Annotated in this window: 806 protein-coding genes, 1 tRNA gene, 1 other RNA gene, 19 pseudogenes and 2 other annotated features (2 of these 829 only partly in view); of the genes and pseudogenes, 437 read left to right on the top strand and 390 right to left on the bottom strand. The window is 54.1% G+C overall.

The window, feature by feature from the left end; all coding sequences use genetic code 11:
- The 15 genes from R3F50_06115 to ggt all read left to right on the top strand — a co-directional run.
- On the top strand, positions 1 to 582 hold the 3' portion of the coding sequence (locus R3F50_06115; GenBank protein MEZ5489877.1) for a glycosyltransferase. 264 nt of this gene lie to the left of the window's left edge; only the last 582 of its 846 coding nucleotides appear in the window; the start codon falls outside the window, past its left edge; the stop codon is at positions 580 to 582.
- Positions 579 to 1,535 (top strand): NAD-dependent epimerase/dehydratase family protein, encoded by a 957-nt coding sequence (locus R3F50_06110; protein MEZ5489876.1) that lies wholly within the window; start codon positions 579 to 581, stop codon positions 1,533 to 1,535. The genes R3F50_06115 and R3F50_06110 overlap by 4 nt, the downstream gene beginning before the upstream one ends.
- 100 nt (positions 1,536 to 1,635) lie before the next feature.
- Positions 1,636 to 2,508, top strand: a complete 873-nt coding sequence (gene rfbA / locus R3F50_06105; GenBank protein ID MEZ5489875.1) for a glucose-1-phosphate thymidylyltransferase RfbA — start codon at positions 1,636 to 1,638, stop codon at positions 2,506 to 2,508.
- 54 nt (positions 2,509 to 2,562) lie between these two features.
- Positions 2,563 to 3,108: a dTDP-4-dehydrorhamnose 3,5-epimerase gene (gene rfbC / locus R3F50_06100; GenBank protein MEZ5489874.1), complete on the top strand. Its 546-nt coding sequence runs from the start codon at positions 2,563 to 2,565 to the stop codon at positions 3,106 to 3,108.
- Positions 3,105 to 4,007 carry a dTDP-4-dehydrorhamnose reductase gene (gene rfbD / locus R3F50_06095; GenBank protein MEZ5489873.1) on the top strand — a complete coding sequence of 301 codons (903 nt, stop codon included), beginning with the start codon at positions 3,105 to 3,107 and terminating at the stop codon, positions 4,005 to 4,007. The genes rfbC and rfbD overlap by 4 nt, the downstream gene beginning before the upstream one ends.
- Before the next feature lie 136 nt (positions 4,008 to 4,143).
- Entirely contained in the window at positions 4,144 to 5,220 is a 1,077-nt protein-coding gene (gene rfbB / locus R3F50_06090) for a dTDP-glucose 4,6-dehydratase (GenBank protein MEZ5489872.1), read from the top strand.
- Between the two features lie 614 nt (positions 5,221 to 5,834).
- Positions 5,835 to 6,113, top strand: a complete 279-nt coding sequence (locus tag R3F50_06085; protein ID MEZ5489871.1) for a c-type cytochrome — start codon at positions 5,835 to 5,837, stop codon at positions 6,111 to 6,113.
- Between the two features lie 194 nt (positions 6,114 to 6,307).
- The gene (locus tag R3F50_06080) at positions 6,308 to 6,676 is read left to right on the top strand and encodes a c-type cytochrome (GenBank protein ID MEZ5489870.1); all 369 of its coding nucleotides are present in this window, start codon (positions 6,308 to 6,310) and stop codon (positions 6,674 to 6,676) included.
- Between the two features lie 123 nt (positions 6,677 to 6,799).
- Positions 6,800 to 8,368 carry a YifB family Mg chelatase-like AAA ATPase gene (locus R3F50_06075; GenBank protein MEZ5489869.1) on the top strand — a complete coding sequence of 523 codons (1,569 nt, stop codon included), beginning with the start codon at positions 6,800 to 6,802 and terminating at the stop codon, positions 8,366 to 8,368.
- 299 nt (positions 8,369 to 8,667) lie between these two features.
- Positions 8,668 to 9,507, top strand: a complete 840-nt coding sequence (locus R3F50_06070) for a transposase (protein ID MEZ5489868.1) — start codon at positions 8,668 to 8,670, stop codon at positions 9,505 to 9,507.
- Positions 9,508 to 10,131: 624 nt separating this feature from the next.
- A complete protein-coding gene (locus R3F50_06065) occupies positions 10,132 to 10,713 on the top strand; it encodes a hypothetical protein (protein MEZ5489867.1) in 582 nt (193 codons plus the stop codon).
- A 1,668-nt stretch (positions 10,714 to 12,381) separates the two neighbouring features.
- Positions 12,382 to 13,047, top strand: coding sequence for an ankyrin repeat domain-containing protein (locus R3F50_06060; protein ID MEZ5489866.1), 666 nt, complete (start codon positions 12,382 to 12,384; stop codon positions 13,045 to 13,047).
- 183 nt (positions 13,048 to 13,230) lie between these two features.
- Positions 13,231 to 14,367 (top strand): hypothetical protein, encoded by a 1,137-nt coding sequence (locus tag R3F50_06055; protein MEZ5489865.1) that lies wholly within the window; start codon positions 13,231 to 13,233, stop codon positions 14,365 to 14,367.
- 431 nt (positions 14,368 to 14,798) lie between these two features.
- Positions 14,799 to 16,295 (top strand): CRTAC1 family protein, encoded by a 1,497-nt coding sequence (locus tag R3F50_06050; protein ID MEZ5489864.1) that lies wholly within the window; start codon positions 14,799 to 14,801, stop codon positions 16,293 to 16,295.
- A 50-nt stretch (positions 16,296 to 16,345) separates the two neighbouring features.
- Positions 16,346 to 18,082 carry a gamma-glutamyltransferase gene (ggt, locus tag R3F50_06045; protein ID MEZ5489863.1) on the top strand — a complete coding sequence of 579 codons (1,737 nt, stop codon included), beginning with the start codon at positions 16,346 to 16,348 and terminating at the stop codon, positions 18,080 to 18,082.
- Between the two features lie 50 nt (positions 18,083 to 18,132).
- Here the strand turns inward: ggt and R3F50_06040 are convergent, their stop codons facing one another.
- The 7 genes from R3F50_06040 to R3F50_06010 form a co-directional block, all read right to left on the bottom strand.
- A complete protein-coding gene (locus tag R3F50_06040; GenBank protein ID MEZ5489862.1) occupies positions 18,133 to 19,437 on the bottom strand; it encodes a hypothetical protein in 1,305 nt (434 codons plus the stop codon).
- A gap of 21 nt (positions 19,438 to 19,458) precedes the next feature.
- Positions 19,459 to 20,802 carry an ABC transporter permease gene (locus tag R3F50_06035; protein MEZ5489861.1) on the bottom strand — a complete coding sequence of 448 codons (1,344 nt, stop codon included), beginning with the start codon at positions 20,800 to 20,802 and terminating at the stop codon, positions 19,459 to 19,461.
- A gap of 45 nt (positions 20,803 to 20,847) precedes the next feature.
- Entirely contained in the window at positions 20,848 to 22,290 is a 1,443-nt protein-coding gene (locus R3F50_06030) for an ABC transporter permease (protein ID MEZ5489860.1), read from the bottom strand.
- Positions 22,280 to 22,756, bottom strand: a complete 477-nt coding sequence (locus R3F50_06025; GenBank protein ID MEZ5489859.1) for a hypothetical protein — start codon at positions 22,754 to 22,756, stop codon at positions 22,280 to 22,282. The genes R3F50_06030 and R3F50_06025 overlap by 11 nt, the downstream gene beginning before the upstream one ends.
- Positions 22,749 to 24,287 (bottom strand): ABC transporter permease, encoded by a 1,539-nt coding sequence (locus R3F50_06020; GenBank protein MEZ5489858.1) that lies wholly within the window; start codon positions 24,285 to 24,287, stop codon positions 22,749 to 22,751. The genes R3F50_06025 and R3F50_06020 overlap by 8 nt, the downstream gene beginning before the upstream one ends.
- Before the next feature lie 17 nt (positions 24,288 to 24,304).
- Complete coding sequence (locus tag R3F50_06015) at positions 24,305 to 25,054, bottom strand: ABC transporter ATP-binding protein (protein ID MEZ5489857.1); 750 nt, start codon at positions 25,052 to 25,054, stop codon at positions 24,305 to 24,307.
- A 108-nt stretch (positions 25,055 to 25,162) separates the two neighbouring features.
- Entirely contained in the window at positions 25,163 to 26,836 is a 1,674-nt protein-coding gene (locus R3F50_06010; protein MEZ5489856.1) for a M20/M25/M40 family metallo-hydrolase, read from the bottom strand.
- 731 nt (positions 26,837 to 27,567) lie between these two features.
- On the opposite strand from R3F50_06010, the gene R3F50_06005 reads away from it, so the two are divergent.
- On the top strand, positions 27,568 to 28,212 hold the full coding sequence (locus R3F50_06005; GenBank protein ID MEZ5489855.1) for a tetratricopeptide repeat protein: 645 nt from the start codon (positions 27,568 to 27,570) through the stop codon (positions 28,210 to 28,212).
- 7 nt (positions 28,213 to 28,219) lie between these two features.
- Here the strand turns inward: R3F50_06005 and R3F50_06000 are convergent, their stop codons facing one another.
- From R3F50_06000 to R3F50_05985, 4 genes are all read right to left on the bottom strand, one after another.
- Positions 28,220 to 29,722, bottom strand: a complete 1,503-nt coding sequence (locus R3F50_06000) for a peptidase dimerization domain-containing protein (GenBank protein MEZ5489854.1) — start codon at positions 29,720 to 29,722, stop codon at positions 28,220 to 28,222.
- Positions 29,723 to 30,263: 541 nt separating this feature from the next.
- Positions 30,264 to 33,041 (bottom strand): TonB-dependent receptor, encoded by a 2,778-nt coding sequence (locus R3F50_05995; GenBank protein ID MEZ5489853.1) that lies wholly within the window; start codon positions 33,039 to 33,041, stop codon positions 30,264 to 30,266.
- A 667-nt stretch (positions 33,042 to 33,708) separates the two neighbouring features.
- Positions 33,709 to 34,176: a hypothetical protein gene (locus R3F50_05990; GenBank protein MEZ5489852.1), complete on the bottom strand. Its 468-nt coding sequence runs from the start codon at positions 34,174 to 34,176 to the stop codon at positions 33,709 to 33,711.
- 197 nt (positions 34,177 to 34,373) lie between these two features.
- On the bottom strand, positions 34,374 to 34,916 hold the full coding sequence (locus R3F50_05985) for a hypothetical protein (GenBank protein ID MEZ5489851.1): 543 nt from the start codon (positions 34,914 to 34,916) through the stop codon (positions 34,374 to 34,376).
- A gap of 211 nt (positions 34,917 to 35,127) precedes the next feature.
- Between R3F50_05985 and R3F50_05980 the strand changes: the two genes are divergently transcribed.
- Complete coding sequence (locus tag R3F50_05980; GenBank protein MEZ5489850.1) at positions 35,128 to 35,481, top strand: nucleotide pyrophosphohydrolase; 354 nt, start codon at positions 35,128 to 35,130, stop codon at positions 35,479 to 35,481.
- 15 nt (positions 35,482 to 35,496) lie between these two features.
- Positions 35,497 to 36,300 carry a 23S rRNA (adenine(2030)-N(6))-methyltransferase RlmJ gene (rlmJ, locus tag R3F50_05975; protein ID MEZ5489849.1) on the top strand — a complete coding sequence of 268 codons (804 nt, stop codon included), beginning with the start codon at positions 35,497 to 35,499 and terminating at the stop codon, positions 36,298 to 36,300.
- Between the two features lie 122 nt (positions 36,301 to 36,422).
- On the opposite strand, the gene R3F50_05970 is transcribed toward rlmJ, so the two are convergent.
- The gene (locus R3F50_05970) at positions 36,423 to 37,730 is read right to left on the bottom strand and encodes a hypothetical protein (protein ID MEZ5489848.1); all 1,308 of its coding nucleotides are present in this window, start codon (positions 37,728 to 37,730) and stop codon (positions 36,423 to 36,425) included.
- A 264-nt stretch (positions 37,731 to 37,994) separates the two neighbouring features.
- Between R3F50_05970 and R3F50_05965 the strand changes: the two genes are divergently transcribed.
- The gene (locus tag R3F50_05965; GenBank protein ID MEZ5489847.1) at positions 37,995 to 39,017 is read left to right on the top strand and encodes a hypothetical protein; all 1,023 of its coding nucleotides are present in this window, start codon (positions 37,995 to 37,997) and stop codon (positions 39,015 to 39,017) included.
- Between the two features lie 177 nt (positions 39,018 to 39,194).
- Here R3F50_05965 and R3F50_05960 read toward each other — a convergent pair whose 3' ends face one another.
- Positions 39,195 to 39,446 (bottom strand): accessory factor UbiK family protein, encoded by a 252-nt coding sequence (locus R3F50_05960; GenBank protein ID MEZ5489846.1) that lies wholly within the window; start codon positions 39,444 to 39,446, stop codon positions 39,195 to 39,197.
- 302 nt (positions 39,447 to 39,748) lie between these two features.
- Between R3F50_05960 and glnK the strand changes: the two genes are divergently transcribed.
- From glnK to R3F50_05945, 3 genes are all read left to right on the top strand, one after another.
- On the top strand, positions 39,749 to 40,087 hold the full coding sequence (gene glnK / locus R3F50_05955; GenBank protein ID MEZ5489845.1) for a P-II family nitrogen regulator: 339 nt from the start codon (positions 39,749 to 39,751) through the stop codon (positions 40,085 to 40,087).
- A 62-nt stretch (positions 40,088 to 40,149) separates the two neighbouring features.
- Positions 40,150 to 41,421 carry an ammonium transporter gene (locus tag R3F50_05950; protein MEZ5489844.1) on the top strand — a complete coding sequence of 424 codons (1,272 nt, stop codon included), beginning with the start codon at positions 40,150 to 40,152 and terminating at the stop codon, positions 41,419 to 41,421.
- Between the two features lie 227 nt (positions 41,422 to 41,648).
- The gene (locus R3F50_05945; protein ID MEZ5489843.1) at positions 41,649 to 42,965 is read left to right on the top strand and encodes a DUF3391 domain-containing protein; all 1,317 of its coding nucleotides are present in this window, start codon (positions 41,649 to 41,651) and stop codon (positions 42,963 to 42,965) included.
- Between the two features lie 87 nt (positions 42,966 to 43,052).
- Here the strand turns inward: R3F50_05945 and R3F50_05940 are convergent, their stop codons facing one another.
- The 5 genes from R3F50_05940 to R3F50_05920 all read right to left on the bottom strand — a co-directional run bounded on the left by R3F50_05940 (position 43,053) and on the right by R3F50_05920 (position 48,556).
- Entirely contained in the window at positions 43,053 to 43,778 is a 726-nt protein-coding gene (locus R3F50_05940; GenBank protein ID MEZ5489842.1) for a 16S rRNA (uracil(1498)-N(3))-methyltransferase, read from the bottom strand.
- 203 nt (positions 43,779 to 43,981) lie between these two features.
- A complete protein-coding gene (gene metF, locus R3F50_05935; protein MEZ5489841.1) occupies positions 43,982 to 44,848 on the bottom strand; it encodes a methylenetetrahydrofolate reductase [NAD(P)H] in 867 nt (288 codons plus the stop codon).
- A 23-nt stretch (positions 44,849 to 44,871) separates the two neighbouring features.
- A complete protein-coding gene (gene ahcY, locus R3F50_05930; protein MEZ5489840.1) occupies positions 44,872 to 46,281 on the bottom strand; it encodes an adenosylhomocysteinase in 1,410 nt (469 codons plus the stop codon).
- 37 nt (positions 46,282 to 46,318) lie between these two features.
- Entirely contained in the window at positions 46,319 to 47,479 is a 1,161-nt protein-coding gene (gene metK / locus R3F50_05925; GenBank protein MEZ5489839.1) for a methionine adenosyltransferase, read from the bottom strand.
- 51 nt (positions 47,480 to 47,530) lie between these two features.
- On the bottom strand, positions 47,531 to 48,556 hold the full coding sequence (locus R3F50_05920) for a metalloregulator ArsR/SmtB family transcription factor (protein MEZ5489838.1): 1,026 nt from the start codon (positions 48,554 to 48,556) through the stop codon (positions 47,531 to 47,533).
- 1,098 nt (positions 48,557 to 49,654) lie between these two features.
- On the opposite strand from R3F50_05920, the gene tkt reads away from it, so the two are divergent.
- The 6 genes from tkt to R3F50_05890 all read left to right on the top strand — a co-directional run bounded on the left by tkt (position 49,655) and on the right by R3F50_05890 (position 57,631).
- Positions 49,655 to 51,652, top strand: a complete 1,998-nt coding sequence (tkt, locus tag R3F50_05915; protein ID MEZ5489837.1) for a transketolase — start codon at positions 49,655 to 49,657, stop codon at positions 51,650 to 51,652.
- Between the two features lie 36 nt (positions 51,653 to 51,688).
- Entirely contained in the window at positions 51,689 to 52,726 is a 1,038-nt protein-coding gene (locus tag R3F50_05910) for a glyceraldehyde 3-phosphate dehydrogenase NAD-binding domain-containing protein (GenBank protein ID MEZ5489836.1), read from the top strand.
- 195 nt (positions 52,727 to 52,921) lie between these two features.
- A complete protein-coding gene (locus R3F50_05905) occupies positions 52,922 to 54,097 on the top strand; it encodes a phosphoglycerate kinase (protein MEZ5489835.1) in 1,176 nt (391 codons plus the stop codon).
- An 84-nt stretch (positions 54,098 to 54,181) separates the two neighbouring features.
- Positions 54,182 to 55,231: a class II fructose-bisphosphate aldolase gene (fba, locus tag R3F50_05900; protein MEZ5489834.1), complete on the top strand. Its 1,050-nt coding sequence runs from the start codon at positions 54,182 to 54,184 to the stop codon at positions 55,229 to 55,231.
- 39 nt (positions 55,232 to 55,270) lie between these two features.
- Positions 55,271 to 56,236, top strand: coding sequence for an alpha/beta hydrolase (locus tag R3F50_05895; GenBank protein ID MEZ5489833.1), 966 nt, complete (start codon positions 55,271 to 55,273; stop codon positions 56,234 to 56,236).
- A 90-nt stretch (positions 56,237 to 56,326) separates the two neighbouring features.
- Positions 56,327 to 57,631 carry an MFS transporter gene (locus R3F50_05890; protein MEZ5489832.1) on the top strand — a complete coding sequence of 435 codons (1,305 nt, stop codon included), beginning with the start codon at positions 56,327 to 56,329 and terminating at the stop codon, positions 57,629 to 57,631.
- Between the two features lie 68 nt (positions 57,632 to 57,699).
- Here R3F50_05890 and R3F50_05885 read toward each other — a convergent pair whose 3' ends face one another.
- From R3F50_05885 to R3F50_05875, 3 genes are all read right to left on the bottom strand, one after another.
- Positions 57,700 to 57,942 (bottom strand): hypothetical protein, encoded by a 243-nt coding sequence (locus R3F50_05885; protein ID MEZ5489831.1) that lies wholly within the window; start codon positions 57,940 to 57,942, stop codon positions 57,700 to 57,702.
- Entirely contained in the window at positions 57,920 to 59,491 is a 1,572-nt protein-coding gene (locus R3F50_05880) for a gamma-glutamyltransferase family protein (GenBank protein ID MEZ5489830.1), read from the bottom strand. The genes R3F50_05885 and R3F50_05880 overlap by 23 nt, the downstream gene beginning before the upstream one ends.
- Before the next feature lie 262 nt (positions 59,492 to 59,753).
- Entirely contained in the window at positions 59,754 to 60,368 is a 615-nt protein-coding gene (locus R3F50_05875) for a RidA family protein (protein ID MEZ5489829.1), read from the bottom strand.
- 410 nt (positions 60,369 to 60,778) lie between these two features.
- Between R3F50_05875 and R3F50_05870 the strand changes: the two genes are divergently transcribed.
- Entirely contained in the window at positions 60,779 to 61,384 is a 606-nt protein-coding gene (locus tag R3F50_05870) for a TIGR02466 family protein (protein ID MEZ5489828.1), read from the top strand.
- On the opposite strand, the gene R3F50_05865 is transcribed toward R3F50_05870, so the two are convergent.
- Positions 61,385 to 62,341 carry a M23 family metallopeptidase gene (locus R3F50_05865; protein ID MEZ5489827.1) on the bottom strand — a complete coding sequence of 319 codons (957 nt, stop codon included), beginning with the start codon at positions 62,339 to 62,341 and terminating at the stop codon, positions 61,385 to 61,387.
- A 521-nt stretch (positions 62,342 to 62,862) separates the two neighbouring features.
- Between R3F50_05865 and R3F50_05860 the strand changes: the two genes are divergently transcribed.
- Positions 62,863 to 63,771, top strand: a complete 909-nt coding sequence (locus R3F50_05860) for a L,D-transpeptidase family protein (GenBank protein ID MEZ5489826.1) — start codon at positions 62,863 to 62,865, stop codon at positions 63,769 to 63,771.
- Positions 63,772 to 63,811: 40 nt separating this feature from the next.
- Here R3F50_05860 and R3F50_05855 read toward each other — a convergent pair whose 3' ends face one another.
- Positions 63,812 to 64,099, bottom strand: a complete 288-nt coding sequence (locus tag R3F50_05855) for an Lpp/OprI family alanine-zipper lipoprotein (GenBank protein MEZ5489825.1) — start codon at positions 64,097 to 64,099, stop codon at positions 63,812 to 63,814.
- A gap of 263 nt (positions 64,100 to 64,362) precedes the next feature.
- Between R3F50_05855 and R3F50_05850 the strand changes: the two genes are divergently transcribed.
- Positions 64,363 to 65,400 (top strand): hypothetical protein, encoded by a 1,038-nt coding sequence (locus R3F50_05850; protein ID MEZ5489824.1) that lies wholly within the window; start codon positions 64,363 to 64,365, stop codon positions 65,398 to 65,400.
- 44 nt (positions 65,401 to 65,444) lie between these two features.
- Here the strand turns inward: R3F50_05850 and R3F50_05845 are convergent, their stop codons facing one another.
- The gene (locus tag R3F50_05845; protein ID MEZ5489823.1) at positions 65,445 to 65,798 is read right to left on the bottom strand and encodes a metalloregulator ArsR/SmtB family transcription factor; all 354 of its coding nucleotides are present in this window, start codon (positions 65,796 to 65,798) and stop codon (positions 65,445 to 65,447) included.
- An 81-nt stretch (positions 65,799 to 65,879) separates the two neighbouring features.
- Between R3F50_05845 and R3F50_05840 the strand changes: the two genes are divergently transcribed.
- From R3F50_05840 to R3F50_05825, 4 genes are all read left to right on the top strand, one after another.
- The gene (locus R3F50_05840) at positions 65,880 to 66,353 is read left to right on the top strand and encodes an arsenate reductase ArsC (GenBank protein ID MEZ5489822.1); all 474 of its coding nucleotides are present in this window, start codon (positions 65,880 to 65,882) and stop codon (positions 66,351 to 66,353) included.
- Complete coding sequence (arsB, locus tag R3F50_05835) at positions 66,353 to 67,378, top strand: ACR3 family arsenite efflux transporter (GenBank protein MEZ5489821.1); 1,026 nt, start codon at positions 66,353 to 66,355, stop codon at positions 67,376 to 67,378. The genes R3F50_05840 and arsB overlap by 1 nt, the downstream gene beginning before the upstream one ends.
- A gap of 250 nt (positions 67,379 to 67,628) precedes the next feature.
- The gene (locus R3F50_05830; GenBank protein ID MEZ5489820.1) at positions 67,629 to 68,549 is read left to right on the top strand and encodes a LysR family transcriptional regulator; all 921 of its coding nucleotides are present in this window, start codon (positions 67,629 to 67,631) and stop codon (positions 68,547 to 68,549) included.
- 109 nt (positions 68,550 to 68,658) lie between these two features.
- Positions 68,659 to 69,162 carry a hypothetical protein gene (locus R3F50_05825; protein ID MEZ5489819.1) on the top strand — a complete coding sequence of 168 codons (504 nt, stop codon included), beginning with the start codon at positions 68,659 to 68,661 and terminating at the stop codon, positions 69,160 to 69,162.
- A 328-nt stretch (positions 69,163 to 69,490) separates the two neighbouring features.
- Here the strand turns inward: R3F50_05825 and serA are convergent, their stop codons facing one another.
- Positions 69,491 to 70,720, bottom strand: a complete 1,230-nt coding sequence (gene serA, locus R3F50_05820) for a phosphoglycerate dehydrogenase (protein MEZ5489818.1) — start codon at positions 70,718 to 70,720, stop codon at positions 69,491 to 69,493.
- Between the two features lie 206 nt (positions 70,721 to 70,926).
- Between serA and R3F50_05815 the strand changes: the two genes are divergently transcribed.
- On the top strand, positions 70,927 to 72,303 hold the full coding sequence (locus R3F50_05815; protein ID MEZ5489817.1) for an FAD-binding oxidoreductase: 1,377 nt from the start codon (positions 70,927 to 70,929) through the stop codon (positions 72,301 to 72,303).
- A gap of 273 nt (positions 72,304 to 72,576) precedes the next feature.
- Positions 72,577 to 72,786, top strand: a complete 210-nt coding sequence (locus R3F50_05810) for a cold-shock protein (GenBank protein MEZ5489816.1) — start codon at positions 72,577 to 72,579, stop codon at positions 72,784 to 72,786.
- Positions 72,787 to 73,004: 218 nt separating this feature from the next.
- Here the strand turns inward: R3F50_05810 and rpiA are convergent, their stop codons facing one another.
- From rpiA to rsgA, 4 genes are all read right to left on the bottom strand, one after another.
- Positions 73,005 to 73,676 (bottom strand): ribose-5-phosphate isomerase RpiA, encoded by a 672-nt coding sequence (gene rpiA, locus R3F50_05805; GenBank protein ID MEZ5489815.1) that lies wholly within the window; start codon positions 73,674 to 73,676, stop codon positions 73,005 to 73,007.
- A 56-nt stretch (positions 73,677 to 73,732) separates the two neighbouring features.
- Positions 73,733 to 74,596 (bottom strand): archaetidylserine decarboxylase, encoded by an 864-nt coding sequence (asd, locus tag R3F50_05800; GenBank protein ID MEZ5489814.1) that lies wholly within the window; start codon positions 74,594 to 74,596, stop codon positions 73,733 to 73,735.
- Positions 74,597 to 74,686: 90 nt separating this feature from the next.
- Complete coding sequence (locus R3F50_05795) at positions 74,687 to 75,502, bottom strand: rhodanese-like domain-containing protein (GenBank protein MEZ5489813.1); 816 nt, start codon at positions 75,500 to 75,502, stop codon at positions 74,687 to 74,689.
- Positions 75,503 to 75,640: 138 nt separating this feature from the next.
- Complete coding sequence (rsgA, locus tag R3F50_05790) at positions 75,641 to 76,651, bottom strand: small ribosomal subunit biogenesis GTPase RsgA (GenBank protein MEZ5489812.1); 1,011 nt, start codon at positions 76,649 to 76,651, stop codon at positions 75,641 to 75,643.
- Positions 76,652 to 76,770: 119 nt separating this feature from the next.
- Here rsgA and orn point away from each other — a divergent pair, with 119 nt between their 5' ends.
- Positions 76,771 to 77,316 (top strand): oligoribonuclease, encoded by a 546-nt coding sequence (gene orn, locus R3F50_05785; protein MEZ5489811.1) that lies wholly within the window; start codon positions 76,771 to 76,773, stop codon positions 77,314 to 77,316.
- 501 nt (positions 77,317 to 77,817) lie between these two features.
- On the opposite strand, the gene queG is transcribed toward orn, so the two are convergent.
- Positions 77,818 to 78,873, bottom strand: coding sequence for a tRNA epoxyqueuosine(34) reductase QueG (queG, locus tag R3F50_05780; GenBank protein ID MEZ5489810.1), 1,056 nt, complete (start codon positions 78,871 to 78,873; stop codon positions 77,818 to 77,820).
- A gap of 175 nt (positions 78,874 to 79,048) precedes the next feature.
- Positions 79,049 to 80,194: a pyridoxal phosphate-dependent aminotransferase gene (locus R3F50_05775; GenBank protein MEZ5489809.1), complete on the bottom strand. Its 1,146-nt coding sequence runs from the start codon at positions 80,192 to 80,194 to the stop codon at positions 79,049 to 79,051.
- A 150-nt stretch (positions 80,195 to 80,344) separates the two neighbouring features.
- Between R3F50_05775 and ovoA the strand changes: the two genes are divergently transcribed.
- Complete coding sequence (gene ovoA / locus R3F50_05770) at positions 80,345 to 82,675, top strand: 5-histidylcysteine sulfoxide synthase (GenBank protein MEZ5489808.1); 2,331 nt, start codon at positions 80,345 to 80,347, stop codon at positions 82,673 to 82,675.
- Between the two features lie 102 nt (positions 82,676 to 82,777).
- Here ovoA and R3F50_05765 read toward each other — a convergent pair whose 3' ends face one another.
- Positions 82,778 to 84,187, bottom strand: coding sequence for a TolC family outer membrane protein (locus R3F50_05765; protein ID MEZ5489807.1), 1,410 nt, complete (start codon positions 84,185 to 84,187; stop codon positions 82,778 to 82,780).
- 379 nt (positions 84,188 to 84,566) lie between these two features.
- On the opposite strand from R3F50_05765, the gene thiC reads away from it, so the two are divergent.
- Positions 84,567 to 86,450, top strand: a complete 1,884-nt coding sequence (gene thiC / locus R3F50_05760; protein MEZ5489806.1) for a phosphomethylpyrimidine synthase ThiC — start codon at positions 84,567 to 84,569, stop codon at positions 86,448 to 86,450.
- A gap of 951 nt (positions 86,451 to 87,401) precedes the next feature.
- A complete protein-coding gene (locus R3F50_05755; protein MEZ5489805.1) occupies positions 87,402 to 88,484 on the top strand; it encodes a 3-deoxy-7-phosphoheptulonate synthase in 1,083 nt (360 codons plus the stop codon).
- A gap of 31 nt (positions 88,485 to 88,515) precedes the next feature.
- On the opposite strand, the gene R3F50_05750 is transcribed toward R3F50_05755, so the two are convergent.
- Positions 88,516 to 89,055: a DUF924 family protein gene (locus R3F50_05750; protein ID MEZ5489804.1), complete on the bottom strand. Its 540-nt coding sequence runs from the start codon at positions 89,053 to 89,055 to the stop codon at positions 88,516 to 88,518.
- A 13-nt stretch (positions 89,056 to 89,068) separates the two neighbouring features.
- Complete coding sequence (locus R3F50_05745; protein ID MEZ5489803.1) at positions 89,069 to 89,737, bottom strand: glutathione S-transferase family protein; 669 nt, start codon at positions 89,735 to 89,737, stop codon at positions 89,069 to 89,071.
- A 446-nt stretch (positions 89,738 to 90,183) separates the two neighbouring features.
- On the opposite strand from R3F50_05745, the gene pdsR reads away from it, so the two are divergent.
- Positions 90,184 to 90,894 carry a proteobacterial dedicated sortase system response regulator gene (gene pdsR, locus R3F50_05740; GenBank protein MEZ5489802.1) on the top strand — a complete coding sequence of 237 codons (711 nt, stop codon included), beginning with the start codon at positions 90,184 to 90,186 and terminating at the stop codon, positions 90,892 to 90,894.
- 4 nt (positions 90,895 to 90,898) lie between these two features.
- Positions 90,899 to 93,082 (top strand): proteobacterial dedicated sortase system histidine kinase, encoded by a 2,184-nt coding sequence (pdsS, locus tag R3F50_05735; protein MEZ5489801.1) that lies wholly within the window; start codon positions 90,899 to 90,901, stop codon positions 93,080 to 93,082.
- 12 nt (positions 93,083 to 93,094) lie between these two features.
- Here the strand turns inward: pdsS and R3F50_05730 are convergent, their stop codons facing one another.
- Positions 93,095 to 93,658: a DUF2889 domain-containing protein gene (locus tag R3F50_05730; protein ID MEZ5489800.1), complete on the bottom strand. Its 564-nt coding sequence runs from the start codon at positions 93,656 to 93,658 to the stop codon at positions 93,095 to 93,097.
- A 314-nt stretch (positions 93,659 to 93,972) separates the two neighbouring features.
- On the opposite strand from R3F50_05730, the gene R3F50_05725 reads away from it, so the two are divergent.
- The 7 genes from R3F50_05725 (at position 93,973) to parC (ending at position 102,297) form a co-directional block, all read left to right on the top strand.
- Entirely contained in the window at positions 93,973 to 94,254 is a 282-nt protein-coding gene (locus tag R3F50_05725) for a peptidylprolyl isomerase (GenBank protein ID MEZ5489799.1), read from the top strand.
- Between the two features lie 34 nt (positions 94,255 to 94,288).
- On the top strand, positions 94,289 to 95,347 hold the full coding sequence (locus R3F50_05720) for an NUDIX domain-containing protein (GenBank protein ID MEZ5489798.1): 1,059 nt from the start codon (positions 94,289 to 94,291) through the stop codon (positions 95,345 to 95,347).
- Between the two features lie 344 nt (positions 95,348 to 95,691).
- The gene (locus R3F50_05715; protein ID MEZ5489797.1) at positions 95,692 to 96,192 is read left to right on the top strand and encodes a DUF1249 domain-containing protein; all 501 of its coding nucleotides are present in this window, start codon (positions 95,692 to 95,694) and stop codon (positions 96,190 to 96,192) included.
- A gap of 75 nt (positions 96,193 to 96,267) precedes the next feature.
- Positions 96,268 to 97,080, top strand: a complete 813-nt coding sequence (cpdA, locus tag R3F50_05710) for a 3',5'-cyclic-AMP phosphodiesterase (GenBank protein MEZ5489796.1) — start codon at positions 96,268 to 96,270, stop codon at positions 97,078 to 97,080.
- 161 nt (positions 97,081 to 97,241) lie between these two features.
- A complete protein-coding gene (locus R3F50_05705; protein ID MEZ5489795.1) occupies positions 97,242 to 97,832 on the top strand; it encodes a YqiA/YcfP family alpha/beta fold hydrolase in 591 nt (196 codons plus the stop codon).
- A 133-nt stretch (positions 97,833 to 97,965) separates the two neighbouring features.
- Positions 97,966 to 99,888 carry a DNA topoisomerase IV subunit B gene (parE, locus tag R3F50_05700; GenBank protein MEZ5489794.1) on the top strand — a complete coding sequence of 641 codons (1,923 nt, stop codon included), beginning with the start codon at positions 97,966 to 97,968 and terminating at the stop codon, positions 99,886 to 99,888.
- 156 nt (positions 99,889 to 100,044) lie between these two features.
- Positions 100,045 to 102,297: a DNA topoisomerase IV subunit A gene (gene parC / locus R3F50_05695; protein ID MEZ5489793.1), complete on the top strand. Its 2,253-nt coding sequence runs from the start codon at positions 100,045 to 100,047 to the stop codon at positions 102,295 to 102,297.
- Here the strand turns inward: parC and R3F50_05690 are convergent.
- The 3 genes from R3F50_05690 to epmB all read right to left on the bottom strand — a co-directional run bounded on the left by R3F50_05690 (position 102,287) and on the right by epmB (position 106,291).
- Positions 102,287 to 103,873 carry a hypothetical protein gene (locus tag R3F50_05690; protein ID MEZ5489792.1) on the bottom strand — a complete coding sequence of 529 codons (1,587 nt, stop codon included), beginning with the start codon at positions 103,871 to 103,873 and terminating at the stop codon, positions 102,287 to 102,289. The genes parC and R3F50_05690 overlap by 11 nt on opposite strands.
- On the bottom strand, positions 103,870 to 105,207 hold the full coding sequence (locus tag R3F50_05685) for a GGDEF domain-containing protein (GenBank protein ID MEZ5489791.1): 1,338 nt from the start codon (positions 105,205 to 105,207) through the stop codon (positions 103,870 to 103,872). Before R3F50_05685 ends, R3F50_05690 begins: the two co-directional genes overlap by 4 nt.
- Positions 105,208 to 105,271: 64 nt before the next feature.
- The gene (epmB, locus tag R3F50_05680; GenBank protein MEZ5489790.1) at positions 105,272 to 106,291 is read right to left on the bottom strand and encodes an EF-P beta-lysylation protein EpmB; all 1,020 of its coding nucleotides are present in this window, start codon (positions 106,289 to 106,291) and stop codon (positions 105,272 to 105,274) included.
- Between the two features lie 79 nt (positions 106,292 to 106,370).
- Here epmB and efp point away from each other — a divergent pair, with 79 nt between their 5' ends.
- Together efp and epmA are read left to right on the top strand one after the other, a co-directional pair.
- Positions 106,371 to 106,943, top strand: a complete 573-nt coding sequence (gene efp / locus R3F50_05675; GenBank protein MEZ5489789.1) for an elongation factor P — start codon at positions 106,371 to 106,373, stop codon at positions 106,941 to 106,943.
- Between the two features lie 14 nt (positions 106,944 to 106,957).
- On the top strand, positions 106,958 to 107,920 hold the full coding sequence (gene epmA, locus R3F50_05670; protein ID MEZ5489788.1) for an EF-P lysine aminoacylase EpmA: 963 nt from the start codon (positions 106,958 to 106,960) through the stop codon (positions 107,918 to 107,920).
- Positions 107,921 to 107,927: 7 nt separating this feature from the next.
- On the opposite strand, the gene R3F50_05665 is transcribed toward epmA, so the two are convergent.
- Positions 107,928 to 108,431, bottom strand: coding sequence for an AAA family ATPase (locus R3F50_05665; GenBank protein ID MEZ5489787.1), 504 nt, complete (start codon positions 108,429 to 108,431; stop codon positions 107,928 to 107,930).
- A 189-nt stretch (positions 108,432 to 108,620) separates the two neighbouring features.
- Between R3F50_05665 and R3F50_05660 the strand changes: the two genes are divergently transcribed.
- The gene (locus R3F50_05660) at positions 108,621 to 110,849 is read left to right on the top strand and encodes an NADP-dependent isocitrate dehydrogenase (GenBank protein ID MEZ5489786.1); all 2,229 of its coding nucleotides are present in this window, start codon (positions 108,621 to 108,623) and stop codon (positions 110,847 to 110,849) included.
- Between the two features lie 141 nt (positions 110,850 to 110,990).
- Here R3F50_05660 and R3F50_05655 read toward each other — a convergent pair whose 3' ends face one another.
- Positions 110,991 to 112,088: a helix-turn-helix transcriptional regulator gene (locus R3F50_05655; GenBank protein ID MEZ5489785.1), complete on the bottom strand. Its 1,098-nt coding sequence runs from the start codon at positions 112,086 to 112,088 to the stop codon at positions 110,991 to 110,993.
- A 678-nt stretch (positions 112,089 to 112,766) separates the two neighbouring features.
- Between R3F50_05655 and R3F50_05650 the strand changes: the two genes are divergently transcribed.
- From R3F50_05650 to R3F50_05625, 6 genes and pseudogenes are all read left to right on the top strand, one after another.
- Positions 112,767 to 114,209 carry a cytochrome c gene (locus tag R3F50_05650; protein MEZ5489784.1) on the top strand — a complete coding sequence of 481 codons (1,443 nt, stop codon included), beginning with the start codon at positions 112,767 to 112,769 and terminating at the stop codon, positions 114,207 to 114,209.
- A gap of 149 nt (positions 114,210 to 114,358) precedes the next feature.
- On the top strand, positions 114,359 to 115,378 hold the full coding sequence (locus R3F50_05645; GenBank protein MEZ5489783.1) for a hypothetical protein: 1,020 nt from the start codon (positions 114,359 to 114,361) through the stop codon (positions 115,376 to 115,378).
- A gap of 174 nt (positions 115,379 to 115,552) precedes the next feature.
- Positions 115,553 to 116,068 (top strand): copper resistance protein CopC, encoded by a 516-nt coding sequence (locus tag R3F50_05640; protein ID MEZ5489782.1) that lies wholly within the window; start codon positions 115,553 to 115,555, stop codon positions 116,066 to 116,068.
- 101 nt (positions 116,069 to 116,169) lie between these two features.
- On the top strand, positions 116,170 to 116,628 hold the full coding sequence (locus R3F50_05635; protein MEZ5489781.1) for an META domain-containing protein: 459 nt from the start codon (positions 116,170 to 116,172) through the stop codon (positions 116,626 to 116,628).
- 321 nt (positions 116,629 to 116,949) lie between these two features.
- A pseudogene (locus R3F50_05630) lies at positions 116,950 to 117,879 on the top strand (AMP-binding protein).
- Positions 117,877 to 118,023, top strand: a complete 147-nt coding sequence (locus R3F50_05625) for an NADP-dependent isocitrate dehydrogenase (protein MEZ5489780.1) — start codon at positions 117,877 to 117,879, stop codon at positions 118,021 to 118,023. The pseudogene R3F50_05630 and the gene R3F50_05625 overlap by 3 nt, the downstream one beginning before the upstream one ends.
- Positions 118,024 to 118,164: 141 nt before the next feature.
- Here R3F50_05625 and R3F50_05620 read toward each other — a convergent pair whose 3' ends face one another.
- Entirely contained in the window at positions 118,165 to 119,262 is a 1,098-nt protein-coding gene (locus R3F50_05620) for a helix-turn-helix transcriptional regulator (GenBank protein MEZ5489779.1), read from the bottom strand.
- A gap of 678 nt (positions 119,263 to 119,940) precedes the next feature.
- Here R3F50_05620 and R3F50_05615 point away from each other — a divergent pair.
- The 5 genes from R3F50_05615 to R3F50_05595 all read left to right on the top strand — a co-directional run bounded on the left by R3F50_05615 (position 119,941) and on the right by R3F50_05595 (position 126,049).
- A complete protein-coding gene (locus tag R3F50_05615) occupies positions 119,941 to 121,383 on the top strand; it encodes a cytochrome c (GenBank protein ID MEZ5489778.1) in 1,443 nt (480 codons plus the stop codon).
- A gap of 149 nt (positions 121,384 to 121,532) precedes the next feature.
- On the top strand, positions 121,533 to 122,552 hold the full coding sequence (locus R3F50_05610; protein MEZ5489777.1) for a hypothetical protein: 1,020 nt from the start codon (positions 121,533 to 121,535) through the stop codon (positions 122,550 to 122,552).
- Between the two features lie 174 nt (positions 122,553 to 122,726).
- Positions 122,727 to 123,242, top strand: coding sequence for a copper resistance protein CopC (locus R3F50_05605; GenBank protein ID MEZ5489776.1), 516 nt, complete (start codon positions 122,727 to 122,729; stop codon positions 123,240 to 123,242).
- 101 nt (positions 123,243 to 123,343) lie between these two features.
- Entirely contained in the window at positions 123,344 to 123,802 is a 459-nt protein-coding gene (locus R3F50_05600; GenBank protein ID MEZ5489775.1) for an META domain-containing protein, read from the top strand.
- Between the two features lie 321 nt (positions 123,803 to 124,123).
- Complete coding sequence (locus R3F50_05595) at positions 124,124 to 126,049, top strand: propionyl-CoA synthetase (protein ID MEZ5489774.1); 1,926 nt, start codon at positions 124,124 to 124,126, stop codon at positions 126,047 to 126,049.
- A gap of 42 nt (positions 126,050 to 126,091) precedes the next feature.
- Here R3F50_05595 and R3F50_05590 read toward each other — a convergent pair whose 3' ends face one another.
- The 9 genes and pseudogenes from R3F50_05590 to R3F50_05550 all read right to left on the bottom strand — a co-directional run bounded on the left by R3F50_05590 (position 126,092) and on the right by R3F50_05550 (position 134,019).
- Entirely contained in the window at positions 126,092 to 126,556 is a 465-nt protein-coding gene (locus tag R3F50_05590; protein ID MEZ5489773.1) for a hypothetical protein, read from the bottom strand.
- A gap of 833 nt (positions 126,557 to 127,389) precedes the next feature.
- Positions 127,390 to 128,277: a cytochrome-c oxidase, cbb3-type subunit III gene (gene ccoP, locus R3F50_05585; protein ID MEZ5489772.1), complete on the bottom strand. Its 888-nt coding sequence runs from the start codon at positions 128,275 to 128,277 to the stop codon at positions 127,390 to 127,392.
- Positions 128,270 to 128,425 (bottom strand): hypothetical protein, encoded by a 156-nt coding sequence (locus R3F50_05580; GenBank protein MEZ5489771.1) that lies wholly within the window; start codon positions 128,423 to 128,425, stop codon positions 128,270 to 128,272. The genes ccoP and R3F50_05580 overlap by 8 nt, the downstream gene beginning before the upstream one ends.
- Entirely contained in the window at positions 128,422 to 129,066 is a 645-nt protein-coding gene (gene ccoO / locus R3F50_05575) for a cytochrome-c oxidase, cbb3-type subunit II (protein MEZ5489770.1), read from the bottom strand. Before ccoO ends, R3F50_05580 begins: the two co-directional genes overlap by 4 nt.
- Positions 129,063 to 130,499, bottom strand: coding sequence for a cytochrome-c oxidase, cbb3-type subunit I (ccoN, locus tag R3F50_05570; GenBank protein MEZ5489769.1), 1,437 nt, complete (start codon positions 130,497 to 130,499; stop codon positions 129,063 to 129,065). The genes ccoO and ccoN overlap by 4 nt, the downstream gene beginning before the upstream one ends.
- A 42-nt stretch (positions 130,500 to 130,541) precedes the next feature.
- Positions 130,542 to 131,156 carry a Yip1 family protein gene (locus R3F50_05565; GenBank protein ID MEZ5489768.1) on the bottom strand — a complete coding sequence of 205 codons (615 nt, stop codon included), beginning with the start codon at positions 131,154 to 131,156 and terminating at the stop codon, positions 130,542 to 130,544.
- Positions 131,157 to 131,176: 20 nt separating this feature from the next.
- On the bottom strand, positions 131,177 to 131,347 hold the full coding sequence (locus R3F50_05560) for a hypothetical protein (GenBank protein MEZ5489767.1): 171 nt from the start codon (positions 131,345 to 131,347) through the stop codon (positions 131,177 to 131,179).
- A 72-nt stretch (positions 131,348 to 131,419) separates the two neighbouring features.
- A pseudogene (locus R3F50_05555) lies at positions 131,420 to 133,111 on the bottom strand (TIGR01244 family sulfur transferase).
- Between the two features lie 8 nt (positions 133,112 to 133,119).
- Positions 133,120 to 134,019: an MBL fold metallo-hydrolase gene (locus R3F50_05550; protein MEZ5489766.1), complete on the bottom strand. Its 900-nt coding sequence runs from the start codon at positions 134,017 to 134,019 to the stop codon at positions 133,120 to 133,122.
- Between the two features lie 349 nt (positions 134,020 to 134,368).
- Here R3F50_05550 and R3F50_05545 point away from each other — a divergent pair, with 349 nt between their 5' ends.
- Positions 134,369 to 135,745, top strand: a complete 1,377-nt coding sequence (locus tag R3F50_05545; protein ID MEZ5489765.1) for a sigma 54-interacting transcriptional regulator — start codon at positions 134,369 to 134,371, stop codon at positions 135,743 to 135,745.
- A 59-nt stretch (positions 135,746 to 135,804) separates the two neighbouring features.
- Here R3F50_05545 and R3F50_05540 read toward each other — a convergent pair whose 3' ends face one another.
- The 6 genes from R3F50_05540 to amrB form a co-directional block, all read right to left on the bottom strand.
- Entirely contained in the window at positions 135,805 to 138,057 is a 2,253-nt protein-coding gene (locus R3F50_05540) for a carbohydrate binding family 9 domain-containing protein (GenBank protein MEZ5489764.1), read from the bottom strand.
- Positions 138,058 to 138,542: 485 nt separating this feature from the next.
- Positions 138,543 to 139,913 (bottom strand): hypothetical protein, encoded by a 1,371-nt coding sequence (locus R3F50_05535; GenBank protein MEZ5489763.1) that lies wholly within the window; start codon positions 139,911 to 139,913, stop codon positions 138,543 to 138,545.
- 68 nt (positions 139,914 to 139,981) lie between these two features.
- On the bottom strand, positions 139,982 to 140,872 hold the full coding sequence (locus tag R3F50_05530) for a hypothetical protein (protein MEZ5489762.1): 891 nt from the start codon (positions 140,870 to 140,872) through the stop codon (positions 139,982 to 139,984).
- Positions 140,873 to 141,533: 661 nt separating this feature from the next.
- Positions 141,534 to 144,638 carry a TonB-dependent receptor gene (locus R3F50_05525; protein ID MEZ5489761.1) on the bottom strand — a complete coding sequence of 1,035 codons (3,105 nt, stop codon included), beginning with the start codon at positions 144,636 to 144,638 and terminating at the stop codon, positions 141,534 to 141,536.
- 585 nt (positions 144,639 to 145,223) lie between these two features.
- Positions 145,224 to 145,604: an AMMECR1 domain-containing protein gene (locus R3F50_05520; protein ID MEZ5489760.1), complete on the bottom strand. Its 381-nt coding sequence runs from the start codon at positions 145,602 to 145,604 to the stop codon at positions 145,224 to 145,226.
- 31 nt (positions 145,605 to 145,635) lie between these two features.
- Positions 145,636 to 146,013 (bottom strand): AmmeMemoRadiSam system protein B, encoded by a 378-nt coding sequence (gene amrB / locus R3F50_05515; protein ID MEZ5489759.1) that lies wholly within the window; start codon positions 146,011 to 146,013, stop codon positions 145,636 to 145,638.
- A gap of 412 nt (positions 146,014 to 146,425) precedes the next feature.
- Here amrB and R3F50_05510 point away from each other — a divergent pair, with 412 nt between their 5' ends.
- The 3 genes and pseudogenes from R3F50_05510 to R3F50_05500 all read left to right on the top strand — a co-directional run bounded on the left by R3F50_05510 (position 146,426) and on the right by R3F50_05500 (position 148,204).
- Positions 146,426 to 147,034, top strand: a complete 609-nt coding sequence (locus tag R3F50_05510; protein MEZ5489758.1) for a DUF6445 family protein — start codon at positions 146,426 to 146,428, stop codon at positions 147,032 to 147,034.
- Between the two features lie 34 nt (positions 147,035 to 147,068).
- Positions 147,069 to 147,392: a hypothetical protein gene (locus R3F50_05505; GenBank protein ID MEZ5489757.1), complete on the top strand. Its 324-nt coding sequence runs from the start codon at positions 147,069 to 147,071 to the stop codon at positions 147,390 to 147,392.
- A pseudogene (locus R3F50_05500) lies at positions 147,308 to 148,204 on the top strand (transposase). Before R3F50_05505 ends, R3F50_05500 begins: the two are co-directional and overlap by 85 nt.
- A gap of 21 nt (positions 148,205 to 148,225) precedes the next feature.
- On the opposite strand, the gene R3F50_05495 reads toward R3F50_05500, so the two are convergent.
- Entirely contained in the window at positions 148,226 to 150,163 is a 1,938-nt protein-coding gene (locus R3F50_05495) for a hypothetical protein (GenBank protein MEZ5489756.1), read from the bottom strand.
- 176 nt (positions 150,164 to 150,339) lie between these two features.
- Positions 150,340 to 150,816 (bottom strand): AtaL-like protein, encoded by a 477-nt coding sequence (locus tag R3F50_05490; GenBank protein ID MEZ5489755.1) that lies wholly within the window; start codon positions 150,814 to 150,816, stop codon positions 150,340 to 150,342.
- A 127-nt stretch (positions 150,817 to 150,943) separates the two neighbouring features.
- On the opposite strand from R3F50_05490, the gene R3F50_05485 reads away from it, so the two are divergent.
- The 4 genes from R3F50_05485 (at position 150,944) to R3F50_05470 (ending at position 157,147) form a co-directional block, all read left to right on the top strand.
- Entirely contained in the window at positions 150,944 to 151,666 is a 723-nt protein-coding gene (locus R3F50_05485; GenBank protein ID MEZ5489754.1) for an ABC transporter ATP-binding protein, read from the top strand.
- 6 nt (positions 151,667 to 151,672) lie between these two features.
- Positions 151,673 to 154,036, top strand: a complete 2,364-nt coding sequence (locus R3F50_05480; protein ID MEZ5489753.1) for an FtsX-like permease family protein — start codon at positions 151,673 to 151,675, stop codon at positions 154,034 to 154,036.
- Positions 154,037 to 154,049: 13 nt separating this feature from the next.
- Entirely contained in the window at positions 154,050 to 155,213 is a 1,164-nt protein-coding gene (locus R3F50_05475; protein MEZ5489752.1) for an HlyD family efflux transporter periplasmic adaptor subunit, read from the top strand.
- Positions 155,214 to 155,647: 434 nt separating this feature from the next.
- Positions 155,648 to 157,147 (top strand): hypothetical protein, encoded by a 1,500-nt coding sequence (locus tag R3F50_05470; GenBank protein ID MEZ5489751.1) that lies wholly within the window; start codon positions 155,648 to 155,650, stop codon positions 157,145 to 157,147.
- Between the two features lie 541 nt (positions 157,148 to 157,688).
- On the opposite strand, the gene R3F50_05465 is transcribed toward R3F50_05470, so the two are convergent.
- The 3 genes from R3F50_05465 to R3F50_05455 all read right to left on the bottom strand — a co-directional run bounded on the left by R3F50_05465 (position 157,689) and on the right by R3F50_05455 (position 160,080).
- Positions 157,689 to 158,777 (bottom strand): ABC transporter permease, encoded by a 1,089-nt coding sequence (locus tag R3F50_05465; GenBank protein ID MEZ5489750.1) that lies wholly within the window; start codon positions 158,775 to 158,777, stop codon positions 157,689 to 157,691.
- A 4-nt stretch (positions 158,778 to 158,781) separates the two neighbouring features.
- Complete coding sequence (locus R3F50_05460) at positions 158,782 to 159,546, bottom strand: ABC transporter ATP-binding protein (GenBank protein MEZ5489749.1); 765 nt, start codon at positions 159,544 to 159,546, stop codon at positions 158,782 to 158,784.
- A gap of 255 nt (positions 159,547 to 159,801) precedes the next feature.
- Complete coding sequence (locus R3F50_05455; protein MEZ5489748.1) at positions 159,802 to 160,080, bottom strand: hypothetical protein; 279 nt, start codon at positions 160,078 to 160,080, stop codon at positions 159,802 to 159,804.
- Between the two features lie 376 nt (positions 160,081 to 160,456).
- Here R3F50_05455 and R3F50_05450 point away from each other — a divergent pair, with 376 nt between their 5' ends.
- From R3F50_05450 to R3F50_05430, 5 genes are all read left to right on the top strand, one after another.
- Complete coding sequence (locus R3F50_05450; protein ID MEZ5489747.1) at positions 160,457 to 161,536, top strand: peptidyl-alpha-hydroxyglycine alpha-amidating lyase family protein; 1,080 nt, start codon at positions 160,457 to 160,459, stop codon at positions 161,534 to 161,536.
- A 165-nt stretch (positions 161,537 to 161,701) separates the two neighbouring features.
- Positions 161,702 to 162,007, top strand: a complete 306-nt coding sequence (locus tag R3F50_05445; GenBank protein MEZ5489746.1) for a hypothetical protein — start codon at positions 161,702 to 161,704, stop codon at positions 162,005 to 162,007.
- A gap of 204 nt (positions 162,008 to 162,211) precedes the next feature.
- Positions 162,212 to 162,700, top strand: coding sequence for a GNAT family N-acetyltransferase (locus R3F50_05440; GenBank protein ID MEZ5489745.1), 489 nt, complete (start codon positions 162,212 to 162,214; stop codon positions 162,698 to 162,700).
- Between the two features lie 172 nt (positions 162,701 to 162,872).
- Positions 162,873 to 163,310 carry a hypothetical protein gene (locus tag R3F50_05435; GenBank protein ID MEZ5489744.1) on the top strand — a complete coding sequence of 146 codons (438 nt, stop codon included), beginning with the start codon at positions 162,873 to 162,875 and terminating at the stop codon, positions 163,308 to 163,310.
- A 107-nt stretch (positions 163,311 to 163,417) separates the two neighbouring features.
- A complete protein-coding gene (locus tag R3F50_05430; GenBank protein ID MEZ5489743.1) occupies positions 163,418 to 164,104 on the top strand; it encodes a thermonuclease family protein in 687 nt (228 codons plus the stop codon).
- A gap of 37 nt (positions 164,105 to 164,141) precedes the next feature.
- Here the strand turns inward: R3F50_05430 and R3F50_05425 are convergent, their stop codons facing one another.
- From R3F50_05425 to R3F50_05405, 5 genes are all read right to left on the bottom strand, one after another.
- Positions 164,142 to 165,557 (bottom strand): ankyrin repeat domain-containing protein, encoded by a 1,416-nt coding sequence (locus R3F50_05425; GenBank protein ID MEZ5489742.1) that lies wholly within the window; start codon positions 165,555 to 165,557, stop codon positions 164,142 to 164,144.
- Positions 165,558 to 165,569: 12 nt separating this feature from the next.
- Positions 165,570 to 166,901: a DUF1552 domain-containing protein gene (locus R3F50_05420; protein ID MEZ5489741.1), complete on the bottom strand. Its 1,332-nt coding sequence runs from the start codon at positions 166,899 to 166,901 to the stop codon at positions 165,570 to 165,572.
- The gene (locus R3F50_05415) at positions 166,898 to 169,414 is read right to left on the bottom strand and encodes a DUF1592 domain-containing protein (GenBank protein MEZ5489740.1); all 2,517 of its coding nucleotides are present in this window, start codon (positions 169,412 to 169,414) and stop codon (positions 166,898 to 166,900) included. Before R3F50_05415 ends, R3F50_05420 begins: the two co-directional genes overlap by 4 nt.
- A gap of 201 nt (positions 169,415 to 169,615) precedes the next feature.
- On the bottom strand, positions 169,616 to 170,032 hold the full coding sequence (locus tag R3F50_05410; GenBank protein ID MEZ5489739.1) for an MAPEG family protein: 417 nt from the start codon (positions 170,030 to 170,032) through the stop codon (positions 169,616 to 169,618).
- Positions 170,033 to 170,225: 193 nt separating this feature from the next.
- Positions 170,226 to 172,190 carry a PQQ-binding-like beta-propeller repeat protein gene (locus tag R3F50_05405; protein ID MEZ5489738.1) on the bottom strand — a complete coding sequence of 655 codons (1,965 nt, stop codon included), beginning with the start codon at positions 172,188 to 172,190 and terminating at the stop codon, positions 170,226 to 170,228.
- A 240-nt stretch (positions 172,191 to 172,430) separates the two neighbouring features.
- Between R3F50_05405 and R3F50_05400 the strand changes: the two genes are divergently transcribed.
- The gene (locus R3F50_05400; GenBank protein ID MEZ5489737.1) at positions 172,431 to 173,324 is read left to right on the top strand and encodes a metallophosphoesterase; all 894 of its coding nucleotides are present in this window, start codon (positions 172,431 to 172,433) and stop codon (positions 173,322 to 173,324) included.
- Between the two features lie 10 nt (positions 173,325 to 173,334).
- Here R3F50_05400 and R3F50_05395 read toward each other — a convergent pair whose 3' ends face one another.
- Positions 173,335 to 173,841, bottom strand: coding sequence for a TerB family tellurite resistance protein (locus tag R3F50_05395; protein ID MEZ5489736.1), 507 nt, complete (start codon positions 173,839 to 173,841; stop codon positions 173,335 to 173,337).
- A gap of 114 nt (positions 173,842 to 173,955) precedes the next feature.
- Between R3F50_05395 and R3F50_05390 the strand changes: the two genes are divergently transcribed.
- From R3F50_05390 to R3F50_05365, 6 genes and pseudogenes are all read left to right on the top strand, one after another.
- Entirely contained in the window at positions 173,956 to 174,582 is a 627-nt protein-coding gene (locus R3F50_05390; protein ID MEZ5489735.1) for a glutathione S-transferase N-terminal domain-containing protein, read from the top strand.
- 106 nt (positions 174,583 to 174,688) lie between these two features.
- A tRNA-Pro gene (locus R3F50_05385) sits at positions 174,689 to 174,765 on the top strand.
- Positions 174,766 to 175,332: 567 nt separating this feature from the next.
- Positions 175,333 to 176,806 (top strand): annotated as a pseudogene (locus R3F50_05380) (molybdopterin dinucleotide binding domain-containing protein).
- A 459-nt stretch (positions 176,807 to 177,265) separates the two neighbouring features.
- Entirely contained in the window at positions 177,266 to 178,132 is an 867-nt protein-coding gene (locus R3F50_05375) for an outer membrane lipoprotein-sorting protein (protein ID MEZ5489734.1), read from the top strand.
- Positions 178,133 to 178,145: 13 nt separating this feature from the next.
- Positions 178,146 to 179,540 (top strand): DUF1302 family protein, encoded by a 1,395-nt coding sequence (locus tag R3F50_05370; protein MEZ5489733.1) that lies wholly within the window; start codon positions 178,146 to 178,148, stop codon positions 179,538 to 179,540.
- 87 nt (positions 179,541 to 179,627) lie between these two features.
- Positions 179,628 to 180,518 carry a hypothetical protein gene (locus tag R3F50_05365; GenBank protein ID MEZ5489732.1) on the top strand — a complete coding sequence of 297 codons (891 nt, stop codon included), beginning with the start codon at positions 179,628 to 179,630 and terminating at the stop codon, positions 180,516 to 180,518.
- Positions 180,519 to 180,555: 37 nt separating this feature from the next.
- Here the strand turns inward: R3F50_05365 and R3F50_05360 are convergent, their stop codons facing one another.
- Entirely contained in the window at positions 180,556 to 181,377 is an 822-nt protein-coding gene (locus R3F50_05360) for a hypothetical protein (GenBank protein MEZ5489731.1), read from the bottom strand.
- 305 nt (positions 181,378 to 181,682) lie between these two features.
- Here R3F50_05360 and R3F50_05355 point away from each other — a divergent pair, with 305 nt between their 5' ends.
- Both R3F50_05355 and R3F50_05350 read left to right on the top strand, forming a co-directional pair.
- Entirely contained in the window at positions 181,683 to 182,417 is a 735-nt protein-coding gene (locus tag R3F50_05355; protein MEZ5489730.1) for a GNAT family N-acyltransferase, read from the top strand.
- Between the two features lie 27 nt (positions 182,418 to 182,444).
- Positions 182,445 to 184,796, top strand: a complete 2,352-nt coding sequence (locus R3F50_05350) for an MMPL family transporter (GenBank protein ID MEZ5489729.1) — start codon at positions 182,445 to 182,447, stop codon at positions 184,794 to 184,796.
- A gap of 260 nt (positions 184,797 to 185,056) precedes the next feature.
- On the opposite strand, the pseudogene R3F50_05345 reads toward R3F50_05350, so the two are convergent.
- Positions 185,057 to 185,260, bottom strand: a pseudogene (locus R3F50_05345) (GNAT family N-acetyltransferase).
- A gap of 46 nt (positions 185,261 to 185,306) precedes the next feature.
- Positions 185,307 to 186,914, bottom strand: a complete 1,608-nt coding sequence (locus R3F50_05340) for a DUF5666 domain-containing protein (protein ID MEZ5489728.1) — start codon at positions 186,912 to 186,914, stop codon at positions 185,307 to 185,309.
- 367 nt (positions 186,915 to 187,281) lie between these two features.
- On the opposite strand from R3F50_05340, the gene R3F50_05335 reads away from it, so the two are divergent.
- The 7 genes from R3F50_05335 to R3F50_05305 all read left to right on the top strand — a co-directional run bounded on the left by R3F50_05335 (position 187,282) and on the right by R3F50_05305 (position 194,760).
- Positions 187,282 to 188,064 (top strand): TorF family putative porin, encoded by a 783-nt coding sequence (locus R3F50_05335; GenBank protein MEZ5489727.1) that lies wholly within the window; start codon positions 187,282 to 187,284, stop codon positions 188,062 to 188,064.
- Between the two features lie 71 nt (positions 188,065 to 188,135).
- The gene (locus R3F50_05330; GenBank protein MEZ5489726.1) at positions 188,136 to 188,726 is read left to right on the top strand and encodes an RNA polymerase sigma factor; all 591 of its coding nucleotides are present in this window, start codon (positions 188,136 to 188,138) and stop codon (positions 188,724 to 188,726) included.
- 12 nt (positions 188,727 to 188,738) lie between these two features.
- Complete coding sequence (locus R3F50_05325) at positions 188,739 to 189,449, top strand: zf-HC2 domain-containing protein (protein MEZ5489725.1); 711 nt, start codon at positions 188,739 to 188,741, stop codon at positions 189,447 to 189,449.
- Positions 189,450 to 189,457: 8 nt separating this feature from the next.
- Positions 189,458 to 190,744 (top strand): S8 family serine peptidase, encoded by a 1,287-nt coding sequence (locus R3F50_05320; protein ID MEZ5489724.1) that lies wholly within the window; start codon positions 189,458 to 189,460, stop codon positions 190,742 to 190,744.
- A gap of 322 nt (positions 190,745 to 191,066) precedes the next feature.
- Positions 191,067 to 193,052: a hypothetical protein gene (locus R3F50_05315; GenBank protein MEZ5489723.1), complete on the top strand. Its 1,986-nt coding sequence runs from the start codon at positions 191,067 to 191,069 to the stop codon at positions 193,050 to 193,052.
- Positions 193,053 to 193,075: 23 nt separating this feature from the next.
- Positions 193,076 to 193,993 carry a hypothetical protein gene (locus tag R3F50_05310; GenBank protein ID MEZ5489722.1) on the top strand — a complete coding sequence of 306 codons (918 nt, stop codon included), beginning with the start codon at positions 193,076 to 193,078 and terminating at the stop codon, positions 193,991 to 193,993.
- A 155-nt stretch (positions 193,994 to 194,148) separates the two neighbouring features.
- On the top strand, positions 194,149 to 194,760 hold the full coding sequence (locus tag R3F50_05305) for a YceI family protein (protein MEZ5489721.1): 612 nt from the start codon (positions 194,149 to 194,151) through the stop codon (positions 194,758 to 194,760).
- Positions 194,761 to 195,014: 254 nt separating this feature from the next.
- Here the strand turns inward: R3F50_05305 and R3F50_05300 are convergent, their stop codons facing one another.
- Complete coding sequence (locus tag R3F50_05300; GenBank protein ID MEZ5489720.1) at positions 195,015 to 197,468, bottom strand: zinc-dependent metalloprotease; 2,454 nt, start codon at positions 197,466 to 197,468, stop codon at positions 195,015 to 195,017.
- 399 nt (positions 197,469 to 197,867) lie between these two features.
- Here R3F50_05300 and bla point away from each other — a divergent pair, with 399 nt between their 5' ends.
- The 3 genes from bla to R3F50_05285 all read left to right on the top strand — a co-directional run bounded on the left by bla (position 197,868) and on the right by R3F50_05285 (position 200,516).
- Positions 197,868 to 198,746: a subclass B3 metallo-beta-lactamase gene (bla, locus tag R3F50_05295; GenBank protein ID MEZ5489719.1), complete on the top strand. Its 879-nt coding sequence runs from the start codon at positions 197,868 to 197,870 to the stop codon at positions 198,744 to 198,746.
- 54 nt (positions 198,747 to 198,800) lie between these two features.
- Positions 198,801 to 199,181 (top strand): hypothetical protein, encoded by a 381-nt coding sequence (locus R3F50_05290; GenBank protein ID MEZ5489718.1) that lies wholly within the window; start codon positions 198,801 to 198,803, stop codon positions 199,179 to 199,181.
- Between the two features lie 522 nt (positions 199,182 to 199,703).
- A complete protein-coding gene (locus R3F50_05285) occupies positions 199,704 to 200,516 on the top strand; it encodes a MipA/OmpV family protein (GenBank protein ID MEZ5489717.1) in 813 nt (270 codons plus the stop codon).
- A 50-nt stretch (positions 200,517 to 200,566) separates the two neighbouring features.
- On the opposite strand, the gene R3F50_05280 is transcribed toward R3F50_05285, so the two are convergent.
- The 4 genes from R3F50_05280 to R3F50_05265 all read right to left on the bottom strand — a co-directional run bounded on the left by R3F50_05280 (position 200,567) and on the right by R3F50_05265 (position 202,864).
- Complete coding sequence (locus R3F50_05280) at positions 200,567 to 201,154, bottom strand: YdeI/OmpD-associated family protein (GenBank protein ID MEZ5489716.1); 588 nt, start codon at positions 201,152 to 201,154, stop codon at positions 200,567 to 200,569.
- Positions 201,155 to 201,502: 348 nt separating this feature from the next.
- Entirely contained in the window at positions 201,503 to 201,829 is a 327-nt protein-coding gene (locus R3F50_05275) for a GNAT family N-acetyltransferase (GenBank protein MEZ5489715.1), read from the bottom strand.
- A 182-nt stretch (positions 201,830 to 202,011) separates the two neighbouring features.
- Positions 202,012 to 202,422, bottom strand: a complete 411-nt coding sequence (locus tag R3F50_05270) for a hypothetical protein (GenBank protein MEZ5489714.1) — start codon at positions 202,420 to 202,422, stop codon at positions 202,012 to 202,014.
- Positions 202,423 to 202,492: 70 nt separating this feature from the next.
- On the bottom strand, positions 202,493 to 202,864 hold the full coding sequence (locus R3F50_05265; GenBank protein MEZ5489713.1) for a toxin-antitoxin system HicB family antitoxin: 372 nt from the start codon (positions 202,862 to 202,864) through the stop codon (positions 202,493 to 202,495).
- A gap of 227 nt (positions 202,865 to 203,091) precedes the next feature.
- Here R3F50_05265 and R3F50_05260 point away from each other — a divergent pair, with 227 nt between their 5' ends.
- Together R3F50_05260 and R3F50_05255 are read left to right on the top strand one after the other, a co-directional pair.
- A complete protein-coding gene (locus R3F50_05260) occupies positions 203,092 to 203,430 on the top strand; it encodes a type II toxin-antitoxin system RelE/ParE family toxin (GenBank protein ID MEZ5489712.1) in 339 nt (112 codons plus the stop codon).
- On the top strand, positions 203,417 to 203,761 hold the full coding sequence (locus R3F50_05255; protein ID MEZ5489711.1) for a helix-turn-helix transcriptional regulator: 345 nt from the start codon (positions 203,417 to 203,419) through the stop codon (positions 203,759 to 203,761). Before R3F50_05260 ends, R3F50_05255 begins: the two co-directional genes overlap by 14 nt.
- Before the next feature lie 4 nt (positions 203,762 to 203,765).
- Here the strand turns inward: R3F50_05255 and R3F50_05250 are convergent, their stop codons facing one another.
- Entirely contained in the window at positions 203,766 to 204,083 is a 318-nt protein-coding gene (locus R3F50_05250; protein MEZ5489710.1) for a HigA family addiction module antitoxin, read from the bottom strand.
- A gap of 10 nt (positions 204,084 to 204,093) precedes the next feature.
- Positions 204,094 to 204,411, bottom strand: coding sequence for a type II toxin-antitoxin system RelE/ParE family toxin (locus R3F50_05245; GenBank protein ID MEZ5489709.1), 318 nt, complete (start codon positions 204,409 to 204,411; stop codon positions 204,094 to 204,096).
- A gap of 293 nt (positions 204,412 to 204,704) precedes the next feature.
- Between R3F50_05245 and R3F50_05240 the strand changes: the two genes are divergently transcribed.
- Positions 204,705 to 206,822, top strand: coding sequence for a TonB-dependent siderophore receptor (locus R3F50_05240; GenBank protein MEZ5489708.1), 2,118 nt, complete (start codon positions 204,705 to 204,707; stop codon positions 206,820 to 206,822).
- A 151-nt stretch (positions 206,823 to 206,973) separates the two neighbouring features.
- Here the strand turns inward: R3F50_05240 and R3F50_05235 are convergent, their stop codons facing one another.
- Together R3F50_05235 and R3F50_05230 are read right to left on the bottom strand one after the other, a co-directional pair.
- Complete coding sequence (locus R3F50_05235) at positions 206,974 to 208,242, bottom strand: hypothetical protein (GenBank protein ID MEZ5489707.1); 1,269 nt, start codon at positions 208,240 to 208,242, stop codon at positions 206,974 to 206,976.
- A 35-nt stretch (positions 208,243 to 208,277) separates the two neighbouring features.
- Positions 208,278 to 208,640, bottom strand: a complete 363-nt coding sequence (locus tag R3F50_05230; protein ID MEZ5489706.1) for a hypothetical protein — start codon at positions 208,638 to 208,640, stop codon at positions 208,278 to 208,280.
- Between the two features lie 471 nt (positions 208,641 to 209,111).
- On the opposite strand from R3F50_05230, the gene R3F50_05225 reads away from it, so the two are divergent.
- From R3F50_05225 to R3F50_05215, 3 genes are all read left to right on the top strand, one after another.
- A complete protein-coding gene (locus R3F50_05225) occupies positions 209,112 to 210,794 on the top strand; it encodes a radical SAM protein (protein ID MEZ5489705.1) in 1,683 nt (560 codons plus the stop codon).
- A gap of 89 nt (positions 210,795 to 210,883) precedes the next feature.
- Complete coding sequence (locus R3F50_05220) at positions 210,884 to 212,515, top strand: hypothetical protein (GenBank protein ID MEZ5489704.1); 1,632 nt, start codon at positions 210,884 to 210,886, stop codon at positions 212,513 to 212,515.
- A gap of 315 nt (positions 212,516 to 212,830) precedes the next feature.
- Positions 212,831 to 214,342, top strand: a complete 1,512-nt coding sequence (locus R3F50_05215) for a radical SAM protein (protein MEZ5489703.1) — start codon at positions 212,831 to 212,833, stop codon at positions 214,340 to 214,342.
- 146 nt (positions 214,343 to 214,488) lie between these two features.
- Here the strand turns inward: R3F50_05215 and R3F50_05210 are convergent, their stop codons facing one another.
- From R3F50_05210 to R3F50_05175, 8 genes are all read right to left on the bottom strand, one after another.
- On the bottom strand, positions 214,489 to 214,821 hold the full coding sequence (locus R3F50_05210) for a hypothetical protein (GenBank protein MEZ5489702.1): 333 nt from the start codon (positions 214,819 to 214,821) through the stop codon (positions 214,489 to 214,491).
- A 179-nt stretch (positions 214,822 to 215,000) separates the two neighbouring features.
- A complete protein-coding gene (locus tag R3F50_05205; protein ID MEZ5489701.1) occupies positions 215,001 to 215,600 on the bottom strand; it encodes a 2OG-Fe(II) oxygenase in 600 nt (199 codons plus the stop codon).
- Positions 215,601 to 215,611: 11 nt separating this feature from the next.
- A complete protein-coding gene (locus tag R3F50_05200; GenBank protein ID MEZ5489700.1) occupies positions 215,612 to 216,619 on the bottom strand; it encodes a tetratricopeptide repeat protein in 1,008 nt (335 codons plus the stop codon).
- 109 nt (positions 216,620 to 216,728) lie between these two features.
- Positions 216,729 to 218,345, bottom strand: a complete 1,617-nt coding sequence (locus R3F50_05195; GenBank protein MEZ5489699.1) for a DUF4173 domain-containing protein — start codon at positions 218,343 to 218,345, stop codon at positions 216,729 to 216,731.
- A gap of 137 nt (positions 218,346 to 218,482) precedes the next feature.
- Complete coding sequence (locus R3F50_05190) at positions 218,483 to 218,863, bottom strand: transcriptional regulator (protein MEZ5489698.1); 381 nt, start codon at positions 218,861 to 218,863, stop codon at positions 218,483 to 218,485.
- Positions 218,853 to 219,461 carry a hypothetical protein gene (locus R3F50_05185; protein ID MEZ5489697.1) on the bottom strand — a complete coding sequence of 203 codons (609 nt, stop codon included), beginning with the start codon at positions 219,459 to 219,461 and terminating at the stop codon, positions 218,853 to 218,855. The genes R3F50_05190 and R3F50_05185 overlap by 11 nt, the downstream gene beginning before the upstream one ends.
- A gap of 321 nt (positions 219,462 to 219,782) precedes the next feature.
- The gene (locus R3F50_05180) at positions 219,783 to 220,562 is read right to left on the bottom strand and encodes a hypothetical protein (GenBank protein MEZ5489696.1); all 780 of its coding nucleotides are present in this window, start codon (positions 220,560 to 220,562) and stop codon (positions 219,783 to 219,785) included.
- Between the two features lie 50 nt (positions 220,563 to 220,612).
- Positions 220,613 to 222,697, bottom strand: coding sequence for a hypothetical protein (locus tag R3F50_05175; GenBank protein MEZ5489695.1), 2,085 nt, complete (start codon positions 222,695 to 222,697; stop codon positions 220,613 to 220,615).
- A 614-nt stretch (positions 222,698 to 223,311) separates the two neighbouring features.
- Between R3F50_05175 and R3F50_05170 the strand changes: the two genes are divergently transcribed.
- Complete coding sequence (locus R3F50_05170; protein ID MEZ5489694.1) at positions 223,312 to 223,818, top strand: hypothetical protein; 507 nt, start codon at positions 223,312 to 223,314, stop codon at positions 223,816 to 223,818.
- Positions 223,819 to 223,995: 177 nt separating this feature from the next.
- Here R3F50_05170 and pyk read toward each other — a convergent pair whose 3' ends face one another.
- Complete coding sequence (pyk, locus tag R3F50_05165) at positions 223,996 to 225,441, bottom strand: pyruvate kinase (GenBank protein MEZ5489693.1); 1,446 nt, start codon at positions 225,439 to 225,441, stop codon at positions 223,996 to 223,998.
- Positions 225,442 to 226,314: 873 nt separating this feature from the next.
- On the opposite strand from pyk, the gene R3F50_05160 reads away from it, so the two are divergent.
- Complete coding sequence (locus tag R3F50_05160) at positions 226,315 to 227,472, top strand: 5-(carboxyamino)imidazole ribonucleotide synthase (GenBank protein ID MEZ5489692.1); 1,158 nt, start codon at positions 226,315 to 226,317, stop codon at positions 227,470 to 227,472.
- Positions 227,469 to 227,966 carry a 5-(carboxyamino)imidazole ribonucleotide mutase gene (gene purE / locus R3F50_05155; GenBank protein MEZ5489691.1) on the top strand — a complete coding sequence of 166 codons (498 nt, stop codon included), beginning with the start codon at positions 227,469 to 227,471 and terminating at the stop codon, positions 227,964 to 227,966. Before R3F50_05160 ends, purE begins: the two co-directional genes overlap by 4 nt.
- 127 nt (positions 227,967 to 228,093) lie before the next feature.
- Here purE and R3F50_05150 read toward each other — a convergent pair whose 3' ends face one another.
- From R3F50_05150 to R3F50_05140, 3 genes are all read right to left on the bottom strand, one after another.
- Positions 228,094 to 228,420, bottom strand: a complete 327-nt coding sequence (locus R3F50_05150) for a hypothetical protein (protein MEZ5489690.1) — start codon at positions 228,418 to 228,420, stop codon at positions 228,094 to 228,096.
- Positions 228,421 to 228,548: 128 nt separating this feature from the next.
- A complete protein-coding gene (locus R3F50_05145; GenBank protein MEZ5489689.1) occupies positions 228,549 to 229,283 on the bottom strand; it encodes a hypothetical protein in 735 nt (244 codons plus the stop codon).
- A complete protein-coding gene (locus tag R3F50_05140; protein ID MEZ5489688.1) occupies positions 229,268 to 229,546 on the bottom strand; it encodes a hypothetical protein in 279 nt (92 codons plus the stop codon). The genes R3F50_05145 and R3F50_05140 overlap by 16 nt, the downstream gene beginning before the upstream one ends.
- Before the next feature lie 349 nt (positions 229,547 to 229,895).
- On the opposite strand from R3F50_05140, the gene R3F50_05135 reads away from it, so the two are divergent.
- Positions 229,896 to 232,466, top strand: a complete 2,571-nt coding sequence (locus R3F50_05135; protein ID MEZ5489687.1) for a phosphoenolpyruvate carboxylase — start codon at positions 229,896 to 229,898, stop codon at positions 232,464 to 232,466.
- A 13-nt stretch (positions 232,467 to 232,479) separates the two neighbouring features.
- Positions 232,480 to 232,716, top strand: coding sequence for a DUF2164 domain-containing protein (locus R3F50_05130; GenBank protein MEZ5489686.1), 237 nt, complete (start codon positions 232,480 to 232,482; stop codon positions 232,714 to 232,716).
- A 14-nt stretch (positions 232,717 to 232,730) separates the two neighbouring features.
- Here the strand turns inward: R3F50_05130 and R3F50_05125 are convergent, their stop codons facing one another.
- The 3 genes from R3F50_05125 to R3F50_05115 all read right to left on the bottom strand — a co-directional run bounded on the left by R3F50_05125 (position 232,731) and on the right by R3F50_05115 (position 236,012).
- Complete coding sequence (locus R3F50_05125) at positions 232,731 to 234,104, bottom strand: dicarboxylate/amino acid:cation symporter (protein MEZ5489685.1); 1,374 nt, start codon at positions 234,102 to 234,104, stop codon at positions 232,731 to 232,733.
- Between the two features lie 210 nt (positions 234,105 to 234,314).
- The gene (locus R3F50_05120; GenBank protein ID MEZ5489684.1) at positions 234,315 to 234,692 is read right to left on the bottom strand and encodes a GFA family protein; all 378 of its coding nucleotides are present in this window, start codon (positions 234,690 to 234,692) and stop codon (positions 234,315 to 234,317) included.
- A gap of 36 nt (positions 234,693 to 234,728) precedes the next feature.
- Positions 234,729 to 236,012, bottom strand: a complete 1,284-nt coding sequence (locus R3F50_05115; protein MEZ5489683.1) for a Na/Pi symporter — start codon at positions 236,010 to 236,012, stop codon at positions 234,729 to 234,731.
- A gap of 447 nt (positions 236,013 to 236,459) precedes the next feature.
- Here R3F50_05115 and R3F50_05110 point away from each other — a divergent pair, with 447 nt between their 5' ends.
- The 4 genes from R3F50_05110 (at position 236,460) to R3F50_05095 (ending at position 242,487) form a co-directional block, all read left to right on the top strand.
- Positions 236,460 to 239,606, top strand: coding sequence for an efflux RND transporter permease subunit (locus R3F50_05110; GenBank protein ID MEZ5489682.1), 3,147 nt, complete (start codon positions 236,460 to 236,462; stop codon positions 239,604 to 239,606).
- A 300-nt stretch (positions 239,607 to 239,906) separates the two neighbouring features.
- Positions 239,907 to 240,881, top strand: coding sequence for an HlyD family efflux transporter periplasmic adaptor subunit (locus R3F50_05105; protein MEZ5489681.1), 975 nt, complete (start codon positions 239,907 to 239,909; stop codon positions 240,879 to 240,881).
- A 76-nt stretch (positions 240,882 to 240,957) separates the two neighbouring features.
- Complete coding sequence (locus R3F50_05100; GenBank protein ID MEZ5489680.1) at positions 240,958 to 241,203, top strand: hypothetical protein; 246 nt, start codon at positions 240,958 to 240,960, stop codon at positions 241,201 to 241,203.
- A 459-nt stretch (positions 241,204 to 241,662) separates the two neighbouring features.
- Positions 241,663 to 242,487, top strand: coding sequence for an alpha/beta hydrolase (locus R3F50_05095; protein MEZ5489679.1), 825 nt, complete (start codon positions 241,663 to 241,665; stop codon positions 242,485 to 242,487).
- Between the two features lie 56 nt (positions 242,488 to 242,543).
- On the opposite strand, the gene R3F50_05090 is transcribed toward R3F50_05095, so the two are convergent.
- Positions 242,544 to 243,770, bottom strand: coding sequence for a D-alanyl-D-alanine carboxypeptidase (locus tag R3F50_05090; protein MEZ5489678.1), 1,227 nt, complete (start codon positions 243,768 to 243,770; stop codon positions 242,544 to 242,546).
- A gap of 434 nt (positions 243,771 to 244,204) precedes the next feature.
- Between R3F50_05090 and R3F50_05085 the strand changes: the two genes are divergently transcribed.
- The 5 genes from R3F50_05085 (at position 244,205) to R3F50_05065 (ending at position 249,250) form a co-directional block, all read left to right on the top strand.
- Entirely contained in the window at positions 244,205 to 245,209 is a 1,005-nt protein-coding gene (locus tag R3F50_05085) for an LLM class flavin-dependent oxidoreductase (protein MEZ5489677.1), read from the top strand.
- A 9-nt stretch (positions 245,210 to 245,218) separates the two neighbouring features.
- Positions 245,219 to 246,223, top strand: a complete 1,005-nt coding sequence (locus tag R3F50_05080; protein MEZ5489676.1) for a mechanosensitive ion channel — start codon at positions 245,219 to 245,221, stop codon at positions 246,221 to 246,223.
- 244 nt (positions 246,224 to 246,467) lie between these two features.
- Positions 246,468 to 247,040 (top strand): sigma-70 family RNA polymerase sigma factor, encoded by a 573-nt coding sequence (locus R3F50_05075; protein ID MEZ5489675.1) that lies wholly within the window; start codon positions 246,468 to 246,470, stop codon positions 247,038 to 247,040.
- A 26-nt stretch (positions 247,041 to 247,066) separates the two neighbouring features.
- Complete coding sequence (locus R3F50_05070; protein MEZ5489674.1) at positions 247,067 to 248,029, top strand: HEAT repeat domain-containing protein; 963 nt, start codon at positions 247,067 to 247,069, stop codon at positions 248,027 to 248,029.
- A 15-nt stretch (positions 248,030 to 248,044) separates the two neighbouring features.
- Entirely contained in the window at positions 248,045 to 249,250 is a 1,206-nt protein-coding gene (locus R3F50_05065; GenBank protein ID MEZ5489673.1) for a hypothetical protein, read from the top strand.
- 70 nt (positions 249,251 to 249,320) lie between these two features.
- Here the strand turns inward: R3F50_05065 and R3F50_05060 are convergent, their stop codons facing one another.
- From R3F50_05060 to R3F50_05050, 3 genes are read right to left on the bottom strand one after another with little or no spacing between them, the layout of a single operon-like run.
- Entirely contained in the window at positions 249,321 to 250,385 is a 1,065-nt protein-coding gene (locus R3F50_05060; GenBank protein MEZ5489672.1) for a DUF3500 domain-containing protein, read from the bottom strand.
- 2 nt (positions 250,386 to 250,387) lie between these two features.
- Entirely contained in the window at positions 250,388 to 250,942 is a 555-nt protein-coding gene (locus R3F50_05055) for a hypothetical protein (GenBank protein ID MEZ5489671.1), read from the bottom strand.
- Positions 250,943 to 250,954: 12 nt separating this feature from the next.
- Complete coding sequence (locus R3F50_05050) at positions 250,955 to 252,415, bottom strand: amidohydrolase family protein (protein ID MEZ5489670.1); 1,461 nt, start codon at positions 252,413 to 252,415, stop codon at positions 250,955 to 250,957.
- 115 nt (positions 252,416 to 252,530) lie between these two features.
- On the opposite strand from R3F50_05050, the gene R3F50_05045 reads away from it, so the two are divergent.
- On the top strand, positions 252,531 to 252,716 hold the full coding sequence (locus R3F50_05045) for a hypothetical protein (GenBank protein MEZ5489669.1): 186 nt from the start codon (positions 252,531 to 252,533) through the stop codon (positions 252,714 to 252,716).
- Positions 252,717 to 252,730: 14 nt separating this feature from the next.
- Here R3F50_05045 and R3F50_05040 read toward each other — a convergent pair whose 3' ends face one another.
- Complete coding sequence (locus R3F50_05040; protein ID MEZ5489668.1) at positions 252,731 to 253,342, bottom strand: HupE/UreJ family protein; 612 nt, start codon at positions 253,340 to 253,342, stop codon at positions 252,731 to 252,733.
- Positions 253,339 to 253,938: a HupE/UreJ family protein gene (locus R3F50_05035; GenBank protein MEZ5489667.1), complete on the bottom strand. Its 600-nt coding sequence runs from the start codon at positions 253,936 to 253,938 to the stop codon at positions 253,339 to 253,341. Before R3F50_05035 ends, R3F50_05040 begins: the two co-directional genes overlap by 4 nt.
- Before the next feature lie 236 nt (positions 253,939 to 254,174).
- Here R3F50_05035 and R3F50_05030 point away from each other — a divergent pair, with 236 nt between their 5' ends.
- Both R3F50_05030 and R3F50_05025 read left to right on the top strand, forming a co-directional pair.
- Complete coding sequence (locus R3F50_05030) at positions 254,175 to 255,044, top strand: DUF3445 domain-containing protein (protein MEZ5489666.1); 870 nt, start codon at positions 254,175 to 254,177, stop codon at positions 255,042 to 255,044.
- 195 nt (positions 255,045 to 255,239) lie between these two features.
- Positions 255,240 to 256,829, top strand: a complete 1,590-nt coding sequence (locus R3F50_05025) for a tannase/feruloyl esterase family alpha/beta hydrolase (protein ID MEZ5489665.1) — start codon at positions 255,240 to 255,242, stop codon at positions 256,827 to 256,829.
- 32 nt (positions 256,830 to 256,861) lie between these two features.
- On the opposite strand, the gene R3F50_05020 is transcribed toward R3F50_05025, so the two are convergent.
- Complete coding sequence (locus R3F50_05020) at positions 256,862 to 258,745, bottom strand: PQQ-binding-like beta-propeller repeat protein (GenBank protein ID MEZ5489664.1); 1,884 nt, start codon at positions 258,743 to 258,745, stop codon at positions 256,862 to 256,864.
- Between the two features lie 349 nt (positions 258,746 to 259,094).
- Between R3F50_05020 and R3F50_05015 the strand changes: the two genes are divergently transcribed.
- Together R3F50_05015 and R3F50_05010 are read left to right on the top strand one after the other, a co-directional pair.
- On the top strand, positions 259,095 to 260,786 hold the full coding sequence (locus tag R3F50_05015; GenBank protein MEZ5489663.1) for a hypothetical protein: 1,692 nt from the start codon (positions 259,095 to 259,097) through the stop codon (positions 260,784 to 260,786).
- Between the two features lie 82 nt (positions 260,787 to 260,868).
- Complete coding sequence (locus R3F50_05010) at positions 260,869 to 261,894, top strand: hypothetical protein (protein MEZ5489662.1); 1,026 nt, start codon at positions 260,869 to 260,871, stop codon at positions 261,892 to 261,894.
- Between the two features lie 10 nt (positions 261,895 to 261,904).
- Here R3F50_05010 and R3F50_05005 read toward each other — a convergent pair whose 3' ends face one another.
- Positions 261,905 to 262,921: a hypothetical protein gene (locus R3F50_05005; GenBank protein ID MEZ5489661.1), complete on the bottom strand. Its 1,017-nt coding sequence runs from the start codon at positions 262,919 to 262,921 to the stop codon at positions 261,905 to 261,907.
- Positions 262,922 to 263,421: 500 nt separating this feature from the next.
- Between R3F50_05005 and R3F50_05000 the strand changes: the two genes are divergently transcribed.
- A complete protein-coding gene (locus tag R3F50_05000; protein ID MEZ5489660.1) occupies positions 263,422 to 264,402 on the top strand; it encodes a hypothetical protein in 981 nt (326 codons plus the stop codon).
- A gap of 172 nt (positions 264,403 to 264,574) precedes the next feature.
- On the top strand, positions 264,575 to 265,936 hold the full coding sequence (locus tag R3F50_04995; GenBank protein ID MEZ5489659.1) for an alpha/beta hydrolase: 1,362 nt from the start codon (positions 264,575 to 264,577) through the stop codon (positions 265,934 to 265,936).
- A gap of 92 nt (positions 265,937 to 266,028) precedes the next feature.
- Here R3F50_04995 and R3F50_04990 read toward each other — a convergent pair whose 3' ends face one another.
- Entirely contained in the window at positions 266,029 to 266,835 is an 807-nt protein-coding gene (locus R3F50_04990; GenBank protein MEZ5489658.1) for a VOC family protein, read from the bottom strand.
- Positions 266,836 to 267,185: 350 nt separating this feature from the next.
- On the opposite strand from R3F50_04990, the gene R3F50_04985 reads away from it, so the two are divergent.
- The 3 genes from R3F50_04985 (at position 267,186) to R3F50_04975 (ending at position 270,387) form a co-directional block, all read left to right on the top strand.
- Positions 267,186 to 267,995 carry a DUF1499 domain-containing protein gene (locus R3F50_04985; protein MEZ5489657.1) on the top strand — a complete coding sequence of 270 codons (810 nt, stop codon included), beginning with the start codon at positions 267,186 to 267,188 and terminating at the stop codon, positions 267,993 to 267,995.
- Between the two features lie 211 nt (positions 267,996 to 268,206).
- Entirely contained in the window at positions 268,207 to 269,463 is a 1,257-nt protein-coding gene (locus R3F50_04980; GenBank protein ID MEZ5489656.1) for a threonine synthase, read from the top strand.
- Between the two features lie 492 nt (positions 269,464 to 269,955).
- Positions 269,956 to 270,387, top strand: a complete 432-nt coding sequence (locus R3F50_04975) for a DoxX family protein (GenBank protein MEZ5489655.1) — start codon at positions 269,956 to 269,958, stop codon at positions 270,385 to 270,387.
- A 370-nt stretch (positions 270,388 to 270,757) separates the two neighbouring features.
- Here R3F50_04975 and R3F50_04970 read toward each other — a convergent pair whose 3' ends face one another.
- The 5 genes from R3F50_04970 to R3F50_04950 form a co-directional block, all read right to left on the bottom strand.
- Positions 270,758 to 272,200 carry a hypothetical protein gene (locus tag R3F50_04970; protein MEZ5489654.1) on the bottom strand — a complete coding sequence of 481 codons (1,443 nt, stop codon included), beginning with the start codon at positions 272,198 to 272,200 and terminating at the stop codon, positions 270,758 to 270,760.
- A gap of 230 nt (positions 272,201 to 272,430) precedes the next feature.
- Entirely contained in the window at positions 272,431 to 273,228 is a 798-nt protein-coding gene (locus tag R3F50_04965; protein ID MEZ5489653.1) for an alpha/beta fold hydrolase, read from the bottom strand.
- A gap of 35 nt (positions 273,229 to 273,263) precedes the next feature.
- Complete coding sequence (locus tag R3F50_04960; protein ID MEZ5489652.1) at positions 273,264 to 273,851, bottom strand: DUF3365 domain-containing protein; 588 nt, start codon at positions 273,849 to 273,851, stop codon at positions 273,264 to 273,266.
- A 27-nt stretch (positions 273,852 to 273,878) separates the two neighbouring features.
- Complete coding sequence (locus R3F50_04955; protein MEZ5489651.1) at positions 273,879 to 274,475, bottom strand: peroxidase-related enzyme; 597 nt, start codon at positions 274,473 to 274,475, stop codon at positions 273,879 to 273,881.
- 70 nt (positions 274,476 to 274,545) lie between these two features.
- The gene (locus tag R3F50_04950; GenBank protein ID MEZ5489650.1) at positions 274,546 to 274,860 is read right to left on the bottom strand and encodes a pyrimidine/purine nucleoside phosphorylase; all 315 of its coding nucleotides are present in this window, start codon (positions 274,858 to 274,860) and stop codon (positions 274,546 to 274,548) included.
- 650 nt (positions 274,861 to 275,510) lie between these two features.
- Here R3F50_04950 and R3F50_04945 point away from each other — a divergent pair.
- On the top strand, positions 275,511 to 276,518 hold the full coding sequence (locus tag R3F50_04945) for a hypothetical protein (GenBank protein MEZ5489649.1): 1,008 nt from the start codon (positions 275,511 to 275,513) through the stop codon (positions 276,516 to 276,518).
- 103 nt (positions 276,519 to 276,621) lie between these two features.
- The gene (locus tag R3F50_04940) at positions 276,622 to 277,596 is read left to right on the top strand and encodes a class I SAM-dependent methyltransferase (GenBank protein MEZ5489648.1); all 975 of its coding nucleotides are present in this window, start codon (positions 276,622 to 276,624) and stop codon (positions 277,594 to 277,596) included.
- Between the two features lie 10 nt (positions 277,597 to 277,606).
- Here R3F50_04940 and R3F50_04935 read toward each other — a convergent pair whose 3' ends face one another.
- The 5 genes from R3F50_04935 to R3F50_04915 form a co-directional block, all read right to left on the bottom strand.
- On the bottom strand, positions 277,607 to 278,353 hold the full coding sequence (locus R3F50_04935; GenBank protein ID MEZ5489647.1) for a DUF4197 domain-containing protein: 747 nt from the start codon (positions 278,351 to 278,353) through the stop codon (positions 277,607 to 277,609).
- A gap of 203 nt (positions 278,354 to 278,556) precedes the next feature.
- On the bottom strand, positions 278,557 to 279,309 hold the full coding sequence (locus R3F50_04930) for a polysaccharide deacetylase family protein (GenBank protein MEZ5489646.1): 753 nt from the start codon (positions 279,307 to 279,309) through the stop codon (positions 278,557 to 278,559).
- Positions 279,296 to 280,471: a glycosyltransferase gene (locus R3F50_04925; GenBank protein ID MEZ5489645.1), complete on the bottom strand. Its 1,176-nt coding sequence runs from the start codon at positions 280,469 to 280,471 to the stop codon at positions 279,296 to 279,298. Before R3F50_04925 ends, R3F50_04930 begins: the two co-directional genes overlap by 14 nt.
- A gap of 29 nt (positions 280,472 to 280,500) precedes the next feature.
- Positions 280,501 to 281,640: a sulfotransferase gene (locus R3F50_04920; protein MEZ5489644.1), complete on the bottom strand. Its 1,140-nt coding sequence runs from the start codon at positions 281,638 to 281,640 to the stop codon at positions 280,501 to 280,503.
- Positions 281,641 to 281,880: 240 nt separating this feature from the next.
- Entirely contained in the window at positions 281,881 to 282,354 is a 474-nt protein-coding gene (locus tag R3F50_04915) for a cupin domain-containing protein (GenBank protein ID MEZ5489643.1), read from the bottom strand.
- A gap of 580 nt (positions 282,355 to 282,934) precedes the next feature.
- Here R3F50_04915 and R3F50_04910 point away from each other — a divergent pair.
- The 3 genes from R3F50_04910 to R3F50_04900 all read left to right on the top strand — a co-directional run bounded on the left by R3F50_04910 (position 282,935) and on the right by R3F50_04900 (position 286,078).
- A complete protein-coding gene (locus R3F50_04910; GenBank protein ID MEZ5489642.1) occupies positions 282,935 to 283,825 on the top strand; it encodes a c-type cytochrome in 891 nt (296 codons plus the stop codon).
- Positions 283,826 to 283,844: 19 nt separating this feature from the next.
- Complete coding sequence (locus R3F50_04905) at positions 283,845 to 285,476, top strand: PQQ-dependent dehydrogenase, methanol/ethanol family (GenBank protein ID MEZ5489641.1); 1,632 nt, start codon at positions 283,845 to 283,847, stop codon at positions 285,474 to 285,476.
- 137 nt (positions 285,477 to 285,613) lie between these two features.
- The gene (locus tag R3F50_04900) at positions 285,614 to 286,078 is read left to right on the top strand and encodes a DUF3429 domain-containing protein (GenBank protein MEZ5489640.1); all 465 of its coding nucleotides are present in this window, start codon (positions 285,614 to 285,616) and stop codon (positions 286,076 to 286,078) included.
- 494 nt (positions 286,079 to 286,572) lie between these two features.
- Here R3F50_04900 and R3F50_04895 read toward each other — a convergent pair whose 3' ends face one another.
- Entirely contained in the window at positions 286,573 to 286,965 is a 393-nt protein-coding gene (locus R3F50_04895; GenBank protein MEZ5489639.1) for a hypothetical protein, read from the bottom strand.
- A 71-nt stretch (positions 286,966 to 287,036) separates the two neighbouring features.
- Positions 287,037 to 287,531 carry a GNAT family N-acetyltransferase gene (locus R3F50_04890; protein ID MEZ5489638.1) on the bottom strand — a complete coding sequence of 165 codons (495 nt, stop codon included), beginning with the start codon at positions 287,529 to 287,531 and terminating at the stop codon, positions 287,037 to 287,039.
- A 23-nt stretch (positions 287,532 to 287,554) separates the two neighbouring features.
- Here R3F50_04890 and R3F50_04885 point away from each other — a divergent pair.
- Positions 287,555 to 287,647 (top strand): annotated as a pseudogene (locus R3F50_04885) (recombinase XerD).
- A 150-nt stretch (positions 287,648 to 287,797) separates the two neighbouring features.
- Here the strand turns inward: R3F50_04885 and R3F50_04880 are convergent.
- From R3F50_04880 to R3F50_04870, 3 genes are all read right to left on the bottom strand, one after another.
- Positions 287,798 to 288,913, bottom strand: coding sequence for a glycosyltransferase family protein (locus tag R3F50_04880; protein MEZ5489637.1), 1,116 nt, complete (start codon positions 288,911 to 288,913; stop codon positions 287,798 to 287,800).
- 16 nt (positions 288,914 to 288,929) lie between these two features.
- Positions 288,930 to 289,760, bottom strand: coding sequence for a UDP-2,3-diacylglucosamine diphosphatase (locus tag R3F50_04875; protein MEZ5489636.1), 831 nt, complete (start codon positions 289,758 to 289,760; stop codon positions 288,930 to 288,932).
- Between the two features lie 400 nt (positions 289,761 to 290,160).
- Complete coding sequence (locus tag R3F50_04870; protein MEZ5489635.1) at positions 290,161 to 290,328, bottom strand: hypothetical protein; 168 nt, start codon at positions 290,326 to 290,328, stop codon at positions 290,161 to 290,163.
- Here R3F50_04870 and R3F50_04865 point away from each other — a divergent pair.
- Positions 290,249 to 290,635: pseudogene (locus R3F50_04865) on the top strand (hypothetical protein). The gene R3F50_04870 and the pseudogene R3F50_04865 sit on opposite strands and share 80 nt — an antisense overlap.
- Before the next feature lie 168 nt (positions 290,636 to 290,803).
- Positions 290,804 to 291,721, top strand: a complete 918-nt coding sequence (locus R3F50_04860) for a sugar phosphate isomerase/epimerase (GenBank protein ID MEZ5489634.1) — start codon at positions 290,804 to 290,806, stop codon at positions 291,719 to 291,721.
- A gap of 1,354 nt (positions 291,722 to 293,075) precedes the next feature.
- Here R3F50_04860 and R3F50_04855 read toward each other — a convergent pair.
- From R3F50_04855 to R3F50_04750, 22 genes and pseudogenes are all read right to left on the bottom strand, one after another.
- Positions 293,076 to 293,552 (bottom strand): AAC(3)-I family aminoglycoside N-acetyltransferase, encoded by a 477-nt coding sequence (locus tag R3F50_04855; GenBank protein ID MEZ5489633.1) that lies wholly within the window; start codon positions 293,550 to 293,552, stop codon positions 293,076 to 293,078.
- Positions 293,553 to 293,590: 38 nt separating this feature from the next.
- Positions 293,591 to 293,905, bottom strand: a complete 315-nt coding sequence (locus R3F50_04850) for a hypothetical protein (protein MEZ5489632.1) — start codon at positions 293,903 to 293,905, stop codon at positions 293,591 to 293,593.
- A complete protein-coding gene (locus R3F50_04845) occupies positions 293,898 to 294,179 on the bottom strand; it encodes a BrnT family toxin (GenBank protein ID MEZ5489631.1) in 282 nt (93 codons plus the stop codon). The genes R3F50_04850 and R3F50_04845 overlap by 8 nt, the downstream gene beginning before the upstream one ends.
- Positions 294,180 to 294,980: 801 nt before the next feature.
- Positions 294,981 to 295,493, bottom strand: coding sequence for a hypothetical protein (locus R3F50_04840; protein MEZ5489630.1), 513 nt, complete (start codon positions 295,491 to 295,493; stop codon positions 294,981 to 294,983).
- Positions 295,494 to 295,557: 64 nt separating this feature from the next.
- Positions 295,558 to 295,851 carry a HigA family addiction module antitoxin gene (locus R3F50_04835; protein MEZ5489629.1) on the bottom strand — a complete coding sequence of 98 codons (294 nt, stop codon included), beginning with the start codon at positions 295,849 to 295,851 and terminating at the stop codon, positions 295,558 to 295,560.
- Positions 295,851 to 296,129, bottom strand: a complete 279-nt coding sequence (locus tag R3F50_04830; protein ID MEZ5489628.1) for a type II toxin-antitoxin system RelE/ParE family toxin — start codon at positions 296,127 to 296,129, stop codon at positions 295,851 to 295,853. Before R3F50_04830 ends, R3F50_04835 begins: the two co-directional genes overlap by 1 nt.
- Before the next feature lie 152 nt (positions 296,130 to 296,281).
- Complete coding sequence (locus R3F50_04825) at positions 296,282 to 296,491, bottom strand: BrnA antitoxin family protein (GenBank protein MEZ5489627.1); 210 nt, start codon at positions 296,489 to 296,491, stop codon at positions 296,282 to 296,284.
- Positions 296,484 to 296,597: pseudogene (locus R3F50_04820) on the bottom strand (BrnT family toxin). The gene R3F50_04825 and the pseudogene R3F50_04820 overlap by 8 nt, the downstream one beginning before the upstream one ends.
- Positions 296,598 to 296,659: 62 nt before the next feature.
- Positions 296,660 to 297,871 carry an IS256 family transposase gene (locus tag R3F50_04815; protein ID MEZ5489626.1) on the bottom strand — a complete coding sequence of 404 codons (1,212 nt, stop codon included), beginning with the start codon at positions 297,869 to 297,871 and terminating at the stop codon, positions 296,660 to 296,662.
- Between the two features lie 45 nt (positions 297,872 to 297,916).
- Positions 297,917 to 298,153 carry a BrnT family toxin gene (locus R3F50_04810; GenBank protein MEZ5489625.1) on the bottom strand — a complete coding sequence of 79 codons (237 nt, stop codon included), beginning with the start codon at positions 298,151 to 298,153 and terminating at the stop codon, positions 297,917 to 297,919.
- Between the two features lie 172 nt (positions 298,154 to 298,325).
- Positions 298,326 to 298,538 carry a type II toxin-antitoxin system HicB family antitoxin gene (locus R3F50_04805; GenBank protein ID MEZ5489624.1) on the bottom strand — a complete coding sequence of 71 codons (213 nt, stop codon included), beginning with the start codon at positions 298,536 to 298,538 and terminating at the stop codon, positions 298,326 to 298,328.
- 10 nt (positions 298,539 to 298,548) lie between these two features.
- Positions 298,549 to 298,737, bottom strand: coding sequence for a type II toxin-antitoxin system HicA family toxin (locus R3F50_04800; protein ID MEZ5489623.1), 189 nt, complete (start codon positions 298,735 to 298,737; stop codon positions 298,549 to 298,551).
- Positions 298,738 to 299,023: 286 nt separating this feature from the next.
- A pseudogene (locus tag R3F50_04795) lies at positions 299,024 to 299,701 on the bottom strand (transposase).
- Between the two features lie 149 nt (positions 299,702 to 299,850).
- A complete protein-coding gene (locus R3F50_04790; GenBank protein MEZ5489622.1) occupies positions 299,851 to 300,321 on the bottom strand; it encodes a hypothetical protein in 471 nt (156 codons plus the stop codon).
- A 127-nt stretch (positions 300,322 to 300,448) separates the two neighbouring features.
- Complete coding sequence (locus tag R3F50_04785) at positions 300,449 to 300,961, bottom strand: hypothetical protein (protein ID MEZ5489621.1); 513 nt, start codon at positions 300,959 to 300,961, stop codon at positions 300,449 to 300,451.
- A gap of 92 nt (positions 300,962 to 301,053) precedes the next feature.
- Positions 301,054 to 301,365, bottom strand: coding sequence for a HigA family addiction module antitoxin (locus R3F50_04780; protein MEZ5489620.1), 312 nt, complete (start codon positions 301,363 to 301,365; stop codon positions 301,054 to 301,056).
- Between the two features lie 13 nt (positions 301,366 to 301,378).
- Positions 301,379 to 301,660, bottom strand: a complete 282-nt coding sequence (locus tag R3F50_04775) for a type II toxin-antitoxin system RelE/ParE family toxin (GenBank protein MEZ5489619.1) — start codon at positions 301,658 to 301,660, stop codon at positions 301,379 to 301,381.
- A gap of 636 nt (positions 301,661 to 302,296) precedes the next feature.
- Positions 302,297 to 303,895: an IS1182 family transposase gene (locus R3F50_04770; protein MEZ5489618.1), complete on the bottom strand. Its 1,599-nt coding sequence runs from the start codon at positions 303,893 to 303,895 to the stop codon at positions 302,297 to 302,299.
- 213 nt (positions 303,896 to 304,108) lie between these two features.
- The gene (locus tag R3F50_04765) at positions 304,109 to 304,573 is read right to left on the bottom strand and encodes a hypothetical protein (GenBank protein ID MEZ5489617.1); all 465 of its coding nucleotides are present in this window, start codon (positions 304,571 to 304,573) and stop codon (positions 304,109 to 304,111) included.
- Between the two features lie 106 nt (positions 304,574 to 304,679).
- Positions 304,680 to 305,429 (bottom strand): DUF6090 family protein, encoded by a 750-nt coding sequence (locus R3F50_04760; GenBank protein MEZ5489616.1) that lies wholly within the window; start codon positions 305,427 to 305,429, stop codon positions 304,680 to 304,682.
- 175 nt (positions 305,430 to 305,604) lie between these two features.
- On the bottom strand, positions 305,605 to 307,203 hold the full coding sequence (locus tag R3F50_04755) for an IS1182 family transposase (protein ID MEZ5489615.1): 1,599 nt from the start codon (positions 307,201 to 307,203) through the stop codon (positions 305,605 to 305,607).
- A gap of 135 nt (positions 307,204 to 307,338) precedes the next feature.
- On the bottom strand, positions 307,339 to 307,770 hold the full coding sequence (locus R3F50_04750; protein MEZ5489614.1) for a VOC family protein: 432 nt from the start codon (positions 307,768 to 307,770) through the stop codon (positions 307,339 to 307,341).
- A gap of 113 nt (positions 307,771 to 307,883) precedes the next feature.
- Between R3F50_04750 and R3F50_04745 the strand changes: the two genes are divergently transcribed.
- A complete protein-coding gene (locus R3F50_04745) occupies positions 307,884 to 308,903 on the top strand; it encodes an IS110 family transposase (protein MEZ5489613.1) in 1,020 nt (339 codons plus the stop codon).
- 345 nt (positions 308,904 to 309,248) lie between these two features.
- Here the strand turns inward: R3F50_04745 and R3F50_04740 are convergent, their stop codons facing one another.
- The 14 genes and pseudogenes from R3F50_04740 to R3F50_04675 all read right to left on the bottom strand — a co-directional run bounded on the left by R3F50_04740 (position 309,249) and on the right by R3F50_04675 (position 320,343).
- The gene (locus R3F50_04740) at positions 309,249 to 309,533 is read right to left on the bottom strand and encodes a hypothetical protein (GenBank protein ID MEZ5489612.1); all 285 of its coding nucleotides are present in this window, start codon (positions 309,531 to 309,533) and stop codon (positions 309,249 to 309,251) included.
- A 79-nt stretch (positions 309,534 to 309,612) separates the two neighbouring features.
- A complete protein-coding gene (locus tag R3F50_04735; protein MEZ5489611.1) occupies positions 309,613 to 309,945 on the bottom strand; it encodes a hypothetical protein in 333 nt (110 codons plus the stop codon).
- A 145-nt stretch (positions 309,946 to 310,090) separates the two neighbouring features.
- Positions 310,091 to 310,510 carry a GFA family protein gene (locus tag R3F50_04730; GenBank protein ID MEZ5489610.1) on the bottom strand — a complete coding sequence of 140 codons (420 nt, stop codon included), beginning with the start codon at positions 310,508 to 310,510 and terminating at the stop codon, positions 310,091 to 310,093.
- 89 nt (positions 310,511 to 310,599) lie between these two features.
- Positions 310,600 to 310,893 (bottom strand): HigA family addiction module antitoxin, encoded by a 294-nt coding sequence (locus tag R3F50_04725; protein MEZ5489609.1) that lies wholly within the window; start codon positions 310,891 to 310,893, stop codon positions 310,600 to 310,602.
- A complete protein-coding gene (locus R3F50_04720) occupies positions 310,893 to 311,171 on the bottom strand; it encodes a type II toxin-antitoxin system RelE/ParE family toxin (GenBank protein ID MEZ5489608.1) in 279 nt (92 codons plus the stop codon). The genes R3F50_04725 and R3F50_04720 overlap by 1 nt, the downstream gene beginning before the upstream one ends.
- 94 nt (positions 311,172 to 311,265) lie before the next feature.
- Positions 311,266 to 311,778: a hypothetical protein gene (locus tag R3F50_04715; GenBank protein MEZ5489607.1), complete on the bottom strand. Its 513-nt coding sequence runs from the start codon at positions 311,776 to 311,778 to the stop codon at positions 311,266 to 311,268.
- A gap of 562 nt (positions 311,779 to 312,340) precedes the next feature.
- On the bottom strand, positions 312,341 to 313,939 hold the full coding sequence (locus tag R3F50_04710; GenBank protein ID MEZ5489606.1) for an IS1182 family transposase: 1,599 nt from the start codon (positions 313,937 to 313,939) through the stop codon (positions 312,341 to 312,343).
- Between the two features lie 846 nt (positions 313,940 to 314,785).
- The gene (locus R3F50_04705; protein MEZ5489605.1) at positions 314,786 to 316,384 is read right to left on the bottom strand and encodes an IS1182 family transposase; all 1,599 of its coding nucleotides are present in this window, start codon (positions 316,382 to 316,384) and stop codon (positions 314,786 to 314,788) included.
- Between the two features lie 459 nt (positions 316,385 to 316,843).
- Positions 316,844 to 317,176, bottom strand: a complete 333-nt coding sequence (locus R3F50_04700; protein ID MEZ5489604.1) for a hypothetical protein — start codon at positions 317,174 to 317,176, stop codon at positions 316,844 to 316,846.
- Between the two features lie 145 nt (positions 317,177 to 317,321).
- The gene (locus R3F50_04695) at positions 317,322 to 317,741 is read right to left on the bottom strand and encodes a GFA family protein (protein ID MEZ5489603.1); all 420 of its coding nucleotides are present in this window, start codon (positions 317,739 to 317,741) and stop codon (positions 317,322 to 317,324) included.
- Between the two features lie 89 nt (positions 317,742 to 317,830).
- Positions 317,831 to 318,124: a HigA family addiction module antitoxin gene (locus R3F50_04690; GenBank protein MEZ5489602.1), complete on the bottom strand. Its 294-nt coding sequence runs from the start codon at positions 318,122 to 318,124 to the stop codon at positions 317,831 to 317,833.
- Positions 318,124 to 318,402: a type II toxin-antitoxin system RelE/ParE family toxin gene (locus R3F50_04685; protein ID MEZ5489601.1), complete on the bottom strand. Its 279-nt coding sequence runs from the start codon at positions 318,400 to 318,402 to the stop codon at positions 318,124 to 318,126. The genes R3F50_04690 and R3F50_04685 overlap by 1 nt, the downstream gene beginning before the upstream one ends.
- A 94-nt stretch (positions 318,403 to 318,496) precedes the next feature.
- Positions 318,497 to 319,009 (bottom strand): hypothetical protein, encoded by a 513-nt coding sequence (locus tag R3F50_04680; protein ID MEZ5489600.1) that lies wholly within the window; start codon positions 319,007 to 319,009, stop codon positions 318,497 to 318,499.
- A gap of 656 nt (positions 319,010 to 319,665) precedes the next feature.
- Positions 319,666 to 320,343 (bottom strand): annotated as a pseudogene (locus R3F50_04675) (transposase).
- Between the two features lie 283 nt (positions 320,344 to 320,626).
- On the opposite strand from R3F50_04675, the gene R3F50_04670 reads away from it, so the two are divergent.
- The 4 genes from R3F50_04670 to R3F50_04655 are packed head-to-tail and all read left to right on the top strand — an operon-like array spanning position 320,627 to position 323,131.
- Positions 320,627 to 320,905, top strand: coding sequence for an IS66 family insertion sequence element accessory protein TnpB (locus R3F50_04670; protein MEZ5489599.1), 279 nt, complete (start codon positions 320,627 to 320,629; stop codon positions 320,903 to 320,905).
- Positions 320,905 to 321,252 carry an IS66 family insertion sequence element accessory protein TnpB gene (gene tnpB, locus R3F50_04665; protein ID MEZ5489598.1) on the top strand — a complete coding sequence of 116 codons (348 nt, stop codon included), beginning with the start codon at positions 320,905 to 320,907 and terminating at the stop codon, positions 321,250 to 321,252. Before R3F50_04670 ends, tnpB begins: the two co-directional genes overlap by 1 nt.
- A 26-nt stretch (positions 321,253 to 321,278) precedes the next feature.
- Positions 321,279 to 322,853 carry an IS66 family transposase gene (locus R3F50_04660; GenBank protein MEZ5489597.1) on the top strand — a complete coding sequence of 525 codons (1,575 nt, stop codon included), beginning with the start codon at positions 321,279 to 321,281 and terminating at the stop codon, positions 322,851 to 322,853.
- An 11-nt stretch (positions 322,854 to 322,864) separates the two neighbouring features.
- Entirely contained in the window at positions 322,865 to 323,131 is a 267-nt protein-coding gene (locus R3F50_04655) for a transposase (protein MEZ5489596.1), read from the top strand.
- Between the two features lie 33 nt (positions 323,132 to 323,164).
- On the opposite strand, the gene R3F50_04650 is transcribed toward R3F50_04655, so the two are convergent.
- From R3F50_04650 to R3F50_04640, 3 genes are all read right to left on the bottom strand, one after another.
- Positions 323,165 to 323,608 carry a hypothetical protein gene (locus R3F50_04650; protein ID MEZ5489595.1) on the bottom strand — a complete coding sequence of 148 codons (444 nt, stop codon included), beginning with the start codon at positions 323,606 to 323,608 and terminating at the stop codon, positions 323,165 to 323,167.
- Between the two features lie 75 nt (positions 323,609 to 323,683).
- Positions 323,684 to 324,505: a hypothetical protein gene (locus R3F50_04645; GenBank protein ID MEZ5489594.1), complete on the bottom strand. Its 822-nt coding sequence runs from the start codon at positions 324,503 to 324,505 to the stop codon at positions 323,684 to 323,686.
- Positions 324,506 to 324,600: 95 nt separating this feature from the next.
- Positions 324,601 to 324,819 (bottom strand): hypothetical protein, encoded by a 219-nt coding sequence (locus R3F50_04640; GenBank protein MEZ5489593.1) that lies wholly within the window; start codon positions 324,817 to 324,819, stop codon positions 324,601 to 324,603.
- A gap of 145 nt (positions 324,820 to 324,964) precedes the next feature.
- Here R3F50_04640 and R3F50_04635 point away from each other — a divergent pair, with 145 nt between their 5' ends.
- Complete coding sequence (locus R3F50_04635; GenBank protein MEZ5489592.1) at positions 324,965 to 325,984, top strand: IS110 family transposase; 1,020 nt, start codon at positions 324,965 to 324,967, stop codon at positions 325,982 to 325,984.
- A gap of 409 nt (positions 325,985 to 326,393) precedes the next feature.
- On the opposite strand, the gene R3F50_04630 is transcribed toward R3F50_04635, so the two are convergent.
- The 7 genes from R3F50_04630 to R3F50_04600 all read right to left on the bottom strand — a co-directional run bounded on the left by R3F50_04630 (position 326,394) and on the right by R3F50_04600 (position 330,642).
- Positions 326,394 to 326,870 carry a hypothetical protein gene (locus R3F50_04630; GenBank protein ID MEZ5489591.1) on the bottom strand — a complete coding sequence of 159 codons (477 nt, stop codon included), beginning with the start codon at positions 326,868 to 326,870 and terminating at the stop codon, positions 326,394 to 326,396.
- 198 nt (positions 326,871 to 327,068) lie between these two features.
- Positions 327,069 to 328,667 (bottom strand): IS1182 family transposase, encoded by a 1,599-nt coding sequence (locus R3F50_04625; protein MEZ5489590.1) that lies wholly within the window; start codon positions 328,665 to 328,667, stop codon positions 327,069 to 327,071.
- Between the two features lie 84 nt (positions 328,668 to 328,751).
- On the bottom strand, positions 328,752 to 329,162 hold the full coding sequence (locus R3F50_04620; GenBank protein MEZ5489589.1) for a DUF1493 family protein: 411 nt from the start codon (positions 329,160 to 329,162) through the stop codon (positions 328,752 to 328,754).
- 69 nt (positions 329,163 to 329,231) lie between these two features.
- The gene (locus R3F50_04615; protein MEZ5489588.1) at positions 329,232 to 329,714 is read right to left on the bottom strand and encodes a hypothetical protein; all 483 of its coding nucleotides are present in this window, start codon (positions 329,712 to 329,714) and stop codon (positions 329,232 to 329,234) included.
- A gap of 94 nt (positions 329,715 to 329,808) precedes the next feature.
- Entirely contained in the window at positions 329,809 to 330,129 is a 321-nt protein-coding gene (locus R3F50_04610) for a hypothetical protein (GenBank protein MEZ5489587.1), read from the bottom strand.
- Positions 330,130 to 330,211: 82 nt separating this feature from the next.
- On the bottom strand, positions 330,212 to 330,409 hold the full coding sequence (locus tag R3F50_04605) for a DUF2283 domain-containing protein (protein ID MEZ5489586.1): 198 nt from the start codon (positions 330,407 to 330,409) through the stop codon (positions 330,212 to 330,214).
- Complete coding sequence (locus R3F50_04600; protein ID MEZ5489585.1) at positions 330,406 to 330,642, bottom strand: hypothetical protein; 237 nt, start codon at positions 330,640 to 330,642, stop codon at positions 330,406 to 330,408. The genes R3F50_04605 and R3F50_04600 overlap by 4 nt, the downstream gene beginning before the upstream one ends.
- A gap of 698 nt (positions 330,643 to 331,340) precedes the next feature.
- Between R3F50_04600 and R3F50_04595 the strand changes: the two genes are divergently transcribed.
- A complete protein-coding gene (locus R3F50_04595) occupies positions 331,341 to 332,297 on the top strand; it encodes an integron integrase (GenBank protein ID MEZ5489584.1) in 957 nt (318 codons plus the stop codon).
- Positions 332,298 to 332,573: 276 nt separating this feature from the next.
- Here the strand turns inward: R3F50_04595 and R3F50_04590 are convergent, their stop codons facing one another.
- The 3 genes from R3F50_04590 to R3F50_04580 form a co-directional block, all read right to left on the bottom strand.
- Positions 332,574 to 334,391 (bottom strand): hypothetical protein, encoded by a 1,818-nt coding sequence (locus tag R3F50_04590; GenBank protein ID MEZ5489583.1) that lies wholly within the window; start codon positions 334,389 to 334,391, stop codon positions 332,574 to 332,576.
- A gap of 156 nt (positions 334,392 to 334,547) precedes the next feature.
- Positions 334,548 to 334,889, bottom strand: a complete 342-nt coding sequence (locus tag R3F50_04585) for a hypothetical protein (GenBank protein MEZ5489582.1) — start codon at positions 334,887 to 334,889, stop codon at positions 334,548 to 334,550.
- A gap of 119 nt (positions 334,890 to 335,008) precedes the next feature.
- On the bottom strand, positions 335,009 to 335,956 hold the full coding sequence (locus R3F50_04580; protein ID MEZ5489581.1) for an aldolase/citrate lyase family protein: 948 nt from the start codon (positions 335,954 to 335,956) through the stop codon (positions 335,009 to 335,011).
- Between the two features lie 429 nt (positions 335,957 to 336,385).
- Here R3F50_04580 and R3F50_04575 point away from each other — a divergent pair, with 429 nt between their 5' ends.
- From R3F50_04575 to R3F50_04545, 7 genes are all read left to right on the top strand, one after another.
- The gene (locus R3F50_04575; protein ID MEZ5489580.1) at positions 336,386 to 337,843 is read left to right on the top strand and encodes a cytochrome c; all 1,458 of its coding nucleotides are present in this window, start codon (positions 336,386 to 336,388) and stop codon (positions 337,841 to 337,843) included.
- 18 nt (positions 337,844 to 337,861) lie between these two features.
- On the top strand, positions 337,862 to 338,848 hold the full coding sequence (locus tag R3F50_04570) for a hypothetical protein (protein ID MEZ5489579.1): 987 nt from the start codon (positions 337,862 to 337,864) through the stop codon (positions 338,846 to 338,848).
- Positions 338,849 to 338,948: 100 nt separating this feature from the next.
- Complete coding sequence (locus tag R3F50_04565) at positions 338,949 to 340,097, top strand: hypothetical protein (GenBank protein MEZ5489578.1); 1,149 nt, start codon at positions 338,949 to 338,951, stop codon at positions 340,095 to 340,097.
- Between the two features lie 262 nt (positions 340,098 to 340,359).
- Entirely contained in the window at positions 340,360 to 341,487 is a 1,128-nt protein-coding gene (locus R3F50_04560; GenBank protein ID MEZ5489577.1) for a 6-bladed beta-propeller, read from the top strand.
- A gap of 311 nt (positions 341,488 to 341,798) precedes the next feature.
- Complete coding sequence (locus R3F50_04555) at positions 341,799 to 343,823, top strand: PQQ-binding-like beta-propeller repeat protein (protein MEZ5489576.1); 2,025 nt, start codon at positions 341,799 to 341,801, stop codon at positions 343,821 to 343,823.
- A gap of 324 nt (positions 343,824 to 344,147) precedes the next feature.
- Positions 344,148 to 346,274, top strand: coding sequence for a TonB-dependent receptor (locus R3F50_04550; GenBank protein MEZ5489575.1), 2,127 nt, complete (start codon positions 344,148 to 344,150; stop codon positions 346,272 to 346,274).
- Between the two features lie 352 nt (positions 346,275 to 346,626).
- Entirely contained in the window at positions 346,627 to 347,292 is a 666-nt protein-coding gene (locus R3F50_04545; protein ID MEZ5489574.1) for a cupin domain-containing protein, read from the top strand.
- A gap of 6 nt (positions 347,293 to 347,298) precedes the next feature.
- On the opposite strand, the gene R3F50_04540 is transcribed toward R3F50_04545, so the two are convergent.
- From R3F50_04540 to R3F50_04510, 7 genes and pseudogenes are all read right to left on the bottom strand, one after another.
- Positions 347,299 to 348,234 carry an alpha/beta hydrolase gene (locus tag R3F50_04540; protein ID MEZ5489573.1) on the bottom strand — a complete coding sequence of 312 codons (936 nt, stop codon included), beginning with the start codon at positions 348,232 to 348,234 and terminating at the stop codon, positions 347,299 to 347,301.
- 46 nt (positions 348,235 to 348,280) lie between these two features.
- The gene (locus tag R3F50_04535; GenBank protein MEZ5489572.1) at positions 348,281 to 348,703 is read right to left on the bottom strand and encodes a hypothetical protein; all 423 of its coding nucleotides are present in this window, start codon (positions 348,701 to 348,703) and stop codon (positions 348,281 to 348,283) included.
- Positions 348,704 to 348,819: 116 nt separating this feature from the next.
- Complete coding sequence (locus tag R3F50_04530; protein ID MEZ5489571.1) at positions 348,820 to 349,662, bottom strand: EamA family transporter; 843 nt, start codon at positions 349,660 to 349,662, stop codon at positions 348,820 to 348,822.
- A 72-nt stretch (positions 349,663 to 349,734) separates the two neighbouring features.
- On the bottom strand, positions 349,735 to 350,109 hold the full coding sequence (locus R3F50_04525) for a mercuric transporter MerT family protein (GenBank protein MEZ5489570.1): 375 nt from the start codon (positions 350,107 to 350,109) through the stop codon (positions 349,735 to 349,737).
- Between the two features lie 42 nt (positions 350,110 to 350,151).
- A pseudogene (locus tag R3F50_04520) lies at positions 350,152 to 350,322 on the bottom strand (heavy metal-associated domain-containing protein).
- 15 nt (positions 350,323 to 350,337) lie between these two features.
- Positions 350,338 to 350,472, bottom strand: a complete 135-nt coding sequence (locus R3F50_04515) for a hypothetical protein (protein ID MEZ5489569.1) — start codon at positions 350,470 to 350,472, stop codon at positions 350,338 to 350,340.
- Between the two features lie 238 nt (positions 350,473 to 350,710).
- Positions 350,711 to 352,564 (bottom strand): twin-arginine translocation signal domain-containing protein, encoded by a 1,854-nt coding sequence (locus R3F50_04510; protein ID MEZ5489568.1) that lies wholly within the window; start codon positions 352,562 to 352,564, stop codon positions 350,711 to 350,713.
- Positions 352,565 to 353,162: 598 nt separating this feature from the next.
- Here R3F50_04510 and R3F50_04505 point away from each other — a divergent pair.
- A complete protein-coding gene (locus R3F50_04505) occupies positions 353,163 to 353,480 on the top strand; it encodes a hypothetical protein (GenBank protein MEZ5489567.1) in 318 nt (105 codons plus the stop codon).
- A gap of 60 nt (positions 353,481 to 353,540) precedes the next feature.
- Here R3F50_04505 and R3F50_04500 read toward each other — a convergent pair whose 3' ends face one another.
- The 9 genes from R3F50_04500 to R3F50_04460 all read right to left on the bottom strand — a co-directional run bounded on the left by R3F50_04500 (position 353,541) and on the right by R3F50_04460 (position 361,612).
- Entirely contained in the window at positions 353,541 to 353,975 is a 435-nt protein-coding gene (locus R3F50_04500; protein ID MEZ5489566.1) for an ABA4-like family protein, read from the bottom strand.
- A 3-nt stretch (positions 353,976 to 353,978) separates the two neighbouring features.
- Complete coding sequence (locus R3F50_04495; GenBank protein MEZ5489565.1) at positions 353,979 to 354,953, bottom strand: quinone oxidoreductase; 975 nt, start codon at positions 354,951 to 354,953, stop codon at positions 353,979 to 353,981.
- Between the two features lie 282 nt (positions 354,954 to 355,235).
- Entirely contained in the window at positions 355,236 to 356,429 is a 1,194-nt protein-coding gene (locus R3F50_04490) for a tetratricopeptide repeat protein (GenBank protein ID MEZ5489564.1), read from the bottom strand.
- Positions 356,426 to 357,070 carry an energy transducer TonB gene (locus R3F50_04485; GenBank protein ID MEZ5489563.1) on the bottom strand — a complete coding sequence of 215 codons (645 nt, stop codon included), beginning with the start codon at positions 357,068 to 357,070 and terminating at the stop codon, positions 356,426 to 356,428. Before R3F50_04485 ends, R3F50_04490 begins: the two co-directional genes overlap by 4 nt.
- On the bottom strand, positions 357,067 to 357,489 hold the full coding sequence (locus tag R3F50_04480; GenBank protein MEZ5489562.1) for a biopolymer transporter ExbD: 423 nt from the start codon (positions 357,487 to 357,489) through the stop codon (positions 357,067 to 357,069). The genes R3F50_04485 and R3F50_04480 overlap by 4 nt, the downstream gene beginning before the upstream one ends.
- Complete coding sequence (locus tag R3F50_04475) at positions 357,486 to 358,022, bottom strand: MotA/TolQ/ExbB proton channel family protein (GenBank protein MEZ5489561.1); 537 nt, start codon at positions 358,020 to 358,022, stop codon at positions 357,486 to 357,488. Before R3F50_04475 ends, R3F50_04480 begins: the two co-directional genes overlap by 4 nt.
- Entirely contained in the window at positions 358,012 to 359,391 is a 1,380-nt protein-coding gene (locus tag R3F50_04470) for a MotA/TolQ/ExbB proton channel family protein (GenBank protein ID MEZ5489560.1), read from the bottom strand. The genes R3F50_04475 and R3F50_04470 overlap by 11 nt, the downstream gene beginning before the upstream one ends.
- Positions 359,388 to 360,167: a DUF3450 domain-containing protein gene (locus R3F50_04465; protein MEZ5489559.1), complete on the bottom strand. Its 780-nt coding sequence runs from the start codon at positions 360,165 to 360,167 to the stop codon at positions 359,388 to 359,390. The genes R3F50_04470 and R3F50_04465 overlap by 4 nt, the downstream gene beginning before the upstream one ends.
- Positions 360,168 to 360,376: 209 nt before the next feature.
- The gene (locus tag R3F50_04460) at positions 360,377 to 361,612 is read right to left on the bottom strand and encodes a saccharopine dehydrogenase NADP-binding domain-containing protein (GenBank protein ID MEZ5489558.1); all 1,236 of its coding nucleotides are present in this window, start codon (positions 361,610 to 361,612) and stop codon (positions 360,377 to 360,379) included.
- A 690-nt stretch (positions 361,613 to 362,302) separates the two neighbouring features.
- Here R3F50_04460 and R3F50_04455 point away from each other — a divergent pair.
- The 4 genes from R3F50_04455 to R3F50_04440 all read left to right on the top strand — a co-directional run bounded on the left by R3F50_04455 (position 362,303) and on the right by R3F50_04440 (position 366,313).
- Entirely contained in the window at positions 362,303 to 363,733 is a 1,431-nt protein-coding gene (locus R3F50_04455) for an amidohydrolase family protein (protein MEZ5489557.1), read from the top strand.
- A 190-nt stretch (positions 363,734 to 363,923) separates the two neighbouring features.
- Entirely contained in the window at positions 363,924 to 364,931 is a 1,008-nt protein-coding gene (locus R3F50_04450) for a hypothetical protein (GenBank protein ID MEZ5489556.1), read from the top strand.
- Between the two features lie 494 nt (positions 364,932 to 365,425).
- Positions 365,426 to 365,641, top strand: a complete 216-nt coding sequence (locus tag R3F50_04445; protein MEZ5489555.1) for a SlyX family protein — start codon at positions 365,426 to 365,428, stop codon at positions 365,639 to 365,641.
- Positions 365,642 to 365,827: 186 nt separating this feature from the next.
- Complete coding sequence (locus tag R3F50_04440; protein MEZ5489554.1) at positions 365,828 to 366,313, top strand: hypothetical protein; 486 nt, start codon at positions 365,828 to 365,830, stop codon at positions 366,311 to 366,313.
- Positions 366,314 to 366,353: 40 nt separating this feature from the next.
- Here R3F50_04440 and R3F50_04435 read toward each other — a convergent pair whose 3' ends face one another.
- Positions 366,354 to 367,997 (bottom strand): sodium:solute symporter, encoded by a 1,644-nt coding sequence (locus tag R3F50_04435; GenBank protein MEZ5489553.1) that lies wholly within the window; start codon positions 367,995 to 367,997, stop codon positions 366,354 to 366,356.
- A 261-nt stretch (positions 367,998 to 368,258) separates the two neighbouring features.
- On the opposite strand from R3F50_04435, the gene R3F50_04430 reads away from it, so the two are divergent.
- Positions 368,259 to 368,741 (top strand): cytochrome c, encoded by a 483-nt coding sequence (locus R3F50_04430; GenBank protein ID MEZ5489552.1) that lies wholly within the window; start codon positions 368,259 to 368,261, stop codon positions 368,739 to 368,741.
- Positions 368,742 to 368,945: 204 nt separating this feature from the next.
- Here R3F50_04430 and R3F50_04425 read toward each other — a convergent pair whose 3' ends face one another.
- The 4 genes from R3F50_04425 to R3F50_04410 all read right to left on the bottom strand — a co-directional run bounded on the left by R3F50_04425 (position 368,946) and on the right by R3F50_04410 (position 374,204).
- On the bottom strand, positions 368,946 to 369,806 hold the full coding sequence (locus R3F50_04425) for a cytochrome c (GenBank protein MEZ5489551.1): 861 nt from the start codon (positions 369,804 to 369,806) through the stop codon (positions 368,946 to 368,948).
- A gap of 256 nt (positions 369,807 to 370,062) precedes the next feature.
- Positions 370,063 to 371,694: a PQQ-dependent dehydrogenase, methanol/ethanol family gene (locus R3F50_04420; GenBank protein ID MEZ5489550.1), complete on the bottom strand. Its 1,632-nt coding sequence runs from the start codon at positions 371,692 to 371,694 to the stop codon at positions 370,063 to 370,065.
- 2 nt (positions 371,695 to 371,696) lie between these two features.
- A complete protein-coding gene (locus R3F50_04415; GenBank protein MEZ5489549.1) occupies positions 371,697 to 372,527 on the bottom strand; it encodes a c-type cytochrome in 831 nt (276 codons plus the stop codon).
- A 291-nt stretch (positions 372,528 to 372,818) separates the two neighbouring features.
- On the bottom strand, positions 372,819 to 374,204 hold the full coding sequence (locus R3F50_04410; protein MEZ5489548.1) for a M20/M25/M40 family metallo-hydrolase: 1,386 nt from the start codon (positions 374,202 to 374,204) through the stop codon (positions 372,819 to 372,821).
- 357 nt (positions 374,205 to 374,561) lie between these two features.
- Between R3F50_04410 and R3F50_04405 the strand changes: the two genes are divergently transcribed.
- The 3 genes from R3F50_04405 to R3F50_04395 all read left to right on the top strand — a co-directional run bounded on the left by R3F50_04405 (position 374,562) and on the right by R3F50_04395 (position 378,927).
- Positions 374,562 to 375,629 (top strand): metallophosphoesterase, encoded by a 1,068-nt coding sequence (locus tag R3F50_04405; GenBank protein MEZ5489547.1) that lies wholly within the window; start codon positions 374,562 to 374,564, stop codon positions 375,627 to 375,629.
- 268 nt (positions 375,630 to 375,897) lie between these two features.
- Positions 375,898 to 378,303: a xanthine dehydrogenase family protein molybdopterin-binding subunit gene (locus R3F50_04400; protein MEZ5489546.1), complete on the top strand. Its 2,406-nt coding sequence runs from the start codon at positions 375,898 to 375,900 to the stop codon at positions 378,301 to 378,303.
- Positions 378,304 to 378,477: 174 nt separating this feature from the next.
- Entirely contained in the window at positions 378,478 to 378,927 is a 450-nt protein-coding gene (locus R3F50_04395) for an HIT family protein (GenBank protein MEZ5489545.1), read from the top strand.
- Between the two features lie 243 nt (positions 378,928 to 379,170).
- On the opposite strand, the gene R3F50_04390 is transcribed toward R3F50_04395, so the two are convergent.
- Positions 379,171 to 380,001 carry a hypothetical protein gene (locus tag R3F50_04390; GenBank protein ID MEZ5489544.1) on the bottom strand — a complete coding sequence of 277 codons (831 nt, stop codon included), beginning with the start codon at positions 379,999 to 380,001 and terminating at the stop codon, positions 379,171 to 379,173.
- A gap of 373 nt (positions 380,002 to 380,374) precedes the next feature.
- On the opposite strand from R3F50_04390, the gene R3F50_04385 reads away from it, so the two are divergent.
- Positions 380,375 to 381,895, top strand: coding sequence for an alkaline phosphatase D family protein (locus tag R3F50_04385; protein ID MEZ5489543.1), 1,521 nt, complete (start codon positions 380,375 to 380,377; stop codon positions 381,893 to 381,895).
- Between the two features lie 99 nt (positions 381,896 to 381,994).
- A complete protein-coding gene (locus R3F50_04380; protein MEZ5489542.1) occupies positions 381,995 to 383,722 on the top strand; it encodes an SLC13 family permease in 1,728 nt (575 codons plus the stop codon).
- 83 nt (positions 383,723 to 383,805) lie between these two features.
- Here R3F50_04380 and R3F50_04375 read toward each other — a convergent pair whose 3' ends face one another.
- The 4 genes from R3F50_04375 to R3F50_04360 all read right to left on the bottom strand — a co-directional run bounded on the left by R3F50_04375 (position 383,806) and on the right by R3F50_04360 (position 387,989).
- On the bottom strand, positions 383,806 to 384,351 hold the full coding sequence (locus R3F50_04375) for a RidA family protein (GenBank protein ID MEZ5489541.1): 546 nt from the start codon (positions 384,349 to 384,351) through the stop codon (positions 383,806 to 383,808).
- A gap of 296 nt (positions 384,352 to 384,647) precedes the next feature.
- Complete coding sequence (locus tag R3F50_04370; protein MEZ5489540.1) at positions 384,648 to 385,067, bottom strand: hypothetical protein; 420 nt, start codon at positions 385,065 to 385,067, stop codon at positions 384,648 to 384,650.
- Positions 385,057 to 385,830 carry a HupE/UreJ family protein gene (locus tag R3F50_04365; protein ID MEZ5489539.1) on the bottom strand — a complete coding sequence of 258 codons (774 nt, stop codon included), beginning with the start codon at positions 385,828 to 385,830 and terminating at the stop codon, positions 385,057 to 385,059. Before R3F50_04365 ends, R3F50_04370 begins: the two co-directional genes overlap by 11 nt.
- Positions 385,831 to 385,928: 98 nt before the next feature.
- Entirely contained in the window at positions 385,929 to 387,989 is a 2,061-nt protein-coding gene (locus R3F50_04360; GenBank protein MEZ5489538.1) for a TonB-dependent receptor, read from the bottom strand.
- A 563-nt stretch (positions 387,990 to 388,552) separates the two neighbouring features.
- Here R3F50_04360 and R3F50_04355 point away from each other — a divergent pair.
- Together R3F50_04355 and R3F50_04350 are read left to right on the top strand one after the other, a co-directional pair.
- The gene (locus tag R3F50_04355; GenBank protein ID MEZ5489537.1) at positions 388,553 to 388,972 is read left to right on the top strand and encodes a BlaI/MecI/CopY family transcriptional regulator; all 420 of its coding nucleotides are present in this window, start codon (positions 388,553 to 388,555) and stop codon (positions 388,970 to 388,972) included.
- Positions 388,965 to 389,954 (top strand): M56 family metallopeptidase, encoded by a 990-nt coding sequence (locus tag R3F50_04350; protein MEZ5489536.1) that lies wholly within the window; start codon positions 388,965 to 388,967, stop codon positions 389,952 to 389,954. The genes R3F50_04355 and R3F50_04350 overlap by 8 nt, the downstream gene beginning before the upstream one ends.
- Here R3F50_04350 and R3F50_04345 read toward each other — a convergent pair.
- Both R3F50_04345 and R3F50_04340 read right to left on the bottom strand, forming a co-directional pair.
- Entirely contained in the window at positions 389,932 to 390,633 is a 702-nt protein-coding gene (locus R3F50_04345; protein ID MEZ5489535.1) for a DUF2490 domain-containing protein, read from the bottom strand. The two genes, R3F50_04350 and R3F50_04345, sit on opposite strands and share 23 nt — an antisense overlap.
- A gap of 237 nt (positions 390,634 to 390,870) precedes the next feature.
- Complete coding sequence (locus R3F50_04340) at positions 390,871 to 391,230, bottom strand: hypothetical protein (protein MEZ5489534.1); 360 nt, start codon at positions 391,228 to 391,230, stop codon at positions 390,871 to 390,873.
- 356 nt (positions 391,231 to 391,586) lie between these two features.
- Here R3F50_04340 and R3F50_04335 point away from each other — a divergent pair, with 356 nt between their 5' ends.
- Positions 391,587 to 392,135, top strand: a complete 549-nt coding sequence (locus tag R3F50_04335) for a retropepsin-like aspartic protease (protein ID MEZ5489533.1) — start codon at positions 391,587 to 391,589, stop codon at positions 392,133 to 392,135.
- A gap of 111 nt (positions 392,136 to 392,246) precedes the next feature.
- Here R3F50_04335 and R3F50_04330 read toward each other — a convergent pair whose 3' ends face one another.
- Positions 392,247 to 393,683 (bottom strand): serine hydrolase, encoded by a 1,437-nt coding sequence (locus R3F50_04330; protein ID MEZ5489532.1) that lies wholly within the window; start codon positions 393,681 to 393,683, stop codon positions 392,247 to 392,249.
- A 557-nt stretch (positions 393,684 to 394,240) separates the two neighbouring features.
- Here R3F50_04330 and R3F50_04325 point away from each other — a divergent pair.
- The gene (locus tag R3F50_04325) at positions 394,241 to 396,538 is read left to right on the top strand and encodes a DUF5916 domain-containing protein (protein ID MEZ5489531.1); all 2,298 of its coding nucleotides are present in this window, start codon (positions 394,241 to 394,243) and stop codon (positions 396,536 to 396,538) included.
- A 100-nt stretch (positions 396,539 to 396,638) separates the two neighbouring features.
- Here R3F50_04325 and R3F50_04320 read toward each other — a convergent pair whose 3' ends face one another.
- From R3F50_04320 to R3F50_04310, 3 genes are read right to left on the bottom strand one after another with little or no spacing between them, the layout of a single operon-like run.
- Complete coding sequence (locus R3F50_04320; GenBank protein ID MEZ5489530.1) at positions 396,639 to 397,949, bottom strand: DUF1302 family protein; 1,311 nt, start codon at positions 397,947 to 397,949, stop codon at positions 396,639 to 396,641.
- Between the two features lie 14 nt (positions 397,950 to 397,963).
- Complete coding sequence (locus tag R3F50_04315) at positions 397,964 to 401,134, bottom strand: outer membrane lipoprotein-sorting protein (protein MEZ5489529.1); 3,171 nt, start codon at positions 401,132 to 401,134, stop codon at positions 397,964 to 397,966.
- Complete coding sequence (locus tag R3F50_04310) at positions 401,134 to 401,778, bottom strand: thioesterase family protein (protein MEZ5489528.1); 645 nt, start codon at positions 401,776 to 401,778, stop codon at positions 401,134 to 401,136. The genes R3F50_04315 and R3F50_04310 overlap by 1 nt, the downstream gene beginning before the upstream one ends.
- A gap of 180 nt (positions 401,779 to 401,958) precedes the next feature.
- Between R3F50_04310 and R3F50_04305 the strand changes: the two genes are divergently transcribed.
- Entirely contained in the window at positions 401,959 to 405,618 is a 3,660-nt protein-coding gene (locus R3F50_04305) for an error-prone DNA polymerase (GenBank protein MEZ5489527.1), read from the top strand.
- Between the two features lie 168 nt (positions 405,619 to 405,786).
- On the opposite strand, the gene R3F50_04300 is transcribed toward R3F50_04305, so the two are convergent.
- From R3F50_04300 to R3F50_04250, 11 genes are all read right to left on the bottom strand, one after another.
- Positions 405,787 to 406,374 carry a hypothetical protein gene (locus tag R3F50_04300; GenBank protein MEZ5489526.1) on the bottom strand — a complete coding sequence of 196 codons (588 nt, stop codon included), beginning with the start codon at positions 406,372 to 406,374 and terminating at the stop codon, positions 405,787 to 405,789.
- A 550-nt stretch (positions 406,375 to 406,924) separates the two neighbouring features.
- Positions 406,925 to 408,424, bottom strand: a complete 1,500-nt coding sequence (locus tag R3F50_04295; GenBank protein ID MEZ5489525.1) for a tetratricopeptide repeat protein — start codon at positions 408,422 to 408,424, stop codon at positions 406,925 to 406,927.
- Entirely contained in the window at positions 408,421 to 409,944 is a 1,524-nt protein-coding gene (locus R3F50_04290; GenBank protein ID MEZ5489524.1) for a tetratricopeptide repeat protein, read from the bottom strand. Before R3F50_04290 ends, R3F50_04295 begins: the two co-directional genes overlap by 4 nt.
- Positions 409,945 to 409,951: 7 nt before the next feature.
- A complete protein-coding gene (locus tag R3F50_04285) occupies positions 409,952 to 410,608 on the bottom strand; it encodes a hypothetical protein (protein ID MEZ5489523.1) in 657 nt (218 codons plus the stop codon).
- Positions 410,609 to 410,629: 21 nt separating this feature from the next.
- Positions 410,630 to 411,034, bottom strand: a complete 405-nt coding sequence (locus R3F50_04280) for a biopolymer transporter ExbD (GenBank protein ID MEZ5489522.1) — start codon at positions 411,032 to 411,034, stop codon at positions 410,630 to 410,632.
- A gap of 83 nt (positions 411,035 to 411,117) precedes the next feature.
- Positions 411,118 to 411,609 (bottom strand): MotA/TolQ/ExbB proton channel family protein, encoded by a 492-nt coding sequence (locus R3F50_04275; protein MEZ5489521.1) that lies wholly within the window; start codon positions 411,607 to 411,609, stop codon positions 411,118 to 411,120.
- Entirely contained in the window at positions 411,606 to 413,024 is a 1,419-nt protein-coding gene (locus R3F50_04270; protein MEZ5489520.1) for a MotA/TolQ/ExbB proton channel family protein, read from the bottom strand. The genes R3F50_04275 and R3F50_04270 overlap by 4 nt, the downstream gene beginning before the upstream one ends.
- Positions 413,024 to 413,809, bottom strand: a complete 786-nt coding sequence (locus tag R3F50_04265) for a DUF3450 family protein (protein ID MEZ5489519.1) — start codon at positions 413,807 to 413,809, stop codon at positions 413,024 to 413,026. The genes R3F50_04270 and R3F50_04265 overlap by 1 nt, the downstream gene beginning before the upstream one ends.
- Before the next feature lie 342 nt (positions 413,810 to 414,151).
- Entirely contained in the window at positions 414,152 to 414,700 is a 549-nt protein-coding gene (locus R3F50_04260; GenBank protein ID MEZ5489518.1) for a LysE family translocator, read from the bottom strand.
- Between the two features lie 216 nt (positions 414,701 to 414,916).
- Positions 414,917 to 415,177, bottom strand: coding sequence for a hypothetical protein (locus R3F50_04255; GenBank protein ID MEZ5489517.1), 261 nt, complete (start codon positions 415,175 to 415,177; stop codon positions 414,917 to 414,919).
- A gap of 327 nt (positions 415,178 to 415,504) precedes the next feature.
- On the bottom strand, positions 415,505 to 415,630 hold the full coding sequence (locus R3F50_04250; protein ID MEZ5489516.1) for a hypothetical protein: 126 nt from the start codon (positions 415,628 to 415,630) through the stop codon (positions 415,505 to 415,507).
- 45 nt (positions 415,631 to 415,675) lie between these two features.
- Between R3F50_04250 and R3F50_04245 the strand changes: the two genes are divergently transcribed.
- Positions 415,676 to 416,542: a phytanoyl-CoA dioxygenase family protein gene (locus R3F50_04245; protein ID MEZ5489515.1), complete on the top strand. Its 867-nt coding sequence runs from the start codon at positions 415,676 to 415,678 to the stop codon at positions 416,540 to 416,542.
- 216 nt (positions 416,543 to 416,758) lie between these two features.
- On the opposite strand, the gene R3F50_04240 is transcribed toward R3F50_04245, so the two are convergent.
- The 8 genes from R3F50_04240 to R3F50_04205 all read right to left on the bottom strand — a co-directional run bounded on the left by R3F50_04240 (position 416,759) and on the right by R3F50_04205 (position 422,596).
- Positions 416,759 to 417,247, bottom strand: coding sequence for a VOC family protein (locus R3F50_04240; protein ID MEZ5489514.1), 489 nt, complete (start codon positions 417,245 to 417,247; stop codon positions 416,759 to 416,761).
- Between the two features lie 264 nt (positions 417,248 to 417,511).
- Positions 417,512 to 417,919, bottom strand: a complete 408-nt coding sequence (locus R3F50_04235) for an anti-virulence regulator CigR family protein (GenBank protein MEZ5489513.1) — start codon at positions 417,917 to 417,919, stop codon at positions 417,512 to 417,514.
- Positions 417,920 to 418,088: 169 nt separating this feature from the next.
- On the bottom strand, positions 418,089 to 419,552 hold the full coding sequence (locus R3F50_04230) for a DNA polymerase Y family protein (protein ID MEZ5489512.1): 1,464 nt from the start codon (positions 419,550 to 419,552) through the stop codon (positions 418,089 to 418,091).
- Positions 419,549 to 420,322, bottom strand: coding sequence for a translesion DNA synthesis-associated protein ImuA (gene imuA / locus R3F50_04225; protein ID MEZ5489511.1), 774 nt, complete (start codon positions 420,320 to 420,322; stop codon positions 419,549 to 419,551). Before imuA ends, R3F50_04230 begins: the two co-directional genes overlap by 4 nt.
- 554 nt (positions 420,323 to 420,876) lie before the next feature.
- Positions 420,877 to 421,491 carry a 5-formyltetrahydrofolate cyclo-ligase gene (locus tag R3F50_04220; protein MEZ5489510.1) on the bottom strand — a complete coding sequence of 205 codons (615 nt, stop codon included), beginning with the start codon at positions 421,489 to 421,491 and terminating at the stop codon, positions 420,877 to 420,879.
- Between the two features lie 60 nt (positions 421,492 to 421,551).
- Positions 421,552 to 421,729, bottom strand: a non-coding RNA gene (gene ssrS / locus R3F50_04215) — 6S RNA.
- A 76-nt stretch (positions 421,730 to 421,805) separates the two neighbouring features.
- Positions 421,806 to 422,120, bottom strand: a complete 315-nt coding sequence (locus R3F50_04210) for a cell division protein ZapA (protein MEZ5489509.1) — start codon at positions 422,118 to 422,120, stop codon at positions 421,806 to 421,808.
- A gap of 266 nt (positions 422,121 to 422,386) precedes the next feature.
- The gene (locus R3F50_04205) at positions 422,387 to 422,596 is read right to left on the bottom strand and encodes a TIGR02449 family protein (GenBank protein ID MEZ5489508.1); all 210 of its coding nucleotides are present in this window, start codon (positions 422,594 to 422,596) and stop codon (positions 422,387 to 422,389) included.
- Between the two features lie 365 nt (positions 422,597 to 422,961).
- On the opposite strand from R3F50_04205, the gene pepP reads away from it, so the two are divergent.
- Both pepP and ubiH read left to right on the top strand, forming a co-directional pair.
- Positions 422,962 to 424,275 (top strand): Xaa-Pro aminopeptidase, encoded by a 1,314-nt coding sequence (pepP, locus tag R3F50_04200; protein MEZ5489507.1) that lies wholly within the window; start codon positions 422,962 to 422,964, stop codon positions 424,273 to 424,275.
- Between the two features lie 14 nt (positions 424,276 to 424,289).
- Positions 424,290 to 425,525 carry a 2-octaprenyl-6-methoxyphenyl hydroxylase gene (ubiH, locus tag R3F50_04195; GenBank protein ID MEZ5489506.1) on the top strand — a complete coding sequence of 412 codons (1,236 nt, stop codon included), beginning with the start codon at positions 424,290 to 424,292 and terminating at the stop codon, positions 425,523 to 425,525.
- Between the two features lie 86 nt (positions 425,526 to 425,611).
- On the opposite strand, the gene R3F50_04190 is transcribed toward ubiH, so the two are convergent.
- The 6 genes from R3F50_04190 to R3F50_04165 form a co-directional block, all read right to left on the bottom strand.
- Positions 425,612 to 426,226: a TonB family protein gene (locus R3F50_04190; GenBank protein MEZ5489505.1), complete on the bottom strand. Its 615-nt coding sequence runs from the start codon at positions 426,224 to 426,226 to the stop codon at positions 425,612 to 425,614.
- A 46-nt stretch (positions 426,227 to 426,272) separates the two neighbouring features.
- Positions 426,273 to 427,862 carry a M56 family metallopeptidase gene (locus R3F50_04185; GenBank protein ID MEZ5489504.1) on the bottom strand — a complete coding sequence of 530 codons (1,590 nt, stop codon included), beginning with the start codon at positions 427,860 to 427,862 and terminating at the stop codon, positions 426,273 to 426,275.
- Positions 427,863 to 427,888: 26 nt separating this feature from the next.
- Positions 427,889 to 428,281: a BlaI/MecI/CopY family transcriptional regulator gene (locus R3F50_04180; GenBank protein MEZ5489503.1), complete on the bottom strand. Its 393-nt coding sequence runs from the start codon at positions 428,279 to 428,281 to the stop codon at positions 427,889 to 427,891.
- A gap of 16 nt (positions 428,282 to 428,297) precedes the next feature.
- Complete coding sequence (locus R3F50_04175) at positions 428,298 to 428,534, bottom strand: hypothetical protein (GenBank protein ID MEZ5489502.1); 237 nt, start codon at positions 428,532 to 428,534, stop codon at positions 428,298 to 428,300.
- 224 nt (positions 428,535 to 428,758) lie between these two features.
- The gene (locus R3F50_04170; GenBank protein MEZ5489501.1) at positions 428,759 to 429,175 is read right to left on the bottom strand and encodes a DUF1499 domain-containing protein; all 417 of its coding nucleotides are present in this window, start codon (positions 429,173 to 429,175) and stop codon (positions 428,759 to 428,761) included.
- A gap of 16 nt (positions 429,176 to 429,191) precedes the next feature.
- Entirely contained in the window at positions 429,192 to 429,653 is a 462-nt protein-coding gene (locus R3F50_04165; protein ID MEZ5489500.1) for a MaoC family dehydratase, read from the bottom strand.
- 345 nt (positions 429,654 to 429,998) lie between these two features.
- On the opposite strand from R3F50_04165, the gene R3F50_04160 reads away from it, so the two are divergent.
- From R3F50_04160 to R3F50_04150, 3 genes are all read left to right on the top strand, one after another.
- Positions 429,999 to 431,252: a UbiH/UbiF/VisC/COQ6 family ubiquinone biosynthesis hydroxylase gene (locus tag R3F50_04160; GenBank protein MEZ5489499.1), complete on the top strand. Its 1,254-nt coding sequence runs from the start codon at positions 429,999 to 430,001 to the stop codon at positions 431,250 to 431,252.
- A gap of 157 nt (positions 431,253 to 431,409) precedes the next feature.
- On the top strand, positions 431,410 to 432,450 hold the full coding sequence (locus R3F50_04155; GenBank protein MEZ5489498.1) for a glycosyltransferase family 4 protein: 1,041 nt from the start codon (positions 431,410 to 431,412) through the stop codon (positions 432,448 to 432,450).
- 42 nt (positions 432,451 to 432,492) lie between these two features.
- Entirely contained in the window at positions 432,493 to 433,662 is a 1,170-nt protein-coding gene (locus R3F50_04150; protein MEZ5489497.1) for a hypothetical protein, read from the top strand.
- Here the strand turns inward: R3F50_04150 and R3F50_04145 are convergent.
- Entirely contained in the window at positions 433,627 to 434,838 is a 1,212-nt protein-coding gene (locus tag R3F50_04145) for a hypothetical protein (GenBank protein ID MEZ5489496.1), read from the bottom strand. The genes R3F50_04150 and R3F50_04145 overlap by 36 nt on opposite strands.
- A gap of 143 nt (positions 434,839 to 434,981) precedes the next feature.
- Here R3F50_04145 and R3F50_04140 point away from each other — a divergent pair, with 143 nt between their 5' ends.
- Positions 434,982 to 435,626 (top strand): hypothetical protein, encoded by a 645-nt coding sequence (locus R3F50_04140; protein ID MEZ5489495.1) that lies wholly within the window; start codon positions 434,982 to 434,984, stop codon positions 435,624 to 435,626.
- An 83-nt stretch (positions 435,627 to 435,709) separates the two neighbouring features.
- Here the strand turns inward: R3F50_04140 and R3F50_04135 are convergent, their stop codons facing one another.
- The gene (locus R3F50_04135) at positions 435,710 to 436,429 is read right to left on the bottom strand and encodes a TylF/MycF/NovP-related O-methyltransferase (protein ID MEZ5489494.1); all 720 of its coding nucleotides are present in this window, start codon (positions 436,427 to 436,429) and stop codon (positions 435,710 to 435,712) included.
- An 8-nt stretch (positions 436,430 to 436,437) separates the two neighbouring features.
- On the bottom strand, positions 436,438 to 437,211 hold the full coding sequence (locus R3F50_04130) for an FkbM family methyltransferase (GenBank protein ID MEZ5489493.1): 774 nt from the start codon (positions 437,209 to 437,211) through the stop codon (positions 436,438 to 436,440).
- Positions 437,212 to 437,505: 294 nt separating this feature from the next.
- Here R3F50_04130 and R3F50_04125 point away from each other — a divergent pair, with 294 nt between their 5' ends.
- Positions 437,506 to 437,949 (top strand): hypothetical protein, encoded by a 444-nt coding sequence (locus tag R3F50_04125; GenBank protein ID MEZ5489492.1) that lies wholly within the window; start codon positions 437,506 to 437,508, stop codon positions 437,947 to 437,949.
- Between the two features lie 12 nt (positions 437,950 to 437,961).
- Here R3F50_04125 and R3F50_04120 read toward each other — a convergent pair whose 3' ends face one another.
- From R3F50_04120 to R3F50_04105, 4 genes are all read right to left on the bottom strand, one after another.
- Positions 437,962 to 438,615, bottom strand: coding sequence for a cyclic nucleotide-binding domain-containing protein (locus R3F50_04120; GenBank protein MEZ5489491.1), 654 nt, complete (start codon positions 438,613 to 438,615; stop codon positions 437,962 to 437,964).
- A 207-nt stretch (positions 438,616 to 438,822) separates the two neighbouring features.
- The gene (locus R3F50_04115; GenBank protein ID MEZ5489490.1) at positions 438,823 to 440,223 is read right to left on the bottom strand and encodes a DUF1302 family protein; all 1,401 of its coding nucleotides are present in this window, start codon (positions 440,221 to 440,223) and stop codon (positions 438,823 to 438,825) included.
- 12 nt (positions 440,224 to 440,235) lie between these two features.
- Entirely contained in the window at positions 440,236 to 441,090 is an 855-nt protein-coding gene (locus tag R3F50_04110; GenBank protein MEZ5489489.1) for an outer membrane lipoprotein-sorting protein, read from the bottom strand.
- A 23-nt stretch (positions 441,091 to 441,113) separates the two neighbouring features.
- Positions 441,114 to 443,459, bottom strand: coding sequence for an efflux RND transporter permease subunit (locus tag R3F50_04105; protein MEZ5489488.1), 2,346 nt, complete (start codon positions 443,457 to 443,459; stop codon positions 441,114 to 441,116).
- Between the two features lie 270 nt (positions 443,460 to 443,729).
- On the opposite strand from R3F50_04105, the gene R3F50_04100 reads away from it, so the two are divergent.
- The 6 genes from R3F50_04100 (at position 443,730) to R3F50_04075 (ending at position 451,253) form a co-directional block, all read left to right on the top strand.
- Positions 443,730 to 443,918, top strand: a complete 189-nt coding sequence (locus R3F50_04100) for a hypothetical protein (GenBank protein ID MEZ5489487.1) — start codon at positions 443,730 to 443,732, stop codon at positions 443,916 to 443,918.
- Between the two features lie 548 nt (positions 443,919 to 444,466).
- The gene (locus R3F50_04095) at positions 444,467 to 445,171 is read left to right on the top strand and encodes a hypothetical protein (GenBank protein ID MEZ5489486.1); all 705 of its coding nucleotides are present in this window, start codon (positions 444,467 to 444,469) and stop codon (positions 445,169 to 445,171) included.
- A 162-nt stretch (positions 445,172 to 445,333) separates the two neighbouring features.
- Positions 445,334 to 447,163 carry an ABC transporter ATP-binding protein gene (locus tag R3F50_04090; GenBank protein ID MEZ5489485.1) on the top strand — a complete coding sequence of 610 codons (1,830 nt, stop codon included), beginning with the start codon at positions 445,334 to 445,336 and terminating at the stop codon, positions 447,161 to 447,163.
- A gap of 477 nt (positions 447,164 to 447,640) precedes the next feature.
- Positions 447,641 to 447,796 (top strand): hypothetical protein, encoded by a 156-nt coding sequence (locus tag R3F50_04085; protein MEZ5489484.1) that lies wholly within the window; start codon positions 447,641 to 447,643, stop codon positions 447,794 to 447,796.
- Positions 447,797 to 447,820: 24 nt separating this feature from the next.
- A complete protein-coding gene (locus tag R3F50_04080; protein MEZ5489483.1) occupies positions 447,821 to 448,129 on the top strand; it encodes a phospholipase D-like domain-containing protein in 309 nt (102 codons plus the stop codon).
- A gap of 82 nt (positions 448,130 to 448,211) precedes the next feature.
- Positions 448,212 to 451,253, top strand: a complete 3,042-nt coding sequence (locus R3F50_04075) for a DUF748 domain-containing protein (protein ID MEZ5489482.1) — start codon at positions 448,212 to 448,214, stop codon at positions 451,251 to 451,253.
- A 164-nt stretch (positions 451,254 to 451,417) separates the two neighbouring features.
- On the opposite strand, the gene R3F50_04070 is transcribed toward R3F50_04075, so the two are convergent.
- Both R3F50_04070 and R3F50_04065 read right to left on the bottom strand, forming a co-directional pair.
- The gene (locus R3F50_04070; protein ID MEZ5489481.1) at positions 451,418 to 452,623 is read right to left on the bottom strand and encodes a class I SAM-dependent rRNA methyltransferase; all 1,206 of its coding nucleotides are present in this window, start codon (positions 452,621 to 452,623) and stop codon (positions 451,418 to 451,420) included.
- A 295-nt stretch (positions 452,624 to 452,918) separates the two neighbouring features.
- Complete coding sequence (locus R3F50_04065) at positions 452,919 to 453,194, bottom strand: hypothetical protein (GenBank protein MEZ5489480.1); 276 nt, start codon at positions 453,192 to 453,194, stop codon at positions 452,919 to 452,921.
- 94 nt (positions 453,195 to 453,288) lie between these two features.
- Between R3F50_04065 and R3F50_04060 the strand changes: the two genes are divergently transcribed.
- Positions 453,289 to 453,768 (top strand): GNAT family N-acetyltransferase, encoded by a 480-nt coding sequence (locus R3F50_04060; GenBank protein MEZ5489479.1) that lies wholly within the window; start codon positions 453,289 to 453,291, stop codon positions 453,766 to 453,768.
- Here the strand turns inward: R3F50_04060 and R3F50_04055 are convergent.
- The 4 genes from R3F50_04055 to R3F50_04040 all read right to left on the bottom strand — a co-directional run bounded on the left by R3F50_04055 (position 453,762) and on the right by R3F50_04040 (position 460,659).
- Positions 453,762 to 455,345 carry an ABC transporter permease gene (locus tag R3F50_04055; GenBank protein MEZ5489478.1) on the bottom strand — a complete coding sequence of 528 codons (1,584 nt, stop codon included), beginning with the start codon at positions 455,343 to 455,345 and terminating at the stop codon, positions 453,762 to 453,764. The genes R3F50_04060 and R3F50_04055 overlap by 7 nt on opposite strands.
- On the bottom strand, positions 455,342 to 456,283 hold the full coding sequence (locus R3F50_04050; protein ID MEZ5489477.1) for an ATP-binding cassette domain-containing protein: 942 nt from the start codon (positions 456,281 to 456,283) through the stop codon (positions 455,342 to 455,344). The genes R3F50_04055 and R3F50_04050 overlap by 4 nt, the downstream gene beginning before the upstream one ends.
- A 73-nt stretch (positions 456,284 to 456,356) precedes the next feature.
- Positions 456,357 to 459,563 carry a methylmalonyl-CoA mutase family protein gene (locus R3F50_04045; GenBank protein MEZ5489476.1) on the bottom strand — a complete coding sequence of 1,069 codons (3,207 nt, stop codon included), beginning with the start codon at positions 459,561 to 459,563 and terminating at the stop codon, positions 456,357 to 456,359.
- Positions 459,564 to 459,759: 196 nt separating this feature from the next.
- A complete protein-coding gene (locus tag R3F50_04040; protein ID MEZ5489475.1) occupies positions 459,760 to 460,659 on the bottom strand; it encodes an alpha/beta hydrolase in 900 nt (299 codons plus the stop codon).
- A 247-nt stretch (positions 460,660 to 460,906) separates the two neighbouring features.
- Here R3F50_04040 and R3F50_04035 point away from each other — a divergent pair, with 247 nt between their 5' ends.
- From R3F50_04035 to R3F50_04020, 4 genes are all read left to right on the top strand, one after another.
- A complete protein-coding gene (locus tag R3F50_04035; GenBank protein ID MEZ5489474.1) occupies positions 460,907 to 462,319 on the top strand; it encodes an MFS transporter in 1,413 nt (470 codons plus the stop codon).
- Positions 462,320 to 462,639: 320 nt separating this feature from the next.
- Positions 462,640 to 465,951: an AsmA family protein gene (locus R3F50_04030; GenBank protein MEZ5489473.1), complete on the top strand. Its 3,312-nt coding sequence runs from the start codon at positions 462,640 to 462,642 to the stop codon at positions 465,949 to 465,951.
- 222 nt (positions 465,952 to 466,173) lie between these two features.
- Positions 466,174 to 466,599 (top strand): prepilin-type N-terminal cleavage/methylation domain-containing protein, encoded by a 426-nt coding sequence (locus R3F50_04025; GenBank protein MEZ5489472.1) that lies wholly within the window; start codon positions 466,174 to 466,176, stop codon positions 466,597 to 466,599.
- Positions 466,600 to 466,857: 258 nt separating this feature from the next.
- Complete coding sequence (locus R3F50_04020; protein ID MEZ5489471.1) at positions 466,858 to 468,354, top strand: amidohydrolase family protein; 1,497 nt, start codon at positions 466,858 to 466,860, stop codon at positions 468,352 to 468,354.
- Between the two features lie 91 nt (positions 468,355 to 468,445).
- Here the strand turns inward: R3F50_04020 and R3F50_04015 are convergent, their stop codons facing one another.
- From R3F50_04015 to gltB, 5 genes are all read right to left on the bottom strand, one after another.
- Entirely contained in the window at positions 468,446 to 469,162 is a 717-nt protein-coding gene (locus tag R3F50_04015; protein MEZ5489470.1) for a response regulator transcription factor, read from the bottom strand.
- Positions 469,159 to 470,658 (bottom strand): DUF4118 domain-containing protein, encoded by a 1,500-nt coding sequence (locus R3F50_04010; GenBank protein ID MEZ5489469.1) that lies wholly within the window; start codon positions 470,656 to 470,658, stop codon positions 469,159 to 469,161. The genes R3F50_04015 and R3F50_04010 overlap by 4 nt, the downstream gene beginning before the upstream one ends.
- On the bottom strand, positions 470,655 to 472,103 hold the full coding sequence (locus R3F50_04005) for a TrkH family potassium uptake protein (protein MEZ5489468.1): 1,449 nt from the start codon (positions 472,101 to 472,103) through the stop codon (positions 470,655 to 470,657). The genes R3F50_04010 and R3F50_04005 overlap by 4 nt, the downstream gene beginning before the upstream one ends.
- 148 nt (positions 472,104 to 472,251) lie before the next feature.
- Positions 472,252 to 473,691 carry a glutamate synthase subunit beta gene (locus R3F50_04000; protein ID MEZ5489467.1) on the bottom strand — a complete coding sequence of 480 codons (1,440 nt, stop codon included), beginning with the start codon at positions 473,689 to 473,691 and terminating at the stop codon, positions 472,252 to 472,254.
- A gap of 58 nt (positions 473,692 to 473,749) precedes the next feature.
- Positions 473,750 to 478,315 carry a glutamate synthase large subunit gene (gene gltB / locus R3F50_03995; GenBank protein ID MEZ5489466.1) on the bottom strand — a complete coding sequence of 1,522 codons (4,566 nt, stop codon included), beginning with the start codon at positions 478,313 to 478,315 and terminating at the stop codon, positions 473,750 to 473,752.
- An 828-nt stretch (positions 478,316 to 479,143) separates the two neighbouring features.
- Here gltB and R3F50_03990 point away from each other — a divergent pair.
- The 8 genes from R3F50_03990 (at position 479,144) to R3F50_03955 (ending at position 490,329) form a co-directional block, all read left to right on the top strand.
- Positions 479,144 to 479,728 carry a (2Fe-2S)-binding protein gene (locus R3F50_03990; protein ID MEZ5489465.1) on the top strand — a complete coding sequence of 195 codons (585 nt, stop codon included), beginning with the start codon at positions 479,144 to 479,146 and terminating at the stop codon, positions 479,726 to 479,728.
- 5 nt (positions 479,729 to 479,733) lie between these two features.
- A complete protein-coding gene (locus tag R3F50_03985) occupies positions 479,734 to 482,154 on the top strand; it encodes a xanthine dehydrogenase family protein (GenBank protein MEZ5489464.1) in 2,421 nt (806 codons plus the stop codon).
- A gap of 1 nt (position 482,155) precedes the next feature.
- Complete coding sequence (locus tag R3F50_03980; GenBank protein MEZ5489463.1) at positions 482,156 to 483,157, top strand: xanthine dehydrogenase family protein subunit M; 1,002 nt, start codon at positions 482,156 to 482,158, stop codon at positions 483,155 to 483,157.
- 81 nt (positions 483,158 to 483,238) lie between these two features.
- The gene (locus R3F50_03975; GenBank protein MEZ5489462.1) at positions 483,239 to 484,006 is read left to right on the top strand and encodes a cytochrome b/b6 domain-containing protein; all 768 of its coding nucleotides are present in this window, start codon (positions 483,239 to 483,241) and stop codon (positions 484,004 to 484,006) included.
- 176 nt (positions 484,007 to 484,182) lie between these two features.
- Positions 484,183 to 484,578 (top strand): hypothetical protein, encoded by a 396-nt coding sequence (locus R3F50_03970; GenBank protein ID MEZ5489461.1) that lies wholly within the window; start codon positions 484,183 to 484,185, stop codon positions 484,576 to 484,578.
- Positions 484,579 to 484,653: 75 nt separating this feature from the next.
- The gene (locus R3F50_03965) at positions 484,654 to 485,688 is read left to right on the top strand and encodes a D-cysteine desulfhydrase family protein (GenBank protein MEZ5489460.1); all 1,035 of its coding nucleotides are present in this window, start codon (positions 484,654 to 484,656) and stop codon (positions 485,686 to 485,688) included.
- Between the two features lie 66 nt (positions 485,689 to 485,754).
- Positions 485,755 to 486,996, top strand: a complete 1,242-nt coding sequence (locus R3F50_03960) for a biopolymer transporter Tol (GenBank protein MEZ5489459.1) — start codon at positions 485,755 to 485,757, stop codon at positions 486,994 to 486,996.
- A 21-nt stretch (positions 486,997 to 487,017) separates the two neighbouring features.
- Positions 487,018 to 490,329: a M28 family peptidase gene (locus R3F50_03955; GenBank protein MEZ5489458.1), complete on the top strand. Its 3,312-nt coding sequence runs from the start codon at positions 487,018 to 487,020 to the stop codon at positions 490,327 to 490,329.
- A gap of 100 nt (positions 490,330 to 490,429) precedes the next feature.
- On the opposite strand, the gene R3F50_03950 is transcribed toward R3F50_03955, so the two are convergent.
- Positions 490,430 to 490,579, bottom strand: coding sequence for a hypothetical protein (locus R3F50_03950; GenBank protein MEZ5489457.1), 150 nt, complete (start codon positions 490,577 to 490,579; stop codon positions 490,430 to 490,432).
- A 550-nt stretch (positions 490,580 to 491,129) separates the two neighbouring features.
- On the opposite strand from R3F50_03950, the gene glpQ reads away from it, so the two are divergent.
- The 7 genes from glpQ (at position 491,130) to R3F50_03915 (ending at position 498,375) form a co-directional block, all read left to right on the top strand.
- A complete protein-coding gene (gene glpQ, locus R3F50_03945; protein MEZ5489456.1) occupies positions 491,130 to 492,152 on the top strand; it encodes a glycerophosphodiester phosphodiesterase in 1,023 nt (340 codons plus the stop codon).
- Between the two features lie 192 nt (positions 492,153 to 492,344).
- Positions 492,345 to 493,037, top strand: coding sequence for an SDR family oxidoreductase (locus tag R3F50_03940; GenBank protein ID MEZ5489455.1), 693 nt, complete (start codon positions 492,345 to 492,347; stop codon positions 493,035 to 493,037).
- Positions 493,038 to 493,137: 100 nt separating this feature from the next.
- Positions 493,138 to 493,767, top strand: coding sequence for a hypothetical protein (locus R3F50_03935; protein MEZ5489454.1), 630 nt, complete (start codon positions 493,138 to 493,140; stop codon positions 493,765 to 493,767).
- On the top strand, positions 493,764 to 495,461 hold the full coding sequence (locus tag R3F50_03930) for a multicopper oxidase domain-containing protein (GenBank protein ID MEZ5489453.1): 1,698 nt from the start codon (positions 493,764 to 493,766) through the stop codon (positions 495,459 to 495,461). The genes R3F50_03935 and R3F50_03930 overlap by 4 nt, the downstream gene beginning before the upstream one ends.
- 92 nt (positions 495,462 to 495,553) lie before the next feature.
- Entirely contained in the window at positions 495,554 to 496,177 is a 624-nt protein-coding gene (locus R3F50_03925; protein ID MEZ5489452.1) for a multicopper oxidase domain-containing protein, read from the top strand.
- Positions 496,178 to 496,326: 149 nt separating this feature from the next.
- A complete protein-coding gene (locus tag R3F50_03920) occupies positions 496,327 to 496,884 on the top strand; it encodes an HNH endonuclease (GenBank protein ID MEZ5489451.1) in 558 nt (185 codons plus the stop codon).
- 270 nt (positions 496,885 to 497,154) lie between these two features.
- Entirely contained in the window at positions 497,155 to 498,375 is a 1,221-nt protein-coding gene (locus R3F50_03915; protein MEZ5489450.1) for a VCBS repeat-containing protein, read from the top strand.
- A gap of 123 nt (positions 498,376 to 498,498) precedes the next feature.
- Here the strand turns inward: R3F50_03915 and R3F50_03910 are convergent, their stop codons facing one another.
- Positions 498,499 to 499,785 carry an amidohydrolase family protein gene (locus R3F50_03910; protein MEZ5489449.1) on the bottom strand — a complete coding sequence of 429 codons (1,287 nt, stop codon included), beginning with the start codon at positions 499,783 to 499,785 and terminating at the stop codon, positions 498,499 to 498,501.
- Between the two features lie 1,240 nt (positions 499,786 to 501,025).
- On the opposite strand from R3F50_03910, the gene R3F50_03905 reads away from it, so the two are divergent.
- Positions 501,026 to 501,979 carry a DMT family transporter gene (locus R3F50_03905; protein ID MEZ5489448.1) on the top strand — a complete coding sequence of 318 codons (954 nt, stop codon included), beginning with the start codon at positions 501,026 to 501,028 and terminating at the stop codon, positions 501,977 to 501,979.
- 155 nt (positions 501,980 to 502,134) lie between these two features.
- Here the strand turns inward: R3F50_03905 and R3F50_03900 are convergent, their stop codons facing one another.
- The 5 genes from R3F50_03900 to R3F50_03880 all read right to left on the bottom strand — a co-directional run bounded on the left by R3F50_03900 (position 502,135) and on the right by R3F50_03880 (position 510,277).
- Complete coding sequence (locus tag R3F50_03900) at positions 502,135 to 503,913, bottom strand: chloride channel protein (protein ID MEZ5489447.1); 1,779 nt, start codon at positions 503,911 to 503,913, stop codon at positions 502,135 to 502,137.
- Positions 503,914 to 504,406: 493 nt separating this feature from the next.
- Complete coding sequence (locus R3F50_03895) at positions 504,407 to 505,009, bottom strand: Rid family hydrolase (GenBank protein MEZ5489446.1); 603 nt, start codon at positions 505,007 to 505,009, stop codon at positions 504,407 to 504,409.
- Between the two features lie 100 nt (positions 505,010 to 505,109).
- Positions 505,110 to 505,754 carry a c-type cytochrome gene (locus tag R3F50_03890; GenBank protein ID MEZ5489445.1) on the bottom strand — a complete coding sequence of 215 codons (645 nt, stop codon included), beginning with the start codon at positions 505,752 to 505,754 and terminating at the stop codon, positions 505,110 to 505,112.
- A gap of 23 nt (positions 505,755 to 505,777) precedes the next feature.
- Complete coding sequence (locus R3F50_03885) at positions 505,778 to 507,391, bottom strand: FAD-dependent oxidoreductase (protein MEZ5489444.1); 1,614 nt, start codon at positions 507,389 to 507,391, stop codon at positions 505,778 to 505,780.
- A gap of 225 nt (positions 507,392 to 507,616) precedes the next feature.
- Positions 507,617 to 510,277, bottom strand: a complete 2,661-nt coding sequence (locus R3F50_03880; GenBank protein MEZ5489443.1) for a TonB-dependent receptor — start codon at positions 510,275 to 510,277, stop codon at positions 507,617 to 507,619.
- Positions 510,278 to 510,611: 334 nt separating this feature from the next.
- On the opposite strand from R3F50_03880, the gene R3F50_03875 reads away from it, so the two are divergent.
- A complete protein-coding gene (locus R3F50_03875) occupies positions 510,612 to 511,535 on the top strand; it encodes a winged helix-turn-helix domain-containing protein (GenBank protein MEZ5489442.1) in 924 nt (307 codons plus the stop codon).
- 144 nt (positions 511,536 to 511,679) lie between these two features.
- Positions 511,680 to 513,701: an alpha/beta hydrolase domain-containing protein gene (locus R3F50_03870; GenBank protein ID MEZ5489441.1), complete on the top strand. Its 2,022-nt coding sequence runs from the start codon at positions 511,680 to 511,682 to the stop codon at positions 513,699 to 513,701.
- A 183-nt stretch (positions 513,702 to 513,884) separates the two neighbouring features.
- Here the strand turns inward: R3F50_03870 and R3F50_03865 are convergent, their stop codons facing one another.
- From R3F50_03865 to R3F50_03855, 3 genes are read right to left on the bottom strand one after another with little or no spacing between them, the layout of a single operon-like run.
- A complete protein-coding gene (locus R3F50_03865; protein ID MEZ5489440.1) occupies positions 513,885 to 514,358 on the bottom strand; it encodes a Rid family hydrolase in 474 nt (157 codons plus the stop codon).
- Between the two features lie 25 nt (positions 514,359 to 514,383).
- A complete protein-coding gene (locus tag R3F50_03860) occupies positions 514,384 to 515,010 on the bottom strand; it encodes a c-type cytochrome (GenBank protein ID MEZ5489439.1) in 627 nt (208 codons plus the stop codon).
- A complete protein-coding gene (locus R3F50_03855) occupies positions 515,007 to 516,587 on the bottom strand; it encodes an FAD-dependent oxidoreductase (protein ID MEZ5489438.1) in 1,581 nt (526 codons plus the stop codon). Before R3F50_03855 ends, R3F50_03860 begins: the two co-directional genes overlap by 4 nt.
- Before the next feature lie 389 nt (positions 516,588 to 516,976).
- On the opposite strand from R3F50_03855, the gene R3F50_03850 reads away from it, so the two are divergent.
- Together R3F50_03850 and R3F50_03845 are read left to right on the top strand one after the other, a co-directional pair.
- A complete protein-coding gene (locus R3F50_03850; protein MEZ5489437.1) occupies positions 516,977 to 519,523 on the top strand; it encodes a TonB-dependent receptor in 2,547 nt (848 codons plus the stop codon).
- Positions 519,524 to 519,771: 248 nt separating this feature from the next.
- On the top strand, positions 519,772 to 520,986 hold the full coding sequence (locus R3F50_03845) for a tetratricopeptide repeat protein (protein ID MEZ5489436.1): 1,215 nt from the start codon (positions 519,772 to 519,774) through the stop codon (positions 520,984 to 520,986).
- Between the two features lie 168 nt (positions 520,987 to 521,154).
- On the opposite strand, the gene R3F50_03840 is transcribed toward R3F50_03845, so the two are convergent.
- The gene (locus R3F50_03840) at positions 521,155 to 522,861 is read right to left on the bottom strand and encodes an amidohydrolase (protein ID MEZ5489435.1); all 1,707 of its coding nucleotides are present in this window, start codon (positions 522,859 to 522,861) and stop codon (positions 521,155 to 521,157) included.
- A gap of 236 nt (positions 522,862 to 523,097) precedes the next feature.
- On the opposite strand from R3F50_03840, the gene R3F50_03835 reads away from it, so the two are divergent.
- Positions 523,098 to 523,409 (top strand): cupin domain-containing protein, encoded by a 312-nt coding sequence (locus tag R3F50_03835; protein MEZ5489434.1) that lies wholly within the window; start codon positions 523,098 to 523,100, stop codon positions 523,407 to 523,409.
- Positions 523,410 to 523,559: 150 nt separating this feature from the next.
- On the opposite strand, the gene madM is transcribed toward R3F50_03835, so the two are convergent.
- Together madM and madL are read right to left on the bottom strand one after the other, a co-directional pair.
- Positions 523,560 to 524,321: a malonate transporter subunit MadM gene (gene madM, locus R3F50_03830; protein MEZ5489433.1), complete on the bottom strand. Its 762-nt coding sequence runs from the start codon at positions 524,319 to 524,321 to the stop codon at positions 523,560 to 523,562.
- On the bottom strand, positions 524,318 to 524,710 hold the full coding sequence (gene madL, locus R3F50_03825; protein MEZ5489432.1) for a malonate transporter subunit MadL: 393 nt from the start codon (positions 524,708 to 524,710) through the stop codon (positions 524,318 to 524,320). The genes madM and madL overlap by 4 nt, the downstream gene beginning before the upstream one ends.
- Positions 524,711 to 525,048: 338 nt before the next feature.
- On the opposite strand from madL, the gene R3F50_03820 reads away from it, so the two are divergent.
- Complete coding sequence (locus R3F50_03820; GenBank protein MEZ5489431.1) at positions 525,049 to 526,695, top strand: PQQ-dependent dehydrogenase, methanol/ethanol family; 1,647 nt, start codon at positions 525,049 to 525,051, stop codon at positions 526,693 to 526,695.
- A 41-nt stretch (positions 526,696 to 526,736) separates the two neighbouring features.
- Complete coding sequence (locus R3F50_03815; GenBank protein MEZ5489430.1) at positions 526,737 to 527,495, top strand: c-type cytochrome; 759 nt, start codon at positions 526,737 to 526,739, stop codon at positions 527,493 to 527,495.
- Positions 527,496 to 527,527: 32 nt separating this feature from the next.
- Here the strand turns inward: R3F50_03815 and R3F50_03810 are convergent, their stop codons facing one another.
- The 4 genes from R3F50_03810 to R3F50_03795 all read right to left on the bottom strand — a co-directional run bounded on the left by R3F50_03810 (position 527,528) and on the right by R3F50_03795 (position 531,610).
- On the bottom strand, positions 527,528 to 528,517 hold the full coding sequence (locus R3F50_03810; GenBank protein ID MEZ5489429.1) for a DUF3667 domain-containing protein: 990 nt from the start codon (positions 528,515 to 528,517) through the stop codon (positions 527,528 to 527,530).
- 360 nt (positions 528,518 to 528,877) lie between these two features.
- A complete protein-coding gene (locus tag R3F50_03805) occupies positions 528,878 to 529,684 on the bottom strand; it encodes a M48 family metallopeptidase (GenBank protein MEZ5489428.1) in 807 nt (268 codons plus the stop codon).
- Between the two features lie 265 nt (positions 529,685 to 529,949).
- Positions 529,950 to 530,522 carry a hypothetical protein gene (locus R3F50_03800; protein ID MEZ5489427.1) on the bottom strand — a complete coding sequence of 191 codons (573 nt, stop codon included), beginning with the start codon at positions 530,520 to 530,522 and terminating at the stop codon, positions 529,950 to 529,952.
- A 170-nt stretch (positions 530,523 to 530,692) separates the two neighbouring features.
- Positions 530,693 to 531,610: a LysR family transcriptional regulator gene (locus R3F50_03795; protein MEZ5489426.1), complete on the bottom strand. Its 918-nt coding sequence runs from the start codon at positions 531,608 to 531,610 to the stop codon at positions 530,693 to 530,695.
- A gap of 148 nt (positions 531,611 to 531,758) precedes the next feature.
- Here R3F50_03795 and R3F50_03790 point away from each other — a divergent pair, with 148 nt between their 5' ends.
- The 3 genes from R3F50_03790 to cysK all read left to right on the top strand — a co-directional run bounded on the left by R3F50_03790 (position 531,759) and on the right by cysK (position 535,050).
- Positions 531,759 to 532,409 carry an NAD(P)H-dependent oxidoreductase gene (locus R3F50_03790; GenBank protein MEZ5489425.1) on the top strand — a complete coding sequence of 217 codons (651 nt, stop codon included), beginning with the start codon at positions 531,759 to 531,761 and terminating at the stop codon, positions 532,407 to 532,409.
- On the top strand, positions 532,406 to 533,272 hold the full coding sequence (locus R3F50_03785; GenBank protein ID MEZ5489424.1) for a pirin family protein: 867 nt from the start codon (positions 532,406 to 532,408) through the stop codon (positions 533,270 to 533,272). The genes R3F50_03790 and R3F50_03785 overlap by 4 nt, the downstream gene beginning before the upstream one ends.
- 821 nt (positions 533,273 to 534,093) lie before the next feature.
- Positions 534,094 to 535,050 (top strand): cysteine synthase A, encoded by a 957-nt coding sequence (gene cysK, locus R3F50_03780; protein MEZ5489423.1) that lies wholly within the window; start codon positions 534,094 to 534,096, stop codon positions 535,048 to 535,050.
- Positions 535,051 to 535,148: 98 nt separating this feature from the next.
- Here the strand turns inward: cysK and R3F50_03775 are convergent, their stop codons facing one another.
- The 5 genes from R3F50_03775 to R3F50_03755 form a co-directional block, all read right to left on the bottom strand.
- Positions 535,149 to 535,940, bottom strand: coding sequence for a TIGR01458 family HAD-type hydrolase (locus tag R3F50_03775; GenBank protein ID MEZ5489422.1), 792 nt, complete (start codon positions 535,938 to 535,940; stop codon positions 535,149 to 535,151).
- 609 nt (positions 535,941 to 536,549) lie between these two features.
- On the bottom strand, positions 536,550 to 536,975 hold the full coding sequence (locus R3F50_03770) for an MAPEG family protein (protein MEZ5489421.1): 426 nt from the start codon (positions 536,973 to 536,975) through the stop codon (positions 536,550 to 536,552).
- A gap of 28 nt (positions 536,976 to 537,003) precedes the next feature.
- The gene (locus R3F50_03765; protein ID MEZ5489420.1) at positions 537,004 to 537,756 is read right to left on the bottom strand and encodes a M15 family metallopeptidase; all 753 of its coding nucleotides are present in this window, start codon (positions 537,754 to 537,756) and stop codon (positions 537,004 to 537,006) included.
- The gene (locus R3F50_03760; GenBank protein ID MEZ5489419.1) at positions 537,756 to 538,898 is read right to left on the bottom strand and encodes an NADH:flavin oxidoreductase; all 1,143 of its coding nucleotides are present in this window, start codon (positions 538,896 to 538,898) and stop codon (positions 537,756 to 537,758) included. Before R3F50_03760 ends, R3F50_03765 begins: the two co-directional genes overlap by 1 nt.
- 242 nt (positions 538,899 to 539,140) lie before the next feature.
- Positions 539,141 to 539,752: a cytochrome C gene (locus R3F50_03755; GenBank protein MEZ5489418.1), complete on the bottom strand. Its 612-nt coding sequence runs from the start codon at positions 539,750 to 539,752 to the stop codon at positions 539,141 to 539,143.
- Between the two features lie 199 nt (positions 539,753 to 539,951).
- Here R3F50_03755 and R3F50_03750 point away from each other — a divergent pair, with 199 nt between their 5' ends.
- Both R3F50_03750 and R3F50_03745 read left to right on the top strand, forming a co-directional pair.
- On the top strand, positions 539,952 to 540,494 hold the full coding sequence (locus R3F50_03750) for a tetratricopeptide repeat protein (protein ID MEZ5489417.1): 543 nt from the start codon (positions 539,952 to 539,954) through the stop codon (positions 540,492 to 540,494).
- A 157-nt stretch (positions 540,495 to 540,651) separates the two neighbouring features.
- Positions 540,652 to 541,404 carry a PilZ domain-containing protein gene (locus R3F50_03745; GenBank protein ID MEZ5489416.1) on the top strand — a complete coding sequence of 251 codons (753 nt, stop codon included), beginning with the start codon at positions 540,652 to 540,654 and terminating at the stop codon, positions 541,402 to 541,404.
- A gap of 233 nt (positions 541,405 to 541,637) precedes the next feature.
- Here the strand turns inward: R3F50_03745 and R3F50_03740 are convergent, their stop codons facing one another.
- Positions 541,638 to 542,714: an alpha/beta hydrolase gene (locus tag R3F50_03740; GenBank protein ID MEZ5489415.1), complete on the bottom strand. Its 1,077-nt coding sequence runs from the start codon at positions 542,712 to 542,714 to the stop codon at positions 541,638 to 541,640.
- A gap of 93 nt (positions 542,715 to 542,807) precedes the next feature.
- Between R3F50_03740 and thpR the strand changes: the two genes are divergently transcribed.
- Together thpR and R3F50_03730 are read left to right on the top strand one after the other, a co-directional pair.
- Positions 542,808 to 543,371, top strand: coding sequence for an RNA 2',3'-cyclic phosphodiesterase (gene thpR / locus R3F50_03735; protein ID MEZ5489414.1), 564 nt, complete (start codon positions 542,808 to 542,810; stop codon positions 543,369 to 543,371).
- 185 nt (positions 543,372 to 543,556) lie between these two features.
- Positions 543,557 to 544,705: an acyl-CoA dehydrogenase family protein gene (locus R3F50_03730; protein MEZ5489413.1), complete on the top strand. Its 1,149-nt coding sequence runs from the start codon at positions 543,557 to 543,559 to the stop codon at positions 544,703 to 544,705.
- Between the two features lie 51 nt (positions 544,706 to 544,756).
- Here the strand turns inward: R3F50_03730 and R3F50_03725 are convergent, their stop codons facing one another.
- Complete coding sequence (locus tag R3F50_03725; protein ID MEZ5489412.1) at positions 544,757 to 545,626, bottom strand: MaoC family dehydratase N-terminal domain-containing protein; 870 nt, start codon at positions 545,624 to 545,626, stop codon at positions 544,757 to 544,759.
- 62 nt (positions 545,627 to 545,688) lie between these two features.
- Between R3F50_03725 and R3F50_03720 the strand changes: the two genes are divergently transcribed.
- On the top strand, positions 545,689 to 546,585 hold the full coding sequence (locus R3F50_03720) for a CoA ester lyase (GenBank protein ID MEZ5489411.1): 897 nt from the start codon (positions 545,689 to 545,691) through the stop codon (positions 546,583 to 546,585).
- Between the two features lie 35 nt (positions 546,586 to 546,620).
- Here the strand turns inward: R3F50_03720 and R3F50_03715 are convergent, their stop codons facing one another.
- Both R3F50_03715 and R3F50_03710 read right to left on the bottom strand, forming a co-directional pair.
- A complete protein-coding gene (locus R3F50_03715; protein ID MEZ5489410.1) occupies positions 546,621 to 547,109 on the bottom strand; it encodes a DUF6265 family protein in 489 nt (162 codons plus the stop codon).
- Between the two features lie 75 nt (positions 547,110 to 547,184).
- A complete protein-coding gene (locus R3F50_03710; protein MEZ5489409.1) occupies positions 547,185 to 548,222 on the bottom strand; it encodes a hypothetical protein in 1,038 nt (345 codons plus the stop codon).
- Positions 548,223 to 548,507: 285 nt separating this feature from the next.
- Here R3F50_03710 and nhaC point away from each other — a divergent pair, with 285 nt between their 5' ends.
- Together nhaC and R3F50_03700 are read left to right on the top strand one after the other, a co-directional pair.
- Positions 548,508 to 549,926 (top strand): Na+/H+ antiporter NhaC, encoded by a 1,419-nt coding sequence (gene nhaC / locus R3F50_03705; protein ID MEZ5489408.1) that lies wholly within the window; start codon positions 548,508 to 548,510, stop codon positions 549,924 to 549,926.
- Between the two features lie 297 nt (positions 549,927 to 550,223).
- Entirely contained in the window at positions 550,224 to 550,457 is a 234-nt protein-coding gene (locus R3F50_03700) for a hypothetical protein (GenBank protein ID MEZ5489407.1), read from the top strand.
- Positions 550,458 to 550,684: 227 nt separating this feature from the next.
- Here the strand turns inward: R3F50_03700 and R3F50_03695 are convergent, their stop codons facing one another.
- A complete protein-coding gene (locus R3F50_03695) occupies positions 550,685 to 551,128 on the bottom strand; it encodes a hypothetical protein (protein ID MEZ5489406.1) in 444 nt (147 codons plus the stop codon).
- A 425-nt stretch (positions 551,129 to 551,553) separates the two neighbouring features.
- Here R3F50_03695 and R3F50_03690 point away from each other — a divergent pair, with 425 nt between their 5' ends.
- Positions 551,554 to 552,531, top strand: a complete 978-nt coding sequence (locus R3F50_03690) for an NAD(P)-dependent alcohol dehydrogenase (protein MEZ5489405.1) — start codon at positions 551,554 to 551,556, stop codon at positions 552,529 to 552,531.
- A gap of 146 nt (positions 552,532 to 552,677) precedes the next feature.
- Here R3F50_03690 and R3F50_03685 read toward each other — a convergent pair whose 3' ends face one another.
- The 8 genes from R3F50_03685 to R3F50_03650 all read right to left on the bottom strand — a co-directional run bounded on the left by R3F50_03685 (position 552,678) and on the right by R3F50_03650 (position 563,627).
- The gene (locus R3F50_03685; GenBank protein MEZ5489404.1) at positions 552,678 to 553,736 is read right to left on the bottom strand and encodes a hypothetical protein; all 1,059 of its coding nucleotides are present in this window, start codon (positions 553,734 to 553,736) and stop codon (positions 552,678 to 552,680) included.
- Positions 553,737 to 553,995: 259 nt separating this feature from the next.
- On the bottom strand, positions 553,996 to 554,715 hold the full coding sequence (locus R3F50_03680; protein MEZ5489403.1) for a TorF family putative porin: 720 nt from the start codon (positions 554,713 to 554,715) through the stop codon (positions 553,996 to 553,998).
- 339 nt (positions 554,716 to 555,054) lie between these two features.
- Positions 555,055 to 556,017, bottom strand: coding sequence for a hypothetical protein (locus R3F50_03675; GenBank protein MEZ5489402.1), 963 nt, complete (start codon positions 556,015 to 556,017; stop codon positions 555,055 to 555,057).
- Between the two features lies 1 nt (position 556,018).
- On the bottom strand, positions 556,019 to 557,464 hold the full coding sequence (locus tag R3F50_03670) for a cytochrome c (GenBank protein ID MEZ5489401.1): 1,446 nt from the start codon (positions 557,462 to 557,464) through the stop codon (positions 556,019 to 556,021).
- A 268-nt stretch (positions 557,465 to 557,732) separates the two neighbouring features.
- Positions 557,733 to 559,859, bottom strand: coding sequence for a PQQ-binding-like beta-propeller repeat protein (locus R3F50_03665; GenBank protein MEZ5489400.1), 2,127 nt, complete (start codon positions 559,857 to 559,859; stop codon positions 557,733 to 557,735).
- Between the two features lie 13 nt (positions 559,860 to 559,872).
- Positions 559,873 to 560,310 carry a CHRD domain-containing protein gene (locus R3F50_03660; protein ID MEZ5489399.1) on the bottom strand — a complete coding sequence of 146 codons (438 nt, stop codon included), beginning with the start codon at positions 560,308 to 560,310 and terminating at the stop codon, positions 559,873 to 559,875.
- A gap of 96 nt (positions 560,311 to 560,406) precedes the next feature.
- Complete coding sequence (locus R3F50_03655) at positions 560,407 to 561,951, bottom strand: glutamate synthase-related protein (protein ID MEZ5489398.1); 1,545 nt, start codon at positions 561,949 to 561,951, stop codon at positions 560,407 to 560,409.
- A gap of 32 nt (positions 561,952 to 561,983) precedes the next feature.
- Entirely contained in the window at positions 561,984 to 563,627 is a 1,644-nt protein-coding gene (locus tag R3F50_03650; GenBank protein ID MEZ5489397.1) for a tannase/feruloyl esterase family alpha/beta hydrolase, read from the bottom strand.
- A gap of 307 nt (positions 563,628 to 563,934) precedes the next feature.
- Between R3F50_03650 and fghA the strand changes: the two genes are divergently transcribed.
- From fghA to R3F50_03635, 3 genes are all read left to right on the top strand, one after another.
- Positions 563,935 to 564,816 (top strand): S-formylglutathione hydrolase, encoded by an 882-nt coding sequence (fghA, locus tag R3F50_03645; GenBank protein ID MEZ5489396.1) that lies wholly within the window; start codon positions 563,935 to 563,937, stop codon positions 564,814 to 564,816.
- A gap of 337 nt (positions 564,817 to 565,153) precedes the next feature.
- Complete coding sequence (locus tag R3F50_03640; protein ID MEZ5489395.1) at positions 565,154 to 565,378, top strand: hypothetical protein; 225 nt, start codon at positions 565,154 to 565,156, stop codon at positions 565,376 to 565,378.
- Complete coding sequence (locus R3F50_03635) at positions 565,368 to 565,805, top strand: PIN domain-containing protein (GenBank protein ID MEZ5489394.1); 438 nt, start codon at positions 565,368 to 565,370, stop codon at positions 565,803 to 565,805. The genes R3F50_03640 and R3F50_03635 overlap by 11 nt, the downstream gene beginning before the upstream one ends.
- A 115-nt stretch (positions 565,806 to 565,920) precedes the next feature.
- Here the strand turns inward: R3F50_03635 and R3F50_03630 are convergent, their stop codons facing one another.
- The 4 genes from R3F50_03630 to R3F50_03615 are packed head-to-tail and all read right to left on the bottom strand — an operon-like array spanning position 565,921 to position 569,903.
- Positions 565,921 to 567,360 carry a UbiA family prenyltransferase gene (locus tag R3F50_03630; protein ID MEZ5489393.1) on the bottom strand — a complete coding sequence of 480 codons (1,440 nt, stop codon included), beginning with the start codon at positions 567,358 to 567,360 and terminating at the stop codon, positions 565,921 to 565,923.
- 23 nt (positions 567,361 to 567,383) lie between these two features.
- Positions 567,384 to 568,142 (bottom strand): SDR family oxidoreductase, encoded by a 759-nt coding sequence (locus tag R3F50_03625; GenBank protein MEZ5489392.1) that lies wholly within the window; start codon positions 568,140 to 568,142, stop codon positions 567,384 to 567,386.
- 12 nt (positions 568,143 to 568,154) lie between these two features.
- Complete coding sequence (locus R3F50_03620) at positions 568,155 to 569,468, bottom strand: FAD-binding oxidoreductase (protein ID MEZ5489391.1); 1,314 nt, start codon at positions 569,466 to 569,468, stop codon at positions 568,155 to 568,157.
- Complete coding sequence (locus R3F50_03615) at positions 569,469 to 569,903, bottom strand: GtrA family protein (protein MEZ5489390.1); 435 nt, start codon at positions 569,901 to 569,903, stop codon at positions 569,469 to 569,471.
- Positions 569,904 to 570,715: 812 nt separating this feature from the next.
- Between R3F50_03615 and R3F50_03610 the strand changes: the two genes are divergently transcribed.
- Together R3F50_03610 and R3F50_03605 are read left to right on the top strand one after the other, a co-directional pair.
- The gene (locus R3F50_03610; GenBank protein MEZ5489389.1) at positions 570,716 to 571,507 is read left to right on the top strand and encodes an inositol monophosphatase family protein; all 792 of its coding nucleotides are present in this window, start codon (positions 570,716 to 570,718) and stop codon (positions 571,505 to 571,507) included.
- Positions 571,508 to 571,805: 298 nt separating this feature from the next.
- Positions 571,806 to 573,524, top strand: coding sequence for a hypothetical protein (locus R3F50_03605; protein MEZ5489388.1), 1,719 nt, complete (start codon positions 571,806 to 571,808; stop codon positions 573,522 to 573,524).
- Positions 573,525 to 573,777: 253 nt separating this feature from the next.
- Here the strand turns inward: R3F50_03605 and R3F50_03600 are convergent, their stop codons facing one another.
- From R3F50_03600 to R3F50_03555, 10 genes are all read right to left on the bottom strand, one after another.
- The gene (locus R3F50_03600; protein MEZ5489387.1) at positions 573,778 to 574,287 is read right to left on the bottom strand and encodes a DUF3237 domain-containing protein; all 510 of its coding nucleotides are present in this window, start codon (positions 574,285 to 574,287) and stop codon (positions 573,778 to 573,780) included.
- A gap of 201 nt (positions 574,288 to 574,488) precedes the next feature.
- A complete protein-coding gene (locus R3F50_03595) occupies positions 574,489 to 576,339 on the bottom strand; it encodes a gamma-glutamyltransferase family protein (protein ID MEZ5489386.1) in 1,851 nt (616 codons plus the stop codon).
- Positions 576,340 to 576,769: 430 nt separating this feature from the next.
- Entirely contained in the window at positions 576,770 to 577,582 is an 813-nt protein-coding gene (locus R3F50_03590; GenBank protein MEZ5489385.1) for a GNAT family N-acetyltransferase, read from the bottom strand.
- 241 nt (positions 577,583 to 577,823) lie between these two features.
- Positions 577,824 to 578,492 (bottom strand): HAD family hydrolase, encoded by a 669-nt coding sequence (locus R3F50_03585; GenBank protein ID MEZ5489384.1) that lies wholly within the window; start codon positions 578,490 to 578,492, stop codon positions 577,824 to 577,826.
- A gap of 36 nt (positions 578,493 to 578,528) precedes the next feature.
- The gene (locus tag R3F50_03580) at positions 578,529 to 579,092 is read right to left on the bottom strand and encodes a GNAT family N-acetyltransferase (GenBank protein MEZ5489383.1); all 564 of its coding nucleotides are present in this window, start codon (positions 579,090 to 579,092) and stop codon (positions 578,529 to 578,531) included.
- A 194-nt stretch (positions 579,093 to 579,286) separates the two neighbouring features.
- Positions 579,287 to 579,886 (bottom strand): LysE family translocator, encoded by a 600-nt coding sequence (locus tag R3F50_03575; protein MEZ5489382.1) that lies wholly within the window; start codon positions 579,884 to 579,886, stop codon positions 579,287 to 579,289.
- A 146-nt stretch (positions 579,887 to 580,032) separates the two neighbouring features.
- Positions 580,033 to 580,704: a class I SAM-dependent methyltransferase gene (locus tag R3F50_03570; GenBank protein MEZ5489381.1), complete on the bottom strand. Its 672-nt coding sequence runs from the start codon at positions 580,702 to 580,704 to the stop codon at positions 580,033 to 580,035.
- Between the two features lie 108 nt (positions 580,705 to 580,812).
- Positions 580,813 to 581,271 (bottom strand): GNAT family N-acetyltransferase, encoded by a 459-nt coding sequence (locus tag R3F50_03565; protein MEZ5489380.1) that lies wholly within the window; start codon positions 581,269 to 581,271, stop codon positions 580,813 to 580,815.
- Between the two features lie 194 nt (positions 581,272 to 581,465).
- The gene (locus R3F50_03560; protein ID MEZ5489379.1) at positions 581,466 to 582,554 is read right to left on the bottom strand and encodes a serine hydrolase domain-containing protein; all 1,089 of its coding nucleotides are present in this window, start codon (positions 582,552 to 582,554) and stop codon (positions 581,466 to 581,468) included.
- A gap of 301 nt (positions 582,555 to 582,855) precedes the next feature.
- A complete protein-coding gene (locus tag R3F50_03555; protein MEZ5489378.1) occupies positions 582,856 to 583,263 on the bottom strand; it encodes a hypothetical protein in 408 nt (135 codons plus the stop codon).
- 434 nt (positions 583,264 to 583,697) lie between these two features.
- Here R3F50_03555 and R3F50_03550 point away from each other — a divergent pair, with 434 nt between their 5' ends.
- Together R3F50_03550 and R3F50_03545 are read left to right on the top strand one after the other, a co-directional pair.
- Positions 583,698 to 584,669, top strand: a complete 972-nt coding sequence (locus R3F50_03550; GenBank protein ID MEZ5489377.1) for a hypothetical protein — start codon at positions 583,698 to 583,700, stop codon at positions 584,667 to 584,669.
- Positions 584,670 to 584,770: 101 nt separating this feature from the next.
- Entirely contained in the window at positions 584,771 to 585,931 is a 1,161-nt protein-coding gene (locus R3F50_03545) for a helix-turn-helix domain-containing protein (protein MEZ5489376.1), read from the top strand.
- Between the two features lie 644 nt (positions 585,932 to 586,575).
- On the opposite strand, the gene R3F50_03540 is transcribed toward R3F50_03545, so the two are convergent.
- The 5 genes from R3F50_03540 to R3F50_03520 form a co-directional block, all read right to left on the bottom strand.
- A complete protein-coding gene (locus R3F50_03540) occupies positions 586,576 to 587,424 on the bottom strand; it encodes an HAD hydrolase family protein (GenBank protein MEZ5489375.1) in 849 nt (282 codons plus the stop codon).
- Positions 587,425 to 587,524: 100 nt separating this feature from the next.
- Positions 587,525 to 588,940: an erythromycin esterase family protein gene (locus R3F50_03535; protein ID MEZ5489374.1), complete on the bottom strand. Its 1,416-nt coding sequence runs from the start codon at positions 588,938 to 588,940 to the stop codon at positions 587,525 to 587,527.
- Between the two features lie 971 nt (positions 588,941 to 589,911).
- Entirely contained in the window at positions 589,912 to 591,492 is a 1,581-nt protein-coding gene (locus R3F50_03530) for a hypothetical protein (GenBank protein ID MEZ5489373.1), read from the bottom strand.
- Between the two features lie 296 nt (positions 591,493 to 591,788).
- A complete protein-coding gene (locus tag R3F50_03525) occupies positions 591,789 to 594,101 on the bottom strand; it encodes an MMPL family transporter (GenBank protein MEZ5489372.1) in 2,313 nt (770 codons plus the stop codon).
- A 92-nt stretch (positions 594,102 to 594,193) separates the two neighbouring features.
- On the bottom strand, positions 594,194 to 595,072 hold the full coding sequence (locus R3F50_03520) for a LysR substrate-binding domain-containing protein (protein ID MEZ5489371.1): 879 nt from the start codon (positions 595,070 to 595,072) through the stop codon (positions 594,194 to 594,196).
- 142 nt (positions 595,073 to 595,214) lie between these two features.
- On the opposite strand from R3F50_03520, the gene R3F50_03515 reads away from it, so the two are divergent.
- Positions 595,215 to 595,988, top strand: coding sequence for a ferredoxin--NADP reductase (locus R3F50_03515; GenBank protein MEZ5489370.1), 774 nt, complete (start codon positions 595,215 to 595,217; stop codon positions 595,986 to 595,988).
- A 332-nt stretch (positions 595,989 to 596,320) separates the two neighbouring features.
- On the opposite strand, the gene R3F50_03510 is transcribed toward R3F50_03515, so the two are convergent.
- On the bottom strand, positions 596,321 to 596,920 hold the full coding sequence (locus tag R3F50_03510; protein MEZ5489369.1) for a redoxin domain-containing protein: 600 nt from the start codon (positions 596,918 to 596,920) through the stop codon (positions 596,321 to 596,323).
- Positions 596,921 to 597,344: 424 nt separating this feature from the next.
- Here R3F50_03510 and R3F50_03505 point away from each other — a divergent pair, with 424 nt between their 5' ends.
- From R3F50_03505 to R3F50_03490, 4 genes are all read left to right on the top strand, one after another.
- A complete protein-coding gene (locus tag R3F50_03505; GenBank protein MEZ5489368.1) occupies positions 597,345 to 597,470 on the top strand; it encodes a hypothetical protein in 126 nt (41 codons plus the stop codon).
- A 51-nt stretch (positions 597,471 to 597,521) separates the two neighbouring features.
- Complete coding sequence (locus R3F50_03500) at positions 597,522 to 600,011, top strand: MMPL family transporter (GenBank protein ID MEZ5489367.1); 2,490 nt, start codon at positions 597,522 to 597,524, stop codon at positions 600,009 to 600,011.
- A 303-nt stretch (positions 600,012 to 600,314) separates the two neighbouring features.
- The gene (locus R3F50_03495) at positions 600,315 to 600,692 is read left to right on the top strand and encodes a c-type cytochrome (protein ID MEZ5489366.1); all 378 of its coding nucleotides are present in this window, start codon (positions 600,315 to 600,317) and stop codon (positions 600,690 to 600,692) included.
- A 94-nt stretch (positions 600,693 to 600,786) separates the two neighbouring features.
- Positions 600,787 to 601,377: an ATP-dependent Clp protease proteolytic subunit gene (locus R3F50_03490; protein MEZ5489365.1), complete on the top strand. Its 591-nt coding sequence runs from the start codon at positions 600,787 to 600,789 to the stop codon at positions 601,375 to 601,377.
- A gap of 206 nt (positions 601,378 to 601,583) precedes the next feature.
- On the opposite strand, the gene R3F50_03485 is transcribed toward R3F50_03490, so the two are convergent.
- Together R3F50_03485 and R3F50_03480 are read right to left on the bottom strand one after the other, a co-directional pair.
- Positions 601,584 to 601,994 carry a hypothetical protein gene (locus tag R3F50_03485; protein MEZ5489364.1) on the bottom strand — a complete coding sequence of 137 codons (411 nt, stop codon included), beginning with the start codon at positions 601,992 to 601,994 and terminating at the stop codon, positions 601,584 to 601,586.
- Positions 601,987 to 602,544, bottom strand: a complete 558-nt coding sequence (locus R3F50_03480) for an NnrU family protein (protein ID MEZ5489363.1) — start codon at positions 602,542 to 602,544, stop codon at positions 601,987 to 601,989. The genes R3F50_03485 and R3F50_03480 overlap by 8 nt, the downstream gene beginning before the upstream one ends.
- A gap of 186 nt (positions 602,545 to 602,730) precedes the next feature.
- Here R3F50_03480 and R3F50_03475 point away from each other — a divergent pair, with 186 nt between their 5' ends.
- From R3F50_03475 to R3F50_03455, 5 genes are all read left to right on the top strand, one after another.
- Positions 602,731 to 603,462, top strand: a complete 732-nt coding sequence (locus R3F50_03475; protein MEZ5489362.1) for a hypothetical protein — start codon at positions 602,731 to 602,733, stop codon at positions 603,460 to 603,462.
- A gap of 470 nt (positions 603,463 to 603,932) precedes the next feature.
- Entirely contained in the window at positions 603,933 to 604,736 is an 804-nt protein-coding gene (locus tag R3F50_03470; protein MEZ5489361.1) for a TetR family transcriptional regulator, read from the top strand.
- Positions 604,736 to 605,704: an HlyD family efflux transporter periplasmic adaptor subunit gene (locus R3F50_03465; protein ID MEZ5489360.1), complete on the top strand. Its 969-nt coding sequence runs from the start codon at positions 604,736 to 604,738 to the stop codon at positions 605,702 to 605,704. Before R3F50_03470 ends, R3F50_03465 begins: the two co-directional genes overlap by 1 nt.
- Positions 605,694 to 606,647, top strand: coding sequence for an ABC transporter ATP-binding protein (locus R3F50_03460; protein ID MEZ5489359.1), 954 nt, complete (start codon positions 605,694 to 605,696; stop codon positions 606,645 to 606,647). The genes R3F50_03465 and R3F50_03460 overlap by 11 nt, the downstream gene beginning before the upstream one ends.
- Positions 606,644 to 607,744: an ABC transporter permease gene (locus R3F50_03455; protein MEZ5489358.1), complete on the top strand. Its 1,101-nt coding sequence runs from the start codon at positions 606,644 to 606,646 to the stop codon at positions 607,742 to 607,744. The genes R3F50_03460 and R3F50_03455 overlap by 4 nt, the downstream gene beginning before the upstream one ends.
- A 163-nt stretch (positions 607,745 to 607,907) precedes the next feature.
- Here the strand turns inward: R3F50_03455 and pap are convergent, their stop codons facing one another.
- From pap to R3F50_03440, 3 genes are read right to left on the bottom strand one after another with little or no spacing between them, the layout of a single operon-like run.
- The gene (gene pap, locus R3F50_03450; GenBank protein ID MEZ5489357.1) at positions 607,908 to 609,449 is read right to left on the bottom strand and encodes a polyphosphate:AMP phosphotransferase; all 1,542 of its coding nucleotides are present in this window, start codon (positions 609,447 to 609,449) and stop codon (positions 607,908 to 607,910) included.
- 15 nt (positions 609,450 to 609,464) lie between these two features.
- Positions 609,465 to 611,681, bottom strand: coding sequence for a molybdopterin cofactor-binding domain-containing protein (locus tag R3F50_03445; GenBank protein MEZ5489356.1), 2,217 nt, complete (start codon positions 611,679 to 611,681; stop codon positions 609,465 to 609,467).
- A 9-nt stretch (positions 611,682 to 611,690) separates the two neighbouring features.
- Positions 611,691 to 612,164, bottom strand: coding sequence for a (2Fe-2S)-binding protein (locus tag R3F50_03440; protein MEZ5489355.1), 474 nt, complete (start codon positions 612,162 to 612,164; stop codon positions 611,691 to 611,693).
- A 460-nt stretch (positions 612,165 to 612,624) separates the two neighbouring features.
- On the opposite strand from R3F50_03440, the gene R3F50_03435 reads away from it, so the two are divergent.
- The 3 genes from R3F50_03435 to R3F50_03425 all read left to right on the top strand — a co-directional run bounded on the left by R3F50_03435 (position 612,625) and on the right by R3F50_03425 (position 615,609).
- Positions 612,625 to 613,821 (top strand): iron-containing alcohol dehydrogenase, encoded by a 1,197-nt coding sequence (locus R3F50_03435; GenBank protein MEZ5489354.1) that lies wholly within the window; start codon positions 612,625 to 612,627, stop codon positions 613,819 to 613,821.
- A 40-nt stretch (positions 613,822 to 613,861) separates the two neighbouring features.
- Positions 613,862 to 614,779 (top strand): hypothetical protein, encoded by a 918-nt coding sequence (locus R3F50_03430; GenBank protein ID MEZ5489353.1) that lies wholly within the window; start codon positions 613,862 to 613,864, stop codon positions 614,777 to 614,779.
- A gap of 473 nt (positions 614,780 to 615,252) precedes the next feature.
- On the top strand, positions 615,253 to 615,609 hold the full coding sequence (locus R3F50_03425; protein ID MEZ5489352.1) for a hypothetical protein: 357 nt from the start codon (positions 615,253 to 615,255) through the stop codon (positions 615,607 to 615,609).
- A gap of 386 nt (positions 615,610 to 615,995) precedes the next feature.
- Here the strand turns inward: R3F50_03425 and R3F50_03420 are convergent, their stop codons facing one another.
- The 3 genes from R3F50_03420 to R3F50_03410 form a co-directional block, all read right to left on the bottom strand.
- Positions 615,996 to 616,559 carry a tetratricopeptide repeat protein gene (locus tag R3F50_03420; protein ID MEZ5489351.1) on the bottom strand — a complete coding sequence of 188 codons (564 nt, stop codon included), beginning with the start codon at positions 616,557 to 616,559 and terminating at the stop codon, positions 615,996 to 615,998.
- Between the two features lie 163 nt (positions 616,560 to 616,722).
- A complete protein-coding gene (locus R3F50_03415; GenBank protein ID MEZ5489350.1) occupies positions 616,723 to 618,339 on the bottom strand; it encodes an FMN-binding glutamate synthase family protein in 1,617 nt (538 codons plus the stop codon).
- A gap of 172 nt (positions 618,340 to 618,511) precedes the next feature.
- Positions 618,512 to 619,225: a DUF481 domain-containing protein gene (locus R3F50_03410; protein ID MEZ5489349.1), complete on the bottom strand. Its 714-nt coding sequence runs from the start codon at positions 619,223 to 619,225 to the stop codon at positions 618,512 to 618,514.
- A 361-nt stretch (positions 619,226 to 619,586) separates the two neighbouring features.
- Between R3F50_03410 and R3F50_03405 the strand changes: the two genes are divergently transcribed.
- From R3F50_03405 to R3F50_03385, 5 genes are all read left to right on the top strand, one after another.
- Positions 619,587 to 620,057, top strand: coding sequence for a hypothetical protein (locus tag R3F50_03405; GenBank protein ID MEZ5489348.1), 471 nt, complete (start codon positions 619,587 to 619,589; stop codon positions 620,055 to 620,057).
- 62 nt (positions 620,058 to 620,119) lie between these two features.
- Complete coding sequence (locus tag R3F50_03400) at positions 620,120 to 620,614, top strand: histidine phosphatase family protein (protein ID MEZ5489347.1); 495 nt, start codon at positions 620,120 to 620,122, stop codon at positions 620,612 to 620,614.
- A gap of 116 nt (positions 620,615 to 620,730) precedes the next feature.
- Positions 620,731 to 621,255, top strand: coding sequence for a cytochrome c (locus R3F50_03395; protein ID MEZ5489346.1), 525 nt, complete (start codon positions 620,731 to 620,733; stop codon positions 621,253 to 621,255).
- 41 nt (positions 621,256 to 621,296) lie between these two features.
- Positions 621,297 to 622,253: a ChaN family lipoprotein gene (locus R3F50_03390; protein MEZ5489345.1), complete on the top strand. Its 957-nt coding sequence runs from the start codon at positions 621,297 to 621,299 to the stop codon at positions 622,251 to 622,253.
- Between the two features lie 180 nt (positions 622,254 to 622,433).
- A complete protein-coding gene (locus tag R3F50_03385; GenBank protein MEZ5489344.1) occupies positions 622,434 to 623,231 on the top strand; it encodes a DUF4159 domain-containing protein in 798 nt (265 codons plus the stop codon).
- A 42-nt stretch (positions 623,232 to 623,273) separates the two neighbouring features.
- Here R3F50_03385 and aceE read toward each other — a convergent pair whose 3' ends face one another.
- On the bottom strand, positions 623,274 to 625,973 hold the full coding sequence (aceE, locus tag R3F50_03380) for a pyruvate dehydrogenase (acetyl-transferring), homodimeric type (protein ID MEZ5489343.1): 2,700 nt from the start codon (positions 625,971 to 625,973) through the stop codon (positions 623,274 to 623,276).
- 132 nt (positions 625,974 to 626,105) lie between these two features.
- Here aceE and R3F50_03375 point away from each other — a divergent pair, with 132 nt between their 5' ends.
- Together R3F50_03375 and R3F50_03370 are read left to right on the top strand one after the other, a co-directional pair.
- A complete protein-coding gene (locus tag R3F50_03375) occupies positions 626,106 to 626,582 on the top strand; it encodes an Lrp/AsnC family transcriptional regulator (GenBank protein MEZ5489342.1) in 477 nt (158 codons plus the stop codon).
- Between the two features lie 221 nt (positions 626,583 to 626,803).
- Positions 626,804 to 629,008: a DUF6351 family protein gene (locus R3F50_03370; GenBank protein MEZ5489341.1), complete on the top strand. Its 2,205-nt coding sequence runs from the start codon at positions 626,804 to 626,806 to the stop codon at positions 629,006 to 629,008.
- On the opposite strand, the gene R3F50_03365 is transcribed toward R3F50_03370, so the two are convergent.
- Positions 628,996 to 629,547 (bottom strand): hypothetical protein, encoded by a 552-nt coding sequence (locus tag R3F50_03365; protein ID MEZ5489340.1) that lies wholly within the window; start codon positions 629,545 to 629,547, stop codon positions 628,996 to 628,998. The genes R3F50_03370 and R3F50_03365 overlap by 13 nt on opposite strands.
- A 146-nt stretch (positions 629,548 to 629,693) precedes the next feature.
- On the opposite strand from R3F50_03365, the gene R3F50_03360 reads away from it, so the two are divergent.
- The 16 genes from R3F50_03360 (at position 629,694) to R3F50_03285 (ending at position 646,815) form a co-directional block, all read left to right on the top strand.
- Positions 629,694 to 630,230: a MarR family transcriptional regulator gene (locus R3F50_03360; GenBank protein MEZ5489339.1), complete on the top strand. Its 537-nt coding sequence runs from the start codon at positions 629,694 to 629,696 to the stop codon at positions 630,228 to 630,230.
- Positions 630,231 to 630,235: 5 nt separating this feature from the next.
- Complete coding sequence (locus R3F50_03355) at positions 630,236 to 631,831, top strand: NAD(P)H-hydrate dehydratase (GenBank protein MEZ5489338.1); 1,596 nt, start codon at positions 630,236 to 630,238, stop codon at positions 631,829 to 631,831.
- Between the two features lie 41 nt (positions 631,832 to 631,872).
- Positions 631,873 to 632,406: a tRNA (adenosine(37)-N6)-threonylcarbamoyltransferase complex ATPase subunit type 1 TsaE gene (tsaE, locus tag R3F50_03350; GenBank protein MEZ5489337.1), complete on the top strand. Its 534-nt coding sequence runs from the start codon at positions 631,873 to 631,875 to the stop codon at positions 632,404 to 632,406.
- A gap of 175 nt (positions 632,407 to 632,581) precedes the next feature.
- Positions 632,582 to 634,120: an N-acetylmuramoyl-L-alanine amidase gene (locus R3F50_03345; GenBank protein MEZ5489336.1), complete on the top strand. Its 1,539-nt coding sequence runs from the start codon at positions 632,582 to 632,584 to the stop codon at positions 634,118 to 634,120.
- A 57-nt stretch (positions 634,121 to 634,177) separates the two neighbouring features.
- Positions 634,178 to 636,037 carry a DNA mismatch repair endonuclease MutL gene (gene mutL / locus R3F50_03340; protein MEZ5489335.1) on the top strand — a complete coding sequence of 620 codons (1,860 nt, stop codon included), beginning with the start codon at positions 634,178 to 634,180 and terminating at the stop codon, positions 636,035 to 636,037.
- 22 nt (positions 636,038 to 636,059) lie between these two features.
- The gene (gene miaA, locus R3F50_03335) at positions 636,060 to 637,037 is read left to right on the top strand and encodes a tRNA (adenosine(37)-N6)-dimethylallyltransferase MiaA (protein ID MEZ5489334.1); all 978 of its coding nucleotides are present in this window, start codon (positions 636,060 to 636,062) and stop codon (positions 637,035 to 637,037) included.
- Between the two features lie 53 nt (positions 637,038 to 637,090).
- On the top strand, positions 637,091 to 637,369 hold the full coding sequence (hfq, locus tag R3F50_03330) for an RNA chaperone Hfq (GenBank protein MEZ5489333.1): 279 nt from the start codon (positions 637,091 to 637,093) through the stop codon (positions 637,367 to 637,369).
- Positions 637,370 to 637,383: 14 nt separating this feature from the next.
- Positions 637,384 to 638,715 (top strand): ribosome rescue GTPase HflX, encoded by a 1,332-nt coding sequence (gene hflX, locus R3F50_03325; GenBank protein ID MEZ5489332.1) that lies wholly within the window; start codon positions 637,384 to 637,386, stop codon positions 638,713 to 638,715.
- A 151-nt stretch (positions 638,716 to 638,866) separates the two neighbouring features.
- Positions 638,867 to 640,078, top strand: a complete 1,212-nt coding sequence (gene hflK / locus R3F50_03320) for an FtsH protease activity modulator HflK (protein MEZ5489331.1) — start codon at positions 638,867 to 638,869, stop codon at positions 640,076 to 640,078.
- Between the two features lies 1 nt (position 640,079).
- The gene (hflC, locus tag R3F50_03315; GenBank protein ID MEZ5489330.1) at positions 640,080 to 640,946 is read left to right on the top strand and encodes a protease modulator HflC; all 867 of its coding nucleotides are present in this window, start codon (positions 640,080 to 640,082) and stop codon (positions 640,944 to 640,946) included.
- A gap of 195 nt (positions 640,947 to 641,141) precedes the next feature.
- Complete coding sequence (locus tag R3F50_03310) at positions 641,142 to 641,327, top strand: DUF2065 domain-containing protein (GenBank protein ID MEZ5489329.1); 186 nt, start codon at positions 641,142 to 641,144, stop codon at positions 641,325 to 641,327.
- A 41-nt stretch (positions 641,328 to 641,368) separates the two neighbouring features.
- On the top strand, positions 641,369 to 642,568 hold the full coding sequence (locus R3F50_03305) for an ATP phosphoribosyltransferase regulatory subunit (GenBank protein ID MEZ5489328.1): 1,200 nt from the start codon (positions 641,369 to 641,371) through the stop codon (positions 642,566 to 642,568).
- A 54-nt stretch (positions 642,569 to 642,622) separates the two neighbouring features.
- Entirely contained in the window at positions 642,623 to 643,900 is a 1,278-nt protein-coding gene (locus tag R3F50_03300; protein ID MEZ5489327.1) for an adenylosuccinate synthase, read from the top strand.
- A gap of 304 nt (positions 643,901 to 644,204) precedes the next feature.
- Positions 644,205 to 645,293: a transposase gene (locus R3F50_03295; GenBank protein MEZ5489326.1), complete on the top strand. Its 1,089-nt coding sequence runs from the start codon at positions 644,205 to 644,207 to the stop codon at positions 645,291 to 645,293.
- A gap of 402 nt (positions 645,294 to 645,695) precedes the next feature.
- Positions 645,696 to 645,887 carry a hypothetical protein gene (locus R3F50_03290; protein MEZ5489325.1) on the top strand — a complete coding sequence of 64 codons (192 nt, stop codon included), beginning with the start codon at positions 645,696 to 645,698 and terminating at the stop codon, positions 645,885 to 645,887.
- A 550-nt stretch (positions 645,888 to 646,437) separates the two neighbouring features.
- Positions 646,438 to 646,815: a copper resistance protein CopC gene (locus R3F50_03285; protein MEZ5489324.1), complete on the top strand. Its 378-nt coding sequence runs from the start codon at positions 646,438 to 646,440 to the stop codon at positions 646,813 to 646,815.
- Positions 646,816 to 646,842: 27 nt separating this feature from the next.
- On the opposite strand, the gene R3F50_03280 is transcribed toward R3F50_03285, so the two are convergent.
- The 4 genes from R3F50_03280 to cofH all read right to left on the bottom strand — a co-directional run bounded on the left by R3F50_03280 (position 646,843) and on the right by cofH (position 651,924).
- Positions 646,843 to 647,388 (bottom strand): CDP-alcohol phosphatidyltransferase family protein, encoded by a 546-nt coding sequence (locus R3F50_03280; protein ID MEZ5489323.1) that lies wholly within the window; start codon positions 647,386 to 647,388, stop codon positions 646,843 to 646,845.
- Positions 647,388 to 648,368 (bottom strand): hypothetical protein, encoded by a 981-nt coding sequence (locus R3F50_03275; protein ID MEZ5489322.1) that lies wholly within the window; start codon positions 648,366 to 648,368, stop codon positions 647,388 to 647,390. Before R3F50_03275 ends, R3F50_03280 begins: the two co-directional genes overlap by 1 nt.
- On the bottom strand, positions 648,365 to 649,258 hold the full coding sequence (locus R3F50_03270; GenBank protein ID MEZ5489321.1) for an NAD(P)H-binding protein: 894 nt from the start codon (positions 649,256 to 649,258) through the stop codon (positions 648,365 to 648,367). Before R3F50_03270 ends, R3F50_03275 begins: the two co-directional genes overlap by 4 nt.
- Before the next feature lie 227 nt (positions 649,259 to 649,485).
- Positions 649,486 to 651,924, bottom strand: a complete 2,439-nt coding sequence (gene cofH / locus R3F50_03265) for a 5-amino-6-(D-ribitylamino)uracil--L-tyrosine 4-hydroxyphenyl transferase CofH (GenBank protein ID MEZ5489320.1) — start codon at positions 651,922 to 651,924, stop codon at positions 649,486 to 649,488.
- A gap of 263 nt (positions 651,925 to 652,187) precedes the next feature.
- Between cofH and R3F50_03260 the strand changes: the two genes are divergently transcribed.
- Positions 652,188 to 653,630 (top strand): dihydrolipoyl dehydrogenase, encoded by a 1,443-nt coding sequence (locus R3F50_03260; protein MEZ5489319.1) that lies wholly within the window; start codon positions 652,188 to 652,190, stop codon positions 653,628 to 653,630.
- A gap of 182 nt (positions 653,631 to 653,812) precedes the next feature.
- On the opposite strand, the gene R3F50_03255 is transcribed toward R3F50_03260, so the two are convergent.
- Positions 653,813 to 654,622 (bottom strand): glycosyltransferase family 2 protein, encoded by an 810-nt coding sequence (locus R3F50_03255; protein ID MEZ5489318.1) that lies wholly within the window; start codon positions 654,620 to 654,622, stop codon positions 653,813 to 653,815.
- A 671-nt stretch (positions 654,623 to 655,293) separates the two neighbouring features.
- On the opposite strand from R3F50_03255, the gene istA reads away from it, so the two are divergent.
- A complete protein-coding gene (gene istA / locus R3F50_03250; protein ID MEZ5489317.1) occupies positions 655,294 to 656,835 on the top strand; it encodes an IS21 family transposase in 1,542 nt (513 codons plus the stop codon).
- A gap of 12 nt (positions 656,836 to 656,847) precedes the next feature.
- Positions 656,848 to 657,603 (top strand): IS21-like element helper ATPase IstB, encoded by a 756-nt coding sequence (istB, locus tag R3F50_03245; protein ID MEZ5489316.1) that lies wholly within the window; start codon positions 656,848 to 656,850, stop codon positions 657,601 to 657,603.
- A gap of 378 nt (positions 657,604 to 657,981) precedes the next feature.
- On the opposite strand, the gene merA is transcribed toward istB, so the two are convergent.
- Genes merA through R3F50_03225 form a run of 4 tightly spaced genes read right to left on the bottom strand, consistent with a single transcriptional unit; the run spans position 657,982 to position 660,412 of the window.
- Positions 657,982 to 659,394: a mercury(II) reductase gene (gene merA / locus R3F50_03240; protein MEZ5489315.1), complete on the bottom strand. Its 1,413-nt coding sequence runs from the start codon at positions 659,392 to 659,394 to the stop codon at positions 657,982 to 657,984.
- 28 nt (positions 659,395 to 659,422) lie between these two features.
- A complete protein-coding gene (gene merF, locus R3F50_03235; GenBank protein ID MEZ5489314.1) occupies positions 659,423 to 659,656 on the bottom strand; it encodes a mercury resistance system transport protein MerF in 234 nt (77 codons plus the stop codon).
- A 7-nt stretch (positions 659,657 to 659,663) separates the two neighbouring features.
- Positions 659,664 to 660,002, bottom strand: coding sequence for a heavy metal-associated domain-containing protein (locus R3F50_03230; protein MEZ5489313.1), 339 nt, complete (start codon positions 660,000 to 660,002; stop codon positions 659,664 to 659,666).
- A gap of 14 nt (positions 660,003 to 660,016) precedes the next feature.
- Positions 660,017 to 660,412, bottom strand: a complete 396-nt coding sequence (locus R3F50_03225) for a mercuric transporter MerT family protein (GenBank protein MEZ5489312.1) — start codon at positions 660,410 to 660,412, stop codon at positions 660,017 to 660,019.
- Positions 660,413 to 660,549: 137 nt separating this feature from the next.
- On the opposite strand from R3F50_03225, the gene R3F50_03220 reads away from it, so the two are divergent.
- On the top strand, positions 660,550 to 660,939 hold the full coding sequence (locus R3F50_03220; GenBank protein MEZ5489311.1) for a helix-turn-helix domain-containing protein: 390 nt from the start codon (positions 660,550 to 660,552) through the stop codon (positions 660,937 to 660,939).
- Here R3F50_03220 and R3F50_03215 read toward each other — a convergent pair.
- The gene (locus R3F50_03215) at positions 660,925 to 661,371 is read right to left on the bottom strand and encodes a thioredoxin domain-containing protein (GenBank protein MEZ5489310.1); all 447 of its coding nucleotides are present in this window, start codon (positions 661,369 to 661,371) and stop codon (positions 660,925 to 660,927) included. The genes R3F50_03220 and R3F50_03215 overlap by 15 nt on opposite strands.
- Positions 661,372 to 661,886: 515 nt before the next feature.
- On the opposite strand from R3F50_03215, the gene R3F50_03210 reads away from it, so the two are divergent.
- Positions 661,887 to 662,216, top strand: coding sequence for a YnfA family protein (locus R3F50_03210; GenBank protein ID MEZ5489309.1), 330 nt, complete (start codon positions 661,887 to 661,889; stop codon positions 662,214 to 662,216).
- Between the two features lie 139 nt (positions 662,217 to 662,355).
- On the opposite strand, the gene R3F50_03205 is transcribed toward R3F50_03210, so the two are convergent.
- The 6 genes from R3F50_03205 to R3F50_03180 form a co-directional block, all read right to left on the bottom strand.
- Positions 662,356 to 662,625, bottom strand: a complete 270-nt coding sequence (locus R3F50_03205) for a hypothetical protein (GenBank protein ID MEZ5489308.1) — start codon at positions 662,623 to 662,625, stop codon at positions 662,356 to 662,358.
- Positions 662,626 to 662,859: 234 nt separating this feature from the next.
- Positions 662,860 to 666,030, bottom strand: a complete 3,171-nt coding sequence (locus R3F50_03200) for a CusA/CzcA family heavy metal efflux RND transporter (protein MEZ5489307.1) — start codon at positions 666,028 to 666,030, stop codon at positions 662,860 to 662,862.
- Positions 666,027 to 667,823 (bottom strand): efflux RND transporter periplasmic adaptor subunit, encoded by a 1,797-nt coding sequence (locus R3F50_03195; GenBank protein MEZ5489306.1) that lies wholly within the window; start codon positions 667,821 to 667,823, stop codon positions 666,027 to 666,029. The genes R3F50_03200 and R3F50_03195 overlap by 4 nt, the downstream gene beginning before the upstream one ends.
- Before the next feature lie 2 nt (positions 667,824 to 667,825).
- Positions 667,826 to 669,124, bottom strand: coding sequence for a TolC family protein (locus R3F50_03190; protein ID MEZ5489305.1), 1,299 nt, complete (start codon positions 669,122 to 669,124; stop codon positions 667,826 to 667,828).
- Positions 669,125 to 669,910: 786 nt separating this feature from the next.
- A complete protein-coding gene (locus R3F50_03185) occupies positions 669,911 to 670,408 on the bottom strand; it encodes a hypothetical protein (GenBank protein ID MEZ5489304.1) in 498 nt (165 codons plus the stop codon).
- A gap of 64 nt (positions 670,409 to 670,472) precedes the next feature.
- A complete protein-coding gene (locus R3F50_03180; protein MEZ5489303.1) occupies positions 670,473 to 671,927 on the bottom strand; it encodes a PepSY domain-containing protein in 1,455 nt (484 codons plus the stop codon).
- Between the two features lie 270 nt (positions 671,928 to 672,197).
- Here R3F50_03180 and R3F50_03175 point away from each other — a divergent pair, with 270 nt between their 5' ends.
- A complete protein-coding gene (locus R3F50_03175; protein MEZ5489302.1) occupies positions 672,198 to 674,363 on the top strand; it encodes a TonB-dependent siderophore receptor in 2,166 nt (721 codons plus the stop codon).
- An 88-nt stretch (positions 674,364 to 674,451) separates the two neighbouring features.
- Here the strand turns inward: R3F50_03175 and R3F50_03170 are convergent, their stop codons facing one another.
- The 6 genes from R3F50_03170 to R3F50_03145 all read right to left on the bottom strand — a co-directional run bounded on the left by R3F50_03170 (position 674,452) and on the right by R3F50_03145 (position 682,052).
- Positions 674,452 to 675,273 carry a cation transporter gene (locus R3F50_03170; protein MEZ5489301.1) on the bottom strand — a complete coding sequence of 274 codons (822 nt, stop codon included), beginning with the start codon at positions 675,271 to 675,273 and terminating at the stop codon, positions 674,452 to 674,454.
- A 138-nt stretch (positions 675,274 to 675,411) separates the two neighbouring features.
- Positions 675,412 to 676,293 (bottom strand): cation diffusion facilitator family transporter, encoded by an 882-nt coding sequence (locus tag R3F50_03165; protein ID MEZ5489300.1) that lies wholly within the window; start codon positions 676,291 to 676,293, stop codon positions 675,412 to 675,414.
- Positions 676,286 to 679,429 (bottom strand): CusA/CzcA family heavy metal efflux RND transporter, encoded by a 3,144-nt coding sequence (locus R3F50_03160; protein MEZ5489299.1) that lies wholly within the window; start codon positions 679,427 to 679,429, stop codon positions 676,286 to 676,288. The genes R3F50_03165 and R3F50_03160 overlap by 8 nt, the downstream gene beginning before the upstream one ends.
- A gap of 11 nt (positions 679,430 to 679,440) precedes the next feature.
- A complete protein-coding gene (locus tag R3F50_03155; GenBank protein ID MEZ5489298.1) occupies positions 679,441 to 680,376 on the bottom strand; it encodes an efflux RND transporter periplasmic adaptor subunit in 936 nt (311 codons plus the stop codon).
- Positions 680,377 to 680,389: 13 nt separating this feature from the next.
- A complete protein-coding gene (locus R3F50_03150) occupies positions 680,390 to 681,643 on the bottom strand; it encodes a TolC family protein (protein MEZ5489297.1) in 1,254 nt (417 codons plus the stop codon).
- Positions 681,644 to 681,719: 76 nt separating this feature from the next.
- Positions 681,720 to 682,052: a hypothetical protein gene (locus tag R3F50_03145; GenBank protein MEZ5489296.1), complete on the bottom strand. Its 333-nt coding sequence runs from the start codon at positions 682,050 to 682,052 to the stop codon at positions 681,720 to 681,722.
- A 508-nt stretch (positions 682,053 to 682,560) separates the two neighbouring features.
- Here R3F50_03145 and R3F50_03140 point away from each other — a divergent pair.
- Both R3F50_03140 and R3F50_03135 read left to right on the top strand, forming a co-directional pair.
- Complete coding sequence (locus R3F50_03140) at positions 682,561 to 682,719, top strand: hypothetical protein (protein MEZ5489295.1); 159 nt, start codon at positions 682,561 to 682,563, stop codon at positions 682,717 to 682,719.
- An 18-nt stretch (positions 682,720 to 682,737) separates the two neighbouring features.
- Complete coding sequence (locus R3F50_03135) at positions 682,738 to 683,268, top strand: thioredoxin family protein (GenBank protein MEZ5489294.1); 531 nt, start codon at positions 682,738 to 682,740, stop codon at positions 683,266 to 683,268.
- Here the strand turns inward: R3F50_03135 and R3F50_03130 are convergent.
- On the bottom strand, positions 683,254 to 683,652 hold the full coding sequence (locus R3F50_03130; protein ID MEZ5489293.1) for a helix-turn-helix domain-containing protein: 399 nt from the start codon (positions 683,650 to 683,652) through the stop codon (positions 683,254 to 683,256). The two genes, R3F50_03135 and R3F50_03130, sit on opposite strands and share 15 nt — an antisense overlap.
- Before the next feature lie 110 nt (positions 683,653 to 683,762).
- Here R3F50_03130 and R3F50_03125 point away from each other — a divergent pair, with 110 nt between their 5' ends.
- Both R3F50_03125 and R3F50_03120 read left to right on the top strand, forming a co-directional pair.
- Positions 683,763 to 683,978 (top strand): GDCCVxC domain-containing (seleno)protein, encoded by a 216-nt coding sequence (locus tag R3F50_03125; protein ID MEZ5489292.1) that lies wholly within the window; start codon positions 683,763 to 683,765, stop codon positions 683,976 to 683,978.
- A 29-nt stretch (positions 683,979 to 684,007) separates the two neighbouring features.
- Positions 684,008 to 684,238, top strand: coding sequence for a hypothetical protein (locus tag R3F50_03120; protein MEZ5489291.1), 231 nt, complete (start codon positions 684,008 to 684,010; stop codon positions 684,236 to 684,238).
- A 505-nt stretch (positions 684,239 to 684,743) separates the two neighbouring features.
- Here R3F50_03120 and R3F50_03115 read toward each other — a convergent pair.
- Both R3F50_03115 and R3F50_03110 read right to left on the bottom strand, forming a co-directional pair.
- Positions 684,744 to 685,232 carry a hypothetical protein gene (locus tag R3F50_03115; GenBank protein ID MEZ5489290.1) on the bottom strand — a complete coding sequence of 163 codons (489 nt, stop codon included), beginning with the start codon at positions 685,230 to 685,232 and terminating at the stop codon, positions 684,744 to 684,746.
- 31 nt (positions 685,233 to 685,263) lie between these two features.
- A complete protein-coding gene (locus R3F50_03110; protein MEZ5489289.1) occupies positions 685,264 to 686,589 on the bottom strand; it encodes an APC family permease in 1,326 nt (441 codons plus the stop codon).
- Between the two features lie 94 nt (positions 686,590 to 686,683).
- On the opposite strand from R3F50_03110, the gene R3F50_03105 reads away from it, so the two are divergent.
- On the top strand, positions 686,684 to 687,013 hold the full coding sequence (locus R3F50_03105; protein MEZ5489288.1) for a ferredoxin family protein: 330 nt from the start codon (positions 686,684 to 686,686) through the stop codon (positions 687,011 to 687,013).
- Between the two features lie 94 nt (positions 687,014 to 687,107).
- On the opposite strand, the gene R3F50_03100 is transcribed toward R3F50_03105, so the two are convergent.
- From R3F50_03100 to R3F50_03065, 8 genes are all read right to left on the bottom strand, one after another.
- Complete coding sequence (locus R3F50_03100) at positions 687,108 to 687,674, bottom strand: GNAT family N-acetyltransferase (GenBank protein MEZ5489287.1); 567 nt, start codon at positions 687,672 to 687,674, stop codon at positions 687,108 to 687,110.
- Between the two features lie 646 nt (positions 687,675 to 688,320).
- Positions 688,321 to 688,545 (bottom strand): hypothetical protein, encoded by a 225-nt coding sequence (locus R3F50_03095; GenBank protein MEZ5489286.1) that lies wholly within the window; start codon positions 688,543 to 688,545, stop codon positions 688,321 to 688,323.
- A 184-nt stretch (positions 688,546 to 688,729) separates the two neighbouring features.
- Positions 688,730 to 689,086 carry a cation transporter gene (locus tag R3F50_03090; protein ID MEZ5489285.1) on the bottom strand — a complete coding sequence of 119 codons (357 nt, stop codon included), beginning with the start codon at positions 689,084 to 689,086 and terminating at the stop codon, positions 688,730 to 688,732.
- A gap of 279 nt (positions 689,087 to 689,365) precedes the next feature.
- Positions 689,366 to 689,827 (bottom strand): nuclear transport factor 2 family protein, encoded by a 462-nt coding sequence (locus R3F50_03085; GenBank protein ID MEZ5489284.1) that lies wholly within the window; start codon positions 689,825 to 689,827, stop codon positions 689,366 to 689,368.
- 73 nt (positions 689,828 to 689,900) lie between these two features.
- Positions 689,901 to 690,896 carry a copper resistance protein B gene (locus R3F50_03080; GenBank protein ID MEZ5489283.1) on the bottom strand — a complete coding sequence of 332 codons (996 nt, stop codon included), beginning with the start codon at positions 690,894 to 690,896 and terminating at the stop codon, positions 689,901 to 689,903.
- Complete coding sequence (locus tag R3F50_03075; GenBank protein ID MEZ5489282.1) at positions 690,893 to 692,683, bottom strand: copper resistance system multicopper oxidase; 1,791 nt, start codon at positions 692,681 to 692,683, stop codon at positions 690,893 to 690,895. The genes R3F50_03080 and R3F50_03075 overlap by 4 nt, the downstream gene beginning before the upstream one ends.
- 314 nt (positions 692,684 to 692,997) lie before the next feature.
- A complete protein-coding gene (locus tag R3F50_03070; protein ID MEZ5489281.1) occupies positions 692,998 to 694,410 on the bottom strand; it encodes a Cu(+)/Ag(+) sensor histidine kinase in 1,413 nt (470 codons plus the stop codon).
- A complete protein-coding gene (locus R3F50_03065) occupies positions 694,403 to 695,095 on the bottom strand; it encodes a heavy metal response regulator transcription factor (protein MEZ5489280.1) in 693 nt (230 codons plus the stop codon). The genes R3F50_03070 and R3F50_03065 overlap by 8 nt, the downstream gene beginning before the upstream one ends.
- A 264-nt stretch (positions 695,096 to 695,359) precedes the next feature.
- Between R3F50_03065 and R3F50_03060 the strand changes: the two genes are divergently transcribed.
- The 30 genes from R3F50_03060 (at position 695,360) to R3F50_02915 (ending at position 729,687) form a co-directional block, all read left to right on the top strand.
- Entirely contained in the window at positions 695,360 to 696,718 is a 1,359-nt protein-coding gene (locus R3F50_03060; protein ID MEZ5489279.1) for a TolC family protein, read from the top strand.
- A gap of 145 nt (positions 696,719 to 696,863) precedes the next feature.
- Positions 696,864 to 698,252, top strand: coding sequence for an efflux RND transporter periplasmic adaptor subunit (locus tag R3F50_03055; GenBank protein MEZ5489278.1), 1,389 nt, complete (start codon positions 696,864 to 696,866; stop codon positions 698,250 to 698,252).
- 13 nt (positions 698,253 to 698,265) lie between these two features.
- On the top strand, positions 698,266 to 701,397 hold the full coding sequence (locus R3F50_03050) for a CusA/CzcA family heavy metal efflux RND transporter (GenBank protein ID MEZ5489277.1): 3,132 nt from the start codon (positions 698,266 to 698,268) through the stop codon (positions 701,395 to 701,397).
- A gap of 22 nt (positions 701,398 to 701,419) precedes the next feature.
- Positions 701,420 to 701,872 carry a copper resistance protein CopC gene (locus R3F50_03045; GenBank protein MEZ5489276.1) on the top strand — a complete coding sequence of 151 codons (453 nt, stop codon included), beginning with the start codon at positions 701,420 to 701,422 and terminating at the stop codon, positions 701,870 to 701,872.
- Between the two features lie 32 nt (positions 701,873 to 701,904).
- Positions 701,905 to 702,801 (top strand): CopD family protein, encoded by an 897-nt coding sequence (locus R3F50_03040; GenBank protein ID MEZ5489275.1) that lies wholly within the window; start codon positions 701,905 to 701,907, stop codon positions 702,799 to 702,801.
- Between the two features lie 170 nt (positions 702,802 to 702,971).
- Positions 702,972 to 703,388 carry a MerR family transcriptional regulator gene (locus tag R3F50_03035; protein ID MEZ5489274.1) on the top strand — a complete coding sequence of 139 codons (417 nt, stop codon included), beginning with the start codon at positions 702,972 to 702,974 and terminating at the stop codon, positions 703,386 to 703,388.
- Between the two features lie 30 nt (positions 703,389 to 703,418).
- Positions 703,419 to 705,701 (top strand): heavy metal translocating P-type ATPase, encoded by a 2,283-nt coding sequence (locus tag R3F50_03030; GenBank protein ID MEZ5489273.1) that lies wholly within the window; start codon positions 703,419 to 703,421, stop codon positions 705,699 to 705,701.
- A gap of 15 nt (positions 705,702 to 705,716) precedes the next feature.
- Positions 705,717 to 706,070 (top strand): cupredoxin domain-containing protein, encoded by a 354-nt coding sequence (locus tag R3F50_03025; GenBank protein MEZ5489272.1) that lies wholly within the window; start codon positions 705,717 to 705,719, stop codon positions 706,068 to 706,070.
- Positions 706,071 to 706,206: 136 nt separating this feature from the next.
- Positions 706,207 to 706,791, top strand: coding sequence for a ubiquinol-cytochrome c reductase iron-sulfur subunit (petA, locus tag R3F50_03020; protein MEZ5489271.1), 585 nt, complete (start codon positions 706,207 to 706,209; stop codon positions 706,789 to 706,791).
- A 17-nt stretch (positions 706,792 to 706,808) separates the two neighbouring features.
- A complete protein-coding gene (locus R3F50_03015) occupies positions 706,809 to 708,041 on the top strand; it encodes a cation:proton antiporter (protein MEZ5489270.1) in 1,233 nt (410 codons plus the stop codon).
- A 378-nt stretch (positions 708,042 to 708,419) separates the two neighbouring features.
- Complete coding sequence (locus tag R3F50_03010) at positions 708,420 to 708,824, top strand: MerR family transcriptional regulator (GenBank protein ID MEZ5489269.1); 405 nt, start codon at positions 708,420 to 708,422, stop codon at positions 708,822 to 708,824.
- A gap of 60 nt (positions 708,825 to 708,884) precedes the next feature.
- Positions 708,885 to 709,193 carry a DUF2933 domain-containing protein gene (locus R3F50_03005; protein ID MEZ5489268.1) on the top strand — a complete coding sequence of 103 codons (309 nt, stop codon included), beginning with the start codon at positions 708,885 to 708,887 and terminating at the stop codon, positions 709,191 to 709,193.
- Positions 709,193 to 709,855, top strand: a complete 663-nt coding sequence (locus R3F50_03000) for an isoprenylcysteine carboxylmethyltransferase family protein (protein MEZ5489267.1) — start codon at positions 709,193 to 709,195, stop codon at positions 709,853 to 709,855. The genes R3F50_03005 and R3F50_03000 overlap by 1 nt, the downstream gene beginning before the upstream one ends.
- A gap of 47 nt (positions 709,856 to 709,902) precedes the next feature.
- Positions 709,903 to 711,102, top strand: coding sequence for a hypothetical protein (locus R3F50_02995; protein ID MEZ5489266.1), 1,200 nt, complete (start codon positions 709,903 to 709,905; stop codon positions 711,100 to 711,102).
- 11 nt (positions 711,103 to 711,113) lie between these two features.
- Positions 711,114 to 711,479, top strand: coding sequence for a cytochrome c (locus R3F50_02990; protein ID MEZ5489265.1), 366 nt, complete (start codon positions 711,114 to 711,116; stop codon positions 711,477 to 711,479).
- Positions 711,480 to 711,763: 284 nt separating this feature from the next.
- On the top strand, positions 711,764 to 712,123 hold the full coding sequence (locus tag R3F50_02985) for a hypothetical protein (GenBank protein MEZ5489264.1): 360 nt from the start codon (positions 711,764 to 711,766) through the stop codon (positions 712,121 to 712,123).
- A gap of 241 nt (positions 712,124 to 712,364) precedes the next feature.
- Complete coding sequence (locus tag R3F50_02980; protein MEZ5489263.1) at positions 712,365 to 713,834, top strand: thymidine phosphorylase family protein; 1,470 nt, start codon at positions 712,365 to 712,367, stop codon at positions 713,832 to 713,834.
- A gap of 3 nt (positions 713,835 to 713,837) precedes the next feature.
- Entirely contained in the window at positions 713,838 to 714,758 is a 921-nt protein-coding gene (locus R3F50_02975; protein MEZ5489262.1) for a ribose-phosphate diphosphokinase, read from the top strand.
- Positions 714,755 to 716,110, top strand: a complete 1,356-nt coding sequence (locus tag R3F50_02970; GenBank protein ID MEZ5489261.1) for an MBL fold metallo-hydrolase — start codon at positions 714,755 to 714,757, stop codon at positions 716,108 to 716,110. Before R3F50_02975 ends, R3F50_02970 begins: the two co-directional genes overlap by 4 nt.
- 15 nt (positions 716,111 to 716,125) lie before the next feature.
- Positions 716,126 to 716,584, top strand: a complete 459-nt coding sequence (locus R3F50_02965) for an ATPase (GenBank protein MEZ5489260.1) — start codon at positions 716,126 to 716,128, stop codon at positions 716,582 to 716,584.
- A gap of 131 nt (positions 716,585 to 716,715) precedes the next feature.
- Complete coding sequence (locus R3F50_02960) at positions 716,716 to 716,982, top strand: DUF5676 family membrane protein (protein ID MEZ5489259.1); 267 nt, start codon at positions 716,716 to 716,718, stop codon at positions 716,980 to 716,982.
- A gap of 345 nt (positions 716,983 to 717,327) precedes the next feature.
- Positions 717,328 to 719,619, top strand: coding sequence for a fatty acid cis/trans isomerase (locus R3F50_02955; protein ID MEZ5489258.1), 2,292 nt, complete (start codon positions 717,328 to 717,330; stop codon positions 719,617 to 719,619).
- A gap of 223 nt (positions 719,620 to 719,842) precedes the next feature.
- Positions 719,843 to 720,739: a DMT family transporter gene (locus R3F50_02950; protein ID MEZ5489257.1), complete on the top strand. Its 897-nt coding sequence runs from the start codon at positions 719,843 to 719,845 to the stop codon at positions 720,737 to 720,739.
- Positions 720,740 to 720,905: 166 nt separating this feature from the next.
- Positions 720,906 to 722,128, top strand: a protein-coding gene (locus R3F50_02945) for an IS3 family transposase (GenBank protein MEZ5489256.1) whose coding sequence is annotated in 2 segments (ribosomal slippage) — positions 720,906 to 721,185 and positions 721,185 to 722,128 — 1,224 coding nt in all. Because the reading frame shifts where the segments join, the coding sequence is not laid out codon by codon here.
- Positions 721,184 to 721,300 (top strand) — a sequence feature (AL1L pseudoknot). Its footprint overlaps the gene before it by 117 nt.
- Positions 722,129 to 722,175: 47 nt before the next feature.
- Positions 722,176 to 722,961 (top strand): universal stress protein, encoded by a 786-nt coding sequence (locus tag R3F50_02940; protein MEZ5489255.1) that lies wholly within the window; start codon positions 722,176 to 722,178, stop codon positions 722,959 to 722,961.
- A 251-nt stretch (positions 722,962 to 723,212) separates the two neighbouring features.
- The gene (locus tag R3F50_02935; protein ID MEZ5489254.1) at positions 723,213 to 724,253 is read left to right on the top strand and encodes a thymidine phosphorylase; all 1,041 of its coding nucleotides are present in this window, start codon (positions 723,213 to 723,215) and stop codon (positions 724,251 to 724,253) included.
- 285 nt (positions 724,254 to 724,538) lie between these two features.
- The gene (locus R3F50_02930; protein MEZ5489253.1) at positions 724,539 to 725,321 is read left to right on the top strand and encodes an outer membrane lipoprotein-sorting protein; all 783 of its coding nucleotides are present in this window, start codon (positions 724,539 to 724,541) and stop codon (positions 725,319 to 725,321) included.
- 11 nt (positions 725,322 to 725,332) lie between these two features.
- Entirely contained in the window at positions 725,333 to 726,082 is a 750-nt protein-coding gene (locus tag R3F50_02925; GenBank protein ID MEZ5489252.1) for an ABC transporter ATP-binding protein, read from the top strand.
- Positions 726,060 to 728,534: an FtsX-like permease family protein gene (locus R3F50_02920; GenBank protein ID MEZ5489251.1), complete on the top strand. Its 2,475-nt coding sequence runs from the start codon at positions 726,060 to 726,062 to the stop codon at positions 728,532 to 728,534. The genes R3F50_02925 and R3F50_02920 overlap by 23 nt, the downstream gene beginning before the upstream one ends.
- Positions 728,527 to 729,687, top strand: a complete 1,161-nt coding sequence (locus R3F50_02915; GenBank protein MEZ5489250.1) for a hypothetical protein — start codon at positions 728,527 to 728,529, stop codon at positions 729,685 to 729,687. Before R3F50_02920 ends, R3F50_02915 begins: the two co-directional genes overlap by 8 nt.
- Before the next feature lie 393 nt (positions 729,688 to 730,080).
- On the opposite strand, the gene R3F50_02910 is transcribed toward R3F50_02915, so the two are convergent.
- The gene (locus R3F50_02910) at positions 730,081 to 731,400 is read right to left on the bottom strand and encodes an APC family permease (protein MEZ5489249.1); all 1,320 of its coding nucleotides are present in this window, start codon (positions 731,398 to 731,400) and stop codon (positions 730,081 to 730,083) included.
- Positions 731,401 to 732,251: 851 nt separating this feature from the next.
- Between R3F50_02910 and R3F50_02905 the strand changes: the two genes are divergently transcribed.
- Positions 732,252 to 732,554 carry a hypothetical protein gene (locus R3F50_02905; protein MEZ5489248.1) on the top strand — a complete coding sequence of 101 codons (303 nt, stop codon included), beginning with the start codon at positions 732,252 to 732,254 and terminating at the stop codon, positions 732,552 to 732,554.
- Positions 732,554 to 732,730, top strand: a complete 177-nt coding sequence (locus R3F50_02900; protein MEZ5489247.1) for a hypothetical protein — start codon at positions 732,554 to 732,556, stop codon at positions 732,728 to 732,730. Before R3F50_02905 ends, R3F50_02900 begins: the two co-directional genes overlap by 1 nt.
- A gap of 322 nt (positions 732,731 to 733,052) precedes the next feature.
- Here the strand turns inward: R3F50_02900 and R3F50_02895 are convergent, their stop codons facing one another.
- The 5 genes from R3F50_02895 to radC (R3F50_02875) form a co-directional block, all read right to left on the bottom strand.
- A complete protein-coding gene (locus R3F50_02895; protein ID MEZ5489246.1) occupies positions 733,053 to 734,057 on the bottom strand; it encodes an amidohydrolase family protein in 1,005 nt (334 codons plus the stop codon).
- Between the two features lie 803 nt (positions 734,058 to 734,860).
- Entirely contained in the window at positions 734,861 to 735,628 is a 768-nt protein-coding gene (locus R3F50_02890) for a hypothetical protein (protein MEZ5489245.1), read from the bottom strand.
- 530 nt (positions 735,629 to 736,158) lie between these two features.
- A protein-coding gene (locus tag R3F50_02885) for an IS3 family transposase (protein MEZ5489244.1) occupies positions 736,159 to 737,381 on the bottom strand; the annotation gives its coding sequence in 2 pieces (ribosomal slippage) (positions 736,159 to 737,102 and positions 737,102 to 737,381; 1,224 coding nt in all).
- Positions 736,987 to 737,103: a sequence feature (AL1L pseudoknot), on the bottom strand. (Overlaps the previous gene by 117 nt.)
- A gap of 111 nt (positions 737,382 to 737,492) precedes the next feature.
- Positions 737,493 to 737,708, bottom strand: coding sequence for a JAB domain-containing protein (locus R3F50_02880; GenBank protein MEZ5489243.1), 216 nt, complete (start codon positions 737,706 to 737,708; stop codon positions 737,493 to 737,495).
- On the bottom strand, positions 737,705 to 738,175 hold the full coding sequence (radC, locus tag R3F50_02875) for a DNA repair protein RadC (GenBank protein ID MEZ5489242.1): 471 nt from the start codon (positions 738,173 to 738,175) through the stop codon (positions 737,705 to 737,707). The genes R3F50_02880 and radC (R3F50_02875) overlap by 4 nt, the downstream gene beginning before the upstream one ends.
- 467 nt (positions 738,176 to 738,642) lie before the next feature.
- Between radC (R3F50_02875) and R3F50_02870 the strand changes: the two genes are divergently transcribed.
- Positions 738,643 to 739,179 (top strand): hypothetical protein, encoded by a 537-nt coding sequence (locus R3F50_02870; GenBank protein MEZ5489241.1) that lies wholly within the window; start codon positions 738,643 to 738,645, stop codon positions 739,177 to 739,179.
- Between the two features lie 178 nt (positions 739,180 to 739,357).
- Here the strand turns inward: R3F50_02870 and R3F50_02865 are convergent.
- The 4 genes and pseudogenes from R3F50_02865 to R3F50_02850 form a co-directional block, all read right to left on the bottom strand.
- Positions 739,358 to 739,574 (bottom strand): annotated as a pseudogene (locus tag R3F50_02865) (IS91 family transposase).
- 162 nt (positions 739,575 to 739,736) lie between these two features.
- Positions 739,737 to 740,954 carry a tyrosine-type recombinase/integrase gene (locus R3F50_02860; GenBank protein ID MEZ5489240.1) on the bottom strand — a complete coding sequence of 406 codons (1,218 nt, stop codon included), beginning with the start codon at positions 740,952 to 740,954 and terminating at the stop codon, positions 739,737 to 739,739.
- Positions 740,915 to 741,106, bottom strand: coding sequence for an excisionase (locus R3F50_02855; GenBank protein ID MEZ5489239.1), 192 nt, complete (start codon positions 741,104 to 741,106; stop codon positions 740,915 to 740,917). The genes R3F50_02860 and R3F50_02855 overlap by 40 nt, the downstream gene beginning before the upstream one ends.
- 179 nt (positions 741,107 to 741,285) lie before the next feature.
- On the bottom strand, positions 741,286 to 741,981 hold the full coding sequence (locus tag R3F50_02850) for a S24 family peptidase (protein MEZ5489238.1): 696 nt from the start codon (positions 741,979 to 741,981) through the stop codon (positions 741,286 to 741,288).
- An 83-nt stretch (positions 741,982 to 742,064) separates the two neighbouring features.
- On the opposite strand from R3F50_02850, the gene R3F50_02845 reads away from it, so the two are divergent.
- The 10 genes from R3F50_02845 to R3F50_02800 all read left to right on the top strand — a co-directional run bounded on the left by R3F50_02845 (position 742,065) and on the right by R3F50_02800 (position 749,860).
- Positions 742,065 to 742,367, top strand: a complete 303-nt coding sequence (locus tag R3F50_02845) for a hypothetical protein (GenBank protein ID MEZ5489237.1) — start codon at positions 742,065 to 742,067, stop codon at positions 742,365 to 742,367.
- Entirely contained in the window at positions 742,354 to 743,814 is a 1,461-nt protein-coding gene (locus tag R3F50_02840; protein ID MEZ5489236.1) for a ParB N-terminal domain-containing protein, read from the top strand. Before R3F50_02845 ends, R3F50_02840 begins: the two co-directional genes overlap by 14 nt.
- Positions 743,801 to 744,403, top strand: a complete 603-nt coding sequence (locus tag R3F50_02835; GenBank protein MEZ5489235.1) for a DUF2857 domain-containing protein — start codon at positions 743,801 to 743,803, stop codon at positions 744,401 to 744,403. The genes R3F50_02840 and R3F50_02835 overlap by 14 nt, the downstream gene beginning before the upstream one ends.
- Positions 744,393 to 745,646 carry an STY4528 family pathogenicity island replication protein gene (locus R3F50_02830; GenBank protein MEZ5489234.1) on the top strand — a complete coding sequence of 418 codons (1,254 nt, stop codon included), beginning with the start codon at positions 744,393 to 744,395 and terminating at the stop codon, positions 745,644 to 745,646. Before R3F50_02835 ends, R3F50_02830 begins: the two co-directional genes overlap by 11 nt.
- Before the next feature lie 188 nt (positions 745,647 to 745,834).
- Positions 745,835 to 746,575, top strand: coding sequence for a TIGR03761 family integrating conjugative element protein (locus R3F50_02825; protein MEZ5489233.1), 741 nt, complete (start codon positions 745,835 to 745,837; stop codon positions 746,573 to 746,575).
- Positions 746,576 to 746,580: 5 nt separating this feature from the next.
- Complete coding sequence (locus tag R3F50_02820; GenBank protein ID MEZ5489232.1) at positions 746,581 to 746,976, top strand: hypothetical protein; 396 nt, start codon at positions 746,581 to 746,583, stop codon at positions 746,974 to 746,976.
- A 34-nt stretch (positions 746,977 to 747,010) separates the two neighbouring features.
- Positions 747,011 to 748,099 (top strand): ParM/StbA family protein, encoded by a 1,089-nt coding sequence (locus R3F50_02815; protein ID MEZ5489231.1) that lies wholly within the window; start codon positions 747,011 to 747,013, stop codon positions 748,097 to 748,099.
- A gap of 196 nt (positions 748,100 to 748,295) precedes the next feature.
- Positions 748,296 to 748,724: a DUF3577 domain-containing protein gene (locus tag R3F50_02810; GenBank protein ID MEZ5489230.1), complete on the top strand. Its 429-nt coding sequence runs from the start codon at positions 748,296 to 748,298 to the stop codon at positions 748,722 to 748,724.
- Between the two features lie 104 nt (positions 748,725 to 748,828).
- Positions 748,829 to 749,344, top strand: coding sequence for a JAB domain-containing protein (locus tag R3F50_02805; GenBank protein ID MEZ5489229.1), 516 nt, complete (start codon positions 748,829 to 748,831; stop codon positions 749,342 to 749,344).
- A gap of 90 nt (positions 749,345 to 749,434) precedes the next feature.
- Positions 749,435 to 749,860: a DUF6573 family protein gene (locus tag R3F50_02800; protein ID MEZ5489228.1), complete on the top strand. Its 426-nt coding sequence runs from the start codon at positions 749,435 to 749,437 to the stop codon at positions 749,858 to 749,860.
- A 134-nt stretch (positions 749,861 to 749,994) separates the two neighbouring features.
- On the opposite strand, the gene R3F50_02795 is transcribed toward R3F50_02800, so the two are convergent.
- Complete coding sequence (locus tag R3F50_02795) at positions 749,995 to 751,248, bottom strand: type II toxin-antitoxin system HipA family toxin (GenBank protein ID MEZ5489227.1); 1,254 nt, start codon at positions 751,246 to 751,248, stop codon at positions 749,995 to 749,997.
- Positions 751,241 to 751,525, bottom strand: coding sequence for a helix-turn-helix transcriptional regulator (locus R3F50_02790; protein ID MEZ5489226.1), 285 nt, complete (start codon positions 751,523 to 751,525; stop codon positions 751,241 to 751,243). The genes R3F50_02795 and R3F50_02790 overlap by 8 nt, the downstream gene beginning before the upstream one ends.
- A gap of 865 nt (positions 751,526 to 752,390) precedes the next feature.
- Here R3F50_02790 and R3F50_02785 point away from each other — a divergent pair.
- The 7 genes from R3F50_02785 (at position 752,391) to R3F50_02755 (ending at position 758,455) form a co-directional block, all read left to right on the top strand.
- Positions 752,391 to 753,257, top strand: coding sequence for an integrase domain-containing protein (locus R3F50_02785; protein MEZ5489225.1), 867 nt, complete (start codon positions 752,391 to 752,393; stop codon positions 753,255 to 753,257).
- A gap of 190 nt (positions 753,258 to 753,447) precedes the next feature.
- A complete protein-coding gene (locus tag R3F50_02780; GenBank protein ID MEZ5489224.1) occupies positions 753,448 to 753,873 on the top strand; it encodes a pili assembly chaperone in 426 nt (141 codons plus the stop codon).
- Positions 753,873 to 754,100 carry a hypothetical protein gene (locus R3F50_02775; GenBank protein MEZ5489223.1) on the top strand — a complete coding sequence of 76 codons (228 nt, stop codon included), beginning with the start codon at positions 753,873 to 753,875 and terminating at the stop codon, positions 754,098 to 754,100. Before R3F50_02780 ends, R3F50_02775 begins: the two co-directional genes overlap by 1 nt.
- Positions 754,084 to 754,908 carry a TIGR03759 family integrating conjugative element protein gene (locus R3F50_02770; protein MEZ5489222.1) on the top strand — a complete coding sequence of 275 codons (825 nt, stop codon included), beginning with the start codon at positions 754,084 to 754,086 and terminating at the stop codon, positions 754,906 to 754,908. Before R3F50_02775 ends, R3F50_02770 begins: the two co-directional genes overlap by 17 nt.
- Positions 754,909 to 755,022: 114 nt before the next feature.
- The gene (locus tag R3F50_02765) at positions 755,023 to 755,595 is read left to right on the top strand and encodes an integrating conjugative element protein (protein MEZ5489221.1); all 573 of its coding nucleotides are present in this window, start codon (positions 755,023 to 755,025) and stop codon (positions 755,593 to 755,595) included.
- Complete coding sequence (gene traD, locus R3F50_02760) at positions 755,592 to 757,721, top strand: type IV conjugative transfer system coupling protein TraD (GenBank protein ID MEZ5489220.1); 2,130 nt, start codon at positions 755,592 to 755,594, stop codon at positions 757,719 to 757,721. Before R3F50_02765 ends, traD (R3F50_02760) begins: the two co-directional genes overlap by 4 nt.
- A gap of 2 nt (positions 757,722 to 757,723) precedes the next feature.
- The gene (locus R3F50_02755) at positions 757,724 to 758,455 is read left to right on the top strand and encodes a TIGR03747 family integrating conjugative element membrane protein (protein ID MEZ5489219.1); all 732 of its coding nucleotides are present in this window, start codon (positions 757,724 to 757,726) and stop codon (positions 758,453 to 758,455) included.
- 31 nt (positions 758,456 to 758,486) lie between these two features.
- On the opposite strand, the gene R3F50_02750 is transcribed toward R3F50_02755, so the two are convergent.
- Complete coding sequence (locus R3F50_02750; protein MEZ5489218.1) at positions 758,487 to 759,008, bottom strand: GNAT family N-acetyltransferase; 522 nt, start codon at positions 759,006 to 759,008, stop codon at positions 758,487 to 758,489.
- Positions 758,995 to 759,282, bottom strand: a complete 288-nt coding sequence (locus R3F50_02745; GenBank protein MEZ5489217.1) for a DUF1778 domain-containing protein — start codon at positions 759,280 to 759,282, stop codon at positions 758,995 to 758,997. The genes R3F50_02750 and R3F50_02745 overlap by 14 nt, the downstream gene beginning before the upstream one ends.
- A 168-nt stretch (positions 759,283 to 759,450) precedes the next feature.
- On the opposite strand from R3F50_02745, the gene R3F50_02740 reads away from it, so the two are divergent.
- From R3F50_02740 to R3F50_02720, 5 genes are all read left to right on the top strand, one after another.
- Positions 759,451 to 759,846 (top strand): antitoxin Xre-like helix-turn-helix domain-containing protein, encoded by a 396-nt coding sequence (locus R3F50_02740; protein ID MEZ5489216.1) that lies wholly within the window; start codon positions 759,451 to 759,453, stop codon positions 759,844 to 759,846.
- A gap of 151 nt (positions 759,847 to 759,997) precedes the next feature.
- On the top strand, positions 759,998 to 760,294 hold the full coding sequence (locus tag R3F50_02735; protein MEZ5489215.1) for a type II toxin-antitoxin system RelE/ParE family toxin: 297 nt from the start codon (positions 759,998 to 760,000) through the stop codon (positions 760,292 to 760,294).
- Positions 760,295 to 760,302: 8 nt separating this feature from the next.
- Positions 760,303 to 760,605 carry a HigA family addiction module antitoxin gene (locus R3F50_02730; GenBank protein MEZ5489214.1) on the top strand — a complete coding sequence of 101 codons (303 nt, stop codon included), beginning with the start codon at positions 760,303 to 760,305 and terminating at the stop codon, positions 760,603 to 760,605.
- Between the two features lie 508 nt (positions 760,606 to 761,113).
- Entirely contained in the window at positions 761,114 to 762,226 is a 1,113-nt protein-coding gene (locus R3F50_02725; protein MEZ5489213.1) for a helix-turn-helix domain-containing protein, read from the top strand.
- Positions 762,227 to 762,337: 111 nt separating this feature from the next.
- On the top strand, positions 762,338 to 763,717 hold the full coding sequence (locus tag R3F50_02720) for a sterol desaturase family protein (protein ID MEZ5489212.1): 1,380 nt from the start codon (positions 762,338 to 762,340) through the stop codon (positions 763,715 to 763,717).
- On the opposite strand, the gene R3F50_02715 is transcribed toward R3F50_02720, so the two are convergent.
- Positions 763,714 to 765,204 carry a winged helix-turn-helix domain-containing protein gene (locus R3F50_02715; protein MEZ5489211.1) on the bottom strand — a complete coding sequence of 497 codons (1,491 nt, stop codon included), beginning with the start codon at positions 765,202 to 765,204 and terminating at the stop codon, positions 763,714 to 763,716. The two genes, R3F50_02720 and R3F50_02715, sit on opposite strands and share 4 nt — an antisense overlap.
- A 235-nt stretch (positions 765,205 to 765,439) precedes the next feature.
- Between R3F50_02715 and R3F50_02710 the strand changes: the two genes are divergently transcribed.
- The 10 genes from R3F50_02710 (at position 765,440) to R3F50_02665 (ending at position 775,585) form a co-directional block, all read left to right on the top strand.
- The gene (locus R3F50_02710) at positions 765,440 to 765,820 is read left to right on the top strand and encodes a DsrE family protein (GenBank protein ID MEZ5489210.1); all 381 of its coding nucleotides are present in this window, start codon (positions 765,440 to 765,442) and stop codon (positions 765,818 to 765,820) included.
- 14 nt (positions 765,821 to 765,834) lie between these two features.
- A complete protein-coding gene (locus tag R3F50_02705; GenBank protein ID MEZ5489209.1) occupies positions 765,835 to 766,440 on the top strand; it encodes a methyltransferase domain-containing protein in 606 nt (201 codons plus the stop codon).
- 36 nt (positions 766,441 to 766,476) lie between these two features.
- A complete protein-coding gene (locus R3F50_02700; protein MEZ5489208.1) occupies positions 766,477 to 766,611 on the top strand; it encodes a hypothetical protein in 135 nt (44 codons plus the stop codon).
- A 23-nt stretch (positions 766,612 to 766,634) separates the two neighbouring features.
- A complete protein-coding gene (locus R3F50_02695; GenBank protein ID MEZ5489207.1) occupies positions 766,635 to 767,435 on the top strand; it encodes a sterol desaturase family protein in 801 nt (266 codons plus the stop codon).
- Between the two features lie 1,531 nt (positions 767,436 to 768,966).
- Positions 768,967 to 769,572, top strand: coding sequence for a hypothetical protein (locus R3F50_02690; protein ID MEZ5489206.1), 606 nt, complete (start codon positions 768,967 to 768,969; stop codon positions 769,570 to 769,572).
- Positions 769,573 to 769,617: 45 nt separating this feature from the next.
- A complete protein-coding gene (locus R3F50_02685) occupies positions 769,618 to 770,379 on the top strand; it encodes a hypothetical protein (protein MEZ5489205.1) in 762 nt (253 codons plus the stop codon).
- 150 nt (positions 770,380 to 770,529) lie between these two features.
- Complete coding sequence (locus R3F50_02680; GenBank protein MEZ5489204.1) at positions 770,530 to 771,870, top strand: hypothetical protein; 1,341 nt, start codon at positions 770,530 to 770,532, stop codon at positions 771,868 to 771,870.
- A 210-nt stretch (positions 771,871 to 772,080) separates the two neighbouring features.
- The gene (locus tag R3F50_02675; GenBank protein ID MEZ5489203.1) at positions 772,081 to 773,136 is read left to right on the top strand and encodes a site-specific integrase; all 1,056 of its coding nucleotides are present in this window, start codon (positions 772,081 to 772,083) and stop codon (positions 773,134 to 773,136) included.
- A 428-nt stretch (positions 773,137 to 773,564) separates the two neighbouring features.
- A complete protein-coding gene (locus R3F50_02670) occupies positions 773,565 to 773,936 on the top strand; it encodes a hypothetical protein (protein MEZ5489202.1) in 372 nt (123 codons plus the stop codon).
- A 1,130-nt stretch (positions 773,937 to 775,066) separates the two neighbouring features.
- Positions 775,067 to 775,585, top strand: a complete 519-nt coding sequence (locus tag R3F50_02665; GenBank protein ID MEZ5489201.1) for a hypothetical protein — start codon at positions 775,067 to 775,069, stop codon at positions 775,583 to 775,585.
- Positions 775,586 to 775,624: 39 nt separating this feature from the next.
- On the opposite strand, the pseudogene R3F50_02660 reads toward R3F50_02665, so the two are convergent.
- Positions 775,625 to 775,834 (bottom strand): annotated as a pseudogene (locus R3F50_02660) (transposase).
- 137 nt (positions 775,835 to 775,971) lie between these two features.
- On the opposite strand from R3F50_02660, the gene R3F50_02655 reads away from it, so the two are divergent.
- Complete coding sequence (locus tag R3F50_02655; protein ID MEZ5489200.1) at positions 775,972 to 776,280, top strand: hypothetical protein; 309 nt, start codon at positions 775,972 to 775,974, stop codon at positions 776,278 to 776,280.
- Between the two features lie 394 nt (positions 776,281 to 776,674).
- On the opposite strand, the gene R3F50_02650 is transcribed toward R3F50_02655, so the two are convergent.
- Positions 776,675 to 776,809, bottom strand: a complete 135-nt coding sequence (locus R3F50_02650) for a transposase domain-containing protein (protein MEZ5489199.1) — start codon at positions 776,807 to 776,809, stop codon at positions 776,675 to 776,677.
- An 885-nt stretch (positions 776,810 to 777,694) separates the two neighbouring features.
- On the opposite strand from R3F50_02650, the gene R3F50_02645 reads away from it, so the two are divergent.
- The 5 genes from R3F50_02645 (at position 777,695) to R3F50_02625 (ending at position 781,330) form a co-directional block, all read left to right on the top strand.
- On the top strand, positions 777,695 to 778,147 hold the full coding sequence (locus tag R3F50_02645; GenBank protein ID MEZ5489198.1) for a hypothetical protein: 453 nt from the start codon (positions 777,695 to 777,697) through the stop codon (positions 778,145 to 778,147).
- A 130-nt stretch (positions 778,148 to 778,277) separates the two neighbouring features.
- Positions 778,278 to 778,703 carry a hypothetical protein gene (locus R3F50_02640; protein ID MEZ5489197.1) on the top strand — a complete coding sequence of 142 codons (426 nt, stop codon included), beginning with the start codon at positions 778,278 to 778,280 and terminating at the stop codon, positions 778,701 to 778,703.
- Positions 778,704 to 778,951: 248 nt separating this feature from the next.
- On the top strand, positions 778,952 to 779,326 hold the full coding sequence (locus R3F50_02635) for a hypothetical protein (protein MEZ5489196.1): 375 nt from the start codon (positions 778,952 to 778,954) through the stop codon (positions 779,324 to 779,326).
- A gap of 175 nt (positions 779,327 to 779,501) precedes the next feature.
- Complete coding sequence (locus R3F50_02630) at positions 779,502 to 779,966, top strand: hypothetical protein (protein MEZ5489195.1); 465 nt, start codon at positions 779,502 to 779,504, stop codon at positions 779,964 to 779,966.
- Positions 779,967 to 780,295: 329 nt separating this feature from the next.
- A complete protein-coding gene (locus R3F50_02625) occupies positions 780,296 to 781,330 on the top strand; it encodes a tyrosine-type recombinase/integrase (GenBank protein ID MEZ5489194.1) in 1,035 nt (344 codons plus the stop codon).
- A 134-nt stretch (positions 781,331 to 781,464) separates the two neighbouring features.
- Here the strand turns inward: R3F50_02625 and R3F50_02620 are convergent, their stop codons facing one another.
- A complete protein-coding gene (locus tag R3F50_02620) occupies positions 781,465 to 781,800 on the bottom strand; it encodes a hypothetical protein (protein MEZ5489193.1) in 336 nt (111 codons plus the stop codon).
- Between the two features lie 890 nt (positions 781,801 to 782,690).
- Here R3F50_02620 and R3F50_02615 point away from each other — a divergent pair.
- The 26 genes from R3F50_02615 to R3F50_02490 all read left to right on the top strand — a co-directional run bounded on the left by R3F50_02615 (position 782,691) and on the right by R3F50_02490 (position 807,096).
- A complete protein-coding gene (locus tag R3F50_02615) occupies positions 782,691 to 783,086 on the top strand; it encodes a hypothetical protein (GenBank protein ID MEZ5489192.1) in 396 nt (131 codons plus the stop codon).
- A 117-nt stretch (positions 783,087 to 783,203) separates the two neighbouring features.
- Positions 783,204 to 783,620 carry a DUF4279 domain-containing protein gene (locus R3F50_02610; GenBank protein ID MEZ5489191.1) on the top strand — a complete coding sequence of 139 codons (417 nt, stop codon included), beginning with the start codon at positions 783,204 to 783,206 and terminating at the stop codon, positions 783,618 to 783,620.
- Between the two features lie 612 nt (positions 783,621 to 784,232).
- Positions 784,233 to 785,111, top strand: coding sequence for a hypothetical protein (locus tag R3F50_02605; GenBank protein MEZ5489190.1), 879 nt, complete (start codon positions 784,233 to 784,235; stop codon positions 785,109 to 785,111).
- A 91-nt stretch (positions 785,112 to 785,202) separates the two neighbouring features.
- Positions 785,203 to 786,540: a replication initiation factor gene (locus R3F50_02600; GenBank protein MEZ5489189.1), complete on the top strand. Its 1,338-nt coding sequence runs from the start codon at positions 785,203 to 785,205 to the stop codon at positions 786,538 to 786,540.
- A gap of 183 nt (positions 786,541 to 786,723) precedes the next feature.
- A complete protein-coding gene (locus R3F50_02595) occupies positions 786,724 to 787,779 on the top strand; it encodes a tyrosine-type recombinase/integrase (protein ID MEZ5489188.1) in 1,056 nt (351 codons plus the stop codon).
- A 94-nt stretch (positions 787,780 to 787,873) separates the two neighbouring features.
- On the top strand, positions 787,874 to 789,064 hold the full coding sequence (locus R3F50_02590) for an IS481 family transposase (GenBank protein ID MEZ5489187.1): 1,191 nt from the start codon (positions 787,874 to 787,876) through the stop codon (positions 789,062 to 789,064).
- Positions 789,065 to 789,457: 393 nt separating this feature from the next.
- Positions 789,458 to 790,105 (top strand): hypothetical protein, encoded by a 648-nt coding sequence (locus R3F50_02585; GenBank protein ID MEZ5489186.1) that lies wholly within the window; start codon positions 789,458 to 789,460, stop codon positions 790,103 to 790,105.
- A gap of 378 nt (positions 790,106 to 790,483) precedes the next feature.
- Positions 790,484 to 790,921, top strand: a complete 438-nt coding sequence (locus tag R3F50_02580) for a hypothetical protein (protein MEZ5489185.1) — start codon at positions 790,484 to 790,486, stop codon at positions 790,919 to 790,921.
- 150 nt (positions 790,922 to 791,071) lie between these two features.
- A complete protein-coding gene (locus R3F50_02575) occupies positions 791,072 to 792,412 on the top strand; it encodes a replication initiation factor (GenBank protein ID MEZ5489184.1) in 1,341 nt (446 codons plus the stop codon).
- A 210-nt stretch (positions 792,413 to 792,622) separates the two neighbouring features.
- Positions 792,623 to 793,678: a site-specific integrase gene (locus tag R3F50_02570; protein ID MEZ5489183.1), complete on the top strand. Its 1,056-nt coding sequence runs from the start codon at positions 792,623 to 792,625 to the stop codon at positions 793,676 to 793,678.
- Positions 793,679 to 793,982: 304 nt separating this feature from the next.
- Positions 793,983 to 794,285, top strand: coding sequence for an RAQPRD family integrative conjugative element protein (locus tag R3F50_02565; protein ID MEZ5489182.1), 303 nt, complete (start codon positions 793,983 to 793,985; stop codon positions 794,283 to 794,285).
- Between the two features lie 8 nt (positions 794,286 to 794,293).
- Positions 794,294 to 794,524 (top strand): TIGR03758 family integrating conjugative element protein, encoded by a 231-nt coding sequence (locus R3F50_02560; protein ID MEZ5489181.1) that lies wholly within the window; start codon positions 794,294 to 794,296, stop codon positions 794,522 to 794,524.
- Positions 794,525 to 794,624: 100 nt separating this feature from the next.
- Entirely contained in the window at positions 794,625 to 795,002 is a 378-nt protein-coding gene (locus R3F50_02555; protein MEZ5489180.1) for a TIGR03745 family integrating conjugative element membrane protein, read from the top strand.
- Positions 795,003 to 795,040: 38 nt separating this feature from the next.
- Complete coding sequence (locus R3F50_02550; protein MEZ5489179.1) at positions 795,041 to 795,421, top strand: TIGR03750 family conjugal transfer protein; 381 nt, start codon at positions 795,041 to 795,043, stop codon at positions 795,419 to 795,421.
- A complete protein-coding gene (locus R3F50_02545; GenBank protein ID MEZ5489178.1) occupies positions 795,393 to 796,070 on the top strand; it encodes a TIGR03746 family integrating conjugative element protein in 678 nt (225 codons plus the stop codon). The genes R3F50_02550 and R3F50_02545 overlap by 29 nt, the downstream gene beginning before the upstream one ends.
- Complete coding sequence (locus R3F50_02540) at positions 796,067 to 796,870, top strand: TIGR03749 family integrating conjugative element protein (protein ID MEZ5489177.1); 804 nt, start codon at positions 796,067 to 796,069, stop codon at positions 796,868 to 796,870. Before R3F50_02545 ends, R3F50_02540 begins: the two co-directional genes overlap by 4 nt.
- A 21-nt stretch (positions 796,871 to 796,891) precedes the next feature.
- Positions 796,892 to 798,328 (top strand): TIGR03752 family integrating conjugative element protein, encoded by a 1,437-nt coding sequence (locus tag R3F50_02535; GenBank protein ID MEZ5489176.1) that lies wholly within the window; start codon positions 796,892 to 796,894, stop codon positions 798,326 to 798,328.
- Positions 798,273 to 798,731 (top strand): TIGR03751 family conjugal transfer lipoprotein, encoded by a 459-nt coding sequence (locus tag R3F50_02530; GenBank protein ID MEZ5489175.1) that lies wholly within the window; start codon positions 798,273 to 798,275, stop codon positions 798,729 to 798,731. The genes R3F50_02535 and R3F50_02530 overlap by 56 nt, the downstream gene beginning before the upstream one ends.
- 8 nt (positions 798,732 to 798,739) lie before the next feature.
- Positions 798,740 to 801,460, top strand: coding sequence for a conjugative transfer ATPase (locus R3F50_02525; GenBank protein MEZ5489174.1), 2,721 nt, complete (start codon positions 798,740 to 798,742; stop codon positions 801,458 to 801,460).
- A 149-nt stretch (positions 801,461 to 801,609) separates the two neighbouring features.
- Positions 801,610 to 801,870 carry a type II toxin-antitoxin system Phd/YefM family antitoxin gene (locus R3F50_02520; GenBank protein MEZ5489173.1) on the top strand — a complete coding sequence of 87 codons (261 nt, stop codon included), beginning with the start codon at positions 801,610 to 801,612 and terminating at the stop codon, positions 801,868 to 801,870.
- Between the two features lie 38 nt (positions 801,871 to 801,908).
- Positions 801,909 to 802,112, top strand: a complete 204-nt coding sequence (locus R3F50_02515; GenBank protein MEZ5489172.1) for a type II toxin-antitoxin system RelE/ParE family toxin — start codon at positions 801,909 to 801,911, stop codon at positions 802,110 to 802,112.
- 222 nt (positions 802,113 to 802,334) lie between these two features.
- Positions 802,335 to 802,811 (top strand): TIGR03757 family integrating conjugative element protein, encoded by a 477-nt coding sequence (locus R3F50_02510; protein MEZ5489171.1) that lies wholly within the window; start codon positions 802,335 to 802,337, stop codon positions 802,809 to 802,811.
- A complete protein-coding gene (locus R3F50_02505) occupies positions 802,808 to 803,830 on the top strand; it encodes a TIGR03756 family integrating conjugative element protein (protein ID MEZ5489170.1) in 1,023 nt (340 codons plus the stop codon). The genes R3F50_02510 and R3F50_02505 overlap by 4 nt, the downstream gene beginning before the upstream one ends.
- On the top strand, positions 803,827 to 805,167 hold the full coding sequence (locus R3F50_02500) for an integrating conjugative element protein (protein ID MEZ5489169.1): 1,341 nt from the start codon (positions 803,827 to 803,829) through the stop codon (positions 805,165 to 805,167). Before R3F50_02505 ends, R3F50_02500 begins: the two co-directional genes overlap by 4 nt.
- Entirely contained in the window at positions 805,157 to 805,534 is a 378-nt protein-coding gene (locus tag R3F50_02495; GenBank protein ID MEZ5489168.1) for a hypothetical protein, read from the top strand. Before R3F50_02500 ends, R3F50_02495 begins: the two co-directional genes overlap by 11 nt.
- Positions 805,531 to 807,096 (top strand): conjugal transfer protein TraG N-terminal domain-containing protein, encoded by a 1,566-nt coding sequence (locus tag R3F50_02490; protein MEZ5489167.1) that lies wholly within the window; start codon positions 805,531 to 805,533, stop codon positions 807,094 to 807,096. The genes R3F50_02495 and R3F50_02490 overlap by 4 nt, the downstream gene beginning before the upstream one ends.
- Positions 807,097 to 807,113: 17 nt before the next feature.
- Here R3F50_02490 and R3F50_02485 read toward each other — a convergent pair whose 3' ends face one another.
- Positions 807,114 to 807,344 (bottom strand): hypothetical protein, encoded by a 231-nt coding sequence (locus R3F50_02485; protein MEZ5489166.1) that lies wholly within the window; start codon positions 807,342 to 807,344, stop codon positions 807,114 to 807,116.
- A 111-nt stretch (positions 807,345 to 807,455) separates the two neighbouring features.
- Here R3F50_02485 and R3F50_02480 point away from each other — a divergent pair, with 111 nt between their 5' ends.
- Positions 807,456 to 808,439, top strand: coding sequence for an ATP-binding protein (locus R3F50_02480; protein ID MEZ5489165.1), 984 nt, complete (start codon positions 807,456 to 807,458; stop codon positions 808,437 to 808,439).
- A gap of 6 nt (positions 808,440 to 808,445) precedes the next feature.
- On the top strand, positions 808,446 to 810,974 hold the full coding sequence (locus R3F50_02475) for a S8 family peptidase (protein MEZ5489164.1): 2,529 nt from the start codon (positions 808,446 to 808,448) through the stop codon (positions 810,972 to 810,974).
- Positions 810,975 to 811,079: 105 nt separating this feature from the next.
- On the opposite strand, the pseudogene R3F50_02470 reads toward R3F50_02475, so the two are convergent.
- A pseudogene (locus tag R3F50_02470) lies at positions 811,080 to 811,528 on the bottom strand (restriction endonuclease).
- A gap of 11 nt (positions 811,529 to 811,539) precedes the next feature.
- Positions 811,540 to 811,728 (bottom strand): annotated as a pseudogene (locus tag R3F50_02465) (IS5/IS1182 family transposase).
- A 596-nt stretch (positions 811,729 to 812,324) separates the two neighbouring features.
- Between R3F50_02465 and R3F50_02460 the strand changes: the two are divergent.
- Positions 812,325 to 812,495 (top strand): annotated as a pseudogene (locus tag R3F50_02460) (IS256 family transposase).
- A 32-nt stretch (positions 812,496 to 812,527) separates the two neighbouring features.
- Here R3F50_02460 and R3F50_02455 read toward each other — a convergent pair.
- Positions 812,528 to 814,075 carry a Fic family protein gene (locus tag R3F50_02455; protein ID MEZ5489163.1) on the bottom strand — a complete coding sequence of 516 codons (1,548 nt, stop codon included), beginning with the start codon at positions 814,073 to 814,075 and terminating at the stop codon, positions 812,528 to 812,530.
- 296 nt (positions 814,076 to 814,371) lie between these two features.
- Positions 814,372 to 814,638 (bottom strand): hypothetical protein, encoded by a 267-nt coding sequence (locus R3F50_02450; protein MEZ5489162.1) that lies wholly within the window; start codon positions 814,636 to 814,638, stop codon positions 814,372 to 814,374.
- Between the two features lie 1,098 nt (positions 814,639 to 815,736).
- Between R3F50_02450 and R3F50_02445 the strand changes: the two genes are divergently transcribed.
- The 3 genes and pseudogenes from R3F50_02445 (at position 815,737) to R3F50_02435 (ending at position 823,904) form a co-directional block, all read left to right on the top strand.
- Complete coding sequence (locus R3F50_02445; protein ID MEZ5489161.1) at positions 815,737 to 818,874, top strand: hypothetical protein; 3,138 nt, start codon at positions 815,737 to 815,739, stop codon at positions 818,872 to 818,874.
- 98 nt (positions 818,875 to 818,972) lie between these two features.
- Positions 818,973 to 823,355: an RHS repeat-associated core domain-containing protein gene (locus tag R3F50_02440; protein ID MEZ5489160.1), complete on the top strand. Its 4,383-nt coding sequence runs from the start codon at positions 818,973 to 818,975 to the stop codon at positions 823,353 to 823,355.
- 369 nt (positions 823,356 to 823,724) lie between these two features.
- Positions 823,725 to 823,904, top strand: a pseudogene (locus tag R3F50_02435) (IS110 family transposase).
- 306 nt (positions 823,905 to 824,210) lie between these two features.
- Here R3F50_02435 and R3F50_02430 read toward each other — a convergent pair.
- From R3F50_02430 to R3F50_02420, 3 genes are all read right to left on the bottom strand, one after another.
- Complete coding sequence (locus R3F50_02430) at positions 824,211 to 824,426, bottom strand: type II toxin-antitoxin system RelE/ParE family toxin (protein MEZ5489159.1); 216 nt, start codon at positions 824,424 to 824,426, stop codon at positions 824,211 to 824,213.
- Positions 824,420 to 824,605, bottom strand: coding sequence for a hypothetical protein (locus R3F50_02425; protein MEZ5489158.1), 186 nt, complete (start codon positions 824,603 to 824,605; stop codon positions 824,420 to 824,422). Before R3F50_02425 ends, R3F50_02430 begins: the two co-directional genes overlap by 7 nt.
- 66 nt (positions 824,606 to 824,671) lie before the next feature.
- On the bottom strand, positions 824,672 to 824,824 hold the full coding sequence (locus R3F50_02420; protein MEZ5489157.1) for a hypothetical protein: 153 nt from the start codon (positions 824,822 to 824,824) through the stop codon (positions 824,672 to 824,674).
- 1,272 nt (positions 824,825 to 826,096) lie between these two features.
- Here R3F50_02420 and R3F50_02415 point away from each other — a divergent pair.
- On the top strand, positions 826,097 to 826,438 hold the full coding sequence (locus tag R3F50_02415; protein MEZ5489156.1) for a BlaI/MecI/CopY family transcriptional regulator: 342 nt from the start codon (positions 826,097 to 826,099) through the stop codon (positions 826,436 to 826,438).
- Positions 826,439 to 826,530: 92 nt separating this feature from the next.
- On the opposite strand, the gene katG is transcribed toward R3F50_02415, so the two are convergent.
- Both katG and R3F50_02405 read right to left on the bottom strand, forming a co-directional pair.
- A complete protein-coding gene (katG, locus tag R3F50_02410) occupies positions 826,531 to 828,714 on the bottom strand; it encodes a catalase/peroxidase HPI (GenBank protein ID MEZ5489155.1) in 2,184 nt (727 codons plus the stop codon).
- A gap of 667 nt (positions 828,715 to 829,381) precedes the next feature.
- Positions 829,382 to 829,666 (bottom strand): annotated as a pseudogene (locus R3F50_02405) (transposase).
- A 5-nt stretch (positions 829,667 to 829,671) separates the two neighbouring features.
- On the opposite strand from R3F50_02405, the gene R3F50_02400 reads away from it, so the two are divergent.
- The 4 genes from R3F50_02400 to R3F50_02385 all read left to right on the top strand — a co-directional run bounded on the left by R3F50_02400 (position 829,672) and on the right by R3F50_02385 (position 832,813).
- A complete protein-coding gene (locus tag R3F50_02400; GenBank protein MEZ5489154.1) occupies positions 829,672 to 829,899 on the top strand; it encodes a hypothetical protein in 228 nt (75 codons plus the stop codon).
- A gap of 267 nt (positions 829,900 to 830,166) precedes the next feature.
- Complete coding sequence (locus tag R3F50_02395; GenBank protein MEZ5489153.1) at positions 830,167 to 830,904, top strand: ZIP family metal transporter; 738 nt, start codon at positions 830,167 to 830,169, stop codon at positions 830,902 to 830,904.
- 173 nt (positions 830,905 to 831,077) lie between these two features.
- Positions 831,078 to 831,638 carry a hypothetical protein gene (locus R3F50_02390; protein ID MEZ5489152.1) on the top strand — a complete coding sequence of 187 codons (561 nt, stop codon included), beginning with the start codon at positions 831,078 to 831,080 and terminating at the stop codon, positions 831,636 to 831,638.
- A gap of 101 nt (positions 831,639 to 831,739) precedes the next feature.
- A complete protein-coding gene (locus R3F50_02385) occupies positions 831,740 to 832,813 on the top strand; it encodes an MBL fold metallo-hydrolase (protein MEZ5489151.1) in 1,074 nt (357 codons plus the stop codon).
- Between the two features lie 78 nt (positions 832,814 to 832,891).
- On the opposite strand, the gene R3F50_02380 is transcribed toward R3F50_02385, so the two are convergent.
- The 9 genes from R3F50_02380 to R3F50_02340 all read right to left on the bottom strand — a co-directional run bounded on the left by R3F50_02380 (position 832,892) and on the right by R3F50_02340 (position 839,065).
- Positions 832,892 to 833,365, bottom strand: coding sequence for a Dps family protein (locus R3F50_02380; GenBank protein MEZ5489150.1), 474 nt, complete (start codon positions 833,363 to 833,365; stop codon positions 832,892 to 832,894).
- A gap of 91 nt (positions 833,366 to 833,456) precedes the next feature.
- Positions 833,457 to 833,921 carry a DDE-type integrase/transposase/recombinase gene (locus R3F50_02375; GenBank protein ID MEZ5489149.1) on the bottom strand — a complete coding sequence of 155 codons (465 nt, stop codon included), beginning with the start codon at positions 833,919 to 833,921 and terminating at the stop codon, positions 833,457 to 833,459.
- 177 nt (positions 833,922 to 834,098) lie between these two features.
- Entirely contained in the window at positions 834,099 to 834,269 is a 171-nt protein-coding gene (locus R3F50_02370; GenBank protein ID MEZ5489148.1) for a hypothetical protein, read from the bottom strand.
- A gap of 363 nt (positions 834,270 to 834,632) precedes the next feature.
- On the bottom strand, positions 834,633 to 835,034 hold the full coding sequence (locus tag R3F50_02365) for a hypothetical protein (GenBank protein ID MEZ5489147.1): 402 nt from the start codon (positions 835,032 to 835,034) through the stop codon (positions 834,633 to 834,635).
- Positions 835,035 to 835,425: 391 nt separating this feature from the next.
- A complete protein-coding gene (locus tag R3F50_02360) occupies positions 835,426 to 835,854 on the bottom strand; it encodes an Rrf2 family transcriptional regulator (GenBank protein MEZ5489146.1) in 429 nt (142 codons plus the stop codon).
- A gap of 110 nt (positions 835,855 to 835,964) precedes the next feature.
- Positions 835,965 to 837,008 (bottom strand): multicopper oxidase domain-containing protein, encoded by a 1,044-nt coding sequence (locus R3F50_02355; GenBank protein ID MEZ5489145.1) that lies wholly within the window; start codon positions 837,006 to 837,008, stop codon positions 835,965 to 835,967.
- A gap of 38 nt (positions 837,009 to 837,046) precedes the next feature.
- Entirely contained in the window at positions 837,047 to 837,427 is a 381-nt protein-coding gene (locus R3F50_02350; protein ID MEZ5489144.1) for a cytochrome c, read from the bottom strand.
- 3 nt (positions 837,428 to 837,430) lie between these two features.
- A complete protein-coding gene (locus tag R3F50_02345; GenBank protein MEZ5489143.1) occupies positions 837,431 to 838,111 on the bottom strand; it encodes a c-type cytochrome in 681 nt (226 codons plus the stop codon).
- A 15-nt stretch (positions 838,112 to 838,126) separates the two neighbouring features.
- Positions 838,127 to 839,065, bottom strand: coding sequence for a multicopper oxidase domain-containing protein (locus R3F50_02340; GenBank protein MEZ5489142.1), 939 nt, complete (start codon positions 839,063 to 839,065; stop codon positions 838,127 to 838,129).
- A 209-nt stretch (positions 839,066 to 839,274) separates the two neighbouring features.
- On the opposite strand from R3F50_02340, the gene R3F50_02335 reads away from it, so the two are divergent.
- The 3 genes from R3F50_02335 to R3F50_02325 all read left to right on the top strand — a co-directional run bounded on the left by R3F50_02335 (position 839,275) and on the right by R3F50_02325 (position 842,913).
- A complete protein-coding gene (locus R3F50_02335) occupies positions 839,275 to 839,748 on the top strand; it encodes a DUF3565 domain-containing protein (protein ID MEZ5489141.1) in 474 nt (157 codons plus the stop codon).
- 80 nt (positions 839,749 to 839,828) lie between these two features.
- A complete protein-coding gene (locus R3F50_02330) occupies positions 839,829 to 841,358 on the top strand; it encodes a nitronate monooxygenase (GenBank protein ID MEZ5489140.1) in 1,530 nt (509 codons plus the stop codon).
- Between the two features lie 958 nt (positions 841,359 to 842,316).
- On the top strand, positions 842,317 to 842,913 hold the full coding sequence (locus tag R3F50_02325; protein MEZ5489139.1) for an IS6 family transposase: 597 nt from the start codon (positions 842,317 to 842,319) through the stop codon (positions 842,911 to 842,913).
- A gap of 187 nt (positions 842,914 to 843,100) precedes the next feature.
- Here R3F50_02325 and radC (R3F50_02320) read toward each other — a convergent pair.
- Positions 843,101 to 843,559: pseudogene (radC, locus tag R3F50_02320) on the bottom strand (DNA repair protein RadC).
- Positions 843,560 to 844,126: 567 nt separating this feature from the next.
- On the opposite strand from radC (R3F50_02320), the gene R3F50_02315 reads away from it, so the two are divergent.
- A complete protein-coding gene (locus tag R3F50_02315) occupies positions 844,127 to 844,300 on the top strand; it encodes a hypothetical protein (GenBank protein ID MEZ5489138.1) in 174 nt (57 codons plus the stop codon).
- A 480-nt stretch (positions 844,301 to 844,780) separates the two neighbouring features.
- Here R3F50_02315 and R3F50_02310 read toward each other — a convergent pair whose 3' ends face one another.
- From R3F50_02310 to R3F50_02300, 3 genes are all read right to left on the bottom strand, one after another.
- Positions 844,781 to 845,998 carry a tyrosine-type recombinase/integrase gene (locus tag R3F50_02310; GenBank protein MEZ5489137.1) on the bottom strand — a complete coding sequence of 406 codons (1,218 nt, stop codon included), beginning with the start codon at positions 845,996 to 845,998 and terminating at the stop codon, positions 844,781 to 844,783.
- Complete coding sequence (locus R3F50_02305; GenBank protein ID MEZ5489136.1) at positions 845,959 to 846,150, bottom strand: excisionase; 192 nt, start codon at positions 846,148 to 846,150, stop codon at positions 845,959 to 845,961. Before R3F50_02305 ends, R3F50_02310 begins: the two co-directional genes overlap by 40 nt.
- Positions 846,151 to 846,329: 179 nt before the next feature.
- Positions 846,330 to 847,031: a S24 family peptidase gene (locus R3F50_02300; GenBank protein ID MEZ5489135.1), complete on the bottom strand. Its 702-nt coding sequence runs from the start codon at positions 847,029 to 847,031 to the stop codon at positions 846,330 to 846,332.
- Positions 847,032 to 847,114: 83 nt separating this feature from the next.
- Here R3F50_02300 and R3F50_02295 point away from each other — a divergent pair, with 83 nt between their 5' ends.
- The 10 genes from R3F50_02295 (at position 847,115) to R3F50_02250 (ending at position 854,910) form a co-directional block, all read left to right on the top strand.
- Positions 847,115 to 847,417 carry a hypothetical protein gene (locus tag R3F50_02295; GenBank protein MEZ5489134.1) on the top strand — a complete coding sequence of 101 codons (303 nt, stop codon included), beginning with the start codon at positions 847,115 to 847,117 and terminating at the stop codon, positions 847,415 to 847,417.
- Complete coding sequence (locus tag R3F50_02290; protein ID MEZ5489133.1) at positions 847,404 to 848,864, top strand: ParB N-terminal domain-containing protein; 1,461 nt, start codon at positions 847,404 to 847,406, stop codon at positions 848,862 to 848,864. Before R3F50_02295 ends, R3F50_02290 begins: the two co-directional genes overlap by 14 nt.
- On the top strand, positions 848,851 to 849,453 hold the full coding sequence (locus R3F50_02285; GenBank protein MEZ5489132.1) for a DUF2857 domain-containing protein: 603 nt from the start codon (positions 848,851 to 848,853) through the stop codon (positions 849,451 to 849,453). Before R3F50_02290 ends, R3F50_02285 begins: the two co-directional genes overlap by 14 nt.
- Positions 849,443 to 850,696, top strand: coding sequence for an STY4528 family pathogenicity island replication protein (locus tag R3F50_02280; GenBank protein MEZ5489131.1), 1,254 nt, complete (start codon positions 849,443 to 849,445; stop codon positions 850,694 to 850,696). The genes R3F50_02285 and R3F50_02280 overlap by 11 nt, the downstream gene beginning before the upstream one ends.
- Positions 850,697 to 850,884: 188 nt before the next feature.
- A complete protein-coding gene (locus tag R3F50_02275) occupies positions 850,885 to 851,625 on the top strand; it encodes a TIGR03761 family integrating conjugative element protein (protein ID MEZ5489130.1) in 741 nt (246 codons plus the stop codon).
- 5 nt (positions 851,626 to 851,630) lie between these two features.
- On the top strand, positions 851,631 to 852,026 hold the full coding sequence (locus tag R3F50_02270) for a hypothetical protein (protein MEZ5489129.1): 396 nt from the start codon (positions 851,631 to 851,633) through the stop codon (positions 852,024 to 852,026).
- A gap of 34 nt (positions 852,027 to 852,060) precedes the next feature.
- Positions 852,061 to 853,149, top strand: coding sequence for a ParM/StbA family protein (locus R3F50_02265; protein MEZ5489128.1), 1,089 nt, complete (start codon positions 852,061 to 852,063; stop codon positions 853,147 to 853,149).
- Between the two features lie 196 nt (positions 853,150 to 853,345).
- Entirely contained in the window at positions 853,346 to 853,774 is a 429-nt protein-coding gene (locus tag R3F50_02260; GenBank protein ID MEZ5489127.1) for a DUF3577 domain-containing protein, read from the top strand.
- A gap of 104 nt (positions 853,775 to 853,878) precedes the next feature.
- Positions 853,879 to 854,394 (top strand): JAB domain-containing protein, encoded by a 516-nt coding sequence (locus R3F50_02255; GenBank protein ID MEZ5489126.1) that lies wholly within the window; start codon positions 853,879 to 853,881, stop codon positions 854,392 to 854,394.
- A 90-nt stretch (positions 854,395 to 854,484) separates the two neighbouring features.
- On the top strand, positions 854,485 to 854,910 hold the full coding sequence (locus tag R3F50_02250; protein MEZ5489125.1) for a DUF6573 family protein: 426 nt from the start codon (positions 854,485 to 854,487) through the stop codon (positions 854,908 to 854,910).
- Between the two features lie 134 nt (positions 854,911 to 855,044).
- Here the strand turns inward: R3F50_02250 and R3F50_02245 are convergent, their stop codons facing one another.
- Together R3F50_02245 and R3F50_02240 are read right to left on the bottom strand one after the other, a co-directional pair.
- On the bottom strand, positions 855,045 to 856,298 hold the full coding sequence (locus R3F50_02245) for a type II toxin-antitoxin system HipA family toxin (protein ID MEZ5489124.1): 1,254 nt from the start codon (positions 856,296 to 856,298) through the stop codon (positions 855,045 to 855,047).
- A complete protein-coding gene (locus R3F50_02240; GenBank protein ID MEZ5489123.1) occupies positions 856,291 to 856,575 on the bottom strand; it encodes a helix-turn-helix transcriptional regulator in 285 nt (94 codons plus the stop codon). Before R3F50_02240 ends, R3F50_02245 begins: the two co-directional genes overlap by 8 nt.
- A gap of 865 nt (positions 856,576 to 857,440) precedes the next feature.
- Between R3F50_02240 and R3F50_02235 the strand changes: the two genes are divergently transcribed.
- From R3F50_02235 to R3F50_02180, 12 genes are all read left to right on the top strand, one after another.
- Positions 857,441 to 858,307, top strand: coding sequence for an integrase domain-containing protein (locus R3F50_02235; protein ID MEZ5489122.1), 867 nt, complete (start codon positions 857,441 to 857,443; stop codon positions 858,305 to 858,307).
- Positions 858,308 to 858,493: 186 nt separating this feature from the next.
- Positions 858,494 to 858,919 (top strand): pili assembly chaperone, encoded by a 426-nt coding sequence (locus tag R3F50_02230; GenBank protein ID MEZ5489121.1) that lies wholly within the window; start codon positions 858,494 to 858,496, stop codon positions 858,917 to 858,919.
- On the top strand, positions 858,919 to 859,146 hold the full coding sequence (locus R3F50_02225; GenBank protein ID MEZ5489120.1) for a hypothetical protein: 228 nt from the start codon (positions 858,919 to 858,921) through the stop codon (positions 859,144 to 859,146). Before R3F50_02230 ends, R3F50_02225 begins: the two co-directional genes overlap by 1 nt.
- Positions 859,130 to 859,954, top strand: a complete 825-nt coding sequence (locus R3F50_02220) for a TIGR03759 family integrating conjugative element protein (protein MEZ5489119.1) — start codon at positions 859,130 to 859,132, stop codon at positions 859,952 to 859,954. Before R3F50_02225 ends, R3F50_02220 begins: the two co-directional genes overlap by 17 nt.
- Before the next feature lie 114 nt (positions 859,955 to 860,068).
- Complete coding sequence (locus tag R3F50_02215) at positions 860,069 to 860,641, top strand: integrating conjugative element protein (protein ID MEZ5489118.1); 573 nt, start codon at positions 860,069 to 860,071, stop codon at positions 860,639 to 860,641.
- On the top strand, positions 860,638 to 862,767 hold the full coding sequence (gene traD, locus R3F50_02210) for a type IV conjugative transfer system coupling protein TraD (GenBank protein ID MEZ5489117.1): 2,130 nt from the start codon (positions 860,638 to 860,640) through the stop codon (positions 862,765 to 862,767). Before R3F50_02215 ends, traD (R3F50_02210) begins: the two co-directional genes overlap by 4 nt.
- Positions 862,768 to 862,769: 2 nt before the next feature.
- Positions 862,770 to 863,501 carry a TIGR03747 family integrating conjugative element membrane protein gene (locus R3F50_02205; GenBank protein MEZ5489116.1) on the top strand — a complete coding sequence of 244 codons (732 nt, stop codon included), beginning with the start codon at positions 862,770 to 862,772 and terminating at the stop codon, positions 863,499 to 863,501.
- A 484-nt stretch (positions 863,502 to 863,985) separates the two neighbouring features.
- On the top strand, positions 863,986 to 864,390 hold the full coding sequence (locus tag R3F50_02200) for a hypothetical protein (protein ID MEZ5489115.1): 405 nt from the start codon (positions 863,986 to 863,988) through the stop codon (positions 864,388 to 864,390).
- 75 nt (positions 864,391 to 864,465) lie between these two features.
- Positions 864,466 to 865,719: a TolC family protein gene (locus tag R3F50_02195; protein ID MEZ5489114.1), complete on the top strand. Its 1,254-nt coding sequence runs from the start codon at positions 864,466 to 864,468 to the stop codon at positions 865,717 to 865,719.
- Between the two features lie 13 nt (positions 865,720 to 865,732).
- The gene (locus tag R3F50_02190; GenBank protein MEZ5489113.1) at positions 865,733 to 866,668 is read left to right on the top strand and encodes an efflux RND transporter periplasmic adaptor subunit; all 936 of its coding nucleotides are present in this window, start codon (positions 865,733 to 865,735) and stop codon (positions 866,666 to 866,668) included.
- Between the two features lie 11 nt (positions 866,669 to 866,679).
- The gene (locus tag R3F50_02185) at positions 866,680 to 869,808 is read left to right on the top strand and encodes a CusA/CzcA family heavy metal efflux RND transporter (GenBank protein MEZ5489112.1); all 3,129 of its coding nucleotides are present in this window, start codon (positions 866,680 to 866,682) and stop codon (positions 869,806 to 869,808) included.
- 9 nt (positions 869,809 to 869,817) lie between these two features.
- On the top strand, positions 869,818 to 870,669 hold the full coding sequence (locus tag R3F50_02180) for a cation diffusion facilitator family transporter (protein ID MEZ5489111.1): 852 nt from the start codon (positions 869,818 to 869,820) through the stop codon (positions 870,667 to 870,669).
- Positions 870,670 to 870,909: 240 nt separating this feature from the next.
- Here R3F50_02180 and R3F50_02175 read toward each other — a convergent pair whose 3' ends face one another.
- Entirely contained in the window at positions 870,910 to 871,197 is a 288-nt protein-coding gene (locus R3F50_02175) for a DUF1778 domain-containing protein (protein MEZ5489110.1), read from the bottom strand.
- Positions 871,198 to 871,612: 415 nt separating this feature from the next.
- Here R3F50_02175 and R3F50_02170 point away from each other — a divergent pair, with 415 nt between their 5' ends.
- From R3F50_02170 to R3F50_02100, 15 genes are all read left to right on the top strand, one after another.
- Positions 871,613 to 873,733 (top strand): TonB-dependent siderophore receptor, encoded by a 2,121-nt coding sequence (locus R3F50_02170; GenBank protein ID MEZ5489109.1) that lies wholly within the window; start codon positions 871,613 to 871,615, stop codon positions 873,731 to 873,733.
- A gap of 112 nt (positions 873,734 to 873,845) precedes the next feature.
- Positions 873,846 to 874,388: a hypothetical protein gene (locus tag R3F50_02165; protein MEZ5489108.1), complete on the top strand. Its 543-nt coding sequence runs from the start codon at positions 873,846 to 873,848 to the stop codon at positions 874,386 to 874,388.
- A complete protein-coding gene (locus R3F50_02160; GenBank protein ID MEZ5489107.1) occupies positions 874,388 to 875,842 on the top strand; it encodes a PepSY-associated TM helix domain-containing protein in 1,455 nt (484 codons plus the stop codon). Before R3F50_02165 ends, R3F50_02160 begins: the two co-directional genes overlap by 1 nt.
- A 381-nt stretch (positions 875,843 to 876,223) precedes the next feature.
- Positions 876,224 to 878,281: a PQQ-dependent dehydrogenase, methanol/ethanol family gene (locus R3F50_02155; GenBank protein ID MEZ5489106.1), complete on the top strand. Its 2,058-nt coding sequence runs from the start codon at positions 876,224 to 876,226 to the stop codon at positions 878,279 to 878,281.
- Between the two features lie 482 nt (positions 878,282 to 878,763).
- On the top strand, positions 878,764 to 881,271 hold the full coding sequence (locus tag R3F50_02150; protein MEZ5489105.1) for a TonB-dependent receptor: 2,508 nt from the start codon (positions 878,764 to 878,766) through the stop codon (positions 881,269 to 881,271).
- A 339-nt stretch (positions 881,272 to 881,610) separates the two neighbouring features.
- Positions 881,611 to 881,955: a DsrE family protein gene (locus R3F50_02145; protein ID MEZ5489104.1), complete on the top strand. Its 345-nt coding sequence runs from the start codon at positions 881,611 to 881,613 to the stop codon at positions 881,953 to 881,955.
- Positions 881,956 to 882,590: 635 nt separating this feature from the next.
- Complete coding sequence (locus R3F50_02140; GenBank protein MEZ5489103.1) at positions 882,591 to 882,893, top strand: RAQPRD family integrative conjugative element protein; 303 nt, start codon at positions 882,591 to 882,593, stop codon at positions 882,891 to 882,893.
- Positions 882,894 to 882,901: 8 nt separating this feature from the next.
- Positions 882,902 to 883,132 (top strand): TIGR03758 family integrating conjugative element protein, encoded by a 231-nt coding sequence (locus tag R3F50_02135; GenBank protein MEZ5489102.1) that lies wholly within the window; start codon positions 882,902 to 882,904, stop codon positions 883,130 to 883,132.
- Between the two features lie 100 nt (positions 883,133 to 883,232).
- Positions 883,233 to 883,610 carry a TIGR03745 family integrating conjugative element membrane protein gene (locus R3F50_02130; GenBank protein ID MEZ5489101.1) on the top strand — a complete coding sequence of 126 codons (378 nt, stop codon included), beginning with the start codon at positions 883,233 to 883,235 and terminating at the stop codon, positions 883,608 to 883,610.
- Positions 883,611 to 883,648: 38 nt separating this feature from the next.
- A complete protein-coding gene (locus R3F50_02125) occupies positions 883,649 to 884,029 on the top strand; it encodes a TIGR03750 family conjugal transfer protein (protein ID MEZ5489100.1) in 381 nt (126 codons plus the stop codon).
- Positions 884,001 to 884,678: a TIGR03746 family integrating conjugative element protein gene (locus R3F50_02120; protein MEZ5489099.1), complete on the top strand. Its 678-nt coding sequence runs from the start codon at positions 884,001 to 884,003 to the stop codon at positions 884,676 to 884,678. The genes R3F50_02125 and R3F50_02120 overlap by 29 nt, the downstream gene beginning before the upstream one ends.
- Entirely contained in the window at positions 884,675 to 885,478 is an 804-nt protein-coding gene (locus R3F50_02115) for a TIGR03749 family integrating conjugative element protein (protein MEZ5489098.1), read from the top strand. Before R3F50_02120 ends, R3F50_02115 begins: the two co-directional genes overlap by 4 nt.
- Before the next feature lie 21 nt (positions 885,479 to 885,499).
- Complete coding sequence (locus R3F50_02110; GenBank protein ID MEZ5489097.1) at positions 885,500 to 886,936, top strand: TIGR03752 family integrating conjugative element protein; 1,437 nt, start codon at positions 885,500 to 885,502, stop codon at positions 886,934 to 886,936.
- Positions 886,881 to 887,339: a TIGR03751 family conjugal transfer lipoprotein gene (locus R3F50_02105; GenBank protein ID MEZ5489096.1), complete on the top strand. Its 459-nt coding sequence runs from the start codon at positions 886,881 to 886,883 to the stop codon at positions 887,337 to 887,339. The genes R3F50_02110 and R3F50_02105 overlap by 56 nt, the downstream gene beginning before the upstream one ends.
- A gap of 8 nt (positions 887,340 to 887,347) precedes the next feature.
- Positions 887,348 to 890,074, top strand: coding sequence for a conjugative transfer ATPase (locus R3F50_02100; protein ID MEZ5489095.1), 2,727 nt, complete (start codon positions 887,348 to 887,350; stop codon positions 890,072 to 890,074).
- Here the strand turns inward: R3F50_02100 and R3F50_02095 are convergent.
- Together R3F50_02095 and R3F50_02090 are read right to left on the bottom strand one after the other, a co-directional pair.
- The gene (locus tag R3F50_02095; GenBank protein ID MEZ5489094.1) at positions 890,071 to 890,883 is read right to left on the bottom strand and encodes a hypothetical protein; all 813 of its coding nucleotides are present in this window, start codon (positions 890,881 to 890,883) and stop codon (positions 890,071 to 890,073) included. The genes R3F50_02100 and R3F50_02095 overlap by 4 nt on opposite strands.
- 20 nt (positions 890,884 to 890,903) lie before the next feature.
- Complete coding sequence (locus R3F50_02090; protein MEZ5489093.1) at positions 890,904 to 891,791, bottom strand: DUF488 family protein; 888 nt, start codon at positions 891,789 to 891,791, stop codon at positions 890,904 to 890,906.
- 232 nt (positions 891,792 to 892,023) lie between these two features.
- On the opposite strand from R3F50_02090, the gene R3F50_02085 reads away from it, so the two are divergent.
- The 17 genes from R3F50_02085 (at position 892,024) to R3F50_02005 (ending at position 912,004) form a co-directional block, all read left to right on the top strand.
- Positions 892,024 to 892,482, top strand: coding sequence for a TIGR03757 family integrating conjugative element protein (locus R3F50_02085; GenBank protein ID MEZ5489092.1), 459 nt, complete (start codon positions 892,024 to 892,026; stop codon positions 892,480 to 892,482).
- Positions 892,479 to 893,501 (top strand): TIGR03756 family integrating conjugative element protein, encoded by a 1,023-nt coding sequence (locus tag R3F50_02080; protein MEZ5489091.1) that lies wholly within the window; start codon positions 892,479 to 892,481, stop codon positions 893,499 to 893,501. Before R3F50_02085 ends, R3F50_02080 begins: the two co-directional genes overlap by 4 nt.
- A complete protein-coding gene (locus R3F50_02075) occupies positions 893,498 to 894,838 on the top strand; it encodes an integrating conjugative element protein (GenBank protein ID MEZ5489090.1) in 1,341 nt (446 codons plus the stop codon). The genes R3F50_02080 and R3F50_02075 overlap by 4 nt, the downstream gene beginning before the upstream one ends.
- A complete protein-coding gene (locus R3F50_02070) occupies positions 894,828 to 895,202 on the top strand; it encodes a hypothetical protein (GenBank protein MEZ5489089.1) in 375 nt (124 codons plus the stop codon). Before R3F50_02075 ends, R3F50_02070 begins: the two co-directional genes overlap by 11 nt.
- Positions 895,202 to 896,767: a conjugal transfer protein TraG N-terminal domain-containing protein gene (locus tag R3F50_02065; GenBank protein ID MEZ5489088.1), complete on the top strand. Its 1,566-nt coding sequence runs from the start codon at positions 895,202 to 895,204 to the stop codon at positions 896,765 to 896,767. Before R3F50_02070 ends, R3F50_02065 begins: the two co-directional genes overlap by 1 nt.
- Positions 896,768 to 897,290: 523 nt before the next feature.
- Positions 897,291 to 897,500, top strand: a complete 210-nt coding sequence (locus R3F50_02060) for a helix-turn-helix domain-containing protein (protein ID MEZ5489087.1) — start codon at positions 897,291 to 897,293, stop codon at positions 897,498 to 897,500.
- Positions 897,497 to 899,014, top strand: a complete 1,518-nt coding sequence (locus R3F50_02055; protein ID MEZ5489086.1) for a class I SAM-dependent DNA methyltransferase — start codon at positions 897,497 to 897,499, stop codon at positions 899,012 to 899,014. Before R3F50_02060 ends, R3F50_02055 begins: the two co-directional genes overlap by 4 nt.
- Before the next feature lie 2 nt (positions 899,015 to 899,016).
- Positions 899,017 to 899,238: a hypothetical protein gene (locus R3F50_02050; GenBank protein MEZ5489085.1), complete on the top strand. Its 222-nt coding sequence runs from the start codon at positions 899,017 to 899,019 to the stop codon at positions 899,236 to 899,238.
- On the top strand, positions 899,235 to 900,758 hold the full coding sequence (locus R3F50_02045) for a class I SAM-dependent DNA methyltransferase (protein ID MEZ5489084.1): 1,524 nt from the start codon (positions 899,235 to 899,237) through the stop codon (positions 900,756 to 900,758). Before R3F50_02050 ends, R3F50_02045 begins: the two co-directional genes overlap by 4 nt.
- Positions 900,755 to 901,984: a restriction endonuclease subunit S gene (locus R3F50_02040; GenBank protein ID MEZ5489083.1), complete on the top strand. Its 1,230-nt coding sequence runs from the start codon at positions 900,755 to 900,757 to the stop codon at positions 901,982 to 901,984. Before R3F50_02045 ends, R3F50_02040 begins: the two co-directional genes overlap by 4 nt.
- Positions 901,977 to 902,120, top strand: coding sequence for a hypothetical protein (locus R3F50_02035; GenBank protein ID MEZ5489082.1), 144 nt, complete (start codon positions 901,977 to 901,979; stop codon positions 902,118 to 902,120). The genes R3F50_02040 and R3F50_02035 overlap by 8 nt, the downstream gene beginning before the upstream one ends.
- Entirely contained in the window at positions 902,110 to 904,695 is a 2,586-nt protein-coding gene (locus tag R3F50_02030) for a DEAD/DEAH box helicase (GenBank protein MEZ5489081.1), read from the top strand. Before R3F50_02035 ends, R3F50_02030 begins: the two co-directional genes overlap by 11 nt.
- On the top strand, positions 904,692 to 907,673 hold the full coding sequence (locus R3F50_02025; protein ID MEZ5489080.1) for a type I restriction endonuclease subunit R: 2,982 nt from the start codon (positions 904,692 to 904,694) through the stop codon (positions 907,671 to 907,673). Before R3F50_02030 ends, R3F50_02025 begins: the two co-directional genes overlap by 4 nt.
- A gap of 191 nt (positions 907,674 to 907,864) precedes the next feature.
- Positions 907,865 to 908,680, top strand: a complete 816-nt coding sequence (locus tag R3F50_02020) for an ABC-three component system protein (GenBank protein MEZ5489079.1) — start codon at positions 907,865 to 907,867, stop codon at positions 908,678 to 908,680.
- Positions 908,677 to 908,907, top strand: coding sequence for an ABC-three component system middle component 6 (locus R3F50_02015; GenBank protein ID MEZ5489078.1), 231 nt, complete (start codon positions 908,677 to 908,679; stop codon positions 908,905 to 908,907). Before R3F50_02020 ends, R3F50_02015 begins: the two co-directional genes overlap by 4 nt.
- Complete coding sequence (locus tag R3F50_02010) at positions 908,898 to 910,595, top strand: DUF2326 domain-containing protein (protein ID MEZ5489077.1); 1,698 nt, start codon at positions 908,898 to 908,900, stop codon at positions 910,593 to 910,595. Before R3F50_02015 ends, R3F50_02010 begins: the two co-directional genes overlap by 10 nt.
- Before the next feature lie 194 nt (positions 910,596 to 910,789).
- Positions 910,790 to 912,004, top strand: coding sequence for a hypothetical protein (locus R3F50_02005; GenBank protein MEZ5489076.1), 1,215 nt, complete (start codon positions 910,790 to 910,792; stop codon positions 912,002 to 912,004).
- Between the two features lie 355 nt (positions 912,005 to 912,359).
- Here the strand turns inward: R3F50_02005 and R3F50_02000 are convergent, their stop codons facing one another.
- The 4 genes from R3F50_02000 to R3F50_01985 all read right to left on the bottom strand — a co-directional run.
- The gene (locus R3F50_02000; protein MEZ5489075.1) at positions 912,360 to 913,094 is read right to left on the bottom strand and encodes a hypothetical protein; all 735 of its coding nucleotides are present in this window, start codon (positions 913,092 to 913,094) and stop codon (positions 912,360 to 912,362) included.
- 41 nt (positions 913,095 to 913,135) lie between these two features.
- Entirely contained in the window at positions 913,136 to 913,654 is a 519-nt protein-coding gene (locus R3F50_01995) for a hypothetical protein (GenBank protein MEZ5489074.1), read from the bottom strand.
- A complete protein-coding gene (locus R3F50_01990) occupies positions 913,626 to 921,686 on the bottom strand; it encodes an FG-GAP-like repeat-containing protein (GenBank protein ID MEZ5489073.1) in 8,061 nt (2,686 codons plus the stop codon). Before R3F50_01990 ends, R3F50_01995 begins: the two co-directional genes overlap by 29 nt.
- Before the next feature lie 146 nt (positions 921,687 to 921,832).
- Positions 921,833 to 922,746, bottom strand: partial view of a tyrosine-type recombinase/integrase gene (locus R3F50_01985; GenBank protein MEZ5489072.1) — the 3' portion only. The gene runs 355 nt beyond the window's last position; 914 of the gene's 1,269 nt are visible here — the last part of the coding sequence; the start codon falls outside the window, past its right edge — the gene reads right to left on this strand; the stop codon is at positions 921,833 to 921,835.

Genomic DNA, 922,746 nt, shown 5'->3' with positions numbered 1-922,746 from the left:
TATGGCAGGGGCCATAACCTGGTGATCAGATCCTCCGCTGACAAATACCACCTGGTATTGAACCCAGATGTCGAGCTGGCACCCGATAGTCTGGCTATTGGATTGCTGTACCTGGAAAAGCACCCGGACGTCGCTGTGGTGAGCCCCTATGCGGAAACGAGCGATGGCGACAAGCAGCATCTGTGCAAGCGACACCCTTCGGTTTTGACCTTGTTCATGCGGGGATTCTTTCCTGACTGGATAAAACGGCTATTCTACAAGCGTCTGGCTCACTACGAGATGCATGACCTGCCTGAGGACCAGCCCAGTGATCGAGTGCCATTGATCAGCGGTTGCTGCATGCTTTGCCGGGCCGGAGTCCTGCGTGCTATCGAAGGATTCGATGAAAATTACTTCCTGTACTTTGAAGACTTTGACCTTTCCCTTCGACTCGGTGCCAGAGCCCGGGTTGTTTATCTGCCCGGGATGAAAATACGTCACTTCGGCGGCAATGCCGCCGGTAAGGGGCTGAAGCACATCGCGTTGTATACTCGCTCAGCATGGCGCTTTTTCAATACCTGGGGCTGGCGGTTTATCCAATGACAAGGCCTGCGGAAAAAGTCCTGGTTACCGGTGCGGGCGGATTCATCGGCCGGGAATTGTGCCGCCAGTTGGCAGCCAGCGGTAACTCCCTGGTTACCCTGACTCGAACACCCGGCAGTGTTGCAGACCCGGTTACCAATGAATTTGGTACACCTGATTTCAGCGGCGATATATGTGACCGCGCTCTGCTGGAGCGTGCAATGGACGGTGTACAGGTTGTGTATCATCTGGCGGGAATCGCACATGTAGACAGTCCGGATCCGGAACGATTGCAGACGATTAATACAGAGGGCACCAGAGCGGTGGCCCAGACCGCAGTGCGGGCCGGGGTACGCAAAGTACTGTACTTCAGCAGCAGCCTGGCCGGGGCCGCTGAAACAGAGAAGCGCAACGCGACGGCGTACGGTATTTCCAAATTTCAGGCGGAACAATGTCTGCTTGAAATTACGCTAGCAACTGAAACCAACGCGGTTATCCTGAGGCCGGTGAATGTCTATGGCCCTGGTATGAAGGGCAATATTGCAGCCATGTTGAGGCTCATTCGCCGTGGCCTGCTGCCGCCGTTACCAAAGGTCGATACGCGACTTTCTCTGATAGGATTACAGGACCTTTGCCGGGCTGCGCAGCTGGCTGCTACCAGCTCCGAGGCCGACGGAAAAATCTGGTACGTGACAGACGGGCTTGAATACAGACTCAATGAAATCGAAGCGGCACTTTATCAGACCCTGGGGAAGAAAAAGCCAGGCTGGCACAGCCCCAGGTTTGTGTTTTTCACTGCCGCCCTGTTGGCGGGGCTGGTGAGCAGATTGTCCGGAGGAAAGGCCAGCCTTGGGATCAGGACCTATCGCAACCTGATCAGCGACAATTTATTCAGCAGCCTTCCGATCCGCGAAACGCTCGGCTTCACTCCACAGCAGACCTTTTATACTGCACTGCCCGGCTTGATTCGCTAAACTGGCAGGTTGATGGCAACACATTGATCCGGCCTTGTGCCGACTACCTGCCCGAACCCGTCAAAGGAAGGCAATTGCAGGAAAAAAGGAACCCAGAATCATGACAAAAGGCATTATCCTGGCTGGTGGAACCGGAACTCGGCTCCACCCCATGACAATCTCCGTGAGCAAGCAGCTCATGCCGGTCTATGACAAGCCAATGATCTACTACCCCCTGTCTACTCTTATGCAGGCGGGCATCAGGGAAATTCTCGTCATTACTACTCCTGAGGATGCGGCATCGTTCCAGTCTCTGCTCGGTGATGGTCGCCACTGGGGAGTGTCTATCAGCTATGCACAGCAGCCGAAGCCGGAAGGTTTGGCCCAGGCGTTTCTTATCGGTGAGGAGTTCATTGGAGACAGCAGAGTATGTCTGATTCTGGGCGACAATATCTTTTATGGTAATCGTATCGAAGAAACCCTGAAGAACGCTGTCGACCAGGAGTCAGGAGCTTGCGTATTCGCCTATTATGTCAACGACCCGGAGCGCTATGGCGTTGTTGATCTGGACGAAGATGGCATCGCCGTAGATCTCGAGGAAAAGCCCGCCAATCCCAAGTCCAACTACGCCGTCACCGGCCTGTACATGTATGACAATGATGTAGTGTCCATAGCCAAATCCATTCAGCCGTCGGCACGGGGTGAACTGGAGATCACCGATGTGAACAAGACTTACATGCAACGCCGGAACCTGCGGGTAGAGCTGTTCGATCGCGGTACCGCCTGGCTGGATACCGGTACAATCCAGTCGTTGCTGGATGCGGCTAATTTCATTCGCGTGCTGGAAGAGCGCCAGGGCTTGAAGATTGCCTGTCCGGAAGAGATTGCCTGGCGCCAGAAGTTTATCGACGACGATCAGTTGCTAAACCTCGCGGAACCCTTGAAAAAGAGTGGTTATGGTCAATACCTGCTGAAGATACTGGAAGGTCACTAGTGTTAAGTCCGGCTGTCTTACGACCAGTTAAAAAGAAAGGATACTAAGCCGCCGATGAAAATTACTGCAACGGCAATTCCTGACGTGCTGATTATTGAACCAGTGGTCCACGGTGACCACCGGGGTTTCTTTATGGAAACCTGGCGGCAATCCTTGTTTGCAGAGCAGGGCATCGACGGGGGTTTTGTGCAGGATAATCAGAGTAGATCCGCGGGCAATATATTGCGGGGATTGCACTATCAGGTGAATCGCCCCCAGGGCAAACTGGTGCGGGCCATAGAAGGTGAAATATACGATGTAGCTGTTGATTTGCGGCAGAGTTCACCGACTTTCGGAAACTGGGTGGGTGTGCATCTGTCGGCGGAAAATCACTTACAGCTCTGGGTTCCACCGGGGTTTGCGCATGGATTCTACGTCACCAGCGAGTCTGCCCAGATCGTCTATAAATGCACCGAGTATTATTCTCCGGCAGATGATCGCAGTCTGATCTGGAACGATCAAACGGTCGGGATCGAATGGCCGCTATCCAGCGACCAGCCAATTCTGTCAGACAAGGATGCCCAGGCACCCTCCTTACAGGCCGCGGAGCTGTTTCCGTGACAAAGCTGAGCGTTGCCTTACTGGGGGCCGGCGGGCAGTTGGGGCAGACCTTGATCGCCGACTGGGCCGAAAATGGGCAGGTTGCCGGTGATACGCTTTATCCCTTTTCTCGAGAAGAACTGGATATCTGCTCCCCAGGTCAACTGGATGAAAAGCTCGGTCCCCTTGGGGTGAATGTCATCGTCAACGCCGCCGCCTACACCCAGGTGGATAAGGCAGAAGCGGACGCCGAACAGGCTATGCGGGTTAACGGGCAGGGCGCCACCGCGGTAGCCGAGTTTGCCGCCCGGCATGGCTGCCGCCTGATCCATGTTTCCACGGATTTCGTCTTCGATGGCCAGTCTTCGTCGGCCTACCGGCCGGACCATCCCACCGCACCGCTTGGCAGCTATGGTCTCTCGAAGCTGGCCGGTGAGCAGGGAATCAACAGGGCCTGCCCGTCAAGTTCCGTGATCATTCGAACCAGCTGGCTTTACTCACGCTATCAGCCCAATTTTGTGACTACCATGGTGCAGCTTATGGGGCAGCGCGATCGCCTCGGTATCGTCGCCGATCAGATCGGCACCCCGACATCGACCCATTCTTTGGCGACCTTGCTGGCCAGGGTGATCAGAGACGAAAAAGCTGCCGGTATCTTCCATTGGTCCGATGCCGGCGTGGCAAGCTGGTATGATTTCGCCGTGGCGATACAGGAAGAAGCGCTTGCCGCGGGATTGCTGAAGGGGGCGATTCCAATTACACCGATAACTACCGCGGAGTATCCGACACCCGCCGCGCGACCGGCATTCAGCGTATTGGACAAAACCGAGAGCTACCGCTGCTTCCACATGCCGGCGATACATTGGCGCAATGAGTTGCGACATGTAATTAAGGAGCTGAAGACAGCTGAAGGCGGTTGAAAGAGAAGCCAGAACCCTGCTGGGCAGTGAGTGCTCTCAGTGTGATGGCTGCGACTACAGGTGGTTGAGTACCGCCTACTTGAAGAATTGAAAACGAGAAACGAGAACCGAGAAAAGAGAAAAGAGAAAAGTGACAATGAGAACCTTGCTCGTAACAGGCGCCGCCGGATTCATCGGTGCCAACTTCGTCAAATACTGGATGACCAACTACCCTCAGGATCGGGTTGTTGTGCTGGATGCCCTGACCTACGCAGGCAATCTAAGCAACTTGGCCCCTCTTATGGAAAGTGAAAACTTCCACTTCGAAAGAGGCAATATCTGTGATTTCGATCTTGTATTGAAACTGTTGCGCGACAGGCAGGTTGACACGCTGGTCCATTTTGCCGCCGAAAGCCATGTGGACCGCTCAATCACCGGTCCCGACGCTTTTATCGAAACCAATGTGGTGGGCACTCATAGCTTACTCAAGGCAGCGAAGCAATATTGGCTGGACGAGCAGGGCACCGGGCAGCATTTGTTCCATCATGTTTCCACCGACGAAGTGTATGGGACACTTGGCCCTGAAGATCCGGCCTTCACCGAACTCACCACCTACGCTCCGAATTCACCCTATGCCGCCAGTAAGGCAGCCTCTGATCATTTGGTACGCGCCTATCACCATACCTTTGGTCTGCGGGTAACCACCAGCAACTGTTCAAACAACTATGGACCGCTGCATTTTCCTGAGAAGCTGATACCTCTCTGCCTGCTCAATATCCTGCAGGGCAAGCCACTGCCAATCTACGGCGACGGTCAACAGATCCGGGACTGGCTCTACGTGGATGACCACAGCCGTGGTATCGATCTGATCGTCAACAAGGGCAGAGTCGGTGAGTGTTACAACATCGGCGGCAATAACGAATGGGCCAATATCGATACGGTGCGCCTGCTTTGTAAAATTGTCGATGACTGCTTTACCCGGGACCCGGCACTGGGCCGTCGCTTTCCCGAGAGCCCCTGCGCCGGGGGTACCCCGGCAGAGAGTCTTATCACCTTCGTCAAGGATCGGGCCGGCCATGACACACGGTATGCGATTGATGCCGGCAAGATAACTTCCGAACTGGGTTACCAGCCCCGGGAGGATTTCGACTCGGGGATGAGCAAGACCGTGCAATGGTACCTGGACAATCAACCCTGGTGGCAGGCAATTCTTGACGGGAGCTATCGCCGCTAGAAGCGTAAAAGTCCGACAATAGCTTGTCTTTTTCTGCGCTGTGATGTGAGAGCCCAGGGAACGTGATATGGAGGCAGAGGCCAGCAACGGCGGGGTCTTTGGCCCGTATTCACTAAACAGCCAACCAGGCTTCAAATACGTTTAGCTTGTTTAAGAAGATGGCATTACAGGGTATAATCGCCGCCGGGTTTGTGACTGGCATGTCCGGTGAAAAATTGTAGCGTTCACATTCAGCCGCCAGTAGGATTTAACGCCCCAAACAACCCGGCAGTTAAGCCGGCGTTCAGTATCTTAACTTTATAAAGAAAGAAATTTATAAAGACAGTTAAAGCAGAAAACCTGAAAAAGGCATAGAAAAGGTGAACAAATTGTTTTTCAAGCAAAACAAGTCTCTTACACAGATCGCAAGAGTAATGGTCCTGGTTGTGTTATCCGGCTACTCCGCGACATTGGCGTGGGCTCAGTCCGACACTAATAGAATTGCCGGCAATCTGGCCCCTGTGGGTGAGGTTTGCCTGGCTGGTGAACCCTGCAGTGAAGCTCCGGGTGCACCGGCAGCGGCACCAACCGCACCACCAGCCCCTGTAGCTGCTGCACAGCCGGCTCCAATCGCAATGCCTGAGCCTGCAGCAGCCCCGGCGGTTGCTGACGATTTTGATGTGGCTGGAACTTACCAGATGCGCTGCTTTGCCTGTCACGGCACGGGTGCCGCCGGAGCCCCGGTATTGGGCGACGCGGATGCCTGGGGCGAGCGTATGGCCAAGGGCATTGAAACCGTAATGGCCAATGCGATTAATGGCATCGGTGCCATGCCTGCGAGGGGTCTGTGCATGGACTGCACGGATGAGCATATTGAAGCATTGATTACTTACATGGCTGAAGGTGGTCAGTAAGCTGAACCTTACCGAGCGAGTCAGATTGCAAGATATTTGATCGCTATAAATTCCAGGGCCAGGTTTTGAGGCCTCGGACTGAAAAGCCAGAGATTAGAAAGCCAGAGATCAGAAAGCCAGAGATTAGAAAGAGAGGGGCAAGCAGCCCTCGGAAGTGATAGTGAGTAATACCGTAAACCTTAAGGAGCAAAAAAGTGACTGATTTAACCAAAGTAATGAAAACTGGGCTGGCGATCTTCGCGGTCGTGTTCAGCGGTTCCCTGTTCGCCGACAACAACCAGGCTGCGCCTCTGCAGCTGGCCCAGTTGACTGACGGCTTCAACGCACAGCAGACATACATGGCATCCTGCTTTGCCTGCCACAACTCTGGCGCCGGCGGTGCCCCTAACCCCAACAAGGCAGAAGATTGGCCTGCCCGACTGGAAAAAGGCATGGATGCGGTCATGAACAACGTGATCAATGGCGTCAACGCCATGCCTGCCAAAGGCCTGTGCTTCAACTGCAGCAATGAAGATCTGCGAGCCATCGTGGATTATATGGTAGCGACAGCCCAGGGTCAGTAAGTTTTAGACACTGGCTCTTTGCTAAAAAAGGCTGTCCTCGGACAGCCTTTTTTGTTGCCTGCTAAAAATAGTGCTATCGACTAAAATCTGGATTTATCAGAACTTTCAGGCTATCCCTATGGTGTGACCGCGGCATCTTCCTATCCGGGTGCCGGAGAGGCGCGGGCCATGCAAGCTGATCGGGGAGGGTCGACATTGTCTCTGGGAAGAGTTTATTCCCGCGCACTGGTGGGCGTGGAAGCCCCGCTGGTTACGGTGGAAACCCATATCTCCAATGGACTGCCCGGACTGGCTGTGGTCGGCCTGCCGGAAACCGCGGTGCGGGAAAGCCGGGAAAGAGTCCGCAGTGCCATCCTCAATGTCAACCTGGAATTCCCGGCCCGGCGGATCACTGTCAATCTGGCCCCGGCCGAACTGCCCAAGGTAGGTGGGCGCTATGATCTCGCCATTGCCCTCAGTATCCTGGCCGCTTCCGGGCAGTTGCCCGACGACCGGCTGGGCCAGTACGAATTTCTGGGCGAACTGGCGCTTGGCGGTGAACTACGGGGCGTGGAGGGAGTGCTGGCATCCGCTATCCAGGCCCGGGACAGCGGCAGGCAACTGGTGGTTCCCGCTGCCAATCAGAGCGAGGCCGGCCTGGTGCGAGGCTGTCGAGCAGGCTATGCCAATGTAATCAACGATATTCTTCGCCTGCTGAGCGAGGGGCAATCGTTGCCAGTCTGCGTGCCGCCTCCGGACTTCGCCGAGCAGATGGGGACTGAGAACCCCTGTGATCTGGCGAGTATCCGCGGTCAGCGCCGGCCCAAGCGAGCACTGCAACTGGCAGCGGCCGGTGGGCACAATCTGTTGCTCAAAGGCCCGCCCGGCACCGGCAAGACACTGCTCGCCAGTGCACTGCCAGGCATTCTCCCTCGCCTTGGTGAGGAGGCCGCCCTGCAGGTGGCCGCGCTGCGATCAGTCGCCAACCAGCCACTCAAGCTTCCGGAGTTCTATCTGCCGCCGTTCCGGACCCCACACCACAGTGCTTCGCCCGCCAGCCTTGTCGGCGGAGGCGCAAGAGCGCTGCCGGGAGAAGTCAGCCTGGCTCATCACGGCGTCCTGTTCCTGGACGAACTGCCGGAGTTTACCGGCCGGGCGCTGGAAGTATTGCGGGAACCTCTTGAGGCAAGAGCCATAACAGTTTCCCGGGCCAGCCACAGGATACGCTACCCGGCCAGCTTTCAGCTGGTAGCCGCGATGAATCCCTGCCCGTGCGGTTATCATGGCGACCCCTCGGGCCGTTGTCGTTGCACCCAGCCACGCATCGATGCCTACCAGAGCAAGATCTCCGGGCCGCTGCTGGATCGCATCGACCTGGTGGTGAACGTGCCACGCCTGTCCGCTATCGAGTTAATGGGCGACCCGGCACCCGGTCCCGACTCGGCCAGCATTCAACAGGCCGTGGTGGACTGCCGCGCCCGCCAGCTGCAGCGGGCCGGGCGGCTCAATGCCACGCTGTCCGGCCCGCGACTGGAACGGGACTGCCGCCTGGACAAGTCGGGCAAACGCCTGCTGCGCGAGGCCATGGACAAACTGCGTCTTTCCGCCCGCGGCTACCACCGCGTCCTGAAACTGGCCCGCACCATCGCCGACTGTGAGAACAGCGATACCATTGATGCACAGCATTTACTGGAAGCGTTGTCCTATCGGTGATTTTTTAATACGGGGTACTTATAACTTAACGACCAAGCTTAATACGGGACACTAATTAATACGGGACACTAATAACTTTATAACTTGACTGAATTTGGAAACTGTTCAATTTCTCGACTAAGCTTCTCGTATGCCAAGGAGAGGCCGACTTAATATACTTGGGGGTTGCTATCACGTCATTGGGCGTGGATTGGAGTAACGGTATATATTTGAGGACCCCCGTAGACAAAAGGGACTTTCTTTCTCGTTTCGGACACAACCTTCGGCGAAACGATGCCCAATGCCTGGCCTGGGCTTTGATGTCCAACCACTATCACTTCCTGATTCGAGCAGGTATCCAACCACTAGGAAAACTGATGGCACCGGTTCTTGGAGGGTTTGCTGGAAACTACAATCGCCGCCATCGTCGAAGCGGTTATGTATTTCAAAATCGATTCAAATCTATACTATGTGACGAAAACAGTTATTTATTAGAGTTGATTCGATATATCCATCTCAACCCTATACGGGCAAAAGTTGTCGAGAACCTTTCAGATCTTAGCCAGTATCCATGGACTGGGCACGCCGGAATTCTCGGTAGACATGGACAGGAATGGCATCTGATTGAAGAGGTATTGCTTCTTTTCGGGAGAAGCCGACACAAAGCTCAACAAAGGTATGTCGACTTTATGGAAGCTGGAATCTTGGATTCGGCTACAAAAAACCTTTCAGGAGGCGGGCTGGTTAGAAGCTATGGTGGCTGGGAGTCAATTTGTCGATATCGGAAAGAACACCTCCTATGTATAGGCGATGAGCGGATACTTGGGGAATCCAGCTTTGTTGAACAGGTGCTAGAAGCTGACGAAATTGAGATCGAACTGAAATCGAGATTAGCCAGGGATGGGTGGAACCTGGAAAAGCTGATTGCCCATGTATGTAGACGAAGTTGTGTCAGGCAGGCAGAACTATTAGCACGCTCTCGTAATGGTTCCGTATCCGAGGCGAAGGCAATAATTTGCTATTTGGGAGTAGAAAAGTTGGGGCTGAAGTCCAGAGAACTTGCTGATCGACTTAGAATCAGTCAACCTGCAGTATCCAAATGGATATCAAAAGGCAGAGAGAGCGACAAAGAGAATAATTGGTCTGAAATATTCAGCTAAGTTATAGAGTTATTAGTGTCCCCTAATTCCTTAACTCGCAAAAATAGAATCTATGCCACAAGCAGTCTTAGAAGATTTTATTGATTCTCAAGTTACTAGTATCGAAGGAACGTTTAGAAGAGTCGATTTGTTAAACGTGGCTAAAGCTGAAGACGTCGAAGTAATTGATAGCTCTATCCCAGAAGAAACAATCGTAGCGTTTGCAACGAGAATCAGAACTGGTGTTTCAAGCTCAATGAGACCGGAGTCACTCGAACTCACTATATTGTATTCAGATGGCGAGTGGAAATTTTACAATCCGTACATGTGAACACGGTAGATATCCGCCGCCAAGACCCGCAGCTGCGCTTGAACTAACTAGACGATCTCAAGAAGACAATTTAATTCGGAACATTTTTGTCATTGCCAACAGACATAAATAGGACACCCGCGTATTTTTCCATATGGAACAATTTATCCAAAATGACTTCCCTGAGTTCACCGAAATATGCCAATAAGATTTCCTTGCCGTCCTATGTATGTATAATCAGCAAAAAAGACGACAACTACCCTGACACATAGGGCTAATGAGCGATGAGCCAAAATTTACACATTGCAAATGATTCAATATTAATAAGAAGAAACATGCTGGTAACCCAAGTAACCCTGACTTTGCTGAGCCTCGGACTAATTCTCGGTGGTACGATGTTGGCAAATATTTCTTTATTATCTGATTCAATCGAATATGGTCTCCTTTTCTTCGGCGGATTCCTGGCAATTGTGGGATTGGGGATGCTCATTCAGCTTGTTAGAGAGAATTACGGCGAAGGTAAAAAAAACTTTCTTATTGTGTTTTTCGCAAACAATGAACACCTGACGCTAAATCCAATAATCCTCGGACAACCACAAACGTTTTGTTGGTCCCAGGTCCGCAAGGTAGTTGTCTCTGACCTGATGATCAGAAAGACTCAATTTAAGCGGCAAAAAATGATCCGGGTTTTGTTAGTTCTATTCAACAATGCCGTATCACCCGTGCCTCTACTATTTCGCGGCGGATTAGGTCGAGGAGTCTCGCCGAATGGTCGGGAGCACATGCTGGTAAAATTTCCCAAGGGATGCGCAGAGAGGCTATTTTCGAACCTGAAGCAGATAGCTCCAGACCAAACAGAAATTATTAGATCGAGGAAATCCGTGTTCGATCTAAGTACTGGAGAAGAAACCTTCTAAAGACATAGATAGGACACACACAGATTTTGCCGTGACTATTCTGCATTTCCCGCTGCATGCGCCGGGCATTTCTGTGCGGAAGAGATAGCTTTAATGGTCGCAACTTCGATCACCGTAAACAGTGGATTCTTGAGCTTATCAAGCGGCTTTCCTCAATCTTTACCGCTGACGTCTGCGTAATCATGTTCAATCACTTTCATTTGGTTTTTTGGTTAGATTCCCAGGTCGCCACCGGGTTGCCCGACAATGAAGAGATAGAGTGCTGGCTTCATGGACAAAAAGCAGTACAAAGGTTTTGTCATTAGAACCCTTCTTGATTTATTCTCTCCAGATGTCTGAAGCAATAATTCCACCAGATAGATGCGATTTCCGGAGTAAGTGCTTATCGCATTCGCTTTGAGATTGGCTGGGGGTAGAATTCTCTGTCCTGACCAGGAATTAATTCGATTTGATCGTAGTAGTGGCTTGGCTGCGCGATTAAATACTAAGCGATATAAATGTGGGTGTCCTATTAATGCATATTAATGCAATTTATTGGGAATCAACTATAACTGCAATGTGACGTGAAAAACTATTGAAAGTTAGAGATGTTACTGTTCTTTTATAAACGTACTCAATTAATATCCTGATTCAATTTTAGCCCACAATGTTGACACTCCAATGTATTTTTCGCGGAGGGCAAATCAGGATTATATCCAAATGGCTTATGGCATCTGGGGCAAGGAAGCTGAGCTGCACATCTCTTTCTCTTTCCAATGAGAATAATAAGCGGAGCACCAGTAACAATCATGGCAATAAGCAAATCAAGTCGCACTTCAACTGAAGAGTACCTGAAAAGCACATAAAGTAGTATTGTAGCTATACTCAGCGCCAATAGCATTCCAGAAGGTTTTAGCCTTGCATGCGCTTCTAGAATAGCGTCAGCTTGTCGCTTAAGGACATCGTCTTTGGCTTGTTTCTGAAAGTCGTTCATATCATGGCGAAACATACTAGTTGGAGTGGTACATTATGAACAAACTGACCCTTATGCCAGTCAATTTTACATTTGCCTTTGTCCTATTAAAACTCGTATGCGGCTCTTTATCGTCACGTTAATTCCAATCGTAGTTCTGGTCTATGTTTTGTACGAACGATCCGATGAAGTACTTGTCACAAAAGAAGATTTGGAAGTGGAACTTCGACCAGGCATGCATGTGGAAATTGCTAGAGGGATTTTATCTGAATACACAGATGATTTCGCTTTTAGCTCCAAAGAGAGCTTTTCGCGTGGGTATCCAGAATATCCATGGGTAGAGTCCGAAGTAGGGTATTACATGGCTGCCATACATAATATTCGACCGAATAAGAGGGGTATTTTCCCAATAGGGACTACGGGCATAGGCATAAGACTAGGGGTAACACGCGACGATATAATTATTCAAGTACTTATAGAGTATTACATTACAGGGGTCCCCTAATTCATATGAAAATTGGCTGTGCGATTAAATACTAAGCGATAAAAATGTGGGTGTCCTATTAAAACGTTTAAGGTGGTGATGAATGTTCTCAGTAGGAAATAGTATATATTCAAAGGACGGCATACGGGCCCCACTATTTTCACTTATGCTTTTGGTAAGCCTTTTAAGTGCGAGTATCTGTTATTCGGCAGAAAGGAAAGCTTTCCTGTCAATGGAGCCAAATGAAATATGGCGAGATGTAAGAGTCAGGGAACTTGCTATAGCTGGCGCACAGGGGGACCTGTCGAAAATTGAAGACCTTGTAGAAAGTGGGGTCGACATTAACTCTGCCGGTGAATTTGGGGCAACGCCTATTTGGTGGTCGATACAGAGACAGAATAAGGCGGGATATTTAAAAATGTTGGAACTAGGTGCTGATCCAAACAAGGTCTGGTCAAGGAGCGGGCGTACGTTCACATATTACGTTGCTACGCTTGGTGACAGTTACTATTTAGAGCAAGCCCTAAAGCACGGTGCTAATCCGAACCAGATTACAAATACTGTCGCTAAAACTACTCCATTATACGCCGCAGCAAGCCACCCACGTAGTCACGTTAGAAATACAAAGCTACTCATTGATTTTGATGCCGATGTAAATGTGAAGAATTCTATCGGAGAAACTCCATTAATGTTCGCGTTACTAATGGGACGCTTTGATACTGCGTATCTCTTAGTAGAGGCGGGTACTGACTTGACAGTAAGACAAACATTAACTGATAAGTCTGCGTTAGATTATCTCAAAGGATGGAGAGATCGAAGACCAGAAGGCTTCAGCGAGCCATCCATTATGAAAAACCTATTCAGGTTGTTTGATGAAGAACTCACGCTAACAGATTGACATATGTTTTATTCGTTGCTCCTTCAATCCAGCGTTGGACAATTCCCTGGCGCAGAGCTACCCTTGATTCTCCCGGTTCACTGGTTTGAAGGCAAAACGAACAGGCCAGGGAAACAGGAAATCCTGAAGAATAAACAAAATTGAGAGTAAGCCGGAATTACAACATTTCCAACGGAGAGAGACATGCTTCGAAAAAGCCAGATAGCCCTGTTCCTGATAACAACCTTATTGGCGGGGCTGGGGTATGCCCAGGAACAAGGAAACGCCAGGGGGCCGATTGGTCCCAGCCCTTATAATGTAGTGAGGGCCTGGCAGAATCCTTTCGCAAAACAAGGCTTCGCCTTTGGCGGGAATTCCGGCGTATTCGCCGAATCCCCCAATCGGATTTTCGTGCTTCAACGCGGTGAGACATTGTTGCCCTTCCCGATACCGGAGCAGTTTGAACAGCATGCCGGGACACTTGGCATTAACGTGCTGCGAAGCACAGAGCTGCGTACCTGGCAGAACTGCCTTTACACACTCGACGCCAATGGCGAAGTAACGGACCTGTGGGACCAGTGGGATTTTCTCTGTGCAGATTCCGATGGTCCCGGACCGCACCGCTTGAGGATCAGCCCTTACGATCCGGAGCAAAGGGTCTGGGTTGTCAATGAGACATTCAGTCAGATTTACGTATTCTCCAATGGCGGCAGTAAGCTACTCAAGATCTTTGGTGAAAAAAATGTAACAGGTTCTGATGGCATAAATCATCTCTCCCATCCACAGGATGTCGCTTTTCTCCCAGACGGACGCGTATTGATCGCAGACGGAACCTCAGAGGGAGACAACAACCGCATCATTATTCTGGATAAAGACCTGAATTACCTGTCTGAATTTGGTTCCCCCGGGGAGGGGCCAGGCCAGTTTAAGGGCATTCATGCACTCGGGATCGGGCCTGGCGGGCGCATCTTTGCATTGGATCGCTCCGGCGGGCGCATCAACGTGTTCCGCACCACCAGTAACCCGGCAGAAATGGAATTCGTCGACGTCTGGGATGGCTTTACCCTGCCGCTGGATATCATTGTCAATGAAGACGATATCTGGATAACTGACCTTGGCCCGCTGCGCTTCGTAAACCTCGATTTTGAAGGCAACTACAAGTACACATGGCTAGTTCCAAGGGATTTACCCGATGGCTATATCGAAGTGCATACCTTTTCGGTGGATTCAGACGGTAATCTTTACGGTGGCGATAATCAGTACGGGCGAACTCAAAAATTTATACCAAAAGCCAATGTTGATCCGGAGTTACTGATTCAGCCGCCCTGGGTCGCAGAGTAACTCAAGCATTTAAATCGTTGATTCTTTAATATTGACAGTCTCGACCGGCCTCCAGATTTGATTGGAGGCCGGTTACTTTTATCCTCTGCCCGGAAAAAGATCGTTGACAGAGTCAACTTTCACATTGTTGGACAAATCCCCGATTCAAAGATACCCTCTATTTTCTTCGGTAGAAATTGGCATAGAAAGCCGCGCCATGGTTGCTGCGGGATCGCCAGGACTGCCAGGAAAACCACCTAGTTATGTTTTTCTGCGCGCAGGACCAGTACGTTATCCGTGTTTAATCAGGGTTTCCTTAACTCAATGGTTAAAAATAGTGCCAGTTACACCGAATGCACTAAAAAAGGTCAGGGCGACATACTGGTAGTGACCCTTACTGCTCTGGATTTTCTTAATCGGCAAATCAATCCTGTGAACAGATGGATTCAACAATGATAAACGCACAGAAGTTCAATTTTAGCGCACAGCTCTCCCTGGTGTGCTTGTGCATGGTGGCCACGGGTGCTTTTGCCCAGTCAGGTGTACCAGAATTTTCCCGTATTCAGCCAGACACCTTTGGTGGCAATATGGCTTTGTCCAACGCCTGGGGTGACTATGATAATGATGGCGATCTGGATCTGGTGATTACGTTCAAAACCGGTGATGTCAGGCTCTACAACAATGAACTGGGTCAATTTACCAATGTCGGACCAGTGCTTGGCCTGCCCACAGAGGGAAAGGAACGCCGCTCTATTGCGTGGGGCGATTACGATGCTGATGGTTACCTGGATCTCTATATCGGCAGTAACCGGCAGGGCAGTGAATTATTCCACAATGACAAATCCCAGGGTTTTACCGAAGTGACTGAGGATAAGGGTGTGGGGATACCGGAAGTCAGTGCCCGGCAAATCAACTGGGTCGACTATGACAACAACGGTACTCTTGATCTGTTTGTCGCCGATCGGGTTGGTCCTAACCACCTGTTCAGTAACATCGATGGCACCTTTGTCGATGTCAGTGAAGCCACCGGTCTGAATGATCCCCGTGCCACAGTCGGTGTCTGCTGGTTCGACTACAACCAGGATGGTCTGTTGGATCTTTTCCTGGCCAATCAGGGTGTGGGTAAAGATGCCCTGTATAAAAATACTGGTGGCACCTTTGTTGATGTCGCCGGGCTCCTGGGCATGGAAGGTGGGCCCCGCGAACGAGCGGATGGCGGCGTAGACTGTAGCGTCGGTGACTACAACAACGACGGCCAGTTTGACCTGTTCGTTGCGACCTATGGCATCAACAAGTTGTACCAGAATAACGGTGACGGTACTTTTGATGAAGTAAGCACCGACATGGGCATCACTGGTAACGATCATATGGTTGGTGCCAGTTGGGGAGATATCAATAATGACGGCCTGCTGGATCTTTTTGCCGTCGGCTACCACGATGCTGATCGCGGCAGGTCGCCTCACGATCGCCTGTTTCTTAATAGAGGTGACGCTTTTGAGGAAATCGATACTTATCGAACTGCCCTGAGTGGCGCTGACCATGGTATCCAATGGGCTGACTTTGATGGCGACGGCGATCTGGATGTGTCACTGACGGAAGGCTACAACCTGGCCGGCCGTCATCCTGTAGTGAAGAACGAACTCAGCCTGGAAGAACGCTCACAGTCCCTTCAAGTAATCGTCACGGACCCGCGCGGAATCGCGAATCGGGCGGGGGCCGAAGTTCGGGTCTTCAACAAGACAGGTGAGCTTCTGGGGTTGCGGGTGGTCACTACCGGTGACGGCTACAACAGCCACAGTAATGTTCCGGTTCACTTTGGCCTGCCCGGGGTTGAGGTCGTGGATGTGGAAGTCACTTTCATGACCCGCGACGGCAGAAAGTCTCAGCGAGTTGAAAACGTCAATATCGCCGGGTTTATGGGCAGACCGCTACAAGTAGTCCAGCAATAAAGACGGTCTTTTTTCGTGTTTTAATTTGATAACCATCCAGGGGCTTAACCATGCTCAATAAACTGATTACTCTGACCATTGCACTGATCTATTCGGTGGCAGCTCTTGCGCAGCAGGACGCGTCCACTCCACTGTTCGAATACAGCGCGATCAACCACCCCGTAATGGGTAAAAAGGGCATGGTGGCCAGTCATAATGCCCTGTCCAGTGAGATCGCCGCCGAGATTCTGGCCAACGGCGGAAATGCTATCGATGCCGGGGCGGCACTGGGTTTTGCTCTCGCCGTTACCCTGCCACGGGCAGGAAACATCGGCGGTGGCGGCTTTATGCTTATCCATGTGGCCGCGCTTGATAAAACTATTGCGATTGATTTCAGGGAAACAGCGCCAGCGGCTGCCAGTGAGAATATGTATTTCGATGAAAACGGCAACGTGGAAAGTGATGCAAGTTTCCGCTTTTCTCACAAATCCTCGGCGGTCCCCGGCTCGGTCGCCGGGTTGGCCCATATCGTGGAAAACTATGGCACCATGACCCTGGCCGAAGTGCTGGAGCCGGCGATTCGATTGGCAAGAGATGGCATCGTCGTGACCTACGATCTAGCTGAAGATCTGGCCCGCAGCCAGCGCTTGAAGAATAACCCTGCCAGTCTGAAAAAATTCTATAAGCCTGATGGTTCCAATTATGAAGTGGGGGAATTATTCAAGCAGCCTGACCTAGCCTGGACTCTCTCCGAAATCGCCAGGCATGGCGTCGATGCGTTCTACAAAGGCAGCGTAGCAGAAAAAATCGTCGCCGATATGGAGGCCCATAATGGCCTGATCACCATGGAGGACCTGGCCAGCTATCGTGTTTTGGAGCGTGAGCCGGTGCGCGGTAATTACCGCGGTTATGATATTGCCGCCATGCCAGCGCCAAGTTCCGGTGGCACGCATGTCATTCAGATGCTCAATATTCTGGAGAATTTTCCTCTGGCTGAAATGGGGCCGGAAAGCGCCGATGCCTTACATATAACCGCAGAGGCCATGAAGTTCGCCTATGCCGACCGCAGCAAATACCTGGGGGATCCGGATTTCGTGGAAATTCCCACTGCTGCCATGATCAATAAGGATTATGCCAGGGACCTGGCGGCAAAAATCTCCATGGACCGGGCCATTCCTTCTGTCGAAATTGCGCCGGGTAACCTGGCTATGTATGAGAGTGATGAAACCACCCACTATTCGGTCATGGACAGTGAAGGCAATATGGTGGGTAACACCTATACACTGATGTTTTCTTTCGGTTCAGGTGTGGTTATCGAGGGCACTGGAATCCTGATGAATAACAACATGGGGAATTTCACTTTGCGACCGGATATCCCCGATGCGTTCGGCCTGATGGGTAGTGAAAACAACACCATCAGGCCTAACAGGCGCCCGGTCAGTTCCATGTCACCCGTCTTCGTATCACGGGACGGCAAGCCCTTTTTCATCACCGGCACACCCGGCGGCTCGAAGATCATCAGCGCCAATATGCAGATGGTATTGAACGTGCTGGAGTACGGTATGAACATCGCCGACGCGGCGGTCGCACCGCGTATTCACCACCAATGGATACCGGATGTGCTGGAAATCGAAAGCGGCATCAGCCCCGACACTGTATCTCTGCTGATTGAAAGGGGTCAGAATATTAATTTCAGTCATCGCAGTGCCGGCATGGGCAGCATGCAAAGCGTGATGTGGAAAGACGGATTGTTCTATGGCTACTCGGATCCGAGGCGGCCGGGGGCAAAAGCGGTCGGTGTGGATTGATTCATCGGCTCAGCAATCATGTCGGCCGGGTCTGATCTATTCCCGATCAATCACCTGAACAGATCAGTGGCCGCCATGGCGGGAGAACGCACCAGAGTCAGTAATCCTGTCCAGGCGGCATGGCGATCGACTGCAGCAGTTGTCTCCAGCCGATTACTGATCTGAGTTTGCCCGTAGGTGTAGCCGATAGAGTACATGCCGAATCTGTCAATATACTCTAACAATGCGGAAGGGCTGGAGACCATGGCATCACGTTCAAGCTGAAAAGTAGCCGTATTAAAGGCTATCTCCCCATCGTAGTATTGTTTAACTATCGGCAGAATCGCCTCTGATAAGCGTCCGATCAGGCGCTTGTATTCTATGAGCTGCGTTTCCTCCGGTAAGTTTATTCCGGCAAGGGGAGCCAGCACATCCCGCTCAAATCGGTCGCGTTCCTGAGGAGTAAACGCCAGAGTAACGCCGTAATTGGCCGCTCCTTCAAGAACGGCGGACTCCGCAGATCGCAGCAGAACTACCGTGTCTTCCACTCCCGACGGACCGATTTTCAATTGTTCTTCCATCATGACGTATTGAGCGTGATGACCCGGATAGCCCTCGTGACAGGCAATATCGATGGCCGAATCCATAAAGGCGATTGACAGGTCATTGATCGTCAGGACACTCTGGCCGTCGCCTTTGTACTGGTGCCACGCTGCCGGAACCTCGCGGGACCATTGCAGGGTCAGTTGTTCGTTGGCCGGCAGGTCCCAGTGCTGCTGTGTTCTTCTTTTACATTCTGCCAACGCTGCTTCGAAAACAGCTCTGCGTTTGTCGGCGGGTATCAGCAGGCGATTGCGGAACGATGCCACACGAAATGCCAGAGTGCCCCGCCCGGGAAGCAGTTCTTCCAGAGCATCGAGGTCCGCCTGCGAGGTGGTCGTTGCTATCGCTTCAGTGATGCCGTACAAGCGCTCCAGTTCTTCATCAAACCCTGGTTTGACGGGCGCCTGGGTAATCTCCAGCAGGGTGAGCAGGTGAGTGAGCTTGCGCTCCAGGCTATCCTTGCGCGAAACCAGCGTCGGCAAATCCAGCGCCTCGAGTTGATTGCTCAGGGTCTCCACTTCCCGCCGCAGCTCTGCTGGATCCTGAAAGCGGTCTGCGGTTCGACTGTCCAGTGACGGAGGGCCGAAGTAGTTATCGACTTCGTCTGCATCCACGACTGTCAGTGCAGTTGCCAGCCGGACATAATCTTCCGCCACAGCACCCAGAAGATCTTCTGGCGTGCGCGGTTGCAGCAGGAACCAGACAGCCACAGCAGCCAGGCCGAATGCGACCACCCCGAAGAGGCTGGCTGTTACTGATTTTCTGTGCTTCATTGCCGATGCCATCAATCTGCTTTATTCACTGCGTAGCGCTTCGATAGGATCAAGCAGTGAAGCGCGTCGTGCCGGATAGCTGCCGAATATCAAACCGATCAGCGCCGCAATGCCGATCGCCGTTATCATGGACGCGAGCGAGACGGTGGCGGGCCAGCCCAGTGACAGGCCCACCAGGCGAGCGGAAAGCAAACCCAGCAGCAAACCCAATAAGCCACCAATCAGGCTCAGCGTGATGGCCTCAACCAGAAACTGCAGCGCGACATCAATCGAGCGGGCACCTGCCGCCATACGCAGACCGATCTCACGCGTACGTTCGGTAATAGAAACCAACATGATATTCATAATGCCGATACCACCGACAATCAGCGAGACCCCCGCTATGCTGGCGAGTAGGGCCGTCATCGTGGCGCTGGCCCGGTCCAGCGTATCCGCCATTTCATCAAGGGTAACTTCATCAAGTTTGGGGAGGTTCGCCAGGGCAAAAGCCGCTGCAGGAGTGTACAGGCCTTTGGTAAGTGCCTGAGCCGCCTGAGTCTCGACGGTAAAATCGTCCGGTATTTCAGCGGCTGCCGCCTGGCCGGGGATATAGTTGCCGCCGGACTGCGAGATGGCCGGTCCGAGACCATGGCGCTCTCTTAACAGCGTGCGCACTTCGGTTGCTATGCGTGAGGTTTCTCCCGCCTTATCGGCAGCGATGGTGATCGAGTCCAGATGCTGCACGTTCAGGGTCTGTTGCAGCGATTGCCAGGAAACAAATAACACTTCACTGTGATCGTCAGCCTGATCGTTGGTGACGCCCTGAATTACGTAGTTGATATCCCTTACCCGTACGCTTTGGCCTATCGGATTGACACCTGCGCCGAAAAGCTGCGCAGCCAGGCTCTGGCCTATAATCGCGTCAGTGTTGGCAAGCTCCACCGGCATGCTGCCAGGGTCTACGATCCAGGAATAGATCGAGGCAAAGCCAGGCGAGATACCCTGAATACGAATGAAGGCACGTGTTGCGCCAGCGGTGGCAAATGACCTCAGGCTCAGGCCATTACTGGTTGTCTGAACGCCAGCGATGGATTCGGCTATGGCAATCGCGTCATCGGGTACAAGAGTTGTCGCCGCGCCCAATCCGGAAGCGACGCCTACACTTTCCCCACCCCGGGTGTAGTTACCTGCCTTGACATAAACAATATTGGTACCGGCGGACGCCACTTCATTTTCTACCGATGAACGCGCGCCGGTACCCAGCGCAACCATCGTCAGCACAGCCGACACACCGATGATGATACCAAGCATGGTAAGAAGGGTACGGAGTCTGTTTCTGCTCAAGGACTGCAGCGCGAGACGTATATTGATCTGCAACATTTCCATTGCTGATGTTACCTTGAAAATTAGGTTATGGAATGAAACTTCAACTTATTCAGCCTTCAAGGCTACGACAGGGTCCAGATTGGCTGCGCGACGAGCCGGTCCATAGCCAAAGATCATGCCTGTAAGAGCCGCCATAACTACCGCAATGAGAAGCATGACTGGCGATATCGCAGTGGCCCAGTTCAGGCCATATTCGGCTACCGCCAGACCTGCGGCACCCAGGCCCAGGCCGATAATTCCACCAAGTGCCGCCAATGTGACGGCCTCTACCAGAAACTGCACCATTACGTCATCGACGCGCGCTCCCATGGCCATGCGTAAGCCAATTTCCCGGGTCCGCGCCGCAACAGAGACCAACATGATATTCATGACACCGATGCCGCCTACCAGCAGAGACACGGCGGCAGCCGCCGAGAGCAGCAGGGTGAAAGTGCGCCCGGCCTGTCGCAGGCTAAGCGCCATTTCTTCCCAGGCTTCCTGCTCAAATTCGACGATGTTTGAATGCACCGCCCTTGCCAGACGGGGGTCTGTTCCGAGGCTGGGCATTGCTGCAGTGCTCTGGGTTTCGACGCGGAAATCGTCAAGCGTGTCGTCCGGGAGCTGTCTGAGCACGCGAAGGGATGCCTTTATGGCGTTGGCTACTTCGGTGGTTTTACCCACGGAACTGGTGCGCAGATTGATGACATCAAGATCGTCTCTGCCCAACAGGTTTTGCGCCAGCGACAGTGGCATGTAAAGGGTGGGTACAATTAACGCGCTGCCTTCTTCGGTATCGCCACGAATTACCCCCACTACCTGAAATTCTGTCCCCCGCAATGTCACTGTCTGACCTGTTGCCGACTCCAGATCCCATAGCCTGTTAGCCACTACATCGCTGACCAGCAGAACGGGAAGTGACTGTGTCTGCTCTGCTTTCGTGAAGAGCCGGCCGGCGATCAGCTCCCAGCCCTGAATTTCAGGCCAGTCGGAATGGATACCGACGGTGCGGGCAATACGCACGGTTTCATTGATGGTTTCGTCCAGACTGATATTGCCTGCCAGGCTGCCGGCGACCAGTCGCACGTCCGTCGTATTCTGGCTCAGCAGTTGGTATTCCTGCATGGTCAAAGGCCAGGCAGGAGACCTCACTGTGCCCCGCCTGGGCGCCTGGATGCGGGCGCGGGCGTCTTTCACAGCTGCATCGTACTCAAGCACATCGGTAAATCCGAGCTCGTAACCACCCACAGCACCCTCAGAGACCTCGCCACCGCCACTGTCCTGCTCGCCGCTGGTGGTAATACCCGGTGGGCGAAAATTCCCGGATTTAATTGTGATCAGGGTCGGCCCGGCGCTCTGTATCTGGGATTCGATCTGTTGCCGGGCTCCCAGGCCAAGACCTGAAACCAGAACGACCATAGCCACCCCAATACTCATGCCACTGAGGGTAAGCAGCGCCTGCAGGCGGTTCTGTACCAGCGACTTCAAAGCCAATTGAAGATTAATGGGCATCGAACTCACTCAGGTCAACAACAGGATTTTTCATCTTCTCCATGATTGGCGGGAATGCGCCGGCTGGAATATCTATAAAAAACGGCTCGCCCTGAAACAGAAATCCCACTCGCACTACGGCATTGTGGTCAGTAACGGGCTTGCTGGGCCCGGTCCAGAAATCCCCGGAGGCGCTGATCTGCATGGCAACGAATTCCATTGGGGAATCCGGCCGTTCAATTTCAACCACAACATCGGAGACGGTAGCCGCCGGGAGCTGAGCCCGGGACTCACTGCTGAAATAAAGCTCAATGCCCCCGCCTTCCTTGACCACGATTTCAAAGTGCAGCGTCGAGTGCATTAGTACAAAGCCATTGTGATCCGGGAAATGGTCGCCGTGAGGTGCTTGAGCGAGAATACCCGGAGTGGCAATCAGAACGACTGCTGACACAATGAAATACGTCAGTCTCTGCAGTGGATTACTCATGGTTGAGCGCACCGATCGGGTCCAGTATTGCGGCGCGCCGCGCCGGGTAAACGCTGGCAATCATGCCCAGCAGCACGGCTACGGCAATAGCTATGAACATTGAAAGAAAAGAAATGTCTGTAGACCACTGAAAGAAAGTCTCCAGAACATTCGCAGCGATAACCCCAACGAATGCACCCAGCAGCCCGCCAAGCAGACTGAGGACTAACGATTCAAGAACGAACTGCATGGCAATATCGCTGCCTCTCGCCCCCATAGCCATGCGCAGTCCGACTTCCCGGGTACGCTGGGTGACAGAAAGCAGCAGCAGGTTCATCACTCCGATGCCACCAACCAGCAGTGAAACACCGGCCACTCCCGCAAGCAGTGCCAGCATGGTGCGGTTAGATCGTTGCAGCGAACTGGAAAGTTGTTCAATAGTGAGTTCATCGACGCTGGTCATATTGCCTGCGACGACACGAGCCAGGTCAGGCGACAGACCGCTACCGAGAAGTTCCTGGGCCTGGGTCTTCACCGTAAAATCATCCGGCATCTGATCTGAAATACCATGCCTTACCCGAAGCAGATCGACGATCTGGCGGGATATTTGCGTAGTCTCACCGGCCGAACGGGTCGTGACGGTGATGGTGTTCAGCTTGCTCAGATTAAGAAGTCGATGAATGGTACTTACAGGCACATAGACAGCATCAAACTGGTCGTCACCCGCCGTGGGCTGGGCGGTCCAGGTGCGACTGCCAACAACGCCGACAATTTCGAACTCCTGGTTCCAGAGCAGTACCTTATCTCCGACGGGATTCACACTGTCGCCGAACAGTCTGTCGGCAACAACACGGCCCAGCACCATCACCTGCTCGGCATTGTTCACCTGTCTCCGGGACAGGAAATTACCATAGGGAAAAGTCCAGCCACGGCGTATTTCCGGTAGCTCTGCCTCAGTGCCATGCAGGCGGGTGAACCATTGCCGGGATTCGTCAGCAGCCACCACGATACGTGCGTTCTCATGGACACCTGAAGCGACGAACTGGACCCCGGGAAGGGAATCTCTTATGGCTGTCGCATCCTCGAGAGTCAGCGTGGCGGCAGCACCAAGCCCGGCCATGGCATCACCAAGCCGCTCACTGGCCGTGGGGTGATCATGCTCCGCCATGGGATCATCTTCGAAATGTGCCTTGATGAAACGCGGTTGCGCTGTCGCTTGCATAAATTGAAACGGCTTGACTGAAGGATAGTAATCAGCGGTCTGTGCGATAAACCTGCCAAAGTCTTCACGCTGAATGCTGCCGTGATCTGCCGGTGCACTAGCGCCTTGAGCTCGTTCAACCTGATAATTGCCTGCCGTAACCACGATCATATTGGCACCGGCAGCGAGAAGCTGATCCTTGATTTCTTCCTGGGCACCCCGACCCAGTGCCATGCTGGCAACCAATGCGCCAACACCAACAGTTACGCCCAGCATGGCCAGGGAGGCCTGCATCCAATTGCGTTGCAATGACTGGGCTGCCAGAATCAAAAAGTGCGCTCTCTCACGCATACAATAATCTCCTCTGTTCAGCTGGCTGCGGCGACGTCGCTCACCAGTGGTGGATCCTGCAGGGTGGATTCAGTCGGAGTGTTGGGTGTGTCACTGACTATCAGGCCATCTCTTATGGAAATAATGCGCGAGCCATAGGCAGCAATTTCTGGTTCATGGGTAATGAGAACGATAGTTATACCATGTTGCTCGCGCAAGTCGCGAAGCAGGTTCATCACTTCGATACTGGTTTTTGTGTCAAGGTTGCCGGTGGGCTCGTCGGCAAGTATCAAGGATGGGCTGTTTACCAACGCCCGGGCGATTGCCACGCGTTGTTGCTGGCCGCCGGAGAGCTGGCTTGGATGATGATCCGCCCGGTCGGAAAGGCCAAGGGAATCGAGAGCCTGCAGTGCCAATTTACGTCGTTCAGAGGCTGGTAATACGGGTCTTGAATATAACAGGGGCACTTCGACATTCTCGACAGCCGTTGTTCTGGGCAGCAGGTTGAAGCCTTGAAACACGAAGCCTATCTGCTTATTCCGAACATCAGCCAGATCCTGACGCGGCAGGTTCGAGACATCTTTGCCATTGAGTAAATAGCTGCCGCTGGTTGGTGTATCAAGGCAGCCAATGATATGCATCAGCGTGGATTTTCCCGATCCAGAGGCGCCGGTAATGGTTACGAACTCACTTTCGTTGATGTCCAGAGAGACACCACTCAGCGCGTGCACTGAATGGTCACCGAGCTCATAGATCTTTTTGATGTTTTCTAAAGAAATAACTGACATCACTATTTCCAGTTGATCAGATGATTATGGCCCTGCTGTCAAATCGGCCGGCAGAGCCAGGCTCGCCGGCCAATGAGACACCAGGTACTTGCCAGATTCCCTGCGGAATTACTGGGCAGGCTCGTTCAGTCCAGCATAATTGTACAGTACGGTAGCAACTGATTTCTCGCCACCGGCCATCCCGTACATGCCATTCGCGCCTTCTATAACGAAGTACTCATTGGCTGCGTGGGCGTTGCCCCCCGATCCAGCCTGACCGCTCACGATTGGGATATCCATTACGTCTCCCGCGAACAGGTAGGCGGGCCAGTAGCCACCAAGCATCGATGCCGTCCCCTCGACCGGGTCGTCGTAGCTGATCCCAAAGGTATCAAATGTCTTCATTACCGCGCGGGCAATATCGTTGTCGTAGGTCATCTTCGCCCAGGGCACATCGCCGACAACATTGATCTCTACATCTTCATAACCGAATTTGTCCAGATGCGCGCGCAGCTTCGCCACAATATCCATGCCATCCTGGAACGGTACATACCGGAAGTTATGCTTGGAAACTATGCGATTGGGCAGAATGGCGCCGGAGCCCCCTTCAAACATGTTCCCGCCCCAGATGCCGTCAAGGTTCATAGAGGTCCCGTAGCGTGCCATGGTCAGGTATTCAAGTGGATCGTCCGCAATGAAACGTTCTACGCCGAGATTTCTCGCGGCCACTTCCATGTCGATGCGCTCAGCCGACGCTTTCAACTTCGCCAGTTCGGCCTCTTTCAAAGGCTCGATGTTTTCATAGAAGCCGTCAAACATGACTTTGTTGCCGGTCTCATCGACGAGCGTCGATAACATCTTGATATGCCGCCATGCCGGTGCATCCACCGAACGCTTGTTGCCACCGTGGATATTGCTGTAGTTGGGTCCTTTCCCCCATGCTGCTCCGCTGGTAATCAGTTCAACGAAGACACTTCCTTCGGAGCCACCACTGATACCGCCTTGCCGCCCGAAGCGGTACATGGCATCCGCGTGAGCCACGAGTTCGGGATGGTCGCGGACAAATTTCCTGTAGCCAATGGACATGCGTTCTTCATCACCTTCTGCGATGAAGATCAGATTTACCGGCAGTTTTCCTGTAACAGCCTTGATCGACATCAGGGCATTCAGTTGGGTCATCTGTGGACCTTTCGAATTGGTTGCACCGCGTCCGATCATGACTTTGGCATAGGGAGCCTGCTCCACCAATCGGCCTTCGAATGGCGGCGCTTTCCAGAGATCCGGCTGAGTCACTGGCATAGTGTCGTACATCCAGTAAATCGCCAGGGTTTTCTCGGCGCCTTCATCACAATCGGCATAGACTACAGGGTTGCCCTGCTGGCCCCAATCTGTAATTCCGACATCGTAAACAGCAGTTTTCTGACAGCCCAGCTGATCGAAGAAGCCTTTCACCATGTAGGCGGATTCCTGGATACCTTCACCGGTATTGGAAATACTCGGCTGTTGTATCCAGCGCCGCAGATTCAACACATGTTCATCGATATTCTCATCGATATAAGCAAAGATCTCTTTAAGCTCTTCCGAATGTATCTCATCCATATTGATAGACACAGTCTCGTCGGCCACTGGTCTGATGCCCAGGCCGGGGCTCGCCGCAGGCGCTGCTACTGACTGGTTTGTACTGGTAGGAAGCGCGGGCGTGCTTGTGACAGTTGACTCCTCGCCGCAAGCCAGAAGTGCCATTGCTATCGCTGAGAACAACCCGAGATTGCGAGTGCTGAAAGCATGCTTAGCTCTTTTCACTGTATACTCCTTGAAAGACATTGACTGAACCAATTTGCCAGCGACTCGCAGCGCCCAACCTGTTGAGAACTGCTGAGAGTAATCTTTATAGCTAGGCGAACAGTGACAGTTCTACCGGCAAAGGATCACACTGGGCAAGTTGTGAATTTTCTAATTCTGGCTAGCAACGGTAGACTCGAGCAGTATTCGTGCCAATTGACTAACAATGGCATACGTTTTTACAGGCGCCACCAAGTAGTCAATTGTGAATTCAGCCACAAGGAGTTCCCGTAGGTCAGAAACTCGCGTTCTGTAAGGAGTTCACCAGAAACTGGAGGTACTTTAGGTTGCGGAAGCACAGTCAGATCGGCGCTGAAGACCAGCCCGGACTCCTGGCAGGCAATCGTAGGCACATTATTTTCGCACCAAATTGCGACATTTCGCTGCTTTATGGTTCACTTGCCGAGAACAGGATAGAACAGTCGGTCAGATTGGTGTGACCTACTTCCCTCATGTCAGAATCCTATGAGGAAATCATTCGATTGGACAAGCTGCTAGTTTGTGGATAGCCTGCTTGGCTATTGGCAGGGTGTTCAAAAACCATCGGCTAGCAGCCTGCTAAGCGTGGGAGCGGGGCCTTCTCAACTGTGATTAAAAGACAGGTCGCAGCTGATTGATAATTACTACTAACCGGAAGAATTAGAATAATGAGACAACTTGTTGTTCGAAGGTTCTCGTGCCTGATTAGCAGTATGTTGTTGTCAGCGGCGTGCGTGCCCACTGACCAGACTTCTATCACGTTGTCTGAGTCGATTAAATGGTATACCGGAGAGATGGGCGAAGTTGATGACAGCCGTGCCCGTCAATTGCTGGAAAGTGCCGCGGAAACTCAAGATCCATTGGCTATAATGTGGATGGCGCGCGTGTACTCAACCGGCCGTATGACCTTTACAGCCGACAAGGCGCTGGCAATAAATATTGCAGAGTCAGTCATAGCAGAAATAGAATCTCTGGCTGAAAAAGGAAACCCCGAGGCGATGTTTCTCATGGGAACGGCTTTCGCAGAGGGTTTGGCGAAGCCGGTCGACCCCGGACTGGCGGTCGGATGGTACCGGCGCGCAGCGAAACGAGGAAACACCCTCGCGATTCATAATATGGGTAATGTATACGCGGCTGGCACTGGCGTGGGTCAGAGCGATGAAAAGGCCGTAAAATGGTGGCGGCAAGCGGCCGAAATGGGGGATGTAATCCCGCAGTTACGGCTGGCAGAGATGTATGAGCAGGGTAGGGGAACAGGCCGGGATCTGGATCAGGCAATCTTCTGGTATCGGGACGCAGCAGGCCGCGGCAATACTGCCGCCGCGGCAGCTTTATCCAGGCTTGGTGTTTCTCAGTAACTTTAGACTACTGTTCACGAACAGTTGGATAGGTGATACCCAGCTGGTCGAGGTAGGTGTTGAACTGCTCCGGAATATAGTAATACTCCCGCATCATTGGTCTGAAAGCTTCCATGATTTCAGTATTCAAGTGAGTAGCCGGTTCATCCTCGGGACGTAGCAGGGGAATATAGGAAGTATCCCTGGTTTGCACTTCCTGAAAGTAAGTCTGTGCATCTTCTAACAGGGCTTCGTCAGTCAGCAAATCAAAAAGCGTCAGCGCTTGTACTTTTGCACCGGCCACGATGCCTTTGTGGGCAATTGGAGTGGCCATAGCAATAGCATTTACCCAGTTGTGGCCGGGCAGATTCGGAATGTTCGCTGGATAGCCCTGTACGATTGTCGGCACCTGCCAGGATATATCACCAATGTCGTCGGAGCCGCCCCCGGTATTTCTCGCCGGGTCAGGCGGATCTGTTAATTCCTGAACTTCGGTCACCAGGCCTTCTTGGGGTACACCGATTTCCGCCTGCACGGCTTTGGCAAGCTTGATGTCCTCGTCAGACCATTCCGGCATTCCTACCATATCAGCGTGTTCCGTTGCCCGTTCGGCGATAGACTTATTGAAGTGTCCCGGCCAGGCGGTGCCAAGTACAGTAGAGTCCCAGGTCGTATTGGTCATCAATGCGGCGCCTTGTGCCATATCGTTGCCAATATCCCATAACTCCTTGATGTGATCGTAATCAGTTTCCCTGAAGTAGTACCAGATACTGGCCAGTGACGGGACAACATTTGGCTGGTCCCCACCGTCGACTACCACGGAGTGAGTCCGCTGAGATAAACGCAAATGTTCGCGGCGGAAATTCATGCCGATGTCCATTAACGTGACTGCGTCAGCGGCGCTGCGACCCCGCCAGGGAGCACCTGCGCTGTGTGCGGTTTCGCCATGAAAGTCGTATTGAACTGAAACCAGGCCGTTACCCCGGCCACCTCCCCATCGCGTGCCCAATTGATTGGAAACATGTGAGAAGAGTACGGCATCGACATCATCAAAGTAACCGTCGCGCACGTAGTAGGCCTTGGTGCCAAGCTGTTCTTCTGCAACCCCGGGCCAGATTTTAATAGTGCCAGGTAATCCGTTTTCTTCGAGAAACCGTTTGACGGTCAAGGCGGCAAGAATATTTACCACCTGCCCGGAGTTATGCCCTTCTCCATGACCTGGTGCTCCCGGGATAATAGGGTCCTGGTAGGCTACACCGGGTTTCTGAGAAGACTTGGGAATGCCGTCAATATCAGACCCTAACGCAATTACGGGCTCCCCTTGTCCCCAGCTCGCCATCCAGGCGGTTGGTATGCCAGAAATGCCCTGCGCAACTTCAAAGCCGTTTTCGGATAGTATGCCAGTCAGGTAATTTGATGTTTCAAACTCCTGGAAGCCAAGTTCGCCAAAGCTGAATATCATGTCATTCATGACCTGAGCGAGTTTCGCCTGGTCATCGATTGCAGACATCAACTCTTGCTTTATCGACATGCGCTGTTCTGGCGTATAATCCGCAGCCTCGGTCTGAACATAAAAAAGTGCAGTCAAAAAAAGCGCAGAAGCTGACGCCAGTACGCTTGAAAATGGCCTCTTGAAAGGTCTATAGAACATTGAGTAGTTGCTCCTGATAAATATCAATTTAGGGAGCCGCTGATTGCTTACCATACTGCTCTGGCCGTCAGATGAGTCCGCTGGCAAGGCCCATTGCGCCGGCCTGTCAAGGCGGTGCAAAGAAGCCAGCGGGTTTTCCTGAAGGCTCCTCCTGGCGGAGCCTGTCGGGCGCCACCGTGTCGCTATCGCCTTTGGCAGGGGAGTAACGATTCCCTGCGCACGACGCTTGGCAGTAGCGCCCGACAGACTCCCGCAGAGCATTGTGGTAAGTAATCAGAGGCTCCTTAGATTGGGTTGGGTTGCTAAGGAAGTCATCAATAGCTTTTTGAGGCCGTTGATGAAGAGTTAAGTGCAGCAGATTTCTGCTGCACCTAACTCGCCGGGTATCACGGGTTCTTTCCCGTGGTTCTCTTAACCAATTCTAGAACTCGTAGCGCATTCCTATACGAAAGTTCCTGCCCAGTACATCGCTGAGGAGACGGTTAGCCGGTTGATAACCTGCCCGGTTCTCTGAACCTTGATTAAGCGGATAAGCAACGAGTTCGGGATCAGTATCGAACAGATTCTTAACCGAAACAAAGAACTCACCCTGTCCGCCGGCCATTTCGAAACCATATGAGGCGTAGCCGTCAAAGAACCACTGGCCATCAATACTGTTGTCATTGATGGTCCGGTTGTCCGTATTGGTTGAAACTGGGCAGGCAGAAGTGCATTCGATCCAGCGATTGTCTATGACGCCATCACTATGCCCACGGGCGGTTAAAACGAAGGACAAGTTGTTCACGCTGTAGCGGGCAGTACCTCTATAAACCCAGTCAGGCGTGCTTCCAGTGTTCTCGCCGGCCCGTTCCCTCACGGTTACACCGTCGTCAGTGGCATTGCTCATGTAATGTGTAGTCATGAAGCGCAGGCTCATTTCACCGGGGCCCAGGTCCATTGCGTAACTGGCCTCGATATCCACACCCTCTGACACCAGGGACGTCAGATTCTCGTATTTCAGATCGATGAACTGTAGGACGCCCGCAGAGTCGTAGCGTAGTTGATCACAATAGTTCTGCTGGTTGAAAAGGAAACAGGCATTGGCTACCTGTTCCGCGCTAAGGAAACCGATTACACCATCTACTTCAATGTCATAGTAATCAATGGATGTCGCAAATCCCGGCAGGAAGCTTGGTTGCAAGACAACGCCGAATCCGAACGCATCTGCCTCTTCAGGGCCTACGCTTGGCGTGCCCTGCAGGTTCTGAATGAAGGGCACCGAGGCACCGCCGATATCAACCGAGTTGCTGCGTGCCGTGCCCGCATCAAACAACTCGCTCAGGTTGGGCGCACGAATATCCCGTGATTGCGTTAATCGGAAGGTGATGTCGTCGATGGGTGAATAGTTCAGGCCTGCCTTCCAGGTGTTCACGCCGCCGGAGTTACTGTAGTCGGTGCGACGGGCCGCACCGCTGAATTCCAGGCTTGCCAGTAACGGCACAACAGCTTCTACGTAGGCCTCTCTGACAGTCTGCTGACCCGTAGTAACCTTGTAGTTGCCGTATTTCCAGCCACTGGCATACTTCGGATCTACAAAACCATCCACCTCGTCCCTTCGCCATTCGAAGCCAGCGGCCAGGCCGATGTTTCCAGCCCAGCCCTCGAAGTCGGTGCTGGTAATGTTGAATGCAACGACATCCTGCGTGAACTCCTGCTCACGTCGCGGTCGTCCCAGTACAAATTCCAGCGCTTCCGGGCTGGCGACGCCAACACCGAATGAATTCAGAGGGACACAGCCGGCGACATCAGATCGGCAGACGATCTCGCCGTCGTCGTTGAAGACAGCATCGGAGGCGGCAGCCAGATTTGCGAAATTCCAGGTGGGATTCTGGTGCTCATCGGTATCCGTAAGGCCGGTCTGGTAGTAGGTATTCCATTGGAAATTCTTACCGGCCATGTCGAAGGAGCCGTCCGCACCAACAACGAAGCGACTCGTCGCACGCCTGTTGTTGGCGCCAGACAATGGAATATCCTGCCGTGCGCTGCTCAGGCGAAAGCTGGTAATACCTTCCGCTATCATCTGATCACGAATAGCCTGCGGCAGGAAGGCGTTATCAATCTGAATGCGCCGGTTTCGGTCTGTGGGGCGTATGTAATCACTGTCCCCTTCATAGCCGGCCCACGAACCCTGGGCGAATATTTCTATATCGGGTGTCAGTTCCCAGCTGGCTCGCCCGAACACACTCTTCCGGGTAGAGTCGGCTTGCAGAGAGTTTGTGCCCAGGATAGAGGATTGTGCGTAACGCCAGTCACCACCAATCATCCACAGGTTGGAGACTTCACCGTATTGGAGTTGACCTATTTGGCCACCCTCGCCGAAATAGGTTCCTTTCAGTGCCGTATCAACGATCAAGCCGCCAGGGGTGTAACCGCTGATGCCGATGTTCTCACCCACATAAAAATAAGGTGCCCCCGGACTCTTATCCGGGTTGACGATGCCTACGTGACCCACCTTCTGCCAGTCAGCGTCTGTATCGCGAATACCCTGCTGATCAAAATACTCGGTACTGAACAAGAGGTGCCCTTTGCCATCGGCAAAGTCGCTGCCTGCAGTAAATTCCAGGCGCTCGTTGCCTGCACCGTACTCGGATACTTCGCCGTATTCAATCGCTGTTGTGACGCCTGTGAAGTCTTTATCCAGGATAAAGTTGACAACCCCGGCTATCGCATCAGAACCATAGGCAGAAGATGCCCCGCCTGATACCACTTCAACACGCTCGATCAATGACTGTGGAAAGGTATTGGTATCAACCTGCCCCACTGAAGACGACGCAACGGACCGCTGGCCGTCGAACAATACCAGAGTCCGGCCTGTGCCCAGGGCGCGCAGATTCAGCGCGGCGATGCCCGATTGACCATTGCTCAAAGACCCGGAATTGGTCGTTGCTGTTGTACTGCCCTGAATCGAAGGCAATGTCATGGCGAATTCAGCGATACTGGCAGGTGCCTCCGCGTCAATATCCTCTGTGGACAATACCGAGACAGGAGTGGGTGCGTTATAACCATCGCGTGCGATACGTGACCCCGTAATGACTATTGATTCTATATTCTCACCCTGAGGCGGTAGCTGCGCCTGCGCTATGCCGGTGAATAATAACGAACTGGCGAAGCCTGTTAAGGCTGCGCAGTTTCGTAAACAGCGATTCTTTAATTCATACATGACAAAGTGCCCCATTTATTACCAGTAGCCCAGAACGGACCTCTTAAAATAATTCAGAGGTGTCAGGAGCATTTTTCATGCCAATAGAGCCTTTGCAGACTATTGGATGATTTGGCTGATCCGGGATGTTGCGATTTTCACTACGGTAGCAACCGACATCCCTTCATCCGCCAATGAGTAGACGAAGCCTTGTATACAGCTGGAATTTCCGTCGTATTGCGGTTTATTCTTCGGGGGAAAAATCAACACTCATTGGATAGCAGAAAGGCGCTCAGGCTGGCACTGACCTGGTCTGATTCAGTCTGAAGATGTTTCTTGACCTCTTTGCACAGTATCTGGTCTGGGTGAAAGCGCTACATAAAAGGTCAAAGGTCGCATCCTATTGATGCGGAATTTGGGAGATATAGCGGGAAAAAATGACCCAAGATGAAGCATTCAATGTATACCTTATGGTTAGATAATGCTGGCTTGGAGGAGTAATTCTTCAGCAAGCGCGGATTTTAACCCCGTTAAACGTAGGGCTATTTGGGTAATGCGGGCGGGGGTCTGCCAGGGAACTTCAGATCAGGCTGTCCATTGTCAATCGTCAGGTTCCAGCTCCCAGCGCATAGGCCTGACTCCAGGCGCTGGTCCATCTAATAGGACGCAGACTTTGCATCGATCGATATCACACTCCAAATGATTCCCAGGAATCACTGTTCCAGTCAAAATATACCGCCTGATATAAAATACCCACCGCGATAAGTGGCCCGATGTGCTCCTGGTTGAGAGGATGTTCCGCCGCAGCGGCGAAAAGTTCTGCCTGGGTGAAACCGCCTGTTTGCAACTGGTTGACGAGATTATCCAGATCGGGCTGCGCAATCGATGTGCCGACAAGGTTCATCCACAACACACTGACCAGTGCGCTGTCGGGAACACCGCTGGATGCATAATAGTCCAAAGCAAGCTGAGCCACCTGCACTGTGCTCATTCCCTGATCAAAGTCCGCCATCCAGATAGCCACTGAAGCCGGACCCGGCTGTTCATTCAGCGCGATATACAGCAGAAAAAAGGCCAACCTGGCACTGGTATCAAAAGGCAGTACGAGCGCGACACCATCAAACTCGATCTGTTCCACATCTGTGATGGTATCCATTTCCGCCGCCGCGTGTGCCAGAGACCAGGTATCACCGTCTCTGGTAATTGCAACCTCTTCGTAGAGGGCTTCGAAGGTCAGAATGTCAAGTCCGTTACCCCTGAACCAGGTGTCATCGCCGTCCTGACCAAGAAAGCGGTTGTCCAGAGAATTGCCGATGCCGGTGAAATTGTTATAGCCGACGTGGGCCAGTGCTTCTACGTTAGCCGGTAACGTATAGGAGTTGGCAAAAAGAATGGCGACAATATCATACCCATCATTCCAGCTTTCCTGGATGATCTCACTGGTAATGGTGACAAAAACATCGTCGCCGGGCCGCCCTGCAGTGTGTGAACATGGTCATCCACGAGCAGGGCCAGGACGGTTTCCACCGAACCGTACTGGTAAATCAGCATTTCTCCATCGAAGGACAGCTGGGGGGAATTGCCCGGCACGGTGCCCGCCTGGTCCGCCCCTGGCACAGGAATGCGGGACAACAGGCCTGTGAACAGATCCTTGTCGAACACATCGGCCACACCGATAGTGTCGGACTCAACCAGTTCAGTTTGCTCGCTCACGAAGGCCAGAAAGCGGCCATTGGCAGACAGGGCCAGCGCTTCCGGCAGGTACCGTGCCGGCTCTCTGGCAGGAGTCAGTGAAGCGACCGAGATATTGCCTGTTGTCAGATCGGCCACCAGTAACTGAGGACAGGTGCCGCCCGGTACATTGGTGAAGGTGGCGGGCCCTATCAATGCCAGCACGGACCCGTCACCTGACAGTACGGGTCCGCTGCCGCCTGGCAGCGCAATAATATCTGCCTGGTCAAAGGGTACCGGGCAGTTAAGCCGGGAGTCTCACCGGAGGCGGCAATCGTCCGGGGCCCCGACTCCCAGGGCAACTTCGTGCGCTGGACATTGCCTCACAACGGGGATACCTTTTGCCCACTCTAACCGGCGGCTCCGATCTGATTTTATGGCACATAGCGAATTACAGGAATTACGGCAGCAGCTCGCGGATTTCGCCAGGGCAAGGGACTGGGAGCAGTTCCACTCCCCCAAGAACCTGTCCATGGCGCTGGCAGTGGAAGCGGCCGAATTGCTGGAGATATTTCAGTGGCAGACTGAACAGCAGACCCGCGAGGCGGATGAACAGACCCGGGCCCGGGTGGCCGAGGAACTTGCTGATATTCTCCTCTATAGCCTTCAGCTGTCTGACCGGCTGGGTATAGATCTGCTGCAGGCGGCGCAGGCCAAACTGATCCGTAATGGAGAAAAGTACCCCGCCGACCAGGTGCGCGGCAGCGCACGCAAATACACCGAGTACTAGGGATCCCTGGCGCCCATGCTTAGTTATCGCCACGGCTTTCATGCCGGGAATTTTGCCGATCTGTTAAAGCACCTGGTTCTGGTTCAGATCATCGAGTATCTGAAAACCAAGCCGGCACCGATCCGTTACATCGACACACATGCCGGCGCGGGGCTCTATGACCTGGACAATGCGATGAGTCGTAAGACCGGGGAATTCAGAGACGGCGTCGGGGCACTTGATCTGGCCGCCCTGCCACAGGAGGCGGAAGCGTTCTGCAGGCTGCTGGGTCCGTTTCTTGCTTGCAACCAGTATCCCGGTTCACCCTTGATCGCCGCCAGGTTATTGCGCAGACAGGATGAACTGCGACTGTATGAAATGCACTCGACAGAGTTTCCAAAGCTGGCTGGCCTGTTCGCCAGGGATCGGCGCGTTCGCGCTCTGAAAGAAGACGGGTTCGGGGCGTTGAAGTCGCAGCTGCCGGTTCAGAATGCCCGCGCGCTGATTCTGATCGACCCGTCCTACGAGCTGGACTCCGACTATCAGCGGGTGGTGACCGGGGTGGCTGAAGGCCTGCGGCGCATGCCCCATGCCGTCTATGGAATCTGGTACCCCCTGGTGGCTACACACGACCCGGAGTCCATGTTGAATCAACTTGCGAATCTCGGCGGCGAAAAGTCCCTGCGTGTTGAATTGTCCGTGGACAGAAATCCCAGGGCTGGGGGCATGAATGCCACCGGCATGTTTATCATCAACCCCCCCTGGTTGCTTGCCCGGCAACTGCGGGAAATTCTGGGCCAGGTATCACAACAGCTGGGTGGCCGATTCGATGTCCAGTGAGGTGTGCCGCCTGCAGACGCCCAGGCAGGCCTGACATGGCCAGAGTCTGCAGCGGAATCCGCAGGGCCCGCCCCGGAGGCCAAAGTATTGTGGTAAATAACCAGAGGTTCCTAAAGTACTAACTACCGAGACTGGTTGTGGCGGGTAAGCCCGCCCTGCCTGGTATCGATATGAAGTTCAGCAGCGGGGAAGTCGCCGATGGTCAGATTCCGTTCGGCATCGTCCAGCTGCTTTTCCGGGTAGTGAACAATCAGCCTGTCGTCCGCCTCCCGGGCCAGTTCATAGATCTCCCGATAAGTGTGTTGAAATACGGCATAGTCGCGGTAGGTTGCAACGAATCCCCACGCGCCGACACAGGCTACCAGCAGTACCACTCGCCAACTCGCTTCTTTGCAGACTAGCAGCAGAAAGAGGCTGTAAGGCAGCAGGTAGAGGCGACCGACAAAGTTGAGGTAGCTGTGGACGCGGCCATCCTGGAATCCAAACATGCCCCAGTAAACGACCGCACTCATGGCCAGCATCGCAAGCACTGCCAGTACCGAGAGGCGATCCTTGACGGCGGCAAGGGAAACTGCCAGCACGGCGAGCCCCAACCAGAAAACCGGGCCGTAAAGTGAAAACTTGTTGAACTGGAACACGAAGCCGGCCAACAGGCTCAGGGTCGACGCGGTCAGGCTGGCAAAATCGAAGCTATGGATGTCCTGTTCGGAACCCAGGGAAACGGCGTTCTGGCGCAGCAGCCAGTAGCAGATTGAAAAAGAGACAAACAGCAGGGTGAAAACCAGGATAAGCCTTCTGTCCCGATAGTCGTCCTTAAGAAACAGCAGAATCAGAAATGGAACAACCAGTAGATAACTTTCTTTACTGAAAATGGCCAATACCATGGCTGCGCAAAAAAGCACCGGATGCCTTCGACAATAAGCCCACACAGAAAGTGCGATGAAAAACAGACACGCGGCATCGTAGAGATTGGAAAACCAGGTGGAAGTGATCAGCGCCGAGGAGGAGAACAGTGCCACCACGAAAAAAAGAAACTGTCGTGGCCTGTTTGCATTCAGGGCGGCCAGAGAGGAAGTCAGTAATCCGATTCCGCCGGCCACCAGTGCCGCATTTGTCAGCCGCAGCAGAACGAAGTTGCCGTCGAACAGTTTCCCCAGCACCAGAATCAGGGTGTTGGGCAGCGGCCTGTACATGTCCAGTGGCAGCTTCTGCAGCCAGATCATCAGCGTGGCCTCGATGGCGCTGGCGCTTTTGACCGGCTCAGACGCCAACAGCAGGAGTGCGTTGGATTCATCCCAGACATCCGCGATCATAAGATTGCTGATCGCCAGCAGCCAGAGCAGGCAGACGGCACCATAGCAATAGGGAGCATAGGTGGATAGCAACAGCTCGGCCCTGTCTGCCGGCGTTTGACCACCTGGCTCAGTCATGGCAACTTCCGATCATCTGGTTTCAGTTCCAGGTCAGGGTGGAAAGCGTAAAGCAGTAGCCAGGGCTGCGTTGCACCTGGCAGATCACTACCTGTTGTCAGGGTGAAATTATGCCACAGATGGAAACCTAACCCTGCCGCCGGAATACAGCTCAGGTTTTTTCAGCAATAAGCGACTGATCGCAGTCCCGCCCGGCTGAATTCCTGTGAAAACCCCTCAACACAGGGCTGTGCCGGTCGCCGATTTACGTTAGACTCATTGCCCATGAGCTTCCCGCGACTCTTTTTCTTACTGATACTGTCCCTCCCCCACTCGCTGGGGTCAGCCCAGACCCTTGGGCCGCCCAGAACCGAGCATGGTCTGCCGGATCTTTCCGGAGTCTGGAATTTCAGCACCCGCGCGCCCTTCGAGCGGCCCGAACAGTTCGGCGACAGGGAATTTTTTACCGACGAGGAAATTGCCGCCCAGGAGGCACGCCGGGCTGAGTCGGCAGTCGCGGCGGCCCGGCGTGAGAATAATGTGGCACAGCTTATCCTGGAAACCGAAAATGCAACGTCAACCGGGGCAGTGAACAGTTTCTGGATGGAGCAGTCGTCGTTGCGTCAGAATCAGCGCACATCGGTACTCGTATACCCCGCGAACGGGCGACTTCCGCCCGTGCGGGATGGCGTGGTGATTCAGCGCAGCGACCCCAACGGAGTCCGTGAAATACCGGGAGAACGCCCGGTCAGGTATACCCACGGCGGTATCGATAGAACCGGGCCGGAAGACCGGGGTCTGTCAGAACGCTGCCTGGTTTTCAATTCGGGGCCGCCACTGCTAAGCGGGCCCTACAACAATAATATCCAGATCATCCAGAATGCTGACCACGTGGTTATCCTGTCTGAAATGGGCTGGGATGCGCGGATCATTCCCCTGAACAAGCGCACGAATGTGGATGAAAAGATTCGTTTATGGTCCGGGGATTCCCGTGGTTATTTTGTGGGAAACACACTGGTCGTGGAGACATCCAACTTTACCAGTCTGATCGGCAGTTACGGGACCCGTGGTGTGGCTTACGGCAGCGCCGAAAACCGCCTGCTGGTGGAACGTTTTATTCCGGTTGGGCCGGGCGCCATGGATTATGAGTTCACCATTGACGACCCGTCGACCTTCAGCGATATCATTGTTGGGATTATTCCCATGGGCAGGGTGGAAGGCGGGCAGATATACGAGTACGCCTGTCATGCCGGCAATTACGCGATCGGTAATATTCTGAAGGGCGCCAGGGCCGAGGAATCCCGCTAGCCTGCAGGAGTCCCGGTTGTTCAAAACGCTGTCGCCCACCCAGGCGGGTTAACCTGATCGACGAGTCCCGGGTTGCTCACCTGTGGCCTCGTTTTGTTGCCGACCCGGGCCTGTTCACCTGGTAACTTCCATGAAGCTGCCGCAACCATACCCTGCCCGCTGGCCTGTAATCTGCCGCTATTTAAGGTTTTCCAGCTGGCGCTCCAGTTCCTGAACCTGGTGCTCCAGTTCATTGACCCGTTCTTCGGCCCGTTTCAGTGCACGATCCCTCGCATCAAAGTCTGCCTGGGTAAGAATGTGCAGCTCGGTAAAGCTTTTCTGCAGCACCTGGCGGACGGCAACGCGGCCCTCTTCCCCCAACTCTCCGGCCCTGGGCAGGAGTTGATTGATTTTCTTGCTCAGATTGTCCAGCAACTGCTTATTGACCATCTTGAATCCGGAATTTTTCATGTGGCAGTGGCGAATTATTCTATCAGCAATTCGGTTCTTGCGCTGACGCCCCCAAGCAGTGCTTCATTATGGTGCAGGCTGAGAATCGAAGCACCGTTACGGAACAAAACCACCAGCGCGGCTTTCTGAATCTCTCCGCTGCACGACAGAATCTCGTATAACCTACTGAAATAAAAATATAAAAAACAACTGGCACGCCCCGTGCATAGTTGCCTTCCACGGCGCTACAAACTTATCCATTCTGAACCGCAGAGCGGGTAACTACTATTAAGGAGCTAAAAATGAAATTAGTGACGGCTATCATTAAGCCATTCAAGCTGGACGATGTCCGCGAGGCATTGTCCGAAATCGGGGTACAGGGCATCACCGTAACCGAGGTCAAAGGGTTTGGTCGCCAGAAGGGCCATACCGAACTCTATCGGGGTGCTGAGTACGTCGTGGATTTCCTGCCTAAAGTGAAACTCGAAGTAGCTATCGGTGATTCCCTGCTTGACCAGACTCTGGAAGCCATAACCAAGGCGGCCAATACCGGCAAGATCGGCGACGGCAAGATTTTCGTTTCCGACCTTTCGCAGATCATTCGAATCCGCACAGGCGAAACCGGAGAAGAGGCGGTATAGACGCCCCTCTCTAACGATAAATTCTCAGTTACTGGTCAAAAGACCGTTTTTGGAGGCTAAAGGTGGAAAACCAAATTTTTGAATTGCAGTATGCAATGGATACGTTTTACTTTCTCATATGCGGCGCATTAGTGATGTGGATGGCCGCCGGCTTCGCCATGCTGGAGGCGGGCCTGGTACGGGCCAAGAACACCACCGAGATTCTGACCAAGAATGTCGCGTTGTTCGCCATTGCCTGTACCATGTACCTGGTTTGCGGCTATCAGCTGATGTACGACGGCGGCATTTTCCTGTCCGGCGTCACAACAGTGGCCCAGATGGACGATGCGGCTATCGCCCAGGTGCTTGCCGATTCGGCTGAAGCCGGTTTCGACGGTGATTCAGTCTATTCCGGTGCCTCGGACTTCTTCTTCCAGGTGGTATTTGTTGCCACTGCCATGTCGATCGTTTCCGGCGCCGTGGCAGAGCGGATGAAGCTGTGGGCCTTCCTGGGCTTTGCGGTGGTCATGACCGGGGTTATCTATCCGGTTGAGGGCGGCTGGACCTGGGGTGGCAAGGATGTGCCTTTTATTGGTGCTCTGAGCTATAGCGACTATGCCGGTTCCGGTATCGTGCACCTGGCTGGCGCAACGGCGGCACTGGCTGGCGTTCTGCTGCTTGGTCCGCGTAAGGGCAAGTACGGTAAAGACGGCTCTATCAAACCCATTCCCGGCGCCAACATGCCACTGGCCACCCTCGGCACTTTCATTCTCTGGATGGGCTGGTTCGGTTTCAACGGCGGTTCTACCCTCAAGCTGGGTGGTATCGGTGTCGCCAACGAAGTCGCCAACGTGTTCCTGAACACCAACGCCGCTGCTGCCGGTGGTCTGATAGCTTCCATGATCGTGTCACGCCTGATGTTCGGCAAGACTGACCTGACCATGTGTCTGAACGGCGCACTGGCCGGCCTGGTCGCCATCACTGCTGAGCCTGCAGATCCTTCTCCGCTGCTGGCAACCATCATCGGCGCCATCGGTGGCGTGATCGTAGTGTTCAGCATCGTGGCATTGGACAAGTTGAAAATCGATGATCCGGTCGGTGCGATCTCCGTGCACGGTACGGTTGGTCTTTTCGGTATCTTCGCTGTCCTGTTCTCGGATTCCGATGCGACCTTTGTTGGACAGCTTGTGGGCACCCTCGTCATCTTCGGCTGGGTATTCGCCACTAGCATAATCGTCTGGCTGGTTCTCAAGACGGTTGTGGGTCTGCGGGTTTCCGAGGAAGAGGAAGACGAAGGTCTCGATATCTCCGACTGCGGAATCGAAGCTTACCCGGAATTCGTAACTGCCAAGTAATAGCAGTTACCGCATTCTTCTCTCCCGGGTTTGTCTCAAACCCACCAGGCGTAATTTATTACGTCCTCGCGCCCCCTCTTGAGGGGGCGCTTTTTTTTGCCTGGTGGAATCAGTCAGGGCTTCCTTCTGTGACGGGCCTCACTGGTCGATAGCAATGGACTGACGCTTTCTGTCAGTTTGTGACGTTTCTCACAGGCACCGAGCGTAAATAACCTTAAGCTTCGTTCATGTCCAGCAGTCATAAAACTACCGCCTCCAAACCCCAGGAACACTGGATTCAGATACATGTGCGTGATCTGGTACTGGGTATGTTCATCATCGAACTGGATCGCCCCTGGCGGGATACGCCATTTCCGATCAACGGTTTCCATTTGCGCAAGTTCGATCAGATACAGACCCTGCGCGCACTCTGCCACAAGGTGTATATCGATCCTGCCAAGGGAGCAAGCCCTCGCAGTAAAGAGCCGACCAAGCTCACCATCCTGAGCAGCGCCCGCAAAAGAGCCCCGGAGTCACAGGAACTCAAGGTGAATCCGGAGGTTTATCCACGCTCCAGGGCGGTGAAGCATGAAATAGACAATGCCGCCAGGCTCTATTCTCAATTGGAGGATGCCCTGACCCGTGCGATAGAGAATGCCCGTGAGCACCGTCCTCTTGGAATCGAAGAGCTGTACCGGTTGGGACGTGAAACCATTGCCTGCGTTATTCGAAACCCGGATGGCTTTATCTGGTTTCTGAATACCAGCGAAGAAGGGAACTGTCTTTTAAAACACAGTATACGCGCCTCTGTCTGGGCGACAGTTTTTGCCTGTCATGTGGGATTCCCAAAGAGTGACATAGAGGCACTGTTTATCGGGACTCTGCTGGCGGATATCGGTATGGCAAAATTCGCTGAGGACTTTGTCCGTCAGAGCGGGCCATTCACCCGCCAGGAATATGTCGATTATCAGAAACACGTGGGCATTGGTGTGGATATCCTGCGTAACGAGGATGACATTGATCCACAGATAATCAATATCGTACGTGCTCATCACGAGCGCCATGATGGCAGAGGTTTTCCACGCCGCAAGCGGGGTGAACAGATTTCCCTTCCGGCCCGGATTGCCAACCTGGCTTACAGTTATGAACGTCTGCTCAAGCGCTCTTCCCAGGCTGATCTGTCACCAGCTACTGCCGTGAGCCGGATCTACAAGCAGCGTAAAATCAAATTTGCCGATCAACTGGTCTATGAGTTCATCAAGGCGATCGGCATGTTCCCCGCTGGCTCTGTGGTGGAGCTCGCAACGGGTGAGATCGGTATTGTGACAGAGCAGAATGCGAACGAGCGGCTAACGCCAAAAATAACTGTGGTGACGACGGCACGAAAACAGCTTAAGAAAAATTTCGAGCAGATCAACCAGGGTGCAAACAAAGATCAGACGCTGGTGAAATCAATAACCCGTAGCCTGAAGCGCGGCAGTTATGAAATAGATCCAGCACGCTTCACCAATGATCTGTTTGGCAAACGCATTGGCCTGGGAAAACGCTTCGGTCTGCGGTTCTGATAGCAATCCATTGGTAGCACTCAGGGCGTCTCTGCTTCGGCTGGGATACGCAGCATGGCTATATCCTGGCAGAGATTCCCCAACCTCTCATTTCCCCAGATCCCCGAAGAGATACTGCAGCAGTGACAGGGCAACCACCGGGGCTGTCTCGGTGCGGAGGATTCTCGGGCCCAGCCTAATCACCTGGTAGTCATGCTGACGGGCCAGATTCACTTCCTGTTCGCTGAACCCTCCTTCAGGCCCGATCAGCAGATTCAACGGTTGCGCAGGAACCGTATCCGGCAGGCCGGGGTCGCCACTGGCATCGAGTAGTAAGCCACCCCGGTTGTCCGCCAGCCAGCGGGTCAGATCAACAGGTTCAGCCAGCGTTGGCACGACGCTACGACCGCATTGTTCGCAGGCACTGATGGCGACCCGTTGCCAGTGCGTCAGTTTCTTTTCCGAACGGTCCCCAGCAAGGCGGACCTCGCAGTTTTCTGTAACTAACGGTATAATCCGGACCACTCCCAGTTCGGTAGACTTCTGGATCGCGTAGTCGAAACGTTCACCGCGGGACAGACCCAGGCCCAGATTGACAGCCAGTTGCGGGTCAGTCAGGTTCACTGCAGAGTCATCCAGCTGAACGGTCACCCGGTGCCTGTCACTGTGGATCAGGGTAGCGGAGAATTCCCCGTCTTCGCTGTTGAAGAGGTTTACCTTGTCACCCGCTTTCAGGCGCAGTACCCGACCCAGGTAATGGGCTCCCTCACGATCCAGGGTTACGGTGGTACCCTGCGCCAGCTTTTGCTGCTGGAATAACCTGGAACGCCGCATGATCAGCAATCCTGTCGCGTAAGCTGTATAGGGTTAACGTGCACTAGAGCAGTCTGATGAATAATTATTGGTCGCGTATGTAACGTTTTTCAACTGTCTGCCAGTAGACTGGCGGTCCAAAGCCTATGCCAAGCACTTGCGGAAACCACAGGGTTCCACAGGGTGATACGGCGGCATAGGCTGAATTGAATTCCCCGTCAGGCTCAAGCGTGCCGGCTGGAAAGATCCAGATTTCGCCATATGCTGCGGACGCTGCCGGCCTGGTTCATGGCGTAAAAATGCAGCCCCGGTGCCCCCCCGGCCAATAATTTTTCACACAGCTTCGTGACGACGTCGAGTCCGTAGCTGCGCAGGCTGTCAGTGTCGTCGCCGAAATCCTGCAACCGCTGCTGGATCCAGCGGGGTATTTCCGCACCACAACTGGCGCTGAACTTGGCCAGCTTTTCGTAGTTGGTGATAGGCATAATGCCGGGCACTATCGGAATAGTAATGCCGGCTTTGGTGCATTGCTCTACGAAATAAAAATAGGCATCCGGGTTATAGAAGTACTGGGTGATGGCCGAGCTGGCGCCGGCATCCACCTTGACCTTGAAGAAATCGATGTCGCTCTGATACGTCCTGGCCGCGGGATGGATTTCCGGGTAGCAGGCGACATCGATGTGAAAATGATCACCGGTTTCCCGGCGCACAAAACTGACCAGTTCGCTGGCGTACCGGTATTGACTGGCGGAACCGAACCCGGAAGGAATGTCTCCCCGCAGCGCGACCAGCCGGTTGATGCCGGCCTGCTTATAGGTGTGCAGCAGCTGCGCGATGTCCTCGTCGCTGGAACCACCAAAAGAAAGATGCGGGGCTACACAGGAACCCCGCTCTTTCAGCGCCAGCACGGTCTTTCGGGTGCCCTCCCGCGTCGAGCCACCGGCGCCATAAGTGATAGAAAAGAACTCGGGGCCAAGCTCCGCAAGACTGTCATGCACGGCCAGCAGTTTCTCCTGCCCCTCATTGGTCCGGGGCGGGAAAAATTCGATGCTGAAGTTGGCCGATGGACCGGTTTTATGGTTGCCGTTCAAAATCTCTGTCCGTGAATCTGCTACTAGTATTTGTAGCTGTCAGTTTTAAAGGGGCCGGTGAGTGGCACGTTGATGTATTCTGCCTGGCGGTCGGTAAGCCTGGTAATGACACCGCCGAACCCGCTCACCATGAGGGCCGCTACTTCTTCGTCCAGCTTCTTGGGCAGTACTTCCACCGTCAGATTTGCCTGTTTGTATTCGTCTGACTGGCTGGCAAAGGCCTTTTCGTACAGGTGAATCTGCGCCAGCACCTGGTTGGCAAAGGAGCCATCCATGATCCGTGACGGGTGGCCGGTGGCGTTGCCCAGGTTGATCAGGCGGCCTTCGGACAGCAGAATCAGGTAATCATCAGGATTGGTTTCAGGGTCCTGGCGATAGATCTTGTGCACCTGGGGCTTGATTTCCTCCCAGGTCCAGTTGTCGCGCATGAACTTGGTATCGATTTCATTATCAAAGTGCCCGATGTTACAGATTACGGCGCCGGACTTGGTGCTCTGCAGCATAAACTTGTCGCAGACATTGACATTGCCCGTGGTTGTGACGATCAGATCCATGGCGCCGAGCAGACGCTGGTTGATGCCTTCCAGGCTGCCGGTATTGATGCCGTCCACGAAGGGGGACACCACCTCGAAGCCGTCCATGCAGGCCTGCATGGCGCAGATCGGGTCGATCTCGGAGATCTTCACGATCATGCCTTCCTGGCGCAGGCTCTGGGCGGAACCCTTGCCTACGTCGCCATAACCCACCACCAGCGCGTGTCGTCCGGACAGCAACATATCGGTACCACGCTTGATGCCGTCGTTGAGGCTATGGCGGCAGCCGTACTTGTTGTCGTTCTTGGACTTGGTGACAGAATCATTGACATTGATTGCAGGCACTTTGAGAGTGCCTTTCTCCAGCATCTCCACCAGTCGATGCACACCGGTAGTGGTTTCCTCGGTAATGCCGTGGATATTCGCCAACAGCTGCGGGTATTTGTCGTGCACCATGGCAGTGAGGTCGCCGCCATCGTCAAGAATCATATTGGCATCCCAGGGCTGACCATCCTTCAGGATAGTCTGCTCGATACACCACTCGCCTTCTTCTTCAGTCTGACCTTTCCAGGCATAAACAGCGATACCCGAAGCCGCGATACAGGCCGCCGCGTGGTCCTGGGTGGAAAAAATATTGCACGAAGACCAGCGGACCTCTGCCCCCAGTTCCACCAGGGTTTCGATCAATACGGCAGTCTGTACCGTCATGTGGATACAACCAAGAATCTTTGCGCCGGCCAGCGGTCTGTCGGCGGCATACTTGCGGCGTAAGGACATCAGGGCCGGCATCTCCGCTTCGGCCAGGGTGATCTCGCGCCGCCCGTAGTCAGCCAGGCTGATGTCGGCAACTTTGTAATCCTCTTTGATTATTTCGGCTTGCTGGGTCGATAAACTGTTCATTGGTAAATTACTCCGTGAATTCGTTCTGGTTGTCAGGTTAAACGCCTGCGGCATGTTTCAATGTGGCGGCCTTGTCGGTTTTTTCCCAGGAAAAACTCTCTTCTTCCCGACCGAAGTGGCCGTAGGCGGCAGTCTGCTGGTAGATGGGTTTGATCAGGTCGAGCATCCGGATCAACCCCTTCGGACGCAGCTCGAAGTGTTCTCTCACCAGTTCGGTGATGCGGGCCTCGGAAATTCTGGCGGTGCCGAAGGTTTCCACGTTGATGGATGTGGGTTCCGCAACCCCGATGGCGTAGGACAGCTGAATTTCGCAGCGGTCCGCGATGCCGGCGGCAACGATATTCTTGGCTACGTAGCGAGCCACATAAGCCGCTGAACGGTCCACTTTCGAAGGATCTTTACCCGAGAAAGCCCCGCCACCGTGTCGCGCCATGCCACCATAGGTGTCGACGATGATTTTACGACCGGTCAATCCACAATCTCCATAGGGGCCCCCGATTACAAAACGACCGGTAGGATTGATGAAGTACTTGGTGTTCTTATCGATCCATTCGGCGGGCAGTACGGGTTTGATGATTTCCTCCATCACGGCTTCCTGCAGAACGTTCATATTGATCTCTTCACGATGCTGTGTGGAAAGCACCACGGCATCGATCGCCACCGGTCTGCCGTCCTCGTAGCGGAAAGTGATCTGGCTCTTGGCGTCAGGTTGCAGCCAGGGCAGGGTGCCATTTTTGCGTACTTCCGCCTGGCGTTTGACCAGCCGATGGGAGTAGGTAATGGGTGCCGGCATCAGGACGTCGGTCTCGTTGGATGCATAGCCGAACATCAGACCCTGGTCCCCGGCCCCCTGTTCGTGGTCTTCGGTTTCATCGACGCCCATCGCGATATCGGCCGACTGCTTGCCGAGAGCATTGATGACGGCACAGGTGCCGCCGTCGAAGCCGCTTTCTGTGTTGTTGTAGCCAATCTCGTTGACTGTTTTGCGAACCAGTGCTTCGTAATCGATGTTGGCGTCGGTGGTAACCTCACCGGCAAGCACAACCATGCCGGTTTTGATCAGGGTTTCGCAGGCCACCCGGGAGCGGGGATCGATTGTCAGCAGGGCGTCGAGGATGGCATCGGAAATCTGGTCAGCCATCTTGTCAGGATGGCCTTCGGAGACCGATTCAGAAGTAAAAAGAGAAGATTCAATCATAGGTGTTTCCTTCGCTTATCGTTCGTAAAATTCTGGTAAACCCAGCTTTTATCAGTGGTCGGCGCCTGCTGTCGGACCTTCGTTGGTCTCGTTGACAAACAATCGCACCTGAATTTGAAATCCGTTGCGCAGACCCAGATAGAGGCTTTGACCCTCTGCCAGCCCTGCCTGTATCGCCCAATTGGTGAGATCCTGCGTGTCGAAGCCCAGCCACAGATCACCGCAGGATTCGCGCACCCAGTCCTGGTCATGGCTGATCAGTTCCACCAGCAGTAATACGCCTCCCGGGTTCAAAAGGCGCTGCGCTTCTCTGAATACTTCGACCGGGGCGGGAATGTGGTGCAACACCATGTTCAGCACAATCAGGTCGCAATCCAGCTCCTGATCCGGTGCCTGGGTGATATCGCCGTGAATAAATTCGACGTTGCCGATACGGTTGGCGTTGACGGTGGCGCGAGCCTGGTCAAGCATTTCCGCCGAGTTATCCAGGGCGATGACGCGATCGAAAAAATTCGCCAGTTGCAGCAGCAGTTCGCCGGCACCGGGCCCAACTTCCATAACAACCGGTGGGTTGGTGAACCTGATGCCCTGAATCAGATCTTCCAGACTGCCGGCGTATTGCTGGTACTCGGCAATCAGCCCCTGCTTCTCCCGGAATTTGGCTGCGTTGCGCCGGAAAAAGTCCAGCGATTGCTGGGAGCGCTCCTGGTGGATCAGCTCGACCCGCTGCAGGGTCTCCGGGGGCAGGGGCAGTCGGTCGATGTTGGTAAAGGCAGAATTCTTGAAGTCACCGAACGGGTCGGCGTCCAGAATCAGGGGGCGCCGATAGAAAATGGAATTGCCTTCGCGCCGGGTGGAGACCAGTCCGGCTTTGGCAAGGATTTTCAGATGATGGCTGAGCGCCGACTGACGGATGTCCAATACCCGGCAGATTTCCAGCACGCCGAAAGACTCGGTTTTCAGCAGGCGCAGTATTTCCAGCCGCAGTTCGTCAGCCAGCGCCTTGCAAAGCCTGGTCAGCTCGTCGAGATTGCCGGATTCCGGCAGATCTGCAGCTTTTAACGCGGTTACGGACAAGATTCAGCCCTGGTCTGGTCAGCAAAAGTAGCGCGAAAGGTACCAGCATTGGGTTGGCAAGGCAAATCTATATCAAAATATTTTGATATAGATTTGCCTTGCTTGTGTTCAGGGGCAGCCTCTTTCTCTTTCTCTTTGGGTTTGGTTTAGGTTGAGGCGCTGGGTCAGGCAGGGGGCTTCGAGCGGTCTCGCCGGCAGGGCAGTCCGCCGGCTGCAGACCGCGCCCCTCCGGGGTGCCTTCGCTCCGGAAAATGCCCTGGAAAGCGGTCATTTTCCTGCACTCAGCGCTGGTCTTTGATCGCAGCCGGCGGACTGCCCTGCCGGCGAGACCTTCGATTCACGTGTGATTTCAGGTAGCCGGGCTTCGAAAGGGTTCTGTCCGGGATTCTGCCGCCCGCTCTGGAGACGACGAGAACATACAAGTCCGCAATCTGCCTCCCTCGGTCACTCGATGGGGTCTTCAGCCCAGCGCATTGTGGCACTTGGTCAGAGGCTCCCTGATTTCAAACTTCAATGGTACCCGTCAATCGCTGTTGCTGTTTTCAAGATCAGAGAACTCTGATGAAACTCTGATGACGCCCACCAATCGCCGCCATTGTTTTCGAAGTCGCCTGACTGCACTCCTCACTGCAGCGTAAGGCATGGTCAGGCAGGGCTGTCGTGCGGCTGCAATCAGGGACCAGCGCTGAACGGCGAAAAATGACCGCCCCTCAGGGCATTTTTCAGAGTGAAGGCACCCCGGAGGGGCGCGGGCCGCAGCAGCACGACAGCCCTGTCTGGCCAGGCCGTTCGGAGCCACCGATAGTAATCCCCCGGGACACATATCCACCCCAAGAGAACCCATTTCAACAACCTCTTCCCAAACCATCTACCCCGGCACACCGAAAAAGACCCTGCTAAGGAGACCGACCAGAAGACCAACAACCAGAAAAGACCTGATCACGAAAAGTCGCCGACGATTTGTTCCATTTCCATCGTTGCGCTTCTACAAAGAGAAGCAGTTGGAAAATAGCTGTCGCGCCGGTGGCATATTGGCGCAAGGTGCGGGAAAATAGCCGCCGTTATTGAGAGGGGTCACTTCGGAGGACGAAAAAAAGAATGTCAGCTCAAGATGTCACGCGCAAACAGCGTGCAGATGCTATTCGTGCACTGAGCATGGATGCCGTGCAGAAAGCCAACTCCGGTCACCCCGGAGCACCAATGGGCATGGCGGATATCGCCGAAGTTCTGTGGAACGATTTTCTGGTCCACAATCCCGCCAATCCCCACTGGTTCAATCGTGACCGCTTCGTGTTGTCCAACGGGCACGGCTCCATGCTGATGTACTCCCTGCTCCACCTGAGTGGGTACGATCTGCCCATCGAAGAGCTGCAGAACTTCAGACAGCTGGATTCCCGCACCCCTGGTCATCCCGAATACGGGATGACGCCCGGGGTGGAAACCACTACCGGTCCGCTGGGGCAGGGGCTTGCCAACGGGGTTGGAATGGCAATGGCGGAAAAGACTCTGGCCGCCCAGTTTAATCGCGACGGGCACCAGGTTATTGACCATTACACCTACGTGTTTGCCGGCGACGGTTGCCTCATGGAAGGTGTCTCCCACGAAGTCTGTTCACTGGCGGGGACCCACAAACTCAATAAACTCATCGTGTTCTACGATGACAACGGTATCTCCATCGACGGTGAAATTGATCAGTGGTTTACCGACGATACGACCAAGCGCTTCGAAGCCTATAACTGGCATGTGCTGTCCATCAACGGTCACGACCCGCAGCAGATTGCCGATGCTATCCGTCTCGCCCAGGCCGAGCGCGAGCGCCCGACTCTGATTCGCTGTAAAACCATCATCGGCTTTGGCGCCCCGAATAAACAGGGGACTGCCGCAACTCACGGTTCACCCCTGGGGCCTGACGAAATCGCCGCCGCGCGGCAGGCATTGGGCTGGGAGTATGAACCGTTCCTGATCCCGGACGCGATCCGGCAGAGCTGGGATTCCAGGGAGAAAGGCCACCAGGCCGAAATGCACTGGAAAGAGAAACTGGTGCAGTACGAAGAAGAGCGCCCGGATCTGGCGCTGGAACTGGTGCGCCGGGTAAAAGGTCAGTTACCGGGTGACTTCAAGGCCCGAATCGACGCCTTCATCGAGAGTTGCCAGGCAGGCGGCGAGAAACTCGCTACCCGTGAGGCATCCAAAAAGTGTCTCGATCAGCTGGGCAGCTGGCTGCCGGAATTGATTGGGGGTTCTGCTGACCTGGCCGGTTCCAACGGGGCAAAGTGGGATGGCAGTACACCAATCACCCAGCAGGCTGACGGCAACTACATTTACTACGGCGTGCGGGAATTCGGCATGACCGCCATCAACAACGGCATTGCACTGCACGGTGGCTTTCTGCCCTACTGTGCTACTTTCCTTATTTTTATGGAATATGCTCGCAATGCTGTGCGCATGGCATGCCTGATGCGGCAACGCAGCGTGTTGGTCTACACTCATGATTCCATCGGGCAGGGTGAGGACGGCCCTACCCACCAACCGGTAGAGCAACTGGCGAATCTCAGACTCACCCCTAACCTGTCCACGTGGCGGCCCTGCGATGTGGCCGAAACCGCCGTCGCGTGGAAAGCGGCCGTACTTCGTGCCGATGGGCCTACTGCACTGGTGCTTTCCAGGCAGGGGCTTCTCCATCAGCAGCGCAGCCCGGAGCAGCTGCAGAACATTGCCCGCGGGGGCTATATTCTGCTCGACTGTCAGGGCGATCCGGAACTCCTTATTATTGCCACGGGGTCTGAAGTGGAGATTGCCCGTCTGGCTACCGAGGCGCTGCAGGCCGATGGCCTGCAGGCCCGGCTGGTGTCGATGCCGTCAGTGGACGTCTTTGAGAGCCAGGACCCGTCGTACCGGGAGAGAGTTCTGCCAGCCGCGTTGCGCAAGCGCGTGGCTGTGGAAGCCGGCATTGAGGATTACTGGCGCAAGCTGGTAGGCCTGGACGGGGCAGTGGTCGGTATGCGCACCTTCGGAGAGTCGGCCCCGGGCCCGCAATTGATGGAAAATTTCGGTTTTTCCGTCGCCAATGTGGTCAGCGTTGCAAGGTCCCTTTAGGGGCCTTCAGGCCTGGCTGCCAGACCGGGAAATTACATGCCGTATCGAATTGCAATCAATGGCCTCGGCAGGATCGGCCGGTGCGTTCTGCGTGCCCTCTATGAATCCACGGACTACCCGCAGCTGCGCATCGTAGCCGTAAACGATCTGGCCGATATCGGCACCCTGGCGCATCTGCTGCGCTATGACAGTACCCACGGACGCTTTCTTGGCCGGGTCAACCAACTGGACCAGGCGCTGGAGATAGATGGCGATACAGTCCAGGTATTTCATCACCCTGACCCGGGTGAACTGCCCTGGGCCCGGCTTGATGTCGACCTGGTAATGGAATGCACGGGAACCTTCAGCGACCGGCCGACGGCCAATCTGCATCTGCAGGCCGGGGCGCGCAAGGTACTTTTTTCCCAGCCGGCGGAGCGGGATGTGGACGCCACTCTGGTTTATGGTATCAATCACCAGGCCCTGACCGGTCAGGAAACCGTGCTGTCCAACGCCTCCTGCACGACCAATGCGATCATCCCGGTCATCCGTGCCATCGATAAGGCGCTCGGTATCGGCAATGGGGTCATAACTACCATCCACTCGGCCATGAATGATCAGCCGGTGATCGATGCCTACCACCACAATGATCTGCGTAAAACCCGCAGCGCCATGCAATCCATCATCCCGGTAGAGACGGAAATCGCCCGGGGTATTGGCCGGATTCTGCCGGGCCTGGAAAATCGCTTTGAGGCTTATGCGGTGCGCGTACCGACGGTGAATGTTTCCGCTATTGACCTGACCCTGGTGGTTGAAAAATCCTGCTCCGTGGAGACGGTTAACAACCTGATCCGGGCGGAAAGTGGGCAACTGCCCCTCAATATCCTCGGCTATACCGAAGAACCGTTGGCATCCTGCGATTTCAATCATGATCCGCGGTCGGCGATCGTCGATCTCAGTTTTACCCGGGTAAGTGGCAGCAGGCTGGTGAAGCTGCTGATCTGGTTCGACAACGAGTGGGCCTATGCGAACCGCATGCTGGATGTGGCACAATACCTCGCGGAATCCGTAACCCGGCAGGCCGACGCAAGGTAAGGAGTGAGCCTGGTAACAGGGCCGGGGACAGGCAAAGGTAGAAGGCAAAGGTAAAGGTAAAGGTAAAGGTAAAGGGCAGAATGCCTTCCGGCCTCCAGGCTTACCGGGGGCCCCATGCGCTGCATGGCGGCTATCCGATCAGGCCAACGGGCGTTGCAAATCACCAATTGGAATACCGAGGGAAGTAAAAACAAGATGACTATTCTGCGAATGGAAGACCTGGATCTCTCGGGACAGCGGGTGCTGATCCGTGAGGACCTGAATGTCCCTGTCAAAGACGGTTCGGTGGCCAACGACACGCGGATCAGAGCGGCACTGCCGACGATCAGGCTGGCGTTGGAGCGGGGCGCAAAACCCATCGTCATGTCCCATCTTGGACGCCCCGAAGAAGGGGTTCCGCTGGCAGAACAACGGGAGTCGTCCCTGTTGCCGGTGGCCAGCCACCTTGCCCAGTTGCTGGGCTGCCAGGTCAACCTGTGCGAGAACTATCTCGACAATCCCGGTGCGGCGATTCCAAAACCAGGCACGGTAACATTGCTGGAAAATGTGCGGGTAAACAAGGGTGAGAAAGCCGACGACGAGACCCTGGCTAAAGGCTATGCGGCACTGTGTGATATTTTTGTGATGGATGCATTCGGCACCGCCCACCGTGCCCAGGCCAGTACCCACGGGGTGGCAAAGTTTGCTCCCCAGGCCTGTGCGGGTCCGTTGCTGGCCAGGGAGCTGGACGCTCTGGACAGGTCGCTTAAGAATCCGGAGCATCCGGTCCTGGCGATTGTTGGTGGGGCTAAAGTGTCCACCAAACTGCAGGTTCTGGAACGTCTTGCTGAAATCGTGGATCAGCTCATCGTCGGCGGTGGAATTGCCAATACTTTTCTCGCCGCCGCCGGTTTTACGGTTGGAAAATCCCTTTATGAACCGGAATTGATGGAGCAGGCCCGGGCCCTGATGGCAAAAACTGATATTCCTATTCCGGTAGATGTGGTGGTCGCCAGAGAATTTTCCGAAGCGGCGCTGGCCACGGTGAAAAAGGTAGCCGATATCGATGCAGAGGATATGATCCTGGACGTGGGGCCCGAGACGGCGGCAATGCTCGCAGACCGAATTGCGAAAGTGAAGACCATCATCTGGAACGGCCCGGTCGGGGTTTTCGAATTCGAGCAGTTTGCGGGTGGGACACGGGTGGTAGCGGAAGCAGTAGCAGCCAACCCGGGTTTTTCCATCGCCGGAGGCGGCGAAACTATCGCCGCCATCGACAAGTTTCAGGTTACCGATCGTATTTCCTATATTTCCACTGGCGGAGGCGCGTTTCTGGAATATGTCCAGGGTGCCGTACTGCCAGCCGTGGCTATGCTGGAGAGTCGTGGCTAGCAGGCTGTAGCCAGAAAAAATTTGCATGGCAGTGTTTCCAACCAACGGGACTGCCTCAACAGTTAACGAGAACGAGGATTTATCATGGCTTTAATCAGTCTGCGACAGTTGCTGGATCATGCCGCTGAGCACGGGTACGGAGTGCCGGCATTCAACGTCAACAACCTGGAACAGGTCAGGGCCATCATGGAAGGCGCTGACGAGGTCAACAGTCCGGTTATCCTCCAGGCTTCGGCCGGTGCCCGAAAATACACCGGCTCCAATTTTCTCAAGCACCTGATCCAGGCAGCAATAGAAGAGTTTCCTCATATCCCCATCGTCATGCACCAGGATCACGGTGTATCGCCGGCGGTCTGCCAACGCTCCATTCAGCTGGGGTTTTCCTCGGTGATGATGGACGGCTCCCTGGCCGAGGATGGTAAAACCCCGACGGATTTTGACTATAACGTGCGGGTAACCAGCCTGACCGTCCAGATGGCGCACGCCTGCGGTGTTTCGGTGGAAGGCGAGATCGGCTGCCTCGGCTCACTGGAAACCGGGATGGCCGGTGAAGAAGACGGCATCGGCGCGGAGGGCAAACTGTCCATGGACCAATTGTTGACTGACCCCCAGGAAGCGGCAGATTTTGTCAATGCTACCGGAGTGGATGCCCTGGCCATCGCTGTCGGCACCAGTCATGGAGCCTACAAGTTCAGCCGTCCACCTACAGGGGATACTCTGGCTATTGATCGTATCAGGGAAATTCACGAAAAGATTCCGAACACACACCTGGTCATGCACGGGTCGTCATCGGTACCCCAGGAATGGCTGGCGGTGATTAACGAGTTCGGCGGGGAGATTCCGGAAACCTACGGTGTCCCCGTGGAAGAAATTCAGGAGGGTATTCGACATGGTGTTCGAAAGGTGAACATCGATACCGACCTGCGACTGGCGTCCACCGGCGCAGTGCGTAAATTCCTGGCTGAAAACAAGTCCGAATTCGATCCGCGGAAGTTTCTGACACCGACCATCGGCGCAATGAAATCCATCGTCAAGGCGCGCCTTGAAGCGTTTGGTACCGCAGGCCAGATTGCCAACATCAAGAAAATTTATACGCTCGAGGAGATGTCTCAGCGTTACATAGATGGCATGTAGAGCAGGTTCGATGGCACCGGGGCAAGGCACCAGAGGCCTGTGAGTTTCACCCGCGAGCAGGCCCGGCGGCTGCATGACAGTCTAGCGGCCTTTGATCTCAAGTCGCCGGTGGTGGATGACGAACTGACCCGTGCCTACCTGCGTCATTACGGGCTGGCACATCTGCAGGCCCCCTGGCCGCTTACCCACTTCTTTGGCAGTTTCACCAGCGGGCCGTTCCGGCTCGCTGGCCAGTTTTTTGCCGTGCCCCCCGAAAACTGCCGCGGTACCGTAGTTATCGTTCACGGCTATTACGATCACACAGGCCTGTTTTGTCACCCGATCGAGCTGTGCCTGTCCCTGGGTTTCTCAGTGCTGAGCTTTGATCTTCCCGGGCACGGGTTGTCCGGCGGCGATCCGGCCAGTATCAGTTCCTTCGACTATTACAGCCAGGCTCTGGTTGATTGTCTGCGGCTGGCGGGGCAGGCGGGAGCTGCCGGACCCTGGTCTATCCTCGGGCAAAGCACCGGCGCGGCGGCGATTATTAATTGCCTGCTGGATCCGCAGCGGTATCCGCTGCCTGCTTTTCATAAAATACTACTCCTGGCGCCTTTATTGCAGCCCGTGGACTGGGCCAGCGGCCTGGTCAAGTACCGCTTTATGCGCTGGTTTGTCAAACGCGTGAAGCGGGATTTCGCCCGCAACAGTCACGATGACGAATTTCTGCACTTCATTGCCGGGGAGGACCCTCTCCAGGCCCGATACCTGATGGTGGACTGGGTGCGGTCACTGAAGGCATATCTCGATAAATTTGCAGCCGCGCCGCGCTCGCAGCAGCCGCTGCACATCATTCAGGGCACTGAGGATACTACGGTGGACTGGCGCTATAACCTGCCAAAGCTGGTCGATAAATTCCCGGCCGCCAGAACCTACCTGATAGAAGGTGCGCGCCACCATCTGGTCAATGAGTCGGACCAGTACCGGCAACAGGTATTCAAGAGAATCGCAATGATCCTGACGCAATAGCCATGCTGCAGCCGGATCTGCGCGCTATTGCCTGCTCGAGCTTAGTGCCTGCGCGCGGTACAATGTTGCTTCCAGCTAAGCCGGTATCCCGTGAAAAACACCTTTCGATCCCTCTCCGCACCAAACTACCGTCTGTGGGTCATTGGGGCCCTGGTTTCCAATCTGGGCACCTGGATGCAACGCACCGCCCAGGACTGGCTGGTATTTACCGAGCTCACCGAAACCAGTGCCACGGCGCTGGGTATGGTCATGGCGTTGCAGTTCGGCCCGCAGTTCCTGCTGTTGCCACTGACCGGTTATGCTGCCGATCATTTTCCGCTGCGCAAACTGGTTTTTATTACCCAGTCGACCATGGCGTTGCTGGCCCTGGTGCTGGGGGTGCTGGTGGTGAGCGGACAGGTGCAGCTCTGGCACGTTTACCTGATTGCCTTGCTGTTGGGCTGCACTACCGCGTTTGATATGCCGGCCCGGCAGACCTTCGTATCGGAACTGGTGCCGGATCACCACCTGACCAATGCGGTAGCGCTGAACTCCACTTCCTTCCAGTCCGCCCGGCTGGTCGGGCCGGCGGTGGCGGGGCTGCTGATCGCCCTGGTCGGAACCGGCTGGGTTTTCCTGATCAACGGGTTTTCGTTCATCGCGATACTGCTGGCGATTTCCCTGATGCGGGCGGACCAGTTGCGATACCGGGATCTCGCCGCGACTCCCCCTGGTGGCATGCTGCAGGGATTTCGCTACATTGCTGCCAACCGCCAGATTCTGATTGCCATGCTGATGTTCATGCTGATAGGTACCTTTGCCATCAACTTCCCCGTTTATCTCTCAACCATGGGTGTGAAGGAATTCGGTGTCGGTGCCGGACGCTTCGGATTGATGACATCGATGATCGCGGTCGGTTCGGTACTCGGTGCGCTGATGGCGGCCAATCGTGAACAACCGGGAATGCGTCATCTGCTGCTGGGTGCGCTGCTGCTGGGCTGTGCGCTCAGTCTGGCGGCCCTGATGCCTGGCCTGGTCTCCTTCTGCCTGGTGCTGGTGCTGGTCGGGGTATCCGCCCAGACCTTCATGACCAGTGTGAACAGTGCCGTACAGATGTGGACCATTCCGGTGATGCGGGGACGGGTCATTTCTATTGTCTTTGCCCTGTCAGTGGGCGGCACGCCACTCGGGGCGCTAAGTGTCGGTTGGGTGGCTGACAGTTTCGGGCCCCGGCTGGCCATGGGTGTCGGGGCAGCGGCGGGATTTCTGGCTGCCGGTGTCGGCTTGTTCTACGTGCTTCGGTACGGGATAAAAGAAGGCGTCCGGCCCCCTGGATCACCACCGGCAAAGGCCACTACAGACCCGCAAACTGAACCCCAGGGTGCGGTTTCCGGTCGCGACAAAACCAGAGATTAACCAGTGCCGGCGCAGATCGGCCTGGCAATTTATCTGCTGGTCGCCATGGGGAGAAACTGTCCGCAGTTCTACAGCGGCGCGGTTGTCATTACCGTGCCTTCTCGTCGCGGGTCCGCTGCACCGGTCATGCCGTCCTCTTCGATGAGGATAACGTGGAGCCCGGAATTTTCACCGGCACTTTCCCGCACGTTGTAGCCGGCTTCCTGTAGCCGCTCTGCCAGTGCCGGCCCGGGCTCGCGGCCGACTTCAACTCGCACCAGTTCCCCCCGGGCGATGATGTTGGGGAAATCAACCGCTTCCTGTACCGACAAGCCCCAATCCACAATTCCCAGCACGCTTTTTGGCCGTATAGGCGGGAATGGAATTTCCGCCGGGAGAGCCGGTTACCATGAACAGCTCACCCTCTGAGTCCAGGATGATGGACGGCGACATGGAGGAGCGGGGCCGGGCGCCGGGCCTGACCGCGTTGGCTGCCTCGGGGGCCTCGGGGTCATAGGCGCGGGAAAAATCCGTCAGCTCATTGTTGAGCATGAAGCCGGCAGCCCAGCGGCGTGAACCGAAGGCGGATTCCACCGTCATGGTGGCAGACACCGCGTTACCCTGGCCGTCCACGATGGAAAAATGCGTGGTGCCGGCAGGCTCCTGCGTGGAGTCGGTAGCGAAAACCGCCAGCTCTTCGCCGCCCAGGATTTCCGCCGGATCGCCATGTGTGGGAATTCCATCCGGCGCAACTGGATTCTGGCCGCGAAATTCCAGGTAGCGCGGATCCAGCAGCTGATCGAGGGGTACATCGACCCAATCCGGGTCGCCGAAGTAGTAGTCTCGATCGGCATAGGCCAGACGCTGGGCGTCCACGAAGGCACGTATCTGATCGCCCTGATCCGGGTTCTCCGGTAACAGCTCGTCATACAGGTTTACTATCATGATCTGCATGGCGCCGGAAGACGGCGGGGTAGCGGAACACAAGGTCAGGTCTCGCCATGCACCGCAGACCGCTTCTCTTTCCAGCGCCTGATAGTTGGCGATGTCTTCCGTGGTCAGACTGCCGCCATCGGGCCCGGCCTGAGCCGATCGGGCAATAGCCTCGGCGATTTCTCCGCTGTAAAACGCCGATGGCCCCTCACTGGCAATGCGTCGTAAGGTATCGGCATACTCAGGATTCCGGAGCAGTTGGCCCGCCTGCAGGGGCTGGCCGTTGGGATAGAAATACTCCGATGTGCCCGGGTTCTCGTCCAACAGGGACGAGGTCGCCATACCCGGCAGTAGCCGGGCCATTTTTTCGGTTACCACGAAGCCCTCGGTGGCGAGCCGGATTGCCGGTTCGAACACCGCCTCCCAGGGCAGGACGCCGAAGCGGTCGTGGGCGAGCCTGTACAGGGCAACAGCCCCGGGGACTCCCACCGCTTTGCCGCTTTGCACGGCGTCTCGGAAATTCATCACCTCGCCGTCCTGCATGAACATATCGATGGAGGCGTTGGCGGGAGCGGCTTCACGACCATCCAGGAATTGAACCTGCTTGGATTCCCGCTCGTAGACTACCATGAAGCCTCCGCCTCCGAGCCCGGAACTCTCCGGCTCCACGAGACCCAGAACAGCGTGTGCTGCGATCGCTGCATCAACCGCATGGCCTCCCTGGGCCAGCATTTCCGCGGCAGCCTCGGTGGCGTATGGGTTTGCCACCGCCGCCATGAAACCCCGGTTCCAATCCCCTGCGGACTGTTCTTGATCCGGGATAACAGCCTGGATTGCCACCCCCTCAGAGCGTGAAGGCCCCGAATCGACCGGAGCAGCAGACTGCTCCCTGGATTCAGAACAACTGGTCACTAATGTCAGAAGCAACAATAGACGCAATACTTTCATGGCTGGTGTCTCGAATAATTAACAGGAATAAGGGTTGTACGGATGACGGAAAAATAAACGGCTACTTTTTCCCGGTGTGCTGCGCAAATGGCCGGCAGGTCGCCCATCGCTGCAAGCACCGGGCTGTCGAGAAATTATCCGTCTGGTCGTTGTGGCGGTTACACTGGTCCGGAATTGTAATCCTATTTATAAATACCGCTGCCTGGACTGTTTCTGCCCTGCCAGGCAGCTTAGCCAACGTTTTCCAACAGCCTGCCAGGCTTCAGTCGACAACAAACACGGCAGCGACTTCTACGCAGGCGTTCAATGGCAGCTCGCTGACCCCTACGGCGGTTCTGGTGTGGCGACCCGCCGCACCGAAGACGTCTACCATCAGGTCCGATGCTCCGTTAACAATCGCCGGCTGCTGGGTAAATCCCGCTGCCGAGGCTACGAAGCCGTCCAGGCGCATACACTGCCTCACCCGATCCAGGTTTCCTTCCAGGGCGACATTTAGTGCAGCCAGAATATTGATGCCACACTGGCGGGCTGCCGCGCGGCCGTTCTCGATACTGACTTCATTGGGCACTGAACCAGGATGCATCAGCACGCCGTCAAGGAACGGAATCTGCCCGGCAATATACACAAACTGATCCTGTAGCAGGAAGGGGACATAGTTTGCCACCGGTGGCGGCACTTCCGGCAGGCTGATACCCAGCTGCTGCAGTCGCCCGCTTATTGATTCGGCGGCCCTTACCGGCCTGGACAGGAGGGTAGGCACGGCCAGGGCCCCCGCCAGCGATACGCCACCGGTGAGCAGCCGGCGCCGCTGTGACTGCAGGGTTGAACACTGCTGGCAGTGATCCGGCCCGTTTCCGTTGCTGGTGTGTTCGGCCATTAAGAAGTCTCCCTTGCCTGGATTTGCGCCGGGGAAGCCCCGATGCAGAGAATACCCCGTTATCATGCATAAACCTTACCAGAATTCCTACCGGTGCGTATCTGATTTATGCGCCTGATCAGCCACATCTGCACGTACTGTCCAGATAACTGACTCCGTGATTCGTGGCCTGATTGTACCTTTGGTTTATCGGGCCGCGTAACTGGACAAATCTCTACTGCAGCGATACCTTCTGCTCAACTCACTGGCTGACGGTGGGCAGATTAATTGCCGTTGCTGATCATGCTTCGAGGAAGCCTTGGCTGGCACACTGTCACTTCGACGCTGAACGTTCCTTAAGAGCAGCGGGTCTTACCCTGCTGGCCTGTGTTCGTTAACAGAACCGCAATCCCTGCAGAGAGAGAAAACGCTTGCAAATCATACCCCAATCCATATTTCCCAGCCTGGTCTGGACCACGCTGTTCGACGACCGGGAAGTTTTCAATGCCAGGCTGCTGGAGCTGGCAAATCAGATGCGCGCCCGGGATCCTGCCGGGGTGGCCAACACCAATGTCAGGGGTTGGCAGAGTCCCAATATTCTCCAGAATCTTGCCGAATTTGACGACCTGAATCTCAGGATTCTGCAGATTTCTGAGCGCATAGGCGAATCCCAGCACTTCAGGAAAGACCTGATCTTCCAGCACCAGGCCTGGATCAATGTCAGTCCGCCAGGTGCTTCCAATAAGATCCATTACCATGCCAACTGCCACTTCAGTGGCGTCTACTATATCAGCCTCAAGGCGCCGGAATGCGGCAGTATCTTTTTCAGAGACCCGCGGGTGGCGTCCAGGATGTTCACCTATCCCGCTACCGAGCCCACCGACTTCACCACCGAGGAAGTTTTCATGCCGCCGGAAGAAGGGCGCATGTATGTCTTTCCTGGCTGGATGGAACACGGGGTGGAGGAAAACAAGAGCGACCAGGACCGGGTGAGCATCGCCTTCAATGTACTGGCCACTCCCCGCCCTCCCGAGTGATCAGTAGTCGGTAACGCTGAAGCGGTCGTTGCGGGACAGAAACTGACCCTGAATCGTCAGTCCCAGTGGCTCACCCGCAAGTGGTGCGTCTTCGGGCAGCCCCAGCTGAGCATGGATATGCAGATGGGGCTCGGAACTGTTGCCTGAATTGCCCATCTCACCAAGCGGCTCACCAAGGCTTACGTGCTGGCCCGTGCTGACCTTGAGGCTGCCATTGCGCAGATGGGCCAGGATGACAAAAACGTTCTCGCCACAGTGGATTGCCAGGTAGTTGCCTGCCATGGCCTCTCGGTTCATCCTTGGCACCCGGTTATCAGGCACACCATCCAATGCTCTGGCCACGGTACCTGCGCAGGGCGCCACAAGTGGAGCGCCATAGGTGTGGTACTTCTCGGGATCTCTCGGGTGCCAGCCGTCGACATGGAATCCCCACGAAGATATTTTGAAGATGTCCAGCGCCCGGCTTTGACCGCGCCAGTTTCTGAATTCGGGACGATCCGGATTCAGAGTTTCCAGGTGTGCATTCACCGCCCGGTTTGAACCCCCGCTGGCTATCAGATAAGTGCCGGACGGGAAGGGAGAAGCAATATCGATGGTCTTCACGGCAGGCAATTTTTTACCTTGCCACGCCTGAAGTCCCAGATAGGTTCCGTAGGCTCCAGTGGCAGCTAACAGGATAATCAGCAGCCGGGCGCGAAGACCAGTACCCGGGACCCACGGACCGTCGGCCCGCCGATTTACCAGGTGCCAGGTAACACTGCCGAGAAAAAGAATCAGGTAAAGATCGGGAACCCAGAAGGGAGGCATCGCCCAGATCGCCACGGCCCGGAGGCCGATAAGGATGCCTGCAACCGCCAAGGCCTGCACCGAAAAAGCAATCCAGCCGCGGGAGGGCCACTGTGTCAGCCAGATAAGCAGGCCCAGCGGCATCACCAGCTGTAGAATGAAAGCGATCATAAAAACAGGTCTGGGGCTGATGTGTTTGTCCACAGGGTAACAGGTGTCGCGAGCGTAGCGAAAGACCTCGCCGCCGACCCTGTCTGCTGGAGCCAATGCCTCGAATGATATTGGACTGTCCCAGATGAACTTTCGGGAGCAACGGAATATCGGCGACCACCCCCATGATCTGTTCGAACAGAGAGTGGCAATGCTGGCGGCACGCAGAACAATCGGTATATTACATGATGCATGTTGCGCTGGCTTTATAGTATTCTGCGCTGGTTGCGTCTGCCTGCCCCGGCTGCCAATCTGCTCGACAGGATTGTCAGTGGCCTATGCCGCCGACGTTTTCTCCATTCGGGATCCATTGGACGACCCGCTGAAACTAAATTCATTGCCATACGATAGATTCCAAGGTCGCAATCCGGTGCAGACGAGTCACCCTACCACGCTTTGAAGCTCGGCCAAGGGGTCCCGGGCCGGGAATTTATCCAATGATTGGGTTAAGATACAGCAGGTTCACAAGCCGAGTACCCGCGATGCGATCACTGATTCTTACTATCCTGTTGCTGGCCAGTGCCAGTGGTCAGGCGCTTACCTTCCGGCTTGACGGTGATGAGGTTGTGGGCAATAACCTGGAAATTGAAACCCGCTACGAAGATACCTTTGTCAATTTTGGCCAGGTCTACGGGCTGGGATACCGGGAGCTGATCGATGCCAATCCGGGTATTTCACCCTGGGTTCCCGGGGAAGGTACCGCAGTCACACTACCGTTATCCTTTATCCTGCCCAGCCAGGGGCTGACCGGAGAGGAAGTGATCGTGTTGAATCTGGCAGAATTCCGCCTCTACCACTTCCTGCCGGAGCAGAAAATCGTCAGAGCCTACGCAGTTGGGATCGGCAAGGAAGGCTGGCAGACGCCAACCTCGGCAGCCAGGGTGACAGGCGTTGTGCAAAACCCAAGCTGGACACCGCCGGAGTCAATTCGCCAGGAGCAGGCCGCCAGAGGCGTCATCCTGCCAGCGGTGGTGCCGCCGGGCCCGGATAACCCACTGGGCGAATACGCCGTGGCGCTGTCTATCCCCGGCTATCTTTTTCACGGCAGCAACAAGCGCCTTGGCGTAGGCATGCGGGTGAGCCACGGTTGCATCAGGCTGTATGCTGCAGATATTGAGGAGCTGGCAATCAGCGTACGCCCCGGGTTACCGGTAACCATCATCAATGAACCGGTGAAAGCCGGCTGGAAACGCGGGCAGCTTTATCTGGAAGCCCACCCCCTGCTGGCCGAAGACCAGGACCGGATTATCGATCTGGAAGAACTCATTACCGATGCCTTGTCCAGAAGGCCGGAGCTGACCAGGGAAGTAGACTGGGAGAAAGCACGGCGGGTAGCTGAACAGCGCAGTGGTGTACCAGAGGTAATCTCGCTGCAGCCTGTACCCTACTGAAGTCAGCAAAGGGGCAAACAGGCAGCAGCGGGAAAACCGGTTATTTACTGCTGATTGTTTCTGCCAGCCGGGTGACTGCCTCATTGGCGTCGTTGGCTGCGCGAAGCGCCTGGTCTGCAGTGGCCTGGGCCCGTTCTGCCGCCGCCATGGCCGCATTGGCGGCTCGCAGCGCATCATTGGCGGTCTGTTGGGCTGACTGGGCCGTGGACTGGGCGGAATTGGCGGTTGCCTGCACCTCGTCTACGCGGGCACTGCTGGCGCAGCCGGTAGCCAGCAACAGGGCTAAGGCGGTGGCGGACAAGCCCACTTTGTTTTTGAAAGATTTCATTTTTCTAACCTCATTCTTGATTAATCAAGACCTTCCCTGGCAGATGTTACGCTACACACTGTATAAGTAAATTTGTTTCACATCAATCAGAGATCAATCAGCCGCTGATCAACAGAATTCCAGGCGGGTTCTTGTTCCTCCGAGGTGCATGAACTGGCAGGCGTACTGGATAGTCGACTGGTCCCAGGTCTGTTCCTCGGGCATGGCAATCAGCACGTTAATTCAGTAAAGTACTTCCAACAATTCAGGGAGTTAACCTTGCCATGAAGCCAATACACAGATCAGTTACGTGCATCCTTACCTTGCTGCCCCTTGCCTTCGCCATGGCGGCCGAAGAAGGGGAACATTACACAACCGAGTGGGGGCATCCCGACCTGCAGGGCGTGTGGAATTTTTCCACGGAAATCCCCTTTGAACGGCCGGCTCGCTATGGCGATCGTGAATTTCTCACCGCGGAGGAGATAGACGAAATTCAGGCCCGCCTGGCAGCCGAAGCGGCCGCAGGGGCGGTAGTGGAAGCCGACCCTGATCTCGCCGATCGCGGAGCGCCGTCCACCGACGAGCGTTTCGTTTATGGTTACGATCATTTCTGGTACGAGATGGCGTCTATTGCCGAGACGGTCCGTACTTCTCAGATCATCTACCCCCGTGATGGTCAGATGCCGGCTGTCCTGCCCGATGCCCCAAGGGGCAGCAGTGGCTTCCTTGAGGATGCGGTCGGCGAGCGGCCGGTCAGAACCGGCAGTGGGGGAATCGGCAAAGATGGCCCCGAGGACCGTGGTCTGCCTGAACGCTGCATCGTGGGTATGAACGCGCTGCCTCCCTATCGGCCCAGTCGCTACAACAATAACCTGCAAATCGTGCAGAACAGGGACCACGTAGTAATCCTGTCGGAAATGATTCACAACGCCCGGGTAATTCCTCTCGATGAGCGGCCGCCCCTGCCAGCAGACATGGAGCTGTGGACCGGTGATTCCCGTGGCTATTGGGATGGCGATACCCTGGTTGTAGAATCCCGTAATTTCAGCTTTCTGACTGCCAGCCTGCAAAGCTTTGGCACCGGAAAACACAAAGTCCTGACCGAACGCTTCACTCGTAGTGATTACGATACGCTGGAATACGAATGGACACTGGAAGACCCGGCCACCTTTTCGGACCGGATCACGGCGGTTTTACCCATGGCCAAGGTCGCCGGGCAGCTCTATGAGTACGCCTGTCAGGAAGGCAACTACGGCCTGCTTAATATTCTGCGCGGAGCCCGGGAAGAAGAGAGGCGCGCAGCCCTGAGTGGCGAGCAATAAGCGCGCCACCAGAGGTCCAGGTAAGAGAACGCTGGGCAGTCGTGTTAAAGACAGGTGGTTTTTCCAGTTGCGGATGCCTGGCGCAGGAATCTTTCTTCATCAATCCGGCATGATTTGCTGGCTGACAATTCCTCCACGGTGGCCTCGATGATCGTCTGCTGCCAGGCGGATAACGCCGGGTTTAAACAGTAGTAAGTCCAGTTGGCATCCCGTCGGTCTGTCACCAGCCCGGCTGCCTTCAGAGCGGCCAGCGCCTTGGATGCTGATGGCTGGCTGATTTCCAGTGCCTCGACAAATTCACATACGCAGATCTCAGCATTTCTGGCCAGCAGGTACAGACACCGGAGTCGCACCGGGTTGCTGAGAACTGAAAAAATCCTGGTGTTCTGTCTGATCATAAATTGAAATATTCCAAAAATGGAATATACTTCCCCCCAGCGCTTGCGGCAAGCCTGACAGCAGCCAGGAGACTATTTTTTGTGAAGATCGCCTTTCTATGTACCCATAATGCCTGCCGAAGTATTTTAAGCGAGGCAGTAACCCGCGAGCTTGCCGGAAACTATATTCAGGTTGCCAGTGCGGGCAGTGCACCCTCAGGTAAGGTACATCCGCTGACGTTGCGGCATCTTGAGCAGCGGGGTTATCCGGTATCAGGTCTGCACAGTAAATCCATTGAGGCGCTGGAAGCCTTTCAACCCGATGCGGTCATAACGGTTTGTGATCAGGCCGCCAGGGAGCCCTGTCCGGTGTGGCTGGGCAACGCAGTAGTGACCCACTGGGGGCTACCGGATCCGTCGCGGCTCGACAGCACCGAAGCCGAAGTGGATAAAGCGTTCGAGGCCGTCATAAAAACCATCGAAGCGCGGGCTTTAGAGCTGATACGGGTATTGCCACTGGACACGCAAGCTGATCAGTTGAAACAGACGTTGGATAAAATCGGAGAGCAGGACTAGTGGGACTTTTTGAACGTTATCTTTCCCTCTGGGTAGGCCTGTGTATTGGCGCGGGAATTCTCCTGGGTAATTTTATGCCAGGCGTCTTTCAACTGATCGCCGGGCTGGAGTATGCCAACGTCAACCTCGCAGTGGCAGCATTAATCTGGGTGATGATCTATCCGATGATGGTGCAGATCGACTTTGCGGCGGTCAAAGAAGTAAGGAAGAAACCCAAAGGACTGGTGCTTACCCTGGTGGTCAACTGGTTGATCAAGCCCTTTACCATGGCCGCCCTGGCCTGGCTGTTCTTCCGGGTGCTTTTTGCCGGCTGGGTTGATCTGCAGTCAGCCAGTGAGTATATCGCCGGCATGATTCTGCTGGGTGTCGCTCCCTGCACGGCGATGGTGTTTGTCTGGAGCCAGCTGACCAAAGGTGACCCCAATTACACGCTGGTCCAGGTTTCGGTAAACGATATCGTCATGGTGTTTGCCTTTGCGCCGATCGCGGCTTTTCTGCTTGGTGTCAGTGATATCGCGGTGCCGTGGGAAACGCTGTTGCTGTCAGTGGTTTTGTACGTGGTGCTACCCCTGTCAGCCGGGGCTTTCACCAGGCACCGGCTGGAGGCCGGCGGTGACGGCCAGCAGCTCACCGGATTTGTTCACAGGCTGAAACCCTGGTCCATCATCGGCTTGTTGGCCACGGTCGTGCTGCTGTTCGGGTTTCAGGCTGAGAAGATCATCGGCCAGCCCCAGGTCATTGTCCTGATAGCTATTCCACTGATGCTGCAGACTTACGGAATCTTCGCCATCGCTTACGTTGCCGCTCGAGCGATCAGGCTCCCCCACAACATAGCGGCACCCGCCTGCCTGATCGGCACCTCCAACTTTTTCGAACTGGCAGTTGCGGTCGCCATTTCCCTGTTCGGCCTCAATTCCGGTGCAGCGCTCGCAACAGTCGTTGGGGTGCTGGTTGAAGTGCCGGTGATGCTTTCCCTGGTGGCGATAGTAAACCGTACTGGCGACTGGTTTACCGAGGCGGTCTGAGTGGCAGCAGGTCACTGCAGGCAGGGGACCATAGATGTGCCGAAGTCACAGGGATTAGTGCCCTGGCGAACCGGATCGGTGCATGCCCCCGGGTTTTAGCGCCAATTCTGCTTGTTCTCCCCTGACAATCCTGGCACGGCAGTTGCTTTAAGTAAGCTACCGCTTTAGTTGCCGCAGGGTTGGAATTGATCTGATTCCGGCCACTCCGTTCTGGCAACAGATTTTCGCAGGAGTAAAAGAGCACACTCTGATGCCAATGCAACTTAGAGGGCTGCGCAGTTTCTGTCTTGCCGCCCGTCACCTCAGTTTCAAGAAAACAGCGGATGAGCTGTGCCTGACAGCCAGCGCCGTCAGCCACCAGATCAATGATCTGGAGTCTGAACTGGGAGTTAAACTCTTTGAACGACAGATCCGTTCGCTATCCCTGACACCCGAGGGCCTGAATTATTACGAGGAGGTGGCTCCGCTTCTGGCAGCCATTGATGAGGCCACCAGTCGTGTGAAAAAGAATTCCCGGCGTGTTCCGCTGCTGGCGCAGATGCCTGAATTCTTTGCCAGTGAACTGTTGATGCCGTTGATCAGTGACTTTTCTGACCGTTATCAGGATATCGACCTGCGGATAGAATCCATGGATTCAAGCGGCGAAGCCAACCCTGAGGCAGACATCAATATCGTGTTGTCCCGCCATCGACCACAGGTCGCCCAGGCCGAGAAGCTGTTTCCGATTCGCTATATTCCCGCCTGCAGCCAGGCATTGCATGCGGACTGGAAGCGGAAAGGCTTCAGTGGTATCGACGCGATCAATGTCTCGACTATCCTGCTTCACAAAGCAAGGCCTCAGGCCTGGACCCGGTGGGCCCGACATGCCGGCGTCGGCAGAATGAAACCGAAACAGATTATTTTTGTGGACAGTATGTTTGCACTGGCCCGTGCCGCACAGAGGAGTGCGGGTATCGCCCTGGTGCCCATGCCGGTCAGCAAGGCCTGGTTCGATTCGGGAGAACTGGTACCTTTGCATGACACGGCGTTGGTAACGGATGACTTTTACTGGATGACGCTCAATGCCGAATCCAGTAACAAGGCGGCGGCTGAAATTTTCTGGAAGTGGATCAGCGCGAGCCTGCAGCAATACGCCGAACAGATGGATGAGAAAAATTCATCCGTCGCCTGATGAATCATACTTTGTCGGATTGGAATCCGATCTCTAATATCAGATCAAACAGCGAGATCAATGGAACGCACCAAACTGACTCTTAACTGATTTTCATCAAGGAATCGACATGAAACACATTATCAAATCACGACTCTTACTTGCTACAACCGGCCTTTGTTCTCTGTTGCTGTCCGCAACTGCGTCGGCCGACTATCGCGTCACCGCATTCGGCTATTCCTCGGAGTACGATGCCTTGTTGTCTCAGGACGTGGCGTCTGCCAAATCGATCCTGCGCGACCGCTCTCTGGACAGCCTTGACTTTGTCAAAGCCAATAACCTCTGTGTGACTCAGATCCTGACCGAAGAATTTGCCGCCGCAGAAGTGGCCTGTTCAGCGGCATTGGAAAAAGTTGAAAAGGATCTCAGTATCGGGGTCGTTGCTACCCGGGACGCAAAGGCTTCCATTTATTCCAACCTGGCGGTGGCCTTGGCGATGAGCGGCAATATCGCCGCTGCCAGCGCAGCGCTGGAGACAGCTTTGTCGCTCAATTCCCGCGATAAGAACGCGGTCGCCAATTACAGCCTGGTCAGCCAGAAGCTGCCGGCATCGGAGCTGGCACAGAGCTTCTAAACGTTTTTACACCTTTACCCGTCGTCACTAACCTACGACTCTCTCTTGTCGGGGTAGTCAGGAAAAATTCTTCTTCCTGGTTACTCCGGCTTCTTTTTGACTGCTTATTGGCTCGACCTTTTCTCTCATCTTCAGCCTGGGGCCCTGTCCGGTTAATCCAGGCCTTGCACAATTTTTCGGCCCAGGCCCACTGCAGGCCTGGCGATAGCAAGCTGGACAGTGACTGGGAAGCTCACGAAAAGGGGATGGATTGCCAGCGAAATCTGACAGAGTCTTCCACTGTGCTGCAGGTGGACTGCGCGCTTAACCAGTGAATTTTATGCTGCAGTCAGAACAGGACGCGACAGCGAATGGTGCCGCGGATGCTGTTGAGTTTCTCCAGTGCCACCTTGCTGTATTGCACATCGATATCCATTACCACGTAGCCGACCTTGTCATTGGTCTGCAGGTACTGGGAACTGATGTTGATGCCGGTCTCTGAAAAGATGCTGTTGATTTCAGAGAGGATACCCGGGACGTTCTCGTGTATGTGCAGCAGTCGGTGTTTGCCGGGATGGGCTGGCAGTGCCACTTCGGGGAAGTTAACCGCAGTAAACGTAGATCCATTGTCGCTGTAGGTGACCAGTTTTTCCGCTACCTCGACGCCGATGTTTTCCTGCGCCTCCATGGTACTGCCCCCTATATGAGGGGTCAGCAGGCAATTGTCGTAGGCTGTCAATGGCGACACAAAGGGTTCGTCGTTGGAGGCCGGCTCCGAGGGGAAAACATCGATGGAAGCCCCGGACAGCTGCCCCGAACCCAGGGCGTCCGCCAGCGCCTCCAGATCCACAACCGTGCCGCGGGAGGCATTGATCAGAATGCCGCCCGGTTTCATCCAGTTCAGTTGCTCGGCGCCAATCATATTGCGGGTCTGCGGCGTCTCCGGCACGTGTAGGCTGACCACGTCGCACAGGTTCATCAGTTCTTTCAGGCTGCCCAGCTGGGTGGCATTCCCCAGTGGCAGTTTGGTCATGATGTCGTACAGAAAGACCTTCATGCCCATGGACTCGGCCAGCACGCTCAACTGCGAGCCAATATTGCCATAACCCACGATGCCGAGCTTCTTGCCCCGGGTCTCAAAGGATCCTTTGGCGGCTTTCTCCCAGATACCCCGATGTAACAGTGCGTTTTTCTTCGGGATACCCCGCAGTAGCAGGATTGTCTGACCGATCACCAGCTCTGCCACGCTGCGGGTATTGGAAAATGGTGCGTTGAAAACGGGTATTCCCCGCACCAGTGCGCTGTCCAGGCTGACCTGGTTGGTTCCGATGCAGAAACAACCCACCGCCTGCAGCCGGGTCGCCGCGGCAAAGATTTCCTCGGTCAGAAAGGTACGGGAGCGGATGCCGACAAAGTGCGCGTCGGCGATCTTTTCTTTAAGTTCCTCGCTAGGCAACGCTGTTTTAATGTATTCGATGTTGTCGTAGCCCTGCTTCCTGAGGGTTTCGACCGCGCTCTGGTGAACGCCTTCCAGAAGCAGGAACCTGATTTTACTTTTCTTCAGTGACGTTTGCTGCATGACATGTTCCGAACTGGATTTCGGTTCCCCGATGGGTTGGAAAGGGTGCGCATGGTACCATATCAGCAGGTTTTTTAATCCAGTCCCCAGAGCATACTCTGCCAGACCAGACCAGACCAGACCAGACCAGACCAGACCAGACCAGACCAGAGGAAGCCGCCTCCTTGAATTCAATCCCAGAAGATTTCTCTCCCCACTTGCTGTCGCTGCTGAAGAATCAGTTCGGTGACGAAGCAGTGAAAACCGACGCCGAATCCCTGTCTACCTTTGGCAAGGACTGGACCACAGCCTACCAGCCCGATCCGCTTGCGGTCGTGTTGCCCCGGGATATCGGGCAGGTGATCGCGCTGGTGAAACTGGCCAACGAAAAGGGCTTTGCCCTGGTGCCGTCCGGGGGCCGAACTGGCTTGAGTGGCGGGGCCGTCGCCAGGAACCAGGAAGTCGTGGTGGCCTTCGATCGCATGAACCGGATCCTGGCCTTTGATCCGGTAGACCGGCAGGTGGTTTGCGAGCCAGGTGTTATTACCGAGGAGCTGCAACAGTTCGCCCAGGAGCAGGGGCTGTTTTATCCGGTCGACTTCGCGTCGTCCGGTTCCAGCCAGATTGGTGGCAACGTGGCCACCAATGCGGGTGGCATCAAGGTCATTCGCTACGGCATGACCAGGCAGTGGGTCCTGGGTCTGAAAGTGGTCACGGGCACTGGCGAGTTATTGGAACTGAACCGGGGGCTGGTCAAGAATGCTACCGGCTACGATTTTCGTCATCTGTTCATTGGTTCTGAAGGCACACTGGGGCTGATCGTGGAAGTAACGTTGGCCCTGGCCTCTCCACCCAGTGATCCCACAGTGCTGTTACTGGCAGTCACCGATTTGCCCTCCTGCATGGAAGTTCTGAAACAGGCGCAACAGAAATTCCAGCTGTCCGCCTTCGAATTCTTTTCCGAACCTGCACTGGGTCACGTCATTGCAGAGAAAGGACTGCAGCGGCCGTTCGAGACACGTGCCCCTTTTTACGCACTGATCGAATTTGAAAATGATGCCGATGCTCGCCTCGATGACGCCATGACGCTTTTTGAATCCTGCCTGGAAGCCGGCTGGGTACTGGACGGAACGATCAGTCAAAGCGTTGGCCAGGCCGAAAGCCTTTGGCGCTTGCGGGAAGATATCTCGGAGACAATCTCCCGGTTCTCACCTTACAAGAATGATATTTCCGTCAAGGTTTCCCGGGTGCCGGAGTTCCTGTCCAGGGTGGATGAGTTGGTCTCTGCCAGGTACCCGGATTTTGAAATAATCTGGTTCGGGCATATCGGGGACGGTAATGTGCATCTGAATATCCTTAAACCCGCGGAACTGGATCTCCAGGTTTTTCAGGAACAGTGTGGCAAAGTCAGCAAGGAGGTCTTTCAGCTGGTCAAAGAATACGGCGGTAGCGTATCGGCAGAGCACGGTGTGGGCCTGTTGAAGAAGGCTTTCCTGACGTCGTCACGGGACCCGGCGGAGATCTCTTACATGCGCGCGGTCAAAAAAGTCTTCGATCCCAACGGAATAATGAATCCCGGCAAGATTTTCGACAGCGAAACCTGAGAGTCAGATCAGGCCCCGAACGTTGCCGGAAACGGACAGAACAGGCTGGGCAGTCGTGCCCGGGTAATGAATTTGTCACAATTAAGGAGGCTCTGATTAATCCGTCACAAAAAATTGGCATTTGGTCGGACAACAGGCATTTATGTTGATTTTAATATTCCATCTATTTCGGGTTGGGAGTAAACTCGAGAGCGATTCCATGTAGGAATCTAGGCCGATTACCCGTGTAAAAGGCCTGAAATACCCCGGTAATTAGCAATATAAGAGAAAGATATGTCAGATTTAGTAGAAGGTACTGTTAAGTGGTTCAATGACGAGAAAGGTTTCGGGTTTATTGAACAAGCCGAAGGTAAGGATGTTTTCGTACATTTCAGCGCGATTAACGGTACTGGTAGAAGGTCCCTGAGCGAAGGCCAGAAAGTAACCATGGAGGTTACTCAGGGTCAGAAAGGTCCACAGGCGGAAAACGTAACTCCTCTGTAAGTGTTATCTATTGAAGACCGGGCCTGGCCCGGTCTTCAATCGTTAAGAGCCTGCACCCACCGAGCACGTCTGTTATACCCAGTGGTATAAAAGTCTCTTGTCGATTGTTGCATGTCACCTTACGGTGCTGAAAATTGAACCGGAGCTTTCGAGGCAGTCATAGCGTGACCCGTGGTGTCCTGCGTCCCGAATAATTGCGAGAATCCAGTAGGTGCCGCTTAGGGTTTGTAGGACTTGATGCCCTCCTGGCTGGCAACCAGCAGGTAATCGGCAGGGCGCACGGCGAATAGACCGTTGGTTACAACCCCGGTAACCTGGTTCAACTGTTGCTCCAATTCCCGTGGATCGACAATGGACAGATGATAGACATCCAGAATGTGATTGCCGTTATCTGTCACGCACCCTTCCCGGTAAACCGGGTCGCCACCCAGTTTGACAATTTGCCGGGCGACATAGCTGCGAGCCATGGGAATGACTTCTACCGGCAAAGGGAAATGGCCCAGTACATCGACCATTTTTGATTCGTCGACGATGCAGACAAACTGGCGTGCAACGGCAGCAACAATTTTCTCCCGGGTCAGCGCTGCGCCACCGCCTTTTATCAGCTGCAGGTATTTGTTTGCCTCGTCCGCACCGTCCACGTAGAAAGTCACCTCGTCGACACTGTTCAGATCATAAACCGGAATGCCCAGTTCCTTGAGCCTGGCCGCGGACGCTTCGGAACTGGACACCGTTCCATAGATCTTGTCTCTGATCGATGCCAGCTCTTCGATAAAACAATTGGTCGTGGACCCCGTCCCGACTCCGATCACCGAGTCCTTTTCAAGTAAAGGCTCAATATAGGAAAGGGCGGCTCTGGCAACCTGTTTTTTCAATTCGTTCTGATCCATCGCGCTGTTCTCCGGCTTGCTGGTGCAGACCTGTTCAGGCCTGAAAAATAAGTGAATCAACTTTCTGGGGAGGGCCTGTTGGCGATCGCCTCCCCCAGGCGAATGGGGCTGCCTTCCGCCAGGCTGGCGCTCAACGTCACGGCGTTGGGGCCGAATAACAGAATGACGGTGGAACCCAGCATAAACCGCCCCATCTCAGCGCCTCGCTCAAGGCGGACCTGGGATGTCAACCGGTTATAGTTCTGCCGCTTCAGGCCGTGATCGCTCGGGCAGGCCTTGCCGCCCCATACCGTTTGAATGCCGGCCACGATCATGGCGCCTACCAGAACCATGGCCATGGGACCTGCCTCGGTGTCGAACAGACACACCAGCCGTTCATTGCGTGTAAACAGGTCAGGCACCAGGCGGGTAGTCTGACGGTTAACCGAAAGCAGCTTGCCAGGTATATAGACGGTGCGCAGTAATTTTCCGGCGATCGGCATGTGCACCCGGTGGTAGTCTCGTGGCGACAGGTAGATGGTAAGGAAGCTGCCATTCTTAAACAGCCGGAAATCCTGCTCGTCACCACCCAACAGGGCCTCAGCGGAGTATTCGATACCCTTGGCCTGCAACAGGCTCTGCTCGCGAATCGGGCCCAATTGACTGATGATGCCATCGGCCGGGCTGACCAGGGTCCGGGCGTCTCCAGCCAGCGGACGGCTGCCTGCCAGCAGTTCCCGCGTGAAGAAATCGTTAAAGTGCTGGAACTGACGGCAGTCCTGAATTCTGGCTTCGCCAAGGTCCACTTTAAAGAGACGGGCAAAGAGAAAGATGAAGGGGTTTTTGATCCAGGCTAAGCGACAGTTGGCGAGTCGGCCTGTCAGCCGGGAAAGCCCATGCTGGGGAATCAGGTGTTGTAAATAAACAAAAAAACGGTCCATTTCCAATCTCAGGTCAGTGGCGCCGACAGTGTCGGCATGCACAATTGCCGGCAAGCAGTGTTCGCATCGGTTCTGTTGCTGCCTCGTGGTTCAGGATTCTATCGGCGTATCGGGGTCGTTGCCCCATTCCGCCCAGGATCCGTCATAGGCTTTTATGTTCAGCCCCAGTGCCTTGCCGATCAGGTAAGTCAGACCGGAGCGATGATGGGTCTGACAGTGGGTGATAATCCGCTTGTCTCTGGTGATGCCGACGGCCGACAGTTTTTCCTGCAATTGCTCCAGGGGCAGCAGCCGCAGGTTGTTGCTGCGATCCATCGTTTCCAGCCAGTCCAGGTTGACTGCGCCAGGGATGTGACCGTTGCGCAAAGCACCCCGCCGGTAGCCATTATATTCCTCTGCTGAGCGGGCGTCCCAGACAATCGAATCAGACCTGGGTATTTCCTCCAGCACCTCCTGCAGGGTCGCGATCACGGCGGGGTTCAGGTTGGCTTCGAATTTGACCGGGGTCGGTTCCTCAATACCGGCCTGCGTCGGGCGGCCCTCATCAAGCCAGGCGTGAATGCCCCCGTTCAGGTAGGCATGGCGTCTATGGCCTACTACATCCAGCGTCCAAAGAAAGCGACCGGCCCAGCCGCCGCCTTCGTCGTCGTAGGCAACCACGAACTTCTCCGCGCTGAGGCCCAGGCGCGAAAACAGCGCTGTCAGCCGCGACCGGTCCGGTAATTTGCCCGTGGCGGGAGGTTTTCCACTCATCAGTTCCGCCGGGTTCACATGCACAGCACCCGGCACATGAAGCCGCTCGTAGACGCTTGGTTGGCACAGATCGATGATCAGAAGGTCAGCCTGATCAAGTATCTTCTCGAGTTGTTCGGCTTCGATAATAAGCGGTAACTTGTCCGTGGTCATAAAAGTCGGTGTCCGTATTCTGAGGGCGCTAGTCTATCTTGTTAACCGGGCCAGAGCATCGTGGTAATTGGTCAGAGGTTTCCTGCATTGCTGGTTCTGGACTGCTGCGCGGATAACCTTGGCGACAATACAATAGAGTCAAACTGCCTGCAGGCTGGCCAGAATTTGAAAACAGTTTTCCAGCCGGTAAGCCTGGATCGCGCCTGTTGCCACCGCGGCGCGTAACGCACAACCCGGCTCGTTGTTATGGCTGCAGTCCCGGAATTTACACTGCCCCAGGTAGGGCCGGAACTCCACGAAGCCGTCCAGCAGTTGCGCGGGGCTGATATGCCAAAGCCCGAACTCTCTTATCCCTGGCGAATCGATCAGGTTAAAACCGTCGAGATGAAACAATTGCGCCGCGGTGGTGGTGTGGGTTCCCTTGCCGGCACCTCCGGAAAGCCCTCCGACCCGGGCGGAGATTTCCGTGCTTAGCGCATTGACCAGGGATGACTTGCCAACACCGGATTGCCCGACAACCACTGTTGTCTTGCCGGCCAGCGCTGCCTTGAGCCGCCCCAGCCCCAGCCCGGCATGAGCAGAGATTTCCAGAACGTCGTAGCCCAGCGCCGGGTAGTCCTCAAGGACGGTGTCGATCACCGGCACCGGCTCCGTATCGCGCAAATCACTCTTGTTGATAACAATCAGAGGCTTCAGCGACAGGTTTTCAACGGCTACCAGGTAGCGATCCAGCAGATTCAGGAACGGCTCCGGGCGGGGAGCCAGAACCACCAGCACCAGATCGATGTTGGCGGCCACCGGTTTAAGCTGGCCGCTGGCTCCCGGGCGGCAGAACACATTATGCCGCTCTTCCAGACCCACGATGACACCGCCCTCTTCCTGATCGGTCGCAAAGACCACCCGGTCGCCACAAACCAGTGGCGGCAGATTGCTGCGTTGATAGCAGCGAAACAACTGACCTGCCTGGGGGCCTTCCAGCGCCTCCACTTCGAGCTGCTGGCCAAAATTACAGGTCACCAGACCGGCCCGTCCAGTGCTGTCCGCTGCTAGATTGCCGTCTTCGTCGACTTTCTGCCGCTCGTCAACCTGCTGCCTCTGGCGCTGCCGGATACGCTGTTCCTGTTGCCTGGTAAGTCGTCTTTTTGTCATCGTTCCAGTTACTGCCAACTTCTGTGCACCGGGTGGCGACGGTCATTATGGCATACTCACCTTCGCCAGGCTTTGCTAGAATCCGGGCACTGGTCACTGAGCGAGGCGGATATTACTGCATGGATAAGAGTCTGAACCTGATCTGGATAGACCTCGAAATGACGGGTCTGAATCCGGATACCGATCTGATTATCGAAATCGCCACCCTCGTCACCGACCCGTACCTGAATATCCTGGCGGAGGGGCCTGTACTTGCGATCCACCAGTCTCAGCAGGCGCTGGATGCCATGGATGACTGGAATCAGGAGCACCATGGGCAGTCCGGGCTGATTCAGCGGGTGAAGGACAGCAAGGTGGATGAGGCCGAGGGGCAACGGCAGACTATTGATTTTCTACGCCACTGGGTCGATGAGAACGCCTCTCCCATGTGCGGCAACAGCATTTGCCAGGACCGTCGTTTCCTGTCCCGCCACATGCCTGACCTGGAGGCGTTTTTTCATTATCGCAATCTGGACGTGAGCAGCGTCAAGGAGATTGCCCGTCGCTGGAAGCCGGCTATGCTGGCCGGCTTCAATAAGCAGAGTAAGCATATCGCCCTGGACGACATCAAGGATTCTATCGAGGAGCTGGCTTATTACCGGGAGCATTTTTTTCGGCTTGATTGATGGGGTTATGCTCGTTTTTATTTATGTTCGCTTCGAGGGGACTGGAGGTTGACGAGCAGGTTAGCGGGGCTCCGGGTAAGTTTTCCCTCACGGCCTGCGGCCTGATTGTTCGGGAAATCTTCCCCGGATCCCCTAGGCCTCGATTTGATATCGCATGTTTCTGGTTGGCTGTCTTTCTGGGTGTAATTATCTCTTCTTTCAGAATCCCGTATTCCTGACGACTTCAGGGGCAGGTCGCGGAGAGCTTTTGACGAGCAATCAGGCGTCAGCCGCGAGGAGGAAGCACTCCGCGGGCTGACCCGCACAGAGTCGTTCGAAGGTGCCCTCGGTGCTTATGAGTCTGGCTTCGAGGGGACTGGTGGTTGACGAGCAGCTTGGCGGGGCTCCGGGTAAGTTTTCCCTCACGGCCTGCGGCCTGATTGTTCGGAAAATCTTCCCCGCATCCCCTGGGCTTCGATTGGCCTTCGCCTAATTCCGGGGGGACCGTCGGAAGGAGGGTGTTTAGCGGTGCTGCGCCAGCGCCCATTCCACGTGCTCCCGCACCAGCGCCGAAGGGTGGTGCTGTTTTGCCTGCAGGGCGCGCACAATCTCCGGGCTGCTGTCCGCGTTGCCCAGCGCTACAGCCAGGTTGCGCAGCCAGCCCTGGTAGCCGGTGCGACGGATCGCGGAGCCTTCAGTCCGTTGCAGAAACTCCTCTTCACTCCACTGGAACAGCTGCAACAGGTCGCTGTCATCCAGAGAGTGGCGGGGTGAGAAATCCGTTTCCCGGGTTGGGGAGGTGAACTTGTTCCAGGGGCAGATCAGCTGGCAGTCGTCACAGCCGAATACCCGATTGCCGATGAGGGGGCGCAATGCTTCGGGGATGGCAGTTTTTAACTCAATGGTTAAATAGGAGATGCAGCGCCTGGCATCGAGTTGATGTGGGGCGACGAACGCCTTGGTGGGGCAGATCTCCAGGCAGGCGGCACAGGTTCCGCAGTGTTCTGAGGCAGGGCTGTCTGTTGGCAGAGGCAGGTTGGTAAACAGTTCGCCGAGGAAAAACCAGGAGCCGGCCTGTTTGTTAATTAACATGGTGTTCTTGCCGATCCAGCCTAAACCGGCTTTCTCAGCCAGTGCTCTCTCCAGCACCGGGGCACTATCGACGAAGGCGCGATAGCCGAAGGCACCGACCGCCTCTTCAATCTGTTCTGCGAGTTTCTGCAACCGCTTGCGAATCACTTTGTGGTAATCCCGTCCTCTGGCGTAGCGTGCTATATAGGCGGCAGATTTCCTGTCCAGAGGTTCCAGGGAGTTGTCCTGTGTTGCCGAATAGTCCATGCGTACGCTGATGACAGTGAGCGTATCATTAAGCAACTTGTCAGGGTGGCAGCGCAGCTCGTGGTTACGTGCCATGTAGCTCATTTCGCCATGGAACTGTTTAGCCAGCCAGTCTTCAAGGAAGGGGCGATACCGGCTTAGGTCCACATCGGTAAAGCCGATCTGTTGGAAACCCAGTGCGGTCCCCCAGTTGCGAATATCGGCAGCCAGCCTGTTGATATCCAGATCGGTCATGGGCATCCGTGGTGCCGGATGTACCGGGCACTTCCTGTCGCCTGTTCAAGTGGCAATAACGGGGCGGGGGAGGCCGGCTGACAGCGTTGATTTCGATAGCGGAGCATACTTTCTTCTATTGAAAACCCGCTCACATCAACCACACACCCCATCTGACCCGGAGACAAAACACGTGCTTCCATTAGATAGCGCACAGAATTTCTGCCGCCTGCTCCAGGGTGGCGTTATCCTTGCAGAAGCAGAACCGGATCATACGGGTGTCCGGGGCCTGTTCATAAAACGGGCTGAGGGGGATGGCGGCAACGCCCTTCTGCTTTGTCATCCAGGTCACGAACTCCATGTCGGGCAGATCGCTGATCGATGAATAATCGGCCAGCTGAAAATAAGTGCCTCTGGAAGGTTTGATGCTGAACCGTGAGTTCGCTATCAGCTGGCCGAACAGGTCGCGTTTCTCCTGATAGAAGGCCGGCAGTTCTTTGGCATGTTCCGGACATTCCTTCATGAAGTCAGCCAGACCGTACTGAATGAAGCTGGACGTGGTAAAGGTGACGAACTGGTGGACTTTGCGAAACTCGGCAGTCAGTTCCGGGGGGGCAACGCAATAGGCAATCTTCCAGCCCGTTGCATGATAGGTTTTCCCAAATGAAAAGACGGCAAAACTTCTGCTGCGTAATTCCTGGTGGCTCAACACGCTGCAATGGGACTGGCCGTCAAACACCATATGCTCATAGACTTCATCCGAAAGCACATAAATGTCCCGATCACGCATTATGCTGGCCAGTTCTTCGAGATCGCTGTACTTGATTATGGCGCCGCAGGGATTGTGAGGGGAATTGATTATGATCAGACGGGTTCTGTCCGTCACAGCGGCCCTGACCCGTTCCCAGTCGATACTGTAATCTGGCAGGGTAAGGGGAATATGGATAGCTTTTCCCCCTGCCAGATCGATCGCCGGCACGTAGGAATCATAGGCTGGATCGAAGACTATCACTTCGTCACCGCGACCAACACAGGCCTGCACCGCATCGAACAGGGCCTCGGTCGCGCCAGAGGTGACTGTCACCTCCTGATCCGGATCGGCGCTGCATCCGTATAAATCTGCTACTTTTAGAGCGATCTGCTCTCGCAGCTCCGGAATTCCGGCCATCGGGGGATACTGGTTTTTGCCACCGTTCAGGTGGAGAGCGACCAGCTCCCGCAGTCGCGCAGGGCAATCGAAATCGGGAAATCCCTGTGACAGGTTGATGGCGCCATAGTCCTGGGCCATTTTTGACATCACGGTGAAGATCGTGGTTCCGACAGTGGGTAATTTGCTTAGCAAGGCCATTCCTCGAGACGGGCGGATAAAGGGTTCAGAGACAACCAAGTTTACATTAACAATCTGGCTGCATAAAATTTACCACACCCGTCGCTCCAGTCAGGCAGATTGTTTCGGCATCAGCGGCCATTCAGATCAGCGAACAAACAGGCGATAGGTATGCAAATCAGTAATTCAACGAAAAATAAGGAAGAAGCCGTCTATAAGTACCGTCAGGACGACGAGCTTCCCCACGTCAAGCACTTCGAGGCAACGCTTCGTTCCTTGCCCCTGCTGAATCTCAATGGCGGTCGTCAGGCCATACTCAGCTATTTCAGGAATACCTGGTCTCTGACGGAGCTGTTGTTTTCTGCCCTGACCAGTAAAGAAGCCTTCTTTGTCAGGCCCTATCACAAAACCCGCCATCCACTGGTTTTCTATTATGCCCACCCAGCCAGCCTGTATGTGAACAAGCTGCTGGTCAGCGGGCTGATCACCGAGCCGGTCAACAAGGAGTTCGAGCTGCTGTTTGAGACCGGTGTCGATGAAATGACCTGGGACGACCTTCATGAGGGTGAGGATGACGTCTGGCCCGAATTGGAAGAGGTGATAGAGTATCGGAATACCGTGTACCGGATGGTCGAAAATCTGATCAGGACACACCCCTGCCTGGATGAACCGATAACGCGGGACAGCCAGGGCTGGGCACTGGCTATGGCCTTCGAACACGAGCGTATCCACCTGGAGACCTCCAGTGTTCTGATGCGCGAACTGCCGCTGGAGTACGTTACTACCCCGTCGGGCTGGCCGGCTCCTTACAGCCAGAGTACTGCTGCCAGTCTTCAACCCCAGGCAGGCAAAGACTATCCTGCCAATAACCCGATGCTGGAAATCAGGCCTTCCACACTGGAGCTGGGCAAGCCCGGGCAATGGCCCACCTTCGGTTGGGACAATGAATACGGTCGGGATAAACGCCAGGTATCTTCTTTTAAGGCCAGCAAATACCTGGTCAGCAATGGCGAGTTTTTTCGTTTTGTCGAATCCGGTGGTTACGAGACGCGCAAATACTGGAGTGAGTCCGGTTGGAGCTGGCGTCAATTCCGTAACGTCAAATGGCCCACTTTCTGGGTACAGGACGGCCCGTCCGGATCCCATCGCTACAGACTGCGCACCCTTTTCTCTGCCATCGACATGCAGTGGGACTGGCCGGCAATCGTCAATTATTATGAAGCCAAGGCCTATTGTGCCTGGCTGTCCGAGGCCGAGGGCGTGGATACTCCCTATCGATTGCTTAAAGAAGCAGAGCACCTGGCGTTGCGGGAGCCGGCACTGCGCAAGGCTGTTGACTGGACGCCGGGGCGCGATCAGCTATTGCAGCTTGACCCGGTGATGACCGAACGGGGTCTCGAGGGGCTGAACCTGAATCTGCAGTACGGCAGTGAATCCCCGGTCAATGCCATGGCGGAAAACAGCCAGGGCATTCACGATGCCATGGGCAGCGTCTGGCAATGGTGTGAGGACGTCTTTCACCCACTGCATGACTTTGCCATTCATCCCTACTACACGGATTTCAGTACGCCCTGTTTCGATGGTGAGCACCAGATGATTCTGGGAGGCTCATTTATCAGCACCGGAGACGAGGCCAGCATCTGGTCCCGATTTCATTTCCGGCCGCACTTTTTTCAGCACGCGGGTTTTCGTCTCGTTCAGAGCAGTCAGGATCCAAGCGAATCCAGCAACAAGTATGAAACCTCCCAGCTGGTCGATCAGTACCTGCTGTTTCACTATGGATCAGACGCGGAGCAGGCGGATACTGCCATCCGGGAACGGGCCGGGCACCCCCAGGTCGGCAACTTCGTGGTGCATACAGCGGAGCTCATGCAACGTTTCGCGGCAGGCAAAAAGCGGGCTCTGGATCTCGGCTGCGCCGTGGGACGGGCCGCCTTCGAACTGGCACGGCAATTTGATTCCGTGACCGCACTGGATTACAGCGCCGCATTCATCAAATCCGCCGAGCACCTGAAAGAGCACGGCAAGCTGCCTTATCGGCGTCGCGAAACGGGGCGCTATTTCACCGAACTGCTCGCTAAGGCGCCGACCGGCATTGATCGTAACCGGGTGCTGTTTATTGAAGGCGACGCCTGCTCGCTGGGCAGTGATTTGCCGGCTGAAGCCGATGCGCCTTACGATGCGGTGCTGATGGCCAACCTGTTGTGTCGACTGACGGCCCCGGAAGCCTGCCTGCACCAGTTTGTTGAAACAGATCGCTGGTTGCAGAAAGACGGCGTGTTGGTGATTGCGTCGCCGAATACCTGGTCAGGGCAGTACACGCCTGAGGACAATTTCCTTGATGGCATGGATAGCGAGGAAACCATCAGACGGCTGGGATCGGTTTTGCAAGGCTTTGAACTGGTCTACGAGGAGGATTACCCGTTCATGATCCGTGAGCATCGGCGCAAGTACGAATACATCGTCAGCCAGATTACGGTGTGGAGGAAAACAGGCGCCTGACGGCCTCAACAGGGTTTATTAACAGAAAGCCGGCTATATGCCGGCTTTTTGTTGTTCTGAGGGTTGTGTCTGGTTCTGCCTGATGCGTTCACCCGGGTCCGCTTACTGAACGGTGGTTTCCGGTTCTTCCAGCCAGGTGTTCAGATCCAGCACGTCCTGTGGAGTCAGCACGCCGCTGACCTGTTTCAGTGCCAGGGTATCCAGCACGTAGTCGTAGCGGGCTACGGCGTATTCGCGCAGAGCGCGGAACAGATTTTCCCGCGCCCGGAGCAGTTCCACGATGTTGCGCTGTCCCACTTCAACGCCCAGTTCAGTCTGATCCAGGGCGCTCTGGGCGGAAACGATCGACTGCTGGCGCTGGGCGATGACCAGCACGTCGGTGTTAACCCGGCGGTAGGTGTTGCGGATGTTCTGGGTCAACTGGCGCTTGGCCAGTTCCAGGCCTTCCTGGGCGGCTATGACGTCATACTCGGCGGCACGGCGGCGGGAGCTGACTGCTCCACCGCTGTAGATCGGAATACTGAGAGTCAGCGACAGGTTGGTCTGATCAAACGCACCGCCACTGGCCTGCACACCATCCCGCACAATCGACGGTGTCACAAAATGACTGAAACTGCCGCCGGCAGACAGGGTAGGGAGGTGGGCTGCCTTGCGGGCTCTTAGTGTCTCCCTGGTAGCGACAAGGCTATATTCAGCGGCGGCCACAGCCAGGCTGTTATCCTCAGCCATGGCCTCCCAGTCTTCCAGTTCACCTTCCACGCGCAGGACCGGGAAATCCTCCCGCAAGACCTCGATTCTGGGATGGGGCCTGCCGGTGATCGCTTCCAATGACTCGTAGCTCGCCTGCAGAATATCCCGCTGCAGGATGGTAGTGTTGCGCGCCAGGTCGTACGCGGCCTGGCTGTCGTTGACATCGATGATGGTGTCCAGTCCCACCTCTTCCCGCCGACGGGTCTGTTCGAGAGATCTGAGTGCCGCTTCTTCTTCCTGCAGGTTGGTTTCCAGCAGGTCGATGGCTCGCAGTACGTCAAAATAGGCAATGGCTACCCTGAAAATAAGATCCTGTTCCTGGGCGGCATAGTTCATCGCCGCAGCGCGATCTGTCGCCTTGGCGCTCTGAAACGTATACCAGGCCGGCAGGTTAATCAGCGCCTGCGACAGGTTCACGAAATAGCCATGGCTGTTCTGGCCCGGTCGGAAGCTCATATCGTTCGCAAACCGGACTCTGCTGGTTTCGCCGGTGTCAGGATCTGTAAATGTTCTATAAAGGGAATCAGCCGGCCCGGCGGTCTGGCGCTGTGTGGTACCGCCAACCGAGAGAGTTGGCAGAAGTGCTGCTTGACCCTGGCTCAGCACTTCCCGATTGGAGCGGTACTGGGCACGTGCCTGGCGCAGGGTAGGGTCGTTGTTCAACGCCAGGTCGAGAATTTCGGCCAGGTCATCGGCATGGCTGAGCGAAAGTGGCAACAGACAACAAAGCGCGGTTCCAATGGTCTTAACGAGCGGCCCCATAGTGACAAACCTTTGACTAAATCGATAGTAAGAAAGAATTGCATTCCAGCGGCCCGCGAGGCCTGGAATGTCTGATTTCCAGCGGGTTTCAGAATTGATGGCATTCTACACAGTGTTACCAGATGTGACAAACAGACCATAGGGATCCCCGCAAATCAAATTGGCTTTCCAATTTAGACGCAACGACTGTTCAAAGAGTTACCACGCATTCCGGGCGCGGCCATTGCTGTGACAGAGGCGGAGGGAATAAGGCATAATGCCTGCGATCATTAGCTTTGCTTGAATTCATCACGAGGAATATTCCTGATCCAGAGCGCCGGATAGGGCTAACGCTGCCTGTCGGAACTTCTGGCGGGCCAGGAATTCGCAGGATACCCCCATGAGCGCCAACACTGAGCAGTTTCTTGACAACATTACCCGCCTCGACAGCGCTACGCGTAAGCGCTTTGAGAACTCCCGCAAGATCACCGTAGCCGGCAGCCGGGAGGATCTCCTGGTACCTATGCGGGAGATAGTGCTGACCGACACGGTCACCGAATCAGGCCGCGAGCCGAACCCCCCGGTGCGAGTCTACGATTCTTCCGGACCCTATTCAGATCCCGAAGCACACATCGACCTGCGTGCCGGATTGCCGCCCATACGCACCCCCTGGATAGTAGAGCGCGGTGATACGGAGCAACTCGATGGCGTCAGCTCCAGCTTTGGGCGGCAACGGCAGCAGGATGTGCAAACAGCCCATCTGCGCTTTGAGCACCTGCGACTGCCGCGTCGGGCGCTGCCAGGCAGGAATGTCTCGCAGCTGCACTACGCACGCAAGGGAATTGTCACGCCGGAAATGGAATTTATCGCCATCCGCGAGAACATGAACTACCAGCAGGCGAGGGAACAGGCAGCGATTGCCGCCCAGCACCCCGGGCAGTCTTTCGGCGCCGCCATTCCCGGCGAGATAACCCCGGAATTTGTTCGCGACGAAGTCGCCCGAGGACGGGCTATCATCCCCGCCAATATCAATCACCCGGAAGTCGAACCGATGATTATCGGGCGCAACTTCCTGGTCAAGGTCAACGCCAATATCGGCAATTCGGCCGTCACCTCTTCCATCGAGGAAGAAGTTGAAAAACTGGCCTGGGCGGCCCACTGGGGTGCCGATACCGTCATGGACCTGTCGACTGGCAGGAACATCCACGAAACCCGGGAGTGGATCATTCGCAACTCCATGTTGCCCATAGGCACAGTACCCATTTATCAGGCGCTGGAAAAAGTGGATGGCGTTGCCGAGGATCTGACCTGGGAAATCTTCCGTGACACGCTGATCGAACAGGCAGAGCAGGGAGTGGATTATTTCACCATTCATGCGGGCGTGCTGCTGCGCTACGTGCCTCTGACCGCCAGGCGCATGACGGGTATCGTCTCCCGGGGCGGCTCGATCATGGCCAAGTGGTGCCTCGCTCACCACCAGGAAAACTTCCTCTATACCCATTTCGAGGAAATCTGCGAGATTATGAAGGCCTACGATGTCTCATTCTCCCTGGGCGACGGACTGCGACCAGGCTCCGTGGCAGATGCCAACGATGAAGCCCAGTTCGGCGAGTTGGAAACTCTGGGTGAGCTGACCAAAATCGCCTGGCAACACGATGTACAGACCATGATCGAAGGCCCGGGCCACGTGCCGATGCACATGATCCAGGAGAACATGACCAGGCAGCTTGAAGTCTGCGACGAAGCGCCTTTCTATACGCTGGGCCCTTTGACCACGGACATCGCCCCTGGCTACGATCACATTACTTCAGGTATCGGTGCAGCCATGATCGGCTGGTTCGGTTGTGCCATGCTGTGCTACGTGACGCCCAAAGAGCATCTGGGGCTGCCCGACAAGAAGGACGTCAAGGAAGGCCTGATCGCCTACAAAATCGCCGCCCACGCGGCGGATCTGGCCAAGGGTCACCCGGGCGCTCAGCTGAGAGACAACGCGCTTTCCAAGGCTCGCTTCGAGTTCCGCTGGGAAGATCAGTTCAATCTGGCGCTGGACCCGGAAACCGCCCGGGCCTACCACGATGAAACCTTGCCCAAGCAGTCCGGCAAAGTGGCCCATTTCTGTTCCATGTGCGGGCCGAAATTCTGCTCCATGAAAATAAGCCAGGAAGTGCGGGACTACGCCAAAGCCCGCGAGCTTGGCAGCATTGACGAGGCCATGTCGGCCGGCATGGAGGAGATGGCCGAGGTCTACAATGAGTCAGGACGGCAGCTTTATCGCAAGGTTTAGCTGGAGTTGATTTGGTGGCGTGTGCCCATCCGGAGGCCGCGCCGGGCCAGGGGAATCTGATCCTCCGCAACTTGCACCCCTCCGGGGTACCCTCCCTCGGTCAGGAGCCCGCAAGCGGTCTCCTTCGGTCAGTCGGTGGGGCGTTCTGATCGCTCCGTCCTCAGATTCCCCTGACCAGGCCGTTCGGAGCCACTGATAGTCCATCCACCAATCAGATACTCGCCCAAACCAAAATGTAATGTGACTATTTTTACCATGCCGCCTTTACCAAGCCGCGCGCCCGCGATCTGACAACACGGGCTTTTGCAGCAACAACAGTAGCTGGTGATTTCTCGGGGCCTTTTTGCGGATTTCGGGACATGGGCGTGTGCTGGTCCGGAGGCCGCACCGGCCCAGGGGAATCTGATCCTCCGCAACTTGCCCCCCTCCGGGGTACCCTCCCTCGGTCAGGAGCCCGCAGGCGGTCTCCTTCGGTCAGTCGGTGCGGCGTTTTGATTGCTCCGTCCTCAGATTCCCCTGGCCCGGCGCTCAGTGCGAGACCTTTGGCTGCAGCGTTCCTGCAAGCCTTTTGAACTGTCTCTGTTGAAACGACGAGGCATGATTCGTACCGGTACAAGCCAATCGCCGCCGAAGTATTCGAAGCCGCCGGGCTTCATCCTGAGCTGAAGCCTAAGGCATGGTCAAGCCGGGGTGTCGTGCGGCTGCAATTAAGGACCAGCGCTGAACGGCGAAAAATGACCGCCCCCCAGGGCATTTTTCAGAGTGAAGGCACCCCGGAGGGGCGCGGTCCGCAGCAGCACGACACCCCGGCTTGGCCAGGCCGCTCGGAGCCACTATTGCCGACGCAATAAAAGCCTGACCCAAAAAGCAACAAGAAGCACCACAGTTCAACTTAAGAGCCCCATCTGTTATCATTGCCGCCCTTTTTTCAACGTGAACGAGTCCCTGATCATGTCTGAAGTGATTGATGATCTGAATATTGCCTCTAATATGCCGCTGATTACGCCGCAACAGCTGAAGGATGAATTGCCGCTTATTGACGAAGCTCAGCATCGGGTCAAAGAGGCTCGCGAGACTATTTATAACATCCTGGATCGCAAGGATTCGCGGCTTTTTGCCGTGGTCGGACCCTGTTCCATTCACGATCCTGACGCGGCGATGGACTATGCCCGGCGCCTGAAAAAACTGGCAGATGAGGTCAAGGATACCCTGTACCTGGTGATGCGGGTTTACTTCGAGAAACCCCGGACTTCCATCGGCTGGAAAGGGCTGATAAACGATCCTTATCTTGATGATTCGTTCAAAATTGAAGACGGACTGCGCATGGGTCGCAAACTGCTGTTGGATATCGTAGAGCTGGGTCTGCCGGCCGCCACCGAGGCACTGGACCCGATCTCTCCGCAATACCTGCAGGACATCATCGCCTGGTCGGCCATTGGCGCCAGAACTACCGAGTCACAGACTCATCGGGAGATGTCCAGTGGATTGTCTTCTGCCGTCGGATTCAAGAACGGGACCGATGGCGGGTTGACGGTGGCGATTAATGCCATGCAGTCAGTCACCAGCCCCCATCGATTTCTCGGTATCAATGGTCAAGGGCAGGTGTCGGTGGTAACTACCAAGGGTAATCCTCATGCCCATGTTGTCTTGCGCGGTGGCAGTAACGGACCGAACTACGACACCGTCCACGTGGCTCAGGCGGAACAGGCGCTGGAGAAAGGGGGCGTCAGCCGCAATATCGTCATCGACTGCAGTCACGCCAATTCTGACAAGAACCCTGAGGTTCAGCCACTGGTTTTAAAGGATGTTGCGCATCAGATAATCGAGGGTAACCAGTCCATTATCGGCGTGATGCTGGAAAGCAACATCAACGCCGGTAACCAGAGTATTCCCAAGGATCTCAGCCAGCTGCAGTACGGCGTTTCCGTTACCGATGCCTGTATGGACTGGGATACCACCGAGAAAGCGATCCGGGATATGGCGGAGAAATTACGGGATGTCCTGCCGCAGCGCGAAAGTGCCGGTAACGCTTGAAAAGCACCTTTGTAACTCGCAGCTGTTTGGGCTAGAAACTGGAACCTGGCTGTTCCAGGAAGCGCAGCTCCTGCTCCGAAGTTTCCCGGCCAAGGAGAGCATTGCGGTGCGGGTAGCGCCCGAACCTGTCGATGATCTCCTTGTGACGTTTTTCAAATTCCAGCTGTCTTTCCAGCCCCGGCTGGTCGAATAGCGTCAGCGCCAATTGGTGGATTTCGGCGGATTCACTGTGCATATAGGGCATGTAGGCGAAGCCTCGCTGTTCCACCGTTAACTGACTGTCCAGTTGCCGTCTGACCAGTTCCTGGGCCAGCGCCAGTGCGAGGCTGTCAGAGGCGAAGGCCAAAGGGCTGTCGCGAAACAGGTTGCGGGAAAATTGATCCAGGACGATGATTTCCGCCAGGGCACCCTGAGGCGAGTTGCGCCAGCCGTACAGTTCGCAGCGACTGGCGCTGCGATGCAGGCAGGAAAAGCGCTCGATGATTATTCGATCAAACGCCGGGTCTTTTTTGAATCGCTGGGCTGGTTCGATTTCCTCGAACCAGAAACTGATTACGTCCTGGGCATTCAAGCAAGCTATCCGGTTACATGTTGCTGGCCTGTGCCAGGGGAGCGATGGACAGGGGCTCTTTCTCGGCCCGTCCCTGTGCAACCCAGCTTTGTACAAAGGGGTTGTTCAGCAGCGTATCACAGTACCGGCGGGATTCCTCGCACAGCTGAGCCTGGTTGTTGGCCAGGATAATGGCCACCGGCGCGAACATGCAGTCAGCGATGGAAAACCTGCCGTACAGATAGTCGCCGTTCTCACCGAACTTGTGGCGGCAGCAGCGCCAGATGGAGTCGATGCGGGCAATCTCCTCCAGCACCTTTTCGGATGCCGTGCGGCGAATACCCGCCTTGCAGTTCAGCGGCCAGTCGCGCTTTATATTGGGGAAGTCGGCGTGGATCTCGGCGCTCACCGAGCGGGCGCTGGCTCGTTTGCGGGTGTTGGTCGGCCAGCCCACATCACCGAGCAGCTCGGCGGAGATATACTCGCAGATCGCCAGCGAATCCCAGATGCTGATCTCCTTGTGGAGCAGCACCGGTACCTTCAGTGATGGCGACAAAGGACCAAGTTTTTCCGCCGTGTTGCGCTGATATAACGCGATGGAGATTTCCTCGAAGTCGACGTTGAACATTTTCAACAGCAACCAGGGACACAGGGACCAGGAAGAATAGTTTTTGTTGCCGATTACAAGCCTGACATCTTTCATTGCTCTAGCTCCGGATAACAGTACTGACTCGAAGTCTTACCAGTTTTGTCTTCGATAGCTTTCCCGGAATCTGCCCAAACCGTGATCCGAAATTCTCTCCGGGCGGTTATCGCACTCTGACAGGAAAGCCTGTTAAAAACCTGCACTGCCAGGGGTGGTTGGCATAAAGTCTGACAACGTGAGCCCTCTGCCGGTGAGTGCGTGGTGGTCCGGTTGTCAGCCTTGAAGAGGAACCCCGGTGTGCCGGGAATCTCCCCTTATGAGTTGGCTATTAAACACGGTGTTTATTACCGCTGGGGGGATCGAAAAAGGCCATGTACTGATTAAATATGGCAGAATCGTGGCAATTACTCGTGGAGCGCTGATTTAGCTAATAAGAATCAAGGATTTAAAGTATATTGCCGATATTGCGACGGGCCTTTAGCAGCAGGAGTTTTGTGAGCGCGATGAACAGAAGAATCGCTATTGTTGAAGATGAAGCAGCCATCAGGGAAAACTACGCGGATGTGCTTCGCAAGCAGGGGTATGAGGTACAGACCTATGCCAACCGCAGCGATGCCATGGCGGCCTTTGACATCAGGCTGCCAAGTCTGGCCATAATCGATATCGGCCTGGAAGATGAGATCGACGGGGGCTTCACCCTGTGTCAGGCGTTACGTTCCATGTCCGATACCCTGCCGATTATTTTTCTCACCGCGCGGGACAATGATTTCGATACCGTGAGCGGATTAAGGATGGGTGCCGACGACTACCTCACCAAGGATATCAGCCTGCCCCATCTGTCGGCTCGAATTGCAGCGCTGTTCCGTCGTCTGGATGTGCAGGATCAGCCAACATCCCCGGAAAACCTGCTCAATCGGGGCAAGTTGACCCTGGATGTGGGGCGAATGACAGTCCAGTGGGATAACAAGCCGGTACCGCTGACGGTCACTGAATTCTGGATGGTGCATGCGCTGGCCAAGTACCCTGGTCATGTGAAGAGCCGGCAGGTACTGATGCAGGAGTCCAAAATATACGTGGACAGCAGTACCATTACCTCTCACGTGAAGCGAATCCGTAAAAAATTCATCCTTGTCGACAGCAGCTTCGATTGTATCGAAACGGTCTATGGCATGGGTTACCGCTGGAATATTAACGCAGAGAATATAGTCCACTGAAAAAATGGTGTTCAGGCTGAGGAAATTCATAGGCATCCGCTTTAAACTGGTCTTTCTGTCCAGTTTTCTACTGATCATTCCATGGCTTGGCTACCGCTACATCCTCGAGATGGAGGAGTACCTGCGTCTGGGCCAGGAGCAGGTGGTACTGGGTTCTGCGCGGGCGCTTGCCACTGCCCTCAATGAGCGGCCGGAACTGTTTGACGAGGCCAACTACAGCCCGGCCCGCCGCAGCAGCGATCTTTACGTCTACCCGATTTACTACCCGCTGGCTCTTGACGATGGCAATCTGCTGGACTGGCGTGAGTATCAGCGCTATGAGGTAAGGTATGACAACAGGGACTACCTGCGTACGCCATTAAACCCGGCGCGCAACTATGACAAGGAGGACTCCCTGCATTTCAATGCCATGGTGGGGGAATACAACCGGTCGCTGTATGCCTATTTTCGCGTGGTGGACGATTCTCCCGTTTACCGCAGCAGAGACGCCCTGAGTCTTACGCGTAGTGATTTCCTGCATATCGCTATGCTGGGGCCGGAGGGGCACGAGATAAATCACTTCGTCATCGCCCCGCATGAACCCGAGTTCCTCTATCCGTTCAAGGTCAACGCCGATTTTTCCGATCCGAAATATGAAAACCGCATCAGTGGGCAATGGTATGCCACCGACAAGGGATACGAGGTGGAGCTGCAGATTCCCCTGGATATGCTCGGCAGCAAGCTGGGGTTCGCTTTCTACGACGTGGATAATACGGAAAGTCGCCAGGTTGAAACCGTCATTGCCACTTCGAATGTCAACAGCAGCGAAGGGCTGGGCTCACTGCTGCGGCCTACTCCGGAAATAGATCGTATAGTGGACGGGTTCGGAGAGTCCGAATCCCGCATCCAGGTGGTCGATGTCACCGGCAGGGTATTGTTGACAGCTGGCGACATTCAGACCGCAACCGGTCTGATGCTGGTCAACGAGGATTCGGAAACCTACACCAACAAATACTGGGGCTATATCAACGAGAGAATACTCAAGCCGCTGTACTATCGGGTTCTGACCAAGCCGAGTAACGATTTTATCGATGAGCTGTATACGGGTGTCACCCGGGAGGGTGCCCATATCGATTCCGCCCTGGCGGGGGTGCCACAGACCCAGTTCCGGACCCTGACCGACACCCAGACCCGTATCCTGGGCGCCGCGCATCCAATCCTGGCCAACGGGGAAGTGCTGGGTGCGGTGGTGGTCGATCAGAACATGAACGGCATCCGGACGTTCAGAAACCAGGCCCTGGAAAGATTGTTCAATACCATGCTGGCGGTCATGCTGGCAGTAGTTCTGGGACTGTTCTTTTTTGCATCGCGCATTTCACGTCGTATTCGCCTGCTTCGGAACCAGGCGGAAAACATCATCGACGATAGCGGCAGGGTGAGGAACACCATTGAAGCCAGTAGAAACGGCGATGAGATAGGTGACCTGAGCCGCAGCTTTTCCAGCATTGTGGAACGTCTGACTCAATACACCAGCTACCTGGAAAACATGTCTTCACGGTTGTCTCACGAGCTGCGCACGCCGGTTACCGTGGTACGGTCTTCGCTGGAAAACCTGGGCATGGTAGCTAACAACGAAGAATCGGCCATCTATATCGAGCGTGCCGATGAGGGTATTCGCAGGCTAAACACAATTCTTACCAATATGAGCGAAGCTACCCGTCTGGAGCAGATGCTGCAGACGTCGGAGAAAGAAAAAATAGATCTGGTGGCGGTCATTCGAGGCTGCGTGGAAGGTTACGAGATGGCCTACCCGGAAGTCCGTTTCGAAATGGATACCAGTAACCGTCCCATCTTTATTCACGGCGTACCGGAGTACATTGCCCAGCTGATGGATAAACTGGTGGCCAATGCCGTGGAATTTTCGTTTCCTGACGAGAGTATACGGGTTCTTTGTCACAACATGCGGGATCACGCGATCATCAAGGTGATCAATCACGGGCCCTACCTTCCGGAAGAAATGAAAGGCCGCTTGTTCGACTCCATGATCTCGGTACGGCCCCAGGAAAAACAGAAGCAGCCCCATCTGGGTATGGGTCTGCACATTGCCAGGCTGATCGCCGAATTCCACGGTGGTCAGATCCGGGCAGATGACTTGACTGACGCCCAGGGTGTGGCAATTACCGTGATACTTCCGCTGTTTTTTAAATAAGGAACCGCTGGATCAGTCTCCGGTATAGAAATCCGGTGCATTCTTTTTTACCACTGGCGAGTCACTGGCCCAGGCATGGCAGGTGTCCAGTACCTGCGGGCGACGTTTGCTGGTGCCGACGTTGGAGTCGGATTGCCTGGCCTGGTGCCGGCGCCGCGGCCAGATGGTCTGGAAAGCGACCGTGGCCATGGGAAACAGCAGTTCGGTCAGGTGCGTGCAACCCTCTTTGCCGCCCACTTTCTGGCGAATGGCGCGGCGCCAGCCCGGTCCCATGGTAATGCCCACCAGAGATTTATAAGCGGGTGCGATGCCGGGGCACATTTCGAAGGGGCTGTGCTCGGTTGCCGCCTCGACGTCGTGAATGACAAACTTGTCGTCGATGGTCACCCGCAGCAGCATTTCGTGCAGGGGCTCTCCTACCTGGACCGTGCCCCGCCAATCGTTTTGAAATTCATAGGTCTTGACGTCCGTCATGTGCGCTTCTATGTCCCAGAGACCATCCGCCCTTTCGAATCCCTGATAGGTGATCGCGCGGGTATGGAGGTGCTCACGGGGTGCGGGGGCGGGTAAGGGCATTATCAGTTTCCTTGCCTGGGCGGATAGAAGTTGTAGGCGGAATGCAGCAGGCGTCTGCTGCATTCCGCCGCCGATTATAACCGATAGGGGAAAGCAGCCACAGGTTGACAGGGGCGCTGTCCGGGTTTGCGGTGCCGGCTCAGTGCTGCAGCGTGACTTAACACGCTGGATTCCCTGTAAACGGAGAAAGGCGGGTCACGAACATATGACAATATGTTTTCACTTAGCCGGTTGGTAGCTGGCCCGGGAATTCGATTTTACCTATCCGGTCAGGCATAATGGCGCGCCAATCTTCAGACTGAACAGGAGTACCCATGGTAAGTGCAACAGCTAGACATATACTGGTGGAAACCGAAGAAAAGTGCCTGGAACTGAAAGAACGCATAGCGGCCGGTGAAGATTTTGCCGCGATCGCGCAGGCGCATTCCTCCTGCCCGTCCAAGGCTCAGGGTGGTGATCTGGGCCGCTTCAGTCCCGGCATGATGGTGCCTGAATTCGACAAGGTGGTTTTCAGTGCCGACGTCAATTCCCTGCAGGGTCCAGTAAAGACCCAGTTCGGCTATCATCTGCTGGAAGTCACCGAGCGCACCGAGTGACCCATTGCTGGCTGGAACAGACCGGACTGTTGCCGTGAAACCCCTGAACCTGCTGTTTGTCTGCACGGGCAATGCCTGCCGATCGCAGATGGCCGAGGGCTGGGGCCGCCATCTTTGCGGGCAACTTCCGCCGTACCTGGCCGTGGATGTCCAGTCAGCAGGGCTCGAAGCCCATGGCCTGAATCCGGCGGCGGTGGCTGCCATGGCCGATCGGGGCGTGGATATCAGCAGTCAGCAGTCCACTGTGCTGACCCCCGCCATGATTGCAGACGCCGATCTGGTGATTACCGTCTGTTCCCATGCCGACGCGCACTGCCCGATCATCCCCGCTGGCAAGCAGAAACGTCATCTGCCGTTCGATGACCCCGCCGCCGCGACCGGCAGCGAGGCGGAGATCAGGTCGGAATTCGCCAGGGTATGCGAGGAGATCCGGCAGGCAGTCACCGAGCTGTTTCACGAGCTGCTGCTGCAGCGCCTGGCCCGGGAGCAGGGCAGTGTCTTCGAGCATGCTGACCTGGAGGTCCTGTCGCGGGAGCGGGTCTACGATGGGTTTATTCCGGTGGATGTCCTGCAGTTGCGGCACCGTTTATTCGCCGGGGGCTGGAGCGAGACGATGCGTCGCGAACTGGCCATCCGCCCGGCGGCTGTCGGGGTACTGCTTTATGATCCCCGGCGGGACGATCTGGTGATGGTCAAGCAGTTTCGAACCGGTGTGCTGGATGCTGACCACAGTCCGTGGCTACTGGAAATTGTCGCGGGGCTGGCCGATGCCGACGAGGCTCCCATTGAGGTAGCGAAAAGAGAGGCACGGGAAGAAGCCAACTGTGCTATTACCGAGGTCATCCCTATCTGTGAGTATTTCAACAGCCCCGGCTGGTGTGATGAAAAAATCAACCTGTTCTGCGCCCGGGTTGATGCCGGTCAGTTGCAGGGGATACACGGTCTTGACGCCGAGCACGAAGACATTCTGATCGTGAGCGTGCCCCTGCCCCAGGCGGTGGAAATGATCGCCACGGGTGAAATCAATAACGCCATGTCCATTATTGCGATTCAGTGGTTGCAACTTAACAGGGAGAGGTTGCGCGCAGAGTGACATGAAGCTGTCGTAACCTGTAGAGTGATAGCCCAATCATTGCATAAATTGTTGAGGTCAGGAGCTTTCAGAGTGGCATTTCCAGTGTCGTACGGAGAGTATTATGGATCGAGCGTAGTTACTCTGCGTGATATCCAGAAAAATTGAGTACGGCGCTGGAAATGCTGCTATGGAAGCAGCGAAGCGGTCCTGGTCCAACAATTTATGCAATGATTGGGTTAAGTGGCTAGCAGGACTGGAGGAAAAGGTTCGAATCCATGAATAACTACCGGTATGATAGCGGGTCATCCAACAATCTCTAATGACTGTCTCGCCATGAGACAGAGGTGGTAATCGGACCGGGCATGAAAGATCGAAGTTACAGTGTAGACCTGATAAAGCAGATGGCAGAATGTGATGCCAATTACATCAGGTTACTCAAATTAATACCTGAACTGCGTGAGTTTCATCGCGATGCTCCGCAGTCATGGGCCAACGACTCGGACAGACTGCTCGCCGAATTTGTCATCGCCGACGATTACGAAGGGCGCGGCGAGACGGTAGTTGAGGTGCGTGTCATTGAATCGTTCCGGTATACCACCACGTTGGAGATTACCCAGCGCCCCGCATTGGGCGGGTGGCTGACCAATCCATCCATGCAGGTGCGGATTTACCACGACGCCAATACAGCGGAAGTAACTTCTTATCAGCATCACCGCAATTTTCAGTCCCATTATCTGCGGCCACAGCAGGTCAGATTCCAGCGGGACGAAAAAATTCAGGTGAACAGATTTCTGGGCGAATGGCTGTCTCTCTGTCTGCAGGCTGGGCGTTGTCTGAAAGTGCCGGATATCGCATTTAGTTAACAGGCTGTTTAATAACGTTATGAGCGCAGCCAATAGCTTGTCAACAGTCTGTTAATCCAAGGTAGGATTACAACAGTGGATATTGCAAAAAATCCGATCAATGTCCTTCAGATCACTGACACCCACCTTTATTCGGTGCATTCCGGAACGTTACTTAAAATTAACACCCACGGCAGCCTGTCGGCCGTTCTTGATACAGTTACCAGAAATGAAAATGACATCGACCTGATTCTGGCAACCGGTGATATTGCGCAGGATGCCTCCCCGAGTTCCTACCAGCATTTTCTGAAATACATGGAGCGCTTCGACGCGCCGGTGCGCTGGGTACCGGGCAATCATGATTCCGGCGACGTCATGCAGGAAGTGGCCGGCGAGCAGGGGCTCTGCAATAAGGTGGAGACGATTGGAAACTGGCAGTTCATCATGCTGGATTCAAGCCGGGTCAACCATGTTGATGGTTACCTTGCCGAGCCCGAACTACAGGTATTGGAATCCGCGCTGTCGGAAGCGGAATCCGACCCGGTCATCGAGCACAGCCTGGTTACCTTGCACCATAACCCGGTACCGGGCAGTTCCGCCTGGATGAAAGATATCGGTTTGCGCAATGACAGAGAATTCATGGCATTACTGAAGCGGTCGTCGACTCTGCGCTGTGTGGTCTATGGGCATATCCATCAGGCGCTGGATTTCAAGGTGGGCGGCATCCGCTTTTTCTGTACCCCCTCCACCTGTATTCAGTTCAAGCCGGAGGTCATCGACTTTGCGCTGGACTCGATCAATCCAGGCTACCGGCGTCTGAAACTGTTCGCGGACGGCTCCATCGAATCGGAAGTTATCCGCATTGATGGTGCCGAGTTCCGGCCGGACTACGACAGCGCAGGCTACTGAGTGTAAGGAACTTCTGACCTCAACGAGTTTCTGGCCTCAACGAATTTCTGAACAGGAACACAGACATTGCCAGGCTGGCAATGTCTGTGTTCTGGCATGGGGTGGCAATTTACCTCATACTCTCGCTACCCTGCCCCCGCGCCCGAGCCACTCGTCCTATAATGAGCAGTGAAGATCATTTCGTTATTTACCTGCATGGATTCCTGAGTTCTCCGGAATCGAAAAAGGCCAGGCAGACTGTCCACTATTGCCAGGAACGGGGCATGGGCAGTCGCCTGCTGGTCCCGGAATTGACGGGAGGGCCAGCCGAATCGGTCGCTCAGGTGCAGGAAATAATCGACGGGCTGGATGGCAGACCGGTCGGCCTCATAGGCAGCTCGCTGGGGGGGTTCTATGCCACCTGCCTGGCGGAAACAAACCGGTTGCGCGCGGCAGTCATCAACCCGGCGGTACAACCTTTTCTGCGCTGGCGGGATTACCTGGGAGAACACAGAAATTATTACTCTGACGCCGTGCACGTGGTCACCGAACAGCACGTTATGGAGCTGCAAGAACTGAACGTGGAAGCGCTCCAGACACCGGATAATTATCTGCTGCTGGCCCAGACCGGCGACGAAGTACTGGATTATCGCCTGGCCGAAGGGCTCTATCAGATGGGGACCTGTATAATCCAGGAAGGCGGCAATCACAGTTTTGAAAACTATGCAGATTTTCTACCCATAATTTTCGATTTTCTGGCTATCAAGAATTGATAGCTGTGTGCGATAAAAAGTTATTCAACGAATACATTTCCCGCAGTGCCCGCCAGGTAAACCGGGATTCCCGGGTTTGTAAGACAATCAGCCTGGCGGCTGACAAACTCCACAAGCATGGCGCACAAGACGAATGAGTAATACCTACGACGCGGATGCTATCGAGGTCCTCAAGGGGCTCGATCCAGTTCGTAAAAGACCGGGGATGTACACCGATACCACCCGGCCCAACCACCTGGTTCAGGAAGTGGTCGACAACAGTGTCGACGAGGCTTTGGCCGGCTATGCCAAACATATCTCTGTCACTCTGTACAAGGACGGCACCGTGGAAGTCTCCGACGACGGTCGCGGCATGCCTATCGACAAGCACAAAGGTGAGAAAGTCACCGGGGTCGAACTGATCCTGACCCGCCTGCATGCCGGGGGTAAATTTTCCAACAACAACTACCAGTACTCCGGTGGCCTCCATGGGGTCGGTGTGTCGGTGGTCAACGCGCTTTCAAAAACCCTGGAAGTAACCGTCAAGCGTGATGGTGTCGTCTACCTGATGAAATTCAAGGATGGCAACAAGGCATCGGAGCTGAAGCCCATCGATACAGTGGGCAAGCGCAACAACGGGACTACCGTTAGCTTTCTGCCCGACGAAAAATATTTTGATTCGCCGAAAATCTCCATTTCGCGACTGAAGCATGTTCTGCGTGCCAAGGCGGTACTGTGTTCCGGCTTGAAGGTCAGTTTTATCGACAAGACGGTCGCAGAAGACAAGGCCCAGAGCGAGGAATGGTATTTCGAGGACGGCCTGACGGATTATCTCACGCAGGCTACCGCTGACTATGAGACGCTGCCGGAAGAGCCCTTTACCGGTTCCATTCAGGGCAATAACGAAGCCGCGGACTGGGCGGTGCAATGGCTGCCCGAGGGCGGTGAGGTAGTGGCCGAGAGCTATGTGAACCTGATACCCACCTCTCAGGGTGGAACCCACGTGAACGGGCTGCGTACCGGCCTGCTGGATGCAATCCGGGAATTCTGCGAGTTCCGCAACCTGCTGCCCCGGGGGCTTAAACTGTCACCGGAGGATGTCTGGGACAGATGTTGTTACGTGCTCTCCTCAAAACTGGTGGATCCGCAGTTTTCCGGTCAGACCAAGGAGCGGCTGTCGTCTCGCCAGTGTGCCGTGTTCGTTGCCGGTGTGGTCAAGGATGCTTTCAGTCTGTGGCTTAATCAGCACACGGCCGAGGCGGAAGCCCTGGTAGAGCTCTGTATTCGTAACGCCCAGCACCGCCTCAAGGCCGGCAAGCTGGTCACCCGGAAAAAAGTCACGGCCGGGCCAGCCCTGCCGGGTAAGCTGGCGGACTGTTCCAGTCAGGACGCCATGCGCGGTGAGCTGTTCCTGGTCGAGGGAGACTCGGCGGGCGGTTCCGCCAAGCAGGCGCGGGATCGCCAGTTTCAGGCCATCATGCCGCTGCGGGGCAAGATTCTGAACACCTGGGAAGTGGATTCCGGTGAAATTCTCGCTTCCCAGGAGGTTCACGACATCGCCGTGGCGCTGGGTGTGGACCCCGGCTCCGATGATCTTGAAGGCTTACGTTACGGCAAGATCTGTATTCTCGCCGATGCCGATTCGGATGGCCTGCATATAGCCACCTTGCTGTGCGCCCTGTTCGTCAGGCATTTCCGGCCCCTGGTGGCCGCAGGCCATGTGTTCGTGGCGATGCCGCCGCTGTTTCGAATCGATGTTGGCAAGGACGTCTACTACGCCCTGGATGATGATGAAAAGAATGGCATTCTTGATCGCATAGCAGCCGAGAAAAAATCTGCCAAGGTGAACGTGCAGCGTTTCAAGGGCCTTGGTGAGATGAATCCCTTACAGCTGCGGGAAACCACCATGGCCCCGGATACGCGGCGCCTGGTGCAGTTGACTCTTGACGATCCGCCGGGGCTCCGCAAGAAGCAGACGACCGATGAAATAATGGACATGTTACTGGCCAAGAAACGGGCCGCTGATCGCAAGAGCTGGCTGGAAGAGTCCGGCAACCTGGCTGACCTTGCTGAGTAGTGGGCCCCGGTAAACGGGCCTGTCCTCCAGGGTGAGTGGGCAGCCTGGCAGCGGCAGGGGGTTATCAATGCCGATCACCCGAATCCCGCATTGACCCATTGAACGAATTGGCAGGCTGAAGCCTTTATATTTTGGACAGGCAAACCTGAAGAGACTATGACCCAGGAAATAACAGTAAACGAAGACGGTCAGGAACAGATTTCCCTGAAGCAGTATTCGCAGCAGGCATACCTGAACTATTCCATGTATGTCATCAACGATCGCGCCCTGCCGCATATCGCCGACGGACTGAAACCGGTCCAGCGTCGCATCGTCTACGCGATGTCAGAGCTGGGTCTCAAAGCGACTGCCAAGTACAAGAAATCGGCCCGCACCATTGGCGACGTGATCGGCAAGTTTCATCCTCATGGGGACTCGGCCTGTTACGAAGCCATGGTGATGATGGCCCAGCCTTTCAATTACCGTTATCCGCTGGTGGACGGGCAGGGCAACTGGGGTTCACCGGACGACCCCAAATCGTTCGCCGCCATGCGCTACACCGAGTCCAAGCTGCGGGCCTATTCAGAGATTCTGCTCTCGGAGCTCGGACAGGGGACCGTGGACTGGAAGCCCAATTTCGACGGTACCCTTGAAGAGCCGGAACTGTTACCGGCGCGGTTACCCAATGTGCTGCTGAACGGCGGCAGTGGCATCGCGGTCGGTATGGCAACGGACATTCCGCCTCACAACATGCGGGAAGTGGCCAGTGCCTGTATTCACCTGTTGGACAAACCCAAGGCGACTCTGACTGACCTGTGTGAGCACGTCAAGGCACCGGACTTCCCCACCGATGCGGAAATCATTACGCCCCGGGCAGACATCCTGGCCATGTACGAGACCGGCCGGGGATCCTTGAAAGCCCGGGCCACCTACCAGCTGGAGAACGGCGAGATCGTCATCACCGCGCTGCCCTACCAGGTTTCCGGCAACAAGGTGCTTGAACAGATTGCCGCGCAGATGCAGAAGAAGAAACTGCCCATGGTGGTCGACCTGCGCGACGAATCCGATCATGAGAATCCTACCCGAATTGTTATTGTGCCCCGCTCCAACCGGGTCAATGGCGATGAGTTGATGCTGCATCTGTTTTCCACCACCGACCTGGAGAAGAATTACCGGGTCAACTTCAACATGATCGGCACCAATCGTCGCCCCCAGGTAAAGAACCTGGTGTCACTCTTAAAGGAGTGGCTGGAATTCCGCGCCGTAACCGTACGGCGTCGTTTGCAGTTCCGGTTAGACAAGATTCTCGACAGGCTGCACATCCTGGAAGGGCTGCTGATTGCCTTTCTGAACATCGATGAGGTCATTGCGATCATCCGCAGAGAGGACAAGCCCAAGCCTGTTTTGATGGAAAGATTCCAGATCAGTGACCGACAGGCGGAAGCGATTCTGGAACTGAAACTGCGGCAGTTGGCAAAACTGGAAGAGATCAAGATCCGCGCCGAGCAGGAAGACCTGAGCGAAGAGCGCAAAGCTCTGGAAAAGACCCTGGGCTCCGAGGCGCGTCTGAAATCCCTTATCAAGAAGGAAATTCAGGCGGATGCCGAAGCCTACGGCGATGACCGTCGCTCACCGCTGGTGGAGCGGGAGGAAGCCCAGGCCTTCAGTGAGGTGGAACTGATTTCCACCGAGCCGGTAACTGTTATTCTTTCCCAGCGTGGCTGGGTGCGGGCCGCCAGGGGGCACGAGGTCGAGCCGGAGAAGCTGCAATACAAATCCGGCGACAGCTTCAAGCTGGCTGCTCCGGGCAAGAGCAACCAGCTTGCTGTCTTCATCGACTCCACCGGCAGAGCCTATTCGTTGCCCGCCCATTCACTGCCTTCCGCCCGGGGGCAGGGGGAACCTCTCACCGGCAGACTGACACCGCCCTCCGGCGCTACCTTCGAAGGACTGGCCATTGGCGACGAAAAGAAAGAGGTGCTGCTGGCGTCGGATGCGGGGTACGGTTTTGTGGCCACCCTGGGTGACCTGCACAGCAAGAACAAGTCGGGCAAGAACGTGCTGAACCTGCCAAAGGGTGCCAGGGTGTTACCCGCCTGCGAGGTGAGCGACTACGAATCGGATCTGATCGTGGCGGTCAGCAACGAAGGCCGGATGCTGATGTTTCCGCTGAAGGAACTGCCACGACTTGCCAGGGGCAAGGGCAATAAAATACTCAGCGTTCCGTCGGCCCGGGTCGCTGAACGGATTGAATACGTGGTTGCGCTGGCGGTGCTGTCAGCGCAACAGTCGCTGACTGTGTATGCGGGGCGGCGCCATCACAACCTGAAGCCTTCGGACCTGGAGCATTATCGTGGCGAGCGGGGTCGGCGTGGGAACAAGTTGCCCCGCGGGTTTCAGAACGTGGACCGTATCGAGGTCATCGGTTAGCGCCCTGGGTGCTGGGCGACAGCAGTAAGGCGAGTTTGTCGGCCTGCTGGTCCAGCAGTTGGCGGTAGCTGGCCAGCGCATTGCTGCACAGCAGGGTGGTTAATGGCTGGGGCTCGTCCAGCTCACCAAACTCTTCTCCCACGATGCGGGATTCGCCCCCCGCCATCTGATAAGCGATTTCACTGACCAGCAGGGAATTATCGGGGCAGCTGCTGCACAGGGCCCTGACCGAGTCCAGGGTGATGCCATGGACATTGTCGAAGGCGCCGGTCACCGGGGAGTACAGACCCGCCTGGAACTCGCCGAAATGAACTGCCAGGCGGAATTTCGCATTGGCCGGCCGGGATGGATTTATTTTCACGATGCGGCCGATCAGCCGCAGGAAAAGTTGACCGGCACAGACCGCATAGAAGCACTGCTCGTCATCCAGCTGGCTGTTGTGAAAATCGATGACCACTTCCCCGTCCGCGCAATAGCTGACCGCTCCGTTATAGAGCCGGCCAATGTTTTCCGACATGAAATAGATGCGATTGAGCAGCGTGACCAGGGTTTTCCTGTCGCAGGTAGAGGCCAGGAAGTGGAAATTGTCCAGGCGTATACACAGCACGGCGCCGCTTACCGTATTGGACTGATGCTGGCGTTGTCTCTCTTCCAATGTTTTATCGGGCTGCTGGTTCTCGGCGCTCAGAAACGTATAGTTGGCCAGAAATTCCGCCGTGGCGTTAAACTGCCTGATCAGACGGCCTATTTCGTTGTTGGTTTCCGGGTCCGGGCAGGACTTCACTTCACCGTAGCGGATATCCTGGATTGCATAGTTCAGCAGCCGGATCGGAAAGCTGATCAGGTACTGGAAATAGTTGATGCTGAGTAGAATTGCCACCAGCATGATGGCGAAGGTGGCGACCAGAATGAAGATCAGATTGTTGCCCGTGCCGGCTTCGATATAGGACAGGTCCAGGACGATGCGCACGGTACCAGCCCTGGCGTCCTCGAGTTCAATAGGGGCCTCGTATTCGCCGAATTCAACAGGGATAGGCAGCAGGCTCAGTGGGGGTTCGAGTTCGTTGGTCGAGGAGGCGATAACGGCGCCGTTGACATTAATGACTGCCGCTTCGGCAATGGCGGAGCCGCGGGTAAGCTGCTCCAGCACCACCCGGGTACTGATCAGGTCATTGGCCAGCACCGGCTCAGTGACCTGCAGGGCAGTCTGCCTGGCCAGCGTCTCACCCAGGTAATCGGCCTGCTGCCGCAGCATATTCTTGTTGGTGTAGTTGCTGATCAACCAGAATACGCTCATGCTGAGCGCGACCAGGCAGGCGATAGCGATGGTGAAGCGCGTAGCGACGTGGCCACCGGTCGCTCTAGGTTTTGCATCATCCAGCTCGGCCGCGCCGGTTTTCGATTTCTGCTGTTTGACTGTCAACTTCGATCGCTCGCGAAACTGTCCTGGCTGCTGCCCGGGATTGCCAGCACGCCTCAGTGTGATGGCAAGAATAACAGGTAAGCCGCTGATTCCCCAGCGGCCCTTGCACGAACCTGCCGTTTGCTTTCCCAGCGCTTTGCTGATGTTTCTCACTCAAGGCGCAATTCGATTTCCTCCACGAATTCACAGTCCCGGCTCGAGGACGGCCGGTGCAGGCTATGGCCCTGGACAAAATCCACGCCTGCCTGCCAAAGCAGCGGCAGATCGGAGAATTTCTCAACAGTTGCCGCCACCACGGCAATGCTCTGGTCATGCAGCCGCCCCACCAGGGCGGCCAGTTGCTGCCGTCGCTCCGGACTTTCCGGCAGTTGCTGCAGGCGCGAGCGGTGCAGTTTGACGCTGTCGGCAGGGAACAGAGTCAGATAGGGAAACGGATCCTCCACGGCGCCAAAATGATTGATGCTCAGCCCCAGCTTCAGCGTCCGGGCCCGCTGACAGAAACGATCCAGGTGGTGCTGGGTAATGAGAATGTCGATTTCGCTCACCTGTAACACCAGCCGAGGGGCCAGGTCCGTGGTCAGGCGGGCTGCCAGCCAGTCGAGAAAGCCGGGGCTGACCAGGGAATTCTGCGAAACGTTGACGGTAAGCCGGCAGCGTGGATCCGGCTCAGCCTTCAAGGTTCGGATAGCCTCCCTGAATACCCAGCGATCCAGCTTTTCCCCCAGCGCGCTCTTGACCGCCGCGTCCATGAAGGCCCGGGCCGGGCGCTGCGCCTCGCCATCGAGCAGGGTGATGCGGGTTTCATAGCGTTGCAGGCTGTTGTCGCGGAAACCAATGATGCCCTGGAAGCTGAGCCGGAAGCGGTTTTCTGCCAGCGCCGCTTCCACGTGCCGGTCCATACCCTCGGCCCCGGTGTCGAAAAACAGTGCCGGCGCCGCCATGTTCGAGAGCTGGCGCTGCCAGATGTTATGGCGCGCCCTGGCAAACGCTATCGCGCTGTTCGGGGTGTCGGCGCCGAGCCTGACCGAACCGATGCCACAGGCAAGCGATAGCTGCGGTGGCACGAGATGGGCAGTCTGCCGATGGAGCACCTGGTGAATGGTCTCGGCAAACTCAGGGAATCGTCGACTGCCTTCATCCACCAGTAACAGCGCGAACTCGTGACCACGACAGCGACACAGCCAGGAATGATCCGGCGCCGCGTCTTTCAGCAGCCCGGCCAGCCTGGTCAGCAGCAGCCGGGCTTCGCTGCTGCCTACCCAGGAGGAGATCTGGTAGAAATTTGCCAGCTGCAACAGCACCAGCGTGACGTCGGCACCGAGCATGAGGTCCGACTGCATCAGGTTATCCAGCCGGCCGGTAAAGTAATCCTGGGTAGCAAAGCCGGTCAGCTCGTCCCGTTGGGACGGGTCGGCGGTTCTTTCGATAGTGAGCGTTTCCGCCAGTCGCGACGCAGTCGACTGCAGATCGGGTATGGAAACAGACATTCCCTGTCCTCTATTGTCCGGGTCTGCTGACAGACCCTGGTTGGCCAACCAATCCTGGTCGGATCTAACCGATGATGGTTTTGGAGCTCCTGCCGGCCAGCTCCCGGACCAGCCGGGGAACCAGGTAGCCCGGCAGACAGTTGCGCATCTGCTCCACCAGTTGCGCGCCGGCGCTGTCATCCACGGCAAAATGTCGAACCCCCTGTACGGGATCGAGCAGATGCAAATAATAGGGTAGTACACCCAGGTCGAAAAGGCGCTCGCTGAGATCGACAAGGGCCGGCAGGTTGTCGTTAACTCCTCTTAAAAGGACGCTTTGGTTAAGTAAAGTGATGCCATTTGCGGTTAATTTGCGCAAAGCTTCCGCCACCTGGGAATCCAGCTCGCGGGCGTGATTGCTATGCAGTACCACCACCGGTCTGAGGCGGGACTCCGTCAGCCACTGGATCAGGCTGTCGGTAACCCGCTGGGGAATCATGATGGGGGTGCGGGTATGCAGGCGCAGCCGCCGGAGATGGGGAATGGCCTCCAGCTCGCGGGTCAGCCAGGCAAGCTGGCGATCCCCGGCAGCCAGTGGGTCACCGCCACTGTATATGACCTCGGTAATTTCCGGGTGCCGGCCAATGTAGTCGATGACATCCCGCCAGGCCTGACGGCCCGGCGTATTGTGTGAATAGTCGAAGTGGCGTCGGAAACAGTAGCGGCAGTGGATGGCGCAGTGGGGTGCAACGGTGAGCAGAACTCTGCCCTGATACTTGTGCAGCAGGCCGGGCAGCAGGTTGCTGCTGCTTTCATCGAGGGGGTCGGTTGCCGAGTCGTCGCCGGCTGCAGCCAGTTCTTCGTCCAGGGGCAGGACCTGGCGCAGCAGCGGATCGTCCCAGTTACCTTTTTCCATGCGTTCCAGAAACGGCCGCGGGACCTTCAGGGAGAACCCATCCAGGACCCTCGGGTGCAGTGCAACCCGGGCCGGGTCAAGCTCAAGAAAATTGAGCAATTCCTTTGGATCTGTCACCAGATCAGCTAATATCTGTTGCCATTTTTCAGCGGCATCGATGTCACGAAGTTGAATAACGGAGTCTGACATGGGGTAAGGCCCTGACCCTGAGAAGACAGGGATGATATCAATAGTGTAAGCAATGAGTAATTGCTAGCGAGAGGAAAAAATGGCGACATACTCCACCAGCGAATTCAAAGGCGGACTGAAAGTTCTGGTTGACGGCGAGCCCTGCTCGATACTGGAAAATGAGGTAGTCAAGCCTGGCAAAGGACAGGCTTTCAATCGGGTCAAGTTCCGCAACCTGAAAACTGGGAGAGTCTGGGAGCGAACCTTCAAATCCGGTGAATCGGTCGAAGCGGCCGACGTGATGGAAACGGATATGGAGTACCTCTATAACGACGGTGAGTTCTGGCATTTCATGAAAACCGATGGCAGCTTCGAGCAGGTGGCGGTAGACAAGGATGCGATTGCAGATGCCCTGAACTGGCTCAAAGAGCAGGACGTTTATCAGGTTACAACCTGGAATGAACAGGCCATTTCCGTCACCCCGCCAAACTTTGTCGAGCTGGAAGTCGTGCAGACCGATCCGGGGTTGAAGGGCGATACCGCCCAGGGTGGCACCAAGCCGGCAACCCTGAGTTCTGGCGCGGTGGTGAAGGTGCCCCTGTTTGTCAATCAGGGCGACGTCCTGCGGGTGGATACCCGCAGTGGCGAATACCAGAATCGCGTCAGCAAGTAACGACTGCGGACCTTATGACTGAGAGTTCGCAGGCGGTCGGGCTGGCCGGTCTGCAGCTGCGGGCCGGAGTGCTGGCGGAAATTCGCGAATTCTTCCGTCAGCGCCAGGTACTGGAAGTGGAAACGCCCCTGTTGTGTCCCACCACGGCGACCGACCCCCATCTTGACTCTATTTCCGTCGCCGGCGTGTCAAATCGCGATCGGCGGAATTTCTACCTGCAGACCTCTCCCGAGTTCGCCATGAAAAAGCTGCTGGCCGGTGGCAGTGGTTGCATTTACCAGGTGTGCAAGGCGTTCCGCCGCGATGAGCGCAGCCGGCGCCACAACCCCGAATTCACCATGCTGGAATGGTACCGGCTCGGCCTGGATGACCATCAGCTCATGGATGAGGTGGAGCAGCTGGTCACTTCGCTTACCGGTCGGCCGGCTCCCGAAAGGATTTCCTACCGGCAGCTTTTTCTGCGCCAGCTGGGCCTGGACCCCCACCACTGCAGTGATGCCGAGCTGGAGAACCTGGCCAGGCAGCGGTTGGATTTTAACGCCAGCGGCTACAGCCGCGATGACTTTCTGCAGCTGTTGTTGGCTGAAGTCATTGAGCCGGCCATGACGGGGGATTGCTTCGTCTACGATTTCCCTGCCTCCATGGCAGCCCTGGCCCGGGTCACGCCGGATCCGCACGGCACCCCGATCGCCAGGCGCTTTGAGTTATTCATGGGCGGCATGGAGCTCGCCAACGGCTACTGGGAGCTGACCGATGCGGCCGAGCAGCGGCGTCGCTTTCAAGCCGACCTGGCGCAGCGCCGCCAGCTGCAGCGGGAGGAGGTGCCTGTCGATGGGGAGCTGCTGTCAGCCCTGGAGTCGGGCCTTCCAGACTGCGCCGGCGTTGCATTGGGGCTGGACCGCCTGCTGATGGTAGTGGCCGGGGTCGGCGCCATCGATGAGGTGCTGAGCTGGCCGGTCGGTCCGAACGCCGGCTAGCCGAGGTTCAGCCAGGGGCCCAGCAGCTTGCGGCCTCTCGCGAAGTGAGCAAGTGCTTACCACCGGGAAAGGCCTCGTAAAGCCTCTGATGAGCTTCAAGGGAACAGGTGTCAGTGCGATTCGGGTAGTCCCTGATCCACTGCAGCAGCATAGCGAGGTTGCGATTCTGGGATGCCGCGCTGGAATACTTGTGTGGCTCAAACGGCCGGCTTCTGGCATTGGCGATACACGCCCGCTCCGGTAAATTCAGGAATACCAAGTCATCTGCCTCGGTTGCTAGCAGTTCCAGCAGGTCTGCATAACAGCCTTCGATGACCCAGTTCCGATTCAGCCGGGTAAAGCGCTTGATCTGTTGCCCGGAGTCGGTCAGCGCACGACGCAGGGGAGGTGAGCCGGGCAACCAGGCCAGAGTGTCCAGATCAAGATGGGGCAGGTCCAGGCTTTGCTGCAGACGCCGGGCGAGGGTGGTCTTACCGGACCCGGAATTTCCCACAATAAGAATTCTTGCCATACCGTGGCCTCCTCTTTATCCCGGATACCGGATACCTGCTGCACCGGTCCGGCGGCCGGATTGTAACTGCTGCTGAGGAATGGGCTATAATACGCCACCCCGGCAGGCCGGCACAGCAGCAAACACGGGTTATACGGGCCCACAGCCCGCCACTCGGCCATGTTCAGCAACCAGCATACAGGAAGCATAATGTCAGACCAGAAACCAGCAATAATTTACACTGAGACCGACGAAGCGCCAGCCCTGGCAACCTATTCTCTTCTGCCGATTATCGAGGCATTCGCCGGTGTGTCTGACGTCAACGTGGAAACCCGCGATATTTCATTGTCCGGCCGCATTATCGCCAGCTTCCCGGAGTACCTGGATGAGGATCAACGCATTGCCGACGCGCTGGCCGAATTGGGCGAAATGACCCAGGACCCGCAGGCCAACATCATAAAGCTGCCCAATATCAGCGCCTCCATTCCGCAGTTGAAAGCCGCCATCAAGGAGTTACAGGAGCAGGGGTACAGACTGCCGGACTATCCGGCCGAGCCGCAGACGGACGAGGAAAGGGATATTCAGGTCCGTTATGACCGTATCAAGGGCAGCGCGGTCAACCCGGTGCTGAGGGAAGGTAATTCCGACCGCCGGGCGCCGCCGTCGGTCAAGGCCTATGCCCGCAAGAACCCGCATTCCATGGGTGCCTGGTCGAAAGACTCCAAAAGCCATGTGGCGCACATGGAGTCCGGTGACTTTTACGGCAGCGAGCGTTCGGTGACCGTGCCCGCCGCCACTGAAGTCAAGATCCAGTTCACCGCCGACGATGGTCAGCAGTCCATTCTGAAAAGCAATCTGGCCCTGCAGGCGGGCGAAGTGATTGATGCGTCAGTCATGAGTCAGCAGGCGCTGCAGGAATTCCTGGCCCAGCAGATTGACAGTGCGAAACAACAGGGTGTGCTGTTTTCCCTGCACATGAAGGCCACCATGATGAAGGTGTCTGATCCAATCATCTTCGGTCAGGCAGTCAAGGTGTATTACCGGGATGTGTTCGCGAAATACCATGATCTGTTCGATGAGCTGGGTGTGGATGCCAACAACGGTGTCGGTGATGTGTACGCCAAGATTGCCAGTCTGCCGGAAGCGCAGCAGGCAGCTATCAAGGCCGATCTGGAAGCGGTCTATCAGGACCGGCCTGCCATGGCGATGGTGGATTCGGATCGCGGCATCACCAACCTGCATGTCCCCAGTGACATCATTATCGATGCGTCAATGCCGGCCATGATCCGCTCTTCCGGCCAGATGTGGGGGCCTGACGGCGCTCTGCACGATACCAAGGCGGTTATCCCGGATCGCAGCTATGCCGGCATTTACCAGCAGGTTGTTGAATTTTGTAAACAGAACGGCGCTTTTGACCCAACAACCATGGGCAGTGTTCCCAATGTCGGCTTGATGGCTCAGAAGGCTGAGGAGTACGGTTCTCACGACAAGACTTTTCACCTGCCGGCCAGCGGGTCGGTCGCCGTGGTGGACGCCGCCGGCAACACCCTGCTGGAACACAGGGTGCAGAAAGGTGATATCTGGCGCATGTGCCAGACCAAGGACGCGCCGATCCGGGACTGGGTGAAGCTGGCGGTCAACAGGGCTCGTGCCACGGGCGTGCCGGCAGTGTTCTGGCTTGATGCGCAGCGCGGCCATGACGCCCAGTTGATCGAAAAGGTTAACAGCTACCTGCCGGAGCACGACACGGAAGGCCTGGAAATCAAGATCATGGCGCCGGTCGACGCCATGCAGTATTCCCTGGAGCGCACCAGGGATGGCAAGGACACTATTTCCGTGACCGGCAACGTGCTGCGGGATTACCTGACCGACCTGTTCCCGATTCTGGAACTTGGCACCAGCGCCAAAATGCTTTCTGTGGTGCCCCTGATGAATGGTGGCGGCCTGTTCGAAACCGGAGCTGGTGGTTCAGCCCCCAAACACGTGCAGCAGTTCGTCAAGGAAAATCACCTGCGCTGGGATTCCCTGGGTGAATTTCTGGCCCTGGCCGCCTCCCTGGAACATTTTGCCATCGCCACCGGCAACGGGCGGGCGCAGGTGCTGGCCAACGCGCTGGACAAGGCTACCGAGCAGTTTCTCTACAATAATAAGTCACCGTCCCGGAAGGTTAAGGAGCTGGACAATCGCGGCAGCCATTTTTATCTGGCACTCTACTGGGCTCAGGCGCTGGCCGACCAGGGCGAGGATGCGGAGCTGGCGCAGCGGTTTGCCGCGATGGCGAAAACCCTGGCCGACAATGAACAGAAGATCGTCGCCGAGTTGAACGGTGCGCAAGGGGTTTCTGTGGATATCGGCGGCTACTACCGGCCGGATCCGAAAAAATGCGCGGCGGCCATGCGCCCCAGCGCAACCCTGAACGCGGTCCTGGCGAGCCTGTAGTGGATACCGGCAGTCAGTATCAGAGCAGCAGCCCTTTAGCAGGGAACTGACGGCCAACAGATAGTAGTGCCTGATAGCCTGGTAGCCTGGTAGAAAAAAGGCCGGACAGGCAGGGAAACTTTCCCAGTCGAAGCTGCCAGACTAGTCTGGCAGCTTCGACTGGGCCCGGAATTCCCTCGGCGTCTTCCGATGAATTTCCTTGAACGCCTTGTTGAAGGCGGACAGCGAGTTATAGCCGACTTCCATGGCGATATTGGCGATCGGCTCATCGGAATTCTTCAGCAGGCGGGCGGCTTCCCGGATCCGATAGTGATTAAGAAACTGATTGAAGTTGCGGAATCCCAGTGTCTGGTTGATCGTGGTTCGCAGTCGTTGCTCGGTTGCCGGCAGCTCGGAGGCCAGTCTGGCGATGGTGACGCCGCGCTCTCTATAGAGTTTGCGTTCATCCATGGCGGCGCTGATCTTCTTCATTAACTTCTGTTCCTGTTCCGGTGGCCGGGCCTCCCGGTGTTCGTGTGTGTGCTCCAGGTCAATCGGGGTGGGATTCTGCAGCAGGCGTTCCGCATCGGTATTGAAGCGGAACATCGCCAGGTTCAGGACCAGAGCCCAGAGGAACAGGCAACCGTAAATCACCAGAGTCACGGTCTGGACGAATAATAGACTGCCCTCAGGCGACAGAACCTGTTGTATCAAGGGGGACAGCGCGCTGAAGGTCAGGGTGAACAGCACCACGACCCCCATGCTGATTACAAACGGCAGTCTTAAGCGGCGCCGCTCTTCGAACAGGTCGGCCGGGCGCCCCTCGAACCCCAGATAAACCACATGGATGCTCATACCGAACATGACGAGCAGGGGCACCAGGTAACCCAGGTAGTAGCCTGGCTGGCCAGTCTGGTAACCAAGAAAAGTCAGCGTGGCATTGACTGTCCTGAGTGAAAAATAGGCAAGGATCAGCCCGATCCCGTAGGCAGGCACACGCAGCTCATCCTTGAAAAAGGCCAGGGCAAACAGCCACAGCATGGCCGGGGTCAGTATCGCCAGACTCCCAAGCACCAGGTCCACCAGCGGGCTGGCGGCGATTACTGGTATACCGCCGGCCAGAAAGCCGGCAAGGCACAGGGTGAAGCCTACCAGCAGCTTCGCCAGATGATTATGGCGGAAATTAAACACAATGAAACTGGCCAGGAAAACCAGCTGGGAGATAGCCAGGCCAGCCAGAAGAGAGTTTAGGTTTTCCATAGCATTTCCCTGGGAACGACGACAGGAGGACAGGATAATCGGACAGGAGTAGCGGCTCGACCTTCCTGCATGCCAACTTCACCGGGCCATGGCTTCTATCTGGCAGTGTTTAGGAGTATGTTATTGGTAACTGATTATTGAAATCAGGCTGATTTTGCCCCTTGGGAGCTGCAAAAAACAAGTTTTCCTGCTTAATACTGTTCGAGCCGGATTAAATTGCATTTGTCGAAGGTGCAGCTAACTCTTTGTTTTTGTATTGAAAAGAGAGGAATGAAGAAGCCTGGCGCAGAGACTGGGAAGATTTGATAAGAAATCACTCAGTTTTTGCAAGTTTTCAGGAAGAAATTTGTTGTTAGAATGGCTTTAATGCCGCTTGGAATTCTGGGTCTGGGTACAATTCCCCAGGCCAGGTTGCTGGGCCGGGACCGCGAGTAAGCCAAAGCCGGTTACAGCGGTTTGTCGAAGATAGATTGATGGATACGGATAGGATTGATCGATAGATTGATAGATTTATAGATAGATTTATAGATAGATTGATAGATAGGTAAATTGCCAGATTGGTTGAGAGATCGGTTGATAGAAAACCAACCGCACGTGCTAAGGTGATCTCGAGTCGGGCAATAGTGAGCTCCCAGGACCGGGAGAAGAGTTTGGACCCTGCAGAAAGAGGAGATTTTTGTGCAAATTTCATCGTTAGTTAGAAAAAGTTTACTGGTAGCGTTTTCCGGTGCCTTCCTGGCGCCCGCCGCCATGGCGCAGGACGTTACTTTCCACCGCGACATAGAGCCCATACTGCAGCGCAGCTGTCAGACCTGTCACCGCGAAGGTGGTGTGGCTCCCATGCCTCTGGTGACTTACGAGCAGGTGGCGCCCTTCGCCGGCCTGATTGAGTACAAGACTTCCCTGCGTGATCGCGCTGGCGCCATGCCACCGTGGTACGTAGAGAAAAATGTCGGTATTCAGGAGTTCAAAAGCGATCCCTCACTGAGTGACGAGGAACTGGCTGCCATCTCAACCTGGGCGCGCACTGGCGCTGCCAGGGGAGACGAAGCTGACGCCCCTGAGCCCCTGGTATTTGACGATTCTCTCAAGTGGAAACTGGGTGAGCCTGACCTGGTGGTCAGCACCGAGGATTTCTTCATGGAAGGTGGCCGTCCCGACTGGTGGGGCGAGCTGCAAAGTGTTCCTACCGGTATGACCGAAGACCGCTACGTGAAGTCTGTCGAAATCATCGAGGTCAACAACGTTGATGTCAGTGGCCAGAACGCAGCCAGCACGGTCGGCGGCCGGTACATTTTCCACCATATGATCTGGCGCACCGAGAAACTCGATGAAGACGGTCGCGTTATCCCCGGTGAATCAGTTTCCTGGCCGGTCCACGAAGTGGGTCGTAACGGCGACGTATTCGATCCTGATGCCGGTCCGATGCTGAAAGCCAATTCGGCGTTCTTCACCGATTCAGTGCACATGCACTCCAACGGCCTCGATACGACGGGCCACCTGGAAATCGGCTTCACCTTCCATCCCGAAGACTACGAGCCTAAGTACAAGAGCAACATCAGTATCCTGGGTAACGGCGTCGACATCAGTGTCGAAGGTGATGCCAAAGGACAGGAGTTGCACGCTTACCAGGTTCTGACCGAACACACCAAGGTCATCACCTTTGAGCCTCACCTGCATGCTCCCGGCGAGCGTATGTGTCTGCAGGCCATCTGGGGTTACTCCGTAGAGACTCTGTCCTGCGTTGGCTACGACCATAACTGGGTGCGCGGCTATCCTTTCGCTGACGACTACACGCCACTGCTGCCCAAAGGCACCATCCTGCACATAACCGGTTACTTCAACAATACCGAAGAAAACCCGAACGTGCCGGATCCGCGCAACTGGCAGGGTTCCGGTAACCGTTCCGTAACCAATATGTTCATCGACCTGGGTATCCGGGTGACCATGACTGACGAACAGTTCATGGAAGAGATGGAAAAGCGTCGGCAGGAACGGAACCTTGGTCCTAACGACCACGTGATCGGCTGCCCGCTGTGTCTAACTCCACTGGTTTGGCCTATAGAAGAGGGAACCAGTAGCGCCAGCGAAGAGCTGGAGGATGATGTAGCCGGACTCTGACCGGCCGCATGCTGGTCAGGTCTTGCCTCATTGACCTGGCAGACAGAAGCTGTAAAGCGGAGCCCGCAACGGGCTCCGCCTATTGTCGAAGTAAATCGAAGTAAATCAAATTAGATCAATACGTTCCTGATAAGGTCGAGAAGTTAGCTATGAACCTGATGCTCAATGACTTGTTTAAAACCTTCCTTGCGTTATGCACCGGCAGCCTGTTACTGATTTCTGGTGCGGCGGTCGCGCAGGGGGAGTTCGAATACGCTGAACAATCCTACCGCAGCGGTCAACACACCGAAGTGGCTTACGAGGGATGGCGTCCCAGCGATGATGGTACCATCACGATGACATTCGGTTACTTTAACCACAACTGGGAAGAGGAACTGGATATTCCAGTAGGGGAGAACAACTTTTTTTCACCGGGTGATGCAGACCGTGGTCAGCCAACCCATTTTCTGCCCCGCCGTAACCGTTTCACCTTCGATGTGGTCCTGCCGGAAGACTTTGGTGACGACGATGAACTGGTCTGGGAGGTCACCTCACCCAATGGGGTTACTCGCCGGGCGTATGGTACCCTCAGAGCAGATTACAAGATCGACAACATCATTATCATGTCGGAAACCGGAGCACTGGGTGCTGGTACCTCCGATGAAGAAACCCGGGCTAATATTCCTCCTCAGGTTGAGTTGATCGGAGACGAGTTTCGCACTACCCGGGTCGGAGAGCCGGTAACCATCCAGACCCGCGTTACTGACGACGGTATGCCTCTGCCATTCGACCCCATGCGACGCATTCGCTTACTTGGTGGTGCAGCGGCAGCTTTCGCAACGCCGGAAATCGTGCGCAATCGCATGATGATGATGCTTCCGCCGAAGCCGACAGTGGCCAAGAACAATGGTCTGTACCTGTCCTGGAATGTCTATCGGGCGCCTGAAACCGGGCAACCGGTTCAGGAACTGGTTCATTTCGATCCGCCCCAGGTTAAGCCCTGGGAGGATACCCGTCCTTCCGCCAACTCGCCGTGGTCCTGGTTGTGGATCCCACCCAAGCTTCCAGAAGACGGGGTTGTTGATGTAGCGGTTACATTTGATGAGCCGGGTACTTACCTGCTTTGGGGTCGGGCGGACGATGGCGGTCTGTATACTGACCGGTATGTAACAGTCACTGTGACGCCTTAAAAGGTTCACAGGTCCGATCCACACAAAACCAGGGGAAGAGCGTTCTTTCCCTGGTTTTTCATCTCTGCAACATAAGAAATCTGTTTTAGCGCTCCCGGGAGGCCACAGCTATCGACAACCCGGGTGCTGAAAATTCAGATTCAACTGGATTCAATTAAGGACAAGCGAGTGAAGATGATAAAGCTAACAGCGTTATCCGATTCGATCTTTCGGGCCAGCCCTTTCCTTCGAGAAATCCTGGCTATCCCCCTCCTTTTTCTCGTCCTGACGGCCAGTCCGCTGAGCATGGCGCAACACGAAATGCACGGTATGTCTTCGGCTGGCGACCTGGCTGTGACCACCATGCCAGGCGATAATGAAGTTCTTGCCGGCGCTCCGGACTCTCTCATGCTTGCTTTCGAGTCCGACATGCGGCTGGTAAAGCTGGTCATCAAGGAATCCGGTAAGGAAATTGTCGATATCGGTTTTCGCTACCGACCTGTTGCCGGTATGCACTTTATGCAAAACCTTCCAAAACTGAATGAGGCGGACTATTACGCTGTGGAGTGGGCGGTGCTGGACGGAGAAGGTAAACTTATCAAGGGCAGCTTTCATTTTTCCTTTGGCGCGAATGCCAGACCGCCCTCTTACTATCTGGAGCAGATGGAGCATCCCCAGCACATTATGGCGCCGGATTATCGATTGTTATAACAGGACTGGTGGATTCGGGTGGTCCGGGTGTCCCGGGTGGGTAGACGCCCGCATCACTGCGGTTAAAGCCACGCTTTATTCAAGCAACGAGTGCAGGATTTATGGTACTGGATAGAATTCAAAAACTGTCATTGGTTGGTCTGGTTGCAGTGCTTGCCGCGTGTGGGCCCGCCGGACAGGAGGGGGAAGGTGCTCAAGGCACAACGGTTGAACCGGTTTCCCTGGAAGGCAGCAACTGGCAACTGGTGCGTATGGTGGTGCCGGGCGGTTTCGTGTTTACGCCGGATGATCCGTCTGCCTATGTGCTGAATTTTCGCAGCGAAAACCGCCTGACAGGCAGTTCCGATTGCAACCGGATTACCGGGTCCTGGCAACAGGAGGGAATGGCTCTGAGCTTTGAACCTTTCTCCACGGGTCGATCACTGTGCCCGCCGCCCTCTCTGCACAACTACCTCAGTCTTTACCTGCGGGACGTGACCACCAGCAGTTTTCGGGACGAACACCTGTTTCTGACCACCACGACGGAAGGCGTCGAACTGGAATTTGAAGCACGCGAGTGATTAAGTAAGCCCGGGTGCTCCTGTGCCTGGGTGCCCGGGTTTAGGTGCCAGCGCATTTTGGTACTTAATCAAGGGATGCCTTCCCACTCACGCCGTTGCGCGCGGCCTCGGGCTGCTACTGGCGTATTCTGAACAGTCTTACCGCTACTGGCGTTTTATTGCCCGCTCTTACCGCATCTTTTATCATGGCATGCAGCTTGCAGCCGGGTCATCGAACGGTGGTTGCCCTACAACCCTGCAAACGTCAGGAAAAGCCCGGGAATAAATCCAGGAACAAGCACAAGAAAAGAAAAACAAGAACAAAAACAATAAGGATAAAAGATGGCATCAGAAGCACAGCGGCGCTACCAGCAGGCCTACTCCCGTTCCCTTTCCAATCCGGATGAATTCTGGGCCGCTGCTGCCAGCGAGTTAAGCTGGTATAAACCCTGGGACAAGGTGCTTGATACCAGCGAGCATCCCCATGGCCGCTGGTTTGTCGGAGGCGAAATCAACACCTGCTATAACGCCCTGGACCGCCACGTGGAAGCCGGTCGGGGTGAGCAGACCGCGTTGATCTACGACAGTCCGGTCACCGGTAACCGGGTCGAAAAATTCACTTATCGTGAGCTGCGGGACCTGGCGGCGCGCTTCGCCGGGGCCCTGGTCGAAAAAGGGGTGACGAAAGGTGACCGGGTGATCATCTACATGCCCATGATTCCGGAAACTGCCATTGCCATGCTGGCCTGTGCCCGTATCGGCGCTATTCACTCGGTGGTGTTCGGTGGTTTCGCCGCTAATGAACTGGCAGTACGAATTGACGATGCGCAACCGGATCTGATCGTTACCGCCTCCTGTGGCATCGAAGTAAACCGCGTGATTCCCTATCTGCCGCTGCTCGACGAAGCCATCGAAATCGCGGCGCACAAGCCGACCCAGGTGATCATCGTACAACGGGAGCAGCACCCTGTTGAGCTCAAGCCCGGCCGCGACAGCGACTGGCTGGAACTGGTGGCCGCCGCTTCTCCGGTTGACTGTGTCCCATTACTGGCTACAGATCCTCTCTACATTCTCTATACCTCCGGGACAACTGGCGTACCCAAAGGTGTGGTGCGGGACAACGGCGGTCACGCGGTGGCGCTTAACTGGAGTATGCAGGCTGTGTACGGCGTGGATACCGGGGACGTCTACTGGGCAGCATCCGATGTGGGCTGGGTGGTGGGCCATTCCTATATTGTTTACGGTCCGCTCCTCAGGGGTTGCACCACGATCAATGAACAGAAGATCGTCGCCGAGTTGAACGGTGCGCAAGGGGTTTCTGTGGATATCGGCGGCTACTACCGGCCGGATCCGAAAAAATGCGCGGCGGCCATGCGCCCCAGCGCAACCCTGAACGCGGTCCTGGCGAGCCTGTAGTGGATACCGGCAGTCAGTATCAGAGCAGCAGCCCTTTAGCAGGGAACTGACGGCCAACAGATAGTAGTGCCTGATAGCCTGGTAGCCTGGTAGAAAAAAGGCCGGACAGGCAGGGAAACTTTCCCAGTCGAAGCTGCCAGACTAGTCTGGCAGCTTCGACTGGGCCCGGAATTCCCTCGGCGTCTTCCGATGAATTTCCTTGAACGCCTTGTTGAAGGCGGACAGCGAGTTATAGCCGACTTCCATGGCGATATTGGCGATCGGCTCATCGGAATTCTTCAGCAGGCGGGCGGCTTCCCGGATCCGATAGTGATTAAGAAACTGATTGAAGTTGCGGAATCCCAGTGTCTGGTTGATCGTGGTTCGCAGTCGTTGCTCGGTTGCCGGCAGCTCGGAGGCCAGTCTGGCGATGGTGACGCCGCGCTCTCTATAGAGTTTGCGTTCATCCATGGCGGCGCTGATCTTCTTCATTAACTTCTGTTCCTGTTCCGGTGGCCGGGCCTCCCGGTGTTCGTGTGTGTGCTCCAGGTCAATCGGGGTGGGATTCTGCAGCAGGCGTTCCGCATCGGTATTGAAGCGGAACATCGCCAGGTTCAGGACCAGAGCCCAGAGGAACAGGCAACCGTAAATCACCAGAGTCACGGTCTGGACGAATAATAGACTGCCCTCAGGCGACAGAACCTGTTGTATCAAGGGGGACAGCGCGCTGAAGGTCAGGGTGAACAGCACCACGACCCCCATGCTGATTACAAACGGCAGTCTTAAGCGGCGCCGCTCTTCGAACAGGTCGGCCGGGCGCCCCTCGAACCCCAGATAAACCACATGGATGCTCATACCGAACATGACGAGCAGGGGCACCAGGTAACCCAGGTAGTAGCCTGGCTGGCCAGTCTGGTAACCAAGAAAAGTCAGCGTGGCATTGACTGTCCTGAGTGAAAAATAGGCAAGGATCAGCCCGATCCCGTAGGCAGGCACACGCAGCTCATCCTTGAAAAAGGCCAGGGCAAACAGCCACAGCATGGCCGGGGTCAGTATCGCCAGACTCCCAAGCACCAGGTCCACCAGCGGGCTGGCGGCGATTACTGGTATACCGCCGGCCAGAAAGCCGGCAAGGCACAGGGTGAAGCCTACCAGCAGCTTCGCCAGATGATTATGGCGGAAATTAAACACAATGAAACTGGCCAGGAAAACCAGCTGGGAGATAGCCAGGCCAGCCAGAAGAGAGTTTAGGTTTTCCATAGCATTTCCCTGGGAACGACGACAGGAGGACAGGATAATCGGACAGGAGTAGCGGCTCGACCTTCCTGCATGCCAACTTCACCGGGCCATGGCTTCTATCTGGCAGTGTTTAGGAGTATGTTATTGGTAACTGATTATTGAAATCAGGCTGATTTTGCCCCTTGGGAGCTGCAAAAAACAAGTTTTCCTGCTTAATACTGTTCGAGCCGGATTAAATTGCATTTGTCGAAGGTGCAGCTAACTCTTTGTTTTTGTATTGAAAAGAGAGGAATGAAGAAGCCTGGCGCAGAGACTGGGAAGATTTGATAAGAAATCACTCAGTTTTTGCAAGTTTTCAGGAAGAAATTTGTTGTTAGAATGGCTTTAATGCCGCTTGGAATTCTGGGTCTGGGTACAATTCCCCAGGCCAGGTTGCTGGGCCGGGACCGCGAGTAAGCCAAAGCCGGTTACAGCGGTTTGTCGAAGATAGATTGATGGATACGGATAGGATTGATCGATAGATTGATAGATTTATAGATAGATTTATAGATAGATTGATAGATAGGTAAATTGCCAGATTGGTTGAGAGATCGGTTGATAGAAAACCAACCGCACGTGCTAAGGTGATCTCGAGTCGGGCAATAGTGAGCTCCCAGGACCGGGAGAAGAGTTTGGACCCTGCAGAAAGAGGAGATTTTTGTGCAAATTTCATCGTTAGTTAGAAAAAGTTTACTGGTAGCGTTTTCCGGTGCCTTCCTGGCGCCCGCCGCCATGGCGCAGGACGTTACTTTCCACCGCGACATAGAGCCCATACTGCAGCGCAGCTGTCAGACCTGTCACCGCGAAGGTGGTGTGGCTCCCATGCCTCTGGTGACTTACGAGCAGGTGGCGCCCTTCGCCGGCCTGATTGAGTACAAGACTTCCCTGCGTGATCGCGCTGGCGCCATGCCACCGTGGTACGTAGAGAAAAATGTCGGTATTCAGGAGTTCAAAAGCGATCCCTCACTGAGTGACGAGGAACTGGCTGCCATCTCAACCTGGGCGCGCACTGGCGCTGCCAGGGGAGACGAAGCTGACGCCCCTGAGCCCCTGGTATTTGACGATTCTCTCAAGTGGAAACTGGGTGAGCCTGACCTGGTGGTCAGCACCGAGGATTTCTTCATGGAAGGTGGCCGTCCCGACTGGTGGGGCGAGCTGCAAAGTGTTCCTACCGGTATGACCGAAGACCGCTACGTGAAGTCTGTCGAAATCATCGAGGTCAACAACGTTGATGTCAGTGGCCAGAACGCAGCCAGCACGGTCGGCGGCCGGTACATTTTCCACCATATGATCTGGCGCACCGAGAAACTCGATGAAGACGGTCGCGTTATCCCCGGTGAATCAGTTTCCTGGCCGGTCCACGAAGTGGGTCGTAACGGCGACGTATTCGATCCTGATGCCGGTCCGATGCTGAAAGCCAATTCGGCGTTCTTCACCGATTCAGTGCACATGCACTCCAACGGCCTCGATACGACGGGCCACCTGGAAATCGGCTTCACCTTCCATCCCGAAGACTACGAGCCTAAGTACAAGAGCAACATCAGTATCCTGGGTAACGGCGTCGACATCAGTGTCGAAGGTGATGCCAAAGGACAGGAGTTGCACGCTTACCAGGTTCTGACCGAACACACCAAGGTCATCACCTTTGAGCCTCACCTGCATGCTCCCGGCGAGCGTATGTGTCTGCAGGCCATCTGGGGTTACTCCGTAGAGACTCTGTCCTGCGTTGGCTACGACCATAACTGGGTGCGCGGCTATCCTTTCGCTGACGACTACACGCCACTGCTGCCCAAAGGCACCATCCTGCACATAACCGGTTACTTCAACAATACCGAAGAAAACCCGAACGTGCCGGATCCGCGCAACTGGCAGGGTTCCGGTAACCGTTCCGTAACCAATATGTTCATCGACCTGGGTATCCGGGTGACCATGACTGACGAACAGTTCATGGAAGAGATGGAAAAGCGTCGGCAGGAACGGAACCTTGGTCCTAACGACCACGTGATCGGCTGCCCGCTGTGTCTAACTCCACTGGTTTGGCCTATAGAAGAGGGAACCAGTAGCGCCAGCGAAGAGCTGGAGGATGATGTAGCCGGACTCTGACCGGCCGCATGCTGGTCAGGTCTTGCCTCATTGACCTGGCAGACAGAAGCTGTAAAGCGGAGCCCGCAACGGGCTCCGCCTATTGTCGAAGTAAATCGAAGTAAATCAAATTAGATCAATACGTTCCTGATAAGGTCGAGAAGTTAGCTATGAACCTGATGCTCAATGACTTGTTTAAAACCTTCCTTGCGTTATGCACCGGCAGCCTGTTACTGATTTCTGGTGCGGCGGTCGCGCAGGGGGAGTTCGAATACGCTGAACAATCCTACCGCAGCGGTCAACACACCGAAGTGGCTTACGAGGGATGGCGTCCCAGCGATGATGGTACCATCACGATGACATTCGGTTACTTTAACCACAACTGGGAAGAGGAACTGGATATTCCAGTAGGGGAGAACAACTTTTTTTCACCGGGTGATGCAGACCGTGGTCAGCCAACCCATTTTCTGCCCCGCCGTAACCGTTTCACCTTCGATGTGGTCCTGCCGGAAGACTTTGGTGACGACGATGAACTGGTCTGGGAGGTCACCTCACCCAATGGGGTTACTCGCCGGGCGTATGGTACCCTCAGAGCAGATTACAAGATCGACAACATCATTATCATGTCGGAAACCGGAGCACTGGGTGCTGGTACCTCCGATGAAGAAACCCGGGCTAATATTCCTCCTCAGGTTGAGTTGATCGGAGACGAGTTTCGCACTACCCGGGTCGGAGAGCCGGTAACCATCCAGACCCGCGTTACTGACGACGGTATGCCTCTGCCATTCGACCCCATGCGACGCATTCGCTTACTTGGTGGTGCAGCGGCAGCTTTCGCAACGCCGGAAATCGTGCGCAATCGCATGATGATGATGCTTCCGCCGAAGCCGACAGTGGCCAAGAACAATGGTCTGTACCTGTCCTGGAATGTCTATCGGGCGCCTGAAACCGGGCAACCGGTTCAGGAACTGGTTCATTTCGATCCGCCCCAGGTTAAGCCCTGGGAGGATACCCGTCCTTCCGCCAACTCGCCGTGGTCCTGGTTGTGGATCCCACCCAAGCTTCCAGAAGACGGGGTTGTTGATGTAGCGGTTACATTTGATGAGCCGGGTACTTACCTGCTTTGGGGTCGGGCGGACGATGGCGGTCTGTATACTGACCGGTATGTAACAGTCACTGTGACGCCTTAAAAGGTTCACAGGTCCGATCCACACAAAACCAGGGGAAGAGCGTTCTTTCCCTGGTTTTTCATCTCTGCAACATAAGAAATCTGTTTTAGCGCTCCCGGGAGGCCACAGCTATCGACAACCCGGGTGCTGAAAATTCAGATTCAACTGGATTCAATTAAGGACAAGCGAGTGAAGATGATAAAGCTAACAGCGTTATCCGATTCGATCTTTCGGGCCAGCCCTTTCCTTCGAGAAATCCTGGCTATCCCCCTCCTTTTTCTCGTCCTGACGGCCAGTCCGCTGAGCATGGCGCAACACGAAATGCACGGTATGTCTTCGGCTGGCGACCTGGCTGTGACCACCATGCCAGGCGATAATGAAGTTCTTGCCGGCGCTCCGGACTCTCTCATGCTTGCTTTCGAGTCCGACATGCGGCTGGTAAAGCTGGTCATCAAGGAATCCGGTAAGGAAATTGTCGATATCGGTTTTCGCTACCGACCTGTTGCCGGTATGCACTTTATGCAAAACCTTCCAAAACTGAATGAGGCGGACTATTACGCTGTGGAGTGGGCGGTGCTGGACGGAGAAGGTAAACTTATCAAGGGCAGCTTTCATTTTTCCTTTGGCGCGAATGCCAGACCGCCCTCTTACTATCTGGAGCAGATGGAGCATCCCCAGCACATTATGGCGCCGGATTATCGATTGTTATAACAGGACTGGTGGATTCGGGTGGTCCGGGTGTCCCGGGTGGGTAGACGCCCGCATCACTGCGGTTAAAGCCACGCTTTATTCAAGCAACGAGTGCAGGATTTATGGTACTGGATAGAATTCAAAAACTGTCATTGGTTGGTCTGGTTGCAGTGCTTGCCGCGTGTGGGCCCGCCGGACAGGAGGGGGAAGGTGCTCAAGGCACAACGGTTGAACCGGTTTCCCTGGAAGGCAGCAACTGGCAACTGGTGCGTATGGTGGTGCCGGGCGGTTTCGTGTTTACGCCGGATGATCCGTCTGCCTATGTGCTGAATTTTCGCAGCGAAAACCGCCTGACAGGCAGTTCCGATTGCAACCGGATTACCGGGTCCTGGCAACAGGAGGGAATGGCTCTGAGCTTTGAACCTTTCTCCACGGGTCGATCACTGTGCCCGCCGCCCTCTCTGCACAACTACCTCAGTCTTTACCTGCGGGACGTGACCACCAGCAGTTTTCGGGACGAACACCTGTTTCTGACCACCACGACGGAAGGCGTCGAACTGGAATTTGAAGCACGCGAGTGATTAAGTAAGCCCGGGTGCTCCTGTGCCTGGGTGCCCGGGTTTAGGTGCCAGCGCATTTTGGTACTTAATCAAGGGATGCCTTCCCACTCACGCCGTTGCGCGCGGCCTCGGGCTGCTACTGGCGTATTCTGAACAGTCTTACCGCTACTGGCGTTTTATTGCCCGCTCTTACCGCATCTTTTATCATGGCATGCAGCTTGCAGCCGGGTCATCGAACGGTGGTTGCCCTACAACCCTGCAAACGTCAGGAAAAGCCCGGGAATAAATCCAGGAACAAGCACAAGAAAAGAAAAACAAGAACAAAAACAATAAGGATAAAAGATGGCATCAGAAGCACAGCGGCGCTACCAGCAGGCCTACTCCCGTTCCCTTTCCAATCCGGATGAATTCTGGGCCGCTGCTGCCAGCGAGTTAAGCTGGTATAAACCCTGGGACAAGGTGCTTGATACCAGCGAGCATCCCCATGGCCGCTGGTTTGTCGGAGGCGAAATCAACACCTGCTATAACGCCCTGGACCGCCACGTGGAAGCCGGTCGGGGTGAGCAGACCGCGTTGATCTACGACAGTCCGGTCACCGGTAACCGGGTCGAAAAATTCACTTATCGTGAGCTGCGGGACCTGTCGGCGCGCTTCGCCGGGGCGCTGGTCGAAAAAGGAGTGACGAAAGGTGACCGGGTGATCATCTACATGCCCATGATTCCGGAAACTGCCATTGCCATGCTGGCCTGCGCCCGGATCGGCGCTATTCACTCGGTGGTGTTCGGTGGTTTCGCCGCCAACGAACTGGCGGTGCGGATCGACGATGCGAAACCGGACCTGATCGTCACCGCGTCCTGTGGCATCGAAGTAAACCGTGTAATTCCTTACCTGCCGCTGCTAGACGAAGCCATCGAGATAGCGGCGCATAAGCCAACCCAGGTGATCATCGTACAACGGGAGCAGCACCCTGTTGAGCTCAAGCCCGGCCGCGACAGCGACTGGCTGGAACTGGTGGCCGCCGCTTCTCCGGTTGACTGTGTCCCATTACTGGCTACAGATCCTCTCTACATTCTCTATACCTCCGGGACAACTGGCGTACCCAAAGGTGTGGTGCGGGACAACGGCGGTCACGCGGTGGCGCTTAACTGGAGTATGCAGGCTGTGTACGGCGTGGATACCGGGGACGTCTACTGGGCAGCATCCGATGTGGGCTGGGTGGTGGGCCATTCCTATATTGTCTACGGCCCGCTCCTCAGGGGTTGCACCACGATCCTGTTCGAGGGCAAGCCGGTAGGCACTCCCGATGCAGGCGCATTCTGGCGGGTGATTGCCGACCATGGCGTCAAAGCGCTGTTCACCGCCCCAACCGCCTTCCGCGCGATCAAGAAAGAAGACCCTCAGGCAACCCTTCTGGCCAGCTACGACATGAGCCGTTTTGAAACCCTGTTTCTGGCCGGTGAGCGTACCGATCCCGACACCTTGATCTGGGCCCAGGACATACTCGGCGTGCCGGTCATCGACCACTGGTGGCAGACCGAGACCGGTTGGTCGATTGCCGCCAACCACCGGGGCCTGGGTCTATTACCGGTGAAACCTGGTTCGCCGACGATGCCTTCCCCTGGCTGGGATCTGCAGGCACTGGACGATCATGGTCAGACCCTGCCCCCGGGCAAGGTGGGGGCGCTGTGTGTCAGCTTACCCATGCCGCCGGGATCGCTGCTGACGTTGTGGAATGCCCGGCAGCGTTTTGAGGACAGTTATCTCAACGACTACCCGGGTTATTACAAGACCGCCGATGCCGGATTTCTCGATGAAGACGGTTACGTGTTCGTCATGAGTCGTACCGATGACATCATCAACGTGGCCGGCCACCGCTTATCGACCGGTGGCATGGAAGAAGTGCTGGCCAGCCATCCTGATGTAGCCGAGTGCGCGGTGATCGGCGTGGCCGATCAATTGAAAGGGCAGTTGCCGGTGGGCTTCCTGGTTCTCAAGGCCGGCGTGACGCGGGAGGCGGATGTTATCGTTGCCGAGGTGATTCAACTGATCAGGGAAAAAATCGGTCCGGTGGCTGCCTTCAAGCAGGCCGCGGTAGTGCAGCGCCTGCCCAAGACCCGCTCCGGCAAGATTCTGCGGGGCACCATGCAGAAAATTGCCGATAACCAGGACTATCGCATGCCGGCCACTATTGATGATCCCCGGATCCTGGATGAAATAACGATTGCCCTGCAGGAACTTGGGCTGGCCGGCGCGAGGCCGAGTCAGTGAACCGTTAATTAATCAGAGGCTCTCTAACTTCTGTTTCTCCGCTTAGCGGGCGGACACCCGGATGCCAAACTGGTCGATCTGAATGAGGGTGCTGTCCATGTCAGTCATGTCGTGGACAGCGGCGCCCTGGGCTTCGTGGTAACCAACCGCAAAAATTCTGACCGCGCTGGCTGACCGCTCGGGCAGGCTCAGAGTTGTCGAATCAAAGCCCTGTGGAATTGACGTGGTAATCACGTCCAGCTCCTGAGGGTCGTCCTTAAGCAGATCGTATTTCTGTGCATACCAGTCACCCTTGGTGGCCGGCAGACGCTCGGCTGTGGCCAGGTCATAGACGAACACGACATCGACTTCAGTAATCAGAATGGCATTGAAATCGAGCAGTGACTGAATCAGCACACTGCTCAGGCTGTTTTCCGCGGATGCTCCCGGCGCGTGCAAAGATGCCGCCGCCAGCAAAAACAGGGAGCTGACCCAGTATCGCCTTACTTTTTCTACGGACTTGATCATGGTTCCACCTGTTGCAGGATTGGTTAAACGATGTGCTGTGGAATTCTATCAAGACCGGGCGAAATGGTGAATGCAGCCCAGTTACCGGTTGTGACTAAATATGAATTTTTTCTTCCGCATGAGTCTTGTTCTAGTTCTTGTTGTGGTTCTTTTTTGAGGCCGCACCACCCCGGGGGCACCTGCCGTCGGAGCAACGCGCACCCCTCCGGGGTCCCCTCCCTCGGTCGTGAGCCCTGGAAAGCGGTCTCACTCGGTCAGTCGGTGCTGCGTTTTGATCGCTCCGCCGGCAGGTGCCCCCGGGGTGGTGCTCAGTGCGAGATTTCAAATTCGGCGTATTGAAGAAAGAGTGCAAGCGTTCTTTCTTTATCCAATGCTTATTCAGCGTATTGCAGTTGCCTGGGTCTTTTTCGGGGGACGCTGAATAACGAGTGCCACTAATGCCAGGGCGTGGTCGGCAGGGGCTTCGGTGGGCTGCAATCAAGGACCAGCGCTGAACGGCGAAAAATGACCGTCCTCCAGGGCATTTTTCAGAGTGAAGGAACCCGGGACGGGCGCGGTCCGCAGCCCACCGAAGCCCCTGCCGACCGCGCCGCTCGAAGCCACCCCTGCGTGCTCCCCAACCTGTGCTCAAATCCGCCAATCAACCCAGACCATGAACACATCTATCTCGTAAGACGTTCAAATTGAGACACCACACATTGGCGATGCAGGCAGAACCGGTGCGGGGTAATAAATCGAGCCGCTGAAGGCGATGGGGGTGTTAAGTCCAGATCGAAAGCCAGTGGATCCAAATCAGATCCACAGGGCCTTCGGTCCGTGCTTAGTTCGGCCCGCTAGCGGGCCAGGTAGGCCACCAGCAGTCTGATTTGCGCGTCGTCGAGTCGATCGGCGAAGGCGGGCATAACACCTTGTCGCCCCTTGTTCAGCGATTCCGTAATGGCTTCGATCGACCCGCCATACAGCCACGTGCTGTCGGTCAGATTCGGTGCTCCCAGCATCGGGTTGCCGGTACCGTCCGGACCGTGGCAGGCTACGCAGAAGGCACTGTACTGCGTCTCTCCGGGGTGTTCGTCATTGCCACCCGCGGCCAGTGTCTGCACATAGGAGGCGACCTGGGCTACGCCCTCGTCGCCAAGGGAAGCCTGCCAGGGAGGCATCATGGCGTTCCGGCCGGCACGGATAGACTGCTCGATCTGCTCGGGGGATCCACCCCATTGCCAGTCGATATCCATCAGGTTGGGGAACAGTGAGGCCTGACCCCTGCCATCAACGCCGTGACAGGCCGCGCAGTTGCGGCTGAAAAGTTTCGCGGCGGTATCCATCAGTGCTGTGTCATTCTGCAGCTCGGGTAAGGTGCTGGCCGCTATCGCTTCCCGTTGCGGGCGGTACTCCTGCCCATAGTCGGCCAGGCTTTCCGTCAGGCGGCTGCCCTGTGACCAGTTAAGGGCTCCCTTGAAGGCGCCCATGCCAGGAAACAGCATCAGGTAGACAACGGAAAATATCATCGCACTGAAGATCATCCAGAACCACCAAAGAGGTGGAGCATGGCTGCCTTCCTTGAGATTTTCATCCCAGGTAGGCTCGGCCTCTTCCTGCTCATGAATCTCCGGTCTGCCCCGTGGGAAATAGATCGAGATTACCAGCCAGGCCAGGCCCAGCAGTGACACGGTGGTGATCACTGCAATCCAGCCACTCCAGAAAGTATTGGGTAAATCAGCCATGGCTCAGTGTATCCTCCAGCTCGTCCTGCAGGGGTATCGATGCGGTGTAGTCGATGCGCTCTTCGGATTCGTAAAATGCAACCCAGACTACGAGAGCAATCATGAACAACATGACCAGCATATCGCCGATAAAAATAAAAGCAGTCATTCGGCACTTCCTCCTTCGCCGGTAGCCGGCTCAACGAAGCCGATACCCAGCATCTGCAGGTATTCGATCACAGCGTCGATTTCTTTCAGGCCCTCCAGCCGGGCAGGCGCATTCTCGATTTCTTCATCCGTATAGGGGTGTCCCAGTGATCTCAACCCGCGCATTTTTGCCTGGATATCGTGGTTAGCCAGATCATTTTTCGCCAGCCAGGGATAGCCGGGCATGATCGATGCAGGTATCACACTGCGAGGATCGATCAGATGTACGCGATGCCAGTCGTCCGAGTACTTGCCGCCGATCCGGTGCAAATCCGGACCGGTTCGCTTGGAGCCCCACATGAACGGCCGGTCATAAACGAATTCACCGGCCCGGGAATAAGGCCCGTAGCGCTCCACTTCCGCAACCAGCGGGCGAATCTGCTGGGAGTGGCAGGTGGAGCAGCCTTCACGCATGTAAATATCCCGACCAGCGAGCTCAATCGCCGAGTAGGGCCTGGTGTTTTCCGCCGCCGAACGTAACGATTCCTGGTAGAGGCTGGGCAGCACCTGCACCAGTCCGCCGATGGCGGAGACAAACAGTATACCGAAGATCAGCAGGGCGCTGTTTTCCTCAAGTTTCTTATGCAGTGACAGACCGTTCATGAGACAACTCCAAAAGCAGGATCAACAAGCGGAGGTTCAACCTGGACAGTCTTGCGACTCCTGGTGGTCATGTAAAAGTTATAGGCCATCAGTCCGGTGCCGGTGAGAAAAATCAGCCCGGCCAGCAGACGCATGCCGTAATAAGGAGCCATACTGCTCATGATGTCGCGGAAGCCAAAGGCCAGCTCACCAGTCTCATCCAGGCTCAGCCACAGCAAGCCCTGAGACACCCCCGCCGCCCACATGGAGATGATATAGAGCATGGTGCCGGCCAGTGCCAGCCAGAAATGAATATTGGCCAGCCGCGTGCTGTAAAGTTCACTGCCCACCAGCCTGGGCATCAGATAGTAGAAGGTGCCGTAGGTGATCATGGCATTCCAGCCGAGTGCGCCGGAGTGCACATGGCCTATGGTCCAGTCGGTAAAGTGACTGACCACGTTGACGCTGCGAATCGACATCATCGGACCCTCGAAAGTAGCCAGTCCATAGAACGCCAGTGACAGCACGATGAATTTCAGCGCCGGGTCGGTCTTCAGTTTTTCCCAGGCCGTACTGACGGTCATGATGCCGTTGATCATCGTCGCCCAGGACGGTGCCAGCAGGATCAGACTCATGACCATGGCCAGAGACTGCACCCATTCCGGTACGGAGTTGTAGTGCAGGTGATGAGGTCCGGCCCAGATGTAACTGTAGGTGAACGCCCAGAAAGCCACCACCGACAGCTTGTAGCTCCAGATCGGCCGGCCGGCATGTTTGGGGAGAAAGTAATAGAGCATACCCAGAAAGCCGCCAGTCAGCAGGAAGCCAACCGCGTTATGGCCGTACCACCACTGCACGATGGCATCCTGGGCGCCTGCGTACAGGGAGTAGGATTTAGTCCAGGTGACCGGCAGAGCCAGGCTGTTGACGATGTGCAGCATGGCAATAACAATGATCAGGGCCCCGTAAAACCAGTTGGAAATGTAAATAGGGCGAATCTTGCGGGTGGCGATGGTGCCAAAGAAGATAACGCCGAAACTCACCCACAGCAGGGCAATGGCAATGTCAAAGGGCCATTCCAGTTCAGCATACTCCTTGGTGGTGTTGAAACCGGCCAGCAGCGAAAGACCGCCGGTTAGCACCAGCAGTTGCCAGGCATAACACAGAAACCATGCCAGTCGCGGTGCGAACAGCGGCACGTGCGAAGTCCGCTGTACACTGTAAAAGGCAGTGGCCATCAGCGCGGAGACGCCGAAGCCGAAGATAATGCCGTTGGTGTGCAGGGGTCTGAGTCTGCCGAAGGACAGCCAGGGCATGCCGAAGTCGATAGTCGGCCAGATCAGTTCAGCGGCTACATAGACCCCCACTGCCATGCCGAGCACGGCCCAGGCTACCGAGAAATGGACCAGTCGTTTAACAACTTCATCGTGATAATACTGGGGTTGCGTCGTCATTTCGCTACTCATTTCGTTACTGTTTACTTCGGAGTCGATTTCTTAAACACCCAGGGCAGGGCCGAATCCCGCGGCCCAGAGTCCCATGGTGATCCCCAGCAGACTGACCGCCGCCACCAGCAACCAGCCCACCAGCGACGAGGCCATCAACATGCCGCGCTCCGGGGGTGTCTGCAGGGCGACCGGTATGCCCGTATAAAGCAGGTACATGCTCCAGATCATGATCGGGATCATGACTATCACGTTGAAGAATACATTGGGGAACAGGTGTGCGACGCTGGCGATGGCCAGCGGCTGCCCGACTATCGTAATCAATGCCGCATGCCGGCCAAAGCTGGAACTGGCGCCGTAGGTGGCTGCCATCCAGCGGCTGATCATGGTGGTAGTGTAGAAGCCGAATAACAGCGTGAAGAAGTAGGCTACGCTGATCAGGGTGAGTGTGGAGGGAGCCAGCATCAAGGGTTCGGCGGCACCCAGGCGCCAGCCGAAATTGTAGGCGCCGATCCAGGAAAACACCGGTGGCATCAGCAGCAGCCAGATCGAATAGCGCCTGAAAACGTCCCAGGCGGACGGTTCGGTTTCGGCCAGCACCTCGAAGGTGATCTTCGGCTCGTAAAGTGTCCGGAACAGCACGTAGCGGGAAATTGTTTGATCCATCAGCCTGTCAAACTCCTGGGTTAGGGAAGACATGTCATGACGACTGGCAGGGAGCCATCATGCAGCGCGATTATAGGCAGCCTGAGCGATAGCTTCTTGATCAAGCTCAAGTCCGGTACCGGTGTTGTGTTGCCCGGCCCGTTGCCATAGCGCTCCAGTGACAAGCCGGAGTCGGAGCGATCCGCAGGCATTGGCCCTTAGCTCGCAAATCTGCTCCAACTGCGCTCCGGCTTGATTCTCTCGGCCACACTCGGTTGTGACGACTAGCCGGTGACCGATTCCAGGGACTTAGGCGCTACCATCCACTCGTGTCCCTTGAGCATGCCGTGCCAGTAAACGTCCGGCAGAATGCGTGCTTTCAGTATCCATGCCGCACGGGTCGGCTCGGTCCCTTTCAGAACCCAATCGGGGAAGGTCGGCAGCAGCTTGCCGCCATAGCCGAATTCCGCCAGTACGATTTTGCCCCGCTCCACGGTCAGCGGGCAGGAGCCATAGCCGTCATAGCCACAGGTCGGTTTGTTGCCGGCCATCACCTCGGTGATGTTCTGGGCAACCACCGGCACCTGCATGCGCACTGCGGCCATGGTTTTGGCGTTGGGCGTATTCATTACATCACCCAGTCCCCAGATATTCCCGTAACTCTTGTGGCGCAGGGTATGCTGGTCCACATCCAGCCAGCCGGCACTGTCTGCCAGGGTACTGGTGCTGACGAAATCCGGCGCACACTGGGGCGGGCAGACGTGAATCATGTCGAATTCCGTCTCGGTGATCTGCTCTTCGCCTTCGGCGCTGACGTGCTTGAACCAGGCTCGTCTGCCCGGGCCGTCGACCTTGACCAGATTGCGGCTGAAATGCACCCTGGCATTGTACTTGTCGATGTAGGACTGCAGTGCTGGCACGTAGTCGGGTACCCCGAACAGCACGCCGCCGGCATTGTAAAAATCTATCTCTATGGCATTCAGTACGCCGGCTTTCAGCCAGTGGTCGGCGGACAGATACAGGGCCTTCTGGGGCGCACCGGCACACTTGATCGGCATGGGTGGCTGGGTAAACACCGCCTTGCCTTTCTTCAATCCCTTGACCAGCTCCCAGGTATAAGGTGCCAGATCGTAGCGGTAATTGGAGGTAACGCCATTTTTGCCCAGCGTCTCTTTCAGGCCTTCCACGGCCTCCCAGTTAAGCTTCAGCCCGGGTGTCACGATCAGCTGTGAGTAACCGATACGCTGGCCGTCATCCAGTTCCACTTCATTCTGTTCGGGTGCAAAACTGACCGCGGCTTTATTGATCCAGGTCGCCTTGGCGGGCATCAGGTTACGGGTCTGACGACGGGTTTCCGGGGCTCTGAAAACGCCTCCGCCCACCATAGTCCAGCCTGGCTGGTAATAGTGTTCAGTCGCCGGATCGATAACGGCGATACGCAGGCCCTTGTTACGTTTAAGCAGGCTGCTGGTGACGGAAATACCACCGGCACCGGCTCCGACGACGACGATGTCGAACTGGTCACTGCTGTTACTGTTGGCTGGCATAGCAAATTCCTCTCAGAGATTGGGTCAGGGCTGGACGTGATGGCTGACATCGACGCCCGCCTGGCCCGCGCGATATTTTATTTCCTCGGGATCCATTCCCTGCCGGGCCCGGGCCCGGGCCCACAGCTTGCTGGAGCGGGCGCCGGAGCGGCAGTAAGCATGAACCTTCCTGCCGGATTGCAGTAATTCCAGGAACGACTGCACGTGATGCTCTTCGATGGCGTCACCGGAGAAAGGAATGTGTTGAATCTCCATGTCCAGGTTCTGGCAGGCGTGGGCGATGGCGTCGAACGGCGGCTGATCGGCCACTTCCCCGTCGGGTCTGTTGCAGACCAGGATCTCGACTCCTTCCCGGGCCAGCTCCGCGACCTCTGCCGCGGTGATCTGGTCGGATACTGATACCTGGTTGTCCAACTGGGAAAGTTTCATGGCCCGCCTCAGGAAACGAACAGATTGATGGGAAGTTTCAGATAGACCCTGCCATTGTCCTCTGCTTCCGGAAAGTGTCCGGCGCGCATGTTCACCTGCAAAGAGGGCAGAATCAGATCAGGGACTTCCAGCGTCCGGTCCCTATCTTCGCGCATTTTCACGAACGTGTCTTCATCGATACCGTCATTGACGTGGATATTGTTCGCCAGCTCTTCAGCGACCGTGGTCTCATACTCCAATTCCCGGGCATCGCTGTAATCGTGGCACATGAACAGGCGGGTGTCCTTTGGCAGGCTTAACAGCTTCTTGATCGAGCGGTAGAGTACCCGTGCGTCGCCGCCGGGAAAATCGGCGCGTGCGGTACCTGCATCGGGCATAAAGATAGTATCGCCCACAAACGCCGCGTCACCGATCAGGTGGGTCATGCAGGCGGGCGTGTGGCCGGGCGTTGCAATAGCCAGGCAGTTGAGATTGCCGATCCGGTAGGCCTCATTGTCTTTGAACAGGTGATCAAACTGGGATCCGTCCCGGGCGAATTCCGGACCGGTATTGAATATACCGGCAAAAGTTTCCTGCACCGTGTCGATATGCTCGCCGATGGCGATTCTGCCACCCAGTGCCTCCTTGATATAGGGCGCCGCAGAGAGGTGATCGGCATGGGCGTGGGTTTCGATAAGCCATTCCAGTTTCAGGCCGTTGCTGCGAATGTGGTCAATGATGGCGTCGGCGCCTTCCTGACTGGCGGTGCCCGACGCATAGTCGAAGTTCAATACCGAATCGATAACGGCACAGGCCTCAGAGTCCGGATCCTTGACGATATAGGAGAACGTGTTGGTCTGCTTATCCAGGAATGGCAGCACTTCAGGCCGGGGGCCGGCCAGGTTCTGAAGGTCGATTTCTGCACTCATAGTGATGACTCCGCTACTTTGGGGAAAGCCCCGTTTGACTGTGTTTGCCGTAACAGTTGCCGTCAAATCTGCCGCAAAAGTTACTACAGGAGCTACGCGATCCCCGGCGGCCAATGTTGCAACCTGAGCCGGGCAGCTGCGTTGACGACTGCGGCGGCAACCTGCCTGACAGCAACACACTTTGCAGTAGCTATTTGCAGCAACTGTGCCAATTCCGAGCTATTTTTGTAAGGCATTGTAAGTTAAGCTTATTTCATGATTTTTTGAAATATTGCCGGCGTTTGCCGCTTGACTTTCCCTGCTGCTCTTGTCATTTTTGGCAGGTTATTTTGCTGAATATGACAAAACCATGACGCTAATCACTACCGACCAGCCGACTCTTACCTCAACCCCCAGCTCGAGCCTCACCTCCGGCCTCACCCACATGCTGGAGGGCTATGACTGTCCGGCCATCCTGGTGACCGCGGAGTACCAGATCATTGCCACCAACGGGCTGTACCGCAAGGCATTTGGTGAGATCGACATGGATCGTACTCCGCGCTGTTTTGAGATTTCCCACGGCTACAACGTGCCCTGTGACCAGGCCGGTGAAGACTGCCCGTTACGGGCCGCTCAGCAGTCCGGTTCCCGGGAACGGGTGCTGCATATCCATCAGACTCCGCGTGGCAAGGAGCATGTGGACGTGGAAATGATCCCCATCAACGATCAGCAGGGCAGACTGGCTTTTTTTGTCGAGCTGCTGAAGCCGGTGCCCCTGGCCAGTGGCTCAGTGGATGAAAAGGAGTTCGTGGGTCGCAGCCCGGCTTTCAATCGCATGCTGGAGCGGGTCGCCCGGGTCGGTCCCGCCGACGCCTCAGTCCTGTTGCTGGGAGAATCCGGCACCGGGAAGGAACTGGCTGCCCGGGCCATTCACATGGCCAGCCGGCGCAAGGACAAGGCGCTGGTCACCCTGGAATGCGCCGGCCTGACCGAGGCGCTGTTTGAAAGCGAGTTGTTCGGCCATGTGAAAGGGGCTTTTACCGGGGCTCAGGCCAACAAGAATGGCCTGGTGGAACTGGCGGATGGAGGCACCCTGTTTCTCGACGAAATCGGGGACGTACCCCTGCCGATGCAGGTAAAGCTGCTGCGCCTGCTGGAGACCGGGACATTCCGCCGGGTCGGCAGTGCCGAGGTGCAGAGCTCGGATTTCCGGCTTATCTGTGCCACCCACAAGAATCTGGCGCGCATGGTTGACGAGGGCACTTTCCGGGCCGATCTGTATTACCGCATCAACGTCTTTCCTATTTACCTGCCGTCACTGGATGAACGTCGGGAAGACATTCCGCTGCTGGTCAAGACTCTGTTGGGAAGAATAGCCGGGGGTAAGGAATACCACGTCACCGATTCCGCCATGCGGGTTCTATGTGCCCACCCTTACCGCGGCAATATTCGTGAACTGCGCAACCTGTTGAACCGGGCACTGGTGTTTGCCGATTCCAATATAATCGACCGCCATGTTCTGGAAGAATGCCTGGAGGACGATGCCAGGCAGTCCCTGCAGGCGACGGCCACTTCGCTTGATTCCTCGGCGGCCGGCAAACCCGGGTCCACCTGGACAGATCTGAAGACCAACGAGCGGAACTACCTGGAAGCGCTGCTCAACGCCTTCGACAATGACAAGGAGAAAGTCGCCGAGATTGCCGGAATCAGTGTCCGCTCGCTGTATAGGAAGCTGGAAAACCTGTAGCTGTCAGGCAGCCTCTGATTGATTACCACAACGCCCTGCGGTAAATAACCAGAAGCTCCCTAGAACCTGAAGGTGTAGCGGAACTTGATGCTGATATCGTTGAACCCGGTACGAAAGCTGTTGTCGCGGTCGCGGTCTTCCATGTTGTAATTCAGTACGATGAAGCCTTCCTGCCCCGCGCGGGGAATCCACTGCAGTCGGGTATTGATACCCAGCTCTTCGGAAATATTGTCGTACTGAGCAAGCGTGATCCAGTACAGCGTCGACGAGAAGGCCACCTGGGTATTAAGGCTGGCCAGCCGAGTGATGAACTCGCCCTGGGGCAGGTCGATATCGTTCCAGTCGTAGCTCAGGGTCATTCTGAAGTAGCGCGACTGGTTCCAGCTGAAATCTGTACCAACGTTGACCCGGTCACCATCGAAGAACTCGCCGCTGCGGAGGCTGACACCGCCGGAAAACTCCCGCTGCCCGGCGGTTGAAAGGCTGATCTCCTGCTCGTTGAATTCGTAGGAGCCAGGTTGAATCACTACTTCCTTGCCCGGTTCCCGATAAATGGTAAAAGGCTGCCGTACGACTTCTCTGTTCGTGTAATAGGCCAGACTCATACTGTCACGGGTGGTTGATTCCAGTTCAAGTAAACGAAAAGCAACCACTTCCGACTGCAGGCCGCCATCCAGCAACTCGACACGCTGCATGTCGATGCCGGCAAAGGCAGTTTGCAGCAGATCGCTGTTGTTAAAGTAGTAGGTGTAACCGACGTCTGCCGTCAGGTCACTGACCCCCGAGCGATTGACGAAACCCATGGCGGGATTGAAGTTCTCTTCCACCACCTTGTAGGCCATTCTGGTTCTCAGCCCTTCCGTTTGTGGAAAGCGTATTCCAAAACCGTAAGAGGCGTCGTCGCCATTGAGCCCCGGGGTGTCCGACTGCTGGTAAAAGAAGTCCGCCGAGAGGACTTCGTCGCCCAGAAACTGGTTGTTCACGTACTGAAAATCCGCCCCCATTACGCGATTTTCTTCGTTGGAAGTGGGGTCGCCATCGGTGTAAATGAAACCGACCCGTGAGTCGGCCAGCACATTGGCCGACATGCGGGTGATCAACAGATCAGTGGCATTTACGTTGTGGTAGGAATCCTGCCGGATGGCAAGTGTACCGATGTTGAAACGACCCACCCGGCCACTGACGCGTCCGCCGTATTCTATATCAACCGGGGAACCGTCCGCCGCCAGACCCAGCTTGCGGGAAAAATAGGGTCGTCCGTTCTGCCCGCTGGCCCCGGAAGCGGCGTTGTTACCGCTGGTAAGGCGATCGATATTGCCGAAGGTAAACAGATCGGAATCGTTGAGGAAAAAGTCCCGCCGCTCGGGAAAAAACAGGTTGAAACGGGTCAGGTTGACCTGGCGGTTATCCACATCGGCTGCTGAAAAGTCGGTGTTGACCGTCAGCGCGGCATTCAATGACGGTGTCAGACGGTAGAAGGCATCCAGGGACGAGACCAGGGTCTGTTCCGAATCGGCCGGATTATAAAGGCGTTGGCGGATGGCCGTGAAAGAGGGCACGATGTCCAGGCCCACGCCCTGGTTCATGCCTTCCATGCCGGACATTTCCCCCATGATGGTCGGGTTATAACCGCGGTTCAGGGACACCCAGGCCATTTCCTCGTTACGGCGACGGATGCCGCGCCCGAAGTTGAAGCCCCAGGTGTCAAGTCGAGGATCGAAAGGCAGCGACTTGAAGGGGATTTCCACCTCGGCCACCCAGCTGTTACCGTCGATACTGGTAGCGGTTTCCCAGATAGTATTCCAGTCCAGGGTAAACGAGGTGGGTGTGACATAAAGAGAGTCATGTCGCACACCATTAAGATTGGTTTCAAAACGGTAACCGGCGCGGCCCTGGTTGAACGGGTCCAGGATGATTACCAGGCGGTCGTCGAAGGGTAAACCCTGGCCGTGGCGTATCGTAGGTGCGGAAATCAGCTCCGGGTCGCTGTCAAACATCCGCGCGCCTAGATACAGCGCGTCCTCCGTGTAGACCACATAGAGCTCTGTTCGTTCGGATGTCGGTGTATGGTCGCCCGGCTGGGTCTGGTGAAAGTCAGTGATCAGCTCGGCCTGCTGCCAGACTGCATCATCGAGCACACCGTCCAGCACCGGTGCAGAGTCAACGCGCACGGCTCTGAAGCTTTTTGCTTCCACCCGTACCTCCTGTACGGATTCCTCCTGGCCGCTGGCGGGTGAGAGGCTTAATGTTGACGCGGCGATGGCAGCTGCAAGAGCAGGAATCTTGCGCTTGGGAAGTTGTCTTTTTTTCACGCTGGCTGATCTCTCAAGGTTGACAGCAGGAATCGGCAGCCGCGGATTCTAGCAACATGCAGGCCGGGAAGACAGCCTCAGCGGCCACGTGAGCTGCAAATTGGGATCAGTGGCGTGATCAGGCCGCTGACGGGATCATCCTGCCAACTGTTCTCCAGCCTGCTGCCGCGGGAGAAGCCGCTTTCGGTTGTCAGCGGGTTAAGGGAGACGAGTGACAGGGGGCCCTCATTAGAACCAGGATTGAAATCAGCGTGAGGATTGAATGAATTGAATGAATTGAAAGGATGGAAAGATGGAAGGATGGAAGGATGGAAGGATGGAAGGTTGAACGGGTGAGGAGGGAAGCCTTAACGATTAATGTCGATTGAAGCCCGATGCAGAAACCTGCAGTTGACAAGTGCGGTCCGGGAGGCCCCGGCAACGGCCCGGCGTAAAAACTGACAAGTCAGTCTGCTGCCGGGCCGCTCCAGAGGTTTTAAGACATCTTACTCAGAACCGGATTCGTTAGCACGGGCATTGCGTTCCGCCACCATGCGCTCGAACTCCTCCTGTCCCAGGTACGTGACATCGACCCAGTTATGGGCCATTTCATCCACGGTCCGGTCGCCCCAGCCAACCCACTGGTTGGGGTCCGGGTTATAAGGATTTTCCGCCGTGTTGTCATGCCAGGCAGTGGTAACAATTACCGTACCCTTGGGGACCAGCGGCGCGGCGTCCTCTTCGAACACGTAATTGATCTGCCAGTTCCACTGAAAATTGTCCACAAAGGCGAGTACTTCGCGGTTACCGTTCGGGTAGATGGCTTCCATGGTCATGGCCTTGCCACGCATGTGCATGTGGGGCTGGAAGTTCTCCAGTCGCGCCGGGGCAGGCAGCACGAAATTACCGCGGGTGACTGCGATCTCACCAGGCGGTATATCCAGGCTATGGGGCCCCTGGGCATCCAGCATGGTCAGGATGGTACGATGGGTCGGCGGCTCGTCGTGGAACCACACCCCCAGTTCAACCTGCGCGGCGGGTACCCGCTGGCCGTTGGCATGCAGGTGCATCTCCCACATGATCTGCGAGTCGGGCAACATCAGCTTGCCGGAATCCGGGCGGAAGATCTGGCCGGCCTTGCCTACTGCCCATTCCATGAACAGGCTGGGCCCGAATTGCAGATCGACACCTTCCGGCAGGCCGGTTGCTTCCTCTTCGTTCTGGATCAGAAACGCCAGAGAGTGGTGAATCACGCTGCGACTTTCCGAGTTCACTGGTCTTATTTCGATGGCCTTCACCCACCTGGCTTCGGTCAGCCCGGTCGGAGTCATGGGCCGAAACCACTTATCCTGGGTGCGGGCGGCCAGGTCGTAAGGCTCGGAGAGTACGGTCAATTCCGGTGGGCCACCCATCTCGTCTTCCAGTCGCCACACCAGCGCATCATTGAATTCCCGCGGCGCCGGCGCCTGGCTGGCGTCTCCCAGCGGTGCGCCCTGATCTGCCCAGGCGATAATCAGCTGGCGTTCTTCGGCGCTCAGGCCGCGGTCGTTGGCAAAGTCCTGGATACCGACTTCCGGATTGATGTGCCAGGGCGGCATCACCCGGTTGGCGACCCGGTAGCGGATTACCGGTGCAAACAGGCGGGCCTCTTCGTAGGTGAGTAACGAGATGGGCGCGATGGAATCGGGGCGATGACATTCCTGGCATTTTTCCTGGAAGATGGCCGCCACATCGCTGGCCCAGGTCACTTCCCGCTGTATCTGGTCTGCAGCTTCCTGGGCCCAGGCTGGTAATGACGCCGCTGTGAGGCAGGCGAATACGCCGGCAGCTGACAGGCGGGTCGCCGCTCGCTTCTCATTCACATTGAATCCAAACATCTGATCTTGCCTCCTGAAGACCCGTTGGTCTTCACTTTTGATCACTCTATTGATTTAGAAAATTCTGATTAATTAGCGACTTCAACTTTTACAAAGCCATTGGTCCAGCAACACTGGGCATGGCCGGCCATTTCCGGTCCGGTAAATTCGGTCAGTCGTGCCCGCAGCATGTACTCGCCGGGCTGATCGAAGGTGACTTCGGTGCTGACCCATTCACCCTCTACCGGGACCCGGGCCGTGGCCGGGGAGAATGTCACCTTGCCCGGCCCGCGGTGTTCAAACCAGGTCAAGGTCACGGGCGGGGTTACATTGCTGCCGCCCAGGAACATGGCCATCAGGCCACTGCCAATTCCGTCGTCGGCGACCCAGCTATTCACTGTGAGCGGTTCGCCTACGCGCGCCTGCAGGGGGCCAGTCGTTATGCCGCCCGGACCCTGCCCTACCGGGCCGTTCTCTTCAAACTTGATCTGGGGCGGGAAATCGCCGTTGGCATCCCCCGCAATAGCGTCCACAACATAGTCATCATTCACGTTGGCGGGAATGTGAAAGGTTTTGCCCTGATTTTCCAGGTGCCAGACCACCTGCTCCTGGTGGCCGGCGGGAACCACGACAGTAAATACGCCCCAGTGCCTCTCTGTTTCAAAGCGGGTGGGCTGGCCCTGGTCCGGAGAGCCGTCGGCCGCGCCGATGATCCGGTTGGCCGGTCCCACGGGGATTTCCAGCACCTGGGCGGTGTTGCGGTTGTAATACCCGAACGACAGGGCGATATTGCCGTCAGGCAATTCGTACCAGCCTTCGTAGGCTGGTGTCACCGTCTGCCCGGAGCTGATACCGATGTCCTTGCCGAGGGGTAACAACTCTACCGGCAGGGGCGTACCCTGGGCCAGTGAGAGGTTGGTGATTACCAGGCCGGCAAACCCCGCCACCAGCCTGCCTGTTATAGAGCCAGATCTTCGCATTGGATCTCCTTTGTCTTGTCGGGTTATTGCTTAAACTGCCAGGGTTATACGGGAATGGTTTCAACCACGTGAACCGTTGGTTCAGATTACTCAGCGGTCGACTGAGTTGCGTTGCACGGTAGCTGGGTTTCTGAGTTTTCCGGTCTACCGGTATGCTTGCAATGGACACTGCTGGCCTGATCCATGCAAGCAACCAGGGCTCTCCTTTGGCAATGCTGCAGGCTGAAAACCTGGCTTTAAGCGGTCCAGCCTGCTGTCTATTTATTCAGTGCGGTGAACCTGGGCTGTCGACGGGAGCGGAAGACCCGCAAATCCCCTGAAGAGACTACCACTATTGGCCCGGCGTGGCCATTACCGCCTGTTTTCGCAATACAAGGATTCAGAAAGGCGCGTGTTCCCGTTGAACAGGGAACTGCCGGAAATTCCTGGGGATTTCTATGCGGCGCGGGGAGAAGTCCACTAATCCGCTAAAAAGCCCGCTAAATGCCCGGCAAAAAAACCACCAGGCTGTTGAAAAAACAGTGGCAAGCGCGATAAATCTTCAACCAATAATTTATCGACAGCCTGCCAGTCAAAATACTATGAAAAAAAAGAGGGCTCCGACGGGAGCCCTCTCTGTTCTGTTGACCGCTTCCATAATAGAAACGGTGATTACGCCTTTTTAGAAGTCGTAAACCACACGTGCATAGATCACTCGGCCCATCGGATCCTGTAAGGCCCCGGCGACTCCGGCAAACTCTGGCGTCTTTTGGGCTTCACGATCGAACAGGTTTCGTGCGCCGAGGGTGAACGACAGCTCTCCGTCGAACATCTGGTAGCCACGGTAGGTGTAATTGGCGTCCATCTGCGTCCAGGTACGGATTTCCTGTAGATTTCGTCGGTCGACTGTCCCGCCGAAGAACCGCATGAAGGTATAGCGGGGACCGTCGTAGTTTTCCACCTTGTCCACATAACGGGAAATGGCCACGATGGAGTGGTTGCCGCGTGTCCAGCCAGTGGTCAGGTTGACCCGGATCTTCGGGATGGAGGGCGCCGCACCGGTGACGTCGTTGTAGTTACCGGCACCGTCGACAATTGGCTGAGACGGATCATCCTGGTACAGGAACTCATCCCAGATGGTACCCTGCAGGCCGATACGGAAATCCCCGATATTGTCGAGACTGAAGCGGTAGGTACCCTGGATATCGTAAGCCGTGACTTCCACGCTCTCGGCATTGGCCTGTCCAAGGCCTAATACCTGGTTGATTCGGGTTGGGTCGAGCGGGTCCCGAATGATATCCTTGTCCGAGCGTGGATCGGCGAGCCAGTCCGCAAGTTGCGCTGGGGTCGGCTGCGTTTCTGGGGTCAAGCCGTTACCGCTGAAGCCGGTGGCCTGTTTGAAGTTGAAGAAATCCAGCTCCATCTTCTGTTGGGCGTCCTGGCCGACGATACGGTTCTGGAACTCGGTGTTGTTCCACGTCACCGACAGGTCGAGGCTACCGCCCAGAACATTGTCGAAGTTCAGGTCAAAACCGAGCTGCTGGGACGTGGACGACTCGTTGGTGAGATTCGGGTTACCGCCGGAACAGGCCGTGGTGAAAGCCGAGAAATCACTGAAACGGTCGGTGACCGTAGACAGTCCACAGGTAACCGGATTAAACAGTTGCGACAGGCTTGGTGCGATGAACGCATCGCCCGTAGTGGCGCGCAGGGTCAGCCAGTCAGTGGCTGCCCAGGTCAACCCGAATTTCGGGTCGGTGGATGACTGACCGCTACTGAATTCCTCGCGGCGCACCGCAGCGGTCAGTTCTACGCTGGGCAGCAGGGGAACCGCGAATTCGGCAAAATAAGCATCCACTTCACGGGCGAACGAGGTGACAGTTTCCTGCGCGGTGCCGCCGATCCAGGTGTCACCCGCCAATTCCTGCTGGGAGGGCACGTTGCGAGAGTAGTCCTCTCGACGCTGGTAGCCAATTGCAGCGCCGATAGGACCACCCGGCAATTCGAAACCGAACAGGGGAACTTCACCGTTAATGACGATATCGACTACGTCCAATTCGTCGATGGACTCTTCCTTGTCGCGACCGGCAATGGCGTTCATTACGTGAATGCTGTTGTTGTTGGCTTCATCGGTGACGTAGAAGGGGTTGTAACAGGCTTCGCGGTCGTTGACTACGTCACAGTTCAGACCTTGCTTCATGGCCTCGATGTCGTAGTTCTGGCTGGACATGAAGCGGAAACGACGGCTGTTATGGGTGTAGGCTGCAAAGCCTTCCCAGCCTTCCAGGAATGGCACCTGGAAGTCAGCCTGCAGGGTGTAGCGGCTGATCCAATCGGTGCTGTCTGCCAGGTTGTCCCCGTCTGGCGAGTGACCGTCGGTTATTGTGTGGGTCTTGTTAATGGGACGTAGGCTGCGGGCCCGCACGTCTTCCCGCAGGGGAATGCCGTTATTAGTCGTGCCGGCAACAATATAGTCGTTCCAGCCGTCGCCGTTCAGGTCCTGGTTGCCACGGTCGGGAATACCATCGCCGTTAGCGTCCACGCCGTAAAGTTGGTTACCGTTGGCATCCACGGCGAAGAACGGGTTGCCGGGTATTTCCCCACGCACTACAGGCAACTCACCAATTCGGGATTCCCCCGGGTTGGAGGTTGAGGAATAGGTCATCTCATAGAGCCGGGTGCGAAAACCTTGTAGTGACAGGGTCAGGGCATCGCTGACATCCCAGGTGGCATTGAGGAACAATTGGGTGGTGTCGGTCGGTTCCCGGTAGCTGCGATTGTCACCAAAGTCGAACCAGCAGCTGTCGCCCAGGCGCATGCCGTACTTGTTGTTGGCCACATTTGGCGTGTAGGCAGTGCGTTGAGAGGCCGGAACACAGGCAGGATCTGCTATATTAGATTCGGATAATATTTCTCGCTGTGTACCATCAGAGTTCAGTTGCCCAAGGATGCTATTACCAAATTCGTCCACAGGATCGGCTACGCCATCGCCGTCGGCGTCCACACCGTTTTTATCTCTGAGAACTGTGCCGTTTGGCTGGAGGTACTGCCCGTCAACACCACGCTTAGGACCGTAGTAGTTACCCGGGGCATTGGAAGAGAAGACCAGGCCAGAATTGGCCAGCTTGCTGCGCTCGTCCCAGCCCAGGCGGCTGTTGGAGTTGAATTGACCGGCCACCACGACGTCCAGATCTCCGATCTCACCGCCCCACATCATCTGCACGGAGTGCTGATCGTAATCACCGCGGGAATCCTGCTCGGCGTAAGTGTCGATCTTCAGGCCATCATAGGACTTATAAGGTACGAAGTTGACCACGCCGGCCACCGCCTCGTTACCGTACAGTGCCGCCGCACCGTCAGCCACGATGTCCATGCGCTGAATAGCGATGGTAGGAATCAGGGCGTTAACGTTCTGGTCAACCAGACGCTTGCCGTCCATCAGAGTCAGCGTGGAGCTGGCACCCAGACCGCGCAGGTCGATGCTGGTGGAGCGGGAGTCGGTACCCTGGATGGTATTGGTAATCGCGGAGGCGGCGCCACCGACGAAGGTCAGGTTCTGTACGACCTCACCGATGTTCAGGGTTCCCTGGTCCTGCAGGTCTTCAGCCGACAGCTGGGTTACCGAAGAAGCCTGGGTAAAACCCTCGGAACGACGAATAAAGGAACCGGTTACGACCACTTCTTCCACTTCGTCCTGCTGGGCAAATGTAGGTGCTGCCAGCGGGAGAAGGGACATGGAAATGGCCGCACATAGCATACTCCGCTTGTGTGGAATTCTAGATTGCATATTTCTCTCCAGATTTTGGTTTCTCAATTACATTCAGGCCCGCTGACACCATATTGCAGGGAATGTCTGCCTTGGCATCACGGGTCATGAAGATAAACGAGTGACAAGTGTCTTTATTTTTTCAACTTAAGACCAATAGCTTCTTCACTATCAGAAGTTCGATGCGAGTTTAATCAAATAAAGGCAAGAGTAAATAATTAATTGAAGGAACGATCAAATATTATTTTGGGTCGAAATTATATATTTTCAACACAAATTGTAGGCAAGCCCCTTCAAATTACCAAATGGGCTTTTTATTGGCATTATAAGTCCGTTTGGTAAGTTGTCCCGCTGATAGCAGTTGTATATATTTAGGGCACAAAACACTAACAGGCAAAACAATATTGGCGCCTGTCATTGAACTTTTGAAAGGTCCAGTTGTCGCTAGCCGCTCTGGCGCGTCTATCACTGTTTTTTGGGATCCTGCTCTTTCGGGCTGATGGTTTCGTATCAATACACTTTTAGTGTGGGGCTCTAGTAGTCACCCGGCAGGCCAGCTTTGAGTTTAGGTTGCTGTAGAAATTGTTCCGGGTCCCGCAATTGCGCCTAGAACACTGGCAGGAACGTACAGCAGTAATGCCCCTCCTGCATAATAAGGACATGTCGGTGAGGCCGCAATTCTTTGATGAGTTTTAATTCGGTCGTCAAGGCTATGCGTTCTTTGGGTGTCAGGACTGCTATTTCTATCTCCATGCTGGCCAGTTTGGTGTGCTCTACCCGCGGAAACTGTGGATCCCGAAAAGCGGCGTTGAATGCGTACTCTGCCAATTCCTTAACAAATGGCTGATGGGCATCGAGGTTGCCAATAAAAGCACGCAAATTTCCCTGCGGATGCAGGGGAACGATAGCCGCGCAGGCCTTTTTACCTTCGATTGTCTCTGTTTTTGCTTCTATCAATCTGGCGGTCCACTTGCTTTGCCAACTCATGACGCAGGTCCGTTATGATTACAATCAGTGTTTAGCTAATGCCCCACAGGGGCTGGAGCACTTCCGCCATTGTCTCCTGGTCGGCCTCGCCGACTCCGGCGGGCGCCAGCTGAAAATCCGCCAATATCTCATGCAGGAAGGGCAATAGCACCTCGAGGCTTTGTCCCCACGCATGGGCGTCACCCCGACACACTACCTCGGGTAGGTCACTGAAGTTTTGCATTGCCCAGAAGTCCAGTGGGATGTCACCGAGAGGCGTCCGAACCCGGTAAGCCGTCGGCAAAGCCAATCCACGAAATGGAATGCGTACGCTTAGTCCCAGCAGGATCACGCACTTGATTTGATCGCGGCGAGGCGCTACAGCCCGTGGACCGTGGCGTGATTGGCCCGGAATATCTATAGCCGGCATGAGGCACTACGAGAGCCTTGATAGCCGCCGGATCAATATCAGGCTGCGTGGCTATAATCCAGTATTGTAGTCAGCTCTTTCTTCAGCTGTACCGGGTTGTCGGGATAGAAAGCACCAGCACCGGCTGGTTACCGGATCTCCATCGTGCTACCTCGTCACTCGATCTTACATCTAATAGCGCCAGCCACAGTCATCCCTTGAATTCGCTGTCTTTACTCCTATATTTATGTTCACGCGAGCCCTGTTAGAAACTAAAAATAAGTGAAATTCCTGCCAGACTACATGTTCTTGTCAAGAGATCAGGGTGATCTCGACTTGAAGCAAGCCCGCTTTCGGGCTTCTAACTACTGTATTTTTACCCTGACCCCATTTATCCTTTGAAGTTTGGTGAAACCTAGCGAGCGATAGCAGAATGCGCGACAGATACATAATAGTAGACGATTTTTATGGCAACCCAGATGAATTGGTTAGAGTGGCTTTAGCTGGACTGAAAGAAGAAAACTCCCCGACAGGTGGCTATGCTGGCGTAATGACCACAGAATATTTCTTGGGGCCAGAGAGCAGGGATGTATTTCAAAAGCTGACACTGGAGCCTTCCGTAAACTCTTCAACAAACGCCAATGGAAGATTAAGATTCACGCGAGAGAATGATACATACAAATTCCATATTCATTATGATGTGGACATGCAAACTAAATGGGCAGGAGTTGTCTATCTTTCAAAGGACCATCCCGAGACAGAAGGAACCTGTTTCTGGAGACACAAGAGAACTGGTTTGGAAGTGGCGCCAAACACGGTGGAGGGTTTTGCCAAATATGGCTGGAAGGATTTTAAAGACTTGAGGGCATTTCTGGAGACCGAAGGACTTGATGAATCCTTGTGGGAAAAGACACTTTCTATTCCCTACAAATACAATCGATTAGTTTTATTTAGGCCCTGGTTGCTTCATTCTCCGGGACCAGCTTTCGGGGATACACTGGAGACTTCCAGAATTGTCCAGACAATATTTCTGGGTAATTAAGTAGAGGGCCCCTGGCAAATAGCGGATTAGTGGAATGGCAGGGGTAGAGGGGTTAGTTTTAACCTCGTGGCCCTTTTTCCGAGTAATAAGTATTGAGCAGTGGCCGCCAAATACCTGGCGGCGGCTGCCCTGGGCAACGGGCAAGCATCAGCTGACCGAGACCTACGCCTGGTTTCTGGCAGGCTGGGCCAGTCGCTTGAGCTGGAAGGAGGTCGCCGAGACGTTCCGCACGACCTGGGACCATGTGTTCAGTTCGGTGGAGATGGCGGTGGCCTGGGGTCGAGCCCACCAGGACTTGTCGGCGATCGAGGCGATCGACGTAGACGAAATCGTCTGGCAGCGTGGGCACAGGTTCTGACGCTGGTTTACCAGATTGACCCCAGCTGCCGACGGCTTCTGTGGACTGGCCAAGACAGGAAGACGAAGACTCTGCTGCAATTCTTCCGCTGGCTGGGCAAGGACCGAAGCAGCGGGCTGCGCTACATTTGCAGCGACATGTGGAAACCTTACTTGAAGGTGATTGCTAAGAAGGTTGGTCATGCGATTCATATTCTGGATCGGTTTCACATCATGACGAACCTGAGCAAGGCAATTGACCAGGTTCGTGCCGAGGAGGCCCAGCAATTGAAAAGGGACGGCTTTGAACCGGTATTGACCAACACGCGCTGGCTGCTGCTCAAGCGACCAGAGAATCTGACGGCCAAGCAGGAGCCAAAGTTGGCAGAACTTCTGCGCTACAATTTGAAGACGGTCAGGAGTTAGCTGTGTAAATAAGAGTTTCAGCTGTTCTGGTCGTACCGATCGCCTTATTGGGCAGGCCAATTTCTGGACAGATGGTGTGAGCGGACGATGCGATCGAAGATTAAGCCAACGAAGAAAATGGCGAAGCAATTGAGGCGGCATCGACCGTTGTTGTTGAACTGGTTTCGGGCTAAAGGCCAGTTCTCCAGCGGCATTGTTGAGGGATTCAACAACAAAGCAAAACTGACTACCAGAAAATCCTATGGGTTCAGAACCTATCATGCCGCTGAAACCGCCTTGTATCATGCTCTTGGGGCGCTACCGGTACCGGAAACCGCCCACGAATTTTTCTTACGAGGCGCAAAATCAAGGAATCTTCAGGCCTGCTTATTACCCGTTAACGGAACAACAAAGTTCGGACTTTCATGAGTAACAAAAGTATTTGGTATCTCATTGATTCACGTCCGGTATTCCGTAATCCCCCTCAAGGCTCAACTCGGTGTCGGTCAACTCGTAAGCTTCATAAAAATAAATCTGTCGAGGGCCCATGAGACGATTAAAGAGGTTCGGTTCGTTACGGCTTTCAGCTAACCTTCTCTCCAACACATAAATTCTATTGCCAACCACTTTAAGGATATCCCACTCTCTAACCTCGTCGATACATCTGGGAATCTCTGGTTCACAGGTTGAATATGGTATTTTAAAACGGTTTGTCACGATCTTATTATTGATCCTTTCCCATGCCTGATTACGCAGGAACCAACGCTTTGGGACAAGACCTGATAGTTGGCTGTATGACCCTGTGCCGTCGGCCTCGTAGACTAAACCAAATAAAGTACGGCTATTGATATCTATCCTACCGTCATCGTCAAGCCCGTCGAGAGAGGTTAGCAAAGTGCTTTTGACTAGGTATTCACCGAACAAATGATCGATATTCATGTCACCTTCCCGCTTCATGGCTAGTGAATGTCTGAAATGAATATCATCATTTCTTTCCGCTGTAGCAAAGACCTCCATGCCATCGGCAAAACGACTCACCAGCTCGATTGAAATAGTTGCGTACTCAGTGAAAATGTTCAGAAGGCCGTCCTGGTCTACACTCCAGGTAAATTGTTCTCCATCACTCTCGAAAAGGCCGTTTCCATCCGGGGTGAACACCGCTATGTCGTCTTCCCAAGCGAATCTCGGCGTGGACAAATCCAAATCTTCGTTCTTGCCGAGACCAAGTGGAAGTGCCCATTCTCCTGGTATTTCAGCGGTATCAAATGAGTCCCTCGCTAACGGGTCGTAATCTACATGGAAAAGATTCTGGCCCACGCTGTCTACATAAACAATAGGATCCGCATCCGCACTGCCTTGCAGGATTTCGCGAATCTCGTCATCGACGATGCGATATTCTTGGTAGAGGGTCACATGGTAAACACGCCCCTTGGGGGTCTCTTTAACCAGTCTGTAAAGCTGGCCTAGTGTGGTGACTTCGTACTCGACAAAGTGTTGAATGTTGACAGCTGCAACTTGGCCGGCAATTTGTTCGATTATTCCGGTTGACAAAAAGCTTTCTGGCTCGGCTGGTCCTTCCGGAATCATTGCCAGTGCGTCATCGAAAATCAACCACTGCCATTTTTCTCTTCCGGTGGCTCTATCTACCACGGCGGAGCCATCCGGATTCAATTGAATTCTGGCGCTGGCTGACGTGGCGGTGCTGTGTATATCCATGTCTGTATTGACTAGCTGTGGTAAATACCTACTTTGTACGAAAGTACCCAAAACCATCTCTGCTGTCAGAGGCTCTGTGGTGGCCACATCACCACGTCTTGGCGCAGCGTCCTCCAAGTCTGGCGTACCGTCATTATCGTCATCAGAATCGGCGTTGTCGCCTATGCCGTCACCGTCTGTATCTCTTCGTTCCGCTATATTGTAGGGAAACGCATCCATATGGTCAGGTATCAAGTCATTGTCATCATCGTAATCATCTATATCGGCGGCAAATAGCTCAAAGGATATTGGTTCTGATCCGACCAGATAAAGAAGGCGGACCCATATACTTTCGCCGTTTAATTCCAAGCTTGGAATTGTCAGTATGGAACCGTTAAACGTGCTTGCCGAAGACTGATTAAACTCTGCCAGCTGCTCAGCAAAAACCAATTCGACCTTTGGAGGGTTTGTACTCGGGACAATTCGCAGATCAAGGCTGAGCCCGAGCTCACCGTAAATCATTACGGGTATCTGTATCAGGTTGCCTTCGATCGTAGCTTGTTGTGCTCTGGATTGTTGTGGTGAAGCTACCAAGGCTAAAATTAGAAAAATAAAGAGCGCCACCTCCATACTACGGGGAAAATAGAATCTCTCTTTTAAAACAGAGTGCTTTCCATAACTTGTACTTGTCATTTTTATTTTACTTCCAGCTAAAAGTGATCCGAACTAAGGCTATAGACACTCAAAAATAAATTCAATATTCAGTCAGCTGACGTAACTATTCGAATTTGGTCGAATTTAGCCGCCCTAGTATTCCCAGATAGCTTTCGGTAGTTGGTGTTTCAAAGCAGGAATAACTGCCTTGCCAGTTAATTGGGTTTCTGGCCGAGCAACTCGCCCTCGATCAGCATGCGAATCAGGGCGATGGCTTCGATATCGGTGTGAAAATAGGCGGATTTAAGATGCTCGCCTATCATTGCGCCTTCACTGGAGTCATCCATATCCCGCCGGTAGCGGAACCTCACGAACAGGCAGCCGCTGGCAGGCTCCTCGATAGCGGTCAGGCTCTCCGCGTGCAGGGATTGATCGGCTCCGACGATAACCGTCTCGATTTTCTCCAGGTGGGTAAGGGTTACCTGGTCCCGGAACTCCGTGTCCCCGGCCTGGATATAGCGGGTGAATCCAGCAGGAATCTCGTCTGCCACCCGGCAGGTCAGAGCGGCGTTGAATTTGCCGGGGTCTCTGGCTCGCAGCACTAATCCCTCCCACAGCTGGGCTCGGGTTATTGGCCTGATCTTGGCGTCATCAGGATCGTTAATCTGCACAATGTGCTCAAATTCCAGCAAGTTGACTCCACCAGGGCCCGGGATCTGCGTGTGGCTTCGAACTTAGCTACTCGAGTATCATCAGTCAACAGCTACGAACCGGTAACCTGTTGCGATTTCAACAGGGCCGGGTTGATAAGGCGGCGAGATGGCAGGAACTGCGGGAAAGACGGCAATTCTCCAGGTGCGTGATCTGTGTAAGGATTACCCCATGGGGGAGATAACCGTCCGCGCGCTGAAGCACGTGGATATGGACCTGTACGAAGGGGAGATGACCGTGCTGCTGGGGGCCTCAGGCAGCGGAAAATCCACGCTGCTGAATATAATCGGTGGTCTTGATGTGGCGAGCAGCGGGTCGGTGCGCTACCGGGACGAAGAACTTAGCCAGTTCAGTGACCGCGAATTGACCAATTACCGGCGCTTTCATGTCGGCTTCGTGTTTCAGTTTTACAACCTCATTTCCAGTCTCACTGCCCGGGAAAACGTGGCCCTGGTCACCGATATCTGTACCGACCCCATGTCGCCGGCCCAAGCCCTGGACCTGGTTGGCCTGGCGGGTCGGATGGATCACTTTCCCTCCCAGTTGTCGGGCGGGGAACAACAGCGGGTAGCCATCGCTCGCGCGATTGCCAAGCGGCCGCAAATTCTGTTGTGTGATGAACCGACCGGTGCGCTGGATTCCAAGACCGGCCAGTTGGTGCTGGGTGTGCTGGATTATGTCAATCGCGAGACCAACACAACGACGGCCATCATCACGCACAATGCCGCCATCGGAAATCTCGGTGATGTTGTGGTGCGCATGAGCAGCGGTGAAATAGTCGAGCGCGTTGAAAATAAAACCCGCATGAACGTGGCGGACATCCAATGGTGATGGGTCATGCTGGCAATCAATAAAAAGCTGTTGCGGGAACTCTGGCACCTTAAAGGACAGGTGATTTCCATCGCCCTGGTGGTGGCCTCGGGAATCATGTCGGTGGTCACCATGCGGGGCAGTTACGAGTCGCTGGTTTATGCCCAGCAGCAGTATTATTCCGTAACCCGCTTCGCCGATGTCTGGGCGCCGCTGGTGCGGGCACCGCTTGGCCTGCTGAGTAAGATTGAGGCTATTCCCGGCGTGGATGCCGCCGACAGCCGCGTCACGTTTCTGGCAACTCTGGACCTTGACGACAGCGGGATTCCGGCTCAGGGACGGTTTGTCTCGCTGCCGGAAGTGGGGCGGCCAATTCTTAACGACATTATCGTCCGGCAGGGACGCTACATCGCGCCAGGCGCGCCGGATGAGGTGATAATCAGCGAGAATTTTGCCGCCGCCCGGGACTTTCAGCCGGGCGACAGTATCCGGGTCATCATCAATGGACGGGCGCGGGATCTGGATATCGTCGGCATTGCCATTTCCGCCGAGCATTCCTACGCGGTGCCGCCCGGCGCACTGTATCCGGAAGATGACCGCTATGGAATCCTGTGGGCCAGCCGTGAAATTCTGGGCCCGGCCTACAACATGGATGGTGCCTTCAATGAGGTGTTTGTCACCCTGACTCCCGATGCCAATCTGGATGGGGTGATTGAGACCATCGATAATGTTCTCGAGCCATTCGGGGGGCTGGGCGCGTACCCGCGCCGGGATCAGGCATCCCACCAGATTCTGCAGGCGGAGCTGGATTCCAACCGGGTAACCGGGGCGGCGATCCCGGTGATCTTTCTCGGGGTGGCGGTGTTTCTGCTCTATCTGGTCCTGGGCCGGCTGATCTCCACGCAGCGCGGTGAAATCGCCGTGCTTAAGGCCTTTGGCTACAGTGACAGAGAGGTCGGCATGCACTTTCTCATGTTTGCCGTCGTAGCTGTTCTGATAGGTGGGACACTTGGCGCCATAGGAGGAGTCTACCTGGGAGATGGCTATATCGCCATGTACGATCAGTACTTCGATCTGCCCAATCTGCGCTATCAGCTCACCCCGTCGTTGCTGGTGTTCGCCTTTGTGGCCTGCGTGGTCGGAGCCATCGGTGGCGCCATGGCGGCGGTGCGACGCGCCATCCTGTTGCCGCCGGCCGAGGCCATGCGTCCCGAGGCCCCGGCCCGGTTCGAACCGGGAATTTTCGAGAAAATCGGTGTCGGCAGGCTGCTCGGCCCCAATGGCCGTATGATTCTGCGCAACGTGGAGCGCAAACCGGTACAGGGATTTTTTTCCTCCCTGGGTGTCGCCATGTCAGTGGCGATTCTCACCATCGGTTTCTTCATGTTTGACAGTGTCAATTTCATGATGGACCTGCAATTCAGAGTAATTCAGCGTGAAGACCTGACCTTGACGTTCCGGGAAATCCTGCCGGATAAGGTGGCTTACGATCTTGCTCACCTGGAAGGTGTCAATCGGGTTGAAACCTATCGCTACCTGCCGGCCCGTTTGCGTTTCGCTCACCGGGACGAAGAGGTGGCCATACAGGGAATGGAAATGGGTGGCCGCCTGCGCCGCATCATCACTGCCAAGGGCAATGAGGTGCCGGTTCCCAGCACCGGGGTGGTCATCAGTTCGCTGCTGGCAGAACGTTTACAGGTGTCGACAGGTGACGAGGTCATCGTTGAAATACTGGAAGGTAAACGCAAGACCACCGAAGTGAAAATCACCGGTGTTATCGAGGATTTCCTCGGCGTATCCGCCTACATGAGCAGGGAATCGTTGTGGCAGCTCAGCGAGGAACCCAACGTGGTTTCAGGCGCCTACCTGGCCGTGGACAGCGAGCGTCTCGACGCACTGTTCAGGGAATTGAAGCAGGTGCCGGCTGTTACCGGAGTCGCTTCGCCGGCCTCCATGCTGGAATCCTTCGAGGAACAGCTGGCGGAAGGCATACTGATAGCCTCGGGGTTTTTACTGGGTTTCGCGGCAGTGATCGCGGTGGGCGTCATTTACAATGCGGCACGTATTTCCCTGTCCGAGCGTGGCCGGGAGCTGGCCAGTCTGCGGGTCATGGGATTTCATCGCCGCGAAGTCGCCATCCTGCTGCTGGGAGAACAGGCCGTCGTCACCCTGGTCGCGATACCACTTGGCTGGATAATTGGTTATGGTCTGTGTTACGCGATCACCGAGGGAATCCAGACGGATATTTACCGCATTCCCTTTATCGCCGAACCTCGAACCTATATATTGTCGGCTCTATTGATCTGTGTCGCCGCAGCGGCCAGCGGCTGGGCAGTGCGACGACGTCTCGACCGCTTTGAGCTGGTGGAAGTTCTAAAAACAAGGGAGTAGCCTCCAGGTGAAAATGATACCCAGATGGTTGGGAGCAGTGTTTCTCCTGTTACTGGTTGCGGCAGTTGTCTTTGTCCTGCAGCCGCAGGCGGAGCAGGTGGAGGTTGGCCAGGTGGAGCGCCGACCCTTCGCTGAGACCGTCGAGGAACAGGGTCGCACCCGGGCACGACGTCCTTTCACGGTTACCGCACCTATCGCAGGCCGCCTGTTGCGAACCGATCTGGATGAGGGTGACAAAGTCTCCGAGGGCCAGGTCATCGCCAGGATCGCACCCACACCCCAGGATCAGCGCACCGCGGCTATGGCAGAAGCCAACCTGGCTACGGTGCAGGCGCGCTTCGCGGCAGCCGAAGCCGCCCTGCAGGAAGAGCGCACTACTCTGGAAAGAAATCGCAGCGAGCTGGCCAGAAGGGAGCAGCTGGCCGCCAACAACCTCACCAGCGTGGAAGAAGTTCAGGCATTTCGACAGCTGGTTAATGCCGGTGAATCCCGGGTCGAGGCGGCCCGCGCCAATCTGCAGGCTGCCCGTTCCGAAATCGACAGCGCGAGGGCCTTTCTTATCGGGGTGAGTTCCATAACGGCGGAAACTCCTGAAATAATCGAAGTAAACTCGCCTTCCAGTGGCACGGTGTATCAGGTTTTTGAGGATAATGAGCGGGTCATTCAGGCTGGGGAGCCACTTTTTGAAATCAGCAATCGCGACAGTCTCGAGATAGTAGTCGACCTGCTGACCCAGGACGCCGTGCGGGTTGAACCAGGCGATCCGGTCAGGGTGACCGGCTGGGGCGGCGATTACACCATCGACGCCGTGGTGCAGTACATTGAGCCGGAAGCTTTCACCAAGGTTTCTGCCCTCGGCGTCGAGGAGCAGCGCGTTAACGTGATTGCTGAATTATTGAACGTTCCGGATAATATAGGCGCCGAATACCGGGTCGAAGTGGCGATTATCACCTGGCAGGGACAGGATGTGCTTACCATACCCACCAGCGCTATCTTTCAGCGTTCCAATGGCTGGAATACCTTTGTGGTCGTGGACGGGGAAACTGAACTGCGATCGCTGCTGATCGGCTCCCGGGGCCGCGATTACACGATGGTCATCGACGGCGTCGAAGAGGGTGACAACGTGGTAGTGTTTCCCTCCGACCTGATTAATGAAGGGACGCGGGTGACTTTCTAGTCGGCTGAGAGGCTGAGAAGGCTGAGAGGTGGGGGAATGGATCGGATCGGGCCGGCGCAACCGCGCCCACGCGACCATCTCTGGAGAATTTCCGGAATACCGGTTCCGGCTTAACAGGTGCTTGAAAAACGTTGTGAACACTGCCGGGACGAGGTAAAAACTGGCGCGACAGTGCAGGTAACCCAGCGTAAATGAGCATTTTGAGCAAGTTTTTAACGAAGTATTGGCAGGCGCAATAGCTTTTCAACAGCCTGTTAGTCTCGAGGCTGGACAAATTCTGGCAGCAGGGCTACCTTTAGGCCCCTATAAAAAGTGAAACCTTCACGCGCCGCGGCTTTCATGTTCCCTGCTGGGGGCCAGTCATGTAAATGCCATGCGAATGTCATGTAAAATAGGCGCCGGCTTTCTGGATTCCACCTTGCGGAACGACTCAAATGGACCTGCAGCGATTTTTCGACCACTGGAAACTTAAGGAACACCCTTTTCAGGCTGAAGAGGCTCTCAACGACGCCGTGTATAACCGGATGTTGAAGGCTGCCATAACCCATCCTGATTTCACCAAGATCTATGGCGATCCGGTCAATCCCGGTACGACCATCGTATTTGGCGAAAAGGGCAGTGGCAAAACGGCTATTCGGCTGATGATTCAGCGCAAGCTCAAGGATTACAACGAAAGCAGGGATTCAGACCAGGTATTCGTGGTCAGCTACGAGGAACTCAACCCCCTGCTGGACCGCCTGGCGCGCCATATGAAGACCAACGATGGCGAGAAGATCATGAAGTCTATTCGCCTGGCAGATCACCAGGATGCCATCCTGTCCCTGGCGGTGACCAAACTGCTGGACGAGGCTCTGGAGCCGGGTGACAAGGCGACTTCCAGGGATATGGTCAAGATCCTGAAGAAAATGGACCTGCAGAAACGCATGAACCTGGCAGCCCTGGCGTTGCTTTATGATCACCCCAAACACGCCCAGGCTTCCGACCGCTGGAACCGCCTGTTACGAATTCTCAAGATGAAAACCGCGTGGGACAGAACGCGCCACGGACTTTTCTTTGCTATCACCGCTGTGATCGGCATTATCGGCGGCCTGGGCTGGAGTTTTCTGCCGACACCGGGAGTGGAATGGATTGCGGCGACCCTGGTGGGCATCGGTGGCGCGGTATTGCTGGGGGCCTGGTGGTTGTTGCGGGAATGGCGCAATACCCGGCGCGGGCGCCAGCTGTCCCGGGAAATCCGTGCGGTAGTGCGGGAAAAAGGTGAAACGGCCGAGCATCTGTGGAGTTTCAGGAAAGTGGACAACGCGGCGCCGCTATTCCCGGCCAAGATTGACCAGGACAGCCGCTACGAGCTGACCGGCCGGTTTCTGGACGTTATCCGCGATTTCGGCTACTCCAGCCTGATCGTGCTGATGGACCGGGTGGATGAGCCGGTACTGGTTAACGGTGACGCCAAGCGTATGAAGTTGCTGGTCTGGCCAATGCTCAACAACAAGTTCCTGCAGCAGGAGCGGATCGGCGTCAAGATGCTGCTGCCTATCGAACTGAGCCATCTGCTGGCGTCGGAGGATATGGAATTCAAGCGTCAGGCGCGGCTGGACAAGCAGAATGTCGTCAATCCCCTGAAATGGACCGGCACCACGCTCTATGATCTCTGTTCCTGGCGCTTCAAGAACTGTCAGACCGTTGAGGATCATATACCCCTGGATGCCATGTTCGACGACGACGTGCAGAGTGCCTACCTGATTGAGGCACTGGATCAGATGCACCAGCCCCGTGATGCGTTCAAGTTCCTTTATGCGGTGATACTGGAACATTGCCGCAACACGCCCGGAGATTCGGAAGATTACCAGATATCCCGCTCCACCCTCGATTTTGTCCGTCGTCAGCAAAGCGAGCGGGTGGTGGATCTCTACCGTGGGGTGGCAACGAGCTGAACAGTCTGCCTGGTGATGAAAATAAAAAAGCGCGAGAGATCGCGCTTTTTTATTGCTCATGGACATTGCGGTCCCGCAGTTTCGGACCGATCTTCCAGCACTATAACGCGGCTCCGAACGGGCCGCCCGGCAGTCAGCTTGTGCCGCTGCGGACCACGCCCCTCCGGGGTGCCTTCACTCTGAAAAATGCCCTGAAAAACGGTCATTTTTCGCCGTTCAGCGTAGGTCCTTGATTGCAGAGGCACAAGCTGACTGCCGGCCGCCCCTCGTTTTGTGCAAGAGTCAAAGTTCGCTGGCCTGGCAGTTCGGTACCGAGTAACGAAACTGCCCAGCTTAATGTCTGAAACCCTCAGAAAATGCTCGAAACACTGGCAGCTGGCCTATGCAACTATCCCCTGCCTTCAGCGAGGAAATTGTGGGATAACAATGGCTCATGGAAAGCTGAAGGAAAACAGTTGATAGCGTCCCGGTTACGGATTCTCCCGGCCAGTTTCTTTATCGCCGTCGCCCAGACTCAGAAGTTGCTTAGATCCCCGTCGCATCAGGCGGCAACTTCTTTCCAGACAAAGTAACGGGTAGCGGCCAGGAAACTGACTAGCAGCCAGGCAATGATCCCGGCCATGATCAGCGGGATTTCCAGCAGACTTGTCCCGTTATTGGCAATCTCACGCAACGCCGTGGCAACGAAACTCAGCGGCAGAATCTCTGCTACGGGCTGGATGAACCTGGGCAGTGTGTCGATCGGGTAAAAAATGCCGGACAGAAAAATCTGCGGGAAAATCACCAGGTTGCCTATGGCCTGGATGGACTGCTGGGTTTTGGCCAGGCTGCCCAGCAGAAAGCCGATACACAGAAAGATAATTGCACCCAGGAAAATAACCGTAAACAGCGCCAGGTAGCTGCCCAGGATACTCACATCCAGAAACAGTACGGCAATTCCCAGCAGAACCGCAATCTGCAGTATGCACAGGGTGATACGGGACATGACGATTGCGATGATAAAGTCCCTGGGCTGCAACGGCGTGACAAACAGCCGCTTGAGGATTCCCTTGCGCCGGTACTCGACAATGTTGAAGCCACTGCCGGCAATGGAGACCTGCATCAGGGTGAATGCCAGCAACCCGGGGATCAGAAAATCCAGGTAGCGCTGGGACCTGGCGCGCACATCCTCCACGGCCAGTGTAAACAAGGGCTCGGTGTTGCGAAGCTGCCTCTCCACCGCCAGCAGTGACTGTTCCAGCACCGGCATTATCAGACCCAGCTCCTGGATCTGGGCGGCATCTACCAGCAGGCCCAGTTCCACGCTGCTGTCGGTTTCCTGAAACCTCTCGGGCACGATCAGTACCAGGGTTGTGTCGCCGGCGATCAGCGTCTCACGCAGCGGCTGTTCTTCGCCCCGGGTGACGCTGAACAGTGGATTGGCTTCCAACAGCTGAATGAAGTCTTCAGCCAGGGGACCAGGCGCATTGTTTACGATACCCAGAGAGATTGGTTCCTGATCCTGGCTGCCGACAAAGCTGAACACAACCATGAAGATAATCGGGAAAAACAGGCTGAAAAAGATCGCCTGCCGGTCGCGCAGGAAAATTCTGGTGAGGGTTCCGGCCAGGGTAAGGGGCAATGGCTTCATGGTATCAATCCCTCAGGCCGTGGCCGGTGAGCGCCAGGAATACGTCCTCCAGGCTGCCGTGCAGAGGCGCATCGGGGGGCTCCGGGGCGTGCTGCAGAATCAGCTTTCTGGGGGTGTCCTCGGCGACCACCTTGCCGTGGTCCATGATGGCAATCCGTTCACACAAAGACTCCGCTTCCTCCATGTTATGGGTGGTGAGCACAATCGTCATGCCGGTCTGATTCAGTTCCTGCACCAGAGTCCACAGATTACGCTTGGCCTGGGGGTCCAGCCCGGTAGTGGGTTCGTCCAGAAATAACACTTTGGGGTCGTTGACCAGGGCACAGGCGATGGAAAAACGCTGTTTCTGGCCGCCGGACAGGTTGGCAGGTTTCGCCTCTGCCTTTTCTGTGAGGTGCACCCGGCCAAGCAGTTCCAGTGGGTCGATTACATTGCCATACAGGGCGCCGAACAGGGTTATCAGTTCTTTGATCGAAAGATTGTCGAAGTACTCATTGGCCTGCAACTGGACGCCGATTATCTTTTTTACTTCGAATGGCCTGGTGTTTACGCAGATGCCGTCGATGAACGCCTCGCCCTCATCAATGTCTGTGAGACCCTCGAGCATTTCCAGAGTGGTGGTTTTGCCGGCACCGTTGGGGCCAAGAATGCCGTAGATCTCGCCGGCCTCGATGGACAGGGAAATGTTGTCGACAGCCTTGAAGAACTCGGACTTGTTCTCGGGCCTGGGATAGCGCTTGACCAGGTTCCGGATTTCTATGATTGCCATGCCGGCACCTTCTGTATCGCTCGTGTCCGTCTGACCGATTCGGCCTCAGCAGTCGCGGTAACACGAAACGAATCTGGTTGGATCGAACTGACGGCTGCCCGGCGGTTGCATAATTTCTGAAACGTGCAACGTCGCTGGTGTGATTGCGCCATTGGAACGGTCGTTAGACCCAATCATTGCATGAATTGGGTTGACAGAAGATCTGACGGCCGCTCCGTGATGGTGCGGCCGTATGATAACCCTGACGTCACCGGCTTAATAGTAGTAATAGTCCCGCTCGACCCGCTTCAGGGGGGCCAGGAAGAAGTAGAAAATCCAGGCGAACCAGGAAAGGAAGATGATGGCGAGAATCCAGCAGAACTTTTCGCCCCGTGAGGTCCGGTCGGATGCCGCAATTATCAGGATGGGAAGCAACCAGATCAGGAACACGCCGGCGCTGCACAGCAGCACAAAGCCCACGGTCAGGACCGGCAGCAGAATAGCCGCTACGATCAGCAGGGCGAACATCCAGAACATAAAACTTAACACTCTCATAGTGGTCTCCCGGGCCCCTGTGGGTCGATTTTAGAGCGGGGCATTGCGCAAAAGTCGCATTTTTCGGTTGTTAACAGCCACATCAGCGGCCTTCAAGATGCTAATTTTCTACTCGTTTCCCTGAAGAGGTAGCTATTTTCATGCCAAGATATAAACTCTTTAAAAACAAGTAATTAAGGAGTAAATGAGGAGAATGTGAACGTCTCAGCGGCACAATCTGGCCAATTTTTGGCGAATTACACCAGCAGGATCGGAAAATCGACGGGCGACAGGCCGGAGCTCGCCCGCTTGCCATCGGCTCTGCAACTTGCCATGCTCGGCCTCCTAACAACAATTAACAGCAACAAATAAAAACAACAACCAAGGAGTTTCCGTCATGGGCAGATTTGTCCCTTTTTCTTCTATTTCCTTCAGATCCAGGGTCTCCCTGTCCAGTGCCCTGACGATGCTTTTCCTGCTGGCCACAGGCCCTGCTCAGGGCCAGGGTTACCCGAATCCCTACGCCACCCTCGACAGCTGGCTGAAGTTGCCGGCTGGCCGAACCATGGGCGCGGTAGGCGATCTTGATGTGGACCCGGACGGTCAGCACATCTGGGCCATTGTACGCTGCGATGCCACTGCCCCGGATCGGTTTGGGGACGAGTGTCTGGATTCCGATCTGGATTCCATTCTCAAGATCGATAGCGAAGGGAATATCGTGACGAGCTTCGGTGGCGGCCTGTTCATCTGGCCCCACGGTATCGATGTGGATTCCGAAGGCAATGTCTGGGTTACGGATGCGGTAGCCGACGGGCGGATACCGGACGGCGATCGGCGTGGTCACCAGGTAGTCAAGTTCAGTCCCGAAGGCGAGGTTTTGATGGTGTTGGGGACACCTGGCACCCAGGGCGGTGGTCCTGATCACTTTACTTCACCGGCAGACGTGGTGGTAGGTAACAATGGCGACGTTTTCGTCGCCGATGGCCATTACGAAAACGGTAACAGCCGGGTGGTGAAATTCGATCGCAACGGAAACTTTGTGAAAGCCTGGGGCCGCACGGGATATGCGCCCGGCGAGTTTCGTGTCCTGCACACCATCGCTATCGATCAGCGCGGCCGGTTATTTGTAGGAGACCGTTCCAATAACCGCATTCAGCTGTTTGACCAGGATGGCAATTATCTGGCCATGTGGACTCAGTACGGTCGACCCAGCGGCATTTTCTTCGATACCCACGACAATATTTACGTGGCCGATTCCGAGTCGGATAACGTCCAGAATCCGGGCTGGGAGATGGGAATTCGTATAGGCGACGCCAACGAGGGCTGGGTAGACTTTTTCGTGCAATTACCCTACGGCGATGAGCGCAGCACTATCGGTAATGGCGCCGAGTTCGTGGCGGTGGATGCCGACGGCAATATGTACGGCGGCGAACCGGCACCGCGGAAGTTACAGAAGTATGTGCGCGTCAGGCGCTGATCTGACGGACTCGAATACGATCTGACTCAAACTCAGGTTGAATTTATTACCGCAACAGTTGCGTGCCGTATGCACGGCTGGTAAAAACTGATTAAGTAGAGCCCTGCTGCAGGGGGTTTTCCCAGTGCCGGGCTCAGTTGCACTGAAGATTTTTCGGAACGGGAAATGAGTGACGATTCTGGATTCGAACGCTGGGGCTGGAAGAATGAGTCCAGCTGGCTGGGTATCGCGACACTGTCAGGCCTTTCCATGGCTTTGTTGTTCGGCTATTTCGATCGGTTTCCCGGGGCAAGCCCGGTGGTTGTGGCACTGATCTGCTGTGCAGGGTTCTACATTCTCAGTATTCTCCTCAGGCTGCAGAATCACCGCGGCGAGTTCTGGCTCGGGAAAACTGTCATCAGCGAGGGCCGGTTGAAAGTGATTTTCCCGCTCTTGGGGTTCGCCTTCGGGCTGGCGCTGCTGGTGCTCTGAACTCAGCGTGCGTTTCCCGTGGACTGCTCCCGTTTAACAGCGCTTTGAAAAGGGGCTCTCTGCGCATTAAGGTCGGCAGCAGTGTGCTGACGGGGGCAGTCTCTCCTGTCGCGGTTCGCAGCCTGCCGGGGGAATGGGTCAGAGGTATCTGCTTTCAATCCAGCCGCCTGAACTTTAAAAAACCAGCGTGAATGGTGGATACAAATGCTCCAGCAGATTGAAATTCAACCCTACGAACCTGCCTACCTGGATGCTATCGTGTCGCTGTCTCTCAAAGCCTGGGAGCCGGTTTTTGCATCGGTGGAATCGAGTTTTGCACCGGAGCTGTTTAACTATTTCTATCCCGACTGGCGCGCCCACCAGCAGAAAGATGTCGAAAAAGCCTGCAATTCTGACGCCATGCACGTGGGGGTTGCCTGCATCGGGGACAGCGTTGCGGGATTCGTGGCGTTCCGCCTGGGCGAACAGGACAGGACCGGAGAGATTTACATGATCGCTGTCGACCCGGCGCATCAGCGGAAAGGTATCAGTGGTAAACTTACCGACTATGCCACCCAGGCGATGCGGGCGGCTGGCATGGAGATCTGCATGCTGAGTACCGGCGCCGATCCTGGCCATGAGCCGGCGCGCAGGAGTTACGAGAAGTCCGGTTTCAAGCCGTGGCATTCGGTTATTTATTTCAAGCAGCTGTGAGGCCGGTCCGGGGCGGTTGCGGCGCGAGCGGGAAGTGAATACCCAGAGAAGAACAGAATTGTTAGGCAGGGAAGTAATAAAAAGGAAAGTAACAAAAAAGAAAAGTGAGAACACAGTTAGTTGGAAAACAGTAAGTGAGAAAACAGTAAGTGAGAGAACAGAGAACAGAGCAATGATGTCACCCATTTTCAGAAACAGTATAGCCGTGGTGGCGGGCCTGCTGGTTGGCAGCGTGGTGAATATGGCACTGGTGACCATTGGTCCGATGCTGGTGCCACCGCCACCGGGTGTCGACATGACGGACATGGATTCGCTCGCCCGGTCCATGGATCTGTTCGGGCCGCAACATTTCCTGTTTCCTTTCCTGGCTCACGCGCTGGGCACGCTGGCCGGGTCCACCCTGGCCTATTTCATGGCGGCGCGCAATCCGCGCCTGCTGGCCCTGGGCATTGGCGCCTTCTTCCTGCTGGGCGGGATCAGTGCCGCCAGGATGATTCCTGCACCGACCTGGTTTGTAGCAATGGATCTGGCCCTGGCCTACCTGCCGATGGCGGGGCTGGGAATCTGGCTGGGCCGCCGGCTTCGGGAACGGAAAAAGACTGACGATTGAGAAGCCCCTTGTTGCTTACCACAACGCTCCCGCCGGTCGGGTGTTGTGGCAGGCAGGCAGAGGTTTCTCAGGCTGGATGGAAGTAAGAGGTAATCAGATTAACAGCGATGGCACGTAGAAACAGTACCGTTTTAAATATCCTGTTGCCGGTGGCAGTTTTCCTGTTGAGTCTCAGTGCTTACGAATATTACACCAAGGGCGCGGTAACCTGGCATCGGGATCCCATGGCCACGGTGCGGCGTCTGTCGTTGCGAGCCCAGTCCCTGCTGCAGGAGCAGACGGATGCGCCGTTTGTGGTGGAGCGCAGCGAACCGGCGGCGCGAACCCTGGAGGCGCCGAAAGGGGTTGGCCTCAGGCAGGAGTTCATCGATCCGGGTGAGCCCCGTTTCGAACTGGTCGGGCGGGTATCACGGGTTGTGGATGGCGACAGTATCGAGGTAAGAGTGGCTGGCAGCGAATTTCCGGTCCGTCTGTTCGGCATCGATTCGCCGGAGTTTAATCAGCCCCACGGCGAGACCGCCTTGCGGGCCCTGAACCGAAAACTGGATGGGCGCACTGTCGCGGTCAGCATCGAAGACATCGACAACTACGGTCGCCTGGTGGGCACCGTTTATCACCGGGGCCACAACATCAATCTGGAGATGGTGGCTGAAGGACACGCCTGGTGGTACGAGCGGTATGCCAGGTCTGAGGATGAGCTGAAGGATGCCGAACGGCTCGCGCAGGAGGCAGGGCTCGGGTTGTGGAACGACTCGCAACCGGTTGCACCCTGGGAGTGGCGTCAGGCCAGATGACCCTGGGGGCCGGTAATCGCCTCGATACGAGGTAACTTCACAGCGTACCAGCCCCCTCCAGGAAGGCCACCACGGACTCGTATCGACGCGCCCTGGCAAAGTCCAGGGCAGACTGCCCTTCGGCGTCCTGCAGGTTGATAGCAACGCCGGCCTGAACTGCAATGCGGGCGGCTTCCAGTATGCGTGCCTCCTGATCCCTTCCCAGCTGTCCGGCGCGCCGCTCCGGCGTGCCCCAGCTTAGCCGCAGGCGTCGGTTACCCATGCCTACTGCGGCCATGAGAACAGAGATTTCCCCTTCCTCGGCCATGAAGAAATTGCCCATGCGCTGGGCCGGATAACTGACCCGGTTGATTGCGTGGGGGTTCGCCCCCGCCTGCAACAGGGCCTGCATGATGGCCGGTTCGCCGAAGCGTGCCGCAAGCCACAGGGGGGTGGCGCCGATCAACGAGTCATGAAAGTGGTAATCGGAGGACTGTCGGCGTGCCCGGGTCGGTTTTTCCAGTACCGGGTCCGGGCTGGCGCCGTGGGCAAGCAGCGCCTGTACCGCCTCGAGGTTGCCGCGCAACACGGCGGTGTGCAGCGCTGTATAGCCACCGGGTGCGTCATCGACCCGGGCGCCGGCGTCCACCAGGTAGCCTACAACGCTGGCATTGCCGCCGTGTACCGCCATGATGGCTGGCGTGATGCCCGCCGCTGAGGGGCCGTTGACATCGCTGCCGGCGCTGACCAGCGCCTGGACCGAAGCCGGGTCTCCCGCCGCGGCGGCAAACAGCAGGGCGTTATAGCCGCCTTCCTCCATCCATTGTTTGTAGGCCGGGTGACTGTCCTGTTCCTTTTCGGTTTTCACGTACTCGTTGCGCACTTCGGTGCGGGCATTAAAATCCGCGCCGGCGGCCAGCAGGGCGGCCACGATTTCTCCATGGCCCTGGCCGGCAGCCCACATCAGGGCGGTCTGGTGCCTGCTGACGCTTACATCAGGATCGGCTCCGGCCTCTAACAGCAGCTTTACTACCTGGGTGTTCCCGGTCAGTGCGGCGGTAGCGAGCGGTGTCTCGCCCGCTGTCAGGGCCAGCGACGGATCGGCCCCCGCTTGCAGTAACAGCCCGGTCATGGCGACACTGCTGTTTTCCGCCGCCAGCCACAGGGGGGTTACGCCCAGATCGGTGACGGCATTGACGTGGGCGCCGGCAGCGAGCAGCCGGCGGGCAGCGTCGGCATCATCGTAGTAGCTGGCCCAGTGCAGGGCCGTGCTGCCGTCACCATAGGCCCCATTGACGTCAGCGCCTTCGGTCATTAATTGCCCGACCCTGTCCCACGCTCCCTCTTGAGCAGCCTGCAACAATGGAGCCATCGGTTGCCCCAGGGCCGAGCTGCACCAGGCGCAGAAAGCAGCCACAGTCAGCAGGCGCCCGATGGGTAGTAACTTGAGTGTGCGGCTGAAAAGCGAGTACATAGCCAGTACCGGTCAGATGGACAGTGGGCCCGTGCTGCCACCGATGTGGTCAACCGGGCTGTCAAATTTGGCTGCCAGGCTGACCAGCAGGTCGGCCATGGTGGGCTGATTATCGAATTTCACGTGCCGGCCGCCGTTCAGCCAGCCAGCACCGCCGCCGGCCAGCAGCACCGGCAGGTTGTCTCCGGAATGGATAGTGCTGTTGGAAATGCCGCTGCCATAGAGAATGGTCATATTGTCGAGCAGATTGCCGTCACCTTCCGGTATGGCAGCCAGCTTGGCCAGGTAATTGGCAAACAGCTGGACATGGTAGGTGTTTATTTTCGACATTCTGGCAACCAGTTCCGCATTGTTGTTGTGATGGGACAGCGGGTGGTGGGCATCGGGGACGCCGATCTGTGGATAGGGTCGGGCGCTTTGTTCTTTGCTCATCATGAAAGTGATGACCCGGGTGAGGTCAGTCTGCAGGGCCAGTACCTGCAGGTCCTGCATGATTTCCAGGTGTTCCTCGAAAACTGCCGGGACTCCCGCGGGCTGTGCGAGCGCTGGCAGTTCCAGGTCTATCTGCTGTTCTGCTTTCTGGATGCGCCGTTCCACATCGCGGATGGACTCCGTATAACCCTGCACCAGGTGGCGATCGGAGGCGCCGAGCTGGCGCTCCAACCCCTGCAGTTTGTCCAGTACCGCGTCCAGGATGCTGGATTGCTGGGCCAGTCGTGTCTGGCGGATATCCCGCGAAGTGCTGCCACTGTCACCGAACAGGCGTTCAAAAACAGCCCGGGGGTTGTGCTCCATGGGCAGCGGGTCGGTGGGGCCACGCCAGCTCAGGGTGTGGGTGTAGACACAGCTCAGGTTGACGGTGCAGGCTCCGGCCAGAGCCGGGGCATCCATGGAGAGCTCGAGGGATGACAGCTGGGTCTGCTGGCCCAGTTTTCTGGCCAGCAGCTGGTCCAGGGAGATGTCGGCCCGGATGTCCACTTCGTTTCTGCCGCCACGGGTGACGCCGGTTAAAAAGGAACCGCCGGCACCAGCGTGGGCGATGTTCCAGTTGGCCTTAAGCCCTGAAAGGACCAGCAGCCGGTCTCGAAACGATGCCAGTGGCGTTAGAATGGGCGTCAGCTCGAAATTTGCGCCGGTGGTTGTCGGCGACCAGTACTCCATGGCCATACCGTTGGGCACATAGAAGGTCTGAAACCGATGTACCGGTTTGTCAGCAGCCCCCTGGGCAAGGGCCGGTGTCATGGCATCCAGTAACGGCAGCGCCAGCGCGGCACCGGCACCCCGCAGTACGGCGCGCCGGGACAGGGCCTTGCCGGTTATCAGGTTTACGGTTCGGGTTTTCATTGTTGGTTCCTCGCTATACCGTTGCTGGCGGCGGCATCGCCCGCGGCCCGGCTCATTAAAAACGGTTCGCTGGTGACGATGGCACGGACCAGTGCCGACCAGCGGTAATCCTGTGCGGCGATATCCCTGACGATGCGTCTTACCACCGGTTGATCGTAATACTCGACCCGGCGGCCCAGGGCATAGGTCATCAGCTTTTCGGTCACAGTATGGGCGAATTGATCCGGTCGGCCCGCCATCCAGTCGCGCAGATCCGCGAAGCCTTCAAATTCCACGCCACCCGGATAGTTGCCTGCGGGGTCTACCGGGTTGCCCACTTCGTCAAATTCGCGCCAGGCGCCGATCACATCGAAGTTTTCCAGGGCAAAGCCAAGGGGGTCGATGACCGTGTGGCAGGTTGAGCAGATAGGGTCTTCCCGGTGTCGCGCCAGGCGCTCGCGGATGGATGTGGGAATCTGACCGGCTTCCGCATCCGGCAGAATCGGCACATTCGGTGGCGGTGGCGGCGGTGGCGTGCCCAGCAGATTGTCCAGCAGCCATTTGCCCCGCAATACAGGGGAGGTGCGCCCCGGGTACGAGGTGACCGTGAGCAGGGCGCCGTGAGCCAGCAGGCCCCCGCGCTGCCAAGCATCCGGCAGCTGTACCCGGCGGAAGCGGCTGCCGTACAGGCCGTCAACGCCGTAGTGGCGGGCCAGGCGCTCATTCAGAAAGCTGTAATCTGCCTCCAGTAATGCCATGAGGCTGGTATCCTCCTCCAGGGAGGAGGCAAGAAACAGCTCTGTTTCCTGCCGAAACCCTTCGATCAGGCTGAGGTCGTAGTCGGGAAACAGCACGGTATTCACCTGTACCTCGTCCAGTCGACGCAGGTTCAGCCACTGGGCGGCAAAGTCTTTCACCAGCGTATCGGTGGCCCGTGGATCGGCAAGCAGGCGCTGAACCTGAGCTTCCAGCACTGCCCGGTCAGAAAGCCGGCCCTGCTCAGCCAGCTGCAGCAGAGTCTCGTCCGGCCCGCTGCTCCACAGGAAGAACGCCAGCCGGGAGGCCAGTTCCAGATCACTGATCGGATAAGCGTCGCCGGGCTGCAGGGAAGCCGGCTCCCGGTAGCTGCGAATCAGGAAGTCGGGGTCGCTGAGCAGAAATTCCAGGGCATATTGGATGCCGTGGTCAAAGCTGCCCCCCTGTTCCCTGCCGTCCCGGAAAAAATCCAGCAACAGGCTTAAATCTTTTTCGTCCACCGGTCGGCGATAGGCCTGCCTGGCCAGTCTGGCGAGAATGTCGGAGGCGCAGGCCGGTTCATCTTCGACCCGGCCCGGGTAGCAGGAGAATATCTGCTGCCGGCTGGGGGAATCGGTGCTGTTACCGGCCATTTCGAATGGCCCGCCAATTTCCAGCAGCTGCACCTTCTGATAGGCCAGGTAAGCCTCGTCGTTGGCGAACAGCCTGCCGCCCTGCACCGGCTGGGGAACACCTTCCGGTTCCAGATGCTGGCGAACGAAGGAGACCGTAACAAGGTGAGGGCCTGCCTCTATGCGGGTGTTGATTTCCAGGTGCTGGTCGGCCTCCACCAGCATGTACTGTTCCCAGTCGATGCTGCCCGGCTCACCGGTTCCACTGAAGCTGAGCGGTGCGGGTGTGCCAGGCGCCTCGCCACCGATAGTGAAGCGCTGCAGCAGGCGACCGTCCAGCCTGACCTCCAGTTGCTGTGGCCAGCCCAGGCCCTTGATGTAGTCCTGGTAATTTCGCTCCAGTCGTACCCGCAGGCTGTACTCGCCATCTACAGGAAAGTGATGGGTGACCCCGATACCACCGCGGGAACCAAAAGGCATGGAATTATCCTGCCGCCAGTCCTGGGACATGAACAGTGGCACCTCGTAAGTAGCCAGGCTGGGCCCGAGAGGCGGAAGTCCGGTCGCCAGGCGGGTAACCTGCCGAGCCACCGACATATACCGTTCCATGTGGGCTGTAGAGAAGGGCAGCGATGCGGCCATGTTGTCGAAGCTGCCGTCGGCAGTGGGGTCACCCGGCAGGAGCGACATCACGTCGACGTCAAGACCCAGCAGGCGGTTGACGGTCTGGTTGTACTCGTAGCGGTTCATGCGGTGTAGCGGCGTGATCCTGCCCGGGTTGGGATTGGCCGCCCAGGCCCTGTCCAGTTCGGTTTCCAACCATTCGGTCATTTTCTCGTAGGTTTCAAATTCAGGCCTGGGCATGCCGGAAGGGGGCATCATGTGAGCGCGCAGTTTTTTGACGACTTTCTCCAGCGCCTCGGCGTGCCTTGCCACATCGTCGAAATCCAGCCCCTGGAGGGAAAAATCAGCGGTTGCCAGTGTATCGTTATGGCAGGAAAGGCAGTAGGAGTTCACCACCTGCTGCATCTGGTCCGCATCAAAGTCCGCCTCGGCGGCGGACAGGTTGGCGGTGGGCCCAAGCAGTGCAATGATGCAGGGGAATAAGCGCTTTAACAGCCGTGGTTTCAGCAATGGCCCCTGGGCCAGGTTGAGAGCCCGGTTCATGGCCGTCTGGCCTGTAAGGTGCGGGCAGGAGGCCGGGGGGTGGCGACAGAAGTCATGGGTCACTTCCTGATTTATAGTTATTATTTTTGCCTTGAGTTACAGGCCCCCTGAAACCAACAATCAGAGGTTCCCTGATTTATGCAACGATTGGGCTAATAGTACTCCTTTTAGCGCTGGAAATACTACTCGGTCAAACTTCGTCTACAGAATGATACGGATAAACTGAATCCACATCACCAGCAACACCAGGTTGCTGCTGGCAAAGAAAGCCAGCCTGTGCAGGACCTTGTTATAAGAAAGATGCACGACACTGTGCCCAAGCCGCAGAGCGAAATAAAGCCAGGCCAGGTTGACAAAAAATGGCGTGACGTTGCCGGTGATAAACAGAATCACACAAAGTACATAGAACAATACCGGAATTTCCAGCAGGTTCATCATGTTGCGGTTAGGCAGGCTGACGTCGCCGGGCACTCGTTTCGACTCGCCATAGGCGAAGTCATCGGCTGTCACTTTCTTGTTGAGGCTGGCCATAATCCGTTTGTAGGGTATGAGCAGCAGAACCGCAAAGGTCAGTATTACCAGCGCGCTTACCGGTACAAAAATGCTGGTAGGTTCCATAGAGCATCCTCTCAAAGTGTAAGGCAGGGCTGGCGATGGTTTACTTTACCAACCGATCGGGCAAATAGTATTTCTAAATCATTTTAAAAATGGGCAGATCAGGGAACCGCCGTTTAATCGCCACAATACCCGTAGAAATTAATCAGGGGTTCCCCGGTTAATCCAGCGTTGGTAAATCAATTACGCCCGTTTTTTAATCCGGCAGTGCGAAGGCGACCAGTTCAGCGCTATACCGACTGTCTCCTATGGCAACAACCACGTACTGTTTTCCGTTATGCAGGTAGCTGATCGGCGCACCGGTGGTGCCGGCTTCCAATTCCACTTCCCAGAATATGCCACCTGACGCTTTATCATAGGCACGGAACATCGGGCCGCCACTGTTGGTGGCAATCTCGATTGGCATGTCCGGCGGAATCCGGGAGTCACGGTTGAGGTTGGTCCGTCCTTCGCCGACAAACAGCAGGGTTCTGGTCAACAGTGGCGATGGCCGACCCGGCACGCCCAGTTTGCCCAGCTTCAGGTGCGCCAGGTCAGGATGATTGCGCGGGCCGTCGCCGTTGGGAACCATCCAGACATGTTCGCCGGTATTCATATTGATAGCGGTGATACGACCGTAGGGAGGTTTGAACAGGGGTAAACCGCGGGGCCCTCCAATCCAGCGTCGGGTGCCTTTCACAAAACGCAGGTTGGTGGACTCGGGATCGCCCGGCAACAGATCGGCAACGAATGGTGCGGTGATCGAGGGTATGTACAGGTAGCCGGTTTCCGGATCAAAGGAGGCGCCCTGGATATCGGCACCGCCCTGGGAGCCGGGCAGCTGGATGGTGCCCTGGGTGTCTCCAGGGTTGTCGCCACGAATCGAGGGTGGTGTGAACAGCGGGCCGGTCACGTAATTGCTGGCGATTGCCAGTGCCTCCGCCCGCAGTTCGGGGGTAAAGTCGATCAGGTTGTCGACGGTAGCACCCTGGCGCTCAAAGGGAGCGGGCAGGCTCGGGAAAGGCTGCGTAGGAGACGCCACTTCACCGGGGACGTCCGATTGCGGAACCGGTCGCTCCTCGATCTCCCAGACCGGTTCTCCGGTGCGCCGATCGAAGGTGAAGACGAAGCCCTGTTTGGTGATCTGGGCAACGGCCGGAATGCTGCGCCCGGCAACGGTGATATCCATCAGAATCGGCGCAGCCGGCAGGTCGTAATCCCACAGGCCGTGGTGAACGATCTGATAGTGCCAGACCCGCTCTCCGGTCGCCGCGTTTACGGCAACCAGGGTCTGGGTGAACAGGTTGTCACCGATACGGTGGCCGCCGTACATGTCGTTGGTGCCGGAACTGATGGGCATGTAAACCAGCCCCAGTTGCTGGTCGGCGCTGAACAGTGACCAGACCGGGGCATGGCCGGTATAGGACCAGGCGCGGTCCTGCCAGCTGGCGGTGCCGATGTCTCCATCCTGGGGGATTACGTGGTAGATCCAGCGTAATTCTCCACTGCGCACGTCATAGGCGCGCACGTCGCCGCGCAGGGCCTCTTTGTTGGAGAAGGCGTCAGACATCGCCTGGCCGATGACCACCACGTCGCCGATTACAACCGGGACGCCGCCCCAGCGGTACCGCTCCGCTTCGGGCTCATCCACCTGCAGATTGACCCGGCCTCCGTCGCCGAAGCCGCTGATCGGCTCGCCGGTTTCAGCGTTCAGGGCGTACAGGTGGGTGTTGCGCTGGGAAAGAATGCGCCGGTCATTACCGTCCTGCCAGTAAGCCACGCCCCGGGGCGCGGTGCCAGGCAGGTCTTCGGCGCCGCCGAACGGTGCCTGTACCCAGACAGTCTCCCCGGTGCCGGGGTTGAAGGCTTCAACCAGGCCCACGCTGTTGGGTATGAAAGCCACGCCATCGACCACGATGGGCGCGGCCACGTAATTCGGTGTGACCCGCTGTTGGGGATTCAGTGAGTAGAAATACTGGTCCAGCGCCGGGCGTCGCCACACCACCCGCAGGTCATTGACGTTGCTGGCGTCGATCTGATCCAGCGGGGTGTACTTGATATTACCGGTGTCTGCCCCGTAGGCCTGCCAGCCCCCATCCTGAGCGCCGGTCTGGGCGACGGCCCCGGTCTGGGTGAGATTGATCAGTATCACCAGGGTGATAAATCGATGGAACTTCAACATGCTGGCGTCCTCCCGCACAATTATTATTGGGTCCCTCGGATTAATTACAGCAAGACGTTGAGGTAATTATTCAGAGGGTTCCTTGTTTTGACTCGCCGGGCATCGATTATTTAGCATCTGGGGGCTAAGTTAAAGCCCTGTTTCAGCTGGTATGCCGGTGCTGGACAAGCGCTGCATCCGTCTATATGTTGAACCGCACTGCAAATCTTCTCATTTCCACCTGCACCTTGAGGGAGCCTGATGACGCTTACCCGACGCGTATACGCCAGCAACGGTGATTTTCGCCTGGCGGTGATCGGTGATCTTCATACCCACTGGGATCACATGGATCTGCGGCAGTTTGCCCAGTCGGATTACGACCTGCTGTTCTTCACCGGCGATCTGGGGGGCGGGAGCCGGGACAGTACCCTCCGGGTGGCCAGGGGAATCGGTCAGCTGGAAAAGCCGGCACTGGTCATGCCGGGTAACAACGATACCTGGGATATCAATGAGCTGGCTGCCGAACTGGCCCATCAGAACGGCCTCAATCGGCTGCTGTCCATTACCAGCGCCACAGAGGAACAGTTTGCCCCCGTCGAGCTGTGTGGCTATACCCGCCATGGAATCGATGCTGGCGGCTTCGATGTTGCATTGATCGCGGCCAGGCCACACAGCATGGGCGGACCGAGCCTGTCGTTTCCGGAATACATGGCCGATACCTACGCGGTCGAAACCCTGGATCATTCCATAGAGCGCTTGATTGAACTGGTGCGGGGCGCCGACTCGGAAAACCTCATTTTTGTCGCCCACAACGGGCCGCTGGGCATGGGTGAACAGCCCCATGATATGTGGGGCTGTGATTTCAAGGACGACGGTGGCGACTGGGGGGATCCGGATCTCACGGCGGCTATAGAATTCGCGCGGCAATCGGGCCGCTGGGTGATGGCGGTGATTGGCGGGCATATGCACCTGCGCACCAAACACGGCACCGAGCGGCCCTGGCTGGCGGAGCAGGACGGGACCGTGTATGTCAACGCAGCGAGGGTGCCGAGAATCTATTCCGGCAGCGACGATGTTTACCGGCATCACGTGTCCATCACCATCTCCGCCGACGGCATCAAGGCTGAAGAGAGGCATCTGCCGCAGTACGGTTAACAGCGGCCTGTCACAGCTGTTGCAAGATTTCGTTGCAGCGTTTGTGGGAAATGCCGTACCACTCGGCTATAGACTCCAGCAGCGAACCTTCCTGCAGGGCCAGCTGCTCATCGGCCATGGCGACGGCCGCCGCCAGAGTGAAGGCGATCTCCCGATCCTGTCGATCTGCACTGATTTTCGCGCCGATCATCTGCAGCCGGGCTTCGACCCCATGGCGCTCCACCTCCCCGGCGCTGGCCGCGAGAATGGAGTCCAGCGCTGACTGTTGCAGCAGGCCATGGGTAAGCAGGGAAATTGCGCCCATGATGGCCTGTTTTTCAGCACGCTCCACCTGCCCGTCGGCAATCATCACCAGGTACATGGTTTCCACGAACGGGGCGGCGCGTTCCATCGATGCCTGCAATCGATCACTGGCCGATTCGGCGTCACCGGGTGAGGAAGTGGATTCCGCGCGACTTCCTGCGAGCAGGGCGTCGCGGAGTCTGCGAATGGTCTCGGTATCAAAGTTCAGGCTCATAGGGGCATTATTGGTGATACGGTCACCGGTTGAAAGTCGGAATTGCCGTTGCAAGCTATTGAGTATGTGATTAGTCTGCCTGTGAATCCATTTTCGACCGGTTAAATAAGCATGCTGATAGATCTGTACACCTGGAGCACACCCAACGGACGGAAGGTTTCCATCATGCTGGAGGAAACCGGGTTGCCCTATAAAGTGATTCCCGTTGACATCAACCGCGGGGAGCAGCACGAGGATGACTTCGCCAGGATCGCACCCAACCACAAAATTCCCGCCATTGTGGATCACCAGGAGGGAATCAGCCTGATGGAGTCAGGGGCGATTCTCATGTACTTGGCCAACAAGACCGGACAGCTGATGAGCCCGGGCGGCACCCGCTATTGGGAGGAACTGCAGTGGCTGATGTTTCAGATGGGGCAGGCGGGGCCGATGCTGGGGCAGACTCACCATTTCGTGAAGTTCAACCCTGGTAAGTCCGCCTATGCGGAGGAGCGCTACCGCAACGAGACGCGGCGGGTGTATCAGACCCTCGACCACCGGCTGGCCGGTCGGGACTTCCTGGCAGGTGATTATTCAATAGCGGACATTGCCACCTGGCCCTGGATCTCCCGCTTCGAGTGGCAGCAGATGAACCTGCATGAATACCCCAACCTGCTGCGCTGGTATCTGCGGATTGCCGAACGCCCCGCTGTGCAGCGTGGCTATGGGGTTCCGGAAGCGCTGTCGGTGCCTGTCCCCTGAGCCACGGGCTACTCACCCGGAGGTTCGGGGAAGGCGCGACAGTCTGCGCGGTCCGGGGACAAAGTCGCTTTACAAGCATTGGGGGACGACTATAATCTGCCGCCTACGGGGTGTAGCTCAGTCTGGTAGAGCACTGTCTTCGGGAGGCAGGGGCCGTGAGTTCAAATCTCGCCACCCCGACCAATAAAATCAAGCACTTAGCAATTCCCTCCTCCCATCAAATTCCTGATAATCTCTTTTTACTCTCTCCGATTTTGGTGAAAAATGAATCAGATATACAAAATCACGTACCACACGGGGAAAATCTATATTGGCAAGGATAGTGTCGGAAGCCATCGGTGCTTTGGCTCGCCAAGTATGGATTTGATCAACGCTGATTTTGAGAATTTACCGCCTGAGACTAGGCGTGATTATTCAATACGGAAGGAAATACTCTGGGAGTCTGAGGACTGCTCTGAAAGTGAATTGTCCCAGATGGAGGTAAAGTTTATCCGTGAGCACCAGTCCAACAATCCTGAGATAGGGTATATCCGTTTGCCTGTGTTTAATGAGAAAGAGTGATATCGCTTTCTACTTCGTTGCCCCAGGCATCCCACCTCTCATGTTGAATTGCATTCAAAATAAACCCACCTTTGATTGTTTTTGTATTGAATAGTTGACCCACCAGGCATCAGTAATTTCAAGTGACTCAGATGGACTAAAAGGGTCAAATTTAGTTGCAATTGAGTCAAAATTCGCTACATTTCAACAGACCATGCAATCAGTGACATCGCCGAACGGTTGCGAAGCATCATCACCAGCAGTGGCCCAATTTCTGTAGTCCCCTATTCTTTTGCTGGCACCATGGGCCTGGCCCAAGGCGAATCCATGGCTGGGCGGTTCTTTAACCGCTTGGGCGCCTCCCCTGGACCGCACCATCTGCGCCACCGCCGGCCTTGTCTACACCCTCGGCGCCAAGGTGGGAATGCAGGTGCAGTTCTATGCCGAGTCCAAGGTCATTCTGCTGTGGGGCAGCAATTCCATCGCCAGTAACCTGCATTTCTCGCGCTATGCACAGCAGGCCAAACGCAACACAGATTCGCTCTCTGGCACGGGACTACGGTTTCACTGCCAATCAGGGCGACCCCGTGGCTATTCGTTTGAACTGCGGCATGCAAAGAGTCGGTGGCAGCGGCAACGCGACGCGACTGGTGGCCTGCCTGCACTGACTGGTGCCTGGCGTCAGCGTGCCGGCGGCCTATTATTGTCTAGTTCCGGAACCTTCCCGGTGCGCAGCGCCGCACTGGAAATGCCTGAATTACGTAGCGGCTACACCCCCCGCACAATCGGCGATGATCTATTGCGTCCTGCCAGCCCGGGATTCAGCCCCGTGATCCAGGCACTTATGGTCTATAACAGCAATCCCGCGGTAGTCGCTCCGCAGTCCGGCAAATTGGTTGATGGTTTCACCCGCGACGACCTATTTACCGTGGTGCTGGAGCACTGGGATATCCATCGCGCCTATGGCCACACCGACACTCTGTTGAACCGCACGGCTATCGCGCCAATGGGCGAATGCAAGCCCAACACCCAGATCTTCCGGGAACTGGCCGCTGCAATGGGTTTTACTGAAACGTGCTTCAGTGACAGCGACGAGCGTCTAGCGCGTACCGCCTTCGGCGATCAGGTCAGTTTCGACACTCTGCTGGCAAAGGGCTACGCGGAGTTGCCAATTCCCGACGAACCGTTCACTGCAGGTTGCTTTCCCACTCCGTCAGGTAAGTGCGAATTCTTCAGTCAGCGCCTGGAAGACGAAGGCTGAGAATGGCTGCCTGATTACCTGACCAACTACGAGCCCCCGGGCAGCTCGACCAAGTATCCTCTGGATATGATCTCGCCACCGTCACGCAACTTCCTCAACTCAACCTTCGTTAATGTCATCAGCCTGCGAGACATCGAGCTGGAACCGCTGCTGGAGATGCACGCGCAGGATGCCGCTGCACGCGGGCTGACCCATGGCCAGCCGGTACGGGTGTTCAGTGACCGAGGCAACTGCCACTGCCGGCCTTAAATCTCCGCCCGCGCTCGTCCCGGCGTAGTGAATGGTCTCGGTATCTGGTGGCGTAAGATGAGCGCCGACGGACGCAACGTCAACTAACTCATCAGCCAACGCCATAGCGATCTGGGCCGAGCACCGACTTTCTATGACTTCCTGGTGGTCGTTGAAGCCAGCCACAAGAATTGAAAGAACCCCTACGCAGGCAACCGCGCGGATAAAGTGGTATCGCGAGAGTGTCGAGACAAACAGAACACCTCAACAATGCGCCTAATATAAATGAATAAGGGAATTAACCAGAGTTGCCTTAGTTGTTGAGATTCAGCAGAATAATGATCTGACCGATAATCAGGCAGGATAGAGGATCATCCTGACGGGCAAATGAGCCACTGATAAGCGATGTTAGGCGTGCAGTAGTTTTCAGTTCAGCCGCTGTAATAGGAGGACTCGATGTACTCCACCCGACTTCGTTTGCTACCATTAATTGAAAGGGACCGTTCGACTTGATGACAATTTTAACGAGCTAACCCGCTAGCCGGCTGTTTCCGGTGGCAACTGCTCTGGATCAATGGCGACCGGCCCGCTAATGCACAGGCGTAACTTTCCGAAACCACTAGTCATTTGAAGGACCAGATAATTTCTATTGCCATGAACGTATATCTCGGCGCCATTGATAACCAGAAAAATCCGACACTGTGGCGGCTCAAACTCTTCCTGGTGTTGTGGTTTCTTTACCTGACCGGTTTGATCCAGCCATTAAGGGCTGCCGAATTGAGTGCCGAGGAAATCATCAGACGACACGATAGCCTGTATCAGGGTGATACGGCCGTTATCGATTATCATCTGATCCTGATCGATCGACGCAATCGTCAACGGGATCGGGATTTGCGGATGTATTACAAGGAATACGGAGAGGATACCCGCACACTGTCCCGGTTCGACTCACCTGCCGATATTCGCGGCACCGCTTATCTGAATTACGACTGGCAGGATCCCGATGCCGACGATGATTCCTGGCTCTACCTGCCGTCTCTGCAAAGAGTCAAACGTATTGCTACCAGCGACACTTCCGATTCATTTCTTGGCAGTGACTTTACCTACGCCGACATAAACGGCGTGGAGATCGATTGGTATAACTACAGCTACTTCCGAGAAAGCGAAGTGGTAGATGGACAGGATTGTTGGGTCATTGATATTGTTCCCCGGCCCGAATTCAAGGATAAAGCTGAAAATGGCACTGGTTATTCACGCCTGCGCACCTGGATTCGCAAGGACAATTATATTCAACAGCGTGGCCAGGCCTGGGAATTGCAGGGCAATCGCGTCAAGTATTTCAATTCATCGGAAATCGAGCTGGTAGAGGGTATCTGGACCATAAAGCGCATGCAGGTCATTACAACGCGAAACAATCGTCAGGAGCATGCCAGTGTTCTTCAGATCGAAAATATAAGCTACAACGTGGATCTGGGCGACGAGATCTTCACTACTGAATACATGCAACGCAGTCTCGACTGAACGGCATGAGTCCGTGATCTATTCAAGCGCTCAGCCGTTGCAACGAGTTCTGGCTTTTTGTGCCCTGTTTATCCCTTTGCTGGCAATTCCTTCAATCGCAGTTGCTCAAGCAGATTTTTTCTCTGAATTGAATGTGGACATCAATGAATCTGATACCGGGGATTCTCCATTTTCGATTCTGGGCTGGGTAACACAGGAATTGTCCTACAGTTTCGAGCAATCAACACCACCTTTCAGCCGTACAGAGCGCCAGTTTTCTCAGGTCGAGACCAGTCTCTATACTCAGATCGATTGGCGATTGCAGGAATCCTTGAGCTTCCGGTTCAGCGGCAAAGTTTACCATGATGCAGTTTATGAAATTAAAGACGATACGCCATTTTCTTCCTCCGAGCGGGATCTACACCGAAACCGCACCGAGGTAAGAGACTTTTATCTGGAAAAAACGTTCGATAACGGGTTATTCCTGAAAGCTGGACATCAGGTTCAGGCTTGGGGCTTTGCCGAATACCTGCGCGTTACCGATCTAATCAATACGGAAGATCAATACACGTTCGGTCAACAGGATCTTGAAGATCTGCGACTTCAGGTCCCCGCGCTGCAACTGAGTTTTTCCTGGCGGGATTGGGTACTTGATGGGGTAGTTACGTATCACGCCGGTTTCAACGATCTGGCACCTGCCAGGGACGAATTCGACCAGTTTATTGGCCTTCGAAGAGACAATTGGCTGATCGACCGGCGCGACCCGGAAAACGATTCAGAGATATTTGTCCGCGCATCCAATCACTATGCTGATGGTGACATACAAATCGTCGCTGGCGAGTTTAATAACAATCAGTTGAGTTTTGACAGGATCAGCATTCCGGAATCGGGTAATCCGGTCTTTCATTTTTCCCAGGAGCGCTTGCAGGCACTTGGTATGGCAGTAAACCACGTGGCTGGCTCATGGCTGGTGTTTGGTGAGCTTGGACTACACCGCAACAGTCCGGTAATGCCGTTGGAGTCACAGAACTTCATCCGTTTCGATGGCTGGCAGGAACGAAGTCGAGTCCTCACTGCGGTGGGCATTGAGTATAGCGGGTTTCCTGACACGCTGTTGAGCCTCGAAGTAGATAACATTCACACCAGGGGTGAAGTCAGCACACTGGGAATCGAGCGCAATCTCACCAGTTTCGGGACACGTCTGTATTGGACCGGGTGGAATGAGCGGGTGCAATTGGTTTCAGTCTGGAACAAACTGGCTGACGATCAAGGTTATCTGGGCCGGTTGTCATTTGATTATGATTGGTCCGACAACTGGAAATTCGGCCTGCTTTGGGTAGACTACAGTGCCAAACGTGAATCCATTTACTCTGCCTTTCGCAACAATGACATGCTGCAGTTAAATGCCCGCTTCAGCTTTCAAAAATAGTGAAAAAATGCACGACGCCCCATGGGGGATAACATCTTCAAGGCGTGCTCCAAATCCGATATGGAACAATATTAAGGAGATATTCTCGTGATCTTGAAAGCAAGTACAATCAACCTGTTGTTCTATGCACTGTTGGGATTCGCCGGCGCTGCAAGGGCCGAACTTTTGCTCGTAATCAACGGCATCCATTTTGGCCCGGGTGATACGCTCGATGTTTCTATAGGGCTTGACAACACTGGAAGTCAGATAATCCCGGTAGACGTCTACTTCGCAGTGCTTTCCCCTGACGCGAATACAGTACTTTTTATTTCCGGAGATGCATCCACTCCAGTGATTACACTAGGACAGATAGCAGATCCGTCAACGTGGATGCCCTTGGCGCAAGATGTAGTTCTAAAAGATATAGGCGACACTGGCCCGATCCCCTACCTGAGTGTGACCTTGCCAGAGGAGTTGCTGATCGGCGACTATCAAATAGCCTTTGCAACGACTCGTTCAGGTACATTTGAAGTCGTTGAGGCAGAGGTTGTTTTGCTACGAATGCTGGAGAACAGTATCAAGTCGAATCTTGGAAATTTTGTAGGGAGCTGGAAGAATATAACTTTCGATTCCAATGGTGCAGCGCGATTCAGGTTTCGCGAAGTATCACCGGGCATGCTTGAATACACCATTGACCTGGACGGATTTGTAGACGGAGATCAGGATCCGTTTCCTATCGTTCGGGAAATACCGTTAGCGGATTTTACCGGAAGGATAGACTTTGAGACGAATGATCCCTTATTCCTTGGCCCGGTAACCAACGTGCTTACACCAAAGGGAGACTACACTTACACTATCGCAAACGTGGGGATTGAGGACTTGGGTGCGTTTACCGCAACGGGAAGTATCGGTAGATTTTGGCTTGACCTTGATTTTCAAGTTGATTCCACGTTCGGCATAATTGTTGGCACTGTTCTAGCGACCCGACGAGCCGAATAGCCGAATAGCTTTTCAGTATGCGGGCATCAGACGTCGCTTAGTAAGGCAGAGCTAACCCGAGAAGCTTGCGCTTATTGAGCAGTCGCAGTATGAATCCCGCGAATCGGCTATGCCGGAATGGTTCAATGATTGCATGCGTAAGGTCCGGGGGCACTGAAGCCGCTGGAACACCGGTAAGGCCGGCCCGTTCTTTAAAACGTAACAGGCCATGATTGTTGGTAGAAGCAATTCCCGCAAAAAAAACTTGGTACTCAAACTTGTGAAAGCATCGATCATATAAGAAGTAGTTTGCGCCTAATTTTCTTCCTTGTTCGGTGGAAGATTGGATAAACCCCAAGTTTCCCAATTGTAAGCCAAAAGAAACGATCTTTTCGTCGATCTTTACAAGGAGTAAAAAGGCATATGAAATAATTACTACTGACCTAAAAAAATCGAAATCAAATGAGTAAGTGTGTTTTCGAGACATATTTTCATTGTAGATTTTATAGCAACGTAGGATTGTTTCTTCATCGGGTGAATGCAGTAATTCATAAGTACATCCATTTTTTTCTGCTTTCCTCAAATTTACTTTGAATCCTTTACTGTAGTTTCGAACGGTTTCTATGTATGCACAGGCTTCCTTAAAATAATAATATTTTTGTGGGTTATTGATACTGAAGTCCACTAGATATTGTTTCGGTACGTCCGGGTAATGTCGCGTAGACCAGAAGAATGTTCTCTTGCCAATGGTCGGCACGCTGTATTTTTGATTCAACGACAAGTAGTTACCCAGCATCTGGACGAATTCGCTGTCAATAAAGGGGTCCTGCGGTTCGTTAAAAACGCGAATTCTGCATTCAGGTATGGTTTGAAGGTTCATAGAAGAACAACCGGGTTTCTGCAGGTACTGAAACTAATAAATCGGAAATGATTATGCAATCAGCGACATCGACATGATGTCCCGTGCCTGCGGTTGGTCACCCCGGACAATGTGTCGACCTTAAAGACTAATCTGAAGTTGCTTAACTGGCGATCAGCGCGCTTGCAGGTGCTTATTCAATATATTAAAGTTAACCAATTCCGGGTTGTCTATCAATCAGGCTTACGGATCCAGGCCGACACCATTGTTTGTTTAACGCTATGCCTTTGAACCCGCAGGTTAGAGCAGGTCGCAGCAGTACCCGGATGTATTGTCACCTGGCCGAGACTGTTGATGATGTTCGTGCCTCTCAGGCACTGCGTTACAAGGTTTTTGCACGCGAGTTAGGCGCCTCCCTCGACAGCATGGAGGACGGTCTTGACCGTGACAACCTCGACGAATTTTGCTATCACCTGTTAGTGAAGGATGCCGACAACGGCGCTGTTATTGCTTCCACTCGGTTATTGATGGGCGAGTCGGCGGTACATGCCGGAGGCTTTTACTCAGAAAATGGATTTCAAATGGCCTCGTTTTATGACCTTCCCGGTCGCTCTGCGGAAGTGGGAAGGACCTGTGTTGACCCGGATTATAGACAGGGACCGGCAATCGTCGAGCTCTGGTCGGGATTGTCCAGGTTTGTTATTGACTATAAGATTGATTATTTTTTTGGCAGTGCGAGCATTGGAGTAAGCGATGGGGGTATGATTGCAAAGGTGATAATGGATAAGATCCGGCAAACTAGCATGGCGGATGACCGCTGGAAAGTCATTCCAAAAATCCCGCTTCCACAGCTCCCTCCTAACGCAAACGAAATTGTCAGTGCCCCTTTGCCTCCATTGCTGAAAGCCTATTTCAGGCTTGGCGCGAAAGCCTGTGGTGAGCCCTGTTACGACGCAGATTTTAAATGCGCCGATATTCTTGTGCTGGTGGATATGGCAAACGTGAATACCAGGTATGTAAGGTATTTTCTAGGCAGAGATAGCGTGCACACCAGGAGTTAGTCCACAATTAACATCGGATAAAAGCCTGTGGCAGTCTGGATCGCAGCCTTCATAGATTCCTGGGCTGATATAGTAGTAGCACGGCGAAGGCTGATCATTGTCTGTTCGGCTTTTTTCGTTTGCCTTTTTGTCTTTACCGGTCCACCTGTTCCCTATGACAATACCAGGGAACGCTTTTTTCTGATTGACGATCCAACGCTTGAAGATTTCGATCAGTTGGTTGAGCTTTTTGGCGATCAGGAGTATCTGGTTGTCGGCGTCGAGCAATTGACCCCTGGTTTAGATATATTCAATCCGGAATCGTTGAGTGTTATTTCGACGATAGCTGGTTTTCTGGACTCTCATCGCTTTGTTTCGCAGACCAGTTCAATCCTGTCCTACCAGTACACACGCGCTAGCGAAGACAACCTGGCAACAGAACTGCTGATCAAAGACGCAAAAGCTCTGGCAGAGGCGGATGACCCGATTCGCTGGGAAGAATTGAGATCAATAGTCGCTTCGGAACACCTGGCTATAGGATCACTTCTCAGCCAGGATCTTCGCCATGCCAGAATATCGGCCAGGGTCGAATATCGTAGTGATACCGCAGATCATAAAGTAATTCTTGTTCAGGAACTGTTCGAATTTCTTGAACGGACGAAGCTTGAAAGCGAAAGGATAGACCTACATATATCCGGAACTCCACTTGTCAACGAGCGCATTGAAACTATTATTCGCCAGGATCTGGAGGTCCTGTTGCCGATTATGGGCATCTTGATGTTGCTGATGCTTTACCTGAACTTTCGCGACCCTGTGGCAGTTGTGGTGCCTGGCGTTGTCATCGCCGGTGGTGTGCTGGCGGTGAACGAACTTCAGGGTTACCTGGGATTTCCCCACTCGGTAATTGACCAGATATTGTTACCTACCATGGTAATAATCGGCGTGGGAATGACCGTGCACGTGTTGGTGCATTTTCAATTTAATCGGCTGAAGAATCAGGATAGCCTGTCGGCTGCAAGGCAATCAATACTCCGCCTCTGGAAGCCGACGATAATAACCGCTACCACAACTTCAGCAGGATTTCTGGCGCTGTCTGTAATCAGGATCAGCCCGATTAGGGAGTTCGCTTTTCTTGGAGCCGCAGGGCCACTCATATTGTTCCTGGTCTCGTTAACGATATTGCCGGCTTTACTGAGCATCGTCCCTCCATCGTCAGGCAGAGCACTCGATATGATTTCCAGTGGCCTTATGACCCGGATCACTGATTCATTGCCAGAGTTTACGCTGAGGCATAGAAACAGCATTTTGCTCGGCGGTCTGTTGAGTCTGGTATTTGCCATTTACGCAATTCCAAAGCTACAGTTTGATACCAACTATCTGAGTCAATTGAAGCCGGATAATCCAGTCAGGCAGGACATCGAATATCTGGACAGGATATTTCGTGGTATGGATTCACTGGAAATAGTCGTCGATTCCGGGGTCGCTGACGGAACTAAGAATCCTGCCTTTTTGCAGGAGGTTGACGCTATCCAGGAATGGTTGATGCGCCTCGATTCAACCGGCAAAATAATTTCCCTGGTTGACTACCTGAAGCAACTGAATCAGGTATTGAACAACAATGACCCGGCTTACTACCGTATACCCGCCACCCGGGAGCAGGTTGCTCAGTTTCTACTTCTTTACACCACGTCAGGGGATACTGGCGATTTGTCCGATATCATGGACTTCGGCAGTCGCTTTCTCCGCCTGACTGTGCCGGTGGTAAGTATGACAGCATCAGAGTCTCGCCAGGAATTCCAGCTAATTAATTCTCACCTGCAAACTGAACATGCAGGCGTCAACCCCATACTTTCCGGTGGGTTGACACTGAGCACTGCACGTGACATCTATGCGACTGAAGGGATGATCCGCTCCTTCGGTACCGCTGTACTGGTCATCAGTGCGCTGTTTCTGCTGTTTTTCAAGTCATTTAAATACGGAACAATAGCCATTGTCGCCAGCGTGTTGCCGATACTGTTGGCTGGTGGGCTGGCCGGGCTTCTGGGCGTCTACCTGAATCTTAATACAATGCTTATAGCAGCCATGACAATGGGCATCGCCGTGGATGACTCCGTCCACGTCATCAGTCGCTATCTGACCGCAAAATCCGCTGGCCTGACGACACAACAGTCAATCGCTAGAACTATGCGGGAATCCGGAAGAGCGGTTATATTCAGTTCGATTATTCTGGCCGCAGGATTCAGCGTCTTCTACCTCGCCTCGTTCACGACAGTTAATCATGTCGGGATTTTTGCTTCTATCATAATGGTGCTTGCGTTGTTGGGGGACTTGTTACTGCTGCCGGCGGTTCTGTATCTGGTCGATGGTGAGGGGGCTGACAATGTACACTCTCATTTGTGAGCCTATCGCCCCATGGCTCTGTCCTGCGAGGTCGCTATCAACGAACGGAAGCGATTCGTATTGCTTTTGGCATGATGCCAATTGTACATACGCATGGGCTGAGCGGCCTACCAGGCTGACTATTAAGAGAGCTGAAAATTCCCTCAGCAATTTCGACCCCCAGGTGTTTCCTTTTGCGACCGCGATATGTTTATAGACTATCGGCTCAAAATAAGTGCGAATTTTGAGTTTTGGGTAGGCTCTAACGTGACAGCCTCCGGTTTCACCACTACGAAACCGACCCTAAGCCCGCCAAAGTTTATAAATCTTGTGAATTCGGGATTGAACCCTGATGCGAATCTTTCTCTGGCTCGATCAGGATCAAATCTCCCAACTCTTGTGAGACTGTCGCGCATAGCAGCAATCCGTATTCTCACCAGCTCATCCAGGTGTTCCGGGAAAGCGGCCTCGAACTCCAGAATCATAATCGACTCCAACAATTTATAACTGGGCGCGGCCTGTCAGGAGATACTAGAAACTTCCCTGTGCGACAATTGTGTCCCCCTGCAGGATCTGCACCGAACTGATATCCAGTACACTCTTTCCCTCGGGCAGCAATGGCGCCAGTGGGCGGTCGGAGATGTTGTCATCCACCTCGAACTCCGCCTCCGCCTCGCCCAGCGAGTTTGTCACCAGTGAGCCAAAGTCGACTGATTCGGTGCCGAAAAAGACCAGAATAGTGTAGGTGGTTGCCGCCGGGGCATCCTCGATTTCCACCTGGAATTTCTGATCAATGGTCCCTTCGTCATTTCTGAAGCGGATGTCTGCTTCGCCATGTACACCGCTTCCAGTGGAGCTCAGTATCGCGCTTGTCTCAATGTCGACGGGCGTGTTCGTCGTGGTGCCGTCATCGTTGGCGCCATTGCCAGTATTGTCCTGAGTGGATCCAGTGCCGACATCTGACTGGTCATTAAAAACTCCCTCAAGAACTACAATTTCGCCAAGCAGAATTTCAACCAGGCTGATATCCAGGACTGTCTTGCCGGACGGTAACAATAGCGCCAGATCGATCCCGGTTACATTGTCATCCACTTCAAACTCAGCCCTTGCTTCGCCGAACTGGTCAGTGGTCAGGTTGCCAAACTCGATGCCTGGCCCATCAAAGTAGACCAGGATGGAATAAAGAACGCCAGGTGCCGAGTCTTCCATTTCCACTTCAAGTTTCTGGTCTATGGAGCCTGAGCGGTCACGATAACGGATCTCGGCCTTGCCACTCAGTGACGAGTTGGTAGCCTGCAATGGGATTTCCATCCCCAGCTCGATATCGTCGCTGTTGTTACCGTCGTCGCTGGAGACGTCGTCATCACCATCCCTGTCCGCGGCAATTTTGTGGGCAATAAGGTTCAATGTTGCATTGAAACGCCCTTCAAATTCGACGAAATCTCCTGCAGTGGGGTTTCCGCGCAAGCTGGTATCACCGTCTATCTCCACATCCAGCACAAGTCCGGTAAGAATTTCTATCGATGCTGAAGTCCCGGAGATTCCCAGCAGGATTCCGTCGAATTCGATGTCCCCGTGCTGGCGATCGCCGGTATGAATCTGCCGGGCCTGTAAAATACCTTCTTCAAGTCTGCCATTGACGCTGATGTCGTCTCCTGTCTGCAGCCCGGACAGGTCAGCAATGGCGGAGTTGCTCCTCGGCACTACCAGGGTGGACGCATCGGCACGGATTTCGACACCTGTGACAGTAAAGAAAATTGCCTCTCCCACACTGTCCAGGGCGGTAATCTCACCGCGAAGTCTGAACTGCTGAAAGCCGGTTTGCAGAACCGTAATTTCCTCGGCGGCAATTCCCTCGTCCGAAAAGAAGGATTCGACCTTGATCAGGTCCCCGACCGATATTCCGGCGATACCTACCTCTTCTCCCAGGTACTCGATTTCAGTATCTCCGTTTACTTCGATAGGTAACTCCAGCCCCTGGATGCTGATCCCAACCGTTCCGCTTTCCTGATCTGTTTGTGTGACAGCTGTCACCAGGCTGGTGAACTTCAGCTCTGGCCCCTTTGCCTGGGAGGGCAAGGAAAGCAATGCGCAAAGCAGGGTGGCTACGAAACAGTTAAAGGACACACGTAAGTTCATATATTCTCTCTCCACACTGGTGTTGGCTCGCATCGATTCGCTGGATGCGGATGGTCCTGGTCCTGGACCCTGTTACCAGTAAAAAACATCAATTTTAATGCAGTCCGACATAAGGTGTATGCCTCGGGGAACGAAAAAGGTTTAATGAAGTCTTAACTAACTGCTGATTAATTGTCACCGTGATTTGTGGGATTATGTCGGGCGCCGCTGCGTGGCATCCAGCGCAGACAAGGTAGAGACTGGCAATTAGCCGAATCGGTCTTTAGAAGGGCCGGTTCCCTTTTTGGCAGGCAGGATGACGACTGATGCAACCCTGGAAACACATGGGCTACAATCAACTGCTGGGACTTTACAACAAGGCTCCTTAATGAAAAGAAAATCCACCAGCCAGTTAATTGCGTTCATTTCCTCCTTGCCAGTGGTACTGATGACTTCTTCCAGCCTTATGGCGTCCGAGGTTCATGCCAGTGTATCGCTGACATCCAGCTACTACTGGCGGGGATACTCGAAATCAGACAATCGGCCCTCGGGGCAGGTTAACCTCGATTTTTCCGATTTTTCGAATGAGTCCGGCTATTTCCTTGGCAGTTGGTTTTCAAGTATAGATTTTGGTAGTGCTGGACCCGAATCCGACGCGGCGGCGGAAATGACAGTCTACGGCGGCTGGAGTCAGTCACTCTCTGACGATGTCTCTCTTGATCTGCAACTGTCCTACTATGTCTTTGATGGTGACCTGTTCGGCGAGAATGCCGACTACAGTGAGCTCTACCTGTTTCTGCGCTACCGTGATCTGCTGACAGCCGAACTGGCCTATGCGCCGGACGCCTATTCGTCGGGCTCGTCAACGATGAACGGGCAGTTGACCTATCGTTATCCGCTGCATGCCCTGGTCGATTTTTCGGCAGGGGCAGGTTATTTCGCGGCCAGAGACGTTTTTGACTATGACTATGCCTATTGGCATGCCGGGCTGAGCCTGAAAACCAGCCGCTATTCTTTTGATCTGCGGTATTTTGGTTCCCGGGAAACCAATGAAAAGCCCTACTATGCCCCCTATTATTCAACTCCTTTGCGATATGGGCGGCGCGAACTGCCGTTCAGGAGCTCTGCAGTCGTTATTACCCTGAGCGCCGGTTTTTCGGCAGGGCGGTAGATTTCTCACCGGCCTTACTGAACCTTTTGCTAAGCTGAAGGCATTCACCTGACAATCACCAGTAGTGTGGAATGAATATACGCAGACCGGCAGACAGGGACGATTCCGAGCACAGCGAAACAAGATTGCTGCGCCGTATCGTGGAACGGGATCAGGAGGCCCTGGAGGAACTGTATGTTCTCTACTATCCGAAATTGAGCCGTTTCCTGTTACGGCTGTTGGGTGCTTCGGGTCAGCAGGCGTTACCGGGGCTGATCAACGAAACCCTGTTTGTGGTCTGGAATCGGGCCGATTCCTACAATCACACCAGTAAGGTTTCAAGCTGGGTATTCGGAATCGCACTGCGGATTGCAAAGAAGCAACAGTCGACCCAGTTCAGCTATGAAACCAGGCAGCAGGAACTGGCCCAGGACCTTGAGTTTGCTGGTGAGCCTTGGGAATCAGGCCTGGAAAGGGCGGATTTGCTCAGCAAAGCAATCCAACGATTGTCGTGTGAGCAGAAGGCGGTTATTGAGTTAACTTATTTCAATGGACTGCACTACAGTGAGATTGCCGAAATCATGGGCTGTCCAGAGAATACCGTAAAAACCCGCATGTACCACGCGCGCTTGAGATTGCGAACTTTGTTGCGGGAATTGGAAGAAGCGGTCAGGTCGGAGTAAGGACGCAGGACTATGTCAGAAATTTTCGATACGCCAGGCCAGGATCTGGAGCACGAAGAGCTATGCCAGCTGATCCCCTGGTTTGTTAATGGCACCCTGGCAGAAAGTGAGCACAGGCGCGTTCAGGAACACCTTGTAAACTGTCTTGTGTGCAGAAGTGATCTGAAGCTGCACCGGGATGTTGCCCGGGTGGTTGTCGAAGAAGATGTAGACAGCGAGTCTCTGAGTTACAACCTCGCCAGGCTGACTCAACGGATAGCGGCAGCTCCAGATTCGCAAGCCCCGGAAGAGGAGGTTAAAGTCAGCAGCTCCCTGCTGTTTCGAATTTCACCATTCGGAAGGCCAGTTCGCCCAACCGCAATGGCGATGGTTGCAGGTTTTACCCTGGTTGCAGCAGGGCTGAGTGCGTATTGGCAAGCCAACGATCAATCCAATCCCTATACGTCTCAGGAGTACAGAACACTGAGTTCGCCAGGTTCCGTCTCTGCCGCATCTCAAGGGGAGCTCTTTATTGCTTTCGAACGAGGCATTGCCGATGCTGCAATGTTGGATTTATTTCTGGAGCATGGGCTGGAGCCGGTATCCAGGTCGGAAGATCAAAGACTTTGGCGTGTGCGCCTTCTTGCAGGTGATAGTGCTTATGAAGAGGTATCGCTGGCGGTGGACTCTTTGCGGGCCAATGAGAGTGTTCTGTTCGTCGAGAGAGTGATATCCGAGCAATGAGGGTTGCGATGTTCCTGATACGTAACTTGTGCCATTGTTTAACCCTGCTGTTGCTTTGCGCAGGCCTGGCGGCGGGCACGGTTCTCGGTGCCGAACAATCCGGCCCAGGGCAGACAGAAGCGCTTTTTTCAGGGCGCGCAGAGGATGCCGAAAAGATTATTCTGGTGCTTCACCGGGGGAGGCCGGGCAGTAATATGGCGTCTGGTTCCAGGATGAATATGTACCGGTCTCGAGGATACAGTAGAGATGCCACCTGGAATCAGCGTGTCGCCAGGGAGATAGCCAGCAGGCACGGACTCACCTATCTGACTGACTGGTGGATGTCGGAGATAGATATCAATTGTGCCGTATTGCAGATCCAGGAGGGTGAATCAGCTGATGAGGTGATCGCCGATTTGTTGAGCGACCCCGAAGTGGTGACGGCGCAACGGCTGGGGGTCTTTTCAACTCTCTCTGCGCCGCCCAATGATCCCTACTTTGAGCTTCAATCCTCAGCCAGGTATTTCGATCTTCCGTTGATGCATTCACGCACGACCGGCAAAGGTATCCTGATCGCAGTCGTGGACACAGGGATTGAAAAAGACCATCCGGACCTGGCTGGTCAGATCGCCTTCAGTGAAAACTTTGTGGAAGATGTTTCTCCTGGGTATTCACAAGATATGCACGGTACTGCGGTTGCCGGAGTCATCGCCGCTCATGTTAACAACGATACCGGCATTGCGGGTATGGCGCCCGGAGCCAAGATAGCCGGCTTGAAGGCGTGTTGGCCTCGTGCTGAAGGCAAGCTTGAAGCGATATGCAACAGTTTTACCCTGGCCCTGGCGATTAATCGAGCGATGGCGGACGAGGTGGACATTATCAATTTAAGTCTGAGCGGTCCTTACGACAGAATTGTTGAAATGTTGATCGAAGAGGCGTTGAGCAAAGATATTGTGGTAATAGCGGCCACAAAGGAAGATGACAGTTCTGCCTCCGTATCGTTTCCGGCATCAATGCTTGGCGTGATAGCGGTCACCAGCAAAGGATCTGATTCCTGGCGCCAGTCAGATCAGCCTGTTTTTGCTCCCGGCACCAACGTGCTTACCACGCTGCCAAACAACAGCTACAACTTTGTTTCGGGCACGTCCCTTGGTGCTGCACAGATTGCTGGTTACGCAGCCCTTCTTTTGCAGGAGAACCCCGGCCTCAGTGGTGACGATATTCACCATCGGCTTATAGATGTCAACAATGGCAACCTCGGGAAGGAAGTAAAGTCTTACGGTAGCGAAGTTCCTGACCAGTTCCCTTCCTTATAAGAAACGCTTTTCTGATTTAACGGTCTGGTACGTAATTTAGCGTTAAAGGACCATAGAAAAAACCTCCCTGCTATTTCTATCTGAAAGTCACAGCGTGATAGTCAGATATCGAGATCCTGTCTTCTGAACCATTTAGCCATTTCCTGGCATTAACGTTTCGTAATGTTCGGTTATTCAATGTGGGAATGAGGCTTTCTGTAGCTTTCTCAAGATGTGTCAGAGGGTCTGGGGCAAGTGGCCTTTAAGGTTCCTGGCCAAAGATCTCCCGCAAGAAAAGCCTGATCCCAATAGCTCTCGGTTATCAGTCCGCTGGAGAATAATAATGCAAAGAACACTGAGAAGACTTATAGATGGCGTAACTGTTTTCGGATTGCTGATACTGCAGCACAATGCTTTTGCCAGTTCACATCTTTGGGAGTTCAATGAAATCTACAGCAACTCCGACGGCACCATTCAGTTTATCGAACTCACCACGGAGTCGTCATCCGAACAGCAACTGAGCGGACAAACGCTTGTGAGCTCAGAGCCTGGTTTGCTGCCTGTGGAATTTGTCTTTCAGAAAAATCTGATCGGGGATACCGCTGATCGGCAGCTGCTGCTGGCGACAGAACGTTTCTCATTGCTTACCGGCGTGACACCGGACTTCATCATTCCTGACGGGTTCATTCCCCGGGTTGAAGGGACGCTCAGTTTCGCTGTTGATGCAGATGAATTGACCTATACTCCTGGGCAACTGCCACTCAATGGCAGCCAGTCACTGGATGGTGACGTTCAGCCGCAAAGTGCTTCACCCACCCGTTTCGACGGTGTTCAGGCCATCCTGCCGGATCAGGCGCAGCCTCACGCGAGCCTGGATCTCTCTGCCAGCCAGCTGGATATTCCAGTGCTTGAAGTAACAGGGGCGGGCATATTCTACCTTACCCTCAGTGTCGACTTTGCAAACCTGGAATTTCAACTGACAGACTTTTTTCAGTACGGTGCTGGAGTTACGGCAGGTAGCCGGCCGGCTTCTTTTGACGGGTTGCTGAATATTCCCAGTCTCCAGTTCGATTCCAGCAGCTTTGAGCTTCGGCTGGCGTTGGTTGATGACTCGCCACTTACCTTCGGTAATATCGAGGTGCTGGCGGTAAACGCAGTCGCACCTGACCCGCAGCCGCTTGGCTGGGAGTTCAACGAAGTTTTCAGTAATTCAGATGGCTCCATTCAATATATAGAGTTAGTCACATCCCGGCCTGATGATGGTGGGTTGGCTGGAGTGGCGCTCACCAGTTCGGTTTCTGGCCAGCCTGTTCAGGAATTTGTTCTCACAGAGAATCTGGCGGGCAATACGAGCGGTCTGACTCTGTTGCTTGCTACCCAGAGATTTGCCAACCTCACTGGTCTGGATCCTGATTTTATCCTTCCTGATAACTTTGTCCCGCTTCCGGAAGGGGCCCTGAATTTTGTCGGAGGACCGGCCAGTTTCGCCTTCAGCCGCGAACAGATGCCGTTGAATGGAGAGCAGTCAGTTGATGGTGAGGGGCTGCCGCAGATTTCCAGCCCGACCCGCTATGATGGTCTTTCTGCGCAAGTTCCCACCCAGGCACTGCCTTATGCGGTACTGAATGAAACCGTCACCGAGTTAAATGTCCCGGTGCTGGAAGAGCCCGGTGTCGGGGTGAGTAATCTAAGTTTCAGCCTCGATCTGGAAACGCTGCAGTTTACTCTACAGGAGTCCTATCAGTATGGCCCAGGTATCGGCGCGGGAAATCAGCCTGCTGTTCTGAATCCTCAGGGGATTCTGTATCTGCCCAGCCTGGTCCTTTTTACCGATCAGTTTGAAATTGAGCTGTCCCGGATCAGTGAATCTCCATTGACGTTTGGCAATATTGCGTTGTTGAGTGTGATGCCGGTTCCCGCCGACCCTGGTACGGACCCTGACCCTGACCCTGACCCTGATCCCGACCCTGATCCTGACCCTGACCCTGACCCTGACCCTGACCCTGATCCCGATCCCGACCCTGATCCCGATCCCGATCCCGATCCCGATCCGGACCCCAGTCCGCTGGAGATAAGTATTGCGCGCGGCAAGAGCATTTTTATCGGTGTTTGCTCAACCTGTCACGGACTTGATGGGGACGGTACCTTTCAGGGACCGACCCTGTCCTTTGCCCAGTCCTTGTCGTTCGAGCAATTACGTAGCTTTATCAATGGCTCAATGCCCTTCGGGAATCCGACCGCCTGTACGGATAATGGTTCGCTGAGTTGTGCCACCGACGCGGCCAACTTCATCCTTTATTCTCTGGAGGTGGGCGTTGTTGTGCAATAGAACTGTAAGCGGATGACCACTCGATGAATAAGGCAATACTGTTTCTATTGATTTCGGCGGTTTTCGCACAGGAGTCAAATGGGCAGGAGGTTGTGACCCGAGCAGAGAAGGTGTCGTTAGACAGCCCGGAGGGGTGGGCCATGGCCCACACCCTGTCGGCAGCCCTGAATCTGGGTGCACCACCCGCCACTGATCCCCAAGCATGGGTAATGCGGTTTTCGGCCGAGCTTGGTTCTATTCCACATCTGAGCCGAGCGGAGCAGCAGGTCGGCTTTGGTGGCTTCAAGTCCGAAGATCTGAATAAATCTCCGGTGTTCGGACGTGGGCGCTTCCATTTGGGGCTGCCTGGCGAGTACGAACTGGAACTGTCGTGGACGCCACCGCTGGAGATCAATGGGAGCAAACCTGACGAAGTTTTTGGTCTGGCTCTGCAAAAGTCACTGTATCGCACCTCGACCTTGAATCTCTCCGTGCGGTTATTTGCATTGCGCGGCGAGGCACAGGGGGATATCACCTGCAGTCGCGATGTCGCCTCGGCACCGCCGGGCTCGGCGGGGAACCCGTTTGGTTGTCGCGAACCTTCAAATGACAGTATGGAACTTGATCATGAAGGGCTGGAGTTCATCGGTTCTCGTCTGTCTCATGATGGCCGCTGGCAACCTTATTTTGGACTGGCTTATACGCGTATACACCCGTTCGTCAACGTTGAGGCGCGGGTCTTCGAAGTGCTTGATAGGGCCGAACTCTACCTGGACGACGCGATTCAGTCCGCTACGGTTGGGACGCTTTATCATTGGGCCGACAACTGGACTTTGCAGGCAGCATTTTCCTATACGCCTCTGGACATTCGACGCCCGCCCGAATTGTCCCGACGGAATCAGGACTTCTGGAGTGTGCGCCTCGGGCTTCATTGGCGGCCGGGGTGGACGGCCTTTCAGTGAAATATCTATTTCGTATCGCAAAAGACAGCGTGATCAGTCGGAGTCGCGTCAGGTCTGTTTTCAGTAAGGGTGAAACGAGAGTGATCTTGGTCGAAAAAAACCCAGTTCGTTTGTTAGGTTTTTTGCTTGGGACTGTTTGTCTATGTGCCTGGCAAGTGACCTATGGCCAGTTCTATCAGCTGAATCAACTGAATTCCCCGGAGTCCCATTTTCTTATCACCACCGATACTGCCGGCCTGCTAGGTTTCGCTGGCCACAGGCATGCCATTCTGGCGGCAGAATGGGAGGCAGAACTGATTCTGGATCCGGAGAACCTGGCCGGTTCCTCCATCCGTATCAGTGTGCAGACTGATTCGCTGATCCTGGACAGCGAACGGGCCTATCGACTGGCTGGATTTACAAAAAAGATTCCACCAGAGGAAGCCCGACTGGCCACGTTGGAACGAATTCGTGGCCCCGACATCCTGAACGTGACACAGAATCCGACCTTGCGCTTCGTATCGGCAGACGCTGAGATAATGCCGACCGAAGAAAAAGGGATCACAGCAGTGATGATTGCGGGCGATCTGCAATTACGCGGGGATCTGTCCCCGGCTGTTCCCGTAGAACTGACCGTGCTGGTTGAGCGGCGAATCGACAGGATTGTTTTTGATGGAGCGATTGAAGTGTTGCAATCCGACTTTGGTATTCAGCCGTTTTCTCTTGCCGGTGTCGTAAGGGTGAAAGACCAGATACGATTAACCTGGCACCTTGAGTTACCGTTGTAAGGTCTTTTGAATGTTTGATCGGTGACGGGGTGTTCGATTGAGGAATATTCGAATCCCCATAAAACAGCCAAAAGATCAGCGCATCACGGGAAATAATCAGAGCTTCCCTGGTCTGTGGCTCCCTGTTTGTTAATTTCGCGAAATTACCCGGCTTCCCTGTCTGCGAGTGATAAAGGGAAATGGAGATCGGTATGCTTTCTCCATTTCCTTTATCTCGCAGTCTGCTTTGGTGCTGCCCAGTTTCCGCATCAGTCTCAGATAGGATCACCCGGGGGCATGCGCAGAGCCGGTCCGGATATCACGCTGGCCGGGTCCCGCTGCCAGCGTCGAATATCCGCCGCGGCTGAGGCCTGATGGGCGTTTGGATTGCCTCTGCTTTCGAGCGCGTTGGCTAACTGGTTAAGTCCATTGGCCAGCACGGCTTTTACTTTGCCTGCGTTAGCGGGATTGGCGGCCTGTTCCATCAGTTCATTAAGGGTCGTGCGCTGAGCGACGTGGAGAATTTGCACGTGATAGTCATCATCTGGTGTTTCGGCGCCCCAGGTTACTGCCAGCAAGCGCGCGACGACTTCTTCCAGACTCGGGTAGTCTCCCATGCTGCCGTAAGCCACCAGCCTCGCCATGCGTGCCGGGTGCAGAATGGATTCTACGGTGAGAATGGCCGAGCCCTCGGCGGCGCCCAGGGGGTCGAACAGCAACCCTGTGCGGCCAGGGAAAGGTTCACCGCTGGTGTATCGGTAGGCAGATGGCGGAAGCAGTTGGAGTAGCGAGGGTGGCAATGCTAGGAACTCGGGGCTCAGCGTGGATAGCACGGTTTCCAGGGCATCGCGCTGTTCTTCTCCGTCGATAATGGTGAACGGGATCTGCCCGTCACCCCGCACAGCGTATCTGTAGTCCGCACCGCCGATGCTCTGAGCCGCGGAGTTGAGCTGGAAACGATGGTGCATGTACAGAGGCAGCAGGACGAACTCGAGGTTGGAGAGCGGCTCGCCTTCGCGGATGACCGCCTCGCTGAAATTTTCCAGGCCGATGCGGCGCACTTCGATTTCGTGTTTCAGGTGATCGACCAGGTTGTCACCGTTGTCCCACACACCGGCAAACTGGTGACCGGCCCCGACGAAGTTGTTGTTATCGTGCGCCATGAACAGCAGGCCGCGGTCCAGGCTTTCCTGCACGATTTTTGCGAGTTCTTCAGCCTCGTCAGCGCCGGGAGCAAACTGCTCGTAGGCATAGCGCACGGCCAGCTTGTCGTATTCGCCGATACGCTGAACGTAGGCATTGGACAGATCAATCTGGCCGTCCTCGTCGATTTCGACCAAAGGTGCCGGGTAGTCCATGACGCTCTCACGCCCGTAGGCGCTGGACAGGTAGTTGTGTGGGAAACCCAAAGTGTGGCCTACCTCGTGGGCGGATAGCTGTCGCACGCGGTCCAGGGCCATGTTGACCGATGCCGTCGTGTCGTTGGCCACCTCGGCCAGGTAGTCGAATGCCGGGACCAGGCCCTGACCATGCAGGTAGTCCTGTCGCAACCGCAGGCTGCCCAGGTTGACGTTCCCCTTGATGATTTCCCCGGTGCGCGGGTCCTGTACCGAACCGCCGTAGGAATAGCCCCGGGTACGACGATGGGTCCAGTGGATCATGTTGTAGCGCACATCCTGGGCGTCGGCGCCCTCGGGCAGTTCCCGCACCTGGAACGCGTTGATGAAGCCCGCTGCTTCGAAGGCCTGGTTCCACCAGGAAGCGCCTTCGATGAGGGAGCTCTTGATGGGCTCCGGTGTACCGGAGTCGACATAATAAATGATCGGTTCAACCGCTTCGGAGCGAGCCGCGGCAGGATCTGCCTTCTCCAGCCGATGCCTGGCTACCAGACGTACCTGCATGTCAGTGTCGATTGTGGTGCCAAAATCCTGAATTGTTGGGCCGTTGGTTCCAATACGAGGATCCGCGATGCGTGGCTTGAAATTGTCGTCCGGCAGTTTAACGATGGAGTGATGCTGGCGCAGTGTAATGGCGTTGCCGGTGGCCGCTACCGCGTTCACGAGATTGCCCGGGTTACTGCTGGTGAAGGTCAGCATCGCCTCGACTTCCACGTTTTCCGGATAGGCCCTGGTGTTGTCCAGGTAAATGGCGCTGCGCGAACTGCTCAGGGAAAAGCTGCCCTGGCCGCTTCGGGCAATCTGGCCAATCACATCCCGTGCATCACGCAGAAAGAAATCGGTGGCATCCACCAGAACGCTGTCGCCGGTGACGGCGACAATATCGAATCCCCAGATAACCGAGGGCGCGAAAGCATCTTCCACGGCCTGCACTTCCAGAGCATTGTCGCTGGTCGCCCGGTAGCGGTAGTTGGGTTCGACCAGCAGTACCCGTGGCCCGACCCGCTGGGCGGACAATACATAGGTGCCCCGCAATTGGCCGCGGTCGATGCCCACGGGGTTTGAGCCCAGCCCGGAACCCATGGAGACCTGGTAGAGAAACTCGGTATCGAGTTTGTCGATCTCCCAGTACAGTTTGCCTGTGCTCTCGTCCCAGTAAAGGTTGAAATAACCCTCCATGGCCGTCGCATCGGCTACGGTGCTGCTGATAGCCGGCAAGTCCTGTGCCTGGGCGGGAGCTAAGCCTGATAACAGTATCAAGGCCAGCAGGGCTCGCAGAAAGGCTCCGCGAGCGGTAACGGTTGACCGGGAGAGTAAACTTGGGGAATGCATGTCTAATCCTTATGATTTCTGGTTCTGGTTCTGGTTCTGGTTCTGGTTCTGGTTCTGGTTCTGGTTCTGGTTCTGGATTCTTGTGCTGTCGGTTGTTTTGCAATCATTGCATAAATTGCTGGAGCGAGGCGCTTTCACAGTGGTATTTCTGCCTATGCAGGGAGATTTGCAGTGATTGCGCCTGGCCGGCTGTTGAAAAGGTACCTTTTGTAGTAGACGAAATAGCTTAGTGGTCCCGTAGCGGTATTTCAAACAATGACAGGGTTGACTGAACAATCATGCATGAAAAGGGCCAACATCGAATGCCATTGCACTAAGCCAGGCTAGCGCGTAGATTGTAGCCACAGCAGGCCAGAATAATCCTTCCCGCATTAACCTGCACTAAGAAGAGGACTCGCTATGCCAAAACGCACTATTTGCCACCTTATTCCAGCCCTGACCCTGTGCTTTGGGCTGTTTCTGACACCGCTGGTCAACGCTCAGAATGATCCACCGGCGGGCTGGGTCACACCCTTTCCGGCGTTCCGCATCATCGGGCCCCTTTATGCTGTGGGCCTGCAGGATCTGAGCGTCTTCCTGATTACCTCTGAGGAAGGCCATATACTTATCAACACGGGGCTGGCAGATTCCACCACGCTCATCAGGAACAACATCGAATCGCTGGGATTCCGCCTGGAAGACGTGCGCATCATCCTTACCATGCAGGCCCATTGGGACCACACCGCGGCGATGGCGGAGATCAAGCAGATTACCAGTGCTGAGGTGTGGGCCACACCGGAGGACGCTCGCGTGCTGGAAGACGGCGGGTTCAGCGATGCCCATTTCGGCGGCCGTGAGAGCTTCGCGCCGGTGGCAGTGGACCGCATCATTCGTCAGGATGACATCATCACGCTTGGTGACCTGCGCATCACCGTGCACGAGCATCCGGGTCATACGGAGGGCAGCTCAAGCTATACCTTCCAGGTGAATGAGCAAGGTCGTGACTACAATGTGGGGATCATCAATATGGGCACCATCAACGGTGGTAAGCACCTGGTCGTCGAGCCAACCTACGACAATGTCGCGGTCGATTTCGCCACTACCTACAACAGGCAGAAAAAACTGGACGTTGATGTGTGGGTTGCAGCCCATAACAGCCAGTACAATATGCACGACAAGTACCAGCCGGGGCAGGCTTATGATCCGGAAACCTTTGTCGATCCAGCGGGGTATATCAGAGCTATCGAAAGGCTGGAGACGGCGTATCTGGAACTGATTGCCGATGAACTGGATCAGTGACAGCTGCCAGTGTGCTGACTGACTCTGTAAATGATAGAAACAACAGGAGAGAACATGATGCAAAAATATGAAAAATTGCTACTGAGAGTTTGTGCAACAACAGTCTTTTTAGCCGCAACTGCAATGCCGGCGATCGGAGCTGAGGTTTCTGGAAGCTGGGCAGTGACAGTCATGACTGATGCAGGCTCCGGGATGATGAATTTTGTCCTGGAGCAGGAAGGGGAAACAATAAAAGGGACTGTGACCGGTGATGCCGGCAACGCGTCCGTAACGGGCACGGTTGCAGACGAGGTTGTGACATTCAGTCATAACCTTCCGGACTATGGGATTTCTGCTGTCTATAAGGGAAAGCTGGTGGGAAGCACTATTAACGGTACCGTTGATTACGGCAATGGCGCAGCTATGGGTTCTTTTTCAGCGGAGCTGAAAGAATAGAGCGGGAAGCAGGGATTTCAATTCAGCGTTTGTTTTCCTGTGTTCTAGAGTTCGCTGTTATTTGCCGCAGCAGGGGAGGGGTTGGGCTTCATACAACAGTAGAAGTCCAACCCTTCAATATTTCAACAACCTGTATATCAGGTGCCTTCTCATCCATCGATCAGGCAGTGCGTTCCAGCCAACCCCGAAGCCTGCGTTGCCAGGCAAAGAGCTTTTCTGATCCCGGTTCGTAACAAAAAAGATGAAGCAGACATATGCTCCTTCGTTCGGACCCCGCAATAATTCTCTCTGTACCAGCATTCCATGAGTAGTCAACAAAACTAATTGCGGCAATCAGTCGTATTGATACCCCGGAATATCAACCCGACCAGGGCTTTGCGTACCTGTAGCGATGCCTATTTTGCCGCTCGGGAACATTGAGGACGCTCAGTCACTCGGGGGTGTTCAGGATCTGCAGACAATTAATTCTGCCCGATCGCTTTTGATTGCCCTGTGACCCTTATTGAACTCTGGAGACTTTAGATGCCTGATGGACTTCGTGCCTGGCTTTGGACCTTGCTATTACTCACTGCCACTGCGGCGGTCGCTGGCGAAGAGCAGACCCGCCCTGTTGCTCCCATGCCCCAAACCGGTTGGCAGACCGATCTCGGCGTTGGTCTGATAGCCAACCCGGAGTACCAGGGCGCAGAGGATTATCGGGTGCTGCCGGTACCTTATTTTGATGTCCGCTATGTCGATGCCCGAGGCACCAAGCTGTTTTTCAGTGTGCCACAGGGTTTCGGCGGTTACCTGATTCGGGAGCGTCTTGAGAATGGAGCGCGATTTGCCCTGTCAGCCGCCGTCGGTCCGGGCTTTCAGAATCGTGACCCGGAGGACGTCAGCGGTATCGACACTTTCGGAATCGGGCTTGAAACCCGCATTGGCACTGAGTACGACACCGGTCCCTGGTCCTTTCAGGCCAGCCTTGCCAAGGCGATTGCATCCGGCCATGAGGGGATGTACGGCAACCTGTCAGCAAGTTACCGGTTTGCAATCAGCAATCGCGCCTTCGCCGGCATCGGACCCAGCCTGAGGTTTGGCGACGACCGCTACATGTCAGCTCTCTATGGTGTGAGCCAACGGGAAAGTGCAGCCAGCGGCCTCGCAGCTTTCGATGCCGGCAGCGGTCTGGAGAGTGTCGGTGTGCAGGGGTTGGTCAGCTTTCCGGTTGGCGATACCTGGCGATTCACCGGCGTCGCCCGCCTCGGTCGGCTGATGAACGATGCCGACGACAGCTCCCTGACTGTAGAGCCCACCCAGGCTTTTCTGGTGGTGGCGTTGACCCGGCGCTTCTAGGTTTCTGTGGCCGGGATGATCCTGGGAGCCAATTGTTGTGCCATGTTCGCTTATTTGACGCCAGAGCCCGGATCTACTTCGCGCGCCAGCATAGCCATGTACCTGGCAAACCGCTTATGTCTGGTTTCGGGTTTCCTGGCACTTTCCAATCCGTACGCGATGACATAGCGACTCGATTTATTGAGAGTTTCATAAAATCTTTTCGCCTTTTGCTGGCTCTCCAGTTCCGCCAGGAAATCTTTTGGTACTTTCATTTCGCTCGCCACGTAGGCACTCTCCCACCGGCCATCCTCTTTCGCAGCATGAACAGGCACCAGCCCAAACTCAGTCATTCGGCCCTCGCCAATCAGGCGCTCCGCATGCTCTCTATTCCTTTTTGACCAGTTGCTTCGTGCTTTCCGGGGGGTAATACGCTGTAAATAGGCCTGGTCATCGATTGACTTCTTTACTCCGTCGATCCAGCCCCAGCAAAGAGCCTCAATTACGACCTCATCCCAGGTCACGCTTGCGATGCCAGTCTTCTTTTTGAATATTTTCACCCAGAGCTCTTTTTCGGTGGCGTAATTTACCTTGAGCCACCGCCCAAGGTCTTCTGGGGTTTGAAAGACCATAATTTTCGCTGGATCTGGTTCAGGCATGAAACTGAGGATTCAGTTGTGATGGTTGTGGGTTCTTAGCGGCTGTCAGTTTTCTTTGCTTTAATCATGCAGTACACAGGAGGTATCGCCGGTAACTGTACGGCAGCCACAATAAATAGCACACAGTCGAATACCTTGGGGAACCAGAATGCCACCGATTCCCATAGTTACAGCAAAGAATCGAATTCCCACGCATAACATCCTGCCGTGGGTATCTTCATTGGAAATTTTCGAAGGATCCCATCCGGACACTGGTGAATAGTGGTCGCCAAGCCGCGAGCGTAACGCGTGGCCTGGTCCGGCTGCATGCACATTTTAGGCGATCCTATGGGATTCTTCCGTGAGGGCTCATAAAAGTTTCTTCATGAAAACTCTGGTCTCATCTCTGCCTATTTCTTCCCATCCTAGATGTCGATACAGCGATATATTCTCTTCAAGTGATAGGTGAGTAGCGAGTTGCAGTTCAGAAAAGCTGTTTTCTCTTGCTATCGATTCTGCAAAACCCATTAAATCTCCGCCTATTCCTTGTCCCTGAAACATCGGATCAACAGCAATATTTGCTATAGATGCCTGGTTATTTTCGAATGACATGATTAGACCGCCAATAATACCCGCATCGGATTCGACAACCCAGGTTGGGAAGTTTTTTATCTCGGAAGAATAATCTACGTCCATCGGTGGAAGTCGTACTCCTCCAAGTCTTTCCTCGACGGGCGAGTATGCTGCGTGCATACACATTTTAAGACTGTCAGAATCCTCAGGTGTGGCTTCTCGTATGTATCGCGTGGGTCTCATTGGGCCTCGATCTCTAACCACAGGCTAACGCTCTTCATCAGTTGCCCGGTTTCATGCGATTGTCAGGATGATTCTGGGGCGTCAAGACATCGCTCTTTTTTGGACTTTCGCATTCTGGCAATCACAATCCGAATAGATAAAACCAATACCGCGGCAATCCAGAATACAGTAGCCAGCAGGGTCGCATAGAGGGCCGCAATCAGCAGTCCGCCACCATCATGATTTAATATCCATTCTGCCTCTTCGTGGCTTGTGGCCACGCCGCTTAATTCGTCCCACCACAAACCACCCAGAAGAGTAGGTATTGCAACAGAAGCTATTGCCAGGAGAGTACTATAAAGGAAGGCTGTGCCCTTCCGAGATTTTACGGCTGAAACAAGCAAAGCCAGGAACCCCAGGCAGATAGGCAGCAGGATAAACCAGCGTACCAGCTGCTCTCTTTCTTCCAATATAGCTACGAATTCAGGGCTCATACTTCATCCTGGCGCCCTTATTCACGCGCGAGCATCGCTGGTCGCATGGAATTGATTGAGACATGCGGGTTCAATTGAGTTTGCTCGATACAGGGCGGTTCAGACTTACGCCTGACTCGGCCGCGTCAAGCGCCAGCATCCGATGTGTCTCCTGCGGCACACGGACCATGAATTTCCCGCTGTAGGGTTTCGAAGAGAGCGGCTCGGGAATCTCTTCCCCATTCTGCTTCATATCGTCAATGCATTCACAGACCAGCATTCGGATGCCTTGCAACGCTTTCTCCGGATTCTCGGCAAGCCAGCTCAGGCTGGGAAACCCAACGCACAGCCCCACATGCTTCTGATCCTCCTCGGACCAGGTTACCCGATATGTGTATCGATCAATACCTTTTGCCACTTTGCATAAGTCTCTGAATTTAAAGCCCTTGGGGTTCTCCCGCATCTGGCCGCGAATATCTTGAGCTTTCGCCACATCCTTGTGATATCACTATTGACATTATCGTCAATAGGGGCTTCTGGCTGGGTCAAAGGCTACGAGCACATAACACCGCCGTTAGGGGCGGCAGCGTAGTTGCCGTCCGAGCCCGAAGGGCGACTTAACGGCCTGGTTATGCAGCACCCGGACCAGGGCACTTGAAAATATGTCATATTAGACATATATTGCACCCCATGAGTCCGAAGGACAAGCCACTCGTTTGGCTACATGGAATAGTAAAGACGCCGCCATTCTCGGCAACCAGTCGACTGGAAGCAGGCTATTTGCTGCGGCGCTTGCAGCGCGGAGAAAAGCTGTCTCTGCCGCAATCGAGGCCAATGCCATCAATCGGCACCCATTGCCACGAACTGCGAATTACGGATAGTGACAAGATTTGGCGCATAGTGTACCGAATTGATCCGGATTCCGTAGTTATTGCCGACGTGTTTGTGAAGAAAACAGAAGCAACGCCCAGGAAAGTCATTGATGTATGTAAATCACGCTTCAGGATGTATGACGATGCAAGCAAGTAAGCGAACGAAATTAGAGACAGCCGGATGGAAAGTCGGTAACGCTGATGAATTTCTGGGGCTTACCCCAGAAGAGTCTGCGTATATTGAGATGAAGCTTGCCCTGAGCCATACCCTGCGGCAGCGCAGACTCCAGAACAAATTGAGCCAGATCGAATTAGCCAAAATGGTTCACTCCAGCCAGTCGCGAATAGCAAAAATGGAAGCAGGCGACCCAAGCGTTTCAATTGACTTGATCATGAAATCACTCCTGGCCTTGGGTGCTTCACCCAAAGATGTAGCGAACGCCATCTCGGCCGGCGAATCTCACGCTGGATACCGCCCGCCCTTTTGATTCGTTATGTTCCTTGGTTGGCTGCGTTGGAAACTTCTCTCCAGGGTCGAATATGATTTAACTCTTCTGCCAATTCATCTTCTGCAATTTCAGTATCGTAGGCAGCTTGCACCCGCAGCCAATAGCCATTGGAAAGGCCAAAAAACTTACAAAGTCGCAGATCGGTATCTGCAGTAATAGAGCGCTTTCCAGAAATGATTGCTCCAATGCGTTGAGCCGGTACTTTGATCTCTTTAGCAAGGCGGTATTGAGAAATTCCCATGGGCTCTAAGAATTCATCTTTCAGTAATTCACCTGGAGATACTGGTTGTATTTTCCTCATAAATAAACTCCTAGTGATAATCCACTATCACTACATCACTCGCTCCAGCTTTGGTCCACCGGAAGCAAATTCTAAATTGATCGTTTATTCGAATGCTGTATTGTCCTTTTCGATGGCCTTTCAGTGCTTCAAGCCTGTTACCTGGCGGTACTCCTAAATCTTCCAGCTTTTCCAACACTTGCAACTGTCTGATCTTTCGAAGAGCAATACGTTCAATATCAAACCTTCTTACCCTATGCCCTTTGGCAAGCGATTCTGTAAAAGGGCATTTGAAAAAACGATCATGCCCAAGATAGAAACGCGCAGCGATAATAACGTCAAGCGTCATTATGAGCGTTGTGCTCTCAGTACTCGTGGAACATAACGCCTGTGTGTACGAGGCTCCAGCTGGCTGGTTCTGGCGGGCGTTGGCTTGAAAATTATCACGCAGGTTGTTGTGCAATTGTTCTGTGTCCAGGTGATCGATGAACGGCGCAGGCTGTTCAACGTCACGGTCTGTCGTGGTCCTGCAACCCTGTTGACTCGCACAATCAGATGCAATAAAGTCGCGAATGAGAATTATTACCAACAAGCAATAATTCTCATTAGTGTTTATCCTGATTAAGCGTAAAGGTATTGTCAATGAAGCTCTTGCAACTTTCGGTTTCACTCGCTGCTCTGGTTATGGCGGGTGTGGTTTCCAATTCTCTTTCGGCCCAGCCGACCAGGCAGCCGACGGGGAGTTCCAGCGCGGCGATCGGGTCGGCGGCTGAAGCCTCCTCAGAAGTCATTTACATCTACGGCACTCGCAATTCCTACCGTGAAGAAGACAGCAGCTCGGCGACCAGAACCTCGACAGCGTTGGAAGACATCCCCCAGTCAATTTATGTGATCACGCGTGATGTTATCGAAGACCAGGCAATGAACGGCCTCGGTGATCTGGTTCGCTACGTACCCGGCGTCACCATGGGACAGGGGGAAGGGCACAGGGATGCACCGGTTTTCCGGGGCAATATCACCACTTCCGATTTTTTCGTTGACGGCATGCGGGATGATCTACAGTACCTGCGCGATCTCTACAACGTGGAGCGCGTGGATGTCATCAAGGGTCCCTCGGCGCTGGTCTTTGGCCGCGGTAATGGCGGCGGCGCCCTCAACCGGGTGAGTAAAGCGGCCACTGGTGACGCGATCACCGGTTTCGATATCGGCACGGGGATGTTCGGTTATTCACGGCTTGCCGGTGATCTTGGCGGGCAGTTGACCAACAGTATCGCCGGGCGTATCAATGCCGTGGTGGAGGAGAGTGACAGCTACCGCGACGAGGTGGAGATCTCCCGCCGGGGTATCGCACCTACACTGCGGATTCAGGCGACCGACTCCACCCGGGTCGACCTGTTCGCCGAACACTTCACCGACGAGCGCACGGTCGATCGGGGCGTGCCTTCTCAGGCCGGCCGCCCGTGGCCCGGTTCGGTAGACACATTCTTCGGTAATGCGGACCTGTCCAATAGCGAGATCGACGTGACGACGCTGCGTGGCGTGGTCACCCATCAGATAAGCGACAGCCTGACCTTCCGCGGCACACTTTCCTACGGGGACTATTCGAAATTTTACGACAATGTATTCGCCGGCGGTCCGGTAGACCCGGTGGCGAACACTGTACGTATCACTTCTTACGACAACGGGACTGACCGTGAAAATCTTCTCAGCCAGGCCGACCTGATCTGGGAGACCGAACTGGGAGGCTGGGACCATACAGTGCTGTTCGGTGTCGAATCGGGTCGTCAGGAGAGTGAGAATCGCCGCGTAAATACGGACTCGGGCATTTTCAGCCTTGCTGATCGTGGTCGCGACTTTACTCCAGACTTCTCCATTGCTCCCGCCAGGGATAACGTCAACGATCTGGATCTGTTTGCCGTGCTGGTCCAGGACCAGATAGAAATTACCAGCCAGTTAAAAGCCGTGCTGGGGCTGCGTTGGGATCGCTTTGACCTTGCCTTCGATGACCGAAGGGCCGGCGCCTCCAACTTCTCCAGGGAAGACGATTTTGTGTCACCGCGGGTCGGGCTGGTCTGGGAGGCGCTGCCGGGCGTTTCTTTGTTTGGCGGCTGGAGCAAGGCTTATCTGCCCCAGTCAGGAGATCAGTTCAGTTCTCTCGACGCCAACACGGCTGCTCTGGAACCCGAGGAGTTCGAGAATGCGGAAGTGGGCGTACGCTGGCTGCCGAGCAATCGACTGCTCCTCAGCGCCACTCTGTATCAGCTGGACCGGACCAATACCCGTGCGCCCGGCTTCGAGCCCGGCACGATAGTGCTGACCGGTTCGCAGCGCTCCGAAGGTGTGGAGCTGGCCGTGCAGGGCGAGTTGACGCCGCGTTGGAATCTGATTGGCGCCATGGCCTTCCAGGAAGCGGAGATCAGTTCCACCACCAGCTCGGCCCCGGCCGGCCGGGCCCCGCCGCTGGTGCCTGACTTCAGTGCATCATTATGGAACCGGGTGAGCCTCACCGACCGCCTGGATGTGGCGCTGGGTGTTATTTACCAGGATGAGCAGTATGCTTCTATCAGCAACGCCGTGGTATTGCCTTCTTATACCCGGGTTGATGCGGGGCTGTTCTACAATTTGAACGAACAGTTTGATGTGCAGCTGAATATAGAAAATCTGGCAGACGAGGACTATTGGTTCACTGCTCACAATGACAACAATATCACCCCTGGCGCGCCGGTATTGGCACGCCTGACTTTGTCGGCTCGCTTCTAGAACCAGTTAAGCAGAGGGCTTGAAGCGGACCCGGTGACTATCGTCATCGGGTCCGGCTCAGCGGGACACTAAGGGGCTAATCAAATACTCTGTGGTTGTCAGGAGCACCCTCCACAAACCACTGTATTTTTACTCTGACCCCATTTATGCGCTAGTAGAGTCTTGAGTACTCCAGTTCCACATCGGCGTTGCGCCACCAGGATTCGAACTGCCGCCTGGTGATGATGGCTTCCTGCTCTTTGCCCTGGGCTTCCTGGGCCTTGTACAGGCCGAAGGTGGTCCAGGGGTTCTGCTGATTCCATTCCAGGTCGCGGCGATAGACGGATTCTGCTTCCGCGGCGCGCCCGGCTTTCAGCAGAGCAGCTCCCTGGTACAGGCGCATGGACTGTGACCAGTCCGGCGGCTCGGTGTAGTTCAGGTTGTCCTGGAAGTCCACGGCATGGCCGTAGTGCAGGATGGCCGTCTCAAGATTGCCCTTGGCTTCTTCGATCTCACCCATCAGCGCGTGCATGGCGAGGGTCAGTACATGGGAGGCGGGTGTCGGTCCGACGCCCGAGTCATTGACACCGTCAGCCTGGATCTGTTCGCGAATCAGGGCAAGCTGCGCTTCAGCCGGTGCCATGTGTCCCATAGCCACGTGGGCGCTGCCCATTACGTAGGCCCACATGCCCTTCAGGTAGGGCAGAGTGTGCTGGCTGTTGGCTGCGTTGTCGGCGTGGATTTTCTCCCATTTGCCGAATACCTTGTCGGTAACCCATTCGTGGGCGATATTTTTCAGGCCACGGCCGTCAGCGGCACTGGCGCTGGCAGCATTGCGATCGGCCGCTTCATAGGCAGCAGCATAGTTACCCTGCAGCAGGTTGGCGTAGCGCACGAAATCCAGGGCATGTGGCTTATGAATCTTGTGTGACAGGGGATAGGTGCCGATCATGGGGAAGTTGTTGTCGCCCCAGATTTCGGCGAACTGGTCGTCAACGATCTGCGACCTTTCATTAATATCGATGGCTTTCTCGTATTCGCCCACGCGCAGGTAAATGTGACCCGGCATGTGCACCATGTGGCCGGAGATAGGCACCGTCGCTTCCAGTTTCTGCGCGGCAGGCATGGCCAGTTCCGGTTGCGCTGACATCTCCATCAGATGGATATACAGGTGATTGGCGCCGGGATGATCGTGTTCAAGGGTCATGGCCGTTTCCAGCGCCGCCTTGGCTTCTGCGGTGCCGCCACGGGGCGAGCCGTCGATGTCCCAGTAGTCCCAGCGGGTGGTATTCATGTAGGACTCGGCAAAGACCGTGGCGATATCGGCGTCATCCGGGTATTTGTTTTTCAGCTCCCGCATGGCATTGACATAGGCCAGATCGCGCTCCCGGCTGTCGGGGATGGCGTCCTTGTTGTACAGCACGAACAGGGTATTGATCATGTCGCGCTCTTTCTGAGTACCGTTGTTAGCGAGACTCAGTGCGGTGCGGATCGCTTCCAGGCCGGTGCCCTGGGGGTCGTCCGGCGGCTGTTGGGGTTCGGGCCAATGGCGTGAGCGAGGCCCCAGTAGGGCATCGGGTGGTCGGGATCCAGCCGCGCCGCTTCCTGGTAGGAGGCAATGGATTCCGGGAAGTAGAAACTCCACGCCATTCTGAGCCCCTGGTCGAAAAAGGCCTGTGCCTGGTCATTGTCGGTGGAGATGGGGTAACTGTAGGTGCCACCTCCGGGGATCAGTATCGCCAGGGGCTCGTCAGCAGACTGGGCATGACTTGTTGTAATCACAGCAGAAAAAGACAGTACTGCGGCGCTTATCTTGAACAGCGTAAGCAGGGTGCGCATCGGTTACTCCTCGTTAGTGTTGTGTTCTCATGTGCCAATTCCCCGGGCCGTTCTGTCCAGCCGAACGCCCGTGCAGATCCGTGGCAGTATACCTCTATCGATGGGGGCGGAGTAGTTCGGTCGGCGTTTCGGCTTTTTCCTGCCTGCCACCAGGCGACGCCCCGCAGCACTATCCGCCAGATATTCGCTACCCATGACGGGGCCTGATCAGGGCTGTGTTTTACACGGCGCCCCCTGATTTCTCGCCGGGGCACTGGTATCGTGGTGGGGCAGCAGCAGATCCTTCGGGGTGGCGCATCGGCAGCCAGGTGCCGACAGGCTCGCAGGGGTGGCGAAATATCGTTATCGTGGCCAGCAATGCTATACTCCCGGTCTGTCCGGTCGCTAAAACAGTGACAGAGACTGTCACCTCGTCAATGGGTCGATACGGCGCAAGATGCCGGCTCGACTGATGGCAGCACAGGGAATCTTATGAACTCCAGGGCTGATGTAATAGCCGCAAGCACAGAACGTCCCCGCTACCCCCAGGAGGAATCCAGGTGGTTCGGCAAGTGTTCAGCGGGGAAAGTGCGGGTGGTATTCGCCTTTTATTCACCGGATGGCAACGAAGTGTCGATGCCGATCGCCAGCATGTCGGCCTATTTGAAGCGGGATTTCCCCTGGGTTGATGTCGCTCTGTATCCGGTATTGATCCTGCGTGATGCCGACGTTTATTCACCGGAGAACTACGCTCGAGCGATCAAGGAATTAAATCCCGATGTGATTGCCTTTTCCGTGATGAGTCCGCACTGGTTTCCTCTGGAACCTTATTTCGAGCAGCTGAAAAAGCAGATGCCCGAGCTTGCTGTCGTGGTAGGCGGTTATCAGGCCATGCTCAGCCAGCAACAGACCATCCAGAACCCCAACATCGATTTTATCTGTGTAGGCGATGGCGAGTACGCCATCGGCAACCTCGTGCAGTTCCTGCGGGGCACCAAGCCTGGCCCCGTTGACGGCATGTGGGAGAAGCTGGCGGACAATTCGGTGTATGAAACCGAGCCGCATCAGATCGGTGATCTTGCCGCACTGCCTTTCCCTGACTACGATATTTTCCAGAAAGACGGGGGTTTCAGGGACGTCAATACCTCGATGGTAGGTCCCCAGGACAAGCTGGTTCTGCCGGTGATGACCGGTCGGGGCTGCCCCTACCGATGCACATACTGCTGCAACACGCCCGTGCTTGAAGGCTGGCGCAATAAAAAAACCTTCCTGCGGAAGTATGACCCGGAAGCGTTCGTGACAGAGCTGGAGCGGTTACGGGATAAGTACAATGTCGGCTATTTCGAATTCTGGGACGAACTGTTTCTGTCCAATCTGAAATTCGTCAAAGCCTTCTTTGAGATTTACAGGGACAGAATTCGTCTGCCGTTTTCGATCAATTCCCGTGTTGAGGTAATGAGCGAGGAATTCTGTAAGACTGCGGCAGAGGCTGGTTGCCACACCATCTGGTTCGGCATAGAAAGCGGCGATGAAACCTATCGGGCTAAGATGCTCGGCAGGAAAATGAAGAATCAGCAGATCATCGATGCCGCTGAAAATTGCAGGAAAGCGAGAATCAACAGGCTGACCTTCAATATTGTTGGCATGCCGCTGGAAACTGCCGATAACATGCGCGAAACCCTGCGTCTCAATCAGCGAATCGCCCCCGAGCATTTTTACTTCTTCAACTATATTCCCCTCCGGGGCACACCGCTTTACGAACTGGCGGAAAAAGAAGGGCTGCTGATTCCCAGCAAGAAAGATCTGCAATATCTGTCAGCAGTGAACGACAGGCAATTCACCCTGAATCTGAAGGAAAGGCCGGAGCTTCTCAGTGCCGGCGAGTACCACGATATCTGCCTCGAAATGCTGGCCTTCCAGCAGGCGAACAATCGGCTCAATTATGACGTAGTGCCCGAATCTGACGCCGCCGGAGTTGCGATTCCGGCCGGCGCTGAACCCACGCCGGTTGCGTCTGAGGTCGCGGCCCATGACCCAGGGTCCGCTGAGCAGCCGCGATCTGGCGCCCCAGCCCAGACAGAGCAGGGGGTGGCGGAGGATGTGGAGCCGGCCCTCGCGCAGGAACGCAGGAAGTCACTCTTCAAGCGGGTGCTGGGTCCATTTCGCAGCCCCTGATAATTTGCTGACCAGGTGTCGAAACAACCCCCCAGCTGACTTGGAGCAACCAGGTAGAGTCGATCACAGTGCTTGATGCTGTCAGTAGTTTGAAAAAAATTTCCCGGTTCTATCCCCTGGCGATTCTCCTCCTGCTCAGTGTGGTTTTTTTTCTTAATGGCTGGGTGTCTGAAGACGCCTACATTAATTTCCGGGTAATAGAGCAGCTTTTCGGAGGCCAGGGCCTGGTCTGGAATCCCGGTGAACGTGTGCAGGTTTTTACCAGCCCTCTCTGGCTGCTCGTTACGGCGGCCAGTCGTCTGTTTTCTTCGCACCTGTATGCCAACGTTATCGTCCTCTCTTATGTGCTTTTTCTTGGTTCGTTGGCATTCCTCTGGAAACTGTTCGAATCCACTTTCAGCTGGCTGGCCTGCTGCAGCCTGTTGCTGATCTCTTCGTCCTTCTTTGATTACACGACTTCCGGACTGGAATACCCGCTGATCTATTTTCTGCTGACGGTCTTTGTCTTTCTTTACCTGTCAGGCTGCAGGCAACACATAACCAGGGCGTCGTTGCACCGGCTGGTGCTGGTGTTTGCTCTTCTGCTGCTCACACGACACGATCTGCTGATGCTCTGCCTGCCGGCTTTTCTTTATTACCTCTGGCGTGCCAGCAGGGAATTCCGGGCAAGGGAGCTGTTACTGATCTGCATTATCTACTCGGCACCGTTCTGGCTCTGGACGGGGTTCAGCCTGTTGTATTTCGGCTTCCCTTTTCCGAACACGGCCTATGCAAAACTGGGTACCGGGCTGGAGTTTGTGGACCTCGTCAGGGAGGGGCTTCGCTATCTGCTCGATCTGGCCAGGTGGGACTCCATCTCGGCGGTCGTTCTGCTGGCAGCCGCCGGTCTCGGCCTGACGGGCCGGAAGCCCGCGCTGGCCTATCTTGCGGTGGGAATCGCCTTAAGTGTTCTCTATGTGATCTACGCCGGTGGCGATTACATGCGCGGGCGGTTTTTTGCTCCGGCATTCCTGGTAGCCGCCGTACTGGTCTGCTATCAGCTGGCGCCTCTTCTGGCGGATCGGAAAGCCCAGGCCGGCTGGCTGTTGGCATGGCTGATGTATGCCGTGTTCTATTACCACACGCCCATAGCCAGTGATTTCAATCACCGCACGAAAACCTGGCTGGAATGGGCGGCGGACTGGGAAGCGTCGCGAAGTGGAATTGTTGATGCCCGGGGAATACATTCGGCGGTAAGCTCACTGGGCTTCTACTTCGGCAGAGACCCGAACGAGCCGTTCCCGGGCGGCCCCTACCCGGCAGATGCACGAGCCGCCAACGAATCCGGGGAGCCGGTGATAGTCTACGGCGCAATCGGCATGTTCGGCTATTTTATCCAGCCCGGTACCGTGGTGGTCGACGATATGGCCCTTGCGGATCCGCTTCTGTCCAGGCTGCCGGTCTCCTCCGACTGGCGCGTCAGCCACTACCCAAGGACTCTCCCCACTGGCTATCTCGAGTCGCTGGCAAGCGGCACAAATCAGATCAAGGACGCGAATCTCAAAGAATATTATCAACACCTTGTCACAATCACCCAGGGCCGGCAGCTGTTCAGCCTGGATCGGTTAAAGACTATTGTCCTGTTCAACCTGGGGTACTTCGACTACCTGCTGGATGCCTATGTGCAAGCCCATCCTGAAATTTACCGGAAGGCACCGAGGATGATGTACCTGACCGACTGACCGATGCTTCGTGTGGCAGGCGAATGAGCTTCACGGGTTGGCTCTGGCGTGGATGCCTGGATGTCAATCTTTCTGGAGGAGCTGATTTCCAGACCGGCGTGTCGGCAGGCATTTTCGCGCAGGCCCTGCTGAGGGGCAATGTGCCCGGGTGTGTCCCCTGTCGGTCCTTTTGCTTGATAAAGAGCGCCTGGGCAATCCTGCTGATCTGGCCGAAAATCGGGTCAGGCGGGGCACTCTCTCTGCAGAAGAGCCAGCGTTGGCTATGCTATACTCGCCGGGTTTCAGTCTGCAACGACAGGTCAAAGAGGTATATTCATGAGTGCTGTGCCAGAAATTATCGCGATAGAGAGTGATAAGCCTGTCTACGACCATCACAAATCCAAATGGTATGGCAAAGTCAAGTCGGAGCGGCTGTCACTGGTTTTGTCATTCTATGCGGTCGACTGCAATGAAATATCCATGCCTCTGGCCAGTATTTCCGCCTACCTGAAAAGGGAATTCCCCTGGGTCGATGTGACCCTGATGCCCATATTATTGATGCGGGATGCAGAGAAGTACTCGCCGGAAAATTTTGCCAGAAATATCCAGGCGCTTAATCCGGATCTGATTGCGTTTTCCATCATGAGTCCTCACTGGTACCCGATCAGGTCTTATTTTGAAAAAGTTAAAGAGGTAATGCCGGATCTACCACTGGTGGTGGGAGGCTATCAGCCCATGCTGTCGCCGGAGGAAACAATCTCCAACAAGGACGTGGACATTATTTGCGTGGGCGATGGTGAATATGCCATGGGGCATCTGGTGCAGTTCCTGAAAGGGACCAAACCAGGGCCGATGCTGGGTATGTGGGAAAAGTTGGACAATGGAGAGATTTTCAAGGATGAGCCGGTTCAGACAGCCGATTTAACCGCCCTGCCTTTTCCGGACTACGATATTTTCTCTGTCGACGGCGATTTCAGACAGGTAGTCACCTCCATGATGGGCCCCCAGGAAATCCTGGTTTTTCCGGTGATGACAGGGCGGGGTTGTCCCTATCGGTGTACGTATTGTTGTAACACTCCTCTTCTGGAGGGCTGGAAAACCAAGAAAACGTTTTTAAGAAAATATGACCCTGAAGCCCTGGTAAAGGAACTGGTGAGATTAAGAGACACCCACGGAGTGGAGTATTTTGAGTTCTGGGATGAGCTGTTTCTTTCCAACCTGAGGTTCGTGCGGGCCTTCTTTGATCTTTACAAGGAGCACGTAAAATTACCCTTTGCGATCAACTCCCGCGTCGAGGTGATGAACGAAGAATTCTGTCAGCGGGCCGCTGAAGTGGGCTGCGACACCATATGGTTCGGTATTGAAAGTGGTGACGAGAAATACCGCAGAGAAATGCTGGGTCGCAAGATGACCAATGAGCAGATTATTACTGCGGCTGAAAACTGCAAGAACGCCGGCATTGCGCGCTTAACGCTCAACATGACAGGCATGCCCCTGGAAACGGCTGACAATATGCGTCAGACATTGGCGCTGAACAAACTTATCAAGCCAGAGATATTTACCTTCTTTACTTATATTCCCCTGCGTGGCACACCTTTGTACGACATCGCGGAGCGGGAAGGTCTGCTGCTTCCCAATACCAAGGATCTCCAATACACAACAGATCCTGGTAATGACCCGAATCATCGCTTTGTTTTTAATTTGAAAGAGCAGAAGCATTTACTCACTGCGGACGAGTACCACGAAATATGCCGTGAGATGAGTGAGTTTAAACGCAGTAACAATACCTATAGCTACCTCGCTATGGCCGAACAGACTAAGCGCAATGTGGCGATGACCAGGGCTTAAGGGCTTAGAGGCAGTCCATCAGGAGCCTGGTGCTGATGGGTGATTTCCGGTAGCCGACCTGGCTGTCACCGGACACCGGACACCCGACGGCCATTCCGCCAATCAATTCTATAGACACTATCAGGCAGACTCTTACAGCCAGGCCCTCACTGGCTGGTGATCCAGACATTGATAGCCTCATTGGCTATGCGGTCAACTTCCCGGGTGTCTTTTACATAGAAGCCAATGCTATCGTCTTCGTTCACCCAATATTCCACCCCGTGGATGGTCAGTTGCTCCAGCAGGTCTTCGAGAATCTCCGGATTACGCATAAAGAAAAAATCGCTGGCCATCGGGTCAATGACTGCCTCAGCAGCCTGCTGTGTCCCGGCAACTTCTGGCTTGCAATAGCTCAGAGTTAACACGGCCATCGCGCAGAGCAGGAATCGCAGAGCCCGGATTCTTACTTGGAGACAGTTCATCCAGCCCGATTTTTTCATAGTCATTGCACCTGATTTTCCACCTTACTTGGCACCCGATCTTCCACCTGGCTTTGCACCTGACTCCTGGCTTTTCACCTGCCTCTCTGCCTGACTCTTCGCCAGCCTTCCCGGCGGTTTTTCCATCTATCCTATCTGAAGTGGACTATTGCAGGACTTTCGCGGCCAGCACGACGAGCCTACGGTGGGAAATGCATCCAGCCGGTAATGATGTATTTCCGGCCGGCGTTCAGTATCTTTCCGGCATGGGCATGGGTCCATTCGGCTGGCCAGATCAGCGTCCTGCCTTTCTGCGGCTGAATCTCCATGTCCTGGTGAACGAAGTGAGTGGCACCGCCGTCTTCCACGTCATTCAGGTAGGTCATCCAGGCCAGCACCCGATGGGATGTGCCTACCGTGGTGCGTTCCGAGTGTACTTTCTGGAAATGACCGCCGGGATCATAACGTTGAATGTTGAATGAACTGATCTCAACCCGCGGCATGACCGATTTAAGAAATGGCCATTGCTCCAGATAATCCCGATGACAGGCGAACAGGGCATCGAGGTAGTCGCGCAGCGGTTTGTGGTCGTCCCGTTCCAGTTCCCGTGGACGAATAGACATGTCGATGGAGTTTTTCGATTCCAGGTTGAGGCCGCCAGCGGTCTGGCCGCGGGTCTTAAGCTCCTCGTGATTTTCAAAAAAAGTGATCAGCTCATCGCAGAGGGATACCGGCTCCATTAACCAGCTGCCTATGAAGTGGGGTATCGGGTGATTCGGTGTCAGTTCTATGCGCTGCATGCCTGTTTACTCTAGTGGAGGGAGACGCCCTGCTCAAGATCGAAACGGATAACCCCAAAGCCTTCCTGCTCCATGGCCAGCCCCTCCGCCAATTTTCCCAAGCGCAGTAAAACGGAACCCAGCGAGCCGGCCGCTTCCGCATAATCCGGCTGAATTTCCAGAGCCCTGCGATAACTGGCGATGGCCTCTTCCAGTCTGCCGAGCTGCTCCAGCGCGTTGGCCAGATTGCTATGGGCTGCCGCCAGGCCAGGCTGCAGGGTAATCGCCTGTCGGTAGCTGGCCTCTGCCTCGTCAAGCCTGCCCATTTTCTGCAGTGCGACGCCCAGTTTGTTATGTGAGTCGGCAAGCTCGGGATGTATCGCTATGGCTTTGCGAAAACTGTTTATCGCCTCTTCAAGCCTGCCCTGCAGCTTCAATACCGCGCCAAGATTGCAGTGCGCTTCGACGAAATCCGGTCTCCTGTTGATAGCTTCAAGATAGCAGGCCTCCGCCTCACTGTACTGGCGCTGCTGCAGCAGGATATTACCCAGGTTGTTGTGGGGGTCCGCGAAGTCCGGTTGAATGCTGACCGCCTGGCGGTAGGCGGCTGCGGCCTCGTCCTGCCTGCCCAGCAGGGTCAGCGCAAGGCCCAGGTTGTTCCAGGCTTCGAAGTAGTCAGGCTTGATCTCTACGGCCTTCTGGTAACTGGCTACAGCGGCTGCCAGGTCGTCGGTTTCGCGATAGACATTGCCCAGGTTGTTATAGGCGGCGTAATAATCAGGCAGGTTGGCGATGGCTGTCTGTATAAGATTGATCGCCACATCGCTTTGACCCGCCAGGTGTGCAAGCACGCCGAGCCGTTGCAGGGCTGCGGGCTGAGTAGGGTCGGCCTGCAGGATCTGCCGGTAAATTCTCTCCGCTTCGCCCAGGCGTCCGCCGGCCTGTAATTGTGACGCAATGGACAGGCCTTCCTCGATTGTTATCGACTGTTGCCCCTGCGGTGGTGTGGACCCTGCGCCATTCTGATTATTGTCGGACATAAGCTGTTATTTACTCCCATCAGGAGTATAGGAGGTATAGTGGTGTGATCCAAGTTCCTGCCGCTGCTGTTGTTATGGCCAACGAGAGGGCCAGGGTGCCTGCCCTGGATCAGGGATCGGTATTTATCCAGCCAGTGAGACGTTCTGCGCTGACCGGCAGCCCGTCTATAACCAGCTCTTCCTGCAGCACGCCCTGGGCATTCATTAAACGGCCATCCACGATGCAGTCGGCAGCCAGAACCTTCAGCCTGGCTTCATAGTTCTCAATAAGGTTGGCGGCCCGGCGTTGACTGTAATTCCAGCTACGCCAATCCTGCTCCCCGCGCCAACCGGCCCGTGGGGCACCATACCAGCGGGTGAAAAGGTGAAAGACCACCGCACATTGATGTGTCGGTATCGTCAGGGTATCCGGGGCCGTGATCAGGGCAGGGGCAGCATCGGCACCCAGGGCCAACAGGTAGCCGGTATCCAGAGGCTCGGAATGAGAAGTCGCGTTGCCGATATTGACTCGCGCGACGATGGCGACCGGATTAGCGAGTGATAACAGGAAAACCACCGCAACGCCACTGACGGTCATCCCGGCGGCAAACCGCCTGGTCTGACCCCGTAACAGGGTTCCGGCGAACAGTAATAATCCTGTGGCCAGCCACAGCAGTACCGACAGTGCGACCAGCCGGTCGATGGACAATCCGAACACCGAGATATAGAGCAGCAGACGCTGAACGGCAGAGGCCTGGATGACAAGGACGCAGCCCAGCAACACCGACGCGAGCGGACGGAACACGCGCTGGTTGCACCCGGACCCTGCCACTCCTATCAACAGTCCAAGAGTGAGACCTGCCACCATAAGAAGTTCAAAGAAACCACGCCGGGCATACTGGGCCAGTGTAAGCCCACTGGTTGCCTCGATCGTTTCTCTGCCACCAAACAGATAGCCAAGCTGCAGGAATACAAATAGCAGGAATAGCCCGGCCAGCGCACCCATGAGTACCGCTGTGTCCTCTGTCCCGAGTTTCAGCAACCGAATCTGGTTACGCTGCAAGAAAAATCGGTTACCGCAGCTACTGGCCAGCAGCCCCGTAGACAGCCAGGCGAAGACCAGGGTCAAAGCCAGGTGCCGCAGCGTCGCGGGCGAGAAAATGTCGAACATTCCACTGGCGAGCTTTGCAAAGCCTGCATCCGCCGACGAGAACAGCCCGCCAAAAACCACCAGAAGGGGGAGCGTCAGCAGCGTTCCCCGCAGGATGGACCACCACCGGGGGTGACTGAATCCCCCGCTCAGATCCACTTTTGCCAACACCGGGAGGGCACCAGTCAAAGCTTGAAAGGGAACAATCAGCAGAGCACGCAGGTGTTCCACAATTGTGGATTCGAGCAGTGATTTCCCGCCCAGTTGCAGGACGAGCATTGCCATGGCTGTCATCATCACCAGCAGCAGTCCTGCTGTCAGGATGGGAACGGTGCGGAACAGAATCATCGCGGCCGCAGCGATGGCGGCCAGCAGCCAGCCGAGTACCTGATGAGGTCCCAGATTGGACAGATGGCGAATAAGCCAGCCAAGCGATGAGGCGAACAGTGCGGTCCATAGAAAAAAGCCGAGACCTGTCGGGCCTGCCTCCCCGAACAGCTGGTCGGCCACCAATCCGAGCGCCGCGCCCAGGCATAGAATCAATACCGGAAGCTTGTCTGTTTGTGTAAAACTGCTCAATTGGGCATCACTTGCCATGGTAGCTGTCTCCTTTCAGGTTTCCTTTTAAATGTCCTTTTAGTTGTTTAATGGCCGACTGATTGACAACGGGGATCTGATCATCGGTGGTATAAAAAGTACTTTGTAACGCAAAGTTTGTTAATAAAAAAAACCTGTCAGGTTTTCTTGACCGAGTTGATCAACGCTTCCATGTGTCCAATGTAATTCTTCAGCGCCCGGCGCCCGGCCGCCGACAAGGCGTAGCGGGTACGGGGAGTGCGTCCTTCGAAATCTTTCCTGCAGGTAATATAGCCTGCTTCCTCCAGTTTCCGGGCGTGGGCACTGAGGTTGCCATCGGAGATATCCAGCAGGGCCTTCAGATCATTGAAAGTCAGGTATTTACTGGCCGCCAGGGCACTGACGATCCCCAGCCTGGTCTTCTCATGAATCAGGCGGTCCAGGTCGACGCCATGATTGCTGCTGGCCAGAATCGGCCTGGTGGCGCGAGAAGCCTTGCTGCTTTCAGTCGTCTCGTGTTGCTGCTGTTTAACCGCCATGGTACCTCCAGATTAACAGACCGAATGTGATATGCAGCCCACCCATTCCCAGCCCCAGGAACAGGTTCCCCGGCAGCTCAAGAAGCAGCACGGTCGACCCCAGAACCAGGAACAGCAGACCCATCAGGGGAATGACCGACACCGAGTAGGCGCCGGCGGCCATCACGGCTGTGCCATACAGACTGAGCCAGATACCCGGCAGCCAGGCAATCGCCTCCTGGCGTGCCAGAAACAGCGTAAGCGCTGCGCCGGCTGCCATAGGTGGCAGAAAAGCCAGCAGTACCTTCTTGCCGGTCGATGACCAGAGAGACTCTCCCTGGCGGCGCGCCTTGGCGATCGTCAGGGAAAAAGCCAGGCAGCCGGCGATTACCAGTTCGACCATCCAGATCAGCAGCAACAGCTCCTGGGTGGTCTGCCGGTCGGCAAGCCACGCCGCTACCAGCGCCGAACAGCCCGCCAGGACATAGCCCTTGCCGGATACCCCGGTGAAGGAGGCAGAGCCCTCCATCAACTCACGAATATACTTGAGATTCTCCTCGGCTCTCGTGTGAAGCGCCGAGGTGCTGGTCTGACCGATTTTGTTTCGCCTTGCGTCCATGACCGTCGAGATTGAGTAATTCGGTATTTAATGTCAAGTACTTTGTACTAAAAAGCTAATAAGGCGGAAACCTAGCTTTGTCTGGCAAAAGAATGAATGACCAGGGAGTCGGCCGGTAATGCTTCTACTTTGAAAGAGGCGCCATGCGGGCGGATTCATAGTCTGGAGCGGATCGGGAGATCACTGCCCGCAGGATCGCCAGCGGGATATGCCAATGGTGGTGTCTTGTGATTAGCACGGACCGATTGAACTGTTAAATATGTATTGATCACTTTCGGCTTGATGCTTATTTTAAGCACACTTTTGCCAAGACATGGGTTGCTATCTGTCAGCCAAATAGGCGCTGATTCTATCCTTCAACACATGATTGATAGCCAGATGTTCCGTCCAGCGCACTTCAAAAAAGCTCTGTTGTTGATACATATCTCCAAGATAATTGAGATATCCCAAATCATTCCTTCGTGATGCGACATCAAATGTACGTGCAATTATCTGTTCACCAGGAGGCTTGTATTTTTCATTAAGTAATCGAGGAGTACCGCTAACATCGGATTCTTGTACGAAGCTTAATGCACCATAGAGTCGCATCGATAGTTGCCGCCAGGGAGCAAGCCAGCTTTCAACAGCATTTAGCGTAGAGAGTTGATTCGCTCGCAATGCGTAGTACTCGACAAGCTCGCGGTACAGATCATCGTCCCGTACAACTTTCAGGTCACCAGCCGTCTGCATCTTGTCAAAAGTAGTAGTCGCAGGCACGTAAGAAGCTACTGAACCTTCCAAGGCTAACTTCTCCAGTTCCAGAAGTCGGGTCGCTTCTTCTTGGGAAGCGTTCGGATCGGAAAGTACGGCAAGAATTTCACGAATTGCTGGCAACCTCTGCTGTCGCTGCCCGATGCTGCGTTCCAGGTTTCCTCGATCGGTCTCGAGGTCATCCAATATCTCCTGAAGGTACTGCTGTTCGATCGTACGATTCTGGCTTTCCTGTCTCCACTCATCTATCCAAAAGGCAAGGAGTATGCCGATGACAACGACAAAGAGCTCAATCAGGATGGAAATCCAGTTCTGATCCCGAAGCTGATCGCCTAGCCGGTTAATAATCATTTTCCAAACCCGCGATTATTGTGGTCCTTTCGAGTAAAAACCTGGTCACATTAAAATCTATCTTCAGGCAACAGCCGCTCAAGCTCCGCTTCCCAATTCTGAACAATGACTATTTCACTATCTGTGATCAGGCTGTTTTGCCCGTAAATCATCAAGAACCGGCTGCCGTCTGACGAAGGCGCGTAGTGGGCGCCACTATTAGCGCTGCCGAGAGAAGCTTCCCTACTACCCGCTTCACTTATGGCAAACAGTGTCTGTGGAGCGGTGAAGCGCACGAGGTCTGCAGAGCCTGCTTCGACTACCTGCATCTTCGGGGAGTTGGAGCGGACGCTGGCAATAAAAAAAACAGCCTTGCCGTCGCTGCGCCAATGTGGAAAGCCACTATCTTCATCCGTTGAAACACGTCGAGTGCCGGTAAGAGATGGAAATCGGGTGACATAGATCGACCGTCCCGATTGGTAGGCCAGCCACCGACCATTGGGAGAGATTGCCGGGTTAATATAATGGGTCTCCTGCTCGGCGAGCAGAGTCCGTGGTACAGATTCACCAGCGAATAACGCATAGATGCCGGTAAAGGAATCCGTGTCTCTGGCATGAAATATTACTGTCTCACCATCAGGAGTGTAGAATGCCGCTTCTGGTACTGGAGGTCCGGAGAACAGTATTTCTTCTGACCCGTCTTCTATGGTCCGTCTTACGAGATCGAATCCTCTACTGAAAAGAAGCTGATTGCCGTTAGGATGCCAGCTCGGCGTTCTTGCGTTCTGGATCTCACGCCCAATTGGGACTTGTAGCGACATATCCCAAAGGTAGGTACCTTCTCCCGCCAGGTGGTCTAATGCAGCGACCATACCATCCGGAGACAGGCTTACGTTGCCCAATCCTCCTCCGGCCAACTCTGCCAACACGGTCCTTGTACCATCGGATTGTACCCAGTTTAAAGTAGTAGCCACGGAAGCCTTTTGTGCCCCCAGGTAGCCCAATATGCCGGATTCTGACATGGCAATTTGTTGATTATTCCCGCCCGGGCCTCCGCTATGATCACCCAGCACCGGCACAGCGAAGCCAACCTGGCCAGACTCCGCATCGAAGCGTGCCGCCATTAAAGTTTGGTCCCTGACGAAAATCAGATAGCCGGCGTTCACATAAGCGATGAGTCTTGCATCGCTCAGAATCTCTTGAGTTTGACCGCTTTCCTTTTCCCATAGAATGATATGAGGCCGGTTTGTCCGCGCGCGACCGAGCAAGATTTGTCCGGTTGCCTGAATTTCGGCCATTGAAAAAATGGAATTCGCAAGATCCGGGTTATCGATGTTGATTTCCTGCGGCTGCCCTCCCTCTACAGGAACTTTCATCAGCCGTCGAGCAGGGGGGGTTGTGAAATAAATGAAGGACTCTACCCATAGCCCTTTTGAGAACTGATCAGATGCGTCGGTAAGGGTAACAGGCGGGCGACCATCCAGGGTTGTTCGTTTCAACTGACCATCCGCAGTGAAGAAGGCCAGGGACTCCCCGTCAGGTGAAAATAGGGGATTGCCAGAGTTTTCAGTACCAGGAATAGGGTACAGCTCTCGCTGCGCCAGCTTTCTTAGAACCAGCATGCGTTCCTGAGTGTCATTGGCAGTAGCCCCGAAGACTAATTGCGAGCCATCGGGTGAGAAAGCAAGGTCAACACTACCACCGTTAAAGAAGCGATAGGTGTACTCATTGGTAAAATCCACGCTGAGGCGCGTTGTCACACCTTGCGATGTGCGTCTTGTGCTGGTTTGTGTGTTTGCTGTCTCATCGATCAGAACGAACCGGTCAGCCAACTGAATTGCCACCGCCACTAACACCAATAGGAAAGTGGCATACATCAATTTCCGATCTGAAGAATAGGCTTGGGCCGGTAACCTTTGGCTGGCATCGTCTGGCCGAATCCCCGCAGGGGTAACTTCATAGGCCCAGGCAAGAATGATTGCGATAGGGAATCCCAAAAAAAACAATACAGTTACAAATGAAACAGTCCAGGAAGGCATCTGCAACGCAGGCAGAACAGTATCTGCTACCTGGATCAGCACCCAGGCCACCACGGCATAGACGGCACCGACCTTAAAGACCTTGCGTCTTTTTAATTCCTCGAATAGCTTGCCCACTTAGTGATCCAGCCCGGTAATAATTACTGACAAAGGAGTCTAGCATACGCGGAGTATCGATCTAAACGTACCATCAAGTAACCAAAGCAGCACATTTTGTGAAGATATGCTTACTTCTGCTTGGGGTCGACTCCGGTCACTACACCCTCTTATAGTGCATGCCACGAAAAATTCGGGATTTCAGATTTGACAGTTCCCGCTTTTAGGCCAGGGCGGACGTTCTGTTGGATTTTTAACGGATAACTCAGCAGGCCCTGGCGAAAGGCAGCTTCCAACCTCTGGCGGACGAAAGGGAGTTATTCCGTTTCAGGGGATTTCGGTGCAGTCTGCCGGACATCCCCTACAAAAACAAATGATCGGAATCGACCCTTTTAAGCTGTCAAGTATCAGTGAATGCTTCACCTTGGTGGCTGAAAGTTGAAAATTTTCAGGTTCCTTAAGCAGGCGGATATATTCGATGATTCCATGGGAGCTGGATGTGTGGGAGGCATATGCTGTTTCCTGTAAATCATATCGGGCTACTGTATTGGATTAATAACGCAATTTTAAGATTAGAAGTTTTGAAGGGAAGTCCGGTATTGGCTGCTGGCGCGCGTTGAGGTCATAGAATAACAATGAATTGGGATGCTATTAGTGCTGCTGGGGAAATAATTGGCGCTGCTGCTGTCATTGCGACATTGGCGTATCTGTCGATACAGATTCGGCACAGTAAAGTCAGCACCAACTCATCGAACGTGCTGAGCGCGACCCAGAGCTTCAACCCTTTGAATATGGCTCTTGGTTCGGACCCGGAACTCGCTAGCCTGGTGAATCGGGGTGTCTCGGACTTCGATTCTCTCGATGAGAACGAGCGTGCGCAGTACAGTTACGTGCAACGTGCGTACTTCAACAGTTTCTGGAACGTATATTTGCAACACAAGCTTGGGGCAGTATCTGATGAAATCTGGCTCCCTTATGCACATGAAGTCGCTTTTCTGCTATCAAAGCCAGGGCCTCGCGCCTTTCGCACGTCGAATCGCATGTACGATGAAATGTTCGAGGCGGTAGAGAGAATGGGCCTGGAAGTAAACCGCTTGGACTTGGACCTGAATGTAACAGAGAGGAGCGGCGACCAGAAATGAGAGTGAACCCGATCCATTATTCTTGGAGTCTGTTCGCTATAAAGCTCCCGGCGGTTGTGAGCCCTTAACCAGTCAGGCACCAACATTAAAAAACATCTGTTTTTGGAAGATGATCTCTCAATCTCAGTTTTAGTGAGCCTGATCGACTACACATCACATCAGTCAATCCGTAGTTCGTTAGGGCACAACCATCACGCGAATCAGGTCGGTGCCGCCCATGCCGGGTCTGGTGCCGTGGGTGACGATCACCGTATCGCCAGATTCCAGGTAGCCCAGTCTACGTGCCTGGGTGCAGCCAAACTCTGTGCGCTCGTCGTCGCTGGCATTCTGTGCTGAGTGCAGCAGCGGCAGAACGCCCCAGTTCATTGCCAGCCGTCTGGCCACTGAGGCGGCCCCGGTCACGGCGAGTATAGCGCACTCGGGGCGGTGCTTGGATATCAGGCGGGCGGTGAATCCGGATTCGGTCAAGGTCAGGATGGCGGTTGCCTGCAGCTGTTCAGCCAGACGGGCGGCCGCCTGGCCTACCGCATCGGCGATTTTATCGGCGGCGTCCATGCGGATGGTCTGCAGAAAGCCGAACTCTTTCAGAGCGGCTTCTGCCCGGAGCGCAATGGTAGCCATGGTGCGGACAGCCTCAACCGGATACTTACCTACTGCGGTTTCCCCTGACAGCATCACTGCCGAGGTGCCATCCAGAATGGCGTTGGCTACATCGCTGGCCTCTGCCCGGGTTGGCTTCGGATTGCTTTCCATGGAAGCCAGCATCTGGGTCGCGGTGATCACCGGTTTGCCGTTCATCACGGTATCGCGGATCAGCTTCTTCTGGGTTCCAGGTACGTCCGCCAGCGGCAGTTCCACCCCAAGGTCACCGCGCGCCACCATGATGCCGTCGGCGGCAGCAATGATCGCTTCAATGTTCTCAACGCCGGCACGATTCTCGATCTTGGCGATGATAGGGATCTGACTGCCCCGCTGTGCGAGCAACTCTCTGATGAGTTCCACTTCCGGTCCTGATTGCACAAAAGAGGCGGCCAGATAATCCACGCCGTTATCAACGGCAAATTCAATCTCCCGCTCCAGCTGATCACGAAATTCAGGACTGGTGGCGTTGATGGCGAGCTGTCTGCCCGGCAGATTGACGCTCTTGCGATCACCGAGCAGACCACCGTGTACCACTTCGCAACGGATCGTGTTCCCATCGCTGGCAATGACCTTCAGTTCGATCGCTGCGTCGTCCAGCAGAATGGCGTCGCCTTCCTGCACTTCATCGGGCAGGCGGGGGTAGCTGACGGAAACCCCTTGCCGGTCACCCGCCTGGCCGGTGGTGTTAAGCGTAAACTGCTGTCCCCGTTCGAGGGTAATGGGGGAATTCACCAGGGTGCCAGTGCGCACTTCGATGCCGCGGGTGTCGATCATGATGGCAAGGTGTGAGCTGGCAATTCCGCTTGCCTCACGGATGCGCGCCACGCTGGCCTGGTGGCGAGTGAAGTCGCCGTGGGACAGATTCAGCCGCACTACATCCATACCGGCGTGAATCATCGCCACCAGGGTGTCGAGATCCGAACAGGCCGGACCGGCAGTGGCGATGATCTTGGTTTTGCGAAGCGACTCGCGTGGAGACATGGTTGCAACTCCTTGGTCTGACTTTTCAACGCGGCTTCTGGCGCAGCTTCAGGACACACTCGCATCGAGCGTTGGGTCCTGATGATTATACGGCTGTTGGGTAGGGGAGGTGTCTTTATTTGAATAGCTCGCGGATCAGATCTGCCTCTGGTCAGTGGTGATTGGCAGATCAGTTGTAATTTTTGAGCGGGCACAGATTCGAAGTAGATGTGGAGTGGCTTCGAGCGGCGCGCCCGGCAGGGGTATTGTGTGCTGCGAACGGCGCCCGTCCCGGGTGCCTTCACTCTGAAAAATGCCCTGCAGGACGGTCTTTTTTCGCCTTTCAGCGCTGGTCCTTGATGGCTGTCCACAGAACCCCCTGCAGATCACGCCTTGGCATTCAGTGACACCTATTATTCAGCGGTTTCAAAGGAGACGGGAGTGACTGCTAATCGGTGTTAAGGCGCAGCGGCGAAGGAACAGCCGTCGCACCCTTGCATCAGTACACGGAGGCAGGAATCTGGCACCTAGCGCCAGCCCGGGGGAACCTGCCGTCGGAGCAATCAGAACGCAGCACCGACTGACCGAGGAAGACCGTTTTTCAGGGCTTCCGACCGAGGGAGGGTATCCCGGAGGGATGCGCGTTGCTCCGACGGCAGGTTCCCCCGGGCTGGTGCGGTCTCCAAAAAGAACGCTTACTGAAAAAACCACAACAAGAACACAACACAAATCGCAACAAGAGCAAGAACCAGATGCCCCCGCCCCGGCACAGCCCGGAACACCCCCCGCCTGCGGGGGAAATAAACCAAGATGAGGCACTTCCCTGAGGGGGATTCTTTCCGTTTACGGTCTAATCCGGTTAAAATCCGTCTTTAGATTCCGGAAGTTAATTCAGTGCAGGACAAATTCCCCTACCCCGTTAAACGTATCGGTATCATTGGTGGTGGCCAGTTAGGTCGTCTGATGGTCATGGCCGCCCATAAACTGGGCTGTGCCGCCACTGTGCTGGATCCCCACCGTAACTCACCCGCCGGTCAGCTGGCCGGGCACGAAATCGTCGGTAATTTCGATGATTCAGTTCGAATTCGCGAGCTGGTGGAGTCCTGCGAGGTGACCACCTACGATATTGAATCCATTGCCACCGAGTCGCTGGTGGAGCTGGCAGATCAGGGCCACGTGATTCTGCCCGCCCCCAGTCTGCTGGCCCTGATTCAGGATAAACTGGCGCAGAAACAACGCTTTGTTGAGGCCGGAATTCCCACGGCCGATTTCGTTCCCATGGACCAGCCCGAAGCGGAGGCGTTTCAGCAGTTCGGCTACCCCCTGGTGCAGAAGGCCCGTCGGGGTGGTTATGACGGACGGGGTGTCGCGATACTGGATAGCCCTGCAGACTTCGATCGCCATCTGAAAACTCCCAGCCTGCTGGAACGGCGAATCGATACCGACAAGGAGCTGGCCGTGATGGTGGTTCGCGCACCCGACGGCGAAATGCGCTGTTACCCGGTAGTCGAGATGGTTTTCAATCCAGAGCAGAATGTTCTCGATCAGCTGCTCGTGCCGGCGCGTATTGACGAAGCCCTGGCGCAGAAGACCCAGCAACTGGCCATGGACACCGTGAAGGCGCTGAATGGCGTGGGTATTTTCGGCGTAGAATTTTTCCTCGCCCGGGATGGCGAATTACTGGTGAACGAAGTCGCGCCCAGAACCCATAACTCAGGGCACTACACCATTGAGGCCTGCGTCACTGATCAGTTTGAGCAACACTTGCGGGCCATACTCGGCCTGCCGTTGGGCTCCACCGAACTGCTGTGTCCTGCTGTCATGCTGAATCTGCTTGGTGAGCCCGGCTTTGCCGGCCGGCCGCTGGTGGCAGGCTTTGCCCAGGCGCTCGCCATTCCCGGTGTATCAGTGCACCTGTACGGCAAGGCCGAAACCCGTCCTTACCGCAAAATGGGACACGTGACGGTGCTTGATCAGGACCTTGAACGGGCCCGTGAGAAGGCCAGGCAGGTCAGCGAAGTGCTTCGAATTGAGGGTGAGGAACGACTATGAGTGAGATCAGGATCGGCATCATCATGGGCAGCGACTCGGATCTGCCGGTCATGCAGGCGGCGGCGGATGTTCTTGAGGAACTTGAGATCGGTTACGAGATGACCATCGTTTCCGCCCATCGCACGCCGAAGCTTCTCTACGATTATGCGCAGAGCGCCGAGGCGAGGGGCCTGCGGGTGATCATCGCCGGCGCTGGCGGTGCCGCACACCTGCCGGGCATGGTGGCAGCGTTGAGCCCGTTACCGGTTATTGGAGTGCCGGTCAAATCATCCAGCCTCGGGGGTGAGGATTCGCTGCTGTCTATCGTGCAGATGCCCCCGGGAGTCCCGGTGGCCACCGTGGCAATTGACGGTGCCCGTAATGCCGGAATTCTTGCGGCCCAGATGCTGGGTACCGGGGATGACGCGGTGCGGCAGCGAATTACGCGCCTTAAAGAGGACCTGGAGTTAATGGTCAGGGAAAAGATCGCCCGTATGGCAGCCGCAAAGAGCTGACCCTATCGGACTGGTCTGTCGTTAGCAGTCTCTACCTCACCTTCAGCCTCAACCACACACGCTCTGTTCAGGCAGCCGGTCCGGCCAGTGCGGCCGGGCCGGCTGCTGCAGCTGGCCCGGCGAAATTTCAGAATCTATATTTCAGCGCCAGGCCCAGGCCGTCGGCGTTGCCGTATTCTTCGAAGGAAAACTCAGCGCTGATCCGTTCTGTGGCATTGAAGCCTATCCCCAGCCCCCCGCCGACCAGCCAGTCGTCATCGTTGACTTTGGCTTTACCGATCACTTCATCGTTCACTATCACCGGCGCCCGTCCGTCGATATCAAACTGATTGGTGATATTGACGATATCGTCATCGGCATTCAGGTAAAGGCTTGCGCCGGGAAATAGGGTCAGATCAGGCAGCGTGGTTTCGAACTGGTAGCCCGCACTGAAGCCGTAGACATCCGGAGACACTTCGATGCCATCGATGTCGGCAGTCAGATCACCAAGGTTGTCGGTCGGGCAAGAATTTTTCAGGGAGTTCTGGGTTCATAGCCGCAATGCTCTGCGGTAATGAATCAGAGGCTCACCGGGGGCCTGATTCAGCCCGCCAGGTAGGAATCAATTGCCAGTTCCACCACGGCTGCACCGGCCCAGGCCAGCGGAGGAATCAGTACATAAAAGACAATGCGGCTGAACAGGGAAAAGTCCAGCGGCCATTCCCGCAGGTGTGCCAGGTGTTTACGTCGCGCCAGCAGGGCATTGAGGCGATTAAGGGAATTATCATCCAGGCTGTGGGAAGTTGCCCCGATTTCGGTGTCGACCCGCTTCAACTCTTCTCTCTTCCGGCAGCGAATCTGCTGATGAACTGACCACATGGGTACCAGCATCAATACCAGGATGGCAGGTACACCTACCAGAACGGCGTACTGGTAATTGATCCAGCGGAATTCCTGATCAATGGCCTGCAGGGGAGTAATGGCCAGTGCGCCCACCACGATAAGCATGCTGCGCAGGCCTGACTGACCGAACGGGTTGAGAGAGTCCAGTTTAAACAGGTCTATCTTCACCAGGTGGCCCAGCCGGTACAGCAGATAGGCGTTGTGTTCTGCCCAGGCCAACAACAGACCGACCATGGCCCAGGTCAGGGACTGGGCAAAGACCATGGTCAGGCTGAATACAAAAACCGGGTTGTCTGGCTGAAAGGAGAGAATGCTCCAGGGGATGTTGGCGATTGCCGCAAACAACAGGCCAAACAGAACTCCTACCAGCCAGTAGGTTACCCGGTCCATGCGCTCGAGCAACGCCTGATGCTCATCCGTCAACAGGGTTGCCACGCTGCAACAACGCCTGGGGTCGCCTGGACCTGGACAATCAGACAGGCCAGCAGGTAGGGCGGCAACAGGGTAAATACCAGGAACTGGCCGGTGATCTGCAGGCGACTGTCGTAGCCCGCCAGGGTCTCAGTGGGGAACAGTGCCCCGGTTACAACAAACAGGGCAGTGAGAAAAGCCAGCAGCAGCAGGCTCGAAGTCAGAGCCGGCCGCGGCAGACGTCGAGTCAGGCTTTGAAGACAACGAATGGGTAAGGGATAGTCCATCAGCTCGCTCGCAGTCGGCTCAAAAAAGGGCGCTATTAAAGTATACGCTCGAGGCGGCCATCTGTAGATCAGATGCAAAGTATGCAATACAGGCGTGAAAATTGCAGTATTTCCAGTAATGCCGGTCCAGCTGTCAGGTTCCTGGCTGAACCGCTAGTCGAGCGAGTCCGGCCACTTCAAGTCCTGCTGAACGATCAGGGGATCAGGGCATTTAATGGCAACCTGACACAATCCCGGTCCTGAAAAAAATCTCGAACTGTCAAGGGCACTGGAACCGAACAGTTACTGGCAGCGGCTGATGGTACAATCCAGCTGTCTATATTGAAATGCAATAAAGGGAAGTGACTCTATGTCTGACTCCATCTCCAGAACCTTTGCGGAACTGGTGGATCTCAAGTACCAGTTATACAACGGGCTGTTCCTGACTCTGCCACTGGACGCGGTAGAGCAGACCGGTCTCCTGCTCCCTTTACTGGAGGTTGCCTGCCAGGAAGGTCTGGAGGCAGGCAAGGACCCGGCAGCCATCATTGAAGAATTCTTCACTACCCACAAGCCCCATTTTAATGAAAACGACAGAGCCGGCTTTCTGTTCAAGATCATTCAATATGTCGAGCGTCAGGTGGTGCTAGTGGATGCGCTGGAGGATGCCGCCTACAGGCAGATTCACCAGCTCGACAGTCACAATGTTCTGCAGCGGATCCTGGATCGGGTAGAGGTGGACGATGAGGAGCGCCGTTTTGCGGAAATTCTCCTCAAGTTCGGCGTGCGGGTTATTCTGACTGCCCACCCCACTCAATTCTACACTGGCCAGGTATTGGCAATTATCAACGATCTGAGTCGTGCTATCGGGCAGGGCGATATTTCCATGGTGCGGGAGCTGCTTTTGCAGTTGGGTAATACACCGTTTTATCGCAAGGATAAACCTTCACCTTATGACGAGGCGGTTCTGCTGACCTGGTATCTGGGCAATATTTTTTATCCGGTGATGGGGAAACTGGTAGACCGGTTGGCGGATCGTCATGGCGAGGAGATCAGGCGCAACCCACGGATTGCGACGGTGGGCTTCTGGCCGGGCGGCGATCGGGACGGCAACCCGTTTGTGACCGTGGACATTACGCGCCGCGTGGCGGCGAAACTGCGCTACGCCATTGCCACCTGTTATCACCAGGATATTCGTGAACTGAAACGGCGGCTGACATTTTCCGGGGTTTACGAAGCCCTCGAGGGTATCGAGAAACGGCTCCATGCCGAACTTTCCGAGACAGCTCCTGATTATCAGCTGACAGAATCGGCGCTGGTCGCGGCGCTGGACAGCATCGAATCGACGCTGCTGGAAAAAAACCAGGGGCTTTACGTTGACCGGCTCAGGTCTTTCCGGCGCAAGGTCGAGCTGTTTGGGCTGCACTTTGCCAGCCTGGACATACGCCAGTCCAGCGGTGTGATTGGTCGCACTATTCAGGAGATCAGCGACCTGCATGCCGGCTTGCCGGATACTGATGCAGAGGAGATGGATGAAGCGGCACAGCTTGATAAGCTTTTCGCTATTTCTGGAACCGTCGATATTGAATCTGTCGAGGAGCCGGTGCTGAAAGATACCCTGAAGTCTTTCGATGTCATCCGGTCTATTCAGAGCAACAACGGAGAGCGGGGTTGTCATCGCTACATAATCAGCCACTGTCGCGGTCCTGTGGATGTAGCCCGGGCCTATGCCCTGTTCAGGCTCTGCGGCTGGAAAGATCTGCCTCTGACGGTTGACATAGTGCCGCTGTTCGAAACCATCAAAGACCTGGCTGATGCCGGTGAATCCATGCGGCGCCTGTATGCCAACCCGGTTTATCGTAGCCATCTGGCTCAGCGCGATGATCGACAGACTGTGATGCTGGGCTTCTCGGATGGCACCAAGGACGGCGGTTACCTGATGGCGAACTGGGCCATTTACCGGGCCAAGGAGGACCTGACCCGTGTCTCGAGGGAAGCTGGCATCGAAGTGCAGTTTTTCGACGGCCGTGGCGGACCGCCCGCACGGGGAGGCGGCAGTGCCTATCTTTTCTATGCCGGCCTGGGCAAGAAGATCGAGAGCAACCAGATTCAGATGACGGTGCAGGGCCAGACTATCAGTTCCCACTACGGCACCGAGGAGGCAGCGCAGCACAATCTTAATCTGTTGCTTACTGCCGGGCTGGAAAATAATCTGTATGACCGGGCCGAGCGGGAGCTGAACGATTCCCAACGAGAGCTCATTGAAACCCTGGCAAGACACAGCTATGAGAAATACCAGGCGTTCAAGGAACATGAGCTGTTCCTCCCCTACCTGGAGGAAATGAGCACCCTCAAATATTACAACCTGGCCAACATCGGCAGCCGTCCGGCGAAGCGGGGCAATGAACAGGAACTGCGCTTCGAGGATTTGCGCGCCATTCCCTTCGTGGGCGCCTGGGCGCAGTTGAAACAGAATGTGCCCGGCTATTTCGGTCTCGGCAGCGCCCTGCGGGAACAGGAGCAGGAGGGCAACCTGGACAGCTGCAAGGCGCTTTATCACGGTTCGGTATTTTTCCGTGCGCTGATTTCCAATGCCATGCAGAATCTTGCCAAATCGAATTTCGAATTGACCCGCTACATGGAAAAGGATCCCAGGTACGGCGATTTCTGGCGTATGATTTATAAAGAGTATCAACTGACCCGTGAGATGGTGCTTAAGGTGGCGGGCCAAAGCTTTCTGCTGGAGGATAATCCGCGGGCGAGACTGAGCATTGCGCTACGGGAGCGAGTGGTTCTGCCTCTGCTGGTAGTGCAACAGGCCGCGCTGATGCGCTGCCATCAGCTGCGCCGCGAAGGCGGGGAAGATGAATTGGAACTGCACGAAAAGATGATCGTCAGATCACTGTTTGGCAATATCAACGCTTCCCGCAATTCAGCCTGAGCAGAGGTCGGTTATGGCGGAGATTAAATTCAGTAACGAAGAAAAGAACCAGCTGGTGAAAAAAATTCGCGACTACTTTGAGGCGGAGTTGAACCAGGAGCTGGGGCAGTTCGAGGCGGAATTTTTACTGGATTTTCTGGCCCGGGAACTGGGACCGTTCTTTTACAACCGTGGCCTGTATGACGCTCAGGCGGTGATGCAGAGCCGTATCGACATGGTGATGGAAGCCATCTACGAAATCGAGAAGTAGCTCCGGCTGGCAGTCTAACTGCTCTGGCTGCCCGTGCCGGGGTCGGCGGCGACAGAGCTGGCGGCCACCGGTTCGACCGCCGGGGCTGCCCCCCTGGCATCCAGTTTTTCCTGCATCGAAATCTGGTCCCTGGCCTCTCCCTGACCGCCTACCCAGCGCTCCATGAGCGCGCAGGTCACCAGGTCGCCGGTGACATTGATGGCCGTGCGGCTCATGTCCAGAATACGGTCGACCCCCATGATCAGGGCAATGCCTGATGGTGGGATGCCCACGGAATCAAGCACCATGGAGAGAATGACAATACCGACCCCCGGGGTTGCCGGTGATCCGATAGAGGCGCCCACTGCCATGGCGACGACCAGTGCCATGCTGCCCCAGCTCAGGTCAATGCCATAAACCTGGGCCAGGAATACGGTGGCAACACTCTGATAAAGTGCCGTTCCGTTCATATTGATGGTGGCGCCCAGCGGGATGACGAACTGGGAGATGGAGGGCCGCACGCCAAGCTGTGCTTCGGCGGTCTTGATTGACAAGGGCATGACGGTGGCGGAGCTGGACGTGGAGAACGCCAGCAGCAGGACGTCACGGGAGTCACGCAGAAAACGCAGTGGTTGCTGCCCGGCAAACACCCGCAGCATCAGCAGGTAAACCAGCAGCATGACCAACAGCCCGGTCAGTACTGTGGCGACGTAGATTGCCATCCCCAGTAGCGCGCCCAGCCCGATCTTGGTGGTCAGTTGCGCCATCAGTCCAAACACCGCTATCGGTGCCAGTTTCATCGCCCAGCGTACTATCGTCATGCAGACTTCCTGCAGTGAACCCAGCAGGTCCAGCATGGGCTTGGACTGGGCCGGTAGCATGGAAACCAGCGCGATACCGAATATCACCGAGAAGATGACGATCTGCAACATTTGCCCCTGCACCATGGCATCCAGTGGATTACCGGGCAGCAGGCCCAGCAGGGTATCAGGCAGTTGCACGATGCTGGGCGGGGACGGGACTTGATCGGTCACCTCCAGGCTGGTGGTTTCCGGGCGCAGTCCTGTCATCGACTCACCGGGATTGATCAGGCCGGCGATGCCCAGGCCGATCATGGCGGCCAACGCCGTCGTCGCGGCGAAAAACAGGGTAACCCGGACGCCAAGCTTTTTCAGCTGCTCAATGTTTTCACTGGCGGCGAGGCCGCGAATTACCGAGGCCACCACCAGGGGAATGACGATCATCTGAATGGTGGCCAGAAACAAACGGCCGGGAAATGCCAGCCAATTGCCTACGGTGGCACCGACAGCCCCGTCAACCAGTCCCACCGAGGGGCCCAGGATCACCCCGACTCCCAGCCCCAGGGCCATGCCAATCAGCACCTTCAGCCACAGCCGGCCCTCGACCATGTCGCCCAGGTGGTAACTGAGGCGCGCCAGTGACCGCGGGTGCAAATATTCCAGCGCTCTGAATGTGTGATTGCTCACTGATAAATTCCTTCATGCCTTTCCTCAATGAGGCTGAGGCGGTGAGGAAAATGATAGCAGATTGTCACCCGGGGAGTTGCGCCATGGGATAAGGGCCGCTTCAACGACTGGCGTCATTGATTGGCAGGTGATTTATTTATCCAGGTGCGCCAGCGTGTGTGCGTGGGCTTCCCAGTTTCTTCCGTCGAACGGGGAGAGGGTGAGGTTGTTCGGATAAGGATCAAGGCATCTGACGTTGACGGAGACGCCGTCCGGGTTGGAACGGGGAATATAAAACGATTTGATGCCACAGGTTTTGCAGAACAAGTGCCTGGCTACCCTGGTATTGAAGGTATAGGTAGTCAGGGCGGACTCATCACTGAGCAGGGTAAAGCTGGCTCTCGGCACTATCAGGTGTTGATAGCCGGTCATACTGCAGATGGAGCAATTACAGGCATGGCACTCAAGATGTTCGGGTGCGTCCACTTCGAACCGGACGGCACCGCAGTGACAATGTCCCTGGTAAAGCACAGAAGCTCCCTTGATCGTAATCGTTTCAGGTATTCGCTAGTCGATTATAACCTGGTTCTCCTCGAATTCCCTTCTCAGGGATTCGAGATTCTCCCCCCGGTTCTCCAGGTCCACAATCCCTGTTGTCCGATTACTGAGCGTGTATTGGGTGCCGAACACAGTACCGGGGATGAGGAAGAAAACGCCGAGAATATATCCGAATGCCCAGCTGCGGTTGGCTTCAGTGCGATCACCGAGCCATAGGGCAGATTTGATCGGCAGCTCGAAAAGGAAGGGAATATAGAGGAAAAGCAACACGCCAAAGACATTGTAAAGCAGGTGTACGAGGGCGATCTGCAATGCGAGCGCCTCGTTTGATCCAGTGATCGCAGTGGCAGCCAACAGGGCCGTTATGCAGGTTCCGATATTGGCACCCATGGTAAATGGGAACACCTGGCGGGTTGTCAGTACGCCAGCTCCGGCCAGAGGTACTATCAGGCTGGTGGAGGTTGATGAAGACTGAACCAGCATGGTGACCAGCGTCCCGGATAAGACCCCGGTTTCCCGGTTGCTGCCCAGGGCCGCTTCAAACACGTGCTTGGCCTTACCGACCATGACAGCTTTCAGTAATTTGCCCAGGTAGAGTACAGAGCTGATGATCAGCCCGATTCCGGCAGTAATGACCAGAACGGCGCCCAGTGTCGGGCTCGGTAGCACTTCAAAGAGATCAACGAAAAAATGCGCCACGGGTTTGGTAGCGGCACTGACGAAATTGGCATTCTGCAAGGACGCATCTGTATCGCCGGCAAACCATTGAGCAACCACTCCCCCTATACGCTCGAGGGGGTGAAACATGATTTCCAGGGGTAGGAAGACGGCAATGGAGTAGAGATTAAAAAAATCATGCACAGTGGCGGCCTGAAAAGCTTTCTTGAAGGTGTCCCGCTCACTGAAATCACCCAAGCTTACTATCGTGTTGGTGATGGTGGTGCCCATATTGGCGCCCATAATCATCGGCACCGCGATGCTTACGGGTAGACCACCCGCCACCATACCGACGATCACCGACGTGACAGTGCTGGAAGACTGGACCAGGGCGGTGGCCAATGTGCCAAGGATGACGCCGATGAAGGGGTTACTGGCGAACGAGAAAATTGTGGCGGCGCCTTCGGCACCACCGGTAAGCCATTTAAAGCCCTCACCAATGACACTGACTCCCACCAGCAGGGTGTATACCAGGACAATCACACCAAGCCAGACCAGCACCCTTGGTGCAGTCTCCGCGGGAACGGCAGATATCCTGGGTTCTACTTGCATCGCCGGCTCTGAGTTAGGCTTCATGGAGAAGGTATCTTCTGGTGGGCACTGTCTCTGGCAACAGCCAAAGCCCACAACTATGGCACTCGTTTATTACACTCTGATGACCTTGCTGTTGAAAGGACACCAGGCAGACAGCACCGGCTCACCTCCTTTTTGGATTCCGATCTGCCTGCGCACTGGTGTGATCGCCTAATTAGTGGTCTGGTTCACCAATTCAGCGTTGCCGAAATCCCCGAATGTTCAGCTAATACAGTGAGTTACAAAGATGGCACAAATTCTGAAAGAGAAAGGCTGAAAGAGGAAAGCTAAAAGAGAAAAGCTGAAAAGAAAAGCAGAAAAGAAAGGCTGAAGAGAAAATCTGAAGGCCACCATACAGTCCGGCACATCAGCATGAGCCTATAAACTTGTAACCTTGCTGGTGGCCGGGGCGTCTAAATTGAAAGACAGCTTGCGGGAAGAAATAAGCCAATGAACAGGAGCCAGACACTGATCGACCTGTTTGTGCGCCACAAAGTGGCGCCCAATCTGGTGATGATCATGATGATTCTTTCCGGGCTGTGGGCAGCCTCGCAGATCAACCTGCAACTGGATCCCAGCGTTAACCTGCCGGTGGTGACAATCCGGGCCGCCTGGCCGGGCGCGTCTGCAGAAGACGTGGAGCAGCTGATCGTTACGCCAATCGAGCAGCAGCTGGCGAATGCGGTCGACCTCAACAGCATGCGTTCCAGCAGTCGCACGGGCGCAGCCGATATCCGCTTGGAATTCGTTTTCGACACCGACATGACCAAGGCCCTGGATACAGTGAAGGACCGGGTCGCCCAGGTGCGTAATTTCCCGCCGGATATGGAGCCCATCGTGGTGGCACGGGCCACCGATTACGAACCCATTGCCGTGGTTGCGATCAGTGCCGACGGCTCGCTGTCGGAGCTGGTGCCCCTGGTGCGGGCCCTGGAGCAGGATCTTTATTCCCGTGGTATCGAGCGCATCGACTTCGATGGGATGCCGGAAGAAGAAATCGCCATTCAGGTGAGCAGCGGCACACTGGTGGAGCTGCAGACCAGCCTGGATCGGATCGCCGATGAGGTCCGACGTCGCAGCGTGGACGCGCCGGCCGGTACCGTGGGACGCGGACAGAGTGAGATGCAGTTGCGCAGCCTGGACCAGAAGCGTGCCGTGGCGGAATTTCAGGCTCTGGAATTGACGCTGCCACCGGAGGGCCGCCTGGTTCGTCTGACCGACATTGCTGACATTGAGCGCCGGGCCAAGGCCGGTCAGTCAGCATTGACCAGGAACGGCATGGCCACTATTGAAATGGAGCTCTACCGGCTGACCAGTTCCGACGCGCTGCTGGCAGCCCAGGTGCTGGAGCAATGGCAGCAGGAAACGGCAGCGGACCTGCCGGCAGGGGTCGAGATCAACGTTTACCAGGAATCCTGGATCCTGTTGCGGGATCAGCTGCAGGTAATCTGGGAGAACGGCTTGTCCGGCCTGGTGCTGGTGGTTATTACCCTGTTGCTGTTTCTCAATGGCAGGGTGGGCTGGTGGGTCATGGTCGGTATCCCGGTAAGCTTCCTGTTCGCCACGCTGATCTACTTCGGTATTTTCGAGGGCAGTATCAATGTTCTGGCGCTCATCACCTTCATCATGGCTCTGGGTATCGTAGTGGACGATGCCATCGTGGTGAGTGAAGACGCGGTGACTCTCTATCAACAGGGCATGTCTGCCACTGAAGCTGCCGCCAGCGGGGCCAGGCGCATGCTGGTACCGGTTCTGACGTCGTCGCTGACCACCATGGCGGCCTTTGTGCCGCTGTTGATCACCGGTGGTGAACTGGGCGCGATGATCATGACTCTGCCCATGGTACTGCTGTGTGTGATACTGGCTTCACTGGTGGAATGTTTTCTGGTCTTGCCGGGGCATCTGAAACATAGCCTGGGAAAGATGTCGCGGGAACAGCCGGACAGTTTTCGCAGCAGGTTCGACCGGCGATTCTTCCGCTTCCGTGATCGTTACTACCGCCCTCTGCTCGATAAAGCCCTGGCAGCGCCAGGTACCACACTCTGTCTGGCTGTCGGCTGTGTCTTAGTGTCCATGAGCCTGCTTGTCAGTGGCCGGGTCGGGCTGAACATGGTCACCGGGGTGAGCCCCGAGATGCTGGAAGCCAATGTTAAATTCAGCGCCCAGGCCAGCGAAGCCGATCGCCTCGGGTTCATGGCAATGCTGGAACAGACCATGACGACGACGGACCGCGAGCTGGGCGGGGTCAATATCGCCGGCTTCATCACCAAGTTCAACAGTGCCAGGCTGAACCAGGAGAGGCAGACTGGTAATCAGTATGCCTCATTGCGGCTGGAATACGCCTGGGAAGAAACCCGTCAGGCCCGCCCCCAGGACTTCGTCGACAGCTGGCGGCAGAAGGTATCCCGCCCCCCTTTCGTGGAGGAGTTGTATCTGGAAGTTACCGGCGGCGCCAACAACGGCCGGCCGGATATTTCGCTGGTATTGCGCGGGCGCGATGTCCCCACATTGAAGCAGGCGTCAGAGGAACTGCAGGCAGCCCTGGCCTCCTACCCCGGCGTTTCCAATGTGTTTGACGACCTGCCCTACGGCAAGGATCAGATTGTTTACGCGTTGAACCCGGCAGGGAAATCCCTGGGGATATCCACCGAGTCCCTGGGTCGACAACTGCGCGCCGCCTATAACGGTCAGCGGGTTCAGGTATTCAACCAGGAAGATTCAGAAATTGAAGTGAATGTCATGTTGCCCGATGCCGAGCGGGACCACATGACTTCCCTGAAGCAGTTACCAGTTGTTACCCCCGGCGGCGAGCTGGTGGCTCTGGGCATGATCGCAGACCTGCGTAACCGCAGCGGTATCGATGTCATCAATCACAACAACGGCTTCATGTCAGTGGTGGTCAGTGCCAGTGTTGACCCGAGGGTGAATAACGCGGATCAGATTGTTACCCATATCAGTAACAACGCCCTGGCGGAAATACGGGATCGCTACAACCTGACTTCCGCCCTTGATGGGGTCACCCTGCAAAATCAGCAGATTCTGAACACCATGAAACTGGGTGCGGTGCTGACGATCATCTTTATTTATTTAATTCTGGCCTGGTCGTTTGCGTCGTACACCTGGCCCCTGGCGGTCATGACCGCCATCCCTCTGGGCCTCACCGGCGCCGTCATCGGTCATCTGGTGATGGGCTACGATCTTGGCGTCATGTCCCTGCTGGCGTTCTTCTCCCTGACCGGAATCGTCGTCAACGACTCGATTATTCTGATCAGTTTCTTCCGCCGCGCCCTGGCTGAAGGGCTGTCCGTCAACGATGCCATCCATAAGGCGTCACTGTCCCGGTTCCGGGCGGTGGTGCTGACTTCACTGACAACCATCGCAGGCCTTGGACCCTTGATGTTCGAGACCTTCAGCCTGGCCCTGTACATGGTGCCCATAGCCATCACCCTCTGCTTCGGGCTGGCGTTTTCCACACTGCTGGTGTTGCTGGTGATCCCGGCCCTGATTGTAATGATCGAGAACTCCAGGGAATCGCTGCGTGCCATGGTTTCCAGGCGATTGGGCCAGCAGGCGCAGACGCTGCAGGGAGAGGCCTAGGGCAGGGGAGAAAAGGAAAGGCGGTAACGAGGGGAAGGGAGAGAGCAGAGGGTGGAAGGTAGAGGGTAGAAGGTAGAGGGTAGAGAGAAAAGAGGAGAGAAAAAAGAAGAAGAAAGAGGATTAGTGGTGAGAGGGCTGAAGGGAGAATAAGAGAGAGGGGAGATGGGAAGCGAAAAGACAAGAAGACAAAAAGCAAAATCAGAATAAATAAAAAAGCACAGATAAAAGCAGCAAAGATAAAAAAGAGCAACAACGACAGCACAACGAAATGAATAGAGAGCGAGCGCAAATAGGTGAATTATGAAGATGTCGAGCCGGATACGCAGACCCTTCGAAGATCTGTTCAGGAAATTGCCCTGGCTGCTGGTGCTGGGTGTTTCGGGGTTGGTGGCGGCTCTCATTATTGCCACCGGTCCCAGCGCCGCCCCGGTTGAGCAGGTCGAAACTGCCTGGCCGGTGTCCGTGAAGACGGCAAGGCCGGAAAACCTTGCGCCGGTGTTACTGACTTTTGGCAGGCTGGAATCCCGCCAGGTGGCAAACCTCAATACCAGTATCAGCGCGCCGGTAAAGGAAATACATCGCCACGAAGGCGAATGGGTGGAAGCCGGCGAGTTGCTGATTGAGCTGGATGCAACCGAGCTGCAGCTGGCTTACGAGATAGCCCTGGCAAATTATCAGCGCAATCAGGCGCAACTGAAATCCGTTGGAACCGAACAACAGCTGGCCGAGAACCTGGTTGCCGAGTACCGGCAGCTTAACGAGATAACTCAAGCCAGGCTGCAGCGGGTAAGAGATCTGCATGAACGGGGCATGATCGCAGACTCTGAACTGGACGCTACCCGCCAGCAGGCCAGTGAACAGGCCATCCTGGTCGAGGAACACCTGGCCCGGGTCGCGGACTTCCCCAACCGTGTCGCCCAGCAACAGGCCAATGTGGACGAATCCGCCGCCTACCTGGAGCGAGCCCGCATTGACCTGGCGCAGACCCGCGTAGTGGCGCCATTTGCCGGGCGTGTTATCAGTACCGAAGTGACCCAGGGTGACCGCGTAACAGCCGGTACCAGCCTGGTGCGCATCGCCGATTATTCGGGCCTGGAAATCCGTACCTCCATAGCGGCCGGCACGGCAGCTTTGTTGCGTGACAGCATTTCCCGGGGGCAGGTGGTCACGGCAACCAGCGAACTGGACGGCAGGCGGCTGAGCTTTCCCCTGGTGCGACTGGCAGCAGATGTGAAACCCGGTCAAAGCGGTATCGACGCTTTTTTTTGCCAGTGACGCCAGTGACGCACTGGATATTGGCCGTACCCTGCAACTGGCTGTCACGTTACCGGAAGTCAGCCAGGTGATTCCCATGCCGGTGCATGCCCTGTACCCGGATCAGACCCTCTACCGGGTGGTGGAGGACCGGCTGCAGGCAATTCGCTACCAGCAGCTGGGTGACTATCTCGACGCGGGCGGAGACCTCAATGTGCTGGTGCGCTCCCAGGAGATCCGGGCCGGCGACCGGCTGATGATTTCCCAGCTTCCGAGGGCTATTACCGGACTGCTGGTGGACCCCATTGAAGCCAGCGGTAGCGAGGTATTGAGGATCAACTGAGCCGATCAAAAAATCCGCCTGCAGCAGAACAATCCCCGTCAGGGTATTGCGCGTTGGCCGGGCAGGTCGGCACCCCCGCCGGCCCCCCGGCCTTTTTTATGAGCCCCACCGAGTATTCGTGCGCCAGTCTCAGCCTGATGAATGCGAGGGGATGATTATTCTGAGTGGCCTGGTTGCTATACAATCATTTCAATGGCCGCTACCTTTGGCTGGTCCCGTATGCAGAGTCGGCAAGCAGCCGGTTCTGCGAGCCCGTAATCGTTTCGAATAGGAGGAAACCTGATTATGCCCCGTCACTCTCACTGCACGCCTTTATGGCTTATCCTGCTCGGCGCTTTAGCAGTCTCAATCCCGGGCCTGGTGTCTGCACAGTCTGCACCACCGCAGACTCCCCCGTCCGACTGGGGGCCGATCTCAATTAACCTGGAGGAATTCGAATACCCGTATCCGGTTGAATTCATGAATTTCAGAATTTACAACCAGGATGTCCGGATTGCCTACATGGACGTCGCGCCAACCGGGCCGGCTAATGGTCGAACGGTCATCTTCCATCATGGCGGTCTCTACTATGGCTGGTACTGGCAATCACAGATCGAGGCCTTGAGCAACGAAGGCTACCGGGTGATCGTGAAGGACCGCCTCGGCTGGGGTAAATCCTCCAAACCAATTCTCCCTTACAGCATCAGCCTGTGGGCTTCCAATACGGCGCGGCTGATGGATCACCTGGGTATCGAAGAGGCGGCGATGGTAGGCCATTCTATCGGTGGGCAGATGGTTACCCGCTTTGCCTTTCTGTACCCGGAGAGAACCACCCACCTGGTCACCGTCAACCAGGTGGGGCTGACGGACAGACGAGCAGGGCGCGGGTTCAGGCCAATGACCGGCGAGGTGGATGCCAACCCGGACATGGAAGCCGTCTTCGACGGCCTGCTGAGATGGGCTGAGGAAAATTACGTCACCTGGCAACCGCAGTTTGCGGAGCATATGCGAATTCGTTATGGGCAGCGGCTCAGTGGCGACTGGCCCCGCATGGCCTATGTGAGCGCGCTGACCGGCCAGATGCGTGGCATGGATACGGTAGTCAACGACTGGCAGCATATCCAGACCAGAACCCTGATTATGGGTGGAGAAGAGGACTACCCGACCTTTGCCGAGGAAGCCCGTCATGCGGGCCAGGTGTTTCCCAATGCCGAAGTTTTTCTGATTCCCGACGTTGGCCACAATCCTCATGAGGAAGTGCCGGATATCGTAAATGCGGCGCTGATTCGGTTTTTAGGGTCTTAACCACAGGCTGGTTGTTGATCAATCAGGAAACTGGTCTTTTTTCACACGGTATGGGTTCATAGCCGCTGGCGCAATAACCGCAGAATCTCCGCGCGATTATTGGCCGCCTGGCTGGTCATTATGACGAAGGGATACAGGCCATCGGGCCCGGGCAGATAGCCGGCGAAGTTGTAGACACCGGTCAGGGTGCCGCTCTTGCGCAGGTTGCCGTCCACCTCGGGAAGCAGGTCGGCATAGGGCCTGAAGGCCTCAAGGATGTGCAGCATGCCGGCGGCGCTGCTGCGCTGCTGGCGGGACAGGCCGGAACCTTCCAGCATCAGCAGCGAGCGTGGGTCGTTGCCAAAGCCTGCCCCGTACAGCTCGGCAAGCTGCTGCTGCAGGGCCGCCCTGGCAGACGCGCTGGTTGCCGGGTAGCCGCTGCGGTGCGCCCCGAGGGTGAGAAAAAGCTGGTTGGCGATGAAATTGTTGGAGTAGCGAAGCAGGCCGTCCAGGTTATCCCGCAGCGAGCGGGAATTGAAATGCCGGTAGACCAGCGTCCAGTCATCTGTCACCGGTTCATGATAGAAGTTGGCATCTGATACTGTGATACCAGACCCCTCCAAGAAAAGCCGAAACAGCTGTTGAACCTGCAACAGACCGGCGCGCGGATCCTCACCCAGATTGATGCGCTGAGGCTCACCCGGAGAGAGTGGTGCGCCGAGCTCGCGGGCAAGGGGCGTCAAGGGAGTCTGGGGTTCCGCTGAGAGCAGCCTGCCGTCTTCAGACCAGGCCAGATTCACCGTATTGAAATTGACCGCCAGCGCGCTGTTGCGGGCACCATAGGGTTGATCGGTGCCCCGTTCGAGAGGCAGATCCGGATCAGGCTCAAAGGCCGAGTCATCCACAACAAGGCGCCGGACTTGATTCAAGCTCTGTTGTGCCAGCAGGACGGTGATGCTGTTTATCTCCTCTGACACCAGGTAAGGATCACCCAGGCCCCGGATCAGCAGATCGCCGCTGTCATTACGATAAAATTCGGTCTGAAAGCGAAAGTCCTCCCCGAGCACCGTCAATGCCACCTGTGCCAGGGGGATCTTGACCAGCGAAGCGGGTATGAGTTGACGATCAGGGTTCAGGCTCACCAGGACTTCCCCATCAGGTGCCTGCAGCATCACGCCGCCGTCTCCTGCCAGTGCGGCCAGCCTGTCCTGCCCCGCCACCGGGAACGCCAGGGTGCCGCAGGCCAGCAGCAGGAAGAGCGCGAGCCTCTGAAAAGCGGTAAGAATAGGTGTCAAATTTCCCATTGACTGGTCACGGTCGGTAGCCCGGTTACAGGTGAAAATCTACGGTAGCGCCGGGGTCGGGGAATGTCCAGTGTTGTCATTCAAGATGCGCAGGATTGCATTAGCCAGGCGTTTGCAGTTGCATAGGCCCGAACCCGAACCCGAACCCGAACCCGAACCCGAACCCGAACCCGAACCCGAACCCGAACCCAAACCCAAACCCAAACCCAAACCCAAACCCAAACCCAAACCCAAACCCAAACCCAAACCCAAACCCAAACCCAAACCCAAACCCAAACCCAAACCCAAACCCAAACCCAAACCTGTACCTGTGTTCCGAGTCGGTAACAACGAAGTACACCGCGCCTGCAAAAGATCACAGGAACCGCGAGGGAAACCTATAACAACCAGGACCCCACGCGGATCATGCCCAAAACGCGTATAATCCTGCCATCATGATGAAACTCTCAGTACTGGATCAGTCCCCCGTCCGCAGCGGCAGCACCGCCCGGGCCGCCCTGCAGGAAACATTCGCCCTGGCAAAGCAGTGTGATGAGCTGGGATACCATCGTTACTGGCTGGCGGAGCACCATGCGTCCGACGCCCTGGCAGGTTGTTCCCCGGAAGTACTGCTGGGGCGGCTCGGTGCCGAGACGCAGCGCATACGAATCGGTTCCGGGGGTATCATGCTGCCCCATTACAGTCCCTACAAAGTGGCGGAAAATTTCAAACTGTTGCAGACCCTGTATCCCGACCGGGTCGACCTCGGCGTGGGCCGGGCGCCGGGCACCGATCCGTTTACTGCGGCCGCCCTGCGCTACGGGTCGACTGTCGGGCCGCAACATTTTCCCGCCATGGTCGCCGACTTGCAGGCGCTGATAAACGATACTGAACCGGTCACCCGCGGAATGGAAGGCGCCAGGGCGTTTCCCCTGGTAGAGCAGCCGCCGGAAATGTGGATGCTGGGTTCCAGTGAGGACAGCGCCGGCTTTGCCGCCGACGCGGGCCTGCCCTACAGCTTTGCCTATTTTATCAACCCATCTATTCGCACCGACATTTTCACCCTGTATCGTCAGCAGTTCCGACCGGGTCCCAACCTGGAAAGCCCCCACACCAGTCTGTGTGTATTTACTGTCTGTGCCGAGACAGAAGAAGAAGCGTGGCGCCTGTCACGCAGTCGCGATCTCTGGTTTGTGCGTCTGTTGCAGGGGGCTCCCGGACCGGTGCCCACCGTGGAGGAAGCCACCAGTTACCCTTATGCCGATGCCGAGCGGCGGGCCATCGAGGCCAATCGCGATAAGCGTGCGGTAGGCACTCCCGCGCAGGTGAAAGCCCGTTTGCTCAGCCTTGCAGAGGAATTTGGCGCCGATGAACTGATGATTCTCACCATCACCCACGATCCGGTTGCCCGCGCCCGGTCCTATGCCCTGCTTGCTGCCGAGTTCGGACTTGGGGTGTAATGGCAGGTCATGATGCTGCCGGAAATTCTGACTTCCTATCTGCCGCTGGCCCTGGCCACGCTAATCTGCGCACTGCTGCTGGGGCTGCTGCACTTCTTCCTGATTCATCGTCAGAAATCACTGTCCAGCGAAGAAAAATTTCCCCGTCAGTTACTGTTGCTGGGGCTGACAATCCTGGCACTGGTCATTCTGGTGCTGACCGCACCCTTGAGTGAGTCGTCACGAAACCAGGTGCTGGGGTTGCTGGGTATTGTCGTGTCCGGTGTGCTGGCCTTCTCGTCGACCTCCTTCGTCACCAACTTCATGGGCGCTATCGGCCTGCGCGTGACACAACCGTTCAAGGTGGGGGACTTCATTACCGTCGGAGACCATTTTGGCAAGGTGGTTTCCCGGGGCCTGCTGGATACCGAGATTCAGACGGAAACCCGGGAACTGATTGCCATTCCCAATGCAACGTTTACCCAGAAGCCGGTGGTAGTGGCCCGTCGTTCCGGGGTTATCCTGACCAGCACGGTATCATTGGGATACGATATTCCGCACAGCACGATCGAGCCGTTGATGGTGGCTGCTGCCGTCAAGGCGGGGTTGGAAGAGCCGTTTATCCATGTGTTGAGCCTTGATGATTTCGCTGTCTCCTACAAAGTCGGCGGTCTGCTGACCGACGTGGAACGCATACTCACGGTCAGATCGGATCTCAACCGGCAAATACTGGACATTGTTCACGGTGCCGGGTTGGAAATCGTTTCTCCAACTGTCACCAGACACATTACCCAGGACGCCGAAACCCGCATTATCCCGGCGAAAGTGGCGCCGTCAGACGGCAAAGAGTCAGTCGAGGCGGAAGAAATCGCCTTCGACAAGGCCAGGGCGCTTGACCAGCTGGAAAGCGAGAAACAACGGCTCAGCGAACGGCTCGAAGATAAAAAGAGTCTCGATGAGTCAGAGCGCGAGCGATTGCGTCAGCAGTTGTCACTCATCAAGGAGCAGGAAAAACAGCTTCGCGACAGCGAGTAATCCCCGAGGCCACCGATCATCGATCAATAGAACTGCTCTAAGGAGTCTCTGATTAATAACCCTACCGCTTTGCGGCAAATAACCAGAGGGTCCCTGCCATCCAGTCCCGCCCGCCAGATTCCGGCAAAAAAATCTGCTCTGAGCTGTTAACCTTTTGGTTGTCCTGGGACTCTAAGAAAAGCAAGCAGCTAAACTTCGGACACACCTGCCAGAAAGCAGGTTGATAAATCATGTGGAGCCACGTGTGTTAAGGGATTCCGAGCAGGAACTCATCAACGCCGCACAGGCTGGCAATGTTGCCGCCTTTGAACGGCTGGTGCGTCCGGTGGAGCGGCAGATGCTCGCGGTTGCCGCTGGAATAGCTCAGAACGCCGACGATGCCAATGACATCTTCCAGGATGCCATGCTGTCAGCATTCAAGTCGATCGGTTCCTTTCAAGGTGGCAGCAAGTTCAGTACCTGGTTGCACCGGATCGTGGTGAATACCTCGTTGTCCTACCGGCGCAAGTTCAAGCGTTTCTGGCAGCAGACCACTGAGCTTCATGACGGCGTTGAGTATGAGGAACAGCACTGTACGGATGCCTACACGCCAGAGGAATCGTTGTTATCTGCAGAGTTGAACACACAGCTCAACACTGCGCTGGCCACTTTGACTGAGCGGGAGCGCATCGCCTTTGTCCTGTGTCATCAGCAGGAGCTCAGGCTGAAAGAGGCCGCTGAAATCATGAACTGCAACGAAAATTCACTCAAAGTCTTCCTGTTTCGCGCCCGGGGAAAGCTAAGACAACAGCTCGATCCCTATCACCGGCAGCGCTAAAGGAAAGAAAATCAATGGAGCAGCCAATGAATAAGCCAGAAGACAGAGAGCAGCTCGAGGATCTGGTTTTACGCTATTTGTACGGTGATCTGGATAACGCCGAACGTACCAGCTTCGAGCGCGCGTTGTCAGACAACCGGCAACTGCAGGAGATCCTGCTTCGGGAACAGGCCCTTGAGCATGCAATTCCCCTGGGTACCAGTGTGCATATCGACGATGGCAGGCTTGAAGACAATCGGCACCGGATGCACCGGAATCTGCAACGGCAGGTTGCCAATCGTTCTCCGGTCAGTGCTTTTTTGCAGGCTCTGATCCGCAAGCCCTCACTGATGGCGTTGCAGTCGGCGGCACTGGCAGCCAGTTTTGTGCTGGGCATACTTATCGACGGTTCCGGCGGCGACGGTAGTGCCGGCAACAGTCCCCAGTCTGGTGTTTCGCCGCTGGCGCTGATAGGTGAACAGGATTATGAAATATCCGCCATGCAGGTGGATCGCTTCGATCCGCTCAGTGGTGATATTGATCTTTCGTTCTCTATGGCATCAGAGACACGAATGAGTGGCAATGTTTCCGATGTCGGCATAAGGACGCTGATGACGGTGGCGCTGCTCAATGAAATTGATGAAGCGGCCAGGCTGGATGCAATCGAAGTGCTGCAGAATGCGTCCTATACGGACGAAGTCTCTTCTTCAATCATCTATGTTCTCAATTACGACAGTAACCCCGGAGTTCGCTACTCGGCGGTACGCTCACTGGTGGATTACGTGGAAATTGAGCCGGTGAGGAACGCCTTGCGCAATGCCTTGCAGGATGATGTGAATCCTGGCGTGCGGGTGGAAGCGTTCAATGCCCTGGCTCGAAACCCGGACTCTGAAACCCTGGCGGTTTTCCGTCAACGGGCCGAAGTGGATGGCAATGACTATATTCGACAGCGGGCCAGGGAGATCATCGAAAATCCCGGCAACGGTGTAAACAACTCTGAATTTTTCTAAAGAGGTAGTGAAGCTATGTATTTACTCAATCGCGTTTTCAACATGGGCGTCATCGGTAAAAGTATCCTGGTCGCTGTGGGAGTCAGCTGGATTCTTCCTCTCCAGGCCCAGACCGGGGATATCGAGAGGGAGTTTTCGGTGCAACCTGGCGGCAGATTGAACATTCTCAGTGATGCGGGTGCCATCACGGTCAGAACCTGGGATGAGCCCCGGGTGCGGGTGCGGGTAATCAACCCCGAGGCTTTCGACGTGTCGTTTGAAGACGCTGGCAATGAAGTCAGGGTCGTCGCCGAAGACGCTCGGGGACGCAGCCGCATAAGATTCGAAGCGCAGGTACCCCGTGAATTCAACCTGGAGCTGGATACCGGGGGTGGTGCCATCGAAATAGGCGATATCAACGGTGACGTGGAAGCTGACACCAGTGGCGGGAGTATTATTGTAGGCCGGGTCGAGAATGGTGACGTGGTGGCTGATACCTCCGGCGGGCGCATTGAGATTGCCGAGGTTATCAACGGGGATGTTTCGGCTGACACTTCCGGCGGCCGCATCAATATTGGTAACGTTGTGGGGGATGTGGAAGCTGATACCTCGGGTGGAACTATCACAATAGGCGATGTTGAGGGAAACGTCTCCGCCGACACTTCCGGTGGCAACATCGAGGTTGGCACAGTGACTGGTAATGTCAGTCTCGATACCTCCGGGGGCAGTATTCAGGCGGGCTATGCCGGCGGCACCATGATGGCGGATACCTCGGGCGGGAATATCACGCTGGCGGGCAGCGCCCGGTTACTGATCGCCGATACATCCGGAGGAACAATAAGAATTACCCGCAGTGATGGTCCGGTGCAGGTCGATACCTCCGGCGGTAACATTTTTCTTGGGCCCATCAACGGTTACATTGAGGCGGATACTTCGGGTGGCAGCATTGAAGCGGAGCTTGGCGAGATTGGACCGGGGCAGGACGCCCACATTACGCTGGATTCGAGTGGAGGCGATATCGAACTGAGACTGCCAGCCAATCACGGCGCGACAGTCGAGGCCAGAATCGAAGTTTCCAGACGTGCACGGGGCGACTACCGGATCTACACCGATTTTCCTCTGACAATAACCGGTCAGGACGAGCGTGAAGTAGTGGGCCGTGGCGATATCAATGGAGGTGGCGACAGAATCCGCCTTTCAACCAGCAATGGCGACATCCGCATCACCCGACGGGAAGACTGATCGCTGACGGTCAGCCCGATGCCGACCGACAGACTCCTGCAGAGAATGATGGTAGTTGATCAGTGTGTCCTTAATGCCTGTGTCCGGCACCGTATTCCGCCGCAACCGCGTCGTAATGCAGCCGGATCAGGTCGCGCCCGAAATCCCCGTCAAAATCCCGCCAGACCAGGTGTATGTGATTGGCTTCGTTCTGGGTCTTGTCGTACTCAATCAGAAAATTCTGCCCCTGGACGCGCCAGTAGTGACCGGCTGATAGACCGGTACCGCCGATCCAGGCAAACCGGATCTGTTCCCGGTTTGCTCTGACATCAGACATGCGTGCGGTGCTTATCGCATCCGGTTGCGCGCCGGCTACTTCCTCGATCAGATTCATCAGTGTCAGCTGCTGGGCTGAGCGCAGCCCATCCCAGGCGATCCCTGTGTCCGGGAATGGGACTATATCGTCTTCAGCACCGGTATAAATATCACCGGGTACTGCTACCTCCAGGATGGCGAGAGATTTTTGCGCTGTATCGAGGCTCAGCACCAGCTCACGACCCAGATCTTCCTCGGTCGACAGCACCCGCAACCCATTGAGCGGGCCGCCGCGAACTTCGGCGGGATTGCTACCGAAAAACTGGGGTGAACTGGCTATCCCGTTGCCCCCGGCAAAGGTCCAATTGAGGGCGACATGATGTCCCTCGAGGCGGAACGCCCAGGCTCCATCCTGGGATGGCTGGCCGAATACGGTCAGGAAATAAGCCATTGGGTCGCGCACAAAACGCCCATCGACCTCTATTTCCTTCAGTACGGATTCCAGGCTGCGAATCTGCTCCACTTTTCGATACCCCGTACCGCTCAGGAAAGTCTGCAGTACCTGACTCGCCAGGATCTGCTGATTCCCGTTCAGGTCGTTAAACGAGATGCCGTTGCGGGTCCTTGGGATGAAGTGCCAGTTGAACCTTTCTTCGTCGTCAAAGGAGTACATGGCCTTGTCCGTCTGGTCGTCCGACAAGCTGCTCAGAAACAGGGTCAGGGAATCAATCATGTCGTCAGTCAGCGCGACGCGTTCCTGCTGTGCAACAGCACTTCCGAGCCACAGGCTGAATAAAGCCGCGCCCAGAGCCAGCCTGGACAGTAATCGGGATAAGCGCATTTTTAATCCTCCTGAGAACGGGATTGATCAGGATCCCGGTTGAACTTGATGACAGCTGCCGGCGTCAGTTGCCGCCGAGCCATTTCGATACCTGCCCAATAGCCCAGGTAGCCGGCGGCGATCCAGATCAGCATCGATTCGCCGGGACCTGGCCAGTAGGAAAACCAGAGCAGAGCCTGAATGGAATTGGTGACTTGGTTGATTAAGAATGAAATAACAAAATTAAGCAGTCCCCCTGAGAAAGAAGTCAGGTAGCTGCCGCCGGCCAGAAAGGAGGCCAGGTCATTAGCCTCGATGACCAGAAAGGTCCACAGGCCGGCCAGGCCGTAAAATCCGCCCCCAAACCAGGCCCAGCGGTTATAGATCAGGCGTACCTTTTTATTGTTGATCTTCTTAAGATCTTTCCTGTTTTTCTTCAGCGCTGACTTCAGCGCCCTGTGGCTCAGATCCCGGCCTATTTTTTCCTCTGAGAATAACCAGTAAAAAATTATCCAGCTGAGCAACAGCGCCGGTAGCCCCAGTTCCAGTAACGCTTTTGCAGTGGTAACGATACCCATATCGGTGGTCCGTCAGCCCCACTTCAGCAGGTTGAGAAACTCGCGACGGTTTTTCGGGCCATAGGTAAGAAAACTGGGTTGAGGGTCATTGAGATAGTTCGACTTCTCTCGCGACAGGGTGTCCGCCGCGGTGAGCAGCTGAATCTCCTGCTGATCGATCTGGTAAGGAACGGCCGCATTGAGACCGAACACTTTGCGTCGCAGCTGTGGCGTTATCTCAGGATAGCCATAACGTTCGCGAAACTGTGCCGAAATCTGAAAGGTGCGGAAGGCCTGAATCTGGTCTTGGGGAGAACCATACCAGATGGAATCTGTACCCCACAGCACGTTGTCTTCACCGACGTATCGAAACAGTTTACCCAGCGCGTGGGCAGCATTGTCCGGGTCCCGCATCAGAAAGCGCCAGGTACTGCCCAGCTCCGCATAGACATTGGCATTGGGAGCGATCCCATTGTCGATCAGGGACTGAATGAGGGTGTCGATGCCGTCCCTGCCGGCCCCGGCGACGAATTCCTGTTCCTGTACAGTGGGAACGAAGCCGGAGTGATAGACGAGAAAGTTCATATCGGGAAACTGTTTCGCCACGATGCCGATGTCGGGGCACTGACTGTGCTCATAGGATTGCGGGCCGAACGGCAGGCCTTTGTGAACACAGATATTGCGCACACCCAGCCGCTGTGCCCGTTCGATCATGGCAATGCCGGCGTCGTCGTGGAGAAAAAAACCGCGACCTCCCGGGCCGTACTGGGTGTAGGTTTTAAAGGCGCTGATATGCCAGTTTTCAGCCAGCTCGTCCATCCCCTCCAGGTCGCCTTCCTGGTTGGGGTTGACCCGGCCATGAATCATCAGGCGTTTGCTGCCTTCGAGTTCGGCGACGATACGCCGGGTCTCGTCGGCATCCTCTATGGTGACCGGCTCCGTTTCGCGGGTGGAGGGCACAAAAGACAGGACCATGATGTCCGTATCGCTGTCTAAAAAGATGTCTTTGATAAATTCGCTGGCCGACAGGCAGTCTAGATAGCTGCGCGACTCGCTGGCTGATGCTGCCTCACAGCTGGCCTTTTCCATCTGGGCATAAGGTCGTGCGGATTCCGGAAGGCGGCTTAACCAGTCGCCCTCGGGGTTTACGTAATGTCCCTGTACATCGAAGATAAACTCGCTCCCGTCAACCTGTTCGGCGGCGGCAAAGCGGTCCAGCGCTGCGTCTTCGGACAGTTCAAAATAACCGCCGAGTCTGTTGCTGTAGGCATTTGCCTGGTTAAAAGCCAGCAGGGTGCTGGCGGCCCCACAACTGGAAACCAGAAACTGCCGGCGGCTTTGGCCGCTGCGGCGGGCGTTTTCCGTGGCATTTTGTAAAGCCAGCTGATTGCCCTGGAGATTCCACGCGGAAACGGGGATGGGCTCGTATTCACCATTGGAGGTGCTGTCTATCTTGATAGGCAGGCGGGTACCGTCCGGATCCAGCTTGTTCATGGGTAAGCTCCTGGTAAGTTGTTGTCGTTATTTTGGACCTTAAGAACGCTGACTGGTCAGCAGGCTGTTGAGAAACCATCGGGCCTGCCAATACTTCGCAAAAAGCCGGCTCAGCATGCTCAATTGCGCCGGACTACAGCTCTTCCTCGCCAGTTTCTGCCTCGTCCTGACGGCATGGATATCAATTTTCGACAGCCTGTTCGAGCGACAGAAGCCATTCGCCAACGTGATTCGAGCTGTTGGCAGAGAGTCTGTCTACGCCCTGGTAAGCCCGATAGTAACGCAATACGGTAACGAGTAAAGGGGCACTAGCGGTCAGAGGATGTTGGCAAAGGCAAAAGCCAACATCAACAGGCCGATTGCCGCAATCCATGATCCGGCGATCTTGATACCGATCTGCAGGGTAGAGGAATCCCAGCGCTCCACCACGGAGCGGGCGCCGCGAGACCCGTACATGATCAGGTAATGAATACCTACCAGTGAACCAAAGACGGTAATCACTACATCCAGGAACGGGCCGGGATCGGGGATGGACTCCAGGGCCAGCAGAAAACCGGCAGTCCCGCTCAGCGCCATCAGGAGCCCGGCGGGCAGTGCAGAAGGGCCGATGAGCAGTGCGCCCAGCAGCGTGATCTGCAGCAGTATCAACAGGGCTGATGGCAGGTAGCTGGCGACCACAAACGCCAGCATCAGGCCCACTGCTGTCGCCGAGAAAACCGTCACCAGGAAGCGCATCTGTCCGTCCGCGACCCTGACCCCCAGCAGGATACTGATCGCAATGATCAACAGTACATGCGAGGGTGTTGTCAGAGGATGCAGCGCCCCAACGTAGAAACCGCGCACACCGGGGTAGGGTGAATGGGCCTGGGCCAGCAGCGGCTGCACAAGAAGCAGGAGCCCGACCGCCGATGGTAGCGCTTTTTTCAAAATGCACCCGTGAGGAAGTAAAGGCCGCTGGCCGAAATCAGGCCGCCTGCTATCCGCACAACCAGGCGGCCTCTGGGCAGGTCGGCCAGCAGACCAAAGGCGATACCGACCAGGTGCATGAGCCCGGTTGCCAGCACGAAGCCGATTGCATAAGAAAGCGGGTTAGACGCCGCCGGCAGCTCCGTGCCGTGGGCGTGGCCATGAAAGATACCGAAAGCGCCCACCAGTACCGCCGCTACCCAAAGCGGAGGTCGAACCGCCAGCAGCACCATTAATCCGAGTACGATAGCTGAGCTGGCGATACCGACTTCTACCAGCGGCAGCGGGACACCTATCACGCCCAAAGCGCCGCCGAACGCCATCACCAGGGGGAATACGACCGGCAGTAACCAGATGGCCGGGCTGCCCAGAAACGCACCCCACATGCCCACGGCCACCATCGCCACGACGTGGTCCGGGCCATAGACAGGGTGCAGGAAGCCGCTGATGAAGCCACCCACAACGCCCTCTTCAGTGTGGGCGAAAAGCGCCGGAGACAGCAGCGATAAAAAGCCCAGGCTCAACAGGGCTGTGACTCGTGACCAGCGAAGCGACATGGACTTTTCTCCCGGCAGTTGCTCTTAGTTTGTAGTGATGTCCGGCTGAGGATTATAGATAATTGGCGGTCAGAGTAGAAATATACTTAGCGGAGGTAACTGGGGTCAGAGTAAAAATACAGTAGTTTCTGTGAAAATAAGCTCAGAACCACTGTATTTTTACTCTGACCCCATCTATCAACAGTAGACGACTTCATTTGTAGTAGTCTGGCGGCCAGTGGAGCCGAACAACAAGCATGCTTCTAAACAGCAAGGCTTCTCCTATTTACCTGCCTGAACCTGATCAGCGTTCAGTGTTGCGATTGGGCCTGAAGCGATTGGATCCAAGGCAGTGGCTTATTCGCGACGCAGACTTCGGTGAATTTTATCGGAATAAGCTGATTGCCGCCGAGACCCTTGCTGACAAGGTCTACCGGGCGCTGCCCGGATCAGAGCCGGCTCAGCAGGAACTGCGCGCGCTTATTCTGGATCATCTGGTTCGGGACCATGGCGGGCATTATCGTGTCGAGCAGAACCGGCTGGTCTGTCTGCCCGCTGAGATCAGTTTTCCCCTGGATGGGCAGTCTCAGACACAATCGCTTTACCACAGCACACTGTGGCAGGCCTCGCTCTGGGTTCAGGAAGATCTGTGTATCCTCGAACCGCAGGACGGGACGTTTGTCCTCACCGCTGCCAGTGTCTGCGCCCCGTCCAACTGGAAACTGGAGGAAAAAATAGGCTGTTCACTGGATCAGATTCACAGCCCGGTGCCGGGATATGGCAGGGAGTTATCGATGCGGGTGAACCGTTTGTTTAACAGTTTGAAATCGGCCAAACCGCTGTTTCGATACAACTGGTCTGTCCAATCTACGCCAGAGCTGCTATGGCGGGAGTCGAGCGCTCCCGCGGATGAACCGGACACGGATAACGGCCAGCGTTACTGGCGGGTGGAGCGGCAGACACTGCGCCGACTACCGATGACAGGCGCAGTGATTTTTGGCATCAGAATATTCATTCACAGTTTTGCAGACCTGCAGAGGTTTCCGCGGTTTGCAACCAGTATCGAGACCTTGCTGGAAAAGTTACCCTCGAGCCAGCGACGCTACAAGGGGCTGGATCGGTTGTAAGCTAAGGAGCCTCTGATTAATCACAGGTTCTTTCCGCATTTCGATGCGGGCGAGATCAAGTCCCATTTCCAGCGGACAGGGCTAGTCGCCAATCGCCTGGTTGAGCACTCACATGACCTGGTGTACGCTGACCTGACAGCGCAGTAGCAGGCAGAGCCTGCCGTATTTTCGTAACCCCACCAGCAGGTAAGCAGGATGAAAATAATTGCATTAGTCGGCAAAGGTGTCATTCTGGCGACTTTGTTAGGTTTGTCGGGCCTGTCTTACGGGCAGCCTGGAAATCTGGCCCGAAACTGCCTGCAGCTTGGCGAGCTTGCGCTCTCCATGACGACCATTTCGCTGGCGCAAGTGGTCGCTGAAAATTCGTTCACTCCCCCCGGCAGCGAAGCCAACCTGGAGGCGCCTGCTTTTTGTCGCCTGGTGGGTACGACTGCCCCGGAAGTCAGTTTCGAAGTCTGGTTGCCACTGGATAATTGGAACGGCAAGTTCCAGGTGGTCGGAAACGGTGGCATGGCGGGCACCATCAGCTATGCTGCTATGGCCGGGGCACTGCGACGCCACTATGCCACTGCCAGTACCGATACCGGCCACAAAGCGGGGCCTGTTCCTTTCGATGCTTCCTGGGCGTCAGGTCGTCCGGATCTGATCGAAGACTTCGGTCATCGCTCCCTGCATGTCACCACCGTCAATGGCAAGCAGGTGGTAGAGGCGTTATACGACTCGCCGCCTCAGTATTCCTATTATGTAGGTTGCTCCAAAGGTGGGCAGCAGGGGCTGATGGAGGCGCAGCGTTATCCTGATGATTTCGATGGCATCATCGCCGGTGACCCCGCCAATAACTGGACACGATTTTATGCGGGTGCGCACCTCTGGTATTCCCAGGCCATGTTGGCAGATCAGGAAGCCTGGCTGCCGCCGGCGAAGCTACCGGCGTTGGGTAACGCCGTGAATAACGCCTGTGATGCCGGGGACGGAATTGAAGATGGCATACTGATGAATCCCCTGGCCTGTACTTTCGAGCCGGCTTCGCTGACCTGTCCGGTGGGCACCGACAGTGATAGTTGCCTCACACCCAAACAGGTCAGCGCTGTGGAGAAGATCTGGTCCGGTGTAACAGATTCCGATGGGGAGCTGGTCTACCCCGGACTGGTGCCGGGAGGCGAAGCGGCACCGGGAACCTGGGCAACCTGGGTAACAGGCAGAGAACCTTTTCGTTCGCTGCACTGGCTGGGCGGGGAGGGCTTTTTCCGCTGGTTTGTCTTTGATGACCTTGACTGGGATTTCACCACTTTTGATTTCGACACTGATCTGGAGTTTGCGCTGAACAAGGTTGGGCCGGCGCTCGATGCCGTCAATCCTGATCTGACACCATTGCGGGACCAGGGGGCGAAACTTATCGTGTACCACGGTTGGAGCGATCCGGACATTTCCCCCTTGGCATCCATCGAATACTACAACCAGGTGGTGGAATTTATTGAGAATGATATGGGCGCAGGAAACAGATCTGAGGCGCTGGTGAGTACCCAGGATTTCTATCGACTGTTCATGGTCCCTGGCATGGCCCACTGTAGTGGCGGGCCGGGGCCGGACCGCTTTGATGCCCTGACTGCGCTTGAGGACTGGGTCGAACGGGGTATTGCCCCGGAATCCATTATTGCTGCAAAGGTGGAGAATGGTGAGACGATCCGCACCCGGCCCTTGTGTGCTTATCCGCAGGTGGCGACCTATGACGGCAGCGGCGATACCGACCGGGCAGAAAATTTTTACTGCGCAGTGCCGGAATAAGCTATCCCACTGTCCATCGTCCCACTGACCGATTATCTGGCCTTGCTGGCACCGGGCTTGAATGCCAGTAATACATTCCCCGGCGTGCCCCCCACGCGACCATAGCCGGAATTTACCAGCAGTAGGCCTCCTCCGGCAGAGATACCGTGGGAGTCGATCGCACCCCCGAGACCTTCCACACCGTTGACGGTCTGGTAGTTCTGTACCGTATCAAATTCAAAAAGCAGACTACCGTCGTCTTTGTCGAAGATCATCAGTCTTCCGTCGACTGTACCGCTGACCAGCGCACCGTCGATCAGTAGTGGCAGAACAGAATGGCCATAGCGGGTGTCGCAGCTGCTTAGCCGTTCCGATCGGTTATCACAGGCAGGGCGCTCTTCCCGGAACCAGCCGGGTTCCCCGGTTTCCACGAAGAAGCTGTAGATGCCGGGACGTGGTACATAGGTTCCGCGAGCCTGGCCCGGATCGTTAATGGGCAGGTAAACCTTTTCGCCGTCGGTGGCAATGCCCCAATGGTTGCCACCCAGCGTGGTACCGGTACCGATACGCTGGTTCCAGATCAGAGCCCCGGTATCGGGATTCAGCGCCCACAGGTCACCGGTCTTCTGGCCCGCCAGCAGAATGTCGCCCTCGGCGCGCTTCACCAGTGTCGCCGAGCCGCCAAAGTCCTTATCCGCCAGGGTGCTGGGACGCTGATTCGGGCAATTGGGTCCGGGAACCCGTCCACAAGCAGTATTCCACACATCGTTCCATAAACCCTGGAAGACCCATTTTGGTTCACCGGTATCCAGGTCCAGCGCAATAATGGCGTCGCTGGTTACCGTGGCAGGATGAGAGGTGTTTTCGCCTGTCGTGACATAAACCAGGTTGCGCTGCGGATCTACCGTCGGTGTAGACCAGATAGGCGCACCGGAGGGACCCCGCAATGGCACGCCAATGGAATTCCGTTCGCCGGTGTAGTCGGCTTCAGGCATGGTGTGGTAAACCCAGTCAACCTCGCCGGTAGCGGCATCAAGCGCGACAATTTCGCCGTGTCCCACGCAGCATTCGAAAGTCGGTGTGCCGCCCTGGGAAACACCGGAAGATGATACCGGCACCAGTACCCGCCCCTCATGTAAAACCATGCCCCCGGTGAGGCGCACACCACGGCCATGACTGCGGACATCCGCAGACCAGAGCTGCGCGCCGCTGAGTGCGTCGAGTGCATAGACGAAACCTTCACCGTCGCCAAATACGATGGCGTTCGGTTCTCCTGCTCCCAGTGATCCGTAAGCAAGCGATGACCTCAGGCGGGTAGGTGAGTCAAAAATCCATCGGGCACACCCGCGATCCGCATCCAGCGCCATCACTTTACGGGTCCCGGTCGCCGAGAAAAACACCGTGGAACCTACGATCACCGGCGCCGACCTGAGTGCGCTGACATTCGGAAAAGCCAGTGCCCAGGCCAGCTCGAGATTGCCAAGCCCGGCACTGGTCAGACCGGCCTGAGCGGCAGACAGGTTGCGGGTGCTGCTTATATTCGCACCGACGCCGGCAAGATAGACCGGTTGATCAAGATCGACCTGGCGGTTATCTGACTCGCACAGGGTGTCGGCGAGCCAACGGTCATCCTCTTCCGCTGCCAGGTAATCCACGATCAATGCCTTCTGCTCATTGGAAAGCACTGACGCCTGCCCGTACATTACGCCTTCATTGATGGCGAATTCCAGGGAGGCAGCTGTCAACGTTTGCAAACTATCTAGTGTAGGGGCGATCTGTGTTGCAGTGATCGCATCGGCGCTGAGATGGCAGCTGCTGCAATTTTCCCGGAACAGGACAGAGCCAGGGTGCTCTTCGGTGGGTGATTGCGCCAAGCTGCCCTGATCGAGCGCGACCAATAAGCAGGCGACAGAAAGGGATAAACGGATTTTATTCATGATTATTCTTATATTCAGGGTTGCAGGGTAAGTTCGAGCATAGTGGAAGCGGGCCGGGGGTTCAACCTGCATACAGCGATGCAGGTCAACTCCGGTAGATCTTCACCCTGGCGGCCGGAGGTCTTTCATGATTTGACCGGGCATTCCACCTGCTGGCCGTATCAGGGCCGAATTTACTTGACGGGTAATACAATTTGGCGTTCTACTTAATCGGCTTGTAATCATTGCCATTGCCTTCAGATCAAGCTAACCAGAACGTATTCTGAAAATTCAATAAAAATAAACCATTAGCGTCAGACTAATGGACGGGTATCGGCGACTTTGTCGCGACAGCCCGGGGAGAAAAAATATGAGAAACCTGAGCAGGCTTGCAGGCATCCTTCTGGGAGTACTGGCAAGTGGTATTGCTTTGGCCCAGCAGCGGGTGGGGGATTTCTCCCTGCTGGATCAGCTCGGCAATCACCACAACATGCAATGGTATGACGATCACGCCTCCATAGCACTGCTGGTCCAGGCCAATGGCAGCGAAGCTTTTCGCGAGGCGCTGCCGGACTATATCGCCCTGCGGGAGCGCTATGCCAGCCGTGGCATACAGTTTTTCATGATCAACCCCATGGGCAGGCTCAACAGGAATGCTGTAGCCGCAGAGCTGGCACAGTTCCAGACTGATATCCCCGTTCTTATGGACGACACTCAGCAGATATCCCGCGCATTGGGCGTCGATAAGACCGGGGAGGTGTTTCTTTACGATCCGGCCTCATTCAGAGTGCGTTTCCGTGGACCGGTGGGTGACGGGTTTGAAGCTGCCATGGAAGCAATTCTTAACGAGCATGAGATCACCAGCCCGGTAATTGCCATGCCGGGCTCCGATGTCACTTATGCCTTTCACCGACAGGTTTCCTACCAGAAAGATATCGCGCCGATACTTGCTGAGAACTGCGCCGCCTGTCATCGCGAGGGCGGAATTGCGCCGTTCGCCATGGATAGCCACGCCATGGTTCAGGGCTGGTCGCCCATGATCCGTGAAGTACTGATGACCAGGCGCATGCCTCCCGGCCAGATCGATCGCCATGTTCACCAGTTTGAGAACGGTCGTTTCCTTGCCATTGAAGAGACCCAGAAACTGATGCAGTGGATTGATGACGGAGCACCCCGTGATGGCGACAGCGATCCCCTGGCAGAAATTTCCTGGCCGGACTCAAAGTGGACTGTACCTTTTGGCGAGCCGGATCTGATCGTCAAAGTGCCCCGTGCCGAAATCCCGGCAACCGGCGTACTTGACTACGTTTATATGACTGTTCCCATTGAAGGCATGACCAGGGATCGCTGGGTCCGGGCCAGCGAATTCAGCCCTGGGGATCCCACGGTGGTTCACCACTCGACTGCCAGAGTAGTAACGCCTGGAGCATCTGCCGAGGGGGGAGGCCGCAATCCGGATGTGGCATTGATCTCCCGTTACGTACCAGGGCAGGAACCTCGTATCGAAGGTGATAATACTGGAGGCCTGTTACCAGCGGACAGCAGTCTGTATGTCACTATGCATTACACGACCAGTGGCAGGGAAACTGTGGATGAAAGCGAGTTCGCCATCTGGTTCTACCCTGAGGGCGAAGTACCTCAGGAGCGAATGGTTTCTACTCTCGTAGGCCGATTCGCCAACAACTGGGTGGAGATTCCACCCTATGAAAAGAGCTTCGAGGTGTCCAGTTCTTTCGAAGTGAAAGAAGATATCAACGTCCTGGCCTACCATCCTCACATGCATTTCCGTGGCAAGGACCTGCGCATGTTTGCCGACTACCCGGATGGCAGGCGTGAGGAACTGATCAATATTCCCTATTACACCTATCTTTGGCAATTGACCTACCAGCTGTCCGAACCGAAATTTGTACCAGCGGGTACGGTGATCACCTCGGTAGGTCATTTTGACAATTCGGCGCAGAACCCCTTCAACCCGGATCCTTCGGTTTCGGTTCCCTGGGGAGAAATGAGCTGGGATGAAATGTTTTTTGGAGAGTTTGTTTACAAGGCAGCAAACCAATAAGAGCGCGTTGTAATCAAACTGCGCGTAGCTGATAAAAAGGCAGTTTCAGAACTGCCTTTTTATTCTGGAGTGAGTGAATAACATGAATAAACTACCGAAACTCCCAGTCAGAATATTGCTTGGCTTGTCGATCACAACCCTGGCAAGCTTCTCTTTCTCTCAGGAGTATCAGATTCCCAGAACAGAATGGGGTGTGCCGGATTTTCGTGCGGTATGGAAACATGCCTCTATCATTCCTTTTGAGCGACCCCGGGATCTGGGTGAAAAGCGCGCCTACACCGAAGCGGAAGCGTTGGCTATTGAGCGCAGTGAGCAGGAACGATTCGATGCCGACAACGAGCCGTTGGACCCCAACAGGCCGCCGCCCGTCGTAGCCGACTCGTTGCCACCCATAGGCAACTATGACCTGTTCTGGCGTGACGATGCGCAGTTTATTCCAACCATCGATGGTGAGTTCCGTACTTCTGCCATCATTGATCCACCGAATGGTCGTTTACCCGCACTGCAACCGGCCATGATGGATCGCCTGGAGGAACAGCGACGTGACGACCAGGAAACCCGCGGCAGGACAAGTACCGGTCCGGAAGGGCGGAGCCTGGGAGAAAGGTGCCTGGTGGCATTCGGTAACCTTTCCGGGCCCGTCATGAGTCCTATAATTTATAACAGCCACTTGCAGATTGTGCAGTCGCCCGGCTACGTGGTGATTATTGCGGAAATGGTCCACGACGCCCGCATAGTGAAAATCACCGACGAGCGTAACCCGGCAGCCGAGCAGCACAGAAAATGGATGGGCGACAGTATCGGCCGCTGGGAAGGTGATACGCTGGTGGTCGAAACCAGGTACTTCAATCCCTGGCATCGGTTGCGAGGCCTGCCGGTGGAGAACCTGACAATTACGGAGACTTTCCGGCGCGAGTCGGAATACAAACTGATTTATGGATTTACAGTCAATGACCCGACGCTGTTCACCGCCGAGTTCACTGGTGAATACCCGCTGTCAAAACTGGATGAGCCGATCTACGAATATGCCTGCCATGAAGGTAATTATGGAATGGTAGGCATATTGGCGGGCGCCCGCACCGAGGATGTGAACGCCGAAAGCCAGTAGTCAGACGGCTTCATTCCCCCGCCATGCGCGCGGCCCGCAGGGTATTGAGCATGCCGTAATTGCCTTCATGGCAGCCGTACTCGTAAATCTGACCCGCGACCTTGGTCATGGGAACAATGGCTGTAATTTTATCTGTAAAGGTTGCCGGATCATCAATGGTAAATTCGTAGTTGACCGTGTCATAAGCCGTCCGGGTAAAACGTTCCGTCAGCACCATGTCGTGGTTGGCGCCGGTGCTGGCGAAGGTCTGACGCAGGCCATTGAAGTTACGGGTTTCAACTACCAGGGTGTCTCCATCCCAGTAGCCTCGTGAGTCGCCGGACCACAGGCGGATAGCGTCGTGCAGCGGCGGTTTATCTGCCAGGGGCACTATTCGCGCGTCGTGAATCATTTCCGTAAGAATCACTGCGGTGTCTTTGTTCTGGAATATCTGGACATTATTGTTGTAAAGACTGGGTACGAACGGCGGCCCTGAATTGAAGCCGACTATACACCGCTCTGACAGGCCGCGGTCCTCCGGACCATCCTTGGCAATACCACCGACCGGATAACGAACCGGGCGCGTGCCGGGAATATCGTCTATCTGCCCGCCCCGTTGAACCGGTGCGGATTCCAGTGCCGGCGGTACCCGGCCGTTCAAAGGGTAGATTATATGAGAAGTGCGGACATTTTCTGACAGACCGGCCGTTTCTACCCAGAAATCGTTGTAACCGATTACCTGAGGGCCAGTAGGTGGCAGGTCGGGGTCAACATTGAGTCGGGCAGCTCTGGCCTCGGCTGCCGCTGCCGCCGCCTGTTGACGTTCCAACTCCTCTTCCAGTTGTTCGGGAGTCCAGAATTCCTGGTTTCCAAACCGCTCCGGCCTCTGCATGGGCGTGTTGGAGGAAAAATTCCAGACGCCACTTAGATCCGGCTGACCAAATTCGTTGCGTGGTGCCTGGAAATTATCCGCCGATTGCCCCATGGCAACCCCGGCAGGCAGAAAAAGCAGAGCAAAAACAGGGAGTATATGGCCGATTTTCTTCATTATGTGCACGCTCCAGCGACGGCTGTGGTCGCTATCCTGGGCTTTGGTTGCTGGAAAGATAACACGCTCCACGGGCGTAATCTAAGCTTATGGAACCTTTTACTAATTATTCAGAGTATATGAATAATTGATCAGAGGTTCCTTATGAGTCTACTCAGATTAGAAACGCCAGAATGATTTCTTGGCGTGCCACGTCGCCATTCAGTAAGATGGACGTTGGCGAGGCCTCCTGCGTTGAGGGGTACACGGTGGTTCCAGTCGGGCAACTGGCGCATTCAGGCACAGAAAGCCGGTATTGATACCGCCTGTTAATGGGAGCTCGGTATGAAGCTGACAGACATTTAAGCACTCATGAACAGGAGACACTGATAACAGCCACGCCGGTTCCGCAGAGTTCCAGAAACACGGGTGCTCGGGCTGATCGGGCTAATCGGGCTAAAGAGGGCTAAGGGAAAACCAGTTGCTCAGGCGAAAAGAGCATTAATCAGAGATTTCTTAACATGAAAAAACTATTCTGCCTTACAGGGCTCACGATTTTATCCACTGCCATGACTTTTGCCATGGCAGCCGAAGAGTATGTACCGCCAAGGACTTCCTTCGGTGTGCCCGATGTGCAGGGAATCTGGACCTATGAAACACGAACTTCTCTACAAAGGCCGGAGATTTATGGCGGCCAGTTGGAAATAGATGAGCAGACCATGTTGGAAAAAATGGTCTCCACGGCGGAATACAACGAATTTCTGGCGGAAACCGGTGCCGAAGGGCCGACCGGCGGCGCCGTTGGCGCCTACAATGATTTCTGGTTTGCGCCGGGCGATACGCTCGCGTTTATGAACGGCAAGTACCGCACCTCGCTTATCGTGGACCCGGCAGACGGGCAGATCCCCTGGAAAGAAGGTGCCCAGGATATTCGGCAATCCCAGCGGAACAGATTGTTGATGGGCAGGGATAGCAGTGATGGGCCGGAGGGTCGCGCGCTGGCCGACCGGTGTCTGGTAAGCTATGCCTCCACCACCCCCTTCATCAGCAGCTTCTACAACAACAATATGCAGATTGTGCAGTCTCCAACCCACGTGGTACTGCTGGCGGAAATGGTGCACAACGCCCGTATTGTGCGTATCGATCAGGATTTCCGGAATCTGCCCTTCCAGCAATGGCTGGGAGACTCTATCGGCTACTACGAAGAGGATACCCTGGTAGTGGTGAGCAGGAATTTCAATCCCTGGCAGGTAAAGGAATTTCTGATCTCGGAGAATGTGACCTTAACAGAGCGCTTTACTCGCGTCGCCGACGACAGGATCCACTATTCCTTCACCGTCGATGATCCCGAACTGTACACGCAACCCTGGACGGCAGAAATGCCGATGGCAACGCTCGATGACCAGATTTACGAGTACGCCTGTCACGAGGGGAATTACGCCCTGCCAGCTATTCTGGCAGGTGCCCGCCGCGAAGAAGTGGATGCAGCCGCGGTCCCATAGCAGCCGTAAAAACGGGGTCAGAGTAAAAATACAGTACTGTATTTTTACTCTGACCCCGATTATCTATCTACTCCAGCCTCTACCCTCTTTAACTCTCTCGTACGTAACGCCGGCATTGCATCGTAAGGAACCTGGCGGTAGTCTTATCCCATAAATATCGGGGGGTTCCACTATGAAACCATTGGTTATTATCCATGGCTGGAGCGACGAGGCGGAGTCCTTCCGCCCTCTGGCCGACGCTATCGAGCAGAGCACTGATCGATCTGTCGAAAACCTGTATCTGGGCAACTATGTCTCACTGGATGACGACGTACAGATGGCGGATCTGGTGCAGGGGCTCGCCAGGGCCTGGAAGCAGCAGAGGTTACCGGAAGAATCCAGAGGTGCCGATGTCATTATTCATTCCACGGGTGGACTGATCGTACGCGACTGGCTGGATAGCGAATACGCCATCAGATCTCTGAAGCCGCCGGTTAATAACCTGATTATGCTCGCGCCTGCCAACATTGGCTCGCCACTGGCACACAAGGGGCGAGCCTTTTATGGCCGTGTATTCAAAGGGTTCAAATCGAAAAAGCGGTTCAACACGGGCACTCACATTCTCAAGGCACTTGAGATGGCCAGTCCCTATAGCTGGAGGCTGGCTGAAAGGGATCGCTTCACCAACAACCTGTTTTCCGCGACCGGCGTGCGAACTACGGTGATCGTTGGCAACACCGGCTACAAAGGCATCAAATCGATCGCCAATGAACCGGGTAGTGACGGCACCGTGTATGTGAGTACGGCAAACCTGAATTGTGCCAGGGTTGATATCCACTTTCCCTCCGGTGACCGCAAGCCCAAGGTTAAAGCCATTAAGGACTCAAAGGGAAAGACTGCGTTTCTGGTGGTTGATGACTGTACCCACTCTACAGTGGCCTATAAGGACGACAACGCGACTGCCAGGAAGTCGGTTCTGAACGCCATCGTGGAGGCTCTGGGGATCACTAATGCGGAAGATTTTGATCGCTGGGTGGATGCGTGTACCAGCAACACGAATAAAGTAATGAAGAAATACGCAGAGGAATCCAGGGACTACAAGCACGGCTTCCAGAACACAGTGTTTCATGTACACGACGATCAGGGCTTTGAAGTGCAGGATTATGTGCTTGAGTTTTATCACGACACCGATGCCGGAGATAAAGACGAGCTTGCTGAGGACTTCAACAAAAAGGCTATTCGAAAGGTACATGCCTATGGCGACAATGCCGCCTTTCGCAGCTTTCTGATCAATACCGATCGATTGAATGAAGTGCTGAACAAACACAACAAGAACCTTTGCATCAGCCTGTCCGCCATGCCCGACCTGGGCGATGACAACAACCTGGTCGGCTACCGGACCTTCGGGGATCAGGATATTGGTGAGATGGTATTAACCCCGGCGCAGGTAAGGGAGTTTTTTCAGCCGAACCGCACCTTGTTTGTGGATATCACGCTGACCCGTGAGCAGAAGGATGAATTGTTCTGGATTCGCAACCGGGCTGATCTGGAGTAGGTCTGAGACAGATGAGAATAATTGGGGTCAGAGAAAAAATACAGTACTGTATTTTTACTCTGACCCCAATTATTACCCAATTATTGACTCCCCTAGTAGTTATCCAGCCCTTCGGTCAGTTCGATGTAGACGCCCTGGGGGTCGGTGAGGAAAGCGATCTTCAACCCTATGCTGGCGATTTCCCGTATCGGAGCGTCCAGCTCAATGCCCTTGGCAGCCAGCCTGGCAGCGAAGGCGTCCAGGTCCTCTACTTCGAAGCCGATGTGATCAATGGCGGCGCCCTGTGTGCCGGCACGGGGGGTGCGGGAATTTCCGAAGCTCAGGTTCATGCCGGGCGTGTTGGTGGTGGTTTCTATGCGTCCCCGTGGCCTCACCTCTATGTCGAAGACATCGGTGTACCATTTCAACAGTTCTTCATATTGATCGGTAAAGTAATGAATGTGGTAACCCATGACCTCCACATGCAGAGACTGGTCTTCCTGTAATTCCACGTAAACATCATCCGGCATCATGACATAGGCGTTCTTTTGTCCTTCGGCGCCGATGAACTCGCTCTCTACTTCGTAGCCGGCGGCGCGCCACTTGGCCAGAAAGTCCTCGATATCACGAACCTTGAAGCCAAAGTGGTCCATCACGGTTTCACGGGATCCCATGGTCGGTGGATTCTCGCGCAACAGAATTATCATGTTGGGGAACTTGATCGCGGTCAGGGGGCCTTTCTGCACGATCTCGGCGTCGAAGAGGTCGGCCCATAACCTCTGATGCAGGGCCACATCGCTGACATTCAAATGCACGTGGCCGTAGGTGAGGCCTTCAGCGTTAGGCACGGCGAGCTGGGCAAGCGTGTGAGGAACCCAGCTCAGGACCAGTAAAAATAGAGGGATGGTAAGCTTTTTCATTATCAGTCTCCTTGAGCCCCTGGAGTGTTGTTGTTCTGTCTGGTCAGCATAGCGGCAGTGGACTGCGCCGTCCACAGGTGTCCGGCATTTCCCGTGGCCGGGGTACGGGGAGAGCGGCCCGGTCTATGCTGTCTGTCTGGGTGCTTGCCGGGCCATCTGATATTAGATAGCGCCTGCTGCCTTTGGTCTGGTAAGCTCCTTTTGGTCAGCATTTGATCGGAATCTTAGTGGTATTTGATCAGCCTGTGGTGTGTCAACGGCCGGTAATCATGGCGGTTCAGTCGCCTGAGAGGCTGACTGCAGAACGATTCCATGCACAACAAATTCAATACAGTCAGGGGAGAAAATCAGTGAGCGACAGTCAGGGTACACTGGGCACTACCGCCAAGGTTATCAATATACTGGCCGTACTGGCCGCAGCCGCGGGCATCGGCTTGGGCTTGTACGCGCTGTCCGGCCCTCTGGGGGTGTGGCTCGGTATGACCGATTTCAGGTCCGGGTTCGACATTCTGCGCCGGGTTAATCCCATAGCGGATCAGGTGGCAATCGCCGGGCTGGTGGTCACCGTGCTGGCCTTTGCCGGTGCGCTGGGATTCAAATGGGGCAACAGCAAGCGTCTGGCAATCCTCGCTTTGTCCGGTACCGTGGTCGCGGCCCTGGCGTACTTCGTGCCGGAAAGCTTTCGTCCACCCGAGGGGACCCCGCCAATCCACGATATCACCACTGATACGGTGAACCCTCCGGAGTATGTGGCCATTGCGCCGCTGCGGGCCGATGCGGCCAATTCCATGGAATACGGCAGTGGCAGACTCAACAGTGAGACAGAGTTGACTCCCGCACTGCTGGCACAGCTGCAACAGGAAGCTTACCCCGATATCGTGCCGCAGCGATTCAGCGAATCGGTCGATGTAATTTTCACCCGGGCTGTGGAAGCGGCCGAGAGTCTGGGCTGGGATATCGTGGCGGCGGTCCGCGACGAGGGTCGTATTGAAGCAACAGACACTACCTTCTGGTTTCGCTTCAAGGACGATGTGGTTATTTACATTACCCGCGAGGGGAACGAAACAGTGCTGAATGCCCGTTCCCTGTCCCGCGTCGGCGTCAGTGATGTGGGCAAGAATGCAGCACGCTTAAGGGAGTTCTTTGCCCTGCTGAAGTAGCGCCTGGCACCAGCAAAAGACGCCTTTGAAAGGGTACCAGTTGACACAGCAGGAAAAGCACCCGGAGAGACTCGAAAGTGGTATCGGAGCAGCAAACCGGTGCCTTCGGGTTCGTGAACGGGGAGTCAGTATGCTGAGTTCCTGGCCTTACAGAGGTTATCGGCCTGCAACCCGACCATTACACAGACAACAAACAGTTACCCTTTAGCGGATGAGGACACCTGATTTGACCGAAGAATTTCCCACTTTCGTTTCCCATCTCGAGTGTGGTTATACGGGGCAGACTTATCCGGCTGATCAACTGCACGGCCTGTCCGAGGCCGGCAAGCCGCTACTGGTCCGGTACGATCTTGATGCTTTGGGTCGCTCGGTCAGCAAAGCCGCGTTGCGGGAGCGCCTGCCGGAATTCTGGCGCTACCGGGAATTCCTGCCGGTTCGCCAGTCGCAGCATGTCATTCGCCTGGGCGAAGTCATGACGCCCCTGTTGCCGGCAGACCGGCTCCGGGCATCACTTGGCTGTGGTGAGATACTTATCAAGGATGAAGGCCGCCTGCCTACCGGTTCTTTCAAGGCCCGGGGGCTGGCCCTGGCGGTATCCATGGCCAAGGAGCTGGGCGTGCAACGCATGGCCATGCCGACCAATGGAAATGCCGGCGCGGCGCTGGCAGCATACTGCGCCGCGGCGGGTATCGAATCCTTTGTTTTCTGCCCTGAGGATACACCCCAGGTCAATATCGATGAGATCGCTTACCTCGGCGCGCATACCTTCCTGGTCAATGGCCTGATCAACGATTGCGGCCGGATCGTGGGAGAGGGCAAGCAGGCGATGGGCTGGTTTGATACCTCGACGCTGAAAGAACCTTATCGGATTGAGGGCAAGAAAACGATGGGCCTGGAGCTGGCCGAGCAGCTCGAGTGGGAGGTGCCAGACGTAATTCTTTACCCGACGGGTGGTGGCACGGGCCTGATCGGTATGTGGAAAGCCTTTTCTGAACTGGAGGCCATTGGCTGGATTGGCAGCAGGCGCCCGCGCATGGTTGCCGTGCAGGCGGAAGGTTGCGCGCCTATCGTCAAAGCCTACGAGGAGGGGACAAGACACGCCGAGTTGTGGCAGAACGCCGCAACCGTTGCCGCTGGTATCCGGGTTCCAGTCGCGGTAGGCGACTTTCTGATACTCGACGCCATTCGCGAGAGCGAGGGTTTTGCGGTTGCGGTCAGCGACGCAGCGATCATGGAGGCACAGCGTCAGTGTGCCAGAAAAGAGGGCATTCTGCTGTGTCCTGAAGGCGCCGCGACACTGGCGGCTCTCAAGCAGGAGTTATCCAGCGGCCGCATAGCCAGGGATGAAAAGGTGGTGTTGTTCAATTGCGCCACAGGCCTGAAGTACCCACTGCAGGGAAAGGTGGCAAACATCGATCTGGGTCAACCGGTTGATTACCAGTGGATTGCCTCTTTTGCCGAAAGCTGACTTTTTCAAGAGAGCTACGATGGAAGTTGAGATTCTTTATTGCAGCGCCTGAAACTACCTTCCCCAGGCTGACCGTGTGTCGGCTGAGATAAGAGAGGTAACAGACGCCAACGTGAAGCTGACACCAGGGAGCCGTGGTGTCTTCGATGTGCGTTGTGATGGTGAGCTGGTCTTTTCGAAATTCCAGCAGGGCAGGTTTCCAGATGTCGGCGAAATTATACAGCTGATCTAGGGGGGCTGCTGCACAATTGCCGTGGCGCTCGTAAGATCACTGCAGAGCATTAAGGTCATTAACCAGAGAGACCGGCACTTCAGGCATCTTAAACGAAGATATTTTAATCGATATCTGAATCACACAACCTTGGAACACGGACAGCTTTATATGAGATGCCTGAATCAGGGGTCTCTGATCGTAAAGGCTGCTTTAATCAAGATTCCTCAGCGCAGTTCGGCCCGGGGTTTACTAGGTTTTTCTATCGAGAGGCAATAACTATGGGTAATTTACAACAACCGTTTGAAAACCTGATGTCCGCCGCCGGCAGGGTTCTGCTGGGTATCTACTTCATCCTCCCAGGTATAAACAAGATCACTGATTTTTCCGGTAACAGCCAGTATATGGCCGACCACGGTATGGTCCTCATACCATTCTTCCTGGTGCTGACAATTATCCTCCAGGTCGGCGGCGGACTGGCAATGGTCGCGGGTTTCCAGACCAGGCTTATCGCTTTCCTATTGGCGGGACTCACCCTCGTAATCAGTATTGTCATGCATGATTTCTGGACTATGGAGCCGGGACTGCAGACCAGTCACGAGACTCAGAATTTCGTCAAGAATATGGCGATAATGGCCGGGCTGCTGGTAGCGGCGGGTCTGGGCGGGGGCCACTGGAGTCTGGACGCCAGGCTGAAATCTGGCGAGCAATAGGCTACCCCGCCGCTCTGCCGCTTGGGATGCCCAGGCGGCTGGAACTGATTGCCGGGTTTTCTATTCTGGCCTGGAATCTGCTGGTTTATCTGCTCTTGTGGTAAAGGTGTTGCGGTAGAGAAGTGCAATGCCGTTTCTATTCTCGTTACGCCAGGCAAGGCACAGCTTTCCCTCTTTAAAGTCAGACTGGCTGGCGAACCCCCGGGTTTGTCGGGAGGGAAGCACCGGCTCGTGTCGCGGATTGTTGCTGAATCAGTTCACCAGTGGCCCCGGTACTCGCTTTGTAGGTTGTTGCCGTGCCCAGGCCATCGCTTTTTGATAACCGGGTAGACAATAAGCCAGGCAGAATTCACTGCCTGGCTTTGGTTTATCAGAAGTCCAACGCGGGTGCGGCGGACTCTGCTGCCCGGGGTGCCCGGCATTCGGCGATATCGTCCTCTGACAGGCCAAGTTCTCTGGCCCGTTCCTCGATGTCTTCGTCGCTGGCTCCTGGCTCATAGAGGCTGCTGGCCAGACCGGCAATATCCAGATTACCCAGCTGGCTCACTGCCTGGCCGATGCCGCCCAGCAGGCCGCCGAAACCGCGCCGACGGGGTTGCGCCGCCTGGGCTGCTTCGATTTTCTCCTGCAGACAGGCCTGCTGCTCGGCCGGGTCAACCTGTGGTGCCGCGCTGGCCTGGGCAGGTGAGCCGCTCCCTGGTGTGCCGCCGGCTGGAAAGCCGGTTACCAGGCCGAACGGCGAGGAGGCCAGTTCCAGCTGATCCGGCAGGCCGGCGTTGACGCGGATACGATGGATCTGAGTCTGGACCTCTATGGCACCGTTATTGACCAGCTGCCGCATCATTTCCATCTGGGGGCCCAGCATGTTCTCCATCATCTGCCGTTCCGGGCCTGACAGTTGGGCTAACTGTTGCTCCATCTGTTGCATCTGCTGCTGGGCCTCTGCCATCTGCGCCTCCTGTTCCGGGGTCAGAATACCGCCCATCCGCATCACCTGTCTGGTGGATTCGTAGAGAGGGCCAATCTGCTCGTAATCCAGGCTCAACATTTCTATAAACATGTCCTGGGGCTGGCCGTCCATATTGGCCACACCATCCATGCGCACGCGCAGGGGAACGTAATTCTCCTCGTCTATCCAGACGCTGACAGTGTCTATGATAAATTCACCGTCGCCGTTGGTGGTCTGACTGTAGTTCACATCGTTGGCCTGAATGTGGAAGGCCGGGAGACCGTTTACTGCTTCACTCCCCACCAGTTCGGCAGTGGCCATCAACTGACGCATCTGCTCTGCATTGGAAGCCACATCGGTGTCGACACCATTTTCAAGACGATCTCTTTCGCCTGCCGCAGCTGCGCGCATGAACAGAGCCATACTGCCGGTCATAACCCGCGGGTCAGGGGACGCCCAGGGTTCATCGTAGGAGCCTGGCACCATGAGGCTGGATACCGGCAGGCCGGAATTGGCCATTTCCTGACTCAATCCGGCGCCGAGTTGTTCCAGGCCCATGGCGTATACCTCCATGTCATCTGGAGACAGCGTCATGTTGCCGGTATTCTGACGTTCGGAAATCTCGTTGGGAGGCACCAGTCTGAACGTTTCAAATGTCTCGCCATTACCCAGGTCACGCTGAACCTTCTCATAATAAAGAAGCATCGGCTGGCCAAGGGTGGACTGGTTGACGATGTAGTTCTGCACCGATTGCTTGCGAGCCAGATCCCTCTCTATGACTTCCTCAAGGATTTCCTGCGCAGTCTGGCCGTAGCTTGCCGTGGACAGAAGTACCGTGGAAATGACCGTTATTGTTCTTAACATGGTTGTCCTCCGATGAAGTGGTTTTGCTGAAGGGGCTGATTGCATGGGTCTGTTGTTAGAAAACGATTGTTAGAAACCAATTGTCAGAATCCGCAAAGTGTTAGTGTAGTGTTACATTATTACCTGTTGTTAGCAGTAAAAATAAACCTGCAACTTCCAGTCGCACCGTATGGCGTTACACTGCAAGGCCGTCCACAGGTTTTGCAACTCGAAAGTCTTTTAGCGGCCTGCTAATAGGCTTTCCTCGTAATAGTAAAAAAGTCGGTAAACTTCTTCATGTTTTCATCGTCCTGGGAAATCAGCAGTGAATGGTCGCCACCACTTATCTCTATGTAGATGTGCTGCATGCCCAGTTCCCTCATGGTAGCGACCCAGCGGCGGGTAAGCTCGACGGGCACGGTCTGATCGTTGTCCCCGTGTAATACCAGGACAGGCAGGTGCCGGATCTTCTCCAGCACTTCGATTGCGGTAGCGGGTTCCGGCGTGGCGGGGGCCGCGACTCCCAGCCCGGCAAACAGCTCCGGATGCCGGGAGGCGATGTGGTAGGTGCCGGCGCCGCCCATCGAGTGGCCCCACAGGTAGATGCGGTTGCTGTCGACATTGAATTCTTCACGGACCAACCCCAGCACTTCCATGACATCTCTTTCGCTGTACTGCCCATCCAGGGGGTCTTCGGTAGGTCGTGAACCATACCAGCCGCGGCGTGTATAGCCCAGGGGAGTTACCACGATAAAGCCACCAGCTTCAGCTTCCTCCAGCAGGCCATGATATCCCATCAGCCAGTCGTGACTGCGGCCGAGTCCGTGCAGGGAGACTATTAAAGGAGCCGGGTCACTTTCGTTATAGCTGCCAGGAACGAACAGCGCATAGGGTATGCTCTCGCCGGTGGGTGGAAATGTGTATTGGCGGTGTTGGATCCGTGAGTCTTCGACATTACGTTCGTCGTCCAAAGCCTGCCGGTCCGCGGACAGGATTGACGATGTAAACAACAGTACGACAATCAGCGTGGTCTGCAATATTTTATTCATTTTGATTTCTCCAGTACTAACAGTACATTGGCAGATTATTCCAAAGACTTGCGTAAGCTGATGGCGCCACGGATCTCGCCCGAACTGTAGCCGGTGGCAAGATCGTCGGGGTAGTGCACCTGAAGAGCGTTTCTGACTTCAGGCGACAGGTCAGAACCATGGCAGTTCAGGCACAGGGGCATGACCGGTTGCGCCTGCAGGTAGCGGAATTCTCCAGCAACTATCGCAGCCGTGTTGATATCCGGGCCGGCTTCGCCGTCCCGCTGGCGCTGATCGAACTCTTCCAGCCTGGCACTTTCCCAGCTGTCCGGGGTGGCGAGGCTGCGGTTTCTTGCCTTCAGGCTGACCCGGCCGACCTGCCAGCCGGTTTCTTCACTGAGGGCGGAGGCTATGGCCGGGGCCTGCACGGAACACACCTCGATGGCTGCGGCCGGTCCGCCATTCTGCAACGCTTGCTGAAGCGTTGGCAGCAGAGTGCCCACGAAACGCTGGCTGATTGCCCCTGCTTCAGCCGCCAGGGCCTGCTGATCGACTGCAGGGCTGGGCGTGCAGGCAGTCAGGGATATCAGTATCAGGCTGCAAATCGTGGCTGGTTTTGCGAGTTGTTGTTGGGATTTACGCATGCGTTGGTGGTTCTCGATAAATGATTGTTAACTGCTGCTGGCCTGTTGCTGGCGGCCTAACAGATAAAATTCGTCGTTGGGTCGCATGGACGTAAGGTTTGCCATGCGATTGGAAAGGGCAAAAAACGCCGCAATGGCGCCGATGTCCCAGATATCCTCGTCGCTGAACCCGTGGTGATGCAGGGTTTCATAATCCGCATCGCTCACTTCATAGGCGTTGCGGGAAACCTTGACGGCGAAATCCAGCATGGCCTTCTGCCGGGAGGTGATGTCGGCTTTGCGGTAGTTAGTGGCCAGCTGATCTGCGAGCTGGGTATTTTTTTCCCGGATTCTCAGGATCGCCCCGTGGGCCACCACGCAGTAAATGCACTGGTTCAGACCCGAGGTGGTTACTACAATCATCTCCCGCTCGCCCTTGCTGAGCCCCGATTCTTTTTCCATCAGGGCATCGTGATAGGCGAAGAACGCACGAAACTCGTCAGGACGATGGGCCAGTGCCAGGAATACGTTCGGTACAAAACCGGATTTTTCCTGTACAGCAAGAATCCGGTCGCGGATATCACTGTCCAGAGTCTGGAGGTCCGGTATCGGAAACCGGCTGATTGGTGGGGAGGAGGGTGCCACTGTGCCGAGCCTTTTTTGAGAGTCAGGGAGTTGGAGAGTTTGAAGGTTGTGTGAGTTGTTGGGAGCCGGCTTAATCCAGGTAGGAGCAACAGTAGTCGGTAACGGACTTGACCCGGATATCGAATGCCGAACTGGCCGGCACTTCGAAACTGGTCTCGTCGCCGTAGGTTTGCCACTGTTCCTGGCCGTCGAGTCGAACTTCAACCTCGCCACACTGGATCTCCATCAATTCCTTGCTGGCGGTATTGAATCGATATTCGCCCGGCAGCATGATGCCCAGAGTCTTCTGCTCTCCGTCCGGCAGGGTGACTGCCCGGCTGGTGACCTGCCCATCGAAGTAGACATTGGCGAGGCGTGCGATAGTGGCATTCTTGAATTCGTTCATGGTGTAGGTTTACTCTGTCTGATTGATGAACCGGTGCAGGTGTTGTGCCTGTAGTGTGAAAGCGCAAATTCTGACACAGTCCCCGGGTGGTGCAAAGCTGCCAGGCCTGCGACCGGCTGGGGCTGTTGGCTCCACGCTCAGGGCTGATGGGCTTCGCCATAATTGACATTGTTTATTGCCGTTTATGGCAAAGCCCCGTCGCAGGGGACTGGGCAAGGTGCTGGATTGTTGCCGAGGTTCTTCTTAAAAGACAATGAAAACAGCAGGATAGAGAATATTTTAGGTTCTGGCACGGCTTGTGCAACAACTAACGTGACTAGGTAGTAGTTGTCTGTTCCGAGTCCTTGGCCTGGTCTTCAGACACGCCAAAGCGATTCAGAGCAGCAAGCCTGAGGTTGGTAACATTTATCTGGTGGGGGTCGGTCTATAGTTGGAAGACCCCCCGTTTTTTCACGAGGAGCTTGCAATGACACATATCAAGAACATGCTTTTACTGATGCTGATCGCGCCGGTTACGGCGGTTGCCTGCTGGGCTATCTGGGTCTATCTGATCCAGTGATCTACGATCGCTTTTGTGATCGCAAAGAATCACTGTAAACGCAACGAACAGAATGTAAACGCAACAATCAAAAAGTAGCGAGGTTTTTGCCATGAAGCATACTTCTCATCGATTTCTGCTGGGCTCCGTGGTTCTGGCAGTCATGGGATTCGGGCAGCCTGGATGGTCGCAACAGGATAGCGGCCATGACAATCATGGGGATCATGGTTCCCAGTCAATGCCTGACACGGCCCAGAGCAGTGGCGATGCACAGCCCCTGCAACAGCACGAACAGCAAGGGGGCGCCGGTCATGGCGATGGCCACGGGGCCATGATGCAGCAACGTCAGGGTAATTCTCAGAGCGGCATGATGCAGCAGGGCCAGGTTGACGAGCAGGGCCGCATGATTCGCCAGGGCCAGAGTGACGGGCAGGGCGGTATGATGCAACAGCGGCAGGGCGGTGGCCAGGGCGGCATGATGCAGCAGGGCCAGGGTGACGGCCAGGGCGGTATGATGCAACATGGCCAGGGTGACGGGCAGGGCGGCATGATGCAGCAGGGTCAGGGTGACGGGCAGGGTGGCATGATGCAGCGCCGGCAGCGCATGCGCGCGATGATGGGCGGTGGTCAGCATGATGCTTCCCCGGCCGGCGGTCAGGATGCCTTCTCAGCCATCCGGGCGGTGGTCAATCAGCTGGAAGCAAACCCGGACACGGACTGGAGCCAGATCAATATCACTGCGCTGCGTGATCACCTGATCGACATGCACGAGGTTACCGTCAACGCCAGGGTAGACACTACCGAGGTTGTCGGTGGGGCCACCTACCGGGTCACAGGCAGCGGCCGAACCCTCGAAGCGATTCGTCACATGGTTCCCACTCATGCGGCCCAACTGACCAGTGAGACCGAGTGGACCGCAGAGACCCGGGAAATCGTCGACGGTGTCGAAGTAACGGTTACGGCCGGCTCGGATGACCAGGTGGCCAAAATCCGGGCGCTGGGCTTCATGGGTTTTATGGTGTCAGGTGAGCACCACGAGATGCACCACATGGCCATTGTCGGTGGCGACATGGATGCCATGTCAGCCACTGAAAACGGGGGTGGTGGCCACAGCCACTGATTTTCCTCACTGCAAGCATGTCCGGGCCGGGTTACACTTGGCGACAGTGAATCAGAGCTTCCTGATAAATCGCTGAGTGAGCCCGGTCGAGACCCGCTGGACAATGGCAGTAAAAGATTTCCCTTCACAAGACAGTACAGCACCCTTGCAGCGTGGCGGGGAGGATGTCGCCGACTATCTGCCCCTCCTCGATAACCTTGGCCGCCTGTTGTCACAACCTGCGCCGGAACCCTTGCGTGTCTTTCATGGCAGAGGGCATCGGTATCCCGGCCTGGAACATGTCACCCTCGACTGGTATCCGCCGGTTCTACTGCTGACTTTTTACCAGGAGCCGGTCCATTCCGCTCAACTGCTGGAAAAGATTCTTGCTGCGGATGTCCACAAGCAGGTCAAGTCTGTGGTTTTGCAGCGGCGCCAGCGGCATCGGGCCGACGCGGAGCTGCTGTGGGGGGAACAGTTTGAAACCTGCACAGTGGTTGAAGGGGGGCTCAGCTTCGAGGTCAGGCCAGGCGTGAACCGTAACGTCGGCCTGTTTCTTGATATGCGTCCCTTGCGGGAATGGCTGCAGACTCACAGCCAGGGCCGCAACGTACTCAACCTGTTCGCCTACACCTGCTCGTTGTCTGTTGCGGCAGTGGCGGGAGGTGCCCGACAGGTGGTCAGCGTGGATATGAGTCGGCCCAGTATCCAGTGGGGCCTGCGCAATCACCGGCTCAACAATCAGGACGCTTCCCTGGTCAGGAGCCTGCCCCATAATATCTTCACCAGCTGGGGACGAATCCAGCAACTGGGCCGTTACGACTGCATCCTGGTAGACCCGCCGACCCGACAGCGGGGCAGTTTCGATGTAGCAAAGAACTATCCCGCGGTAATCAAACGCCTGCCCAAGTTGATCAAGCCGGGTGCCGACGTGATTGCTACCATAAACAGTCCCTACCAGGGACCCGGGTTTTTGATTGAACAGTTTGAAAAATTCGCGCCTGCACTGCGGTTTGTTGAGTTTCTGCCGATAGCCGCGGAGTTCCAGGACAAGTACCCGGAAAGAGGCCTGAACATCTGCTTATTCAGGGAGGCTTGAGGTGTCGGCTTTACCTGGCGCCGAACACTTTTTTCAGTAAGTCAGTAGTCTGTCGGACCGGATTTTCACGAATTGAGGCTTCTTCCCTGGCCAGGTAATAAAAAATACCATCCATCCCTTTTTGCACAACATAGTCGGTCATGTCCAGATCGATGTCGCGGGCAAAGGGAATGGCCTGGTATCTACCCATGACCTGATCCAGCACCTGAATGGCGCCGACCTGGGAAAGGCTGTCCTCGACGATGGGCTGCATCTGACTTGCCAGTGCAGGCGACATCTTCTCCCTGAAATAACGGGTGGCTGAATCATTGGGGCCCTGGTAAATCGCCATGACATCTTCAAACGTCATAGCCGCGATCGCCTGGATAAAAAGCTCTTTGGCAATCGGTGTCGCCTGTTCCGCCGCCCGGTTAAGCTTTAACTCCAGGTCGTCGACCGGCCCGGACATACCCACAGACGCCAGCATCGATTTCACCCTGTCCAGTTCACCCGGCAGAGGTATGTGGATTGCAGCGTCCGCATTGAATCCATCAGTAGCGCCCAGCCGGGCGACCACAGTTTCTGAACCCATACGCAGGGCCTGCTTGAAAGCATCGGCGATTTCACTGCCGTTCAGTTGACCCTGTTCCTGAGATTCGTCAGAGCCTGATAACAGACTGGCCGCTTTTTCCCACCATTTTTCTGCTGCTACCAGCTGACCCGTTGAAACGGCAAACAAGAAGGGGATGAGCGTGATAAATTTACTTAGCCTAATCATTGGCACTACCTTTCCAGGGGGCTTTTACTGATATTGATGATTCGGTAAACAGGTAAAACCTTAGACACCCGGTCCGGCTGTGAGTTCATTCTTTGGTCGCCTGCCATTGAGGCTTGGCCTCTGGTTGCTGATGGCAGCGTCTTTCAGTCGACGCAGGTAATCGGGCGTTTCATGGCGGGAAATACGTTAAAGCTGGTCTGCAATCACGTGGCAAAGAGTTGCTCATAACCCAGAAATGAGTCTGCTCGTTTGAGCTGAGCTTCGATCTGGCCCGCCAGTCCCAGGGAGAAATCCAGTGGGTGGATCGAGAGTCTTAACGCTGTAGCCGTGTTCCTGGCGCGCAATTCATTAAGGCGGTTCCAGCCCGACAGAAAGGCGACCCGCAGCGGGTCCTCCGCCTCATAGCCGGTCAATGGCAACCTGACAAAGCGGTCGTCGCCAATCCGATAGACGCCCGATAGATTCTCGTAAACTCTGAATGGCAGGGCGTCCAGTGTCTGGCGCCGAATCCGGCCCAGTGCCCAGGCCGGGGGCACATAGAGTGATGGCGCGCTGAAACCTTTTTCGATAAACCAGTCATAACAGCGGGCGATGAGGCCTGCCACTTCAGATTCCGTCAGGGAAAGGTGCTCGGCTACCCTGCGAGACAGAATCAGTCCGTGCAGTTTGTGATACAGGGTGCGTCGTCGCGCTACGTGGTGATACCAGCCATGGCCGGCTAAGACAATTCCTTCCAGCTGCTTTTCCCGCAGCCAGTTAATCTGTTGCTGGCTCCAGTTCCGGCCGGGCACGACCAATGCTGTGATGGGTGCAACCCCCAGGGTCTGTAACCGGGTGAGAATCGTTTCCACGGCGGGCAGTGTTTCCGGCATGACATCATGAACGGACACCACGGCCCGCAGGGCTTGTGCATTTGTTCGTCTGCCGGGCGGCAGCTTTGTCTCAGATGGCGGCATCGTGCGGGGCTGCCAGCAGGTTTAACCAGCCCCGCACCGCATCCCGGTGTGTGGCGAGAGCCTCGATACGGGCCTGTCGGGCCTTGTGTTGGCGGAGCCGGGGATCAAGCCCGGCGATACGGGTAAGTGCCATGGAAAGCGACTCGTCGTTCCGGAATCTATAGAGTCCGCGGGCCAGATCCGGCCAGGAAAGGATGCCACACTCACTGGATACCAGTACCAGTCGCTGCCGGACCATGGCTTCCAGCGCAATGGTGCCGAATGCTTCAAGGTGGGAGGGCAGAACGACCAGGTCATGGGCATCGATCTGATCGACCATGGCGTCGCGGGGTAATAGGCCCAGGTAATTCAGATTAGGCAGCTGCGCGGCCTGGGTCTCGATCTCCTGCCGTAAAGGGCCGTCACCGGCGATGGTGAAGGTAACAGAGTGCAACTGCCTGGCTGCATCCACGATAGCGCCGACGTTTTTTTCCGGTGCCAGTCTCCCGCCATAAAAAACCCTGCCTAACTGATCACGCGGTTGCGTCACGGCACGCTCCATGAACAGGCTGTCGAGCGGCGTGCTCATCAGCGAGACCTGTGTTTTGCTCAGTAAACGTGCCGGTTCTAACATACTGTGACTGTTGACCACTACACTGCTTGCCCGGTGAAAGAGAATGCGGTTCTGGGATTCCATGTAGGTCCGGGTCAACCAGCCCAGCATGGCGCCCCAGTACAGGTGGCAGAGTTCCTCGATATGGGTGTGAAACCCGGCAATAAGCTTCAGCCCGTGACGGCGGGACAGGTAAACGCCGTACATGCCGAACGGCCCATTGGTTGCGGAAATCAATACGTTGGGCGCGAGCTCCCTGATCCGGGCGTTAAGCCTGGATGGCTGGGGAAAAAATATACTCTGGGTAGCATCACCGGGCAGGGGCAGGTGAAACAGGTCGGTGGCAAGGTCACCGTCTACCTCGTTGGGTGTCAGCAGGGAGATGGATTCAACATGGGGGGCGAGATGCTCGACCAGGTCGCGGTAATAAGCGTCGACGCCGTTCCGATACTGCAGGGCATCGGACAGTACCGCGATTCTCAATCCGGCGTAGCGGTCGCTGGTGGGGATGAATGGCAGCCCCTGATCATGTGGAGTGTGGTTGATACTGGCGGTAACTGAATTTTCCATAGTTGGATTCACTGAATTTATTGTTCTGGTCAGGCTTCAAGAATTCTGTAGTACCAGGGGAATCGCTCCCGGAAATACACATCAGCCATACCCGCAGAGGGATCGATGGGCCTGGTCCGGGGAGTAAACTGCCGTGCCTGAGCAGCCTGGACAGCCAGTTCTTGCTGATACTCCCTCGTCATTGGTAATCCAAGGTGGCGGTAGAGGCTTGCTATTCGTCCGTCAATGCCGGACTTCAATTCGTGCATCTGTACCAGCTCCCAGTCGGGCTGCCAATCAGTGAGCAGGTGCTGGTAAAAACACTGCATCATTTCAACGAGTTGTGCGGGTAGCCGCCCGCTATGAAGATCAAGTTCAAAAAACTCCGCCCCCGAGGCAAGGGAGCCAAGCAGTGAGGGCACTGCTTTGTCAGGTTCCCGCAGGCAGACGATGAAGCGTGCGTCAGGAAAGGATTTTTGCAGGGTCTGTACCCAGGAGGCGAACGACGCATTCTTGGACAGGTAGCGGAGCTCTTTACCGTGGAAGTAAAGATGCTTTTGCAGACTGGCCCGGTAGAATTGCATGATCCGCTGTCGATCCGCTTCCGGCATCTGCCAATCCAGCCGTGACAGGTTCCAGATGTAACTGGATTCAGTAAAGGGCAGAAACAGGATGAAGCAGGACATCAGCGGTAGCAGCAGCAGGTAGTCTTCTTCCGCTGCCTGCAGGGAGACATCGTGAATACCCTCCAGTCCACTGAAAAGCCGTTTTTCCAGGTGGTTGATCAGGCGACCGAACGGTCGCCCCAGTAATCGGTCGAATCGACCCAGCAGGCGCCAGAATACGCGCTGGGAAATCGACGGGGCCAGAAAAACCTCCCAGGTGGACACCGAGGTAAACAGCTTTTTATCGGCAGCCAGTGTGCGGTGCAGAAAAGTGGTACCGCTGCGTGGCACGCCCAGCACGAATACCGGTTCCTTGATCGCTACCTTGCGATAGTCACGAAAAAAGATCTCGTCCAGGAGAAAGCCCAGCCAGTGTATTAGAAAGACCGGAGCAAACAGCAGGTACAGCAGCAGGCGCAGCAGGCGCCCCTTGAGGGTCACCGGCCCCAATCCGCCGGAGCGGGACAGGGACTGTCGGCACAGCTTCCAGTACAGCCCGACTGAGAAAACAAATGCTGAGAACATGAGCCGGGACTTTAGAACAAGCAGTTTGCATGATTGTGACAGGGGCTGCAGGGGATGTTCTGGTGGGCTGAGTCTGAAGCAGACCATGCCGGCTATATCAATTGCAGCAGCCGGGCAGCCAATAAAAAAGGACCGGCAAGTCTGGCCTGCTGGTCCTTCTTTAAAACTGCCAGCCTGAGGCTGGCGACTGGTACCACGTATGCAACTGCGGTTATATCACCACGGCTGCGGGTGTGTCTGTCAGTTGGCAGACCGGCTCATGGGACGAATCCGAACACCGTGATACTGCTCGTCGGTGACCGGGTCCAGCCACTCAACGTCGCCTTCGTAAATGGTCAGCTGATGGGCATCCACATCGGGGTGTGCACCGTGCCAGTGTTCGATGCCGGCTGGCGTCCAGAACGGCTCGCCGGCATGAAATTCCTCAATGGCCCGGCCTCGAATCTGGTGCAGGCCGATACCTTCTTCGATCATCAGCAGTTGCCCCCAGGTGTGGGAGTGCCAGGATGAGCGCACGCCGGCAGGAAACAGGATACGAATATTGCGCATGTCGGGGGTCTGGCTCACTACCGGTGAACCGCCCTGGAAATTGCTGGCCTGAGCCGAAATTTCCTCTGTCTGGGTTGCAAAAACTACCACACCCAATGCAACTACCGCGCAGGCGGAAATCGCTACCTCCAGGAATGAAGTTTTCTTCTCGTTGTTCTTCTTCATCAAACTCTCCATTGGCTCATTGGCCCCTTGACTCATTAGCTTATCGGCGCGCTGGCTTTACGCCTTGCTTTTGTTACTGCAACTGCACTGCAACAACTCTTTGAACCGACCCTGGCCAGGTTTGCCTGCGGGTTTCTGCCAAGGTGTTGTCGACTGATCGTTTAACTGACAATGGCATTTTTACGTCAGTAGACATGCAATATAGTGTATGTGTCTGCAAAGTCAACCTAATCGCGGCAAACCAGGGCAGGTGTGCACGGTCCTGGGGACAGCGTTGCAATCAGGGCTTTTTTCTTTGCCCTGATCCGCCATTCAATGGTAAAACAGCATTCACAGCTGTTTTTCGCTCCGGCCTGGCAGCCTTGCTGAGTTGGCTGGAGCCTGCCTGAGGAAGCTGAAAGCGGAAATTGAAAGTGATAGTTGAGTGATAGTTGAGTGATAGTTGAGCGATAGCTTATAGAAATAGCTGAAGCGGGTATCAGGAAACCAATAGAAAACTGATTAATAATGGAAGTCTGAAAGAGAACTGACAAAAAACAAGCAAAAAATAAGGCCGAGAACATCGGCAGCAATAACCTGAATGTTTACCATTTCCCTGAAAATTAAACTAAAAATAAAAGTACTGACCATGATGCAATTACTCTTACCGGCGACCCGCAGGCGGGCGTCTCGTTCCTGGGCGCCCGGCCCGGCCGCTGCCTGGCTGTTCGCCCTTGGCGCCGCGTTGCTGCCTGCGGTTTCTTTCGCCCAGACCATCAACCCCCTGGAATCGGATCCCCGTGCAGCGGCGGCTGGAGGCTCACTTTATCGGGCCCAATGCGCCACCTGTCACGGCGCCGACGCAATGGGAATACAGGATATTCAGGCCCCCGATCTGACGCGGCTGTGGTCCACGCCCGGTCGCAGTGATGCCGGTGTGTTCCAGATCATTCGCAACGGCATACCAGGCAGTATCATGCCCCCGCACAGCTACACCGATACGGAAACCTGGATGCTGGTCAGTTACCTGAAGAGTATAGGGGGTGGCGGCAACCCGGTCAGTTACGCTGGAAATCGTCAGCAAGGCGCCACGCTGTTTGCCAGAAGCTGCAGTCGTTGTCATCGGGTAAATGGCACGGGTGGCTCGCTGGGCCCGGATCTCAGCCGGATTACTGCCCAGCGCTCGAAGCAGGCACTTCAGCTTTCGGTTCGTAATCCAAGCGATGCCATGCGGCGCGGTTTCCGCCCGGTGCGACTGGTCGGCGCCGATAACCGGCAGTTTCGTGGCACTATCAAGAGCGAGGACGCATTTACCATTCAGATCATGGATACCAGCCAGGCGCTGCGAGGCTTCCGTAAGGCTGACCTGGTCAGTATTCAATACGAAGAGCGTTCCCTGATGCCCCGATTTACCGAATCGGCGCTGAGTGATAGCGAACTTGAAGACATCCTGAGTTATCTGGCCAGCGCGGCCGGCCAGAGCACCAACTAAGCAAGCGGGATCCGACACCATGAACAAGCCAAACCGTAGTTTCACTTCATCCCGATTCGTAATTCCCCTGGCCGCCTTGCTGATCGCCGGCCCGGTGCTGGCCCAGGAGGCCGGTCCCAGTTACGAGGATATTCTGCAGGGGTTTGCCGACCCGGAACGCTGGCTGACCTATTCCGGCGACTACAGCGGCCAGCGTCACAGCCCGCTGGATCAGATAACACCTGACAATGTCAGGCAGCTGCGTCCGATCTGGACCTTTCAGACCGGTACCACCACACGCGGCCGCGGTTTCGAGACGACCCCCCTGGCGGACAACGGGGTGTTGTATGTGACGGGCAGTAACAACTATGCCTGGGCCCTCGATGCACGCTCGGGGCGGGCGTTCTGGCAATACCGTCGCAACCTGCCCAACGATTTGACTTATGGCTCCAGCTCGCCAGTCAATCGCGGGTTTGGCATGCTTGGCAACCAACTGTTCATGGTGACCCTGGATGCTCACCTGCTGTCCTTTGACCGGCGCAGCGGCGACATCCTCTGGGATGTGGAGCTGGCAGATTACCGGCAGGGCTACGCGGCCACCCTGGCCCCCCTGGTGCTCGATGACAAGGTGATCATCGGTATCTCCGGCGGAGAATACGCCACCCGTGGTTTCATCGAAGCCTACGATCCGGCCACCGGGCAGCGCCTGTGGCGCTTCAATACTATTCCCGGCCCCGGCGAACCCGGCAGTGAAACCTGGCCGGACGATCCCGAAGTGCTGGCCCGGGGCGGTGGCGGTACCTGGATGAATGGCAGCTACGACCCGGACCTCAACCTGATCTACTGGGGAGTAGGAAACCCGAATCCCGATTACTTCGGCGATCTGCGCCCGGGTGACAACCTCTATTCCAACTCGCTGGTGGCGCTGGACGCCGATACCGGAGAGTTGCGCTGGCACTACCAGTTCACGCCCCACGACCTTAATGACTGGGATTCCAATCACGTGCCGGTACTGGCCAATATTGAGTGGCGTGGATTACCCCGCAAGGTGGTCATGGTAGGTAACCGCAACGGATTCTTTTACGTGCTGGATCGCACGACCGGCGACCTGTTGCTTGGCAAGCCGTTCACCGCGACCAGCTGGGCCAGGGAACTGGATGCCGATGGCCGTCCCATCGTGCTCAACGACGGCAGCGAGGGCTGTGTGCCCGATCCCTGGGGCAGCACCAATTTCATGCCGCCTTCGTTCTACCCGGATCTGGACCTGTTTATCCTGACCGCGCGCGAGACCTGTGCCACTTATGTGCCCGAAGAGCCCAGCTACGCCCCCGGGCAATCCAGCTTTGGCGGCGTGGTCTACATCGATGCCGATCAGGGCTATGGCGCCCTGCGGGCCCTGGATGTCCACAGCGGCGAACTCAAATGGGAATTCACCTACCCGTCGCCCACCTTCGGTGGCGTGATGACCACCGCCTCCGGCCTGGTCTTCGCGGGTGATCATGAGGGCAATTTTATGGCTTTCGACGCGGCCAGCGGCGAAAATCTGTGGCATTACCAGACCGGCTCACGCATCTGGGGTGCGGCGCCGATGACATTCATGCTGGATGGCCGCCAGATCGTGATGATCCCCTCGGGTACTACGCTGACGGCTTTTGCCCTGCCCGAGGATTGACTGACAGGGGGAACTCCCTGTCGGGGGCCTGCGACCGGCAAGGCGGCTACTCTGCCTGCCCGGTCAGCAGGCCAGTCAACGGCCAATAAGCCCGGTGGCCGAACCATTCCTGCCCTGCCAGCGTAATACCCCGGAACATGAATTCCCGACTGATCATTAATGGGCTCGGCTACCTGGGTCTGCTTCCTTTCCTTGCCGGCGCCATGCTGGTGCTGAGCGGCCGGTCGGTTTATTCCCTCCAGCCCGGATTCCTGTTTGTCAGCTACAGCACCGTCATCCTGAGCTTTCTCGGCGGGGTTCTCTGGGGTCGCAGCCTCAGCCTCGGGGAGTCTCCTTTGCGCTGGGCGCTGCTGCTACTCAGCAATGGGATCGCCCTGCTGGCCTGGTTCAGCCTCCTCGGCGGAACCGCCAGTTACCGGTCGGCCTTACTGAGTCTGATGCTGGGCTATGTGGTCGTGTTTGTCGCGGAGCGGGGCGCCGATGCCTCGCTGGAAACGGCGCTCACCAGACCCTACCGGGGTTTCCGCCTGGTCCTGACCAGCCTGGTTGTGCTGCTCCACCTGGTGGTTGTGTTTGCAGACATGACGCGCTCTGCTGCATGAACCGGGATAACTTCCAGCTGCCATTTCAATCTGTATTTTCACCGGGATACCGCTTGGTGAATGGATTAATAGCTCCCCATTTTCTGCCAGAAAATTGATTCCACAGATTCATAAATCAGTGGCATAATCCGGCGCCGACACCCGAGCGGTCGGTGTTTTCTATTTGTGTAAACGCAAGAGTGGATTGACAGGCATAACGCGACTGACCTGCTAATCAGCTCTACGCCTCTGAATGAGGATTTATTCGAAAGAATTACTCAGGATCTGGAAGCAGAAGGTTATACCTGTCTGCCCTCGGTTTTGCCGCAAAGCGTTACCGATAGACTGCTTGATTGGGCGAACTTCCGAAAAAAATTCGTTATAAACTGTCTCTTTATTCTATACCTTAAGGTCTAATACCATCAGCGCTTGACACTTGTGGGAGTCCATGTAGCCTGTAATAATAGCGCAGGGCGTTAGCCCTGCTCCTTTTTGGTTTGATGGTTATGTTTCGCTTACCGCCCATAAATTATTTTTGAGGTTAAGTCATTTGAAAGATGTTCAAAATACGTATAGAGACCAACCACATTATCTGGCAACTCTGCCAAAAATACTTCTCTTGCAGTTTCATTAATTGTTCGTATGTAACCTGAACCGTCCACAGCTATATAGGTTGTGTATATTCCGGATGAAGCTACGGCTAGAAGAATATCGCCTCTACTTGCCCAATAGTAGTTCTCACCGTCTTTTGTAATTCTTAGCTCAATTTCAGCTGGATCCGAAAATGTCCTTCTATCTCCAAATTGGTCAATTTCAATAGTTTTGGAAGGTGTGCCCGAGAGAACTATTTCCTGGCCCACAGATGATGCTGATATCAGAAAGAATAGAAAGAAAAGAACTGTTTTCATATTTACCTCACTGAATTCGTATACATAACGCCGTGGTTAATAGGCGCGGCTTGCCGCGTCCATTGATTGAATTAATAGTTAGGTGCCACCGATCTCTTGACATAGACTATTTCCGGGTCACCAGGATCAAGATTATTGATAATCCCTGACTGTTCATAACCAAGTTTTTGAAGCACATGCTGCATATGAGCGTTAGACAAATTAGTAGACGTAAAAAAATCACTAGATCTCGAGTGTGCTTCTAGGAACGAAATCAATGTTGGCCCATATCCTTTTGATCTCTGTAATTCATCGATATAAATCAACTCAAGAAATGAGCGACCAAAAAATCCGTGTGTCAATATTCCATAGCCTAAGATATCTTTCTCTGATTCCAAAACCCAACATCTTTTTTCTAAGATTGCTTCTCGAACTAGCTCCCTTCGGTCCGATTCTATCCGCGCCTCTTGATCTAATCGACAAAGAGATTGCAGATCGTGATCTTCTCCTTGCCGAATGACTGGATTTGTCACGGTGCACCTAACGATAGTAATGATGGGCGCAGTCTGCGGAGCAGGCGTCCTCATTTTTGGTTTGATTATAGTCCTTCCTGCTTCTACGGGTACAGGACATCGACCTGGACCGTTTTGGACTCATGGTTCATGACGGTAAAGGGCGCAAAGACCGGCAGACCCTGTTGAGTCTGCGGTTGAAGAGTGTGTAGGAGGAATAGATAGTCAGCGCCGTCGGCATACAGCAGAAAGACAATGCTGGCTTCAGCTCCGGCCTGGCCGCGTGAGGTCGCCATCTGGTAAAGACTGGCCTGGTAGTGTTGCCCCACCTGGGAAGGTTGTCAGCAGTGGGCCTCACGGGGCTCAGCTTGCGATCCCACGGTTTCGCCCGGGACAGAATTCCGGTATTCCGACCATAGTCTTTTGGCCAGGGTTTCGGCCTGGCATTTATCGGGGTCGATGATCCAGTGGACGAGGGATTTCGCCACGTCCGGATAGGGACTCGGCGCGGGTGTGTGGCCTGACCCAGTCAGGCTGCTGAGCCAGTCACTGACCCCTTGTGGAGTAAGTTGATCCAGGCGCCGACCAAGTTGCAGTTCTACCAGTGCGGCGGCATTGGATAGCTGTTCCGGTTGTCCCTGCAGGGGTTTGACCAGTATGTCCAGTCCCAGTTGGATGGCTTCGCTGACCAGTTCAAAGCCGGCATTGCAGAGTACTGCCCGTGAGGAGCACAGGTCGTTCACGAAACCTTCATGGCAGGTTTTGCGCAGACTGACATTGCTGACCTGACTGTCTGTCAGTTCGGCCGAGTACTGGAAAAACCGGTAGTGAGGTATCTGCTGCAGCAGGTCAGTCACCAGCTGCTGGTTCTCAAACGGCAGATAGACGATAATTTTTTCCGCTTCCCGGTGCAGGGCTCCCGCCCGCCTGGTTAGATCGGGATCAACAATAGGTGGCAGTATGAGGCCGCCAAAGCTGTCCCAATGGAGTCCGAACGCACTGTTCGCCGGCGCAAAATTCCGCATCAGCAGGCGGCTGATAAAATTCTCGCCTTCACGCGGGATATTGTATGCAAACGCGTACTGATGTCCCAGGCCCAGCAGCTTTTTCTTTCCCAGCCTGGCAGCCCAGGCCGTGATCGGCTCAAAGTCGGTGATCACCAGGTCGAACTGATCCAGCTGCAGCTGAAGCGCTCTCATTTCCCGGACGAAGGCAACGAAGTTATTGTGTCGCAGGGTCCGGAGATAATTAAGCTTTCCGCTGTCGACGTAGAAGGTCAATCCCTGTCTACACAGGTAATCTCCAAAAACTGCCATGTCGAAATAGCTATCTTTGCCCCGCCCCGAAAACAGGTAGGTCACTTCGACATCGTCACGTTGTGCGAAGTGTTTTGCCATCATGCGGGTGCGGGTGATATGGCCGTTTCCGGTACCCTGTACCCCGTAAAGAATTTTCACCAAGACGGTTCCTTGATCAGGCAGCTCTTTGTTTGCCCGGCAGTGCATCAACCGGCATGTCCGGCTCCACTGGAGAGCCTGACGAGTGCACCTGGGGGAATTCACGCAGCCAGTGCTTCAGCTCCAGTCTGCCGTCATGATGCTCCAGCAGTGTCGAGCAGCTTTCAACCCAGTCGCCGTCGTTACAGTAGAGGAGTCCTTCAATAGTGCGGATCTCAGCGTGGTGAATGTGACCACACACCACACCGTCAACGTCATGTTCCCTGGCAATATGAATCAACGCGTCTTCAAAGCTACCTATGAAGTTGACCGCGTTTTTGACCTTCATTTTCAGATAGCCAGCCAATGACCAGTAAGAAAATCTGAACAGGCGCCGGGCGCGGTTAATATAGTAGTTCAGGCTCAGGAGACGATCGTAGGCCCAGCTGCCCAGCTTGGCCAGTACGCGACTGTGCTTTACCACCACATCAAATTCGTCCCCGTGGAGAACCAGCAGTTTTCTGCCGTCGGCAGTGGTGTGGATATACTCCCGGTGAATTTCCAGATTACCGAACTTGTGCCCCACGCAGTCCCGCATGACTTCATCGTGATTGCCGGGAATGTAGATAACCCGGGTGCCATGCTTGGCTTTACCGAGAATCGATCGGATAACATTGGTGTGTGACTGGGGCCAATAGGGGGTTTTCCTGATACTCCAGAAGTCGACTATATCGCCCACCAGGAACAGGTATTCGGCTTCGACCGAGTGGAGAAAGTGCAGCAGGGCATCGGCCTGACAACCCTTGAACCCCAGGTGAATATCGGAGATCCAGATACTTCTTACCTTGAGAGCAGGTCGCTTCGTCATAGTCGTACCTTGCTTGCTGATATGCCTGCCCGAAGCTTAGTGCCGTAATATTTCAGGTATTTGAACACTGGATGAACTATTTGTTACAAAAAAGGTGCTGCTGAATAGACAGTGATTCGTTACTGTCATTCCTCTCCTGCCGTCTGCTGTCCCGGATCAACGGCTGTCACTCACTCATATCGCTACCCGGGCATCGGGCTTGTAACGGCTTCATGGACTGATCCCGGACATCCCATCGAGTTATAGAAAGCAATCAATCAGGTTGGGGAAAGCTAAAAAGAGGCGGCTCCCGAAGGAGCCGCGCAGGTCCACCCGAAATACGAGGTTGGGTTACTTGGTTATCAGTCTTCTTGCTCGAGTTCACCAAGGCGGATGAAGACAGTCTCGCCGGTCGCGCCATCTACGCCGCCGGTTCCCGGCGCTTGGTCAGCGTGCATTCCAGCTTGATGAGGTCTTCTTCTTCGACGTCGATGCTTTCCAGAGCCACTTCGCCAGCGGGACTGATTGTGCATTCAGACCGCGGCTCGCAGTATGCCAGCAAGTCATACTGGCGACTGCTAAAGGCCATTGGCTTTGTAGGCAGTATGAGCCGCAAGGGAGGCGGCTGGGAAAATGCGGTAGCAGAGAGCTTCTTTGCCAGCTTGAAGAAGGAACGCGTTCACTGGAAGCACTTCAACAGCGCAAGGGGTTTGAGCGTCAATCCGTTGTACTCCGGTTATGCTGGTGGTGGTATTTTGTTTACTTGCCCTCCATGGCATCAGCATTTGCCGCGACCGTCTACCGTAGACCAACCGAAGTTGATCGCAGATACATCCCGGCACGGAATCCTGTTGCCGACAAGACGCTGGCGCTTCTCTGAGCTACACTGCCAATGACATAGTGCCGAAAGGGACTTCGACTTGATGTTATTGCCAGTCCGGTGCCGTATCAGCTGGACCGCTTAAGAGGCCAACACCCGCCACTCCGGTATGGCATAGAAACACCTTGTCCGGTGTGCTGTGTTTGGCGAGTTCACGACTGACAGATAAAAAAAGGTTCTCAGCATGCCCACTCGACGCGACTTTCTCAAAACTTCTCTGGTGACACCCTTTGTGCTTTCAGGCAGAGATGCCTTTTCGCAGTCCGCTCCCGCGGGGAAGATGCTGTTCGCTATGCATCAAAGCACCTCACGTGCCGCCGGATTCAGGGGATCGCTGGAAGGCTGGTCCCGCGCCGGCATCGAGTACGTCGAGCTCAACGGTGGAATGCTTGACGAATTCCTTTTGAACGATACCTTGCAAGGCGCGCGGGCGCTGCTCGACGACCTCGGCATGACGCCGGTCTGTGCCTCAACGGGCCTGCCTGACCTGTGGATTCCCGGGCCGGAGCGCGGGGCATCTCTGGAGGAATGGCGCAGGCGCTGCTATCAATACGCCACCCTGGGATTGGACAAACTCTATTCAGCATCAGTTACCAGCCGCCCGGTCACTGCGGAGGATTTCGCAGCAACACCGGCCAGCGTTAGGGAAGCCGCTGACATCGCAGGCCAATACGGCCTCACCTGCATGATCGAGTTCATGCGCACCTCGACGCATCTTGCTACCCTGACGTCGGCACTCAATGTGACCCGGGCTGCGGATCACCCCAACATTCGAATGATGATCGATTTTTTTCACTTCTGGTCCGGGTTGAGTAAGCTGGAAGATCTGGATCTGCTTGAACCGGGGGAATTGGCCCATTGTCACTTTCAAGACCTGCTGGACGCGCCGAGGGAGTTAACAGACAACAGCTACCGGGTAATACCGGGGGACGGCATCGCACCGCTGGATGCGATTATACGAAAACTTGCGGACAAGGATTACACCGGCGCCCTGTCGGTAGAGCTGTACAGGAATGAAATCGTCAACGGCGATCCATTCGCTGTTGCGACCGAAATCAAGGAGAGGGCTGAAAGAGTGATGACGACGGCAATGGTTTTTTAGGGATAACGTCAATTATCTTTCGCACATTCTTTGAACGGGGTGGCCCCGGTCTGATAAAACTGTAATCTGATATCGGCGGGCTTCGTCATTGTCCAAGTCCGCAGGATCTGCGTCCCCTCGTCGAGTTATCGAAGCAAGTTCACCATTGCTGCTAATTGAATGGCTAATATCAGCGAAATCCTGATAGATTGCCTTAGCATATTCGAGTTTTGCAATTTTGTTCTGCTGTCGAATCTATTTGGCCAAATAGATTAAGGTCGCGATAGCAGCGGTTGCTCCAAGAATTTCTCCAATTGCATCCCAATTCACCAATGGCCTCCTCATTCTCCGATTGCAGTTTGCTAGCCTGGAAACATTACGCTTTTAATAAAGAGTGCGCGTAGCGCTTTTTGATTTGTTATGTGTCGCTTGGTACGATCTATCATTTATGCCTATTTGCCAGGGGGCCTTTTTCCATACAGGCTTTTCGCTATACCGATATAGTAGAACATAGGTAAAGCGGACAGTATAACGACTCCAGCGATCATGAGTTCTCCTCTGGCCAAATTTAAGAATAGTAGGGTACCGCCCAGCCCAAATGCGATCGAGAAGCCTCGAATACCTTTGCACAGTTGCGTTCCATATGCATCCTCATCTGAAATTTTGGATGGGTCCCAGCCTGCAAAAAGACCCCAGTGCTTGTGTTTTTCTATGTGTTGAGCAAGCAGATAACAAGGCACTGCTCCTAATAGAATTATAGCTAGTCCCGCGAACTGAAAATTTTCCATAGTCCATTCACATATTTAGGTTTTGTACTTACTTGGCCTATACACAAAACGCCCTCAATAATGGGTGCAGCTTGCGGCACCCTTAATTAATTTGTTGGTTATGTTTCGTGCCTAAACGCACGATTGAACCTCACCAAGAGCACAATCACCACTGGCCAAAGAACAGTGTTCACCAGATCATGAACGCTATTCCCCCAATACATAGAGTCCATTGTGCGAAAGTTGTCATACAGGTCAACGATCTCCATTGAAACTGTGATGAATAGAACCGGAATCAAGGCGACCGGCTCTACTTTTCCTTTCCGAAATACTGCTATAAACGAAAAGAAAACAAACAATCCGACATATATATGAATCGCATCCCTAGAAAGACCAGTTAACTCAACTACTCTGAATTTAAACTCTTGGTACATTCTGTGAGACGACTCCTAGCAGGCTGTTGATTTTATCGCCCGATAATACTGGGCTAGATATAATAAGGAAAACTATAATTCATTGAGGCTTTTAAACCAATGCGAGGACATTAACGCCGCACTCTGCGGCAAATTCGGAGCGCAGCGGAGGATTTTTCCGGCAGCAGTGCATTGTTAGGCATTTTTCCTGTCGTCCTCAACTGCAATATCGAAGTGGAACACATCCTCGATGGTGCCCAGCTTTGAATACAACTCTATGGCTGGCTGATCCTCTACGCCTTTGTCGGCTTGAACGTAGATCACATACGCACCGCGTGCAGCGCCAACAGCCCTTAGCTCTTGGATAAGGGCCGTGGCAACACCCTTTCTGCGAAAAGTCGAAATTACCGCGAGGTCATAGATGTATATCTCGCTTCTTTCCTGTTCAAACTTCTTCAGTTCATACGCAGCGATAGCACCTACAACTTTTTCTCCATCAACGGCAGCAAGCGCAATAAAGTTAGTTGTTCCAAGCAATGCTTGAAGGTAGCTTGACGACGGCTTGTTGCTGGAGTAGCTCACTTTGTCATCAAATACCTCACCGAACATCGCATTTATAGATTGCAACAATGCAACGTCATTTGCACTGAGATGAATAATCTTGACTGGCACTCGCCCTCTCCTGATGCCTAACGCCCGTGATAATAGGGCTAACCGCGAAGCGGTTTGTCTTTATTGATTTGATTGTTAGCTTCCGTGTCCTTTAAGCTGCCTGAAATATATTTATGAAGAATGCTAGATACCAGCGTCTGATAAGGTATGCCTTCTTCAAGAGCTTTTCTTTGAATGGATTCAAGGTCGCGCCTTGAAATACGTATATTGATTCTCTTATCTTTCTTGAACGTCTCATCCGCAACAGAGCGCAAGAATTCTTTACGATTCTTACTCAGCTTCGATTTATATTTGCCGGCTTCGAATTCTTTGAGGATGTGGTTCTCTTCTTTTCCCAATTTCACTTTACTCATTGCTTCCTCCAAGATACTGTTTCGCTGCTTTTCGGCTCGGAATAATCGTTTTTAGATAAATCTCGTCTTCGTTCTCAACATATGGGACAAGATAGACGTAGTTATCTATTTCAAGCACGAAAATTCGTTGGCCTGGATATTTCTCGGAATTGCTGTGTTCTAGATCGTCGAGGAGAGCGCCTTGCTGCAAAAAGAAAGACACATCTTCAAAGGAGATACCTCTCTTCTCGATAAGTTCCTGATTTTTCTCCGCATTCCAATTGAGCACTTTCATGCGGATAATTCTAACATGCATGTGTGCCTAATGGCATCACCTGACTTGACCGAGAAAAGCTAACGCCCGTAATAATAGGAGCAATTAGCGAAGCGCAAGCTTGTGACAAAATGGCTGCAGGCCATTCACAAGCTGGAGTGTAGCAAACTGCTTCCTTTTTTGATTTAATTGTTATGTTTCGCTTTCACTAGTTTTCGATGTCATCCTTGTCGATTATCAATTAGTTCCACAAAGTCACTAGGAAAATCCTTCTGACCTTCGGGCCACCATTCTCGGCTCCCAGGTGTGTGCAATGTAGGAAGCAAGTTGTGCTCGACGATATTGGCAATTATGGCCTCCATATCACTTAATGTGAATTCTCTAGATCTGATTCAAGGGCTTCCGCCGGGCACGGGACTATGGCTTTCTGCACGGTAATGCCAGGCCATTGCTCAAGCTGGTGCACTGGGTGCTGCGGGTTGGTATCGCCCCGCAGGCCCAAAGCCACAAAGCGGTATTTGTCTGTCCCCGCTGCCGGGGAACGATGTCGGTTTGTGGAATTCGCCGTCCGTCAGGCTAGCCGGTCCTGACCAACAAGGGCCCGCCATTCACTGACATGGAGGACTAGCCATTCAGTTTAAAAGAAGTCCGCGGCCGTCCGCAGAGGCGAGGATGGTGCTCGCCCTCAAGAAAATCGACTGGTACACAACTGTTTTCTGACGCTATTCTGAAATCGACTTATTTCCTATAAAGAGAATCAACCCCGGGCTTGGTGAACAATTGGATATGTCGCGGCTGGGCCGCGCGACATATCCTTATTCGTTATGTGCTGCTTCCATCTGCGTAGCCCAACATTACCGCCGCACGGTGTTTTCGCGAACCTTCGCCGAACTGATTGGCAGTTTCCAGCGCCGCAATCAGCCTAGGGCTAGAAACTTTTGGAAGCAGACGACAGTACCTCCGAAATTCGCGAGTACCTCTGCTATTTACAGCATCAATTAGAACTGCGCGTAGGCGCTCTTTCCGCTTTTCCAACAATGCCGAGCGTTTTAGCTTACGGAGCATTTCTTCTTTGATATAGCCCGAACGGAGGAACATTGGGTCCAGCTCCAGAAAAGTGACTGAGAACTCGACTAGCTCATCATTCAGCTCGAATGCTTCGTAAATCCGTTCGATCAACGGATCGATCGCGGAAACGTGAGAATGGAAAGCTGCACATGCTTCCTTCCAGGCCCCAAGATCTTTGCTTCTAGCTTCATATGTGACATGGATCTGTTTATGAAGCCGATCAATCTCCCTCGCTTCAGATTGAATTATGTTACGAAAATCCCTCATCGCCCTTTCTGCACATAACGCCCGTATTCACGCGCCAGCGTAGCTGGTGGCGTGCCATTGATTGTTATGCATCTGAGAGCTCAACCTTCTGCACCCTGTCCAGTTTCAGGCTTTTGCCTAGATGCCACAGATCATAGGTATCCTGCATGGAAAGCCAGCTTTCCGGGCTGCGCCCTAAAGCTTTGGAAAGACGAAGAGCCATCTCTGGGCTCACGCCACTTTGCAGTTTGAGTATTCTGTTCAAGGTAGATGGAGAAACATCCAGCTTCTCAGCCAGAAATCTGCAACTTATGCCGAATGGTTCCATGTAAGTCGCATAAATAAATTCACCGGGATGCGGCGGGTTGTACATAGCCATTAGTGGTAATCCTCGTAATCAAGCAGATACACTTGACCATCACGAAACTCAAAGGTTAACCGCCAGTTGCCACTAACCGATATAGCCCAGATGCCCTTTCGGTCACCTTTGAGTGGATGTAATTTGTATCCAGGAATGTCGAGATCTGAGACTTCCATTGCGCTATCCATAGCGGCAAACTGCATTCGCAGTCGGCTGGCATGTTTGCTCTGAATGCCACGGGTACTACCTGTCTCGTAGTACAGCCTCAATCCCTTGTGCTTGAAAGTCTTAATCATGGATTACAGTGTAGCGCGTTGCGCAACACTGTCAAGCTGCATAACACCGGTAATAATAGAAGCAGGGTGTGCGGATGGCATTGTGAAAAAATGGCCGAAGGCCATTCACAATGGCAGCCGTGCAGACTGCTTTTTGATTTGATTGTTATCTGTCATTTCCACTGAAGTTTCAAGTCACGTTGTTCTTGGGCACAATCCCTCAGATACAAATTAATTAGGCTCTGATACGGAATCCCCTTTGCTTCAGCTAGTTCTTTGAAATACCCAATAGTATCCTCATCAAGTCGAATCGTAATTTGCTTTTTAAGTTTTTTCGAATAAGGATTTCTTACCGAATCTGAAAAATCATAACTTTTACGCATTTCTAAATCCCTCATAAACCTTTCTTTCCTGCTTCTGAGCTTTGTGAGCAGAAATGATGCGAATGGTGTCTCCAGAACGAACACAATGGCAAACAACTAAGAGCCGAGGGCTGAGGTAGTGTCAAAAATGTTTCGCACTTTTTCTTCAGGGGCAGTCCCGGTTTTTGGTTAGGCTGCTGAGTGTATTGCTTCCTGATCCATCTCCCTCAGCAACTCCATGTTCATGTACTTGCGGGTTCCCCAAGACGTGGCAGAAACATGCCGAAGCCTAGCAGCCACCAGCATCAATGCAGAGTGACCATCCGGGAAAGCACCGACTACCTTGGTCCTGCGCCTAGCTTCCTTGAGCAGCCGTTCCATCGGATTGTTGGTCTTCAGCTTCAGCCAATGCTGCGGTGGATAAGCATAGTAGGTCAGAGTTTCATGAATTGAGTTCTCTACCAGCTCTGCTGCCACTTTGAGCTTCATCGCTTTTAATTTCTCAACGACATCCCTGGCCTTATTCTCAGCGGCCTCACGACTCTCCTGGGCGTGAATGGCCTTCAGCATGGCCGCTACCTCTCTGACCCTGCCACTAGGCACATGGGAGAATACATTGCGATAAAAATGAACAGCACAGCGTTGCCAGTCCGCGTCCGGATAGACCTCTGCAAGTGACTCGATCAGGCCCAGACAGGCATCTGAGATAAACAGCCTGACGCCTTTCAATCCGCGTTTCTTCAGCTCCTTGAGGAAGCCCAGCCAACCGGACTTGTCTTCCTTATGCCCCTCAGAGACGCCCAGAATGCGCCTGAAGCCGTCACTGTCTACACCAATGGCCGCCAGCACCGAGACATTCTTCACCTCGCCGCCCCAGCTGCGCTTGAGCACGATCCCGTCCAGATATACGTAGGCGAAATCCCCCTCAAGGGGCTGGCTACGCCAGCGTTCAATATGCTTATAGACCTTCTTGTTGAGATTGGAGACCGTGCCTGACGAAACCCGGGTGCCCCACAGCGCCTCAGTAATATCTTCCACGCGACGAACTGAAACCCCAGCCAGGTACATCTGCACAATGGCTTCCTCGATGGATATATCCCGGCGTCGATAGCGTTCAATTATTGCTGTCTCAAAGGTCTGCTTCCGCAATTTCGGCACCTTGATCTCGACTTCTCCGGCTTTCGTGTGGAGTTTCCGTTTGTAGCTACCGGCCCTGGAATCAATGCGGTCCGGGGAGTGCTCGTAACGCTGGGCATTGCAGAGATCATCAGCCTCAGCGTCAAGCATGGCATTCAATGTCTCTTCAACGGTTCCCCTAACCATCTCATCCAGATGGCCGCGGATCTCGCTCTCGTCGATACGTATCACCTTGCTCAAAGGTTTTGTGTTATCGTTTTTCATGGGTGGCTTCCTTATGGTCTGTACTGTGGTTTGGCGATTACAGTTTTAACAGACCGGGGCCACCCCCTTCAAAAAAATGTGCGAAAAATATTTTACGTTATCAGGGCTGATACTAGTTCCCAGGAGAATGAATCTGTCCTCATTAGCGGAATGGTCAGGGTCAGGAATGAGGCGTGCAAATTCATCGGTGAAAGCTGTTTGAGCCTCTGCGAAAGAAACGCCGTGCTTTGAGACGTTTGACGCCTCTTTTTTCGGATCCCACTCGAATGCTAGATGAGCCATGGGATATAGTGTAACTACATTGTATGTATAGTCAAGGCCGGCACCATGCTAGATGGTACAGATAACGCCTGTAATAATAGGAGCAGTTTTCGGAACGGAAGCTTGTGACAAAATGGCCGTGGGCCATTCACAAGCTGGAGTGTAGCAAACTGCTTCCTTTTTGATTTGATTGTTATGCTGCAACGTCTATGAATTCAACGCTGGAGGAGGCAGCAGGTACTTGCTCACCGTTGGCTCTGAGGCTTTCGATATGAAACTCAATTGCTTCTCGAATTAGTTGAATCACTTCTTCTCTGGATTCCCCAGCGGCAATACACCCTGGTAGATCGGGTACATGAGCACCATAACTTTGAGCACCTTGTTCAATCACTACCGCATATTTCATCTTTGAGTCCTCAACTTTTCAATCCTGACTGTTTCAAAATAGCATTCAGTGTTCCCGGAGGTACATCAATACTTGGCTTTCCGGCAACGGTAACTGTCCCGGCCTTAGATGGATGTCTAAATTGTCGATGGCTTCCCTTAGTTCGGTCAAGACACCAACCATCATCTTCAAGCAATTTAACTAAGTCCTTTACTTTCACGTTGTCTCTATCCTGAGGTCAACTCTGAATTTTGAATTTGCTGCATAACGAGGCTGTAGAAAAACCGACTGACAAGTCAGGCCTTCCCAAGCTGGTATTATTGTCTTTCTACCTATGACCATTTATCGATTCGTTTGTATTTGACGTTTCCATCTGAATTTACCCAGATCGATCAGATATTCGCTCATCCTCTCACGGTGATGCCGCCAGCTTCCCGTAATTCATCAACTTCTCAATATTGTGAACCATGCAATACAAGCGCCATTGCCCCTGCGCCTTGCGTGCGCCGGCGACCTTGTCCCATCCTTGGGGCCGCCTGCTTTAGGAAGCGGTCGATGCGGTCGCAGGCCTTATCGAGCGTTTCCAGGGTCTGTTTCGAACGCTCAACCCGGGCCTGGTTGTCCGGGTCCTGCTTGTCCAGGCGCCGGTGCTCGGTCAACTGATGGCGGATGCGACGCCGGATCTTGTCACGCTTCTCCTCAAGTTCCTTGAATGTGCCGGACCACTCCTTAGCGGCATTGGAGGGCATCTTGCAGCCGTCGATGGCAAACAGTTCATTGCCCAGCAGCCCCTGTTGGTGGCAGACCAGCAGAATCTGTTCGAACAGGGCTTCGATCTCATCGGTATGGGTACTGACAAAATGCGCGATGGTGGTGAAGTGGGGCACGCTGTCGCAGGACAGAGCCTTGAACAGGATGTTGGTCTCGCAGCACCACTGTATCTCGCGGCTGGAAGTAATGCCCTTGGAGTAGGCGAAGAGGATGATCTTCAGCAGAATCGCCGGGTCGTAGGCCGGGCGGCCATTGTCATCATTGCGGTAGTTGGGATGAAAAACGGACAGGTCCAGCTTGTTATCGATCAGGTGGTGGATGGTGTGCTCGAAAGTACCGGGCTGGAGCTGGTCTTCGTAGTTGATGACAACCATAGAAGACTGGTTGTAATCGTAATGTTTGAAGTTAGGCAACAGAAAAGCCTCTTTGTCTGTGAGGGCTACATTATATATCAGAACGAACGGTATAGGGGCTTTTCTACAGCCTCAACGCCCTGAATAATGGGCAGGGCGCCAGCCCTGTCCTTGATTGATTTGATTGTTATGTTTCGCCTGCACCTTGTTTAATCACAATTTGATTGTTCAAGAATGCTATCCATTTCTTCACGATATTTGGGTTCCAGCTGCGATCGGGTGCTGGAGTACGAACGCAAAACTAATGGTCTACAGCCACGAAACCGATTTCTCCAAGTTCCTCGGTAAGCCTCAAGCTCAGGCTCATCAAATAGTCCAACCCGATATTGATAGTAAATATTCTGCCAAGCCTTAAATTCACTCTCATAGGCCAATAATAGCCATCCCCGTTCTTCAAGGGTTAACTCTTCCCCTCTGTTCACTTTTGAGAACAAGGCAATCGCAAACGGGTCTTGGTACATTCTTGTATTTTCAACAGAAATACGTGACATTTCGCTCCGAGTTTCAGCTTTTGCAATAACGTTGTTCTGTCTAAGCTCAATTACTAGAAATATGACTCCTGCTAAAACACCCAAGTTAGCGATTAGCGTCAGCCACCTATTTATCGAATCTAGTTTCACTTTCACAGATTACCTTTTTGATTACAGGATGCACTGAATATTGAAAGAAACATAACGCCCGTATTAATAGGAAATGGCATCGCCATTTTCCTTTTTGAATTGATTGTTATGTTTCGTTTTCTCGGTACTAATTCACACCTATCTCTTCTGGAATTCTATCAAGAATAAAATTCAACATTGGAGGTGCGTCTTCATACGGCGCAATATCTTCTGCAACTCCGCTTGTTTCAAACCGGGGCCAATTCTCTCTAAATAAGCGCCCTCCGGGCGTATTCAAAAGAGATGCATACTGCCTAACTGCATACCGGAAATCTTCTTCTGCTATTTGATCGTCCAACCACAATTCCCGCAAATTCCTTGCATTGTTCTGAAACATTAATAGGAACATCGAGAACTGAACTACCTCTGCATCGGTTAGGGTATTCGGATTGTACAAACCCTTCGCAAGTGCTCCTGCTGCTCCGCCATTTGACAGCAATATTTCATTGATACTCTGGTAGCCACCCGTTGACGCATTCAGTAGTTGGAGATTAATAGAATCTCTTGCGAAACGAATTTCCAATGCCAAAAAGATAATTCCGATTACTACTCCAATATTTGCAGCCACGGAAAGCCACTCGTTCAGTTTATCAAACTTCATGTCGTTCCTATCTATCAGAGGCCACGGGTCCCAACTAGAAACATAACGCCCGTATTCACGCGCCAGCTTTGCTGGTCGCGTGGAATTGATGGTTATGCAGCATTTAGCGGTCGAATTCGGGCAACTTCAGATTTGAGCGCATGGTTGGCTTCCCACAAATCTAAAGCGCGCTGAGCATTGAGCCAGAACTCAGCAGAGTTACCAAATAGACGGCCAAGACGTATAGCCATCTCCGGGCTTACCGCACGGCGCTCACGCAATAGTTCATTGATTGACTGCCGCGATACACCCAACGCTTCAGCCAGGCCCGAGACACTTAGCTCGTAATCTGGCATAAAATCCTCCCGCAGCATTTCCCCCGGATGAGTGGGCTTTCGTTTCATTCCTGTATTGTTAATCGTCATTTAACACACCTCACTAATGGTAATCGCAGACTTCAACATCGAAAGCATCACCATCTTCAAATCGGAAACAGATTCTCCACTGGTCATTAATCGCTATAGCATGCTGCCTTTCACGATCATCGGTCAGTCTATGCAGTTTATTACCCTGCGGCACCTTCAGGTCATCAAGGCTTGTGGCAAGATTGACGTATTCCAGTTTGCGCGAAGCACGAGCATGGATGTCTGGTGGAAATTTCCTCGACTTTCCTGATTCGTATAGAGACTTGGTGTGCTTGTCTGCGAAAGTCTTAATCATGCCAGCAAATGTAATGCGTCACGTGACAGAAGTCAAATGCTGGCTTTTACTTGGGATGCTGCATAACGCTCGGCTCAAGCGCGCGGTAACGCGTCGCTTTGGAGCTGCTTGTTAATGTGCCAACGCCAAAAAGCATATGCAGTAAGCAAGAGTAATATCGCGCTGTACAAAATAGCGATTAGGGCAAATGAGGAAAAGTTCATCAACAGTGTGACTGACGCAATTCCAGAAGCCAAAGAGAGATAAACATATCTCTCACCTATTCGGTTCAATTGCCTGGTGAAAGTAAGTCGGATAAGCCCCAAGAATCCAATAAGGCCAAGATAACAACAAATTGCTATCAGGAGGATACTGCTATCACGTTGTTCAAATGCGATGAGGTTGAGCGTTGAAAGAACTAAACCCTGAGCTAGCAAGACTGTGGTTGGTATCGAAATCAAGACCAAAATGATTCTAGAAATAATGAGCATATCCGCTACTCAAGCACATTAACGAGGCTGTAGAAAAACCGACTGACAAGTCAGGCCTTCCCAAGCTGGTATTATTGTCTCTCTACCTATGACCATTTATCGATTCGTTTGTATTTGACGTTTCCATCTGAATTTACCCAGATCGATCAGATATTCGCTCATCCTCTCACGGTGATGCCGCCAGCTTCCCGTAATTCATCAACTTCTCAATATTGTGAACCATGCAATACAAGCGCCATTGCCCCTGCGCCTTGCGTTTGCCTCGCAGACTGATCCGATTCAAACCCTTGTTGGTTCCGATATTACCAAACACCGGCTCCACCACCGACATCCGGTGCCCATAAATTTCCTTACCTTGCTCACTATCAACCCTGGCCTTCATCCAGTCGGTATACGGGGTGCTGGACTCCCGCTTGCCGGCTTGCTTTAGGACAAAGGACACCTGCCTGCCATGCCCCTTTCGGTGGTCAGCGGATTCCGGGTTGTGCATACAAGCCTTCTTCCTCGGACAGTGTCGGCATTGTAATAAGCGTCCCTCGAAGTAAGCCACTTTGTCACCCTGGGCATTGGTGCGGGTTCCGTTATAGCTGAGCGTCTCTCCCTGGGGGCAGATGCAGACCAGCGCCTTGGCATCAAAGGTAAACTCACTGCCGGGGATAACGGCCTTCTTCTTGTCTCCGCCCCAGGGCTTGCCGGTTACTGCCGGCTTCTTGCCGTACTTGTTTTTGTGATCCGCAAAGCGGGGATCGCGGCTGCGGAACTGGTTGTCCGGGATATAGGCATTGAGGCCGTTATCCTTCAGGTATTTCATGTTGGCTTCATTGGCAAAGCCAGTATCAGCAGTGATTACCGTGCCGGTCTTGCTGAGGTTCCTGTTGATCTTGAGTTTCTTGAGGCGTCCCCGGACTGCCTCGATAACCGGTTGTAGGGTATGGTGTTCCTGGCCTTCCCCAAAAGCCTGGGCGTCCACAATGACCTGATGCTTGCCGTCGACCGTTGCAACCCCGTTATACCCCTGGATCGTGCCCTTGCTGGTGGTCATCTTGGCACTTTCATTGTCGGTGATATTACTCTTCACTTCCTTGCGCCGGCGACCTTGTCCCATCCTTGGGGCCGCCTGCTTTAGGAAGCGGTCGATGCGGTCGCAGGCCTTATCGAGCGTTTCCAGGGTCTGTTTCGAACGCTCAACCCGGGCCTGGTTGTCCGGATCCTGCTTGTCCAGGCGCCGGTGCTCGGTTAACTGATGGCGGATGCGACGCCGGATCTTGTCACGCTTCTCCTCAAGTTCCTTGAATGTGCCGGACCACTCCTTGGCGGCATTGGAGGGCATCTTGCAGCCGTCGATGGCAAACAGTTCATTGCCCAGCAGCCCCTGTTGGTGGCAGACCAGCAGAATCTGTTCGAACAGGGCTTCGATCTCATCGGTATGGGTACTGACAAAATGCGCGATGGTGGTGAAGTGGGGCACGCTGTCGCAGGACAGAGCCTTGAACAGGATGTTGGTCTCGCAGCACCACTGTATCTCGCGGCTGGAAGTAATGCCCTTGGAGTAGGCGAAGAGGATGATCTTCAGCAGAATCGCCGGGTCGTAGGCCGGGCGGCCATTGTCATCATTGCGGTAGTTGGGATGAAAAACGGACAGGTCCAGCTTGTTATCGATCAGGTGGTGGATGGTGTGCTCGAAAGTACCGGGCTGGAGCTGGTCTTCGTAGTTGATGACAACCATAGAAGACTGGTTGTAATCGTAATGTTTGAAGTTAGGCAACAGAAAAGCCTCTTTGTCTGTGAGGGCTACATTATATATCAGAACGAACGGTATAGGGGTTTTTCTACAGCCTCAACGCCCTGCTTAAGGGGCGGGTTCGCCGCGCTTGGTTTGCGGATAAGATGGCGAAGCCATCCGCAAACCAAGTGTGGTGAGGCCGTCCCATTGAACTGTTTGTTATGTGCCGGTCTGGTCATAATATTTAAACAGATTTTAGTCTGTGCAGTACGAATTTATCAGATTAACAAAGTCCATCCGGAATGCCCTCGATGCTCCATTTTCCCAATTGGGGAAAGCGGCATTAAATAATGGCGAATTACAATAGCTGCTGATTGCTTGTAGATTAGCATCCCAGATCTGCTCATCAAGTACCCCAATTTCCATCTGGTAGTGCAAATTTTCGAAATAGCGAAGCATTGTTGCTTCCCGCAGATTGACGCGCCTTATCTCTTCGGCGGTTAGTTCTTGACCTGTTGATAATTTCTGCGCGATATCTCTAATCCCCAAGTCATAGCTTAACCTTCTGTTATTCATATCCATCTGCGAGCGTGTTGAGCTGGCTTCTGCTTGCATCGCAGTTTGCGTTTGGGAAAGCTCAAGAGCAACTGTGAAAATGCCCGCGAGTACACCGACGTTTGCTATCAGGGTTAACCATCTATTTAGACTATCCAAATTCATCGCTAATTAATAAGTCTGATTGAAAGATTGATAGATGTCGGACACATCGAGGCACATAACGCTTTTAATAATAGGCGTGGTACGCGCGTCCTTTTTGATTTCATTGTTATGTTTCGCTCTCTAATTCTTGATCCAGCAACTCGATGGTATTCAACATTTCAATCTTTATCTCATCAATGTATCGGTTGGTGCTAAGCAATCTATTTTTTGCTGATATATATGCTCCAAGAAAGTTTGGGTTTGTTGCTAGATCGTCAGTATTTATCGGCCGTCTATAGTCATCAATCTTCCCGTCAATGATTACTAATTCGTAATCGCCTAGCAACACTTCCGCCTCTGCCTCAAATATCTCTAACGAAGATTCGATAATACTTTGGAAAAATTGCGTATATCTCGGGTAAATAAAATCGTATAAATGTACCAATCCTTGCCTTAGATCGGGATTAGTGATTTTGTCCAGCCCTGAAGACTTCAATGCATCAAATGGGCTGGCATTGAACTGAACTTGGAAATACCACCCTAATCTAGCAAATTGCTGATTCACACGTGTATCATCAAGTTCGCCAGTCAAAATATAGTTTTCAAAGAATTCAATACTATCTGACACATATCCGTTTCTCATGGCTATATGCTCATTAAAGTAGATATAGTCAGCGGCAAGTGCATCTTTAATCTCAGCTAACTGTCTAAGTTCTAGTTCACGAGCTTGGTTTGCTTCATTCCAGTTATTGATTTGTAAGGCAATTAGAATTCCAATAATAACTAGTAGAATCTCTCCTAGAGCATAGCCCAAGTACATTCGAAACATGTGAGTTTCAAATAGCGCTTTTCGAATTGTCCTAAAAAAACTAAACATTCATTTTCTTCCGGCTACTCAAGGAACATAACGAGGCTGTAGAAAAACCGACTGACAAGTCAGGCCTTCCCAAGCTGGTATTATTGTCTCTCTACCTATGACCATTTATCGATTCGTTTGTATTTGACGTTTCCATCTGAATTTACCCAGATCGATCAGATATTCGCTCATCCTCTCACGGTGATGCCGCCAGCTTCCCGTAATTCATCAACTTCTCAATATTGTGAACCATGCAATACAAGCGCCATTGCCCCTGCGCCTTGCGTTTGCCTCGCAGACTGATCCGATTCAAACCCTTGTTGGTTCCGATATTACCAAACACCGGCTCCACCACCGACATCCGGTGCCCATAAATTTCCTTACCTTGCTCACTATCAACCCTGGCCTTCATCCAGTCGGTATACGGGGTGCTGGACTCCCGCTTGCCGGCTTGCTTTAGGACAAAGGACACCTGCCTGCCATGCCCCTTTCGGTGGTCAGCGGATTCCGGGTTGTGCATACAAGCCTTCTTCCTCGGACAGTGTCGGCATTGTAATAAGCGTCCCTCGAAGTAAGCCACTTTGTCACCCTGGGCATTGGTGCGGGTTCCGTTATAGCTGAGCGTCTCTCCCTGGGGGCAGATGCAGACCAGCGCCTTGGCATCAAAGGTAAACTCACTGCCGGGGATAACGGCCTTCTTCTTGTCTCCGCCCCAGGGCTTGCCGGTTACTGCCGGCTTCTTGCCGTACTTGTTTTTGTGATCCGCAAAGCGGGGATCGCGGCTGCGGAACTGGTTGTCCGGGATATAGGCATTGAGGCCGTTATCCTTCAGGTATTTCATGTTGGCTTCATTGGCAAAGCCAGTATCAGCAGTGATTACCGTGCCGGTCTTGCTGAGGTTCCTGTTGATCTTGAGTTTCTTGAGGCGTCCCCGGACTGCCTCGATAACCGGTTGTAGGGTATGGTGTTCCTGGCCTTCCCCAAAAGCCTGGGCGTCCACAATGACCTGATGCTTGCCGTCGACCGTTGCAACCCCGTTATACCCCTGGATCGTGCCCTTGCTGGTGGTCATCTTGGCACTTTCATTGTCGGTGATATTACTCTTCACTTCCTTGCGCCGGCGACCTTGTCCCATCCTTGGGGCCGCCTGCTTTAGGAAGCGGTCGATGCGGTCGCAGGCCTTATCGAGCGTTTCCAGGGTCTGTTTCGAACGCTCAACCCGGGCCTGGTTGTCCGGATCCTGCTTGTCCAGGCGCCGGTGCTCGGTTAACTGATGGCGGATGCGACGCCGGATCTTGTCACGCTTCTCCTCAAGTTCCTTGAATGTGCCGGACCACTCCTTGGCGGCATTGGAGGGCATCTTGCAGCCGTCGATGGCAAACAGTTCATTGCCCAGCAGCCCCTGTTGGTGGCAGACCAGCAGAATCTGTTCGAACAGGGCTTCGATCTCATCGGTATGGGTACTGACAAAATGCGCGATGGTGGTGAAGTGGGGCACGCTGTCGCAGGACAGAGCCTTGAACAGGATGTTGGTCTCGCAGCACCACTGTATCTCGCGGCTGGAAGTAATGCCCTTGGAGTAGGCGAAGAGGATGATCTTCAGCAGAATCGCCGGGTCGTAGGCCGGGCGGCCATTGTCATCATTGCGGTAGTTGGGATGAAAAACGGACAGGTCCAGCTTGTTATCGATCAGGTGGTGGATGGTGTGCTCGAAAGTACCGGGCTGGAGCTGGTCTTCGTAGTTGATGACAACCATAGAAGACTGGTTGTAATCGTAATGTTTGAAGTTAGGCAACAGAAAAGCCTCTTTGTCTGTGAGGGCTACATTATATATCAGAACGAGCGGTATAGGGGTTTTTCTACAGCCTCAACGCCTTGGATAATGGGCTCGGCTACGCCGAGTCCTTGATTGATTTGATTGTTATGTAGCCTATTCGATGACCAGGCTACCATCGTTATTAAACTCCCAGCTATCAGCATATGCTACTTCCCAATAGTAGCCATCTGGGTCAGAGAAGTAACCGCTGTACCCTCCCCAAAAGACATCTTGAGCAGGCTTCTCGATCCTGCCGCCAGCGTTTTCGGCTAGTTTCAGAACAGCATCTACTTCCTCTCTAGACTTAGTATTGTGAGCAATCGTTATCCCGGAAAAGCCACTGCGCTTGGCTGATAGTGACGGGGATACGTCCTCGGCCAGCTTAGTTAGAGGATACAAGGCTAAACAAACTCCACTAGTTTGGAAAAAGACTATTCCTTGCTCAGGATCGCGTGAAGTCGGAAATCCTAATCCCTGGTTGTAGAAGCGATGCGACCTCTCTAGATCCTCAACTCCCAAAGTGATTATGCTGATTCTAGACTCCATCGCTGATCTCTATTGGCTACATAACGAATGAAATGGACTCCCCCTATCTAACGGCATCGCAATGTGCCAAAGTGAATGTGTTACCAATACACTTAACAGTAAGGGGAGCCCAAATGAATATTACAACCATCGGTATAGACTTGGCCAAAAATTCTTTCAGTGTCGTCGGCATGAACGAGCAGGGTAAGGTTGTTCTACGCAAGTCGTTATCGCGAAACAAGCTATTGCCTTTCATCGTTCAGTGCCCACCCTGTTTCATTGGCATGGAGGCCTGCTCAGGCGCACATTACTGGGGCCGCGAGTTCATTAAGCTCGGGCACCGAGTAGGCCTTATTGCGGCCAAGTTTGTTGAACCATACCGCAAGGGCAGTAAGAATGACAATAACGATGCCGAGGCCATTTGTGAAGCAGTATTACGGCCCAATATCTGGTTTGTCCCAATCAAGACGCCGGATCAACAGGCGGTGTTGTGTATACATCGAGTACGCCAGGGCTTGGTACGTGACAGAACTAGCATGATCAACCAACTTCGAGGCCTGCTGAGTGAGTTTGGCATTGTGATGCCCAAAGGCCGTTATCCGGCTCAGCAGGCGATAGTGGGCATATTGGAAGATGCTGAGAATAGCTTGCCGATGACTGCGAGGCGGGTTATTGCCAATCTATGGCAGCGTATCAAACAGGCCAGTGATCAGATTCAAGACTATGATCGAGAACTTGCATTGCTGGTGAAAGAACACCCAATTGCCAGGCTAATAATGACAATCCCTGGCATAGGAGAACAGACGGCTAGCGGCGTAGTGGCCAGCGTACCCAACCCAAAGATGTTCAAGAATAGTCGGCAGTTTGCAGCGTGGTTAGGACTGGTTCCCAGGCAATACACGACAGGGGGTAAGATCAAACTGGGCCGTATTACGAAGAAAGGGGACCAATATTTGCGCACTTGTCTGGTACACGGTGCTAGAGCAGTGGTGGCCAATTTGAGAGATAAACAAGACAGGGTCAGCTGCTGGCTGAGGGACCTGATTGCTCGCCGAGGCTACTTGCGGGCAGTGGTCGCGTTGGCGGCCAGAAATGCGAGGTTAATATGGACCTTGATGATGAAGCAGGAAAGCTATCGAACGATGCCTGTGTGAACGACGAGTAAATTTAACGCACTGTATTGAACACAATTTAACTAATAAGAATTTACAAGAGATACCCACCGAGTCCTGCGAAGGCGGTAGATGACAAACAGGTCAGACCGATGAAATCAGAGCCTGGTAACAAGGGTGATCAGAAAGATCGTCTAACGAATGAGGCCGATTTCACTAGCGAATATTCATCTGGGCCCGAGTTGACAGAACAACTCATCCGAAGGCCGAATGTAGAGCTGCAGTCTATACCTTAAGGTCTAATACCATCAGCGCTTGACACTTGGGGGAGTCCATGTAGCCGTTGTTAATGGGCGCGGCTTGCCGCGTCCTTAATTGAATTGATGGTTATGTTTCGGACGTAACTTCAACATCCGCAACAGTAGTACCGTCGACTTTAACTGTATACCTCATAACCTTAGGATTTTTCCTATAGCTTACATTGAGCGTTTCTCCGCTCGGCAATGCAATCTGTTCCCCATCGATTGTGAGATTTCCGTTGCTATATTGCACATGTTCATCTGCAATAGTTTCATTCATCGAAATGAAGTGATTCTCGAACTGCCTGGGTCCGCCGAGGGAACATCCGGTGAGTCCGATGATCAATGTCAGTATCGCAACCGTAAATCTCATACTTAGTAACCTTTAGCTGCGCGTGTTGCTCATGCCCGAAAGTATTGAGAAACATAACGCCCTTAATAATAGGAGCGCGTTAGCGCTTCCTTTTTGATTTGTTTGTTATGTTCCGCCAACTCCGCGCTTCGGCAAAAGCCCTTTCAATAAACTCCATCTGCGGGCAAGGCCCTGGCGGTACAGCGCTAATTAAGTAGCGAGAGTTGTCACCCCATGGCTCTTCAATCTCAAATTCTTGTCCCTGATACTGAAATTGACAGAAAACATCATGCTGTGGCGGACGCGCAAATAGTTTCGGCTTTAAAGTTACAGTAACTTCGGGAATGCGTTCAACTATTCTCAGTACACCTTTACGGGTTACGAGCAGATTACCGATCTCGAAACCGTGTATCTCTCCTTCGTCGTTGATCATTGGGTATGTCTTCATATCTCAAAGGAACATAACGCCTTGCTAACCTGAGCCATGCCGGGAGCGTAGTGTAGCCCATAAAATGCACGCAGTGCATGGGCGAAACGAAGCGGAGGTATGGCTTCAGGTTGAGCAATTTGTTAGGCATTTAAGCACCCAGGTTTGGGGGTAAAATTTCAAACTTAGGCACTCCTTCAGGAAACACCGCCCAATTTGGAGCTGAAGCTGTATAAATTGCCATTGCTGGTACAAACTCATTTGAATTATTTAAAGTGGATACGGCAACTGAATAAAAATTACCTACTGTAACTTCTGCGCATATTGTTACTCCGCATTTTTCACAGAATAGATAATTCATGTCTTTTCCTGAGCTACCCTTACGAGTAAAGATAACAGGACTACCACTAACAATTTTAAAATTATCTTTTGGAATCCATACCCCAAACCATTTATCCGAGCCAGTAAGAATTTGGCATTCTTTGCAATAGCAAAACAGCGAATTTATTGGTTCACCGTCAATAGAGTATTTTAAATTTCCACACCCGCAACTACCATTTTTTACGGACATTTTTTGCCTCCTTGATAAATTCGATTGATGCCTAACGCCTGTAATAATAGAGCGGGCCGCGTAGCGGCCCGTCCTTTTTGATTTAATTGTTATGCAGCGTCAAGATTGACTCTCTGCACTTTTCCTAGTTTCACGCTTCTTTTCACTTGCCAAAGGTCATGAGCATCCTGCATTGCAAGCCAGCTTTCCGGGCTTCGCCCAAGCGCTTTTGAGAGCCTCAGCGCCATTTCTGGGCCAACCCCACTTTGCTGCTTTAACACTCGATTCAGTGTTGAAGGAGCTACATCAAGCTGCTCTGACAAGTACCGGCAGCTTAGGCCGAATGGTTCCATATATGTGGTCTGAATGAACTCGCAAGGATGTGGGGGGTTATGCATACCCATTAGTGATAATCCTCATAGTCGACAATGTACACATTGCCATCGAAGAATTGGAAAGTGACTCTCCAATTGCCGCTAACAGTAATTGACCAAAACCCCTTTCGGCTGCCTTTTAATGGATGTAGGCGGTAGCCAGGGATGTTCATATCATCAATAGATTTCGCTGAGTCTAGCGCAGCTAGTTGCATTCTAAGCTTTTTGCTGTGCTGGGCCTGGATGCCTCTAGTCTTGCCGGACTCGTAAAATTCGCGCAATCCTTTGTGCTTGAAGGACTTGATCATCCACTTAGTGTAGCGTGTTGCGCAACGGTGTCAAGCTGCATAACGCCCGTAACAATAGGTGCGGCGCAAGCCGCATCCTATTTTGGTTTGATTGTTATGTTGCGAGTGCTTCAAGCTCACCCAGCAACCTTCTAAGTTTCGATTTACCTTCTGGTGAGAGAGGGACTACCAGCTCTCTCGTTATCTCCCGATCAATAAAATTTGGATTGTTCACAATTTCTACGTACTTTTTGCGGATAGATTCAAGTTCTACTGAATAGTGAATTGGCACACTCGAAATCTCATCAAATTTTCCTAAATCTATTGAGTCATCCAAAGTGCGCTCAATAACGCTTTTCAAATCTGACTTCGTAGGCTTGTAACTTCGTTTCGTGTTCCAATCGAAGTACCAAAACATCGCTACAAGCGAGAGAAACACAATTCCTAGTATTTGTAGCCAACTCATAATCTGACCAGCAACATAACGCCCTTGTTCTGGCGCCAAGGTAAATTGGCGCGTTGGTTGCGCAAGCAAGCGACGTGACACTTGTCCTTGGTCGTTCAGGAACAGTTTGTTATGCGCTAGCCAGTGTGGCCTTCGAAAGTATTTTATCGCCACGTCGTTCATACTCGATAAAACCAAGACTATCATATAGCTGTCTAGCGGCCTCATTAGAGTCTCTATAGACAATCCTCACTTCGTGAGCTGCATGTTTTGCACACAGTCTTGATAACAGGAGATTCATCGCGCGTCGGCCAAAACCTTGGCCTTGAAAACGCCTATCTATCAGTAGCCTGAATATCTTCCACGACCCCGATTCCTCATCGGTTCCATAAAGTGCGAACCCACATACAGTGCCACTTACACAAACTGCTAGGCAAACGGCATCAGGGTATGCCTTTGCCATTTCGATAGACGAATCTATCGAGGGGAGAAAGCCCTTTTGGTCTTCGCGAACCTCTAGTGCCAGAACCTCTCCCAAATTCTCCGACGACAACTCTTCAAGGTGCATGGACGGCTTCACAAATCTCAAATTGGCGCATAACGAGGCTGTAGAAAAACCGACTGACAAGTCAGGCCTTCCCAAGCTGGTATTATTGTCTCTCTACCTATGACCATTTATCGATTCGTTTGTATTTGACGTTTCCATCTGAATTTACCCAGATCGATCAGATATTCGCTCATCCTCTCACGGTGATGCCGCCAGCTTCCCGTAATTCATCAACTTCTCAATATTGTGAACCATGCAATACAAGCGCCATTGCCCCTGCGCCTTGCGTTTGCCTCGCAGACTGATCCGATTCAAACCCTTGTTGGTTCCGATATTACCAAACACCGGCTCCACCACCGACATCCGGTGCCCATAAATTTCCTTACCTTGCTCACTATCAACCCTGGCCTTCATCCAGTCGGTATACGGGGTGCTGGACTCCCGCTTGCCGGCTTGCTTTAGGACAAAGGACACCTGCCTGCCATGCCCCTTTCGGTGGTCAGCGGATTCCGGGTTGTGCATACAAGCCTTCTTCCTCGGACAGTGTCGGCATTGTAATAAGCGTCCCTCGAAGTAAGCCACTTTGTCACCCTGGGCATTGGTGCGGGTTCCGTTATAGCTGAGCGTCTCTCCCTGGGGGCAGATGCAGACCAGCGCCTTGGCATCAAAGGTAAACTCACTGCCGGGGATAACGGCCTTCTTCTTGTCTCCGCCCCAGGGCTTGCCGGTTACTGCCGGCTTCTTGCCGTACTTGTTTTTGTGATCCGCAAAGCGGGGATCGCGGCTGCGGAACTGGTTGTCCGGGATATAGGCATTGAGGCCGTTATCCTTCAGGTATTTCATGTTGGCTTCATTGGCAAAGCCAGTATCAGCAGTGATTACCGTGCCGGTCTTGCTGAGGTTCCTGTTGATCTTGAGTTTCTTGAGGCGTCCCCGGACTGCCTCGATAACCGGTTGTAGGGTATGGTGTTCCTGGCCTTCCCCAAAAGCCTGGGCGTCCACAATGACCTGATGCTTGCCGTCGACCGTTGCAACCCCGTTATACCCCTGGATCGTGCCCTTGCTGGTGGTCATCTTGGCACTTTCATTGTCGGTGATATTACTCTTCACTTCCTTGCGCCGGCGACCTTGTCCCATCCTTGGGGCCGCCTGCTTTAGGAAGCGGTCGATGCGGTCGCAGGCCTTATCGAGCGTTTCCAGGGTCTGTTTCGAACGCTCAACCCGGGCCTGGTTGTCCGGATCCTGCTTGTCCAGGCGCCGGTGCTCGGTTAACTGATGGCGGATGCGACGCCGGATCTTGTCACGCTTCTCCTCAAGTTCCTTGAATGTGCCGGACCACTCCTTGGCGGCATTGGAGGGCATCTTGCAGCCGTCGATGGCAAACAGTTCATTGCCCAGCAGCCCCTGTTGGTGGCAGACCAGCAGAATCTGTTCGAACAGGGCTTCGATCTCATCGGTATGGGTACTGACAAAATGCGCGATGGTGGTGAAGTGGGGCACGCTGTCGCAGGACAGAGCCTTGAACAGGATGTTGGTCTCGCAGCACCACTGTATCTCGCGGCTGGAAGTAATGCCCTTGGAGTAGGCGAAGAGGATGATCTTCAGCAGAATCGCCGGGTCGTAGGCCGGGCGGCCATTGTCATCATTGCGGTAGTTGGGATGAAAAACGGACAGGTCCAGCTTGTTATCGATCAGGTGGTGGATGGTGTGCTCGAAAGTACCGGGCTGGAGCTGGTCTTCGTAGTTGATGACAACCATAGAAGACTGGTTGTAATCGTAATGTTTGAAGTTAGGCAACAGAAAAGCCTCTTTGTCTGTGAGGGCTACATTATATATCAGAACGAACGGTATAGGGGTTTTTCTACAGCCTCAACGCCCTTAGTAATGGGCGCAGTCTGTGGAGTGCGGTTTGCGATAAAATGGCGGAGCCATTCGCAAACCGTGCGGAGCAGGCTGCGTCCTTTATTGACTTGATTGTTATGTGCCTTCATCTCAAATTGGTTATAAATTCATTAAGATCTTGTTGATATATATGGTATCCATTCGCGTCTCTAAAATGCCCCTGGACAGTACTCCCAGTTATAAGAACTGATGACTCTCCGCAAACTAGAAGAGGTTGGAGTGCTTCCTCGCTTTCGAGGATGAATAAGTGCTCGCTGCCGATAGGGTAGTCTTCAAGTGTTATGTAGCGAAGGCAAGACATTCCTGTATCCCCGTAAAACTCGAACGAAGTATGAGGAAAGTTCCCTTTAATTGTTTCAGAAACCGTTACGGTCATTGTTTTGAAGTAATCAGAACGATTAGGTAGTGTATCTCCATGCCCGCGTACCGTACCTCTGACCACTATTGGGTGAAGTTTTGAATATTCCTCAAATACTCCCATGTACATACAAGTACAAGCGATACTGGCGCTGATAGAGAGTGCCGCGAAAATTGCGATGGTACCCTTAATGTGTAGTGAAAGTATCTTCATACTCGATAGTTACTCTATGCACATAACGAGGCTGTAGAAAAACCGACTGACAAGTCAGGCCTTCCCAAGCTGGTATTATTGTCTCTCTACCTATGACCATTTATCGATTCGTTTGTATTTGACGTTTCCATCTGAATTTACCCAGATCGATCAGATATTCGCTCATCCTCTCACGGTGATGCCGCCAGCTTCCCGTAATTCATCAACTTCTCAATATTGTGAACCATGCAATACAAGCGCCATTGCCCCTGCGCCTTGCGTTTGCCTCGCAGACTGATCCGATTCAAACCCTTGTTGGTTCCGATATTACCAAACACCGGCTCCACCACCGACATCCGGTGCCCATAAATTTCCTTACCTTGCTCACTATCAACCCTGGCCTTCATCCAGTCGGTATACGGGGTGCTGGACTCCCGCTTGCCGGCTTGCTTTAGGACAAAGGACACCTGCCTGCCATGCCCCTTTCGGTGGTCAGCGGATTCCGGGTTGTGCATACAAGCCTTCTTCCTCGGACAGTGTCGGCATTGTAATAAGCGTCCCTCGAAGTAAGCCACTTTGTCACCCTGGGCATTGGTGCGGGTTCCGTTATAGCTGAGCGTCTCTCCCTGGGGGCAGATGCAGACCAGCGCCTTGGCATCAAAGGTAAACTCACTGCCGGGGATAACGGCCTTCTTCTTGTCTCCGCCCCAGGGCTTGCCGGTTACTGCCGGCTTCTTGCCGTACTTGTTTTTGTGATCCGCAAAGCGGGGATCGCGGCTGCGGAACTGGTTGTCCGGGATATAGGCATTGAGGCCGTTATCCTTCAGGTATTTCATGTTGGCTTCATTGGCAAAGCCAGTATCAGCAGTGATTACCGTGCCGGTCTTGCTGAGGTTCCTGTTGATCTTGAGTTTCTTGAGGCGTCCCCGGACTGCCTCGATAACCGGTTGTAGGGTATGGTGTTCCTGGCCTTCCCCAAAAGCCTGGGCGTCCACAATGACCTGATGCTTGCCGTCGACCGTTGCAACCCCGTTATACCCCTGGATCGTGCCCTTGCTGGTGGTCATCTTGGCACTTTCATTGTCGGTGATATTACTCTTCACTTCCTTGCGCCGGCGACCTTGTCCCATCCTTGGGGCCGCCTGCTTTAGGAAGCGGTCGATGCGGTCGCAGGCCTTATCGAGCGTTTCCAGGGTCTGTTTCGAACGCTCAACCCGGGCCTGGTTGTCCGGATCCTGCTTGTCCAGGCGCCGGTGCTCGGTTAACTGATGGCGGATGCGACGCCGGATCTTGTCACGCTTCTCCTCAAGTTCCTTGAATGTGCCGGACCACTCCTTGGCGGCATTGGAGGGCATCTTGCAGCCGTCGATGGCAAACAGTTCATTGCCCAGCAGCCCCTGTTGGTGGCAGACCAGCAGAATCTGTTCGAACAGGGCTTCGATCTCATCGGTATGGGTACTGACAAAATGCGCGATGGTGGTGAAGTGGGGCACGCTGTCGCAGGACAGAGCCTTGAACAGGATGTTGGTCTCGCAGCACCACTGTATCTCGCGGCTGGAAGTAATGCCCTTGGAGTAGGCGAAGAGGATGATCTTCAGCAGAATCGCCGGGTCGTAGGCCGGGCGGCCATTGTCATCATTGCGGTAGTTGGGATGAAAAACGGACAGGTCCAGCTTGTTATCGATCAGGTGGTGGATGGTGTGCTCGAAAGTACCGGGCTGGAGCTGGTCTTCGTAGTTGATGACAACCATAGAAGACTGGTTGTAATCGTAATGTTTGAAGTTAGGCAACAGAAAAGCCTCTTTGTCTGTGAGGGCTACATTATATATCAGAACGAACGGTATAGGGGTTTTTCTACAGCCTCAACGCCCAGATTAAGGGGCGCGGCGCGCAGCGCCGTGTCCCATTTTGAAAGTATGGTTACTGTGGCCCATTACGGCTACTCCTGACGTGTTCTTTGCCACTTCGAAAAAAATGATACTCTCCCGGATTCACCGCGGCTAATTACTGACCGCCCCATAACAGTAACTCCAGATTCGACGGGTCGCCAGCCTGGCTTATGGCCCGTATCGAACAGCGCCACTTTTCTGCGATGACTTCCAAGGTGCTGCTGGAGAGCCTTTCGGAGTCGCTGCTCCTGACAACACGTGCTGGCTCTTTAGAATGTCTAGCCAACTACTCGCGTTGAACTTCAGCCGGCTTATCTGTTGATCACAAGCCTCAGTAACGCCCTTAATAATAGGAGCGCGTTAGCGCTTCCTTTTTGATTTGTTTGTTATGTTCCGCCAACTCCGCGCTTCGGCAAAAGCCCTTTCAATAAACTCCATCTGCGGGCAAGGCCCTGGCGGTACAGCGCTAATTAAGTAGCGAGAGTTGTCACCCCATGGCTCTTCAATCTCAAATTCTTGTCCCTGATACTGAAATTGACAGAAAACATCATGCTGTGGCGGACGCGCAAATAGTTTCGGCTTTAAAGTTACAGTAACTTCGGGAATGCGTTCAACTATTCTCAGTACACCTTTACGGGTTACGAGCAGATTACCGATCTCGAAACCGTGTATCTCTCCTTCGTCGTTGATCATTGGGTATGTCTTCATATCTCAAAGGAACATAACGCCTTGCTAACCTGAGCCATGCCGGGAGCGTAGTGTAGCCCATAAAATGCACGCAGTGCATGGGCGAAACGAAGCGGAGGTATGGCTTCAGGTTGAGCAATTTGTTAGGCATTTAAGCACCCAGGTTTGGGGGTAAAATTTCAAACTTAGGCACTCCTTCAGGAAACACCGCCCAATTTGGAGCTGAAGCTGTATAAATTGCCATTGCTGGTACAAACTCATTTGAATTATTTAAAGTGGATACGGCAACTGAATAAAAATTACCTACTGTAACTTCTGCGCATATTGTTACTCCGCATTTTTCACAGAATAGATAATTCATGTCTTTTCCTGAGCTACCCTTACGAGTAAAGATAACAGGACTACCACTAACAATTTTAAAATTATCTTTTGGAATCCATACCCCAAACCATTTATCCGAGCCAGTAAGAATTTGGCATTCTTTGCAATAGCAAAACAGCGAATTTATTGGTTCACCGTCAATAGAGTATTTTAAATTTCCACACCCGCAACTACCATTTTTTACGGACATTTTTTGCCTCCTTGATAAATTCGATTGATGCCTAACGCCTGTAATAATAGAGCGGGCCGCGTAGCGGCCCGTCCTTTTTGATTTAATTGTTATGCAGCGTCAAGATTGACTCTCTGCACTTTTCCTAGTTTCACGCTTCTTTTCACTTGCCAAAGGTCATGAGCATCCTGCATTGCAAGCCAGCTTTCCGGGCTTCGCCCAAGCGCTTTTGAGAGCCTCAGCGCCATTTCTGGGCCAACCCCACTTTGCTGCTTTAACACTCGATTCAGTGTTGAAGGAGCTACATCAAGCTGCTCTGACAAGTACCGGCAGCTTAGGCCGAATGGTTCCATATATGTGGTCTGAATGAACTCGCAAGGATGTGGGGGGTTATGCATACCCATTAGTGATAATCCTCATAGTCGACAATGTACACATTGCCATCGAAGAATTGGAAAGTGACTCTCCAATTGCCGCTAACAGTAATTGACCAAAACCCCTTTCGGCTGCCTTTTAATGGATGTAGGCGGTAGCCAGGGATGTTCATATCATCAATAGATTTCGCTGAGTCTAGCGCAGCTAGTTGCATTCTAAGCTTTTTGCTGTGCTGGGCCTGGATGCCTCTAGTCTTGCCGGACTCGTAAAATTCGCGCAATCCTTTGTGCTTGAAGGACTTGATCATCCACTTAGTGTAGCGTGTTGCGCAACGGTGTCAAGCTGCATAACGCCCGTAACAATAGGTGCGGCGCAAGCCGCATCCTATTTTGGTTTGATTGTTATGTTGCGAGTGCTTCAAGCTCACCCAGCAACCTTCTAAGTTTCGATTTACCTTCTGGTGAGAGAGGGACTACCAGCTCTCTCGTTATCTCCCGATCAATAAAATTTGGATTGTTCACAATTTCTACGTACTTTTTGCGGATAGATTCAAGTTCTACTGAATAGTGAATTGGCACACTCGAAATCTCATCAAATTTTCCTAAATCTATTGAGTCATCCAAAGTGCGCTCAATAACGCTTTTCAAATCTGACTTCGTAGGCTTGTAACTTCGTTTCGTGTTCCAATCGAAGTACCAAAACATCGCTACAAGCGAGAGAAACACAATTCCTAGTATTTGTAGCCAACTCATAATCTGACCAGCAACATAACGCCCTTGTTCTGGCGCCAAGGTAAATTGGCGCGTTGGTTGCGCAAGCAAGCGACGTGACACTTGTCCTTGGTCGTTCAGGAACAGTTTGTTATGCGCTAGCCAGTGTGGCCTTCGAAAGTATTTTATCGCCACGTCGTTCATACTCGATAAAACCAAGACTATCATATAGCTGTCTAGCGGCCTCATTAGAGTCTCTATAGACAATCCTCACTTCGTGAGCTGCATGTTTTGCACACAGTCTTGATAACAGGAGATTCATCGCGCGTCGGCCAAAACCTTGGCCTTGAAAACGCCTATCTATCAGTAGCCTGAATATCTTCCACGACCCCGATTCCTCATCGGTTCCATAAAGTGCGAACCCACATACAGTGCCACTTACACAAACTGCTAGGCAAACGGCATCAGGGTATGCCTTTGCCATTTCGATAGACGAATCTATCGAGGGGAGAAAGCCCTTTTGGTCTTCGCGAACCTCTAGTGCCAGAACCTCTCCCAAATTCTCCGACGACAACTCTTCAAGGTGCATGGACGGCTTCACAAATCTCAAATTGGCGCATAACGAGGCTGTAGAAAAACCGACTGACAAGTCAGGCCTTCCCAAGCTGGTATTATTGTCTCTCTACCTATGACCATTTATCGATTCGTTTGTATTTGACGTTTCCATCTGAATTTACCCAGATCGATCAGATATTCGCTCATCCTCTCACGGTGATGCCGCCAGCTTCCCGTAATTCATCAACTTCTCAATATTGTGAACCATGCAATACAAGCGCCATTGCCCCTGCGCCTTGCGTGCGCCGGCGACCTTGTCCCATCCTTGGGGCCGCCTGCTTTAGGAAGCGGTCGATGCGGTCGCAGGCCTTATCGAGCGTTTCCAGGGTCTGTTTCGAACGCTCAACCCGGGCCTGGTTGTCCGGGTCCTGCTTGTCCAGGCGCCGGTGCTCGGTCAACTGATGGCGGATGCGACGCCGGATCTTGTCACGCTTCTCCTCAAGTTCCTTGAATGTGCCGGACCACTCCTTAGCGGCATTGGAGGGCATCTTGCAGCCGTCGATGGCAAACAGTTCATTGCCCAGCAGCCCCTGTTGGTGGCAGACCAGCAGAATCTGTTCGAACAGGGCTTCGATCTCATCGGTATGGGTACTGACAAAATGCGCGATGGTGGTGAAGTGGGGCACGCTGTCGCAGGACAGAGCCTTGAACAGGATGTTGGTCTCGCAGCACCACTGTATCTCGCGGCTGGAAGTAATGCCCTTGGAGTAGGCGAAGAGGATGATCTTCAGCAGAATCGCCGGGTCGTAGGCCGGGCGGCCATTGTCATCATTGCGGTAGTTGGGATGAAAAACGGACAGGTCCAGCTTGTTATCGATCAGGTGGTGGATGGTGTGCTCGAAAGTACCGGGCTGGAGCTGGTCTTCGTAGTTGATGACAACCATAGAAGACTGGTTGTAATCGTAATGTTTGAAGTTAGGCAACAGAAAAGCCTCTTTGTCTGTGAGGGCTACATTATATATCAGAACGAACGGTATAGGGGTTTTTCTACAGCCTCAACGCCCTTGCTAAGGGGCGGGGCGCGCAGTGCCCCGTCCCGTTTTGAGCAGATTGTTATGTGTGAGTAAGAACATATTTATGCTCGCTTTTTGGCTATCCGTTTTTTAGCGGAACCTTTCTTAGGGTAACCGCTCATTCTAAGGCGCCCTGTCAACCCTCTGCCTCGCGCGATATTCTGACCTCCCCGCTCATACAGGAGGTAACAACATGGCGCACCAATCACGCCGTACACCCGCTCAGTGGCAAGCCATTATTGAACAATGGCAACAAAGTGGCCAGACGGGAACGCATTTTTGCAAAGATAATACCATTGGTTACGCCAGCTTTTGCAAATGGCGCAAGCGCCTGAGCGATGAGCAGGTCCAGATTAGTCCTAACATTACTCCTCAGTTTATCGACCTTGCCGCCCTGCAAGCAGGAACCGGTCACTGGCATATTGTGCTCAGTCTTGGCAACGGCGTGGAACTCAAACTGAGCCAAGGTTAATGTTTGTTGCAGGAAGCCATAGCAGGATCTGGCTTTGCACTGAACCCACTGATATGCGCAAGTCGTTCAACGGACTGGGTGCGCTTGCCAAAAACCAAATGGGCCATGATCCGCTCAGTGGCCATTATTTCGTGTTTATCAATAGACGCAAAACCCAGATGAAAGTGCTGTACTTTGAGTCCTCTGGATTTTGCCTTTGGAGTAAACGCCTGGAGCAGGGCCGGTTCCAGGTGCGCAGTTCCTCGACTGGCCAGCGCCATTTAACCTGGGCAGATTTGCAGCTTATTCTTGACGGTGTTGAAGTACAAAAATATCGTCGATTCAAGCGCTACGAACATGCTGCGTGAAGCTAGTTTTGGTATAATTCTGGCCCATGCTAAGCGCCGATCCCCGCACAGCTCCAAGCCTGGATTCCGATATTATTTCCGCGAAAGAAGTACTCGCCCTGCGTGAAGAAAATTCAGCGCTGAAACACCGCCTGGCCTGGTTCGAGAGACAGCTGTTTGGCCAAAAGTCGGAGAAACGACCGGTTGAAAACCCCTGTCAGGGGAGCTTGCTGGGCGAACCCGCCAGCGAGACTCCTGCTGAAGGTGAGAAAGTCATTATCACTTACGCCCGGGGAAAAGCCGGCAAGCAGCGTCCGGATGACTGCGTCAATGACAGCGGCCTGCGGTTCAGCGATGAGGTACCGGTTGAGGTGATAGCGATCAACCCGCCACAACTCAGCGGCCCTGAGGCAGATCAATTTGAAATTATTGCCACCAAAAGCACGTTTCGCCTGGCGCAGCGTCCAGCCAGTTACTTCATTTTGCGTTACGACCGACCTGTGATCAAGCGCAAGGGCGGCGATCAACCTTTACCCAGCCCGGCACCGTTCAACGTGCTGGATAAAAGCATTGCCGATGTCAGTTTACTGGCCGGGCTTTTGGTGGATAAGTTCCAGTATCACCTGCCGCTGTACCGCCAGCACCAGCGCATTACTCAGGCAGGAATCACACTGAGTCGGGCTACCCTGACCAATCTTGTCAAGCGCGCCACTGATTTGCTTCTCCCGGTGGTGGATGTGCAATTGGACAATTTACTGCGTAGCCGTGTACTGGCGATGGATGAGACGCCAATCAAGGCGGGCAAGGCCGGTAAGGGCAAGCTCAAACAGGGCTGGTTCTGGCCATTATACGGCGAGCAAGACGAGGTGGTGTTCACCTATTCCGATAGCCGGAGTCGGCGGCATATTGAGGCTGTGTTGCAACAGCGCTTTACCGGTACTCTGATCAGTGACGGTTATGCTGCCTATGCCCGGTATGCTGAGCTGAATCAGGGCATTACGCATGCCCAGTGCTGGGTGCATAGCCGCCGTCAGTTTATCGAGGCTGAAGTGCAGGAGCCCGAATCTGTTCGTCGTGCGCTGGACTTTATTGCGGCGCTGTACCGTATTGAAGCTGAAATCGTCGAGAAAAAATTGACAGGTGATAATAAGCAACAGTACCGCCAGGCGCACAGCAAAGTCGTAGTGGATGGCTTCTTTGTCTGGTGCGAAGAGCAGCTTCAGCGAACTGATCTAACGCCATCAAATCCTTTTCTCAAGGCATTGGGTTACGTGATAACTCGAGAACACAAACTGTGCGTCTTTCTGGAAGACCCTGATGTGCCACTGGACACCAACCATCTGGAGCGGGCACTTCGACCCATTCCGATGGGGCGAAAATCCTGGCTATTTTGTTGGACAGAGCTTGGAGCCGAACACGTGGGTATTATTCAGAGCTTGATCACGACGTGTCGGTTACATGATATTAACCCTTATACTTACTTGACCGATGTACTGTTGCGCATTAGTGAGCATCCGGCCAGTCGGGTGGAAGACCTGACGCCCAGACTTTGGAAAATACGGTTTGCAGAAAACCCGTTGCGCTCGGCATTATTCCATAACAATACCAGTGCAATTAGTTAGGGGGTTGAGGCATGCAGATTGAGGAGATGAGCCTCGAGCAACTACTCGACCTCAACGAGATTATCTGCCGCCGCATTGATGAGCTGCGGGCACACCAGGACTTCAACGTTCTTCGTCAGCTTCGCATTGGTCAAAAAGTCCACTTTGATAGCGCTGAAGGCAAGATATTTGGAACGATCATAAGGATCAACCGGAAAACAGTTATCGTATTGGGCGAAGACCAGCGGCAATGGAAAATCTCCCCCGGGCTTCTCAATATCATCGAGAAAGTCAAGTGAGGATGGTCGTCAAGACCGCCCTAAAATGAACGGTTACTTCTTAGGTACGTAATGTTTTTTCTTAGCAGGTGCTATTTTTGCTTTAGCCTTTTTTTTAGCCGTGTACCTAGGAGCCCTAACTTTTTTCCGCGCTTTCTTTTTCTTTGAAGTGGTCTTGCGGCTTTGTTTGCCCTTCGAAGTTTTCGTGCCAAGCGATGGAACACTTTTTTCTATAGATCTAGAAGCAATTTGTATTGATTCAAGCATTTCCTTTGCTCTGAATAGATCTTCAGATTGAGTAGGACATAGCTTTTCCGCATCAGACAATAACGCCTTAACTTTATTCAAATTGGGTCTGAGTGAAAGCAACTCCTTAATTGCTTCTGAGACTTTATCACCAGCTGCCTTACAATCTTTCCTTAAAGACTTTTGTTTGAAAAGATTTTTTAAGAAGTCTACCAGGATATCTATTATTTTCTTTAGAAATATTAGTTCCATTGTCGATATCTCACAAACACATAACGCCTTGGATAATGGGCTCGGCGTTAGCCGAGTCCTTGATTGATCTTTTTGTTAGCTGTCCTTTCGCTGATTAGCAAGCCGATTTACTGCTGCATTCAGCTCAGCTTCTTCTTTGAGAGCTTGACCCAGTCTCTCTGCAAATTCAAAGAGCACAGTTCTTACACTGCTCGCTAATTCAAGACATTCTTCGTCACTGTGTTCATGCACTCCTTCACTTAAGGCAGAGTGTAATAGTGTTAAAGGATTGTATCCGTTAATGTTTAGTGATTGCGGCAATGCGTGCTTAATTGCTTCAACTCCTTTAGTAAATTGAGTCTCTTTTTTGGCTAATTCCAGCTCTGCTAATACTTGATCCTCTGGACTAATCTTAGAGATCACGCGAATCAGTTCATCAAAGATTCGTATCTTCTGACTTTCAATCACTCGCCGGTAGTAAACAAATGCTCCAATTCCCATGCCTTGATTTTCATTTCGTCTGCCAAGAAGAAACAAATCCCGTTCCCCTCCTATGAGATTAAACGCTCTAGCTGGAGTTGGAGGGCCGAAAGCGGGCTTTTCACCAAATTTGGATACAATCCATTTCTTCTCGTCTACTACATATTTCGCTCTTATTGAGAACGTTTTTAATGATCTCTTGCAGTTACGACAGAGATAGGTGAGATATTCATTATTGTAGTTTTCTATACTTACCCAATTTGATTTTCTAGATTCATAGAATCGAATTCCTTCACACTGTTTAGTACCACAATGCAAATGCAGGTCTGGTCTCAATATATAGTGAGTTCTTTGGCTAACACTTGTAAATTCCTTTATGACAACTTCTTTGCCAGGTGGCGTCGTTTCAAGGAACTCTTTTACTGTCGTTTCTTCCATCACCGATCTCTAAAGTACAGCTAACGCTCTGAATAATAGGAGCGCGTAGCGCGTCCTTTTTGATTTGATTGTTATGTGTCGAATAGATCTTCACTCTATTTGGTTGGCATCTTTCTTCTTTCGCGAGCGTCTAAAGCTGCACCAAGCACGATACCGATACTGACACCCATTCCTGTGCCCAAAGCCAGTCCAGTACCGGGATTGCCAAAAACTGCTTCGCCGAAAATGATGCCAAATCCAGCACCAATTCCGGAACCAAAGGCCAGGCCCAATCCTACATAATGCGATGTTTTTTCGTCTCTTGGCTTACTCATGAATTAGTAATCCCATTAGCACTATCTAGCAGTCGATGCAGAGCTTGTACACATAACGAATGAAATGGACTCCCCCTACCTAGCGGCATCGCAATGTGCCAAAGTGAATGTGTTACCAATACACTTAATAGTAAGGGGAGCCCAAATGAATATTACAACCATCGGTATAGACTTGGCTAAAAATTCTTTCAGTGTCGTCGGCATGAACGAGCAGGGTAAGGTTGTTCTACGCAAGTCGTTATCGCGAAACAAGCTATTGCCTTTCATCGTTCAGTGCCCACCCTGTTTCATTGGCATGGAGGCCTGCTCAGGCGCACATTACTGGGGCCGCGAGTTCATTAAGCTCGGGCACCGAGTAGGCCTTATTGCGGCCAAGTTTGTTGAACCATACCGCAAGGGCAGTAAGAATGACAATAACGATGCCGAGGCCATTTGTGAAGCAGTATTACGGCCCAATATCTGGTTTGTCCCAATCAAGACGCCGGATCAACAGGCGGTGTTGTGTATACATCGAGTACGCCAGGGCTTGGTACGTGACAGAACTAGCATGATCAACCAACTTCGAGGCCTGCTGAGTGAGTTTGGCATTGTGATGCCCAAAGGCCGTTATCCGGCTCAGCAGGCGATAGTGGGCATATTGGAAGATGCTGAGAATAGCTTGCCGATGACTGCGAGGCGGGTTATTGCCAATCTATGGCAGCGTATCAAACAGGCCAGTGATCAGATTCAAGACTATGATCGAGAACTTGCATTGCTGGTGAAAGAACACCCAATTGCCAGGCTAATAATGACAATCCCTGGCATAGGAGAACAGACGGCTAGCGGCGTAGTGGCCAGCGTACCCAACCCAAAGATGTTCAAGAATAGTCGGCAGTTTGCAGCGTGGTTAGGACTGGTTCCCAGGCAATACACGACAGGGGGTAAGATCAAACTGGGCCGTATTACGAAGAAAGGGGACCAATATTTGCGCACTTGTCTGGTACACGGTGCTAGAGCAGTGGTGGCCAATTTGAGAGATAAACAAGACAGGGTCAGCTGCTGGCTGAGGGACCTGATTGCTCGCCGAGGCTACTTGCGGGCAGTGGTCGCGTTGGCGGCCAGAAATGCGAGGTTAATATGGACCTTGATGATGAAGCAGGAAAGCTATCGAACGATGCCTGTGTGAACGACGAGTAAATTTAACGCACTGTATTGAACACAATTTAACTAGTAAGAATTTACAAGTGATACCCACCGAGTCCTGCGAAGGCGGTAGATGACAAACAGGTCAGACCGAGGAAATCAGAGCCTGGTATTACGGGTGATCAGCAAGATCGTCTAACGAATGAGGCCGATTTCACTAGCGAATATTCATCTGGGCCCGAGTTGACAGAACAACTCATCAGAAGGCCGAATGTAGAGCTGCAGTCTATACCTTAAGGTCTAATACCATCAGCGCTTGACACTTGGGGGGGGGCCATGTAGCCCTTAATAATAGGATGGTGCGCAGCACCATTCCTTTTTGATTTGATTGTTATGTGCCTTCGTTTCCACAATGCTCTTCGAAGCATACATATATAACGTTTAGCTTTAGTCTAATCTGTAGTATCCAAGATTTCCTGATAGAATTTTCCAAACTCAGGGTCAAGAGTAGCAAAATCAATGTTCTCTAATACAAACCTTCTTCCAGGAAAATCAAGTGTGTTGGCTATTAACACCCTTAGTCGTTCTCTATCTTCAGGTGTGGATTGTGTTATATATCTTGCTTCCCAGTAGATTCTTCTTGCTCCCCAATATGTGGAGTAGCTTATCCAGTCCGCAGTATCTGTACGGCGAGCTTGTTCAATCTCACTTCGTGGCATCCGCCCAAACTTCGCAGCAATATCTGACATATCATCGTTTTCAGAAAGATGGGTGTTTAGATCAACCATCATGTTTGCTCTAGCCCATGCAACTTCCGTTTCTATCGCTTGTGTGTTCTGACTAATCTCTACTATAAGAAAGATAATCCCTATGAGCACTCCTAAGCTTGACGAGATTGAAAAAATACGGTCGAGTTTCTCTAAGTTCATACTAAACTACCTTTCCACTGCATATTCTCGAAGCCTACGATTCCGTGCACATAACGAGGCTGTAGAAAAACCGACTGACAAGTCAGGCCTTCCCAAGCTGATATTATTGTCTCTCTACCCATGACCATTTATCGATTCGTTTGTATTTGACGTTTCCATCTGAATTTACCCAGATCGATCAGATATTCGCTCATCCTCTCACGGTGATGCCGCCAGCTTCCCGTAATTCATCAACTTCTCAATATTGTGAACCATGCAATACAAGCGCCATTGCCCCTGCGCCTTGCGTTTGCCTCGCAGACTGATCCGATTCAAACCCTTGTTGGTTCCGATATTACCAAACACCGGCTCCACCACCGACATCCGGTGCCCATAAATTTCCTTACCTTGCTCACTATCAACCCTGGCCTTCATCCAGTCGGTATACGGGGTGCTGGACTCCCGCTTGCCGGCTTGCTTTAGGACAAAGGACACCTGCCTGCCATGCCCCTTTCGGTGGTCAGCGGATTCCGGGTTGTGCATACAAGCCTTCTTCCTCGGACAGTGTCGGCATTGTAATAAGCGTCCCTCGAAGTAAGCCACTTTGTCACCCTGGGCATTGGTGCGGGTTCCGTTATAGCTGAGCGTCTCTCCCTGGGGGCAGATGCAGACCAGCGCCTTGGCATCAAAGGTAAACTCACTGCCGGGGATAACGGCCTTCTTCTTGTCTCCGCCCCAGGGCTTGCCGGTTACTGCCGGCTTCTTGCCGTACTTGTTTTTGTGATCCGCAAAGCGGGGATCGCGGCTGCGGAACTGGTTGTCCGGGATATAGGCATTGAGGCCGTTATCCTTCAGGTATTTCATGTTGGCTTCATTGGCAAAGCCAGTATCAGCAGTGATTACCGTGCCGGTCTTGCTGAGGTTCCTGTTGATCTTGAGTTTCTTGAGGCGTCCCCGGACTGCCTCGATAACCGGTTGTAGGGTATGGTGTTCCTGGCCTTCCCCAAAAGCCTGGGCGTCCACAATGACCTGATGCTTGCCGTCGACCGTTGCAACCCCGTTATACCCCTGGATCGTGCCCTTGCTGGTGGTCATCTTGGCACTTTCATTGTCGGTGATATTACTCTTCACTTCCTTGCGCCGGCGACCTTGTCCCATCCTTGGGGCCGCCTGCTTTAGGAAGCGGTCGATGCGGTCGCAGGCCTTATCGAGCGTTTCCAGGGTCTGTTTCGAACGCTCAACCCGGGCCTGGTTGTCCGGATCCTGCTTGTCCAGGCGCCGGTGCTCGGTTAACTGATGGCGGATGCGACGCCGGATCTTGTCACGCTTCTCCTCAAGTTCCTTGAATGTGCCGGACCACTCCTTGGCGGCATTGGAGGGCATCTTGCAGCCGTCGATGGCAAACAGTTCATTGCCCAGCAGCCCCTGTTGGTGGCAGACCAGCAGAATCTGTTCGAACAGGGCTTCGATCTCATCGGTATGGGTACTGACAAAATGCGCGATGGTGGTGAAGTGGGGCACGCTGTCGCAGGACAGAGCCTTGAACAGGATGTTGGTCTCGCAGCACCACTGTATCTCGCGGCTGGAAGTAATGCCCTTGGAGTAGGCGAAGAGGATGATCTTCAGCAGAATCGCCGGGTCGTAGGCCGGGCGGCCATTGTCATCATTGCGGTAGTTGGGATGAAAAACGGACAGGTCCAGCTTGTTATCGATCAGGTGGTGGATGGTGTGCTCGAAAGTACCGGGCTGGAGCTGGTCTTCGTAGTTGATGACAACCATAGAAGACTGGTTGTAATCGTAATGTTTGAAGTTAGGCAACAGAAAAGCCTCTTTGTCTGTGAGGGCTACATTATATATCAGAACGAACGGTATAGGGGTTTTTCTACAGCCTCAACGCCCATGCTAAGGGGCGGGGCGCGCAGTGCCCCGTCCTGTCTTGAGCCGATTGTTATGCATTTTCGGAGCCTCCCATTTGCCACGATTTGCGCACAAAACTAAATGATCTAGCGTAATTTCAGGTAGCTCTACAAGATCCCTTGCGGGGATTTTCACTACATAGCGTTGGTATAAATAAATTAGTAAGCCAAATGGTGCGAAAAACCCAACCCCTTCGGCACCGAAATAATCAATCCAATCGAAATCTTCCAGCGAAACATGGTAATTAGCAGCAAATGACTCCATAAACTCTTTCCCATCAAGACCGCTAATAGCAAAGTCGTGAGCTAGAGCGGTGTCACCGGATATAGGCGTTCCAAGTTTCCCCAGCTCGGTCTCAGCAAAATCAATTACTTCATCTAACGTGACGCTACTCATAGGCTATATGCATAACGCCTTGGATAATGGGCTCAGCACGCAGTGCTGAGTCCTTGATTGATTTGTTGGTTATGTGCCATTAGCTGCTTCGTACTCAGCGACAACACTGTCAACGTAATCACGAAATTCTGGAGCGAAGCCGAAAATAGATTTCGCAAATTCCCACCACTCTCGATTTAGTTGGCTACGCATGTTATTTCGAAGCGATTCTTCCTCTCGAAGCCATGATTGCATTGCTGTAGTACCAACGCCTTGCTGATAGTACAGCGTTTCCCTAACTCTTGTTAATGCCAGTAGAAACTGCCCCCATCGGACTTTGTCTTCAGCGGAGAGATCATAAAACGAACCTGGCCGTGCCCCAAAGAGCCTGATTAGCTCTGGATCAGTAGCAGCAACAAGATTTATTTCATTGAGCGCGTCAGTTGTAGCTTGATACGAAGCTGAGAGTGTAGCTTGTGTATTCTGGCGTAATTCCAGTGCAACGAATATTAGTGAAGCTACTATCGCAAAGCCGCCAAGAATTTCGAGATACTGTTTAAGGTTTAGTTTCATAAAAATTCGTGTGGCCTAATTATGTCTCTGAGTGTAGTGCACATAACGCCCCTAATAATAGGAGCCGCTTGCGGCTTCCTTTTTGATTTTATTGTTAGTGAGCACAACGCGAAGGAGTACTAGCAACTATGCCACGCTCCTGGCTACGCTGATTGTTCCACATTTGCCACTCACAGCTAATTTCAGCAAACTCGGATTTTGTAATTTCATCCATGTGAAGATGAATCTCTCGGTTCACATGTTCTTCAAAGTAATATTCAATTCCTCTGTCGCTAACTATTTCTTCAAGCTTTTCCATGCTAGTAGGATCTGCTGAATAGAGAGCATAACCATCGGGATTTATGAATGCTGCTATTACTCTATCTAGAATAACTACGGCAACTATCCCCGCTGCTACAAAACCCATTTTCTTCAAGTTTGCACCGAATTAGATATCGCTCACTAACGCCCTTAAACAAAGGCGCCGGCTTTGCCGGCGTCCTATTTGGTTTTGATTGTTAGGCAGCTATGCCCGATAACTGGAGGCTACTGACATCGGTGCGAGTGCTAGCATGCTCCATAGTTATACCTACAATATTTCCATGAGCGTCTAGGTCCAGAATTGTATTTTCATCGAGGTCTTTAGTTTCAGACACTTCATCATCTTTGAGTTCGATATAAAGTGTGTCTGTATCATCAAAATAGCAAACTTTCATGGGACGAACCTCCGATCGAAAAATGCATTATGAACTGTCTCGCCATCTTCTAAAAGGATGACCCTCAAATATCGATTATCCATTTCTGGGACTTTAGCCCAAAGCCTTATTCTGCCGTCAGCCTGGGTGTTAGTTTGTTCTGGGTGGTCTATTACACGCTGGATCCACTCGTCTCTAATCTGAGCTCTATCAGGCCTGAGTTTGATGCTCTCAAAATATCTGGTCGTCTTCATCAATGCCTAATCTTGCTGCCTAACGCCCGTAATAATAGGGCGCGCTTTAGCGCGTCCTTGTTGATTTGATTGTTATCTGCCGCTCTCAACGACAAGCATTTCAGTTGATCTAAGTCCAAGACTATGACTTATGGAATTAGATTTGTCTTCATGCCACCATTTTTCTACCCATGCTTGGTTTTGGGTATCAATCTCGTATACTTCAAAAACGCCTCCGAGCATTGACTCTACGAGAGTCCTCTCTTCGTGTTCCATCTTGGATAAAAGCTCACTGTCGATGCTCAGGACCTTTACAAAGGTCCCCACTCGTACTTCTGTTCCTTCGCGATCTCTAATCATTGCACTTAGTACAGATAACATTTGTATATGAGGCCCGCTCGATATTTACCTCGAGCTGAGTTTAAGTGTACCTTCCAATCGATTCATCACAAACAGAGAATAGAAAATTCACTTCTCTGGGTGCCTGAAATATCGCTGGTCCTGCGTATTGCCGGTATCGTGCCCCTCGCTATTCACAGAAGCGAGTTTCCCAGTATCCGGTCTGTTCCCCGGCCCACCTATCTGATTTGTATCGACATTTACAGAATTTACTGATGGGTAGTGAGCCAAATTCTCGTTTTCCCTTATTAATACGCAATCACACCCGGTATTTACTACCTTTTAAGGTGAGTTCAATCAGGTATCAGAGTGCATTCATCATGGCCAGTCAGTTTATTGAGGATTTACGTTCCAATATCCGCATGCGCGGCTACAGTATGTCTACGGAGAAAACTTACCTGTTGTGGATTCGACGGTTTATCCATTTCACCGGCAATCAGCATCCGGCAACTGTACCTATGTCTCAAATTAGCGCCTACCTCACCTACCTGGCGATAGAGCGCCGGGTTAGCGTTAATACGCAGAAGACCGCTCTTAATGCGCTGGCCTTCCTTTTTGAAAAGCACCTCAAGCGTGAAATGGGCGAGCTGGGATTCAGGCTGGCAAGTAAACAAAGGACCCTTCCCACGGTTCTTACCGTAGAGGAAGTCCGGTCGCTTCTCGCAAAGTTGAGTGGCCGGAATAAATTAATACTTCAATTGCTATATGGAAGTGGGCTGAGAGTGGGCGAGTGCTTACGTCTTCGTGTGCAGGATATTGATACGGATCGCTTTGCACTCACTGTCCATGACGGCAAAGGGCGGAAGGACCGTCAGACCTTGTTGAGTCCGAGGCTAAAGAGTGTGTTGGAAGAGCAGATAGCCAGCGCCATCGCCATACAGCGTAAAGACAACAAGCAAGGGGTGGGATGTTCAATGGCTCCTGGGTTGACTCGAAAATATCCAAATGCCTTCAAAAGCGATGCCTGGGCCTACGTCTTCCCTTCCAGCAAGCTTTGTCATCACCCGGTAACAGGCGAGGTTTGTCGACATCACCTACATCCCTCGGTTGTAAGGAAATTCTTAGCTGAAGCGGTGAGGGCGGCGGGATTAACAAAGAAGCGGGTAACTGCTCATACCTTCAGACATTCTTTTGCGACCCACATGCTGTCGAACGGGGCCGATCTGCGGACCGTTCAGGAATTGCTTGGGCATAATGACGTATCCACTACTCAAATTTACACGCATGTGCTTGGCCGGCACTATGCCGGCACGAACAGCCCGCTTGAAGGGATATGACCGCGGAATACAGGGGGCGCTACAGGGCGAATCAGTGCTTGACCAAAGGGCTATTCAAGTGCGCTGCACGCGGGCGCTATTGTCAGCGATGCGTTTGCAGATGAAATGTTGGCCACGAATCGAGCTTGCTACCCGGAAGCAGATTGGTTCAGGTGATCTGGAGTACTGATAAGGAAATCAGTTGTCGCTCCAATTTGCAGTACTCAACTTGTTTTCAAGAGTCGCCCCGGTTTCGAGCTAGCTTTGGTATTGCCGATAAGTCCGGTGAAATCTGCTTTACTGTGCAGTATGCGCCAGACGCTGCAATAGTCGTGTCTCTTCGCTGTCTATCTCCGCCAGTATCTGAGTGCGGAACTCATCTCGGTTAAGGGACTCTTCGACTTTCAGCAGCAGCGCGTCGACGCTGACGCCCACAATGATGCCGACCAGGGCACCAACTGCAGCCCCGGCCACTGTTCCGGCACCTGGCACAACGGAACCGATTGCTCCTCCAGCGGCAGCTCCAGCGGCACCTGACGAAGCCTTGGTGAAGGCCGCTTTGGTCATGGCCTGCACGGCCAGCTTCAACGAGCCCTTGGCTGTGAGTTTGGCAACGACGGTAGAGGCGATCACCGCACTGATTGCACCGGCCCCTGCGCGCACATCGGCGCCGTTGTCGGGCAGTAAGGTGATGTCTGGCACGCCGGACAACGCCAGGCCGTCCAAGGCGCGGTTGTCTATCACACGGATGCTGGCGTCCGATACTTCAACCCTGTTGGCCGCGAGTAATTGATCCACGCTGGCCTGGTATTCGTCACGCAACCGGGTGTTTGTTGCCAGCAACCGGTCTACCGCCTGCTGGTAAGCGGAAAACGGATCACCGGCCGCCAGGTAGGTATTGAGGTCGTCGTGAAGTTTCTGTTCCAGGTTGCTGGTGAGCATGGCGCCCAGGCGCAGGTACTCGGCGGGGAGGCTGTAGTAATGATCGAGGTAAACTTCGACATTGTCCCGCAGACCCGCGAACCCCTCCTGTGCCAATTGCGCAACCTGCAGCCTGGATTGTTCCAAAGCCAGGTCCAGATCCAGACGCGCGCTTTCAATGGCGGCGATAGTGCCAACTTCGAAATAGCGTTCTTCGATCTGCTCAACATTCCTGATGGCCTGCTGTTCTGCTGCCATGACCGTCTCCGGCAGCGCAGGAATCGATTGCAGGGCCTGTTCCACACTCACCAGCAGGCGGGTGAAGACGAAAAAGAACAGCACCACGAAGACGGCTGTGGCACGTGCTGATGCTGACATCGAAAGCGGTGCCGGGACATCCCTGTCTTCCAATGGATTGATTACACGTCGGTATTCACGTGGCGGCACAAGAAAGGCGGACAGAGAGAGGTTCAGATTAAAGAACATGGCCAGGCTGGATACAGCGACGATCAGCGACGCCCAGAGAGAATCCCCACTCAGCTGGCTGAAAGCATAGACCCGCAGCTGGTGGTAATAGTTCGCCCAACGCTGGGCGAGCTGGGCCAGCAGGCTGGCCTGATCACTGAAGGGCGTAGCCGCAACGAAGCCCAGCATTGACGACATTGTTTCCTGTTCAGGCTCTACAGGATTCAATAGTGCCAGCGTAATCAGGTAAGCCAGCGTCAGTACCGGGGGCAGTATCCAGCTGGTCAACTGCAAGGCCCGATGGGTGACGATATAGGGGCGGAACTCCTCGGCAGCGAGCTGTTGCAACTGTCGGAAACTCAATAACACGGCCGGTATGGCCAACAAGGCAAACACCCACTCAACCGTGGTGAACGTGGAAAACCAGAGCAGGGTAATAAAGCCGAAGGCAATGCTGTAAAAAATCCACAGCAGTCCGATCATGACTCGGCCATTCAGAACGCTGTACAGAATGCCCTTCTGCCGGAATGCGCTGAGGCCATGAACGCGATTTATGGTGATTCGATATAACCCATAGGCCAGCACTGGCAGTCCGGCATTGGCGACGCCAACAATCAACAGCCACAACGGGCTGCTATCGACGCCTTTGCTGAGTATGTAGTTCAGCCCCAGCCAGGCGATAGAGGCAGGATAAAACCAGTGGCTGCTAATCTGGGTGTGCAATTGCATGTTCAATTGACCCCATCTATTGATTACCCCGGCTCAAATGATTCGCCCGTATCGATTGCAATTGGTGGGTCAATCTTACCGTAAATTGACGCCAGGGTTACGCCTGTACTTTCTGTTCTGCCAGCAAGCTGAGCAATCAAGTCATGGCGCCGGCTGTCAGGCGACTGGCGTATACTCTACGCCCACCAGTGTCAGCTGGTCCAGGTCGACAACACCAAGCTCCTGCACCAGTTCGGATGCTACCACCGCCAGCTCAACCTGGGAAAAGGCGCCACGTGCCAGATCTCCAGTCAACTGGTTCAGCAGGTCCTGGGGGATGGGGCCAACCACCAGGTTGTCCCAGATCAGGTTTACTACTGTCTCGTTACTGCGGCCAGACTGTAGCACCACGTCCAGTGCGACGTCCGTTACCTGCGCGTAACTGAGTCCCGCGTTGTCGAAGATATCAATGCCGATGCCCAGCAGCGTCATATCCGCGGCACTTTCGGCGCCCAGCACCGTCGCCAGCAGCTTGACCGTGAGACCGGCATTACCGTCTAGATCGAAGGCTAGGGACAGGTCCGGCTGAGGAACCCGCTGGCTCCGGCCCTCGCTGCGTTACTACTTTCGTGCCGCCGTCAATCCCGCCCGGCCGCTTCCCGGCCGAGGCGCAGGGCATCGCTGGCTGAACGGGACAGGCCGCCGTCCAGGCCCACGGTGACGAAGCGGAAGCCCTGCTCGATTCGCTGCTGGACCGAGCCGGCACCGGTGGTGATGGCGCAGGGCACGTCATGGGTCAGGCAGGCACTCAGGACTGTCTGAATAGCCTGCTCCACTTCGGCGGCAGCGGGGCTGGCGTAACCCATGGAAGTGCTGAGATCCGAAGGGCCGATAAAGATGCCGCCTACACCTGGCACGGTGATGATCTCTTCGATATTCGCCACGCCTTCCGGTGACTCGATGAATAGAACCGCCAGCAGCTCCCCCTGCTCATCCAGTGGCCAGACATCGGCCCGGGCATGGTAATCACGAATGCCCCAGTACCAGACGGCATTCGACGGGTTTCTGCCACGCAGTCCGGGAGGTTCGAAATCCGCCGCACCATTGAGCTGCGGATACCGGGTCGCCCGTACGGCCAGCTCCGCTTCGGCGCGGTTGTTGATGGCGGGATACATGATGCCGAAAGCGCCTACGTCCAGCACCTGTTTGGCCTGGGCGACCAGCTCGTCGGCACCGCCCGTGGCAGGAATGCGCACCAGGGGTACCACGTCCGGTTGTAAACTGCCTTTTTCCAGGATCGCCCGTTTGTCGGTCATACCCAGCAGAAACTCACGCAGCCGTTCCACGTCAAACGGGGCGTGTTCCATATCAATGAGGATGAAATCCAGCCCCGACGAGGCGAGGGAGCGCGCATTGTTGAGTGAATAATCGAACGACAGCAGGCCGAATGCCGGCTGGTCGGCCTCGAAAAGCTCAATGAGCCGGTTCAGTCGGGGTTCTGCTGACTGTGCTGCTGCGGGCAAGGGTGCGAGTGCGGACGTGATCAATATCAGCCCGGTCAGCAAGGGGATTGCTCGGTTTTTCATGCTCCACTCCTGTTGTAAGTTTTTATTCTATTGCCAGAGCCTGGGTCAAAGGGCTTCGGCCTGAGGGTGACTGCAGAATCTGCGGTTCTGCCATCCTCAGAGGCGAGCGCTTGCAAACGCTCTGGATTGTAGCAAGTCCCGAACAGACTTGTTACGCGGTCCCGGCAAAGAATGCCGTGGACTGCCCGGCAGCAGAATTGGTCAAACTGCCACAAACGCGGTGTTTTTCGGGGTTAAAATTTTGGACTTTGGCGCTGAAAGCTCTTATCCTCAACAGCCGGAAAATTAAAAAAGCCGGTCGGCCCCTGTCTTTCCTTGCTCTGGGACGGGTCTGGTTAAGACGGGCTTACCCCGAAAACACTGTGTCCTCAATCTACAACAGGCAGATTTCACACGGAATCCTGCCCGGATAATAAAAGGGAGTCTGAGATGCGTGCCAAATACCTTCTCGCCGTTCCAGCCTTGTTTGCCCCCCTGATGGTTCTAGGTCAGGCTCACAATGCCGTGCTGGCCGAACACCAACCACATTACTACGACATTGCGGATTGGGGAATCGATCCCGCCAGCGTCACTTTTTCGGATCATATCGCGCCGATCCTGCAGCGCAGCTGTGAAAGCTGCCACCGCCCCGGTGGTGGTGGCCCGATGGCGCTGCAGACCTACGACCAGGTCCAGCCCTGGGCGCCGGTGATCATGTACAAGACCGCGATCCGCGACCGCATGGGGGCGATGCCGCCTTTCTACGTGGAAAAAGACATCGGTATTGACGGCTTCAAGGATGACTATTCCCTGTCGGACCTGGAACTGGCCATGATTCAGGCCTGGACCCAGAATGGGGCGCCACGGGGCAACCCGGCCAATGCGCCGGAGCCACTGGTCTGGAATGACGGTGTGGGCTGGGCGCTGGGCGAACCGGACCTGGTGTTGCGCAGCCAGGACATGTCGCGACCCGCGGTGGGCCCTGACTGGTGGGGCGATATCGGTCTGGTGCCGACCGGCCTCACCGAAGACCGTTACGTCAAGTCGGTCGAAGTACGGGAAGTGAACAACATCCCGGTTGAAGACGACACCAAGACCGTAGGTGGTCGCTATGTATTCCACCATATGACCTATATGAGTGGTGTGCTGAACGAAGACGGTACCGCGATCGACCCGGAGACCCAGGTCAGCTGGCCGATTCACGAAATCGGTCGCAACGCGGATATCTTCTCGGAGAAGGCCGGTCGCCTGTTGCAGGCCAACTCTGCCCTGCACCTGGAAGCGGCCCACATGCATTCCAATGGTCGTGATACAACCGGCCACCTGGAATTCGGCTTCACCTTTTTTCCCCGCGGCTACGAACCCCAGTACACCCGTCGCGGCCCACGTACCGGTAACGGCATCGACCTGGATATTCTGCCCAACCGGCCAGGCCAGGAAGTACACAACTACGTGGTGCTGAAGGAACATACCAAGGTCATGGCCTTCGAACCGCATCTGCATGCGCCCGGTGTGCGCATGTGCATGGAGGCAATCTGGGGGCACAATATCTTCACGCTTAATTGTGTGGGCTACGACCATAACTGGGTGAAGCAGTACGTGTACGAAGACGATAAGGCGCCGCTGCTGCCCAAGGGCACCATCCTGCACACTATCGCCTACATGGACACGACCCCCAGCAACCCCAACCTGGCGGATCCACGTAACTGGTCCGGAGCCGGGCGCCGTTCTGTCACCAATATGTACATTGACCTGGGCTATTCCGTCAGTCTGACCGAGGAACAGTTTCAGGCCGAGATGGCTGAGCGACGGGCTCTGATGAAAGACCGGAACGATTACGACATCGGTTGCCCCCTGTGCTGGGCACCGGAAACCGTATCTTCCACAGTGGCACAAGGGAACGACTAAGTCAGGAAAACAATAACAATGAAAAGCAGTAGATTAGGCAGTACAAAGCGGTTGCTGGCGACACTCACCCTGGTGTCGTTGGCATGGACGGGGTCCCAGGGCTTTGCCCAGACCCGCATGATGGTATTGAGCGGTGAAATAACCTCCCCGGCCTACGAGGGCTGGTGGCCCAATGAGGAGGAGGGGGGTTATACACTGTTCTTCGGTTACCAGAATTCCAACTGGGAGGAGCACTTCGATATTCCGGTCGGGCCCGACAACTATTTTAATATTGTCGACGCCGGCGAACTGGATGACCTGGAGAAGGAAGCTTACGACTTTGCCAACGCGGATATGGGGCAGCCAACCCACTTTTATCCGCGCCGCAATCCGTTTCTTTTCACCATCGATGTCCCCGAGGACTTCGGCAATCGCGAAGTGGTCTGGACACTGACTACCCACGGCCACACGGCCCGCGCCTTCGGAACCCTGAAGGCTGATTACCGCATCGATCCCCAGGTGATTTCCACCGAGGTGGGAGGCTGGTTCGGATCCCTCGATGACAGGCTGCGGGCGAATATCGCGCCCCAGCTTCGGGTGGAGGGAGAGTCCTACCGCACGGTGCGGGTCGGGCAGCCTCTGGACCTGGCGGCTATTGCCCAGGATCCGGATAACTTTCCACCCCGCGTCAACCGCCCGTTACCCAGAACGCCGGAGCAGGTTTACTCCCCGCCGGCTTCTATCGTAGCCATGTCAGGTCCGGGCCTGCGTTTTTCCTGGACGGTTTACCGCGGTCCGGCGCAACTGGTGGAATTTGATCCAGCCCAGTTCAAGACCTATACCGACACCCGGGTGTGGGCCAATTCGCCCTGGTCTCCGCCGTTTATTATCCCGGAAGTGCCGGCAGACAACCGCTGGATCTCCAAGGCTACTTTCAATCAGCCGGGTGAGTACGTGCTGCGGGGCATCGCCAGTGACGGGTCCATGTTCACCTACCGGAATATTTATGTGACGGTGACCGACTGATCCCGCTATTCGCTATTCGCAGGTCAGAACCAAGGCCAGGGTATTTTCAATACACTGGCCTTGTTTATCTTAATCGATCTCATTTAATTGGAGTTTTAACGTGATCAGGCCAGTACCTAACCTACTCAGGGCTTCAGCCCTGGTGATTGCAGCCCTTTGCGCCGCCCCCTCTCTTTCGCAACCGGGCGGTATTCCCGGCCCGACCGGCCCCAGTCCCTACGAGTTCACTACCGAATCCTGGATGCAGCCGTTTGCCGGCGAGGGATTCACCTGGGGTGGCACCTCGGGGATTGTCGTGCAGTCGCCTGATCGTATTTTTGTGCTCCAGCGTGGTGAAACCGAGCTGCCGGATCCCTTGCCGGCGGAGTACACCAACTTTGCCGGTTCTCTGGGCTGGAACGTGCTGCGCGGCCGCGGACGGGTCTGGCAGAATTGCATTTACATAATCGACAGCGAAGGCAATGTGCTGGAAGTCTGGGATCAGTGGGACCACCTGTTCGCCGGGACCGACGGCCCTGGCCCGCATCGGATCCGCATGAGCCCTTATGATCCGGAAAACCGCCTGTGGTTGATTGACGAAACCGGCCACATTATCTACGTGCTGTCTAACGACGGTAGCCAGCTGCTGATGACGCTGGGCGAGAAAAACCGCCCCGGTAATGATGAAACCCACTACAACCTCCCGCAGGATGTGGTGTTTCTGCCGGACGGCAAGTTCCTGATCGCGGACGGCCTGGGTAACAAGCGGGTGGTTATCCGGGATGCAGATGGCAGCTACCTGGGCGAATTTGGCGAGGCCGGTGACCAGCCTCATCAGTTTGGCAGTGTTCATTCAATGGCCCTGGGCCCCGATGATCGCCTCTATGTGCTGGACAGGGATAACCTGGATATCAAGGTCTTCCAGCAGACAGCGGCCCCCGGTTCGGCGGCCTACCCGAATTACGAATACGAAACCACCTGGGGTGGTCTCGGCATGCCGCTGGATATCACGGTCAGTGAAGACTCTGCCTGGGTGACCGATCTCAACCCGGTTAAAATCGTCCAGTTCAATCTGGACGGGTCACGGCGTTACACCTGGAACCTCCCCTCCGAAGGCCCGGATCGCTGGATCGAGATGCATTCTCTGGCCGTGGACGAGGACGGCAATCTCTATGGAACCGATAACCAGCTGGGCCGACCGCAGAAACTGGTGCCGCGCCCGGATGCCGATCCGGCACTGATCGTGCGTCCTCAGTACGTGCCCCGCTAGCAGCCGCAGCGCCGCCGGGGTACAGGTCAGGAACGAATGAAGAGTGCAGCAACGAGCAAAAGGCAAAGACTACAGGCCGGAACTAACCAGAAAGGCTGAACAGAAAGACCGATAAGGAAGACTGAAAAGAAAGACTCAAAAAAGAGCGCTACCCAGCCCATGGGCCGGTAGTGTGCGGATACCGTAAGGCACGGGTACGTCAGTGCTGGCTGGTCATAAAGAAGTGAAAGCACTGCTTTTGGTGCAGAAGAGAGAGAATACTATGATGCGCGTGAAACTGAATACACTCGGGCTTGTGCTCGGGACCGCACTGTTGAGCGGCCAGACCCTGGCCCAGCCTGGCAACGCCCGTGAGCCCATCGGCCCGAGCCCTTACGAAGTGGTGTCGCTGTGGCATCAGCCGTTTGCCGAGGAAGGTTATGCTTTTGGCGGTGCCTCTGGTGTCTGGGCAGAGTCTGAAGACAGAATTTTCCTGGCCCAGCGGGGCGAAACGGTACTGCCGTATCCTATTCCTGACGATTTCCTTGGTTTTGCCGGCGACATGGGCCTCAATGTGCTGACCGATACCAATCGGCGCGTGTGGCGTAACTGCCTGTACACGCTGAATGCCGATGGCGAGGTGCTGGAGCTTTGGGACCACCTGGACTATCTGTGTGAGGGCTCCGACGGCCCCGGACCACACCGGCTGCGCATCAGCCCCTATGACCCCGAGCGTCGTCTCTGGCTGGTCAACGAAACGTTTCACCAGATCTATGTGATTGCCAACGACGGCAGCGAGGTGCTTGCCACCTACGGCGAGAAGGGCGTGCCGGGCAACGATGAAAGCCATTTCGGCCGGCCCCAGGACGTGGCATTTCTGCCTGATGGGCGGATCCTGATTGCCGACGGTCTGGATAACAACCGGATCATGGTGTTCGACAACGACATGAATTACCTGACCGAATTCGGCAGCTTCGGTACCGGCCCGGGCGGCACCAACACCATTCACGCCGTGGCCGTGGGCCCCGATAACCGGATCATTGTTCTCGACCGGGCTGGTGGTGGGGTCAATATCTGGCGTTATACCAGCAATCCCATGGAGTACAACTTTGAGCGCCGCATCGACGGGTTGACTCTGCCGCTGGATGTTATCGTCAACGAGAATGATTTCTGGATTACCGACCTGGGGCCACTGCGCTTCGTCAACTACGACTTCGACGGCAATCTCAAATACACCTGGCTGGTGCCACGGGAATTGCCGGACGGCTACATCGAAGTGCACACCTTCAGCATCGGGCCGGACGGCAATCTGTTCGGCGGGGATAATCAGTACGGCCGCTTGCAGAAGTGGGTCCCGAAACCGGGTGCCGGGCCTGAGTTGTTGATCGAGCAGCCCTGGTCGGCGCGCTAGGAGGCTGGAGGGCTCAGGGTTTCGCAGCGAGGCGGGCTCCTGCCGGCGTAGCGTCTTCCTGAGTCCGCCAGGCCCCCAGGTATGCTGCCAATGCACGGTGAGACCGGATAATCTGATTGTCTCTCGATAGTTGGGCTGCCCGGATCGCGGTAGAATAGCCCGAGCGAAGGCGGGGAAGCGGACCAGCCGGCCCAGGCGCACAGCTTGTGCCATTGGCCAGTTCGGCCTCCCGTTCGAATGGAAGCTCGTCAAAGTGCAGATAAAGTGCAGATAGAGTGAATTCAGTGTGTGTATTGTGAAAAGGAGTGGTTATGCAACACCCGTTAATTAAGAGATGCCTGATGGCGTTGCTGCTGTTGCCCCTGGCGGCCACGGTTTCGGCGCAGGACAGTGTCGAGTGGTTTACCCTGGGCGGCGACTTTGCCCACACGCGTTTCAGCCCCGCGGACCAGATCTCGGCTGACAATTTCGAGGATCTGGAAGTCGCCTGGGAATGGGACGGCGCCAGCTTTGGTGCGATCAGCGGGCGTTCGACGCCCTCTTACATCGATGGCCTGCTCTATACTGTTGCAGGTACTCTGCGCCATGTGATTGCCATCGATCCGAAAACCGGTGAAACCGTCTGGTCCTACCGGGAGCCCAGGACAGGGCGTTCCGAATATTCCATGCGTGCTGATTACGGCAAGGGCGTGGGCTTTGGTTACGTCGATGGCCGCGGTGTTGTCTACATCATCTCGCCGGGCTTTTTCCTGACTGCTCTGGATGCCAAGACCGGCGCCCCCCTGGAAGGCTTCGGCCGGCCGGTGCCAATCGACGGCTTCCCGAAGACCGGGGTAGTGGATCTGCTGGCCGACCTGGGCCATCCTTACGATCCTTATGAAGGGATCCCCCTGGAAGTTGGATACATCACCTCTTCTTCACCGCCTATCGTGGTAAATGACACTATCGTTGTGGGTAACTCCGCCGAGCAGGGCTACCACCAGTCCCGGGTTGAGAACGTACCCGGAGATATTCTTGCTTATGACGCCAAGACCGGGGCTTTCAAGTGGAAGTTCAACGTGATTCCGCGTCCGGGTGAGTACGGGCACGAGACCTGGGAAAATGACGCCTGGCAGTGGACCGGCGACGTTTCATCCTGGGCGCCGCTGTCCGCGGACCCGGAAAACAACCTGGTCTACATTCCCACTAATGGCGCGACTATCGATTACTACGGTGGTTTCCGACCTGGTGACAACCTTTACGGTACCAGCCTGATCGCTCTCGATGTTCGCACCGGCGAGCGGGCCTGGCACTTCCAGTTCGTCCACCACGATATCTGGAACTACGACACGCCCACGGCACCGATCCTGCTGGATGTGAATCTGCCCGGCACAGGCCCGGTTCCTGCAGTCGCCCAGGCGACCAAGCAGGGTTTTGTCTACGCCTTCAACCGGCTCACTGGCGAACCGCTGTGGCCGATCGAAGAGCGTCCCGTACCGCAGTCGATTGTACCTGGCGAACAATTGTCCGCCACTCAGCCGTTCCCGACCCGGCCGGCACCGTTTGAAATGCAGGGAATCAGTGAGGACGATCTGATCGACTTCACGCCCGAGATGCGGGCCCAGGCCCTGGAGGTCATGGAAGAATATCTGATGGGGCCGCTGTTCACGCCGCCGATTCACGATACCAACAATCTGGGCAAATTCGCCACCATGAACTGCCCGGGCGGTGCCGGTGGCGCCAACATCAACGGGCCGTCAGCGGCTGATCCCACTACCGGGGTTATGTTTGTGGCCACCCACAACTCCTGTTTCGCCCTGCGGGTTATGCCTGGTGAAGAGTCGGATCTGTTGTTCCCCGAAACCACCGGTGTGACATTCTCCCGCTATGCGAATTCGGCCCGTGGCGCCACGGCACGACCACCGCGCCATCCCAGCGGTCTGCCGATCGTCAAGCCGCCGTACAGCAAGATCGTGGCCATCGACATGAATACCGGTGACCACCTGTGGGAGATCCCCACCGGCGAAACGCCCGATCGCTACAAGAATGTGCTGCAGCAGGCTGGCGTGGATCTGGATGAAGTTGGCAACACCGGTACCGGCGCGCTGGTACCGATGGTGGTGACCGAAAACCTGCTGGTGTATTCCGATGCGGCCAGCGACGGCACGCCTACCCTGTGGGCTATCGACAAGGCAACCGGCGCCATCGTCGGCGAGATTGAGGCGCCAGCCCGCAGTGGTTACGGTATGAGTTCCTGGGTGCACGAAGGTCGGCAGTACATTATCCTGCAGACCGGTTCCACCCTGACTGCCATGGCATTGCCTGGTGGCGGTAGCACGTCAGCAGCTGCTCACTAACAACTGACGCAGCCAGCGAAGACAGCAAAAACCCGCGAGCAGCGCTGTTCGCGGGTTTTTTTGTGGCGGCCGATCAGGCGTCTGGTCGCTGTAAAGCGTCATTCCACAAGAGCCTCTGGAATCTTTCGGCTCAGTCTCTTTTCTCCCTGAGACCGCACCGCACGCACTAAAATCCTTTGATTTATATCAACTTTTGTCCGGTTTGGGGGCGAAAAAGGCCCGGCTGCGACATCATGTCGCAGGGCAAGTCCTGTCATTTTCTTTAGACTATTGCCCCCTAGCCTGTACCCCACACATTCAGGCAAAGAAGTTTGAGGCCAGATAATGAAAAAGTTTGCAGTAAGATCCTTACCTTTCTGTATTTTGTTGAGCAACGCGGTGCTTGCACAGGATGCCCAGCGGGTCCAGGAAATCACCGTTGTAGGTGTGCGTGACACGCATACTGTCAGGACCGAAGACACCCTGGTGGCGCCACCGGATACAGCCCAATTGCTGCGCAAGATGCCGGGTGCCAATATCAACAAGAATGGTGAACTGACCGGCATTGCCCAGTATCGGGGAATGTTCGGTGATCGTATCAAGGTCTCTGTCAACGGCGCCCAGATCAATGGTGCCGGCCCCAATGCCATGGATTCGCCGTTACATTATGCGCCCGTGGCGATACTCGAGTCGTTGACTATCAACCGGGGAATCGCGCCGGTCAGTACCGGGCAGGAAACAATCGGCGGCTATGTGGAGGCCCAGACCTACACCGGTGAATTTGGCGCTACTGATGATCTCGAGTTCAGCGGCCGTACTTACTTCGGTGCCCAGTCGGTCAACGACGGGGCGGTTGGCAGCGGGTTCTTTTCCCTGGCCAATCGTAACCATATCTTTCGCACTTTCGTCATGCAGGAACAGGCCGACGACCTGGAGTTTCCCGGCGGTGAAATTACGCCGTCCGAATACGAACGGGAACGTTATGACCTGGGCTACAGCTTTCGCTCGGGTGACCACGAGTTCAGTCTCGATTTTGCCCGCAACAATACCAAGGACGCCGGCACCGCGGCGTTGCCCATGGACATTCTGTCTGTAGACAGCGACCTGTTCCGAACCCGCTATACCTGGGACGGCACCGACACAGTCATCAGGGCCCGCCTGTCAGTGAGTGATAACGAGCACTGGATGAGCAACTACCACCTGCGTCGTCCGCCTCAGGATAATATGATGACAACTGGCGCTATGCGCTTCCGTCGTAACTGGGCAGTCAGCGAAAATTATGGCTTCGGTGTCGAGATGGAGCAGTTCGTCGATAACGGCAGCTGGTTGTACGGTTTCGATGGGTTTCTTTCAGAACATCGATCGTTGATCACCAATCCCAATGCGCCATCTTTCTATATTTCTAATTTTAACGATACCAACCGGGATGTGCTGGGGGTATTCGTGGAGCGCAATATTTCTCTCTCCGACGCCACCGGACTGGATGCCGGTGTGCGGGTGAACCAGGTGGAAATGGATTCCGAGCTGGTGTCGGCCAATCTCAATCCCATGAACATGCCTGCAGGGATGCCGGTCATGATGAACCGAATGGCTTCCCAACTGGCAGATCGCTTTAACAACAGTGACCTTGATCAGTCGGACACCAATCTGGACTGGTTCTTCCGTTTCAGTATTGAGGCCGGTTATGACACCACCTGGTATGCCGGTGCAGCACGCAAAACCCGCTCCCCTTCCTATCAGGAACGTTACCTGTGGTTGCCCCTGGAAGCCACCGGCGGTCTGGCTGACGGCAAGACTTATGTAGGCAATCCTGACCTGGACCCGGAAGTCTCACACGAAATTGAGTTCGGTTTCGATCGGGAGTCTGGCCGCTACAACATCTACCCGCGGATTTTTTACCGGGAGGTTTCAGATTACATCCAGGGTACGCCTTCCACCGACATGCTGGTCAACAACTTTGCACTGATGATGTCCAACATGGGTATGGGGCTGCCGGACCCGCTTACCTTCACCAATGTGGATGCCACCTTCTATGGGTTTGACCTGGAATCGGATTTTGCTCTTAGCGAGCAGTTTACGCTGCGGGCAATCGCCAGTGTTGTCAGAGGTGAGCGCGATGATATCAACGACAACCTGTACCGGATCGCGCCGGACAATATGGTGCTGGCGCTGGATTACCGGGGCAGCAACTGGATGGGTTCGCTGGAATCGGTGATTTATGCGGACCAGGATCGTATCTCCGAGACGAATATTGAGCGGGAAACCGATGGCTACACTATTTTCAATCTGACGGCACGAATCAACCTGTCGCCAGACCTGGAAATCGGTGTGGGTATTGAGAACCTGCTGGATGAGGAATACGAAGACCACCTGGCGGGATACAACCGCGCCTTTAATCCGGATATCGCCCTGCGCGACAGGATGCCGGGCATTGGTCGCAACTTTTATGGCCGCCTGATGTGGTATTTCTAGGCAGACCTCTCTGAGTCTGAAAGCCGCCTGCTGGGAATCGCAGGCGGCTTTTTTTTTGGCTATCAGGGCCTGTTCACACTGATCTGATTATTGCCGCTGGAGGCAAGAAAGACCCCACCCCTTCGGGTTGCGGCTGAAAAAGCGCCGCTTGTCGATGTTCGTCGCTCTTTTGGAGCCACCAAATCACGCTCGTCGCGCCTAGATCGGCGTATTTTTTAGTCACACAGTGACAATCAAATCAGTGTAAACAGGTCCTTAACTTCAGTATCCTTCTATTCAAGAACAGGAAGCAACACCCTGTGGTGCTCGGTCATCCAGGAAAGCACGTTTCACGCCATCGGAGCCCAGCTTGTTGAGATTCAACCATGACTTTACCCAGCGGGTGGTCATCAGGCCACCAGATTACCACTGGGTCGATGCACCGGTGCCTGGGGTGCGGCGCATGATGCTGGATCGAATCGGGGATGAGGTGGCGAGGGCAACTTCACTGGTTCGCTATGCGCCAGACAGTGAGTTCCCCGCCCATCGACATGACGGTGGTGAAGAGATTTACGTTCTGGAAGGCGAGTTCGGTGATGAACACGGGAACTACCCGGCGGGGTTTTACCTGCGCAATCCCATTGGCACCGCCCATAGCCCCAGGGTGGGAGCTGGCGGTGCGCTTATCCTGGTAAAGTTACACCAGTTCTGCACCGACGATTGTGAACAGAAAGCGATCGACACTACCGTCCAGCCCTGGTTTCCGGGACTGGTCGAAGGGCTCTCTGTTATGCCTCTGCATAGTCATCATAGTGAGAATGTAGCCCTGGTGAAGTGGCAGCCTGATACCCAATTCAATGCCCACACTCATTTTGGAGGCGAAGAAATTTTTGTCCTGGAAGGCGTCTTTCACGATGAACAGGGTGCCTACCCGGCAGGCAGCTGGATTCGCAGTCCCCATCTAAGCCGGCATCAGCCTTATACCCGAACAGAAGGGGCCCTTATCCTGGTAAAAACCGGGCACCTCCCGACTCAGTGAGCTGGATCAGTCGCTGAAAGCCTGCTTCAGTTTCAGTCCGCACTCTGCCAGTGCGGCTCGGGCCTGCTCCATATAACCGGGTTGGGTAACAAAGCCGTGGAGCATACCCTCGTAGTGATGGAAACTGACCGGGACTCCGGCGGCTTTGAGTTTTTCGGCGTAGGCCCGCCCCTCGTCCTGCAGCGGGTCGAAGCCGGCGGTGATGACATGCGCCGGGGGAAGGTCACGGTGATCACTGGCGTGGAGAGGCGATCCCTGCCAGGTTTTCAGGTCGATGCCCTGAGGCAGGTAGTTCTGATGAAACCAGCTGATCAGGCTGCTGGTCAGCAGATAGCCCTCACCGTAATCCCGGTGCGAAGCTAACGACTCAGTCATATCGGTACCGGGATAGATTAGAACCTGATAACAAATACCAGGCTGGCCGGCTTCCCTTGCCATCAGGCAGGTAACCGCGGCCAGGTTGCCGCCGGCGCTGTCTCCCGCCACCGCGATACGGGTCGGATCAGCGCCCAGCTGCACCGCATGCTCGGCAAGCCAGCAGGTCGCCGCCCAGGCATCTTCCACTGCCGCGGGGAATTTGTGTTCCGGGGCGAGACGATAATCCAGTGACAGAACCAGGCACTGGGCTTCGGCGCAGAGATAGCGGCACACGGCGTCATGGCTCTGCAAAGAACCGATTGTGAACCCCCCGCCATGAAAGAACAGCAATACCGGCAGGTTACCTGCCGTGCTGGCGCGATAGCAGCGCAAGTTCAGATCGCCCGCTGGGCCCGGGATAGCCATGTCCTCTACGCAGTAGACTTCCGGGGGCGAACCGCCACCTGCTTCGCAGGCCTTCTGGTAAAACTTGCGGGCCAGTTCCGGCGTCATTCTCTCGTAAGGGAGAATGCCGGACTGTTCAACTTTGTCCAGCAGAGCCTGTGCCTGGGGGTCGAGTGGCATTTTATTATTACCTCAATACTCCAGCGGGACAGCCCGGCAACGCTGATCAGGCCGGATCAAGGCGCAGGAAGTAGCGTGGTGGAAACCCGGTGCGGAATCTGAACTCCAGATTCACCGTGTATACAGCCCGGATACGTTCCTCTTCGGCGCCTTCCAGCGGCACAGCGATGTAGGGCTCGAACTCGTTGTCCATCTTTACTTCGATGCGCGGATTTTCCAGAGCCTGCCGGTACCAGGCTCTTGGCCAGTGATTGGCGGCCACATAGGCACTGCCGTCAATTTCCACCAGCCGCACGACCCGTTCGTGACGATTCTGCTCCTCGTCGAAAGTGGCGACCACAATGGTTGATTGATTTTCCGGCTGGTTGTAGCCCAGCCGGGCTTCGAAATAGACCACCTGGGCCACATAGGCGATGGCCAGCAATGCCACAACGATAACGGCCCTGTTCCTGATCTTATTTTTCTCCATCGATTTACCTCGCTCCAGCTTTCGCTCTGGCTCCAGATGCCTGTTACGTTTCATGCCCGACTAAGAAGATTCGGATCAGTTACCGTCATGCCCTGCGGCAATTAATCAGTGTCTCCTCAACTGCTCAGTAGGACTATACCAGCAATAATCAACAGGATCAGCAGCCCACGGACCGGAGTCAGTCTCTCTTTGATCAGCAGCGCAGAGATCAGTGCCGCGAACGCAACACTGGTTTCCCGCAGCACGGCGACGGGTGCGATGCGCTCCTGGCTGAATGCCCAGATGACAATCCAATAAGCCAGCGCCGAAATGATCGCTACCGCCAGCCCGGGTTTCCAGACCTTGCGGGCACTGCTGAAAAATTCGCCCTGCCGCCGGCTCATGGCTAACAGGGGGAACAGCGCGCCGTGCAATAAAAACATCCACGCGGTATACGCGTGGCTGTTGGCCGCCAGCCGGGCACCCTGCCCGTCGACCAGGGAGTAAGCTGAAATGCACAGTCCCGTCAGCAGGGAATAGGTCAGTGCACTGCCGTTGAGTTGACGTATGCCGCCGATGCGTTCGCCCGCGAAGCCCAGAATGCTGAGTACGATCAACAGCATACCGGCCAACTCGTTGGGAGACAGTGTTTCCTGCAGCAGCAGAAAGCCAAGCAGGGCGGTCAACAACGGGGCCGACCCTCGGGCCAGCGGGTAGATCTGCACAAACTCACCGTGCCCGTAGGCACGCACCAGTAGCGACATGTAGGTGGTATGGATGCACATGGATAAGAACAGCAACGGCCAGCTGGCCGGTGCCGGCGCCGGCAAAAGCAATACGAAGGGCAGCGCCAGCAGAGCGGTGGCGAAGGCGGTAACCGCCATAATCACCAGGCGATCGCCGCTCACTTTGATCATGGCATTCCAGATTGCGTGTAACAGCGCGGCTAGAAGTACAGCGGAAATGACTGCAGCTGACATGGATATCCGGCTTCCGGTTAGACGAGCATGAGTAATTGAGTGACGGTCAGTGGGTGGTCTTCCTGCGACAGTTTATCCGGCCAGCCGCACAATCCAGAATTCACTGGTCAGTAAGACAAGCGCCAGGCACCCGGATAAGCCGAAAATAAGACGTTGGTGGTGCTTCCTGCTCGAGACCGGACAACTCGCTACCGGGCGATTCCCCCGGGACGGGCCGAACAGTTGCCAGCCAGCCAGGGCAAAAAAAGACACGCTTAGCAGTATGAGTAGCGGCTGGTAACGTTCCACTTTCATCAAATGACTCATCCAGGCGCCACTGATGCCGGTCGCCATCAGTGCGAAAGGGCCGAGACAGCAGAGGCTCGCTGAAAGAGAGGCCAATACGCCTGCAGCGGAGTACCGGTAAGTACGGACTGTGATGTCATGCGCTGGGGAAAAATCGGACACGTTGCAACCTGCTTCTAAGACCCTGACGACCCTCTCGGACCGCTACTGATCAGGGGAATTGATGGATGACGGAAAGCCGATATTTGTTGTTGCTTCGATCATTGATGAAGTTTTAACCTTGGCGGTTTCATAAATAACGGCTGCCTGCTTCTCGTCCAGGTCCACTTCGACCTGTCGGATACCTTCCAGAGCTCTCAGTGAGTTGCGCACGGCAACAAGACAGCCTGCTCAGGTCATATTTTCCACATCCAGCACGACAAGACTTTCATCTGCCTTCAGTGCCCTGGGGGAATCAGCGTGGATAAACCCGGGGAACAGGAGCAGGAGCGATAGTAACGCTGTTTCTACTATTTTTCTGATCATGGCTTTGCCTTTGGTTCTGTAGTTTTTGAGCTGTTTGATTTTCTAAGTATTACTGGAATGCCAGGTTGTATATTGCACCAGGCAGGCTGTTCCAAATATATTGCAATTACTAATACTGAGTTGCAAGCAGGCTCAACATGCGCATTCAGGCGTGAGAAACTCTGCTTTCCCAGCAGTGATACCTCACCTTGGCTGTGCTTCTAACGCTTATCAATAGTCTTTTAGTGGGGGCTCAGACTCAGACAATCCCCGCGCAACAGGGGCAGCCTGCAGCGCCACTGGCCATGACTGACTCGGCTGCCTTGAAATTCTGTTCAGCGCTGCGTCGGGTAGCTGTCATGGTGGAGGCGCCGGCGACAGCTGCAGGATCAGGTCTGGCAGCGACCACTTCCTGGCCGTAGTAGCCAGTAAAAATCTCGTACCGATGGTCCCCGATAACGGTGGGCACGAGAAGGGTATTCTGATCGATGACCTGGACGTTGCTCATGGTTGTCCCGTCGCGGATGACTACTGCCTCGCCGGCATTGGGCAGGTTGGTGACACGCCACTCGGTCGCCTGGCCGTTACGGCTGCGATCCGCCGCATAGGTACCGATATGCAGTACGCCGTTCTCCTTGTCGTTCCATGCGGTGTCGGCACCGAGGCCGGGATAGTCGACGCCTTCCAGGGTAGGGGCGACAAACCGGTCCGGGTGCTTCATTTTAAATGCATCGATCCAGTTGCCTTCGGCCACTTCATTCATCATCTGCTGGGCGCTGCCCTGGCCACGAGGCCACGGCTCGCCGTTATTGAACCACCAGCCGAAACTGCTGTTGTTCTGGCCAAAAAACCTGGGCTCTGCATAGCGTTCGGCGGCTGCCTGAAGACGCTCGGCGGCGGTGTGATCGCCCAGGGCCCTGGCCAGGGTCTGGCCGCGTGGGTTGGGGCGAATTTCACGGGCGGGATCATGCCAGCCGCTGGCTATGGCTGTGGCTTCATAAATCCGAGTCGCTATTTCGGGTGATTGCGGCATCAGGTAAAAAGCCGTGCCAATTCCCGCTGCAGCTGTGCCCGGCAGATTCACTTTGAATTCCGCCAGAGGATCGTAATACATGGTCATCCATTCGATCTGATTCTGATCGTTGATGCTCATGTAATTGTCCTTCATGAACTCAATCCAGTTTTCAAAAACGCCGTGGGCGTTTGTCACTCCCAGCTGGTCCGAGAGATAAATGCCCAGTCCGGCAGCGGAATTACAGAAAGGCCATATCTTGGTGTTCTCACAGTGTGGACCTTCCGGGTGTGCCAGGTACTGATTGCGAAGATGTTCAACGATCCGCGGCTGGGTCCATTCAAAATGTTCGTTCTCGTAACCGGCTATCTGCCAGGGTCGCTCCCATTTGTCATCCCCGGACACGTACTTGTAGGTGGTCAGCAGCAGATTCAGCCAGCCGCGAAAGAAGAGGTTGCCGTCCGCACCGATTGGGTCCGGTTGCAACCCCCAGGGCTCAACACCATTGGCAGTCCAGCCGGGTGCGTCGTAGTTTCCTCGCACGCGCTCCGGCCACAACGGGTAACCCGTGGCGTTGGCCGGGCCATAGATCTGCCGGTCCGGGCTGGGTCCGATAAAGGTGTTCCAGTCTATTGCTGCCCAATAAGCGGTGTGCCGGGTCGCCAGCTCATCCAGGATGCGGGTATAGGCTTCGCGCCAGGCCGGAGTCTGGTCGGCCATCATCATGACCACGTAACTGGAATCCGTCAGGTCAAAGCGGGGATAGCTCAGCATCGGTGCGCCGGAGTACTGGTCCCACCAGGGATGGGGTCCCTTGCCATCATCGCTCCAGTCAATGTCACCGCGGGGTAAATTGATGCCCCAGGGGCGTTCAATGTCTTCGCTGTAAGCCCAGTCGTCTGGTGTCGTCGCTTTCTGCCACATGAAGCGCATCCAGCCTTTGGTGCGTTCGTTGTGTCGGGGATAGAAGCTCGTGGCGGCTCCATAACTGGCGACGCCCGATGAGGGTGAGCCGGTACAGGCTCCCAGGCCTGCGGCACCGCCGGCGACAGCAGCAGTTTTGAGGAACTTGCGCCTTGAGTTGAAAGTAGAACCCGACATGGACAAACCCTTTTTCAGGTTGTTGATTGAATCGGATTATGCCCAAAAGCCTGGCTGATTGCACATGGGGTAATCTGGGGTTTGTAATAGTCTTTGTTGAGGTTCTTTTTTGATGCCGCACCACCCCGGGCTGGTGCTCAGTGCGAGATTTCAACCTCGGTATATCAATGAAAGGGTGCAACAGCTCTCTCTTAACTCTGCTAATGCGGTTGTGTATTTTGCTATTTCCAATCAGTTAGGTCTTCGTCGAGGTCGCTGAATAATGAGTGCCACTTAATGTCAAGGCGTGGTCGGCAGGGAGTTCTGTGTGCTGCAATCAAGGACCAGCGCTGAACGGCGAAAAATGACCGCCCTTCAGGGCATTTTTCAGAGTGAAGGGACCCGGGACGGGCGCGGTCCGCAGCACACAGAACTCCCTGCCGACCACGCCGCTCGAAGCCACTCTGCGTCGCTCCCTCAATCTGTACCCGTTCCAAAGGCACCACTAATCTACTAATCACGCCCGCAGGGCGAAATGCCCAGATTGAGACGTGATTCAACAACGCAGACAACCCCAGTGCTAGGATTCAAGCAATGGAATTTTTACTGGAGAATCGATGTGAATAAATTTCTTTTGCTCTGCATGGCAGGCATTCTGAGTACGGTCGGCTTTACGGCCAGCAATGCCGAGCCCTTGCGTAAATGCAGCTTCTACGAAATCATGAACGACGAAGATGAAGACGGACTGGTCCAGAACCCCAAAGATGGGCCATCGGTTTGCCAGTACACGCAACAGGATCTCGCCGCCGCAAAGAAAAGCCCCCTGGACCGTGCCGCTACTGCCGAGATTGGTGCCGTCAGCGAACTCACGGCACCTCCAGAAGCTGAGGCTGCAATTCCCGTCTCGAAGTCCAAAAGAATAGAACTGAACAACTGAGAGCCGGGTAATCAGAGGGCCTTTGGTAATAACAGGCCCCCTGCGACAGCCCCGCGATTTTCAGCGATAGACCGGTTCACGCAGTCTGACGGTGCGAATCGCCAGGTACAACGCCAGTCCGGCTGGCCCGAGCATGAAGGTCAGCAACAGGCAGGGGACGACCATCCAATGGGGAATGCCCTGCTGCCGGGAGTCATGGACTTCCCAGCTGCCGACAAACAGGTCGAAAGCCAGGTAATGAATCCAGCCGGCCGTCAGGGCATAAGGATTACTGAATAATAGGGTGACTGCCTCGAGTGAACCAAAACCGCCTCCTTCTTCTCCCCCGAAGCCCTGGGTGGCGATAATACCGGCGTAGACCAGCCCGAGGAGAAAAGGGATGAGGCCGGCACTTATCAATCCCAGGGTCCATTTCCAGCGTGGCAGGAAAATCAGCAATGCCCAGCCGGGCAGTACCGCGAGATTGCAGAGTGAGAAGATCGTGGCGGCAGTCATGGTCTAAGGCACCAGTACGATCGAGCCGGTAGTGTTGCGTGCGGCCAGATCCCGGTGGGCCTTGGCGGCATCCTTTAACGCATAGCGATGATTCACCTCGATCTTCACGGCACCGGATTTGACGACGCGAATCAGGTCGTTGGCCATCTTGCGTAACTCCTCCGGGGTGCTGGCGTAATTGAACAGCGTGGGCCTGGTCATGAACAGTGAGCCTTTCTGGGCCAGCAGGGCCGGAGGGAAGGCCGGAACCGGGCCACTGGCATTGCCGTAGGTAACGAACAGGCCGCACTTCTGCAGACAGTCGAGGGACGCCGGGAAAGTGGCTGCACCGATTGAGTCATACACGACGGGGACACCCTTGCCCTTGGTGATGGTTTTTACCCGTTTGACAAAATCCTGCTGATTGTAATTGATCGGGAAGTCACAACCGTGGGCCTTCGCCAGCCTGGCTTTGGCCGCTGAGCCCACCGTGCCGATGACTGTGGCCCCCAGGGATTTTGCCCATTGACACAGGATAAGGCCCACCCCGCCGGCGGCGGCGTGGACGAGAATGGTGTCACCTTTCTTGACCCGGTAGGTCTGGCGAATCAGATACTGTGCGGTCAGACCTTTCAGCATCATTGCCGCTGCCTCATCATCAGAAATTTCCGCTGGAACCTTTATCAGCTTCCCCGCATCAATATTGGCTGCTTCCGCATAGCAGCCGATTCCGGCAGTGCCTGTTGCGACCCGGTCGCCTACTTTCAGCCCTTTGACGCCAGGGCCCAGTGCGGTGACTTCCCCACACATTTCTCCGCCGGGAGTAAAAGGCAGCGTTGCCGGATAGAGGCCGGTGCGCTGGTAAATGTCGATAAAATTAACGCCAATGGCCTTGGCCTGCACGGTAACCTCGCCTTTACGAGGTTTACCAAGACTGATCTCCTGGAACTTCATTACCGAGGGTGCGCCGGTTTTTTCGACTACGATGGCTTTGGGCATAACGGGGTCCTTTCTTGTGGGTGAGTAAGTCAGTCGCAACTTGCCTTGTAGCGACTGAAAAATCAACCTTTAGCGGGCTGTTGGATCGCGTTTACTGGCAAGCCATGCAAGGCAACAGCCGACAACAGCAGGCAGATAGTCGAAGTCACAGGGAGCTGAGGGGAAAGCCACACAGTCGGCCTCGTGCTGGCCGGATGATGCTGCCGCTGGGGAATAAGGTTTCGCTAATCAGTGTTTCCCTGGCGAGACAGATTGGGCTCAAGGATAATCCGAGAGCCGCACTTATCGATTGTTGAGAGAGTTTATGACGAACCGGTCCAGGCGCTCGGCGCGCTCTGCGTATTCCGGGTCGTTCTGCAGGCGCGCTATAGCCTGGCTGGCCGACTCCAGGTTGCCAAGGTTGATTTCGGTGATCGCCAGCAGGTAGAGGACCTGTGCCGGGGTGGACTCGCCGGCAATTCTGACAGCCTCCTGCAGTGCCGCCCGGGCCTCCGTGTAGCGTTCCCATTGCAGGTAGAGCTGCGCTGTCTTGAGATAGGGCTCACTGTCAGGCTTCAGGTTCGCGGCAGTTGCGAAAGACTGTACCGCCAGTTCCAGTTCCCTGGCCAGCATCCACATTTCCCCCAGTAGCATATGATCCTCGAACCCGATGGCTTGCGGATCGCGCGCCCGTTGCACATCGATTGCCGCCGAAAAAAGGGTGGCGGCATCTGCCGGCATGCCCAGGGTGGTAAACAGGCCTGCCAGTCTTCTGCTGTCCTGAAAAGTCAGCTCCTCGATCTGTGCAGCCACCACCAGCCCGGCGGTTCCTTTCGGGATGTCTTCGATCAGCAGGTAGAGACTGGCCAATTGTCGCCACCAGCGGGTCTGATCCGGTTGTGTTGCGATCAGGGATTCAAGCAGACTGACCGCCTCGCCGGTACGACCAGTCCTGGTGTAGGCATAAGCGAGCAGCTCAGTCCATTGTGGCGGGGGTGCTTCCGATTCGGCTATCGATCGTTCCAGATACACAGTGGCGTCCGCGAAACGCTCCAGTTGCAGGTATGTGTAGCCCATCAGAATAAGTTCGGTGGGCATCGGGTCCTCTACCTCTCCGGCCCATATTTCCATCTGTTCGAGGGCCAGCTCGGGGCGGTTATCCATCAGCAACAGTTGGGCGAACAGCCGCCTGAGCCTGGGAATAAAGGTAATGACTCCTGCGTCCAGGATATCCTGCAGTTCTCCCACGGCGGTGTCGACCTGATCCAGCTGTATCAGCAGGCCCGCTATCTCATAGGCGATAAAGCCTTTCTCGGTGGGGCTCATGCTGCGGCTTTCCAGCAGTTCCCGCAGGTCACCCAGGGCGGTCTGGGGATCCTCCACGGCGCGCTCCATGATGACGAACAAGCGCTGTGAGAGTCGCGGAGAAAGCCGCTCGGCGGCATCCGCCAGGGGCAGGCTTGCACACAGGACAAGGGCCAGCAGCAGGCGGATCACCGGCCTGTCTCCAGGCTGAAGTTGATGTGAATCTGGGCCAGGGTGGCAATCGCCTCGCCACCCTGGGTGACGGGCCGGAAGCGCCAGCGCAGCGCCGCGTCGGTTGCGGCACGATCAAACACGTTAGGTGGTTCGGAATCGATGACGACGGGGTCGCTGACCGAGCCATCGGCATTCACCGTAAACAGCACGTCCACCCAGCCTTCAATCCGGCGCATCCTGGCGGAAGGAGGATACTGGGGTGGCAGCATGGTGAGGGGAATCAGGTCTTCCGCCATCATGATGTCCATGTCTGCCACACTGCCTTCGATCAGGGTCTGGCCCAGGGCAATTCCACCGCCTTCTCCAAGCAGACTGGTCACTTCGTAGGAAGCTACATCGGTAGGCAGGGATGACACGCGGTTGGCGATGCTCTGCACCTCGGCTCGCGGACGCTGAATTTCCTGGGGTTTGGGTGGCGGTGGTGTGCGCCGGTCACGGGAGCGGGTTTCTTCGTCCATGGAGGTGCGCACGAACTCGATGGGTTGGGTGTTGATAAAGTTAACGACCCGTGTGGACTCCCGGGAAATCATGTTATCCATGAGCAGGAACAGTCCGAGGTTTATTAAGATCGCAGTAATTGTCACCAGAACCAGTTTCACCGGGTAAAATCCTGGCCGGGCGCGGCGGCTGCAAGCGCCACGTTATCGGCGCCGGCCAGCCGGGCCTGGTCGATGACCTCTACGACTACACCGCTGCGGGAATTCTGATCAGACAGGACCACGACAGAAGCGTCAGGTGTCTCGACAAACATGCGCTCGATCGCGCCACGCAAACGTCGGATATCGACCTGGTTACGGTCAATCCAGACTTCCCCGTTTTCTGTCACTGCAATCAGTATGGTCGCCGATTGCCGGACCACGGCGGAGCGGGCCACGGGCTGGTCCACTTCCACACCGGGAAATTTGACGAAAGTGGAATTGACCGCAAAGAAGATCAGCAGAATAAACACCATATCGATGAGCGGTGTGAGGTTGATGGCAGCGCTGCCGCTCTCTTCCTGGGTGTGCAGTTTGATCATCGGGTTGCCTCCGCATGTTCGTGCATCCCGTCCAGGTTCTCGGCCAGGTGTTCGGTCTCGCGCTGGAACCTCTCTTTCAGATCATTGGCGAAGTACATGCCGGTCAGTGCCGTCAGGAGGCCCGCCATGGTGGTTACCAGAGCCTGGGAAATGCCTTCGGCCATGCCTCGGACATTACCGGTGCCGAATACTGTCATGACTTCAAAAGTTTTAATCATTCCGGACACCGTTCCCAGCAGCCCCAGTAAGGGCAGGATCGCGGTGATAACCTGAATAGTGCCGATCCAGTTCGACAGCCTGTTGTGAAATCCAGCGGTGAGGCCTTCCCGCAGGCGGTGATTGACCAGCTGGCTGTGACTGCGTCGGGCATGCCATTCGGCGACAGTGTCGCGGACCAGAATTTTTTCCTGTCGCCAAAGAAATACATAGCGGTCCAGAATCAGAATCCACATGATCGTTGAAAGACCGAGAATGGCCAGCATGATCCAGCCACCGGCAACCAGTTCACTGTCATAAAACAACTCAACCAGCATGGGCTGTCTCCCCGGCCCGGCCTCTGGCGAAAAGGTCTGCGGCGGTCTCATCGAGGGCAGTAATCAGATTGTTTGCCCTGCCCTGTACGAAGCTGTGAATGAGCAGCAGCGGTATGGCTACAGAAAGCCCCAGCTGGGTAGTGATAAGAGCCTGGGAGATACCGCCGGACATCAGGCGAGGGTCACCGGCACCGAACAGGGTGATCACCTGGAATGTTTCTATCATGCCGGTCACGGTTCCCAGTAGCCCCAGTAAGGGGCTGACAGCGGCAAAGATAGACAGGGTTGCCAGGCCACGTCGCAGCTTCTGGGCGGCCGTGGTAACTATCTCATCCATCTTGGCTGACATGGCTTCAGCATCTGCCAGGTAACCTGGGTCCCGGGCGATCTTTCGGAGCGCATTAACGGCATGGTTGCTGTCGGAGGACTCCTCATGCAGAGCTTTGCGGGCTTTCTGGCTTGCCAGCGAGACCACGATCAGGCGCTCCAGCCCCAGCAGCAGACCGATGGCGCCCAGGCCAATAATGATGTAGCCGATGATGCCACCCTGTTGCAGTCGTTCGGCCAGCTCAGGTGTTTGAATAATAAGGGATAGAATGGCACCCCGTGACGGATCGATAGCGACCGGTGCGAGCTGCTCTTCTGCGTTTTCGAAAGCCCGGGTGACTCGCGGGTCGACGCCCAGCGGCTGCCGCGCCAGAGCCAGTAAACGACCGCTTTCCGGCAGAAAGCGCAGGTAGGCGCCTTCGGACAGAGCGGTGAATGTCCCAATCCGCGTCACCTCGCGCATTTCCTGTTCACCGCCGGCGGTGATGACCGGTGCCTGGTAACGGGCAACCTGGCCGCTGTAATTCATCTCTTCCAGCAGCAGCAGCCAGAGCTCCCGTAATTCTTCCGCGCTGGGGATGTTCTCACTGGCGTTGAGTTTTTCCAGCAGCGGCAGCCGATTATCCAGTTGCGATGACACCATGGAGTTCTGCACCATGGGCAGTGCATCACCGGCCACCTGGGTGACAACGGCAAAGACCTCCGTGAGGTCGCCGGAACGTTCCGACAAAAGGTCTTCCAGTTCGGCCAGGTCATCCTCTCCCTCATCATAGGCAGCACGCAGCCGATCAGCTTCTGCTTCGGCGGCCTCCCGTCGCGCGGTGGCTTCTTCCATGAGCACGGCCTGCTGGTCTCTGGCTTCGATAAAGCGTTGCTCCCGTTCCTGCAGCTCGGCCCGGCGCTGGGCTGTGCCCTGCCGGACCGAGTCGATCAGCTGCTGAATGGTCCGGGGCGGGCTGTCTGGCTCGCCGGGTTGCGGCTGGGGTTCCTGGGCCAGCGCCGCGCCACTGAGCAGGATCAGGAGTAAGAAAAGCCGTCTCATTGGATTTCCCCTCCGGTCCAGAAAGGCAGATCGATGAGATTGGGGGGTGCCTGCTCACGGGCGACCCGGATGGCAAACTCGATGTCATCCAGGTAGTTTTCCGGCAGCCGCTGCCAGTCGCCGGCCTGCTGATTCCAGATGCCGGCCTGCGCCCGATCGAGGCTCAGGAAGAACAGACCGACGCGTCCTACGCGCAGAAAGTCGACGGTGATTTCCCGACCGTTAACGGTAGTGAGGCCCTCATAGGCTTCCAGGGTCTGACCATACTCCGCTTCGATCTGGTAGGCCTCGATGACACGGCGGTATTTTTCGGCGATGTCCACATCGGCTCGCGTGATAATGGCGCGTAAGGCCGCCACCCGCGCGTGTCGCTCCTCGCTCAGCATGGGCTGATCAAGCTCAACAAACTGTTCGAGCACTTCCACCATTTCGACGATCAGTGGCACGATTGCCTGCCGGACCACCTCGATCTCGCTCAGCTCGGCCTGCATGCGGACCCGCTCAGCCTCCTGGCTGGCCAGCAGCTGGCGCAGGTTTTCATTGTAGGTCTGCAGGTCCTCATAGCGTTCGATCTCGCGGTTATAGTTGGCAACCAGGTCCATAGTCTCATCGTCCAGAGACTCGATACGCTGCTGGCTCTGCTGAGCGTCCTGCTGGTATTGCTGCTGGGTTTGCAGAACCGCATCCGGGTCCTGGGCGAACGTGCTGTCTGCCAGGCAGGCCAGCACCATCAGGCACAGCCGCAGAAGGCTTGAGGGTGTCAGTAAGTTGTGCATTGTAGTCATTTCACCGGCTTGCTCGTGTCAGGAATTGCCCGAAAGTTGCTATCAGAGCTGTTATCAACGTTGTTATCAATGAGAGTTGAATTCTGCTGAAGGGCTCAGTCAGACATTCTAACCTGTTCATTATGACAGCTAATTTTCGAGAGTCTTTCAACCTGTGACGAATTGCTACAGGTGCTGAGGGTTGCCGACCTGGAACCGCGCTAGGATTTGCCGTTTTTCAACAACTGAAACTGCATTCCGGCATGATCGATCAGCCGGCGGATGAGTTTTCTGCCCAACGCCGTGGCCGGAGTCCAGAAGCCGCCGGGAAGCTTTTCCCTGGGGATATCCAGCGCCAGGCAGATACCGGCCTGGGCCAGCATTTTGGCCGTTGAACCGTAACCCGGGTCCCGATCGCCGGTCACCCTCACCAGCAGGCTCTGGCCCTGTTCGGTGGTGCCGTGAAAGCGCAGGTCGAAATAACCGTTGCGCTGCTCCTCGGGAGGAGGACCTTCCCCCGGTTCGGGTAGAAATTTCAGTGCCAGCCAGCGGAGCGGAGGCACTGTCATGACAATCGGTATCAGTGCCAGACCCAGAGCCGTTTTCCGCGCACGTTTTTTACCCTCGGGCTCTCCGCCGGTCAACAGTGCCTCGTCATACAGGAAATGCCTGTGGTAGGGCGGATTCAGCAGGGCATTGCTGCGCAGCACCACCCGGGTGTTGATAACCGCCATGACAAAAGGGGCGGCCCAGGAATCAAAATCGGCATCGTATTCTACCTTGACGGAGTGCTGGGTCGGCCTGGCCTCCGGTGTGGGTGGACAGAGCGAATAGGGGTCCTTGATTTCCTCCCGCAGGTGTTTATCGCCACTTGCCTCTTTGAAAAGATTCACCATGCTGGCGATGGTGCCGCCGGAGGCACTGCCCTTGAGTCCTTTCACCCGCATTTTGACCTGCTGGCAGGGGCTGCCGAACTGCTTTTTTGCCACCTGCTGCAGAAAGTAGACACCCAGATCCGAAGGGATGGAATCAAACCCGCAACAGTGGACGATGCGGGCTCCGGAGCCCTGTGCGGTGGACTGATACCTGTCTATCATGCGCCGTATCCATTGCGGCTCTCCTGTCAGGTCGCAGTAATCGGTGCCTTCTTCCGCACAGACTTTAACCAGGGTTTCCCCGTAAAGTGCATAGGGCCCGACGGTACTGACCACCACGCGGGTTTTTCTTACCATTCTGCGCAAGGCCTCCTCGTCGCTGGCATCGGCGACGATAGAGTTTATGGCGTGATGGGGTTTGCCCAGGCTCAGCTTCACCTGGTTCAGCCTGGCTTTGGAGCGGCCCGCCATGGCCCAGTGCAGGGTTTTGTCCTGCAGCTCCTCGTTCAGGTAGTGACAGACGATCTTCCCGACGAAACTGGTGGCGCCAAAGATAACTATATCGAAGGGTTTATCGCTCACTGCCTGATTCTCCTGGTTGCATTGTGTCCTGTCAGCGGTGGCCGGTTATTACTTGCTGGTAATTGCCTGTCAGTAAGAGCGTAGTGCTAATTGCGTGCTGATGATAGATGGATAGCTGCGACGATGCCATGTCGCAGACTGCTCAGGAATTGTGTCAGGCACTGGATCTCCTGCACGCCAACCGGCAATTGCCCGGACCGAACGCTTACAGGCTCAGGGTTGGGGAAAATGGACCGGGTCCGAGGGGTTGTCAAGGAATCGCAATCGGGTATCCCGGCACAAGCCGGTGCGAAGGGGAAAATACGCGCACCACTATGGGGCGTCGTTGCCGTGGTGCGTTGTAGCAGGCCGCTGTATTGTTTTAAAAAATCCATATATTACAGGCAGATATAAACTTGGCCCGGTCTTTGCTGTTACCTTAATACGTATCGACCGTAGCGCTAAATTTCCGCTGCATTATCGATCAAAGAGTTTCGATTTATGGATCCCGTCCGGCGCCTGAAGTGGATCCAGCCTTTCAAAGCAGTCAGCCTGCTTTGCTGCAGGCGGGCACAGTTCTCTCTCCAGCATTGAACGAACCTTGTTTAAAGCTGTTTTCAAGGCCCCTCACGGGGCCTTTTTTTTATCCCCACCCCGGCTATACTGACCCACCTTGCCACCACGCTTACTGCTGCCGGGAAACTACCTGTTGTGAAATTAGAAACTATTGAAATTGTGATACGGGCGATACGAACAGTGCCGTTGGCTCTATGCCTGACCGTGCTGATGGCGTGCAGTCCGTCAGAGCCCCAGGCGCCTGCATTTCAGGAGGCCCGCAGTGATGCAGTTCTGTACCAGGGCGCCCGCCTGCTGATCGGTGACGGGACCACGATAGAAAACGGTGTCCTGCTGGTTGAGGGCGGGCGCATTGCGGCAGTGGGTGAGGCAACTGCCGTATCGGTGCCTGAAAACGTGGCGCGTATCAATCTGGCCGGCAAGACAGTCATGCCCGCCATGATCGATGCCCATGCTCACCTGGGTTACGAGGGTTACCAGAGCTGGGGTGCGGAAAATTATTCCCGCGAGACTCTGATCGATCACTTGAACCGCTACAGCTACTACGGTTTCGCCGCGGTGTTTTCTGCCGGCAGTGATCCTCATGAGCTGGCCCTGGAGATCCAGCGCGCCCAGCAGCAGGGGAGTCTGGGGGGCGCCCGGTTTCTGTTTGCCGCTGGCATGGGGCCGCCGGGGCAGGGGCCCAATGATCGCTTTCTGGAACATGCGCTGGCGATTCAGGAAAGCACCGGCATGACGGTATTGAGCGGGCTGGCCAGTGCCGAACAGGCTCGCACCGCGGCAGCCGCCGTGGCAGGGAAAGGAATGTCTTTTATTAAAATCTGGGTGGACGATCGGGGCGGCAGCCAGGATAAGCTGGCACCGGAGATCTACCGTCCTCTGCTCATTGAGGCGCGTCAGCTGGGACTGGACGTACTAGTCCATCAGCAGTTTGTCTCCGACATGCCGGACCTGCTGGACGCCGGCGTGACGGGCTTTCTACACGGCCGCCTGGGTCCTGAGCTGGACCGGGAGCTGGCGGAACAGATCGCCGCAGCCGGTGCGTTTGTGGTGCCTAATCTCGGGCTGGGCGAGCTGCGGCGGGAGCGGGTCGCCGACGATCCTTTTCTGGCAGAAGCAACCGCACCGCAGGTGATAGCGCGTCTTGGTGAGAGCTTTGACCAGCGCCCCGTCTCCGCGGTCAGCGCCGATCAGGAGAGTGAGCTCAGAGAGTCCATGGGGCATCTACTGGCCGCCGACGTGGATATCCTGCTGGGCACTGATGCCGGCGCGGTACCGGATCACTTTTTCGGTTATACCGGGCACCGTGAACTGGAGATCTTTGTCAGGCTGGGAATGACGCCGGGGCAGGCGATCATGGCGGCCACCAGCAAACCGGCGGCGAGGCTGGGCCTGGAGGATCTCGGTACGCTGGCGACGGGAAAGCGGGCAGACTTTTTAGTGCTGGACGCTAACCCGCTTGAAAATATTCGCAACACCCGGTCCATTTCCCGTTTTTTTCAGGGGGGTGTCGAGGTGGATCGACAGGCGCTGCGGGAGCGCTGGATGGCGCCAGTGGCGCCTTAGTCAGGTTTATATACCGATTCAGTAGGAACTGCAGAGGACTGGCCCGGCAACCCTGGAGTCGCCGCCTGCCAGCGCCATGAATGCCTGTCAAAAGGCGCTGAATTTACTTGAAAAAAAGCTTTTACAGGCGTAGCTTTGGCCGGATGCCCACCGTTAATCCGCCTACCAAAACTAGAAGATGGAGGATTCCATGAAGAAGCAAGCTCTAGCAGCTTTAACCCTTACCTGCGGAGGTTTTCTGGCAGCACCCGTTGTGCTGGCCCAGGATTCCGCTATCCCCCGCACTGAATACGGCCACCCGGATTTCCAGGGTACGTTCACCTTCCGCACCATTACGCCCCTCAATCGCCCGCCAGAGCTGGCTGATAAAGAAGTTCTGACGCCGCAGGAGGCAGAAGAATGGGAGGCTTACGAGAATCAGCGGCAGAACCGCGACCTGATTATCGACTCGGTCGGCGGTGCCGGTTACCCCCCGGGCGTTATTTCCTACAATGAATTCTGGTACGAGCGCGGTAGCGAAACTATCGAATCACGCCGCACTTCGCTTATCTACGATCCACCCAACGGCCGGATTCCCCCTGCCAACGAAGTGGGCCGCATGCGTCAGGCCGAGTATCAGCAGATGGTGTTTGAGAGCGCCGGTCCGGAAGGGCGGACCACAGTGGACCGTTGCATCACTGGTTTTGTCGGTGGTCCTCCGATGATCCCGGGCTCCTACAACAACAACATGCAGCTGGTGCAGACTAAAGACCATGTCATGATTCTCAACGAGATGGTGCATTCAGCCCGCATTATCCCGTACGCCGATGAGCACAGCGACAAGCAGCTGAAATGGGAAGGCGACTCCATTGCGCGCTGGGAGGGTGACACGTTGGTTATCCATACTCAGAACTGGTACCACGATTACAATCTGCGCGGTATGTCAGATCAGGCGATGGTAACCGAGCGATTCAACTGGTTAGATGAGAATACTCTGGAATATGATTTCACCGTGGAGGATCCGCTGACCTGGGATGAGTCCTGGTCTGCCCGTCTGCCTCTGCGCCGCTCCGCCGATCCGGTCTATGAATACGCCTGCCACGAGGGCAACCACGGTTTGATGGGAATCCTGGCCGGCTGGCGCCGCTACGAAGTCATGGGCTTCAATGGTGATGGTTCGCCCAAGTCCGAGACTGGGACCGTTGCCACCCAGGAATAGCTGCTTAAGGCTTTTCCGTTCTTTACAAAAAGACCACTGGCTTGTTGAGTCGGTGGTTTTTTTTGGTTGTATGTTTTTGCTTCGAGGGAGATGGTGGTGGACGGGCAGCTTGGCGGGGCTCCGGGTAAGTTTTCCCTCACGGCCTGCGGCCTGATTGTTCGGGAAATCTTCCCCGGAGCCCCTGGGCTTCGACTCGGCAGTGCACAGACTCGTTACAGGGGCGCCTGGTGTGAGCAAGTCCGGACTCGGAGGGTGATGCGTTCCCTCAGCTGTTGGTGAATCAGCAGGAGTAACCGGCCGTTCGGGCCTCAACCAACCAGCGGGTCCCGTCAGGGTTTCTGAATCCGGCACATTTGATGGCACAAGCTGTATCAGCGAGGTAGGATGCTGCCAGCAGGGCATAGGACCGGAGATTGTGGAGGATTTTCATTCTGGAATCCTCGGGACCCGACTACTGCCGATCAAGTGCCGCAGGCCAGTGGGAAAATACAAGCATGGTAGATTTAACTGAAGACATCGTCGAATTGCAAACCAAGGTACAATTCCAGGAGGATATCATCCAGAAACTGGACGAGGTTGTGATTCGGCAGGCCCGCCAACTGGATCTGCTGATGCGGAGACTGGCGGTGCTGGAGGATCGTCTGGAACAGATTATTATGGAGCGGGACAATCCGGCTGCTGTGGCCGAACCCAGGCCTCCTCATTACTAAGGACCCTCTGATTAATTCACGCAGAGCATCGCGGTAGTTGATCAGAGGGCCCCTGGGGTGGCTCTGATTACGGGTCGTCATCATCAAGTATAAAGAAGCAGAACTTCCAACCTCGTCGTTTATCAAATAACAGCAACCTGGCGCCGGACTTGCCGTCCTGAGGCCCGGCCACTAGTGGAGTCACCCATGAGAATCCTTGTTTCGCTACTACTGTTGTCTCTGCCGGCGCTGGCCATGGCGCAGGATTTCTCTCTGGACAATTACCTGTTCAGGTGGGAAGTGAAGAGGGTGGGGAATACCGAGTTCCGGGTAATGAAAAACGAAGACTCGGCCTATATCAATGTTTACCGGACCAGTGGCCTGGTGTCGGTTGCGGTCCGAATGCCGGGCCCGGATGCGGTGCTGGTCGGGCAGGCGCTGGCCCGTACCCAGGAGGTATTCGAGGCCCAGGAGGGCTCTTCGGACAACGTGTCCGAGGCCGTGGTGGCGGGCAATTTCACGGTAACTTTTCGTACTTCTCTGTTCAGTGGTTTCACGGTGGTGATTCAGGAAAATGACCGGAACAGCACAAACGCGGTGACGCTGAGCCGTGAAGAGGCCATCGGTATGCAGCCGGAACTGCTGCGAGCCAATGAGTACCTGGCGTTCATGGAGAGCAAACTCGCCTTCTAAGGCTCAGAGCCAGGGGGAATGTTAATTTCCATGGTGCCGTTTAACCAAGCGCCAGCAGTACCAGCAGTAATACCAGGAACCAGATCAGCAGGATGCCGCTGCGCCGCCGCCAGTCAATGGCGGCTTCGGTACGCAGGAAGCCATTTACGCTGCGCTCAAGGGTATCCGGCTTCAGGTGACTGCCATCGAGTGGATTGCCGTGCCGCCTGACCAGGGTGCCAAGACCAAACCCGATTCCGAAAGTAACTGCAAATCCAATCACGTTCCACCACAACCACGACACGCTGGGTACAAACAGCCAGAGCAGGCCATTTACGGCAATGCCGCACAGCAGCCCGGTGATTGCGCCGCGCCCCTGGGCGCGGGAGGTCAGCAGCCCCAGGGCGAATACTGCCAGTATGGAGCCATTGGCCATCGAGCCGATCTGATTGATGGCTTCCAGGACAGTACTGGCGATATCCCCGACAAAGAAAGCCATGACCAGGGTAATCATGCCCCACACCGTGGTAATGACTCGGCTGATAATCAGTTCTCGGCGATCGGACCAGGGTTTGCCGTGGTAGCTATGGTAGCGCCGGACGAAATCTTCCATGGTGGTGGCGCTGAGTGAGTTCAGCACCGAGTCGAGGGATGACATGGCAGCGGCGAACAGGGCCACGATAGACAGCCCCACTAATCCCACCGGCAGGTTGTTGATCATGTAAAGAGGGACTGCCAGATTATATTCAGGGCTGCCACCGGGCGCGGGCAGCGAGTCGATAAATTCCGGATTCGCGGCGGCGAAGCCGGCGATCCCGACACCCACCAGGCAATACAGCAGCACCAGCGGAAACCGTAGCAAACCGTTCAGAAACAGTGCCTGGTTGCTGCCATCGATATTTTTTGTACTGAGCGTTCTCTGTACCTGACTCTGATCACACCCATAATAAGACAGGTACAGAAAAACTCCGCCGATCAGCATTGGCCAGAACGCGAAGGTCTGACCATCTCCGACGCCGTGCGCGCTGAAATCCAGTGTGCGGCGCCGCTCGGCAGGCAGATTGTCCAGCATGGCCAGAAACCCGCCGTTGCTGTCCATCAGCATGAGCAGCAGCAGGCACAGCACAGCGACCAGAATAAATAGTTGAATGACGTCGCTGAGTATGACCCCGCGTATACCACCAAGCACATCGTAAACTACAGTGAATGCCCCCAGCAGAATAACCGCCCAGACAAACCCCAGCCCGGTTATCAGATCGATGACGATGGCAATACTGTAGACCGTCACCGAAGTGGCGAAGGCCCTGATGAACAGGAACAGCCCGCTCAGGGTGAGCCGCGTCCTGAGGTCGAATCGTGCCTCCAGGTAGGCATAGACTGACAACAGGCGCAGGTGACGGAACAGCGGCATAAAGAACAGGATCAGGCCAACCATGGCGAGGGGAACCGCCAGTTCGTATTGCAGCCAGACCAGCCCCCCGCCCGCGGCAAAGGCCACGAATGCCGGGGCGCCGAGGATACTGTTGGTGGAGCACTGAGTCGCCATGATCGACAGGGCTACCGGCCAGGCACCGATCCGGCGACCGCCCACGTAGTAGTCCTCCCGGCTTTCCTGTTGCCGGGACAGCCACCAGGCCAGGCCTATCAGGGACAGCAGATACACGGCTATGACCAGCCAGTCTAGGGTTGCGAGAGTTTGGCTCATGGCGTAGCCAAAACTAGCCTGGCACAGGACGCTTGTCCAGTGCGATACATTCTCTGCACAGCTTTGTCTACTTAAGGAACCTGCAAGTGGGTCAGGATGCACTGTTTTGGTGAATTTTGCAGGAGGCATGCGAGGCACCCTTGTGACAACGGGACTGCGGCGTAACGGATACTGGAAATCCAGTCGATCATCGTGCAATGTATAGCGGCACCGGGCACAATAGGCGCCCGACCTGGTATGTTTAGCAATGTGGAGTGAACGATGATAAGAAATGTTTTAACAGTTGGTTTGATTGCCCTGGCTTCCAGTTTTCTGCTGGTAACGAGTGCCCAGGATGGCCCGACTCCGGAGCAGCAGGCTCAGCAGGCTGCGGACACCCGCCAGTCGGCATTCAAGCTGCTCAGATACAACCTGGGTACCATCAGCGGTATGGCCCGTGGCACAGTGGAATTCGATGCGGCCATTGCCGAACGCAATGCCCGTCGTATTGCCGATCTGGCGCCGATGATTCCGGAGTTGTTCACTGCGATGGACACCCGGGAGTACGATGTTGAAACGGAAGCGTTGCCGGTAATCTGGGAACAGTTCGACCTGTTTCAGCAGCGGGCCCAGGCCCTGGTAGACGGCGCTAATGAATTTGCGGAAATCGCCGCCGGGGGCGATCGTATGGCAACGCTGGGGGCTATTCGTGCCCTGGGAGCCAACTGCGGTAACTGCCACGAGACCTTCCGGGTCGATAATTGAGCCCGCTGAAGAAGCAGTAGTATCAGAAGGCCCCGTGGGGCCGAATTCGTGGACCCACGTCAATAGTTAAAAAAACCGGATGGAACCAACGGTAGGCTACCGTTCCGGGTTTCATCCGGTTTTTTTTGAGAGCCACTCATGGGTTGGGGTGCTGTGTGAAATCCTGAACCAGGAAGTTGCCGAAATTTGCCAAGGCCTGCTGAATCAGCCTTCCCGCAGGAAAAAGGCCGCCAATGCGTCCCGGTCTTCCTGGGTCAACGGGCTGGTGTTGTGCTCGATAACCGGCTCCATCTCGCCACCGACGAATTCGCCGTCGGGCTTTATCCCCAGGAACAGGAAAAACGCAAAATCTTCCTCACTCCACTCCGAGAGTGCGCCCCGGGTAATGTTGTCAGCCTCGCCGTCCATCAGGGGGGCGCCGCTGAACTCCTGATCGTAAAGAGTGATACCCAGGCTGTTGCGGGGTGTGTGACATTCACCGCAGTGACCCAGGTTTCTGGCCAGGTAGGCCCCCCGTTGAACCTGCGGATCATCGTGGACGGGGAAATTCACCTCGCTCAGATCGGCCAGTCTATTCCAGAATGCCAGGGTCCAGCGGGCCAGACCCGGACGCAAATCATGATCCGGTACTTCGGACTGCACCGGGTCCTGCTGCATCAGCCAGGCAGCGATTGCCAGCACATCCTCATCTGTCATGCCACGGTACGAACGGTAGGGTAAAGCGGGGTAGTAAAAGCTGTCGTCTGGCGCGCGTCCGTGCTTCAGTGCCCGGATAAAATCCGTGCCTGTCCAGTTTCCGATACCGGTGGCGGCATCCGGCGTGATGTTGGGAACAAAGAAAGTGCCGAACGGGGAGTGCAGGCTCTGACCGCCGCTGAGCGCCTCCCCTCCATCGGGGGCCAGGTGGCAGCTTATGCAGCCGGCGGCATGCACCAGGTACTCACCGCGACCGACACTTTCTTCCGACGCAGGGATAGTATAGACGGGGAGAGCAGGCGGGAGATTCACCCAGTACGTAACCGCCCCGAGCAGAATGATGGAAATGAGTAAGAATCTCAGTAACATGGTGCAGACACTAATTCTTTCTGCCGTGAAATTCAATCAAAGAGATCGCGGCGGTTAACTGCTCCACTTCTGCCTAATCAAATCATTGGGAAAAAACCCTGGAAAAGGTTTGGCATTTGGGCAGGGCAGCGCAAGGCAGGATAAGACAGGTCAGGACTGAAACAGGCGCAAGAAGCGTTGCTCACCGATACTGAATGAGCGTCTTGCGCCTGTTTCTCTCGCCGCAGCCGCGGCGCAGTTACTTTTTAAAAGCCTGCTAGTCCCTCAACCCGAAAGTGAATACCACATTACCCGCCGCGATGGTCACATACTGCTTACCGTCGACAGCAAAAGTCATGGGCGCGGCGTGTACCCGGGCTCCCAGGGACATATGCCAGAGTTCACGTCCGCTGCTGGCGTCCAGGGCAAAGAAATAGCCATCTACACTGCCACTGAACAGCAGGCCGCCGGCGCTGGACATGATGCCGGCGGTCGAGCGGGGCTGAATGGGAAACTCCCAGGCGATCTCGGCGGTGGCCGGGTCGATGGCTCGGATGGCACTGTTGTAGGTATCCATGGGCTGAATGTACTGACCGCCACCGCCAGTGAAGCGTTCGCCCACTTCATAGTCTTCATCACGCTTGAAGAAGCGCTGCTCTCCGTCGAAGGCATTGACGTAAAAATAGCCGGTCTGTGGATTGTAGGCAGGAGAGAACCAGTTGGTGCCTCCGCCGATAGCCGGTGATACCACCACGCCTTCGTAGGTTGGCTCCATGCCGGGTACACGGATCGGTCGGCCGTCAGCATCCAGGCCTTCGGCCCAGGTCTGCAGGGCATAGGGCTGACCGACCATGAAATCACCGTCGGTGCGGTCGATGGTGTAGTAGAAGGCGTTGCGGTTGGCCCACATCATGACCTTGCGTTCCCGGCCCTGGTACTGAATGTCAGCCAGGATAGGAATCTGGATGGCATCGTAGTCATGCACGTCGTGGGGCGTGAACTGAAAATGCCAGGCGATGTCGCCACTGTCGGCGTCAAGGGCGAGAGCTGAATCGGAGTACAGGTTATCCCCGAGGCGCACGTCACCGTTCCAGTCCGGACCCGGGTTGCCGGTGCCCCAGTAAATCAGGTCCAGGTCCGGGTCGTAGGAGCCGGTAATCCAGGTTGCGGCACCACCGGTCTGCCAGGAATCTCCGGACCAGGTGGACACATTGGGATCCTCCGGGCCAGCGGTAGTGTAGGTGCGCCAGGCCAGTTCACCGGTTTCTGCATCGTAAGCATCGATGAAACCACGGATGCCGAATTCACCGCCGGCGATGCCGGTCACTACCTTGTCTTTGACGATAAGCGGTGCGGCGGTCTTGCTGTAGCCCTCGTCGTATCGGGCTACCTCGACATCCCAGCGGACGTTGCCGGTGCGGGCGTCAATGGCCACCAGGTGAGCATCCAGGGTACTCATGAACAGAGTCTCGCCAAGAATGGCCACGCCGCGATTGTTACGTCCGCAGCAGATGCGCAGGTCGTCCGGCAATTCGTGGTCGTAGCGCCAGTACTGACGCCCGGTGACGGCGTCCACTGCCACCAGGTTACTCGGTGCCTCGGTGATGAACATGATGCCGTCCACTACCAGCGGTGTGGTTTCCGCCCGGTCGAGCTCAGGAATCTGATACGCCCATTTCATCTCCAGTTCGCTCACGTTATCGCGATTGATCTGGTCGAGACGGGAATGGCGTTGACTGTCCAGGGTGCTGGAATACATCAGCCAGTTGTGGGGTTCGTCGGCGGCGTTGACGAGGCGATCCCAGGTTACCGGTGTAAAGGCGGGCGTGATGGGAGCCTCACGCAGTTGCTGGGCCAGGGCCTGGCTGCAAAAACTTGTTATCAACAAAAGTAGTACGAAGGGTTTCATTCTCAGTTCTCCTTGCGCAGAGAGAAGAGATAGGCGACCAGGTGGTCGATTTCAATCTCGGTCATTGTCTGGGCATAGCCGGGCATGGTGGAAGTGCGTTCACGTTGGAAGGACTCAATGTCGCTTTTGCGAAACGACCACAGGTTGGCATCGTCGTCGATAATCCTCAGACCGAAAGTATCCTCATTCATTCGCAGCCCCTCTACCACCGAGCCGTCCTGTTGTGTTACCCGCACAGTCCACCAGCGGGGGTCCACTTCTTCGTCGGGGTCGGTCAGGGAGCTCTTGAGTTCGTCAGGATCGAGGCTTTCACCAACCAGGGACAGGTCGGGCCCCAGCCTGCCGCCGTTTCCGTTAATCATGTGACAACGGGCACAATTGCCTTTGCCGTTGTACAACACCAGGCCGCTGGCGGGATCGCCGGGCAGATCGATGTTGGCCGGGTCGGTGCGCAGGGAATTGATGTAGGCCACCAGTTGCCACACCGTGGGGTCCGGTGTGTCGGCGGGAACCGGCAACATGGCCGTACCGGCGACACCCTGGCGGATTACGGAGAAGATACCGGCATCCGTGCTGGCCCGCCGCAGGCTACCGGTCAGATCCGGCGCCCCGGTTTCGTCGTTACCCTTGGCGTCCTGTCCGTGACAGCGTGAGCACTGGCGCAGGAAATAGGATTCACCTTCGCGGACATCGAAGGGCGTGTCATAGAGATTGCCCTCGTCCTGTGCCAGGGCCGGGGTGGCGCCTGAGCCGATACCGGCAAGGAAGAGCGACAGACAAACGGTAAGCTGATTACGCCACAAACGGCGCTGGAAGAGGTTACGCCAGGGCATGGTGCCTCCTTTTTCATTATTTTTGTTTTTTCGTTTTGTTGTTTCTGGTCTTGTTATTTAGCTTCTGGTGTTTTCGCTCGTCTCCTCAGGCTGTTGGATATTCTCAGGATTTTTGAGGAGACTCAGGTTACGAGGCTACCCCATAAAAGTCAAAGCACAGACAGCTTTATTTCAGGGGCCTCGGATTCTTTACCGTATTCCGTTGCGGTAAAAGATCCGAGGTTCCCAGAGCATCGACCTGTCCAGATCCTGTTTCAGATGCCGGATAATCAGTCGCTGGCTGCGGATCTGTTAATCGTGCACGACATTGCGAACAACGGCGTAGTAGTCGCCAATCGCCTGGCGGAATGCCGCCTCGCGCACCTGCTCATCATTGCCGTGGACCCCGGTATGTTCACCGTCCTCGGTGATCAGCGGGTTAAAGCCGTAGCTCACAATGCCCAGGTCGCGAGTGAAGTGACTGTCGGTAAAGCCGGTGCTGACCGACGGCAGCACCCGGGAACCGGGGTACAGCTCGCCAGTCACCCGCTCGATGGCCTGAAAAAGCCGGGTATTGGTTTCGGAAATGGCCGGGGTGAAGGCCATGATGACTTCCACTTCCACGCCGGTGGGTGCCACCAGTTCCCGCATCTCGGCGATAAACTGTTCAGCCGGTTTGTCGGGGAGGATGCGGCAGTCCAGTTCGGCCCAGGCCTCAGGGGGAATCACATTGATTTTGCTGGAGCCTTCCATGCGGGTCAGCGAGCAGGTATCACGGATCAGGGAATGATGGCCGGCGCGGCTGGCATGCAGCCGTTGCACGAATTGCGGGTCCTGGATTGCCCGGGCGATATCCGCGTAAGCCGGACCCCACTCATCGTCCATGGCCACCGACAAAGAGCGGAAATAGGTGGCCACCGGGCCAATGGCCCGGGGTGGCAGGGGATTCTCCAGGATAGTGTTGAGCGCTCGCACGATACGGGTCACAGAGCTGTCCGGGCGCGGGGATGAGCCGTGCCCCGGGATATCCACCGCGTTGAGTCGCAGCCAGACCGGCACTTTCTGGGTGACCTCGGTGCTGAATACGATTTCGTCGCCGTTTCTACTGCCCCCGCCGCCCTCATTAAGGAGGAACCCAACCCCGTCAAAGATATCCGGGCGGTTTTCGATAAGCCAACCGACCCCGAACATACCCCCGGCCTCTTCATCGGCGGTGGCCAGGAAAACCACGTCACGATTAAGCGGTTGGCCCGACCGATGCAGGCTCAGGAACGTGGCCAGCTGCGTGATTCCCAGTCCCTTCATGTCCCGGGTGCCGCGACCGAGAATAACGCCGTCGCGAATATCCCCCGAAAGCGGCGGAATGGTCCAGAACTCTTCATCTGCCGGTACCACATCGGTGTGTTGCAGCAGGATCAGCCCGGGCTGATCCCCGCCCTTCAGACGAGCCCAGATATTGCCCCTGCCGGGGGCACTCTCGGCTGTTTCGTATTCGATGCCCTCTGCCTCGAAGATCCTGGCATAGAAATCCACCGCCCGGTATTCATTGCCCGGTGGGTTGATGGTGTCGATACGAATAAAGTCCTGTAGCCAGGCTACGGCTTCGTCCTCCAGAGACTGGATGTCCTGGGCGTGACCTGGCAGGCCTGCCAGCAGCATGAAAAAGGAGACGAAATAGATCCAGGTTGCGCGTTTCACGGTTGATACCTCTTAGTAAACGGTTGGCCCATTGTAGGGAAAAAGGAGCATGGAAACCAATGGGTCCTATGGTGGGTTTAGTTGTCGGCTTCACTCAGGTCTGGCTCGATGAGGCGGGTTTGTAATGACGGCGGCAAGGCAGGGTGGTCTCTCTTGTGGGAGATGCGCACCAGACTGAAGGTACACACTTGCTCAAAGCGAGATTCAGGCCTGCTTTTCGGGGCAGTGAATCAGTTAATATGTTGTGAACGGAGCAGTCAACGCGAACAGCTCTCCCGAACAGTCAGCTTAGCAAATGAGCCGCCCAATCCTGATGTTACCTCGAATACTAAGACGAAGTCTGATCAGAGAACCGCAATGAGTGAGGTGCGGGATCAATGGGACGATATTGAACGGATCGTCGCTCTTGGAGACCTTCACGGTGATTATGAACGCTATGTGGAGGCACTTTTCAGTGCCGGACTGGTAGATTCGGAACACAACTGGATTGGTGGCGAAACCCATTTCGTTCAGATCGGCGATATTCCTGATCGTGGGCCAGACAGCACGCGGATTATCCGGCACCTGCAAAGTCTGGAAAGACAAGCCCTCCGCGCAGGAGGGCGGGTACATGCGCTGATTGGAAATCACGAAGCCATGAACATGTCTGGTGAACTACGCTATGTGCATCCCGGCGAATTCGAGGCGCTGCGGAGCCCCCAAGCTGAGCAGTTGAGGGATACTTATTACAGTGTAATTAGCAAGAAAATCCGGGCTAAGCCCGCTCCCTCTCTCCACAACTATGTGTCTCGCCGCGAATGTGTTGGCAAAGTGGAAATTCCACTGGGTTATGTGGAGTACCGTGAACATTGGGCGCCGGGTGGTGAATTCGGAGAATGGGTTGCCGGCCATAACACGGTTGTCAGGTTAAACAATCTGCTTTTTGTTCATGGTGGGCTGAGTCTCAAGTATGCAGACTGGACCATCAGGGAAATCAACGAAAGGGTAAAGGCTGAGTTGCGAAATATCGATTCATTTGCAGATCCCATCACCCAGGATTATCTGGGGCCGCTCTGGTACCGAGGATTATCCCAGGATGAGGAAGCTGCAGCGCCTGCCTTCGTTGCTGCCCTACTGGAATCCCATGATGTAGATCATATAGTGGTGGGGCACACCCCGTGCTGCGAGACGATCGTGCCCAGATACGATGGCAAAGTACTGGTTATCGACTCTGGAATTTCCAGCTTTTATGATGGCGCACTGACACTGCTAATTGTCGAGAGAGGGGAGCTGTTCAACCTGCAGAGTGGAAAACGCTTTGCCATTCCTGCCGATGATTGTGAGTTGCTGGACTATTACCGCGCTATCTTTGCGCTTGAGCCTGACTCGGTATCTTTGCGTGAGTCGATCAGCAGGCTCGAGATGAAGGAGATGGAGTGGGGTTGAAAAAAGAAAATTGGCGTCCTGGCTGTTATTTTTAACCGAATGATTGAGTTTTTCGGCTTTGAGATTCCGTTGTTTATCTTGCATCAAAATACTGCCTGCATTGCTAGTATCACCAGGGTCATCTTGATTACTTTATAAGCATGTGGCTGATGGCAGTTTCCGTCCAGGTGCTGACTTTCGATCGTCTGATGCTTTTAAGCACTGCATTACGGTTGGATTTCGCTGCTTTTCGCCCTATGCTTGTGCAACCAAACAAGGAGAACACCCCATGGCCTACAACCTGCTCGGCAAGGATTTTGTCCCCCCTGACGTTCACGCCAAGGTAAAGGGTACCGCCCGCTACGCGGAGGATTTCAAGGTGGACGGCATGTTGTACAGCCGTCTGCTGACCAGCCCGGTGCCTCATGCCAGGGTTCGGAGCATCGACGCCCGTGCCGCGCTGGAGATGGATGGGGTGGTTGCTGTGCTGACGGCCGATGATGTTCCCCAGGCCGGTGGTGCTGAAAACCCCATTCTTACCAACAATCCCCGCTATGTCGGCGATCCAATTCTGGCTGTGGCGGCTGTTACGGAGCAGATAGCGGAAGATGCCATCGCTGCGATCGAGGTGGATTTCGAGCCCTTGCCGTTCACGGTCGATCCGCTCGACAGCCTGCGGCCTGGGGGCGCCAACGCCCACGTAGAGGGGAATGTGGGGAATTCAGCCCTGTCGGAAGCTATTCGCACCGTACGCTGGACCCGGGAGGATTTCGCTGTGCCGGCCGGTCAGCTGCCCATGGGTGAACCGGTGCGTGAGTGGACAGTGGGCGATCTGGATACCGGGTTCGCGCAGGCGGCGCTGGTTATTGAAGAAAGCTTCGTAACCGCCAGCAATTCTCACCTGTCCATGGAGCCCCGTTCGGCGTTGGCTTATTGGGAAAACGGCAAGTGTTTTCTCTATGGTTCCAGCCAGAGTCAGAGTTTTCCGGTGCCGGCCCTGGCCGCCTATATCGGTATTCCACCGGAGGACCTGGTGTTTATCGCCGAATTCTGTGGCGGAGGCTTTGGATCCAAGGGGTCCGGCTACCCGGCCATGTCCATTCCGGCTCATCTGTCGCGCCTGACCGGCCGTCCGGTGATGCTGAGAATCTCACGGGAAGAGGAATACTACATAGGCTCCGCCCGGCATGGTTTTCAGGGGCGGGCGAAGATTGGCTTTCGTGACGACGGGCGGATCACGGCCATGGATCTCTACGTAGTCCAGGATAACGGTGCCAATTCCGGCTTCTCCGACTGGCTGTCGGCCGGTGACGCGGTGTCGCTGGTGTATCAGCCCCAGGCCATGCGTTTCCGGGGAATCCCGGTGTTTACCAACACGCCGCTGAAGGGGCCCCAGCGAGGGCCTGGGCAGAATCAGATTGCCGTGGCGATCGAACCGCTGATGGACCAGGCTGCCCGTGAGCTGGGGCTGGACCCTTTACAGATCAGGGCAATTAATGCCCCGGAGTCTGATGCCCGCTATGGCAGTTCCAGTACCAATGTCACCAGCGCGCACCTGCCGGAAGCGCTGGCCAAGGGTGCGGAACAGTTTGGCTGGCAGGACAAGCTGGCTCTGAACGGGCAGCGCAATGGCAGCAAGGTGATCGGTATCGGTGTGGGACAGGCCTATCACTCGGCCGGCAGCAACGGTTTCGATGGCCTGGTACGAATTACCCCGGACGGCAGGCTGCATATTCATACCGGGGTGGGGAATCTTGGTACTTATTCCCACACCAGCACCTCACGGGTAGCCGCCGAGGTGCTCCAGTGTCGCTGGGAGAACTGCGAGGTTGAGAGGGGCGACAGCCGGCGCCATTTGCCCTGGAATCTGGGCCAGTTCGGCAGTAATACTTCGTTTACCATGACCCGCACAAATTACGTGGCCGCCATGGACGCAGTAGACAAATTGAAGGAGATCGCCGCCCTTGATCTGGGAGGCAGCGCCGCCGACTACGACATCGGTGACGAGCGGGTCTTTCTGCGGGCCGATCCGTCCCGGCATCTGACCTATGCCCAGGCGGCCACCCGGGCCATCGAACTGGGCGGTCTGTACAGCGGCGAGATTGCGCCGGAAGGTATAAACCCCATGACCGGCAGGTCGGTGGCCGGCCTGGCCGGCACTGGTCTGATCGGCGTCGCCCGGGATAACCTGCCCAAGGACGGCACGGTACCAGCGCTGGCTGCCGGGTTTGTGCAGATCGAGCTGGATCTGGAAACCGGTAAGTTCCAGGTGCTGGATTACGTTGGCGTGGCCGACTGCGGCACGGTGCTGCACCCGACCGGCCTGCGCAACCAGATATTCAGTGCCGCCTATATGGGCTTCGGCATGGCCGGGTTCGAACGCCATGCTTATGACCCTCAGAATGGTCTGCCGGCCAATACCGGGTTGTGGCAGTCCAAGCCACCCACCATCATGGATGCCACGCCGGCCATGGACTGGGCGGCGATCGACAAGCCGGATCCGATGAACCCGATTGGTGCCAAGGGTGTCGGCGAACCTATACAGGGCTGTGCTGCGGCGGCGCTGGTGTGCGCGATCTCCAATGCGCTGGGTGGCCATCTGTTCAACCGCGTTCCGGTCACCGCGGATATGATTGTGAACGCGGTGAGCGGCAGGCCGCAATCCCAGCGACCGCTCAGAACCAATACCGTTTAGAGCGTTCAGGTGCCGGTGGAAAACAGTAAAGCGGAAAGCTGGCCCGTAACCTGACCGCCGGGAAACCGGCCTTTCCCTGGTAGGTGCTTCAGCAGCGGCCTGATCGGGCGTCTATACTTCCTTGCTACGCGGATAATAGGAATACAGGAATACAGGAATACAGAGGGTTGCTGCATGAAAGCTGATTTCGTACTCGATGCCAAACTGGCGCACGACTGTCATCAGCTGGGTGAGCTGAACGAAGTTGTTCTGTTGCTGATGGATAACGCCCTGGTGCCCTGGTTCATCCTGGTGCCTAAGACCAGCGCCGTTGAGCTCTGCGATCTGTCAGAGCCCGCGCGTCGCATCCTGGAAGAAGCCATCGACAGGGTTTCGCTTCTGGTGCGCCAGCACTGGCCAGTGGAAAAGTTGAATGTCGCCGCTATTGGCAATGTGGTCAGGCAATTGCACATACACGTGGTAGGGCGTCGCCAGGGGGATTATTGCTGGCCTGGCGTGGTATGGGGGCGAACGGAACGGGAGGCCTATTCAGTGAGCCAGCTGGCAGAAATTCGCAGACAGCTGAAAACCACATTGGGGACGGATTTCAAGGAACATGGCCCCAGCCCTTCGGATTGCAACTAAAAAGGCGCCACTCGTCGCTCATTTGGAGCCAGCAAACCACGCTCCTCGCGCCTGGATTGGCGCTTTCTTAGTCACAACAGTGACAATCAAATTGGTGTGAGCAGGCCTCAAGAGATCAGCTTTTGTGCAGCAACGGCCAGGCAGAGGGTTTAAGCAGCCTGGCAGGTATTTCTCGCAGGCGTGTCTGCCTGCAGCACAGGCCAGGTGCGACCAGGTGGCCGCATTCTCCTGGCCCTTTCAGCATCAGGAAGCCTTGGCTCCAACTGCCTCCAAATTGCGAGTCTCTTGCACGGATTCCTCAACGCTGGCTTTCTGCTGGGGCTTGTTTTCTGCCGGATTGCTGTCGTCGGCGGCTTCGCTCAGCGCCGGCGCGGCAGCGGACACTGGTGTCACTTCTGTGTCTTCGTCGTGGCCGGATGAGTCTTCCGCAAGTGGCTCGACAGCCTCGTCCTGCTGAACCGATTTCTTAGTAACGGGTTCCTCGGTCGCGGCTTCCGCTTCTTGTAAACTGGCAGTTTCCTCAGCGGCCTGGGGTTCGGCAGGCTCAGGGTTCTGCGCTTCCACGCTCACTGTTACCGGTTCCGGGGCTGTTTCAGCGTCTGCTTCCACTTCCAGGTCGACGGGGTTCATGGCTTTACTGACGGCTTCGCGCAGTTCAATGGTGGCCACCTCATGGGCAATTTCCTCCCACTCGGGGAGCAGGCCGGGATTCAGCTGCAGGACATCAATCAGCTTGAGGGTCGCTGCTTCGACCAGGGCATCGTCCCCAATCGATTCAGCTCGCTGTCTCTGGTTGGCGAGGATGCTCAGGTAGTCGTTGGCCAGCAGCGAGAATCTTTCCTGGTCGATGTCGTTCAGACGCCGGTCTTCCCGCCCGTCCTGCCAGATTCTGGCGATATCCTGACTACTGACGAGAACCCGGTGGAAATCGGCAAGTTCAGCCAGGTTTCTGTCGATGATGGCAGATCGGGGTTCGGAGTCGTCCCGGTCGCGAATTATCCTGATCAGGTAAATCACCAGTACGATCAGTGCCGCGACTTCCACGACTTCAACAATTGTAGCGAATGCGTTCATGCAACCCTCCAACGTAATATAGCTTTGATTATTCTTAGAGAACCTCTGGCTGACTGCGGCAATTTTCCCGGCAATCGATCAGTGGTTCCTTGTACGATATGTGAATCGCGTTTTCAGTTTTTAGCAGCGCACGGTCGACAGTGCTGGAGTTCCGGTTCTTGAACGCCTGAGGGGGTGTCTTCTGGCTTAACACGACGTCTTTGCGTGTGATCTTCGCCAGAAACCCAGGGAACTCACCCTTATTGCAACACTGTGTCCTACAGATTGTAAACTATCGATGCTAGTCTGTCTGTGCGGTCTCTGCTCCCCTCCACTCTAACGGGAAGTGATTGAGAGCAGGCAAAAGTTGGCCTCCGTACTATGAGTATCAGAAATGATTAAAAGACGACAGTTCCTTCTGACTTCCACCGGGCTGCTGGTCGCCAGCAGGGCCATTCCTTCCTGGGGCGCCCAGGCGCCAGGCAACCCATTCTCCCTGGGGGTAGCGTCCGGGTCTCCGCGTCCCCATAGCGTGGTATTGTGGACTCGGCTGGCTCCGGATCCCATGAACGGGGGCGGGATGCCGATGGAAGATGTGGAAGTCCGGGTACGGATTTGTCGTGATGAGCAGATGCGTGATCAGGTGCTGGATCGGCAGGTGATCGCGCCTGCAGAGGATGCTCACTCGGTGCACTATCTGGCAACCGGACTGCAGCCCGGCACAGAGTACTTCTACAGGTTTTACCTGGGCGATGATGCCAGTGTCATTGGTCGTACGCGAACAGCGCCAGCACTGGACAGTGATGAACCGCTAACAGTTGCCGTTGCTTCCTGCCAGCACCTGGAAACCGGCCTCTACACCGCCTACCGTGACATGGCAGAGCAACGGCCTGACCTGGTGATTCATCTGGGTGACTATATCTACGAGTACGGCCCTGGTGACAGCAGCCGTGTGCGTCAACACATCGGTCAGGAGACCCGCACATTGCTGGATTACCGTAATCGCTATGCCCAGTACAAATCGGACCCGCATTTACAGGCTGCCCACGCCGCCAGCCCCTGGTTGCTCAGTCTGGATGATCACGAGATTGACAATAATTGGGCCGGCTATACCCCCGAAGACCCGGATTCACAGACCGAATTGGAATTTCGCGTGCGGCGGTGGGCGGCCCTCAAGGCCTATTACGAGCATATGCCGCTGGAACGGCGTCCTTCCCTCGCGGGTCTGGATTCTTCCCTGCCTCTCTATGACACTTATGATTTTGGCCGCCAGGTGAGAATCCTGCTGATGGATACACGCCAGTACCGGTCAGATCAGGTCTGCAGTCAGGCCTTCCCTTCAGCACCCGAATGCGAAGCGCGCCAGAACGAGAATCTCACCATGACAGGTCGGGACCAGGAGCAGTTCCTGCTGCGATTCCTGACGGAAAACCGCGCGCGCTGGCAGTTGCTGGCCCAGCAGACGTGGTTTACCCGGTTCCGCTATCCCGGTAATGAATACAACATGGATCAGTGGGACGGGTATGCCAGTCAGCAAGCGCGTATCCGTGACTGGCTGGCCGCTCCGGAGCTGAGCAATCCGGTTATCCTGAGCGGAGACTGGCACTGCGGATGTGCCATGGATGTACCCACTGATTTCGACGACCCCGAGTCTCCACCTGTTGCCGCGGAGCTTGCCACTACCTCGATTTCGTCGCGCTGCCCGTGGGCCTCTGCCGTTGCCCGTGCATTGGCTGAAAATCCGCAGGTGCGTTATTGGAGCGATGACAGGCGAGGTTATGTTCTGTGCCGCATAGATTCCAGCCAGCTCCAGGCTGACTATCGGCTGGTCAGCGATCCGCGATTGCCCGATGCAAGTGTTTCCACCGATGGCCTGTTGGTCGTGGAAAGCGGCAGCAGAGGATTCGCTGCCTGACGCCCGGGCTTTTTGGTGGTTTAATAGCCAGGTGCTGCTGATTGTCCAGCAGTTACGTGGTGGATCAATACATACATCATTGGAGGAGTCGGGCATCCCATGGAAGGTTCCCAGTGGATTGTACTCGCAGTCTTTGTCGGCACTATTCTGGCGCTGCTGCTGACCGAAAGGCGCCCGAGCTATGTGTTTGTCTTCGCTGTTCTGGTGTTGATGCTGACCGGGCAGCTGACGTTCGATCAGGTGCTTCTGAATGTCACTAATCAGGGCCTGGTCACTCTGGTACTGCTGCTTATCGTGAGTGCGGCGGTGGAAAAAACTTCACTGATCAAGCGGCTCGCCAGAACCCTGGTGACCGTCGATTTCAAGCAGTCGTTTTTGCGGGTTATTACCCTGGCGTTTTTTTCCTCGGCATTGTTGAACAACACCGCTGTCGTAACCAATCTGATTGGACCGATCAAGCAGAATCAGCACCACGCGCCATCGAAATTGCTCATTCCTCTGTCCTACGCGGCGATTCTCGGCGGCACAGTCACGCTGATTGGCACGTCAACCAACCTCATTGTTGACAGTTTTCTTATCGAGCATGGCCACCCGGGGTTTGCCTTCTGGGATTTCACTCTTTACGGCCTGGTGGCGGGGCTGATCTGCGGTGTCGTGATGTTTGTACTGCATCCGTTATTGCCGAATATTCAGGTCAAGGCGCCGGATTTCCAGGAGTACTTCATCGAAGCGGAAGTTGAGCCGGATTCAGAGCTGGTCGGTAAGAGCGTCGAGCAGAACCACCTGCGCAATCTGCCGGAACTTTTTCTTGTGGAGGTCATCAGGCGCAACAAACTGATCAGTCCAGTAAACCCCGATCTGGTGATCGAAGCACAGGATAAGCTGATCTTCAGCGGCAATCTCCATAAGGTGGAAAGCTTTGGTCAGATCAAGGGCCTGACACTGTTTGCGGAGAACAGTGGCCTGCTGAATGAAAACCTGACCGAAGTCATCGTCTCGCACCGGGCCCAGATCATTGGCCAGACCCTGAAAGCGCTGGGTTTTCGCGCACTTTTTGATGCGGCGGTTGTCGCCATCAGGCGTGACGGCGAACAGCTATCCGGCAAGCTCGGAGACATTCGCCTGCAGGTGGGGGACTTCCTGCTGCTGGCCACCGGTCCTGACTTTGCCAGTCGGGCCAATCAGAGCAGAAACTTTATTATTTTGACCGAGCATACAATTCCGACCAGGTTGCGTAGCAGTCACGAACTGCTTATTTTTGGTGGGTTTCTTTCCGCAGTCCTGCTTGCTGCATTGTCATTGCTGAGCTTACCGGTAGGCCTTTTTTATCTGCTGGCGCTGCTGGTTTCGCTGGGACTCGTTACCAACGGAGAAATACGGCGAAACCTGCCGGTCAATCTGATTGCCGTGATTGTGGGTGCGCTGAGTCTGGCGACGGCACTGGAGCAGTCCGGGCTGGTAGGCCTGTTGCTTTCCAGTGTGATGCCGCTATTGCTGGATGGCGGCCTGGTGTGGGCACTTATCGTGGTGTATATCGTCACCTTGCTATTGACCGAGTTCGTCACTAACAACGCCGCAGCTGCGCTCATGTTTCCTTTCGCCTACGGCGTTGTAGAGGCATTGTCGGCCCCCCTGATGCCTTTCGCTCTCGCGGTCGCATTCGCGGCCAGCGCCAGTTTTATCTCACCCTACGGGTACCAGACTAACCTGATCGTCTTCAATGCCACTGCTTATCGGTTCAGACACTTCGCCCGTTACGGATTGCCCATTTCGATCGTGTACTCCACGTCCATACTGAGCCTGTTGATCTGGAATTTGCCGGATTGAGGAATGATGCGGCGGAGGTCCTGCCTTCCGGGGGATTGCCATTCAGGCAGAGCTACAGTGCTTCGCCTGAATGGCAGAAAAGTCTAGTCACGTGCCGCGATAGCTTCGATTTCAACAAACATCAGAGGCTGTCCCAGGCGTGCGATCTGGAATGCTGAGCGAGACGGCAGGTTTGGCTGTTCTGTGGTGCCGAAGAATTGTGTGTAACCTTCCATAAAGCCGGCGAAGTCCATAACATCTCCATTGGCAGGGTCACCCACCAGGAAAACCGTCAGCTTGATGATATTGCCTATCCCCATGCCCTTGCTTTCGAGGTTTTCCTTGATGCGATTCATCACGCTGATGGTCTGAGTTTTTGTATCGCCATAGTAAGCAGGATTACCCAGCCCAGCTGATGGGTTGGCTACCGTAGGTGTAGCGCCACTCAAGAATACAAGCCCTGTTCCTGCACTGACCTCGACAGCTTCCGAGATAGGAAACGTTGAACCATTCGGTAACGGATAACGAGTCACATCAGCGTGGCTGAGACTGACTCCAAAGGCGCAAAGGAGCAACGCAGCGAAAGACCTGGAAGCGAATCTGGTGAACAAACTCCGGGTAGCGGTTGAGGTGTGAGAGGATGTCGACATGCTTATCTCCGTCATATTCGAATAATTAATGAACTGACAAGCCAGGTTCTGGTACCTGGCAGCGTCGGGGTATTGTACCCACATTCCCCGTCGAGATGCTAAGCAGCCTCTAGTCCTGAATAAGGAGATCTGGCCCGTGCCAAACGGACAGATTCAGTTTGCTGGTCTCGACTCCATAGAAACCGGCAACCGCATGATTATTGCCAAGATCAGTTATGCCTGGCAGCCTTGAACACTTAAGGTAGAGCAGTGTGGCCGATCACACCGATCGGCTTTCAGAGAGCAAAACGTTCCACTCAAGACGGCAGGTCTTTTCTGCGCAGCATTCGGGCGGGTATGAGGGAAAGCAGCAGCAGGATACCCAGCGTCACATAGATCGGTGGCCAGGTGAGGGGTTGCGGCGGGGCGGCGCCCAGCGCGACTTCTGCGGTCGTGCTGCCCACTGTGGCGCGATAGCTGGTATCGTAATTTCCAGTGAAGGTGAAGATGCCGACCGGGTCGGTTTGCAGCGTGGCAATCGTGTTCTCCGGCTGAGTTGCCAGTGCGACCCGCACTGGAAGATTCGCGGCGGGGCTGCCATCGGCCTGGCTGACGACTCCGATAATGAGTGCGCCGTTGCTGAGCAGGTCCAACTGTAATTCCTGGGCAGTAAGCAACGACGCGCAAAGTGCGAGACACAATCCTGTCAGTAGCCTGGTGAGCTTATTAGTGAACATGCATTGGTCCTCCGTCGTGGCTGTGCGGGACACCAGCAGCACTGTCGGTTGTCGCCGGACCGTGCACGTGTCCCTGCTCATGCAAATAACCGTGCAACTGGAACAACAGCAACAGAAAACCAAAGAAAATCAGTGCAGCATTGACGACGCGGGTAATGGGTTCCCAAACGGTGGTTTGCTGCCAGGCCCGGATCACGACGCCCATCACCAGCAGAGCCGCGATCTGTCCCAGTTCCACGCCGAGATTGAAGAACAGGATCTTGCTCAACAGTCCGCTTTCTGTCGCCAGTGTAAGGTCCTGTAAACGTGCCGACAGGCCGAAACCATGTATCAGGCCGAAGGCAAACACCATGTAGATCAGGCTCGGTGCCGCAGTGCCCAGCCAGCGTCGAAATCCGTCCAGGTTCTCAAAGCCCTTGTAGATCACGGTCGTTGCGATCACGGCGTCAATCAGATAGTGATCTGCACTGATACCAGCATAGGTGGCGAACACTAATGTAATGGTATGACCCACAGTAAAGGCCGTGACGAACTTGAGGATGTCGACGAAGCGGGTCAGGAAGAACATGACACCCAGCAGGAACAGCAGGTGGTCGTATCCTGTCAGCATATGCTCGGCGCCGGTCCAGATGTAGTCCATTATGCCGCCGTTCTGCATTCGCTCCCGTGCAACTTCCGACACGTCATGGGCCAGTGTGTGGCTACTTGCCGCTGACAGCAGCACCAGAACACACTGCACCGCGCGTTTGAAGATTCCCGTCATGCAATTTGCCCCCGATTCCTGAAGTTGGTTCGAAGCCAGTTACTCACTCCCCAGCCGATGCTGGTGTGACCCTTTATTTCAGGCTTCTGTGTTCGGCTTCAGAACTGATAATTGATATAGAACCGGAATGATCTGGGTTCGAAGACGTGGTAATGGAAGTCTTCCACCGGTTCCGCTTCGCCGGGCAGTTGTGACTCGTAGAAATACTCCACGTCGTGGTCATCGGAATCCAGCAGGTTCAGAGTGTCCAGCGTAAGCTGCAACCTTGGCGTTACCTGATAGCCAATGCGGAGATTGACCATGCTGCTTCCATTCGCAGTTTCTCCTCCCCCCACGGGAAATTCGCCAAAATGGCGGAAACGCAGGTAGGCGTTGAGCCGGTCGGTGGGCTGAAAGTTGATGCCGCCACTCACAACATCCTGCAATGCCCCGGCTATGTCGCGGCTGCCGTCAACGGGATCTTCGAAGCGGGCCTTGGAATAGGAGTACTCAAAATCCAGTTTCCAGGCTTCATCCAGCTGGTAGTAGGCGGAGAGCTCCACGCCATGACGCTTGCTGGCCATGCCGGTGTCCTCGGTATTTCCCGCGTCGCCGACAAACAACAGTTCCGAGTCAATCTCCAGATGCCAGAGGGCGACCGAGGCATTCAGCCGGTCACTGACGAAAGTGCGGAAGCCGATTTCCGCACCCAGGGTGTCAACAAGGGGATCGACAGGGAGGACATTTTCACCCGTCACCGGGTCCAATGAAATGGTTGTACCGCGGGCATCGTTGCTGTGGAAGCCCTGCCCGATACCCACATACACCTCATTGCTGTCGTTCAGGGCGTAGGCTAGATTCAGGGAGGCGGTGACAATGTCGTCATCAGCCGTGCCTGAGTTCAGGCTCAGAGTGGCGGGATTGGCCGCTGCCAGCGCCCTGACATCAAAGTCATAGTAGTCATAGCGCAGTCCGAAAATACTGCGCAGGCGGTCAGTAAGCTGCAGTTGGTTCTCCCAGTACAGGCCGGCGCTCCACTGGTCAACACTGTCGAGTCTGATGTCGCCGAGAAACTGTCTGGCAGCGGTGCTGCGCAGACCTACCTTGCGAATGTCATCCCGTCGCAGCTGGGTCCCGAAGGTGTTGGTCATCTCCATGCCGTTCAGGCTGGAGGTTTGCTGCCACTTGAGTTCGCCGCCGGAGACCAGGCGCTTGTCCGTCTGTTGAAATTGATCCCCTGAATCCTGGGTAAAGTAACTGAAGTTTGACCACAGCTCCATGTCGTAGTCGATTGCGTAGGCTGCCCCCGACCATCTTCCATTTTCAGTGTCTCTCTGCCAGTTAAGAGAGAGGCTGTAGCGGGAGGATTCACCGCCGACGGTGGTGTCAATGGAGCCCAGCTTGGTAATCAGACCGCTTCGCACGGCTCGATCAGGTATCTGGTCGGCCGAATTCCAACTGTTGTCATAGCCCATGAATTGCAGGGCAAAGCGGTTGTCTCCGGCCTGCCAGCTTTGCTTCAACCACAGATTGGTTTTTTCAATGTCCTCATCGATCGCGTCCCAGGGGCCCTCGTATCCCTGCAACTCCAGGCCATAAACGAAGTCGCCGCCGAGAGTTTCAAGCCCACCGGTTGCCAGCAGACGATTGAACTTGAATTCCCCGATGGCCAGTGAGACTCGTGGCTCCGGGCGATGAGCAAGGGATGTCATGTGGGCGGCCCCGGCACCGGAGAAGTCACCGACCTCAGCATAATAGGAACCTTTTCGATAAGTTATCTCTTCCACCAATTCTGGAATGATAAAGTTTAAATCTGTGTAACCCTGGCCATGTCCATGCGTGCGCATGTTAATGGGCATTCCGTCGATGGACGTGGCGAAGTCGGTGCCGTGGTCAAGGTTGAACCCGCGCAGGAAAAACTGATTGGCCTTGCCGCTGCCGCTGTGCTGGGTGGCCACCAATCCCGGTACGGACTCCAGTATTTCACCCGTACGCAGCAGCGGACGCGCCTGCAGCTCTTCGTGACCCACACGACCCTCGGAGGCTGAAACTGCCGTTCCCACCAGGTTGACCCGGCGGCCTATCACCTCAATGGAATCCACTGTCACCGGCTGGGCTGTCAGTGCACTGGACCAGGTCGCGAGGCTTGAGAGCAACACAATCCGCGAAAAACTGGGCATGGGTTTAAACTCCTTAATTATTTCCCTGATAGAGAGATCCGTGTTAAAAACGTGGCTCGAAAGCATTCAACTCCCGGCGCTCATTGGTTCGGCGTCGGCCCCTACAGAGGCTGCGGGAATTCTGCTCTGCGGAGGCTCGAAGCTGGACGGTGGAGTGTCGTCGAGAAGCCCGGCACCAACAAGCACCGCTTTTGGCGTGCTTTTTAATACATATAAAAAACAACAGGTTAAGTGCGATTTGAGGGTCTTTCGGGGAATCTTTAAAACCGACTCGCTATAGAAGTTTTGCACCTTTGATCAGAGCTTTGTGCCTGACTGAGATCTTGCGCCACAATCTGAAAGGGTTTTCCGAGGCACAGGATTGGTTTGCTGCATAGCTGCAGGGGAGAAAGGGAAGAACCATCAAGCGATTAATCGATTAATCGATTAAGAGACCAAGAGACCAAGAGACCAAGAGGCCAAGAGATCGCGAGAGAAGCTGCCAGATCGGCGGCAGGCACAATCAATGGACAGGACGGGCAATCAGGCAGGCCAGAATAGGCAGGGGAAGAACCTCGGTGACCATGGATAAGAATCGTCATTCACACAATGCTCTCTCCAGCACGCTGGGTGAGCTCGAACTGCTTTTAATGGAACATATCTGGGCGACTCCGGGTGTGGATGCCAGGAGTCTGCTGGAAAAAATGACTGTGGAGCGGCGTATGTCGCTCAGCACCGTGCAATCCACCCTGGAGCGGCTGGTAAAAAAGAACTATTTGAGCCGGGAGAAGCAGGGGCATGCTTTCCGCTATTATCCGCTCCAGAGCCGCGGAGAACTTATGGGTTCCATGTTGCGGGATGTTATTCAGCTACTGCACGATGGCCAGGCCGACACCATCCTGAGCAGCTTCGTCAATGTAGCCGAGCGTCTGGACGGTAACGCGCTTGACCAGCTGGAAGCACTGATTCAGAGGAAGCGGCGTGATCGGAGGGATCATGAATAGTCTACTGACGGTGACAGGCTCCTTTGCTACAGTCTGGTTAGGTACCTGGTTTCTCTGCAGCTCCCTTCTGTTGATTCTCTATCCTCTGCTGCGTCGACAATTGTGTCGTCTGCATCCTGCGGATGCCAGTTCTCTGTTGCTGGTTCTGTTGGCCTTTCCGGTAGTATTGAGCCTGGTCTCAACAATGTTGCTGTTTACGCCGGGGCTGGAAGCCAGTCTGGTCGCTGAGCACTGCCACACAAACTGTCAGGCGCACGCTCCGCTGGTTGAGTCACCGTGGTTGGCCGGCATCGGTCTGGCAGTATTGGCTGCGGTTCTACTGTTGCTGGCTGCGCGATTCAGATTCCACGTCAGCGTCGGGCATCGCCTGGCAGGCCAATTGAAAGCGATGGGCAGGCCTGGAAAACACTATTGGTTGATTGACGATGAAAATCCGCTGGTGTTTACGCTCGGCTGGTGGAAGAACCATATTTTTCTGACCAGTGGACTTCTCAATCGGTGCAGTGAGACGGATGTGACGATCATTCTCGCCCATGAGCGTGAGCATGTGCGCCGGCTGGATAATGCACGCCTGTTGCTGGCCCGATTGTTTCTGCTTGTTCTGCCTCCAGGGCTTGGTAAGAAACTGTATGCGGACTTACATGTTTTCACGGAATCAGCCTGCGATCTGGCCGCAGCCGGGGGCAGCGATAACCTGGCGGTGGCAACTACCCTGCTGAAAGTTCAACGCCTTGCACCGAGCCAGTTTGATTATTATGGCGCCACGGTCAGTTCGGCATTTACCGGCGCTGAAATCGAACGACGTATCAGAATATTATTGAGTCCGGCCGCCCGCAGTGCGCCACACAGTTCAGTGCTCTGCGCGCTTGGATTGCTGGTCTGCAGCGTGTTGCTGGTTGATCCTCTGCACCACGGGGTGGAACTGTTCTTTCACCTGGCGGATTTTCCCGTTATCGGGGCTAGAACCGGTGGAACAGGTTGAACTGCAATTGCCCCTTGCCCAGGTTGTCGGTTTCCTGGTGCATATAGCCAAACTGCAGGCGTATTGAGTCGGTCAGGCTGTAACCGAGCGCGGCATAGGTGCGATTGCGATCAAAGTAATCCACCTGTCGATTGTTGCCGATGTCCTGCTCCAGGTTGACGAACAATTCGTTATAGAGGGAAAGGTAGATCGCGCCCTGCCCAAGGGTGTCCTGATTGAATGGGTAGTTCAGGGCCACGAAATAACGGAAGCGGGTGCGAAAATCCTGATCGTCAACGTCCCGCTGCTCGAAACGGAAGCGGTGGGTCAGAAACACCTTGGAGCCCAACAGCTGAGGTACCAGGGCTTCCTGGTACAGGCGTCTTTCCCGGGACTTGTTGTCGCTGCGACCGTAGGCGCCGGAGGTGATATGGGCCAGGCCGAGGGTATAGGTGACATTGGAATCTTCCGGAGACCAGGTTGCGCCGCCCCGGACCAGCAGCTGTTCCAGGTCGCCTCCCAGGTCCCAGTTACGGTGTTGGATATCTCCTTGAAAACCGAAGTTGCTGTTTTCCAGCGAGGTGTTCCACAGGTACATGTACCAGGCGCCGGTTTCGTCTTCATCGACCTGGGCAGAAACGGCAGGACTGACTGTCTGGGCTAATACAAGCCACGTGAAGACAACAAGAGGGTGCTTCATTACTACTCCCATACAGCCGGTGGCCGCGTGGATGAATTTGGGCCCGGCTGATCTCAGGTTCAGGTTCAGGTATCGTAGGGCTTCTGGAGTCCCCGACAGGGCAGGGGGTTTTGGCGTGCGCCTTAAACAAGTACCCCGAGCTGAAAAGATTGGATTTCAGTTCGGGGTAGATTCAGTTGCATTAAGACTGTTTGCCTTCGCCCCGAGAGTAATGTCACTGTCGGGGCGAATCAAGCGTTAACGATGTCGCTTGAAGGATCCCAGCGGTTTCTTACGGTCTGCGTCTTCAACTTGCTCCGTTTCGAGGCTGGCTGCGTCGATCACCGGGACATCTTCGAATCGGCGTCGAAATGGCGGTCTGCCTTTGTAGTTGACCGTCCAGACGCGCTCGGTTTCCAGCACTTCGTCGGAGGCTTCAAGTCGGGCCACATCAGCCGCAGGCAGTTCGATCAACTGACGCTTGAACGGGGGACGCCCGGAGAAGTCGACTTTCCATACTTTGACCATTTCCTCGCCGGTTGTATCCGCCAGGACTGCGGATGTCGACAGCGAGAGCAGGGCGCCCGCGAGACATGTAGCGAAGACTGAATTACGCATGATTACTACCTCCGTATCAACGATATTTCATCCAGATTTAAACAGCGAAATCAGTGTACTGAATTAGGGCACAGTTCATCTATAGAAATACCCGTAATTGGCTATAGATCATGTCTATCACTACACAGACGAATGCCCGGTATGCGCCAGAGGCCAATAAACAAGGGGGTTTTAGATGGGAGCTGAGTCTTGTTTTGCGCATTGCACCATAAAAGTGCGTAAAGCCCTATGCTCGGGCACGTTTTTCGAGGTTGAAAAAATAACTTATTAAAAAACAAGCAGATATAAATGGCCTGGAATTTGCAACCCTGTGATTCAGAGAAATAACAAGTCTCTCCAGATTACAGGAGCAACCCATGTCACAATGCCCAACAGGAGCGTCGAGCCTGACTCGCCGGGGAATGTTGATTGTTCTGGCTTTTGTCGGCTTTACAGGAGCTGTCGATGTGCAGGCACAGGAACAACTGGATTTCAGTGCACTGTTTGCCCACAGCGTGCCCCTCAGCGCGTCCAGTGCCGGCAGTTTCTCTGTGAGTGGAACGCTGGGCGGGATTGAAATGGAGTTTCTGCTGGACACTGGTGCCAGTATGGTTACGGTCAGTTCGGCGCTGTTTAAACAGATACAGGATGGGGGCGGCATGGCTGTCAAGGTTCGCCGTGTTGGGGCGCGCCTGGCGAGCGGCAAGGTGGAAGTGTTGGATGTCTATCAGGTTGAGCACTTTTCACTGGGCAGCGGGTGTGACCTGGGCCCCGTAGAAGTAGCCGTCCTGAAGCAGGGCGGGCGCAATCTGTTGGGTATGAATGCTCTGCAACAGGCGGCCCCCTTTGCTATTTCAACTTCGCCCCCGGTTCTGGGGCTGTCGCAATGCGGCTATACAGCGCAACAGATTTCCCTGCGGGACTGAGCAGACTCCGGCTCCCGAAATGTGTCTGCCCGCTGTGTCCGGAAGCGGAGATTGCGGGTCCAGCTCTGCAGCTTCCTGCCAGCCGTGGCCAGGGGGCTCCGGTTGCCAGACTCAGTCCAGTGCCTTGATGACTTCGCGGGTCAGAGCCCAGCGGTCAAATCCCTGCCGCCCGTAGTCCAGGCCACGTCGCACAATCACCAGGTTGTGTGACGGCACGACCACCGTGTATTGCCCGCGATTGCCCGAAGTAGAGTAGGCATCTTTCGGCACGTCGTCACGATTTTCCGGAACCAGCCACCACTGCCCCCCGTATTGACCGCCGCGACCGACTGTTGCCGGTGCCGGAGTGCGGACGAATTCGATCCATTCCTCTGACAGCAGTCGTTCACCGTTCCAGACGCCATTCTGAAGATACAACAAACCAAACCGTGCCAGGTCACGTGCATTGGTGTACACCTGGCTGCTGAGAATGAAGTCGCCGAAACGATCGGTGCTCACCAGGGTATTGCGCATGCCGATCCGGTCCAGCAGTGCTGTGCGGGGGAACTCCGCATAAGCTTTTTCGCCGCCCAGGGCCCGCTTCATGGCATAGACACCCAGCAGAGTGTCATAGTTCTCGTAGTCCCAGTGGGTGCCCGGTTCGCGAATCAGTCCGCGGCTGCGGGCACCGGCAACGGAGCTGGCGCCTGCCCAATAAGACAGTCCGGAGCCGGTGGCATATTCCAAGCGATTATTGTCGATAGTCTCCAGTCCGCTGGACATGTTGAGCACATGGCGCAGAGTTATGCCATTGCGTGGATCGTGTTCACTGTCGGCGGTCTGCGGATACCAGTCGAACCCCAACGGCTCATCCAGCGCCATTCTGCCCTCGTCCACCAGCATGCCGATCAGGGTGGTGGCTATGCTCTTGGCTGTCGACCAGGTGCGGGTTCGCGTACGCATGTCAAACCCGGGCGCGTAGCGCTCGTGAATGATCTGGCCATTGTGAACGACCAGCAGACTGATGGTGACCTGCTCGGGGGAAGGGCGGTTGAATGCCCAGTCGGAGGCTGCCTGCAAGGCTGCCGCGTCGACATTGTCAGGTAGCCGGGTGTCTTCTATGAGATCGCCGTCCGGCCAGGGAATGCGCGATGGATCACCCGGCGGCATGGGTAGCGTGAGTTCTGGCAGCCGATCGATGTCCGCCAGAGACTGATCCGGCGGCAGGATAATACAGCCGATGCCTTCGCGAAACACGGCCCGCATGGTAGGCACGGTGCCGGCTTTGCCAACCTCCACGGCCTTAAGGTTCCAGTACACCATGTAATCCCCGCCAGCCGCTGTGCCGACCGGCTCAGGCAGGAAAGCCAGTTCCTGGGCGAAAATTTCCTCCATGCCACGATGGGAGGTAAACAGGCCATTGCACATGAAGACAGCCTGTTGACCGCGGCTGATCATTTCCCGCTGGCTTTGCCAGTAATCGTAGGATTCGTCCTGTTGGGCCAGCGCTGACGTATGGCCGAGGCATAAGGTTAATGCCCAGAGCAGGGTAGTGGAGAGTTTTTTCATCAGAGTCACCTTCCGGTTAAGTCATGGACTGTTAGAATGCCGGGTACCGCTGAATGCTGCCGATCAGGGTGGGCAATTCTGCCCCGATCGGTCAGACTGTCCCCAGAGAATAGTCTTAAACGAGGACGGATTAAAGTGGTTGGGGTTGGGCCGCAAGGAAACTCCGCCGAAGCGGGCAGCAGCCAAGCGCCTTTTTACCCGAAGAAATGTGGTCGAGGTGACCTCTCAGTGGAGAACAGGGATCCCGCTGTTTTGGCAAATGACAGCTGTGGATCCTCCCGGGCACTGGTGTAGACACTTCCTGCGTTTGACCGTCTCTGACATGGGGTGAGCGTTACAATCAGTGACTGGACACGGCCGGATATCGGGGCTAGTGTTTACGCATTTTGCGCCACGTGGCTGAAACTTGTTCTGCCACGCCAGACTGGAATGTCCCGATGCTTGTTAATCCGCTTTATCCGTTGCGAAAATTCCTACGTAGCACCTCAGTCTTATTTATCCTTTTGGTGGTCGGATTAAGTAACGGAATTGCTGAGGCGCAGCAGCTTCTGCCGCGCGTGACGCGAATCGCTGAAGCCGACAATGATTTTCAGCTGGATGGCGACCTGGACGAGGAAGTCTGGAAAAACCTGCCAGTCATTGACGGTATGCAGGTCATCGATCCGGATACTCTTGTCGATGCGCCTCACGAAACCCACGTCCGCATGTTTTACAGCGAGCGCGGCATCTATATCGGAATCATGAATTTCCAACCCCGGGAAACACTGGTGGCGCGCATGACTTCCCGGGACACCCGATTGGCCCGGGACGGTGTGGTAATCGGCATCGATCCTTCCGGCCAGGGACTTTATGGGTACTTTATCCGCCTTAATCTGGGCGAAACCATGACCGATGCCACCATCCTGCCGGAGCGGCAGATGAACATGCAGTGGGACGGGAACTGGAACGGCAGAACTTCGGAACTGGACGATGGCTGGAGTGCCGAGGTCTATATTCCCTGGTCCATGATGGCTCTGCCCCAGGACGATACCAATCGCGTGATGGGGTTTTACTTTGAACGTCAGGTTGGCTACCTGAACGGCGATACCTGGTCCAATCCGCCACTGCCCCGGACAGTCAATGAATTTCTGTCGGCCTTTACCAAGTACGAAATGCCGGGTGTTGAACCCACTAATCAGCTGACCTATTTCCCCTTTATCGGCGGCGTGCATGACGGAATCCGGCATGAGGATACTTATAAGGTAGGGGCGGATATCTACTGGCGCCCCACTCTGAACACGCAGTTGTCCGCCACGCTCAATCCGGACTTCGGCAGTATCCAGGCGGATGACGTGGTGGTGAATCTGACTGCCTTCGAACAGTTTTTTCCCGAGCAAAGGAATTTCTTTCTCGAGGGCCAGGATATATTTATTACCCATCCGCGCCATTCCAATCCCGGTGGTCCAGGAGGACCTATTCAGTTAGTGAACACGCGCCGCATAGGGCGCGCCCCGATTTTCGATGTGCCGGACGATGTGACGGTGGTGCCCACCGATCTGAGTGCACCCAGTGACCTGCTGGGCGCGGTCAAGTTCACCGGTCAGTCGGGAGCGTTTCGCTACGGAACTCTGCTGGCGTCCGAGGACAACATGGAGATAGACGGCGTACTCGAAGACGGCAGCAAGTTGACGCTCGAGTCGGAGGGCCGGGACTTTCTGGTGGCGCGGGTGCTGTATGAGGACACGGCCCAGGGTGGGCGTCGCAGTATCGGCTGGATGGGTACGAGTGTAAACCACCCGGAAATCGATGAAACCGTGAATGCAATCGACGCTCACTATTTTTCCGCCGACAACCGCTGGGTCATCGATTCCAGCTTTATGCGCTCCGACAAGGACGGCGAAACGGGTTACGGCGGCATGGCGGATTTCGGCTTCCGGCCCGAGCGTGGCAAGCAGCACACTGTGCGTGCCACCTACTTTGATGAAAAACTGGATATCAACGAACTCGGATTCCTGACCCGTAACGATCAGATGAACCTGGATTACAACTACAGTGTGGTGGAATCTGACATTCCCTCACTGCGTTCGCGCAACACGTTTTGGATTGTCACTAATCAGTGGAATGTGGATGGCCGCCCGGTGCGCCTGGGCATGTTCTTTAATCAGAATTACAACTTCCTAAATAACGATACCTTTTCTTATTCATTGCGCGTGTTCCCCAGCCGGTTCGATGACCGGCTCGGACGTGGTACCGGGGATTTTAAAATCCCCACCCGCTATGCAGCCAATGTGGGTTTTGAGTCCGATCCTTCCGTGCCGCTGGCGTTCAACGTCGGCCTTGACTGGAATACCGATGATCTGGGGCCCGCCAATGTTACAACCAGCGCCGGAGTCGTCTGGCGGCCAACCGACCGCTTTTCTTCGGAAATAAACGTGCGCTACACGGACCAGGAAGCGTTGCTGTTGCACCGCGGCGGTGGCAGGTACACCAGTTTCGAAGCCCATCAGTGGGCCCCGAACATGGAGTTCAACTATTTCATCGGTCCGCGTCAGCAGATCCGCTTCTCAATGCAGTATAACGGTTTGAAAGCATACGAAGACCGGTTCTGGCAAAGCTCACCGGAAAGCGGCGATCCGCTTACACCAATTGCCAAACCCAACGATACGCCGGATGATTTTGTCATCAGCCGGATGACCTTTCAGGCCCGTTATCGCTGGGAAATAGCGCCATTGTCGGATCTTTTTCTGGTCTATACCCGCGGCAGCAACCTGCCTCGGGACAGCTTCGACAATTTCTCCGATATGATCGAAAGGACCTGGAATCAGCCAATCGTCGATACCTTCGCGTTTCGATTACGGTACCGGTTCGGTTCGTAGCAGGTTATTGAAATAGCCCCTGCATCAACTGCTTCGCAGGTGGATTTCTATAGCCAGAGATGCAGTTCGTCAAAAGCCTGTTGCCCCGTCTGAAGGGCCATCAGAATGTATGCTGAAGGCTGAGGCTGATCCGGTCGCGATCCGCGAACTGCCCGAACAGACCTGCTCTGATACCGCTGAACGATTGGGCCGCCAATTCCACTGACAGGGACTCCGTCAGCGCATAATCGATACTGAATGAAGTCAGGTGGTCGTCGTCCGTGAACGAGCGGTACCATCTGGCCTCCATGGTCAGCGTATCGTAGAGGAAAGTTCTGCGGAGAAAAAAGGTGGCAACCTGGTCCTGTGCCGGGCGCACGAGGTTTGCCGGGGCATCGCTGATATGGTCGACCAGAAACTGGACGTTGGCGAAAATCGCCAGCGGCCCTTCTACATCGATTCCCACAGCGCCGCGGTGCTGGTCCAGTTGAGTTGCTTCCAGGCCCAGGGGTGATCGGGAATTGAAAAAGCGGTCAGGCTGATAGGCATATTCGGCGCGAAACACTGCTGATCCGAACCCCATGTCGAGGCTGAATCCCACGGTGTCCTGACGCTCGTAGTAACGTTCCAGCACTAACTCCTGCCCTGCCTGCTCGAGCCGTCCCAAAGGTTCTGAATCCATGCCCGAGTAGGCTACCAGGCTGAACTCAAACAGGTCGATAGCTCGGGTCATACGCAGACCGACGCCGGTTTCTGCAAGCGACAATCCGGGTTGCTCATAACGGAGCGGTGGGGTTGGCTGAGCTGTGCTGCTGCCAAATCTGAAGCGGGGTGCCTGCAGTTCGAACCAGGCACCGCTGTTCGGGATGGTATGCCCCGAGCTGTCGGGGATGATCGCCAGTTCGGCCCGCCAATCCCCCAGGGTGTAATCAAAATAGCCGCTCCAGAGGCTGATACGGGAATCCTCGAAGTCGTCAATTATAAACTCGCGAAAATCCTGCGGATTGAGTACGTCCAGCACTTTGATGCCGTCAAGCCTGCCCCAAACGATCTGCTGCTTGCCGAATCTTGACAGTCCGGCACCCTGGCGGAACTCAAGGTACAGGTCGCGAATCTCCGCTGTGCCAGTAGGTCCGATATTTAAAGGCTCGCTGGCGGGCGTGTAGTTTTCCAGTGGCCCCCGGCCCGGTTCCAGCAGGTCTTTGGCGTCGACCCGGAGCCGTCCGGAGGCGCGCAGGGCGACGTTATCAGACAAGGTAAAATCGAATGCCGGCAGCATCTCCAGCTGCCCCTGCATGGAAATTTCGGAGTCAGTGCCATAGCCGTAACTAAGGTTTGAGGAGAGAGAAAAGTCTTCCAATTCCGCTGCTGACGAGATTGCCGACAGTCCTAACGCACACCCACTGATGGTAGCGAGCAGAATTCTAACCATGTTGATGTCTTCTCCTAGTCGGGCAGACCGCGACTAAGCGTCTGCGGTTCAAAAAGTGCATCACCAAGTGCCGGTTGATACTCGATATCGCGAAAAGAGAATTCTGTGGTATGGCCGGTCTGCAGATTGGAAGCCTCAATCCGCAGCGGCGTCCAGATACCATCGATCAGCTCGAAGGCATGGACTACGATTGACTTCAGTGGCTGTTCTCGCCGGTCCACAAAATCTATCGCCACCGGCATCCAGCTTTCCTCGTCGATACTGGCAGTGAAAGCCCCATAGCCCAGTTCCTGGGCGGTTCGATCGTCTTTCGGCGTGCCTTTCAACCGGTGCAGGACGCGACCTTCCTCTGTTACCTGGCCATCGTACTGGAAATCCCAATCGCTCAGCTTGAACTTGAGTTCCGATTGAATGTCCTCGTAGGAAAAGTCGGTGCCCAGGAAACTGTTGCCTCGCTGGGAGGCCGGGATGCGGCGAACCCGACGGCTGGTCGGCAGGTACATCCAGCGTTCATCGGTGGCTGATGGTTTATGGTAGTCGTGGCTGAGAAAAGTTACGTCGCGGCTCTTCGACGGTTCCAGGAAAGTGATTCGGGTCATGCGCAGTTGGTCGTCACTTTGCTTGTGAACCAGCGCAACGCGGTTCTCAACCCTTCCCCGACGACTGGTCAGTGCCATATCGATGGTACGGCGCAGGGCTGTACCCTCCGCCCGGCTGGCAACCGCTTCGGCGATGCGTTGCGCCTGGTCTTCAGCTTCCGCTCCATTGGACTGGCTGCTGAAGCCCATCAATACCGCTACCATCAGCAACAGCGATACCGGTACAAGGTATCTGCGCCGGGGAGCGGGTCGGTGCCCGAGCAGGTCTTTTTCCACGGCGAACAGGGCCGGGACCATCAGCAGGGCAGCCAGATAACTGGTGAATGATGCCACGGTAATCAGACCTCCGAATCGAATGAGTGTGGGTAAATCACTGATCATCAGTACGGAAAACCCGATGCCCAGCGCCATTGAGTTGAAAAAACAGGCCCTGGCGATTGGCGGCAGGGTCAGTCGGGCCACTTTCTTGAGATCTCCCTCATGCTCCAGCATACCGGTGTGCAGGCCATCCACCAGGTGGATGGCGAAGTCTACTCCGACCCCGAGTGCAATGGCGGCAAACATGGAGGTGGCCGGCTCCAGGTAGATTCCCAGGTATCCCATGCAGGCGTATAGCAGCAGCACGGTAAAAGCCACCGGCAGCACGGAGATCAGGCCTTTAATGGTTGACCTGAAGACCACCATTGCGGCGGTAAGTACCAGGATCAGGGAAAGGAGAACACCATTGAAATGAGAAGTCTGCAGGCTCAGCATCCAGTTATAGCTGATGTCCACGTCGCCCGTGAGGGAGGCGGTCAGCCCCGGTTGATTGAAGTTGTCCTGCAGGTAATGTTCCATGGCTTCAACGGCCTGCCGGGTTTCGCTGAAATAGTGGGCGTCGAGCACGCCGCGGACCAGTACTCGCTGATAGTCGGCATCGATCTCCTCTTCGAAGTCGGTCGGGTCTCCGGACACCTCGTAGACGAACAGTGTTTCGGCAATGCCGGCGTCGGTATCAGGCAGCACCCGGGCAGCAATTTCGGCCGCCGACAGGTCCTCGATCGCGCCGTGTAACTGGCTGAGGTAGTCAACAATGGAGACTGTCTTGGTTACGAACGGCTGTTGCTCCATATACTCCTGCAGGGCGCGGACCTTTTCCAGGTTCGCTACCTGCAGCATGCCATCCGGTTGATCGGCTTCGATGATGACGTCGAGAAAGGCCGTACCGGCAAAGCGCTCATTGATGAGTTCATCGGCAATACGGATAGGCTCGTCGCTGGCGAAATTTTCCACCTGGGAGCGGTCGATGCGCAGCATCGACGCACCGTAGAAGGCGATCAGGCTCAGCAACACAAATATCCCAAGAGTGCTGTGATAGCGCAGCGGTGAAGAAGTACCAATGTGGGCCAGGAACTGACCGACACGGCTGGGGCGATTTTCTTTCCAGTTCCTGAACGCCGGACTGTGCCCCGGACTGATTATCAGCAGCACGTTGGGCAGGACAAACATGGAAAACAGCCAGGCCAGTGCCACCCCCAGGCAGGCAAAAATGGCGAAAAACCTGATCGGGGGCATGATTGATATGAGGGCGATACCGATGAAACCGGCCATGGTGGTAATGGAGGTGAGGGTTATTGGTCGCGCCATGGTGGCCATGGCCGACACGATCAGATCCCGCTCGCTGGCGTCCGGTTCCTGTTCCCGATGCTGGTAGTACGAGGACAGAATATGGATGGCATCAGCCACCGAGATTGCCACGATAATGACCGGCAGGGCATTGGTGATGGCGTAGTAGGGCACGCCACTCCAGGCCATGATACCCAGGGCGCCGCCGGCGGCACCGATGACCACAACCAGCGGGCCGGGCAGGGCGGAGAAGCGGCGAAATGCCAGGTAAATAAAACCCAGTACGACGATGAAAACTATGGGTTGGAGTTTGCTGGCGTCCTGGTCGATGTAGCTGCTCAAATAGCCACTGACTGCTGCCGGGCCGGCCACATGAATGGCAACGGCATCGCTTTCGATCCCGGCGGTCAGCTCCAGCACCTGCTGATAGGTTTCGGCGGCCAGATCGGAATCCACCAGTTCGGCCATGATGACAGCGCCGCTTTCGTCCTCACTGACCAGAGTGCCCTGATGGGGCGTCATGGAAAGCCAGCGGGCCCGGCTGTCGGCAATGAACTCCGGGCTGAGCTCGAAAGGGTCTATATAAGGGTCTACGAAGATTGCACCACCGTCACCGCTGATGGAGGATTCCGTTGCCAGGCTTGAAACCCGGTCAAATTGAATATTGGGCAGGCCGGCAATCTGTTGGGTCAGTTCATCGATGAGTGCCAGTGTCCCGGCACTGAAAATCGAACTGCCGTCGTTGGTAATGATAGCCACGGCCATTGTGTCCGATAAACCGAACAGCTCTGCGGCTTTCTGGTCAGCCAGCAGGGCCGGGTGACCTGGCGGGATGAAAGCCTTTACTGAGGTGTCTTTGACCAGTTGGGTTAATCCGGAAGCCGTCAGCGCTATGATCAGCAGGGCACCCACGAGTGCCAGGCGTGGATGGGAAGTGACGGTCTGGAAAAAGTCCCGAGTTCTGGTATTCAGTAAAAACATCAGCCGGCCTTTTTGTAATTTTTGATCTCGATGTGTTGTTGCCAATGTTCCTTGCCGTGCTGGTACATACGCTGTTCAAGTTCAAGCCATTCCAGTACGTGATCCGGTATCAGAGGCGAAGTGGCACCTGGTGCCACGATGTTGGCAACCTTCTGGGCGGGGACCCATGCCCCCTTTTTGCGCAGACCTGCCCGGGTGACGCCGACCGCCACATAGCGCTGCTGCTTATCGAGGAAGCAGTGTTCCAGGTAAAACCAGTGGTTATCCCAACCGAGCAGGCGGGTCAGGACGCTGTAACTCTGCCATAGCTTCATTGAATGGCGGAAGCGGGTAAAACCGCCTCCCAGAACAGGCCCCCAGCGGTTCTGGCGGATGGCGCTGGCGACGCCGGTCTGCATCATCCACTCGGCACGTGCCACATCCATGATCTGCAGGTAGCGGCCGTTGTTCATGTGACCGAAGGCATCCAGATCATGAGGTAAAACGCGGAACCGGCTTTCACAGGCATGACTGTGATGGCGCGGACTGACCGTCATATTCTTGAGCAGGACAAGTAAGAGTCGCAGGTACAGGTTCACGGCGGGATCGTTTTTATTCGAATTACTGGAGCGCTGATACATTACAGGATTAATTTTACCCGTCAACCATGTAACCTGGCTCTGTGAGCTTTTGTGGCAAATCTGTGACACTGGCGGACTTTCTCCTCGATTGGAGCTCCGGCCCCATCCCGGTGTGCTGATTCGAGGGGATTTCATTCACAATCGATTGACACCTGGCCACCCGAAGAATACTGTATATATATACAGTATTATTTATTTGGTACGATGGCCAGAAAATCCCCCCACAAAACCACTTCGCCACCCAGGGCTGAGCCGGAATCGCCTGAGCAGTCCGATGACCTGCCTGGCTATGCGGAGCTGCACTGTATCTCCAACTATACTTTTCTGCGTGGCGCTTCGTTTCCGGAGGAGCTGGTGGAGACCGCATACCGCCTGGGTTACCAGGCGCTGGCCATTACCGATGAGTGCTCTCTGAGTGGCGTGGTAAGGGCGTATGTAGCGGCCCGGCAGGTCGGCCTGAAGCTGATCATTGGATCTGAGTTGACTGTCACCGCTGGTGCGGAAGCCGGGCCGGGGGAGGCTTTCAGGCTGGTACTGCTGGCTGCCAATCGTAGCGGCTACGGAGAGTTGAGCCATCTGATTACCTGCGCGCGGCGTGAGACGCGGAAGGGGGAGTACCGACTCGATCGCGCTATGCTGGAGGCCAATCTGCCGACCCACTGCCTGGCGCTCTGGGTGCCGGACCTGCAACAGCCGGAAGAGGTGGTTGTTTCGCAGCTGGTGTGGCTGAGGCGCCTGCTGCGGAATCGGCTCTGGATAGCCGTGGAGCTGTTGCTGCGCGGCAACGACCTTAAAGAGCTGGGCTACCTGGAGACATTGGGCAGACAGTTTGCTGTGCCTCTTTGTGCTGCCGGTGGTGTCTACATGCACAGCCCCCGGCGCCGTATCCTGCAGGACACGGTTACGGCGATCCGGCTGGGGCGGCGTCTGGAGGAGCTGGGTTATGACGCCGAACCCAATGGTGAGCGGCATCTGAGAAAAATAGAACAACTGGTAAAAATATATCCGCGTTCGCTCTTGGCAGAGACGGTGAATATTGCCAGCCGTTGCCACTTTTCCCTCGACGAACTGCGCTATGAATATCCCCGGGAGCTGGTACCCGAGGGCTACACTCCCCATGGCTGGCTGCGGGAATTGACGGAGCGGGGCATCCGCCGCCGCTGGCCCGGCGGTGCCTCACCTAAAGTACGCAACATCATAGAGCATGAACTGGCACTGATCAGAGAGTTGGGGTATGAGCATTACTTCCTGACGGTCCATGATCTGGTGGATTTTGCCCGGAGCCAGCAGATTCTCTGTCAGGGCCGGGGCTCGGCAGCCAACTCGGCGGTCTGCTATTGCCTGGGTATTACGGAAGTGGATCCGGATCGGGTGGCGGTGTTGTTCGAGCGATTTATTTCCCGGGAGCGGGATGAGCCACCGGACATTGACGTTGATTTCGAAAACGCCCGCCGTGAAGAGGTTATTCAGTACATCTACAATAAGTATGGTCGCGGCCGGGCGGCCCTGGCTGCCACTGTAATCACCTACCGTTCCCGCAGTGCTGTTCGAGAGGTGGGCAAGGTGTTGGGGCTGGAAAAAGAGCGCCTGGATGCTATTGCCAGATCCATCTACTGGTGGGGGTCTGATCTGGAAGAGCAGCTGTCTGACTCCGGTATCGACTACGCCGACCCAGATATCAGGCGGCTGGTTTATCTGTGCCGCAGCCTGATCGGCTTTCCCCGTCACCTTTCCCAGCATGTTGGGGGGTTTGTCATCAGCCAGGGGCCGTTGTCGCATCTGGTGCCCATCGAGAATGCCTCCATGGTTGATCGCACAGTGATCCAGTGGGAAAAGGATGATCTGGAGGCTCTGGGGCTGCTGAAAATCGATGTGCTGGCATTGGGTATGCTTACTGCGGTGAAAAAATGTCTGCAACTGGTGAGCAGTTACAGTGCCGAAGAATTGACCATGCAGAAGATTCCGGCCGAAGACCCCAAAGTCTATGACATGATGGGCGAGGCGGATACGGTAGGCGTGTTCCAGGTCGAGTCCCGGGCCCAGATGAGCATGTTGCCCCGATTAAAGCCGCGCAATTACTACGATCTGGTGATTCAGATCGCGATTGTGCGGCCTGGCCCTATTCAGGGCGACATGGTGCACCCTTACCTGGCGCGGCGTAGTGGCAAAGAGGTGGTGACCTATCCCAGCGATGAGGTAAAGGCCGTTCTGGAGCGCACCCTGGGGGTACCGATCTTCCAGGAACAGGTGATGCAGCTGGCTATGGTGGCTGCAGGCTTCAGCGGCGGCGAAGCGGATCAGCTGCGGCGTGCGATGGCAGCCTGGAAACGCAAGGGCGGCCTGGAGCAGTACCGCGAAAAGCTTATTCAAGGCATGCTGTCGAGGGGTTATGAGCACGCATTCGCCGAGCGGCTGTTCCGACAGATTCAGGGATTCGGCGATTACGGATTCCCTGAATCACACTCCGCCAGTTTTGCGTTGATTGCCTATGTATCATCCTGGCTCAAATGCTATCACCCGGCGGCGTTCTGCTGTGCGCTGCTGAACAGCCAGCCCATGGGCTTTTATGCGCCAGCTCAGCTGTTGCAGGATGCCAGGCGCCATGGTGTGAAGGTGCTGCCGGTAGATGTGAACCACAGCTTTTACGAGTGCACCCTGGAACTTTCAGCGGGCACGGGGCGGTCGGTGTTCCCGGAAACGGGGATAGCGAGACGGCGGAGAGCGGAAGAGCTGAGTGAGGCCCTTCAATCTGTCAGTGCCGGTGATACCACCAGAGACGGTGTCGGTGGCCCGGGCATGCAAACAGCAGTCCGGTCGGATACACCAGCAGATGGCAACGGAGCAGCAGGGCGCTTTAACAGCAACCCTAGTCCCGCGCTGCGTATTGGGTTCAACCAGGTTAAGGGTCTGTCGGAAGCAGGTGCGCGGGCCATCGTGGAGGCGCGGGAAAATCCTGTCATCGAGTTGCGTCGGGCGGGTGGCAGTGTGGCCGCAGACGAAACCGGAGACACAAAAGGTAAGACAAACGGGAAGGCAAAAGGGAAGGCAAAAGAAAGAGCAGGAGAAGGAACGAAACAAGAGGCAACAGGGGTTGTAAAAGAGAAGGCAGGAGCAGGGGCAGAAAACGGGGCAAAGGATAAAGTAAAAGAAGGGCAGCAAGACCGACAGAAAGACCGACAGCAAGGTGGGGTGAAAGGCGTAACCTTTCGGAGTATCCAGGAACTGGTATTCCGCAGTGGTATCAACAAGAAGGACCTGGAAGCGCTGGCCGCGGCTGATGCCTTGCGGGGTCTGAGTGGCGACAGGCATCGTGCCTTCTGGTATGCGGCTGGCGTTGTTGCGGAAAACAGCGGTTTCCCGCAAACAGGGGCGGGCCTGGATATGTTTGACAGTGGCAGTGATAGTGGCGGCGACATCGACGTTGCTGTGATGCTGGCCCCGGCTACCGAGAGCCAGAACATCATGGCCGATTATGGGGCGACAGGGTTTACCCTGCGTCGTCACCCGCTGTCCCTGCTAAGAGATCATCTGGACAGTTATCGGGTCAGTCGAGCTGACAGGCTGTCCGGCTTTCAGGATGAGAATCTGGTCAAGGTGGCAGGCATCGTCACCTGCCGACAACGCCCGATGACAGCGTCTGGTGTCACATTTATTACCATGGAGGATGAGACCGGTACGATCAATGTGGTGGTCTGGCCGGCGCTGGGGGAAAGGCGGCGCCCGGTGGTGCGCCAGGCAAGATTGCTGGGGGTGTCCGGCCATGTGCAGCACAGCGATGGGGTGACACACCTGATAGCCCGGGATCTGGTGGATCTGACCCATTGGTTGGGCGCTATGCAGTTATCTTCCAGGGACTTCACCTGATTGAGAGGTCAGGCGCGTGTCCTATACATACCATAAATTCAATAAAAATTCTGTTTGTGGAGGCTTGAAGAGAAGTGAAACAGCGGAAATATAAGCGGACAATAAATCATATCTGCTTCCCGTCAATGAGAGGACTTCTAGGTGATCTATCAGAGGCTCCTTAAAGTGTTAACGGCATTTCCTGAAAATAAACAACACAGAAGAATTTTGTCGGCACTCGGCCTGCTTTTTTTCATAGGCGGCTTCCAGGGTACCAAGCTCGATCAGGGCGTCTTCGACTTCGGGATTGTCCCGGGCCACCTTGATGATGTTGTTCCGCATTTCATCGAACTTTCCCCCATATTGAGTTCGCATTTGCCCGACAGGATCCCGTAATCCATTTTTGCGAAGAAAAACCTGGGCACTATTCGCGACTGCATTTTCGAAGAAAACTGGCCAGCAGGTCAATTCCCTGATACGGGTTCCCGTCCAGTCTGACACTCGGCAATTGATGTCGAACTCGTCGTCCAGGTTGAGATCGTTGTAGCTTGAGTAGAGTGCTCTCTTAGCGTCGTCGATCTGAGACCGCAATGGGAACATTGAACGTTGACCTGTCACCGCTATCTGCTCGATGCTGATTACTGGTCGCTCAGCGTAATCATCTGCGGCCTGCTGCACCGTCGATGAGTTAGACGGATCGGTTTGCCGGGACTCGGTGTTGTTTTCATTCTGTTGTGCGATTGCGTGGTCGTTCAATGCCAACAGCAATAACAACATTAAGCCTGCTTGGTTAACTACTGTAAGGTAATGCCTGAAGGCGATTATGTAGTCCTCCTTTCGCATTTTTAATGGTCAGGAGTTTCTCGCAGATTCTCCTCCTTCCTGTCGTGCTCCAGCAAGGATGCTCGGTAGAGAATAGTTCCCTTCGTGGCAGGCCTACTCGTGGATAACTTCCCCATCGACTTATCCAATTAGAGTCACTTCTGCAATGAAGGGAGTTAAGTATATCTCTGGGTCGGTCACCGCAAAGTGATAAAGTATCCTGTTTTCAAATACAAGTTCGAAGCGTTTATTGATTTCCAATTGTTCCGAAGGACGGATCAATAAATGTCGGGATTACGGGTCGAAGCTCCGATTGTTGGCGTACAGTCTACGTCCCTCCCATACTCCAATGGGGTTGCCGGACCACTGGTAACGCTGCATTGGGAATTGCTGGCCATTGATTCTGATTATGCGAGGATAATGGGCGATTTCCCGCATGATTATCACGGAACCAGTTACAGCCAGTGGGCCAATCGAGGATCAAACTCAGCAGGAATTTCGAATATTATTCCAATAAATCCAGTATACGTTCGATCGCTTTGAGATTGTTGTCTATTATTTCTGCTGATTCAGAATTCGCTTTTTGACTTGCCTGGAACAGTAAATCGAACGCTTGGTTCCAGTTTTGTCTATCAATTGCAAGTTGAGCGTTCTCTGTCAATGCAGTAAGCGCAATATCGTCGTCATTAGCTGCCTGTTGGAAATATATTGACGCGCGCTCAAAGTCACTCTGAAGGCTGTAGTACCTGGCCAGTGAAAGTGACGCTTCTCCGTTCATAGGATCATCTTCTATAACACTCTGTAGGATACTGATTCCATCTGGTGCCTGTCCGTTATCGATAAGGACCCTGGCGCGCAGAATATCTAACTCGCGAGACTCAATCCGGTTCAGACGGCCCTCAAAGGCAATGACTAGTTCAGCGAAATATTGCTCGGTAGCATCACTTGCATTCAGTCTGTCCAGGTTGTCAAATTGCTTTCGTGCAGTATCGAAAGAAGGAAGCTCATCCGTCGTCAAGCTTGAAACGTATGCAACTGCTGCAGCGTCAGGCATAGAATTACCGATATAAATATCGCCCAATAGGGAATAAGAAGACGCGTTACCCATGCCTTTTCTATGCGCGATTTCAAGAATTTCCAGTGCTCCCTGGTAGTTGCTGTCCTGTAGAAAGGCGTTAACTAATAGAAAGTGATAGTTTCTATTCTGCGGATAATCATGTATTAGTTGGTCGAGTATTCCGATAGCTTCCAATGAATACCCCGCATTGAAAGCCGCCAAAGCATAGTAATACTGTACTGATTCATCTTCAGGTAGAAAAGTACTCGCCATTCTAAAAGCTGTCAGTGCGGCGTCATGGTCCAGATTCTGAATATGGCATAATCCGAATCCTTTAAACACATATCCATCTACACCCCCAATCTCTATCGCTTTCCTGCCTGCCTCCATGGCTTTTTCGCAATCCTCTTCATTAAGGTAGAGTTCCATCAGTCGAACGTATGCATCAACATAAGAGGGGTATTTTTCGATAGCTTGGAAATAATACTCCTCAGCACGGCGTCGATCCCGCTTGAGTTGGTATAACTGACCAATGGCGTATTCGATATTGGCAGAGTAGACTAAATCCAGTTCGTTGCCTTGCCGATATCGACGATCGCTTTGTATCCGCAGTTCCTCACGCCGGTTTTCATCAAAGATGAAGCGCAATGCTGCATCAATGTCCTCGACATACATGTCGCTTACAACTTGCAGGATGACACTTTCCCGTTCGTCCAGTGCGGGAGCTCCAGGTCTCAGTCCGACTTCAAAGCTGCCATTAAACTCTTGGGAGAATTGGGGGTCAGACAAACTCAGACCCAGCTCATCAGGACCTGGCGCCAGTTGGGCATGGATAAACCCAGAGCCAAATATAGTCGACAAGCCGAGTATAAACCTGCTGATAAGACTGACTGTAATCCGATTGAGCATCGGCTCCCTCTTAAGAGGTGAATAACTAATGGGTATCATTGAACTGATGCCTGGGTCAGGCGTGCAAGGGCCTCAACCAGTTTTCTGGCAATAGCTGTATCAATGATTCCAGCGATTTCTTTCTGGCGACGATCGGTCTGGTAGAGCTCAAATGCGTGAGAGTAGTCTTCTCTTTGTATCAGAACATCCGCGTACTCTAATCTTGCCTTTTCACTGCAACTACTCGAACTTCGTATCGCCCGGTTAAAATACTCATGCGATTGCTGCAGTTCGTCCAGCTGATTAAATTGCTCAGCTCGCAATATCAGTGCTTCGCAATGGATCGGATAGGCCCGCAAAAGTTCATCCAGTAGTGCACTTCCTTCTTCAATTTGCCCTTGCGTGGTTAATATACTTGCTTGAAGGTAGATTATATTGGCTGAATCCGCCGACACCGGACCCCCGGCTAAGCTCTCAATGACTCCATCACCTACAATTGATGCGATCTCCCACGCTTCATTGTCAATCAATTCTGACATTATCTGGGCGGAATCAGCTATGTAGCTATCAGCATCCATAACACTAAGTAGACTACCGACTTCTCCTCTTGAGACCGGTAATCCTTGAGAGGCTCGCAATCGTTGAAGTGTTGCGTTTTCCTTGCTGGTGAGTTGTCCGGCAATGCGCTTGACTTCTAACAGACTATGTAACGATTCCCAATCGCTGTCACTCTGCGCAATAGAAATCAAATAATCGAGGATTCGAGAGCTGTCGAGCAACCTGCTTGCATGCGAACTGAGCAGGTTTCTGGCAGGCATATAGTGCCCCGCACCTATGAGTGCCTGGATCTGCAATTCAAGCCATATGGAATTTTCACTGTCAAGCATCCTGGAAATAGCGAGTGCGTCAGCAGCAGTTACATAGTTGCCTTGTTGAAGAGCACAATACCCCTGCAGCCCTTTCACCCGGACTCCAAATGCACCTAAGCTGATTGCTTTGTTGATAGTGGTCAATGCATTGTCGCAATCACCGAGATTGATATAGGCAAAGGCCATGTTCTGATAGGCAAGCCGGAAGCGGGAGAAGCGGTCCGTAGCCATCTCATATTGCCGGATAGCATCAACCAACCGGTTCTTTAAAAAGTAGATGTTTCCCATGAGAAAGTAGGTGTCAGGACCGGCTGACTCATCCAGTTTTTCCTCGAAAAACGTAGCATCAATTTCGCCGCTGCCCCGCATACTCAAGATCAGGTCTTTACGATCCACCCAATCCTTGGGCGGTGGAAAATATTGCAGCTCCGGGTCAATCGTGTCCCTTGGCGGAAACGAGTTAAGATCTCTATTTACTGTAGACAACTGATACATATCGATGGGCACTTCAGTGTATTCCAATGTCTGCAATCGATCCGGCCCTGATCCTTTCCAATCGTAAACGCCCTGGACACGAGCCTGAAACTGCGCATCACTCCAATCTCTGACCCCATGGGGCCAATCGACTTGTCCGGACGCTGTTTCGATTACGCCAATCAAAAGTAAAAATACACCTATCAGTATTAGGCGATTGCCGGGCAGAATATCCATGTGCAAGCTACCCTGCATGAATGGTAATGGGCAGTCTGACAAACCTTTCAACAGGTTCACCGTCAACTGTAGGTTTGGTGTATCTCATTTGAGAAATCGCATCTCTAACCATCGCCGCGAATTCAGGTTCCGGATATTCTATTTCTTCGATTCTGATTAACCGCAGTGATCCGTCTTTCATCCACTTGACGAAAACCAAGGCTTCGAATTGACTGATCCTTCTTCTTCGTAATAACCCCTCTCGTATAACAGGACGGACAAGCAGAATTGGTTGCCTGTCCAATCCATTGGTACCAAATCCAACCCCCTCAAGTGTAAACGTTGCGTTTGGTGTCACATCGAGACCGGCCCCTTCATACCCCAGCCCCAGCCCTTCGGTAAGTACCGATTCCACATCAATTCTTAGGGGTTGAAGGTCTACGCCGGAAGTGAGAGCTTCCAAATTGATACCAGAATTCTGGCTGCTGTTTGAGCTCGACCCCTTCCGTTCTTCAGGCGGAGGAGGCGGTTGTAAGGCAATATCAATTTGTCGCGTGATAACCAGATCATCACTCACGCCTTCTTTTGTGCGTTGGGTTAACGGTAATAGCGCAAAAAGCAGTGCGACTACAACCAATGTGTAGAAGCTGGTTCGGCGCAGTAAGATGGTTCGAATGTGCTTCATGACCTGAATCCAAGTAACCTCTCAATCGCTTCTTGTGGCTATATTTACAGAGGTCGCGCCACCCAGTTTGGCTTCATCGATAACATCTACCAGAAGCTCAGTTCGTACGTTGCGATCTGCGAGAACAATTACTGGCAGGTCGCCACGTGAGAGCAATCTGTCTACAAGAGGGCGCACGCCCGCCGTCCCGACTACCCTGCCGCCGTATACAACCCGACCATCATCTGTGATGGCTATCATGATACTCTCCTTCTGAAGCTGCTGAGCAGAGATCGCCTGTGGCTTTGTGATCTCCACACCGGCCTCTTCAACGAAGGTAGTTGTAACAATGAAAAAGATCAGCAGAATGAATACGATATCAATCAATGGTGAAATGTTGATCTCACTGGATTGAACGTCGTCTTCCTGGAAAAGTGTTTTTTTCATTTTCTTTGAAAGTTCCTTTTACAGGCATGTTACTGCTGCTTGAACAGTCTGGCACCTGGTGCGATCGAATCGACACGAAAGTTCTATGTGCCGATATCTTTCTCGTTAATCTCTACTAAATGTTCCAGCATTTGGGTTCGCGACCCTATCAGCATGATCAGAAACGTCGCCGGAATGGCTACCAGCAATCCTGTTTCAGTAGTTATCATGGCTTCTGATATTCCTGCCGCTACCAGATCAAAAGTGTCACCTTTGCCAGTGCTGAGGCCCCTGAAAGTTTTCAACATCCCCGATACGGTACCCAGAAGCCCGACAAGCGGTGCGGTAGTTACCAAAGTAGCAATCAGCGCTTTCCTGCTCTTGATAGGTGATAGCACATCATTTTTAAAAACTTCAATGTCCTGGCGTGTGTTAATGCCAGCCAATAAAGATTCCTGCTTTCGCACAGTGCCGGGAATTGTTAACAAAGTGTCGATCGATAGCCAGTAAATCACTAGTGCCAATCCAAATAACGCCAGCATCAGAAGCCCACCGCCACTGGTGACGCTCCAGAAACTGAGCCAGAAGTCCATCATGCTGGCAGCCTGCTCTGGTCATCTGTGATCAGGCCATTGCTGAAAATAAGTGCGTATTTTTCCATATCTCCCAATATCGTTCGTATTCTTCTACTCAGCACTGCATGAATAATCAGTGCGGGTATTGCGACGATCAACCCAAATTCGGTTGTAACAAGTGCTTCCGATATACCAGAGGAGAGTATTCGAGTATCACCTGTACCAAACAGCGAAATCAGATTAAACGTGTTTATCATTCCGGTCACTGTGCCCAACAAACCAAGAAGTGGTGTAATGGCCGCTGTAGTAGCAATTACTGGTAAAAGATTATTCAGCCTTGGCCTGGTATCCAGTATTTTCTCGTACAGGATTTCTTCAAGCAGTTGTCTGGGTTGACCCAGGTTGTCAATACCGTGATTCAGCATGGGCCCTACGGGAGCCGGCATTTTGTCTGCTAATACTTTTGCGGACAGCAGATCATCGGAGCGGATACTGGCCAGGATGCTTCGCACTTCTTCTATTTTGGGCATCTTTATTCGAAGTATTTGTATAGCTTTAAAAAGCGCAATAGCCAGTGAAATAAAAGCAAAGAAGAGGATGGGGTAGATCCAGATTCCGCCCCTGCCTATGTGCACCAGTAGCGAGTCCTGGCTTGACGAAATCAGAGGGAGTTTGCCTTCTGATACGTCAACCGGCATGGAAGCCCTGTCACCAGTCGCCAGACGTACATAGCTGTCAAGCTCGTTCTGCATTTCCAGAATACGTGCGCTGATACCATCTTCGACAGTAACCAACCCGGCAATCTGGCTTCCCTCATCGAGGAAATAGACAATCGGGCCGAACCGAGTGAATCCGCCATCAATCAACTTTCCGTCTTCGCCAACTATGCTGCCTGCGTACTGTTCTCCTCCGAAAGAACTTCGGATCCGGTCAAGTCCAAGAGCCACCAATTCCAACTCTGTCTCCACCTGATTGGTTTCCTGGTTTATGGAGTCGTCTTGCAAATCAATCTCTTGCAGTATCTGTTCGAATCGATTCAATTCTGAAATATTGAGATTGCTTCGAAAGCGAGACGCGTACTCACCCAGTAAATTCAACAAATAGGTGTTCTCATTCTCCCAGGCCTGCAACCGACTCTGAATATCGCTTAATCCCAACTCTCTGCTGTCTCTTAACGCCTGATACCGTGCCGCTTCGTTTCTTAATCGCCTGATGCTACCTTCAAGTTCATTGAGCTCCGTTACCAGTGGTATTTTTTCATCTGCTATCTCCTCTCTCAATGTTGACAGTTCGCGCAGCGAATTCTCAAGATCTGAATTTACCGAAATCCGAACCTGATCCAGGGAGACATCCTGTGCAGTAACCGCCACGGACATGAAAGCGGAAAAGGCGACCAGCATAATCAGTCGATGAGTGAATTCTATAAGTTGATTCATCAGTCCACCTTTAGTGGTAAGGTGACAAGTTGCGGGGTCAACCGTGTCTCATAGACATCGATCGCTCTCACTATTGAACCACTCAATGTCTCGTCAGTCCGCCACTGCCAGCCAGTGTCAAAAGGCGATCCGTAGCCAGAAATTGTCGCACTTTCATTCACAAAAAATGCTTTTGAAAGCCCGAGATACAATATGCGTGCTTCGATGGATTGATCCTGTTCGACACTGATCAATTCGCTGGCCAGCGTAATCCTGGAGTCAAAACTTTCAATCTCCGCCAGAATATTCAGCACATTCTGTGTTCGTTCACTCAAAGAATGGGAGGTTCGCTCTTGCTGCAACCTGTTCAAGCGTGGCTGCAGCTCGCTACGCAATACCTGAGGAAGATAGCTCTCAATAATTTTAAGTTGCCTTTCGTAGTCTGAGATCAGGACTTCCAGTAACGCTGATACTTCCTGATATGACGAGAGTTGTTCAACTAAAACAAGTCTTTCTTCATCTGCACGACTTGCGATGTCCTGAGCGAGGGCTATTTCTTCGTTAAGTGTTTCCTCTTCTGCCCTTAGGATAGATAGCAGTGTCGTCAATGAGGCGCGCTCTTCCCGCCATTGGCTTTTTTCGTGAGAAATTGCCTGCTCAGTCTCTACCCACTCGCGAATTGTGGTTCTGGTCTCATCCAGCAATTCTGCCGAATAGGCTCCCAATGGGTAGGCAGCTATAGGCAGCGCAAAGGCAAGTAGATATTGTTTTATTAAGCATTTCATTCCGATTAGCCATTTGATCATAGATAGTCCACTGTTAATCCTTGCGACAAATGTGAGTTTTTGTAGTTGCTCCCTGGTACTTTAAGAATGTTCAGTGATTCTGCGGAGCCGCGAATGAGTACTGCTTTGCTGAGCTGAATCTCAGTGTCCCGGAGAATAAGGTCTTCTCCGCAACGTCGTTGAAACCAGGCTCCTCGGCGGAAGCAGTGACAAGTTGCTTCAGGCTTGTAGTTTTCAGGTAAAACAGGAAGGTATCTCCAAAGTAGGCCGTTGTCCAGTTTGTGAGTGGGCGGCGAGTAAGTGACGTACTGAGAGCCACAATAAGTCTAATGTCAGATCAGAGATCTTGAGATATCAGTCGCTTTACATCAGCAATCCGGCCACCTTTACAACTTTATCAGCAAGCACTGCGTAGAATACTTTTACAGTACCGACTGCGATTAGGGTTATAAAGATAATAATTATTGAATCGGTAATCTCGATTGCGGCCAGGTTTATAAAGGCGGGGAGTAAGCTTGCATAAAAGATTATCGCTTTTACATCCCCAAGAGTTAGAAGTAATCCAGAAAACAAACTGGTCAGAATGTTTCCATTCAATTTTTCTTCCTCTACTACGAAAGTGGCTTTTCTTCCGGGTTTGAGTAATGAGAACCCAAACCAGATTAGATAAGCACCACCAAGATACTTGAAGACGGCAAACAGGGCGCCCATAGTTTCAGCCACAACTGATAATCCTAGTATTGCCAGAACAACGAATACAAGATCACCTAGAACGATGCCTGTTGCTACCGCTATGCCATTTGAGATCCCAAGCGTAGCCGATCGGGCTACAACAAGTGCAACACTGGCGTTCGGTATTGCTGCCAGTGTGACCATTATTAAGAAAAGTGAAATTGAATCTATAAAGTTCACGTGGTTGATCCCGCTAAACATCTTCCCGCTAATCAGAGTCTCCTTAACCACATCTCGGGGACTTATGCAGATGCGAACCATAAAGCGAGTCCTATTCAATGGCTGCTGTCAGGTCAAGGTCATGCTCTTACAAGTAAGAGCTGACACAAGCTGCAAGTCCTTCAATCAGCTATCGCGGCTCCCGTCCAGAGGAGCCGTGAAGGCAGGCAACAAAACTTATTCAGAGGTTGAGCTGGAGCTGGCCGTGGAAGAGTCTTCCTCTTCCTCGCAGGTCAGTCCCTCGTATTCAGCATCACAGTCCATCATGCCATCGCCGTCGGCATCGGCAGGGAGAGCCTCCGCACTGAGGGTCAACTCCTTGATGTGGACCAGGCCCAGCAGACCATTAAGCCAGGTTCCCAGGCCGAGGGGGTCGCCTCCAGGAACAGTGAGTATCAGCCCCGGCTGATAAGTGCCCGGCGGGTTTACCGTTACCATTGCCTGCCAGAGCCGTCCCTGCAGCCGTTATGTAAAACACCGTAAAGGTGACGGTTAACAATGTGTTGAGTTTGCGTGTTAATGTGATCAATTGGCTCTCTGCCTGATTGTATTCAGGTATCCCGTCGTCCACTGACGATTTCCCGCATCTGTGGCGGGAAAACTAGCATGTCAGTCTACAGAAAATTGTGAACATGGATCATGTGGGCTCGAGTTTTTCCGGAATTAAATTGCGCGCTTTCGGATCATGCGCTGTGATCCGGTGAAGCCGGATTTCTGCTAGAATAGCCACGGAATTTCTGATTAATTACCTCAAGGTTCTGACCTTCAGACGAATCCGTTGGCAAGATGTATCGCTGCCGGTATGCGTCGGCCTGACAAGGCCAGGCAACGAATCCAGTAGCTTGGTCTGAAGGCCACGCCTTGCAGGCTCAAGTAGAGGGTTATGGTCATTGATCAGAGATTCTCCAGACTATCAAAAGCAATGGTGACGGTTTCATGGGGCAGACATCCTTTCCAGGCGCTGAATCTTCAGCCCGCCCGCAACTCCCTGAACAGATACTCAGCCCGGAGCAGCAAGCGGCATTTCACACCAATGGGTACCTGGTCGTGGATTTCGAGTTCGACGATGCCTTGCTCGAGGGGATCAAGGAAAAGGTTTATCCCTTATACCCGGAAGAGTTTCGCAATAACCCCACCTTTGGCACCCGGGTGCAGGATGCCTGGCTGCAGGTTGACGAGGTTCGACAACTGGCGGTTCAGGAAAACGTCTTGCGGGCTCTGGGAGAATTATACGGGCGTCGGGCGCTGGCTTTTCAAACGTTGAATTTTCCGGTCGGCACCTCTCAACTGGCTCATTCCGATACCATACATTTCAATTCCATGCCGTCCGGCTTCATGGCGGGGGTATGGGTTGCGCTGGAAGACATGGATGAAAACAACGGATCCCTGATCTATTATCCCGGCAGCCATAAGCTGCATGAATACACCATGCAGGATTTTGGTTTAGGGACTGGCTACAATTTCTACAAGGATTATGAGCGGGCAGTTCAGCAGGTCATCGAGGAGCAGAATCTGCAACCGGAGTATGGCTGCATCCGCAAAGGCGAGGCACTGATCTGGCACGCTAACCTCTTACACGGCGGGGCACCTCGCAAAGATCTGGCGCGAAGCCGCCATTCCCAGGTGACCCATTACTATTTCGAAGGCTGCAGGTACTACACGCCAATGCTCAGCAGTGAAGGGGACACTCACTATCGGGATCCCATCTGGATACCCGAAACCCGGGAGGGTGTTTCCGATGTCAAAAAAAGAATGTCGGCAGGCTTGTTACGCCGCATCCTGCGCAAACTTGCGAGGCGCTGAGAAGGCCGGCCTGAAGGGAGAAGCCCTGGGCAGTTAACCCATTCATTGCATAAATTCTTGGCCCAGGACCGCTTCGCTGCTTCCATAGCAGCCTTTCCAGCGCCGTACTCAATTTTTCTGGATATTACGTAGAGTGACTAAGTGACTAGGCTCAATCCATAAAAATCTCCGTGCGAGGCTGGAAATTCTACTCTGAAAGCTCCCGACCCCAACAAATTATGCAATGTTTGGATTCTTGTCGTGGTATGCGGCTTCCAGGGCAGCGATATCAAATTTAATCATCGTATACATTGCTGCCTTCACCCGTGAATTTCTGGCCTCATCGTCACCGGTGATCATCTCGAAAAAGCCTGCCGGGACGATCTGCCAGGCCACACCGAATTTGTCCTTCAGCCAGCCGCAGGCCATCGGTGTGCCACCTTCGAGTAATTTCTCCCAGTAATAGTTAATTTCATCCTGGTCATCGCAGTGCACAAAGAGCGAAATTGCTTCGCTGAACTTGAATGCAGGTCCGCCGTTCAAGGCGGTCATTTCGTTTCCATTTAAACTGAAACCAATGGTAAGAACACTACCCGGCTCGCCCGGACCTGCTTCGTCGCTATGGCTGGTATGAGTGATTGCGGAATTCGGGAATATGCCCGTGTAGAACTCGACCGCCTCCTCGGCGTTGCCGTCGAACCACAGGAAGGGGGTTATTTTTTTCATGGGTTTCGCCTCCTGTCACTAGAGAAGTGAGTATCAGCTGATTCTATTATTATTGCGAGGCATGCCAAGTACTCCTCAGAGCCAGGCCTCGTTGATGCAACGCGCCCTCCGCAAACCGATTAACCCTCGACTGACCCTGCGCGGGTCAGCCCGGGGAGAGCTTTCTCCTGGCGGCTGACGCCCGCTTGCTCGTCAAAAGCCCTCCCTGACCTGCCCCTGTCAGCATTCGGATTGCAGGAATAGGCGGGTGGGAATCTGCTTGCTTTACTCGAACACGTCTTCGAGGATTTCCACCACAACCAGTGTTCCCAGTGCAATCAACAACAGATCCCGGCCGGCGATATGCCACTGGTGACCAGGAACAACCGGCAACTCCCCCAGCATGCGCAGGGGCACAATCTGGCGCGCGATGCCGGGCGGCAGTGGCCGGCCCCGTACCAGGTTACGGCGTATGCCCGGGGGCAGGGCCCGTCTGCCGGCCAGCCCGTAGGTTACGGCCAGTCTTCGCGCATCCGCGGTGCTGATTGTGATTGAGACTTCTGTCTGGGCCTGGCCGGGCGGTCCGCCGGGCCCCCGACGCCCTGGCGTATAGCCGCCACTCTGTGTGCAGGCGGATACCAGCAGGCTGGTCAGCAGCAGGGCGCTGCAGGTGAGGTGTGTCGATGATTTCATTACTGTTCTCCGTGGACCATCTCGGCAGTTAACCGGGTGCCTATTGTAATGCCTGCCGGCGTTGAAATCCTTCCGAAATTGAGGATATGCGTGGCTCGACCCCGATCCGGCCGGGCGTTTCCTGTGGGTTTGCCTTGGCTTTTTTGTCCAGGACCAGGTTTTTTCAGAATCAGGCAAAAACCCCGTGCAGGTACCAGCCCTGTGCGCCGGTTTTTTCCCGGTAAATCCACAGACGGCTGCCGTTTTCTTCCAGGGCCACATAATAATCGCGACGCACGTCGGTGCCGGACCACCAGCGGCTTTCGATGCGCTCGGGTCCGCTGAGGATGGTGATGGGGCGGCGATGATAGAGTCGGCCGCCTCTTACCCTGAGGAGCCGGGGGGCGGGGAAAATCCAGAAAGGGCGAGGGTTCCGGGCGGCCAGGGTGCACCCGGGCCGGGTCAGGTCATGCAGTGGATGGAACTCCCTGGTGGCATATTCCGGGCAGTGTTCCGCTACGCCGCTGATCCTGCGCAGAGGCTGTTCTCCCAGGCGGGCCTGCAGCTGATCCATAAACGAGTCGAGCCTGTCATGGGGATAATCCGCAGGCTGCTCGACCGGCCTGCTTTCGTCCAAACGCCTGCCCGGCAGCAGTTGGTCGGACTCTCCCAGGTGGGCGTCAAAGCGTTCCACCTGCATTTTCAGGCCGACCACGGGTGCCGGCAGGGCAAGACTGCTCAGGTGAATCTGCAATAGTTGCAGCAGGTGCTGTTGACAGCGGCTGGGCTGGCGCAGCCCCAGGTTTACCCGGGTTTTGGTCTGCTTTTCATGAACCAGCGACAGCATCAGCCGGCTGGTGCTGAGATCGCGGCGGCGCAGGAAATCCACCAGCTGAGCCAGAAACTCCTCCACGACTGGAAGCAACAGGCTCACGTTCTCGATTTCGCAGGGCAGGTCATAACTGCTCTGGAAAACCGGAGGTGGCTGATAGTAGTGCTGCGGTTCAGGTCGTTCGCCCACCGCCTTATGCAGCTGGTTGAGGAAATCGCTGCCGAAACGTTTCCGTAAGCCCTCATCAGGCAGACGCCACAGGTCTCGCAGGTGCCGTACCCCCATATTATAGAGGCGCCGGCGCTGCTCCCGGCTCATTTCCAGCGCGTCGGTGGAGAGTTTGCCCAGGGCGGAGCGCAGGTTGTCACGGCGGTAGATCAGCTGGTTGTGGCCACTTCGTGCCAGCAGCAGGCTGCCGGTAACAGTGGGGGCGGCGGCGTGATAAAACTGCCCGTCAAGCTGCCAGTCCAGCAGTTGTCTGGTTATCCGGGGAGCCAGGACCTCATGCAGTTTATCGATACCGCCGAAGTAGCGCAGGCTGCTGCGTATCTCGAACACCAGGGAGCAGGGGTGCAGGCTGACTCTGGAACTGACCCCGGTGGCCAGTGCCGCCAGCTGTTCAAGTCGCTGCTGCTGGCGTTGTTCGGGAAGCTCCGCCAGCTGGGGGAGGTGCAGGGCATACCAGAGGCTGCGCGGCTGTGTTTGCTGTTTGTTTGCCGGGACCGGCGACTTTGCCTTGCCAGGCAGCTGCACCACCTGTCCCCTGGCGGCTTCGGCCGGCCCTGACAACGGCAGTTGCAGAATGACTTCATGCTTTTTCATGAATTTTCGTGGTCACAGGGCAGCGAAAACGGGAAATTCTCCTGGTAAAGGTTGAGCTGTACCGACCGGGGGCGGAAATTGCCCCGGGCTTTCAGCACAGTGATTTCCGTAGGGGATAGTCTGTTATTTCGGCCCCTGGATGGTGCCTGGTCTGCAGGACAGGATTCCTTCAATTGCAGGCGCAAAGACGGTTGTGAGTACTTACTGGCTCTGTGCTGTAAAAGCACTCCCAGGGTTTCACCACCCTCTGCCGCCAGTTGCAGACGGCGGACCACCTTGTCCGGCAACCAGTTCTGCCAGGCCAGTACCAGCCCGCAGCCTGGTTCCTGCAGGGCTTTTTCCATACTCCACAGTGCGTCCTGACAGGAAGTTTCCAGATTGACTACCAGTATCCGGCCAGGGTCGATGCCGGCCTGTAGCAGGGCCGGGCTGTTGAGCAGGTAGGGTGGTGAAATCCACAGAATCCATTGGCCCCGATTGACTGTCTTGCGCATCAGTGGAACCAGCAACTGCAGCTCCCCCATGCCCCACTGGGGAGTGACGATTTCCACAATGGCATTACGGGGCCAGCCGCGACCAGGCAGGATATCGTCCAGTCGCGGGTAGCCGGTGGTTTGGCCGTGATGACCACGACCGGCCATGTCGCAGCCACGCCACAGAATCGGGTTGCACGATAGCAGGCTGTCGATGGTGTTCCTGCTGGAGGCCGTGTTTTCAAGGGCTTTCAGGCTTTGCGTCTGGCTTTCTGGGAAACTTGTTATGGTTTTCATGGGAGTGGCCCGGTTACCTGGGAATGGCATTCCTGCATAAAATAACTGTATGTATGTACAGTAGTATAGCCAGGAAATTTCCCCGGGCAATAGCCACGGGCGACTAAATTGCTGTTTCAAGCGTTGGAGGCCGGCCAATCCGTTATCAGGCGGATATGGAATCCGCGCTCCAGTGTCATTGTGAAGCCGGCAGTCAATCCCTGTTGTATTCCGCCATAAGAGCAGTAATTGCCTGATTTACCTTAATTATTAAAGGATTATGACAGGGCGCCGCTAAATTCTGTGTCACCGGAAGCAGTACAGTATGGACGGTATTCCGGAGTTAACAACAAACCATCTGGAGCGGGGATATGAGTAGAAAACCGGATATGGTGATCGTCGTTATCACTTTGTTTGTCGTTAGCGTGCTTGCCAGCAGCGTCGCGCAAAGCGCACTGTTTTAGTGCCGGCAGGTGCCAGTCAGCCTTAACCGCCTGAGAGCTGCTCAGGCATCTGCCAGGCTATAATATAGCGGGTAGTAAAAGAAGGTTGCTGCGGGCAGGGAGCTGGCGGTGTCAGGGCAGTTGTCCGGTACCTTTCCGGCGCCAGTAACAGCCGGTTTCAGTAACGACCGCGTCCAGCGGCACATCCCAGGAGCTGGTGGGGATGCTGTCTACTCTCTGTAATTCATAGGCCAGGCCTATCAGCTGCGGCCGCCTGAACCCCAGCCTCTCCCGGTAAGCGAAAGTGCGATCGTAGAACCCCTTGCCCATGCCCATGCGGTTGCAGTCCGGGTCGAAACCCACCAGCGGCACAAATACCAGGTCAAGAGAAAATGCCGCAACCAGGCGCCTGGCAGGCAGGTCAGGTTCCAGGATTCCCCAGCGGTTAGGCACCAGTTCATCCCGCATCTGAAAAGGCGCAAAACAGACCTTGTCAGGGCGGTGGGCGCTGAGAACAGGCAGATAGCAGCGTTTGCCCAGCTGCCAGGATCGCAGCAGAATGGCCAGAGGGTCCACTTCCCCGTCATTGGCAAAATAAAAGGCCACACGTCTGGCCCGGTGAAAACTGGGCTGGGTAACGACGCGACGAAAAATCTGCTCAGACCGGTCCCGTTGCTCAGCGGCGGACAGACCTCGACGTTTCTGACGAAGTTGCTTGCGGAGACTGACGCGGTCGGAATGACTCATGGAAAAGGGGCAGGCTGGAGGCTGAGGTCTTATCGCTCAGCCGGAACCGGAGTTGTAAGAAAGTTCCCCAAAACACCGCTATCAAATTTGCCCTGAACCGAAAGGTTCAGGTGGTGGCTCCCGCGATGTATAAGGCTTTCCGTCTGGCGGACATGCACAACAACATCTGGCGAGTTGCCTCCGGTATTACAAATATCGGCTCAAGAACACTTTTGACTGGCAAATGCCCCAGGAAACTCTGCTGAGTAGTATAGCTGGCTGTCGGGGTTGATGCCAGACAAGTTCGATTTCGCAAGGACGGGTGGAGACTGGCCTTACATTTCCAGTTGACGGCTGCGCTGCAGAGCCTGGTCGATTTTTTCTTCCAGCTTACCCAGCTGTTCGGAGTTGGCGCGACGGGTCTCATTTATCAGGCGGTTTTTCTGCAGCAGTTCATAGGTAATGTTCAGGGCTGCCATCACCGCCACCTTCTCACTGCCGTGGATATTTCCCTTTTCCTTGACCTTGCGCATGCTCTCGTCCAGGTATCGGGCTGATTTCATCAGGGCTTCCTGATCGGAGGGCGGGCAGTTGATATGGTATTCCTTGTCGAGAATCCGGATCTGTACAGAAGAGCTTTTTTCAGACATTAAGATTACCCACTGTTAAATTTATTATCGCGCTGGCTTCAGGTCTTGCTTCTTGCTATCTATTGATTGCGATTTACCGCGCCGAATCTATCAGGTCCGGGCGTACACAGACCAAACCGGAGTTCCTGAAGCCGACATTTATTGTATACCGAACCGGATTCTCTGAATACTTGGCGTAAGCTGTCTTCGAGCCATGCCAGCCGGCGACAGATTCACCGGCCGGCATGGTGTCAGGTCAGGCTGTGGCTGGGGTTGGGTATTGCGGATTACCGGGTTTCGTCCATGGCCTTCAGACGGGCCAGGATTGATTCCAGCCGGGTCTTCGTTACCTTGTTCTTTTCCATCAGTTCCCTGCGCTCGCCGTGCCAGGACTCCTCGTTGGCTCTCAGCAGCTGATTCTCCTGTTTCATTTCCACACACAGGGCGATCAGGGATTCCACCTTCTCGTTCAGGGCTTGAAACTTGTCGTCGCTCATTACTCGATCCATGATTTCAGGTTAAATTCCAATGTAAGCAATATGTTATCGGAACTTATTTAAGTGCAGAGTAACTATAGAGGGGCCGACAAGGGGGGTCAATGACCCAATTCGCAAAAATAACATCTGATCCGGTGGACCTGTCCGGGCGTTATGCCTATGCTAACCGTCCTTTAGACAAGTAACGCGGCGCACCGGCCTTCAGGCAGGTCCTGTGTCGGGGCCCATTGCCGCCGGCGTGTATCGGCCTGCCATTATCAGGGGTTAAGGGTGCGTGTGGATAACGGGTGGACCGGAAGGCCGCATCGGTCTTCGCTGTGCTATCCGGTCACGCCTTAAGAAGCAAGTGGAAGTAATGGAAGGATATGACAGTCGATTCCCGAGAATATAAACGCCGGCGCAAAGAGCTGATGGCCCATATGGAGCCCAACAGCATTGCCTTATTGGCCGCTGCCACCCCGAAAACCCGCAACAACGACGCCGACTATCCTTATCGGCAGAACAGCGATTTCTACTACCTGACCGGCTTCACCGAGCAGCAGGCCGTATTGGCGCTTATTCCCGGGCGCAAACAGGGAGAGGCGGTGCTGTTCTGCCAGGAAAAAGACCCGCTCAAGGAGCTCTGGAATGGAATCCTGATGGGGCCCCAGCGTGCCAGCGAAGCGTTGTTGATCGATGACGCATTTCCCATTTCGGACGTCAACGATATCCTGCCGGGCCTGATCGAGGGGCGGGAGCGGGTCTACTATTCCATGGGCAAGGACCCCCAGTTTGATCAGCAGGTGATGGACTGGGTGAATGTGGTGCGCAGCCACAAGCGCCAGGGCGTGCACCCGCCCGGCGAATTCCTGGTGCTGGACCACCTGTTGCACGAGCAGCGGCTGGTGAAGAGCAGCAAGGAAATGAAGTTAATGGAAAAGGCGGCAAAAATTTCCGCCCGTGCCCATAAGCGAGCCATGAAAATCTGCAAGCCGGGTGTGTACGAGTACCAGCTGGAAGCGGAATTGCTTCATGAGTTCTACCGCAGCGGCAGCCGGTTCCCGGCCTATAACTCCATAGTCGCCGCGGGAGATAATGCCTGTATCCTGCATTATGACACCAACAATGCCGAGGTCAGAGAAGGGGATCTGGTGCTGATCGATGCCGGGTGTGAGTACCAGCACTACGCTTCCGATATCACCAGAACCTTTCCCGCCAGTGGCGTTTTCAGCCCGGAACAGCGTGCTGTCTACGATATCGTTCTAAAGGCGAATTTAGCGGCTATCGACGCGGTCAAACCCGGCGCCGCCTACGACGAGCCCCACAACGTGTCGGTCCGGGTCATCACCTCCGGCCTGATCAGGCTCGGCCTGATTGAGGGACCCCTGAGTCAGGCTATCAAAAAGGAAACCTACCGCGATTTTTACATGCACCGGGTCGGCCACTGGCTGGGAATGGATGTACACGACGTGGGCGACTATCGCATCGACGGTAATTGGCGGTTACTGGAACCAGGCATGGTAACCACTATCGAGCCGGGTATTTACATCGCTCCTGACAACCGGAAAGTTGCCAGGAAATGGCGCGGCATTGGCGTCAGGATCGAGGATGATGTGCTGGTAACCCGCACAGGCAATAAGGTGCTGAGCAGGGACGTGCCGAAAGACGGCGATGAGATAGAAGCGCTTATGGCCGGTTAGCCACGCTGAATAGAATGTTTATACAGAATCCGAATAAAAGATATGACATCACGGTCATCGGTGCGGGTATGGTGGGAGCCAGTTTCGCCCTGGCGTTGCGCCGCATGGTGCCAGCTGATACCTCTATCCTGGTGGTTGAGGCTGCCCGTTCCGAGTTGAGTCAGGCTCTGTCCCCCAGTTTTGACGATCGTTCCACGGCGCTGTCCTATGGCAGCAGCCAGATCCTGGGGAAAATCGGCCTGTGGGCCGCACTGGCAGACAGTGTGGCGCCCATTGACCGGATCCATGTTTCAGATCGCGGTCACTTCGGCTCTGCGCGACTTGACCGGGAGTCCGAGGGAGTGGCTGCCCTGGGGTATGTGGTGGAGAACCGTCGTTTTGGTGCGGTGTTGAATCAGGCGCTGCACGAAGCCGGGGGAATAGATTTTCTGGCTCCGGCCAGTGTTGAAAACACAGCACCGCTTGCCACTGGTATGGCATTGCAATTAAGAAATGGTGAAGGCCAGCTGGTTGAGATTGAAACTGCACTGGTTGTTCTCGCTGATGGGGGCAGGTCTCCCATCTGTCATCAGCTTGGTATTGCCATTGACAGGCAGCAGTACGATCAGAAAGCCATAATAGCCAATATCGGCTTTGACCGCAGTCACGACAATGTGGCCTATGAGCGCTTTACCGACACCGGGCCGATGGCAATCCTGCCGCTGCAGCCCCTCGGCGGGGAATATCGAGGTGCTCTGGTCTGGACTGTTGCCGAGCAGGACGCCGAGGGCCTGATGGGGTTGGAAGACAGAGAGCTGGTTACAATTCTGCAGGAGCGCTTTGGCTATCGGCTGGGTCGGATTCATCGGATAGGTGAGCGTTTCTGTTACCCCCTCAGTCTGCAGGTTGCCCGTGAGCAGGTGAGGCCGGGCCTGGTATTATTGGGCAACGTGGCTCACACGCTCCACCCCGTGGCGGGGCAGGGTTTTAACCTGGCACTACGCGATGCCGAGGAACTGGCTGGCGTGCTTGCACAGGGAATAGCGGCCGGCGCTTCTCCCGGGAACATGCAGGTTCTAAACACTTTTCAGAATCTGCAGCAGCGTGATCAGGACCGTACTATCAGTTTTTCCCATTACCTGACCCGGTTGTTCTCCAGCAACCGCAGCAGCCTGATATGGGCCCGCAAGCTGGGTCTGGCCTCCATCGATATCGTCCCGTTGGTCCGCCATGAATTTGCCCGCAGTGCCATGGGGCTGGCTGACCGGTAATCCTGCAAAAAAACAGGAACCTTTGCCTTTCCCCGCAGGGCCAGGCAAAGGCTCCCTGGCCCCAGCAAGGGCCCAGGCGCGGGAATTCAGCGGGCTATTTCGAAAACGATGCGTTGTTGAACGCCGTGAACCGCTACCGGCTGGCCATTTTCAACTTTGGCCGCGTATCGCCACTTGGCGATGGATTGCAGGGCGGCGCGCTCGAAATAACCCTCCGGTTCGGCATAGGTTACAGACGGGTTGCTCACGTTGCCCTGTTCATCCACGCTGAAACTGACTACTACGAAACCCTCGATCTGCTTCTGCAGTGCCCGATTCGGATAGACCGGGGTGGTCCTGACTATTGGCACCATTTCGCTGTCCTGAAATGTCAGACCAGTCCAGCCAGGTGGATCCAGCACGAAGGTCTGTGGGTCATAGCTCAGGACTGGCACGGAACCGACAGGGGTATCTCGCGGTTTCTCGGGTACCTCCGTGGGCGTCGGCTCCGTGATAGGTTCCGGTCTTTCAATGGGCTCAAAGGTCTCCATCTCTATCACCGGCATGGTCGCGTCGACGACAGGAATTACAAAAGTCTCCTGGACTCGCTCACTGTCGGAATGCACCATCAGATGCATCAGAAAGAACAACGTGGTTGTAACGATTGCCGCTGCGAACAGGGCGGTAGGTACTCTCAGTAAGTGAATGTTGATGGTATGCATGATCGGCCTCCTGTTAACCGGTTATTGCTCGCCCTTGAACTGCCCGCTAGAGCAGGCCGTCAAGGGCAAACGAAAACCGCTTTCTGATTGGTTGGTTATTCCCGCCGATTCCATCCACGACTTCCGGGCAGTAAACAAACTTCTTTACCGCCCGCAATACCGCCGTGTCGAACACGCCAGTTGGTACTGACTCTATTATTGTTGTCTCTCTTACCCGGCCTTCTTCATCCAGGCTGAATTCTGCGACCACATGCCCTTCAATGCCACGCTGCAAGGCGTGAGGCGGGTACGCCGGTGCTGAAACTATGAGTGGTGCCGCTTCCCACTTCTTGAACAGCGCTTCTGGTGAGACCGTAAAGTCGATGTTGTCTGCCAGAGCCGATGGGCTGTCCGCCACAGCAAGCCGTGCCAACTGACCCGTTTGTGCGGCACCTGGCGGCGTGTTCAAGCGCTCGACAGTCCGGGAGCCCGACTGGAATTGCCGGGGTGGATTCAATACGGGATTGATAAGCGCAGTGTCCTGGTAAGCAGCATCCGAAGGCAGATTTCCAGCCGGCAGGCCGAAGCTGACCGGTACGACTGCTCTGGCTGCCTGGGTTGGTTCCACGATGCGGGCGGATAGTTCAATAGAGGAAAAGGGAATGACCAGCAGCAGGGTTGCAGTTGTAGCGGCGCAAATCTCGTCTGCCCGCAAAAACTCCCGGTTCCTGTCGGAATGCACGATATGCCGGATACGCAGACCGAGCTCTGAAGCTTTTGGGATCAGCCCTATGGCCGCATTCAGCGGGCGCAACCGGTGACGGGTCCTGCTGGCCAGTTTGAGCAGGCTGGACGCGTATTCCACTGCAGAACCACAACTGTCCACGGCCGCATCATCGCAGGCATGTTCACTGGCCAGCTTCATGCGTCTGACTGCATGCCAGAGCAGTGGATTGGGCCAATAGATGCACAGTGCGAGCCTGCCCAGCATTTGTGCTATCCAGTCATTGCGCTGAATGTGTCCCAGCTCGTGGCCGATGGCCTGGGTGAGCGGCGCCGGCTCCCATTCGAGCGCAGTTTCCGGCAGGATCAGCCGGTGACGGACAACACCCCACGTAAAAGGAGTCTGTGCCCCGGGACTGAAAAGTAATTCCACTTCTGCCGCGCTGCCATTGTCGTTCAGTAAGCCTGCCAGCAGGCTGTGGGCCGGGTGCCCAGGTACTGCGTATGCCCGCTTGCTCAGTCCGGCAAGTGACAGGACACCGGTGAGCAGGCGGGCGACCATGAAGAGCACGCCGGCCAGGTAGAACCAGCCCAGAAACTCTGCCAGTATCGTGAGCCTGGCAAAAAACTCGGCAGGGGTTTCCAGAAGTTGCTCGGCCAGGTATCCCAATGCCGGGGCTGCATCGCTTACAGTAAAGGAAACTGCGAACTCGATTCGGGGAGTGATTAACTTGAACAGGGGCAGGCACAGGCAACTGGCCAGGGCAATCAGCCAGATCAGGCTGTGGCTGGACGCGGACTGACGACGGAACGTCCAACGCAGCAGCAGGGCTATGAGGACAATCAATGACGCCTTGATAAACGTGTCCACCCAGAAATAGAACACCGGGCTGTGGGCTTGCAGGAGATCGAGGCTGGTGATAATTGTTGTCATTGTTATTCTATCCCTCTGAGCGGAATCTATTTCTTGCTTTCGTCTTTCCTGTTTCTTGCCTCTTGTATCAATTGTTCCAGATCCTGCAGTTCCTGGTCAGGAATTTCCTGACCGGAAAGATCTATCATGGCATTCATTGCCTGTGATACCGAGCCATCAAAGAATGTCTTGAGCAGTCTGGAAACCGCCGAACGTTGCGCGTCCTCATGGTCGTGGGCCGGGTAATAAATGTACTTGAGATTCTGTTCCCGGTGTTTCAGCTGCCCCTTGGTTTCCAGCTTTACCAGCAAGGCACGGACGGCAGAGTAGCTCGGTGGATCCGGCAGTCGATCGAGGATCTGTTTTGCAGAGGCTTCCCTGAGTTCATAGACAATGTCCATGATCTGTCGTTCGCGCCTGCTGAGGTGTGTCGTTGGCATGTGCTGAGATCGCCGTTTAAGTCGTCAGTTGCAGTGGTTTGAGCCGCCGGCCTGAACTGCTGGCAGGGTCGCCGGTGTCCGGGCTGTCTTGATAGAGCTTCGCTGCCTGGCTGTTCGGCTGGCTCGTCGTCTGGTTCATTGCCTGCCTGATACCTGGTTCTATCTCTATCTCTATCTCTATCTCTATCTGTTCATGGGCCTTTTCATGCCGACCCGCTTCGTGATTATTCCCCTCGTGGTCCCTGGGCTTCACCCTCCCTGCTAAAAAAGCAACAGTGTGCTAAAAAAATAGCACCTGCAGGCGTAATGTCAACAGATTTTTTTTTCCAGGTTCAGGAAGATAGCCGGGCGCTGTTCCGATTACGGCAGCGGATGGCAAAAAAGCTAGTTATATCAGTACTTTTTAGCGGGCCGCACGGATCAATGGCAACTTGCTGTCAGTTGCCGTGGGCCCGGTCAGGTTATTGTGGCAGCTGGTCAGGGGGTCTCCAGATCGCTGCGCAAAGACTCGATTCGCTTCCTGTTTACGCCAAGGTCGCTGTATCCAAGGCGGGAAGCGGATCGAACATGGGTAACTTCGGCCTGCGGGTCATACAGAAATTCCACGTCGTCCACGAAACCCATCAGGCGACTGCTGAATTCCGCATGCAGGTAGTTGCCTGTAGAGGACACAATCCGTGCTTCGGGCAGCCCAATCAGGACCTGTTGCACCTGGGACAGGTTGGCCTCCAGAGGTTCGATATAGTGGCTTTCCCGTGCCTCGAAACTGCATACGCAATTGGGTGAGTCAGGGCAATCTGCCAGGCGGCCGTTCAGTGCGCCGATGTTCTGGGGCGGTTCTCCGGCGCAGGCTGATAACAGGGGCAGGCAGGCCAGGGTAAGTCTTCTCTTCATTACATAATGCTCCAGGTCACAGGACCGTCATGCCAAGCCATTCAGCGATCAGGGCCGGTTTTTCTTCACCCTCAATCTCGACGGTGACTTTGTGTTTCAGCAGGTAGCGACGCGGTTGTTTCTCGCTGGCCTCCAGCAGGGTAAAGCGGGCACGGATGCGTTTTCCGACCCGTACCGGGCTGACAAACCGCACCTTGTCCAGGCCGTAATTAATGCTCATGACAGCGTCTTTCAGCTTGATCCCGCCATTGTTGCTGCTGAACATGCTGAGCAATGACAGGGTCAGGAAACCATGGGCGATGGTACTGCCGAACGGGGTCTGGGCGGCACGATCCGGGTCTACGTGGATATACTGGAAATCCTCCGTGGCTTCGGCAAACCGGTTTATGCGCTGCTGGTCGATCTCAAACCAGTCGGTCACCCCCACTTCGTGGCCGATATAGTCAGCCAGTCTTGAAGGATCGATTACATTGCTCATTTTCAAAACCTCGTTTCAGGGCCTGCTTACGGGCCCCGGTGCCTGTATGCATTTCGTCGCAAGGCTACCATAATGCGCCTGACGGATTCAGCAGGCAACTGCCAGCCGCCAGCCGCTGACTGCAGGGACTGGTCGGCTATTCACCCGGTTTACCCGGTGGGGTGATCGCTCGTACGAGGAGCAACCACACTGCACCCGTGCCAGCCTGCCGGGCAAAGCAGCCTCTGACAGAGGCCACCCCCTGCAAGCCGACAGTCACTGGTTCTGAGCCGCACGGCCACGTTACCCCTTATCATCTTACGGCCCGACTGTCCCCCTGGGTCACTCCAGCCTATAATGCGTGGTATGCAATCAACCCGGACCAGCTCAGATTTCGACATCGCTATCGTGGGTGGAGGTATGGTCGGCGCCGCACTGGCCTGTGCTCTGGGTACCACACCGCTTCGAATAGCCCTGTTTGACAGTGTCAGCTTCGCAGCCGAAAACCTTTTCTGCCGAAAGCCGACACCGGCCTTCGATTCCCGGGTCAGTGCTATCGCTCCCGCCTCACAGCGCTTCCTTGCCGGGGCAGGCGCCTGGGATGTCATCGCGGCAACGCGGGTTTCGCCTTACTCAGGCATGTCGGTCTGGGATGCCGATGGCACCGGTTCGATTCAATTCTCGGCAGCCGACATCCGCGAGCCAAGTCTGGGCCATATCGTTGAAAACTCCGTAATCCTGCTGGGGCTCTATGAGCGCCTGCAGCAGTTGGCGAATGTGTCGGTGATCAGTCCCGTGACACTTGAGCGCTTTGAACGTCCGGAGGGCAGCCAACCGAGTGGCAGCGGCGTAAGGGTACAAGCCGATGATGGCCGCTCCTGGACCACGACCCTGCTGGTGGGTGCCGACGGGCCTTTTTCCAAAGTACGCCAGCTGGCCGGCTTCGCCACCCGGGAATGGGATTATCGGCACCAGGCCCTGGTGACCACCGTGCGAACCGAGCTTCCCCATCATGAGACTGCCCTGCAGCGCTTCATGGCAACCGGACCGCTGGCCTTTCTGCCATTACGGGATGATTCGGCGGCGGCCGGTTCGGGACAACATTATTGCTCCATTGTCTGGTCCACAGAGCCGGAGCATGCCGAACAGCTGCAGGCAATGGACGATATAAAGTTTGCCACCGTGCTGGCCGGTGCTATCGAGCATCGTCTCGGGGCAGTGGAATGGGTCGACCAGCGCGTGTGTTTTCCGCTGCGACAACGTCACGCCGTGGATTATGTGCAGCCCAACATCGCCCTGGTGGGGGATGCGGCGCACACGATACATCCCCTGGCCGGTCAGGGTGTCAACCTGGGGTTCATGGATGCGCAGGCGCTGGCACTGGAAATCAGGCAGGCCCTGCAGGCCCAGCGTCCGCTTGGTGAGTACGCCATTCTGCGGCGCTATCAACGGGCCAGAAAAGGGCACAATCTGGGAATGATGGGTGTCATGGAAGGGTTCAAATTCCTGTTTGCGCAGGACGCACTGCCCGTTCGCTGGCTAAGAAATACCGGAATGAGCAGTATCAATCGAGCCGGTTTTATCAAGAATCGTCTGATGCGTCAGGCAATGGGGATTTAGGGAGCTGCGATCGGGGCAGCACACTGTTTCGCGCAGGCAAGTGCTTCTTCAGGCCAGGTCATCGGCTGTTTTACCAGCGGTTTCCCGGCAGACGGCTGCCCGAAGAATAAACAGTGAAACTCACAGGGAGCAGGTATGCTGCTGCCAGGCCGGCAACGTGAAAATAGTATTAACTACCCCTTATAATCTGGTGCCGGCGAATTACGGTGGCGCGGTACGCACAATCGAGCTGGCCAACGCACTTCGATCACAAGGGCATGACGTTGCGATTCTCTCGGCCAATAACGCCCTGGCGGATAACTTCGCGTTCAGGAGCCCTCACCCCCTGAATTATTTTTTTAATTGCTCTTTCGCCTCTGCGCTCAGGCATCTGGCTGTCGAATTCAGCCCGGATCTGGTGGTCTGCGCGTTTCCTTATCAGGCAGCAATGTTGCTCTCTTTCTCAAGGAAGTATGGAGTTCCACTGGTTTATGATGCCCATAACATTGAACATTTGCGTTTTGAACGCCTGGGGAAGCCCGTGCTGGCGAAGTTTGTCAGATTCTTCGAGCGGGCGCTGATTCGGCACTCAAAGGCTGTCATCTGTGTCAGTGAGGAAGAACAGAACTACCTGCAGGCGCGTTACAGTAAACCGATTCTGCTGATACCGAACGGCGTCAACCTGGAAAACTCCACCCCCGGCACTGAACGGAAGTATACCTTCTGTTTTTTCGGGGCGCTGGATTATCAGCCCAACAGCCGGGCGCTGGCCTTCATTCGAGAGTCCTGGCCCAGCCTGCAGGCAGGCTGGCCTGAGGCGACACTGCTGCTGGTCGGGCGGAATCCTCCGGCCTGGAGTCATACCATGGAAGGCTGGGTCGTAACCGGAGAGGTTGACAATGTTTCCGCTGCTATTTCGCAGGCAAAGATACTGCTTTGTCCTGTCAGTGAAGGAGGTGGCAGCAGGTTGAAAATCGTCGAGGCTGTCGCGAATGGCCTCCTTGTAGTATCCACCAGGTTCGGTGCCGAGGGGTTTGAAAAGCTGATCAGTGGTGGTGCCGTGCTGATCTCGCCCCTTGAAAGCTTTGTAACGAAGGTACTGACGCTGGTTAATAGAGAAGTTGACCCCGAGGAAGTCGCGAAAACGGCAGCGCCTTATGACTGGAAAGTGTTGGTAGGAAAACTGGAATCACTGGATGTTTCTGCCCGTGAGGAATAGAACGGATGGCTGAATGCCAGGATTGCCAGAGGGGCAGGTTCAGTGGTGAATGATCTCGGCCTCATTTTTCGATCGCAACTGCCGGCACTGATCCAGTTAATTGTCGCCAGTCTGCTGGCCCACGCGCTGACACAAAGTGATTACGGTGTTTTTAATCTACTGAAAAACATGGTCATCATGGGTTACGCCTTCGTGAATTTCGGCTTCGAACGGACAGCCCTGAATCTGCAGCGGGACTATTCACTGAGAACAATCACCAGCAACATAGTACCCATAAGGCTCTTCATCTATTGCGCTTTAATTGTTCCGATTGTTATCTACTCTGATTATTCCGATATACCTTCGTACCTGGTGTTGCTGGCGCTGCTTTGTGTTGCTCCGGCCATCCTCGACATCAAGTACAGTTTTGATATTAATCAGAATGTCCAACAGGATGTGGCGCTCGGGGTGCTGAGGGCCGCACCCCTCCTGCTTCTTTACCCGCTGATTCTGTTAAGCGCCGAGGGGAGCGTGTTGTTGACGTCCCACTTCCTGCTGCTTCTGGCGGGTTACCTGTTGTATGTTTTTCTCCAGCACCACCATGTACCCAATCTCCTCGGGCGGTTGGACTTTACTCACGCCCGGAAGTATTTCTCGCTGAGTGTTTTTACTTTCCTTGGCTCCGTCGCCTCTTATATCAATCTCTATATTCCGACCTTTCTGATCGAATCGAGATTGGGACTGGAAAACCTGGCCCTGTATTCCGTATCGCTGACCCTTTACCTGGGCTTCCTGTCCATTTGCGCGCTGATTGTCAGAATTTCAGTTGCGCAGTACCTGAAATCAGATCTCCTCCTCAAAGAACTGGCCAGGTGTATCAAGCGACTTCTGCCGGTATGGGGCGCCGCCGTTCTGCTGTTTGCTGTTTACGGGAAGTCGATTCTGAGCCTGGTGTTTGGCGCTCCCTATTCAGCTTCACAGACCAGCCTGCTTATTCTTCTGGGTGGGTTGGCTGTGTCGCCGGTCGCCATGTATTTCAGCAATATCCTCATTGCCAGAGGTCTCACGGGCAAGTATATGTTTATCTCTTTCAGCGCCGCCGTTGTAAATATCGCGGCAACCCTGCTGCTGCTGGACCGTCTTGGTATCGCCAGTGCCGCCATTGGCATGGTCCTCAGTCTGTGCACGCTGTCCCTGTCAGGGATTTACACAATCTATCGAGCCGGTAAATAATCGGAATTCGATTTCATTGACGGCTTCGGCCGCGATCTCCTGGCGGGAAAAATAGTCGATATTGAGCAGGTAGCGGTTGACGTACCTGTCCAGGTCAGCCTCCCCGAAACCCTTGTAGACCGCATTGCCGAGCACTTCCACTTCTCTGCCATACAGCAGGGCCTCAAGACCGACGGTGGAATTGATGGTAATGACCCGATCTGATTTACTGATCAACTCCATGGTGTTGGCCCGGCTTAACTGAATATTGTTCTCCTGGGCGAATTGTTGCAGCCAGGCAAGAAACTGCGGCGATGTCTCGGCCGGATGAGGCTTGACGACCAGCATAGCCTGTTCTTCTTCACAGAGATGCAGGGCGAATTCCAGTGCACCCCGATTATCGACCTTGCTGTTAAGGAACAACTGTGTGTCGTTGGTTACTTGCAGGGGCAGGAAAAAGAATCTGGTTTCAGGTACCGTCTCTGTGGTTGTCAGTGCCACCGATCGTGTCAGGAATACGTTCTTCAGCATCGCTTTCACCGTGCGGTTGGTATTTCTGGGCGCCGCCAGCAAGAGGAATCCAAGCAGATCAATCAGGTAGAAAGGATTGATTTGGCCCACTGAGCGGGCCTGAGGAACAGACCGCTGTTGCAGTTTGGTGGCGATGTAGGACTTTCTCCAGCTGTCGAAAGAGGGGGTTGGCTGGTATTCCTGCCGGAATCCCTTACCCGCCAGCAATGACCTTGCGTTCACGCCCATTGGATCGGCGATCATCTTGCCTGGTATGTTGCCTATTTCGAAAAACAGACAATTCAACCCCCGCTCATTGCAATAGTCGGCAATGGCCCAATCAGCCAGCCTGCCACCATTCCAGATCAACCCCCCACAGAGCTGAATTGAATCTGCGGCCTGCTCCACGCATTTCAGGATTCCGCCGTAGAAATTTTCCGCCTGGTGCTCAGTGAGGTCCTGTCTCAGTAATTCCAGAGTACCGGAGAGATCGACATCACGGTGATCTCTCCGGCAGAGTCTGCTGATCATCCCATGACGCCTGGCCTGGAGAATCACGGAAACCCGGTTGGACACTACCAGCAGTCCGTAGCCCCTGTCTCTGAAGGCAGGATAAAGCCGGGAGAAAAAAGCCAGCTTTTCCAGGTTCTCAACGAATACCAGGAGGTACTTCTTTTCTGTACTCATAGTGTGGTGTTCCGACTTCTGACTGCTCAGGCTTCTCATCAGAGTGTGTATCTCAGGCAGCGCAGATTGCGCTGTTCGCTTCTACCGCAGGGAGATCTCAGCTAGAATGCTGACCATTCAGAAAAATGGCAGATCTCTATTCTATGTTACCCAACCAACCGGCACTGCTGCCCTCGCTTCGCGACGAATACTTCGCTGACTATTGCAGGAATAAAAAGGTCCTGCACATCGGGGCATGTGATGCGCCATTTACCAGAGAGAAACTTGCTGATGGCCTGCTGCTCCACTCCAGGCTCAGTCATTCCGCCGCAGAGGTGGTCGGTCTGGATGTGGATACTGACGCCATCGACTATCTGCGCGAAAACGGCATCGGGAACATTATGCATCTGGACATGAATGATATTAATAAAATTGATTTTGAACCAGACGTTATTATTTTCGGAGAAACTATTGAACACCTTGAGAACATAAGAACGGGGCTATCAAACATTATCGCCGCGATGAACGAAAACACGCACCTGTTGATCAGTACGCCGAATGCGCTGTCTTTGCTCAATGTGTTCAATGCGTTCTTTCGGAAGGAGCATTGTCATCCTGACCATGTCGTCAACTTTACCCCAACCACACTTGTTCAATGTCTGGCCAGGAATAACCTCGTCGTCGAAGAAATCAATTTCACCTTTCTGAATCGGAAGCGGCTCTCTGTGTTTAAGCAGATCTGGAGAAAGCTGGCCCTGATCTTTCCCTGGTATTCCGAAACCCTGATTGTTTCATGCCGACTGCAGTGATTCTTCCGCGGGCCTCCGGTCTTCGGCGAAGTCCTGAGCGGGCGCTGTAACCTTCCCCATTGCAAAATCAGAGCCACGGCAGACTACCGAGCGGAAATGATAAAACTGTTTCGCTTCCAGGATTCTTTCTGATACTCCTGCACCGAGAATCTGTCTCTGATAGTTTCCTGCCATTCCTGAAAAGCCCGCTGTTCTCCCTCTTTCGGGTTGCCCCGGTAGGAATACCAGTCATCGAAGATAATTACTGTTCCGTCCTGGATCAGTGGCGTGATGAATTCCAGTGCGGTTCTGGCAGAGCTGTAAAGGTCGGCGTCTATCCAGACCACCGCTGCTCTGGTGAGATCATGTGTCTTCCGGGTCTGTTCCGTGCAGGTTGCCTCGAACCAGCCTTCTACTACCCTGACGCGATCCAGTGGTACACGCCCCTTTTTCAACCTGTTGCGAAACTCGCTGGCTGGAAAGGCAAACTGCCCCTGCTCGAAATCCGCAGTCGAGGTGTCTTCGTCTGCCAGGGTGGGTAATCCGGCAAAAGAGTCGAAGGCGAAGAAGCGCATGCTGTTCCACAAATCCTGTCGCCTGGCCCTGGATGCCTGCTGATCCTTGCCGCCAATCTGAAGATTGACCCGGTCTTCGAACTGTTCTCTGAAGGCATGGTAGGCACTGATGAAGGCGGCCCCCTGGTAAACGCCAAACTCGAGATAATCACCTTCGATCATCTCGCAGGCGACAAACCTGGCGGTCTTATCGATCAGCGTTTCAGGTTGGATCCTGCGAATGAGTTGGCTGAGTATAGGTATTTTCACCGGTAATCTTATTCCTTTTCGATAGTCTGATAGGCGATGAAATACATGGCATGATGCTGCAGTCGTGCTGCATGAAATTCATCCGGGCTATAGGGCCTGCCCCCGTCGAGCCACCTCTGCATGCTGGAAATGTTCATGCCACACTCCTCGGTCAGGAACTGACGCAGGCTCTCCGAGCTGTCGCCAAATTTCAGTGCGGCAGGTTCCGCATGCTCGAAAATTATTATCGGCCGCCATCTCCGGATCAGTTCCCGCCCGCCCCGCAGCACCGCCAGTTCCGCGCCTTCAACGTCAATCTTTACGAAGTCGATGCGGGTCCCGGGTGGTATGAGGGTGTCCAGGGTAGCCACGCCGATGGCCACCTCGTTAACCTGTTCATCGGGATCCGGGTAATTCTGTTTATGCAAGCCGCTCCGCGCCGGTCTGCCAAGGGCGTGGAAGAAGGTCGCCTTCCCTACATGATCCGACAGGGCCAGATTGTGAACTTTAACGGTAGGAAACTTTTTCCGCAGGTACTCACAGTTTTCCAGGATGGGTTCAACGGCGTGGATCTCACCCTTGCCTGCACGTTTTACCAGGCGTCGCAGGATATCGCCACGATAAGCACCGATATCGATGCAGTTGGAGCCCTCCTTGACGCATCTGTCGATGACCTGGAAGGTGCTGCGATCATCGGCTGCTCCAGCGCTGGATGAGAACCGTACTACCAGGTCCTTGATAGCATGCTCAAAGGGCGTTTTCTGTACAAGCTTGAGACAGGCGCTTCTTAGACGATGTTTCACGGGATCTCTCTGCTGCGGAAGAAAATTCCCAGAACCATGCGTGCGGTGGCACGCAGCCCTGAGAATTGTCCGATAATTTCAGTACCGTCATGTTATCGGCAGCCAGTCTCGCCAGTTTTCCTATTTATTTCACGAAATCGCGGATTGATTACCGCAAAGGGGCAATTGCACTGAGGTTTTTTAAGAAGTGACAAATTTCACAAAATCAAAGATGTATGGTTTACGCTGGTGAGACGTGGCCTTAATGTTGTGGTCGGAGCGTTCATTTACCTGCTAATCTCAGTGGAAACGGCGATGACAAGAAAGATTTCCCGCTTACTGGATATGGTGCTGACAAGTGCCGGAGTACTTGCCGTCCTTGCATCGGTCTTTTTTACCAACCAAATGGGCCAGCAAGTGCAATTCGAAATTGTGGTAATTGGCTTGATGTGCGCTGGCGCGGGAAGCTATGGCGCCGCCTTAAGGTTACTTCCCAGGGAGCGCAAATATATTGCCCTGCGACAGGAGGGAGACAGAATGATTGCACTGATCAGGCGATTGCACAGATCTGCCCTGGCAATACGCAATTGTGATGATGACAGGGGGGATTTCAAAGGAATTCTGCTGGAGATGCATGAAGCCGTGCGGCAGATGGCGAAGATTGCCGCCCTTGAAGATCATCCCGTACCGGACAGCGCTGAGACGACAAGTAACGCCGGTAATGTAGTAGACGTTAAGGCCAGCGTAAGCTCCAGCTAGCCGCGCTGCTAACTAAGGCCTGGACGCACCATGGACGATAACGGTCTTTTTCCCTTCCACGGTGATGAGACCCTCCTGTTCCAGGCTGGCCATGATTCGCCCCGCCATTTCCCGTGAACAGCTTACGATCCGGCTCAGTTCCTGCCGGGTAATCTGAATCTGCATGCCATCTGGATGGGTCAGCGCTTCGGGCTCTTCACAAAGCTCAATCAGGGTTCGTGCAATACGGCCTGTCACGTCATGAAACGCCAGGAGGCCAACTTTTCGGCTGCTTTTCAACAAGCGATCACTCAACTGTGAGCCAATACCAATAAGCAAAGCGATTGCAGCCTCTTTGTTAGAGTCATGGATTAATTCAGCTACCCGACTGTAGCTGATCTCAGCCAGTACAGTATCTGCACGGGTTCGGATAAGGACATTGCGGGTTGACTGTTCAACAAACAGCCCCATCTCGCCCAGGAATTCGCCTGAGTTCAGATAGGTAAGAATTACTTCCTGACCCAGCTCATCTTCCAGCATGACCACCAATGAGCCTTCCACAACGTAGTAGAGCTTGTCGGCTGCGTCCCCCGGGCTGACGATTCTGGCGTTTTTTGGATAGCTCTTGTGATGGCAATTGCCAAGTATCTGTTGGAGGCTTTCTTCATTGATTTCCAACTTATTCATACATGCAGATCCTCGTACGGAAAGCTTTCCAATGGTGGTTGCTGGCTGTCAGCACAAACGTTTACCTGGCGTAGATTATCACAGCCCTAACTGCTGTGAGATTGACTACGCTTTCTCTACCCAGAGTTTGCCCTGCTTTATTGCTGCGGAGCTTCCAAGCTGTTGGTGAATTTACAGTTGATAGTCGATGGACTCGATCCGAGCTTGTCAACGCTGAAAACTGAAGCGGGCATTCAACTGCAACATGTCGTTGTTGCGAAAGCCACGGTACAGGGAACCACGGCCGGCGCTGTAGTCCACCCAGAGCAAACCGAATTTCCAGTTGTCAGACCAATTGTAATCCACCGAAAGCCGGGTCAGAGAGCCCTGGTCGTTGGCCAGCCGGTTCCAGACCGACAACAGCTCCACTCGCTCGTTCCAGCCGGTCCAGTACAGACGGGTGCCGACCCCTACCTGGTTGCGGTCTATTTCCAGCCTCTGCACGTCGCCGCGGGTATGGGTATTGTCCAGCTCCAGGCTCAGCAGGGTGTTGCTGAAGCCGTTGTATTCGATGCCCAGAGCACCCAGCACGCGGCTGCGTTCTTCCCAGCCACGGGGATTCAGCAGGGCATCGAGGCCCAACGGCGTGACCGGTGCGTTTCGCTGCACCCCGAGCTCTCCGAATAGAAGCCACGAGCCGCGCACGCGGTTGGCGGCCACGCCCAGAGCCTGCATGCGCTGCTGGGCCAGATGAAAGGTCGGGCTGAAGGATTTGATGCGGCTGATTCCGTCAATGGTCAACTGATTGTTGTTGTATTCGCCCACCACTATCTGCAGGTCTCCATCCGCGTAATGGGTGGACGCTCTCAGAAAAGTTTCCGAACGGTTACCAGGGTCGTCTCGTTCTATCAGCCAGTTCTCCTGGCGGATGGGCAGCCATTGATCAAATTCGTCGCCGGCTGGCGCGATGTCGTTGTAGCCGGCATGAAAGGTGACTACGGCATCCAGGGTCCAGTTCAGCAGTGAATAACTGAGCTGCAGGGAGGGTACCTGCAGGCGGATGTCCTCCAGGTCCTGCTGGCCGATGGTGTACTGGTCCTCGGTATTGATCAGATCGGTAACCCGCAGAAACTCGGCAAAACCCCAGGCATGGATCTGATGGCCGGCCTTCAGGTACAGCCCGCTGTCGAATTGCTTTTCGAGGTAGAAATCCCGGACCTCAAAACGATTGCGGTAGAGACTGCGTTCGGAGTTGGTGAAGGGCGTGTCGCTCTCAAGGGCGAACACGGCATCGTGATACGCTTTGCCGCTGAAGCGAAAATTCAGCGTGTCGGACGCCTGCCAGTCCACCTGGGTATAGAGGCTGGTTTCCACCTGGGTGAGCTGGCGATCGGTGCGGCTGAAAGGCGGGTCCGGACGACGGTAACCGTAGGACAACTCCTCGGTAACCCAGCCCAGAATTGAAAGCGGCGCGTCCCTGTCTGCTCCCTGATCGGGCGGTTCAATTTCCAGGTTGGTAAAAAAATCATCCTGGGCCTGTACCGGGGCGCCCGCACAGGAAAAAAGGAAAGTGCTGCACAGCAGCGCGGTCCGGAACTGGGAGTGAAGCTGTCGGGGTGACCGATTCAATGAGCGACCCTGTCAGTCGAGACCGCGCTGCAGGTTCTCGGTGGTAAAAATGTCGTCACTGAGCTCGATATTGTAAGCGACGTCTTCCAGTTGCAGAACGCTGGCATGCTCCTGCCGGTCATTGCGCGTGGTGATGACCTGCATGCGCCGGGTGGTCCAGATCCCGTCGATCTGTTCAATTTCCGACGAATTGAAGTATTTGATGCGGTTGCCGCGCAACTCCCAGGCCTGGCTTCTCTGCTGCACGAAATTGTCCTTGCGAATCCAGGTTCGCAGGCGCGAATAGCCGGTTGCGTCTTCTGCCTTGTCGCGGAATTCCGGTTTGGGCACGATATCGATCACCCAGCAGTCCTGTCCGTCCACCACTTCGCTCTCACTGGCAAAACTGTAGTCATACCAGCTGATCTCGAGACCATTGATGTCCGCGTAAGTGAAATCGCTGCCCAGAAAGGAATCCGACGTGTCACTGGTGGCAATCCGCTTGACCCGCTGCAGGGAGGGCAGGTAAAGCCAGGAATCGTCATCCATGTCGGGGTCGTCCCAGTCATAGTTCAGGTAGCCGGTACCCCGGATATCAGCTGGTGCGTCAAACAGGGACAGGGTGCGGGAATCCTCCCCGTAGTCTTTTGAATACATCCGCAGCTGGCGCTCACGCTGTCGGCCGCGCCGGTCAATCAGCACCAGGCGATAATCGCTGACGGCCGACTCGCCATCTTCGAGCTGATCGTTCATACGTACCACTTCCGCGGCGTTGTATTCGGGGCTTTGACCGTGTACCGGGTGCTCCATCGGCAACAGGACGAAGGCCAGCAATAGTGCGGATATTCTGCTCTTTGGTGTCATGGGTCTGGCTGGTTCAAATTTCATTAGTTCATTGATTCATTAGTTCATTAGGTGACATCGGGCTGTTGTCGGGATTCATGAGCAGGTTCTTTACCGTCTATCCAGAAAAGCAGTGCCGGTAACAGCAGCAGGTCGCCCAGCAGCGCCAGCAGCATGATTATGGAACCGAACAGACCGACATAAATAATAGTAGTAAAGGATGCCAGACAGAACACACTGAAGCCGAGAACCAGTACTGCAGAAGTGAAAATTACCGCGCGACCGGATTCATTCATGGCCCTGTCAATGGCCTCGTGAGTGGACGCCCCGGATTTTCTGGCAGTCAGATAACGGCTCATGACATGGATGGAGTCATCCACGGCTATTCCCATGGTCATGGCTCCCACCAGCATGGTGTTCAGGTCCAGGTAAACCCCCAGAACGCCGGCAATGCCGCCCGTCAGTACGATGGGCAGCACGCTGGGTATCAGGGACAGCACGCCATACTTGAATGATCTGAACAGAATAAAGAAGAACAGACTGATCACCAGCAGGGCGGTACCGAAGGAGCGGGACATGCCCTGCGCGGCATAGACATCCTGGGCGGTTCGCAGTGCCATACCGCCGGTGAGTATGGGCTCCAGCGCCGGGAAGTTCTGCCGGCCATAGGTCTCGATAGTGTCGAGTTCCGCCCTGGCCTCGGAGGCGGCCATGTTGACTATCGGTACGATCAACCGCAGAAAGCGGTTATCGAAATCTTTGATGTCCGACAGGTCTTCATCGGTTCCTGAGCTGTCATAGAGCAGCAGGAATTGCGCAGCCATCTCGCGGCTGTCGGGTAAACGGTAATAATCGGGATTGTCGCCGTTGAGCGCCTGGCTGATCTCCTTCAGGTAATCAACCAGTGAGTTGACCGGCCCGGTGGACGGGCGGCTTTCCAACCACGCCTGGTAGGCTTCTACCTGGCGCAGAAATTCAGGATCTTTGACACCTTCCGGCGCACCGGAATCGAGAATGATATCGAGGGTCAGCACACCGCGGAAAATACGATCCAGGTACAGGATATCCTGTCTGACCGGGCTGGCCTGTTTGAACTGGGTGATATAGTTCGTGTCAATCTGGATTCTTGGTAGTGTCAGTACTGCGAAGACCAGGCAGGCCAGCCCACAGGCGATGATGCCTTTGTGGTGTTTCGAAGTGAAGTCGGGCAGGGCGCCGGTGAAGCGTGATACCAGCCCTGTAGAGATCGCGCCCAGCGTGCGTCGGGGAATCTGGGTGGTGAAGCTCAGCAGGGCAGGCAGCAGCGTCATGGCGAACAGGAATAACAGCAGCGGTCCGATGGCGCCCAGCAGCGCAAAGTCACGGATCGGCGTGATGCGGATGACCGACAACGCAAGGAAGCCGGCCGAGGTCGTGATGGTGGTGAAGAATGCGGGTTTCCAGAGCCGTATGATGGCCAGGCGGGCGGCGGCGATACTGTCCGGGTTTTCCCGCATGGCATGGTAAAACTCCACCAGCACGTGAACGGTAATTCCCACGCCGATAATGATCATGGTGGGCAATAGCGCCTGGTCGACCGTGGAGTGAGGAGCGCCCAGATAACTTTGAATCTCGTTGACCCCGAGTACACCGACGCCGATGACCAGGCCCGGCATCACCATGGCGAGGGGTGAGCGAAAGCTTAGAAACAGCATCAGGAACATCAGCAGTCCCATCACCGGTATCACCAGCTGCATATCGTCCTGAACCAGGGTTTCAAAACGCTCGCTGAGAAGCGGATAACCGGAGTAGTGCAGGGCGTACTCCTCGCTCTCCAGGCCCTGTTCGGCGATGAACTGGTAGAACTCCTGAGCCAGAGCCACCTTGTGCGCTGCTGTGTAGTCCCGGTATTCCACCCGGGCGGTAATCCGGGCATGGCGGAAGTCTTCACTGACCAGTGTGCCAAGCGCCAGTTCTTCGCCGCGCACGGTGTTGCGGATGGCGTTTACCAGGGCGGGATTATTTACCAGCTGACTGACATCCTCGATGAGGTAGTCGGTGCTGATGGCGTCTCTGTCGGCGTGGGTATATTGGTAATTGGTCAGCGATCGCACCTGAGTGACGAAGCGGTGGGAGTCGAAAAACCCGGTTATACGGTTAATGGTGTCGAGCGTGTCCGGGTTGAACACGTCACTTTCAGCGGATAATTGTTCGATACCGACGATCAGATATTCGTAGTCGCCGAACAGGTCGATCAGGTACTCGAAATTTTCCAGGGCAGGGTCGCCGCTGACAAAGTACCGCTCTGTCGTATTGTCGAACGGGATAGCCTTGCCGGTGAACAGCATGACCGGAAGAAGCACTATTCCCAGAAGAAGTATCAGATGGCGCCGGGTGGTAACTGTATCTGCCCATGCGCGAATAAAGGCTGTCATCCCGAATGCCCTTTTTTATTTTATTGTCGTAGGGTCGCAAGTCCTTGTCTGGCTGGCCTGATGCTGCGGTAACTCCCCCTCCAGCCCTGAAGGTTGACGCAGTCTACACGTACGGACAGGTCCCGTAAAGTTTGTGGCAGGAGGCGTGAGAACTCTTCTGATATGGATAAAAACCTTATATTTTAGAATTTGTTATGAAGATATCTTAAAGTCAGTCGATAGTATTTCAGGCAACGACAGCGGAACTGATCAAAATTTGGACACTGGGGTATGAGCTTCGACAAACTTTGGCCTTTCGAGGTGGACCTGAGCGCGCTGGATACCGGCAGCATCACCAATATTCTGACGGACATCGAGCAGCATCTGCCGCTGATGGAAACCGACGATGACGTCAGCGAACTGCTGAAGGTCAAGGAGATGTTCGAAAAGGAACTGATGGTCGCCCATCGATTGCACTAGGTTGAACAGTACTTAACAGACTAGCACTACAAAGGTTGTACTTAAAAATAATAACGTAAACCTTGGTTAGTAAGCCTGATGGCCGCAATGCCCAGCGGCCTTTTTTTTGCCCTGGGAAAATGGCCAAGGCTCAGCAGGCAAGAGTTTCTGTTTCTGCCAGCGGGGGGGGCAGCCGCAAAGTCTGCTGACTCCAGGTGCAGGTTTGCGCGGATCAATGCCGTTGCGCTGTCGATTCAGTGCAGTCTAAGCTACGAGTTAACCACCTGCCGCGGCGAGCGGCTCACAGGCGCTATACTCGGTAGCGTGCTTGGTTTATGCTCTGCGAGGCCCGACGGGGTCTGTCTGTTGCAGCTGACCGGCTGGGACGATGGCTTGTCGCCATCATTGCTGTCAGCTTCCCTGTCGCATCGACAGATCACTAACCTGATCAATCGATAATTAGATAATTAGATAAATAGAAAGTGGGACAAACCCAACAAGTATAAGCGCTGCAACCAGCGCCATTCACTCCCAATCAAATTGAAGTCACTGAGAAAAGGTAGAAGTCTATGAAATTCATTTCCTCCCTGCTGGCAGCAGCATGCCTGGTTTGCAGTACCGCATCGGCACTGGATATTGCCAGTCTGGAACAGGCTATGGCCAACCCGGACCGGCCTGCTGCGGATAAAGAGCGGGATGCCAGCCGCAAGGCACCTCAGGTGCTGGACTTTTTTGGTGTTGAACCGGGGATGACAGTGCTGGATATCAACGCCTCGACGGGCTGGTACACCGAAGTGCTGTCCTACGCGGTAGGTGCGAACGGTACAGTATTGATGCAGAACCGACCGGGCAGCAGTGCGGAAGAAGTCGCCACTGCCAGGGCCAATCGCCTGGGAAATGTCGAGCTGGTAGGTGCCATCAGCGATGCCGCGCCCGGCTCAGTGGATGTCGCCATGACGGCGTTGAACTTCCATGATTTCCACAATCGGGATCCCCAGGTCGCGCAGGGCATTCTGGAGCAGGTTATGACTGCTCTGAAGCCGGGCGGTATTCTCGGGATCATCGACCATGAGGGGACTCCTGGCGCCGACAATGCCGCTCTGCACCGAATCGCTTTCGATGAGGTGGTGAGGGCGGTCACCCAGGCCGGTTTTGCGGTGGTAGGAGTGAGTCAGGTACTGGACAATCCCGCCGACGATCATACCCTGTCCCCCACCGACCCCAGTCTCGGTCGTAATACCGACAGGATCGTTATCAGACTGATGAAGCTTTAAGGCCGGATTGCGGTAACCGCCCCGGGCCGTCGCGATTCGGTGACTGCTCGGCTATCATAGAGGGCTCCAGTAAACGGAGCCCTTTTTTATTTGCTGGAATCTACTATCACCACAGCGGCGTAAACCGTCCACCCCCTGCAATTGAATCCTGGTCCAGGCACATTGAACAGTAAAAATCCTGAATCCCGCCTCACACGCTTTCTGTCGGCGTTTAAATACAGCAAGGTGGCGCTGCAGATTGTCTGGAGCACCAGCGCCGCGCTGACGATTGTACTCGGGCTGGCCAACCTGGTGGCGGGTGTGATGCCGGCCGCCATCGCTTTTGTCGGCCAGTTCATTGTTGATTCGGTGGTAACCGCGGTGCAGCAGAGCGGTGACGTCAGAGATCAGGCCCGCAGTGATGTACTGTTCTATGTGCTGCTGGAAGCCGGCCTGGTGGTGATCATGACCGGTGCCCAGCGCATCAATACGGTGAGTCAGTCAATTCTGCGGGTTCTGTTGGGCAACAAGGTCAACGTGATGATCCTGGAAAAGGCCCTGACTCTGGAGCTGGCGCATTTCGAGGATTCAGAATACTACGACAAACTGGTCAGGGCACGACGCGAGGCCTCAAGTCGCCCCCTGAGCCTGGTAACGAAAACTTTCGACGTTATTAAAGACTTTATCTCCCTGGTGGCAGTGGGCGGCCTGTTGTTCCAGTTTTCACCCTACGCGGTATTGCTGCTGGGGCTTGCCGGAGTGCCGGCGTTCGTTGCCGAAGCACGATTTTCCGGCGAAGCATTCCGTATCTATCGTCGCCGCTCCGCGGAAAGGCGCATGCAGATCTACCTGGAAATGGTGTTGACCCGCGAAGACGGTGTGAAGGAAGTCAAGTTGCTGCAATTGGGTAAGCTTTTTTTGCAGCGCTACGTGGATATTTTCCGGCGTATCTACCTCGAAGATCGTAACCTAGTGCTGCGGCGGGGCTTCTGGGGCTATGTTCTGGGGTTGCTGGCCAGTGCGGCTTTCTACTTCGCCTATGGCTGGGTCGCTTTTGCAGCCATTGCCGCAACTATAACGATCGGTCAAATGACGATGTACGTGGCGCTGTTCCGTCAGGGACAGACGGCAGTAACCAGTAGCCTGACGTCTATCAATGGCATGTACGAGGATAACCTTTACCTGTCCAATTTCATCGAATATCTTGAGCACGAGGTTCCGGAGCCAGCCGGGGATAAGGCGGCGGGGCCGGCCCCGGAGCAGGGCATCAGGTTTGACAAGGTGAGTTTTTATTATCCTGGCAGTACCCGGCCGGCGCTGGAAAACGTCAACCTGCAGATCCGCCCAGGAGAAAGCCTGGCAATCGTCGGGGAGAATGGCAGTGGTAAGACTACTCTGATCAAGCTGCTGACCCGACTCTACAATCCGACGGAAGGTACCATCTATTTTGAAGGGCTGGATCTGAGGGAGTGGGATGTTGACGCACTGCGCCAGAAAATCGGCGTGATCTTCCAGGATTTCGCCCGCTACCAGTTGTTGGTAAGCGAGAATATCGGTGTCGGCGATGTCCGCCATCTGGATCAACAGGACCGGGTGTCCGAAGCTGCCGTAAAGGGGCTGGCGGCGGACTTTATAGCCGATCTGCCAGAGGGCTATGACACCCAGCTTGGCACCTGGTTCCAGGCCGGCAATGAACTTTCCGGCGGGCAATGGCAGAAGATCGCCCTGTCCAGGGCCTTCATGCGCAGTGAGGCCGATGTACTGATTCTGGACGAACCCACCGCGGCGATTGATGCCAGGGCAGAGGCGGAGATTTTCGCCCATTTCCGCGAGCTTACCGCCAATCGGATCTCAATTATTATTTCCCATCGCTTTTCCACCGTGCGCATGGCGGACCATATTATCGTCCTGGACAAGGCCCACATTATCGAAGAGGGTTCGCATCAGAGCCTGTTGGATTCAGGGGGGCAGTATGCCCAGCTGTTCAGGTTGCAGGCGGCAGGCTATCAGTAGACGGGCCAGAGGGGACAGACCACGTTTAATCTGAACTGATTCAAGAGGGGACAGACCACGTTTAATCTGAACTGGTTGGCGGTCTGCCAATCCTGCTCTGCTCCGTTCGCTGACCAGGGTAAGCTTTCCCGTAAAGAAGAAGGCTATCACCCACGATAAACCACAACTTCTGCAGAAAACCGTGGTCTGTCCCCTATGTCATGACCTATCTCAAGTCACAGGATTCGCCTGGTGGCTACCATGGCTGACGGCTATCCCGCCTCGTCAATGGCCCCGTCCGTGTCTCTGTGGGCCAGCCATTACTACTTTTTCTGGAGCAGACCGGCGGGCAAAGCCTGTCTGTTTCGCGCCTGCTGTTGGGGCAGGCAGGGCAGGGCAGGGTGAGAACAGGGTCCGTGGGAGACTATTGCTGATGCGCGCCAGATCAGGCACGACTTCAAGCCTCTGGATCAGACTCTGCTGGAGATCGGCGCGAGATTGATTGACCGGGGCGTGCGAGTCACGATCCTGACCAATTCGCTGGCAACCAACAACCACACCAGCGCCCACGCCGCGTACACACGGTTTCGTCGACGCCTGCTCGAAATGGGTGTCGAGCTTTACGAGTTTCGCCCGGACGCCAGGCTGGCGTAGGACTCGGGTGAGGCCCTGGCCACGATGCATTCCAAGTACATTCTCTTTGATGATAAGGCAGTCTTCCTCGGGTCCATGAATCTGGACCCACGGTCTCTGTATCTCAATACCGAACTGGGTGTCATGCTGGTATCGAGTGACCTGGTAACCGCGCTACGGCGATCCTTTGATGAGATGATCAGGACAGAGAATGCCTATCATCTGGTCCTCACCACTGCCGGGATCGAGTGGCAGGCAGGCGTGGAGGTACTCGGCCGGGAACCTGCCCATGGCTTCTGGCAACGGGTTCTCTTCAGGCTGATGCAGTTGGTACCGCTGTCCAGCCAGCTGTAAAGTGGCGACGCTGTGCTAACCTGTTATCCTACTGGAAGCTTAAAATTCTGGCCTATCACAACCCGCCGAGTGGAATTCGACAATGAGACCCGTAAAAGAAATTCTTAAGAATATTCCCAAGCCAGCCTGGTGGTGCGCGGGTGTCCTGGTCGTTTATTCTCTGACAGGCTTTTTCGGTGTACCGTGGCTGGCGGAAAGACAGCTTAGGTCAATTACGGACCAGCGCCTGGGTCTGACCACCGAGGTGGAATCGATCTACTTCAACCCTTTTACTTTCTATGCCCGGGTGGATGGTCTGCAGGTCGTTGACAGGACTACCGGACCACTGCTGGAAATGCAGACACTAACTGCCAACGTGCAACCGACCAGGCTGGCACTGCTCAGATTACAGCTTGCCGAACTGTCGGTGCAGAGCCTGCAATTTTATTTTGAACGCGATCAGGACGGGCTGGATACAGTGTCGCGGCTGGCACAGACCTGGTCGGCGACGGCCACCGGGCCGGCTGCCCCGCCTGAACTGCAACCGGAAGAGGCGAGCGAACCCTTTCCATTCCAGCTTGAAAATATCAGCCTTACTGATATCAATCTCTCTATCAGGGATGAAGTACCCGTTACCCCTTTCGAGACCACGCTTACCCTGACGGACGCTCGAATTGCCAACCTGTCCTCGTTGCGGGACAGTGAAGGCTCGAATGTCCTGACCTTTGACTTTGAAGATCAGGCGCGTTTGGGCTGGCGTGGTGAACTGCAGCTTAATCCACCGCTGTTCACGGGTGAGCTTAACCTGGAGAATTTTTCGCTCGGCGTGGTCAGCCGCTACCTGCAGGACACCCTGCCACTGACTCTCGATAGCGGCAGATTGAACGCCGGGCTGGATTATCGGCTTGACCTGTCCGGCGAGCAACTGGTCCTGGCACTGGATCAGGTGCAGTTGTCGGTCAGTGACCTGGCCGCTGTGCAGGCGGGACAGCCCCAGCCCTTTCTGACCGCCGGTCGTCTCCAGGTGAGCAACGGCCGTGTAGCCATACCAGACAATCGCGTGGAACTGGAAAGCCTGCAACTGGACCAGGTCGAGCTGGCAGTGTCCCGTGAGGCCGATGGGCAGATCAACCTGCAGCAGATGATCGCTGCCATGACCGGCGACGCTGACGCTGGCCCGACAACACCGGCTGCCGATCAGGCCAGTGCCGGGGCCCCCTGGGAACTCAGCCTGGAGCGCCTGGTGCTGGTGGATAATCGGGTGACATTCAGCGACCGCAGCCTGGAGACACCCGGCCAGTTCGGCGTCCAGCTGAATGTGGAACTGACCGATCTGAGCAATCAGGCAGAGGCCCTGTTCCCGCTGCAGGTCAGCGTGGCCTTCGATTCCGGTGGCGAACTGCAGGTGCAGGGTGAAGTGGGTGCCCTGCCGGAACCGGTTCTGAACGCCAGCGCCTCGCTGGCAGCGCTGGATCTGACGGTGCTGCAGCCCTATATCGGTGAATATGCACTGGTGCAGCTGGAAAGCGCACTGCTGGAATTTCAGAGCGAGCTGCGGGTGAGCGGCGACGAACCCTTTTCCTATCGGGGCGATGTTCAGCTGCGTGAGCTCTCGGTGGCGGATCAGCGGTTACAGGAAACTCTGGTCAGTCTGGCAGAATTAGCGGTAACCGGGGTGAGCTTTTCCCTGGCCGGGAACTCGCTGGACATTTCCGAGCTGGTTTTCGATTCCCCCTATGCGCGGGTTTTGATTGACGAAGACGGCAGCACCAATGTCGGCCAGCTCGCCAGGCAAACCGATACCTCAGGTTCTGAAGTCGCCGCGACCGCCGCCGCTACAACCTTGGAAGCAACGACCGGCACTAACGCCGACACTAACGCCGACACCGCCGCCGTCACAGCGGCATTACCCGTGACACTGACCATTGGCCGGATCCAGGTAGCCAACGGCGCGTCTCATTTCACCGACCTGAACCTGCCGATTCCGTTTGCCGCCGACATCCGTGAACTGGCAGGCACGGCCGAGGGTTTCTCGGCGCCGTCCAGTCAGCCTATTGAATTCATCCTGGAAGGGAATGTGGATGAATACGGCCTGGTGCAGCTGGACAGCAGTTTCAATCCCTTCGCGATTACGGAGCAGAGTCGCATCGAGCTGCAGTTTCGCAATCTGGACCTGCCGCCACTGACACCCTATGTTATTAAGTTCGCCGGTCGTGAAATCGCCAGTGGCAACATGGACGTGGATCTCTCCTACCTCATGGAGGCCGGTCAATTGACGGCTAATAATCAGGTGGTGTTGCGTGACCTGAGCCTCGGTGCGCGGGTTGAGCATCCTGACGCCATGGACCTGCCCCTGGATCTGGCAATGGCCCTGCTTAAAGACAGCCGGGGAGTAATCGATCTGGAAGTTCCAGTCAGCGGCGATGTCAACAGCCCGGAGTTTAACCTGGGGCCGGCAATACGCCGGGCTCTCACCAATGTGCTGACCAACCTGGTGACTGCGCCGTTCCGGCTGCTGGGCTCACTGGTGGGGGGGCAGGAAGACGATATCAGCAACATAAAATTTCAGGCCGGCCGGGCTGCTCTCGCACCGCCGGAACGCCAGGTGCTGGACCAGCTGCGTCAGGCTCTGGCGCAGCGGCCTGAGCTGGTGCTGGAATTACCGCTGCTGGCGGGGGAAGCCGATCGTCAGGCACTGCAGGAAAGCCTGATGATCGAGAAGGTGAATGCCCGTATCGAAGAATTGCCGGATCAGGAATCGTCGCTAACTGACCGGCGTCTCGCGGCCCTGGAAGCCCTGTACCTGGAGGCTGGTCTGACTCCCTCTCCGGCGGAGTTGCAGGCGGCCAATTACATTGAGACCACCGTGACTAATCCATTGACCGGTGAACCCTTGTCCAGCCGCCAGCCGGATGTGCAGGCCTACGTGGAGGACCTTCGCAGCCGTCTGACTGCCGCGGAGTCCGTCTCTGATCAGCAGCTGAAAGCGCTCGCCGAAGCCCGTGTTACTGCCATCAGGGATTTCCTGCTGGCGGGAGGAGAACTGGACCCTGCACAACTGGGGACTGGTGAATCACAAGCTGGCGAGCCGGACGAAGACGGCTGGCTGGTGCTGGAGTTCGGCCTGCAGGCGGGCGCCCGGTGACGGCGCGGGAAAAACCCGTTGCGTAAAGATTCTCCGCACAGATCCTGCGGAACCGCGACGGTCAGGCGGACAATGCCGCCGGGCGTAGTGTGCAGCAATGGTCTGCTCTTGTTACAGACCGACAGCAGGCGGGCTTTGCCGGCGGATTTTTCAGGGTCAGCTGGTTATTGAGGAGAGGTCCCCTGGTCGTTGACACGACAGATCAGACCCTTGAGGTATTGGCTCTCGGGGAACGCCAGGGCAATCGGGTGGTCGGCAGACTGATGCAGATAATCGACGATTTCGCCCTCACGGCCGGCGTCGAGAAAAGCGTCGGCGGTAATTTTTTGAAACAGCTTCAGGTCGATGGCGCCCGAACAGGAGAAGGTGACCAGAAAGCCTCCCGGCGAAATAAGTTTCACCGCCTGCATCGCCAGATCCTTGTAGGCCCGGGCTGCCTTCATGACCTGGGACTTCTGTTCGGCAAACTTTGGCGGATCCAGGATCACCAGATCGGCCTGCCGGCCCTGCGTCTGCCATTCTCTTAACAGGTTACCGACTTTAGCCTCTACAGTGGCGTGACGGTTTTCGTCAAGGCCATTGTGATGGATATTACGCTGCAGTATGGCAAGTGCAGGTCGGGACGAATCGACGCTGGTTACCCGCCTGGCACCGGCGGCCAGTGCGGTCAGGGAGAAGGCGCCGGTATAGGCGAAACAATTGAGTACCTCCCGGCCCTGGCAGTAGGGCCTGATAACCTGGCGATTGTCGGCCTGGTCCAGGTAGAAACCGGTTTTCTGCCCGCTCCTGACATCGACCTCCAGTTGCAGGCCATTTTCGCGAATCAACAGGGTTTCCGGGGGTGGTTCCCCCCACAGCAGGCCTTCACTGGGTTCCAGACCTTCTCTTTTACGCGCCGCCGTGTCGGATCGTTCAAAGATACCCCGACAGCCGGTCAGTTCAGCCAGCAATTCGACCAGATCGGTTTTCCAGGGCTCCAGCCCGGCAAACAGAAACTGGCACACCAGGTAATCACCGTACTTGTCCACCACCAGTCCCGGCAGGTGATCCGATTCTCCGAATACCAGGCGACAGGCAGTGCGCTCGCTGTTATTAAGCAGGCTGTCCCGTTTAGCCAGCGCCCTGGTCAGGGTAGTGCGAAAAAAGGCGCGATCGATGCCGGTGGCCTGGAAGCTGAACAGACGCACGCGTAACTGTGACTGGGGAGAATAGGCGCCTACACCCAGGGGTTTGTGGTCGTGACTGACCACCTCTGCCGGCTCGCCCGCTGTCTGCTTGCCTTCCACCGACTCGATTGCACCGGAGAATACCCAGGGGTGATGACGCAGCAATGAGGCTTCCCGGCCCTTTTTCAGACGCACAGTCAGCATGAGGAGAATTGCACTGGCGAAGCGGGCAGGGTGACGAGACAGTTTCGGGTCTGTGAGGAACTCCGTTCCATAGCTTTAGTCCTGTGGAAACGCTAAGATTGTTGACTGACCCTGAGCCAGGGAGAGAGTCGTCGATTATAGGCACTCTCCGGCTCCCAGGCGAGCCCGCTGTGCAGAATGGCGTTGAGCCCGGCTCCCGGGACTGACGAATTTCCCGGATCGCCTGACTTACGAGACTATCGAGAGCAACCAGTCAGTGACAGTCGACAACGGTAAAGAGCCGGAAACCGGGCAATCAGAAGAAGAAAGTCGGCAGCTCAAAGAGCAACTGCGCAGAATCGAACGAGCGCGCAGCCGGCTGATGGTCTGCTTTTACACGCTTCCCCTCTACATCCTTGTTCTGCTCATGTTGTTGAATGAACGTCGCAGTGTCACCACGCTCATGTTTGTCTATATGGCGGTGTACGCGGTTTTTGCCGTAGATATGGTCATCCGGGCCTGTCCCCGCTGTGGCAAACAATTTTTCGTGAAGGGATTTTTCCTTAATTTTTTTACTCGTCGCTGTGTCCACTGTGGGCTTTCCTGTCGGCCGCCCGGGAATAGTGAGTCTTCCATTGGCGGCAGAAACTTTTGAAGCCTGGTAGCGGCGAAGGAGGGACTGGGCAGTGAAGATACAGGTCAGGCGGATAGTCGGGTCAGACGACCTGGAGCTGTTGACACAACGCATAAATACGGCGCAGTGGGATGCCGGAAACGATATCGACGGTTACCAGGTGGACGCGTTGCGCACTTATCTTGCCGACGATGACCACCTGTTTGTCGCCGCGTTTGTGGGTGAAGATCCGCCCGAACTTGGCGGTATCGCCGCGGCGCGTATAGAGCGTAAACCCTATGAGGATTTCCGCTGGCTTTACATCGATGAAGTGGACACCTGTGTCAATTTCAGGCGCCGGGGTGTCGGTAAGGCACTGATGACTTTCCTGCTGGAATCCGCCAGGGGACGGGGCTGTCAGGAGGCCTGGCTTGGCACGGAGCATGCCAACCTGGCTGCCAATACGCTGTATAGATCTCTGCAACCGGCCCATGTGGAGTCAGTCATTGGCTACACCTATGAGCTGAACAGCGACGCTTCCCTCGATCAGTGACCGCCGCGTAGCATCCGCAGCAACTCAATCACCCGTGGTGGCTGGCCGGTCCGCAGCAGGCCCTGTCTGAAAACCCGCCCCGACAGCCAAAGCACCAGAAAAATGCTGAACAGCAGCACTAGTGTGGTACCGATCAGATCCAGCAGCGGTGGATTGGCGGCTGCCCGGTTCATCATCAGGAACGGAGTGAATGGCGGGAACCAGGAGAGCATTCTGAACAGACTGCCATTGGGGTCCATGACCACGAAGGGCGTAATGGTAATCGGTATCATCATGGTGACGAGCACCGGCACCATCATGCCCTGCGCCTCCTTGAGCGTGTTGCAGAGACTGCCGATGGCCAGGAAGATGCCGGAGTACAAAGCGTAGCCGGCCAGGCAGTAAAAAATAAACCACGGGACCAGGTCGGAACTCAGGGCAACGCCGATAATCTGCACGATGGCGCTGGTTTCCGCGCTGTCGTATAAATTCAGAAACAGAAACAGGGTCAGCAGCCAGGCTGCCAGCGTGGTCAGGCTGCTCAGCCCGATGCCCAGCAATTTGCCCATCAGCAGCTCATTCGGTGTTACCGAAGCCAGCAGGACCTCAAGGATACGATTGGATTTTTCTTCGATGGTGTTGGTCAGCAGGTACTGAACGCTCTGCATCAGGGCCAGAAACATGAAGTACACAAAGCCCATCGGGGCAAACTGCCGAAAGGTATCGGCCATGCTCACCGCTTCCTCCCCTTCACTGGCAAGGGGGTCAAGTTTGCTGAGTGGCAATCGGGTGCGCTGAATAGAGCGGATCAACTGCGTATTGAGACCGCTGTTAGCGAACTCCTCATCGCGAATTCTGGAGTTGAGACTGCGCTCTACGGCATTCGGAAGCCGCGTATCGGCCAGATTGCGGCTCCAGTACTGAATGCCGGTACGCGGAGCCTGGCCGGCAACCGGCATCACACCGGGACGCATGACGTGGTCGTCAATATCGGCGGGCACCAGGATCAGGGCAAACAGTTCACCACTATTGCCATCCACGGACACCCGTTGTTCGCCGCTCAGAAGGGGCCTCAGCTGGCCGACAAGTTGTTCCGGGCTGGCGTTAAGGTCGATGCCGTCGGGCATCGGGGCTTGAATAAAGGTGCGGCGCGGACTCTCGAAGGGTGGTGCGTCTTCCCGCAGGTAGGGCGTCGACATGGTCAGGGCGAAATCCAGGCCCCCGGCTTCGATCCATTCGTTCAGGGCTGCGGCCTCGTCTGCACCTACGTCGTCTACGAGCTGGTCTGCCGCGGATCTGGCGTCAGCGGCGGTGAGTTCCAGGTCTCTTTCTTTGCGGTTGTCCAGCAGATAGTTGACGAACGCCTGGAGAACCTGGCGCTGATGTTCCAGTTCGATGGCGGACTCCACCGTGTCCTGGTAACGGCCGGTCTGGTCTATCAGCATGTAGTAACGGGTCGGCGTTGCACTCGCCAGCGATGATTGAATCAGGTAGATGCCGATAACCATGACCGGCAGTAACAGGATACCGATCCAGAATCCCCTGGTGCGGACATTCTCCATGAATTCACGCCAGGCGATGATTCGAATAACATTCATCGCAGTCGCTGCTCCCTGGCTTCAGCCCCTACCAGGTCTACGAATACGTCGTGCAGACTGGGCTCGGCGTACTCGAAACGGCTGAGTGGAATGCCCGCATCAAAGCAGTATTTGAGAATATCCTGGGGTTGGGCGTTATTGGTGATTTCCACTACCCAATGGGGGACAGTGCCCGGCTCGGTCTCGGAGGCTGTGATCCTGGCCACGGAGTCCAGTCTGGCCAACCCGGCCACATCCCCGGCAGTTTCCAGCAGCACCCGGCGAGGCACCAGTGCCTTGGCTTCCGAGACGGTTCCGTCGAATACTTTTCGTCCGCCAGCGATGAGCAGTATCTGATCACACAGCCGCTCTGCATGGGCCATGATATGGGTGGAAAAAATCACCGTCTGGCCGTTCGCACTCAGATTCTTTATCAGGTCTTCCAGCACCTGCTGGTTGACCGGGTCCAGTCCGGAGAAGGGTTCATCGAGGATCACCAGTTCGGGTTCGTGTGCCACCGACGCCAGTACCTGGACCTTCTGGGACATACCCTTGGAGAGGGATTCGATGCGGGCATCGCAGAACTCGATCAGCCCGTACTGACGCAGCAATGCCTCCGCCTGGCGCTCGGCGTCCTGCTTCGCCATCCCCTTGAGTCTTGCGAAGTAGGCGATCAGGCTGGCCACTTTCATTTTCTTGTACAGGCCTTTCTCTTCCGGCAGGTAACCAATGCGCTGCCGCACCGCCTGTGCCGACTGATGGCCCAGTATGGAAATGCGCCCTGAGGTGGGCTGAATAATATCCAGGATCATGCGAATCGTCGTGGTTTTGCCGGCCCCATTGGGCCCCAGGAAGCCGTACACAGATCCCCGCGGGATCTGCAGATTCACCTTGTCCACGGCGGTGAAGTCGCCGTACTTCTTGCTGATGTTTTCCAGCGTTAGTACTGGTTGTTGCATAGGGTTACAGCCGTTGGTGGCGGTTTTTTTGCGGCCTGTACTCAGGCACGCCTGCTGGTCATTGTAGCGGCGGTTACATGGTGCGCCGATACTGTCCTCCGACCTCGAAGAACGTGTCGGTAATCTGACCGAGTGAACAGTACCTTACTGCCTGCATCAATTCAGCGAAGACGTTCGCATTGTCAGCCACTGCCAGTCTGAGACTTTGCAGCGCCTCCTCACACTGCGGGCGATTGCGGGCCTGAAAATCCCGTAACCGTTCGATCTGGCTGTCTTTCTCCCGGGTTGTGGATCTGGCCAGGGTAATTTCAGAACCTGCCGGTTCGGCATTGGCGCTGAGAAAGGTGTTGACCCCGACAATCGGCAGGCTGCCGTCATGCTTCCTGTGTTCGTAGTGCATGGATTCGTCCTGGATTCTGCCGCGCTGGTACCCGGTCTCCATGGCGCCCAGAACCCCGCCCCGATCGGACAGGCGCTCAAATTCCAACAGTACCGCTTCCTCCACCAGATCAGTCAGCTCCTCGATGATGAAAGCGCCCTGGTTGGGGTTCTCGGTTTTTGCCAGCCCCCATTCCTTGTTAATGACCAGTTGAATTGCCATCGCCCGCCGTACCGATTCATCGGTGGGCGTGGTAATCGCCTCGTCGTAGGCATTGGTGTGCAGGCTGTTGCAGTTGTCGTAAATGGCGATCAGTGCCTGCAGGGTGGTGCGTATATCATTGAAGGCCATTTCCTGGGCGTGCAATGACCGGCCTGAGGTCTGGATGTGGTACTTCAGTTTCTGGCTGCGTTCGTTGGCCCCGTACTTGTAGCGCATGGCCGTGGCCCAGATCCGCCGTGCCACGCGCCCCATGACCGTATACTCCGGATCCATGCCATTGGAAAAAAAGAAGGAAAGATTACGGGCAAAGTCGTCGATCTTCATGCCCCGGGCCAGATAAGCTTCCACGAAAGTGAAGCCGTTGGCCAGGGTGAAGGCCAGCTGCGAGATCGGGTTGGCACCGGCTTCGGCGATGTGATAACCGGAGATGGAGGCCGAGTAGAAGTTGCGAATGTCCCGGCTTATAAAATATTCCTGAATGTCCCCCATCAGCTTGAGGCTGAACTCCGTCGAGAAGATGCAGGTGTTCTGGCCCTGATCCTCCTTGAGAATATCCGCCTGTACTGTGCCTCTGACGCTTCCAAGGGCCCGGGCGGTAATCTCCCGGGTCTCTTTCTCGTCCGGCTGCCTGCCGCACGCGGCGCTGAATTTTTCCAGCTGCTGATCGATGGCGGTATTCAGGAACATGGCAAGCAGGGTGGGCGCCGGGCCGTTGATCGTCATGGATACGGAGGTGGTCGGGTGACAGAGGTCGAAACCCTGGTACAGAGCTTTCATGTCATCGAGGGTGGCAATAGACACACCGGAGTTGCCCACTTTGCCGTAGATATCCGGGCGCTCGTCAGGATCGAAACCGTACAGCGTCACCGAGTCGAAGGCAGTGGACAGGCGCTTGGCCTCCGAGTGCTCTGACAGCTGTTTGAAACGCCGATTGGTGCGGAAGGCGTCCCCTTCACCGGCAAACATGCGGGTAGGGTCCTCTTCCTCGCGTTTAAACGGGAAGACGCCGGCGGTGAAGGGAAAATAGCCGGGCAGGTTCTCCAGCATCAACCAGCTCAACAGATCGCCTTCATCGTGATAACGGGGCAGGGCAACCCGGGGGATGGCAGTTCCCGACAGAGTAGTCTGTTTCAACGCGGTCCGGATTTCCCGATCCCTGACCTGCACGACCAGTTCACTGCCGCCATAACTTGCCTGGATTTCCGGCCACGCCGCCAGCGCCTTTCTTGCCTCTGGACTCAAGGACTGCTCGCGCTGAGCGATCAAGGATTCCAGCTCATGCGGGCTATGGCCCGCCTGTGCCAGCATGGCACAGGATGCCTGCAGTTGCTGACGTTCCCTCGCCAGACGGGACTGCGCTTCCACCTCGTTGCGGTATCCGCGCACGGTTTCCGCAATTTCCGCCAGGTAGCGTTTGTGCTGAGCCGGGATAATGACTGTGCGCTGGGTGGAGGTTTTTGTACTGACAGGTTTTAAATGGCGCTCGAAGTCTTTCAGTCCGTGCTGCTGAAGCTCTGCGGCCAGGGCCTGATACAGGGCGGTGACACCGTCGTCATTGAACTTTGATGCGATGGTGCCAAAGACTGGCATAGCGTCAGGGCTCAGATCGAAGGCCGCACGGTTACGTTGTACCTGCTTGCTGACATCCCTGATCGCGTCCTCGCCGCCCTGGCGGTCGAATTTGTTGATGGCGAACAGATCGGCGAAATCCAGCATGTCTATTTTTTCCAGTTGGCTGGCGGCGCCGAACTCAGGCGTCATCACATACAGGGAGCAGTCTACAAACGGTACGATACCGGCGTCGCCCTGGCCAATCCCTGGTGTCTCGACGATTGTCAGATCGAAGCCGGACGCTTTCGTGGCGTCTATAATGGCTTGCAGGTTCTCCGGGATCTCCGCACCGGCCCGACGGGTTGCGATGGAGCGCATGAACAGACTTGGGTGGTTGATGGCGTTCATGCGGATACGATCGCCGAGCAGGGCGCCACCTGTCTTTCTTCTGGTGGGGTCAATGGCCAGAATAGCGATTGAGACCTTGTCATTACTGTCCTGGCGAAAGCGACTGACCAGTTCGTCGGTAAGCGAGGATTTACCGGCACCGCCAGTACCCGTTATTCCCAGGACCGGGGTGGCAGCGGCCTGGTCCGCCAATCCGCGCAGCAGCTCAAGCTGCTCGGCGCTGACGCTGCCGTTTTCCAGCGCCGTAATAAACCGGGTCAGCTGCAGCCGGTCGCCACCGGGCAGCTCGCTGGCCGGTGGAGCTGCCGGCCTGCCGCTGGCAGCATGGGAGCGCTTAATAATGTCGTCAATCATTCCCTGCAGGCCCATTTTCTGGCCGTCTGCCGGGGAGAAGAGTCGTTCGACGCCGTAGTCGTGCAGTTCCGCGATCTCCGCCGGGATGATTACGCCCCCACCGCCACCGAAGATACGGATGTGGCCGGCGCCGCGATCTCTGAGCTGGTCCACCAGATACTTGAAATACTCCAGGTGACCACCCTGGTAAGAACTGATGGCAATACCGTCCACGTCCTCCTGGATGGCCGCTTCGACGACTTCCTGCACCGAACGGTTATGGGCCAAGTGTATTACTTCGACACCGGAAGCCTGCAGCATTCGGCGCATGATATTGATAGCTGCATCGTGGCCGTCGAACAGACTCGCCGCCGTGATAAACCGCAGCCATTGTCGCTGTCCATTGCCGTTGGCCGGATTCGATTCCGCGGGACTTTTTCCGGTTCTTTTTCCTGTGCTTTGTCCGGCGCTTGCTGCGACACCCAAGGTGAGCCTCCAGTTCAAGTAAACCCAACCTGATCAGTGCATGAAATGCTGGGTAAATTTCAGCCCGGCCCAGCTTACTTTGCTGGCCGGCTATCTGCTATAGCGAATGCCGCTTGAGAAACTCAACGATTGCCCGGGCCGTTTCTTCCGGTTTCTCGTAACCCATAAGATGCCCCGCGTCGCTTATCTCCACCAGTGTCACCCGGTCGCCATAGGTTTGTTGCATCTGTCGACCATTCGAGGGAGGAGCCGTACGGTCTTCCAGGCCCTGTACGATCAGCAACGGGCTGTCACCGCCCGCCCACCAGTGTTCTCTGGGTACGGCACGGTTGGCGACCTGCTGCGAACGGCGCGCAGCAGGCCAATAACTGAGCTGCTCCACGAAACCGCGCACCTGTTGATCATCGGTGGCGGCCGCAAACAGGGATTCTCGGGCCAGCGCCTGTTTCTCATCCAGAGGCAGGTCAGGTTCGGACAACAGGCGATTGAGGACGCCCGGTGCCAGGTCCGGTGCCACCAGGCCACCTGCGGCCAGCAGCGTGACAGTTGCCACCTTGTCGGGGTAATTGGTGGCCACCGTCCGCTGGATCCGGTTGCCCAGAGCCCAGCCCACCAGGTGTGCCTGTGGTGCGCCAAAATAGTCGATGACCCGGGCAATATCATCGGCATAGTCATGGAGAGTCAGACCTTCCAGGTGCCCGCTGCTGCCGGCTATTCCTCGCTGGTTGATGGCCACAAAGCGGTATCCGGAAGAGGCCACCAGGGCTCCGAGCAGAAAATAGCGGGTATTGGACGCGCCGGAACCGGGCAATGCCAGGACCAGCTCTGCAGTCGGGTCGCCCCAGGCCCAGGCGGTAAGCTGGTGGTCACCCAGGTCGATCAGAATTTCTTCAACCGGCGGGAGGCTGTGGTCTGCAGCCGCCTTTCCTGCGGCAGGCAATACCAGCAATGCCAGGCATTGAATAACGATCACGCCGACCTGCACTGTTCGCTTCATGGTCCTCTCCCCACCTGTTTTTGCAGGGTGGTGTGATCACGCGCCGCCCCTGGCAGACATTGATAACCGAATCAACGCGTTATGGCAACTCCCGCAGAGCGTTGTGGTACTTAATCAGAGGCTCCTTATTTGAGCATGGACAATTGCTTAGGGGCCTTTTATGCTGCACGGGCGACTCATGCTGCACGGGCGACATCGCCGCGCAGTGAATGCGCCCCAATAAGAAAGACAATAATCGGGAGTCAGCATGACTACAGAGGTAACGGCCACACCAGAAGCAATTGATCAGCAGACTCGCAAGAACATGCGCAAGGTCGCCCTGACTGCGCTTGCCGGCACGAGTATCGAGTGGTACGACTTTTTTCTCTACGGTACGGCTGCAGCACTGGTGTTCCCGGTCGCTTTCTTCTCCGAAGACATGCCGCCCATCGTTGCCCTGATCGCCTCTTTCAGCACCTTCGCCGTCGGTTTCGTGGCGCGTCCGCTGGGGGGTATCATTTTCGGTCATTTCGGTGATCGTGTCGGACGTAAACGCACCCTGGTGATCGCGCTGATGATGATGGGGGTTGGCACGACCCTCATTGGCATGTTGCCAACCTATGGCACCATCGGTCCGTTAGCGCCCGTGGCGCTGGTGCTGTTGCGCTTTGTTCAGGGCCTGGCCATTGGTGGGCAATGGGGAGGCGCCATGTTACTGGTGACAGAAAATGCGCCCCCCGATAAGCGCGGCTACTACGGTGCCTATGCACAGGCTGGCGCGCCAGTAGGCGTGATCCTGGCCAACCTGGCATTTCTTATTATCAGTGGCAGCGTTTCCGAAGAGGCATTCATGGCCTGGGGCTGGCGCATTCCTTTCCTGGCCAGTGTGGTGCTGATCGGTATCAGCATGTATGTACAATTGCACCTGGAAGATACCCAGGCGTTTAAAGAGCTGGCGAAACTGCAACAGCAACACCCCCACCAGGGAGAAGAAATCATGCCGCCGGACGAGGCCTTTGAGGCGGTTGCGGCTGAACCAATACCGGCAGGGCAGCGATCGCCCGTGCTGGAAGCCCTGCGACTGTACCCGGGCAGGATTGCGCTGGCGGCAGGGGCGTTCCTGTCTATCCAGGTGACTTTCTATATCCTGATCGTGTTCGTGGTTTCCTATGGCACGAACGCCGAGATCGGTATGGGGCTGTCGCGGAATTTCATGCTGGCCGCGGTAATGATCGCGTCCGCGATACAGATACCGTTTCAGTTCTTCGCCGCTGCTTATTCGGATCGCAAGGGGCGCCGCGGGGTTTATCTCGCCGGCGCGGTGCTTTCCGCCGCCTGGGCATTTGTGTTGTTCCCGCTGATCGACACCGGCAGTTTCCTTTGGGTCGTGGTCGGGGTGACCGGTGGACTGGGTTTTCTCGGCATGCAGTATGGTCCTCAGGCGGCCTTTTTCACCGAGTTGTTCAGCACTCACGTGCGGTATTCGGGAGCCTCGCTGGGTTATCAGGTAGGGGCGATTGTCGGTGGTGCGCTGGCCCCCATTATCGCCACCCTGCTGTGGAATGAGTACGGCATAGTCTTCGTGTCCGTCTACATCGCGCTGGCGGCGGTTCTGACAATTATCTCCGTCCTGCTGTTGACCGAGACCAGGGGGACAGACCTGCAGGCAGTAAGTCAGTAACCGGGCGAACCACTGGTCGACCAGAGGGCTGCCGTCAGGCGCTGCAGGCTGTGCACTCGCAATCTGGTCGATGTCCTGCTGATGTCGCGAGATCCAGTTCGGGAATTTGCCCGGGGCAGCTACGGTCTACTACCTGGGGACCTTTCGTCCGATAATGTGAGACCCGAGAGCCTGACTCAGACCAGGGAAACTCTGCGAAGGAATTTTGTGGTTCCTGATCAGGGAGTCAGCCCGATGCTGACTGGAGCTGAGAATCTGCAACTGTTTACTGTGCTGGCGAACCTCGGGTCGTCAGCACCGCCACCTTCCGGTATCCGACGATGTCCAAGTTTCTCAAGATTAGCTTTACCCTGCTGGCTCTGGTGCTGGCGCTGCTGGTGCTACTGGTAGTTCGTGTGCTCACCCTGGACCCCAACGACTACAGTGACTGGATAGCCGGTCAGTTCCAGTCTCAGACCGGCCTGGAATTGGCCCTGGACGGTAATATCAGCCTGTCGTTCTACCCGTGGCTCGGAGTCGGAGTGGAGCAGGTAACGGTTTCCAGCCGCGCGGGAGCAGGATTCGGCGATCAACCCTTGCTGCAGGCCGAGGCCGCGCAGGCGCGTATCAAGCTGCTACCCCTGCTGCGGCAGCGGTATGAAATCGATACCGTGCAATTGCGTGGCGTGAGCCTGAATCTTATCGTCAACGAATCCGGCGTCGGCAACTGGGCTGCCGGGTCCGCCGGGCCGGCTGCCGTGGAAACCGCCCCCCCCAACGGCACAGGGTTGCCGCTGACCCGGGTTATTCTGGGTGGTGTCGATGTTAGCAATGTGAATCTGCGTTATGAGGACAGGCGCACCACGACGGTTTATCAGATCAACAACCTGGCGTTTACGGTTGGTGAACTGGTGTATGGCACACCGATTAACCTCAATATGACGCTGGATGCGATGTCCAGTCAACCGGCATTGAACGGGACTGCGGAGCTGTCCGGCACCCTCAACTACGATCTGGACAACAGCCGCTACCAACTGGCGCCGCTGACCTTTCGGGCAGAGCTGGCTGGTGACACGCTTCCCGATACGGGCGCAAGCATCGACCTGAGAACCTCCCTGTCTATTGACCTGGCAACAGATTCTTTGCAGATCACCGAGCTGGATGTCTCTGGCCTGGGTGCCAGTCTGCAGGCGGAACTGCAGGGCCGGGCAGTGAATTCCGACGCACCTGTCTACGAGGGCAGATTCGGTCTGGCGGGCGACGATCTGGCCAGCCTGTTTGCGGCCGCCGGAGTGACGGATCTGGCCAATCGGCTGGCGGCGCTGAGTGATCGACGCTTCGCGTTACAAGCGGGCGCCAGTTACCGGGGAGCCGGCCCGGGCGCCCTGGAGCTGCAAGATCTCACGGCCAGTCTGTTAGGCGCGGAGCTGGATGCCAACCTGAGTGTTTCGGGTGTCCAATCGGAAAACCCCAACGCCACGGGCAGACTCAACGCGACGGGCCCTGACCTGCCGCTGGTTGTGGAAGTGCTTGGTCAGTTGAGTGGTGGCGGTGATGCCCTGTTAAGCCGGGTGAGCGAGGAGTTGCGGAGGGTGCCAGACCGACCTTTTAATGTGGGGCTGGAGTTTGAGCTTTCCAACAATGGCGGTTCGGTGTTGGTGCCTGTACTGCAGGCGCAGCTGCTCGGTGCCAGTCTGAGTGGCGAATTCCAGGCTACGGGTATCGATACCGATGAGCCAAGGATTAACGGGGCTATCGACACTTCAGGATCGGATCTGCCACTCCTGCTGCAGCTAGGCGCTCTGTTGCAGGGCGGGACGGAATCCTCTTATTACCAGCTGGCACAGAGGTTGCGCGGTAATGGCGACGGAGCGTTTCTGTTGAACACCCGCTTCGATGCTGACCTTGAGCAGGGCAATATCAAGATTCCGGCATTGTCGGCCAGTGCTCTGGGCTGGCGGGTCGACGGGCGAATCGACGCCAGCAACATGAGTGATCGAAGCGGCACGGTCAGTGGTAACCTGTCACTCGAAAGTAATAACGCCAGCCCTCTCCTGACCGCTCTGGAGCTGGGGAATCTGGCCGAAATTGTGGACCGGGTGTCAGTGAATCTGGAATTGTCGGGCCGCCGCGATGCGCTTACCGTTGCCCCGCTGCGGGCCAGCCTGGTAGTGTCCGGTCCGGGGATACCCGGCTCCCCGGTGACAATGGTGCTGGATGCCGCCGGTCGCATCAACCTTGATAGAGAGTCGCTGAATATTGAAAGCATTGCGCTTTCAGGCCTCGGGCTGGATGCCCGAGGCAGCTTCAGTGTCGAGCGGATATTTGATGAGCCAGCCTTTCAGGGGCAGCTTGCGGTAGCCGAATTCAACCTGCGGGATCTCCTGCAGCAGCTGAATCAACCCGTGCCGGTCACCCGGGATTCTTCCGTCCTGCGGCGGGTTGCTTTCAATGCCCGTGTCGATGGATCAACGGATCGTCTTGCCCTGGAAGGTCTGAATATTGTCCTGGATGACAGCACGCTGTTGGGCAATTTTTCCCTGATGGGCTTCACTGATCCCAAGGCTGGATTCAACATCGAAATAGACCGTCTGGATGTTGACCGTTACCTGGCGCCGGAACAGCCCACAACAGACAATGCTGCCGCTGGCAACACCGCCGCTGAAATACCGGTGGAGAGCCTGCGCAACCTCACTCTGCTGGGAGAACTGCAGGTCGGTCAGCTGACGGTCGCCGGGCTGGATCTGCAGGGTGTTGCGGTTACTGTGAATGCCACCGATGGGGAAATAAACCTGGCTCCGCTGGCAGTGGAACTTTACCAGGGAAGCTTTGAAGGGGCGCTTGGTTTGTCGGTAGCCGGTGCGGAGCCGCAGGCGCGGGTGGAGGCCAACCTGCAAGGGGTAAACCTGGCCCCCTTGCTGCTTGATCTGCTCGATGCTTCGTACCTGTCCGGCAGAGCCAATGTTCGGCTGGCATTGAACAGTACAGGCGCCGACCTGGATACTCTGAAGCGATCCTTGAGTGGCGACGGCAGCCTGGCAATTGAAGACGGGGTGTTGACCGGCGTGGATGTTGCCGCGGTACTCAATCAGCTTGAAACCATGATTCGCAGTCGACAGGCGGGCGCCCTGGCGCGGGGAACGCAGACCGCATTCGATTCCTTCAGTGGCACCATCACGGTCGATAACGGTGTCATTCGCAGCAACGACATTCTTATTCAGTCACCGGGGTTTCGTGTAACCGGCCGCGGCACGCTGCTGAATCTTGCCGACAATGCCATCGATTTCAACCTGCTGACCGAGGTTGATCAATCCACAGCCACACGTGCCAGCCAGCAATATGACATCGGTGGCTATAGCCTGCCCATCGCCTGTACAGGCACCATAGAGCAGCCGGCCTGTCTGCCGGATGCGGGCGAGATCCTGCGCGCCCGCCTGCAGCGGGAGGTTCAGGGTCGTGTGCAGGATCTGCTGAATCGCTCCCTCGGCGTCGAGCCCACTGCCCCAAGCCCGGACACCCAACAGGCGAATCCCGAGGCACAGACGGAGACTCAGCTGGAACCGGAACCGGAACCGGAACCGGAACCAGAACCGGAGCCACAGGACCTCCGTGACCAGATTCTCAACCGGGCTCTCGACCGGATCTTCAATTGAGGCTGTGGGGCTGGCGTACCTTCTCGCCCGTGTAGTTGTGATCGAGTGGCGATGGCGTTGCGAAAAAGGCGTGAACTGGTCCTGCCCCTATACCTTTGGCGGGATAATGCGTGGCGTTTCACATTATTCCCCGGCCCGTTCGACTAAGCTGTTGCCATTCTTTCGGACCTTCCGGCGGCACAGTCCAGCGGAGCTCCAAGCAGCTTTATTTCGGGGTGACCAATGCCAATCGCCAGCCGCCAGAATCAGCAGGGCTTCACGCTTATCGAGCTGATGATAGTCACTATAATCATCGGCGTTCTGGCGTCATTGGCCCTGCCAGCCTATAACCTGTACCGCAGTGAAGCCCGGTTCTCCGAGGCGATTCTGGCGGTAGGCAGCTACCGAACCTCTATAGCCGTGCAGGCCCAGGCAGGCAGATTCACCGCCCTCGGCGATATCGATGCCGGCACCAACAGTGTGCCCCCGGGTCAGGTACGCAGTGCGACCCTGCATGGAATTGATGTCACTGACGGCGTTCTGACGGTCACCTGGAAAGCCGATGGCAGTGAACTGGACGGAGTGACTTTCACCCTGACGGCGTCCAGCCCGACTCCCCCTTTGGACTGGGCTATTGGTGGCACCTGTGTGGCCCTGGGATACTGCTAGGAAACCTCCACTCTGTTTATCGCTCGCCACAGCCACTGGCTCTCCCGAATTTCTCCTCCGCAACCGGGCTGGTTTTCTATTTGCATTGCCTGCTGATAGCAGCTAATGTTTGTGAAACTTCTGGATAACCAGAGGTTTCTGAACGGTCTTGTGACCAGTCGAGGAATCATTAGCCAACACCGTTTAATCCCGGAATGGCAGCAATCACCTGACTGATCACAGGGTCATAAAATTTCAGCCACCAGCAGACAGAAGCCCATGCCTGATTTTCATGCCATTAGTAATGCCCGTGGATTCACCAAGCCATTCAACCGTCCAGTCGTCAATGGTCTGAGCCGGCTGTTCAGCCGCCTGCGCCAACCTGTTGCAGGCATTCTGCTCGCTGGTTTGCTTAACGCCTGCGGACAACCTTCAACGGACTCTGCCGCGCCTGTTTCGACCGCAACCAGAACGGCTATTCAAAATGTCACGCTGATCGATGCCGTGAACGGTGTCCGACCCAATCAGACCGTAGTGTTCGAAGGGGACGAAATCACTGCGGTAGGGCCGGCGGATTTGGTTGTCGAAGCAGCGGAAGTAATAGACGGCGCCGGCAAATTCCTGATCCCGGGGCTGTGGGACTTTCACGTCCATCTCAGCTACGACGAGCGCCTGACCGAAGCGATGCCGGAGTTGTTTCTTTCCTGGGGTATAACCAGTGTGCGGGATACGGGCGGTCTGATGGAAAACATGCTGCCCATCGTCGAATCAATGCGTGCCCCGGGTGCGGTGGCGCCAAGAGTCTTTTTTGCCGGCCCGCTGCTGGACGGCAGTATAGTGGTCTACGACGGTAACGGGCGGCCTGAAATCGGCGTCAGTGTGCCGACGCCCGAGCAGGCACGGGCCACCGTGAGGGGGTTAAAAGAGCAGGGCGTCGATTTCATCAAGATTTACGAGATGACCAGCCCCGATGTCTTTGCAGCCCTGGTTGAAGTCGCCGAAGAACTGGACCTGCCGATTGACTCACACGTACCGCTGTCCATGCGCGCCAGCGAGGCGGGTCCATTCGTGGATTCCATAGAACACCTGCGAAACGTTGAAATGGATTGTGCCGCCAATGCCGGGCAACTGCACCAGGAGCGGCTCGAACTGTTACAGAATCCTGGCCAGCTATCCGGCGCGGAATTGCGATCAATGCTGCATGGTTTGCAGCGTCTTTCGGCGGTGCAGAACTACGATCAGGCGCAATGCGATCAGACCATTGCCGCTCTGTCGGACACCATGATGGTGCCGACCTTGCGATTGAATTCCCTGAATCTCGCACCCCCTTATCTGAAGCCAGACTGGGAGTCCGCCCTGGCCCGGGTCCCCGAAGCACTGCGCAGCGAGTGGTCTACACAGGCCGCCAACAGAATTTCCGAAGGAGCCGGTGACACGGCTTTCGCGGAATGGAGTCTGTTTCTCACCAGCCGCATGCACCAGGCCGGCGTACCGATCGGCGCGGGAACAGACACGCCCATAAACCTGTCGATTCCCGGTTATAGCCTTCATTCCGAGCTGGAAATGCTGGTGCGCGCCGGCCTGACTCCCCTGCAGGCACTGGAGGCGGCCACTCTGAAGCCGGCCGAGTATTTTTCCCTGCAGGATGAAATGGGTAGTATCGAGACAGGCAAGCGGGCCGATCTGGTACTGCTGGATGCCAATCCATTGGACGACATCAGCAATACCCGGCTAATTGACCTGGTAATCTCTAAAGGAAGGCTGGTCTCCCGGTAACGGCTGTGACGTTCACTGCTTCTACAGTTATGTGCGGACCGTGCAGGAAACCGAAGAGAGAAGAATTTTCTGCTTATCGGTAGGGCCTGATTCAGCGGGTTTCACCCGGGCCAGCCGGTGAATCGTCCGAATCGCTGAGGAACCGATAGCCTACCCCTGGTTCGGTTTCAATAAACCGTGGTGATGCTGGATTGTCATGTAGTTTATGGCGCAATTTTTTCACCAGTATCCGCAGATAGTGCGAATCCTCCAGGTGCGAGTCACCCCACAACCGACTGATAATCTGAGAATGGGTAACAATACGGCCACTGTTTTCGATCAATAATCTGAGCAGATCGAATTCTTTCCTGGACAGATGTACGGGTTGGCCATCAATGGAAACCCGGTGCTGGGGAACGTTAAGCTGCAAGCCGCCCTCGTGAAAGACCGAGACGACCGACTCGGCACCTTCATGGAGTCGCAGTAATGCCCGGATACGCGCCAGTAGCTCATTGATACCAAACGGTTTGACGACGTAATCATTGGCACCGGCATCAAGTGCTGCGACTTTCTCCTGTTCCCTGGCCCGCACACTGAGAATGATTACCGGCCCACTATAAAAATCTCTCAGCACTTTGAGGACTTCCATTCCGTCCCTGTCCGGCAGGCCCAGATCGAGGATGATGAGCTGGGGGGCTTGCAGGGCAGCCTGTTCGAGCCCCTGTGCACCGGTCTCGGCTTCCACGATGTCATAGCCCTGGGAACCCAGCCCGATACTGAGAAAACGCCGAATCTGCGCTTCGTCGTCTATCACCAGCACGCGGCTCATAAGACGTTCTGCTCCACGTTTTCAATCGGCCTGGGAAGTCGTATTCTGACCAGGGAGCCTCCCAGATCCAGGCTGTCGTCTATTGCAACGTTACCACCATGGGCCCCGATCATACCTTTGGAAATGGCCAGGCCCAGACCGCTGCCCGCTGCGCGGCAGTCGCCACGATCGGCACTGTGAAACATCTCGAATACCTTGCTCTTCTCCGAGTCCGGGACACCCGGGCCGGCATCTTCAACTTCAATTATCATGTCGTGTGCATCTTCGCGACAGCTGATGCGAATAGGCTTGCTGTCTGGCGTGAATTTGCAGGCGTTCTCCAGGACATTGTAAAGCGCCTGCTCGATCAGTGCCGCGTGAACATGGAGAGCGGACAGGTCCGGTTTTATTTCTGTCTTGATACGATGGTTGGGAAACTGTTGCCTGATGCGTTTCAAAACTACGTTTAATACTTCGTCGATAGTGATAGTACTGCGATTCAGCTTGAGTTCGCCCCGTCCAAGGCGAGTCATGTCCAGGAGTTTTTGCGTGTAGCTGTTCAGGCGCCTGGCTTCCGATAGAATGGCTTCAAGTAATTCCTTCTTCTGTGCTTCTTTTAATTGATCGTTCAAATCCAGTAAAGTGGAAGCGGCACCGACCATCGATGTCAAAGGAGTTCTGAAGTCATGAGACACAGATGACAGCAGCGACGAGCGAATCAGCTCGTTCTCCTTGTCTATACGTTCGGCCTCGAGATCGCCCACCAGCCTGGTACGCGCCAGGGCGAGGTTCGACTGGCTGGCGAGTAACTTAACCCAGTCAATTGTCGTCGCCGAGGAGTTGCTGACAAGCAATCCTGAGAGAATTTTACTGCCATCATTCAGTATCATAAACAGCGTACTATCGGCCTGCCAACTGAGGCTGTCAGGATTGCCAGAGGCTATCTGCAGGGGTGCTTGCAGGGCTTTTCTCAGGGCCGCGGGGACTGGCTGGGGTACGCTTTCCCAGTCGGGGATGCCGTTTTCGACACTGACCATCGTGTATTCCAGACCGGGTAACTGACCGATTGCATGGAGCAGGGCTTCGGTGATCTTTTCCGGTTCGATTGCGGCCGCCAGCTGCTCAAGGAATTCCAGCTCTATACGGTTGAATCGCTCCCTGTGTTGCAGAAGCTCCAATTGTTCTTTTACTCGGGCAGCCAGTTGGCCGACCGTAATGGCGGTCAGCAGGAAAAGCCCCGCCGTCAACATGTCCTGCTTTTGTATCACAAACAGCGAGCCTTTTGGCTCTGTGAACGACAGGTTGAAGGCAAAAAAGCTTACCAGCGCAGCCGCAAGGGCTGGTCTGGTCGCTGTATTCACTGCCGTAACGATGACTGCCACGATGTAAAGAAGGGTGATATTTGCTGCCGAAATATAGCCATGCAGGAACCACATCACGACCGTGACCAGGGCGGGCAGGGCAATGGCCAGCAGATACTGGCTTTGCCACCTTTCGATTGTTGTCAGGAATTTCATCCGCGCCAGAAGCTCACTGTAAAAAGAGTCAGGATAGTAAGAAATTCCAGACGTCCCAACAACATTCCAGCGCATAACAACCATTTTGCCGTATCTGACAGTGAGCTGAAGTTACCGGCGGGACCAATGATATCTCCAAGCCCGGGACCCACATTCATCAATGCGGTGGACGCCCCGGTTAGTGAGGATACCAGGTCAAGCTCGGTGAGGCTGAGCCCCAGGGTTATCACCACCAGGCTGATTATCATTACAGAGAAGTAGGCCACCACCGCTGTAACCACCTCGGACCTCAGCTGTTTGCCCTCGTAGGTGCTGGTTATGGTGATGTTCGGGTGGACCGCTCTCTTCAGTTGCTCTCCAACCAGAGTTGCAAACAGCTGCAGGCGGAAAATTTTGGTGCCACCACTGGTGGAGCCAGAACAGCCACCAATGAACATGGCGAAGAAAATGAGAGCCACACTGAAGTTGCCCCAGAGGACGTAGTCGTCGCTGGCGAACCCGGTTGTGGTAATAAGCGATGTCACGTTGAACGTGGACAGGGTGATTGCCGAAAATAAAGTCGCCTGTCCTGTGAAATACAGGTTCAGGCTTATCAAAAGAATAAAGCAGGCCAGCACCAGTAAAAAAGCTCGGAACTGGGTGTTGGCGAAAAACTCCCGGTAGCGGGCTTTGAAGAACCGAAGGTACAACGTGAAAGGAATCGATCCAGCCAGCATAAAAATCACCGCGACCCACTGGGCAAGATAGGACTTATCGCCGAAGGATCGATCCGTGGTTGAGTAACCGCCGGTGGAAATAGTGGTGAAAGCATGGTTGACGGCGTCGAATACCGACATGCCCGTGAACGCATAGCCGACTGCGCAAAGGGCAGTGAGGAGCACGTAGATTTTCAGGATGGTGATCACCAGATGTCTCGCCCGGGGAGCGTTCTCATCGCTCCAGTAGGAAGACTCGGTCTGAAATAATCGCATCCCACCTACTTTGAGAAATGGCAGCAGAGCAACCGCCATGCACACGATACCGACCCCGCCCTGCCATTGAAGCAGCGAGCGCCAGAGCAGCAGGTCGGGAGGAAGTGATTCCAGGTGAACCAGTATCGTAGAGCCGGTGGTCGTAAGGCCCGAAACGGTTTCAAAGAACGCATCGGTGAACGAAAGCCGGGCGGTGGTAAATAGCAATGGCAGAGTAGCGAACACCGGCACTATCAACCAGGTGCCGGTGGTAATAATAAACATCTGCCGGGTAAAAAGGTGCTCGGTTCGGTATACCCAGCCAAAGACCAGTATGCCCAGCCCACAGAGACTGCAAATCAGGGCGCTATAGAAGAAATCGCTGGCATTGCCGGTACCCATACACAGGCCGAGGATGCCCACCAGTGACATGGAAATTGCCAGAGCCTGCAGGGCAACGGCGACGACGAGTAGCATTGGTGCAAAGAGACGCATGAGCACAGTCTAGGCCTATGGCCTGTAACTTAACCATTACCGAATCGTTAAGATTCCGTAACTTTTGCGTAAACTCTTTGCCTGTTACTGATGTCGAGCCAGGCTGGGAAAAGCCCCCGGTGCCGGAGGCTTTTCCGGTTGACGGTGCTTACGGGTTGCCCAGGAACTCATTGATGGCAGTGGCCGCCTTGCGACCCTCATCAATGGCCCTGACCACCAGAGACTGGCCTCTTCGGCAATCGCCGGCAGCGAACACTTTTTCTCTGCTGGTCTGGAACTTACCGTAGTCGGCTTTGTAGTTGGAGCGCTGGTCCAGTTCCAGTGCCAGGGGCTCGCTGACGTAGTGCTCCGGGCCCAGGAACCCCATCGATAAGAGTATCAGGTCCGCCTCCCAGAACTTCACCGTGCCAGGGATCTCCTGAAAGTTGGAGTCCACTTCCACAGTATTGATGCCCAGCAGCCTGCCACTGTCGTCAACCACAAACTCCTTACCGGAGATGGAGTAGACGCGGGGGTCGGTGCCCTGCACGGCGGAGGCTTCCTCGTGTCCGTAGTCGACCCGGTAAATCTTCGGCCACAGTGGCCATGGATTGTCTGCTGCGCGCTCGACCGGCGGCTTCGCCATGATCTCGAAATTCACCAGTGACCTGCAGCCATGGCGCAGGGAAGTGCCGATACAGTCGGTGCCGGTATCACCACCTCCAATGACGATGACATTCTTGTCCTTGGCGCTGATGTAGGCGCCGTCGTCGAGATGCGAATCCAGCAGGCTCTTGGTGTGGCTGCGAAGGAAATCCATGGCGAAATGAATGCCTTCTACCTGGCGATTAGGAATGTTGAGATCGCGCGGCGTGGTGGCGCCGGTAGCAAGTAACACAGCATCGTTTTCGTCGATCAGCTTCTGGATCTCTACGCTGCCAGGGCCGGTGCCTCCGACATCGACGCTGCAGACAAACCTGACGCCTTCGTCCTCGAGCAATTTAACTCTTCGGTCTACAACGTCTTTTTCGAGTTTCATGTTGGGAATGCCATACATGAGCAGGCCGCCAATCCGGTCATCCCTCTCGTACACGGTTACTGTATGACCGGACTGGTTGAGCTGGTCTGCAGCTGCCAGACCGGCGGGGCCGGAGCCGATTACGGCTACCTGTCTGCCGCTGCGGGACTGTGGCGGATGCGGTGTAACCCAGCCTTCGTCAAACCCACGGTCGATGATGGCGCACTCGATATTCTTGATGGTAACGGCCGGCTCGATGATGCCAAGCACACAGGAGCCTTCGCAGGGAGCCGGACACACGCGACCAGTGAATTCGGGAAAATTGTTGGTCTTGTGCAGGCGATCCAATGCTTCGCGCCATCTGCCCCGGTATACCAGGTCATTCCACTCCGGAATCAGGTTGTAAACCGGGCAACCCTCGTCTGACTGACAGAACGGCACGCCACAATCCATGCAGCGGGCGCCCTGGGTGCGAAGATGCTCTTCGTCGTGGGGCGTGTATATTTCCTTGTAATCCAGAAGTCGTTGCTTCGGGTCGCGGTAGGGCTCCACTTCGCGCTCGAATTCTTTAAAGCCGGTAGGTTTTCCCATTTCTGCTTCTCTGTATACTGATAATCTTTGTTGCTGCCTGTCGACAGGTCGGCCGCTATCAGGCGGCGCTTGCTGCAGTTGCCCGTTCTGCGAGCACACGCTTGAAATCCGTCGGCATGACCTTGACGAATTGTGACAGGCTGTCTTCCCAATGATCGAGAATGTTCTTCGCCACCGGTGAATCCGTGTAGCGCAGATGATTCTCGATCAAGGTTTTCAGTTCGGCTATATCCGGCGTGATACTGACCGCTTCCAGCTCAAACGTTTCCTGGTTGCATTGTCTTGGAAAATCACCGTCCGGATCCCAGACATAGGCGATTCCGCCACTCATGCCGGCGCCAAAATTACGGCCGGTCGTGCCTAACACGACCACTCGGCCACCGGTCATGTACTCGCAACCGTGATCGCCGATTCCCTCCACCACGGCGCTGGCGCCACTGTTACGAACGGCAAAGCGCTCTGCGGCGATACCCCGTATGTAGGCTTCGCCACCGGTCGCCCCATACAGGTTGACGTTGCCGGCGATGATGTTTTCCTCGGCTTTGAAGCTGCTGTTTTTTGGCGGGTAAATAATGATCTTGCCGCCGGAAAGGCCCTTGCCGACATAGTCGTTGGCGTCGCCCTCGACGGTAATGGTGATGCCTTTGGCAAGCCATGCGCCAAGGCTCTGGCCCGCCGATCCGTGCAGTTTGATGTTGATAGTGTCTTCCGGCAGCAGGTCGGCGCCATAGCGCTTGGCTACCTCATTGGACAACATGGTGCCGACTACCCGGTTTATATTGATAACCTCGTGTTCAATAAAAACTTTCTCGCCATTTTCCAGTGCCGGAGCGGCAAGCCGGATCAGCTCGTTGTCCAGTGCCTTCTCAAGGCCGTGGTCCTGCCCCATGCACTGAAATACTTCGGTGTTGGGGAACAGTTTGCGGGCCGGCTTGAGAATAGCCGATAAATCCAGGCCCTTGGCCTTCCAATGATCGATCGCGCTTTCAGTATCTAGCAGATCGACGCGCCCAACCATTTCATTGACTGTGCGGACACCCAGGCTGGCCATTATCTGACGCATTTCCTCGGCAATCATGAACAGGTAGTTGACAACATGCTCCGGCTTGCCCTTGAACTTCTTGCGCAGCTCAGGATCCTGAGTGGCGATACCCACCGGGCAGGTGTTGAGGTGGCACTTACGCATCATGATGCAGCCGAGGGTAATCAACGGGGCAGTAGAGAAACCGAATTCCTCGGCACCCAGCAGGGCGGCGATGGCGATGTCACGACCGGTTTTCAGTTGCCCGTCAGTCTGCAGCACTACGCGCGAACGCAGGTTGTTCATCACCAGGGTCTGGTGGGTTTCAGAGATACCCAGCTCCCACGGCAGTCCTGCGTGCTTGATCGAAGTCAGCGGTGAAGCACCGGTACCGCCGTCATGGCCGGCGATGACCAGGTGGTCGGTCTTGGCCTTGGTGACACCGGCAGCAATGGTGCCGACGCCGATTTCTGATACCAGTTTGACGCTGATCCGGGCCGCGCGGTTGGCGTTTTTCAGATCATGAATAAGCTGGGCAATATCCTCGATGGAATAGATATCGTGATGGGGTGGCGGGCTGATCAGACCGACGCCCGGGGTGGAGTGACGGATCCTGGCAATGTAGTCGTCCACCTTGTGGCCCGGCAGTTCTCCGCCTTCCCCGGGTTTTGCTCCCTGGGCGATTTTGATCTGCAATTCATCGGCGTTGCTCAGATACCAGATGGTCACACCGAAACGGCCTGAAGCAACCTGCTTGATGGCGGAGCGCTTGGAGTCACCATTCTCCAGTGGCTGGAAGCGGATCGGATCCTCGCCACCCTCACCGGTATTGGATTTGCCCCCCAGCCTGTTCATGGCGATCGCCAGGGATTCATGCGCTTCCGTGGAAATGGAGCCCAGGCTCATGGCCCCGGTAGCGAAGCGTTTGACAATCTCACTGGCCGGTTCGACCTGGTCTATCGCAACCGGTGCCTGTACGCCGGTGCGGAATTTCAGCAGGCCTCGAATGGTACATTTTCGCGTCGCATCCTCGTTGGTGGCTTTTGCGAAGGCCTGGTAGGCATCGGCGCTGTTGTTGCGGGCCGCTACCTGCAGATTGAAGATGGTGCTCGGATTCCACATATGGGCTTCACCACCGGTGCGCCAGTGGAAATCCCCCGGGTTGGGCAGTACCGGGATCAGCTCTTCCTGCGTCGCAGGGAATCCCAGGCGATGACGTCGCTCGGACTCCTCGACCAGCACCTTGAAGTCGATGCCCTGGATACGACTGGCAGTGCCGACGAAACAGCGATTTACTATCTCGGAAGCCAGTCCGACGGCCTCAAAAATCTGGGCGCCCTTGTAGGACTGCAGGGTCGAGATGCCCATCTTGGCCATGACTTTCAGCATGCCCTTGGCAACACCTTTCTTATAGGCATAAACCAGCAGATCCTCGTCCGGATAGTCGTCGCCGAGCAGGCCGTCCCCGTTCGCCTGCCAGAGGGCTTCGAAAGCCAGGTAAGGATTAATGGCGTCGGCGCCGTAACCGGTCAGCAGGCAGTGGTGATGCACTTCCCGGGCCTCGCCAGTTTCGACCACGATGCCGATCCGGGTGCGCAGGTGGTTGGAAATCAGATGATGATGAACGGCGCCACAGGCAATCAGCGCGCTGATTGCTATGCGGTCCTGACCGATGTTCCGGTCGGAAAGTATGACAAAGCTGAAGCCGTCATGAATCGCCTGGGCGGCTTCCGCGCAGATGCGGTCCAGGGCTTTGCTGAAGCCATTCTGTTCACTGGCCTGGTAGGTGATATCCACGACGCGGGAACGCATGCCGCGGAAATCCATGTCCCGCATATCCTTCAATTCCTTATTGGAAAGGATAGGGTGCTTGAGACTGAGGCGGTGCACATGGGATTCGGTGGTTTCCAGCAGGTTACCTTCCGGCCCGATAAAGCACTCCAGTGACATCACCACTTCTTCCCGAATCGAATCGATCGGCGGGTTGGTCACCTGTGCGAACAGCTGCTTGAAATAGTCGTAGATCATGCGCGGCTTATCCGACAGACAGGCCAGCGCTGAATCATTACCCATGGAGCCGAGCGGATCCCTGGCTTCGGTCACCAGTGGCAGCAGCATGAACTGCATGGTTTCGGTGGTGTAGCCGAACGCCTTCATGCGCGGCAGGATGTCCCTGGAATCCAGGGAGTGGGCGGCGCTGTCCCGGGACAGTTGATCCAGCGTCACCTTCTGGGTGGCCAGCCATTCGCCGTAGGGACGCTTGCTGGCCAGAGTCTGTTTCAGCTCCTCGTCCGGGATCAGCCGACCCTCTTCGAAATCCAGCAGGAACATCTTGCCTGGCTGCAGGCGGCCCTTCAGCTTGACGTTTTCCGGTGCCACATGCACGACGCCCACTTCCGACGCCATGATGCATTTGTCGTCATGGGTTACATAGTAGCGGCTGGGGCGCAGGCCGTTGCGGTCCAGTACCGCTCCGATGTACTTGCCATCGGTAAAAACGATGGAAGCAGGCCCGTCCCAGGGCTCCATGATGGCGGAGTGGTACTCGTAGAAGTCCTTTTTCGCCTGTGCCATGTTGGCATCCGACTGCCAGGCTTCCGGTATCATCATCATCACGGCTTCCTGCAGGGAGCGTCCACCCAGCAACAGGAACTCGAGTACCGCGTCGAAGCTGCCGGAGTCAGAGCAATCGGCATCAATGATGGGAAACATTTCCTGCAGTTTGTCGCCGAACAGGTCGGTATCCAGCGTCCCCTCGCGGGCAACCATCTGATTGACATTGCCCCGCAGGGTATTGATCTCGCCGTTATGGCTCATGAAACGATTGGGTTGTGCCCGATCCCAGGAGGGGAAGGTGTTGGTGCTGAATCGTGAGTGCACCATCGCCAGGTGAGTTTCACAGGCTGGATTGGTCAGGTCCTGGTAGAACGGAAACAACTGCCCCGGGGTCAGCATGCCTTTGTAGACGATGACCCTGGACGAAAGACTGCAGGCATACAACTGCTTGGCTTCGGTCAGGGTTCTGTCGCCTCGCAGGGCGTGCGTAAAGCGTTTGCGGATTATGTAAAGTGCGCGCTCAAACTGCTCGCGGTCCAGGCCATCGGCGGCCGTAACAAAAAGCTGCTCGATTTTTGGCTGGGCCATCCTGGCAGCCGGCCCCACATCGGCACTGACCGGATCTACGGGCACTTCCCGCCAGCCAACCAGCTGCTGACCCTCCTCGGCAATGATGCGATTAATCACTTCCCGGCATTTCTGCGCTTCTTCAGGAATCTGTGGCAGGAAGACATTGCCTACCGCGTATTTTCCTGGTTCCGGAAGCTGGACTCCGAGGTCGTCGAGAGCGATTTTCTGAAAAAAACTGTGGGGTAACCCCATCAGGATGCCGGCGCCGTCGCCGGTATTGGCTTCGAATCCACACCCGCCGCGGTGATCCATGCGGGAGTTGAGGTGGTAAGCGTCCAGCATAATCTGGTGGCTGGGGATGCCCTTGATATTGGCAACAAATCCTACGCCACAGGAGTCTTTCTCACTGGCGGGATCGTAAAGGCCGTCTTTCTCGGGGAATCCAAATTTTGGTGGGACAAAGCCGTTGTTGTTCATAGGTTCAATTGTCTCTTGATTCCTGACAGCGCACTGATTACTGCGCCCCAATACAGGCGCTTCACCAACCACTGTGCCGTGCTATTCGATGGCCCGTCGGCGTGATTTCTGTCACCGTTAGTAACCCCGTCCAGGCTAAGGCAGCGGCCTTGCTGGTCTCCTTGAGGTCGAGAGCTGTTGGGGTGTCCTGACGAGGCTCGGTATTTCAACCTGTGTCCCTTCGACTGCCGACTGCGTGTCGCAGAACGCCGCGGCAAAGCACCATGGCGGAAGGGCCGGACACAATAACACCGGCAGAATATATGTCAAGTTCCGCTACCAGCACAGGCTTTCCGGGTGCTGTCGGCTAACTTACTGAAATGTAAGGAACCTCCGATCAATTACCGCAATCCTGCAGCCTCCAGACTTCCGCAGGGCGCTGTGGCAATCAACCCGCGGTTTCCCGGGCCGGCAGCAGGCACTGGTCACCACCAGCCAGAGTCGGGAGCCCGGGCCTCTGCCAGTGGCATTGCCCAATGGGGTCTGGGTGGCAAAAACCGTTCCCGGGTCCCCGGCCAAACCGCTCGAGACCCCGGCAGGGCGCTGTTCTTCCCGTCACGGTGGTGCGGGCAATTACTTGATAAAAACCCGGAGGTGATTTACCCTTGCCTGCCTTAGTACCGAGATATTATCGCGCAAGATACTACTAAGGATATTATCTAAGGATATTATCGAGGATCGAAGCGAGATCGACGCGAGATTAATTCGAGCAAGATCGAGCAAGATAGTATCGAGATCTCTCAGAAGCCTGCAACGCTCACTTCCAAGTTCTCAAGGAGGCGAAAAGCCGTGAATCCTAAATTAACGCGTAGGCGCTTCATCAAAGGTGTTATCGCCTCTGGTGTGGCTGTCTCCTCCACTTCGTTGTGGTACTCGGCTCAGGGCCAGTCCCGACCGGCCGGTGCCGTAGAACGCATGATCCGCATCAGTGTCAACGGCCAGACCCGGACCGTCGACGTGGCGCCGAATGAAACTCTGGCATCCACACTGCGCTACAAGCTGGGGCTCACCGGCACCAAGCTTGGCTGCAACCGTGGTGAATGCGGTGCCTGTACCGTACTGGTAGACGATGTTCCCAACTACGCGTGCTCCATCCTGACCCATTCGGTCAAGGATCAGCGCATCGAAACAGTGGAAGGGCTGGAATCACCGAGCGGGGAACTGCATCCGGTGCAGCAGGCCTTTGTTGATGAGCTGTCACCTCAGTGTGGCTACTGCACACCGGGACAGATCATGTCCGCAGTGGGATTGCTGCGAGCCAATCCAAGCCCCTCACGGGAAGATGTCCGACAGGCACTGGCCGGCAATATCTGCCGCTGTGGTGCCTATGAATCATATATTCGCGGCGTTCTGCGCGCCGCTGAGATAGGGTGATCAACATGGCTTATAAGCATATAGGTAAAGACTTCGTACCACCCGATGTGCCAGGCAAGGTAACCGGCCGGATTAAATACGCCGAGGACTATGCAAGAGAGGGCATGGCTTACATACGCCTGCTGACCAGCCCGATCCCTCATGCGCGCGTCGTGGAAATCGACGATTCGGAAGCGCTGGCAATGGACGGCGTGTTCGGGATTCTGAAAGCCGATGACGTGTATCCTGACGGCGAACAGAACAGCACCGGGCTCAAGGTCCTGACTAACGAACCGACGCTGATCGGCGAGCCGATTCTGGCTGTCGCGGCGGTCGATGAGAAAACTGCCGAAGACGCGCTGCAGCGCATATCGGTAACCTTCGAGCGCATGGACTTTGTGCTGGACCCTCTTGACAGCATGCAGCCGGGCGGTCCTGACGCCTATACCGGCGGCAATACTTTTGTTTTCCGTGAGGGATTTGCCCGCTACGAATGGTCCCGCGACCAGGTAACGGCCTTCCGTAACGGTGCCGAGCCAACGGCTGAACCGCAGACCACCTGGTCTTACGGCGATCTGGACGCGGCCTTCGCGGCATCCAGCTACGTCTACGAAAGCACCTTCACCACCGCCGGTTATCCCCACATGAGCATGGAGCCACGCAGTGCCTTCGCCTACTGGGAAAACGGCAAGTGTTATGTGCACGGCTCCTCCCAGAGCCTGTCGCCGGTGGCCGAGGGTATGGCGCAGATAGTCGGCTGCCCGATCGAGGATTTTGTCTTCATTAACGAGGCCACCGGTGGTGGTTTCGGCCAGAAAGCCCGGCCCAACAGCATCCCCAGCATGGCAATTCCCGCCAAGATGTCCCAGATGATCAATCGACCGGTGATGATGCGCATCAGCCGCGAAGAAGAGCTTCTGATCGGTGGTGCCCGGGTCGGCTTCCAGGGCTGGATCAAGGCCGGCTTCAAGCCAGATGGCAGTATGGCCGCGCTGGATCTCTACATTGTTCAGGACAATGGCGGCAAAGGCGGCGGCGGAGACAACTCCTCTGCGGCTGACGCCATCAGCATGCTGTACCAGACTGAGGCGGTCCGCTTCCGGGGCGCCGGCGTCGGCACCAACACCGGTCATCGCGGTGCCCAGCGTGGCCCCGGTCAGAACCAGATTGCACCGATCATCGCACCGGTACTGGACATGGCCGCCCAGGAACTGGGTATCGACCGCCTGGAAATCCGTAAGATCAATGCCGTTGAAAACGGCGACACCCACGGTCCCCGTCGCAGCCCGGTAACAAGCGCCTACATGCCCGAGGCGATTGCCCTGGCGGAAGAGGCCTTTAATTACAACGAGCGTATAACCCGAAGCCGCCAGCGTAACGGCAGTAAGATCACCGGCATCGGTATCGGTCAGGGTTACCACGACGCCGGACGAAGCGGCATGGACGGCATCGTGCGCCTGACCCCCGACGGACGCCTGAAGATTCATAACGGTGTCGGCAACCTGGGTACCTTTTCCTATGCGTCCACCTCCCGGGCGGCTGCAGAAGTATTGCAGATGGAATGGGATCAGTGCGATGTGATTTCCGGTCGTACCGACCGCCACGTGCCCATGACTTCACCCCAGGACGGCAGTAACTCGATCTTTACCAATACCCGGACCAACTGGGGTGCGGCGCAGGATCTGCTGACCAAGATGAAGGAAATTGCTGCCATGGATCTGGGCGGGCAGGCGGCTGACTACGACATCGACGGCAGTCGCGTGTTCCTCAGCAGTAACCCCAGCGTTTCAATGAGTTATGCGCAGATAGCACAGCGTGGAATCGAGCTTGGAGGTCGTTTCAGCGGCCAGGAGTATCCGGAAGAACTGGATGCGTTCACCAAGCTTTCGGTCGATCGTCTGGCGGGTACCGGCCTCATCGGTGTGTTCAATGACCCGCGTCACAACGGCACCCCACCGGGGCTGTGTGTCGCCCTGGTTGAAATCGAACTGGATACCGAAACCGGCAAATACGACATCAAGGACCTGGTCAATTTCTCTGACTGTGGCACGGTCGTGCATCCGCAGGGGCTGGACAACCAGTTACGTGGCGGCGCCACCTGGGGTATCGGCCTGGCCGGTTACGAGCGGCATCTGTACGATCCGCAGAACGGTCTGCCGGCCAGCACCGGTTACTGGCAGAGCAAGGTTCCCACCATCCTGGATGTGGCACCCCAGATGACTACCGGGGGTGTCAATCTGCCCGATCCGGAAAATCCGGTTGGGGCGCGCGGAGTGGGTGAACCGGCACAGGGCTCGGTTGCTGCGGCATTGGCGTCGGCGCTCTGGGATGCGACCGAAGGTCACATGTTCAACACCGCACCGGTTACTAATGACATGATCGTTAACCACTACGCAGGCACTTCCGAATCAGCGAAGGGTCTCGCCCAGAACAATTTCCGAGGTTGATATGGTAGCTACTACACATGACGTAATGCCCGATATCGAGCTTTATCAGCCTACTGATGAAGCCAACGCGCTGGCCCTGGCCTCGACCCTGGGTGAAGAAGGCTGGCTGCTGGCTGGCGGTCAGGACACTTACGGCTGGCTGAAGGACCGCAACAAGACCCCGGCGGCAATGATCGAATTAACCAAGATCGATGCCTGGAAGGGAATTCGTGAAACCGCAGACGGTATTGAAATCGGAGCACTCACCACGCTGGCCGAAATCGTCAACAATCCGCTGATCCAGTCCCGCTATGGCCTGCTGTCGACAGCCGCCAGCAAAGTGGCGAGCCCGCAGATCCGCAATGTCGGGACACTGGCAGGCAACCTTGCCCAGGACGCCCGCTGCTGGTACTACCGACGGGGCCTGGATTGCTACCGGGCGGGTGGCAACATCTGCTACGCCGATGCACCGGAAAGCCTTAATCGCGAGCACGCGATTTTTGGCCAGAGCCGCTGTGTTGCGGTGAGCCCGTCCGACACGGCGCCGGCGCTGGTAGCTCTGGAGGCAATCATGGTCATCAGCAGTGAGCGTGGTCAGCGCACGGTGGCAGCGGAAGACTTTTTCGTGGGTCCGGCAGTGGACATTGAAAACATGACCGTACTGCGCCCCGGTGAAATACTGACCGCGGTGCGCATTTCGGACCGCTGGGCCAATGCCGAGTTCTACTTCGAAAAGGTCGCCGACCGTAATGTCTGGGATTTCGCCCTGGTGAGTGTTGCGGCAGCCATGAAAGTTTCCGGCGGTACTATCCAGGAAGCCCGGCTTGCCTGTGGCGCCGTTGAGTGTGTTCCACATCGCTTGACCAATGTGGAAAGCGCCCTGCGCGGCAGACCGAGAAACGAGGATACTGCGAACCAGGTTGCTTCAATCGCCACCGAGGGAGCCCGGCCGTTGAATTACAACCATTTCAAGGTGCCTCTGATGGAAAACCTGGTGAAACGGGCAATTCGCGGTCAGGCATAAGTCAGTCACATGGCGATACAGCTGTTTGAACTAACAAGCAGCTGTATTTACTGAATAAAAAGAAAGTTAAGGGGAAGTAACGTGGGTGAGATTGTTCGCTATAAACGCGATGTTTGGGGTGACGAAGTAATTCTCGGAGTATCCTGGGATTTGCTCTGGGTGGTTGCTGTTGCGGTGCTGGTATTACTGGCTGCACACGCCATCATCATGGCTGCACTTGCTAACAAAAAAATGGACATGCCTTCGGCAGAAGGTCGCCGGGTAAGTCGTCATGAGGCAATAGATCGCGCTTTCCACTGGATCATGGCGCTGGCAATTTTTGCCCTGATCATTACCGGTGTGGCACCTATCATCGGCTGGCGATTTGCCTGGTTGAATCTGCACTGGATCTCCGGACTGATTCTCACCTTTGTGGTGGTGTTTCATATCATCCGGTCTCTGTTCTGGCAGGATTTCAAGTCCATGATTCTCAGCCCCAAGGACTTTGGCGAGCCGTTCGACTCTTCCCAGAAGCCCGGCAAGTATTCCTTCGAGCAAAAAGGTATGCACTGGGCTGTGACTGTTATAGCCGGTACCGTGATCGTAACCGGTGTACTTCTGTTCATGCAGATTGATTCGCCGTTCTGGGATCGAACCAACAGCATGCCGGAAAGTCAGCTGGGCCTTATTTTCCTGCTGCACGGGCTGTCGACCCTGGCGCTTATCGCGCTGGCGGCTACCCACATCTACTTCGCTTTGCGACCGGAGAAGCTGTTTTACACGCGCTCCATGGTGAAGGGATGGATTTCCGAAGAAGAAATGGTGGCCAATCACGACACGTCCAAGTGGTCGCCTAAAGAAGCTGAATAAATGGATCTGTCGGCCGGCAAGTTCCATTGCCGGCCGATATTTACCTCTGTTTGAAGCCTGGCTGCTCTGGCCATCCTGTTCTGCCTGGATTGTACTCTGCCCCCGGGCATGGCCGCCGGCCTGAACCCGTTAACCTTCTGATTCCCTAACTTCCGACTAATCGAGATACTGATACCGTGACTAGCGACGATATAGAAACCATCGAATCCGGCTACGAGTTCCTGCTGGCTTACGCGGCCCAGGGCCGTCCCGCCGACCTGGAATCCGGCCCGGGCCCCCATGCCAGGCCGACCCTTCAGGGTATGCTGCAGGCCATGCAGAACCTGATCAAGGCGTTCTCAAACAGCGCTGACAATTTTGAACAACTGATTGCCGACGATTGCACCAAGGCCAGTGCGGCGGTGGGTTTTATCCTGGCCCAGGACAAAATCGGCTCTGAAATAGTCGATAACCTGAACGCCTCGATCCACCTGCGAGCCGTACTGACAGACCTGTTTCTCTATGGCGAGGCAAGGGAACCGCTTGGCAGTGAGCCAGAACAGAAACCTATGTGGGAAGAAGCCAAGCGCTGACTCCCCTGAGGCTGGAATCATGGAACGGGATGAAGGCAGGCTCTTCATCCCGTTTTTTGTTTAGAGACCTGCCTGATGGCAGAGACGCAGGAGTTTTCCATGCAGTGGCCGGTGCGACTGAAGTTAGCCAATACACCGACTCCGTTGACGCGGCTGGAGCGGTATTCCCAACGCTTCGAAGGTGTTGATATCTGGGTGAAACACGATGAGCTCACCGGATTGGAGGTATCGGGAAACAAGATCAGAAAGCTGGAGTTCTGTATCGCTCAGGCCAGGGAGGAGGGTTGCGACACCCTGATTACCTGTGGTGGCGTGCAATCCAACCATTGTCGAGCCACTGCTATCCTGGCTGCCCGGTTGGGTATGGGGGCCCACTTACTGCTGCGTGGCGAAAAGCCATCGTCAGCAGACGGAAACCTGCTGCTGGATTACCTGGCGGGTGCGCAGGTGACCTACCTGTCCGAGCAGGACTGGGCGTCGCATCCTCAGGTTGCAGACCAGATCAAGGCCCGGTATCGGAGCGCCGGGCGCAGCGCGTTCTTTATCCCGGTAGGTGCGAGCGACGAAATCGGCCTGTGGGGCTACGTGGCCGCCAGTGAGGAACTGCAGCAGGATTTTCAGCAGCAGGGGCTCGACCCGGATTATATCGTGGTGGCCACCGGTTCCGGCGGCACCCAGGCTGGGCTGATTGCCGGTAAGAGCCTGTTTGGGATTCGAGCGGAAATCATGGCCTTCAATGTCAGTGACGATGCCGACTATTTTGCCCGCAAGGTAAGCAGTGACCTGGCGCTCTGGCGGGACCGGTATGGCGTGAATCTGGACACCGCCTCTTTTCGTATCAATACCCTGGAAGGTTACCTAGGGCCGGGCTATGGCCGGGCTGATCCGGCGGTTTTCGGCACCATTGCGGAGTTAGCCCGGCTGGAAGGGTTGTTCCTCGATCCGGTCTATACAGGTAAGGCATTCCATGGCATGGTTAGTGAGCTGCAAAAGGCCCAGCGTGGCCAGCAATCACAATTGCCGGCGGCAAAGAATCTGGTTTTTGTGCACACGGGGGGGCTCTTCGGGCTGTTTCCCCAACGACAAAACCTTGACTTTCTATCGGCATAAATTCTTTATCACAGATCGCTCAGAACAGACGACGGTAAACTGGTTTTACCGGTATGGAACCCGACTATGAAACTGGATTTGAAAAGCATTCGACTGTCGCTGGCAGCAACAGCGCTTATTCTGGTTGCCTGTGACAATGAACCAAGTCGCGACCAGGCTGCGGCGCCGGCCACTGGTGAACCTGGTAGCGCTGCCGGCTCCTATGCCACAGGGCAGGAAGAGTCCTATGCAGATGGCGCGGCTGGCGCAACCGGCTACAGTGAACCACCTGTGGCCACCGGTAATCTGGACGAGAACGAAAGTCTCCTGCTCGCCAATACCCGACTGTTAGTGACGGAAGGCGCTCGTTCCGGCGAAGGGTATTTCAGTGCCGATGGCAGCCAGTTCATCTACCAGAGCGAGATAGCAGGGGACAACCCGTTCTACCAGATCTTTCTGATGGACCTGGCCTCGGGGGCGACCAGCAAGGTATCGCCCGGAACAGGATTGACCACCTGTTCCTGGATTCATCCGAGCCTGGAGCGGGTAATCTTTGCGTCAACCCACGAAGATCCGCTGGCAGGAGAGAAACAGGCTGCTGAGATAGCGTTTCGAAACAGTGGTCAGGAGCGCGCCTATGCCTGGGATTACGATCAGTACTACGATATCTATCAGGCCAATCCCGATGGCAGTGCGCTGGTCAATTTGACCAGTGCGCCCGGCTACGACGCCGAGGGCTCCTATTCGCCCGATGGCAGCAGAATCCTCTTCGCATCAAACCGAGAAGCTTATCAGCGGCAGCTCAGCCAGGCGGAACAGAAACTTTTTGACGACGACAGCTCTTACTTTATGGACCTGTACATCATGGATGCCGACGGCAGTAATGTGCAGCAACTGACATTCTCTCCAGGCTATGATGGCGGCCCGTTCTTCAGCGCCGACGGCGAGAAGATCGTCTGGCGTCGATTTAATCCGGACGGCAACAGTGCTGAAATCTGGACCATGGATGTCGATGGCCGCAACCAGCGTCAACTGACTGCGGAAGCAATGGTATCCTGGGGGCCTTACTTCCACCCGAGTGGTGATTACATTATCTATTCCAGCAACGTGCTTGGACATGCCAACTTCGAGCTGTTCATGATTGATGCAGAAGGTCTGAAGGAACCGGTCAGAGTGACCAATACCGAGGGTACGGATATCCTGCCGGTATTTTCACCGGATGGCAGTCAGATTGCCTGGAGCACAACGCGGACCGCGGACGGCAGCTCGCAGATCTATATCGCCGACTGGAATGACCGGGCGGCGCGGGAATTGCTGGGGCTGGACTGACGGTCGGGGTTGTAATCTGATATGAGCAGAAGAAATCCCTTTCGAGCTTCCAGCCACTGGGTCGGGCTGCTTTTTTGCTTTGCTTCCGCAGTCTACGGGCAGACCGGGCGGCAGACTGTACACCACAGTCTGCGTGTGATACTGGACCCCCTTTCCAGCCATATTGCGGTGCAGGACAGTATTACTCTGCCCGCTGGGCTGGCTGGGGAAGGCACCAGTTTTCTGCTCAACGATGCGCTGACAATCACCAGCAGTTCCGTACCCTTGACCACTCTTGGTAGCAGTGATTCAAGCACCGCCATCGGCATAAACAGCACCGGCGCCGACACTGCCGCCAGTAACCGCTATGGTCTGACTTTGGCTGCAGAGGATGCGGGTCCACTGCAGATTGCGTACGAAGGCGCTATCTTCCAGCAGGCGCGGCAGAACTCCGCCCAGTATTCGCAAAGCTTTTCCGAAACCTCGGGCATCATTACCGAACAGGGTGTCTATCTGAACGGCGCCAGTCTCTGGGTGCCAAATTTCGAACAGGGCCTGGTGAGCTTTGACCTGCAGGTTGAGTTTGTTCCCGGGTCCGGCAACTGGACTGCGATCAGCCAGGGCAGCGCCAGCGGGCCCAACAGCTGGGTGGAAAATAATCCCATGGAGGAGATTTACCTGATTGCGGCCGAGTTCACCCGTTACGGGGAACAGTCAGGTGATATCGACATGCTGGTCTACCTGCGTGAACCGGATCCCAACCTGGCCGCCAAGTATCTGGATGCCACGGCGCGCTACCTGGCACTTTACGAACCACTGCTGGGCGATTATCCATTCGATAAATTCGCCCTGATAGAAAATTTCTGGGAGACAGGCTACGGCATGCCGTCCTTCACATTGCTGGGGTCCCAGATAATCCGCTTTCCTTTCATTATTGATTCCTCCTACCCCCACGAAATTCTCCACAACTGGTGGGGAAACGGTGTGTATCCGGATTATGACAGTGGCAACTGGAGTGAGGGGCTGACCGCGTATCTGGCGGACCATCTGTTCCAGGAAATGAATGGTCTGGGAAGTGAATACCGTAAGGATAACCTCACCCGGTACCGGAACTACGTGGCGCAGGAGACAGATTTTCCCCTGTCTGAGTTTACCTCCCGCGATTCGGCGGCAAGTCAGGCAGTGGGCTACGGCAAGACCCTGATGCTGTGGCACATGCTCCGACAGCAGGTGGGAGACGAGCTGTTTATTCAGGGGCTGCGCAGGCTCTATCAGGAATACCTGTTCGAGCAGATCGGATTCAACGAGGTCGCCGGTTTGTTCTCCGAGGTCACCGGGCAGGATCTGCAGCCGTTTTTCGATCAGTGGGTCAACCGGGTGGGCGCGCCCAAGCTTGAAGTTTCTGTGGAAAGAAACAATGGCAACCAGGCCCGCATCATGTTCACCCAGGTGCAGGATGGCGACCCTTACCGATTGAATGTTCCAGTGGCACTGTACTATGCGGAGGAGGGGCAGCCGCGATTCTCCACGGTCGAGCTGTCCCAGACTTTTCAGGGTGTGATGGCCGATAATTTCGAAGGCCTGCAGGCGGTGGTAGTGGACCCGAATTTCGACCTGTTCCGGCAACTGGACAGGGAGGAGATTCCACCAACCATCGGGCAGCTGTTCGGAGCCGGCAAGATCAGTTTTATTATTCCCCAGGAAAACCGGGAACACTGGGTCCAGTTGGCGGAAGCGTTCGGAGCCGGTGTTGAAGCTCAGCTGCTCTTGGTCGAAGAGCTGCAATCGTTACCCACGGACCAATCGGTCTGGATTCTTGGTCGGGACAACCCCTTTGCCGAAGAGATGGCGGAGCAGGTCTCGCTTTATGAAGCAGAATTTCTCGCTGACGGCCTGAGACTGTCCGGCAGTCTGGTTGAGTTTGAGAACCGCAGCTCCGTGCTTACCGCCAGACATCCGGCCAGCGCCGATCTGGCCATTGGCTGGATTCATGTGGATGACATGGTTGCCATGCCCGGCATGATCGAGAAACTGCCCCACTACGGGAAGTATTCCTATCTCAGCTTCGTGGGCGATGAACCCACCAATGATGTCAAGGGTATCTGGACCAGTCCCGATTCGCCCATGGTCTGGCTGGCCGGTGATCTGCCAGCCGGTTACCAGTTGCCGGCACTGCCACCGGTCCCGCCCCTGGCGGAGCTGCCTCCCAGGTATCTGCCGGAGCAGCTGGAGCGGCACGTGACCACCCTGGCCTCGGCAGCCATGCAGGGTCGGAAGGCGGGCACAGCCGGTGCCGATAGGGCGGCCGACTATATTGCCGGGGTATTTCAGCAGATCGGACTGCAGGCGCCCGCAGGCTCCTACCTGCAGCAATGGCAGACTGAGGTCGCCGGATTGGGTGAGGTTACCCTCAGCAATGTTATCGGCATGATTCCTGGCAGCGATCCGGCCTTAAGTCACGCGCCGGTTATTCTCGGGGCCCACTACGATCATCTGGGAACCGACGGCGGGCTTCACTACGGTGCCGACGATAATGCATCGGGGGTCAGTATCCTGCTCGAGGTGGCGGCCAAACTGTCCCGCGCGTTCACGCCCAGCCGGCCCATCCTGTTTGTGGCTTTCAGCGGCGAAGAGTCCGGATTGCTGGGCTCCACCTACTTCGTGGAGAATCCGCCGGCGCCATTCCAGCCAAGGGATCTTTTCGCCATGGTGAATATGGATAGTGTCGGGAGACTCGAAAATCGTGCCCTGCAGGTTTTTGGCGCGGACAGTGCCTATGAATGGCGGTTCATGGCGCAGGGCATCGGCTTCACTATCGGCGTTGATTCGGTCATGGCTGACACGGTCATAGCCAGCAGTGACCATGTCCCGTTCCTTAACAACGGCATACCGGCAATTCATCTGTTCGCCGGTACCCACCCTGACTATCACCGGCCGTCGGATACGGCTGACAAGCTGGATTACCCGGGGATGTCGGATATCGCGCTCTGGGTTGAAGAGGCATTGGTTTTCCTCGGCGATCGCACAGCGCCCCTGCGGGTCACCCTCGAAGGTGCCAATGTGGCGATCGAATCGGGCGCAGGCGCGGCCCGAGAGGCCAGTCTGGGCACAGTTCCGGACTTCACCTACGGCGGCGAGGGGGTAAGAATCTCTGACGTGATGCCCGGGGGAGCAGCGGAACAGGCAGGGCTTGCTGCCGGGGATATTCTGTTACGTTACGATGACGCGGAAGTTACCGACCTGCAGCGGTATTCGAATCTGATTCGCGAATCATCTCCCGGCCAGGAGGTACAGCTGTTAATCCGCCGTGATGGCCAGGAGCTGGTGCTGCCGGTTACCCTGCGGTCGCGCTAGGCGGTGTCCTGGGGGCTGAGGTCGGGTAAGCCTCCGGTAAGTTGTTGGCGGTTTAGCGGGTCTTCGGCTCTATTGACGTGGCTGAGTCGGCTTTCCGGGATTAGCGCATCTGGGTCAATGCAACGACGGCACCCAGCATGAACAGGCCCATGATCAGCAGTGCCTTCTTGCTGGCGGTTGAATAATCCGGTGCCCAATTGTAGGTTTCTTCTTCCACAAAAAGACAGTGCTGAGCTTTTTTACTAAACATCAATCAATTCTCCAATATCGCTGATTCAATCAATGGGTTCCTCATCGCAGTGTGCAACATCCCACTGCAAACTACGAGCAAACAAAGAGGCAATCCGGTGGGGAATTATGGCCAAATGTGGCAGGCTGTTGAGCGGCAATTTATTGCTTCACCGCAGCATAAAATGCCTGGTTACCCTGTGGCCTGGCTTCTCCCTCGCGTAATGCAGTTCGCTGTCCCTGGAACCTGAAAACGACTGGTTGAGCAGCAGGTTGCAGAAGTGATTGCCGCACTGAACCTGATAAATCATCCTGCCGTGGTTGATTACGTCGATCTGTGGTGAACCACGGTATTCGTGGCCGCCACCGACAATGCTTATGAAATCAGATTCCGGGGAATAAACAGTGATGCGCTTAACGCTTTAGCCATCGCCGGTAAAACCCTGCTAGTGACCACGGGCGGGGCTGTTGCCTGGTCAGAGGCATTGTCATGCTGCAGAAACCATGTTGAGATACGCTCAACGTCACCGGGACCTGTCCCGGCCAGTCAATTTGAATACGGGAGTATACTGATGGGCAAGTTGAGTTTATTGGCCAGGTTTCTGGGGGTGGTACTGATGGGATTATCCGGCGGCGAATTACTGGCTCAGAAAGTGGTGGTCGCGCACCGTGGTGCGAGTGGCTACCTGCCTGAGCACACACTGGAGGCCAAAGCGATGGCCTATGCCATGGGAGCCGACTACATCGAACAGGATGTAGTGATGACCCGGGACGACCAGCTTATCGTCATGCATGACATCACGCTGGATCGCACCACGGATGTGGCTGCGCGATTCCCAGGGCGGGCGCGGGAAGACGGCAGGCATTATGTCATCGACTTCACCCTGGAAGAGCTCCGCAGCCTGCGCGTGCGGGAAGGTGTTCGGAATAGAAATGGTGAAGAAACGGCAATCTACGAAAACCGGTTTCCGGTAGGGAAGTCAGCTTTTCGAATCAATACCCTGGCCGAGGAGATCGAGCTGATTCAGGGCCTGAATCGCTCGACGGGCAAGAACACGGGCATCTATCCGGAGGTCAAGTCACCGGCTTTTCATCGGCAGGAAGGTAAGGATCTGAGCACTGCGCTGATTGCCACCCTGAAGGATTACGGCTATACCGGCAAGGACGACAAGGTATTCGTGCAAACCTTCGAGTACGAGGAACTGAAAATAATCCATGATCAGATCATGCCGGCGGCCGGGGTTTCATTGCGACTGGTACAGCTGATAGGAGACCCCGACGAGTATGCCTGGATGTTTGATGCCGAGGGCATGGCGACTCTGGCCCGCTATGCCGATGGCATAGGCCCGGACAAGGGGCTGATTATCCCATCGGATACCCCGGCCGGAGACGTGCAGCCGACGGACCTGGTGGAGCTCGCTCATGCCAACGGACTGGCGGTCCACCCCTATACTTTCAGGCTTGATCCCGGGCAGGTGCCGGGCTACGCCGACAGTTTTGAACAGCTGCTGGACTATTACTATTTCGGCGCCGGGGTGGACGGGCTGTTTACGGATTTCCCCGACCGTGCGGTACAGTTTCTTAAATCACGGTGACTGGCCCGGCCTGCTTAGTGAGCGTGACAATCGGAGAGTCTGGTCGAGATACCGGTAAACTGCTGGTCGACTGATTGGGGCTGAATCAGGTGGACTGGGTCAGCCAGAGTCAGGTCGGCGAGAAACCAGGCATCGGGGCAACCAGCGCCTGAACAGTTACAATTCAGTAGAGAATCCTTAAGGGAAAACAGCATGGCTACAATCCTCATAACCGGCGCCAATCGTGGCATCGGACTCGAATTTGCCAACCAGTACCTGGCCCGCGGAGAGTCGGTGATTGCTACCTGCCGTGATCCGGAACAGGCGGCTGCCCTGCAGGCGCTGCAGGCCTCACACCCGAGCCTGCGGATTCAACAACTGGATGTCTCCAGTGACGACAGTCTCCACCGGTTTGCCGCCGGACTGGGCGGCGAGGCGATAGACGTGTTTATCAACAATGCCGGAGTCTACGGGCCCCGCTCGGCGGGCTTCGGTCAGGTGTCGGAGCAGGACTGGCTGCCGGTCCTGCGGGTGAACACAGTGGCCCCACTGATTATTACCCAGCTTCTGGTGGACAATTTCCGGCATGGCCAGGCCAGGAAGCTGGTCTATGTAACTTCCAAAATGGGCTCCATCGAGGACAACCAGAGCGGTGGAAGTTACATCTATCGCAGTTCGAAGACGGCGCTGAACCAGGTGGTGCGGAGCCTGGCCGCCGACCTGGCCGATGATGGCCTGACGGCGGTGGTTATTCACCCGGGCTGGGTGCAGACGGATATGGGGGGGCCGAATGCCCTGATAGACGCGCAAACCAGTGTCCGGGGGATGGTCGCCGTGATCGACGGACTTGGCACGAAAGATTCGGGCAAGTTTTATAATTACGACGGAAACGAGATTCCCTGGTGATCCAAAGGTCCAAGCTGGTCGCCTGGACTATGGTAAACGTGGTACCTTTGCAGACCAGACAGCGCGACCCGACTCCAGCCACCTTTTCGACTACCAGATTATGACCTATTCAGTCCGGCACATTTCCGGGGCAGGCCTTGGCCTGCTTTTATTCCTGCTAAACCAATCTGCACTGGGCCACGGCGGCGTAGTTCTTGAAGAAGACCAATGCGTGATCAATATCGGGTTTCTGACCGCGCACTTCACTGTTTATCAACCTGAAATCAGCGCCAACGAGGAGTTCTGCGAAGACATTCCCGACGTTGCTGCCAGTGTTTTTGTGATGGAGTATCTGCACGAATTCCTGCGTGAGATGCCGGTTGATTTCCGGATTCTCCGCGATGTTAACGACGTGGGCGAGTTTGCCCGCTGGGAAGACGTGCAGGCCATCGATGACCTGGAAGCTGCCACGGTTTTCTATCAGCCGCCGTCGTTACAGGCAGATGGCAACTACACCGCTGATTACGCGTTCCAGGAGAAAGGCGCCTATATCGGCGTGGTTACAGCCCTGCATCCGGATGGAGAGCGGCAATACAACGCCGTGTTCTTTTTCCAGGTGGGGGGCGCCGATCTCGGCACCATACCACTTTTCGTTGCTTTGCTGATCGCTTTACAGCTGGCTTACTGGCTGTCCAGTGGCGGTTTACAGAAGTTGCGTGATAAGAGGGCGAACCGCGAATCCACTTTATGAATACCCGACTGTCCAGATTACTTATAGCCCTGATCCAGTTAGCAGTGGCGGCTGTCGTTTGTGTATTGCTGGTACCGGGGCAGTGGTATTCAGACGCGACGCGGATCAGACTGGCGCAGTGGTTCGGTACGCCAGGCTACCGGCAGATACAGCCGGACCAAGCGGCAGCCGGGGAGGAATCTGACCCGCTGGCGGCAGCGGAACTCTGCCCGCAGGATCCGGGCAACTGGCGTCAGGCTCAGCGTATCGAGGGGGTTACCATTGGCGAGTCGCTTGCCTGCCTGGCAGACAACCCCTATGCGGTAGCAGCCTTTGTCAGAGGGACCAATAATGTATCCCGGGAGACTCTGATGGCCGCCGGGCTTACTCCGGATGCGGTAGAGAAGGGCGCCGATCTCGATGGTGACGGCGATCCCGATGAGATTCATATCCGCCTGGAAGTTGTAGAGCTGAACGGGGCGTCTCCGGATTCGAACCTGCCGGTAACGAGCTTCGAAATAGCGCCGGGTGTCACACCCGGGTTATGGGTTTTTGCGCCTAAAACCTTTGGTATGGCAACTGTCAATTTCGAGTCCAATCAGGCGAGGGACATACTGCGACCTCCGTCGCCCACTATTCGAATTGAACAGGGCGACAGGGTTTTTATCACCCTGGAGAACACCCACTACCTGCCACATACGATGCATTTTCATGGTGTAGATCATCCATTCCTCGATGCCAATGGTGAGGGTAATGATGGCGTGCCGGTAACCAGCGAGTTACCGCTGCAACCAGGTCAGGCCCGAACCTATGAAATGCAGCCCCGTCAGCCTGGCACCATGTTCTATCATTGCCATGTCCAGGTGCAGGTTCATGTGATGATGGGTCTGCAGGGGATGTTCGTGGTGGAGGAAAACCGGCCGGACAACTGGCTGCAGACTCTCAATGTAGGTGCCGGTCATGTCCGGGCACCTTCCCGGTCTTCAACTGAAAGCTTCGCGGCCGAGTACGATCTGCATTTTACCGACCTGGATACCGGCCTGAATAATCTGATCCAGCAATCCAATGACCCTCGGGAAACAGAACGACTGGTCAATCGCGAGTACAATATAACCACTGCCGACAGTGACTATTATCTGCTTAACGGGAAGTCTTTTCCGTTGACTTTCCAGGAATCGCTGATCGTTACCGAACCGGATCAGCGGGTCAAGTTACGGGTACTTAACGGGGGCAGCGTCGGCCTGGCCCTGCATACCCACGGGCACAAGCCGACAGCCACCCATTACGACGGCGTTGCCCTGGATCCCCTGGCCCGGGTGACCCGGGATGTGTTCTGGCTGGCCAGTGCCCAGCGCACGGATCTGGAACTTAACACTGCGAATGACGGTCTGCACGCCTATGGCAGTGGTGTCTGGCTGTTACATGATCACCAGGAGCGGGGTGTCACCAATAATGGCCTTGGCCCCGGTGGTAACCTCGGTGCGATCGTTTACCGGGAATTTCTGGGTGAGGACGGCTGGCCGCGGACTTCCGGGGAAAATCTGGCCGGTTATTTTCAGCCCGCTTATTACCAGCGTCAGCCCCTCATTGCGCAGGAGTCCACCAGCCTGTCATCGGGACTGTTTCTGCGCCTGCTGGTCCTGGGTATTGCAATCGGTGCCGCCGGGGCCAGCCTGTTGTCGATTTTCAGGGTGATGGGGGGCGGCATAAAATGAGGCGATTGCTACCTAGCCTCCTGTTTACAGTGGCGCAGTGGGCCCTGGTCTGGAACTTGCCTGCGGCTTCCGCACAGGGGACTGCAGACACAGTGAGTCAACAGTCTGTCATGAGCGCCGGTCATCATGCCATGGCCGGTCATCATGCCATGAACGGGGACGGGATGCGCTTCGATGCCACGGGTCTGGTCATGAACGCCAACGCAACGGAACTGCCGCGGGATTGTGCCAGCCTGACGGGAGACTATGAATTTACGGTGCGCGTGGGCAGGGACTATGCCAGCGACTATCCTGGCGCGGTGTTTGGTATGAGCCAGCACGAATACCGGGTACCACCCTGCAGTCGGGTGACTGTCACGCTGATCAACGAGGATCAGATAAGACACCAATGGATGCTCCATGGTCTGCCACGTTATCTGTATCCCCAGGGCATGTTTCACCTCGAGGCAGCGGGGGGCCAGACCCAGACCGGCACATTCATCGTGCCCAGTGATGACCGGACTTACCTGGTTCACTGCGATATGACGCAGCATACGGAGAAGGGCATGAAGGGGCAACTGGTCGTCGGCTCAGGCAGTGGCGACCTGTGGAGCATTCCCGGCGTAAGCCAGGCATTCCGGCAGCAGCAGCGGGTAACGCTGCTGGGGGTTTCCCTGGTCGTAACCATGGCTATCATGAGTTTTCTGGTTCTGGTATTCCTCGGTAAACGCCAGTAACAGGCCTTACTGCCAGCTGCTGACGTGAACCCTGGTGGCCGCGGTGTCACTGCTTCAGGGTTGAGATCGTGGCGCCGATAAACAGTTAGAAGGTGACCGGGAGCCTGTTTCTCGTCCAGCTCCCTGGCTTTATTGCGAGCGGCTATGTCATGTCTTCATCGGCAAAGATATTAAGATTGAACAAGGCGGGCTATCCGGTGTCCTGGCTGACCCGCGAGGAGACGGCCACCCTGATCGTCAAGGAACAGGTTATCTGGTCCCTGGGCAGGACCGTGATGGAAATTCGAGGCGGCTTCAACAGGCGCGGCTTGCAGACCGTATTGAAACTGCCAAGCATCGTCGCCTGTGACGGCAAGGTACACCAGGACAGCTTTGATCCACCGCTCGAAAACAAGTTTCTGTTTCGGCGGGACAAGAATATGTGTCTTTACTGCGGAGGAGTCTTTTCCCCCCATGAGCTGTCCAGGGACCATGTATTGCCGCTGTCCCGCGGTGGCAGGGATGTCTGGACCAATGTCGTTACCTCCTGTCGCCGTTGCAATAACCGCAAGGCGGATCGCAATCCGGAACAGGCTGGCATGGAGCTGCTGGCGGTGCCGTTTGTACCCAATCAGTATGAGTTTCTTTATCTAACCAACCACAATGTCCTGGTCGACCAGATGGAGTTCCTGAAAACCAGGTTTTCATCGCATATCAAGCTTTCCTGATCCTATCTGTCCCTGACAGGCCCCGGCCCTGGTGCTCTGGTAATTCCCCATCCGACACAGTATAAAGGGGGCGGCGAAATGCAGGAATCGGGGAAATCCGCGCTGGTCGAGCGAGTCGCGGCCCATTGCGGCCGCGATCTGCCTCTACAGCGGACTCGTTCCATCACAGCGGACTCGTTCCATTGCCATCGCGGTGCGCCGGGTTTTCACCGGGCCAGGCACAAAAAAAGAACAGTAAAGAACACCAGATAGGAAACAGCGAGTTAAGCAATGGGCAGACCAGGCAGAACGTTTTACAGCTTTCGACTTTTCATCCTTTTCGGCAGTCTTCTGACCGCCTGTCAGATTGCCGATGCACAGCGGGGCTTTGTGTCATTCTCCAGGACTACTCTGGATGACACCATGCAGGGTGGTTACGGCGTCGATATCGCGGACATTGACGGCGACGGCGCCCTCGACATCGTTGCGCTGTCCACCAATCCCGCCCGGTTTGTCTGGTACCGGAATCCCAGCTGGGAGCGGTTTACGATTACCACCCAGGCGGAACGCAATATCGCTACCGCGCCTCATGATATCGATGGCGACGGGGATGTGGACCTGGTGCTGGCGAGCGAGTTTGCACTGAATCGATCGACCGAAGGGGGCATGGTTCACTGGTTTGAAAACCCGGGCAATCCGACCGTGAATCAGGAATGGGCGATGCATTACATCGATGCCATACCTACCGCCCACCGCGTGAAATGGGGTGACATCAATGGTGACGGGCGGATGGAGTTGGTCAATCTGCCCATCATCGGCGTCGGCGCCGAGGCGCCTCTTTATGATGTGAACGTGGAATTTACCGCCTACGAGATTCCCCCCGACCCGAAGGCTGAACCCTGGCCCGGCCTGGTACTGGACAACAGCCTGCAGATGGCCCACGGCATAAAGATGGTGGAATGGAATGACGACGCGCGGACCGACATATTGACGGCAAGTTTTCAGGGCGTGCAGTTATTTCGGCTGGGCGTTGACGGTGTGATGGTTTCCCGCCGCCAGATCGGTGCGGGGCTGGCCGGCGAGCGGCCGGCTATCGGCTCCAGCGAGGTCGATATGGGCGTTCTGCCATCCGGTGAACGATTCGTCGCAGCCATCGAGCCCTGGCATGGCAATGAGGTCGTGGTGTACACCGCAGCCACGGACCCGGCCTCGCTCTGGAATCGACAGGCCATCGAAACTGAGTTTGTCGGCGGGCATGCCCTGCTGGTTGCCGATCTGGACAATGACGGTGCCGATGAAATTATCGCCGGTCACCGCAGTGAGCCATTCAATCTGTACATCTACCGGTTCAACAGCCGGTCCGGGGCATGGGAGCGGATCGGCCTGGATATCGGCGGTATCGGTCTCGCTGGACTGGCCATTGCCGACCTCAGCGGCGACGGCTTCAAGGACATTGTCGGCATCGGCACTGGCACCCGGAATGTGGTTTATTACCAGAACAGCGGCAGGTAACTGGAACTGCGGCAGATAAAACAGCGCAGATTGAAAGCAGAGGGCCAGAACTGGAAGTATCCTGGCCCCCTGGCCCCCTGGTCTCCGGGAATCCCTGCATCCCTGCTTCGGTGTTACCCGGTCTCAGTTTTCCGGTACCTGGTTGCCGGCAATCCACACGGACTCGATGGTGCGGGTGTTTTCGATAGCATCCAGTGGATTTTCTGCCAGGATGAGGAGGTCTGCCCAGTTTCCCGGTTCCAGGGTTCCAAGGTCGTCGAGGTTCATGCACTGGGCTGCCACCCCGGTGGCAGAGGCGATAGCCTCCATGGGAGTCATTCCAGAGTCCACCATCAGCCACAGTTCCATGTGTTCGAAGTAGCCCTGAAAGCGCGCCGGCGGCCCACTGTCGGTACCCATGGCGATCTTTACCCCCGCTTCATTAAGCCGGCCGATGTTACCCATAGCGACTTCGAGCGCAATCTTGTATTGCTGCGCTGCAGCGCTATTGCGCATACGCGACTGGCGCTCCGGTGAGCGGAGTTCAGCCAGCACCGCCGGATCGGCTTCCCGCAGGAAAAAGGGGTCGGAGAAAAAATCCGGCTCGCTCTCGTAGATGAACGTTGAGATTTCACGGGTCAGGGTCGGAATGTAACAGGCATCGTTACTCTGCATCAGGTCGATGACCTCCTGGTCCGCCGGCAGATCGCGAATGCTGTGGGCAATAATATCGCCACCCGCTGCCAGCACCGCCTTGGCATCTTCCAGGTAAAACAGGTGAACCGCCACCGGCAGGCGCCTGGTGTGTGCCTGGTCGATAATGGCTGTAAAAATCTCCTGCGGCGGCTTGGGCGTTCTTCCCAGATTGTCGTCAACCCGTGTCTTGATGAAATTGGCGCCCAGATCGGCAGTACGGTTTACCGCGGCGCGGACTTCCGCAGCTGAGCTGCCGCCGATTACGTCGCCGGCTACAAACAGGCGCGAATAATCAAGATCTGACCGGAGCTGCTCATCACGCAGCGCAAAGCCTTCCTGCTCGTCATCTCCGAGGCTGACTACGGTGGTTACGCCATAGCGGCCGTACAGTGAGAGCTGTCGCAGCAGGTTGTCGCGGGAATAAAAGCCGGATTCCAGCCCCAGTGTGCCACCTACATGCCCGTGCGCGTTGATCAGGCCTGGCATGATAGTCTTGCCGCTGACATCGATGACGCGGGTGTTTGCCGGCAGAGTGACATCGGCGGCCGGTCCTACCGCCCGGATCCTTCCGTCGGTAACCACGACCACACCGTTGACGATGGCTTCGGCGCCAGTACCGTCAATTATAGTCGCACCGGTAAAAGCCAGGTTGCCGTCGTTGGCGCTGGCCACCGAGAAGCCGAGTAACGCGCCGAGCAGAATGCCGGGATTTCGCAAGAGCCTGATGATAAGCATGGGTGGCCTCCTTTATTCTTATGACCGTTACCATTGGAGCTAAATGCCGGGCAAAAATCAATCTTTAAGAAACATCGGGTGTGTCCCGGTTTAAATCGTTTCTCCCTGTAGGGCTTGATCTGGACCACCCCGATTTGGTTCTTTTTTGTTGGCGTTCTGTCAGAGACCGCACCAGCCCGGGGGAAGCTGCCGTCGGAGCAACGCGCACCCCTCCGGGGTTCCCTCCCTCGGTCGGAAGCCCTGGAAAACGGTCTTCCTCGGTCAGTCGGTGCTGCGTTCTGATCGCTCCGTCGTCAGGTTCCCCCGGGCTGGCGCTCAGTGCTGGATTCCAATCTCAGTGTATTGATGCAAGGGACGTTGTCCCTTTCTTAACACCGTTACTGATTCAGATCTGCAATCACTCGGGGTCCATCGAGGTCACTGATTGATGGGTGCCATTTAGTGTCTTGGTCTAAATTTCTTTTCCCTGCGGGGCCTGGTCTGGGCAGCCCCGGGCTCGACGGAATCTTGTTCTTTTTTGTTGGCGTTCTGTCAGAGACCGCACCAGCCCGGGGGAAGCTGCCGTCGGAGCAACGCGCACCCCTCCGGGGTTCCCTCCCTCGGTCGGAAGCCCTGGAAAACGGTCTTCCTCGGTCAGTCGGTGCTGCGTTCCGATCGCTCCGTCGGCAGCTTCCCCCGGGCTGGTGCTCAGTGCTGAATTCCGATCTCAGTGTATTGATGCAAGAGACAACGTCTCTTTCTTAACACCATTGCTGACTCGGATCTGCAATCACTCAGCCTCCATCGAGGTCGCTGATTGATGGGTGCCACTTAGCGCCAGGCTTCTTCAACGTCATTACGTGTTCTGCGAATTCTTATGGCTTCGATCTCCTTCGAAGTCGCTGAATGATGAGTGCCACTCGGTGCCAAGGTGTGGTCGGCAGGGGGTTCGGTGGGCTGCAATCAAGGACCAGCGCTGAACGGCGAAAAATGACCGTTTTCCAGGGCATTTTTCAGAGTGAAGGCACCCGGGACGGGCGCGGTCCGCAGCCCACCGAACCCCCTGCCGACCGCGCCGTTCGAAGCCACAACGCGTGCCCCCAATCTGCCCCCGCACTAAAAGCTGTCAATCACTTCGATGATCTCGGCCAACCAACCAGAGACTTCCCAACCTGGTATACAGGTGAATCGTGGTAGCATCAGTCCGGGCATTTCAGTGATTAATCAGACTTTCCCTGCACAACCCGCGGCTCAAGAATCTATGCACACACCTTCCGGTAACAACGGGCTGGGATTTATCCTCTCTCTGAATACAGCTTTTCTATGGGGCATTCTGCCCATTGCCCTGAAGGAAATCATCGTCACCATGGATGCGATAACCCTGGTCTGGTTTCGCTTCCTGATAGCCGCCCTGGTCATAGGGCCCTACCTGTATGGTCGGCGGCGGCTGCCCGGGCTGGCTGCCGCGGGGCGCCCGCTGGTGCTGTTACTGCTGGTGGCGGGAATCGGGCTGTGTGGTAACTACGTGCTGTTCTCCCTCAGTCTGAACTACCTGAACGCGGAAAGTACCGAGGCAGTCATTCAGCTGACCTCACTGTTTCTATTGCTTGGTGGGGTGGTGGTTTTTCACGAGCCCTTTGACCGCTTGCAGAAGCTCGGTGCGCTGTTGATTGTTGTCGGCCTCGGTCTATTTTTTAACGATCGATTTAAAGAGCTTTTCAGTGCCGGCTCACAACTGGGTTTCGGGGTTCTGCTGGTCGTTGTCGCCTCTCTTACCTGGGTCGTCTACGCGTTGTTACAGAAGCACCTGTTGCGCCACTTCAGCTCTGTGCAGATCCTGTTTGTCGTTTATCTGCTTTCGGTGCTGCTGCTGACCCCGCTGGCGGCACCGGCCAGTGTCCTTGAACTTTCCCCCCTGCAGTTATGGCTGCTGGTGTTCTGCTGTCTCAATACCCTGCTGGCCTACGGCTCGTTTGCCGAGGCGCTGGCCCACTGGCATGCCTCGAAGGTCAGCGCCGTGCTGGCGCTGGCGCCGCTGTTCACCATCGCCGCCCTGCAGATCGTAGTCTGGATTAACCCCGCTTATCCTTATTCAGACAATTTGAATAACCTGTCCATTTTTGCTGCCGGTATCCTGGTGACAGGCTCCATGGCAGTGGCACTGGTGCCGTTGCTTAATCGGAGGTTTTCTACTGACAGAATAGTCGGGGACTGATGGCCGGAATTTTTAATACGCAGTGGCAGCCCTTTGGTTGCCGGGCCTGAAAGGCGGGTCACCTTTTTGCTGTGGTATGCCGTGCAGACGGCTCTAATCGTCGTCCGACGGATTCCAGCCTGACTGCACTCCGGGACTCGATGGCGTTAAATTTCTCAAATGCCATAAAACTTCTGAATCGCATCCCTGGTAAGGACGCCCACGACACTCCTGCCCTGACCATAGCGACGGGTAACGCACAAGGCATCCTTACCGTCCAGCTGAATTGCCTGACTGGCCTGGTACAGATTGCTTTTCGAGTCCAGCTCTCCGGTATTGAAGACCTGCGCTGCAATGCGGGTCAGATCGATGGTCAGCTGTTCAGAGCCAGGATCGTTATCATCGCTGCTGTCACCGCCTTCGAGTGCTGCTTTGATGGCCTCCAGATGTTTGGCCAGATCGGCGGTACTGATCAGTTGCAGTTCGTCATCCTCGTGTTTTATGACGATCCAGACGGTCGCATTGCGCACGACGCTTTCCGCCTGCGGCAGGCTGATCCGGGGTGGCGACAGGGTCAGCGAAGTATTCATGACACTGCGCACGCCGACCCGGCTGAGAAACTGCCGCGCCGGCGCCTCATAGCTTGCCAGACCCTGATAGCGGAGCTGCTCAGCGAATATTCCCTGGCACTTGAACAACTGCTGTACCGCTACACAGGCTACCACCACCATCAGCATGCTGGGAAAGATGATGGCCGGGTTACTGCTGAGTTCAAGAATGGTGACCAGTGCCGCCAGAGGTGCATTCAATACAGCACCCATCATCGCGACCATGCCCAGAACCACGTAGAACTCCGGGGTGGATGCCTCTGTCACGATACCGTTTCCAATCACCCCCAACACGCCACCAAGGCAACCGCCGATGACCAGCAGGGGGCCTATCAGACCTCCTACCATCCCCAGTCCCGTCACCGAGGCGGTCACGATCAGCTTGGCGACCACGATGGCGATCAGCAGTCGAATGGGGATCTCTCCCGCAATCAGCTGGTTCAGAGTGTCATACCCGGCACCCAGTATCTGGGGCAGAAAAATGGCCACTGAACCCGTCAGCAATCCGATCAGCAGGTAGCGGTTCAGCACCGGTGTCTCCCGACGGCGGGACATGAAGAGATGGATCCGGATAAAAGCCACCGCGGCGACGGCATACAAAAGTCCCGCATACACCATAAAGGGTATTTCCCAGAGCAGATTCAATTCCACCGGCGGGACGACGATCAGCGTGTCAGTGCCAAAAACCAGCTGAGTGATCACCGAACCCAGCACCGAGGCTATGATCACCGGGATGAAGCCAACGATGGTGTACTCCATCAGGATCACCTCCATGGCAAAGATCACTCCCGCCATCGGCGTGTTGAACGCCGCGGCGATGGCCGCCGCCGCTCCGCAGGCTATCAGCGTGCGCATGGCATTGTTGGGCAGCTCGAACCACTGGCCCAGCAGTGAGGCAATGCCGGCTCCCAGGTGTACCCCCGGGCCTTCACGGCCAACGCTCTGGCCGCTGATCAGGGCGATGCTGCCGCCAAAGAATTGCACCAGCAGGTTTCTGCCGGGCAGCCGACCCTGGTGATTGCGCAGGCGTTCCAGTACGTGGAACACGCCCACGATGTGGTATTGCCGGTCGACGAGGGATAGCAGCAGCCCGAGAAAAAGCGCGCCCAGGAACGGCAAGAGGAACCGCCAGGCCGGTGACAGGCTCTCAAAGTCTTCCGCGGAGCCCTGAAACAGCAAACCCAGGGACCCTTCGACCTGTAATCTGAACAGCACGACCAGAGCCGCCGCGCAAAGTCCGCTCACCATGCCCAGGCCGACCAGCTGGGGCAGTGCATCCTGGTAGGAAATCCGATCGCGGAATGTTTCCAGCAGGCGTTCGACTTTTTCGCGGAAGGTCTGTTTCAAGGGATTATCAGTTCGCTGATGATTGAGCTTCCTCATAATTAAACGGCCGATTCCACGAATGGGTGAGTCCGGGAAGCTAACTTCGAGGCGCCCCGTTGTGTAACCAGAGGATCAGGGGAAAAGGAGGCTGGGCTGATTTTAGAGAGCCCGACCACGATCAGCTTGCCCGATTGAGTGCGTGTTGTCGATGGTAAGAGATAAGCCTGATACCGTTGCGAGGTGCCTCACCCATGGTGGCTGGATCTTCGGCAAGCGCTGAAAGCAGGGGCGGGCAGTGGGCCGTGGTAAGTAGGTGGTTGGTTACCGAGAGGAAACCGGAGTCGACAGGAAGGCCAGCGTGTGGGAGTTTTCAGATCGTCTATAAACGAGAACCCCTGAATGATTTACTGCAGAGCATTGCGGCAATCAAACAGGGGCTCCCTGAGCCGGTCGCGGTCAGGCGGGTGCAAAGCCCTTCCGGTGCGACCGGTAAAAGGTGGAGCGGAGAAGTTTCTTACGGCACTCTAGCGGCGCGGATTTCAATTTCAACCAGCCAGCAGTCGTTGACCAGGTCGGCGACCTGCACAAACGAGCGTACGGGCTTCATCGGATTCTCTTCGGTACCGAAGAACTGGGTGTAACCACGATTAAAGCCGTCGAAGTCCAGCAGGCCGAATTCACCGGCAACGGCAAAAGCCCTGACCTGGACGATATCCGACATGGACCAGCCTTCGGCTTCCAGCGTGTCTTTGAACCGGGAGAACGTATTGATAGCCTGCTGCTCCATGGTTCCGCAGCTGCCATCTTCCATGCGCCGTGAACCGGAGCCACTCAGGTACAGGGTCTCGGCTCCGGGTGGAATCTTGATCGTGGTGTAAAAGAGGCGCCCTTCGCCCTTTCGTTCAATGAAATCAGCGGCGCCACCTGACGGCTGCGATACCGCCTGTCCCGGCGGTGTAGGGGCCTGGGCATGGATTGCGCCGGTACCGGCATCGCCACGGTTGGCCAGGTGGAAGGACAGCATAATAGCTCCCACGAAAGAAAACAGCAGCAGTGTGGAAGGTTTGATGGCCGGAATCAGGCTGCGTTTTGCGCCAGTTTGAAGACTGTCAGACATGTTTGGTTCCTCGTGTGTTGCGCGCCCGGGGATCGGTTGCTACCTAATCTTTGGGTGCCAGGTTTAACTACTATTTGTCGAATTGAAAGTCGTTGATTAATCAGTCAAGCGTATTGATGTAGGTGACAACATCCTTAACCGCCTGATCGCTCTGCAAGGTCCGGGCTGACGCACGCATCTGGGCACCAAGTGTATCTTCTGGATGGCCGCCGCGATAGCCGGACCTGTACAGGTTGAGCTGACGGTACAGGTACCAGCCATCCCGATCTGCCAGGGCTGGAGCATTCAGGGCTTCGCTGCCTTCTCCGGCCGGGCCATGGCAGGCGGCGCAGGCCGCGTACAGCTGCTGGCCGGCCGCGGCGTCACCCTCGGTATAAGGCTCTGGTTCGGGTTCCGGCCAGCTCGTCACTTCGCTGACCAGCATCTCGATTTCCGCATTACTGATCTGGCTCACCGCCGATCTCATTTCGTAGGCGGGGATATAATCTTTCTCGGCACCACGCCAGCCGGCGCGGAACTTTTCCAGTTGGCTGCGCAGATACCAGGGTTCGAGGCCAGCCAGGCTGGGCCCTCCTACCACGGGATTGCCCTGGCCGTAGGCGCCATGGCAGGTGGCGCAGACCTTGTTGCCCACGCTCTGGTAGGTTGTGTCCAGTTGCGTGTATTGCTGCGCCAGAATCTGGCTGCTCTGCAGGCCGATAAACAGCCCGGTCGTGATCACACAGGTTTGCATGAGTTTTTTCATGATGCTTCTCGTAATCCTCAAACTCAGGAGAGTGGCGTGCCGGGCATCGCTGTCGCGCCGCCGGATTGCCTGCTCAACATGTCATTGATGGCCCAGTGTGCGGAAAGTATCGCGCTTTCCTGCCAGGCGGAGTGTTTGGTTACCTGATCGCCGATCATGTAATGGCGGCCGCCGGCCGGTCGCCTGAGCGTCTGAAACATTTCTTCTGTCTCCGAGCCAGGGCCGCTTCCCTGTGCGCCGGGACCGCCGCGCCACCTGGCAGCGCAGCCCAGCATGTGGTTCATCCGGTGCCAGGCGATGGTGATGCCTTTCTCCACGTGCTGACGGTAATCCGGGTGCAATTTTTCACCCTGCTGGATCGCAGTCTCGAGACGCTGCTGCTGACTCAACTGGGTAAAGTGCATGCCGCCGCCGAAATCGTAGGCTGCCAGTACGATACCTTTCTCTTTATGAACACCGTGACTCGGGTACCAGACCTGGCGAATGGGGGCGTTTACCCAGGAGATACCGCCATAGATATCGTCCTTCTCCCAGAAGCGTTCCCTGGCCTGGAAAGCGGATTTATACGCCTCACCACGGCGGGGGAAACGCATCGCCTTGATGTATTCGGACGGGAAATTGTTGTCGATGCCTGCCATCAGGTGGCTGGGAATACAGTTGAAGCAATAGTCCGCTTCAAGCTGGTACTTGATGCCTCTGTGCTCGTAGATGACATCGACGCCACTGTTGGTCAGTTGCACGGAGCTGACCATCACGTTATAGAAAATCTCAGCTTCCAGTTGCCGGACGAAGCCTTTGACAATCATGTCCATGCCGCCAACCGGCTGGAACAGGATCGGGCCGGTTTCCCCTTCGTTGGCGGACAGCGCATTGCGCATGAAACGGCTCTTCAGCAGCTCACTGAACGCGAGTGGCGCCTTGGGTTCGCCTTCATCGAGATAACCGCCGGACAAATAACCACCTCTTGTGCTGCCCTTGAACACGTCGTCCTCGCTGAGATCGCCAAAATCGCGCACCGCATTCATCAGCGAATCTAGCTCCCACTGGTCGAGTGGCGCGTTCATCTGGTCGGCGTCGAGGCTCTTGGCCATGATTTCGGCCATGAAGCCACGTGCGCTGGTAGTAAACTCGGTATTCTTTACAGGCTTGCCGCCATACATGGCGTCGTCCTGGAAGTAGCATTCCTTGTTTTCGTTGATGAAAACCTCCAGCTCCACACCCAGTTCCTTGCAGTAGTTCATCAGGTTGCGATGGCTGCTGGGGATACGGGCGGGGCCGGCGTTAAAGTACATGTGCGGTTCGTCGTCGAACTCGCAGATCTGCGGGTTGCCGACCTCGTCGATCAGATCGCCGGAGCGGACTGTCATGCAGCGCCCACCTGCCTTGGCTGCGGCTTCCAGCACAACCACCCTGTAGCCAGCTTTCTTCAGCTCGTAGGCAGCGGTAAGTCCGCCGATGCCGGCTCCCAGCACCACCACGCTTGGCGGGTTGTTGGGATCTGCCTGGGGAATGCGGGGGCGGGCCAGCTGGGTATCGGGTATCAGGTTCAGGGCGGCGCTGGCGTTCATGACCAGGCCACTGGCGCCGGTGGCGGCGAGCAAGGTAAGCAATTCACGCCGGGAAATGGTTGTCTTCATGATGCAAAAATCCTGTCACGAAATGAAACTGCAGGAGAGGGCTGGCACCTTGCAACCGGCATCCGTGCGGACACCTGTTCTTACCTTGGGAGGAGAGTAGCCTTCAAATCCTTATGAAGGCTACACAGGGGGCTAGTTTCCTTCTCCTTAAGTTCGCTATTGGTTGAATTCAGCTTTATTCAGCCAGAGTCCCGTACTGTCGGGACTGCTGGCTGAACCTTTCGATTATAAGCTGAAGTTGATGCGTCCGTAATAGTAACCACCGGCCCAGGGCACCAGCGAGCCGGAGTTATAGATTCGACCCCGGGTGTCTGACTGGGGCAGTCGGATCTCGTCCGGATACTCGTCAAAGGCATTCCGCGCGCCAATAGTGAAGCGCAGTCTTTCATTGAACTGGTAGGTGCCTTCGAGGTCGATGTAAAGCTCCGGGTCGAACGTCTGAGTCTGGAACTCTGTTCCATCGATGGACGATCCCTGGTCCGGCCGCTGTGAGACCGAGTACTCGCCGAAGTAACGACCCCGGGCTACAAACGTAAAGTCGCCAAAACTATGGGTAGCCGTCACGATCGCATTACTTTCGAGCAGGTTGTTCTCAAAATTGAACTGCGAGAATGGTGCGAAGAATTCGCTGACATTGCCTTCCAGTTCCTGCTCGTTATAGTTGTAAGCGAACGAAAACTCGGTGCTCTGGCCATTGCTCCATTCAACCGGGTAGGTGGCGACAATGTCCAGGCCTCGGTTCACCGTGTCAAAGGTATTGGCATACCAGTTGATTTCGCCCAGTGACTCCGGATTCGGTACATTGTTCTGTACCAGCAGCAGATAGTTCGCGTACCCCTCGGAATTGGCCGGGTCGGTGGAGACGGGTCGGTTACTCACGGAGTTGACGCGGCCGTCTATCTCGATCTGGTAGGCGTCGACCGTCAGGGTAAGCTCCCCGATGTCAGCCGTAAAGCCCAGGGTGTAGTTCACCGTGTCTTCGGCATCGAGTGGCTGGGCTCCCAGTGCCGAAGCCGCGGGGCTGGTGGCAGGGAACAGGCCGACGTTGACCGGGGCGCCGAATGGCAGAATTGTCCTCACGTTGGTGGTGAACTGCTGCCCGGGAGTCGGTGCACGAAAGCCGGTACCGGCAGAACCACGCAGTGCGAAATTTTCCGTCATATAGAAGCGCGCTGCCACTTTTCCTACCAGCGTGTCGCCGAAGTCTGAATAGTCTTCGTAACGGACGGCCGCCTGCAGCAGCAGCTGGTCGGTCACATCCGCTGATACATCCAGGTAGCCTGCGTATGAATCACGTGAATTCTCCCCGGCGGCAACGGGCGAGAATCCCGGGAAACCGTCGGAACCTACGCCCCAGCTGGTGTAGACCGGGTCGGACGAGTCGGCGCAGTCCAGTGTCGAGCCGTTGGCGATAACACCAAGTCCGATCAGCGTCGGCGCGTTATCCTGACAGAAACCGAAGGGATCTGACTCGGCCCAGGGGCCAGGCAGGTAGGAAGCATCGTCGCGCGCCCGCACGATCTCGAAGCTTTCGTCCATGTAGCTGGCACCAAAGGCAACGACTACCGGGCCGGCCAGCCCATCCACTTCGATTTCCTGTGAAAAATCAGCCTGGACCTGAGTTTCCTCGTTAATCAGGTCCCCCACATTCATATCAGTGGGCGAAAATGGGCCGTAGGACGGGTTCCAGGTATTCCACAGGCGATACGCGATCTCACTGCTCCCGAATCTGCCGCTGACGTCCCAGTTCAGGCCTCCAGCGGTCTGCCCGCGAACGCCGCCGGTTGCGGAATAATCCCTGACCCGGCCTTCAAAACGGGGTGTGTAACCGGCTACGAAAGTCGGCCCAAGGCCCTGACTGGCCGTGACGCCCCATAAGCTGCCGTCGGCCAGACGGCGGAAACGCCTCACGTTGCCAGTACCGGGATGACGGTAGTTGAAGCTGCCATCGCTCAGACTGTCGGAAAAGTTGGCGAAGCCATAAAGCTCGACACCGTTGTCGAGGTCATACCCGGCATTCATGAACAGGCGCAGCGCATCCAGATTGGGCTGTCCCCAGGGCTGGACCGTGTCGCCGGTTACCGAGGCGAAGCGCAGCGCGTTCTGGAATTCAGGTGTGAGGGCTGCCTGACCGACCGTGGAGGTCGGGTCGAAATCGGGGCTGTTCACGTCGATACACGGGTTGGTACCGCCGCAGTACTGATCGTTGCGTTCAACGAACTCGATATCGCTGTATTCACCTGAAAGATTCAGAAAACCGGCATCCCCCAGGGGAAAGCCGCCGTTGACCTGGAAGGTGCGTTGGAAACCATCACCCTCATATTGCTGGCCGGTGTCATAGGTCATGGTGAAGCCGTCGGTATTTTCCTTCAGGTTGAAGTTGATTACCCCGGCGATGGCGTCCGAACCGTACTGGGACGAAGCGCCGTCGCGCAGGACTTCAATACTGCCGATAGCGACGGTCGGAATGGTGGCGACGTCAGGGCCCTGATCGCCTGAACCCGGCTGCAGCAGTGCCGACCGGTGTCGTCGCTTGCCGTTGACCAGGGTCAGAGTGTACTGCGGTGGCAGTCCGCGCAGCTGGAACTGGCGAACGAAGGTCGCACCGTCTGAAATCGGTGAGCGTGGATTCTGGAAAGAGGGTACCAGCGACTGAAGCACATCGCCGGTCTCCACAAATGAAACTTGTTCAATGGTTTCTGTGTTGAAGGTATCAATTGCCACCGGCGCATCTGTTACCGTGCGTGGCCGGCCGCGCAAACCGGTAACGACGACTTCCTCAACAGTTTCCTGCTGTGCCTGAAGAGATGTACTGGTCCCGAGTACGGCACTGATAGCCAGCGCCAGGCTGGATAACTTGGTAAACGAAGGATGTTGCTTAAACATTAAGGTCCACTCCCGATAAGACAGATAGATAGGTAGTAAGGGTTGAGAGACAAGTCTCGGCCTGTGGGTCAGGGCCGTGAAACGACCCGATAATTATTCGAAAGGCGGCTTAATTGGTCCTCCTGTTACCCTCCTAAAAACCTACTTTTGCGAAAGTAGAATTTCGGTAGGTGCTTTAATGGCACCTTAATTGCTACTAAATCCCAATAGAAACAAACAGGTAGCTCGAAGGCCCGGATTTTCTGCGGAGGCGGCGGGCCGGCTGCCAGGGATGACCCAGGAAAGGGCATCCAGAGCGCATTAATGTTTTAAAGTAATCTTTTTGGTGCATAGCATGAAATCACCTGGCGCTATCGGCGCTGTGAAACTGGGTCCATGCCTGGTGAATACGGACGGTTGCACCATCGAACGGGATGGTGAGAAGAGCAAGGTAACGCCACGCAGCATGGATGTTCTGCTGTACCTGGCGGAACATTCCGACCGGATTGTCAGCAGCGATGAATTACTGGATACATTCTGGAGTCCGCTGGCGTCCGACCACGCGGTTCACAAGGCGATAGCCGAGTTGCGCAGCGCCCTGGGCGACAGCGTGCGGGCACAGCGGTTTATCAAAACGATTCCTAAGCGCGGCTACAAGCTGCTGGTAGTTCCCGGAGCTTTCGAGGAGGGTGCGAAGCCCGGGATGTTGCAGACCGCAATAGCCCGCCTGGCCGTCCAGTTTCGCTACGCCGACTACCGGACGCTGGGTATCGGCCTGCTGGTTATGGTGTCGATGTTGACGCTGGCAGTCTTTTCATCCCGCCTCGAGCGGACTCCCCGGGCAAAGGGTACGCTGGTCCTGGCACAGTACCCCTTTCAGTTGCAGGCTGCCGAAAATGACACAATCAGCCTGTTTGCCCAGGGTCTGTACTCTAATCTTATTACCCGCCTCACTGAGGTTGAGTCTTTGCAGGTAATCCCTGTCGATTCCCATGGTGCGGACGAAGGGCAGCCTGCAACCGGGGTTGCACTGTCGGTAGACAGGTCCGATTATCAGGTGCGTGGTGCCATTGTGCAGGCTGATCAGAGTGCCAGCCTGTACCTCAACCTGGTCCGGTCCAGCAGCGGCATAGTCGAGTACTCCAGGCGACTGAACGTCAAGCCGTCGGCGCTGCCGGAGGACCTGGATCCGCTCACGGACAAGCTGGTGGAGCTGATCACATCCCAGCTTTTATCACCGCTGGCTGACGGCGCCGCCACGGTTCGCTCCCGCTTCTAAGCGAAAGCAAGAGTCTAAAGACCGGTGCCCGGTTGCTGCATTGACCTGGCGATTATTCTGTCTTACTGTGCTTTCCTGAACAGCATAATAATAGAACCTGTTTCCGGCCTCCGTGCCCGAGTCATTAAAAAGGGTCAGAAATCAATGCCTTACCCAGCCATCACGCTCCACCTGAAACTCTTTGCCGCCATGCTGATACTGGTTTTTGCCGCCAGTACCCGGGCTGAAGTCACCCGTATTGAGATCACCGACCGCCAGACGCTCAGCTCGGCAGAGGTCGACTATCAATACGAAATCATCAACGGCATCATGACATTCACACTTGATCCGGCGAATGCAGAAAATCATAAGGTTTACGACATCCAGCATGCACAGACAAACGAAGCCGGCCTGGTCGAGTTCAGTGCCGATTTCCGTCTAATGGTACCGTCCGCCGGGATTGCCAATGGCTCATTGCTGTATCTCGTCAACAACCGGGGCGGGCCCTCGGGGGCGCCCGGGGATTTTCCCGAGGACCCCCTGTATGCCCAGGGATTTACCTACCTGCTGACAGGCTGGATCAATGAGTTGGAAGCCGGGGACGGCAGAATACTGCTGAATGCGCCGCTGGTGGGCTCGGCGGAGCAACCCATTACCGGGGATGTGCGCTACGAGGTTATTGTCGGTGAGCCTGACAATGGCGTGAACATCGCTGGCGGTGGCCACCTTGCCTACGAGCCCACCGAGCAGGGCCTTGCCAATGCCAGCCTGACCCATCGGATCAATCAACTGGACACCCCGATTCCCATCGAGCGTTCACAGTTCGACCTGGCGGTGTCATGGCCGGACGGCAGAAACCAGCCAATAGTCACTCTTAATCTGGATGGGGGATTGCAGCCGGGGCATATTTACGAACTGGTTTATGAAGCCAGAAGCCCGGTCCTGGCCGGTGCCGGTATGGCCGGGATTCGCGATAGCGTAGCCTTAGTTCGTCATGGCGCTGACGAGGGTGGCGCGCTGGCAGCTCAACTGTCGGCACTGGGGCTTCCCGCTATCGAGCATACCATTGCGCTGGGTAATTCCCAGAGCGGACGCCTGCTACGGCTTTTTCTTTATGACGGCTTCAATGTGGACCTTGACGGCCGGCGGGTCTTCGACGGAGTGATTCCGGTGATTGCCGGGGCGGGCTTCGGTATGTTTAACAATCGCTTCGCCATGCCTACCCGAACCAACGGCCAGCATGAAAATGAGTTGTTCCCCAACGATCTGTTTCCGTTCACTTACGGAATCAGCACGGATCCCTACTCAGGTCGCAGCGACGGTATTCTGCGGCGCAGTATGGAGACTGGTACGGTACCCAGGGTTATGCACATTCAGACTTCAAACGAGTACTGGATACGTGGTGGTTCGCTGCCACACACTGACCCCTGGGGAACCACGGACGCGGAGATCCCGGATTACGTGCGTTTTTACTCCATCGGCGGATCGCAGCATGGCTCTGGCAACGGGTTACCCCGTGCCTCCAGCACAACTCAGTTGCCGCGTAATCCTAATATGTGGGCGCCGTTCAGCGCATCGTTGCAGGTCGCGATGCACCAGTGGCTGGCTGACGGTGTGGAGCCACCTCCCAGCCGTTATCCGAAACTGGCAGATGGCACTTTGGTTCCTTCCCATCTTCCCACTGGTGAGATCAATCCGCAGGCCTGGAATCCACTGCCGGGCATCAATCATCCCAAGGACATGTACCGGGTGGCTTACGCCGATTACGGCGAGCGCTGGCAGCAGCAAAGAATAATCGACATTCATCCCCGGAGTTCAGATGATCTTTATGGGGTGCTGGTGCCGGCTGTGGATCGCAACAACAACGATCTCCCGGATAGCACACTGCTCCCACCTTTGACGCAGGTGCCACTTGCCACTTTTGTGCCCTGGAATCTGAGGTCGCAAAGTACCGGTGCTGAAACCGAGCTTGCCAGGCTGGCCGGCGGTTATATACCGTTCGATAATAATCGGGAGCAATCAGACGATCCCCGCAATACGATCGACGAGCTGTACAGTTCATTCGAGGATTATCTGGCGAAGTATGAGGCGGTCACCGATCGCCTCATTGAGGAACGCTACCTGCTGCCGGAATACAAAGATGCCTACATGGCGATCGCCAGGGCTAACAAGGCAGTCTTTGACTGAAAAAGTTGCGCAAGTAACAATCATGTCGGCGGGCCAGCCGGAAGGCGCCGCCGGGCGGGGCCTGTCGGGCGCAACTGTCAGGCGTCGCGCGCAGGGAATGACACTCCCCTGCCAGGCGTGACAGCGACGCAGTGGCGCCCGACAGATTCGTGCAGAGCATTGTGGTGATTAATCAGAGGCTCGCTAGTTTCCAAGCACCCGTGCGGCACGAATTTCGATTTCGATCAGCCAGCCATCGACCACCAGTCCGGCGATCTGAACAAACGAGCGCACCGGTTTCTGGGCATTTTCCTCTGTGCCGAAGAATTGACTGTAACCTCTGTTGAAGCCGGCAAAGTCAAGCTGCCCGTCCGGGCCCGCGACGGCAAATGCCCGCACCTGAACGATATCTGACATGGACCAGCCCTGACTTTCCAGAGTGTCCTTGAATTTGCTGAAGGTGTTGACCGTCTGCTGTTCCATATCTCCCCAGGTGCCATCTTCCTGCTGGCTGGCACCAGTGCCACTCAGGTACAGCGTCTCTGCTCCGGCCGGTATGAAGATGGAGTTGTAGAAATAGCGACCTTCGCCAACACGCTCGATTTCCTGGGCGTTTACCGAAAGTGCCGCTGCGCTGAGAGCCAGGCCTGCCAGGAGGGAGCTGATAGTCAGTTTCATAGTTGGATTTCCTTGTTGGCGGGCCTTACCGGCCCAGTGTGTTAATGTAACTGACGACATGCCTGACCGCCTGTTCGTTAGGCAGCATGTTGGCCATGGGAATCATCATGGCGCCAGATCGGTCGTCCGGGTGACTGCCACGGTAACCCGCTTTGAAATTGTTAAGTTGTGTGACCAGGTACCAGTCGTTCTGCCCGGCCAGTGCCGGTGCCCCGTAGGCCTGATTTCCTTCCGCCCGTGACCCGTGGCAGGACTCACAGCTTCTGTATAGAGTACGCCCGCGGGTCACGTCTCCCTCAATGGTGACCTCTGCCGGTATATAGTCGAAAGTCCCCACCCAGGCAACAATGTCAGCAATGCTCGTATCGGTCAGCTTCGCAGCCATGGGTTGCATGGCCAGCCCCTGCTCGTCTTCGGGGTGGGTGCCCCGGATACCGCCCCGAAACTTTTCCAGCTGAAGCTTCAGGTACCAGGGTTCCATGCCAGCGATCCGCGGTGCCTGGATGCCTACATTGCCTTGCCCTTCGGCGCCATGGCAGGTCATGCAATAGCGGTCATCCAGAGGCGCGGGAAGACCGACATCCTGTGCCTGAGCCAGATTCAGGCAGGTCGTTGCAGTAATCAGAAGTAACAGGGTCATTAATAGTTTCATGCTGCTGCCCTCACTCGCTGGTCCATGTCTGACAGGGCAAACTTCGCTGATTGAAATGCGCTTTCCATCCACGCCGAGTGCTGACTGATCTGATCTCCGATCATCCAGTGACGCCCATTCACCGGTTGCTGCAGGGTGTGATACATGGCTTCTTCTTCCGCGGTCCAGCCGCCACGGCTGCGCTGCCAGCGCGCCGAACAGCCCAGCATATTGTTCATCCGGTGCCAGGCGATGGTGACGGGTTTTTCGACCAGCTGGCGATAGTTCGGGTGAACTTTCTCGCCGTGGCGCAGCAGTTCTTCAACCCGCTGTTCCTGGGTCATCTTGGTATAGTGCATGCCACCGCCAAAGTCGTAGGCAGCCAGGATCACACCTTTTTGTTTATGAATACCGTGGGGCGGGTACCAGATCTGCCGGATCGGTGAATTCACCCAGGTGATACCGGCATAAATTCCCTCGTCCTCCCAGAAGCGTTGTTTGGCCTGGAAGGCGCCCTTGTAGGCTTCACCCCGGCGAATGTATTTCAATGCGTTCCGGTACTCGGCAGGGAAGTTGTTAGGTATGCCCGTCATCAGGTGGCTGGGAATACAGTTAAAACAGTAGTCGGCGCGCAGATTATGCCGTTGGCCGTTCTGCTCGTAGGCCACTTCGACACCGCTATCGTTCACCTGCACTGACTTGACGGCGGCGCCGAACCGGATCCTGTCGGCAAGGCGGTTGGCGAATGCATAGGGAATGCGGTCCATGCCGCCAACCGGCTGCATCAGCACCGGGCCGGCGCCGGTGCCGGTGTCGGTGGTAACCATCAGGCCGGCCGCCAGGCGGGTTTTCAGCAGCTCGCGAAAGGCGATCATGGCGTTCTTGGTGCCATGGTCGAGAAAACCTCCGGTGGCATAGCCCGCCCGGTAACTGCCTTCGAAAAGCATGTCCTCGTTGAGATCCCCCAGGCTGCGGACGATCCGCAACAGGGATTCCATTTCTGCCTCGGTGAATTCTTCGTCCATCTGTCCTTCGGTCAGGGATTTGGCGAGCATCTCCGCCAGGAAACCGTGCATGTTGGTATGAAAATCGGCGTTTCTGACCGGCTTGCCGCCATTCAGCGCATCATCCTGCACCCAGGCCCGCATGCTTTCGTTGACGAAAATCTCCAGGTCCACGTCCAGCTCTTTGCAGTAGCCCAGCACGTTCTGGTGATTGCTGGGAATACGGGCGGCGCCGGCATTGAAGTACAGATGGGGTTCGTCATCGAACTCGCAGCGTTGGTAATTGCCGATTTCGTCGATGACGGTGCCCGCACGGACCGTGAAAACCCGCCCACCGGGCCGATGGGAGGCTTCCAGAATGGTGCAGTCGTAGCCGGCTTTGGTGAGTTCCCAGGCTGCGGCGAGGCCGGACAATCCTGACCCCAGTATTGCCACCGTCCTGCGACCGGCCGCCGCCCGTTGCAGGGACAATTCGGCGGCCTGGCCCGGTTGTGGCATCAGACCCAGCGCGGTGCCGGCCTGCAGCAGGGCGGAGGTGCCGCCGTAGGCACCTAGCAGGGATAGAAAATTTCGGCGTGTAACGGGTCTTGTCACGGTTAGGGTTCTCCACTTCTGATGCCGGGTATTGCGCGGACTGGCGGGTAACACTGGCTCCAGTCCGCTCCGGATTTGTGCGTTTTTCCAGGACATACAGGCAGGCTTTGGCCTCACGCGCCCCGGACTAGTGCCGGTTTCGATGTCTCGGGCGCAATGCTAGCAGGCACACGGCAGAGCCTGCCACCCCGAACTACCCAATTTTGTGCGAATTACAGCAGTTTTGGTTGAATCTGGTGCACAAGAGGTCTATCCTCGCGCCCGGGCGCGCTGGATTTTCGCTGAATTACCACAAATTCGCGATGAGTGCACAGGTAAGCGATGAGTGCACCAGGCTGCCCACTGAAATTGTCGTAATGATCAGAACACTACCTATTGGGGGGATATTAATGTTCACTAAGACAAAAAAATCGTCCATTTTGGTGCCGGCAATCCTGCTGGCCACTGCGGCTCCTTATGCGCCTAACCTGCTGGCTCAGCAGGATACTGTAGAGGAGGTGGTGGTAACCGGTTCCCGCCGCGCACCTCGAACCGCGTTAGAGTCGGCTGCACCGATCGACGTGTTCGGCGCCAACGATTTCCAGGATCAGGGTACGCCTGACCTGAATAACCTGCTGCGAAACCTGGTGCCGTCCTACAACGTCGACACCCAGGAAATCAATGATTCCAACAGTCTGGTAAGGCCCGCCACGCTGCGTGGGCTGCCTGCTGACGATACCCTGGTGCTGGTCAACAACAAGCGCCGCCACCGTTCTGCCGCTGTACAGTTTGGCCGCCAGGGCACCCATTTCCCGGATGTCTCCCAGATTCCACCGATCGCCCTGCGGCAGGTGGAAGTATTGCGTGACGGCGCCGCCGCTCAGTACGGTTCCGACGCAATCGCCGGTGTTCTCAACTTCCTGCTGAAGGAAAACAACTCTGGCATTTCCCTGGAAACCAAGCAGGGCGAGCACACCGATGGCAATGACGGGGAGCTGTCCTATGTGGCCGGTAATATCGGTCTGCCATTGGGTGACGACGGTTTCTTCAGTTTCAGTTTCGATGTTGTGGACCAGAACAAGACCGATCGGGCACGGCAGCGTGACGATGCGCAGGGCCTGATCGATGCGGGCAATACGTTTGTCCGCACCAACCCGCCGGTGATGGTGCGCGGGCTGGCGGATACCAACACGATCAACCTGTTTTACAACTCCGGCATTACCCTCAGCAATACCATGGAGGTGTATTCCTTCGGCAGCTACAGTGAGCGGGAAACCGACCTGGGCTTTTTCTATCGGAACCCGGAAAACCGTGGCGGTATCTTTACCAGCGGCTCCAACCAGCTGTTCATCGATGAAACCGCAGATGGTACGGGCAACTGCCCCATGATCCCGCGGGGTATCGACCCGGTGACCGGAGTCACCAGTTCCCTTGCCGGCCGGGAAGCCGGCCTGGCCGATCCGGACTGCTTCACGTTTCTGGAGTGGTTTCCGGGTGGCTACACACCTGATTTCGGTGGCGGCATCCGAGACTTTTCCGAAGTGGCCGGTATCCGCGGCGAGATCGGTGAGACCACCTATGACGTCAGCCTTGGCGGTGGTTTTTCCGAAGTCACTTACCGTCTCACTAATACGGTGAACGCCTCCATGGGTTCCGATTCGCCGACCAGTTTCGAACCGGGCATCTACACGACGGTTGAGAACAACTTCAACGTCGACCTGGTGACTCCTTTCGAAGTGGGTCTGTATTCGCCGCTCAGTGTGGCCTACGGCCTGGAATGGCGCCGGGAGATCTTCAAGGTCCGGTCCGAGGACGAAAACTCCTACCTGATCGGCCCATATGCCCGCCAGGGCACCAATGTGGGGTCGGACGGCTTCCAGGGTTTTGGTCCCCAGCAGCAAGGCAGCTGGGCTCGTATGAACTGGGCCTTTTATGTGGACCTGGAAGCGGACGTGACCGAGCGACTGCTGCTCGGTGCGGCACTGCGCTATGAGGATTTCTATAACACCTTTGGCGATACCACCAACGGCAAGGTGACCGGTCGCTACCGGCTGACCGACAACATCAACCTGCGGGCCACCTGGGGCACCGGTTTCCGGGCACCATCGCCGGGTCAGGCTAACATCTCCAACATCAGCACCGGCATCAATGCCGATACCCAGGTGCCACAGGCAGAGGGTCAGATCCCCCCGACCAATCCCATTGCGGCGCGCTTCGGCGGCAAGCAATTGGGACCTGAAGAGTCTGTCAACCTGAGCATCGGTTTTGCCACCCAGATTGGTGATCTGGATCTTACGGTCGACTATTTCAAGATCGAGATGGAAGACCGGATACTGAACTCAGGGGACATCGTGATTACCCCGGCGATTGCCGCCGAACTGGAGGCGTCTGGCATTTCCGGTGCGCGCAACATCGTGGAATTCAATTATTACACCAACGACATGGATACCACCAACGAAGGTATTGACGTTGTCGCGGCCTGGGACTACAACTGGGGCGATCTGGGAACTACCTCGTTTCAGGGTTCCTGGGCCTGGATGGATCAGAAGATCGACAGGGTAACGCCGGGGCTGTTGAACCGGGCCAACCTGGCGGACCTGACCGACAGCATTCCAGCCAACCGGGGTAATTTCCGTGCGTACCACAACGTTGGCGACTGGCGCTTCCTGGTCTCCGCCAACTACTACGACGAGTACTTCATCGTGCCCTCAACCGGCGATCCTGCGCGGGATTACTGGGGCGATGCGGAAATCATCTGGAATGGCGAGGTGTCCTATACCTGGAACAACCGGTACGAAGTTATTGTCGGGGCCGACAATATCTTCAACACTTACCCGGGCAAGGTCAGGCCGATCGACCAGAACTCCAGCACCAGCAACATCTACCGTAACGATGCGCCCTTCAGCGGCAACGGTGCGTTCTGGTACTTGCGACTGCGGGCTGACTTCGACTACTAGTAGAAGTTAATCTGACTTCAGCGGAGCTGGAACACGAAAAATGCCGGTCACTGTTCAGGTGGCCGGCATTTTTTTTTTGCAGAGAGCCACTGTAGGCTGAGCGGTATGTGCCACGGAAGCTGGACATCGACCAGGCGCGGAGCTACCTTTGAAGCAGCATTTCTCAAGTTTTTACCAGTTTCCCTGTCGTTTCGTGGCTGTCTGAATACTAAGTTCCAGGTTGTCCGCGGCGGGTTAAGGGGGTTGAATTGAATCCTTACAGCATTGCCTCTTTTCATGGTTCGACCAGCGGGTTGCGCGTGATGGTTCTACTGGCGGCATTGTCGCTGGTGTCCGGGTGTACCGGTATCAAGGTCGATTCCGGGTTCAGTCCTGATCCGGAAACCACCGCACGCGTTATCGCCCAGGACAAGGATCGCTTCCCCGCTGTCGACCCGCTGTACCTGGATGACAATCTCAAACTTTTTCTCGAGCGACAGGTCGGCTTTGGTGGAACGGTGAGAGAGCGGGTTGAAAAACTCCAGAACCTGTTGTTCAGTGCTGAGTTTCTTGATCTGCAATACAGTGATGAACGCACTCAAACGGCAGTGGAAGTCTTTGACTCAGGCGAGGGTAACTGCCTGTCGGTGACGAATCTGTACGTGGCGGCGGCAAGGTATCTCGGTATTGATGCCAGTTTTCAGGTCGTCAAGGTGCGACCCAGCTGGGATCGAAAAGGCTCGCTGGTCGTTGTCAGCGAACACATCAATGCGGTCGGGAAACTGACCCCTTTTGAAACCTACGTGGTGGATTTTACCCCGGACCTTGCCCTGCAACAGCTGACCGCCCGAGCCGTGTCGGATCAGCACGCGCGAGCCATGTATTTCAATAACCTGGCAGTTGAACAGTTGGTAATCAGAAACTACCAGGCGGCGTTAGATTACCTGCGTAATGCCTTGTGGATCATGCCTGATCTGGCCATTGCCTGGAACAACATAGGCACAACTTTCAACCGGTTGGGCGACGCTGAGCTGGCTGAGTACGGTTACCAGATGGCATTTCACTACCAGCCGGATAATGCCGCGGCAGTGGGGAATCTGGCCCGTTTATACGAGGCGCAGGGTGCCAGAAGCAAGGCGGCCGCATTGCGGCGCGCGGTGGTGCGCGTCAATCGCGCCAATCCCTATTACCATTTCGAACAGGGCAATTTCGCCTTTCAGGACGGGCGCTTTGACGAAGCGATCAGCTTCTACCAGAGAGCAATCCGCCTTAATGAGTACGACCCGGTTTTCTACGTTGCACTGGCCAATGTTTATGACGTCAGGGGTGATGAGCAACTGCAGCGCCGCATGATGCGCACCGCGGCAGAAATTCTGGTGGACAGTCAGTTCATCTATGTCCCCAGCGATCAGAAACTGCGGATTCTCGACTCAAAGACTATTCTCAACGACGCCAGTGCGGGACTCACGATCGCCATCGAGTAGCCCGGCCCAGTTCCCCGTGCTGACCGGCTCGCCGCCAGCCGGATTCTGCCTGGCGATGGGATGAGCCGGCCTGAATTTCGCCGTGCGGCACTGCGGTCCCAGCGAGCTGCGGACAGCCAGGCAGGGCGGACAGCATAGAATGCATGGCTTTGATCCACGCCAGGTGCCTTAGTTCACACGCTGCCCATTCATCCAGGTCTGCAATACTTCCGTGGACCAGATTTCATTGCTGGGCACGGTCATGATGTCCCGATCGATAAGAATGAAATCAGCCTTTTTGCCTGCTTCCAGTGAGCCAAGCAGATTCTCCTGGTGGCCGGCATAGGCGGCATGCAGGGTAAAACTGGTTAACGCCTCCTCCCGTGTCATCCGTTCTTCCGGATACCAGCCTCCCGGCGGCTCATTGCTGTGATCCTGCCTGGTGATGGCCGCATGCAGTCCGAAAAAGGGATTGGGCGATTCAACCGGGAAATCCGAGCCGTTGGCAATCAGCGCACCGGCTTCCATCAGCTTGCGCCAGGCATAGGCACCCTGGATCCGCACCGACCCCAGCCGGTCCTCAGCCATGTTCTTGTCACTGGTGGCGTGTGTCGCCTGCATGGACGGAATGACCCCCAGTTCACTGAAGCGCAGGATATCGTCGTAGGTGAGTACCTGGGCGTGTTCGACACGATGTCTGAGATCCCTGGTACCGGTTGCGGCGATCAGTGCCGCGTAGTTGTCGAGCACTACCTTGTTGGCACGGTCGCCAATAGCATGGGTGTTCACCTGAAAGCCGGCCTGCATGGCGGCCCTCATGAGTTCGGTCAGCCTGGCGGGCTCGAGCAGCAGCAGGCCGCGGTGCCCTTCCATGTCGCTGTAATCCTCCAGCAGTGCGGCACCGCGGCTGCCGAGGGCGCCGTCGGCGGAAATCTTGACGCTCCGTATCGACAGAGTCTGATCCGCGCTCTCATAGTACCCGGCAGCCAGATTGGCCGCGTTGGCCGGGTCGGTAGCGGCGAGCATGGCGTAGATCCGCACCGGCAAAGGCCCCTCTTCAAGGAGTGACTTGTAAGCCTCGACCGTGCTGGCACTCAGGCCCGCATCATGGACGCTGGTCAGGCCGAAGCGTGCCAGCTCCGTCATGGCCCGGTGCAGGGCGAATTTCAGCTCATCCTGGGTCAGTGCCGGTATGTTCCGGGTGACCAGCCCCATGGCATTGTCTACCAGGACACCAGTGGGTCTGCCCTCGTTGTCACGGATAATCTGGCCGCCCTCCGGGTCGGGTGTGCTGACACCAATGCCGGCGATTTTGAGTGCGGCGCTGTTGGCCCAGCCGGCGTGTCCGTCCACGCGGGACAACCAGACCGGGGTATCCGGCAGCAGGGTATCCAGGCTGGCGCTGGACGGAAAGTCACCGCCCTCCCACAACACCTGATTCCAGCCCCGGCCCTGGACCCAGGTCAGGTCGGGATTGGCCGCCTGAAACGCCTGTACGCGCCGGGCCGCTTCCTGTTCTGTGGTAGTGCCGGTCAGGTCAACACGCAGCAGGCTGAGGCCGAAATTCAGCACGTGCCCATGGGCATCGATCAACCCGGGCAGCAGGGTGTTGCCCTCACCATCGACAACCGTCAGGTCCGCTCCGCCCGGCAGTCTCTCGCCGGTACGGTACACGCGATCGACCCTGTCATCGGTGAACTGCAAAGCCGCAAACTGCTGCAGGTTCTGGTCCGTGTCCAGGGTGTAGCCATTGACGTTGACTACCAGCGTCGTCTGTCCAGCTGCGGTGCCTGCCAGCAGGGCGGGGGCTACCAGAAGAAGACTGCGTGTTGCCGTCAGGGTTGAGCTGAACCAGGCGGAAAGGCAGGCGGAAAGGTAAGTGAGAAAGTGTTGCATGATGCTGTTAATCCTTGCTAAGACCGAATTTTTGCCCGAGGCCCTAAGCCTCCATCAGGAAGAGACCGGCAGGCGGTGATGTTACACTGCCTTTGGCCGTTGGTTAAGGAACCGCTGATTCATTACCGCGACGTTGTACAGTATTGAATCAACAGTTGCTTAAACTCTGTCATTACCGGGGTGTACCACTTATTTTCTGCCATTGCCTGGCCGAAACTGTGAAGGAGAGTATTAACATGGCGCTGGAATTTCCGGACCTGATCAGGTCACTGCCCGTCTTCGAGGGGCCCTTTGATGCGTTCAAACTGGAAGCGGATCGTTTCAAGGTTCTGTTCGCTTCCTACCCGGCGGGAACGGACATTCCCGAGCACGAGCATGAGACGGAAAACCTCGGGCTGGTCACCCAGGGTTGCCTGATTCTCACTACCGGCGGCGAAACCCGCCGCCTGGAGACGGGTGCCTGGTACCACCTGGACTGTCATCAGCGCCACGGGGCAAGCTTTGACCAGGACACCCAGATCATCGAGTTCTGGTTCGACCGGGGCTAGGAGGCTGTCGGATTTAACACTGATCTACTGCGGAAAAGCCGGATTTCCCGATCTTTTTCGTTAAATAGTTCAACTATTCGCCTCAAAAGATCGAAAAATCCGACTCAGATCGGCTTTCCCTCGTTACGATCGGTTAAGTCCGACAGCCTCCTAGAAAATGGCGTTGACGGTCAGGAACAGAACCGAGGGCCCCAGCAGGCAACCCACTCCCGTGTAGAAAGTAGCTGTCATGGCGCCATAGGGAACCAGCTTCGGGTCGGTGGCGGCCAGGCCCCCGGCGACACCGCTGGTCGTGCCCATCAGGCCGCCGAAAACCATGGCGGATTGAGGGTTGTCGAGGCCGATATGGCGGGCCACCATGGGGGTGCCGATCATCACCAGGATGGACTTGACCAGTCCGGCGGCCACGCTGAGGGCGATCAGCTCGGAGCTGGCCCCGATCGCGGCACCGGTGACGGGCCCCACGATATAGGTAACCGCCCCGGCGCCGATGGTGGTGATTGCCACCGGATCGGTGTAGCCGAACAGTACTGCCACCAGGCCGCCGACCACGAAGGAGACGATGACTCCGGCAAAAATTGAGATCACGCCGGCCAGCCCGGCTTTCTTCAATTCACTCAGTTGAACCCCGAAGGCTGTGGCAACGATAGCGAAATCCCGGAACATGCCACCGCCCATGACACCGACACCGGCCAGGATAGTGATATCTGCCACGCCGGTATTACCGCCGGTAAAGAGCCCGCCTATATAGGCAGCGACCAGGCCCAGGGTGATAGCAATCGCCGAGCCGTGGATGCGTCCAGCGGTCAGGCGATCCGATATCACGTAGGAGAGCCAGACCGTCAGACCGACAGCCGCAAAGGCCACTACCAGGCCGTTGCGGGTAAAGGTTGCTTCCAGGACTTCCATTATTCCGCCCCTCCATCCGGTCGCTCGACGGGCTCGGGGCCGGAGCCGATCCGGCTGAGCACTGGCACCAGGGCGAAGCTGACTACTACGGCAGCGACTCCGGCTACCAGAGCCAGCAGCCCGCCGTCCACGGCAGCCACCACGTTCTGGCGTGCCGCCATGGCCACTACGATAGGAATGTACATGGCGCTCCAGAACTTGATGCCTTCACCGGAGAGGCCATCCACCAGATGTTGCAGTCGTTTGGTATTACAGGCCAGCACCAATAGCAGCATCGCGATGCCCACGCCGCCGACATTGGCTTCCACGCCGATCAGCACGCCCAGATATTCGCCAACCAGCATACCCAGTACCAGGCAGGCGGACAGCACTGCGACACCATAAATTATCATCTGATTTCCTCTTTTTATCAGGATGCCGGCCACCCGGTCGCGCTCTGTCTTTGGGGCACTTCGAGGGCCTGATCCGTTATTATCGAGACAGCCCGGATGATATGACGGAAGCCTCTTTTAAGGAACCACTGATTAACGCAGGGATCGTCGGGCAATTCAGAGCGCGTCGCGTCGCTTCATCGTGAATAGTGGTTTTTCCTTCTGTTGCACCGTGCAGCCGGTTTGACTTCCTGGGCTTGTTTATAGGTTAATTACGCTCCCGGCGTGGCCCGGGAAGGATTTCAGTCGACCGCGCCATCGACCTGACAATACAAACTGGATCATTTGGGGGAATCACCTTGAAATTCGCAAAAACCTTAACCGGCGGCCTGGTCGCTGCCTTGAGCCTGACGTTGTTCCCGGGATCGGTAACAGGCCAGGATGTCACCGCAGACATACTGGAGAACGCCCAGGACTATTCCGACCGCTGGGTTACCTACGGGCGCAATTACGGCGCCTGGCGGTACATGCCCGATGACCAGATCAATCGCGACACGGTCGAAGACCTGCGTCCGGTGTGGATCAAGCAGACCGGCGTTACCGGCGGTGCTTTCGAAGTGACGGCGCTGGTGAATGACGGTCGTATGTACCTGACCACGGCCAACAGCCACCTGATCGTGGTGGACCCCCTGACTGGACAGGAGCTGTGGCGTTATGACCACGACTTCGAAAATGTCGACCTCTGCTGTGGTCCCCACAACCGGGGTGTCGCCCTTTACGAAGACAAGGTGTACTGGGGAACCCTGGATGCTCACCTGATGGCTTTTGATGCGGCTACTGGCATTCAATTGTGGGACGTGGAGGTAGGTGATCATCGTGAATCCTTCTCCATTACCGGCGCGCCGCTGGTGGTCAAGGACATGGTGTTGATCGGTGTCGGTGGTGGCGAGTTCGGTATCCGCGGCTATATCGATGCCTACGATGTCAACACTGGCGAGCGGCGCTGGCGTTTCTATACGGTCCCCGGACCCGGTGAAGCTGGCAATGAAACCTGGGAAGGGGACTCCTGGCGCACCGGTGGTGCCCCCACCTGGGTAACCGGTACCTATGACCCGGACACCGACTTTGTATTCTGGGGCACGGGCAACCCGTGGCCGGATATCAACAACAATGTGCGCTCAGGCGATAATCTGTACTCCAATTCCGTGGTCGCCCTGGACGCCGATAATGGTGAGTTGCGCTGGTTCTTTCAGACTTCTCCCCGGGACGAATTCGATCACGATTCCACCAGTGAGCCGATGGTCATCGACGAAATGATCAATGGCGAGATGCGCAAGCTGATCATTCAGGTGGCCCGTAACGGCCATGTCTATGCGCTGGATCGGGAAACCGGCGATTTCATCTATGCGGCCGAGTACACCCGGGTAAACTGGGCGGACCGCGACGAGAGCGGGCGTCCGGTTCTCAAGGAAGAGCTGTATGATCCGGCCGGCACCGTCATTTATCCGGGCCTGTATGGGGGAAAGAACTGGCCGCCGGCATCCTACAGCCCCAACACCCACATGCTCTATATTCCCTCCAACGAGTGGGGCACCAATTTTATTCGCCGCGAGGGAGAGGGGCGTCCGGGCACCATGGACCTGGGCGGTATCCCGCGCTTTGAACCGGATGCCACCGGCCACGTCGTGGCTTACAACATCCGTAGCGGTGAAATCGAATGGCAACAGGAACTGCCGGGTTCGTTCAACTGGGCTGGCACCCTGGCCACCGGTGGCGGCCTGGTCTTTGCCGGCGGCCCCGACGGGTATCTGCGTGCCTTCAACGACGAAACCGGCGAGCAGTTGTGGCAGTTCCAGACCGGCAGCGGCATCTACGCACCGCCGACCAGCTTTACCATCGACGGCAAGCAGTACATCGGTATCGCCTCTGGTACCCGTGACCCGGTGACGCGGGCCGGGGTTGCCACCGGGATCGCGCCGGGGAATTACATTCTGTTCAGCCTGTAATTTCAGGATGAGCTGCAACTGGAGAGAATAGAGTGAGAGCGATGAAAAAATTACTGTTGATACTGGTCGCAACGGCCGTCCTGTCCCCCCGCGCCAACGCCGGCGTCGGGGAAGGTCAGGAGCTGTACGATGCCTATTGTCAGGTCTGTCATGGCGGCCTGGGCGAAGGTCAGACCATGGGTAAATCCCTGACTGACAACAGCGCCAGGAACCTCTCTGACCAGGCGTTGCTAGCAGTAATTACCGAAGGGCGGTCCGGTACCGGTATGGCCGCCTGGGGCTCTTCGTTCAGCGACACGGAAATTCTCGATGTGGCCAGCTATATCCGGGTGTTACAGGGCGGCACAGGTTTGACCCTGTTCGATGAAGCTGCCACGGTCAGTGACGATCCCCAGGTGCTTGCCGGGGAGCAGCTCTTCAGCAGCGCTGGCGGTTGTGTCACTTGTCACAGTTATCGCGATCAGGGCGGGTCGGTCGGGCCCGCCCTCGATGGCGTGGCATCGCGGCTCGGTGAAGAGGGCTTGCTGCAGGCGCTGCGTAATCCTTCCGCGACTATCGCCGACGGCTACCAGGCAAAAATTGTGGAACAGCCGGACGGATCGGTGATCCGCGGCCGGTTTCGCAACGATTCTGAACTGGCGGTGCAAATACAGAGCGCTGACGGTGCGCGCTGGGTAACCTATTTCAAGGCGCGGGTCAGCTCGATCACCGATGCCGAAGAATCCCTGATGCCGGAAATATTTTCCACCCTGGATGCAGAGCAACAGCAGAATCTGCTGGCCTTTCTCAAGTCGCTTTAGTCGCTGCCAAGGAAGAGTTGGATTCTGGCGCGCTAATAAATAAAGAAGCTGACCAGGCTGAACAGCAGGGCGCCGATAATGAGCAGTACGCCGTAGGTAGTGCTGATGAAGACGAACTTGAAGGTTGTCTTCAGAAAACCCTGGGCAAAGAACAGGCGCAGGCTGAGAAACAGGTAAGCAAGAACCCACAGGTTCAGTGCCGAGCCGAGAAATCCGGCGATAGCGGGTACTATGCTGAAACCGGTCCAGATCAGAAGATCCAGCAGGAACAGCAGAATATAAACCAGGAAAAGAAAGCTGTGGTTGTTGATGGTCAGCAGCAGGTGTTCAACGTAGTAACGACCGGATCTCAGGTAGATCAGTTTCTGCAGCAGGGCGAGCAGGGGTATCATCACCAGTAACAGCAGCGGCACGCTTTCCAGCAGCTGATCGATAAACTCACTGGGATCGTCGCGCAGGGCGGCGATATTGTTGACGGCTCGTTCCTGAAGCAGGCTGATAAACTGATTGTTCCGTTGCTCTGACAGGAACGGAATCTGCACTCTCTCAAGTAATTCCGTCACACCGGACTCCAGTTCCTCCAGGTCCAGTTCCTCGCTGGCAGTCTCTTCGTCGTCTAAAACCAGCTCTGATTCATCCAGGTTCTGATCGATATCGATTCCCGCCGAATCCAGAAACAGTTCCAATGAAACTGTGAACAGGAACGCCAGCACAAACACCAGGAACAGGCGCACCGGTGGCAGGTACCTGGCGCGGCGGCCGGCCAGGTATTCTCTTGTCAGCCAGGCGGGCCGCGTGAACAGGTACCAGAGGGTGAGGTAGGTTTTTGATTCGAAGGCGAACAGTCCCTCGAGGGTTTCCAGTACCAGTATTGGGAAGAAACGGACAACCAGTTTGTCCTGCTGTCCGCACTCATGGCAATACTCGCCCTGCAGCACTGCGCCGCAATTGCGGCAGTGTTTCATGCTGGCCCCGGCCGGGCCGGAGGGGTTCTGGCCTGGCGGGCTTTCGGTGTCTGACATGTCACTTTCCGGCGGTCGACAGTAGCTCGTACAGGAACAGTTTAATGGAGAGCGGCTGATGACGGCCAGAGCAGATTGACTGAGCAGGGGGGAGGGTGTCTGAAAAAGACAATCTTGCCCTCCGCGAGTGAGCTAGGTGTTTTCTTGGAGGGCAAGATTATACAAGGAGCATACTGTACACAAACAGGCAAACGGTAGAATAACAGCCGAAGGCTTAAACCGCCCTATCTGGTACAGCGGGACGAACAATAACACCATATGTTGGGTTTTACAAGAGGTGGCTCAGTCGCAGGCAGGGTCAGCCCGGGAGTCTGCGCCGGGTGGCTGGCGCCTTAAGGTTGCCGGCTCCGGTGCCGGCAATCAGTCCGGAGCCTGACAGTCCGGCAGCCTGCCCTGGTTACGGGCCGCCAGCCACTGACTCTCAGCCTGGCCGAGCAATCGGTTCAGGTCGGCAATCCGGGTAGCCGGCGCCGGGTGGGTGGAGAGCAGCTCCGGCGGCCTGGCACCGCCGGCGGCTGACATGTTGTACCAGAGGTTGATGCTCTCCTGGGGATCGAAGCCGGCTCTGGCCATCAGCAGGATGCCGATCTGATCCGCTTCGCTTTCCTGAACCCGATTGAAAGGCAGGAAAAACCCCAGGTTGGCCCCGAAATCGATCAGTTGCAGGGTGCCCTCGGAAACACCTGCCTGCTGGACTGCCGCCAGACCGATATTCCGCAGAGCCGCCTGGCTGGCGCGCTCATTGCTATGGCGTGCCAGCACGTGGCCCACTTCATGGGCCATCACCGCGGCCAGCTGATGCTGATTGGTCGCGACATTCAGCAGGCCGGAGAACACGCCCATTTTGCCACCAGGCAGGGCAAACGCGTTGGCCTGCTCATTGTCGAAAACGGTAACCTCCCAGACGTCATTGCCCCGCTCCTGGCTCGACAGAGCGTCCACGATAGCATCGGTCACGCAGTGTACGTAACGGGTCTGGCGGGAATCCGTTGTGACCGGCAGCTCCTCCAGCATCTGCTGGTAAGTGGAGGTGCCCTGGTTGGTCATGAAGTCATCTGAATAGAGAACCATCTGCCGACGTGAGGTCGGGGAACTGGTGCAGCCGGTCAGAAGCAGGGAGCAGGCAAGGGCGACAAAGGTAAGCGGGTGTAACGGGGATCGTGACATTTCTCACAGACACTCAGGCTGGTTGATCCTCAATAGTACGGGCATTTTACTCAGGGTCCAAGGTCCGGTTCTGCCGGCCAGACGGGTCGCTTTGCACAGGGCCAACCGGACCAGGCGCCGCAGATTCAGGATTTATCTGCGGTTGTCCTGCCTTGCGTGCCCGCTATCTGTTCCAGACCGGCTGCCAGCCCGGAAAATTCACTGAAATTCTGCTGCGGCCGCCCCATGGTAGGCCTTCGCCAGGAAATCTGGTGAAATGTCCGGGCTAGAAATTGCAGACCGAGGGGTCCAGTTCCACGCGGGTTTCGGTCCCGGAGCCATTCTGAAAGATTTCATAGCAGCGACCGCTCAGATCCCGCAACAGTCGGGTTTGCGGCACGGCGGAGCTGCTCACCGGTGTGCGCCGGATTACACGGGTCGACTGAGTCGGCACATAGACCCGCTCAGGCGTGCGGTATTGGGACGAAGCGATGCCGTGGCCCAGAACCGAACCCAGTACCAGGCCGCCCAGCAATGCTCCGCTGTCGAAGCGGTCATGGCGATAGCTCCGGCCGACGGACAGATTCCAGTAGCTGCCGCCGCGGAATGGGCTACCGAAAGCGCCGGCGTAAGGCCCCCGGTAAGGTCCATAATAAGGCCGATAGGCGCCTACGAAATGGCGATTGAAATGGCGCGGTGCCCGATTCCGATAGAAGCCGTTACCACGAAAACGGTCGGCGCGAACGTACCCGTAGTCAGCGTGCCGGTCATTACCGTACCAGCGCCGGTTGTCGGCACTGGCATTCGGCGCCAGAGCCAGAAGGCTCAGGATGCCAGTCAGAATCACCAGATATTTCATGTGCTGCTCCCGAAAATTCTGCTATCAGGCCGGATTCAGCGGCCTGAAGTCTTATTTGCAGTCTGATAGGACAGTCTAATCGCCCAGGATTAACTCAAGCTGAACAAGGCTCCGGCGCCGCAGAATCCAGTGCAGTTAAAGGTGAAGCATTGTCCCGCGTGGAGGAGTCTTCAGTGTTTGTCGTCAGTCAGATCCTGCCGCAATATTTCTCCCAGCGCCCGGGTGGCCGGTCCGGCAATTTCACGGTTGGCGAACATCAGGTACAGGGGCAGCGTGCGGTCATATCCACCCCGTAATCTGATTTCACGGAGACTGCCGTCTGCCAGGTCTTTCTCTACCCAGTTGCGGGGCAGAAAGCCGAACGCCAGCCCGGTTTTGATGACACTGATGCTGCTGGAGAAATGGCTGACCGTCCAGCGCTGTTCCGATTCCAGCCAGCCGGAGTCACGTTCGGAGCGCTTGCCCGAATCCCGCAAAACCACCTGACGGTGCGAGCGCAGTTCCATTTCATCGATTGCTGAGTCCTGAAAAACAGGGTGGGCCGGCGCGGCGACGGGAATCATACGCACGGTGCGCACGGGCAGGCCGGAGAAACCCACTGGTACCGATGCGCCTATCACCAGGTCCGCCTGATTTTCCAGCAGTGCTTCCAGGGTGCCGGACAGGCTGGTTTCCAGTATACGCACCCGGGTATGGGGGAAACGCCGTGAGAAACTCTCCAGTGAGCAGGCCAGCTGGCTGATCTCCAGCAGTACGTCCAGGGCCAGGGTGACTTCCGCTTCAAACTCTACCGCCATGGAATGAGCAACCGCCTCCATGGTTTGTGCCTGCCTGATCAGCTGGCTTGCGTAGCGATATAACACTTCCCCCTCGGCAGTCAGCTCCGCCTTGCGGCCCTTGATTTCCAGAACCGGCCTGGGCAACTGATCGTTCAGGCGGCTGACAGCGTAACTGAGGGAGGACTGACTCTTGTTGAGGTGCTCTGCGGCCCGGGCATAAGTGCCGCAGTCCACCACGGTTTTAAAGGTCAGCCACCATTCAAGGGGTATGCGGGGCAGCCTGTTGGAGAAATCCCTGGTGTAATTCATCGGGTAACTGCCCTCCGTCGGCTCGGTGTCCCTGGCTAAAGCATCTAAATATTCGATTTAATGCAGCCAAAATATCGAAACATAGTTCAATAAACAAGATATATAGTAGCGCTTAATCCAATCCAGACGGATGTAGAGGAGTAGTGTAATGAGTAAGGTATTAGTTCTGAAGTCCAGTATTCTGGGTGATAACAGTGTCTCCAATGACCTGGTCGACCAGTTTGTGGCGCAGTTGAACGACGGGAATGACGGCATCGAAGTCAGCATCCGGGATCTGTCTCTGAACCCCGTGCCGCCCCTGGATCAGGAAAAGCTTACCGCGCTGATGACCGACGCGGCACAGCGGGACGCGCGGCAGCAGGCTCTGGTGGACTATGCTGACCGGCTGATCACCGAGTTACAGGAGGCTGATCTGCTGGTGATCGGAGCGCCCATGTACAATTTCACTATCCCCGCGGGTCTTAAGTCCTGGCTGGATCACGTGGCCCGGGCCGGGGTGACCTTCCGTTACACAGAAAACGGCGCCCAGGGACTGTTGCGCAACAAACAGGTGGTTGTCGTAACGTCCATGGGCGGACATCATCTGCCCGGCGAATCCGATCATCTGCGCCCCTATCTGAAGACCATGCTCAATTTCCTGGGTCTGGAGCAGATCAGTTTCGTGGCTGCAGCGGGCCTCAACCTGGGCGATGGACCGCGTCAGCAGGCGTTGCAACAGGCTCAACAGCGGCTCCAGGAAGTAGTCCGGCAGGTAGCGGCCGCACTGCCGGGTAGCGACCGGGAGCGGGTGGCCGCATGAGCACGGAGACAAAAACGGTGAGGCAGGTCGAGGAAGTCATTCAGGCGAGCCCCGCGTCGGATGGTGACGGGGTAAAACTGTTGCGTGTCTTTGGCGGTCAGAATCTGGCGCGCTTCGACCCTTTCCTGATGCTCGATGAGTTTGGCTCCTATGAGCCCCGAGACTACATCGGCGGTTTCCCGCCCCATCCTCATCGGGGTTTTGAAACGGTGACCTACATGCTGGAAGGCAAGATGGAGCACCGGGATCATATGGACAATGTCGGACTGCTGGATGCCGGCGACGTGCAGTGGATGAAGGCTGGAGCCGGCGTCATTCACTCGGAGATGCCAAGGCAGGAAGAGGGCCGTATGCGCGGGTTTCAGCTCTGGCTGAATCTTCCGGCGGCGGAAAAGATGACACCTGCTACCTATTCGGACATTCCGGCGGCAGAGATTCCAGCCTATATGCTCGATGGAGTCACTATCAAGGCAATAGCCGGTTCGGTTTCGGTCAACGGTCATGAGATCAGAGGTTTTGTCAGAGATCGCAGTACCGATCCCACCTACCTGGATATCGCCGCCGATGGTCCGGGAGCGGACCTGCATGTTGCTGTGCCAGACGGTCATACGGTGCTGGTGTACGTTTACGAGGGCCGCGCAGCCATCGGGGAACGGCAGACCGGCATCAGCGCCCAGCAACTGGCCAGGTTATCCGGGGCGGGCGCGGTGCAGCTGCACATGGACGCTGAAAGCCGTGCCCTGCTGATTGCGGGTAAACCGATCGGCGAACCAGTCGTTCATTACGGACCTTTTGTAATGAATAGTCGGGAAGAGATCGAGCAGGCCATCTCCGACTACAACAGTGGTCGATTGGTCAGTTAATCCACTTAGAGGGTTTATAGCTTGGTTCACTGCTGTCCCACAGAGTGCTTAACCTGTCCAAAAAGGCCCCTGGATCGCAATCGTGGCACTGAGCATCGGCGCGGGGGAATCCAGCGACGGAGCGATCAAAACGCAGCACCGACTGACCGAGGGAGACCGTTTTTTGGGCTCCCGACCGAGGGAGGGAATCCCGGAGGGATGCAAGTTGCCCAGGAGTGGATTCCCCCGCGCCGATGCGGTCCCGAACCATTCACACTCGATGGTTTATTGGCCACGCAGCAACTTCACGTTCATGTCTGACACAGATCCCGACTAGTACAAATAGTTGGATTCAGGCCGTGTCAGGCCCTTCGGCCACGATTTTGTGGGACAGCAATGAGCTTGGTTCAAGAGATGCCGGATACGGTGGTAACCTGGCATCTCCTGATCGTTAGCAAAACCCCAGTCGTACAATTTCTTACATAGTGTTCCAAAAAAGGTGAGCCTGGTTTATCCGGGATCCCGGCTTCCCTGCTGGTAACCGGGCTGCCGCGCCCACCTGGATCGTCCCCGTCGCGTCTTACTCCTCTCAGAACTCTACTCAGAACTCTGCTCCGAAAAGGCGACACCGGCTGACAGTTGATTGTCACGACTGCATTAACCATAATGCAGTCCTGGCGATTAAACCGCTGCTCAGCCAGTGCATCGTGGCAATAAAAATAAGTATCCTCTTATTCATTACTAGAACGTTCTGCGGAAATTAACAGCCTGTCAAGCAGTTGTTTCGAGAATCAGAGGTTCCGAATATCCGATAATTCGAGAGTTCCCAAGGTATCAGCAACATGATCTACGACAATATCCTCCAGACAATCGGTAATACCCCGGTGGTTAAGCTGCAACGGCTGGGTCCGGCCGATCAGAATATCTACGCCAAGCTTGAAGCCTTTAATCCTCTCTCGTCGGTCAAGGATAGACTGGCTATCGCAATTATCCAGGACGCAGAACGGCGCGGTGAATTAAAGCCCGGTCAAACCGTGGTGGAGGCTACCTCCGGCAACACCGGTATCGCGCTGGCAATGGTCTGCGCTGCCAAGGGCTATCCTTTTGTTGCAACCATGGTGGAAACTTTTTCCATCGAGCGCCGCAAGATCATGAAAGCCCTGGGTGCCAAGGTGATTCTTACCCCTGCCGCGGAACGGGGCAGCGGCATGGTAAAGCGAGCGGAAGAGCTGGCCAGGGAGCATGGCTGGTTTCTTGCCAGACAGTTTGAGAACCCGGCTAACCCGGCCTATCATCGCAACACTACCGGGCCGGAAATTCTGCGGGATTTCGCCGGCCGTGAGCTGGACTATTTTGTGTCCGGATGGGGCACCGGCGGCACCATGACCGGTACCGGGCAGATGATCAAACTGGCTCGCCCGGAAACCAGAATCATTGTCACCGAACCTGAAAACGCGGCCTTGTTGAGCGGCAAAGAATGGCAACCGCACAAGATTCAGGGCTGGACACCGGACTTCATTCCCAAGGTGCTGGATCCAACAGTAGCAGACGAGTTGGTGTTGGTTTCTGATGAGGAATCGATTGCCACGGCCAGAAAGCTGGCGACCCAGGAAGGTATTTTCTGCGGCATTTCCGCCGGCGGCACTATGGCGGCCGCCTTGAAGGTGGCGGCGAAGGCACCGTCGGGCAGTACCTTCGTGGTCATGCTGGCGGATACGGGAGAAAGGTATCTCTCCTCACCACTGTTTGCGGATATCACTGAGGAGTCAGACGATGCCTGGCTGGCTTCATTGCAATAGAAGGCATGTCTGAAGCAGATACCCCGGGAAGGCAATTTCGAACTGACAGTTCTGCAATGGTACCGCTACAAAGGAGGCGCTGCTTGCTGCAGGCTGATTCAGGGCGTATTCAACAGAGCCGGTAAGTCGGCGATTGAATCGATGACAGCATTGGGAGAAACCTCCGAACGCCGCGCCAGTTCTTCCCGGTATTTGCCGGTCTTAACCAGTACGGCTTTCAGGCCGGCTGCCTGTGCGCCGCCCACGTCGTTCTCGATGTCGTCCCCTACAACCAGCACCTGCTCCGGTCTCAGACCCAGAGTTGCTACTGCCAGATGGAAGAAATCCTGACTCGGTTTGCCGATGATCGCCGCCTGCTTGCCGGTGACGAACTCCAGGCCTGCCACGAAAGCACCTATATCCATTTGCAGACCTTGCTCGGTCTGCCAGTATTTGTTCATGTGCATGGCAATCAGCTCGGCGCCTTCCATCAATTCATTGAAGACCTGGTTGAGTAACTGGTAATCCCAGGCAGCGCCTATATCGCCGACCACCACGTAGTCAGGTTTGGCCGGCTGCTGGGGGAACTGCGCAAATTCTGCCTTGACCGAATCCCGTATCAGCAGATGCAGGGACGGAGTGCCCGCCCGGGCCAGGTAGTCCCTGGTGGCACTGACGGCACTGAAAATCTGCCCGGCTTCAATGTCGAAGCCCATGTTACGGAGTTTGTCTGCCAGGTCGGCAGCTGTTCTGGTGGACGTGTTGGTAATGAATCTGAATGGGATATCCCGGTCTTTCAACCACTGGAGGGTTTCCCTGGCTCCAGTAATTGCCCGGTCACCCACATAAAGAACGCCATCCAGGTCAAACAGGATGCCCTTGACTGTTTCCGGTTCCAGATTGGTTAGCAATTGCCTTATCCTCGCAGATCTCGGCTGACTTATTCAGACCAATTTCAAATTTACCAATTCACCTCATTGCTGTCCCACAAAATCGTGGCCGAAGGGCCTGACACGGCCTGAATCCAACTATTTGTCCTAGTCGGGATCTGTGTCAGACATGAACGTGAAGTTGCTGCGTGGCCAGTAAACCATCGAGTGTGAATGTATCGGGACCGCATCGGCGCGGGGGAATCCACTCCTGGGCAACTTGCATCCCTCCGGGATTCCCTCCCTCGGTCGGGAGCCCAAAAAACGGTCTCCCTCGGTCAGTCGGTGCTGCGTTTTGATCGCTCCGTCGCTGGATTCCCCCGCGCCGATGCTCAGTGCCACCATTGCGATCCAGGGGCCTTTTTGGACAGGTTAAGCACTCTGTGGGACAGCAGTGAATTCACCTGTTCATTCTGGGGAGATTTTCGCTTCAACCTCAGGTACAGAGCAGCGGCACCTGCTCAGTGGCTTCCTGATTCTAAGAAGACCAGATAGACAGCTGTCTTATTTCCCTTTCCTTTGTTTTTCCCTTAGCGCAGAGAATCCCCAACCTGGGTCCGGCAGTGGATATCTACCCGGTGGGGTTGGTAGTCAGATGATCCGACTGAAAAGGGCAAGCAGCGCCAGTCCGGTGAGAGCAAGCAGCATCAGATAGCTGGCCTGAAACAGGCGCTTTCGCACTTTAACGACATTCCTGCCGAGGTGAGACCAGGCGTGAGCCACCCGGAGCAGTGCATAAGCCAGTGCGACAGACTGGGCAACAGGTGAGGCGGCTTCCAGCAGCCAGAGAATAATCACCAGTACATAAAAAAGCAGGGGCGTTTCAAACTGGTTGCGGATGTTGTTGTTAATCTTCTGCACGCTTTCCGGCCAGGCGTCGTCGTGCAGGGCGCGGCGGTCCTGATTCACTTCTCCACGCTTTACCGCCTCTTCCTTAACCTGTCCGAGTCTGTAATAAACGAAAAGGGTCAGGACTACCTGTATGAGCAGGGGTAAGAAAATCAGATCCTGGTTCATGAACAGTTTCCTCGTGGGGCATAGTGGGTCAGTGAACGGGGAAGTCGAAATAGCGGTCCGGGAAGGGCTCCTGATCGAGGGTGTAGTGCCACCATTCCTGGGCATAGTTGCTGAAGCCTGCCGAACCCATCAGGGTACGCAGCAGGTCCCGGTTCTGCCGGATCTGACCAGTGAACACCGGGTTGTCGGTGTGTGACAGTTCATCGAAGCAATCATAGCCCGTTCCCATATCGAGGCTGTTGTCCGGGTAGCGTCGAGTCTGGTCCAGTCGACAGTCGTAGCGGCTGGCGTCCGGGTCGCTTGCTGGCTGGCGCGTATCGATCGGTACCAGGGTCAGGTCTACCGTGCTGCCGCGGCTGTGGCCCGAGCGTTCGGCGATATAGCCGCGCGAGAATAATTCCTGTTTCGGCACGGCGGGGTAGAAGCGGTGTTTCTGAACTGTATCATCCAGATCTGCCGCCCAGCCGACGAAGTCATTGACCGCCTGCTGCGGGCGGTAACAGTCATAGACCTTCAGCGCATAGCCCAATGTCTGCGCCTGAACCTGAGCCTGTTGCAGCGCCCGGGCTGCCGCTTCGGTCAGTATACAGGCAGGTGCCAGGTATCCTTGCACCGGGCGGCCGAGGAAATTGTTGGCGGTAGAGTAGCGGATATCCAGCTGAATCGTACTGTCGATGTCGGCTACCGACACGAAACCGTCCGGCAGGCTCTGTTCAGCATTCGGGTTCCCGCAGCCGGCGAGGCCAAGGGTCAGCAGCAACAGCAGGCGTTCCTGTCCCATCAGGCCAGTTTCTGCATACAGTCGCGGGTGAATTCGATGATTTCCTCTTCGCGCCCGGCTTTGATCTTGTTGGCCCAGGCCGGATCGGACAGCAGCGCCCGGCCAACCGCAACCAGATCGAATTCGCCCCTCTCCATTCGCTCGATCAGCGCGCCGATATCGGACTTGTGGGTTTCCTGACCGCCAAAGGTACGCAGGAAATCGCTGTCGAGACCGACGCTGCCTACCGTGATGGCGGGCAGGCCCGAGAGCTTCCTGGTCCAGCCGGCCAGGTTCAGGCTGGAGCCTTCAAATTCAGGGTCGTTGAAGCGCCGGGTACTGCAGTGAAAGATATCCACGCCGGCTTCGACCAGCGGCTGCAGGAAGGATTCCAGTTCTTCGGGGGATGCCGCCATCTTGTGGTTATAGTCGCCACTTTTCCACTGGGAAAAACGGAACACAATGGGAAAGTCTTCCGGCACCGCAGCCCGCATGGCCGTCACGATCTCCACCGCGAAGCGGGTACGCTGCGCCAGGTTGCCACCGTATTTGTCCTGCCGCTGGTTGGTTGCCGACCAGAAGAACTGATCGATAAGGTAGCTGTGGGCACCATGAATCTCAAGGCCGTCGAAACCGTTAGCAACCGCATCCGCTGCAGCTTTTCCATAAGCAGCCACGCAGTCGTCGATGTCCTGCTGGCTCATGGCCTCGGGCACCTCGGCTCCTGGCGGCGCTTCGCCCTGGGACAGGTGAAACGGGTGCATGACCGCGGAGGGGCCGACAATGGCCTCGTCAGGGTCCGGCCCCAAGCCTTTCTTGCGGATACTCCCCACATGCCAGATCTGGGGGATGATGAAACCGCCGGCGGCGTGCACTTCGTCGACCACCCGGCGCCAGCCGGCCAGTGCGTCGCCATGAAAGTTCGGTACATCAGGGTAGCCGTGTGCGCCTTTGAATTCGGGGTGTGTTCCCTCGGTGACAATCAGCCCCGTGCCCCCTTCGGCGCGACGCCGGTAGTAGGCGGCCACGTCCGGTCCGGGAATGTTGCCGGGTGACATGCTGCGCGTCATGGGCGCCATCACCAGGCGATTGGGCAGGGTAACTTTCCCGAACGGAAAAGGGCGGAATAACACATCCACGTTGTGTGTCGCAGGGTCGCTCATGTCAGTTGGAACTCCAGGCAATGGTTTACCGGATCGGGCCGGGTAAAGGACGGCATTATAACCGGTTCAGCCGTTGTGAGGGTCTGCCGCGCGCCACTGCGTGATTGTCGTACCTGGCAGGGGAGTGACCATTCCCTGCATATAGCGCCTGGCAGTAGCGCTCGACAGAGTCCAGCGTAACTAATCAGGGATTCCCTGGTTAAGGAACCAGGATTGTTTTCAGAAGGCTCTTTTCCTGCCGGTCATTCCCGCGACTGATAAACCCCGAAATGCACGAACGGCGCCGAGGCCCGCTGACCGGGCCGCACGTTTTCCGGTACCTGGTGCCGTACCGGGGGCAGACTTTTCAGGTACATGGCGATGGCCTGGGCATCCTCCTCGACGATATTGGCATAGGCCGGCCAGGGCATAACCGGAATGGTCTGGCTGCCGTGTTCGTTCACCCCGAGGCGGATCATCCGCACCAGATCGGCCAGGCTCTGACTGCCGATGCCGGTCTCCGGGTCCGGTGTCAGGTTTGAGGCATACAGCACTCCGGGGCGGGCCGTGGCCAGTGGATTGGAATAGGCGATGCCCACCGAGGAACCGGCCAGCTCCCGCCCCGTGACCGGGGCGCCAACCAGGGCGCCATCGGTATGACAGCTGCCGCAGCCCAGCAGTCCCACCAGGTACTTGCCGCGCTCGACCAGTTCCACCGGGTAACTGCCGGGCTCCGGCTCCGGCGTGGCGAGAATGGTTGCCGGGTCCAGCTGCTCATAGTCGTCCAGGGGGTTGTAGTAGCTGGCGCAGGCTGCCAGCAACAGGGCGCCGCCGCTGAGCATCAGCCGGGAAAAAACGGAAAGATTCTGCTGCATACCTGCCTCCGGAGGATTACCGCGCAAGGGGATACTTTAACGGATTGGTTGTCAGGATACATGGAATTTGTGTCGGCTTTGGGATGAGAGGCTGGTGTGTTCAGCTAAGCAGGGAGCCAGGTCAAATAGCCTTCCTCTCACAACTGGCGGGCAGGCAGGAATGCTGTCAATGCCATGTCCGGTCAGGAGGCCAGCTTTCTTGCCGCCGGCGCTGGAGCGGTTTGGTCTATTGTGGCTTCCTGCCGCTGTTCTGGCGGACGCGGAAAACTATCTGACACAGGCTGTGGCGCTGGAGCCATCATGCTGGATGGCCTGGAATGTCCCGGGGGCAATCGCTGACCTGTTGTCCCGCTTTGATGAGGCACGTGAAAACTTCGAGCGGGCCCTCGCAATCCTTCCCGGTCGTCCCAAGGTGCTGGCTGGTCTTGGCTGGTCAAGATTGCTCACGGACGACCTCGAAGAGACAGAGAGACTGCTCCGAAGTGCCGTGGAACTGGCGCCGGACTCAGTGACCACCCAGAGTAACCTAGCCTTTTGTATTGCGCTGCAGGGCCGATATGAAGAGGCAATAGCCCTTTATGAAGTCTGGGATGATCGATCGGTTGCCGCCAACAGCGTGGGTTACGCGGCGCGCCTTCGGAATGATCACTCGGCGGCGAGGAAATACTTGTCAATGGTGCTGGAACTACAACCGAACTACTATAGAAAAGCGGCAAACGATCTGGCCGGGATTGACCCATGACAGCCATGCACGAACTTTGGATTGCAGATATGGCCCTGAACTTGCATCATTTTTTGTTGGCGTGGTCAGTGGCCACTATTAACAAGCGTCAAACAAGCCGTCCGGAAACCCCAATAAAGACTGATAGAGGCGCTAACAATGATTCCCGGTGGTGGGCATGAACGGTGTGTTTGAGACGATTCAACATCTGGTGAGAGGGGAATCTGTGTCGGATTCTTATGCAGAAGTCATTGATATTCTGACCTGTCTGCGGGACAGTCGCAGCGCTATTTCCGTACAGTTCGCAGGGGATAGCCATTTCTATCCCAGCATCGTCACGGCGCTGAGCCCTCAGCATCGCGTCATGACCATCAAGGATTCCATTCCAGCCGCGCCACCCGCCCTAGTCAAAGATAACCCGGTGATCATCAAAGCCGCCATGCGGAGTCGGGAACTGGTTTTTGAGAGTCGCTTCATCGAACCCCTGGCGCAGGACGTCAGTCTTGGCTATCAGGTCACAATCCCAGAGAAGCTGGGCACTGCAACGCCCAGGCAGGCCTTTCGGGTACTGCTGGACGAGATCAGAAACCGGGTAAGAATTACTTTGCAGGGGCCTGAGAACCAGGAGATCGATGGCACCGTCCGGGATATTTCCCGGCTGGGAATCGGTGTGAAAACAGAGTCGGAGCTGCCGCGTTTCTTGAGCCAGTTTTTCCCCGACGGAGACCAGACGGTTGGCTGTCAGATAGAGCTGGATCCTCAGAATAAGATCTCCTGCCGGATGGAAATCCGCAATATCCATGCAGTGTCTTCCGATACGCACGCGACTCTGATCGGAGGTCGCATTCTCGAGATTACCCAGAAGGACAATAATCTGCTGGCCAACTTTGTGGCCCAGCTGAAGCGGGAGCAGCTCCGCGCTTATGTCTGAGAGCAGTCAATTGCCCGCGACGCCGATGGCGCAATTACCCTCTTTTCTGTGTCAGAAAATTTATCATTGGTGAGCTATCCCTAGGCCTGCCGCAACTCGCTGGCGCCGCTTGAGTTATTGCGGATTCTGGCTGAAAGTGCGCATCGCCGGCGTCAGCTAATTTTACATATAGGGGATATCAGCCAGAATCAAACCGAGTGAGGTCAGGGTGAAAACCCTGGCCCGTCACCCGCTCACAATCCCTTAAGAAAACTCAGGATCTCCCTGTTGGTGGCCTCCGGCAGTTCTTGCTGAATCCAGTGCCCGGCGTCAGGCAGCAGCGTCACTCCGCGAAGGTCATTGGCGACCCGGCTGATGCCGGCGGTTACTTTTTCCTGACTGGCACCGGCGATCACCATGTCTTTCTCACCGGCAATGAAAAGAACGGGAATATCAATGCTGGCGCCCTGCAACTGGGGGGTGATCTCCCAGTTGCGATGGAAATTGCGGTAATAATTGATACCGCCGCGGAATCCTGCCTGTTCGAACTGGGACACGTAATAATCAAGGTCTTCTCTGGTCAGCCAGTCGGGTAGCCCCTTCGGTGCGCCCAGGCGGGGTATCCAGCCACCGGCTGAACGGTGCCGGTCAGTTACTTCCGGTGCTTCCCGCGGTGAATCCGGCGACAGGTAGAGGCGACTGAGCAGGCCTTCGGGATCGGCGTCATACTCCGCTTCGGCCACGCCGGATTCCTGGTGGTAGAGAATATAGTAGAAATTGTCACCAAAAGTTTCCTGCCAGCTCGCCAGCGGTGATTTGGATGGCCGGCCCGTAAAAGGCACGCTCAATGCCACCAGGGCGGTAAAGCGCTCCGGGTGCAGCAGCACGCTGTACCAGGCTACGATGGCGCCCCAGTCATGCCCGATAATAATCGCCTGTTGCTCACCGTAAGCGTCGATCAGGCCGACCATGTCACCGGCCAGGTGTTCGATATCGTACTGATCCACGGCCAGTGGGGCATCGGTTTGTCCGTAGCCTCGCATGTCGGGCGCTACAACCCGATAGCCCGCCGCCGCGAGGGCCGGCATTTGATGGCGCCAGGAGTACCATGATTCTGGCCAGCCATGGGCGAGAATGATCAGAGGGCCACGTTCGCCCATTTCGGCTACCCGCATGCGGATGCCATTGGTTTCAATATGACGGAAATTGATGTCTTCCGGCAGGGACTGGTTGCTCATGGTTCTCTCCTCCTTAGCCTGTGCCGCTGCCATGGCGGTCAGGGCTGATAGTAGCGCCAAGGTGGCGCACACAAGGGCTGTTATTCTGCCCATGGGGCTGCCTGATCCTGCTTTGCGATGATTGATTCACACCAGTGGTTCCTGAATAATCCCAAGTTTGCCACCTGAAGGGCATCGGGTACAGATATGACGACTCACAAACGCAGGCGGCTTTTCATTGGGCTGGCCTATCAGCCGGGCGAGCGCGTCAGCGGTGTGTTGGAGAGTCTGCGGGTGCTTGCCGCCAGCCCGGGGGCCGGTGTGCGGCCCGTAGCGCCGGAGAATCTGCATATTACGCTGAAATTCCTCGGTATGATCCCGGAATCCGATATCCCTCTGTTGAGTCAGGTCATGGATCAGGCGCTGGCAGCCGAGGCCGGTCTGGAATTGCGGCTCGCGGGGATAGGGTATTTCAAGCAGGCCATCTGGCTGGGTGTAGAACCGGACGCCAGGCTTGACGCCCTGGTCACCCGGCTCAACCGGTTTCTCGCCGTTGTGGGTTGCCAGCCGGACAACAAGCCCTTTGTACCGCATCTCACCGTGGCACGGCTGCGCCCCGATCATCGGGTAGACTTGTCTGCCCTGCGGGAGCAGTATGCGGACCGGGAGTGGGAGGGGCTGCAAGCGGGAGCGGTTAATCTCTATGAATCCAGGACTTTGCCTGACGGTGTCCGTTACGAGGTGCTGCACTCGGTTTCCCTGCTGCGCTGAGGCAGTTTCTGCTCCGGCGTTGTTGGAATTCACTTATTCAGAACGGCTAAACTACACTCATTTCACCTGGCTGGGGGCAAAAATGACCTCCAGCAGCGATAATCAAAATAGTGTGAACAGGCCCTGGTATCCCAGGCGTCCAGAAGAACCTGCACACGCTTCAGCGCCAGAGAGGCGAGCCACCCATGGATGAATTACAGGAAATCCGCAACAGCGTTGTCCGCCTTTGCCGGGAGTTCCCCAATGCCTACTGGCGTGAACTGGACCGCAGCCGCGGCTACCCGGATCAGTTCATTCAGGTGCTGACGGACGCTGGCTTTCTGTCGGTGCTTATTCCCGAGGAGTATGGCGGTTCCGGCATGGGCGTGGCGACGGCCGGTGTCATTCTGGAGGAGATATCCCGTTCCGGTGGTCACCCCGGCGCCTTTCATGCCCAGATGTATACCATGGGTACCTTGCTGCGACATGGCTCGGCGCAACAGAAGCAACACTACCTGCCAGAGATTGCCAGTGGCCGGCTCAGGCTTCAGGCCTTCGGCGTCACGGAACCGGCGGCCGGCACCGATACTACGTCTATCAATACCTTTGCCGAGAAGCGCGGCGATCACTACGTGGTAAATGGCCAGAAGATCTGGATCAGTCGGGCAGCCCATTCCGATCTGTTACTGCTGCTCGCGCGCACCAGACCATTGCAGGAAGTGACGAAGAAGACCGATGGACTGAGCGTGTTTCTGGTGGATATGCGCGAGGTGCGCGAGCGGGGTCTGACTGTCAGACCGATCGAAACGATGATGAATCATCACACCACCGAGCTGTTTTTTGAGGACATGAAAATCCCGGCCGATTCCCTTGTCGGTGAAGAGCACAAGGGGTTTCGCTACATTCTGGATGGCATGAACGCCGAGCGGATCCTGATTGCCTATGAATGCATCGGAGACTGTAAATTTTTCATCGAGCGCGCCAGTGCCTATGCTTCAAACCGGGAGGTTTTCGGGCGGGCTATCGGCATGAACCAGGGAGTCCAGTTTCCCATCGCGCGGTCCTACGCCAACATGCGGGCCGCAGAACTGATGACCTGGAAAGCGGCTGAGCTGTTTGACCGTGAAGAGCGCTGTGGCGCGGAGGCCAATATGGCCAAGCTGCTTGCCTCCGAGGCCTCCTGGGAGGCCGGTGATGTCTGTGTGCAGACTCATGGGGGCTATGGCTTTGCACGGGAATTCGATATCGAGAGAAAGCTGCGGGAGACCCGGCTTTATCAGGTTGCGCCAATCTCCACCAACCTGATCCTCTCGTACCTGAGTGAGCATGTGCTCGGCATGCCGCGGTCTTATTAACGAAACCCCGATTCATTCCGCAGAGCAACACGGTAACTGATCAGAGGGTCCTTAGCCTCCGGTGTGAAAGTGGGCCATTGCCTCCATGCACAGATGGTTGTCCTGATTGGCTATCCACAATTGACACTGACCGTCTTCAAGCAGTTTTCCGCAGGCCCTGAAAGGCTGGTTATCAAATACCGGGCGCAGGGCCCGAAAGGAAAACTCCTGCAGTCTGATTGGCGCCTTGTTATCCGTTAACAGCTCCATCAGCAGAGTTGCCAGTAGCGGGCCATGTACAACGAGGCCCGGATAACCTTCTTTGCCCACCGCATAATCGCGGTCGTAGTGTATACGGTGGGCGTTGAAGGTCAGGGCCGAATAACGGAATAACAGCACAATGTCGGCACAGTGTTGCCTGCTGAAGTCCCAATCCTGAGGTGCCAGGGGAGCCTCGTTTACTGCAGTCGGTTCGGCGTTCGACACCGGTGCATCGCGGTACACGATATCGTGATGTTCCAGTACGGCAGGTTTGCCATCGACGTTAATCGCGTGTCGTACCAGCACAAAGGCCAGCCTGCCGCTGCGCCCCTGTTTCTGTGAGATGTTGTCTATGGTTGACGTTCGGGTCACCTCGCAACCTACGGGTATGTCCTGCAGGAAAGTCAATCTGCCGCCGGCCCACATGCGTCTGGGCAGTGTGATTGGCGGCAGAAATTCGCCCTTCGCGGGATGCCCGTCCGGCGCCAGCCGGGATTGCCTGGCCGGGGCATGGAAGTAGAGCCAGTGCCACAGGGGCGGCAGGCAGCCGGGTAGGCCGGCCGCTGATGGATCTTTGTCCAGCAGGGCGGCCATGGACGTCAGAGGCGCGCGAGTCACGCAGTCCTGCTCTTGCCGGGTTGTGCCGATCCAGCCGGCAAATTCATTCTGTTGGTCAGTCATGTCAGTCTCAGAAAACCTGTGGTAGCCTCAATACTTCGGTAGTGTAGCAGGAGAAGTTGGCAGTGACTGGCTTGCGCAGAAGTTTGCATTTTGTTCCCGGCATCAGTGAACGCATGTTCAATAAATCACTCACATTACCGGCGGACTCTCTGATCCTGGATCTGGAGGATTCCGTATCGCCAGACTTGAAGGAAGCGGCCAGAGCGCAGGTTTGTGACTGGCTCAGGGAAGCGGATTTCGCTGGTCGGGAGAAGCTGGTCCGGATCAATGCGCTGGACAGCCCCTGGGGCCGGCAGGACCTGGAAGCGATCATGCAGTCGCCGCCGGATGGCATTGTTGTACCTAAGATTACCAGTCTCAGGGACATCGAAGCGATTGATCGACTTCTTGTTGCCAGAGAGCTTGAACTTGATCTGGATCCGGTCGCTGTCCCGCTGCTGGTAATTGGTACCGAGGCGCCGACGGCCATCTTTAACCTGGCCAGCATGCTGCAGCACCAACGTATCGAGGCGGTGGCCTGGGGCGCCGAGGACCTCTCGGCGGCCCTCGGTGCTTTGGCAAAGCGGGATGCGCAGGGTAACTATCTTGAGGTGTTTCAGCTGGTACGGTCTCTGTGCCTGCTGGCTGCCGTGGCTGCAGATATTCAGCCCATCGACAGTCCGTTCGTCGACTTCAGGGACGAACAGGGTTTGTGTCGGGAGTGCAGCCTGACGGCCAGTATGGGCTTTACCGGTAAACTGACCATTCACCCTGCGCAGATCGACATCGTCAATGCGGCCTTCACGCCCACACCGGAGCGGGTCGAACAGGCACAGGAACTGCTGCAGGCCTTCGAAACAGCCAGGCAGCAGGGCCGCATGGCGTTTTCCTTTCAGGGTGAGATGGTGGACAGGCCGCATCTCAAAAGCGCGCAGAAAACCGTCGAGCGGGCCAGGCTGATCCAGGAGAAAACCCGCTGAGGCAGGTCAACGGATCAGCTGCGCGGCGGCCGCTGCTATTCCCAGATTGAGCGCTTCTTGAGCGGGATGTCGAGGGTGTTACCGTTGGCCTGGCCGACATGGATGATAAACGTGTCAGGGTCCGGGTTGCTGTAGCCCAGAGAAGCCATGCCGCCCTCCGATACCGCCACAAAGCGCACGCTGTCAGCGGTGATCTCAGCCAGCTCCATTTCCTGCGGTTCCGGGGTGCGAGGCTTGAAACCGGGATCAAACTGCTGGATGTGCAGTACCAGCGAGCCGTCCACTTCCTCGATGGTGATCATCTCGAACATGCTGGTTGCGTCGTTGCCGGTCATGCGCACCATGGAGGCGATCGAACTTCCCTCGGCCTTGATCCAGTTTTCTTCCAGCTGATTGGGCCCCAATGCGCCGGCCCAGTTGCCAGTCATCCAGCTCAGGTCTTCGATGACCGCCGGTGGCCCGGCAAAAGTGGTGGTGGCAGCAAGACTCAAAACTGCGGTGGCGCAAATATTCTTCATGCTCATTCAGAACTCCAGCTATCAAATCGTATTAGTGCCCCCCGACCCGTTGCAGGTTCGGGGGGGCTGTTACAACGGTCTTTAACGCGCTGCTTCCTCCGCAGCCATTCTTTCTTCGGCCCGATGACCGGAAAGAATATTCATCATGCCGTAATTTCCTTCGTGGCAGGCGTACTCATAAATATCATCCTCAGTGTAATCAAAGATGATTTCACGGGTGTACGGTGCTGTGTAGGTACCGGGATCATGAGAGGTCAGCTGGTACTGGAGCGCCGTATCGCTGATGCGGGTAAGGCGTTCCACATTGACCTTGCTGACCGTGTCCGGCCCCGAGTCACTGCGCTCAGAATAGTTGGTGGTTTCGATGACCAGGGTATCGCCTTCCCACCAGCCGCGGGAGGCGCCGTGCCAGAGCCTGATATCGGCGTCGATCGGGGGTTTTTCGATCAGTGGCACTATACGGGCATCATGGGCCATCTCCTGGTACAGCACCACGTGATCCTTTGATTGAACGATCTGCCAGTAACTGTTGTAACCGGCGCTCAGGCGCGGTGCGCCGAAACTGACGCAGCGCTCGCCGAGGGGCCGGTCCAGCCAGGAGTCGGCGGGATGGGCCGCGCGCCATTCCCGCAGTTCCCGGGCGGCCTGAATGGCGGCTTCGGTGCGCGGCGGGTATTTGCCGTTGGGTGGATCGATAATCTGCGAGGTGCGTCGATGAATGGTGCGTTGCGCCATCCACTGGGAGTCGTAATTTCCCGTGGAAGGATCGTAGGAAACGATTTCACCGCTGAAGGCGGCCTGCAATACCCCTTCGCCGAACAGCGCATCTTCACCGGCGGCGTATATTTCCTGCAGCCGCTGTTCCAGGAAAACGACATCCTCATCGGTGAGAAATTCTTTGTCGCCGAACAGGTCGGGCCGCTCTACCGGTGTAATGGTGTTGTTCTCCCAGACGCCCTGCAGGTCCGGGTGTCCGTCGATGGTTCGGGGCATTTCCCAGGCCTGGTCTTCCTGGGCCAGTACCTGGCCTGTGGCCAGGAGGTTCAGGGTAAGGGCGAAGACAAGATTGGGGGCAGAGGCGCGGAAAAAAGAGCTGCAATTTGCTGTTATTGCTTTCATGGCACAACTCCAGACTGGTTGTTAGGGGGCGCCCTGGCCAGGGTTGCTTACCGGATATTACTGATTAAACAGGTAACTGCAGCTATCTGGACCCCAGAGCGGGGCGTTTTCAGATTGTTCAGGGATCGTAACCAATGTCAGAAGCAAAGTCGAGCCACGGGGTCTCGGGCAGATACAGCCTTCTGACCACGCGCTTTGCCTGATCTGCAACGACCAACAGTTGCGTGGACTTCACCCCCGTTAGCTTTTATTCTGCGGAACTCCGGTTGCAAAGAAACGTTACTCATGTCGACTGCCACTCACAACACCGCCCTTATCCCTTCACTGACGCAGGCACTGGTGTGTTTTCTGGGCATCTTCGGGCTGCTTTCCACCGGTCTGTTCCTGCTGGCCGTGGATCTGCACAGCCTGATGTTTCTCTGCCTGCTATGGGCCGGTGCGCACGCAGCAATACTTGGCTACGATTTCCACGCCATCCGACGGATGATAAGCGAGGCAATCAGCCAGGCACTTCCGGCTATCTACATCTTCGTGTTGATCGGCATGGTGATTGCCAGTTTCATGCAGGCGGGTACCATCGCCAGTCTGATCTATTTCGGGTTGAGTATTCTCAATCCCGCCTGGTTTCTGGTCGTCAGCCTTCTGCTCTGCAGCGCCATGTCACTGGCTACCGGCACATCCTGGGGCACGGCCGGGACTATGGGTGTGGTGCTGATGGGTATCGGAGGCGCCATGGGTGTGCCCCTTCCACTGGTGGCGGGAACAGTCGTGGCAGGGGCCACTTTTGGGGACAAGATGTCGCCGATTTCCGATACCACAAACCTGGCCGCCATGAGTGCCGGTACCAGCCTGTATCGCCATATCGGGTCGATGCTGTATACCACGCTGCCCACCTATCTGTTGACGCTGGTCCTGCTGGCTGGTGTCGGTGCTTTCCTGACCCCGTCGACGGTGCCGGGCAGTGATATCGATACCCTGCGCCGTGCCCTCGCAGGCGCCTACCGTCTGCAGCCGTTTATCGTGTTTCTGCCCCTGCTGGTCATGGTGGTATTGAGTGTGCGTCGTGTCGCCGCGGAAGTGACCATGTCCGCCAGTATTGTGACCGCATGCCTGGTGGCGATCTTCTATCAGGGAACGGATTTCACCGTGGTATTGAACGCTCTGTGGCTGAATACGCCGGGTAACACCGGCATCGAAAACCTCGATGGTCTGCTGGGTCGAGGCGGTATCAGCAGCATGGCTTGGACCCTGCTGCTGGCGCTCATGGCACTGGCACTGGGGGGTGTGTTGCATGAGAGCGGTATGCTGGCGCGCCTGCTGGCGGGCCTGTTGTTACGGGTTAAACGGGTCGGTGCTCTGATCGCCACGACGATCGCCGCCGGCCTGGTCGGCAACATGGCCATGGGTGAGGCCTACATTTCCATTATCCTTAATTGTCAGCTCTTTAAATCCCACTATCAGGCAATGTCCCTGGACCCTGCCGTGCTGTCACGCAGTGTCGAGGAGGGATCAACCCTTACCACCGGCCTGATTCCCTGGACTACCGCAGGCGCATTCTACTCGGCCACTCTGGGAGTGTCGGTGATTGAATACGCGCCCTATGCCTTTTTTAACTACCTGAACGGCGTGGTGGCTGTAGTAATGGCGACCCTCGGTATCGGGCTGATGAAAGAAAAGGTGGCTGAGCCTTCTGTGTCCGCCTGAAGGGAAAACAAACCCAGGGAGCCTCTGATCAAGTACCACCCCCAGAGCATTGTGGTACTTAAGCAGAGGTACCTTAGCAAGGGGTTTTAAAGCGTGGCAATCGTCCGCAATTGGCATTGTGGCAGACGTCATATTCTTTACTCAGTGGGTTTGGCGAAAATCGGCTTCTGCAGGAGTCAGACCGGACAGCGGCCGGTTTTCAGTCAGACCTGATCAGAGGCTCGCTGATTCTGTTTCTGAAGTGTTTGAGGTATCCTGACCAGTCAATTCAGTTCCCTTTTTGCCGGAGACCCTGAAATGGATAACATACCCACATTGGCAATCATATTCGGATTTGTAAGCTTCTGCGTCTACATGGATTACCGGGTAAAGTTGATCAAGGCCCGTTCCAGCTCGAACGGCTCTGAACTGGCGGCAATCAATGCGCGGCTTGAGCAGAAGACCCGGAACCTGGAAGAACGGGTCAGGGTGCTGGAATCCATTGTTACCGACAAACGGCACCGCCTGCAGGAAGATATCGATTCCCTCTGAGTCAGGTTTTCAGACTATTTTTAATGCCTCAGTGGCCACCCGGCTGGATTTTCAACAGCGTGCCTGTCAAACAGTTGGCCTGTCCCAGGTTCAATGCTTTTGGCGGCGGATCGCATGGTGTACAAAAAACGGTGTCAGAAATTCATTGAGCAGTGTGGCGCCGCTAACGATGGCCACCATGGCGTCCCCGTAACTGCCCTGGGCGGTGCCGAAGGTGTCGCGGGCATTCAGGGGCAGGCCGACGTAAGCCTGAATTCCTCAAGCCCACTGCTGAAGCGAACGTCCCAGGAGTCCACCACCCAGACCGGGTCAAGTGCGAACGCCCGCCGCTGAATATTTTCCAGACCAAACTGAGCGAAATAAGCTTCAGCCCAGACCTGTGCGATTTCGTGTGCCGCGGTGCCCAGGTTGCGCCCCCAGAAAAGGCGACCTGACGCTTTGTCATCAAGGCTGATGCGGTCGAGCTCCATGAGCACCTGTTTCATCCAGCTGCCCTCTATTATGCCGGCGTAGATCTGATCGTCCGGGCGTAAGGGAATCTGCTGGTAGGCGTCTTCCCGCGGGTGGCCAGCTCCGTCAAGTAATGGTTGTCTCAGTGGATTATCCTGGCAGAGGGCCTGTTGAAATAGCAAAGTCCCGGTAGCAAGCAGAATGATCAGCACGTTGTTCATAGGGCCAGGCGTCCAGAGTCAAATGATCAGCATCGCCTGACGCGGGGTGAGGCGCGCTGGATTTCGGGGTTTTCAGGTCAGGTAAGCTGACCGAATACCTGATCATAGGTTAGCCAACATACACCGATGGTGCAGCGGACGGAAACACGGGTGTAGGGGATTGCGAATTGTCATACAATCAGGATCTGATTCTGGTGACGCGGGGGCTGCGTTTGCGTCGAAAAGCCGAAGAGCAAAGAACAAAATGCCAAAGCGCCAAATCTCCGCAGGGCCAGTATTTTCCGCGATCCAGAGATCCAGAGATCCAAAGAGCAACAAACCAAACTAAAACTCCAACCTGTCAACACACCCGGAAACCAGGCAGACTCAATGGCCCGTCGTTTGAGAACAGCCGGTAGCACCGGGTTTGAGAGTCTGAGTTCTTCATGAAAGCCGTAATCTGGACACGCTACGGGCCACCTGAGTCGCTGGTGGTTCGAAACCAGGATAAGCCGCGACCCAGGGCCGGTCAGGTGCTGATTCGCAATGCGGTGGCCAATATTTTTGCCGGTGACGCCGAGCTGCGCCGTTTTCAGATCAACGGCCTGTTCTGGCTGCCGGTAAGGCTGGCTGTGGGTTTGTTCAAGCCACGGGTAAAGATTCTGGGGCAGGAATTTGCCGGTACCGTGGAAGAAGTCGGCGCGGGCGTCACCGATTTTGCGCCGGGCGATCGGGTTTTCGCCCCGACCGGTATCGGCGGCGCCTATGCCGAGTTTCTGTGTCAGAAAACCTCGCTGCTCACCCGTATTCCTGAGGGGGTGAGCTTTTCCGATGCAGCCTGCCTCTCGGTGGGGGGGACCAATGCCCTGCATTTTCTGCGCGTTGCTGAGGTAAAAGCCGGAGACAGGGTATTGCTCAATGGTGCGGGAGGCAGTATCGGGACGCTGGCCATCCAGTTGGCCAAGATCATGGGCGCGGAAGTTACCGTGGTGGACAGTAGTCGCAAGCTGGGTACGTTACTGTGGCTGGGCGCCGATCATGTTCTGGATTACCGTGAGGATGACTTTACCGCGCACGCGTCTGTTTACGATGTAATCATCGACATTGTCGGAGGAGCCTCCTACAAAGGCTGTCTGCGAGCGCTGCAACCGGGTGGCCGCCTGGTGCTGGGTAATGCGCCGACCGCACAGATGTTTCGCCGGCTGTGGAGTCGCTGGGCCACGGATCGCAAGGTGCGCATCGCACTGGCCGGTTACGAAAAGGCCGACCTCGAGTATCTGGCCGGCCTGCTGGGGGAAGGAAAGATCAAGCCGGTGATCGAGCGCAGCTACACAATCGATCAGATTGTCGAGGCACACCGCTACCTGGAAACGGGGCGCAAAATCGGTAACGTTTTACTGGCCCTGCCGGTTGATGGCGCCTGACCCGATTGCCTCCGCTCGTCACCCCGCATTTTATCTGCAATCGATGCCCGCTGCGGCGTCAGGCAGGTCAGGTGTCCCCACAGGCGCCGGTAGTTTTTCCGTAGCCGGATATTCTGGAGCTCTGTAAATTCAGGCTTTACAGAGCACTAGGGGCGGACTCTGACGTATTTTTCAAACCGCTGCCGACCGACCTGACCGGCGTAAATGTTGCCTTCGCTGTCGGAGGCCAGGAATTCAATGCCACTGCCGTTGGGGATTTCGTAGTCGGGTATGAATTCGGTAATCCAGCCGGTCCTGGCGTCGCCGATACGGATTCCCCGTTGCCAGCCGCGGTTCCACTGCTGCCCCGACATCCCGTCGGCCACGAGAATTCTGTCGTTGCTGTCGATCCAGATGCCGCTGGGGCGGCCGAACTGGGTCCAGATATCCAGCAGCTCGCCGTCCTGGCTGAAAATCTGAATCCGGTTATTGCCGCGATCCGCCACAAAAAGTCGCCCCTGGGAATCTATTTTGAGATCGTGGGGGTCGTTGAAACGGCTGACTTCCCGACTGAGGGAGTCGATGCCGCCTCCCAGTTGCAGCAGCAGGTCGCCTTGTGGAGAAAATTTCATGATCCGATTGTTGCCACCCCGGTGGCCGTCGGCTATCCAGATCTCACCGTTCTGGGCAACGACGATGGCGGCCGGGCCATTAAAATGACCTGCATCATCTCCGGGCACGCCTGCCTCACCCAGGCGCATAAGCACTTCCCCATCCTGGTTCAGCTTGATGGCCTGGTGCCCCATGCCGCGCTCAAAGCCCGGCTGACCCCGGGCATCGCCGTCGGGCGCACCTTCGGTTACCCAGATATTCCCGTCAGCATCCAGGTCGAAGCCATGGGGCCAGGCAAACAGCCCGGCACCGATACTCTTTACCACCCTGCCGTCGCGATCCAGCTTGTGAATTGGTGGCAGGTCAGAACCGGCGCACTGATTCGTGCCGCAGCGCTCCATGATCCACAGGTGCACCCCGTCGGGGTCTGGATGTACGCCCGTAACGACGCCCATGGGGCGATCTGCCGGCAGCTGGCCCCAGTGATAAATGACCTGGTAGGGGTTGTCTGCGGTGGCCTGGGCAACCAGGGTGGCCGGCAGAAACGCAGCCAGGCACAGCAGTATCCCGCCCAGAGGGCGTTGCAGGTGTGCGAACCGAACCATTAATGCCATGGTTTACTCCTTGGGGTTGTCGTATTGTGAGGCCGATAGAGAAACCGGGTTGTCGGGCTTCCGGGCTCTCCGGCCGGTCTGGATTCCCAAGATACCCCATTTTCCTGACGCATAAAAACCGCCTGGAGCAATAAAAGCCCCAGTGTGGGAACTGCCAGAGGTTTTGAAAAGCCGGCGAAAGCTCAAAAAAAGCCGGGTACAGGCAGGGGCCTGTCCCGGCTTTACAGAAGGGAGATTGTGAAGAAAGTTTGCTGAGCGACTAGAGCTCGAAGTCCATGGAATAGCTGACCACGAATTTGACTTCGTCATTGTCCAGGAAAGCCGGGCTATCTTCATCACCTGTATCTGTGTCGGTGATCATGAAGCTGAAACCGTCTTTGGCAATCGAAATGTTGTAGTCGAGGTAGTCGCCGGTTACTCCGTTAAAGGCTTCATTGAAATCGCCTTCGTGACGGCCAACGTGGAAGCCGACTTCCACACCATTGCCCACTTCCATGACATAGTCAGCGTAGATATAAGTCGCTTCGCCAAAACCAAAGTCCTGGCCCGGTCCCTCATCGGCTTCGGTGTCTACCAGGATGTAGGCACCAAAAGTAAATCCGCCAACACCGATGGAGCCATACAGTTCGCTGAAGTCAAACTCGGCTTGGGCGTCGTAGTTGTAGTACAGGTAACCCACATCGTAGGCCAGGCCGCCCGCTTCACCAGAGAAACCACCGTAGATATCGTGCTCGTAGTTGAAGAGGCTGTTGTCTTCGTTGGTGTAGCTGACGTTGGATGCCCAGGTGCCCAGGTAGAAACCACTGTCCGCTGCCCAGTCCAGGCCGCCAGAGACGGCCGGGTCGTTGACACTCTGAGTGAGTCCGCGCCAGATATAGTTGTTGCTTACGGCGACGTTGGCTGTCAGCGATTGAGCCTGCACAGAGCCGACAGTCATTAATAAACCGGCAGCCGCTAAAGAAAGAATTCGAGTTTTCATAAGCTGATCTTGTCCCTTGAATGGTTTTAAAAAAAGGCAGTTTTTGCCCCCTGCCACGCCTTGGAGCAAGAACCACGCCAGAATGCTGCATGCCTTGTCTTTCAAGGCCTGTAGCCGTTTATGACAAAATGTGACAGGGGTCGCAAAACACGTGACGCACCAATAAAGTGCGTGAATGAAGGGGTGTGCCGGGTTGTAGTGCGGAGAATGGGTGGTGGCCGGGTTCTAAGGCAGAATCAGGCGCTATTGTGAGGCAAAAAAACGGCCGGGTTTTACGCCGGCCGTCGCAGGTCTTTGCTTTCTGTCAGTCTATTGTCAACGTGACAGCCCCATTACAGGTCAGGGGAGGACGGTAACCTCCAGGTACTGATCCTGGTAGAGTCCACCATCGTCTGCACGGGCCCAGAGCAGGTACTGGCCAGGCTCGCTGAAAGTGACCTCCACGTCGTAAAGGCCGTTTTCAGGGGCTTCCGGTGGCACCCACAGGGCACTCCAGGGGGAGTTGGCCGCAGTACGGGTGTCTTCCCAGGGTTTGACCTGCGGGGGGTTGAAACTGACTTCGCCTGGACCACGGTACTTGTTCCAGGACAGGAACAGGCCGTTCACCTTGCCCACGGTGACGCGGGAGGGGGGGCTCAGGACGCCTTCTTTCCAGGCTTCCATGCTCTCTGGTCTGAAATTGGTGGAACTGCCAACCCGGCCGGGTTTGGGAATCCCGTCGTCGATTACCCGGGCCTGCAGGTGCATGGCTTCGCCGGCCCGCACGGAGCGGACGCGATCACCTATGATTTCCACACTGGGGGGCACGTTGGCGCGTGACTCCGGGCTGCTGGTGCCGGCACCCAGGGAGCCGGTCTCGGAGGCGATAATGATGTCGTCAACTTTGTAATCCGGCATCAGGGTCGCAAAGGCGCTCTTGGTTACACCGTTGGGTGAAGTCAGGGTCCAGACCAGTTCGTCATCGGTGCTGAAATCTCCGGGTACGATGACCTCAAAGGTGAACCGGTTACGTCGGGGCAGGAAGTGTGTTGGCTGCCCCCGGTCGCCGTCGCCTGGCGAGAAAAAGTTGTCCTCGCCCACTGGAATGTCGGGGGTTTCTTCCCAGTTTTCGTTGAAGTAGCCGAACATAAGACTGATGGTGCCGTCCTCGTTCGGTCGCCAGCCCTCATAGGCGGGTTCCACGTGCTGACCCTCACGATAACTCAGCTGTGCGAGAGACTGCTGGCTACTGACCACGGTGAGCAGAAGAGACGCCAGGCTAAGTGTCATGGCGCGGCGCAGTAATGAAAAGGCATTCTTCATGTCAGTTCGCTCCCTGGAAAGCGATGTCGTCACTGAGATCTGTATCACTGTCGGTGGTTTGAGGGACCGGTGCTACAAGCGGTGCCAGGCATAGCGGACAGCCTATGACATGGTCATTGGGGCCGAGATTCAGATTCTGGCGACGTTCTTCCATGGCTTCGAAGAACTGCTCCTCACTTAAAGTCACGCGAATACCCAGATCGATAAACATGTTGGTTACCGAGCGGTTGCCGGATCCCTGCCAATTGCGCGGATCAGGCACGTTGGGATTCTCCTCGGTATTGTTGAAGTAACCGACGATGTGCAGGATCGTGCCCTTGGGAAGCAGCGGTGCATAATCGTCCTCATAGGGATAACCGCGTACCCAGTTGTGGTCATATCCGACGCAGGACAGGGTTTCCACCGTGTAGCCCCAGATGGCCTCCAGACACATCCGTTCACCGGGTGCATGCAGGTGGGGCTCGAAAGTAATGATCTTGGTGTGGTCGTTCAGCACCGTGTAGGCGTGCAGTTCCTGGTCTTTTTCGTTACCGGCAATGCTGATATCCACGCCATTGTCGAGGCCCACGCGGGATGGCTTGTACTTCGGTTCATAGCCCTTGGGGTGGAAACGGAAACCGATTTCCAGGTGGCCGGTTGTATCGCGGCCATTGGAGTGCATGTGGACCGAATCGGTGGCGAATACAGAGCCGGCACGGAGCAGTCGACCTGCATCTTCATCGAAGATGTCCGGGTTGCGCCCCACTTCATGGACCGGCCAGCTGACTGTCTGGTCCGCAACCGGATTACCGTCTTCGTCATGAACCTCGGTGCGCCAGATCATGTGGTGAAAAATATAGCGGCCACCCACCGTATCACGCCCGGAGCCGCCGGTAGGGACATCGTTGGTTTCGACGATTTCCACGGATTTCACATACCGGTCCTCGGTCAGGCCGCTGGGGACCCTGGCAATCTCACCCCACCAGTCCGGCCGACCGGCAGCCATGAAGAAGTCTTCCGTGGTAATCACCAGGTCCGGCTCACCCAGCGTCCATTTGACGCTGTCATTGAAAACCAGTGCCGTGGGAGCGTCCGCCACGTCGCCCTTGGGCGTACCGGTTCGCGTCCAGCGGGAGATCGCCTCGATTTCCTGATCGCTCAGGGAGGGATCATTTTTAAAATGCTGAATGCCGATTTCTTTCTCGGCGTACCAGGGTGGCATGGCGCCGGCTCGATCCCTGATACCAGTCTTGTATTCGATCAGGCCGGCAAAGGGAGCGACCTGCTCGTAGGTAACCAGTGGCATGGGCGCCACGCCCCCTTCGCGATGACAATTCTGGCAGCTGCGCTGCAGGATTGGTTCGATGTCCTTGTGAAAAGTGACATCCTGGGCAGCCGCGGATGAGGCCAGCGCCATGGCAGCTATTGCCAGCGATGCACTTGAAAACAGTGAACTGAGTACTCGCATTGAAATTTCCCCTCTCTACTGGAAAAAGTCAGACCGGAAAACACCGGTGTTGCCGGTGAGTCACGTCCTTGGCGGAAAGTTAGCGGAAGCTGAGGTTCCGAACGGCTCTTGGACGCTGTTATTGTGGCTGGACATCGTCAATACGGCGGCCAGACCCGGGCCATACTAGTGGAATTGGCACCACAGCGACATTGGAAAGGAGGGTAAGTTTGAGATAGATCAAACCAGCGCAACAGGGGCGTGGGACCCCTGCTGCGCGGTCAGAAGGTCAGTCCGGCAGGCTGAAAACGTACAATGCATTGCCGTTGTCGGGGTGACGGATTTCCGGGGCAATTACCATGGGTACGGTACGGGGGCTGGAACCCCCCAGGGCAGCGGTCACGCCGATGTACTGCTTGCCATCCACGGCAAACACAATGGGGTGACCCTGCACCGTGGTACCCAGGCGGGTTTCCCAGAGAATCTCGCCGGTTGTCACGTCATGGGCGCGGAAGTAGCGATCCAGGTCACCGACAAAGACCAGATTGCCGGCGGTGGACACGGTGCCGGTGTGAAAGGAGGCGCGCTGCTCGTATTCCCAGATTTCCTCCAGGGTATCCACATTGTAGGCCCCCAGCTTACCCATGTTGCCGTCGGAGCCGGGCATTTCGAAGAAGCGCCGGCTGGAAGCCAGGCCGCCGCCGCCCTCCACCAGTGCCACCTCGCGGGCATTATTCTCCAGGCAGGTCTGGCTCAGGGGCGCGATCAGGGTCCCGGTGGGGGCGTGGTAAGTCATGGAATGCCAGTCCTTGCCACCGGTGCTGCTGGGGCAGACGGGAATCCACTGATCCAGCTGTGCGTTCTGGATGTCTTCCCGGTAGGTGACCAGCCCGGTATCCGGGTCGATGTGGGTAAAGGCGTTCTGAAACACGGTCTCCTTGTAGCCAAGGAACTCGCCGGTCACCCGATCATTTTTCCACAGGATGCCGTGTTTGCCGAGGGACAGCACGATTTTCTGATCCCCCCGGTCCACCAGCACCCGCTCGAATACTTCATCCAGGTCCAGCGCCTCCGCCGGCACATGCTGGAAGAACCAGTTCAGCTCGCCGGTGTCCACGTCGATAGCCACGGTTGAATTGGTGTACAGACCCACGTCGTTAATGGACATGTGGCGGCTCGGTGGCGCCCAGGGCTTCTGCTGGGCAGTACCCCAGTAGGTCAGCTTCAATACCGGGTCGTAGCTGCCGGTTATCCAGGTTTCCCCGCCAGCGCGGTAAATGTCGTCCAGACCGCCCCAGGTGTCGCCCCCTACCGGGTCGTCGGACTGGGCAATGGGATTCCATTCCCACAGGCGCTCACCGGTATTGGCGTCGTGAGCGGTCATGTAACAGTTATCCTCGATGTACCGGGCGCATCCCGCCTGCCCCTGGATGATCTTGCCGTCGGCTATGATCGGGCCGCTGGAATTGACGAACCCTTCTCCAACGTCCGCCACGACGGTTTCCCAGACCTTCTCGCCGGTCCGGGCATCCAGGGCGATGAGGCGTGAATCCGTGGTCGCCTGGATGATTTTGTCATTGTAGAGGGCAATATTGCGCATATCCTGCCGATTGGCAGGACCGCTGTGATGCTCCCAGATCAGTTCACCGTTCCTCGCATCCAGAGCCTGGATGATGTTGCTGGGATTGATGAGGTAGATCACGCCGTTGTACACAATCGGGGCAGGCTCCGAATCACCCTCCTTCATGCTCCATACCCATTCCAGGCGCAGGTCTTCAACATTGCCCGTGTTGATCTGGTCCAGCGGGCTGTAGCTGTGGGCGAAGTGATTGCGGCGCATCATGGGCCAGTCGGCCGGGTCCGGATTCGTCAGCATGGCATCGGTTACCGGAACGAAGTTTTCCACTGTGCCGGGAATAACCAGCCCGACCGGTGCTTCCGGTTCCCGTCGTTGCTGTGCGGGCGTGCTGCTCTGCTCCGCCACATAGGCGGCTATCTCGATATTGGAATCAGCCGTCAACGGATTGCGGCCCTGAATCATGCCATTGCTGGCGAAAATATGGGCCGCTATGTTGACATAGTCCGCTTCCCCGAGGTTTTCATTGCCCCCCGGTGGCATGTTGGCCTGGATATTGGCGATCAGTGCGGAAGCGGTCTGGCTGCCCCAGCGGGCCAGGAAGTCGTTGCCGGAGAGCAGTGGGCCCAGCGAGCCCCCCTGCAGGCTTGCTCCATGACAGGCGGCACAGTTGGCCCCATACAATGCGGCTCCCGCATCTGCCTGGCCTGCCGTGTAGGTGCGGGGGCCGGTGTCAACGGCCACGTCGTTGCCCGGCTCAGAACAGGCGATCAGCCCGGCACTCAGAATGACCGGGGCCGACAGCGCTTTGATGAACATTTTAGTTTTATTGGTTTGCATTGGCGTCAGTCCTCTAGGATTCTCTGAGTAACAGCCAGCCACGAATTTCGCCGCCTGGATTATTTTCGCTGTGAATAACAATGTAGAGTTCTTCATTCTGCAGCGCTTGAACCTGCTCGGCCGTGAGTTCCAGGCTGCCGCTTACTTCGCCAGAAGGGGCAGATGTCACTTCTATGGCGCCGATCGGCGGACCGTTCATGGCCTTGGGAGCGTTGTGAATATGGGCAGCGGTGGCGGCCGAGCTCATGCCCTCATAGGTGCCGTTGAGGCTGAGGGTGGAACCGGTCAGACTGGCGAACACTTCCCCCACTCCGGTAATGGTCTGATAGGTCTGGGGGGTGACCGGCACCTCCGAGAGTCGCGCACGAAACTGGCTGGACTGGGCATGTGTCAGCGTGACAGCGATGCAACAGGCAGCCAGCAGGGCTGAAAGTTTGCTTAGGAATTTCATTCTTATTCTCTTTCCAGGATTGATTCAGGGTTGACGAAAAGGGACCTGCAGGCCTGCATTATACGCAATGTGGCCGGTTAGCCAATCTCGACCGGGTCAGCCCGGATCCAGCAGGCCCGAATAGCGGATACCACTCAGCAGGGCCATATCGCGATTCCAGGTGGCAATGTCTTCGTGGCAGAGCTGATGCAGGTTATTGTGGCCACAGGCTCGCGCCATCACCTGCATCAGGCTCACTGAGGCGGCGAGAAACCTGGCCAGGTTGTCCGCCGAGCGTTGCACGTCCAGTCGCCGCCGCAGCTCCGGCTTCTGGGTGGCAATGCCGGCCGGGCAATTGTTGGTATTGCACATCCGTGCGGCGACGCAGCCCACTGCCTGCAGTGCACTGTTGGCGATGGCTATGGCATCGGCGCCCATTGCCATGGCCTTGACGAAGTCCATGGGCAGCCGCAGGCCACCGGTAATGACCAGCGATACTCTGCCGCTGGCACCCTGTTCATCGAGGTACTTACGGGCTCGTGCCAGGGCCGGGATGGTGGGTACGCTGATGTGATCGCGGAATATTTCCGGGGCGGCGCCGGTACCCCCGCCACGACCGTCGAGAATGAGGTAGTCGGCGCCAGCGGCCAGGGCAAAGCCAATGTCCTTTTCTATGTGATTGGCGCTGAGCTTGAAGCCGACAGGAATGCCGCCGCTGATCTCCCGTACGCGATCGGCGAAGCGGCGAAAATCGTTTACGGTACTCAGGTCCCTGAAAGTCGGCGGTGAGACGGCCGGTTGGCCTGCCGGGATGCCCCGCACTGCGGCGATCCGGGCGGTATTCTTGCTGCCCGGCAGGTGTCCCCCGGTGCCGGTCTTGGCTCCCTGGCCGCCTTTGAAATGAAAGGCCTGCACGTCGAGAAGTTGCTGCTCTTCAAACCCGAACATGGCGCTGGCCAGTTCGTACAGGTAACGGCTGTTCTCCGCTTTCTCCTCGGGCAGCATTCCGCCCTCGCCTGAACAGATGCCGGTACCGGCCAGCTCGGCGCCTCGGGACAGGGCAATCTTCGCCTCTTCGGACAGGGCGCCGAAACTCATATCCGAAACCAGCAGCGGGATAGCCAATTGCAGGGGTTTTCTGGCTTCGGGACCGATCACCGTGCGGGTGGCTACCGGCTCTTCTTCCATCAGGGGTTTGACAGCCATCTGTGCGGTCATGATCTGTATGTCGTCCCAGTGGGGCAGATTGTGCCGTGGCACACCCATGGCGGACATAGGGCCATGGTGGCCGGTTTTTTCCAGCCCCTCCCGCGCCAGTTGGTGAATCAGTTCGACCTGGGGTTCCTCAGGGGTTGCCTGTGCCGTTGGCGGACCGTCCTGGTCCTGATCCGTGCCTGGTCCGGCCTTGCCGACCTGATCGGCACTGAACTGTTTGTGGCTGCCATCGCAGTACGGCGGGTTCGCGGTGTGCTTGCAGCGGCACAGGTAGGCCTCGCCCCCTTCTTCGGCACTGAAGGCCAACGGTTTAAACGACGTGCCCCTGTGGCTGCCGTCGCAGAAGGGCTGATTGACGGAACGGCCGCAGGCACAGAAGTAGTACTCCTCGCCGGCATTCAGCTCCACCTTGACAGGCGTATTGGCGGCAACAACCGGTTTGTCCATGGCGCTGAGCTCTCCTTGAATGGCTGACAGGGTTACTGACAGGTAAAGTTGTCTGCCGTCCAGTTAGCGGGATCGTTCTCACCGCCGACGGGGCCCGTGTAGCGGGCCCGCTGGGGAACCGGGCACAGGGGGCGCTCGTTATCCACCCGGCCATCGCTGCGATGAGTGGCGATAATGGAGTCCGGTGCAATGCCGTTCTCTACCCAGTCCACCAGAGCCGGCAGCTTGTCCCAGGTATTGGGTCCGGGGCCGCCGCCGCAGTGCCCCATGCCCGGTGCCAGGAACAGGCGGGCATTTTCGGCTGCTGCTTCGAAGCTGCCGTCAAACGTGACGTCGACCATTTCGCTGAAATAGGACACCGTCGCCTCGGCAACCGAAAGGGCGTCGGTCAGGCCGTGATAAACAATGAGTTTGCCGTCGTTGTCTCGCAGGAAGCTGCCCAGGTCCGGGTCGGTGGCATCCATGATGGCGCTCATCACACTGGCCTTGCCGGCGGTAAACTCATCGACACTGAACTCCATCCAGTGGTACTCAGGGTTCATGCCGGTCTTGCGCGGCTGATAGTCGATAGCGTTGAGTACGGGAATAGCGACCCCCGGATCCTGCTCGAAAAACAGGTAGTTCACATGATCACCGGCCGGACCGCTGAGCATGCCGGGCAGGTTGTTGTTATGGGCGCCAGGTATGAAAAGCTGCACCCAGTCCGGCTCGGAGCCCAACATTTTGCCAGGATAAATCACCTTGCCTTCACTGTCGGCGGCGCCGCGGTAAAAATCACTGATGGTTTGAATCTGATCCCCGGTGAAACAGCTGTCGGTGCTGACGCCGGCAGGGCATGCCCGGTCCGCCAGGTCGGTGACGGGATCGAAATTGCAGCTGAACGGGCTATCAATCACACCGTCCTGAACACCATCGATGGCATCGCACTTGCCGAGTACGGCCTCGTTCAGTATGTCAACCAGTCGCGTGCTGTCGCGTCGGCCATCGCCTGTGGTATCCACTGCCAGGTTGCCGGCCATGTCGTTTTTGAACATCTGTTGCAGATGCCACACGCCGGCTGCATTCATGGCCTGATAAAAGTTAACCGGCGCCCCGGCCACGATACCGTCGAAATCGTTCGGGTACCGCTGGGCTTCCATCAGTCCCTGCCGGCCACCGGTCGAGCAACCTTCAAAATAGGAGTACTGAGGGCGCCGGTTGTAGTAGGCGTCCACCAGTGTTTTGCCCGCCATGACTGTCAGATGCACGGCGCGGTGACCGAAATCGATTTCTGACTGCCGGTTGTTGAAGCCAAATGAGGAGCCGGGTTCGGTGCCGGTATCGTGGCCGGTGTTGCTGTTGGCGACCGCATAGCCTTCCGCAACCCGATGATCGGCAAAATCCAGGTCGCCATCTTTGCCCCCGTCACCCCATTGCAGAAAGCGGCCGTTCCAGTTGTGCGGCAGCGGCAGTTGCACATGGTAGTGAATTGCCGGATAGATGATCCCCCGGACGTAGCAGTGCGACTCCCCGTCCCGGGTAGTGCGCAGTCGTGCCGAGGTCAGGGTGAGGTTGCGGGTTTCCAGCAGTGCCTGGCAGGCCAGTGCATCGGCATCGGCAGCCGTCTGGGCCTTGGACAGCCCAGGCAGACCGAGCAGAGTAGTAGTTGTAAGAGCGAGGAGAAAAAATGGTTTCACGATGAACCTCTGTTTTACCCAATTCTGTAAGGCATTGGGTTTATTCTTGTGTCATCAAAGAGAGTACTATTGCCATGGCATTGATGCCTGGCATGACGGTCCTCTCAGCCGGATCAGTGGTGTAGCCTCCCAGGGGCCAGTCGACATTTAGCCATAGCCGTTGTCAACAGTCCAATGGCAAGCGCACCAGTACGCGGCCGTAGGAAGCCACGAAGGCAGGAGAAGAGAATAATCGCTGGTAGAACAGCTGAGGTAGCAATCAAGTAGTAAGACAACCGGTAACAGCAGTCAACAACAGGAGAGCCGAGTGGAGCAGGTAGCAGGCAGCCGATGTTTTGGTGGTGAACAGCAGCGATTCAGGCACAGGTCGGAAGTATTGGCCTGTGACATGCATTTTTCAGTCTTTCTCCCCCCGCTGGAGAATCAGCGCCGGGCGCCGGTGGTGTATTGGCTGTCCGGTCTGACCTGCAGCGACGAAAACTTTGTTCAGAAGGCGGGTGCCCAGCGGATCGCCGCAGAACTGGGGCTGGTCCTGGTGGCTCCGGATACCAGCCCGCGCGGGGAGGGTGTTCCCGACGACCCGGCAGGCGCCTATGACCTGGGGCTTGGCGCAGGGTTTTACCTGAATGCCACCCAGGCGCCCTGGCACAGGCATTATCGGATGTATGACTACGTGGTCAAAGAATTGCCCGGGCTCATCAACAGCCGGTTCCCGGTTCAGCCGGATGCCTGCTCGATTTCCGGCCACTCCATGGGCGGACACGGCGCCCTGACCATCGCCCTGAAAAACCCACAACAGTTCCGCTCTGTCTCAGCCTTTGCGCCAATCTGTTCCCCGACTCGATGTCCCTGGGGCATCCGGGCTCTGAGCAATTACCTGGGGGAAGATCGGGCGTCATGGGAGGATTATGACGCCTCGTTACTGATTGCCCGGGCCGCCAGCCAGATTCCGATGCTTATCGACCAGGGTGATGCCGACCAGTTTTTAGAGGAGCAGCTGCATCCCCACCTGTTGCTGGAAGCCGCCCGGGAGAGGGACTACCCGGTCTCGTATTTTTCCAGAATCGGCTACGACCACAGCTACTTCTATATTGCGAGTTTTATCGAAGAACACCTGCGCTGGCATCATGGACATCTGTCCGGCGGCTTCGACGCAGGTGCAGTTGGGGCCCCGGCACCGCAACAATGATCCGGGCAGAGCAGATCGCGCCGGTGATCCGATCAATGACCGGCACGGTCTGGCTGGTGTAGTCGATAAAAAGCCTCTCGCCGGCACGATGGTACTGAAGCATGACCAGGTCCAGCTTGCCTTGCCGGCTAGTAGCTAAATCGTCGGGTGACTTCAGGCCTGCTGTAAGGTTGGCAGCTTTGCCGTGGAATCAGCAGCAGGCTTGGTCTGGAATACGCAGGGCGGCACCGAACCGCAATCAGAGGGTTCTTATTCGGATTAGGATTAGGCTAAAAGGTGGTATTCCACCCTGATGGCACTATAATAGTGTACACATTTATAGGGTGTAGTTTGAGTTATGAAAAACATTACGTTAAGTGCGGATGAACATCTGATTGCAGCGGCTCGACAGCGCGCAGCCCGGGAACACACCACATTGAACGCCAAATTCCGTGAATGGCTGGAGGACTATGTGCAGCGTCAGCGGCAAGCGGAGGAGGCAATGGACCTGATACAGGAAATGCGTAAACATGTTAGTACTGGCGGACGCACTTTCAGTCGGGACGAAATGAATGAGCGTTAAGTTCATCGATACTAATATTCTGATTTATGTGTTTGATGACGTGCACCAGCGTAAGAGTGACATAGCTCAGAATATACTGTCTCAGGCCCTGAAAACCGGGGATTCGATTATCAGCTATCAAGTTGTGCAGGAGACCTTGAATGTAATCACCAAAAAATTACCAAAGCCGGCGACAGCGGAACAGGCAGATAATCTTCTGAATAGAGTTCTGGCTCCGTTGTGGAAGATAAATCCTAGCCGCGAGCTTTATAGCAGGGGAATTGCAATCAAGGCCCGCTACCAATTCAGTTTTTATGATTCCTTGATTATTGCGGCGGCTCTGGAAGCTGGGTGCAGCAAGCTCTACAGCGAAGATTTACAGCATGGACAGCGTATAGAACAGTTAGTCGTTATAGACCCATTCATGGAAAAAACGGCAACTTCTTAATCACCGGCAGGCAGTGTCGTATTATCTATGCCGCCGAAAAGATCCACTGCCCCGGTATCGAAAGAAAATCATATTGCTGCATTATGCCGATGTTCCGGGCTTGTGTACTGCGCTTCTAAAACCAGCTGACTGTTGCCGCCCAGACCAGCAGGCCACACAGCACTGCGACTATCTGGCTGTTATGGTCAGTGGTAAAAAAAACCACCGGGTCTTCATGCAGCTGGCCACGATTGGTAAGCAGCCAGACCCGGCTGATCAGGTACAGCAGCAACGGGCAGATAAACCAGAGAATTTCGGGGGTTCCGTACAGAACCCGGGTTTCCTCGGCATTGATATACAGTGCGAAAACCAGAACTGCCATGAAGCCGCTGGCGCAGCCCAGCATCGTCATCGGCTCCAGATCACTGGCGCTGTAGCCTCGCCCTCGAACCTGCTGTTTATGCTGATTTCGCAGATTGTCCAGTTCGGTCACCCGTTTTACTATCGCCAGGCTCATAAACAGGAACATTGAGAACGCCAGCAGCCAGAACGTCGGAACGGTGGAGATCGCTGCCGCGCCCGCGATAATGCGGGTCGTGTAGAGGCTGGCCAACAGCAGCACATCGACAATCGCGAAGGCTTTCAGGTAAAAACTGTAAAGCACTGTCAGCAGGTAGTAACCCAGTAGAACCAGCACGAATTGCCAGGGCAACAGCGCGGCGACCAGGAACGCCAGAATCAGTAACACTGGCGTTGCCACCAGCCCCACACCCAGCGGCAGGTCACCGGCGGCGAAGGGCCTTTTACACTTCGTTTCATGCTGTCTGTCGTGTTCCAGATCCAGCAGATCGTTGAGCAGGTAGACACTGGATGCACACAGACTGAAACTGATAAAGCCACCCAGGGACAACAGAATAAGTCGCCCGTCGTTAAGTTGATGGGACAGCAGCAGGGGCAGGAACAACAACAGATTCTTGGCCCATTGGTGAATTCGCAGCGCCCGCAGCAAGGCTGAACGAAGATTCTGTCCGGAATCGATAGTGACGACATTCACACCCAGTTTTTTCACTGCGGTTACCAGGGCGTTGCCGGGGTTTACTACGATAGCCGTACTGGCCTCGCGCCAGATTGCCAGGTCAGCAGTTTCATTGCCGGCGTAATCGAAAGGCTGATTGCCTGAGAGCTCCCGAATTTTTTCCAGCTTGTTTGCACCTTTTATGTTCTTGGCGGGGCAGCTGCCGATGGCCGCCTCAAACAGGCTGCTATGGCTGGCCACCTTGTTTACCAGTTCCTGATTGGAAGCTGAAATCAATATCAGGCGTTTGCCCAGACGTTTCTGTTCTTCAAGGTAGGCGAGCAGTGGTTTGTTGAACGGTAGCAGGTCGGCCCGCAGATCGATGCGGCTGGCTATCTGATATTTGAGATTGGCCTTGCCCTGCAGCAGCCAGAAAGGGACAAGGAACAGGTACAGGAAGTTTTTCGCCAGCAGTCTGAAAAATGACTCAAGCAGCAGGTCACTGTTGATCAGCGTACCGTCCAGGTCTACGTAAAGAATCTGATCCTGATTGTTTTCCATAATAATTGCCTGGACGCTATGGCTTACAGCTTAATCCGTTTGAAAATGAAATCCGGCAGGGCCCGCACGATGAACAGGATAAGGCGCCAGAAGGACGGCGCGTAAACCGTGTGGCGCCCCTTCTCGATACTCCGGACTATGATCGCGCCGATTTTTTCGGGGCTTGCCCACAGTGGCCCCTTTTCAAGATGGGCGGTCATCGGGCTGTCTACAAAACCGGGTCGGATATCCACCACGTGCACATTGTGGGGATACAGGCGCCCCCGCAGCCCCTGGAGGTAAGCGGAAACCATGGCTTTCACGGCGCCATAGACATAATTCGATTGCCTGCCGCGGTCGCCGGCGACGGAGGTGACAACGGCGATTGTTCCCCGCTGCTGTCGAATGAATTGTTCGGATAAAAGCGTAAGCAGCGAAAGCACGCTTAATCCGTTGGTGTTGATTTCATGCTGCATCAGGTCAAAACTTTTTTCGCTGGCCTGCTGATCGGGCAGGGAGCCATGACAGATCAGGGCCACGTCTATTTCGCCGAGAGATTCTACCGCGTGTTGAATGACACCGGCATGCTTTGCAAAGTCGTTGACATCAAGCAGGTCAGTACTGATCCGGCTGGCGCCGCGTACCCGCAGATCATTGGCTGTTGCGTCGAGAACTTCCTCGTTACGCGCAACCAGATGGAGCTGGCAGCCCCGGGCGGCATAAATTCGCGCCGTGGCCCTGGCAATGGCCGAGGTGGCGCCAACAATCAGCACCCGCTGTGTCTTACCGTCAGACCTGTTCAACTGAACTCTCCTTCATTCGCTTATGCCCAGGCGCCGGGACTGAAGCGAGCCGAAGAGACTGGTCGGGTCGATGTCCTGGCGGACCTGGCAGAATTGTTGCCAGCGTGGGTAGGTCTGTTTGAACATGGATTCATTCATCCTGGCATCCTTGGCCAGGTAAACGCGACCACCACCGTCCATCACAATCTGATCCAGCCGGTCCAGCAGCGGGAACAGCGAGTCTTCAACCTTGAAATCAAGCGCCAGAGTATAGCCCGCCATTGGAAACGACAGATAGTTGTTGTTTTCAGCCCCCATTTTCTTCAGTACCGATAGGAACGAGCCCTTGCCCTGGCTTGCTATTTCCCTGAGCACGGCGGTAATGGCCTCTTTGGCGGAGGCCTGGGGCACGACAAACTGGTACTGGATGAAGCCTGCTTTTCCGTACAGCCTGTTCCAGTGCCGGATCCAGTCGAGAGGAAAGAAATAGTCACGGTAATGCAGAATATTGTCCTGCCTGCCACTCTTCTGCAGCGCGTAGTAGACGTTGTTGAACAGTTTCATGCTATGCCGGTTGACCAGAAAACCTGGGCTGCGCGGTGGTGCTGATACCTTCATGCGATCCCAGTTCACCAGGTCGCCGCGGTTTGTGTGCTCGCCGGTCAACAGGACTGATCGCCCCAGTTTTGAACCTCTGGCCAGGCAGTCTATCCAGGCAACGGAGTACTTGCAGTCGGCGTATTCGTCAAACAGTTCCAGAATCTCGTCAAGGTTGCCCGCAATTTCCGTCCGCTGTTCGATGAAGGCACTGTTGATTCGTGCCAGCCTCAGACTGGCCTGCAGGATGATGCCCGTCAAGCCCATGCCGCCGCAGGTGGCGTGAAAAAGTGTGTCGTTCGTATCCGGGCTGCATTGCACGATTTCTCCGGAGGCCAGCATCAGAGTAATTGAGCTGACGAAGCTGGAGAAGCAACCATCGGTGTGATGGTTCTTGCCGTGTACGTCGCTGGCGATCGCTCCGCCGACTGTTACGAATCTGGTGCCTGGAAGAACCGGCAAAAACCAACCGACCGGTACAGAAATAGCCAGTATCTGATCCAGCGTGACGCCGGCTCCGCAGGTGATGATTCCCCTGTCCCGGTCGAAGTCGATAAAGTTATCCAGGAAGCGTGTTCCGATGATGTTGCCTGCCAGGCAACTGTCGCCGTAACTGCGTCCGGCACCCTGCGCGATGAGTTGTCCGTGACCGGCCCATTCCCGTAACAGGCCGTTGATCGTTCTGCTGTCGATGGGCTCGGCAAGTTTTGCCTGTATTCTCGGGAAGCGACCCCAGCCGTGGAATTCCATTCAGACTACCCTGTTGAAAAAAACATAGCGTTTATCAAGCTGATACTTCAGAACATACCCGATGGTAAGGCCCAGGATGGCACCTGTGTAGCGGGCCAGCCGGGTCCCGAACAGGAAGTCGAAAGCCAGCTCAAAGCCCCAGAAAATGAGTGTGGTGACCACGCCCGTGAGGCTGTAAGCCAGAAACCGGGTAAGATCGTCACTCAGACTGTCTGCCTGGACGTTGAAAATGAAGAGTTTGTCCAGGATATACTTGCTTATCAGACCCACTGCCGTCCCCAGGATGATGGCCACATAGAGGGCGTAAAGGCCCTGGTACAGCTGCAGGGAGATTTCCTGGCTGACAAGGTTCAGGAAAGTGGCCAGTGCTGCAAAAAGGCTGTAGCGGAATAAGATGCGCATGAGTGAATAGTCAGGCTTGATTCGAGGCGGCATTATAGCTGATTCAGCAGCCAGGGAACTTTTGTTACATGGATAGTGTTTCAAATGGACTGTCTTGCGGGTCTGGTTCATGCGAGTCCGGGGCGATTGGCGGAGTTGTGGTGTTTTTTTGCGGGCACGGGTTGGGAGTTGTTTATGAGGGGTGGCTCCGAGCGGCGCGGCCGGCAGGGGGTTCGGTGGGCTGCGGACCGCGTCCGTTCCGGGCTCCTTAAATTCTCTGGAAAGCGGTCATTTTTCGCCGTTCAGCGCTGGTCCTTGATTGCAGCCCACCGAACCCCCTGCCGGCCACACCTTGGCACTGATTGGCACTGATTGGCACTGATTATTCAGCGACCTCGAAGGAGGCGGAAGTGAGTGCGAATCGTGGAATCAGTGATGGTGTCAAGAAAGAGCTGTTGTACCCCTTCTTCAATACAATGAAATACACAGAGATTGGAATCTTGCACCGAGCCCCACCCCGGGGGAACCTGACTACGGAGCAATCAAAACGCAGCACCGACTGACCGAGTGAGACCGTTTTTCAGGGCTCACGACCGAGGGAGGGAATCCCGGAGGGATGCGCGTTGCTTCGTAGTCAGGTTCCCCCGGGGTGGGGCGGTCTCGAAAAAGAACTCTAACAAAAAGCACAAAAAGCACCAGATTTCCCCACCCCTGGGCGGTCCAGAACAAGCCCCTTTGGGAGAAATAAATTCAGATTGAGACACTACCTATAAATATAACCATGCCCTGCTAGAGTCTGTCCCGCGCTATACTCTCCCGTCTATTCTTGGATGCCATGTAGTTTAAGGAGCAATAAATAACCTACCATGCCCGATAAAATCGAATTCGCCAAAGCGGCCGCCGTCCATGCCGGGGATATGATAGTCAAAGAGCGGCAACAGAATGCCCTGCAGCGTGACTTTAAGTGTGACAATGAACTGGTTACCCAGGCGGATCTGAAAGCCGATGCGCTCATTACGAGCCTGATCAGAGAAAGCTATCCGGGGCACCTTATTCTGTCCGAGGAGCTTGCGCCTGAGCTGGGTGACAACTCCATGCTGGAGGGTGACCTGTGGATCGTCGACCCGATTGATGGCACGGTGAATTATGCCCACGGTCATTCCCAGTCCGCTGTCTCCATTGCCCACGCCAGAGACGGTAAGATCGATGTCGGTGTTGTCTACAATCCGTTTACCCGGGAGTTGTTCTGGGCCGAGTCCGGGGGCGGGGCCTTTCTTAACGACACGCCCATCCAGGTGGCGCGGGAGACCGAGCCCAGGCGCGCCATCATTGCCACCGGCTTTCCCTATGACAAGTCCACCCTGGAACCGATGCTGGAACGGGTCGCCAAGGTGCTCAGGGAATGTGCGGATATCCGGCGCCTGGGATCGGCGGCCCTGGACATCTGCTGGGTGGCTGCCGGCAGGTTGGATGGCTACTACGAGTCCCTGAGCGTGTGGGATTTCGCGGCTGCCCAGTTAATAGCCATTGAAGCGGGCGCGCGCTACGGACACTTTACGGAAGTTCCCGATCATGTGGCGCCGCAGTTTCACAATAAAGATATCCTGGTGGCCAACCCGGAGCTGTACCCAAAGCTGCGGGATATCCTGCTGGCCTGAGGGAGGCAGGGTGACGGGCAATAAACCTGTGTTATTTGTCACTGGACGCCTTTGCGTGGCAAACCGATTGACTCCCTGTAGTCGTACACTTAGTCTGGAATGCTGTTAATGCGCCGACCGGCGGGCTTGCCTGAAAGGCCCTTTGGGCGGGGCTTGTCGGGCGCCACCGCGGCGTTGGCGCGCTTGGCAGGGGCTGGTGCATTCCCTGCACACGATGCCTTGCAGTGACGCCCGATAAACCCCCGCAGAGCGTTTCCCTGATTAATCAGAGGTTTCCTAATTTAAAGGAGCAATGAACATGGCAAGACCTTTCCTTAAAACCCTGCTGCTGGCGTCGGCCCTGATGCCAGCTCTGGGAACGGCCGCCGATCGAGTTGGAGATTTCTCTCTGCTGGATCAGGAAGGCTATTTCCACCAGATGAGCTGGTACGACGATCATGCCGCAATCGCTCTGCTGGTGCAGGCCACTGGCAGTGACGCGAGCGCCGCCGCACTCGAAGGCTTTGCGGCGCTGAAGAAAAGCTACCAGGAGCGTGGCATCGAGTTTTTCATGATCAATCCAATGGGAAGACTCAATCGCACTCAAGTAGCCGAACAACTGGCGCAGCGCGGCATAGACATTCCCGTGCTGATGGATGACACCCAGTACGTTTCCGAAGCGCTGGGCATCGATAAGACCGGCGAGGTGTTCGTCTATAACCCCAAAGCATTCACTGTCGAATTTCGCGGTCCGCTGGGCACCGATCTGGAACAGGCTCTGGATGCCCTCATCGCCGGCGACGCGGTACCCGCTGCCCAGGTGGCCATGACCGGTGATTCGGTAACTTACGCGGCGCGGGCCGCCCACGCGCAGCAAGTGCCGTCTTATGAAAGCGATATTGCTCCGATCATTGCCGATAACTGTGCTTCCTGCCACCGCGAGGGTGGAATTGCACCGTTCGCATTGAACAGCCACGCCATGGTGCAGGGCTGGTCGCCGATGATCCGTGAAGTGTTGATGACCAAGCGTATGCCCCCAGGCCAGATCGACGGCCATATCGGCGAATTTATCAACTCGATGCTGGTGGCTGAATCCGATCAGCAGAAGCTGCTGCACTGGATCGATGCCGGCGCCCCGAAAGACGGAGACGTCGACCCGCTGGCCGAGTTGACCTGGTCCGAGAGCAAGTGGGCGTTCGGTGAGCCTGATTACATTATCAAGGTGCCACCCCAGTCGATTCCCGCCACGGGCGTGCTGGACTACATCAATGTGGTCGTGCCGATCGAAACGGACAGGGATTACTGGGTGCGGGGCAGTCAGTACGTGGCAGGCGATCGCACCGTGCTGCACCATACTCTGAACAACCTGATTCCGCCGGACGCCGCTAACCGCCGGCGTGGTTTTCTCGGTGGCGGCGACCCGGATGCAGCGAATATCACCGCTTATATCCCCGGTGCCGAGCCGGAATGGATGCCCGAAAATACCGGTGGCCTGTTGAAGGCCGGCTCCCAGCTGGCGCTGCAGTTACATTACACCACCAACGGTAAAGAGACTGTCGATGCCAGCGAAATCGGTCTGTGGTTTTACCCGGAAGGCGAAGTACCTGAGAAGCGTCTGTCCGGGGCCTGTGCCTGTATCTTCCCCCAGACCTGGACCAATATAACGCCGTACGACCCGGAGTTTATCCAGGAAGCCAGCGTGACACTGAGCAAAGATGCTTATCTGCGCAGCTTCACGCCGCACATGCATTTCCGTGGCAAGTACATGCGTTTTTACGCCGAGTACCCGGATGGCAATCGCGAGGAACTGATCAACATTGCCAACTACAACTACAATTGGCAACTGGCTTACACCTATGCGGAGCCGCGCCTGATGCCGGCCGGCACTAAACTGGTGGCCGTGGGGGCCTTCGACAATTCAGCCCAGAACCCCTATAACCCGGATCCATCCAGGTCCGTGCCCTGGGGGCAGCAGAGCTGGGACGAAATGTTCTTCGGTGCCATGCAGTGGGTCAATGTAGACGAGGGTGGTGAATAGCCGCTGCGTCTTTACCGGGCGGTGAGTACCGAAGCTGCGCGGTCAACGCCAAAGCCAGGTGCTTAACGCCAAAGCTGAACAGCTGGCCACGAAAAAGCCCGGGTTCCTGATCGGAACCCGGGCTTTTTTATTTCAGGCCGGCCAGGCCGAAAGGTACGATTCCGGACGCCGGTTTGAATCGGCCAAGGCCCTGGTTGGATTGACTCTGGCAGGACCGTCACTCAGGATGTCCGGTACTGGCGAACAAGGGCCCCTAAAGTATGCGCCAGATATCGTAGGCGATCTTGCCTTCTACGTTTTTGTTTTTGCCGACGGCTACGATGTGATTGAGCCAGTCGTATTTTTCTGACGCGGTATTGAACGTGGGGGTCACACGCCAGTACAGCCCGCTGTCGTTGCGCACCACCATGCCCTTGTAGGTCATGTAGATATGCTCGCCATCCTCGGTCAGCAGGGTGATACGCACGTCAAGGCTGCTGTGGCCGGACACCTGCGTAATCCAGTCGGCCCCACCCGGCAGCACCGTGCCGCGCAGGTTGGGTCCGCCGAAGGTGCCGCCTGACAGCGGTGCAATCCGGGTGTGGCCGGTATCGATCTGGGGATCACCGTCCAGCAGCAACTCCATCAGGTATTCCGATTCCAGTTCGCTCTGGGGCTGCTGTGCCGACGCCGTCTGGCTGGTGAGTACCGCCGCGGCGGCCAGGGTGGTGGCGCTGGCGCGGGCAAACTCACGTCGGGTCATGGTGGTTGGCTTTTTACTCATTATTAACTCCTTTGATTAATCAGCGCGGTGGGCCTTATTGCCGGAAGCGGGAAAAGATCCGCCTTTTGCCGCACTTTTGGCGGGCCACAGGTATTTCATCTTTATGTCAGACTCAGTGTCTGCAGTAAAATCAGGCAGCCGAGGCTTTTTGCAGCTCTCCATCCTGCAAAAGCTCCGGCTCCCGTTATCGGCGCCTCTCGACTACCAACCTGCTGCCTGCCCATCTTTCCGGTGATCTGAGCCGGCACGGTAGACCCCGTTTACGGGGTGATCCTCGGTGATACTCTGCTCGGTAAACTCTGGCGCCGGCAATGTCGGGTCGCGGGTAAAAAGAATACCCTGGTACCCTCCGACACGGCTGCCGTCGACACCACGCACATCGTGCCCCCTGGCCTGCAGGGCCGGGCCTACCAGGCTGTAGAGATCGTGTTCCAGCGATAATACATTGCTGTTCTGGCTGTGAGTAAAGCGGGCAGCGTCGGTGGTCATCTGCACGTTCATGCCATGGTCTATCACGTTGACCATATGCTGGGCGTGAGTTTCCGGTTGCACGGACCCGCCCATGTTGCCGAAGGTCATCAGAGGTTCGCCGTCCTGCATGACGAACCCTGCGATGATGGAGTGAAACGGCCTTTTTCGTGGCGCCACGACATTGGGGTGGTTTTCATCCAGAGAGAACGCCACGCCCCGATTGTGCAGAATCATGCCATAGGGAGGAATGGTGGCACCGCTGCCATAGACGGAAAAAATACTGTGAATGAAGGACACCATGTTTCCCCATCGATCTGCAGTGGTGAGGTAGATGGTGCCACCGTCGAGACCGCCGGTGATGGCAGGCTCTGAGGCGCGATTCATGTCGATCCGGTTGCAGAGCGAGCCCGCGTAGGATTTTGAGAGCAGCTGATCCAGCGGGACTTCGGAAAACTTGGGATCGCCGTTGTAGGCCTGCAGATCCGAGTAAGCGAGTTTTTTGGCCTCTACCATGAAATGCCAGTAGTCGGGGTTGGAAGGGCCGAGATCCGCCAGATTGATACCGTGCACCGGTGCGCAGACTTCCAGGATATTGAGCATTTCCAACGCTGCAAACCCCTGTCCCGGAGGTGGAAGCTGGAAAATATCGTAGCCGTGGTAATTGGTGGTAATGGGATCGACCCATTCCGACTCAAACTCTGCCAGGTCTGCGTGGGTCATGACACCGCCCTCGCTCTGTACCTTGGCGACAATGGCATCCGCAATGGGGCCGGAGTAAAACGCCTCCCGACCCTGTTCCTGCAGCAGCCGCAGGGCGTCGGCCAGGCCTGGATTGCGAATCACGCTGTAGAGAGGCGGGACTTCGCCGTCATTCAGAAACACGGCGGCGGAGTCAGGGTCGCCACGTAATTTTTCCCGCACGCTGGTCAGGTCACTGTGGCGGCGCTCAGCCTGCCCCCAGCCCTCTTCGGCGAGACGGGCTGCTCGTTCCAGGGTTTCCTGGAAGCCCAGGGTGCCGAAGCGCGTCAGCAGAGCATCGTAACCGGAAACCGCGCCGGGGACCGTGGCCGCATTGACGCCGTTACCAGGCACGCGGGACAGGCCGAGCTCGTCACGGAAAAACTCCGGCGTCCAGCCGGCCGGGGCCCAGCCAGCTGAATTCAATGCATACAGTTTTTTATCCCGGGCGCTCCAGACCAGCGCGAACAGATCGCCTGCCAGCCCGGTGTCGTTCTGAGATGTAACGTCCAGAACGGCGGCGGCTGCCACGGCCGCATCGATGGCATTGCCACCGTTCTGCAGAATCTCCAGCCCGGCCTGGGCTGCCAGCGGATCACTGGTCGCCACCATGCCGTGTCGGGCGATGACTTCGGAGCGTCCCTGACCCAACCAGCCCTGGCCCCGGGATCCCGGCGCGGCAACGATCGAGGCCGCCGGGTTGGGGCTTTCTGCACTGGGGATTCCGAAAGGGTTGGCGGATTGCGCAGCAGCGACGACTGGCAGGCACAGAACTGTTGTCAGCAGCAGGCTGGATAATCGGCCCGGGCCTGACTGAGAGGCTGTTGGGTTGGCGTGATGCATCGTTGGATTCCTGATGGTGGTCATTGATTCGTTGTGGCTGTTCTGGCTGATATTACAGGTTTGACAGATCAGGTAAAGAGCCGGACCGGCAGATTCCCCCTCCGGGGCTTCCGGGCGGGCCCACTGGTCTGGGTGCCGCGCCCTGACAGGCCGACGGCCAGGTGCTTCGCCAGTGAGTCTGCCTGGCGGCCAGCGTGTCACGGTATTTGGGCAGAGGTTCTTTGATACGTAGCAGTCTTTGATATGCAGTAGTGCGACAAAGTCGCTCGGTGTTAACAAATATGTCTATGCCTGATCAGACTCGATCTGACACACAGTGTCCGCTTTTCTCCTAAGAACGGTCGGTCACTATGGAGGATACCCGTCCCGAGAAATGACTCAGGTCGGCTTCAAGCGGTCATAGAGCCGATACCATACTGGAAAGAAACGGTTAAGTATCGAATCGAATAATTCGATTGATCGATAAGAACCCCGCGCGGGTGATCGCTTTCTGGGCGGCGACATTTGTCTTCTCTGTCGAACAAATCGGTTTCAGTCCGTCGGCCTCGTTCATCTCAACGAGCTGTCTTAGCACTTGAGTGGCGGTTCCTTTGCCCCGTTCAGATTCTGCGACAATCACACCCAAGTCTGCGTATTCGGTCTGGTAATCGTCAAAGCGCCGGCTTTCCCCTGTTGCAACCAACCGCCCGTTCTCCCATACCCCAAACAACTCGTGACGATTGATCAGGTTGGTGTAATACCCATTTAGCCATTCGCGAGGGGCTTCGATACTGGCCACCGCAAACTCAATAGCCTGCGATAGTTGCATAGTCTCAATCCTGGGCATCGCGAAGGTACGTTCTTGTGGCTGGGCGCTGATGTGCCCGGAATGTTGGTACATCAGCGCATTCACTTCGAACTTCGAGAACTGATCGAGGCAGAGGGACAAATAGCGTGGTTCAGCGGTGCTGACAAACGCACCCTTGATCTCGCCTGCTGGTGAGCCGTTTTCGGAGAAGATCGATTCAAACAATTGTGGATACTGGTCGTGGCATTTCTGGTGCAAGAAGAACTGCAACAAATAGCCTTCGTCATTAACACAGAAGAAACCAACTAGCTCATCACCTTCATAAAGTCCAAAGTGAGCCGCAATTGGCACGAATCCGACCAACCACATGCCGTCTAACGGTGCAGTTGTTTGCCGCATGTATTGAGTCTTCAGTTCGTTGAGGCTTTCCGTCGACTTCAGTTTTCGTATTTGCATTTAGTCCTGTTCCATATTCTGCACGACGGCTATGGATTGATTGGGTTGGAAAGACTCAATTGGAATTCCGTCCTTCGTAAATATACTTCACGATCATTTTATTCCGTACATACTCAACAGCCCAAATTCCGCTTTTGGTTCATTAACCGTTCTAGTCCCTATCCCCGGGAAGGGCCGCTGCCGGCTTCAAAGCAGACTCTCAACATTGAGTAGTGGGCAACACATCTCCTCATCTTACCCGTTACCTTGTCAGGTTATCCTTTAGCTCACTGAGTGAATCAATTGTAGTGCCAGCACTTTGTCGACCACCCTTGGCGCGATTTAGCCAGATCCCATTCATTCCAGAATTACGGCTACCCTCAGCGTCCAAAACATAATTGTCTCCCACGTAGAAGCACTCTGGTGGTAACTTGCTGATAGACTTACAGGCATATTGAAAAATACCTTGATCCGGCTTCGATATTCCCACTTCGCTAGAAATTACAACCTGGGAAAAGAATCCAAGGAGTCCAAGTTTCTCTAACTTTCTTCGCTGTTGATAAGAATCTCCGTTACTAATTATTCCCAGCTGGTATCCCTCTAATTCCTTGATACAGTCGAGTACGTCTGGGAACAATAACCAATTTTCTTCGTAGTGAATTAGGTAATCATTGAAGAGTAAATCACACTCCTGATCTTCAATGTCGGAGTCGAATAATTCTCGTAATCTGGCTCTCCTTTGCTCTTTGAACGACACATGCCCGTCGAGGTAAATAGAAATGTGCTTTTCAGCTAGGTGGTGCCACCTCTCGGCAAAGTCATCGGCTGATAGATCACCGAAGACATCAACCTGATTCTTGAAGCTAATTGCCGCAAGTCTCTCAGCTTTTTTGTGGTCTAAAAGCGTTCCATCTATGTCGAAGAAGATCATGATTTAGATAAAGTTGAAACGAGTGGCTTGAACTCATTAGAGAACAAGGTCGTATCTCCTACATTCATGAACCCTAGAGAATTTGTTCAAGAATGACACATCATTGCCCATGTAGTTAAGAAATGCCGTCATAGGGGTCGCATCACGCTTGACTGATGTAATTATCCCTGTCTCTTTGATTTCCTTGGCTGTTGGGTAAATATGAAAATAGGCAGAAACCTTCTGAAAACCCTGACTTAGATACCAACCATTTACGAATTCATCGTCACGTGTCCAAGCTTCTAGCCTCGCAATGCCGAGTTTTCTAGCTCGCTCCTTTCCCTCTGAGAGTAACTGAGAAGCTACCCCTTGCCTTCGATATTCAGGGTGCGTAGCTATGTGCCACACATTGCCGAAAACTTCTCCTTTGGATTCGGCTCGCTCAATATCCAATAGTCCCGAAATCGTATCACCAGACAAAGCTACAAGTTCAATGGACTCTCCGGGATATATTTCTTTTGCTGTCCTTACATCATCAAAGTATGCTGAGTCCAAAAATGCCAACACCCGGCATCTCAGCCATTGCTGTTCATCTGATACTTCGTAGTCTCTAATTAGCATCGTTTAAAAACATACTTCATTGGTGTCGAACTATGTTTATGTCCGCTGAGTTGTTTTATACAGCAGCTAAGGGTTAATTTGCTGCCGGTCTCCCTGCATCCCTGGAACGTAGGCTCTCATGGCAGCGGAAGTTGCCTTAGGCTGCCTCTATTACCGAAATCGGCTTCAAAGCCGACATAAAAATCGGTGTACTGCTAATAACCAAAAGCTAGAAATACCGCTGCGACCATGAGAATTGCGAATGTAGTACGTAATATTCGTGCTTCTCGAGGTTTTCGAAATAGCGGCCTTAATAGATCACCAAAATATAGCCACAGAATATCAACAATAACCGCCACCAGAAAACAAATGATGCCTGTTGCTAGAAAGCTGAGTGTAATTTCCGCCAGCGGGAGAAGAAAGCCAGAAAAAATGGCAAAAAATGCTGCATAGGCCTTTGGATTCAGTAGATTCAAGATAAACCCGCCAGCGAAACTTGGTGCATTAGGTATTGAATCGGAATCACCATTGATTGTTGGCGCAGTCGCGATCTTAAACGCTATGAAGCAAATGTAAGCACCACCGACAATCTGGACAGTAAAGCGAAGGTCTGGAAAGTTTGCAAATAGTGTTGCTAATCCCGCGATTGCTCCAATTATGGCTACCGCTAATCCGGAAAGTATGCCTGCTAGAAAGGGCACTCCATTACGAAATCCGTGACTAGCACCTGTCGCAGCCAGTGCAAGAGGTGCCGGCCCTGGCGAACCCAGCAGAAGAAAGGTAGTAGTTATCAGTGTAGATATTGCTTCTATCATGAATTGAGCTGTTTCTTGGTCAATTTACACACGACAGTTTGTCACGTAGTGGAGCCTGCTTGCGGCTTCATAACCGACATTCCAATCGCCGAGAACTGCAGTTACGAAGTAGCCGTCCGTCGCCAAATGGCGACTTGACGATTTTGTTAGGCACCTGAAGCTGCCTTGATCAAATACCAAGGTCGTTCATCATTCATTTTTGGTATACCCCTTTGTGCCTCTTCAATCAGAGCATCGACCGTTGCTTCTTGGAGTTCCCGACGCAAACCAGACTCATTTTTTAACCATTGATCATACAAGTTTCGCCACAAACTGGAAACCTCGGGACGCTCTGATATGCTGACAATGTCAAAGCCCATCTGCTCAAGTCCTTTACTCCAGTGGAATCCCAAATCTTTGTAATGTCGGCTATTTGGGCCAAGTTCTCTAGCTGTAAAAACGAAGGCTCCTTTTGGCTTCAGAATTCGCCGAACCTCAGATAAAGCAATTTGGATGTCTTGAGTAGCGGGAAGTGCGTCAATACTAATTACCGCATCCGCAACTGCGGACGCTAACCCAGTCTCACTAAAGTCCCCAACAGAGAATGCGGCTGGTTCAGTTAGCTCCCATTCAACAACACGATCAGTGGCTATCGAAATAGCATCTCTACACTGGTCAATACCGATGAGCTTGACTCCCTTTTTTTTGGCCAGCCACAATCCCGCTCCTCCTGTGCCGCACCCAAGGTCAACAAGTACTTTACTTGGACTCAAGACCAAACCTTGATCAAGTTGTTGTAGTAGTCGATGTGTACAACTACTAAATGGCGCTACTGCCACGGGGTACTGGTTTCCCCAGGCGTCCACCCACAAAGACGCGAACAATGAACTACCCCAACGATCAGCATGAAAACTGTACTGTGAATCGCGCACTACGTTAGTCTCGACCTAACTCATTGTGAGTCCCATGAAAATATTGGCATTAGGATTGTCATTGTATCTGGGAATTTCAACAAATCCGTGGTTTTCGTAAAGATACATCGCTGGGCCAGGATTTCGAATTGAATCTAGCCGTACAGCCTTGAATCCTTTCTTTCTCGCATAGTCTAATGAGTGTTGGAAAAGTGCAGAGCCAAGCCGCTGCCCTCGGAAATCAGGATGAACAGCGAGGCGTTTAACTTCAGCGATATTTTCACCAAGGTTTTTTATTGCGACAGTTCCGATGATCGTTCCCGAAATACGCATTATCCAGAAATTCCCTCTATCAGACTGGTAGACGTTCGGGATATTACGTAAATCGGAATGTAAATCTTCTGGTCGAAACGGTGCATCCCAGACTTTTCTGAACAAGTCCTCCAGTTCAGCCTGATCTGTTTGATTAAATATGTCCAAGTCGTAATCAATCATGCTGAAAAATACTGCTTCGGGTTTATTTGCTGCCGGTCTCCGAGCCACACGTGAATGTCGGCTTTTATGATAGCGGAGGTAGAGATAAGCTGCCTTTATTACCGAAACCGGCTTCAAGCAGGCGTTTCAATAATTAGCAGTACAGGCTTGACCCCATCTTATAACAAAGTGATTGCTCCAGTATTACTCATACCCTAACGCGACAATGCGCTAGGCGAATATTCCGTCGAGAGATGGTTAATACCTAGCAAATCCGTAACTAAATCGGGTTTGATTTGCTGACCGTTTTCACTGTTAACCAATATGGCAAATCCTTTTTCGCTATCCAGATCCAGCATTATAAAAGCTTGAAAATAGCCTGCTGCTCCGGTGTGCCAGATACTCGCTCCTGCTGGTGTTTCTTCGACACCCCAACCAAGAGACCAGGACATTCTTTTGCCCTCGCCATAATCCCTAATGTCGACTTGGGGTTCCACCATGGAAATGTAGAGCTCTTTTCCTGATGTAATTTGAGCCAACACGTGTTCACCGAACTTGGCGAGATCGTCAATAGTAGTCACCACCCCACCTTCCGCGTATTCTCTTTCCAACCGTCTAATTTCGCGCCCAAGGGTTTGATCGGCTCGATGTCCATCAGCGGCATTGAAGGCAAACTCATCTCGCCAGATATAACTGGAGTGATTCATATCCAAAGGGCCCCACAGCTCTTCCTCCATAATAAGATTGAGACTTTTGCCAGTGAGTGTTTCGACAACCTGCTGCAAATAGCGAAAGCCCCAGCCTGAATAGCTAAATCTGGACCCAGGCTGAAAACCGATAGATGGCTGGACACCACTCGGCAGAGCATTGGGAAGTCCAGATGTGTGACTAAGCACCATGCGGGCAGTAATTAGTTCACTTCGGCTATCGGCTGCAATAGTTTCGTATTCGCTGTATTGGGCTAGTGGAACATCCAGATCCAGCACGCCCTTCTCAACTAACTTCAACACGGTGACAGCGAACATAGCTTTACTGATAGATGCAGCTTGAAGAATCGTAGAAGAAGTCATCGGCTGTCGAGTGCTTGTCTGTCTTATCCCGTAAGTCCTGACTATAGTATCTTCACCAAAACCAAAAACAGCGAGCGCCAATCCAGGTAGAGAGTAGTAAGACATTAAGTCTGGAATTTCATTGTCCAGGTAGGAGTCGATATCGAATTGAGATATAGGCTGCGCGAATGCCGTTGAAGCTTGCAAGGCGAACAAAACCCAGATATTTGTAAACACTCGAGATGATTTACTCATGATGAACTCGGTGATTTGAAGATGGAGGTAGTATCCCATCAATGTCGAGGGGTTTCCACCTAGTAAACGAAGCGTAGCCCGTCAAACCCGAATGTCAGCTTTGGGTTTATTTGCTGCCGGTCTTCGGGCCACCCTTGAACGTCGGCTTACATGATAGAGGAGTAACCGCTCAAGATTCGATAACAGATGCGGCGGGTCGCCGCTTTCTGTGCAGTACTTTCAACTACTAGCAAATAAGCGCCTCGTGGCGCACCAAGTTTTGCTGCAAATCAACATGTTGACTTGTCGGTACCGTCAATAGTCATTTAATCGCACTAATCTTTGCGAATTCAAGAAAAGAAGCAACGACTGGCTGGCCAACACCCGCTACTTCAGTATCACTAAAAAAGCCCTGTATAATTAGTTCCTCATTTATAAGGGAGCTCAATTCAAGCCCTGCTGGGATTGACTCAAAATTCAAAATAATGAAATTATCTATGCCGATTTCACTACCACAACCGTATAGAATATAGCCTGAGTGCTCTATTCCACTGATCGCCAAACGACTCGACAAGCAACCAAGTACTTCGATTACATTTCCTTCATACGTTGCACTGTTGGATAGTAGATCCAAAACGCCAATCGGGTCCTCAATTACATCGGAGGATTGGTCATTACAAGATCCTAACAACAAAGTAGCAAGAAAAAAGAAAATTGGGTGTTTACGCATCTATTGCTCTTCCTATGGGCTTTCTAGTTCAAAATAGCGAAAGGGTTCTGTTGTCCCGTAAGAAACACCTAATCCTCCCTCGAATCCATCAACCCAACTTTGATTCCATTCCAAGTTTGGGTTTGTATAGGGTGGTAAAGCAACAATTAGTTTATATGGCTGTTTCTGGTCTCGGCATTCCGAGGTGTTCTTGCCAAGGTTGATTGGCAAAGCTGGCATAACCGCTTCTGACCCTAGGAAGAGCAAGACAGCGATTTGTAGTCCGAACAGTGGGGCTTCAAGAGATATTGATGCTAGGCCCCTCTGAGGATAAGCGGAAAATGCGGTATTCGAGGCTTTACGGACGCCTTACCAGCCGCTAAAGTCGTGGGTTTCGTCATGTGAATTACGACACCGCAACATCGATTCGCCAACAACAATAGCGGAGGTGAGTTATGCATTTTTCCAACGTCGTTCTGGGTACTTTCCTGTTGAGTCTTGTGGTCAGCGTTTTTGGTGCCACGGAATACGACGAAGCGGTACCACTGGAGCTGGTCAAAGTGCTGCTGGGTAATCCCGGCTTCAACGAGGTAAGGATTTATTCCGACATTCCCGACGGATTTCCCGCGTTTGATCTACCATCCGGCATCGAGGTCCTTGGCAGTGTGGACCAGGGAGTTTCCCAGCGGGTGATAATGAAGACCAGCATGGAAACCGACGCTGCCAGCCGATCCCTGGAAGCAGAGCTCATTCGGCAGGGTTTCATTCCCTTTCCCTTGATGGGCGCCGAGGACATGGACCGCGGGTTTGTTTCTCCCCGTCAGATAGAACGGCCCACGATATTGTGTAGGGACGATATAGGCACCGTGTCGCTCTCGGCTTCGAGAACCGACGACAGCACGTTTGTCAGCCTCGGGAACGCCCAGTTCAGCTTTGGTCAGCCAGCGAGTACACAACCTCAGACCTGCGAGCAGCGGATCGATGAACAGACTCAGAGCTATACCATGATGCAGAACATGCGCAACAGAGGCGCAACCAACCTTCGCCGTTACCTGCCTCGCATGGTCGTTCCCGAGGATGATTCACCAAGATTCATCGCATTTGGCAGCGGCGGTTCGAGCTCGTCTTCCAGCAATTCCCTGGAGACGGAGTACGATCTGAATGTCGACTGGCCGATCGCAGAGGTTTATCAACACATCGCCGATCAGATTACCGAGCAGGGTTGGGTGCTTGATACCGAGTCTGTCGGCGACATTTCTGCCAATGGCGACTGGACATATTCGCCGGAGCCGGATGTTGAGCTGGTCGGCAACTTCAACGTGTTGCAGACGGGAGAGGGGAGCTATCAGCTGAAATTCAGGTTGATCAGGTTGGGAGAACCGCCAAATAGAGGGGCGCCGTATTCTCCTTTCAGGGTTCAAAACTAGCAGGAGTTTCTGCCTAGGCAAAATCGGAGGATGGTGCCGCCCATAACTAGCCATATCTAAAAAAAGAGATATAATGCGTAGTATCGATTGAGGGCAAAAAATTGAGCGATTACATACTTGCCACCAACTTACTACGACTGAGAAGAAACCGTGGCCTGACTCAGGAGCAAGTCGCCAGCGCCGCCGGTGTTTCACGGGCTGCCTACCGGAATCTGGAGAAGGGTCGCGCGGCGCCGCGTACCGACACCCTGAAGAGCCTGTCCCGGGCACTCGAAGTGCCGCTTAAAGAGCTACTCTTGCCGGTTGAGATTCTACACAACGTTCGCTTTCGTTCTCTGAAACGGCTCAAAAGCCGTGATCAGGTGTTGGCGGACGTGTCACGCTGGCTGCGGGATTTCGCTGAATTGGAAGCGTTGACCAGAGAATGCCATGAACACAGCCTCAAGCCTCTATGGCAGGAAATTGCCCGCAAGCGGCGCAAGCGTATCCCGGAAATGGCGGCACTGGTGCGCGATCAATTCGGCCTCGGTGTGCGCGAGCCCGTGCACGACATTTGTGGCTTGCTGGAGTCCCGCGGCATTAAAGTTTATTCCATCCATGTGGCCAACGATGCTTTCATGGGATTGTCGGTTGCCGAGGACAACGGCGGTCCGGCGATCATCGTCAACACTTGGGAACGCCTGCCTGTGGAGACCTGGATTTTCAGCGCCGCCCACGAGTTGGCTCACCTGTTGCTGCATCTCTCCGCCTATGATGTCACCCAGGAACAAGAGGACGAGGCGCAGGAGAAGGAAGCCGATAAGTTCGCCTCACATTTTCTCATGCCAGAAGAGGCATTCCTCCGCGAGTGGGAGGACGCCGCCGGTCTGCCACTTGTAGACAGGGTGCTGAAGGTCAAGAGGGTATTCCGAGTCAGTTGGCGCACTGTACTCTATCGAGTCGCCGAGAGGCTTCCAGATGACAGACGTTACGAGGTCTGGAAACTGTTCAATCAAACCTACCGAGAGCAGAAGAGCCGCTCACTGCTTAAGCACGACGAGCCACAAGGAATCACCGAGGAGGTTTACAAGGATACCCTTGGAGCAAGGCCGTCTGGAGTCGAGCCGGCAGGTATGGAATCGCATGATTTCCGTGAGGACAGGCTGTCACGACTGGTGCGCAGGGCGGTGGAGCAGGACATCATCTCGCTTTCCCGCGGCGCGGAAATCCTCGGCCTGCAGTTAGAACAAATGCGGGCACTCGCAGCCACCTGGGTGGCATAGGATTGCGGCGTGGAACTGGTGGCCGCCGCCGAAAAGCGTGGTCCGTTATCCTTTGAGGATCGCGTCTGCCTGTTGCTGGCACGAGAAAGTCGCTGGACATGCGTCACCAACGAAAAACCTCTGCATCGAGCATGTAAGCAGGATGGTGTGACTTCGATCTGGGGGCTGCGACTGATGATCAATCTTGTGCAGGCGCGAAAGTTGACGAGGCAAGACGCAATGGATACCGCTCGAGCTATACAGGCAATTAACCCACGTTACATCACTGGGGCAATACTGAGGCAGTTTGAGGCGGAACTGCACTGAACGATTGCTGGCCCCTATGCTGACTGTGCTTGCCGTTTCAGTAATTGCGGCTAGTCTTTGGCTTCCCAACGCACCGAGCATTCAATCGCATCGAAGTTTCTGCATGTCTTGGGAGGGTTCCTTTAGATCATGCGCCACCTGTGAAAATGATCCAATTTGCGCGTTTTTTGACATAGTCTTGCAGAACCGACACCAACCTATAGGTTGACTGTGCACACTCCAGAAACTGCATCATTTAACGCAGTTTCTGGAGTGTGTGTTCTAAGAATCTAGTGCACTGCTTCGACTACTTTATCGAATCCAGGTCGATCAATGGTCGCTTGGCGGGATGGATATACCTAAGCCCGGCCAGAGTTCCGCCGGTGTTCATAAATATACTTTGCAACACTGTCATGATCATTGTGACCTATTACTCTCGTCGCACGCTTTTTCAAATCGGGTACGGCGTTCTTAACTGCCACAGCTTCCTTCGCTATCTCAAACATCTTTAGATCATTAATCTGATCACCAAAGACAATCAGCTCTTTTTCACCGAGTCCGAATGCGCCCCGCAGTTCTTGGATAGCCTGATCTTTAGTCGCACGATAGTCGTGAGCAGTTAGCCAATACCACCCCGGCGAGTAATGATTCTCGATCAAGTGTAGTTCTAACTGATTGCCGTATATTTCGGATATTCTCCCTGCTAATTCAGCGAGTTTATGCTGCTCTCCGATGGCTGTGAAACAAACCACATGTTCTTTCAGCGAGGCTGAAATATTCTCTGATTTCCGAAGCCTTGGATCGGCGTTAGACTTCCTGTCCTGATAGTACCATCGCATTCCAAGATTCGTTGGGTCAGGATAGTACAAGCAGTCTTCTACGCCGTTGAACGTCGATATGTATGGCACACAACCATTTTGTGACATTAGCTGAAAGAGTTCTGGTGTGATGACAGGATCAATCGCGTTGACAATCTGGTGACGGCCTGACTCGAGATCCGAGATAAATGCACCGTTGAACTCGATCACTGGAAGATTCAGTGCAAGCCCTTCTAACATTTGCCTAATCGAGCTTACACTCCTGGCACTGGCAACTGTAAATAGCAATCCATCTCCAAGCATCTCTCTCAACAAATCTCTGCTGACATCGGATAACTCTGCTCGGCTGTTCAACAACGTGCCATCAAGGTCTGAGATGTAGAGGGTCATAAATTTCTGGGGCTTGAGATGCGATCTATCATAGTTTAAAAACAGCTACAGAGTAGCCGCAGTTCGGCGCGCGAGTAATTACTTGATAAATCGACGACCCTTATTGAGCACAATCCGGCGAAACAGTACTCAGGAAATAGGCCAAGTCAAACGAGGGAATTGTTGGAAACGCGTAACTTCCAAATCCGTTCCAGTGATCTTGTTCCTGTCGTAACCATGAGTTCACAGCAGCGGGCGCAGCTCTCAGATCGACTATGTAATTTGGTTTGGCCTCCAAGGCAAACATGTCTTCTACCGCCCCGTCTGGCGGTGGGGCAAGTTTTTGTGTTAAGCGCTCGATAGCGGGCATGGCGCAGATGTCTATTTCACCGCTTTGCGTCAGGCTAAGTATACTGATCCAGTCATCGCCGTATTTATCCCGAGCATATCTCCCAAATGGAGCTGCGCCGTCATCAGTGCCTCCTGAAGTGAGGTACCATGGGGACGATGTGATGTGCGCCACCGATGCAAAGACAACCAAACGACTATCACCACCAAGCTGCTCCAGAATCCATTCCAAGTTGTCAAACATGATACGGTCGCGAATCTCCTGGGCTTCGATGTTCCACTCGAAACCGTTGGACGATTCCCACCCTATAGGAATTTCACGAAACCACGCATCTGCCTGACTGGCGGCAACAGCTGCATGGGCGCCCCACTCATAATCATCTTTATTACTTGCTGAGATATATTGAAAGCGACGACGTTGAAAAAGCGATACTAATTCCTCTATTGAAGCCGTCAGTTCATTTCGCTCAGCGTACGTGAGTGATCCGTAAGCGAAAATTTCGGCCAACACGGGCAGATAGGGCTCGAAGCGGGCACTAAACTTGGCAGCGGATACAGAATCCACATTCTCCAGAAACTTAAGCGCTGTTCGAATTGCTGTGTCGGGGTTCCTAGCTGCTGGACTGTGATAGGGACTGCCAGACACGTCGATTCCGAAAAAACGAAGTTTGTTGGAATCTGCAGGTAGACCTCTATTGTATTGTTCCATCCAGTATATGAGCTCTTGGTTCTGCTGAAACTGATCAAATCCGTTTGAAATCCCCGACTCAAAAGGAAACTCAGGATCGCCATCGCTCCCTGTGACGTAATTATCTACTAGTTGGCTTTCGACGACGCCGGACTCTATCGCTATCGCGTCAAATCCAAGTTCTTCAACTAAAAACTTAAATACACGATTTCGAAATAGCATCGGCTCTTTCGCTGCGTGGATGCTCTCACTAATGGCCAGGATGCGCGCATCTCCTACCATCTCTATCAGAGGAAAAAGGTCTTCAGTGCTGCCAGATAGGTCGCTTTGTGAAAATTCTAAGGCATACTGATTCAACCATGCTGAAATATCCGCCTTTTGAATATGTTGCTCCTGAGCAGCAGCGCCCAGCCCGACAACAAGCAATAAGCTAGTGAAAAATGCATCTAATAAGCTAGAGCGCTTGGTTCGATGTCTCGTATTTTTGTTAAATTGACTCATGGCAGTGATTATCTTGTGCTACCTAACACTTATATGTCGAGGCGGGCTTTCGTAAAGACGCGGAAGGGGTCCTCATTTCTAATTTCCGAAAGACAGTATCCCACTGAAATTCTGGTAAATCCACAGGGTCTGCCCAGGAAAGCGTGCCAAGAGCTTGGAATCCCTAACTTCCGCTTGGGGTTTAAAAACGGAAGTACGATATTTTTTGACCTACTTCTGCTCGCGGCTTCGAAGCGGACATTAACGCTTTTAGTAATAGGGGCTGGTCGCAGTCCAGGCTTTTTGATTTGATTATTAGCAAAATACTCACGCGGTGTTTACACAAACTCCATGGTATTGGGCGGCTTGGGGACTGCCTATTATCGTCGTGTGCTTTGAAAGGACAGCATAGTATCCATTTCGCCCTGGGTCTGGTGTATCAAAGATAGAAATGAGTATAGGGATTCCACGATGATTTCCAAGAAATGTGTACCCTGAACCTGAGGTACCTCCGGATAGGTCAATCACACCTAGATCGCTGGTCATAATATAGCCATTTCGACCCCCCGAATTCTTTGAGATGTAGACAGCACCTGAGCTCCACAATGTGGACTCAATTGCCACACTTCCGTTTGACCAAATGCCTTGAGAGCCAACAGAAAAGCTACAGGAAAATTCTTGTGCATTAACGTTTGAAGAAAATATTACCACAAAAGGCAACGCGAATTTTGACGACTTCACTGAACCTCCTTGCGCTTACTAACGCCCCGTTTTGCTCTGATTTATATGTGCCTTAGCGTCTATAATAAGTAATCGATTCAAAGCCTAAAAGTAAATGTTCAATATAGGTTATTTGACCTATCTGTTCGTTCTGAGGAGACTTGATAAATACTTCTCTTACAGCCGGATTCAGAGTCTGAATAGACCCAGTGAATTATTACATAATCCTACTGTCACCCCGGAATATGCTACCAATTACGAATTGGTGGGAATCAAAGCTCCATATCTTTCACAAACCTCCTTGCTATGTTCGTAATACTTTCGGGATAGCCCATGTTTTCCATCAGCTTAATGGCATTCCTGGTTCTACATACACCTGACCGCAATTTGTAATCGAATGGATTTGTTCGGCTCCCGGTTTCCTCGAAGTACCATAAATCAAATTGTTCATTGAGGTAGTTAGCCAGTTCAATATCGTGAGTTGTAACGAAAACGAGATTGTTTGTTGCCAGTTCCTGAAGTACGGCTGCCGATCCAGCTATTCTCTCCACCGTGTTAGTTCCACGGTATATTTCATCAATCAAAATAAGGCATTTGTGACCTCTTTTTGCCATTTCGAGAAACTGCTTGATTCTTTCAAGTTCTGAGAAATAGAAACTTTTCCCTTCCTCTAAACCATCAGCAGTTTTAATAGACGAGAAAATATCAACAACGGGAAATCTGGCATAATCTGCATGACAAATCCACAGGGTGCGAGAAAGTACCAGGTTCACGCCAATTGTTTTAATGAACGTTGTTTTGCCCGCCATATTTGAGCCAGTTATTAATGCCGATCGCCCATTGGTGCTAAAGGAATTGGAAACGTATTCTTCTAAAAGTGGGTGGTAGGCATCTTGTAATTCAATTACTAGTTCATCGGTTAGCTCAGGATTGCAGGTCTGGGGATGGTGGTTTAGGTAAGCTGCAATGGAAATGCTGGCGTCCAAAGAACCAATCGAAAGAAAGCAAGACCTCATTACATCGATCTCGCTAATTACCTTCTTCATCGAAAGGGAGTATGCGATCACGTCATAAGGGAAAGCCAGATTGATGAGGTACATCATGTTGTTTATCAGAATACTTTCATGATTCTGACTTATTGACACAAGCTTCAATGCCTTTCTGACTTTGCGGATCGGTTTCTTGAGCTCCTTTAGCCTCATACAAGCCGGTATTCTTGGCTCCAAAGTTAGACCTGCCAATCTTTCAGAAACGGCGATGACGATATAGAGATATGGGAGGACATAGCTAGCGTTATCGGTAACACGCTCAAAATAACGTGCGAGAGAGAAGTTCGCTATCAGAATTGGCAAAATTAAAAAAAGGTATCCTCCGCCAGATACGAGACCGAAGACTATTGTTATGACAGAAAAGAGTGACCATAACGCTATTCCAAGAATAGGAAAGTTGACTACGGGGAAATTGCTAAACAACACTTTAGTGACAGACTTGGCATCTCCCTCTTTAAGCATACCTATCCAGATTTGAAGTTTTTCTCTTGTAGCCTGATCTTCTTGCAGAAGCGATGCTACGTAGTAGTCGTCCTCCAAACAGCCATCTGGCGATTCCAGTGTTCTCAGTTTGCGGTACAGATACTGCTGCCCCACGCTTGTCATTGTTGCGTCAATCTTGCGAAACAGGGAATTCAAGTCCAGGTCAAGCCATGTCTTATCATCAACCGTGGTTTTTCCGAGTTCAGATTGGGTCAATTCAAAAAGGGCACTAATCGAAGATAAATCCCTATCCCAATGTCTCGGATTTTCCCATGCCTCTCTAAGCTTGGTTAGTCTTTTATTCTTGAGGTAGTTAAACATGCTGGTATGCCTTGGCTTTAAAGGCCAAGATGACTCCTATAGCCCTGCGGGTTCTTACTTCATGGTCTTGGTATTTTTCGAGACGTTGGAGAGTATCCCACTGATTAACCGGAGTATCCAAGAGGCGGCGCCTGAGGCCCAGAACTTCTGCTTGGGGTTTATAAGCGGCACTACGTGTTTTGTGAACCTACTACAGCTCTCGGTCAGGAGTCGCCACTATCGTTGAAACCAAGTTTGTGTCTGCTTATGATGAAACCGGACGCTAGTTGTCAGGTCAAGTCCAGGGTTTGATATTCTTACATTTTTGATATGAGGTTCTTTCGGTCAAAACGCTTCAGGATGGTGGGCAGATAGAGCAGATCCAGCACCAGTGCTAGCACCACGATCGGAACCAGTAACCTGGCCGACTGTTGGAAATACAGCGTACTGGCGCCCATGAGTATCGTGGTTCCCAGAGCCAGGACCGCGGTAGTCACTATGAGGGCGGGTCCGGCTGTCTCAAGGGAAAAATTGAAGGAGTCATTTATAGTCAATCCACTCTTGCGCCCATCCAGATAGTGAGTCAACAGGTGGACCGTGTCGTCCACTACCAGCCCAATACTGATGCTGAACAGCATCATGACAAAGGGATCAAGCTGTCCCACAAAGAGCCCCCAGGCGCCGAACACTATGGTGGCCGGCAGCAGGTTGGGAATCACACTGAGAAGCCCGAAATACAGGCTGCGGAAGCCGATTACCAGGGTGAGGGTAATCAGCAGCAGGCTGATGCTGTAGCCCTGCAAAAGTTCTCTGGTGACCAGGCTGTCCATTCTGGCAAACAGAATCAGCGGGCTGCCATGAAGCAGTTCCCCCCCGGGCACAGCCTGCTGATACCGGGTGGAAATCTTTTCATCCAGCCGGATCAGTTCCTCGTTACTCAATGGCAGGGCATTGACCACCAGTCGAATGGTGGAGTCGGTGTCATCGATGAAGGCTGACAGAGGGTAGTCGGGCAGCTCCATGCTCATGTAAGCACCCAGGTCTGCGGCAATGGCATTCACGTCATCGGGAATTGTGTAGTACGCCGGATCCTGCCCGCCGCGCGCCTGATGGATGGTCTTCACCACTTCGACCAGGCTCCCGGCGTTATCGATTTCCTCCTGCTCGATCAACCAGCCGGTAAAGGATTCTACCTGGCTAAGGAAAGCCGGTTCGATCACGCTGCCGGAGTCCGCGCTTCGCAGGCCATAGGCCAGGGTCGGTCCTCGCTGCAGGCTGCGGTTGACCACCTCGTAGTATTGCCCGATCTCGGATTCGGTCTCGATGAAATCGAGGCGATCAAAATCTGTTTCGTTCAGCGGCAGCAGTAACAGGGTGACAACTGCCAGGCTGCTGCAACCCAGGAACAGGACCTTCTCCCGCTGTTGCCAGAACGGTATGACCCGCCGGACGATGCGGTTCGGCAATACCGCGTCCATGGTTTTCCCATGGGCCCGGGTCTTGACGGAAACCCAGACCAGCAGCGCCGGCAGCAGGGTGAAAGTGAAGACGAACGCAAACCCGATGCCGAGCGCTACGATGCGCCCGAAGTCCTGAATGGCTGGCGAGGAGCTTAAGTTGAGGGACAGAAAACCGATTGCCGTGGTGACCGTGGCCAGCAGCACCGGTTTCAGGTTGTGGCTGATGCTGATTGTCATGGCTTCCTCGTAGGAATGCCCCTTGAACAGCTGTTGCTTGTAGACAGAAATGATATGTACGCTGTGGGCGACCGAGATAATCACCACCACCAGTGGAGCGATCACCGAGATGGTATTAAAACCAATGTTCAGATACCCAAGCACTCCCACGGTGCAGATTACAGACAGCAGTGCCTGGCTGAGGATACAGGCGCCAAAGCTGATGGAATGAAAGCAGTAGCAGATGGTCAGCACACAGATGAGGATGACTATCGGGAGCAGGGTGGTCAGATCGCTGACCATGGCGTCCTGGGTTGAGCGTTCAAATAATACGTCGCTATTGGCAAAGATGCCCACAGCGGGGTTGGCTGTGCGCAGGGCGTCCAGAAGCGCGAGAGAGGTATCGGCCAGTTCCAGGCGGCTGATCTCATCAGCATCGTAGGCGTCCAGAATTACGGTAGCGAAAGTGATCTCTGCCTCGTCGCTGAGGAAAGTGCTCAGCAGCAGGGGATCCTCCAGCGCGACTTCCCGCAAGGCCACCAGCTCCTCGCTGCTGTACTGTTCAGAAGGCCGCTCAAACAGCTGGAAATTGCGTTGTGGCGAGCGGTAACCGAGCAGTGAAGAAAGACGCGTGGCACCGGGTAAGTCCCGGTAGCGCTGCTCCAGATCCCGTAGTGCGGCGAGCGCCTGTTGATCGAAAACTCCGGCACTGCTGTCAGGCGGTGCAACCACGGCAAACGTGATTGTCAGAGGTGATGGGAAGAGCGTCTCCATGTCGGCCAGTTCGTCGAGAAAAGGATCATTCTCGCTGAGCAGTTCGCCAACGGAGGTGTTGAAACTGGTAAACAGGATGCCGGTGCCACATAACACCCCGAGGAGCAGGGTCAGGATCAGCATCATCCCGCGCCGGGCGACCAGCCATGAACCGTGTGCCGGGGTTTCCGTGTTTGTCATCCGAGTCCTGCCAGGTCAGTCGAAAGGAAGAAGTTCAGGAGCTTCTGATTAATTACCACAACGCTCTGCGGAAGTCTGTCAAGCAAAGTCCGTCAGGAGTTGAGGCACAGCGCCAGCCAGCTGTTAATGCCGCTGCTTCTGTGTTTCTGTTTGTGCAACAGGAAATAAAATTTGCGGCGCCAGTCCCGGTGCGGTGCCTCCAGAGGCACCAGCGAGCCTCGTCTGAACGCCTCTACCAAAGCGATTCGCGACAGGCAGCCTATTCCCAGGTTGGCCTCCACGGCCCGTTTGATTCCTTCGGTGTGTTGCAGCTCCAGTGCCAGATTTATATCGGATAGTAAACCGGTCATGGCGCGATCGAAAGCCTGGCGGGTCCCGGAGCCGGTTTCCCGGACAATCCAGTTGGCCTGCAGCAGGTCCTCGTCGCTGACCACCCGTTTGCGCGCCAGGGGATGCTCCGGTGCGCAGAACAGGGTGAGTTCGTCATCGCGCCAGGTCAGTACGTCCAGATCCGGGTCCTGCAGTTCTCCCTCTACAAGGCCCACGTCCAGCTCGAAATTTTTGACTTTACCGGCAATGGCGCGGGTGTTTTCCACCACCAGTTGCACGCGGGAGTCCGGATGCAGTGTCATGAAGCGGGCGATGATGGCGACCGCCAGGTAGTTCCCTATGGTCAGGGTCGCGCCGACCTTGATGGTGCCGATATCTGCGGGGTTGCGCAGGCTCTGCTCGAGGTCTCCGGCCTGGGCCAGCAGGGCTTCCGCTCTGGGCCTGACCAGCCGCCCAAGCTCGTTGAGCTGCAGCCTTTTACCGACCCGATCAAACAGGCTGATGTTGAAACGCTGTTCAAATTCTTTCAGTGCCGTGCTGGCAGCCGATTGGGATAGCCCCAGGCTGTCGGCCGCCAGGGTGACATTTTCGAAGTGTGCTATGGCCAGAAAGACTTCCAGCTGTCGCAAGGTGAGTCGCATGGATTGCCCCGCTGCAGTTGGCGGAATTATATATCTATAAAATAGATAACATATATAAAAATAATCAATTTTACAGATATTTTCGCAGGCCCTAGAATTCGAAGCTGGTACTCCCATCAGACTCGATCAGTCAGGACAGATTATGGCAGCAGTTTCCCGGCAGAATGTTACCCACGTTCATCATTGGAATGACTCTCTTTTCAGTTTCAAGACTACCCGGGATCGCAGTCTGCGTTTTGAAAACGGCCACTTCGTGATGGTCGGAATGGCGGTGGAGGGCCGACCGCTTATGCGAGCCTACAGTATCGCCAGCGCCAATTACGACGAGGAACTCGAATTTCTGAGCATCAAGGTGCCGGACGGACCGCTGACCTCGCGCCTGCAGAATATCAAAGTGGGTGACGAGCTGCTGGTGAGCAGCAAGCCCACGGGTACGCTGGTGGTGGATCACCTGCTGCCGGGCCGCAACCTCTACCTGCTCAGCACTGGCACCGGTCTGGCGCCGTTTATGAGTATCATCCGTGATCCGGAAACTTACGAACGCTATGAGCGGGTGATACTGACCCACGGCGTAAGACGGGCCAGTGACCTGGCTTACCAGGACGTCATCCTGGACGAGCTGCCCAATAACGAATACTTCGGCGATCAGGTCAGGGAAAAACTGATCTACTACCCTACCGTGACCCGGGAACCGTTCCGCAACCAGGGCCGCCTGACCAACCTGATGGCGCAGGGCAAATTGTTCGCGGACGTGGGACTGGCCCAGCCGGATCTGGACCGGGACCGTTTCATGATCTGTGGCAGCCCGACAATGCTGAAAGATACCTGTCGTATCCTTGACGACTGGGGTTTCCAGGAATCCAGGCATGGTATCAAGGGGCATTACGTGATCGAACGGGCTTTCGTGGAATCCTGAGTAGGGAAGCGTGGCGTCGAGAGTCGTCACAGAGCAACCCACGTCGGTATTGATTAGCAGTTACAGGTGCCAGGGGATTGATCGCAAGTAATGCCAGGCCTGTGTTGACGCCCGGGCGCTTGGTTCCGTAGCGTCGACCTGGAGGCCATCGCTGTCAGAGCAGCCCGCCCGGCAGGCTCGCGGCGTTACGGTAACAGAAAGCACTGGCCTCTTTTCCGGAACAGAAACAAGAAGGCAGCCTTATCAGGGCTGCCTTTTACTTGAGGCCTGTTTTTTCAGCGCCTGACAGCGTTTTTGTTCCTGGGTCAGGGGTCGCCGGAATCCTTTGGCTATCAGGTGTCAAATATACCGATAAGGCAACCCTTGGAGTCAGGGATGTCATCCATGTTGACCGTCTCACCGGCCAGTACGGCATTCAGGGCGTCTTTCAGGTAGTGCTCCGAGGCCTGGTTACGCTGGGTCTCATAACCCAGCTGGTCGTTGATCGGGCCCCGGAACAGCACGTCCCGGGTACGCGGATCGACGATGAAGACCTCCGCGGTACGCTCCACGCCAAGGGCCTTGGCCAGCTTCTGGCCTTCGTCTTTCATGATGGGGAAGTCGATGCCGAACTCTTCGGCCTCTTTCCTGATAGCGGCCGGAGAATCCTGAATATTGGAGTTGAAGGCCAGAAATTCTATCCCCCGGCCCTCAAATTCGGACCGCACCTCGCGCAGGTTCGGCAGAGCGATCCTGGCGATGGGGCAGCCATTGCCCTGCACATAGAAAACCAGAAATTTCTTATCCTGGTACTGATCCAGGCTGTGGGTATTCCCCAGGTTGTCTGTGAGGTTGAATTCGGGCATCGACTTCAGCCAGTCATCGGCAGCCAGGGCCAATTGAGAAACGGCTGACAAGAGGCTGACGAGCAATAAGTTACGCAGGTACTTCATAAGCTTCTCCTTACAAAAACCGCCGGCCACACCAGCAGGGGTTCTGCCAACGATCAGATCGGGCGCCCTGTACAAGGCTACCCGCAAGTCTATCAATCAATGGCCCCTAGTTTAGCATCTGCACAGAGATTTTCGACACCCATTCACGGCAGGGATTGATTACTGATTTCTGAAACAGGCGGCTTCATGGGGCTTTTAAGCGGCCAGCTGCCACTGAACAAGATAGATCGAGCTGTTCCTGCGCCACAGGAAGTCCGATTCCGCGGCCCGACACGGACCTTCAGTGACCTTTGCCAGCGCAGTCGCCAGGACGGGACATTCCCTGCCCACCGTCGTAAACAGACCCATAAACACGTATAGTGTGCCCCTCTGTCCTGAGGGGGTCTGAACCCTTCGCGCAAAGCTTTGCGGAGGGTTGTGGGGTATGCCCAGGGGTGGTTGTCAGGCTCGACTGCTGGCTTTGTTTCGCTGCCTGGTCAAGGTGGCAGACGCCCGGGCTATCGTGGCAGGGCAGAAAACCCGTCCGAAAGCCGGTGCTTTACGGGTGTAGAATCGAAATTCTCTGAATCGCTATAACAGGCAACAACACAGGTCATTCGCTATGTCGTCACGTGCGGCCAGAATTTATGTGAATCTGGTATTCGGCAAACCCTACCTTATTATTGGCCTGCTTCTGCTGGTGGTGGCCTTCTTCGCCTGGCACGCGCGGGATTTCCGGCTTGATGCTTCGGCTGATTCACTGCTGCTCGAAAATGATCCTGATCTGGAGTTTGCCCGTGAGGTCAGCCGTCGTTACGGGACCCGCGATGCGGTCACTGTGGCCTATACGCCCGATGGTGAGTTGTTTTCCCGAACGGAACTGGACCGGCTGGCTGCCCTCACCGAAGAGTTGCTGGCGGTGGGACAGGTGCAGTCAGTAGACAGCATCCTCAATGTTCCGATCTTTGGTGATACGCCGCTGACCGGCATCTCGGAAGATTATCTGACCCTGCAGGACGCCGGGATCAATCTGGACGATGCGCGGGAGGAAATCGTTTCCAGCCCGGTGTTCCGCAATGCCGTGGTCAGTCCGGACGGTGAGACCGCCGGATTGCTGGTGAGTTTCTTCGTGGATGAGCAGGCCCAGAACCTGCTGCTGCGCCGCACGGAACTGCGCAGCCTGCGTGACCAGCAAACCCTGGACGATGAGGAGGCCGCCGCCCTGATGCAGGTGGAGGCTGAGTACAATGCCTACAGCGTGGTAATCGCTGACCGCCAGCACGAAACTATCACCCGGATCCGTGAAATCCTGGACGGCTACCGGAATCAGGCGACCATCTACCTGGGCGGCGCACCAATGATCGCCGATGACCTGGTTACTTTCGTGCGTGGCGATCTCAGTACGTTCAGCGTCGCGGTACTGGTGCTGATCGTGGTGGCGCTGGGCCTGATCTTCCGTAAACCCCGGTATGTCGCGTTACCCCTTTTGTGCTGTGCCGTGGCCGGCACCATCATGGTAGGCATGCTGGGGCTTATGGACTGGCGGGTGACGGTAGTCTCTTCGAATTTCATTTCATTGCTGTTGATTATCACCATATCTCTGACGGTGCACCTGATGGTCCGCTATCGGGAATTGCGTGCGACCAGGCACTTTTCCGAGCATGACAAGTTGCTGCGCCATGCTGTGTTGAGTATGTTTCGGCCCTGTCTCTACACGGCATTGACGACTGCCGTGGCATTCGGTTCTCTGATTGTCAGCGGCATTCTGCCCATCATCAACTTCGGCTGGATGATGATGATGGGAGTGGCAACGGCGTTGCTGGTTGCCTTTACTCTGTTCCCGGCTGTCATGAGTATCCTGGAAAGGGACGACACCCCGCTGTCCACTGATCTTAAACTCAACCTGACTTCGGCGCTGGCCAGGCTGACAGACAGACTCCATGGCAGGGTGCTGGTTCTCTATGGTCTCATCGCCGTGCTCAGCGTGCTGGGATTGACCAGGCTCAGGGTCGAGAACAGTTTTATCGATTACTTCCGGGAAGACACCGAGATCTATCAGGGCATGTCGTTGTTCGACGAGAAGCTGGGTGGCACCCTGTCATTCGATGTCGTGGTGGATCTTCCCGAGGGGGAGTCAGATTTTGCTGACGGTTTTGACGATGGCTTTGATGACGGATTCGGCTTTGGTGATGAGCCGGAAACCGATCAGGACGCCTACTGGTTCACTGCTGCCAAGATGGATCAGGTCAAGGCGATCCACGAATACCTGGATAACGATCCCCGCACCGGCAAGGTGCTCTCTTTCGGGGCCGTGATTCAACTGGCGGAGAAACTCAATGGCAACCAGCCTATCGATGGCCTTTTATGGGCACTGCTCTATAGCCGCATTCCCGAGACTCTGCGTGAAACGGTGTTGAATCCCTTTGTTTCCATTGCGGACAATCAGCTGCGCTTCAATGTCCGGGTGATCGAATCGGCGGCGGATCTCAACCGCAACGAGCTGTTGCAGAGTATTGAGACAGGTCTGGAGAACCAGTTCGGTTTCAGCCCGGAACAGGTGCACCTGACCGGGATCCTGGTGATGTACAACAACGTGCTGCAAAGTCTGTTTCAATCCCAGATCCTGACCCTGGGAGTCGTGCTGCTGGCCATTATGCTGATGTTTATGACGCTGTTCCGTTCCCTGAACATTGCCTTGATCTGCATTGTTCCCAACATCATCGCCGCCGGTTTTGTGCTTGGAGTGATGGGCTGGCTGAGCATACCACTGGATATCATGACTATTACGATTGCGGCCATTTCAGTGGGTATCGGAGTCGACAACACAATTCATTACATGCACCGGTTCCGCCGGGAATTCCCCCGTTTTGGTAACTATCGTCAAACCATGTATTTCTGTCACAACAGCATCGGGCGGGCCATGTACTTTACCTCCATGACAATCGTGGCGGGGTTTTCCATTCTGGCTCTGTCGAACTTCATTCCCACGATAGTATTTGGTCTGCTCACCAGCGTGGCCATGGTGGTCGCCCTTGCGGGCTCCCTGACGCTGCTGCCCCAGTTGCTGATCACATTCAAACCCCTGGGGGCGGAAACTCACCCAGGGGAATAGGCGCTGAGCAAATTTTTCCTTGCCTGGTCGAACGGGTGTTCGATAAACTGCCGGACATCCTGAGTCCGGCGCTCAAACGACCGGAATCAAAGGGGGGACTGAGCGGGCCGGGTGTCCGCTTTCTTTTTGCCCGCCTGTACTGTCAGTTTCCCTGGCCATGCCGCTTGTCCTTGAACCCCGACAGCAGGTGATTTATCCTGCCGCACTGCCTGAGACCTGCCGCAGCAGGGCCTGGAGATCCGATGTTGCAAACAGTAAGCAGCCCTGATTCATCTGTCACTGGTCAGGCGGGATGAAGACGTGATGGTCATTTCAAGAGCGCTCTGGCTCTGTGTCTCCGGGCTGTTGCTGGTTGCCTGTGACAGCGGTGGTGAGCCTGAGGAGTTGACGCTGGTTGAGTCCCTGATGCGAGACCCTGTGGCCCTCCAGAGAGGTGAAGCGCTTTTTCAGGGCACCTGCGCCGGGCTTTGTCATGCGCTAGAGCCCAAGCAGAGCGATTCGGCCTACCTGTTCGACTGCGAGTGGATACACGGCGACAGTGATGAAGAGATTTTTGCCGTCATTTCCACCGGTATTCCCGATACCCGAATGGTGGGTTTCGGCGACAATTTTCCAGAAGGTGATGGCGACAAGTGGAAACTGATAGCCTACCTGCGGGCCAATCAACAGCCCTGTGATTGAGTGATCGAATAAGTGTGTAGCAACGTCCGGCCCGTGCCGGCTAACCAGATGGAGTGAGATGATGGAAAGTACCAGCAGCCGCGACAGTGTCGTCCTGAATAATGAGGACGACAGCAACAAGAATGAAAAGAGGAATTACGGTCGCGCGTTTATCGATGAAAAGCTGTTTAAATCCAGATCGCTGACCCTGTTCGGCGAGGTAAACGAAAAGCTGGCGCGCAACGTGACGGAACATCTGCTTGCCCTGGCAGCAGAGAGCGATGACCCTATTACACTCTATGTCAGCTCTCCGGGGGGGCATGTTGAGTCCGGCGACGTTATCTATGACATGATCAAATTCATCAAGCCCGATGTCCGGGCCATTGGTACAGGCTGGGTGGCCAGTGCCGCCACGACCATCTTTCTGGCGGTAAAGAAGGAGCATCGGTTCGCGCTGCCCAATACCCGTTTCCTGATTCACCAGCCCCTCGGTGGTTCCCGCGGTCGGGCAACCGACATCCAGATCCAGGCCGAGCAGATCGTGAAGATGCGTGCGCGGATCAACAGACTGATTGCCGATGAGACCGGCCAGCCTCTTGAGCGGGTCGCGAAAGACACGGATCGGGACTATTGGATGACGGTGGAGGAGGCTATCGACTACGGGATAGTCACCAAGGTCGTTCGATCCATCGAAGAAGTAAGCTGACCCTTGAGCAACCTGCTCCGCTTTTTCAGGGGGCCGCGGATCAACAGCCGGCGGAATACACATCGCGCTTCGGTAATTGATCACCGGTTCCCTGAGGGCAGGTAACCAGATAACCAGATAGCCAGAAAACCAGATAAGAAGGTCCTGAGCCTCGGGTCGCTTAGTCTGGCGACTTTGAAAACCTGCCGCGGTCTGGCCGTTTCCCTTTATTGGGAATCCTGGCGGACAAACACGGCCTGTTGACCTTTGGCCAGCACGCAGACCACCATGAATTCCGGCAGGCAGCTGGCGGCCTCGACGACTGCTCTGCCATCGCCGGTAAGGCGGGCCAGTATTCGAGCGGTCACGCCGGCATATTTGACTTCCAGGGTAGCCTGGTCACCTGCCACGCTGCCCGGCTCCGATGTCCACACAAAGCCCAGAGACTGCACTTCGTTAACCCGGAACTGGTCTTCCTGAACCGTGACAGCCACACTGAACAGAGTGCCCTGGGCAATCCAGGTGCCCGTCCAGTCGGCGGCCGAGGCTCCCAGCACTCCCTGCGCCCGGACGGGTGCGCCGCAGACGATAAGCAGCGAGAGCAACAGACTGTATACCGCCAGGATAGATTTATTCAAAAGTCAGTCCTATTCCGAAAAGCTGGCCGTGAAAAACCGTTACCAGACCATAGAGTATGAACCCGACGACCACCGCCAGAAAATCCCACCACAAAGAAGGTTGCCGGGCCGATGGAGGCTGGGAGATCGTAAGTGAAACAAACTTCAGCAGCGCCCAGCAAGTAAAAGAGCCAAATAACAGCAGCGAGGCGAGGTCACCGTTGGCCCACAGGTGCGCAGCCCCCCAGACCGCGGTGCCAAGCAGCATAGGATGGCGGGTCGCGTGACGCAAGTGAGAAACCGGCAGGTTGCCCGCCACCAGCAGAATGGAGGCCGGTAACATGGCAAAGTGGGAAAACCCGCGCAGTTCGTAGCGGGGTTCGTAAATCATCAGAAAAGACGAGGTGGATTTTCCCCAGACTATCAGTGCCAGCCCGGCCAGCGCGACAAGAGAGAAAAGTGCCTTGTAGGTATTGTCGCCCAGTCTGGCGATAGCGTTCTCGCGGAGTCGCAGTTCACGCAGCAGGTGCACACCGAGAAACAGCGCTAATCCCATTATTAACAGGTACATACCAGGCCCGGGTTGCAGGTTAACTTTGATCGGCGCGCAGTTTAGCATGGAGCCAGGTCGATATGGTATGTTGCCAGGGCTGGGCGGGGCGGAGCCGAAAGATTGAGCAACAGGCGCCCACTGGAGCGACACGCGAAAAACCACCACCTGAAAACCACCTAACGACTGAAGAATGAGGGGCCGAGCATGAAGAGCACCATGGCAATTGTGATAACTCTGGGGTTGCTGATCAGCGGCTGGAGCCATGCGCAACAGGATCCGTTTCGAAACCTTGAAATGCTGCCACCGGTAGCGGACGCTGATATTCCTGAGGATATCTTTCGTGATTCCTGGGCGCGTCTGCCGGCAGTTCAGCGATCTCAGCTCCAGGGTGAGGCGCTGCGAGTCTACGACCTGTTGACCGCACCGGGCGGCGGCTACGAAAACGGGCTCAGAGGCCCTTTAGGGATGTGGATGTACAGCCCGGAGCTGGCACAGGGGGCTTGGCAGCTTCGTCAGAGAGTGCGCTATGGCACAGCGAAGGATCAACGGCTTACGGAGTTGACAATTATCGCGACCGCGAGGGAAATCAGCAATCAGTATGAATACTCGGCCCATGAACCCCTGGCCAGAACAGCGGGTCTTGAAGAAGAAATCATGGATTTCGTCAAGTACCGGCGACCAATGGACGAGGCAGAGGGCATTGCGGGTATGGGCGAGGTGGAAAAATTGATCATTCAATTCACCCGCGAAGTGGTCAGTGAGCCCAAAGTAAGCCAGGCCACTTTCAGCACGGCGATCGAATTGCTGGGGCCGGAAGGGGTAATGGATCTGACCGGGCTCATCGGCTACTACAATTTTGTGGCCATGACTCTGAAGGCATTTGACGTCCAGCGTCAGCCGGGCAGCCAGCCTCTGCTGCCGCTTCGGGCCGACTGACGGGAACAGTGGCCTGCCAACGGGAAATAGACCCCCTGGTCAGTTTCCCGTAGAGCGCCGATTCTGCACAGAATGTAAAACTGCTTGACCGGAAGAGATTTTTGACAATAATTAATTAAGCATTTAATTAATTATTGGATTCCAGCCTCTCTACTTAGGGAGCCTCTGGCTAATTGCCACAGTCCCCGTCCGGAGGGGCATTAAGACAGGCCCGCCGGCTTCGTTGCACCGCCTTGACAGGCCGACACCTGCCGGCGGCAATGCGCCCTGCCAGCCAACTCGTCTGGAGGCCAGAGCATTGTGGTTATCAATCAGAGGCTCGTTAGCGGTTTCTTCGCGGGCGTGATCCGAATTTTTTTAAACGGCGCGACCCCGTTGACCCGTTCAACTCAACCCGGGTTTAGCAGGCAGAACAAGTACCTACTTAACCGGATCGGATAAATCAGCAGGCAGTTAAAGCGAGCAAAGCAGTGAAAGCAGCGAACTCAGAGCAGGCAGGCCGGGCCGGGAAGGCGCGCAAGCGACGTGCAACGCCTGCAGCAGGGATCAGTGATCAGGCCTCAGCCCGACCCGCGGCCGCCCAGGGAAGGACCAGCGAGTCGGCTGGTAATGGGGGTGGACAGGAACGTGCCCTCGGCAGACCGCCGGCCCGGGATGGTGATCAGGTTAAAAACTTACTGCTGACGGCGGCGCGTAAACTGTTTCTCAACTACGAGTTCAAGGCGGTTTCGGTGCGACAGATTGCCGCTTTGGCGGGCGTGAACGGTGCCATGATCAACTACTATTTCGGTGGCAAAAAGGGCCTGTACCTGGCCATGGTGGATGAAGTATTCAGGACCCTGGAACAACCCCTCAACGAGCTGAACGCTCAGCACCACGATTCGGTGAGAGATTTCATCGGCGCGTACATGGCATTTCTGGCCAGTAATCCATGGTGGCCCAATTTCATCATCCGGGAAGTGCTTTTTGGTGAGAAAGACATCCGTCAGTCGATAATTGAAAAGTTCAGCGCCACTTTCGCCCGGCAGCTGATCCGCGCGGTCGGCAGCGAGATCGACCGCGGTCACTACCGGGCCGATCTGCGACCGGAGTTCGCCACCTGGTCACTGATGGGGATGATGGTCTTTCCTTTTCTGACCAGGCCGATCGCCGGTCAGCTGCTCGACAATAACCTGCTTGGCGAGGGAGAGGAGAGTCGCGAATTTATGGCACAGCTGATAACCCATACTGGAGAACTGTTCGAGCAGGGCGTCCTGCGACAGGAGAAAACCTGATGAAAAAATTACGTTTCCTGCCAGCAGTCCTGCTGCTTGTTTTCGCGGCGTGTGAGCAGCAGCCAAGCGGGGCCGTTGGGCAACTGGTATCCGATCGGATTGAAATCACCGCTGAGTCCTCGGAAACCATCGTTGCGATTCAGGTTACGGAAGGCGATAGGGTAATGACAGGTCAGAGCCTGATAGTCCAGGACGATGAACGTATCCGCGCCCGGCTGGCAGAGGCCGAGGCTAACAGGAGTCGAATCGAGGCCCTGCTTGAGGAGCAGCAGCAGGGGCCGCGGGTGGAGACAATCATGGCGGCTCGCGCCCAGGTCGAAGAGCGCCAGATCGAACTTGCGTTCCGTAGCAATGAATTGCAACGGCTGACAGAGCTGAGACAGCGTAACCTGACATCCGTCGAGAGTCTCGATCTGGCGAAACGCTTTATGGACGCTGCCGAGGCCAGTCTCAAAGTATCCAGCGCCCAGCTTCAGGAGCTCGAGGCCGGCACCCGTCCCGAGCAAATTCAGCAGACCCGCTACAGCCTGCAGCAGGCCCAGGCACAATGGCAGCAACTGCAGATTGAGCAGCAACGCCTGACTCACAGGGCTCCGGTGCCGGCCTTCGTAGACGCCCTGCCGTTTGAAGTTGGCGAGAGGCCTCCTGCCGGCGCGGTGATCGCCGTCCTCCTGTCAGGCGATCAGCCCCATGCCCGCGTCTACGTACCGGAGACCTACCGGGTCGCAGTGGCGCCAGGTGATCCCGTAAAAGTGCGAGTCGACGGTTTAAGTGATGTATTGAACGGCACGGTGCGTCGAATCGCCAACGAGGCCAGCTTTACACCCTACTTTGCGCTGACCGAAAAAGATCGTAGTCGACTTACCTACGTTGCCGAAATCAGCCTGCCGGAACTGGCCGAACGCCTGCCGGACGGCGTACCGCTGGAAGCCTTCTTCGCTGACATGCCGGTACCCGATGATGAGTGACCCGGATCTGGTCATTTCCGCGCAGGGCCTGTGCCGCCGCTTTGGCCAGGTCAAGGCCGTGCGCAATGTGAGCCTGGCAATACCGAAGGGTACCATCTATGGGTTCCTGGGCCCGAACGGCTCCGGTAAATCGACTACCATTCGCATGCTTTGTGGACTGCTTACGCCGACCCAGGGCGAGGCCGAGGTGCTGGGCCTGGACGTGCGTACTCAGGCGGAAAAACTCAAACAGCTGATCGGTTACATGACCCAGCGTTTTTCCCTTTACGAAGACCTGACCGTTCAGGAAAACCTCCGCTTCATCTCCGAGGTCTATGCCATTCCCCGCAAGCGACGCAAGCCCAGGGTGGAACAACTGCTGTCGGAATTCGATCTGAATGACCAGCGCAAGCAGCGCGCCGGGACTCTCAGTGGTGGACAGAAACAACGGCTGGCTCTTGCCGCGGCGATTCTCCATGAACCAAGTATGTTGTTTCTTGATGAACCGACCAGTGCCGTGGATCCTCAGAACCGGCGCGATTTCTGGGAGGTGTTATTTGAACTGGCGGAGCAGGGTACGACGATTCTGGTGTCTACCCATTACATGGACGAAGCCGAGCGCTGTCATCAGCTGGCGATCCTGGACCGGGGTGTCAAGGTGGCCGACGGATCGCCCAGAGACCTGGGGCAGCAGATTCGTTTCAACGTGGCCGAAATTCTTGCCGATGACGTGAACACCGCCCGCACTGTCATGTGTGATCTTGATGAGGTGGCAAGTGTCACGCAATTGGGAGTGCGATTAAGGGTGTTGATCCCGAAGCACATTGACGACCCTGCAGAGCTGGCACGACAGGTACTGGCAAAAGAGCGGATAGAGGCGCAGGTGAAACAGGTTGCTCCTAGTCTGGAAGACGTCTTCGTGGCGGTAACCGAGCTGCGGGAACAAGAGGAGGAAGCGGCATGAACTCGCTTCTTCGACTGTTCGCTATCATGCGCAAAGAGCTGCTGCAGCTCTCCAGGGACAGGCTCACCTTTGGAATGATAGTGGGCATACCGCTTATTCAGCTGACCCTGTTCGGCTTTGCGATCAACACTGACGTGCGAAATCTGCGGGCAGGGTTGGTTGACGAGGCGGATACGCACCTTTCCAGGCAACTGGTCGCGGATATCAACGCTTCTCAGGTGCTGCGGTTTCAGCACCGGGTAGATTCGCCCCAGGAGCTGGAAGCACTGCTGGATAGCGGCCGTATCGCCATTGGCCTCTACATTCCCGAGGATTTCGACCGTCGGGTCATCCGCAGAGACCGTCAGGCTGCGCAGTTGCTGGTAGATGGTACTGACCCCATAATTCTCGGGGTGGGTCAGCAGCTTACATCCATCGTGATGGCTTTCGATACCCGTTTCGAAAAGCAGCCCGAGGCCAATTTCCTGGAGATTCGCAATTACTACAACCCCGAGCGCCGTTCCGCAGTCAACATCGTGCCGGGACTGGTGGGGGTAATTCTCACCATGACCATGGTGCTGTTCACGGCGGTGGCCATCGTACGTGAACGGGAGCGGGGTAACCTGGAACTGTTGATCAACACGCCGGTTAAAACTACTGAACTGATGCTTGGTAAAATTGCTCCTTACGTCTTTATTGGGCTGGTCCAGGTCGTGATTATCCTGGGGCTGGGCTGGCTGCTGTTCCAGGTGCCATTGCGAGGGGACAGGCTGGACGTGCTGTGGGCGTCGTTGCTGTTTATCGCCACCAACCTGTCCCTGGGGCTGTTTATCTCCACCTCGGCGACCACCCAGTTTCAGGCCATGCAGATGACCTTTTTTATCTTTCTGCCCTCCATACTACTGTCGGGTTTCATGTTCCCGTTTGATGGCATGCCGGACATTGCGCAGAACATCGCCGAGCTTCTCCCGTTGACACATTTCAATCGGCTGATTCGGGGCATTGTGTTGCGTGGGGCGGATTTACAGTCGATGATGTCGGAAGTTCTGGCCCTGCTTGGAATCATGGTGGTCATGCTGAGCCTGGCAATCAGGCGTTTCAGCAAACGACTCGATTAGTGCGAACAGGCCCTGGTAAAGGTTGTCATTTACCGACAGGCACCCGTCTCGGGTTGAATGGCAGTATCCAGGGGGTTGCCCGGTGCTCGAGAGCCGCGGATCCGCCCCGAAGGGCGGGGCAGGTGTCCTTAATTATCCCGCTGCTGGTCATAAATTTTCCGGCTCAGCGGCTTTCCTTTTCTGTCGTGGCTTTGAGGTTCCCGCCGGGTTCTGGATCAAGAATTTCCTCCAGTCGTCGGCACACGGTGTTGATGACAGTCACCCTGGCGTATTTCTTGTTGTTGCCGGGAACCAGTACCCAGGGGGCCTGCTCGGTACTGGTATGGGCCACCATATCGTTGACCGCCTGCTTGTACTGCTCCCATTTGTCACGATTTCGCCAGTCTTCGTCGGTGATCTTGTAGCCCTTGAGAGGGTCCGTTTCACGGGCCTTGAATCTGCGTTCCTGCTCGTCCTTGCTGATGTGGATCCAGAATTTGATCACCGCGGTGTTGTGATCGAGCAGGTGTTCTTCGAAGTTGTTGATTTCCTGGTAGGACCGCAACCACTGGTCATGGCTGGCCAGCTTTTCTACGCGCTCTACCAGTACCCGGCCATACCAGGAGCGGTCATAAATAGTCATGAATCCTGCTCTGGGTACATGTCTCCAGAAGCGCCACAGGTAGTGGTGAGCCAATTCTTCGTCGGTGGGTGTCCCGATCGGGATCACCCGATAGAGTCGCGCGTCGACTGCTGCTGTCAAGCGCCGTATGGCGCTTCCTTTACCGGCGGCATCCCAGCCCTCCAGCACGATGACGGCATTTTTCTCCTGCCGATGCATGGCCCAGGCCAGTTCATGAAGTCGCAGTTGCGCTGCCTTGAGCTGTGTGTCGTATTCAGCTGCCGGCAGAACCTGGTTCATGTCCAGTGCATCCAGCACTGTCAGCGCAGCGTCCTGGCCGTTGCCGAAGCTCGCCGGACTGGCAAAGCTGTCGGATGAGTCGTCATTAGGGGGGGGCGATGCACTGGCAAGGCGTTGTTGCAGGGTCGCGGCAAGAATCTGCGCGGTAGTTACATTCCGGTAGTAGCCGTCAGTTGCCTCAATGATGTGCCAGGGAGCAAATCCGGTGTCCGTCAGGCGGATCGCCCGTTCCGAAACATGGGTGAACTGATCGTAAAGGCGGACATACTGGTCTACGAAAGGGGTTTTCTTATATTGCGTGATCGGTGCGTCTTCGGCCTGTCTTTTTGCCTGCTCTATTTTGGAAAGGTGATACCACAGTTTGACTATGATGGTACCGTCCCGAACCAGCATGCGCTCCAGGTCTTCTACCCGCTGTAATTCTGATTCGAATTCACTGTCGTCTATTTTTTCAAATACCTTGTGGAGAATGGGGGTGCTGTACCAGGAGGTAAACATGACGCTGACGGTGCCTCTGGCGGGCAGGCTTCGCCAGTAGCGCCAGAAAGGGGGCCTTTCCCGTTCCTCGTCAGACTCGTCCCAGAAGGCATGGGTTCGAACGTCACGCGAGTCGAACCAGTGGTTGAGTTTGTCAACCACGGCCCCTTTGCCAGCGCCTTCGACTCCCGACACAATTATGATCAGAGAGCTGTTGCTTTTTCGCAACTGCTGCTGCAGTGTCAGCAGCTGGTAGTGAAGCTGCGGTTCAAGCTCCTTGTAGTCGTTTTTACTCAGGCGCCGGCCAACTTCCGCAACTTCAAACATCGATAATGACTACTATCACCTGCGGGCAACCGGAGTTGATCGCGACAGATTATGGTTTTTGAACGGTAATTCCCGCACTCGCTGACCTGTAAGAACGTAGATCGCGTTTGCAACTGCTGCCGAGATTGGCGGTGTTGCCGGCTCGCCCAGGCCGCCCACGGCTTCACCCGATTCGACAAAATGGACTTCGATTTCCGGTGTCTGCGCCATGCGGACGGAGTTGTAGTCGGGAAAATTTCCCTGTGTGACCCGCCCTTCTTCAATAGTGATTTCCCCGTAAAGTGCCGCCGAGAGACCATAGAGTATGCCACTCTCAACCTGCTGCTCAGCCGTATCTGGGTTGATCGTTCGACCACAGTCAATGGCGCAGGTGACTTTATGGACTATGGGTTGCCCGTTGCGGCCGATGGAAACCTCCGCCACCTCGGCGGCGATGCTGCCAAAGCTTTCCTGTACGGCGATTCCCATGGCATGGCCGTCAGGGAGATTCTGACCATACCCTGCGGCCTGGGCAGCGACTTCCAGTACACGTCGGTGTCGAGGATGTTCGGCTAACAGCGCCAGCCTGAACTGAAAGGGGTTCTGCCCCGTCCTGTGCGCCACTTCGTCGATGAATGACTCGGTGAAAAAAGTCTGCTGTGAGTGGTCTACACTTCGCCAGGCTGCGATGGGTACATGGGTTTCACTCTCCACCACGCGAATCGACTGGTTGCCTATCCCATAGGGGATATGTGCGGCGCCAGGAGTCTGGATCGGACCGGTAAAGCGATTCTCCCAGGCTGTGACATTGCCCGCGGCATCGAAAGCGGCCCGGAAACTACTGGCTACCGCCGGTCGGTAGTAGTCCTGCTGCATATCATCTTCACGGCTGAACACAGTCTTGACCGGGACATCGAATTCTCTGGCGATCAGCGTGGCGTGGTCTATCATGTTCCAGTTGAATGGCAGGCGTCGGCCAAAGCCGCCGCCGAGATAAACCGGGTGCATTGTCACGTCATTTTCATTCAGGCCGCCAACGGAGGCGACCCGCCCCCTTACGCCGAGATTGTCCTGGGTGCTGGTCCAGACATCGGCTTTTCCGTCATGGAAATGTACCGTGCAGTTCATGGGTTCCATGGGGGCATGGGCCAGAAAAGGAACCTTGTAACTGGCTTCGATAACATCAGCAGCCTGGGCCATGGCGGTTGGAGTATCTCCAATCTCCAGGTCTTCTTTCCCCTCATTGGCCGTCAGGTCCCGATCAAACTGGGCGAAGATGTCGGCGCTGCTGACATTGTCGTTTTCAGTCTGCTCAAACCGGGCCTTAACCAGCTTCAGCGCCTCCCTGGCGCGCCAGTAATTATCGGCTACCACGGCGACCGAATCCTCCAGTTCGATTACCCGTTTGACTCCGCGGCGAGCCAGCGCTTCGCTGGCATCGACGGAGACCAGCCTGGCGCCAAATACCGGAGAAATTCTTATGGCCGCAAACAGCATGTCGTCACTGTAAGCATCAATGCCGTACAGGGCCGATCCATTCACCTTGGGAGGTATGTCTGCACGGGATAGCGCTTTGCCCATGATGGTGAACTCGGCGGGCTGCTTGAGACGTGGATTCCCGGGTGGTTCGAGCAGGGCAGCGGCCGCCGCCAGTTCGCCATAGGTCAATGATCGACCGGTGGCGTTATGGTGCACGTGAGACAATTGCGTATGGCATTCCCCGGCGGGAACACCCCAGCGTTCGGCTGCGCAGGCTATCAGCATTTCGCGGGCTGCCGCACCGGATTTCCGCATGCCGTGTTCGCCGGTAAAACGCACCGAGGCGCTGCCGCCCGTGGTCTGAAGATTGACCAGCTGGGAGATCTTCACGGAACTGGCCGCCAGAATGGGTTCCAGAAATGCCGGTACACCGAATTCACTGGCAAATCCTGTAATCAGGTCGCCGTTGGCGAACAGATCGGTTGCCGGTGCCTGTTCCGGGCTCACCAGTTCCCAGTCAGCATCCAGCTCATCGGCCGCCATCATAGCCAGAGAGGTGTGTACGCCCTGACCCATTTCTGAGTGAGGCACATAGACAGTAATGCGGTTGTCAGGGTCGATGCGTAACCAGGTAGTGAGGTAGTGTTGACCCTCCTGGGCCAACGTGTCGTTAGCCAGCCGGTGTCTGCTGGGCCGGGTGGCGGCATAACCGATCAGCAGTCCGCCGCCCACCGTGGCTGTGCTCAGGAGAAAGCTTCGTCTTGATAGTTTCATCATTATCTCCTAGGCGCTGGCCAGTGCCCGGATGGCTTTTCGCACCCTGGGAGTGGAGCCGCACCGACAGATGTTGCTCAGGCTGTTGTCGATATCGGCATCGGTAGGGTTGGGATTGTTGTTGAGCAGGTCAGTGACCGCCATGATCATGCCAGACTGACAATACCCGCATTGTGGCACCTGGTAGTCGATCCAGGCCTGCTGAACGGAGGTCAGGGCGGGAGCGCTGGGGGCGGTTCCGTTGATGGCTTCGGCCAGGCCTTCAATAGTGGTGATGGAAGCACCTTCCACCGCGCTGACCGGTGTGACGCAGCTGCGCATGGCACTGCCGTTGACATGCACCGTACAGGCACCGCAGGCAGCGATACCGCAACCGAACTTGGTGCCGGTCAGTCCCAGCTCATCTCTTAGAGCCCATAGTAGTGGCATCTCTGGTTCGATATCGAGTTGATAATCTACCCCGTTCACCTTGAATGCGGCCATTTGTGAATCCCCCTGAATTCTCTAGTCTCGCTACTGTATTGCGTCGCTGGTCTCTGGTGTTTCCGGTCTGTTTGGTGATTTCAAAGAGACGCTGGAGTCATTCTGGAAAAGTGATATTTCACCGTTTCATAGAAAGTCACTTTCGATAAAAGTCCCTGTCGATAAAAGTCCCTTTCGACAAAAGTCACGGCTCATATACTTCAACTTTTAGAAAGTCACACCCGATAAAGATCCCACTTGGTAGAAATCACGTTACGGTCAGTCAGATCAGCTGAGTGTCAGCGTGCGCGTTGTGATTTGCGCCAGGCCTTCCATGGAGCCCAGCTGACCAGCATATACCTGTTGTACGGGTGCTTCAATAGAACGGGACGCGCCATAGCGGGTCCTTCCTTGACAGTTCCGGTGCTGACAGAGAAAGTTACGGATTACCGGGGATTCCCTGATGTCATTGTGAGGCGCTATGAGCAGGCAGGTTCGCGAAATCCAATTCAACTACCCCCGACTGGATACAGTCATACAGGGAGGTAATGCCGTGGCCAGCCTGCTGGCGCAGGTGGACGCCCGGGCCAGTCAGCGCGTCGTCGTGCTTGCTTCGCAGACCCTGCAGCAACGAAGTGGCATCCTGGACACGCTTGGCGCGGCGTTGGGAAGTCGTCTGGCCGCAGTATGCACCGATATACCGGCCCATACACCGCGACCGGCCGTGATGCAGGCCATCCAGCGCGCCGCCGCGGCACAGGCTGATCTGCTGGTGAGCGTGGGGGGCGGTTCTGTTATTGATGCTGCCAAGGTGGTGCAGCTGGCGCTCGTGCAGAATGTCCATGCGGAAGCAGAGCTGCTGGCCTATGCCCGGTTCGCCGATGGCAGCGCAGGACCGCTGGCAGGGGACTTCAGCCGTTTCAAGGGTCCTTCGGCTCTGCGCCAGATCGCTATCCCGACAACTCTCTCCGGTGCTGAATTCAGCAACAACGCCGGTGTCACCGACCCGGAAAAATCTCTCAAAGAGGGCTACCGCGGTCCGGACCTGTGTCCCCAGGCGATCCTCTATGATCCTGAACTGAGTCGTCACACGCCGGACTGGCTGTGGATGTCAACGGCTGTCCGCTCGCTGGATCATGCCATCGAGGGCTACTGTTCCGCCGGCTCCCACAGCTATCTGGAGGGTCATTTTTTACATGCCATCCGCCTGTTTGCCAGGTATCTACCCCAGACCCATGATGACCCTGCAGATCTCGAGGCACGCAGTCAGTGTCAGCAGGCAGTCTGGCTGGCCTGTTGCGGGCTGGGACAGGTACAACATGGCGCCAGCCATGGCATCGGTTATCTGCTTGGTGCGGTGTGCGGAGTACCGCATGGCTATACCTCCTGCGTTATGTTGCCAGCGGTCCTGCAGTGGAATAGCGCAGTCAATGCCGAACGGCAGCGGGATATCTCCGCAGCCCTGGGCCGTCCCGGTGGGAGTGCCGGGCTGGCAGTCAGGGAACTGGTGGAGCGCCTCGAATTACCGACATCGCTGCAGGATGTTGGCGTGCCCCGGGACATTCTGCCCCGAATCGCCGAACTGGCGGTTCGCCACCCGGTGGTCCGACGCAACCCGAAGCCAGTGGTTTCGCAAGATGACGCCCGGGAGATCCTGGAACTGGCCTGGAATTCATGAATCTGGTCGCAGGAGCCCGGGGACAGGGCAGGCCTCTGCTATGATCGGCACAATGCATGCACTACTGAGAAATCTGATCAGAACCTGCGCCAGGCCTCTGGCGATGGTGGCTTTGTTGAGCTTTCCGGTCCTGCCGGCCACGCTGCTGGGGGCAACCCCTGAGCCGTCGGGCGAGTTTTTGCGTTTTCTGCAGGGTGCCGGCGAGTTTGCCGGCGAATTGCAGACCGCCGTTGTCACCTACCGCAATACTGACGGAGTCGAGGTGGACCTGGTGGCAACCGTGCACATGGCGGAACGCAGTTATTACGACAGCCTGAACGACTACTTCACCACCCGCGATGCAGTACTGTATGAGCTGGTGGCTGACGAAACCGTGCGCCCGGATGGCAGCGGGGTCGGGCGGGGATCCGGCGTGATTGGATTTCTGCAGACCAGCATGACCCGTTTCCTTGGGCTCAGCTATCAGCTGGACGTGATCAACTACGCCAGGCCCAATTTCGTCCATGCCGATCTGGAACCCCAGGAGCTGGATGCAGTCATGGCCGCCAAGGGAGAAACTTTGTTTTCGGCCTTTCTGGCGCTGGTGCTGGCGGAAGTGGAAAACCAGCAGAGCCGTCCTGCAGTAGCGGGTTCGGAACCACTGAACATCAGCCTCGCCGATCTGGTAAGACTGTTTTCTCTTCCCAATCGACAGGGGGCCTTTAAATACCTGCTGGGGCAGAGTCTGGCGTTGTCTGAAGGGAGTCTGATGGCGATTACCGGCAATGGTTTTACGCTGCTCGACGACCGTAATGAAGCAGCGTTGAACGTACTTGGTGAAAACCTGCGAAACCCGGTCGCGAACAGCTACAGCATTTATTTTGGTGCGGCGCACATGCCGGGCCTGGCCCAGGGGCTCCGGCAGATGGGGTTTGAAAGGCAGTCGGTAACCTGGTTAACAGCCTGGCGGTCACAATAGCGGTCTGCTTGATCTGTGGGCAGCTGCATGGCTGAAAGGCTGCCGGTCATCCCCCGACAACCGGTGGCGGGAATTTCCTCTCGACCGGTTTGTTTGTAAATCGGTCAAAGCGGTTGACTGCCCGGTAAATAACCGGACAATAGTCTCCTCCAGACCGCGAGGTTCAATGGAATGAGCCCGGGAAACGAGGAGATGTCTGGTCGAGAGGGGGTGCGCAAGTCAACAGCCTTCAATGAAGCGTCTAGCCTGCATATCACTTAGTCAGAATCTGCCCTTAAGAACCGACGGCTTGCGTCAGGGTTATAATCCTGTCCGCCCAGTCTGAGAATCGCCCGGCCAGGATCTAATGAAATCCACCGGGTAAGGGAGCGGGTCGCATTCTCTGGATGGAATGGTCCGTTAAAAGTTGCGAGTCACATTTGTGAACAATGAAAGCTGTACTCAGTCAGTGTAATCAGAAAGGTATTAAGCATATGAACAAATTATTTGGTGGATCTTTAATGGCAATGGTGCTGGTTCTGGCCAGCTGCGCAGCCTCGGCTCCTTCGGCCGTCGGCGTCTGGAACATTGAGATGAGCACACCGCTGGGCGCTATGCCTGCGACGCTGACCATTGCTGAAGATGGCACTGGCAGCATGGCTGGCGATATGGGGCAACAGAACCTCAGCGGCATCATGTTTGATGGCGATGCGGTTAATTTCTCAACCAGCCTGGACGCCCAGGGTCAAAGTATTACTCTGGATTTCAGCGGCACCATCGATGGTGATTCCCTGACCGGTGAATTTGGCAGCGATTTCGGCGCGTTTGGAGTCACCGGAACTCGCCAATAAGTCACTGGAAGTCTGCTCGGCTTGACTGTCAGTAATTGCAAAGGACAGTCAGCGTTACAGACCGCATCGGTTGGTCAGAAAGACCGATAGTTTGACAGACAGGAAGCTGGAAGCAGTCAGACGCTTTACCAGGCTGTAATCAGCCACCGCGGCATCCGGTCGACAGGAAGGAAATAAGAAGGGCGCTTCCCTCCGGGGTGGCGCCTTTTTTGTCCATTTCGGCAGTGCTGCCCGCCGCCACGTCGACAAGCTGTGCTACCAACGGGTCAGATTCCCAATGGGCCTGTTCAGACTGGTGTGGCCATGCGGGCCTGGAACGATCGCCTGAGGGCAGGGGGCAGACCATTTACCAGGTCAGGTCGGGTCATCCTGGGGGTAAAGAGTGGTCAGATAAAACGTGCTCGGAGCGCTTCCAGGACGGTTTCCAGATTCCGTCTGGCGGCCGGGCTGTGAGGATGCACCATTAGCAGCTTTTCAAAGGCTTCCCGGGCCTTGATGTAATTTTCCTGCTGCAGATAAACCAGTCCTAAGCCGGAAAGAGCCCCGAAATGACGCGGCTCCAGCGCCAGGGTTCTGTTGACGTCTTCGATCGAGGCAGACAGGTCTCCGATCAGGTAGTGCAGAGTGGCCCGCCTGTTCCAGGCTTCGGCGAATTCCGGCTGCTGGTCGATCAGCGTGGAGAATACCCGCAGTGCGTCCCTGTAATAACCGGCGTTCATTAATTGCTCCCCGACCTTCAGCATTGCCTGAGCCTCCGGGTCGGGGTGCTGGTACCAGAGATTCCAGATCCGATTCTCTATCTCTGCCAGAAATTCCGGGCGGGTGGTTTCGGCGAGCGCTTCGAACAGGCTGTCCAGGCGGGGATCATTCTGATCGCCCTGCACGGGGAGTGACAGCGTCAGAGACACTGACAGGAACAATATTGCAGGCGACAGTCGGATGGAATCCATGGCTTGTCAGTTTGCTGCATCTCTTGACTGCTGTAAAGCAGGGTGTAGCAGCAGGTTTGCGGAGGTGCAGATCAGTGACTTTGCAGCTCAGTCAGAAAGACGGCTTACCGAGCGGAATAATGCATTGGTTAATCAGAGGTTTCGTGGCGCCCGGCGCTCAAATTCAGAAGCGGTCGGGCGCGGCGCGGGTCCAGCTCTCCAGGTAGCTGGTTGGTGCGGAACTGTCGAGCAACTGGTTCGGCTGCAAAGACTGGTGAATTTCATCAAAGTAGCGGTAGCCCGCGTCATAGCGAGAGACGATATCCTTGGGTTTCAGTTGGGAGGGGTTTTCATAGCCCATGGCACCGCACAGTTCGAGAAACGCATGCATGGTGTTGTGATGAAAATTACAGACCCGCTTCGCCTTGGCCTCCACGTCGATGGCGCGTGCCCGTCGAGGGTCGGTCGTGGCAACGCCGGTGGGGCAGTGATTGGTGTTACAGGACTGCGACTGGATACAGCCAATTGCCATCATCATGGAGCGAGCCGCATTGACCGCGTCAGCGCCAACCGCGATTTTTTCCAGCATGTCATAGCCGGTGGCGGTTTTTCCCGCGCTGATGATACGGATCCTGTCGCGCAGACCGGCACCTATTAACACCTGGCTGACAAAGAAAGTTGCTTCCAGGCACGGCGTTCCCAAGCGGTTGGAGAACTCCACCGGTGCCGCACCGGTGCCGCCTTCAGCACCGTCAACCGTGATAAAGTCCGGCACGATATCCATCTCCAGCATGGCCTTGACGATGGACATGAATTCGCTTCGTTTGCCAATACACAATTTGAAACCGACAGGTTTCCCCTCGCTGAGATTCCGCAGTCGCTTGACGAATTCCAGCAGTTCCCGGGGGGTGCTGAATTCTGGGTGGTTGGCTGGCGAATAGACGGTCTTGCCCACTTCCACGGTTCGTATTCTGGCGATTTCTTCGGTTACCTTGGACCCTGGCAGCACGCCGCCGTGGGAAGGTTTCGCACCCTGGGAGATCTTGATTTCAATCATCTTGACGACTTCCAGCGCGGCTTTTTCTGCAAACAGCCTGTCGTCCAGTCGGCCATCCGGTGTGCGACAGCCGAAATAGCCGGTTCCCAGCTGCCACACCAGGTCGCCTCCGTGCAGGTGATGTTCGCTGATACTGCCCTCGCCGGTATTGTGGGCAAATGCACCCAGAGCCGCCCCCTTGTTGAGGGCTGCAATGGCGTTGCCACTGAGAGCACCGAAGCTCATTCCCGAAATGTTGAGACGTGAAGCACTGTAGGGCTTGGCGCACTGGTGACCGCCAATGGTCACACGGGAATGTTCCTGTTTAACAGTGGTGGCATTGATGGAATGCTCCAGGCTGCGATAACCCTGCTCGAGGATGTCGTGTTGGGTTCCGAACGGCAGCGTGTCGTTGAGGCCCTTGGCGCGTCGGTAAATGATGTTGCGCTGCTCTCGATTGAACGGCCGTTCTTCGGTGTTGTTGGCGATAAAATACTGCTGGATTTCCGGCCGAATCAATTCCAGCAGATAACGGATATTGGCGAGCACCGGGTAGTTACGCTTCAGATTGTTGGGAGCCCAGTGCATTTCATAGAAACCGAGCAGCGCGTAACCCAGGCACATAAAAGAAAGGATAAGTTGAAAAGGGTGTTTCAGCAGGTCAGGAAGGCTGATAGAGCCGGAGCTGACAATCAGTAGCCAGGAGACACAGAAAGGCAGTGCCACGAGGGTGATAAGCCAATAAAGTCTTACTGCTGGCAGCATATCAGGGTCGCGCACTGCAAAAGAGGTTGTCTAAAAGTACTGGCCATTGTAACACCAACTGCTGGGAAGGATGGTGGGAACAAGCTTCCGGCTCCCGGATGACCGGAGCTGAAAGCTGCCCTCCAGAGCTGCCGCGCCAGCACGGCGACTCTGGAGAGTCTGAGATCAGGGACTAGAAGTTCCAGACCAGGGTTACGGCTGTCTGAGTGTCGGTTTTCTTGCGGCCGGCCGGCACTTCAGTCTGATGCCTGATATTGATCGAAAAGCGCATGGATATATTCTCCATGACTTCTGTCTCTATACCGCTTTCCGAACGGTAGATACTGGTATCCTGACCAAATTCAAATGCCAGATCCTGATAGAAGCTGGCGGTTTCGGAGATACCCCATTCGTAATCCGCCGCAGCACGGATCATGAATTCGTTCAGGTTTTCCTCCTCTCCTTCGGAGACTCGATAACCGGGTCCCACCTCCGTGGAGAGAGTCATGTTGTCGATGTTGGTCAGCCAGTTATGACCGTAGGTCGCTGAGAGGTCAGTCTGGAAGTCATAGCCGTTGAAGCGGTCGGCTTCGTAGGCGCCCCGGACCTGGAAAAAGTTGTTTTCGGACAGATCCCTCCGCCCCCTGGCCACGTGATAGAACCTCTGTGCCGTGGTTTGGCCATTTCTCCTGTTTCGCAGGCCATCGGAGGTGAATTGGTAGTCCCAGACCTCTCTGTCCCAGTCCACAGTCACGCCATAGGCGACGTTTCGCTCCTGGGTGTTACCGGAAGTGAGTATGGCGCCCAGCTCGATCTCGGTGGTGAGATCACCGGATTGTTGAGCCATCGTGTGACTGGATGCCGCTAAAAGTAAGATGGCAGTACAGCGGCTTTTTCCACTAAACATAGAGTGTTCTCCTCGGACAATCGATTCGCAGGGTTAATGGCCAATGACCAGATAACTGTATATCGGGATATCGGTTAAAAACTCGATATTTTTAACTGAAGAGGATTACTTTTATTGCAGCTTGATGCCAATCAGGGGAGGGCAACAAAGGTTTGTGAGGCTGGGCCGGAAAATTTTCTGCAACCCGGCCGCAGGGATGTGGGAAAGCCCGCCACAGCAGGCGGCATACGCGTCCTGGAGCAAGCTATCTGGCCGCAACCGGCCTGTGACAATTTGTTGCCCTGCCATCGTACTTTTGCAAAGGCGGGGTTATACTCGCACATGGCCTGGTGTGCGTGGCCAGAGACACGAGGATCAACTTATGAAAAAACGTCTTTTTCTTATAGCTCAATTGATTGGCCTCATCACCCTGTCAGCCGGCGTCCGCGGTGCCGAGGAAGAACAGATAATTATTGAAGATCTGTCAGCGGGTGAACTGAGGCAGCAGATCGACCGCATTCAGAAAGAGTTTTATCGGGTTTATAACACCCTCAACGAAGACGACAGATATGACATTATCTGCCACAAGTACACGCCCACCGGTTCCAATATTTCTCAGGAAGCGTGTGAGCCGGATTTTCTGATCCGGCGCAGAGGCGATAATGCGAAGGAGAATCAGCAGGGCACCGATGTGTTGATCAATCGGGAAGCGCTGTTGCAGCAGCTGCAGCCTGAGTTTGCGATCCTGACCGAGAAAATGAATGCCGCAGCGGCTGAAAACCAGTATTTCCGCGAGCTGAACCAGATACTCGGCATGCTTCGGGAGCGTCTGACGGAGCTGACCGGTAACTGATCGGGGCCTCTGACGCCTGTTCCGACAATTCGTGAGTTCAATCCCCTGATCCGGTTAAGTTGATGAAAACGCTGTATTTACTTCGCCATGCAAAATCCAGTTGGGACCAGTCAGAGTTGCGGGATTTCGAGCGCCCGCTGGCTGAAAGGGGGATCAGCGATATCAGAAAAATCGGGGAGCGGTTTGCCCGTAGCGGCAGGTCGGTGGAATGCATAATCTCCAGCCCCGCGGTCCGGGCCAAGGCCACGGCCTTATTGTTTGCCAGGGAAATTGGCTACCCGGAGGATAACATCAGCGCCAATCCGGAACTGTATTTTGCCGGCGCGCCCATGTTCATGAAGGCCGCCAGCCTGATCGATGAGGAGTTTCAGTCGGCCATGCTGGTTGGTCACAACCCGGCGATTACCGAGTTCGTCAATGACATGTGCGATGCCGGTATCGACAACATTCCCACCAGTGGCCTGGTGGAACTGCGGCTGCCGATTGAAAACTGGTCCGCGGTGAAATATGGCGACGCTGAACTGATCGATTTTGACTACCCTAAACGTAATGACTGAAGGTAAAACCTGACGAACAAGCCTGGCGCCTGATGAATGCCCTTTGCTGCGGTTTCCGGGCAATAGCGCTTCAGGACCCGGGCAAGTGCCCGGCACAGACAATGCAGGTATGTGGCATGATGCTGAACTCTAAACCATCACCGGAACAGCCAAACAGGCGTGACCAGAGTACACTGATGGTGGGCACGTTCCTGCTTCTTACTCTGGCCGCGTGCTCTGAAGATACCGTTTCTGAAAGCGAACCGGCAGTCTCCCAGGCGCCAGTCTCTGCGGCAGCAGAGGCCGAAGCGTCTCGCTGGTACAGCAGCGCCGTTGTTGAGCAGGGGCAGGTGGTGTTCGCACAGCACTGCGCGGCCTGCCATGGCGATGCGGCACAGGGGCTGACCGCGGACTGGCGCACCCGGCAGCCGGATGGTTCTTTTCCTCCGCCGCCCCTGAACGGGTCGGCGCATGCCTGGCATCATCCCCTGCAACAGCTGTTACAGACCATCGACACCGGCGGTATTCCTTACGGTGGCCAGATGCCGCCTTTCGATGACGTACTCGGTGATGACGACAAGCTGGCGGCCATTGCTTACTTTCAGAATTTCTGGAGCCAGGAAATCTACCTCGCCTGGCTCGACCGGGGGGGGCTCGATTGAGGCTCACTGTTCTGTCACACAGAAGCTGGGGTCAGGGTCTGTTGGCCGCATCAGCACTGCTGTCTCTGCTGGCCTGTACTCAGCCGGGTCAGGTCGCCGGTGTTGCTTCGGATGACTCAGTCGCACTGATCCCGGCATGGCAATCGCCGCTCTATCAGGACCACCCGTTGGTGGGCGCGATCTGGCGGGCGGGCGACAAGCGGTTTGTGACGGCAGAAGAGCTCACCGGCTCTCTTTCTGCAAGCAGTTACCTTCTGCTGGGTGAGAAACACGATAACCCGGACCATCATCAGCTCCAACTCAACCTGCTGCGTCACCTGTTGGGGAATGATCTGGTGACCTCCGTCTCTTTCGAAATGATGGATTCCAGCTTCGCAGACCGGTTGGCAGGTGTGGAGCAATCGGGTTTTGGTTCCCTCCAGCAACTGAAAGAAGTCTTGCAGTGGGATGAGGCCGGCTGGGATTGGGACTTCTACGGCCCTTTGGTAGCAGAGGCGTTGAAGGCCGGCGTAGCGGTGCAGACCGCCAACCTGAGTGGCGAACGGGTCGGGCAGGTGTATGGTGAACCACTTGATCCGCAAATTGCCGGCGTGCTTGATGCTCCCGCTCTGGAGCAGATGAACAGTGAAATAGACGAAAGCCACTGCAACATGTTGCCACCAAGCCAGTTTCCGGCCATGGTCCGGGTGCAGCAGGCGCGTGACCACGCCATGGCGTCAAGCCTGGCCGCCATTGCGCCGGGGGGGCGGGTGAATATCCTGCTGGCCGGTAACTATCACGTGCGGAGGGATCTTGGAGTGCCGCGGTACCTGCTGGCGCTGGATCCTGAAATCGAACCGGATTCTATTCTCTCCGTGGCCCTGCTGGAGGTGGATCCGGACAGCTCCGATCCTATGGATTACCTGCAGGCCTATTCCGATGTGCTGCCTTTCGATTATGTGTGGTTCACTCCGGCGCTGACTGACGAGGACTACTGCGCCGGTTTCAGAAGTCAGTGAGGTGCCGGTCAGGGGTACCGTCAATCCTGCCGGCCGGGGCAGTGAGCGGGTTCCTTCAGGGCCCGCTTCTGAGCAATGTAACGCAGCCGAGGGGCAGGAATTTCGGGTCGGGCACAATGGCAATGCTTTCCGCAACTGGGCTACACTCCTTACTTTATAGCGATTAACTCAAGGTACGCAGTGGTTTCTCCCAAGACAATTACTCGAATTCTGCTGGCGGTCTGCTGCGTGGTTGGCCAGCCGGTCCTCGCGCAGGTGCCGCTGCAGGTGGATCCTCATCGCCCGGACTATGATCAGGGTGGTGAATTCAACTTCGTCAGAGTTCAGTTCGATACTTATTTTGGCGGTGGCTTCAGAGGGTTTGGCGGATTTGGTGGCGGCACCTGGGCAATAGACTTCCCGGATGCGGATATGAACTTCTTACGGGGCGTATCCCGACTGACTAATATCCGGGTCATGAGCGATCCGATCGTGTTACGGCTGGACGACCAGGAAATCTTTGACTACCCGTTTCTTTACATGCTGGAAGTGGGGCAGGCCGGCGGAATCAATTTCAATCCCTTGGAGATCGAAAACCTGCGTGAATACCTGCTTCGGGGCGGTTTTCTGTTGATCGATGATTTCTGGGGCACCAGACAGTGGGACAATTTTTTTGCGGCATTCAGCCAGGTTTTCCCTGACCGGCAGATTATACAGTTGGCACCGGACCACGAAATCTACCACGTGTATTACGATATCGACGGCGCCCAGATGATTCCTGCGCTGGGGCGCAGTGATCAGTACGGCGAGCAGGACGTGGACTACGCCACCAATCATGCGATTCTGGATGATGACGGCCGGGTGATGGTGCTGATCAACTGGAACTCGGACATGGGGGATGGCTGGGAACACACCTACCACCCGTCCTACCCGACCCGCTATGCCAACGCCGCCTACCAGCTGGGTATCAATTACCTGATGTACTCATTGACCCACTGACAACCGTTCAGCATGGGTGTTGTGGCCATCAGGCGCCTTCAGTCACCGGGGTACCGGGCTGGTCTTGTCAGGATCAACGGCCAGATCTTTCAGCAGTTTCTGTAGAGTGTCCGCGTCGATGCGTCCTTTTCGATACAGCCCGGTCAGTGTGGCGGCTACGATGTAATCCGGACTGATCTCAAAAAAATCCCTTAGCGCTTCGCGGGACTCGCTGAGACCGTAGCCGTCGGTACCCAGGACCAGGTAGTACTGTCCCATCCAGCCGGCGATAGACGCCGGCAGTGACTTCATGTAGTCGGTGACAGCGACTACCACCTCCGAACGATCGCCGAACAGGCCAGCCAGGTAAGGTACCTTCTGTTCCTCCAGCGGGTGCAGACGATTCCAGCGGTCGCAACTCTGCGCTTCCCGCTGAAGTTCTATATAGCTGGTGATACTCCAGACCCGTACGGTGAACCCCAGGTTATGAATTTTCTCTGCCGCTGCCAGAACCTGCTGCAGAATGGATCCACTGCCAAGCAGGTTGACAGATTCGTTACTTGATTCCGGGCTTTCTGCTGCTTTCAAAGTCCTGAGCAGGTAACCTCCCTTGATGACTTTCCGCTCCAGGTCTTCCGCCGGGGAGTCAGCGGGCATAGCAGGCATCAGGTAGGCCTCGTTGTAGGCAGTCAGATAATAGAAGATATTTTCCTGTAACTGGTACATGCGGCGAATGCCGTCGCGGACTATTATTGCCAGCTCATAGCCAAAGGCGGGGTCATAGATTTTCAGGTTGGGATAGGTGCTGGCCAGAATTGGCGAGTGACCATCCTGGTGCTGGATACCCTCGCCGTTAAGGGTGGTTCTGCCTGCCGTCCCCCCTATCAGGAAACCGCGGCACTTCATGTCGCCGCAACTCCAGATTATGTCTCCCACCCGCTGAAAGCCGAAAATGGAATAGAAAAAATAAAACGGAATCATCGGCAGACGGTGTATGGAATACGCGGTACCCGCGGCAAGGAAGGAGGCGATTGCGCCGGTTTCACAGATGCCTTCCTGCAGAATCTGGCCGTCCCGGGCTTCCCGGTAGGTGACAATGCTTTCTGCGTCCACAGGTGTGTAATGCTGGCCTTCAGCCGAGTAGATTCCGGCGATTTTGAACAATGCATCAAGACCGAAGGTGCGCGCCTCGTCAGGAACGATAGGTACAATATAGCGTCCGAGTTCGGGGTTGCGCATCAGGTTGGCGAGCAGTCTGACCGCAGCCAGGGTGGTAGACTGAGGCTTCCTGGCAGAGCCCTGGGTAATCGATGAAAAATCGTCCAGTGCTGGTGCCGGCAGGGCAGCGCAGCAGTCTTCCCGTGCGGGAATGAAGCCACCGAGCCGTTCGCGCCTGGTATGCAGATAGCGCAGCTCCCTGCTGGCCGCCGGGGGGCGATAGAACTGCGCGGCAATTACAGCCTCTTCGTCAAGGGGTATGCCGAAATTCCGGGCGCATTCCAATCGCTCCTCCGGACCCAGGTTTTTCTTCTGGTGAACGGTATTCCTGCCCTCTGCGTCAGGCCCCATGCCATCGCCCTTGACGGTCTTGATAAGAATTACGGTAGGTCTACCCTGGCTTTCCAGCGCTCTCTGATAGGCAGTGTAAATTTTCTCTGCGTCCTGGCCGCCGCGTTTGATCTGCCTGACCTCATCGTCGCTGAGCGAGGCCATCATGGCTTCCAGTTCCGGATTGCCATGTACCCAGTGCTCCCGCTGGCGGTTGCCCGGCAGGACCGAATAACGCTGATAGTCTCCGTCCACGCACTCTTCCATGCGGCGACGCAAGGTGCCGTTGACGTCCAGCGCCAGCAGTTTGTCCCAGCCTCCGCCCCAGATCACTTTGATAACGTTCCAGTTCGCACCGCGGAAGGTTGCCTCCAGCTCCTGGATAATCTTGCCGTTTCCCCGTACCGGGCCATCGAGGCGCTGCAGGTTGCAGTTCACCACCAGTATCAGGTTGTCCAGTTTCTCCCGGGCAGCAATGTTTATGGTGCCTAGTACCTCCGGCTCGTCGCATTCGCCATCGCCGATGAAACACCAGACCTTGCCTCCGCGGGCTGGCTTGAGACCGCGGTTTTCCAGGTACTTGGCGAATCTGGCCTGATAGATGGCGGTGGGTGTGGACAGCCCCATCGACGCATTGGGTACCTGCCAGAAATCCGGCAGCGACAGCGGGTGGGGGTACGAAGGGAGGCCGCCGCCGGGTTGCAGCTCGCGGCGGAAATTCCCCAGCTGTTGCTCGCTGAGTCGGCCTTCGAGGAAGGCCCTGGCATAGACGCCAGGTGCAGTGTGGGGCTGCAGAATGACCAGATCGCCCCCGTAGGTGGCGTCCTGGTTACGGAAGAAGTGATTAAACCCCACCTCCATCAGGGTCGCTGCTGAGCCGTAAGTGGCGATATGGCCCCCGACCCCGGAGCCCTGATCCTGTTGTTGCAGCACCATGGCCATGGCGTTCCAGCGATTAATGTTTTCCAGGCGCTTTTCCAGCTCCAGGTTGCCAGGGTAGGCAGACTGCTCGGCTACCGGAATCGTGTTCAGATACGGTGTGTTCAGCGGGTACTGGGTCAGAGCCAGGTTGTGATCCCTGCTCCACTCCCGCAGGCCGTTAAGAATCGTGTTGACGCCCTGTTCGCCGTGATGCTGGTAGATGTTCCTCAGAGCCTCCAGCCATTCCTGCAGGTCTGACTCCAGCCCCTGTTCGGGTTCCTGTAATCGGGTCATGATTTTTGTTTTCCAACTTCTTGTGAAGGACTCTATTATACTGGCGACGAGCCAATCGGCATTGCAAATGATGTCAATAAAATGCTAGTAATTGGCAGTATCTGCCAATAAGCATTGAATAAGAGGAAAAAAATGTCTCATCAGGCGCTGGACAGGACAGACTTCAGGATACTCCATTTTCTGCAGAACCGTGGGCGGCTGACCAATGCCGAGCTGGCCGAGGAGGTAGGACTTTCCCCCTCACCCTGCCTCCGTCGGGTCAAAGCCCTGGAGCAGCGGGGTGTCATCAGGCGGTACGCCGCTATCGTGGATGCCAGGGCAGTGGGATTGCCGATCAGTACTTTCATCAATGTTTCATTGCACAATCAGGAGCGGCGAAGCCTGGAGAAGTTCGAAGAACGGGTGGCCGGTTATGACGAAGTTATGGAGTGCTACCTGATGACCGGCAGTTTCGACTACATGTTAAGGGTAGTGGTGCCTGACCTTGACAGCTACGAGCGCTTTCTGGCGGAAAAGCTTACCACCACCCCGGGGGTCTCCAATATTCAGTCAAGCTTTACTCTCAAGCAGGTGGTCTATAAAACAGAATTACCCCTTGCAGGTTATTAAAAACCAGTGAACCTCTTATTAACCGCAGCGATGCGCTGCGGGAGTTAATCAGAGGTTCACTGGTCGGGTTGCCACTGCGGCTTTCACCGCAGCCGCAACAGGCTCATGGCATCAGAAAATGTCACGCCAGCCAGCTGAACTGCATAGAGCATTTAACTTTTGCCGGCGCTGCAGTACAGTGGCTTTTCAGCCCACTGAACCGGAATGAGGGAATTGTCACCATGTCCAGGATTAAGCATCTACTCACACTCTGTCTGCTCGGCATTCTGGTCAGCGCCTGCAGCCAGGAACCGGACCGCCCGGCGCAGCTCTCCCTGGCTGTGCTTTCCAATAAGCCGTATTTGCTCAGTGGTGGAGATGTCCTGCTGGAAATTACCGCCTCTACCTCCGATGCCGACGATATCCGGGTGTTGCTGAACGGTATTGCCAGATCAGTGGCGTTGTCGGCGGTGGGTGAAAGTGGTGGCCTCACTACCTACCGGGCGCTGGTCGGTGGCTTGAATCAGGGAACCAATTCCATTACCGCCCGCTTAGGCGAGGCGGCGGCAGAGCTGCCGGTGGTCAACTACCCCATTACCGGGCCGATTCTGTCCGGCCCCCAACAGCGGCCTTATTTCTGTCTCGCGCAACTGGCGCCCGGCCTGGACGGGCAGAAGCGTCGTTTTGACCTCGGTAACGGAGAGTTTCTCGACGATTCCGTCAGCGACAGCAATTGTTCACTGCCAACCCGGGTGGATTATGTCTACCGTTCGACAGGAGAGGAGCCTGTCTTCAAGCCGCTTGTCGACATTGCTGCCAGGCCCGCGGATCTGGCTTTCACGACAACTCTCGAAGGCGAGGAGGCTCCCTACATCGTGAGGCTGGAGACCGGTACGATCAATCGCGCCGTCTACCAGATCGCTATTCTTCACGACCCGGTGCGCCCCGTGCCGTCGCCGCTCGGCGATCCCGGCGCCTGGAATCAGCGCCTGGTCTATACCTATGGCGGCGGCTGCGAGGCCGGTTACTTTCAAGGCACCACTACCGGTGGTGTGCTGCGGGATACCATGTTGAGCCGAGGCTACGCCGTGGCGTCCTCCACCCTGAATGTCAATGCGCAGGGGGGATGCAACGATGTTCTTTCGGCCGAGACGACCATGATGGTGAAAGAGCATTTCATAGAAAGTTACGGGGTACCGCGGTATACCATCGGCTTTGGCAGCTCCGGCGGGGCGATGCAGCAATTATTGATTGCAGGTGCCTACCCGGGGCTTCTGGACGGACTTCTGCCGAGTAATACCTTCGCCGACGCGGTGTCCTACTTTACCGATTCCCAGGAGTGTGCCGGGATTCTGCGGGATTATGTGAATGCTCCCGAGAGGGGATTGAGTGACGAAACCAAGAATGCCATTGGCGGGTGGTCCATGTGGTCATTGTGTGAGTCCTCGCTGGGCGATCGGCCGCGTCGGATAGCGCCTTATGACTGTTCAGCGCAGATCCCGCCAGAGGCTCGTTATCATCCTGTGAGCAATCCAGAAGGTGCCAGGTGTTCTATCTATGATGGCATGCGCAATGTCTTTGGCGAAAAGCTGTATCCGGAAATCAACGCCGAACGGGCTTTTGCCAGGGCTCCCCATGACAATGTGGGGGTACAGTACGGGCTGGCCGCGCTGAATGAAGGGCTCATCGATAAAGCCTTGTTTCTGGATCTGAACGAAAAAATCGGTGGCTGGGATATCGATGTCAATTCTCGAGCCCAGCGAACCGTCGCGGACGATGACGCGGTGCGGATAGCTTATGAGACCGGTCGTGTTACCGGCGGGGGAGCCGGGCTGTCAGAGGTCCCGATAATTGACGATCGAAGCTACCTGGACGATATCGGAAACTTTCATGCCAGTGTCTATTCATTTATCACCCGTGCCAGGCTGGAGCGGGATAATGGCCACGCGGAAAATTATATATTGCGCCGGCACGACAGAGATCTCTCTCTGACTGCAGAGAACCTGGAGCTGATGGATCAGTGGCTGGCCAATATTCAGGCCGACGCTGATGGGGGCCGGGTGCTGGACAGGATTGTCAGAGCCAGACCGGCAGCCCTGAAAAATGATTGTTTCACGGCCGACGGTGAGCAGATTATGGAGGATCCGGTATTCGATACGGGGCGTCTGTATGACAACACCGAGGGCGTCTGCAACAGGCTCTATCCCCCCCATGCAGGATTGCGGCTGGTGGCCGGTGGCCCCCTGACTAACGATATTCTTAAGTGCCAGTTGAAACCGATTGATTTCAGCGAGTACGGGGTGAGTTTCAGTGAGCCGGAAAAAGAACGGCTGCGGGCCATTTTCCCGGACGGGGTCTGCGACTGGAGCAAGCCCGGTCGCCATCAACAGGCCAATGCCACCTGGCTTTCATTCGGCCCGTCGCCGGTCAATCTCTATGAACCCTGAGCAGCGAGGAAATTTAGGATCAGCTCGACGTTGCGTGCGTCGCAGCCCTCGCTCTGATCGAAAATGTAGTCGATGGCCATCTGTTCGACCACGTCGGCTCTGGCAATCAGTGCCTTGAACGTGTCGATCTGGGACGGGGGCACACTCTTGTCGTTGTAAAAATCGATCAGCAGCTGCAGTTCGGTTGCGCTGAGGTTGGCGGCGAAAATTTCGGCAATGCCCGGCTCGAAGAGTTCCCAGGCATAGGTCTGCTGGTAACAGCGGGCTATTTCCTGCTTGATGGAGCCGGGCAGTTCCTGCTCTGTGGACATGGCGACAATGCTGGCATAGGTGCGAATGACGGTATTGGCCTGTTGTCGGGTGGCCAGTTCAAACTCCCGGGCCGCTTCGGTAAGTTGCAGTAGCCGCCTGGCGTCTGACAGTGGGTCACCAAAGGTCTGTGGCGACAGAGCTAAAAACAGCAGGGCCAGGCCGGCCGGAAACCAGCCGGTCTGCCCGGCAGCCCGAGGCATGAATTTACTTACGTTGCGATCAGTCATGTTGGTTCCAGGTGATCCACAATGCCTGCATCGAGTGTATAGAAAAAGCAGGCCCCGTCACAGTCGGTACTTGACGTTCCGGTCGGCGTCATAGCGTTTGGATACTCAGATGGAATTCCTTTACTTTCATCCAGAGTGATGACAGCATGTTTTCAGACGCAGAAACCTTGTCTCGGGGCCATGGCCATGGCCATGACCGGGGACAGGAAGCCAGTCGACCATCCAGCCAGGAGCATACTTTGCATTCGCCAAAAAGAGTTGTCTTCCTTGACCTTGTGTTGTCATTGTTCCGTCTCAACGGGCTGCTGATCGCCGAGGGTGACAGGATGACCAGGGGGTTGGGCCTGACCAGCGCTCGCTGGCGGGTCATCGGCGCGGTGGCACTTTCCAGCGGCGGTTTGACAGTGCCGGGAATCGCCAGGGTGCTCGGTCAGTCCCGCCAGGCCGTTCAGCGTATTGCCGATGCAATGGTGGAGGACGGCCTGTTGCTCTATGTTCCCAATCCCAAACACAAGAAATCCATGCTGGTCCATCTGACCGGCGAGGGAAAAAAATGCTACAACCTGTTGCGTGAAGAGCAGGATCCCTGGGCACTGGATGCGACTGAAGATATTACCCTCGAGGATCTCGAGGCCTCGCTTTTTGTTGTGCGGCGACTGATCAAACAATTCGACAAGAAGTGACAGCAATGAACATGCAGGTAGCCCGACTGCCACGAGCGCTTTACCAGGCGGCCCAGGTACGCGAACTGGACCGCCTGGCTATTGAAGGCTGTGGTATTGAGGGCTTCACCCTGATGCAGCGGGCTGCCGCGGCAGCGTTTAACGGGCTCATCGAACGATGGCCTCAGACCCGCCATTTGCTGGTGTTCGCAGGCACCGGGAACAACGGCGGCGACGGGTATGTCGTGGCCGGGCTGGCCCGGGACTTCGGTCTGAACCCCGAGATCATCCAGGTAGGTGATCACTCGGCTTTGCGGGGAGATGCCTGGCGGGCCCGGAGTTTTGCCGAGCAACGGGGAGTCTCCATTACCGGGTTTGACCGCGAAAGCCTGCTTGGATCCGGCTCCTACCCGGAGGACCACACCCTTATCGTTGACGCCCTGCTGGGAACCGGACTCGACCGGCCGCTCAGCGGCGCCTACGCCGAGGCCGTCGCGACCATCAACGATCTGCCGTTTCCGGTCCTGTCCATAGACATCCCGTCCGGTCTGTGCAGCGATACCGGCAGCGTATTGGGTGATGCGGTCCAGGCGTCTTTGACCACCACCTTCATTGGTATGAAACAGGGTCTGCTGACGGCTGCCGGCGTCGACAAGACCGGCGCGCTGGTTTATCACGATCTGGAAGTGCCGGAGCGGGTTTTCCACTCCGAAAATTCACCCGCACCTGCCAGCCATCGCATTGACATGAACCTGGTTGCCCGCCTGCTGCAACCCCGTCAGCGCTCCGCGAACAAGGGTACCTGCGGCCATACGGTTATCCTCGGTGGCGACTATGGCTTCGGCGGTGCGGCGCTGATGGCATCGGCGGCCGCTCTGCGGGCAGGCAGCGGCCTGGTCAGCGTCATAACCCGCTCGGTTAACCGGTGTGGTTTCCTGGCCAGACAACCGGAAGTGATGATGGTGGGCAGCGAAGACCCCGATGAGTGGCAGAGCCGGGTGAATGCGCTGCTGGAACGGGCCTCGGTCATTGTCGTCGGCCCCGGCCTGGGTCGGGGCCCCTGGGCCCGGGAGCTGTTAGGCCTGGCTCTCAGGGCACAGGCAGGCCGTGAGACGCCGCTGGTGGTGGATGCCGATGGGCTCAATCTGCTGGCGGAAGGCATGGAAACTGACGGCGAGCAGATTTCCGCCCGGGACAACTGGATACTGACCCCCCACCCGGGGGAGGCAGCCCGATTGCTGGGTTGCGGGACAGCAGAGATCAACGCTGACCGGTTTGCGGCGGTGCGTCGTCTGCATTATCGCTGGGGTGGTGCAGTCCTGCTGAAGGGGGCCGGCAGCCTGCTGTGTGTTGGCGCCTTGCACGATTCCTTGCAGGCTCACAGAATCGAATTGTGCAGCGAAGGCAACCCAGGCATGGCCAGCGGCGGCATGGGCGATGTGCTCAGCGGGCTGATTGGAGGCCTGGTGGCGCAGGGTTACAGCCTGGATGATTCCCTGCGCATCGCTGTCTGCGTGCATGGCGAAGCTGCCGACCTGGCCGCTGCGGAGGCGGGCCAGCGGGGGCTGGTGGCGACCGATCTGCTGCCGTTTATTCAGCGGCTGATCAATCCCTCGTCGTAGCCGATAACCTTCTTCCCGTTCCGGGGATGGTGGAATTCATCATGTCAGTACGCAGCCTTTTCCTTGCCGATGAAGCGGATACCGAGCGTTGTGGCCGCCTGCTCGCGCTGGCTACCAGCGATCTTGAAGTCGGAGCGCAGCATACCGGGTGTCAACCCACCGCCACCGGTGGCGGTCGGATCTACCTGACCGGTGACCTGGGTGCCGGCAAAACCACCCTGGCACGGGGGATTTTGCGGGGGTATGGGCACGAGGGTGCGGTAAAAAGTCCTACATATACCCTGGTTGAACCTTACGAGTTTTCTAGGTATAACATTTATCACTTTGATCTGTATCGCCTTTCCGATCCCGAAGAGGTGGAATTTTTGGGCGTTTCGGATTATCTTGATGGGTCGAACCTGTGCCTGATCGAGTGGCCGGACAGGGGTGGCTCCTTACTGCCGCCGGCTGATTTGATGATCGAGCTGGCCATTGAAGGCAGAGGTCGGCGTTTGACCTGGAGAACCGGCACCCCGCGGGGCTGTGAAATCGCTGATAAGCTGAGCCGGCTGATCGAGCTCTCCAAGTCAGAATGACAGCGAACCGATAGCAGCTAATTCGTGTCAGTTGTGCCGGGATTCCTGGTCCGCAGACCGGCTTCAAGGTATCAGGCGCGCTGAAAATGCCAGGGCCTGACCCAGGGTAAAACCCTGAGGGTCAGAGCACAGAGTCAATAAACCACAAGTGAGAATTCAGAGAGAGTCCGGCTGCATGAAACAGTTTTACAGCCAGGTGAGAAAACCAGTCGGCCTGGCCCTTGCGTTCCTCGCGGGGGTGCTGGGCTGTGCTTCTGTGATGGCCGCCACGGTGGAGGAAGTCCGTCTGTGGCGCGCGCCGGATCATACCCGTCTGGCCCTGGATCTGAGTGATGAGGTCAGTTATCACATTTTCAATCTGGACAATCCGGAGCGCCTGGTCGTCGATATTTCCGACAGTAGTATGGTGGCTGATCTGTCGGATCTGGACCTGACCGATAGTCCGATTACCGGTATCCGAACCGGGGTTCGAAACGGCAAGGACCTGCGCCTGGTGCTGGATATGGAACAAAGAGTCCAGCACGAGAGCTTTTCCCTGAGGGCCAACGGTGAATTTCGTGACCGACTGATAATTGATCTTTACGATTCCCAAACGCGTGATAAGCAATCGCAGGTCAGCGGCGCAAAAACTGTCAAGACCCTGCCGGTTGCGCAACCCTCGCAGAAGCGCGACATCCTCGTGGCGGTGGTGGCCGGTCACGGTGGAGAAGACCCTGGTGCGCCAAGCTACAACCGCCGGTTCTGGGAGAAAGACGTAACCCTGTCGATCGCCCGGGCCGTTGAAGAACGGCTGCAGCAGACACCTGGCTACCGCCCGGTAATGATCAGGGACGGCGACTACTCGGTGCCGCTGAAATCACGCCCGGTTATTGCCCGCGAGCAGCGAGTTGATGTGTATATCTCCATTCATGCCGATTCCTATCGCGGCCGGGATGTGCAGGGCGTGACGATTTACGCCCTGTCGGGAGAAACAGCCGATCAGGAAAATATCCGCCGTGTGGAGGAAAAGGAAAACATGGCGGACCTGCTTGGGGGTGTCGCTGGCGATACCCGCATAGCCGACGTGGAGGACGATCTTGCGCTTACCCTGCTGGATCTCTCCATGGCCTGGAGCATGGAACAAAGCGTAACTCTGGGGAGTCACATACTGGATACCCTGGATGGTGTGGCGCCGTTGCGCAAGAACAAGGTGCAGGGCGGAAACCTGTGGGAACTGCGCTCACCGGATATTCCCTCGATACTGATCGAAACCGGTTATCTGTCAAACCCCACGGAAGCAGACCGATTGAAATCCGCCAACTACCAGCGCAGACTCGCGGACGCTATTGTGCAGGGGGTTAAAAGCTACTTCTATGAAAGTCCACCGCCGGGATCCCTGGTGGCCTGGCAGAAGGAAAATGGTGTCGCGCCGGAGTCCTACACCGTAAGGCGTGGCGACAGCCTGTCTGAAATCGCCGCCCGCTTCGGCGTCAGCCTCGCCGGCCTGAAGGCCGACAATGGACTGCGTGGTGATGTCATCCACGTGGGACAGACTCTTAAAATTCCCACTTCGGCTGACGCGTACCGAAGCGCTGAGCACCGTATAACCCGCGGCGAGACTCTATCGGAGATCGCCCAGCGCTACCGCGTCAGTCTTTCCAGACTGCGGCAGGCCAACAACCTGACCAGCGACACTATCCGGATCGGGCAGGTCCTCAGGATTCCCACCTCCTGATTGTGCTGAGGGGATGATGGTACAATCCCGCGCTTTGTAATCCCGAAATCAGCTTCTATGGGCAAGATTGCTTTACTCAGTCAACGACTGGCCAATCAGATCGCTGCCGGCGAAGTCGTCGAGCGCCCGGCGTCCGTGGTGAAGGAGCTGTTGGAAAACAGCCTTGATGCGGGCGCTACGCGTGTCGAAATCGATGTTGAGAGTGGTGGCAGCAAGCTGATGCGGGTACGGGACGACGGCGCCGGCATGGATCGTGACGATCTGGCGCTCTCACTGAGCCGGCATGCAACCAGCAAGATTGTCGATCTGGAGGACCTGGAGAGTATCGCCAGCCTGGGGTTCCGGGGCGAGGCGCTGGCCAGTGTCAGTTCGGTTTCCCGCTTGACCATTACTTCCAGGAGTGCACAGAGCGATGCCGCGCAGGCCTGGAAGGTGGAAGCCGAAGGGCAGGAGATGCAGCCGGTACTGACGCCGGCGGCGCACCAGGCCGGAACCACGGTTGAAGTTCGCGATCTGTTTTTCAATACACCGGCCCGGAAAAAATTTCTCCGTACTGAGAAGACTGAATTCTCCCGCATCGAAGAAGTTGTAAAAAGGCTTGCTCTAAGCCGTTTCGACGTGACATTCGTGCTCAAGCACAATCAGCGGGTCGTACACAATCTGTTGAAAGCCGGCACATTGCAGGAACAGCAGCGCCGGGTTGCGCTGGTATGCGGCCCGGCCTTTATGGACAATGCCGTGGCGATCGAAGTAGAGGGGTCAGGTCTGCGATTATGGGGCTGGGTAAGCCTGCCCACTTTTTCCCGCAGCCAGGCGGATCTGCAATATTTCTACGTGAACGGCAGAGTAATCCGCGACAAGCTGGTGGCGCACGCGGTAAAACAGGCTTACCGGGATGTGCTTTTCCAGGGTCGTCACCCGGCCTTTGTGCTGTACCTGGAGCTGGATCCGGCCCGCGTCGATGTGAATGTACACCCCACCAAGCACGAAGTACGCTTTCGCGACAGCAGGATGGTCCACGACTTCCTGTTCAGTTCCCTGCACCGGGCACTTGCTGAAGTGACACCGGCTGAGACACTGGCCGGCCAGCAACCGGCTGCGGCGGAGTCGGGTGCAGAGTCCCGCAGCGGCTGGCAGCCTGATCAATGGGGCAGCCAGAGCAAACTAAGCCTGATCGACAACCCGGGGGAAAGCAGCGGACCCACGGGCGGTTACTATTCCAGGCAGGGCAACTATGACGGGGGCAATTACGGGTCTCAGCGGGGAAGTTTCGATCCGTCACGGGTCAGGGAACAGCTGGATGCGTATCAGAAACTTAGCGAGGAGTCAGAGATTCCACCCCTGGGATACGCCATAGCGCAGTTGCATGGTGTCTATATCCTGGCGCAGAACAAAGACGGGCTGATCATCGTCGACATGCATGCCGCCCATGAGCGGATAACCTATGAGCGGATGAAGACAGCCTGCGTCAACGAGGAGTTGAAGGTTCAGCCTCTGCTTGTCCCCCTGTCCCTGGCGGTCAGTCAGGCCGAGGCAGACAGCGTTGAAGAACAGCGGGAGGCATTGCTGAATGTGGGGGTGGTGGTGGAAAGGGTCGCCGACGAAGCGGTGATTGTGCGTCAGATTCCAGCCATTCTACGTGAGGCGAATGTTGAACAACTGGTCCGTGACGTACTGTCCGACATCATGGAATTCGGCAGCAGTGAGCGGATTCAGGCACATCAGGATGAACTCCTCGCCACCATGGCCTGCCATAATTCGGTGCGGGCCAACCGGCAGTTGAGTATCACGGAGATGAATGCCCTGCTGCGTGACATGGAGGTGACGGAAAGAAGTGGTCAGTGTAATCACGGCAGGCCGACCTGGGTATTTCTCAACATGGACCAGCTGGACAAGCTGTTTTTGCGCGGCCAGTGAACATTCTCGCTGATTTCCAGATATGACTGCCCCCCCCATATCCCGACCTTGCGTGTACTGTCTGATGGGCCCCACCGCGTCTGGAAAAACCGACCTGGCGGTAGAGCTGGCGCAACGCCTGCCGGTCGACCTCATCAGTGTCGATTCGACACAGGTTTATCGGGGCATGGACATTGGCAGTGGCAAACCGGACCGCGAGACACTGGCAATCGCGCCGCACCGGCTGATTGATATCAGGGATCCGGGCGAGGTTTATTCCGCCGCTGACTTTCTAACCGACGCGCTGGCAACCATCGGGGAAGTACTCGAATCTGGCCGGATTCCCCTGCTGGTGGGTGGCACTATGCTGTATTTCAAAGTGCTGCGAGACGGGCTGGCCCAGCTGCCCACCGCCAGCCCGGCGATCCGCGCCGGGATAGAACAACTGGCTGCTGAGCAGGGCTGGTCGGCGGTGCACAGGCGTCTGGCCGAGGTCGACCCGGCATCAGCGGCCCGCATTCACCCCAATGACCCCCAGCGCCTGCAGCGGGCCCTGGAAGTTTACCTGGCCGCCGGTAAAACCATGACCGAGCTACATGCGCAAGGCCGGCTGGCAGCAGCGGCAAGTGAGTCCTATCCCTTTCAGTTACGTTTCCTGGCGCTGATGCCCCAGTCCCGCCAGCAGCTGCATGAAATAATTGCCAGCCGATTCCAATCCATGTTGAGGCTTGGGCTCGTAGAAGAAGTGGAAGGGCTTTATCGTCGCGGGGACCTGTCATCCAGCCTGCCAGCCATCAAATCAGTCGGATATCGTCAGGTCTGGCAGTATTTATCCGGTGAAATCGACTATGATGCAATGGTTGAAAGAGGTATTATTGCCACCAGGCAACTGGCCAAGCGCCAGTATACCTGGTTGAGGAGCTGGCCCGAGCTCACCAGTCTGGGTGGCCGCAGTGACAATTCCCTGAATGAACTCTTGAATATCCTGGAATCAACCTCGATATACGGGATTACTGAGTAGTGGACTAAATTGGGCCGGCCGGGTCCTCGTTTAAATATAAGGAGACTAGGAACATGTCGAAAGGGCATACTCTACAAGACCCTTTTCTGAATGTATTAAGGAAAGAGCGAATACCCGTCTCGATTTACCTCGTCAGTGGCATCAAGCTGCAGGGCCAGATCGAGTCTTTTGACCAGTTTGTCATTGTATTGAAGAACGCTGTTAACCAGATGGTGTACAAGCACGCCATATCAACAGTAGTCCCGGCCCGTACAGTCAGGATTCCCACCCCTGGACAAACCGAACAGGCTGGCGGCGTTGAGCCCGATGAAAACTTCGGCAATACCGCCTGAGAAGAGGTAACTTATTGTTTTTCGAGCGCCCTGATACAGGTGAAGTCGCCATTCTGGTTCATATCTCTATTGATTCAGAACGCGATCAGGAAGATCCTCAGGAATTTGAAGAGCTGGTGCTATCTGCCGGAGGTGATCCGGCAGCTTTCATCACCGGAAGTCGCAAACAACCCTCACCCAGTTTTTTCGTCGGGACCGGCAAGCTGCAGGAAATCGCGGACGCAGTGGCGGGTTGCGACGCCGAGCTGGTCATTTTCAACCATACCCTGTCTCCGAGCCAGGAACGCAACCTGGAACGGCACCTGAAATGTCGCGTACTTGACCGCACCGGCCTGATTCTCGACATCTTTGCCCAGCGAGCCCGCAGCCATGAAGGTAAATTGCAGGTAGAACTCGCGCAGTTGCAGCATATGAGTACCCGGCTGAAACGTGGCTGGACCCACCTGGACAGACAGAAGGGCGGTATCGGCCTGCGTGGAGCGGGTGAGACTCAGCTGGAACTGGACCAGCGTATGCTGCGCCAGCGCATCAAGGCCATCAACAAAAGCCTGGAGCGGGTTCGCGCTCAGCGCAACCAGGGCAGACGGTCCCGGAGCCGGGCTGAAGTGCCGACCGTGTCGCTGGTCGGCTATACCAATGCCGGCAAGTCGACCCTGTTCAACAGATTGACCAGTGCCGAAACCTATGCCGCGGATCAGCTTTTTGCGACTCTGGACTCCACCCTCAGGTCGATTATAGTTCCGTCTTTCGGCAATGTTGTATTTGCAGACACCGTGGGCTTTATCAGCCACCTCCCGCACCAGCTGGTGGAAGCTTTCCGCGCCACCCTGGAGGAGACTTCACAGGCTGATCTGCTACTACATGTTGTAGATTCGGCCAATGAATCACACGATATGCTGATCCGGGAAGTCGAAGATGTTCTGGCCGAGATCGGTGCTGCCGATGCGCCGATTCTGCAGGTGTTCAATAAAATCGATCTGCTGGAGAACTGCGCTCCCGCCATCGACAGAGATGCCGAGGGAAGACCCTGGCGGGTGTGGTTATCCGCCCGGACTGGCGAGGGTATTGAGCTGTTGCTGACGGCCGTCAGTGAACTGTTGTCCGGCGAACTGGTGCAGCAGGATCTGGTGCTGCAGCCCGCCCATGCGCGTTTGCGCAGTAAGCTGTATGCCAGAGGCGCGGTACAGGACGAGGCGGTGGACGAGAACGGCCAGTTTCATCTGAAAGTCAGGCTGGCGCGTAGTAATTTACTGAGAATCCTTGAGGAAGAGGGGCTGCAGTCAGAGTCCGATTACCAGTTGGGGAAGCCGGTACCCACAGTCGAACCGGCACTGCATGTCAATTGATCCGGCAAGGGTTTCATTGGCTGGACTGAGAGTAACTCAAGGGCGTAAGCGATAATCCGGTTCACACCCGCATTTGGCCGTAAAGGCTGGGTTAAAACCTGATTATTCGTTAAAATCACGCTCCTGCAACCGAATAGCTTTGGAGAAGCGAATGGCTTGGAATGAACCTGGGAACAACGGCGACAACAAAGACCCCTGGGGGGGTGGAGGTCGTCGTGGTGGTAACGACGGACCCCCTGATATCGATGAGGTCGTCAAGAATCTGACCAAGAAAATCAATTCTCTGTTTGGTGGATCCGGCAAATCATCCGGCGGTTCAGGCTCCGGGTCGGGTGGCGGCAGCGCCAAACTGAATGCCGGGATGCTTGGCGGACTGATTCTTGCGGTGGTGGTGGTGTGGGCCTTTATGGGTTTTTACACCGTCGATGAAGCGGAGCGGGGTGTGGTGCTGCGGTTCGGGCGCGTGCGCGAGGCGGTGGTGCTTCCTGGTCTTCACTGGAATCCCCCGATCATTGACGAGGTGACCAAGGTCAACGTGCAGAGGCTTAACAGCCGCCAGTTTGTCAATGACATGCTGACGACCGATGAAAACATCATCAACCTCACCGTTACCGTACAGTACCGAATCGAGGACCCCAAGAGCTATGTTATTGCCGTGCAGGATCCCGAGCTGAGTCTGCGCAATGCGTCCGAATCGGCGATCCGGCACATAGTAGGCGAGAACTTCATGGATCAGATTCTGACCACAGGTCGTGCTGCTGTCGCCGACAATGTGGAACAGCGCCTGCAGGACTACATGAATGTCTACCAGACCGGCATATTAATCAGTCAGGTGAATGTCACCGATGCCCAACCTCCCGATGCCGTCAGGGCGGCTTTTGACGATGTGATCAGAGCCCGGGAAGATGAACAAAGAGTGCAGAATCAGGCCCAGCAGTACTCCGCTCAGGTAATCCCGGAAGCGCGTGGTGATGCTCAGCGGGCCATCGAGCAGGCGAACGGCTACAAGCAGGAAGTCATTGCCGAGGCTCAGGGTGACGCTTCGCGTTTCAATCAGCTGCTGACCGAGTACCGCAAGGCACCGGAAGTCACCCGTGAACGCCTTTACATCGAGGCTATCGAGGACGTGATGGCCAGTGCCAGTAAGATCATGGTTGACATTGAAGGTGGCAATAACATGATGTACCTGCCGCTGGACAAGATTATGGAACAGGGTGCAAATAACGTGGGTGGTACAGCGTTACCGACTACTACCCGTGAACTGCAGGATCTGGCCACGCGCCTGGCACCGTACCTGCCGGCACCTGGCAGCAACAACTCAGTAGATCGCTCGCGACTGACTACGAGCGGAAGGGGACGTTGATATGAAGAATTTCATCGGCTTGGGACTAGTAGTCCTGGTAGTACTGGTAGCCAGCAATTCCCTGTTTGTAGTCCGAGAGACAGAGCGTGCTGTGCTGTTACAATTTGGCCAGTTGGTGGATGACGATATTGCACCGGGTCTGCATGTAAAGATTCCTTTTATAAACCGGGTGGCGAAGTTTGACGGGCGCATACAAACGGCCGACGCGGTGCCAACCCGGTTTCTTACTCTGGAGCAGAAAGCCTTGATGGTGGATTCCTACGCCAAGTTCCGCATCGTGGATGTCGGCCAGTTCTATGTTGCCAATGCGGGTGATCTCACCAGGGCGCAGCAGCTTTTATCAGAGCGGATTAACGATGGACTACGCGACCAGTTTGGTTCCCGGACCCTGCAGGAAGTGGTAGCCGGTGAAAGGGATGATCTCATGGTAGCCCTTACAACCGAACTCAATGAAGACACTGCCATTGATATTGGCATAGAAGTGATCGATGTCCGGGTCAAGCGGATTGATCTGCCCGATGACGTCAGGTCTTCGGTGTATGAACGGATGACTACAGAACGTAACAGGGAAGCCCAGGAGCTGCGTTCCAGGGGTGAGGAACTGGCCATCGGGATACGAGCTGATGCAGACAGGCAAGCGAGAATTTACCTGGCCGAAGCCTATCGTGACGCCGAGCAGATTCGTGGCGAAGGTGATGCCGAAGCCACCGGTATCTATGCGGAAGCGTACAATAGAGATCCCGAGTTCTACGCTTTTACCAGAAGCCTGAATGCCTACCGATCAACATTCAGTAACAAAGGTGATTTTCTGCTGATAGATCCGGACAGTGACTACTTCAGGTATCTGAACAATAGACCGACAAACTGAAGCTGGTGTAATCCGGGGCATTCCGAGCAGGAAAGAACTGCCTCTATAAAATAGTGGAACGCCAGATTAAAGGAACTCAAGCAGCAGCGCGACTGTTGCTTGAGTTTTCGTTTTTTTGGTCCATAAAGCTTTGCCAAAAAAGCATCAATGGACCCGAATGGGTAAGACAACAATTGAGTAAGAGAAATACCGATCATGGCTCATGAATTGGGTGTCGCCTTCTGCCTGATGCTGGTGATAGAGGGCATGCTTCCCTTTGTCGCGCCTGGGCGCTGGCGCAGGATGCTCGAGGCCGTGGAACAGGTAAACGATGGTACCTTACGAGTGATCGGGCTTGGCAGCATGTTGGTGGGTACCGGACTTTTGTACCTGATCAACTGACAGTATAAGTAAGACAGGCTGGGGAGCCGGAGAGAGATTAAATGAATTCAGCTGGCCGATGGATATTGCCTGAGGGTGTAGAAGAAATTCTACCTGATGAGGCATTTGTGCTGGAATCTTTGCGACGTGAGATCCTCGATCTGTACAGCAGTTGGGGATATCAACTGGTAATGACGCCGTTCGTTGAATTTCTCGATTCCCTGCTGGTGGGCACTTCCCAGGATCTGGATCTGCATACTTTCAAAGTAACCGATCAGTTGAGTGGCAGGATGATGGGGATTCGTGCCGATATGACACCCCAGGTCGCCCGCATTGATGCCCATTGCCTGAATCTGGAAGGGCCGGTTCGTCTTTGCTACGCCGACAGCGTTCTTCACACCAGGCCTCGAGGTTTGCTGACGTCACGAGTGCCTTTCCGCATTGGTGCGGAGTTGTTCGGTCATTCCGGTGTCGAAGCCGATGTGGAATTAATCTGCCTCATGATCGCAACGCTGCAACAGGCTGATATAAAGAATATTCATCTCGTACTCGGCCACGTGGGTATTTTTCGCTCGCTGGTGGCTGAGGCACAGCTGGATGACAAGACCGAGGAAACGCTGTTCGATCTGGTTCAGCGCAAAGCCTATGCCGAGATCGATACGTTGTTGCGGCAGGTTGTGGGGGACGCCGATTTGCGGGAAATGCTCTATCAGCTCAGTCGTCTCAGCGGCGGCGCTGAAACACTGGAGCAGGCACTGGAGGTGTTTGCCGAGGCTCCCGAGGCAGTTCGCAAGGAACTCTACGAGCTGGAAGCAATCACCCGGGGGGTGAAAAGCCGGTCTGCCGACACTGTCTTATGTTTCGACCTGTGCGAGTTGCGCGGCTACGAATACCACACGGGCATAGTATTCGCTGCCTACACGCCAGAGAACGGCCGGGCGGTAGCCAAGGGCGGGCGGTATGACGACATTGGCGAAGTATTCGGCCGCGCCCGTCCGGCTTCAGGATTCGATTGTGATCTCAAGGTGCTGTCGCGCCTGACTCACCGCCGCTTCGAAAGGCCCAAAGGTATCCTGGCTCCTGCTGTAAGCGACGACGCTTTGATGCAGCTTGTGCAGGATCTGCGGACCTCGGGCGAGATCGTCATCATGAGCCTTTCATCCGGCGATGCCGCTGAGGGTGGTGTCGATGGCGCTGAATTGGGTTGTGATCGTTTTATTGCCAGCCGATCCGGTCGGTGGGTGGTAGAAAAATTTGATTAGGCCGCTGTAGAAGCCTGGTCCTGAATGGCTAATTTAAAGAGTGGATTGCACGGAATGGGAAAGAGCGTTGTTGTGTTGGGCACCCAGTGGGGTGACGAAGGCAAAGGAAAGATTGTTGATTTATTGACCGACCAGGCCAAAGTGGTCGTGCGCTTTCAGGGCGGACACAATGCCGGGCATACCCTGGTAATCGACGGTCAGAAAACGGTGCTTCACCTTTTACCATCAGGCATTCTGAGGGATGGCGTGGACTGCCTGATCGGAAACGGTGTAGTCCTGAGTCTTGATGCTTTGTGGGAAGAAATCTCGGAACTCGAGGCGCGCTCCATACCGGTCCGCGAGCGGCTGCGAATAAGCGGTGCGTGCCCATTGATTCTGCCTACCCACGTGGCATTGGATAAGGCGCGGGATACCCGGCTTGGCACCACCGGGCGTGGTATAGGGCCCGCTTACGAAGACAAGGCGGCCAGACGGGGTATTCGTCTGGCGGAAGCACTGGATGAAGCGCAGTTTACGGCCAGGCTGGAAGGCCTGATGGAGTACCATAACTTTATTCTGGAAAAATACTACCAGGTACAGCCGGTGGAATTTCAGGAGACACTGGATCAGAGTCTTGAACTGGTCGGTAAAATCTCGCACATCGTGGATGACACCATAGAAATACTGCATCGTCATCGCAAGCAGGGCGACAGTATTTTGTTCGAAGGCGCTCAAGGATCGATGTTGGATATTGACCATGGCACTTACCCTTTCGTCACCTCTTCTAACACGACCGCCGGGGGAACGGCTACAGGCAGTGGTTATGGTCCTCTTTACCTGGATTATGTATTGGGTATAACCAAGGCCTACGCAACCCGTGTGGGTACCGGCCCGTTCCCCACCGAACTGTTTGACGACGTCGGTAAACACCTGGCAACGGTAGGACATGAAAAGGGTGCAACGACCGGCAGAGACAGACGATGCGGCTGGTTCGACGCCGCTGCCGTGCGCCAGGCTATCAGGGTAAACAGCGTGTCCGGAATCTGTCTGACCAAGCTGGACGTTCTGGATGGGCTGGAGACCATTAAAGTCTGCACCGGTTATCAGGGTGACGGCGGTACGGTTTCTTCCTGGCTCATGAATGTAGACGGAGCGGCGACTCTGGAGCCGGTCTTCGAGGAACTGCCAGGCTGGAACGAGAGCACGGCCGGGGCCCGGACCCTTGAGCAGCTGCCGGAGAATGCACGAGCCTATATACGTTTTATTGAGGAAGTCGTGGAAGCGCCCGTTGACATCATTTCCACGGGTCCGGATCGCTCGGAAACAATCGTGTTGAGGCACCCGTTCGACTGAGCACGACAGCGCCAAGACCCTGCCAGGCGGGTCTTGGCGCCAGGAAACGGGCTCAGGCAGTCAGATCCACGCTGGAATTAATGGGGCCTGTGGTTGGTTAACGCCAGGCGCCGGCTTTGCGGCGACCTTCCGCTCAAGGCGGAATTACAGCCGGTATACGCTGGCCTGTCACAGCTGGAGGAGCCTCCGGAAACGGAGAATAATCGTCAAAAAGTGGCGAGTATCAATCATAAAGCTGGCCTTAAGACAAAAAGCGTCGATTAATAAAGATAAGCAACTACCGGGAAACCCAGTCGCCCTGCCCATGACTCGAGCCAGGCATCAACAGGTATCGCTGGACGATACGCCGTATTACCACTGCATAACGCGCTGCGTCAGGCGGGCCTTTCTCTGTGGTGACGATCCGTTCACCGGGGAGAACTTCGATCACCGCAAGGTATGGCTGGTAGAGCGGGCGAAGCAGCTTTCGTCGATTTTTTCCATTGATATCTGTGCCTACGCAGTGATGAGTAACCATTATCACCTGGTGCTGCATGTGGATGGTAAGCAGGCGTCGGACTGGAGTCAGGATGAAGTCATCAGACGCTGGACACGGCTCTTCAGTCGCAATGCAGCGGCGCTCGAAACCGTGGCCAGCAACCACTCCAGCAAGGCAGCCAGGGAATACCGTCGGAATTTGATTGAACAGTGGCGTGAACGTCTCGCTGACATAAGCTGGTTCATGCGCTGCCTGAACGAAAGCATTGCCCGGCGCGCCAACAGGGAAGATGACTGTACAGGTAGATTCTGGGAGGGCCGATTCAAGAGTCAGGCGTTGCTGGATGAGAAAGCGCTGGTGACCTGCATGGCCTATGTGGACCTCAATCCGGCACGGGCCGGGCTGAGCGAAACCCCGGAAGGGAGTGACTTCACATCAATCCAGGAGCGGTTGGTGAATCATGCCCGAAGGGTTAAGCAGAGAAGTCGCCAGCAAAAATCGTTACTGCGCCACTACGGTGAGTATTTCGAGCAACAGCGTCGCCTCAAGACATCAGGCGCCCGCCTCATGAGTTTTGACACCGGTGGAAGCAGTGTGGCTGAGCATAGTCTACCCATAAGACAGCAGGACTATTTCGACCTGGTGGCCTGGAGTGCCTCACGGCTGCCCGGGAAAGCCGCGGAAACAGGTTTTGCGACCCGACAGGCAGCTGACCAGGTACTGGAACGTTTGGGTATTAAACCCTCAGCCTGGCTCGACACAATGAATTACTTTCACAAGTATTTTTACCAGGCTGCCGGCGACCCCGGCTCCCTGCAACATTTTCAGGAACGGCGTGCCCGCTCAAATGTTGTCAGGTTCCGTAACCGGTGGATACGGGGCATCAGACCCGCCACCCGACTGTACGGCACCTGACAGCTTCTCCATCAAGACCCCTGAATTAACAGTCTGAACCGGCGGACTTCGAATCCGTAGCCCCGGTGTCCACCAGATCCTTTCCTATCGAACAAAATTTTAACGGTGAGTTCTTTTGCCGGGTATTTCGTGCTCAAAAAATGAAGTTGAGAGCCCAAAAGATCCAGTACCGCCACAGAAATAAGAATATTACAGGACACCCAATTAAAAAGTTAACTGGGTGTCCTGTAAATTAAGATTCTGGGTGCTTTCACCAGATATTGTTTGACAAGGCGTTTATTACACTATATGTTGCGCGTATTGGTGCTTTGTAAATTTCGCGGCAGTAAACTGGAAATTTTCGAATCGCGACCAGGCAGCAGAAAAATACTTGGCTCGGTACAGATTATTCAGGGATTCGTTATGAACAAATTCTCTCCGGTAACAACTCTCGAATCACTCGATAAAGCCGTGAACAAGGCGGCAGATGAGAATGACCTTTCTCACGCTGAGAAGATGTTTCTCAAGAAAAAACTGGAGAGTGAAATTCGGGTCAAACTCGCCGAATTTGCCAACGAGATTTCGCAGGCTCGAAAGTTGCGAGACGAGCAGTAGTTGTAGCCGGCAGCTAAGTTTCCCTCCTGACTGATTCTTTAAGACCTGCACAAGACCTGCCAAGACCTGCCAAGACCTGCCAAGACCTGCCAAGACCTGCCAAGACCAGGTTTGACCAGCGCCCATTGCTGTCCCACAAAATCGTGGCCGAAGGGCCTGCCACGGCCTGAATCCAACTATTTGCACAATTCGGGATCTGTGTCAGACATGAACGTGAAGTTGCTGCGTGGCCAATAAACCATCGAGTGTGAATGTGTCGGGACCGCATCGGCGCGGGGGAATCCACTCCTCCGCAACTTGCATCCCTCCGGGATTCCCTCCCTCGGTCGGGAGCCCACAAAACGGTCTCCCTCGGTCAGTCGGTGCTGCGTTTTGATTGCTCCGTCGCTGGATTCCCCCGCGCCGATGCTCAATGCCACCATTGCGATCCAGGGGCCTTTTTGGACAGGTTAAGCACTCTGTGGGGCAGCAGTGACCAGCGCCGTTACCTATTCGTCAGCACTTCGAGTAGAATCTACATCCTGCACTGAATCGATAGGGGTGGTCCGCAATGAGTAAATACTGCATCAGTTCTTGGTTGCTTTCCGTATTCGTTCTGTTACTTGTCTCCGCCTGTTCAGGTTTTGCGCCGGAAAGTCCTCTACTCAGTGCGGAGCCCGCGGAAGGAAGCGTGGAGACTCGGTTACCGAGGACTCTGCGCCTGTACTTTGCAGAATTGCCTGATGTTTCGCGTAGTGTCGTTACACTGACGGGTCCTGCAGGTGAACTGAACCTGCGCGGCCTTCACACCATGGGCGCCAACGACTTGATGATGGAAATCTACGACGAAGTGATTAGCGGCAGCTACACTGTCGAGTGGCAAACCCGGTTTGAGGGAGATACTGTTCAATACTCGGGCAGTTATCGGTTTTCAGTCCAGGCCGAGTAGGATGAAGAAAGCAGGGTGATCGTCGGATTATTTGTTGCGTGGTTGAATATGCAGCGGCGCCATGGCGCGATCCAGAATGGACAGCACCGTTGACAGAACCAGAAGCCAGCCGAAAATAAAAACAGCACCAGTCACAATTCCCGCCACAGCGCTGAATGGTGCTGTTCTGGCGCTCGCTATGACAAGTAGGGGAACAAAATAAAAGATGCCATTCCAGCGTCCCAGCTTGTTCATGTGCAATTGCTTCTCATGATAGAAAAAATGGGAATCGAGCACATACTGAGCAAACGCTATCACGATCAGTACCGGCAGTATTGGGGTTATCAGGCCTGCATAGGCGGCACCGAATAGACCCGAAGTCACAAACAGGAAATCTGTTGTGTGATCAAAAAGCTGGCCTCTGGGCGAGGCCGTACCAAAACGTCGAGCCACTTTTCCGTCGAAGTAATCCGTCAGGATCGCAATTCCGACCAGCATGACCGTCACGATGGGCGGAAGCACCAGTACCAGCGCCATGCTCAGCGCCGTCGGAATTGCGATCAGTAGGCGAAGCGCGGTAAGCAGGTTGGCCATCAGTTACCGAACAGTTCCCGTTGTGCCCGCCGCCAGAAAAGTACGCCAATCAACGCATTGAAAAGTATAAAGAAGTTGTGCTGTACAAAGCCGAATGCAGCCATCTGGCCTTCATTTTCAGGAAACAGAATTACCCAGAAGGTTATTGCTGCTGCCCGCATCGGAGTTGGAACTGTAGCGGCAAAGAATATCACTGGCAGATAGCCCAGCAAGGAGAGGAAACTAGCCTCTACGCCGAACAGATTCAAGGCGAAGGTGTAGACAAATACCGCCGTGATCAGCGCCGGTGACCTGAGCAGGAAGAACATTACATAGTGCCGCAGGGTAGCCAGTTTGAAGGCGTGCAGAATGCGGCGGTTCCGGAACTGATTTTCGGGCAGGATAATTCCCCGGAAATACAGCAGCCAGACGACGAAAAACACCAGCGCGCCGGCTGAAATGTAGGGAATGATATTGAAGACATCAGGCAGGGTGCTGCTACTGAAGAAAAACCCGATGGTGGCCCAGATCAGCAGATAAAAAACTTCGCAGAACATGATAAAGAGCATTACCGAACCAACTTCCCAGCCAGGTACCTGATCACGCTTGTTCAGGTAGTAGGCCATGGCCCCTTTGCCAATCTGCTCGTTAAATACCGAAATAATATACGCGCTGCCGCGGATAGGAAGGATATCGCGATACTTCAGTGGTTCAATAAACCAGTTCAGTGCCCGGGTAACCACCAGCGTATCGATGAGGAAATACATCAGAGAGTAGGCCATCATCAGGGCCAGCCAGGGAATCCACTGGACATTGGCAAATACCTGAGTCATGTACTCGACCAGTGATAGCCCTTCTCTGGCAGCGGCACCGTTGAGGCGGAAATACAGGTAAACAAAACAGCCTAGTGTGATAAGTAAAAATACCACGCGTCCGGCCTTGTTGGATTTACGCGGAGCAGGCGGCTCGGCAGTGGCTGGCGAGGGAATGGGATCAGTCATGATTGTTCCAGAATTTTTGTTAGAGTTTTGTCCAGCGGAGTGGGAGTAACACCCAGTTCAATGGCGCCATTGTGAGCAACGGATTCGTTGGTTGTAATAACATCTATAACAGCCGGCGTCATACCGCCGCCTTTCAAAAGGCTGCCAACTGCCGCGCCAAGTTTCGCGACCCAGACCGGCACGGAGGCGATAGTAATATCATTGCCCTTCAGGGCTGCCAGTTTCTTGATCAGGTCGCGATAGGGCAATCCTTCAGGGCCCACCATTTCCAATGTTCTTGTACCGGCGGTGGTTCCACGGCAGCAGTTCAGAATTGCCTGGCTAAGATCATCCACGTCCAGCGGATGCATAGTATAGTTACCGCCACCCAGCAACTTGGCTTTTGGCTGTGACGCAGCCCATAGTACCGAACTGGCACCGGCTGTTCCCGGACCCAATAGCAGGGGAGTACGAATTATTGTGGCGGCAAGACCAGATGCTGCAATAACTGCTTCTGCGTCTCCCTTTGACTTGAAGTAGGGGTTAGAGACCGTGCTGTCGGCACCGACCACGCTGATGAAAATCAACTGGCTCACCCCTGCCTGCTGTGCGGCTTTAACTACAGCGGCAGTGGCGTCGACATTGGCTGCCTGGTACTTGCTGTTCTTGGTTTCAATCAGAATCCCGGCCAGATGCACAACCACCTGACAGCCTTCAAAGGCGCTGGCAAGATCCTCAGCATTACCATAATTGACGCTGCGGGGAGTTATGCGGTCAGAGGCGGGAAGTGTCGCGAAAGCGGATTCGGAGCGGACCCCCGCTACGGCTTCAAACTCAGACCCTTCACTAATATGCCCCAGCAGGTTTTTCCCCACGCTGCTGTTGGCACCCGTTATGGCAATTTTAATCATCAATAGCTGTCCTTTCTCGACCGGTAGTGCCCCCGGGTGGTCGACCAGGGCTGTTCCAGTCTGGCTGACAATATCCGGGCGGCGTCGTTGGCGGATATTATAGTGTGTGGAAGCGTCATATACGACAACGGTGTGATATCCGATCAGTGTCGGGCGTTACTGCCAGACGCAGGGAGTTCAGCACTGTCGAGCCTGCCCCTCCAATCCGGTGGGCTGTATGCGGGTTGTTAAGTGAGTTGCACCGGATCAAGCAGGCGCTTGCTGCGGCGGATTTTCATCGCCGAGGTATTTTCCACTTCGTCCAGGTCGCCTGCGTTGAACGCCGCTTCCCTGCGCTCGGGATTAACTTCCCCATACAGCGTGTTGCGCATCCGGGGAACCCGCTGAATGCCCGTGATCAATTCTTCTATCATTGCCGGCGGCCACTCCTGCCCGAAACTGGCGCCGGCCGCCCGGGTAATGCTCTCATTCATCAAGGTACCGCCCAGATCGTTGGCGCCGGCCCGCAGGCAGGCAATGACCCCTTGCCGGCCCATTTTGACCCAGGAAGCCTGAATGTTATCGATCAGGCCGTGAAAGACCAGTCGCGGCACCGCATGCATCAGAACCGCTTCGCGAAAGCTGGGCCCATGGCGGGATTTTCCCTTCAGGTACATGGGAGCCTCCAGGGCCACGTAAGGGAGGGGCACGAACTCGGTAAACCCGCCAGTTCGCTGTTGTAGGGCCCTGATTTCCAGCAGGTGCTTGGCCCAATGACGGGGATGATCCACATGCCCGAACATAATCGTGGCGGTAGTCCTGAAGCCAACCTGGTGAGCCGCTTCCATGACAGACAGCCACTGTTCAGAGTTGAGTTTGTCCGGGCAGAGGCTGGCGCGCACCTCGTCATGCAGAATTTCCGCCGCGGTTCCCGGCAGCGTATTCAGGCCGGCGGCTTTTAATCGCTTGAGGAATTCTGTTACGGAGATATCCAGTGTCGCGGCGCCCTGCCAGACTTCCAGGGGCGAGAAAGCATGAATGTGTATGCCCGGTACGGCGGCTCTCACAGTCGCCAGAATATCCAGGTAGGTGTCACCGGTGTAATCAGGGTGAATCCCGCCCTGCATACAGACTTCGGTCGCTCCCCGATCCCAGGCTTCCCGACAGCGGCGGGCGATTTCTTCGGCGCTGATATCATAAGGTTTGCCGCGTAAATCTTCGCTGTGCTTACCCTTGGAAAAAGCACAGAACTGACATTTGAAGTAGCACACGTTGGTGTAGTTGATATTCCGATTGACGATATAACTGACCTGGTCGCCGTTCACCTGTTGCCGAAGATTGTCGGCTTCCCGGGCCACGTAGGTGAATTCATCGCCGCGGACTCTGAAAAGTCGGGAAATATCTGCTTCGGTTAATTCTTTACCGGACTTGCAACGTGCAACAATTGTTTTAAGGTCCTCGCCGACGCAGAGGTTATCCGACTGTTTGTTTAACAAAGAAATATCCAGTTCCGGTGCCGGCTGTTGTTCACCAGGGCTCCAGGTATCCCTTTTTGCAAAACCTTCACTATCGGATAGTTTAAGAACGGCCGGCGTCATCTGTGGGTCGAGCCAGTTTGTACTGTCGATTACATAGGGCGGGTATACGGTCAGTCGCTGCTCAAGAAATTTTCCAGCTTCGGCCGTTTCACGCGCGAGGTTATCCAGATGCGGCCAAGGGGCCTCCGGGTTTACATGATCCGGGGTCAATGGCGAGACGCCGCCCCAATCATTGATTCCGGCAGCCACCAGCTGTTTCAGTACGCCCGGGCTCAGGTTCGGCGGCGCCTGAATGCTCATGTCGGCGCCGAAGATGAGCCGGGCTACCGCCAGCGACCAGAGCAGCTCCTCCAGATCCGGTTCAGGGGCATCGGCCATCAGGGTTTCCGGCTTGGCGCGGAAATTCTGCACAATGATTTCCTGGATATGCCCATAGCGCTCTTGCAGGTTACGCAGTGCCAGCAGCGATTCAACCCGTTCCTGTCTGGTTTCACCGATACCGATCAGGATGCCAGTGGTGAAAGGCACTTTTGCCTCCCCGGCCAATTCCATGGAGCGCAAGCGCACCTGCGGCTGTTTGTCCGGAGAGCCGAAATGTGGCATTCCCTTTTCACAAAGGCGCGGCGAAGCGGATTCCAGCATGATGCCCATGGACCCGCTGACCGGCCGCAGCATGGCGATTTCTTCGGCGTTCATGCAGCCGGCGTTGATGTGCGGGATGAGACCGGTCTCCTTGAGAACCCGCTCGGCTACGAAGCGAACATACTCAAGGGTTGTATAGAACCCCAGTTCCGCCAGGGCCTCCCGGGCCACGCGATAGCGCAGCTCGGGTTTCTCGCCCAGAGTAAAAAGTGCTTCCTGGCATCCCGCCCGGGCGCCCTGCTCACACAGTTCCAGAACCTGATCGACTGCCATATAGGGCTGGGCAATATGACGGGGGGTGCGGGCGAAGGTGCAATAGTGACAGACATCGCGGCACAGCTTGGTCAAGGGTATGAATATTTTGCGGGAATAGGTCACCAGATCGCCGTGGCCCCGGTCCCGCAGGGCGCCAGCCGCCGCCACCAGGGCGGTGGTGTCGGTGCGATGGGCCAGCGCGAGCGCGTCAGCATCGCTTAGCCTTGTCTGTGAAAATTGATCCGTGCCCACGTTCCAGCTCTTTGCGTATCAGTAACTGAGCAATGTTTACTTATCAAGGGTGATTTAGCAATACATAATCAGACCGGTGGAGCTTTGTCAGCTGCGTACGGCTCCATCCGCAGGCAGATTCCGGCCTGGGTTCAGATTCCCAGCCGGGCAGCGGCTATGCAATGATTGGCAGGTGAAATAAACACATTGAACCAGTTTTTAACGCAGTATTGGCTGGCGCAATAGCTGTCAGCAGCCTGCCAGTCAGGAACCGGAGGTCAGATATGGCACATGAAACAGTCACGGCAGAGGTGGCGATCATCGGTGCGGGTACCGCGGGGATGACAGCCTACCGGGCAGCACGCAAGTACACCGACAGTGTTGTCGTTATCGAATCCGACCACTACGGCACCACCTGTGCCAGAGTCGGCTGTATGCCCAGCAAGCTGTTGATAGCGGCGGCGGAGATTTCTCATCAAGTGGACAATGCCCCACGATTTGGCATCGAGGTGGCTGGCAAGCAGGTAAACGGACATCAGGTAATGGCAAGAGTCCGCTCAGAACGGGATCGTTTTGTGGGCTTTGTTCTGGATGCGGTGGAAGACTGGCCCAGCCGGCACAAGATCCGGGGCAGGGCACGCTTCATCGCCGCCAATGAACTGCTTGTTGATGACCGGATCAGGGTGCTGGCAGAGCGGATCGTTATTGCGACGGGTTCGAGTCCGCTGGTGCCGGAGCCGTGGTCTGTACTGGGTGATCGGCTGCTGATCAACGACGATGTATTCGCCTGGGACCGGTTGCCCGAATCCATTGCCGTGGTCGGCACCGGGGTCATTGGCCTGGAATTGGGTCAGGCCCTGTCCCGACTGGGTGTAAAAACCCATCTGATCGGCGCGGGGAACAGATTCGGACCGGTAACCGACCCGGTTATCAATGCGTGCATCGGCAAGGTAATGGCAGACGAGTTGACTCTTGTTCCGGATGCAAGGGTTGAACAGGTTGCCAGAACTGCAGGCGGGGTTGCTGTCAGCTATCGGGAAAAGGATCAACTGGTCACAGTTGAAGCGGCCTGCCTGCTGGCCGCTACCGGGAGGCGTCCTAACCTGGGCGGACTTGATCTGCAGGCGGCAGGAATCACCGTGAACGATAAGGGTATACCGGACTTCAACGATACGACGGGTCAGATCGGCTCCACGCCGGTGTTTATAGCCGGCGACGCCAGCAATGCGCACCCTCTGTTGCACGAGGCAGCGGATGACGGTCGCATGGCCGGGGATAACGCAGGCCGGTTTCCTGACCTCAGGGTGCATCCCCGCCGGGCACCGCTTTCGATTATTTTCACTGACCCACAGATCATGCTGACGGGTAAAACCTTCGCCAGCCTTTCCGGCAGTGACTGCCAGTTCGCGGTCGGAGAGGCCAGCTTCGAGGATCAGGGTCGCAGTCGTGTGCTTGGCAGGAACAAGGGAGTGCTGCGAGTCTACGGGGAGCAGGGTTCAGGCCTGTTTCTGGGTGCGGAGATGTTTGGCCCGGCCGCCGAGCATCTGGGCCATCTGCTGGCCTGGTCGGTGCAACAGCGGCTTACTGTTCAGCAAATGCTGGACAGCCCCTACTACCACCCGGTCATCGAAGAAGGTCTGCGGACAGCGCTGCGCGGGCTCAGTCGCCGGTTACACATGGGGCCCGAGCCGGTAAAAGGTTGTCTGGACTGTGGCCCGGGCGCTTGAAAACCCTTTGCCAGGGCCTGTTCACACTGATCTGATTGCCCCTTCTGGAGGTCATTGTTGCCTCCAGCCAGGCGGAATGAGTGTGGTTCAGTCGTTCTGAATAAGCGAATTCCAACAACGCTGGAGGCAAGAATGGCCCCGGCCCTTCGGAGTGTGACTGATCAAGTCAGTGTGAACAGGCCCTAACGATTAGGCAGCGAGTGCTTGGCGAGGTTGCCGGAGTGATGGGTAACGTCAGGACTGTCAATGGTCGTTTGGTAGGGCGCAGAAAAACAGGTGAGAGGGGTCTGACGGTATTTCAGATACGAATACTCTGCATGATTAAGAGCCAGCCTGAAGCCCAACAGACCATGCATAAAGCCGAAGCGAAGAAAATATTTGTTCAAAAATGTGTAAATGAAATTCAATACTGCCCTGGAAAGATCGGGTTTGCGGTCCGACAGAGCGGCAAATTCCCGAAACGCGACTTTCATCTCTGTCACGTCTCGATAGGAGTAGTGATTAAGCGGATGGGTAAGCTTGGGGCACTTGTCCGTGCATGACAGCTTGACACTTTCATGGACCATGGCATTGGAAAATCTGCCCAGAGATTTCTTGAAAAGTCGCAACTGGTAGTCCGGGTAGTAACCGCCCCAGCGAATGAACTTGTCGCCAAGGAACAGCTTTCGCGCGATCCGATAAGCTGGAGCCTGCAGATTGAGATGACGAATCTCCTCAACCAGCGCATCGGACATTACCTCATCGGCATCCAGGCTCAGAACCCATTCGTTGCTGCACCTGGCCAGCGCGCAGTTTTTTTGCCTGCCGTAACCCAGCCAGTCCTGATGGTAGACTCTGTCGGTGTAGCGTCGGGCAATCGCCAGGGTGGAATCGGTGCTGCCGGAATCCACGATAATGATCTCGTCGGCAATTTTCGCAGCCTGTTGCAGGCAGGAATCGATAATACGTTCCTCGTCCTGACAGATGATAAATACTGAGAGCGGCTGTTTCATTCGCGGGCTTTTTTGCTTTTACGCCGGACTCGTCATGCCGGGAGAGTTGAAAAACCTGTTGCAGGGCGGAGAGCTGGCTCTTATTTTACTTATTCAGGGTCTTTGTTTATTCAGGTTTGTATGCCGGCGTTCTTCACCAGCATTGAGCTCTGATTCAGACCTGCATTTGCCGACTGTAGGTGGCTGACGGTGCGGTCAGAATTTGGTGCCCAGGAGAGGACTTGAACATCTCCGGATGCCAACATTTCATTAATAAATACAATACGTTACCGGCTATTTCCTGTTTTGAGTTCCACCTGCGTTCCACATATCAAACCGCGTACTTCGTAAAAAACGGCGGAGCGCTGTTTGTCCCTATATTTCAAGGTGTAAACAAAAAATCCAAGTCAAGGCTTTGCCGGGGCAGAATGCTACCAGACTTAGCTCATATCTCCACGCGTTTTTTGCCGCCGGGTTGAAGCGAATTTCAGCGGCGGCGAGATCTCCTGCGTATTCCAGACCAAGCCTGCCACTGATTCCAGACGAAGCCTGCCACCCATTCCACGCGAAAGCTGCCACTGATTCCACGGCAAAGCTGCCACTCTGGCAGCCTGCCTGTGAGCACCCATTGGAGCGCTCCGGCGCGGGATAACTAACCGGTATTCTGGCCCCTTCCAAACGGAGGGGATCAGATGCCTGCAAAGAGGTTATCCATGCGTAAAATCAGAGAAGTCCTGCGCCTCAAGTGGGGCAATGGAATGAGTAATAGGCGCATTGCCGCGGGCAGCGGCATTGGCCGCCCCACGGTCAGCGAGTATCTGCGCCGGGCCGAAGAGGCAGGCCTGAGCTGGCCCCTGCCAGATGATCTGGACGATGCCCGTCTTGAGCGGTTGTTGTTCCCGCCGCCACCGGACCTGCCTGCCCAGGAACGGGGCATTCCGGACTGGGTGCACATCCACGGCGAGCTCAAGCACAAGGGCGTGACCCTGTTCCTGCTCTGGCAGGAGTACCGGGCCAATCACCCCGACGGCTACCAGTACAGCTGGTTCTGTGAGCACTACCGCGCCTGGCAGGGCAAGCTGGACATGGTCATGCGCCAGGATCACCGGGCCGGTGAGAAGCTGTTTGTCGACTACGCCGGCCAGACTGTCCCCATTATCGACCGGGCCACCGGAGAGATCCGTGAAGCGCAGATCTTTGTAGCGGTGCTGGGGGCCTCCAACTACACCTACGCCGAGGCCACCTGGAGCCAGAGCTTACCGGACTGGATTGGCTCTCACGTACGCTGCCTCCACTTCCTGGGCGGCGTTCCCGAGCTGGTAGTGCCGGATAACCTGCGTTCCGGGGTGAGCAAGGCCCATCGCTACGAGCCTGATGTAAACCCGACTTACCAGGACATGGCCTCCCACTACGGCGTCGCTGTATTGCCGGCACGGGTTCGCAAACCCCGCGACAAGGCCAAGGCGGAAGGCGGGGTGTTGATCGTCGAGCGATGGATACTGGCGGTGCTTCGTCACCGTCAGTTCTTCTCCCTCGTAGAACTCAATGCGGTGATCAGTGAACTGCTGGAGAAGCTCAATGCCCGCCCGTTCAGGAAGTTGCCGGGCTGCCGCCGGGAGCACTTCGAGCAACTGGATCTACCTGTGCTCCAACCACTGCCAGCAGAGCCCTACGTCTATGCCGAGTGGAAGAAGGCCCGGGTCCACATCGATTACCACGTCGCCTTCGAGGGGCATTACTACTCCGTGCCTTATGCCCTGATCAAGAAGGAGGTTGATGTACGCATCACCCGCAACACCATCGAGTGCTTCCACCGGGGCAATCGGGTGGCCAGTCACCAACGATCACACCACAAGGGGCGCCACACCACCGTCACCGCACATATGCCGGAGTCACACCGTCAGGCGGGTGAGTGGTCGCCGGAACGGCTGATGCGGTGGGCATCAAAAACCGGGCCGGCAACGGAGAAACTCATCCAGACCGTGCTCGGCTCGCGCAAACATCCGCAGCAGGCCTATCGGTCTTGCCTGGGCATCTTGCGGCTCAGCAAGCCCTACGGCGATGAACGGCTGGAGGCCGCCTGCCGACGGGCGCTGACGCTGGGCAGCTGCCGCTACAAGAGCATTGAATCCATCCTCAAGCACCGGCTGGACGAGCAGCCACTTGAGGCACAGCAGGAACTGGCGCTACCCGATACCCACGACAATATCCGCGGCCCCGCGTATTACCACTGACAGGAGAACACCATGTTGAAGCACCCAACCCTGGATAAACTCCAGACCCTCAAGTTTACCGGTATGGTCGCGGCTCTGATCGACCAGATGGCCATGCAGGACATCGAAGACCTGGCCTTCGAGGAACGCCTCGGTCTCCTGGTAGACCGGGAGATTACCGAGCGAGAGAACAGGCGGTTAACGAGCCGGCTGCGCCGGGCCAAATTGCGCCACAACGCAGCCCTGGAAGATATCGATTACCAAAACCCCCGTGGCTTGGATAAAGGCCTGATCCAGTCACTGGCCGGCTGCCAGTGGGCCAAGGAGCATCTCAATATCCTAGTCACCGGCCCCACGGGTGTGGGCAAGACCTGGCTGGCTTGCGCTCTGGCGCAGAAGGCTTGTCGCGAGGGATACACCGCCCAGTACGTTCGCTTAACCCGTCTCCTGCGAGAGCTGATGATCGCCAAGGGTGACGGGCGCTACCCGAAGCTGCTGGCCAACCTCGCCAAAGTGGACGTCTTAATCCTGGATGACTGGGGCTTGATGAAGCTGAGCGCTGAAAACCGCCGGGACTTACTGGAGGTACTGGAAGACCGGCACGGCATCCGCTCGACCATCGCTACCAGCCAGCTACCCATCGATGAATGGCACGCTGTTATCGGTGATCCAACCCTGGCCGACGCCATCCTGGATCGCCTTGTACACAACGCCTACAAGATCAATCTGAGAGGAGAATCTATGCGGAAACGCAAAGCAAAGTTGACGAGCACCACCGGTTCCGAGTAACAATGAAACCCCCGCGTCGCTACGCTCCGATGGGTGGCAGCCTTCACCGGTATACGCAATCTCCAGCAATGGCGTGTTGCTTCAGCGACAGGCCCGTGAACGGATTAGTTTAACCCAGGCGGTAGCTAAGGTTGTTGAATTGCATGCTCGATGGCCACATTTGTATTGAAAAGTTGACCCCCCTACACACAGCTGATGCCGTGCGATTGGAGTTTAGGTGGGTTAGTTTGCAGGCATAATACCTTGCGGCCTTTCTGTAGCCCGAGTTTATCTCCGCTTACCATTAATAGGTATTTCCTTTTGTGAATAGCTTTGGTCAAAGTATATTCAAAACAATTAATCCCATACTAATCCGAATCTAAGAATTTGCTGCACTCGCTACCCCGCACAACAGGATAGCTTACTCACATCCCTGCTAAAACCTTGAGCGGCCAACTTCAGTCCTTCGACAGCTGTCAGATAGGGAAAGAGCGTGTCTCCGAGCTCAGTTGTTGTGAGTCCAGCTTTCAATGCCATTACAATAGTCTGAATACTTTCGCCGGCCTCGGGTGCCAAAATAGTAGCTCCTAAAATCCTCTTCGTACTGCTTTCAGCGATTAGCTTGATGAATCCACGTGATTTTCGGGAAGTTATAAATCTCGGCACGTTGTCGAGGCTGACAGTGCTGGTTTCTACAGCTAATCCATTGGCGGTTGCCTGTGATTCTGTCAATCCAACCGTTGCAAACTGTGGATCCGTAAATACCACTGAGGGCATTGAATCATTGCTATAAATCTCTGTGTTGCCGTTTAGCGCATTTCTTGCGGCCAGTTTGGCTCCATAGGCTGCCATGTAAACAAACATGTCTGAACCGGTTACATCTCCTGCGGCATAAACTTCAGCATTTGTAGTTTGCATGTATAAGTCTACTTTTACGCCGCCCACCGCATTGACCTCGATGCCCGCTTTTTCCAGATGCAGTGCTCTGACATTGGGTTTACGGCCTGATGCCGCTAACACACTTTCAGTCTCGATTACCTGATCACCTTCTGCAGTACGGCAAACCAGCTTGATTAAATTCCCTTCCATTTTGATTTCCTGGTAGCCAACACCCTCACAAACCGTAATCCCTTCTTCGCGAAATTGATCTGCCAGTACAGTACTGACAAGCGGATCTGACGCAGGTAACAATCGGCTGCGGCAACAGATTGTGACCTTTACTCCAGCCCGACAGAACATTTGCCCCAGTTCACAGCCAATGACACCACCACCTATAACAAGAAGAGATTGGGGCAAACTCTCAAGTTCCAGAGCCTGGGTACTGTCTAAAACCGGTATGCTTTGGATTCCGTTGATTGGTGGTAATGCAGATGAAGATCCGGTTGTAATAATCACTTTTTTGGGGCGATATACCTTGCCCGCGACTACCAATTCCGTACTTGTATTTCCAGTGAATTGAGCCTGCCCAGGGATAAATGAAATATTTGGGTATAGGAGAAGCAAGTCTTCATATTTTGCTTTGCGCAATCGATCAACTAACTGCTGTTTTTGTCGAATCAGGGCTTGCCAGTCGACCATTCTGGCAGTTCCATTCACTCCATCGAAACGGCTGGCATCCTTGCTAATCTGTATAGATTCCATCGCCCGAATAAGTGTTTTGGATGGTACACAGCCCACATTGACACAAGTGCCGCCTATAGTTCCGTTTCCGGCAATTACTACGGTTGCCCCAGCTTCTGCTGCCGTTATTGCCGCGGAAAATCCTGCCGATCCGGCACCTATAACTAACAAGTCAGGTGTTGAGTCCTTCATAAGTAGTGATCCTGTTTACAATCATCCTTTACTGTTCAATGTTAGTGATTGTGCCATTGCGACTTCGCTTGAATTTCAACAGTGCAAAAGCTGTTAAAACTATAAAAAACGCCAGTGCGGGGAACAGCACATAATCCAGGTAACCGGTAAGATACGACAGCCCTACAACGCCAAGCAGAATTACAAGCACAGGCGTGAAGCAGCACAGGGCTGCTATCACGGTTCCTACTATTCCCAGGCGTAATAATGTCTTTTCTTTCATGAAGGCATCATGAAACAGGTTTGGCAGGATAGCCTACATTGGTCGACGCAGCACCAATTTGCTCTGGCGATGCTTTAGTAGGATCGAACACTACGGTCGCAGTCTTGGTGTCGTAGTCCACGACAACTGATTTTACGCCGCTAACCTGCTCCATTGCCTTGCGAACGGTTATTGGACACATCGCGCAATACATATTTTCCACGTTAAACGTGGCAGTGTTTTCTTCCGCGATCGTTTGGGCACTCGTGTTGTTTTCTCCCTGTTGCGCAGGATTGAGTGCCAGCGTAGTGATGCCGCTAATGGCAATAATTGTCAAAGCAGAAAAGGTAACAAGTATACGTTTCATGATTTTCACTCCTACTAATAGAACAATGGGGCCCAGTAATTTACAGTTGCTGAGAGCAGTGCAATTACGGTGGCAATCCAGAGAGCTGATTGAGTAACGAGACCCGACACCGGGCGCGCGCAATAACTCCCGTCGTCACAAGCCGGTTTCGGCTTGAAGTAGACGTGCCAGAAACCTGTTGCCAACACCAATCCCGTCACTGAGAGGAATAATGGCTTGTAGGGTTCCAGCGCGGTTAAGCTGCCAATCCATGAACCGGAAATGCCCAGCGATACCAGGACCAGGGGTACGATGCAGCATGACGATGCAACCAGCGCACTGATAACACTCCCTGTTGCGAACAGCTTTTCGTGGTTACGGCCCTCACTCTGATTCGATTGAATCTCGACTCTTTCGTGATAGTAATTCAAATTTATCTCCGATATTCGCGAACTGCAGTTGACTGGTTCCGCGATTGAAGAGACTATAAACCCTGTAGCCAATACAGGGTCAAGGGATTTTTAGCGAGAAATTTTAGATTAACAAGAAGCCATTTAGAGGGCAGGTAATGAAGCGAGGTGAACTGGCAGCAACCAGCGGATGTAATGCTGAAACTATAAGGTATTACGAGAAGATTGGGCTTATCCCCGAGCCGAGACGCGCGGCAAACGGTTACCGGGAATATGACAAACTACATCAGGAGCGATTGCATTTCGTTCAGAGAGGTCGTGAACTTGGATTTACTATCGATGATCTTAAAAGCTTACTCAGCCTGGTCGATCGTAACGCCGTATCTTGCAATGAAGTGGAAAAGATGGCGACGCAACATCTTGAATCGGTGCAGAACAAAATTGAACAACTCAAGCGAATGGAAGTGATACTCGCTGAGACAATCAACTCATGCAGCGGGGAGGACGTTCCCGAATGCCCACTAATAGAAAGTCTATTTAACGATTAGCTCGTTGAGTTTTTGACTTAATTCCTCTGGCGTAATCAGCCCAACATTTCGGTATAACTCATCACCTTCCGAATCAAGGACGATCAATGTTGGCATTCCGACGACATTATAGTTTTTAGTGCTTTCTGGAAACGTGTCAGTATCAACTTCAACAAATATATAGTTTTGCAGAGCTTCGATTACCGAAGCATCCGAAAATACCTGCGCTTCGAGTACTTTACATGCGGCACACCATTCTGCAGAAAAATCGACTAGAACAAGCTTTTCGGTTTGTAAAGCAGCAGATAGCGCCGAATCAATGGGTGAAGATTCGGTTTCATCAGTGGAGGAAGAATCTAAAGTTTCAGGCGCTTGCAACCCTGGCGAGTAACCAAGCTCTCTAATCACCTCATACATTGTATCTAGAGTGACTAAAGACGAATCGTAACCCACCGTGAACGCATCCCGGTCCAGATTTACATCGATATTTTCTTCGTTTATTCCAGGCAGCTCTGACAGAGCTGCTACGACACTATCGGGTCAGCTCATTCAAGTGACGCCGCCGCGGCTTTTCATCATGCCTTCGACAAACAGTGTCACCTTCGATAGCTCCGCTTCAAGGGCAGCAGCCTGTACCGACAATGACAGTAAAAGTCCGGCGAAGGCTACAGATAATAGTACACTTGATTTGATCAGGCTCTTCATTTTTGAAGCAAATCTAATTCAGAGAAATTTTCACAACTTTGGCTACCATAACCCTGTAACTACTACAGGCTCAAGCTTTATTATAACTATTTCCCTTCACGAACTCCTGCGACTGGATCTTGCAAGAGCCGAGCAATGCTGAGCATAGTGGTGTCTATATGACCCTATTCTTGTGTAGTTCATGTTGCATCTCTTTTATGTAGATTTTATGTGAAAATTCGTGTGATTATCTACTTGGAGCTGAATAAATGGGTCATTTTTATCTGACTAGCGCGGCAATATATGTTACGGCAGCGATTGCCGAAATCGCTGGCTGTTTCGCCCTCTGGGCATGGCTACGACAGGACAAGAGTGCGTGGTGGTTGCTTCCCGGAATGACATTCCTGCTTGTCTTTGCCTGGCTGCTTACGCGCATTGACGTTGGATTTGCAGGGCGGACCTATGCTGCATATGGAGGCATTTATATCGTATCTTCACTAATTTGGCTTTGGTTTATCGAAGGGGTTCAGCCTACCGGCTGGGACGTGGGCGGCGCAGGTCTTGCGGTATTGGGAACGGTGGTAATTCTGACGGGCGCCCAGCTAGCGCGTTAAGGTGGTTACGAGACATTTATCTGTAAGCACTAAATTGTAGCAATTAAAAATTTCTTCCAATGAACTAGAAAGTCAGAAAGAATCTTGCCTTTTAGGACTGTGGAAAAATCCGTGAATTGATTTTTCAATCCTTTGTGAATTACCCGGATGGTTTAAAAACAAGCACTCGATGATTACCAAGGTCCGTGGCAAACACTGCTCCATTTTCAGAAACTACCACTGCTGTTACATATTCGAATTGGCCCTGTTCGCTGCCTTGGCCGCCGAATGCTGTTAAAAATCGGCCCTCTCCATCGAATTTCTGTACCCGGTGATTATAAAAATCAGCCACAAAAACGTTACCTGACGGCCCCGCTTCGACAGAAGTGACCGTTGCAAACCAGCCTGGAAACGGGCCGTAGATGTTCATTCCCAGGGGACCACCCCATTTGCGTGTAAACTCACCCGTGGCTGAAAATACCTGCACGCGGTCGTTGTATCCGTCTGCCACAATTACCTGACTATTTATGCTGAGCCGCCATAAGTACTCTATAGCTCAAATTCTCCCAATTTACTTGGAAAATTGTATAGGTTGGCCGACTCCTGATTTGATATTTCCTCGTGTCATCATAAAACTTGGAGTCGGTTTAAAGTCAAGTGGCAGTTATCTGTTTAATAAAGATAAAGGCGAGCTTCCATTCTTTTCCCTGTTCGAGATTTGCAACATAAACCCCTGCCACAGCAAATACAGAGCCGGAATTACACACAGAGTCAGTACCAGTGTGCTCAACATCCCCCCAATCATTGGTGCCGCAATGCGCTGCATAACTTCCGACCCAACTCCGTGCCCGGACATAATGGGCAACAATCCTGCTGTAATTGCAGCCACGGTCATCACAATAGGCCTTATTCGCTGCAGGGCACCTTGCTGAATGGCTTCCCGCAATCCGACGAGCGAGGGCTTTTCATCGGGCCCGAGCTTGTCCAGATAGTCCTGCCGGTATTGATTAAGATAAATCAGCATGATCACGCCTATCTCCACAGCGACTCCTGCCAGGGCAATTATCCCAACCGCCACTGCCACCGATAGATCGAATCCCAGGTACCACACAAACCAGGCACTGCCTGCCACTGCTACCGGCAAAGATGCCAGTATTATCAGCACATCACTGACCCTGTTAAATGCCAAATAAAGTAGCAAGGTGATAATAACGAGAGTCAAAGGCACCACCAGTTTGAGGCGCTCTATCGCGCGTTCCATGTATTCAAATTGCCCGGACCAGGCGAGTGTATAACCAGGAGGAAGGGTTAAGTTGGCTTCTAGATGTTCTCTAGCGTTGCTCACATAACTGCCTACATCAATGTCGGCGATGTCGATGTAGACCCAGCCATTAGGACGCGCATTTTCGCTCTTGATCATCGGTGGACCATCTTCAATCTCCACTTTAGCCACAGAACTTAATGCGATCCGTTCTCCTTTCGGTGTGATAATGGGGAGGCGGCGAATATTTTCCAGTGAGTCACGTACTTGCCGCGGGTAGCGCACATTGATCGGATACCTTTCCAGGCCTTCTATGGTTTCCGACACATTCATGCCGCCGATCGCAGAAGTCACTACAGCTTGCACATCGGCGATATTAAGACCCAGTCGTGCAGCGGCTGACCGATCGATGTCCACGACTACATAGCGACCGCCGACGACCCGCTCTGCATAGACACTGGCAGAGCCAGGGAAATTCCCGAGCAGGTTTTCAATTTCTCTGCCAAGGGTTTGAATCACCCCAAGCTCGGGCCCGCTTATTTTTATTCCAACGGGTGTCTTGATACCGGTCGCCAACATATCTATACGTGTCTTGATAGGCATGACCCAGACATTCGCGATGCCCGGCACTTGTACCCGCTCACGTATTTCAGCCCGAATATCATCAATAGTCATACCTTCACGCCACTCCGATTCCGATTTGAAACGAATCACTGACTCGATCATGGTCAGGGGAGCAGGATCGGTGGCGGTCTCCGCACGCCCAATCTTGCCAAACACCTGGGCCACTTCGGGCACGGACTTGATCATCCGGTCTGTCTGTTGCAGCAATTGCGTTGCCTCGCCAATGGGCAGGCCAGGCCGAGCCGTGGGCATATACATCCAGTCGCCTTCATCCAGAGGTGGCATGAATTCTGAGCCCAACCTCGATACCGGCCAAGCTGCAGAAGCCGTTAGGAGAACTGCGAGTACGATGACAGGCCAGGGATGCATAGTAATGAAGCCCACCACTGGACGGTAGCAAGCCGTCAGTAATCTATTCAGCGGATTGCGCTGTTCTGAATGAATCTTGCCCCTGATCAGATAGCCCATGAAGACGGGAATAAAGGTGATAGAGAATAAAGCCGCCGCTGCCATGGCGTAGGTTTTGGTGAAGGCCAACGGCGCAAACAACCGCCCTTCCTGTGCTTCGAGTGTGAATATGGGTAAGAAACTGAGCGTGATTATTAGCAGTGAGAAAAACAGCGGGCCACCAACTTGGGATGTCGCTTCCGCGATCAAGTCCCAGCGCTCTTTACCAACCAGACCGGGGCGACGTTCCATATGCTTATGGACGTTTTCGATCATGACGATGGCACCATCCACCATCGCCCCGATGGCAATGGCGATGCCGCCGAGAGACATGATATTTGCATTGATACCCTGGGCACGCATGATCAGTAGCGCGGCCATGATGCCTAATGGCAAAATAGCGATGGCCACAAGAGATGAACGCAAATGAAATAGAAATAGTACGCAGATAAGGCCAACGATAAGAAACTCTTCGATGAGTTTAGTGTAGAGGTTGTCTACCGCCGCACCGATCAACTCCGAACGATCATAGGTCGGCACGATTTCCACCCCCTCGGGCAAACTGCCAGCCAGTTCCTGTAGCCTGGCTTTGACGGCGGCAATGGTTGCCTGGGCATTCTCGCCACTGCGCATGACAATAACGCCGCCCACCACTTCGCCTTCACCATCGAGATCAGCAACGCCCCGTCGCAGTTGCGGACCCAACTGGACCTCAGCGACATCGCCCAACAAGACTGGTACGCCCCGTTCATCTGCCTTCAGCGGGATGTTGCGTAACTCCTCCATGCTCTGCACATAGCCCGTGGCCCGAACCATGAATTCAGTTTCGGCCATTTCGATTACTGAACCGCCAACCTCGCTATTGCCGTTCTGTATCGCCTGCCTGATCTGCATCAGATTTATTCCCAGAGCACTGAGTCGGTTGGGATCGACAACGACCTGGTACTGCCTGACCATACCGCCAATGGTTGCCACTTCAGACACCCCTGCAACCGTCTGCAGTTCGTATTTCAGAAACCAGTCCTGTATTGATCGCAGCTGGCTAAGATCGTGATTTCCGGTTCTGTCCACCAGGGCATATTCATACACCCAGCCCACACCTGTGGCATCGGGCCCGAGAGCGGGAGTAACATCATTAGGTAATGCCGCACTGACCTGACTGAGGTATTCAAGCACCCGACTCCGCGCCCAATACTGATCGGTGCCGTCCTCGAAGATGACATACACGTAGGAGTCGCCAAAAAATGAGTAACCGCGGACATTGACCGCACCGGGCACTGACAACATGGCGGTGGTCAATGGGTAGGTCACCTGATCTTCAACGACCTGGGGCGCCTGGCCGGCAAAGGGTGTACGAATAATGACCTGCACATCGGACAAATCGGGAATGGCATCCACCGGCATGGTACGCAGATTGAGCAGACCAGCGGCCATCAACAGAAGGGCAGCCAATAGCAAGAGCCCGCGATTGGCAATGGACGAACGGATGATGGCGGCAATCATTGATTTACCTCCGTCTCTTCCATCATCAAGATTTCATAGCTGCCATCTTCTAATGGATGAAACTCAAATCGAACCGTGTCATCGACTGCAAACTCATTGAGATTAACATCAGGGACAGTGGTGAAACTCATCGTCATTGCCGGCCAGCTCAGTTCTGCAACCGGCTGATGTGCCAATGTCACCATGCCATCGCTCATCATGCTAACAATGCGACCGATTGTGGAATAAACATTTAACTGATCGCCTGATGCACTGACATTTCTGTCTATACTCATTGGCGCACCCGCGTTGTCCATAAGCAGGACTTGATAACCACCGTCTTCAAGCTGACGAAACTCGAAGCGCACCGTTTCATCGACTGAAAATTCATTGAGATTAACTTCCGGAACAGATGTGAAACTCATCGTCATAGCTGGCCAGTTCAGTTCTGCAACCGGCTGATGTGCCAATGTCACCATGCCATCGCTCATCATGCTAACAATGCGACCGGTTGTAGAATAAACGGCCACTTGATCTCCTGACGAATTGGCAGTTCTATCCACATCCATATCCATATCCATATCCATGCTTTCAGTGTCGGAATCGCCCGCGGCATCGAGCCGCGCCAACGCTTGCTCACCATTAGCTTCGGCGTCGAGCAAGAATTGCCCGGAGGTGACTACGATCTCACCAGCAGAGAGTCCTTGCAGGATTTCGATCTGTTCACCACTACTGACGCCGGTGCGTACCGCACGCGGTTCAAATGCACCATCGTCTTGAACGACAATAATCCGCGAACCTGCCCCTGATCGAATGACGGCCTCGCGAGGCACTGCCAATACGTCGAGTCGAGGATCAGCGGCAATGGCGACATTGGCGAACATATTGGGCTTAAGCCGATGATCTTCATTTTCAATGACGAGCCGAACCCGCAGGGTCCTGCTATTCTGTTCCAGTTCCGGATAGATATAACTCAATTCGCCCTTCCAGGTTTCACCGGGGAAGGCTGGAAATTCAATATCAGCCTCCAGACCAACTTCCAAATCTGCAGTATCCGTTTCAAAGATATCCACATCGACCCAGATGGAATCCAGTGACGCCAGTGTGGCTATCGTGCTGGCAGGCTGCACATAGTTGCCTCGTCGGGTGCCTAGGGACACGACCAGCGCATCATTGACGGCGCGATAAACCAGTCGACTACTCGTGTTCCCGTTATTGGAGAGTTCTTCGACTTGTGCGGTAGTAAATCCCAGCGCCAGCAATCGTTCCCGGGCTAGAGCGGCCAGAACTTGATTGCCAGACTGGCGTGCAGTGATGAATTCCTGTTGGGTGCTGACAAGATTGGGCGCGAACAACTCATAAACCACCTGGCCTGCGCTTACCTGATCACCGACACTGGCCAGATTGAAGACCTCCAGCCAACCTTCTGCTCGCGGGTGCAACATTTCAAAGGTCGCTTCGTTCCAACGTGTGTATCCGACCGCGTCTACATCCCTTGCGAAATCTCTACGCATAGCACTGGCTGTTCTCAGTCCCAGATTTTGCTGAACCGTTGGAGTAACTCTGACGGCATTGGTTTCACTATCAGGCTCATCATAAACTGGAATTAGATCCATCCCCATCGGTGACAGGCCTGGTTCATCTCGCCTGAAACTGGAATCCATCGGTGCCACCCAATAAAGCGGCTGTCTTTCTGAGGATGCGACCGTTGACCCAGGCATACCTCCCCTATCCACGGGAATTAAGCGGGCAGCCATAAACCCGGTGACGGCGGCAACTATTGCTACACTCAATAAACTTACAATGGTTTTCATCTTTAATTCTCCACAGGCCAGAGTCGGCCTCCGCATAATTTGTCGATTTGGCTAATACTGATTAGTCGATCCGCCTGCATCTCTGATATCTGTAATTGCAACTCCAGCAATTGTTGTTGAGCTTGAATCAAAGATTGAAAGTTGCCGCCGCCACTCTGAAAATTGGCACTGGTTGCATTCAGAGTTTGTTGGGCTAAGGGAATTAACTCAGTTTCAAAAAGGTTGATGCTATGAGTCAATTCTTCTACGGAAGATAACAGTTGCTCCAGGTCAGCCATGAGTTTGCTGCGTAGACGTGCGACATCAGCTTGCGAACTGGCATAATTGAATCCGGCCGCTGCTTTACGGGCTGAGCGCTTGCCAAGATCCAATGGAATATTAAGACTGATACCAAACTGGGTGCGTTGCTCAATATCGTTCCAGAATTCGTTATAACCGGCGTTGACTTGAATATCCGGAAAGTCTTCTAGGTCTATTAGCTCCTTATTCCTATGTGCCCATCTAGAGCTTGCTTCCAGGCCTATCAATTCAGGCTCGGACTCCAATACCCACTCCAAAAGAGTGTTGCGATTTGGCAAAGTTCGAATGGGAAGCTGTTCGCCCGGCAACCCAATCGAGGTGTCGGCGGACTGATTTAGCAGATCGTTAATTCGAGCCTGCAGACGCTTGATTTCCTGGTTCAGCACAAACTCCCTGTGATCCAATTCGACAAGGCTGGTCTGAATTTGCAGCACGTCCTGCTGCAACCCAAGCCCATTAGCGTATTGAGTAGAAGCCACTGATTCCAAGTCATTCAGTAAGGCCTGATGCTCGGCATTAACTGACAATGCCTGATCGGCAAACCATAGTTGCGTCCACAAACTCCTGACTTGGGCAATCAGTGAAACAAGTAGCTGTTCATAGTTCGCTTCATTAATCTCAGCTCTTGCTACGGCTAACTCAGTACGTAATTGCCGCTTTCCAGGCCAAGGGAATAACTGAGAGACCTGAAACGATTGTCGCACCCGCAGTGCATCGCCAAAATCACTGGGTATATCGGAGCCAATTGATGACGGTGCGATGGAATAACTAACCCGGGGATCATCGAGCGCCCCTGCGCTTTCAACCAGCTCACGGTTCGCTCGCGTTCGTAGCTCTTGAGCAGTCAAACCAGCGTTTTGTTGAATCATCACCTTCGTCAATTCCGCTAACTGGAGTTCATCATCAGGACCAATTTGCCCTAGCGCTGGCATAGTCCAAATACTAATAACCCACCACAACAAACCAGGAATCAAGATCCTGTTTTCAATTACAGTTCCCATTTCGATATCTCTTCTATTACTCAGACGCAGCACAAAAATCGCGAGGTCGTCACGACACACGATTGCAGCGTAATAAGGTAAGTTGAATGATTTGCCTGCGCTTTTAGCAGGCGGACCTATCCTGTCTTAGACAGAAATGGGGGGACGAAATAAACTATTGAGAGGCTCAATGGGGGCGAAGCGAGAATATAAGTCTGCTTGTCGCGATGAGAGATAATCAGAATCCAAGTTAGAGCATTTTGTTCCAGGATGAGTGTATCCCAGACAATATCCACAAATCTGCTCACAATTAGCCATGTCTAGCAGGCCAGAAGCTAATTGACTATCCGACTCGTTTGCTGGTTTTATCGTATTAGACTCAGCCGCCGATTTGGCATCTTCGGTCACCCGATTGGTGTCCATGCCATGCATTTCCATTCCCGGCATATTACAAAATAGAGGGTAGGCTGAAAGTTGCCCGGATACTACTAACAACGAAAGCATCGTCAGAATTACTCGATTAAACTTTGAGACTCGACAAGGCATGAATATGTCAGCACCAATCACTATGTATAGTTACGTAAAACAAAGACCATTTGAATGATCAATCGGCACATTTGATACCTTAGAGGGGGTCTAATGTCAATGCCCATCAAGCCATCCTATTTCTAATAGCAAAGTAGTAAATACCAAACTTAGAAAGAGTGCTATCTTAATATTCTTTGCTTCCGAATGTTTGAATCTAGTTTTCTTTTCGTCTCTGGTCGGCAAAAACAGATAAAGTTATTCACCTACAATCCCTATACATCAAGGGATTGTATAGTAACCAGAAAGTGTAAGCGTAATGCTTAAATCCATGTCGGATTCGTTTGAAAAGTACCAACCGTGTTCGCCATCAAACGGTGCTACGAGATAGCCAGTTTCACTATTGCCTCGGCCTTGTTTATAGAACATAACATTGCCCGGTTCATCTGAAATTCGTATTGTGTGCCCGTGAAACTCTGCAAGCAAAAGTTCTGGATTTGTGACATCAGTCGATAGCCACTCATACGAAACAGAATGTCCCTGCTTCATCTCAAGCATATACTCAAGATCGGAGTTAGCAGGGACTGGAATTACAACCTGGTCTGACAGGTACTCGGGGCGGTCTTCAAAATAAACGTTTTCCGCCAACGGCACATCGATCCATTCGACTGGCTGAGAAGTGCATGCGCTTATACCGACGCAGAAAATCAAAAACAGGGAATACTTACTTCGCTGATTGGCTCGACATGTTATTTCTTCTGCTGAAATATTCGTAGTCATCTATGAATCCAATTAAAGTCAGTTGAGGGGAACAACAAGAGCAAACTTCATGGGAGAGAAGCTTTTACTTTACCAGGCGACGCCATCCAATTGCTATCGAAGTTACTGAGAAACCCAGTCCTATCAGGCTCAATGTGATTACAAAGATATCCCACAATGGACGGCGTGACCATAGCGCATGAAAGTCGAGGCTATGTAGCCCGTAATACATCCACCTCTCCATTCGGCTTCGATTAGTAACGCGGCTTATCGGTTCACCCGTGATCGAATCGATGTGATGCCAGGTAGATTCTGAATCATCAAACTTGACTCGCAAAGCTGGTAAAGGCCGATAACGGTTGTGTCTTGAGTAGTAATAATTGTCGAACTGATCGAGGATTTCTGTTTGGAGTATTGCGGCAGACGGAATTAGCTGAGGAACAGCAGCACCGATTGCTATCTTGAGATCGCGACTTCCGTGTTCAAGCCCGTTGCCAAAATCAATAAGCTTCTCCCCATTAGACAGTGTCGCTATGTAATAGTAACTGCCGCTTACCGAGGTCCACTCTACTTCAGCAACCGACATCGATTCGAGTTGGGGATCTAGTCCAGGTAATGCTCGAAGATCGACTGTCGAGTCTCCTTTATATCTTCGTATTTGCTCTGATGCACTGCTAGGAGACTCGAAAATTCCCCAGGGCCCCATCGACATCAGCCCACTGAAGATGAACGTAAAGACGAAAATCAACGATCCAAGTCCTAGAATATGATGCCATTTCATGATGCCCTTGTAGGGAGAAACGTCGTTGCCGCGATAGGGCCGAAGTATCCGAATACGCATGAATCCGATAATTCCGCCGGTAACTACGGAAACGATTCCTATGCATGAAACAACGATGATCAATTGGATCCAGAAGTTTTCGAATTGACGAAGCTGGACGGGATAAATCCAGTGAATTGTAGAACCGATCCAATTCCAAAATCGTTCGTGCTGACCAGTATCCCTGACAACGGTCCCGGTCACATCGGAAACATAGAGAACCGTCCCATCAGAATCATTGAGAAAAACCTTGTGCAGTGGTCTATAAGGGTGCAGTGAAGACGAAACCGTCCACTGATCACGCGTTATCAAACCGCCGTAACTTGGATTTATTTGAGTGCTGGCATAGCCAGAGTTTTCTGTGGCATTTATTGCCTCGCCTTGCGCCAGTCCTCTCAAGGTATCGCCGACATCGGCAAAGACAGTAACCAATCCTTGGCCTTGGAGACTAGCAAGATAGGCCGGGCGGCCCAACACGGATGTCAGTGTAATCGAGGAAATTGACGAGGTTGATCCTATGCTACTAAACGCCTCGCTAGGAGAAAGATTTAACTGGGAAAATTCGATTGGAAAGGCATTTTTAATACGTTCTTCGACAGTAAGTTCAGGGTATTCGACGTACATCATAACAATGCCGCTGGCGAACCATAAGGCAAACAACAGACACGTGAATATTCCTATCCAGCGGTGAATGAAGAAAAGAAGCGGCTTCCATTTCATAGGTAAAATTTTCTATTTCGAGGGGGCAAGCAAGCCATTTTGGCAATTCGATACTATATCGCTACAACTTAAAAATAAGTAAGCATTTTCAATGAGTTCAGCACGTTAATAGTAGGTTACAAAACGTTAATAACAGATTCAAAATCGTCTTTAACAAATTCAGAACCGTTATTAACTTAAATATCCTACGATTAACATCTCCCAGTAGACCTATAATGCCTCCTTGTTCAATTCAGCGCTGCCTATGGCGAAGCCCCAAGAGGTGTTTCAATGTTCACTCGTCCTTTAAATCACATTCGGTCAATCAGAAAACCTTTACGTCATGGCATTGTATTAGCTAACGTGGCACTTGTCTGGACAAGCATGGCACAGGCACAAAATCCGTCAACATCGATCGATGAAATAATTGTGAGAGGCCAGGGAGGTATTGGCACCATTCGCCTAAATGCTGAAAACGGCGCAGGTAGCCGACTTGGACTAAGCGGCTTCGAAACGCCCGCCAGTGTCGGCATCATCAGTCGGGAGGAGATTGCGACAAAAGGTGACTACGGTGCCCTCGACGCAGTGACACGCAGCACCGGTATCTCCTCGAGTGCGTCACCCGGTAACGGCGGCACATCTATTTCGTCACGAGGATTCAACGGCCATGGCTCAACGGTTTACACTTACGACGGCACGCGCTTATACATTGTGGCTGGCACCGTGACGTTTCCTGCTGATACCTGGACGCTAGATCGGGTTGAAGTTCTTAACGGCGCTGGTTCCGTTATAAACGGTATTGGCGCTATCGGAACTACCATCAACTACGTACCGAAACAGGCTCAGCTTGGTGATACCGGCTTCGAAGGAATGGTGGCCGCGGGAAGCTTTGGCATGCAAAGAGCTGCCGTGGGTGTTGGTACTGAACTTTCTGACCAATGGGCATTCCGTATCGATGGCGCCTATACAGAAGAAGACGGTTATGTGGATCGAGCCGACGAGCAGCGAGAAGTGTTGGCCTCTTCTTTGTTATTCCAGCCAAACGACAATTTTCGTGCGCTGCTAAGCGTTGACTATGCCGACATCGACGCGGCGCCGTATTGGGGTACTCCGCTGATCAATGGTGAGGCTAGTGATTCTCACCGCGAGAACAACTATAACTTTGGTGATGGAAAAGTTGCATATGAAGATACCTGGACAAAACTTCATATCGACTGGCAAATCTCTCCCAATGTCACCTTCCGCAGTGATACCTATTTTCTAGATGCTGAGCGCGAATGGCAAAATCTGGAGGAGTATTCGTATAACAATTCCACAGGACAGATTGATCGGGCGTTTTATCTGGGAATCATTCACGATGAAGAACAGATTGGTTCACGCTTTGATTTTCTGATCGAGTCTGACCTTGGTGGAATCCAGAATCGAATCAGTATTGGTGCAGAAATTAATGACATCGAACTAAACTACCTTAACAATTTCACGACCGGTGGCTTTGGCGTGGGTGACAGCGTACCCGTGTTTGGCTTTGACCCTGGCAAGTTACCGACTGCTTCGATCCCTACGATTCTTGACTACCAGACTGATACACAGCAATACGCGATTTTTATTGATGATGTAATTCAGTTAACTGACCAATTCAGTATCGTACTCGGCGCACGCTATGACGACATCGAATTCGACAGGTTTGATTTGCCAATAGGCGGGGCAGAAGCATCTGCGTTTGATACGAGTTTTGACGAGTTTACCTGGCGAGCAGGATTCGTTTACCAGCCGAATACCGATACCAGTCTTTACGCCCAAGCGAGCACCGCGGCCGATCCGGTTACCTCACCGATCTCCATCAGCGCCGGTAACAAGAATTTTGACTTGGCAACAGGACGGCAATATGAAGTAGGCATCAAGCAGCAATTTCTTGATGGTCGAGCGGAATACACGCTTGCCTACTTTGATATTGAAAAAGAAGACATATTGACACGGCTGCCGGCTTCCGCAATCACCGAGCAGATTGGTCAACAAAGTTCGGATGGATTTGAGGCGAGTTTAAGAATCCATCCATCTGAGACCTTAAGCGTGGAATTAAACGCAACCAGTATCGATGCAGAGTTTGACGAATTCTATTCCGGCGGTGTATCGCTGGCAGGCAATACGCCTCGCAACGTGCCTGAACAGACAGCGAATCTGTGGGTGAATTGGTCAATCATGCCCAACTTACAGCTCGGAGGTGGCTTTCGCTACGTTGATTCCCGTTTTGCGAATGATGGAAACACAGAAAAGCTTCCGGATTACAACGTATTCGATGCCAGCCTGAATTGGATAATTTTTGAAAATCTGACATTGACAGTGCGCGGGCGCAATCTGACAGACGAGGAAGATTTTGTATTGGCGCCTTATGTTTCCAACCAGTGGATATTTGGAGATCCCCGGTCATACGAGATTAGCCTACGTTATGGCTTATGAGTGGATGACAGGTTGGAATTAGCTCAGTTGTACCACCTTGGAGAATACCGCTAGCGTTTTGAAACTCTCTGGATCGAACTACATACGTTCACGACTTGAGTTTCAATATACGCCGAGCACCGTTTAGCACGACCAACCCGATTATCAGGCCAATAATGAGATCTGGATAACGTGAGCCGGTCAATACGACTAGACCGCCTGCCAGGATTACGCCAACGTTGGCAATCACATCGTTAGCGGAAAATATCCAGCTGGCCTCCATGTGAGCACCGCTGTCCCTATTTCTTGAAATCATAAATAGACAGGTAACATTTGCTACCAGCGCAACGCATCCTATAGACATCATTAGTATCGATACAGGTTCACTTCCGAAAATAAATCGACGTAAGACTTCGCTTAACGCCCCGATGGCCAAAATCATCTGGAGCCAACCAGATAAATGTGCAGCACGAAGCTTTTGTTTAGCACTGTGGCCAACAGCAAAAAGTGCCACACCATAAACACCCGCATCAGCGAACATATCAAGAGAATCTGCTATCAACCCAGTTGATTGAGCAAGCCAGCCGAATGAAAATTCAACTAGGAACATGACCGCATTAATTCCTAGCAGCCACCGAAGAACGGTAACTTCCTGCTGATCAGCTATTACAGCTTCAGCTCTGGCTTCAGAGAGCTCAGCAGTACTCGATTCTCGCGTAGCAATAAGGGCTGCCCCAAAACCCAGTGACTCAAGCCTTGCTGTAATTTCTTCACTGTTGCTACTGTGGTATACCGTGACTTTCCGATTTGGGATATCAAAGGCCAGGTCTACTTGTGGCTCGATGCCATCCAATGACATCCGTATTATGCGTTCCTCAGATGGGCAATCCATTCCGGGAACATGATAGGTGCTTACTAGTCCTGTATTCATAGTAAATAGTTCAGCCGGGCGAGAAGAGATTTCTTATCGAGCACTGTTCAACTTCTTTTCAAAAATGGGAATTAAGCTGTAGATCTCTTGCTATCGTTCAATTGTGCTTCTCTCCAGATTTTATAGGGCCTTATTGAGTTACTCTTCATCCCTGCAATTTTCTTCCGGGAACTCCAATTCAATCGTTGTGTGTAAGAATTTAAACTGATCCAGAATTTTTGCAATTTGTGCCTTCGCTTGCATTTGCATAGCGGAATCCATAGGTGAATTCATCAACAAATGTGCCGTATAAACTGTTGAGTCACCGTCTAACGACCAGGCATGTTCATGATGAATTGATTCAACTGACTCAAGTTGTTTGAGCTGGCTACGTACCTGTTCAATTAACCCCTTTTCAGGAACCCCCTGGAAAAACATCTTGACTGTCGTGATTGTATTCTTGACTACGTTAAATAAGATATACAACGAAAAGCCGATAGCCAGCGCTGAATCCAGAATTGCTATTTCCACAAACATCAGCGTAACGGAGACAATCAATACAGCAATCCAACCCAGAACATCTTCCAATAAGTGCCAGTTGAGAACCCTCTCATTGAGTGTCGTGCCCTCGTTAAGTTTGTAGGCTGCAAATCCGTTTACGACCACACCCAGAATGGCAAGTGCAAACATTCCGTTCACAGCGGGCATCACGGGATCGAAAAGTCTGGGAATTGCCTGAAACAATACCCACACGGATCCACCGATTAGTACTACTCCGTTGATCAAGGCTCCTAAAAGGGATAGGCGTTTGTAACCATAGGTAAATGTCTCATTAGGTTTCTTTTTGGCCAACCAACTGAGCAGCCAGGCTGAGCCAATAGATAGGCTATCTCCCAGGTCGTGGACCGCATCTGCCATAATCGCAGTGCTGTTGGTAAGGATTCCGCCAACAAATTCGACTATGGTGAAGCTGACATTTAGCGCAAAAGCCCAACCAATTCTTTGGCTACTAAGATCAGAGTTGTGCGAATGGTCATGCATCAAATATCTTTCCACTTTCCAGACGGCGATTCTTGTTCACAATCAAGTAGAGCGCGGGAAGCAGTACTAACGTGAGCAACGTCGAAGACACGATTCCACCGATTACGACAGTAGCAAGCGGCCGTTGAACTTCAGCCCCAATTCCAGTGTTTAATGCCATCGGGATAAATCCGAGACTGGCAACTAGAGCGGTCATTAGCACGGGTCTTAAACGAGTCATAGCTCCATCAATGATTGCAGGTATCAGTTCACCTTGCTCTTTCCATAGGGCTTTTATAAAAGTCAGCATAACCAGTCCATTGAGCACCGCGATACCGGATAGTGCGATAAACCCGACGCCCGCAGTGATTGATAAGGGCATACCGCGAAACCAAAGAGCGAGTACACCTCCTGTGAGGGCTAGCGGTACACCAGTGAAAATAATTAGCGAGTCACGAAAGGAACCCAGAACAATGAGCAGTAAACCGAAAATCAATGCTAGCGTGGCGGGTACTACTAGAGACAATCGTTGACTTGCAGATTCCAGTTGTTCAAAAGTGCCACCGTATTCAACAAAGTAGCCAGGTGGAAAATCGATCTCGTTGCTAACAACTGCTTGTACTTCCGCCACAAATGACCCCAGATCGCGCTCTCTTACGTTGGCACTTACGACAACCCGACGTTGCCCATTCTCTCGGCTGATACGATTTGGAGACGATATCAATTCCGCTTCTACTACCTCTGATAGAAGTACATAGCCAGCCTCATTGGCAATTGTAGGCACGGGGATGGGCAATCTCTCGATTCTAGCCATATCAGGACGCATTTCTTCGGGAAGCCGCACAACGAGGGGAAATCGGCGATCACCCTCGTAGATTAATCCAACAGTTTCTCCACCTATGGCTGTGCTAATCAGGTGTTGGGCATCTCTGACGCTGAGGCCATAGCGCGATAGCACTTCCCGCTTTGGAGTAAGGGTTAACATGGGAAGCCCTTCAGTTTGTTCAATTCTGGCATCGGCGGCACCTTCGATTCTCTCAACAACTTCTAGAATCTCCTGCGCCGAGATATTGAGTTGATCGAGATCTTCACCGAACACCATGATGCCGAGGTCTGAGCGCACTCCAGAAATCAGCTCATTGAAACGCATCTGTATAGGCTGCGTGACTTCATAGATTTGCCCGGGAAGTTCCTCCAGAGTTTCTTCCCATTCCTCCAGTAAATCATTTTTCTCCCTTGATGGATCGGGCCATTCGCTTCTGTCTTTGAGAATCACAAACGTATCCGAAATGCTGGGTGGCATCGGATCAGAAGCAATTTCAGGCGTACCAATTCTTGAAAATACGTCCTGGACTTCTGGAAATTCCAGCAGACGTCGCTCGAGGATGTCCTGCATCTCAATAGATTGTTGCAGACTGGTACCCGGTGGGCGTAGTGCCTGTACCGTCACATCACCTTCATCGAGTTGGGGAATAAACTCCGAGCCCATGGTGCTGGCTAACCAGCCGGCACCACCGATTGCAGATATTGCAAATAGCACAACTAACCAGCGAAGCCGCAATGCAGTTTGTAAGATAGGTCTGTAAATCCATTCAGCAACTCGCATAATTGGATTTTTCTTTTCGGAAACTTTGCCGGTAATGAAAATCGCAACCGCCGCTGGCACGAATGTTAGCGAAAGAACCATAGCAGACAACAACGCGATGATGACGGTAAATGCCATCGGGTGAAACATCTTGCCCTCAATGCCAGTGAGCGAAAAAATGGGTATATACACCAAGGTGATGATTGCTACACCGAACAGACTAGGCCTGATTACCTCATTCGTCGCCTCGTAGACTACCTGGAGCCGCTCCCTTAGATTTAAGATTGTGTTTCCCTGCGTTGCTAAGCCAAGTCTGCGTATCGAGTTTTCGACAATTATTACAGCACCATCCACAATTAATCCGAAATCTAGCGCCCCTAAGCTCATCAAGTTTGCTGACACTCTGGCCTCAACCATGCCAGAAATTGTGGCGAGCATGCTGATTGGAATAACTGTTGCGGTTATAAGAGCGGCACGAATATTACCCAGCAATAAAAACAAAACAACGATAACTAGAAGTGCCCCGATAACGAGATTTTCCTCAACCGTTGCAATGGTATTGTCGACAAGAACAGTTCTATCGTATAAGACTTCAGCGACTATGCCGTCAGGTAGAGTTGTATTTATTTCCTCTAACTTTTCTGCGACCTGCCTGGCTACGGTTCTTGAATTTTCACCAAGCAGCATAAATGCCGTGCCGATTACCGCTTCCTGACCTGAATGAGTGGCTGCTCCGGTTCGCAGTTCCTTACCGATTGCAACTTCAGCCACGTCCTTTATTCTCAAGGGGATACTATTAGTAGTAGCGATGGTAACCAGCTCGATATCTTCAATGGATCTTAACTGCCCGGGTGAACGTACCATTAGCTGTTGACCGTTGCGTTCTATGTAACCAGCACCCTGATTGATATTGTTATCCCATAAAGCGGATATCAGCTCCGGCAATGTTATTCCCCAACGCAACATTTTTGCAGGGTCGGGTGTAACATGATATTGCTTCTCGAATCCGCCGCTAGTGTTGACTTCCGTTACGCCATCGACAAGAATCAGTTGCCGCTTGATTATCCAATCTTGAATTTCCCGTAGCGCAAACAGATCGTAGGGCTCTCCATTGGGCTGCACTGCACCTTCTTCAGCCCGAACCGTGTACATGAATATCTCACCAAGTCCAGAGGAGATGGGGCCCATTTCAGGCTCCAGACCTACAGGCAACTGGCTCTTAATTGCCCCGAGGCGCGAATTGACGAGGTTGCGTGCAAAGTAGATATCCGTGCCTTCTTCAAAAACCACAGTAACCTGAGACAATCCGTAGGCAGAAAGTGAGCGCGTGTAAGAAAGCTGCGGAAGTCCCGCAAGTGCGGTTTCAATTGGAAAGGTAACCCGTTGCTCAGACTCTAGTGGTGAATACCCTGGTGCTTCAGTATTGATTTGTACTTGCACATTGGTAATGTCGGGCACGGCGTCAATCGGCAAGTTCTGAAAATTCCACACGCCAAATGCACAGATCGAGAGTGCCGCCATCATAACCACCCAACGGCTACTAATCATTTGTCTAATAATTCTTTCAAGCATAGCGATGTTTCCTAGTGGTCGTGTTCGACACCTTCTTTTTCCAGATCAGCCTTGATCAAATAGCTGTTCGAAATCACATAACGTTCTCCTGGCTCAAGGCCCGCCAGGATTTCGGTGAAGAACGGATCAGAACTACCAAGGGTGACATTTCGAGGTTCATAGGTTTCGCCTTCCAGCACGAATACAACCGGGTTGTCTTCATAAGTCTGTAAAGCATTGTTCCTAATGACGAGATCGACTACCTTGGTTTCAAGATGGACAAATCCCTCAACCAGCAACCCTGGCACCCACATCGAATCGGAATTTTCAAGCGGCACCCTGGCGATAACAGTCGGAGACTCACCTTGGCTGGGATTGATGTAGCGGATGGCGCTTTCAGCGGACAGATTATCCATCCGAATTGTCACTGGCATACCCGGTATGATCTGTTGTGAGTCACCGGGAAAGACTGTGAGATCCACCCAGATGTTGTTGTAGTTTGCAATGGTCAACAGGGATTGGCTGGTTGCTAGTTCGCCAGAATTAGCGTGCTTTTCGACCACAATTCCACTTAGTGGAGCCGTTATTTCATAGTTCTGAAGACTGCTGTTTGCCTCGATTATGGCAATAACCTGCCCTGCTTCCACCCTGTCACCAAGTGCGGGTGTGATCGAAACTATCATGCCAGGGTAACGGGCGGAGACATGACTGATGCCCTGCGGGTCGGGCATAGTTCTTCCATAAAGTAATAAACTTCGATTAATTTCACCCGCACCGGCTAACTCAGTTTCTATCCCTAGTTCGCGAGCCAAGGCAGCGGATAGTTGTACTACCCCTTCTTCGCCCTCTTCGTGCTCGTGTTCATCTTCTGCGGCAAGCGCTTGTGAACATACAAAAATTGCAACCGCGATTAACGATCCAAACACATACTGTATTGAATCGCTAAAGTAGTTATGTGATCTATTCATTGAATTGTCCTCATTACTGTCCAGTAAATGGCAGTCCGCTGAGTCGCTCAATCTCAGCGCGTATTCGGTGAGCATTACTAGCACTGGTGATGAGCGCAAGTTGGGCATCCAAGAACTCCCGCTGCGCGCTTATCAGTTCGACATAGCTGTAGTTGCCAGCCCCGTACGCTACCTGTGTTTGTTGTTGCACCTCTTGCAAGACGGGAATGACTTGTTGCCGCAAAGTGTTTACTTCCGTAATTGCCTGTTGCAAAGCCTGATGTAGCGAGCGTATTTCACCTTCGATTGCATTCAGAGTCGTGAGTCTTCGCAATTCGACTTCCTGCAAGTTGGCCCGTGCAGCGCGGGTAGCACCGGCAGCGCGAGCCTTGCTGAACAGCGGTACAGACACTTCAAATGCAAGTCCAGTATCGTCAATCTCCTTCAAGTGACGTAATCCCGCAGACCACGTGATGTCGCTCTGTTGACGGGTTTGCGCCAGGCGAAGCTCAGCTACGAGAAGTCGAGATTCCGCCGCGAAAATTTCAACATCAGGATTCGACGCAAGCTCAGTCAACGTGGATTCAATTGAGCCGGCTTGACCAACTGTCAAAAAGTCGGAAGTTACTGAATCAAACTGCGGGGAATTGCTTGCCCACATGTTTGCTAATCGAATTCTCGCGCTCTCGAGTCTTGCAGTGGCTGCTTGTTCCGCTACTTGTGCTCGAAGCAATGCTGCGTTTGCCCTGCCTAATTCCAACTGAGGCGCCTGTCCCGCCGTTACCAAAGGCTGAATCGCATTAACGGTTTGTTCGGCTATGGCGGTGGATTGAGACTGCAGGTTTATCTGTTCCTGGGCAGTTGCTACATCGATAAACCGTCTGACAACTTCTGCGAGTAAGTCCAGCTCAACTACGCGTTGTTCCGCATTCAAGACGTCTATTCTGCGACTAATGACGCCTACCCGAGCCTCTCTTTTGCCACCCATTTCGATCACATTGGAAAGCCTGAGAGTTGCCTCCGCACCGGTAAAATCCTTGATGTCGCCTGTACCGAGCGCATCTTCGAGTTCAGCGCCTACAGTGAACGCAGGCCTTAAATCCGCTGTCTCTTTATCACCCAGCAAAGCTTCAGTACGCAACGGATAGCTGCGCAACCGGGGATTGGACGCTATCGTGGCTTCCAACGCATCACGCAGAGATACACTTCCAGTAAGCACTTCCTGGGCATAACAAGTGGCGCTGGCGAATGTGGCGCAAACCACAATCGTCAAACATTTTGAGTTCATCGATTTTGCTCCTGCTAAAAGTTGGAAATAGAACTATTCAATCAAAATGACTGAGCGGAACTATTCGCGTTAACTATTAGGCAGTTGCAGGAGGTGCTCGTAGAGGGGGGAGAAGAGACGCAGGATTCTTGGGAACGAATACAGGACCCGCTGGCAAGGACCCTTGCTGTTTAGTAATTGCGGAAAAACGAGAAGAAAACGAGCCAGCAACAGCTACGTTTCCACCATCGAATAACTTGGAAAGAAGCGTATCGAGTTTTAACTCGGTTTCGACATCTAAGGTTTCTGTTTCATCGCGTATGTCATCCGCATGAGAACTTCCGTTCTCAAAATGGATGGAAACAGCTGCTTCTTGGCCGTCAAAACAATAGCGCACGTGCATGTGCGAGATATTGCCAATTAACAACAACAGAACGGCCAGTATGCCTACGGCACTCTGGATTTGGGAACTCTGTCGTGTAATCGAAAGTCTCAACATATAAATAGGCAGCGCTCAATAAAGCGCTAACTCATTAATTATCCTTGAATATCAACAAACTGGCTAAGGCTAACACTTAAGATACAGCAATTTGTTGATAGAAATCATATTGAAGTATATCCCAAATCAGGAGATCCAACCTCAAGATATCATGACAATCGTCCTTCCAGTCTGCTAAGTCGCACGATACACCTTTGAGTTGCTCTAAGGTCAAGGGTAGAAACTCTCTCAGATCTTTGAAGTTTTACTTAGATATTTAGTGATGTAAGTTTTTTTTTTTGCTTATCGAGTATTGGCGCGAAAATTCGATCGTTGACAAAACCACGAGCTAGTTTGCATAGCGTCGTAAGCGGGCAACCACGAATTAACTATATGTAGTGATTTCATATTTAAATTATGCTTGCTCCTATAGTAGGTACAGGTGCTAAATTTGGGAGTTATGAGCAAATCATACACGAAAAATCTATTCATCATACCGATTCTGGTGTTTTCGGTAGCTGTCTCTCTAGTCGCTAAAGCTGCTGCTGCTGAAGCTGAACTATCGAAATTTACCATCTTTGTAGAAGGAATGATGAAGAGTCAAAGCGGCGTTACCTGACTAAGCTGACCAGATAGTGTGGTAGCGGCTCTGTCAGAGCTCGCCGGGATAGAAGCTGATGATGTTGAAGTATTTCTCGACAGGGATGCCTTCACGGTTAGCTATGACTCGACGCTTGTTGCGCTTGACGACATGTACGAGGCTATTACTAATCTTGGTTATACACCCGGGCTAGATACACTACCCAGCGATCAAGAACGCACTCCCACGACCGCCGGTAAAATACCAGAACCGGTTGCATCCGCATTGATTGAGGCAAACAGTCAGCAAAAACTCCTTTTTCTAGAGTTCTATGCTGAATGGTGTATCGCCTGTAAAGCACTGGAAGAAACAACTTTCAGTAATCCAGAGGTGCAAGCGATTCTGGATGACTATCTGGTCTTAAAAATAGACACAGACGTTGGAATCGAGGCGAGCAGTCATTTTAGGGTTGTTGGTATGCCGACACTGTTGGTATTAGACGCGGAAGGAAAAGAAATTACCCGGCTAGTCGGCATGATAGAATCAGAAAGTCTTGTCTCTGTTTTGCAAGGACTATTGGTCGAATAGGCTATCTATAATTGGGCAATCGGGCACATTTCCTTTACTACATTGACCCGCCATTTCTGTTAGAACCTTTTTCATCTTCTTGAGATTGGCCATTTTCTCTGACACTTGCTCTGCATGGTGAACAGTCAGTTCATGTACTTCTTTGCAGGTATATTTCCCGGAATCAACGAGGCTAAGCAAACTGTCGATTTCTTTCAGTGAAAAGCCAAGATCCCTGCATTTGTGGATGAAATTCAATCTGCGGACGTCATCTTCTGTGTAGATCCTTCTGCCACCCCCGTTCCTTTTAGGAATCGGAATGATCCCCTCTCTTTCGTAATAGCGAATGGTTTCAATGTTCACACCGGTTTTTTCTGAAAGACCGCCGATTGTAATCGTGCTCATTCTTGAATAGCCCTCATAAATGTCTTGCATCTGTAGTAACTGCAGGTTGTATCTTATCTGCGAATCCTCTGGATTTGTAGAGGTCAATCTGAGTAAGGCAGAGAATTCATATGCCAGACGTAAAACTGAATTCGACAATCGGGTGCCCCAATTGTGGCTCCGAGCAAACAGTAACTATGCCCACGGATGCCTGTATCTATTTTTACAGCTGCCCCAGTTGCGGTACAATCCTAACCCCCAAAACAGGGGACTGCTGCGTCTTTTGTTCCTTTGGTAACACTCCCTGTCCACCAATTCAGGAGAACAGACTCTGTAATTCGTTCTAATTCAAGATGTTTTAGAAGGAGGTACGATCATGTCATTAGACTTCGTAGAATCAGGCTCACTTGAAAAGCCTGGACCAATTGGGCGTATTTTTCGGTTGTTGTTGGGAATATTTTGTCTCTACGGAGTGAATGAAATTGTCAGAGATACACTACTTTATGTAGCCGACCCGATCGGACAGCTGCCTGCAATGAGCCTAATGATTTTGGTTGCTATTTGCGTATTCAACTATGTAGTAAATATCGGATATTCACGTAATTGAAAGTAATTTCCTTTGCTAGTCAGTCTATTTGCTTTTGGGACTTTGGCATTAATCAACTATCTCGTGGTGGACACACGAAAATCACCAATACTAGGAATCCCTATCATTCTATGGCTTGGATATTTTTTCGCACATCTTGGAATTTCCTTTGTTCTCGCATCAACACTAGCAACACCCGGTTGTGAAATGCGCGCGATTCCACAACTATTAGGGATGTTTTTACATCTGGAATCGAAAGAGCGCCACTGTCCGTCGAGCATAATCAGTGGGATTGATAGATGGGAAAAACATCACTTTAAGCAAAACTAAGGGCTATTACGGTGATGCTTTTTCAGGAGCAAATTCCAGTGGCAATCTCATAGCGATAGGGCTTTCATTGCATAGATTCAGATTAATAGAATCGAGTCGAAATTATAGAAGAATGATTGCCGTTATAGGTATGTTCAGCACGAAGAAGCATTCAACACAAGCAAGGCTTGCATGATTGAGCTGAAGCCTTCATGATTTATTGGCAGTAGGGGAGCTGGGCGCCAAGTAATCCTTTCATAAAAACAGAAGCTAACCACAGCGTTATTGGTGGTAAGATCAGCCATTGCAGAAGTGGAAGTATGCCAACATCTAGATAGGGTATAAGCGGCATAAATTCACTATACTGCCAGCGATCAAGAAGCTTAGTTGAAAGTAGCTCTAAGACGACGGTTAGAAATAATCCGCCAACTAGGAATGCAAGCAAAGGCTCCACTTTTTTGTCAACTAACCAGAATAGACCGCCTTCTGAGATAATGGCGGCGAATACGTACGCTGATAGTGCTACTAATCCATCGGCAATAGTTGCTTTGGTACAAATCAATACCGCCTCCCAATGACCCAGATTGGCCATTTCGAAGTAGAACGGAACTTGCCACATTTCCCATACGAAATGCAGAAGGAATGTCGATATGTATAGTGTAGAAAGCAGCTTGCTCACAGCAATTAGATTCACTTCAGCATTCATGAGAGGTTTTCTCTTTTCGCATAATATCAATTCAACCTTTGTTGGTTTTTTCCTTGGAAAGAAACCACCGTTCGCCCGCTAGAATTAGAACTAGGCCCGCTATAGAAGCGTAGATGACCAGCACATCAGATTGCACTTTGACCCAAAGAAATGCAATCAATACCACTATGTCCAGCACGATCGCAGTAACCAGTATCGCAGCGTTGGCGCCAATTTCATTGCGAACGTAGTGAAGAATCCCCCAATGAATTGCTATATCCATCAATATATAAAATATTGCACCTAGTGAAGCAATACGGCTCAAGTCGAAAAAAACCGAGAGCAATATTGCGAGAACTAAAGTGTAAACTAAAGTATGTTTCTGAATACTTCCTGGCATACCAAAGTGACTGTGAGGGACGAGTTTCATATCAGTCAGCATGGCGAGCATACGGGAAACTGCAAACACGCTCGCTATGACACCGGACACCGTCGCCACAATGGCGAAAATGACGGTAACACGAAGTCCCAAGTCACCATAGGCGGGCCGGGAAGCTTCGGCCAGCGAATAGTCCCTCGCAGCTACAATTTCATCTACAGAAAGATTACCAGCCACGGCAAATGCAACAAGCATATAGACGACAACACAAATTCCGAGCGAAAAGACAATAGCGCGACCCACATTCTTATGTGGATTTTTAATCTCCGAGCCACTGTTAGTGATGGTGGTAAATCCCTTGTATGCCAAAATTCCCAGTGCCACCGCTCCCAGAAAACCCGAAATCGTTGTCTCTTCACGGGGTGAGGCAATTACCTCGAAGTTCACGCCGGATGCCCACAAACCTCCAACGGCAAGAAATGCCAAGCCACCAATCTTGATAAAGGCCATGAAAAAGGAAAAAGACTGGATGAATCGATTTCCTAGGATGTTGACTACAAAAGCAAAAACCAGGACAGAGACAGCAAGCAATGGAAGTAGCCATCCCTGAGATTCTGCTCCAAATAACTGCATGCTATACGTGGCGAAGGTACGGGCTACCAGACTTTCATTGATTACCATCGAAAAGTACATCAACAATGCACAGACTGCGGTCACAGTTCCTCTTCCATAAGATTTTTCCAGAAACATGGCAATACCTCCGGCGGAAGGCCATGCATTCGCCATTTTTACGTAGCTGTAAGCGGAGAATCCGGAAATGATCGCTGCTACAAGAAAAGCAAGAGGAAACCAATCCCTCGCAAGCTCCGCCACTTGCCCTGTTAACGCGAAAATTCCGGCGCCTATCATTACGCCCGTGCCCATGGACACAGCGCCCCAGAGGCTCAGAGTGTTTTCCTTGTATTGTTCACTACGATCGTGTGCGGAATGATTGTGCATGGTGACTCCCTTTTACAATTTCACGATAGTGCTGTTTAATCTATTCCTAACACATCAAGATGGCCTGCATTGGGCTTAGTTTCGAGTACACGGTATGACCTTTGTCGTCGGAGAGAACTGCATCAGGTGCAAATATACTGACTGTGTAGAAGTCTGCCCTGTAGACTGCTTTTACGAGGGTCCGAACATGCTCGTTATCAATCCCGATGAATGCATCGACTGTGCATTGTGTGAACCCGAATGCCCGGTTGATGCAATTTATGCCGCTGACGAACTCCCTGACAATCAGTCAGAATTCCTTTCACTCAATAAAAAACTATGCAGTTCATGGCGAAACATAGTAGAGGTTAAGCTTCCCCCCGAAGATGCGGACTACTGGAAGGACAAGCCAAATAAACGCGCCTTACTAGAAGCAAAATGGTGAGGCGCAAGGCTGCGATTGCACTTTTGGCTATTGACAAATTAACAAGCTAAGCTGAGAAAGCCGCGGAATTAGCTTGACAACTTGTCAATCTCATTTACGCCACGGTCGCTTGATGTGGATACAACTTTGAATACACTAACGAGTTTGCGATTCTTCCATCAGGTAGCATCCGATCAAAGTGTATCTTTGCTTCAAATTTGTATCCCGCTCTTTCAGCGACACGCTTACTGGCCAAATTTGACTCCGCCATTCTAATTTCCAATCTACGCACTTTAAGTACATCAATGGCATATTCTTCGAGCAGCTTTACGGATGCTGATATATACCCCTTTCTACTCTCTGAGCTTCGAATCCAATACCCAAACTCTAAGTAAGGAATCTTTGGATTTCGTATAATCAGGCCAATGGTTCCTACAAGTTTTAAATCACAGTTCCTAACTATGAAAAAACGATACTCATTCACGTGATTCTCAAAATTACTAATAGCCAGCTCCATATGACTTCGTACATTTTCAATTGAGGGATTAGGTTCAGGCCAAAGTTCAAACTCTTTTAGATTTTCGTAGGATTCGACTAAGGCCTCTCTGACGGATTCGGAAAGGTCCAAGTTGGGTTTTTTCAACGTGACTACTGAATCTGAAAGCATGTTTACTTTACTCATAACTCCGTTCATATACGACGCCGCAAGCGCGTGCTTGATGACTTGGCTAGGTCTTCGGCACCCAAGTTGCAAACTAATTTAGAAGTACCCAAAAAGTTAAAGCCCGTTCAGCAACAATTCGCCCTATCACTAAAGCGAAAATTTACAAGCACCATTGGTTCCCTCCTGAAAGTATTCAATACGTTCGAAATTCTTCAATCTAGGACTACATTTGATATCCGCAAAAAAGTGAGTTATTTCGGCTGCGTGCATTAGCGTCTTGGGGAGGGCGCTGGCGATATAGGATATTAATCTACGCTTTTCCCAAATTCGCACGTTAATTTTTCAATACCTACCTTTTCTATTGTAAGAACAAACTATCAGCCCAATGACAATAAAGACTATACCTAAACCAGGGGTAGTGATTTGGGTATGGATGCCGTCAAATAGTCCAAATACACCAATTAGTATTAGCAGTATCCCGATTGTTAGTCGCATCTGTGAGCTCTTGTCGAATAATGAATTACGGAAAATCTACGTTTTATCGGTAAAAGGAACATACCCATTGCGAAAGTTACAAGCGTGAACCTTTGGCTCGCTACAATTTGAAAGCAGCCTGCAGGCTGCAGCCAGTATGTAGTTGTCACAAAGTTAAAGTTTGGAATGTTTATTCTTCCAGCCTATGACTGAGATGTTCTATCATTTGAGACCTCATCATCCGCATTCTCTCGTTCATTGGCATGGCTACCGAACTTTGCTTCTCCTGTTCAGTACTTTCTATTGCCGCCTCGTCCTGCTCCATTACTCGCATGCCTTGCATCATCCTTTGCATGTGCTCCAGCACTAATTCTTGTCGCCGGTTAGCGTTATCCTCGTTCTGAATCTTATTCATTAAGGCTTGCATCTCTTACATATGTTCATGAACCATCATCTTGGAACCTTGCGCATCACGAGCAAAATCTGAGTTTTTGTTTCGGTGTTCATCTGCAGCTTGCAAAGAACCTATTAGCAAGGTGCTCACAAATACAAATGTCTACCGAGTATCCGGAGCCTGTCCTCAAGTTTCCACTGAACAACTACTTTTTTGGTATATCCTTATGGCAGCTCCAGGGTTCGGAATTGGCGTTATCTTTAATGTTTTCGTCGGTAACACGATAGTATCTTTCCTTGAAATGAGTCCACCACCCGTGACCAATTTCTAAGCCATAACGGTCGAGTATCTCTTCCACTGAATCAATAGATATCCTCGTTGCATCATAAGCAAGATTGATAACCTGCGATTTTGCGTCAATGGAGACTGAATCCAAGCCAAACAATTGGTCGATCTCCTGAACTGCCTGTTCTAATTTCTCATTGTCAGGCTGTTCAAGTTTCAGATGTCTCACGACAAGGTATACTTCGGAGACGCCTAATCTGTGTTCAGTTTTAGTCATGGAATCGGCTCTTTCGTCAAGTTTAAGGACCGCTACTCGGCAACCAATAAAAAGTAACAGTTTCTATCGTCTAATGGGTTGGGTAGCTATGTCACGTTCGCACTCGAACTGTCCAGCCAGGTAGTGTCAATCACAATCGTACGTAACTGGAATTGCGGCGCGCTTTTTCTCATTTTTAGCATGTTCTGCCTCATTCAGTATTACAGAGGAAAGAGCTGATAAAAACGGCTGAGGGGCTAAAGGAAAATCTCCTTTACCTTGCTCACTAATATGATCGACTCAGCTCTTTGGCCGGCCTGACGTGTGCATGTGTACAATTTTCCAACCCTCACCGCTTTTCTCAAGGATTGCCGTACCACGCCCCTCGATTTCGATACGGCTACTTTCGGTTACCGCGCTCAATTCATATCGAAATGCAGAAAAGGCAATATCTCCTCTTACCTGTGGTTCGATGGCAAAAAAGCGGTATTGGAGATTGTTAAATGCCTGTAATTCTGGTTTTAGATGGTGATCGCGATACTCATCCCATCCATGGTTCACTCCAGCACCTTCGATAATGTGTACACCACGGCCAGGAGCGTAAATCTCGTCTAGGGGAGATAGGTTTCCAGCCTGCGTGAATGCAGCTACTTGTTCAAGCAGTGAGCGGATCTTATCAACCTCATCGGTTTGCCCGAACGCATTGGGAATGAAAAGAAGAGCCCATATAGTTACTGACAGGATACAACTATTGCAGTTCATTCAGTTTCCCTTGTTTTAAATGATTCATATAACAGAATGTATGTTTATGACGGTTCTAAACTGGTCGAGCAGCCTAGAACCAAAACCTCAACCCAGCGACCCAACGTGTGTCGGTGTCATCGAATTTTGCGGGAAGCAAATCGGCGGTCTCGCCAAATCTTTGAATTCTTTCGACACCTATATAAGGTACAAACTGACGGGTGAATTGATACTGCATTCTCAACCCAAAAGTGATGTCAGAAAGGCCACTACCGATACCTCGTTCCGGATCATCCTTGCCATAGGCGTTGACATCTACCCGCGGCTTCAGCGTTAGCCGCTGCGTGATTCTTCCTTCGTATTCCGCTTCGAAACCGATAGCGGTCCTTCCATTTTCCCCGACGAATGCGGTTGCGTGGATGTCAAACCAATAGGGAGCCAGGCCTTGCACACCGGCGGCTAACCAGCGTCTTGTGGGGCCATCACCATTATCGACTCGTATTCCTAGCTGTGTATCCCAGAATTTGGATGTAGCGCGAGACCAGAGCAATTCCGTCCGGCTGTCCTCTAGCGAACCATCCGTATACTCGCCTTCCGCCTTGAGGACAAACCGGCTGTAGGTTTTGCCGAACCAGGCTTGGACATCGTATCTTGTACCATCGGAACCTTCCTGATTAAGGTGCTCTAGACGATTAACAATTAGTCTACTGAAGGTTTCTTCATCCATCAGACTGGTTTGATCCTCCACCGGCAACGCATACAGGCCTTGCTCTCGAGTATACCCACCAGAATACGCATGTGGACTTCGGGCAACAGCCGTGTCAACTTGCATGGCTGACTCATCATGGTCCATGACTTGTTGTTGGGTGGTGTGAACATTCTCCGCCTGGATTGTATCCGCCAAGATGCCATCGCTACTCTCGGAATGATCTGCATGGATTTCTTCCAATACAGGCTCGATGATATGCTGAGAATGATCCGCGTGGTCATCGGCCACTTGCCCCGATGCCAATTCAGCATATGAGGTCAGTCCTAAAACAGTGCAGAATGTTAGAGCGTAGCGAGGGATAGCTTTCAGGCTGACAATCACGTCACTATCACCTGGCGAAACATGCCTGCATCCATATGAAACAGCAAATGACAATGCCATGCCCATCGCCCGAGCGCGTCCGCTGTCACTAAGAAACTGATTCGTTGCGCCGGTTGCACTAAAATTGTATGTTTTCTTACTAGAAATTCACCCTCATCGTTTTCTAATTCGCTCCACATGCCATGTAGGTGCATTGGGTGTGTCATCATCGTGTCGTTGTGCAAAATGACCCTTAGCCGTTCACCATGTTTAAAATGGATGGGGGTTGATTTCCCATACTCCACACCATCAATCGACCAGGAATAGCGTTCCATATTGCCGGTAAGGTGCAGCTCAATTTCCCGATCAGGTCCACGAGAATCCATAGGACCACCTATGGTTTTTAGATCAGCAAGCGTAAGAACGCGCCGACCATTATCGCGAAGCCCTACCCCCGGGTCATCAAGATTTGTTCTGGGGGTATCTACCAGCATATCGGTGCTGGCACTATACTCGGTACTCGCGTGCCTGACTTGTTTGGAGGGTTTGATCAAAATATCAGTGGGACTGCTTTGTTTCATGACTGTCCCATTATTGGGAGTGCTGTGATCGTCGTGGTTCATAGCCATCTCACCGTCACTCATTCCAGTCACCATAGAATGATTCATGGCTCCCATCATATCTTCCATGGTCAGCCACACGGGTTCACTTACTGCTGGTATGTCAGCCGTTAGCCCCGGCTTACTGCTCAATGTGCCCCGAACGAAACCGGTGCGTTCAATGGATTCAGCAAAAATTGTGTAGGCGGTTTTTGTGGGCTCGACGATAACATCATAGGTTTCGCCCGAGCCAAATCGGAATTCATCGACGGTGACGGGCTCGACATTCAGCCCATCAGATTGAACAACAGTCATTGGCAGATGGGGAATACGCACATCGAATATTGTATTGCTGCCTGCATTTATGAAACGCAGCCGAACTCTCTCTCCGGGAGTAAAGAGTTCGCTCCAATTTCCTGCTTGAGTTTTTCCATTCATCAGGAAGGTTAGCGTATACGCAGACAGGTCTGAAAGATCGGTTGGGTTCATGCGCATTTCGTTCCACATGCGACGCTTGTCTAGTGCGGCACCTAGCCCGTCATTTGTTACGTCAGAAAACAAATCTAGCAAGGTTGGTTGAGTAAAATTGTAATAGTCACTCTGCGTTTTAAGTTTCTCAAATACACGTTCGGGGATTTCATTGGTCCAGTCTGATAACTGCACTATATAGTCGCGATCCGCTTGAATGGATTCACCGCCAATCGGCGTTATTATAATTGCTCCATACATGCCGGCCATTTCCTGCGCGCCGGAGTGTGAGTGATACCAGTAAGTGCCGCTCTGTTGAACTTTAAATTTGTACGTAAATGTCTCTCCAGGATCGATTCCTTTAAAACTGATTCCGGGTACACCGTCCATGTTAAAAGGCAATATCAGGCCGTGCCAATGTATTGAAGTTCTTTCACGAAGGTGGTTGGTAACGTGAATAGTAACAGTGTCTCCCTCTCGCCATCGAAGTGTGGGAGCGGGAATTGAACCGTTAATGGTAGTGGCGGTTCGGGGTTTTCCGTTAAAGTTTACCGGTGTCTGGGCAACTATAAGATTAAACTCTGTGCCGGAAAGCTCTGGCGCACTGCTAGGTAAAATCGAACTAGCCGCGGTTAAGGCGGGGCCTGCACCAAGCATGGCGCTACCCGTGGCTAGGGCGGAAACAAACCGGCGTCGGCCGACACTCTGAAGTGGTACTGAAGGTGGAATACTGCGACTCATGGAGAAAGAAACCCGTCTCAACTCCGACTAAAAATTAGTGGAATTGCTGCCTTATTACTACAATTGACAAAGAATAGGCGTAAGTTTAAAGGCCTATCCCTGACGTTCCCATGACCCTTGCATTACATTTTTGTAATCTTATAATCTGGCAGGCGATAGTTAACAGGATATAGATTTAGTAGGTAACTCGCCCGAGAAATCGATTCGGAATTTAGGATGGCTCTTGATCAGTCTTGGTGGGAGATGAAACACTGCTTACGCATATTTTTGTAGAGGTTTATAGCGGAGTCAGAATGTTTCGTTAAGTTATGAAATTAGGCGTTTTTGGGTAGCTCTATTGCGAAGCTGGTCATACCTTTATCGGAAGTGACAGTGATACTGCCACTATGAATTTCGATTATCGACTTGACGATTGCTAAACCAAGGCCTGCTCCTTGCCTTTGCCGTGAAGGATCTGCCTGATAAAAGCGATCAAATATTTTCGGCAGTTGCTCGGTCTTTATCTCCTTTCCAAAATTTTTAATAGTAATCAGGGCTGAGTTATTGGTTGAACTCAGGCTAACTTCCACGGATTGACCCTGATTTGTATGATCAATTGCATTTGAAACTAAGTTAGACAGTGCTCTTCTCAGCATCGAATCATCGCCGAATATTTCAGGGCAATGTCCACTAAGTTTGAGTGTCACGTCTTGCTCTTCTGACCATGCCTCGTAGTATTCGAATATCCCTTCAATCACATCTCTTATGCTCAGATAGTTAAAAGTAGGCTTAATTAGCCCGTTATCTGTTTGTGCCAGGAAGAGCATATCACTGACCATTTTGGCCATACGTTCATATTCTTCCAGATTAGAGTATAGAATTTCTCGATACTCAGTGACATCACGTGCTTTACCAAGTGATACTTCTGTTTGAGTAATAATATTGGTTATAGGAGTGCGAAATTCATGCGCTATGTCCGCTGAAAAATTCGACAGCCTTTCGAAGACATCTTCCATTTTGACTATCATTTTGTTAAATGAATCTACTAGCTCTGCTAGTTCTATAGGCACTTTGCTGGGCTCCAGTCGAAGATGTAACTTATCAGAACTAATCGTGCTGATTTTGGCGCTAAGCGCGTGGAGCGGCGCATGGGCTTGTCGTGCCGCGATCCAGGCAGCAAGAATCGCAAAAAGGCTAACGCTTGTAATGATACTCCAGAGTGTTTTATTAAAGCCCTCCAAAAATCTAAAATGTTCATCCATCAATGCCGCCACTACAATGGTAAACTCCTGGGAGACTCCCTGAACGAGGTTGTAGTCTGCTACTGGAACCTTCAAGACTGCACCGCTATAAGCACTTCCACCTTCAGTCCAGTCGTGCAGAACGTTGCGTTCTATCGACTCAACAGTATCAACTGAATTTGCAATAGATATCAAATCCGGACCTGGCGTTGCATAGACTAGGGAATTTTTGTCGTCGGCAACCAGAAAATAGACCCCGTGGTGACCAGACACTGCCCCTTCCAGATCGATTGCCAATTCAGAAGCACCTTTGTTCGCCGTTGACGAATTCAAAGTAGATTGCACCGATTCGGATATCACCCGGAGCTCTTCAGTTTCCAGTTCAACAAAGTGGAGTGCAATTGAGCGTTGCACAAAGATTCCGAGGGCTAATAGGCTACCAATGGTCGCAATACCCACCAGTACTGTGACTCGGAGAACCAGAGATGCGGGACGACCATTAATCATCAGAAATTTCGCTAAGATCCTCTATCGTATAGCCCATTCCACGGACAGTGTGAATCAATTTTGACTTAAAGGGATCGTCAATTTTAGAACGTAATCGGCGAATAGCGACATCGATAACATTCGTGTCGCTGTCAAAGTTCATGTCCCACACTTGTGAGGCAATAAGAGAGCGGGGCAACACTTCACCCTGCCTTCTCACCAGCAATTCTAGCAAAGAAAATTCCTTGTTAGTCAACTGGATTAGTTTCCCAGAACGTGTAACACGCCGTTTTGGCAAATTCAGTACAAGATCAGAGATCTGCAACTTATTTTCAGAGTGCTGAACAGCAGGACGCCTAAGTAGTGTCCGGACACGCGCTAGTAGCTCAGCGAAGGCAAACGGCTTTACCAGATAATCGTCGGCACCAAGCTCAAGGCCCTTAACTCTATCCTCAACGCTATCCTTCGCGGTAAGAAATAAAACGGGAGTATTATCTTCGGCTTCTCTTATCGAGCTCACAATCTTCCAGCCGTCAATGTCTGGCAGCATAACGTCGAGTATCACCAGATCATATGATCCTGTCCTTGCTAAGTGGTGTCCATCAAGGCCGGTTCTAGCCAGGTCGACACTAAAACCCGATTCCGTTAATCCCTGTTTGAGATAGTTGCCAGTCTTGGCCTCATCTTCGACTACAAGAATTTTCAATGTTTGATTATCTCCGGTAGATGTGGTCAGTCAAACTAAGTTTGGCAAATTCTAGCAATCACATACTAGCAGAAAGATTACACGATCATTACGAAGATGTAATCCTCACGTAATCCTGGGGAAAGTCGTGCGACCCTATACTTCTAAGCTACTGGGTAACGAGTCATAAATAGTTGAATCAAATAGCTGAGCCTGCGCCAGTCATACTATTTCATGTTGAAAAGAAGCTGTGTGCGGACAATTGTTCGTCTGTAGGGGCATAAGGTGGTGGCGTTTAAAAGCGTCTATTCAGTTCTAAATGAAGGGAAAGTTGTATTGAAAAATATGGAATCGAGTTTACTGAGACTTGGGCAGATTTCTGCTTTTTCGTTGTTGTTACTTGTTGTTGCCTTGCCCGTTAGCTCCCAAGAATTGCAAAATCTCACCCTTGAATATGCAATCGATCTAGCTATTGAGGGGGATGATTGGCTTATTGTTAGTCAACAGGAAGAGAACGCATTACTTGAACAAGCGATAGCGTCAGGAGAATTGCCAGATCCCAAAATGATGGTCGGGCTGCCGAATATGCCACTGGATACGCTGAACTTTAATCAGGAGCCGATGACACAGTTCCGCGTAGGTGTTAGTCAATCGTTTCCGAGAGGCGATTCTCTCAAGCTACAGCGGCGTCGAGTTTTGCAGCAAAGTGAGGTCAATCCGTTTCAACGTGATGACCGAAAAGCAGCGGTTTCATTAGAAGTTTCACGTCTCTGGTTGGATGGGTATCTAGCAGAGCAGTCAATTACTCTGATTAATAACGACAGAGTATTATTTGAACAGTTGGTAGATATTACGAATGCGAGATATACGTCGGCAGCTGGGCTTGCCAGGCAACAGGATTTGGTGCGAGCTGAAGTGGAACTGGTGAGGTTGGATGACAGGTTGGCTATGTTGCGACAACTTCAGGACCGGAGTAAGCAGCGACTTGCTGAGTGGTTGCCTTATGAATATTTGTCCTTGCCTTTGTCACCCGAACTGCAGCAGCGACCGCCGCCTTCGACAGAATTGTCAGGCCTTGCACAGGCTTCTGAATATTTTCTGAACCATCCGAAAGTCAGGGCGCAGGACAAAAAAATTGAAATTGCCCAAACACAAATTGAAATCACAGAACAAAGTTTTAAACCTTCATACAGTGTAGGGGTCAATTACGGTTATAGGGGTAACGCGCCAGGAGGCATCGAAAGGGCAGATTTCATTTCTCTTGATGTGAGTTTTGACTTGCCTCTATTTACTGAGAAGCGACAGAAGCCGCGATTACGGGCAAGTCAATACCGGGCTTCCGCGAGGCAAACCGAAAGGATGCTCTTGATAAAAGATCTGTTTGCGAATTACCAGCAAGCAATGGCTCAGCTTGTGGTGTTGGATGAGCGCAGAGCACTTTTTAACGATACCCTATTATCGCAACTATCTGATTTGACTCAAGCAACCTTGTCTTCTTACACAGCAGACGAGGGAGACTTTGAAGAAGTAATGCGTGCCTATATAGCAGAACTCAATGCCAAAATAGAATTACTTCAAATCGAAGTGGAGCGATCAAAAATCATTTCCCAACTGGATTACCTGCTCACTACATCTGCGCTTTAAGGAGACGAGATGAAAAAAAAAGATATTGATCCTTATAGTTGTCGTCGGAGTATTTGGGTTGGTGTTGGGTTACTTCTTAGCTTTGGCCACGACTCGCGATGGTGAACAGGTTCAAGTAACAGAACCGCTATATTGGGTTTCACCCATGGATCCAACTTATCGTAGAGATGGGCCGGGTGTATCACCAATGGGAATGGAGCTCGTTCCTGTTTACGAAGGTGATCAATCCGCTGGCATGGGGCCTGGAGTTGTTTCTGTATCATCAGTTGTAGAAAACAACTTGGGCGTTAGAACGGGATTAGTTGAAGTTGGTCCTTTCGAAAGTGCGATTCGAACAGTTGGCTATGTTCAGTTCGATGAGGACAGGCTGATAAACATGCATCCTCGAGTAGAGGGTTGGATAGACCAGCTGTTTGTAAAAGCGGAAGGGGAGTTCATTGAGGAAGGTCAGCCCTTATATTCACTTTATTCCCCTACATTGGTCAATGCTCAGGAAGAGTTATTGCTTGCAATGGATATGAGCAATCAACGATTTGTGATATCTGCCGAAGAGCGATTACTGGCACTTTTAGTACCCCAGTCTCTGATAGATGAAGTTAAGGATCGGCAAAGAATCTTTCGGAACGTTACGATCTCCGCGCCTCAAGGAGGATTTGTGACCAATCTCAATGTTCGCGAAGGCCAATTCGTTCAACCAGGTAATCAGATCCTTTCCATTGGTGTGTTAGATGAGGTGTGGGTAATCGCCGAAGTATTCGAACGTCAGGCTTCTTTGGTATCCATAGGCGATTCGGTCAACATGAGCCTGGATTATCTGCCGGGTAGAGATTGGCAAGGAGTAGTAGATTTTGTCTACCCCACGTTGAATGAGCAAACTAGAACAGTCCAGGTGCGCCTTCGATTCAGAAATCCAGGATTAGAATTAAAGCCCAATATGTTCGCCCAGGTAACAATTGAGCATAGTGAGGAGGGAGAGCAAGCCTTACAAGTGCCGCATGAAGCAGTCATAAGAACCGGTACTCAGAACCGGGTAGTTCTAGCGATGGGCGATGGTCAATTCAAATCAGTTGAAGTCTCACTAGGCAGGCTCGGGGACTCAAAGGTTGAGATTCTAAACGGCCTGGAAGACGGTGATCTTGTCGTAACATCAGCACATTTCTTATTGGATTCTGAATCTAGTATTACGTCAGATTTTCTGCGTATGTCACCTGACCATCAATTCGAAATTGACGATGCGGGGGGCACGCAAATAGTTGCTGACGCAAATACCATGCCAGCCATTGGCAATTCAGGTGAAATTGTATGGAGTCAAGGAACCATTGAGCATCTTATGACCTTGGAGCGAATGATATCGATTACTCATGACCCTGTGCCTGAATGGGAGTGGCCAGCGATGACCATGAGCTTTGAATTAGATGAAGAAGTTGATGTATCCATTCTAGAGTCAGGACAAAAATACCGATTTCAAATGAATCGTCTGACTGGAAACAGAGTAGTCATTCTGGAATTTGCAGAGTTGGACTTGGATCAATAGTTAGGGGACAGGAATGATCGAAGGGATAATTCGTTGGTCTATTAACAATCGTTTTTTCGTATTGTTGAGCACGGCCATCCTAATGGCTGTTGGTGGCTATGCATTGCAGCAAACTCCAGTTGATGCTTTGCCGGATTTGTCTGACGTGCAAGTAATTATCAAGACCTCTTATCCCGGTCAAGCGCCCCAAGTTGTCGAAGACCAAGTTACTTATCCGTTAACCACTGCCATGTTATCTGTTCCAGGTGCTGTAACGGTACGAGGATACTCGTTCTTTGGAGACTCATTCGTTTACATCATCTTTGACGATGATACCGACCTATATTGGGCGCGCAGTCGTGTGCTGGAATATTTGAATCAGGTTTCCGGTGACCTCCCTCCCTCAGCAAGACCGCAGCTCGGTCCGGATGCAACCGGCGTCGGGTGGGTGTATCTATACGCACTGGTTGATCGAACCGGACAGCAGGATCTTGGTCAATTACGGAGTCTTCAGGACTGGTTTCTTAAATATGAGCTACAAACAGTTTCAGGCGTGTCTGAAGTCTCCTCTATAGGAGGAATGGTCAAGCAATATCAAATTCAGGTTGATCCTGAGAGGCTTAGAGCATTCGGTATCCCGCTGAGCCATATTCAAATGGCTATTAGGCAGGGCAATCAGGAATCTGGGGCCTCCGTGGTAGAGATGGCGGAAGCAGAGTACATGGTACTTGCCGATGGGTACCTGTCCTCGATAGACGATTTAAAAAGCATTCCATTAGGCATGAATCAGAACGGCACACCCATATTGCTCAAAGATATCGCGGACATTAATCTCGGGCCGCAAATGCGGCGCGGCATAGCAGATCTTAATGGTGAAGGTGAAGTCGTCGGCGGCATCATAGTCATGCGCTTTGGTGAGAATGCGGCGAACGTGATTGACGCCGTCAAAGTCAAACTGGATCAATTGAAGCAAGGGCTTCCCCCGGGTGTAGAGATTGTGACGGTATATGACAGGTCCGATCTCATTGATAGATCCATTGAAAATTTAATAGAAAAACTTCTGGAAGAGATTTTGGTGGTAGCACTAGTTTGTATTGTGTTTCTTTTCCATTTCCGCTCTTCACTTGTCGCCATATTCAGTCTACCGGTAGGTATCTTGGCAGCGTTTACGATTATGTATTGGCAGGGAATTAACGCCAATATCATGTCGTTAGGCGGTATAGCCATTGCCATTGGCGTCATGATTGATGGTGCGATCGTGATGATTGAGAACATGCACAAACATATGGAGAAAACGCCGTTAACGGACGAAAACAGATGGGAGATAGTCGCGACATCAGCTGTAGAAGTTGGCCCCGCGCTGTTCTTTAGCCTTCTTATTATAACCATGAGCTTTCTACCGGTCTTTGCATTGGAAGCACAGGAAGGCAGGATGTTTTCTCCGCTCGCATATACTAAGACTTATGCCATGGCAGCTTCAGCATTTATTGCTATAACTGTAGTGCCGGTACTTATGGGCTACTTTATTCGTGGTCATGTTATGCATGAGGACAAAAATCCGCTTAACCGGGTTCTGCGGGCCGGCTATCGTCCCCTTATCAAATCGGTACTGCGCTTTCCTAAAACAACACTGCTGTTGGCAGTAGTTGTGACTGTTGTTGGCTTTTGGCCTGTCACACGCATAGGTAGTGAATTTATTCCGCCGCTCGATGAGGGCGACCTTATGTATATGCCTACGACGTACGCCGGAATATCCATCGGCAAGGCACGCGAGCTGTTGCAACAAACAGATAGACTGATAAAGACGCTTCCAGAAGTAGAGACTGTGTTTGGCAAGATGGGTCGTGCTGAAAGTGCTACTGATCCTGCACCACTGACAATGATTGAAACTTTCATACAACTAAAGCCGAAAGATGAATGGCGAGAAGGAGTGACGACTGATTCGCTAATTCAAGAGTTGAATTCTCTCATTTCAATTCCGGGGCTTACCAACGCTTTTGTTATGCCAATAAAAACCAGGATCGACATGTTGGCGACAGGCATAAAAACACCGGTTGGAATCAAGATTGCCGGGCCTGAGCTATCTGTAATTGAGGGTGTAGGCAGAGATCTAGAACGAATATTACAGAACGTGCCAGGTACTACGTCAGTGTATTCAGAGAGGGTGGCCGGTGGGCGATACGTAAAGGTTGATATACAGCGGGATCAAGCGGCACGACATGGGCTAAATATTGCCGACATTCAACAAATTATTACGACTGCGATAGGAGGCATGAATATTAGTGAGTCAGTTGAAGGTCTTGAGCGTTATCCTATTAGACTGCGATATCCGCAGGCCTATCGTGATTCAGTTCATGCGATCTCAATGTTGCCTCTTATAACGGCAAGTGGCCACCGAATTGCACTGGCAGATGTGGCTGAAGTGTATATTGAAGACGGGCCTCCGGGTATCAAGAGTGAAAATGCACGGTTAAATGGTTGGTCCTTTGTTGATATTCGGGACATTGATGTAGGTACTTATGTCGCGGCTGCCCAACAGGCCGTAAACGAGCAGATACAACTTCCTCCTGGCTATTCGATTAGTTGGTCTGGTCAATACGAATATATGCAACGAGCTAAGGAAAGGTTGACTTACGTAATTCCGATTACTCTCGGCATAATTCTCATCCTACTGTATATCCATTTTCGAAGTTTTGCAGAAGTCGCTCTAATCATGGGGACTCTGCCCTTAGCATTCAGTGGCGGACTTTGGCTGATGTATTTATATGGTTTTAATTTTTCGGTTGCAGTAGGCGTAGGATTTATCGCGCTAGCGGGCATAGCCGTCGAGATCGGAGTAATTATGCTGGTCTATCTTAATCAGTCCTATGGAAAAATGCTTAAAGACTGTCGTAAGGAATCCAGGCAGCCTGATAGAGAAATGTTAGTAGAAAGTGTATTACATGGGGCTGTTATGCGCTTGCGTCCTGTTGTTATGACAGCGACTGCCATCGTGGCAGGTCTGCTTCCCATCTTTTTCGGTACTGGTACTGGATCGGAAGTGATGAGTCGGATTGCCGCACCAATGGTGGGTGGAATGATTTCTGCCGTTGTTTTAACTCTTTTGGTATTACCAGGTATGTATTTTTTACTGCGTAGTTACCAGATATCAAAAATTATACTTTGATTCAATTATGGAGAATATGAAAATGAAGAAACGATCTCTTTTTAGACTACTTTGCGTACTTAACCTAACGGTGCTCGGTACAAGCTACTCATTTGCACATACTGCCTTATCAGAAGCTACACCAGCGGATGGGGCGATGGTTATGGAGACTCCGGAGAACCTGCAGCTGAGTTTTAACGAAGAAGTGCGTTTGCTGAAAGCTTTGGTTACGCTGGGTGAGGAAGAAATTGAGATTGATTTCACGCCATCTGCAACTGCCTCTAAACACTTTACTGTGGCTTTACCAAAATTGGAACATGGGAGATATTCCGTGGCTTGGGCGGTGCTGGGCGCAGACAGCCATCGCGTAGAAGGAAATCTATCCTTCATGGTTGGAATGATGGGTCATCAAGGAGAGCATGGAAATGCAGAGAATGCTGTTCATGGTCATCAAACAGGTCATGACGACACCCATCAAACCAGTCACGACCACTAATCACAGCAATACAGGCCGGGATTAGATCAGCTATGTCTCCTTGGGATTTGGCAAGTGTCGTTTTGAAATTTTTAACTCTATTGTCTACGGCGGTGGTATTGGGAGGAGGCTTTAGTCTTTTCTTCCTAGCCCCCCGAGAGCAAAAAATGGAGACGAACATCCTTAGTTATATGCTTATGGGAGCTGGCACAGGCATAGTAGTGACTGTGCTATTTTTCCTGGCACAGATTGGCGGAGTAAATCAAGCTGGACTGAGCGGGGTATTCGACATACAAATTGGCGGCATACTTGCACAATCAAGCCTTGGATATGCATCTGGACTGAGGTTGTTGGGCTTCACAAGCGTATTTGCAATACCTCTGCTAACGGCCTGGTACAACGTTACTGCTAACAAAACGAGGGCCATCGTGTGCGTCGTGCTGGTCTACAGTTTCATTGTCTTATTATTGGGAAGTCCCTCTTCCTTATATGGTCATGTGGCTGAACTAGGCGCAGTCGCCCGTTTGGCTATACCTCTACACGTGGTGGCAGTTTCGTGGTGGATAGGTTCTCTATTTCCCTTGTTACTGGCGTTCAGAATGGAGGACGGTGACAGTTTACACACACTTATGGATAAATTTGGCCAGTTGGCAGCCTATATAGTTGGCATTTTAGTCTTAACGGGCGCCTATCTCACCATAAGGATTTTGGAATCTCCGAATGATTTTTTGCAAACTTCGTATGGTTCGAGTTTGCTACTAAAGCTTATCGGAGTCGCGGGGCTTCTGTTACTGGCCGCTTCAAACAAGTTTTTTATCGTGCCTAATCTTGATAGGGCAATTAGCGTTGGACACCTGCGTAGTTCGATCTCGGTAGAGATAATGGTGGCAGTGCTGGTGATTGGTACTACAGCCTATTTCACTACAGTAGTGGGAATTTCCCATGGTTAACTACACAGAACTTGGGCTGAAGACAAACGAGGATATTGACCTGTTTGCAGAACATACGTGTAGTCTAGGTGGATATTTGCATTGGCGAATACGGCCTATTCGATTTCTCGTATGATTCGATTCCTTAACACTTGTTTCGTTGCAATTGAAAGCGAGAAGGAGTTAACAACATGGGGGTAAATCAACTAGCAATCAGTCTTGGGGTTACGCCGGATACTGTCCGGTATTACACGCGAATAGGTTATCTCACTCCACGGCGAAGTCTAAGCAGTGGATATAAAGAATATGACAACGAGCATATCCACCGTATGCGCTTCATAATATCGGCAAGGAAACTAGGCTTGTCGGTGCGGGATATAGGGCGCATATTTGGTGAAGTAGAAGATGGGAGTGAAGCTAGTGAATTAGTTCAGGAATTACTGAACGAGAGATTAAATGAAATAGACAAAAAGCTCGAAGAGACTTCAGCTCTTCGTGAGCGTATGAATGTGGCTCGAATTATATGGAACAAGCATTCACCGACAGATTCGACGTGTAAGAGAATATGTAGTTTGATCGAAGATTTAGAGAATTATTGCGAGCGTTAATCCGAGGAATAGAAAGATAGGAAGTGCACAATGAGCCAGTCTAGCCAAGAAACGAAATCAGATCATCATAATGATTCTATTAAGTTACAACACGAATTGGCCATTGATGGGGCCAGTTGCGCAAGCTGTGTGACCAAAATCGAAAAGGCGCTTAGTGCAGTGTCTGGCGTTGAAAAAGCGGAAATGAATTTCGCTCAACGTACTGCAATGGTTATGGGTAATGTGACTGATGACGCACTAATCGCAGCAGTGAAGGCCGCAGGTTATGGTGCCAGTCCTATTAATGCATCTTCAGAAGATGACGCACTGGATGCAAAGGAAGAGGCAGACAGGGCCTACTATAAGCAGTTGATGAGGAAAACCTGGATAGCTTTGGCATTAGGTGGTCCCTTAATGTTGTATGCCTTAGTAACCGGTGAAGTCAATGTAAATACTGGTGGAGAACGTCTGGCTTGGTTAATCGTGGGCATTCTGACAGGCGGAGTGTTGTATGTATCGGGTAGACACTTTTTTGTAGGTGCGTGGAAATCGTTTCTTAACAATTCTGCCAATATGGATACACTCATTGCGCTAGGTACGGGGACTGCCTGGCTTTACTCCATGATAGTTGTATTTTTCCCGGAAGCGGTACCAGCTCAAGCGCGCCATGTCTATTTCGAGGCAACGGCGATCATTATTGGACTGATTGATCTTGGTCTTGCACTTGAAATTAGAGCCCGCGGAAAAACTTCTGAGGCAATAAAACGCCTGATTGGTCTGCAAGTGAAAACAGCTCGGGTTGTGCGTGATGACGCTGAAGTTGATATTCCAATTGAGGATGTTCTATTGGGTGATACAGTTCGCGTCCGCCCGGGAGAAAAAATTCCCGTAGATGGAGATGTAGTTGAAGGGCATACAGCCATTGACGAATCTATGCTCACCGGTGAGCCTATGCCCGTTGAGAAGGGAGTAGGCGATGAGGTAGTAACCGGTACTTTAAATAAGACTGGCTCATTTCTTTTTAAGGCTACTCGGGTAGGCAAGGATACAGCGCTTGCTCAGATTATCAATATGGTTAAGCGAGCGCAGAATTCAAAGCCGCCGATAGGGCGATTAGCCGACGCGATTTCTGCCTATTTCGTACCGGTGGTTATGATAATAGCCATCTTGAGTGCCCTAATATGGCTAAACTTTGGCCCGGCGCCAGCCATTGCGCTAGCCATTGTTTCCGCAACCACGGTATTAATCATCGCCTGCCCCTGTGCTTTAGGATTAGCAACGCCCATGTCGGTAATGGTAGGAGTCGGTAAGGCGGCGGAGGCAGGTGTTCTGATTCGCAACGGAGAGGCATTGCAAACGGCGTCGAAAATCACGGCGATGATTTTAGATAAGACAGGCACCATTACCTTAGGCTCACCAAAGGTAACGGACATAGTGGTAGCCAATAATATGAGTGAAGAAGAAGTACTGCAGTTGGCTGCTAGTCTCGAGTCAGGGTCCGAGCATCCATTGGCTTTGGCAATAGTTGAGTCAGCAAAAGAGCGTGGATTAACACCCGGCAAGGTGGCGAATTTCAATGCTATAGCAGGTCACGGCGTTGAAGCAGAGATTGAGAATCAACATGTTTTATTCGGCAATGAAAAATTGATGCAAGAGCGTGACATAAATATTGCCGATTATGTGAAACGGGCGCAGTCGCTCGCCAGTGAAGCCAAAACGCCTATGTATTTTGCAGTTGGTCAGCAATTGGCAGCAATTATTGCAGTGGCAGATCCTATCAAAGAAGACTCAATAGAAGCGATAAATCGCTTACAACACAATGGTATTCGAGTGGTTATGTTGACTGGCGATAACCGTGATACAGCAAAGGCGGTGGCTAAAAAAGCCAATATTACTGAATTCTTTGCCGAAGTACTGCCGGATCAAAAGGCGGACAAGGTTGCTGAGTTACAAATGCAAAACGAAATTGTTGGCATGACTGGTGACGGAATTAACGACGCCCCTGCACTTGCCCTGGCGAATGTGGGATTCGCCATTGGAACGGGAACGGATGTTGCTATTGAGAGCGCCGACATTACGCTCATGCGGGGTTCTCTGCATGGCCTGGCCGATGCCATAGCCGTGAGCAAGGCGACGTTAAGGAATATCAAGCAAAATCTGTTTGGCGCCTTTATCTATAATGTCGCTGGCGTACCAGTCGCTGCTGGGGTTTTATATCCAGTTATGGGCGTATTGATGAATCCGGTGATCGCCGGTGCAGCTATGGCATTCTCCTCACTCACCGTGGTGACCAATGCCAATCGATTGCGCCTGTTCAAAGCACAAGAACATTAATAGGAGATCAGGACGATGGTCATTGTAAATATTGCTGGTTTGGGTCTCATATTGCTAATCGTGTGGTGGTTCTGGCTTTACAAACCCAAGGAAGTGGAATTGGTGGATGGTGCCATCAATGTGATAGTTGAGAATGGCACATATCAACCTTCCAGGATCAAGCTTACAGCGGGGGAGAGCGCGACCCTTCAGTTTCTTCGTAAGGATTCCAATCCGTGTGCGGGCACTGTTTTATTTCCAGATATTGAGATCAGTGAAGAATTACCCATAGATACCGTAAAGACGATTATTTTGCCGGCACTAACGAAAGGTGAGTATGAGTTTAACTGCCAAATGAAAATGTACCGCGGTACTTTACTGGTTGAGTGAGTAATTTCCCGAAATATGTAGGGAAATGAAGATATCTTGGCGTTCACTATACATTTAGTTTTGTTGCATCGGCAACTAAGTGAATATTCGCCCTACGTTTAGAATGTATCGGATAATCTGGAGGGGGAGGCTGTAATTGAATAAGGCGGGTACGAGAAAACGCCAGTTCCTCACGATTTCAACTTCATTCGTAGCGGGGGTGGGAGTTGCCACAGCGGCTATTCCTTTCGTGCAATCGTGGTCACCCAGTGCCCGAGCGAGAGCCACTGGCGCACCGGTCGTAATCGATGTGTCTAAGCTCCTCCAAGGCGAGCTACTAACAGTACAATGGCAAGGTAAGCCGGTATGGGTTATGAGGCGAACTAGTGACAATATAGCCAACCTTGAGGACCCAGCGCATCAAACTCAATTGAGGGATGCTGATTCATTAATTAACCAACAGCCCGAGTACGCAAAAAACACCCTACGTAGCTTGAGGCCGGAAATATTTGTAGCGGTCGCCTTATGTACACATTTAGGGTGCATTCCAAATTTACAGAGAGAAGGAACCACAGAAACAAACCATTCAAGATTTTTTTGTGCATGCCATGGATCGATATTTGATCTGGCGGGGCGAGTAGTTCTGAATGTTCCAGCTTCAAGCAATTTGATTGTACCTCCACATCGATACATAACCGCCAACATTTTAGAAATTGGTGTAGACAATAATACAGTCAGTTAGGGTTGGGGCAGTTTTATATGGAAACACTCTGGATAGTGCTTATCCTGCTAATCGCAACACGAGTGTGTGGGTCCGTTGCGTCCAGGTTTGGTCAGCCTGTTCTGGTAGGTGAATTGCTAGCCGGTATCGTATTAGGGATTGTTGCGGGGCAACTAGACAGACAAATCTTCTCTTTCGAGCTTTCCAGTGACCATCATCTTATGGCGTTGTCGGATTTAGGCATTTTCTTCCTCATGCTGTTGGGTGGGTTCGAATTGCGTCCACGAGATCTTGTCGAATCCAGTTATAGGGGGCTGATTATAGCGGTCACTGCGATGCTGGTTCCGTGGCTTAGCGGTTTTTATGTCGGCTGGCTTTGGTTGCCTGAAAGCGATCTACGTTTTGCCCAGTCATTGTTTGTAGGAACAGCACTAGCGATTACGGCGGTTCCGGTCACCATTAGGATGTTCATGGATATCGGTATGCTGCAATCCAATATTGGAAAACTGGTTGTATCTGCCGCTGTATTCGATGATTTTCTTAGCCTTATATTACTCAGTATCCTTGTTGCGATAATCAATACGGGTCAATTGCCGGATTACTCTATCCTGTCGTTGATTTTATTAAAGGTATTATTGTTTTTGGTAGTCACGTTCTTATTAGGTAAATACTTAATGCCGCTTTTGGCGCGATATGCAGCGAGCATAAAAGTTGAAGAAATGATATTTAGTTTCCTCCTGCTCGCTGGCGCTGTATTTGCAGTACTCGCTGAATTCCTTGGCTTGCATTTCATTCTCGGCGCCTTTGCGGCCGGTCTTTTTTTTGGCAAACACACGATTAGTAAGAAAGTCTACAAAGATTTACACAGGAAGCTTAGTGCCATTACAACTGGATTTCTTGCCCCTATATTTTTCGCGTCAATTGGAATTGAGCTGAATCTTTCGGCGTTAATAGAGATTCCAGTATTCCTTGTATTGCTCTTAAGCTTAGCATTTTTGGGAAAATTGCTTGGGGCTGCAATTCCTGCGCGGTTACTCGGATTTCGATCGCGTGACGGCTGGGCCATAGGCTTGGGCATGAATGCAAGAGGAGCTGTGGGCTTGATTATTGCGGGTATCGCCTTGGATTCTGGTCTTTTCATCACAAAAGGGGTGCCATCGCCTGTCGTAGAGAATCTATTTTCGGCAATTGTGATAGTGGTTATTTTGACAACAATAGTCGCCCCAATAGGAGTTAAGTGGGTGCTGTCTAAGGATGTTCAGAAGGCTTAAGCATAGTGCAAACGATTTCCCCCGTTCGTTCGCACACACAAAAACGTTGTTGGTAGTTCAAATTCTTACCCCGCAAAATCGCAGCGGCAAATCATGTAGTCTTCATTACGTCACTGGGGCACGATTCTCTCGAATATGTTTTAGTGTTTCCACTCAATGTTGGTATTTGATCTAGATTCGCTTATCAGTAGTAATTTTACCAGTCCTACATTTTGCACCTTGACCTGTGTTCTGCACACAGCCTTATGATCTACCAAAAAGACAAGGTTAGCTCCTAGGAATTTCTCCTGGGATCTCAACAGGTCTTAAGACAAATGCTGTTAAAACGAGCGTGTACGTGTTGTGCACAAGTGCCCATTGGTTAGTCGGAACAGTTTTATGTTGGTAAAGCAGATTGCGCAGGCATTGTCAGTATCCGCAGAAACGGTGAGGTACTACACAAGGATTGGCTATCTGAGCCCAGCTAGAAATAGCAATAACGGCTACAAGGAGTATGGACAGAAAGATGTTGATCGCTTGAGATTTATTCTCAGTGCAAGGCAATTGGGATTTTCTGTTGAAGATATTGGACTATTCCTAAGTGAGGCAGGCAAAGGCAGATCGATATGCCCAAGAGTCAGGAAGTTAGTTGCGCACCGTTTGAAAGAAACCGAAGAAAGGTTCAAAGAGACCCTGGCTTTGAGAAAGCGGATGAAAAAGGCAATTCTCGAATGGGATGAAAAGCCCAACAAAGCACCAACAGGGAATATGGTGTGCCACCTGATCGAGGACTTCAATGCATAGAAATGAACTAATGAGAAAAATCAAATTGGAGCATGAGCTCTTTGATATAGGGGAGTAGCCATGACAACGAAAACATTCTGGTCTTCAAGTAAGGCAATACCAGCACTGGTTTTGATCGGGGCGGTGTCCTATTTCTTGTTAATGGAACATCGTCAACATCTCTTTCAATGGCTGCCGTTTTTAATCATCGCTCTTTGTCCCTTAATGCATATATTTATGCACAAAGGTCATGGCGGTCATGGAAGTCATGAGGGCCACAATTACAGTGGCAGTGGAAACGGCGATCCTGAAGATGTGGCGTATAGGCATGGCTTGGAAGAGGGAAGGAAGCAGTCTACTCACCAGCACAATGATAGTGGAGAACGATGATGCACAGTGACTCTTCCTATGGATTGTGGACGTTGGTGATACTGAACTCAGCCATTTTTATATTCTTTGCATTTAGTTTCGTCAAACCACAAACAAAAGCAGATTGGCGTAGTCTGGGTGCTTTTTCAGCCTTTATCGTTGCACTGTTTACGGAGATGTATGGTTTTCCTCTAACGATCTATTTCTTGTCTGGTTGGTTAACTGAAAGATATCCAGGTATCGATTTTCTTGCCCATGAAAACGGGCACCTGTTACACACACTTTTCGGTTTTGAAGGTAATCCGCACTTCGATCCATTGCATATTGCCAGCAATGTCGTTGTCATATTGGGATTCTTTTTGCTCGCTTCTGCATGGGGCGTATTACACAAAGCGCAACAGACTCGCTCATTGGCGGTGGATGGTTGGTATGCCCGTTGTCGCCATCCGCAATACCTAGCGTTCATCATGATTATGTTTGGCTTCCTGTTGCAATGGCCAACTTTACCAACTTTAGTGATGTTTCCAATCCTGGTGGCGGTCTATGTAAATCTTGCGAAGAGGGAAGAGCAGGCAGCTATAACAGAGTTTGGCGAGTCATATCTTCAATATATGAAAATTACCCCAGCTTACATCCCTAAACTAGGAAAATTCAACCAAGTGGACGAATCACATTCGAGCTAGAGCTGTTGTGATTAGCTGAAAAATCAATCTGTACTATGGAGGAAATTGTGAAATCAAAAATTATTGTTCAAGTTACTAGCGTGGTTATTCTAAACCTCTTTATCGCTCACACACTCTTTGCCGCTGAATCCCTCGAAGAGCTCAATAGCGAGCTTGAAGCCCTTAAAAGCCAGATTGATCAGCTTCAATCAGAAACTGTTCGCAATAGGGAAGCAGCAGAGTGGAGATATTCGGATTCCCTCGTCCATTTATCTGGGTACGCGGATGTAAACTACATCGATTCAGAATCGGCCGATGGTCAGTTTGCCGCTGGTAAGTTTGCACCAATATTTCATTATCAATTTCGGGACTTGGTGATGCTGGAGTCTGAATTGGAAATTGAGGTCGACGAAGATGGGGAGACTGAAGTCAAGCTGGAGTATCTCTCTATCGATGCGTTTATAAACGACTATATTGCTCTGGTTGCTGGAAAGTTTCTAAGTCCAATTGGCCAATTTCGACAAAACCTCCATCCATCCTGGATAAATAAGTTGGCATCAGCACCCCCGGGATTTGGTCACGATGGCGCAGCCCCAGTCGCGGATGTCGGATTCCAGTTGAGAGGAGGATTTCCAATTGGTTCCACACGTACCAACTACGCGCTGTATGTATCTAATGGCCCCACTCTGAAGGCAGAGCTTGAGGATGGCGAGTTCGAATTAGATGGCGTTGAGGCAGAAGGAGCAAGCTCAGACGCTGATGGAGATAAAGTTATCGGCGGAAGATTTGGATTTCACATCATTCCTCATCTTGAAATAGGTTTTTCTCTCGCCTCGGGCAAGGTAACTGTTAATGAAGTAGAAGACGGCGATAGTTCATTGTTAAGTGGCGAGGGAGCTCGCGACTATGATGTACGTGGCGCCGATTTCGGTTATCAGATTGGCAATCTGAGCTTTCGTGGGGAGTATGTGGAAACGGAAGTCGGGGCAACCTCACAAGGCGTTGCGGCATCTGAGGGTGCTACTTGGGAGACCTGGTACACACAGGCCTCGTACAGGAGAGGGCAGTCCAAATTTGAGTATGTGGCTCGCTTCTCCGATTTTGATTCACCTCACAATAGCAGAGATCAAGAGCAATGGGCCCTTGGTATCAACTACTTATTTACCAATAGTGCAATTGTCAAATTGACCTACGAACTTAATGATGGCGAACAGGATTCGGAAGCAGATGAAGATCGCCTTATGCTGCAACTGACCTACGGATTCTAAGGAGATAAGCTATGTCGAATAGAAAATCGAAATTGACAGCCAAGATGGTGTTGCGGGTGGTGGTACTCGTTTCGGGTACTACTTGGGCGTTCGGTTCTGCGTTTGCAGTCGATTATCCTGAACCCGGGGACATTACAGCCGGGGCGCAAGCCTGGGTCGAGAACTGTACTCACTGTCACAATCTGAGAAACCCAAATGAGCTGAGGGATGACCAATGGATTACGTCAATGTTTCACATGCGTTTAAAGGCCGGTCTTACTGGTAAGGAGACACGTGACATAATTTCCTTTATTCAAGCCGCAAATGCGACAGCCGCTCAAGAGAGAATCAGAGAAGAAGCTGAAGCAGCAAGTGCGGCACAGCAGTCTGAAGAGTAGGCGCGGCAAGAATAGTGAAATTCTTTCAGCTTTAGTTTGTTCCTCTTTGAGTGACTTTTAACTAGTTCAGAAAGATTATGTCCAAAGCATCAGAATCGCGAAACTGACAGAGTCATTACGCAAGCATTACAAGAAAATAATGACTGGGTAATCTATTAGATAACTCTGTTATATACACTACTAGCAAGCAATAGTTCAGATATATATTTGCTTTACATCGCTTGTTTAAAGCGGATTCAATATCTCAATTGAGATAGTCCTCACACGAATACCAGGAGATAGAAATGAATAAATCATTAGCCACTTTAGCTTTTATTGCTTTGACGATCCAACCTTCCGTTTATGCACAAGATAGTAGTGTGTCAATGCAGGAACATATGGAGAGAATGATGTCTTTGATGGCCGAAATCAAGTCGGAGCAAAACTCAGGAAGACTAGCGGAGCTCAGGTCGCAACATATGGAGCTTATGCACGAAGGGATGCAAATGCTGGATAAAAGCGATACGTCTGGGTCCGATATGTCGATAGAAGCACGCATCGCTAAAAACGAGCAAAAGATGGAGTTTATGCAAATGATGATGAGTCAAATGATGGACCATCAAGATCAGGAGAGGCGCCGCCCGATTCATGAGCATAAGCGTTAGTTCACCTCATTTTTCGAGGTAGATTGAGCCTCCATAGTGTTGCTCGATGTTTCATGCTGCAGTAAGGCGAGCAAGGAGTGCAGTCCAATTGCTAGAGAAGTTATCCCAGTAGGTTTGAATTGGATTGGTTCGGGAATGAAAGATTTTGCGACCAATTATGACTATTCAATTACCTGAAAACAGGCCAAGAAAGTTTCTGGAGCAGAATGTGCACGACAGTGGGATCTTAGTGGTAGTCGATATGGGCATAAATACTCATCAGGAACCGGTGGTGTATATGCACAAAGACTGTCATATCTGTCGAGCAGAAGGTTTCAATGCGAGTACTCGCCTATTGCTTGAGACGTCCGAGCGGCAATTGATATCAACGCTTAATGTCATTGAAAATAACAATTTGTCACCGGGTGAAATTGGCTTATCAAATATCGCACGCGATTCTTTGAGAGTCGTAGCAGGAGACCAGGTGTCGGTGTGTTATGCACCAATAATCGATTCTTTAGCCGCAGTGCGGAAAAAAATACATGGTCATACCCTTTCGGATGAAGACTTATTGGCCATCATGAAGGATGTGAGTGAACACAGATACAGGGATATAGAGATATCCAGTTTCCTCAGTGTATGTGCCGGAGGTCGGCTTAATATAGACGAAATAACTGGCCTGACTCGCGCCATGGTCAGTTGCGGGAAACGTCTCAGTTGGCCAGAGGAAGAACCTATTTATGACAAACATTGTATTGGTGGTGTGCCGGGTAATCGTACAACGCCAATCGTTGTTGCTGTCGCTAGTGCCGCAGGGCTTACGATACCGAAAACCTCATCGCGTGCCATTACCTCACCGGCCGGTACTGCAGATACATTGGAAACTCTCTTTAATGTCGATTTTCAGATAGGCGACATGCAACGCATTGTATCTGAGACTGGAGCGTGCTTGGTCTGGGGCGGTGCCGTGAATTTGAGCCCAGCTGATGATTTGATGGTGAGACTTGAGCGAGCCTTGGATCTCGATGGAGAGGGGCAGTTGATCGCCTCGGTTCTTTCAAAAAAAATCGCAGCTGGATCGACTCACGTAGTTATCGATATTCCAGTCGGCAATACAGCTAAGGTGCGTACATCCGCTGAAGCAGATTATTTGGCTGGACTATTCAATCGAGTAGGAATTTCATGCGGTATCGACGTGCGCTGTGTAATTACAGATGGAAGTTGTCCCGTGGGCAAGGGCATTGGTCCCGTGCAGGAAGCACGTGATGTCCTGGCAGTATTAAAGTGCGCTGCAGACGCTCCCCACGACCTACGAGATAGGGCTTTGACATTGTCCGCAAATCTAATCGATTTGGCTCATGCTAGCGGTCTGGAACAAGCTTTAGAAAAGGCCACAGAAATACTCGACAGTGGGACTGCTTGGGACCAGTTTCAGCGTATAGCGAACGCACAAGGCGGGCTCAAAGAGCTACCCAGTGCTGAATTTGAGAGTGTGCAGAGTGCCAACGAAAGCGGGGTGCTGGTTGCCATCGATAACCGTCGGCTAGCCAGGTTAGCGAAGCTAGCCGGGGCACCTTTTGGAATGTCAGCTGGATTGCGATTGCACGTGTCGGTGGGTAGCACAGTGAATTTGAACGATCCACTGTTCACTTTATTCAGCGAAAGTTCAGGAGAGCGAGACTACGCATTGGACTATTACAATCAAAACATGAACATGTTTGTTGTAGAGTGAAGAATGACAACTATGAGTAATGAAGTACCAATTATTTTTGATCCGCAGGGTCATCCCCTAGCGCCTCTACTGTGTGGAAAGTTACCAGCGGAGTTAGGCCAATTGAGTTATCGAAGATTTCCTGACGGTGAATCCTATTTACGATTAGACTCGCCGGTAAAGGGGAGGCATTGTGTAGTACTTGTGGAGATGTCGAGCCCCGATCGAAAATTTGTACCCCTTTCCTTTTTGACATCTACATTAAGAGAATTAGAAGCAGCATCTATTGGACTCGTAGCGCCATACTTATGTTACATGAGACAGGATCGACGATTTTTGGACGGTGAAGCAATTACTTCACGTATCTTTGCAGAGTTGTTGTCCAATCAAGTCGACTGGATGGTTACGGTAGACCCTCATTTGCATAGATATACTTCTTTAGATGAAATTTATGCTATTCCGACAAAGGTTATACAGGGAGCACCAGTATTAGCCGGGTGGTTGAAATCAGAAACCGACGTGTTTCTTGTAGGGCCAGATCTGGAAAGCGAACAGTGGGTCGCACAAATTGCTGAGTATAGTGGTCACCCCTATGTGATAGGAGAGAAGCAACGTCTTGGAGACAGAGATGTATCTGTTTCTTTGCCTGATCTGTCGGAATTAGAGACCATGACAGCAGTCATAATCGATGACGTGATATCGAGCGGACAGACAATTATTGAATGTATGCACACGCTGCGCTCGAGAGGAGTCACCAAGATAAATTGCGCTTGTGTGCATGGTATATTTGCGGGCAATTCAGATAAGGCAATACTGGAAGCTGGGCTAAGCGAGCTAGTCACAACAAATACTATCCCTCACTATTCTAACGAACTCGATGTTTCTGGCTTGTTGCTAACGTCGATACAAGAGTTTACTTCTCTAACGCGCGAGGCTCCGAAATGAAAATCACTTTCTTGGGAGGGGCTGGGTCTGTAACTGGTTCAAAATACTTGGTGCAGACAGACTCGACACAAATCCTGGTGGATTGTGGATTGTTTCAGGGCTACAAATCGTTGCGTGAGCGAAATTGGCAATCATTACCTGTTGATATCGAAAAGCTCGATGCTGTCGTCCTCACTCACGCTCATTTAGATCATTCGGGTTATATCCCCGTCCTTCATAAAAATGGTTATCGCAAACCTGTTTTTACCCATTATGCAACTAAAGATTTATGTAGCATCCTCTTGCCAGACAGCGGCCATATCCAAGAGGAAGATGCGAAATATCTGGTAAAGCATCGACTCTCTAAGCACGAGAATCCGCAAGCGCTGTATACGCGCAGGGAGGCGGAACAGAGCCTCAAACTATTTCGAGGTGTTGATTTCGAAGAAACATTCTCTGTTGGAGATATCCAATGTCGATTGCAAAGCGCGGGCCATATACTGGGCGCTGCGAGCATAATTCTTGAAGCTGAGGGGAAAAGAATTGGTTTTTCCGGTGACGTTGGCAGACCCGATGACGTATTTATGCGCCCACCTAGTCGATTGCCCGAAGTGGATTTACTGCTACTGGAATCGACCTACGGAAATCGCCAGCACGAGAGGATCGATCCTGGCCTGCAATTGGCTAGTATTGTGAATGAAACAATGGGCAATGGTGGAGTTGTTTTGATACCCAGCTTTGCAGTCGGACGAGCGCAGACAATCATGCATCTCTTGGCGGAATTAATGAATAAAGAGGACATTGCGAGGGTGCCGATTTATTTGGATAGCCCAATGGCTATTAATGTCTCAGATATCTACTGTCGCTATGCAGGCCAGCATCGGCTTACTCAACAACAATGTAAAACTATGTGTGAAGATGTCACTTATACAAAAAGCGTTGAAGAATCAAAAGCGATCTCCAGACAAGCCTACCCTCATGTCATCATAGCCGGCAGTGGTATGGCCACAGGTGGAAGAATACTTCACCACATGAAGCGTCTTTTAGGTAGTCACAACACGACGGTTCTATTTACAGGCTATCAAGCGGGGGGTACGCGTGGTGCGAAAATGCAGCAGGGGGTCGACTCAGTAAAGATACATGGCAAGTGGATACCATGTCGCGCCAAGATAGAGGTCCTGCATGCTTTGTCGGGTCATGGTGACTATCTTGATATTGAGCAATGGCTTGCTGACTCGAACCTGACTAACAAAACAAAAATACAACTTGTGCACGGGGATCCCGATGCGCTAGAAGGAATGAAAGATTACCTGACACGTAACACCGATTATGAGACTAGTATCTCAGAACATCGAAAGTCCATAACAATTTAGTGAACGAGCAATCCTATGCAAATTGAGACTCTAAGAGATGTTCTACATTGGACGCGAAAATTCCATATTCAATTACAGGCATGTCTGGCTCACTGCTCGGAAGCCAATGAGAATGAAAGAGCCAAATTATTACTTGTCTATTTGTCTGACCATGAGAACAGGCTAGTTAGAGTGATTGATGGATTCGAAAAAACAGCGAGTGTGAATGCGTTGGATACGTGGTGTTATGAATACGTCGATAAGTATCCAGTGCAACTGCATCAACGCTGCACGGCAAATTTTACTGACATGAATTCTGTTGAAATATCTACAGAAATATCAAACCTTCATGAGCAAGTTACTGGGCTTTATCGCCATATACTCGATAGAGCGACTTCAGAGACAAGCAGAGAATTACTGTCAGGTCTTATGAATATTGAAACTCATATGGCGATGCAGGCGACACAGAGTGTTAATAGGCTTAGTGATTTGTAACAAAAATACTCACGTGCCGAAGACTAATTGGCGCCAACGTTGTTGATATTGAGTTGCTACGGGAATTTTGAATTTACAGCGTACTTTGCATCCCGAAGTTTCTTCTATCTATTCAACTATGGAGAAAAAATATGAATATTAGTCCAAAAAAATTTGCTCTCGCTTCAGCTGCGGCTATTTCCACTACCTGGATCCTGTGCAGCTTGCTTGTACAGCTATTTCCAGAAATGATGCTAAACCTGACAAGCCATATGCTCCATATTGATATGCGTAAAATCGGCTGGCAGATGTCTCCCATCAGCGCGCTAATCGGGTGGATCGCATGGACCTTGATGGCTGGATTCATCGGGTGGCTTTTAGCGATTGCGTACAAAATGTTGAATTCACCGCCTAGCTAAATCAAGGAATTTGCTCAACGCAATGGCAGATTCCAGAATTCTTATATTGAATGCAGGGTGTTTTATGTTGACGTTGACGCTATATGGATCGCTACACGAAGAGGATGTATTAGACTCGGGCCATTCTGTGATCAGGGAATCTTGTTTCTATTTGAGCCGGCTTATCAATTCGCCCATGCCGGTGTCTGCACTGAGCGCGTCGTGCATGGTTGCAGGCTGAAAATTCATTGAACAACTGGAAAATTCCTATGGCGTCCGGTCCAGAATCAATGATGTAGCTGTGACGACTGATTAACTATGCGCTCACGTATAAGCGCCAAGTATACCACTAAGGAATGACAAGTGATGGACACGAAATCAATATTACAGGCAAGAGGAATATTTGTTTCGATTATCGTAATAGTGACATGGCTGACCATGCCCTCGATCGCCGCCCAGACAGATGAACAAACCCGAGTTAAAACAGTAATAGACAATCGCTGTACCATTTGTCATGGCTGTTATGATGCCCCATGCCAACTCAAAATGAGCTCGTATGAGGGTCTTTTGCGCGGAGCAAATCCGCTTTCAGTTTACGATCCTTCACGACTAATAGATGCGGAGCCTACGCGGTTGTTCATTGATGCACACACCGAAAGCGAATGGAGATTGCTTGGATTTAACGCTGTAATCGATGCCCGCCAAAACTCATCGTCAAATCTATTCTCGGAGATGCTTTCACTAAAAACTGAATTTAGTATACCAAGTGGGGAACCGCTACCTTCGAGTTTTCCCCTTGATATTAACCGAGAGCTTAGTTGTCCGGCGCCAGATCAGATAGGCAATTTTAAACAAGAAAATCCAGAATTTGGCATGCCCTATGGGTTTGCTAGCTTACCAGGATCTGAATTGATGGTGCTTCAGAATTGGATTGACACTGGTTTCCCAAACTTTGACCGCTTACATGAACTTCCAGATTCATTGGCGGGGGAGATTGAGCAATGGGAATCATTTCTAAATTCCCCTACCGAAGAAGAAAAGCTAGTATCGCGATACATCTATGAGCATCTGTTTTTAGGGTATTTAACGTTTGAAGGATACGATTCTGACGTCTATTTTCGACTTATTAGATCCTACACACCAGCAAATAGCTCTCCGATAGAGATCGCAACCTTGCACCCCGGGGATAATCCGGGCGTTGATAACTTTTTTTATCGGATTATTCAAGTAAGAAGTACCTCGCTGGAAAAAACCCGCATTACTTATTCACTTAGCCCAGAACGACTTGATTATTTCAAGAATCTATTCTATTCCAGCACCTGGACCGCTTCTGGCGTCCCAGGCTATTCAGCGGAGGAAGCCGCAAATCCGTTTGCAGTTTTTCAAGATATTCCAGCACGAATACGATACGAATTTTTGCTGAATGAGGCTCATTACTTCATTAACAATTTTATTAAGGGACCAGTATGCCGTGGACAGGTCGCTCTAAACGTAATCCCTGATCATTTATTCGTGGGATTTTTATCGCCAGACTATGATCTTTCTGTCGTGAATTATGAGTATTTGGTTAGCGCAAAAGAATATTTAGCGCTGCCATCCAAAGAATCAGATGTTACAGACTTTTTACAGATATGGTTAGACAGATTGCAGGCACATGCTGACTATCTCAGTTTTCGCGAAGATGCTTATAGGTTTAGTCCACTAACAAAAGATGGCTTTCCGCTGGAAGCTATTTGGAATGGCAGCGACAGTAACCAGAATTTTCTAACAGTGTTCAGGCACTTTGATAGTGCCACTGTGCTAAAAGGCTTGGTAGGTGCGACGCCAAAGACAGCCTGGATTATTGATTATCCGACGCTTGAAAGAATTTACTATGATCTGGTGGCAAACTATAACGTGTTTGGCAACGTCTCTCATCAAATTTTGACGCGCCTGTACATGGATTATTTACGCATGGAAAGTGAGGGCCTGTTCTTAGCTTTTCTGCCAGCTGATACGAGGCAACCAATATTGGAAGACTGGTATCGCGGTATGAAAGCTCAATTAAAAATATTTTGGGCGCATTCAAATTTACTGTTTGAAAATCCTACCAAGGTCGAATACCAAACAGCCTCTTTCAAGGTGGAACTGTTCACAATGTTGCGCCAGGCTGAAAGTGAAGATGTATCGACTCAAGTGGGTGGGAATATCAGCTCTGTAGTTCGTAGACGGCTCCAAACCTTGGACAACAACATTACCTCGACACATGCGTGGGTAGACTGGATGCCAGAGCTGAGTTACCTGCTGATTTACGACAAACAGCAAGAGCTTATCAATGTGTCAACCTTGTTAAGAAATAAGGCTCATACTAATGTTTCTTTCATATTTGGGGAAGAAGACAGACGAGTACCGCTCGAAGATACAACAACTCTTGTACTTAGGCCAATAGGGAGCTATCCCAATTTCTTTTTTTCGGTGAGTGATAGTGACGTGGAGAAATTCGTATCTGACCTACGCTCTATCGAGAACCAAGAATCATTCAATGCATTCGTGGAAACCTATGGTATTCGGCGTACGGATACTCGTATTTGGCCTGCATTGGATGACATACATGCTTATCGGAGATTGGAGGACGATAATTCTGCCTTACTGGATATGAATCGTTATTCGAATTTCTAGGAAGGCATGAGAATGAAGGAAGTCAGAAAACTGAGCTCAATTTCGTTTCCAGGATCAACCTCCGAGGTGATTTTGATGACGACGATGTCACGCCTTTTCATAGCATGAATCTATTAGTACATAAATATGGCTGGTCACTTGAGCGATCCATAGGTGCGCGACACCACCTTTGGTTAGGAAACCCTGCAAAGTGCTCGTCCAATAATTGCAATGAGCGTAAGTCGTGACTATTCCTTTGGTAGCGACAACAGTAATGTTTCTTTGGGCTTTATGCTATCCACTAATATCTATAGGTCTCGAATATTCACCCCCACTCCTACTTGCGTTTGTTCGAGCGTTAATATCGGGTTTGGCTCTTATACTAATGGCCAGATTGCTTAGGCGGCCACCTATAAAAGGCAAGGGCAACTGGGCGACGATAGTGGTAATTGCGTTGACAGCTACTACTGCTGGATTCTGGGGAATGTTCTATGCTGGTGGAATTTTGTCTCCAGGATTGGCGACTGTGCTAACTAACACACAGCCGCTAATTGCGTCTGCTCTTGGCTGGTATGTATTGATGGAGAGGTTTGGTAAAAAGTCTTTCATCGGTCTAACCCTGGGCTTCTCTGGAATTGTTGTTATAAGCATTGGTTCAATGAATCTACAAGGAGGCGAGTTAGTTCGTGGTATTGGTTATGTATTATTCGCCTCTACTGGAATCGCCATAAGCAATTTATTTCTTAAACGAATTTCTACCCAGGTTGATAGCCTCTATGCGATGGGGTGGCAGCTGATTTTGGGTGCTTTGCCTTTGGCTTTCATGAGTTTCTATCTTGAAGATTTAACACACTTTCAGTTTACGCTAGGCTTGGTAGTAAGCCTCCTTTTGCTAAGTCTGTTTGGTACATCCCTTGCATTTGTACTTTGGTTCTGGTTGTTGGCGAGAGTTCCACTCTATCAAGCCAATGCATATTCCTTCTTAACACCTATTTTGGGTCTGCTAATCGGATTTCTCTTCTATTCGGAATCTCTGACAATACCTCAAATACTGGGAGCACTTGCAGTGATAGTTGGAATCTCAATAGTAAATACGACGAGGATTAGTGAGTCGCAATCCGGCAGAATGGAGAGCATATGAATAGCATCCGTACGATACTAGTAATTATTGATCCTACTGTGTTGCATGATCACGTGATAGACAAAGCGAAGTTGCTAGCACACAGAACTAAGGCAAAGGTTGAGCTTTTTATCAACTGAATCGCCCCGGTATTCCCGGAGACTCTATTCTTTGAGAGGATAGAGTAATGAGTAGATCAAATCGATATGCCCCGGAAGTCCGGGAAAGGGCCGTACGCCTGGTACGGGAAGCGGAAAAAGAACACAGTTCTCAATGGGCAGCAATTCAATCGGTATCAGCCAAAATTGGTTGTACGCATGAGACGCTGCGCCGATGGGTTCGCCAGTCAGAACGGGATCAAGGCGAACGAGCTGGGCTGACAACGGATGAGAAGGCGCTACTGAAGCAGCTGCAACGTGAGAATCGGGAGCTGAAACAGGCTAACGAAATCCTACGTAAGGCATCAGCTTTTTTCGCCCAGGCGGAGCTCGACCGCCGACCGAAGTGATGGTGTCGTTCATTGACGAACATCGAGATGCCCATGGGGTCGAGTCGATTTGCAAGCAGTTGCCAATCGCCCCGTCGACATATTACGAAGCCAAGGCACGCCAGACCGATCCATCAAGGTTACCGGCCAGAGCACATCGAGATGCAGAGCTGATACCTGAGATTGTCCGTGTATTTGAAGACAACTTTCAGGTCTATGGTGCCAGGAAGATCTGGCGGCAATTGAACCGGGAGAATTGGGAAGTGGCCCGGTGCACGGTGGAACGTTTGATGGCGCAACTTGGTATTTCAGGCGCAATCCGCGGCGGCAAGAAATACCGCACGACGATCCCTGATGAGTCAGCAGACAGACCTGCTGACCTGGTGCAACGCCAGTTCAGGGCCGATCGACCGAACCAGCTTTGGGTTGCAGATTTTACCTACGTCGCTACCTGGACCGGTGTGGTCTATGTAGCTTTCGTCATTGATGTATTCGCACGTCGAATCGTGGGATGGCGGGTGTCGCGCTCCATGAAAGCGGAGCTGGTGCTGGATGCCCTGGAGCAGGCATTATGGGCTCGAGGAAATACTGAGGGACTCATCCATCACAGTGATCGAGGTAGTCAATATTTGGCCATACGATACACCGAACGACTTGCCGAATCAGGCATACAGTGTTCTGTGGGCACAACAGGTGACTCTTATGACAATGCCCTGGCGGAGTCTATCATCGGCTTGTATAAAACGGAGGTAATTCATCGACACGGGCCTTGGAAATCGATTGATCCGGTGGAATATTCCACCCTGGAATGGGTAGACTGGTTCAATCAGCGCAGGCTACTTGGCCCAATCGGTGATGTACCACCTGTGGAGTTTGAGCAGACTTACTATGAACAGCTGGAAGAGTCAGCCAGCGTACCCTGACTCACACAAAAGGGTCTCCGGTGTTCCCGGGGCGATTCAACTGCCAAGTGATTGGGAAAGAGAGCAGCTACTATCGACTTGATATAAGAACAGCCAGCAATGAGAGTGCCCAGAGTGGATCTGACGAACTACAGGAATTATTGATAAGTGAGCTAAGAAACGAATTTTCCAGTCTTGAAATTCCTGTCAATATCGATTTATGTCTAGAGAAGAACCTGCCTCAATCAATATTAGACAAAGTGGATGAAATACAGCCTGATATCGTTTTGAAGAGTACCCATAGACATAATCTGCTGAGGCAAACGCTAATCACCAATACCGATTGGCAGCTTATTCGGATGTGCTCGGTGCCATTGCTGTTAACTAAACCTTATGGCTGGTATGAGAATGGCCGCGTGGTGGCGGCGGTGGATCCGTTACATAACAGTTCGGAACAGACGAATTTAGATGACAGCCTGATTGCGGCAGCAGAATACATCTCGGAGTTAGTTGGTCATCAACCGGGTGTTTTTCATGCGTACTACTACCCTGAATATGGTAGTCAAAACTCCGAGCAGAATTCACCTCAAAGTCGGGATATGAAAAGGCGCCATAATCGCAAAATGTACGAGCTTCTCTCCAGGCACAACGTCGACCCCGAATTTGTAAAGATCGCTAACGGAGATACTAAGATTGAGATGATGCATTACCTTGAAAAAATTAGGGCTAATATATTGATCATTGGTGCGCTTGCGAGAAATAAACTAGAACGGATTGTTGTCGGCAGTACCGCAGAAAAGATTCTTGATGACGTTCCTTGTGATCTTATGATAATGAAATCCAAGGGTGACTAATTATTTGGGACATTTCTGGGTACTCGATTAGTGTGAATACGTTCCCAGTCAGTATTAGCGCTGATATAAGTGTACGCAAGGACACAAAGATAGAGGGCAATGAGAGTAAGTAAGAAAGCCTTTAACGAAGGCTTGAAAACTCTTCAGATCGAGCTGGTACTGACTACTTTCTAGGAAATGATAGATGTTAAGGAAACCACAACACGATAATAATATGACTGTGATTGACATGTTAAAGGTTGTAGAGGCCAATGGTTGAGAAAAGGGTGGGGATTTCGTGGGAAGACAATGAGCGTGTCTTTGACAACCATTGCACAGGCGGAGTTCCAGGAAACAGAACCACACCTATAGTAGTAGCAATCGCTAGTGCTGCAGGGTTAGTTATTCCGAAAACTTTGTCTCGGGCAATCACTTCGCCAGCTGGAACGGCAGATACACTAGATGCCTTGTTTGATGTGCAATTTGAAATATCGGAGATGAAACGCATAGTTTCAGAGGTTGGTGCCTGCTTGGTTTGGGGCGGCGCCATAGATGTGGGTCTCGCCGATGATGTGATGAATCGAATTGAACGGGCATTGAATCTCGATAGAGAAGGTCAGTTGGTAGCATCAGTCTTGTCTAGAAAAATCGCTGCAGGATCCACCCATGTCGTTATAGATATGCCTGTTGGTAAAACAGCTAAGGTGAAAACGGGCCCAGAAGCAAATCGACTAGCCGGCTTGTTTGCACGCGTGGGGAAAGCTTGTGGGATTGAGGTTCGCTGTGTATTTACAGAGGGCAGCCAACCGGTAGGATCAGGAATTGGACCAGTTCAAGAAGCGATAGACGTATTAGCGGTGCTTAAGCTTGATGAAGATGCGCCAATCGATCTTCGGGAAAAAGCGTTATTACTTTCAGCTAATCTGATAGATATGGCGGCATCCTGTGGAATCGAAACGGCCACCGAAAAGACAAGAGATATTCTGGACAGCGGGCTGGCCTGGAAGCAATTTCAAAAAATTGCTGATGCTCAAGGTGGCATGAAAGACCTTGAGGAACCAACATATGCCAGCATTCAGGCTTCACCGGAAGGAGGCAATGTCAAAGCGATTGATAACAGGCGCCTTACTAGGCTGGCGAAATTGGCTGGTGCTCCGGTTGACAAGGTAGCCGGGCTTCGCTTGTACGTGTCGGTAGGGGAAACAGTAAACCCTGGCGACCCGCTTTTTACATTATTCAGCGCTAGCTCCGGGGAGTTGAAATACGCGTTAGATTATTATGACCAGAACAACGACCTGATTGTTATCGGATAAACAGGATTTTGACGTGACGTACGCTACACCAATACTCTCTTACCTTCTAGGATGTCCACTGCGAGAACCGATATGCCGGAGTCAGCCTACGATGCTTGGTTTTTTTAACACACGAAGATTTCCGGATGGGCAGACTTGCCTGCAAAAATATACGGAGATATTAGAAGTTGATTGTACTAGTTACGCCGAATTATCCCATCCTGATCTCAGAAACATATCCTTGAGCTTTCCGGTATTACGTAGAAGTTCAGATCACACCCCTCTACTTGAAATGGGAGAAAATCATTGGTTACTACATCAGCACTTCGATATGCATATGTATTTCTTTTATTGGCGTTGGTTTCGTTAGCGGCAATTGCCCAACCTCAGCCTACAACCAATGAAGCAACTGAATTAATAAGCAAGATGGATTCCTTGTTGTGGTCAACAACAAATCAGGGGCGGTTTGTTATGACTATTGAAACCGAGTATTGGCGGCGGGAACTCGAACTCGATGTGTGGATGCATAGGCCAGACAATACCTTCATTAGGGTACTGTCACCGAGAAAAGAGAGGGGTATCGGATCATTGCGGCTTGGCTCTGAGATGTGGAATTACATTCCAAACATTGATCGTGTAATCAAGGTTCCTCCTTCCATGATGCTTCAACCATGGATGGGATCGGATTTAAGCAATGATGACTTAGTTAAGCAAAGTAGCATAGTGACGGACTATTCTCATGTTTTGGTAGAAAGTGAAAATTCTGGAAATGGTGATCTTGTCAAGATCGTATCTACTCCTAATTCTGATGGGGCGGTTGTATGGGGGCGAATCGAGTCTTGGATTCACTCCGAGAACGGAATACCCGAAAGGCAGTTGTATTTCGACGACGTTGGTGAAGAAGTTCGAGAACTAAACTTTTCAGAAGTTAAGTTTATGGATGGTAGGGAGATTCCAACACGTTGGGTGCTTCGCCCTTTCGACGATGAAAATAGGCTTACGATTTTTGAAATAGTCAGTATCAAATTCGATCATGATATAGATCCAACTATTTTTACGCAGCGCAATCTTCGATCACAAAATATTTGAGAGAAGAAATTATGTCATTGGTCGAAGTCAACAAGGTAAGTCGTCACTTCTCCACCGGGCCATTTGTTGTAAAGGCCTTGGACAATGTGAATATAACGATCGGAGAAGGCGAGTTCACTGCGATGGTTGGGCCTTCGGGTTCAGGAAAAACGACGCTACTCAATCAGATCGGTGGTCTCGACCGTCCTGACTCAGGCTCGATATTTATAGCAGGAACTGAAATTACGGACCTCAATCGAAAACAACTTACGGACCTTCGTCTTTGGAATATAGGATTCGTATTTCAGGAGTACAACCTGATTTCTGTACTTACTGCGCTTGAAAATGTTGAGTATGTGATGACGTTACAGGGTGTTGGCGCTAGAGAACGACGAGAACGTGCACAAGCCGTTTTGCAGCAGGTGGGGTTGGAACAAGAGGGAGGTAGACGTCCCAACGAATTGTCGGGTGGTCAACAGCAGCGCGTGGCCGTTGCAAGAGCAATCGTCAGCACTCCGGCAATAGTGCTTGCCGATGAACCTACAGCGAATCTTGATAGCAAAACAGGATCGGATCTACTGAAACTGATGCGTTTGCTAAATATTGAACAGGGGATTACGTTTTTGTTTTCAACTCATGATCCCATGGTTATGGAGCGTGCGACTCGGATCATACAGTTGAAAGATGGTCGTATAGCCAGTGATTTACAGGATGCCGAATTGCAGCAATGGAGGAGATCAGCACAGGGGGCAGCTAACGATGCTTCGACTCGCACTTCGTAACTTTGTACGCAATACGCGGCGTTCTGTAGTAACCGTGAGCGCTGTTGTGATCGGAGTGTGGGGTCTGATTTTTATCTGGGCATTTATCGATGGGGTAAATGAACAGATGATTACTAATAATATCCAGTATCTTACCGGGCATCTAAAAACACATCGACAAGGCTATCACGACGAAAAAGAATTGGCATTATCCTTGTCAGAAGAAGAGCCAGAGATCTTCGATCAGTTACCAAGCGGGTCAACATATGCTCCAAGAATAGAAAGTTTCGCATTGTTAAGTAATAGTGATGCGTCAGTTACGGCCGCGGTCTATGGTGTCGATCCAAATAGGGAAAAGTCAGTCACGACGCTGCATCGGACAATTGTTGAAGGACGATATTTGGACGGCGGCGATTTGGAAATCGTTATTGGGCAAGTGCTTGCTGAAGAGCTTGGTGTTTCGATAGGTGAAGCCGTGGATGTCATCGTACAAGCCGCCGATGGTTCAATTGGCGCCGATAGATTCCGACTTGTCGGTATTTTTGATTCAGGTATAGACACTCTAGACGAATCATTGGCTTTTCTCCCCATACAAGACGCCCAAGAAATTTACTCGATGTGGGGTCAATACAGTGCCTGGAGTATAAGACTGGCAGATCGTCAAGATGTTGCCGCTACCAGTGAGTTGCTAACTGACTCCCTTGGGCAGGACTATGAGGTGTACGCGTGGGATGAGCTGCTCCCATCTGTCGTTCAGTCGGTAAAGTTTCATGAAGCAATCGCCTACGTGGTGCTCACCATAGTCTTTGTTGTTGTGACTGCAGGCATTGCAAACACTTTGTTAATGTCGGTGATGGAGCGTACGCACGAATTCGGTGTGATGCGCGCGATGGGTACTCAGCCACGACAGATTGTATCGCTCGTTATCTGGGAATCACTAGCTATAGCTCTCGTTGGCATCGTGCTTGGTAACGCTGTTGGAATTACCTTTACCAGTATCTGGTCTGAAAACGGCATGAATCTGTCTAACTTTACCGAAGCTATGGAAACCATGCCTAGTCTATCTGGAATCGTTTACCCGCTGCTGCGCTTGGATCACTTGATACTAATATCGGGTGCTGTCTTCTTGATTTGCCTGTTACCAGCAATAGCACCCGCGTGGAAAGCCTCTCGTTTAAAACCAGTGGAAGCCATTCGAGGTGTACGTGAGCATTCCCACATAGCGAGCAAGTTAGAACAATCAGTGAGATTCCCTTCCCATTGGCTGTGGGGGCAACTCGCATGGCGAAATATGTTTCGCAATCCAAAGAGGTCAGCTATTACTGGGGGAGCAAGCGCCTTTGGCATGGCATCGTTTATTTTCCTTTATGCCTTTACCGACGGATTCTTCGAACAAATGATCGACAATTCGACTCAGTTGCTTACCTCGCATGTTCAGATAAAGATCACTCAAGTTGGCAAGAATGAAGAGCTATTCGATAGTTTGTCGGTAGCGACAGACCTGACACAATATCCTGAAATCATAGCCAGCAGTGAAAGACTGACAGTGCCTGTGATGGTGAGCAGCACAAAGCAAGCCCTGCCGGTAGATTGGGTAGGAGTCGTGCCGACAAAAGAAACTCAAGTAACCCGGATACATGAACTTATTGTCAGGGGAGTATACCTGGATGCTGAACAGGAAGGGATAGTTATCGGTCAATCTTTGGCTGAAGATTTGGAAGTCGATGTTGGGCGTCGTGTCGTTATTACTGTACAGGATGAACAGAATCAACTTGTCTCATCAGCTATTCGTGTATCCGGAATTCTCAATACAGGTAGTGAACTATTTGACAATGGTTACGCATTCAGTTCTATAAACCACGTACAAGAACTCATGGGAGTATCAAGTTCGTCTATTAGTCATGTCGCACTGCGCCTAGACAATCGCAATTTGAGTGCCAGTGTGGCGGAAGAGATTAATGGGCAATTACGCGACTCAAATTTACAGGCATACCCGTGGGAGTCAATCATGCCGGTCGTAGTCCAGATGGTGGATATGACACGAATTGATTTTTACCTCATTCTCGCTGTCATTTTTCTTATCGTGTGTATAGGGGTAATGAATGCGATGCTAATGTCGGTCCTCGAAAGGACCAGGGAAGTTGGCGTGTTACTTGCGTTAGGTACTAGGCCTGCACAAGTGACTAAGACGCTGATAATTGAGGCATCCTTTATTGGAGCAGTCGGTATATTTATTGGGCTGTGCCTGGGTGTACTAGTGGCCAAGTACTATGGTCTACAAGGCATCAACCTTTCCGCTTTCATCGACAGTATGGCCGCTATACCGGGTATGACAGATAGAGTTTACCCGCATCTTATCGCCAGTCATCTTATTGTCCCTATGGTGATGCTCTATGCCGCCGGGGTATTTGTTTCCCTCTATCCGGCAATCAAGGCTGCACGGCTACAACCTGTGGAGGCCATTCGTGGCTAGGCAAGTATTGTTTGGCCTATTCTTAATCCCGCCAATGGTAGTTATGCAACCGGCGACCGCTGAGGTAACCGGGTATCTAAAAACGCTCTGGTTCGACACGAAGACGCTTGTCGAGCCCGAAGAAGATGTGTCTCTTGGCATTAACCGTGCGCGCCTAACCTGGCGGGAATCTATCAGAGAAGCATCGCTGTTGGTTAGCTACGATCTCGAATGGCAGTTTGGGAGCTACCTTGCTTCATCACAATATGATTTACAAAGGTTGTTACAATCCGATCCCTATTGGGACATACAGGGCCAATGGCAAAAATCGCGCCATCAACTCGTCAAAAATGGCGTATATCGTGCCTACTTAACAATACCGGTTGGACCTGTAGACATGCGTATGGGTCGTCAGCAGCTCAACTGGTCCCGAACCTTTTTATGGAGCAGCTTCGACAGATTTAACCCCTACAATCCCTTGCAACTGGAGCCCGAAGAACGCCAGGGAGTGGATGCAGTGCAGTTTGTCTGGAACTTTGATAACGGGCACAGCGCTGAAGTCGTTGGCGTAGGCAAGGATGATGACGTGAACGGCAACAAAAACCCCTGGGGATTACGTTACCGCGGTAATTTCATGTCTACAGATCTTGACGTGATGCTGGCTGATTTCGGGAGCACTCGGTCAGTTGGTGTAGCCGCCGCCGGTCAATTGGGGAGTGCCGGATTTCGCGTTGAGCTGACACAAAATTGGTCTGATAAGTTGAAGCTTGGGACGAGTCTTCGCAACTACCAGGATCTTGTATTCAGCGTGGATTATACATTTGCCAACAACACAACCATTATTGGTGAGGCGCTCTACCGCGGAGATGGTTCGTCCAGTCCAGAGTTCTACGATTACCAGGATTTTCTGTCAGCAAGCCGGACCGATCTGGCAAAGCGGTACCTGGGAGTAGTAGTTAGGCGTGGATTCGAACCAATTGCCAGACTGGATGCCAGTATTTTATACAACGTGGAAGACGAGTCTTTGGCGCTGATCCCAAGCCTCATATATAGCCCCGGGGAATATGAAGACCTGCAACTGAGAGCCGGAGTTCAGATTTTCAATGGACAGCGAAATTCGGAATTTGGTTCCTTGGAGAATTTGGCCTTTATTGAGTTGCAGTGGTTCTACTAATCGCAAAATCGCGCATTGAATAAGTGAGAGATTGAAATGGTTTGTTTATTTTGCCGTATGACAACAAATATCAAATGGCTTCGGATTCCTTTGTGTACGATTTGCCGGGACCAGTTATATGATTTTTTTTGGGTTACTTGTGTACAGATTGTTGTTTGGCTATCGGGTGCGATTAGTGGAGTAACTTTTGTCATCGAAGAAATAGTACTATTTAGCGTACTAGTCCTAGTAAAACACCGGATTCCGGTCCCGTGGAAACACGAATCATGATTAGTAAAAAATTTAGAAAGAACAGAGTGCCAACGAGCTCGTGAAATACAGCAAGAGCAGACTCTCTGTGGCGGATGATCGCGTGGGCCTCAATCAGAAAATGATTGGTTGTGACACCAGCCTTCAGTGGTGGCCGCCATGCTCTCCCTTTGCAGTCCAACGCGACAGAAATGTTCGCTCATAGATGAACACAGCGGCTATAGCAACAACCGCAATAACCACGATGCCCGGATCGGATTGCAGCTTTAGGGCGCCGAAGACAACGAGCACCAGCGCGTCAAGCGCGATTGCCGCGATTAACACCCAGCTCTTTGCACCAATCTCGTGACGCAAATGGCGGAACACGCCCCAATGAACCAGAATATCCATCACCAGGTAGAAGAAGGCACCAAGCGATGCAATTCGGCTAAGGTCGAAGAAAACGGCCAGCACTGATGCGATTACCACTGTGTAGACTAGCGTATGTTCTCGAATGGGACCAGACATACCGAAATGGCTGTGCGGGATCATCTCCATTTCGGTCAGCATTGCCAGCATGCGCGAAACAGCGAAGACACTCGCGAGGAGGCCCGAGGCGGTAGCAACGACCGCAAGCGCGATAGTGAAGTAAAACCCGTATGGACCGAGTGCCGGCTCCGCGGCTGCAGCCAGAGAATAATCCTTGGCGGCTACGATCTGTTCAATCGAGAGGCTGGACCCGACAGCGAAGGCGACAATGAGATAGACGAGCACGCAGATTGTAATAGAAAAGATAATAGTGCGGCCGACATTGCGGTGTGGATCGACCATTTCCGCACCACTGTTGGTAATAGTAGTAAACCCCTTGAACGCGAGGATTGACAGGGCGACAGACGCCGTGAAACCTGCGATTGGAATTGCATCGACCGATTCTGCGGATGCGGGCTCAAATGTAAATCCACTGGCCGCAAGCGCTGCGATACCGAAGACTGTAATACCGACTATCTTCAAAAATGCCATAACAACCGAGAACAGGCCCACAGAGCGGTTGCCTGACATATTGACCAAATAAGCGAAGACGATAAGCCCAACAGCAAGCACAGGCACCAAAATACTATCCGCATTTAGATCAAATAGCCTGAGGACATAAGTGCCAAAAGTCCGGGCAACAAGGCTCTCGTTAATTACCATCGAGAGCGCCATCAGCAGTGACGCCGCCGCCGCGACCGCCGCCGGTCCATAGGCTTTCTGCAATATCATCGCAATCCCACCAGCAGACGGGAAGGCGTTGGACATTTTCACATAAGAGTAGGCACTAAATCCGGTAACGATCCCACCTACGATGAAGGAGAGTGGGAACCAGGGCCCTGCCAGCTCTGCAATCTGCCCGGTGAGGGCAAAAATTCCTGCCCCGATCATTACACCGGTGCCCATCGCGATGCCGCCGATCAAAGTAATGCTGTTCGCCTGATATTCAGATTTCATTGCGCCCTCCTCGGGCCCTACAAAGTTCTATTTTGAGTTTGCATGTTACCATTTAGCATTGCTCGATACATCGACCTATCACAGCAACCTTCATCCAGCTTTCTCTGGGACAAACTCAATTCACCGGCCATTCAAAAAACGGTTTAGCCGACCATGCCCCCAAAAGATAAGCTTCTAAAAACCAGATCGCCGGACAAAGTGTCCACACCCCATGAGAATAGGTCACCTTTGTGATTAGGCACTCTGCGGCAATCTGGTTTGTGGTAGTATTTGACGAAATACTGGAGCGAGCCGGGTTTAGTGTCTACTACCTATCCTCCTACCCAATAATTAAGGTGGAGAAGGTTTAGCGGTGAGATCGCCGTGTTGGAGCAATGTAAAACATAGGGCCGAGATGTGGAAGTGTCGATTTTCGGTGTGGCAATATATGAAGCCATTTTCTGGAACTCATCAAAACTCACTGGAACTCATGGGTTTTTACTATTTCACAACCAAAGTGAAGATTGAGCATAAGTAATTGATGCTAACTTAGCCAGAACGGTTCCGAGATTTCGCACGTATAAAAAATTGTTGACTTCAACACCACCTTACATAACTGTAATCTAATTGATACGACTATAAATATTAACCAACTGAGAAAGCATCATGCAGCGTGCAGTTTTCTTCATACTAGCGTTCTTTCAACTGTCCCCGGCCATATCACATGGCCAGGACAATGCTATGCTTATTGAACAGATCGCACAAAAAAAATAGTCCGCGAATACTTTGACAAAGATGGGTCTCTCCAGAATAAACAGATTTTCTATACAGGGAAATTAGAGCAGGAAGGTGATGCCTATCAGAAAGATGTAGTGGCCGAACTTTATGATGAATACGGCCAGCTCACGGAAAAGTACACAACTACTTATCAGTGCAGCCCGGATGAATTCAATATTCTGCTAAATGTGTTTCCCTTTACTGATCTCGATGACGAAACGATCAAGGTGGATGTCACGTCGGATGATTTTCAGCAACTATATGACCTGGGCAGGGGAGGTGAATTGGGGGATATCCACTTGACGATGAGTGTTAAGTCCGGCTGGCTAAGCTTCTTTGGCTCCAAAAGCCAGGTTACTATAAAAAATAGAAACACAGAAATACTGGGCCAGTCTTAATGATACGTAGCGAAGCTGTGTTCAAGGCATATATGATGGGTATTCGCATAAGAACGATTAACTATGTGGTGGAGGAAATTCTGACTAATGATTTTGTATTGCGACGTCAGCAGTTTACAGAAGAAGACGGAGACTGGTTTACTATGGAATATGGGCAAAACATAGTTGAATTTTAGCGCAATAGAAGTGTTGCGCCAGAACACATTAACCCGCCCTTTCGAAAAATATAAACTTCTCACGCTAAGGATACCCTTAATTCTATTAAAATGCTCTTCAGTGCTAGCCAATACATCATCATTTCTAGAAATTTCCCTCAGGGCTTCGGGTTAGCTTAGCTCATTGAAGATAAAGCCAGTTTTTTACATTTAAGAACACCACAACCTTCACGCAATCGAACGATAAACGTCACGACTGATCAGCGATATAAACGACTCGCTGATCTTAGCCAGCTCACCGTTTCGGCGTTCGCATGTTACAGGGTAGTCAAGAACCTGTAAGCTACTGACATATCTGTGGCGCACGATAGCCGAGCTTCAATAGGCGAAAGTAGTTTTCGCCCAGGGCAATGTTTCTGAAAGCTTCATCATCTAACCATAGGTTGATCCTGCTCGTTATCTCCAGTTCTTCACGATACACTTGAAAATCCTTAGTATGTAGTGCGACAAAATCTGTTCCAGGCAACACTCTATCTGAGTAATCATTGAGAAAATTGACATACAATTCTCTGCTCTTCATTTCGCCAAAATAATTGTCGTAGATTACTCGCCACGAAATGTCTATCATCAAATTGGGGTTCTGATCGAGTAATGACTTCACAATTGCAATGTGCTGTTCGGCATTGTAGTTTGTCAACTCTGCGGAGAGACCCATGTGTACCCAGACAACTTTATTCTTTGGATACAGTCTCAATACTTCTTCTATTAATCCTCTATACTGAGTTGGGTTATTGTTATTACCCAAATCGGCATGAATCGCAATGGGTATGCCTCTATCCTGAAGTATTTGCATAAACTCGCTCCACTCGGCAATCGAACCAATACTTGCTGCCCTGTGACCATTCCCAAACAGCGCCTGTTTTACCAGGTTCACTTCACCCATCCACGTGAACAACTTGGGGTATTCCCGGTCCAGTAGTGAAATCTGCGGTGCAACTTCTGACGGTTCTGCCAGGTCCGGAAAGCTCATGGACAGAGTCAGGTGAATATCATCACGAGCATGTTCCAGATAGTTCGAGGCATTGCGAAAATCGTTTCTAATGCTCGGCACTACCTCGACATCGGGGCAATCCAGGTAGTACTCACAACCAGAATCAATAGGTAAAGTCTGACCGATGCCATAGGCATTGACGAATAACACGCCTGTACGACGAAAGTAGTCATACAGATCATGCATAGGAATGGCATTGCCACCAAAAGGACGAAAATGGTTATGAGAGTCTACGACAGAGGTGTAGGGCTGCGAGCTGCGATCGTAACATTGCTCATTGCCCGGACTAAGAAACATATCAAGTGTCCGGGGGTTGTTGGCTACCAGTGGATTCGACGAGTAAACTTGAGCCGTCTCACACCCATTCAAGAACAGCAGCAATGTTGATACTAGCGAGACTTTTAAGAGCATGTTGAACATAATAATTGAAGTGTACTTGTAGTGACCAACCTAACCGGGGGCGATTCAGGGTTTAATTAATTTTCAGTCATTCTCGGCGATACGCCACCGTTGTGCATATGCAGCCGTTGCCAGTGGCGATTGTTCATCAAATAGTAATCGTTGCACAGACTTTTCATTCTGCCCGTATTCCACAAATGACCTTAACTAGAGTGGAAGGATACTATTGAATCCTTCCACCATTTTTTTGACCGTCTATCTAGCTTCTTCCAGTGACCTAGAATTGTGCTGACGCAAACAGCTCTCAGAAAAAATATTGTTGCAGCACTTTACAGTAGGTTACTGAACAGGATTTCCTGGCTGGAAAATACAACCTCAAATTATTGGGCCGATTCTTTACCCAGAGAAGTCCGAGTCTAAAGATCGGCCACATCTTTGGACCTGAGGTCTGCCAGTATCAGCCGGATCACCAGAAGATCAAAGGGCTCAGAGTAAAATCTCAACCAGCCTTGACCTAGCCCTGGCATTTCTCGCAGGTTTCGATGCCGATATTGAACACTCGTTTAGCATGCTGGACCCAAGTCGAAAACGCGAGGCGTTTACTGTTAGAGAAAAAGACGCAAAATCGAGTTCGGCTCTCCCTCCGCCCGTTTGTCAATGCTGGTAGGCTAAAAATAAAATTGTGGGGACAGCAACCGTTACTATCTTGTTAGAGTGTCATTTACCAGATTGACATCAAGATGCTCCTGCACCCTTTGCCTCAGATCCAGTAATTGATTTTGGTCACCTATAGTCAGCTCAACAACATTGGAATTGCCTCCCCGGCTAATCGTAATACCTGGAATGTATAAAGGACAACTTTCCATACCTATTCGACCCCGGGTCCGCGCGAATGCGGCGTGGCAACGCATGTGAGCAATGGCGGCATTGACATCAACACCCTCTTTGAAATTCAGGCTGACGCCTCCAAAAACCTCCTCTGCAGACTCAACCTGCCCTATCAATGGAGAGGTCGCACGTGTCTCGGGTGGAAATGCTTTGCATTCGGCTTTCTCAAATGTCTCTAGTGCTTGAGCTGCCGCCAAGTGATCAGCCGCATGACTTTCAAGCTGCTCTGCGGAATCTAAATGGTTCAGGCTTGGATTGTAGCTACTGACATCCCAAAAATAGTCGTAGTACGCATATCCGTATGGATTGTATGGGTCCCAATAAATGTTGGGATCGTAGTAAATCGCAGTGTTGCCCAGATAGCCGAGCCGCGGTCTAGATGCTCTCTCCGGATCATACTGCTGAAAATGCTCGGTCGCTTGCTGTTGCTCCGCTGCAGCCACTGCACGATGAGCCTCTGCGCTCATATCATCCGGTCGGGTGCCAGAAGATGCGCAACTTTGTAACGTCGCAACTATGATCACCGCTGAGCTGAATAGCGGCCAATTGCTTGAGCGTGGAAAAAATTTACTCTTGTTCACTACATAGCCCCTTCGTTTTACTTGTTTCAATATCTACGATCAACGCCGGATGCCTCAGGCGAAACCATCGCTGCGCCAACTACATTCTCTGGAAACGCTTTTAGACAAGCAATCACATCGTCGACGACGCGCTTCAATACCGTCGGTTGTAGATGTTGGTATCGCCAATGATTTTACGATGACAGACACTCAATTTTTGCCATTTCTGTAACTTTAAGCGTTAATGCGCGGTCATGCTCTTCTATGGAAGTGCTATCCACTCTTGCGGTGGCTGATAAAATACCTATAAGCCGCATTATGCAGTATAAAACTAGATTAACCGATATCAGCTTACGAGATCATGACTTGAGTATTACATATTTGTAACTATAGGGACGTAGAGGTCGAGATGTGGCAAAACAAAAAAATAAGATGCCGTTTGATTGCAAGGTGCGAGACTTACGCAGGAATAGATGTCAGAAAAACTCAAACGGCGGCAGCACAGCCAATTTTGAATCGCCCCGGGAACACCGGAGACCCTTTTGTGTGAGTCAGGGTACGCTGGCTGACTCTTCCAGCTGTTCATAGTAAGTCTGCTCAAACTCCACAGGTGGTACATCACCGATTGGGCCAAGTAGCCTGCGCTGATTGAACCAGTCTACCCATTCCAGGGTGGAATATTCCACCGGATCAATCGATTTCCAAGGCCCGTGTCGATGAATTACCTCCGTTTTATACAAGCCGATGATAGACTCCGCCAGGGCATTGTCATAAGAGTCACCTGTTGTGCCCACAGAACACTGTATGCCTGATTCGGCAAGTCGTTCGGTGTATCGTATGGCCAAATATTGACTACCTCGATCACTGTGATGGATGAGTCCCTCAGTATTTCCTCGAGCCCATAATGCCTGCTCCAGGGCATCCAGCACCAGCTCCGCTTTCATGGAGCGCGACACCCGCCATCCCACGATTCGACGTGCGAATACATCAATGACGAAAGCTACATAGACCACACCGGTCCAGGTAGCGACGTAGGTAAAATCTGCAACCCAAAGCTGGTTCGGTCGATCGGCCCTGAACTGGCGTTGCACCAGGTCAGCAGGTCTGTCTGCTGACTCATCAGGGATCGTCGTGCGGTATTTCTTGCCGCCGCGGATTGCGCCTGAAATACCAAGTTGCGCCATCAAACGTTCCACCGTGCACCGGGCCACTTCCCAATTCTCCCGGTTCAATTGCCGCCAGATCTTCCTGGCACCATAGACCTGAAAGTTGTCTTCAAATACACGGACAATCTCAGGTATCAGCTCTGCATCTCGATGTGCTCTGGCCGGTAACCTTGATGGATCGGTCTGGCGTGCCTTGGCTTCGTAATATGTCGACGGGGCGATTGGCAACTGCTTGCAAATCGACTCGACCCCATGGGCATCTCGATGTTCGTCAATGAACGACACCATCACTTCGGTCGGCGGTCGAGCTCCGCCTGGGCGAAAAAAGCTGATGCCTTACGTAGGATTTCGTTAGCCTGTTTCAGCTCCCGATTCTCACGTTGCAGCTGCTTCAGTAGCGCCTTCTCATCCGTTGTCAGCCCAGCTCGTTCGCCTTGATCCCGTTCTGACTGGCGAACCCATCGGCGCAGCGTCTCATGCGTACAACCAATTTTGGCTGATACCGATTGAATTGCTGCCCATTGAGAACTGTGTTCTTTTTCCGCTTCCCGTACCAGGCGTACGGCCCTTTCCCGGACTTCCGGGGCATATCGATTTGATCTACTCATTACTCTATCCTCTCAAAGAATAGAGTCTCCGGGAATACCGGGGCGATTCATAGGCTAGTGAGCAAATAGGAAAAGACCTGCAAGTGTATTACGTGCAGGTCTTTAAGTAGTTCATATCAAGCCTCTCTCGGCAAATGCGAAAGAAGAAGCATTACCAACAATTATATGATCCAGTGTTCTTACGCTTACTAACTCAAGAGCAGATTTTAGCTTGTTGGTAATTGCTATATCTTGTTGAGATGGTTCTGTGCATCCTGAGGGGTGATTATGACAGAATATTACTGCACCAGCATTCAATTCCAACCAAAAGTGTAGCCATCCCTTCACAACAACCCCCGCTCCGCAAAGCTCACCAGATTCTCAAGTGATCCTACGACCACATGGTCAAGAACACGTATATCAACAGTTCCGAGCGCGGCTTGCAGTTTTCTCGTAATCTTGATATCCGCCCGGCTCGGCTCTGCCACGCCTGAGGGGTGATTGTGCGCAAATATACACGCGGCTGCATTGCATCCAAGCGCCTCGCGCACGACTTCTCTCGGATACACAGCGGCGCCGTCAATCGTCCCGCGGAAGAGCACGTGCTCCTTGATCACACAGTGCTGGTTAGTAAGGTAGAGCGCAATAAACGATTCGTATTCCTGCCCAACAAAAAGCGTCGCAAGGTATAGCTTCGTTTCACCCGAAGACGTGAGAACTGGACCACGATAGAGCTTTTCTCGAAGTAGGCGTCTTGAGAGCTCGAGCGCTGCTGCGAGCTTTGCCTCCGCTGGCTCACTCCCGTTTCCCAACATTAAGGGAAAAAGCTCTCCCGAGTAGCGCTTTCGCGTCCGTGTCTTCCCAATGACAATCGAAAGCAGTACTTCAGTGGATAGATTTTTAGTATCTATGTCGATCTCCTAATACAAAGAACATCCGATATGCATCATTGAAAGAATCTCCTAATGAGAAATGGGGACAATATTTCTTAGGGACGATTCGTCCCTCCGCGTATAGAGCCAATGATTTCCAATTCTTTAGATGTGAACGCAACAGAATCTATTTCACTCATCGGGTATGCAAACGCTCGGAATCAGCAACCGCGCTTTGGCATAAAACAACAGGATAAGCTTTCTCACATCTATACTATCGGTCGCACGGGGGCAGGAAAAACATCTCTCCTTACAACGTTAGCACTCCAAGACATACTGGAGGAACGTTAACTCTGCGTTATTGACACTCATGGCGATCTTGCCGAGCGACTCGTAAAATCAGCGCCCTCATGGCGAGAATCCGATCTCATATGATTAAAGTACCTGATCCCGATCAGCCCTACGGACACAACCTGCTGAAAGGCGTGTACCCGGATTGCGCATCGCTTGCAGTCTCTGGCACCAGGGAGGCCCTCAAGAAGCTCTCTGACGATGCCCAGTGTGTTCGTATGGAACATGTTCTTCGCAATACGCTCTATGCGCTCATAGAGGCCGGTGGCTTTGTCCTTCCCGACATCCTCTCCATGCACACCGGCCAGGATTTCCGCAGAATAGTACTTCCGCGCATTGAAAATGAGCAACTGCTTGGATTCTGGAAGCGTGGGTTCACCGTATACAAACCCCACTACCACCAGGACATGATCGCACCCATCCAGAATAGAACCGGAGCCTTCCTTGTTGATCCAAAGCTTAGACGGATATTCACGAGCCCGCCAGAAAACTTAAGTTTTAGTTCCAACATGGACAATAGCAGAATCCTCATCGTCAATGTCTCCAAGGGACGGCTCGTGGAAGAGGCGCCAATCAGCTTGGCGCGCTCCTCGTGACCACACTTGGCCTTGCGGCCATTATTCGAGGCGACCAGCCAGAATCACAGGTGACAAGTCAAAACAGATCCCGTTGAAAAGTGGAAAAAAATTTTGTGGGCATCTACTACCCCAATTATGAAAAATAGTCCCTTTCCTAAGTGTTAGGCACTACTGTGCTTTCTGGCCCTTATGATTTGGTCAAGCCGGCCTGGTGGGCCGGGTGAGTGGAGATAGTGCGGGTGACGATGCTCAGCACTCTGCCCATCAGTTCCGGGTAGGCGGCAAACAGGAAGCGCGGGGAAACGGGACGGGCAGCACCAACTGGCAGATCGGCCTGGCCGGCAATACCACGTCCACCAGCAGAGTGGCGCTTTCCACCATCGGCGGGCGCCGCAGCTGGGGCAGAAGCCTCTACTGTCACTGTCAGTGTAGTCCGACTCCTGGAGGGAGTCCTAGCTAGAGCGAGGCTCGGGGCCTGGGAGTGTCAAAGCGAGTATAGAAGCCAGACACACTGAATCAATTGTTTTCATAGATTTTAGGAGGTTGGATGGATCATTATCAATTGAACATACAATTCAACACGGATACGCTGGTCGCAGCTCCTTAACGCCCTGGCCGAAGTTGGACACGAAAACGTGCCGCCGTTGCTGTTCTCCCTGATCGACCCAGCGCCCATAGTGCCGCATGATCATCTCGGTGGTCTTGTGGCCCATCTGTTGGGCAACGAACAATGGGTTTTCGCCGCCCGACAGTAACTGACTGGCATAGGTGTGGCGGGTTTGGTACGGATTGCGGTAGCGCACCTTGGCAGTTTTCAGCACATGTTTCCAGGGTCGCTCCAAATGCTCATAATCGATGAAGGGGCCTTTGTCGCCCGGTCGGACAAAGATGTAGTCATTGCCGACAAAGCTAAATTGTTTCTGATGCTTCAGCGCCTCATAAGCGGATGGGAGCAGTAGTACCTTCCGGTTGCTGGCCCGGGTCTTGGTTTCCTTTAATTTGCGTTCGACCACGGCCCGTTGAATATGCACCTCCTGCTGATCCCAATCGACATCACCCCATTGAAGGCCAAACAATTCTGATGTTCTCAGTCCGGTGAAGAACGCAAACTTCAGGAGATTCCGAATGCGCGGATCATAGATTAGGGCGCTCTGTAGCACCTTGTCGATTTCCCGGGTCGTAAACGGATCCACTTCATAATCGGTTTTGGCCTGGCTACGATCCACCAGCTTGCTGACCTTGATCTTGTCCAGCGGATTGCGGTCGATGATATCGTCATTCAACGCCCTATCCAGAACGGCGCGCAGCGGGGTCAAATCATTGCGGATGCTTTTCAAGGTCCCGCTACGCTCCCGAATCCAGGCGCGAATGTGTTGTGGCGTTAGATCACGCGCACGAATGTCGCCAAACTGGCTGAACAGGTGAGCCTGACAACTTTTCCGGTAACACCGGTAAGTGCTGTGAGGGTGCGTGCGCTCAATATCCTTTAGCCACTCTTCAATCAACTCTCGAATTGTGATCTGGGAATAGGCATGCCCCAAGAGTCGTGCCCGCTTCGATTCCGGAAAGTATTCCTCGTACTTGAATGTCTGTCTGGCAATAGCGCCTTCGACTTCGGCCTTCAGATTGACGGCGTAGCGTTGATCACCTTTCTTGGATGGGTCCAGCGCGGACAGCGTCTCCTTGCACTGCACGCCGCGATACTGGAATTGTATCTCGATCGTCTGCTTGCCACTGGCGTAAGTGCGTACCCTTACGCCCTGCGCGAGCTTAACAGACCGCTCTCTACCCATTTCTCAACGGCCTCGACATTGATCCACAACGTGTGATTCCGCACCTGGCAATGAACACCATCCAACCAAAGCCCTTTTTTGCGTCGGGCATGAACCGCATTGGCGGTGTCACCGCTCAATTCGCAATACTTGGGTAGCTTTACCCATTTCATGATTCGGGTCCCTGTGGTCGATTATGACCCGGGGCCAACTTCCCGTTGTGCTAATGGTGAAGCGTTGGCCAGCCTGGTCTGGATGGTCAGAACATTAGCATCGAGCTAATTATAACTTCAAGGGGGAGGGCTGGCTATCTTTTTATCAGCGAGCTAAATGGCACGTGGACCGCAAGAATTCACACCACTTCGCCCTTGAACACGATGACGCCGCAGATCGTCGCTTCTTCATCCACTTCGATGATGCGATTCGGCCAGTCGGGATTGAGCGCCTTCAGGTACTGCTTGCCTTCCTCAATGATGAGTTGCCTAAACGTCGCTTCGTTGGATTGCTCGAGGAGGACCACCACATACTTACCGTGGTCCGGTGTGACACAGGGATCGATAAAAATCAGATCCCCTTCGTGGAATTTGGGCTCCATGCTGCTCCCGCGAACCCTGAGTACGAAGGATTCCGGGCTGCACCTTACCGGGCAGGGTAGCATTTCCGTACTGTAAGCGGGCACGGTACTTTCAGAGATCTCATCCCAGTTCCCGGCCCGCAACCATTTCCCGACCTGCACCCAGGAGATCAAAGGATGGAGTTTCCCCAAATCGGGACCAGCGTGGGCATTGTGTTCCTCTTCTTGTCCCGCCTTGCCGGTATGTGGTGTATCCATCCAGCCCTGAGGCTTCTTCATGGCCTTTTCCAGTTTTTCAGCCAGCTCGTCTCCAATCGAACGTGGAGTACCCTTTTTGGTAGGCAGTTGATTTCTTACCTGGCTCAAGTAGGAGCTATTGGTGCCGGCCACGCGCGCCAATTTGGCAGCTGAGCCAGCCTCGGCAATCAAAATATCAAGGTTGCGGAGCCTGACCTGATTATGTTTTAGCGTCATGCGAACTACTTTATCAGAAAATTTAGCAGAATGATAAACAAAAAAGAGCCTCGGCTTGTGGAAGGATTGTTTGCGTGGTGCTAATGTTTCTAAGTATGGAGCTAAAGGAATTTCTAAAGATTGCCAGCAAAAGGGAGCGGGCCGATGTCGCGGCGGCGTGCAACGATTCGGTGTCCTACCTGTATCAGGTCGCCGGCCAACATCGTTATGCCAGTCCGCTGATGGCAACGCAGATTGAGCACTTTACCCGCATCGTAGCTGGGCTGTCCGATGGTCGATTGGAGCCCGTGCCCCGAGCCACGATGGTTCGTCACCCGGAAATCTTCTACGGCGTGACCTCAGCGGATGATGCGCAAGGTACAGGTGGCGACGATGTCAGCGCTTGAGCAAATACCCTCAGCGGACAACCTGGCGCGCGTGGAGGTGAGCCGCATTCATCACTATGCCCGAAACCCGCGCCGGCAGCCAAACCCCGAGTACGCACGGATCAAGGCATCGATTCAGGCGGAAGGTCTGGACCAGCCCCTGGTATTGTCGCAGAAGCCCGGAGAGTCGGAATACGTCCTTCACAGTGGAGGCAATACACGGCTGCGGATACTGAAGGAACTCTTGGACGAAACGGGCGATGAGCGATTTCGCTGGGTCGAATGTGTCATCAAGCCCTGGTCGCAAGAATCCAATGTCCTGTTTGCCCATCTACGGGAAAACGAGCTACGCGGAAGTCTGCCTTTTATCGACAAAGCGCTGGCCGTATTCGAAGCGAAGGCGTTGTTGGAGCAGGAGCTGGCCGTCGACAGCTTGTCCCAGCGCCAGCTGGAACAGCACTTCAAAGAGCGTGGCTTCGGTCTCAGCCACAGCATGATTTCCAAAATGGGCTATGCCGTCGCAGTCCTGTGGCCATTGATGCCGAAGGCGCTGGCCGCTGGCTTGGGCCGACCCCAGGTGGAAAGAATTCGTGCCCTGGAGCGTGCCGCCCAGGCAATTTGGGATCGACACAGATTGGGTGATGACGCCGACTTCGAAGGCGTCTTTGCTGAGTTGTGTCGCCGCCACGACAGTGCCGAGTGGGATATCCAGCCACTGCACGATGCCCTGGTCAACGAAATCGCGGTGGAATCCGAACAAAACCGGCAAGTGGTTCATCTGGAGATGGAGGCCTACCTTGCCGGCCGGCCCTTCGACTTTGCTGATACCCCCCTCGACGACCGACAGGAAGGGCCAGATGAGGAAATCTGGTCAGTGGATTCCACTGACGGTGAGCCAATTTCCGGCGAGACTATCCCGGAGCAGATTCCCGCTGAGGAGAAATCAACGGCGTGTATCCATAGTGCCGGGAAGTACAAGGATGTCGGTACCCTGCGGGATCAATTGTGGGACCGCGCCTCGGCATTGGCGGTTGCCCATGGGTTGACTGCGGTGCTCAAACCGCTTCCTGATCAGGGGCTGGGTTTCTTGCTGATCGATGTGCCACCACAAGAACTGAACGATGTGCTCGATCCTGACACCTTTGGCCTGGTATCGGCACTCTGGTGGCAGCTGGCCGCCAGCTCGGAGCTGACCTCGGCGCCGGTCGATTGTGTGCTGGCGCATCTCGATCAGGATTCAGTGCTCTACCAGGCGCTGGCATCCCATGATGCCGAGCTGCTCTTTGGTAGCGTGTGGACACCGGATCCGGGGCATCTCAGCAGCCAGCTATGGCAGCTGCTCAATCCGCCGGACTGGCAGAGTCTGCTGCAAATGATGGAATTCTACCGGTCCATCAAACGACTCGCCTTCGATGCCGGCATCGAGCTATGGGCATCGCCAGAGTATGAGTGCGATGTCGTCCAATAAGGAAGCCGATCTCACGACGGCCGTGCTGCTCTATGCCATGCGCTGTCTGGCAGAGGGTGACCAGCAGGCACTGCGCGCCATGAACTTTGGTCCCAAAGAGTTGGACGCTCTCAAGGAAATGAATCTTGCCGATCTGTATAGGGCGGATACGCTCCGAGTGCATTGCCTGAAGATTGCGCTGGATCGAACGGTTTTCTGGCCGATGCTGGACAACTTGCGTCATCAGCGGGAATCCGATGAGCTGCAGCGCGAACTATTGGTTGCCGATGCCCCCCTGGAGATGATGCGGCAACTGTTTGGTTGGAGCTCGCGGGAATACACGCGCTGGCGTCGACTGCTGACGCTGGCACCTTCCGTGGGCAGGCCACCGGAGCTGAATGAAGCCGATACCCACGCCCTCTGGTATGCATGGCAGGCGCGGATCGAGGGACGCGAACAAAATGCCTTAAGTGCGTCCGACTACCTCGACCTGCAGCAACAGACCGGTATTGGATTGCGTTCGATCTGGGCATTGTTGCAGCGTTGGGAAACCTACGGCGAAGGCATCAGTGCCATACCGTCCGACCGGGTTGCTGAGCATGGCGCATGACGAAGAGGCGCTACGACCGGAGACGCTGGCTTTAGACGCACTGATCAAGGCGACCGTTGCCAAAGTCCGCGAACAGGGCGATCCATCGCGGCCGGATGCCATGTTGTTCATGGGCAATTGGCACCAGGCTGTACCCGCCATGGTCATTCAGGACCCGGTACTGGAACCGGTCGATAAACTGGTGTGGATGGTCATCATGCTCCATGCCAGAGAGACCGGCGGGCGGACGGCATTTCCCGATTACGACACCATCGCGACGAAAACCAATGTGGCGTCCACCTCCACAGTTTCCCGAGCTATCGCGATTCTGCGGTTGACGCGTTGGTTGACCTTGTGTGCGAGAGTCCGGCAGACAAGTGGCCGCTTCACCGGCAACGTCTACAGCCTTCACGATGAACCCCTGCCGCTGGCCGATGCCCTTTTCCTGGACGCGGGTTACATGGCGTTCGTCACCCAGGCGCAAAACCATCACCACGCCCGCGTGCAGCGCGTTGCTCAGGCCGTACTGGCGAGTTTGGATCAGACTATTCAGGCGGGCGAGTTGGGTCGACAGGAATCGCCCATCGAACGCCGCTTACAGGCAGCGCAACATCTGTCCGGGTCCAGCCGAAATCAGCACAAAGGCGGTCGCTATTTTACGTTTCATGCCGCCAGCCTCGAGCAACTGAAAAAGCCGGTAGACACCAGGGTGGTTGAACGGCCGAGCCAGCACCAAAATTCAAAGGCGGAGGCAGAAGAACACTACAGTAGTCGTTGTAGTAGTGATTATAAAAAAACAACTACAACAACCACTACAACAAATACCCACAATGATAAGAAAGGTTTTTCGCAGTCCAGTTCATCAGGATCGCTGCCATCGGAACACCCACTGATCTACCCACCACGGTTGTCTGACAACCAGAAGCGCTTAGCTGATCGCTATCTGGCGATGATCGATCCCGAAGATCGGCAATTGGTGTTGGATGAGTTACAGGGTCGACTGTCCTCTGAGCAGAAGGGCATGAAGCCCGTCTATGATGAGCTGCGGTTCCTGCACTCACTCTGCAAGGCGGCACAGAAAGGCGAGTTCGTTCTCAACCTGGGCATCAAGGTCGTCGAAGCACGACAGCACAGAGCATCCCATGGGCGGCCGCCGGAAGGCCCAGCGCAGAAAGCCAAAACCGCCGAAGAGCGGGCCCGTTCTCGGGCCTATGGTCGCGAACAGTTGGCCAAGTTGCGGGACTTGTTGAACATGGACAAGTAACGCCCATCCCCGCAAGCGTCATCAGACAAACCGCGTCATTCACGAAACCGTTGCACTGCTTCCAGTGGAACCACGCGATCGCACTCCGCAGTAAATGGCAGCATTGCCCGGGGGGATACTCTGTGGTTCAGTCGCGTCGTTTGTGGATTCATAGACCCTGGTAAACAACCTTCAGGGGAACGAAATCCATGCAATCACATGCAGAACCCTCGCTTGAATCAGTAGATTCGAATCACCGTGAACGTGGTCCTGGCGCCCTTCAGGGCGAGGTCTGGTTGACGGTTCAAACCTATCAGGCACAGAGCCTCATCCGGGGTCGGCGGGCTGGCGAGGGGAAATCCGCCATCGTCGGCCTGATCGGCTTTGCCGATCGACTGAAGTCACTCTGGCAAGCCATTCGCTTTGACGACCCCTACGCGGACTGGTGGCTGCTCAAAGTGGAAGAGGGTATCGCCGAGATCCGCGCTCAGTTTCGCGAATTACAGCAGCGCTTGGATGCATTGATGGCACCGGCCAACAGCGCTCTGGAATTTTCTGTAGCGCAATCCAGTCGTCCGCAGCGGGTATCACTGCAGTTCGCCAACCCCTACGCTTTTCGTGCCGCCCAGTTGCTGGGCGAATACGACCAGCTGATGTGCACCGAGCTGACATTGCATCACTTGGGCCTCGACATTCCCAAGGATCTCACCGAGCAACTGTCGGGTAGCGGTCGCTGGGTGCGGCGAGTATTTGCATTGCCCCAGGGTTATCACTGCCTGGATATTCGTCGCGCTGACATTCGACAAGGATCACCAGAGGCGCTCAAAGCCATCGAACGGATGGGTGAGGTTCCTCAGGAGATTCTGAGCGGTGACAGATTGCCCTCCTTGCGCCCCGCAGTATTTCAACCAATTGCAACCAGCCTCCCTGCCGTCTCAGAGGATGCCTGATCGCCATGGCCGCCAACACGCTGAAGCAGATTAGCGTTTTGCTGGATACGCGTATTCCGCTGGAAGCGATGGTGCTCCAGCGTCTGCACCGCTTACCCAAAGATCGACAGAACGAGTGGTTGCGGCAGCTGGTGTTGACCACCTTTCGCAGCGAATGCCAGGTCCTCAAATCCGAACCCCCGTCGTCGACGCGTGCTTCACTCACGCGTCCCCCAGATCTGAGCGGTCCTATGCAAGGCAAGCGCGCACCTGACCAGACCAGTCCGCAGACAAGTGGGACCATTGCCAGCCAGACCAATGACTCACACAGCGGCACACAGGACAAAGATAGCGCGCGTCCCGCGCCGATTGCCGAGGCAGCCAAGCCCTTTACACACCTGAAGCGAGTGATCGGTGCCTAAAAACACAAAATCCTGAAACCTGGAATCACACGATATGAACGAACTGACCGATCAAAAATTTATCAAGTCCGATGATCCAACCCCGCCCACCAATGCAATGGACGTCGGGCAGGCGGGCCTGGATGATGGTTACGCCTATACCAAGGTGGCATTACCGGACGGACGCCTCGTCGCAGTACCGTCCCGGGCACGCATGGGATCGTCAGGTGTTACCTGGATCCATGACGATGAACAAAAGATCTTCGAATACGAAACAGGTGGCACCGTGTATTCCGTCGGCGCCGTTGATGGCGAACCCACCCAGTTCGATGAATACCCGGGTTCGGCACTGAACCGCGTGATCGTTCAGCATGCGTTGCAGCAGGCGGGCTTTTCGGGTCGATCCGTCCATGTGGTGACCGGGCTGCCGGTCTCGGCGTTTTACCGGAACGATGGCGAGCAGCGTCGACAGGTGATCCAGGAGAAAACGAATAGTCTGAAACTAACCGTCGAACCCGTGGTGTCTCACAAAGTAGGGCATCGAATGCAGAAAGTAAGTATCGCGTTTCACGAAGTCATTCCGGAAGCCCTGGCGGCCTGGTATGACTTTGTCATTGTCATGAACGATGAGGGCGTGACCCTGGATGCGGATCGCGTCAACGCGCCTATTGCCATCGTCGATATCGGCGGGCGCACGACCGATTATGTCGTGGTTCAGGACCAGGGCATCGTGCACGGATCCTCGGGCTCGCTCAATCGTGGCATGTTGAACGTCAAACAGAGTGTGGCCAATGGCATACAGGAACGCTTCGAACTCGGCGAACTGGGTGAGCAAAGCATCAGTCGCGCAGTCGAGACGCATCGATTGCGACTGCATGGCAAAGATCACGATGTTTCAATGATGGTGAAAGAGGCCAAGCGCGAACTGGTCGAGCGGCTCTATACCGAAACCCGCCGCAAACTCGGCCTCGGCATGGAGCTCGATCGGGTTTTGTTTGTGGGTGGCGGTAGTGCCGCCCTGGCCAGCGATATCGCCAACTGGTTTCCCAACCAAACCATTGCCGACCATGCGGCCTTTGCCAATGCGCGGGGAATGCTCAAATACCTGCAATTCGTTTGCGACAGCCCGGTAAAGGCGGGTTAACGACTTTGTACGTGGCCACTGCGGTCTCAGTGGCAAAGAAGATGTCAGCGGATTGTGCAATCGACATCGCGGATTTTCCGTCAATCCAATGTCAGGGCCTGCCCTGATTTTACTCATCCTGCCGGGAACACGATCCCGCCAGGGTATCGCGGTCTCCGGCATGTCATTTTTTTATACTGTTCAAGGAGACTGTGTTATGACCAGTAGACAAACTACCGCTGAAAAATCGAAGTATTTCGATCTTGATATCCACGGCATCGGTTACCTCAATCGGGTTCGCGAAGTCACACCCGAGAATGGCTTGCCCTTTCTCAGTGTCACCATCGCGGCGCTACGAGGACCCGCCGACAACGTCCAGCACACCCATTTCGAGTGTGTGGTGGTCGGTGAAGAGGCAAAGGATCTGGTGCGCCAGCTGATGCCGGCGGTGGAAGCTGACCTCAAAGTGTTGGTGGGCTTTCACCTCAGTGATTTGCAAGCCGAGACATTCACCTTCAAAAACGGGGATCGAGCCGGTTCGACAGGTATCAGCCTGAAGTCCCGGTTGCTCCGGTTCCACTGGATCAAAGTCGAAGGTCAGCCATTTCCGGCGTCTTCGTCCGAGAGCCGCGACGCCGTCGCCTGACGGCAACCTCTGACCGCATCCACCGATGCGGTCACTCTTTCAACCCAGCGAGGGAAACTCTCCCTTGCCGGGCGGGTTTCCTCGATTCTTCAAGGAAACCGCCCATGGCTTCCAAGTCCTCACCGTCAAAGGTGAATCCTAAAAACCGTTTTGCGGCGATTCGCGTGGCGTCGTTGAACGATCCTGAAAAACGCTCGCTGTTGGAGCTGGCCTTCGCGGTATTGAAGGACCTGCACCAGCCGGGTGTCGAACTGCCAAGCCCCGACCACACTCGTGATTATTTGCGGATGTTGTTGGCTGAACGCAAAGCAGAGGTCTTTGGTTGTTTGTTTCTGGATAACCGGCATCGCGTCATCGAGGTCGCCGAGTTGTTTCAGGGAACCATCGATGGTGCGTCGGTGTACCCCCGTGTGGTGGTGCAACAAGCACTGAGCCTCAACGCGGCCGCGGTGATGTTTTTTCATAATCACCCGAGTGGCGTCGCCGAGCCCAGCAATGCGGATGAAGCGATCACCCGAAGGCTGAAAGACGCGTTGACACTCGTTGACATCCGCGTACTGGACCACTTTGTAGTCACAGTAGGTGAGTCGGTGTCGTTTGCCGAACGTGGATTACTGTAGTTCTTTACTCAACCCATTGGGGAGTCCCTGCTTCCCAATGGGAAGGAGGTGCTCCCTGAGTTTTTATTCATTTCCCCAGGGAGTACCCTTATGAAAGATTCGGAAAACAATTCGTTGGAGGACGTCTTCGGTCCGGTGATCGCCAGCTACAGCCGTGCGCAGGCAATTGATGACGGTGTGCTGATCGATGTCACCTCTAAGGCGCGAGAAGCCGGTTTCAAGTGGCCAGTGGCACTGACGCACACTGCGTGGTGTGATTGTGTTGCCTGGACCGAGCGGGATGACCACCTTCAGGTCTACCAGGATGAGTCTGGTCGGTTGTGGGATGTACTGTTCATGGCGAGTTACGCCGTTCGAGCGGCTACAACTCCGGGAGATCGTTTGCGATTCTCGTTGTTTCGCGTACCGAAAGACGGGCAATCCACCGAAGCGCAGGAGGTAAGCTTGCAACTGATGGTCGGTCCCGGTGACGCCGGCGAACCGGTCGTCACGATCCTGCTGCCGAATGAAGATTAATAGCGCCGACGAAAATCGGCTCCTTGCCCTGGCCACTTGGGATAAAGTGGCACTTCATCGATTCTCACCAGCCTTGTCTTTGGTATCCTATCTCGGCTAGCCGGGTGTCTTTGAATAGCCGACACAAGATTCTGTCATTCAGCCTTGCGTGTGCGTTGACACTGTTTGGTGACAACCTGCTCGATACGCTGCAGGGCAGGATACTCCCCATACCGGCTTTGAAAACGTGCTTTCACCGGCTGTAATTGCGCTAACAACTTAGCCGCCACATCCTGAACCAGATCCTGCAGAAATTTCGGCCGTAATCCGCACTGTTGCGCCAGCTCACCCCAGTGTTTTGTGGTCACGATCCCCGGGTTTCTCTCGCTACCAACGGAAAACGCCAGGTGATAATCGATGCGTTCAATGGCGCGGGTGCAGACCAGATCATAGAAAGGTGCTAATCGAATCTCACCATTTGGTCTGTAAAGGAGCGACAGGTTCTTGGCATGGCCATCCGAGTTGCCCGCCAGCACATTGAAGATCTGCCAGCGCAGTAAATACTGCAGGTCATTGGCGGGATCGCTGGAAATTTCCTGGATCAGTCGATAGCAGTCGGTGAAGGTGGGACCGCCATACTCCTGGTATTTTTTCTCATGCCCGAATCCCAGAGCCTGGCAAAAATCCTCCTGATGTCGTCTCACAACCCGGCTATTTTCAAGCAGAAACCGGTCATAGCGCTCGATCAAGGCATAGTGCGTGTCTGCGATGGATCGCAATTGAATATTGACCACCGGCAAACCGATAGCCCCCGCCAGCAGTGTCGTGAACGTCTCATAGGCGGGCAGGTGGCGGTAATCGGACAGTTCGAACTTGAGAATATGACTGGAGGGGGATTCTTTTCTGGGTAACCAATAGGCGCCATCTCTCACGAGGAGAGGGCACTTATCCTGGGCACCCGCCAGGGATAGTCGGGGGCGTTCATTGTCGGTCCAGGTGTAGACCTGACCACGGCGGGCCACAAGATTGGCGAGTTCCTCATCCGATACCTTGTGGTACTCATAGTCCGCAGAGGGTTGGTGTTCTGCCTCCAGAATGGACAGGGCACCGGCACATTCGCCGCCGATGGTTCGTAGCAGATCAAAATCGGTATTGGGAATCTTGAGATCGCGAACAATCTGGTCGCGAACACCACCCTCGGGGAGCAGGTTCGCGAAAAAGCGATGAGCAAGACTCTCATCAGGCAGAAAATCACCTTCTTGCAAGGGCAACGTATGGGAAACTGCAAAGCCGCCCTGTGCCAGCCAATTTTCGTCGTAACGGAAGCCCATCAGGCCCTGGGTATTGCGCCACAGATAGCCGACGAGGCGTTGGTCGCTCCAGACATTGAGGCCATCCGGATCAAGCATGACTGTCTCCTTCCGGCTTGGGCACCGGCTTGAAGGAAGTCTGAACACGGGGCTGTATCACTACCTCCAGCCCCAGTGTGCGAAGTGCTTTCAAGACTTTGCCCAGTTCGGCGGTTTCCTTGCCACGCTCGAATTCGGATAAAAAGCGGGTGCTCAGGTTACCCAGTCCCGAGATCGTTTCCAGGGTCAGCTTTCGCTGTTTACGATGAGCACGCGCCAGCTTGCCGAGATCCTCAGCGGAACGAATTGCACCGTATTGCACCTGATCGTGAGCCATGATTCATCCAAAAAGTGAGCGTACGGTAAAAAATAGCATGGAAAGACCGTTGAAACAATAGATAGTTACCGTACGTGATAAATATAAGGTTGTTGGCGTATTTGAGCACATAGTTGTCACGTACGGTAAAAATATCCGGCAGCTGGCAGTCAGCGACACGATGGTTCCACTGTAACCACAGCTCGAACAACCCTGTCTGCTCGACGGCCATGACAGGTCACAGACCTGGCGAGGGCGTCGAAGCGCTTGAAGCCCTCGTCACTGCGAAGCGATAGCTAAGGTAGTGACGAGGGCGGCGGAGCCCGGAACGACAACGGCTTTTGCTGGAATAGATGCGTTCGGCGCGAATTCAGTCTGGCTATACTGGCGGCCATGCACCTCAGAGAGCTTCATACGCGGCCACGGCGGTAACGTGGATGGGGGAAGTTGCCCTCGCCATCTGAAATGGCAAAACAACGACAGCGCCGCCAGAGCTTCAACGGCGCACAGCCTCGGCTGCAGCTCATCTTCAACGCTTCTTCAACTGTAGGACGTCGTCCTCACTTCAATCTGGCTTTCGCCACTTCAAACCCGGCTGGCAATCAGCCAACTTTCGTCACGCCGTCACATCGACGGTTTCTTCCAACACGCGGACCGATGGTTCCGCCCAATAAAAAGGAGGTGAAACACTCACCATCAACGAAGGCTCTTCGAGCCCTTGGTTTACCCGGCACCATCTTCAACAGAAGAGCAGCCAGGTTGCCTGCGACCAGGCTTATCAGGTCGAACAGGGAGTAGTGTCCCTTGACCCTTTCGCCTCGGCGGAACCAGTCAGGCTACGAGCCTGCGGTTGGTCATAAACACTTACCAAGTTGGAAAGTACACGATGAGAGACCTGAACTACCAATTGAAGCAATTGTGCAAACGCAACCGCGATGGCAGTTACAGCACGCAAGCGAACCGTGCGCGGATGCTCAACCAGATGGCGAATCAGCTGCAGGAGATGGGGTTCCGTCGTATGACCACCCGATCGTTAAAGCCAAAGCATGTGGATGCCCTCGTAAAGCGTTGGATCGGTGAGGGCATGGCGGCCGGTACCATCAAGAACCGCATGAACTGCCTGCGGTGGTGGGCGGCGAAAGTGGACCGGCGCAATGTCATTGCCCGCTCCAACGAGTTCTATGGCATCCCCGACCGGCAGTTTATCAGCAACGAGTCCAAGGCGGTCGTTCTCGACCGCCAGGCACTGTCGAGTATTCAGGACGACTACGTGCGCATGAGCCTGGAGCTCCAACGCGCCTTCGGATTACGACGGGAGGAAGCGATCAAATTCATGCCCGGTTTCGCCGATCAGGGTGATCATATCCGGTTGAAAGCGGCCTGGACTAAGGGCGGCAAGACGCGTGTCGTGCCGATCCTCAGCCAAGAGCAACGAGCCGTCCTGGATCGCGCGCACCGTTTGGCCGGGAACGGATCCCTGATTCCCTCCCAGAAAAACTACATCCAGCAGTTGCGAGCTTACGAGCGCAATACCACGCAAGCGGGACTGTCGAAGCTGCATGGCCTGCGCCATTCCTACGCGCAGGCCCGCTATCAACAACTAACCGGTTGGTCCTGTCCAGCCGCAGGTGGACCAGTCGCAAACAGTCTCAGCGCCGAGCAGCGCAAGCAGGATCACCAGGCGCGACTCATTATCAGTCGCGAACTCGGCCATGCCCGCGAGCAGATCAGTGCTGTGTATTTAGGAAGGTGAGTCGTTATGTAAAGTTGAGGCGATTGACAGAAAACCCGACACCCACGGAACGGATTAATCGTTCACCGGCGAGAGCCGGTTAGCGATCATGAGGAGAATCCTCACTATCGAGAGCAAAAATATGCCTTTGTACAAACTTTCTGCAATCTCACGACGCCTGACGACATTATTGTGCTGCACTGGTCTAGCCATGGCGAGCCAATCGGTAGGGGCGGAACCGCAACTCACTTCAGCGACCGGCGCACAAATTCAGATTGGCCGCTACTCCGTCATCGCTGCCGGACCAACGGCCGGGCAACAGGACCTGTTGTCGGTCACTAAGTCAATTACCATTCCGCACGACATCAATACGGTGGGCGGGGCCTTGCGCTGGCTACTGCATGACTCCGGCTATCGCCTGGCTGACGAGGCTGTTCTGTCGGAAGAAGCCCTCGCCATGCTCGAGCTGCCACTGCCCAGCGCGCATCGTTATTTCGAGCCCATGCCGCTCAAAGCGGTGATAGGGCTGATAGTAGGGCCGGCGTTTCACCTGGTCCAGGATCCCTTGCATCGCCTCATCGCATTCGAACGCTGCATCAATGTATCGAATCCCCGATCGACTGGAGGCGCACTTTAATGGAAGCGGCTTTCCTGGTTATTATGTTGGTCACTGCATTGCTGGTCGGCGTCAAGAACGAGCGACACGATCCAGAGCAGCATACTGCCTATACTGCGAAATCGACCAGTGAACAAAGCGTCACGGTTCAATCTCCAGTCCACCTTTGCGACCTGACGCATCGGGCCATCATTCAACGCGATCTGACCGTGCCGGTCGATAATGAGGTCAATGGCGATGACCACTGAGCGCAGTGTGCGCACATCGCGCATCGGAACTATCGGATTCTGGTTGTGCATCTCATTGCCCGTCAGCGCAGATAACGGACCGGTACCGAATTCGCAATCTTCGAACACATTGGAGGTCGAGCTATCCTCTACACAACAGATCGAATCTCAGACTTCCCGTGCAGAGCAATGGGGGTTGGATATAACCGAATGGCAGCGTTATGAATTCCTGATGCAGGGGATTCGGGGCAGTGTGAGCCCGGCCACGTTGTCGCCTATAGAAGCCTTAGGTATTCATGCACGCACTACCGATGAACGCCGTCGCTACGCTGAACAGTGGGCCGTCATGATGCGTGACGACGCCGAACGGATCCTGGCGTTTCAACGCGCCTACGACGACGCCCAGCAGCGCCTGTTCTCCAACGGATTGTTGATCGATGCCAATGCCCTGGCACTAGCCGCAACGAATCAAGCTGCAACCGAAAAACTGACATGGCAGCCCGATGACCGGGTACTGTTCTTTACCGGGACACAGTGCCCGCATTGCGATGCCGTGTTGGAACGGCTGGTCAGCCAAATCAATCAATTCGCCGGCATCGATCTGTACCTGATCGATGTGTCGATCGGCGAGGAATCCCGCATACGTGACTGGGCGACAGTAAAACAGATCGATCCGCAGTGGGTCAGCGACCACAGGATGACGCTGAACATTGATGGTGGCGCGCTCAATCAAGTCGCTGGCCAAACGGGCCAATTGGGTCAGGATCTGCCGGTACTGATACTGCGCCGGGAAGGGCAGTTGTCACCCTTGCCAGTGTCGCGGTTTTGATGAGCGACTGTTGCTATCACGTGCCCGAAGATCCAGCCCACGCAAATCGTTATGGCCGCCGCGTACAGGAACGCTGGACGCAACGGGTCGTCGTGACAGAGGAGACTCTCTTTGATGATCAGTAGTCGATCTGTGTTGCCGATCTTTGGACTCGGATTGTTACTTTCGCTCAGCATGAGTGCCAATGCTCTCGCCGAGTTGACGGTCCTTTATGACAGCGGTCAAACGCAGCCACTGGCGCCACTGTTGGAGCCACTCTTGGCGGACCAGACGCCATCGTCTGGTCCCGCCGAAAGCACCACCCTCAATCCTTCGTCCAGTTATGGTCCGGCAGCCCTTCGCAATCTGTTGCCAGTGCGCTCACCCGGTCTGGCTGTCGGCGAGATAACTAGCAGTGCCATGCATCCCGAGGTGCTGGCGCGGCTGTCACAAGGCAATCCACGGCCGTTTTTTCTGATCGGGGCGGATGCGGTGTCGTTGCAGTGGTTGGCCTCGCACCGGGAAACACTTAAGCGACTGGGTGCCGTGGGCATGCTGGTACAAGCGGAGACCGAGGCCGATGTGCAACAGGTTGCGAAAGTGGCACAAGGCTTATCCATTACCCTGGGATCCGGGAATGACCTGGCCGTGGCCCTGGGCATCGATCGTTACCCGGTATTGATTACCCCTGACGGACTGCGGCAATGAGCACGCATCCAATGGAGGCGTTGTTGCGGCCTCCCGTCGAACTGTGGTCCACCGCCACCGCATTGGCGGCGGGGACACTGTCCTGGTTTGCGCCCTGGGCGTTGATGATGCCACCGGGCATCGCGTTGGCCACCGGTATGACTTTCTTCGGGTTTGGCTTGTGGCGCGGCCGCCAGGCCTGGCGTGTACTGCGCTACCAACACCACATGAAGCGCCTGCCGGCCTATCGCGTGCGGGCTGACCAGATTCCCGTCAGTCGGCACAAGCTGTTTTTAGGTAAAGGCTTTCGCTGGACCCAACAACACACGCAGCGGCTGCGCGATACACTGAAGCCCGAGGTGCAGCGTTACGTGCAACCGGGCAGGCTCTATCAGTGGGCCAGACAGAAGGAAGTGGCCTGGGAGTCGATTCCTGTACTCTCTTTGGTGGCCAAAGGTTTGCGCAGCCGTTCCCCCTGGAACCCATTGGCGCCATTACCCGCGGTCGGCGGCAAGCCAGCCTTGCACGCCGTTGAGCCGATTGAACAACCCGTGTGGATGGATCTCGGTGAACGGGTCGGACACACCCTGGTGCTGGGCACCACGCGCGTCGGCAAGACGCGCCTGGCCGAACTGTTGATCACCCAGGACATCCGCCGGGGCGATGTCGTCATCGTCTTCGATCCCAAGGGCGATGCCGATCTTTTGCGCCGCATCTATGCCGAGGCCAAGCGCGCCGGCCGTCTGGACGATTTCTATCTATTCCATCTCGGCTTTCCCGAATTGTCGGCGCGCTATAATGCCATTGGCAACTTTTCGCGCATCACTGAGGTCGCGACTCGCATTGCCAATCAGTTACCGAACGAGGGGAACTCCGCGGCCTTCAAGGAGTTCGCCTGGCGCTTCGTCAATATCATTGCGCGCGCACTGGTGGCCCTGAAGCGCCGCCCGGACTATCAGCAGATTCGCCGCTACATCAACGACATTGAACCCCTGTTTGTGGAGTATGCCGGCCACTGCGCCGAGGTGGCCGGTATCGACACTTGGGCGTCGCTGGTGGAAGAGCGCGCCGCGGACATCAAGGAGCGCAACCTGCCCAATGCGCTGCGTGGCCGGTCGATGGAAGCCATCGCCTGTATGCGTTTGTTGCAGGAAAGGGCCATTTACGACCCCGTTCTGGATGGCTTGATTTCAGCCTTCAAATACGACAAAACCTATTTCGACAAGATCGTCAGCTCCGTCGGCCCTCTGATGGAAAAGCTGACCACCGGCACCATTGCCGCGTTGATCTCGCCGGATTACCAGGACGAGCAGGATACGAGGCCGATCTTCGAATGGATGGAAGTGGTCCGGCGCAAGGGCATTGTCTATGTCGGGCTCGATGCACTGACCGACACCACGGTTGCCAGTGCGGTGGGCAACTCCATGTTCGCGGATCTGGTGTCCGTTGCAGGTACGATCTACAAGCACGGTGTTGCGGCGCCAGGATCTGATACAGCTATCCCACCAAACGCTCGACAGTCGCTCCCCACTATCTCGTTGCATGCGGACGAGTTTAACGAGCTGATCGGGGACGAGTTCGTGCCGCTTTTGAACAAGGCCGGCGGAGCCGGTTTTCAGGTCACGGCCTATACCCAGACCTGGTCGGATGTGGAAGCGCGTATCGGCAGCCGAGCCAAGGCCGGTCAAGTGGCGGGCAACTTCAATACCATGCTGATGCTGCGCGTAAAAGAGCTGGATACAGCCGCGATGCTGACCGAGCAGCTGCCCCGTGTGGAGGTATTCACCCTGATGAGTGTCTCCGGTGTCGATGATTCATCGGATCCCGGTTCCGGCGTCGACTTCAAATCCCGCAACGAGGATCGGATCAGTGTCTCGGAAGTGCCGATGCTGACCGCGTCCGATATGGTCACGCTTCCCAAGGGGCAAGCCTTCGCACTATTGGAAGGAGGCCAGCTCTGGAAAATTCGTATTCCGTTGCCGGATGACCGTGCAGATGTCGACATGCCGGGAGATTTTGAAGAGATGGCCAAGGCCATGCGGCGCAGCTACATTACCAATGATCACTGGTATCGGGTGACTGAGCATTGGTGGCATGCGGTCTCCGAGGCGACGGTAGAGACTGCAGAATCGAGTGACTCAGCCTGAGCATGGCGGAACCGACCGATCCCCGCCGAACCGTCGCTCGTCCCGGTGCGATCTCCCGGGTACTGACAGGCCTCGCCCAGTGCCTGAAATGGTTGATCCTCTCCCTGGTCTTTTCGGTTCTGATCGAATGGGTCGGTATGGCATTGTGGTGGGAAGAGCAGGGCGTGGCGCACAGCCGACAGATGCTGGTGAATGAGCTGCAGTTCCTCGGCGCAGATTTTCATCGCAGTTGGTTGACTGCGCAGCCCATGCAGTTCGCCAGTGATCTGTCGGAGCGCTTCTACACCATCGCCTTCGAGTGGACCGGCCTTGTCGATCTCATTCAGTGGATCACGCCGGTCCCCGCTATCGAAGAGTCCGGTATGCGCCCCATGCTGCACCGGCTTTATCAGCCTGTGGCTGACTACGTGCTGGCGGGCATGCAGATCACCCAGGTGTTCGCAGTGCGATTGGCCATTCTCGCCCTGGCCACCCCGGTATTTGGGCTTTTCACCCTGGTAGCGCTGGTTGATGGTCTGGTGCAGCGGGATTTGCGGCGCTGGGGTGGGGGCAGGGAGAGCTCCTTTGTCTATCATTACGCCAAGAAAGCCGCCATTCCGTTGATCATCATGGCCTGGGTACTCTACCTGGCGCTGCCATTCAGCCTTCATCCTTCCTGGATCATCCTGCCGTTTGCTCTGGCCTTTGCCTTTGCGGTCACCATTACAGCAAGTACCTTTAAAAAGTATCTGTGATTTCGGATGAGACAGACTCAGGGAAGGGTGGTTACAGTGTCTCCAGTGAGGCCATGGGCACAAACAGCTTCATCGGGCTGTCGGTCAATGGTAAGAAGAATTCGAATGATTGGTAGAAGGCCAGTGCACCATAGTCGAGTACATCGAGAACGACGCCGGTGGCGGGTACGCCCTTTGGGTTGCTGGCAATCTGGTAGGCATGCCTGAGCGCATAAACCAGCGTTTTTGCTCCCAGGCCTTGCCGATGGAATCGTCGGTCAATGCCGAGTTGCGCCAACAGAATAACGGGAACGGGGTAGTGCGTCAGGCGGGACGGGTCTGGCAGCTCTTCACGCACCAAAGTCTGATGGGCCAGCGTGTAGTACGCGGCTACCTGAGGTTTTTCTGAACTGGCTTCGGCAGTATACGTGAGTACAAACGTTCGGTTCAGGTTCAGCGCCATGTTCTTCGCCGCATAGCGACGAAGATACCTGTTGATGGTTTCCTTGCCGCAATCAAATGCTTTGACATTGATCGTATTTGGATCCAGTGGCAAAAACTCAACGATCGGCATTCAGCACTAAGCCTTCTTGATCAAGTGCTCGTGCCGCCTTACGAAGCCTGGTTGTTGGCGCAGGTGGATTGTCACAAGCCTCGCAAAATGCGTCGAACTGCGCGTTGGTCAGTTGAATACTGCTGTAGGCTTCCAATACTTCAGGTGCATGTTGCTTCACCAGCTGGGTGACATAGGCCTTGATACTGGTTAAGCCCGACGCACGCGCCGCGCGCTCTGCCAGCGCATAGGTTTCTTCATCCCACTGCATTTCATAACGTAAAATTTTGGGCATGGATCATCTCCGGTAATTTTGTACGGAATATATCCGTATAAAGAGCAAGTATTACGGAATTCATCCGTAAAGGCTAGCAGGGTGTTCAGGAGATCATCCGCGGCACTTATTGACTGTAACAGTACAGTATGGCAGTCTGTCGACACTGTATTGTTATAGTGCAAATGAATGGCGATGAGAGCAAACTTTGACCAACTGTTAAAGCCCTACTCCATTGACCCAGGTTCCCTGCTGCCTGTGATCTTCAACATCTTCTCTCTCTGGCGCCTGACCGGCCAGCAGCAGATGACGCTGCTGGGGTTGAGCAATGAAAAGACGCTCTACAACTGGAAAAGCCAGCCGGAGAAAGCAAAGTTGACTCGGGACTGTCTGGAGCGGGCCAGTTATATTCTGGGTATCTACCGGGCGTTACAGGTTCTCTTTCCTGATGAGTCTCTCGGGGATCAATGGCTTCATGCCCCCAATGAGAACCCATTATTCGCCGGCTCTGCGCCAATAGATAAAATTCTGCGAGGCTTAGTCGTCGACCTGGCGGTTGTTCGAGACCACCTGTTACAGGAATGATCATCGTGGTTGATGTTGTACGATGGACCGGGGCCGCCTGCCCGCTCAGAGTCCTCTCTTAAAATCACGCCATCACTTGAATGGTCACGCAGGTACGCTTGAAAAAAGTAACCATATACGTTACACTGTTACTCGGCGCGGGGGATGGCTTTTGATTCAAAGTTTTCGTGATCGGTGGTTGCGTGATTTTTATCTGGACGATAAATCCAGCAAGAAAATACCTGCTGAGATCGTAGACAGGCTATTCCGTAAATTACAGTTGGTTGATGATGCGACCAGTGATCTCGATTTGCGGTCTCCGCCGAGCAATCATTTTGAAAAGCTAAGAGGAAATTTGTCGGGTAAGCACTCAATCCGCATCAATAAGCAATGGCGCCTGGTGTTTACCTGGTCAGGCGAACGGGGCGAAGCCCAAGAGATTTATCTGGATAACCATGATTATCGGTGAGGCAGAACATGAATATCACTAAACGGCAGCCAGTCAGCGTCGGTGAGATGATTACCGAGGAATTTCTTGTGCCTTTCGAATTGACCCAGGGGCAGTTGGCACAAGCCATGGGTGTCAGTCGTAGAACCGTCAATGAATTGTGCACCAATCGAAGAGCTATTACCGCTGATACCGCATTGATGCTGGCAACGGTCTTTGGCAATACCCCGGATTTCTGGTTGAATCTTCAGCAGCGCAACGAACTTTGGAAAGCATTGAATACACCCAGCCGGCGTGCCCGGATAGAGAAGGCCAAATCGATTGCTGCTTGAATGGGTCAGTACATATAAGGAAGTCCATGTATCCATCGGCCCATACACCCCATCGGAAAGCCACCCCAATCACCGAATAGATTTCTCATCGTCCGTCATTCATGAGACTTGCACTATGCCCCGTAACAACACACGGGAGCAGCAGTGCCATGCAGCGCTGTCTTTGGCCATCTATTTTCTGAACATTGGTTCGCTCATCTGTTGAATTGCGTGCTCGGTTGGCCCATTAGGTGGCTTATGCATTAAATAACTAAGCCTGCTTCGGCCATTGATTTTGCATGTTTTCGGCATAATCGACGGGTCAAAGTTGGATGCAACTAGTGGGTCAACCGAGCACGCAGTTCACGACACCAAATAGCTTCCTCTATTGAATTTTGAAACGACGACAACTCCAAACTGACATATGATTCTTCCCGAAATTTGATTCCCGCGACTTTTAACAGGAGTGGGTGTACCGGTATAGTGCTCAGATCGAGAATCTTGAGAGGAATTGACAAAAGTGTGGACAGTGCTAATTCTGGTGCGTGGCATCGCTATCGGCTGTTTGTTACTGGGCAGCCTGCGCCTGCTAGTCCAATTTCGAGGCACGCACATCAGCGTTCCTCTGCTAATGTTTTTCTTGGGACTTGTCGGTTATTTGCTAACCCCACTAACAGAGGACCTGCCGGTTTTGGAACAGGTAGCGGTCCTGCTGGCCATCACTGTACCCCCAAGTGCCTGGCAGGTTAGCCGGTTGTTGTTTGATGATTCAATCGCGGAAACAAAGAGTATTGATTTACTTGCAGCTGCCCTGATTGCCTTCTATCTGTTGATTGCAATTGCAGCCTATCTGCTCGGCGAACGCGATTCGCCCTCGTCATTATATCCGTTACTTTTCTACCTCGCAGCGAGCCTCAGATTTCTGTTTTTGGCACTGGCATTACTGCCCATAGTCCGGGAATGGCGCAACGACTTGGTGGAAACCCGTCGTAGAATACGCCTGCTGCTGGTCTTTACTTCATTGGCTTATATGCTGGTTGTCGTTAGTGTGGAGTTGTTTCTACAGGGAGCACTCCCGGCAATACAGCTGGAGCTGACCCACTCGGTACTGCTGACCATTTTGATTGTCCCATCAAGCCTTTATTTTTTGCTCACCCCGGTCCAATTCCTCTCCCCCGAAAGCCGGTCTGCAATAGAGGTTTCCGCCGCAATTACCGATAACCTGGGCGCCGACGCGGTTGCCGACAATGACGAGCTTAGTCATAGCGATAAACGCTGGCTCGACGAATTACGGCGACTCATGGAAAAGGAGTGCGCCTATCACGACCACGGCCTGACGATAGGCGATCTGGCGACCCGCCTCAAAGTTCCGGAACACAGACTTCGCCGCTTGATAAATCGACATCTTGGCTACCGAAACTTCAATGCCTACCTGAACAATTTCCGTCTGGACGAAGCAGCACGACGCCTGAGCGACTTGGAACAGGAACGGCTTCCTATATTGACCATAGCATTGGAAGTCGGCTTCGCTTCTATAAATCCCTTCAATCGTGCGTTTCGAGCCCGGTTTGAAACTACTCCACGGGAATTCCGCGCGTCTCAAATGAAGTCAAAACCTAGTAAAAACAGCCCGGAGAGCTAGGTAACTCGAGGGCTCTCAGAAATCGCCCAGAGTTTTTCAAAATCGACAAGACCGCCCGCCGCATAACTAACTACAGTGTTTCCATCCCGACTGAATGAGAGGAGCTACGAGATGGAAAGTCTGAAGCAGAAGATTGGTTGGCAATTATCCGACATTGGTATCGAATTGCTTGGCAACTGGACCGAAGCCTATGTTATTGACCTGGCTCGATACCTTATAGGTACGGGTAGTGTCGCCCTGATATTGTTTGGTCTTTGCCGGAAGTTCTCGGAACGGCGACGTATCCAGCAGCGGCGCGCTAAGCCTACAGATGTGAAACGTGAACTACGCTATTCCTTGCAGACTATTGCAGTCTACGCCACTGTCGCGTTGTTTACCATGGAAGCTATAGAGCGGGGTTGGACCAAACTGTATCTGGATAGTGAAGCCCATGGGACTTGGTACTTAGTGCTTTCGATTGCAATGCTGCTGATCTTTCATGACACCTATTTCTACTGGATTCATCGATTGTTACATCTACCGTCTCTATACCGGCGATTTCACCGTACTCATCACATGTCCGTAACCCCTACAGTGTGGGCGGCCTACAGCTTCTCAGTTGGTGAGGCATTTCTGATGACAATTTTCGTACCACTTATAATACTTGTATTGCCGGTTCATCCTATCGCCCTATTTACTTTTCTGGCGATTATGATCCTGCGCAATGCCATGGGACATTCTGGGGTGGAATTTCACCATCGTGGCTGGATTGATTCAAAACTCGACCTTTTCACTACAGTCACCCATCACGACCTGCATCATCAGAAATTCAACGGCAATTATGGTTTGTATTTCACCTGGTGGGATCGCCTAATGGGAACAGAATTACCAGAGTACCGAGAAGAGTTTAAACGTATAACCGCTGGTAACAGCACTGATATTAATTCAAAAGCTGCACATTCGACGAGCCTTAACCAATTTCGGCTTGCTGTGCTACTTGGTCTGCTTTTTATATGCGCTGGCTTTTCTGAAATGACAATCCAGGCTCAGGCAGGCACACAGATCAATCCTGCCTTCAGCGGCTACTGGGTAATGCCGGACGCTTCAGCGCTGCTAGAGATCTATGCCGTGGAGGATGCTGATGAATTCAGAATTCGGATCGTTTCGGTACGGGATCCGATTTTTACGACGGCAGATGCAGGTGCACCCATTGGCGCTAGCAGGGTGGATCTGAATAATCCAGATACGCACCTTCAATCGCGACCGCTAGATGGCTTGGTCATTGGTGAGAATTTTAACGAGGACGATGGCAGGCTTGTCGATGGGCGACTGTACGACCCCGTCAGCGGCAGTCACTATCGCGCTCGCATGGAGCTGACCGATGATGGATTGCTGAAAGTTAGGGGTTATCTGGGGATTTCCATGCTGGGGCGGACCATGTACTGGCACCCAGCCAGGCCTCTTGCTGAACGAGTTGAGAGGATGTTTGATGGACTGGATACTGAAAACTAGTCTGCGGGCACTCCAGCCAACTCCAAACCCCTTAAATAAAGTTCGATCTGTTCCGGTTTCTTGAGGTAAAACATTTTTTGCCGGGCGAACTTCCGGGTGAAACCTGGACGTTCAGTAACGAGTCTTTTTGCCCGCTTGCAGGCTTCGTCAGTTCGCTCAAGAAGCGCCAATGAAACAGCCTGGTGGGCAGTCGCCCAGTATTGGCAGTTGGGTATGGTAGAGGCGAGTTCAGCCCAGCGCAGGGCTTTTTCAAAATCCCGCTTGAAGATCGAAGCCAGAGCACCGTAACTGTAGAAAGCCCAGAGCTGAGGATCGTTAGGGCTGAGGGCTATTGCTGTGTCAAAACAGCCAATGGCTTCGTCATAGCGTCCCTCGTAGGCGAGTGAATCACCCAGGCCACAATGTGCCGCTGCAAAGGTGGCATTCATATTGATGGCACGCTGATTCTCATCGATTGCCTGGTTATACTCACATCGTGCCAAGTGGACGCGCGCTTTCAAGGCATGGAAGCTGGCGTTCTGTCGATCGATAGAAAGCGCTTTAACACATGCTCGTAACGCGTCGTCTAGCAAATCCGGCGAATAGTCCGTTTCCCAGTAAATCATACCCAGCACAACAGCATATGCCCACCAGGCATAGGCCTCACCAAAATTTTCATCCAGTTCTTGCGCTTCTCTTAATAATGTCTGTGCTTGCTGATTTCCTTCACTGGTAAATTCATAAAAATGGTAAATACCAAGCTGGTAGCAGTCCCATGCCTGCAGGTTCGCCGGTCTGGCAATGAATACTTTATGGCGTTCCGCATAGCCGATTTCCGGTTCCAGTCTCGCCGTAATGGTCTTGGTAATTTCATCCTGTACTTCGAAAATATCGTCAACATCACGATCGTAATTTTCCGTCCAGACTTGGTGACCTGTTTGCGCATCGATCAGGCTGACATCTACTCTCAGACGATTTCCTGTGCGCCTTACACTGCCATCAATCAGGTAATCAGCCTTCAGCTCTTTGCCAATTTCTCTTGTATCGATCGATTTACCCTTGAATCCGAACGTGGTGTTTCTTGCAATGACCCTTAACCAGCGATGCTTGCCAAGTTGAGTAATTACATCGGAACTGATGCCGTCGGAAAAATATTCCTGCTCTGGTTCTGATGACAGATTAAGAAACGGAAGCACGGCTATGATCGGCCTGGTATGGCCGAAGTCCGCTGGATCAGCCTCCCCGGCCACAGAACCGGCTGGCTCCGAATTTGACGAAACTTGCGCGATGAATCGAAAACCCTTGCGATGAACAGTCTGTATAATCTGCTGGGCTTTACCGCTGTCACCTAACAGCTGTCTCAACGCCTTAATGCGACTGCTAAGTGCCGAGTCCGTAACCACTCTTCCCTTCCAGATGCGTTGATTAATCTCGTCTTTACTCAGCAAACGGCCATTGTTTTCGACCAGAAAGGTGAGCAGCTCAATAACCTGGGGTTCCGATTTCACTGGTTTGCCATCTTTAAGCAATTCAAACTTGACCGAATCAAGCAAGAAGTTGTTAAACGAGTACCTCATTGTCCCCTTAACTCGCTACTCTTTATTGAAATTGGGCGTATTGCCGGAAATCCATGAATTCATCAGGGTTTCTCCAGAGTAATTTCAAGCTAAAAACCGCTTATTGGCTACCATACCCTCCTGGCAACTGATTTTACTGTAAGTTTGCACACTGGAAACCAAATTCATGAGTATCGAAACCACTTCATCTTTGCCCCAAAAATTCCTGATAAACTGCGAACATGGCTCTAATGATCCGGAAAAGGCGACAATTTCCCTGATTCTCGCGGTTACTGCATCCAAGAATAACGAAGCTGTTATATTTGCTACATCTTCAGCCTCCGAACTCTGCATAAAAGGTGGTGCGGATAACGTCAGTGCCGATGGTTATGAGCCAGCATCTGTTCTTTTGGATGCGTTTATTACCAATGGCGGTAAGATCTGGCTTTGCCCGGCCTGTGCAAAAGCCAAGAACATCACCGCAGACGATTTAATTGAAGGGGTTGAAATAGCAGGTGCCCCACGCAGCATGGAATACCTTGCAAGTGGTGGTAAAGTTCTTGCCTAACCAAGGAGTAAATCATGTCTCAGAAAATACTGCTGGACGATGAAGCCCTGCGGGATCAGGTCAGGTGTAAATACCGCGAGGTAGCTCTAACCCCTGATGCTGAATTCCACTTTCATACCGGAAGATACCTTGCCAGTCGGCTTGGCTATGATGATTACGGAATTGATAAGTTGCCGGAGTCGGCAGTTGAATCCTTCGCCGGGGTAGCCAATCCCTTTTCCACTCGCCGGCTCGAGCCAGGGGAAAAAGTCGTTGATGCCGGATCCGGAGCAGGCTTTGATGCCTTCGTGGCTGCCAGCATGGTAGGCACAGACGGTCAGGTCATCGGTGTTGATATGACCGATGAAATGCTTGAAAAAGCCTCGGCGACCAAGGTTGAAATTGGTTTTGACAACGTAGTATTTCGCAAAGGCTTACTTGAAGAGATGCCGGTCGAAGACGGCTGGGCCGACGTAGTCATCAGTAATGGTGTCATAAACCTGTGTAACGACAAGCTTCGGGTCTTTCAGGAAATCCTGCGAGTACTTCGACCCGGTGGCCACCTGCAGTTCGCCGATATCGCCAACAGTAAGCCGGTTCCCCAGGCGGCGCTGGAGAACATCGATCTCTGGACCGCCTGAATCGCCGGTGGCCTGCCGTGTGCAGGCTGGGAAAAAATGCTTTCCGATGCGGGGTTCGAAAACGTTGCGGTCGGTGAGGCAATCGATACCTTCGGTGGCGCGTCGGGAGAAAAAAATGCCCGGCAGTTTGAAGTCTATGGCTATGCATTCATAGCCAGGAAGCCTCTTTAGATGCAGGGAACGGCGGCAGACAGATGAATGCATTGACCATGCAAGTGGAGAGCCTTCTCAGGTTGGGTGTGTTTCTATGCCTGTTTGGAATCCTGGCTGTTTGCGAAGTCTACTTTCCCAGGCGCAAGCTGAATTTCTCGAAACCACAGCGCTGGCTAAGTAATATTTCCATCAGCATTCTCAACACGGCTCTGGCGAGAACGGTAATCCCTTTCGCCGGAGTTGCCGGGGCATTGCTGGCTCAGGAAAAAAATCTGGGGATGTTTACTCTGCTGAGCCTGCCTGCCTGGCTGGAATTTGTACTCTTTCTGCTACTGTTTGATCTGGTAATCTATTTTCAGCATCGACTGTTCCATGCGGTTCCCCCGCTCTGGAAGCTTCATCGTATGCACCATACGGATCCTGACTATGACGTAACCACGGGTAATCGCTTTCATCCGGTTTCCATATTACTTTCCAGTCTAATCAAGTTTGCACTTATTTTAGTTACCGGGCCGCAGATCAGTGCCGTGATTGTCGCCGAGCTATTACTTAATGCGACGTCTATGTTTAACCACAGCAATATCAGGATTCCACAAAAAATTGACCGATGGCTGCGACTCTTGATTGTCACGCCGGACATGCATCGGGTTCATCACTCGACCGACAATGTCGAACACAATCATAATTTCGGATTCAATTTCCCCTGGTGGGATAGGCTTTTTACTACCTATAAGGCCCAGCCCCAGGCTGGACACGACATGATGGAAATTGGCATCAGTGGATTTCAAGATACTGGCAGCACCCACTTATTTTCTATACTAGCCCAGCCATTCCAGAAATGATTATCTACTTCAATCTAGTCTTGTGAAGACTCCGAGACTGGTGTCTGTTTAGCAAATGTATAGATAAATCGCTAAATTTCGAAATTAGGTTTGGGTTCTTCTATGACTCGCAGAATCGTTTCGCGAAAAGATATGTCTGGGGAAAACCCGAAATCACTAAACCTACAAAGTAGATTGTCAGCTTTTCGATCAATTTTAGAACAAATTCTACTGTAAATGTATACAGACCCCGTGTGTCATAACTAGCTGATATTTCTAAAGATAAAATCGCCAGGCTATTTCTGAGCTATTTACCCACAAGTTCTACACAGGTTACGTACTTGCAATAGTACAGAAACCGCATTATCTTGTGCTGGAATGTAGAAGTAACTACCATATGATGGGTTTCTACATCCACGGTGAGAAAGGTTACGTAAAGCAGGATTGCTAGAAAAAACCCGCCTCTTGGATGCAACCAATAGGCGGGTCGGATTCACTAAACATCTCCTTGGCGGTGACCTCTAGCGAGTTTGTAATATAGATAATTGGCCACAGTTAATCAATAGTACAAATTCACTCTCTCCTTTGCTCAGTTTACTCTTTGAGATCCTTGCGTCTAGCGAGGTACCAATACTTTTGTTTATTAAATGGAGAAATTGAATGGATAGGTTCATTGTGAATCGGAATGCACAACCTACAGGTGAGCACGAAGTTCATAACTTAGATGCGAGCTGTATTCGACTACCAGATTCGGTGAATCAGCTTCAGCTCGGAAACCATTATTCCTGTTCCGGAGCGATGGTAGAAGCGCGTAGGTTTTACTCCAATGTAGATGGCTGTTACTACTGTTGTAACGCATGCCATCGCAAGTAGAGGATAGAAACATGACTAAGATAAGAGGCAGGCAAGACGGAGCAAATGGCCGAAATGAGCATTACGACATAGGAAGTAGGAAAAATATTCCTCGGACCAAAGTCGTCAAGGAAGTAGAAGCCGGAAAGCATCCCGGCACCCATGTGATCACTGTGAATCGGCGAAAATATGTGAGAGATAATCCGGACTCAAGTACGAAAGACAACGTTAACAGGTAAACCCAATGTCAGAGTAACCTGGCTTCGAGTTTACTGTTGTTTGGGGCAATTTGGACTCTATGGGACAATCGGATTTTCGATTAGGCCTTTGGAAAATGGCACGCCCGGAGAGATTCGAGCTCCCGACCAACTGGTTCGAAGATTTACCCGTAAGGTTATAAATATCTTAATAACAATGACTTACGGCCTTGGTCGGTTTCAAAATTACCCTCATTTACACGTAATTGAGTGTGTATTAGCTCATTTTTTACTACATTCTCAATGTCGAGTTTTGAATCACAAGATTGTTCACCTAGAGTCGGCTTACCTTTGATTCTCGCTTTGCTTCCCATTGGAGGATAGAATCACCACAATTTCAGAGGGCGTTAGGTGCGGTCTCAATCTGAATTACTCCCGTCCTGAATTTTGCTGCGTGCAGACCCCGCACCAATGCTCTGAGCTAGTTCACTTTAGGGATCACCGTGTCATCCTCCGATTGGTATAGAAATAAGGATTGGAACAAATCGATCGAAGAGCTTTTTTATTCGAAATTGAAACGTGCACGAACGCAAAGAGATCAGTATTTGGTGATTCAAGCACTAACCTTGTCTGAGAAGCACCCAGAGATTTCGCTTCGTTTGGTAGATGAATACTTCACTTCGAGAGAAAGTCGATTTGAAGATGTTCGGGCTCTGCTGGCGAGGGCGAATGCATTCATCGCTCTAGGTGATCTCGACAAGTGTGTTGTTACTTACAAGGAAATACTCGAAAGAGAGAAAGAATTTCCAAATCATCTGACCCAAGTGTACCTTGACTATCCCTATCTGGTTGCAACAAAAGAAATTGAAGACGAGTATGCCAATGCTCTAGATGTTCTTGATGCTCACGTAGATCGGCTTATGTTTCCGTTGGATCACTTCAAATGGCACGCTTCCAAGGCACTAATCAATAAAGATGGCTCCGAGGCAAAGAAGTCCCTGGAGGCAGCTAAAGTTAAAAGATCCGGTTTCCGTTTTCATCAGGATGTTGGGTTGGTAGGTAAAGAACATGCGAAGACAATAAAACATCTGTGCAGCATCAACACGTAGTACGTGAGACTGGATGCTTTCCATATCCTCCTTAGTATTCTATAAATGCCGTTACTCTCTGATTCGTTATCCATTTGGGATATAGCCCATCGTTGGGCTGGTTATGATCCTGACAGTTATCGGATCAAGCTGCCACTACTTGCAAAAGACTATGCTCGGCTCTTGGTCAAAGCTGTGCTCAATGGAGAGGTCTTTTGCGAGACACTGACCCTTGCCAAGCGTCCTTCTGACTCAAAGGCTGACCCTCGATTTTATATTCGAACCCACCTCGATGACGTCTATGCTTGCATCCATGGCGTTCGGTACAACCGGAAGTTATTGCAGTGGGCTTCCATATCCAGACAGGAATTTCAGGAATGGTGCGAGAGTATGGCGATACCTCTGCCTGAATTCTGGTTCCCTCCTGGGTGGAAGTATTCCTTTGAGATGCCTGAGTTTGGCACCAGGGCGTTCTGGGCACAGCACCAGGAGCCTGATGAACCGGACGGTTTTTCTCTTGTATTCCGGTTACCTGAAGAATCTAGTGGTGAAGACAGTCAGCCCTCTCCATCAACCGAAGAGGCAATTCCAACGCGGGCGAGCCAGATAGCCAAGTTGTGTGCCCAACAAATGGCTACTCAACTCTGGAAGGAACACCCGGATCGAACCATCACAGCCATGGCCGATGATGAAGTCATAAGGAGATATTCCGGCGCTTCACATTACGATGCGCGCACGGTTAGGAAATGGCTTGGTGAAGTGGCCCCTGTAAACGTGAAGAAAAAGGGACGTCCAAGGGGGAAGAATAGCGACGAACAGCCTGATTAGCTGCAAGTTGAACCTTCTTGTAACTGCTTGATTGCAATTAGCAATTAAATGGGCCAATCCATTTTCCCTGCCTCTTCGGCTTAGTCTGTAGCTTTTTTGGCTCGTCCTGGCTGCACATTGTATGAGCTCCCTACTCAAAGGAGCTTTACGATGAAATCTGACAGCCACAATCACGACCAAAATCCCAACGCAAGGGCGGCGCGGGATGCTGCCCCGCAGCACCGGCCCGCCCCTGATGGTGGTTCTGGAAAGGGTACGCAGTCTAGTAACACAGTACCCTCTAATTGCATTGATTCCCGTAATACCCGGATTCTCCGTACCGGTATTGATAGCCTGTACCTGACCTATCAGGGCCATTTATCCGACGAGTCGTCCATCCGGCTGACCAAACTCAAGAAGATGGCACAGTCCACCAGCGCCTCAAGCGTCAACCTGGCCCAATTCCTTGTTAAGAAGCATGTGTTTGAGGTTAAAGGTAATGGGCGACATCCCTTTGCCTATATCCTGGAAGATGGCACGTTCCGGATCGAAGCCGCCAAACAGGACGCCAAGCAAGCGCCTATGGCTTACGCTAAGGTCTCTAGTGAGCTGCTGACGGTCGATGGACCTGACGCTGCCCTTGAGGTTTTGCAGAAGGTTATCGACGTGCTGGGGGTTATCACTGCTGGTCCGAATGTAGCCAGGGTTGATCTGTGCGTTGACTTCCTCACTGATTACCCCCTGGAAAGTATCACCGATGCCGAATTCGTCACCAAGGCCAGAACCCTGGCACGGCATTCAGACATGCGTCGGTTTTCTGGGATTTCATTTGCACCCAAGGCAGATCTCTCTGCCCGACTCTACAACAAGACTATTGAAATGCAGTCTAAGAACAGTCTACGGCCCTACCTGAAGGCTCTGTGGCATCAGGCAGGCTGGGATGGCGTTCAGGACGTCTGGAGACTTGAGTTTCAACTTCGCCGCCCTGCATTAAGGACACTCGATATTGTGTCCTACAAGGAATTGAGAAACTGCCTGGGTGGACTCTGGCAGTACTGCACTAACCAGTGGCTTAAACACACTGCCCCTAACCTCGCAGATCAGACCCAGACCCGTTGGCCGGCTTCCTCGCTCTGGGAAGTCTTGCAGGGCGCTGATTGGAACGATAACAGCCAAATACTTTTAACCCGGCACAAGGTAGAACGAGGACGCCCACCCTCGGATGGTCACCTGTTCGTGAACGGCCTCAGTCCTCTTACTTCGTTCTCTGCCCGTGAAGGTTACACCCATGCAGGGGAAGCCTCTGAAGCGTTCCTGAAGGCTGCACAGGGTTTTCATGATCGACGATCCCACATAACCGGCGTGAGCTTTGACGACTATTACCGGAACAAGGTCGAGGAGAAACGCCGACTTTACAACGCTGGCCCGAACAAGCCCTTAGGCGATGGTCCCCATCCGGCAGACAAGGCCGTGTCCCGCGAATACAGGAAACGAAGTGATGGAGACTACTAACCATGAGACCCTCGATCTCCTGGGAGCCGCTGATTTCCTCAAGCTCCACTGGCAGACCGTCCGGGAGCGAGCCAAATCCGGAGAGATTCCTGCCGCCAAGCTGGGACGCCGGTGGGTGTTCCTCAAGGCCGACCTTGTGCTCTACCTGCAATCACACTACTCTACTGGCCGACCAAGGTCGCAAGTCCAGCAGAATGTAGGAGATGCATTATGTTGTACAAACGACCGAATTCGCGTTTCTGGTGGTGTAGTTTTACCGCACCTGACGGAACTCGAATACAACGCTCTACTAAAACAGTAGACAGGCCCCTGGCACAGGAGTTTGAGGATAAGCTCCGTGTTCAGTACTGGCGGAATGCCCAGCTGGGTGAGAAGCCTAGAAGGACCTGGAAAGAAGCAGCGGTCAGATGGTATCGAGAAACCTCCCGCAAGTCGGTGGTGAATGACCTCGGTCATATCCAGTGGCTTGATCCTTACCTGGGGCATTTGTTCCTGGATGAGATCACACGGGAGGTCATCGACCAGATCACGGAAGCCAAGGTCAATACTGGCGTGAAACCGGCAACGGTCAATCGCTTGTTGGAACTGGTCAGAGTGATTCTGAATACCGCTGTGAAGCAATGGGAATGGATTGATCGGGCACCCCATATCCGGATGCTGAAGGACCCGGCCAGGCGTATCCGGTGGTTAACGCGAGAGGAAGTCAGAACACTCCTGTCGAACCTGCCACCTCATACACAAACCCTGGTGCGGTTCTCCCTGGCAACCGGATTGAGAGAGACCAACGTCACGCGCTTGCAGTGGTCACAGGTTGATCTTGAACGGCGTGCAGCCTGGATACACCCGGATCAATCCAAGACAGGACGTCCTATCGGGATACCGTTGAACAAGGAAGCGGTAGTCTTGCTCAGAGGTGAGTTAGGTAAGCATGAGAAATACGTGTTTACCTTCAATGGCAAACCCATCAAGCGGGCCAATACCAAAGTCTGGCGCAGAGCGTTGGAGCAATCTGGTATAGAGAACTTCCGCTGGCATGATTTGCGGCACACCTGGGCAAGCTGGCACGTTCAGAACGGCACCCCGATGCATGTATTACAAGAACTAGGCGGTTGGTCAGATATTCGGATGGTGCAGCGTTATGCTCACCTGGCACCGGAGCATCTGTCACCGTATGCCGAAAGCTTGTGTGAGCTGGAACCTGTTACTACATTTTCCACTACACAAGAAAGAGCGAAACAAAAAAGCAGCTATCCCTTTTCGAGATAACTGCTTGATTCTAAATCGCTTATTTTGGCACGCCCGGAGAGATTCGAACTCCCGACCAACTGGTTCGAAGCCTAGTGCTCGGAATCTGATTTTCCCAATATTATCAACACATTAATTGTTTGTACTGTCCCATTGGTTCTGTATCAGCATAGTCGTATCACTTTGTTTTTATTAGAGAGATAGCTGTAGATTGGGACAATTTTGATCGCGATAGTCTAGACATGAGAGTAGCAATACTTAAATTTGCTGACTGCATCTCGTTTCCTTGGGTAATCACTATATTACCATCCTCAAAAAGGCGGGATGCTATTGTTGTCTTCGCAATCAAAATCCGCTAAAGGATTATTCAAGCCCTTCGGCAAATTGTTTGACGATCTCAGTTTATATAAACATTCATGAAGCAAATCCCAAAGCAGACAAGAAATGATGTGATCGCAATTACTCTTCTAGGGGCATTTGTAAGTATTGCTGGAGCTGTACTCAGGATAGATGTAGGCAATGGGATTGTACTAACAAGTCGAGAAGCCTGGGACCAAGGTATCGCACCCACAATGGTGCTGTTCGGTGTTTCGTTGATGCTCTTGGGGTACTATTTATTCAAAGGTAAAACATGGTGCAAGTGGCCAATTTTTCTTTGGCTTCCATCATTTTTTTTGATCGAAATCATTGTGCTGTGGGATTTGAGCCCTACGTCTGCTCAAGAATTTCTCTATTTGGGTCTTCCAGTGCTATTAGTTTGGACTTGGGGTGCGTATAAGGTGTTTAGTCGAAAAGAAACTATAGATTATTTGTCAAACTGAATTTATTAAAGATCATGGTCGGGCAGACAGATTTATTCTCGCTATAGATACCAATAAGGTCACTTTGATTGACCATTGCAAGCAAGCTCTTGCTTTAGGACGGTTGGAGAAAACACAAGAATTACGATCCAGAAGTTGCATACAGGGATAAGTCGGATTTTGAAGAATACGTTGCTGTTGATAGGGATGAAGCTAAGAAGTACGGTAAGATCGTGAAAGCGACTCTCCTGTCCAACCGGGAATACCAACGGCGCTTTGACAGGCAGCACATTGACCACAGCATGAAAGAGCCGCCATCAAATGGCAGGATTTTTCAAGGATACGTAGTCGTGAGAAAGTTGAATACGTCTAAAGAGTACGAGACTTGGATGCCAGAGTATGTATTCAATGAGATTTACCGAGCGTGTGAATAGCCTACCTATTTCGAAGCCAGCTTCTCAAATTCTGATTTCCCGTTTGTAATCAGCAACATAGCAAACGTAATTGTCCCATTGATTATCTCTGCAAGCCAGCGTAACTATATGATTTTATTAGATAAGGCGTTGGACGTTGGGACACTTTTTACAGCCCCCCTATTAGGAAACAGAAACTGGTTCCAGTAAAATTTAGTATTAGTAGTAGTTAAGCTTGATTAATAGCGGACGTTCCAGCAATCTAAATCTAGTTCGCCTTTGAACCCCAAGGCGACCTTCGCGATCGTTTGAGCTTGATAGGAGTAGCTCCATTAAAACAAATGCTATGAACCTAGATCCTAAAAAAATGCAGTTCCTAGAGGAGCACCTGGATCTTCTTCCTATGCCCAAGCGCGAAGTCGCAAGGTGGCTTTGTAAATTCGGCAATGATCCCAACGCAAAAATGCCAGCTAAGCTGTGGCATATTGCACACGAGTCTTTCTCGTTTCATCCTAGAGTGCAAGTAGAGCATTAAAGACCATTGATGGCGTTTTCTACAAACACGCAAGTATTGCAGTCGAATCATTGCCTACTTAGGGGTTTGCTAAGAAAAGTCAACGGTGCTTGGGTACCAGATTCGACTTATGTTGAAAGAATGCGACAATATTATAGGCTTCCTGATCCTTGCTAGCACTTAGAAGTAGGGTATGAGCGAACAGCAAAATAATGGTGAAAGCTATGAGTATAAGAAACTTTTGGTTGACCTTTCTATTTGTGCTTTACGCTAGGAGCGTATTGTCTGTTGAGCCAGTCATAAACCCAGAGAATGCTGCGCAATTATTGGCGGCTCGGGATCATGCAGCGGTGCTTGTTCGCATTGATGGCGGAATTCCTATTGGTTTGTATACGTTCTTGAGAGGGAGCTACAATAAGAACAGTTTTAATCTTGATGTGGCAATTAATGACTGGAATAGAATATTCGGCGAGGAGGGCACGTCACGTTACCTAGTAATATCAAATATCAAGGGAGACCTACCACCACTCATCAGAGCATATCAAAATGAGCTTACGGCGGGCATCCCGGCAGAAAAAGAAATATTGCTTTTTTTTGATGAAGCAGATCAATCTGGAATATTTCTACTAGACCAAGTTTTTGCATTTGAAGTTAACGCTGAACTGAAGTCAAAAATAAATTCAAGCCTAGATGACGTGATTAGTTTTATCGTAGATGAGATTCTTGAAGAAGAATCAGAATAATTAGTTCAGTTCCAAGCGCGTCATCGACGAGTTTGCACACACCTTCGCGTAACCTTCATAGCCATCGGTCTGGAGATAGCCCGCAAAGCCTTCCAGCAGACGCACAGGCACGGCCTGACTGCGGCTGGGATCATAGTCATACAACACTAGCGGATGTTTCGGCTGTCCGCCTCTTCGTACCCACAAATACGACTTACTTTGCGCCTTGCGGCCCGGTTCCTTGAGCACCTGAATCGTGGTTTCGTCCATGCCGATGGTAAGCGTGATGCAACAGTATCACGCGTACAATTTGTAAATGATAGATAGATAGCGTCAGCAAGTTTTTCAAAAGTAATTGATTAGTCGTTACATATATTGTCTTAAATCTATGGTGAGAGTATAAGACTATGAACTATTCAACATTTGCAGTTTTAATTGTTGCAAGTTTATTTTCATCTACAGGGAGCGCAGCCGAAAATCCGGATTGCGTGACAGCGTTTGAAAGCCCTGGGCTTGCAATTAGGGTCAATGATCGATCTCCTGAGTTAGAAAGAGTCCTAACTGAAATCCTTACAAGTGTCGTGCTATCAAGTGGATTCGAAAGAACGAGCCAGGGAACTTTCGAGGCAATACCGGGTTCTGAATTCCCATATACAATTTGTTCAGCAAGATTTGAAACTTCAGTTAACAATCTCTACTGGAAGAAATTTTTTTAAAGTCGGAATTGACACAGAGCAGCAAATAAATGCCAATTTGCAAAATTTGCTCAAACAAATTGGCAACGAAGCACTTGATCGAGCTTTAAAGAGTAATGAAGTTAATGTCAGAGTAATTCGGGCGTTTTCAGGGTTTGTGAATTAGCTTTCGACCACTTGCCAATTGATCTGACATGAAATCCATCACCTAGGCTCTATAGAGCTTATGCTTTTACCAACAAGCGCGCCAACCGCGTAAAAATTCTGGTGCACGATGGCCTGGAACTGTGGCGTAACCGACCGGTAAACCCATCTTGCTAGCTCAGCCTGATCCACCGATAGTGTCCACCTATTTTTAAGTGGACAGTATCATGAACATTCTCATGGTTTCGCCCCTGAGCAGTAACCGCAATTATTACACCATACGATGCGGCAGCAGCGCTTCAATCTCTTCAACACAAATGGCCTTGGGAAGTTCTGTAAACACATGCCGCAAGTAGCGGTAAGGCTCGATTGCCGCTCTCCCAGCCTTAAAAAGGGGCGGAAGCATAGCAGTTATAGAGTTAATTCAATGCGTTAGGCAGGATTCTGGGAATATCTGATCACTGATTCTGGAAACCCGGAAAAAGTGATCGGATAAAACCAGAATCGATGATCGAATACTTCCAGAATGGATGATCAGATAAAACCAGAATCAGTGATCGGAATGGGCCAGAATATGCAATAAGGGCATGATAGCGACATTTTTTCGCCTAAAAGAGAACCTTTGGGCGTTCATACGAGCCGATTTGCCATCAACAAAAAATCAGGTCTACACTGGATTCATACTGGTCAGTTGAACACAAGCACTCAAAAACCTTCGTAAAGGCTCTCGTACTGCTGTTTAAGGTATGTTATTAACGCAGACTGATTTATCACACAGTCTGAACCCGAAGCGGAAAACTCCGATTTCATTGGAACCAATCCTTCGAATACGAGACGATCCTACAACAGATGTCTTTTCGCAGTTCAAAGTTAACAGATCCAGAGAGTTCTCGGTGGCGGTATAAGCACCGTAGATTCCTAATTGGCTGCGGCATTCCGGAGGAAGTCGTCGATTCCGATCAGCGTTGGTGTTACATGCTTCTTCATGGCGATGATGAATTACAAACTGGCTGGAGCTCAGATTGGATCAGTATTGAGCAGACCATAGATCTACTTGAATTTTTGGACATGGAAATTTCTGATACTACTGGATATGAACTAGTGGACGTACTGCGTCGACGGATAGCTGCGAGCACCGAGTAAGAGTGACGTTTCACTACTAAGTCGGGAGCTGACGTAGAATCCAAGGATTCGAGAGGCGGCACTGAACCCGAAGCCGTCATCCGATAATGCTTATTACAGGATATCTCTCAATGCATGTAACAATATTGATGTATAGGTGTAAAAATATATGACTTGCAGGCATATTTCTCTACTGCTCTTCTTTTTTACCTTTAGTCAAATCTCATTCGCACAGCAATCTGCGATTGAAATAATGATGATGGAAAATAAGCCTGAAGGATATGGCGAAGGGTTCGTGTTGGCGCAGGCTAACGGGACTATTAATGAAGTGAATTCGACGGTGGTACTATTTTCGTATTTTACCGGAGATCCCCGAATCAGAGGACCCATTCAGTACCTCGCTGTGTTTGGTAACGAGAATGGGGCCCAATTAATGGTTAATCCTATCGCAGTTGGCTCAGTAGCGGAGCAGTATTTTAGGGATATAGCGATTGAGGATAATAGTGTCAGGTTAATAGGAACTCGCTGGGAGATACCGTTTGATTCTTCTCCCTCTAACAGACAGAACGTTGAACAATATTTTATAGTTAGAGGTGGATATTTAATCGCGCAAGCTAAATGAGGTGGATCTTTATTCTTTGGCAAAGCCTATTACCGGAAATACTAACTTCTGCATTGAAGCCGCAAGCCGTCATTACTATTCAATGGCGATGTCCAGTTTAGCAATTCGCACACTTTGAATTCATGGATGCATGTTGATTAAGGTCGATGGCGTTTTTCTCAAAAAAGTCCTATTAGTTGTTGAGTTCCTCGCGTGTTTTGGACTGTTGTTGGTGATCTATGGGTTAGGGGTTTTGATTGCTTTAGCCTATCTCTTTTCCCTGCAGTTTTATGCCTTCTCGCTCTTGCTAATACTCTTGATTTCTGGAGGACTAGGGTTGATGGGTATAACTAGTATGCTCATGGAACTGTTAGTGAGTGAGGTCCAGTTACCCAGAACGATGCAAAGTACTTTTACAGCCATTGGCATACTAGTGGCTGTTGCAGCTTTTCTATGGTCATACAAGCAACGTGGGTTAGATTGGTATGCGTTGGTGTTTGTAGCCCCAATAGCCTGCGCTTTACATTTCGCAATTTCGCTAAAAGCTGTTGACAGTAGTGAGAGAAAGCTGGGCTGATGTGATATTTCCTGGGCCTTGCTGTAAATATTGCGGTTCAGTACATAGATTAACGTCTGCTCTGAAGCCGCAAGCTGTCGTAGCTGAGGGCAGAATCTACGTCCGCTTTCACGATACTGGCCTTTAAATTCCGGTGATTATTTTGCGCATTCAACTGGTCGATCCAACAGTCTCGGTATAATTGTCAATTGTGGACTTATTATTTGCAATGTATCCTAATTGGCATTCAGTGCCTATCGGATACAATAATGACCAGCAAAGCAAAATATGAACGCAATAAATCCCTCCTTGCAGACTTAAGCACCACTGACCTTAAGGCAATCTACAAAATAGAGCAGGAAGCAATTGCAAGGTATACCGGCGATATGCGAACACTTGCCAGTGCATTAGGATTTCTCAGACTTGGATATGAGGTCGGTTGGAGAGTGCTGCTCATCGCACATCACAAAGCCACAATTAAGAAATATGAAGACATTCTAGGCATAGAGATTCGACAATTTTTTGATGAAGAAGGACCTGGCGCCGAAAGATCAATCGGACTCAAGTTCGCAAAATCTATAGGAAAATTTTGGGAAGTTGTCCGCGGCCAGGAAAAGCATCCTCAAAAAGGCGATCTCTCCTAAAAAAACAGTAGACAATGAATGCCTACTAGATTAAGATCGTAGGCTATGAATGCCTACTATAACAGTTGTACTTACAATCTTACTAATTTCATTGACCACTCCGTTTCCCATACGGTCAGGCGTCTAACCCCAATTGCAGGTAGCTCTGAAGCTCTAGCTACACGGAGAAACTGCCGTGTTCTCTAAAGTGGAGCTTCAAAAAGCCTATTCTCAACTATTGGCAGAGTACAACTGGCAATGGTTCTGCACGCTTACCTTTAGAAATCCCCCTCACCCAGAAGCAGCTGTTAAGCTCTTCAAGGTTTGGATAAACAAGATAAATCGAGAGATTTATGGCTGTCGCTATCACAAGCGAAAACAGTGCGTTTACTGGGCATTGGCACTGGAATATCACAAATCTGGGGTGCTCCATTTTCATGCTCTGGTTGGGGATTCTCATGATCTCAATACTCGATGTTCCCGCAAATGGGCGCACTCCAATTGGTATGAGTTAGGTGGCATCAACCGAATCGACCCTATTGACGACCGGCTTAAAGCGGTAACCAACTACATATCGAAATACGTAACCAAAGGCGGCGAAATCGACTTCAGCGACAATCTTGTCGGCTACGGTTTACAGCTCTCGGGGGTGGAGGTCTAGATATTCGGCCTCCTCGACCCGTGAGGAATCCTCCGGGTCAGATGACATAACTCTCCCTCGTTAGCTTGATGGGAGAGTTATGTCTAGAGAAAACGTAATCAATACTTCATTATGCAAACAATCAACTTAACAATCGAGGAAATTCAACAGGTCACAGGCAGAGTCAAGCCCTGTGCACAACTGCGTTGGTTCAAGCAAAATGGATTTACGGCAAAGGTGCGCGCCGACGGGAGACCTCTGGTCTCGCGGGCGCATTTTGAGTCAATGATGGGCGGTAACACAGCAGCTTCGACACAAACGGACTATGAACTTGATCTAGGAGCGATCTGATGCCACCAAAGCCCCGTCTCAATGCCAATAAAGGACTCCCAGCAGGATGGCGCCACAAGCATGGCGCATATCACTATCGCGTCCCTGTTAACCTTAGGGAGCTATGGGATGGCAAGACAGAGTTTCGTCTAGGTAAAACGTTGACCGAAGCCTATAGAGCCTGGGCAGAAAGACTGGAAATATACTCTGATGCCAAACTGATGGGCGATCTACTGGATCGGTATGCTCTGGAAGTCATTCCACACAAAGCGGAGAAAACACAGAAATCAAACTACGCGTCTATAGCAAAATTGAAAGCAGTCTTTGCAACGCTGCCAATAGAAGCGGTTAAACCAAAGCATGTCTACCAATACCGAGACAAACGTGGACAGAGCGGCAAGAGTGCAGCCAATAGAGATATTGAAGTTCTCAGTCACGCTTTTACCAAAGCGATTGAATGGGGACTCTGTGAAAATCATCCCATCAAGGGCAAGGTCAACAAATTCAGGACTCCACCTCGGCGTCGCTACGTGGAAGACTGGGAGCTTTCAGAAGCGTTAAAAGTGGCCTCGCCTTTCATGGCTGCCTACATTCGATTGAAGCTTCTCACAGGCCTCCGTAGAAGCGATCTCCTCTCCCTCAAGCAATCCGACCTCAGTGATGATGGTATCCATGTAACGCCCCGTAAGACGGCACATTCCACTGGCAAAAAAATGATTATCAAATGGAGTGATGACCTGCGAGATGCGATCGATGATGTGATTGGCCTGCGAAAGAAAATCTTATCAGTCTGGCTGTTTCACACCAACCAGGGACAGCCCTACATCAAGCCCGATGGTTCTGCCAATGGATTCGATTCCCTCTGGCAACGGTTCATGGCAAAGGCGATAGATCAAACCGGTCTGACTGAGAGATTTACTGAGCATGATCTAAGAGCAAAGGTGGCTTCCGAGATTAAGCCTGCCCATGCCCGCCAACTACTTGGGCATTCGTCTGAATCAACGACGCAGAGAATTTATCGTCGAAAACCTGAGTTAATCAAACCTGCCAAGTAATCCATTCAATGAGCTTAATTCGATCAGAATTGCGTACACCAAAATGCACCTAAAAGCAGACATTTTTTAGCAATTGTTGCTGGCTAAATGATTGGCTGAGATCGACCAGACGGGGTCAACCACAGCTCATTCCTCTACAGAGAATTGATCATGATTTCTGTTAATGCGCCTTCGGGCGAGAACTTGATGATTAAACCTCCAAAATACACGTAATTAAAGTCATTATATTCTTCAGTCCAGTAGTTCGCATTTTGCTCGTCGGCAGAATTGATAAATGTTTGGTAGTCAAGGGATTCGGCCGCAATCAGGAGAGCCGCCAATGCCATTATATCCTCCTCGCGACGCTCTAATGTGTTTTCAGCGAAGTCCCTTAATGAGTGTAGTCTGCTCGTATGTAGGTTGAAGAAATAGCCCGTACTTACGCCGATTAAAAAAATGACAGCAGGTACAACAGTAGGGATAATTTTCATCTGATTCATCAATTGTCGACACGGTATAGATCAATTCGGATAGCGCCCAGGAGCTGGTCAAAGTAAAAATGCTACCGCCTTCGCTCGTTTTATATCAGAGCAAAGATTCCTTGTCAGTTAAAGTCTATGATTCCACACAAGTGCAAGTAGCTAAAATCCTTGACGAAGGGGAGATCCGCATGGTCCCGGCTTACCGACCAGCCGGGCGCAGCCCGGTAGGTCGGGCCTGGAATCACCGTGCGGATCAGGGCCCCTTCGTCAAGGATTTTCGATACTTGTCAGTGGCACAACTAGAGGAATCCAGCAATTCTTTGGGACAATTGCCAATCATTGGGACAATCGAAATTTTCGATCAGGCTGGAAGCCGCGAGAAATGGCACGCCCGGAGAGATTCGAACTCCCGACCAACTGGTTCGAAGATTTACCCGTAAATTTGTAACTTTTTTAATAACAATGGCTTACGGCCTTGGTCATCGCTTGAAACTAGCCTATTTTCTTTAAATTTAGCCTGGTTTAGTGCATTTTCTGCTACATACCCTGAACAGCCGACACTGAATTGCACTCTGAATGACTGCTTTTGGATCGCTGCTGACCTCAAAGAAGTTTTTATCGTGTAGATCCCCCTATCAGGTGGAAACTTCCGCTGTCGACACCAAGCGGAAGCTAGCGGTACTCGGCTCCTAGGCACGATTTTCTATATCAGCAAAGTAGAATTCTCTTTATTTCAGTGGGATACTGACCGCTGTAAGTTGCATATGGGGACCCCCTCCATACCCAGTGGGAATGGAGACCCCCTCGTTAACACTACTGTTAGGTCTCCTACAATGCGCCGTAAGCGGCTCAATCATGCAGCAGAGACGTTATGCGCAATGTTTTGCGGATGGCGCCTCATGAACTCTTTCCAAGAGCTTGAGGCGCTAGGTACTGGAATATTGGAAATTGATGTAAAGAACATTGAGTGTCGTTTCAATGGGGCTACCATTGACTCGATTTCGATCGCTCACGAGCTAAATGCTTGGCTCTCTGAAGATCTTGATCAACACGGCATTGATCTGCCATCGCTTGAAGAGGCCACACTGATAGTATCGATAAATCTAACGCGCACATCGAGATACCACGATCCAGAAGGTAGTATCTACATAGGTAAAGATCGGAAGCCAATTAAAAGAGGTGATTTCTTCAGCCTCGAAGCCGAGTGTAGAAGTCTCATACGTACCGATGAAGCAAAGTATGAGTCTGCGCGTACACATCAAGAGCAATGGCCGGCTGGCTGGCCGGAGACCTAACAATGCGATTAACTGCGCGCCTTCGGCGCCGGACACGGCCTGCGGCCGCGCCGGTTATCTAGGGCGTTATGTTCCTCCACCGGTTCAAGCCCTTGGAGCTTTAACTAGGAATTTATCTTGGCAACTACTGAAAATCGCGGAATAGTGATTCTTAGGCTACGACACAGCGACGAAGATGTGTTTCAAATTGGCGAGAAAATCGGGCTACCAATTGCTACGCATTGGCAAAAGGGAGATGCAATTAACCGTGGGCCAGAATTAGAAGTTAGAACACGCCAGGATAGTTACTGGTCAACGCAAGTACAAATAGATGATCGAGGGCTAACGCGCTCGATTGATAAACTGATTGATCCTTTACTTGCTAATAGAGAAGTTATTCGAAAATTTGTCAGTCGAGGCGGAGACATCAATATTTATCTCCAACTGAATGGAAAGCTGAATACCGGGGATTCTTTGCCCGTCAGCATGCTTCGAGATTTGTCGGATCTTGGTGTGTCTCTTGATATAGAGGTTTTTCCGAATAATGGAACATAACCATGAATTCAAAGCGGGACGTTATGTGCTATGAGATACGTCTGCCTACTTTCCCTTGTTTTCTTAAACGGATGCAGTTCGCTATCTGAAATTGAGAGACAATATGCAGGTGAGTGGACCTGGAGATATAACAGCAGGGATGGATCTTGTTCAGACACAGGGTATCTGAGTCTCAGGCGCGATGGTCAATATTCTGTATCAAGTGAAGGTGGGTGTGAGGATATTATCGCAAGCGATAGTTTCGGGATTCACAGATATGGCTGGTACGCATCAGATAACAAGATTTGCCTTTCTGCAAACGAAGAAGAAAGGCAGCTTAGAGTAATGACTGAAAATTGCAAAGAGTTCGGTTACGTGATGGCCCGCGACAAAGAGGGCAAACATATCCTTTTGAAGCAAAGCCGAATTATAGAAGAAGTTGATTTCATAGAATTGGCTCGGTCTAGTGAGCGTTAATTCGCTACGCACATTACAAGCGGGTCAAGTTCAATCCGGCCCTTCGGGCCTACGCGGCGTGTCGGCTTCGCCGCCGCCCCTTACCATGGGCGTTAATGACCGCTCTAGCCGATTGCTGAAGGTTTAGCCCATAGGAAAAATTAGGAGTTTAACGTCATGGATGACGGATCAAAATGTCGGCTGTTAGCTCTACTCAAGAAACTGCTGCCTGAATTTAATGGAATTCTCAAACAGGTCAAAGACGGGCGCGGTTTCCTTAATTTTCCCTCAGGCTTCGCTGATTGGTTGATCGCTGATGGCCTACCCCCGTGGTCACACTTCTATAAAAACAAAAACGCATTCAAAGCCCTTGGCGTGAGGGCGATCACTGATCCCACTTACCTGGATGAGCTGAAAGCTTCGGATCAAAGTCTTAGTTCTGAGTATGTTAATGAACTGAAGGAAGCAGTAGTTGAAGAAGTTCTTACTGGGGATTTTTTCGATGTCTCTGATGAGGAACTTCTTGATTCTCAGGAGGCAATTGAGAACTGGGAATCCCTCTCGGAGGACGAAAGAAATTCGCACCTAAAGACAATATACCTGTTGTTCTACACAATCGTTACACAGTCGGTTTACTTCATGTCTCTAGTTACCTTTGGGCGGCATATATGTGACCTGGTATCCGATGCCGAGAACGGCGACGATGACGCGTTCTGTAAAGCCGTCCAGATCGACAAGACCATCCTGTTCGGTATTCCTTATTTTCAAAAGCGCCTGATCCGGGCTCAGCTTGGGAGTGAGCCGGAATTTTTACACAAGCTGGCTCTTGCGCTTGAAGGTCCCTCGCTCGGTCGAAAGATCAGCTACCCCCAGTTGATGTTTGTATTCGCGATTCTTGACGATGAAGGCTTGCTGGATATGCCCCTGGATGAACTCCTGACATTCTGCGAGGAACTGGGCGTCTATGGTCGGGAGTATGGCGTTGAAGATACCGAGAGCCTTCGAAAGCGCCGCAAGTACTATCGAGATCGTACCGGACGCCAAATCCGGATTTGACGTCCTTCGCAGCGCTTATACTCAGCCATAGTATCGGAAACCGTCTAATTGCGGCGGTTTGGCACCGCCTTACTTTTCATAGGTGGTTTATATGTCTTCCGATACTTCTCCCCAACAAAGCACGAACACAAGGGCGGCGCGGGATGCTGCCCCGCAGCACCGGCCCGCTTCTGGTGTTGAATCTTGTCAGGGTACGCAGTCTAGTAACACAGTACCCTCTAATTGCATTGATACCTGTGATACCAAGATTCTCCGTACCGGTATTGATAGTCTTTACCTGTCCTACCAGGGGAACTTGTCCGACGAATCCTCTATTAGGCTGACTGAGCTGAAGAAGCTGGCCCAGTCTTCCAGTGCTTCCAGTGTTAACCTGGCCCAGTTCCGTGTAGATCCCCATGTGTTTGAAGTGAAAGGCAACGGCAGGCACCCGTTTGCATATATCCTTGAGGATGGCACATTCCGGATCGAAGCCGCTAAGCAGGACGCCAAGCAAGCGCCTCTAGCTCACGTGAAGATTTCCAGTGAGTTGCTGACTGTCGCTGGGGCTGACGCGGCCCAGGAGGTCTTACAGAAGGTTATCGACGTACTAGGGGCTGTCACTGCTGGTCCGAATGTCGCCAGGGTCGATCTGTGCGTTGACTTCCTCACTGATTACCCCTTGGAAAGTATCAACCGGGCTGAATTTGTCACCAAGGCCAGAACGAAATCGTGGCACGAGGATTCTGGGCGGTTTTCCGGGTTTTCCTTTGCGCCTCGGGCAGTCCTCTCGGCCAGACTCTACAACAAAACTATCGAGATGCGATCCAAGAACAGCCCACGCCCTTACCTGGAAGCACTGTGGCGTCAGGCAGGCTGGGATGGCGATAAGGACGTCTGGCGGTTGGAGTTTCAGTTTCGCCGTGAGGCGTTAAGGACACTTGACATCGTGTCTTACCAGGAGCTGAAAAACTGCCTGGCTGGCCTTTGGCAGTACTGCACGCATCAGTGGCTTAAGCATACTGTGCCCAATCCTGCTGATAAGACACAATCCCGCTGGCCCGTCTCTTCCTTCTGGGCAGTGCTACAGAGTGCAGATTGGGGTGATGCTAACCAGATGTACCTGAAACGGCATACAGTGGAACGAGGTCGCCCACCCTCCGATAAATTCCTGTTTGTAAACGGCCTCAGTCCTCTGACTTCGTTCTCTGCCCGTGAAGGTTTCACCCATGCCGGGGAAGCTTCTGAAGCGTTCCTGAAGGCTGCACAGGACTATCACGATGGCACGTCCCAGATCACCGGCGTCAGTTTTGATGACTACTACCGGAACAAGGTTGAGGAGAAACGGCGACTCTACAACGCAGGCCCAAATAAGCCCCTCGGTGATGGTCCCCACCCGGCGGACAAAGCCGTGTCCCGTGAGTACAGGAAACGCAGCGATGGAGACTACTAACCATGAAACCCTCAAGCTCCACTGGCAGACAGTCCGTGAGAGAGCCAAATCCGGGGAGATTCCTGCCGCCAAGCTGGGACGCCGCTGGGTGTTCCTCAAGGCTGACCTTGTGCTCTACCTGCAATCCCACTACTCTACTGCCCGACCAAGGTCGCAAGTCCAGCAGAATGTAGGAGATGCATTATGTTGTACAAACGACCGAATTCGCGTTTCTGGTGGTGTAGCTTTACCGCACCTGACGGAACTCGAATACAACGCTCTACTAAAACAGTAGACAGGGCACTGGCACAGGAGTTTGAAGATAGGCTCCGTTTTCAGTACTGGCGGAACGCCCAGCTGGGTGAGAAGCCGAGAAGGACCTGGAAAGAAGCAGCGGTCAGATGGTATCGAGAAACCTCCCGTAAGTCGGTGGTGAATGACTTAGGTCATATCCAGTGGCTTGATCCCTACCTGGGGCAATTGTTCCTGGATGAGATCACGCGGGAGGTCATCGATCAGGTCACAGAAGCCAAGGTCAACACTGGCGTGAAACCGGCAACGGTCAATCGCTTGTTGGAACTGGTCAGAGTGATTCTTAATACCGCTGTGAAGCAATGGGAATGGATTGATCGTGCACCCCATATCCGGATGCTGAAGGACCCGGCCAGGCGTATCAGGTGGTTAACTCGAGAGGAGGTCAGAACGCTTCTGTCGAACCTGCCACCTCATACACAAAGCCTGGTGCGGTTCTCCCTGGCAACCGGATTGAGAGAAACCAACGTCACGCGGTTGCAGTGGTCACAGGTTGATCTTGATCGTAGGGCAGCATGGATACATGGCGATCAATCCAAGACAGGACGTCCAATCGGGATACCGTTGAACAGAGAAGCAGTCGTTTTACTCAGAGGTGAATTGGGTAAGCATCCGAAATATGTGTTTACCTTTAATGGCAGACCCATCAAGCGGGCCAATACCAAAGTCTGGCGCAGAGCGTTAGAGCAGTCTGGTATAGAGAATTTCCGCTGGCATGATTTGCGGCACACCTGGGCAAGCTGGCATGTTCAGAACGGCACCCCGATGCATGTGTTACAAGAACTAGGCGGTTGGTCAGATATTCGGATGGTGCAGCGTTATGCTCACCTGGCACCGGAACATCTGTCACCGTATGCCGAAACCTTGTGTGAGCTGGAACCTGTTACTACATTTTCCACTACACAAGATCGAGCGAAACAAAAAAGCAGCTACCCCTTTTCGAGATAACTGCTTGATTCTAAATCGTGTCCTTCCTGATACATAGGTTACAGACTATACCGGAGACATAGGTTACACAATTGAGCATTTGGGAGGCTCCCAGATGCCATGGCAAGAGTGTAATCGTATGGATGAAAGACTCAGGTTCGTAGCCCGGCTGCTGGACGGCGATAAGATGGCCGCTGTGTGTCGTGATTTCGGCATTTCTCGCAAGACCGGATACAAGATATTCAATCGCTACAAGGATGCCGGTATCCAAGGGCTAGAGGATCGATCTCGAAGACCTTATCGGCACGCCAATAAACTGCCTTTTCAGGTTGAAAAAGCCGTCGTCAGAATCAAGCAAGAGCATCCAACCTGGGGTGCACCGAAGATTCGTGAGAAGCTGATTAAGCTCTACCCTATGGTTAAACCACCAGCCAAGAGTACAGTCCACGCTGTGCTTGATCGTCATGGCCTGGTTAAACGTCGCAAAAGACGCCGCCATAAAGCACAAGGAACACAGCTAGGCGCTGCGCAGTCTCCCAATGCCCTATGGTGCGCTGATTTCAAAGGAGAATTCTTGCTGGGTAATAAGAAGTACTGTTACCCGCTGACTATTACTGATCAGCGATCGCGTTTTCTATTAGCTTGTGAGAGTTTGGAATCCGTTAAGGAAGTCGGCGCTATCCCGGTATTTGAGCAGGTTTTCAAAGAGTACGGCCTTCCTGCCGCCATCAGAACTGACAATGGTGTGCCCTTCTCCTCACCGCAGGCATTATTCGGTTTGAGTCGACTATCGGTCTGGTGGTTACGCCTGGGAATCAATATCGAAAGGATTAAGCCTGGCAATCCACAGCAGAATGGTCGTCATGAGCGAATGCATCTGACGCTCAAGAAAGAAGCAACCAAACCGGCCAGCTACAACTTTCTGCAGCAGCAGAGTCGATTTGATGAATTCAGAGAGGGTTACAATCATGACCGCCCCCACCAGGCACTAAATGGCTTATACCCCGCCGAAGTGTATACAGCTTCAGCCCGCGAATATTTCCGCCCAGATGTCCCTGAGTACCCCTTTCACGACCGCACGATCCTGGTCACGAAGTGTGGCCGAATCTGCGTGGGTCGACGGAAGATTAATTTCAGTGTCGTATTTGGCGGCCAATACGTAGGCATCAGAGAAGTGGCCGACAGAATTTGGCTTGTCAGCTTTATGGATTTCGATATAGGATTTTTCGACGAAGAAGAGAACAGGGTGGAGCCAGTGGGCGTGAACCCATTCGCTCCAAAGGTGTTACCCATGTCTCCGGTATGAAGTGTTACCTATGTGTCCGGTAAGGACCTCGCTTATTTTGGCACGCCCGGAGAGATTCGAACTCCCGACCAACTGGTTCGAAGATTTAACTGTAAAAATGTAAACTTATTAATAACAATGGCTTACGACCTTGGTCCGTCCATATAATTAGTCAAAAAGCGCTCCATTGAGCGTCGCTTATACCATTTTTCGCTACACCTTAATTCATTTCATTCTGCTTGCCGGCATGGTGAGCAAGTGTTGGCGTCGTAAGGTTGTCGCTCAGGTCTTTGATGAAGTGTAGAATTGTCACCAATTTAGTGGCTCTATGCGGTCGGCATCAAAATCATTTTCGCGGCCTCCTACATCACGAGAGTCTTGCGAGTCCTTTGTGATCAAATTACGGGTGTTTGTATGAAGCAATCTGAGTCTGACAAGCTTCTACATAGATTATTGCGAGAGCAATCAGCTCGTCGGGGTTGGAGATTCAGTCGTGGATTCATCTATAAGAAAGAGGGGGATTTGTATTTCACCATAATAGTCGGCGGTCAGCTTAAAGCAAAAACTTTACATTGGTCTATGACGTTCAAACATTATGATTTCGACGACATTTTCTGGGAAATAGTTCAGCTACCTGAAAACAAGGTGACGCCGCTTAGTTTTCGCGCTTGCGGAGCATGGGTTGCTCCAAGTATGGATGTTCAACGTGGGACCATCACGCTAGATCAATGGGACGAGGCAACTCTATCAGAGGAAGTCAGCACTATTTTTGAGTTGCTCGATCCTATAAGTGTTGAGTTAGCAAATACAGCTACCAGCTACAAGGCCAATCTGCAACTTCTCGAGTCTTTTTATTCACAATTGATAAAACAGTATCCAAATGCAATCCGGGACTTGTGGGTGGAGAAACTTTTAACCTGTTTACTCGAATCTGAATTTGATGAAGCCAAGAAAATCGCCGTCAATAGATCGGAGGCTGGTGATTCCGGTGGTTTCAATTACGCAGGCCGATCTTTTTACCAGTTAGCAATAGAGTATATTGATGCTATCAATAATCAGTAGTAAGTGACTCAAGAATCGGCTCAAAACTTTTCTGAATCTCCTTGTGAATCGAAAATGCCATTAATCTCAGACTCCTTGTCTATATGGGTTATAGCCCATCGTTGGGCCGGTCACGATCCAGATGGCTATCGGCCAAGGCTCCCCCTTTTAGTCAAGGACTACGCAAGGCTTTTGGTTGATGCAGTTCTCAATGGTCAAGTATTTTGCGAGACGTTGACTCTTGCCAAGCGACCTTCTGACTCAAAGGCTGACGCACGATTTTACATTCGAACCCACCTCGATGACGTCTATGCTTGCATCCATGGGGTTCGGTACAACCGGAAGTTGCTGAAGTGGGCTTCCATACCCAGACAGGATTTTCAGGAATGGTGCGAGAGTATGGCGATACCTCTGCCAGAATTCTGGTTCCCTCCTGGGTGGAAGTATTCCTTCGAGATGCCTGAATTTGGCACCAGGGCGTTCTGGGCAAAGCACCAGGAGCCTGATGAACCAGACGGTTTTTCTCTTGTATTCCGGTTACCGGAAGAATCTAGTGGTGAAGACAGTCAGCCCTCTCCATCAACCGAAGAGGCAATTCCAACGCGGGCGAGCCAGATAGCCAAGTTGTGTGCCCAACAAATGGCTACTCAACTCTGGAAGGAACACCCGGATCGAACCATCACAGCCATGGCCGATGATGAAGTCATAAGGAGATATTCCGGCGCTTCACATTACGATGCGCGCACGGTTAGGAAATGGCTTGGTGAAGTGGCCCCTGTAAACGTGAAGAAAAAGGGACGTCCAAGGGGGAAGAATAGCGACGAACAGCCTGATTAGCTGCAAGTTGAACCTTCTTGTAACTGCTTGATTGCAATTAGCAATTAAATGGGCCAATCCATTTTCCCTGCCTCTTCGGCTTAGTCTGTAGCTTTTTTGGCTCGTCCTGGCTGCACATTGTATGAGCTCCCTACTCAAAGGAGCTTTACGATGAAATCTGACAGCCACAATCACGACCAAAATCCCAACGCAAGGGCGGCGCGGGATGCTGCCCCGCAGCACCGGCCCGCCCCTGATGGTGGTTCTGGAAAGGGTACGCAGTCTAGTAACACAGTACCCTCTAATTGCATTGATTCCCGTAATACCCGGATTCTCCGTACCGGTATTGATAGCCTGTACCTGACCTATCAGGGACATTTATCCGATGAGTCGTCCATCCGGCTGACCAAACTCAAGAAGATGGCACAGTCCACCAGCGCCTCAAGCGTCAACCTGGCCCAATTCCATGTTAAGAAGCATGTGTTTGAGGTTAAAGGTAATGGCAGACATCCCTTTGCCTACATCCTGGAAGATGGCACTTTCCGGATCGAAGCCGCTAAACAGGACGCCAAGCAAGCGCCCCTGGCATATGCGAAAGTGTCTAGTGAGCTGCTGACAGTCGCTGGACCTAAAAAGGCCCTCAAGGTCTTGAAGAAGGTTGTCGACGTGCTTGGGCCTGTCACTGCCGGTCCGAATGTCGCCAGGGTCGATCTGTGCGTTGACTTCCTCACTGATTACCCCCTGGAAAGTATCACCGATGCCGAATTTGTCACCAAGGCCAGAACCCTGGCACGACACTCCGACATGCGGCAATTCTCTGGGATTTCCTTTGCGCCCAGGGCAGACTTATCGGCCAGACTCTACAACAAGACCATAGAGATGCGGTCGAAGAATAGTCCACGTCACTATCTAAAGTCGCTGTGGCGTAAAGCAGGCTGGGATGGTGAGCAGGACGTATGGCGGTTGGAGTTTCAGCTACGTCGACCAGCGTTAAGAACTCTGGACATCGTGACTTACAGAGAACTGAAAACGTACCGTGGCGCCCTCTGGAAGTACTGCACTAATCAATGGCTCAAGCACACCGTTCCGAACCTGGCGGATCAGACTCAGACTCGCTGGCCGGCCTCTTCGTTTTGGGAGGTTTTGCAAGGCGCTGATTGGGGCAAGTCTGGTCAAACTCTGTTGACCCGGCACAAGGTGGAACGGGGGCGTCCTCCCTCCGATCAGTTTTTGTTTGTGAATGGCCTCAGCCCTCTGACGTCGTTCTCAGCGCGTGAAGGTTTCACCAAGTACCAGGATGCCTCGGAAGCATTCCTGAAGGCCGCTCAGGGCTATCACGATAGACGATCTCACATAACCGGCGTGGGCTTTGATGATTACTACCGGAGCAAGGTCGAAGAAAAGCGCCGACTCTACAATACTGGTCCGAACAAACCTCTCGGAGATGGTCCCCATCCGGCAGACAGAGCCGTGTCCCGTGAGTACAGGAAACGCAGCGATGGAGACTACTAACCATGAGACCCTCGATCTCCAGGGAGCCGCTGATTTCCTCAAGCTGCACTGGCAGACAGTCCGGGAGCGAGCCAAATCCGGTGAAATTCCTGCCGCCAAGCTGGGACGCCGCTGGGTGTTCCTCAAGGCTGACCTTGTGCTCTACCTGCAATCCCACTACTCTACTGGCCGACCAAGGTCGCAAGTCCAGCAGAATGTAGGAGATGCATTATGTTGTACAAACGACCGAATTCGCGTTTCTGGTGGTGTAGCTTTACCGCACCTGACGGAACTCGAATACAACGCTCTACTAAAACAGTAGACAGGACTCTGGCACAGGAGTTTGAAGATAAGCTCCGTGTTCAGTACTGGCGGAACGCCCAGCTGGGTGAGAAGCCGAGAAGGACCTGGAAAGAAGCAGCGGTCAGATGGTATCGAGAAACCTCCCGCAAGTCGGTGGTGAATGACTTAGGTCATATCCAGTGGCTAGATCCCTACCTGGGGCATTTGTTCCTGGATGAGGTCACGCGGGAGGTCGTTGACCAGATCACGGAAGCCAAGGTCAATACTGGCGTTAAACCGGCAACGGTCAATCGCTTGTTGGAACTGGTCAGAGTGATTCTGAATACCGCTGTGAAGCAATGGGAGTGGATTGATCGGGCACCCCATATCCGGATGCTGAGGGACCCGGCCAGGCGTATACGGTGGTTAACACGGGAGGAGGTAAGAACACTCCTGTCGAACCTGCCACCCCATACACAAACCCTGGTGCGGTTCTCCCTGGCAACCGGATTGAGAGAAACCAACGTCACGCGATTGCAGTGGTCACAGGTTGATCTTGAACGGCGTGCCGCCTGGATACACCCAGATCAATCCAAGACAGGACGTCCAATCGGGATACCGTTGAACAAGGAAGCGGTGGTCTTGCTCAGAGGTGAGTTAGGTAAGCATGATAAATACGTGTTTACCTTCAATGGCAACCCCATCAAGCGGGCCAATACCAAAGTCTGGCGCAGAGCGTTAGAGCAGTCTGGTATAGAGAATTTCCGCTGGCATGATTTGCGGCACACCTGGGCAAGCTGGCACGTTCAGAACGGCACCCCGATGCATGTGTTACAAGAGCTAGGAGGTTGGTCAGATATTCGGATGGTGCAGCGTTATGCTCACCTGGCACCGGAGCATCTGTCACCGTATGCCGAAAGCTTGTGTGAGCTGGAACCTGTTACTACATTTTCCACTACACAAGAAAGAGCGAAACAAAAAAGCAGTTACCCCTTTTTGAGATAACTGCTTGATTTTAAATCGCTAGTTTTGGCACGCCCGGAGAGATTCGAACTCCCGACCAACTGGTTCGAAGCCAGGTGCTCTAATTCTAATTTTTTTAAAATCAACCTGATAATAAGCGGAACGAGCTAGGGCTCTCAATAGGATTCGACGTGTCCGCATTCTAGAATGCCGTGATTTCTAATAGCCTTTCTACCTGAAGCAAGATTCTCCTGAAACTACTCCACCCACTGAATAGATTTCCTATCGTCCCTCGCCTCTGATTCTCGCACTATGCCCCGTAACAACACACGGGAGCAGCAGTGCCATGCATCGACATATCTGGCTATCTTCTTTTCTGATCATCGGCTCGCTCACCACGCCGGTGGTCTTCGCCGATGCGGACGCGGAGCGTGACGCACTGGCAAGAATCATACATGAGCTGAAGGCCCTTGAACTCTCTATCAGGCAGGCTGAGGCAAATACCGATCAGGATGCCCGTATCCGTTTTCGTTATGACTGGTTGCGTCAAGATCTGAAGCAAATCAGGGACGGCGTTCAGTCACACATTGATGCACCTCGCGCCCAACCACGCTCTTTCCCGCCCCTGCGCGGCGATTACCGTCGTTAGGCAGCACGATGACAGGTGCACAACAAGCTGCGTTCCAGGCGGGCTCCGGGATTACTCCAGCCACGATGCTGACAGCCATTGCTTCGATGGTCCTGGTGCTGGCGTTTGTGTGGGTGATCTGGGTCGCCATAGGCACGTTTCGGGCCTGGCAGGAAGGGCAGGCCACGGTCTTCGACCTGACCTGGAGCACCTTAAGGGCAAGCATCGTGTTGATGGTTTTGGGTTTCTATTTGCGGTGAGTCAATCGAGAAAGCCCGGTAAGGGCAAATGGCGATGCATCGCCGTGGGATGCGGGGGCAGACCCCCTTATTTTCAGCGTTACAGGAGAGGACATTTCTTATGGGTACATCAACAACAGAAGACGGGTTCAATAAAACGTCAGCTGCTATTCACAGACCGCTATTGGCAACAGGCACGGTGTTCTTCCCACTGCCGCTCTGGGCGGCATTACCGACGCCGGTCCCGCCGAGTACCGCTCCCGGGGCGGGTGACTGGATTGGACTGATCCAGGGCTACATCAAAGACGGTGGCCTGGTGCTCGGACTGGCCATTGCGGTGCTGGGCTTTCTCTGGATCGCGTATCTGGGTTTCGCGAAATTCAATGAAGCCCGCCAGGGTAAAGCGGAGTGGGCTGAAGTGGGTGTATTGGGCATCGTCGGTGCCATCGTCCTGATCTTCGCCAGCTATCTGCTGACCGAAGCGGCCGGTGTCATCTGATATCTGACGTCAATAGCAGTAAGAGGCGGGTGGTGTGAATGCCCAAAGACCATGAAATCCTGGCCGACCGGCTCAACGCCGAGCCGGTCATCTTCAGAGGTTGTTCGTCCTCAGAGCTTGGCATGATTGTGGGGTTGGCGATTGTGATCTGGCTGCCCCTCAGTCTGCTGCTGGCCTGGATGCTCGGTGCCATCACCATGGGTTTCGGTATTGCCGGGGTCGGCGTGGTCGCTTCCGTCGTGGTGGTGGCGACCGTATTTCAGCGAATTAAGCGCGGGCGGCCTGAGGGGTACTACCAACAGTGGTTGCGCATTCGTCTTCAGTCGACAGGTCTCTATCGTGCGCCCTGGGTGTTACGTAGCGGTGCCTGGGACATCGGGAGGACGCAGCATGCGCCGCTACCGTCTCGAAATCGATAACGTCCGCTCCCATTTGCGTTCCTTGTGGGTCGTCATCGGTCTGCAAGGCCTGATCATCCTCGCGCTCTGGTTCGGCTGGAGCCAGGCGCCCAAGCAACTGCGTTTCTACGTGCCGCCGGATCTGCGCTCAGGTGCAGTCCTGGCGGCCGAGGAGGTACCTCCGGCCAATGTGTATGCCTTTGCATTCTACATTTTCCAGCAACTCAATCGTTGGCCCGACAACGGTGCCACGGACTACGGCAGCGCGATCTTCCGCATCTCGCCCTACCTGACACCGCGCTATCGCAATGACCTGATCGCCGACATGGAACTCAAAGCCCGCCGCGGCGAATTGACCTACCGGGTACGCGGTGTGCATGAAGTGCCAGGGCACGGTTATGAAGAACGTCGTGTCGATGTCTTGTCACCCGATGTCTGGATCGTCTGGCTGGATCTCGACCTTCTGGAGTCAGTAAAAGGTATGACCGTGAAGCAAACCACGATTCGCTACCCGATTCGGGTGGTGCGCCAGGCCATCGATCCGGAATCCAACCCCTGGGGACTGGCACTTGATGGGTACGCCAGTGAGGGTCCGCGCCGATTGACCGATGCCGAGCTGGCTGAACCAACCGGAGCTGGCGCCACTACAACTAATGGGAGCTCCCAATGAATCCCCACCATTTTCTCGCGACAGTGCGATGGATCGCCCTGCTAGGATGCTGTTTGCCGCTACTGTCCGTCGCGCAAGTCGATGGGGCATCGAATGCTCCTGAACGAATTGTCTGGAACAAAACGCCCATCGCGATTCCGTTGGTTGTCGGCGAAGAACGTCTGGTGCATTTCCCGGACTCGGTGAGCATCGGCCTGCCGCAGTCACTGACAGCGCTGCTGCGCAGCCAAAGCATCAACGGCACCCTGTACCTGTTGGCCAGAGAGCCCTTCGACACCACCCGCATCATCGTGCGCTCGGAAACCGAGGGTCCGCTGTATGTCCTCGATGTTTCGGCGGAGTCAGCCGATCCAGGCAGCCGCAAATTACCCGATGTGCAGATACTGCTGGAGTCAGAGCCCCACACGGATGCTGTGGAACCGCTATCCAACAACACTCTATCCTGGGGGCATGCAGCCTTAACCCGTTATGCCGCGCAACAACTCTACGCACCGACACGACTGATTCCTCACCAGCCTGGTGTGGTCGCCATTCCCGTCAGTACCGATCCGGTCGAGCTGGTGTATGGCGCCAGGATAGAAGCTGTCCCCGTCGCTGCCTGGAAAGCGGGTTTGCGCTATGTCACCGCCGTCAGGCTGACCAATCGCACCCAACGACCGGTGGTGCTGGATCCCCGTGAACTACGCGGGGCCTGGTTGGCAGCGACGTTTCAGCACAATCGCTTGTTACCCGCTGGAAGCGAAGCCGATACCACCGCGGTTTATCTGATCTCGGATCGGCCCTTCGGTGTGGCGCTGTAAGAGAGGAGTGAAATCTACCCCATGTCGATGGTCACCAGTAATCGTCTATTACCCCTGCTTGCCGGCTCCGTCGTCTTGATGGCGGCGCTGGTTGCCGTGAAGTCCTGCTCACCGGATGGAGAGCCGACTCAACTCTTGGAGGCAGTGCCGCAGGCGCCACTACCCGATGCCGATACGCCGGCAGACACGATCAAGACGCTGACCGCCAATGTCAGCGCCATGACCTCGGAGCTCAATGCCCTGCGTCGGGATAACACCGCACTTCAACAGGAGAACCGTGAGTTGATAGAAAACCGGCAACAGATCGAAAACAACGTACTGACCCGATTGCGGCAATCCCTGGCAGCCGATCGAACCGGCACAGAATCAGCGGAGACGACTTCCGCCATCGCTGCCTTGACCGCCAGGGTGGACGCTCTGGCCAACCGCTATCGCCAGTCGGCGCAACCTTCGTCAGCCGTAGGTTCCGATCTTCCCGTCGGGCTCGGGCTGGATGGTGTCAGAGCGTCCTCCGCGGACTCGGAGTCGCTGGTTTGGGTCGATCCCTTGGAACTCTCTCCAGCGCCCGGTGATGACAACGGGGCGCTACTCAATCGCTTCAGTCGCACCGGCCGCAACGCTCTCGACAGCGCGAGTCCGCCGGTGCAAGCGCTGGTCGAAAGAGGCTCCGCCGCCTTGAACACTGATATTCCTGTCTACACCGTGCCTCGCAATGCCACCCTGATCGGCTCCACCGGCATGACCGCCCTGGTCGGCAGGGTGCCTGTCCAGGGGCAGGTGCGCGACCCCATGCCGTTCAAGGTGATTACCGGTAAAGAAAACCTGGCTGCCAATGGCCTGCGCATTCCGGGCATCGAAGGCATGGTCTGGAGTGGCACCGCGATCGGCGACTGGACCCTCTCCTGTGTGACCGGAAAACTAGAATCGGTAACCTTCGTTTTCGAGGACGGCACCATTCAAACTTTTCCCAGAGATAACAATCCAATGGGTGGTTCCAGTGGAAGCAGTGCAGGGGGAGGCACTAATCGGCCGCTGGGCTGGATCTCCGATGCGCGCGGTATTCCCTGTATTTCGGGAGAACGTAAGACTAACGCACCGGCTTTCCTCACTCAGCGCATTGGCGTGATGGCACTCGAAGCGGCGGGAGACGCTGCCGCACAGGCGGAAACCACCACCCTGATCAACAATGCCGGCACGGCAACGAACCTGGTTTCCGGAGAGACGGGCAACTACGTGTTGGGCAGAACCCTGAGCGGGGGCAGTGACGAAGTCGCCCAGTGGCTGCGGGAGCGCCAGGCGCAGAGTTTTGACGCGGTCTTTGTCCCAGCGGGCGCCAAGCTGGCGATCCATGTCGATCACGAACTTCCCATCGATTTTCATTCCAATGGCAGGAAACTTCATCATGAAGCGAATCTTTTTCAGCAAGCGACGATTACCACTGGTTCTGGTCTGGACTAGCGTATTAATAGTGGGCTGCACCAGCACCAAAGAGACGGTGTTGCCTCAGGACGGCCCGACCATGAAGTCCATTTACGACCAGCACATGGTGGACGTTCAAAAGCCCGACCAGCGGCGCACAATCGGTGGCCCGCCGTTACCACAATCAGGTATCGAGCATTACCGCGGCTTCGTGCGGGAAGCCGCCAATGAGATCGATACGGTGTTCCCCCGCCTGCCCAATCCAACGCTGGTGATGTACATTTTTCCTCACCTGTCGGGCAGTGAGCGCACTCCGGTACCAGGTTATGTGACGACCTTTCCTTTCTATGAAAAGGTGGAGTACGCCCTACCAGGAGAAGTGTCGGGAGAGGTGCCTGGTGAGCTGCCAGTGGAAGTCAGTCATTCACCATCAGAGCAGTAGGGGTTCCCATGGCAGCCAAGCAATCAGATGTTATGGACGCAGCGCCGTTCACCAGTGCCGCGATCAAGCAGCACTACAACCGTCCACCGTCGTTCACCGACCTGCTGCCCTGGATGGAATACATTCCCGAGTGCAAAGCCTTTCTGTTGGAAGACGGTGTCAGCCTGGGCGCGCTATTCGAGATCACCCCGGTCGGCTGTGAAGCACGCACACCGGCCTTCATGACACAGCTGCGCGATACCATCCAGACCGCGCTAAATGAGTCGATCCCGGAGCGTGACGAGGCGCCCTGGGTATTACAGGTCTATGTGCAGGACGAACCGCGGCTTAACCAGTTCGATGCCCAGCTGGCCCGTTATCCGCTGCCGACAGTGCGCGCATCAGACTACTCACAACACTACCGGGCGGTGATGTCGACACATTTGCAGGCGATTTCCCGGCCGGGGGGCTTGTTTGACGATACCACCGTCACCGGTTCCCGTTGGCAGGGGCATCAGCGTCGGATCCGGGTGGTGCTTTATCGACGTCTGCCACACAATGGCAAAACCCCGGCGGCCATCGAGGTGGAGGAGGCGCTCAATGATGTGGTGACCAAATGGATCGCCGCCCTGGCATCCGCCGGGATCCACGTCCAGCGCGCTGACGGCAGGGCGTTCTATCAATGGATGCTGAGCTGGTTCAATCCCAAGCCAGCCTGCGCCGACGGAAACCCGGAATCGCTGTTGCAGATGGCACCCTATCCGGGCGACGAGAATTTACCGTTTGGCTACGACTTTGCGGAACAGTTGACGCTGTCGATGCCGCGTTCCGACGAGGCGTCGGCAAGCTGGCTGTTCGATGATCTGCCGCACACTGTCGTGACCATTCAAAGCTTGAGGCGGGCGCCGGACATCGGACACTTCACGGCGGAGCGCCAGTCCGGTGATCAGGTGTTCTCGCTATTCGATCGATTGCCCGAGCACACCATCATGGTGATAACGCTAACGCTCAAACCCCAGGACACCACCCGCAATCATATCGCGCAAATCAAACGCGCCTCAGTCGGTGACTCGGCGGAGGCGTCGATCACGCGAGAAGAGGCAGAGCAAGTGGAGCGGGAGATGGCGCAGGGCAACAAGCTCTATCCGGTCAGCATGGCGTTCTATGTGCGCGGCGAGAATCAAAAATCCCTGCGCCACAATTTGAATCGCCTCAATGCGCTGCTCCTCCCGAACGGGTTGCAGCCGATCACCCAGGAAGCCGATTTGCTGGCACTCGATAGCTATATCCGCAACCTGCCCATGGCCTATGACGCGGACCTGGACAAATCGCGGCGCCGCTCGCGACTGATGTTCTCCCGCCATATCGCCAACCTGCTGCCGTTCTATGGTCGTTCGCGGGGAACCGGTCATCCGGGACTGGTGTTCTACAACCGGGGTGCGGAGCCGTTGGTGTTTGATCCGCTACATCGGGGGGATCGCAAGAAGAACGCTCACATGCTGATCCTGGGACCCACGGGCGCAGGAAAGTCGGCATTGCTGGTGTATCTACTGCAACAGATGATGGCGTGCCACCGTCCCCGCATTTTCATTATCGAAGCAGGCGCGTCGTTTTCCCTGTTGGGACAGCATTTTGCGCACCATGGCTTGTCGGTTAACCAGATCACCTTGAATCCCAATGTCGATGTCAGTCTGCCGCCTTTTGCCGATGCACTGCGCTTGCTCGACCGGCGTCATGCGCTGAACCTGCTCGATGCCGATGACCCAACCCTGGAAGAGTCACTGGACGAAGACGACGAGCTGGAAGACGAGGGCGGCAGGCGCGATATCCTCGGCGAAATGGAGATCGCCGCGCGCATCATGATCACCGGTGGCGATGAGCGCGAGGACGCACGCCTGACCCGCGCCGACCGGCTGCTGATTCGCAATGCCATATTCCTCGCTGCGAAAACGGTCAAAGAATCCGGCAGTTCCCAGGTGGTTACCCAGGACGTGGTTCACGCGTTTCAGACTATCGCCACCAACACGGAGTTACCCGAACACCGGCGCAATCGAGCGCTGGAGATGGGCGATGGTATGGCCTTGTTCTGCTCAGGCCTAGCGGGCCATTTCTTCAACCGGCCGGGGCAGTCCTGGCCGGAGGCCGATGTCACGATTCTTGAAATGGGCATTCTGGCCCGGGAGGGTTACGAGGACCAGCTGACCGTCGCCTACCTGTCGATGATGAGCCACATCAATGACCTGGTGGAGCGCTACCAGCACGATGAAAGACCCACCCTGGTAGTCACCGATGAGGGTCACATCATCACCACCAATCCGCTGTTGGCGCGTTACGTGGTCAAGATCACCAAGATGTGGCGCAAGCTCGGTGCCTGGTTCTGGATCGCCACCCAGAACCTGGAGGACTTCCCCGACGCCAGCCGCAAGATGCTCAATATGATGGAGTGGTGGTTGTGTCTGGTGATGCCGAAGGAAGAGGTTGACCAGATTGCCCGCTTCAAGGACCTGAACGACGAACAGCGTAACCTGCTGCTGTCGGCCCGCAAGGAGCCGGGCAAATACGTGGAAGGCGTTGTACTGGCCGACAAGGTTGAAGCCCTGTTTCGGAACGTGCCTCCTGCTTTGTCGCTGGCACTGGCCATGACCGAAAAGCATGAGAAGGCGGAGCGCGCCGCCATCATGCGTGAAAAGAATTGTTCAGAGCTGGAAGCCGTTTACGAGGTGGCCCGGCGTATCGAGCAGTCTCGTTAGGCTTTCAGGGTCCACAATCTTGGGCGCGGCGCCACTTGGACACCGCGTTGGGAATGACTCGCCATCGATCCTCCATCAAAAGAATAACCGGCAACTATCGTTCGATTCGACTAAGATTGGCGAATTGAACAATATTGAGGCTCTAGTCAATGGAAGTTCTGTCTGCCAACGAAGCGAAAGCTCATTTTGGTGACTTGCTGATCAAAGCCCGGCGAGCACCCATTCAGATCAATAAAAACGGCAAGCCGGTAGCGGTTGTCGTCTCAGCCGAAGACTATGAAAGCATGGACGCACTCAAGTTACGCCTGGTACAGGCCAGGGCGCGACAAGCCGAGGCCGATATAGAGGCTGGCAATCTGGTCGATGGTGAGGTCTTTTTAGACGAGATCGAGGACGGCCTGCACGATTAAAGAGGGGTTTTCGCCTTACGCCGGTTGCCCAGTCGGATCTGCTCGACATTCGTCGATTCACCGTAAGCCAGTGGGGCGAAGCCCAGGCGCGACGCTACCTGGCTGAACTCCGTCAGGTGCTGCGGCTGCTCTCTGAAACACCATCGCTTGGCAAGGACAGGCCAGACGTTGGTCCGAATGTTTCGAGTTTTCCCATGCCAGCCATGTCGTCTATTACATCGTCCATGAGCAGCAGCTCGTAGTCTTCGCCGTGCTTCACAAACGCATGGTCCCCGCTCGCCATCTGAGTGAGCGGGAAATCATCTGACTTTCTGGGTAATTCTGCGCTCTCCCCATTTCCTTTCCTTCGCTCCAATTCCTACGCAGATCGACGGTTTGCTCCGGCTGAGGAAAAGGGCGACTCCCCCTGTCTGAATAAACCATTTTTGCCTAACCCGTAATCGCGCAGGATGGTGCCTTCCTCAATGCCATCCCGGGTTGGACGATTGTCAGTGAATGTCGTAAAAGCTCAATGCATTATCTCGTTGCTTCTAACAGGAACACTTTGTGCGCCTGTGCAGGCCGGCGAGAGGACCCTACTGAAAGAGCCGACGATCGAGGTATTCACCGATTCGAGACGTCAGGTTGTATCTGGAAATGACAACACGACCGTCTTTGTAATCGATCGGATCAACCGGTTGCAGCAAGAGCTCTCCGATGACCTGCCAGCGGATTCAGAGTCCGCCAAAAAACTGGTTCTGAAGCGATACCAGCGGATGGACCTGCAGCTCAGTACTGAACTGGAGAACGCCGCCAACGGATTGGTGCAGGCAAGGCAGTACGGTATCGATCGTTACCCGGCCATCGTCTTCGATGGTCAAGCTGTGGTCTACGGTTTAACCGACATCAATGCCGCAACCCGGCTTTATCAGCGGTGGCTGGCAGAGAGCGCAGAACGATGATAGCGGCCCTGACTCGTGGTTGGCTGAGCCTGTTGCTGTGGATGCCGCTGATCGGTCACGCGGGCTCTATTACCACACCGGAAATTATTGTGCAGACTACCCAGGCGGCGCTCAGCTGTATGCGTTGGACGCCGGTGGGGATTTGCTTCTGGTTGCGCTGCACCCTGTCCGGCTGCAGCGTGCGTACCTCGATCAAAGTGGGGCATTACCAGCCCGATGCGGTGGTGAGTGCCTACAACGAGCTCGGTGGCAATCCCTGGGTAGAGATTCGCAATACGCTGGGCATGGCACAACGAACCGCCGCCAACGGCTTGCTTGGCAGCTTGCTGGCTGTACCGATTGACAGTGCCGGCAACAGAACAGAAGGCGGGCAGGGCAACAAGGATCATCGCAACCTGATTTTTCGGGAAACGGATGTCATCGGCCATCCGGTCAGCTCCCTGTCGAGCATCATCGCCAGCACCGGTTCCCTCTGCAACGCACAAGCCACACCCTTCTTTCCGTATTTCCAGTCGGGATTGGACGCACTTTCCTGGCGGATGGAAATCCCGGAAATGTTCTACCCAGCGAGCCTGATACCCGGTTTGCGGGAGATCGGCAGCTGGCCAATGCAGACCTGGGGCGGCGTGTACCCGCGCACCGGCTGGACGACGCAGGCGGAGGAACCCAAGGCGGCGGCCATCAATGCCCAGCGCGCCGGTGACATCGTCACACGTCAGGGGCAACCCCATATCTACGTACCGATAACCGGTGGTTCGAGTTCAGGGCAGCGCGTGTGGCCGCCCGGACCACTGGTTGAAGGCGATCCGGACACCGGCGTGTGGCAGATGCTTTTACCCAGGGCGGAATCGACCTGCAAGGTATTTGGCACCAATGACCTGGCCAGTCTAACCGGCTGGGGTGGAGGTCGAGTCGATCCCCACGGTGACTATGCCTGGAATCTGTGGCGCCCTTACAGCTGTTGCCAGGGTCGCGGCATCTTTTTGTTCAACGTCGACTGGATCAATTACCCACCATGAGCGAGAAACTATCTGTTCGTACCCTATTGTTGTTTGGCGTCATGAGTGTGTGTCAGGTTGTTCACGCGGCTCAGGGCCCCACCGAAGACAGTTTGTGGTATTACGAAATCGGCGGAGCAGAGCCCGTCTCCGTACCCGCCAATCCTTCGGTGGTCTCTGTCACCCTGGGCGGCTCCGCCCAATTGGGGCTCGGTTACAGTTGCGGCAAATTCGATCCGGTGGCGGCGGTGACTCACACTTTGAATGACATCGGGGCCGGTGTGGATAACATGATGAATGCGATGACGGCCGCAGCGACCAGCGCCATCGCTGCGTTGCCGGCTTTGATCCTGCAGCGCGCCAACCCCGGCTTGTACGATCTCTTTCAGAACGCGCTGATCAAGGCCGAAGAAACCATGCAGCTGGCCACCAAGTCCTGTGAGGTGATGGAGACCGAGATCGCCCAGGGCAAGAACCCCTATGCCGATCTGATCACCTTGTCCAAAGGCAACGACTGGAAGGTGCAGATGGGGATTGGCGGCAATGATGCCGTCACCGCCAAAGAGTCGGTGGAATCCTCCAACGGCGATAACGGGGTGCCCTGGATCGGCGGTCAGGCCGGGGGCAGTGGGCAACCGGTGCTGGAGTTCACCGGTGATATCGTCGAGGCCGGCTATAACATCAATATGAACAGAGCGCTCACCGATACGACACCAGTGCCGGTGGCATCGGCCACGCGCCTGTCGGAAATCTGGCCATCACCGGCGGATGCCCGTGATTGGACAGTCGATGTGGTGGGCGAGAACATCGTCACCACCTGCGACACCTGCCGTAAAGACAGCATTCCCGGTACGGGGCTGTTACCCAAGCTCTACCAGGAGTCCGCTACTGTCACCACCGAAATCCAGAACCTGGTCAGCGGCGCGACACCACCGACCCTGGACAACCTCGAACAGATCACTGCGCCCGGGGTGGCCATCACCCGCCAGGTGATCGAAGCGATCCGTGAAATGCCGGTCTCGGAGCAGAGCCTGATCATGGGTCGCCTGGTCTCGGAAATCAGCACCGCGCGCACGGTCGAGAAAGCACTGTTCGCACGGCGATTGTTACTGTCGGGCAGGCAAGTACCTGAAGTCTATGCCACCGAAGTCGCCCGCGAACACGCGGACAACTCCATCGCGGAACTCGACAAGGAAATCGAAAATCTGCTGTTTGAGACCCGTGTGCGCAAAGAAGTGGTCTCGGACACCGTTACCACTTTGCTCGAGCGCGCGGCGGCCAGAAGGCAGAGCTCTCTCACCGTGCCGGAAGTACCGACCCTCGATCCGAACCCGTTGCGGGACGGCCGTGTTCAATAACAGTCGGGCACAGCGCAAGGGTCTCTTGATCGCTACCTTGGCGGCCGCGCTGCTGACGGCACTGGTAGGCTATTGGTTGATGCATCGGTTACAGACCGACTCTGTGCAGTCCATCCAACAGCGTATCGACACCTGGCGCCTATCACTCACGCTAGGCCGTTGGACAGTGATTGCGCTGGTGGCATTCGGTTGGAATGCCGGCGTCGAATGCTTTGCCAAAACCGCAAAGATCAATTCTGCCCAGACAAATCAGTTACAGCGGTTTCGCTGGCGCGCCGTCACCTGGCTGGTCATCCTCGAACTGGTGCTGGGGCAGGGGATAGTGGTGAAGTTTCTCGGTGTGACCGCAGGGCCGATCGTCCGATGAGTGTCGACAGCTACCTGGAGCTCTTTACCTCGCTCTTCGGCTGGGCCTTCTACGGCATTCTGTGGGATGTGATGGTCGGTACCGGGATCGTCTATCTCCCGTTCCTGGGTATCCTGATCGACAACTGGCGGGAACCGGCTCAGGGCGGGGAAGTGGGACATGCCAGCGGCCTGTCACTGCGGCGTATGGAGATCGAGCTGTTCATTGCGCTATTGGTGGTCGTGCTCGCAGGGCAACCCGCTGCCCTCACACCCCTCAATGCGGCAACCCTGTCCTACTCGCCGCCACCGACCTTGCTCAATCCAACACCTACCACAGCAACTGTCGCGGCCCCCCAGAGTACCTACGGTACCACCGGGTTTACCGGCTCTGCCGCGACCGTCAATGTTCCGGTGTGGTGGTACGGTGTCATCGCGCTGAGTTCGGGTTTGAACCACGCTATCGTCGAAGGCCTGCCAACGGTGGCGGATATGCGCACCTTCGAGCAGCAGGCTCACCTGGCCACAATCGCCGACCCGCGACTGCGGCAGGAGGTCAGTGATTTTTTCAGCCAGTGTTACATACCGGCCCGTTCCAGGTACCAGGCAGAGCGGCCGGATACCCCGGCGATCAACGGTATCCTTGCCACCTATGGCGTCGACGACCCGGACTGGATGGGCTCACATGTCTACCGGGATATCCCAGGCTACTACGACACCTTGCGCCCGGCCAACCAAATCACCGGCTGGGTCTACAATGCAGCCAGGGATACCGAGTACGATCCGATGGCACCGCCAACCTGGGGCAAACCTTACTGCAAGCAGTGGTGGGAAGATGCAGCGATCGGCTTAAGAGAGAAGCTGATCAGTGAAGCGGATGCCACCTCCGCCGGTTTCTCCGGTCTGGTGGTCGCCATTGCCCCCGCACTGGCCGGTGAGCGGCAAAATGACGCCGTCGCCAAAACCGTGCTTACCAACGCACCGCCTTCCTGGTCGAGCAACGAGCTGGTCGCAAACAATGCCTCCGGTTCAGGTTTGTTCAATACCGCGGGAAGTATCATCAAAGGAGGCCTCGCCACCGGTGGCGTGATCACCGCATCAGCCCTGTTCTCCGTCACCATGACCGCCGTACTGCAGTCATTGCCCATGGTACAGTCCATTATGCTGCTCGGTATCTATGCATTGCTACCGCTGGTGGTTGTCTTATCCCGCTACTCCATTGCCATGATGGTGGTCGCCGGCATGGCGATTTTCACCATCAAATTCTGGACGGTACTCTGGTACCTGGCCATGTGGGTGGATCAGAACCTGATTCTGTCCATGTATCCCGACGTTAACGTCTTCCTGCAGATCTTCTCCAATCCAGGTGAGCACGACGCCAAGCGCATGCTGCTGAATATGATCACCACCAGTCTTTATCTGGGATTGCCGTTGTTATGGAGTGGGATGATGGCTTGGGCAGGGGTGAATGTTGGCCGGTCACTGGATAACGCGGCCAATCCATTGAGAGCCCCTGTACATGAGTCAGGTAAACAAGGGGGAGCTGTCGGGAAAGGGATCGTGAGCAAAGGAATTAAACGGTGATGGAGCTATTAGTTCTTCTAATACCAGCCATAGGGGTCGGTGCCATCATCCAACTTGCCTGTTCGGTAGTTTAAATTCCCGCCTTTGAATGCCCCAGCGGGCATGTCAGTTTCCTCATCCTCGGATGTGTCAGCACTTGCAGCCAGTAGGCTGACAACCTTTACAGCAAGGCCGCCCAACGCGATACAGGATGCTTTGATATTGGGCAATACGCCGCCTAAAAATCGGCAAAAGGTAACTTTGTACACTACTCAAATCCGAGTTAAAGCTTAACGGTTCAGACAGGCTGATAATGAAAGATCTAGTTCATTTTGGATGCCCGACCGAGTATTATTGCAGATCAGGGGAATGATTGAAATATGGCAACGGCAGAGCAAATCAAGGCGCTTTTGAAGAGCCACGCGGACCGAGATGATCAGCGGTTCTATTCTATTGCCTTGCAAGTTGCTGCAAAAGAAGCTCGTCAAGGCCACCACAAACTAGCGAATGAGCTAAAGACACTAGTAGAAAATTCCCAAAAGACATCAAAGCTGGGCGTCGCCGCAAGAAGTCCAACTCCGCTGAAAAAACAGCCAGCAGGAGAATTGAAAGGCTTACTCGATTTAACTCCGGCTTCCGTTCGTAAAAACGAACTGGTTCTATCTGAGGACATAAGCACTCGTTTGGAGCAAGTGCTACTCGAGCAGCGGCAGAAGGATAAACTGTCTCAGTTTGGTCTTTTCCCTCGTCGAAAGTTGTTATTTACCGGCCCACCTGGTACGGGGAAGACCATGTCTGCCGCAGCTTTAGCTACCGAGCTAAAGCTGCCCCTCTATACGGTGGTTCTAGATAGTTTGATTACTCGGTTTATGGGGGAAACGGCGGCAAAGCTCCGCTTGATTTTTGACCATATAAAGCAAACAAGAGCCGTGTATCTTTTTGATGAGTTTGATGCGATCGGTACCCAGCGGGGTGCGCAGAATGATGTGGGAGAAATCAGACGAGTTCTGAATTCTTTTCTCCTATTTGTTGAACAAGATGCTTCGGAAAGCATTATCGTTGCGGCTACGAATCATCCCGAGTTATTGGACAAAGCGCTCTATCGCCGTTTTGATGACATCATTCGCTTCGAGAAGCCTGGTCAAGAACAAATAGAGCGACTTGTCGAAAATCGACTATCAATGTTCGATACAGGCCAATTGGCATGGAATGAAATAAGTGCAGCGGCAAATAACCTCAGTTCGGCCGAGATAACCCGGGCCTGCGAAGATGCAGCAAAAGAAGCGGTACTGAATCATGAAGCGAAAATCACCTCTTCTTTGCTTATTAGGGCAATCGAACGTCGCCAAACAGGGAAAAAATAAAACAGAATGCCGGATAGGAAGCCGCACATCCTTATCGAAGGCTTCGCAGACCGCGAGGACTTTAGTTCACGAAGGCGGGGTCGAAACCCGATCATTCCACTACAAGACCGGCATCAGCATGGCCAATCCATATCCGGGCAATATGCCGGCATTATGCAAGGTTATGATGCCCGACGAGCCCAGGCTGAGCCTCCAATTACTGAAGATGTCGGTATATATGTAGAAATCATCGGAATGCCAGATTGCGAGCTACCGCTCGACAGTCTTGATACCTCTAGGGACTTTAAACTTCGTTTATGCCGTAAGGTGGATGACCATGAGGTTGCTGTCGTGTTTGTGCCAGAGTCTAGACGTGGTGTATTCCAGAGCAAACTAGAACAGTACCTCGATCCTGGTAAAGATGGTAAAGGTGGTCCAAGAAATCACAATCTCGTTGACAGCATTTCCGAAATAAAACTAGCTGACCTGCAGTCGTTCTGGACGGATGCGAGTGGTCTTTTTCCACAGGACGAGGACCAAGTTGTTTGGTGGGAAATGTGGCTGAAGAAACAGCCTAACGCAGAGGATCCACTTCATATTTCCCATCAACTCGCTGAGCGTCTCAATGCGAAGCTGGGAAATACATCCACTACGTTCTTCGATAGTGTGGTTGTTTTAATTAGAGCATCATCCAGACAACTTTCACGCGCTCCGGAATTGATCGCAAATCTCGAAGAGCTCAGGCGGGCGAAGGAGACGCCAAATGTCTTGCTCAGGTCTTCTCCGAAGGAACAGCAACAATGGACAGAAAATCTCAATAGGCGCGTGCAAATCAATGGTGTCAGCTCTACCGCCATTACCATTCTTGATACCGGAGTCAATTACAATCACCCATTGATCGGGAATTTCTGCAACGAGGAAAGTGCGGAACGATGGGATCCTACGTGGCCTAGATATGATAACCACGATCCGACAAACCCTTTAGCGCCCTATAATGACCATGGTTCGAAGCAAGCAGGTTTGGCAGTCTTTGGTGACCTGTACGATGCCTTAATGAGTCACGATCTAATTGCAGTAGATCATCGAATCGAGTCTGCCCGCATTCTTCCTCCAACAGGCAACCACGATCCCGAACTTTATGGTGCTATTACCGTTGGCACAGCGGAAAAACTCGCTGTTGATAGACCAGATTGGAAGCGTGTTTATTCTCTGGCGATCACCTCTGAACCTGAGGCGCTGGGAGGGCAACCCTCTTCTTGGTCTGCCGAGATCGATGATTTTTCATTCGCATTGGGAGAGGCTGAATCGAGATTGTTTGTTATCTCTGCGGGTAACAATGCCAATGTTTCACCCCAGCCAGACTATTGGGACCAAGTGCATTTGGCACAAATAGAAGATCCCGCCCAGTCATGGAATGCTCTGACCGTGGGAGCATTTACAGAAAGAACGACGAATGATGATGCCAGCTTCGATGGTTGGTCGCCTCTTGCGGAGTTTGGCGATGTTGCGCCGTCTTCACGCTCTGCCGTCAGTTGGGGCTGGAGGAAACATGCTCCTTATAAGCCTGATGTTGTTGAGGAAGGTGGTAATCGTCTTCTTTCTCCAGATGCTACTGAAGTAACCGATGCCGATGTAGTGTCCCTTCTAACAACCTCTGGAAAAACAGCTGGACAACTTTTTGAAACCAATGGAGACACGAGTGCCTCTTGTGCTTTGGTTTCCCGACAAGCTGCAATCCTGATGGCTGAGTACCCAGGCTATTGGCCAGAAACAATTCGTGCCCTGATTGTGCATTCAGCTGAGTGGACACAGCGCATGTCCGAAAGGTTCGGGCTTCTGTATGACCAACACAGTCCGAAATTGGCGAAAGAGATCATGTTGCGGACAGTCGGGCATGGTGTACCGGATATCGAGCGCGCCCGTTACAGTGCAAATCATGCCCTAACGCTCATTGCACAAGATGAGTTGCAACCCTTTTTCAAAGGGGCTGATGTCAGTGCATCAGTAGATCCCAAGCTGTACGAAATGCAGCTCTATCAGTTGCCGTGGCCAATTGAGGCGCTGCAACAACTTCCTCCGGAATTGGAGGTCAAGCTCAGGGTGACACTGTCCTATTTCATTGAGCCTAACCCTGGGCGAAGGGGATATCGGAAGCGGTATAGCTACCAATCGCATGGATTACGCTTTGAAGTAATTCGACCGGGGCAAACGTTGGATAATTTCAGAGCCTTTATTAATCAAATGGCAAATGATGAAACGGAAGACTACAGTGGTCCGGAAGGTGAGAGCGAAGGCTGGAAGCTCGGAGCTCAACTGCGCACTCGTGGTTCTCTTCATTCTGATACCTGGACCGGATCGGCAGCTTCGCTTGCTGATATGCACACAATAGCGGTTTATCCTGTTGGTGGGTGGTGGAAATATCGGACTGCGTTGGATCGATGGCAAAATTCCGTTCGTTTCAGCCTTATTGTAAGTATTGATGTGCCTGATGAGAGCGTCGACATCTATTCAGTGATTGAAAGTATTGTAGAAACTGAGGTGGAGGTCGGTGTGTAGTGCTGAAAATCTTGTGTGGGGTAAAGTCAAAAAAAGGTTTTCGGTGTTTCCATCTCGTCGGATCAATTTGTCCCATTACCCCAACAGGTAGCAATCAAAAGATTTTCACTTGAGGCTCAAGAACCACTCCGGTTCGAAGGTAGCTTTCTCTACCTGCTCCCTTTTTGTTCCAAGGGCCAGTTCCTTTAGCTTATCCGCGAGTTGATCGCTGTCGACCAGGTCGTTTGATGCTGCGCCATCGCGGTTGGTTTCTTCTATCGCTGATTTGGTAAAATTACCAGTGGTGATGAGCATACCACGGTCGGCGCGATCCACAGTGGCTCCACGGAAGTCACGAATATCCGATGAGCTGACGGATCCTTTTTATTTTTTACACTGAAAAGCAATATGGAAACTCATGAGTCCATTGATGCGAGCGATCCCTTTTCCATCAATTTCGCCATCACCGGTGCGCCCAGTTACTTCAACATGAATAAACTTGATTCACGCAACAGGCGCTGGGTCAGACATTCAAATGCATACGGCGTCATCTCCTCAATTAGAAAATGGTAAAGCGTTTCATGCCAATCTCTTGTTCAGGAGGGATTGATGGCCTACCGGCCTCCGCATACATGGCATCGAATTCAGGTTCCAGATCTATTAATGCCTGATCAATGATCTGACGGATTTTGCGAATTGGATGCTGCTTGGGGATGCGACTTTCTAGGTCTACGTAACTGAACAATGAGGACTGAGGCTCGCTATGACCACGCATTGGAATGACTCTGTTGTTAGTTTGCAGTATTTTAACGGATTATGACTTTTTCAACAGGCTGCTAGACGATTTGGAAGTCTTGATTGACAGCAATCAGCTTTCCGCTAACGCCAAGTTACGACAACAGTTAGCACAGGAGTTTTTCTTCCATCTGGCAGAAGCTTGCGAGTATCTCGCACAACTTGTTAATGAGAAGAAGGCCTGAATATCGCCGTAGATTTAGTGTCAGTTTCGGTTGTGGTTCGAGCCCTTTCGGAGCTGGAGTCCGAATTATCACTGCTAAAGCTAATTGAAAAGTTGAGCGTTAGTACACAACGCAGCACTATGCCGGTAGACCCGCACTCGGAGGAAGGTCTAATTTATCGTGTGTTTCACTATCGAAACGAGGTCGTGCATAGATCTACAAGCCCGTTTCACTTCGCACTAAGCAAAGGCCCGGAAGTAGCATATTTCTGGATTGATCCAAGAGGTCATGACAAGGAAAAAACGACCGTTCCAGTAATCGAAGATTTGGATGCAATGTATCAGGCTATACTTGCCCGGTGTGAAGCGGTAATGGATATTCTTTATTGAGCATGCAGAGGTAGGAAGATACAAGGGTGACCAAGGCAAGGCGTTCGTTCCCAAATGACGAGGCTGTGCTGAAAGTGCTTTATCTGGCACTACACAATATTGCCAAGAAGTGAACGATGCCGATTCGGGATTGGGAAAAGGCGATGAGCCAGTTTATGTTTATGATTCTGTTTGGCGACAGAGCATTGCTATGACCAACCGCCATTTACACAGAAGATTTCCAGTCTCAATCTACGGTCTCAAAATTTTCAAAAACAGCCCTAACAATTTCCTCTAATCTTGTAACTTCTTTATCAGTCAATTTTTCGAATTCTTTCTCCCGACGCCGTTTTGAAAGCTTACCGTTATTCTGGCGTATGAACATGATTAAATCCTGAGCTAACCGATCAGGCATTTCGATAAATTCGGAAATCAGCCACATCGCTTCATCGTGACATTTGAGGTATTCGATTTCGCGTGGCAGGTCTTTCTCGACGGTCCTGCGCACACACTCATAAAGAAACTCAGCGTTGTGCGTGCAGTCAAAATACCGATAGAGGTCTGCCGTATCATTAGTCACCTCGACATTTCGATTGGGAAGCGGACGCCAATCAATATAGTCCATGAGTGGCGATGAATGACATTGTAATGTCTCCCGATAATCATCAATCCGGTCCTGCATGACCGAGGATACCGGGAAAACCATTCCTGGCGGTGTAAATTGTCTTTCTGCCAGAACATGATGTATCAGGCAGCGATGTAATCTGCCATTTCCATCGGCCAGAGGGTGTATATATACAAACCCGAATGCAATAGCGGTTGCTTGAAGAACTGGATCGAGAGCGGATCTTCTCAGCGAATCATTACATTCATTCAATCCAAACATGAGGTCCTGCACATCTTCATGTCGGGCACCGATAAATTCCGGTATGGGATCATGATTCTGGTCGCGTTCGCCCAGGAATACCCCTTCGGAGCGATAACCGATCTCCGTAAAGCGATCATCACCGATTAACAATTGGTGTAGTCTGTATATTTCTGTCTGGTTCAAGGGGCGTTTGCCGGCTTCAAGTACAGCACGGCCCCAGCGTTCCAGTTTATTTTTTGGCGGCCTTTCGCCTTCTATCTCGAAACTGGCTTTGCTGTCCGCAAGCAGCATAAAGTTTGCTGCTCGGGCGATAACCTGTGAGCCTATTTTGCCGATTGTTTCCTGTGCCTTTTTATCCAGACGTAATGAAATGTGCTCATTCAACTCTTCTGTTTTGCGAATGATCGGGCAAAAATCTTTGGGGCCGAGTAAATTGTTCCGTACACGATGGCGTTGGGAAAGTTTTCCCTTGAGTGTGAAATATTTATCCGCTTCAAGGGCATCAACAGCCGTCACCATCTCGGAATCTTTGATTTCCAATTCAATGCCGGTCAGAAATTCGTAAAAGAACCAGACACGTCTCGCGACTGAGCCTGTTGGCGTTGAGACGATGAAACTGGCCACATCCTTCTGAGGCAGAGCTTCGAATACCCGTTTCATTACAAGAAGGTCGATAACTTCATGCCGAAAGGCAAAATTCAGATGGCCTTCTAATGAGTCTTCAGGCTTATAGCGCTTGTCAAATGTCTCCCAATTTCCGTCTTTTTTCTTGTTGCCCCTGACGTGCCTGTTCGAGACAGAGGAGAATTGGCGCAGGGGAACATCTACGCCGTAACTTTTTACAAGCGCTGCCCAGCCTGCCAGAGTGGTATCCGGAGGGATTTGTTCATATTGGAAATATTCAGGTGTATTTGATTTTTCTCTCACTTGTCGAATTTCTATCACTAATATCGAAAAATATACCAATTAGCAGAATAATGTCGAAAAACACTATAAATTCAAAAATGTCGAAAATCAATCATGAATGTCGAAAAGCCATATTGAACTCCCAATAAAGTAGAAAATAGGCATATCAGATGGTCAGAAGCTCCATTGTTCCTGACAGGCCCCGGATGACAGGACGGTTTACGGTGCAACCCAGGAAGCAAATTGTCCCCCGGAACAAAACGGGGTCCGCACTGCAATATACTGATAATACATACAGTATAAAAGGGTATAGTTTGTCATGAAGCTCCATAAAAAATATGAGCGCATATACATGGCTGAAAGAACCTAAAGGAGGTATCAATCATGGCCGGGGAAAATGAAAAGACAGGTAAGAAAACGGCTTCTGCAGCGGCGCGCACATTGCGAAATCCGAAAGCATCCAAAGCCGCAAAATCAGCAGCAGGTTCAGCTTTGACCCAGCGAAAGAGTAGTGAAGTTACTGGAAAGAAGGCTGCATCTGCCGCATCCAGGACTTTACGAAATCCCAAGGCCTCCAAAGCCACGAAGTCGGCCGCCGGTTCGGCCCTGACGCAACGGGTGAAGCGGAAGTAAGAGCACAGTTTTTGAAAACCAACTCCAATCTGTAGAAGACCAGAAGCCCCATTGCTTCAATTTGGATTAAAAATAAACGGCTTTAGCCACAAGGACTCGGAGAAAAAGGCAAAGCACTAACGTTTAACAGCTGTTGCTTTGAACATTCACAAGATCGGCATATTATTGTCGTAATAATGTCGTAGAGGAGGGCGAATTCAACGGGTTTTTCACAGAAAAGTAATATCAAAATGAGCGGCTAGTAAAAGTAGGATAATCTATTACAAGGCAGCTACTCGTAAACCATTCGACACTAAAATGTGCTAGACAGGCCTACAAGATCCCGCTAAATTCGGGCTACGAACATTGTGGGAAGGCAAGGGCTACACCCTGACCATTTATTGGTCACCTCCGCACAATCTATCCAATAAAAACTGAAAAAAAATAAGAGTACGGAGGTTATCGTGCCTTTTTCGCCTACCCGTGGCATCGCCATATATTGCCTGCAATCAGCCGTTGTTTTTCTTTCCTTGGCATATTCAACACTCCTTACCGCCCAAGAATCCGGACGTTTCTGGGTAAGACCCAATGGTGGATATGTCGTTGCGGAAGGATTCGATATCGAAACAGTCTGCGAATTCATGATTACAGACGCGGATCAGTTAGCTAAATGTCCCGACGGTACACCGAAATATGGCTTTGGCAGTGTCACGCAACTAGATGTGGATAGCTATCAGTGCAACATTGAAATAATCGTCGAACGTTGTCCAGCGACAATTGGTACGACGCCGCCGGCTACCCCGATTCCCATCAATGCATCGAACCCACGTTACTGTGAATCCCCAAAAGAATTTCGGCAAAATCTCTTTCTTCCTCCATCACAATGGCAAACTGTTGCGCAGTATCTAGGAGACGGAGGCCCGAGTTGCGATAATTATTGCCCTGATGGCAAGACACCGATTGGACCTGGGGGACAATGTCCTGAACCGCCGGATCAATGTGAAGATGAGTGTGGTGATAATCCGATTAATTTAGTTAATGGTCACAAGTACCGCACTGAAGTGGATTACATGGGCTCAGGGGCATTCCCGCTACGCATCGAATGGCGCTACAACAGTTTTGGCAATAAGAACCGTACCAGCCATGGCTTGGACACTGATCCAGATTTCCCAACAACGGGTGGCCCGACAGAAACGCTGTATACCGAATCTGCACCAAACAATACTTCAGGGTTTCGGCGATACGGTGCGGAGATTCCCACTGACCCTCAGGAGCTGCTGACAACCTACACTGGTAATGCACAGCGCAAGTGGCGTAACTACTACGATCGCTACTTGGTGGCCAGCTTTGAAAAGGACAATATCGATCCGAATGATACGCCACAGGTCATTAATCTTTACCGCTATGACGGTGAGCAAGAAATCTATTTTTATAACATCGGCGCTTATGAGCCACAGAATGCCTATAAGACTAAGATTTCACGCCTGGATGTGTCACATCCACTAGCACCCGGCTGGGAAGCAATCAACGCGGCCAATGAGCGCGAGATTTACAGTCTCGATGGGAAGCTGCTTCAGATCACTGCCCCTAGCGGTCTTTCTCATACGCTGACCTATGACCCGGTCAACACGGCTCTGTTGTCCACTATTGCCGACGATTTCGGGCACACGCTACAGTTTTTTTACGAAGACGTTAATGATCCCGCGCTGGTCACTCGAATCACTGATCCAGATGGACACGACTATCGCTATACGCATACGACTCGCGGATTGATTGCTACGATTGTTTATCCTGATGAGACGCCGGGAGATCCCAACGACAATCCTTATCGTGAATTCCAATATAACGATGTGCGATTCCCCGATGGGATTACCGATATCTATGATGAAAACGGGGATTTGTATTCTCACTATGAATACGATGACAGCGGTTGGGCCACTGTTACCGAACTTGGTGCGGGAGTCTCACGCTTCGAGATCGACTATGACTGGGTAGCAAACACTCGCACGGAAACGAACGACTTGGGATTAGAGTCGGTCTTTACGCTGCTCTCGAATGACTTGATCAGTCAGATTTCCCGAGCGGCATCACCGTCGGGCTATTTCCCAGCTGCGAATCTGTCGCGTACCTACGACACCAACGGCTATCGCGCCAGTCAGACAGATTTCAACGGCAATGTTACTAACTATGTTCATGATATTCGAGGCCTCGAGATTAGCCGTACAGAAGCGGTGGGCACATCGGAAGAACGAACCATCACCACTACCTGGCACCCGGACCTACGCTTGCCCACTCAGATCGTCGAGCCAGGACGCACAACAGACATGACCTATGACAGTAACGGCAATCTGTTAACCCGAACCGAAACCGATACCACGACCCAATCGGTACCGTATTCCACCAACGGGCGCACCCGTACCTGGACCTATACCTATTATGCCCAGGGAGCCAATGGCCAGTTCCTCGTTGAAACGGTAGACGGTCCTCGAACCGACATCAACGATGTCACTACGTATACCTACACGCCAGAAGGCTATGTCGCCACGATCACCAATCCGTTGGGGCAGGTTACCCAAATCACTAGCTACAATGCCCGCGGCTTACCACTGACCCTGATCGACAGTAACACGGTCACCACACAGATGACCTATCACCCGCGAGGGTGGTTGCTATCCAGCACGGTAGTTGACCCCGTTGGTAGCAACGATGCCACCACAACCTACCAATACGACAACGTCGGGCAACTTACCCGAGTGACGCTACCCAACGGCGCGTACTTGGACTACGAATACGATTCGGCACATCGCCTGACTGCCATCAGCAACAACCTGAATGAACGCCAGGAATACTCGCTGGATGATGCGGGCAATATTACGGCGGAAACCACCAGAGATGGCACCAGCACCATAACTCGCACCCAGACCCAGGTCTATGACGAGCTGAGCCGTATTTATCAAGCTATTGGCGGAGCCAATCAGTTGTCGCAAATGGCCTACGATGACAATGGTAACCAGACCACCATGGCGCTGGACCCGCTCGGCATCAACCAAAGCACGATACAAGCATTCGATGCCCTAAATCGCCTGGTCACCGTGACTGATGCAGACTTGAATGACAGCGATTACGGTTATGACGCCAGAGACAACCTGATCTCGGTTACTGATCAGCGCGGCCTCGCAACAACCTATACCTATGATGGTCTAAACAATCTGATTCAGCTTGATAGCCCGGACACGGGAATCACCATCTACACTTTTGACGACGCAGGGAATCAGGGTAGCCAGACCGATGCACGAGGTGTTGTCACCAACTTCAGCTATGATGCCCTGAATCGACTGGCGGCGGTTACTTATCCAGCCACCCCGTCTGAGGATATCGCTTACACCTACGATCAGCCTGCAGCTGGATACGGAGTCGGACGGCTTACTCAGCTCACCGACCAAACCGGCAGTACTAGCTACGTCTATGACCATCGGGGTAACCAACTGCAGGCTTCGGTGACTATTCAAGGGAATGCTTACACAACCGCCTACGCCTATGACCTGGCCGACATTATGATACAGACAACGTACCCCAGCGGGCGGGTTGTCAATCATCAGTTGGATGTTCTGGGTCGGGTTGAAACTGTAACAACACAACAGAATGGTGGCGCACTTTCGGAGACTATTGCTGAAAATGTCAGCTATCTCCCTTTCGGCCCAATGCAATCACTGGATTATGGCAACGACCTGGAGCTCAATCTCTCAATCGACCAGGACTACCGCATTGCGGGACTCGTTGTTGAAGACAGCAATGCAGTTAATCCGGATGTCCTGGACCTGACCTATACGCAAAATGCTATAGACAACATCACTGACATCGTCGATGCCGTCGATCCGACGCGAACGCAGGCCTTTAACTACGATCAGCTCAATCGCTTGATCTCCGCCGACGGGCAATACGGATTGCAGGGCTATAGCTATGACGAAGTCGGTAACCGCCTCTCACTCTCAGTGACAAAAGACGGGTCCACCACAACGGAAACCTACACCTATGACACCGCCAGCAACCGGCTACTCTCGGTGGATGTCGATGGCGACTTGAGAACGTTTCAGTACGACAACAACGGCAATATCATCGGCGATGACCGCGGCAGCGACACCGGTTTTAACTTTCAATACAACGATCAGAATCGCCTGATTCAGGCCACTCCTCAGGGAGGGCAATAGTCATGGGGTTTTCCAGGTTTTTGCCTCGCCGATGTAAAAGAATTAGTGAGAACTTTCTCTCGCTATTCCAATATACTTTAACCGTAGTGCTGTTTACTTTGGCAGCGACCAGTCAAGCAATGGCTCAAACCAGCGTTCAAGTGAATGTTCAGGATGATCTGGGCAATAACCTTTCAGGCCTTAATGTCTATGCCTTTGATAACACCACCTATACTGGCAATTCGGCGGTAACAGACGCCAGTGGGAATGCACAGTTTACCCTCGCCGACGGTGATTACCGGCTTCGTGTCGATAAAAGCGGCACACAGTATTTCAGCGGGGCGAACAATCACTGCTCAGTACCGGCCTGTACCTCTGTTTCTGTAGAAGTCCCTCGTGCGGTTGAAGTCACCGTGTCCAGCAGTGCCGGTGGATTTGAAAGCGGCCTCAATGTCTATGCCTTCACCGGAACGACTTATGCCAGCAAGTCCGCTGTCACCGATGCCAATGGCGTCGCAACCTTTCAGTTGCTTTCTGATGACTACCGCTTTCGTATTGACAAGAACGGCACGCAGTTCTTTACCTCCCCGACAAACCATTGTTCGATTCCCGGCTGCACGGCCATTACTTATGAAGTCCCGGAATCAGTCACCGTTACGGTAACTGGCGCCGGCGGGCCAGAGCAGGGGCTCACTGTGTATGCCTTCGATGGCACAACCTACGTCAATAAGTCAGCGGTGACTGATGTTAACGGTGAGGCGGAATTTACCCTATTACCTGGCGATTACCGGTTTCGCATCGATAAAAGTGGGACGGAATATTTTACTGATACCGCAAACCACTGTTCAGTGCCCGGCTGCAACAGTGTCAGCTTTCAAATGCCTGCGCAGGTGACTGTGAATGTCACCAGTAGTAGCGGCTCCGCCGAAGCCGGATTGAATGTGTACGCCTTTGATGGCAGCACCTATGTCAATAAGAGTGCAATCACCGATGCGAATGGTGACGCGGTGTTCACGCTACTTGCTGGTGGCTACCGGTTTCGTATTGATAAGAATGGCACCCAGTTTTTTACCGATGCAGTCAATCACTGTTCGGTGCCAGGTTGTACCGACATAAGCTACGAGATCCCAGAGTCGGTAACGGTCACCGTTACCAGCAGTGGTGATGGATTCGAAGCGGGGCTCACTGTGTATGCCTTCGATGGCTCAACCTATGTCAATAAATCCGCAGTAACCGATGTCTACGGGGAAGCCGTGTTCACGCTGTTACCCGGCGATTATCGCTTCCGCATCGACAAGAATGGCACGCAATTCTTCACCGACACGGTAAATCACTGTACCGCCCCAGGGTGTACCGCAGTGGCCTACGAAGTGCCTGAATCGGTTACGGTAACAGTCACCAGTAGCGGAGGTGGGGTCGAAGAAGGGCTCAATGTGTATGCTTTTGATGGCTCGACCTATGCCAATAAATCCGCAGTAACAGACGTCAACGGAGAAGCCCAATTTACATTGCTTCCCGGCGACTATCGTTTCCGAATCGACAAGAACGGCACCCAGTTCTTCACCGACGATGTGAATCACTGTACCGCGCCGGGCTGTACGGCAGTGACTTATGATGTCCCTGAATCGGTGGTTGTCAGTGTGACCAATAATGCGGGTGGTGTTGAGCAAGGATTGAACGTCTACGCCTTCGATGGATCGACCTATGTCAATAAATCCGCCGTTACAGACTCAAATGGCGAGGCGCTCCTCTCTCTGTTACCAGGTAACTACCGATTCCGAGTAGATAAGGGTGGCTCACAATATTTCACTGACACAGTGAATCATTGCGCAGTGCCTGGCTGCACATTTGCGACAGTGGAAGTGTCGGCTAATTTGTCGGCCTACGTTGTAGATCCAGCCCTAGGCGCTTGCCTGGACGCAGCCGGCTCTGCGAATAGTTGGACTGCACCTGCCGATGTCACCAGTTTAAGCTGTAACGGACAAGGTGTGACCAATCTGACAGGTCTGGCTAACTTCAGCAACCTGACCAGTTTGTCGTTGACCAACAATGCCATCACCTTACTGAATGAGCTCTCTGGGCTTACCAACCTCACTTCATTAGACTTGTCCGGAAACATCTCGCTTGAGTGTAGCCAACTGGGTGATCTTGATGGGGTGCTTGGCGCTGGGGTGATAACCCACCCTTCCTCCTGTTTGGGTGAGGGCGAACAGGTTTTTAACGTACTCAATCCCGGAAAGCCCGCAACAAACCTGTTCAGCTTTGCGGCGGCCAGTACACCTGTGGGAGATATTATAACCAGTGCGGTTACCTACAACCCGGGTACTGATTCTTATGACGGCAGCGTGTACCTGATTGATGGCACCAACGGCAATGCACTACTGGAAATTCAAAACCCAAGCCCGACTGGGTCGGACTATTTTGGCTGGTCAGTAGCATCGACACCTAATGGCGATATTGTTGTCGGTGCCTGGAATGATGAAGTCGGCGGCATACCCGCAGGGGCTGTATACCTGTTCAGTGGTTCAAGTGGTGTGCTGCTTCAGACGTTCGCCAATCCATCACCCACCGCGGATGATCGCTACGGTTACTCACTGGCCACAACCAGTATTGGCAGTCTGATTGTAGGCGCTTACCAGGAAGCTGGAGGAGGGGCAGTCTATGTCTACGATGACCAGGGCACGCTGTCGCAAACCCTGACTAACGGATCAGGCGATACTAACGGGGAGTTCGGTAAAGCCATTGCCACCACGTCGTTCGGTGACATTGTGATTGGTGCACCGAAACAGGATGTCATCGTTGGTCCGATCACTTTAACGGATGCTGGAGCGGTCCACCTGGTCTCAGAACTTGGAGGCATAGCTCTGTTAACCATAGACAATCCCAGTCCGGCTGATTTCGACGACTACGGCAGTGCTGTGGCTACATCAGCGCTTGATGACATAATCATCAGTGCACGCTTCTTGGACAACAATGCATTGGATGACGGCAGTGTGTTCGTCCATGACAGCCTTGATGGGTCACTGCGTTGGTCGGTCGCCAATCCACTGGCCGATACCAATGGCCAATTTGCTGCCACAGTCGCAGGTACACCGCAGGGCCATGTGGTAGTCGGCTCAGTAAATGACGATGCAGGTGCGGACAACTCGGGTCGTGTGTTTGTCTTCAACGGCAGCGATGGTAGTCTGATCAAGGTCATTGATAATCCTAGTCCACTTGCCAATGTGAGTTTCGGCCAGGGTCTTGCCATCACTCCAGTTGGACAGATAGCCATTGGTGCATTCGGTGCTGATGGAGGGTTTGGTCAACTTTACCTCTTTACCAGTGTTGGTACTGGAGAATCCTTGGATCTACTCAATGAACAGGATTTTCCTGATCCTAATCTCGAAGCGTGTGTCATAGGAGAAGCGGCGGTAAACGGCTGGTCAACAACGGATGAAGTCACCGCCCTGGATTGTTCCAACAGCGACATTGTCGATGTGACTGGGTTAGAAGTGCTCACCAATCTTGCGACTGTCGATTTGACAGGTAATACAGAGATCCTGTGTAGCGACCTGGATGATCTGGAGATGGCACTTTCTGCAACGACCGTTACCAGGCCTAATCCCTGTGATTTAGGTGGAGGATTGGGCCCGGCTCAGGTTCAGAATTTGCACAATGCGCAAGGACAACGTGTGGTCAAAACTGTGAACGGGGACCCGAATGCAGCTGTTCACTTTATCTATGATCAAGCAGGGCAGGTGATTGCGGAGATTGATGCGGCTACTGGCACTACACTGAGAGAGTACATCTACGTCAACGGTCAACAGGTTGCAATTGTTGATGACACAGGTACACAGGACGAAGAGACCTATTTTGTTCACAATGATCACTTGGGAACGCCGCAAAAGATTACGGACGACACCCAGCAAACTGTCTGGGATGGCGTCTACTACCCGTTTGGTGAAGTCGAAGAAGTCACTGCCACTATCGAGAACGAGATACGGTTTCCGGGGCAGTACAGTGACAGTGAAACTGGCCTACACTATAACTACTTTAGGGATTATGATCCGAGCGTGGGAAGGTACGTGGAAAGTGATCCTATTGGCTTAGGTGGAGGAATTAACACTTATGTCTACGCACTAAACAACCCTAAACTATTTGTTGATCAAGATGGTCAAAATCCTGCTCAGTTCAATGCGGCGTTCCTAAATCAATTTAGGTTCTGGTTTAGGAAGGAAAATGGATTTGATCCTGTGCAAAAGCTGAATGGTTACAGAAATAAACTTAAAGTAATTTATGGTTGCTATAGCTGTGAAATAGAATGCATTACAGAGTTTTTTCTCGATTTTCTGCCTGAAAAAGCAATTGAAAATGGCTTGAAGAGAGGTGCTGAAAGCATTGAACGAGAAGTAGCAAAGCAGATAGCTAAACTTACTATTAAGAATTTGTTTGTTGTTACGAAAGTAGTAGGACTAGGATCGACCACTACATGCGTACTTGTATCATGTCAAAACAGGTAGAAATTTAGTTGAATATTTACTATTTCATATTTGTACTTACGTATGGTCTTTTTTGCTGGGGTTCTATTTGCCTTGCAAAAAAAAAGGGTAGGTTTACAAATGGGTTTTATTTGACCTCCATTTTAATTCCTCCAGTTTCACTTATAGTTGCACTTGTTTCTGATGTCAAAAATGCGGAGAATCCAAGCATTAGCCCATTTTTGTTTTTTTTTCATTTGCTTGTCGGTGGGCTTTTAGTCCTGGTGCTTAGAATAATATAAAGGATAAATATTGAATCTCCCTGGGTTTACCAAAAGGTCTATCCTTTCAAGAAATAGAACTTTTGGTAAACCCGAGGCGATTTATTTCTAAAGTATCTGTGGTTCATATGCGGAAGCAATCTGCGAAGCCATGAGCCGCCCCAACATGCGATTTGTTCAGGCCAAGACTATTGAGCAGCAAGATATTCAAGCCCTACACCGGGTGCTCTCTGAGCTGAAGTCCCACCGTACTGCCAAGGGCAATCAGATTAGAGGACTTCTTTCCGAATATGGCCTAGTCGCCCCGAGGCTGTTGAATTGCAGCGAATTTTGACCCATTGTATTTTACTTTGACCCTCTAAATGGGCAGCAATCGCGCTAAATCAGTAGCAGGTAGTGGGTCAACTTTTCGATGCAAATGTGGCTAAAAGTGGGTCAATCGAACATGCAAATCAACAATGCAGAGAAAAAGAAGCTCGCATTTGCTGAAAAACAGGTGAAATAACAAAGCCCGCTGCGGCGGGCTTTGTTATTGCTCCCTCGGAATATCTTCCGGCTCCACATGCCGCCGCTTATGGATCACGGCCAGCACTTCAATGAGGTGATCGGATTTGATCTAGTAAATAATGCGGTAGGAGTAAAGGCCCAGTTCGCGCACGGCGTCTTCGTTCAGTTCTGACACCATGTGGCCCTTGCGGGGCAGCTCATAAAGGCCGATGGGTTTTTGCACCAGTTCTTCACTGACGCGCTTGGCGTAGAGCGGTGAATCCTCGGCGATGTAGTCGTGAATATGACGAAGTTGGGCTTTGGCGTGAGCCGTCCACTTCACCATGTTTGAATATCCTTGAGCACCTCTTCAGCCGGTTGGGTGTTGCCATTGACGGCGTCCTGCTGGCCGCGGCGGATATTCTCCAGTACATAAAGCCGGTACATAATTTCTTCGGTATCGGCGGTGTCCGGCAGTCGCTGGATGGCGTCCAGGGCTTCCTGTTTGGCGGTATGAGATTGCATGTGTGAACCTCCTTTGAGTGTTGAGGCCCGGCTGACCAGAGCAACCGGGCTTTGCATCATTATCGGCTATTGGATGGTTGGCACGGTGCGACAACCAGAGGTTGGTGATTGATCTTTGGTACGGTACTCGTAGTGGGTCTCATTGGCCTTAATATACCGCTCTTCACAGGATTTACTTTTTTGCAGGCGCATGCCTGCTTTACCATTGTTGGTAGCCATGACTCACTCCAAAGCAGTGGGTTGTGGTTAGCTGGCCTTGGGTGTTGGTAGCACCCTGGGTCAGCGCTTTATGATCGCTTCAGCCTTCTACAAGTGCCCGCCTTGCGTAGTGCTTGAGAATCAGGCTTTCCAGTAACGCCTTGGCGATCTTGATCTCTTCCTCATCAAATTGATTTAGCGCCTCGAGCTGGCGTTTTAGCTCCTCTCTGGGTTCCCGTTCGTCCTTGTCTGTTTCTGGTTTACGGCACGCGTTCGTCAGGCAGATCCTGACTCGAAGATTATGATTCAGAGAGCTGAAAAAGTTTACAGCGGGCCGGTGTGAGCGTCCGATAATTCAAATTCTGCGTTCCACTCACGTTCCACAAAAGGGACAATTTGAGACGATGAGAGACAACTGCTCGAGATTTTATAAATAAAAAAACCATTTAAGAATCAGCATCTTAAATGGTCTCTCGTGGTCTTTCGAAGTTTTTCGAGATGGTGCCCAGGAGAGGACTTGAACATCTCTGGACGTCGACATTTTATCAATAAATACAATGCGTTAACTGGTATTTCCTGTTTTGAGTTCCACGTACGTTCCACATATCAAACCGCATATTTCATGAAAAATGTCGAATCGATATTTGAACTTATCTTTCAAGGTGCAAACAAAGAATTCCAGCCAAGGACCTGCCGGGACAGAATGCTACCAGACTTCGCTTGCATTTCCACGTGTTTTTCGGCGCCGGGTTGAAGGGGAGGTTAGTGGCGACGATATCTGATATCTCCAGCGATGGCGGCGTGTTGCCACTGCGACAAGCCGATGGACGTACTGGTCTATTTCATGCGGTGGTCAAGGAGTTGCGTCGCCTGTTCGATTGATCCGACTCTCAGCCATCTTTATATCGACAAGTAGCCCCCCAAGCACGAGTGCTTGCAAGTGATTAAGATGGGCTTCAAGGGTCGATTTTCACCGCAAATTAACAGCCAGTGTAGTCCGACCCCTGGCGGGAGTCTTAACCAGAGCGAAATTCGGAGCCTCGGAGTGACAATGCGAGTATCTGGTTCGGAGATTTTCCAGTAAGTTAAATCCTTATGTATAACGATGAGTTACGACATTGGACGATGCCATAAACAACTTAATTTGTGCGCTATTGAGTGAAAATTAGCCCGTTTCTTACTAAACATGCACTTCGCTACTTGGTTCGCCAGAATACATGCCACAATTAGACTGTCCGCAACTCTCGCTTAATTTTCAGATGGAATATAGAAACACCACAATATCAGCGGGTTGTGCAACCGACTAGCCACAAGTCCAGATATCTTAACGAGGAAGGCATTGAGCAAAGACTGAGGACACCTTTTATTCTTCTTAAAAGCACAAAGATTGCTGGAACGCATGCGGGAAAAGGCTGGCTGGAAATCCGCAAGCAGGGACGCAGTTTTCATTACTCGGCCACCGTCCCCCGGGACGTCAACCTGGGACAGCGTGTGGCCGAGATGGTAGACAAGTCCTGCGGTGGCAACCCGGAGAAACTGATGATGGCCCTGCTGCACTATCGGGGTCTGAGCGAAGAAGAAGTGGCACGGATCCGCAGTATGCTGGACGCCGCCCGGAACCAGGACAAGACCTGATCCGGCGAGAGGGGCGGCTGATCGAAGCAGACGCCCCGCACCGTCCAAGATCCCGGTGTGGGGTGGCTGCGGTTGCAGGATTTTGTTGTTGTTCAGCTCAGGTCGAAACGGTCGGCGTTCATGACCTTGGTCCAGGCGGCGATGAAGTCCCGAACGAATTTTTCCTTGTTGTCATCCTGTGCATAGACCTCGGTGCAGGCACGCAAAATCGAGTTGGCCCCGAATACCAGATCGATACGGCTTGCAGTCCAGCGAGTAGCGCCGGTCTTGCGATCACGGATTTCATACAGATTATCCGACACCGGCACCCAGGTGAACGTCATGTCTGTCAGGGTAACGAAGAAATCGTTACTCAATACACCCGGATTGTCGGTAAACACACCATGCCTGGTCCCACCGTGGTTGGTGTCCAGGACCCGCATACCGCCAACCAGCACCGTCATTTCCGGCGCTGTCAGACCCATCAGCTGGGTGCGATCCAGCAGCAGCTCTTCGGCACTGACGTTATAGTCTTTCTTGAGCCAGTTTCGGTAGCCATCGTGAAGCGGCTCCAGGAATGCGAAGGACTCAACCTCCGTCATCGCCTGGGAAGCATCACCTCTACCGGGCGCGAAGGGAACCTCGATCTCGTAGCCGGCTGCCCTGGCAGCCTGCTCGATACCCAGATTTCCGGCCAGCACAATCACATCTGCGACGCTGGCGCCGGTTTCTTCGGCGATGGGCTCCAGCACCGCAAGAACCCTGCCCAGTCGTGCCGGCTCGTTACCTTCCCAATTCTTCTGCGGGTCAAGTCGCAGTCTGGCACCATTGGCACCGCCTCTCAGGTCGGATTTTCGGAAGGTACGGGCGCTGTCCCAGGCAGTGGCCACCCTGTCGCTGATGGAAAGGTCACTAGCCGCGATCCTCGCCTTCACCGCCGCGATATCGTAGTCAGTGCTGCCAACCGGGACCGGATCCTGCCAGATAAGATCTTCAGCGGGAATATCCGGTCCAATATAACGGGATTTCGGACCCATGTCGCGGTGAATAAGCTTAAACCAGGCACGGGCGAACATCTCCGAGAAGTACTCCGGGTCCTGATAGTAACGTTCGGCAATCTTGTGGTATTCCGGATCCATCTTCATTGCCATATCCGCATCGGTCATGATCGGGTTGTAACGAATGGAGGGATCTTCCACGTCGACCGGCTTATCCTCCTCCTTGATATTGATCGGTTCCCACTGCCAAGCCCCGGCCGGACTTTTCTTAAGTTCCCAATCGTAATTCAGCAACAGATAGAAGTAGCCGTTATCCCATCTGGTCGGGTGCGTGGTCCAAGCACCTTCGATGCCGCTGGTCACACTGTCGCGGCCAATACCTCGTTTGGACTTGTTGATCCAGCCCAGACCCTGGTCCTCGACACCGGCGGCTTCCGGGTCAGGCCCCAACAAAGCGGCGTCTCCATTACCATGGCACTTGCCTACCGTATGCCCGCCTGCAGTCAATGCCACGGTTTCCTCATCGTTCATGGCCATACGTGCGAAAGTGACCCGCACATCATGGGCGGTTTTGAGTGGATCAGGATTTCCGTCCACCCCTTCCGGGTTCACGTAAATCAGGCCCATCATCACAGCCGCGAGTGGATTTTCCAGCGAGTCGCGGTCTTCAGTACCGGAGTAACGGCTGTCGGGCCCGCCAGAGGGCGCCAGCCATTCCTTCTCCGAACCCCAGTACGTATCAATCTCGGGATGCCAGATATCCTCGCGTCCGAAGGCGAAGCCAAAGGTTTCCAGTCCCATTGATTCGTAGGCGATATTGCCGGCCAGGATAATCAGGTCGGCCCAGCTGATCCGGTTTCCGTACTTTTTCTTGATCGGCCACAACAGTCGGCGGGCCTTGTCCAGGTTGACATTATCCGGCCAGGAATTCAGCGGAGCAAAACGCTGATTGCCGGTACCACCGCCGCCACGGCCGTCGGCTACGCGATAAGAACCGGCCGCGTGCCAGGCCATTCGGATCATCAAACCACCATAATGGCCCCAGTCCGCAGGCCACCACTCCTGGCTGTCGGTCATCAGGGCATGCAGATCCTTTTTCAGCGCATCGACATCCAGCTTTTTCACTTCTTCGCGATAGTTAAAGTCCTTTCCCATGGGATTGGACTTGGTATCGTGCTGATGCAGAATGTCCAGTTTGAGCGCTTTCGGCCACCAGTCCATGTTGGACTGGCCCGCCGCTGTGGCGCCGCCATGCATGATCGGGCATTTACCCGTAGCATCGGGGTTGGTGGTAGTCATAAGATTCTCCTGTCAACGGTAAGTCAGGCGACATCAGGAGGGCCAGGCCGATGCGCCAGGGAAGGTTATTATAGTTGGGATAGAGAAGTAACTTCAGACTACATGGAATACCTCTGGCCTGCAGAGAAGTTCCATGTAATCAGAGGTTCCTTAGAGATTAAACCCGGTTTGCAGGCTCGTAACAATGAAAGTTACGAGAATAACGGTTCAATGTTGCAATTTGTTGAAAATTCACTATATGGAAACTGATCAGCCCTGGCACAGACTGCACCGAATGTCATAACGGACGAATTCCATTTCGGGCAAAGCAGTTCATACTCCGGAGTCGATGGGATCACCCAGGTGACGAACTGCCCGCCTCGACAGCACAGCAGGACCAGGCTTATAAGGAGAACAAAAGCCATTTCATAACCTGCACGTTGTCCAGCTTCGTGATCGTCCGCTCTCCAACAGTCTGAAATATTTCAAAGCCTCTGGAAAATCGCCTCCTCTGCTTTGCCGATTGCGCCATCATTTGATTGTAAATCGGGCATGGTTAGTTATCGGGTCGAAAGCAAACCGACCACCGTCCCTGACAGGCTGTTTATACTCGTCTTTACTCAGGTCGTTACTTTTAGCTGGACAAGCTAAGTTGCGGCGGCCCGCCCTCGGGTGGTAGCAATGCTTGTTAGTTGACAGACTTCCGGCTGTTCAGATGCGCCTGTATCTGCCGAATCACCGCCGGGTCTTCTATGCAAGCGATAATCCTAACCGAGCCCTGATACTACTCGCAGGTTTCAATGGCGATATTGAATACCCGTTTCAGGCGCTCAGCCTGGTTCTTTCTAGGGTATTTGCCCCGTTTCGAAGCGGCTATCAGTGCCCGGTTTTTACTTTTGTGCGCGAACACACCATGGAAACGGGTAAGGTTGACTCTGAGTTTCGGCACCAGGGCGGCCAGTCGGGCAATAAAATAAGGTGAGTGTTCAGAAGTACCTTGCCACGGGTAGCCTGGGAGAGAACATCCAGGAACCAGTTTCCTGGTGCCAGAAAGAAGCTGCCAGGCTGGAAAAACACCAGGCACGCTTTCCGGCGATAGTAGCTGCTGCAGAAATGGCGGAGGACAAACTTCGTATCCCCTGGCAAAATCTGGATGTATTGACGGAATATCACGCCACCCTTGATAACCAGTTGTATAAACCTTGAAAAATCAAAGGGAAGTACAAGGATGGCGAATTCGGGCAATAGATGCGGGCAATGAACCTGTGAATCGAGATGTATCGGTAGATGCTGCCTAATTGGGTTTGGCTCCAGCTGCTAATGATCGAATTAATGCCATGGCTTACGCTCCGGCTGCATGGATCAATTTGTGCCTTTCAGTGAATTGACTGTTGAATCCGCGTTTTTTGCAACATCTTCAACAACGGTCACTGTCAAATAGCACGGTAAAGGTGAGCTGAACAGAGTTGAGATATGTCAGTATTCTACTGGATTGCAGGAAGTGGCCTGGCCATGGCGTTGATCGCCATGGTAGGCAGCATCACTTTACTGTTGAAAGAGGAAACTCTGCAGCAGCTAATGCTGCCGCTGGTTGCTTTCGCTGCGGGGTCGCTATTGGGCGGCGCTTTTTTCCATATGATCCCCGCGGCACTGACCGAGCTTGAAACAGACCTGCAGGTGTTCGCCTGGCTGGCCATGGGATTCAGTGTTTTCTTCGCCTTGGAGCAACTACTGCACTGGCATCATTGCCACCGGTCGCAAAGCAGTTGTCGTGAGCCTCTGACCTACCTGATCCTCATCGGCGACGGATTACATAACTTCGTTGGCGGACTCGCTATCGCAGGTACGTTCCTGGTTGACATTCGCCTCGGAATCTTGGCATGGCTGGCTGCCGCGGCCCACGAGATCCCCCAGGAGCTGGGTGACTTCAGCATCCTGCTGCATGGCGGTTGGGACAAGCGTAACGCCCTTTTATTCAATTTTATTTCCGGTCTAACCTTTCTACTGGGAGGATTGCTGACTTACACGCTGGCTTTCAGTTTTGATATCGCGTTTCTCATACCCTTTGCGGCCGGCAACTTTATTTACATCGGCGCGTCTGACCTGGTACCCGAAATCAACAAACATGAGAATTTTCGCAGCAACTTAATCAGTTATCTGGCGTTCCTTGGCGGACTCTTGTTGATGCTGGAGCTACACCTGATCAATTAAGGAACTACTGATCAATTGGGGATTCCTGTGACAATTATCCAAGCATTCTCAATACCGGAAAGATTAGTTTTTGTGACAAATCAGATATTCACGCAATTTTTGGGATATAGTTCGAATTCGCAGTTTCAACAACACAAAGTTTCCTTGTAATCCTAACAATTGAGGAGCGCACAATGTCCGAGCCTTCGACCATAGCACCGATCCGCGAAGCGGTGGGAATCTTTTTCGGTTCCGAAAAACTGGAAGAAACCATCCAGGACCTGCAGGACGCAGGGTTTCAACATGATGAAATCGGCCTGCTGGCTGGAAAGTTCACAGTAAGACAGAAGCTTGGGCATCTGTACGAGGAAATCAACGAGGATTCAGCCGATCCCGAAGCACCGGATACTGCCTTCGTGGCGAAGAAATCGGTTGGCGATACCGTACATGCACTGGTCGGCACGCTGTATATGACCGGGGCCGCGGTTGCCGGCGGAGCCGTCGTCGCCTCAGCCGGCATTCTGGGCGGAGCTGTCGCTGCCGCTGCCGCCACTACCGCAGTTTTCAGCGGCATCGGAGCGCTGCTGGCGGTTATTATCCATGAGAGTGACGCAGAGTACCTGGAAGAACAGGTCGATGAAGGTCACCTGCTGCTTTTCGTCCGAACCCGAGACGAAGAAAAGGAAAAACTGGCACTCGAAATACTGTCCAGGCACGCAGCCTACGACCCCAGGGTCTACACCGTAACAACCTAGCCTGCCCCATAACAGGGACAGATCTGTTTTCAGGTAAAATAAATCTGTCCCTATTATGAATCCGCTCCTTCTGTGGGCACTACCGACGCAAGGTGAGTTCCATGATCTTCAGACAACTGTACGATTCCACCTCTTCCACCTACACCTACCTGCTGGCGGATGAGACCAGCCGCGAAGCGCTGCTGATCGATCCGGTATTCGAGCAGTTCCAGCGCGATCTGGCCATGCTGCGGGAACTTGGGCTGACCCTGAAACTGGTTGCAGACACTCATGCCCACGCCGACCATATCACCGCTGCCTGGCTGCTGAAGCAGAAAACCGGCTGTAAGATCGCCATTTCAGCCGCTGCCGGCGCCGAGAATATGGATATCGGCCTGCAGCACGGTGAGTCGTTCGGCATCGAGGGAGTGACTCTGGAAGCGCGTTCCACACCGGGACACACCAACGGCTGTATGAGTTTCGTCCTGTCCGACAAGTCCCGGGTATTCACCGGTGACGCTCTGCTCATACGCGGTTGCGGCCGCAGCGACTTTCAACAGGGCAACGCCTCACGCCTGTATCATTCCATTACCGAACAGCTGTTTACCTTGCCGGATGACTGCGCAGTGTTCCCGGCCCATGACTACAACGGTCGGACCCAGTCCACCATTGGCGAAGAAAAGGCGTTCAATGCCCGCGTCGGTGGTGAGGCGAATGAGAACGATTTCGTCAAATACATGAACGCCATGCAACTGCCACACCCGAAAAAAATCGATGAAGCGGTGCCCAATAACCTGCGTTGTGGAAAACCGGAATCCGGGGAAATGCCACCGGAAACCGACTGGGCGGACCTTCGCATCAGCTATGCCGGTGTTCCCGAGGTAGAGCCGATCTGGGTGATGCAGAATCAGCCTTCCGTCACCATTCTGGATGTGCGGGAACCGGAAGAACTGGACGAAACCATGATGGCGCTGGACAACGCGATTTTCATTCCACTATCAGAGTTGCGGAATCGGGTTGATGAAGTCCCGACCGAGAAGCCGGTAGTGACCCTATGTCGCTCCGGCAAGCGCTCGGCCCTTGCCATCAACATTCTCAAGGAAGCCGGGCACGAGCAGGTGGCTAACATTTTCGGCGGAGTATTACGCTGGAATGCCAGTGCCGTCCCTCACAGTATCACGGGCGGAGATTCCTGATTCACCCTGGCCGTAGAGCCACCTGTTAACCGTAAAACTCGAACAAGCTGCCCCGGAGATACCCTCCGGAGCAACAGCCTATTTATTCAGGGCTCGCAACATCCAGGCCGTTTTCTCGTGAACCCGCATGCGATCCGAGACCAGGGCTGCGGTGGATTCGTCGTCGGCTTCCTGGGCGATGGACAGAACCTTGCGACAGGTTTTTACTACTTTTTCATGCCCGTCGGTGAGAATATCCACCATCTTTCCACCCTCTGGCACACCATCCACTTCCTTGATGCTGCTGAGCCTGGCGAATTCCTTGTAGGTGCCTGGGGCTGCCACATCCAGAGTTCTAATTCGTTCGGCAATCTCGTCGACGGCCATGGCAAGTTCGGTGTAGTGCTCTTCAAACATCAAGTGCAATTCGCGGAACTGTGGACCAACCACGTTCCAGTGGAAATTGTGCGTCTGCAAGTATAGCGTGTAGGAATCAGCAAGCAGATGCTTTAGACCTTCGGCAATCGCCTCCCGGTCTTTGGATCCTATACCTATATCAATAGTCGTACTCATACTTATTTCCTTTTCAGTATTAGCGGAATCTTTCTATCGGGTATTGACAAGTTAACGCTCAGAGTCGAGAAAAACTAGTTGTTTAACTTCTTCATATCGCCACTGCCCATTCCCAGAACGCAAAGGCACGCAACCGAAATAGTTGATAATTCTGCGCGGAGACTAGGTGTCTCCCCAGGTTGAACAAATTACTCACAGCGGCATGTGCGTCTAATAACCTCTTAGCTTGCTGCATCGATTTGAACTTACCCATACCCCTTTCTCGCACCCTCGTTGGCTGATGAAAAAATTCCCCCTTATTGTTCGAATACCTATCCGAGTCGTGAATTGCATCGGATAATAACTCTCGATGTGCGACCTCATAACTACGCAATTTGTCGGTCGCAATTTCGCGTGGCGAATTCTTAGATTTCCACAAAAAACGCCTGAAAAATCGTTTACCTGAACCGCCATCACGTTTCTTCTGGAGGAATATATCCACCACTTCACCCTCCTGGTCGACGGCTCGCCAGAGATAGTGTTGCACACCTCGGATCATCACGACGACTTCGTCAATGTGGAATATATCACCGAATCCTTGATGCCTTCACTTCAGGCGTTTGGCGTATGCTTGTCCAAATTTATTACACCACAGCCGGATGGCTTCAAAAGTCACGTCGATTGCACGTTTGGCAACAAACATATCTGCAATGTCGTGGTGGCTTAGGTTGAATCGAAAATAGAGCCAGTTGTCCTACCTTATAGGAACAGGAACGGCTGGATTTGTAATAAACAGACCGTCATTTGTGCTAATAATAAATTCAAGATTGAATTTATCATCATCTATTTGAGTTAGTTCAAATTCACCATATATCAAATGTCCTTCATCTGTAGTTGAGCGCCAACGGCTAGAAGTATCACTCACTTTATCTGTGATACTCCATCCTTGCGAGACAAGTTGGTCTGATATGTGGCTATAGATACTACTGGCAGAATGACTAGATTGAGTTTGTGCCGCGATAGTGTAGCGATCATCAGATCCTCGACTTCGTGAACTAGGGACTAGTCCGCGATAGATGGTGCCTCGCTCTGGTGGTAAACGCATTACAGGAATATATCTCTGGATTCCAGAATTTCTACTTGTCGTTATTCTCTCTATTTGTTGATTCCGATCTGCAACCCTGTCAAGACAGTTATCCCCACTTGAGTCTACGGTGGTCCTGCTTCCAAATAATACATATAACTTTACACTACCTCTCTCCATGGCCCGAATGCTTATCGACCCTGTTCAATCGTTGCATAGGTTTACCGGTGTCGGTAAATACACCGCAGGTGTGAACCCACGTTCTGGGTAAGACATGGCAGGATGTTTTATATACCCATCAGCTTCCAACGATTCCGTGAGAACAAACATCCCGTCACTAAGGCCGAGTTCACTTTTAACAACAACCCTAGAGTAACCAGGTATATCCATGTCCACCCCTCCAACAATAGAAAATTCGGTGGGTATGGTTACCGGAGGAAAGTCGGTCGGTATTTCATCATAGAATCGTATGTTTCCGAGCTGAGGAAGCTCGATTAAACTTTTAACCAATTCTATCGGTATATCGCCTTCGATTTCCGCAGCATTATTAATCGATGGAGACAGAAGTATAATGATAGAAATAATGAATCGCTTGGACGCTGCCATTGGGCGCTACTCCAAAAGATTATTGGAAACCTGCCCATATATTGCCATAAATCTCGTGCCGCCTGTACTGGTAGACAAATGCCAAAATTGATTTATAGAAACAACAGCCCTTTCAACTTCCCATTGCATTCGATTAGCTCGATCTTCGATAAAATCGGAAAATTAGGTTGGTAGCAAAAACAGTAATCTTTAAGTCCCGATTTTCCGGCCAATATTAGTTCTTGAAAGCAGGCAAATTATTGTGTGCCCTAATCTGCAAACATTGAAATATATGTGTTCGGTATTCATAAATTCGCCACCAATCCAGTTACCGTATTAGGCGATCACACTCTCTCATGATTTTCTGAATTTAATACGTTCGAAACTGGATCGAAAATAACAACCTGCTAGGTCAAGTTCGCTTGGCCAGTAGTTTTATCATTTTGGGCTTGGATTCCACTAGGTCGGCAATAGAGTATTCATTCAGCTTGTCGTATAGAGCCTGCTGTCCAATCTTTAACACTGACTTCAGTGTGCAAGCTGGGGCCAGTTTGCATGAAATACTTTCGCAATCAATGAATGTTTCATGACCTTCGAAGTGCCTGATCACATCCCCTACCATAATTTCCTCGGGTGGCCTCGCCAGTTCCATGCCGCCGCCCTTGCCCTGGTAAGTGACGATGTATCCGCTCCTGGAAAGTTCGTGCACTACCTTGCGGAGGTGTTCGATGGAGATGGGGTAGAACTCGGCGATTTCTTTAAGCGTAGACCGCTTGCTGTGGTTGATTGCCAGGTAAAGCAAAACCCTCAAGCTGTAATCGGTAAATCGTAAAAGTTGCATGACAGAACCCCGACTTTGAGTATGTGTCTGCTGCCGGGCCCTGTCAATGCCACTCGACGTGTTTGAATCCCAAGGAGTGTCGCTGCTGACCGCCAATCACGGCCTCGCCGTTATCGGCGAAAGTCCTCGAATTCACCGAGGAACTCGTCATGGTGAAATAATCCAGTCGCCTGGGTCTTCAGGGTTTCGCTCCAATAAAAATCCGGGTCGTAGGACTTGTCCGCCCATACGTACCAGTCCTCCGCTTCAATGCCCTCATATTCAACCACCATGACGGCGCCTCCCGGCATCTTCCCGTTATTGGTGGTGTGGTGTTCATTGTGGTCATGGGCAATCCAGCGTCCTGGATTGTTCATACGAACGATGACATCGTATCGTTCGCCGGGTTGCAGTGGCAGAACGTCAACGGCTACTGGGTTTTCCAAAGGCAGTCCATCCTTGTGGGTTACCAGCACATCATGTCCATGCAGATGAAACGCAACAGGGATGGTGGCGGCAAACAGTCTCAGACGCAGTACGTCACCTTCCTTTACCCGAAGCGGTTGTGTGTTAGGAAAAGACTTGCCGTTAATAGAGAAAAATGAAATGGGTTCGCCCGGGTGGCCGCCTTCTCCATAATCGTTCGCCACCTCTGGATTCCAGCCGGAAAACATTAGGATGGCGTCCCGGGTGACACTTTGCTCCAGTTCGGTCGGCTGCAGCGGATCCACCACAAATGCTCCCCACATGCCCCGTGTACCGACATGCTCGGCAACGTTGACGTGGCAGTGATACCAGAGACTGCCGGTCTTGTCGGCAGTAAACCGGTAGGTAAAACTTTCGCCCGGCTCAATGGCTTTCTGGGTAATATCCGGAACGCCGTCGGATTGCCAGCTGTCGGTCTGGTAGAACCCGTGCCAATGGATAGTATGGTTCAATGAGGTGTTGTTCACCAGCGTCAGTTCCACCTCATCTCCTTCCCGCACTCTGATAAGAGGACCGGGAACCTGTCCGTCGTAGGCCCAGACCTTGGACTTGAAACCCGGTGCGATATCGAGAGTGACTTCTTCCACTGACATTTCGAATTTGTGGGTTTCCGCCTGGGCTGTGGCTGCCCCGCTTACAGAGGCTACCGCCAATACCAGATAACTCGCCATCACAACTTTCTTCAGCATGATATTTCTCCGCCCAGTATCTGGGTAATCAATTGGTTTCATTGCTCCTGGCAGCACAGCACTCTGAGGTAGGCCACCAGGTCTTCGATTTCTTCAGGGCTGAGTGTTTTCCCCCAGTTGGGCATCAGTACCGACTTATTGACAGACTGTCCCCCTTCGGAAATGGCCTTGAACAGTTCCTCATCGGTCCGAGCAATCATTTCGTCATGGTCGGTATGGTTGCGTGGAGCGACCTCCAGGTGAGGGGCATTGATTCCCTTTCCGGTTCCCTTCAGCCCATGGCACTGGGAACAGTTGTTGCGGTAAAGAATCCTGCCGTTGTCTGCGTCCGACGCGGTTGCCAGCACGCTCCAGCACAGTGTCGCTACCATCAGTGAGGCCTGCGCCAGGATTGAAGCGTGATTACGTGCAAGTCTCATAGTTCAGTCCTCCTTGTGCAGTGATTTCAAGTAATTGACCAGTTTGTGAATCTGCTCATCCTGGAGATTACGATCCGGCATGGAGCTTTGTTGGTTCCAGGCGCGTGGGTTCTTGATGTAGGAAACGATGAATTCCGGCTGCAGGCGTTGCCAGGCGGTATACAGTTCCGGACCGGATACGCCCCCGTATTCGGGCGTATCACGATGACAACCCCCACAACCCTTGAATTTGACAAAATCCATGGCACCGAGACGGGGAGAAATTGGTGCCGGCGAGTACTCACTGGACTCCGCTATCAGCTGGTCATGTGGTCGCAGACTCATCAACCAGTCGCTCAGTTGCTTCGCCGCTGCTGAATCAACGGATGGGTGGGGAGCCAATGAAGCGGTATCGATGCTATCGCCTTCCTCGGAAGTGATGATGTGGTCGGCGAAGAATCCGCCAGCGGGTCGAATTCTGGTCGGTGTCTGCAACCAGCTCTCGAGCCAGTCCCTGTTGAACTTGTTGCCTGCGTAGAATAGCGGGGGTGCTACCTGGACTGCACGGTCACTCTCGACGGTTACCTGATGGCATGTCAGACAGAGATTGGCGGCAGCGGGCATCTCTTCGGCAAAGCCGGCTACCGGTACAACCGGCCAGGCCAGCAACAGGGTCAGCAATGGCAAATGGTTGCGCTTGGTCATGGTCTGGCTCCTCGTCTATCTGATGATCAGTTCACTCTTGCCTTTTTCCGGTTCCACGCCCTCGTAGGTCATCAGCACGGTAATGGCACCGCGAAGAGCATGTCGCATCCGGTGGTCAACCAGAGCGTTGTTGGTAGGCCGGTCCGCCGGAGGCACAAGGTCGAATACCATGCCATGCGCCGGCGGCACTTCCACTGTCTGTAGCCCGTAGCGAACATTCTTGGGGTTTCCGTTATCCCAGACCCGCTCCCAGATTCCTGCAATGGGATGGAAAGCCGCAGCTTCGTTTATCATGGCGTTGACAAAGAAGATTCTGACTCTCTCGCCAGGCTCGGCTTCCAGGGTGAGGCTGGCGTTCGAGTCATGGACGGGGTCATAGTGAAAAACCTTTCCGTTTATCAGCGCATTGGTCCAGTCTTTGCCCATAGCACGATCTTCAGCGCTGGTGCCCTCCGCGAACAGGTCGCCCTGAACCAGCACGTACTCCCGGTCGGGTCGCGGAAAGGTTTCCGAATAACCGGCGGCCGGGTCCACGATAATTACGCCATACATACCCCTGGAAATATGCTCAGCCATGGAGTCTGATCCGCAATGGTAGATAAACACGCCGGGGTGATTAGCTGCGAAGGTAAAGTTCTTCTGTTCGCCTGGATTGACGGATGCGAACTCGTCCAGAACATCAACGATAGCGGCGTGAAAGTCTATGGAATGGCTTTGCTCATTGTCGGCGCTGTTGTGCAGAGTGAATTCGACGACATCGCCCTCGGTAACACGTATTACTGGGCCGGGAACCGTCCCTGAATAGGTCCACATCGATTGCTTGTTGCCTGCATTGTCTATGATCAGGTCCGTTTCTACGGCGTCGAGACTGACCTTGACGGTTTCCGCCCAAACCGGGACGGACAAGGCTGTCAATAATGCGACTCCCAGCCGGGTAACAGTGCGCAGGTTCATTGGTTTCTCCTGTGAGTGTGAATGATTAAAGCGGTTGATCTGTGAAAGTAATATAAACATGTAAATCGAATGCATGTTTTCATAAAGATAACATGCATGTCAAATACATTTAATGATATGCTGGCCGCACCGGTCACCCGTGTGTGAACCAGTGCCCGGCCTGCGACCGGGCAGCAACCTGATCCATTTAAAGTTTTTGGGGGCAATCCATGTTGAGAAAGATTGCGGGCTATCACAAAGACGATGCCGACGATTGGGTCGCGGAGCTGGAGTGTTATCACAACCAGCATGTTCGTCATCGTCCGCCGTTCCAGGTCAGGAAGTGGACGCAATCCAAATCCGGTCGGGATTCCATGCTTGGCAGCGAGCTTGAATGCGTGCTGTGCAACGATCTGGTCTGGCCGGAAGCACTGGTGTTCAAACGCCGGACGCCAGAATTCAACCAGCAGGATTTCCCCGAAGGGTTGAAAAAAGACCATAGCACCAAAGCCGGTGTGTGGGGGCGCATCACCGTCGTGGAAGGATTACTGCGCTATCACTGTGACGCGCCGGTGGATCGATCGCTATTGCTGGAAGCAGGCATGTCGGCAGCCATACCCCCGGAGTTGCGCCACCGAGTCGAACCGCAGGGACCGGTCAGGTTCTACGTGGAGTTCTTTGCCAGAGAGGCGCAACCGACGTAAGCCTTAGCGGGTGACGGGGAACATTGAATAGAAACACAGTGTCCCACAATGTACCTGTTCACCATAAGGAGGAGGTAACCATGAACGACGCTGAATCCAGAGCCACAACGCGCTACAGTCTGAATCTGCATACACCGCTGCTGGACATACTGGGCTGTGACCTCCCGATTCTTGCTGCAGGGATGGGAGGCGTTGCCAGGTTTGAGCTGGCGGCGGCGGTCAGCGCCGCTGGAGGGCTGGGTTGCCTTGGCATGGTGCGTGAGCCCGTGGCGATGATAGAAAGCCAGGTACAGCAGCTTCGTGATCTGACCAGCAGGCCGTTCGGGGTCAACCTGATCCCGGCTGCAACTGAAAGCAGGCTGCTGGCTACGCAGGTGGATTGCGTTATCGACCTGAAAGTGCCAATCGCATGCCTGTTCTGGGATATCGACCGTGACACAATGGCGCGCCTGCTCGAGGCGGGCATCGTCGTTATGCATCAGGTTGGCTCGGTGCAAGACGCCCGGACTGCCCTGGCTGCCGGGGCGGATGTGATCATCGCGCAGGGATATGATGCCGGCGGCCACGTGCGCGGGGCAATCGGCACTTTCTCGCTGGTACCGGAGATCGCAGAGATCAGCCCCGTACCTGTTGTCGCCGCTGGCGGCATCGTGTCCGGCCGTGGGCTGGCGGCCGCACTGATGCTGGGTGCGCAGGGTGTCTGGTGTGGTTCGGCCTTTGTGAGCACCCGGGAATCCTGTGCCCACGAGCTTCACAAACAGGCGCTGGTGGATGCGGTTTCCGAGGATGCGGTTCATACCCTGGCTTATCCTCTCAACTGGCCACAAAATGCCCCGGTGCGGGTGCTGAAAAACTCCATTACCGAGAATTACCAGGACGGCAGGGGCCTACCTCGTACCCGCCAAATAGGCGAGCAGGATGGTAAGCCAGTGTATCTTTTTTCCACAGATTCGCCACTACGGGATGCCGTAGGCGAACTGGACAAGATGCCGCTTTATGCCGGCCAGGCCTGTGGCCAGATTCGGCACAGGGGATCGGCCGCGGAGGTGGTTACACGCATGGTGAACGAGGCTGACCAGGTGTTCCGTCACAATCTGGTTGAAGGAAACGACGATCGCGGCGGGCATGGCGAAACCGCGGGCTTCAGCTCAAGCCCCTGTTCACTGCACGAGGTGTCGGGTGAATACGCCGGGCATTGTTCGAACCAGGAGCTAATTGACCTGTTGGGGCTCTTGTTGAAAGCCGAGCGGGCGGGAGCCAGGATCTGCGCCTGTTCACTGAAGCAGGCGGGTACCGGCAGATGGCGGCGGCTGTTGCAGCAGATTCATCGGGATGAAGTCAGGTCCTGCCGGGCACTCATCGGCAGCATCCGCAGTCTGGGAGCCCAGGCGCATCGTGAAACCGGGGATTTCTTCGAAAAATGCATGGCGGTTGAGAATCTTGAAGAACGGCTGTTGCTGCTCAATCGTGGACAGCGGTGGGTGGTGCGTAAGATCAAAGAGGTACTACCCCGTGTGGGTCAACGGACTATAGCCATGCAGCTGGAGATTATGTGCAATGAGCACCAGCACAATATCGAACTTGCCAGTCAGACTTTCGAAACAAGGTGATACCCGGCTGTCGCTTTTCTCAACTATTTTATTCCAAATTTCGTTTTTCGGGGTTCGATGCTTGCACAATTCCTTAATACTCAGCCAAATGGGCCTGTAATACCCGGGGGATTACAGGTCCATTTGGCGCAACCTCATTCTATTAACTTTGTAAATATCCAATTCCGCCTCCTGGCTAATTTTTGCCTGGAAATAAGGAAGCGAATCAATGTTTTCTCTAGGTCGTTGTCCTGATGCGTATGAATAATTGAGAAAGTACTTGAGACTAGCGAGATGTTGTCATTCGCCGCCGTGCGTATGAGGAGGATGTTGAAGACATTCACACCCACATCAATACCCTGGTCAGCCAGGCGGAAAAGTAGAACGAAACGAGCTCGGTAGTATTACTAATTTACCAGATTCTCTTGCCACTAGTCGGTTACAATCTACAGTTTTATTCTAGTGGTTATTTGGCTTCTGTTATTCTTGCATTCATTGCGATTCTCTTAAGTATCTCAATACCCTCTTTTGCAGCATCACATGAAGAATAGCCCTGTGAAATGAGCAGTTTGTCCCCGTCTTCTGTATGTAGACTAAAATAATATTTTTCGTTGTAGTCACAAAATATCCTGAATCGCCGATCGACCTTTGCTATCGTCTTAACGAGATAGACCGCATGTACTGCCTTATTCCTACTCGGAAAGGGTTCAGACGTACCCACAACCGCTCTATTTTTAGCAATCAAGTCGAATCGAAATTCACCGGTATTGGTCGAGTAAAGCTTAATTTTTTCCAGAACACAAACCCTCCATTACAAAAGTACCATCGCTGTTGGGGAAAGCAACCAGACTGCAACTCTTTGAATGTGTAACTGGCTTGCTACAAAAAACTGTTACAAAAACATGATAATTCATGCCAAATATTCCGGACAATTTATTGGGAACCGACAAGTTAACCGGGCTTCTGTCATGATAGTGGCATGAAATCCAGTAAATTGTACAAAAGACATCGCTTTCCACCAGAAATTATCCAGCATGCAGTCTGGCTCTATTACCGATTTAACTTGAGCCACCGCGACATAGAGGATCTACTCGCCAAGCGCGGAGTTAATGTGAGCTACGAAGCTATTCGACTTTGGTGTAACAAGTTCGGAAAACTGCATGCGAGGCGCTGTAAGCGAAAGTATCAAGGATTCGGTGATACATTCCACATCGATGAGGTCTTTGTGAAAATCCGAAGCGTGCAGCACTACCTTTGGCGAGCCGTTGATCAGGACGGCGAGGTGGTAGATGTGTTTGTTCACCAGAAACGCGATGGCGCTACAGCTAAGCGGTTTTTCAAACGGATCCTGCAAAAATCCAAGAGTGCACCACGAAAGATTACAACAGACAAGTTGCGCAGTTATGGAGTCGCGCATCGAGAATTACTGCCAGGCACTATTCACGACTCGGAGCAGTATTCGAACAATAAAGCAGAACTTTCTCACCAGCCAACGAGGGTACGAGAAAGGGGTATGCGTAAATTCAAATCGATGCAACAAGCGCAGAGATTTCTAGATGCACATGCCGCAGTTTAAAATTTTTTCAATTTAGGGCGGCACGTATTGTCTGCTTAAAACTATCGGCTATTTCGACAGCGTGCCTTTGCGTCTTGGGAAAGGGCAGTGGCGGTATAATGCGACTAATTGCCAAGATCTTCCTGGCTCAAGGGGTTAAATTGTCAATACTCAGGAAAAGGCTACAGTCAAAACTATAGGCATCCCTTCACAATAACCCCCGCTCCGCAAAACTCACCAGATTTTCAAGTGATCCTACGATCACATGGTCAAGAACACGAATATCAACAGTTCCGAGAGCAGCTTGCAGTTTTCTCGTAATCTTGATATCCGACCGGCTCGGCTCTGCCACGCCTGAGGGGTGGTTGTGCGCAAATATACACGCGGCAGCATTGCATCCAAGCGCCTCACGCACGACTTCTCTTGGGTACACTGCTGCGCCATCAACCGTCCCACGGAAGAGCACGTGCTCCTTTATCACACAGTGCTGGGTGGTAAGATAAAGTACATTGAACGATTCGTATTCCTGCCCAACAAAAAGCGCCGCAAGGTAAAGCTTCGTTTCACACGAAGACGTGAGAACCGGACCACGATAGAGCTCTTCCCGAAGTAGGCGTCTTGAGAGCTCCAGCGCTGCTGCAAGCTTCGCCTCCGCTGGCTCAATCCCGTTTCCCAACATCAAGGGCGAGAGCTCTCCCGCGTAGCGCTTTCGCGTCTGTGTTTTACCAATGAGAATCGAAAGCAGTAGTTCAGTAGATTGGTTTTTAGTATCTATGTCGATCTCCTAATGCAGAGAACATCCGATATGCATCATTGAATGAATCACCTCATTCACTTCGCCGCTTTCAATCTCCGACAGGACAGATCGCACCCATCCAGAATTAAGTCGGACCCTTCGTTGCTGATCCAAAGCTTAGACGGGGATTCACGAGCTCGCCAGAAAACTTAAGTTTTCGTTCCATCATGGACAGTAGCAGAATCCTTATCGTCAATGTCTCCATGGGGCGGCCTGGGGAATGCAGCGGCAACCATCTCGACGTGCCCCTCGGGACCGTGCTTGGCTTTGTGGTCATGAGTCGAGGCGACCAGCCAGAAACTCAGTTGACAGGTCAAAACAGATCTCGCTGAAAAGTGGATAACAAATATGTACTACCCGAATTATGAAAATTGGTGCATTTCCTAAATGTTAGAGAGTGTATCTTCCGATCCCTATGATTTCGTCTAGCCTAGCCTTGTGGGCCAGGTTCGTGGAGATGGGCTGGGTGATGATGCCCAGCATCCGGCCCATCAGTCCTGGGTAGGTAGCTATCAGGAAGAGCAGGGGGAACGGACGATCAGCACCCACTGGCGGATCGGCCTGGCCGGCAGTACTTCGTCCGCCAGCAGGGTGGCGTTTTCCACCATGTGACGGGCAGCGCAGTTGTGACAGAAAGGAGAAGGTCAGCTTTTCCTCGTGGCAGCTGTCGCAGGAGACTTTGAGAAAGCCGTGCTCCAGGTGCCAACAATTCAGGTAACCGCTAAGCTCCTGCTGCACGTATTCCGGCAGACTTCTGCCTTCAGTTTGCAGGTTAGCAAGAATCGCCGGTTAGTTGCTCGAAACTCCGGTAGAGTTGAGTCGTTTCCGGCCGGTGGCGCCAGTAGCGGTGTGGTGATGCGGCCTAAGGGCGTATAGGGTTCCGCCGGGCGAAGGGCCTGGCAATGGCACGTCGAAGTCCGTTTCGATCGGGTACCACTGTCAGTGTAGTCTGACTCTTGTAGGGAGTCTTAGCGGGAGAGAGATTCGGATTACTGGGAGTGTCAAAGTGAGTATCGACGCCAGACAAACTGAATCAATTATTTTCCTAGATTTTAGGAGGTTGGGTAGATGATTATCATTCAACTACATAATTCAACACGGATACGCTGGCCGCAGCTCCCTAACACACTGGCCGAAGTTTGACACAAAAACGTGCCGCCGCTGCTGATCTCCCTGCTCAACCCAGCGCCCATAGTGCCGCATGATCATCTCGGTGGTCTTATGGCCCATCTGTTGAGCAACGAACAATGGGTTTTCGCCGCCCGACAATAACTGGCTGGCATAGGTGTGGCGGGTTTGGTACGGATTGCGGTAGCGGACATTGGCAGTTTTCAGCACATGTTTCCAGGGTCGCTCCAAATGTTCATAGTCGATGAAGGAGCCTTTGTCGTCCGGCCGGATAAAAATGGTGTCATTGCCGACAAAACTGAATTGTTTCTGCTGCTTCAGCGCCTCATAAGCGGAAGGGAGCAGTAGAACCTTCCGGTTGCTGGCCCGGGTCTTGGTTTCCTTTAGTTTGCGTTCCACCACGGCCCGTTGAATATGCACTTCCTGCTGATCCCAATCGACGTCACCCCATTGCAGACCGAACAATTCTGATGTTCTCAGTCCGGAGAAGAACGCAAACTTCAGGAGATTCCGAATGCGCGGATCATAGATGAGGGCACTCTGCAGTACCTTGTCGATTTCCCGGGTCGTAAACGGATCGACTTCATAATCGGTCTTGGCTTGTCTGCGATCCACCAGCTTGCTGACCTTGATCTTATCCAGCGGATTGCGGTCGATGATATCGTCATTTAATGCCCTATCAAGAACCGCGCGCAGCGGGGTCAAATCATTGCGTATACTTTTCAGCGTCCCGCTGCGCTCCCGAATCCAGGCTCGAATGTGTTGTGGAGTCAGATCGCGCGCACGGATATCGCCAAACTGGCTGAACAGGTGGGCATGACAGCTTTTTCGGTAACACCGGTAAGTGCTGTGCGGGTGAGTGCGCTCAATATCCTTTAGCCACTCTTCGATCAGCTCTCGAATGGTGATCTGGGAAGCGGCATGACCCAAGAGGCGTGCTCGCTTGGATTCCGGGAAATATTCCTCGTAGTTGAATGTCTGCCTGGCAATAGCGCCTTCGACTTCGGCCTTCAGGTTGATGGCGTAGCGCTGATCACCTCTCTTGGATGGGTCCAGTGCGGACAGTGTCTCCTTGCACTGCACGCCGCGATACTGAAATTGTATCTCGATCGTCTGCTTGCCACTGGCGTAGGTGCGTACCCTTACGCCTTGCGCGAGCTTAACAGACCGCTCTCTACCCATCTCTCAACTGCCTCGACATTGATCCACAAGGTGTGATTCCGCACCTGGCAATGAACGCCATCCAACCAAAGCCCTTTTTTGCGCCGGGCATGAACCGCATTGGCGGTGTCACCGCTCAATTCGCAATACTTGGGTAACTTTACCCATTTCATGATTCGGGTCCCTGTGGTCGATTATGACCCGGGGCCAACTTCCCGTAGTGCTAATGGTGAAGCGTTGGCCAGCCTGGTCTGGATGGCCAAAAGATTAGCATCGAGCTAATTATAACTGCAAGGGTGGAGACTGGCTATCTTTTTATCAGTGAGCTAAATGGCACGTGGACCGCTAGAGATCACACTACTTCGCCCTTGAACACGATGACGCCGCAGATCGTCGCTTCTTCATCCACTTCGATGATGCGGTTCGGCCAGTCGGGATTGAGCGCCTTCAGGTACTGTTTGCCTTCCTCAATGATGAGTTGCCTAAACGTCGCTTCGTTGGATTGCTCGAGGAGGACCACCACATACTTACCGTGGTCCGGTGTGACACTGGGATCGATAAAAATCAGATCCCCTTCGTGGAATTTGGGCTCCATGCTGCTCCCGCGAACCCTGAGTACGAAGGATTCCGGGCTGCACCTTACCGGGCAGGGTAGCATTTCTGTACTGTAAGCGGGCACGGTACTCTCAGAGATCTCATCCCAGTTCCCGGCCCGCAACCATTTCCCGACTTGCAACCAGGAGATCAAAGGATGGAGTTCCCCCATATCGGGACCAGCATGGGCATTGTGATTGTGTTCCTCTTTTTGTCCCGCCTTGCCGGTATGTGGTGTATCCATCCAGCCCTGGGGCTTCTTCATGGCCTTTTCCAGTTTTTCAGCCAGCTCGTCTCCAATCGAGCGTGGAGTACCCTTTTTGGTAGGCAGTTGATTTCTTACCTGGCTCAAGTAGGAGCTATTGGTTTCGGCCGCGCGCGCCAGTTTGGCAGCGGAGCCAGCCTCGGCAATCAAAATCTCAAGGTTGCTGAGTCGGACCTGGTTATGTTTTAGCGTCATGCGAACTACTTTATCAGAAAATTTAGCAGAATGATAAACAAAAAAGAGCCTCGGCTTGTGGAAGGATTGTTTGCGTGGTGCTAATGTTTCTAAGTATGGAGCTAAAGGAATTTCTAAAGATTGCCAGCAAAAGGGAGCGGGCCGATGTCGCGGCGGCGTGCAACGATTCGGTGTCCTACCTGTATCAGGTCGCCGGCCGACATCGTTATGCCAGTCCGCTGATGGCGACCCAAATCGAGCGCTATACCCGGATCGTGGCTGGGCTGTCCGACGGTCGACTGGAGCCCGTGCCCCGGGCCACGATGGTCCGTCACCCGGAAATCTTCTACGGCGTGACCCCAGCGGATGATGCGCAAGGTACAGGTGGCGACGATGTCAGCGCTTGAGCAAATACCCTCAGCGGACAACCTGGCGCGCGTAGAGGTGGGCCGCATTCATCACTATGCCCGTAACCCGCGTCGGCAGCCAAACCCCGAGTACGCACGGATCAAAGCATCGATTCAGGCGGAAGGCCTGGACCAGCCGTTGGTATTGTCGCAGAAGCCTGGAGAGTCGGATTACGTGCTTCACAGTGGCGGAAATACACGGCTGCGGATACTGAAGGAACTCTTGGACGAGACGGGCGATGAGCGATTTCGCTGGGTCGAATGTGTCATCAAGCCATGGTCGCAAGAATCCAATGTACTGTTTGCCCATCTACGGGAGAACGAGTTACGCGGAGGTCTGCCTTTTATTGACAAAGCGCTGGCCGTATTCGAAGCGAAGGCGTTGTTGGAGCAGGAGCTGGCCGTCGACAGCTTGTCCCAGCGCCAGCTGGAACAGCACTTCAAAGAGCGTGGCTTCGGTCTCAGCCACAGCATGATTTCCAAAATGGGCTATGCCGTCGCAGTCCTGTGGCCATTGATGCCGAAGGCGCTGGCCGCTGGCTTGGGCCGACCCCAGGTGGAAAGAATTCGTGCCCTGGAGCGTGCCGCCCAGGCAATTTGGGATCGACACAGATTGGGTGATGACGCCGACTTCGAAGGCGTCTTTGCTGAGTTGTGTCGCCGCCACGACAGTGCCGAGTGGGATATCCAGCCACTGCACGATGCCCTGGTCAACGAAATCGCGGTGGAATCCGAACAAAACCGGCAAGTGGTTCATCTGGAGATGGAGGCCTACCTTGCCGGCCGGCCCTTCGACTTTGCTGATACCCCCCTCGACGACCGACAGGAAGGGCCAGATGAGGAAATCTGGTCAGTGGATTCCACTGACGGTGAGCCAATTTCCGGCGAGACTATCCCGGAGCAGATTCCCGCTGAGGAGAAATCAACGGCGTGTATCCATAGTGCCGGGAAGTACAAGGATGTCGGTACCCTGCGGGATCAATTGTGGGACCGCGCCTCGGCATTGGCGGTTGCCCATGGGTTGACTGCGGTGCTCAAACCGCTTCCTGATCAGGGGCTGGGTTTCTTGCTGATCGATGTGCCACCACAAGAACTGAACGATGTGCTCGATCCTGACACCTTTGGCCTGGTATCGGCACTCTGGTGGCAGCTGGCCGCCAGCTCGGAGCTGACCTCGGCGCCGGTCGATTGTGTGCTGGCGCATCTCGATCAGGATTCAGTGCTCTACCAGGCGCTGGCATCCCATGATGCCGAGCTGCTCTTTGGTAGCGTGTGGACACCGGATCCGGGGCATCTCAGCAGCCAGCTATGGCAGCTGCTCAATCCGCCGGACTGGCAGAGTCTGCTGCAAATGATGGAATTCTACCGGTCCATCAAACGACTCGCCTTCGATGCCGGCATCGAGCTATGGGCATCGCCAGAGTATGAGTGCGATGTCGTCCAATAAGGAAGCCGATCTCACGACGGCCGTGCTGCTCTATGCCATGCGCTGTCTGGCAGAGGGTGACCAGCAGGCACTGCGCGCCATGAACTTTGGTCCCAAAGAGTTGGACGCTCTCAAGGAAATGAATCTTGCCGATCTGTATAGGGCGGATACGCTCCGAGTGCATTGCCTGAAGATTGCGCTGGATCGAACGGTTTTCTGGCCGATGCTGGACAACTTGCGTCATCAGCGGGAATCCGATGAGCTGCAGCGCGAACTATTGGTTGCCGATGCCCCCCTGGAGATGATGCGGCAACTGTTTGGTTGGAGCTCGCGGGAATACACGCGCTGGCGTCGACTGCTGACGCTGGCACCTTCCGTGGGCAGGCCACCGGAGCTGAATGAAGCCGATACCCACGCCCTCTGGTATGCATGGCAGGCGCGGATCGAGGGACGCGAACAAAATGCCTTAAGTGCGTCCGACTACCTCGACCTGCAGCAACAGACCGGTATTGGATTGCGTTCGATCTGGGCATTGTTGCAGCGTTGGGAAACCTACGGCGAAGGCATCAGTGCCATACCGTCCGACCGGGTTGCTGAGCATGGCGCATGACGAAGAGGCGCTACGACCGGAGACGCTGGCTTTAGACGCACTGATCAAGGCGACCGTTGCCAAAGTCCGCGAACAGGGCGATCCATCGCGGCCGGATGCCATGTTGTTCATGGGCAATTGGCACCAGGCTGTACCCGCCATGGTCATTCAGGACCCGGTACTGGAACCGGTCGATAAACTGGTGTGGATGGTCATCATGCTCCATGCCAGAGAGACCGGCGGGCGGACGGCATTTCCCGATTACGACACCATCGCGACGAAAACCAATGTGGCGTCCACCTCCACAGTTTCCCGAGCTATCGCGATTCTGCGGTTGACGCGTTGGTTGACCTTGTGTGCGAGAGTCCGGCAGACAAGTGGCCGCTTCACCGGCAACGTCTACAGCCTTCACGATGAACCCCTGCCGCTGGCCGATGCCCTTTTCCTGGACGCGGGTTACATGGCGTTCGTCACCCAGGCGCAAAACCATCACCACGCCCGCGTGCAGCGCGTTGCTCAGGCCGTACTGGCGAGTTTGGATCAGACTATTCAGGCGGGCGAGTTGGGTCGACAGGAATCGCCCATCGAACGCCGCTTACAGGCAGCGCAACATCTGTCCGGGTCCAGCCGAAATCAGCACAAAGGCGGTCGCTATTTTACGTTTCATGCCGCCAGCCTCGAGCAACTGAAAAAGCCGGTAGACACCAGGGTGGTTGAACGGCCGAGCCAGCACCAAAATTCAAAGGCGGAGGCAGAAGAACACTACAGTAGTCGTTGTAGTAGTGATTATAAAAAAACAACTACAACAACCACTACAACAAATACCCACAATGATAAGAAAGGTTTTTCGCAGTCCAGTTCATCAGGATCGCTGCCATCGGAACACCCACTGATCTACCCACCACGGTTGTCTGACAACCAGAAGCGCTTAGCTGATCGCTATCTGGCGATGATCGATCCCGAAGATCGGCAATTGGTGTTGGATGAGTTACAGGGTCGACTGTCCTCTGAGCAGAAGGGCATGAAGCCCGTCTATGATGAGCTGCGGTTCCTGCACTCACTCTGCAAGGCGGCACAGAAAGGCGAGTTCGTTCTCAACCTGGGCATCAAGGTCGTCGAAGCACGACAGCACAGAGCATCCCATGGGCGGCCGCCGGAAGGCCCAGCGCAGAAAGCCAAAACCGCCGAAGAGCGGGCCCGTTCTCGGGCCTATGGTCGCGAACAGTTGGCCAAGTTGCGGGACTTGTTGAACATGGACAAGTAACGCCCATCCCCGCAAGCGTCATCAGACAAACCGCGTCATTCACGAAACCGTTGCACTGCTTCCAGTGGAACCACGCGATCGCACTCCGCAGTAAATGGCAGCATTGCCCGGGGGGATACTCTGTGGTTCAGTCGCGTCGTTTGTGGATTCATAGACCCTGGTAAACAACCTTCAGGGGAACGAAATCCATGCAATCACATGCAGAACCCTCGCTTGAATCAGTAGATTCGAATCACCGTGAACGTGGTCCTGGCGCCCTTCAGGGCGAGGTCTGGTTGACGGTTCAAACCTATCAGGCACAGAGCCTCATCCGGGGTCGGCGGGCTGGCGAGGGGAAATCCGCCATCGTCGGCCTGATCGGCTTTGCCGATCGACTGAAGTCACTCTGGCAAGCCATTCGCTTTGACGACCCCTACGCGGACTGGTGGCTGCTCAAAGTGGAAGAGGGTATCGCCGAGATCCGCGCTCAGTTTCGCGAATTACAGCAGCGCTTGGATGCATTGATGGCACCGGCCAACAGCGCTCTGGAATTTTCTGTAGCGCAATCCAGTCGTCCGCAGCGGGTATCACTGCAGTTCGCCAACCCCTACGCTTTTCGTGCCGCCCAGTTGCTGGGCGAATACGACCAGCTGATGTGCACCGAGCTGACATTGCATCACTTGGGCCTCGACATTCCCAAGGATCTCACCGAGCAACTGTCGGGTAGCGGTCGCTGGGTGCGGCGAGTATTTGCATTGCCCCAGGGTTATCACTGCCTGGATATTCGTCGCGCTGACATTCGACAAGGATCACCAGAGGCGCTCAAAGCCATCGAACGGATGGGTGAGGTTCCTCAGGAGATTCTGAGCGGTGACAGATTGCCCTCCTTGCGCCCCGCAGTATTTCAACCAATTGCAACCAGCCTCCCTGCCGTCTCAGAGGATGCCTGATCGCCATGGCCGCCAACACGCTGAAGCAGATTAGCGTTTTGCTGGATACGCGTATTCCGCTGGAAGCGATGGTGCTCCAGCGTCTGCACCGCTTACCCAAAGATCGACAGAACGAGTGGTTGCGGCAGCTGGTGTTGACCACCTTTCGCAGCGAATGCCAGGTCCTCAAATCCGAACCCCCGTCGTCGACGCGTGCTTCACTCACGCGTCCCCCAGATCTGAGCGGTCCTATGCAAGGCAAGCGCGCACCTGACCAGACCAGTCCGCAGACAAGTGGGACCATTGCCAGCCAGACCAATGACTCACACAGCGGCACACAGGACAAAGATAGCGCGCGTCCCGCGCCGATTGCCGAGGCAGCCAAGCCCTTTACACACCTGAAGCGAGTGATCGGTGCCTAAAAACACAAAATCCTGAAACCTGGAATCACACGATATGAACGAACTGACCGATCAAAAATTTATCAAGTCCGATGATCCAACCCCGCCCACCAATGCAATGGACGTCGGGCAGGCGGGCCTGGATGATGGTTACGCCTATACCAAGGTGGCATTACCGGACGGACGCCTCGTCGCAGTACCGTCCCGGGCACGCATGGGATCGTCAGGTGTTACCTGGATCCATGACGATGAACAAAAGATCTTCGAATACGAAACAGGTGGCACCGTGTATTCCGTCGGCGCCGTTGATGGCGAACCCACCCAGTTCGATGAATACCCGGGTTCGGCACTGAACCGCGTGATCGTTCAGCATGCGTTGCAGCAGGCGGGCTTTTCGGGTCGATCCGTCCATGTGGTGACCGGGCTGCCGGTCTCGGCGTTTTACCGGAACGATGGCGAGCAGCGTCGACAGGTGATCCAGGAGAAAACGAATAGTCTGAAACTAACCGTCGAACCCGTGGTGTCTCACAAAGTAGGGCATCGAATGCAGAAAGTAAGTATCGCGTTTCACGAAGTCATTCCGGAAGCCCTGGCGGCCTGGTATGACTTTGTCATTGTCATGAACGATGAGGGCGTGACCCTGGATGCGGATCGCGTCAACGCGCCTATTGCCATCGTCGATATCGGCGGGCGCACGACCGATTATGTCGTGGTTCAGGACCAGGGCATCGTGCACGGATCCTCGGGCTCGCTCAATCGTGGCATGTTGAACGTCAAACAGAGTGTGGCCAATGGCATACAGGAACGCTTCGAACTCGGCGAACTGGGTGAGCAAAGCATCAGTCGCGCAGTCGAGACGCATCGATTGCGACTGCATGGCAAAGATCACGATGTTTCAATGATGGTGAAAGAGGCCAAGCGCGAACTGGTCGAGCGGCTCTATACCGAAACCCGCCGCAAACTCGGCCTCGGCATGGAGCTCGATCGGGTTTTGTTTGTGGGTGGCGGTAGTGCCGCCCTGGCCAGCGATATCGCCAACTGGTTTCCCAACCAAACCATTGCCGACCATGCGGCCTTTGCCAATGCGCGGGGAATGCTCAAATACCTGCAATTCGTTTGCGACAGCCCGGTAAAGGCGGGTTAACGACTTTGTACGTGGCCACTGCGGTCTCAGTGGCAAAGAAGATGTCAGCGGATTGTGCAATCGACATCGCGGATTTTCCGTCAATCCAATGTCAGGGCCTGCCCTGATTTTACTCATCCTGCCGGGAACACGATCCCGCCAGGGTATCGCGGTCTCCGGCATGTCATTTTTTTATACTGTTCAAGGAGACTGTGTTATGACCAGTAGACAAACTACCGCTGAAAAATCGAAGTATTTCGATCTTGATATCCACGGCATCGGTTACCTCAATCGGGTTCGCGAAGTCACACCCGAGAATGGCTTGCCCTTTCTCAGTGTCACCATCGCGGCGCTACGAGGACCCGCCGACAACGTCCAGCACACCCATTTCGAGTGTGTGGTGGTCGGTGAAGAGGCAAAGGATCTGGTGCGCCAGCTGATGCCGGCGGTGGAAGCTGACCTCAAAGTGTTGGTGGGCTTTCACCTCAGTGATTTGCAAGCCGAGACATTCACCTTCAAAAACGGGGATCGAGCCGGTTCGACAGGTATCAGCCTGAAGTCCCGGTTGCTCCGGTTCCACTGGATCAAAGTCGAAGGTCAGCCATTTCCGGCGTCTTCGTCCGAGAGCCGCGACGCCGTCGCCTGACGGCAACCTCTGACCGCATCCACCGATGCGGTCACTCTTTCAACCCAGCGAGGGAAACTCTCCCTTGCCGGGCGGGTTTCCTCGATTCTTCAAGGAAACCGCCCATGGCTTCCAAGTCCTCACCGTCAAAGGTGAATCCTAAAAACCGTTTTGCGGCGATTCGCGTGGCGTCGTTGAACGATCCTGAAAAACGCTCGCTGTTGGAGCTGGCCTTCGCGGTATTGAAGGACCTGCACCAGCCGGGTGTCGAACTGCCAAGCCCCGACCACACTCGTGATTATTTGCGGATGTTGTTGGCTGAACGCAAAGCAGAGGTCTTTGGTTGTTTGTTTCTGGATAACCGGCATCGCGTCATCGAGGTCGCCGAGTTGTTTCAGGGAACCATCGATGGTGCGTCGGTGTACCCCCGTGTGGTGGTGCAACAAGCACTGAGCCTCAACGCGGCCGCGGTGATGTTTTTTCATAATCACCCGAGTGGCGTCGCCGAGCCCAGCAATGCGGATGAAGCGATCACCCGAAGGCTGAAAGACGCGTTGACACTCGTTGACATCCGCGTACTGGACCACTTTGTAGTCACAGTAGGTGAGTCGGTGTCGTTTGCCGAACGTGGATTACTGTAGTTCTTTACTCAACCCATTGGGGAGTCCCTGCTTCCCAATGGGAAGGAGGTGCTCCCTGAGTTTTTATTCATTTCCCCAGGGAGTACCCTTATGAAAGATTCGGAAAACAATTCGTTGGAGGACGTCTTCGGTCCGGTGATCGCCAGCTACAGCCGTGCGCAGGCAATTGATGACGGTGTGCTGATCGATGTCACCTCTAAGGCGCGAGAAGCCGGTTTCAAGTGGCCAGTGGCACTGACGCACACTGCGTGGTGTGATTGTGTTGCCTGGACCGAGCGGGATGACCACCTTCAGGTCTACCAGGATGAGTCTGGTCGGTTGTGGGATGTACTGTTCATGGCGAGTTACGCCGTTCGAGCGGCTACAACTCCGGGAGATCGTTTGCGATTCTCGTTGTTTCGCGTACCGAAAGACGGGCAATCCACCGAAGCGCAGGAGGTAAGCTTGCAACTGATGGTCGGTCCCGGTGACGCCGGCGAACCGGTCGTCACGATCCTGCTGCCGAATGAAGATTAATAGCGCCGACGAAAATCGGCTCCTTGCCCTGGCCACTTGGGATAAAGTGGCACTTCATCGATTCTCACCAGCCTTGTCTTTGGTATCCTATCTCGGCTAGCCGGGTGTCTTTGAATAGCCGACACAAGATTCTGTCATTCAGCCTTGCGTGTGCGTTGACACTGTTTGGTGACAACCTGCTCGATACGCTGCAGGGCAGGATACTCCCCATACCGGCTTTGAAAACGTGCTTTCACCGGCTGTAATTGCGCTAACAACTTAGCCGCCACATCCTGAACCAGATCCTGCAGAAATTTCGGCCGTAATCCGCACTGTTGCGCCAGCTCACCCCAGTGTTTTGTGGTCACGATCCCCGGGTTTCTCTCGCTACCAACGGAAAACGCCAGGTGATAATCGATGCGTTCAATGGCGCGGGTGCAGACCAGATCATAGAAAGGTGCTAATCGAATCTCACCATTTGGTCTGTAAAGGAGCGACAGGTTCTTGGCATGGCCATCCGAGTTGCCCGCCAGCACATTGAAGATCTGCCAGCGCAGTAAATACTGCAGGTCATTGGCGGGATCGCTGGAAATTTCCTGGATCAGTCGATAGCAGTCGGTGAAGGTGGGACCGCCATACTCCTGGTATTTTTTCTCATGCCCGAATCCCAGAGCCTGGCAAAAATCCTCCTGATGTCGTCTCACAACCCGGCTATTTTCAAGCAGAAACCGGTCATAGCGCTCGATCAAGGCATAGTGCGTGTCTGCGATGGATCGCAATTGAATATTGACCACCGGCAAACCGATAGCCCCCGCCAGCAGTGTCGTGAACGTCTCATAGGCGGGCAGGTGGCGGTAATCGGACAGTTCGAACTTGAGAATATGACTGGAGGGGGATTCTTTTCTGGGTAACCAATAGGCGCCATCTCTCACGAGGAGAGGGCACTTATCCTGGGCACCCGCCAGGGATAGTCGGGGGCGTTCATTGTCGGTCCAGGTGTAGACCTGACCACGGCGGGCCACAAGATTGGCGAGTTCCTCATCCGATACCTTGTGGTACTCATAGTCCGCAGAGGGTTGGTGTTCTGCCTCCAGAATGGACAGGGCACCGGCACATTCGCCGCCGATGGTTCGTAGCAGATCAAAATCGGTATTGGGAATCTTGAGATCGCGAACAATCTGGTCGCGAACACCACCCTCGGGGAGCAGGTTCGCGAAAAAGCGATGAGCAAGACTCTCATCAGGCAGAAAATCACCTTCTTGCAAGGGCAACGTATGGGAAACTGCAAAGCCGCCCTGTGCCAGCCAATTTTCGTCGTAACGGAAGCCCATCAGGCCCTGGGTATTGCGCCACAGATAGCCGACGAGGCGTTGGTCGCTCCAGACATTGAGGCCATCCGGATCAAGCATGACTGTCTCCTTCCGGCTTGGGCACCGGCTTGAAGGAAGTCTGAACACGGGGCTGTATCACTACCTCCAGCCCCAGTGTGCGAAGTGCTTTCAAGACTTTGCCCAGTTCGGCGGTTTCCTTGCCACGCTCGAATTCGGATAAAAAGCGGGTGCTCAGGTTACCCAGTCCCGAGATCGTTTCCAGGGTCAGCTTTCGCTGTTTACGATGAGCACGCGCCAGCTTGCCGAGATCCTCAGCGGAACGAATTGCACCGTATTGCACCTGATCGTGAGCCATGATTCATCCAAAAAGTGAGCGTACGGTAAAAAATAGCATGGAAAGACCGTTGAAACAATAGATAGTTACCGTACGTGATAAATATAAGGTTGTTGGCGTATTTGAGCACATAGTTGTCACGTACGGTAAAAATATCCGGCAGCTGGCAGTCAGCGACACGATGGTTCCACTGTAACCACAGCTCGAACAACCCTGTCTGCTCGACGGCCATGACAGGTCACAGACCTGGCGAGGGCGTCGAAGCGCTTGAAGCCCTCGTCACTGCGAAGCGATAGCTAAGGTAGTGACGAGGGCGGCGGAGCCCGGAACGACAACGGCTTTTGCTGGAATAGATGCGTTCGGCGCGAATTCAGTCTGGCTATACTGGCGGCCATGCACCTCAGAGAGCTTCATACGCGGCCACGGCGGTAACGTGGATGGGGGAAGTTGCCCTCGCCATCTGAAATGGCAAAACAACGACAGCGCCGCCAGAGCTTCAACGGCGCACAGCCTCGGCTGCAGCTCATCTTCAACGCTTCTTCAACTGTAGGACGTCGTCCTCACTTCAATCTGGCTTTCGCCACTTCAAACCCGGCTGGCAATCAGCCAACTTTCGTCACGCCGTCACATCGACGGTTTCTTCCAACACGCGGACCGATGGTTCCGCCCAATAAAAAGGAGGTGAAACACTCACCATCAACGAAGGCTCTTCGAGCCCTTGGTTTACCCGGCACCATCTTCAACAGAAGAGCAGCCAGGTTGCCTGCGACCAGGCTTATCAGGTCGAACAGGGAGTAGTGTCCCTTGACCCTTTCGCCTCGGCGGAACCAGTCAGGCTACGAGCCTGCGGTTGGTCATAAACACTTACCAAGTTGGAAAGTACACGATGAGAGACCTGAACTACCAATTGAAGCAATTGTGCAAACGCAACCGCGATGGCAGTTACAGCACGCAAGCGAACCGTGCGCGGATGCTCAACCAGATGGCGAATCAGCTGCAGGAGATGGGGTTCCGTCGTATGACCACCCGATCGTTAAAGCCAAAGCATGTGGATGCCCTCGTAAAGCGTTGGATCGGTGAGGGCATGGCGGCCGGTACCATCAAGAACCGCATGAACTGCCTGCGGTGGTGGGCGGCGAAAGTGGACCGGCGCAATGTCATTGCCCGCTCCAACGAGTTCTATGGCATCCCCGACCGGCAGTTTATCAGCAACGAGTCCAAGGCGGTCGTTCTCGACCGCCAGGCACTGTCGAGTATTCAGGACGACTACGTGCGCATGAGCCTGGAGCTCCAACGCGCCTTCGGATTACGACGGGAGGAAGCGATCAAATTCATGCCCGGTTTCGCCGATCAGGGTGATCATATCCGGTTGAAAGCGGCCTGGACTAAGGGCGGCAAGACGCGTGTCGTGCCGATCCTCAGCCAAGAGCAACGAGCCGTCCTGGATCGCGCGCACCGTTTGGCCGGGAACGGATCCCTGATTCCCTCCCAGAAAAACTACATCCAGCAGTTGCGAGCCTACGAGCGCCATACCACGCAAGCGGGACTGTCGAAGCTGCATGGCCTGCGCCATGCCTACGCGCAGGCCCGCTATCAACAACTAACCGATTGGTCCTGTCCTGCCGCAGGTGGACCAGTCGCAAACAGTCTCAGCGCCGAGCAGCGCAAGCAGGATCACCAGGCACGACTCATTATCAGTCGCGAACTCGGCCATGCCCGCGAGCAGATCAGTGCTGTGTACTTAGGCCGATAGTGGCTTGCGCAGAGGCGATTGACAGAAAACCCGACACCCGCGGAACGGATTAATCGTTCACCGGTGAGGGCCGGTTAGCGATCATGAGGACAATCCTCACTATCGAGAGCAAAAAACATGTCTTCTTCCAAACACTCTGCAATCTCACAACGCCTGACGACCTTATTGTGCTGCACTGGTCTAGCCATGGCGAGCCAATCGGTTGGGGCGGATCCGCAACTCCTTTCGGCGACCGGCGCGCAGACCCAGATTGGCCGCTATTCTGTCCTCACTGCCGGACCTACGGCCGGACAACAGGATCTGTTGTCAGTCACAAGGTCGATCACCATTCCACGCGACATCAATAGGGTGGGTGGGGCTTTGCGCTGGCTACTGCATGACTCCGGCTATCGCCTGGCAGACGAGGCAGTTCTGTCGGAAGAAGCCCTCGCCATGCTCGATCTACCACTGCCCAGCGCGCATCGTTATTTCGAGCCCATGCCGCTCAAAGCAGTGATCGGACTTTTAGTGGGGCCGGCGTTTCACCTGGTTCAGGATCCCTTGCATCGTCTCGTCGCATTCGAACGCTGTATCAATGGTTCGAATCCCCCATCGACTGGAGGCGCACATTAATGGAAGCGGTTTTCCTGGTTATTGTCTTGGTCACTGCCTTGCTGGTCGGCGTCAAGAACGAGCGAATCGATCCAGAGCAAAAAACCGCCCACGCTGTGAAATCGACAACTGAACAAAGCCTCACGGTTCAATCTCCAGTTCACCATTGCGACCCGACCTATCAGACCATCATACAACGCGATCTGACTGTGCCGGTCGATAATGAGGTCAATGACGATGACTACTGAGCGCAGCGTGCGCGCATCGCGGATCGGGGCTATCGGATTGTGGTTGTGCATCTCGTTGCCCGTCAACGCAGATAACGTGCCGGTACCGAATTCGCAATCTTCGAACACACTGGAGGTTGAGCAATCGTCTACACAACAGATCGAATCTCAGACTTCCCGTGCAGAGCAATGGGGGTTGGATATAATCGAGTGGCAACGCTATGAATTCCTGATGCAGGGGGTTCGGGGTAGTGTGAGCCCGGCCACGTTGTCGCCTATAGAAGCCCTGGGTATTCATGCACGCACTGCCGATGAACGCCGTCGCTACGCTGAACAGTGGGCCGTCATGATGCGTGACGACGCCGAGCGGATCCTGGCGTTTCAACGTGCCTACGACGACGCCCAGCGGCGCCTGTTTCCCAACGGTTTGTTGATCGATGCCAATGCCGTGGCATTAGCCGCAACGAATCAAGCTGTAACCGAAAAGCTGACATGGCAGCCCGATGACCGGGTACTGTTTTTTACCGGGACACAGTGCCCCCATTGCGATGCCGTGTTGGAACGACTGGTCAGCCAGATCAGCCAATTTGCCGGCATCGATCTGTACCTGATCGATGTGTCGATCGGCGAGGAATCCCGCATACGCGACTGGGCGGCCGCAAAAAAGATTGATCCGCAGTGGGTCAGCGACCACAGGATGACGCTGAACATCGACGCGGGTGCGCTCAATCAGGTCGCTGGCCAAACGGGCCAACTGGGTCAGGATCTGCCGGTATTGATACTGCGCCGGGAAGGGCAGTTGTCACCCTTGCCAGTGTCGCGGTTTTGATGAGCGCCGGTTACTATCAAGGGCCCAATGATCCAGCCCGCGCAAACCGCAACGGCCGCCGCGTACAGGAACGCTGGACGCAACGGGTCGTCGTGACAGTGGAGGCTCTCTTTGATGAGCAGTAGTCAATCTCTGTGGCCGATCTTTGGACTCGGATTGTTACTCTCGCTCGGCATGAGCGCCAAGGCGCTCGCCCAGTTGACAGTCCTCTATGACAGCGGTCAAACGCAGCCACTGGCGCCGCTGCTGGAGCCACTCCTGGCGGACCAGGCGCCATCGTCTGGTCCCGCCGAAAGCACCACCCCCAATTCTTCGTCCAGTTATGGTCCGGCAGCCCTTCGTAATCTGTTGCCAGTGCGCTCACCCGGTCTGACTGTCGGCGAGATTACTGGCAGAGCCTTGCATCCGGAGGTGCTGGCGCGCCTCGCACAAGGCAATCCGCGGCCGTTTTTTCTGATCGGGTCGGATGCGGTGTCGTTGCAGTGGCTGGCCTCGCACTGGGAAACACTTAAGCGACTGGGTGCCGTGGGCATGCTGGTACAAGCGGAGACTGAGGCTGATGTGCAACAGGTTGCAAAAGTGGCACAAGGCTTATCGATTACCCTGGGATCCGGGAATGACCTGGCCGTGACCCTGGGCATCGATCGCTACCCGGTATTGATAACCCCTGACGGACTCCGGCAATGAGCACGCATCCGATGGAGGCGTTGTTGCGGCCTCCCGTCGAATTGTGGTCCACCGCCACCGCATTGGCGGCGGGGACACTGTCCTGGTTGGCGCCCTGGGCCTTGATGATGCCACCAGGTATCGCATGGGCCACCGGTATGACTTTCTTCGGGTTTGGTATGTGGCGCGGCCGCCAGGCCTGGCGCGTACTGCGCTACCAACACCACATGAAGCGCCTGCCGGAATACCGTGTGCGGGCAGAGCAGATTCCCGTCAGTCGGCACAAGCTGTTTTTAGGTAAAGGCTTTCGCTGGACCCAACAACACACACAGAGGCTGCGCGATACACTGAAGCCCGAGGTGCAGCGTTACGTGCAACCGGGCAGGCTCTATCAGTGGGCCAGACAGAAGGAAGTGGCCTGGGAGTCGATTCCAGTACTTTCTTTGGTGGCCAAAGGGCTGCGCAGCCGCTCCCGCTGGAATCCGTTGGCACCGCTACCGGCGGTCGGCGGCAAGCCTGCCCTGCACGCCGTTGAGCCGCTTGAACAGTCCGTGTGGATGGATCTCGGTGAGCGGGTCGGACACACCCTGGTGCTCGGCACCACACGTGTCGGCAAGACGCGCCTGGCCGAACTGCTGATCACCCAGGACATCCGCCGGGGCGATGTGGTCATCGTCTTCGATCCGAAGGGGGACGCCGATCTCTTGCGCCGCATCTATGCCGAGGCCAAGCGCGCCGGACGTCTGGAGGACTTCTATCTGTTCCATCTCGGCTTCCCTGAATTGTCGGCACGCTATAACGCCATTGGCAACTTCTCGCGCATTACCGAGGTCGCTACCCGTATCGCCAATCAGTTACCGAACGAAGGGAACTCCGCGGCCTTCAAAGAATTCGCCTGGCGCTTCGTCAATATCATTGCGCGCGCACTGGTGGCCCTGAAACGTCGTCCGGACTATCAACAGATCCGCCGCTACATCAACGATATCGAGCCCCTGTTTGTGGAGTATGCCCGCCACTGCGCCGAGGTGGCCGGTATCGACACCTGGGCCTCGCTGGTGGAAGCGCGCGCCGCGGATATCAAGGAGCGCAACCTGCCCAATGCATTGCGTGGCCGGTCGATGGAGGCCATCGCCTGTATGCGTTTGTTACAGGAAAGGGCCATTTACGACCCCGTTCTGGATGGTCTGATTTCGGCTTTCAAATACGACAAGACCTATTTCGACAAGATCGTCAGTTCCGTCGGCCCGCTGATGGAAAAACTGACGACCGGCACCATTGCCGCGCTGATCTCGCCGGACTACCAGGATGATCGAGATGCCCGACCGATCTTCGAATGGATGGAAGTGGTCCGGCGCAAGGGTATTGTGTATGTCGGGTTAGATGCGCTGACCGACACCACGGTTGCCAGTGCGGTGGGCAACTCCATGTTCGCGGACCTGGTGTCCGTCGCAGGTACGATCTACAAGCACGGTGTTGCGGCGCCAGGATCTGATACAGCTATCCCACCAAACACTCGACAGTCGCTCCCCACTATCTCGTTGCACGCGGACGAGTTCAACGAGCTGATCGGGGACGAGTTCGTGCCGTTGTTGAACAAGGCCGGAGGAGCCGGTTTTCAGGTCACGGCCTATACCCAGACCTGGTCGGATGTGGAAGCGCGTATCGGCAGTCGCGCCAAGGCCGGGCAGGTGGCGGGCAACTTTAATACGATGCTGATGCTGCGCGTGAAAGAGCTGGATACGGCCGCAATGCTGACCGAGCAGTTGCCCCGTGTCGAGGTATTCACCCTGATGAGTGTCTCCGGTGTCGATGATTCATCGGATCCTGGTTCCGGCGTCGACTTCAAATCCCGCAATGAGGACCGGATCAGCGTCTCGGAAGTGCCGATGCTGACCGCGGCGGATATGGTCACGTTGCCCAAGGGGCAGGCTTTCGCGCTATTGGAAGGAGGGCAGCTTTGGAAAATTCGTATTCCGTTGCCAGAGGACCGCAGTGACGCCGCCATGCCAGGAAATTTTGAGGACATGGCCGAAGCCATGCGGCGCAACTACATCACCAACGATCACTGGTATCGGGTGACTGAGCACTGGTGGTACGGCGTCTCTGAGGCGACGGTGGAGTCTACCGAATCAAGTGACTCAGCCTGAGCATGGCGGAACCGACCGATCCTCGCCGACCCGTTGCCCGTCCCGGAGTGATCTCCCAGGGATTGACGGGGCTCGCCCAGTGCCTCAAATGGCTGATCCTCTCCCTGGTCTTTTCCATCCTAATCGAATGGATTGGTATGGCATTGTGGTGGCAAGAACAGGGCGTGGCGCACAGCCGACAGATGCTGGTGAATGAGCTGCAGTTTCTCGGGGCAGATTTTCATCGCAGTTGGTTGACCACGCAGCCCATGCAATTCGCCAGTGATTTGTCGGAGCGCTTCTACACCATCGCCTTCGAGTGGTCCGGCGTTACTGATTTCATTCAGTGGGTCACGCCGGATCCGGCTTCCGAAGAGTCAGGTGTGCGCCCTATATTGCACCGGCTTTATCGGCCGGTGGGTGACTATGTGCTGGCGGGTATGCAGATCACGCAGGTGTTCGCGATGAGACTGGCCATTCTGGTCTTGGCCACCCCGGTATTTGGGCTTTTCACCCTGGTAGCGCTAGTTGATGGTCTGGTGCAGCGGGATTTGCGGCGCTGGGGTGGGGGGCGAGAGAGCTCCTTTGTCTATCACTACGCCAAGAAAGCTGCTATTCCGCTGATCATCATGGCCTGGATTCTCTACTTGGCGCTGCCATTCAGCCTCCATCCGTCCTGGATCATCCTGCCGTTTGCTTTGGCCTTTGCCTTTGCCGTCACCATCACGGCCAGTACATTTAAAAAGTATCTGTGATATCGGACCGGGCGGATTCAGGGAAGGGTGGTTACAGTGTCTCCAATGATGCCATGGGCACAAACAGCTTCGTGGCATTGCCGGTTGCCGGCAAAAAAGTACTCGAATGTTTAGTAGAATGCTAGTACATTATGGTCGAGCACATCGAGAACGACGCCGGTGGCGGGTACGCCCTTTGGGTTGCTGGCAATATGGTAGGCATGCCTGAGCGCATTAACTTGCGGTTTGCTCCTAGGGCGAGCCGATGGAATCGTTGGTCGATGCCGAGTTGGGCCAATAGTCATCAGCGGCAGATTCAGCTCACCTTAATGGTTTTTTAGAATATGTAACTATTTATCATTAAATACAGCATGTTATATATATTGAAAACAAGCTTAACTGTGGGTAGTACAACAATCTCACGTGTTCAAATTGAGAAATTACGCATACACTACACTCGCTAAAAAGGTTATAGTTAACAACCAAACCGGCATTATTGATCAAAATGATGAATAAATTTGGCATAGTACGAAGCATACCGGCGTTTCTCGCTGCGCTATTGCTCGTTTTCGCCAGTTCGTCACACATTCACCAGCGCTTTTGTCTTGACGGTGATGAAGCTCCTATTTCAATTCACTTCGAATCTGAAGATTCGCACTCGATAGATTTAGTTACAATTGACGATTTAGCTGAAGTAGATCAGGCGGATGTTGAACGTGAACTTTCCTTTGATACTCTGTTATCCAAGATCTTCAAAACTGCCACTTTTGCTATTGCCGTTTCTACTTTCCATTTGCCCGAAACTACAAAGAATTCTAAAGAACCCTTCACGATCATTCGAAGCGAGTTCCTGCCTGATGGTCCCGAATCGCTTCTACCGCCCTCTCGCGCACCTCCTGTACTAGCCTAATTTTATCTTCAAAATAGTCAATTCAGGCAAAGGGTCTGGGTTGTTTATATTCCGGCTGGTTGCGGGAGAAAATCGATGAACTTTAAATGTTTGACGATTGTGGCTTGCGCCACATTCGTGAGCGCCCTGTGCAATGCCCAGGAAGTGCTGACTGGCACTATTTCGTTGAGTGATGCACTGGAAGCCACATTGGCGACAAATCCCAGACTGCGCAGTTTTCCTCTGCGCCATGAAGCCTTGCTGGGTGAGCGAGAGACAGCGGAATTAAAGCCCGCATTCGTTCTTGGTGGTGAAATTGAAAATGCACTTGGTACCGGTGACATCAAAGACTTCACTGGTGCTGAAGCCACTCTCAGATTATCCAGCGTGGTAGAAATGGGTGATAAAAGAGCGGCGAGAGTAGGCGCCGTTAGTCGCAGAATCGATTTCTTAGATGCCGAACAGCGAGTTGCCGAATTGGACCTGTTGATTGAAGTTGTCCGGCGTTTTATCGATGTGGCAAGTGCCCAAGAACAGATTACCCTACAATCACAATCGACTGCTATAGCCGAACAGACTGTCAATTCGATTCAGCCTCTTGTCGCGGCGGGACAGGCGCCTCAGTTGGAGTTAGATCGAGCAAATGCAGCGCTGATACGTTCTCAGATAGCAGAACAGGCTGCCGTAGCCCGTCTAGAAAGCGCCAGAATTCGACTGGCAAACATGTGGACTAGCAATTCCCCGCAGTTTGATTCCGTGATTTCTGACTTTTTAAATGTTGGTCAAGCCGGATCAGTCGAATCGATACTGACTGAGCTGATGTCGAATCCTGATATTGAGATTCTCGCAGCAGAATCCCGCCTTCTCGAAGCCGAGCTTCGTTTAGCACAATCGCGCGAACAGGGCGACATACAATGGTCTGCAGGAATTCGGCACTTAAAAGAGATTGACGATACCGGGCTTGCCTTTGATGTCTCCATACCGCTGTACAGTAAAGCTCGAGCTGCTGGCGCTTATCGTACAGCACGGGCCAATTTACAAGAAGTCGAAATGCGGAGACTCACAGCGCGTAATGCGATAGAAGGAGAAATACGCTCTCTTCACCAAGCCCTCCAACAGTCAATTTCAGAATTTAACACTTTGCAGCAACAAGTCATTCCCATCTTGCAGCAAGTGCAACAGCAAACTCAGGTAGTGTATAGGGCCGGCAACTACAGCTACGTCGAACTGATAAGCGCGCAACGGGAATTTTTGGATGCTCAACTTTCGCTTATTACTAGTGCAGGTAACGCTCATCGATTACGCGCTGAGATAGAGCGACTCAGTGGACTACCACTTAGTGGTCAGTAACGGGGACAATTCAATGAATAGATTACATAACAACTTTAGTGTCGCAATACAGTATGTGTTCAAGTTGATTATCGCGAGCGCGATTCTAGTCAGTTCAAATGCGATGGCGGCAGAAGAGGAGCATGAACACGAAGAGGGCGTAGAAGGGGTCGTGCAAATATCCGCGAACTTAGCACAGGAACTGGGAATCGAAACTGAGTTGGCCGGCGGCGGCGTGATCAATCGCAGTTTATTACTCTACGGTAGGACCATGCCTGACCCCCAGGGCATCAGTCACGTTTATGCCCGTTATCCCGGTATGATAGTGTCGATGAATACCGCGCTTGGCGATAGCGTGGAAGCCGGGCAAGTTATTGCTGTGGTTGAGGCAAACAGGAGTCTGCAGAACTACGAAATTCGGGCACCGCTCAGTGGCATTGTAGTCGAAAAGCACGCTAATCCAGGTGAATTGGCAACCGGGCAATCTTTGCTGACTATCGCAAACTACGAGGACATCTGGGTTGATCTCACGGTGTTTCCGGGTGACTCACAACAGATTCGCCCGGGCATGGCGGTGACAATTCGGATTGATAACCGGTCGGCAGAAAGCACCATCCGCTATATCAATCCCAGCCAAGGTGAATCTCCTACCGTTATCGCCAAAGTCCCACTCGAAAACTCCGACTCAATATGGACACCAGGATTGCTGGTCGAAGCGTTTGTACATCTTGAATCCGAAGAAGTCGATCTCGCTATCAGGAAAAATGCTCTACAGACATACGAAAATAACCAGGTTGTATTCGTACTGGAAGGGGACATCTATGAACCTCGAACCGTCACGCTTGGTAGTTCTGATCCATTTTCCACTGAAATTCTTGCAGGCCTTTTACCAGGGGAACGCTATGTGGTTTCAAACAGCTATTTGATTAAAGCCGATCTCGAAAAAGAAGGTGTCGAACATGAACATTAAGAGGTTTCGCCATGCTTGAACGTATTATCAGACGAATGATTCGTAGTCGCTGGATCGTCATGATGGCGGTTCTTTCCATCTGTGCATTTGGCGTTTGGAATTTTCAAAACTTGCCCATCGATGCCGTGCCAGATATTACTAACATACAGGTTCAGATTAATACTGAAGCACCAGGATATTCGCCGTTAGAATCCGAGCAACGGATCACTTTTCCAATTGAGACTGCACTCGCTGGACTACCACAGCTTTCTTACACACGGTCACTCTCTGCCTACGGTTTGTCCCAGGTGACTGCGGTTTTTGAAGAAGGCACGGATATTTATTTTGCCCGCAACCTTGTCAATTCGCGACTCGGCGCAATCAAGAGCCAATTGCCTACAGGACTGGAGCCAGAAATGGGCCCGATATCTTCCGGGCTTGGTGAAATATTCATGTACACGGTTAGGGCTGAAGAAGGAGCAGTGCAACCTAACGGAGAGCCCTATGATCTGTTTGCGTTACGGGAAATTCAAGATTGGGTAATCAAGCGACAGCTGATCCTGGTTGATGGCGTTACGGAAGTCAACACCAGCGGAGGATTCGAAAAGCAGTATCACGTAACGCCCGACCCCACCAAAATGTTGAGCTGGGGGATAACCCTGCCGGAATTGTTATCTGCATTGTGGGACAACAATATCAACCAGGGTGCCGGTTACATCGAGCGAAATGGCCAACAACTTATGGTTCGTTCACCTGGGCAACTGGAAACCATTGCGGACATTGAACAGGTAAGCATCGTTACTCGAAATAGCATTCCTGTCCGAGTGAAAGACGTTGCTGAAGTTACTATTGGTAGGGAGCTGAGAACTGGAGCAGGAACTCACGAGGGCCAGGAAGCGGTTATTGGAACTGCTTTTATGTTGCTGGGAGAGAATTCTCGAACGGTGGCCAGACAGGTGGCCGAGAAACTGGAAGAAATCAATAGAACATTGCCCGATGGGGTTCTAGCTCAAGCACTATATGACAGGACTGTGCTCGTTGACAACACTATTGCTACGGTTGAAGAAAATCTGGTTGTCGGCGCACTGTTGGTCATCTTCATCCTGTTTCTCCTGCTGGGTAATATCCGTGCAGCGCTCATTACGGCAATGGTAATACCCATCAGCATGCTAGCCACGATTTCTGGGATGGTAGAGGCAGGGGTTTCCGCCAATCTGATGAGTCTGGGTGCGCTCGATTTTGGGCTGATCGTGGACGGCGCGGTAATCATTGTCGAGAATTCTATTCGCAGACTCGGTTTAGCCACCCATAGAGACTCAGTATTGAGTCTCAAAGAGCGAATGGAAGTCGTATTTGAGGCAACTAATGAGGTTATTCGACCCAGCCTCTTTGGTGTAGCCATTATCACCTTGGTATACATTCCCATATTCACGCTCACCGGTATCGAAGGCAAAATGTTTCACCCAATGGCGATTACAGTCATCATAGCTCTGATGTCTGCGATGATCCTATCACTGACTTTTGTCCCGGCCGCAGTAGCATTGTTCATCACAGGAAAAGTCTCTGAGAAGAAAAATCCTGTTATGCGGAGCGCGGAATGGATCTACAAGCCTGTGTTGGAGGCCTCTTTACAACTTCGCTGGTTAGTTGTAGTAATCGCAGTGTCGGCTGTCGGCGGGGCAGGCTGGTTGGCAAGCACAATGGGGTCGGAGTTTATTCCTCAGCTTGATGAGGGCGATGTAACGGTGCAGGCTCTACGTCCTCCAGGCACGAGTTTGCAGCAATCTATCGAAATGCAGGATATCCTGGAACGCCGTCTGCTGGATTTCCCTGAAGTGCAGGATGTTTTTTCAAGAATTGGCACGCCCGAGATCGCTTCGGACCCCATGCCTCCCAGTATTTCCGATACCTTTGTCATTCTCAAACCCAGGAACGAATGGCCCGAACCGTCGAGGGAAAAAAGCGAGCTGCTTGAGGAGTGGGAGGAAACGTTAGAAGCACTTCCAGGCCAAATCTATGAAGTCACACAGCCCATCCAAATGCGCTTCAATGAACTGATTTCCGGAGTGCGATCCGATCTAGGTATTATGGTTTTTGGGGAGGACCTCGATCAATTAAGTGACACAGCTCAGGAAATACTTGAGGTTGTCGAGCAAATCGAAGGTGCTGCCGATGCCAGAATCGAGCAAACCGACGGACTTCCCATGCTGACGCTCACGCCAAAACGGGAGGTATTATCGCGTTATGGCCTTAGTATTAGAGATGCTCAACACCTGATCAGTGCAGCAATAGGAGGAGAGACTGTCGGCTTGATTTACGAAGGCGATCGCCGGTTTCCCCTTGTTGTACGACTGCCTGAAGAAATGCGTCCTGATTTAGATAGAATCGGCAGACTGCCTATACCAGTTCCTACGGTAGCCAATGAGGCTGGTTACGTACTCTTATCTGAGGTCGTTGAAACGGAACTGGTTTCGTCCCCAAATCGGATCAGCCGTGAGAACGGTCAGCGTCGCGTCGTAGTCAGTGCCAATGTTAGAGGGCGCGATCTGGGATCATTTGTTGCCGAAGTACAGGATGCTGTCAGCAACCAGATTGACTTTCCTCCGGGCTATTATGTTGAGTACGGCGGTACTTTTGAGCAATTGGAATCCGCGAGCCAGAGACTATCCCTGGTGGTTCCTGCGACTCTTGCTTTGATATTCGGGCTACTGCTCATAGTCCTTGGTTCAATTCGAGACTCCCTGGTGATTTTCACTGGCGTACCGCTTGCCTTGACTGGAGGTGTAATTGCGCTTTGGATGCGCGGGATGCCCTTGTCAATAACGGCTGCAGTCGGCTTCATTGCATTATCTGGTATTGCCGTACTCAACGGGCTGGTTATGCTCACTTTCATTAATTCCCTTTGGCGGAAAAACGGAGAGTTGATTCCTGCAATCATCGAAGGTGCAATGACCCGATTGCGGCCTGTCTTAATGACAGCACTGGTAGCCAGCCTTGGTTTTATTCCGATGGCCCTAAATACAGGGATTGGGTCAGAAGTCCAGCGGCCACTCGCTACAGTAGTTATCGGGGGCATCGTGTCCTCAACGTTGCTCACATTAGTATTGCTTCCAGCGCTTTATTTAATCGTGAATAAAAACCGTCGACTGGAATCCATGTAGCTCACCCCGATGAACGATCACCAGCATACTAGTGCCCAAAGTAGCCAGAGAATTGGCTGGGCTTTTGCGTTGAATGTTGGGTTCACGATTATTGAGTTTGTGGGCGGACTACTCACTAATAGCACTGCCATTATGGCAGATGCCATTCATGACCTTGGCGACAGCCTTTCAATTGGGACGGCTTGGTTACTGAGTCGACTATCTAAAATAGGTGCGGACAACTCTTTTACTTATGGCTATAAACGCCTTTCACTACTTGGTGCTCTAATTAATGGAATCGTATTGATAGCAGGTTCGATCTGGGTATTAGTGCAAGCCGTACCCCGGCTATTTGATCCGGTGAAGCCTGTGGCGGAAGGCATGTTTGGACTCGCCATCCTGGGCGTTATCGTAAACGGTTTTGCCGCCTATAAGCTCAGCGCAGGGGAAACCCTTAACGAGAAAGTACTCAATTGGCATTTGCTTGAAGATGTCTTGGGCTGGGTTGCGGTTCTTATAGTCTCTATAGTGCTTATGTTTGCCGAGGCGGCAATACTGGATGCCTTACTTGCTATTGGTTTCACTCTCTTTGTTCTTTTTAATGTCATTCGGAATACCAAGCAGGCACTTAAACTGTTTCTTCAGGCCGTACCTAGCCAGGGTTTGATAGAAAAAGTTCGTGAAGAACTGCTGACACTAAAGACTGTATCGTCAATTCACCATGCGCATGCTTGGTCACTCGACGGAATATCAACGGTCTACACAGCACATCTGGTAATAGATTCGCCGCTGGAATGGGCTGAACAAGTAGAAGTTAAAAACCAGATAGCACGCATCCTTGAAAAATATCGCTTCTCCCACACGACAATGGGGACGGGATAGCGCGGCAGGCGCGATGGGTCTGGCAGCTCTTCGCGCACCAATGTCTGATGGGCCAGCGTGTAGTACGCGGCCACCTGGGCCTTCTCTGAACGGTCTTCGGTGGAATAGGGAAGTACAAAGGTTCGATTCAGGTTCAATGCCATGTTCTTCGCCGCATAGCGGCGAAGATACACGTTGATGGCTTCCTTGCCGCAATCAAATGTTCTGACATTGATCGTGCGTGGATCCAGTGGCAAAAACTCAACGCTCGGCATTCAGCACGAAGCCCTCTTGATCGAGTGCTTGTGCTGCCTTACGAAGCTTGGCAGTTGGCGCAGCTGGGTTGTCACACGCCTCGCAAAAAGCGTCGAACTGCGCATTGGTCAGTTGAATGCTGCTGTAGGCTTCCAATACTTCAGGCGCATGTTGCTTCACCAGTTGGGTGACATAGGCCTTGATACTGGTTAAGCCCGACGCGCGCGCTGCGCGCTCGGCCAGTGCATAGGTTTCTTCATCCCACTGAATTTCATAACGTAAAATCTTGGGCATGGACCATCTCCAATAATCCTATACGGAATATTTCCGTAATAAGTGAAATTATTACGGAATTTATCCGTAAGCGTAAGAGCGCCCAGGATGCTACCTGTAACAGCTTAAACTTGAGCGGGCGATTAATGACAGCTTCGCTTAGAGCGGACGTTCCGGGAAGCTGGCGCTAGGTCGCCTCTTAAACCCCAAGCGGAAATTATGGCCGCGTAGAATCTTCGAATGGGAACGTCTGCTTTGGCGAGAGGGTTGGGAATAAATTGCATCAAGTCATGCTGATCACGGGTGTTCCGGGAAATTTAAACTAAGCAATCCCACAGAGATGTAAATAATAATGATTATCATTTACATTAATATTAGCAATAGTTACACTGCTGCTTTTTACAATTCACACCTTCTATCTTTGGGAGAGATCACCATGAATAATCGCAAGTCAATGGCCATTCTCATGAAGGGCGCTACCGTTGTCCTGATGCTCACGCCCACCCTGCTGGTGGCCCAGTCTGCACCCGCTATTGAAGAGATTCTCATCAAGGCCATCCGTGACGACCGCCAGAGCCGGGGTGCTACAGGGCTTGACCTTGGCGTTTATGAAACACCGCAGTCATTGTCGATCCTTGACGCCGAAACCATATCGGATTTCGGCCTGAGAAATATCAACACCATGCTTAGCGTGACGACTGGTGTTAACGTGGACTCCACTGAAACCGACCGTACCTACTACAACTCCCGCGGCTTTGACATCACCAGCATGCATATTGACGGCATTGGCGTGCCTTTTGGCAGCCTCATTGTGGGGGACCTGGATACCGCCATCTATGAAAAAGTGGAAGTACTCCGGGGTTCCAACGGGCTCATTACCGGCCTCGGCAATCCTTCCGGCACCATTAATTATGTGCGCAAGCGGCCAGGTAATGAGTTTGCTGCCAATACCTCGTTTACCCTGGGACGCTGGGACGAACAGCGCCTTGTAACGGATATCTCCACACCATTGACGGACGACGGCCGTTGGGCCGCGCGTTTTGTCGGCGTCTACCAGGACAATGCAAGTTGGCTGGACCACTATGCCAACAACCGCAAGGTCGGTTCCGTGTTCGTGGACGGCCAGATCACCGACTCCATTACTCTGGGATTCGGCTATACCTACCAGGACAACAACAGTGACGGGGTACTCTGGGGGGCGGCGCCCATCATCAACACCAGTGGCGAACAGCTCGATTTTGATGAGTCTACAACGACCACGATGGACTGGACTTACTGGGATACGCTGAATGAAACCGCCTATGCTGAATTAGGCTGGCAGATTTCCGATAATCTCAATCTGACCAGCTCAGTCACGCAGACAGATTACGAAGACAACGGCGAGCTATTTTATGTGTACTGGAATACAGGGCTGGATGCGGACACCGGCCTAGGAATGTTCGCCTACCCCGGCAAATACGATAGCATCCAGGAAACCCTGATTTGGGATACCGTGGTTAGGAGTGCATTTACCGCCTGGGGCCGTGAGCACCAATTCAATGTCGGTCTGAGTATTGCCGACAAGGACTCCATCGACCTGGATCACGCCGCCCTGTCAGGTTTTGATGCCATGCCCGCCTTCCCCGGATGGGCCGGCAACGAGGTCGCACGGCCCAATTGGGCTGCGCCGAACCAGGCTGGTGACCAGGACATTTCACTTAACCGACTCTATGGCTCATTGCTACTGTCCATAACGGAGACTTTCAACCTGATCCTAGGAGCCAGCAAGGTGGACTACGAAAACCGCGGAGTCAGCTTTGGTGTGTCAACTGATTCGGATGAGGACGGCGGAAGCCCTTATTTAGGATTCACCTGGGAAGTAGCGGATAATTTAAATCTGTACGGGAGCTACAGTGATATCTACCAGCCCCAGTACTACCTGGATGAAGACCAGCAACCGCTTGGCTCTGCCGAAGGTAGAAGTTATGAACTGGGCCTTAAAAAGCAGTTCGATAACGGGCTGCTGACCAGCATCGCTCTGTTCAGGACTGAGCAGGAAAACCTGCAGGAATTTGTGGGCTATGGTGATGGCGATGATATCGATGACACCGATTACAGCGATGATTTTACATTCGCAGAATATCGTGGCATCGATGTTGACGCTGACGGCATCGAGCTGGAAGTGGCCGGAAACCTGACCGATGAAATTCGCCTACAGGCCGGATACACCCATCTCAAACTAGAGGATCCCAACGGCAATGATGCGCGAACTTTCATCCCAAGGAACACGTTCAAGTTGCTGGCCGCTTACCAGCCGGCGATACTGTCCGACCTAAACCTGGGACTGTCGGCGCGCTGGCAGGATGAGATCTACTTCGATTCGTCCTTCGGGCGCGTCAGCCAGGACAGCTATACACTCATTGGCGGTTTCGTAAACTACAATATCTCCGATTCCCTGAACGTTGCCCTAAACTTGGAAAACATCACGGATGAGAAATACCTGAGCTCCGTGAGATTTGAACAGGCCTTTTTTGCGCAGCCGCTGAACTACCGGCTGTCCATCAACTGGGATTATTGAAATCCGAGTGATTGAAGGGGGACCAGAAAACCGAAGCATCACAGAGCCAACGACCCTGCGTTGCATCCTATGAACCCTGAATAATCCCGGTTAACGAACGGAGTCCATTATCATGTTCGCCTTCCTGATTTCACTGTCGATGTCGATCTCCGCTGCCGGGCTGATTTATTTCAGCTGGCGCCAGCGCGGCAAGCTTCTCGCAGCGTCAGCCGGATGGATTCTCGCCTTTGGTTCTGCCTTTTCTTGGGCACAGGTGCTGGGGCCCGAGATCGGCACCTGCTACGCCGTCATGATCTTCATTTGCCTGGTCTGGCTGGAAGTGATTTACACGATGGAACCCGCTAGGGGGCAATTACCTGCTTCTCAAAGATCATTACAGGCAATACATCGGCCTACGGCGAGCACCTGTTTTAGACACGCCATGATATTTCTGCTGTCTGTGCCTGCGTCCGGGGCCATCACCATGCTGGTGACTGTTGCTCTGGTCATTCATCTGCCCTGGTCATTGCCGCTCCGACTGGCGGTGGGCATCTTTGCCTACCCCATTCTTTGGGGCGCATACAGCGCGTGGATTTGCGCTCAAGGCAGGCTACTCAAACCGGCGATTCTTAGCATGGGATTGCTCGCCCTCTCAAGCCTCATACTCTTTATCTGATGAAAAATATTCTACCTCCCCAACTAGTTAAAAGTTCGCTGTCGAGCCATTCGTGGCTTGGACTGATGATCGGCGGCCTGATGTATATAGTCTGTCTGAGCGGCACAGTGGCCATCTTCTATGAGGAAATCGAGCGCTGGGAAGAGCCGGTTGCCGAGGAGTATATGACTCTCGACCCCGTAGTAGCCGAGGAGGCTTTCAACCGCTACATGTCCTCCCAAGAGACGCAAGTAACCGAACACATGTATCTGGTGTTTCCGAATAAGGCCTTGCCGAGGGCAAAAGTCTCCAGCGATCTGGAAGGCCGCTACATCAATCAGGACGGCAGCCTGGGAGAGATAGCCCGTGATGACCTCTCCGGGCTGATCACCGGTATGCATATTTACTTGCACCTACCGGTGAATGTCGGCATTGTCATCGTCAGCGCCATGGGCGCGATACTCTGCGGCCTGATCATCACCGGTTTTCTTTCCCACCCCTCCATCATCAGGGATGCCTTCAAATTACGTACTGGCAGCCCAGGGCGATTAGGGCAGGTGGATCTGCATAACCGCCTCAGTGTCTGGGGCTCGCCATTTCATCTCATGATTGCGCTTACTGGGGCCTACGTAGGACTCGTGATGATCATGGTTGCGCTGTTTGCCAGCTCCATTGATGGCGCCACTACCGAATCCATCACGGCTGAAGCCTTTCCTGCCGAACCACAACTGGAAAACCAGGCCCCGGTCTACGCTGTGGCAAAGGCGCTGGATAAAGTGCAGGAGCTTTCACCTGACGGGCACCTCCTTTATCTGATCGTGCATGACGCCAACAGCGAAAACCGTTTTATGGAATTTTATGCACGACAGCCCGGGCTGTTGGCGTGGTCGGAAAATTACCGCTTCGACACTCAAGGAAATTACCTGGGAACGGCGGGCTATACCAAGGGCGACGCCAACCAGGTGATGTATTCGGTTTATCGCATACACTTTGGTCACTTCGGCGGCTTTCTTACCAAGCTGTTCTATGTGGTGCTGGGATTATCGCTAACGGTGGTATCCTCAACCGGCATCAATATCTGGCTGGAAAAACGCAAATACCGCGATGCGCTCAACCTAGTGTGGCCGGGTGTCGTCTGGGGTATGCCGCTGGTGCTTGTTGTGGCAGCCTTTACGCAGGCAATTCTGCATATTCCGTCCATCACTATTTTCTGGCTTGGCATGACTGTCACCATGACTGCAGGTATTTTTGTTAGGGATGAAAACGTTTACAAACGCTGGCTACAGACAATGACCGGAGCGACACTCCTTGTACTTGTCACTGGTTATAGCTTCAGTTTTGGTTCCTATTCACTGACGTCGGCGGGCTTGTCGATCAATCTTGTGCTGGTTTGCCTGTCAGCGCTGTTCTTTTATCTAGCCTACGACCAGGGAAAGTCCGCTTTAGCAAAAAGTCCTGTTGCCAGAGAGTCCTGAAAAAGGTGAAAGGGGTCACACACAAATTAGGGTGTTTAATTTCCTGGCCCATTGGGCTTGACCGAGCGATTTAATTCGGGTTCTATTGAAAGCAGACATAGCAAAAAAACCAACCATAGTGACCGCTTGGAAGCCCATCTCGGCAGTAGAATCAGCCTTGGATTACGTCCGCTATCAGGTAAGCCGACGTTCAGATTCAGTGCGGCTATGGCTCCTAATAAACCCCAAGCGGAAGTAGGTTTGCTTATCCACCTCTCGGATTGTTACTGAGTGTTGGATATGTAAAACTACCGACCCCCAAAGGGTCAACCAACTATCTAAAGTACGAGGAGTAGTAACCACATGAGCTTAAAAACACTTGTTTCTAGTTTGATAGCTTCTATGTTTACGTTTAGCTTGGCTGCTCAAGAATATGGCGCCGACATTGATAGCGAGCGGCTGATCAATGCCAGTGCGGAAAATGAATCCTGGCTCAGTTATGGCCGGACTTACGATGAGCAGCGCTACAGCCCCTTAGATCAGATTAATCGTGACAATGTGGATCAACTTGGGCTGGCCTGGTACGCCGATGTCACTACTAGTCGAGGGCAAGAAGCCACACCATTGATCGTAGACGGCGCCCTCTACGTGTCTACGGCCTGGAGCCTGGTTCACGCCTATGACGTCCGTACAGGTCAACCACTTTGGACCTATGATCCACAGATAAATCGTGCCAAGGGCCGGGACGCCTGCTGTGATGTGGTCAACCGGGGCCTGGCGGCGTGGGATGGCAAGATATTTGTCGGCACTCTGGATGGGCGCCTGGTAGCACTGGATTCCCGTACCGGTGACGTTTTATGGGAAACTATGACAGTCCCCGAAGAGCTGCCTTATACGATTACCGGCGCACCTCGAGTTGTTAAAGGGTTGGTGATGATTGGTAACGGAGGTGCCGAATACGGGGTGCGAGGCTACGTTACTGCTTATGATGCAGAAACCGGCGAACAGGCATGGCGCTTTTTTACTGTCCCCGGCAATCCTGCAGAAGGGTTCGAAAACGACATTCTGTCAAATGCGGCCAATACCTGGACCGGTAATTGGTGGAACCTTGGCGGTGGCGGCACCGTATGGGACGCCATGGCTTACGACGCCGAACTGGACCTGCTGTATATTGGTGTAGGCAATGGTTCTCCCTGGAACCAGGCTCTGCGTAGCCCAGGCGGCGGAGACAACCTTTTCCTGACTTCCATCGTGGCGCTGGATCCCGACGACGGCAGCTACCGCTGGCACTACCAGACAGTTCCCGGCGAAACCTGGGACTATACGGCTACCCAGCACATAATGTTAGCGGATCTGGAAATTGCTGGGGAAAGCCGACGCGTGGTGATGCAAGCGCCAAAAAATGGCTTCTACTACGTCCTGGATGCCGCTACCGGTGAACTGATTTCTGCAGAACCCTACACACCGGTCAACTGGGCCAGCCATGTCGATCCGGAAACCGGCCGTCCAGTGGAAAATCCTGAAGCTAGGTATGAGCGCTCCGGCAATCCTGCAATTGTGCTACCTGGCCCCCTGGGTGGACACAACTGGTACCCAATGGCTTATAGTCAGAACACGGGGCTGGTCTATATTCCAGTGACCGAGAACTTTATGGGCTATGTTGCAGATAGCGAGTTCGTACCCAGTTCTGATGGTTGGAACACAGGTGTGGATTTCGGCCGTGGCTTTCAGCTGGTCAGAAGTCAGCCAAACCCGCCTCAGAATGCCTCCATGCTGAAAGCTTGGAATCCGGTCACACAGGAAGAAGCCTGGCGCATCGTCCATGACGTACAAACCGGCAACGCCGGCGTGTTAGCTACCGGGGGCGGCCTGGTATTTCAGGGCAATCGCTCGGGAGAATTCGTCGCCTATAACGACTCCACCGGTGAGCGACTTTGGGCCGGACTGACTCAGGCGGGAGTCATGGCCGCACCAGCCACGTTTACCGTTGACGGCCTGCAGCATATCGCGGTGCTGGTAGGTTCACCCGCACTACCAGAGAACGGACCAGGCGCCAGCGTGTCTACTACCAGCGCATCGAGCAACAATTCGCGCATACTGGTTTACCGTATTGACGGCGAGGCCCGACTCCCCGGCGGACCTGCAGTAACCTCATCCGAAGGTGATTTCGTGCTGCCGCAGATTAATGCCACCCACGAATTGATTTCTCAGGGAGAAACTGCCTATAACGCCAACTGCGCAGTGTGTCATGGGCCTACTGCAGTATCCACCAGACCGGATACCTATCCCGACCTGCGATTGAGCCGGCGTCTGGCGACAGTAGACACCTGGAACAGTGTCGTCCTGGAAGGCGAACTGGAGAGTGAAGGCATGGTGTCATTTAGTGAGATACTGGAAAATGGCGACGCTGAAGCGATTCGCGCTTACGTAATTACCCAAGCGAGTTTGACTGCACAGTAACTGCGAGCGAATCTATGCCTACCCCTCCTCATTGGGGAGCTCGGTCCTTGATAAAGCCGGGAAATTTGGGGTGGAGGCAAACACAAGGCATCTTGCCCCGACTTTCCGGCGAAGTTTAGTTCTCAAGACTGTGCGATTCGGGGTGTGCCCAATTTTTATAGTCTTCACGCGTTTGGCTGTAGTTGGGTGTCTGTTTTTGTTGAAATCAGACAAAACAATACCTTTACCATAATGACCGCTATGAAGCCGGCAGCGGTCATGCCAGGGGGCTGGAGCTAGGCCACCTTTAAACCCATAGCAGACATCCTCACTCTTCACGAATGGCACCCACTTGCTCGCCTTGAGACCGACCGCTCTGAGGCCTAGTGCAGATGGTCGGATATTAGACACACCCTGTGTGGGGATGTTCTTTCTTCTCGGATATCCCCCCTCCCCCTGACTTTCCTCTATAATCCCTATCTTTGCGTGTAAGGAGAGCGGAAGTGGTACAAAAACGACGGGTTGTATCATTGCGCAAGGCAATTTCACTGGCGGTGATGGGCGTGGCGCTGCCTTTTGGCAGTGCAGCACAGGATGTCGAAGAAATCGTGGTTGTCGGGGTCACACCACTGGCAGGTCCTGGAATCGAGTTGGACAAGATCCCCTTCAATGTGCAGACGGTCAATGCGACAGACCTAGCTGACTCCCTCAGCCTCGATATCACGGATCATCTCAACAGCAATGCGGCCAGCGTCAATATCAATGCGGCACAAAATAATCCCCTGCAACCGGATCTACAGTTTCGCGGATTCACGGCCTCGCCTTTGCTTGGTCTGCCTCAGGGCGTTGCTGTTTTCCAGGACGGGGTCAGGATCAACGAGCCGCTGGGAGATGCAGTTAACTGGGACATGTTGCCGGAGTCAGCAATATCCAGCATGACACTGTTGAGTGGTGCCAATCCGGTATTTGGGCTTAATGCACTCGGTGGAGCCATAAACATCAATATGAAAAATGGCTTCAATTACAGCGGCACCGAAGCAGAGCTGTATACTGGTGACTGGAATCGCAATGTCGGGACAATCGAATCAGGCGGGAATAATGGGACCTGGGGCTACTATGTCAATCTCAGCTACTTTGAGGAAGACGGCTGGCGTGATCTGTCGGATTCCGATGCGCTGAATTTCTATGGCAGTGTCAGCTGGCGGGATGGTGATCGCTCGGCCCTGGACCTGGCGATTCAAGAAGGACGTAGTGACCTGACTGGCAATGGCGCATCACCAATCGGATTATTGGACTTGGAACGTGAAGCAATTTTCACGGCACCGGACATTACCGAGAATAATGTAACCTTGTTCAGCCTCAACGGAAGTCACCGTCTCAACGATGCCCTGGTGCTCTCCGGAACTGTATACCGACGTGAGAATGACTCTGAATCCTTCAATGGCGATGCGTCTGAATTTGAGCTCTGTGAATTTTTCGGCGGTGCCCAGGCACTGTTGGAAGAAGCCGATGACGCAGAAGACGCCCTGGAAAACGAACTGGGTATAGAGCTAGATGAAATCTGTGAAGGTGAAAGAGACAATATCACCAACTTCGAAGACCTGGAGGAGTTAATCGAACAACAGGCTCTGTTGGCAGGCCTGGATCCAGAGGACTTCGAGCTGGAAGATGTCACTGACGAACTGAGTGGCAGCGGTATTCTCAGCGACGAGGCGATTAACAATATCAGTAGCCGACGGCAAACCAGTGAAGGACTGGAAGGCCAGCTGACATTTCTGGAAGACCTTGTTGGTTTTAATAACCAGTTAGTCGTGGGATTCAGCTACTTCAATGGGCAATCCCGCTTTAAGTCCGTAACCGAACTGGCGGATCTGGATCCGCAAACCCGTTCAACTGCTGGGCTTGGTACCGCCACGTTTTTCGATGAAGCGGCGACAGATATAGCCACGGAGACCAGGACTTGGAGTCTGTATTTCACCAATACGCTTGATTTGTCCGACACGTTGACCCTGACATTGGCTGGCCGCTTTAATGATAGTGACGTGACCCTGCGTGACCAAAGTGGTGAAAGACCTGAGCTGAATGGTGATCACAGTTTTTCCCGCTTTAATCCTTCTCTAGGCCTGGCCTGGGAGATTGATGCAGGGTTTAATGCCTACTTGTCTTACAGCGAATCCAATCGAGTGCCGACACCGATTGAATTGTCGTGCAACGAAGAAATTTTCAGCCTGGCTCAAGCGCGAGCAGAAGCTGAAGGTGACGACCCGGACGATGTGGAATTTGAATGTCGGTTGCCTAATGCATTTCTGGCCGATCCCCCTCTTGATGATGTGGTAACTAAGAACGTAGAAGCCGGGTTTCGACTGCAGACAGAAGACGTGAACTACCGGCTGGGGTTCTTTCACGCTACCAACGAAGATGACATTATCTTTCAGACTACCGGTCGTGCCACCGGATTATTTGCCAATGTGGACAAGACCCGCCGGTTAGGATTCGAATCTGCATTGAGTGGAACTCTTGGCTCGTCAGTCAACTGGTTTGCGACGTACAGCTATATTGATGCTACTTTCGAAGATGATTTTCAAGCACTGAGTCCCAACCATGATTCTGCTGATGTCGAAGGCACAATCAGCGTTGAGGAGGGCGATCGCATCCCGGGCATTCCCAACCACCAGGCCAAGCTCGGTGCCAGCTTCCGATTCGAAAACAACCTTCTGGTCGCCGCCGAGGCCATCTACAATTCCGATCAACGACTGCGCGGTGACGAGTCCAATGAGCTCGACGAGGTAGATGGTTTCACGATTGTTAACCTCAGGGCCATCTATCAGGTAACGGACAACATCAGTCTATTCGCCAGGGTTAGCAACCTGTTCGATAGCGAATACGAAAACTTCGGTTTGCTGGGTGAAGATCCTGGTGAAGTAATCGACTCTCTAAGTGGTACTAGCTCTGTCTTCCTAGGCGCTGGTTCCCCACGTGCGGTCTGGGTAGGTGCGCGTGTCCGCTTTTAGAAAGTGAATGGTGTTGATTTGACCAGCAGTTCCATTCCGTCATGCATACGACTTCAACCTGATAATGTTGTAGGCTACGTCGGTAATGCGGAAGATCCAACTGACGTTGGCCATACCCCGCACTCGCAATTTGTGCATCAAACCAAATGTCTTCATCCAGCCAATACACTCCTCGAGCATACCTGGATACAAAGGACTCGAAACCCGCAGCCTTTTACCATTACTAATCCAACCATACAGCAGGGAACGGACAGCAACAGTGGAATAAAACTGAAGCTGCTTTTCTGGGAGCGAATGAACTGAACACGCCACCAGCTAATATGTAAGAAGCGTTTAGAAATGAAGACATTGCTGATATTGAATGACCCACCCTATGGAACGGAACGAAGCTACAATGGCTTGCGGTTGGCCAAGGCTTTGTTAGCCGAAGAAGTCGAGGTGATTGTGTTTCTAATGGCAGATGCGGTGGGTTGTGCTCGTGCAGGACAAAAAGTACCAGAAGGCTATTACAACCTGGAACTGATGTTGGGCAATATCGCGAAAAAGGGTTCAGTCCTACTTTGCGGCACTTGTATGGATGCGCGGGGTTTGAAAGATGATGATGTTATAGTTGGCGCTATTCGTAGTCGCATGAGCGACCTAGCGACGTTGACCATTGAATCTGACCAAGTTCTGGTATTTTAAAGAACCAGTTGAATAACTGGTCAGAGAACAACGCCGATGCGAAGCAATACCTATAATCGACATCAGAATTGATCTGGAAACATATCATGGAATCCACCACAGACTATTTTGAAATAATTGCCGCCGGCGATACCGCGAGCATCGAGAATACACAGTCTGCACCGCTTTCCATAAGCCTGGCTGGCGAAGATGGGAGTCATCTCGAATTAGACTTGCTTCCCGGTCAGGTATTAGGCGTGACAGCGGGAAGTATAGACCTAAGAGTCATTCTCCACCATGGAAACCCTAAGGGCTTACTAATAATATATCCGGGGAGCGCTTCCTGAAATTGCTGCTTCTGCTATAGAGACATCATTCTTCGACAAGCAACCCAGGACCAATTATCTCCTGAGACCAGACCGGACATTATGATTGATTTTTAAAGGTTATTTTTCCGAGGTGGCGCTGGCAGCGGACCCCGGCTCCAAGGATAATTGGAATTTAATCTCTCTACATACTGGACCGTTACGACTTTCAATAGTCTTTCTCAAGCGGAAATTTCCCTGAAACCACCCCACCCACCGAATAGATTTCCCATCGTCCCTCGCCTCTGATTCTCGCACTATGCCCCGTAACAACACGGGAGTAAAAGTGCCATGCAACGCCAACTCTGGCTACCTTCTTTTCTGATCATCGGTTCGCTCATCACGCAGGGGGTCTTCGCCGATGCGGACGCTGAGCGTGACGCACTGGTAAGAATCATACATGAGCTGAAGGCGCTTGAACTCCTAATCAAGCAGGCTGAGGCAAATGCCGACCAGGATGCCCGTGTCCGTTTTCGTTATGACTGGCTGCGTCAGGACCTGAAGCAAATCAGGGACGGCGTTCAGTTACACATCAATGCGCCACGTGCGCAACCACGTTCATTCCCGCCCCTGCGCGGTGATTACCGTCGCTAGGCAGCATGATGACAGGAGCACAACAATCAGCTTTCCAGGCCGGTTCCGGTATTACCCCAGCCACGATGCTGACAGCAATCGCGTCGATGGTCCTGGTGCTGGCGTTTGTGTGGGTGATCTGGGTCGCCATCGGCACTTTTCGGGCCTGGCAGGAAGGGCAGGCCACGGTCTTTGACCTGACCTGGAGCACCTTAAGGGCAAGCATCGTGTTGATGGTTTTGGGTTTCTATTTGCGGTGAGTCAATCGAGAAAACCTGGTAGGGGCAAATGGCGATGCATCGCAGTGGGATGTGGGGATAAGCCCCATTATTTTCAACGTTATCGAAGAGGACAATTCTTATGGGTACATCAACTACAGGAGACGGGTTTAGCAAAACATCCGTTACCGTTTGCAGGACGCTATTGGCAACGGGCACGGTGCTTTTCCCACTGCCGCTCTGGGCGGCATTGCCGACGCCAGTCCCACCGAGTACCGCTCCGGCGTCGGGTGACTGGATCGGACTGATTCAGGGCTACATCAAAGACGGTGGCCTGGTGCTCGGACTGGCCATTGCGGTGCTGGGTTTTCTCTGGATCGCCTATCTGGGTTTCGCGAAATTCAATGAAGCCCGCCAGGGTAAAGCAGAGTGGGCTGAAGTGGGTGTATTGGGCATCGTGGGTGCCATTGTGCTGATCTTCGCCAGCTATCTGCTGACCGAAGCGGCCGGTGTTATCTGATACCTGACATCAATAGCAGTAAGAGGCGGGTGGTGTGAATGTCGAAAGACCATGAAATCCTGGCCGACCGGCTCAATGCCGAGCCGGTCATCTTCAGAGGGTGCTCGTCCTCAGAGCTTGGCATGATTGTGGGATTGGCCATTGTGATCTGGCTGCCCCTCAGTTTGCTCCTGGCCTGGTTGCTCGGTGCCATCACCATGGGGTTCGGCATTGCCGGTGTCGGCGTGGTCGCCTCCGTCGTGATGATGGCAACCGTATTTCAGAGGATCAAGCGCGGGAGGCCTGACGGGTACTACCAGCAATGGTTGCGAATCCGCCTGCAGTCAACAGGTCTCTATCGAGCGCCCTGGGTGTTACGCACCGGTGCCTGGGACATCGGGAGGACGCAGCATGCGCCGCTACCGTCTCGAAATCGATAACGTGCGCTCCCATTTGCGTTCCTTGTGGGTTGTTATCGGCCTGCAAGGGCTGATCATCCTCGCGCTCTGGATCGGCTGGAGCCAGGCGCCCAAGCAATTGCGTGTCTACGTGCCGCCGGATCTGCGTTCAGGTGCAGTCCTGGCGGCCGAGGAGGTGCCTCCGGCCAATGTGTATGCCTTTGCGTTCTATATTTTCCAGCAACTCAATCGTTGGCCCGACAACGGCGCCACGGACTACGGAAGCGCGATCTTCCGCATCTCGCCCTACCTGACACCGCGCTATCGCAATGACCTGATCGCCGACATGGAACTCAAAGCCCGCCGCGGCGAGTTGACCTACCGGGTACGCGGTGTTCATGAGGTGCCAGGGCACGGATACGAAGAGCGGCGCGTCGATGTGTTGTCAGCCGATGTCTGGATCGTCTGGCTGGATCTTGATCTGCTGGAGTCAGTAAAAGGTATGACCGTGAAACAAACCACGATTCGCTACCCGATTCGGGTAGTGCGCCAGGCCATCGATCCGGAATCGAATCCCTGGGGGCTGGCACTGGATGGGTACGCCAGTGAGGGCCCCCGTCGATTAACCGATGCCGAGCTGGCTGAACCCAGCGTGACTGGCGTCACTACAACTGAGGAACCATCCCAATGAATCCCTTCAATTTTCTCCCACCAGTAAGATGGATCGCCTTACTCGGTTTTTGTTTGCCGCTGTTGTCCGTCGCGCAAGTCGATGGGGCATCGAATGCTCCCGAACGAATTATCTGGGACAAAACGCCCATCGCGATTCCTTTGGTTGTCGGTGAGGAGCGCCTGGTACATTTCCCGGACTCGGTGCGGATCGGTCTACCTCAGTCACTGACAACGCTGCTGCGCAGCCAAAGCATCAATGGCACCCTGTACCTGTTGGCCAGAGAGCCATTTGACACCACCCGCATCATCGTGCGCTCGGAAACCGAGGGCCCGCTTTACGTCCTCGACGTTTCGGCGGAGTTAGCCGAGCCTGACAGCCCCAAACCACCCGATGTGCAGATATTGCTGGATTCGGAGCCCCACACAGATGCTGCTGAGTCGCTAGCTAACAAATCGCTGTCTTGGGGGTATGCCGCCTTAACTCGTTTTGCCGCGCAACAACTCTACGCGCCAACACGACTGATTCCTCATCAACCCGGTGTGGTCGCCATTCCCGTCAGCGCCGAACCGGTCGAGCTGGTGTATGGCGCCAGGATAGAAGCGGTTCCCGTCGCCGCCTGGAAAGCAGGTTTGCGCTATGTCACCGCCGTCAAGCTGACCAATCGCACCCCAAGACCGGTGGTGCTGGATCCCCGTGAACTACGCGGAGCCTGGTTGGCAGCGACGTTTCAGCATAATCGCCTGTTACCCGCTGGAAGTGAAGCCGACACCACTGCGGTTTATCTGATCTCGGATCGGCCATTCGATGTGGCGCTGTGAGAGAGGAGTGAGATCTACCCTATGTCGATGGTCACCAGTAATCGTCTATTACCCCTGCTTGCCGGCTCCGTCGTCTTGATGGCGGCGCTGGTTACCGTGAAGTCCTGCTCACCGGATGAAGAGCAGACTCAACTCTTGGAGGCAGTGCCGCAGGCACCGCTACCGGATGCCGACACACCGGCAGACACCATCAAGACGCTGACCGCCAATGTCAGCGCCATGACCTCGGAGCTCAATGCCCTGCGTCGGGATAACACCGCGCTTCAACAGGAAAACCGTGAGTTGATGGACAACCGGCAGCAGATCGAAAACAACGTGCTGACCCGATTGCAGCAGTCCTTAGCGGCCGATCGAACCGGCACAGAATCGGCGGAGACGACCTCCGCCATTGCTGCCTTGACCGCCAGGGTGGACGCTCTGGCCAACCGCTATCGCCAGTCGGCGCAACCTTCCTCAGCCGTAGGTTCCGACCTTCCCGTCGGACTCGGATTGGATGGTGTCAGACCGGTCTCCGCGGACTCGGAGTCGCTGGTCTGGGTCGATCCTTTGGAACTCTCGCCAGCGCCTGGTGATGACAACGGGGCGCTACTTAATCGCTTCAGTCGCACCGGCCGTAGCGCTCTCGACAGTGCGGGTCCGCCGGTGCAATCGTTGGTCGAAAAAGGCTCCGCTGCCTTGAACACTGACATTCCTGTCTACACCGTGCCGCGCAATGCCACCCTGATCGGCTCCACCGGCATGACTGCCCTGGTCGGCAGGGTGCCTGTCCAGGGGCAGGTGCGTGATCCCATGCCGTTCAAGGTGATTACCGGTAAGGAAAACCTGGCTGCCAATGGTCTGCGCATTCCGGGCATCGAAGGCATGATCTGGAGTGGCACCGCGATCGGCGACTGGACCCTCTCCTGCGTGACCGGAAAACTGGACTCGGTGACCTTTGTTTTCGAGGACGGCACCATTCAGACCCTTCCCAGGGATAACAACCCATTGGATGGTTCCAGTGGAAACAGCGCAGGGGGAGGCACTAATCGGCCGCTGGGCTGGATCTCCGATGCGCGCGGTATTCCCTGTATTACGGGAGAACGCAAGACCAACGCACCGGCTTTCCTCACGCAGCGCATTGGCGTGATGGCACTCGAAGCGGCGGGAGATGCTGCCGCACAGGCGGAAACCACCACCCTGATCAACAACAACGGCACGGCAACGAACTTGGTTTCCGGAGAAACGGGCAACTACGTGTTAGGCAGAACCCTGAGCGGGGGCAGTGACGAAGTCGCCCAGTGGCTGCGGGAGCGCCAAGCACAGAGTTTCGATGCAGTCTTTGTCCCAGCGGGCGTTGAGCTGGCAATCCATGTCGATCACGAACTTCCCATCGATTTTCATTCCAATGGCAGGAAACTTCACCATGAAGCGAATCTTTTTCAGCAAGCGACGATTACCACTGGTTCTGGTTTGGACTAGCGTATTAATAGTGGGCTGCGCCAGCACCAAAGAGACGGTGTTGCCACAGGACGGCCCGACCATGAAAGCCATTTACGACCAGCACATGGTGGAGGTTCAAAAACCCGACCATCGGCGCGCAATAGGTGGTCCGCCGTTACCACAATCGGGTATTGAGCACTACCGCGGCTTCGTGCGGGAAGCCGCCAATGAGATCGATACAGTGTTCCCCCGCCTGCCCAATCCCACCCTGGTGATGTACATCTTTCCTCACCTGTCGGGCAGCGAGCGCACACCGGTACCAGGTTATGTGACGACCTTTCCTTTTTATGAAAAGGTGGAGTACGCCCTACCAGGAGAAGTGTCGGGGGAGGTAACTGGCGAGGTGCCCGTGGAAGTCAGTCATTCGCCATCAGAGCAGTAGGGGTACCCATGCCAGTCAAGCAATCGGATGTTCTGGACGCAGCGCCGCTCACCAGTGCTGCGATCAAGCAGCACTACAACCGTCCACCGTCGTTTACCGATCTGTTGCCCTGGATGGAATACATTCCCGAGTGCAAAGCCTTTCTGTTGGAAGACGGCGTCAGCCTGGGCGCCCTGTTTGAAATCATCCCGGTCGGCTGTGAAGCACGCACACCGGCGTTCATGACACAGCTGCGCGATACCATCCAGACTGCACTCAATGAGGCTATCCCTGAGCGTGACGAGGCGCCCTGGGTATTACAGGTCTATGTGCAGGACGAACCCCGTCTTAACCAGTTCGATGCCCAGCTGGCCCGCTATCCGTTACCGACAGTGCGCGCATCCGACTATTCACAACACTACCGGGCGGTGATGTCGACCCATTTGCAAGCGATTTCCCGGCCGGGAGGCTTGTTTGACGATACCACCGTCACCGGTTCCCGTTGGCAGGGACATCAGCGTCGGATCCGGGTGGTACTCTACCGGCGTTTGCCACACAACGGCAAAAACCCGGCGGCCATCGAGGTGGAGGAGGCGCTCAATGATGTGACGACCAAATGGATCGCCGCCCTGGCTTCCGCCGGGATCCACGTCCAGCGCGCTGATGGCAAGGCGTTTTATCAATGGATGCTGAACTGGTTCAATCCCAAGCCAGCCTGCGCCGACGGAAGCCCGGAATCGCTATTGCAGATGGCACCCTACCCGGGCGACGAGAAACTACCGTTTGGCTACGACTTTGCGGAACAGTTGACGCTGTCGATGCCGCGTTCCGACGAGGCGTCGGCAAGCTGGCTGTTCGATAATCTGCCGCATACTGTCGTGACCATTCAAAGCTTGCGGCGGGCGCCGGACATTGGACATTTCACGGCGGAGCGCCAGGCCGGGGATCAGGTATTCTCACTGTTCGATCGCTTGCCCGAGCACACCATCATGGTGATAACGCTCACGCTCAAACCCCAGGACACAACCCGCAATCATATCGCGCAAATCAAACGCGCCTCAGTCGGTGACTCGGCGGAGGCGTCGATCACCCGGGAAGATGCAGAGCAAGTGGAACGGGAGATGGCGCAGGGAAACAAGCTTTATCCGGTCAGCATGGCGTTCTATGTGCGCGGCGAGAATCAAAAATCCCTGCGTCACAATTTGAATCGCCTCAACGCGCTGCTGCTTCCGAACGGATTACAGCCGATCACCCAGGAAGCCGACTTGCTGGCGCTGGATAGCTATATCCGCAACCTGCCCATGGCCTATGACGCGGACCTGGACAAATCGCGGCGCCGCTCGCGGCTGATGTTCTCCCGTCATATCGCCAATCTGCTGCCGTTTTATGGTCGTTCGCGGGGAACCGGCCATCCGGGGCTGGTGTTCTACAACCGGGGTGCGGAGCCGCTGGTGTTTGACCCGCTACATCGGGAGGATCGCAAGAAGAACGCTCACATGCTGATCCTGGGACCCACGGGCGCAGGAAAATCGGCACTGCTGGTGTATCTACTGCAACAGATGATGGCGTGTCACCGCCCTCGCATTTTCATTATCGAAGCAGGAGCGTCGTTTTCCCTGTTGGGGCAGCATTTTGCGCACCATGGCTTGTCGGTCAACCAGATCACCTTGAACCCCAATGTCGATGTCAGTCTGCCGCCTTTTGCCGATGCACTGCGCTTGCTCGACCGGCGCCATGCGCTGAACCTGCTCGATACCGATGACCCCACCCTGGAAGAGTCACTGGACGAAGACGACGAGATCGAAGACGAGGGCGGCAGGCGCGATATCCTCGGCGAAATGGAGATCGCCGCGCGCATCATGATCACCGGCGGTGATGAGCGTGAGGACGCACGCTTAACCCGTGCCGACCGGCTGCTGATTCGCAATGCCATAATCCTCGCAGCAAAAACGGTCAAAGATTCCGGCAACTCCCAGGTGGTTACCCAGGACGTGGTTCACGCGTTTCAGGCTATCGCCACCAACACGGAGTTACCCGAACACCGGCGCAATCGTGCGCTGGAGATGGGCGATGGCATGGCCTTGTTCTGCTCAGGCCTCGCCGGACATTTCTTCAACCGGCCGGGGCAGTCCTGGCCGGAGGCCGATGTCACCATTCTCGAAATGGGCATCTTGGCCCGGGAGGGTTACGAGGACCAGCTGACCGTCGCCTACCTGTCGATGATGAGCCACATCAATGATCTGGTGGAGCGCCACCAGCACGATGAAAGACCCACCTTGGTAGTCACCGATGAGGGTCACATCATCACCACTAACCCGCTGCTTGCGCGTTACGTAGTCAAGATCACCAAGATGTGGCGCAAGCTCGGCGCCTGGTTCTGGATCGCCACCCAGAATCTGGAGGACTTCCCTGACGCCAGCCGCAAGATGCTCAATATGATGGAGTGGTGGCTGTGCCTGGTGATGCCCAAGGAAGAGGTTGATCAGATTGCCCGTTTCAAAGACCTGAACGATGAACAGCGTAACCTGCTGCTTTCGGCCCGCAAGGAGCCGGGAAAATACGTGGAAGGCGTTGTATTGGCCGACAAGGTTGAAGCCCTGTTTCGGAACGTGCCTCCTGCTTTGTCGCTGGCACTGGCCATGACCGAAAAGTACGAGAAGGCAGAACGCGCCGCCATCATGCGTGAAAAGAATTGCTCAGAGCTGGAAGCCGTTTACGAGGTCGCCAGACGAATTGCGCATAGCAGGGTTGGCTAGAAAAATGCAGTTTGTAGTTTTATCGGCGGGGCAAACACACCGATAATGATGAAAGGGTTTTGCGCCCATCCGTCGTACTGCAACGTGGTGCCGAGAAAAAGGTGGATATCCTTGGTGCTAGCAAAGTCGTCAATGTATTTCTTTCTGACGTCGAGAATCGCTTTGTTCTCGTTCCCGTGATGTCTCTTCAGGCAATTCCAAAACAACATGCCGATTTCCCAATCCTCGATCATCATTGTGCTTTCTTTATTGTTACAGTCGAGAATGCGGTAGGAAAACTTGTAAGGGAGCTTGTTGACAACGCTAAAATACTCGGGCGTATCGGAAAACAGATCACCCTGTTTTGCTTGCTGCCTGAGAGCTTCAATTTTTCTCTTGTCCCACTCTCGATCAACTTCCTCGACAATCAGATCAAGAATCTTCGCGGGTTTGAATGTGGCAAGTGACAAAGCGCCTGTCTTATTGAGTTGGATTAGCTCGTCAAGATCTTGAAATATGCGTCCCTTTTCTATTACGTAGGATTTGCGTTCTTGCCAGCTATTTTCTGTACCCATTTTTTCTTGAAGCGTTATCGAGTCTGGGCTCAGTAATCGATGGCTTTCATGGCGTTTATCGCTTTTATTTTCGATAACGTCCATCTCTACCCATTGGAATTTTTCGTATTTTTCGTACAACTTTCGGAATGGAACCGGGTAGATCCGTATCCAGGAGCCGTCTTCTCGAATGCCAGCAGTACAAACCAGCTCACTATATGTTTTCGATATGGTGGGGTATGTCTTGACGGTAATAAGTATGCGTTCTTTTTTCATCGACACCCATGTAGTTGAGCTTATAAGTGAACAACTTTGAATTCACTAGGCGCAATGCGTGAAACAGCGTCTGCAACTTTATGACGATGACACATGGTATGACATTCCTCGAAGCAGGTGATAGCAATGCGTCCAAAGTCCAGATAAAAATCATAAAGTTGGGTAATAGACTCTTGTTCTTCTGGAATGACTGTTTTCTCGTAGTTCAAGAACAGATTCTCGTAATCTTGATGGGATTTTAGGGTTTTTCTCTTGTCCGAAACGATACCGAGTCTAGGCAAATGCTCATACCCGATATCAACGTTATGCAACAGCTCCGAAAGTTTGGTCTTTGAAAAACCATATTTGCGACTTAAGGGATTTTTTCTCACATCGACAAGAAGTCGAACATCATTTTCAATCAATCGATTGATGTATTCTTCTACGGTAATCCCCTCGTACCCAATAGTGGCAAACAACTTTCCTTTCTTAGGAGCCTTGAGCTTCTGCACAGTAGCGTATTCATCCGCCGTCAATATTTCATGGGCAACCAGACTGTTGATCGCATAATACGGATAGCTTCGGTAAACATGTTGCAAAAGCCTCTTGCCCTTGAGAGGCCCATATTTGTCGTGAAACAGCTGGATTTTTCTGGAGTCATCGCTTTTGAGTTTTGTCGCGTTACTGTTGAAAGAATCAGATAGCTTCCAGTCTTTGACATCTTCCAGATAACCAGTAGCAACCAATTTGGATTTATCAGCATAGGATTGAAAAGAAAAGCACCCGTATTTGTATGGCACAAACTCGTAGCTACGGTCTTTCTCACAAAGCCGAGAGTACAGGAACAAATATTTCTGAAAATCAGTGCTGGTCAGTTTTCCGCCAAATGACTCGAGTAACGCAAGTAGCACCTTCTGCCTGTAGTACATATTTGTTTTTACCTTATCGCTGGGTAAGGCCGAATTTCCTATGCTACCTAGTCTATCAGTTATCACAGTTGGACTAAATAATCTGGCACCAATAGCCCAGGAGATGTTCAGGAGATACTCACAAGCGAACAAGGATTAAGCGCGCTACAGGTTGAAGGGATTTCCACTTCAGTCAACGCTGACTTGGCGTCAGTATGTCGGAATAAACCTGGCATCTGAGGTCCCATTTGTAATGGCCAATTATCATTGGAATTCGCTGAAAATCTGGTATGCCGCACTGACTGTGGTTGCTGTGTTTGGCGCTGTCTTCAAAGTACAGGCACGTGACGGCGAAAGCCCGATTATAGAAGTATTTGTAGCGAATGCAGAACGTGGACTAATGAAGTCAGAATATGCGACTGTCTATAAAATAGGCCGTATAGCACAGCTGCAGCAAGAACTCTCACATGACCTGCCAGCGGATTCAGAGTCCGCCAAAAAACTGGTTCTGAAGCGATACCAGCGGATGGACATGCAACTCAGTACTGAACTGGAAAACGCCGCCAAAGGGTTGGTGCAGGCAAGGCAGTACGGTATCGATCGTTACCCGGCCATCGTCTTCGATGGTCAAGCTGTGGTCTACGGTTTAACCGACATCAATGCCGCAACCCGGCTTTATCAGCGGTGGCTGGCAGAGAGCGCAGAACGATGATAGCGGCCCTGACTCGTGGTTGGCTGAGCCTGTTGCTGTGGATGCCGCTGATCGGTCACGCGGGCTCTATTACCACACCGGAAATTATTGTGCAGACTACCCAGGCGGCGCTCAGTTGTATGCGTTGGACGCCGGTGGGGATTTGCTTCTGGTTGCAATGCTCCCTGTCCGGGTGCAGCGTGCGTACCTCGATCAAAGTGGGGCATTACCAGCCCGATGCGGTGGTGAGTGCCTACAACGAACTCGGTGGCAATCCCTGGGTCGAGATTCGAAGCACCCTAGGCGTGGCACAACGAACCGCCGCCAACGGCTTGCTTGGCAGCTTGCTGGCTGTGCCGATTGACAGTGCCGGCAACAGAACAGAAGGCGGGGAGGGCAACAAGGATCATCGCAACCTGATTTTTCGGGAAACGGATGTCATCGGTCATCCGGTCAGCTCCCTGTCGAGCATCGTCGCCAGCACCGGTTCCCTCTGCAACGCACAAACTAAACCCTTCTTTCCGTATTTCCAGTCGGGACTGGACGCACTCTCCTGGCGGATGGAGATCCCGGAGATGTTCTACCCGGCGAGCCTGATACCCGGTTTGCGGGAGATCGGCAGCTGGCCGCTGCAGACCTGGGGCGGAGTGTACCCGCGCACCGGCTGGACGACGCAGGCGGAGGAACCCAAGGCGGCGGCCATCAATGCCCAGCGCGCCGGTGATATCGTCACACGTCAGGGGCAACCCCATATCTACGTACCGATAACCGGTGGCTCCAGTTCAGGGCAGCGCGTGTGGCCGCCCGGACCACTGATTGAGGGCGATCCGGACTCCGGCGTGTGGCAGATGCTTGTACCCAGAGCGGAATCGAACTGCAAGGTTTTTGGTACCAATGACTTGGCCAGTGTAATCGGCTGGGGTGGCGGTCGAGTCGATCCCCAGGGTGACTATGTCTGGAATCTGTGGCGCCCCTACAGCTGTTGCCAGAATCGCGGAATCTTCTTATTCAACGTCGACTGGATCAATTACCCACCATGAGCGAGAAACCTTCTATTCGTACCCTATTGTTGTTTGGCGCCATGAGCGTGAGTCAGGTTACTCACGCGGCGCAGGGCCCCACTGAAGACAGTTTGTGGTACTACGAAATCGGCGGAGCAGAGCCCGTCTCCTTACCCGCCAATCCCTCAGTAGTCTCTGTCACCTTGGGCGGTTCCGCCCAATTGGGACTCGGTTACAGTTGTGGCAAATTCGATCCGGTGGCAGCGGTGACCCACACCCTGAATGACATCGGGGCCGGTGTCGACAACATGATGAATGCGATGACGGCCGCAGCGACCAGCGCTATTGCGGCGTTGCCGGCCTTGATCCTGCAGCGTGCCAACCCCGGCTTGTACGATCTCTTTCAGAACGCGCTGATCAAGGCCGAAGAAACCATGCAGCTGGCTACCAAGTCCTGTGAGGTGATGGAGACCGAGATCGCCCAGGGCAAAAACCCCTATGCCGATCTGATCACCTTGTCCAAAGGCAACGACTGGAAGGTACAGATGGGGATTGGCGGCAATGATGCTGTTACCGCCAAAGAGTCGGTGGAATCCTCCAATGGCGATAACGGAGTACCCTGGATCGGCGGGCAGGCCGGGGGCAGTGGGCAACCGGTGCTGGAGTTCACCGGCGATATCGTCGAGGCAGGTTACAACATCAACATGAACAGAGCGCTCACCGATACGACGCCAGTGCCGGTGACATCGGCAACGCGCCTGTCGGAAATCTGGCCATCACCAGCCGATGCCCGTGACTGGACGGTCGATGTGGTGGGCGAGAACATCGTCACCACCTGCGACACCTGCCGTAAAGACAGCATTCCCGGTACGGGGTTACTACCCAAGCTCTACCAGGAGTCCGCCACTGTCACTACCGAAATCCAAAACCTGGTCAGCGGCGCGACACCACCGACCCTGGACAACCTCGAACAGATCACTGCGCCTGGTGTGGCTATCACCCGCCAGGTGATCGAATCGATCCGTGAGATGCCGGTCTCAGAGCAGAGCCTGATCATGGGCCGCCTGGTCTCGGAGATCAGCACTGCGCGCACGGTCGAAAAAGCACTGTTCGCACGGCGATTGTTACTGTCGGGCAGGCAGGTGCCTGAAGTCTATGCCACAGAAGTCGCTCGCGAGCATGCGGACAACTCCATCGCGGAGCTGGACAAGGAAATCGAAAACCTGCTGTTCGAAACCCGTGTGCGCAAAGAAGTGGTCTCGGACACCGTTACCACGTTGCTCGAACGTGCTGCGGCTAGAAGGCAGAGCTCTCTCACCGTGCCGGAAGTACCGACCCTCGATCCGAACCCGTTGCGGGACGGCCGTGTTCAATAACAGTCGGGCACAACGTAAGGGCCTCTTGATCGCTACTTTGGCGGCCGCGCTGCTGACGGCACTGGTAGGCTATTGGCTGATGCACCGGTTACAGACCGACTCGGTGCAGTCCATCCAACAGAGTATCGACACCTGGCGCCTGACACTCACGCTAGGCCGTTGGACAGTCATCGCCCTGGTAGCATTCGGTTGGAATGCCAGCGTCGAATACTTCGCCAAAACCGGAAAGATCAATTTCGCCCAGACAGGACAGTTACAGTGGTTTCGATGGCGCGCCGTCACCTGGCTGGTCATCCTTGAACTGGTGCTGGGTCAGGGAATGGTGGTGAAATTTTTCAGCATGATCCCAGGGTCGATCTTCTGATGAGTGTCGACAGCTACCTGGAGCTTTTTACTTCGCTCTTTGGTTGGGCCTTCTACGGCATACTGTGGGATGTGCTGGTCAGTACTGGGATCGTCTATCTCCCGTTTCTGGGCATCTTGATCGACAACTGGCGAGAACCGGCCCAGGGCGGGGAAGTAGGCCATGCCAGCGGCCTGTCACTACGGCGTATGGAAATCGAGCTGTTCATCGCGCTGTTAGTGGTCGTGCTCGCAGGGCAACCCGCTGCGCTCACACCCCTCAACGCGGCAACCCTGTCTTACTCTCCACCACCGACCTTGCTCAACCCAACACCCGCTACGGCGACGGTCGCTGCTCCCCAGAGCACCTATGGCACAACCGGGTTCACCGGCTCTGACGCGACCGTCAACGTCCCGGCGTGGTGGTATGGTGTCATCGCGCTAAGTTCGGGTTTGAACCACGCTATCGTCGAAGGCCTGCCAACGGTGGCGGATATGCGCACTTTCGAACAGCAGGCCCATCTGGCCACTATCGCCGACCCGCGCCTTCGGCAGGAGGTCAGTGATTTTTTCAGCCAGTGTTACATACCAGCCCGCTCCAGGTATCAGGCAGAGCGGCCGGATTCTCCGGCGATCAATGGCATCCTTGCCACCTATGGCACCGATGACCCGGACTGGATGGGGTCACACGTCTACCGGGATACCGCGGGCTATTACGACACCTTGCGCCCGGCCAACCAAATCACCGGCTGGGTCTACAATGCAGCCAGGGATACGGAGTACGACCCGGCGGCACCGCCGGTCTGGGGCAAGCCGTACTGCAAACAGTGGTGGGAAGATGCAGCGATCGGCCTAAGAGAGAAGCTGATCAATGAAGCCGATGCCACGTCAGCAGGCTTCTCCGGCCTGGTGGTCGCCATCGCTCCTGCACTGGCCGGTGAGCAGCAAAACGACGCCGTCGCCAAAACCGTGCTTACCAATGCGCCGCCTTCCTGGTCGAGCAACGAGCTGGTCGCCAACAATGCCTCCGGTTCGGGTTTGTTCAATACCGCGGGAAGTATCATCAAAGGGGGCCTCGCCAGCGGTGGCGTGATCACCGCGTCAGCGCTGTTTTCCGTCACCATGACCGCCGTGTTGCAGTCATTGCCCATGGTCCAGGCCATCATGCTGCTGGGTATCTATGCACTGTTGCCGCTGGTAGTCGTCCTATCCCGCTACTCCATTGCCATGATGGTGGTCGCCGGCATGGCGATCTTCACTATAAAATTCTGGACGGTACTCTGGTACCTGGCCATGTGGGTGGATCAGAACCTGATCCTTTCGATGTACCCGGACGTCAACGTTTTCCTGCAGATCTTCGCCAACCCCGGTGAACACGACGCCAAGCGCATGCTGCTGAATATGATAACCACCAGTCTCTATCTCGGATTGCCGTTGCTATGGAGTGGGATGATGGCGTGGGCGGGGGTGCAGGTCGGCCGATCACTGGATAACGCCACACATCCATTTATTAAACCGGCTAACGACGCCGGTCAAAAAGGCGGCTCGGTTGGGAAAGCGGTTATGAGCAAAGGAATGAAAAAGTAAAACTTTACTTGTGGTCGTACCAGCCAAATGGATCTGTACCATCATCGCGTTCCCCGGTCCGATAGTTGAGTGATCCGCTAGAAACATCTCCGGAATTGTCGTCGTCCGTAGTGTTCAAAAGAGCGAAAAACTCGCGACCGGCACCCACTATCAATAGCAAGACGCTGGTCATTAAATGCCGACAGGCTTTGAGAGCGCTGGCACAGTTTCTATCTTTTGATGTTGAGTCAGTCATACTCGCATACTACGAAAAACTGCTGATTTTATGAACAGCCTGGTTGGTAGTCACACGCTACCCACCAATTCCCCCTCAGAATTGGTTAAAGGTTAACCATCTCAGGCTACTCCTCCGCTATTATAGATGCAAATCGGCTTAAATCGGCAAAGATCGTTTGATATCCGGAATTCTGCTCGTATACTACTTTATGCTCTTAACCTGGGTCATATTCATTATGGACGTGACTCGAGTTCACTCTGTTGCAAGCACAGCAAGTAACCCCAATCGCCCATGAGGAATAGTGAAATGGCCGAAATGGAAGATCGTTGGTTGTCGATCAGTGAGATATGCAAACACCTCGGGGTCAGTAATGACACCGTGTACAAGTGGATCGACAAAGGGGGTATGCCCGCTCACCGCATGGGCCGTCTTTGGAAGTTCAAGAAATACGAAGTCGACGAGTGGGTTAAGGCTGGCGGTGCGGCAGATATTGCGGGGTCGGATAAATCGGAATGAGCCCAAGGAACGGAAAAAACAATTCAGTCGATCTGGATATCGGGATCCTCTCCGGACATCTCTGGGAGGCAGCCAATATCCTGCGCGGTCCTGTCGACGCGGCCGACTTCAAGACCTACATCTTCCCGCTGCTTTTCTTCAAACGGCTCTCCGATGTTTATGACGAAGAGTATGCCGTTGCACTGGAAGAGTCCGACGGTGACGTGGAATTCGCACAGTTCCCCGAGAACCACCGATTCCAGGTTTCGGAGGGCTGCCATTGGCAAGATGTTCGGGCCAAAAGCGCCAATATCGGTCATGCACTCCAGAAGGCCATGCGCTGCATCGAACAGGCCAATCCTGACACCCTGCACGGTATCTTCGGCGATGCCCAGTGGACCAACAAGGACCGCCTTTCGGACGCACTGCTCAAGGACCTGATCGAACACTTCTCGTCGCTCAATCTGGGTAATGAGCACTGCAAGGCGGATATCCTCGGCCAGGCCTACGAATACCTGATCAAGAAATTTGCCGACCTCACCAATAAGAAGGCCGGCGAGTTCTATACCCCGCGCTCCGTGGTCGCGCTGATGGTCCGCATCCTTGCGCCCAAGGCCGGGGAAACCATCTATGATCCGGCCTGCGGTACCGGCGGCATGCTCCTCGAGGCGTTGCACCATGTCAAAGAGCATGGCGGTGACGAGAACCTCATGCTGGGCAAGCTCTATGGCCAGGAAAAGAACCTGACCACATCCTCCATCGCCCGGATGAACCTCTTTCTACACGGCGCGGAAGATTTCCATATCGAACGCGGTGACACGCTGCGCTTGCCCGCCTTTTACTCAGGCGACAGCCTCGCAACCTTTGACTGTGTCATCGCCAATCCTCCCTTCTCCCTGGAAAAGTGGGGGGATGATGTCTGGGTCAATGATCCTTACGGGCGCAACTTTGCCGGGTTGCCGCCGGCCAAGTCCGGCGACTTCGCCTGGGTTCAGCACATGATCAAATCCATGGCCCGTAAATCAGGCCGTATGGCGGTAGTAGTACCCCATGGCGTGCTGTTCCGCATGTCCAAGGAAGGCAAAATCCGCCGCAAGTTGCTGGAGATGGACATTCTCGAAGCGGTGATCGGTCTTGGCCAAAACATTTTCTACGGTACCGGTCTCGCACCTTGCTTGCTGGTATTCCGGGACAGCAAGCCCAAGGCTCACCGCCAAAAGGTGTTGTTCATCGACGCCTCGAAGGAGTTCAAGACCGGTCGGGCACAGAACGAACTATTGCCGGAGCACGTGGACAACATCCACCACTGGTACGAAGGCTATCAGGATGTCGAAGGGATTAGCCGGATAGTCACTCTCGATGAAATCCGGGAAAACGACTTCAACCTGAATATCCCCCGTTACGTGGAACCGGTGATCGAGGAAGAATCCATGACCATCGATCAGGCCGTCGCCAACCTCAAGGAATCGCTGAAAGCAGCGTATGCGGCTGAGGATCGCCTGAAAGGGCTGCTGATACGGGAGGGCCTGCTGTGAAGATGTATCAGTACCAATCGCCCATCGGCCGTTTCCTCATCAAACCGCAAGCCAATAGCCGCTGGGGCCTGTGGTTCAAGGACGAATTGCTTGGCTCCTATCACTCAGTCCTGGCTGCGGCTGATGACGTCTATACCCAAGCAACCGGCGATTACGACTGGGACTCTCTGGATGGCGTCGATATTCCAACGGACATTTACGAATGGGAAGTGATAGCGCAATGAAGATGAGCAAGCACATTTCCCAATCAGTGCTCGAATCCTATCTCTGGGGTGCTGCCACCTTGCTACGTGGCTACATCGACGCCGGGGATTACAAACAGTTCATCTTCCCGCTGCTGTTCTACAAGCGTCTGTGCGATGTGTACGACGAAGAGCTGGCTGAGGCGCTGGATGAATCAGGCGGTGATCAGGAATACGCCGCGCTGCCCGAGCAGCACCGCTTCCAGATTCCGGAGGATGCTCACTGGAAGGCCACCCGCACCAAGGTCAAGAACGTGGGCAAGGCCATCCAGGACGCCCTGCGTAGCATAGAGAAGGCCAACCCCGATACCTTGTACGGGGTCTTCGGCGATGCCCAGTGGACCAATAAGGAGCGTCTGCCGGATCACATGCTGCGCGAGCTGATCGAGCACTTCAGTTCTCAGACGCTTTCGGTTTCCAACTGCCCGGAGGATGAGCTGGGTGTGGGTTACGAGTTTCTGATCAAGAAGTTCGCCGACGATTCCGGGCACACCGCTGCGGAGTTCTATACCAACCGCACCGTGGTTCACCTGATGACCGAGATGCTCGAACCCAAACCAGGCGAGTCGATCTATGATCCGACGTGCGGTTCGGCCGGCATGCTGCTCTCCGCCGTTACCCATATCAAGCGGCAGAACAAGGAATGGCGCAACCTGCGGCTGTTCGGTCAGGAACGCAACCTGCTCACCTCGGCCATCGGCCGGATGAATTTGTTCCTGCACGGCATTGAGGACTTCCGCATCGTCCGGGGCGATACCCTGGCCCATCCTGCATTTGTCGAAGGCGATCGGCTCATGCAGTTCGATGTAGTGCTGGCTAATCCGCCGTACTCCATCAAGCAGTGGGACCGCGATGCCTGGTCCGCCGATCCGTGGGGCCGGAACATCTACGGCACTCCACCTCAGGGCCGTGCCGACTACGCCTTTTGGCAGCACATCATCAAGAGCATGAAGGCCAGGAGCGGCCGCTGCGCCATCCTGTTTCCGCATGGTGTCCTCTTCCGCAACGAAGAGTCGGCCATGCGCGAAAAGCTGGTCGCCCATGATGTGGTGGAATGTGTGCTGGGTCTCGGGCCCAACCTCTTTTACAACTCTCCCATGGAGGCCTGCGTCGTCATCTGCCGGATGAACAAACCCAAGGAGCGCAGGAACAAGGTGCTCTTCATAAACGCGGTGAACGAGGTGACCCGCGAACGGGCGCAGAGCTTTCTCACCGACGACCACCTCCAGCGTATTGTCTCCGCTTACCAGGCCTTTGGCGATGAGGACGGTTTTGCCCGGGTTGTCGGTAATGACGAGATCCGGGAGAGAAACAGCAACCTCAGTATTCCACTCTACGTCCGGTCCGAAAACGGAAACGGCAATGGCAAAGGAGCGGCCGAAGCGGTCAGCCTCAAGCAGGCTATTGCGAACTGGCAGGAAAGCTCGATGGCATTACGAGATTCGATGGAGGGCCTCTTCGCGGTGCTTGAGGACGCACGGGTGACGGGAGGTGGCAAATGAGTACGCAGCTCCAGAAGCCCGGCTGGAACATGGTCAAGTTTGGCGATATCGCCCAGAACATTGCTGTGAGGGTGGACCCGGCCGACGCAAAGACTGACGTCTATGTCGGACTGGAACACCTCGATCCCAGCACGATTCATTTACGCCAGTGGGGGAACCCGTCCGATGTCTCCGGACAGAAGCTGGTCTTCAAGAAGGGCGATGTGATTTTCGGCCGCCGCCGTGCGTATCAACGCAAACTCGCCGTGGCCGAGTTTGACGGCATCTGCTCGGCACATGCCATGGTCGTCCGCGCAAAACCCAAGATGATTCTGCCGGAGTTTTTGCCGTTCTTTCTGCAATCCGACATGTTCATGGAGCGGGCTATCGAAATATCGGTGGGCTCGCTCTCACCGACGATCAACTGGAAGACCCTGAAAGTGCAGGAATTCCAGCTGCCGCCCATTGATGAACAGAAGCGCATTGCCGAGATCCTGTGGGCTGCCGATGAGTCATTTAATCAACATCAGCAGAGTAACGACAATCTGATGTCGGTAAAAAGAACCTTGCTGAATCGACTAACAGTCAGGGGAATTGGACAGCATGCAACCCAGCACACCAGGCTTGGTGAAATACCAGTCCACTGGCGTCTCGCTACTGTTGAAGACGTAACATCGATTTGCCAATATGGTTTGTCTATACCTTTGAATGAATCTGGCCAATATCCGATTCTCCGAATGATGAACTACGACGATGGACGGATCATTGCCAACGATTTGAAATACGTTGACTTAGATGATTCAGATTTCAATTCATTCAAGGTTCACAAAGGCGACATACTTTTCAATAGAACGAACAGTGCCGATTTGGTCGGCAAGGTCGGAATATTTGATCTTGAAGGGGATTATGTATTCGCATCATACTTGGTTCGCCTGAGAGCGGATGAGGACCAAATCCTTCCTGACTTCCTCAATCATTATCTGAATTCAGGTCTCGGCCAAAGAAGGCTTCTTGCCTATGCCACTCCCGGTGTGAGTCAAACTAATATCAGCGCAGGAAACTTGAAAAAGGTGCTGGTTCCACTACCTCCGATGGAGGAGCAGAAGCAGATTGTTGAAGTGCTCAATAATTTGGAGCTTAGAAAGCATCTTCAAAGGAACCATGTCGCCGAAGCAAAAAAATGCTTGGCTGCTCTGATAAACAACATGGTCGGAGCGACGATAGCTGAAGAGGAATCCCATGTTTAATGAAGAAAATACCGTCGAACAGATGGTTCTCGACACGCTCTGCGGCGGCGTGACTTCGAACATGGTTGCCGAAGAGCTCGCGAGCTACGGTGGCGCATGCAATAGAAACCAAGGAGGGTTACTCCATGGCCTTTAAAATCCCTCAGAAGTCTTCGGTATCCATCAAAGATCCTGAATCGTTGTTCCGCGACCTGCGGGACCGTACCGTAGAAGGCCTTCTTGCGCAGCAGGCAGACATGCTGCGCAACTACATGGACCATGTCGACAATCGTGATATCGCACTTGAGCTGCCCACCGGCAGCGGCAAGACCCTGGTTGGCCTCCTGATCGCAGAGTGGCGCAGAAGAACAAAACGGGAGAGATGTGTACTGCTCTGTCCTACCAAACAGCTTGTACATCAGGTCGTTGAACAGGCCAAAGAAAAATACGGAATCAACGCTCTTGATTTCTCGGGGTCCAAACACCAGTACCCGGAGGCCGACAAGACCGCTTTCAATAATTGCGAATCAATAGGCGTTGCCACCTATAGCGCTCTGTTCAACACAAATCCGTTTTTCAGTGACGTTCATACAATCATTTTTGACGATGCCCACGCCGCCGAGAATTATGTTTCGAGTTTCTGGTCGTTGGAGGTCCGGCGCTATCAGGATGAATCCACCTTCGATGCAATCTGGCAGATCATCGCGCCTTACACCACGGAAAATGACCAGCTCCGTTACGACCAGGGTAATGAGGGATCGCTTGATACGTCCTTCGTGAACAAGATTCCGACACCTTATGTACTCAAGTGCAGGACCGCTCTGACGGCAGCGATTGACAATGCCTCCAGAGACGATGAGAGCCCGGAGGAATACGGTTATCGATGGCGCATGATCAGAGATCACCTCCACGCCTGCCATCTCTATTACACCAGCAATTCCATTCTCATTCGTCCTCTTATAGCGCCCACCAAGAGCTTTGCGCCGTTTCAGAATGCGCGGCAGCGCATTTATATGTCCGCTACTCTCGGAGAAGGCGGGGATCTGGAAAGAATTTTCGGGCGGAAAAAGATCGAGCGGATACCTGCTCCAGAGGGCTGGGATAAGCAGGGAATCGGTCGACGTTTCTTCGTGTTTCCTATGCGGAATTGGGATGAAGCGGCTTCATTGAGTCTCGCGATTTCCTGGACTACGAAATTTGACAGAGCGCTCGTCCTCACCCCAAGCAACCGTGATGCTGATAAAGTCAGAGAAGCCATTGGAGCACTTCCGGCGACGCAGGGTCATACCCTCTTTGACGCCGCACAACTGGAGGCGTCGAAGAAATCATTCACCCAGGCCGGTTCCGCCATTGCGGTTCTGGCGAACAGGTATGACGGAATCGATCTGATCGGAGACGAATGCAGATACCTGATCATCTATGGTCTTCCGGAATCTACGAATCTGCAGGAGCGCTTCATCATCAGCCGCCTTGGGGCCTCTGTTCTCTTCCAGGTTCGCATCCGCACCAGGATCACTCAGGCGGTAGGAAGATGCACACGTTCATCAACCGACTACGCGCTCGTGGTGATCATCGGCGACAAGGTGCATCAGTATTTCCACATGCCAGAAAAGCGAGAAACACTGCATCCGGAACTTCAGGCCGAAGTCAATTTCGGTGTCGAACAATCAAAAGTCGATAATCCGTCTGAACTGGGGGATAACATCGACATATTCGTTGCCCACGGGCCAGAGTGGAAATCGGCTGATAACCATATATTGGAAACAAGAGACGAACTGACTCAATCGCCCATACCATCGGCAAGTCCGCTCGGAAACTCTGTGGTGCATGAAGTGAAATTTCACGATGCCCTTTGGTCCGGCGATTTTGACAGCGCGCTCTCTTCAGCAAAAGACGTGTTGGCCAGCCTTGCCGGTGGGCATGATCTGAAGGGATATTCTGCTCTCTGGAACTACCTTGCTGGCTCAGCAGCCTACCAGTCGGAGCAAGCACCGGTAGCTCAAGAACATTTTTCTGCTGCCTTTTCATGCGCCAGTACGTTGCCATGGCTCAAACAGATTCAAAAGCTGCTCTCCAACCAGACACAGGAAGCACCTGTCGATGTCATTTATGGAGAGCGCATCGAGCGTATAGAAGGAGTCCTTGAACGGTTTGGAAAGTCCGGCAGCGTAAAAATCGAAAAGTATTTCCAGGCCATCCGGGAAGGGCTTTCAAGTACGGAGGCGAAGCCGTTTGAAGAAGCGCAGGTCAAGCTCGGTCGCCTGCTGGGCTTTGAATCGGGGAACACTGAGCGATCCGGAGACCCGGACCCGTGGTGGATTTTTGGGCGACAGGGCGTTGTTTTTGAGGATTACACGGCAACCGGAGAGAACCCTGTCGTCTCAAAAGAGAAAACACTTCAGGCCAAGGCCCATCCGGACACACTCGCAGCAGAACACCCAGGAGTAAGTTTCTCGGTCGTGTTCTGCTCGACATCGGACAAATTGCATTTTGCTGCGGAACCTCATACGGGCGATGTTTTTTACATCAGCGTTGAAGACTTCAAGAAGTTTTCAGAAGAATGCATGACAACAATGCGTACGCTCTGGGACTCTTTCCAGTCGCCTGGAGTCATTGAATGGAGGGAGCTTGCTGCACGCAAGATGGCCGAAGCGAAACTGGGAAGTGATGACATTCTGGCAAGATTGACGAGCAAAAAACTTTCCTCATTGGCAGGAGGCGGACAGAAATGACCTACTTCAATGAGGAAAATACGATTGAACAACTCGTTCTTGACACATTGTCTGACAAGGATAACCAGTGGTGTGTTGCCAAGCCGCAAGCTGATCATCTCGATTCACACCTCACCCTTCATATTTCAAGTCTTAAATGGCGCTTTGTGGCCGCCGAGGAGCTACCCCGCCAGGACGCTGACGTGCTGGTGGAGTCGATGGTGCGCGAGGCCCTCATTCGCCTGAACCCGGAAATCATGGCCCAGCCAGATCGCGCCGATGAGGTGCTCTACCGTTTGCGAACCATTCCTCTGTCGGTACAGAGCGAAGGCCTCGTGCGTGCCAACGAACTTTTCGCTGAATGGCTGCGGGGCGAGAAGTCCATGCCCTTCGGCGAACGTGGCGAATATACGCCGGTGCGCCTGATCGACTTCGAGAATCTCAGCAACAACGACTACTTGGTCACCAACCAGTGGGTCTATCCGGTCAAGGAAGGCGGCCGCCGCTTCGACATCATCATGCTGGTCAATGGCATTCCGCTGGTGATCGGCGAAGCCAAGACGCCGGTGCGCCCGGCGGTGACCTGGGTGGACGGGGCCAGCGATATCCACAACGGCTACGAACAGAGCGTGCCGCAGATGTTCGTGCCCAACGTCCTCTCCTTTGCCACCGAGGGCAAGTGCTATCGCTATGGCTCGGTGCGCATGCCTATTGATATCTGGGGGCCGTGGCACGAAGGCGAGAACAAGGCCGAGGGAACGCTTGTGGACGTGCAGCGTACCATCCGCTCCATGCTGCGCCCCCATGTGGTGCTGGACATCCTGCAGAACTTCACCCTGTTTGCCACCGACAAGAAACACCGGCGCATCAAAATTATCTGCCGCTATCAACAATACGAGGCCGCCAACCTGATGGTGGCCCGCGTGGTGAAGGGCTATCCCAAGAAAGGTCTGATCTGGCACTTCCAGGGCTCGGGAAAGTCATTGTTGATGGTGTTCGCGGCCCAGAAACTACGGATGCATCGCAATCTCGGTAATCCTACGGTGATGATCGTGGTGGACCGCATCGATCTGGATACCCAGATCACCGCCACCTTCAACGCTGCCGATATTCCCAACATGATCGGGGCTGCTACCCGGCAGGAGTTGCAAAGCCTGCTGGCAGCCGATACCCGAAAGATCATTATCACCACCATTCATAAGTTCGGCGAGGCGGGTGGCCGCCTGAACGAGCGCCCGAACATCATCGTGATGGTGGACGAGGCGCACCGTACCCAGGAGGGTGATCTCGGTCGCCAGATGCGCGATGCGCTACCCAATGCATTCCTGTTTGGCCTGACCGGCACACCGATCAACAAGCGGGACCGCAACACATTCTGGGCCTTCGGCGCGGATGAAGACGTGCAGGGCTACATGAGCCGCTACTCGTTCCAGGATTCGATCCGGGACAAGGCCACGCTGCCGCTGCACTTCGAGGCGGTGGACGTGAAGCTGCACATCAACAAGGACGCCATCGACGAAGCCTACTCTCAGATGACCGATGAGCTGAGCGAGCTGGATCGCGACGACCTGGCCAAGCGGGCCGCCAAAATGGCGGTGCTGATCAAGGCCCCGGCGCGGGTGAACGCCATCTGCCAGCACATCGTCACGCACTTCCAGGAAAAGGTGGAGCCGAACGGCTTCAAGGCCCAGGTGGTGACCTTCGACCGTGAATGCTGCGTGCTCTACAAGAAGGCCATGGACGAGTTGGTCGGTCCGGAGGCCAGCGCCATCGTCATGCACACCCAGGGTGGAAAGTCCGATGATTACGCGGAATGGAAGCTGGCCAAGGACGAGGAGGAAAAGCTCCTCGACCGGTTCCGCGATCCGAACGACCCGCTCAAATTCCTGATCGTCACTTCCAAGCTGCTGACCGGTTTCGATGCGCCGATTCTGCAGGTGATGTACCTCGACAAGCCGATGAAGGATCACAACCTGCTGCAGGCCATCTGCCGCACCAACCGTGTCTACCCCGGCAAGACCCATGGCTTGATCGTGGATTACCTCGGCATCTTCGATGACGTGGCCACCGCCCTCGATTTCGATGAGAAGGCGGTGCAGAAGGTCATCACCAACCTGGATGACCTCAAGAAAGAGCTGCCCGGCGTGGTGGCGAGATGCCTGGCGTTCTTCCCCGGGGTGGACCGCACCGTCGGCGGCTACGAGGGACTGATCGCGGCGCAGGATTGTCTGCCGGATAACGAGACCCGGGATAAGTTTGCGGCGGAATACTCGGTGCTCTCCCGTCTCTGGGAAGCGTTGTCTCCACACCCCTGCCTGGGGTCTTACCAAACCGAATACAAATGGCTGACCCAGATCTATGAATCGGTGAAACCGCCGAGCGGTAACGGCAAACTGCTCTGGCATACGCTTGGGGCAAAGACCATCGAACTGGTCCACGAAAATGTCCACCTGGAAACGGTACGGGACGATTTAGACACCCTTGTGATGGATGCCGAAGTGCTTGAGGGATTACTCGATGCCAAGGACCCGGACAAGAAATCCAAAGAGATCGAGATCAAGATTATCGCCCGATTGCGCAAGCACAAGGATAACCCGAAGTTCGTCGCCCTGGGCGAGCGTCTCGAAAAGTTGAAAGAGCGGCATGAGCAGGGGCTGCTACACAGCATCGATTTCCTCAAGGAACTGCTTATCCTGGCCAAGGAGGTCGTTCAGGCCGAGAAGCGGGTGGACCCCGTTGATGAACAGGCCAAGGCCAAAGCGGCGCTGACCGAACTGTTCGTTGAGGTGAAGAGCGGCAAGACGCCGGTCGTGGTCGAGCGGATTGTGGCCGACATCGATGAGATTGTACGCCTGGTTCGCTTTCCGGGTTGGCAGGACACCAAGGCCGGAGAACGTGAAGTGCAGAAAGCGCTGCGCAAGGTGATCTACGTCAAATACAAGATCAAGGATCAGGACCTGTTTGACAAGGCATTCGGATATATCCGGCAGTACTACTGAGTGGGAGTAGGGGGCGTGTGTGGGGCTGGCGTTGGAGGTTTGAGTTTTTTACTCTGAACCCAAATAACTGGCGAGAGACAGGCTGCTCGTGACAAGCGGCGATGTCCCATCCGAGTTTTTGGAGGATTTGGCATGAGCACTTTCAGTCCATTGCACCCAATTAAGAGAATAGTAATTGAGCGGTCCAATCGATGACGAACAAAGCAAGACAGTATAAGCCTTCTACAGTCCGTAGATTAGATACGTTGTCGGGTAACAAATGTTCTGCTCCAGACTGCGAGAAGGCGCTTGTTGCCAAAGATGGAGTGAGCATTATTAGCAAGATATGTCACATTGAGGCGGCCAGTTCTGATGGGCCTCGTTACAATCCGCAGATGTCAGATGATGAGCGCCGCCATTTTAACAACCTGATTCTTCTTTGCGACGAGTGTCATACGATAATTGACAACATAGAAAACGAAGCGCTGTATTCGGTCGATCTTTTACAGGAATGGAAGGCGAATCACCACAGTAAGATAACCCAACGAATACAGGCCAAAAAGCCCCTTCTCAAACTGGCAATCGACGCTATTGCTGATGGAAATTTTGAGGGCGGTAATGAGGAAGAGGAAAGCACCTCGCCATATCAAATCGACAAGAAGATTGAATACAACGCGGTCGTTAGAAATAGGCCTCTCATTGATGAATACAAGGTTTACTATAACCAGATTTCTTCGTTATATGACGAGCTGGAGTCTCACGGATCATTCAAGAAAGACAGGCTCCTTAGAAATATTCGCCGAATCTATTTAAAAGTAAAGGGCAACTATGTCAGTAGTTCGGATAATGAAATTGAGTCAATCAAGGACAACGCCGACAACATTATCGAAGATATTGAGGATATATTGATAAACACCGACGGCCTAGCTTATGGCAACTGCGACGAAGACATTTCTTTCGGTATTTCTGTTGTCATGGTTGATGCGTTCATGCGCTGCAAGATACTAGAGGAGCCGTTAGCACAATGATCTTGAATAAGGACGTACGACCTGACAGAAAAATATACTACATAGGGTCGCTAATCATAGAAAAATTAATGGATGATCCCGGACAATCTGTTGACTACCTGTCGATCTATGAAGGACTGCGCAAGGAGGAAAATATTTCTTCCGAGATATTTTTTCTGACCTTGGATTGGTTGTTTCTCCTGGGTGCGATAAAACTTGAAGAAGGGGTAGTTAGCAAATGTTTTTAAAAAAGCTACTCATACAAAAAGACGAGACAATAATTCGAGATATTCCTTTTCATAAGGGAATAAATTTGATTGTCGACGAAACAAAGACAGAGGATAAGAAGGAGTCCGGGAATAACGTAGGTAAATCGACTGTTCTTCGATTAGTAGATTATTGCTTTGGTGGTAACGGTAAAAACATTTACCAGGACCCGGAGTTTAAAAGCAAGACGAATACCGAAATAGAAGATTTTCTAACAAAGAATAATATCATCATTACGCTGATATTGAAGAAAGACCTGGATGACAATGAAAGCCCTGAAATCGCGATACGCAGAAATTTTTTGAAGTACGGCAATAAGATTCAGGAGATTGACGGAGAGAAGTATACGGACAAAGAATTTACCCGAAAGCTGAAACAGCTCATTTTTCACTCAAAGACAGACAAACCTACTTTCAGGCAGATAATTTCAAAAAATATCCGAGATGAGAAGAACCGTTTGCAGAACACAGTAAAGGTTCTCCATGCCACTACCACCGATCAGGAATACGAAGCGCTTTATTTATTCTGGTTCGGGATTGATCTGGATGTTTCCGAAAGAAAGCAGAAGCTTGTTACTAGACGAAAGATTGAGGACACGTTGCAGAAGCGGCTAAAGGCCGAAGGAACCCTGTCTTCAGTCAACCAATCTTTAATTGTGGTAAATCGATTGATCCAGGATGTGAATCAACGTAAGGAAACGTTTGTTGTCAACGAGAATTACGAGGTTGATATAGCCAACTTCAACCAGGTCAAGGCAGACCTCAATAAGCTGTCAACCAGGCTCGCCAGACTGGAATTGAGAAGGGAGCTTATTAGGGAAAGCATCGATGAACTGGCCTTGGAAGTATCGAATATTGACGTAGAAAAGATACGCGCGCTTTATGATGAGGCGAAAGTATTAATTCCAAAGCTTCAAAAGACATTTGAAGACACGATGTCGTTTCACAACGCGATGGTTCAAGAAAAGAGACGATTCATATCAAATGAATTGCCGCAGCTTGATTCGACAATAAACGAATTGCAATCATCTATTGGCGCGCTCCTTGATGAAGAGGAGCGGCTTGCTTCGGTTCTCAAATCTACGGGTGCAAAAGAAAGTTTCCAATCCATTCTTGACGAGTTGTCCCAGCTTTCAGCAAGGCAGGGTAGTTTGCTCGAACAAAAACGCTTATGGGAAAGCACTCTGGAAACGACTGACTCCATAGAGAAGGAAATCGAAGAGATTGACAAGGGTATATCATCGCTTGATGAAACGTTGCAGGAGCGCGTTTCCGAGTTTAACAAGTATTTTTCAAATATCTCGTCAAGGCTTTATGGCGAACAGTTTGTTCTATCGCCAGATAAGACAGAAAGAGGCTACCAGCTTAACATAAGCAGTATTAGCGGGAATCTGGGAACGGGAAAAAAGAAAGGTCAAATGGCGGCATTTGATTTGGCGTATATACAATATGCTGATCAGGCGAGCATAGATTGCCTTCACTTTATTCTCCAAGACCAGATTGAGAACGTACATGACAATCAGATTTCCAGTCTCATGACGGAGGTTGTTTCGGAGCTCGATTGTCAATACGTTATGTCGGTACTGAGAGATAAACTCCCGATGGATATCGATATTGATCGATACACAATTGTTTCACTTTCACAAGACGATAAGCTGTTCCGCATATAACCGTTTTTGTTTTTCGCATAGGCGAATAATGCATTATTAATATGGCGACCAAAGAAGGCATACTTGAGCAGATCGTTGGAGTGCCTTGGCCATAAAGGGTATTTTGTGCAGCACAGTATCAAGTTCCTACCGCTATGCTGACCGGTTCCGCTGATGTCCACGAATTGTAGAGAAATCAATCAGGGGTTTCTCTGATGGCAATTGAAATGCGGCATAAATGGATCTTCCCCGCCCGGTTTCGTGCAGGCGGTTATGGTTGGAAATCTTCGCGCCTGGCTTGTCAGCGACTACGTGAAGCCGTTTCCGAGATAAAGAAAGTCGCAAAGAAAGAACCTGTCGTTGGCGCCGACGGCGCTGTTCGCCTGATGGAAAAGCTCTGGCCGGCGCTGGAGTATGTCGACAGTTCCAGCGGCGCCCTGGGTTCCGCGGTAAACAAAACACTGGATGACCTGATTCCGCTGATCATCAAAGCCCCGGCCGATGCCAAAACTCGTGACAAATGGCTCGAGCGCCTGTGGCAGGCGATGGAGGACGACGGTGTCGACTATCTGGGGCCGGTGGGCGATCGCTGGGGAGAGTTATGCAGTTCGGTGGAAACGGCCAATCAGTGGGTAGAGGAATTGATGCCGACACTGAGGGCATGTTGGATCGACCCGAACCCCGGCAACTATTTTCACGGCACAACAGCCTGCCTGTCCTGTCTGTTGTCGGCGGGGCGTTACCAGGAGCTGCTCGATCTATTGGCGCTGGATCGCAAACCTTTCTGGCATTACCGCCGCTACGGTGTTGAGGCGTTACTGGCCATGGGCAGGAAGTCAGAAGCCCTGAAATTCGCCGAGGCCTCCAGAGGGCTCAACCAACCGGATTCGGCCATTGACCATGCCTGCGAAGAGATCCTGATTTCCTCGGGTCTCCACGACGAGGCCTATCGGCGCTATGGGCTGAGGGCAGCCCAGGGCAATTCGTATCTCGCGCAGTTTTGTGCCGTGGCAAAACGCTATCCCATGGTGGCGCCAGAAGACATTCTCGCGGATCTCATCAAGACCACGCCAGGGGAAGAGGGCAAGTGGTTTGCGACGGCCAAGGAGTTGAAGCTCTATGACTTCGCGTTGCAGCTTGCCAATCAAAGCCCATGTGAGCCCAAGACGCTGACCCGGGCAGCGAGAGATTTTATTGAATCGGAGCCCGCGTTCGCTCTCGGTGCGGCAATGGCCGCGCTTCGCTGGTTGAACGAAGGTTGGGGTTACGAGGTGACCACCATCGATGTGATCGATGCCTTTGACCTGGCGCAGGCTGCTGCCGAGAGATCCCACATAGATAATGTGTTAGATCAGATTCACGCGCTGCTCGACCGGACGAAGGGCGCCGGGAACGCGTTCGTCAGTCAGTCCCTGGCGCGCAGATTATGATGATGCAGAAAGAGGTGGAAAGGCTAACAGAACGACGGTGTGAGAGTCCGAAACGGACGCTGAATTTCCAACTCTGCGTTCCACTCACGTTCCACTGGCGTTCCACAGAAGGGACAATTTGAGACGATGAGAGACAAGCGGTCGAGACGCTATAAACAAAAAAACCATTTAAGAATCAGCATCTTAAATGGTCTCTCGTGGTCTTTCGACGTTTTTCAAAATGGTGCCCAGGAGAGGACTTGAACTTCCTGGAAAAGATTAAAAACCCTATTAGTATCAATAGCATAGTGGGCTTTATCGGATTTGCGTTCCACCTACGTTCCGCGTAGCCAATGGTATTGAGCGGCGCAATAGACTAGAACGTATATCTGAGAACTAGTCCACCACTTACCTTAATATCAGATTCGAAACCTGCATCCTTAACACTTTCCAGTGGTAATACTACAGCACCGTATGCGCTCAAATACAAATGTGCGGTGAGCCGATATGTAATATCGCTACCAACTTCGAAGTGATTAAAAGAAAAACCGTCGGAATAGTAGTCTCCAGCCGAGATCAAGGCATATGGCTTTGCCATCCATTGGCCCGCTCTCGAAACCCATGGCCTTGATAACTGGAATTCTATGTAGTCAGAGCTGTCATGGTCGATACGATGAAAATAAGAAACCTTAGCTTCCAAAGTTTCATTTACCTGAGAAATTGCTTCAATAAATATTTCTTTGCTTTTAAGAATCGGATCATTATTCTGAAAACCGACCGAAATATTTAGGACATTAAAATTATAGGAGTAGGAAAGGAAATAAGCGGTAAAATTGTCGACGTCGTCTAGATCAACTTCTTCAATTCCCGCAGAAAGTCCTAGATGAGAAATCTCAATACCATAATCAACGCTATCTAAATTTTCAAGAACGACTCCTCTATAAGAGTAGTCTGGTTGGTACTCCAAAAAAATGGAAGAAACAAGGTTGTTATTCCTTTCTTCGCATAAAGCACTGCTAGAGATCGTGGCTAGAAAAATTGAATACCAAAAAGAAGTTTTCAATTTAAAAATGTATGGCGAACTAATGCAATCTGGTTTTAATGAATACAAATGCTAACCCCTTTTTTCGACAGCGAAAGTCTAAAACTCTTTCATTCCAATTTTTCCTTTATAAAATGGCCTTCGTCCGTTCGAGTAAAGAATACCTCAATACCATGTTTTTCTTGCAGTATCCGTAGTGCACAAAGATGTTTGCCTGCTTCGCTTTTCGAGTCGCACGATGTAAATGAACTATCTTGAATGATTTTTAATGCCAATCCCTCGAAAGCTTCTCTTGGGTTGGCTCCATTTGGCAGTCTAACGTCGTACTCTCTGAATTCGGGAAAATCGGCTTTAAAATAAAAATAGGCAAGAGCAAATTTATAGAGAATGTTTGTGTCAAGACTTGTTGGAACCTCAAACGCCAGACATAAGTTGTCTGGACAATATGTCAAAATTCTTACATTGTTTGACGTCATCTCCGTGAGGAAAGGTTTTAGTGTTTTTTGTAGCAGATCCTTCGCTTCACTACTATTTCCGCATGCGCTTATTGAAAGTAAGGCAAGTAGCAGTGAAACGACCATAACTACTCTGATAAGAATGTTATGGCATTGGTAGCGGTCTAGAACCATTGCCTTCACCTCTCTGTAAATGCCAGTGATTTTTTTCCCACTGACCATGTGTGAATCCACAATCCATGGCACAGGTGTTAACAGTTGTATTGTCCAAGGAAGGGTTTCTCCAACCTGAAATATCGACCGCTTTGTTTTGATAATGCAAGCTATTTTGGGAATGATAGAGTTTACCTTCAGGCGAAAATTGCTCTTTCCCTCCTGTTACATACAACGTTCCACCGGGTAAACATTTATCTGCAAAGCACTGCAATGCTTCTGCAGTATCTCCGGTTACTGGAACGGTTTGAGGTGGTCGCCCAACATATTTCACTTCTCCCCTCGGAGTATTATCAATCGTACCTTCTTTAGGTTTTTCGATCTCTTGACTTGGTGATTTTGTCGAAACGGTTGCAAAAATATAAGCAAAGCTAGATGAAACTGCTCCATTTTCAAACTTGCCGTTATTAATCCGAGATACAGCTCCACCAATGATTGCCCGTTTTGCCAACGTGCCATAATTGATTTGGCCGTTATTTGCTTGGGGAGGCGCAAACGCAGCTGCTATACCAGCACTCCAAAACCCCCTTGAGAAGTTACCACCAGTGGCATGAGAAATTGCTCCTCCTGTAGCGCCCTGGGCTGCATAACTTGCACCTGCGCCCCAATTAGTTTGGGCATACTCTGACACGCCTCCCATGATATAGGCAGTGGCAGCACTAATGGCCGCCATTTTCAACGATTCTTCAAAACTCGCGCCGTTGGCTGCACCGGATAGAAAGCCGTATGCAGCGGCACCGGCGTAGGGATTTCCCGTGGCAACTCCTACGATAATTCCTCCAGCAATGGCAACTAGAGTACGTCCATGTTTGTTCATGAATCGGCCAAATTCTTCCAGCGGAGGACCAACAACGCTAAATACTGCGTCACCAATTGCCCTTACGCCCCCCGCAAATATGTCTGCCGCACCTCGAAGGACGCCACCAATGGCCCGTCCCAAAGACCAGAATCCGGTTGGATCGGTAAATTTGAGGGGATTATTTAGAACGTAAGAGTAACGATTAAAACTTTGTCCAAAACTTGGAAACTGGACAAATGGATCCGCACTGACGAAGCGGCCAATATCAGGGTCATATACACGGCCATTCATATGTATAAACCCGACATTGTCGAGCTGCTCGTGGCCCGTGAATCCATTGGTGAAAGTATGATACTGGCGCTTTTTATCCTGGATCCGCTTCCCCCAGGGATCATATCGAAGCTTCTGAATAAGTTGGCCACTAGAATCTGTTATTGCCGAGAGAGAGCCAAGATAATCGTTGTGGAAGTAGGATATTGATGAAGTCTCAATCGATGAGCGTTCTCCCGAATCAATGAAGGTCTGCTTGTAAATTTCGGGGAAGTGTCTAGTTGGAAAGAACCAGGTTATCTCTTCATAAGCCCCAACAACCCCACTGCCTCCAACAATAAAATGCCGCTTCCGTAGTCTCTCCGAGGTCGGCATGAATGGAGGGACCATAACCTCTTTAACCTCTTCATAATTCCCCACATAGGTTGTTTGGACACTTCGTAAGATATCGCTGTAATCCTGGAAATACTTCCTCCCGGATGCGGAATACTTGAATTTTGACCACTTGCTGCCACTTGATTGAATTAACACCACTTGATTAGAGGCGTTGTAACTTAAAGAAGCTTGATCACTTTTAACAAGGTTTCCGTTGGCGTCATAGCGATATTTAGAAACTATTGCGTCTTCACCAACGCCACGCGTGATTGACGAAACTCCATGAACCGGCCCGTCTTTATCGCCGTAAGCATATGATCCAACACCTGACTTGCTCAAAATGTTTCCAACCAAATCGTACTCAACTGCAGTCTTCTCAATCCCATTCTCTCGCTGACTAACCAGGCGATCTAAGGCATCATATTCGTAGCTAAGAGTTAGCTTTTGAGCGAGGTTTCGAGTAGTCCTGGATTCAAGGTTGCCTCCCAAGTCGTATAAATATGTTTCGTCTAATATAGGATTTCTATTCTTGTCTTGGGTGGATATTGCCTCCAGTAATCCAGTATTTTCAAAGTACTGTTTATTGGTGGTGACATTGTTTCCAAACGTCTCAGAAACTAGCTGGCCGGTAGCATTGTACTTACCCGACCAATACAAAGATCCGACAGCTTCATTATCGCAGCTACTTAATGAGGGTTTTGATACACATCGAAAAATGCCTAATTCATCAAAATGGTTTTTTACGACAAATCCTGTTGGGTATTGCATTTCCGTGACTCTATTCAGAGCGTCATATGTGGTTGATGAAACGAATTTCTCCTCTTGGATATGTGTTGTAACACTGGTTATGCGGGAGTGTTCATCGTAGAGATAATGCTCCTGGTGTCCGTCTGAGCTGAGAACAGCGGTTAGCTTTCCTGTTGCGTAGGGTTTGTCGTCATACTTATTTTCTAGAGAGCTATCGCTGGTTCGCTTATATAGTAATCGACCAATTTGATCATATTGAATGTATGTTTCCTGCTCCTTCGCATCCTTTTGATAAACCAGTTCTGCGTAGGCATTGTATCTGTAGTACCAATGTCCCATATCGGGGTCTATTAGCTCGGATTTGTTTCCTGCGTAGTCGTAACGAGTGACAATTTTACTGCGATTATTGTTATTAATTTCTACGACACGGCCAGCTATATCATATTTGTAGTGAACTATGCCGCCCAAGGCGTCGGTGACAGATAGGAGATTATTGTCAAGGTCATACATGGATATAGTTCTACGACCTTTGGATTTGTCGTTCTTCGCCATCTCACAGAAATTTCTGAGATGTGATGAACTGCCTTTAACTTCCGTAGACTTTGCAAAGTCGATATGTATGGTTGTATTTCGGTCGTAGTAATAACACGCGACTTGACCACTTGCCCCAATAATACTTGCGGGCCTACCAAGTAGATCGTAATTGGTTTTACTACTGTAAACGGGATCATCTTCGAATCGAGGAAGAGTTTTTTCAACAAGGCGGCCTTCAATATCGTAGTAGTTATCGATAACGACCCTTTGATTGTCCTCGCCAACACTTATCGTGCGCAGCTCCCTACCCTTGCTATCTAGCCATATACTACTGGGTGGCAAGCCGTATACATGTGTTTCAACCGCGTAAGTAGCACCGCGTTCATTGGGCGGCAGGAAGGACCGGGTAAATGTCGTTTTAACTTTCGTCGAGGATTCGGTTTCGATCAACTGGCCAAGAGAGTCGAAATTAGACTTTGTGGTTACGCCGTTAGCATCTTCAATTGCAGTAGGAATGCCAAAAATCTCGTTTGATGCAATCACAGCAGTTCGATGATGTAGAGCGTTGTAGTCCGCCCTAACTATCCGACCTAGTGCATCGTATTCAAAAAAACGTACTCTGGGTTTCAGAGGCTCACCGTTATTTAGCTCTCTGTTAGTTCCGCATGAGATGGCCCTTTCGGGGTCAATGGTTGTGATGGTATCCCGATCACCTGCAGTTGCAGTGGGACAAGTGATCGTTTGTATCGTGTTCCCAAACTTATCGTGGATATGGTAAGTGGAAATACTGAACTGGCTGCCTGAAAGGCTGATCTCCTGTTCCAGTAAGCCTGTTTCTGCTGAATAACTAAATTTAGCGGTTCTGGATTGAGATTGTTTGTTCGGATCAGAATGCTCTATTTCGACAGTGGTTCTCGAGACACGACCTTTAATCCATTTGTCGTTATCGTCTTCGTAATCACTAGTCGTGGTTGTTTTGGCTCCGTCGCTCCTGCTGATGACGGTTTTAACTACGTTCTGGAAGCCGTCCTTTCCACTATAGTGATACTCCTCGTTTTGAATAGACAGTGGTTTGTCGTGGTTGATGTCATAAGTGTGTGTGGCTGAGCTTGTTAAATGAGTAACCCAATAATTGTGCGAAGTGCCAGTACTATTGCTCATACCATGAAGTGGATACTTCGTCCAATCATTCACGATGGTTCTTAATAATCTAAATTGGTCGTCACGCTTGATTGAATGTTGTTCTTTAGAAGTAAGTCCAGACCGGCCGAAGTCCTGATAAAAATTGGCTTCAGTTTTGGTAGTCTTTAGCGGTGAATTGTTCAAGCTAATTCGTGATTGATAGCCTCTGGATTCGCCAGTGATCATATCTATTCGATAACCAGAATAGCTGTACTTGAAATTCGACGTGGTTCTATAACCGAACGGGTCTTTGAGAGTATTATTTCTCTCCTCTATTTTTACACTATCAACGCCGTGAAGAGGCATGGAGACATTAACTAAGGGATATCTTACCGGACCCCCTCTACTGTAAAAGCGATCAATCCCGTTATCTCGCCAGCCAGCATTTTCCGATTGAGAACGATAGCGAATATTGATTATTTGGCCCATGCCCTCGTCTATTCTCGTAAGAATATCGGATCTACCTCCGGTTTTTGAATCTGCACTTCTATTTAAAAGAACGTGCTTTTGTGTTTTGTTTTCAGCATCAGTAAAGCTTTGAATCAAGTCCGGTAGACCATCTCCATTCACATCCAGGATTCTTGTGCCTGGATCGCCGTTAATGTAATCGTTAAGAATGAGGCTCGGACCCGAACTCGCCACAGGACTCCAACGCCCGCCAAGGTTGAAGTGCACACCAGACTCAGCATTACCATCTTTAGCCGTTTTCCTGCTATACAGAATGTCGACGAGTGAGTCACCGTTTAGATCTATAAATGCGAAGCCGGGATTATTGGGCTTTTTGGCTACTACGTTAGCCGGTAGTTGCCACGTGGGCACATTTTCTGTCCAGCCATTTCCGGTATTTAAATGTATCGAAGATGACGAGGTTCCATCATTGTGATTGATATGTATGTGATCGATAAGCCCATCCCCATTGATGTCGTTGAATAGATTGGTCTGGGTGACTGGGAGTGGGTGAGATGGATTGTTTGGCCGTATAGGGTGGTCTAGGCGGTGTTTGGGGATGAAATCTGGAGCGTAGTTCCACCCACTGCCCGTATTTATTAGCGCTCCGGCATATTTATTTTTATAGATTTCATTCTTTCTTTGCGCCAGACATACATCATCGTTTTTCTGGCAACTTATCGGTTGCTGTGAAGGGGAAGTAAAGGACAGTTCGTAACTAAATAGTAGGTCAGGTAATCTATCACCATTAAGATCAGTAATCTGCGTATTTAACCATCGATATCTCTCGGTTGTATACACATCAGAGCCAAAGCTACCTCTTCTTGCCTCGTCTTTCGATGAGAAGTCGACGCAAAACTTTACCGGATAGTCGTACTCTTCATGCGCATTCTCAAAATAGCAGGGTTGAAACTCTGGCGCTTCTTGCCAATGGTCACCCATGTTGAGATAGGCTCTTCTGAACACTTGGTTATTGAGAGTTCCATCCCTATGCGAAGCTATGATGTCATTTCTACCATCGCCATTAAGGTCTATGACAACAGCCCCGAGATCACCTGACGTGCTGTCAACAAATGCTATATCAGCAGGCCATTGGGAGCTTTTTTCTAACCAACCAGTATCGACATCTCCTGAATTGAGATAAACCTCAGCAGTATCACCACGTTTTGCATATACATAATCAGCGAGGCCGTCGCTGTTAACATCGATCAGTCTAGCTCCTAGATCATCACCTTTGTCATTTGATATCGCTTTAGGTGGGGCATAGCGTTTGTTGGGCTCCCATTTTTGGCCAGAATTAATGAAGGAAGAAGATTCGCCCGCACCTTCTTTATGAAGCACGATATCAATTAGTCCGTCTCCATTCAGGTCGACGAACCTCACCCCCTTGTCGCCTTCTTTTGATTTTGCGATTTCTACCGGCGGTGTGTAGTCAGTAGACGGCGTCGACCAGCCGTTACCAACATTAATCAATGTATTTGGCCCAATTTCTGGATTACTCAGGTAAACAACATCGGACAACTTGTCTCCATTAAGATCAGCAAATTTAGCGGCATTAGATTCAGTCTCAGGATTGTAGATAGGTTGTGGGGGAATATATAGTTCTGCTGAACTCCAACCATCGAGTGTATTCAAAAAGGCAAATTTGAACTCAGCTTGATTGGTACCGTTGCTGTTGGCGACCACATCCAGGAGACCGTCGTCATTCAGATGAACAAATTGAACTCCACTGTAGAGAGCTTTGCCCATCTCACTCACGTATAGAATGAACGGAGGAGTATGTTTCTCTGATTTCGTCCAGCCTGATTTTGAAGCCAGCCATACGCCGCGAACCTCAGTATTTTCGTGACGGTAACTGAGTAGCAGGTCTTTACATCCATCTTGGTTGATATCGACGAGTGCTAATGCCTTAGGACCTGGTATTGGTGCAAAGGGAAATATGAATGACTGATCACTAAATTCCTCCCAACCAGTCCTTTCACTGTAATTGTAGGCGACTGATTCAGTGTTTCCGTCTTGATCTAGTCTATGGTAAACAAGATCGTCAGAACCGTCGCAATCGACATCCAAAGAGTACGTCCCATTTAATTGCCCATATTCATTGAAGGCGAACCGTCGAGGTGGGGCGAGATCCGGCTCTTCATCCCAGTGATTATTTTTCTGTTTGTAACCAGATGATTCAATTCCATTGCTATATATCAGCTCTTTATTACCGTTCCCATCAGCATCAAGCAGTATCAAGCCTGGCTCTGACGACCCGTTATTTGCGGTAGGTATCGGAGGTACTAATCCACTCTCGCTCTTCCAGCCACTTGGATCGTGGAGAAATGCGTGTTGTTCTTCTGTTCCGTTGGAAAATCTCGAATACTCGAGGAGGTCATTCTTGCCGTCGCCGTTAATATCTACAAACAAAATGCCATTTCTAGGCCCGGATTCATTTGAAAATGGAATAGGTGATGCAAACGGTTGAGCTTCTTCCTGATGCGTGGCGTCACTAGGATTTGACCATCCACCGTCGGTGGCAAGGACTGCAAAGCTTTCTAAATCACCTCCGATAGCCGATGCATACATAAAATCAGACAACCCATCGCCATTCAAATCGACTAGCTTTGTGCTGTCAGCTAACACATTTGAGTGCGACAGTGATGGTAATGAATTTTGCCACTCGGTAGGGGTTTTCCACTCCGGTTTGGTTTCCGAGTATGTAAACTTGGTCGGTCTGTAAGATTTACCGTCTGCGCCATATTGGGTAACACTGTCAAGTTTGAAGCTATCTGATCCAGTAGCGCGAGAATGTTCGAGCCTATACTCGAACATTGGTTGATCGTTAAAACGTGTTTCAATTCTTTCAAGCACCTTGCTTCTAACAATCTTATAGCCCACGAAATAGCTTTCAATTGGATGTGGGTTTTCAGAATATGTGAACTCAATGGCAGCATATGGAGATATATCCTGACTCCTATTCCCCGTATATGTGATCTGATCAATGTTATAGTCGCCATTATTATTTTGTAGGTAACTGAATTGAATATAGTTACCTAGAGTGTCTTCGATTGTTTCACAGACCCAAGCAAGAACTTTCCCATCCAAAGTTATACGGCTACCGGCCGAATTTCCCAGGAGAATTGTCAGTCCTGATTTAGTTTTTACCTCAAATTCAGAAGGACCCTGATTCGTAAAGTTGAATCCTCTGATGCGAGATCCATCGTCTATAAGAGTACGGTACTCAATGTATGAATTGTCGCGAGAAGTTGCAGTAGGGATGAGCCTCTGTCCGTTAAAGTAAAAGGCGTCATCTTCAGTGAATTGGACTCGGGTAATTTTTCCGTCTTGTCCAAGATTTTTCGGACCTCTCGTGATGACATGCAGCCCTTCTACGGTCCACCCTATACCAACAGAACTAGATGGGGATTGTGAGTTGTATGTGAGACTGATTGATGGTGTGAGGCCTGCTGTTCCAGGAGGGGTAATTATGGGGATGCTATATGTCGCACTGCCTTGAGAAGAAACATCAAAAACAGCATCAATTTGCCCGACAGCAACGTTTTCTGAATTGGATGAGTATGCGGACTCCATTGCCAGTGCAGTGGCAAGAAGCAGAAGAAAGTAGCGAATTCCCCAATACCGGCGTGTGATCATCCTTTCACCAAAGCATCCACAGTTATTATTGAAGTGGGTAGTTCCTTGAGAAAGGATGCGAAGAAACTACGTCATTCAATTTGCCACAGTAGCTCTATTTGACAATTTGGCTAGAATCACCCTCCAAACAGCGGGGGCAAGTAGCATTATAGAGTGGATGCTTGCGTACTGGAAGTTCGCAAATCGCCGCGTAGCATCGCTTTGGACCCATAGGTTGGATGCTTTTCGTTCACCTGGCCAAAATCAGAGATAAATATATGCCTCTGCCGCTGATCTCCCTGCTCCACCCAGCGCCCATAGTGGCGCATGATCATCTCGGTAGTCTTGTGCCCCATCTGCTGCGCGACGAACAATGGATTTTCGCCGCCCGACAGTAGCTGGCTCGCGTAGGTGTGGCGAGTCTGGTACGGATTGCGGTAGCGGACCTTGGCCGTTTTCAGTACGTGCTTCCAGGGTCGTTCCAAATGTTCATAATCAATGAACGGACCTTTGTCGTCCGGTCGGACAAAGATGTAATCGCTGCCGACAAAGCTGAATTGTTTCTGGTGCTTCAGCGCCTCATAAGCGGAGGGGAGCAGAAGAACCTTCCGGTTGCTGGTTCGCGTCTTGGTTTCCTTTAATTTGCGCTCGACCACCGCTCGTTGAATATGCACTTCACGTTGATCCCAGTCGACATCACCCCATTGCAGGCCAAACAACTCTGACGTTCTCAGGCCGGTGAAGAACGCAAACTTGAGCAGATTCCGAATGCGCGGATCGTAGGTGAGGGCGCTCTGCAGCACCTTGTCGATTTCTCGGGTCGTAAATGGGTCGACTTCGTAATCGGTCTTGGCTTGGCTTCGATCTACCAGTTTGCTGACCTTGATCTTGTCCAGCGGATTGCGGTCGATGATGTCATCGTTCAGCGCCCGATCCAGAACCGCGCGTAGCGGGGTCAAATCATTGCGGATGCTTTTTAGGGTCCCGCTTCGCTCCCGAATCCAGGCGCGAATATGTTGCGGCGTTAGATCGCGCGCACGGATATCGCCAAACTGGGTGAGCAGGTGGGCATTACAACTTT

It is taken from the genome of Gammaproteobacteria bacterium (genome assembly GCA_041395725.1).
Classification (GTDB): Bacteria; Pseudomonadota; Gammaproteobacteria; order Pseudomonadales; family Pseudohongiellaceae; genus NORP240.
Note: the sequence above shows the minus strand (reverse complement) of the source record. Positions and strands in the feature narration are given on the sequence as shown.

Coding starts and splice junctions, on each gene's coding strand:
- R3F50_02365 (MEZ5489147.1), bottom strand. CDS start 835,034: ATGGCAGCGTCCAAGCGATTCATTATTTCTATCATTATACTTCTGTCT.
- R3F50_02030 (MEZ5489081.1), top strand. CDS start 902,110: ATGGCCTTTAAAATCCCTCAGAAGTCTTCGGTATCCATCAAAGATCCT.
- queG (MEZ5489810.1), bottom strand. CDS start 78,873: ATGCCCATGACCGATCTGGATATCAACAGGCTGGCTGCCGATATTCGC.
- R3F50_03260 (MEZ5489319.1), top strand. CDS start 652,188: ATGGCACATGAAACAGTCACGGCAGAGGTGGCGATCATCGGTGCGGGT.
- R3F50_03465 (MEZ5489360.1), top strand. CDS start 604,736: ATGAAAAAATTACGTTTCCTGCCAGCAGTCCTGCTGCTTGTTTTCGCG.
- R3F50_02295 (MEZ5489134.1), top strand. CDS start 847,115: ATGTTTCTAAGTATGGAGCTAAAGGAATTTCTAAAGATTGCCAGCAAA.
- traD (MEZ5489220.1), top strand. CDS start 755,592: ATGAGCACGCATCCAATGGAGGCGTTGTTGCGGCCTCCCGTCGAACTG.
- R3F50_04785 (MEZ5489621.1), bottom strand. CDS start 300,961: ATGAAGTTTGATAAACTGAACGAGTGGCTTTCCGTGGCTGCAAATATT.
- R3F50_02055 (MEZ5489086.1), top strand. CDS start 897,497: ATGAGCCCAAGGAACGGAAAAAACAATTCAGTCGATCTGGATATCGGG.
- ovoA (MEZ5489808.1), top strand. CDS start 80,345: ATGCAAATCAGTAATTCAACGAAAAATAAGGAAGAAGCCGTCTATAAG.
- R3F50_03560 (MEZ5489379.1), bottom strand. CDS start 582,554: ATGAGTAAATCATCTCGAGTGTTTACAAATATCTGGGTTTTGTTCGCC.
- R3F50_02360 (MEZ5489146.1), bottom strand. CDS start 835,854: ATGCAACTTTTACGATTTACCGATTACAGCTTGAGGGTTTTGCTTTAC.
- R3F50_04870 (MEZ5489635.1), bottom strand. CDS start 290,328: ATGGCCTTTAGCAGTCGCCAGTATGACTTGCTGGCATACTGCGAGCCG.
- R3F50_05275 (MEZ5489715.1), bottom strand. CDS start 201,829: ATGGACGTAGATTATTCTTCCGAGATAAAAAACTTCCCAACCTGGGTT.
- R3F50_06070 (MEZ5489868.1), top strand. CDS start 8,668: ATGTCCAACCACTATCACTTCCTGATTCGAGCAGGTATCCAACCACTA.
- R3F50_02505 (MEZ5489170.1), top strand. CDS start 802,808: ATGATAGCGGCCCTGACTCGTGGTTGGCTGAGCCTGTTGCTGTGGATG.
- R3F50_03635 (MEZ5489394.1), top strand. CDS start 565,368: ATGAGCGTTAAGTTCATCGATACTAATATTCTGATTTATGTGTTTGAT.
- R3F50_05605 (MEZ5489776.1), top strand. CDS start 122,727: ATGATAAAGCTAACAGCGTTATCCGATTCGATCTTTCGGGCCAGCCCT.
- R3F50_02830 (MEZ5489234.1), top strand. CDS start 744,393: ATGGCGCATGACGAAGAGGCGCTACGACCGGAGACGCTGGCTTTAGAC.
- R3F50_02155 (MEZ5489106.1), top strand. CDS start 876,224: ATGTTTACGTTTAGCTTGGCTGCTCAAGAATATGGCGCCGACATTGAT.
- R3F50_02575 (MEZ5489184.1), top strand. CDS start 791,072: ATGAAATCTGACAGCCACAATCACGACCAAAATCCCAACGCAAGGGCG.
- R3F50_04025 (MEZ5489472.1), top strand. CDS start 466,174: ATGCCAATCGCCAGCCGCCAGAATCAGCAGGGCTTCACGCTTATCGAG.
- R3F50_03605 (MEZ5489388.1), top strand. CDS start 571,806: ATGGCAAGACCTTTCCTTAAAACCCTGCTGCTGGCGTCGGCCCTGATG.
- rfbC (MEZ5489874.1), top strand. CDS start 2,563: ATGAAAATTACTGCAACGGCAATTCCTGACGTGCTGATTATTGAACCA.
- R3F50_02225 (MEZ5489120.1), top strand. CDS start 858,919: ATGGAAGCGGTTTTCCTGGTTATTGTCTTGGTCACTGCCTTGCTGGTC.
- R3F50_05460 (MEZ5489749.1), bottom strand. CDS start 159,546: ATGGCAATCATAGAAATCCGGAACCTGGTCAAGCGCTATCCCAGGCCC.
- R3F50_05485 (MEZ5489754.1), top strand. CDS start 150,944: ATGGCAGGAACTGCGGGAAAGACGGCAATTCTCCAGGTGCGTGATCTG.
- R3F50_04850 (MEZ5489632.1), bottom strand. CDS start 293,905: ATGAGTAAAGTGAAATTGGGAAAAGAAGAGAACCACATCCTCAAAGAA.
- R3F50_05910 (MEZ5489836.1), top strand. CDS start 51,689: ATGCCGTATCGAATTGCAATCAATGGCCTCGGCAGGATCGGCCGGTGC.
- R3F50_03600 (MEZ5489387.1), bottom strand. CDS start 574,287: ATGAGTAAAAAGCCAACCACCATGACCCGACGTGAGTTTGCCCGCGCC.
- R3F50_05685 (MEZ5489791.1), bottom strand. CDS start 105,207: ATGTCTGTTTCCATACCCGATCTGCAGTCGACTGCGTCGCGACTGGCG.
- R3F50_04655 (MEZ5489596.1), top strand. CDS start 322,865: ATGCAGATTGAGGAGATGAGCCTCGAGCAACTACTCGACCTCAACGAG.
- R3F50_03860 (MEZ5489439.1), bottom strand. CDS start 515,010: ATGAAACTATTAATGACCCTGTTACTTCTGATTACTGCAACGACCTGC.
- R3F50_03195 (MEZ5489306.1), bottom strand. CDS start 667,823: ATGAAAACCATTGTAAGTTTATTGAGTGTAGCAATAGTTGCCGCCGTC.
- R3F50_05395 (MEZ5489736.1), bottom strand. CDS start 173,841: ATGAGCCTGAACTTTGATACCGAGACCATTCGCAGACTCCGCGACGCC.
- R3F50_05105 (MEZ5489681.1), top strand. CDS start 239,907: ATGAAGATGTCGAGCCGGATACGCAGACCCTTCGAAGATCTGTTCAGG.
- R3F50_02390 (MEZ5489152.1), top strand. CDS start 831,078: ATGTCCGAGCCTTCGACCATAGCACCGATCCGCGAAGCGGTGGGAATC.
- R3F50_04205 (MEZ5489508.1), bottom strand. CDS start 422,596: ATGAGCGACGACAAGTTTCAAGCCCTGAACGAGAAGGTGGAATCCCTG.
- R3F50_02820 (MEZ5489232.1), top strand. CDS start 746,581: ATGGCCGCCAACACGCTGAAGCAGATTAGCGTTTTGCTGGATACGCGT.
- R3F50_05080 (MEZ5489676.1), top strand. CDS start 245,219: ATGATGCTGCCGGAAATTCTGACTTCCTATCTGCCGCTGGCCCTGGCC.
- R3F50_03730 (MEZ5489413.1), top strand. CDS start 543,557: ATGGATGAATTACAGGAAATCCGCAACAGCGTTGTCCGCCTTTGCCGG.
- R3F50_05450 (MEZ5489747.1), top strand. CDS start 160,457: ATGGGCAGATTTGTCCCTTTTTCTTCTATTTCCTTCAGATCCAGGGTC.
- R3F50_05430 (MEZ5489743.1), top strand. CDS start 163,418: ATGGCACGTAGAAACAGTACCGTTTTAAATATCCTGTTGCCGGTGGCA.
- R3F50_03590 (MEZ5489385.1), bottom strand. CDS start 577,582: ATGCAAATACGAAAACTGAAGTCGACGGAAAGCCTCAACGAACTGAAG.
- R3F50_03520 (MEZ5489371.1), bottom strand. CDS start 595,072: ATGCGACTCACCTTGCGACAGCTGGAAGTCTTTCTGGCCATAGCACAC.
- R3F50_03595 (MEZ5489386.1), bottom strand. CDS start 576,339: ATGCATCACGCCAACCCAACAGCCTCTCAGTCAGGCCCGGGCCGATTA.
- R3F50_05035 (MEZ5489667.1), bottom strand. CDS start 253,938: ATGTCGCTTCGCTGGTCACGAGTCACAGCCCTGTTGAGCCTGGGCTTT.
- R3F50_02540 (MEZ5489177.1), top strand. CDS start 796,067: ATGAATCCCCACCATTTTCTCGCGACAGTGCGATGGATCGCCCTGCTA.
- R3F50_03875 (MEZ5489442.1), top strand. CDS start 510,612: ATGAAATCACCTGGCGCTATCGGCGCTGTGAAACTGGGTCCATGCCTG.
- pdsS (MEZ5489801.1), top strand. CDS start 90,899: ATGGTGTTCAGGCTGAGGAAATTCATAGGCATCCGCTTTAAACTGGTC.
- R3F50_05425 (MEZ5489742.1), bottom strand. CDS start 165,557: ATGTACTCGCTTTTCAGCCGCACACTCAAGTTACTACCCATCGGGCGC.
- radC (MEZ5489242.1), bottom strand. CDS start 738,175: ATGTTGGGAAACGGGAGTGAGCCAGCGGAGGCAAAGCTCGCAGCAGCG.
- R3F50_04975 (MEZ5489655.1), top strand. CDS start 269,956: ATGGGTAATTTACAACAACCGTTTGAAAACCTGATGTCCGCCGCCGGC.
- R3F50_03125 (MEZ5489292.1), top strand. CDS start 683,763: ATGCCAGACGTAAAACTGAATTCGACAATCGGGTGCCCCAATTGTGGC.
- R3F50_04995 (MEZ5489659.1), top strand. CDS start 264,575: ATGAAACCATTGGTTATTATCCATGGCTGGAGCGACGAGGCGGAGTCC.
- R3F50_05495 (MEZ5489756.1), bottom strand. CDS start 150,163: ATGACAAGTACAAGTTATGGAAAGCACTCTGTTTTAAAAGAGAGATTC.
- R3F50_04405 (MEZ5489547.1), top strand. CDS start 374,562: ATGAGTGAGGTGCGGGATCAATGGGACGATATTGAACGGATCGTCGCT.
- R3F50_05610 (MEZ5489777.1), top strand. CDS start 121,533: ATGAACCTGATGCTCAATGACTTGTTTAAAACCTTCCTTGCGTTATGC.
- R3F50_05340 (MEZ5489728.1), bottom strand. CDS start 186,914: ATGAACTTACGTGTGTCCTTTAACTGTTTCGTAGCCACCCTGCTTTGC.
- R3F50_03445 (MEZ5489356.1), bottom strand. CDS start 611,681: ATGAAACTATCAAGACGAAGCTTTCTCCTGAGCACAGCCACGGTGGGC.
- R3F50_05210 (MEZ5489702.1), bottom strand. CDS start 214,821: ATGAAAAAATCGGGCTGGATGAACTGTCTCCAAGTAAGAATCCGGGCT.
- R3F50_05355 (MEZ5489730.1), top strand. CDS start 181,683: ATGTATTGTCACCTGGCCGAGACTGTTGATGATGTTCGTGCCTCTCAG.
- R3F50_04020 (MEZ5489471.1), top strand. CDS start 466,858: ATGCCTGATTTTCATGCCATTAGTAATGCCCGTGGATTCACCAAGCCA.
- R3F50_02080 (MEZ5489091.1), top strand. CDS start 892,479: ATGATAGCGGCCCTGACTCGTGGTTGGCTGAGCCTGTTGCTGTGGATG.
- R3F50_05100 (MEZ5489680.1), top strand. CDS start 240,958: ATGCCGGTGCATGCCCTGTACCCGGATCAGACCCTCTACCGGGTGGTG.
- istB (MEZ5489316.1), top strand. CDS start 656,848: ATGTTGAAGCACCCAACCCTGGATAAACTCCAGACCCTCAAGTTTACC.
- R3F50_05000 (MEZ5489660.1), top strand. CDS start 263,422: ATGAAAAAACTATTCTGCCTTACAGGGCTCACGATTTTATCCACTGCC.
- R3F50_04305 (MEZ5489527.1), top strand. CDS start 401,959: ATGGCCAGAAAATCCCCCCACAAAACCACTTCGCCACCCAGGGCTGAG.
- R3F50_02665 (MEZ5489201.1), top strand. CDS start 775,067: ATGAGTATAAGAAACTTTTGGTTGACCTTTCTATTTGTGCTTTACGCT.
- R3F50_02385 (MEZ5489151.1), top strand. CDS start 831,740: ATGATCTTCAGACAACTGTACGATTCCACCTCTTCCACCTACACCTAC.
- R3F50_04670 (MEZ5489599.1), top strand. CDS start 320,627: ATGGCGCACCAATCACGCCGTACACCCGCTCAGTGGCAAGCCATTATT.
- R3F50_02705 (MEZ5489209.1), top strand. CDS start 765,835: ATGTCTCAGAAAATACTGCTGGACGATGAAGCCCTGCGGGATCAGGTC.
- R3F50_03525 (MEZ5489372.1), bottom strand. CDS start 594,101: ATGACAAACACGGAAACCCCGGCACACGGTTCATGGCTGGTCGCCCGG.
- R3F50_03140 (MEZ5489295.1), top strand. CDS start 682,561: ATGAGCAAATCATACACGAAAAATCTATTCATCATACCGATTCTGGTG.
- R3F50_02010 (MEZ5489077.1), top strand. CDS start 908,898: ATGTTTTTAAAAAAGCTACTCATACAAAAAGACGAGACAATAATTCGA.
- R3F50_05050 (MEZ5489670.1), bottom strand. CDS start 252,415: ATGAACAAGCTGGATCCGGACGGTACCCGCCTGCCTATCAAGATAGAC.
- R3F50_02330 (MEZ5489140.1), top strand. CDS start 839,829: ATGAACGACGCTGAATCCAGAGCCACAACGCGCTACAGTCTGAATCTG.
- R3F50_04170 (MEZ5489501.1), bottom strand. CDS start 429,175: ATGAAGAGAAGACTTACCCTGGCCTGCCTGCCCCTGTTATCAGCCTGC.
- R3F50_03980 (MEZ5489463.1), top strand. CDS start 482,156: ATGGTAGCTACTACACATGACGTAATGCCCGATATCGAGCTTTATCAG.
- R3F50_03550 (MEZ5489377.1), top strand. CDS start 583,698: ATGCATTTTTCCAACGTCGTTCTGGGTACTTTCCTGTTGAGTCTTGTG.
- R3F50_05015 (MEZ5489663.1), top strand. CDS start 259,095: ATGAGAAACCTGAGCAGGCTTGCAGGCATCCTTCTGGGAGTACTGGCA.
- R3F50_02700 (MEZ5489208.1), top strand. CDS start 766,477: ATGCTTTCCGATGCGGGGTTCGAAAACGTTGCGGTCGGTGAGGCAATC.
- R3F50_04935 (MEZ5489647.1), bottom strand. CDS start 278,353: ATGATTAGGCTAAGTAAATTTATCACGCTCATCCCCTTCTTGTTTGCC.
- R3F50_04210 (MEZ5489509.1), bottom strand. CDS start 422,120: ATGTCTGAAAAAAGCTCTTCTGTACAGATCCGGATTCTCGACAAGGAA.
- R3F50_03365 (MEZ5489340.1), bottom strand. CDS start 629,547: ATGACTGATCGCAACGTAAGTAAATTCATGCCTCGGGCTGCCGGGCAG.
- R3F50_03710 (MEZ5489409.1), bottom strand. CDS start 548,222: ATGAAAGCAATAACAGCAAATTGCAGCTCTTTTTTCCGCGCCTCTGCC.
- efp (MEZ5489789.1), top strand. CDS start 106,371: ATGGCGACATACTCCACCAGCGAATTCAAAGGCGGACTGAAAGTTCTG.
- R3F50_05825 (MEZ5489819.1), top strand. CDS start 68,659: ATGAAACACATTATCAAATCACGACTCTTACTTGCTACAACCGGCCTT.
- R3F50_02280 (MEZ5489131.1), top strand. CDS start 849,443: ATGGCGCATGACGAAGAGGCGCTACGACCGGAGACGCTGGCTTTAGAC.
- orn (MEZ5489811.1), top strand. CDS start 76,771: ATGGATAAGAGTCTGAACCTGATCTGGATAGACCTCGAAATGACGGGT.
- R3F50_05320 (MEZ5489724.1), top strand. CDS start 189,458: ATGTTCCTGATACGTAACTTGTGCCATTGTTTAACCCTGCTGTTGCTT.
- R3F50_06005 (MEZ5489855.1), top strand. CDS start 27,568: ATGTTGTTGTCAGCGGCGTGCGTGCCCACTGACCAGACTTCTATCACG.
- R3F50_04775 (MEZ5489619.1), bottom strand. CDS start 301,660: ATGATTAAGACTTTCGCAGACAAGCACACCAAGTCTCTATACGAATCA.
- R3F50_03155 (MEZ5489298.1), bottom strand. CDS start 680,376: ATGAATAGATCACATAACTACTTTAGCGATTCAATACAGTATGTGTTT.
- R3F50_03070 (MEZ5489281.1), bottom strand. CDS start 694,410: ATGATTAATGGTCGTCCCGCATCTCTGGTTCTCCGAGTCACAGTACTG.
- R3F50_04860 (MEZ5489634.1), top strand. CDS start 290,804: ATGCCCACTCGACGCGACTTTCTCAAAACTTCTCTGGTGACACCCTTT.
- R3F50_05420 (MEZ5489741.1), bottom strand. CDS start 166,901: ATGAAAACCCGAACCGTAAACCTGATAACCGGCAAGGCCCTGTCCCGG.
- R3F50_04125 (MEZ5489492.1), top strand. CDS start 437,506: ATGACAAGAAAGATTTCCCGCTTACTGGATATGGTGCTGACAAGTGCC.
- R3F50_05010 (MEZ5489662.1), top strand. CDS start 260,869: ATGAATAAACTACCGAAACTCCCAGTCAGAATATTGCTTGGCTTGTCG.
- R3F50_04965 (MEZ5489653.1), bottom strand. CDS start 273,228: ATGAATAAAATATTGCAGACCACGCTGATTGTCGTACTGTTGTTTACA.
- R3F50_02430 (MEZ5489159.1), bottom strand. CDS start 824,426: ATGGTGAAGTGGACGGCTCACGCCAAAGCCCAACTTCGTCATATTCAC.
- R3F50_04980 (MEZ5489656.1), top strand. CDS start 268,207: ATGAGGACACCTGATTTGACCGAAGAATTTCCCACTTTCGTTTCCCAT.
- R3F50_02420 (MEZ5489157.1), bottom strand. CDS start 824,824: ATGGCTACCAACAATGGTAAAGCAGGCATGCGCCTGCAAAAAAGTAAA.
- R3F50_03920 (MEZ5489451.1), top strand. CDS start 496,327: ATGTCTTCATCGGCAAAGATATTAAGATTGAACAAGGCGGGCTATCCG.
- R3F50_02310 (MEZ5489137.1), bottom strand. CDS start 845,998: ATGGGTAGAGAGCGGTCTGTTAAGCTCGCGCAAGGCGTAAGGGTACGC.
- R3F50_05020 (MEZ5489664.1), bottom strand. CDS start 258,745: ATGAATAAAATCCGTTTATCCCTTTCTGTCGCCTGCTTATTGGTCGCG.
- R3F50_02825 (MEZ5489233.1), top strand. CDS start 745,835: ATGCAATCACATGCAGAACCCTCGCTTGAATCAGTAGATTCGAATCAC.
- R3F50_05300 (MEZ5489720.1), bottom strand. CDS start 197,468: ATGCATTCCCCAAGTTTACTCTCCCGGTCAACCGTTACCGCTCGCGGA.
- R3F50_05310 (MEZ5489722.1), top strand. CDS start 193,076: ATGAATAAGGCAATACTGTTTCTATTGATTTCGGCGGTTTTCGCACAG.
- R3F50_03180 (MEZ5489303.1), bottom strand. CDS start 671,927: ATGAAATGGAAGCCGCTTCTTTTCTTCATTCACCGCTGGATAGGAATA.
- R3F50_05440 (MEZ5489745.1), top strand. CDS start 162,212: ATGCTCCAGCAGATTGAAATTCAACCCTACGAACCTGCCTACCTGGAT.
- gltB (MEZ5489466.1), bottom strand. CDS start 478,315: ATGAACAACAACGGCTTTGTCCCACCAAAATTTGGATTCCCCGAGAAA.
- R3F50_02445 (MEZ5489161.1), top strand. CDS start 815,737: ATGGGCTCAGGGGCATTCCCGCTACGCATCGAATGGCGCTACAACAGT.
- R3F50_04400 (MEZ5489546.1), top strand. CDS start 375,898: ATGGCCTACAACCTGCTCGGCAAGGATTTTGTCCCCCCTGACGTTCAC.
- R3F50_05205 (MEZ5489701.1), bottom strand. CDS start 215,600: ATGCAGCGCATAGAACTGACACCGAATCACCCGATACCCCACTTCATA.
- R3F50_03540 (MEZ5489375.1), bottom strand. CDS start 587,424: ATGACCCTCTACATCTCAGACCTTGATGGCACGTTGTTGAACAGCCGA.
- R3F50_05285 (MEZ5489717.1), top strand. CDS start 199,704: ATGCCTGATGGACTTCGTGCCTGGCTTTGGACCTTGCTATTACTCACT.
- R3F50_06065 (MEZ5489867.1), top strand. CDS start 10,132: ATGCTGGTAACCCAAGTAACCCTGACTTTGCTGAGCCTCGGACTAATT.
- R3F50_06025 (MEZ5489859.1), bottom strand. CDS start 22,756: ATGAGTAATCCACTGCAGAGACTGACGTATTTCATTGTGTCAGCAGTC.
- R3F50_04640 (MEZ5489593.1), bottom strand. CDS start 324,819: ATGAGTAAGCCAAGAGACGAAAAAACATCGCATTATGTAGGATTGGGC.
- R3F50_03770 (MEZ5489421.1), bottom strand. CDS start 536,975: ATGAACCAGGATCTGATTTTCTTACCCCTGCTCATACAGGTAGTCCTG.
- R3F50_02060 (MEZ5489087.1), top strand. CDS start 897,291: ATGGCCGAAATGGAAGATCGTTGGTTGTCGATCAGTGAGATATGCAAA.
- R3F50_03345 (MEZ5489336.1), top strand. CDS start 632,582: ATGAAACAGTTTTACAGCCAGGTGAGAAAACCAGTCGGCCTGGCCCTT.
- R3F50_04185 (MEZ5489504.1), bottom strand. CDS start 427,862: ATGACAACAATTATCACCAGCCTCGATCTCCTGCAAGCCCACAGCCCG.
- R3F50_02910 (MEZ5489249.1), bottom strand. CDS start 731,400: ATGAAATCTGAATATCAGGCGAACAGCATTACTTTGATCGGCGGCATC.
- R3F50_04925 (MEZ5489645.1), bottom strand. CDS start 280,471: ATGGAAAATTCAGTTACCGCCAGTATCAACCACACTCCACATGATCAG.
- R3F50_02520 (MEZ5489173.1), top strand. CDS start 801,610: ATGGAAGTTCTGTCTGCCAACGAAGCGAAAGCTCATTTTGGTGACTTG.
- R3F50_05270 (MEZ5489714.1), bottom strand. CDS start 202,422: ATGAGCCCTGAATTCGTAGCTATATTGGAAGAAAGAGAGCAGCTGGTA.
- R3F50_02325 (MEZ5489139.1), top strand. CDS start 842,317: ATGAAATCCAGTAAATTGTACAAAAGACATCGCTTTCCACCAGAAATT.
- R3F50_05405 (MEZ5489738.1), bottom strand. CDS start 172,190: ATGTTGAAGTTCCATCGATTTATCACCCTGGTGATACTGATCAATCTC.
- R3F50_02605 (MEZ5489190.1), top strand. CDS start 784,233: ATGGATGACGGATCAAAATGTCGGCTGTTAGCTCTACTCAAGAAACTG.
- pepP (MEZ5489507.1), top strand. CDS start 422,962: ATGACAGTCGATTCCCGAGAATATAAACGCCGGCGCAAAGAGCTGATG.
- R3F50_04100 (MEZ5489487.1), top strand. CDS start 443,730: ATGAGCTTCGACAAACTTTGGCCTTTCGAGGTGGACCTGAGCGCGCTG.
- R3F50_02790 (MEZ5489226.1), bottom strand. CDS start 751,525: ATGGCTCACGATCAGGTGCAATACGGTGCAATTCGTTCCGCTGAGGAT.
- R3F50_04000 (MEZ5489467.1), bottom strand. CDS start 473,691: ATGGGAAAACCTACCGGCTTTAAAGAATTCGAGCGCGAAGTGGAGCCC.
- R3F50_05235 (MEZ5489707.1), bottom strand. CDS start 208,242: ATGATCAATACCCTGTTCGTGCTGTACAACAAGGACGCCATCCCCGAC.
- R3F50_02130 (MEZ5489101.1), top strand. CDS start 883,233: ATGGGTACATCAACTACAGGAGACGGGTTTAGCAAAACATCCGTTACC.
- R3F50_04320 (MEZ5489530.1), bottom strand. CDS start 397,949: ATGGTTAGAATTCTGCTCGCTACCATCAGTGGGTGTGCGTTAGGACTG.
- R3F50_03940 (MEZ5489455.1), top strand. CDS start 492,345: ATGGCTACAATCCTCATAACCGGCGCCAATCGTGGCATCGGACTCGAA.
- tsaE (MEZ5489337.1), top strand. CDS start 631,873: ATGTCAGTACGCAGCCTTTTCCTTGCCGATGAAGCGGATACCGAGCGT.
- R3F50_06085 (MEZ5489871.1), top strand. CDS start 5,835: ATGCCTGAGCCTGCAGCAGCCCCGGCGGTTGCTGACGATTTTGATGTG.
- R3F50_02115 (MEZ5489098.1), top strand. CDS start 884,675: ATGAATCCCTTCAATTTTCTCCCACCAGTAAGATGGATCGCCTTACTC.
- R3F50_05580 (MEZ5489771.1), bottom strand. CDS start 128,425: ATGACTGCTTTTATTTTTATCGGCGATATGCTGGTCATGTTGTTCATG.
- R3F50_04900 (MEZ5489640.1), top strand. CDS start 285,614: ATGAATTCCCGACTGATCATTAATGGGCTCGGCTACCTGGGTCTGCTT.
- R3F50_02955 (MEZ5489258.1), top strand. CDS start 717,328: ATGGACACGAAATCAATATTACAGGCAAGAGGAATATTTGTTTCGATT.
- R3F50_03175 (MEZ5489302.1), top strand. CDS start 672,198: ATGTTCACTCGTCCTTTAAATCACATTCGGTCAATCAGAAAACCTTTA.
- R3F50_02220 (MEZ5489119.1), top strand. CDS start 859,130: ATGACGATGACTACTGAGCGCAGCGTGCGCGCATCGCGGATCGGGGCT.
- R3F50_04050 (MEZ5489477.1), bottom strand. CDS start 456,283: ATGCAACAACCAGTACTAACGCTGGAAAACATCAGCAAGAAGTACGGC.
- R3F50_04745 (MEZ5489613.1), top strand. CDS start 307,884: ATGAATATTACAACCATCGGTATAGACTTGGCCAAAAATTCTTTCAGT.
- R3F50_05045 (MEZ5489669.1), top strand. CDS start 252,531: ATGCTCAATTGCGCCGGACTACAGCTCTTCCTCGCCAGTTTCTGCCTC.
- R3F50_03795 (MEZ5489426.1), bottom strand. CDS start 531,610: ATGAATTACACCAGGGATTTCTCCAACAGGCTGCCCCGCATACCCCTT.
- R3F50_05945 (MEZ5489843.1), top strand. CDS start 41,649: ATGTCCAGCAGTCATAAAACTACCGCCTCCAAACCCCAGGAACACTGG.
- pyk (MEZ5489693.1), bottom strand. CDS start 225,441: ATGTCTCCACGCGAGTCGCTTCGCAAAACCAAGATCATCGCCACTGCC.
- rfbB (MEZ5489872.1), top strand. CDS start 4,144: ATGAGAACCTTGCTCGTAACAGGCGCCGCCGGATTCATCGGTGCCAAC.
- R3F50_03425 (MEZ5489352.1), top strand. CDS start 615,253: ATGAACAAATTATTTGGTGGATCTTTAATGGCAATGGTGCTGGTTCTG.
- R3F50_05970 (MEZ5489848.1), bottom strand. CDS start 37,730: ATGACTGAGCCAGGTGGTCAAACGCCGGCAGACAGGGCCGAGCTGTTG.
- R3F50_03230 (MEZ5489313.1), bottom strand. CDS start 660,002: ATGAAACGTATACTTGTTACCTTTTCTGCTTTGACAATTATTGCCATT.
- cysK (MEZ5489423.1), top strand. CDS start 534,094: ATGATCTACGACAATATCCTCCAGACAATCGGTAATACCCCGGTGGTT.
- R3F50_02490 (MEZ5489167.1), top strand. CDS start 805,531: ATGAGTGTCGACAGCTACCTGGAGCTCTTTACCTCGCTCTTCGGCTGG.
- R3F50_04515 (MEZ5489569.1), bottom strand. CDS start 350,472: ATGATCAGAAAAATAGTAGAAACAGCGTTACTATCGCTCCTGCTCCTG.
- R3F50_06110 (MEZ5489876.1), top strand. CDS start 579: ATGACAAGGCCTGCGGAAAAAGTCCTGGTTACCGGTGCGGGCGGATTC.
- R3F50_05455 (MEZ5489748.1), bottom strand. CDS start 160,080: ATGAGAGTGTTAAGTTTTATGTTCTGGATGTTCGCCCTGCTGATCGTA.
- R3F50_03205 (MEZ5489308.1), bottom strand. CDS start 662,625: ATGAACATCTACGGCCCGTTTCCAGGCTGGTTTGCAACGGTCACTTCT.
- R3F50_04330 (MEZ5489532.1), bottom strand. CDS start 393,683: ATGAAAAAACTCTCCACTACCCTGCTCTGGGCATTAACCTTATGCCTC.
- R3F50_03680 (MEZ5489403.1), bottom strand. CDS start 554,715: ATGAAAACTCGAATTCTTTCTTTAGCGGCTGCCGGTTTATTAATGACT.
- R3F50_05180 (MEZ5489696.1), bottom strand. CDS start 220,562: ATGATTATTAACCGGCTAGGCGATCAGCTTCGGGATCAGAACTGGATT.
- R3F50_02200 (MEZ5489115.1), top strand. CDS start 863,986: ATGATGAATAAATTTGGCATAGTACGAAGCATACCGGCGTTTCTCGCT.
- R3F50_03355 (MEZ5489338.1), top strand. CDS start 630,236: ATGAACATGCAGGTAGCCCGACTGCCACGAGCGCTTTACCAGGCGGCC.
- bla (MEZ5489719.1), top strand. CDS start 197,868: ATGCCAAAACGCACTATTTGCCACCTTATTCCAGCCCTGACCCTGTGC.
- R3F50_05640 (MEZ5489782.1), top strand. CDS start 115,553: ATGATAAAGCTAACAGCGTTATCCGATTCGATCTTTCGGGCCAGCCCT.
- R3F50_03420 (MEZ5489351.1), bottom strand. CDS start 616,559: ATGGATTCCATCCGACTGTCGCCTGCAATATTGTTCCTGTCAGTGTCT.
- R3F50_03530 (MEZ5489373.1), bottom strand. CDS start 591,492: ATGTTTAACTACCTCAAGAATAAAAGACTAACCAAGCTTAGAGAGGCA.
- R3F50_05560 (MEZ5489767.1), bottom strand. CDS start 131,347: ATGCCTGCGGATCGCTCCGACTCCGGCTTGTCACTGGAGCGCTATGGC.
- R3F50_02085 (MEZ5489092.1), top strand. CDS start 892,024: ATGGCCAATTATCATTGGAATTCGCTGAAAATCTGGTATGCCGCACTG.
- rpiA (MEZ5489815.1), bottom strand. CDS start 73,676: ATGGATCAGAACGAATTGAAAAAACAGGTTGCCAGAGCCGCCCTTTCC.
- R3F50_03755 (MEZ5489418.1), bottom strand. CDS start 539,752: ATGCAGCAGAATCTTTCCGTTTTTTCCCGGCTGATGCTCAGCGGCGGC.
- R3F50_02590 (MEZ5489187.1), top strand. CDS start 787,874: ATGCCATGGCAAGAGTGTAATCGTATGGATGAAAGACTCAGGTTCGTA.
- R3F50_02035 (MEZ5489082.1), top strand. CDS start 901,977: ATGTTTAATGAAGAAAATACCGTCGAACAGATGGTTCTCGACACGCTC.
- ahcY (MEZ5489840.1), bottom strand. CDS start 46,281: ATGAACAGTTTATCGACCCAGCAAGCCGAAATAATCAAAGAGGATTAC.
- R3F50_02775 (MEZ5489223.1), top strand. CDS start 753,873: ATGGAAGCGGCTTTCCTGGTTATTATGTTGGTCACTGCATTGCTGGTC.
- R3F50_05290 (MEZ5489718.1), top strand. CDS start 198,801: ATGATGCAAAAATATGAAAAATTGCTACTGAGAGTTTGTGCAACAACA.
- R3F50_04005 (MEZ5489468.1), bottom strand. CDS start 472,103: ATGCGTCTCTTTGCACCAATGCTACTCGTCGTCGCCGTTGCCCTGCAG.
- R3F50_02355 (MEZ5489145.1), bottom strand. CDS start 837,008: ATGCTGAAGAAAGTTGTGATGGCGAGTTATCTGGTATTGGCGGTAGCC.
- R3F50_02620 (MEZ5489193.1), bottom strand. CDS start 781,800: ATGAAAATTATCCCTACTGTTGTACCTGCTGTCATTTTTTTAATCGGC.
- R3F50_06040 (MEZ5489862.1), bottom strand. CDS start 19,437: ATGAAGCACAGAAAATCAGTAACAGCCAGCCTCTTCGGGGTGGTCGCA.
- R3F50_04590 (MEZ5489583.1), bottom strand. CDS start 334,391: ATGCAATTGCACACCCAGATTAGCAGCCACTGGTTTTATCCTGCCTCT.
- R3F50_02040 (MEZ5489083.1), top strand. CDS start 900,755: ATGAGTACGCAGCTCCAGAAGCCCGGCTGGAACATGGTCAAGTTTGGC.
- R3F50_06000 (MEZ5489854.1), bottom strand. CDS start 29,722: ATGTCGATAAAGCAAGAGTTGATGTCTGCAATCGATGACCAGGCGAAA.
- R3F50_03715 (MEZ5489410.1), bottom strand. CDS start 547,109: ATGAGCATGAAGAATATTTGCGCCACCGCAGTTTTGAGTCTTGCTGCC.
- R3F50_03515 (MEZ5489370.1), top strand. CDS start 595,215: ATGGCAGCAGTTTCCCGGCAGAATGTTACCCACGTTCATCATTGGAAT.
- R3F50_03870 (MEZ5489441.1), top strand. CDS start 511,680: ATGCCTTACCCAGCCATCACGCTCCACCTGAAACTCTTTGCCGCCATG.
- R3F50_02270 (MEZ5489129.1), top strand. CDS start 851,631: ATGGCCGCCAACACGCTGAAGCAGATTAGCGTTTTGCTGGATACGCGT.
- R3F50_06030 (MEZ5489860.1), bottom strand. CDS start 22,290: ATGCCCATTAATCTTCAATTGGCTTTGAAGTCGCTGGTACAGAACCGC.
- R3F50_04950 (MEZ5489650.1), bottom strand. CDS start 274,860: ATGAACGAATTCAAGAATGCCACTATCGCACGCCTCGCCAATGTCTAC.
- R3F50_05475 (MEZ5489752.1), top strand. CDS start 154,050: ATGATACCCAGATGGTTGGGAGCAGTGTTTCTCCTGTTACTGGTTGCG.
- R3F50_03270 (MEZ5489321.1), bottom strand. CDS start 649,258: ATGATTAAAATTGCCATAACGGGTGCCAACAGCAGCGTGGGGAAAAAC.
- R3F50_03120 (MEZ5489291.1), top strand. CDS start 684,008: ATGTCATTAGACTTCGTAGAATCAGGCTCACTTGAAAAGCCTGGACCA.
- R3F50_03690 (MEZ5489405.1), top strand. CDS start 551,554: ATGAAAGCCGTAATCTGGACACGCTACGGGCCACCTGAGTCGCTGGTG.
- R3F50_05240 (MEZ5489708.1), top strand. CDS start 204,705: ATGAAGCTCTTGCAACTTTCGGTTTCACTCGCTGCTCTGGTTATGGCG.
- R3F50_02595 (MEZ5489188.1), top strand. CDS start 786,724: ATGTTGTACAAACGACCGAATTCGCGTTTCTGGTGGTGTAGCTTTACC.
- R3F50_03455 (MEZ5489358.1), top strand. CDS start 606,644: ATGAACTCGCTTCTTCGACTGTTCGCTATCATGCGCAAAGAGCTGCTG.
- R3F50_04375 (MEZ5489541.1), bottom strand. CDS start 384,351: ATGTCGACATCCTCTCACACCTCAACCGCTACCCGGAGTTTGTTCACC.
- R3F50_05065 (MEZ5489673.1), top strand. CDS start 248,045: ATGTATTTACTCAATCGCGTTTTCAACATGGGCGTCATCGGTAAAAGT.
- R3F50_04895 (MEZ5489639.1), bottom strand. CDS start 286,965: ATGAAAACAGTTCTTTTCTTTCTATTCTTTCTGATATCAGCATCATCT.
- R3F50_04920 (MEZ5489644.1), bottom strand. CDS start 281,640: ATGTTCTCAGCATTTGTTTTCTCAGTCGGGCTGTACTGGAAGCTGTGC.
- R3F50_04715 (MEZ5489607.1), bottom strand. CDS start 311,778: ATGAACGACGTGGCGATAAAATACTTTCGAAGGCCACACTGGCTAGCG.
- R3F50_02340 (MEZ5489142.1), bottom strand. CDS start 839,065: ATGAACCTGCGCACTGTTACCCGGCTGGGAGTCGCATTATTGACAGCC.
- R3F50_06035 (MEZ5489861.1), bottom strand. CDS start 20,802: ATGGAAATGTTGCAGATCAATATACGTCTCGCGCTGCAGTCCTTGAGC.
- R3F50_04075 (MEZ5489482.1), top strand. CDS start 448,212: ATGAGACCCGTAAAAGAAATTCTTAAGAATATTCCCAAGCCAGCCTGG.
- R3F50_05315 (MEZ5489723.1), top strand. CDS start 191,067: ATGCAAAGAACACTGAGAAGACTTATAGATGGCGTAACTGTTTTCGGA.
- R3F50_04685 (MEZ5489601.1), bottom strand. CDS start 318,402: ATGATCAAGTCCTTCAAGCACAAAGGATTGCGCGAATTTTACGAGTCC.
- mutL (MEZ5489335.1), top strand. CDS start 634,178: ATGGGCAAGATTGCTTTACTCAGTCAACGACTGGCCAATCAGATCGCT.
- R3F50_02710 (MEZ5489210.1), top strand. CDS start 765,440: ATGAGTATCGAAACCACTTCATCTTTGCCCCAAAAATTCCTGATAAAC.
- R3F50_05265 (MEZ5489713.1), bottom strand. CDS start 202,864: ATGCGGGAGAACCCCAAGGGCTTTAAATTCAGAGACTTATGCAAAGTG.
- R3F50_04840 (MEZ5489630.1), bottom strand. CDS start 295,493: ATGAGGGATTTTCGTAACATAATTCAATCTGAAGCGAGGGAGATTGAT.
- epmB (MEZ5489790.1), bottom strand. CDS start 106,291: ATGTCAGACTCCGTTATTCAACTTCGTGACATCGATGCCGCTGAAAAA.
- R3F50_02685 (MEZ5489205.1), top strand. CDS start 769,618: ATGCCGTTACTCTCTGATTCGTTATCCATTTGGGATATAGCCCATCGT.
- R3F50_04315 (MEZ5489529.1), bottom strand. CDS start 401,134: ATGTTTTTACTGAATACCAGAACTCGGGACTTTTTCCAGACCGTCACT.
- R3F50_04145 (MEZ5489496.1), bottom strand. CDS start 434,838: ATGAGTACAGAAAAGAAGTACCTCCTGGTATTCGTTGAGAACCTGGAA.
- R3F50_03905 (MEZ5489448.1), top strand. CDS start 501,026: ATGCACACACCTTCCGGTAACAACGGGCTGGGATTTATCCTCTCTCTG.
- R3F50_04660 (MEZ5489597.1), top strand. CDS start 321,279: ATGCTAAGCGCCGATCCCCGCACAGCTCCAAGCCTGGATTCCGATATT.
- R3F50_02105 (MEZ5489096.1), top strand. CDS start 886,881: ATGAAGCGAATCTTTTTCAGCAAGCGACGATTACCACTGGTTCTGGTT.
- R3F50_04295 (MEZ5489525.1), bottom strand. CDS start 408,424: ATGATACCCATTAGTTATTCACCTCTTAAGAGGGAGCCGATGCTCAAT.
- R3F50_03610 (MEZ5489389.1), top strand. CDS start 570,716: ATGCCCGATAAAATCGAATTCGCCAAAGCGGCCGCCGTCCATGCCGGG.
- R3F50_04760 (MEZ5489616.1), bottom strand. CDS start 305,429: ATGTTTAGTTTTTTTAGGACAATTCGAAAAGCGCTATTTGAAACTCAC.
- R3F50_02535 (MEZ5489176.1), top strand. CDS start 796,892: ATGTCGATGGTCACCAGTAATCGTCTATTACCCCTGCTTGCCGGCTCC.
- metK (MEZ5489839.1), bottom strand. CDS start 47,479: ATGATTGAATCTTCTCTTTTTACTTCTGAATCGGTCTCCGAAGGCCAT.
- R3F50_02655 (MEZ5489200.1), top strand. CDS start 775,972: ATGAACTATTCAACATTTGCAGTTTTAATTGTTGCAAGTTTATTTTCA.
- R3F50_05375 (MEZ5489734.1), top strand. CDS start 177,266: ATGAACGTATATCTCGGCGCCATTGATAACCAGAAAAATCCGACACTG.
- R3F50_05665 (MEZ5489787.1), bottom strand. CDS start 108,431: ATGGCAAGAATTCTTATTGTGGGAAATTCCGGGTCCGGTAAGACCACC.
- R3F50_02990 (MEZ5489265.1), top strand. CDS start 711,114: ATGTCGAATAGAAAATCGAAATTGACAGCCAAGATGGTGTTGCGGGTG.
- R3F50_03915 (MEZ5489450.1), top strand. CDS start 497,155: ATGGGCAGACCAGGCAGAACGTTTTACAGCTTTCGACTTTTCATCCTT.
- R3F50_02165 (MEZ5489108.1), top strand. CDS start 873,846: ATGTTCGCCTTCCTGATTTCACTGTCGATGTCGATCTCCGCTGCCGGG.
- R3F50_04095 (MEZ5489486.1), top strand. CDS start 444,467: ATGAAATTCATTTCCTCCCTGCTGGCAGCAGCATGCCTGGTTTGCAGT.
- R3F50_03100 (MEZ5489287.1), bottom strand. CDS start 687,674: ATGAGTAAAGTAAACATGCTTTCAGATTCAGTAGTCACGTTGAAAAAA.
- R3F50_04635 (MEZ5489592.1), top strand. CDS start 324,965: ATGAATATTACAACCATCGGTATAGACTTGGCTAAAAATTCTTTCAGT.
- asd (MEZ5489814.1), bottom strand. CDS start 74,596: ATGGACCGTTTTTTTGTTTATTTACAACACCTGATTCCCCAGCATGGG.
- R3F50_03725 (MEZ5489412.1), bottom strand. CDS start 545,626: ATGACTGACCAACAGAATGAATTTGCCGGCTGGATCGGCACAACCCGG.
- R3F50_02650 (MEZ5489199.1), bottom strand. CDS start 776,809: ATGCTTCCGCCCCTTTTTAAGGCTGGGAGAGCGGCAATCGAGCCTTAC.
- R3F50_04280 (MEZ5489522.1), bottom strand. CDS start 411,034: ATGAAAAAAACACTTTTCCAGGAAGACGACGTTCAATCCAGTGAGATC.
- R3F50_03040 (MEZ5489275.1), top strand. CDS start 701,905: ATGTCTCCTTGGGATTTGGCAAGTGTCGTTTTGAAATTTTTAACTCTA.
- R3F50_04815 (MEZ5489626.1), bottom strand. CDS start 297,871: ATGAAAAACGATAACACAAAACCTTTGAGCAAGGTGATACGTATCGAC.
- R3F50_03050 (MEZ5489277.1), top strand. CDS start 698,266: ATGATCGAAGGGATAATTCGTTGGTCTATTAACAATCGTTTTTTCGTA.
- R3F50_04255 (MEZ5489517.1), bottom strand. CDS start 415,177: ATGGTAACGGTAAACCCGCCGGGCACTTATCAGCCGGGGCTGATACTC.
- R3F50_02695 (MEZ5489207.1), top strand. CDS start 766,635: ATGAATGCATTGACCATGCAAGTGGAGAGCCTTCTCAGGTTGGGTGTG.
- R3F50_04105 (MEZ5489488.1), bottom strand. CDS start 443,459: ATGACAGCCTTTATTCGCGCATGGGCAGATACAGTTACCACCCGGCGC.
- R3F50_05435 (MEZ5489744.1), top strand. CDS start 162,873: ATGATGTCACCCATTTTCAGAAACAGTATAGCCGTGGTGGCGGGCCTG.
- R3F50_04805 (MEZ5489624.1), bottom strand. CDS start 298,538: ATGAAATATGCGGTAGTGATTGAACAAGGTGCTCAAAGTTATGGTGCT.
- R3F50_04620 (MEZ5489589.1), bottom strand. CDS start 329,162: ATGAGTAGCGTCACGTTAGATGAAGTAATTGATTTTGCTGAGACCGAG.
- R3F50_03095 (MEZ5489286.1), bottom strand. CDS start 688,545: ATGAATAAGATTCAGAACGAGGATAACGCTAACCGGCGACAAGAATTA.
- aceE (MEZ5489343.1), bottom strand. CDS start 625,973: ATGACCCGATTACAGGAACCCGAACAGGGGCTGGAGTCAGACCTGCAG.
- R3F50_04910 (MEZ5489642.1), top strand. CDS start 282,935: ATGTTTACCATTTCCCTGAAAATTAAACTAAAAATAAAAGTACTGACC.
- R3F50_05230 (MEZ5489706.1), bottom strand. CDS start 208,640: ATGCGCACCCTGCTTACGCTGTTCAAGATAAGCGCCGCAGTACTGTCT.
- R3F50_04240 (MEZ5489514.1), bottom strand. CDS start 417,247: ATGAAAAAAATAACCCCCTTCCTGTGGTTCGACGGCAACGCCGAGGAG.
- pap (MEZ5489357.1), bottom strand. CDS start 609,449: ATGTTTGAAGTTGCGGAAGTTGGCCGGCGCCTGAGTAAAAACGACTAC.
- R3F50_06055 (MEZ5489865.1), top strand. CDS start 13,231: ATGCTTCGAAAAAGCCAGATAGCCCTGTTCCTGATAACAACCTTATTG.
- R3F50_02245 (MEZ5489124.1), bottom strand. CDS start 856,298: ATGCTTGATCCGGATGGCCTCAATGTCTGGAGCGACCAACGCCTCGTC.
- R3F50_03075 (MEZ5489282.1), bottom strand. CDS start 692,683: ATGAGTCGCAGTATTCCACCTTCAGTACCACTTCAGAGTGTCGGCCGA.
- R3F50_03580 (MEZ5489383.1), bottom strand. CDS start 579,092: ATGCTAATTAGAGACTACGAAGTATCAGATGAACAGCAATGGCTGAGA.
- R3F50_04835 (MEZ5489629.1), bottom strand. CDS start 295,851: ATGGCTATGTACAACCCGCCGCATCCCGGTGAATTTATTTATGCGACT.
- R3F50_04470 (MEZ5489560.1), bottom strand. CDS start 359,391: ATGAGACGGCTTTTCTTACTCCTGATCCTGCTCAGTGGCGCGGCGCTG.
- R3F50_04550 (MEZ5489575.1), top strand. CDS start 344,148: ATGAAAAAGTTTGCAGTAAGATCCTTACCTTTCTGTATTTTGTTGAGC.
- R3F50_02380 (MEZ5489150.1), bottom strand. CDS start 833,365: ATGAGTACGACTATTGATATAGGTATAGGATCCAAAGACCGGGAGGCG.
- R3F50_05070 (MEZ5489674.1), top strand. CDS start 247,067: ATGAATAAGCCAGAAGACAGAGAGCAGCTCGAGGATCTGGTTTTACGC.
- R3F50_04220 (MEZ5489510.1), bottom strand. CDS start 421,491: ATGAGTCATTCCGACCGCGTCAGTCTCCGCAAGCAACTTCGTCAGAAA.
- R3F50_04700 (MEZ5489604.1), bottom strand. CDS start 317,176: ATGATCAACGACGAAGGAGAGATACACGGTTTCGAGATCGGTAATCTG.
- R3F50_04180 (MEZ5489503.1), bottom strand. CDS start 428,281: ATGCCAACGACACACCTCAGCAGGCGCGAACGACAGATCATGGACATT.
- R3F50_04380 (MEZ5489542.1), top strand. CDS start 381,995: ATGGAAGGTTCCCAGTGGATTGTACTCGCAGTCTTTGTCGGCACTATT.
- R3F50_04945 (MEZ5489649.1), top strand. CDS start 275,511: ATGAAGCATACTTCTCATCGATTTCTGCTGGGCTCCGTGGTTCTGGCA.
- amrB (MEZ5489759.1), bottom strand. CDS start 146,013: ATGCCGGCTATAGATATTCCGGGCCAATCACGCCACGGTCCACGGGCT.
- R3F50_02860 (MEZ5489240.1), bottom strand. CDS start 740,954: ATGGGTAGAGAGCGGTCTGTTAAGCTCGCGCAGGGCGTAAGGGTACGC.
- R3F50_05335 (MEZ5489727.1), top strand. CDS start 187,282: ATGAAAAGAAAATCCACCAGCCAGTTAATTGCGTTCATTTCCTCCTTG.
- R3F50_04725 (MEZ5489609.1), bottom strand. CDS start 310,893: ATGGGTATGCATAACCCCCCACATCCTTGCGAGTTCATTCAGACCACA.
- tkt (MEZ5489837.1), top strand. CDS start 49,655: ATGTCAGCTCAAGATGTCACGCGCAAACAGCGTGCAGATGCTATTCGT.
- R3F50_03440 (MEZ5489355.1), bottom strand. CDS start 612,164: ATGGCCGCATTCAAGGTGAACGGGGTAGATTATCAACTCGATATCGAA.
- R3F50_04395 (MEZ5489545.1), top strand. CDS start 378,478: ATGAAAGCTGATTTCGTACTCGATGCCAAACTGGCGCACGACTGTCAT.
- R3F50_02285 (MEZ5489132.1), top strand. CDS start 848,851: ATGTCGTCCAATAAGGAAGCCGATCTCACGACGGCCGTGCTGCTCTAT.
- R3F50_03105 (MEZ5489288.1), top strand. CDS start 686,684: ATGACCTTTGTCGTCGGAGAGAACTGCATCAGGTGCAAATATACTGAC.
- R3F50_03935 (MEZ5489454.1), top strand. CDS start 493,138: ATGACCTATTCAGTCCGGCACATTTCCGGGGCAGGCCTTGGCCTGCTT.
- R3F50_04055 (MEZ5489478.1), bottom strand. CDS start 455,345: ATGAATGTTATTCGAATCATCGCCTGGCGTGAATTCATGGAGAATGTC.
- R3F50_05170 (MEZ5489694.1), top strand. CDS start 223,312: ATGAATTGGGATGCTATTAGTGCTGCTGGGGAAATAATTGGCGCTGCT.
- parC (MEZ5489793.1), top strand. CDS start 100,045: ATGACCCAGGAAATAACAGTAAACGAAGACGGTCAGGAACAGATTTCC.
- ccoO (MEZ5489770.1), bottom strand. CDS start 129,066: ATGAACGGTCTGTCACTGCATAAGAAACTTGAGGAAAACAGCGCCCTG.
- R3F50_04035 (MEZ5489474.1), top strand. CDS start 460,907: ATGACTACAGAGGTAACGGCCACACCAGAAGCAATTGATCAGCAGACT.
- R3F50_04340 (MEZ5489534.1), bottom strand. CDS start 391,230: ATGCGTAATTCAGTCTTCGCTACATGTCTCGCGGGCGCCCTGCTCTCG.
- R3F50_03810 (MEZ5489429.1), bottom strand. CDS start 528,517: ATGTCAGACACCGAAAGCCCGCCAGGCCAGAACCCCTCCGGCCCGGCC.
- R3F50_02975 (MEZ5489262.1), top strand. CDS start 713,838: ATGACAACTATGAGTAATGAAGTACCAATTATTTTTGATCCGCAGGGT.
- R3F50_04080 (MEZ5489483.1), top strand. CDS start 447,821: ATGCATTCCAAGTACATTCTCTTTGATGATAAGGCAGTCTTCCTCGGG.
- R3F50_02395 (MEZ5489153.1), top strand. CDS start 830,167: ATGTCAGTATTCTACTGGATTGCAGGAAGTGGCCTGGCCATGGCGTTG.
- R3F50_03660 (MEZ5489399.1), bottom strand. CDS start 560,310: ATGAAATTCCTAAGCAAACTTTCAGCCCTGCTGGCTGCCTGTTGCATC.
- R3F50_03370 (MEZ5489341.1), top strand. CDS start 626,804: ATGTCCAGGATTAAGCATCTACTCACACTCTGTCTGCTCGGCATTCTG.
- R3F50_02765 (MEZ5489221.1), top strand. CDS start 755,023: ATGATCAGTAGTCGATCTGTGTTGCCGATCTTTGGACTCGGATTGTTA.
- R3F50_02805 (MEZ5489229.1), top strand. CDS start 748,829: ATGGCTTCCAAGTCCTCACCGTCAAAGGTGAATCCTAAAAACCGTTTT.
- R3F50_02840 (MEZ5489236.1), top strand. CDS start 742,354: ATGTCAGCGCTTGAGCAAATACCCTCAGCGGACAACCTGGCGCGCGTG.
- epmA (MEZ5489788.1), top strand. CDS start 106,958: ATGACTGAGAGTTCGCAGGCGGTCGGGCTGGCCGGTCTGCAGCTGCGG.
- ccoP (MEZ5489772.1), bottom strand. CDS start 128,277: ATGGCTGATTTACCCAATACTTTCTGGAGTGGCTGGATTGCAGTGATC.
- rlmJ (MEZ5489849.1), top strand. CDS start 35,497: ATGCTTAGTTATCGCCACGGCTTTCATGCCGGGAATTTTGCCGATCTG.
- R3F50_03220 (MEZ5489311.1), top strand. CDS start 660,550: ATGAAGCGAGGTGAACTGGCAGCAACCAGCGGATGTAATGCTGAAACT.
- R3F50_02140 (MEZ5489103.1), top strand. CDS start 882,591: ATGCAACGCCAACTCTGGCTACCTTCTTTTCTGATCATCGGTTCGCTC.
- R3F50_02755 (MEZ5489219.1), top strand. CDS start 757,724: ATGGCGGAACCGACCGATCCCCGCCGAACCGTCGCTCGTCCCGGTGCG.
- R3F50_02785 (MEZ5489225.1), top strand. CDS start 752,391: ATGAGAGACCTGAACTACCAATTGAAGCAATTGTGCAAACGCAACCGC.
- R3F50_02965 (MEZ5489260.1), top strand. CDS start 716,126: ATGCAAATTGAGACTCTAAGAGATGTTCTACATTGGACGCGAAAATTC.
- R3F50_02980 (MEZ5489263.1), top strand. CDS start 712,365: ATGGGCATAAATACTCATCAGGAACCGGTGGTGTATATGCACAAAGAC.
- R3F50_05130 (MEZ5489686.1), top strand. CDS start 232,480: ATGGCGGAGATTAAATTCAGTAACGAAGAAAAGAACCAGCTGGTGAAA.
- R3F50_02600 (MEZ5489189.1), top strand. CDS start 785,203: ATGTCTTCCGATACTTCTCCCCAACAAAGCACGAACACAAGGGCGGCG.
- traD (MEZ5489117.1), top strand. CDS start 860,638: ATGAGCACGCATCCGATGGAGGCGTTGTTGCGGCCTCCCGTCGAATTG.
- R3F50_03585 (MEZ5489384.1), bottom strand. CDS start 578,492: ATGATCTTCTTCGACATAGATGGAACGCTTTTAGACCACAAAAAAGCT.
- R3F50_04070 (MEZ5489481.1), bottom strand. CDS start 452,623: ATGCTGACTGTGCGTCTGAAAAAGGGCCGGGAAGCCTCATTGCTGCGT.
- R3F50_05030 (MEZ5489666.1), top strand. CDS start 254,175: ATGCTTCTAAACAGCAAGGCTTCTCCTATTTACCTGCCTGAACCTGAT.
- R3F50_05185 (MEZ5489697.1), bottom strand. CDS start 219,461: ATGGACGCAAGGCGAAACAAAATCGGTCAGACCAGCACCTCGGCGCTT.
- R3F50_02110 (MEZ5489097.1), top strand. CDS start 885,500: ATGTCGATGGTCACCAGTAATCGTCTATTACCCCTGCTTGCCGGCTCC.
- R3F50_04890 (MEZ5489638.1), bottom strand. CDS start 287,531: ATGAGGACGCCTGCTCCGCAGACTGCGCCCATCATTACTATCGTTAGG.
- R3F50_02250 (MEZ5489125.1), top strand. CDS start 854,485: ATGAAAGATTCGGAAAACAATTCGTTGGAGGACGTCTTCGGTCCGGTG.
- R3F50_03055 (MEZ5489278.1), top strand. CDS start 696,864: ATGGATCCAACTTATCGTAGAGATGGGCCGGGTGTATCACCAATGGGA.
- R3F50_04960 (MEZ5489652.1), bottom strand. CDS start 273,851: ATGCGTAAATCCCAACAACAACTCGCAAAACCAGCCACGATTTGCAGC.
- R3F50_05095 (MEZ5489679.1), top strand. CDS start 241,663: ATGAATTTCAGAATTTACAACCAGGATGTCCGGATTGCCTACATGGAC.
- R3F50_04190 (MEZ5489505.1), bottom strand. CDS start 426,226: ATGCATACCATCAACATTCACTTACTGAGAGTACCTACCGCCCTGTTC.
- R3F50_05995 (MEZ5489853.1), bottom strand. CDS start 33,041: ATGTATGAATTAAAGAATCGCTGTTTACGAAACTGCGCAGCCTTAACA.
- R3F50_03840 (MEZ5489435.1), bottom strand. CDS start 522,861: ATGCAACACTTTCTCACTTACCTTTCCGCCTGCCTTTCCGCCTGGTTC.
- R3F50_03150 (MEZ5489297.1), bottom strand. CDS start 681,643: ATGAACTCAAAATGTTTGACGATTGTGGTTTGCGCCACATTCGCCAGC.
- R3F50_02185 (MEZ5489112.1), top strand. CDS start 866,680: ATGCTTGAACGTATTATCAGACGAATGATTCGTAGTCGCTGGATCGTC.
- R3F50_04750 (MEZ5489614.1), bottom strand. CDS start 307,770: ATGGAGTCTAGAATCAGCATAATCACTTTGGGAGTTGAGGATCTAGAG.
- R3F50_04970 (MEZ5489654.1), bottom strand. CDS start 272,200: ATGTTAAGAACAATAACGGTCATTTCCACGGTACTTCTGTCCACGGCA.
- R3F50_06060 (MEZ5489866.1), top strand. CDS start 12,382: ATGGAGCCAAATGAAATATGGCGAGATGTAAGAGTCAGGGAACTTGCT.
- merA (MEZ5489315.1), bottom strand. CDS start 659,394: ATGAAGGACTCAACACCTGACTTGTTAGTTATAGGTGCCGGATCGGCA.
- fba (MEZ5489834.1), top strand. CDS start 54,182: ATGGCTTTAATCAGTCTGCGACAGTTGCTGGATCATGCCGCTGAGCAC.
- R3F50_04690 (MEZ5489602.1), bottom strand. CDS start 318,124: ATGGGTATGCATAACCCCCCACATCCTTGCGAGTTCATTCAGACCACA.
- R3F50_05940 (MEZ5489842.1), bottom strand. CDS start 43,778: ATGCGGCGTTCCAGGTTATTCCAGCAGCAAAAGCTGGCGCAGGGTACC.
- R3F50_03685 (MEZ5489404.1), bottom strand. CDS start 553,736: ATGGCATTAATGGTTCGGTTCGCACACCTGCAACGCCCTCTGGGCGGG.
- R3F50_02175 (MEZ5489110.1), bottom strand. CDS start 871,197: ATGCCCAAGATTTTACGTTATGAAATTCAGTGGGATGAAGAAACCTAT.
- R3F50_02850 (MEZ5489238.1), bottom strand. CDS start 741,981: ATGACGCTAAAACATAATCAGGTCAGGCTCCGCAACCTTGATATTTTG.
- R3F50_02020 (MEZ5489079.1), top strand. CDS start 907,865: ATGACGAACAAAGCAAGACAGTATAAGCCTTCTACAGTCCGTAGATTA.
- R3F50_05140 (MEZ5489688.1), bottom strand. CDS start 229,546: ATGGACTATCCCTTACCCATTCGTTGTCTTCAAAGCCTGACTCGACGT.
- R3F50_03290 (MEZ5489325.1), top strand. CDS start 645,696: ATGAACAAATTCTCTCCGGTAACAACTCTCGAATCACTCGATAAAGCC.
- R3F50_04905 (MEZ5489641.1), top strand. CDS start 283,845: ATGAACAAGCCAAACCGTAGTTTCACTTCATCCCGATTCGTAATTCCC.
- R3F50_05660 (MEZ5489786.1), top strand. CDS start 108,621: ATGTCAGACCAGAAACCAGCAATAATTTACACTGAGACCGACGAAGCG.
- R3F50_05745 (MEZ5489803.1), bottom strand. CDS start 89,737: ATGAAAGATGTCAGGCTTGTAATCGGCAACAAAAACTATTCTTCCTGG.
- R3F50_02770 (MEZ5489222.1), top strand. CDS start 754,084: ATGGCGATGACCACTGAGCGCAGTGTGCGCACATCGCGCATCGGAACT.
- R3F50_03410 (MEZ5489349.1), bottom strand. CDS start 619,225: ATGTTTAGTGGAAAAAGCCGCTGTACTGCCATCTTACTTTTAGCGGCA.
- R3F50_05520 (MEZ5489760.1), bottom strand. CDS start 145,604: ATGAGTTGGCAAAGCAAGTGGACCGCCAGATTGATAGAAGCAAAAACA.
- R3F50_02265 (MEZ5489128.1), top strand. CDS start 852,061: ATGAACGAACTGACCGATCAAAAATTTATCAAGTCCGATGATCCAACC.
- R3F50_02985 (MEZ5489264.1), top strand. CDS start 711,764: ATGAATAAATCATTAGCCACTTTAGCTTTTATTGCTTTGACGATCCAA.
- R3F50_02625 (MEZ5489194.1), top strand. CDS start 780,296: ATGCCACCAAAGCCCCGTCTCAATGCCAATAAAGGACTCCCAGCAGGA.
- R3F50_05005 (MEZ5489661.1), bottom strand. CDS start 262,921: ATGAAGAAAATCGGCCATATACTCCCTGTTTTTGCTCTGCTTTTTCTG.
- R3F50_05195 (MEZ5489699.1), bottom strand. CDS start 218,345: ATGGCAAGTGATGCCCAATTGAGCAGTTTTACACAAACAGACAAGCTT.
- R3F50_04420 (MEZ5489550.1), bottom strand. CDS start 371,694: ATGAAACCCTTCGTACTACTTTTGTTGATAACAAGTTTTTGCAGCCAG.
- R3F50_02160 (MEZ5489107.1), top strand. CDS start 874,388: ATGAAAAATATTCTACCTCCCCAACTAGTTAAAAGTTCGCTGTCGAGC.
- R3F50_05470 (MEZ5489751.1), top strand. CDS start 155,648: ATGGACCTGCAGCGATTTTTCGACCACTGGAAACTTAAGGAACACCCT.
- R3F50_04360 (MEZ5489538.1), bottom strand. CDS start 387,989: ATGCCCAGTTTTTCGCGGATTGTGTTGCTCTCAAGCCTCGCGACCTGG.
- R3F50_02275 (MEZ5489130.1), top strand. CDS start 850,885: ATGCAATCACATGCAGAACCCTCGCTTGAATCAGTAGATTCGAATCAC.
- tnpB (MEZ5489598.1), top strand. CDS start 320,905: ATGTTTGTTGCAGGAAGCCATAGCAGGATCTGGCTTTGCACTGAACCC.
- R3F50_03170 (MEZ5489301.1), bottom strand. CDS start 675,273: ATGAATACAGGACTAGTAAGCACCTATCATGTTCCCGGAATGGATTGC.
- R3F50_02235 (MEZ5489122.1), top strand. CDS start 857,441: ATGAGAGACCTGAACTACCAATTGAAGCAATTGTGCAAACGCAACCGC.
- glnK (MEZ5489845.1), top strand. CDS start 39,749: ATGAAATTAGTGACGGCTATCATTAAGCCATTCAAGCTGGACGATGTC.
- hflC (MEZ5489330.1), top strand. CDS start 640,080: ATGAAGAATTTCATCGGCTTGGGACTAGTAGTCCTGGTAGTACTGGTA.
- R3F50_02900 (MEZ5489247.1), top strand. CDS start 732,554: ATGATACGTAGCGAAGCTGTGTTCAAGGCATATATGATGGGTATTCGC.
- R3F50_02640 (MEZ5489197.1), top strand. CDS start 778,278: ATGTTGATTAAGGTCGATGGCGTTTTTCTCAAAAAAGTCCTATTAGTT.
- R3F50_05845 (MEZ5489823.1), bottom strand. CDS start 65,798: ATGATCAGACAGAACACCAGGATTTTTTCAGTTCTCAGCAACCCGGTG.
- R3F50_03430 (MEZ5489353.1), top strand. CDS start 613,862: ATGATCGGCACAATGCATGCACTACTGAGAAATCTGATCAGAACCTGC.
- R3F50_03740 (MEZ5489415.1), bottom strand. CDS start 542,714: ATGGGCAGAATAACAGCCCTTGTGTGCGCCACCTTGGCGCTACTATCA.
- R3F50_03110 (MEZ5489289.1), bottom strand. CDS start 686,589: ATGCACAATCATTCCGCACACGATCGTAGTGAACAATACAAGGAAAAC.
- R3F50_03695 (MEZ5489406.1), bottom strand. CDS start 551,128: ATGAACAACGTGCTGATCATTCTGCTTGCTACCGGGACTTTGCTATTT.
- hfq (MEZ5489333.1), top strand. CDS start 637,091: ATGTCGAAAGGGCATACTCTACAAGACCCTTTTCTGAATGTATTAAGG.
- R3F50_02750 (MEZ5489218.1), bottom strand. CDS start 759,008: ATGCCGATCGTTGAGTTTTTGCCACTGGATCCAAATACGATCAATGTC.
- nhaC (MEZ5489408.1), top strand. CDS start 548,508: ATGTCGACTGCCACTCACAACACCGCCCTTATCCCTTCACTGACGCAG.
- serA (MEZ5489818.1), bottom strand. CDS start 70,720: ATGCAGCAAACGTCACTGAAGAAAAGTAAAATCAGGTTCCTGCTTCTG.
- R3F50_02555 (MEZ5489180.1), top strand. CDS start 794,625: ATGGGTACATCAACAACAGAAGACGGGTTCAATAAAACGTCAGCTGCT.
- R3F50_05510 (MEZ5489758.1), top strand. CDS start 146,426: ATGCGCGACAGATACATAATAGTAGACGATTTTTATGGCAACCCAGAT.
- R3F50_02740 (MEZ5489216.1), top strand. CDS start 759,451: ATGGCGATGAGAGCAAACTTTGACCAACTGTTAAAGCCCTACTCCATT.
- R3F50_04465 (MEZ5489559.1), bottom strand. CDS start 360,167: ATGCACAACTTACTGACACCCTCAAGCCTTCTGCGGCTGTGCCTGATG.
- pdsR (MEZ5489802.1), top strand. CDS start 90,184: ATGAACAGAAGAATCGCTATTGTTGAAGATGAAGCAGCCATCAGGGAA.
- R3F50_05830 (MEZ5489820.1), top strand. CDS start 67,629: ATGCCAATGCAACTTAGAGGGCTGCGCAGTTTCTGTCTTGCCGCCCGT.
- R3F50_02845 (MEZ5489237.1), top strand. CDS start 742,065: ATGTTTCTAAGTATGGAGCTAAAGGAATTTCTAAAGATTGCCAGCAAA.
- R3F50_03475 (MEZ5489362.1), top strand. CDS start 602,731: ATGAAGAGCACCATGGCAATTGTGATAACTCTGGGGTTGCTGATCAGC.
- R3F50_05110 (MEZ5489682.1), top strand. CDS start 236,460: ATGAACAGGAGCCAGACACTGATCGACCTGTTTGTGCGCCACAAAGTG.
- R3F50_05250 (MEZ5489710.1), bottom strand. CDS start 204,083: ATGAGGAAAATACAACCAGTATCTCCAGGTGAATTACTGAAAGATGAA.
- R3F50_02615 (MEZ5489192.1), top strand. CDS start 782,691: ATGAACTCTTTCCAAGAGCTTGAGGCGCTAGGTACTGGAATATTGGAA.
- R3F50_04165 (MEZ5489500.1), bottom strand. CDS start 429,653: ATGAGCAATGTAATCGATCCTTCAAGACTGGCTGACTATATCGGCCAC.
- merF (MEZ5489314.1), bottom strand. CDS start 659,656: ATGAAAGAAAAGACATTATTACGCCTGGGAATAGTAGGAACCGTGATA.
- R3F50_02050 (MEZ5489085.1), top strand. CDS start 899,017: ATGTATCAGTACCAATCGCCCATCGGCCGTTTCCTCATCAAACCGCAA.
- R3F50_03305 (MEZ5489328.1), top strand. CDS start 641,369: ATGAATTCAGCTGGCCGATGGATATTGCCTGAGGGTGTAGAAGAAATT.
- R3F50_05055 (MEZ5489671.1), bottom strand. CDS start 250,942: ATGGGTATCGTTACCACTGCAAAAGCGTTACTGGAACTGGGGCTACCG.
- R3F50_02290 (MEZ5489133.1), top strand. CDS start 847,404: ATGTCAGCGCTTGAGCAAATACCCTCAGCGGACAACCTGGCGCGCGTA.
- R3F50_03285 (MEZ5489324.1), top strand. CDS start 646,438: ATGAGTAAATACTGCATCAGTTCTTGGTTGCTTTCCGTATTCGTTCTG.
- R3F50_02675 (MEZ5489203.1), top strand. CDS start 772,081: ATGTTGTACAAACGACCGAATTCGCGTTTCTGGTGGTGTAGTTTTACC.
- R3F50_04275 (MEZ5489521.1), bottom strand. CDS start 411,609: ATGATGGACTTCTGGCTCAGTTTCTGGAGCGTCACCAGTGGCGGTGGG.
- R3F50_02205 (MEZ5489116.1), top strand. CDS start 862,770: ATGGCGGAACCGACCGATCCTCGCCGACCCGTTGCCCGTCCCGGAGTG.
- R3F50_04015 (MEZ5489470.1), bottom strand. CDS start 469,162: ATGAGCCGCGTGCTGGTGATAGACGACGAAGCGCAGATTCGGCGTTTT.
- R3F50_02565 (MEZ5489182.1), top strand. CDS start 793,983: ATGCATCGACATATCTGGCTATCTTCTTTTCTGATCATCGGCTCGCTC.
- R3F50_02240 (MEZ5489123.1), bottom strand. CDS start 856,575: ATGGCTCACGATCAGGTGCAATACGGTGCAATTCGTTCCGCTGAGGAT.
- R3F50_04680 (MEZ5489600.1), bottom strand. CDS start 319,009: ATGAACGACGTGGCGATAAAATACTTTCGAAGGCCACACTGGCTAGCG.
- R3F50_03360 (MEZ5489339.1), top strand. CDS start 629,694: ATGTTTTCAGACGCAGAAACCTTGTCTCGGGGCCATGGCCATGGCCAT.
- thiC (MEZ5489806.1), top strand. CDS start 84,567: ATGAGCGCCAACACTGAGCAGTTTCTTGACAACATTACCCGCCTCGAC.
- R3F50_03675 (MEZ5489402.1), bottom strand. CDS start 556,017: ATGAAGAATGCCTTTTCATTACTGCGCCGCGCCATGACACTTAGCCTG.
- R3F50_02645 (MEZ5489198.1), top strand. CDS start 777,695: ATGACTTGCAGGCATATTTCTCTACTGCTCTTCTTTTTTACCTTTAGT.
- R3F50_02135 (MEZ5489102.1), top strand. CDS start 882,902: ATGACAGGAGCACAACAATCAGCTTTCCAGGCCGGTTCCGGTATTACC.
- R3F50_02045 (MEZ5489084.1), top strand. CDS start 899,235: ATGAAGATGAGCAAGCACATTTCCCAATCAGTGCTCGAATCCTATCTC.
- R3F50_03405 (MEZ5489348.1), top strand. CDS start 619,587: ATGAAAAAACGTCTTTTTCTTATAGCTCAATTGATTGGCCTCATCACC.
- R3F50_04535 (MEZ5489572.1), bottom strand. CDS start 348,703: ATGGAGAAAAATAAGATCAGGAACAGGGCCGTTATCGTTGTGGCATTG.
- ggt (MEZ5489863.1), top strand. CDS start 16,346: ATGCTCAATAAACTGATTACTCTGACCATTGCACTGATCTATTCGGTG.
- R3F50_03800 (MEZ5489427.1), bottom strand. CDS start 530,522: ATGAAATATCTGGTGATTCTGACTGGCATCCTGAGCCTTCTGGCTCTG.
- R3F50_03000 (MEZ5489267.1), top strand. CDS start 709,193: ATGCACAGTGACTCTTCCTATGGATTGTGGACGTTGGTGATACTGAAC.
- R3F50_04560 (MEZ5489577.1), top strand. CDS start 340,360: ATGATGCGCGTGAAACTGAATACACTCGGGCTTGTGCTCGGGACCGCA.
- R3F50_02895 (MEZ5489246.1), bottom strand. CDS start 734,057: ATGTTTCTTAGTCCGGGCAATGAGCAATGTTACGATCGCAGCTCGCAG.
- ubiH (MEZ5489506.1), top strand. CDS start 424,290: ATGTTTATACAGAATCCGAATAAAAGATATGACATCACGGTCATCGGT.
- R3F50_04120 (MEZ5489491.1), bottom strand. CDS start 438,615: ATGAATAAGTTGGAAATCAATGAAGAAAGCCTCCAACAGATACTTGGC.
- ccoN (MEZ5489769.1), bottom strand. CDS start 130,499: ATGACGACGCAACCCCAGTATTATCACGATGAAGTTGTTAAACGACTG.
- R3F50_04480 (MEZ5489562.1), bottom strand. CDS start 357,489: ATGATCAAACTGCACACCCAGGAAGAGAGCGGCAGCGCTGCCATCAAC.
- R3F50_04345 (MEZ5489535.1), bottom strand. CDS start 390,633: ATGAAGCACCCTCTTGTTGTCTTCACGTGGCTTGTATTAGCCCAGACA.
- R3F50_05465 (MEZ5489750.1), bottom strand. CDS start 158,777: ATGAAGCCATTGCCCCTTACCCTGGCCGGAACCCTCACCAGAATTTTC.
- R3F50_02680 (MEZ5489204.1), top strand. CDS start 770,530: ATGAAATCTGACAGCCACAATCACGACCAAAATCCCAACGCAAGGGCG.
- R3F50_02065 (MEZ5489088.1), top strand. CDS start 895,202: ATGAGTGTCGACAGCTACCTGGAGCTTTTTACTTCGCTCTTTGGTTGG.
- R3F50_05060 (MEZ5489672.1), bottom strand. CDS start 250,385: ATGCGCTTATCCCGATTACTGTCCAGGCTGGCTCTGGGCGCGGCTTTA.
- R3F50_05645 (MEZ5489783.1), top strand. CDS start 114,359: ATGAACCTGATGCTCAATGACTTGTTTAAAACCTTCCTTGCGTTATGC.
- R3F50_02305 (MEZ5489136.1), bottom strand. CDS start 846,150: ATGAAATGGGTAAAGTTACCCAAGTATTGCGAATTGAGCGGTGACACC.
- R3F50_04495 (MEZ5489565.1), bottom strand. CDS start 354,953: ATGCCCAAAGCCATCGTAGTCGAAAAAACCGGCGCACCCTCGGTAATG.
- R3F50_02960 (MEZ5489259.1), top strand. CDS start 716,716: ATGAATATTAGTCCAAAAAAATTTGCTCTCGCTTCAGCTGCGGCTATT.
- R3F50_05260 (MEZ5489712.1), top strand. CDS start 203,092: ATGAGTCCGAAGGACAAGCCACTCGTTTGGCTACATGGAATAGTAAAG.
- R3F50_02005 (MEZ5489076.1), top strand. CDS start 910,790: ATGGCAATTGAAATGCGGCATAAATGGATCTTCCCCGCCCGGTTTCGT.
- R3F50_02025 (MEZ5489080.1), top strand. CDS start 904,692: ATGACCTACTTCAATGAGGAAAATACGATTGAACAACTCGTTCTTGAC.
- R3F50_04605 (MEZ5489586.1), bottom strand. CDS start 330,409: ATGAAAGTTTGCTATTTTGATGATACAGACACACTTTATATCGAACTC.
- R3F50_03745 (MEZ5489416.1), top strand. CDS start 540,652: ATGAACGGTGTGTTTGAGACGATTCAACATCTGGTGAGAGGGGAATCT.
- R3F50_01990 (MEZ5489073.1), bottom strand. CDS start 921,686: ATGATCACACGCCGGTATTGGGGAATTCGCTACTTTCTTCTGCTTCTT.
- R3F50_03555 (MEZ5489378.1), bottom strand. CDS start 583,263: ATGCGTAAACACCCAATTTTCTTTTTTCTTGCTACTTTGTTGTTAGGA.
- R3F50_03510 (MEZ5489369.1), bottom strand. CDS start 596,920: ATGAAGTACCTGCGTAACTTATTGCTCGTCAGCCTCTTGTCAGCCGTT.
- hflK (MEZ5489331.1), top strand. CDS start 638,867: ATGGCTTGGAATGAACCTGGGAACAACGGCGACAACAAAGACCCCTGG.
- R3F50_04735 (MEZ5489611.1), bottom strand. CDS start 309,945: ATGATCAACGACGAAGGAGAGATACACGGTTTCGAGATCGGTAATCTG.
- R3F50_04615 (MEZ5489588.1), bottom strand. CDS start 329,714: ATGAAACTAAACCTTAAACAGTATCTCGAAATTCTTGGCGGCTTTGCG.
- R3F50_03640 (MEZ5489395.1), top strand. CDS start 565,154: ATGAAAAACATTACGTTAAGTGCGGATGAACATCTGATTGCAGCGGCT.
- miaA (MEZ5489334.1), top strand. CDS start 636,060: ATGACTGCCCCCCCCATATCCCGACCTTGCGTGTACTGTCTGATGGGC.
- R3F50_04645 (MEZ5489594.1), bottom strand. CDS start 324,505: ATGGAAGAAACGACAGTAAAAGAGTTCCTTGAAACGACGCCACCTGGC.
- glpQ (MEZ5489456.1), top strand. CDS start 491,130: ATGGGCAAGTTGAGTTTATTGGCCAGGTTTCTGGGGGTGGTACTGATG.
- R3F50_05505 (MEZ5489757.1), top strand. CDS start 147,069: ATGGCAGGGGTAGAGGGGTTAGTTTTAACCTCGTGGCCCTTTTTCCGA.
- istA (MEZ5489317.1), top strand. CDS start 655,294: ATGCCTGCAAAGAGGTTATCCATGCGTAAAATCAGAGAAGTCCTGCGC.
- R3F50_05415 (MEZ5489740.1), bottom strand. CDS start 169,414: ATGAACCGGGCTCTCAACCTGGCCCAGGGGCCATTGCTGAAACCACGG.
- R3F50_02550 (MEZ5489179.1), top strand. CDS start 795,041: ATGCCCAAAGACCATGAAATCCTGGCCGACCGGCTCAACGCCGAGCCG.
- R3F50_02480 (MEZ5489165.1), top strand. CDS start 807,456: ATGGCAACGGCAGAGCAAATCAAGGCGCTTTTGAAGAGCCACGCGGAC.
- R3F50_05550 (MEZ5489766.1), bottom strand. CDS start 134,019: ATGAGTGCAGAAATCGACCTTCAGAACCTGGCCGGCCCCCGGCCTGAA.
- R3F50_02800 (MEZ5489228.1), top strand. CDS start 749,435: ATGAAAGATTCGGAAAACAATTCGTTGGAGGACGTCTTCGGTCCGGTG.
- R3F50_04335 (MEZ5489533.1), top strand. CDS start 391,587: ATGTCACAATGCCCAACAGGAGCGTCGAGCCTGACTCGCCGGGGAATG.
- R3F50_05330 (MEZ5489726.1), top strand. CDS start 188,136: ATGAATATACGCAGACCGGCAGACAGGGACGATTCCGAGCACAGCGAA.
- R3F50_03815 (MEZ5489430.1), top strand. CDS start 526,737: ATGAAAAAATTACTGTTGATACTGGTCGCAACGGCCGTCCTGTCCCCC.
- R3F50_03575 (MEZ5489382.1), bottom strand. CDS start 579,886: ATGATAGAAGCAATATCTACACTGATAACTACTACCTTTCTTCTGCTG.
- R3F50_06015 (MEZ5489857.1), bottom strand. CDS start 25,054: ATGTCAGTTATTTCTTTAGAAAACATCAAAAAGATCTATGAGCTCGGT.
- R3F50_04390 (MEZ5489544.1), bottom strand. CDS start 380,001: ATGAACGCATTCGCTACAATTGTTGAAGTCGTGGAAGTCGCGGCACTG.
- R3F50_04270 (MEZ5489520.1), bottom strand. CDS start 413,024: ATGAATCAACTTATAGAATTCACTCATCGACTGATTATGCTGGTCGCC.
- R3F50_05135 (MEZ5489687.1), top strand. CDS start 229,896: ATGTCTGACTCCATCTCCAGAACCTTTGCGGAACTGGTGGATCTCAAG.
- R3F50_04845 (MEZ5489631.1), bottom strand. CDS start 294,179: ATGAAAGTGCTCAATTGGAATGCGGAGAAAAATCAGGAACTTATCGAG.
- R3F50_04430 (MEZ5489552.1), top strand. CDS start 368,259: ATGATAAGAAATGTTTTAACAGTTGGTTTGATTGCCCTGGCTTCCAGT.
- R3F50_05200 (MEZ5489700.1), bottom strand. CDS start 216,619: ATGTCCGACAATAATCAGAATGGCGCAGGGTCCACACCACCGCAGGGG.
- R3F50_05865 (MEZ5489827.1), bottom strand. CDS start 62,341: ATGATCGCTTTCATTCTACAGCTGGTGATGCCGCTGGGCCTGCTTATC.
- R3F50_04595 (MEZ5489584.1), top strand. CDS start 331,341: ATGGCCAGTCAGTTTATTGAGGATTTACGTTCCAATATCCGCATGCGC.
- R3F50_03930 (MEZ5489453.1), top strand. CDS start 493,764: ATGAATACCCGACTGTCCAGATTACTTATAGCCCTGATCCAGTTAGCA.
- R3F50_02195 (MEZ5489114.1), top strand. CDS start 864,466: ATGAACTTTAAATGTTTGACGATTGTGGCTTGCGCCACATTCGTGAGC.
- R3F50_03010 (MEZ5489269.1), top strand. CDS start 708,420: ATGTTGGTAAAGCAGATTGCGCAGGCATTGTCAGTATCCGCAGAAACG.
- R3F50_03895 (MEZ5489446.1), bottom strand. CDS start 505,009: ATGTCTGACAGTCTTCAAACTGGCGCAAAACGCAGCCTGATTCCGGCC.
- R3F50_03480 (MEZ5489363.1), bottom strand. CDS start 602,544: ATGTACCTGTTAATAATGGGATTAGCGCTGTTTCTCGGTGTGCACCTG.
- R3F50_02580 (MEZ5489185.1), top strand. CDS start 790,484: ATGGCGATACCTCTGCCAGAATTCTGGTTCCCTCCTGGGTGGAAGTAT.
- R3F50_04530 (MEZ5489571.1), bottom strand. CDS start 349,662: ATGTCAGCTGCAGTCATTTCCGCTGTACTTCTAGCCGCGCTGTTACAC.
- R3F50_05725 (MEZ5489799.1), top strand. CDS start 93,973: ATGGTAAGTGCAACAGCTAGACATATACTGGTGGAAACCGAAGAAAAG.
- R3F50_05600 (MEZ5489775.1), top strand. CDS start 123,344: ATGGTACTGGATAGAATTCAAAAACTGTCATTGGTTGGTCTGGTTGCA.
- R3F50_02190 (MEZ5489113.1), top strand. CDS start 865,733: ATGAATAGATTACATAACAACTTTAGTGTCGCAATACAGTATGTGTTC.
- R3F50_05620 (MEZ5489779.1), bottom strand. CDS start 119,262: ATGGAAAACCTAAACTCTCTTCTGGCTGGCCTGGCTATCTCCCAGCTG.
- R3F50_05795 (MEZ5489813.1), bottom strand. CDS start 75,502: ATGACCACGGACAAGTTACCGCTTATTATCGAAGCCGAACAACTCGAG.
- R3F50_05410 (MEZ5489739.1), bottom strand. CDS start 170,032: ATGGAACCTACCAGCATTTTTGTACCGGTAAGCGCGCTGGTAATACTG.
- R3F50_04825 (MEZ5489627.1), bottom strand. CDS start 296,491: ATGCGTAAAAGTTATGATTTTTCAGATTCGGTAAGAAATCCTTATTCG.
- R3F50_04110 (MEZ5489489.1), bottom strand. CDS start 441,090: ATGAAATTTGAACCAGCCAGACCCATGACACCAAAGAGCAGAATATCC.
- R3F50_04575 (MEZ5489580.1), top strand. CDS start 336,386: ATGCGTGCCAAATACCTTCTCGCCGTTCCAGCCTTGTTTGCCCCCCTG.
- R3F50_06050 (MEZ5489864.1), top strand. CDS start 14,799: ATGATAAACGCACAGAAGTTCAATTTTAGCGCACAGCTCTCCCTGGTG.
- R3F50_03165 (MEZ5489300.1), bottom strand. CDS start 676,293: ATGCATGACCATTCGCACAACTCTGATCTTAGTAGCCAAAGAATTGGT.
- R3F50_02120 (MEZ5489099.1), top strand. CDS start 884,001: ATGCGCCGCTACCGTCTCGAAATCGATAACGTGCGCTCCCATTTGCGT.
- R3F50_05810 (MEZ5489816.1), top strand. CDS start 72,577: ATGTCAGATTTAGTAGAAGGTACTGTTAAGTGGTTCAATGACGAGAAA.
- R3F50_04290 (MEZ5489524.1), bottom strand. CDS start 409,944: ATGGATATTCTGCCCGGCAATCGCCTAATACTGATAGGTGTATTTTTA.
- R3F50_05705 (MEZ5489795.1), top strand. CDS start 97,242: ATGAGCAGTGAAGATCATTTCGTTATTTACCTGCATGGATTCCTGAGT.
- R3F50_05535 (MEZ5489763.1), bottom strand. CDS start 139,913: ATGTTTGGATTCAATGTGAATGAGAAGCGAGCGGCGACCCGCCTGTCA.
- R3F50_03700 (MEZ5489407.1), top strand. CDS start 550,224: ATGGATAACATACCCACATTGGCAATCATATTCGGATTTGTAAGCTTC.
- R3F50_03765 (MEZ5489420.1), bottom strand. CDS start 537,756: ATGGGACAGGAACGCCTGCTGTTGCTGCTGACCCTTGGCCTCGCCGGC.
- R3F50_03885 (MEZ5489444.1), bottom strand. CDS start 507,391: ATGAAGACAACCATTTCCCGGCGTGAATTGCTTACCTTGCTCGCCGCC.
- R3F50_02545 (MEZ5489178.1), top strand. CDS start 795,393: ATGCGCCGCTACCGTCTCGAAATCGATAACGTCCGCTCCCATTTGCGT.
- R3F50_05325 (MEZ5489725.1), top strand. CDS start 188,739: ATGTCAGAAATTTTCGATACGCCAGGCCAGGATCTGGAGCACGAAGAG.
- madL (MEZ5489432.1), bottom strand. CDS start 524,710: ATGATAATTTATGGTGTCGCAGTGCTGTCCGCCTGCCTGGTACTGGGT.
- R3F50_02015 (MEZ5489078.1), top strand. CDS start 908,677: ATGATCTTGAATAAGGACGTACGACCTGACAGAAAAATATACTACATA.
- R3F50_02855 (MEZ5489239.1), bottom strand. CDS start 741,106: ATGAAATGGGTAAAGCTACCCAAGTATTGCGAATTGAGCGGTGACACC.
- R3F50_03030 (MEZ5489273.1), top strand. CDS start 703,419: ATGAGCCAGTCTAGCCAAGAAACGAAATCAGATCATCATAATGATTCT.
- R3F50_03500 (MEZ5489367.1), top strand. CDS start 597,522: ATGTCGTCACGTGCGGCCAGAATTTATGTGAATCTGGTATTCGGCAAA.
- R3F50_05115 (MEZ5489683.1), bottom strand. CDS start 236,012: ATGAAGCCTAACTCAGAGCCGGCGATGCAAGTAGAACCCAGGATATCT.
- R3F50_02720 (MEZ5489212.1), top strand. CDS start 762,338: ATGGAAAGTCTGAAGCAGAAGATTGGTTGGCAATTATCCGACATTGGT.
- R3F50_02730 (MEZ5489214.1), top strand. CDS start 760,303: ATGAATATCACTAAACGGCAGCCAGTCAGCGTCGGTGAGATGATTACC.
- R3F50_02525 (MEZ5489174.1), top strand. CDS start 798,740: ATGGCAGCCAAGCAATCAGATGTTATGGACGCAGCGCCGTTCACCAGT.
- R3F50_05730 (MEZ5489800.1), bottom strand. CDS start 93,658: ATGCCCTTACCCGCCCCCGCACCCCGTGAGCACCTCCATACCCGCGCG.
- purE (MEZ5489691.1), top strand. CDS start 227,469: ATGAGTGAGATCAGGATCGGCATCATCATGGGCAGCGACTCGGATCTG.
- R3F50_03375 (MEZ5489342.1), top strand. CDS start 626,106: ATGTCTCATCAGGCGCTGGACAGGACAGACTTCAGGATACTCCATTTT.
- R3F50_04265 (MEZ5489519.1), bottom strand. CDS start 413,809: ATGATCAAATGGCTAATCGGAATGAAATGCTTAATAAAACAATATCTA.
- R3F50_03045 (MEZ5489276.1), top strand. CDS start 701,420: ATGAAGAAACGATCTCTTTTTAGACTACTTTGCGTACTTAACCTAACG.
- R3F50_04300 (MEZ5489526.1), bottom strand. CDS start 406,374: ATGTTGTTATTGCTGTTGGCATTGAACGACCACGCAATCGCACAACAG.
- R3F50_04930 (MEZ5489646.1), bottom strand. CDS start 279,309: ATGCCGCCATCTGAGACAAAGCTGCCGCCCGGCAGACGAACAAATGCA.
- R3F50_03850 (MEZ5489437.1), top strand. CDS start 516,977: ATGTTCACTAAGACAAAAAAATCGTCCATTTTGGTGCCGGCAATCCTG.
- R3F50_03005 (MEZ5489268.1), top strand. CDS start 708,885: ATGACAACGAAAACATTCTGGTCTTCAAGTAAGGCAATACCAGCACTG.
- R3F50_03790 (MEZ5489425.1), top strand. CDS start 531,759: ATGAGTAAGGTATTAGTTCTGAAGTCCAGTATTCTGGGTGATAACAGT.
- R3F50_03890 (MEZ5489445.1), bottom strand. CDS start 505,754: ATGAAAAAACTCATGCAAACCTGTGTGATCACGACCGGGCTGTTTATC.
- R3F50_05990 (MEZ5489852.1), bottom strand. CDS start 34,176: ATGGATACCATCACAGATGTGGAACAGATCGAGTTTGATGGTGTCGCG.
- R3F50_02635 (MEZ5489196.1), top strand. CDS start 778,952: ATGACCAGCAAAGCAAAATATGAACGCAATAAATCCCTCCTTGCAGAC.
- R3F50_03460 (MEZ5489359.1), top strand. CDS start 605,694: ATGATGAGTGACCCGGATCTGGTCATTTCCGCGCAGGGCCTGTGCCGC.
- rsgA (MEZ5489812.1), bottom strand. CDS start 76,651: ATGACAAAAAGACGACTTACCAGGCAACAGGAACAGCGTATCCGGCAG.
- R3F50_04250 (MEZ5489516.1), bottom strand. CDS start 415,630: ATGACCATAACCCTCTACTTGAGCCTGCAAGGCGTGGCCTTCAGACCA.
- R3F50_03835 (MEZ5489434.1), top strand. CDS start 523,098: ATGGCGCTGGAATTTCCGGACCTGATCAGGTCACTGCCCGTCTTCGAG.
- R3F50_05565 (MEZ5489768.1), bottom strand. CDS start 131,156: ATGGATCAAACAATTTCCCGCTACGTGCTGTTCCGGACACTTTACGAG.
- R3F50_04365 (MEZ5489539.1), bottom strand. CDS start 385,830: ATGACGGGAATCTTCAAACGCGCGGTGCAGTGTGTTCTGGTGCTGCTG.
- R3F50_05530 (MEZ5489762.1), bottom strand. CDS start 140,872: ATGCGAAGATCTGGCTCTATAACAGGCAGGCTGGTGGCGGGGTTTGCC.
- R3F50_02475 (MEZ5489164.1), top strand. CDS start 808,446: ATGCCGGATAGGAAGCCGCACATCCTTATCGAAGGCTTCGCAGACCGC.
- R3F50_03950 (MEZ5489457.1), bottom strand. CDS start 490,579: ATGTTTAGTAAAAAAGCTCAGCACTGTCTTTTTGTGGAAGAAGAAACC.
- R3F50_02180 (MEZ5489111.1), top strand. CDS start 869,818: ATGAACGATCACCAGCATACTAGTGCCCAAAGTAGCCAGAGAATTGGC.
- R3F50_02215 (MEZ5489118.1), top strand. CDS start 860,069: ATGAGCAGTAGTCAATCTCTGTGGCCGATCTTTGGACTCGGATTGTTA.
- R3F50_03025 (MEZ5489272.1), top strand. CDS start 705,717: ATGGTCATTGTAAATATTGCTGGTTTGGGTCTCATATTGCTAATCGTG.
- R3F50_03035 (MEZ5489274.1), top strand. CDS start 702,972: ATGGGGGTAAATCAACTAGCAATCAGTCTTGGGGTTACGCCGGATACT.
- R3F50_04695 (MEZ5489603.1), bottom strand. CDS start 317,741: ATGTCCGTAAAAAATGGTAGTTGCGGGTGTGGAAATTTAAAATACTCT.
- R3F50_05875 (MEZ5489829.1), bottom strand. CDS start 60,368: ATGGCCGAACACACCAGCAACGGAAACGGGCCGGATCACTGCCAGCAG.
- R3F50_03115 (MEZ5489290.1), bottom strand. CDS start 685,232: ATGAATGCTGAAGTGAATCTAATTGCTGTGAGCAAGCTGCTTTCTACA.
- R3F50_04435 (MEZ5489553.1), bottom strand. CDS start 367,997: ATGAGCCAAACTCTCGCAACCCTAGACTGGCTGGTCATAGCCGTGTAT.
- R3F50_05775 (MEZ5489809.1), bottom strand. CDS start 80,194: ATGGCCTTGCTAAGCAAATTACCCACTGTCGGAACCACGATCTTCACC.
- R3F50_05025 (MEZ5489665.1), top strand. CDS start 255,240: ATGAAAATAATTGCATTAGTCGGCAAAGGTGTCATTCTGGCGACTTTG.
- R3F50_02095 (MEZ5489094.1), bottom strand. CDS start 890,883: ATGAAAAAAGAACGCATACTTATTACCGTCAAGACATACCCCACCATA.
- R3F50_04140 (MEZ5489495.1), top strand. CDS start 434,982: ATGTTACCCAACCAACCGGCACTGCTGCCCTCGCTTCGCGACGAATAC.
- R3F50_04245 (MEZ5489515.1), top strand. CDS start 415,676: ATGGGGCAGACATCCTTTCCAGGCGCTGAATCTTCAGCCCGCCCGCAA.
- imuA (MEZ5489511.1), bottom strand. CDS start 420,322: ATGAAAACCATAACAAGTTTCCCAGAAAGCCAGACGCAAAGCCTGAAA.
- R3F50_03505 (MEZ5489368.1), top strand. CDS start 597,345: ATGCCCAGGGGTGGTTGTCAGGCTCGACTGCTGGCTTTGTTTCGCTGC.
- R3F50_03535 (MEZ5489374.1), bottom strand. CDS start 588,940: ATGAGTCAATTTAACAAAAATACGAGACATCGAACCAAGCGCTCTAGC.
- R3F50_02780 (MEZ5489224.1), top strand. CDS start 753,448: ATGGCGAGCCAATCGGTAGGGGCGGAACCGCAACTCACTTCAGCGACC.
- R3F50_03670 (MEZ5489401.1), bottom strand. CDS start 557,464: ATGCGAGTACTCAGTTCACTGTTTTCAAGTGCATCGCTGGCAATAGCT.
- R3F50_04915 (MEZ5489643.1), bottom strand. CDS start 282,354: ATGAAGAAGAACAACGAGAAGAAAACTTCATTCCTGGAGGTAGCGATT.
- R3F50_02090 (MEZ5489093.1), bottom strand. CDS start 891,791: ATGTACTACAGGCAGAAGGTGCTACTTGCGTTACTCGAGTCATTTGGC.
- R3F50_02745 (MEZ5489217.1), bottom strand. CDS start 759,282: ATGCCCAAAATTTTACGTTATGAAATGCAGTGGGATGAAGAAACCTAT.
- R3F50_04875 (MEZ5489636.1), bottom strand. CDS start 289,760: ATGACGAAGCGACCTGCTCTCAAGGTAAGAAGTATCTGGATCTCCGAT.
- R3F50_02935 (MEZ5489254.1), top strand. CDS start 723,213: ATGGTTGAGAAAAGGGTGGGGATTTCGTGGGAAGACAATGAGCGTGTC.
- R3F50_03630 (MEZ5489393.1), bottom strand. CDS start 567,360: ATGGAAAACAATCAGGATCAGATTCTTTACGTAGACCTGGACGGTACG.
- R3F50_03395 (MEZ5489346.1), top strand. CDS start 620,731: ATGATGCTGAACTCTAAACCATCACCGGAACAGCCAAACAGGCGTGAC.
- R3F50_04445 (MEZ5489555.1), top strand. CDS start 365,426: ATGGTAGATTTAACTGAAGACATCGTCGAATTGCAAACCAAGGTACAA.
- R3F50_04510 (MEZ5489568.1), bottom strand. CDS start 352,564: ATGTCGGGTTCTACTTTCAACTCAAGGCGCAAGTTCCTCAAAACTGCT.
- R3F50_03295 (MEZ5489326.1), top strand. CDS start 644,205: ATGACTCGAGCCAGGCATCAACAGGTATCGCTGGACGATACGCCGTAT.
- R3F50_03620 (MEZ5489391.1), bottom strand. CDS start 569,468: ATGGAATTCCACGGCTGGGGTCGCTTCCCGAGAATACAGGCAAAACTT.
- R3F50_04370 (MEZ5489540.1), bottom strand. CDS start 385,067: ATGTTCACTAATAAGCTCACCAGGCTACTGACAGGATTGTGTCTCGCA.
- R3F50_02260 (MEZ5489127.1), top strand. CDS start 853,346: ATGACCAGTAGACAAACTACCGCTGAAAAATCGAAGTATTTCGATCTT.
- R3F50_04810 (MEZ5489625.1), bottom strand. CDS start 298,153: ATGGCTCATCTAGCATTCGAGTGGGATCCGAAAAAAGAGGCGTCAAAC.
- katG (MEZ5489155.1), bottom strand. CDS start 828,714: ATGACTACCACCAACCCCGATGCTACGGGTAAATGCCCGATCATGCAT.
- R3F50_05225 (MEZ5489705.1), top strand. CDS start 209,112: ATGAACTCCAGGGCTGATGTAATAGCCGCAAGCACAGAACGTCCCCGC.
- R3F50_05755 (MEZ5489805.1), top strand. CDS start 87,402: ATGTCTGAAGTGATTGATGATCTGAATATTGCCTCTAATATGCCGCTG.
- R3F50_03190 (MEZ5489305.1), bottom strand. CDS start 669,124: ATGGGAACTGTAATTGAAAACAGGATCTTGATTCCTGGTTTGTTGTGG.
- R3F50_03495 (MEZ5489366.1), top strand. CDS start 600,315: ATGGTCATTTCAAGAGCGCTCTGGCTCTGTGTCTCCGGGCTGTTGCTG.
- R3F50_05905 (MEZ5489835.1), top strand. CDS start 52,922: ATGACTATTCTGCGAATGGAAGACCTGGATCTCTCGGGACAGCGGGTG.
- R3F50_04570 (MEZ5489579.1), top strand. CDS start 337,862: ATGAAAAGCAGTAGATTAGGCAGTACAAAGCGGTTGCTGGCGACACTC.
- R3F50_05635 (MEZ5489781.1), top strand. CDS start 116,170: ATGGTACTGGATAGAATTCAAAAACTGTCATTGGTTGGTCTGGTTGCA.
- R3F50_02920 (MEZ5489251.1), top strand. CDS start 726,060: ATGCTTCGACTCGCACTTCGTAACTTTGTACGCAATACGCGGCGTTCT.
- R3F50_02255 (MEZ5489126.1), top strand. CDS start 853,879: ATGGCTTCCAAGTCCTCACCGTCAAAGGTGAATCCTAAAAACCGTTTT.
- R3F50_04475 (MEZ5489561.1), bottom strand. CDS start 358,022: ATGCTGGTTGAGTTGTTTTATGACAGTGAACTGGTTGCCGGTGGCTGG.
- R3F50_05480 (MEZ5489753.1), top strand. CDS start 151,673: ATGCTGGCAATCAATAAAAAGCTGTTGCGGGAACTCTGGCACCTTAAA.
- R3F50_03760 (MEZ5489419.1), bottom strand. CDS start 538,898: ATGAGCGACCCTGCGACACACAACGTGGATGTGTTATTCCGCCCTTTT.
- R3F50_03200 (MEZ5489307.1), bottom strand. CDS start 666,030: ATGATTGCCGCCATCATCCGTTCGTCCATTGCCAATCGCGGGCTCTTG.
- parE (MEZ5489794.1), top strand. CDS start 97,966: ATGAGTAATACCTACGACGCGGATGCTATCGAGGTCCTCAAGGGGCTC.
- R3F50_03655 (MEZ5489398.1), bottom strand. CDS start 561,951: ATGGACAAACCGGTTGTTGCCGCCAATACGCCTGTCAAGGTGGAGCTG.
- R3F50_05965 (MEZ5489847.1), top strand. CDS start 37,995: ATGAGCTTCCCGCGACTCTTTTTCTTACTGATACTGTCCCTCCCCCAC.
- R3F50_04355 (MEZ5489537.1), top strand. CDS start 388,553: ATGGATAAGAATCGTCATTCACACAATGCTCTCTCCAGCACGCTGGGT.
- R3F50_04600 (MEZ5489585.1), bottom strand. CDS start 330,642: ATGAAGACGACCAGATATTTTGAGAGCATCAAACTCAGGCCTGATAGA.
- R3F50_05215 (MEZ5489703.1), top strand. CDS start 212,831: ATGAGTGCTGTGCCAGAAATTATCGCGATAGAGAGTGATAAGCCTGTC.
- R3F50_02075 (MEZ5489090.1), top strand. CDS start 893,498: ATGAGCGAGAAACCTTCTATTCGTACCCTATTGTTGTTTGGCGCCATG.
- R3F50_02570 (MEZ5489183.1), top strand. CDS start 792,623: ATGTTGTACAAACGACCGAATTCGCGTTTCTGGTGGTGTAGCTTTACC.
- R3F50_03665 (MEZ5489400.1), bottom strand. CDS start 559,859: ATGCAAACCAATAAAACTAAAATGTTCATCAAAGCGCTGTCGGCCCCG.
- R3F50_04990 (MEZ5489658.1), bottom strand. CDS start 266,835: ATGAAAAAGCTTACCATCCCTCTATTTTTACTGGTCCTGAGCTGGGTT.
- R3F50_03255 (MEZ5489318.1), bottom strand. CDS start 654,622: ATGAAACAGCCGCTCTCAGTATTTATCATCTGTCAGGACGAGGAACGT.
- R3F50_04450 (MEZ5489556.1), top strand. CDS start 363,924: ATGAAGAAGCAAGCTCTAGCAGCTTTAACCCTTACCTGCGGAGGTTTT.
- R3F50_05085 (MEZ5489677.1), top strand. CDS start 244,205: ATGATGAAACTCTCAGTACTGGATCAGTCCCCCGTCCGCAGCGGCAGC.
- R3F50_04500 (MEZ5489566.1), bottom strand. CDS start 353,975: ATGACTGCCGCCACGATCTTCTCACTCTGCAATCTCGCGGTACTGCCC.
- R3F50_02870 (MEZ5489241.1), top strand. CDS start 738,643: ATGGCGAGAATCCGATCTCATATGATTAAAGTACCTGATCCCGATCAG.
- R3F50_05850 (MEZ5489824.1), top strand. CDS start 64,363: ATGAAGCCAATACACAGATCAGTTACGTGCATCCTTACCTTGCTGCCC.
- R3F50_03300 (MEZ5489327.1), top strand. CDS start 642,623: ATGGGAAAGAGCGTTGTTGTGTTGGGCACCCAGTGGGGTGACGAAGGC.
- R3F50_04630 (MEZ5489591.1), bottom strand. CDS start 326,870: ATGAACTTAGAGAAACTCGACCGTATTTTTTCAATCTCGTCAAGCTTA.
- R3F50_05765 (MEZ5489807.1), bottom strand. CDS start 84,187: ATGGGGCCGCTCGTTAAGACCATTGGAACCGCGCTTTGTTGTCTGTTG.
- R3F50_04425 (MEZ5489551.1), bottom strand. CDS start 369,806: ATGTTACTGAGATTCTTACTCATTTCCATCATTCTGCTCGGGGCGGTT.
- R3F50_04940 (MEZ5489648.1), top strand. CDS start 276,622: ATGGCAGTAAAAGATTTCCCTTCACAAGACAGTACAGCACCCTTGCAG.
- R3F50_05400 (MEZ5489737.1), top strand. CDS start 172,431: ATGACGCTTACCCGACGCGTATACGCCAGCAACGGTGATTTTCGCCTG.
- R3F50_03415 (MEZ5489350.1), bottom strand. CDS start 618,339: ATGCTGCCAGCAGTAAGACTTTATTGGCTTATCACCCTCGTGGCACTG.
- R3F50_04235 (MEZ5489513.1), bottom strand. CDS start 417,919: ATGAAATCATCGACACACCTCACCTGCAGCGCCCTGCTGCTGACCAGC.
- R3F50_03565 (MEZ5489380.1), bottom strand. CDS start 581,271: ATGATTGATTACGACTTGGACATATTTAATCAAACAGATCAGGCTGAA.
- R3F50_04720 (MEZ5489608.1), bottom strand. CDS start 311,171: ATGATCAAGTCCTTCAAGCACAAAGGATTGCGCGAATTTTACGAGTCC.
- R3F50_05445 (MEZ5489746.1), top strand. CDS start 161,702: ATGAGTGACGATTCTGGATTCGAACGCTGGGGCTGGAAGAATGAGTCC.
- R3F50_04030 (MEZ5489473.1), top strand. CDS start 462,640: ATGTCCAAGTTTCTCAAGATTAGCTTTACCCTGCTGGCTCTGGTGCTG.
- R3F50_03985 (MEZ5489464.1), top strand. CDS start 479,734: ATGGCTTATAAGCATATAGGTAAAGACTTCGTACCACCCGATGTGCCA.
- R3F50_03280 (MEZ5489323.1), bottom strand. CDS start 647,388: ATGGCCAACCTGCTTACCGCGCTTCGCCTACTGATCGCAATTCCGACG.
- R3F50_03090 (MEZ5489285.1), bottom strand. CDS start 689,086: ATGACTAAAACTGAACACAGATTAGGCGTCTCCGAAGTATACCTTGTC.
- R3F50_05960 (MEZ5489846.1), bottom strand. CDS start 39,446: ATGGTCAATAAGCAGTTGCTGGACAATCTGAGCAAGAAAATCAATCAA.
- R3F50_04285 (MEZ5489523.1), bottom strand. CDS start 410,608: ATGAAGCACATTCGAACCATCTTACTGCGCCGAACCAGCTTCTACACA.
- R3F50_05255 (MEZ5489711.1), top strand. CDS start 203,417: ATGCAAGCAAGTAAGCGAACGAAATTAGAGACAGCCGGATGGAAAGTC.
- R3F50_04230 (MEZ5489512.1), bottom strand. CDS start 419,552: ATGAAAAAGCATGAAGTCATTCTGCAACTGCCGTTGTCAGGGCCGGCC.
- R3F50_02835 (MEZ5489235.1), top strand. CDS start 743,801: ATGTCGTCCAATAAGGAAGCCGATCTCACGACGGCCGTGCTGCTCTAT.
- R3F50_05090 (MEZ5489678.1), bottom strand. CDS start 243,770: ATGGGAAATTTGACACCTATTCTTACCGCTTTTCAGAGGCTCGCGCTC.
- R3F50_04160 (MEZ5489499.1), top strand. CDS start 429,999: ATGCAATCAACCCGGACCAGCTCAGATTTCGACATCGCTATCGTGGGT.
- R3F50_04040 (MEZ5489475.1), bottom strand. CDS start 460,659: ATGAAGCGAACAGTGCAGGTCGGCGTGATCGTTATTCAATGCCTGGCA.
- R3F50_02530 (MEZ5489175.1), top strand. CDS start 798,273: ATGAAGCGAATCTTTTTCAGCAAGCGACGATTACCACTGGTTCTGGTC.
- R3F50_03085 (MEZ5489284.1), bottom strand. CDS start 689,827: ATGAACTGCAATAGTTGTATCCTGTCAGTAACTATATGGGCTCTTCTT.
- R3F50_05190 (MEZ5489698.1), bottom strand. CDS start 218,863: ATGGCGGTTAAACAGCAGCAACACGAGACGACTGAAAGCAGCAAGGCT.
- R3F50_04350 (MEZ5489536.1), top strand. CDS start 388,965: ATGAATAGTCTACTGACGGTGACAGGCTCCTTTGCTACAGTCTGGTTA.
- R3F50_03400 (MEZ5489347.1), top strand. CDS start 620,120: ATGAAAACGCTGTATTTACTTCGCCATGCAAAATCCAGTTGGGACCAG.
- R3F50_02170 (MEZ5489109.1), top strand. CDS start 871,613: ATGAATAATCGCAAGTCAATGGCCATTCTCATGAAGGGCGCTACCGTT.
- R3F50_03880 (MEZ5489443.1), bottom strand. CDS start 510,277: ATGTTTAAGCAACATCCTTCGTTTACCAAGTTATCCAGCCTGGCGCTG.
- R3F50_05590 (MEZ5489773.1), bottom strand. CDS start 126,556: ATGATCAAGTCCGTAGAAAAAGTAAGGCGATACTGGGTCAGCTCCCTG.
- R3F50_03865 (MEZ5489440.1), bottom strand. CDS start 514,358: ATGAAACTGACTATCAGCTCCCTCCTGGCAGGCCTGGCTCTCAGCGCA.
- R3F50_05525 (MEZ5489761.1), bottom strand. CDS start 144,638: ATGCAATCTAGAATTCCACACAAGCGGAGTATGCTATGTGCGGCCATT.
- R3F50_05715 (MEZ5489797.1), top strand. CDS start 95,692: ATGAAAGATCGAAGTTACAGTGTAGACCTGATAAAGCAGATGGCAGAA.
- R3F50_02925 (MEZ5489252.1), top strand. CDS start 725,333: ATGTCATTGGTCGAAGTCAACAAGGTAAGTCGTCACTTCTCCACCGGG.
- R3F50_02970 (MEZ5489261.1), top strand. CDS start 714,755: ATGAAAATCACTTTCTTGGGAGGGGCTGGGTCTGTAACTGGTTCAAAA.
- R3F50_03910 (MEZ5489449.1), bottom strand. CDS start 499,785: ATGCTTATCATCAGGCTCTTGCGAAATCCCGGCATTCTGCTCGGCGCG.
- R3F50_03275 (MEZ5489322.1), bottom strand. CDS start 648,368: ATGACTGATCCCATTCCCTCGCCAGCCACTGCCGAGCCGCCTGCTCCG.
- R3F50_03965 (MEZ5489460.1), top strand. CDS start 484,654: ATGGCAGAGACGCAGGAGTTTTCCATGCAGTGGCCGGTGCGACTGAAG.
- R3F50_02350 (MEZ5489144.1), bottom strand. CDS start 837,427: ATGAGACTTGCACGTAATCACGCTTCAATCCTGGCGCAGGCCTCACTG.
- R3F50_03160 (MEZ5489299.1), bottom strand. CDS start 679,429: ATGCTTGAAAGAATTATTAGACAAATGATTAGTAGCCGTTGGGTGGTT.
- R3F50_03615 (MEZ5489390.1), bottom strand. CDS start 569,903: ATGCCGCCTCGAATCAAGCCTGACTATTCACTCATGCGCATCTTATTC.
- R3F50_02560 (MEZ5489181.1), top strand. CDS start 794,294: ATGACAGGTGCACAACAAGCTGCGTTCCAGGCGGGCTCCGGGATTACT.
- R3F50_02425 (MEZ5489158.1), bottom strand. CDS start 824,605: ATGCAATCTCATACCGCCAAACAGGAAGCCCTGGACGCCATCCAGCGA.
- R3F50_02335 (MEZ5489141.1), top strand. CDS start 839,275: ATGTTGAGAAAGATTGCGGGCTATCACAAAGACGATGCCGACGATTGG.
- R3F50_02585 (MEZ5489186.1), top strand. CDS start 789,458: ATGAAGCAATCTGAGTCTGACAAGCTTCTACATAGATTATTGCGAGAG.
- R3F50_02100 (MEZ5489095.1), top strand. CDS start 887,348: ATGCCAGTCAAGCAATCGGATGTTCTGGACGCAGCGCCGCTCACCAGT.
- R3F50_01995 (MEZ5489074.1), bottom strand. CDS start 913,654: ATGGTTCTAGACCGCTACCAATGCCATAACATTCTTATCAGAGTAGTT.
- R3F50_02125 (MEZ5489100.1), top strand. CDS start 883,649: ATGTCGAAAGACCATGAAATCCTGGCCGACCGGCTCAATGCCGAGCCG.
- R3F50_02795 (MEZ5489227.1), bottom strand. CDS start 751,248: ATGCTTGATCCGGATGGCCTCAATGTCTGGAGCGACCAACGCCTCGTC.
- R3F50_02230 (MEZ5489121.1), top strand. CDS start 858,494: ATGGCGAGCCAATCGGTTGGGGCGGATCCGCAACTCCTTTCGGCGACC.
- R3F50_05545 (MEZ5489765.1), top strand. CDS start 134,369: ATGACGCTAATCACTACCGACCAGCCGACTCTTACCTCAACCCCCAGC.
- R3F50_04740 (MEZ5489612.1), bottom strand. CDS start 309,533: ATGAGATTTACGGTTGCGATACTGACATTGATCATCGGACTCACCGGA.
- thpR (MEZ5489414.1), top strand. CDS start 542,808: ATGACGACTCACAAACGCAGGCGGCTTTTCATTGGGCTGGCCTATCAG.
- R3F50_05245 (MEZ5489709.1), bottom strand. CDS start 204,411: ATGACGCTTGACGTTATTATCGCTGCGCGTTTCTATCTTGGGCATGAT.
- R3F50_02345 (MEZ5489143.1), bottom strand. CDS start 838,111: ATGACCAAGCGCAACCATTTGCCATTGCTGACCCTGTTGCTGGCCTGG.
- R3F50_05980 (MEZ5489850.1), top strand. CDS start 35,128: ATGGCACATAGCGAATTACAGGAATTACGGCAGCAGCTCGCGGATTTC.
- R3F50_04780 (MEZ5489620.1), bottom strand. CDS start 301,365: ATGACGATTAACAATACAGGAATGAAACGAAAGCCCACTCATCCGGGG.
- R3F50_04385 (MEZ5489543.1), top strand. CDS start 380,375: ATGATTAAAAGACGACAGTTCCTTCTGACTTCCACCGGGCTGCTGGTC.
- R3F50_03015 (MEZ5489270.1), top strand. CDS start 706,809: ATGGAAACACTCTGGATAGTGCTTATCCTGCTAATCGCAACACGAGTG.
- R3F50_03785 (MEZ5489424.1), top strand. CDS start 532,406: ATGAGCACGGAGACAAAAACGGTGAGGCAGGTCGAGGAAGTCATTCAG.
- R3F50_02300 (MEZ5489135.1), bottom strand. CDS start 847,031: ATGACGCTAAAACATAACCAGGTCCGACTCAGCAACCTTGAGATTTTG.
- R3F50_03960 (MEZ5489459.1), top strand. CDS start 485,755: ATGAAACTGGATTTGAAAAGCATTCGACTGTCGCTGGCAGCAACAGCG.
- R3F50_04765 (MEZ5489617.1), bottom strand. CDS start 304,573: ATGAATTTGGATAGTCTAAATAGATGGTTAACCCTGATAGCAAACGTC.
- R3F50_03805 (MEZ5489428.1), bottom strand. CDS start 529,684: ATGTCACGATCCCCGTTACACCCGCTTACCTTTGTCGCCCTTGCCTGC.
- R3F50_04440 (MEZ5489554.1), top strand. CDS start 365,828: ATGAGAATCCTTGTTTCGCTACTACTGTTGTCTCTGCCGGCGCTGGCC.
- R3F50_04650 (MEZ5489595.1), bottom strand. CDS start 323,608: ATGGAACTAATATTTCTAAAGAAAATAATAGATATCCTGGTAGACTTC.
- R3F50_02510 (MEZ5489171.1), top strand. CDS start 802,335: ATGCCATCCCGGGTTGGACGATTGTCAGTGAATGTCGTAAAAGCTCAA.
- R3F50_05595 (MEZ5489774.1), top strand. CDS start 124,124: ATGGCATCAGAAGCACAGCGGCGCTACCAGCAGGCCTACTCCCGTTCC.
- R3F50_04415 (MEZ5489549.1), bottom strand. CDS start 372,527: ATGCCCTGGCGTAACCTCTTCCAGCGCCGTTTGTGGCGTAATCAGCTT.
- R3F50_05880 (MEZ5489830.1), bottom strand. CDS start 59,491: ATGAAAGTATTGCGTCTATTGTTGCTTCTGACATTAGTGACCAGTTGT.
- R3F50_05280 (MEZ5489716.1), bottom strand. CDS start 201,154: ATGCCTGAACCAGATCCAGCGAAAATTATGGTCTTTCAAACCCCAGAA.
- R3F50_04830 (MEZ5489628.1), bottom strand. CDS start 296,129: ATGATTAAGACTTTCAAGCACAAGGGATTGAGGCTGTACTACGAGACA.
- R3F50_02500 (MEZ5489169.1), top strand. CDS start 803,827: ATGAGCGAGAAACTATCTGTTCGTACCCTATTGTTGTTTGGCGTCATG.
- R3F50_03185 (MEZ5489304.1), bottom strand. CDS start 670,408: ATGACTACGAATATTTCAGCAGAAGAAATAACATGTCGAGCCAATCAG.
- R3F50_03955 (MEZ5489458.1), top strand. CDS start 487,018: ATGAGCAGAAGAAATCCCTTTCGAGCTTCCAGCCACTGGGTCGGGCTG.
- R3F50_06020 (MEZ5489858.1), bottom strand. CDS start 24,287: ATGCGTGAGAGAGCGCACTTTTTGATTCTGGCAGCCCAGTCATTGCAA.
- R3F50_04555 (MEZ5489576.1), top strand. CDS start 341,799: ATGCAACACCCGTTAATTAAGAGATGCCTGATGGCGTTGCTGCTGTTG.
- R3F50_03435 (MEZ5489354.1), top strand. CDS start 612,625: ATGAGCAGGCAGGTTCGCGAAATCCAATTCAACTACCCCCGACTGGAT.
- R3F50_05855 (MEZ5489825.1), bottom strand. CDS start 64,099: ATGAAATCTTTCAAAAACAAAGTGGGCTTGTCCGCCACCGCCTTAGCC.
- R3F50_05360 (MEZ5489731.1), bottom strand. CDS start 181,377: ATGAACCTTCAAACCATACCTGAATGCAGAATTCGCGTTTTTAACGAA.
- R3F50_03130 (MEZ5489293.1), bottom strand. CDS start 683,652: ATGAGCACGATTACAATCGGCGGTCTTTCAGAAAAAACCGGTGTGAAC.
- R3F50_04010 (MEZ5489469.1), bottom strand. CDS start 470,658: ATGAAATTCCTGACAACAATCGAAAGGTGGCAAAGCCAGTATCTGCTG.
- R3F50_02815 (MEZ5489231.1), top strand. CDS start 747,011: ATGAACGAACTGACCGATCAAAAATTTATCAAGTCCGATGATCCAACC.
- R3F50_03310 (MEZ5489329.1), top strand. CDS start 641,142: ATGGCTCATGAATTGGGTGTCGCCTTCTGCCTGATGCTGGTGATAGAG.
- R3F50_02145 (MEZ5489104.1), top strand. CDS start 881,611: ATGAAGACATTGCTGATATTGAATGACCCACCCTATGGAACGGAACGA.
- R3F50_04580 (MEZ5489581.1), bottom strand. CDS start 335,956: ATGAAAAACCGAGCAATCCCCTTGCTGACCGGGCTGATATTGATCACG.
- R3F50_02810 (MEZ5489230.1), top strand. CDS start 748,296: ATGACCAGTAGACAAACTACCGCTGAAAAATCGAAGTATTTCGATCTT.
- rfbA (MEZ5489875.1), top strand. CDS start 1,636: ATGACAAAAGGCATTATCCTGGCTGGTGGAACCGGAACTCGGCTCCAC.
- R3F50_05125 (MEZ5489685.1), bottom strand. CDS start 234,104: ATGGTCGAGGGCCGGCTGTGGCTGAAGGTGCTGATTGGCATGGCCCTG.
- R3F50_04730 (MEZ5489610.1), bottom strand. CDS start 310,510: ATGTCCGTAAAAAATGGTAGTTGCGGGTGTGGAAATTTAAAATACTCT.
- R3F50_05655 (MEZ5489785.1), bottom strand. CDS start 112,088: ATGGAAAACCTAAACTCTCTTCTGGCTGGCCTGGCTATCTCCCAGCTG.
- R3F50_05860 (MEZ5489826.1), top strand. CDS start 62,863: ATGCGATCACTGATTCTTACTATCCTGTTGCTGGCCAGTGCCAGTGGT.
- R3F50_04540 (MEZ5489573.1), bottom strand. CDS start 348,234: ATGCCACTCGACCCCCAGGCACAGGCTCTGCTGGACAAAGTTGAACAG.